The organism is Bradyrhizobium sp. USDA 4506 (assembly GCF_054058795.1).
This window is the reverse complement of record NZ_JBSSBM010000002.1, coordinates 2,288,696-3,191,699: the sequence shown is the minus strand read 5'-3', so window position 1 is coordinate 3,191,699 and position 903,004 is coordinate 2,288,696. Positions and strand designations below refer to the sequence as shown.

Below are 903,004 nucleotides of genomic sequence, written 5' to 3'. Positions count from 1 at the left end.
CCGCGAATTCGTCAGCCGTCCGCACCGCCGCCTGCTCGGCGGTCTTGGCCTGCTTCTTCAGGTCCTTGGCTATACCCATACCCTGTAACTTCCACGCCGTTCCGGCAGTTCCATCCGTTTGATCTCATTGACGCGAAGCTGGCAGGAACTTTTCACGCTCCCCGGGCTTTTTGATTTTGCTTTTGAGGGGCAGCCAAACGTCAGCGTTGGAGAGAGGAGCCATGAAGCGACGACGCCGGGTTAGGCAGATTTTCCCCCTTGAAAAACGCCTTGTCCAGGAAGCCAAACGGCTACGTCAACGGGCCAAGAACCTACCTCCCTGTCGAGAGCGAGAGACCCTGTTGAGGCAGGCGCGGCATGACGAAACCACCGCCAATTTGACGGCGTGGCTCCTGTCCCAAGGTCCGCGGGCACCCATTTAGGAGGACGCTCAATGCATACAAACCACCACCATATCGACGGTGTGGAGATTGCCTTTGTCAGCGCTGCGACCGTGTCGCTTGTGGCTCTCATCGCCTCCATGGCCTGGCTTTTGCTGTGGTGAAACTTGCCAGGGTGAAATTCGACCGCTCCATCGAGAACCTTCGTTCGATGGTCGTGGCGGCCTCGCCTTGAGGTGCCGGCTTTGCATTCTCTTCCGTCCAGCCGATCGACTGTTGCGCACAAGACACTCGCCTTGGGATATCCCGGCAACGCCTCTCGCTTGCGGGCGACGCTGAGTGCGATACGACACGACCTGATGAAACGCCGCCATGCGCCTATCGGTGAGACCGGCGTTTGGCTCCGTCGCGTGATGCAGGGATACCTGAACTACCACGCGATCCGGGGAACGAAGCGGCTCGGCATGTTCCGCGCCGAGGTCTGCCGGGCCTGGCTGCGCTCGCTTCGTCGACGCAGCCAGCGCTCTCGCATGACCTGGGAAAGGTTCCGACGATTCATTGGGCGATACATCCCGAAAGTCCGCGCATGTCATCCGCATCCCAACCCAAGGATTTACATAAGCTAATGCTGGAACTGCGCGGTTCTTGATGGATGGGAGAGCCTGCCTCCAATAGCTCAGCCCCGGATCAGGCAAATGGCCCCAGCACCGGCCTCCAGGCCCCCAAAGCTGCTGGGGCCATTTCGTGGTTTGGCGCGTTACCTGATGCGTTTCGGACGAGCTTCGACCGCGCCACCGTTCCGTGAGTGATCTGCCGCAGCGTCCCGTCTGCTCTCCGTGAGCAGACGGGACGTCGGTGTTACTTGTTCTCCGGCTTCCACGTCGTGCTGGCGCGATCGTATTTGAAACCAGGCGCAGCCTTCAGGCTGTCCTTGGTCTCGTCGAGCGTAAGCCACCACTTGTCGTCCTTCTTTTGAGACTTGACGGCCGTGAACGGCACGATCACGTCCTTCTCGCGGCGCCGAGGAAGCCGCCGACACCGACGACGAGACCGGTCACCTTGCCGGACTTGTCGACAAGCACGTCGTCAACCGTCCCGATCTTGGAGTCCTCCGGGTCGTAGACATTCTGCTTGTAGTAGTTGGTGATGGTCGAACTGTCCGCCGGGGCGGCGGCGAACCATTCCGAATCAAAGCAAGCGAAAAATGACCGGAGCTGGTGCGGCGATTTGCAGCACTGGCTAGCCGCGCTCTCCGGCTTGCCGAAGGCTGTGGCGAATGGTCGCTAGCGATACGCAGACGCGAGATCGGCGAGCGATTCCTGACCCGAGGGGACCGCGCTGTCCGAATGGCGATGCGATCACGTGACCGGATGCAGCCGGCGATCGGCAGGCTGCTTTCCGAAAATTCAGGAGGAAGCCCCATGATCCCGTCCCACATGCGCCTGTTCGGCGCGGTCGTCGCGCTGTTGCTTGGGGCGAGCGGTCCGGCGCCCGCGCAGCAGCTCGAGCTCAAGCTGATGGCGCCGGCGGCGCCGGGCGGCGGCTGGGATCAGACGGCGCGCTCGATGCAGCAGGCGCTGGTCGCCTCCGGTGTCGCGCGCAGCGTCCAGGTCACCAACGTTCCCGGCGCCGGCGGCAGCGTCGGCATCGCGCAGTTCGTCAACGGCGCCAAGGGCGACGGCAACCAGATGATGGTGAACGGCTTCGTCATGGTGGGCGCACTCGCCATGAACAAGTCGCCGGTGACGCTGGATCAGGTGACGCCGATTGCGCGCCTCACCGAGGAGACCCAGGTCATCGTGGTGCCGGCGAACTCGCCGATCAAGACGGCGCAGGATCTCGCCGCCGCGGTGAAGGCCGATATCGCCAAGGTGACCTTTGCCGGCGGCTCGGCCGGCGGCGTCGACCACGTGATGGCGGCGCTTTTCGCGGGCACGGTCGGCGCCGACGCCAAGAAGATCAACTACATTCCGTTTTCGGGCGGCGGCGAGTCGCTCGCGGCCATTCTCGGCGGCAAGGTCACGGCCGGCATTTCCGGCCTCAGCGAATATGAAGGCCAGATCAAGGCCGGCAAGTTGCGCGCGCTCGGCGTGACGTCGGCGAACCGTCTGCCCGGCGTCGATATCCCGACCTTCAAGGAGCAGGGCATCGATCTCGTGCTGGCCAATTGGCGCTCGGTGGTCGCACCGCCCGGCATCACGCCAGAGCAGCGCAAGGTGCTGAGCGATGCGGTCGAGAAGATGGTGAAGTCCGATGCCTGGAAGGAGATCCTGAAGCAGAAGGGCTGGGATGACGCCTATCTCGGTGGCGACGCCTTCGCGGATTTCCTGAAGAAGGAAATCGTTCGGGTCACTGACGTGCTCAAGTCCGTCGGCCTCGTGAAGTCATGACGCCGGACGCAGCGTCTGAAGATCTCCAGCCCGCGCCGGCGCGGCGCGTCGATCGCGCCGGTGTCGTCATCGCGGCCGCGCTTGCCGGGCTCGCTGCGGTGCTGGTGTGGGACGCCAGCAAGCTGCCGTCCACCAACATGTACGGCATGGGGCCGGAGGCGATGCCGGTCGTCATCGCGATCGGCCTCGTCATTCTGGCGATCGGTAATCTGATCGACGCGCTGCGCGGCAACCTGCCGCCGCGCGAGAGCATGGATCCGAAACCGGTGTGGCTGATCATCGGCGGCCTGGCGCTCCTGATCGCCATCATCGGCTTTGGCGGCGGTTTCATCCTCGCCACCTCGGCGCTGTTCGTCACCACGTCGGCGGCGTTCGGCCGCCGCGCCGTCCTCGCCGACTCCGCCATCGCGCTCGTGATCACGACGCTGATTTATCTCGCGTTCGACAAGCTGTTGACGCTGAGCCTTCCCGCCGGCCCGCTGGAGCGACTGCTGTGATGGACACTTTCGCCGCGCTGGCGCACGGCATGGCGGTCGCCATGCAGCCGATGAACCTGCTTTACGCCCTGATCGGCGTGTTCCTGGGCACCGCGGTCGGCGTGTTGCCCGGCATCGGTCCGGCGCTGACGGTCGCGCTGCTGCTGCCGGTGACCTACAAGCTCGATCCCGGCGGCTCGCTGATCATGTTCGCGGGCATCTATTATGGCGGCATGTATGGCGGATCGACCACCGCGATCCTGATCAACACGCCGGGCGAGAGCGCCTCGATGGCGACCGCGCTCGAGGGCAACAAGATGGCCAAGGCCGGCCGCGGCGGCCCGGCGCTGGCGACCTCGGCGATCGGCTCGTTCGTGGCCGGCACCATCGCCACCATCGGCCTCGCATTCCTCGCGCCATGGCTGGTCGATTTCGCCGTGCGCTTCGGGCCGGAGGATTACTTCGCGCTAATGTGCGTCGCCTTCGTCACGGTGTCGGCAACCTTCGGCGACTCGCCGGTCCGCGGCCTCACCAGTCTGTTCATCGGCCTCACGCTCGGGCTGGTCGGCATCGACAAGCTGACCGGACAGGCGCGGCTTGCCTTCGGCATCCCCGAGCTGCTCGACGGCGTCGAGGTGACGACACTCGCGGTCGGCCTGTTCGCGGTCGGCGAAGCGCTCTATGTCGCCTCGCGCCGTCATCACGCCGAGGAGAAGCTCGAGCCGGTGCGCGGCTCGCTGTGGATGACGCGGGAGGACTGGCGGCGGTCGTGGAAGCCGTGGCTGCGCGGCACGCTGTTCGGCTTTCCGATCGGGGCGCTGCCGGCCGGCGGGGCGGAGATCCCGACATTCCTGTCCTATTCCACCGAACGGCGCCTCACAAAACATCCCGAAGAATTCGGCAAGGGCGCGATCGAAGGCGTCGCAGGTCCGGAAGCGGCGAACAACGCGTCTGCCGCCGGCACGCTGGTGCCGCTGTTGACGCTCGGGCTGCCGACCTCGGCAACGGCTGCAATGATGTTGGCGGGCTTCCAGCAATACGGCCTCAACCCGGGGCCGCTGTTGTTCGCGGAGCGGCCCGATCTGGTGTGGGGCCTGATCGCGAGCCTGTTCATCGCCAACGGCATGCTGCTGGTGCTCAATCTGCCGCTGGTCGGGCTCTGGGTGCGGCTGCTGGCGATTCCGCAGCCTTGGCTCTATGCCGGCATCCTGGTGTTCGCCACCATGGGCACGATCGCGGCGAAGCCGTCGGTCGTCGAGCTGTCGATGCTGGCGGCGTTCGGCGTGATGGGCTTTCTGATGCGCCGGTTCGACTTCCCGATCGCGCCTGTCGTGATCGGGCTGATCCTCGGGCCGATCGCCGAAAGCCAGTTGCGCCGCGCGCTGGCGATCAGCCTCGGCGATCCCATGGTGCTGCTGCAAAGCCCGATGTCGGCGACGCTGCTTGGCATCGCGCTGATCGCGCTGCTGGCGCCGTTCGTGCTCAAGGGGCTCGGGCGATTCGAGGCGAACGAGGATTAGGACGCGACCAGACCGTAAAAGGCCCGCTCCGGGGCTCGCATTTCGGAGCGGGCCAGTCTGGGCACGGCAAATATCGCCGCGACGCGAAACCTAGCGCGACAAGCTGACACCACCCTGACGACAGCGAAAAAAGAGAGGCGGCCGAATGCCGCCTCGCTGTCACATGATTTTCCGTGAGCTGAAAGTTCAGCTACCATTTGTAGGCGAGGCTCGCCGTGATGCGGCGGCGATCGCCGTAGTAGCAGGAGCTGATGGTCGCGCAGCTCGCGACATAGATCTTGTCGGTGACGTTCACGACATTGAGCGCCGCGCGCCAGTTGTTGTCCCATTCGTAATGCAAGGCGAGATCGCCCAGCACGACCCCCGGGACGCGTGCGGTGTTCGCGGTGTCGGCAAAGGACGAGCCGACATAGCGCACGCCGCCGCCAAAGCCGAAGCCCGTGAGCGGGCCGTCACGGAAGGTGTAGTCGGTCCACACCGATGCGAGCTGCTGCGGCGCGTTGGTCGGCACGGTGCCGATCAGCGCGGGATTGAGGTCCTTGCTGACGAACAGCTCGTAATTGGTGTAGCTCGCCACCAACTTGAAATCGCGCGTGATGTTCGCGACCGCCTCGAGCTCGACGCCGCGCGAGGTGACTTCGCCGTTCTGGGTCTGGAACAGCGGGTTGTTCGGATCGGTGGTCAGCGCGTTCTTGCGCTTGAGGTCGAAATACGCGACGCCGAACCGTGCGTTGAGCCCGACCGGCTCGTACTTGACGCCGACCTCGGTCTGCTCGGAGGTTTCCGGCAGCAGCAATTGGCCGGCCGCGGTGGTGCCGATGACCGGATTGTAGCCCGTCATGTAGGAGACGTAGGGCGCAACGCCGCTGTCGAAATTGTAGATCGCGCCGACACGGCCGGAGAACTTGCTGTCGTCGCGGCCCTGGGAGACGCCGATCCGGTTGTTGTTGGTGAGATCGACCCAGTCCTGGCGTCCGGACAGCACCACCGTCAGGCGGTCGAGCTTGACCTGATCCTGCAGATAGAGGCCGGCCATACCCTGGGCGAGATAGCCGTTCTGATAGAGCGGACCGCTATACGGCAGATTGGTGCCATAGACCGGATTGAGCACGTTGAGATTGGTGCCCATGCCAAAACCCTGGCGGTCGTCGATGCCGTAATATTTCAGATCGACGCCGACCAGCGCGGTGTGCTGCAGCGCGCCGGTGGTGAAGCGGTATTCGAGCTGATTGTCGAGGTTGAGCTGGGTGGCGATGCCGCGGGTGTAGAAATTGCCGCGGGTGATGTCGGCGGCGGCCGGCGTCGTCGCGTAGCCGAGCCCATAGAGGCCGGCATAATAGACGTCGACATGCGCCATGCGCGCGTTCTGGCGGAAATCGACGCTGTCAGTCACGCTCTTCTGGAACTGGTAGCCGACCATCTGCTGGTCGCGGCGGAACTGGTCCGCGCTGGGATCGCCGACGAACAGGCTGGTCGGAATCCGGCCGAACGGCGCGTTGGTGACGGTGCCGACATAGGGCAGGAAGTTCAGCGCGCGGGTGTTGCTGTGCGAGGCCATGCCGAACACGGTGAGGCTGGTGTCGGCATCGGGCCGCCAGGTCACCGACGGGGCGAAGAAGAAGTTGTTGTCGTAGACATAGTCGGTCTGGGTGCCGCCGCCCTGGGCCTGGCCGACGAGGCGGTACTGCACCTGGCCGTTGCCGGGCTGCGCCGTCGCGCCGCCGATGTCGAACTGGGTATAGGCATTGCCGAAATTGTTGACGCCGGTCTCGATGTAGCGAATGGGCTCGGCCTGCGGCAGCTTGCTCACCGCGTTGACGAGGCCGCCCGGCGCCGAGCCGCCATACAGGATGCCGGACGGACCGCGCAGCACCTCGACGCGCTCGAGATTGAAGGGCTGCAGCTTCCAGCTCGCATAGGAGGTGTAGAACAGCTGCAGGCCGTCGAGGAACAGCGACTCGTTCTGCGCCGGGAAGCCGCGGATCATGAACCAGTCGTTGCGGAAATCGGCGCCATAGGTGCCGCCGATGACGCCCGGCGTGTAGCGCAGCACCTCGTCGAACTTGCTGACGATCTTCTGGTCGCGGATCTGCTCGGCGCTGATGACCGACACCGATTGCGGCGTCTGGATGATCGGCGTGCTGGTCTTGGTGCCGCTGGCGCTCAGCCGCGCCAGATAGCCGGTGACCGGGCCGTTGGCGCGTTCGTGCCCGCCGCTGGCGCCCGCGGGTTGCTGAGCGGTCCGTGGCTGCGCGCCCACCGGGGCGGCCGTCGCGCGGCGCGAGGCGCTGCGTGCGCGCGTGGACCGTTGCGAAGGCTGCTGCGATCGCGCCGCTTGCCGCTGCGGCGCCTCGACTGTCACGGACGGCAATTGCGTCTGGGCGAAGACATCGTCCGCACCAACAACCGAAAACACAACGACAGCCGAAGCAGCAAACCGCTGCGGCCGAATCCACCTGCACGACATTTATTCCACGCTCCGTAAAAAAATCTTGAGCGAGTCGTTATCACGGTGATTTTCGCGAGCAGCCTGCACGCGGTTAGAAGCTGTCGAAGTTGCACGCAAAGCTTGGCTGTGTGACCGGGAGACAACGGCGTATGACGCGCAATTGCACGCATCGTGTGAGAGCCTTGAATCGATCCAGTGTTGAACGATTCAAAAATTGTCTCGTCATCTCGTGAGTCGATACATCGCGATCGCGCGCGACATGATCAAGCCAGTCCGATGTCGCGCGGTTGCGTGAGCAACGCGTTGAAACCTTGAGGTGATGGTTGTCTTGCTCCGCGGTCCCGCGCGGTCGGGAAGGGGTGTCACGTTCCATTCGGCGGCTGCCACAGCCGTGCTGGCCGCGCGGCGGGAACCGGGTGGCGAGGGCGGCCGTCCGGCCGGCTGGCAATCCCCGCCATCCCCACCATATCTGGCATAATTGACCGGCAGGGACCGCAACCGCTTGGCCATTTTGGGGCGATGTGATAACGCTCTGAAACCAGCTTCGACCGCCACTCGTGACCGTCCGCATCCTGCCTAAAGGCTTGCGGCGGTGGAGATATTTCGCCGATGACCTCATCCAGCAAGACCGCTTCCGCGCCCGATTCCTTCTTCACCGCGACCCTCGCACAGGCCGATCCCGAGATCGCCGCCGCGATCAAGGGCGAGGTCGGCCGGCAGCGTCATGAGATCGAGCTGATCGCCTCCGAAAACATCGTCAGCCGCGCCGTGCTGGAGGCGCAGGGCTCGGTGATGACTAACAAATATGCGGAGGGTTATCCGGGCGCGCGCTACTACGGCGGTTGCGAGTGGGTCGACGTCGCCGAGACGCTGGCGATCGAGCGCGCCAAGAAGCTGTTCGGCGCCGGCTTCGCCAACGTCCAGCCGAACTCCGGCAGCCAGATGAACCAGGCGGCGTTTCTGGCGCTGCTGCAACCCGGCGACACCTTCATGGGCCTCGACCTCGCGGCCGGCGGCCATCTCACCCATGGTTCGCCGGTCAACATGTCAGGCAAGTGGTTCAAGGCCGCGCACTACACCGTGCGCCGCGAGGACCAGATCATCGACATGGACGAGGTGCAGAAGCTGGCCGAGCAGGTCAAGCCGAAGCTGATCATCGCCGGCGGCTCGGCCTATTCGCGCGCCTGGGACTTCAAGCGCTTCCGCGAGATCGCGGATTCCGTCGGCGCGTATCTGCTGGTCGACATGGCGCATTTCGCGGGCCTCGTGGCCGGCGGCGTGCATGCCTCGCCGGTGCCGCACGCCCACGTCACCACCACCACGACGCACAAGTCGCTGCGCGGCCCGCGCGGCGGCCTGATCCTCACCAATGACGAGACGCTGGCCAAGAAGCTGAACTCGGCGATCTTCCCGGGCCTGCAGGGCGGTCCGCTGATGCACGTCATCGCCGCCAAGGCGGTGGCGTTCGCAGAAGCGCTACGGCCGGACTTCAAGGTCTATGCCAAGAACGTGGTCGAGAACGCCAAGGCGCTGGCGGAGACGCTGCGCGGCCATGGCCTCGACATCGTCTCGGGCGGCACCGACAACCATCTGATGCTGGTCGACCTCAGGCCGAAGGGCCTGAAGGGCAACATCTCCGAGAAGGCGCTGGTGCGCGCCGCCATCACCTGCAACAAGAACGGTATCCCGTTCGATCCCGAAAAGCCGTTCGTCACCTCCGGCCTGCGGCTCGGTACGCCGGCGGCGACCACGCGCGGCTTCGGCGTCGCCGAGTTCAAGCAGGTCGGCGGCATGATCGCGGAAGTGCTGAACGCGCTGGCGCAGTCGCCGGACGGCAAGGCGCCGCTGGTCGAGGCCGCGATCAAGGAGCGCGTCAAGGCGCTGACCGATCGCTTCCCGATCTATCAGTAAAAGGTCGTTGCTAGAGGTCCCGTCGGATGCGCTGCCCGAGCTGCAATTCTCTCGACACGCAGGTCAAGGACTCGCGTCCGACCGAGGACTCCGCGGTCATTCGCAGGCGTCGCGTCTGCATGGCCTGCAACTTCCGCTTCACGACCTTCGAGCGGGTGCAGCTGCGCGAACTGACCGTCATCAAGCGCAACGGCCGCCGCGTGCCGTTCGACCGCGACAAGCTGGTGCGCTCGCTGCAGATCTCCTTGCGCAAGCGCCCGGTGGAATCCGAGCGGGTGGAGAAGATGGTGTCCACCATCGTGCGCGAGCTCGAAAGCGGCGGCGAGGCCGAGGTCTCCTCGGAGGCGATCGGCGAGATCGTGATGGAGCATCTGCGCCAGCTCGACGACGTCGCTTATGTGCGCTTTGCCTCGGTCTATCGTAACTTCCGCGAGGCCAAGGACTTCGAGGCCGTGCTCGACGAATTGACCGGCGAAGAGGACCCGCGGCTCGCGACGCTACGCAAATGATCTTCCGCATTCTGGAAGACCAGTTCGCGCAGAAGGCCAAAGAGGCCAAGGAAGCGGCAAAGGCGGCCGATCTGCGCTTCATGCAGCTGGCGCTGGCGCTTGGCCGGCGCGGGCTCGGGCGCACCTGGCCCAATCCGGCGGTCGGCGCCGTCATCGTCAAGGACGGCGTCATCGTCGGCCGCGGCTGGACGCAAGCAGGCGGCCGGCCGCATGCCGAGGTCGAGGCACTCAGGCGCGCCGGCGATGCCGCGCGCGGCGCCACGCTCTACGTCACGCTCGAACCCTGCTCGCATTTCGGTCGCTCGCCGCCTTGCGCCGATGCTGTGGTTGCGGCCGGGCTCGCACGCGTCGTCTCGGCGATCGAGGATTCCAATCCGGAAGTCGCGGGGCAGGGGCACGCCAGGCTGCGTGCCGCAGGCATCGCGGTCGATGTCGGGCTGTGCGCGGAAGAGGCCGCGCGCGACCATGCCGGGCACTTCCGCCGTATCCGCGACAAGCGCCCGCATGTGATCCTCAAGCTCGCGGTGTCCGCCGACGACAAGATCGCTGCCAGCGGCGGCAAAACAGTTACGATCACGGGCGAGGCCGCGCGGACCCGCGTGCATCTGCTGCGTGCGCAGAGCGATGCGATCCTGGTCGGCATCGGCACGGTCAAGGCCGACGATCCGCTCTTGACCTGCCGGCTGCCCGGCATGGCGGTGCGCTCGCCGGTGCGCCTGGTGCTGGACCGCGCGCTGCGGATATCTGGCGACAGCCGCCTGGTGCATTCGGCGCGCGAGACGCCGCTCTGGGTGCTGACATCTGATATGGCGGAGGCGCCTGCCGCGGTGAAGTTAGGCGCCGCCGGCGCACAGGTGATCCGCGTCGTCGCCAGCGCGCCCCAAGGGCTCGATCTGCCGTCCGTCCTGCATGCGCTGGCGGAGAAGGGGATCTCGCGCCTGCTGGTCGAGGGCGGATCGCGCGTGGCAAATTCTTTCGTGGCAGCCGGCCTTGTCGACGAGATCTGGCTGTTGCGCGGGCCTGATGCGATCGGTGCCGACGGCGTTCCCGCGCTGGACGCAATGCCGCTCGACGCAATCACGCAGTCGCCCGCCTTCAGCCTTCGTGCTAGCGAAGCCTTGGCCAAAGATGTTTTGACTATCTACGATCGATCCTAGGTCGTCATGCCCGGGCTTGACCCGGGCATCCACGTCTTGGTCGCCAGCAGTGAAGTAAGTCGTGGATGGCCGGGTCAAGCCCGGCCATGACGAAGAGTAAGAGGTTTGTTGTGTTCACGGGAATTGTCACCGATATCGGTGAGATCACCAGCCTGAAGCAGGTGGCGCAGGGGCAGCTGCACCGGATGCGGATTGCCTGCGACTACGACCAGACCACGATCACCGACGGCGCCTCGATCGCCTGCAATGGCGTCTGCCTCACCGTCGTCGCCTCCGGCACCGCCGATGGCAAGACCTGGTTCGATGTCGATGCGGCGGCCGAGACGCTCGGCATGACCACCGCCAAGCATTGGGGACAGGGCAGCCGGCTCAATCTCGAGCGCGCGCTCAAGATCGGCGACGAACTCGGCGGTCACATCGTGGCCGGGCATGCCGACGGCATCGCGACCATCGTCAAGCGCGACGATCTGCCCGACATGGCGCGCTTCGAGCTGCGAACCACTCGGGAGCTGGCGCGTTTCGTCGCGGCGAAGGGATCGGTCACGCTGGACGGCGTGTCGCTGACCGTGAATACGGTCGACGACGTCAGCTTTTCGGTGCTGATCATCCCGCACACGCTTTCCGTGACGACCCTGAGCGGCTGGAAGGCGGGCAGCGAGGTCAATATCGAGGTCGATCTGATGGCCCGCTACGCGGCGCGGCTGTCGGAGATGAAATGACGGCCTAGCCGTCAAGCGGCAGTCATTCCGGGGCGATGCGAAGCATCGAACCCGGAATCTCGAGATTCCCCGGTGCACTATTGTGCACCTGCGGTCTGGTCCTTCGGACCATCCCGGAATGACAGTGCCTGAGGCATTCGTGCTTGGCTTCAGTCGTCGGGGCGACTACAAACTCGCGAAACGTTGACATCCAACGTTATCGGTAAATGTCAACAAAATGAAATGGATACGTAGATGGCTGACGCGCGGCGCGCACCCCTGAAGGACCAGACCGACATTACCGGCGCACGCGTGCTGATCGTCGAGGCGCGGTTCTATGACGACATCCAGGACGCGCTGCTGGAAGGAGCGCTGGCCGAGATCAAGGCCGCGGGTGCGACGCACGACGTGATCACGGTGCCGGGCGCGCTGGAGATTCCGGCGGCGATTGCGATCGCGATCGATGCGGCTGAAGCGAACGGCAAGCCGTATGACGCGGCGATCGCGCTCGGCTGCGTGGTGCGCGGCGACACCATCCATTTCGAGATCGTCTCGCAGGAGTCCTCGCGCGGATTGATGGATTTGGCCATCAGCCGGAAATTCCCGCTCGGCAACGGCATCCTCACCGTCAACACCGAGGCGCAGGCCTGGGCGCGGGCGCGCGCCAGCGAACTCAACAAGGGCGGCGACGCGGCGCGTGCGGCGCTGGCGATGCTGCGGATCAAACGCCGCCTGGCAAAGGCCTGACCATGGCAGACAACAAGAAGCCCGCGAAAGCCCCCGACAGAAAAGCCAACCGCCGCGGCGCGGCACGGCTCGCGGCGGTGCAGGCGCTCTATCAGATGGACATTGGCGGCGCCGGCATCAACGACATCTTCGCCGAGTTCGAGAGCCACTGGCTCGGCAACGAGGTCGAGGGCGAGAAATATTTGCCGGCGGAAGCCGCGTTCTTCCGCGACGTGGTCTCCGGCGTGGTGCGCGACCAGGCCCGGCTCGATCCTTTGATCGACGAGGCGCTGTCGAAGGGCTGGCCGCTGAAGCGGATCGACGCCATCCTGCGCGCGGTGCTGCGGGCAGGCTCCTACGAGCTCGAGCACCGCAAAGACGTGCCGGGCCGCGTGGTGGTCTCCGAATATGTCGACGTCGCGCATGCCTTCGTTGAGAAGGACGAAACCGGCATGGTCAACGCCGTGCTCGACCAGATCGCGCGCCAGTTCCGCGGCGACGAGTTTGTGCGGAGCTAGGTGCCGCGATGCCGCCCACCTCCGTAGCCGTCACCCTGAGGTGCCGTAGCGAAGCGGAGGCCTCGAAGGGCGACGGCGTGGCGCTACGGTCGCATCGGGGCCGTGCATCCTTCGAGGCTCGCTTCGCTCGCACCTCAGGATGACGGGTTGATGACCCAAGCAAGCAAACATACCTCCGGCGAAGACTCCCTAATCGCGCGCTATTTCAAGCCGCTCGCGACCGATCCGGGTGCGTTCGGGCTCGACGACGACGCCGCCGCGCTGAGGGCGGCCGGCGAGGACATCGTGGTCACCACGGACGCTATCGTCGAGGGCGTGCATTTCCTCGGCGATGATCCGCCCGACATGCTGGCGCGCAAGGCGCTGCGGGTGAACCTCTCCGACATCGCCGCCAAGGGCGCGGTGCCGGCGGGCTTCGTGCTGACGCTGGCGCTGCGCAGCGCCGAGGAGGCTTGGCTGAAGCCGTTTGCCCGGGCGCTCGGCGAGGACGCCGCACATTTCGGCTGCCCGCTGCTCGGCGGCGACACGGTCTCGACGCCCGGGCCGCTGATGATCTCGATCACCGCGTTCGGCCGGGTGCCGCAGGGCACGATGGTGCATCGCGCGGGAGCACAGGCGGGCGACCGTGTGTTCGTCACGGGCACGATCGGAGACGCCGCGCTCGGCCTCGATGTGCTCCGGGGTGGCCCGGTCGCCGCGGCTCTGGCGGACGATGTCGTCGGGCGGGATTTTCTTGCCGCCCGTTACCGTGTTCCGCAGCCGCGCAACGCCTTGGCCACGGCCGTCCGCACCCACGCCAGCGCCGCGATGGATGTGTCCGACGGTCTTGCCGGCGATCTGACCAAGCTTTGCGCAGCCAGTGGTGTGGCGGGCGTGATCAACGTGCCGAGTATCCCGTTGTCGTCCGCGGCCGCAGGGCTGCTCGCGCGCAAGGCGATCGGTATCGAGACCTTGGTGGCCGGCGGTGATGATTACGAGCTCTTGTGCGCGGTCCCGAGCGATCATGTCGACGCGTTTCTGCGCGACGCACGGCAGGCCAAGGTCGCGGTGACCGCAATCGGCGGCCTGATCGCGGGCTTGTCGCCACCAAGCTTCCTTGACGGGCAGGGGCGGGAACTGAAGTTGAAGCGGCTGTCCTATAGCCATTTCTAGAGCGTTTTCGAGCGAAGTGGGCACCGGTTCGCGTTAAGAAAACGCGTCGGAACGGAAGCGGCTCTGGACTTCCCGCGCCTGATCGCGCCGATTTTCCTTCTAAATTGCTGCCGATATCGGCGTTTTCGGCCACAGGTGGCGTTGCACAGCGGTAACGATTTTGGCAAGGTCGCGCCCGATTTGAGGCAATCCGTTTTTGGGGAGGATTGTCCTCGCAAAATAAGCGCCTGCCGCCCCCTAGCGGCACAAGAAGGCGCGGGGGTTACATCAAGGATCTGAGGCAACATGACAGCTTTATGGTTGATTGTGCTCTGCGGGGCGCTTTCCATCGTCTACGCGATCTGGGCGACGCAGTCGGTCTTGAACGCGGATGCGGGTAATCCGCGCATGCAGGAAATCGCGGCCGCGGTGCGCGAGGGCGCACAGGCCTATCTGCGGCGGCAGTACACCACGATCGGCATGGTCGGTATCGTGATCTTCGTGGTGCTGGCCTACTTCCTGGGCCTGCCGGTGGCGATCGGCTTTGCGATCGGCGCCATCCTGTCGGGGGCTGCCGGCTTCATCGGCATGAACGTCTCGGTGCGCGCCAACGTCCGCACCGCGCAGGCGGCAACCACCTCGCTCGCCGGCGGCCTCGAACTCGCCTTCAAGGCGGGCGCGATCACCGGCATGCTGGTTGCCGGTCTCGCGCTGCTCGGCGTCACCATCTACTTCATGATCCTGGTCAAGTTCATGGGTCTGGAAGCGGGCAGCCGCACCGTGGTCGACGCCATGGTGGCGCTCGGCTTCGGCGCCTCGCTGATCTCGATCTTCGCCCGTCTCGGCGGCGGCATCTTCACCAAGGGTGCGGACGTCGGCGGCGACCTCGTCGGCAAGGTCGAGGCCGGCATCCCCGAGGACGATCCGCGTAACCCGGCCACCATCGCCGACAACGTCGGCGACAATGTCGGCGACTGCGCCGGCATGGCGGCGGACCTGTTCGAGACCTATGCGGTGACCGCGGTCGCCACCATGGTGCTCGCGGCGATCTTCTTCGCCAAGACGCCGATCCTGGTGAACATGATGACGCTGCCGCTCGCGATCGGCGGCATCTGCATCATCACCTCGATCATCGGCACCTTCTTCGTCAAGCTCGGTGCCAGCCAGTCCATCATGGGCGCCCTCTATAAGGGCCTGATCGCCACCGGCATCCTGTCGCTGGTCGGCGTCGCGCTCGTGATCAATTGGCTGGTCGGCTTCGGCAAGCTCGACGGCGTCGACTATACCGGCACGGCGCTGTTCTGGTGTGGCGTGGTCGGTCTCGTCGTCACCGGCCTGATCATCTGGATCACCGAATACTACACCGGCACCGACTATCGCCCGGTGAAGTCGATCGCCTCGGCCTCGGTCACCGGTCACGGCACCAACGTGATCCAGGGCCTCGCGGTCTCGATGGAAGCGACCGCGCTGCCCGCGATCGTGATCATCGCCGGCATCCTCGTCACCTACAGCCTTGCCGGCCTGTTCGGCATCGCGATCGCGACCGCCACCATGCTGGCGCTGGCCGGCATGATCGTCGCGCTCGACGCCTTCGGCCCGGTCACCGACAACGCCGGCGGCATCGCCGAGATGGCGGGGCTGCCCAAGGAGGTGCGCAAGTCGACCGACGCGCTCGACGCGGTCGGCAACACCACCAAGGCGGTGACCAAGGGCTACGCGATCGGCTCGGCCGGTCTCGGTGCGCTGGTGCTGTTTGCGGCCTATAATCAGGACCTCAAATTCTTTATCAGCGACGCCAACGCCCATGCCTACTTCAAGGGCGTCAACCCGGACTTCTCCCTGAACAATCCTTACGTCGTGGTCGGCCTGCTGTTCGGCGGCCTGCTGCCATATCTGTTCGGTGCGATGGGCATGACCGCGGTCGGTCGTGCCGCCGGTGCGATCGTCGAGGAAGTGCGCCGTCAGTTCCGCGAGAAGCCCGGCATCATGCAGGGCACCGACAAGCCGGACTACGGCAAGGCGGTCGACCTGCTGACCCGGGCGGCGATCAAGGAGATGATCATCCCGTCGCTGCTGCCGGTGCTGTCGCCGATCGTGGTCTACTTCCTGATCTATGTGATCGCGGGCGGTGGCGCAGCCGGTAAGTCGGCCGCTTTCTCCGCGGTCGGCGCCATGTTGCTCGGCGTCATCGTCACCGGTCTGTTTGTCGCGATCTCGATGACCTCGGGCGGCGGCGCATGGGACAACGCCAAGAAGTACATCGAGGACGGCCACTACGGCGGCAAGGGCTCTGACGCCCACAAGTCCGCAGTGACCGGCGATACCGTCGGCGATCCCTACAAGGACACGGCGGGCCCGGCGGTGAATCCGATGATCAAGATCACCAACATCGTGGCGCTGCTGCTGCTGGCGATCCTGGCGCACTGAGCGGCGGACACGACTGAAACGAAGCCCCGCGGTGAAAGCCGCGGGGTTTTATTTTTGAACCAGACGCGAACAACACGGAGATCAATCGATGTCGCTCTCATCCGCACGGAACTACGCGCTCCGCGCCTTCAAATCGCAGGATCAGAAGGAGGCCATCGAGCTGCTCTCGAAGGCGATCATGGAACTGGCGATGTCGATTGAAGCGACCGACGCCAAGGTCAAGAAGATCAACAGGTCGTCGTAGCCGCACCGTGCTGCGGACTGGGACAGAATCGTAGGGTGGATTAGCGAAGCGTAATTCACCGACAGATCTAACCGCGGCGGCGGATTACGCCTTCCGCCTTCGCTCGTTGAGCTGCGGCGGACGCGGTTGGCTAATCTGCCCTACAGCTCAGCAGTCGTCATCCCCGCGCAAAGGCTTCGCCTTTGTCGCTGGAGGTGCGAGCCTTGCGGCGCAATTGCGCCGCTGGGCGAGCCTCGAAGGATGAGAGGCGGTGCATGTGGCCATCCTTCGAGACGCCGCGCGAGCGCGCGGCTCCTCAGAGCCTGACTGAAAAATGGGTGAGTGATCTCAGTGGGGTGTGATTCCATCGGATTTGCAAAGATTCGAGGGAGAGCACGATGCCCTGGACCAAGATCACTCGGGAGCAATATCGGCGGGACGATCTGCGTTATGCAAGCGATATGACCGATGCGGAGTGGGCGCTGATCAGACGCCTGTTGCCGCGAGCGAACCGGCGCGGCCGGCCGCGTAAGACGGAGCTGCGTCGTGTGATCGAAGCGATCCTCTATATCGTTTCGACCGGCTGCCAGTGGCGGGCGTTGCCGCAGGAGTTCCCGCCCTATTCGACGGTGCAGGGCTATTTTTATAGATGGCGGGATACAGGCCGGTGGCAGAGGATTGTCAGCGTGCTTGTCCGACGGGCGCGAAAAAAGCTTGGACGGACACCGAAGCCGACGGCAGCCGTGATCGACAGTCAAAGTGCGCCGACCACCCAAGCTGGCGGACCGCGCGGCTACGATGCAGGCAAGCGCATCTACGGCCGCAAGCGGCATATCGTGACGGATACCAATGGCCTCCTCCTTGGGGTTCATGTTCATCCGGCCAACGTTCAGGACTGCCATGGCGCCGTACCGCTGCTGAAGAACGTGCGGATGAACTTCCCCCGGCTGCGCCACGTCTTTGCCGACCGGATCTACCGCGGAAATCAACTCCTCGACGCGCTCTCAGACTGCGGTCCATGGACTGTCGAGATCGTCGAGCGGCCTCAAGGCGTCAAAGGCTTCCAGCTTCTGCCGAGGCGGTGGGTGGTTGAACGCACATTCGCTTGGTTCGGCAGATGCCGCCGCCTCGCCAAGGACTTCGAGGCGACGGTGGCAACCGAAGCTGCCTGGCTGCTGATTGCACACATCAGGCTCCTGACCCGCAGACTCGCGGCTGCAGCTAAGGTTGGGTGATTTATGAGTCAGACTCTCAGGATGACGCCGAGTACGCGGCGCGAGCCTTGTTCGGAGGCTATTTCACCTCCATCTGCAAGCCTTCCTTCTCGATGATCGCGGCGAACTTCTTCGTCTCGGCATCGACGAAATCGGAGAATTGCTGGGGCGTGCCGTAGTCGGCGCGCGCGCCCATGCCGGCGATGTTCTTCTTGACGTCGTCGCGCTCCAGCATCGCCTTGACCTGGCGGTTCAACTCGTCGAGCACCGGGGCAGGCGCGGTCTTCGGCAGGAACACGCCGAACCAGGACGAGACGTCGAACTTTGCCAGTTCCGGCGCGCCCTCGCGCATCGTCGGCAGGTTCGGTGCGGAATCGCTGCGCTCCGGCGTGGTGACACAGAGGCCATTGAGCTTGCCGTCCTGCACCTGCGGCAGCGACGGATAGAGATTGTCGAACAGGATCTGGATGTCGCCGGCGAGCCCGGCCTGCAATGCGGGACCGGCGCCGCGGAACGGCACGTGCGTCATCTTCAGCCCGGTGAGTTGCAGGAACCAGGCGCCGGTGAGGTGAGGGCTCTGTCCGGTACCGGACGAGCCGTAGGTGAGCTTGTCCGGATTCTTCTTCAGAAAGGCGATCAATTCGGGGATCGACTTGAGGCCGGTCGACGGATGCGCCGACACGATGTTCGGGATCCGGATCATGTTGGAGACCGGCTGCAACTGGTCGGCCCTGTAGGTCAGGTTGCGGAAGATGCTGTAGGCGATCGCGTTGGGGCCGGGATTGCCGATCAGGATGGTGTGGCCGTCGCCCTTGGCGCGTGTGACCTCGGATGTGCCGATGGTGCCGCCGGCGCCGGAGCGATTCTCCACCACCACCGACTGGCCCCAGAGCGGCTGCAAATGCGCCGCGAGCAGCCGCCCCATCACGTCGGTCGAGCCGCCGGCCGCCGCCGGCACGATGATGCGGACGGTCTCGGTCGGCCGCCAGTCACCGGCGCCGAGGCTCGCGCGCGGCAGGATCGCCGCGGCCGTCAATGCGGCCGTGCCCGACAATACCGTACGACGGGAAAATCTCTTGGCTGTCATGCGTTTACCCCCTGCTCAGGCTCTTGTTTGCGAGCAAACTAGGGGACCGCTTGCCCCTCGGGCAAGCGACAACTTGGCGCAGCGGCTCATGCTCTGGACTCCGGTTTGACGCGTTGTCTCACGCGAACCGGAGCCCACTTCGCTCGAAAACGCTCTAGTTGAAGCTCAGCAGCTTGAAGAGCGGTGTCAGGTAGGACATTTCCTGGCCCGACGTCGGCGTGGACCGGCTGACGAAGTCGAAGATCTTGCCGTCCTTCAGGCCGTAATTGGCCAGTCGGCGCACCTGCCGGTTCTTGTCGAAATAGACCGCGATCACGCGCTGGTCGATCACCCGCTGATTCATGAAGGCGACGGGGCGGGAGGTTCGTTGCGAGATGTAATAAAACACCTCGCCGTCCAGCGTTGCGACCGTCGAGGGCGTGCCGAGCACGATGAGCACCTGGTCCTGGCTCGCGCCGATCGGGATCTGCTCGAGCGCCCCCTCGGGCAGGATGTAGCCCTTCTGGAATTGTTCGCCGGCGCAGCCGCCGAGTGCGGCGCAGACGAGGCCAATCGCCGCGACGGCGCGGAGACGCGAAAAGAACCCGCGCGCGGAAGCGGCGCGAGACTGTCGTGAAAGAGTGTGGTTCATCGGCGGAACTGATCCGTCCCCTTGCATCGGCCGAGGCATTGACGTACCGGGCAGCTCAATGGATTGCAATCATGCCGACCTCCAATGGATGAGCCCTCAACAGGCGTCCTTTGGGGGACCGGCAGCCGGAACCCGCTATGCTTTGGCCGTTCAATCACTTCAGAAGACCCCGGGTGCCCGCGCGCAGCACCATTGAGACCATCTATGGCATGATCGTGACGCAGGCGCGAGAACCGTTGTTTTACCGTGACTTGGGCGTTCCGGACACGGTTAACGGCCGTTTTGACCTGCTTCTCATGCATCTGTGGCTGGTGCTGCGGCGGCTGAAATCCGTCGAGGGCGGCGTTGCGCTGTCCCAGGCCCTGTTTGATCATTTCTGCATCGATATGGACGACAATCTGCGCGAAATGGGCGTCGGCGACCTCACGGTGCCGAAGCGCATGCAGGCGTTCGGCGAAGCTTTCTACGGCCGCACCGCGGCCTATGATCTGGCGCTGACCGACAGCGAGGGGGCCTTGGCCGAGTCGTTCTGCAAGAACATCCTCAACGGTCAGAACATCGGCAAGGCCCGCGAGCTCGCCGCCTACGCCAGGGAGGCGATCGAAGAGCTGGCGCGCACCGATCTCGCGGCGTTGGCCAAGGGCGCGTGGCGCTTTCCGGTACCACAGGCTGCGGGGACGGCGGCATGAGCGGCGGCACCCCAGGGCAGCCCGATGCACGGCGCGACCGCGACCCCTGGCGGGTCCTCGTCAATGTCGCGCAGATCCCGGAGACCGGCCTGCATCGCGAGATCGCGGCCGACGAGGCGGCGCGCAAGGCGATGGCCGAAGTTGCCGAGCTGAGGGAGGTCGTCTCTGCACGTGCAGAGTTCGACCTGCAGCCCAAGCGCGACGGTAGCTACCACGTCACCGGCCGAGTTAAGGCCAGGGTCGGGCAGACCTGCGTGGTGACGCTCGATCCGATCGAGAACGAGATCGATGAGCCGATCGATGTGGTGTTCGCGCCGCCCGAGCAGATCCCGCAAATGGCCGACCTGGTCGACGACGCCGACGACAGCGATGAGGAAACGCCGGACCCGCCGGAGCCGATCGTCGGCGGCTTCATCGACATCGGCCGGCTTGCCACCGATGCGCTGTTTCTCGGCATAGACCCGTATCCGCGCAAGATGGATGCGGTCTTTGAACAGAAGGCTGAAGCCCCTGACCCGGAAAATCATCCTTTCGCGGCGCTGAAGGCGCTGAAGGAAAAGCCGGACGGCAAGAAGCCCAAGGGAAGTTGAGGGCGCCTGGCGCCACATTTGCGGGGATGGCTTGCCTGCAAGCTTGCGCGAGCACTGCTCCTTGTTACTTCAAATACGTGTCACAATACATTGAAATACAATGTATTTCTGGTATGCTCTGATGTGTTGCGTGACGGTTCGGCAGCTGCCTCATTTGCGGTCAAGAGGTTGTGTCGGACCGAGGACACGCTATTGTCGCGGCCCGGCCGGGACGCGAGTTGGTGTTTCGCCGCGCGCCGTTAACGGCGGTGACTTCAAGCTCGCGGTCCTCGTCTGAAGGGCTGCGGGAAAGCAGGCTTCCGGGACGTTCATGCCTCAAAAGGTTCGAATAGCGCTTGACGCCATGGGGGGCGATGTCGGCGCTGCCGTCGTCATTCCCGGCGCTGCGATCTCGCTGAGCCGTCATCCCGACAGCGAATTCCTGTTGATCGGGGACCGGGCCCAGATCGAGCCGGAGCTCGCCAAGCATCCGGCGCTGAAGGCGGTATCGAAAGTGATCCATACCGACGTCGCCGTGAAGAACGATGAGAAGCCGAGCCAGGCGTTGCGGCGGACCCGGCGGGCGTCATCGATGTGGCTCGCGATCGACGCCGTGAAGCATGGCGAGGCCGATGTCGCGGTCTCCGCCGGCAACAGCGGCGCGCTGATGGCGATGGGCAGCATCAATCTGCGGACGCTGCCGGGCGTCGACCGCCCGGCGCTCGCCGGAGTTTGGCCGACTCTGCGCGGTGACTCCGTGGTGCTCGACCTTGGTGCCACGATCGGCGGCGACGCCCATCATCTCGCGACACTGGCGGTGATGGGGAGCGCGATGGCCAGCGTGCTGTTCAACATCGAACGGCCGACCGTCGGCCTCCTCAACATCGGAGAGGAGGAGGTCAAGGGCCATGAGGAAATCCGCGAGGCCGCCGAAATGCTGCGCGCCCTATCTGACATCAACTATATCGGCTTCGTCGAAGGGGATGGCATCGGCAAGGGGCGTGCCGACGTAATCGTGTCCGAAGGATTCAGCGGCAATATCGCGCTCAAGACCGCCGAAGGCACTGCCCGCCAGATGTTCGACCTGTTGCGCGAGGCGATCGGTTCGAGCTGGATCTCGCGCATCGGCTATCTGCTGGCCCGCGGTGCATTCCGGAAGCTGCGCGACAAGCTCGATCCCAACAAGTCGAATGGCGGCCTGCTGCTCGGCCTGAAGGGCGTGGTGGTCAAGAGCCATGGCGGCGTCAACACGGAAGGCTTTGCTTACGCGGTCGATGTTGGCTATGAGATGGCCCACTACGATCTCCTCACCAAGATCAATCAGATGCTTAATCGCGACGGCAGTGCGCTGGTGCAGGCGCAGACCGCGCAGGAGGCTGTCTCGTGACTGCGATACGTTCGGTAGTGCTCGGCTGCGGCTCTTATTTGCCGGAGCGGGTTTTGACCAATGCCGAACTGGCCAGCCGGATCGACACGTCGGACGAATGGATCGTGCAGCGCACCGGCATCAGCGAGCGCCACATCGCGGCCGACGACGAATTCACCTCGCATCTGGCGATCAAGGCGGCGCAGGCCGCGCTCGCCCACGCGCAAGTCGATGCGCAGTCGATCGACCTGATCGTGCTCGCGACCTCGACGCCGGACAACACCTTTCCCGCCACCGCGGTCGCCGTCCAGCACGCGCTCGGCATCAACCATGGCGTCGCCTTCGACCTGCAGGCGGTCTGCTCCGGCTTCGTCTTCGCGCTGGCCACCGCCGATAATTTCCTGCGCGCCGGCACCCACAAGCGGGCGCTGGTGATCGGTGCCGAGACCTTCTCACGCATCCTCGACTGGAACGACCGCGGCACCTGCGTGCTGTTCGGCGACGGCGCCGGCGCGGTCGTGCTGGAGGCGCAGCAGCAGTCCGGCACCACCAGCGACCGCGGCGTGTTGACGACGCATCTGCGCTCCGACGGCCGCCACAAGGCGAAGCTGTTCGTCGATGGCGGGCCCGGCTCGACCAGGACGGTCGGATACCTCCGGATGGAGGGCCGCGAGGTGTTCAAGCATGCCGTCGGCATGATCACCGACGTGATCGTCGACGCCTTCAACGCCACCGGCTTTACCGCCGAGGACATCACCTGGTTCATCCCGCACCAGGCCAACAAGCGAATCATCGATGCGTCGGCGCACAAGCTTCATATTGCGCCGCAGAAGGTGGTCCTGACGGTCGACAAGCACGGCAACACGTCGGCGGCCTCGATCCCGCTCGCGCTGTCGGTCGCCGTGAAGGACGGGCGTGTCAAGAAGGGCGATTTGGTGCTGTTCGAGGCGATGGGCGGCGGCTTCACCTGGGGCTCGGCGCTCGTGCGCTGGTAGCGTATCGCCAAACAGTATCGACAGGTTGCCGGTATCTTTCCTGCGCCTGGATGCTGGTCGCTGTTGACCATTGCGCGCTAAGCTTTTAATTTCAGTCAAGAAATTGTTCGCCGAGAGTGCGGGGCAGGCGATGACCACGGGAACCGGAAAAACAGTTACGCGCGTCGATTTGTGTGAGGCGGTCTACCAAAAGGTGGGTCTGTCGCGCACGGAATCGTCGGCATTTGTCGAGTTGGTGCTGAAGGAGATCACCGATTGCCTGGAAAAGGGCGAGACGGTGAAGCTGTCCTCATTCGGCTCCTTCATGGTGCGCAAGAAGGGCCAGCGTATCGGCCGTAATCCGAAGACCGGCACCGAGGTGCCGATTTCGCCGCGGCGGGTGATGGTGTTCAAGCCGTCGGCGATCCTGAAGCAGCGGATCAATGGCCATGTCGTCACCAATGGCGACGGCAGCAAGGCCGACTAGAGCGTTTTCAAGCGAAGTGGATACCCGGTTCGCGTGAAGAAAGCGCGGCAAACCTAGAATCCGGAGCCCCGTTCCGATTCAATCGGAACGGAAAGGCTCCAGGCATTGAGCTCAAAGGAGCGGGCATTTGGACAAGGCGCCGGATGCGTTCCGTACCATCAGCGAGGTCGCTGATGAACTCGATATTCCCCAGCATGTGCTGAGATTCTGGGAAACGCGCTTCGCGCAGATCAAGCCGATGAAGCGCAGCGGCGGACGCCGCTATTATCGCCCCGACGACGTCGACCTGCTCAAGGGCATCCGCCGGCTGCTGTACGGCGAGGGCTACACCATCCGCGGTGTGCAGCGGATCCTGAAGGAGCACGGCATCAAATCGGTGCAGGGCATCGCCGACCAGACCGCGGCGGTCTCGTTCGGCGCGGTCGAGGAAGCCGTCGGCAACAGCATGGCCGAGCCCGACGACCTCGAGAGCAGCGACGGCCTCGATTTCGACGGCGAGGAGGGTGATGGCGACGAGAAGGGGATCGACTACCGATTCGTCGATCCCGACGAGGATCCGATCCTGTCGACCTACAAGGCGCATGCCCAGCCGGGCAAGGCGCCCGCGGCGCCGCCGGTTCGTCCCGCCGTTCCGTCAGTCGATCGGGAGCGGCTCGAACGCGTGCTGCAGGAGCTGGTCGCCTGCCGGCAGATGATCGACGCGGCGATGAAGGACAGCTGAGGCAAGGAAGCCTGCCAAGGAAACCTGCCAAGGAAACCTGCCAAGGGAACCGGCCTCGGAATACAGTCTTTGAGAGCCTGCCCCGCCTTGCGCGAACGCAGGATCGCAGCTAATGGAACGGCATCGGAGCGTGGCGCAGCCCGGTTAGCGCACTAGTCTGGGAGACTAGGGGTCGGAGGTTCAAATCCTCTCGCTCCGACCATTTTTCTCAAAATTCGTTCGGTGTGGTTTGAAGCGGGCGCGCATCGCTCGCCGTCGGCTTGCGATTGGTTGCCAATGCTGTTCGCCAGTCGCGGAAAGCTGTGCGCGGAAGCCAACACGCTGTCGTTAATATCGAGCAAACGCTCGTTGAAGAGGCCGCACCAAGCCGATCGCATCGGCGGCTGTCGTTGTCGATGAACAATCGTTCATGGAACGCCACTGATTTCAGGCGGTTAGTTGCGGGGCGCATTTTGGAGGACAAAATGAAGCACGCAATCATCGTCCTTTCCGCGGCATGCCTGATGGCTTCCACCCCGGTTGCTTTTGCACAGGGCGTTTCGAGCAAATCACCTGGACACGAGATGCAAAAGAAGGGCTCGAAGAAAGGCAGTCACGGCGCTTCGGGCTATGCACCCGGGCACGAGATGCAGGCACGAGGATCGAAAGCCGGGAGCCCAGGGGCCTCTGGCTACGCCCCTGGTCAGACGACGGGGTCGGGCAGCGGGATGACCGGAGGCAGCTCGACCAGGTCCAGATAGTTACGCTGTAAGTTTTTCGGGGCCCCGGCCGTCAGCGCCGGGGCTCCTTTTCCATGGCCCGTTCACGGATCGACCGCGGCTTGGCCCGTTTCATGCTTTCCATTGAGGGCAAAATGGGGGGGCAACGTGATTGCTGAACACTTCCTGGTCTGGGCTGCACTGCTGAGCGTTGTCGCCTTCCTGGCGTTCCAGTCGCCGGGGCGCGGACACCGATAAGTCTCCGCATCGTACGCTTCGCAAGGTGAGCGGCGCGACCGTGCCGGTTGCCAGTCGTCCCGTCCGCTGCAGAGCCGGTCGCCTCAGGCCTCGGCCTCCATCGCAACAATCAGGCAGGCCTTTTCCAGGCGGTTGGTGAGCATCGAAAGCTTGGCCGTGAACTCGGCCAGCTCAGCCTCGTTGAACTCCTCGAACACGGTTTTCTTGAACGCCTTGTGCTGTTCGGCGAGGCCCGCGAGGTGTTTTTTGGTCTTGTCGGTCAGCGACAGCCGGACCACGCGCGCATCGGCCGGGGAGGGTGCGCGCCGCAGCAGTTCCTTCTGTTCGAGCAGCTTGGATTGCGTGGTCACGAACGACGGATCGACGTGCAGCAGTTTCGACACCACGTTGATCGGCACGCCGTCATCCTTGTCGAGATCCGAGATCGCGATGAGAATCATCCATTGCGGACCGCTGACGCCAAGCGACTTGCCCCAGAACTGACGGACGCGCTCCAGATGCGAGTTGATGGCCGAAATCTCGAGCGTGAACCGCTTGATGATGTCGAGATGTTCGATGGCGCGCTGGCGCGTCGAATCCTTCCTTGTCACTGACACAGCTTCCTCTTCCCTCGGGCGCCGACTCAGCTTTGTGCTGATTTATTTCTTGTTTTCTGCGCTGCAGTAGGTTTTTTCCCGCAAGCCGCCAACGAACGCAAGTGAACGTAAAGTAATTATGATGGTCGTGTGACGGTTGGACTATTTGGGGTGTGACAAGTTTTCTCAGGTCGGCAAAGGGCTTACAGGCAGCGTTGCCGGCGAGACACAGTGTGGCCGCATTCGCATTCCTGACTTTATAAACTATTTTGATTGGCGAACTCGCCAATGCATATTGAACCCGGCGGTAGGGGAATCTCGATCGTCCCGTTGCGGTGATCGTTCAAGTCCGTCGCACACCACAGATTTGATCTGAGGGTGCGGGGTTTGGGGAAAACGGTCTTGGACAATGCGGGAGGATCACGGGGCGCTCGCGGCCTCGGACTCTCCGCATATGAGCAACTTGGAGGTTTAATATGAATTTGAAGAGCCTTATCCTGGGCTCGACGGCTGCGCTGGTCGCGGTCGGCGGGGCACAGGCGGCCGATCTTCCCGTCAAGGCCAAAGCGGTCGAGTACGTGAAGGTTTGCTCGCTTTACGGTCCGGGCTTCTACTACATCCCCGGCACCGACACCTGCATCAAGCTGGGCGGCTATGTGCGTGCTGACGTCGTGGTGAACGGCAACAGCGTGTACGGCGCGAACTACAACGGCGCCAGCGGTGCCAACAACCGTTTCACGAACGGCTACACCTGGCGTTCGCGTGAAGACTTCAACATCGATACGCGCACCGCGACCGAATACGGCGTGGTCCGCACCTATTTCGATGCGGTGTTCACCTGGACCTCCGACACCTATGCCGGCCAGGGCAACGGCTCGACCGTGTACTCGGCGATCGGCTCGTCTTCCGCGCCGAACAACGCCGGTTCGGGCAACGTGGCTGCCGGTACGGTCGGCGTCTACTACGCCTTCATCCAGTTCGCCGGCTTCACGATGGGTAAGGCGGTTTCGCAGTTCGCTGCCCCCTGGAACGGTTATCCGGGCAACAACTACGACGCACTCGTCGGTGGCGTGAACACCACCAACGGCATCAACCAGTTCACCTACACCGCGCAGTTCGGCAACGGCGTGTCGCTGGCTCTGTCGGCGCAGGACCAGGTTGCCTACATGCAGGCTGGCGTGAACAACCTCGGCGTCGGTGGTGCTTACGGCTCCAGCGACTACGCCGGCACGATCGCTCCGGACTTCGTCGCTTCGCTCAAGGTCGACCAGGCTTGGGGTATCTTCCAGGCGTCGGTCGCCGCGCATGACAACCACGCTGCCTACTACGGCGGCACCGAGTTGACCGGTCATCCCGACGACAAGTGGGGTTGGGCTGGTGCGTTGGCCCTGTCGATCAAGAACATCCCGACCGGACCCGGCGACACCATCAACATCCAGGGCGTCTACACCGACGGTGCGACCCGTTACAACATCCAGGAACTGGCCAGCCAGGCCGGCGCGATCGCCATCTTCGGCGGTTCGAGCCTGCCGGGCGTCTATGGCAGCGTTGGCTTCGGTACGGCACCCGACACGGTGTTCGGCCCCGGCGGTCAGCAGCAGTCCATCAAGACCTGGGGTATGCGCGGTGCGTACACCCACAACTGGGATCCCTATTGGAACACCAGCTTGTACGGTGCGTTCGCCGCTGTTTCGTACAACGATGCGGCTAAGTCGCTCATCTGCGGCGTTGGTGGCGTCGGTGGTTCGTTCCGTGCCGCATTCGCTGGCGGCGCTGGCGTGACCGCCTGCAACCCCGACTACAACATCGCGCAGATCGGCGTGATCACCCGTTGGACCCCGGTCAAGAACCTGACCTTCTCGGCCGACGTGACCTACTCGCACCTCGATCAGAAGTATGCCGGTATCATCACGACGTCGTCGACTGCTATCGGCAAGCCGACCGCGACCTACGAGCTGAAGGATCAGGACACTGTCCAGATGCTCTTCCGCGCTCAGCGCAACTGGTAATTCCGGTTGATCTGATCACGATCCAACAGAACCCCGGCAGGCAACTGCCGGGGTTTTTCTTTGCGAAAGATTCTAAGGAGAGCTGAGCTGCGTCATTTCGGTCCACGCGAACGACGAAGACGAGCCATGCGATTCATTAGCCGCAGACTTATTTACTTACCTGATCTACTAAACTATATACGCCACGGCCAACACATTGAATGATGGCTCTTAGCTAGCTGCTAAGCCTCCCAAACCTCCGGCAATGCCCTGCCGGAGGTTTTTGATTCAAGGCCCAGCCGGCGGCGACGATGGTGGCGCGGGTTGCCGTCGCCTTGCCGATTCGATGCCGTCAAGATTTGACGGAATCGATCCGCAGTGCATTCTCGCCATTCATGGGACGCTTCAAGAACAGCCGCCTGGCGCGCATGAGCAGCGGCCACTATTGCCTGATCCGGGATCTCGGGCTGGTGAAGGGCGGCAAGGGATTGCGGCACCATGAGGTAATCATCGATTTCTCCTGGCGCGGCCTGCTCAAGCTGGCCCTGAGCGCGGGTGCCGGCGTCCTGCGGCGGCGCGCGTCCGTGCGCATCGAGACAGCCGAATAGCACGGGGCCGCGTCATGACGCGGCTTGGCCTGCGGCCAGGATGCGCGCGATCATCGCGTGAGTCTCACGCTTCGTGAACAAGCATTCGAATTCGAGCGACGTGATCGCAGCATTGTCAGAGCTTCGCCCATAACGATCGCACGCTGTGCCACGCCGCGCGCTGCGCTGTGCGCCGATTGCGATCAACGTAGTTCATCTGTGCAGGTGCTGTCGCGCTGCTTCGCTGGTGTTACCTCGGCGGCAGCGGCCGCGGTGGAAATTCCGGCCGCGATCGCCATCAGCGTTGTCGCGACCAATCTGTTCAGGATGTGCACGATCATCGTCTCCAATTGTCGATGTCGGATTGTTCGCAACGCGGAATGATTTCGTTACGCGGCCACCGTCTCAACCTGCTGCAGGCGGCTCACTTGCGCGTGAGAAGGAGCCGTTGCTGGGCGACAATTCGGTGATGTAAGGTGCCTCAGCCAAGCGGTTGGGGCTGCGATCCGCGCTCCGGCCGAAACAAAGAAGAACAGGGCAAGAAAAAATGAGGGAAGGAACGGATCTCACATGAAGGATTTCGCCGGAAAGATTGCCGTCATCACCGGTGGCGGCACGGGCATGGGGCGCGAGCTGGCACGGCAGCTCGTTGCCGAGGGCTGCAACGTCGCGATGTGCGACGTCTCGGCCGAGGCGATGGCCGAGACCAAGCGGCTCTGCGAGGTCGAGAAGCTGCCGCAGGGCCTGCGCATCACGACGCACGTTGCCGACATCTCGATCGAGGATCACTACAAGCGCTTCCGCGACGAGCTGATCGAGCAGCAGGCGACCGACAAGATCCACCTGCTGTTCAACAACGCCGGAATCGGTGGCGGCGGCAGCCTGTTCTCCAACACGCGCGAGCAGTGGGAGCGCACCTTCAACATCTGCTGGGGCGGCGTCTATCTCGGCGTCCGCACCTTCCTGCCGCTGTTGGTGAAGGCCGACGAGGCGCACATCGTCAACACCTCGAGCGTCAACGGCTTCTGGGCCTCGGTCGGCATGGGCGTATCGCACACCGCCTACAGCGCCGCGAAATTTGCCGTGAAGGGGTTCACCGAGGCGATGATCAATGATCTCCGCCTCAACGCGCCGCATGTGAAGTGCTCGGTCGTGATGCCCGGCCACATCGGCACCTCGATCGTGTCGAACTCGCGCAAGGTGCAGAACGGCTCCGACCAGCTCAATGCCGACGAGCTCAAGCAGGCCCGTCAGCGTCTGCAGGGGCAGGGCATCGACGTCGCCAAGATGTCGGACGCCGATATCCAGCAGCTCGCGCTCGACCGTGCCCGCATCTTCCACGATGAAGCGCCGACCTCGGCGGCGGCCGCCGCCAAGGTCATCCTCGACGGTGTGAAGGCCGAACGCTGGCGCATCCTGGTCGGCGACGATGCGCATCTGCTCGACGAGCGCGTGCGCAAGACGCCGGAACAGGCCTACACGCCGGAGTTTTATCAGGACCTCGTGGCAGCAACCGGGTGGAAGGTCGGCTGAACGGCCGTCCCGCATCGCGTGCGGGACGGCTTCACTCAAGCGCTATCCGCGCATCGCGCGTTGGCGCGATCCCGCTTGATAGGCGAGGCGGTAATGCCCTGAGCAATAGGGCATGCCGCCGAGCGGTGTGTTGCCGCAGAAGCAGAAATCATCGGCGCCCGGGGTGCTGATCGGCCAGCGGCAGCGCTGCTCGCTCAGCTCGAACAGCGAGCAGCTGTTGGCGCTGACGATCGGGGCGTCGTCGGGCTCCTGCTCGTAGACCGCCTGGAGCAACCGGAGCTGCTGCTTGGCAGTCGCCCGTTGCGCGGCGTGGGCGGCGGATTTCTTGCGCCGCGCCCGACGTTCGTCCGGCGTCGTGCGTGTGAGGTTCAGCCGCGACAGCTTGCCGATCACCGCATTGCGGCTGACGCCGATATTGACGGCGATGTCGCGGCAGGAGAGGCCGGCTTCAAAGTAGATCTTGAGTTGGTCGACGCGCTCCGGCGTCCAGGTCTCTTGGATGGCAATCATCTGACGGTTCCACGTTCTGTGTTGAACCGCCGCGCCGGCACACGCGCCCTTAGTTCTTGAGCATGATCTTTTCGGAAAACCGGTTTCCACTTTTCCGGATCATGCTCTCAGGGCGTGCGGCCGTTGTCGCGGATTGCAAGCAACCCGTCCTTGATGGCGAGCCGAATGCCTTCCTCGATCAATGTCCGTGCGACGCCCGGGACGCTCGTGCCGTGGGTGCCCTGTCTCACCAGCTTCTCGAGGTATCCGATGGTCGAGAGCGCCAGCGTGACCGGGACGCGGTCGGTTTCGGCCTTTTCCGTAGCCATGGTGAAACGCTTAACCCCGAACGCCTGTACTGAAAAGTATCTATTTAGAGTCTATTTAGGAATAAGGCGGTTCGTCAAGCCGTGGGCGGCAAGAAACAGCCAGCCGCGCCCAAGCGCGCTGGAAGCGAGTTCCAGCGCGCGGGTGTCATCGAATTATTGAGATAGATGAAGGTGTTAGGGCCGTAACTCGACCTTGACCGGGAACTTCTTGAGAAGCCGCTCAGCCTTCTCGGCCTTGTCCGGAGGCGCGCTCACGCTCAGGTACAGTCCGCGCGACGGGTCGGTGATCGCGTCGACAGTGACCTCGCCGGACAATCCTTCCAGCGCCAGCAACTCGCGCGCGGCCTCGCCGGCGGCGATCTCGCGCAGCTTCGGCTTGAAGATCTTGCCGACCGGAGTCACCGGCATCTCCGGAATCACCGACACCACGCGCGGGCGCGCCGGCGGCTCTAGGATGTTGTCCTGCACGAAGGCGGCGAGCGCGTTCGGATCGATATGGGTGCCGGGCTGCGCCGAGACGAACAGCATCGGCACTTCGCCGGCGTAGGTGTCGGGACGTCCGACGGCCGCGGCAAGCGCCACGCCCGGAAACGCCAGCGCGGCGTCCTCGATCGCGCGCGGATCGATGTTGTGGCCGCCGCGGATGATGACATCCTTGGCGCGGCCCATGATGTAGACGAAGCCGTCAGCATCGATCCGGCAGATGTCGCCGGTGCGCAGCCAGCCGTCGCGGAACGCCTCCTCGGTCTGCTTCTTGTCGACATAGCCGGCGAACACCTGCGGGCCCCTGGTCAGCAGTTCGCCGACCGGCGAAGGCCACGGTCCCGTGTGGAGCTTGCCGCCGTCGAGGATCGCGAGTTCGACCAGCGGATTGCGGGTGCCGACGCTCTCGGCGCGCGGCTTCACACCGTGCACATCGTGAGTGATGGCACCGGCGAGCTCGGTCATGCCGTAGAGCTGCTGGATGCAGGGGCCGCCCCAGGTCGCAAGATAACGCCGCTCGATCTCCGGCGGGCAGATCGAGGCGCCGGTGGCAGTGACGCGCAGGGTCGAGATGTCGCTGTCCGCGACCGGGATATCGGCGAGGGCGCCGAGTATCGTCGGCACGTTGCCGGCGATGTTGATGCGGTACTTCTCGATGATCTGCCAGAAGTGCCGGACCAGCGCCGGATCGCGCGCGCCGGCGGGGCCGGGGATGACCATCGTCGTGCCGGCCGCCAGGGAATTGGCGGTGGTGCAGAACAGGCCGCCGACATGGAACAGCGGCATCGTGATCATCGCGCGCTCGCCGCGATGGAAATCGAGCGCCATCCGCGAGGATACGGTGGAGGCGACCATCGCGCGGTTGGTGAGCCGCGCCACCTTGGGATGGCCGGTAGTGCCGCCGGTCGGGAGCATCACGGCGACGCGGTCGGCCTCGCTCATGTCCTTGGACTTGCCGTAGTCGTCGCGCCAAGCGGGATCAGGCCGCAGCACCTCACCGTCGAAGGCGATGCTGCCGTCGAGCGGCACGATCACAATGTGCTTCAGGGAAGGCACCTCGCGCTGCAGGCCCTCGACCCTCTCATAGAGCCCGCCTGGCATGCCCGGCGGCGGCGCCAGCAACAGCTTCGCGTGGATCGCATTGAGCTGGGCGACGATCGCTTCGCGCGTGAACAGCAAATTGAGCGGCTCGGCGACGCCGCAGGCGGCTGCGCCGAAGATCGCGACGACGGTCGCGGGGCACGCCGGGAGCAGGACAGCCACCGCGTCGTCCTTGCCGATGCCGTGCTTACGGAAATAGGTTTCAGCGGCCTTGATGCAGCCCATCAAGTGATCGTTCGAGATCACGACCGGGTTGGGATCGAGCGGCGAGCGCAGATAGATCGCGGCTTCAGCGTCCGGCGCGCCCTGCGGGCCGCGGGCAATGAGGTCGAGGATGCGCGGGCATGCCGCGAGCGTCTCCTGCATTTCCCTGTCGCGCGCAGCCTCGTCGGCCGGCGAAAGCCTGTCCTTCAGCATATCCGTCCCCGTCCATTCTTGTTCGTTGGGACGGGGATTGTATCGAGCCGTGCTCGCGGAACACAAGTGCGGCCATAGCACTCAGTCATTCCGGGGCGGCTCGCCGAGCCGAACCTCAGGTGCGCGAATTGCGCACCGGGGAGTCTCGAGATTCCGGATTCGATGCTGCGCATCGCTCCGGAATGAAGTGCGTGGTTACCCGTGGACCACCGATTTGGCGATCATGCAGTGGATGCCCTTGGAGCCGTTGACCGTCTGCGTCACGCGCAGGTCGGCGGCCAGGCTGCACAGCGTGTAGGCGTCCTCGCGCGACAGATTGCGCTTCTCGCCGAGCAGCACGATCATGTCGCGCAGCGCCCGCACCACGCACTGGTCGAGATCGGGATCCATCGCCATGGTCATGTAATGATCCGCGGTCTCTGCGCGCGGATAGGCGAGCTTGATATCCTTGCGCAATGTGAGGCGGAAGCGGCCGGTCAGCGCGGTCTCGATCGCGGTGACGCAGACCTCGCCGTCGCCCTGCACGCCATGGCCGTCGCCGCAGGAGAACAGCGCGCCCGGAACGAACACCGGCAGATAGAGCTTGGCGCCGGCGCCGAGCTCCTTGTTGTCGAGATTGCCGCCCATCGCGCGCGGGATCAGCGAGGAGATCCGGCCCCAGGCCGGCGGCGGCGACACGCCCATCACGCCGAAGAACGGCTTGAGCGGCAGATCGAGCCCCCAGGGCATACGGCCGACCATGCGCCCGCGATCGAGCGGGATGTTGAGGACGCGTGTTTCGTGGAAATCGTCGGGCAGGGTGCCGGACAATGGCTTGATCAGATTGTAACCCCAGTCCTGTCGCAGCTGAACGTCGAGAATATCGACCTCGAGCACGTCGCCGGGGTCGGCGCCGGCAACCGCGATCGGGCCGGTCAGAATGTGTCCGGGTACCATCCGCTCGCACTTCGCATGGATCTCGTCGAGCTCTGGCGGAACGAAGAATTTGCCGCGGTCGGGCACCACGTCCGGGCCGCCGCTGACAGTCTCGATCGTGATCTCGTCGCCGCTCGCGACGGTCAGAACCGGTTTCAGCTTGGCTTCAAAGAAGCCCCAATGGCAGGTTTCAGGGCTCGACTTCAGATGATGATAGGTCATGTGACGGCTTTTGATTGGTTTCCCAGCAGCGTATGACGCTGTAGCAGAACTTCGCAGGGGCTTCTCTTGTTTTTTGTGCTCTCCAAGACGCTCGGCATCATGCTGTTGCCGATCAACTTCCTGATCGGTATCGGCGTGATCGGCACCGTGCTGCTGTTGACGCGGTTTGCGCGCCTCGGCCGCAGGTTGATGGTGGCCGCGCTGCTGCTGCTCGCGATCTGCGGCTTCTCGCCGCTCGGCAATGTCCTGATCTCCACATTGGAGCAGCGCTTCCCGCCATGGGATGCCTCGCGCGGCGCGCCGGACGGCATCATCGTGCTCGGCGGCTCGATCGATGCCGATCTGTCGGTTGCACATGGCACGCCGGTGGTGCGCAGCGCCGCCGATCGCGTCATCGCGGCGGCGGCGCTCGCGCGCAGATATCCGAATGCGCGCCTTGTGTTCACCGGCGGCAGCGCGAACCTGATCTCGAACGATGCGCGCGAAGCCGACTATGCCGCCGAGATGTTCGAGGGGCTCGGCATTGCCAGGTCGCGATTGATCATCGAGCGCCGCTCGCGCAACACGGTGGAGAACGCCGAATTCTCCAGGGCGCTGGTCGATCCCAAGCCGGGCGAGCGTTGGCTGCTCGTCACCTCGGCCTACCATATGCCGCGCTCGGTCGGGCTGTTCCGCAAGGCGGGATTCAATGTCGAGGCCTATCCGGTCGATTGGCGCGTCGGCGATGTCTTCAGCTTCGCGACGCTTGCGATCGACGGCCTGTCGCGCACTGATCTCGGCGTGCGGGAGTGGATCGGGCTTTTGGCCTATCATCTGGCCGGCAAGACCGACGATTTGTTGCCGGGACCGGCTGCACGTTGAGGCGTAGGCACTTGTCGCCTCCAACGGCCAATCCTAACATCAAATCAACAGGCGGCGCCAAGCCGCCGATCACGGGAGTTTTCGCCATGCAACAGCAGACACCGCCGGAACAGTTCGACCTCGGCGCAATCGTCACCGATCTGAACAATCTGCTGCGGCTGAAGACCACGGTGATCGGCATCAAGATGTTCGCGCGCGCCGAGGAGATGGAGGCGATCCCGAAGATTCGCCGTCCGTCGGCGGTCCACACCACGGACCAGATCGTCAGCATGGCCTCGCGGCTCGGCTGGACCGTCGGCATCACCGGCGACGATCTGGTCGGCGCGCAATGCCGCGCCGTGATCGGGCTCGCGCCGCAGGATGAGAAATGGCTTGCCGGCGAGAATTATGTCGGCGTCTGGCACGGCACCGCCGAAGACGCGCGCAAGCGCCAGGAGGCGCTCGACGTGGTGCCTTACGGCCAGTACCAGGCGATGGCGGTGAGCCCGCTGACCAGCGGACGGCTCAACCCGCCCGACATCTGCCTCGTCTATGCGACGCCGGGACAGATGATCATCCTGATCAACGGGCTGCAGTACACCGGCTACAAGAAGTTCGAATGGGGCGTGGTCGGCGAGACCGCCTGCGCGGATTCGTGGGGGCGGGCGCTGAAGACCGGCGAGCCGAGCCTGTCGCTGCCGTGCTTCGCCGAGCGCCGCTATGGCGGCGTGCCGGACGAGGAGATGCTGATGGCACTGCCGCCGGCCTATCTGGTGAAGGCGATCGCCGGCATGAAGCAGCTCGCCAAGAACGGTTTGCGCTACCCGATCGCGCCCTACGGCATCCAGGCCGACGTGCGCGCCGGCATGGGCGTCTCGTACAAGAAATAGCCGATTGCGTCGCCGCGCCCGCGATGACAAAAGGGCGCCCAGTTCGCTGCGCAGGGAGCCTGATCCATGTCCTCGTCGAAACTCGACATCGTCGTCTACGGTGCGACCGGCTTCACCGGCCAGCTCGTCGTCGAATATCTCGCGGCGCATTATCGCGTCGGCAGCCTGAAATGGGCGATGGCCGGGCGCAGCAAGGACAAGCTCGCCTCGGTACGCGACGCGATCGGCGCGCCCGCCGACACGCCGCTGATCGTCGCCGATGCCGGCGATGCCGCCTCGCTGAAGGCGATGCTGGCGCAAACCAGGTCTGTCATCTCGACGGTCGGACCGTATCAGCTCTATGGCAACGAGCTGATCGCGGCCTGCGTGGAAAGCGGCACCGACTATTTCGATCTCTGCGGCGAGCCGATCTGGATGCGGCAGATGATCGACAAATACGAAGCCGCCGCGAAGGCCAGCGGCGCGCGCATCGTGTTCTCCTGCGGTTTCGACTCGGTGCCGTTCGAACTGGGCGCGTTCTTCGTGCAGGAGGAAGCGAGGCGCGTGTTCGGCGCGCCGGCGCCGCGCATCAAGGGCCGCGTGCGCGACATGCGCGGCACGCTGTCCGGCGGCACCGCGGCGAGCGCCAAGGCGACCTTCGATGCGGTCGCCAAGGACCTCAGCCTGGTTGCGATCCTCAACAACCCTTTCGCGCTGACGCCGGGCTTCGAGGGTCCGAAGCAGCCGCGCGGCAGCAAGCCGGCCTATGAGGAGGATTTGCACTCCTGGACCGCGCCGTTCATGATGGCGCTGATCAACACGCGCAACGTGCACCGCTCCAACATGCTGATGGGCTTTCCCTACGGACGGGACTTCGTCTACGACGAGATGGTCCTGACCGGCCCGGGCGAGAAGGGCGAGGCCAACGCCAAGAAGGTGATGGCGTTGAATTCCGAGAAGACCGGCCCAAGCGCGCCGAAGCCGGGCGAGGGGCCGTCAAAGGAGGAGCGCGAGAACGGCCGCTACGATCTGCTTTATCTCGCGGTCGCGCCTGACGGCCGCATGGTCCGCGCCGGCATCAAGGGCGATCGCGATCCCGGCTACGGCTCGACCTCGAAGATGATCTCGGAATGCGCGATCTGCCTGCTGCGCGATACGCCCGACGTCGCCGCCGGCTTCTGGACGCCGGGAGCCGCGATGCAGCACAAGCTCATCAGGCGCCTGGTCGATCACGCCGGGCTGACTTTCGAGGTCGAGAAGTAGCTTCGCTTACCTCGCCCCGCTTGCGGGGAGAGGTCGGATCGCTTCGTCAGATGCGATCCGGGTGAGGGGGTACAGGTCCGTCCGATTGCATTGCTGGTGGAAAGAGCCCCTCACCCCAACCCTCTAAGAGCGAGCTTCGCTCGTCTCGACCCCGTGAAGGACGGGGAGAGGGAGAGGCGCTACGCCGCCGCCCGCGGATCATACGCGTACATGAAGTCCATGCCCTTGGACGACACCGGCAGCAGCAGCTTCAGCATGTGATCGCGGAGCCAGGCGCCGGTCGGGCTGAACTCACGCTTGCTGTTGCCGTTGCGGCGGGCGATCGCCACGATCTTCTCGGCGCGCGGGCGCCGCTCGTGCTCGAAAGCCTGGAACGTCATGCCGAGCTCCTGGCCGCCGCGCATCAGGATGCCGAGCCGCAGCGCGTCCTCCAGCGCCAGCGATGCGCCTTGGCCGGCATGCGGGCTCGTCGCGTGCGCGGCGTCGCCGATCAATAGCGTGCGCTTGCGCGACCAGGTCGGCAGCGTCGCGACGTCGAGCGTGTCGGTCACCACGATATTCTGGGCGGCTTCGATGATCTCGGGGATCGGCGCGTGCCAGCCGGCGTGGAAATCGCGCAGATGCTGCCTGATTGCGTCCTGGCTCCGCAGGCGGTAGGCCGCCGCGGTCATGCCGTGCGACGGCTGCGTGCTCCACCACATCGCGCCCGTGTCCGGATCGGGGCTGCACATCCCATAGCCGAAGAAGCCGCTCTGCCCGAACGTGGTCGCCACCCTCTGGCCGATCGGCAGCTTCTCGATCACCGCGCGGGGCACGAATCCGCCGAAGCCGATCAGCCCGGTGTCGAACGGCGTTGGGCCGTCAGGGATCACGTGGCGCCGCACCGCAGAGTGCACGCCGTCGGCACCGATCACGAAATCGCCCTCGGCGGTGGTGCCGTCGTTGAAATAGGCGATCACGGGCTGGTCGCCGCGGTCTTCGATCTTTACAAGTTTCTTCTCGAAGAACACCGAGACGTTGGAGGCCCAGGCCTTGTCGATCAGCGTCTCGTTCAACGTCGCGCGGCACATGTTCACCGCGGGCTGGCCGAAGCGCTGCTGCATGTTCTGGTTGAGCGAGCCGAGCTTCTTGCCGCCCTGCGAATAGAAGTCGAAGGACTCCGCGATCGAGCCGTTGCGGATCAGTTCGTCGGCGAGGCCGAGCTCGGCCAGCACATGCATGCCGTTCGGCGCGATCTGAAGCCCGCCGCCGACCCCGGTGGAGTAGGGCCAGGCTTCATAGAGCTCGGTCTCGATGCCGGCGCGGGTCAGGAACATCGCGGTGACAGGACCTGCGATGCCGGCGCCGATGATCAGAGCTTTACGGGGACGTGAGGTCATGCCTTGCTCCATGCATCCGTGTGGGATAGGAAAGGTCAGTTGCTAATTATCTTAGTATCTAAGATATTAGGCGAGTAAGATATAGGGGCCGATTTGTCAAGCACGACGTCGCGCGAAACGCTGATGCAGGAACTCGAGGAGGCGATGCGCCGGTCATCCGCGCAGGGCGTGATGTACGGCCAAGCCGTTGCAAACATGGCCGGAATCTCCAATTCCGACATGGAATGCATGGACATCCTGCATCTGGAGGGGCGGGTAACCGCGGGGCGTCTCGCCGAGGTCACCGGGCTGACCACCGGCGCGATCACCGGCGTGGTCGATCGTCTGGAGAAAGCGGGTTACGTGCGCCGCGAGCGGGACGAGAGCGACCGCCGCAAGGTCTTCATCTCGGTGGTGGAGGAAAAAGCGGCGGAGATCGGCAAGTTCTACGTGCCGATGCAGGAGGCGATGCTCAAGCTGTGGAGCAGCTACACCGACGACGAGCTGCGCTTGCTGCTGCGTTTCGCCAATGACGGCTACAAGGGCGTGCTGGAAGCGACCGGAGCATTGAAGGCGGTGATCGACATGCCGCCGGAGCAGCGCGCCAGCCTCAAGATGCCGCCGAAGACTCGTCGATGATCAGTGCCGACGTCGCGCGGTAGCGCTCGGCCGCCGCATACATGCCCCACATCGTGCCGAGCATCATCCAGAAGTGCCGCCAGTGGTCGGTATCGATGATGAAGCTCTCGCCGACAAAGCCGAGGAACGCCGAGAAGACCGCTAGATAGCCGCGCTGCCACGGCACCCGCATGTAGATGTAGCGGAAGCCGATGATCGCGGTGACGAACACCAGCGCCGGATAGCAAATCCCCGAGATCCAACCGCCCGACATGAAGGCGTTGAGATAGGAATTGTGGGTGTCCTCGGGGAAGTAGGTGTGGAATTGCAGCGGTCCGATGCCGAACGGCAGCTCCAGCGCCATCTGGGCGCCGAGGATGTGGCGGCCGAACCGGCCGAAGCGGCCTTCGTCATAGCTCTGGTCGAAGCTCGCGCGCTGCTTGAACATGTCGGCGACCGAGCCGATCGAGAGCAGCACCGCGATCAGCGCCACGGCCAGGATCGCGGCGATCAAGGTCATCACGATGATGCGCGAGCGCTGCGCCTGCGAGCGGCTTGTGAACACCATCAGCGCCAGCATGAAGGCCGCGGTGATGACGAGGCCGCCCCAGGCGGCGCGCGAGAACGACAGCAGGATCGCAAGCGAAATGATGCCGAAGGCGATGGCGTTGCGGAACGCCTTGCCGAAGCGGTCGGAGACCACGCTCTGCAGCGTGAACAGCGCCGGCAGGATCAGGAAGGCGCCGAGCACGTTCGGGTCCTTGAAGGTTCCGCGGGCGCGGTCATACAGCGTCAGCAGGTCGTAGCCGCCGGGCACCAGACGGAAGTAGCCGGCGATGCCGGCGAGCGAAGCGATCATCGCGCCGACGATCAGGCCGCGGCGCAGCATGTCGAGGCGGGCTTCGGTATCCTCCGACATCACCATCGCGAAGAAGATGACGGTGATGGCCATGTACCAGGAGGTCAGGATCCAGTTCACCACCTCCGGCTTGTCGAGGAACGGCACCGCACCGATGCTGTAGCCGACATTGAGCACGATCAATGTGAACAGCAGCGGCATGAACACGAGCCGCATGCGCAGGCCCGTGGCGAAGAACAGCACGCAGGCAGTCAGCGTGACGAGCTCATACGGGCTCGGCTCGATGAACACGATGGCGCCGGACGCGCCGGCCAGCCACACCAGCGCCCGCTGCAGCGCCAGCACGCCCGTTGGTGCTGATGTCAGCGAATGGGTCGTCCCGGCTGTCGCCGCATAGGCCATCGGATACTCACGCAACGCAACGGACACAGAACCTGACACCCGTTATTGCGAGGAGCGTCAGCGACGACGCAATCCACCTATCCCCTAGCGGCAGCGTGGATTGCTTCGCTGCGCTCGCAATGACGTGCGGTTTGAACCCGCCTCGATCAGTACGCGTTCTCGCTTTTCGTCAGCAGCGAGAACGGGGTCTTGAGCAGGATGTAGAGGTCGAACAGCACCGACCAGTTCTCGATGTAATAGAGGTCGTATTCGACGCGCTTCTGGATCTTCTCGTCAGTGTCGACCTCGCCGCGCCAGCCGTTGATCTGCGCCCAGCCGGTGATGCCGGGCTTGACGCGGTGGCGGGCGAAGTAGCCGTCGACCGCCTCGTCGAACAGGCGGTTCTCCAGCTTGCTCTGCACGGCGTGCGGGCGCGGGCCGACCAGCGAGAGATTGCCCTTCAGCACAACGTTGAACAGTTGCGGCAATTCGTCGAGCGAGGTCTTGCGGATGAAGCGGCCGACGCGGGTGACGCGCGGATCGTTCTTGGTCACCACCTTGGAGGCGGTGGGGTCGGCCTGATGGTGGTAGAGCGAGCGGAATTTGTAGACGTCGATCCGCTCATTGTTGAAGCCGAAGCGCTTCTGGCGGAACAGCACCGGGCCGGGGCTGTCGAGTTTCACCGCGAGCGCCACCAATCCCAACACTGGCAGCGCCGCAAGCAAGGCCAGACCGCCGACCACGCGGTCGAACAGCCATTTCAGCACCAGATCCCAGTCGGTGATCGGCGCCTCGAACATATCGAGCGTCGGCACCTTGCCGATATAGGAATAGGAACGGGGGTGGAAGCGCAGCTTGTTGGTATGGGCCGACAGGCGGATGTCGACCGGCAGCACCCACAGCTTCTTCAGCATTTCCAGGATGCGGGTCTCCGCCGAGATCGGCAGCGCGAACAGCACGAGGTCGACGCGGGTGCGGCGGGCGAATTCGACGATGTCATCGATCTTGCCGAGTTTCGGTGCGCCGGCGCAGGTGTTGGTGGCGCGATCGTCATTGCGGTCGTCGAACACGCCGAGCAGATGGATGTCGGAATCATCCTCGGCGTTCAGCGCCTCGATCAGCTGCTCGCCATTGTGGTCTGCTCCGACGATGATGGTGCGGCGGTCGAGCCGGCCGTCATGCGCCCACGCGCGCACCATCGATCGCAGCAGCAGCCGTTCGGCGATCAGCACCGCAAGGCCGACGCAGAAGAACGACGACAGCCAGACCCGCGAGACCTCGCCACCGAGCTTGACCAGGAAGGAGATGCCGATGAACAGCAGGAACACGACGGCCCATGACGAGATCATGCGCGTCATCTGGCGAAGCTGGCCGCGGAAGATCTGCACCTGGTAGATATCGGCGGCCTGGAAGCAGACCACGGCGGCAGCCGACATGCCGAGGATCGATGCGATATATCCCCAGTGAATGCTGCCGCCGGCGAGCGGCCTGACATAGGCGAGATAAAGCCCGACGCCGACCAGGCTGAGCAGCGCGAAGTCGGTGAGGCGAACCACGCCGGCGATCACGACCGGCGAGTAGGCGCCGCGAACCTTCTGGTTGGTAACGGCGAGCGCGGCCGGCGAGAGGCGCCGGCGCCGTTCGATCTGCGGCTGAGCGGCCGTCGCAGACGCAGCGGCATCCAGCATCGAGCGTGCGTTAAACGGTTCCACGAGTCCACGTCCATTCCTGCGCATGCAGATGGGCATCCGCGCGCAGCACGAAAATTCCCCCGGGCGTGACTTAAGGGGACAAATCGGAAGAAACGGTTACGTGTGCAAGAAGTGGTTAACGTTTGGCAAATGCGTCGCGATAGCCGGCCAGTACCCCCTCGACCATCGCGCTTTGCGAGAAATGTTCCGAAATCCGCTCGCGCAGTCTCTCGGCGCGCGCCGCGGTCGCGGCGGGATCGTCGAGCGCGGCCTTGATCGCGTCGGCCATCGCTCCGGCATTGCTCGGCGCGAACAGGGCGTCGGTGTGGGTATCGAAGATCTCCGGGATGCCGCCGACATCGGCTGCGATCATCGGAACGCCCGCCGCGCCCGCCTCGATCACCACATAGGGCATCGAATCGCCGCGCGAGGGCACCACGAGCAGGCTGCCCTTCGAGAAGCCGTAGCGCGCCTTGACGTGACCGATGAAGCGGACTGCCTCACCGAGCGACAGCCGCGTCACCTGCTCCTTGAGGCGCTCGAATTCCTCGCCGTCACCGCCGAGCGTCAACGTCACCGGCTTGCCCTCGGCGCGCAGCTTCGCTACCGCGTCGATCAGGAGATCGGCGCCCTTGATGCGCCGGAACTCGCCGACATAGGCCACGTCGGTGGCATCGTCGGCGCCGGGGACCGGTTCGAATTCCTCCGCGGTGACGCCGTTGAACACGCAGCGCACGAGGCCTGCCGGCTTGCCGACGGTGCGCTGATAGGTGTCGCGGGCAAACGCGCTCTCGAACAGGAACAGGTCGGTGCTGTTCATCAGGGTGCGCTCGAGCTGGCTGTAGAAGCGGCCCTTCCAGGTGTCGAGCGGGTAGTGCAGCGAGCCGCCATGCGGCGTGTAGACCCGGATCACCTTGCTCGACCGCCGCCGCAGCCGGACATAGGCGCCGGCCTTGGCGCCATGCCCGTGGACGACATCGGGTTTCAGCTTGCGGATCAGGCCGGCGATGTGGGCCCAGACCATGAAATCGGCGAAGCGCGGCTCGCGGCGTATTGCCACGCGGTGGACGCCGAGCTTGAGCCGCGGCTCGATCTCGGCAAGCGCCGCGTCGGCCCGCGCGCCGCCGGTCAAACTGTCGGCGACGATGCCGACATGATGGCCGCGTTCGATCTGGCCGTTGGCGACGTCGAGGATGTGACGAATGATGCCGCCGACCGGGGCACGCACCACGTGCAGGATGCGGAGGGGCGGTTGCTGATTTTGATCCTGCGCCATCGATCAGAACCAGCGCTCGCCGACGAACACGGTGTCGCCGGGGCCGATCGGCGTGCCCAGGGGAGCGACGAAGCGGCCGGCGCCGGATGCATTGGTGTGGGTGACGGTAACCTCGTCGCGCCTGGCGCGCGGCGAGAAGCCGCCGGCGATCGCGACCGCGCTTTCGACCGTCATGTTGGGCACATAGGGATATTGGCCGGGGGCCTGGACTTCGCCGAGGATGAAGAACGGCCGGTAGGCCTCGATCTCGACTGCGACCGACGGCTCGCGGATGAAGCCGTTGCGCAGCCGCGCGGTGATCTCGGCGGCAAGCCCGGCGGGCGTCCGGCCGCGCGCCGGCACCGAGCCGATCAGCGGCATGGTGATCGCGCCGGCGGCGTCGATCGCATAGGCGTTGGTCAGCCCTTCCTGGCCATAGACCACAACGCGGAGCTTGTCGCCGGGGCCGAGATTATAGCCCTCGCGCGTCGGTGCGGGATCGGCATAGGCCACGGGCGCAGCATACGCCATCGGTTCGAGACCGGGGTCACCGGCAAGCGGCGACGTTCGGCCCATGCAGCCCGACAGCGCGAGCGCAGCGACCAGATAAATAAGGGGAGCGCGCAGATCGCGCATGCAAGGAATCCCGCGACAATATCGGCTCCGATTAACGGCACCCATGGTTAACAAAGAATGACGGGGCGGGTGGTGGCGGCCATGCCCGTCAACCCCACCGATTAACCCAGCGGCAACCTTAATGGACTGTAATCGCCCCATTGAGATGGAGTCGCGGTGTCCGCGGGGGTTCGTTATGCGTTTTGCATTCTGGCGTAGAGGCAAGGATAAGGCCGTCGTGCAACGGGCGTTGCCGAAGTCTGCGCCCGTCGCCGACGAAGCTGTCGTGAAGCCGGCTGCGCCCAAGCCTGCTCCTGACAAGCCTGCGCCCGACAAGCCGGCGCGCCCGGCGGAGGCGGCCGATCTCGACCTGCACGTGCTCGGCCGCGCGCTGGCGCGCAAGCGCGGCTGGATCATCGTGCCGACGGTGCTGGTGTTCGCGTTGTCGCTTGCCGCGGTCAACGTCGTGACGCCGCGCTACAAGTCGGAAGCGCGAATTCTGATCGACAATCGCGAGAACGCCTTCCTGCGTCCGAACGGCGAGCGCGACCTGGAGCGCACCTCGCTCGACGCCGAGGCGGTGACGAGTCAGGTGCAGCTGTTGCTGTCGCGCGATCTCGCGCGCGACATCATCAAGAAGAACAAGCTGGCCGAGCGTCCGGAGTTCGATCCGGTGCTGCGGGGCTTTTCGCCGTTGAAGTCGCTGCTGGCGCTGTTCGGCATCGGCCGTGATCCGTTCAGCCTGACGCCGGAAGAGCGGGTGCTTGATTCCTATTACGAGCGCTTCCAGGCTTTTGCGGTCGACAAGTCGCGCGTCATGGTGATCGAGTTCCAGTCGGAAGATCCCGAGCTTGCGGCGCGCGTCGCCAACTCGATCGCGGACGGTTATCTCGTGTTGCAGCAGGCCGCGCGACAGGACCAGGCCAAATCCGCCAGCACATGGCTGCTTGGCGAGATCGACAAGCTGCGCACCAAGGTCGCGGAGGCGGATTCGCGCGTCGAGGAATTCCGCTCGAAGTCGAGCCTGTTCGTCGGCACCAACAACATCCCGCTGTCGAACCAGCAGATGGGTGAGCTGAACACGCAGCTCAACAATGCCCGCGCGCTGAAGGCGGATGCCGAGACCAAGGCGCGGCTGATCCGGGAGATGCTTCAGGGCGGCAAGCCGATCGAGGCGTCCGAGGTCCTCAATTCCGAGCTGATCCGCCGGCTCGCCGAACAGCGCGGCACGCTGCGCGCGCAGCTTGCCGAGCAGTCGTCGACGCTGCTCGACAACCATCCGCGCATCAAGGAATTGAAGGCGCAGATCGCCGATCTCGACCGGCAATTGCGCGAAGAAGCCGGCAAGGTTTCGCGCTCGCTGGACAATGACGCCCGCGTGGCCGATGGCCGAGTCATGGCGTTGCAGGCGAGCCTTGACCAGTCGAAGAGGCAGGCGTCGTCTAGCAATAGCCAGGACGTGCAACTGCGCGGGCTGGAGCGCGAAGCCAAAGCGCAGCGCGACCTGCTGGAGGCCTATCTCGCCAAGTACCGCGAGGCGACGGCGCGCGAGAACATCGAGGCCGCGCCGACCGACGGTCGCATCATCTCGCGCGCCTCGGTTTCGAATACGCCGGCCTATCCGAAGAAGCTGCCGATCGTGCTGATCGCGACGCTGGCGACGCTGCTGCTGTCGTCCGGCATCATCATCACCGGCGAGCTGCTGCGCGTCTCCGCGCCTGGTGCGGTTGGCCGCGCCTTCGCGCCGGCGGCTGCCGTGATCAGGCGCCGCGAGCCGGTCATGGATGCCGCAACCGTGGACCAGCCCGCGCCGGCGCTGTCGCCCGAACCCGCGCTCGCATCGCCGGTCGCGCGGAAGCCGGCGGTGGAGCCCGAACTGCCGCTGGAGCCTGCGGCTGCCTATGAACCTCCGCCGCAGCCTGATTCCGCCCAGACCGCCGACGAGATCGATGAGCTCGCCGAGCGCCTCGCCGCCGCCGGTCCCGCCGCCCACAAGGTCACCGTGCTCGGCCCGGCCGCGGCTGATAGCGTTACGTTGACCGCCCTGACGCTGGCGCGTCTGATGGCGCGCCAGGCCAAGGTTGTCGTCGTCGATCTCGTCGCGTCCTCGCCGGTGCTGACGTCGGCGACCGTCGATCCGGCGGCGCCCGGCCTTGCCGAGCTGATGCAGGGCGAGGCGACCTTCGCGCAGATCATCACCAAGGACCGGCAGTCGCGTGTGCAGATCGTCAGCGCCGGGCGTCCGGGCTTCGATCGCTCGCATCTGCAATCGCCGCGGCTCGCTCTTGCGATCGACGCGCTGCTCAGGGTCTACGACCACGTGCTGCTCGACGCCGGTTCGGCCATCGACCTGCCGGCCGAACTGCTGACCGCGAAGGCGCAGGCGGTCGTCGTGCCCGACGCTGCCATGGCGCAGGATGCCCGCCACTCGATGGTCGAGCAGCTCAAGGCGGTCGGCTTCGCTGAGGTGACGATGCTGAGCAAGCCGTGCGCGGCGTCGGAAGCGGTCGCGAGGGGCCCGCGGGTGGTGGCCGCCTGAGTGCCACCGTCAGCCCGTCGGGCTAAATCCGGTCGCCCGCACGATCCCTTTCCAGCGATCGGATTCGGCGGCGAGCAGTTGCGCAAAGTCATTCATCGCGATTGCGTCGACGTCGACCGACAGTTTGGCCATGCCGGATTTGACCTCGTCGGTGCGCAATGACGCCTGGATCGCGCCGTTGAGTTGCGCGACGATTGCCGCGGGCGTCTTTGCCGGCAGGAAGATGCCGAACCAGGTCACGTCCTGAAGCGCGGGGTAACCGGCTTCCGCCACCGTCGGCACATCGGGGAGAGATTTGAGACGGCTGGGACCGGTCGTCGCAAGAGCGCGAAGCTGTCCGGACTGGACCTGACCCAGCAGGCTGTCGATCGGCATCACCGCCGACGCGATCTCGCCCTTCAGGAGATCCTGGACCGCCCCTCTGCCTTGATAGGGCACGTGGAGATAGTCGAAGCCCGCGGTTCGGCCGAGCATCGCGCCGATGAAATGCAGCGTGGTGCCAACGCCCGGCGTGCCGTAGGTCGCCTGTGTCGGGTTGGCGCGGCACCAGGCGACGAAGTCGGCGAGGCTCCTGACATCGTTCGGGACTTTCGGGCCGACCGCCAGCAGCGTCGTGAATGAGCCGACGGTCGATACCGGCGTGAAGTCCTGCGGTGCGTATGCGAGCGACTTGTAGGTGTGTGGAAAAAGCGCGATGAAGCCAAGCGGCGCGAGCAGCATGACCGATCCATCGGCCTCGGCGTTCTTCACAGCCTCGATCGCAATCCGGCCGCTCGCGCCGGGCCGGGTCTCAACGACGATGGAGTCGGCATAGTCCTTCATCTGCCCGGCGATGAGCCTTGCGACGGCGTCCGGCAATCCGGGCGTGTAGCCGGTCAGAATATGGGCGGTCTTCAGGCGGGGCTGCGCGCCGACTGGCCGGACCAGGCCCGCGGCGGCGAGTGCGGCACCGGCCGCTGACGCGCTCAGGACGTGGCGACGGGTCAACATGCATGCCTCCATGGTCGTGGAGCCGCGCCGTCCGGGGCGCGACGATCTGCGTCATCGCACGCGGAGGATGCGTGAGGCGGGGATAAACGTCCAATGCTAGTGTCTGAGGCGTCCATAACCGTTTTGGTAAGAATCGCTGATGCAGGACATCGAGCGTGCCCGACGCCGGATCAAGCTGCGCGACCTGCACATCCTGCTCGTCATCGCGCAGCGCGGCAGCATGGCGAAGGCTGCCGCGGAGCTCGCGGTGTCGCAGCCGGCGATTTCGCGGGCGGTCAGCGACATGGAGCACGCGCTCGGCCTTCGGCTGTTCGATCGTTGCCGTAACGGCATCGAACTGACGGCCTATGGCCATGCTCTGGTGCGACGCGGGGTCTCGATCTTCGACGAGCTTACCCAGGGCTTGCAGGAGCTCGAGTTTCTGGCCGATCCGAGCATCGGAGAGCTGCGCATCGGCAGCACGGAGAGCATCGCAGCGGGCTTGCTGCCGGTGGCGATCGACCGCTTCACGCGGCAGCATCCCGGCATCCGCATCAATGTCGCGCAGACCGTTCTCAGCGATCTGCGCTACCGCGAACTGCGTGAGCGCAACATCGATCTGCTGCTTGGATGGACGCCGACGCCGTTTGACGAGACGGACCTGGCCGTCGAGCCCTTGCTCGATGATCGGCGCGTCGTGGTCGCGGGAAGGCGAAGCAAATGGGCGCGCGCATCCAGGCTCGAATTGGCCGACATCGCACACGAGCGCTGGGTGTTGCCTCCGCCGGACACCTTTCCGGGCGCCGCGGTGGCGGAGATGTTTCGCGAATTCGGAATGCAGACACCAAGCGCGCCGATCACGACGCTGTCGCTTCATTTGTGCTGCCGGCTCGCCGCGACCGGCCGCTTCATCACCGTGCTGCCGGGCTCGGTCGCGCGGTTTGCCGGCGGCGATCTCGGCCTGAAGGTTCTTCCGGTTCAGCTTCCGCGGGCGGCCGCCGTCTCGGCCGCGATCGTCACGTTGAAAGGCCGCACCTTGGGTCCGACCGCCGAGATCTTCATCGCCTGTATCCGCGAGGTCGCCAAGGCGGCCGCAAGCAAGGCGGCCGCTGGCAAGTGACGGGCATTACGAGCGCCGTTCCCTTCCGGTGCGGGCGCCTGACCTCTAATGCGCCATCATCGGCTCGCGCGCGGTTCGCTCGAGCACCGGATCGATCCGCAGCCTGATCGTGACCAGCGCGCCGATCAGTCCCATCACGGCGAGCAGCAGTAGCCCGGCCGTGAAGCTACCGGTCAGGTCCTTCAGATAGCCGACGGCGAATGGGCCGGCGAAGCCCGACAGGTTGCCGAGCGAGTTGATCGCGGCAATGCCTGCCGCCGCCGAGGCGCCGGTCAGGATACCTGCCGGCATCGGCCAGAACATCGGCGGCACCGCCGACACGCCGATCTGCGCAAGGCAGAGCAGGGCGACGATCAGCACCGGATTCGACACCAGCCCGGCAAGGCCGATACCGACGGCGGCGAGCGTCAGCGCGCCGGCGACATGGTATCGCCGCTCGCCGGTCTTGTCGGAATGGCGGCCGAGCAGCACCATGCCGACCGCGCCGAACACGAAGGGCAGGGCCGCGATCAAGCCGGTCTGGGTGTCGGTGACGCCAAACGCCTTGATGATGGTGGGCAGGAAGAATGCGACGCCGTAGCTTGCCGCGTTGAGGCAGAAATACACGAAGGCGCAGGCAAGGACCCGCGAGTCGGTGAGCGACTGCAGGACGGAAATATGCTCCACGGCCTCGGTTTGCTGCCGCTCGCGCTCAAGCGTGGTCTGAATCCACTTGACCTCGTCGGGCTGCAGCCAGCTTGCCTGGCGCGGAAAGTCCGGCAGGAAGGTCAGGACAGCGAAACCGACCAGGACCGACGGCAGTGCCTCGCAAATGAACAGCCACTGCCATCCGGTCAGGCCGGCGCCCGACAGGTTGAGCAGCAATCCCGAGATCGGCGCCCCGATGATGCTCGAGATCGGGATCGCCAGCATGAACAGGCTGATGACGCGCGCGCGGTACACCGACGGGAACCAGAGCGTCAGATAGAAGATGATGCCCGGGAAGAAGCCGGCTTCGCAGGCGCCGAGCAGGAGGCGCAGGAAGTAGAAGATCCATTCGCTCGACAGGCCGCTCGCCGCGGACATCTGCGGGATGAAGGCAAATGCGGCCGAGACGATGCCCCAGCTGATCATGATGCGGGCGATCCACCGCCGCGCACCGAACCGCTCCAGCAGGATGTTGGAGGGCACCTCGAAGAAGAAGTAACCGATGAAGAACAGACCGGCGCCGAGCCCGTAGGCGGCCTCGCTGAGGCCGAGCGCCGCGTTCATATGCAGCTTGGCGAAGCCGACATTGACGCGATCGAGATAGGCCACGAAGTAACACAGGATGAGGAACGGAATCAGCCGCCGCATCATCTTTCCGATCGCGCGCTTCTCGACATCGTCGCTCATCGTTCCCATCCCTTCCTGTTTTTCGATTCGGCAGACGATCACTGCGCTGTTCGGGGCGGCACCTGGCGCACCCGCAGCGGTTCGTCGCGTTGCTCTTGCAAGTCTTCTTTATTTTTGTGTAATCGACTGCCGCGTGACTAATGGCATTTGGGAATGGAGCCACGGCGAAACTGTCATGATGCACCGCGGTATAAACGCGGGAACCCTGGAGCGTTTTCCAGCGAAGTGGCTGCTCGCTCGCGTCAAGAAAACGCCTCAAAGCAGAATCTGGAGCCCCGTTCCGGTTTAGTCGGAGCGGAAGAGGCTCTTGCCGGGCAGGATGGTGGCGGGACGTGATCAATAATCTGAAACTGCGCCAGCTGCGCCTGCTGGTCGCTCTCGACAATGAGCGCAAGTTGCAGCTCGCCGCCGAGCGGTTGAACATCACCCAATCAGCGGCATCGAAGATGCTTGCCGAAATCGAGGCGCTGGCGCGGGTTCCCTTGTTCGAGCGCACGGCGCGCGGCGTCGAACCGACGGCCTATGGGTCGATCCTGATCCGTGGCGGCAAGAGCGTGCTGGCCGATCTCGACCAGGTCACCGACGAGTTCGCGGGCTACAAATCCGGTGAGCTCGGCACGGTCTCCGTTGGAACAGTCGCCAAGCCCAGCATCGACCTCGTCGTCGACGTCATCCAGTATCTCGGCGAGAAGCTGCATCGGGTGAACATCTCGCTCGATGTCAGCACCAGCCCGCCATTGATCACGCGACTGCTGGCGCTCGAGTTCGATTTCGTCGTCGCCAGGATTCCCGCCGGCATCGATCCCCGGCAATTCGACTATTACGAGATCGGCGCGGAGGAGGCGGTGCTGCTCGTTCGCGCGGAGCATCCGTTGGCCGGCCGCGAGACGGTCGAGCTGGAGGACATGGTCGACCAGCAATGGATCTGCCAGCCGCGCGAATCCTTCATGCGACAGGCGCTCGAGAGGTTGTTCATGAGCCGCGGCGTGACGCCGCCGCGCCGGGTCATCAACACCGAGTCGTTTTTCGCCTCGGTCGGAATTGCCGCGGGCATCGACGCGATCGTGCCGGTCCCCATGCTGGTGTTCGATCTGGTCGATCCGCAGCGGTTCAAGGTGCTGCGCCTGCGCGACAGGCTGTTGTTGGAGAATTACGGCCTGATCAAGTTGCGCAAGCGCGCGCTGTCACCTGCCGCGGCACTGTTGTTCGACGCGATGAAGCGGCTCGGCGCACCGAGTGGCGGCGCAGAGCAGGGCGACGCGGCGAGCTGAACACTCAGCGGAACATGCCGCGCAGGTTCTGGGCAATCTCGAACAGCGCCGGATTCTGCTTGACGGCGCGCTTGGCGCGATTGATGGCCGACAGCGCACTGGCCGCCGGCTTGCCGCGCAAGCTGAGCGGAATGAAGCTGTCGACGACGGCTTCATCGTCCTTGCAGAACAGCCGCTTGTACTCGTCCGAGCCGATGCCGAGATCCAGAGCGCGGTAGTTCAGGCCGGCATGGCGATCGATGATGTCGCGCATCAGGATCAGGCCGGGGCTGAACTTGGAATTGGCCGACATCGTGTAGGTGTTGAACATCATCGAGAAGCGATGACCGTCGGACACGCCGGCGAAGATCGCGATCACTTCCTCGTCGCACTCCAGCGCGTGGATGTCGATCGCATAGCCGTTGCCGTCGGCGCGCGGCGCGAGGCAGGCGGCACGAATGAACTGCTCGATGCCCGGCTCGGCGAACACGTTCGGCAGCTTCTGCTCGGCCATTCGCTGCGGCTTGACGCGGAAGAACCAGTCGAGCAGGCGGCAGACATCGGCGCTCTCGCTCGCGACGTAATAGCGGTAGCCGGGCAGCGCCTGCAGCTTGCGCTCCTTGCCCTTGAGGCGGCGGCGGAACGAGTTGCTGATCAGCGCCGCCGGTGCCGCGCTAGGCTCGATCGCCAGCACCGGACAGTCGTTGACCGAAGCCTGGCGCGGCAGCAGCGCCAGCGGATTCGGCAGGTCCCGCCAGCGCAGCGGCTGCTGGCAGAGCACGAGCGCATCGGCGCGGGAGCGTTCGGCGATCGATCCGATCAAAGCCGCGATGTCGGCTTCCGTCGCGTTGGCGGCGAAATCCTTCTCGCACAGCGCCATGTTGAAGGTCGTATGCTTGCCGCCCATGAAGCTCGCGCAGTTCGCGCCGAGGCGGGACTCGATTGCGAGCGGCAGCAGCAGCAGCGGCCGGCGTTCGCTGTCATGAGCGACGACGATGAAGGGCCGCAGGCCCTCGCGCTCGCCGACCTGGCGTTGCCAGCTGGCGAGGAAATCGAACCGCTGATAGGGCGTGTAGCTGTGCTGCGATGTCTCGAAGCTGCGCCAGGTCGCTTCGGCCGCGGTAAGATCATGAAAGATGTCGACGCCGGCGACGCGGATCGCGTTCGGCCACGCCCGCGTCTCAGCCGTCTGGCCTTCGATTGCCGCCGCCATGGTCATCTCGGAACCCGAAATTTTAGGGTATTAATTTACAGTTCTCGGCTGGGGCCGACCTTCGCAGGGAAATGTCAACAAAGAGTAAGAACAATGCCGCGGCGGTGTGCGGGAACCGCTTGACAAGGACGGGGATCTTGGCGCCGGACAGCGGGATTTTACGACGGGCCCGAATGGAGCTCGCGTATTTCAGTGGCGCCTTCAAGCTGCGGGAACGCGAGAGCGGCGGCGCCGGGGTGATCCTGCGCTTCGCCCGCGTTCGTCCCGCGCGACGCGGCCGGTTTCAGCCGCTGAAGTCCCAGGAGATCACCCCGGCTTTCCTCGATCGCACGATCCGAGCGCTGAAGCGCTGGCAGTATAACATCGTCGGGATCGACGAGGCTTGCCGCCGCGCGGTGACCTTGCCGGTGCGCCGGCGTTTTGCCTGCCTGACCTTTGATGGCGCCAGCAAGGACATCGTCACCCATGCCTGGCCGGTGCTCGCCAGGCACGGCGTTCCCTTCGCGCTCTATCTCCCGACGGCCTTTCCCGATGGCGTGGGCGTGGCGTGGTGGCTGGTGCTGGAGGACATCATCGCGCGCGAAAACCGCATCAGCATGATGATCGACGGCCGGGAGCGGCACTTCGCGATTTCAAATCTCTCGGACAAATTCGAGCTGTTCGATTTCCTGTCCGGCTGGCTGCGCAAGCTGCCGCCGTCGGACCTGTCCTACGCGCTGAACGATCTCGCCAGGCGCTATTCGGCCGACGCGGCCCAATTGTCACGCAATGCGTCACTCGACTGGCAGGATCTGGCGAAGCTTGCCGCCGATCCGAACGTGACGTTCGGCAGCGCGACCGTGAACTATCCGGCGCTGTCGAGCCTCAGGGATGCCGACGCGCAACGCGAGATGGCGATGGGCAAGGCGGTGGCCGAGAGCGCGCTTGGGCGGCAGGTCAGGCATTTCGCATTCCCGTTCGGGGACCGCGATGCGTTCGGCCGTCTGCATGTCGTGATGGCCGAGGAGGCCGGCTTTGCCAGCGCGGTGTCGACTATACCGGGGGTCGTCGAGGCGCAGGGGCGCACCAACCTCCACGCGCTGCCGCGCATCGCATGGGACGGCCGCGTGCGCTCATTGCGGATGATGCGGGTGCTGCTGTCGGGCGTGATGTTCGCGCCAGTGCGGCCAACGCGCAGCGCGCGCGACCAGAACGTGACTTAGGCGCGATCGGGCCGCGACATCCAGGCGACGATCGGCATCGCCGGCAGCACCCAGCCGAGGCCAGCGACGACGTAGAAGATCGCCTGCAGCAGCCCCGAATTGGCAAGCCACGGCGTCTGGGCGACCGTCATGCCAAGCAGCGACCACACCACCACCAGGATCAGCAGGAAGATGGTTCCGAGCAGTTTGCGGGTGCGTATGGCCATGGCGGATATGTGCAACTCGTGATCCAGGGCGTTTTCGAGCGAAGCGGTTCGCGCAAAGAAAACGCGTCAAAACAACATTCTGGAGCTTCCTTCCGACTTGATCGGAACGAGGCTCCGGGCGGCGCTTGCGCCGCGGGCGCGGCGGACTATAAGGAGCCCGAAAATCCAATCAAGTCAGGGCGAAATGGCCGGTATTTCCGCAAAGACATCGCAGCTCCGCGCCGTCAGGGTATGGCTGGTCGCGGTCGCCGCCCTGATCGCCCTGATGGTCCTGGTCGGCGGCGCCACGCGGCTGACCGAATCCGGCCTGTCGATCGTCGAATGGAAGCCGGTGACCGGCACGCTGCCGCCGCTGACCGAGGCGCAGTGGACCCAGGCTTTCGAGGGCTACAAGAGGATCCCGCAATATCGCGAGCTCAACGCCGGGATGACGCTCGAGCAATTCAAGACGATCTTCTGGTGGGAGTGGGGCCACCGGCTGCTTGGTCGCGTGATCGGCGCGGCCTATCTGCTGCCGTTCCTGTATTTCCTGTGGCGCGGCGCGGTGAGCGGCGAGCTCGGCCGGCGATTGTGGGTGATTTTCGGCCTCGGCGCGCTGCAGGGCGGCGTCGGCTGGTGGATGGTCGCGTCCGGCCTCTCGGAACGCATCGAGGTATCGCAGTATCGGCTGGCGACGCATCTGGTGCTGGCGCTCCTGATCTTCGCGGCGATCGTCTGGACGCTGCGGCGCCTGACCGACCGCCCAAGCGTGATCGCGCCGCTCAGGCTGAAGATCACGAGCGCGGTGCTGCTCGTGCTGACCTTCGTGCAGCTCTATTTCGGCGCGCTGGTCGCGGGGCTGCGCGCGGGCAGGGTTTATAATACCTGGCCCGACATCGACGGCGGCTTCATTCCGTCGGCTGACCGGCTTTGGTTCGAGACACCGTGGTGGCGCAATCTGTTCGACAACACGCTGACGGTGCAGTTCGAACATCGCATGACCGCCTATCTGCTGTTCGCGCTGGCGATCGCACATGCGATCGATGCCATGCGCGCGCGCGCCGGCGGCGCTGTGATCGCGGGCGCCTGGTGGCTGGTGGCTGCGATCACGCTGCAGGCGACGCTCGGCATTCTGACGCTGCTGCATCAGGTGCCGATCGATCTGGCGCTGACGCACCAGGCCGTCGCCATCGTCGTGCTGACACTAGCGGTGCTGCAGGCCGAGCGCTTCGCCGCGCGCCGGACCGAGCGGGATCAGCCGACCCTCGTTGCGGTCGGCCAGCCCGGTTGATCGATCAACCTCTTTGATCGATCAGGACAGATAGTCGAGCCCGATATCGAGCGCGGCCGAGCTGTGGGTCACCCAGCCGACCGAGATCAGGTCGACGCCGGTTGCGGCAATCGCTGCGGCCGTCGCCGCGGTGATGCGGCCGGAGGCTTCGGTGATCGCCTTGCCGCGCGCCATGTCGACCGCCTGGCTGAGCTGCTCGGTCGTCATGTTGTCGAGCAGCACCGCGTCGACGCCGAGCGTCAGCGCCTCTTCGAGCTGCGACAGCGTGTCGACCTCGACCTCGATCTTGACGAGATGGCCGGCATTGGCCTTGGCGCGCTCGATCGCGGTGCGGATGCCGCCGGCGAGCGCGATGTGGTTGTCCTTGATCAGCACGGCATCGTCGAGGCCGAAGCGATGATTGCCGCCGCCGCCGGCGCGCACCGCATATTTCTCCAGCGCACGCAGTCCCGGCGTGGTCTTGCGGGTGCAGACGATCTGCGCGCGGGTGCCCGCCACGGCCTTGACCAGCGTAGCCGTTGCGGTGGCGACACCGCTCAGATGGCAGAGGAAGTTGAGCGCGGTCCGCTCGGCGGTGAGCAGGCTGCGGGCCGGGCCGTCGATGATCGCGATGACCTGGTCGGGTTCGACCGCGCTGCCGTCGGGCCGTTCGGCGCGCAGCGTGATGGCCGGCGACACCGTCTGGAAGGCTGACTGCGCGACATCGAGCCCGGCGATCACGCCGGGCTGCCGCGCCCGCATCACCAGCCGCGCCTGCTGGCCGGCCGGCACGATGGCGTCTGCGGTGATATCGCCGGCCCGGCCGAGATCCTCGCGCAGCGCGGTGTGCACGATCGGCTCATAGATCAGCGGCAACAGGGGGGGGAGGGTCATGACAGGGCACTCCTGGCAAATGGCGTGGATTCGACGATGTCGCGCGCGGCGGCGAGTGCATCGGCGCGGGTAAGGGACGACGGAACGGCCGACGCAGCAATGTGCGGGAAATCGGTGCGGAAGTGGCCGCCGCGGCTTTCCTCACGCCGGATGGCGGCAACCGCGACCATCAATCCGACCAATGCTGCGTCGGACGCCGCACTGTGACCGCATGCGAGTGGATAGAGACTGCGGATCGCGCGGGCGATCCCGTCGCGATCGCGCAGGACGCCGAGTCCCTGGGTGAGGATCGGTCGCACGGCGGAGGGATCGGAAGCCTGTGGCATCGCATCGTCGCGCAGCATGGCGCGCGGGCCCGCACTTACGCTTTCGATGCTCTCCGCGACCCAGCGCGCGCAGACGATCGCTTCCATCAGCGAGTTGCTGGCGAGGCGGTTGGCGCCGTGCAACCCGGTGCGCGCGGCCTCGCCGCAGGCCCACAGGCCCTGCACCGTGCTGCGGCCATAGCCATCAACCGCGATGCCGCCCATATGGTAGTGAACCGCCGGCCGGATCGGGATCGGATCATGGGCGGGGTCGATGCCGGCCATCTTGCAGAACGCGCTGATCACGGGATAGCGCTGCGCAAACTCCGCGCCCGGATGTTGGCGCGCGTCGAGGAAGGTGCGATGCCCCGCGGCGCGGTGGTGCCACACGGCGCGCGCCACGATGTCGCGTGGCGCAAGCTCGGCGCCGGGCTGATCGGCCATGAAGCGCTCGCCGGTCTCGTCGATCAAGACCGCGCCGTCGCCGCGGATCGCCTCGGTCAGCAGCGGCATCGGGCGCGACGGCCCGTCGAACGCGGTCGGATGAAACTGCACGAACTCGATGTCCGACAGTTTTGCACCGGCATGTGCGGCAAGCGCGAGCCCCTGGCCGAAACATCCGCCGGGATTGGTGCTGTCGGCGAACAGCCCGCCGATGCCGCCGGTTGCGATCACCACGCGATTGGTCGTGATCGTCAGCGCGCCACGGTCGCTCGCTGCAAGCACGCCCCTGACTGCATTGTCCTCGACGATCAGCCGGCGCGCCTCGACGCCTTCCAGCAGTGTGATCGACGGCGTCTGGCGGACCGCCGCGATCAGCGCGCGCATGATCTCCCGGCCGGTGCCGTCGCCGGTGGCGTGCACGATGCGGTTGCGGCGGTGTGCGGCCTCGAGACCGAGGCGCCAGCTGCCGTCGGCGTGCCGGTCGAAGGCGACGCCGAGTCTCGCCAGCTGCTCGACGGCGGCGGGCGCGGCGTGGACGATCCGACTCGCCGCGGCCGCGTCGCAAAGGCCGGCGCCGGCCGCGAGCGTATCGGCGAGATGCAGGGCAGGGCTGTCGTCGGCGCCGACCGGTGCGGCAAGGCCGCCCTGTGCCCACATGCTGGAAGCTTCCGCGCCGAGCGGCGACTTCGACAGCAGCACGACCGGCTCGGGTGCGAGCTGAAGCGCGGTCATCAGCCCGGCGGCACCGCCGCCGATGATCACCGGCCGGCCGTTGAGATCGGAGATATCGGTGCTCATATCGCCAGCATCCTTTCGACGCTCTTGCGCGCGCGATCGGCGATCGCGGGGTCGATGGTGACCTCGTGCTGGTTGGTTTCCAGCGCGTGACGGATGTTCTTCAGCGTGATCCGCTTCATGTGCGGACAGAGATTGCAGGGGCGGATGAAGTCGACACCGGGATTTAGCGCAGCGATGTTGTCGCTCATCGAGCATTCCGTCAGCAGCACGACGCGCGGCGGACGTTTGGTCTCGACAAACGACTGCATCGCAGCCGTCGAGCCGGCAAAGTCCGCTTCGGCGACCACCTCGGGCGGGCATTCCGGATGCGCCAGGATGGTGACATCGGGATGATCCTCGCGCAGCTGGCGCACGTCATCGGCGGTGAACAGCTCGTGCACCTCGCAGTGGCCCTTCCAGGCGATGATCTTCTTGCTGGTTTGCTTGGCGATGTTCTGCGCCAGATATTCATCAGGGAGCATGATGACGCGCTCGGCGTCGAGCGATTCAACCACCTTCAGCGCATTGCCCGACGTGCAGCAGATGTCGGACTCGGCCTTCACCGCGGTCGAGGTGTTGACATAGGCGACGACCGGTGCGTCCGGGTAGCGCGCGCGCATCAGCCGCACGTCCTCCGCCGTGATCGAATCCGCCAGCGAGCAGCCGGCCTTGAGGTCGGGGATCAGCACGGTCTTGGCCGGATTGAGCAGCTTCGCGGTCTCGGCCATGAAATGCACGCCCGCGAGCACGATGACATCGGCATCGACCTTGGTTGCTTCGCGCGCGAGCAACAGGCTGTCGCCGACGATATCGGCGACGCCGTGGAAGATCTCCGGCGTCTGGTAATTATGCGCCAGCACCACCGCGTTGCGGCGGCGTTTCAGCGCGAGGATCGCATCGACGTCCTCGGCGAATGTGGCCCATTCGAACGGCGGGATGACGCGCTTGACGCGCTCATAGAGCGGCGCGGTGCGGGTGAGCAGATCGGTATCGAGTGCAACCATTTATACTCTCCGTGAGCATAAGATGGCTTATACTTATCCTGAGCATAAGGCGTGTCAAGTGCGCGAAAGCGGGAGCTTGGTGCCGGCGACGGCCCGTTCGGCCAGCACGGCATGGCGGAAGCGGAATAGCTTGGCCGGCCGGCCGACGGTATCGGCGGCCATTGCGCCAGTCTCTTCAACGAGTTCCTGCTGCTCGATCAGCCGGCGGAAGTTCTGCTTGTGGACCAGCCGGCCTGCGAGCGCCTCAACACTGCGTTGCAGTTGCAGCAGGGTGAACTCGGCCGGCATCAGCTCGAATACCACCGGACGGTATTTGATCTTGGCGCGCAGCCGCGCGATCCCGGTCGCGAGAATGCGGCGATGATCCGCCGTCATCGGCTTGCCCGGCACGATCGGCGCCTCGCGGCCATGCCCGCGGCCGGCTTCCGGGATCAGGGCGGCCTCGTAGAGCAGCTCATAGCGCTGCAGCACCAGCTCTTCGTTCCAGTCGCGATCATCGAGACCGAAGGTGATGGCGCAACGTTGCCAGCGCTCGCGCTGCAGCGTCGGTGACGGCGCCGCCTTCGCCCACGTTTTGAGCTTCGGCGCGATCGTCTTGGCCAGGAAGGCCGGCGCGCCGGCGCGATGATCCTCCCAGGGGAAGTAGTCGTACCAGCCGGACCAGTGCGCCTCAAAGCCTTCGCCGACACGATCCTCGCGGGTCAGGCCGAGATAGCTGATCGAGACGCTGTGCGGCCCCTTGGTGTCTCCGGAGCGGCCGCGGTCGGCAAAGGTGTAGAGCTGCTCGACATAGCCGAGCGGGTGGCCGGTCTGCGCTTCGACCCAGGCCCGCAGCGCGGTCTGCAGCGAGCGATGGGTGAACTCGAACGGGCCGCTCGGCAGCGCGGAGCCGCCGGCGATGGTCATGATCTTCGGCGTGCCCTCGGTGACGGCGACCAGCACCGCGACGAGATCGGCGGTCACCGCATTCCCCGAAGCCGGTGTGCTGGATTTCTGCGGCGATCTGGCCACCCGATCGGTCCGCGCTAGCAGTAGCCGTAGACGCCACAGGCGTAGGGCAGGCGGTCCCAATAGGTCACATAGGCACCGCCGTAGTACGGGCCGAAATAGTTGTAGGAGTGCCAGTTGCCGTAATAGCCGGGCAGCGACGACGACCCCGGCAGCAGCGGTTCGCCGGGCACGAACGGGATATACGGCTCGGAATTGAGCGGGATCACCACGGGCTGCTCGACGACCACGAGCTGGCGTCCGCGCCGCACATAGGTCGGCGATGTGATCGTGGTGCGGTAGGCGTAATGCCGGTGCGGCAGGCCCGCCGGCAGCTGGCGCGCGGCCTTGACGGTCGCGCTCTTGGCGACGGCCGGGCCGTCGGCGGCGTCAGCAGGCGGGATCGCAAACAATGCGATCGCGAGCGGCAATGTCCAGCGCAGCATCAATGGTCTCCCGAATCATCCGGAGCCTATCACTGCCACTTTAAGCCGGATTGAACGTTAACGAGAGGCCCGTCGGTATTAAGCGTTAACGGGAGGTCGGTCGCTTTGGGCAAGTTGCCGGAGCGATACGGCGCACCGCTCCGGAACAATTGCGGGATCAGGCGCGCAGGGCCTCGTCGAGGTCGGCGATCAGGTCTTCCTTGTCCTCGATGCCGATCGAAAGCCGCACCACCTCGGGCGCCGCGCCCGACCTCACCTTGGCGGCGTCGTCGAGCTGGCTGTGGGTGGTGGAGGCCGGATGGATCACCAGCGAGCGGGTGTCGCCGACATTGGCGAGATGCGAGAACAGCTGCAGGTTCGACACCAGATTGACGCCCGCGTCATAGCCGCCCTTCAGGCTGAAGGTGAACACCGCGCCGGCGCCCTTCGGCGAATATTTGCGCTGCAGGGCGTTGTACCTGTCGCCGGGCAGGCCGGCATAGTTCACCGCTGACACGGCGGGGTGGGTGGAGAGGAATTCCGCCACCGCCTTGGCGTTGTCGCAGTGCTTCTGCATGCGCAGCGGCAGCGTCTCGATGCCGGTCAGGATCATGAAGGCGTTGAACGGCGACAGCGCGGGGCCGAGGTCGCGCAGGCCGAGCACGCGGCAGGCGATCGCGAAGGCGAAGTTGCCGAAGGTCTCCTGGATCCGGATGCCGTGATATTCCGGGCGCGGCTCGCTCAGCATCGGGTATTTGTTGTCCTTCGACCAGTCGAAGGTGCCGGCATCGACAATGATGCCGCCGAGCGAGTTGCCGTGACCGCCGAGGAACTTGGTCAGCGAGTGCACGACGATGTCGGCGCCGTGGTCGATCGGCTTGATCAGATAGGGCGAGGCCAGCGTGTTGTCGACGATCAGCGGCACGCCGGCCTTGCGCGCAACGGCCGCGATCGCCTCGATATCGGTGATGCTGCCTGCCGGGTTGGCGATCGACTCGATAAAGATCGCCTTGGTGTGCGGCGTCACCGCGCGCTCGAAGCTTTCGATCTCATCGGGGTCGGCCCAGGCCACATTCCAGCCAAACGCCTTGAAGGCGTGGGTGAACTGGTTGATCGAGCCACCATAGAGCTTGCGTGCCGCGATGATCTCATCGCCGGGCTTCAACAGCTGCTGCAGCACGACGACCTGCGCCGCGTGACCGGAAGCGACGGCGAGCGCCGCGGTGCCGCCTTCGAGGGCTGCGACACGTTCCTCGAGCACGGCATTGGTCGGGTTGCCGATGCGGGTATAGATGTTGCCGAAAGCCTGCAGGCCGAACAGCGAGGCCGCGTGGTCGGCATCGTTGAAGACGAATGACGTGGTCTGGTAGATCGGTGTCGCCCGCGCGCCGGTGGTGGGATCAGGCTGCGCGCCGGCGTGCACGGCGAGGGTGGAAAATCCCGGAAGGCGATCGGTCATTCTTTAGTATCCTGTTGTGGCCTGGTCGAAACGCGCGGCATGCTGATGGCGACGGCGCCCGCCGTCAAGCGAGTTAGGCACACCGCCAGTTGGAGGGGCATCCGCGCTATACCGGATGATCGCAGCGATTATTCCGCTGCGATGTCAGGTCGTCTCGGTCTTGTTCTTTGCCGCGCGGTCGGATGCCGCAGTCTGGCCGCCGCCGAAGCTGGTGCGGTTGAGCGACAGCCGCATGCCCTGCGTCGGGATCGGCGCACGCTTGGAGCTCAGCGTGCGCGAGTTGACGCCCATCCACGAGATCTCCGACGACAGCCGGCCATACTCGATCTTCGGGCAACGGTTCATCACCACCTTGAGGCCCGCGGCTTCCGCCTTCTCGGCAGCGGCATCGTCGCGCGCGCCAAGCTGCATCCAGATCACCTTCGGCGGCGTCGACAATTTCAGCGCCTCCTCGACCACGGGCATGATGTGGCTTGAGTTGCGGAAGATGTCGATCATGTCGATCGGCCGATCGATGTCCGCAAGCGAGGCGACGAACGGCTTGCCCATCAGAGTCTTGCCGACATGGCCGGGGTTGACCGGGATCATGTCGTAGCCGCGCTGCGCCAGATATTTGAACGCGAAATAGCTCGGCCGCACATTGACCGGCGAAGCGCCGACCATCGCGATGGTCTTGACGTTGTTCAGAATGCTGCGGATGTAGTTGTCGTCGTAGGCGTCGTGATTCATTTTTCTTCCGGGTTTGTCATTCCGGGGCCCGCGCAGCGAGAACCCGGAATCTCGAGATTCCGGGTCTGGTGCTAATGCACCATCCCGGAATGACGACCTCAGGTCGTCACTTGTCCTGCCACTTCGGATCGCGCTTCTCGATGAAGGCACCGATGCCTTCCTCGGCGTCGCGCGCCATCATGTTTTCGGTCATCACCTCGGCGGCGAAGCGATAGGCATCGGCAAGGTTCATCTCGGCCTGGCGATAGAACGCTTCCTTGCCGAGCTTGACGGTGTAGGCCGATTTCAGCGCGACCTTCTCGGCCAGCGCGATCGCGGCGTCGCGTTCGGTGCCCGCGGATACCACGCGGTTGACGAGGCCGATGCTCTGCGCCGTTGCCGCCGAGACCGGCTCTCCGGTCAGCAGCATCTCCATGGCCTGTTTGCGCGGCACGTTGCGCGACAGCGCCACCATCGGCGTCGAGCAGAACAGCCCGATGTCGACGCCCGGCGTCGCGAACGCCGCCGCTTCGGAGGCGACCGCGAGGTCGCAACTTGCGACGAGCTGGCAGCCGGCCGCGGTGGCGATGCCCTGGACGGATGCGACCACCGGCTTCGGCAGGCGCACGATGGCCTGCATCATCGCGCTGCAGGCGTTCATGATTTGCGCGAAATAGGCGCGGCCGCGGTCGGCATCGCTACGGCGCGCGGTAAGCTCCTTGAGGTCGTGGCCGGCGCAGAACGCCGGGCCGTTGGCGGCGAGCACGACGGCACGGATGCGCTTGTCGCCGCCGACATCGTTCAGGGCGGCGTGCAGCTCGGCGATCAGGCCCTCGGAGAGGCTGTTGCGCGCTCCGGGGCGATTGAGCGTCAGTAGCGCGATACTGCCGACGGTCTCGCGCAGCAGGATCGGCTGGTGTTGCGGCGCTTCGGCGCGGGCGGCTTGGGCGGACATGCTGAAATTCCACTTTGGTCTCTGTAACAACTTAATGTAACAGGCAGGCTGAAGCGAGGGCAGGGACGGCATGGCGACTGCGAAAATGAGCGTGGCTGACGTGGAGGAGTTCCTGCGGAGGGAATTCCCGCAGGCGTTCGTCCACGACGATGTCCGGATCGAAAGCGCCGACGGCGAGACGGCCCTGCTGCGCCAGCGCTTCAGCGAGCGCATGCTGCGGCCGGGCGGTACGGTGTCCGGGCCGACCCTGATGGGGCTGGCGGATTTCGCGATGTACGTGGTGCTGCTGTCGGCGATCGGGCCGGTCGGCCTTGCCGTGACCACCAACCTCAACATCAATTTCCTGCGCAAGGGCCAGCCGGGGCAGGACGTGCTCGCGGTGGCGAGGCTGCTCAAGCTCGGCAAGCGGCTCGCGGTCGGCGAGGTCAACCTGCTGTCCGGCTCGTCTCCCGATCCCATAGCCCATGTCACGGCGACCTATTCCATTCCAAATCAATAGGCTTTTCTACGGTATTATTGCACCATATTTGCAAGCCATTGTTTTCTCTGATGTAATTTGAGCGCGTGGGCGTTGACGCGAGATCGCGGCTTCTCTAGAAAGCTGCCAGTTCGGCGCATACGGCGCCGATTTCTTTTTCACGGATTTCACACATGAGCACGTTCTCGGCCAAGCCCGCCGAAGTGACGAAGAAGTGGGTCGTGATCGACGCCAAGGGTCTGGTCGTCGGTCGTCTCGCCACGCTCGTCGCGATGCGCCTGCGCGGCAAACATCTGCCCACCTACACCCCGCATGTCGATTGCGGCGACAACGTCATCATCGTCAACGCCGCGCATGTGGTGCTGACCGGTCGCAAGCGCGACCAGAAGACCTACTACAAGCACACCGGCTTCATCGGTGGCATCAAGGAGCGCACCGCGAAGCAGATCCTCGAGGGTCGCTTCCCCGAGCGCGTCGTCGAGAAGGCGATCGAGCGCATGATCCCGCGTGGTCCGCTCGGCCGCATGCAGATGGGCAATCTGCGCGTCTATCCGGGTGCCGATCATCCGCATGAAGCGCAGAGCCCCGAGAAGGTCGATATCGCTTCCCTGAATCGCAAGAACACGAGGGCCGCATAATGTCCGATACGTTGCAGTCCCTCGACCAGCTCTCGCAGGTCAAGCCGGCCGCTCCCGACGCGCCGAAATACGTCAAGAAGGTCGACAAGTACAACCGCGCTTACGCCACCGGCAAGCGCAAGGACGCGGTCGCCCGCGTCTGGGTCAAGCCGGGCTCCGGCAAGATCTCGGTCAACACCCGCGAGTTCGAAGTCTACTTCGCCCGCCCGGTGCTGCGCATGATGATCCAGCAGCCGCTGGTCGCTGCCGCCCGTAACGGCCAGTACGACGTGATCTGCACCGTCGCCGGCGGCGGTCTCTCCGGCCAGGCCGGTGCTGTCCGCCACGGCATCTCGAAGGCGCTGACCAACTTCGAGCCTGAGCTGCGCGGCGTCCTCAAGAAGGGCGGCTTCCTGACCCGCGACAGCCGCTCGGTCGAGCGCAAGAAGTACGGCAAGGCGAAGGCCCGCAAGTCCTTCCAGTTCTCGAAGCGCTAATTCGAGTTCTAAAATTCGCGGCAATTGCCGCGGGCATCGAGTTGCAAAGGGCGCCGCGAGGCGCCCTTTTTGCTGCGTCCGACCGGCCGTGCTTCGGCGCGAATTAGCGCAGTTTTTCATGAAAACTTGCGTGTGCGTGCAAACGAAATTGGAACTCGCACCTTCTAGCTTGCCGGCTCGCAGTGGCGCTGCATCACCGTATTTATTTGCGCCTGCGAACGTTGCATCACACCGGGCTGGGGTGAGTTTATGTCGTTCGATCCATCGACACTTTATTTGTTCGCCACCATGGTCGCGGGCATGCTCGGCGCCATGCTGTGGTTGTTCGGCAGGCAGGAGAACATTTCCGCGCTGAAATGGTGGGGCACCGCCTATCTGCTCGGCGCGGCCTCGGTCGCTGTCTGGACGGTCGGCAGTTCGACGCTCGATCCGATGGTTCTGCTGGGCCTCAATGCGATCGGCTTCGCCGCCTGCGGCCTGGTCTGGAATGCTGCGCGCATTTTCCACGGCCGCAAAGCCAACCTGCTGGGCCTCGTGCTCGGCCCGATCGCATGGATCGGGGCGGTGACAACGGTTGAGGATCCCGCGATGCGCCTGACGATCGGCGCCGGGATCGTCGCGATCTACGCCGCGCTGACCGCTTCCGAACTGTGGGGCGAGCGCCGCCGCGCGATGCAGCGGCGCTGGCTTGCGATCGTCATCCCGGTCGCGCACGGCTGCGTCCTGATGCTGCCGATCCTGGTCGGCGACCTGCTGCGATTGAACGGCCAGAATTTCGTCTCCAGCTTTTGGGTCACGCTGTTTTCGATCGAACTCGTGCTGTACGCGATCGGCACGGTGTTCGTGATCTTCATGATGGTGTCGGACCGCGCGGTGGCCGTGCACAAGACGGCCGCGTCGATCGACCCCCTGAGCGGCATGCTCAACCGCCGCGGCTTCACCGAGGCCTGCGCGCGGGTGATCGAGCGCGAGTCCATTGCCGGCCGGCCGGTCACCGTGATGATCTTCGACATCGATCACTTCAAGTCGATCAACGACCGCTTCGGCCATCCCGCCGGTGACGAGATCCTGAAGCTGTTCTCCGCCGTCGTGGTCAACAGCCTCAGGATCAGCGATCTGTCGGGCCGGATCGGCGGCGAGGAATTCGCGGCGCTGCTGCCGTGCTCGCTGGAAGAGGGCGTGCTGGTCGCCGAGCGCGTGCGCGAAGCCTTCGAGAACAGCAACATCACCTGCGAGGAAGGCGCGGTCGACACCACGGTCAGCATCGGCGTCGCCGGCGGCCCCGCCGGGACCGAGCTCGAGGTGCTGTTGGCCTCGGCAGACACCGCGCTCTACCAGGCCAAGCGCAGCGGCCGCAACCGCGTCGAGGCGGCGGAGGAATTGCCGCTCTCGCTGGAGAACTGGCGGCGCAAGACTGCGGGCCTGCCGGCTTCGGCGCGGCAAAAGCCGGCGAGCGTCCGGGTATGAGTGCGGTAACGAGTGGTTAACCATTCGATCCCATGCTTTCGGGCATGGAGTCGATCCGCACCCGCAATCCGCAGTCAGCCCTGATGTCGCTCGAAGCCGACGCGGTTTCGGCGCGCAGCGGTTTCGCCTGCCTGTTCTCGGACTCCCATGAATACGAGACCGCGCTGATCGCCGAACGGCGCGCGCAGGGGCGATACCAGCCGCCGAAGAGTCGCTGGCCGATGGTGATGCTGGCCGGCGTGATGCTGATGGTCGCGGGAACGGTGCTGCTGCTCTCCTGACGTGCGGTCACGCGGCCCGCGCCGGATCCTCCGTCTTGAAGTGGTCGATCATCACCTTGGCGATCGCCATCAGCGGCAGCGCCAGCGCCAGCCCCCAGATGCCGAACACGACGCCGAGCAGGATCTGGAACGCGAACAGCGTGGCCGGCGGGATGTCGAGCGCCTGGCGCTGGATGATCGGCGTCAGCACGTAGCTTTCCAGCGCGTGCACGCCGAGGAACAGGATGAAGGCCGACAGCGCCGCGATCCATCCGGTCGCAAGGCTCGCCAGCACCACGATCAGCCCGCCGAGGATCGCGCCGACCGTCGGGATGAAGGCGAGCAGGCCGGCCTGGATGCCGAGGATGAACGAGCTCGGAATGCCGATGATGGCAAGCCCGATCCAGGTGACGAGGAACACCGCCGTCATCGTGATGATCTGCGCGATCAGCCAGCGCTCCAGCGTCTCGCCGATGCGGTCTACGATGACGGTCGCCTGCGCGCGGTACTTCGCCGGCGCGATGAACAACAGGCCGGCGCGGTAGATGCTGGGCTGGGCCGCGAAGGCGAGCCCGAGAAACAGCACGATGAAGAAGTTGCCGACGACGCTGACGGTGCCGAGCAGCACCTTCAGCGTCTGGCTGATGATGGCGCCGCCGCTTGAGGCCAGCGCGCCGGCGCCGGGGATGCCGTGGGACTGGGACGGCGCGGGCGTCGTCGTTGTCGTCGTCACGGCGCTGCCTTCGCCCTTCGCCTCGCCCGCGGCATTGGTGAAATCGAGATAGCTGGTGTCGACCCCGTGCTGTTCGAGGAAGTCCTTGACGCTGCCGAGCTGCGACTTGATCGTGTTGCTCAGCACCGTGGCCTGCTGCGCGATCGTGGTGCCGCCGAGGAACACGATGCCGGACAGCAGCCCGGCCATCGCCAGGCAGACGATCGCAAGCCGCAACGCGTGGGGCAGCTTGGTCAGCCGGCCGAGCAGGGTGGTCATGGCATTGAGGGCGACCCCGAGCAGCATGCCGGCGAACAGCAGGAACAAGGTCGCGGCAAAATGCCAGGCGAAGGTCAGCAGGGCAGCGAACAGCACCACGCCGATGCCGCCGACGGCGATCGCCCATGCCAAGTCGTTGCGGGCCTGCAGGCGATTGTCAGCCGAGTCTGTCACGGGTGATTCCCCCCTTCGCGACGGTGTTTCGAGCAGTCTTTGGCGAAAACCCCGCCGGGATCAAGCTGGCGGGGCCGTGCCGGTTCGCAGCTGACGGGGTGCGGGGCCGGGCGCGATCGGTGGGCATCTGGCCGGCTTTGGGTCCCGAGGGGCGCGAATCTGTGCAGGACTGCAAGCCCCCCTGTGCAGATATAGACAGTTGATCCGGCGGGAACTCGAAGGCATGATCGTCTCCGCAACGTCGCAAACTTAGAAGAATCATTGCGCGAGACTTCAATAATGAGACGGCCCGTGGTCGGCGTGATCGGAAACGCCCATCGCATCGAAAATCGTTTCACAGTCCAGATGGTCGGGGAGCGCAACCTTCGCGCGGTTGCCGAGGTGTCGGGCGCGGTGCCGCTGATGTTCGCTGGCAGCCCCGAAATCACCGAGGTCGGCGCCTTGCTCGACGTGGTCGATGGGGTGGTGCTGACCGGGGCCCGCGCCAATGTTCATCCGACCCGCTTCAATACCGAACCTTGCGCCGCCCACGAGCCCTACGACATCCACCGCGACGACGTTGCGCTGGCGCTGTCGGAAGCCTGCGTCGCGCGCGGTGTGCCGATCTTCGGTATCTGCCGCGGCCTGCAGGAGATGAACGTCGCCTTCGGCGGCTCGCTGCATCCGGAGATCCGCGAGATTCCAGGCCGCATGAACCACCGGATGCCGCGGCTGGAGAACGGCGAGATCCATCCTGACCCGACCGTTGTGTTCGCCGACCGTCATGACGTCGCGCTGACGCCGGGCGGCGCGTTCGCAAAAATCCTCGGCCGGGAGACCATTCGAGTCAATTCGCTGCACGGCCAGGGCATCCTCGAGCCCGGCAAGCGCGTCGTGATCGAGGGCATCGCCGAGGACGGCACCATCGAGGCGATCCGCATCGCCGATGCGCCGGGTTTTGCGCTGGGTGTGCAGTGGCACGCCGAATACGATCCGCAGCGCAATCCGATCAACCGCGCCCTGTTCGAAGCCTTCGGCGACGCGCTGCGCGAACGGCGGCGGGCGGCGTAGGACGGTTTCACCGCCATCGTCCCTGCGCGTTAATCACGACGTCGTCTCCGAAAAACGCGCTGTCGTCCCTACGAAAGCATGGACCCATGCTCCGCGGCGGTTGTTGTGGAGGGGGACTCGTCGTTGCGGCACTGCTCAACAAGGACCGTCGGTGGTTATGGGTCCCTGCCTTCGTGTTTGGTCCCTGCTGATTGGTTGGATGGAATCGGTGTAGAACGAGGCGTGGCTTTTATCATGGAGCGCTTCGCGTCATGGAACTGAGCCTGCATGCGAACGCCACGACGACACCGAAGACGCGTGCCTACATCCAGCGCAGCAGGAAGTCGGTCGCCCAATTGGCGGCCGAGCTGGGGGTCAGCGAGACCACAATCTATCGCTGGCGCGGTCGCAGCACGGTCGAGGATCGCTCGCATCGGCCGAAGCACCTCACGACCAGCCTGTCCGCCCTTGAGGAACGGGCGGTGTGTGAGCTGCGGACATCGCTGCAGCTGCCGCTGGACGATATCGTCGAGGTGATGCAGCGGTGCATCAATGCCAAGCTGTCCCGCAGCGCGATCCACCGCTGCCTGCAGCGCAACGGCATCAGCCGGCTTGCCAAGCCTGACAAGCCCAGGGCCGGCGTCTTCGAAAGCGCCAGCATCGGCTTCATTCATATCGACGTGAAGTATCTGCCCGCGCTGCAACGCCGCACCAGTTATGCCTTTGTCGCGATCGATCGCGCCACCCGATACGTCTTCGTCGAGATCCATTCCAGGCGAGACGGAACGACCGCGACCGGCTTCCTCGAACGCTTCCTGGCCGACTTTCCGCACGGTGTTCACACCATCCTGACCGACAACGGAGCCGAGTTCACCGACCGCTTCGCCGTCGACAAGAAGAACAAACCGGTCGGGAAGCCTTCCGGCGACCACCCCTTTGATCGGCTCTGCAAGCAGCGCGCAATCGAGCATCGCCTGACCAAGCCCTACCACCCGCAAACCAACGGCCTCGTCGAACGCTTCAACCGGCGCATCGCTGAAGCCATCGGCCGCGAACACAAACGGGGCAGCGCGCGCCGTACCTTTGTCAACCACGCCGACCGCGACGCCTTCATCGCCAAGTTCGTCCACGACTACAATCGGACCCGCCTCAAATGCCTCGGCTACCTGGCGCCAATCCAGGCCCTCGCCAATCACACGGGACCGAACACCTTCGCAGGGACGACACCAAAGGTGTGGCGTCGCCTGTCCGTCGGGTCGGTTTGTCGAACCTCGGTTCGGGAAGCCATGAAAGACGCGGGGCTTTCCTTGGCCAATCGATGGGAGCCGAGCGGCAGGCGAGTAGATCGTTCCTAGAACTCAGGACGTCACGAACGCAAAGTGTGTTGTCCCCGCAACGTCACAAGAGTTCCGTTGAGCATCGCACCTGTTGGGACTTCACTGTGTGGCAAATTCCCCGTTTAATAAAGGCGGACCTGAGGCAAAGATTTTACCACCAAGACGTTCATTTAAGATCAGGTTCAAGAGGCCGCTGACCAGCGCCAGCGGCCTCTTCGTGTTGCTTCGTTGATCGCAAAGTGCAGGTATCGGCCGTTGCCGCGTCGACGGCACGCAGGAAGCAGCACGTCACGGCATTAGCGCACTGACCATGGCCATGCCGGCGGTTGCGGTTTGCTGGTGGCGTGCGGCCGCGTCGGGGTTGGCGCCGGTTTGCGCGCCTGGGCAACATCGGTCGACGGCCGCGGACGCGGCAGTGGTATTTCCGGGGCTACCGTTGGCTGTTCGGGGCTTACCTTCGGCTCTGCGGCGTTGGCAATGACACCGGCCAGCTGGTCCTGGCTTGCGTTGAGCCGCTCGGTGACCGTCTCGCTTTCGCGAGCCATCTGATCCTGGGTCGCCTTGATCTGGTCGATGATATCTTTGCTGCGTGCCATTTCTGCTTGGCTCGCCTCGAGTTGGCTTGCGACATTTTTATGGTCGCGGACCAATTGTTCTTGCCTCACCTCAAGCTGTTCGACCGCTTGCCTCAAGGCAGCGAGATCGCGCGCCATCGGTTGAAGCTGCTGCGCCAAGTCGGAAGAAAGTGCGGCGGCAGTTGGCGCAACGTCTTTCGGCGCGGCGTCCTTCGGCGGGGTTTGCGCAGGAGGTGAGGAGTGGCCAGGGGAGGCCACCATCGCCGTATCGCTGGGTGACGACCACCACCAAGCAGCGCCACCAATGCATGCTGCCAGCACGGAACCGACAATGGCCAGGTGGCGCCAATCCGCCAATCGATGAACCGCTTCTAGCGGCGTGTGAAACGCTTTCTTGCCGGTCGGCGGGCCGGAAGGGCTGACTCCTGCTTCGCGCGCGAGGTTCGAAAGCTGCTCTTCCAAGCTCACGAGCCGCCCTTCCGCGACCCTGTCATTCAGCATGGAATCCATTTTGTGCTCCGTAGCAAATGCAAGGTCACCCGCCTTGAGAGCAGATCCGCTCTTCGGCGCGCTAACATTCAACGGGACCCAGATCGGTATTTGCAGCTTAAGCCTACGAGGGATGAGGATGCGGCCTGCACGTCACATCGTCTCTCTTTTTGTAAGCTCATCCTTCCTGAATTGTCCCGACGATTTTGGCCGAGATATTGTTCGTCCGCAATCGGGAACACCGCTTGCCACGGGGCGCTCGAGCTCGTGGATCGAGGTCCTGTTCGGCCGCCTCACGATGCGTCTCGCAGCCGAGGCACGTTACTTCGAGGTGTCGTAAGTCGGCGTTGAGAGCGTCGCCAAGCGCCGGCGAGGGCTGGGCTGGACCCTGAAACGCGGGAGTGGTCCATGTTTGGCGAGCGACCATGTCGGCATCCCGCCTGGCGCGTTCGGCCGACGGCTGACCACGGCGCCAAAACATGTACTCCGGGGCCCTCCTGCAAATTCTCGGTATGTTGAGTTGTGCTGCCGGCGAGATGTACCGCTGGTCGACAGGTCGCAGCTATTCTTCCGGTATTGCGCGTGCGCCGGAATCGGCCTTCCTCCGTACTAATACGGATACGAAAGTGGCGGATTGCGGCGCCGGACTCGGCTAAGCAACAGGGATATTTGCTCCGGCGCCGACGACCCTTTCCGAATACTGCTTTTCCTTTTCCATTTTCGGGTGCAGCCGACACGAGGGGTTGGTCGGGATGAATTTGTTGGGCCGTCTGGCGATGGGGATGTTGTTTCCCGTCGCCGCGCTCCTGCTCGCGCTGGGCTTCATCCATGGCGTGACCTGGCCGGGCGTTCTGCTCGCGGGTGGCGCGGTTGCGGTGGTATTGATGACGGCTGAGGTGATTGCGAGATCGCTGTCCAGGACGCCCGCCCAGCTGGTGCGGGCGGCGGAGGCGTTGTCGCGCGGCCAGCAGGTCTCGCTCGGCTCAAGCGATGACGGCGAGACCGCTCAGCTCGCGGCGACGCTTGCCGAATTGTCGGCGCAGCTGGGCAGCAGGCAGCACCTGCTGGAGAAGACCGTCGAGAGCATCCGCGATCCGGTGGTGGTCGCCGACGAGCACGGGATGATCGTGATCGTCAACGCCGCGGCGCGACGGCTGTACAGTGTCGAACCCGGTTTTGATACCCTGACCGGCGTTCGCACCTTCCAGAACTATTATGCCGACGGCACCACCGTGATGCCGATCCCGGACACGCCGATGGCGCGTGCGCTGCGCGGCGATGACGTCGACGATTTCGAGCTGATCGTCAAACCGCAACCGCCGCAACCGGCCGTCTTCCTTGTCGTCAACGCGCGGCCGCTGCGCGACGATACCGGCAATCTGCGGGGCGCGGTCGCCGTGCTGCACGACGTCACCGCGCAGCGGCGGGCCCACCAGGCGCTTGTCGAGAGCGAGCAGATGGCGCAGGCCATCGTCAGGACCGCGCTCGACGCCTTCGTCCAGACCGACCAGGACGGCGTCATTCTCGACTGGAGCCCGCAGGCCGAGGCGCTGACCGGCTGGACGCGCTCCGAGGCGGTCGGTTATCGGGTGGTCGAACTGGTGTTTCCGGAGGAGCTGCGCCTCGCGCACCGGCAGCGGATCACCCGCTTCCTGCAGGAGACCGCGGCCGGCGGCATGGGCATGCGCTATGAAACGGCGTGCCTGCACCGCGACGGTCACCGGTTCTATGTCGAGGTGTCCCTCAACGCGCTGCGCCGCGGTGACGGCTGGATCATCAATTCCTTTGTCAGGGACGTCAGCCAGCGCCGGATCGCCGAGGAGCAGTTGATCCAGGCGCAGAAGTCGGAATCGCTGGGGCGGCTGACCGGCGGCATCGCGCACGACTTCAACAACATGCTGACCGTGATCACCGGCACGATCGAGATCCTCGCCGACGGCGTCAAGGACAACCCGCAACTCGCCGCAATCGCCAAGCTGATCAGCGATGCCGCCGATCGCGGCGCGCAGCTCACCTCGAGCCTCCTGGCATTCGCGCGCAAGCAACCGCTGCAGCCCGGCGAGACCGACGTCAACGACCTGGTCGGCGAGGTGGTCCGGCTGCTGTCGCAGACGCTCGGCTCGCAGACCGAGATCAGGACGGAGCTCGGCCGCAACGCCTGGCTCGCCTTCGTCGACCGCAGCCAGCTTGGTGCCGCGCTGGTCAATCTCGCCATCAATGCGCGCGATGCCATGCCTGACGGCGGCACGCTGACCTTTGCGACCCGCAACATCCAGCTCGGGATTCCCGACGCCGTGGCGTGCGGCGTCGAGCGCGCCGGCGATCATCTCGTGATCGAGGTGACCGATACCGGCACCGGCATTTCGCCGACGCATCTAGAGAAGATCTTCGATCCGTTCTTTTCCACCAAGGAGGTCGGGCAGGGCGCCGGGCTTGGGCTCAGCATGGTGTTCGGCTTCGTCAAGCAAAGCGGCGGCGGTATCGAGGTCAAGAGCGAGCAGGGGCGCGGCACCATCTTCAGGATCTATCTGCCGAAGGCCGACGGCACCGCACAGCGCGCGGCGGAGGAGGACGATCTGCCCGTCAGGGGCGGCGACGAGACGATCCTGTGCGTCGAGGACGATCCTACGATCCGGGACTATGTCACGGGCCAGCTCGAAAGCCTCGGCTACCACGTTCTGGTTGCGGCGAACGCGGACGCCGCGCTCGAGATCGTCAAACGCGGCACCGCGTTCGACCTTCTGTTCACCGATATCGTGATGCCCGGCAGCATGAACGGCCGGCAATTGGCGGAGACGCTGATGGCCGGGCGCCCGGCACTGCGGGTGCTGTTCACCTCGGGCTACAGCGACGGCGTGCTGCCCGCGCAGCAGGGGCGTGGCGGCCACGGCATTCCGCTGCTGACCAAGCCCTATCGGCGCGGCGAGCTGGCGCGGATGCTGCGGCGCTGCCTTGATCTTCAGGTCGACTTTCAGGGCGATCCGGTTCCGCAGCCTTATTCCGTGCAGCCCGATCTCGAACGCTTCCTGCGCGAGAATCCGCCCGCGAAGACGTAGCCGCGGCGTGACCTGGATGCCAACGGGTCCGCAAGCGCGGCCCGATGATAAACTGCGCGAAACCCATCATCCCTGATGCGGCCGCTATTTGATGGGTTTCGCTTCGCTCTACCCATCCTACGCGCTAAGCTCCCGCGACAAAGGCGCGGCCGGTCAACGGCCCGATTTCAGGGAGTATGGAATGCAGGACCGCAAATGGTCGAGGCGCGACTGGCTCAAGGTGACGGCGGCCACCGCCGCCGGCATGGTATTCGCGGAGCCGCTGCGCGCGGCGGCGCCGCCGGCGGAAGCCGTGACGCCGGAGCTGATCGCAGCCGCCAAGAAGGAAGGCAAGATCTCGTTCTACAGCGCGCTGGAGCTGAACACGGCCGAGCGTCTCGCGCGTGACTTCGAGCAGAAATATCCCGGGATCAGCGTCCGCGTCGAGCGCTCGGGCGCGGAGCGTATCTTCCAGCGCATCGCACAGGAGCAGGGCAGCGGCATCAACGCCGTCGACGTCGCCAATTCCACAGATCCCGCGCATTACCTCGACTGGAAGAAGAACGACTGGCTCGCGGCCTATGTGCCGGAGGACGTCGCCAGGCATTTTCCGGCCGACCAGATCGATCCCGACGGCACCTCGGCGACATCCTGCGCCTGGTTCGAGGTAATCGGCTACAACACCGAGCAGGTGAAGCGCGAGGAGGCGCCGAAGAGCTACGCCGACCTGCTCGATCCCAAGTGGCGCGGCAAGATCGTCAAGGGCCACCCGAGCTATTCCGGCGCGATCATGACCGCGACCTTCGTGCTGGCGCGCGACCTCGGCTGGCCGTATTTGGAGAAGCTTTCGCAACAGCGCGTGATGCAGGTGCAGTCGGCGGCCGATCCGCCGAAGAAGATCCTGCTCGGCGAGCGTGCGGTGATGGCCGACGGCAACGACTATAACCTCGTGCTGGCCAAGGATCAGGGCAAGCCGGTCGAGGTGGTCTATCCCGCCGAGGGCGCGCCGCTGATCATCGTCCCGAGCGGCATCTTCAAGAACGCGCCGAACCCGAATGCGGCGCGGCTGTTCCAGAGCTATTTTTTCAGCGCCGAGACCCAGCAGATGTTGGCTGACGAATTCGCGCACCGCTCGTTCCACGCCAAGGTGAAGGAGAAGGCCGGTCACGTGCCGCTCGACAAACTGAAAATGCTCAAGGCCGATCCGGCCCAGGTGCAGGTGCAGTCGGAGGAGATCAAGGCGAGGTACGCGAAGCTGTTCCGGGTGTAGGTCAAGCTCCGTAGGATGGGTAGAGCGAAGCGAAACCCATCGCTTGTGCAGGGGGCGAGATGATGGGTTTCGCTGCGCTCTACCCATCCTACAGATCCAAGGCTACTAGCGTCATTGCGAGCGAAGCGAAGCAATCCATCTTTCCGGATACGCGGAGAGATGGATTGCTTCGTCGCTTCAGCGCAAAATTGCTTTGCAATTTTGTCGCGAGCTCCTCGCAATGACGCGGATAACGCTCGGACCGCCGGGCGGCGCAGTGAGGGGCTGCGGTCGGCTAACCTCCCACTTCCGCGCTGAGCATCGGCCCGAACAGCTCCCATCGCTCGCCCTTGAGTCGTCTGAGCTGCATCTGCTTGATCGGCGCGAAATCGATCGTGCTGGTGTTCATTGTGATGCCGGGCAGCAGGTTGGTGGTGCGGAAGGCCTTCAGGTTGGCGGCCTGCTTCATGACGTTGGCGCGCGTGAGATCGTCGCCGCACTGCTTAAGCACCTGAACCAGCGTCTGAGCCGCATTGTACCCTGTCATAATCAGGCTGTCGGCCCGATTGCCTTCGGGGAAATATTTGGAGAGATATTCGTCGAACGCCTTCATGCCGGGATCGTCCTTCCATTGCGGATCGAGCGGATCCATCAGGTAGGCCACCGAGATGATGCCTTGTGCGTTCTCGAAGCCGGCAGGCTGGATCACGGCGCCGAGCGAGGAACCTACCGAGTTGAGGATGTGCAGCGGTTTCCAGCCGATCTCGGCCGCCTTCTTGATGGCCTGCGCCGCGAATTTCGGTGTGGCGATGTCGACGAATACGTCGGCATTCATCGATTTCATCTTGACGATGTGCGTGTCGATCGTCGGCTCGGCCACCTCATACGCATCCTCGATCACGATCATCGACGCCGCCTTGTCGCCGAGGCCGTCCTTCAGGCCCTTGAGATAGTCCTTTCCATAATCGTCGTTCTGGTAGAGGACCGCGATCCTGCCGCCCGGCTTTTCCTTCAGGATGTGCTTGGCGTAGATCCGTCCCTCGCTCTGATAGCTGGGCTGCCAGCCCATGGTCCATGGGAAGCTTTGCGGATCGTTCCACTTGGTGGCACCGGTCTGAATGAACAGCTGCGGCACCTTCTTCACGTTCATGTATTTCTGGATCGCGCCGTTGGATGCCGTGCCGAGAGAGGCGAAGATCAGCAGGACCTCGTCGCCTTCGACCAGCTTGCGCGCCTGCTCGACCGTCTTCGGCGGACTGTAGCTGTCGTCATAGGAGATGAAGTTGATCTTGCGGCCATTGATGCCGCCCTCGGCGTTGATCTTGCGGAAATAGGCCGCCTGGGCCCGGCCGCTGGTGCCGTAGGCGGATGCCGGCCCGCTATAGGGCATGATGTTGCCGATCTTGATTTCGTTATCGGTTGCGCCGGTGTCGTATTTCTTCTGGGCGAATGCGCTGCCAGCACAGACAGCGAGAATGGTGATGGCGGTCGAAAGCGCCGCCATTCGTCGAGCGACGAAAGACATCTCGTTTCTCCCCATGCAGAAAAATGAATGTGTGTTTTATCGGAAGCCGCTTTCGGGTCCTTGCCGGCAGTGAACACCCGAGCCCAGGCGTTGTCGATCCCGGAAACACAACCTTGTGTGCGGTTCGCATCACGTCATCAGGTTCGTCAGCGTTGCTGACCGTAGTCTTCCGGGCTTCCTGCGATCAGGCCGCGCGCATCGATCGCTGCGCGCGATAGGCCTGCGGCGACGTCAGCGTGAGCTTGCGGAAGGCTTTTCGAAAGCTGCTCTCGTCCTCATAGCCGGTGGCGCGGGCGATCGCCTTGATCGGCTGCGCCGTTGTTTCCAATAGCGTGCGGGCGTGCTCGACGCGGCGGCGCATGATGAAGGCCTGCGGCGGCTCGTGGGTCAGTTCGCGGAAGCGGCGGTTCAGCGTGCGTTCGCTGAGGCCGAGCGCGTGTGCGAGGCCGCGCACCGTGATCGGGGCCTTGCCGGTGCGGCGCACCAGCATGTCCGCCTTGATCAGCAGCGGATCCTGGCCGAGCATGTAGCCGAGCGGCATGAAGATCGCCTGGGTGCGCTGCGCGGTGTCGATCACCGCATAGTCGGCGCAGACTTTTGCGACCTCCGCGCCTTCGACGAGTTCGATCAGCCGCAGCAACAGATCGACCCACGACATCGGGCCGGCGGCGCAGACCAGGCGATCGGCCTGCGTTATCACGGCATCACCGGCGAGATCGACCTTGGGATGGCGTCGATGCAGTTCGCTCTGCAGCCACCAGGTGATGGTGGCGCGGCGGCCGTCGAGCAGGCCGGCATTGGCGAGCAGCAGCACGCCGCTGCAGAACGCGCCGATCAACCGGCCGCTGGCATGCTGCCGGCGCAGCCAGGCGCCGGCACGGTCATATTGCGGTTGCAGGCGCTCGGCGGTGAGATGATCGACCAGGCTGCCCGGCACGATGATCGCGTCGCACGCCGTCCGCCTGCCCACCGCGCCATCGACGGCGAGCAACTTGCCGCCGCCGGCGCGCACCGCCTTGCCGTCGAGCGAGAGCGTCTGCCAGCTGAAGCGCGCCTTGCCGCCGCGCAGCTGCATCACATGGTTGGCGAGGGTGAGGATGTCGGCGATGCCGGCGACCGCCGATTGCATGCAGCCTTCCAGCGCGAGGATCGCAAGCTTCATGGGACCTCCGGAATTTGCCGTCATGCTAGCCGATCAGCGCAATCGGGCGGTGGCAGATATTGCCCGATCTCTGTCCGATCGGCCACTGCCTGATAGTGCCGTGCCGGTCCATCTTCGCTGCGTTGTCACACCCTCAGCAATGGAGAGAGACCATGCCTTACGTCACCATTTCCACCGTCCGCGGCATCTTCGATGTCGCGCAGAAGCAGGCGCTGCTGGAGCGCGTCACCGACCTCATGGTCGAGATCGAGGGGCAGGTAACCCGGACTTCCGCCGCAACGTCTGGGTCAAGATCGAGGAGGGTGAGCCGGCGAGCTGGTCGCTCGGCGGGATGATCCCGACGCCCGACATGATCGCGGGCAAATTCGGCGCGCTCGACGCCGGCGGACGGCGGCTCGCCAAGGCGAAGGTGTAACTGCCCTGCGTAGGATGGGTGGAGCGAAGCGAAACCCATCATCTCAAGGCTTGCACCGGTGCGATGGGTTTCGCTTCGCTCTACCCATCCTACGCACCGTTCTCACCCAAAAACAAAAGGCGCTTCCGGTGGAAGCGCCTTTCGCATGTCGTCGGTGCCGTAAGATTTACAGCGAGTAGTACATCTCGAATTCCACCGGGTGCGGGGTCATTTCGAAACGCGCGACCTCGGTCATCTTCAGTTCGATATAGGCGTCGATGAAGTCGTCGTCGAACACGCCGCCGTTCTTGAGGAACGCGCGGTCCTTGTCGAGGCTCTCGAGCGCCTCGCGCAGCGAGCCGCAGACGGTCGGGATCTGCTTCAGCTCTTCCTTCGGCAGATCGTAGAGGTCCTTGTCCATCGCCGGACCCGGATCGATCTTGTTCTTGATGCCGTCAAGACCGGCCATCAGCATCGCGGCGAAGCCGAGATAGGGGTTGGCCATCGGGTCGGGGAAACGCACCTCGACGCGCTTGGCCTTCGGGTTCGCGGTGTAGGGGATGCGGCAGGCCGCCGAGCGGTTGCGCGCGGAATAGGCGAGCAGCACGGGGGCTTCATAGCCCGGCACCAGACGCTTGTAGGAGTTGGTCGACGGGTTGGTGAAGGCGTTGATCGCCTTGGCGTGCTTGATGACGCCGCCGATGTAGTGCAGGCAGGTCTCCGACAGGTCGGCGTATTTGTTGCCGGCGAAGGTCGGCTTGCCGTCCTTCCAGATGGACTGATGCACATGCATGCCCGAGCCGTTGTCGCCATAGACCGGCTTCGGCATGAAGGTAGCGGTCTTGCCGTAGATGTGGGCGACCTGGTGGATGCAGTACTTGTAGATCTGCATATGGTCGGCCATCAGCGTCAGGGTGTCGAACTTCATGCCGAGCTCGTGCTGGGCCGAGGCCACCTCGTGGTGATGCTTTTCGACCTTGACGCCCATCTTGGCCATCGCGCCGAGCATCTCCGAGCGCATGTCCTGCACCGAGTCCTGCGGCGGCACCGGGAAGTAGCCGGCCTTGGTGCGGATGCGGTGACCGAGGTTGCCGCCCTCATATTCGGTCGCCGAGTTGATCGGCAGCTCGGAGGAGTCGAGGCGGAAGCCGGTGTTGTAGGGCTCGGCCGAATAGCGCACGTCGTCGAACACGAAGAACTCGGCCTCGGGGCCGACGAACACGGTGTCGCCCACGCCCATCGACTTCACCATCGCCTCGGCCTTCTTGGCGATGCCGCGGGGGTCGCGGTTGTAGGGCTCGCCGGTGGTCGGCTCGAGCACGTCGCACGTGATGACCATGGTGGTCTCGGCGAAGAACGGGTCGATCGTCGCGGTGACCGGGTCGGGCATCAGGCACATGTCGGATTCATTGATCGCCTTCCAGCCGGCGATCGACGAGCCGTCGAACATCGTTCCCTCGGCGAAGATGTCATCGTCGATCATGCTGACGTCGAAGGTGACGTGCTGCCACTTGCCGCGCGGATCGGTGAAGCGCAGGTCGACGTATTTGACGTCGTTGTCCTTGATCGATTTCAGGACGTCTTTGGCGGTCTTCATGAATACCCCTTATGGATGTGCGGGTCGGTTTCCAGCGGAGAGCGACGTTATTCCCGCTTTTGGCGAGTTCGTGTGACTACACAAACGAAATCAGGCTGCCGAAGCAGCCTTTTTTCTCTTTTGCCGTCAGAAAATCCGGATAGCACCGCCCTTAAATAGCGTCCAGCCCGGATTCGCCGGTCCGGATGCGGATGGCTTCCTCGATGTTGGAGACGAAGATCTTGCCGTCGCCGATCCGCCCGGTCTGCGCCGCGCGGCGGATCGCGTCGATCGCCTTCTCGACCAGGTCGTCGCCGATCACGATCTCGATCTTCACCTTGGGCAGGAAGTCGACGATGTATTCCGCACCGCGATAGAGTTCGGCATGGCCCTTCTGGCGGCCAAATCCCTTGGCCTCGGTGACGGTGATGCCTTGCAGTCCGACTTCCTGGAGCGCTTCTTTCACCTCGTCGAGCTTGAAGGGCTTGATGATGGCTTCAATCTTCTTCACTGAGCGCCTCCCGGGCATTGCAGATTGCAGGGTCGAGTTCGATGCGCGTGGGGCGCAGTCTGGTTGGTCTTAAGGCTTCCGGCCGGTGGCCGGAAACACGCGCAATGGTCGCATGAAGCGGCCTTGCGCGCGGCTTCCTCAAAAGCAGGGTCTATGCCAAGTTGTTAAGGTCCCCGATTTCGGAATGTTATCAGCCTTTTAACAGGCAATCGGCTGATATCGAACCACATGGGCTATGATATCCAAGCCCAACAAATAGGCAAATAGATCAATCCGTATGCAGTCGGCCAGTAGAAACCCCGCGAACGTCACAGGAATTGCCTCTCGAAAAGGCGAAGCGATTGAGGATTCGGCATGGACGTTCTGACGACGACCGAGATGGAACGCGCCGACCGGCTGACCATCGCAGCCGGAACGCCAGGCTTCGCGCTGATGATGAGCGCCGGCCAGGCCGTCGCGGAAGCCGCGATGGACCTGGTCGAGGAGGGGCCGATCGTGGTGGTCGCCGGCCGCGGCAACAATGGCGGCGACGGCTTTGTCGCCGCCGCCGAGCTTGCCGCGCGCGGCCGCGAGGTCTCGGTGATCCTGCTCTGCGAGCGCGACAGCCTGCAGGGCGACGCGGCGCTGGCGGCGAAGGGCTGGAAATATCCGGTGCTGCCGTTCAACCCGCAGGCGCTCGGCAAGCCGGCGCTGATCGTCGACGCGCTGTTCGGTGCCGGCCTCAACCGGCCGGTAAAGGGCGATCCGCTGGAGATGATCGCGGCGATCAATGCCAACGGTACGCCGGTGCTGGCGGTCGACCTGCCGAGCGGCATCAACGGCACATCGGGCGCGGTGATGGGCGCGGCCGTGCAGGCCACCGAGACCGTCACCTTCTTCCGCAAGAAGCCCGCGCATCTGTTGCTGCCGGGCCGGATGTACTGCGGCCGGGTGCGTGTTGCCGACATCGGCATCGCCGCGCAGGTGCTCGACGAGATCAAGCCGCTCACCGCCGAGAATGCGCCGGAGGCCTGGCGATGGTCGTTTCCGGTGCCGCGGATCGACGGCCACAAATACGCGCGGGGGCACGCCGTCGTGGTGTCGGGCGATCTCGCCTCGACCGGGGCGGCACGGCTCGCCGCGCGAGCGGCGCTGCGCGCCGGCGCCGGCCTCGTGACGCTGGCCTCGCCGCGTGATGCGCTTGCCGTCAATGCCGCGGCGCTGACCGCGGTGATGGTGCGCGCGGTCGACAACCCGATCCAGTTCGCCGAGCTGCTTGGCGACAAGCGCCTCAATGCCTGCGTGATCGGTCCGGGCGCCGGGGTCAGCGCGCGGACCCGTGACTTCGTCCACACCGCGCTGTCGGCGCAGCGGCATCTGGTGCTCGACGCCGACGCGCTGACCAGCTTTGCCGGCGCGCCGGACCGGCTGTTCGAGGCGATCAAGGCAAGCGCCGGTCAGCAGGTGGTACTGACGCCGCATGAGGGCGAGTTTCCGCGGCTGTTCAGCGATATTTCCAACAAGCATCCCGGCCGCTCCAAGCTCGAGCGCGTGCGCGCGGCGGCCGAGCGCTCCGGCGCGGTGGTGCTGCTGAAAGGCGCCGACACGGTGATCGCGTCTCCCGACGGCCGCGCCACCGTCGCCGCCAATGCGCCGCCCTGGCTCGCCACCGCCGGCGCCGGCGACGTGCTGTCGGGCATCATCGCGGGTTTCCTGGCGCAGGGCGTCGCGGCCTTCGAGGCCGCCAGCATCGGCGTCTGGATGCACGGCGAGAGCGCGAGCGAGGCGGGCCCCGGCCTGATCGCGGAAGATCTCACCGAAGTGCTGCCCGCCGTGTTCCGCCGCCTCTATGACGAGTTCGGGATTGAGTATTAGGCGGCTCGCGCTGGCCGACATGGATGCCGCCGCGCGCGTGCATCGCGCGGCATTCGATCAGGCGCTGCCGCGGCTCGGCGGCCTGCACACGCCTGACGGCATTGATCGGATGATCTGAACAACTGGTTAGATATTTGCGTTTCTGCGATCGGTCGAGCTGGCCTATACGATTCAAAACCGTCGCCTCTCGCCCGGAACAGTCAGATGAACGCGCCGACCAGCCTGCTTTCGACCGCCTCACGTAACGCCGCCCCGGCTCACGGGAGCGTCGACCCCGCGTCCTATCGCGCGGCGATGCGCCACCACGCCGGTGCGGTGACGATCCTGTCGGCGGGCGGCCCGGGCGACAGAACGGGGATGACGGCGACGTCGGTCTGTTCGCTGTCGGACACGCCGCCGCGGCTGATCGCCTGCGTCAACCGCTCGGCGAGCGCGCATGGCCTGATCCGGCGCACCGCCGCGTTCGGCGTCAACATGCTGCACGCCGACCAGGCCGAGCTGGCCAATGTGTTCGCCGGCCGCCGCGGCATTGAGCGGGACGATCGCTTTTCCGACGCCGACGGCTGGCTGTCGCTGGCCACGGGCGCGCCGATCCTTAAGGATGCGCTGATCGGGCTCGACTGCGAGCTGATCGACGAGCATGCGCACGACACGCATTCGATCTTCGTCGGGGCGGTCCGCGCGATGCATCCGCGTGAGGGGGAGACGCCGCTGATCTATTTTGGTGGCGCGTTCTGCGGGTTGGCCCGGCGGACCTAAGGGCGCGGCTTGAGGAATTTGTGAATCACTGATGTCAGCGCGCCGCGCCGGCAGCCGGCGAGAACGATTGTCCGCGCAACGAGACGATGCAGACGGTGCGCTCCAGCGTCGGATTGACGATCGGTAGCGCCTGCATCGTCTTCCTGACCGGCCGCGGCAAGGCGACCTTCGGCAGGATGCCGACGCCGAGACCGGCGCCGGCCAGCGCGGCCAGCGTGTAGCTGTGCTCGACCTCGAACTTGATCTTCATCTGCAGATTGCGCGTGGCGAGCGCGCGCTCCAGCATCGAGCGCAGCGCCGCCGATTTTGAGTTGAGCAGGATCGGATAGGCGGACAGTTCGGTTAGGTCGACAGCGCTGCGCTTGCGAAACGGAAACGCTCTTGTCGCCAGCGCATAGATCGGGTCGTTGAACAGCGGCGCGAACTGAAACTCGGTCGAGCCGTCCGTCTCCGGCCCGATGCCGAAATCCGCCTCGCGCCGGCGCAGGCAGTCCAGCATGTCCTCGGCCGCAAGCTCGCGCAGATTGATGTTGACGCCGGGATAGCTCGCCTGGAAGGCGTGCAGCGCCTGCGGCAGGATGGTCGCGGCAATGGTCGGGACGCAGGCCAGCGACAGCGTGCCGCGCTGGATGTCGATGACCTCACGGATCTCGCGCAGGCCGTTCTCCCATTCGCCGAGCGCGCGCCGCGCATGCGTCAGCAGTTGCAGTCCCTCCGCGGTCAGCTCGACGCGTCGCGTGGTGCGATGAAACAGCGCGGCGCCGACCTGATCCTCCAGCAGCTTGATCTGCATGCTGACCGCGGATTGCGAGCGGTTGAGGTGCTCGGAGGCCTGGCGAAAGCTCTTGTTCTCGGCGACCGCGATGAACATGTGCAGCAGCTTGAAATTGATCTGCGACATCGTTTTGCCCTGCAGGCGATTGTTCCGAAGAACTGAACAGTTCTTAAGATAATCTCGTTAGAAAGATCAGTGTCGGACATCTAGCATGATTGTTGTTGGCCGCGGGAGACGATCCTGCGGCGCGATGCAGAAAAGATGCTCCAATGTCCTTCACCGTCACCAAGCCGCGCACGCGCCGCGTCCAGCGTTCCGAACTCGCGGTTCCCGCGACCTCGACCCATTTCTTCGAACGCGCAGCGAGTAGCGCGGCCGATTTCATCTTCCTGGATCTGGAGGACGCGGTTGCGCCGCCGCGAAAGCCCGAGGCGCGCGAGATCGCGATCGAGGCGCTGAACCGGATCGACTGGGGCAACAAGACGCTGGCGGTGCGCATCAATGGCCTCGACACCGAATGGGCGCATCGCGACATCATCGAGATCGTCAGCCGCGCGCCGCGCCTCGACCTCGTCATGGTGCCGAAGGTCGGCACCGCGTTCGACGTCCGTTTCGTCGACGCGCTGCTGGCGGGGCTCGAGCGCGAGTTCCCGCGCGCAAGGCCGCTGGGCATCGAGATCCTGATCGAGACCACGCTTGGACTCGCCAATGTCGAGGACATCGTGCAGGCGTCGGAACGGCTGGAAGCGGTCATCTTCGGCATCGGCGATTACTCGATCGACCTGCGTACCTGCGGCGAGATCATCGGCGCCTCCGATCCGCGCTATGCCGTGCTCACCGATGCGGACGAGGGCGGCGCGCGCCGGATACACTGGAACGACCAGTGGCACTTCGCGCTCGCCCGCATCGCCAATGCCTGCCGCGCCCACGGCCTGCGTGCCATCGACGGCCCCTATGCCAATTTCGGCGATGCCGCAGGCTTTCGCGCCAGTGCGGCGCGGGCGGCCGCGCTCGGCTTCGAGGGCAAATGGGCGATCCATCCCTCGCAGCTCGAGACCGCCAACGAGGTGTTCTCGCCGACCGCACGCGAGATCGGCTGGGCGCGCGAGATCACGGCCAAGATCCAGTCCGCCAGCGCCGGCGGCGACGGTGCCTTCGGGCAGGACGGCGTGTTGATCGATCTTGCGGTGCTCAAGCGCGCGCAGGCGATCATCGACCGCCATGACGCAATTCAGGCGGCGGGCAGGCAAGGAGCGCGCGATGTCGCATGAGCCACCGCTGTCCGGAATTCGCGTGCTCGACATCGCGACCTTCGTGGCGGCGCCGTTCTGCGGGACGGTGCTGTCCGATTTCGGCGCCGAGGTGATCAAGATCGAGCAGCCGGGCACAGGCGATCCCTTGCGCCGGTTCGGCACTCCGAGCGACTGCGGCGACACCTATGTCTGGCTCAGCGAAGCCCGCAACAAGAAGTCGGTGACGCTCGACCTGCGCAGCGAGCGTGGCGCCGCGCTGTTTCGCGAGCTGGTCCGCCAATCCGACGTGGTGCTGGAGAATTTCCGGCCGGGCACGCTGGAGAAATGGGGGCTCGGCTTCGAGGCGCTGCGCGAGATCAACCCAAAACTCGTGATGCTACGCATCAGCGCCTATGGGCAGGACGGCCCGCTGCGCGACAAGCCGGGCTTCGCCCGGATCGCGCACGGCTTCAGCGGGCTCGCTTATCTTGCCGGCGAGGCGGGACGCCAACCGGTGATGCCGGGATCGACCTCGCTCGCCGATTACATTTCCGGGCTATGGGGCGCGCTCGGCGTGCTGCTGGCGCTGCGCCATGCCGAAGCCACCGGACACGGGCAGGTGGTCGATATCGGGCTCTATGAATCGGTGTTTCGGCTGCTCGACGAGATGGCGACCGTGTTCGCCAAGACCGGCTTCGTCCGCGAACGCCTCGGTGCCGACACGGTCAATGTCGTGCCGCACAGCCATTACCAGACCGCCGACGGTAAATGGGTGGCGCTGGCCTGTTCGAGCGACAAGATGTTCGAGCGCCTGGCGCAGGCGATGCGGCGGCCGGATCTCGCGACCGACCCGCGCTATGCGGCCATGGCCGGCCGCCTGGCGCGGCGCGAGGAGGTCAACGGGATGGTCGCCAACTGGATCGGCTCCATGCCGCTGGAGACGGCGCTTGCCGAGTGCGAGCGCTACGACGTGCCTTGCGGGCCGATCTACAGCATCAGTGACATCTTCGCCGACCCGCAATACCGCGTGCGCGGCAACATCGCCGAGGTGCCCTCGCGCGCCGGGCCGATCGCGGTGCCGAGCGCGATCCCCAAGATGTCGCGCACGCCGCCGCAGTTCCGGCACGCCGGCGTCGCGCTCGGCGCGCACACCGACGAAGTCCTGACCTCGCTCGCGGGCGCAACGGCGGCGGCGCTCGTCGCGCTGCGCAACGACGGGGTGATCTGACATGAAGCAATTCTCCGGCGGCCACGAAGGGACCACGCCATGACCAGGCAGATGAAATTGATCGGCTTCCTGCAGGCCCAGAATTGCTCGAACTATCCTGCCTCCTGGCGCCATCCGGACTCGAAGCCGAACTGGTTCTCGCGCGACTATTATCAGGAGATCGGCCGCACGCTGGAGCATGGCAAGTTCCATCTCGCCTTCTTCGACGACCGGCTCGCGATCCCCGATCGCTTCGGCGACGATTTTCGCGAGACCATCCGCCACGGCGTGCGCGCGGCGAAGCTCGATCCGGTCTCGGTTGCGCTCACGATGGGATTGGCGACCGAGCGGCTCGGCATCGGCGTGACCTATTCGACCACCTATTACGAGCCGTTCCACGTCGCGCGGGTGTTCGCGACGATGGACCTGCTGCTGAACGGCCGCGCCGCCTGGAACGTGGTGACTTCGCTGAACGACTCCGAGGCGGCGAATTTCGGCGCCTCGCAGCATCTCAGCCACGATTTGCGCTACGACCGCGCGGACGAGTTCATGGAGGTCGTGCTCGGCCACTGGAACAGCTGGGAGGACGGCGCGGTCAGCTTCGACCGCGAGAGCGGGCTGTTTGCCGACCCGGCCAAGGTGCACCGGCTCGACCATCACGGGCAGTTCTTCCGCTCGCGCGGCCCGTTCACGGTGCCGCGCTCGCCGCAGGGCCATCCGGTGATCATTCAGGCCGGCCAGAGCGGCCGCGGCAAGACCTTCGCGGCGCGTTGGGGCGAATTGATCTTCGTGATCTATCCCAATCTCGACATCGCGAAGAAGCAGTATGCCGACTTGAAGGGGACGCTGGCCAAGACGGGCAGGGACATCAGCATCGCGCCGGCGGTCTATCCTGTCGTCGCCGAGACTCAGGCCGAGGCCGAGGACAAGTTCGCGGCGATCAACCGGCTCGCCAAGCCGATCGATGCGCTGACGCTGTTGTCGGAGGTGTTGAACTACGATTTCGCGGCCAAGCCGATGGACGAGCCGTTCACGTCGGATGAGCTGGCTTCGATCAGCGGGCTGCAGGCGATCCGCGAGCGCGTGATGAATCTCTGCGGCAAGCCCAATCCGACGCCGCGCGATTTCGTGCAGTTCAGCGGCAGGGGAACGCTCGCCGAACTGCCGACCTTCGTCGGTTCGCCCAAGGCGGTCGCCGATCAGATGGAGCGCTGGTTCTGCGAAGGCGGCTGCGACGGCTTTGTCGTGGCGGCCACCCATGTGCCCGGGACCTACCAGGACTTCGTGCGCCTCGTCGTGCCCGAGCTGCAACGCCGCGGCCTGTTCCAGCGCGAGTATCAGGGCGACACCTTGCGCGAGAATCTCGGCCTGCCGCGGCCGCAGGCCGTGCATGCCGGCGTGGCCGACGAGGAGGCGCGCGTCTCGACCGGATGACGCCGGGACAGAACGCCGGCGCAGACAACGATCAAAACAAAATCAAAATCAGGGAGGCTGAAGTGACCAAGGGCGTTAACGCGGGGGGCCGGCTCGACAGATTGCCGATCGCCGGATTTCACTACCGGATATTCGCGCTGATCGGAGCCGGGCTGTTCGTCGACGGCTTCGAGATCTTCCTCGCCGGCAGCATTCTCGGCGCACTGGTTCAGTCCGGCTATTCGGACCTCGCCCAGAATGCGCGCTTCATCTCGGCGACCTTTGTCGGGATGCTGATCGGCGCCTGGCTGGCGGGCGTCGCCGGCGACCGCTTTGGCCGTAAGTTCGCTTACCAGGCCAATCTCCTGATCTTCGGCCTCAGCGCGCTGGCGGCAACGCTCGCGCCGTCGATGAACTGGCTGATCGGGGCCCGCTTCGTGATGGGCCTCGGGCTCGGCGCCGAGATCGTCGTCGGCTATGTCGTGCTCAGCGAATTCATCCCGCCGCAGCAGCGCGGCCGCTGGGGCGCGGCGCTCGCGACCTGCACCAATGGTGCGTTGTTCGTCGCGACCCTGGTCGGCTGGGTCGTCATTCCGCATCTCGGCTGGCGCTGGATGTTCGCGCTGTGCGGCGTCGGCGCGATGATCGTCTGGTTCCTGCGGCGCTCGCTGCCGGAATCGCCGCGCTGGCTCGAGACGCAGGGCAAGAGCGCCGAGGCGGAGGCCGTGCTGACGGCGATCGAGCAGGAGGTCGGCAAGGGCCGGACCCTGGCGACCCCGGCCTATCAGCCGGCCCCGGTGCAGCCGGACGTTCGCTTCACGCGCCTGTTCTCGCGCGCACTGATCGCGCGGACCATCGTCGGCTGCCTGATCCTGATCGGGCTCAACACCGCGGTCTACGGCTTCATCGCCTGGATCCCGACCTTCTTCGTCAAGCAGGGCATCAACCTGTCGTCATCGCTCGGCTACACCATGCTGATGACGCTCGGCAGCCCGCTCGGCACGCTGTCGGGAATGTGGATCGGCGAGAAGATCGACCGCAAGCCGTCGCTGATCGTGCTGTCGCTCGCGGCTGCCGGGCTCGGACTGATCTATCCGATGTTCATCAACCCCGTCGCCTTCGTCGTGATCGGCTTCCTCCTGGTCTTCACGGTGGCGGTGATGCTGGCGCTGGCCTGGGGGCTCTACATCCCCGAACTGTTCCCGACCGAGCTCAGGATGCGCGGCTCCGGCATCTGCAACACCGCCGGTCGCCTGATGTCGATCGTGACGCCGTTCATCGTGGTCGAGCTGTTCACAAGGTTCGGCGTCACCGGCGTCGTCTCTGTGGTAGCCGGGCTCCTGGTGGTGCAGGCGATCGCGGTCGCGGTGCTCGGCATCGAGACCCGCAAGCGTCCGCTGGAGGCATTGCGGCCGGAGGCGATGGACGGCGAAGCGTCATCCGCGGAGGTGCGCGGCAAGCTGCAACCAAGCCCTAGTGGGATCGCCGCCGGCGGGGAGTAGCGGGACGAAGCGCGCGATGTCCGCGTGATCAACGGATGCGGACATCCGGGCCTCGTCCGTCTTACGATACTTTTGGTGGACGCGTCGAAAGATGCGGGCTAAACGCGCAGGGTATTCCCTCGGCACCGTGAATCTCGCTCGTGAGTGGCAGGCAGAACAATTTCCTCGCTCAGGCGCTGCAACAAGGTGCCTTGGCGTTGCGGGCGCAGCAGTTTGCTCAGGCCGAGCAGATTGCGACGAACGTCCTGAAATCGAACCGCACGGACAGACACGCCGTGCTTCTTCTTGCGCATGCCCTGATGGGGCAGAACCGGGGAGGCGAGGCGATCGCCGCGCTCGAGCGCGTTGCCCGTCGCGGCGACGATGGAGAGGTCGAGACTTTGCTCGGCGCGTTGCTGTGCGGCGCGGGCCGCGTCACCGACGGCATCGCACAGCTTCGGCGCACGGCGGCACGCCGCCCGCCATATTTTCCGTCCTTTCAAGAACTCGCCGGGCAGCTTGCCAAGGCCGGGCAACACGACGAGGCGATCAGCACGATCGAGGCCGGTCTCGCGCTGGCCCCTGAGAGCGTCGACCTGAAGCTCGATCTCGGGCGCCTGTTGCAGGAGACCAATGACATCGCGCGGGCTGCAAGCGTCCTGACGGCGGCACGTGATGCCGCGCCGGGACGCCCCGACATTCTCAACCAGCTCGGGCGGGTCCTGATCCTCCGTGGCGACTACGCCGCAGCCGCGGATGCGTTCCGCCGCGTGCTCGCGCAATACCCGGATGATCGCTCAACCCGCGCCCACCTCGCCACCTGCCTTTTCGAGCAGGGGGAGCGCGATGCTGCCGAGGCAGCGCTGCGCTCGGTGATGCGCGGTCAGCCCCAGCTGTTTGGACGCGCGGCATTCGTCATGGCCTCGGGATCTCATGGCCGCTTCTTCTTCTCCCAGAGCGCCGCTGCGAAGTTCCTCGGCGGGGAGTGAGATTGAGCGCGCGGCGGACGGCATTCCGCCATGCCTTACGCCCTGAAGTTTCTCCGGTAGAGGTTCGGCTGCCGTCTGAGCTCGGTGCGGAGTTCGCCGACCCGCTTGGCGTCTTCGGCGGTGAACGGCGTTGCCTGCGCGGTCCAGTCGTCTCGCTTGACGGGAATACATTGCGCGATCGGAGTCCCCTTGGGGAGGACGCCTCTGAAATTCCTGTCGTGCCAGTACGCCGGAAAGTGCACCCAATTGTCGGCATAGAGGTCGGAATTGACCAGGCCGCTGAGTGTGGTGAATGGCAGGTCGAAGCGGTTGACGGGATGGGTGAAGTAGATCGCGTAGCCTTCCGGGGCTTCGACGGTCCACAAATTGTGGAATTTGAGAAAGAAGCGGCCCTCTTCAAACAGCGGAGTGCCGGTGACCTGACCCGGGTCGTGGAAGCCGATCGGTGAGCGTGGGAATTCCGGCGTGCCTCCCGGCGGCAGGTCCTGGTCCCAGGTGATTTCGCCGTCCTCGACCTTGAGATCGCAAACCAGCGGCAGCAAGAACCCGCAGGTCATCGCATCCACGAACGGCGGGCAGCGCTTGATGGTGTCCTCGTCGTGCAGGTTGATCGAGGAGAAGGCCGTCGCCGGCATCGCCTTGAGCCAGTCGGGAACGCCCTGGGCCGCCGGTATGGGGGCCGGTATCAGTCCGTCAAGCTCCGTCGGACAGCGGAATTTGAGCGTCAGCTTGCTATTGGTCGACATTGGGCGCTCCGATTTCGGATCGACCTACATGAATGCGTCGCAAAGGTGAAGCGTGCGCTCACCGGCCAGGATCGCCGCTAGCTGACGAGATACTTCGCGACGGCCGACTCGTTCCACTCGATGCCGAGCCCGGGACCGCGAGCGGTCACGGCGCCGTCGACGATTTCGGCGGGCCTTGTGAGGATCGCGCCGGCGAAGTCGAGGAACTCGAGCCAGTGCGCGGTCGGCGTCACCGCGAGCAGATGCGCGCTGACTTCCGCGAACAGATGGCTCGACATCGGGATCGATGCGGCGTCGGCTTGGCCCGCGACCTGCAGCCAGCCGGTGACGCCGCCGACCTTCATCACGTCGGGCATGATGAAGTCGGACGCGCCGGCCGCGATCGCTTCGGCAAAGCCGCGCGGAAACCACCAGTTCTCGCCGGCCTGGATCGGCGTCGGCGAGGTCTCGCGGACCTTGGCGTGGCCGGACAGGCTTTCCTGCGGCACCGGCTCCTCGATCCAGTGCAAATCGTAGGGCGCAAGCCGAGCGATGCGGCGGGTCGCCTCCGCCGGATCGAGCGACTGGTTGAAGTCGATCATCAACGCAATGTCGGGGCCGAGCAGGGCGCGCACGCCCTTCACGACGCGCTCGTCATTGGCGGCATCACCGTCGCCGCCCTTGATCTTGATGCCCTTGAAGCCCTGGTCGAGCGAGCGGCGCAGCGCGCGCTCGTCGGCCACGGGATCGACTACGCCGTAGCTGTCATAGGCCTTGATCGGCTTCGCCGAGCCGCCGAGCAGTTCGACCAGCGGCCGGCCGGCAAGCTGTCCGAGTACGTCCCAATACGCCATGTCGAGACCGGATACCGCCATGCCGACCAGGCCCTGCCAGCCGAGCAGCCGAAACTTGGCGTCCATCGCCTTCATCAGGTCGAACGGCGCGACCGGCTTGCCGACCAGCTCGCGGCCGATCTCCTCGATCAGACAACAAAGCGGGTTAAGTGTGAGCTTGCTATAGGCGAAGATGTAGCTGCGGCCGGTAACGCCTTGGTCGGTCTCGACATCGATCAGAACCAGCGGGCCGGAATCGATCACGCCGAAGGCGTTCTTCACCGGACGCTTGAGCGGCACCACGACGCTTCGCGCACGAACTCCGCGGATCGCTGCAACTGTCTGGCTCATGGACGTTTCCTCTTCTTGTTATTGGACACTGTACCATCGGACCAGCCGCGGCGCGGCCCAGTCGGTCGCGACCTGCTCGACCAGATAGCGGCCGGGATATTCGGCAAGGAAGGTGATGCGCTGGGTCTGGCCCGGCTCAATCGCGAGCGTGTCGAGCCAGAACGGCTTCCAGCCGTCGTCGAGCCGGTCGAGCAGACGGAAGTGATGGCCGTGCAGATGAAACACGCTGGCGATCGCGCCGTGGTTGGTCAGCGCCAGCACAACCGGCCGGCCGGCTTTGGCCTGAAAGGCCGGAGCGGCTGATGGCTTGAAGTCCGCCGGCCGGAACCATTCGGTCGGCGTGCCGAGGGTTAGCTCGAACCTTGCGGCGCTCTTGAGATCGAGCTGAGCGGGCATGTCGTTGCCGGGCAGCGGCGGTGCCGGCGGGAACGGCGCCGAGCGGACCGGCGGGTCGTTCGAGACGGCCAGTTTGCCGACCGGGCGGGCCTGCTTGCCGTCGTGCAGCAGGATCGGAAAGCTGGTTCCGGCCGGTCCGGCGGCGTCGACGAAGACATCGGTGCGGCTGCCGGGAGCGAGGACGAGCGCACCGTTGCGGGCCGAAAACGGTTCGGCCGGCTGGCCGTCGATGGCCATCACACGGACGTCGAGGTTCTCCAGCTTGATCGCCAACACGCTGCGTTGGCTGCCGTTGATAAAGCGGAGTCTGAGGCGGGCATTGGCCGGTGCGGAGATATCGTATGAGGTTTTCCCGTTAATCGTATGAATTTGCGTCGAATCTTTTGGATCATTGCCGGCCGGGATTGCGCTTCCGTCCGGCCGCAGGCGCCACTCCTCGATCAGCAGGACCTCGTCGCGGTCGACCGCGACCGGCGAGGTGCCGGTCACGATCAGCGGCCGCGGCCGTGCCGGCGCCGTGCCGCCATCGCCGATCAGCGGCTCGCACAGGAAGGTGCCGGCATGCCGAAGCGGCAGTTGGAAGCTATCCTTGGCCCCGGCGGCAAGCAGCGCCCGGGAGGCCAGTGGCTCCGCCGCCGCGACGCCGTCGAGCCCGCGGCAGTCCAGCGCGGCCGCGACCGGCAGGTCATTGCCAAAGGTCACGTCAAGGACCTCGCCGCGTTTGAAGCGGAGGTCGCCGCTGCCGAGCGACCAGACCGATGTCTCCGGTCCGCCAGGACCCGGTCCGTCCGGACGAAGCGAGATGCGGTCAGGTTTGGCCTGGAGCGCGACCGCGGTCCGGCCCTGCGCCGCGCCGGTGGCCGGCAGAGCGGGGCAAAGCGCCGCGGCGCCGAGGGCGCCCATCAGGTGACGCCGGGTGAGGGAAAATTCGGGACTTGCGGGAGGACTTGCCATCCGGCCGATGCGGACCATTTTCAAGAGTACCTGTCCAGTCGCGATCGGTCGCAGGGCGGGCTCTACAGTGGCCATTTTTTTGCTGCGAACCGGTGGGCGCATGTTATAAGCCCGGCCGCCCGCGGCATCGCGGCCGGACTGGGATGCTTTTCGCGCGGGCGTGGCGGAACTGGTAGACGCGCTGGATTTAGGTTCCAGTGACGAAAGTTGTGGGGGTTCGAGTCCCTCCGCCCGCACCAAGCGCTTACAGCGTTTGCATGACGAATTCTTGGAGAACCTTTGGCCCCGATGGGGTGAGGGTTCGCCGAACCCACAGACGTTAGGCCGCAAGGCCCATCGTCGAACAGATTGAACACTGCCACGGCCGCTCGGGCCGCGGCAAAAGCGGAAGAAGATTGATACCATGCAGGTCACCGAGACCCTCAACGAGGGATTGAAGCACGAATTCAAGATCAGCGTCCCGGCATCCGATCTCGATGCCAAGGCGGACGCCAAGCTGGTCGACCTCAAGGACAAGGTCCGTCTCAACGGCTTCCGTCCCGGCAAGGTGCCGGTGGCGCATCTGAAGAAGATCTACGGCCGCTCGGTGATGGCCGAGACCATCGACCAGACCATCAGCGATACCAACCGGCAGATCTTCGAAGATCGCGGCTTCCGCCTCGCCGGCGAGCCGAAGATCACGATGCCGACCGAGAAGGACCAGGTCGAGGAATTGCTGTCGGGTAAGACCGACCTGACCTACACCGTCGCGATCGAGGTCGTGCCGCCGATCCAGCTCGCCGATTTCAAGTCGTTCTCGGTCGAGAAGCCGGTCGTCGAAGTCTCCGACGCCGATGTCGACGATGCCATCAAGCGGATCGCCGAGGGCAGCCGTCCGTACAATGCCAAGACCGAGGGCGTGGCGGAGAAGGGCGACCGCGTTACCATCAGCTTCAAGGGCACCATCAACGGTGAAGCCTTCGACGGCGGCACCGGCGAGGGCATCCAGGTCGTGATCGGCGCCGGCCAGTTCATCCCGGGCTTCGAGGAGCAGCTGATCGGCATCGGCACCAATGAGACTCGCACGCTGAAGGTCTCGTTCCCGAAGAACTATCTGAACGAGAAGCTCGCCGGCCAGCCGGCCGAGTTCGAGACCACCGCGACGCTGATCGAGGCGCCCGGTGAGACCACGATCGACGACGAGTTCGCCAAGACGCTGGGCCTGGAGTCGCTCGACAAGCTGAAGGAGGCCGCCCGCGAGCGCCTGACGGCCGAGTTCGCCGGCGCCACCCGCCAGAAGGTCAAGCGCGCGCTGCTCGACCGGCTCGACGAGAGCCACAGATTCGAGGCGCCGCCGTCGCTTGTCGCCGAAGAGTTCAATCTGATGTGGAACTCGATCAAGGCGGAGATGGACTCGTCCGGCAAGACCTTCGCCGACGAGAACACCACCGAGGAAGCGGCAAAGGAGGAGTACCACAAGATCGCCGACCGCCGCGTCCGCCTCGGCCTTGTGCTGTCGGAGATCGGCGAGAAGAACAAGATTACCGTGACCGACGACGAGGTGTCGCGCGCCGTGATCGAGCGCGCGCGCCAGATGCCCGGCCGCGAAAAGGAAGTCTGGGACTACTACCGCAGCAACGCCCAGGCGTTGGCCCAGCTCCGCGCCCCGATTTACGAGGACAAGGTTGTCGACTTCGTCCTGGAGCTCGCCAACGTGACCGAGAAGAAGGTCACCAAGGAGGAGCTGTTCAAGGATGAAGACGCCGAGAAAACTGCCGCTTAATTTCGGCACCTCGCGTTAATGATGAACCGCGAAAGCGCGCCTGGCGAAGGTCCCCGTCGCTAGGCGCGAAGACGCGAATCAGCTTGAACTTCTGCGACCTGCCCAGGTGGCTAGTGCGGCGAGTTGACGGCCTTGTCGGCCGGAAATTGGCCCATATCTGGGTTAAGCCTTGAGGCAGTAGTCTTGAGCCAAGTAGTCTTGAGCAAAGTTCTGCATCACCCCTAACCCTTGGGTTCTTTCATGCGCGATCCCGTTGAAACCTACATGAACCTCGTGCCGATGGTCGTCGAGCAGACTAATCGCGGCGAACGCGCCTACGACATTTTCTCGCGCCTGCTGAAAGAGCGCATCATCTTTGTCACCGGTCCGGTGGAAGACGGCATGTCGACGCTGATCGTCGCGCAGCTGCTGTTCCTCGAGGCCGAGAATCCGAAGAAGGAAATCTCGATGTACATCAACTCGCCGGGTGGCGTGGTGACGTCGGGCCTTGCGATCTACGACACGATGCAGTTCATCCGTCCGCCGGTATCGACGCTGTGCACGGGGCAGGCGGCCTCGATGGGCTCGCTGCTGCTGGCCGCCGGCGAGAAGGACATGCGCTTCACGCTGCCGAATTCCCGCATCATGGTGCACCAGCCGTCCGGCGGCTTCCAGGGCCAGGCCACCGACATCATGCTGCACGCGCAGGAGATCCTGAATCTCAAGAAGCGCCTCAACGAGATCTACGTGAAGCATACCGGTCAGACCTACAAGGCGATCGAGGACGCGCTGGAGCGCGACAAGTTCCTCACCGCCGAGGACGCCAAGGCATTCGGCCTCGTCGACAAGGTCATCGACAAGCGTCCGGACGATCCGGCCGCCGCGAAGGCGGCCTGATCTGGGCAGGCATCTCGAGGCGTCGGTGTGATCTCCACATTGACGCCTCACATAACCGGCAAAAGCAGGGTGCTGGACCCGCCGGCGGGTGCATGCGCACAGCGGAAAGTTCCGCTTTCGTGCTCATATACCGACGTGGTAATCCCGCAACGTTCCGTGGATTTCGACGCGTATTCCACGTGCGATCGTTGAAAATCACGGTATTGTCACGGTCTTGAGCCGGCCATCCGATTAGCGAATTCTTGATAGTCGGGTGCCAGCATGGTTGGCTGTGATGCATCGGCTATGATCGCGGAGATTCGAATAAACCGTGATCCACACGGTCAGTATTGCGTAGGGTCTTTTTTGGTACGGAATTTGCTCTATCTACCCAACAGCCCGGTTGTGTGCCGGATTGGGTCGATCTGGCAAACAAGATCGAACGGCGGACGGAGATAATGAATGAGTAAGGTCGGCACGAGCGACGCCAAGAACACGCTATATTGCTCGTTCTGCGGCAAGAGCCAGCATGAAGTTCGCAAGCTGATTGCCGGACCGACTGTCTTCATTTGCGACGAGTGTGTCGAACTGTGCATGGACATCATTCGCGAGGAGAACAAGTCCTCGCTGGTGAAGTCGCGCGACGGCATCCCGACGCCGAAGGAAATCTGCAAGGTCCTGGACGACTACGTGATCGGCCAGAGCCATGCCAAGAAGGTGCTGTCGGTCGCCGTCCACAACCACTACAAGCGGCTCAACCATCAGACCAAGCACAACGACGTCGAACTGGCGAAGTCGAACATCCTGCTGATCGGTCCGACCGGTTCGGGCAAGACGCTGCTCGCGCAGACGCTGGCCCGCATCCTCGACGTGCCCTTCACCATGGCTGACGCGACGACGCTGACCGAAGCCGGCTATGTCGGCGAGGACGTCGAGAACATCATCCTGAAGCTGCTGCAGGCCGCCGACTACAATGTCGAGCGTGCGCAGCGCGGCATCGTCTATATCGACGAAATCGACAAGATCAGCCGTAAGTCGGACAATCCCTCGATCACCCGCGATGTGTCGGGCGAGGGCGTCCAGCAGGCGCTGCTGAAGATCATGGAAGGCACCGTGGCCTCGGTCCCGCCGCAGGGCGGCCGCAAGCATCCGCAGCAGGAATTCCTGCAGGTGGATACCACCAACATCCTGTTCATCTGCGGCGGTGCGTTCTCGGGCCTCGAGAAGATCATCTCCGCGCGCGGCCGCTCGACCTCGATCGGCTTCGCGGCGCAGGTGCTCGCGCCGGAGGATCGCCGCACCGGCGAGATCTTCCGTCACGTCGAGCCGGAAGATCTGCTGAAGTACGGCTTGATCCCGGAATTCGTCGGCCGTCTGCCCGTCGTTGCGACGCTGGAGGACCTCGACGAGACCTCGCTGAAGAAGATCCTGACCGATCCGAAGAACGCGCTGGTGAAGCAGTACCAGCGGCTGTTCGAGATGGAGAACATCGAGCTGACCTTCGCCGACGAGGCGCTTGGCGCGGTCGCCCGCAAGGCGATCGAGCGCAAGACCGGCGCGCGCGGCCTGCGGTCGATCCTGGAGAGCATCCTGCTCGAAACCATGTTCGATCTCCCGGGCCTGGAAGGCGTCGAGGAAGTCGTGATCTCGCGCGAGGTCGTCGAGGGAACGGCGCGTCCACTCTACATCTACGCGGATCGTTCCGACCGCGCCGTCGAGAGCAGCGCGAGCGCCTAAACGGCGCTCGTCTCGACCCGCCAAAAATGCACGGCTGCCGGACGCTCCGGCGGCCGCCGTGGCGCAGCAGCGGCGCCCTTACGGCGTAGCAGCAAATGCTTGTTTAGCCTATATTTCCCGACACTTCTGAGACTTGACACCCCCCCGCCTGATAGCCACCTAATGCTATCGGTGAGGGATCTCATCCGTTGAGATTCGTCGCTTCACGATGCGGAATAAGCGGCTGCCGACGGCATTCTCATTCCGCATCACCAAGGCACCTTGTGGCGGTTGCGCAAGCAGGCGGACTGCGTGCAAGGGGGCACAACAAAAGGATTAGGCCATGACGACCTCAAAACCCCGGCCAACGATCGTCCACGGCGAAAGCCACTCCTATCCGGTGCTGCCGCTCCGCGACATCGTCGTCTTCCCGCACATGATCGTGCCGCTCTTCGTCGGCCGCGAGAAATCGATCCGCGCGCTCGAAGAGGTGATGAAGAACGACGCGCTGATCATGCTCGCGACGCAGAAGAACGCGTCCGATGACGATCCGGCACCCGATTCAATTTACGAGACCGGTACGCTCGCCAGCGTCCTGCAGCTCCTGAAACTGCCCGACGGCACCGTGAAGGTGCTGGTCGAGGGCCTCGAGCGCGCGCGCGTCGAGAAGTATTCCGACCGCAGCGAATATTACGAGGCGACCGCGGTCGCGCTCGCCGACACTGACGCCAACTCGGTCGAAGCCGAGGCGCTGGCGCGGTCGGTCGTGTCCGACTTCGAAAGCTATGTGAAGCTGAACAAGAAGATCTCCGCCGAAGTCGTCGGCGTGGTTCAGGCGATCACCGATTTCGCCAAGCTCGGCGATACCGTTGCTTCGCATCTCGCGGTCAAGATTGCCGACCGGCAAGCGATCCTGGAGACGTTGTCCGTCACGCAGCGCCTGGAGAAGGTGCTGGGCCTGATGGAAAGCGAGATCTCGGTGTTGCAGGTCGAGAAGCGCATCCGCTCGCGCGTCAAGCGCCAGATGGAGAAGACCCAGCGCGAGTATTACCTGAACGAGCAGATGAAGGCGATCCAGAAGGAGCTCGGCGACGACGAAGGTCGTGACGAGTTGGCCGATCTGGAGGAGAAGATCTCCAAGACCAAGCTGTCCAAGGAAGCGCGCGAGAAGGCCCAGCACGAGCTGAAGAAGCTGCGCCAGATGTCGCCGATGTCCGCGGAAGCGACCGTCGTGCGCAACTATCTGGATTGGCTGCTGTCGATCCCGTGGGGCAAGAAGTCCAAGGTCAAGAAGGACCTCGAGGCGGCGCAGGCGGTTCTGGACTCCGATCACTACGGGCTCGAGAAGGTCAAGGACCGTATCGTCGAGTATCTCGCGGTGCAGTCGCGCGCCAACAAGCTGACCGGACCGATCCTGTGCCTGGTCGGGCCTCCCGGCGTCGGCAAGACCTCGCTCGGCAAGTCGATCGCGAAGGCCACGGGGCGCGAATTCGTGCGCGTGTCGCTCGGCGGCGTGCGTGACGAGGCCGAGATCCGCGGTCACCGCCGCACCTATATCGGCTCGATGCCCGGCAAGATCATCCAGTCGATGCGCAAGGCGAAGACCTCGAACCCGCTGTTCCTGCTGGACGAGATCGACAAGATGGGCGCCGATTTCCGCGGCGATCCGTCGTCGGCCCTGCTTGAGGTCTTGGACCCCGAGCAGAACTCGACCTTCAACGACCACTACCTGGAGGTCGACTACGACCTGTCCAACGTGATGTTCATCACGACCGCGAATACGCTGAATATTCCCGGCCCGCTGATGGACCGTATGGAGATCATCCGGATCGCCGGCTACACGGAGAACGAGAAGGTCGAGATCGCGCGCAAGCATCTGATCCCGAGTGCGCTCTCCAAGCACGGTCTGGACTCCAAGGAATGGTCGATCGACGACGCGGCCTTGCTCTTGATGATCCGCCGCTACACCCGCGAAGCGGGCGTGCGTAACCTGGAGCGTGAGCTCTCCACACTCGCCCGCAAGGCGGTGAAGGAGCTGATGATCTCCAAGAAGAAGTCGGTGAAGGTCACCGAGGCGAACATCGAAGAGTTCCTCGGCGTTCCGAAGTATCGCTTCGGCGAGATCGACGACGAGGATCAGGTCGGTATCGTCACCGGTCTGGCCTGGACCGATGTCGGCGGCGAGTTGCTCACCATTGAAGGCGTCATGATGCCCGGCAAGGGCAAGATGACCGTCACGGGCAATCTGCGCGACGTGATGAAGGAGTCGATCTCGGCGGCGGCGTCTTACGTCCGCTCGCGTGCGATCGTCTACGGCATCGAACCGCCGATGTTCGACCGCCGCGACATCCACGTTCACGTGCCGGAGGGCGCGACGCCGAAGGACGGTCCGTCTGCCGGTGTTGCGATGGCCACCGCGATCATCTCGGTCATGACCGGCATCCCGGTCCGCCACGATGTCGCGATGACCGGCGAGATCACGCTGCGTGGTCGCGTGCTGCCGATCGGCGGTCTGAAGGAGAAGCTCTTGGCCGCCGCCCGCGGCGGCATCAAGACGGTGCTGATCCCGGAGGACAACGCCAAGGATCTCACGGAGATTTCCGATGCGATCAAGGGCGGCATGGACATCATTCCGGTCTCGCGGCTGGATGAGGTCGTCGCCAAGGCGCTGGTCCGCGTGCCCGCGCCGATCGTCTGGGAAGAGGAGACCAGCAAGGTCGACGTCAAGCCCGACGCTTCCGATGAGGCGTCCGGTGGCCTGACGGCGCACTGAAGCGAGCTCCGATCGACATAAGAAAACGGCGCCTTCGGGCGCCGTTTTTGTTTTCGTTGTTCGCGATCAGGTCGGGAAGGCTGCGGCTCTGTCCGCGGCGGCAAAGTGCGCCATCTGATCGGCATGCGCTTTTGCGAAAGCCGGCCGCGCGGTGGCACGCGCGACGTAGTCGCGACACGCGGGATATTCCGCCAGTCCGTCGAAGCGGTCGACCAGGCGCAGCACATCCGCCATGAGAATGTCGGCGACGGAGAACGGCCCGGCCAGCCATTTGCGGCCCGTCAGCACCGGCTCCATGTGCCTGAGCCGGGATTGCAGAAAGCCGTCGAAGCGTGTCCATGCCGACGTGCCGCCGCTTTCGCCCGAGAACACCAGGAGCGACCAGGGCAGGCTCGCCATCTCGACCGAATTGAGCGCTGCGAACAGCCATTTCAAAGCCTCGCTTCGCTGGCGTGGGTCGGTCGGCAGCAGGGCGTCGCCGCGCTCGCCGAGATGCAGCAGGATCGCGCCGCTCTCGAAGATCGAGATGTCGCCGTCGGTCAGCCACGGCACCTGGCCGAACGGCTGGTGCGCGAAGTGCTCGGCGCTCCGATCGCGAAACGGCACGCTCGCAACGCGATACGGCAAGCGCGCCTCTTCCAATGCCCAGCGCACGCGGAGGTCTCGCACAAATCCCCGCGGCATCTCCGGAACCCAATCGAAGGTGGTAAGGGTCAGGTCGGCCATTGGGTATCTCCATTTGCTGGCTTCACAGCAAAGAACGAACCAATGGCGCGCATTCCGACACCCCGACGGGCTTTTTCGTCGTTGCGGTACGGAACGATCGAGTTGCCGGCGTGGGTACGCCGGCGCCGGAACTAGTCTTGTCTCTCGACGACGAAATTGCCGATCGCGCCGAGTGCCATCAGCACGCTGGTGCCGAGGAACACCGCGGGCATGCCGATATGGCCGCCGACGAAGCCGCCGCCGAGCGGGCCGATCACCTGGCCGGCATATTGCGCCGAGATCGAATAGCCGAGCATGCTGCCGGTGACCGCATCAGGCACGTTATGCCGGATCACGCTCGCGATGCAGGGCAGGAGGCCGCCGAGCGCGAGCCCCATCAGGAAGCGCAGCAGGATCAACTGCCAGCCGCTGACCACGAAGGCCTGCGGGACCAACAGCAGCGAGGAGACAGCAAGGCAGATGGTGATGATCCGCCAGTGGCCGACCCGATCGGCCAGCTTGCCGAGATGCGAGGACGACAGCAGGCTGCCGAAGGCCGCCGCCGACATCACGAGGCCGGCCACGAACGTCACCTGCGGTGCTTCGACCAGTTGCGCGACATAGACCGTGATGATCGGCTCGATCGACATGTTGGCGACCATCAGCAGCAGGCCGGTTCCCCACATCGCGACGACAGGGCGCTTGTCCGGGACCAGCGACCAGCCGCCACGCGCCTTGCCGCCTTTCGCGGTCTTCGGGCGTGCTTCCTCGCGGATCAGGAACGTCGTGCCGAGGAAGGTGAAGAAGATGACCCCGCCGATCAGGAAGAAGGTCGCGCGGATGCCGATCAGCCCCGGCAGCACGCCGCCGATCAAGGGACCGACCAGGCTGCCGGCCATGATGCCGGCCGACAGCACGCCGATCGCCCAGCCGGATCGCGCTTTCGGCGTCTGCGCCGCGACCAGCACGGTCGAACCCGACGCGTAGCCGCCGAGCAGGCCGGTCAGCAGCCGCAGGCCGACCAGCTCATAGACGTTGTGCGCCATGCCGATCAGCGACATCGCGATCGCCATGCCGAGGCTGGCGCGGATCAGCATCAGCTTGCGGCCGTAGCGATCGGCGAGCCGTCCCCACAGCGGCGCCGTCAGCGCCGCGCTGAAGAAGGTCGCGCCATAGGCGACGCCCGACCATTGCACGATCGCGGCATGATCGGTCACGCCGAGCTGCTCGACATAGAGCGGCAGGAACGGCAGCAGCAGCGTCATCCCCACGATTGTCGTGAAGGAGCCGAACACGCAGACGATCAAATTGCGTTTCCAGGGGCCCGCGTCGAGCAGGGCTTCGCGATCGACTTCGATGTTCATGTCAGCGCAGCCCGATCACGGCGAAGCCGCGCGCCCGCAGGCCGCGGCGATCCTCGTTCAGCGAACGCAGCAGGCGATCACGGGTATCGGTGATGTGGTCGGCGGCTTCGCGCGCCGCGGCCTCCGGATCGTTGGCCTTGATGAAGCCGAGGATGCGCCGGTGCTCGCGCCAGGCCTGCTCGCGCGACGGCTCGGTCCACACTTCCAGCCAGCGTGCCCGCGACAGCCTCGTCATGGCGCCGGCGATCGCCTTGACGATGAAGGGATTGCCGGAGAGCCGCGCGATCTCGACATGGAAATCGGTGCCGACCCGATGCCATTCCTCGCGCGGCGCGCCGGACTGGCAGGCATCCAGCATCTCCTCGACGCCGGCGATATCGGCTGCGCTGGCCCGCGCGCAGGCGAGGCGCACCGCCGTCGTCTCCAGCGGAATCCGGAACTCGGCCAGCGCCTCCAGCTCACCGAGGTCGATCGGTGCGACAATCCAGTTGCGGCCGTCGCGGCGCACCAGCTCTTCGCCTTCGAGCCGGACCAGCGCGGCACGGATCGGCGTGCGCGATCCCTCGAACCGGCTCTCCAGCCAGCGCTCGGTCAGCCGCTCGCCGGGGCCCAGGTCGAGCGACAGGATCATCTCCCGGAGCTGGTCATGGATCTGAAGCATCTGCGACATGGCGCCGTCCTTTGGCCGCCTTAGCGGGTACAGAATCTCGGTCTGGCGGGTTTCGTATCCCGATTTGGTATCCCAAACAAGGCGGGTACGGGATACCGGCGTTGCTCCGTCAAGGGAAGTGGGCCGAGAGCCAGGCCCCCTGGATGATGGAACCGCGCCCACGGCGGTTGCTTTGTTTGACGGAATTGGAGAGCGCCATATGCGTATCGACGGGCAATGCCATTGCGGGGCTATCACCTATCAGGCCGAGATCGACCCGGAACGGGTCTCGATCTGCCATTGCACGGACTGCCAGGCGCTGACCGGCTCGCCCTACCGCGTCACGGTGATCTGTAGCGCCGAACAGGTGCGGCTGACCGGAGGTGCGCCGAAGGTCTACGGCAAGCGGGGCGATAACGGCCGAATCCGCTTCCAGCACTTTTGCGGCGATTGCGGTTCGCCGCTGTTTACGAGCGGCGAGGACGGCGGGCCCGACGACTGGGGCATCCGCTGGGGCAGCATTCGCCAGCGCGGCCAATTGACCCCGCGACGCCAGGTCTGGTGCCGCTCCGCTGCGCCATGGATCAATGATCTCAAGGAATTGCCAGCGCACCCCAAGGACTGGAGCTGACGGATTGAGGTGTTGCGGCCTTGCGCCTCGGGGGCAGGCGAGGCTAAAGAGGCGCGCAGGTAAGGGCGGCTAGCTCAGCTGGTTAGAGCATCTCGTTTACACCGAGAGGGTCGGGAGTTCGAATCTCTCGCCGCCTACCAGCCTTCGCACCTCACGGGCTACGGCTGGGCAAGCCAGCCTGTGAGCACAAATTCATCCGCTTGTTCGGTTCGCAGGGCGAAGGCTGTCGCACCGAAGCTCGAAGAGCGCAGGCGGACCGGCTGCCTGAATGTGCGGGCGTGCTTCCCCGTTTTGGATCCAGCCCTATGGCTGAAGCATCCTGATGGTCGCGATCGGCCACTTCCCGATGTGGCCCTTGATCGAGATGCGCAACCCATGAGATTCGTCCAGAAACACGCCCTCGACGGTCCCTGCGGTTCCATCGGTGAGAACCGCGGCTCGTCCGACCAGCTCGGCCTCCGCTTGCACATGCTCGCGCAGGATGACGGTGGCGCGGTGTTTCACGAGCTGCAAAGCGGCCTCTGGTTGATGAGCCCTACGGAGCAAGGCCATTGCACGGCTCTCGGTGAACGCGCGGAGAGGGCGCGATCCCGGCCGTGGGGTAGTTAGTCTCATGGGGTGGCCGGGACCGCGCTTGCTCCGCGCTGGCGTGCCGAATGTCATTCGATCCCCGATGGTGCGAAAGGTGCCGAAAGTCACGCGCCCCGATTTGATGCCGACGCTGCAGCGATGCTATTCTGTCCGCCTAACCGGGAACTTGATGCATGCGCAAACTCGCCGCGATTTTTCTTCTCACCATGATTGCCGGACCCGCATTCGCACAGTCGGATCACGTTCAGCGCTATCGCGAAGAGGTCGAGAAGTCGCCGGCCGATGCGGCCAACGAGGCGCGCCAGCAGCGCGCCTATCAGCGTGCGCTCAGCGGTGTGCCGGATCAGAAGCCGACGGATCCCTGGGGCATCGCGCGCAGCGACGGGCAGGGCGCGCCCAAGGCGAATGCCGCGAAGCCGAAACCGGCCAAGCCCGCGAGCGCAGCCGCCAAATAGAGCTCCGAGCGCGGATCAGGTCGATGAAATACTACGTCTGCAAATTGACCGGACCGCGCCCGACCTTTCCTCAGGATATGACGCCGCAGGAAGCCGCCATCATGCAGGCGCACGTCGCCTATTGCGGCGAACTGCTGCAGGCCGGCAAGGCGCTGGTGTTCGGACCGGTCGCCGATCCCGCCGGGGTCTGGGGACTCGGCGTGCTGCAATTGCCTGACGACGCCGATCCGCAGGAGATCGTCGCCAACGATCCCGTCACCAAGGCCGATGCCGGATTCACCTATCAGCTGATGCCGATGCTGCGCGCCGCGACGCGCGAGACTTGCTAGGGCATGATCCGGAAAAGTGCGAAGCGGTTTTCCGAAAGAGCATACCCAAACGTGAGACGACAGAAGGTTCCTGAGAAGGTTTGGATCGCATGAACGCAGGCCACCCGCAAAACGCCGATCAGATCGCATACTGGAACGGGCCGGGCGGTCAGCGCTGGGCCACACGGCAGGCCGCGCAGGACATCGTGCTGCAACCGGTGCTCGACCTCCTGATCGATCGCGCTGCGCCGAAAGCCGGCGAACGCGTCGTCGATGTCGGCTGTGGCAGCGGTGCCTCGAGCTTCGCGCTGGCGGCCAAGGTCGCGCCCGCTGGCCACGTGCTCGGCGTCGATGTCTCGGAGCCGATGCTGACGCGGGCGCGGCAGAGCGCGCCGCAGGGTTTGCCGGTCGAGTTCGCGCTGGCCGATGCGACCGTCTATCCGTTTGTCAGCGAGAGCTTCGATCTGTTGGCCTCGCGCTTTGGCGTGATGTTCTTTGCCGATCCCGTGGTGTCGTTCGCCAATCTGCGCAAGGCGATGAAGCCGACCGGCCGTCTCGCCTTCGCCTGCTGGCAGGAGCCGCGTGAAAATCCGTTCTTCATGACGCCGCTTGCTGCCGTCTACAAGCACGTGCCGAAACTGCCGCCGCTAGGGCCCGAGGATCCCGGCCCGTTCGCGTTCGCCTCCGAGGCCCGGGTGAAGCGGATCCTGGGCGAAGCCGGCTTCTCCGGCATTGCCATGGAGCCGTGCCGGGTTGAGCTTGATGTCGCGACCGGGCGCGGCATCGATGCCGCGATCCAGGGCGCGCTCGAGATCGGGCCGGCCAGCCGCGCGCTGGAAGGGCACCCTGATGAGGTGCGCGCTGCGGCGATCGCCTCGATGCGCGAGGCGCTGGCGCCGTTTGTCAAGGGCGATGCGGTGCTGCTGCCCGGCGCGATCTGGATCGTGACCGCGCGGGCCTGATCAGGCCTTCTCTTCCCAGATCATCGCCAGGTGCACGATGGTCTGCACGGCCTTCTCCATGTCCTGCCGGCTGACCCATTCGAGCCGCGAATGGAACGCGTGCTCGCCGGCGAAGATGTTCGGGCAGGGCAGTCCCATAAAGGACAGCCGCGAGCCGTCCGTGCCGCCGCGGATCGAGGTCTTCACCGGCGTGAGACCGGCGCGCTCGATCGCCTCGATCGCATAGGCCACGATCTGCGGGTGGCGATCGATCACATCCTTCATGTTGCGGTACTGCTGCTTGACCTCCATGCGGTAAGTCGAGCGCGGATAGCCCTTCATGACGTCCTTCACGATGTCTTCCAGCAGCGATTCCTTCTGCTTCAGGCCAGCCTCGGTGAAATCGCGCACGATGAAGTCGATCCGCGCGTTCTCCAGCGCGCCCGGAGATCGCGACCGGATGCAGGAAGCCCTCCTTGCCCTCGGTGGTCTCGGGCGAGCAGGTGTCCTTGGGCAGGCGATCGACGATCGCGGCGGCGATCTTGATTGCGTGCTCCATCTTGCCCTTGGCGAAGCCCGGATGGGTCGCGACGCCTTCGATGATGATGCTGGCGCCGTCGGCCGAGAAGGTCTCGTCCTCGATATGGCCGGCGGTCTCGCCATCCATGGTGTAGCCGAAATCGGCCCCCAGCTTCTTGAGGTCGACCTTGTCGACGCCGCGGCCGATCTCCTCGTCCGGCGTGAACAGGATCTTGATGGTGCCGTGCTTGACCTGCGGATTGGTGATCAGGAAATGCGCGGCACCCATGATCTCGGCAAGGCCCGCCTTGTTGTCGGCGCCGAGCAGGGTGGTGCCGTCGGTGGTGATGATGTCGTTGCCGATCTGGTCGGCTAGCGCTTCGTGCTCGGCGGGGCGGATCACCTGCGAGGCATCGGCGGGAAGCACGATGTCGCCGCCCCGATAGTTCTTCACGACCTGCGGCTTGACGTTCTTGCCGGTGCAGTCGGGAGAGGTGTCCATGTGCGAGCAGAAGCAGATCACCGGCACTGTCTTGTCGGTGTTGGCCGGGATCGTCGCATAGACGTATCCGTGCGGATCAAGATGCGCGTCGGATATCCCCATCGCCTGCAGCTCGGCGACCAGCAGGCGCCCGAGATTCTTCTGCTTCTCGGTGGAAGGCGTGGTGGGTGAATCCGGATCGGACTGGGTGTCGATCACGACATAGCGCAGGAAGCGCTCGGTGACGGTGTGTTTGAAGTCGAGAGCCGGTGCCAGCATGAAAACCGCGCAAAAAACTGGAGAAAGGAACAATGCGCTTTGGCGAAGTTGGTTCGCGCGAGCAAACCGCGTCAAGGCGAGTTTCGAAGGACAATCCTATAACAGAAAAGCGCCACTCCGGGGCCGCGTCACGAGCCGGAATGGCGCTTTGTCTTAACGGAGAGAGTAGGCGCTAGACGGCTTCCTTCAGCTCCTTGGCGGCGCGGAAGGCGACCTTCTTGCTGGCCTTGATATGGATCTGTTCGCCAGTCGCGGGGTTGCGGCCCATGCGGGCGGCGCGCTTGCGGACCTGGAGGATGCCGAGGCCAACGATCCTGATGCGCTCGCCCTTCTTGAGGTGCTTGGTGATCCTGGTGACCATATCGGTCAGGATCGCCTCGGCCTGCTTCTTGGACAGCTCCTGCTCCTCGGCGATGGCCGCCGCCAAATGCTTCAGCGTGATCGTCGCCGGTGTCGCTGCTTTCTTCGCCATGTCTGGCCCTCCTCGTTGCTGAATGGCTGGATTGCTGCTTTTCACGCGAATGGCGCGCCGTTCGCGTCGGGAAAATGCGTCCGGAAAAGTCCTGAAAACCGCCGGTTCCGGGAACGGGCAGCGCCGGGCCGGCCACAGGAAACCCAGACGTATCAGGCCTTATTTGATTCGGGGCTTCGCTGACTACGCCGTTTCCCCTGAAAACAGGCGACAACCCGCGTACGCGCCGCGAAAATGCCGACGCTGTGCAGGGATCCGCAACGTCCTTGACTAACCGGATGCGGGCCTTTATGCCCTCGGTCCTGCGCGGATCAATCCGACGATCGGCATCCGCGGGAGTAGCTCAGTTGGTTAGAGCGCCGCCCTGTCACGGCGGAGGCCGCGGGTTCGAGTCCCGTCTCTCGCGCCATTCATTTCAATGACTTAGCAGCGTGTTTGGCCCGAAACCATTGGTCCCTGTGGACCGGTGCCATAACGAGTTGCCTCCCTCCTGTTCACTGCACCTGGCGACTGCCGCGACAGCTCAGGACGCCGCGAGGCCGACAACGCTGACCGGTTGAGCGGCCTGCTCGGGCCTGACCGATAATGCCACGCGCTGTTCGGGCGTCAGCCACCACAGCAGGAACAGCAGTGCTATCCCGTTCGACAGCAGGCCTGTCGTGAGCGGCACGTTCATGATCGCCTGAACTGCGATGCCCGACGAAAACGCGATGAAGCGCGGCGACAGGTGCTTTGAGACCATCGATCCCACTGACAGGATCAGACCACAGACGAAAGCCGACACCGGGGCGAGCGCAAGACCGACCGATGCGATGCCCTCGGTGGCGAGGAAGGACGCGTTGAAATTGCCGTCCTGATAAATCGCTCCGAGGGTCGGGCCAAGCTCGCCGTACGGGCAGGCGGCCATGTATCGCAGGACGGTGATCTGGCAGAACCGGGTGTGCTCGCGGTGCGCGAAGAAGTCGGCGTATTGATCGAGCGCGAGCGACGGGATCGCGACGAAGCGCAGATTGATGGTGCTGAACACGATGTAGGTCTTGTCGGCGACGAGAATGGCGAAAGCCAAAAGGCCGACGATCATCGGGATCAGAAATGCGAGCACCGTGGCCAGCCGCGGGTCGAACCGGCCGTACAGCCAGAACAGAAACGGCAGCCAGATCGGCAGCAACAGGACGGTCTTGTTGTTGACGACGGGATAAAAGCAAAGCGCAAGCAGCAGCACCCCGGCCGCCGGCATCCACCGCCTGCGCGATGCGAAATGCGCGAACAGGTAGGGCAGGACCGCGCCGATCATGATCCCGGTGAGATAGTTCAACAGCGCCGGCCGCACGACGGCGGTGCGGGCTGCGCCATAGGGATCGCCAAGATTGGCCCCGTAGGAGATGTCGCCGATCAGCACGGCAAGGCACGACGCCAGTAGCAGAACCGCGATGCGCTTGACGGCCGCTTCGGACAAATCGGGCCGCCAAACCGGGATATTCTGCAGCATCAGAGGGATCATCGCTGCGGCCAGCGCGACGATCATGGCCCAGCGGGCGATGGCGTGCGGATAGTCGAACGCGCTGAAGAAGCTGAGCCAGACGAAGCCGAACACGGCTGACAGCAGCGAGAAGCCGACCAGATAACCGAAGCTGAATCGTGCCGCGACGAACGCCGGGACGAACGCGACCATGATGGCGGTGCCGAGGACGGCCTGCGCGGTGATGCCGGATCGCCAGACATGCATCGCCGGGAATGCGTGACCGCAGGCGATCATCGAGGCGACGCTGAGGACGAAGAACCCGGGGATCGTGACCCCGACAACCAGGTCACCGCGCGTCAATGTCATCGGTCCGTCCGAATCCGAAAGCTGCCAGGCAGCTAGCCGGTCGGCCCTGGACGAAGCAAGTTAAGCAATATCTCGGTCTGTGTTGTTATGTTTCAGCCTGGCCATTCGTCACCGCGATGCCCTATTGAATTCACACAACGGCAACACCTTGCCTTGATCAGGCAAAGAATGCGGCGAGCGCGTTGAGGTCGGATTCTCCCGGCGTATCGCCGCGCAAATTGGCATCGATGACGCGGCGGCAGGCGTCAACCGTGTGGGTGTCGCCCAATTCGTTGGCGGCTTCGAGGATCGACCAGACCGTGTCCAAGGGAACGTCGCCCTGCGTGGTCGCCTTCGGGTCTGACAGCATTGGCGGGGCCGCGGTTAGAATTCGAACAGGTCGCGGCCGCGCCGCGCCAAATTGTGCAGGTCCGCCACCGTGCCGCGCACCGCGTTGCAGCGGCGGCATTCGATGATGGTGTCGCCGGATGCATGCGCCGGATCGGCGACCTTGATCGCCAGGCTGCCGCAATCCGTGCAGATGATCTTGAAGCCGGTTGAAATTACTTGCTGCTGCAAATTCATCGTGGCCTGCGCCTTTGTTGACGCCGACCTTAGCCGGGCAACTTTTAAGACTGGGGTCGCGGAGCGGATTGCAATCGAACAACCGCGTTAGGGCGCGGTTAAGATTTCGCTGCGGCCGCGCGGCCCTGCAAATGCAGCGTCGGCCTGCCGAGCCCGGCCGCGGCGGCGCGCACGGCATCGCGGGCATTGACGGTGATGATGCCGGCGGCGTGGGCCCAGACCGCGAGGTCGGAGGCGCTGTCGCCGGCGTAGATGAAGCCCCCGGGAAATGTCCTTTGCAACAGGTCGGCCTTGTTGGCGCCCTTGAGATTATGTTCGCCGTCGGAGGCAAGCACCTGGTCGATCCAAGGCAGACGCGACGCCAGCTTCTGTGCGAGCAGCGCGTCGGCCGCGGTTGCCAGCACGATGCGGCGGCCGGCCGCGTTCTCGCGCTCGGCCAATGCGACGACGTCCTGGTGCAGTTCGATCCGGCTCCAGTCGATGCGCTGGCGCTGTGCGAGCCGGCGCTTCAGCGCCGCGCGGCCGCGCGTCAGCCAGGCGGCGCATGACACGACGATCAGCGGATTGCGGCGCAGGATCGAGAAGAAGCTGAGATAGAGCAGGTCGCCCGTGATCAGCGTGCCGTCGAGGTCGAGCACCAGCGGCAGCGATGCCGGGAGGCCGAGCAAAGGGGGCGACCCGTCGGTGCGGGAAGCATGCTGCGGCTTCGCAATGTTGTCGCCGGCGAGGCGAGGTTCAGTCATTCGCGGCGCTCAGCCGGGTTGCGACCTTGCACACGTCGATCGCGCGCACTCCGGTCTCGGTGGTCCACAATCGCCGTAGCCGAACCTGCTCGCAAAGGCCACACCGTCCTGGTCCGAGCTTGAGACGATCAGGACCAACAAGAAAGGCCGCCCCGGGGGCGGCCGTTGTGTCTGCCGAGGCTTGAAAGCGTCTTAGCGGACCGTGGAGGTGCCCGACGAGGTGATCGCCACCGGCTTGCCAGCCTTGATGACCTGCGTGGACTGGGCAGTCTGGGTGAAATCCGCGTTGTTCCGGGCCGAAATGCCGAGCGCCGCGATCCCGATCCCCGCAATAAGAGCAACCACCACAATCTTGAGATGGGTCGCGCGGTCAGCTGAATGGATCGAGTGGTTCATGGTCGCCTCCGGGCGTCTGTGCGCCGTCTATGGCAGGTACTGGTAAGGCCCATCTGTTTCCGGATCGTTTCGTGAGTTCCGGGAAATGGTTTCGTGCCACGGGCGGATTGGTTTCACCGTGCCTTGCGTCACACTGCCGGCCGGCTAAAACTGCCCCAGGCGCGGAAATGCGCTTGGGAGAAAAACAATAATGAAAACAATGAGACTAACCCGGCGCCGGGTCCTTGGAACCGGCTCCGCGGCACTCGCCGCCACGATGTTTGGTAAGCGCGCCGTTGCGGCGGCCGAGTTCGACTTCAAGCTCGGCGTCAACACTCCGGAAACCCATCCGCTAACAATCCGCCTGACTGAGGCCGCCAAGGCGGTCGGCGCGCAGTCGTCCGGCCGGGTCAACATCACGGTGTTCGCCAACAGCCAGCTCGGCGGCGATCCGGAGATGCTGTCGCAGGTCCGCGCCGGCGGGATCGAGCTGTTGGCGGCGCCCAGCATGACGCTGTCGACGCTGGTGCCGCTATCGGGGCTGCCCAGCATCGGTTTCGCCTTCCAGTCCTACGACCAGGTCTGGGCGGCGATGGACGGCGGCGTCGGCGACCTTGTGCGCGAGGCGATCACGAAGACCGGCGTCGTGCCGCTGAAGAAGGTCTGGGACAACGGCTTCCGTCAGATCACCTCGTCGTCGAGCCGGCAGCTCAACAGCGTCGACGATCTCAAGGGTTTCAAGATCCGCGTGCCGGTGACGGCATTGCTGACGTCGCTGTTCTCAGGGCTCGGCGCATTGCCGTCGAGCATCTCCTACAGCGAACTCTATTCGGCGCTGCAGACCCACATCGTCGAAGGGCAGGAGAATCCGCTGGCGCAGGTCTCCACCGGAAAACTCTACGAGGTGCAGAAATTCTGCGCGCTCTCGAACCATTGCTGGAGCGGTTACTGGATCCTCGGCAACCGCCGCGCGATGGCCGGCCTGCCGCCCGATCTGCTTGAGCTCATCAATGCCGCGTTCGACGCCGCGGCGGTGAAGGAGCGTACCGATCTGGTCGAGATGGATCGCTCGCTGCAGGAGGAGCTAACCGGGAAGGGCATGACGTTCAACAAGCCCGATCCCGTGCAGTTCAGGGCCGCGTTGGTGAAGGCCGGCTTCTACACGCAGTGGCAGAAGACCTACGGCGCGGACGCCTGGGCGGCGCTGGAGAAATACACCGGCAAGCTGACGTGAGCGCAGCCTGACATCACGCGCCGGCTCGGCTGAGACGGGTGCTAGCTCGCGCGCGCGATGTCGGCGCGGATCGCGCGTGCCGCCAACACGAACAGCAGGGCACCGAGCGTCGTCGTGAGCGCGGCCGACAGCAGCGAGTAGCGAACCGCATCGACGCCGTAGGTGCCTTTCAGCGCGTCATTGATCATGCCGACGGCGAGGGGGCCGACGCCCTGGCCGAAGCAGGTCGCGGTCAGCAGCACGATCGCCCAGGCCAGCGCGCGCATGCTGGGTTTTGCCACCGTCTGCGCAATCGCGAAGATCGGGCCGAGATGAAAGCCGACCATGAACGAGGTCAGCGCCAGCGTCGCGACCATCAGCGTGAAGCTTTGCGTCAGCATGCACAGCGCGAACACCGGGCCGGCGAGACCGGACATGATCGCGGGCGCCCACAGCTTCCAGCGGTCGTCGCGACGGCCGATCTGCGCCACCACGAGGCCACCGATCAGCGTGCCCGCCATGCCGGCGAGACCCTTGAAGGTGCCGGCATAGGTGCCGATCTCGGCGCTGGTGAGGTGATGGATCCGCGCCAGGAACGGCGGGATCCACACCGCGGTGGCGTAGTTGGTGTAGGTCGTCAGACAAAAGCCGATCAGCACGATGACGAAGCTCGGCTGCGATACCAGGAAACGCAGCGTCGGCCCCAGCGGCTCGGCCTTGAAGGTCTCGGCCATCGCGCCGCGCTTCGGCTCGGCGATCGTCAGCCACAAGACGGCGGCGAGCGCGATGCCGGGCAGGCCGGCGGTGAAGAACGCCATCCGCCAGCCATAGTGCTGGTTGACATAGCCGCCGATGAAATAGCCGAGGAAGACGCCGAGATAGGTGCCGATCGCGTAGATGCCGAGCGCGCGCGGTCGTTCGTTCTTGTCGAAGAGATCGGCGATCATCGATTGCGAGGCCGGCGTGCCAGCCGACTCCCCGATGCCGACGCCGATCCGGGCCAAGGCCAGCGTCGTGACGCTGGAGGCGAGGCCGCAGAGATAGGTCATCGCGCTCCAGAACGCGAAGGCGACCGCGACGATGTTGCGGCGGTTGAGGCGATCGGCCATCCGCGCGATCGGAATGCCGAGCAGCGAATAGAACAGCACGAAACCGAACCCGGCGAGCAGGCCCATCGTGGTGTCGCTGAGCGTGAACTCCTTCTTGATCGGTTCGATCAGCACGTTGAAGATGGTGCGGTCGAGGAAGTTGAGGGCGTAGATGATCGTGAGCAAGGCGAGGACGTAGTAGCGGCGCGCCGAGGGCGCGGCCGCAGCTTGCGTTGGCGCGGCCGCCTGCGGTGCGACATCGACCATCACTTCCTCCCCCGATCTTCTTTGTTGTTGTTGCTTGCGCGCGGGCCTTACGCCTCGCGGATGTAATTCCCTGCCTCGAATTCGACCGGCCTCGTGTCGGCGTCGAACGACACCCCGATCGGGTCGCGGCCGGTGGCCATGGCCTCGAGCTGGTCAGCGAGCATCCGGCGGATCATCAGGATGCCGCGGTCGCTCTGGCCAAAATGCTCTTCGGAATGGATCGTCACCGCTCCCTGGCCGACCTGGGCCTCGTAGTCGCCGGGAAATTGCTGGTGCTCGGCCTCGGTCATGTCCCACCAGAACTTGCCGTTGAACTTCGAGCGCATCCGCCCGATATCGCCCGCGTTCTTGACCCGGCCGGCGACGTAGATGCGGAACGAGGTGTCGTCGATCGGCAAGGTCCAGCCGATCGATTCGACGCGCGCGAACTGCGCGACGCGCGGATTGGGCACGACGCGGAGTGTGGGGAGGGCGGCCTCGGTGACGCGATAGAACACCTTGCCGTCGTCCTGCCTGCGGATCGAACGCACCGTGACGCCGCGCGGCGACATCTCGAACTTCACCTCGGGCATCGAGGCCATCATGTTGGTGAACTGCGGCCCTGAGAACGAGCCGTGCAGCACCGGCACATGGTAGGGGTCCGCGACGTTCTCGAAATGCTGCAGCCAGTTGCAGGGGATCACGGCAGGGCCGCCGCCGCCGATCGAGGAATCGTCGGCCTCGACGAACTCGCCGTCGTCCATGTTCTCCAGGCACTCGTAGCGCGGCAGCACCGGCCTTTTCTCGGCCGGCCCCATATAGGCGAAGATCAGGCCGTAGCGTTCCTGCACCGGATACCAGGGCTGGCGCACCTTGTCCTTGAACAGGCCGCCGTCGGGCTCGCAGGGTTGTTCGAGGCAGCGGCCCTCGGTGTCGAATTTCCAGCCGTGATAGCAGCAGCGGATACCGTCTTCCTCGACCTTGCCGTAATAGAGCGTGGTGCCGCGGTGGCAGCAGCGCGCATGTAGCAGGCCGGCCCGGCCATGCCGGTCGCGGAACAGGATCAGGTCTTCGCCAAGTGCGCGGACTTTTCTGGGGATATCGGAGGCGTCACCGGTGAGGCCGACCGGGTGCCAATACCGGCGCAACAGCTCGCCCATCGGCGTGCCGCGGCCGACCGAGGTGAGCTCGGTCCGGGTGCTCGACGGCTTCATCGCATAGGCCGTGCCGAGATCGCGGTCCCGCTGGGTGATCGTCATGTTGTCCTCCCCCGCCGCTGGTCTGGCGCCGGCGGCTGATCTATCGTTGACCAAGTCAACGATAGATCGATGACAATGTCAACGATATCGTTGAGCTTGGCAGCGCGCGGCTTTGTTGGCAGAGGTTGGTGATGACCGAGAAGCTCAGGACTGAGAGGGCCTTGCCGCCGGAGGCCGTTGTCGATTCCGAACTGGCACCGATCACCGCGATGATGTCGTCGCGGCTGATGGTGCTGGCGAACCTGCTCAGGCGCGGCGCGATGCTGCGCTACAAGCGCCTGACCGGCCTGTCCTCGGTCGAGTTCGGTCTGGTCGCCTCGCTCGGCCGGCGGCCGCCGATGAGTGTGGTGCGGCTCGCCGAGGCCGTCGGCATGGACAAGGGGCAGATCAGCCGGGCGCTCGCCGAGCTCGTGGCGCGCAAGCTGGTGGCGAAGGCGGCCAATCCGCGCGACAACCGGGAGACCCTGGTCTCTCTCACCAAGGCCGGCCTGGCCGCCCATGATGCCATCGTGGCCGGCGCGCAGGAGCGAAACCGGCACCTGCTGGAACAGCTTGCGCCGGGGGATCTTGAGCTGCTGCTCGGACACATCGATCGGCTCACCCTGACCGCCGCCGAGATGCTCGCTGCCGAGCGGGGGCTGGGCTGATATGGGGAGAGCGCAGGGCACCGGATGGCCGCCGCGGCGTTGCCCATGGAGGCAAGCGCATCCGCCTGATGAGGCCAAGAGCCCGCGGGAAGGACGGTAAAAGCGTCAAAATAGCTTGTCTTGCGCCCTCTGTTGCGCTGCGCTAAAGCCTCAAGAACAATTCCAATCAACGAATCTGCGGCACGTCCGAAACCGCAGCAAGAAGGCCTCGCCGATGACCGGCATCCTGCAGAATTATCTCCCACTTGTGGTCTTTATCGGAGTCGCGAGCCTGATCGGTCTGGCACTCCTGATCGCGCCGTTCCTGGTCGCGTTCCAATCGCCGGACCCGGAAAAGCTGTCCGCCTATGAATGCGGATTCAACGCTTTTGACGACGCCCGCATGAAGTTCGACGTCCGCTTCTATCTGGTGGCGATCCTCTTCATCATCTTCGACCTCGAAGTGGCGTTCCTGTTCCCCTGGGCCGTGGCGTTCGGAAAGCTCGGCGCCACCGGGTTCTGGTCGATGATGGTGTTCCTGGCCGTGCTGACGGTCGGGTTTGCGTATGAATGGAAGAAAGGCGCGCTCGAATGGGATTGAGCCCCACCGCCGCAACCTCCCAGCCGGCGATTGCCAAATCTGAGATCGCCATGGCTCCGAAGGGTATTCTTGATCCGTCGACCGGCAAGCCGGTCGGCGCCAACGATCCGTTTTTCCTTGAGGTGAATCACGAGCTGTCCGACAAGGGCTTCTTCGTCGCCGCGGCCGATGACCTCATCACCTGGGCGCGCACCGGCTCCCTGATGTGGATGACCTTCGGTCTCGCCTGCTGTGCGGTCGAGATGATGCAGGTCTCGATGCCGCGCTATGACGTCGAACGCTTCGGCTTCGCACCGCGCGCCTCGCCGCGGCAGTCCGACGTGATGATCGTTGCGGGCACCCTGACCAACAAGATGGCGCCCGCGCTGCGCAAGGTCTACGACCAGATGCCGGAGCCGCGCTACGTCATCTCGATGGGCTCCTGCGCCAATGGCGGCGGCTACTATCACTACTCCTATTCGGTGGTGCGTGGCTGCGATCGCATCGTGCCGATCGACATCTACGTGCCCGGCTGCCCGCCCACGGCGGAAGCGCTGCTCTACGGTGTGCTGCTGCTGCAGAAGAAGATCCGCCGTATCGGCACTATTGAACGCTAAGGTTTCAGGTATGGACGACGGCAAGCTCGACGCCCTTGGGCAGACGATCGTGAGCGCGCTTCCGGGCGCGGCCACGGCGCACTCGGTCGCGTTCAATCAGCTCACTATCGACGTCGAGATTGGCAGAATCGTGGAGGTCGCCAGGTTTCTGCGTGACGATCCCGGCTGCCGTTTCGTCAACGTCACCGACGTGACCGCGGTCGACTATCCGAGCCGCGAGAAGCGCTTCGACGTCGTCTACCATCTGCTGTCGCCGACGCTGAACGCGCGCGTCCGTTTGCGCGGGCAGGCCGACGAGACCACGCAGGTGCCGTCGATCATCGGCGTCTTCCCGGGCGCCGACTGGTTCGAGCGCGAGACCTACGACCTCTATGGCGTGATCTTCACCGGCCATCCCGACATGCGCCGCCTGCTGACGGACTACGGCTTCGACGGCCATCCGCTGCGCAAGGATTTCCCGCTCACCGGCTTCGTCGAGGTCCGCTACGACGACCAGGAGAAGCGGGTGCTGTATGAGCCGGTCCGGCTCAACCAGGAATTCCGCAAGTTCGATTTCCTTTCGCCCTGGGAAGGCGCGGACTATCCGCTGCCCGGCGATGAGAAGGCCAAGGCGGAGCCGAAGCCATGAATGAACAATCGCAAAACCTTCGTAACTTCACCATCAACTTTGGGCCGCAGCATCCGGCGGCGCACGGCGTGCTTCGTCTTGTGCTGGAGCTTGACGGCGAAGTCGTCGAACGCGTCGATCCGCATATCGGCCTGCTTCACCGCGGCACCGAGAAGCTGATCGAGCACAAGACCTATCTGCAGGCGATTCCCTATTTCGACCGGCTCGACTATGTCGCGCCGATGAACCAGGAGCATGCGTTCTGCCTCGCGGCGGAAAAGCTGCTCGGCATTACGGTGCCGCGCCGCGGCCAGTTGATCCGCGTGCTCTATTGCGAGATCGGCCGCATCCTGTCGCATCTGCTCAACGTCACCACCCAGGCGATGGACGTCGGCGCGCTGACCCCGCCGCTGTGGGGCTTCGAAGAGCGCGAGAAGCTGATGGTGTTCTACGAGCGCGCCTCGGGCTCGCGCATGCACGCGGCGTTCTTCCGCGTCGGCGGCGTGCACCAGGACCTGCCGCCGAAGCTGATCGACGACATCGAGGCGTGGTGCGATCCGTTCCTCAAGGTGGTCGACGACCTCGATCGGCTGCTCACCGGGAACCGCATCTTCAAGCAGCGCAACGTCGATATCGGCGTGGTGCCGCTGAAAGAAGCCTGGGAGTGGGGCTTCTCCGGCGTGATGGTGCGTGGCTCGGGCGCGGCCTGGGACCTGCGCAAGTCGCAGCCCTATGAGTGCTACGCCGAGATGGATTTCGACATTCCGATCGGCAAGAACGGCGACTGCTACGACCGCTATCTGATCCGCATGGAAGAGATGCGCCAGTCGGTGCGCATCATGAAGCAGTGCATCCAGAAGCTCAAGGCACCCGACGGGCAGGGCCCGGTCGTGGTCGAGGACAATAAGATCGCGCCGCCGCGCCGCGGTGAGATGAAGCGCTCGATGGAAGCGCTGATCCATCACTTCAAGCTCTACACCGAAGGCGTGCATGTGCCGGCCGGCGAAATCTATGCCGCGGTCGAGGCGCCGAAGGGCGAGTTCGGCGTCTACCTCGTCGCCGACGGCACCAACAAGCCCTACAAGTGCAAGATCCGCGCGCCGGGCTTCGCCCATCTGCAGGCGATGGATCACATCTGCAGGGGCCATCTGCTGGCCGACGTTTCCGCCATCCTGGGCTCGCTGGACATCGTGTTCGGCGAAGTCGACCGGTGACGATGTCCGCATCCGAACCGCGCGCAATGAGAGTTTGATCGATGTCCGTCCGCCGCCTTGCCCCGAAGGAATTGCAGCCCGCGAGCTTCACGTTCACGGACGAGAATCTTGCCTGGGCCAAGAAGCAGATCGAGAAATATCCGCCGGGCCGTCAGGCCTCGGCCGCGATCGCGATCCTTTGGCGCGTGCAGGAGCAGCATGACGGCTGGGTTTCGGAAGCCGCGATCCGCGCCGTCGCCGACCTGCTCGAGATGCCGCATATCCGCATGCTGGAGATCGCGACCTTCTACACCATGTTCCAGCTCTCGCCGGTCGGCAAGAAGGCACATGTGCAGGTGTGCGGCACCACGCCGTGCCGGCTGCGCGGCGCCGCCGACCTGATCGAGGTCTGCCAGCACCGTATCCATCACGATCCCTTCCAGCTGTCGAAAGACGGCAACTTCTCCTGGGAAGAAGTCGAGTGCCTGGGGGCCTGCGTGAACGCGCCGATGGTGCTGATCTGGAAGGACACCTATGAGGATCTGACCAAGGAAAGCTTCGGCAAGGTGCTCGACGGCTTTGCCGCCGGCAATCCGCCGAAGCCGGGCCCGCAGATCGACCGTCAGTTCTCGGCGCCCGCCGGCGGGCCGACGACGCTGAAGGAAATCACCTGATGCGGAGCTTTCAGGTGCTGGCAAACGGGCAGGAAAACAAGGCAGGGAGGGGCGCTGCGATGAAGGCCTGGCGCACGATCGCCCTGCATACCGCTGTCGCGGCGGGCTTCATGTTCCTGCTGCAACGCTACGGCCTGAGCGCCACGCTGGAATCCAGCCTGTTGTGGGCCATCGTGTTCGGCGGCTGCGCCGCCGGGCTCGCTTATTCGCAAGCCAATCGGTGATGTTCGGAAAGTTTTGAGCATGCTCGACGACAAGGACCGCATCTTCAAGAACCTCTACGGCCTGCATGATTGGGGCCTCGAGGGCGCGCGCCGCAGAGGCGCCTGGGATGGCACCAAGGGGATCATCGACAAGGGTCGCGACTGGATCATCAACGAGATGAAGGCGTCGGGCCTGCGCGGCCGCGGTGGCGCCGGCTTCCCGACCGGCATGAAGTGGTCCTTCATGCCGAAGGAATCCAAGGACGGCCGTCCGAGCTATCTCGTCGTCAACGCCGACGAGTCGGAGCCCGGCACCTGCAAGGACCGCGAGATCATGCGGCACGATCCGCATCTTTTGGTCGAAGGCTGCCTGCTCGCGAGCTTCGCGATGGGCGCGCATGCCTGCTACGTCTATATCCGCGGCGAGTTCATCCGCGAGCGCGAGCGGCTGCAGGCGGCGATCGACCAGGCCTATGAGGCCAAGCTGGTCGGCAAGGACAATATCAACGGCTGGCCGTTCGACATCTATGTCGCGCACGGCGCCGGCGCCTATATCTGCGGCGAGGAGACCGCGCTGCTCGAGAGCCTCGAGGGCAAGAAGGGCCAGCCGCGGCTGAAGCCGCCGTTCCCGGCCAATGTCGGCCTCTATGGCTGCCCGACCACCGTCAACAACGTCGAGTCGATCGCGGTCGCGCCGGACATCCTGCGCCGCGGCGCCGCCTGGTTCGCCGGCATCGGCCGGCCGAACAATGTCGGCACCAAGCTGTTCTGCATCTCCGGCCACGTCGAGCGGCCCTGCAACGTCGAAGAGGCGATGGGGATTCCGTTCCGCGAGCTGATCGAGAAGCATTGCGGCGGCATCCGCGGCGGCTGGGGCAATCTCAAAGCCGTGATCCCCGGCGGCTCGTCGGTGCGCATGGTGCCGGCCGAGCAGATCATCGACACGCCGATGGATTTCGACTCTTTGAGCAAGCTGCGCTCGGGTCTCGGCACCGCGGCGGTGATCGTGATGGACAAGTCGACCGACCTGATCCGGGCGATCGCGCGAATCTCCTATTTCTACAAGCATGAGAGCTGCGGCCAGTGCACGCCGTGCCGCGAGGGCACCGGCTGGATGTGGCGCGTCTTGACCCGCATGGCCGAGGGCCGCGCCCACAAGCGCGAGATCGACATGCTGCTGGAGGTCACCAAGCAGGTCGAGGGTCACACCATCTGCGCGCTCGGCGACGCCGCCGCCTGGCCGATCCAGGGCCTGATCGCGCATTTCCGTCACGAGATCGAAGAGCGCATCGACCAGTATTCACACAAGGCCGATCTCGACGATCAGGGCATTCGCGATCCCATGCACATGGTAGCCGCGGAGTAATGCTGGCGATGACGCAACAGGCCGCATGGTGGCAGAAGTACGGGACGCTTGCGCAGATGGCGCAGGCGACCGTGGCGCTGCTCGGCTTTGTTGCAATCCTGCTGCAGATCAACGAAATCCGTACCTCGAACCGTGCTTCCAGCGCGCGTTCGGCGTTTCTCGGCTACACCGATCTCGCATTCCAGAATCCGAAATTCGCTCAGCCGGACTACGAGGCCATCAAGGCCGCCGGTCGCGAGGAGCGATCGCAATATGAGAGTTTTGTCTCGTACTTCCTCTATGCCTGCGAGGAGACCTTTGCCGCATTCGCGGACAAGCGCGAATGGCAGGCATCGTGTGACTACGACCTGAAACCGCATCTGCCGTTCCTCTGCGAGAAGAACCAGGCGCAGCCTGCCTATCTCGCGACCTACGGCGCCGACACCCAGCAATGGGTGAAGACCTCATTGAAAACCGCGAGCGTCGCACCGCCCGACTGCAAGCTCGGAAAGACTTGAGACAGACATGAGCAAGATCATCGTCGATGGCAAAGAGATCGATGTGCCGCCGGAGTACACGCTGCTGCAGGCATGCGAGGCGGCCGGCGCCGAGATTCCGCGCTTCTGCTATCACGAGCGGCTGTCGATCGCCGGTAATTGCCGGATGTGCCTGGTCGAGGTGAAGGGCGGCCCGAAGCCGGTCGCGAGCTGCGCCTGGGCCGTGCGCGACTGCCGGCCGGGCCCGAAGGGCGAGCCGCCGGAGATCTCGACCCGTTCGCCGATGGTGAAGAAGGCACGCGAAGGCGTGATGGAGTTCCTGCTGATCAACCATCCGCTGGACTGCCCGATCTGCGACCAGGGCGGCGAGTGCGATCTGCAGGACCAGGCGATGGGCTACGGCGTCGACACCAGCCGTTTCGCCGAGAACAAGCGCGCGGTCGAGGACAAGTATCTCGGCGCGCTGGTCAAGACCTCGATGAACCGCTGCATCCAGTGCACGCGCTGCGTCCGCTTCTCCGCCGAAGTCTGCGGCGCGCCGGAAATGGGCGCGACCGGCCGCGGCGAGGACATGGAGATCACCACCTATCTCGAGCAGGCGCTGAGCTCGGAGCTGCAGGGCAACCTCGTCGATATCTGCCCGGTCGGCGCGCTGACCTCGAAGCCCTACGCCTTCGCGGCGCGGCCCTGGGAGCTCGGCAAGACGCAGTCGGTCGACGTCATGGACGGCGTGGGATCTGCGATCCGCGTCGACACCCGCGGCCGCGAGGTGATGCGCATCCTGCCGCGCATCAACGAGGCGGTGAACGAGGAGTGGATCTCCGACAAGACCCGCCACATCGTCGACGGCCTGCGTACGCAGCGCCTCGACCGGCCCTATGTGCGCGAGAACGGCCAGCTCCGGCCGGCGACCTGGCAGGAAGCCTTCGCCGCCATCGCCGCCAGGGCCAGCCGCAGCGACGGCAAGCGGATCGGCGCGATCGCCGGCGATCTGGCCGCGGTCGACGAAATGTATGCGCTGAAGGAAATGCTCGCGAAGTTCGGCTCGGTCAATCTCGCCGTGCAGGGCGGCGATGCGTTCGACGCCAAGGCCGGCCGCGGCTCCTACATCTTCAATCCGACCATTGCCGGCATCGACCAGGCCGACGCGATCCTGATCATCGGCTCGCATCCGCGCAAGGAAGCCGCCGTGCTGAACGCGCGGATCCGCAAGCGCTGGCGCACCGGCGGGCTCAAGGTCGGCATGATCGGCGCCAAGGCCGATTTCACCTATGACCACGACTATCTCGGCGCGGGCACCGATACGCTGGCCGATCTCGCGGCGGGCAAGCACTCCTTTGCCGACGTCTTGAAGAAGGCGCAGCACCCGATCATCCTGGTCGGCGCCGGCGCCTACACCAGGCATGACGGGGCGGCCGTGCTGGCGCAGGCCGCCAAGCTCGCAGTCGACGTCGGCGCGCTGAAGGACGGCTGGAACGGCTTTGCCGTGTTGCAGGATACCGCCTCGCGCGCCGGCGCGCTCGATATCGGCTTCTCGCCGGCGGCGGGTGGCCTGACCTCAGCGCAGATGACGACCTTCGGCACGCTCGACGTGCTGTTCCTGCTTGGCGCCGACGAGATCAAGGTGCCGGACGGTACCTTCGTGGTCTATATCGGCACCCATGGCGACCAGGGCGCGCATCGCGCCGACGTCATCCTGCCGGGCGCGGCCTATACCGAGAAGTCCGGCATCTACGTCAACACCGAAGGCCGGGCGCAGATCGCCAACCGCGCCGCATTCCCGCCGGGCGAGGCCCGCGAGGACTGGGCGATCATCCGCGCGCTGTCCGATGTGCTCGGCAAGAAGCTGCCGTTCGACTCGCTGCAGGCGCTGCGTCAGGCTATGTTCAAGGCCTACCCGCATCTGATGCGGCTCGACCAGATCGAGGCCGGCAAGCCCGACGACGTCAAGGCGCTGGCAGGCAAGGGCGGCAGCGTCGACAAGGCGGCATTCAAGCCGACCGTCGAGGACTTCTATCTGACCAACCCGATCGCGCGGGCCTCTGCCGTGATGGCGGAGTGCTCGCGGCTGGCGTCGGGCCGAATGCTGACGGCAGCGGAGTGAGCGTGACCTGATGGCTGAATTCTTCGCAAGCTCGTTCTGGACCGGCTTCCTCTGGCCGCTGATCATCATGGTCGCGGAGAGCCTGTTGCTGCTGGTCGTGCTCCTGATCGCGATCGCCTACATCCTGCTCGCCGACCGCAAGATCTGGGCGGCGGTGCAGATCCGCCGCGGCCCCAACGTGGTCGGGCCGTTCGGATTGCTGCAATCCTTCGCCGACCTCCTGAAATTCGTGCTGAAGGAGCCGGTGATTCCGTCCGGCTCCAACAAGGGCGTGTTCCTGCTGGCGCCGCTGGTGTCGTGCATCCTGGCGCTGGCCGCCTGGGCGGTGATCCCGTTCGATCTCGGCTGGGTGATCTCCGACATCAATGTCGGCGTTCTCTACATCTTCGCGATCTCGTCGCTGTCGATCTACGGCATCATCATGGCCGGCTGGTCGTCGAACTCGAAATATCCGTTCCTGGCCGCGCTGCGCTCGGCGGCGCAGATGGTGTCCTACGAGGTCTCGATCGGCTTCGTCATCATCACCGTGCTGCTCTGCGTCGGCTCGCTGAACCTGTCGGCGGTGGTCGAGGCGCAGAACACCCGCGGGCTTGCGCACCTGATCGGCCTGCCGCAGCTCACCATCCTGAACTGGTATGTGTGGCCGCTGTTCCCGATGTTCGTCGTGTTCTACGTCTCGGCGCTGGCGGAAACCAATCGTCCGCCGTTCGATCTGGTCGAGGCCGAATCCGAACTGGTCGCCGGCTTCATGACCGAATACGGCTCGACCCCGTATCTTTTGTTCATGCTCGGCGAGTATGTCGCGATCACCACGATGTGCGCGCTGGCGTCGATCCTGTTCCTGGGCGGCTGGCTGCCGCCGGTCAATCTGCCGCCGTTCACCTGGATTCCGGGCATCGTCTGGTTCGCCCTGAAGGTGTTCTTCATGTTCTTCATGTTCGCGATGGCGAAGGCGATCGTGCCGCGCTACCGCTACGATCAACTGATGCGGCTCGGCTGGAAGGTGTTCCTGCCGCTGTCGCTGGCGATGGTGGTGATCGTGGCCGGCGTGCTGCAGTTCGCCGGCATCGCGCCGAAGTGAGGCCGTCATGAGTGTCAATGTCAACGCAACAGCCCGCTCGCTTCTGCTGTCGGAATTCGTCTCGGCGTTCTTCCTCGCGATGCGCTATTTCTTCCAGCCGAAGCCGACGCTGAACTATCCCTTCGAGAAGGGCCCGATCTCGCCGCGCTTCCGCGGCGAGCACGCGCTGCGCCGTTATCCGAACGGCGAGGAACGCTGCATCGCCTGCAAGCTGTGCGAGGCGATCTGCCCGGCGCAGGCGATCACGATCGAGGCCGGCCCGCGCCGCAACGACGGCACCCGCCGCACGGTGCGTTACGACATCGACATGGTGAAGTGCATCTATTGCGGCCTGTGCCAGGAGGCATGCCCGGTGGACGCCATCGTCGAGGGACCGAATTTCGAATTCGCGACCGAGACCCGCGAGGAACTGTACTATGACAAGGCCAAGCTGCTCGCCAATGGCGACCGCTGGGAGCGCGAGATCGCGAAGTCGATCGCGCTCGACGCGCCGTACCGGTGAGGTGAGGGCATGATCCTTCCGGCGCTGTTCTTCTACCTGTTTGCTGCGGCGTGCGTGGCCTCGGCGGTGATGGTGATTGTCTCGCGCAATCCCGTGCACTCCGTGCTGTTCCTGATCCTGGCCTTCGTCAACGCGGCCGGGCTGTTCATCCTGATGGGCGCCGAGTTCCTCGGGATGATGCTGATCGTGGTCTATGTCGGCGCCGTCGCGGTGCTGTTCCTGTTCGTGATCATGATGCTCGACGTCGACTTCGTCGAGCTGCGCGAGGGCTTCATCCAGTATCTGCCGATTGGCATCGTGATCGGCGGCATCTTCATGTTCGAGCTGCTGCTCGTGGTCGGCGCCTGGGTGATCAACCCGGCCGTGACAAAGACGATCACCGCGGCGATCCCGACCAATGTCAGCAACACCGAAGCGCTCGGCCTCGTGCTCTATACGAAGTACATCCATTACTTCCAGCTCGCCGGCATGGTGCTGCTGGTTGCGATGATCGGCGCCATCGTGCTGACGCTGCGCCACAAGGCCAAGGTCAAGCGGCAGAACATCAACGTGCAGAACGCGCGCACGCCCGAGATGGCGATGGCGATGCGCAAGGTGGCGTCGGGGCAGGGCCTGCAGGATGCCGACGCGGCGGAGTGGGTGAAATGACGATCGGGCTCGGACACTATCTCGCGGTCGCCGCGATCCTGTTCACGCTCGGGATCCTCGGCATCTTCCTCAACCGCAAGAACATCATCGTCATCCTGATGTCGATCGAGCTGATCCTGCTGTCGGTCAACATCAATCTGGTGGCGTTCTCGACCTTCCTCGGCGACATCGTCGGCCAGGTGTTCGCGCTCTTGGTGCTGACGGTGGCCGCCGCCGAGGCTGCGATCGGTCTCGCCGTGCTGGTGGTGTATTTCCGCAACCGCGGTTCGATCGCGGTTGAAGACGTCAATCTGATGAAGGGCTAGGCGCAGTTATGGTTCAGGCAATCGTATTCCTGCCTCTGCTGGGCGCCATCCTCGCAGGCATTATCTCGCTGGTCGGTGCCCACGCGCGCTGCCCGAGCGGCGATACCGTCGACCATCACGACGATGCGCATGGCGACGCCCATGCCTCCGCCGCCCATGACGATCACGGCCATGACGACCACCACGTCTCCGAGCCGCCGGCCGCCGGCTCGCGTCTCGCCGAGCTGATCACCACGGGCCTCTTGTTCGTGTCGGCGGCGCTGTCGTGGTTCACGCTGGTCGATGTCGGCTTCATGCACCATGACGCGCGCGTCGTGCTGCTGCCCTGGATCAACTCGGGCGACCTGCAGGTGGCCTGGACGCTGCGGGTCGACACCCTGACCGCGGTGATGCTGGTCGTGGTCAACACGGTGTCCGCGCTCGTCCACCTCTATTCCATCGGCTACATGGACGAGGATCCGAACCGGCCGCGCTTCTTCGGCTATCTCTCGCTGTTCACCTTCGCGATGTTGATGCTGGTGACGTCGGACAACCTCGTTCAGCTGTTCTTCGGCTGGGAGGGCGTCGGCCTCGCGAGCTACTTGCTGATCGGGTTCTGGTACCAGAAGCCGTCGGCCAATGCCGCGGCGATCAAGGCCTTCGTGGTCAACCGCGTCGGCGACTTCGGCTTCGCGCTCGGCATCTTCGCGATCTACGCGCTGGTCGGCTCGACCGATTTCGAGACCATCTTCCATGCCGCGCCCGGTCTGACCGGCAAGACCATCAACTTCTTCGGCTGGCAGGCCGACGCGCTGACCTTGACCTGCCTGTTGCTGTTCATGGGCGCGATGGGCAAGTCGGCCCAGTTCCTGCTGCACACCTGGTTGCCGGACGCGATGGAAGGTCCGACCCCGGTGTCGGCACTGATCCATGCCGCGACCATGGTCACCGCCGGCGTGTTCATGGTGGCGCGGCTGTCGCCGCTGTTCGAGCTGTCGCCGACCGCGCAGGCGGTGGTGATGTTCTTCGGCGCGACCACGGCGTTCTTCGCCGCCACGATCGGCCTCGTGCAGAACGACATCAAGCGCATCGTCGCGTATTCGACCTGTTCGCAGCTCGGCTACATGTTCGTGGCGATGGGAGCGGGGGCCTATTCGGTCGGCATGTTCCATTTGTTCACGCACGCCTTCTTCAAGGCGCTGCTGTTCTTAGGGTCAGGCTCGGTGATCTACGCGATGCACCACGAGCAGGACATCCGCAACATGGGCGGGCTGTGGCGCAAGATCCCGTACACTTTCGCGGTGATGTGCATCGGCACCCTGGCGCTGACCGGCTTCCCGCTGTTCGCCGGCTACTTCTCCAAGGACGCGATCATCGAGGCGGCCTATGCGGCGCATAACCCGTTCGCGACCTACGCCTATCTCTTGACCATCGTGGCCGCCGGCCTGACCTCGTTCTACTCCTGGCGTCTGATCTTCAAGACGTTCTTCGGCGAGCCGCACGACCAGAAGCACTACGAGGCGGCGCATGAGAGCCCGGTGTGGATGTTGGTGCCGATCGGCGTGCTCGCCGCCGGCTCGATCCTGGCGGGCCTGCCGTTCAAGGAGCTGTTCGTCGGCCATCACGGCGTGGAAGAGTTCTTCCGCGAGTCCGTGAAGATGAACCCGCACATCCTCGAGGACATGGAGCACATGCCGGGCTGGCTTGCGCCGCTGCCCACCGTGATGATGGCGCTCGGCCTGTTCATCTCGTATCTGTTCTACATCCGCAGGCCGTACCTACCGGTCGAGCTCGCGCAGCAGCAGCCGATGCTGTACCAGTTCCTGCTCAACAAATGGTACTTCGACGAGCTGTACGACTGGATCTTCGTGCGCCCGGCGAAGTGGCTCGGCTACACGCTGTGGAAGAAGGGCGACGGCTTCATCATCGACGGCTTCGGTCCCGATGGCGTCTCCGCCCGCGTGCTCGACGTCACCCGCAACGTCGTGAAATTGCAGACCGGCTACCTCTATCACTACGCATTCGCGATGCTGATCGGGGCCGCCGGATTGATCACCTGGTTCATGTTCGGCTTGGGAGGCCAGTAGATGACAACCTGGCCCATCCTTTCGGTCACGACCTTCCTGCCGGCGGTCGGTGCGATCCTGGTCTATCTGCTGGCGCGGGGCGGTGACGAGACCGCGAGCCGCACGGCGCGCTGGATCGCGCTGTGGACCACGCTGATCACCTTCGCGATCTCGCTGATCCTGGTGGCGCGCTTCGATCCGGCCTCGACCGACTTCCAGTTCGTCGAGAAGGCGTCCTGGCTCGCCACCGGCATCACCTATCACATGGGCGTCGACGGCATCTCGCTGCCGCTGATCATCCTGACCACCGCGATCATGCCGCTCTGCATCATCGCGAGCTGGAAGTCGGTGACGCAGCGCGTCGGCGAATACATGATGGCGTTCCTGATCCTGGAAACGCTGATGGTCGGCACCTTCTCGGCGCTCGACCTCGTGCTGTTCTATTTGTTCTTCGAGGGCGGCCTGATCCCGATGTTCCTGATCATCGGCGTCTGGGGCGGCCCGCGCCGGGTCTATGCGTCGTTCAAGTTCTTCCTCTACACCTTCCTCGGCTCGGTCCTGATGCTGCTCGCCATCATGGCGCTGTACTGGAACGCCGGGACGACCGACATCCCGACCCTGATGCACACCGCGGTGCCGCGGTCGATGCAGACCTGGGCGTGGCTGGCCTTCTTCGCCTCGTTCGCGGTGAAGATGCCGATGTGGCCGGTGCACACATGGCTGCCGGACGCGCACGTCGAGGCGCCGACGGCGGGCTCGGTGATCCTGGCCGCGATCCTGCTGAAGATGGGCGGCTACGGCTTCCTGCGCTTCTCGCTGCCGATGTTCCCGCTGGCCTCGCACGACTTCGCGCCGTTCGTGTTCGTGCTGTCGGTCATCGCCATCATCTACACCTCGCTGGTGGCGATGATGCAGGAGGACATGAAGAAGCTGATCGCGTATTCGTCCGTCGCGCATATGGGCTTCGTCACCATGGGCATCTTCGCGGTGACGACGCAGGGCGTCGCCGGCGGCATGTTCCAGATGGTCTCGCACGGCATCGTCTCCGGCGCGCTGTTCCTTTGCGTCGGCGTCGTCTACGACCGCATGCACACCCGCGAGATCGCGGCCTATGGCGGTCTCGTCAACCGGATGCCGCTCTACGCGCTGACCTTCATGGTCTTCACCATGGCCAATGTCGGTCTGCCGGGCACCAGCGGATTCGTCGGCGAGTTCATGACGCTGCTCGGCACCTTCAAGATCTCGCTGCCGACGGCGTTCTTCGCCACCACCGGCGTGATCCTGTCGGCCTGCTACGCGCTCTGGCTCTACCGCAAGGTGGTGTTCGGGGCGCTGGTCAAGCCGTCGCTGATGTCGATCAAGGATCTCACCTTCCGCGAATGCGTGACGCTGTTCCCGCTGATCGCACTGACCATCCTGTTCGGCGTCTATCCGAAGCCGGTGCTCGACATGTCGGCGGCCTCGGTGCAGCAGCTCGTCAACAATTACCAAACCGCCGTGACTGCCGTGAAGGCAGCCGCGCTGACCGTCCAGTAAGGCCCTCGTCATGAGCTTTTCCAGTGCAGGTTATCAGTTGCAGCCGGTGCTGCCGGAGCTGGTGCTCGCGGTCGGCGCCATGGTGCTGTTGATGATCGGAGCCTATCGCGGGCAGGGGACGACGCGGCTCGTCACGGCGCTGGCGATCTGTCTCCTGGTGCTGACCGGCGTGCTGGAGCTCTGGTTGCCGGCCGGCAAGCTCGTGACCTTCGGCGGCAGCTTCATCGTCGATGATTTCGCGCGCTTCCTGAAGGTCCTCGCGCTGATCGCCTCGGCGGCAACCCTGATCCTGTCGACCGAGTACCTGTCACAGCCGTCGAGCCGCAACTTCGAGTTCTCGATCCTGGTGCTGCTGTCGACGCTCGGCATGATGGTGCTGATCTCGGCCGGCGACCTGATCTCGCTCTATCTCGGCCTCGAGCTGATGAGCCTTGCGCTCTACGTCGTCGCCGCCAGCCAGCGCGACAACGCCAAGTCGAGCGAGGCGGGCCTGAAGTATTTCGTGCTCGGCGCGCTGTCGTCGGGCATGCTGCTCTACGGCGCCTCGCTGATCTACGGCTTCACCGGCACGGTCAGCTTCGCCGGCATCGCGGCCGCCGCGACGACCGGCAGCATCGGCATCGTGTTCGGCCTGGTGTTCCTGCTCGCCGGCCTTTGCTTCAAGGTCTCGGCAGTGCCGTTCCACATGTGGACGCCGGACGTCTATGAGGGTGCGCCGACGCCGGTGACGGCGTTCTTCGCGTCCGCCCCGAAGGTCGCGGCCCTCGCGGTGTTCACCCGCGCGACGCTGACCGCGTTCCCGGGCATCGTCACCCAGTGGCAGCAGATCCTGGTGTTCGTGGCGATCGCCTCGATGGCGCTGGGCTCATTCGCGGCGATCGGCCAGACCAACATCAAGCGGCTGATGGCCTATTCCTCGATCGGCCATATGGGCTTTGCGCTGGTCGGCCTCGCCTCCGGCACGGTCGAGGGCGCCCAGGGCGTCCTGATCTACATCACGATCTATGTCGCGATGACGCTCGGTTCCTTCAGCATCATCCTGGCGATGAAGCGCAACGGCCAGGCGCTGGAGCAGATCAGCGATTTCGCCGGGCTGTCCCGCACCAACCCGTTGCTCGCCTTCATCTTCGCGATGCTGCTGTTCTCGCTGGCCGGCGTGCCGCCGCTCGCCGGGTTCTTCGGCAAATGGTACGTGTTCGTCGCCGCGATCAAGGCCAATCTGTTCACGCTCGCCGTGATCGGCGTGCTGACCAGCGTGGTGGGTGCGTTCTACTATCTGTCGATCGTCAAGGTGATGTATTTCGACCAGCCGCTCGGCAAGCTCGACCCGGTCCGCGTCGAGCTGCGCACCGTGCTGGCGGTCGCCGGCATCTTCAATATCTTCTACTTCGCTTATCCGGGCCCGCTGGTGAGTGTGGCCACGGCGGCGGCCAAATCGCTATTTTGACGCGTGCGGTTCCGAAATCGGGATGCTGGCTTTCGGAACCAATCATGCGCATAACGCTGACATGACCTTCACGCTCGGGCCCGGGGCCATAGCGGCGGGCTACCGGCTCGCCGCCTTCGATCAGATCGGCTCGACCAATGCCGAGGCGATGCTGCGCGCCCGCGGCGGCGAGCAGGGGCCGATGTGGTTCGTGACGCCCGAACAGACCGCGGGCCGCGGGCGGCGGCAGCGGGTCTGGGTCGCGCCGCGCGGCAATCTCGCCAGCACGATCCTTGAGGTGACGGACGTGCAGCCGGCAGTCGCCGCCACCCTCGGCTTTGCCGCCGGGCTGTCGCTCGAAGCCGCGCTGCGGAAGGTCAGCATCGAGGCGGCGCTGCGGCTCGGGCCGGACAGCCCGAAGTTCACCCTGAAATGGCCGAACGACGTGCTGGCCAACGGCAGGAAGCTCTCGGGCATCCTGCTTGAGGCCGAAGCCATCGGGAGCCGGCTGGCGGTCGTCGTCGGCATCGGCACCAATGTCGTCGCAGCACCCGAGGGGACGCCGACGCCGGCCGTATCGCTCGCGGCGCTCGGCATCCAGATCGGGGCGGAGGAGCTGTTTGCCGCGCTGTCGGACGCCTGGGTCGAGTTTCGCGGCATCTGGGACGACGGCCGCGGCTTCCCCGAGATCCGCAGGCTGTGGCTCGAGCGCGCGGCCGGGCTCGGCGAGAAGGTCGCGGTCCAGACCGGCTCGGCGACCCTTGAGGGCACGTTCGACACCATCGATGATACCGGCTGCCTGATCGTCCGCACCGCTGATGGCGAGCGCCTGCCCGTGACGGCGGGCGAGGTCTATTTCGGCACCGCAGCCTCGGTGAGGGCGGACTGATGGCGCGTCCCGACGAGCTCAGCTTTGCGCCGCTCGGCGGCGTCGGCGAGATCGGCATGAACCTGTCGATCTACGGCCTCGGCAACCGCCACCAGCGGTCCTTCCTCGCGGTCGATCTCGGCGTCTCCTTCGGCGACGAGGAGCATCTGCCGGGCATCGACCTGATCATGCCCGACGTCCGCTTCCTCGAGAAGGAGCGCAACAATCTGGTGGGCCTCGTGCTGACGCACGCCCATGAGGATCATTTCGGTGCCATCATCGATCTTTGGCCGAAGCTCGGCTGCAAGATCTACGCGACGCAATTCAGCGCGGCGCTGTTCGAGGCCAAATGCGCCGCCGAGCGCAACCCGCCAAAAATCCCGGTCACGGTGATCCCGTCGGGCGGGCGAGTCGATATCGGTCCGTTCAATGTCGAGTTCATCCCGGTCGCGCATTCGATTCCGGAATCGCACGCGCTGGCGATCAAGACCGATCTCGGCACCGTGCTGCATACCGGCGACTGGAAGATCGATCCGACCCCGATCATCGGCCAGCCGACCGACGAGCGGCGGCTGCGCGAGCTCGGCGATGAAGGCGTGCTGGCGCTGGTCGGCGATTCCACCAATGCGGTGCGCGACGGGCGCTCGCCGTCGGAGACCGAGGTCGCCGCCACAATCAAGAAGCTGGTCAAGGCGGCCAAGGGCCGGGTCGCGGTCACGACCTTCGCCTCCAATGTCGCCCGGGTGCGGGCGGTGGCGGACGCCGCCAACGCCGCCGACCGCGAGGTCGTCGTGGTCGGCCGTGCCATGGAGCGCGTGGTGCAGGTGGCGCGCGAATGCGGCTATCTCGATGGCTCGCATAAATTCCGCAGCGCCGACTATTACGGCCATTTCCCGGCCGACAAGGTGCTGGCGCTGTGCACCGGCAGCCAGGGCGAGCCGCGTGCGGCGCTGGCGCGGATCGCCAATGACGACCATCCGCAGGTCACCCTGAACAAGGGCGACACCGTGATCTTCTCCTCCCGCACCATTCCCGGCAACGAGAAGGCGGTCGGCTCGATCATCAACAACCTCGTCATGCAGGGCGTCGAGATCATCACCGACCGCGAGCATCTGGTGCACGTCTCCGGCCACCCGCGCCGCGACGAGCTGCGCGACATGATCTCCTGGGTGCGGCCGCAACTGCTGATCCCCGTCCATGGCGAGGCGCTGCATCTCGCCGAACACGCCAAGCTGGCGCGCGCCGCCGGCGTGCCCAAGGTCCTGACCTGCCGCAACGGCGACCTCGTCAAGCTCGGGCCCGGCGAGCCCGGCATCATCGGCGAGGTGCCGGCGGGGCGGCTCTACAAGGACGGAACCATCCTGGAGGACGCCAAGTCGCGCGCTGTGGTGGAGCGGCGGCGGATGGGCTTTGCCGGCTGCGCCTTCGTCGCCATCGCCATGACCGAGCAGGGCGAGCTCGTCGACGATCCCGAGGTTGATCTGGTCGGCATGCCGGAGAACAATGCGGCGGGCGAACTGCTCGACGACATCGTGTTCGATGTGGTGGTATCGACGATCGAGGGCCTGCCGAAGCCGCGGCGGCGCGATCCGGACGCGCTGGGGGAATCGGTGCGGCGCGCGGTGCGGGCGGCGCTGAACGAGCAATGGGGCAAGAAGCCGATCTGCGTCGTGCACGTTCTGACGGTTTGAGCCTAAGCATGATCCGGAAGAGTGCGAAGCGATTTTCCGAAAAGATCATGCTCAACTAAAGGGAGAGAGAGAGATGCTGGGCCGGCTCAATCACGTCGCGATCGCGGTCAAGGACGCCAAGCAGGCCGCGAAGATCTACGGCACTGCCTTCAATGCCGAGATTTCCGATGCGGTGCCGCTGCCGGAACACGGCGTGATCACCGTGTTCGTGACGCTGCCGAACACCAAGATCGAGTTCATCGAGCCGCTGGGCGAGACCTCGCCGATCGCGAAATTCGTCGAGCGCAATGCCGACGGCGGCATCCACCATGTCTGCTACGACGTGCCCGACATCATCGCGGCCCGTGACCGCATGATCGCCGAGGGTGCGCGGGTGCTGGGCGACGGCCAGCCGAAGATCGGCGCGCATGGCAAGCCGGTGCTGTTCTTCCACCCGAAGGACTTTTCCGGCGCCCTGGTCGAGATCGAACAGGCCTGAGGCCGCATGGCTTACCAAATCTCCACCGGACTTGCGATCTACTTCGTGCTTTGGTGGCTCGTGCTGTTCCTGACGCTGCCGTTCGGCGTGCGCAGCCAGCACGAGGACAATGTCGGCGCGCCCGGCACCGACCCCGGCGCGCCGATCCTGGCGCGGATGGGCCGCAAGCTGCTGTGGACCACACTGATTTCCGCCGTGATCTTCGCGATCGCGATGTGGGCCTATCATTCCGGCTATCTCTCGATCGAGCGGCTGTCGAAGCTGATGGGGATGCCGTTCTGATACGCAGTTTTCGTGGGATCAGAAGTAGCCCGCATGAGCGAAGCGACATGCGGGATCACTTTCCCGGGTATCGCTTCGCTCACCCGGGCTACGAACCGATGGGGATGCTGTCTTAGAAACTGATGCCAATGGAGTGGGGATCAACCTCGCCCTGGCAATGCGGAGGAGGCGACCACGATGAACCTGCAGTCCCAGCCGGGCTCCGGGCCGAGCGCATATCGAATCCTGCGGGAAGCCGATCTGCGGGCTTATCTCGCGGGACTGCCCGCCATCGTCGCGCAGCTCGGCGGCGCGCCGGCGGACTGGTCGATCAGCGAGGTCGGCGACGGCAATCTCAATCTCGTCTTCATCGTCAAGGGCGGAAGCGGCGGCCTCGCGGTCAAGCAGGCGCTGCCGTATGTGCGCCTCGTCGGCGAGAGCTGGCCGCTGCCGCTGTCGCGGGCGCATTACGAGCACATGGCGCTGGTGCATCAGGCGCGGCTGGCGCCGATGCTCGTGCCGGCGGTGCTGCATCATGATGCGCCGCTCGCGCTCACCGCGATGGAGCTGCTCGAGCCGCACATCATCATGCGCAAGGGCCTGATCGAGGCCACGTGGTACCCGCGCTTTGTCGAGGATATCTCAACCTTCCTGGCGCAAACGCTGTTCTTCACGTCCGACCTTGCGTTGTCGGCCGCGGAGAAGAAGCAGGGCATCGCCGATTTCGCCGGCAACCACGCGCTCTGCAAGATCACAGAAGACCTGATCTTCACCGATCCCTACCGCATCGCCGAGCAGAACCGCTGGACCGCGCCGTATCTCGACGCCACGGCGGCGGCGTTCCGCGAGGACCTCGACCTGCATGTCGCGATCTCCAGGCTGAAGCTGAAATTCATGGCGAGCCCGCAGGCGCTGCTGCACGGCGATCTGCATACCGGCTCGATCATGGTTACGGACAGCGAGACCAGGGTGATCGATCCCGAGTTCGCCTTCTACGGCCCGATGGGCTTCGACATCGGCGCCGTCATCGGCAACCTCCTGATGGCCTATCTGGCCTCCGCCGGCCACGAGCGCACGCCGGGCGAGCGCGCCTCGTTCGAGGCCTGGCTACTCGCGACCATGGAGGGCGTCTGGAGCGAGTTTTCCCGAAAGTTCTTGGCGCTGTGGCGCAGCGAGGCGAACGGCGACGGCTATCCGGTGTCGCTGTTTACCGGCGAGGCAGGTGCCGCGCGGTTGGAGGCAGAACGGCAGGCGTACATGGCGCGGCTGTTCGAGGACACCGTCGGCTTCGCCGCGGCCAAGACCATCCGGCGCATCCTTGGTCTCGCGCACAACATCGACTTCGAGTGGATCGCCGACGAGAAGCAGCGCGCGATCTGCGAGGCGCGGGCCCTCAAGCTCGCCCGCAATATGATGCTGGAGGCGCCGTCCTACACGACGATCGGCGCGGTCACCTACGCCGCCCGCGAGCTGCGCCACTGGCAGCCGGATTTTGCGAGGTAGCCGGGAAGCGTAGGATGGGTGGAGCGAAGCGGTACCCATCATTCTGACCGCGCGATAAGAGTTGATGGGTTTCGCTTCGCTCTACTCGTCCTACGCAGCGCGGCTTTCCCTGCGCCCTCTTCAACGCGAGGGCGGAACGAACAGCAAGCTCGGACAAATCATGTCGCGAGAATGCGGATGTTTGACTCACAAGCGATACACACTCGGCGTCGTCCCGGCGAAGGCCGGGACCCATAACCACCAACGATCATTGTTGAGCGACGCTGGAATGACGAGTTCCTTCAACAATACGGCGTATGGGTCCCTGCTTTCGCACTAGTGCATCTACACGTTTGTCGGGCCATTTGCGAGGATTTGGAAGCGGGCCATTCCGGTGTGGAAGGTGATTGGTCCAGGTGGACGGTGGGAGGCGTAGCCGGTCCATCCGCCGAGTTTTGCGATGATCCATGCCGCCCAAGCAAGAGTGTTGGGGCGATGGTGGTTTTTCTGAAGCTCGGTGCGACCTTTCATGGTTTTGTTGATGGCCCTGAGCGTCTCGATCTCTTCTGCGGTGAAGACAAATTCAGCCGGCAATTCTTCGCCACTGTTGCGGGCCTGAACGAGTTGAATGACGATACATGCCGCTCTGGTGGCGACCGCCACGAGCTTGATCAGGCCTTCGGCGCTCTCGATCTGACTATCCTCGATGCGCAAACCCTGGCTCTTCAGCGAGCGAAAGAGTTGCTCAATGATCCAGCGCTGGCGGTACCAGGAGACGATCTGCCAGGCGTCTTTAACGGTGGCGACCGGATGAGTGGTCAGGAGCAGCCAGCGAATGGGCTCCGCACCTCTCGGCGGATGCAACTCGACCACTTCTACGAAGCTGAGTTTGATGCCCTCCGCCAAGTCGGTGACGCCGGGCCTCTGCGGCCGCTTGAGCACGACGGTTCCGAAGCGCATCGAGAGATGGGCCTGCCGGCCGCGCCGATCCATTCGCTGCGGCAGATCGATCACCGCGTTGTCGCAGAAGCGGCTCCGCTCGACCGCCTGATAAAGTGTGTCGCCATCGACCAGCGCATGGTCGTGCATGGCACGCGACAGAAGATGGACATTCTCAGCTGGCGTCAGCGCCCAGTGAGCAAAGAAATCCCCCTCGCGGTCGTTGACGACGGTGATCATGCGGGCATCTGCCAGGACGTCGCGGCCTTGCTCGGCGGCCGTCACCCAGCGCGCCGACTCCTTGTCGGCCAAGGCGCGCCGCTCATGCGGGATTTTTACCTTGCCTTTGCGCGTCCAAACGTTGCCGCCAGTAAGGCCAAGACAGACCCCGCTGTCGGCATCCACCGCCATCATCGCATGCAACAGCACGCCGCGAGCATTGCCCTTGCCGACTTTGCCCAGCCCGCGCCGCCGTCCCGCCGGGGTCTGGAACTTGACCTCGCTCGTATCCTGGATCGCCAGCACATGACGCCCGCTGACCGCAGTCCGCGTCTGCGCGCTCCAGCCCTCAATCAATTTATCGATCGTGACTTGGGGGTTGTTCACAAACCGCCAGAACGCCATATTGGCAGCCCAATCGCCCCGGGCCATCTGGCGCAAGCAGACGCTGCGCGTGCAAAGCATAGCCCGGAGAAGCGTCGCCCCCTTTTGTCGAGACGAACGTCCCCGAACTCACCCAAAGACAAATCCGGCTGCATCGCTGGCGCTCCTTCGAATCAAAGCGCCAGTGAGAGAATCATACAACATGCTGCAGAGACGCCACTTCTTGCTGCACCGAGTCAATCTGTCGCGCCCCAAAACCGTGTAGACACGCTAGTGCGAAAGCAGGGACGACGATTGGAGAGAGCTGTGTGCTCAGCTCCTTCATCCTTAATCCGCCGCTTGTTCCCGCAGCCGCTGCGCATATACATTGATGATCAGCGCCGCGAGCAGGATCAACCCGCGGATCAGGATCTTCAGGAAACTGTCGATATTGACGTGGTCAAGGCCGTTGTTGAGCACGCCGAGCACGAACAGGCCGACGATGGTGTTGCCGATGCCGCCGCGGCCGCCGAACAGGCTGGTGCCGCCGACCACCACGGCCGCGATCGAATCCAAGAGATAGGTGTCGAACTCGTTCTGCTGGGCGCTGCCGAAATGGGCGACGCCGAGCATGCCGCCGATCCCGGAGCACACCGCCGAGATCACCATCACGCTGCCGAGGATGAGCTTGACGTTGAGGCCGGCAAATTCCGCGGCCTCGCGGTTGCCGCCGACCATGTAGACGTAGCGGCCGAACCGCGTGTAGGTCAGCACCAGATGGCCGCCGAGCAGCATCACCGCGGCGACGATCACGATCCAGGGGATGCCGCCGATCGAGCCGGAGCCGAGCGTCGTGATCAGGTCCGGCACTTTGTAGGCGATCTGGCCGCGCACCAGCAGCGCCGAGACGCCGGCCGCAATCTGCATCATGGCCAGCGTCATGATGAAGGAGGGGATGCCGATCATGGTCAGCCCCAGAGCGTTGACGAGGCCGAGCAGCGCGCACAGCGCCAGCGCCAGCAGGATCGCGACGATGCCCGGCATCGGGACGTTGGCGATGTTGACGTAGGATTCCTGCAGCGTGAAGTACGCCACGGCAATGCCGGTGACGTTGGCGATGCTGGCGATCGACAGGTCGATCTCGGCGCACAGGATCACGAAGGTGAGGCCGACGGCGATGATGCCGGTGACCGACACTTGCGTGAGGATGTTGCCGACATTGTCGATGGTCGCAAACGACGGGCTCGCGATCGCGAAGAACGCACTGAGGAAGATCAGCGTCAGGAACGGCGCGATGTTGCGCATCTGCGAGCGCAGGAAGGGCGCCAGCCCGCGCGACCGCTGGTGATCCGCTCGCGCCGTCGCGCCGTCACTGCTTGCCATCATGTCTCTCCATCAAGCGCGATGAGGTCGTCATCGCGCCTTCTCTGTTCGTTTGAGCATGATCTCATCGGAAAACCGCTTCGCACTTTTCCGGATCATGCTCTAGGCCGCCTGCAGCAGCCGGTCCTTGCTGACCGCTTCGCCCGCGAATTCGCGCACCACCGCGCCGCGCTTCAGCACCAGGATCCGGTCGGCCAGCGACAGCACCGTCTCCGGCTCGGTCGACAGCACGATGATCGCCAGCCCCCTGGCGCGAAGATCGCGCACGATGTTGATCACGTCGTTCTTGGCGCCGACATCCATGCCGCGGGTCGGCTCGCACAGCACCAGCACGCGCGGCGGGTAGGCGAGCCATTTCGCCAGCGCCACCTTCTGCTGATTGCCGCCGGACAGCATGCCGAGATCGAGGCCGACCACCGGCGGCCGGATCTGCAGTTGCTCGACCTGGCGCTGGGCGATCGCACGCTCGCGCACCGGCTTGAGCAGCAGCGCCGAGATCCGTTCGAGGATGCTGATCGAGATGTTCTTGTAGACCGGCTCCTGGTGGAACAGCATGGCGCGCCGGCTTTCCGGCACCAGGGCGACGCCGGCCCGTCGCGCCGCCGCGGTGCTGCGAAACGTCTTCGCTGCGCCGTCGACCGCAAGTGTTCCGCCGTCGGGTCGCAGCTTGCCGAACAGGATGCGCGACAGCTCCAACTGCCCGCAGCCCATGAAGCCGTAGATGCCGAGCACTTCGCCGGAGCGGGCCTCGAACGAGACGTCCTGCAGGCTGCGGCGCAGCGAGAGCTGATCGACCTTCAGCACCGCGGCGCCGCCGCTCGATTGCGGGAGCATCAGGTCATCGGTGTAGCTGTGCTCCAGCGCCTCGCCCCCACGACCGATCATGGCCTCGATCAGGGCGCCCTTGGTGGTGTCCGCGGATGCCGTCTCCGCGATCTTCCGCCCGTTGCGGAACACGGTCACCACGTCGGAGACCCGCAAAATGTCCTCGATGAAATGCGAGATGAAGACGATGCTGGTGCCTTCGTCGCGCAGCCTGTGCAGCGTCGCAAAGAGGCGTTCGACCTCGGGTGGGGAGAGGGCGGAGGTCGGCTCGTCCAGGATGATGATGCGTGCGCCGGAGAACAGCACGCGGGCGATCTCGATCAGCTGCTGCAGGCCGATCGGCAGGTCGCCGAGCCGTGTCATCGGGTCGACGTCGATGCCAAACCGTGCCAGCTGCTCGCCGGCCTCGCGCGCCATCCGCCGCCACTGCACGAAGCCGAGGCGGTTGGTCGGCTGGTTGCCGAGGAACACGTTCTCGGCGACCGTCAGATCAGGCGCGACGCTGAGCTCCTGATGCACCATGCCGATGCCGGCGGCGTGCGCGTCGCGGGTGGAGCGGAAGCGGGTTTCCTTGCCGTCCAGCATGAAGCGGCCGGAGAACTCCGGATGCACGCCGGCGATGATCTTCATCAGCGTGCTTTTTCCGGCGCCGTTCTCGCCGACGAGACCGTGGATCTCGCCGGCGTGCAGCGCGAAGTCGACCCCACGAAGGGCTTCGACACCGCCGAAGGCCTTCGTGATCTGGTGCAACTCGAGGATCGCCGAGCGTCCCTGCGTCATGGGGCCCGCTCAGATCAGGAAATGATCCTCCATCCATTGCATGCCGGCGGCGTTGGCCTTGGTCACGACGGGACCGTCGGTCACGACGTTCTTCGGAATGCCCTGGCCGCTCTTCTCGCCGCCGACCACGGCGGCGACACCCGCGACGATCGCGCCGCCATGGATGCGGCAGGACGGATTGCGGACGGTCGCGAACATGCGGCCTTCGCTGACCGCCTGGATCGCCGGCGGCATGGCGTCGACACCGCCGATCAGGATGTTGGTGCGGTTGCGCGCCCTCATGATGTTGTAGGCGGCGAGCGCCATGTCGTCGTTGTGGAAGAAGGCGGCGTCGATCTGCGAGTATTTGGTCAGATAGGTTTCCCAGAGCCGGGCGGTCTTCGAGACGTCCCAGTCGGCGGGCTGGGTGTCCAGCACCTCGATGTTCGGGAACTGCTTGATGACCGAGTTGAAGCCCTTGGCGCGGCCCTGCGCGCCGGTATGGCCGAGCGCGCCCTGGGTCATGATGACCTTGCCCTTGCCGCCGATCGCGTTGCACAGCGCCTGGGTCACCGAGGCTCCCATGAACTCGTTGTCGGGCGCGAGGAACGAGTGGACGTTAATTTGATCGAGAGGAGCAATAAGCGTGTCCATGTCGATCACGGGCGTGCCGGCGTCGATCATCTTCTGCACCGGCTGGGTCAGCGTGCCGATACCGAACGCCTGGATCGCGACGAAGTCCCATTTCTGCGACGCCATGTTGTCGATCGCGGCGCGCTGCTTGACGGCATCGAGCTGGCCGTCGAACCAGGTCACCTCGACGTTGAACAGCTTGCCCCAGAACTCGGCGGCCTGCTTGCCTTGCGCGCACCACGTCGCCTGCAGTCCGGCATTGGAGAACGCCGCCTTCAGCGGCTTTTCCGAGCGTCCCGTTTCGGCGGCGAGCGCCGACGTCGTCATGCCCATTCCGCCGAACAGGCCGGCCGCAGCTCCACCTGCCGCCGCCATCTGCAGAAGGTCGCGCCGCGTCGTCGACGCCTTGTCCATCCCCTTGTCGGTCCCTGGCATTGCTTGCTCCCTCTTCGTTTTTCTGACCGTCGGCGTCAGTTGCACGCGCCGCGGATAAAGCGAGTGTGTCACAATCGGAACGGTGACGCTACGGCCTCTCGTCCACGAGATGTTTCTGCTGCAGCACGATGGCTTCGATGTCGCCGAGCAGCTTGTGCCACGCAGCATCGACCTCCGCAGTCCACTGCTCGCCGAGAATCTCGCGCAAGCTGTCGGCGATCACCGCGAAGAACGCGACGAACAGTTCGCGCGGCGTTCCGTAGGCGTCGTGCGAGAACACTTCCGATTCGATCAGGCGAAAATGTCCGCGGCGCTCGCCCGCGAAATCGAGGATGGCTTCGATCGTCAGCGCCAGCATCGAGCCTTTCACCGGCTCGCTGCCTTCGGTGCGAAACATCGCCTGCGTCTCGGGATGTTCGCGAAACAGGCGGCGATAGACTGACGGTGTCAGATCATCGCAAGCCGCTTCTGCGAGTTCAAAGCTGCGTTCGATCGGATTCAATGATGGAGCCATAGCGGATTGCGATCATCACATAAAAAAAGAGCAGGGCTCAAAGCCCTGCTCCAAAAATTGTGTCGACCCTATTTGCCCCAAAAATTCGATTTGATCTTGATTGATGGGGTGACGCTGCTTGTGCGCGTCGGGCTCCTCCCGAGACTTGGACCACCAGGACACACCTCGCGGCTGGCCTGAGCCCGAATTGGTAGACTATCTTTCCAGGCTTGTCATCATTTTCGGCAACGATTGTTCAATTTTCGAGCAATTTGCGAAATGATTGGGATGGCGCCACTGGCGGTTGTAACCGGAGATGCAAAACACGTGGCAGGGTAAGGGGATACGACTGATTTCGGAGTTGCCGTGACGCAAGTGCCACGCTCGGTTATTTCCGTCGGCTGGACGAAACCGGACGCGTCGGCGATCTCGACTTCCGGCGTGCATGGTGGTTAGTTCCGTCCCGGATGGTTTTGCGATGCGCCGGCGGCTGAAGAATTTTCTGCCCATCGTCCTGGTTGCCCTGCTGGTGCAGATTCTTGCACCGATCGGGGCCTGCTGGGCGGCGAGCCTTGCCGCGTCCGATCCGCTCGCGGCCGCCACCATCTGCCACGGCGATGCCGGCTCGGGAGCCGGGCAGGGCGACCAGACCGGTCACGACGCCCATGACGGCTGCTGCTCAGCGTGCAGCGTGCTGCAGACCGGTGCGCCCGTTGATAGCCCGCAAGTTACCGCTCAGGCCGTCGAACGCCTGCCGAGCCGGATCGCCTGGCTTGATTTCGCCTCCGAGCTCGATCGTTCGCGCGCCGGCCTCTCGGCGCAAGCCCGCGCCCCGCCGCTGTTTTCCTGACGACCTTGTCGCTGCCGGTGCGTCCCGCGCCGGCAAGTGCCCTTGAGCAAGCCGGCCGAAGTGCCGGTGTCAGGATTCATCCATGTTTCGCTATCACCCGCTGGAGGCGGCAAGCATGCTCGCGCTGGGCGCGACGCTTTGCGCATTGCCGTCCGCTGCCGAAGCCCAGGCGCCCAGCACAGAGCTACCCTCCGTCACCGTCGAGGCGCCCCGGACGGCGGTGCGCGCCAAGCCGGCGGCGCCGAAGCCGCGGGCTCGTGCGGCGTCCGTGCGGCGGCCACCGAAGCCGGCGACAGCGCCGGCCGTGACGGCGGCCCCAGCGGGCGTCGCGAGGCCGGGGGAGACGCTTGCCGCGACCCGCGACGGTTTGAACCGGGCGCCGACAGGCCAGACGCAGACGACCATCGACCGCAGCCAGTTCGACAACCGACCGGCGTTCTCCGTCGCCGATGTGCTGCGGGACAGTCCGGGCATCTCGATCAAGCAGGGCAACGGCCCGCGTGATTTCGGTATCTCGATCCGCGGGTCGAATGCGCGGAACGGCTTCGGCATCCGCAACCTCGTCATCTTCGACGACGGTTTCCCGGTGACCCAGCCGGACGGCCTGTCGCGCAGCGACCTGATCGATCCGCATGCCTATGGCGCCATCGACGTGGTCCGCGGGCCGTCATCGGCGCTCTACGGCAATTATGCGACCGGCGGCGCGCTGAATTTCAGGACCCGGCCGGGCGGCACGATCGACGGCGTCGAGTATGGCGTCGACGGCGGCAGCTTCGGTTACCTCAACAACTATCTCGCGGCGGGCAAGAAGGTCGGCAATTTCGAGGGCTCGCTGTTCGCGAGCGACGCGCGCGGCGACGGCTACATCGGCAACAGCTGGTTCAACACCCAGACCGTCAATTTCCTCGGCACGCTGCAGGTCACGCCGGACGACCGCTTCACGGTGAAGCTGATCAATAATGACCTGACGACGCGCCTGCCGATCCGCTCCTCGCTCAACCAGTTCTACCAGAACCCGTTCCAGCTGGGTTGCACGACCGGCGCGACGGCCGCGCCGGGATGCGCCACCGTGACGCTGTTCAACAATGGGTTCAACGCGGCGGCCGGGACCGACAGGGAGACCGCGCTTCAGGCGGGCCTTGGGCGCGACGACCGCCGTACCATCGTCGGCGGCCGCTGGGAGCACGACTTCGACAACCAGACCACCTGGCGCAACCAGTTCGTGTTCGACGACCGCAACATCAACCAGCCGACGGGATCGACGAGCGCGATCGGCGACTTCCCGTCCTACAACTACATGAGCGACGTCGTCAGACGCGGCGATGTGTTCGGACTGGATTCGACCACCTATTTCGGCGGCTTCTACAATACGCTCACCGCCTCGAGCGATACGCGCAATGTGATGCCGGGCGGAAATGCGACGCTCGGAAGCCTGTCGAGCAATTTGTTCAGCACGACGACAAATTACGGTGTTCGCGCACGCGAGGAACTGAAGCTCACACCTGCGCTGACCGCCGTTGCCGGCATTGGCTGGGAGACCACCAGTCTGACGGGGCGAAACACCGCCTATGGCTATGCCGGCGCGGCCGGGACCAGGACCACGGCGATCACGACGGCGGACCGGCAATTCCAGAATACCGCGCCCGAGCTCGCATTGCTGTACCGGCTGAGCAGCGAGTGGCAAGTCCGCGGGCGGGTGGCAACCGGATACGGCACGCCGCAGGTCGGCAATCTGTTCGTCCTGCCGAGTGGCGCCTCGGGCAACAACACCCAGCTGCAGACGCAAAAGAATCTCGGTTACGATGTCGGTGCCGACTGGACACCGAACAACGCGCTCAAGCTCAGCGTCACCGGCTTCTACGAGTTCTTCAAGGACGAGCTCGTTTCTCAGGCCACGCCGCTTGCGGGCATCTCCTACACGTTCAACGCGCCGCGATCGGAGCATCGCGGCGTCGAGCTGGCCGCCGACTGGAAATTCCTGCCGGGCTGGCGGTTCTCGGCGGCCTACACTTATCTCGACGAGGTCTACACGGAATACGTCGAGAACATCACGAACGGCGCGGTGTTCAGCTTCAATCGCGCCGGCAACAAGATTCCCGGCATTTCGCCGAACGAGCTCACGGCGCGGTTGGGCTACGACCAGCTGTCGGGTCAGTTTCAGGGACTTGGCGGGTTCGTCGAAGTGCAGTGGAAGGACAGCTTCTACATGGACAATGCCAACCTCTTGAGGGCGCCGGGCTACGAGCTGGTGAACCTCAACCTGCACTACAAGACTGATCTTGTCTCCGATTACTTCAAGGCGCTGAACCTCTACATCGAGGTGAGGAACGTCTTCGACCGGACCTACGTGGCGTCGGCGAACAACATCTCAAATTCGGTGACCGCGGCAGGCATTCAAAATCCCGCGAGCGTACTGGCGAACTCGACCAACTCGATCTATGCCGGATCGCCGCGCGCCTTCGTGGCGGGCATGAAGATTGCGTTCAAATGAGGAGCGCATCGATGACCTATCGCAAACCGGTCGCCCTGACGCTGCTTGCATCGCTCATGCTCGCGGCCTTGCCGAGCCTTGCCGTCGCACAGATGAGCCATCAGCACGCCTCCGAAGCGGCCTGCGAAGAGACGGCCCTGCGCTGCGCGACCAAGGTCACGCCCGCCTTTGGGCGGGATGGGACATTGTGGCTGGCGTGGATGGCCGGAGGTCAGATCTCCGTCGCGAGCTCAAAAGACCAGGGCAAGAGCTTTTCCACACCGGTGCAGGTCAGCCGGGAGCGGCTCAATCTCGATTGGGGACCGGATGCGCGGCCGAAGCTTGCGATCGATGCCAAGGGCAACATCGCTGTGGCCTTCTCGATCTTCCGCGATCAGAATTTCAACGGTCAGGTGCTGACCACGCGATCGACCGATGGCGGGCGCAGCTTCGAAGCGCCGAAGCCGATCACCGCGAGCAATGAGAGCCAACGTTTCGAGGCGATTGGCTTCGATCCTGCGGGGGCGGTGTTTGCCGCGTGGCTCGACAAGCGTAACCGCGTGCCGGCGCAGCAGCGCGGCCAGAAATATGATGGTGCCGGATTGTTTTTCGCGTCATCCGGAGATGGCGGAGCAACCTATTCCGACGCGCGGCTCGTCGCCGACAACACCTGCGAGTGCTGCCGCCTTGCGCTGGCATTCGATGGCGCGGGCCGTCCGGTGGTCGTGTTCCGGAACATCTTTGAGGGTGGCGTGCGCGACCATGCGATCGTGACGTTCTCCGACCTGGCTACGCCCGGCGAGATCGATCGGGTGAGCCACGACGACTGGCAGATCGCGGCCTGTCCGCATCACGGTCCGAGCCTGACGATATCGCGCGAAGGAACCTACCATGTGACGTGGTACACCAACGGCAAGGCGCGCAAGGGATTGTTCTATGCGCGCTCGAGCGACGGCGGCAAAACCTTCTCCGATCCGCTTCCGGTCGGTCAGCCGAACCGCAGCCCGTCACGGCCGCAGATTATCGCGGGGCCGCAGGGGCTTGTCATGGCCTGGAAGGAATTCGACGGGCAGAAGACGACAATCGATCTCATGACATCGCACGACGATGGAGCGACATGGTCGAAGCCAAGGGTGATCGCGGATACCGCCGACAGTTCCGACCATCCGCTGCTCGTCTCGGACAGCCGGCAGACCTATCTGTCGTGGATGACGAAGGCCGACGGCTACCATTTTCAAGCGATCGAGGGCGAACCATGAAGCGTTATCTGCTCGCGGCGCTGGTCCTGCTCGCAACGCTACCGTCCGCATTGGCGGCGGGAGAGGGCGCGCCAAAGCCGTTCGAACGCGGCAGCTGGCAGAAGCTGCTGCATGCGCATGCCGGTCGTCCGACCCTGGTGCATTTCTGGGGAGTGACCTGCGGACCATGCAAGGTCGAGCTGCCGGAGCTTGGCCAGTTCATGAAGGATCATCCCGGAATCGATATCGTCACGATCAGCGCGGATCTGGTTCCCAACCTTCCGGAAGCGACGCGATCGATGCTGGATCGCGCCGGCCTCGGCGCGGCCGAAAACTGGATCTTCGACGACGGCTTTGCCGAGCGGTTGAGATTTGAGATCGATCCGGCCTGGCAAGGCGATATCCCGCGAACCATGCTGATTTCCCGGGATGGAACGATCACGACGATCGAAGGGTCGGCCGAAATCGCCGATCTGAACAAATGGTCCAGCGCCCAGTCGGCAGCAACCCGATGACACTTGAATTTCAACTTGAAAGGAAATCCGTCGCCATGAAGACGCTCTCCCGCATCCTTGCCCTCGCAGCGCTGACCGCTGCACTCGCGTCGACGTCCGCGCGCGCGGAGGACGTCAAGGCCGGCGATCTCGTGATCACGCAGGCCTGGACGCGCGCAACGCCGAACGGTGCCAAGATCGGCGGCGGCTACCTGACGATCGAGAACAAGGGGACGACGCCCGACCGGCTGGTGTCAGGCACCGGCGATGTTGCCGGCAAGATCGAAGTCCACGAGATGTCGATGGACAATGGCGTGATGAAGATGCGTGCGCTCGACAAGGGCCTCACCATCGAGCCCGGCAAGACCGTGAAGCTCGCGCCGGGCGGCTATCACCTGATGATGTTCGATCTGAAGAATCCGCTGAAGCAGGGCGACAAGGTGCCGGTCACGCTCGAGTTCGAAAAGGCCGGCAAGGTCTCGGTCTCGCTGGACGTGCAGGCCGTCGGCGCGCAGGGGCCGGGCGGCGGTCATTCCGGCCATGGCGACCATTCCGGTCACATGGACATGAAGAAGATGTGAGGCAGCCATGCGATCACAGACGCTCCTCATTGCCACGGCGGCGCTGCTCGCAGCGCAGCCGGCGATCGCGCATATCACACTCGAAGGAAAGCAGGCGGCGGTCGGATCGTATTACAAGGCGGTGTTCGCCGTGCCGCATGGCTGCGCGGGCTCGGCGACAATCAAGATCCGGGTGCAGATTCCGGAGGGCGTGATCGGAGTTAAGCCGATGCCGAAGGCGGGCTGGACTCTCGATGCGGTCACCGGCAAATACGCCGCCCAATACGACTATCACGGCGCCAAGCTTTCCGAGGGCGTCAAGGAAGTCGCCTGGAGCGGTGGCAAGCTTGCGGACCAGAACTACGACGAGTTCGTGATGCAGACGTTTCTCACCGATACCTTGAAGCCCAACACCACGTTGTACTTTCCGGTCGTGCAGGAGTGCGAGCAGGGCGTCAGCCGCTGGATCGATACCCCAGCCGACGGGCAGGGCGGCGGGCACGACCATGGCAGCAAGACACCGGCTCCCGGCGTCAAGCTGCTGCCGAAGTCGTAAGCGATGCGGCTGGTCGCAAACCTCGCAGCGCTGCTCGTGGCGCTGTGTCTTGCGACCTCAGCCCATGCGCACGCCGTCCTGATCGGCGCCGAACCGGCCGACGGCAGCGTGGTGGCTGAAGCACCCAGGACGGTGGTGCTCCGCTTCAACGAAGCGGTGGCGCCGACGGCGGTCAGCCTGCTCGACGCCGCGGGCAAGCCGCGCGACGTCGCGATCCGCGCCGTCGACCAGTCGGTGATGGTGACGCTGCCGGCGGGCCTGCCGCAGGGCACGCAGGTGGTCAGCTATCGCGTGGTGTCGCAGGATGGCCATCCGGTCGCGGGCTCGCTGCTGTTTTCGATCGGCGTCGTCACCGGCTCGGCGGCGCCGTCAAGCGACGGCGTGCTCGATGTGTTGATCTGGCTGGCGCGGCTCGGGCTCTATCTGGGCCTGTTTGCCGGCGTCGGCGGCGTGTTCTTTGCGGCCTGGATCGGGCAGGGCCCGGCCGGCGAACGGCTGATCATGTGGTCGCTGAAGATCGGCCTTGTCGGCGCGATCGCGTCGCTTGGCTTGCAGGGTGTCGACCTCTTGAACCTGCCGCTCTCGGGCATCGTGACGTGGGCGGCATGGGCCAGCGCCGCCGCTACCAGCCTGTTTCCCGCGCTGCTGCTCGCGATCGCCGCGATGCTAATCGCGGCGATCGCCTGGCGCAGCCCGTCGTTCGGTGCAGCTTTCACCCGCACCGCGATCGCAATGATCTGTGTCGGGCTGTCGTTTGCGGTCAGCGGCCACGCCGCCACCGCTTCGCCGCAATGGCTGACGCGAGCCGCGCTGTTCATCCATGGCGTGGGCGTGGCGTTCTGGATGGGCGCGCTCGCGCCGCTGGCGGTGCTTGCCTGGCAGCGCAAGGATTCGCTGCTGCGGGTGCTGCGGCATTTTTCGACGATCGCGGTGCCGGTCGTCGCGTTGATCGCCTTGTCGGGCCTGGCGCTCGCGATCGTCCAGCTCGACAGTTTTCACGCGCTGATCGACACCGGGTACGGCAACATCCTGGTTGCGAAACTGGTGCTGGTGGTGTTGTTGCTCGGGCTCGCTGCGCTGAACCGGTTGGTGTTCACGCCGGCCATCGCGCGCGAGTTTCATCGGACACGGCCGCTGCAGCGCTCGATCGCGCTGGAATTCGTGCTGATGATCGCCATTCTCGGCCTCGTTGCACTCTGGCGCTTCACGCCGCCGCCGCGCGTGCTGGCGATGTCGGCCGATGTTCCGCTCGCGGTCCACATTCACACCGATGCCGCGATGTTCCAGGTGCTGATCGCGCCGGGCAAGGTCGGGCAAAATGACTTCGTGCTGCAGCTGATGAACGGCGATGCCAGCCCGTTCACGGCCAAGGAGGCGACGCTGACGCTGAGCTTGCCCGAGCGCGGCATCGAACCGATGGAACGCGCCGCCGCGCGCGGTGCCGATGGCTATTGGCACGTGCGCAAGGTGCCGGTGCCGGTGCCGGGCCGCTGGCACATGCAGATCGACGCCTTGGTGACCGATTTCAAGAAAGTGACGCTGGAAGACGATTTCGAGGTCAGGTAAAGCCGCGGTCGGCGCGCTGGGCACTTCGATGGTACGCAATTCGTTCAAATGGCCGAAAATCGCCTGATTTGAAGGGTTTTTCTTATTTGGCGGCCTTGTGTTTTCACAGCCGATCCGGTTTCACTGCAGCTCTTCCCACGCTTTCCTGATTCCCGAGTAACGCCATGCGATTGTCGCGGTTTTTCCTGCCCATCCTGAAAGAAAACCCGAAAGAGGCGGAGATCGTCTCGCATCGGCTGATGCTGCGCGCGGGCATGATGCGGCAGGAGGCTGCCGGCATTTATGCCTGGCTGCCGCTCGGCTTCCGGGTGCTGAAGAAGATCGAGCAGATCGTTCGCGAGGAACAGGACCGCGCCGGCGCGCTCGAGCTCTTGATGCCGACGCTGCAGCTCGCCGATCTCTGGCGCGAAAGCGGCCGCTACGACGCCTACGGCCCGGAGATGCTGCGCATCCTCGATCGTCACAAGCGCGAGCTGTTGTACGGGCCGACCAACGAGGAAATGATCACGGAGATTTTCCGCTCCTACATCAAGTCCTACAAGAACCTGCCGCTCAACCTCTACCACATCCAGTGGAAATTCCGCGACGAGCAGCGTCCGCGCTTCGGCGTGATGCGCGGCCGCGAGTTCCTGATGAAGGACGCCTATTCGTTCGACCTCGACGAGGCCGGCGCGCGGCGCTCCTACAACAAGATGTTCGTTGCCTATTTGCGCACCTTTGCGCGGATGGGCCTCAAGGCGATCCCGATGCGGGCCGAGACCGGCCCGATCGGCGGCGACCTCAGCCACGAATTCATCGTGCTCGCAGAGACCGGCGAGTCCGGCGTCTACATCAACCGCGATGTGCTGGACCTGCCGGTGCCGGGCGCGGACGTCGATTATGACAGTGATCTGACGCCGATCATCAAGCAGTGGACTTCGGTCTACGCCGCGACCGAGGACGTCCACGAGGCTGCGCGCTTCGAACAGGAAGTGCCTGAGGCAAAGCGGCTGAACACGCGCGGCATCGAGGTCGGCCAGATCTTCTATTTCGGCACCAAATATTCCGAGACCATGAAGGCGATGGTGGCCGGTCCCGACGGCGTCGACGTGCCGATCCATGGCGGCTCCTACGGCGTCGGCGTGTCGCGTCTGGTCGGTGCGATCATCGAAGCGTGTCATGATGACGCCGGCATCAAATGGCCCGAGGCCGTCGCGCCGTTCCGCGCCGCGATCCTCAATCTCAAGCAGGGCGATGCCGCGGTCGATAGCGCCTGCGAGCAGCTCTATCGCGAGCTGTCGGCGAAGGGCGTCGACGTGCTCTACGACGACACCGACCAGCGTGCCGGCGCCAAGTTCGCCGCGGCCGATCTGATCGGCATCCCGTGGCAGATTCTGGTCGGACCCAAGGGGCTTGCGGACGGCAAGGTCGAAGTGAAGCGTCGCAGCGACGGCTCACGCGACAACATGAGCCCCGCCGACGTGGTCGCGAAGCTCGCGGGTTAAAGTTTATTCACGCCGTGCTGATCGGCGGGGTAATCCGGCCACATTTGGCCCGAATCATGGGATTATCGACAGATGGATGAGACCATGAGCGAGCCAGTCCGTACCCCGCCCTTTGCGCCATTCGAATGGCTGCTGTCCGGACGCTATCTGCGCGCGCGCCGCAAGGAAGGGTTCATTTCGGTCATCGCCGGCTTTTCGTTCCTCGGCATCATGCTCGGCGTCGCCACGCTGATCGTGGTGATGGCGGTCATGAACGGCTTCCGCAAGGAATTGCTGGACAAGATCCTCGGCCTCAACGGACACATTCTGGTGCAGCCGCTGGAATCGCCGCTGACCGACTGGAAGGATGTCGCCGACCGCATCAGCCAGGTGCAGGGCATCCGCCTCGCCGCACCGGTGGTCGACGGGCAGGGGCTCGGCTCATCGCCGTTCAACGCCGCCGGCGTCTTCATCCGCGGCATCCGCGCCGACGATCTCAACAACCTCACCTCGATCGCCAAGAACATCAAACAAGGCTCGCTCGAGGGCTTTGATGAGGGGCAGGGCGTCGCGATCGGTCGCCGCCTCGCCGACCAGCTTTCGCTGCATGCCGGCGACATGATCACGCTGGTCTCGCCGAAGGGCGCGGTGACGCCGATGGGCACCACGCCGCGCATCAAGCCCTACAAGATCACTGCGGTGTTCGAGATCGGCATGTCGGAATATGATTCGACCTTCGTGTTCATGCCGCTGACCGAGGCGCAGGCCTATTTCAACCGCAACAACGACGTGTCCTCGATCGAGGTGTTCACCACCAATCCGGACAAGATCGAAACCTATCGCAAGCTGGTGACCGAGGCGGCCGGCCGGCCGGTGTTCCTGGTCGACTGGCGGCAGCGCAATTCGACCTTCTTCAACGCGCTTCAGGTCGAACGCAACGTGATGTTCCTGATCCTGACCATGATCGTGCTGGTCGCGGCGCTCAACATCGTCTCGGGACTGATCATGCTGGTGAAGGACAAGGGCCAGGACATCGCGATCCTGCGGACCATGGGCGCCTCGCAGGGCTCGATCATGCGGATATTCCTGATCACTGGCGCATCGATCGGCGTCGTCGGCACGCTGGTCGGTCTGCTGGTCGGCTTGCTGATCTGCTTCAACATCGAAACCATCAGGCAATTCCTGTCGTGGCTCACCAACACGGAATTGTTCGATCCGACGCTGTATTTCCTGTCGAAGCTGCCTGCTGAAATCGATTTTGGCGAGACGCTCGCCGTCGTGATCATGGCGCTGACGCTGTCCTTCCTTGCGACGCTCTACCCGTCGTGGCGCGCCGCGCGCCTCGATCCGGTCGATGCGCTCCGGTACGAATAAGGAGCGCACATGGCGGAGGGGGCGGAAGACACACCGGTCGTCTATCTTCATGACATCAAGCGGGAATACCGGCAGGGCGAAGCGACGCTGACGGTCCTGAACGGCGCCACGCTCGCGCTGTGGCCCGGTCAATCGGTGGCGCTGGTGGCGCCGTCGGGATCCGGCAAGTCGACATTGCTGCACATCGCGGGCCTGCTGGAGACCCCTGATGACGGCGAAGTCTATGTCGCGGGCACGCCGACCTCGCAGATGTCCGACGTCGACCGCACCCAGATTCGCCGTTCCGATATCGGCTTCGTCTATCAATCGCACCGGCTGCTGCCGGAGTTCTCGGCGCTCGAGAACGTCATGCTGCCGCAGATGATTCGCGGCCTCAAACGCTCCGAAACCGTGAAACGGTCGACCGAGATTCTCTCCTATCTGGGGCTCGGCGATCGCATCACCCATCGCCCAGCCGAGCTCTCGGGCGGCGAGCAGCAGCGTGTCGCGATCGCGCGCGCGGTTGCCAACGCGCCCCGGGTACTGTTCGCGGACGAGCCGACCGGCAATCTCGATCCCGGCACGGCCGACCACGTCTTCAACGCGCTGATGCAACTCGTGAAGGCGACCCGGGTCGCGATGCTGATCGCGACTCACAATCTGGATCTCGCCGCGCGAATGGATCGCCGGGTGTCGCTGTCGAACGGACAGGTTGTCGAGCTCGAATAGTGCGCCGTCGCGTGAACTGGCTAGCGGTGCGCGTGAAGAAGCCGCGCTAAGACGAGAGAATCCGGAGCCTTTTTCCGTGTCGCTTCGATCGGAACGAAATGCTTCTGGCTCTCAATAAGCGGGGCGAGGCCGTCTGCCGGATGCTCTCGGCTGCCTGTCGATCGGCGGCCCGGCATAATAGGGGTTGTTGATGCAGATCGCCGCGAGGCCGGACGCCGAAGCCTGGCACTGCGCGATCGACGTGTAGCCGCAGTCGGTATCCTCACCGCCCCATCGGTAGTTGGTTTTGCAGACCGGCGAGGTCGAATCGTATTTCTGGGCGCTGGCCGGCGCGGCTGCCAAGGCCAGGAGTGTCGGCAAGAGTGCCAGAATCAGACTGCGCATCAGAAATCTCCTCGTCGGCGCCGGCAATGCTGATGCCGAGCGCGCGCGAATAGGCACCTGTGCGCAGCGCCGGATCAACTCACATTCCCGCGCCGGGGTTGCCGGACCGAGCGTATCAGTGGATGAACAGGTCGAAGAAATTGCCCTCACGGCGGTCCCGCGGGGACACGTGAAGATACGAGCGCGGGTCGTTGTCGCCGGCATAATAGGGGTTGGCGATGCAGTTCTGCCCGATGCCCGAAGCGGTGGCCAGGCACGCCTCATACGACGGATAGGAGCAGTTGCTCAGGCCGGGATAGCGGTCGCCTTGAATGCAGAACGGGTAACGCACGCCGACGGCGTGTGCGGGCGCAGTCCCCAGCGTCGCGAATGCGACCACAGACGCCGCAGCAGCAAGAATCATCGTCCGCATGTGCATTCCTTTTGCTGCGAAGATTCGACCTTGGCGACGATCCAAATCGGACAAGCCGGTTCCGGTCAACGATCTTGCGCGCAGCTGCGCACGCAGATCCGAATTGTGAAGATTGTGCGGCAACTATGTGGCAAAAGTTCCAGGAAGTGCCCGTAATACAGTATTAACTTCAAATTTGAGGGAAGTCGTTTGGCCCTGCCTGTTGCCGCGAAGTTACAGCAATTCCGCCGGGGGCTGCTATGACGGTGTCTCGCGGCCTTGGGGGCCTGTAGAAAAAGTTGGAACGGGAAAATGAAAAAGATTTTGCTTGTCACCGCCAGCATGCTCGCGCTCAGCGCGACTGCTGCTTCCGCGGCTGACCTCGCGGCTCGCCCTTACACCAAGGCTCCGCCGCCCATGGTTGCCGCTGTTTATGATTGGACTGGCTTCTACATTGGTATCAACGGTGGTTGGGGCCAGAGCCACGACAACCGTTCGGTCGACGGCTTCGGCGGCGTCGGAAGCTTCGACGCCAACGGCGGCACCGTCGGTGGCCAGATCGGCTACCGCTGGCAGGCCGGCGGCTGGGTGTTCGGTCTGGAAGCTCAGGGCAACTGGGCTGACTTCTCCGGCAGCACCGGCAACCTGGTCGTCCCGGGCGGCATCGTTCGCTCGAAGACCGATGCGTTCGGCCTGTTCACCGGTCAGATCGGCTACGCCTGGAATAACGTCCTGCTGTACGCCAAGGGCGGTGCTGCGGTCACCGATCGCAACTTCCAGTTCCTCAACGCGGCCGGCAATCTGGCGTCCGAGACCGGCTTCGACACCCGTTGGAGCCCGACGGTCGGTGTTGGCCTCGAATTCGCCTTCTCGCAGGGCTGGTCGCTCGGCGTCGAGTACAACCACATCTTCGAAGACACCCATGGCGCGACCTTCGTGACCCCGGCTGGTGTTGCCGTGACCGGCTTCCACACCGGTGGCGACACCGACATGGTCCTCGGCCGTCTGAACTACAAGTTCGGTGGCCCGGTCATCGCGAAGTACTGATCGCTCGCTTAATTCAAGCGGCATCGAAAACCCCGGGCTTTGGCCCGGGGTTTTTTGTTGGCCTGGCGGCGCCGCCGATCGGCCAGGAGCAGGGGACGGGCTTTGCCGTCCGCTCCGGGATTCGGGTCGGGTTTGATTGGGCGGGGCTTTCCAACCGAACAGTCAACGCCGCATATTCGCGGCATGACGGACCTGCAGCTGACTTCCCAACTGACGTGCCCATCCTGCGGCCATGTCTCCATCGAGACGATGCCGACCGACGCCTGCCAGTTCTTCTATGATTGCAAGGGCTGCGGCACTCGCCTGAAACCGAAAGCAGGAGATTGCTGCGTGTTTTGCTCATACGGAACGGTCCCTTGCCCTCCCAGGCAGGCTGGGAATTGCTGCGGTAACTAGCTCCCCGGAGGCTCAAGACGAGTTCGCCATCCGGATCACTGTCGGCGGCGAGACGTCGGCCGCTCAGGAATTAACCACAGGGGTCACTTCTCGAACTGAGTCGCCGGCATTGCTTGACTCCTAGAACAAAAAAGGAACAATGTTCTGCATACGTTCCGGTTCAGGGAGAGCGGCTATGTTGAAGATTTTCGTGCAAGAAGCTGCAGCGCTGGCATCGATCACGCTGTTCGTCGGGATGATCGCGGTGTGGGCCCAGCTGATCACCCAATTCTGAAAATTCGCCCGCGGGGACAGGGGCATCGCCGGCGGCATGGTCTGCCCCTGGGGAAAAGCAGGAGGACTTGCCGCCACGCCGCGTTCGGCGTGGACTTGGCAGGGGTCAGGCCCCACCATGGGATTGCGAGTCGGGTCTGACACTTTCGAGTTCCGGCCCTGGCGCTCGCTCCATCCCTGACTCAAGAGATTCCGTAAGCAGCCATGCCGAATGCCGGATTCGTTCACCTTCACGTTCATTCCGCCTATTCGCTGCTGAAGGGCTCGATCAAGATCGCCAAGCTGGGCGAGCTCGCGAAGGCCGACCGCCAGCCGGCGCTGGCGCTGACCGATACCGACAACATGTTCGGCGCGCTGGAATTCTCCGACAAGATGGCCGGCTACGGCATCCAGCCGATCGTCGGCTGCGAGCTGGCGGTGGATTTCGGCGACGTCGATCCGAATACGCGCAGCATCCTTGCGACGACGGGCCCGGCGCGAATCGTGCTGCTGGCGGCGCGCGAGCGCGGCTACCGCAGCCTGATGCGGCTGAACTCGCGGGCGTTCCTGGAGACGCCGGTCAACCAGACCCCGCACATCAAGTTCGATTGGCTCACCGACGACGCCGAAGACCTGATTGCGCTGACCGGCGGCCCGGACGGGCCGATCGCGCTGGCGCTCCGGGCCGAGCAGGCGGCGCTGGCGATCACCCGCTGCGAACGCCTGGCCGGCCTATTCGGCGATCGCCTCTACATCGAATTGCAGCGCCACGGCGCCGACAAGGAACGCCGCACCGAAGGCGGCCTGATCGATCTCGCCTACAGCAAGGGCCTGCCGCTGGTGGCGACCAACGAGCCGTATTTTGCCAGCAATGACGACTACGAATCGCATGACGCGCTGCTCTGCATCGCCGGCGGCCATCTGATTGCCGAGACCAACCGCGAGCAACTGACCCCGGATCACCGCTTCAAGACCCGCGCGGAAATGGCGGTGCTGTTCGCCGACATCCCGGAGGCGCTGGCCTCGACGGTGGAGATCGCCGAGCGCTGCTCGTTCCGGCCGAAGACCCGCAAGCCGATCCTGCCGTTCTTCACGGTGGGTGCCGCCGCCAGCGCCGATGCCGCCGCCGACGAGGCCGCCGAGCTGAAGCGCCAGGCCGAGGAGGGGCTCGCGAATCGCCTGCGGGTGCACGGTCTCTCGCCGGGAATGACCGAAGAGGACTACAGCAAGCGGCTTGCCTTCGAGCTCGACGTCATCACCCGCATGAAATACGCGGGCTACTTCCTGATCGTCTCCGACTTCATCAAATGGGCGAAGGCGCAGGGCATTCCGGTCGGACCGGGCCGCGGCTCCGGCGCCGGCTCGCTGGTCGCCTGGGTGCTCACCATCACCGACCTCGATCCGATGCGGTTTGCGCTGCTGTTCGAGCGCTTCCTCAATCCCGAACGCGTCTCGATGCCGGACTTCGACATCGACTTCTGCCAGGACCGCCGCGGCGAGGTGATCCAGTACGTGCAGGAGCGCTACGGCCGCGACCAGGTGGCGCAGATCATCACCTTCGGTACGCTGCAGGCGCGCGGCGTGCTGCGCGACGTCGGGCGCGTGCTGCAGATGCCCTATGGGCAGGTCGACAAGCTGACCAAGCTGGTGCCGCAGAATCCCGCTGCACCCGTGACGCTGGCGCAGGCGATCGAGGGCGAGCCCAAGCTGCAGGCGTTCCGCGACGAGGATCCGGTGGTGGCGCGTGCGTTCGATATCGCGCAGCGCCTCGAAGGCCTGACGCGCCACGCTTCGACCCACGCCGCCGGTATCGTGATCGGCGACCGGCCGCTGAGCGAGCTGGTGCCGCTCTACCGCGATCCGAAATCCGACATGCCAGTCACCCAGTTCAACATGAAATGGGTCGAGCCGGCGGGCCTCGTGAAATTCGACTTCCTCGGCCTGAAGACGCTGACCGTGCTCGACGTCGCGGTGAAGCTGCTCAAGCAGCGCAACGTTCATGTCGATCTCGCGACGCTCCCGATCGACGATGCGCCAAGCTATCAGATGCTGGCGCGGGGCGATGTCGTCGGCGTGTTCCAGGTGGAAAGCCAGGGCATGCGGCGCGCGCTGATCGACATGCGGCCGGACCGCTTCGAGGACATCATCGCGCTGGTGGCGCTGTATCGCCCGGGCCCGATGGCGAACATCCCGACCTATTGCGCGCGCAAGCACGGCGACGAGGAATCGGAATATCTGCATCCGATCCTGGAGCCGATTCTGAAGGAGACCTTCGGCGTCATCATCTATCAGGAACAGGTGATGCAGATCGCGCAGCAGATGGCTGGCTACTCGCTCGGCCAGGCCGACCTGCTGCGCCGCGCGATGGGCAAGAAGATCCGCGCCGAGATGGACAAGCAGCGCGACATCTTCGTCGACGGTGCGATGAAGAACGGCGTGGCGAAGGGCCAGGCCGAGACGATCTTCGAGCTGCTCGCCAAGTTCGCCGACTACGGCTTCAACAAGAGCCACGCGGCGGCCTATGCGCTGGTGTCGTACCACACCGCCTATATGAAGGCGCATTACCCGGTCGAGTTCCTCGCGGCGTCGATGACGCTCGAACTCAACAACACCGACAAGCTGTCCGAATTCCGTTCCGAGGCGCAGCGGCTCGGCATCAAGGTCGAGGCGCCCAACATCAATCGCTCCGGCGCGACCTTTGAGGTCAGCGACAACACGATCTACTACGCGCTCGCGGCGCTGAAGGGCGTCGGCATCCAGGCGGTCGAGCAGATCATCGAGGAGCGCAACAAGAAGGGCGCCTTCACCTCGCTCGCCGATTTCGCCGCGCGGGTGAGCCCGCGCGCCGTCAACAAGCGGATCATCGAGAGCCTTGCGGCGGCCGGCGCCTTCGACACGCTGGAGCCGAACCGCGCGCGCGTCTTCGCCGGCGCCGATGCGATCCTCGCCGCCTGCCAGCGCAGCCATGAGGCGGCGACCTCGGGTCAGAACGACATGTTCGGCGGCGCGGCGGATGCGCCGAGCATTATGCTGCCGCAGATCGAGCCGTGGCTGCCCGCGGACCGGCTGCGGCGCGAATACGACGCCATCGGCTTCTTCCTGTCGGGCCATCCGCTCGACGACTACGCGACCGCGCTGAAGCGGCTGCGCGTGCAGTCCTGGGCGGAATTCTCGCGCGCGGTGAAGACCGGCGCCACGGCGGGCAAGGTCGCGGCAACCGTGGTGTCGCGCATGGAGCGGCGCACCAAGACCGGCAACAAGATGGGCATCATGGGCCTGTCGGACCCGACCGGCCATTTCGAAGCGGTGCTGTTCTCGGAGGGCCTTGCGCAATACCGCGACGTGCTCGAGCCGGGCGCGGCCGTGCTGTTGCAGCTCGGCGCCGAATTGCAGGGCGAGGACGTGCGGGCGAGGGTGCTGCACGCCGAGCCGCTGGATCACGCCGCGGCCAAGACGCAGAAGGGCCTGCGGATATTCGTGCGCGACACCAAGCCGCTGGAGTCGATCGCCCGCCGGCTCAACGTGCCGGAAGCCGCGCCCGCCCCGGGCGGCGCCGCAAAGGCACCGGCCGTGAAGCCGGCCGCCGCGCCGCCACCGGCGGCGGGGGCCGATGGCGACGTCTCGCTGGTGATGATGCTGGACCTCGAGACCGAGGTGGAGATGAAGCTGCCCGGCCGCTACAAGGTCTCGCCGCAGATAGCCGGCGCGATCAAGGCGGTGGCGGGCGTGGTCGACGTGCAGACGCTGTAAAGGGGGCCTCCGGGCCGCCAAACAGGGCCGTTTCGGCACGATTTTGGGCCGTCCGGCCGGTGCAACCGGCCGTATTTCCTTGCTTCTGGCGCAAATCGCGCTATACAGCGCGCCATCTCACACGGAAACATGGCTCAAAAGGCCGTCCGGTGGCAGCCGGGCCATAAGGCGCGTCTGCTCACACGTTTCCGGAGGAACCAACCGGAGAATTATCACTATGTCGCTACCCGATTTTTCTATGCGTCAGTTGCTTGAAGCTGGCGTTCACTTTGGCCACCAGGCCCACCGCTGGAATCCGAAGATGCAGGATTACATCTTCGGCGCCCGCAACAACATTCACATCATCGACCTCGCACAGACCGTGCCGATGCTGCACCGTGCCCTGCAGGCGGTCAGCGATACCGTCGCCAAGGGCGGCCGCATCCTGTTCGTCGGCACCAAGCGCTCGGCCCAGGACGGCGTTGCCGACGCTGCCAAGCGTTCGGCGCAGTACTTCGTCAACTCGCGCTGGCTCGGCGGCACGCTGACCAACTGGAAGACGATCTCGGCCTCGATCAAGCGTCTGCGCCATCTCGACGACGTACTGTCGTCGGGCGAAGCCAACTCCTACACCAAGAAGGAGCGGCTGACGCTGCAGCGCGAGCGCGACAAGCTCGACCGTTCGCTCGGCGGCATCAAGGACATGGGCGGTCTTCCCGACATGATCTTCGTGATCGACACCAACAAGGAAGACATCGCGATCCAGGAAGCCCAGCGGCTCAACATCCCGGTCGCGGCGATCGTCGACACCAATTCGGACCCGAAGGGCATCACCTATGTGGTGCCGGGCAATGACGACGCCGGCCGCGCGATCTCGCTGTATTGCGATCTCGTGGCGCGCGCCGCCATCGACGGCATCTCGCGCGCTCAGGGCGATTCCGGAATCGACATCGGCGCGTCGGCGACGCCCGTGCAGGAAGACCTTCCGGCGGCTGCGCCGTCCGGCTTCCAGGGCCTCGCCGGCCCGCGCGGCACCGCCGACAACCTCAAGAAGCTCACCGGCGTGTCCGGTGCGATCGAGAAGAAGCTCAACGACCTCGGCATCTTCCACTACTGGCAGCTCGCCGAGCTCGACCACGACACCGCGCACAAGATCGGCGAAGAAGTCGGTCTGCCGAGCCGTGCCGACGCCTGGGTCGCCCAGGCCAAGACGCTCGCCGAAGCGGAATAAAGGCTACGCGGCGTGGCCGGGTCTCGCCCGGCCGCCGCTTCTATTCCACGAACAACGATCTCCCTGTCGCAGATAGCGGCGCCATCGGGCGCCGCGGTTTCTGTACAGGCAAGAAGGACATTGAACGATGGCAACGATCACAGCAGCGATGGTCAAGGAGCTCCGCGAGTCGACTGGCGCGGGCATGATGGATTGCAAGGCGGCGCTGACCGAGAACAACGGCGACATGCAGGAAGCGCAGGATTGGCTGCGCAAGAAGGGCCTCTCCAAGGCCGCCAAGAAGGCCGGCCGCGTCGCGGCCGAGGGCCTGATCGGCGCGCTGACCTCCGGCACCAAGGGCGTGCTGGTCGAGGTCAACTCGGAGACCGACTTCGTTGCGCGCAATGAGCAGTTCCAGGGCCTGGTCAAGATGATCGCCCAGGTCGCGCTGCACAACGGCGCTGACGTCGAGAAGATCAAGGCGGCCAAGGTCGGCGACGTCACCGTCGAGACCGCGATCTCCGACGCGATCGCGACCATCGGCGAGAACATGACGCTGCGCCGCGCCGCCTCGCTCGAGGTGAGCAAGGGCGTGGTGTCGAGCTATGTCCACAACGCGGTCGTCGAGGGCGCCGGCAAGATCGGCGTGATCGTGGCGCTGGAGTCCGCCGGCAAGACCGACGAGCTCGCGGTGCTCGGCCGCCAGCTCGCCATGCACGTCGCGGCGGCGAAGCCGCTGGCGCTCGACCCGGCCGGGCTCGATCCGGAGACCGTCAAGCGCGAGAAGGACGTGCTGGCCGACAAGTACCGCCAGCAGGGCAAGCCGGAGAACGTCATCGAGAAGATCGTCGATTCCGGCCTGAAGACCTACTACAAGGAGGTCTGCCTGCTCGATCAGGCCTTCATCCACGATAGCGGCAAGTCGGTTGCCCAGGCGGTGAAGGAAGCTGAGGGTAAGGTCGGCGGGCCGATCAAAATCGCTGGCTTTGTGAACTATGCTCTCGGTGAGGGAATCGAGAAGCAGGAAAGTGACTTCGCCGCCGAAGTCGCGGCCGCCAGCGGCAAGAAGTAACCGCTGACACCAGGGCGTCCGGCGCTCTGCGCCGGAGGCCTGCCTGCGCGGGATAAGAAAGCGATCGCATCATGGCTGAGCCGATCTATCGTCGCGTGGTGATCAAGCTGTCCGGCGAATATCTGGCCGGCTCTCACGGGTTCGGTATCGATCAACCGACGGTCGATCGCATCGCCGACGACCTGATCGCGGCCCGCAAGCTCGGTATCGAAGTCGCCGTCGTGATCGGCGGCGGCAACATCGTCCGTGGCGTCGAGGTGTCCTCGCGCGGCGTCTCCCGGCCGACCGGCGACACCATGGGCATGCTTGCCACCATGATGAACTGCCTCGCGCTGGAGGCGGCGATCGAGCGCAAGGGAACCCCGGCGCGGACCTTGTCGGCATTCGTGATGCCGGAGATTTCCGAGCTGTTCACCCGTAGTGCAACGCACAAATATCTCGCCGAGGGACGCATCGTCCTGCTCGGCGGTGGAACCGGCAACCCGTTCTTCACGACCGACACCACCGCCGTGCTCCGCGCGGCCGAAATCGGTGCGCAGGCGGTGCTGAAGGCCACCAATGTCGACGGCGTCTACAGCGCCGATCCGAAGAAGGACCCCAAAGCCAAGCGCTTCGACCGCCTAACCCATTCGCAGGCGATCGAGGGCGGCTACAAGGTCATGGACGCGACCGCTTTCGCACTTGCCCGCGAGACGTCGCTGCCTATCATCGTGTTCTCTATCGCGGAGCCCGGTTCGATCGGTGCGATTCTGCGCGGTACCGGACACGGCACCGTCGTCGCCGGCTGATTGCCGCGCCTCCGGGTCCAGATTTTGGACCCGAGGGCGTCGACAGCCGGTTTCTAGTGAAAGGGAGAAACGTCATGGCCGCAGCTGGTTTTGACATCAACGACGTGAAGCGCCGCATGCAGGGCGCCACGCAATCGCTCAAGCACGAGCTCGGCGGCCTGCGCACCGGCCGTGCCGCGGCCTCTATGTTGGAGCCGGTCCAGGTCGAGGCTTACGGCTCGCATATGCCGCTCAACCAGGTTGCCACCATCAGCGTGCCCGAGCCGCGCCTGCTCTCGGTGCAGGTCTGGGACAAGACGATGGTCAAGGCCGTGGAGAAGGCAATCGTCGACTCCAACCTCGGCCTGTCGCCGGCGACCGAAGGACAGGTGCTGCGCTTGCGGATTCCCGAACTCAACGAGGAGCGCCGCAAGGAGCTCGTCAAGGTCGCGCACAAATATGCGGAAGCGGCCAAGGTCGCGGTACGCCACGTGCGCCGCGACGGCCTCGACGTGATCAAGAAGCTCGAGAAGAATCACGAGATCTCCGAGGACGATCACGAGCGCCTGTCGAACGAGGTGCAGAAGGCGACCGACGGCGTGATCGCCGAAGTCGATCAGCTGCTTGCCGCCAAGGAAAAGGAAATCCTGACGGTCTGAAGGCGCTACGGGAACGAGCCGATGTCGAACGCCGCCGCCCCAGCAACTGACGGACCGGATCGCTCCGGCAGTCCGTTGCATGTGGCCATCATCATGGACGGCAACGGGCGCTGGGCCGCTTCGCGCGGCCTGCCGCGCGTCGAGGGCCATCGCCGCGGCGTCGAAGCGCTGCGCCGCGTGGTGCGTGCGGCCCATGAACTCGGCATCGTCTATCTCACCATTTTTTCTTTCAGCTCGGAAAACTGGTCGCGGCCCGCGAGCGAGATTGGCGATCTGTTCGGCCTGTTGCGCCGCTTCATCCGCAACGATCTGGCGACGCTGCATCGTGACGGGGTGCGGGTGCGCGTGATCGGCGAGCGTGACGGGCTTGACGCCGACATCTGCGCGCTGCTCAACGAGGCAGAGGAGCTGACGAAGAACAACGTCAAGCTCAACCTTGTGGTCGCCTTCAACTATGGTTCGCGGGCGGAGATCGCCGCCGCGGCGAGGCGCCTCGCGCGCGAGGTTGCCGAAGGCAGGCGCGACGCCAACTCCATCGATGCCGACACGCTCGGGCAATATCTCGATGCGCCCGACATTCCGGATCCGGATCTGATTATCCGCACCAGCGGCGAGCAGCGTCTGTCCAACTTCCTGATGTGGCAGGCCGCCTATAGCGAACTCGTGTTCGTGCCGATTCACTGGCCGGATTTCGACAAGGCGGCGCTCGAAGGCGCGATTGCGGAATACGGCAAGCGCGAGCGCCGGTTCGGCGGGCTCGCTGCGAAAACCGGATCGTGACCGAGGGCGAGGCCGCGCCGGCGGCAGCAAACGAGCAGAGGTCGCGCGATCTCGCGATGCGCGTGATTGCGGCGCTGGTGCTGGCGCCGGTTGCGATCGCGCTGGCCTATATGGGTGGCGTCGCCTGGTCGCTCCTCGTGACATTGGCGGCGGCCGGATTGTTCGCGGAATGGCTTGGTGTCACCGGACTCGGACGCGAACTCCCTGTCGTGGTGCCCGGCGTGGTCGCGTTGCTGCTCGCCGGACTGTGCCTGATGGCCGGCCGTATCGATGCGGCCCTGATCGTACTCGCCGCCGGTGCGGTTGTTGTGGCGCTGACGTCCGGCGCGGGGCGCAACTGGGCCATTGCGGGATTGCTCTATGCGGCAGGGGCCGAGATCGCATCGGTCCTGCTGCGCCTCGACACGGCGAAGGGCTTTGCCGCGCTGATGTTCGTGTTGCTGATCGTGTGGGTCACCGATATCGGCGGCTATTTCGCGGGCCGCAGCATCGGCGGGCCGAAGCTCTGGGTGCGGGTCAGCCCGAAGAAGACATGGGCGGGCGCGGTTGGCGGCTTCGTGGCGAGCCTGCTGGTCGCTGCCGGCTTTGCCGCCCTTGAGATCGGCTCGACCGGTCCGCTCTTGATGCTCGGCGCCGTGTTGTCGGTGGTCTCGCAACTTGGCGATCTCTTCGAATCCGCGGTGAAGCGGCGGTTCGGCGTGAAGGATTCGAGTCACATCATTCCCGGTCACGGCGGCCTCCTGGACCGCCTGGACGGATTTGTCGCGGCCGTCATTGTGGCGGCGATTTTCGGCTTTCTCCGTGGTGGCGCCGATGGCGTCGGGCGCGGTCTTATGGTTTGGTGATGAGATGAGCGCAGTTCCGTTGCGTAACAACAAGGCCGCGGCGGCATCCGCCGCGCGCACCGTAACCGTCCTCGGTGCCACCGGCTCGATCGGCGACAGCACTATGGACCTGCTGCGTGGCGCGCGCGACCGCTACCGGGTCGAGGCGCTGACCGCGAACAGCAATGTCGAGGGCCTCGCCAAACTGGCCAAGGAATTCGGCGCGCGGTTCGCAGCCATTGCCGATCCGGCGAAGCTTTCGGAACTGAAGGACGCGCTGGCCGGAACCCGGACCGAATGCGGGGCCGGGGAGAGCGCGATTATCGAAGCGGCCGCGCGGCCGGCCGATTGGGTGATGGCGGCGGTCAGCGGCGCGGCCGGGCTGAAGCCCGCGCTTGCCGCGGTCGATCGTGGCGCCACCGTCGCGCTGGCCAACAAGGAATGTTTGGTCTGCGCCGGCGATATCTTCATGGAGCGGGCCAGGAAGGCCGGCGCCTGCATCCTGCCGGCGGACTCCGAGCACAATGCGCTATTCCAGGCGCTGGCTTCCGGCAACCGCGAGGAACTGACGCGGGTGATCATCACCGCGTCCGGCGGGCCGTTCCGCACCTGGGCGCCCGCCGACATCGAGCAGGCGACGCTGGAACAGGCTCTGAAGCATCCCAATTGGAGCATGGGGCAGAAGATCACGATCGATTCCGCCTCGATGATGAACAAGGGTCTCGAGGTGATCGAGGCGTCCTATCTGTTCGCTTTGACGCCCGACGAAATCGACGTGCTGGTGCACCCGCAGTCGATCATCCACGGCATGGTCGAGTTCTCCGATCGCTCAGTGGTCGCCCAACTCGGCACGCCCGATATGCGGATCCCGATCGCGCATTGCCTCGGCTGGCCCGACCGCGTCGTCGGCCCGTCCGCCAAGCTCGACCTCGCCAAGATCGGACAGCTCACCTTTGAGGCGCCGGATTTTGAGCGCTTCCCGGGGCTGCGGCTGGCCTACGAGGCGTTGCGGATGGGGCACGGCGCGACGACGGTCTACAACGCTGCGAACGAGATCGCGGTCGCCGCGTTTATCGCCGGCAAGATCAAGTTCGGCGCGATCGCCCGGCTGGTCGAGGCGACGATGAACGATTGGATCAAGTCAGGGAATCAGCCACCACTGCACTCGGCGGATGATGCGATTTCCGTTGACCATATCGCGCGAAATAAAGCTGCCGCCCTATTGCCTCAAATTGCCTTAAAGGCAACCTAGAGGGTTGGGGACGGAGCCTTTGGCTCTTGTCGAGGGAAAATCGAATGCCCGAGTATTTTATTCATAGTATCAATGCGTTGAGTCATGGGCTTCTCGGTACCATCGTTCCCTTCCTCTTTGTCCTGACCATTGTCGTCTTCTTCCATGAGCTCGGCCACTTCCTGGTCGCGCGCTGGGCCGGCGTGAAGGTGTTGACGTTCTCGCTGGGCTTCGGGCCGGAGCTCGCCGGCTTCAACGACCGGCATGGCACGCGCTGGAAGATCTCGGCGATTCCGCTCGGCGGTTACGTCAAATTCTTCGGCGACGAGAGCGAGGCTTCGACGCCGTCCACCGAGGCGTTCGCCGCCATGACGGCGGAAGAGCGTGAAGGCAGCTTCCATCACAAATCGGTCGGAAAGCGCACCGCCATCGTTGCGGCCGGCCCGGTGGCGAACTTCATTCTCGGCGCCCTGATTTTCGCGGGCATGGCGCTCTACTACGGCAAGCCGAGCACGATTGCCCGGGTCGACGGCCTGGTGGCCGAAAGCGTCGCCGCGAACGCCGGCTTCAAGGTCGGCGATGTCGTCGTGGATATCGACGGCAGCGCGATCCAGAGCTTCGCCGACATGCAGCGGATTGTAGCTTCGAATGCTGGTTCAGAGCTTGGATTCAAGGTGAAGCGCGATGGTGCGATTGTCGCGCTCAAGGCGACGCCGGCGCTCCGGGAGGTCAAGGACCCCTTCGGCAATGCCCACCGAATCGGCGTGCTCGGAATTGAGCACAAGGCTCAGGTCGGCGAAGCGACCAGCGCCTCGGTCGGCGTGCTGGAGGCCCTCAAGATCGGCGTCGAGCAGGTTTGGTACATCATTTCCAGCACGTTCAAGTTCCTGGGCTCGCTGTTCGTTGGAACCGGCAATCCGGCCGAGGTGAGCGGCGTCATTGGAATCGCGAAGCTGTCGGGGCAGGCCGCGAGCGCCGGGTTCCAGTTCGTGATCAATCTTTGCGCCATCCTGTCGGTCTCGATCGGCCTGCTGAACCTGTTTCCGATCCCGCTTTTGGATGGCGGACACCTGCTTTTCTACAGCGCGGAGGCGCTGCGGGGACGCCCGCTGTCGGAGCGGACTCAGGAGGTGGGTTTCCGAATCGGGCTGGGTCTGGTCCTGATGTTGATGGTGTTTGCGACGTATAACGACATCCTCAGGATCGCCGGGTCCTGAAACAGGCTTTTTTGTGGCGTTGCCAATGGGCAACGTCTTGGAACGAAAATGGAAATGTTCGGCTCTAGTAAGTTTGCCCCCTTGGCAAATTTGGTTACAAGCTGAGCGGCAGGTTGGGAATCTGTCGGGTCGTTGGGGAACGATCTGGCATCGTTAAGATAAGGGCGCATTGCGCATGATGTTTGGAATGCGAGTGAGGGGGGGGCTGTTCGCCGCCTTGGTCATGTTCGCCGCGCCGGTGGTTGCCACCTTGGCGACCGTAGCTGTGTCTGTGCCTGCGTCGGCGCAGACCGTCGATTCGATCACGGTGGAGGGGAACCGCCGTGTCGAGCTTGAAACCATCCGCTCCTACTTCCATCCCGGACCGGGCGGTCGGTTGGCCCAGGCCCAGATCGACGACGGTCTGAAGGCGCTGATCGAGACCGGCCTGTTTCAGGACGTCCATATCGACCAGCGGGGCGGGCGCCTCGTCGTGGTCGTGGTCGAGAACCCGGTGATCGGCCGCGTTGCCTTCGAGGGCAACAAGAAGATCAAGGACGAGCAGCTCACCGCTGAAGTTCAGTCCAAGCCGCGCGGCACGTTCTCGCGCCCGATGGTCCAGTCGGACGCCCTCCGCATCGCCGAAATCTACCGTCGGTCCGGCCGCTATGACGTGCGGGTCAATCCGCAGATCATCGAGCAGCCGAACAACCGCGTCGACCTGATCTTCGAGGTCAATGAAGGCGTGAAGACCGGCGTCCGGTCGATCGAGTTCATCGGCAACAGCGCCTATTCGGCGTCCCGCCTGCGCGACGTCATCAAGACCCGCGAATCGAACATCCTGAGCTTCCTCGGCGGCAACGACGTCTACGATCCCGACCGGGTCGAGGCCGATCGCGACCTGCTGCGTCGCTTCTATCTCAAGAACGGCTATGCCGACGTCCAGGTCGTGGCCGCGCTGACCGAATACGATCCCGAGAAGAAGGGCTTCCTGGTTACCTTCAAGATCGAGGAAGGCCAGCAGTACCGCGTCGCGTCGGTCAACTATACGTCGTCGATCGCAACGCTCGACCCGAACGCGCTGCGCACCTACTCGCGCGTCAATGTCGGCTCGCTCTACAACGCCGAGGCGCTGGAGAAGTCGGTCGAGGAGATGCAGATCGAGGCATCGCGCCGCGGTTACGCCTTCGCGGTGGTCCGGCCGCGCGGCGATCGCAACTTCGACAATCACACGGTGTCGATCACCTTCGCGATCGACGAAGGTCCGCGCACCTATATCGAGCGCATCAACATCCGCGGCAACAGCCGTACCCGCGACTACGTGATCCGCCGCGAGTTCGATATCTCGGAAGGCGACGCCTACAACCGTGCGCTGGTCGACCGTGCCGAGCGCCGGCTGAAGAACCTCGACTTCTTCAAGACGGTGAAGATCACCACCGAGCCGGGCTCCTCCAGCGATCGCGTCATCCTGATCGTCGATCTCGAGGAGAAATCGACCGGCGACTTCTCGGTGTCGGGCGGCTACTCGACCACCGACGGCGCGCTGGCCGAAGTCAGCGTCTCCGAGCGCAACCTGCTCGGCCGCGGCCTGTACGCGAAGGCGTCGGTGACCTACGGCCAGTATGCCCGCGGCTACTCGCTGTCGTTCGTCGAGCCCTATCTGCTCGACTACCGCGTCGCGCTCGGCCTCGACCTGTATCAGCGCCAGCAGCTGTCCAACAGCTACATCGCCTACGGCACCAAGACGCTGGGCTTCAGCCCGCGGCTCGGCTTCAGCCTGCGGGAAGATCTGTCGCTGCAGCTGCGCTACTCGATCTACCAGCAGGAAATCACCCTGCCGTCGACGCTGAACAACTGTAACAACGTGCCGACCCTGCCGGATGGAACGCCCAACCCCGCGTTCAATCCGAGCCCGGCCTATGCGAACCTGAACGGGATCAGCCTGGTGTCGACCAATGGTCTCGGCTGCTTCTTTGACGGCGAAGCCTCGCTGCCGGTCCGCAAGGAGCTGGCGGGCGGCAAGACCCTCACATCGGCGCTGGGTTACACGCTCAACTACAACACGCTCGACAACAACAAGAACCCGACCGACGGTCTGATCGTCGACTTCAAGCAGGACTTCGCCGGTGTTGGCGGTGACGTCAGCTACATCAAGACCGCGATCGACGCGAAGTACTACACCCCGCTGGTCTCCGACATCGTCGGCGTGATCCACGCGCAGGGCGGCATCCTGAACAAGCTCGGGACCTCGGATCTGCGCATGCTCGATCACTTCCAGATGGGCCCGAACCTGGTCCGCGGCTTTGCGCCGAACGGTATCGGTCCGCGTGACATCAACCCGTACGGCACCATGGACGCCATCGGCGGCACCAAGTACTGGGGCGTGTCGGCGGAACTGCAGATGCCGTTCTGGTTCCTGCCGAAGGAAGTCGGGCTCAAGGGCGCGGTCTATGCCGACGCCGGCGGCCTGTACGACTACCAGGGCCCGACCTCGTGGGCGGCGACCGGCGAAGTCAACGTGCCTGGCTGTATCAGGCCGACGAACAATCCGCCGTCTCCGGGTACGTGCCTTGGCCTGAGCTACGACGACAGCAAGGTTGTCCGTACCTCGGTCGGTGTCGGCCTGATCTGGCAGTCACCGTTCGGCCCGCTGCGCTTCGACTACGCGGTGCCGCTGACCAAGGGTGCGTTTGACCGCACGCAAGAATTCCGGTTTGGCGGCGGTACGACGTTCTAAGACCGATTGCCAACCGGACTGCGACGGATGGAATGGCGCAGCCGATCTTCTACAAGAGTCCTCCTTCGTCATCGCTGGCCGAAATAGCCGCGCTGACGAAGGCGCAACTGGTCGACCCCGAAAGGGGCGCGCTTCAGATCAGGGGGCTGGCCTCGCTCGACGAGGCCGGTCCGATGCATCTCGCCTTTTTCGACAATCTGAAATACGCCGACCAGCTTGCCGCGACCAAGGCCGGGGCGTGTCTGGTCAGCCCGCGCTTCGAGGCGCAGGTGCCGAAGGGCACTGCCGTGCTGCGGGCGGCGAAGCCGTTCCAGGCGTTCGTCGAGCTCGCCCGGCAATGGCACGCCGATGCCCTGCGGCCGCAATCCTGGTTCGACACCGAGGGCATCGCGCCGTCGGCGATCATCGATCCCACCGCGCGCCTCGAGGACGGCGTCATCGTCGATCCGCTGGTCGTGATCGGCCCGCGGGTGGAGATCGGCTCGGGCACCATCATCGGCGCCGGCGCGGTGATCGGGGCCGACGTCAAGATCGGCCGCGACTGCAATGTCGGCGCCAAGACCACCATTCAGTTCGCGCTGATCGGCAACAACGTCCTGATCCATCCCGGCTGCAATATCGGCCAGGACGGCTACGGCTTCATCTTCTTCGGGCCGGCCGGCCATGTGAAGGTGCCGCAGACCGGCCGCGTGGTGATCCAGAACAATGTCGAGGTCGGCGCCGCCTCGACCATCGACCGCGGTTCCCTGCGCGACACCGTGATCGGCGAGGGCACCAAAATCGACAATCAGGTCCAGATCGGCCACAATGTGACGATCGGCCGGCACTGCCTGCTGGCGGCCCAGATCGGGCTCGCCGGCAGCCTGACCATCGGCGACAATGTCGCGCTCGGCGCCAAGGTGGGCATCAACAACCACCTCAAGGTCGGCGACGGCGCCCAGGTGACGGCAATGAGCGCGGTCAAGGACGACATCCCGGCCAACGGTCGGTGGGGCGGGCATTTCGCCAAGCCGACCAAGCAGTGGTTCAGGGAAATTATCGCAGTGGAGCGTCTGGTGCGCGACAACGAAGCCAAAGGTGAGGGGCAGGAGTGATGGAGGAGGCACCGGTCAAATTCGAGCTGGTGGATATCAACGATATCCTGAAGACGCTTCCGCATCGCTTTCCGATGTTGCTGATCGACCGGGTGATCAATATCCGCACCGACTACAGCGGCATCGGCATCAAGAACGTCACCTTCAACGAGCCGCCGTTCCAGGGCCACTTCCCGGACCGCCCGGTCTACCCCGGCGTGATGATGATCGAGGCGATGGCCCAGACCGCCGGCGTCATCGGCATCAAGTCGGTCGAGGGCACCGAGAAGCCGCGCGCGGTGTATTTCCTCACCATCGACAAGTGCAAGTTCAGGAAGCCGGTGATGCCCGGCGACACCATCGAGTATCACATGCGCTCGCTCGGCCGGCGCAAGACGATGTGGTGGTTTCACGGCGATGCCAAGGTCAACGGCCAGGTCGTCGCCGAGGCCGATGTCGGTGCGATGCTGACGGATTAGGACCAATCCACATTCAGGATTCCCATAGCTGAATGATGCTGAATCAATGCGTTCCGGACGTTTTGATTCGGAGCGTGCTGATGGGTGTGAAGCGCTATGAGCTAAGTGATGCGCAATGGGCTCGGATTGCGCCTCTGCTGCCAGGCAAGGTGGGCGATCCCGGCCGCAGCGGTGTCGACAATCGCCTGTTCGTGAACGGGGTTTTGTGGGTTCTGCGGTCCGGCGCCTACTGGCAGCACCTGCCGGAGCGCTACGGCAAGTGGAAGAGCGTACACGCGCGTTTCACCCGCTGGGCCAAGGCTGGCGTTTGGGAGAAGGTGTTTGCCGAGCTGATCAAGGATCGCGACAACAAATACCTGATGCTCGACACCACTCTGGTTCGTGTCCACCAGCAGGCTGCGAGCGGAAAAGGGGGGCCAAAACTCAGGAACTGGGGCGTTCCCGAGGTGGTTTGACCACCAAGATCCACATGCTCTGCGACAGCCTCGGTCGGCCGCTGCGCTTCATGCTCACCGCCGGACAACGACACGACAACCTCACCGCAAAAGCCCTGCTCGAAGGCTTCAAGGCCGAGGCCGTGTTGGCCGATAAGGCCTACGACAACAATGATCTACGCACGACCATCGCGGACATGAACGCCGAAGCGGTAATCCCCTCAACCCGCTCTCGTAAGATCCCCATCCCGCATGACGAGACGATCTACAAGCTACGCAACCGCATCGAGCGTTGCTTCAACAAGCTCAAACACTTCCGCCGCTTTGCCACGCGATATGACCGACGAGCAGACTACTTCCTCGCATTCGTCCACCTCGCCGCAATCTGCATTTGGCTCCGCTGAATGTGGATTCGTCCTAGTTGTTCAGTCCCGAGGTCAAGTGGATGGGATCGATCCTGAAGCGGTTTGGTTCGTCGGCCCATGCTTTGCAGATAGCTTCATAGGGCGTGAGACCACGCAGGGTCTTAAGGCGTCTGGCGAAGTTGTAAGCATCAAGGAAGGCAGCGAGGTGATCTTCCAATTGCTCGTGGGTCTCGTAGTGGTATCGCCGGACGGTTGCCTCCTTGAGCGTGCGGTTCATTCTCTCGACCTGACCGTTAGTCCAAGGATGATTGGGCTTGGTCAGGCGATGCTCGATGCTGTGTCCCAGGCAGGCCCGGTCGAAGGGATGGCCGCGCCAGCTTGCAGTGGCGCCATCACGATTCTTAGGCAGGTCGGCGAACTGGATACCGTTGTCGGTCAGTACAGTGTGGATCCGGAAAGGGACGGCCGCCACCAGTTCTTCGAGGAAGGCCCTGGCTGCTGCACCCGTGGCCTTCTTCACCAGCCGGGCGAAGGCGTATTTGGCGGTCCGGTCCACCGCCACGAAGAGATAGAGTTTGCCTTCCTCGGTGCGGACCTCAGCGATATCGATGTGGAAGTAGCCAATGGCGTAGCGCTTGAAGGGTTGCCTGGCGGGCTTGTCGCCGGCGATCTCGGGTAAGCGGCTGATCCCGTGACGTTGCAGGCAGCGGTGCAAGGACGAGCGCGTGAGATGCGGGATCGTCGCCTGCAGCGCATAGAGACAGTCATCCAAAGGCAGGAGCGTGTGCTTGCGGAAGGCGACGACCATCGCCTCTTCCTCGGCAGAAAGCACGGTCGAGCGCACGGTCTTTGGCCCCATCGGCGCATCGTGGACAAAGGTGCGCTTACGCCACTTGGCGACCGTCTTTTGGTTGAGCCCGTGCTGGGCGGCTAGCTCTTTGAGCGGAGCCTTCGATCGCTGTATTGCCGCTCGGATCGCGTGCGTGGTCGTGGCGCTGCCATGGAGTATCTGGCCCATAGGTCCTCCCGGAATGAAGGACCAGTTTGGCTGATTCCCCCACACTCCGGGACCAGACACCTAGTCCGCGCCGGGCTCACGACGTTGTGCAGGTGTAGCGGCCGTCCGCGCCCGCGATCCGCAGGACGCGATTGAGGAAGATGCCCATCGACGGTGCGTTCATCAGCGCGTCGTAGGTTTCGGCAGGGACGCCGCAATAGTGCTGGTAGCTGCCTCTGACCGCGACCAGCAGCGCGCGTTGATCCGTGCTGTAGCAGACCCGCTGGACGATCGTGCTCCGGTTGATGTCGTGGCATTCGAAGCTCGAGAGATCGACCGCCGTGCTGTTGCCGAGATCGACCGTCTCCGGGCCGACTGGCGCAGAGAGCAGGCTGAGGATCAGCGCGGCGGCCCGGACCATGGATCGGTTGCGACCTTCTCTTGCAACAGGCCGTCATCATACGTCACTGGACAGGGCAGGCAAAGTCGCGCTAACGACCGCCCAAATCGACAGCCTGGCGCCTCGATAGCACCTTGGCGCCATTAACGAATTCCGGACCGAAACTTCATGAGCATGATCGACCCGACTGCGCGGATTGCCGATGGCGCTGTGATCGGGGCCGGCACCGAGATCGGTCCGTACTGCATCGTCGGCCCCAATGTCGTGCTCGGCGAGAACTGCAAGCTGATCGCGCATGTCACGATCAGCGGGCATACCAGGATCGGCGCCGGCTGCATCATCTCGCCGTTCGCAGCGCTCGGCGGGCCGCCGCAGGATCTCAGCTATCGCGGCGAGCCGACCCGCCTCGAAGTCGGCGAAGCCTGCACCATCCGCGAGGGCGTGACGATGAATGTCGGCACGGTCAAGGGCGGTGGGCTCACCCGCGTCGGCGATCGCGGCTTCTTCATGAACAACAGCCATGTCGGCCATGACTGCATGGTCGGCAATGGCGTGATCTTCGCGACGTCGGCGACGCTCGGCGGCCACTGCGAGATCGGCGACTTCGTCTATATCGGCGGGCTGTCGGCTGTGCACCAGTTCACCCGCGTCGGCTCGCAGGTGATGATCGGCGGCGTCTGCGGCGTGCGTGGCGACATCATCCCGTTCGGCCTCGCCAACGGTCAGTACGCGGTTCTCGAAGGACTCAACATCATCGGCATGCGGCGCCGCCAGTTCACCAAGGCGCGGCTGGCGACGGTGCGCGCGTTCTATCAAAAGCTGTTCCACGGTCCCGGCATCTTCGCCGAGCGGCTGGCCTCGGTGCAGCCGCTGGCGGGCGAGGATCCCGCGATTGCGGAAATCCTGGCCTTCATCGAGGGCGGCAAGCTGCGCCCGCTCTGCCTTCCCGCCGATACCAATTGAGCAGGGGATGGCCGCCAGCATGACGTCAGCGGCTCCCTCGCTTTCCTCGCCGGTCGGCGTCATCGCCGGCGGCGGCGCCATGCCGTTCGCGGTCGCCGAGTCCCTGGTTGCGCGCGGCATCACACCGGTGCTGTTCGCGCTGCGCGGCGCCTGCGATCCGGCGCGCGCGCAGCGGTTTCGTCACCGCTGGATCTCGGTCGGCCAGCTCGGGCGGGCGACCCGGCTGTTCCGCGACGAAGGCTGCCGCGATCTGATCTTCATCGGCACCCTGGTGCGGCCCGCGCTGTCGGAGATCCGGCTCGACTGGGGCACGCTGCGCCTGCTCGGCCACGTCGTGCGCGCATTTCGCGGCGGCGACGATCATTTGCTGTCGAGCGTTGGCCGCATCCTCGAGCAGCAGGGCTTCCGCATGGTCGGGATCAAGGATGTCGCGCCCGATCTGTTGATGCCGGAGGGCGCCGTGACGCGCGCGGCGCCCGACAGCACGGCGCTCGCCGACATCGCGCGCGGACGCGGCGTGCTTGACGCGCTCGGCCCGTTCGACATCGGTCAGGCGGCCGTGGTGATCGACGGTCATGTGGTGGCGGTCGAGGATATCGAGGGTACCGACGGGCTGCTCGCGCGCGTCGCGCGGCTGCGCGCCGAGGGTCGCATTCGCGCCAAGGCCGGCCGCGGCGTACTGGTGAAGGCGCCAAAGAGCCGGCAGGATCTGCGCTTCGATCTGCCGACCATCGGCCCGCGGACGGTCGAGGGCGCGGCAGCAGCGGGCATCGCCGGCATCGCCGTGATCGCTGGCAACACGCTGGCCGCCGAGCCGCAGGCCCTGGTCGAGGCCGCCGACGCTAAGGGGCTGTTTGTCATCGGGCTGGCGGGCTGATGCAGGTGCGCAGCCCCAGCACCGCTCGCAAGATCTTCCTCATCGCCACCGAGGAATCCGGCGACCGCCTCGGCGCGGCGCTGATGCAGGTGCTGCGCCAGCGGCTCGGCGATGCCGTGCAGTTTTCCGGCGTCGGCGGCCGGGCGATGACTGCTCAGGGTATCGCCCCGCTGTTTCCGATCGAAGAGCTCTCGATCATCGGCTTTGCCGCCGTTGTGAAGCAATTGCCGAAAATCCTGCGATTGATCCGGCGCACCGCCGATGCCGTGCTCGCCGACGCGCCTGACATGCTCGTCATCATCGACAGCCCCGATTTCACCCACCGCGTCGCCCGTCGCGTCCGCGCCCGCAACCCGAACATTCCGATCGTCGATTACGTGTCGCCGTCGGTCTGGGCGTGGCGGCCGGGCAGGGCGCGCGCGATGCGGGGCTATGTCGATCACGTGCTCGCGCTGCTGCCGTTCGAGCCGGAGGAATATCGCAAGCTGCAGGGACCGCCGTGCAGCTATGTCGGCCACCCCCTGACCGAGCAGCTCGCCTCGCTGCGGCCGAACGAGGACGAGCAGAAGCGGCGCGATGCGCAGCCTCCGGTGCTGCTGGTGCTGCCCGGAAGCCGGCGCAGCGAGATCAGGCATCATCTGGCGCTGTTCGGCACGGCGCTCGGCCAGCTCAACAAGCAAACGCCGTTCGAGCTCGTGCTTCCCACCATGCCGCATCTCGAGGCGATAGTGCGCGAGGGAGTCGCGTCGTGGCCGGTGGTGCCGCGGCTCGCGATCGGCGAGACCGAGAAGCGCGCCGCGTTCCGTGTCGCCCGCGCTGCGCTCGCGAAGTCGGGCACGGTGACGCTGGAGCTCGCGCTGTCAGGGATTCCCATGGTGACGGCCTATCGCGTCGGCGCCGCCGAGGCGTTCATCCTGCGCCGGGCGATCCGGGTCTCCTCGGTGATCCTCGCCAATCTCGTGATCGGCAGCGATATCATTCCCGAGTTCCTGCAGGAGGACTGCACGCCGGACAAGCTCGCAGCGGCGCTGGGCGACGTGCTTGCGGATACGCCCGATCGTCTGCGGCAGCTCGTGGGATTCGCGACGATGGACGGGAAGATGTCGACCGGCGACCAGCCGCCGAGCGTCCGCGCCGCCGACATCGTGCTGGCGGAAATGGGCCGCCGTTCGACCTAACCAATCGATCGTGTCCTCGTTCTGTAGCGACATCCCGCCGCGACGATCCCGCTTGCGCCAGATATTTAGACCGTACTAATATTAGCAATAGCTAATATTAGTACGGAGCCTGCCATGAACATCGACCCGGTCGCCTATGTCGAAGCCGTCGTTCGCGAAGTCGCGTTCCGGGAACGCGACGGCAAGCCGGCGCGGGCGGTGATCGCGGCCCGCAGCTACGACACCGACATCGCCGATCTCTGGGATGTGCTGACCAACCCCGAACGCATTCCGCGCTGGTTCCTGCCGATCTCGGGCGACCTGAGGCTTGGCGGCCGCTATCAGTTCCAGGGCCATGCGGGCGGCGAGATCACGGCGTGTGAGCCGCCGCGCCGGCTTGCCGTCACGTGGGAGTCCATGGGCACGGTCAGCTGGGTTACCGTGACGCTGGCCGAGAACGGTCCGGACGCCACGCGCCTGGAATTGGAACACCTCTCGGTGATCGAGGGCGACTTCTGGGACCGCTACGGGGCCGGTGCGGTCGGCGTCGGCTGGGATCTCGCGCTGCTTGGGCTCGCGCTCTATCTGGCCATGCCGCCCGGCGAGGAATTCGACCGCGCCGCCGCGTCCGCCTGGCCAGCCACCGACGACGGCAAGGAATTCATCCGCCGCGCCAGCGAGGACTGGTGCAGGGCCTCGATCGCGGCGGGCACCGAGGAGGCTGCGGCGCGCAGATCGGCCGCAAACACCACGGCGGCCTATTGCGGCGAGCCGGAGCCGGGGAGCGGAGGCTAGAGCATGATCCGGAAAAGTGTGAAGCGGTTTTCCCTCGCGACAAACGCGAAGCGTTTGCGCGGAGATCATGCTCAAACGAAGGGCTAAAGCGGGATGACGATGCAGTCTCATCGCGCTTTAGCGACCTTGCACGCCTTCGACATCCTCGGCGATCCCGTCCGCCGGCGCATCCTGGAACTGCTTGCGACCGGCGAGCACAGTTCGGGCGACGTCGTTGCGGTCGTGCAGCGCGAGTTCGGCATCACCCAGTCGGCGGTGTCGCAGCAGCTGCGGATCTTGCGGGACGCCGGTTTCGCGTCGGTGCGCGCCGAGGGCACGCGCCGCATCTATGCGGTCGAGCCGGCGCGGCTGCGCGAGGTCGACGACTGGCTCGACCGGTTCAGGGCGTTCTGGCTGCCGCGCCTTGACGCGATCGCGACCGAAGTTGCGCGGGGCAAACGAAAACGGCGCCATCAGGAATGATGGCGCCGTCCCGGATTCTCTTCAGCGATGCAGCTTACTTGCGCTTGTCGATCTGCACATAGTCGCGGCGCGCGACGCCGGTGTAGAGCTGGCGCGGACGGCCGATCTTCTGCTGCGGGTCCTCGATCATCTCGCTCCACTGGCTGATCCAGCCGACGGTGCGGGCGACCGCGAACAACACGGTGAACATCGAGACCGGGAAGCCCATCGCCTTCAGCGTGATGCCCGAATAGAAGTCGACGTTCGGGTAGAGCTTGCGATCGATGAAGTAGGGATCGCTGAGCGCGATCTTCTCGAGCTCCATCGCGACCTTTAGCATCGGATCGTCGCCGTGGCCGGTCTCCTTCAGCACCGCGTGACACATCTTCTGCATGATCTTTGCGCGCGGATCGTAGTTCTTGTAGACGCGGTGGCCGAAGCCCATCAGGCGAACTTCGCTGTTCTTGTCCTTCACCTTGGCGATGAAGTCCGGAATGTTTTCGACCTTGCCGATGTCGTAGAGCATGTTGAGCGCGGCCTCGTTGGCGCCGCCATGCGCCGGGCCCCACAGGCAGGCGATGCCGGCCGCGATGCAGGCGAACGGGTTGGCGCCCGAGGAGCCGGCGATGCGCACCGTCGAGGTCGAGGCGTTCTGCTCGTGGTCGGCGTGCAGGATGAAGATCTTGTCGAGCGCGTCGGCGAGCACCGGGTTGATCTTGTAGTCCTCGCAGGGCACCGCGAAGCACATGTTGAGGAAGTTCTCGGCAAACGAGAGCGAGTTCTTCGGATAGATGAAGGGCTGGCCGACGGTGTACTTGTAGGCCATCGCCGCCAGCGTCGGCACCTTCGCGATCATGCGCATCGAGGCGATCATGCGCTGGCGCGGATCGTTGATGTCGGTGGAGTCGTGATAGAACGCGGCCAGTGCGCCGACCGCGGCGACCATGATCGCCATCGGATGAGCGTCGCGGCGGAAGCCCTGGAAGAACCGCGCCATCTGCTCATGCACCATCGTGTGATGGATCACGCGATGGTCGAAGTCCTTCTTCTGCGCCGGGGTCGGAAGATCCCCGTACAGCAGCAGGTAGCAGGTCTCGAGGAAGTCGCCGTGCTCGGCGAGCTGCTCGATCGGATAGCCGCGGTATTCGAGCACGCCGGCGTCGCCGTCGATGTAGGTGATCTTCGACTGGCAGCTGCCGGTCGAGGTGAAGCCGGGGTCGTAGGTGAACACCCCGGCCTGGCCGTAGAGCTTGGCGATGTCGATGACATCAGGCCCAACCGTGCCGCTCAGGATCGGGAAATCGTAGTTCTTGTTGCCGATGGTGAGTGTGGCTGTCTTGCTGGATTTTGCGTCCATCGTGATATCCCCGATGAATTCGTTGCGAAAACCGACCTTGCCCAGTCGCTAAATTGCGGCCCATGGCGGGGCGGAACGGCTTGTGGAGAAAGCGTCCGGGATTGGGTAGCTCATTGCCATGTGCGCTGCAAGATGGACCCTGGAGGGGGTCCATGCAGGATCACGCCGCCTGATCGGCAAGGCGGGCAAGGCACTCCTGGCGTCCCAGCACGGCCAGCACGTCGAATATGCCCGGCGACGTCGTACGCCCCGTCAGCGCCACCCGCAGCGGCTGGGCGACGGCGCCGAGTTTCAGGTTGTTCTGCTCGGCGAAATTCCGCATCGCGGTCTCGGTGGTTTCCGCCGTCCAGTCGTTGACGGCTTCCAGCGCGGTGCGCAGGCGGCCGATCAACGCGCGCGTTTCCGGCGTCAGCAGCGCCACAGCTTTCGGATCGAGCGCGAGCGGACGATCGGCGAAGATGAAGTAGGCGCCCGAGATCAGCTCGATCAGCGTCTTGGCGCGCTCCTTCAGGCTCGGCATCGCCCGCAGCAATTGCGCGCGGGTGGTGTCGTTGAGCTTGGCCTTCAGCGCGGCGCCCTCGGGAACATAATCCAGCACGCTCTCGAACTGGGTCACGAGGGATTGATCGTCGCTCTGCCGGATATAGTGACCGTTGAGGTTTTCCAGCTTGGCGAAATCGAACCGCGCCGCAGAACGGCCGATGCCCGAGAGGTCGAACGCGTCGATCATCTCCTGGGTCGAGAAGATCTCCTGATCGCCATGGCTCCAGCCGAGCCGGACGAGATAGTTGCGCAAGGCGGCCGGCAGGTAGCCGAGGGCGCGGTAGGCGTCGACGCCGAGCGCGCCATGGCGCTTCGACAGTTTCGAGCCGTCGGGACCGTGGATCAGCGGAATGTGGGACATGCTCGGCAGTTCCCACTCCAGCGCGTCGTAGATCTGCTTCTGACGCGCGGCGTTGATCAGGTGGTCGTCGCCACGGATGATGTGAGTGACGCCCATATCGTGGTCGTCGACCACGACCGCGAGCATATAGGTCGGGGTGCCGTCGCCGCGCAGCAGGACGAGGTCGTCGAGGTTCTCGTTCTGCCAGACCACGCGGCCCTGCACCTGGTCCTCGATCACGGTTTCGCCGGTCTGCGGCGCCTTGAGGCGGATCGTCGGCTTGATGCCGGCGGGCGCGGTGGCCGGATCGCGGTCGCGCCACATGCCGTCATAGAGGCGGGTGCGGCCCTCGGCGCGCGCCTTCTCGCGCATCGCGGTGAGCTCTTCCGGCGAGGCATAGCAGTAATAGGCGCGCCCGGCGGCGAGCAGGCTCTCGGCGACCTCGCGATGGCGGGCTGCGCGGCTGAACTGGTAGATGACCTCGCCGTCCCAATCGAGCTCGAGCCACTTCAGGCCGTCCAGGATGGCGTCGATCGCCTCCTTGGTCGAGCGTTCGCGGTCGGTGTCCTCGATCCGGAGCAGCATCTTGCCGCCGAGTTTCCTGGCATAGAGCCAGTTGAACAGCACGGTGCGGGCACCTCCGATATGGAGGAAGCCGGTCGGTGAGGGGGCGAAGCGGGTAACGACGGGTTTGTTCATGATCGAGCGAGACGTATGCTGAGACGGCGGTGGTGTATATCAGGAACCGGACATAACTAAACCCCCGGCTGACCTTTTGCCCACCAAACCAGGCCTCAAACCAGACTTGAAACCAGGCTTGGCCGGACGGCACGAATTTGGCAGAAGGTTGAGCCGACTCCTCCAGGGAACCCTTTGATGACGACTGATACGACGGCAGAGGCAGGGCGCGACTTCATCCGCGACATCGTCCAGGCCGATCTCTCCTCCCACAAGCACAACCGGATCGTGACCCGTTTTCCGCCGGAGCCGAACGGCTACCTGCATATCGGCCACGCCAAGTCGATCGCCCTGAATTTCGGCATCGCGCAGGAGTTCGGCGGCCAGTGCAATTTGCGCTTCGACGACACCAATCCGACCAAGGAGGAGCAGGAGTACATCGACTCCATCCAGGCCGACGTCCATTGGCTCGGCTATGACTGGGGAGCCAACCTGTTCTATGCGTCGGACTATTTCGAGCGCCTGTACGATTGGGCCGAGGGTCTGATCAAGGCCGGCTATGCCTATGTCGACGATCAGTCCCAGGAGGAAATCCGGCTGTCTCGCGGCACGCTGACCGAGCCCGGCAAGAACTCGCCGTTCCGCGACCGCTCGGTCGAGGAGAACCTCGATCTGTTCCGCCGCATGAAGGCCGGTGAGTTCTCGAACGGCGCCCGCGTGCTGCGCGCCAAGATCGACATGGCCGCCGGCAACATCAATCTGCGCGATCCGGTGCTCTACCGCATTCTGCACGCCCATCATCCGCGCACCGGGGAAAAGTGGTCGATCTATCCGAGCTACGACTACGCGCACGGCCAGTCGGACGCGATCGAGGGCATCACCCATTCAATCTGTACGCTGGAGTTCGAGGATCACCGCCCGCTCTATGAGTGGCTGCTCGACAAGCTGCCGGTGCCCTCGAAGCCGCGCCAGTACGAAATGGCACGGCTGAACCTGACCTATACGCTGCTGTCCAAGCGCGTGCTGACCCAGCTCGTCCGTGACGGCCACGTCTCGGGCTGGGACGATCCGCGCATGCCGACCATTGCCGGCTTGAAGCGGCGCGGCGTGCCGCCGGCCGCGGTGCGCGAATTCATCAAGCGCATCGGCGTCGCCAAGGCCAACAGCGTGGTCGATGTCGGCATGCTCGAATTCTGCATCCGCGAGGAGCTGAACCGCACGGCGCTGCGCCGGATGGCGGTGCTGCGGCCGCTCAAGGTGGTGATCGAGAATTATCCGGAAGGGCAGGTCGAGGAGATCGAGGCGATCAACCATCCCGACAATCCGGAAGCCGGCACCCGCAAGATCGCGTTCGGACGCGAGCTCTATATCGAGCGCGACGACTTCATGGAGAATCCGCCGAAGAAATTCTACCGCCTCTCGCCCGGCAACGAGGTGCGGCTGCGCTACGCCTACTTCATCAAGTGCACCGGCGTGGTGAAGAACGACGCCGGCGAGATCGTCGAACTCCGCGCGACCTACGATCCCTTGACCAAGGGCGGCAATGCGCCCGACGGCCGCAAGGTCAAGGCGACGATGCACTGGTTGCCGGCGGCGCAGTCGAAGCCGGCGGAGATCCGCATCTACAACCAGCTGTTCGCCAATCCGAGCCCGAACGCGGCCGATTTCGCCGCCGACCTCAATCCGCAGTCGCTCGAAGTGCTGAAGGATGCGCGCGTCGAGCCGGCGATCGCCGAGAGCAATTCACCCGATCCGGTGCAATTCGAGCGGCAGGGCTATTTCGTGCGCGACGCGGATTCGACGCCGGACCGGCTGGTGTTCAACCGCACCATCGGCCTGCGCGACACCTTCGCCAAGGAAGTCGGCGGCAAGGGCTAGCCGAGAGGAAGCGCGTCCCGCGCGGACAAGCGGACGGGGGATCGATGCCTGATGAATCCGACGAGATCGTCTCCGCCATCATCGCCAGATGGTCGGCGGGTTTCAGCAGGCTCGATGCGAATGCGTTAAGCGCGCTCTATTCGAAGAGCGCGTTCTTCTTCGGCTCGAACCCGACGCTGTATCGCGGCCGCGACGGCGTCAAAGCCTACTTTGACGGTCTGCCGCGCTGGCACGCGCCGCGCGTTCAGTTCAGCGATGTCAGGGCAGAGCGGGTCAACGCCGATCTCGTCAACATGGCGGGCATCGCGTCATTCGTCCTCGACGGAGATGCGCCCTCGCTCGCCGTCAAGATCACCTGGGTGATCGCGCGCGAGGACGGCGACTGGAAGATCGTCTGCCACCACGTCTCGTCGCAGACGCCGCTGATCTAGGCTCAGCGCTGGAGCTGACGAAAAAAGTCGAGGGCCGGCCGGGCCCTCGTAGTCAGGGAGGGTGCGCGGGGCCGGGCGCCTCGCGGCTGCACCCAACTCGCAGGCTATCCGGATCGCGCTGCATTGCGAGGAGGGACCAAGGTCGTAGGCTGCGGAGCGCGGCTTCGGGGCGCCCGGACGGCAGCATGGTCGTCGGCTCGCGGATCAGCAGCGGCAACACATCGCAGGTCGGACAGATGCTTTTTTGTCCGCGCCGCACCATATCTTCGGAAGAAGGAGGTGAGGATCATGCGCATTCAACACTGGCAGGATGCTGCCAGCCTGTTGGTAGGCGCCTGGCTGGTCGCATCGCCGTTTGCACTGGGCTTTTCCGGGGCAGCTCTCTGGATCTCCATCGCGCTCGGATTGGGCGTCGTGCTGTTCGCCCTGGAGGCATTCATCATTCCGTCCTATCTGGAGGAATGGGGCGAGATGCTGATGGGGTTGGCTCTGGTGGTCGCACCCTGGACGTTCAACTACCAGCAGGGATCGGTCACGACGAGCAGCGTGCTCGCCGGGGTCGCGGTGATCGTGCTCGCGTGCTGGGAGCTGACGATGGATCGTGATTTCGCCACCTGGTGGCACGATCGCTGGCATCACCGAGCTGGCTGAGAGGAAGCTGACTGAGACGTTGGCCTGACCGCCAACCAAAGGCGGCCGGAGCGGGGATTTGCGTGGCGCAGGATCCCCTCTGCCGCCCGATGCAGGTTCTACAGAGACATCACGCCAGAGACGGCGGGTACGGGACGGATTCAGAAGCGTCGTCCCGCGCTCGCTGGACCGCAGCATGGCGCCAGGGTGAGAGCGGTTTCGACTGGCGTGGATAGCGGCTCGCGTAAGGAAAACGCGTCGAGACAAGCTTCTAGAGTCCCGTTCCGATCCCGTCGGAACGGAGCTCTAGTCGCCCGTCAGCATGGTGACTCCCTCACGATGCGGCTTTCGCCTCGATCTGCTCCCAAATTCTGGTCTTGCGTGTCTCGGGCATGATGAAGACGGCGATCACGAAGCACACCGCGGGAACGACAATCGGGTAGATCAACGCGTAGCCGATGCTGCCGGTCGCCGCGAAGGCGGCCGATGTGATGAACGGCACCAATCCGCCGCCCCAACCATTGCCGATATGATACGGCACCGAGACCGAGGTGTACCTGATCCTGGCCGGGAAAAACTCCGCCAGGAACGCGCCGACCGGCCCGTACACCATCCCGACATAGCAGACGAGGATGAAGATGATGAAGACGGCGACCGGATAGTTGATGTGTCCCGGCTGCGTGACCATGCCGAGCCACAGATACAGCGGATAGTAGGTGATCGCGGCAAGCAGCATTCCTCCGAGGATCACGGACTTGCGGCCGATCTGATCCGACAGCCAACCAAAGAAGATCAGGCTCGGCGTTGCGATCAACAATGCGGCCCCCACGATGTAGGCCGAGGTAACCGCATCGACCTTGGAGACCTGCTGCAGGAAGTACAGTGCCCAGAATTGACCACTGTACCAGACCACGCCCTGTCCAATCAGGACGACGATGGCGATCAGGATGTACTTGATGTTGGCGCTGAGGAAAGCTTCCCGCCAGGGATTCCTGGTCATCTGTCCCTGTGCCTTGATCTCCTGGAAAATCGGTGTCTCCTGGAGCTGCAGGCGGATGTAGATGGCGATGGCCACCAGCAGGAACGAGACCAGGAACGGGACGCGCCACGCCCATTCGTCAAAGGCCTGATTGCCGGCCCAGGTTCGGGTCAGAACGATCACCGCCAGCGACACCACGATCCCCAGCGTCGGCGAGGTTTGTAGCCAGCCCGTGTAGTAGCCGCGGCTGTCGTCCGGAACATGCTCGGCGACGTAAGTGATGGCGCCGCCATACTCGCCGCCCAGGCACAGACCCTGGATCATCCGCAAACCGAACAGAATGAATGCGGCCGTCAGGCCGATCGACTGATAAGTTGGGATCAGTCCGATCGCTCCCGTTCCTAGGCCCATTCCGCTCAGCGTAATGAGGAATGTATATTTGCGGCCGACCCGATCGCCCATCCATCCGAACAGGAAGGCCCCCAGCGGGCGGATCAGGAATCCCGCAGTGAACAGCGCGATCGTGCTCAGCAGGGCTGCGACAGGGTGGGATTGCTCAAAGAACTTGACCGAAAGAACCGCGGCCAGGCTGCCAAAAATATAAAAGTCGTACCATTCAATGATGTTTCCCACTGACGCAGCGACAATCACGCGGCGAAAATCGCTTGGTACTTGAATTGCCATGTGCTGCTCCTCTCAAAAGCAAACGCTACTCCTCGCGTTTTTCAGCGATCTATCCGCTCGCGGAGTGCGCGTGGTGCGCGGCGTTACAGGCGAGATTTGCGCGTTCGTCCGCAACGCCTGATCTCAGGGGAGTTGTGGCCACCTGAGAGGAGCTCCAGCGGCCTTCAAGTGCCGCGAGCCGTCACTGCCTCATCCCCGTCTCTTTGGGAGCGGAGGCATCGGAACAGTCTATTCCTAATGTGATCGGTATCTTAGTGAGACTTTCGGCTCGATCGATTTGACGCAGGCGGCAGCCGTGGCCCGGCGCGAGCTAGGCAAGGCGCGACGATCCAGGTACCCGGGCGTTGCCGGTCCGTATTCTGCATCCGTTCCGCTAGTCGGGTGACGGGGCCATCCGCTAGCCTGCCGGCCGGCAGGGATCGCAAGCGGAATGGCGGAGCAGGGCACGACGCCGGGCGGCAAACGCGGCTACGCGGGGACGTGGCCGCCGCGCACGGCTGCGCCGGTCGGCGGCTTTCTCCCGGCGCGCGCCGGCATCTGGAAGCCTCTCGTCGAGACAGTGCGGCAATGGGCGCGCGCGGAGGCGGGGGCGGGCCGCCTGTTGCCCTGGGTGCCGGTGGCGTTCGGCACCGGCATCGCGTTCTATTTCGCGGCCGAGCACGAGCCGGTGCTGTCGGTCGCGGCCACCGTCGCAATCCTGCTCTGCCTGCTGGCGCTGCTGCTGCGGCGGCGCAGCGTGTTTCCCGTTATCGTGATGCTGGCCGCGGTCGCCGCGGGCCTTGCGACGGCGACCTGGAAGACGGCGCGCGTCGCTCACACGGTGCTGGCGCGACCGATGTTCTCGGTGGCGCTGACCGGCTTCGTCGAGACGCGCGACATCCGCGAGTTTCGATGGAGAGCCCGCGCGACATGACGAAGCTCAATCGGGTCCGGCTCTCGGTGAAGAAGGGCACCGCGCCCGATGTCGGCAGCTTCGTTGAGTTGAAGGCGCGGCTGTTGCCGCCGCTCGGGCCGCAGCGCCCGGGCTCCTATGATTTCGGCCGTGACCTGTATTTCCAGGGCATCGGCGCCTCCGGCTTCGTGATGGGCGCCGTCAAGACCAGGGAGCCGCCTGCGACCGGCGGCTTTGCGCTGCGCTACGCCGCCTTCATGCAGGGCCTGCGCGACGCCATCGACGCGCGGATTCGCACCACGCTCGACGGCGACCAGCGCGCGATCGCAACCGCCTTGCTCACCGGCCGGCGCGATGCGATCTCGACGCCGGTCAACGATGCGATGTTCATCTCGGGGCTCGGCCATGTGCTGTCGATCTCCGGCTACCACATGGCCGTGGTCGCCGGCGTCGTGTTCTTCGCGGTGCGCGCGCTGCTCGCGCTGTTTCCGGCGCTGACGGCGGGGCATCCGATCAAGAAATGGGCCGCGGCGGCCGCGCTGGTCGCCGCGGCGTTCTATCTGTTGCTGTCGGGCGCGGAGGTCGCGACGCAACGGTCGTTCTTCATGACCGCCGTGGTGCTGCTCGCCGTGATCGTCGACCGCCGCGCGATCACCTTCCGGACGCTGGCGGTGGCGGCGCTGATCGTGCTCGCGATCGCGCCGGAGGCGCTGGTGCATCCCAGTTTCCAGATGTCGTTCGCCGCGACGCTCGGGCTGGTGGCGCTGGTGCAGATCGGGCTGCCGAACCTGCTGGCGTCGCCCGACCATTCGGCGACCGCGCGCGTCGCGCTGTGGGGCGGGCGCGAGCTCACGATGCCTGATGCTGGCCTCGCTGGTGGCGGGGCTGGCGACGACGCCCTATGCCGCATTCCATTTCCACCGCGTGACGCCCTACGGGCTGCTTGCGAACCTTGCGGCGATGCCTGTCGTCTCGGCGGTCGTGATGCCGGCCGGCCTGCTCGGGCTCGTCGCCATGCCGGTCGGCTTCGACGGACTGTTCTGGGCGATCATGGGTCTTGGCATCGACTGGATGATCCTGGTGACGCAATGGGTCGCCGCACTCCCGGGCGCGGTCGGCCGCATGGCGGCGTTCGGCATCGGGCCGCTGATCGCAGCGAGCGCCGGCCTCATCCTGCTCGGGCTGCTGCGCACGCCGCTGCGCTGGTCAGGCGCGGTGCTGCTGCTGGTGGCCTCGGTCTGGGCGCTCAGGGTGCCGCAGCCGGACGTGCTGATCTCGGGCGACGGCCGCAACGTCGCGGTGCGTGGCGGTGACGGGTGGCTGCATCTGATGCACAGCGCCAAGGATGCATTTTTGGTCAAGGAGTGGCTGGCGGCGGACGCCGACGCGCGCACCGCCACCGATGCGTCGCTCGGCGAGGGCGTCTCGTGCGATGCCGGCGGCTGCGTGACCCAGGGACCCGGCGGCGTCTTCGTCGCGCTGGCGACCCGGCCGGAGGCGCTGGCGGACGACTGCGAGCGCGCAGCCCTGATCGTGACGGCGCGGCCGGCGCCGCAGGGCTGCGCGGCATCGGTGATCGATGCCGAGCGGCTGCGCCGCCACGGCGCGCTGGTGCTGCGAAGGATCAGGGACGGCTACGCCGTCGATGCGGTCAAGCCCGGCGGGATCGACCGGCCGTGGTCGCCGGCAGTTCCCGGCGACGGCGAGAGCGAAACGACGCTGCGCGCGCCCGCCGCCGCGCCGCGGCCTGCGGTGGATGCGACGCCGGCCGAGACCGATCTGCAGGGCGATGATTAGCCGTGGTCCGGCGAGGGGCCGCTCGGCAGCTCGAACAGGCCGAGATGGTATTCGTCGGAGTCGGGGCCGGCGTCGGGCTTCTTGACGAGGGTGAAGGAAGCCTCGGGAAATTGCTCCCAGACTTTCAGGTCGTCGGCCGTTACCGTCAGCCAACCGAACCGGAACATGTAGCGGCCCGGTTCCGTGACGCGTCCAGCCTTTTGCCATGTGACCTTATCGACCACCGCGCACGTCCTCCGTGCCCGATGATGCGCCAAGGCGCCGGCCGACGCAAATCTCCTTCTGCGCCCCGGAAGCGGGAGTCCGGGGTCGCCCGAAATTGCTTAGGTCATCCGCCGCCGAACAGCTCATTCCGCGGCGACGATGCGCTCAACCCAAAAACAGCGTTGCGAATGCGGAGGGCCGCCGCTCCACAACCTTCGGCTTCTGCTCGACCGGCGGATGCAGCGCCGGCAATTGCAGCACGCTAACGCGCTGTCCCTCGACCAGCTGGGTCACCAGCACATGGCTGCCGTCGGGGAATTCGACCGCGTCATGATGCCGATCAGGCACGTCGGGCTCGACTTCGTTGAACACGCCGACGCGATAGTTCAGCGTCTTGGTCCAGATCCAGCGGCTGTCGTAGCGAACGTTCTCGGCGAAAGCGAGCTCGGTGCCCGGCAGCATGCAGACCGCGACAGTGGGGTCATTCTCCGAAGCAAAGCCGCGGGTCGACGTGCCGCGGAACGTCGTCGTGATCAGCGTCTCTCCGACAATGGCGGGGCGCGATGCCACGGCGTGCAGACTATAGTCACACATCGGATGGCTCCTCATTTCGAGGTAGCGACCCGTGCCTCTCCTTGAGGCATTAGGGCCTCTACCAGAGTGGACGATAGCGAACGAGCGTCTGCTCGTTTCTGGGCGATTGTACGACTGGTCCGAGATCGCTCCGATCACAAACACGCGACGCTGCGCGAGAGGTATCGGAGCGCATCGGGCAGGCCGTACGCTACACTATCATGCAAGGAACGATCCGACGTGTTGCTCGTTCCCGGCCGCCGCAAGTATTTGCAATTCAGTATTTGCGATAAAGGCCGATCAGCTTGCCCTGGATGCGGACCCGGTTCGGCGGCAGGATGCGCACTTCATAGGCGGTGTTGGCCGGCTCGAGCGCGATCGATGCGCCGCGGCGGCGGAAGCGCTTCAGGGTGGCTTCCTCCTCGTCGATCAGCGCCACCACGATGTCGCCGGTATTGGCGACGTCGTTGCGCTGGATCAGCGCCATGTCGCCGTCGAGGATGCCGGCATCGACCATCGAGTCGCCGCGCACCTCGAGCGCATAGTGCTCGCCGGCACCGAGCATGTCGGGCGGCACGCTGATGGTGTGGCTGCGGGTCTGCAGCGCCTCGATCGGCGTACCGGCGGCGATCCGGCCCATCACGGGGACCGCGACCGGACGGTTGCCGTCGTCCTCGGCAATCGGCGGCGTGCTGGCGCGCCGGCCGAGGGTGCCTTCGATGACGCTGGGCGTGAAGCCGCGGCGGCCGTTGCCGCCGCCGGCCGAGAGTTCGGGCAGCTTGATGACCTCGATGGCGCGGGCGCGGTTCGGCAGGCGGCGGATGAAGCCGCGCTCCTCCAGCGCAGTGATCAGGCGGTGGATACCGGACTTCGAGCGCAGGTCGAGCGCATCCTTCATCTCGTCGAAGGAGGGCGGTACGCCGGCCTCTTTCAGACGTTCATTGATGAAACGCAGTAGTTCGTACTGTTTGCGCGTGAGCATCTCGAGTATTCCCCCGGTTGATAGCGTCGTTCGATTCCGAGACTCTTCTGGTGGGGCCTGCAGGCCGGGCCTGACCTCAGGAGCATGTGCTCGATGCACCTGCTTCCACGCGGCTTCCCGATTGTAGACACCAGTACTCGAAACAAATCATGAACGGACACTATATGTTCGATATGTGTTCCGCAACCACTTAATTTCCGGTGAACGTGTCGGGCAACGCACAATCGGCGGGGCGCGAAAACCCTATTCGGGCAGTGTCAGGATCTCGCATTCGCTGCCTTCGACGGCCGCCGCCGCGAACGGCGGGCGCACGAGAAGTGCCCGTGCCGCAGCGAGATTCCCGAGCAGCGACGAGTCCTGCTGCGTCACCGGCGTTGCGATCAGCGTGCCGTCCTCGCGCGCTTCGAGACGCGCACGCAGATAGTCCTCGCGCTGGTCGTTGGCTGCGAGGTCGCGGCCGAGCAGGGCGCTCGCGCGGCGATGATGAATCACTTTCCGGCCGCTCAGCGCCCGAATCAACGGCACCAGGAACAGGAAGGCGCAGACATAGGACGACACCGGATTGCCGGGCAGACCGATCACCCGCATCGCGCCGAGCCGGCCATGCATCATCGGCTTGCCGGGCCGCATCGCAATCCGCCAGAACGCCATCTCGACGCCCTCGGCTTCCAGCGACCGCTTGACGAGATCGTGGTCGCCGACCGAGGCGCCGCCTGTCGTGATGAGGACATCGGCGCCGGCCTCGCGTGCCCGGCGGATGCCCGCCGTGGTCGCCTCTGCCGTGTCGGCGGCAACGCCGAGGTCGACGGTCTCGGCGCCTTCGGCGCGCGCCAGCGCTCGCAGCGCGTAGCCGTTGGAATAGACGATCTGGCCGGGACCGGGCTGCGAGCCCGGCATCACCAGCTCGTCGCCGGTCGCCAGCACCGCGACCTTCGGGCGGCGGCGCACCGCAAGTTCCGGATAGTTCATGGCGGCCGCCAGCGACAGCGCGCGGTCGGACAGGCGGCTGCCGCCGGCGAGCAGCACCTCGCCCTCACGGAAGTCGACCCCAGCCGGGCGGATGTGCCGCCCGACGCTGGCGGCCTCCGTGATCGTGATGTGGTCGCCGTCGACGGCGGTGTCCTCCTGGATGATCACCGCGTCGGCGCCATTGGGGATCACGCCGCCGGTGAAGATCCGCACCGCCTCGCCGGCGCCGACCGTCCGCTCGAACGGCCGGCCGGCGGCGACTTCGCCGATCACCTTGAGCCGGGCCTTTAGATCAGCCGCATCGGCGGCGCGCACCGCATAGCCGTCCATCGCCGACATCGGCTGCGGCGGCTGGGTGCGGAGCGCCGCGAGGTCGTGCGCAAGCGTGCGGTGGTAGGCGGCATCGAGCGCGACCATCTCCTCCGGCAGCGGTTCGGCGCCGGCGAGGACGGCGGACAGGGCATCGGCAACCGGCATCAGGGCCACGCTCAGAGCTCCTCAATTCTTAATGTTCAAATTCCAAGTGCGGTCAAAGCCCTTGCCACGTCATCCGTCGACGTCACGTGGATAGCATGAAGGCCGCGCGCCCGCGCACCTTCGATATTGGCGGCCAGGTCGTCGAAGAACAGGATCCGCGACGCCGGCACGCCGATGGCTTTTACCACATGATCGTAGGCCTCGGCGTCGGGTTTGCGGAAGCCGATGCTCGAGGACAGGAAGACGTTGCGGAAATGGCTGAGCAGCTCGGCATGGGTGACCGAGAAATGCGCGACATGGGCCGGATTGGTGTTGGAGAAGGCGTAGAGCGGCATCCGCTTGGCGGCCGCCGCGAGCAGCGGGGCGATGCCCGGCATCTCGCCGGTGAAGATCGCGTTCCAGCCTTCGAGGAACTGGGCGTCCGTGATGTTGATGCCGAGCGTCCGGCGCAGATTCTCGAAGAATGCCGCGTCGTCGATCCGGCCGATCTCATGATGCTTGAAACTGTCGTCGACGACAAAGCGCGTGGCGAGCTCGGCGGGCGCACAGCCGGCATGCTGCGCCCAGTGCGCCATCACCTTGTCAAAGTTGATGTCGAGCACGACGCGGCCGATATCGAACAGCAGCACGTCGACGGAGTTGGGAGAGAATTGCGAGGTCATTGCGTGAAACCGTGTACGAGAATTGCGGGCAGGCGGCAATGTCCTCGATTTCAGTGACCGGTGTGTGGATTGTGCGTGGCGTTGCATTCATCGCGAGACTGTTCCCGCGCACACCGTCGTCCCGGCGAAGGCCGGGACCCATAACCACAGGGTTGGGTTGTTGAGAGGAAGCTGTGGCCCCAGCGTCGCGCAACAATTGAGATTTGGGGTAATGGCTCCCGGCCTTCGCCGGGACGACGGCGGGTGTCGTCGCTTGTGCGTCAAACATCCGCATTCTCGCGACATGATCTGTCCGAGCCTTGCTCTTTTCACCCTATATTTTTGCTGCGGGGCTTGGCTTGCCGCGTCGGGCAACTCAGTGGCACGCACGCACGAGCTTTCAGCGCACCAAGCGACTTGATGCTTGCCGCGGCCTGACGCCCGCGGTGGCTTGGTGCCCGCCGGACGTAGCTCTCACAGCCTGGACAGTGCCAAGCCGAGGTAACCGATCAGCGCACCGGTGCTGAGAATGATGACGACGAGCGCCTGTTCCGAGCGTGCTTGCAAGGTTTTCCGGGTCACGGCGTTGGACGCTCCGTCTTCGAGATCATGCGGTCCAACGAACAGCATCAATTTCCGTTCCGGTCCTTCCCCCGGGAACCTTCACGACCTGCCGAGTGACGCGACGAATGCGGAACAGGAATGCGGGTCGGCCGCCTATGAGGGCGGTGCGATCCCCGGAACGGGGAAAGCGCGGCACATCTCGACGCTGTTCGACCTCAGTCGCTTGACGACCGCTGCATCTCCCTTCGACCGGAGGGATTCCGCAGTGAGTTCGGCGATCAGGCGCATTTCGGGCTCGCCCATGCCGCGCGTGGTCGCCGCCGGCGTCCCGAGGCGGATGCCGCTCGGCCTGAGCGGCGGCCGCGGATCGTCGGGAATGATCTGCTTGTTTGCGGTGATCCCGACGGCGTCGAGAATGTTCTCGGCCGCGCCGCCGTCCAGGCCGACGCTGGCCACCGTATCCACAACCATCATGTGATTGTCGGTTCCGCCGGTGATCAACGTCATGCCGCGTTCCATCAACGCTTCGGCCAGGACCTTCGCGTTGCGCATGACCAGTCTTGCATAGGCCTGAAAATCGGACGTCGATGCCTTCTTCAGCGTGACCGCGGTTCCGGCCACAACGTTCATGTGCGGACCTCCCTGCAGTCCCGGAAACACCGACGCGTCGATCTTGCCGGCGAACTCCCGGCGACAGAGAACGATGCCGCCGCGCGGCCCGCGAAGCGTCTTGTGCGATGTCGTCGTCATCACGTCGAAACCCGCATCGAGCGGATTGCGCAAGGCGTTGCCGGCGATCAGGCCGCCGTAATGGCTGACGTCGGCCATGGTCAGCGCACCCACCTCATCGGCAATGCTCTTGAAGGACGCATAATCCAGATCGCGCGGATAAGAGCTGTAGCCGCACAGCACCAGCTTCGGACGGACGTGCCGGGCCATGGCGCGGAGCTCATCGAAATCGATGGCGCCGCCGTTTGACGGCTGCGTCTTGTAGCGGGCGAAGTTGAAGAGCCGCCCCATGTGCGACACCGGCGCGCCATGGGTGAGATGGCCGCCGTGTGACAGGTCCATCGCCAAGATCGTATCGCCGGGCTGCAGCAGGCCGAGATACACGGCCTGGTTCATTGGCGACCCGGACAGAGGCTGAACGTTGGCATGTTCGGCGCGAAACAGCGCGCAAGCGCGCTGTCGGGCAAGGTTCTCTATCTGGTCGGTAAATTCCTGGCCGCCGTAATAGCGGCGTCCCGGATAGCCCTCGGAATACTTGTTGGTGAACACCGATCCGAGCAGCTCGAGCACCTCGGGATAGGTGTAGTTCTCCGACGGAATCAGCTCGACGCCGTCTTGCTGGCGGCGCTCTTCGCCCTCGAGCGCAAGGGCAACTTCCGAATCGTTGAGATGGAGTTCATTGCGGAATGACGGCATGGTCCGGGCTCCCTAAGACGCTGGATCATCAGCTGAACGGGTTGCCCAGGCGAACGGCGTTGGAACCCTTCGCGCTTCACCGTGGTCAATTCCACGTAAGCTCGCCAGTCGCGCGAGGGACGAATGAGCCTGCGAGGCTCATCGCGAGCAGAAGGCTATCCAATCCCCGGCGGGCTCGCAAGGGTTGGTTGCTGGCGCCGCCGCGGGCCCAGCGTTGGGCGAGATCGAACATCTGGCGACAGCCACGGCAATGGCGACCAAACCGAGGGACGTCCGGCTTACCCAATGAACCGATGTCCCGATGATCAATGCCGTCTTCGGCTGAGGGCCAACAAGGTGCATGACCATCCGTCACTTGCGGCCCGTCAGGCTTGCGGGGTGGCTGACCGTGTGGCTGTGGCACCCGCGAATCTATTCCTTGACGAAGATATGAGACTTTATCTTCCACTGCCCGTCGGGTTGGCGTTCAAGCAGTCTCACGGTGCTGCCAGAAATTGGCGCCGCCTTCTCATTTACTACTAGCGTGGCCGTGAAATGCGAGGTGGTGTAGGCGTAGTTTCCCATGGGCAACACATCGAGCAGCTCAACCTTGTGATCTCTGACGCTTCTTCCCCGCCCGGCAAAGAAATTACGGATTGCCAAAGGGCCGGTGACTGGCTGCGCACCAGGCGGCATCAATCTGGCGTCAGCGGCATACAACGGTAACAGGGCATCGAAGTCTGCGTTGTTGATGGCGGCATCCCATTTGGCAGCCGCCGAGGAAAGTTCGTCGGCAGGTGGGGCTGCCCCTGCGGGACTGACGCAAATACAAGTAAAGATCAACAACAGGGTGCATGAAAGAAGAGAAGGGCGGCTCATCTTTGCCTCCTTTAGCTGAGATGCTTAGCGCGGGAGCGCATTCGCAAACGCTATAGCCGAGGCAAGCAGAACCACTAGTCCAGAAAGTGGACTGGATATCCTCAACTGGCTGAGACTCGATCTGCGGCCGCCGGCGCCTCATCGGCATATTTGCTGCGTGGGAACCAAGCCCGCATGCTGTTCACAAGATGCCTGGGACCGTCGATCTCGATTTTGCCGAGCTCACACGCCCGTAGCAGCGGCATCTCGTCTACGAAAATCTGCACGAGCGTCAGCAGACTCGCATAGAGGCTGATATCGACCTTGAAGCCGGGGTCATCCCAGCAAAGATCGGCTTCCTCCTTCTTCACAACAAACCACCAGCGCTTTGGCCGAGCGTCCGCAATCTCGATGTACAGAACGAAGTCGCATGGAATGTGCCTTAGATCGAACGAACGGCGCATATTCCACATGAGCCGGCCCGCGTGAAGTTCGTTGGGTGTGAGCTGGCTGCGAGCCCATTTGTGGCCCCAATAGCCCATTGCATCGATAATTGGCCTGGCTTCCCTGGCTGCCTGGGTTGGATGGTACTCCCAATGCCCGTTATCGCCTGATCTGCGTGAGATTAGCCCGGCTTCTTCTAGCGTTTGCAGGCGCTTGGAGAGGAGGGTCGGCGACATCTGCGGGATGCCGCGGCGAAGCTGGTTGAAGTGGTGGGACCCCAGCAACAGTTCGCGGAGCAGGAGCGGGGTCCACCGCTCCGTGAGAATTTCCGCAGCTTTGGCTACGGGGCAAAATGATCCATAGCCTTTCATGACGAGAACTTTAGCATCACGAGGGCCACCAAGGTAGTCCAGGTTCTGAACTATGTCCCAGACGAGCCAGCATCGAGGCTGTCCTGGAGGTCTGTTACGCGATTTTCTCGAGACTCGGCCATTCGACGATGCCGGCTCGATGTTCGGTTTGCCCGAAGGCAGATGCGGCTCGATTTGCCAGTACGCGGCCTGGCTGGTGCCACCGCGGGCTCAGCGTTCGCCGAGATCGATCTGCGTGAGGATGCCTTGCCGCAGCGCGAGGCGGACCAACTCGATATCGGTGCCGACGCCGAGCTTGTCCTTGATCAGGGAATGCAGGTTCGCGACCGTCTTGGGACTGAGGTGCAGCGCCTCGGCGATCTCCTCGGTGGTGTTTTCCGCGAGCAGCATGCGCAGCACCTCGAATTCCCGCGCGGTCAGGAGGTCGGCCGCCTTGGTCTCGCCGGCAAGGTGGCTGAGCGCGAGCTCGTGGTCGATATCCGGGCTGATCGCGATCTTGCCCGACAGCGCATCCATCACTGCGTGCACCAGCGTCTCCGGCGGGCTGGTCTTGGTGACATAGCCGCTCGCGCCGGCGCGGATCGCCTGCACGGCAAAGGCCGCGTTCTGGTGCATGGTGAACACCAGGATTTTTGCGCGCCTGTCCCACTGCCGGAGGCGGCGGATGGCCTCGATGCCGCCGATGCCGGGCATCGACAGGTCCATGATGACGAGGTCGGGCCCGGTCTCCTTGTAGAGGCGGTAGGCCTCGACGCCGTCGGAGGCTTCGGCGACGACGCAGAGGCCCGGCTGCTTCTGCAGCATCGCCCGGTAGCCCTCCCGGACGACGGCGTGGTCGTCGACCAGCATGATGGTGCGCGCCGCATGGCTCATGCCGCGCGCTCCACCGGTGCGGCCGCTCGGCTAACCGCGACGGGAACGATGACGCGGAGCGAGGAGCCGTTGGGCTGTCCGGTCTCGAAGCTGAGCCGCCCGCCCAGCGCGGCGACCCGTTCGCGCATGCCGAGCAGGCCGAGGCCGGACCTGAGCTGGGAATCGCCTTTGGGATCGGGATCGCCGGGCTGGCCGTCATCGTCGATCGCGAGCGCGATCGCGCTGTCGCCGCCGCCGGGCGGCGCCTCGCGCATCTCGAGCCGCAGCATCACGCGCGTGGCGCCGGCATGCTTGGCCGCGTTGGTGAGCGCCTCCTGCACGATGCGGTAGAGATTGGCGCTGACGGAGGCGGCAAGGTGCTCGAACGATCCCGATATGGCGATCTCGAACCGCGGCTGTCCGCGGCTGCGGCCGTTCCAGCCGGCGACCAGGCCCTCGAGGCTGGCCGCAAGTCCGAGTTCGTCGACATCGGGCGGGCGGAGCCGGAAGAGGGCGCCGCGCAACGTCTCCATCATGTCGGTCGCGGTCCGCGCGATGCCGTCGCATTCGGCGAGCAAAGGCGGGCAATCCGCGGCGGCGGTCTGGCGCGCCGAGGCGGCTAGCGCGCGGATGGCGGCCAGCGACTGCCCGAACTCGTCATGCAGCTCGCGCGCGAGGTGGCGGCGCTCCTCGTCCTGCACCAGGATCAGTTTCTGCGTCAGCGCGTTGCGGTCGGAGAGCGCGGCGGCGAGGCGCTCGGCGAGCTGGTTGAAGACATCGCCGATCGCCGACAGTTCGGCGAGATCGAACGGCGGCAGGCGCGCTGCGAGGTCGCCTGCGGCGATCCGCTCGAGCCCGTCGCGGATCTGCCGCGTCGGACGCAGCGCGCGCGCCAGCGACGCATAGACCAGGGCGCAGAGCAGCGGCAGCGCGAACATGAACACCGCCATCAGCCGGCCGGCATCGTGCCAGGCCTCGGCGGTCGGCACCGCCGGATCGATCCAGGCCACGGCCTCGCCGATGGCATTGCCGCGCGAAACCACCTGCCGCACCACCTCGCGGCCGGGATCGAACAGGCGGCGATAGAGCGCCGCGAAGGCCAGCGGCGGCGCGGCCGTGTCAGTCTGCGAGCCGCCGCAGAAGCGCTGGCTGATCTCGCCGCTATTGCTGCGAAAGGCGAGGCACAGTCCCGGCGTCATGACCGAGGCGGCAACGCTGTCGAGATCGGGAAATTCGGAACGCGCATTGTTCAGCCACTGGATCTTGCTCTGCTGCAGCTCCAGCGTCTTGGCGGCGATATCGGCAACGGCCGCGATCCGCCCGCGCACCGAGCGGTCGGCCTCGATCAGGAAATAGCCGGAGATGACGGCAAAGCAGAGCGTTGAGACGATAGCCACGCGCAACGTCAGCCGCAGTTTCAGATCGCTTCCGGACCAATTCCACATTGGCGTATCCTCAAGATCGAAGGCGGGCTTCGGCGCGCGATCGCGGGCAGGGTCGTCACGCACATTAAACGGCAGAACGGAGGCGCCGAGAAGCGCCGGCTTGGGCGTTCTTTTGGCGCGGACCATCGTCGTGAAATTTTCCCGGCGCCGGGCGGGAGGCACTCCGTTGCGGCGCGGCGGCCAGTTGGCCCAGGATGCGACCGACCCGCCCGCGCCAGCACCCGAAAGGCCCAGACCATGCGACAATCCCGTCTTGTCTTGTACGCCCTCGCGTTGACCGGCCTTCTGGCCGGACCTTGTCAGTTGCGCGCGGAAACGGGCACGGTGCCAGCATCTCAGCTTGGCGTCAGCATCGATGATTTCAGTTATGTCGACACCTCGGGCGAGGTCCTCGATCAGACTGCCGCGCATCAGAAGCGGCTCGATGCGTTCATGCGCGCGCTGCGCGCCGACATCGCCGCGGAGCCGCGCTATCGCCTGGTGCCATCGAAGGCACCCGCAGGCGAGGCCCGGATCAAGGTGGTCGGTGGCGTTCAGAAGATGAGCACGCTGGTGCAGTGGGCCAAGGTGGCGGTCGTCGATGTCGAAGGGAGCCGCGTGCTGTACGAAAAGCTCTACACGTTTCGCGGCGACAATGACGAGGCATGGGACCATGCACGGATGTTCGTGTCGCGCGAGGTGCGCGGCGTCCTCGCGGCCGTGTTGCCGCCGGCGCAGACCGCCACGGCTGCGCCGATCGGGCTTGCGGTGTTCGAATTCGAGCTCGAGGACACCTCCGCGGCAACCGCGTCCGGCCTTGCCGACGCCGATGCGGCCTACCTCGCCGATGCCACCAAGGGCGTGCGTGACCGGCTTGCGCAATCGGGCCGCTACCGCCTGGTCGATACCGGCGGCGCGACCGCGGAGCCCGTCAAGGCGCGTGCGCTGCGCGACTGCGACGGCTGCGAGGCGGCGATCGCGCAACAGCTCGGCGCCGATCAATCGCTGATCGGCGTGATCAGGCGGGTCAGCCGGACCGAATACACGATCGGCTTCCAGCTGCGCGACGCCCGCAGCGGCGCGGTCGTCTCACGCGGCGACAGCGGCCTGCGGATGGGCGCCGATTATTCCTGGACCCGTGGCGCGGTCCGCCTGGTCGGCGATCGCCTGCTCGAGGGTGGGGCGCAGCGCTAGGGATGCGTCGCGGCTGCGGCTGCGACTTTGGCAGGCGGACCATAGCAAAGTGCGATAGCTGCTAGACACACCGTCATCTGGCTCCGGGTTCATGCGTGCGCTATCACCGCCGCCTGATCACCGCACAGGAGCCGCCGATGCGTTTGCCCGCCATCTTCTTCGCCCTCACGCTCGCGGCAAGCCCCGCGGCGGCCGAGGAGCTGTCGGGCACGCTGCAGAAGATCAAGGAGACGAAGAAGGTCACGCTCGGCTTTCAGGAGGCTTCCGTTCCGTTCAGCTATCTCGACGACAATCAGCGGCCGATCGGCTTTGCGCTCGACATCTGCCTGAAGATCGTCGATGCCGTGAAGAAGGAGCTCGGCGTATCTGACATCGCTGTCGACTACCTCCCGGTGACCTCGTCGAACCGCATTCCCCTGATGGTCAACGGCACGATCGACTTGCATTGCTCGGCGACCACCAACAGCGCGGACCGCCAGAAGCAGGTGACCTTCACCAACACGCACTTCCTCAGCGCGACACGGTTTGCCGCCAAGAAATCCGCTGGCATCAACACGATCGACGACCTCAAGGGCAAGTCCGTCACCGCCGTTGCGGGCTCGGTGAACCTCACGCAGCTCATCAAGGTCAACACCGAACGCAAGCTCGGCATCAACGTTCTCCCGGCCAAGGACCAGGCCGAGGCGTTCCTGATGCTGGAGACCGATCGCGCCCAGGCCTACGCGCTCGACGACGTCCAGCTTGCGGTTGCGATCGCGCGATCGAAGCAGCCTTCGCTCTACATGATCAGCGAGGAGGCGTTCTCGAAGGCAGAGCCGTTCGGCATCATGCTGCGCAGGGAGGACACCCCGTTCAAGGCGCTCGCCGACCGCGCCACGGCGGAGCTCTACAAGAGCCCCGAGATCGAGGTCATGTACAGGAAGTGGCTGGAAGCGCCGACCCCGCCGAAAGGTATCAATTACAACGTCCCGATGTCGTCGGCGCTGCGCCACGCGTTCGCCCATCCGAGTTCGAGCTTCGATCCCGACGTGTACGAGGTCGGCAAGTAGCGTCACTTGCGGGTGTGCCAGCGCAAATCGATTGTGGTTCTCGGAAGCCGCTGCGCTCACCCCCGCGCCGAGCGGCAGTCCGGGTGCACCTCCAATGATTTACGGCCCCAGCGTGACGGCTGGGGCCGCAGGAGGTGGTGTGTGCCTCTGGGGCAATGAATCAGAGGACAACCACTGAACCGCACATCGATGACAATGTTCCAACAGGCTGCGGCCGGCCGTGCCATGCTGCCATGCAGACTGAGAAGCTTGCAGACCGCGCCAGGACCGTACCATCATGACGTCGGCCGGCCCGAATCGAATGCGGGCCTGGTGGACGTCTCCAGCGTCGGCCTTCGGCCCCAAAGGGTGCCGGGGTCACATTTCTGCTTGCAGCTGATTTTTTTTCGCTATGCCGATTGTTCTGCGGAGCCGACATTGAACCACGACGCATTGGCCAAGCTCACCGTCACCATCATTGTCCTGGTCGCGTTGCTGGTATGGCGCGTTGCCGACCAGAAGAAATCGATTGAATGCGGCGCAAATTGCCCAACCGATCTCTCCGCGAGCCGGAAGGCCGCTCAATAATATCTGAGCGACTCGATCCCGGTTCACGGCCGCCTGGTCAGCATGGCGCGTAGCCTAGCGCTTTGCGGGTGGGCCGCTCTTGTTGCCTGGTTGTCCCTTGATGTTCGACGGATCCTGTTCCTGGACATGCAGGTTCTGCGAGTTCGAGCCGACCGTGCCTTGCTTGGCGGGCGGCCCGCTCTTGTTGCCCGGCGCGCCGGCGATTCCGGTTCCGGAACTTTGAGCGTTCGGGGACGTCGTGGCGTTTGGGGAACCGGCGGCCGTGTCGGGGCGCCCCGGAGGCGTTGCGGCCGCGCCGGGCCTGTCCTGATCGCCGACATAGCCGGATACACCGGAGTTGCGGGTCTTGGCACCCTTGTCGGCCTCGTTTTGCAGGTTCTGGGCAACCGCGTGTTGCGCCAGTATCGGGCCGGTTCCCATGGCACCGGCGATGAGCAGTGCGATTGTGCGGGTTCTCATGAGTGTCCCTCTTCGGGTTACCGGGGACAACACGCATCGCGATCATCATTTCCTGTGCGCGCGAAAAATCGCCGCGAGGGAACAGGCATCGCGAACCTGGCGCGATCCGTTCGAGTGGCCAATTGCGGCCGCCGGCGCGCCTCTATCGGCCATCGCGCGGTGCGTATATCGTCCGCGCCAAACACAAGATCGGTCCCGCACGCCGGGTAACGACGCCTAATGAGGAAGCGATGTCCGACATGCTGCTGTTTTCGCCAATGACCATCCGCGGCGTCACGCTGAAGAACCGCATCGTGGTGCCGCCGATGCACCAGTATTCCGCCGAGAAGGGCTTTCCGACCGACTGGCATCTGATGAATGCCGGCAAGTTCGCCGCCGGCGCGCGCCGGTCTCGTGATCGTCGAATCGACCAAGGTCGAGCGGCGCGGCTGCGGCACGATCGGCGATCTCGGCATTTGGGACGACAAGTTCATCGCGCCGCTCAGCCGCCTCGTCGGCTTCATCAAGCAGCAGAATGCGGTCGCCGGCATCCAGCTCGGCCATTCCGGCCGCAAGGCGCGCGCGAGCCGGCCCTGGGAGGGCGATCGCCCGCTCGAACGCACCGCCGAGATCGAGGACGAGGACTGGGATGCCTGGACGCCGGTGGCGCCGAGCGCGATCGCCCATAGCGAGCGCTGGCCGGTGCCGCGCGCGCTGGACACGCATGAGGTGAAGGACCTCGTCGCAGCCTGGGGGCAGGCGGCACGACGCGCCCATGCGGCAGGGTTCGAGGTGCTGGAACTGCACGGCGCCCATGGCTATCTCGTGCACGAATTCCTCTCCGGGCGCTCCAACCAGCGCAGCGACGAATATGGCGGCTCGGAAGCCAACCGGATGCGCTTCCTGATCGAGGTCACCGAGGCGGTGCGGGCGCACTGGCCGGATCACAAGCCGCTGTTCGTGCGGCTGTCGGTCGAGGACAACGCCGGCTGGGGCCCGGAGCAGAGCGCGCGGCTCGCCAGGATCCTGAAAGCGAAGGGCGTCGACGTGATCGACTGCTCATCGGGCGGAATCAGCGAGATGGCGCCGATCCTGGGCAGGGAGATCAAATACAACTATCAGGTGCCGCTCGCGGAATATGTCCGCACCCATGCCGATATCATGACCATGGCGGTCGGCCTGATCATCCACGGGGACCAGGCCGAACAAATCCTGCGTGATAAACAAGCAGATTTGATCGCGGTCGGCCGGGAAATCCTCAATAACCCGAACTGGCCGATGGACGCCGCGCTCAAGCTCGGCGTCGAGGGGCCGTTCCGCAATGTTCCTCCGCAGTTCGGCTACTGGCTGGGCACGCGGGCCAAGCGCGGATTCGGCACCCAGCCGTCGACCTGGCAGAACGGGTTGCGGGAGACTGGGCCAAAGGCCGACGAAAGGCTGACAGGGGGCTGACAAGAGGCCGATCCGGGCACCGTGACAGGACCGTAATGGTCCGGTGACAAGGCGGCCTTGATCCGACCAAAAAGCCGTTGTGTGGTGCCCCGCGTCGGGGTGGGGCCGAATGTTGCGAAACGTTGCCGGCCGTTAGCGAAGGGATCACGGATAATGCGCAAACATGTTGGCTTCTTGCTCGGGACGGTCGCGGGCGCGTGTCTCACCCTGCTCGTGGCCTCGCCGCAGGGCGCGCATCTGTTCGCCGTCGCCAACGCCGCCGCGCATTCCGACAACAGCAACACCTATTCGCAGCTCAACCTGTTCGGCGAGGTGTTCGAGAAGGTCAAGACCGACTACGTCGAGAAGCCCGAGGACTCCAAGCTCGTCGAGGGCGCGATCAACGGCATGATCTCCTCGCTCGATCCGCACTCCCGCTACATGAACGAGAAGGGCTGGGCGGAGATGCAGGAGACCACGCATGGCGAGTTCGGCGGGCTCGGCATCGAGGTCACCATGGAGGACGGCTTCGTCAAGGTGGTGGCGCCGATCGACGACACGCCGGCCTCGCGCGCCGGCATCATGTCGGGCGACGTGATCACCTCGATCGACGATGACCAGATCCAGGGCATGACGCTCGACCAGGCCGTCAACAAGATGAAGGGCGCGCCCAACAGCTCGATCCGGCTGAAGATCATCCGCAAGGACGCCGACAAGCCGATCGAGGTCTCGATTACGCGCGAGATCATCCGCGTCCGCCCGGTGAAGTATCACGTCGAGGGCGGCGACATCGGCTATATCAGGATCACCTCGTTCAACGAGCAGACCACCGAAGGTCTGCGCAAGGCGATCGGCGATATCCAGAAGCAGATCCCGCAGGACAAGCTCGCCGGCTACGTCGTCGACCTCCGCAACAATCCCGGCGGCCTGCTCGACCAGGCGGTCTCGGTGACCTCGACCCTGATGCAGCGCGGCGAGGTGGTCTCGACCCGCGGCCGCAATCCCGAGGAAACCCAGCGCTTCACCGCGCATGGCGGCGACATGACCAAGGGCAAGCCGCTCGTCGTCTTGATCAACGGCGGCTCGGCCTCGGCCTCCGAGATCGTCGCCGGCGCGCTGCATGACCACAAGCGCGCGACCCTGATCGGCACCCGCTCGTTCGGCAAGGGCTCGGTGCAGACCATCATTCCGCTCGGCACCGGCAATGGCGCGCTGGCGCTGACCACGGCGCGCTATTTCACGCCGTCGGGCCATTCGATCCAGGCACTCGGCATCAAGCCCGACATCGAGGTGCTGCAAGACGTGCCGGACGAGTTCAAGACCCGCTCGGAGATCAAGGGCGAGGCTTCGATGCGCGGCCATCTCTCCGCCGAGGGCGCCGAGCAGACCGGCTCGCAATCCTACGTCCCGCCGGACGAGAAGAACGACAAGGCGCTGGCCGCGGCGTTCAACCAGCTGCGCGGCGTCACCGTCAACGCCGATGCCAAGAACGCCGACACCAAGGCCGCGCAGAAGCGGCCGGTGCCGAACTAGAACCTGTAGCCCGGATGGCTCCATCCGGGCTACGCAGCTGCCAAAATATCGAAAACAACCCCATGCAAAGGAGCCGGTGGCGGCTGGCGCTCGACCAAGCAGCGCTCGACCAAGCACGCTCGACCAAGCAATTTGACACGTCGGGCAATTACAGGGTATTCTTCCAAAATTCCGAAATCGTACGGGCGCCCCTCGGGCTCCCGACTTCCGAGCAGCCTTACGCCGCGCCGGCGACCGGCTTGCGCCGCCGCGCCGTGCTCGCGCCCGCAGCGGGGCCGCGGCGGTGCCCGGCCAGTAGCTCGCGGATTTGGGCAGCGGGCTTTGGCGGGCTGAACAGATAGCCCTGCATCTCCGAGCAGCCGAGCTCGCGGAGCAATTGCTGTTGCTGCGCGGTCTCGACGCCTTCCGCCGTCGTCGTCATGCTGCGCTCGGCGGCGATGTTGACGACGGCCTCGACGATGCCGGCCGAGCCTTGCGGATCGGCGATGTCGGTGACGAAGCAGCGGTCGATCTTGATCTTGTCGAACGGGAATCGTTTCAGGTAGCTCAGCGACGAATAGCCGGTGCCGAAATCATCAAGCGCGATCCTGATCCCGATGGCGCGCAGCTGGTGCAGCGCGGCCAGCGCGGTCTCGTCGTCGCGGATCAGCACCGCCTCGGTGATCTCGAGCTCGAGCCGGCTCGCTGACAGCCCCGACGATGCAAGCGCCGCGATCACCTTGAGCGCCAGCGTGCCGCTGCGGAACTGCACCGGCGAGACGTTGACGGCGAGCCTGACGTGGTCGGGCCAGTTCACGGCTTCCTTGCAGGCCGTCATCAGCACCCACTCGCCGAGCTGGTTGATCAGGCCGGTCTCTTCCGCGATCGGCACGAATTCGGCCGGCGAGATCATGCCGCGCTGTGGATGACGCCAGCGCACCAGCGCCTCGCAGCCGGTGATCTCGTTGCTGCGCAGGTCGACGCAGGGCTGGTAATGCACTTCGAGCCCGCTGCCGGCGGCGATCGTCTGCCGCAACTCCATCTCGAGCTCGCGGCGGGCGCGGGCGTCGGCATCCATCGCCGGCTCGAAGAAGCGGAAGACGCGCCGGCCGGCCGACTTCGCCGCATACATCGCAAGGTCGGCGTTCTTCATGATCTGGTCGAGATCGGTGCCGTCCTTCGGCGCCAAGGCGATGCCTATGCTGGCGTCGGTCGTGACCTGGTGGCCGAGGCACTGATAGGGCGCGCGGATCACCTCGTAGATGCGCGCGACGAGGTCGGCGACCTCGGCCTCGCTCTTCACCCTGGTCTGCACGATCGCGAACTCGTCGCCGCCGAGGCGGGCGACGAAATCGCCTTCGCCGATCACGCCGCTCAGCGTCCGCGCCACGGACTTGAGAAGCTCGTCGCCAACCATGTGGCCGAGCGAGTCGTTGACGCCCTTGAATTCGTCGATGTCGATATAGAGCACCGCAAGCTGGCTGTCGGGCGTGACATGCGGCAGCTCGCGCCTGATCTCCTCGTGGAACAGCGCGCGGTTCGGCAGGTCGGTGAGTGCATCGTAGTGGGCAAGATGCGTGATGCGCTCCTCGGCGCGGCGGCGCTCGGTGACGTCCTCGTGGGTCGCAAGCCAGCCGCCGTCGGCCAGCGGCTCGTTGACGACCTGGATCGAGCGCCCGTCGGGCGTCGTGATCACCATGGTGTTGCGGATGCCGACGTCGCGCAGCACGAGATTGACGTAGCGCTCGACGTCGCCCTGGAACGATCCGGTCCGGTGTCGATGCACGATGACGTCGCGGAAGCTGCAGCCGGGCCTGATGATGTCGGCCGACAACCCGTACATCTCGATATAGCGCCTGTTGCAGATCACCAGGCGCTGCGCGGCGTCGAACAGCAACAGCCCCTGCGTCATGTTGTTGACGGCGGTGTCGAGCCGCAGCTTCTCCAGCGTCAGGCGTTGCTGCTGGGCGCGATGCTGCTGCACCAGCTTGCGCACCACCAGCGTCAGCAGGATCGCGATCGCCAGCACCGAGATGCTGGTCACCGCGATCAGGATGCCGATCTGCTCGCGCCAGTTGGCGAGCGCTGCCTCGGTAGTGCTTGTCGCGACGACGACGATCGGGAATTTGGTCAGTGCCCGCGACGACACCAGGCGGTCCTTGCCGTCGACCGGGCTGGCGAGCCGCGTCGTGCTCTGCGGCTGCTCGAAGACCTGCTGCTGATTGACCGGACCGTTGCGGAAGTTCCTCCCGATCAGCTCCTCGACATGGGGATAGCGCGCCAGCAGCGTGCCGTCGCGATGATGCATCGAGATCGCGGCGCCGTCGCCGAGCGCCACCGTGGAGAAGAACTTCTCGAAGGTCGCCGGCTCGATGCCGCGGCCGACCACGCCGAGGAATTCGCCATGCGGACCGGTGACCTTGCGGACGATGACGGTGGTCCAGTTTCCGGTGACGCGGCCTCACCACCGGCGCGACCTGCATGTCGGGCGAATAGGGGCTCGATTTGAAGATCTGGAAATAGGGGCGATCGGCAATGCTGGCCTGCGGCAGCGGCCAGGCGCCCGAGCTGTTGATCAGAACGCCGTCGGCGTCGAACACGTTGAGACTGCCGACATTGGACAGCGCGTCCATCTTGGATTTGAGCATCGCATGGATGTCGGCGGCCGACATCCGGCGCCTGTAATTCTCCGGCGTCGCGATTGCATTGTCGCGCATGAACGCGATCAGGTCGCGCTGGACGACCTCGAGATCGTCGAGCTGCTGGTCGAAATGCCGCGCCAGCAGCAGCACGGTGTTCTCGAGCTCACGCTCGCTGTTGTGCAAGGCGCGATCGCGGAAATTCTCCGCCATCAGCGTAGCGCCGATCGCGATCGCGGCCATCAGCACGGCGCCGCCGAGGATCAGCCAGCGGATCGGACCGCTGCCGATCACCGAGGTGATGTTGAACGAGGCGCTGCCGTTTGGATTCATGTGCCGCAATCGCTTCCAGGTGTTTCACCCGGAAGTAGGTTTCGTGCACCCCCGGCCCGCGAAAGTCGTATCCAATCGAAATGGAGCGCGGGTTAGCGAGATTGGTTAACGAATGGTTGATGAGGGCGGCGAGGGAGCAGAGCTCACGCCGCATTTGCGCTATGGCGCAACGGCTCAGAGTGCGCCTCAGCATCATGCTCGTCGCGATTCCACAGAATTGCCACGCGCCGGAAGTCAGGCAGTGAATGCTTGGGCGGCGCGGCAGTTCGAAGATCAGCCGTCCAGCAGCGCTGCCATCCGACGTCGATCGATGATGCCGGGAGCCGACGCCAACGGCTGGTCGTCCAGTTCGGCCAGCTTTGCCGCGACATGCGGTCTGGCGATGACCTCCTGAGGCAGTGCAACGCACATCGCGATTTCAAGCATGCCGCGAAACACATCGGCGTCGTGGGATGCGGCAGCAAGAAGCCTGGCCATGACCGGATTGGGCGCCGGCATCGGCAAACCTTCGTCCAGCGCGTTCATCTCGGCGACGCGCGCGCGGTCGGCGGCGATCTGGTTTCGATAAAACGGACCGACCTGGCGTTCGGTCTCCGCGTCGTAGTCCCGGGTGAACGCTTCGGGATCGTTGATATGCCGGCGCGCGACATCGCGGAGCACCTGCGCGTGCAGAAGACCGACGCTCAAGCCCCGCCCGGCGGACGGGTTCGTGCAGGCCCACGCGTCACCGACAGCGGCGAATCCCGTGACGACGGGCCGGTCGTCGACGACGAACCGCCGGTACCGGTCGAGAACTCCCGCCAGCAAAAGGACTGGCGTGATCGGCTCCCCATCGAGCCAGTGGGCGTGCTGCGGGCACGCGGACACGACGCGATGGAATGTGACCGGATCACGCAAGGCGCGCATCGCCTTGTTTTTCGACGAGGTATACAGAGTGACCGACCAGGTGTCGTTGTCTCCGTCCAGCGTCAGGATCGAGACCAGGCCCATTGGCGTGAGTGTGCTGCCCATCCTGCGTGGCCGTTGCCGCCCCGAGAAATAGCGTCCGAAATAGACGAAGTTGCAATCTTCGGCTTCCTCGATCGGACTGCGGCCACCTGCATTGAGGATCCATTCGCGGGCCGGGCTCCCCCGTCCCATGGCGTCCACGACCAGATTGGCGCGGATCTCTTCGGCAGACGTCGTGCGGACCCCGGCGATATGCGGCACCCCTGACATGGCCGATCTGCCCGTGATCAATTCGCGAACCTTCACGCCCCGGCGGATGGTCACGTTCGGCGCCGTTTGCGCCATCGCGGCCACCGCCCATTCGACGGTCGGCCTGCGCCCGGCGATGCATCGCATCGCTTCATCGCCCGGACGCGGCGCCCGGTCCGTGATCGTTGGGGGAAGGAATTGACAGTCGAGATAATCCACCCAGACGCATCCGGCGCGAAGCAGGCCGTCCGTGAGCCCTGGCAGTTCACGATCGCTGATCATCCGAAATCGCGAATGGAGGCTATGGGGTTGTCTGAATTGGGCAACCCCGGGGCGTTGCCACGAATCCCAGCCCTCGATGGAGGTCGAAGGTTGATCTTCGGGGTCGGCCTCCAGCACCGTGACGCGGTGGCCGTCGCGGCCAAGCATCATCGCCGCGCACAACCCGATCACGCCGCCGCCGCAAACCAGGATTTTGCTCATGTCTTCTCCCCTTGCTGCCGTGGATGGCTCCGGAGCGCGGGGCGAGCCAAATCCCGACCTTAGCGTTATCAAACGACCGTGGTATTGCCTTTCAGAAAGCCTTGATTTTCGCTTGAGAAGCTTGTGATTTGTATGCGAGCCAAGCTCACCCCTGAGGGGCCTTATGCGCTTCAAGTTCGGCGACTACGTTCTGGATGCGGGGCGACGCGAGCTGCAATGCGGCGTTCAAACAATTTCCATCGAACCGCAGGTCTTCGATCTGCTTCTGTACCTCGTTCGGCAACGTCATCGGATTGTTTCCAAAGATGATCTCGTGACCTCGGTCTGGTGCGGCCGGATCGTCTCGGACTCGACGATAGCCAGCCGCATCAACGCCGCTCGCCGCGCCGTCGGGGATGACGGCGTCAACCAGCGATATATTCGGACAGCCGCGCGGCGTGGAATCCGCTTTGTCGGTGAGGTGCAGCAGGAGGAGACACGAGCAGCCTCAGAACATGCCTCGCCCCGTTTTCCAAGAGGTGCGTCGGGGCCGCCCAAGGAACTTGGATTGCGCGAGGAGATCACGTTCTGCAAATCGGCGGATGGCGTCTATCTTGCCGCGGCGAGCGTTGGCCAAGGTTCTCCCATCGTCAAGACGGCGAGCTGGCTGACACATGTCGAGCATGACTGGCAAATGGAGGTTTCGAGTCCGCTCTTCGCTCAACTGGCTCCTCGGCACAAACTGGTTCGATACGATCAACGCGGTAACGGTTTGTCCGACTGGCGCGTCGCCGACTTCTCGTTTGCGGCCCTCGTGCAGGACCTTGAGACTGTCGTGGATGCACTGTCGCTGGAGCGTTTCGCCTTGTTCGGCATATCGCAGGGCGCTGCGGTTGCCATCGCGTATGCCGCGCGACATCCCGATCGCGTGGCGCGCCTCGTCTTGCACGGCGGATACTCGCGCGGTTTTCGCAAACGGGGCGCTCCGGACCAGATTGCCAGGTGCGAAGCTCTCGCGACTCTGATCCGGGAAGGGTGGGGCAAAGACACGCCGGCATTCCGTCAGGTCTTCACCTCGCTGGTGCATCCAAACGCGACGCAGGAGCAAATGCGCGACTTCAACGAAGTGCAGCGCATTTCAACATCGCCGGAGAACGCTGCGGCGCTATTCCTGGCCTTTGGCGACATTGACGTTTCCGAGGCGCTGCAACACATCGCGGCGCCGGCACTCGTCATGCACAGCCGCGACGATGCACTGGTCCCGTTCGATCAAGGCCTGGCACTCGCGCACGCTATTCCGGATGCGCGGTTCGTTCCGCTTGAAAGCCGCAATCATATTCTGCTTCCAGACGAACCTGCATGGCCCGGTTTTGTCGCCGAGATATGCGATTTCCTCGAGTAGTCGGGCGCCAAAAAATTCAAGCGCCGGCGCGATAGTGCCCCGACTTGCCGCCGATCTTCTCGACGAGGTGGATGCCCTCGATGCGGATGCCGCGATCGACTGCCTTGACCATGTCGTAGATCGTCAGGCATGCGACCGAGACCGCGGTCAGCGCCTCCATTTCGACGCCGGTCGGCCCCGTCACCTTGACGCTGGCGCGGACGATGCAGCCGGGCAGCTTGCGGTCGGGTGTGATCTCGATCGTGACCTTGGTCAGCGCCAGTGGATGGCAGAGCGGGATCAATTCCGAGGTCCGCTTCGCCGCCATGATGCCGGCGATGCGCGCCGTCGCAAGCACGTCGCCCTTCTTGGCCTGGCCGGTTTCGATCAGCGCCAGCGTCGCCTTGCTCATCACGACGCGGCCTTCGGCGACCGCGGTCCGCTCGGTCGCGGGCTTGGCCGAGACATCGACCATCCGCGCGTCGCCCTTGGCGTCGATATGGGTGAGGGCGGTGCCGGAGCCGGACGGCTCGGCCTTGGTCTTGCCCTTGCTGTTCCGCGCCATTGCGTCAGCGCGTTGCGGTGGCGCGCGGGGCGGCCTGCCGCGCCAGCAAGGCGCGGGTGGCCGCGGTGACGTCCTGCTGCCGCATCAGGCTTTCACCGACCAGGAAGGTCGACATCCCGACCCGTTCGAGCCGGGCGAGATCGTCCGGCGTGAAGATGCCGCTCTCGCCGACCATCAGGCGGTCGCGCGGGATCAGCGGCGCCAGCGCCTCGCTGGTCGCGAGCGTGGTCTCGAAGGTGCGCAGATTGCGGTTGTTGACGCCGATCATCGGCGAGCGAAGTTTCAAGGCACGGTCAAGCTCGGCGCGATCATGGATCTCGACCAGCACGTCCATGCCATAGCCGAGCGCGGCGTCCTCGATCTCCCCGGCCGCCGCGTCGTCGAGCGCGGCCATGATGATCAGGATGCAGTCGGCGCCATGGGCGCGCGCTTCCGCTACCTGATAGGTGTCGAACATGAAATCCTTGCGCAGCACCGGCAGGCTGGTCGCCGCGCGGGCCGCAACCATGAAGTCGAGATGGCCCTGGAACGAGGGCGCGTCGGTCAACACCGACAGGCAGGCCGCGCCGCCGGCCTCATAGGCCTTCGCGAGCACGGGCGGATCGAAGTCGGCCCGGATCAAGCCCTTCGAGGGCGAGGCCTTCTTCACTTCCGCGATCAGCGCGTAGTCGCCGCGCGCATGCTTGTCCTTGAGGGCGCGGACGAAGCCGCGCGGGGCCGAGGCCGATTTGGCCTGCGCCTCGACCTCGGCGAGCGGATGGGCGCGCTTCGCGGCGGCGATCTCCTCGCGCTTGTAGGCCTCGATCTTGGTCAGGATGTCCGACATCGCTTGGCGCCTTGCTTAACCGTTCGAAACCGCGACCAGATGCTTCAGCCGCGCCGCGGCAGCGCCGCTATCGAGCGACTGCGCGCCGATCGCGACGCCTTCCTTGAGGTCCTTGGCGCGGCCGGCCACGATCAGCGCGGCGGCGGCGTTGAGCAGGGCGACGTCGCGATAGGCGCTCGGCTTGCCCTGCAGCACGCTGGAAAGCGCGATCGCATTGGCATCGGCGTCACCGCCCTTTAGCGCCTCGCCGCCGACGCGGCCAAGGCCGGCATCCTCGGGCGTCACCTCTGATGTCCTGATCTCGCCGTTCTCGAGCGTCGCAACGAAGGTCGGGCCGGTGAGGGTGATCTCGTCGAGGCCATCGGAGCCATGCACGACCCAGACCTTGTCGGAGCCGAGGTTCTTCAGCACCTGCGCCAGCGGCTGCACCCATTGCCGCGAGAACACGCCGACCATCTGCCGCTTGACGCCGGCCGGGTTCGACAGCGGCCCGAGCAGGTTGAAGATGGTGCGGGTGGCGAGCTCGACCCGGGTCGGACCGACATTCTTCATCGCCGGATGATGCGCGGGCGCGAACATGAAGCCGATGCCGGCTTCCTTGACGCAGCGCCCCACCTGTTCGGGCGTCAAATCGAGCTTGACGCCGAGCGAGGCCAGCACGTCGGCGGCGCCCGAGCGCGACGACAATGCGCGGTTGCCGTGCTTCGCCACGGGCACGCCGGCGCCAGCCACGATGAAGGCCGCGCAGGTCGAGACGTTGACCGAGCCGGAGCCGTCTCCGCCGGTGCCGACGATGTCGACGGCCTCCGCCGGCGCCGTGACCGGCAGCATCTTGCCGCGCATCGCGGTGACGGCGCCGGTGATCTCCTCGACGGTCTCGCCGCGCACCCGCAGTGCCATCAATAGCCCGCCCATCTGCGAGGGCGTGGCTTCGCCCGACATCATGCTGTCGAAGGCGGACGCGGCCTCTTCACGCGTCAGCGTGGCGCCGGTGGCGACTTTTCCGATGATCGATTTCAGGTCGTCCATTCGCTGGCTCAGGGTCTGTTGTTGGAGCTTGATCGCCGCGCAGCGCGTCGTCGCGCTGTCCCGATCATGCTCAATTATTTGCGCCTGTCACCTGTGCGAAGGCTGCCTGGTTGATGGTCACGCCGATATCGGACTCGATCTTCGTGACATATTGCGCGACCTGCTCGTCGCTGAGCGACCGCCGCAGCGCCTCGGTGAGCTGCTTGGCCGCGTCGGACGCGAAGTCGACCGGCGGCACCGTCACGTTGGTGACGCGGAAGACCACCCACTGACTGCCGCCGGCGACGGAAGTCTGTCCATCGCCGTCCTTGGCGGTCCGGAATGCGGCCGCAATCACGCCTGCCGGCACGGCAGGCAGCGAGGCCTCGCGGTTGAAATTCGACGCGGTTTCGACCTTGACGCCGGCAGCGGCGGCTTCGTCGGCGAGCTTGGCGCCGCTGTCGAGCTTCTGGACGATCTCGGTCGCCTTGGCGCGCAGCTTGGTGGAGATCTGGTCTTCGCGCCACTTGGCCTCGACCTGATCGCGAACCTCGTCGAGGCTGCGTTCGCGCGACGGCGTGATGCCGAGCACGTCGTACCAGACATAGCCGCCGTTGAACTGGATCGGGTCGTTGTCGACGCCAACGTCGCTGTTGAAGGCCTGCGACACCACGTCGAGGCCGCGCGGGATGTTGGTCGCGACCTGGCCGTTCGGCAGCCGCCCGGAGCGATCGACCGCGTCGATGGTGACGGGCGTCAGCTTCAGCTTCTGTGCGGCTTCGACGACGCTGGCGCCGCCGCCGCGTTCGTCTTCCATCTTGTCGCGCAGGTCGGCGACCTTGGTGCGGGCGCGCTCGGAGGCGATCTCGTTCTTCACCTGCTGGGCGAGGCTCTCATAGCTCGGGGTCGCGCCGGGCTCGACCTTGCCGACCTTGACCAGCGCGACACCGAAGCGGCCCTGCACCGGCTGGCTGACTTCGCCTGCGGGCAGGGAGAAGGCGGCATCGGCGACGGCAGGGTCGAGGATCGCCGACTTCGCGACCAGCCCGAGATTGACGTCGGCCAGATTGAGGTTGCGCTCCTTGGCGATGTCGTCGAACGACGTGCCCGACGCGATCCGCCCGCGCGCGGCCTGCGCCTCGCCGGCGTCCGGAAACACGATCTGCGAGACCTCGCGCTTCTCTGGCGTGCTGAGCCGGTCCTTGCGCTCCTCGAAGATCTTCCTGGCGTCCTCGTCCGACACCGTTTCCCACTTGCCGATCTCCTCGGGCGTGATGGCGACGAAGGAGATCTTGCGGTATTCGGGCGCGCGGAACTGGGCCTTGTGGTCCTCGAAATAGGCGGCGAGCGCCTCGGGCGAGGGCGGATCGATGGTTCCGGCCTGCGCGGCGCCGAGCGTGATGTAGTCGATCGAACGCTGCTCGTTCTGGAACCGGGTCAGCGCCTCGACCAGAGATTTCGGCGGCTCGATCCCGGACGAGATGGTGCCGGCGATCTGCCGCCTGAGGCCTACGCGGCGCTGCTCGGCGATGTAGCGACCTTCGGTATAGCCATAGTTGCGGATCACGGCCTGGAAACGCTGCGGGTCGAACTGGTTGTTGAGGCCCTTGAAGTTCGGATCGTTGTAGATCGCGCGCAGCACCTCGGCGTCGGACACATTGAGGCCCATGCGGCGTGCTTCCTCGTCCATCGCGGCTTCCGCAAGCGTCTGCTGCAGCACCTGGCGGTCGATGCCGAAGGCGCGCGCCTGGTCCGGCGTCAGCGGGCGGCCGAACTGGCGGCCAAGCTGCTGCAGGCGGTCGGTATAGATCTGGCGGAACTGCTCGGCCGAAATCTCGGTCCCGCCCACCTTGGCGAAGGTCGACTGGCCAAACCCCTTGAAAATGTCGGCAATGCCCCAAATTCCGAAACTGACGATCAAAACGCCCATCACCACGGCCATAATCGTCTTGCCGAGCCAGTTTGATGAGGCTTTCCGCATTCCTCGAAGCATGGGTCCAACTTGTTTTACAGGAGGGGAACCGGGTCGTGCCCAATGGGGAGCTGAAAGTCGAGGCTTTTGTCCCGCAGCAGGGCGTCACCGGATTGAAAACCCATCATAAAGTGGCCGAAGCGCCCCCGCAACCTTGGCCGCGCGGGTGGAAGCGTCGCACGGTGTGCGCGAAGCCGCGCTCTGGAAGTCGCCGCCCGGCTCTGGTAGCGCAGGGACACGCTTGAACGATGGGAAATCCGACATGACGGACGCCATCCGGCCGCTGATCGCCGGCAACTGGAAAATGAACGGCCTGAAATCCTCTTTTGTCGAGTTCGACGCGATGCTGGCGGGCGCCGGCGATGTCGCCGGGAAGGCTGATCTCCTGGTCTGTCCGCCCGCGACATTGGTCGGGGCGTTCGCTGACAAGGCGCGCGGCTCGAAGGTCGCGGTCGGCGCCCAGGATTGCCATCCCAAGGCATCGGGCGCCCACACCGGTGATCTCTCGGCGGAGATGTTCAGGGATCTCGGCGCGGTCGCGATCATCGTCGGCCATTCCGAGCGGCGCGCCGACCACGGCGAGACCGACGCCTTGATTCGGCAGAAGGCGGAGGCCGTCTGGCGCGCCGGGTCGACCGCGATCGTCTGCATCGGCGAGACGCGCGAGCAGCGCGACGCCGGCAAGACGCTCGATGTCTGCGGCACCCAGCTTGCGGGCTCGCTGCCCGACGGCTCGACCGCGGCCAACCTGGTGGTGGCCTATGAGCCGGTCTGGGCGATCGGCACCGGCCTGACCCCGACCGCCAAGGATGTCGAGGAAGTTCATAGGTTTATCCGAGGTCAGCTCACCGATCGCTTCAAGGGCGAGGGAAACAGGATCAGGATCCTCTATGGCGGCTCGGTCAAGCCGTCGAACGCGGCCGAGCTGATGGCCGTCGCCAATGTCAACGGCGCCCTGGTCGGCGGCGCCAGCCTGAAGGCGTCGGACTTTTTGGCGATCGCTGCGGGGTGTTAGGGCTGCCCCTTTCGCACCGAGCTCTCACACCGTCATCCTGAGGAGGCCGCAACGCGGCCGTCTCGAAGGATCGACGGCCCAGCTGGTGGCCGTCGACCCTTCGAGACGCGCGGAGCCTGTCATCGGGCCGCGCTTTGCGCGGACCCGTTGGCGCTCCTCAGGGTGACGGGATTGGCAGTGTTGCGCAGACAGTTGCCATCGGCATCTCTGCTTGGCTACGGATTCAGGCCGCCGCCGCGCCGATCCGCTTCCAGTAGATCATCGTGCCGGTGAGGCCGCCATGCGGCTTCAGCGCGTAGTCCGGGATGATGCCGGTGAGCTGAAATCCCAGTCTTTCATAGAGTGGCGCAGCGCCATCCTCTGCGGCGGTGTCGAGCACCAGCAGCGTGCGGCCGTGCGCGATCGCAAGCTGCTCGGCCGTGCGCATCAATTCCGTCGCGACGCCGCGATGGCGATGGGCGACGCGTGTCATCATCTTTGCAATTTCCGCCCGATGCGGCTGGTTGGGCGGCAGGTTGAGCAGAAGCGTCACGGTGCCGATCAGATCATTGCCGGTGAATGCACCGAGCACGATGCGCTCGCCACGCGTGGCGGCGCCGAGCGAGTCCTGCCAGAATGCATCGGCGTCATCCGGCGACAGCGGATGCATGAAGCTCACCGAGCCGCCGCTGGCGACGGTCTCGATCAACAATTCGCTGAGCGCGCTGCGAATCCCGGGCTCATCGGCGAGTGGCTTGATCGAAAACTGCGGCATGCATCAGCTCCGGGCCAGGGCGACCACATAGGTGCAGGAGGCGTTGGTCTCGTTGGCGAAGGTCGTCTCTGCCGGCGGGCCGAATCCGAGGCAATCGCCGGCGGCGAGCACGTGGCGTGCGCCGCCTTCGGTGATGACGAGGCTGCCGCTGAGCACCCAGACCAGTTGGCGGATATGCGCGTAGGAGGAGGCGGGCAGGGTCACGGTCTGCTTCGGCGGCAGCTCGACCCGCACCAGCTCGACCGGATGGTCGGGACGGCTGAACACCTGGCGGCGCAGATAGCCGGTTTCCGGATCACGCCAGGCCGGTTGCGCGGCGGCGCGCGACAGCCGTTCGCCCTGGCCTTCGGCGCGCAACATCAGGCCGGCCAAAGTGAGGTCGAACGCCGAGGCGAGGCGCACCAGCACGACCGCGGTCGGGCTGACCTCGGCGCGCTCGATCTTGCTGATCGTCGCCTTCGAGACCCCGGCGCGCTCGGCAAGGTCGGCCAGCGACCAGCCCCGGCCATCGCGTTCGAGCCTGATCCGCTGCGCCAGGCGCTGGCTCAGATCGTCTACCAAAGTATCCATCTGTCTACTATAGTAGAAATTGCCGATTCCCGGCAAGGCCTGGCCGGGCCGCGATCGGCGCCGCTTGTGATCGTCGACAGTGCGACTATCTCGGGGGTGACAATGCCCGGTGCAATCGTGTAACAGGGCGCGACTTCACGAAAACCGTAGAGCCGATAGCGCCGTTTGTCTGGCCGCTTGGCGGCTTGTCACGGAAGGCTTGCGATGCAGACTGTCGTTATCATTGTCCACCTCATGATTGTCGCCGTCATGATCGGCGCCGTGCTGTTGCAGAAATCCGAAGGCGGTGGCCTTGGCATGGGAGGCGGCGCCGGCTTCATGTCGAGCCGCGGCACCGCCAATTTGCTGACGCGAACCACGGCGATCCTCGCGGTGGGCTTCTTCGTGACCAGCCTGTTCCTGTCCTGGTACGCGGGCTACGACCGCAAGCCGAGCTCGATCGTCGGCACCGGCGCACCGGCACAGACGCAGCCGGCCGGCGGCACGCCGATGAACGCACCGACCTCGGGCGGCATCCTCGATTCGCTGAAGAAGGCCGACGAGCAGCAGGGGCAGCAGGCCCCGAGCGGCCCGCAGGCGCCACGGTCGCAATAAAGCAGGGTGGCCATGCAGGATGCCCCGCTGGCATCCTGCATCAGAAACCCCCATCAATGCTCTGAAATCGCTTCCAGTTTGATGCAACCCACAGCCCGGCGAATTGTTTGCCGGGAACAGCCGATTCGTTTTGCGAATCGCCGGAGTCGGATTAAAGGTAAAGTCCCATGGCGCGGTACATATTCATCACCGGCGGCGTGGTCTCCTCGCTCGGCAAGGGTCTGGCTTCAGCGGCGCTCGGCGCTCTGCTGCAGGCCAGAGGCTACAAAGTCCGCCTTCGCAAGCTCGATCCCTATCTCAACCTCGATCCCGGAACGATGTCGCCGTATCAGCACGGCGAAGTGTTCGTGACCGACGACGGCGCCGAGACCGATCTCGATCTCGGCCATTACGAGCGTTTCACCGGTCGTCCGGCCACCAAGGCCGACAACATCACGACCGGGCGAATCTACCAGGACATCATCACCAAGGAGCGCCGCGGCGATTATCTCGGCGCCACTATCCAGGTGGTTCCGCACGTCACCAATGCGATCAAGGAATTCGTGCTGTCGGGTAACGACGAGTTCGATTTCGTGCTGGTCGAGATCGGCGGTACCGTCGGCGACATCGAGGGCCTGCCGTTCTTCGAGGCGATCCGCCAGCTCAAGAACGAACTGCCGCGCGATCACGCCGTCTACATTCACCTGACGCTTCTGCCGTACATTCCAAGTGCCGGCGAACTCAAGACAAAGCCGACGCAGCACTCGGTGAAGGAGCTGCGCTCGATCGGCATCCAGCCGGACATCCTGCTGTGCCGCACCGACCGCGAAATCCCCAAGGAGGAGCGGCGCAAGCTCGGCCTGTTCTGCAACGTGCGCGAGAGCGCCGTGATCGAGGCGCGCGACGTCGACAACATCTACGCCGTGCCGGAGGCCTATCACGCCGCCGGCCTCGACGACGAGGTGCTGGCCGCGTTCGGCATCACCGCGAAGATTCCGCCGGCGCTGCAGAGCTGGCACGTCATCAACGAGCGCGTCCGCAATCCGGAAGGTGCGGTGACGATCGCCATCGTCGGCAAATACACCGGCATGAAGGACGCCTACAAATCGCTGATCGAGGCGCTGTCGCACGGCGGCATCGCCAACAAGGTGAAGGTCAATCTCGACTGGATCGAGAGCGAGGTGTTCGAGAACGAGGACCCGGCGCCGTTCCTCGAACACGTCAACGGCATCCTGGTGCCCGGCGGTTTCGGCCAGCGCGGCGCCGAGGGCAAGATCCGCGCGGCGCAGTTCGCGCGCGAGCGTGACGTGCCGTATTTCGGCATCTGCTTCGGCATGCAGATGGCGGTGATCGAGGCGGCGCGCAATCTGGTCGGCATCGAGGACGCCAACTCGACCGAGTTCGGCCCGACCAAGGAGCCGCTGGTCGGCCTGATGACGGAATGGCTGCGCGGCAACGAGCTCGAGAAGCGCTCGCAGAGCGGCGATCTCGGCGGCACGATGCGGCTAGGGGCCTATCCCGCGGCGCTGAACCGCGGCAGTCGCGTCTCGCAGGTCTATGGCGGCGCGACCGAGATCTCCGAGCGGCACCGCCATCGCTACGAGGTCAACACCGCCTACAAGGACCGCCTCGAGCAGCACGGCCTGCGCTTCTCCGGCATGTCGCCCGACGGCGTACTGCCGGAGATCGTGGAGTACGAGGACCATCCCTGGTTCATCGGCGTCCAGTTCCATCCCGAGCTGAAATCGCGGCCCTTTGAACCGCATCCCCTCTTCGCGTCGTTCATCGAGGCGGCAGCCAAGCAGAGCCGGCTGGTTTAGCTGAGCGGCCGTCAGCTGCGCCGCTACACGGCGCAGTCCTCGCTGGTCCGGCGTTCTTTCTTGATCGGTGAAACGTTTGCACCAGCCGCCGGCGTGCCGTCGCGCGTCATCAGCTTGTATTGCGGGCGTCGCGTCAGCCGGTAGACCGCGGCCGGCGGCACGTTGAGGATGGCGCGATCGACCAGCGTGGCGCGCAGGCCGAGTCGGTCGAGGATCGGCCGCGGCACCGGACAGCGCATGCCGTAGGTGAATTGATAGAACGCGCCGCCGGGACGTAGATAGCTGAACGCGCCGCCGACGATCGAGATGACCTTGCGCGGCGACATGTTGAGCAGCGGCAGTCCGCTGACGACGGCGCCGACCGGCGCGCCATCGTAGAGCCGCTCAGAGGCGAGGCGCGCCGCGTCCATCCACAGCACGCGCGCGCCGGGAAAGCGCAGCTGCAACAGCCGCATGAAATCCGAGCCGTATTCGATCAGCGTAAGATCCTGCTGGCGCACGCCGCGCTTCAACAGCTGATAGGTGAACGCGCCCGTGCCCGGACCGAGCTCGAGCACCGGGCCGGTGTCGGCGCTGATGTCGCGCGTGATCAGTTCGGCGAGCGCGGCGCCCGACGGCGCGATGGCGCCGACGCGGCCGGGGGCCGCCATCCACGCCGTGAAGAAAGACAGCAGATCATGTGACATTGGGATTCCCAGCAAAGTGTCGCGGCGCTTCGACTCAGATGCGAAGCGTGACGCCTTGTTTGCGGGAGCTGCATTGCGACAACATTGCGCGAGAGCCCCGTTCCGATTGAATCGGAATGGACTCTAGTGTCCTGAATCAAAAGTTCGGCGGACTCCAAATCGACTCGATGATAGCGGACTCTCCTGATTTGGGGAGGATTGGCGATGGGTCGGCGCTTTGCTCCGCTGGAGCTTGATGAGGTGGAACGTGCTGAGTTGACATCGTTGGCGTCGCGTCGAAGCACTGCTCAGGCGTTGGCGCTGCGGGCTCGGATCGTCCTGGCCTGTGCTGAGGGCGAGCAGAGCAAGGTCGTGGCGGCCCGTTTGGCTGTCGATCCCGACACGGTCGGCAAATGGCGGCGGCGGTTCTCCGAGCATCGGCTTGAAGGTCTTTGGGACGAGCCGCGATCGGGGACGCCACGCACGATTGAGGATGCCCGGATCGAGGCGGTGATCGTTCGCACCCTTGAGACCCAGCCTCCCGGGGCCACCCACTGGAGTTCGCGCAGCATGGCGCGGGCCAGCGGGCTGTCAGTCTCAACAGTACAGCGTATATGGCGCGCTTTCGGCTTGCAGCCGCATCGGTTGGAGACCTTCAAGCTCTCAACCGACCCCGACTTTGTCGCCAAGGTTCGCGACATCGTCGGCCTTTACGTAGCTCCGCCCGAGCGCGCCATCGTACTGTGTGTCGATGAGAAGTCGCAAATCCAGGCGCTGGATCGCAGCCAGCCCATGCTGCCCATGCGACCTGGCCAGCCGGCGCGCCGTAGTCACGACTACAAACGCCATGGCGTCACCTCGCTGTTTGCCGCCCTCGACGTCGCAACCGGCCGGGTCATTGGCAAATGCTATGGACGCCATCGTGCCAAAGAGTTCCGCAAGTTTCTCGATGAGATCGAAGCTGCGGTTCCAGACGATCTGGACGTCCACCTCGTCATGGACAATTACGCAACCCACAAGACGCCGTTGATCCGCAACTGGCTGGCAAAGAGGCCGCGCTGGCACGTCCACCTGACGCCAACCAGTTCATCCTGGCTCAATCAGGTCGAACGCTTCTTTGCACTCATCACCGAGCGTAAGATTAGGCGCGGCATCTATCGCAGTGTGGCGGCGCTACGGGCCGAGATTGCCTCCTTCATCGACCATCACAACGCTGACCCAATGCCGTTCCGATGGACCAAATCAGCTGACGACATTCTCGGCTCAATCGAACGCTTCTGCGCTTACAATCTGCCCGCCAAGGCATAAAATGCCATGAACTTTTGGTTCAGGACACTAGTTTCGACGCGTTTCCTTCACGCGAACCGGTGCCCATCCCGCATCGAGTGCGGGACAGGCTTCGCTCGAAAACGCTTTGGCAGTCACGACGCGAACGGCGCCGGCGGTAAGGTGAGGCGAAAGCACGCGCCGCCCTTCGGACCGTCGAGCACGGAGACGTGACCGCCGTGCAGCCTTGCGATCTCGCGCACCATGTTGAGGCCGAGGCCGGCGCCGCGGTCGAGCGGCGCGAGCCGATAGAACGGATCGAAGATCCGGGTGCGCTGGTCCTGGGGAATGCCGTCGCCTTCATCCGATACGTCGATCGTCGCGGCGCTGCCGACATGGATGGTGATGGTGCCGCGGCGGCCGCCATGCTGGATGGCGTTCTGCACCAGATTGGTGAGCGCGCGCTCCAGCGCGGCGCGATCGCCCAAGATCTCGACGCGATCGGTTGCGGTATCGAGCGACAGCTCGTAGCCGGCCGCGATCGCGAGCGGCGCGAGGTCGGCCGCGACATTGCGGGCGACCGCGACGAGATCGACGCGGACGAACGGATTGCGGCACTGGTCGAAGCGCTGGATGTCGAGCAGTTGCTCGGCCAATGTCGCAAGCCGCGCCGAATCCTCGAGCAGGCGGGTTTTCTCCGGACCTGGCGGCAGCGACTCCAGCCGCGTGTTGAGGATCGCGATCGGCGTGCGCAATTCATGCGCCGCGTCGGCGACGAATCGCTGGTGCCGGGAATAGCCGTCGTCGAGCCGTTTCAGCGCATCGTTGATGGCGGTCACCAGCGGCGCTACCTCGAGCGGCAGATGGTCCGCCGACAGTCGGCTGCCGCGCTGGCGGAAATCGATGCGGCGCGCTTCGTCGGCGGTGGTATCGAGACCGGCGAAGGCGCGCTTCACCACCATCGGCGTCGCGATGAAGGTGGCGCATGCCATCAGGAAAAGGCCGGGCAGGGCAATGGCGAGGAATGCCAGCGTCGTGGCGAGCGCGGTCTTGACGCTCGACATTGGCCCTTGCGTCGCTGTGAGCACCTGCACGGGGCCGGCGTCGGAATTGACGCGCTTCAGCCGCGCCGGCGGCTTGCGCGGATCATCCTCGAACATCTGCCAGCCGAGCCGCGCCTGGCTGATCTGGTCGAGCGCGTCGCCGATCCTGGCGAATTCCGGCGGCACCGCGCCTTCCGTCAGCGAACGGCCTTGCCGGTCGCGCACCAGGAACCAGAGGTCCGGCGTGTCGTCACGAAGCTTTTGCAGTTCGGCCGTCGAGCGCAAAATCAACTCGCCCTTGCCGTCGCGTGCGACCGCGCCCTGCACGATGGAAATCACATGATCCTCATCGCGCGGAACGATCAGGAAGCCGGTGGCACACAACGCGCTGATCAGGCAAACGATCAGCATGGCAAGCAGCAGCGCCTGGAGCGTCACCAGCCGCCAGCTCAGTTGCGAGCGCAGGCAATAGTGCTCGGCCTGTTCGCTCATGACGTTTGCTTCAAGAGATAGCCGACGCCGCGGATGCTGTGGATCTCGACGCCGGCGTTGGCGTCGGCAAGCTTGCGCCTGAGACGCGAGACGTGCGCATCGAGCGCGTTGGACTGGATCTCGTCCTCGAAATTGTAGACGGCTTCCTCCAGCGTCGCGCGCAGCACGGTGCGGCCCATGCGGCGCAGCAGCGTCTCCAGCACCAGCAGCTCGCGCCGCGGCAGCTCGAGCGGACGGCCGTCGACACTGGCCTCGCGATGGCCGCAATCGAACGCCACCCGGCCGGCCCTGATGATCTCGAGCTGCAGGCCGGCGGGGCGGCGCAGCACGGCGCGCAGCCGCGCCATCAGCTCCTCGACCGCGAACGGCTTGGCCAGATAGTCGTCGGCGCCGCTGTCGAGGCCAGTGATGCGGTCGGTGAGATCGCCGCGCGCGGTCAGCACGATGATCGGCACGCCGTCGGCCTTGGCGCGCAGCTTCGGGATCAGCGTGAGGCCGTCGCCGTCCGGAAGCTGGCGGTCGAGCAGGACCGCGCCATGCACGTCGGCACAGATCGCTTCCTCGGCCTCGGCAAGGTTCGGCACGTGGTCGACCACCATGTCGTAGCCCTTCAGCGCCTGTGACAGCGCCGCCGCCATTTCGGCCTCGTCCTCAACCAGCAGTATCCGCATGTCCTTGTGGGTCCAGCTCCTGAAGGCAGGTTTTAGGGCAAGTAACATTGCAACAACATTGCGGAAATGGCTGCCTGTCGCGAGCAGGGGTGCCATGTTGTCACCCCCTCAAGACAGTCCGGAAGGCGCTGGCTATAACCGCCCGCACACAAATCTGGGAGGACTGCCAATGATCTACGAGACCCGCGTCTATCGCTGCCTGCCGGGACGGCTGCCGGCGCTGCTCAAGCGCTTCGAGACCATCACGCTGAAGCTCTGGGACAAGCACGGCATCAGGCAGGCCGGTTTCTTCACGACGCTGGTCGGGGAATCCAACCAGGACCTGACCTATCTGCTGGCCTGGGAATCGCTCGCCGAGCGCGAGAAGAAGTGGACCGCGTTCGCGACCGATCCGGAATGGATCGCCGCACGCGCCAAGACCGAGGAGGACGGCCAGATCGTTCTCACCATCGTCAACCAGCTTCTGGTGCCGACGGCGTTTTCGTCGGTCAAGTGACGCCCGCTGCGGCCATGTTCCCGTCATTGCGAGCGAAGCGAAGCAATCCATTCGTACTGCATATGCGGAGCGATGGATTGCTTCGTCGCTTCAGCGCAAAATTGCTTCGCAATTTTGTCGCGAGCTCCTCGCAATGACGGGGAGGCATCTTTTCTCGGTCCCTTGGGGAGGGAAAGTTGCAGCGACGCTATTGCAGGCAGCCCGAGGTCTGATCGCCCTGGGTCACCATCGGCTTGCCGTTGATGAAGACGCCGTGGCTGCCGGAGGTCGTCTTGCCGCCGCAATGCGTGCGATCGCCCATGACCACCGCCGGCTTGCCGTTGATCAGGACGTTGGGCACGCCCTCGACGAGCGGGCCGCCATTGCTGGTGGTATCGCCGCTGCGCGCCGCCGGCTTGCCATTGACGGTCACGCCGGTGGCGCCGCTGGTGACGACCCCGGGCTGGCTGCTGGTCTGGCCGTAGGCGAGGCCCGACATCGCCGACAGGGCGGCGACGGCTCCGATCATCAGCGGGATGCGCATGGCTTCCTCATGGGAATCTGTTCCGCGCCAGTTTATAGGCGCTGTTTGGGCGGGATTGTGTTAGCACGGCGCACCCACGGCGTCAGCGCAACCCCCTCATCGTGCGGGATGGCTTGATCCGTCCCGCGCGGGACTGCATGGTCGCCGGCAAAAGGATGCAGCATTTTGACCAATCAGGTTTCCGCGCAGGCCGCCGCGCCGATCGTTGCCGTCGGATCGGCCAAATTCGGCAATGCCTTGCCGATTTCGATCATCGCCGGTCCCTGCCAGCTCGAGAGCCGCGCGCACGCGCTTGAAGTGGCGTCCGCGCTGAAGGAGATCGCGGCGCGGCTCAAGATCGGTCTGGTGTACAAGACCTCGTTCGACAAGGCGAACCGCACCAGCGCGACGGCGGCGCGCGGCATCGGATTGGCGCAGGCGCTGCCTATCTTCGCCGAGATCCGGTCTTCGCTCGGGCTGCCGGTGCTGACCGACGTGCATGAGGCGACCCAATGCGCCGAAGTGGCGCAGGCGGTCGACGTGCTGCAGATCCCGGCCTTCCTGTGCCGGCAGACCGATCTCTTGCTGGCCGCGGCCGCGACCGGCAGGGTCGTCAATGTCAAGAAGGGCCAGTTCCTGGCGCCGTGGGACATGGCCAATGTGGTCAGCAAGATCACCGGCGCCGGCAACGCCAATGTGCTGGTCACCGAGCGCGGCGCGTCGTTCGGCTACAACACGCTGGTCTCGGACATGCGCGCGCTGCCGATTCTTTCGCGCACCACCGGCGCGCCTGTGATCTTCGACGCCACCCATTCGGTGCAGCAGCCGGGCGGCAAGGGCACCTCGTCGGGCGGTGAGCGTGAATTCGTGCCGGTGCTGGCGCGCGCCGCGGTCGCGGTCGGCGTCGCCGGCGTGTTCATCGAGACCCATCCCGATCCGGATCACGCGCCGTCGGACGGCCCCAACATGGTGCCGCTCCGCGACTTCGAGTCCCTCGTCAAGCGGCTGATGCAGTTCGACGCGCTGGCGAAGACGGCGGCCTGACCGGCGGACAACGACATGACCGCAACCAGCGGCATGCCGCAGGCCCTTAACGTGATCACGCTGGCGACCTTCGCAGCGAGCCTGTCGGTGCGCGCGCTGGATCCGGTTCTGCCGCATGTCGCTGAGGATTTCGGCGTCAGCATCGCGACGGCGGCGAGCTTTGCCGCGGTGTTCGCCTTTACCTTTGCCGCGGTGCAGCCGGCGATCGGCGCCGCTGCCGACCTGTTCGGCAAGGCGCGGCTGATGACGATCTGCCTCGGACTGCTCGGCGTCGCCAACATTCTCGGCGCGCTCTCGACCTCGTTTCCGATGCTGTTCGTGACCCGCATCCTTGCCGGCGTCGGCTCGGGCGGCGTGTTTCCGGTGGCGCTGTCGCTGACCAGCGATCTGGTCGGTCCGGATAAGCGGCAGCTCGCGATCGGGCGAACGCTGGCGGGCTCGATGACCGGCAATCTGCTCGGTGCCACGGCATCCGGCCTGATCGGCGACTTCCTCGGCTGGCGCGGCGTGCTCGCGGTTCTCGGCGGCCTCGTGATCATCGTCGCGCTGGCGGTTGCCTCCGGCTTCCGCGGCGCCGCGCTGAACCGTCCGCCGCGCACTAGCCTGAAGGCGCTTCGCCACGGTTATCGCACCATCTTCACCAATCCGAATGCCCGCATCTGTTACTCGGCGGTCTTCATCGAAGGCTGCTGCGTGCTCGGGCTGTTTCCCTTCATCGCCTCGTTCCTGTTCGAGCTCGGCGAGACCTCGCTGTCGATCGCCGGCATCGTGATCGCAGGCTTTGCGATCGGCGGATTGCTCTACACGCTGACGGTGTCGCGCCTGCTGCCGTGGATCGGGGTGAGGGGCATGATGGTCGTCGGCGCGACGCTGGTTGCAATCCAATTGGTCGGCGTCGCCTTCGGGCCGCACTGGAAGCTGCAGATGGCGGGCCTCCTGGTGATGGGCCTCGGCTTCTACATGATCCACGGCTGCCTGCAGGTGTTCGCCAGCGAGCTGTCGGTCGAAGCGCGCGCCACCGCGCTGTCGCTGCACTCGTTCTTCTTCTTCATGGGCCAGACCGTCGGCCCGATCGCTTACGGCTTCGGCCTGCAACACGTCGGCAAGACCGCGACGTTGGTGTCAGCCGCCGCCGTGATGGTCGTGCTCGGCTTTATCTGCGCGCGGTTTCTGCGGCAGACCAGGCCCGCCGATGCGCAGACAACCTAGGCGTCCACGCGCCCACCGGCGGTGGCAGACACAACAAGCAGGGAAGCGGGGTGCAGCGTCAGGATGACGCATGTCGCAGCAGCGTTCGGACGACCGCGCATGGCATGAGGATTGCTTATTTCTCGCCATTTGAGGTGAGAGCGTGGACGTCCAGACTGGCTGGCCTATTCGAGGGAATGCGGACGTCAGGACAACGGGATATGGCACCGAGCCTCCACTTCAACGTTTTCTGGCCTCCTGCCACCAAGAATTCAAATCGGACAATTCCGGCGCGCTCGCCGACTACATTCCGGAGCTGAAACGGGCCAACCCGGCGCATTTCGGCATCAGCCTCGTCACCATCGATGGCCATGTCTACGAAGTCGGCGACAGCGCCGCTCCTTTCACCATCCAGTCCGTTTCGAAGGCGTTCGTGTTTGCGCTGGCCCTCGATCTCGTCGGCGAAGCGCGCGTCGCGTCGGCGATCGGCGTCGAGCCGAGCGGTGAGGCATTCAACTCCATCCGGCTGACCAACGACAACAAGCCGTTCAATCCGATGGTCAACGCCGGCGCGATTGCCTGCTCCGGGCTGATCCACGAGGTCGATGGCCGCGCCGCATTCGAGCGCATCCGGGACAAGCTCGGCCAGTTTGCCGGCCGCGAACTCGACGTCGACGACGCGGTCCATGCGTCGGAGACGGCGACCGGCAACCGCAATCGCGCGATCGCCTGGCTGCTGCGCAACTACCTCGTGCTGCAGGACGGCGTCGATGCCGTGCTCGATGTCTATTTCCGGCAATGCGCAATTCTCGTCACCGCGCGCGACCTCGCGGTGATGGCCGCAACGCTCGCCAATCGCGGCGTCAATCCGGTCACCGGCGTCCAGGTGGTGACGCCGCATGTCGTCGCGCGCACGCTGTCGGTGATGACGAGCTCGGGCATGTACGACTATGCCGGCGAGTGGATCTATCGCGTCGGAATGCCCGCCAAGAGTGGGGTCGGCGGCGGCATCGTCGCAGCGCTCCCGTCGCAATTGGGGCTCGGCACCTTTTCGCCGCTGCTCGATGGGCACTTCAACAGCGTGCGAGGCCTGAAGGTTTGCGAGGCGCTGTCGGCGCGATTTGATCTGCATATGCTCAACCGCAGCGGCGACGTCCGCACCTGCATCATCGCCGACTACGACATCTTCGGCATCACCTCCCGCCGCAGCCGCCAGCCGCACGAACAGCAGATCCTCGATGACCGCCACAGTGACACCCGCGTCATCGAGCTGGTGGGGGCGCTCAACTTCGCGTCGATCGACTACGTCACTCGCCGGCTGTCCAGCGAGCCGCCCGGCGCGCCGCTGCTGATCCTAGATTTCCACCGCGTGCCCGACATCACGGCAGCCGGCGCCCAGCTGCTGGCTGAGAAAATCGCCACGCTCGGAAATTCCGGTGTCACCACGATCATCTCCGGTGTCGAGACGACGTCGCCGGTCTGGGCCACGATCCGCGCGCAGATCGAAGAGCCGAAGCGGTTGCGGCATTTTCCGCTGCTCGACGACGCCGTTGAATGGGCCGAGGATCAACTGATCTACCGCTATGGCGGCTTCACCGAGACCAAGGAGACCGCCCATCTCGGCGAGCAGGCGCTCTTGGCCGATCTCGCGCCCGAGGAGATCGCTGCGCTCGCCGAACTCTCGACGCCGCGCCGCTACGACGCCGGCCAACGCATCGTCGTGGCCGGCGAGCCGGCCAATTCGTTGTTCTTCCTGCAAAGCGGGATGGTGAGCGTGAAGCTGCCGAGCGGCGTGCGGCTTGCCTCCCTCGGGCCGGGGATGGAGTTCGGCGAGATGGCGATCATCGAGAGCCACCGCAGCGCCGACGTCTGGGCGGACACGCCGGTCAAATGCCTCGAGCTACCGATCGACAGCTTTGCCGACTATCGTCAGCTCCACCCGCAGATTTCGATGAAGATCATGCGCAATCTTTCCGCACTGCTGGCGCGCCGCCTCATCCTCGCCAATGCCAAGGTCGATCTGCTGAGCGCCTATTGAGACGCCGGATCAGCCCCGGCCTCGATAGGGCGCGACGCCCTGATCGGGAACCCAGACGCCTTTCGGCAGTCGGCCGGTCTGAAAGAACACGTCGATCGGGATACCGCCACGCGGATACCAATAGCCGCCGATGCGCAGCCATTTCGGCTTGATCTCGTCCGAGATGCGCTTGCCGATCATGACGGTGCAATCCTCGTGGAAGGCGCCGTGATTGCGGAAGCTCGCCGCATAGAGTTTCAGCGACTTAGATTCCAGGAGCCATCGGCCCGGCACATAGTCGAGCACCAGATGGGCGAAGTCCGGTTGGCCGGTGATCGGGCAGACCGAGGTGAATTCCGGGATAGCGAAGCGCACCAGATAATCCGTGCCGGCCTGCGGATTGGGGACGCGGTCGAGCACCGCCTTGTCCGGGCTATCCGGCCACGCGACGGCACGGCCGAGTTGCAGGGTTTTCTTCGCCATGGGCCTCATCCTTGTGGGAGCGGCCGAAATGAACGGAAGCGGGCGGTTCGTCAACCGTCCGCGTGCGGGGGCAGGGTGCTACGCGGGCGCGGCAGTCTGGATCAGGACCAAGCGGTCTTGGCCGGATTCACAGCCCCAGACCTCGCCGGGCCGGCCATCGAGTTGCCGGACATTCGCGCCGGCGCGGTCGCTCGGAAAGGCGTTGAAGGTCGCGCCCACCGGATCGAAGCGCATGATCGCGTTGGCCGAGAAATCGGTGAGCCAGACCTTGTCCTTGTCGTCGACATAGACGGCATAGGTCCGTGGATTGCTGCCGGGCAGCTTCCAGGCCCTCCACGTCCCGTCGGCGGGATCGTGCACCGACACGTTGCCGCTGTTCCATTCGCTGACCCAGATCCGCCCCCGCGAATCCGACCACACCCGTCGCGCGCCCTGTTTCGGCGTCGGCGGCTGGGCCACGCTGGCGTTGCCGGTCGCAAGGTCAATCCGTGCGATATAGCTGCCGGCAAGCGAGGCGTACCAGATGTCGCCGTTTGGGGTCACGGTGATGCCGTAGGGGCCGACGCCGCGCGGTGCCTCGAACACCTTCATCTCACCGGATTTCGGATCGAGCCGGCCGTAGAAGCCGGACTGGCCGGTGAACCAGTAGACGCCGCGCTTGTCGAACACGCCGGTATTGAGATTGGCGTCAGCGGCTTTCTCAGGCAGGCGGAACAGCGTCACCTTGTGGTCGCCGGGGTCGACGCGGGCGATCGCATTCTGCCCGCCCTCGGTTACCCATGGCGCGCCGTCGGGGCCGATCGTGACGCCGTGCGGGGCCGCACCCTTGCCGAGGCTGACCAGCTTGAACGCACTGTCGCGCGGATTGAGCCGGCCCAGCGCACCGCTGCGCTGGCCCGTGAACCAGACGGTGCCATCGGGCGCCGGCGTGACATCGTGCAGGCCGGTCCCGGCGTCGACGTTGAAATATTTCACCCGGAACGGCGTCTGGGCATCCTGCGCCTGCGCTCTCTTGGTCAAAATCGCGGCAGTGGTGGAGGCGAGAAACTGGCGACGGTTCATTGCGTTATCCCGGCTTCGTGAAACAATGGGCCAGCACGCGAAGGTAATCCCGACAGCATAAACCCACCACATTGCACCGTCAGACGGGCCGGGCGGGCGGGCCGTTCACATTTGCTTGCGCGCCGTGTATGACGCGGCGCATCAGCCAACCCCATATCGAGAAAGAGCACGTCATGACTGACATCGTCGACATCATCGGCCGCGAAATCCTTGATAGCCGCGGCAACCCCACGGTCGAGGTCGATGTGGTGCTGGAGGATGGGTCAATCGGTCGCGCGGCCGTGCCGTCGGGCGCCTCCACCGGCGCGCATGAGGCGGTGGAACTGCGCGACGGCAACAAGGCGCGCTATCTCGGCAAGGGCGTCGAGAAGGCGGTCGCCGCCATCAACGGTGAGATCTTCGAGGCGCTCAGCGACCAGGCGGTCGAGGAGCAGGTCGCGATCGACCAGATCATGATCGAGCTCGACGGCACGCCGAACAAGAGCCGGCTCGGGGCCAACGCCATCCTCGGCGTCTCGCTGGCCTGCGCCAAGGCCGCCGCCGAATCCTTCGACATGCCGCTGTATCGTTATGTCGGCGGCACCTCGGCGCGGACGCTGCCGGTGCCGATGATGAACATCATCAATGGCGGCGTGCATGCCGACAACCCGATCGACTTCCAGGAGTTCATGATCCTGCCGGTCGGCGCCACGTCGTTCGCCGAGGCGCTACGTTGCGGTTCGGAAATCTTCCACACGCTGCGCGGCGAGCTGAAGAAGGCCGGCCACAACACCAATGTCGGCGACGAGGGCGGCTTCGCGCCGAACCTGCCGTCGGCCGACGCCGCCCTCGAGTTCGTGATGAATGCGATCGGCAAGGCCGGCTACAAGGCGGGCGACGACGTCGTGCTCGGCCTCGACTGCGCCTCCACCGAATTCTTCAAGGAAGGCTCCTACGTCTATGGCGGCGAGAACAAGACCCGCTCGCGCTCCGAGCAGGTGAAGTATCTCGCCGATCTCGTCGGCCGCTATCCGATCGTCACCATCGAGGACGGCATGTCGGAGGACGACATGGACGGCTGGAAGGAGCTGACGGATGCGATCGGCAAGAAGTGTCAGCTGGTCGGTGACGATCTGTTTGTCACCAACGTCACCCGGCTTGCCGACGGCATCAAGAACGGCCGCGCCAATTCGATCCTGGTCAAGGTCAACCAGATCGGCACGCTGACCGAGACGCTTGCGGCGATCGAGATGGCCTACAAGGCCGGCTACACCGCCGTGATGTCGCACCGCTCCGGCGAGACCGAGGATTCCACGATCGCCGATCTTGCGGTCGCCACCAATTGCGGGCAGATCAAGACCGGCTCGCTGGCGCGCTCCGACCGTACCGCCAAGTACAATCAGCTGCTGCGCATCGAGCAGCAGCTCGGCACCCAGGCGAAATACGCGGGCAGGGCGGCCTTGAAGGCGCTGGCGTAGCGCCCCAGCTTGAACGGGATCCAACAAAACGCAAAAGGGAGGTCGGGATGAGCGATGGCAAGAGCGGTCTGCAACTGCGTTCGCTGCTCAAGAAGAATGGCGAGCTCGAGATATCGCTGGTCAATGTCCCGACCCCCGAGCCCGGCCCCGACGAGGTCGTGGTCCGGGTCGAGGCGACCCCGATCAATCCGTCCGACCTCGGTCTTTTGATCGGCCCGGCCGACATGTCGGCCGCCAAGGTCTCCGGCAGCAAGGAATTGCCTGTGGTGGCTGCGCGCGTGCCGGAAGCGGCATTGCCGGGCCTCGCCGCACGGCTCGATGAGTCAATGCCGGTCGGCAATGAAGGTGCCGGCGTCGTGATCAGGACCGGTTCATCGGATGCGGCGAAAGCGCTGATGGGCCGCACGGTCGCGATGATCGGTGGCGCGATGTATGCGCAATACCGCACGTTGCGCGTCAACGAATGCCTGCCGCTGCCCGACGGCACCACGCCGGCGGAAGGCGCGTCCTGCTTCGTCAATCCGCTGACCGCGCTCGGCATGACCGAGACGATGCGGCGCGAGGGGCACAAGGCGCTGGTGCACACCGCGGCGGCGTCCAATCTCGGCCAGATGCTCAACAAGATCTGTCTCAAGGACGGCATCGGCCTCGTCAACATCGTGCGCAACAAGGAGCAGGCGGACATCCTGCACAAGATCGGCGCCAAACACGTCGTCGATTCCTCCGCGCCCGATTTCATGGACAAGCTCACCGGCGCGCTGGTGGAAACCGGCGCCACTATCGCTTTCGATGCGATCGGCGGCGGCAAGCTCGCGGGCCAGATCCTGGTCGCGATGGAGACCGCGATCAACAAGACCGCCAAGGCCTACAGCCGCTACGGCTCGAATGTGCACAAGCAGGTCTATGTCTATGGCAGCCTCGACACCCGCTCGATCGAATTGCCGCGCGGCTTCGGCATGGCCTGGGGCGTCGGCGGCTGGCTGCTGTTCCCGTTCCTGATGAAGATCGGTCCGGAGGCCGGCAACAAGCTGCGCCAGCGCGTGGTGGCCGAACTGAAGACGACTTTCGCCAGTCACTACACCAAGGTGGTCTCGTTGCAGGAGACCCTGCAGCTCGACAACATCGCCGTCTACAACAAGCGCTCGACCGGCGAGAAATTCCTGATCAACCCGAACAAGGGCTGAGGATCGAAACGCAGGGGCCGTCCCGATGGGGGCGGCCTTTTTGCTTTGCATAGACCAATTCCGCGAAACGCTGCGTTTCCGGAATTGGACGATCCATGCACTTGCATCTTTCTTGGTGCGCCGGTAGGTGAGGGGCACCAGTTTCACGCGCAATCCGAGGGGAATTTGCTATGGCCTATAACATCGTCACCATTGTCGGCAGCATCCGCAAACAGAGCTTCTCGCTCAAGATCGCCAATGCGCTGGCCAAGCTTGCACCGGCGTCGCTGAAGCTCGATGTGACGACGCTTCAGGAAATTTCCTTCTTCAACCAGGACCTCGAGGCTGCGCCGCCGGCGGACTGGCTTGCCTTCCGCGAGAAGCTGCAGAAGTCGAACGGCGTGCTGTTCGTGACCCCCGAATACAACCGCTCGATCCCGGGCGTGCTGAAGAACGCCATCGACGTCGCCTCGCGGCCCTACGGCAAGAGCTCGTTCATCGGCAAGCCGATCGGCATCATCGGCAATTCGCCCGGACCGCTCGGCGGCGTCAACGCAGTGAAGCACCTGCAAAACATCCTGCCGGGCATTTCCGGCCCGATCCTCGGTCAGCCGGAAGCCTATCTCAACGGCGTCGGCGATGCCTTCGACGACAACGGCGAACTGACCAAGGAGTCGCTCAAGGGCGTGCTGCAGCAGTATCTCGATGCTTTCGCGGCCTTTATCGAAAAGCAGAACCGCTGAGCAAGAGCCCCGTTCCGATTGAATCGGAACGGGCTCTGAACATGTTTTGACGCGTTTTCCTCACGCGAACCGGTACCCACTTCGCTCGAAAACGCTCTGGTTCAGCGTTCGTTAACCCCATGGCCGCATGCTCGCGGCCATGGTTTCCCGCACACGCCTCAAATCGATTCTGACCGGGCTCGCCCTCTATACGCTGGCGGCGCTGATGGTCGGCTATTTCGGCGTCAACGCCTACACCGGCAAATACGGCTTGAACGCGCGGCAGGAGCTCGATCAGGAGATCATCGCGCTGACCTCCGAGCTGGCGCGGCTGAAGAAGGAGCGGGCCGAGGGCGAGCAGCGGGTGTCGCTGCTGCGGTCGGACCGGGTCGATCCCGACATGTTGGACGAGCGCGCGCGCTTCCAGCTCGACTACGCCAATCCGCGTGACCTCGTTCGGATCAACAAGTAACTGACGACGCGTTCTCAAATTTCAAAATCATTCGCGCGCTATCACAAAAATGTCGCGCTGCGCTGCAGTGCGGCATAGCAAAATTCCATCGGGCGAACGCAATCCTTCCAAGGCGATTTGAGTTGGGTTAGAGAGGGTTCTCCGACTTCTCTCACCCGGAATTGCCATGGCCGCACCCAAGAAAAGCGTCGCAAAAGAATCAGGGCAGGAGAAGGCCGGCTCTCCCCCCGAATTCACCAAGGAGCAGGAGCTCAAGGCACTGCGGGACATGCTCCTGATCCGGCGCTTCGAGGAGAAGGCCGGTCAACTCTACGGCATGGGTGCGATCGGCGGTTTCTGCCATCTCTATATCGGCCAGGAAGCGGTCGTGGTCGGCATGCAGATGGCGCTGAAGCCGGGCGACGAGGTCATAACCGGCTACCGGGACCACGGCCACATGCTGGCCTGCGACATGGAAGCCAAGGGCGTGATGGCCGAATTGACCGGACGCCGCGGCGGCTATTCCCGCGGCAAGGGCGGCTCCATGCACATGTTCAGCAAGGAGAAGCACTTTTATGGCGGTCACGGAATCGTGGGCGCGCAGGTCTCGCTCGGCACCGGCCTTGCGTTCGCCAACCGCTATCGCGGCAACGATAACGTCAGCGTGACCTATTTCGGCGACGGCGCGGCCAACCAGGGCCAGGTCTATGAAAGCTTCAACATGGCGGAGCTGTGGAAGCTGCCGGTGATCTACGTGATCGAGAACAACCGCTATGCGATGGGCACCTCGGTGTCGCGCGCATCGGCCCAGCAGGACTTCTCCAAGCGCGGCGCCTCCTTCAACATTCCGGGCAGGCAGGTCGACGGCATGGACGTGCGCGCCGTCAAGGCCGCCGCCGATGAGGCCGTGGCCTGGTGCCGCGGCGGCAACGGTCCGATGATTCTGGAGATGCAGACCTACCGCTACCGCGGCCACTCGATGTCCGATCCGGCGAAGTACCGCACGCGCGAGGAGGTCGAGAAGGTGCGTCACGACCAGGACCCGATCGAGCAGGTGCGCAATCGCTTGCTGGCCTCGGGCGCCAGCGAGCAGGACCTCAAGGCGATCGACGCCCAGGTGCGCGAGATCGTCAACGAGGCCGCCGACTTCGCGCAGCACGATCCGGAGCCGGATCCAGCCGAGCTCTACACCGACATCTACCGCTGACCCCACCCGCGCAGACGAATTTCAAGACCGATTTCGGGAGCCGATATGCCCATTCAAGTGCTGATGCCTGCGCTGTCGCCCACCATGGAGAAGGGCAACCTCGCCAAATGGCTGAAAAAGGAAGGCGAGACCATCAAGTCCGGTGACGTCATCGCCGAGATCGAGACCGACAAGGCGACGATGGAGGTCGAGGCAACCGACGAGGGCACGCTCGGCAAGATCCTGATTCCGGAAGGCACCGCGGACGTTGCGGTGAACACGCCGATCGCCACCATTCTCGTCGACGGCGAAAGCGCCGCCGACCTCGCCAAGGCGCCGGCGGCACCGGCGCCGCAGCCGAAGGCCGCCGAGGCCGCGCCTGCCGAAGCCAAGGCGGAAGCGCCGCAGCCCGCGGCGAAGGCGCCGGCCGCGCCCGCGACCGAGCCACTGCCTGATCCGGAAATCCCCGCGGGGACCGAGATGGTCACGCAGACCATTCGCGAGGCGCTGCGCGATGCGATGGCCGAGGAGATGCGCCGCGACGGCGACGTCTTCATCATGGGCGAGGAGGTCGCGGAATATCAGGGCGCCTACAAGGTGACACAGGGCCTGTTGCAGGAATTCGGCGCCCGCCGCGTGATCGACACGCCGATCACCGAGCACGGCTTTGCCGGCGTCGGCGTCGGCGCGGCGATGGCGGGCTTGAAGCCGATCGTCGAGTTCATGACCTTCAACTTCGCCATGCAGGCGATCGACCAGATCATCAACTCCGCCGCCAAGACGCTCTATATGTCCGGCGGCCAGATGGGATGCTCGATCGTGTTCCGCGGCCCGAACGGCGCCGCCGCGCGTGTCGCCGCGCAGCACAGCCAGGACTATGCGGCGTGGTACTCGCAGATCCCGGGCCTCAAGGTGATCGCGCCGTATTCGGCCGCCGATTACAAGGGCCTGCTCAAGGCCGCGATCCGCGATCCCAATCCGGTGATCTTCCTCGAGAACGAGGTGCTGTACGGCCACACCGGTGAGGTGCCGAAGCTGGCTGATTTCGTGGTGCCGATCGGCAAGGCGCGGATTGCCCGCGCCGGCAAGGACGTCACCATCGTCTCCTGGGCGATGGGCATGTCCTATGCGCTGAAGGCTGCCGACGAACTCGCCAAGGAAGGTATCGAGGCCGAGGTCGTCGATCTCCGCACCATCCGTCCGATGGATACCGAGACCATCATCAACTCGGTGAAGAAGACCGGCCGCGCGGTGACGGTCGAGGAGGGCTGGCAGCAGAGCGGCGTCGGCTCCGAGGTCGCCGCGCGCATCATGGAGCACGCCTTCGACTATCTCGACGCGCCGGTGGCGCGCGTCTCCGGCAAGGACGTGCCGATGCCTTATGCCGCCAACCTTGAAAAGCTTGCTCTGCCCTCCGTCGCCGAGGTGGTCGCCGCCGCCAAGGCCGTATCCTACCGGTAACGCCGATGACCGGTCCCAAGGAGCAGCCGCTGCCCCCTGACGTGATGGGCCGCGACGATGCCATTGAAGTGCTGCGCGCCTTCGTCGTCGATGGCGGCCTGTCGATCGCGTTCCAGCGCGCTTTCGAGGAGCCGGACATGTGGGGGCTGATGCTGGTCGACATCGCCCGCCATGCCGCGCGCGCCTATGCGCGCGAGAGCGAATACACCGAGGACGAGGCGCTCGCGCGCATCGTCGAGATGTTCGAAGCCGAAATCGCCCGGCCGACCGACATGGGCCAAACCAAACCGCGGTCGCAACAAGGTCACTGACAATGCCGATCAATATTCTCATGCCCGCGCTGTCGCCGACGATGGAAAAGGGCAACCTCGCCAAGTGGCTCAAGAAAGAGGGCGACAAGGTCAAGTCCGGCGACGTGATCGCGGAGATCGAGACCGACAAGGCGACGATGGAAGTCGAGGCGGTCGATGAAGGCACGATCGCCAAGATCCTGGTGCCGGAGGGCACGCAGGACGTGCCGGTCAACGACGTCATCGCCGTCATGGCCGGCGACGGGGAGGATGTGAAGGCGGCAGCCAGCGCCGGAGCGGGTGCCGCACCGGCCGCTAAACCCGCCGAGGCGCCGAAGCCCGCCGCCCAGGCCGCGCCTGCGGCGGCTCCCGCACCGGCGGCGGCGCCTGCGCCGAAGCCGGCCGCAGCGCCAGCGCCGGCAGCGGCGCCTCAGGCTGCTGCACCGGCCGCGCAGGCTAACGGCCACGCCCGGGTGTTCTCATCGCCCCTGGCGCGCCGGCTGGCAAAGGAAGCCGGCATCGATCTTACCCGCATCACCGGCACCGGCCCGCATGGCCGGGTCATCGCGCGCGACGTCGACGAGGCCAAGTCCGGCAAAGGCCTGAAGGCGCCGGCGGCAGCGCCCGCCGCGGGACCGAGCATCGCGCCGTCAATGTCGGACAAGCAGATCCTCGCGCTGTTCGAGCCGGGCTCCTACGAGGTGGTGCCGCATGACGGCATGCGCCGCACCATCGCGCAGCGTCTCACCGCCTCGGTGCAGAACGTCCCGCACTTCTACCTCACCATCGACTGCGACATCGGCAAGCTGCTCGCCGCGCGCGAGGAGATCAACGCCGCAGCGCCGAAGGACAAGGAGAAGAAGCCGCTCTACAAGATCTCGGTCAACGACTTCGTCATCAAGGCGATGGCGGTCGCGCTGCAGAAGATTCCGAACTGCAACGTCAGCTGGACCGAAGGCGGCATGCTCAAGCACAAGCATTCCGACGTCGGCGTCGCGGTGGCGATGCCGGGCGGCCTGATCACGCCGATCATCCGCAAGGCCGAGACCAAGACGCTCTCGACCATCTCCAACGAGATGAAGGATTTCGCCGCCCGCGCCCGCGCCCGCAAGCTGAAGCCGGAGGAATATCAGGGCGGCACCACCGCGGTCTCCAACCTCGGCATGTACGGCATCAACCACTTCACCGCCGTGATCAACCCGCCGCACGCCTCGATCCTCGCGGTCGGCACTTCGGAGGAGCGTCCGGTGGTGCGCGGCGGCAAGATCGAGATCGCGCACATGATGAGCGTGACCCTGTCGTGCGATCACCGCGCGATCGACGGCGCGCTAGGCGCCGAGCTGATCGGTGCCTTCAAGCAGCTGATCGAAAACCCCGTGATGATGATGGTGTGACGGGCATCCGCCATGTACGCGATCGTCGGTCCGTACGTCCTGCTCGCCGCTATCGCCGTCGCGTTGCTCGTCGCGGTCAACCGCGACCTGATATCGACGATCCAGTTCAGGATCATGATGATCGGCGCCGCGGTGCTGGCGCTGGCGTGGTCCGTGTTCCTCGGTGCGGTATGGCGGGAGTACGGATGAATGGCCGGCACGGCTTGCACGCGCTGGCTCTGGATCTCGCTGTTGCTGTCGGCCGCACTGGTGCTCAATCCGGTCGGATTGGATCTTCTGCACTCCGCGTTCTTCGCCGGCGAACAGCTGGCGCGGAACATCGCCCAGCCGATCGTGCTGACGGCCCTGGCCATCATGGCCGTGGTGATCGGGCTCGAATGGCTGGTCAGGTCATTGATCGCAAGAAGCCGCGCCCGCGGCGTCACACGTTGAGTTGAACGGGAGCCGCCATGGCCGACACATCCTTTGACGTCATCATCATCGGCTCCGGCCCCGGCGGCTACGTGACCGCGATCCGTGCCGCGCAGCTCGGTTTCAAGACCGCGATCGTCGAGAAATCCTATCTCGGCGGCATCTGCCTGAACTGGGGCTGCATTCCGACCAAGGCGCTGCTGCGCTCCGCCGAGATCTATCACTACATGCAGCACGCCAAGGATTACGGGTTGTCGGCCGACAATGTCTCGTTCGATCCGAAGGCGGTGGTGCAGCGCTCGCGCGGCGTCTCGAAGCGCCTCAATGACGGCGTCGGCTTCCTGATGAAGAAGAACAAGGTCACGGTGATCTGGGGCGAGGCCACGATCGACGCGCCCGGCAAGATCACGGTGAAGAAGTCGGCGGTCGAGGCGCCGAAGGGCGCCAGCGGCGAGGGCAGCTATCAGGCCAAGCACATCATCGTGGCGACCGGCGCGCGGCCGCGCGTGCTGCCCGGGCTCGAGCCCGACAAGAAGCTGATCTGGACCTATTTCGAGGCGATGGTGCCGGAGCGGATGCCGAAGTCGCTGCTGGTGGTCGGCTCCGGCGCGATCGGCATCGAGTTCGCCTCGTTCTTCCACACCATGGGCGCCGACGTCACCGTGGTCGAGGTGCTGCCGCAGATTCTCCCGGTCGAGGATGCGGAAATCGCAGGGCTCGCCCGCAAGCGGTTTGAGAAGATGGGGATCAAGATACTCACCTCGACCAAGGTGACAAAGCTCGAGAAGAAGGCCGACAGCGTGGTTGCGACCATCGACGACGGCAAGGAGAAGCCGCAAGCGGTGGAGTTCGAGCGCGTGATTTCGGCGGTCGGCGTGGTCGGCAATATCGAGAATCTCGGGCTGGAGAAGCTTGGCGTCAAAACCGATCGCGGCTGCATCGTGATCGACGGCCTCGGCAAGACCAACGTTCCCGGCATCTATGCGATCGGCGACGTCGCGGGACCGCCGATGCTCGCGCACAAGGCCGAGCATGAGGGCGTGATCTGCATCGAGGCGATCAAGGGCCTGCATCCGCATCCGATGGACAAGCTGATGATCCCGGGCTGCACCTACTGCAACCCGCAGGTCGCCTCCGTCGGCCTCACCGAGGCCAAGGCCAAGGAAGACGGCCGCGAGATCCGGGTCGGCCGCTTCCCGTTCGTCGGCAACGGCAAGGCGATCGCGCTCGGCGAGGACCAGGGCCTCGTCAAGGTGATCTTCGACAAGAAGACCGGCCAGCTGCTCGGCGCACACATGATCGGCGCCGAGGTCACCGAGCTGATCCAGGGCTACGTCGTGGCGATGAATCTGGAGACCACGGAAGAGGAACTGATGCACACCGTGTTCCCGCATCCGACCTTGTCGGAAATGATGAAGGAAGCGGTGCTCGACGCCTACGGGCGGGTGCTGAATATTTGAGTGGCCGAATTCAGCTCGTCATGCGCGGGCTTGACCCGCGTATCCATCAAGCGAAAGCTTTTTTGCAAGATGGATCGCCGGGTCAAGCCCGGCGATGACAAGCGGAAAGAGCCGTTGACGCAAGAAGCCTGAGAAAGAACAGAGCCAGTGAAAGACAACGACAACCTCACCATCGAACGCCCGACTTTCGTCACCCATCTCGAATGCGCGATGGAGGGCGATCATTATCCCGCCGACCAGGTGCACAACCTCTCCAAGGCCGGCAAGCCGCTGCTGGTGCGCTATGACCTTGCCGGGGTGAAGAAGGCGCTGACGAAGGACGCCCTGGCGCAGCGTCCCGCCGATTTGTGGCGCTACCGCGAGCTGCTGCCGGTGCGCAAATGCAAGGATATCGTCAGCCTCGGCGAGGTCACGACGCCGCTGATCCGGCTGCCGCGGCTCGGCGCCAAGCTTGGCGGCGGCGAGATCATTGTGAAAGATGAAGGCCGGCTGCCGACCGGCTCGTTCAAGGCACGCGGCCTGGTGATGGCGGTGTCGATGGGCAAGGCGCTCGGCATCAAGCACATGGCGATGCCGACCAACGGCAATGCCGGCGCGGCGCTGGCGGCCTATGCGACCTCCTGCGGCATCAAGACCACGATCTTCTGCCCGGCCGATACGCCGGAGGTGAATGTCAGCGAGATCGAGCTGCAGGGCGCCACCGTTTATCGCGTCAACGGCTATATCGATGACTGCGGCAAGATCGTCGGCGAGGGCAAGGCGAAGGTCGGCTGGTTCGATACCTCGACCCTGAAGGAGCCGTACCGGATCGAGGGCAAGAAGACGATGGGGCTTGAACTTGCCGAGCAGCTCGGCTGGGACGTGCCCGACGTGATCTTCTACCCGACCGGCGGCGGCACCGGCCTGATCGGCATGTGGAAGGCGTTCGACGAGCTCGAGAAGATCGGCTTCATCGGAAGCAAGCGCCCGCGCATGGTCGCGGTGCAGGCCTCCGGCTGCGCGCCGATGGTGCGGGCCTATGAGGCCGGCACCGAGCACGCCGCGCGCTGGGAGGACGCCCACACCATCGCCTCGGGCATCCGCGTGCCCCAGGCGATCGGCGACTTCCTCATCCTGCGCGCGGTGCGCGAGAGCAAGGGTTTTGCGATCGCCGTCGATGACGACAAGATCAGCGCCGCCCTCAATGAGGTCGCGCGCGAGGAGGGGCTGTTGCTGTGCCCCGAGGGCGCCGCGACCTACGCCGCCTACAAGGAGAGCCTCGCCGACGGCCGTGTCAGCAAGACCGACCGCGTGATGCTGTTCAACTGCGCCAGCGGCCTGAAATACCCGCTGCCGCCGATCACCCGCACGCTCGACCGGCACAAGCCGATCGACTTCTCGCAGTTCTGACGCCTCATCCGAAGGGCCATCTTGTCGAGAGGTGGCCCTTCAAAAATAATTGGAAACAAGAAAATTGAGGGAGAGCGTGATGCGGAAGCTGGTTCTGGCCGTGTTGGCGATGTTGGCGTTAACGGGGAACGTTTCCGCGGAAACCTATCCGACGCACCCGATCACCATCGTGGTGCCGTTTGCCGCCGGCGGTCCTTCGGATGCGATGGCACGCATCCTCGGCGAGCGCATGAAGCAGTCGCTCGGTGAGGTGCTGCTGATCGAGAACGTGACCGGTGCCGGCGGCTCGATCGGCGTCGGCCGTGCGGTGCGCTCGGCGCCCGACGGCTACACCATCTCGTTCGGCCATCTCGGCACCCATGTCGCCAACGGCGCGATCTACAAGCTCGGCTACGACCTCGTCACCGATCTCGAGCCGGTGGTGCTGCTGCCGAGCAACCCGATGATCATCGTCAGCAAGAACGCCGTGCCGGCGAAATCGCTGAAGGAATTGCTGGAGTGGCTGAAGTCGCGGCCGGCGCCGCCGACCGCGGGCACCGCCGGCGCCGGCAGCGGCAGCCATATCGCCGGGCTCTATTTCGAGAACGTTTCCGGCATCAAGCTGCAATATGTGCCGTATCGCGGCACCGGGCCGGCGCTGAACGACCTCGTCGCCGGTCAGATCGACATCATCGTCGACCAGACCTCGAACTCGATCAACCAGGTCCGCGCCGGCAATATCCGCGCCTATGCGGTCACCGATTCCAAGCGGGTCGCGAATGCGCCCGACGTCGCGACGGTCGACGAGGCCGGCCTGCCGGGCTTCCACATGACGCTGTGGTCCGGCCTCTGGGTGCCGAAGGGTACCCCGAAGGAGATCGTGGCCAAGCTCAACGCCGCTGCGGTCGAGGCGATGGCCGATCCGGCCGTGCAGAAGCAGCTCGAGAATTTGGGCTTGCAGATGCCGCCGAAGGATCAGCTCACGCCGGATGCGCTCGGTGCCTGGCAGAAGGCGGAAATCGCCAAATGGTGGCCGATGATCAAGGCCGCCAACGTGAAGGTGGATTGAAACTTGTCATCCCGGCCGCGCGCAATTGCGCGCTAGGCCGGGACGACGTTATTGCGACGGCATTGCCTCAGCCGGCGCCGCGTTGCTCTCCTGCGTTACGACGCGCTCGCCGTTCTTGGCCACTGCCGTGTCGGCATCCTCGAACCGCGCCCGGTAGACCGCGAAATTCTCCATCACGCGCTGCACGTAGTTGCGCGTCTCGGAGATCGGGATCCGCTCCACCCAGTCGACTGGATCGACCTTGGGATCGCGCGGGTCGCCGTAGGCCTTGATCCAGTCGCGGACGCGGCCGCGGCCGGCGTTGTAGCCGGCAAAGGTCATGATGTGGCAGTTGCGATATTCCGACAGCAACGCGCTGAGCTCGGCTGCGCCCATCTGGGTGTTGTAGACGGGATCGGACACCATCCGGCTCCAGTCATAGCTGACGCCGAAGCGCTTGGCGGTGTCACGACCAGCTTCCGGCGTCACCTGCATCAGGCCGACGGCGTTGGCCGCTGACTTGTCGCGCTGGTCGAACGCGCTTTCGGTACGCGCGATCGAGTAGGTCATGCTGCGCCCGATATCTGGCGCGATCGGCATGTGCTTGGGAATGCCGATCACGGGGAAAGCGTAATGGTCGAAGGCAAAGCCGCGCGCGAGTGCGATCTTGCCGATCTGCAGCATGGCGCGGGCATCGTTGCGGCGGCCGGTCAGCTCGCCGAGCGCCTCGAGCATCCCGACATCGGTGCTTTCCTCGGCGAGGTCGGCGGCGAAATAGAGCACGATGTCAGGCTCGCCGATCGCATAGAGCATATCGGCGGCGCGGACGCGCTCATCCGCCGCCATGCTGCCGGCGCTGGCGGCCGGCGAGGGCGCGCGCAGCTCGACGCCACCATCACGGCCGAGCTTGGCCAGCGCGAGCTGACCGTAATAGGCCGTCGGGTAGCGCGCGGCGGCCTGGTAATCGGCCCGCATCGCCGCGGAATTGCCGAGTGCCTCTGCGGCGCGGCCACGCCAATAGGCGGCGCGCGCCAGCACGGTCGGGTTGGTCTGGCCCTCATCGATATGCGCGAAGTGCGCCGCGGCGGCCTTGGCGTCGTTGAGATAACGCAGCGCGATCCAGCCGCGCATGAAGTGCATGTCGGAGCGGTAATAAGGATTGTCGGGCGCCGCCGCGGGCCGGATCACGTCATAGGCCGCCTGGTACTCGCCCTGGTCGAGCAGCTTGCGGGAGAGGATGCGGCGCTCGCGCCACCACTGGTCGGTGTCCTGCTGCGCCATCGTCTCCGGCTCAGCCGCGATCGTCACGCGCGCCGCTTCGTCGACCTTGTTCTTCGCAAGCAGCCATTGAATTCGGCACAGCGTGTAGCCGAGATCGCGGCGGGCATCGGCCGGCACATCGTTGAGCGTGTCCTCTGCCTTGCTGGATTGTCCGCGGACCGCGCCGCAGGCTTTCACGATCGCCAGATCGTTGCTGCCGAGCCGCTGTGCCGCGCGCCTCGCGCCGGCGAGATCCTTGGCGCCGATCCGCTTGTCCATGCGCGCCCGATGGTCGTCGCGCGTCAGCAGGTCCTTGAACGCATCATAGGCGTCGCTCTCGGTGCGATCGGACAGTTCCTCCGAGCGCCAGGCTTCGCGCACCAGCCGGGTGGCGCCGTCGCGGTCGCCTTCAGCCAGCAGCGTGCGGGCGAGCGCGAACTTGCCCTTGCCGCTGATCGGCTGATCGAGGGTGAAGCCGTGCACCGTGGCCGGATCGCTGCGCTCCTGCCAGATCCGCGCTTCGGCGCGCTTGCGCAACAGCGTGACGCTTGGCCAGTCCGGATTGGCCGTCACGAATGCCGCATAGCGGCTGAACGGCGCGCTCGATTCCGAGTGGCGCAGCAGATACCACTCGACGAGTTTTCGCCCGACCGGGTCGGTGATCCTGGCCTGGATGTCGGTCGCATCGCTGGTCTTGCCTCTGCGCGCGGCGAGGATCGCATCCCTGATCGTGGCGAGATCGCCCGACAATTGCGGCCCTGAGGGCTTCTCCGGCTCGGGCGCCTTCTCAGCGGATTTGGAAGGATCGGATTTGGCCTTCGCGGATTTACGTTTGTCGGCGCCATGTCTGGCGTGCCGCCGCTTGCCGGAGGTGCTCTCGCGCGCGGCCTTGCCGCCATGCGCCTTCTTGTCCCCGTGGCCGCTCTTGGCCTGGTGCTGGTGATGCGGCTTGGCGGTCGCCTGGACCGGAAGCAGCGCGAGCGCGGCGGCGGTGGCGAAGCACGCCAGCGGACGTAGGCAACGGTTCATTCCCTGGTCCCCCCTGAGAAACCATGAGGCACAACAGAACGCGTCATACGGCGGCACAACCGCCGCAGATTATCACTACCCTCGATTCTCGAGTCTTAATGCAGCTGCAACTCAACAGGGAAAACGCGGCGAAATATGGAATATGGCGTGTGGAACCCGCTGGAACCGGGATTATTACGGGTGAAAACGGACAGGCAGCACCGTGCTTTGACCGGTTCCGCCTGAGTTGTATCGTCGTAGCGAGCGCACGTGGGGGCTGACGATGTCACTGCAACATCACTTTTCTCGAACCGGTGCATCATGACGGCGCGCCTCAGAACGATCCTCGACGGCGGCCGCTATTTCGAAGGCCCGCGCTGGCATCGCGGGCGGCTCTGGTTCGTCGATTGCATGGCGCGGGCGCTTCTGAGCATCAGCTCGTCGGGCGAGTTGCAGGAGCATGCTGCGCTGACCGACGACACGCCGTGTGGTCTCGGCGTCCTGCCTGATGGCGACATCGTCGTGCTGACGATGTTCAGGAAGCGGCTGCTGCGGTTTTCCGATGGAGCGCTGTCGCTCTATGCCGATCTCTCCGAGGTCGCGACCGGCACGATCGACGACATGATCATCGACGGGCAGGGACGCGCCTATGTCGGCGATCTCGGCTTCGACCTGCCGCCGCCGGAGCGCCGCGGTGCGGTCGGCCGGATCATCCTCGTGATGCCCGACGGCAGTGCCCGCGTCGTCGCGGAAGGCTTGCGGTTTCCCAACGGCATTGCCGTCTCCTCCGACCATCGCCGGCTCGTCGTTGCCGAAATGGATGGCGCAGGTCTCGCCGAATACGACATCGCGCCGGACGGCGGCCTGACCCTGCGCGGGCGGTTCGGCAGCATCAACGATCCCGACGGCATCTGCCTCGATGCCGACGGGGCGACCTGGGTCGCGTCCTTCACGGAAGATGCTTTTGTCCGGATCGATCGCACTGGCGTGGAGCGTGAGCGCATCACGGTGTCCGGTCGCCGCGCGCTTGCCTGCGCGCTCGGAGACGCGGACCGCAGGACGCTGTTCTGCCTGAGCGCGGAGACGTCCTACGAAGAGCTACGCAAGGGCAGGTCCACGTCGCGGATCGATGTGGTCGAGGTCGACACGCCGGGTGATGGCTATCCCTGAGCCGACCGAGGCGAGTCTCACTTCTTCTTTTTCTTCTCTTTCTTCTTCAGGATATCGGCCTGGCTCCTGAAGGCGCGGGCGAGGGAGCGCATCTGGTTGGCGACAAGTGCGTCGGCCGTCGTCAATGCAACCCGCTCCGCGGTCTGCGCCTGCCTGCGAATTGCCTTGGCCATTTTCATGAAGGAACCAATCGCGCCGCGTCGCTCTCGTTCCTGCACCAGCGACAGCGTCTTGACGGCATCTCGCGGTCTTGAGTTTCGTTCTCGTTTCGTTCATAGGAGCGCGCTCCGGGAGAGTGCTGCCATGGACGACGAGCGAGACCGCGAAATCATCAGGCTGTGGAACGAGCTCCGCCGGCTGCAGCGCGAGGGGCGTCCGACGGCGGTGCTGGTCCGCCGGATCGAGAGGGCGCTCGCGGAACGCGAGCAGGAGGCTGCCTGAAACTACGGTCTGCCGCGTCCTCGCAGCGCGCAAGCGGTCTAGCGCCCGCCGTCCGGCCCCATGATCAGATTCGGCAGCCAGGTCGAGATCTCCGGAAAGAAGCAGAGCAACAGCACTGCGAACATCATCAGCAGCACGAATGGCAGCGTGCCCCAGATCACCTCGCTCAGCGGGATGTCGGGCGCGACGTTGCGGATGACGAAGATGTTGAGGCCGACCGGCGGATGGATCAGGCCCATCTCCATCACGATGGTCATGACGACGCCGAACCAGATGATGTCGAACTCGGCCGCGCGCAGCGGCGGCAGGATGATCGGCGCGGTCATCAGGATGATCGAGACCGGCGGCAGGAAGAAGCCGAGCACGATCACCATCACGAGGATCGCAAACAACAGCTCCCAGCGCGGCAGGTGCATGGCGACGATCGCCTCCGCCGCCGACTGCGAGATGTGCAGATAGCTCATCACATAGGAATAGAGCAGTGACATGCCGATGATCAGCATCAGCATGGTGGACTCGCGGATGGTCGATTTCAGGATCGGCGACAGGTCGCTGGGCGTCCACACGCTGTAGATCACGGCGATCAGCCCGAGCGCCAGGAGGCCGCCGAGGCCGGCGGTTTCCGATGGCGTGGCGTAGCCGCCATAGAGCGCGATCATCACGCCGGTCAGCAGCAGCACGAACGGGATCACGCGCGGCAGCGCGCTGAAGCGCTCGGCCATGGTGAATTCGTCATGCTGCAGGATCGCCGCGTCCTTGCCGGTCGCGTCATAGACGGCGCGGGCCATGGCGTATTCCTTGCGGAAGCGGAACACGGCGTAGAGGCCGAACAGCGTCACCAGCAGCAGGCCGGGGCCGATGCCGGCGAGAAACAGCCGTCCCAGCGATTTCTCGGCTGCGACGGCGAACAGGATCATCGTGATCGAGGGCGGCAGCAGGATGCCGAGCGTGCCGCCGGCGGCGATGATCCCCGCGGCAAAGCCGCCGGAATAGCCGCGCTTGCGCATCTCCGGAATGCCGGCCGAACCGATCGCCGAGCAGGTCGCGGGCGAGGAGCCGGCCATCGCCGCGAACAGGGCGCAGGCGAACACATTGGCGACGCCGAGGCCGCCGGGCACGCGGTGCAGCCAGGCGTGCAGCGCCGAATAGAGATCCTGGCCGGCGCGCGATTTGCCGATCGCCGCGCCCTTCAGGATGAACAGCGGGATCGACAGCAGCGTGATCGAGGCCATCTCCTCGTAGACGTTCTGCGTCACCGTATCGAGCGAGGCCGCCGGCATGAAGATCGCCATGAACACGACCGCGACCGCACCGAGCGCGAACGCGATCGGCATGCCGGAGAACATCGCAAACAGGGTGGCAAGTCCGTAGGAGATACCAATACCAAACACGGTCATCGGCGCGCGCCACCCGTCAGCGGAATGATGATTTGCAGGAGGATCTGCACGCAGAGCAGCGTCATGCCCAGCGCCATCAGCACGTAGGGGATGGCGAGCGGCGGCGACCACATCGAGTTGGACACCTGGCCGTCGACATAGGCTTCATGTGCCAGGGTCCAGGACTTCCAGGCGAAGAAGGCGCAGAACGCGAAGCTCGCGACATCGACCAGCCACAGCCGGATGGCGTTGGCGCGCGCCGAGAGCAGCCCGACGAACGCCTCGATGCTGACATGGCCGCGCTGGCTCTGCACATAGGCCGAGGTCATGAAGGTGGCGCCGACCAGGAGGAAGACGGCCGCCTCGTCCTGCCAGTAGTTCGGGCTGTGGAACAGGGCGCGGCCGAGCACGCTGTAGCTCAGGATCACGCAGGCCGCGACCAGAGCGAGCGCGGCGAACACCACGATGATGTTGTTGCAGATGGACAGCGCGCGCCCAAGCAAGGCCACGGGCGTGTTGCCCGCGGCGATGCTTGCGGTTTCGGCCTGATCCGCGACCGGACCATGCATCATGCGGCGACGTCGCTTGCGAGCTTCAGCAGGTTGGCAGCGGTGGCGGTCTTGGCGCCATAGTCCTTCCACGCGGTATCGCGCGCGATGTCGCGCCACTTGCCGACAATGGTTGCATCGAGCGCGCTGACCTTGGCGCCGGCCTTCTCATAGACCTTGGCGACTTCGGTATCGTCGTCCTGCGCCCCCTTGCGGCCAAACGCCTCGAGCTCGGTGCCGACGGCAAGGATGATGTCCTGCTGGTTTTTCGGCAGCTTGTCGAAGATCGCCTTCGACATCATCAACGGCTCCAGCATGAACCAGTAGGAGGCGCCGGCGCCCGAGGTCAGCGACTTCGCGACCTCCTCGAGGCGGAACGAGATCAGGCTGGTGGAGGAGGTGATGCCGGCGTCGCAGGCGCCGGTCTGCATCGCGGCGTAGAGCTCGTTGGACGGCACCGACAGCACGGCGGCGCCGGCGGTCTGCAGCACCATGTCCATCTCGCGCGAGCCGCCGCGCACCTTGAGGCCCTTGGCATCTTCAGGCGCCACGATCGCCCTGGAGCGGCTGGCGACGCCGCCGGCCTGCCAGACCCAGGAGATCAGCAGAATGCCCTTGTCGGCGAGGAAGTCGCTCAAGGCCTTGCCGACCGGCTCCTTCTTCCAGCGCAGGCCCTGATCGTAGGTGGTGACGAGGCCCGGCATCAGGCCGATATTGGTCTCCGGCAATTCGCCGCCGGCATAGGGCATCGGATACAGGCTGAGGTCGAGCGCGCCCTTGCGCATCGCCGAGAACTGCGCGTTGGTCTTGATCAGCGACGAGTTCGGATAGACCTCGGCGGTCAGCTCACCGCCCGAGCGCTTGGCGACCTCGGCCGCGAACATCCTGCACAGCCGGTCGCGGAAGTCGCCCTTGTCGATGGTGCCGCCGGGGAACTGGTGCGAGATCTTCAGCGTGGTCGCGGCATGCGCGGTCCCGATGCCCATCCGCAGGACGGCGGGTGCGGCGAGGGCGGAAGCGAGGACGTGGCGGCGTGTAAGCATTGTTCTCCCCTGAGAGCTTCTTGAGTGGCTGTTAGGCCGGCGCGGAGCTTTAGCTTAGCCGGTCTTCGCGTGAATATTCTCTAGTCTGATAGTTCGAGGCGCCCTGATAGTGCGAGCCGATACGGGGCTGCAAGTCCTGACGTTCAAGTCCTGACATTCAAGTCCTGACGTTCAAGCCTTGCCGTTGTTGCGGTGCACACTGATGCGCGGTGACGCCGCGTCGTCACGCAACCGTCGCGCGACCAGCCGCCGGGCGACCGCAGCCGTGCTGCTTCAAGAATTTGTTATTGGAGGTAACGACGGCCGGCGCAAGTGCGTCGAGTAGAGAGCGGCAAGTCGTCGCGCTCACATTCGACCACACAAGGGATCATCACCATGACCACCAAGACCCGCCTCGGCCTTTCCGCCGCGCTGCTCTCGTTCAGCCTGGCGCTGGCGCCCGCCGCCTTCGCTCAGGACAAGATGGGCAAGGATGACGCGATGAAAAAGGAAGACTCGATGTCCAAGGATGCCATGAAGAAGGACGGTGGCATGATGAAGAAGGACGACGCCATGAAGAAGGACGGCGGCGCGATGATGAAGAAAGACGACGGCATGAAGAAGAACTGACTGCCGTCATCGCCCGCTATCCGCAGGCCCGCCGCTCTGGCGGGCCTGGTTGCGCCTTAGCGCTTCTTCTTGCCGCGCTCCTTGCGTGCCGCGTAGCGGGCATCGCGCTTGGCCTTCTGCTCGGCGAGCAGCGCCTCCTCGCGGGCGGCTTCCTCTTCCTTCTCGCGGGCAATGCGGGCGGCCTCGGCGGCCGCGGCCTCTTCCTCGCGGCGCTTCTGCTCGGCCTTTTCGGCCTCACGGGCCTCCTTGGCCTTGGTGCGGCGTTCGGCGATCGCCGCGCGCTCCTCGGCACGTGCCTTCACAGCGGGATCGTCAGCTCCCGGCTGGGCGCGAAACTTGTTGAGGAGGTTTTGCCGCGCCTGCAGGGCCGCTTTCTGGCGGTCGGCAAAACCCGGTTCCTTGAAGCCACTCATAGAGGAAGCCTTGCTGCTTTCTGTTCGGGTGATGGATGGGGTTGGTTCGGCGTTTCAATAAGTGAATGGCGACGAAATTGCCAGTGGTGAACGGAGGGCTGTGGAGCAAGGGAGATATGAGCCAGCGTCAAGCGGCCATCGTTCGCCCCGCGGACGCGTGGTGAGTGGCTGGTCACCAAGGGCTGTTGAACAAGGGCTGTTGAAAAGTTCAGCCGCGCTGGAGGTGCTCGCGTCGTCCGTTACCCAGGACCTTGGCGACCGTCTCGGCGGTCATCGCGCTCCGGTCCGAGGCGCGTTGGGCTTCCAGCCTGTCGCGCGCCTTTTCGGCGATCAGGAGGCTGATCAGCCGCTGCCTGCTGCTCTCATCGACAGCCTCCGAGAGCAACTGCCTGTAACGCTGATAGTCGTACGTCGTTGCTTCTTGTTCGCTCATCGGCACGCCCCCGCACACGCGCTCCACTTCAGCGAGTAGTCTTTCGCGAGTCGCCCCTGGCGCGCAACGGAATTGCGGTGCCGACGGCCGCGGCCGTGCATTTCGTTGTGCGACTGTTGCAGAATTGATCGCACGCAACCGTGCAAAGGGTCATGATGCGGACCGTGGCAACCGGGAACCGAAGCGGGCATGAGCGAATCCGACGACGGAGGCAGCAGAAGAGGCGCGCTGATCGGACTGCTGGTCGCAGCGGTCATGCTCGCGGTCGGCCTCTGGCTCGCGCATGACCTGACGGCGGCGAGCAAGATGCAGGACTGCCTGATGTCGGGCCGGACCAACTGTAATGTGATCGAGCCGGCGCGCTAACCCCGTCTTGCGGCAGTGCAATATCGATCCCACATCAAGCCCAAAGACTCGGGCTGAACTGTTTGATCCCGGTTGTGATTCCGATCACACGCGGACAGGCGGGCTGCCTCGTCTCCTGGAGATCGGCGGGAACCAAGGCCATGATGTCCAAGCTGTGGTCCGGAAAGGGCGCGGCGCTGGCTGCCGCAGGCGCGGCGGGTGCCGTTTTGGTGGCGTATCTATCCCTGACACTGGCGTCGCCCGAGCCGGTGTCCAATGCGGCGCTCGGGCCGGAATGGCAATGCAGCCGGGTTGCTTTCGTGCTGACCACCTGCACCAGGGGGACCGAGGCTGAGGCTGAGGCCAAGCCGCAGGGCGAGGTCAGAGCGATCCCGGTGCAAGCGAAGGACGATTGTCCGCCAGAACTCTAGCGGCCGTATTTCAAGTCATTTCTTGGTGGTACCGCGCGGCTTGATCGACAGGCCGAGGCGCATCGCCATCTTCTTGATCCGCTCCGGCGAGCGGCCGGTCGCCTTCACGACCTCCTCCAGCGACTTCGAGGAGCGTGCCAGTTCCATCAGTCGTCGGTCCTCCTTGAACGACCACCGCGGCTTTCGGGCCATCTTGTTGGTTTCCTTGTGCATTGCTGGGCAACAAAGCCGCCAGGCGGGGTCGCCTGACGGCCTTGCCGGTGTGGGCCCGGACCTTGGGGAAATGTCCGGTGGATAAGCAATACTGCTTCCGAATAAGGCCGCAATTGAAACCGGAATTTAACCTAACCCATCAAGGTTACTTGCAACATTACTCGGATACGGCGTGGCAGGAGGCCTTATGCGCAAGGTCGCCATTTTGAGTGCCGCAGCATTTTTACTGTCCGGTTGCTGGTCCGACCCGGAGGTTACGGGATCGACCAACAGCTGTGCGGCCAATCTTTACAGTCAGTACAATCCCAAGGTCATGGATCAGTGCGTCAACGCCTGCATCAAATGTGACCGCGGCAACGTTACGACCTGCACGACCTCCTGCACGCTGAAGGGCGCGCGGTAATCGATCCGCGCGTCCGATGCCAGCGAGGCCTCGTGGCGTCACGCCACCGAGCCGCCTTGCGTGGCGCGATGATCGCCTTTATCGCGTCTGGCAGCGGCGCCGTCGGCGCGCGGGACACTGAGAGCGTGGAACAGGGCGCGATGAGCGGGTTTTCCTATGTCGCGGTCGACTGGGGCACCAGCAGCTTCCGGCTCTGGCTGACGGGCGCCGGTGGCAAGGTGCTCGGTGAGCGCCGCAGCGATGAAGGCATGACCGCGGCAGCCAGGACCGGCTTTGCGGCCGTGCTGCAATCGCATCTCGATGCGCTGGGTGTGCCGGCCGACCTGCCGGTCGTGATCTGCGGCATGGCGGGCGCGCGGCAGGGCTGGGTCGAGGCCGGCTATATCGATACGCCGGCGCATCTGTCGGACATCCTCAAGGGCGCTGTCGTGGTCAGCGGGCAGACGCGCGAGATCCGTATCCTGCCTGGAATTGCGCAGCGTGATGCCGCCGCGCCGGACGTCATGCGCGGCGAGGAGACCCAGCTGCTGGGGGCGCTCGGCTTGAATGCGCCGGGCGAGGCGCTCGTCTGCATGCCGGGAACGCATTCCAAATGGGTGAGGGTCCGCGGCGGAACGGTCGAACGCTTTGCGACCTTCATGACCGGAGAGCTGTTCAGCGCGGTCGCGCGCGACACCATCCTGTCGCACGCCGTCGCCGGCGCCGAGGAAGCGGTTGACGGCGATGCGTTCCGCGCGGCGGTCGCGGCGGCATTCGCGGCGCCGGCGCTAGCGGCCAATCTGCTGTTTCGCGTGCGATCGCGGCAGCTGCTGTTCGGCGGCAACGCACAGGCCGCGCGCGAGACGATCTCGGGCACGTTGATCGGCGTCGAACTCGCGGCGGGCCTTGCGGAGCGGGAGCAGGGAGCGCCGGTTACGCTGATTGCCTCGGGCCGGTTGCAGCGGCTCTATCAGATGGCGCTCGAATGCCTTTCGATTCCGCTCAATGTCATGGATGCGGAGGAGGCGGTTCGCCGTGGCCTCGCCGGCGCGGCGGCGGCGATCTGGAAGAACTGAGGGATCAACGCATGAGTATTCCGTTTCCGCCGATGAAGCGGCCGCTGGTCGCGATCCTGCGCGGCGTCAAGCCGGGCGAGGTGCTGGGCATCGTCGGCGCGCTGCTCGACGCCGGCATGACCGCGATCGAGATTCCGCTGAACTCGCCAGAGCCGTTCCGCTCGATCGAGATCGCGGCGAAGCGCGCGCCGGCCGATGTTCTGATCGGCGCGGGCACGGTGCTGACTGCAGCCGACGTCGATCGCCTGCATGACGTCGGCGGCCGCCTTATGGTGTCGCCGAATGTCGACGTCGAGGTGCTGGCGCGTGCAAGGGACCACGCGATGATCACGATGCCCGGCGTATTCTCGCCGACGGAAGCGCTGCTCGCCGCGCGCGCGGGGGCATCGAGCCTGAAATTCTTTCCGGCCAGCGTGCTCGGCGCCGCCGGCATCACCGCGATCCGCGCCGTGCTGCCGCCGGACGTGATGATCGCCGCGGTCGGCGGCGTCTCGGACCAGAATTTCGCCGAGTATGTGAAGGCAGGCATTCGCGCCTTCGGTCTCGGCAGCAGCCTTTACAAGCCGGGCATGACGGGCGCGGATATTGCGGTCAGGGCAAGGCTGACGATCGAGGCCTATGACAAGGCCGTGCAGGGTACCGGCTAGGCTCGGCGCAAGCGCGCTAATCGTCCCGCCTGCCGCCGTCGATCACCCTGAACAGCGGGGCCGCCTCGCGGGGATTCTCAAGCAGCTCTTCGACCATGGCGATCGCGGCCGCGACGTACTTCCCGGTCGCGGCGTCCAGCGGCCGTTCGGCTTCGTCCGAGAGCGCAAGCTTTGCGCCTTCGAGCAGCTTGCGGGTGCGGACGGCGGACTCGTCGCCGGCGGTGAGGGCGGCGCGCGCGATCGATCGCAGCACGAACAATTCGCCCTCCAGCCGCAGCAGGCGGTCGTTCAGCTTGCTCAGGACAGTGTTCAGGTTCCGCATGACGCGCTCTCCGGGCCTTGGACCCGTCTTCCATACACGGTCATTCCTGACGAAATTCTTGTGGCGACCAGGCATCACTTGGTTGGTTGAATGGCGTCCCGGATCTCCTCATGTTCCCGGCGGCCCGGGCGTTGCCATTTGACGGAGGCATCTTTGGCCTTAATAGAATGGCCGCGGTCCGGCGCCGCCCGGGAGGCGCGTCAGCTTCACCCCATCGCTACGAGGGAAGGGAATAGATATGAGGATTGTCGTCGAAACGACCGTTGCCGCGCCGATCGCGGATGTCTGGCGCGCCTATACGACGCCCGACGACATCAAGCAGTGGAACGCGGCTTCCGACGATTGGCACACGACCGCCGCGACCGTCGACCTGCGCACCGGCGGCGCCTTCTCGTCGCGGATGGAAGCCAAGGACGGCAGCATGGGATTCGATTTCGCCGGCACCTACACCAGGGTCGAGGAGCCCCGTCTGCTCGAATATTCGTTCGGCGATCGCAGCGCGGAGGTCGCATTCACGCCGGAGACCGGCGGCGTCAAGGTGCATGTCAGCTTCGATAGCGAGGATACCCATTCGGTCGAGCAGCAGCGTGGCGGTTGGCAGGCGATCCTGGACAGCTTCAAGCGTTACGTCGAAGCAAAGCGGCGGTCCTGATCCGGCGATCGGAGGGCGGCGTGACGCTGAAGCGACCCCGCGCGGCGATGCCGGCGAGCATCCGCCGCGAGCTCGATGCTGCCGGACTGATGCAGGCGTTCAAGACGCGCCCGCCGTATCAGCGCAACGACTATCTGCACTGGATCGGCCGCAGCGTGCGAACTGCAACACAGCGCAAGCGGATCGACCAGATGCTGGCGGAATTGAAGGCCGGTGGGGTGTATATGGGAATGGCGCATCGGCCGAGCAAACCAAAGTGAGACTCTCGCGGCGTGACCGCTGCGCGCTGCGCGCTGTGCGTTCGCATCGCTCGCGTGATGTTTTGGTCGTGCGAATCCTCATCGAACAAAAAGGACGATCTCGGAATCGTCCATCGCGGTCCTGAAAATATCGACGACCGACGCGCGCTCACAATCTTCCAGAGAAACATTCTTGGATTAAGAAATTGCGAAGCGCGCTGCCGGCGCTCACGGCAAGTGGAACCTGCAATCGCACGAACGGAAAGCGATCAGTCCCTCAATCGCCGCCGGAACTTTGTTCACGCACGGAGAACTACGGAATCGTTTCGTGCGCTGAATGATAAAAACGGCGAGTGATTTCACGGCACACGGCGAACATCAAAAAAGAAAGGCCTCAGCGCGTGGGCCACGCTGAGGCCAAGTAGACACTTTGGTCGTGAGGCACCGTCGCCGGCGCCTCGATGCCTAACCTATCTTTGTTTCTGTGTTTCCAAATGGCCCATTTGGGCCATGCCGCGTGATAGCCAATTTGGGACATGCGCCGCTGGCACAAAGTGTGCAGACTTGGAGCTGTCAGGATTTTGCATCACCTTCCTGGGGCTAGGGCCAACGCCGTCCGCATCTATTTCAAGCGGACGGCGTTGTGCATTCCGGCGGCCGCGCCGGCCATCGCCTGGCTGCGCTCAGGGTCAGCGGTCCACCGGCCGAATCTCGAGGTTCTCGATTTTCAGGGGCGGCGTTGAGGGGACGTTCCGCTCGTTCAACGGATGCAGCGTGATCGGCGTATTCGTGCCGCCGGCGAGAACGTTGACGCCGGCGCCGTCGGCATGGACGTAGCCGCCGGCGAGATCGTCGCTTCCAAGCCACGGCACGGGCGCCATCACCTTCCAAGTCATGGTGACTTCTTGATCTCCGATCAAAGCGCCGAGGTTGCGGATGGCCGCGACATAACGACTGTCCGGCGTGCTATCGACGTGCAGCACGCAATTGAGGTTGGTCACCGGACCCACCACGAACCCGGTATCGGGTCCGCCACGACACTCAAGCGTTCCGGCCTGCACCTGCTGCGCATTGGCGGCTGCGAGCGGCGCAGCGAGAACCGCCGCACCACACAGAGCAGAGGCGATCGGACGGCTTGTCACACGCATGGTGCTGGACAACGCGGATCGGCGCGCAATCGGCCCATGACCCCGCGTGCGGCCTTCGCTTGTGGTTAAGAGAGCCTTAGAGATTGGTTTGATTGCTGCCGACGGTCGACGTTCGCGAGCGACCGGCCAGGAGGACGACGATCAACCAGCGGCGATCCTTTTCATCGCCGTGCCGGCTGACACCTCGATGGTGGAGCTATCGACGTCGAACGAGCGTGCTTGATTTCCAGGCAGGAGAGGCCGCGGGCGAAGCAAGGGAATGGTCCCGTCACTGACGCCGGACCGTTCGGATCATGGCGGTGAGCCCGTCCCGAAAAATTACGCCGCCGGGCTCGAAATGCATTGTCCCGGCGGCGCCTGTTCCAATCTGGGCCCGCAATCCCAGTCATGTTTGTGTCTGCAAAACCGGCGCCAAGGTTCGAGCGCCCCCGTAATCATACGGGGACTGGGGGGCCGCGATGGGATTGGTGTTGGCTGCTTGTGCGCTGGCGAAGGTCCGATTGTCCGGGGTGATCCAAGCCGCGGCGCGAGAACGGCTGATCGCCACCGATGCTCTGCCCGCTCAGATATGATGCTCGAGCTTCCGCATCTCCTGCAGGCGAGCCAGGCAGAAATCCCGATACAATTCGTTGATGAAATCCCACATGACCTAATCCCCTTGGTCCAGTGCCGGGACACTACGCCGGGTTTGTTTCCGGCCGGCTTCGCGGCTTCTGGAAAATGGTTTCATTGGAGGGAGTAGGGTGGCGATCCCGGCAGGATTCGAACCTGCAACCCGCGGAGTAGAAATCCGCTACTCTATCCAGTTGAGCTACGGGACCGTGGCGGCCTTGTAGCACCGCCAATATGAAAAATCCGCCTTTCCGCCAAGTCCGTCCGAACCGATTTTTGTGGTCGAACGACAAAGGCGAGCAGGGCGCCCGCCCTGCGTTGGCCTGTCCAGCCTGCCGAGCCGCACGACGCTGCCGCCGGGGTGGTCAAAGGAATGTCGGCAATGCGATCTGCGACGTTTTCGTCCGTTCATGTCCGCGCCTTCACTCCGTCACCTTTTCGCGCACTTTTGGCCCCAACGCGGCGTTCGACCGCGGGGCGTTCAGGAGCTCCATCATGATCGGATTGGTTCGTGCCGCCACGATATGCGCCACGCTGCTGCTCGCCCTGGTGGGCGCCCAGGCCGCGGACAAGGCCTTCAAGCGCGACGATCTCGCCGATTCCGCGATCAAGCTGGAAGCCCAGATCAAGAACGAGGCCGGCGCGGTCAACAAGTCGGCCGCGACCCTGCGCACCGACGCCGACGCCGCGTTCAAGCGCAATGATTTCCGCGGCGGGCTGCAGATCCTCGGCCAGATCGCGGCGACCACGCCCGAGGACGGCGCCAACTGGCTGCGCCTCGCCAGGACGATCTTCCAGATCCGGTCGGCGAGCTCCAGCGAACAGACGTTCCTGATGGAGCGCGCCTCCACTGCCGCCTACATCGCCTATCAGCGCGCCGGCAATGCGGGCGAGGAGGCGGACGCGCTGGCCGTGCTCGGCAAAGCGCTTGCCGAGCGCAAGCTGTGGCGCCCGGCGCTGGACAGCTTGCGGCTGTCGCTCGACATGCGCGAGGTCGCCGATGTCCGCGGCCAGTACGAGAAGATGCGCGACGAGCACGGTTTCCGGCTGCTCGATTATACCGTCGATTCCGACGCCGCCTCGCCGCGGGCCTGCTTCCAGTTCTCGGAGGAACTCGCCAAGCGTGTCGACTTCGCGCCGTATCTCGCGCTCGCCGGCACCGACAAGCCGGCCTTGTCGGCGGAGGGCCAGCAGCTCTGCGTCGACGGGCTCAAGCACGGCGAGCGCTACAACATCAATCTGCGCGCCGGCCTGCCGTCGACCGTCAAGGAGACCCTGCCGAAATCGGCCGAGTTCAACATCTATGTCCGCGACCGCAAGCCGTTCGTGCGGTTCACCGGGCGGGCCTATGTGCTGCCGCGGACCGGACAGCGCGGTATCCCGGTGGTCAGCGTCAACACGCCGGCGGTCAAGGTCGACGTCTTCCGGATCGGCGACCGCAACCTGATCAACACGGTGATCGACAGCGACTTCCAGAGCACGCTGAGCCGCTATCAGCTCTCCGATCTCGGCGACCAGCGCGGCGTCAAGGTGTGGTCCGGCGAGCTTGCGACAGCGACCACGCTGAACCAGGACGTCGTCACGGCGTTTCCGGTCGACCAGGCGCTCGGCGACCTGCAACCCGGTGTCTATGTCATGACCGCCGCGGCCAAGGGGCCGGGCACCGATGACGACGGCACGCTGGCGACGCAATGGTTCATCGTCTCGGACATGGGCCTGTCGGCCTTCTCCGGCAATGACGGTATCCACGTCTTTGTCAACTCGCTGGCTTCGACCGAACCGGTCGCCAACGCCGACGTGAAACTAGTCGCCCGCAACAACGAGATCCTGGCGACCCGCAAGACCGATGCCGCCGGCCATGTGCTGTTCGAGCAAGGCCTGGCCCGGGGCGAGGGCGGGTTGTCGCCGGCACTGCTGACGGTCATGGGCGAGAAGGCCGACTACGCCTTCTTGAGCCTGAAGACCAATGCGTTCGACCTCACCGACCGCGGCGTCGCGGGCCGGGCGATCCCGGCCGGCGCGGACGCCTTCGTCTACGCCGAGCGTGGCGTCTACCGCTCCAGCGAGACCGTCTATCTGACCGCGCTGTTGCGCGACGGGCAGGGCAATGCCCTGACCGGGACGCCGCTGACCATGGTGATCGAGCGCCCCGACGGCGTCGAATTCCGCCGCGCCGTGCTGCCCGACCAGGGCGCCGGCGGCCGGATGCTGGCGGTGGCGTTGAACTCTGCGGTGCCGACCGGCACCTGGCGCGCCCGCGTCTTTACCGATCCGAAAGGCTCGTCGGTCGGCGAGACCACCTTCATGGTCGAGGATTACATTCCCGAACGGGTCGAATTCGATCTGACCAGCAAGGAGAAGGTGATCAAAGCTGAAGTTCCAGTGGAGCTTCAGGTCTCCGGCCATTTCCTCTACGGCGCGCCGGCCTCGGGCCTGCAGCTCGAGGGCGACATGCTGGTAGCGCCCGCGGCGAACGGCCGGCCCGGTTATGCCGGCTATCAGTTCGGCGTCGACGACGAGCAGACCGCGAGCAACGAGCGGATCCCGATCGAGGACCTGCCGGAGGCCGATGCCAACGGCGCGGCGACCTTTCCGGTGAAGCTCGAGAAGGTGCCGACCTCGACGCGGCCACAGGAGAGCCCAGATCTACATCCGCATGGCGGAGACCGGCGGCCGCTCGGTGGAACGCAAGATCGTGCTGCCGGTGGCCCCTGGCGCCTCGCTGATCGGCGTCAAGCCGCTGTTCGGCGACAAGAGCGTGGCCGAGGGCGACAAGGCCGAGTTCGACGTCGTGTTCGTCGCGCCCGACGGCAAGCAGCTGCCGCGCAACGGGCTGCGCTACGAGCTGTTGAAGCTGGAGTCGCGTTACCAGTGGTACCGGCAGAATTCGTCCTGGCAGTATGAGCCGGTCAAGTCGACCCACCGCGTCGCCGATGGCGACGTCAACCTCGCGGCCGACAAGCCGATGCGCCTGGCCTTCCAGCCGCAGCCCGGCCGCTACCGGCTCGACGTGAAATCGACCGACGCCGACGGCCCCGTCACCTCGGTGCAGTTCGACGTCGGCTGGTATTCCGACGGCAGCGCCGACACGCCCGATCTATTGGAAACCTCGATCGACAAGCCGGAATATGCCTCGGGCGACACGATGACCGTGTCGGTCAATGCGCGCACGTCAGGCAAGCTGACGGTCTATGTGCTTGGCGACCGCCTGCTGACCACCCAAAGCGTCGACGTCACGGAGGGCACCCGGCAGGTCAAGCTCCCCGTCGGCAAGGACTGGGGCACCGGCGCGTATGTCATGACGACGTTGCGCCGTCCGCTCGATGCCGCCGCCGGGCGCATGCCCGGCCGCGCGATCGGACTGAAATGGTTCGGCATCGACAAGAAAGCGCGCACGCTTGCCGTCGAACTGTCGCCGCCCGCGTTGGTGCGGCCGGGCTCGACACTGAAGATCCCGGTCAAGCTCGGCGGGCTCAATCCCGGCGAGGACGCCAAGGTGGTGCTGGCCGCGGTTGATGTCGGCATTCTCAATTTGACCAATTACAAGCCGCCGGCGCCGGACGACTACTATCTCGGCCAGCGCCGTCTGACCGCCGAGATCCGCGACCTCTACGGCCAGCTGATCGACGGCATGCAAGGTACCCGCGGCCAGATCCGCAGCGGCGGCGACTCTGCCGGCGCCGAGCTGCAGGGCTCGCCGCCAACGCAGAAGCCGCTCGCGCTCTATTCCGGCATCCTCACGGTCGGGCCTGACGGGACGGCCGAGGTGAGCTTTGATATCCCGGAATTTGCCGGCACCGCGCGGGTGATGGCGGTGGCGTGGAGCGCAACCAAGGTCGGCCGCGCCAATGTCGACGTGATCGTGCGCGATCCCGTGGTGGTGACCGCGACCTTGCCGCGCTTCCTGCTGACCGGTGACAAGGGCACCATCAGCATGGATATCGACAATGTCGAAGGTGCGGCCGGCAACTATGCCATCAGCGTCAAGGCGAGCGGCCCGATCAAGGCTTCCGGCAATTCGACCACGACGGCGAAGCTCGCCGCCAAGCAGCGCTCCTCGCTGTCGCTGGGCCTCGAGGCCGGCGGCGCCGGACGTGCCGAGTTCGACGTCGACATCTCCGGGCCGAACGGGCTGACGCTGGCGCGGCATTATGCGCTCGACGTCAAGCCGGCGACCCAGGTTCTGGCGCGCCGTTCGATCCGCACGCTGGCGAAGGGCGAAAGCCTGACGCTGACCTCGGACATGTTCTCCGATCTTGTGCCGGGTACCGGCAGCGTTTCGGTCTCGGCGAGCCTGTCGACCGCGCTCGATGCCGCGAGCATTCTGAAGGCGCTCGACCGCTACCCGTATGGCTGCTCCGAGCAGATCACGAGCCGCGCGTTGCCGTTGCTCTATGTCAATGATCTCGCCGCCGGTGCCCATCTTGCGATGGACACCGCGGTCGACCAGCGCATCCGCGACGCGATCGAGCGGCTCCTCGCTCGACAGGGGTCCAACGGCTCGTTTGGCCTGTGGTCGGCGGGCGGCGACGAAGCCTGGCTCGATGCCTACGTCACAGACTTCCTGACCCGGGCCCGCGAAAAGGGCTTTGCGGTGCCGGACGTGCTGTTCAAGAACGCGCTCGACCGCGTCAGGAACTCGGTGGTCAATGCCAACGAGCCGGAGAAGGACGGCGGCCGCGATCTGGCCTACGGCCTCTATGTGCTCGCGCGCAACGGCGCGGCGCCGATCGGTGATCTGCGCTATCTCGCCGACACCAAGCTGAACAATCTGGCGACCCCGATCTCCAAGGCCCAGCTTGCGGCGGCGCTGGCGCTGGTCGGCGACAAGGCGAGGGCCGAGCGGGTCTATGGTGCCGCGCTCGATGCGCTGAACCCGAAACCCGTGATCGAGTTCGGCCGGGTCGACTACGGCTCGGCGCTGCGCGATTCTGCTGCGCTGGTCTCGCTCGCTGGCGAAGGCAATGCACCGCGCACCACGCTGACCCAAGCCGTGCTGCGGGTCGAGGCGGCGCGGGGACTGTCGCCCTACACCTCGACGCAGGAAAATGCGTGGATGGTGCTGGCGGCGCGGGCGCTCGCCAAGGAGACGCTGGCGCTCGACATCAACGGCCAGCCGGTCAAGACCGCGGTCTATCGCAGCTACAAGGCCGAGGAGATGACCGGCCAGCCGCTCAGGATCACCAATACCGGCGATGCGCCGGTGCAGGCGGTGATCTCGGTGTCGGGCTCGCCGGTCACGCCGGAGCCGGCGGCCTCCAACGGCTTCAAGATCGAGCGCAGCTATTTCACGCTCGACGGCAAGCCGGCCGATGTCACCAAGGCGAAACAGAATGACCGCTTCGCGGTTGTCCTGAAGGTGACGGAAGCCAAACCGGAGTTCGGTCACATCATGGTGGCCGACTATCTGCCGGCCGGGCTCGAGATCGACAACCCGAACTTGGTGTCATCGGGGGATTCCGGCACGCTCGCGTGGATCGAGGACGGCGTCGAGCCGAAGAACACCGAGTTCCGCGATGACCGCTTCACGGCGGCGATCGATCGGGGCGCCAACGACAAAGCGGTGTTTACGGTCGCCTATGTCGTGCGCGCGGTGTCGCCGGGCAAATATGTGCTGCCGCAGGCCTATGTCGAGGACATGTACAATCCCTCGCGCTATGGCCGCAGCGGAACCGGTGCGGTTGAGGTGAAGCCGGCGAAATGAACAAGGACGCGCGGCGCAAACTCTTCTCGTCATGGCCGGGCTTGACCCGGCCATTCATAGGCGCGTCCATGCGAACGAAGGATGTGGATGCCCGGGTCAAGCCCGGGCATGACAAGCGCAGCGGGCGGCTGGCGCTCCGCGTCGCGGCCGCAATGGCCGTCGTCCTTATTGCGATCACCGGCGCCTTCGCCGCCTGGATCGTTTCGCTCGGGCCGTTGCCGCTCGACAAAGCGCAGCAGGTCTCGACCACGGTGATCGATCGCAACGGCAAGTTGCTCCGCGCCTATGCGATGACGGACGGGCGCTGGCGGCTGCCGGTCGATGCGAAGACGTCAGTCGATCCCACCTATCTGAAGCTCTTGTTCGCCTATGAGGACAAGCGCTTCTATGAGCATCACGGCATCGATCCGCTGGCGCTGTCGCGCGCCGCATTCCAGCTTCTCACCAGCGGTCATATCGTCTCGGGCGGTTCGACGATCACGATGCAGCTGGCGCGGCTGATCGAGCCGCGCCACCAGCGCTCGGTCTACGCAAAGCTGCGGCAGATGGTGCGGGCGGTCGAACTGGAGCGGCAGCTCTCGAAGGACCAGATCCTCGATCTCTATCTCGCGCTGGCACCGTTCGGCGGCAATCTCGAGGGCGTCCGCGCCGCCTCGATCGCCTATTTCGGCAAGGAGCCGAAGCGGCTGTCGCTCGCCGAAGCCGCGCTGCTGGTGGCGCTGCCGCAATCGCCGGAGCGGCGGCGGCTCGATCGTTACCCCGACGCCGCCCACGCCGCCCGCGACCGCGTGCTCGAGCGCATGGTCGAGGATGGCGTGGTGTCGAAGGACGATGCCGCGCAGGCCACGGCGACGGCGGTGCCGAAGATGCGCAAGCAGATTCCGATCCTGGCGCCGCATTCGTCCGATCAGGCGATCGCGACGATGAAGGATGCGCCCGTCATCAAGCTGACGCTCGACGCCGCGCTACAACGGAACCTGGAGGCGCTTGCGCGCGACCGCGCCATCGCGCAGGGGCCTGACGTCTCGGTTGCGATCGTCGTGGTCGACAATGAGACGGGCGACGTGCTCGCGCGCGTCGGCTCGGCGGATTATTTCGATGAGCGGCGGGCCGGGCAGGTCGACATGACGCGCGCGGTGCGCTCGCCGGGCTCGACCTTGAAGCCGTTCATCTATGGCCTTGCCTTCGAGGATGGCTTTGTCCATCCCGACAGCCTGATCGAGGACCGGCCGATCCGCTTCGGCACCTACGCGCCGGAAAATTTCGACATGACGTTCCAGGGCACGGTGCCGATCCGCAAGGCGCTGCAATTGTCGCTCAACGTGCCGGCGATCGCGCTGCTCGACCGGGTCGGTGCCAGCCGGCTGTCGTCGCGGCTGAAGCAGGCCGGCACCAGTCTCGTGCTGCCGAAGGACGAGGCGCCGGGCCTTGCGATGGGTCTCGGCGGTGTCGGCATCACGTTGCAGGATCTCGCTCAGCTCTATTCCGGCCTGGCACGGCTCGGCGCGACTAAACCGTTGCGCGAGATCATGCAGGAGAATGACAGCCGCGACACGATGCGGCTGATGGATCAGGCTGCGGCCTGGCAGGTCGGCAACGTCCTGCTCGGCACGCCGCCGCCGGAGAACGGCGTGCACAACCGGATCGCGTTCAAGACCGGCACCAGCTATGGCTATCGCGATGCCTGGTCGGTCGGCTTCGACGGCCGCGTCACGATCGGCGTCTGGGTCGGCCGTCCCGACGGCGCGCCGGTGACGGGTCTGGTTGGCCGCACCGCCGCGGCGCCGATCCTGTTCGACGCCTTTGCACGCACCGGCAAAATCCCGGCGGCATTGCCGAAGCCGCCACGCGGCGTGCTGGTCGCATCCAACGCGAAACTGCCGCCGCCGCTGCGCCGCTTCCGGCCGCTCGGCGAACTGGTCCGTAGCGGCAACGACCAGGCTCCGCACATCCAGTTTCCGCTGAACGGCTCGCGCATCGATGTCGATCAATCCGAGGGCGGCCGCAATGCCGCGCTGCCGGTCAAGGTCGCCGGCGGGGTGCTGCCGCTGACGGTCCTTGTGAATGGTGTCTCAGCCGGGGACATCGACAGCCGGCGCCAGCGCCTGATCGAGCCGCCCGGGCCGGGCTTCGCGCGGCTCACCGTGATCGACGCCACGGGGGCCGCGGATACCGTTGTGATCCGCGTGCAATGATCGCACGGGAAAGCGAAGCGGCACGGTCGGAAAGCGGAACAGCACAGTTGTTTGCGGTGCGGTTTCATCGTATGCGAAACCCATGGTGGATGGCCTCCAACCCCGGCGCTTCGGAGCAGGGCAACAGTCTGTAAAACCTGCGCATTCGAGCCGCAGGCTGTTCATGGCGTTCGAGTTCGCAACGGCCAGCCAATGGCGTTCGATCCTGTTCCTGACGCTGACCTGCCTGGTGCTGTTCCTGCCGGGGTTCTTCACCATCCCGCCGATCGACCGTGACGAGGTCCGCTTTGCCCAGGCGACCAAGCAGATGGTCGAGAGTGGCGATTTCGTCGACATCCGCTTCCAGGACGACGTCCGTTACAAGAAACCGGTTGGCATCTACTGGATGCAGGCGGCTGCGCTGAAGACCGTCTCCGCGCTCGGGGTGCCGCGCGCCCAGGTCCGCATCTGGGTGTACCGCCTGCCGTCCCTGATCGGCGCCATCGGCGCCGTTTTGCTGACCTATTGGACCGCGCTGGCCTTCGTGACGCGGCAGGGGGCGGTGCTGGCCGCCCTGATGATGGCAAGCTGCGTACTGCTCGGGGTCGAAGCGCGGCTCGCCAAGACCGACGCGATGCTGCTGCTGACAGTCACCGCGGCGATGGGCGCGATGGCGCGAGTCTATCTGTCGTGGCAGCGCGGCGAGGATCCCGCACACCCGTCATGGGGTCCGCCCGCGGTCTTCTGGACGGCACTGGCGGTCGGCATCCTGCTCAAGGGGCCGCTGATCCTGATGTTCGTCGGCCTTGCGATGGCGGGGCTTGCGATTCTCGACCGATCGGCGGCCTGGTTCTGGCGCATGCGCCCGGTCTGGGGCCTGATGTGGACCCTGGTGCTGGTGCTGCCGTGGTTCGTGCTGATTTTCCTGCGCGCCGGCGAGACCTTCTTTGCCGACTCGGTCGGCGGCGACATGCTGAGCAAGCTCGGTGCGCAGGAATCCCATGGTGCGCCGCCTGGACTCTATCTGCTGCTGTTCTGGATCACGTTCTGGCCCGGTGCGCCGCTGGCCGGCATGGCGGCGCCTGCGGTGTGGCGGGCGCGGCGCGAGCCCGGTGCGCAGTTCCTGCTGGCCTGGCTGATCCCGTCCTGGATCGTGTTCGAGGCCGTGCTGACCAAGCTGCCGCACTACGTGCTGCCGCTCTATCCGGCGATCGCGATCCTGACCGTCGGCGCGCTGGAGCGGCGCGTGCTGTCGCGCTCGCCCTGGCTGTTGCGCGGCGCCGCCTGGTGGTTCGCGATCCCCGCATTCGGCGCGGTGCTGGTGATCGTCGGCGCCATCAAGGCGATCCATCAGCCGGTGTTTCCGGCCTGGCCGTTGTTCGCCGTCGCGATGGTGTTCGGCCTGATCGCGTGGTGGTTGTTCGAGGACAGCCGCGCCGAGCGCTCGCTGCTCAATGCGGTGATTGCCGCGGTGCTGATGGCAGCCGGCACCTATGGCGTGGTGCTGCCGCGGCTCACCACCGTATTTCCGAGCCAGGAGGTCGCACGCGCCTTGCGTAACGTGACCTGCGTCGGCCCGAAGGCGGCAGCCGCCGGTTTCCACGAGCCGAGCCTCGTGTTCATGACCGATACCTCGACGCTGCTCACCGACGGATCGGGCGCCGCGGATTTCCTCGGGCAGGGCTCCTGCCGCTTCGCGCTGGTCGAACAGCGCTCGGAGCGCGCCTTCGTGCAGCGCGCCGAGGCGATTGGCCTGCGCTACAACGCGCCGGTGCGCGTCGAGGGCTACAACATCTCGCAGGGCAAGGCGGTCTCGATCGCGATCTTCCGTTCCGAAGGGACGGAATGACATGCCGGCGCTGCCAGCCAACCCGGAATCCGCCAACTATTTCGGACGATTGCTGACGCTGGTTTGGCTGTCCTTTGCCCAGCTCGTGCGGGCGCCGTCGCATTCGCGCCGTGCCGAGGCGGCTCGCCGCTCCGCGCGCCACGGACTTTTGCTCGTCGTCATCGTCGGCGCCGTGATCATCACGCTGATGTATGCGTTCGATGTCACCGAGATCAGTCTGATGCCGCCACGCGGCACGCCAGGTCTGTGGTGGGTGAAGACGCTCACCGATTTCGGCAAGGACGAGTATGTGCTGTGCGCGCTTGGCCTGCTGCTGATCGTGGTCGCGCTGGCGGCGCCTGCGCTGCGCGGCGTGCCGCGCGCCACCTTGCTTGGCTTCGGGACAAGGCTGCAATACCTGTTTCTGTCGGTCGTGCTCTCGGTCGCTGTCGGCGAATTGATCAAGTGGATCGTCGGCCGCGGGCGGCCCTTTGTCGGCGGCAAGGCCAATGCCTTCAACTTCCAGCATTTCGCCGGCACCGAGGCCTATTCGAGCTTTCCGTCGGGACATTCGATCACGGCGTTCGCGCTGGCCTTTGCCATATCCGCGGTGTGGCCGGGCGCGCGGTTCGCGATGCTGGTCTATGCGCTGGTCATCGCCGCAACCCGGCTCGTGCTGCTGGCGCATCATCCGAGCGACGTGGTGGCCGGCGCGCTGGTCGGGGTGATCGGCGCAATGGTCGTGCGCTACTGGTTCGCCGCCCGCCGCCTTGGTTTTGCCATTCATCGCGACGGCACTGTGGTGGCGCTGTCAGGACCGTCGGACGGGCGTCTCAAAAGGGTTGCGAGGAGCGCCTTCGCCCCATAAAAGCGGTCGCCCGACGGCCGGATCGGGCTGGTTCCATCGCCGACAACACCAACCACGAGTGCCGATTTGCCTGCTCCCGATCAGACGCCGGTCGCCGTTTCCATCGTCGTGCCTGTGCGCAACGAGGCGGACAATATCGCGCCGTTGATCGCCGAGATCGCGGCCGCGCTCGACGGACGCTGGGCTTACGAGATCGTCTACGTCAATGACGGCTCGACGGATGCCACCGGCGAGCGGCTGAGCGGGGTCATGGCCGGGCGGCCCAATCTCCGGCAGCTCCGCCACGCGGTCTCGTCGGGCCAGTCGGCGGCCGTGCGCAGCGGCGTGCGCGCCGCGCGCGGCGCGATCGTGGCGACGCTCGACGGTGACGGGCAGAACAATCCCGCCTTCTTGCCGGACCTGATCGCGGCGGTCGAGAGTGGCAACGGCCGCGTCGGCCTCGCCGCGGGCCAGCGCGTCGGGCGCAAGGACACCGGCTTCAAGAAGCTGCAATCGCGCATCGCCAACACGGTGCGCGGCATCATCCTGCGCGACGGCACCCGCGACACCGGATGCGGCCTGAAGGCGTTTCCGCGCGAGGTGTTTCTGGCGATGCCTTACTTCGACGGGCTGCATCGTTTTCTTCCGGCACTGGTCCGCCGCGAGGGGCTGACGATTGCCTATGTCGACGTCGTCGACCGGCCGCGCCATTCCGGCGTGTCGAACTATGGATTCTTCGACCGGCTCTGGATCGGGATCATGGATCTCGCCGGCGTGTGGTGGCTGATCCGCCGCAAGAAGCCGACGCCGGTCGTCACTGAAGTGGTCGCTGAAGTGCCCGATGTCACTGGTGTGCCGGGCGTGACCGAGGTGAAGTGATGCTGATTCAGTACGGTCAGGCGCTGAGCGCCTATCTCTACGACGTGTTCATCGCCAAGTTCGACTTCTGGCTGGCGTTCGGACTGATCGCGCAATTGTTCTTCACCGCGCGCTTCCTCGTGCAGTGGATCTCCAGCGAACGCGCCGGCCAGAGCGTGGTGCCGATGGCGTTCTGGTTCTTTTCGATGGGCGGCGGCCTGATGACGCTGATCTATGGGCTTGCCAAGCGCGAGCCCGTCATCATCATCGGGCAGGGTCTCGCCACGCTGATCTACATCCGCAACATCATGCTGATCGTGAAGAACCGCGGCCGCGGGTCGAAAACGCTCGACAGCTGATTGCCGTCATCGTCGGAGCGGCGAGCGGTATGCCGGGCCTTGTTCGGGAAGCTCGATAGATTCCAGCATCGGGCTCAGCCCGGCATCAATTGCGACCGAATCTGAACCAAGGTCAAACATTCGCCCCAAGCCGCATGGCATCTACGGCTTGCCGTGGGCGTGGCGGCATCTCGAGACCGTGCCCCAGGGGATGAGGGGCGTTGATGACCAGCCGTGACGAAGCGACGAAAGCGGCTGGTTATCTATCGACCGTCCGCAATATTCCGTCGCTTGACGAGCCACCGCTCACCGGCGAGCGCAAATTGCCTGACCGGCGCGCCGTCAGTCTCCGCTGGATGGCGGGGACGATTCTGATCGGATCCGCCGCCGTCGCTCTTCTTGCCGGTGCGCTTCGTGGGGCGTTTGGCGATCACGCGCGATTCGCAGCCGCGCCGGACGTGTCACTTCCGCGCTTTGCAGGGCAGGTGGTTGACGAGGCGCGACGCGGCGATCGTCTCGACCGGAGGCTCGGCCCGCAGGGCAATTCCGCTGCGCTCAAGATTGAGCAGCTGAGCGATGCCGGCGCGGTCCGTCGATTTACCCGCGTGTCAGCGCGGCTCGCGGAGATCGATCTCGCGCCACACCAGGAAGCGCGGGGAGACGAAAAGGACGACGCGCGAGCGGGCTCGCAACGCGACCTGCTGTCGGAGCTGCCGGCCATCATACGGACAGGTCCAGCGCGGCGCCCGCTGCCGGGCGGCACCAGCGCCTATGCTGACGGTGAAGACGTGCCGCATCCGCCGGCTCCGATCGGCGAGGCTGTCAACGTCACCAACCTTCCGAAGTCGCCTACGTCGTCGCGTCACCGTCGACATGTCATTATCGCGAGGAGCGGCGACACGCTGTCCGCCATTCTGCGGGCGCTGGCGGCGGCCGCGGAGGACGCGCCGGCGATCCTGGCGGCTTTCCCGTCGCCTGGCGCTCTGGAGACGCTGTCCGGTGGCGAGAAAATCACGGTCATCGAACAAGGCGAAGACGCCGGTTCGCCGCGCGGCCATGTCGCGAAGGTGTCGATCGAACGCGCCGGCTCCGATGTGTCCGCCGTCGGTCGCACCGATGGCGGCCAATACCAGCCGATCGCGCCCGAACAGCCCGACATCGCCGCGCGCAGCGAGAGCCCGCTGCGTGAGTCGATCGATACGCATTCCGTTCCGGGCGAAACACTGCGTGACGGCCTTGACGCGCTTGCGCGCTCCAACCACGTCGACCAGGGGATCGTTGCTGAACTGATGCGGCTCTGTGGCCGCGATTTCGATCTCGACGAGCCGCTCGGCGACGCCGATGTGGCCGAGATCATCTACGCGCCGAACGACATCGGTCAGCCGGAGTTGGTCTTCATCGATTTGACGGCGGGCGGGCAGACCCGCCGGTACTATCGCTTCACGGCGCCGGACGATGGCAGCTCCGATTTCTATGATGAGACCGGCCAGTCCATCACCAAATTCCTGTTGCGCAAGCCGGTCGTGAGCGGGCGGCTCGGCGACGGCTTTGGTTGGCGGATTCATCCGATCCTTGGCGACCGCCGCTTCCATGAGGGCGTTGATTATGCAGCGCCCTATGGGTCGCCCATCGCGGCCGCGGGCGCCGGCGTCGTCGAGACCGAAGGGTACGAACGCGGGTACGGGAAATATATCCGCGTGCGGCACGACCGCGGCTATGAGACGACCTATGCCCACGTCGCGAGCTTCCCGCCCGGGCTGAAGATCGGAGACCGCGTCCGTCAGGGCGAGACGATCGCCTTTGTCGGATCGACCGGGCTCTCGACCGGACCGCACCTTTATTACGAGGTGCGGATCAACGGCCGCAACGTCGATCCGCTTCGGATGAAGCTGTCGGGCGGCCGGCTGCTGCAAGGGGATCTGCTCGGGGCCTTCGATCGCCAGCGTGACAGCATCAACCAACTCGCTGCGGTTTCTGCGCTTCCGCAGCGGCGTTCCGGCTCCGAACATCGGCCGCCGACATAGCGAGCGCAGATCGCATCACGCCATGCCGGCGCGGCGGGCCTTGCCGGCGTTAGGAACCCGGAGAGCTCGAAGCCGCGGGCGCCGCAACCTCGGTCGCTTCCATGGTGGTGCTCTCGCGATCGGCGGCGGTCTCGCCGGCGGCATCGAGAACGGGATAGGCAACCGAGCAGATGTGCGAATGGATGCGGCGAAGGTCGCGCAGCACGTCGAGATGCAGCGAAGTGGTCTCGATGGTTTCGGGCCGGCCTTCGCGCAGGCGCTCCAGATGACGCTCGACGGCGGCCAATTCGGCCGCGCGCAGCGCCGCCTTCTCGGTGAGCAGCTTGCGCGCCTCGTTGGCATCGCCCGACATGAACACGCCGAACGCGATCCGCAGCGAGTCGATCGTGCGCTTATGGAACGCCGACAATTCCTCGGCGCCTTCGCTGGAGAATTGCAGGCGATGCTTGATCTTCTTGGTTGCGAGCTCGCTCAGGTTCTTGTCGATGATGTCGCCGATATGCTCGAGATTGATCGCGAACGCGACGATCTCCATCGCGCGCTGGCCCTCGCGCTCGTCCAGGCTGCCGCGGGTGAGTTTCGTGACGTAAAGCTTGATCGCCTCGTTCAGCCGGTCGACGGTGTTGTCCATCTTCGACACCTGGTCGACCAGGGCGCGATCGTTGGTCAGCATCGCCGCCATCACCTTGCGCAGCATGGCCTCGGTGTGATCGCCCATATGCAGCACCTCGCGCGCCGCATCGGCCAGCGCCAGTGAAGGCGTCTCCAGCGCACTCTCGTCGAGATAGCGCGGCCGTGATGGATCGGTCTCCTGCGCTCGCTTCGGCAGCAGACGCTCGAGCAGCCGCGCCATGTGGTCGAGCACGCCGATGAACAGCAGCGCGGTCGCGACGTTGAAGGCGATGTGGAACAGCGCAGTCGCCTTGGCGAGATCGGGCTGCCAGGCGTAGATGATCTCGGTGATCGGGCGCAGGAACGGCGCCACCAGCAGGATGCCGACGACGCGGTTGACGAGATTGCCGACCGGCAGCCGGTAGCTCGCCGGATTGTCGCGCCGCGCGCCCTCCAGCAGCGGATTGATGGCACTGCCGAGGTTGGCGCCGAGCACCAGCGCAAATGCGGCATAGGGCGAGATGAACTGGGAAAAGGCCAGCGACATCACCAGCAGCACGCTGGCGACACTGGAATGGACCAGCCAGGTGACGACGGCGCCGATCAGGATGCAGAGCACGGGATCGCCGGTGATCGCGCCCAGGAACACGCGCACGCCCGGGGCATTCTCGGCGGGCGCCATCGTATCGAGCAGGATGTGCAGGGCCAGCAGCATCAGGCCGAGGCCGATCGAGACGCGGCCGAGATCCTTGATCCGGGAGCGCGGCCCGCTGCGGAACGCAACGAGGCCGACGATGAACAGAACCGGCGCGATGGCAGCGACGTTGAACGACAGCACCTGCACGATCAGCGTGGTGCCGATATTGGCACCGAGCATGATCGCGAGCGCCGGCACCAGGCTGACGATCTCTTCGGCGGCGAAGGAACTGGTGATCAGGGCAGTCGCGGTCGAACTCTGGAGCAGGGCGGTCAGGCCGAGGCCGGCGCCAAGGGCGGTAAAGCGATTGCGCAGCGCCCGGGCGAGCAGCAGCCGCAAATCCGGTCCGAAGGCGCGCAGAATCCCGCTATGGACCATGTGCAGGCCCCACAGCAGGAGCGCCACGCCCCCCATCAGATCGAGCAGAACAATGCTTCCCATGCTTCCTGGCATCCCGGCGAATTCGAGTCGAATGAACATAGGTATCGTCTATCGACTGGCGATCAACCCCTTTTTGTTCTCATGCGACCACGGCGGGAGCGACGCACGCTATCGAGTGAGGCGGCCTATCGGGGAGACGTCATTCGACCTGCAGCACAGATCATTCAACTATTCAATTTCTGATTGATCACAGCTCGTATCGCCCGGCGGGGGCGCCGCCGGTAAACGAATCTCGAACGCGACCGCTCAATTGCGATGGGTTCCGCTAGGCAGTTTCCAATCTTTCCCCGCTATGACGATAGGCTAGGAAGTTGCCCAGAAAGGCTTGGGGATCAGAATGTTTATGAATCGCCGCAAGAGCGAACGCCGCCCGTGCCGGAGCGTCGCCAAAATTCAGCTGGGCACAGGGTCGCTGCCACGCGACTGCATGATCACCGATATTTCGGCCGGCGGCGTCAAGGTGATCGCCGAATATCTGGAGATCCCGCCGGAATTCACCATCATCCTGTCGACCGGCAGTCCGCGTCAGTGCCGGCTGGCCTGGCAAATCGGGCACGAGTTCGGCGCCCAGTTCGTCGACTGAATCAGCCATTTGGCTGCTTTCTCGCAAGGCGTCCGGTACCGCATCTGGACCGGATGACGGCGACATGATGGCATCCTTAACCGGACCTTAGGGTTAAGCTGTGAGCATCCCGGAACCTTCGCCGTTCCGAGTCTCGCTTTATGTTTGAGAAATTCCCCCGACCCTCAGGCCGCGCGCGCCGTCTCGCGGGCACGGTATCTGCCGCGATCCTGCTGATCGGGTTGTCCGCCTGTCAAACCTCCGGCCCGTCTGACATCACCGGCTCATTGGGCGACACGGCGGAGGCCACGCCGGCCCCGGCCGATCCGCGGCGCGACATCGCGACCTACCACGAGCGCGTCCGCGCCAACCCGAAAGACACCGACGCCGCGCTGAAATACGCCCGGGCGCTGCGCGCCACCGGCCAGCGGGCCCAGGCGGTCGCCGTCATGGAGCAGGCGGTGCTGGCGCAGCCCAGCAACAAGGCGCTGCTCGCAGGTTACGGTCGGGCGCTCGCCGACAACGGCAATTTCCAGCAGGCATTCGACGTGCTCGGGCGTGCGCATACCCCGGAAGATCCGGACTGGCGCATCCTGTCGGCGCAGGGCGCCGTGCTCGACCAGCTCGATCGCCACGACGAGGCGCGGCAGTATTATGCGAGTGCGCTGAAGATCGTGCCTGACGATCCGTCAGTGCTCTCCAATATCGGGCTGTCCTATCTGCTGTCGAAGGACCTGCCGAAGGCCGAGGAGACGCTGCGCCGTGCCCGGGAGCGCGCCCCCGGCGACATGCGGGTGCGAACCAATCTCGCCGTCGTGGTTGGCTTGCAGGGCCGCCAGTCCGAGGCGGAAACCATCATGAAGGCCGATTTGCCGGCGGAGCAGGGTTCAGCCAACGTCGCCGCGCTGAAGCGACTGTTGGCGCGCAGGGATGCGAGCCGCGCCGACGCCGAGAAGATCCCGGTCGCAGCCAGTCGCCGCGACTAGGGCGCTTTCAGGCGGGACGCTAGCCGGCGACCCGGCGCCCGTCGGTTCGGCGCGACTGCAGCTTCTTGAGGATCGGCGACAGGAACGACTCGCGGGCTTCGGCGAGATCGGGACGGCCGGTGAGGCGCTGCGCGATCTGCAGGAAAGTCCTTGTGGTGCGGTGACGCGCGGAGACTTCCGCGATCATCTGGCCGTTGTTGGCGGCTTCACCGAACAGCCTGCAGTCGAACGGGATCGCCGCGATCGGCTGGCTCTCGATGGTCTTGGCGAAATCCTTGACCTCGATCTCGGGGCGCTTCGACATGCCGACCTGGTTCAGGCAGTAGAGCGGCGGACGGTCGTTCGGACGCGCGGTCCTCAACAGGTTCATCATGTTCTTGGTGTTGCGCATGTTGGCGAGGTCGGGCTCGGCCACGATCAGGATATCGTCGGCACCGACCAGCACGCGTTTGGTCCAGGCGGTCCATTGATGCGGCACGTCGAGCACGATGCAGGACGTCGTCATGCGCATCGTATCGAAGATGGCATCGAACGCCTCGGCGCCGAAATCGTAGACCTGGTCGAGGGTGGCCGGCGCCGCCAGCAGGCTGAGGTGATCGCCGCACTTTGCGAGCAGGCGTTCCATGAAGGCAGAGTCCGGACGCTCAGGCGAGAACACGGCGTTGGCGATGCCTTGCACCGGGTCCTGATTATAGTCCAGCCCGGCGGTACCGAAGGCGAGGTCGAGATCGACGACGACCGAATCCAGCCCGAGGTCGCGTGCGATGGTCCAGGCGACATTGTGAGCAATGGTCGAGGCGCCGACGCCGCCCTTGGCGCCCGCGACCGCGATCAGGCGGCCGACCGAGACCGCTTCGGAGGCCGAGAACAGGCTGCAGATCGAGCGCACGATGTCGAGCACCTTGACCGGCCCGATAACGTAGTCGTTGACGCCGCGCCGGACCAGTTCGCGATACGGCGCAGTCTCGCCGGCCGTGCCGAGCACCACGACGCGGGTGCCGGGATCGCAGACCGTGGCGAGCTCGTCGAGACCGGCCAGGAAATCATGATCCGGCTCGGTCTCGAGCATGATGACGTTGGGCGTCGGCGCCTTGTGGTAGGCGTCGATTGCCGCGGCGATGCCGCCCATATGGACCGAGAGATGAGCCTTGGCTAGCCGGCGGTCGTCGGCAGCCGCGCGTGCGTTCGCGGCGGTCGCGACGCTGGCGCAGAAGGCCTGCACGGAAATCCGCGGCGCCGGCGCGATGTAATCGTTGGCGTGCTGCGGCTCGTCTTGTTGTTCGGTCATTTCGCGGCGTCGCTCAGCTTGGCTTTCTCGGCTTCGGGGTAGGCGGTCGCGGTCGACTCACCCTTGCGGTATTTATCGAACGCGATCGTACGGCGCGGCGTATAGGCTGCGGTCTCGGTTCGCGGCTGTTCGAGGTCGGACGGATTGGCGACCATCGCGGCAAGGTTACGCTGCGTGGCGCAGCCGAAATTGTCGTACTGCTTGTTCTGGTTGTAGTTCGGATTGTAGATCGAGGGACCGAGGTCGCTCGGCCACACTCCGCAGGGACCGGCGACGGCGGCCATCTTCGGATAGCTCAGCCGAATGGTCGGAAGCGCGCGCGGATCATCGAGATGATAGGAGCGCCTGGTGATGGCATGGGCGGGTACGCCCATCGACGCCAGCAGGCCGCGGATCTCCTGATACACCGCCTGTGCCGAGCGCGCGTTCGAGCTGTCGGCCGGCACGTCGATCGCAATCGCGCCTGTGCCTTCGCGGCGCCAGGTGCGCGCCAGCCCCATGACGTCGTCGCGCTGCGCTTCGGTGAGGTTGCCGCGGGCGCGGCCGACGAAGACGACGATCGACTGTTCGCCCTCGGTCACCGCGATCGGATGCCGCTGCCGGTAGTCGTCGCCCACGGTGCCGGTGGCAAGATTGTCGCCCGTCAGATTGCAGCCGCCGAGCGCGATCGCGCTGACGACGAGGGCGCCCAACAGCGACAGCGTCCTGGCACAACCGGCTTGTGTGTTGCGTGTCATCATAGGATCCCCCAACCCCTTCAGGTCCGCGCCTCAGTCGATGATGAAGCCGAAATTGACCGGCGTGGCGCCGATCGGCTCGCTGCGTGCGGCAACGCCGTAGATGCGATTGACGCGCGCCAGCAGTGCCGACTGCGCGTCGGAAGCCGGGGCAAATCCGTCGTCGGGACGGGACAGCTCCTTCTGCGCAACGGCGCGCACCACGTAGGGCGTCACGATGACCATGAGCTCGGTCTCGTTGTTGACGAAGTCCTGGCTCCGGAAGAGCTGGCCGAGGATCGGGATCTGATCGACGCCGGGCATGCCGTTGATGGCCTGCTTGGTCTGCTCCTGGATCAACCCGGCCATCGCGATCGAGCCGCCGGAGGGTACTTCCAGCGTGGTGTCGGCGCGGCGGGTCTTGATCGAGGGAATGGTCGTGCCGTTCTGGCCGCCGGTCAGGGCGTTCTCCATCGAGACTTCGGAGACCTCGGTCATCACCTTCAGGCTGATCCGTCCCTCGGTCAGCACCACCGGCGTGAAGTTGAGCGAGATGCCGAACTTCTTGAAGCTGACGGTCTGCACGCAATTGCCGATCGTGCCCGACGTCGTCGTCTGGCAGGTGACGCCGGTCGGAATCGGAAACTCGCCGCCCGAAATGAAGGTCGCCGACTCCCCGGAGATCGCGGTGAGGTTGGGTTCGGCCAGCGTCTTGACCACGCCGGCGCTCTCCATCGCGCGCAGCGTCGCCGTGACCGTCGGTACGCCGAGCTTGTTCAGGGCTGCGCCCGTCAGCCCGTTGTTGGGGGCGAGCGCGCCGTTATTGGCCGTGAAGGCGTTGGCGTTGTTGAAGACCACCGCGGCGGTGCCGTAGTTCATATTGGCGCTGAGGTCGACGCCGAGCTGCTTGACGACGTCCCGGCGGACTTCGGCGACGGTGACTTTCAGCATCACCTGGTCGCGGCCGCGGACCACGATGGAATTGACGACCTTGTCGGCGCTGCCGACCAGTTTGGCGGCGATGTCGCCCGCCTGCTGGGCTTCGACCGGGCTTGCCACCGTGCCGGTCAGGACGACGCTGTCGCCGACGCCCTCGATCTGGACGCCGGGCAGCATCTGCTTCAGCGCGGCGCGCATGCCGTTGAGGTCGCGCTTGATCGCGATGTCGTAGGAGGCGACCTGGTTGCCGTCGGCGTCGAAGAACACCACGTTGGTCTGGCCGACTGCCGCGCCGATGATATAGGCGCGCTGCGCCGAGCGGATCACGGCGTTGGCGATCTTGGGATCGGCGACCAGAACGTCCTTGGCCTCGCGCGGCAGGTCGACCACGACCGACTTGCCGACGCCGAGCGAGACGGAGCGCGTCTTGGCGGCGATGCTGCTCGTCACCGCGACATCCGCGTTCTTGTCGGGATCGGTCGCGCTGGCAAGGGCAGGGATCAGCATCAGCGCAGTGATCGCCGACAATGACAGCGCGCGGACCAGCGTGGTCGACGTCGCCATTTGTTTCGCACCCGTCGTCATATCGAAGCCCCCATCACTTCTGTGTCGTCAGAGAGCTCGGGATGCCGAAGCGCACCACCTTGATGCTCTCGCCCCGCTTCGGGGCATGGTCTCTGGTCTCGTCGGTCTGCTCGTTGACGTCGGCGATGCTGCGCAGCGCCAGCGCCAGCGTTCCGCTCTGCCGGGCGCGCGCCAGCGTCTCGGCCTGTTCGGGCTTGAGCTCGAGGGTCACGGTCTTGCCGACGAGGGAGTTGTTGCCGTCCTTCTCCTTCGGCGCCTGGTCGATCGCCAGCACGCGGACGTTGGACAGCAGGATTTCAGTGGTGACGATATCGCGGCCGCCTTGCTGATCGGGATTCTTGTCGCGACGCGACAGGATCACATCGACGCGGTCGTTCGGCAGAATGAAGCCGCCGGCGCCCGTCTCCGGCGAGATTTCGGTGGAGATCGCGCGCATGCCGGAGGGCAGGATCGCGGCCATGAAGCCGCTTCCGTTGGCCTTGACCAGCTTCTGCTCGCGGATCGGTTCGCCGACGATGAAGGGCGCGCGTGCGATCGAACCGATGATGTCGTTCATGGCATTGGCGTTGGCGTCGTGACGGATGAACGCGCTGCTTGCAGTTTCAGCCGGCCAGCGCTGCCACTGGATGTCTTCGGCCTTGACCGATTGACCGAGCCCGATGTCGGACTTTGCGACCAGCACTTCGACGGTCGGCAGTTGCGCGACGGGCGGCGCGACCGGCGCCGGTTTGCGATCGCCAACGCTCGCGAGATACATGGCCGCGAGGCCTGCGACGCCGGCGATGCCGAGGACCACGATGCGTGCCGTTTTCATGCGATTGTCTGAATGCCCTTCACACAGGGCAATCGCGTCCTTGCGGCACTGACAGCCCTTCCCGAGGCATCACTACGGCCGCAAAAGTATAAGGGAACTTGATGGAAGGTCCGGACAATTAAGGGATTGGTGGGGATGGTGAACGGCGAGTTATCGGCGCCGTTGCATCTCCGCAGAATCCCGGAGATCGCGCGTGCTTAAGGCGTACGACGTTGGTCGCAACGCGGCGTCAGCGCCGGTGGAGCGTGGTTAATGTCGTCTAACGTGGCAGGGCGCGAGGATCAGAGCGCGGCCTTCAACGCCGCAAATCCACGGTCGAGATCGGCCTTGAGGTCGTCGAGATTCTCGAGCCCGATATGCAGCCGCAGCGTCGGCCCGCCCGGCGACCATTTGGTCGCGGTGCGATAGTCGCTGCAGTCGAACGGGATGGCGAGGCTTTCGAAGCCGCCCCAGGAAAAGCCCATGCCGAACAAAGTGAGCGCGTTCAGCATTGCATCGACCGCGGTCTGTGGCACCGGCTTCAGCACGATGCTGAACAGCCCGGAGGCGCCGGTGAAGTCGCGTTTCCAGATCGCGTGCCCGGGATCGGTGTCGAGGGCAGGGTGCAGCACGCGATCGACCTCGGGCCGCGCGCCGAGCCAGCGCGCGATCTCGAGTCCGGAGCGGTGGTGCTGCGCAAGCCGCACCGATAGCGTGCGAACCCCGCGCAGCGCGAGATAGACGTCGTCGGGGCCGGCGCAGACGCCGAGCAGGCGGATCGCCTCCTGGATCAGCGGCCAGGCTTTCGCATTGGCTGCGATGGTGCCGAACATGATGTCGGAGTGGCCGCCGATATATTTGGTGCCGGCCTGCACGCTGATGTCGACGCCCTGTTCGAGCGAGCGGTGATAGAGCGGCGTCGCCCAGGTGTTGTCGTCGATCATGAGCGCGCCGCGGGCGTGCGCCACGGCCGATATCGCCCGCACGTCCGGCATCTCGAACGTCTGCGAGCCGGGCGCTTCGATCAGCACCGCGCGGGTGTTCGGCTTGAACAGCGTCTCGATGCCGGCGCCGATCAGCGGATCGAAATAGCTGGTCTCGATGCCGTAGCGCTTGAGCATGTTGTCGCAGAAATTGCGGGTCGGCCGATAGGCATTGTCGCACACCAGGAGGTGATCGCCGGTCTTGAGCACGGCGAGCAGCGTGGTGCTGATCGCCGCCAGTCCCGACGGGGCAAGGCCGACGCCAGCGCATTGCGGCCCTTCCAGCGCCATCAGCACGTCCTGCAGCGCCCGCGTGGTCGGGCTGCCATGGCGGCCATAGGTAAATTCGGCGCGATGGGCGTGCAGGTCCTCCGCGGTCGGATAGAGCACGGTAGAGCCGTGAAACACCGGTGGATTGACAAAGCCCTTCTGGGCCTTGGTGTCGCGGCCGGCCGTGACCAGGCGGGTGGCGGCCTGTTGCGGGTGGGAGGGCGTGGAGCCGTCGGAGGAGGTCATGGAGCGCTGCCGTTAAACTTTAGACTTTTTGCCGCAGCCGTACCGCGCCGGGAAGACGGGGCCGGGCCGGGAGGTGTTACTAACAAGAGGTAGAAGACATGCGTCAACCCCTTGACCCGGCTCGTCAGTCGCTATGTGATGCGGCGCAACTACCAGTCGCCGCACGTTGAGGGGCCTGCCGCGACCTACGATCCGTTGCCTGACCGGTTTGCACGTCAAACTGCCGGTCAAATCGGCATTTTTGCTGCAAGGGATCATTGGGATGGCCCGTGAACGCGAGGCGATCACAATGCAAACGTCCACCGGACGACCCTGAAAGGCCCCGCCCATGAAACGCGTATCCCTGGCTGTCACCCTTGCCGCTGCCGCCGCCCTGTCGGTCCAGGCCGCCTCGGCGCAAACCCTCAAGACGGTCAAGGACCGAGGCCAGCTGTCCTGCGGCGTCAGCGGCGGCCTGCCTGGCTTCTCCTCGCCGGACGACAAGGGGAACTGGACCGGCATCGACGTCGACATCTGCCGTGGCATCGCGGCGGCGATCTTCGACGATCCGTCCAAGGTCAAGTTCGTGCCGCTGTCAGCCAAGGACCGCTTCACCGCGCTGCAGTCGGGCGAGATCGACGTGCTGTCGCGCAACACCACCTGGACGCTGTCGCGCGATACCTCGCTCGGCGCCAACTTCACCGGCGTGACCTATTATGACGGGCAGGGCTTTCTGGTGAAGAAGTCGCTGAAGGTGAACTCGGCGCTGGAGCTGAACAGCGCGTCGGTCTGCGTGCAGACCGGCACCACGACCGAGCAGAACCTCGCCGACTACTTCAAGGGTAACAACATGAAGTACGAGGTGATCGCGTTCGCCGGCGCCGATGAGACCGTGAAGGCCTACGAGACCGGCCGCTGCGACGTGTTCACCTCCGACGTGTCCCAACTCTATGCGCAGCGGCTGAAGCTCGCCAACCCGGCCGACCACGTCGTGCTGCCCGAGATCATCTCCAAGGAGCCGCTCGGCCCGATGGTTCGCCATGGCGACGACCAGTGGTTCGACATCGTGAAGTGGGCGCTGTTCGCCCAGATCAATGCCGAGGAACTCGGCGTCACCCAGAAGAACGTCGACGAGATGGCCAAGTCGGACAAGCCCGACCTCAAGCGCGCCTTCGGCACCGACGGCAATCTCGGTGAGCAGCTCGGCCTGACCAAGGACTGGTTCTCCCGCATCATCAAGGCCGTCGGCAATTACGGCGAGATGTACGATCGCAACGTCGGCGTCGGGTCGAAGCTGCAGATCGCACGCGGGCTCAACAATCTCTGGAACAAGGGCGGCATCCAGTACGCGCCTCCGATCCGCTGATCGGCGACGAGGCGGCTGCGGCGATGACGACCGAGCCCCGAAAACCACCGCTGCAGTTCATCTTCCGCCTGAAGCGCGCGCTCGGCGGCCAGTCCGGCTGGACTGGCCTTGCCGTGCAGATCGTGTTCGCGGCGGTGTTGGCCTGGGTCGCCTATGAGATCGTGGCCAATGCCCGCGCCAACCTGGAGACGCAGCGCATTGCCTCCGGGTTCGGGTTTCTCAAGAACAATGCGGGCTTTGATGTCAGCCTGAATCTGATCCCGTATTCGGGATCGGATACCTATACGCGGGTGTTCTTTGTCGGCCTGTTCAACACGCTGCTGGTTGCGGGCATTGGCATCGTCTTCGCCACCATGATCGGCTTCATCATTGCGCTGTGCCGGCTGTCGCCGAACTGGCTGTTGGCGCGGCTCGGCGAGATCTATGTCGAGATCGTCCGCAATCTGCCGCTGCTGTTCCAGCTGTTATTCTGGTACCTCGCGGTGCTGGCGGCGCTGCCGGGGCCGCGCCAGAGCATCTCGCTGTTCAACGCCTTCTTCCTCTCCAATCGCGGGCTGGTGATTCCGCGGCCGATCGGCGAGCCCGGGCTTGATCCGTTTCTGATCGCGCTTGCGATTGGCGTCGCAGGCACGCTGGCGCTGCGCGGCTACGCAAGGCGGGCGCTGTTTCAACGCGGGCAGGCGATCCGGATCTGGCCCTATGTGCTCGGCCTGCTGGCCGGATTGCCGCTGGTGACGATGCTGGTGTTCGGGCTGCCGGTGACCTTCGAGCTGCCGCAACTCAAGGGCTTCAACTTCGCCGGCGGCGCGCGGGTGATTCCGGAGCTGGTTGCGCTGGTGGTCGCGCTGTCGACCTATACGGCGGCCTTCATCGCCGAGATCGTCCGCGCCGGCATTCTGTCGGTCCATAAGGGACAGATGGAAGCCGGCTCGTCGCTCGGTCTGTCGCGCGGCACCACCTTGCGGCTGATCGTCGTGCCGCAGGCGATGCGCGTCATCGTTCCGCCGCTGACCAACCAGTACCTCAACCTGACCAAGAATTCGTCGCTGGCGGTCGCGATCGGCTATCCCGACCTGGTCTCGGTATTTGCCGGAACGACGCTGAGCCAGACCGGCCAGGCGATCGAGATCATCGCCATCACCATGGGCGTGTACCTGCTGATCTCGCTGGTCACCAGCGCGATCATGAGCGTCTATGGCTGGCGCATCAACCGGAGCCTTGGGGCATGACCGACGCCACCGCGTCATCCTTCGTCCGGCAGGATCTGGTGCCTGAACGCCGGGCGCCGGTGAAGACCACCGGCCTCGTCGGTTTCATCCGCACGCGGCTCTTGAATTCGCCGACCAACATCCTGCTGACGATCCTGGCGCTGGGGCTGCTCTGGTACACGATCGTTCCCGCGTTCAAGTTCCTGCTGGTCGATGCGGTCTGGAGCGGCAAGGACCGCAATGCGTGTCTCGCCGAAACCGCCGGCCGTCAGGTCGGCGCCTGCTGGCCCTACATCCAGGCCAAGCTCACCCAGCTGATCTATGGCTTCTATCCGGAAGCCGAACGCTGGCGCGTCAACCTGACCTTCGTCCTTGCGGCCGTCCTGTTGCTGCCACTCCTTATTCCGCGCCTGCCGGCGAAGGGCCTGAATGCGGGTCTGTTCTTCTTCGCGTTCCCGGCGGTCGCCTTCTTCCTGCTGCGCGGCGGCGGACTAGGCGGCTTCGGCGTCAGTTGGGTCGCGAGCCTGTTGCAGCTGTTCGACGACAGCGTCGTCAATGCCGGTCGGGCGCTGGTCAATCTCAGCCGGAGTTCGGCGATCGGGCCGCTGCTGTGGGCCGTCGGCAATATCATCGTGCTCGTCGGCAGCCTGATCGGCTGGCTGATCTTTCCGCTGACCTGGCTGCGCGAGCAGCTCCAGATGTCGGGCCAGCCGCTGTGGTTCGACTTCCTGCTGACCGCGGCGATCGTCTCGCTGATCCTGTTTTTCCTCGGCGGCGGCATGCGAACCGGACAACGGGCGCTGCTCGGGAGCCTCGCGAGCTTTGCCGGCATCGCGATCGTGATCAAGCTGATGGGGCTCGACCGCGGCGGACTGCCCATCGTCGACACCAGGCTGTGGGGCGGCCTTTTGGTGACGCTGGTGGTGTCGGTCACCGGCATCGTCACCTCGATGCCGATCGGGATCGCGCTGGCGCTGGGCCGCCGCTCGACCATTCCGCTGATCCGGATCTTCTCGATCGCCTTCATCGAGTTCTGGCGCGGCGTGCCGCTGATCACCGTGCTGTTCTTCGCAACCTACATGCTGCCGCTGTTCCTGCCGGGCAATTTCAACGTCGACGGGCTGGTCCGCGCGCTGATCGGCATTGCGCTGTTTGCCGGCGCCTACCAGGCCGAGGTGGTGCGCGGCGGCCTTGCCGCGATCCCGCGCGGGCAGGGCGAGGCGGCGAGCGCGCTCGGCCTGTCCTGGTGGAAGACCACGTCGCTGATCGTGATGCCGCAGGCGCTGCGCCACGTGATTCCGGGCCTCGTCAACAGCTTCATCGCGCTGTTCAAGGACACCTCGCTGGTCTCGATCGTCGCGCTGTTCGACCTCTTGGGGTCGTTGCATGCGACGTTCTCCGATCCGACCTGGTCGACGCCGACCACGGCCTTTACCGGCTTCGCCTTCGCTGGAATGATCTACTTCGTGTTCTGCTTTGGAATGTCGCGCTACTCGCTGTTCGTCGAAAACCGGCTCAACGCTCACCGCCGCCACTGAACAAGGTCACCATGTCCACAACCCCGATCGTCAACATTTCCGCTCTCAACAAATGGTACGGCGACTTCCATGTGCTGCGCGACATCAACCTGGAGGTCGGCAAGGGCGAGCGCATCGTGATCTGCGGCCCATCCGGTTCGGGCAAGTCGACCCTGATCCGCTGCATCAACGCGCTGGAGGAGTTCCAGGAGGGCGAGATCGTGGTCGACGGCATCGACCTCGGCCCGAACCTTCGTCGTGTCGACGAAGTCCGCCGCGAGGTTGGCATGGTGTTCCAGAGCTTCAACCTGTTCCCGCATCTCACCGTGCTCGACAATTGCACGCTGGCGCCGATCTGGGTGCGCAACATCCCGAAGAAGGATGCCGAGGCCACTGCGATGAAGTTCCTCGAGCGGGTCAAGATCCCGCATCAGGCCAACAAGTTTCCCGGCCAGATGTCGGGCGGTCAGCAGCAGCGCGTTGCGATCGCCCGCGCGCTGACCATGAACCCGAAGGTGATGCTGTTCGACGAGCCGACTTCGGCGCTCGACCCGGAGATGGTAAAGGAAGTGCTCGACACCATGGTCGATCTTGCCAGGGAGGGCATGACCATGCTGGTCGTGACCCATGAAATGGGCTTTGCCCGCGAGGTCGCCAACCGCGTCGTCTTCATGGACGCCGGCCAGATCATCGAATCGAACACGCCGCAGGAATTCTTCGCCAACCCGCAGCACGCGCGGTCGAAGCTGTTCCTGAGCCAGATTCTGCGGTGATTTCTGCCGTCATTGCGAGCCACCCGGTCGGCGCAAAGCGCCGCCGGATGACAGGCTCCGCGAAGCAATCCAATCTTCCGCATCGGAAGCATGGATTGCTTCGTCGCAATAGCTCCTCGCAATGACGTCTGCGGGGACGCATTCGCTCCCTAGACCAGCGGCAGCTCGATGTTACTGCGCTTTTCCAGCCATTCCGGGACCGGCAGGTTCTTCGAGCGCATGAAGGCCGGGTTGAACAGCTTGGACTGATAGCGGTTGCCGGAGTCGCAGAGGATGGTGACGATGGTCTTGCCGGGGCCGAGCTGCTTGGCGAGCTGGATCGCGCCTGCGATGTTGACGCCGGTCGAGCCGCCGAGGCACAGGCCTTCGTGCTCCAAAAGCTCATAGATGATGGTCACGGCTTCCTCGTCGGAGATCAGGAACGCGGTGTCGACCTTCGCCGTCTCGACCACCGGCGTGACGCGTCCGAGCCCGATGCCTTCCGTGATCGAATCGCCCGGCGTCGATTTGACCTGCCCATTCTTGAACAGTTCGTACATGCCGAAGCCGTGCGGATCGGCACAGGCGGTGACGACGGCCGGGTTCTTTTCCTTCAGGTAGCGGCTGATGCCGGCGAGCGTGCCGCCGGTGCCGACCGAGCAGATGAAGCCGTCGACCTTGCCGTCGGTCTGCTGCCAGATTTCCGGTCCGGTCGAGTCGTAATGCGCCTTGGGATTGTCGAGGTTGTTCCACTGGTCGGCAAACAGCACGCCGTTCGGTTCGGTCTTGCGCAGCTGCTCCGCGAGACGCCTGCCGAGATGCTGATAGTTGTTCGGATTGGCGAAGGGCAGCGCCGGCGCCTCGACCAGCTCGGCACCGCACAGCCGCAGCATGTCCTTCTTTTCCTGGCTCTGCGTCTCCGGAATGACGATCAGGGTGCGGTAGCCGCGCGCACTCGCCACGACAGCAAGCCCGATCCCGGTATTGCCCGCGGTCGACTCGACCACGAGGCCGCCGGGCTTCAGCGTGCCGCGCCTCTCGGCCTCCAGGATCATCCATTTGCCGGCACGATCCTTCACCGACTGGCCCGGGTTCATGAATTCGGCCTTGCCGAGAATGGTGCAGCCGGTCAGTTCGGACGCGCGTTTCAGCTTGATGAGCGGGGTGTTGCCAATCGCTTCGATGACGTCTTTGTTGAATATCATGTCGGGGAATTTCTTTGCCGGGCTGTGTCTTGCTTGGCGAACCTAGTGTGCTGATCGAAAAAGGGAAGGGCTTTTGCACTGCGGCAAAAGGCGGGTCCAACGCGCTTGACGTCGCACGCGCGGAGGCCACGAGCTTGGGGAGAACGCCGTTTTGCGGCGGTCGGGTCGGCCAGCAGAATCATCCTGTGGTCCGCGGTTTCGCGTGAGTTGCGCGCTCTCGGCCAATCAAGACCTGACGGCGCGGTGCGCGGTGGCGCGAGTCTGGCGCCGCGCCGGCACATCTTGCGGATTCAATGCAACAGGAGCCGAGAAATCCCCATGAAATCTTTGTAAGAATCGTGACTTCCGGCACCGGTCCGAAATGCGCGGAAATGCCGTAAAAAATAGGGAAAAGTCGGCATTCAAGGTAGCTACGAATCGCTTGCGATGCGACGCCACGCAATCGTGACAGGGCTGTCCGCCCCATTGTCCCAAGGGTAGGATGGGACAGGCAGGTTCCATTGGAAGCATACCCCCGTGAACGTCACCCAGACCATCGCTGAACGCGTCATTCGTGCGCCACGGGCGAAGTCTGGCTTCGGCGGAGAACGGGTGTGACCCAGCCGGTGTCCGTGATGGTGCCTGGAGGCCGGTTCGGCCTCGCCGCCCGCGTGCGCCGGCTCGCGGCACGTTCGCTCGTTGCGCTCGGCCTGGTCGTTGGTTCTGCCGGCTGCATTCTGACCCAGGACATCCCTGACCCAGCGCTCGACGTGCCGCAGGGCTACAAGGCCGCGCGTCTCGGCCGGCCGGGCGACGCGCTGCCGACGCTCGATTGGTGGCGGGGCTTCCGCTCCAGGGAGCTGACGCAGCTGATGGAGGAGGCGCAGACCGTCAACCTCGACATCGCCGCTGCGGTTGCGCGCTTCCGCCAGGCCGACGCGCTGGCGCGGCAGGCCGGCGCGGCGCTGCTGCCGACCCTCAATCTCAACGGATCGGAAACCTACTCGCGCACCTCCGGCTCCAGCGCCAGCGGCCTCACCAATGGCGGGCGCGAGGTGGTGAACTACAACGCCTCGCTGAGCGCCAGCTATCAGCTCGACTTCTGGGGCCAGAACCGCGACGCCGCGCAGGCGGCGGAGGAGACCGCCGTTGCCAACCGGTTCGACCGCGAGGTGGTGGCGCTGACCACGCTGGCGAGCGTCGCCAATGCTTATTTCACCGTGCTCGCGACGCAGGACCGGCTGCGCACCGCGCAGCGCAACATCGCCAGCGCCGAGCGCATCCTCAATGCGATCAAGGAGCGCTTCAAGGCCGGCACCGGCTCCGATCTCGACGTCGCGCAGCAGGAGACTGTGCTTGCCAACCAGCGCGCGCTGGTGCCGCCGCTGCGGCAGACGCTCGATCAGAGCATCAATGCGCTCGCGGTGCTGGTGTCGCGGCCGCCGGAAAGCGTGCGCGTCTCCGGCGGCTCGCTCAACGCCGTTGCGATCCCGCGCGTCAGGCCGGGCCTGCCGTCCGAATTGCTGACCCAGCGTCCCGACATCCGCCGGCAGGAGGCGCAGCTTGCATCCGCCACCGCCAATGTCGGCAGCGCGCGGGCGCAGTTCTTCCCGAGCATCCAGCTGACCGGGACGGGCGGCTACCAGAGCCAGGCGCTGGTCTCGCTGTTCCAGCCGCATGCCGCCTTCTTCAACCTGGTCGGCAGCATGACCCAGCCGATCTTCGACGGCGGCCGGATCCTCGGCAATTTCGAATACACCAAGGCCAAGCAGGACGAGTTGCTGCAGACCTACCGCAAGACGGTGGTGCAGTCGTTCACCGACGTCGACAATGCGCTGGTCGCGATCCGCGAGACCACGCGCCGGCTGCAGCTGCAGCGCGACGTGCTGTCGTCGTCGCGGCGCGCCTTCGACCTCGCCGAGCAGCAGCTCAAGGCCGGCACCGCCGATATCGTAACTGTGCTAAACACGCAGCTGACCCTGTTCCAGGCGGAAGATGCCTATTCGCAGGCCCAACTGGCCCGGCTATTGGCGATCGTGAGCCTATATCAAGCATTAGGGGGCGGCTGGGAACCGAAGATGGAAAGACCGGTCGATGCTCTTTAAGCCCGACTCGACGGACGACGAGAAACGCACGGCGCCGCGCAAGCGGAGCCTTCTCTCGCGCGTGCTGGGGCGCATGGTGTCCTTGCTCATCACGCTCGTGATCCTCGGCGGGCTCGGCTATCTCGGCTGGCTCGCCTTCCAGCCCAAGCAAAATGGCGGCGGCGGGCGCGGCGCGGGCGGGCGGCCTGACCTGCCGGTGCCGGTGCTGGCGGCCACGCCGCAGGTGCATGACGTGCCGGTTTATCTCGACGGCGTCGGTTCGGTGAGGGCGCTGAATACCGTGACCGTGCGCTCGCAGGTCGACGGCAAGCTGCTCAAGGTGAATTTCGTCGAGGGCCAGGACGTCAAGAAGGACGACGTTCTGGGCGAGATCGATCCGGCGATCTATCAGGCGCAATACGACCAGGCGGTGGCCACGAAGGCCAAGGACGAAGCGCTGCTCGCCAATCAGAAGATAGACCTTGCCCGCTATGAGCAGCTCGCTGCCACCAACGCGGGCTCCAAGCAGCAGGCCGATACGCAGCGTGCGCTGGTCGCGCAGCAGGAGGCCATAATCAAGGCCGACCAGGCCCAGATCGACAATGCGCGCACCACGCTCGGCTACACCAAGATCGTCGCGCCGATCGCGGGGCGCGCGGGCCTGCGCCAGGTCGACCAGGGCAACATCATCCACGCCGCCGATACCACGGGGCTCGTGATCCTGACCCAGCTGCGGCCGATCGCGGTGTGGTTCAGTTTACCGCAGCAGCAGATCATGCGCGTCAACGCCGCGGCGGCGAAGGGCCAGCTCGCGGTCGATGTGTTCGGCAATGACGGCGTCACCGTGATCGATACCGGCAAGCTGACCGGCATCGACAACCAGGTCGATCCGACCACCGGCACGCTGAAGCTGAAGGCGGAATTCCCCAACGCCAGCTACCAGCTCTGGCCCGGCCAGTTCGTCAATGTGCGGCTTAAGGTCGAGACGCTGCCGCAGGCGATCGTGGTGCCGACCTCGGCGGTGCAGCGCGGTCCGGCCGGCACCTTCAGCTACGTGATCGGCGAGGGCGACGTCGTCACCGCCAAGCCGGTCACGGTCACCCAGCAGAACGAGCATGAGGCCGTCATCGCCAGCGGCCTGACCACGTCGGACCGCGTCGTGACGACCGGCTTTGCCAATCTCGCCGATGGCGCGAAGGTCGTGGTCGGCAAGGACGACGGGCCGCCGGCCGCCGATCTCGCGCCGCGCAAGCGCAGCCGCAATCCCGACGGCAAGCGCGGCGCTGGCCAAGGCGAAGGGCAGGGCAAGGACGGCAAGAAAGACTGGCAGGGCAGGGACGGCGAGCATCGCGGCCGGCACGAGCATAGCGAAGGCGATCAGAAGGGGCAGACCGGACCGGCGCCCGCGCCGGCAGCAGGGGGCGAACAGCCGGGCGGCGCGCCGAAGGCGCAGCCATGACTGGCATCCTGACTTCGTAATGGCCGATCTTACAGCGAGCACGCAGCCATGAGCGTCTCCGAACCGTTCATCCGCCGGCCGATCGCCACCTCGCTGCTCGGCATCGCCCTGATGATCGGCGGTGCGCTCGGCTATTGGGCGCTGCCGGTCTCGGCGCTGCCGCAGGTCGACTTCCCGACCGTACAGGTGACGACGCAACTGCCCGGCGCGAGCCCCGACGTGGTGGCCTCGCTGATCACGGCGCCGCTCGAGCGGCAGCTCGGGCAGATTCCGTCGCTGTCGTCGATGAACTCGACGAGCTCGTTCGGCGTCAGCCAGATCTCGCTGCAGTTCGACCTCAACCGCGACATCGACGGAGCCACGCAGGATGTGCAGGCCGCGATCAACGCTGCCGCCGGCATCTTGCCGAAGACGCTGCCGTATCCGCCTGTCTACGCCAAGGTGAACCCTGCGGACGCGCCGGTGATGACGCTGGCGCTGACCTCGGACACGATCTCGCTGCGGGCGATGAGCGATCTCGCTGACACCATCCTGGGCCAACGGCTGAGTCAGATTTCCGGCGTCGGCCGGGTCTCGATCCTCGGTGGATTGAAGCCGGCGGTGCGCGTGCAGGCCGATCTGGCCCGGCTCGCGGCCTACGGCATCGCGATGGAGGACCTGCGCAACGCGATCGCCGGTGCCAACGTGTCGGGGCCGAAGGGATCGCTCGACGGTGCCCAGCAATCCTACACCATCGCCGCCAACGATCAGATCGCCGCCGCCGACGCCTACCGGCCGATCATCATCGCCTATCGCAACGGCTCGCCGGTCACGATCGGCGACGTCGCCCAGATCGTCGATGGCCTGGAGAACGACCGCACCGGCGGCTGGTACCAGGGCACGCCGGCCGTCATCATCGACATCCAGCGCCAGCCGGGCGCCAATGTCATCGACGTCGTCAAGCAGATCCGCGGCGAAATCCCGCGGCTGCAGCGGGCGGTCCCGGCCGGCGTCAAGCTGACCATTGTCTCCGACCGCACCGTGACGATCCGCGCCTCGGTGCGCGACGTTCAGTTCACGCTGATCCTGAGCGTCGTGCTGGTGACACTGGTGGTGCTCCTGTTCCTGCGGTCGCTGCGCGCGACCCTGATCGCCGGCGTTGCGCTGCCGCTGTCGCTGATCACGAGCTTCGGCATCATGTATTTCGCGGGCTTCAGCCTCGACAATCTATCGCTGATGGCGCTGACCATCGGAACCGGGTTTGTGGTCGACGACGCCATCGTCATGATCGAGAACATCGTCCGCCACATGGAAGGCGGCGAGACTGTGATGGAGGCCTCGCTGAAGGGGGCCAGCGAGATCGGCTTCACCGTGATCTCGCTGACGGTGTCGCTGATCGCCGTGTTCATCCCGCTGCTGTTCATGTCCGGCCTGGTTGGCCGCATGTTCCGCGAATTCGCGCTCACTTTGACGATCGCGGTCGTGACCTCGGCGATCGTCTCGCTGACCCTGACGCCGATGATGTGCTCGCGGCTGCTCAAGAACATCCATGAGGAGATGGCGGTCCCGGGCCTCGCCGCGGTCAGCCGTTTCATCGACCGCATGGTGGAATTCTACCATCGGACGCTGCTCTGGGTGCTGCGGCGCCAGCGCGCGACGCTGCTGGTGACGTTCGCGACCATCGCGCTGACGCTGATCATGTATGTGCTGGCACCGAAGGGTTTTCTGCCGCTGCAGGACACCTCATCGATCACGGCGGTGACCGAGGCCGGGCCCGACGTCTCGTTCACCGAGATGCAGCGGCGGCAGAGCGCGGTCTCCGACATCATCAAGGCCGATCCTGATGTGGTCGGCGTTGTCTCGGTGATCGGTTCGGGCTCGGTCAATCCGACCACCAATGTCGGCCGGCTGGTGATGACGCTGAAGCCGCTCGACCAGCGGCGCGAGGGCGTCGTCAAGGTGATCGAGCGGCTGAAGGAGAAGATCGCGACGGTGCCCGGCATGACGGTCTACTTCCAGCCGGTGCAGGACGTGCAGATCTCGACCCAGTCGAGCCGCTCGCAATACCAGTACACGCTGACCGCGACCGACGCCGCCGAGGTCTCGCAATGGGCGCAAAAGCTCGTCGCCGAGATGCGGCGCGACCCGATCTTCCGCGATGTCTCGTCCGAGGCGCAGGAGGGCGGCTTGCGGGCGGCGCTCGACGTCAATCGCCAGCGTGCCGGCCAGCTCGGTGTCAGTCTGCAGGGCGTCACCGACACGCTGAACGACGCCTTCGCGCAGCGTCAGATATCGACGATCTACGGCCAGGCCAACCAGTACCGCGTCGTGCTCGAAGCGCTGCCGATGTATCAGCGCGACCCGTCGATTCTCGACAAGCTCTATCTGCCCGGCGCCAACGGCGCGCAGGTGCCGCTGTCGGCGGTGGCGACGCTGGTCCGGACCACGGCGCCGCTCGCGATCTCGCACCAGGCGCAATTCCCGTCGGTCTCGCTCAGCTTCAACCTGGCGCCGGGCGAGGCGCTGGGCGACGCGGTCGCGGCCGTGAAGGCGATCGAGAGCAGGATCGGAATGCCCGGCAGCATCGTCGGGATCTATTCCGGCGACGCCGCCGAATTCTCGCGCTCGCTCGCCGGCCAGCCCTGGCTGATCCTGGCGGCGATCATCACGATCTATATCGTGCTCGGCGTGCTCTATGAGAGCTATATCCATCCGATCACCATCCTCTCGACGCTGCCCTCGGCCGGCGTCGGCGCGATCCTCGCCTTGATGCTGTGCGGGCAGGATCTCTCGGTGATCGGCCTGATCGGCATCATCCTGTTGATGGGCATCGTCAAGAAGAACGCGATCATGATGATCGACTTCGCGCTGGAGGCCGAGCGTCACCAGGGCATGTCGTCCTATGACGCCATCGTGCAGGCCTGCCTGCTGCGCTTCCGCCCGATCATGATGACGACGCTGGCGGCGCTGTTTGGCGCGCTGCCGCTCGCGATCGAAAGCGGCACCGGCGCCGAACTGCGCTTCCCGCTCGGCATCTCGATCATCGGCGGCCTGCTGCTGAGCCAGCTGCTGACGCTCTACACCACGCCGGTGATCTATCTGGCGCTCGACCGCCTCAACCGCCGGATCGAGCGGGCCGTGCCGGAGCCGGGTCCCAGCGGCCCGCCGATCGCGGGCGCCACCGAGGGCATGCAGTGATCTCGATCTCCGAGCCCTTCATCCGCAGGCCGGTGGGCACCACACTGCTTGCGATCGGGCTGTTCCTGGTCGGGATCGTCGCCTACCAGTTCCTGCCGGTGTCGTCGGTTCCGAATGTCGATTTCCCGACCATTCGGGTGTCGGCGTCCAGACCGGGGGCCGATCCCTCCGTAATGGCCGCGACCGTCGCCGCACCGCTGGAGCGCAAGCTCGGCACCATTTCGGGCGTCGACCAGATCACCTCGACGAGCTCACTCGGCACCACCAGCATCCAGGTGCAGTTCTCGATCGGCCGCAATATCGACCGCGCCGCGCGCGACGTGCAGGCCGCGATCAACGCCTCGCTCGCCGATCTGCCGAGCGACCTGCCGTCGCTGCCCAGGTTCCGCAAGGCCAACCCGGCCGCGTCGCCGGTATTTGTGCTGGCGCTGACCTCGAAGACGATCTCGACCAGCGCGATGTACGATGTCGCCGACACGGTGCTGGCGCAGCGCATCTCGCAGGTGCCGGGAGTGGGCGAGGTGACCGTGAGCGGCGCCGACCAGCCGGCGGTGCGCATCGCGCTCAACCCGGTGTCGCTGGCGAACGCCGGAATCGCGACCGACGACGTCCGGCTCGCGATCATCAATGCCAACCCGCTGGGACCGGTCGGCATCTTCAATGGCAGCCGGCTGAGCGAGACGCTCTCGATCAACAAGCAGATGCGCACCGCGGCCGAATTCCGCGACATCGTCATCAAAAGCTCGAACGGCAATTACGTCCGCCTCGCCGACGTCGCCGAGGTCGAGGATTCCGTGCGCAACTCGCGCTCGATCGCCTGGTTCAACAGGCAGCCGGCGGTGCTGATCCAGATCACCAAGCAGGGCGACGCCAATGTCATCGACACCGTCGACGGCGTTCGCAGGATGCTGCCGGAACTGAGGAAATGGATTCCGGCGGGCGTCGAGATCTCCACCCTGGTCGATCGTACCGGAACGATCCGCGCCAGCGTCGAGGACATGCAGTTCACGCTGCTCGCGACCGCAGTGCTTGTGATGATCGTGGTGTTCGTGTTCCTGCGCCGTGTGGTGCCGACGATCGCCGCCGGCGTCTCGGTGCCGCTGGCGCTGGCCGGCACCTGCGCCGGAATGTGGCTCGCCGGCTTCTCGATCGACAATCTGTCGCTGATGGCGCTGGCGATCTCCGTCGGCTTCGTGGTCGACGACGCCATCGTGATGATCGAGAACATGTACCGCAATCTCGAGCAGGGCATGGCGCCATATCCGGCCGCGGTCGAAGGCGCCAAGCAGATCGGCTTCACGGTGCTGTCGATCTCGCTGTCGCTGATCGCGGCCTTCACGCCGCTGATCTTCATGGATGGCATCGTCGGGCGGCTGCTGCGCGAATTCTCGCTGACGCTGGTGTTCGCGATCGCGGTCTCGACCGTGGTGTCGCTGACCATCACGCCGATGATCTGCGCGCATTACATCAGGGAGGCGACCTCGGATCATGCCACCTGGTACGATCGCGTCATCGAGGGCACGCTGTCCCGTGTCGTGGCGTTCTACGCAGCGACGCTGCGGATCGTGCTCGGCTATCCCTTCCTGACCCTGGTCGTGTTCTTCGCGACCGTCGCGCTGACGGTGACGCTCTACATCAAGACGCCGAAGGGCTATTTCCCGACCGACGACAGCGGCTTCGTGATCGGCTCGACGCGGGCATCGGCGGATATCTCGTTCCAGGCGATGCTTCAGCTGCAGCAGCGGCTCGCCGACATCGTGATGGCCGACCCCGCCGTCGCCGGCATCGGCTCGTCGGTCGGCTCCGGCGGCGGCCCGGGCGGCGCCACCTCCAACCGCGGCATCATGTACATCAGCCTGAAGCCGCCGGAGGAGCGGGGAGGCCTGTCGACCGCGCAGGTGATCGACCGGCTGCGCCGCAACCTGTTCATGGTGCCGGGCATCCGCCTGTTCATGTTCGCCGCCCAGGACATCCGCACCGGCGGCCGGCAGAGCGATTCCGACTACCAGTACACGCTCGCCTCGACCGACCTCGATCTGTTGCAGAAATGGGCGCCGATCGTGGCCAAGCGCATGGAGACGGTGGAGGGCATCACGGACGTCTCCTCCGACCGCGATCCTGGCGGCCTGCAGCTCAACCTCGTGATCGACCGCAAGACCGCCTCCAGCCTCGGTGTCCGCGTGCAGGACATCGACAACGCGCTCAACAACGCCTTCTCGCAGCGGCAGATCTCGTACATCTACACCCAGCGCAACCAGTACGTCGTGGTGCTCGAGATCGATCCGAAATTCCAGAGCGATCCGTCGAACCTCGAGCGCATCTACGTTGCCGGCGCCAACGACGTGCAGGTGCCGCTGTCGGCGCTGGTGCACTACCAGCGTGGATTGTCGGCGCTCGCGGTCTATCACTCCGGCGGCTTCCCCTCGACCACGGTGTCGTTCAACCTCCTGCCGGACGTGCCGCTGGAGGTCGCGACGACGAACATCCAGCAGGCGGTCAACGAGCTGCACATGCCCGAGGGCATTCGTGGCAGCTTCGACGGCAATGCCGGCGATTTCAACAAGACCAGCGGGCGGCAGCCGCTGCTGATCCTCGGCGCGCTGGTCGCGATGTATATCGTGCTCGGCGTGCTCTATGAGAGCCTGGCGCATCCGATCACGATCATCTCGACACTGCCGTCGGCCGGCCTCGGTGCCTTGCTCGCCTTGCAGGTGACCAACACGCCGCTGACCGTGATCGCCTTCGTCGGCATCATCCTCTTGATCGGCATCGTCAAGAAGAACGGCATCATGATGGTCGACTTCGCGCTCGAGGCCGAGCGGCACCAGGGCCTGTCGTCGCGGGACGCGATCTTCGAGGCCTGCCGCGCGCGCTTCCGTCCCATCCTGATGACGACGATGGCCGCGCTGTTCGCCGGCATTCCGCTGGTCATCGCGACCGGCCCGGGCACCGAGCTGCGCCGGCCGCTCGGCATCACCATCATCGGCGGCCTGTTCGTGTCGCAGATCCTGACGCTCTACACGACACCGGTGATCTATCTGTTGATCGACCGGCTGCGCCAGCGCCGCGAGCCGTCAGGCGTGCACGCACCCGCGGAATAGTTTGAATTGCACGATTGCAAGCGTATAGCGGAGCGATGTCCGAACCGACCGAAGCAAAAACCGATACTGTCGCCGAGATCGAGGAGTGCGCGCATTGCGGCAAGCCGTTGCCGCTGTGCATCTGCGACAGCGTCACGCCGATCGAGAGCCGCATCCAGCTCCTGATCCTGATCCATCCGCAGGAGCAGGACAGGGCGCTCGGCACCGCGCGACTGTTGGCACAGCATTTCGAAAACGCCGTGGTCCGGATCGGGCTGTCCTGGCCGAGCCTGGCCAAGGCGCTCGGCCGGCCGGTACCCGATCCGTCACGCTGGGCGGCGCTCTATCTCGGCTCCGCCAAGGTCGAAGACCTCGATACCGATGCCGAGATCGTTGCGATCAACCGCAAGGGCGAGCTCGAGCCGCATCAGCGCGCCATCCTCTCCGACATCGAGGGCATCGTGCTGCTCGACGGCACCTGGAGCCAGGCCAAGGCGCTGTGGTGGCGCAATGCCTGGATGCTGAAGTGTCAGCGGGTGATTCTCGGGCCGAAACGGCCCTCGCTCTACGGCAGACTGCGGCGGGAACCGCGCCGCGACGGCCTGTCCACCATCGAGGCGGCCGCGATCCTGCTGGCGGGGCTGGAGAAGCGGCCGGATATTGCCGCAACGTTAACTAATAGTTTCGAGCGGATGCTGGCGAGATTCCGCGAAGTGCAGGCCAAAATGCCGGAATTGGCGCCAAAACCGAAGAAGCGGGACTTTCGCAGACGCCGGCGTTAGCCGTCCGGCTTGGTTGCCTATCGCAGAGAGGGCGTATATGAAGTGCGCCGCAAGGGGCCACGTGGCGGAGTGGTTACGCAACGGTCTGCAAAACCGTGTACACCAGTTCAATTCTGGTCGTGGCCTCCACTCATCTCATCAATGGCTTGCAGCCAGTCAATGAGAAGCCGCATTAACTCGCGGCGTACCAACCTTCAGGAAACGGAATCAGCGGCCACGGCGCCTGGTTGTCATTGGCCGCGCGCGGTGGCGGCTGAATGCGGGGCGAGGGCTGAGCCACGAGATCCTCCTGAGCAATGGGCGCGATCGCCGTTCGCACGGCGTCCAGCAGCAGATCAAATTCGACTTCGCTCATCACGCTCTCCGAGGTTCGAGAGCGCCATGGTCGCAAAACTGTCTTCGGTCCGGATTGAGCGATTCGTTCGAATTTTATGAAAAGAACGATGGCGCCCGCTTTGGTTAATGAATCGTTGGTGATCCCTTCGGGAACCTAGGTCGGCATGGCCGCACCTCGTGTGAAACAAATCACAACTTTCTAAAAACTCTTGCCGGGATTCCCGGCGGTATTCATAGCCGTCAAATATCGCAGGAATTTTAGGGAGACGTGACAATGGAGGCAAGTATCGCACGGTAGGGACCAGTCGCATGCCGCACGATCCTTGGCTCCTGCTGACGCGAACGGCGTAAGCCGTATGCGCCTGTATCTATCGTTTTTGTACAGGGAATATTCCCAACGCTCGTGCCGGAGCCGTTACGTCAGACCGGTGAGGTCGTGCGGCAGCATGGTCTTGAACTGCGTCAGCGCCTGCCGCGCCTTCCTCGGTGGCAGCGTGATCGCGTGACGCACGGCGGCTGCGATCAGCGTCATGCTCAGGGCGGAAAAGGTGGCGAGGGCGGCAGTCGGCATGTCGGGCGCAATTCGCCTGACCGCGTCGGACAGCAAGCCGGAGAGCACGGCCATGTCGTCCGCATCGAGCTTCTGCAGGGCGCGGTCGGCCTGCGTCGCTTGCCAGATGTCGCGCATGACGGGTTCGCGCATGAACATCTCGTAGTAGCTGTCGACGATCCTGCACAGCGCCGGGTGCAGGTCGCGCGCGGTCGTCACCGCGGCCAGATCGCGCCTGACGCAATCGCGCCCGACCGCGTTATGGCGTTCGGCCAGGGTGCCGATGATCGCGGCCTTGTCCGGGAAATATTGATAGAGCGAGCCGAATGCGACGCCGCTGCGCGCGACGACGTCGCTCATGCGGAAAGCCTCGCTGCCCTTTTCCGCCATGATCTCGGTCGCGCAGGCGAGGATGCGCTCGAAGCGCTCGCGGCTGCGCTGCTGGGTCGGGGCAAGCCGCGCCAGCCCGGGCAGGGGAACGTCCACGGGCGCGGCCTTTGGTCTCGACATCTCTCTCTTCCCTGCGATCGGGGTTGACGGCTCTAATACGAGAGTTTATCGCATTTTACAAATACGAGTATATCTCGCATTTGGAGGCGGAACGATGCGCCAGATCCTGACCTTGGGCTTGCTTTGGTTTTCCGCGCTCGGCTGCGGCCTGCTCGCTGGGCTCTATTTCGCGTTCTCGGCTTTCGTCATGACCGCGCTCGGCCGCATCGATCAGGCCGCCGGCATCTCGGCGATGAACGCGATCAATGTCGATATCGTCCGCTCGCCGTTCATGCCGATGTTCCTCGGCACCACGCTGTCCTGCGCCGTGCTGGTCGTGCTCGGCGGGCTCAGATGGCAGGAGCCGGGCGCGGTTGCGATGATTTGCGGCGGCGGCCTCTACGTGGTCGGCATGTTCGTCGTCACCGTCGTCTTCAATGTGCCGCTGAACGATCAGCTTGCGGCCTCTGACCCGGCGGGCACGTCGGCGGCGTCGGTTTGGGCGCGCTATCTGACCGACTGGACCTTCTGGAACCACGTGCGGACCATCGCCTCGCTGGCCGCGACTGCGCTGTTCATCGTTGCCATCGCCGGGCGGTAGCCAACCCCGTTTGCGCGAGGAGCTGGGCCGTCGCGCCCCTGACAGAATCACGGGCGCCGCGCGACCGCCGCGCTGGCGGTGTTTCCAGGCGCCCGCAGGAGCGCGGGGGCCGGCGGGCTGGGCATGTTGCACGCCGGGCGACAGGTAAGCCCTTGTATCGCAGAGGCTTACCGTGCGCGCTAAAGTTTCGCGTGAGGGGCCATTTGGTTCTTTGCAAGGCCGAAAGGCTTTGTTATACGCTGCCCGCTCGCGAACAGATGTTCGCCTATTCCTCGGTAGCTCAGCGGTAGAGCATTCGACTGTTAATCGAATGGTCGCTGGTTCGAATCCAGCCCGGGGAGCCAGTTTGGTCTGGCCCCATCGATCCCCCAAATCGCCATCACAAGCCCGTGGTCCGCAGCGGACAGGCCGAAAACGTCGTCAAATCGACTCAATAACCCTCAACACTTGCTTTCGTCGGGTCTTGAGAGGTGATTTTGATGACCATTAACTTGATCGACCTGTCGATGCCGCAGCCGACGCTCGTTCCGAATGATGCCCCCGACATCAGTGACGATGAATGCGTCCGCCGACTCGCGAAGGCTGTCGAGGAGCATGATTCCGAGCACCTCGACGAAGTGGCCCGCCTGATCGGCCGGCTTGCCGTCACGATCGAATAAACGGAGCCGCGAGCCCGTTTTGGGAGCACGTTTCGCCCGCCAACGGCGTGTTGCGTTTTGGCGGAGCTTGTTCCAAAAGATGGCCCTGTTCTAGCTTCTCCAGCGGCAATGCCGCAACTTGCAGGGTCTCCGCCAATGACCGGTTTTTCGACCGCGCGCCAGTATATGGTCGATGGTCAGGTGCGTCCGAGCGACGTGACCGATGATCGTATTCTCGATGCCATGCTGACCGTGCCGCGCGAGGTCTTCGTGCCGGCCAGCAAGCAGGCGCTGGCCTACCTCGACCTCGACCTCGATGTCGCCGAGGGCGGTGCGACCAGGCGTTGCCTGATCACGCCGGCGCTGCTCGCCCGGATGCTCCAGGCCGCCGAGATCAAGGCCACCGACCGGGTCCTGGTGGTCGGCTGCGCGACCGGCTACGCCGCCGCCGTCGTGGCGCGCTTTGCCGCAGAGATCAGTGCGACCGAAAGCGATCCGGCGCTTGCCGCAAAGGCGAATACGACTTTCGCCGAACTCGGGATCCAGAATATCACCGTCAAAACGGCCGCGGCCGCCGACGGCGATGCCGCGGGCGCCCCGTTTGACGTCATTATCCTCAATGGTGCGACGGAAATCGTCCCGACCGGGCTGTTCGGCCAGCTCAAGGAGGGGGGCCGGCTGGTCGGAGTGTTCGGCCTGTTGCCGCCGCCGCGCGCCACCCTGGTGACGCACTCCCACGGGGATTTCGGCCATCGCGAGCTGTTCGACGCCTCGGCCCCCGTTTTACCCGGATTCGAGCGAGTTCCCGCCTTCGTCTTCTAACCGTGATCGCGGCGCATTGGCTGATAAAATCCCGTTCCGAATCAGAAGTGTGGCCCGTTTGCCCCATGTGAAGAGTTTCGACCGTGTTCCGTTGCGGGGTAGTTCCGTTGGGCCTAGCTGCGGACTAAGGTGAGGCGGGACTCACTTCGACTGAAGCGACCGCCGGACTGATTTGCGTGTGGGAGACGGCGACTACAATGATTGGATTTCCGGGGATGCGTGGGGTGAAGGTTGTCACCGCGGCTGCGACTGCCGTCCTTCTGTTGGCGGAGATGGGCCCCGTGCCCGCACTCGCCGATACAATCGAGGCCGCGCTGGTGCGGTCCTACCAAAACAATCCCCAGCTGAACGCGCAACGCGCGCAGGTGCGGTCAACTGACGAGAACGTTCCGCAGGCACTGTCGGGCTACCGCCCGAAAGTCGCACTGACGGCAAGCGCGGGGTACCAATACACCGATACGCTGACGACACAGGGTGGCGACGCGAACAATCTTGTCCGCACCCAAATCCATGGCGCCAACGCCCCACGCAGCGCAGGCCTCACGGTCAACCAGTCGCTGTTCAACGCGCAGACCGCGCCCAGGGTGCGCGCGGCGGAAAGCCAGGTCTCGGCGGCGCGCGAGGGCCTGCGTGTGCTCGAGCAAACCGTGATCCTGAGCGCGGCCACGATCTACATGGACTATCTCCGCGACTCCGCCATCGTCGAGGTTCAGCGCAGCAACACGCGCGTGCTGGAACAGACGCTGAAGCAGACCCAGGACCGCTTCAATGTCGGCGAAGTGACGCGCACCGACGTCGCGCAATCCGAAGCGCAGCTCGCGGCAGGCAAAACCCAGCAGCTCACCGCCGAATCGAACCTGACGACGACGCGATCGAATTTCCGCCGCATCATCGGCAACGAGCCGCAGAATCTCGCGCCGGGCTCGCCGGTTGACCGCTTCCTGCCGACGACGCTTGCCTCCGCCGTCGATCTCAGCCTGACCCAGAATCCGAACGTCACCTCGGCGATGTACGGCGTCGACGTCAACTTCCTGCAGGTCAAGGTCAGCGAGGGGGCGCTGTTCCCGTCGGTCAACCTGCAAACGTCCGTGCAGCAGCAATACGAGCAGACCCTGATCAGCCAGCGCGCATTCAGCGCGGGAACGGCGGTCCAGCTGTCGGTGCCGCTCTACCAGGGCGGTGCGGAATATTCGCTGATCCGCCAGTCCAAGGAATCGCTGGCGCAGCAGCGCCTCGTGCTCGAACAGACCCGCGATCAGGCGCGCGCCAACGTCGTCACCGCTTGGGGCCAGCTGGTCGCCGGCAAGTCGCAGGTGGCGTCGGCACAGGCGCAGGTGACCGCGTCGGAGATCGCCCTGAACGGCGTGCGCGAAGAGGCCAAGGCCGGTCAGCGGACCACGCTCGACGTGCTCAACGCGCAGCAGGCGCTCGTCAACGCGCGCAACGCGCTGGTGACCGCGCAGCACGACCGCGTCGTCGCGTCCTATAACGTGCTGAGCGCGGTTGGCCGCTTGTCGCCGCAAGTGCTCGGCCTTTCGACCAACGTCTACGATCCGAGCGTGCATTACCAGCAAGTTCGTGACAACTGGGCCGGCGTCCGCACGCCCGACGGCCGCTAAACACCTTCACATCATCATCGCTTGTCGCGTCATGTTTGTGGTTCTGAGTTAATCAGGACCACAAACAGGCGCGTTTGCTTGCATTCGATAATTGGCCTGACATACCGTTTTGTCGGGCAGCAAGGCGATTCGCGGCGCGCCGGCGTAGCGTGATGACAGGTGCGACGCCACCTGTGATCACGCTGCATTGGGCGACACGAAGCTTGCACAAAGCCTCGGGCGGGCTTGATCTGGGGACAAGTCGGGCGGGATCAGTCAAAATCTCCGCCCGCATCATCGGAACCGGCGAATCCTCTCGGGCTTGATGTAAAATCGTTTCGATGTGGAGTCGGAGATGACGCAACCTGCGAAGGTCCAAGAGCCCTCGATGGAGGAGATCCTGGCGTCGATCCGTCGCATCATTGCCGACGACGAGGCGAAGCCGGCCGCGGCCGAGAAGCCTGCGGCCGCCGCTGCAGCGCCGGCGCCGAAGGTCGAGCCAGCACCAGCAGCCAAGCCCGCGATGAAGAGCCCGCCACCGGCCGCGAAGGCCGCCGCGCCCGCGCCGAAATCACCGCCGCCTGCGCCGGCACCGGCGGCCAGCAACAGTCAGGACGACATCGACTCGCTGCTCGCCAGCCTCGACGAGGCGACGCCCGCAGCCGAGATCAGGCCGTCGCCGCAGCCCGCAGCCCAGCCCGAAGCCGACGTGTTCGAACTCACCGACGAGATGGCGCTGCCGGACCCGGCCGCCGCGCCGTCGTTCCGCAAGGTCGAGCCGCAGGACGATCTCGAGTTCACGGAAGCGCGGAGCCGGGCGCCGGAACCGGCCCGTGAGCCGCCGGCGATCGAGACCGCGCCCATGCAGCAGATCATCTCGGGAACCACGATGCGGGCCGTCGAGTCGGCCTTCAACTCTCTGGCCAACACCGTGCTGAGCAACAATGCGCGGACGCTCGAGGATCTGGTCAAGGAGATGCTGCGTCCGATGCTGAAGTCCTGGCTGGACGACAATCTGCCCGGGCTGGTCGAGCGGATCGTCAAGGCCGAGATCGAGCGGGTATCCCGCGGGCGTTAGCTCCGCCGCGGGCGCTAGCACCGCAGTCGGCGCGAAGCTGGCTCCCGCCGTTGGGCCTGGCGGCCCTCAATCAGCTCCCCAAATGCCCTAAACGTCGATTTGACGTGCCGGTCCGGTTGACTTGGTGCGCTCCGGCGGCTTTCTAACGCTTTCCATGGTCCACAGCGCATTGTCATGATCGAGAAAAACTACCAGCCCGCCGATATCGAGCACCGGATGGCCCGGATCTGGGAGGAGAGCGGTGCGTTCAAGGCCGGCCGGCCTGAACGCAAGGACGCCGCGCCTTTCACCATTGTGATCCCGCCGCCGAACGTGACCGGCTCGCTGCACATGGGCCACGCGCTCAACAATACGCTGCAGGACATCCTGTGCCGCTTCGAGCGGATGCGCGGCCGCGACGTGCTGTGGCAGCCCGGCACCGATCACGCCGGCATCGCCACCCAGATGGTGGTCGAGCGTCAGCTGATGGAACGGCAGGAGCCGGGCCGGCGCGACATGGGCCGCGCCAAGTTCCTCGAGCGAGTCTGGCAGTGGAAGGCCGAGAGCGGCGGCACCATCGTCAACCAGCTCAAGCGTCTCGGCGCCTCCTGCGACTGGTCGCGCGAGCGCTTCACCATGGACGAGGGCCTGTCGCGCGCCGTCGTCAAGGTGTTCGTCGAGCTGCACCGCGATGGCCTGATCTACAAGGACAAGCGCCTGGTCAATTGGGACCCGAAGCTGCTCACCGCGATCTCCGATCTCGAAGTGCAGCAGGTCGAGGTCAGGGGCCGTCTCTGGTATCTGCGCTACCCGATCGAGGGCCGCAGCTTCAGCCCCGAGGATCCGAAATCGTTCATCGTGGTCGCGACGACGCGCCCCGAGACGATGCTCGGCGACACCGCGGTCGCGGTGCATCCGGACGACGAGCGCTACGCCGATCTGGTCGGCCAGCACGTCATCCTGCCGCTGGTCGGCCGCAGGATTCCGATCGTCGCCGACGACTATTCCGATCCGGAGAAGGGCTCGGGCGCGGTCAAGGTGACGCCTGCGCACGACTTCAACGACTTCGAGATCGGCAAGCGTCACGGCCTGCCGCAGATCAGCGTGCTCGACCAGGAAGGCAGCCTCAGCCTGGTGGGCAACGAGGATTATCTGCGCGGCCTGCCGATGGGCGCCGACGAGTTCGCCGCCGAGTTTGACAAGATCGAGCGCTTCGCGGCGCGCAAGAAGATCGTCGCAAGGCTGGAGGAGTTCGGCTTCCTCGAGCGGATCGAGCCCAACACCCACATGGTGCCGCATGGCGACCGCTCCGGTGTCGTGATCGAGCCGTATCTGACCGACCAGTGGTATGTCGACGCCAAGACGCTGGCGCAGCCGGCGATCGCGGCGGTGCGCTCGGGCGAAACCACGTTCGTGCCGAAGAACTGGGAAAAGACCTATTTCGAGTGGATGGAGAACATCCAGCCCTGGTGCATCTCGCGCCAGCTCTGGTGGGGCCATCAGATCCCGGCGTGGTACGGACCCGACGGCAAGGTGTTCGTCGCCGAGACCGAGGAAGAGGCGGTCGGCCACGCGCTCGGCTATTACGTCGAGCAGGAAATCATCACGCCGGAGCAGGGCCACGACATGGCGGTCGACCCCGCCAAGCGCGAGGGCTTCATCACGCGTGACGAGGACGTGCTCGACACCTGGTTCTCGTCGGCCCTGTGGCCGTTCTCGACGCTGGGCTGGCCGGACGACACGCCGGAGGTCGCGCGCTACTACCCGACCAACACGCTGGTTACCGGCTTCGACATTATCTTCTTCTGGGTCGCCCGCATGATGATGATGGGCCTCCATTTCATGAAGGAGGCGCCGTTCTCGACCGTCTACATCCATCGCCTCGTCCGCGACGAGAAGGGCGCCAAGATGTCGAAGTCGAAGGGCAACGTCATCGACCCGCTCGGCGTGATCGACGAATACGGCGCCGACGCGCTGCGCTTCGCGCTGACCCGCGAGGCAGCGCAAGGCCATGACATCCGCCTGTCGCCGCATCTGGTCGAGACCAACCGCAATTTCGCGACCAAGTTCTGGAACGCCTGCCGCTTCGCCGAGATGAACGAGTGCGTCAAGCCGGACGGTTTCGATCCGAAGGGCGCAAAGGAGACGCTGAACCGCTGGATTGCGCACGAAACCTCGCGCGTCACCCGCGAGGTCACCGAGACGATCGAGGATCATCGCTTCAACGATGCCGCGGGCGCGATCTACCGCTTCGTCTGGAACGTGTTCTGCGACTGGTATCTTGAGCTCGCGAAACCCGTGCTGATGGGCGAGGAAGGCGCGGCCAAGGCCGAGACCCGCGCCATGGTCGCCTGGACCCGCGACGAGATCCTCAAGCTGCTGCATCCGTTCATGCCCTTCATCACCGAGGAGCTGTGGGCGGTGACCGCAAAGCGCGACGGCCTGTTGGTGCTGGCGTCCTGGCCGCGCAAGTCGGGCGTGACCGGCGAGCAGCTGGCCGCGATCGCGACAGCCGGTCCGGTGGTCGATCCGATCATTCCGCCTGTCATTGCCGTGCTCGACGCCGACGAGTTCAGCGATCCTGCGGCCGAGGCCGAGATCGGCTGGGTGGTCGATCTCGTCACTGCGATGCGGTCGGTGAAGGCGGAAATGAACATCCCGCCGTCGACACTGACGCCGCTGGTGATCGCGGGCGCCTCCGACGAGACGCGGGACCGCGCGCAGCGCTGGAACGACACCATCAAGCGGCTCGCGCGATTGTCGGATATCTCGTTCGCCGATCACCCGCCGGAAGGCGCGGTGCAGCTCCTTGTCCGCGGCGAAGCGGTCGCGCTGCCGCTGAAGGGCGTGATCGATCTCGCGGCTGAACGCACGCGGCTGGAGAAGGAGCTCGGCAAGGCCGACGCCGACATCAAGCGGGTCGATGCCAAGCTCGCCAACGAGAAGTTCGTCGCCAACGCGCCGGAAGAGCTCGTCGAGGAAGAGAAGGAAAAGCGCGCGGCAGCAGCGGAGCGCCGCGCCAAGATTCTCGAGGCGATCGAGCGGTTGAAGAAGGCGTCATAGCTGATAACGCCGTGGTGCTCAAAACCGCTTGCTGAGGAATTTCGATCCCTTCAGCCCGTAGCGCCAGGGCAGGTCGACGGCCTTGGTGATGCCGATCCGCACCCCGGTGATGATTTCGGGCATTTCCAGGCGCGCATGGAGCGCGATCGGTGCGCGGTCGAGTGGCAATTCGCTGTGCGCGATGGTGATGCCGAGCGCCTCGCAGAGCTTGCCGGGCCCCGAGCACAGCGCGCGCTCGTCCTCCAGCCCGCGCCGCCGGCGCATCGCCGCGAGCCCATGGGTCGGCTCGATCGCGCGGATCAGCACGGCGCTGGCCGAGCCCGCTTCCTCGCAGACGAAGTTGACGCACCAATGGATGCCGTAGGAGCGGTAGACGTAGGAGAAGCCCGGCGGGCCGAACATCACCTGGTTGCGCGGGGTCGGCCCGCGGTAGGAATGCGCCGCCGGATCGGTGTGATGATAGGCCTCGACCTCGGTGATGATGCCGCCGGCGCCGCCGACCAGGAAGGTCGCGCCGATCAGGTCGGGGGCGACCTCGTGGACGCTGCGATCGAAGAAGGAGCGTTTCAGCGCCTTGCCGAGGCGCGGCGCGGTCGCGCTGATGGATCGGGGTTTTTGAGCCATTTTGAGGTGGGAATCGGCATGGAACGGGCCGCAAGACTGCCAATATATGGGCAGGTCTGCTAGGGTCGCGGGGCGGGTTGCGAGCCGCGTCAACACCGATTAGCTAAGCCCTTGGTTCGGAGCATTGATCTGCCTGGATCATGCTCCCGCGACTTGCAGGCATCCATGGTCACCATCGTCGATACCATCTCCACCACTCAGCTCCGCCCGCGGCACCCCGAAAAGGTCAACCGGCCGGATGCCGTGTCGCCGCCGAAGCCGGACTGGATCCGCGTTCGTGCGCCGAACACGCGCGGCTATGCAGATACGCGCCGGATCGTGAAGGAGAACGGCCTCGTCACGGTGTGCGAGGAGGCGGGCTGCCCCAATATCGGTGAGTGCTGGGACAAGAAGCACGCCACCTTCATGATCATGGGCGACACCTGCACGCGCGCCTGCGCGTTCTGCAACGTCAAGACCGGCATGCCCGGCGCGCTCGAGGCGAGCGAGCCGGAATACGTCGCGGAGGCAACCGCCAAGCTCGGGCTCAGTCATGTCGTGGTCACTTCGGTCGACCGCGACGATCTCGCCGACGGCGGCGCCGAGCATTTTGCCGAGACCATCCGCGCCATCCGCGCGCGCTGCCCGACCACCACGATCGAGATCCTGACACCGGACTTCCTGCGCAAGGACGGCGCGCTGGAGCGCGTGGTCGCGGCCAAGCCCGACGTCTTCAACCACAATCTGGAAACCGTGCCGTCGCGCTATCTGACGGTCCGTCCCGGCGCCCGCTATTTCCATTCGATCCGGCTGCTGCAACGGGTCAAGGAAATGGACCCGACTATCTTTACCAAGTCCGGCATCATGGTCGGCCTCGGCGAGGAGCGGCACGAAGTGCTGCAGGTGATGGACGACCTGCGCTCGGCCGAAGTCGATTTCCTGACCATCGGCCAATACCTGCAGCCGACCCGCAAGCACCACGCCGTGATGCGCTACGTGACGCCGGACGAGTTCGCAGGCTACGAGCGCGTCGCCTATACCAAGGGCTTTTTGATGGTGTCGGCGAGCCCGTTGACGCGCTCGTCGCATCACGCCGGCGAGGATTTCGCCAAACTGCAGGCGGCGCGCACGGCCCGCGGCCGCTAGATTTTTGCAAACGGCGGTAAGCCGGCGCCGTCACGCGCCGTTGCTTGATCGGGCCTTGACCGAACCTTGAGCGAACCTTGGACTGGACCAATGCAGCGCGTTCTGGTGATGGGATCGTCGGGATCCGGCAAGTCGACCTTTGCGCGGCGGCTGTCCGCGATGACAGGGATTCCGGCCGTGTCGATCGATGCGCTGTTCTGGAAACCGGGCTGGGTCGAGTCGGGCAGGGACGAATTCGAGCGCCGCATGACCGAAGCAGCCCAGGAGCCGCGCTGGATCATGGATGGGAACTACATGAGGCATGGTGCAGGGCAATTGCGCCGGGAGCTCTCCGATACGATCATCTGGTTCGACCTGCCGCGGTCGACCTGCATGCTCGGTATCTTCAGGCGGATAGCCGGGAGCTATGGCCAGGTCCGCCCGGAGATGGCGGAAGGCTGCCCTGAGAAGATCGATCTCGAATTCTTCCGCTACGTCTGGACCTATCGCCGGCAGCAGCGGCCGAAGCTGATCGAGTATTTTGCCGGCTTGCGGCTCGATCAATCGCTGGTTTGCTTCACCGATCGGGCGCAGGCGGATGATTATCTGAAGCGCCTCGCACTCGGGCAAAACCGTGCGAGTATCCACTGATGCCACGATTCTCAAGCAAGCGGCGGGTCCGGCACACCGCACCCCAAATGTTCGATCTGGTCGCCGACGTCGAGCGCTATCCCGAATTCGTGCCGCTATGCCATTCGCTCAAGATCCGCCAGCGCACGCCCAAGGACGACGGCACCGAGGTCGTGGTGGCGGACATGACCGTGTCCTTCAAGCTGGTGCGGGAAACCTTCACCAGTAAGGTGACGCTCGATCGGCCCAATCTGAAGATCCTGGTCGAATATCTGCGCGGCCCGTTCAGCAATCTGGAGAATCGCTGGAGTTTTGAGCCGAAGTCGGAAACCGAATGCGATGTCGGCTTCTTCCTGAATTACGAATTCAAGAGCCGGATGCTGGCGATGCTGATGGGCGCGATGTTCGACGCCGCATTTTCACGCTTTGCCGCGGCGTTCGAGAAGCGCGCGGATCAGGTCTACGGCAAGCCGCAGCTGTCGACGTAGCGAAGCCGTCTCGTCTACATCCCTGGAACGCAAATGCCCGGCACGAGGCCGGGCACGACGGATGATGCGGGAGACCGTTCGCCGACTTACGGGCAGGATCGCCGCACGCCGCCGGATGCGATGTAGGTGCCCGAAGCCGGGTCGTAGGTGCGGAAACGCTGGGAGCAATAGGCGTCGTTGTTGGCCTTGGCCTGGCTCGCCGCAATCGCGCCGCCGATGATCGCGCCGGCCGCCAGCCCGCCGATGATCGCCGCGCCGTTACTGCCACGATCGCGATAGTAACCACCGCGGTAGCCGTATCCGCCGCGATAGCCGTAACGCGGACCACCGTGCCAGTGCCGATACTGCACATGCTCGACGGAGGTAGGCTCATCCTGCAATCGCGCGGGAGCGAGTGGTGCGGCGGACGAAGGCACAACAGTCGACAGCGTCATGGCGCCAGCGCTGATGGCGGCCACGACCAAAGTTCCCAACTTCATCATTTTCTCCTTGTTGTGGGATTTTGCTGTTGGACGAACAATCGAAACAGCAGAGTTGGAACAACATAAAGCGGCGAAGCCGCGTCAAAGTTCCATTTCAGGTAAGCGTCACCGGGCCGCAGTTGACACAAGCCCGTGTAAGGCGGGCCGTGGCGCGACTTGACTTTGCGTTGGGCCTATCCGCGCGGCGGCCGGCGGCGTTTCGCAGCGTGGCTCCGCGGCGACCGAGCCACCCTTGGCCGCAACCGGCTGGCGGCCTCGCGACGCGGCTTGGCGGCCTGCGGCGGGCGCGCGAGCTCCATCAGCATGCGCAATGCTTCGACCACGGAGCGCTGCCGCACCGTGCTTCGGCCGATTGCGCCAAATCGCTGTTCACGATGAATGATGCGGCCGTCGCGCGCGGCGACGGCGAAATGCACCAGGCCGACCGGCTTGCCTGGTGTCGCACCGCCAGGGCCCGCGATGCCGGTGATCGAGACCGCAAGGTCGACGCCGGCCTTTTCCAACGCGCCGATCGCCATCGCGGTCGCGGTTTCCTTGCTCACCGCGCCGAACGTTTCGAGCGTCGCCGCCTTGACGCCAAGCATGACCCGCTTGGCCTCGTTCGAATAGGTCACGAAGCCGCGGTCGATCACGTCGGAAGAACCGGGAATGTCGGTGAGCGCACCCGCGACCAGGCCGCCGGTGCAGGATTCGGCGGTCGCGATGGTCAGCTTGCGCATCCGGCACAGGTCGAGCAGCGAGCGGGAGAGGGCACGAGCGTCGCTGCCGCCCATGTCAGGCACTCCGGCCTTTATCGTCCCAACCTTTATCGTCCCAGCCTTTATCGTCCCAAGGGAGACGGACCGTGGCGCTCGCGGTTGCCGCGATGCCTTCCTCGCGGCCGGTGAAGCCGAGTCGCTCGCTGGTAGTGGCCTTGACTGCCACGCGCGAGATGTGGACGCCGGAGATCTCCGCGATCTTCGCCCGCATGGTGTCGCGCAAGGGCCCGATCTTCGGCCGCTCGCAGATCAGCGTCACCTCGAGATTGGCAATCCGTCCGCCACGCGCGGTGACGCGCTCGACCGCGTATTTCAGGAACTGGTCGGAGGAGGCGCCTTTCCACTTGGCCTCGCTCGGCGGGAAATGCGAGCCGATATCGCCGTCGGCCAGCGCGCCGAGGATCGCGTCGACCAGCGCATGCAGCCCGACATCGCCGTCGGAATGGGCCAGGAATCCCTTCGTGTGCGGCACGCGCACGCCGCAGATCATCACATGGTCACCGTCGCCAAAGGCGTGCACGTCGTAGCCGGTGCCGGTTCTGATGTCGCCGAGCTGGCTTGCGAGCCGCGCTTCCTCGCGCACGAATTCCTCGGGTGTGGTGAGTTTCATGTTGGCAGCATCACCTTCAAACGTCGCAACCGTCAATCCCGCCCACTCGGCAAGCGCCGCATCGTCGGTGAAATCGGAGCGGCCATCGCGCGCCGCGCGACGATGCGCCTCCAATATTACGTCGAAGCGAAAAGCCTGTGGCGTCTGCGCGATCCGCAGGCGCGCGCGCTCCGGCGTCGCCTCGACGTCGCCGGCATCGCCGGTGAGCTTGATCGTGTCGGTGACGGGAATCACGGGGATCGCAGCGCCGGTCCGGCCGGCCGCGGCGATCGCGCGCGAGATCACGGCTGATGTGACGAAGGGGCGCGCGGCATCGTGGATCAGCACGATGTCCGGCTTTTCGCTTGCGAGCGCCTCGAGCCCGGCATGGACCGAGGCCTGCCGGGTCGCGCCGCCCGGCGTCGGCGGCCGATGGCGGAGGCCTGCGACTGCTTCATCGAACAGCGCGGTGTCGTCAGGATTGACCACAGGCTGCACCGCAAACACGTCCGGATGTCCGGAGAACGCCTCCATGGCGCGGTAGATCACCGTCTGTCCGCCGATCGTCCGGTATTGCTTCGGCCCGCCTGCGCCGGCGCGCAGTCCACGGCCGGCTGCGACAAGGATGGCTGCGGTACGCTCAGGCTTCGGCATTTTGAACCAGTGACAGACGAATCGGGGATGAGGGGGACGGCGAGGATCGCCGCGCACAGCCCTTAGCATGACCGCTGCGCAAAAACAGAGCGTTTGCCGATGACTGTGGGAAAAGCAGATTTTGTTGCAGTGCACCTGCACTGATGATAGGAATGTCTAAACCGTAGGCATGAGCCTTGACTGCACAAGAATTGTGCGCAGAATAGGCGACGTCAGCTGCAATGGCGTGGCTGACAGAACGACGAGACGGCTGTGACCGGCGTGCAAGGTACTCCTCGTAACCCATTGAAGATCGGCGATATTGCTGTCGCCAACCGGGTTCTCCTCGCGCCCATGTCCGGCATCACCGATGCGCCCTTCCGGCGACTCGCTGCCACTTTGGGCGCCGGCCTGGTGGTCTCCGAGATGACCGCCAGCAACGATCTGGTGAACGGCAAGCCGATGTCGAAGCTGCGTTGCGAGGCAGCCGGGGTCGGGCCGCATGTGGTCCAGCTGGCGGGCTGCGAGACCCACTGGATGGCGGAGGGCGCACGGATCGCCGAAGGCGCCGGCGCCGACGTCATCGACATCAACATGGGCTGTCCGGCCCGCCACGTGACCGGGGGCCAGTCCGGCTCGGCCCTGATGCGCGACCTCGACCACGCGATCACGCTGATCGAGGCGACGCTGTCGGCGGTCAAGGTGCCGGTGACGCTGAAGATGCGGCTCGGCTGGGATGACCGCTCGCTCAATGCGCCGGAACTGGCGCGCCGCGCCGAGGACGCCGGCGTGCAGATGATCACCGTGCATGGCCGGACCCGCTGCCAGTTCTACAAGGGCGAGGCGAACTGGAACGCGGTGCGCGCGGTCAAGGACGCCGTCACCGTCCCGGTCGTGGTCAACGGCGATATCACCTCGTTCGACAAGGCTGTCAGTGCGCTCGAGATGTCGGGCGCCGACGCCGTCATGATCGGCCGCGGCGCACAGGGGCAGCCCTGGCTGCCGGGACAGATCGGCCGTCGCCTCGAGACCGGGATCGCCGAGGCCGCGCCGTCGCTCGCCGAGCAGCTCAAGCACGTTCGCGCGCTCTATGACGAGGTTTGCAGCCACTATGGCCTGCGCATCGGGCTCAAGCATGCACGCAAGCATCTGGGCTGGGCGCTGGAGGCTGCTGCGGCCTATAGCTGCGCGCCGGCCGCGACATTGAAGGCCTGGCGGCAGGCCATCCTGACCGCGGAAGAGCCGTCCAGCGTGCATCGCTCGCTTGCCGACGCCTACGAGGATTTTGCCTGGAGTGCTGCCGCATGACGTCAGCCATGGAATTCCGCCGGCCGGTGCCGACTGACGGGGAGGCCATTCTCAATGCGCTGCCCAATCCGGTGCTGCTGGTCGCACCCGACGGGCGGATCGTCGACGCCAATATCGCAGCCGAATCCTTCTTCGAGATCTCGACCCAGTTCCTGCGCCGGCAATCGCTGAAGGAGCTGGTGCCGTTCGGCAGCCCGCTGCTGGCGCTGATCGAGCAGGTGCGGACGAGCGGCTCGCCGGTCAACGAATACAAGGTCGATCTCGGCACGCCGCGGATCGGCGGCGATCGCCAGGTCGATCTGCACGTTGCGCCGCTGACCGAGCGGCCCGGGCATATCGTGGTGATGCTGCAGGAGCGCACCATCGCCGACAAGATGGATCGGCAGCTCACCCACCGCAGCGCGGCGCGCTCGGTGATCGCGCTGGCGGCGATGCTCGCCCACGAGATCAAGAACCCGCTGTCGGGCATCCGCGGCGCAGCGCAGCTTTTGGAGCAGCAGGCCTCCTCCGAGGACCGGCTGCTGACACGGCTGATCTGCGACGAGGCGGACCGCATCGTGACGCTGGTCGACCGCATGGAGGTGTTCGGCGACGACCGCCCGGTGGCGCGCGGTCCGGTCAACATCCATTCCGTGCTCGATCATGTGAAGCGCCTGGCGCAGTCCGGCTTTGCCCGCAATGTCCGCTTCATCGAGGACTACGATCCGTCGTTGCCGCCGGTGCTGGCCAACCAGGACCAGCTGATCCAGGTGTTCCTCAACCTCGTGAAGAACGCGGCCGAAGCGGTGGCCGATCTCAGCACCGATGCCGAGATCCAGCTCACCACTGCGTTCCGGCCAGGCGTGCGGCTGTCGGTGCCCGGCAAGAAATCGCGGGTCTCGCTGCCGCTGGAATTCTGCGTCAAGGACAACGGCTCTGGCGTGCCGGAAGACCTGCTGCCGAACCTGTTCGATCCCTTCGTCACCACCAAGCAGACCGGCAGCGGGCTCGGCCTCGCGCTGGTCGCCAAGATCGTCGGCGATCACGGTGGCATCATCGAATGCGAGTCGCAGCCGCGCAAAACCACTTTCCGCGTGCTGATGCCGATGTACAGCGCCGCCAAGCAACTCGACCAAAGCAACCGCGATGACGTTCCGGGTACGTCCTCGCCTGCCTCTCAGGATGCACGATGAGGAACACCAATGCCTGCAGGTAGCATACTTGTCGCTGACGACGACACCGCCATCCGGACCGTCCTGAACCAGGCGCTGTCGCGCGCCGGCTATGAGGTTCGCCTCACCGGCAACGCCGCCACGCTGTGGCGCTGGGTCAGCCAGGGCGAGGGCGATCTCGTCATCACCGACGTCGTGATGCCCGACGAGAACGCGTTCGATCTCTTGCCGCGGATCAAGAAGATGCGGCCGAATTTGCCGGTCATCGTGATGAGCGCGCAGAACACGTTCATGACCGCGATCCGCGCCTCCGAGCGCGGCGCCTACGAATATCTGCCGAAGCCGTTCGACCTGAAGGAGCTGATCACCATCGTCGGCCGCGCGCTGGCCGAGCCGAAGGAGCGGGTCTCCAGTCCCGCCGATGACGGCGAGTTCGACTCGATCCCGCTGGTCGGCCGCTCGCCGGCGATGCAGGAAATCTACCGCGTGCTGGCGCGGCTGATGCAGACCGACCTCACCGTGATGATCTCGGGCGAATCGGGCACCGGCAAGGAGCTGGTCGCGCGCGCGCTGCACGACTACGGACGGCGCCGCAACGGCCCGTTCGTCGCGGTCAACATGGCGGCGATCCCGCGCGACCTGATCGAATCGGAGCTGTTCGGCCATGAGCGCGGCGCCTTCACCGGCGCCAACACCCGCGCCTCCGGCCGCTTCGAGCAGGCCGAGGGCGGCACGCTGTTCCTCGACGAGATCGGCGACATGCCGATGGAGGCGCAGACCCGGCTGCTCCGCGTGCTGCAGCAGGGCGAATACACCACCGTCGGCGGCCGCACCCCGATCAAGACCGACGTCCGCATCGTCGCCGCCTCCAACAAGGACCTGCGCATCCTGATCCAACAGGGGCTGTTCCGCGAGGATCTGTTCTTCCGCCTGAACGTGGTGCCGCTGCGGCTGCCGCCGCTGCGCGAGCGCATCGAGGACCTGCCCGACCTGATCAGGCACTTCTTCTCGCTCGCCGAGAAGGACGGCCTGCCGCCGAAGAAGCTCGACGCCCAGGCGCTCGAGCGGCTCAAGCAGCACCGCTGGCCGGGCAACGTCCGCGAGCTGGAAAACCTCGCCCGGCGGCTCGCCGCGCTCTATCCGCAGGACGTCATCACCTCGTCCGTCATCGACGGCGAGCTGGCGCCGCCCGCGGTCACCTCGGGCAGCACGGCGACCGTCGGCGTCGACAATCTCGGCGGCGCGGTCGAAGCCTATTTGTCCTCGCACTTCTCCGGCTTCCCGAACGGCGTGCCGCCGCCGGGCCTCTACCACCGCATCCTCAAGGAGATCGAGATCCCGCTGCTGACCGCCGCGCTGGCGGCGACCCGCGGCAACCAGATCCGGGCCGCCGACCTGCTCGGATTGAACCGCAATACGCTGCGCAAGAAGATCCGCGACCTCGACATCCAGGTCTACCGGAGCGGCGGCTAGGGCTGCCAGGGCGGGGCGCAAGCCTCGCTTCAAGCTCGCTACCGTATTGAGTAGTCACAAATGGTTTTGGGGACACGGCGCCGCACCAGGGGTTTGCGCCGCGGAAATGTCGCAATTCGGCAACATTGTGATATGATTGCATCAGTTCGCAATTCCCGCGGGCGATCGCTCTCAGCTCAATTGCCGGTATGACCAGCGCAGAGACCACCGCTTCAACATTACGCGCCCCGTCGGCCGAGCCCAATGCAGAGGCGCGGGGCTTCCCGCTGCGGCGCTGGCTGGCGCCGTTTGCCGTGGCCATCGCGCTGCTGTCCGCCTTCCTGACCTTCGTGGTGCTGACCGGGCTGACCCCGATCGAGCCCACGTCCGAGGTGGTCCGCTCCTTCCTGATGATCAATGCCGGCACCATCCTGCTGCTGGTCGGCATCATCGTCCGGGAAGTCTGGCAGATGGTGCAGGCGAGGCGGCGCGGCCGGGCCGCGGCGCGGCTGCATGTGCAGATCGTCGGCCTGTTCTCGGTGATCGCGGTGCTGCCCGCCGTGCTGGTGTCGATCGTCGCCAACGTCACCATCGAGCGCGGCCTCGACCGGCTGTTCTCCGGCCCTACCAAGCAGGTGATCCAGAATTCGCTGACCATCGCCAGCGCCTACATGCAGGAGCACGCCCAGCTCATCAACGGCGACACGCTGGCGATGGCCAATGACCTCGCCCATGCGCGGCCGCTTTACGACCAGGATCGCATGACGTTCCTGCAGCTGATGACGGCCGGCGCCGAGTCGCGCAATCTCCCGGTCGCGGTGCTGATGGACAAGGACGGCAAGATCGTCGCCAGCGCCGAAACCGGCGTTCGCCTGAACTACGAGGCGCCGCCGCCTGACATCCTGAAGGACATCAACGAGACCGAGCCGAAGATCTCGGTCTTTCCGGAAAACTACGTCGCCTCCGTGGTCCGCCTGCGGGCCTATGACGACATGTTCCTGTACGTGGCGCGGCTGCTCGATCCGGCGGTGGTTGCCCAGCTCAAGCAGACGCAGACCAGCGCGGCCGAATATGCCCAGCTCGAGACCCGCAGGCTCGGCATCCAGGTCGCGTTCGCGCTGATGTTCGCGGTGATCGCGCTGACCATCCTGATGGCCTCGGTGCTGATCGGGCTGAACTTCGCCAACGGGCTGGTGTCGCCGATCCGCCAGCTGATGGGCGCGGCGAGCGAGGTCTCGACCGGCAATCTCAACGTCCAGGTGCCGGTCAACAAGTCGGAAAGCGACCTCGCGCTGCTCGGCGAAATCTTCAACAAGATGACCCAGGAGCTGCGCACCCAGCGCAACGAGCTGGTCGATGCCAGCGAAACCATCGACAGCCGCCGCCGCTTCATCGAAGCGGTGTTGTCGTCGGCCTCTGCCGGCATCATCGGGGTCGACGCCTCAGGCACCATCGGCGTCCTCAACCGCTCGGCGGAGAAGCTGATCGGGCACGCCGAATCGGAGACGCTCGGCCATCCGCTCTCGGACGTGCTGCCCGAGCTCGACGAGATGATGAAGACCGCGCGCGAGGGAACGCAGCGCCTGGTGCAGGGGCAGGTCACGATCCTGCGCGACGGCCATGAGCGCAATCTGTCGGTCCGCGTCTCGGCCGAGCAGACCAGCCAGTCGCGCGACAGCTACATCATCACACTCGACGACATCACCGAGCTAGTGTCGGCGCAGCGCACCTCGGCCTGGGGCGACGTCGCCCGCCGCATCGCCCACGAGATCAAGAACCCGCTGACCCCGATCCAGCTCTCCGCCGAGCGCATCCGCCGCAAGTTCGGCAAGACCATCACCGAGGAGAAGGACAAGTCGATCTTCGAGCAGTGCACCGATACCATCGTGCGCCAGGTCGACGACATCAGGCGGATGGTCGACGAGTTCTCGCGCTTTGCGCGGATGCCGAAGCCGGTGATGGAAGGGGAGGACGTCGCCGACGTGGTGCGCCAGGCGGTGTTCCTGATGAAGGTCGCCCATCCCGATCTCGACATCGAGGCCGACATCAAGCAGTCGCCGCTGCCCGCGCAGTTCGATCGCCGGCTGATCTCGCAGGCGCTGACCAACATCATCAAGAACGCCACCGAGGCGATCGAGCAGGTGCCGCGCGAGGAACTTGGCAAGGGCCGCATCGACGTCGTGGCGCAGCGCGAGAACGACGACATCCTGATCGACGTGGTCGACAACGGCATCGGCCTGCCCAAGGTCGCCCGCGCGCGCCTGCTCGAGCCCTATGTCACGACCCGGGCGAAGGGCACCGGCCTCGGCCTGGCGATCGTCGGCCGCGTTCTGGAGGACCATGGCGGCCGCATCGAGCTCAAGGATGCCTCCGATTTCCGCGACGGCCAGCGCGGCGCCTGGATGCGGCTGCGCTTTGCCGTCACGGGCCAGGCGGCCAAGCCGGAGAACAAGCCCGAAAGCAAGGACCAAAAACCGGACGTCAAACCGGACAAGGCCGAACCGGAAAGTGAAAAAAATCCGCCGGAGGAGCCGACCAACGGCCCGGCACAAGCGACCAACAATGAACCAAAAATCCAAGAACCGACCCAAGAACCAATCCAAGAACCTATCCGAGATCCCGCTGATCAAGGGCCAAACAATCAAGAGCCAAATGCGCAAAAGCCAAAATTCAAAGCCGCGACGAGCGACTGACAAGGCAGGTGTAACCCATGGCAAGTGACATTCTGATTGTCGACGACGAAGCTGACATTCGCGACCTCGTTGCGGGTATTCTGGACGATGAGGGCTTTTCCACGCGCACCGCGCGCGACAGCGACTCGGCGCTCGCCGAGATCGCCAACCGCCGGCCCAACCTGGTCTTCCTCGACATCTGGCTGCAGGGCTCCAAGCTCGACGGCCTGCAGTTGCTCGAGCAGATCAAGAAGGACAATGCCGATCTGCCCGTCGTGATGATCTCGGGCCACGGCAACATCGAGACCGCGGTCGCCGCGATCAAGCGCGGTGCCTACGACTTCATCGAGAAGCCGTTCAAGTCGGACCGGCTGATCCTGGTCGCGACCCGGGCGCTGGAGACCTCGCGGCTCAAGCGCGAGGTGAAGGAGCTCAAGCAGCTGGCTCCGGCGGCGAGCGTCCTGACCGGCCGCTCGGCCTGCATGAACCAGCTGCGCCAGACCATCGACCGCGCCGCCAAGGCCAACAGCCGCATCCTGATCGTCGGTCCCTCCGGCGCCGGCAAGGAGCTTGCCGCGCGCACGCTGCACCATGCCTCCGGGCGCGCCGAGGGGCCGTTCGTGGTGATCAATGCGGCCGCGATCACGCCGGAGCGCATGGAGATCGAGCTGTTTGGCATCGAGGGATCGAACGGCGAGCAGCAGCGCAAGGCCGGCGCGCTCGAGGAGGCGCATGGCGGCACGCTGTTCATCGACGAGATCGCGGACATGCCGCGCGAGACCCAGAACAAGATTCTGCGCGTGCTGGTCGATCAGACCTTCCAGCGCCAGGGCGGCACCGGCAAAGTCCATGTCGACGTCCGCATCATCTCCTCGACCGCGCGCAATCTCGAGGAGGAGATCGCCGCAGGCCGCTTCCGCGAGGACCTCTATCATCGCCTCTCGGTGGTGCCGATCCGGGTGCCGCCGCTGTCGGAGCGACGCGAGGACATCCCCGAGCTGATCGACTATTTCATGGACCAGATCTCGGCCGCCACCGGCCTGCCGAAGCGGCAGATCGGGCAGGACGCGATGGCGGTCCTGCAGTCGCACGTCTGGCCGGGCAACGTCCGCCAGCTCCGCAACAATGTCGAGCGCGTGATGATCCTGGCCGGCGGCGGTCCGGAGGCGATCATCACCGCCGACATGCTGCCGCAGGACGTCGGCTCGATGGTGCCGGCGATGCCGACCTCCAACAATGGCGAGCACATCATGGGCCTGCCGTTGCGCGAGGCGCGCGAGGTGTTCGAGCGCGACTATCTGATCGCCCAGATCAGCCGCTTCTCCGGCAATATCTCGCGCACCGCGGAGTTCGTCGGCATGGAGCGCTCGGCGCTGCATCGCAAGCTGAAGGCGCTCGGGGTCGGCTGACCCCGGCGCGGCAGGCCAGCAGTCCGCTGGCGGCTCGAAGCGAAGCCCCGGCGGTCACCCGCCGGGGAGCCGACAGGCGGCTCTCGGGGCGGTTTGGATCGATCGGCGGGGCGAGGGCGGGGCCGGTACAACCGGGGATTTATCCACTCTCCACGAGAATATTCGTCTCTTTCCCGCACTTTCTTAGAATTGCCACCGTGTTCCTACCGACTGCACCGCGAACTGGCTTGCCTAAAAACCGCGCGTAGCCTCTAATCCTACCGCTATGCCTGCCGGAGGGGGATCTCGTGGCAGGTGGGCAGCCGGAGGAGGCTCCGTCAGAGAGCAACAACCGGTTCAATAAAAAGAAGCACAAGCTTGCGGGACAAAAACAATGGCGGCAGACCGCGCACAAAATCTACAAGACACCTTCCTTAATCACGTTCGTAAAACCAAGACGCCACTGACGATATTTCTGGTCAACGGAGTAAAGCTGCAGGGCATTGTCACATGGTTCGACAATTTCTGCTTGCTGCTGCGGCGCGATGGTCACTCGCAGCTGGTCTACAAGCACGCGATCTCGACCATCATGCCCGGAGCTCCGATTCAGTTGTTCGAAGGTGGTGAGGACGCACCGGCTTGAGAGTGAACTGATTGGAACCCTTCAATCGTGAAGGGGGCGCCGACCGTGCACGGTCGGCGGGGGACGGCAGCACCGGGCGGGTGATCGTCATCGGCCCGTACCTGCGCACGCGCCGTGGCGACGGCGATGCGCAAACAGATTCGTCTGTCCGCGACTATGAAGCGCGGATCGAGGAAGCCGCCGGCCTCGCTGGTGCGATCGACCTCACGGTGGTGGACTCCGTGATCGCGCCGATCAGCCAGGTTCGGCCCGCGACCTATCTCGGCAAGGGCAAGGTTGAGGAGATCAACGGCCTCGTCGCCAGCAACCAGGTCGAGCTCGTGGTGATGGATTGCGCGCTGTCGCCGATCCAGCAGCGCAATCTCGAGAAGGCCTGGAGCACCAAGGTGCTCGACCGCACCGGCCTGATCCTGGAAATCTTCGGCCGCCGCGCCAAGACCAAGGAAGGCGCGCTGCAGGTCGAGCTCGCCCATCTCAACTACCAGCGCAGCCGTCTGGTGCGGTCCTGGACCCATCTCGAGCGCCAGCGCGGCGGCTTCGGCTTCATGGGTGGCCCCGGCGAAACCCAGATCGAGGCCGACCGCCGCCTGATCAGCGAGCGCATCACCAAGCTCGAAGGCGAGTTGAAGAAGGTGCAGGCGACGCGGCGGCTGCATCGCGCCGGCCGCCAGCGCGTGCCGTATCGCGTGGTGGCGCTGGTCGGCTACACCAATGCCGGCAAATCGACGCTGTTCAACCGCCTGACCCGCGCCGACGTGCAGGCCGCGGACATGCTGTTTGCGACGCTCGACCCGACCCTGCGCGCGCTCAACCTGCCGCATGGCGGCAAGGCGATGCTGTCGGACACGGTCGGCTTCATCTCCAATTTGCCGACCCAGCTGGTGGCCGCGTTCCGCGCCACGCTGGAAGAGGTGCTGGAAGCCGACATCATCCTGCATGTCCGCGACATCGCCCATGAGGACGCGGAGGCGCAGGAGCGCGACGTCGAGGCGGTGTTGCGCCAGCTCGGCATCGATCCCGATGCCGACGGTGGCCAGCGCATCATCGAGGTCTGGAACAAGATCGACCGCTTCGATCCCGAGGAGCGGGACAATTTGCGCAATATCGCCGCGCGCCGTCCGCCGGAGCGGCCATGCTTCCTGGTTTCGGCCGCAACAGGCGAGGGGATCGATGCGCTGCTCACCGCGATCGAGGATCGCCTCGCGGCCAAGCGCTCGACGCTCAATCTCTCGATCGACGCCTCCGATGGCGCCGGCATCAGCTGGCTGCACCGCAATGCCGAGGTCCTGAACAAGGAGCTGCATGGCGAGCGCTTCGACATGACGGTGCGCGTCGACGAGACCAAGCGCGACATCGTGATGAGCCGGTTCGCCGCCGTTCCCCACGAGGCGTAAGTCCTCGAAGACGGTCCCTGCAATCTTCCGAAATATGACGACGCCGTGACGTTGCGGGCGCCGATGCGCCTGCGACGCGGCGTCGCACTTTCTGTTTGAAATCCGCGCCGCCTTGGTTCATTGCGCTGCAGAACGCAAAGCCGAGGCGGATCGATGCAGGACACCAGCGAAACCATCACGAAAGAGGCGCTCGCCGGCCAGAGCGGTGATCTTGCCCATGTCCGGGCTCCCGAGATCGTCGATGCGCTCAACGCCCGGGAGCCCGCGGAGGCCGCCAAGCTGCTGCGCTCGCTGCCGGCCGAGAAGGCGATCGAGGTGCTCGACCTGCCCGGGCTCGACAACACCTGCGAGATTCTCGCCGAGCTGCCGAAAGATACCGCGGTCTCGCTGCTGTCGGGCGTCTCCGACGACCGTGCCGCCGATATCTTCAAGGAGCTGGTCGAGCCGCTGCGCACCACGCTGCTGAACGGGCTCAATCCGGAGACCCGCAACGTCATCTCGGGGCTGTTGGCCTATCCCGAGCGCAGCGCCGGCAGCATCATGACGACCGAGTTCGTCAGCGTGCCCTCGAGCTGGACCATCGCCGAGGTCCTGCATCACATCCGGATGGTCGAGCGCACCCGCGAGACCGTCTACTCGATCTTCGTGATCGACCCGGTCAAGAAGACCCTGATCCAGGCCGTGCCGCTGCGTCGCCTGATCTCGGGCGATCCGCACGCCAATGTGCTGACCGCGGCGCCGGCGCGGAAGCCGCTGATGATCTCGCCGGAGGCCGACCGCATGGAGGCGGCGCGGCTGATCTCGCGCTACGACCTACTCGCCGTCGCCGTCGTCGACGGCCCCGGCCATATCCTCGGCATCGTCACGGTCGACGACGTCATCGACGCCATCGTCGAGGAATCGACCGAGGACGCCCAGAAGTTCGGCGGCATGGAAGCGATCGACGAGCCGTATTTGCGGATCGGTTTCGGCGAGATGATCAAGAAGCGCGCCGGCTGGCTGTGCGCACTGTTCCTGTCGGAAATGCTGACCGCGACCGCAATGCAGTCGTACCAGAGTGAGCTCGAGAGGGCGATCGTCCTGACGCTCTTCATCCCGCTGATCATGAGTTCGGGCGGCAATTCCGGCTCCCAGGCAACCTCGCTGTTGATCCGTTCGCTGGCGCTGCACGAGGTGCGGCTGCGCGACTGGTGGCGTGTCGCCGTGCGGGAATTGCCGACCGGCATCGTGCTCGGCGCCATTCTCGGCCTGATCGGCGTCGTCAGGATCACGCTCTGGCAGACGCTCGGCCTGTTCGACTACGGCCCGCATTGGGTGCTCGTCGCAGCGACCGTCGGCACCGCGCTGATCGGCATCGTCACGTTCGGATCGCTGTGCGGCTCGATGCTGCCCTTCATCCTCAAGCGCATCGGCTTCGACCCGGCCAGCGCCTCCGCGCCGTTCGTCGCGACACTGGTCGACGTCACCGGTCTCGTGATCTATTTCGGCGTCGCCGCGGTGATCCTGCGTGGGACGCTGTTGTGAGGCGAGGGGATTGCGTGTTTTGACGCGGCCCATCCACATTTTCGATGTCGTCCCTGCGAAGGCAGGGACCCATAACCACCGGCCATCATTATTGCGCTTGGTCGCAGTTTCACACAAAAACTTCAGCTGCCGGTGACTCGCGCGGGACTGACACCGTCAGTCACCGTTAGATCACGCGGTATGGGTCCCTGCCTTCGCAGGGACGACAGCCAGGGTTGCGCTCTTCGCTTCATTCCACAACGCGTCCATCTCCTCCAGCGACGCACCATCGAGCGAACGCCCCTTCGCCGCCAGCGCCTTCTCGATATAGGCGAAGCGCCGCTCGAACTTGGCGTTGGTCGCACGCAGCGCCGCTTCCGGATCGGCGTCGACGTGGCGGGCGAGGTTGACCAGCGCGAACATCAGGTCGCCGGTTTCCTCCGCGATCTCCGCCTTGTCGTTGCGGTCGAGCGCGGCCTCGATCTCGTCGGCCTCCTCGCGGATCTTGGCGAGCACCGCGCGCGGGTCGTTCCAGTCGAAGCCGACGGTGGACGCCTTGCGCTGCAGCTCCATCGCGCGCGTCAGGGCAGGCAGGCCCGCCTTCACGCTCGCCAGCAGCGATTTGTGCGCGGCCTCTTCTGGCGGCCGCCGCGCGGCGCGCTCGGCCTTCTCCTCGGCCTTGATCCGTTCCCAGGCGCTCTTGACGCCGGCCGGCTGGATATTGCCGTCCTTGTCGGCGAAGACGTGCGGATGACGGCGGATCATCTTCCTGGTGATCGCCTCGACCACATCGCCGAACGCGAACGCGTTCTGCTCCTCGGCCATCCTGGCGTGATAGACCACCTGCAACAGCAGGTCGCCGAGCTCCTCGCGCAGATCGTCGAGATCGCCGCGCGTGATCGCATCCGCAACCTCATAGGCCTCCTCGATCGTGTAGGGCGCGATGGTCTCGAAATTCTGCACGAGGTCCCATGGGCAGCCGGTGACCGGCGTGCGCAGCGCAGCCATGATCTCGATCAGGCGGGAAATGTCGCGGGATGGGGTCATGGGGCACCGGCATCAAAGGGGTATTGGCTTTATGCCAAAACACCCCTCCCGATCCCAGTAAAACACGCCGGAATCGCGACGCTGTCCACGGATTGGCCACGGCGCCGCCAGGTGCTAAATCGCGTTCCATGACCGATCAGAATGCTTCCGACACCGCGCTGGTGCTGTTTTCCGGCGGCCAGGATTCCACCACGTGCCTTGCCTGGGCCTTGTCGCGCTTTGCCCGCGTCGAGATGCTCGGCTTCACCTACGGCCAACGGCACGCGATCGAGCTCGATTGCCGGGACCAGCTGCTGGCCGGGATCAAGCGGGTCCGGCCGGAATGGTCTGCGAAGCTTGGCGACAGCCACACGCTTGATATCCCGACGCTGTCGGAGATTTCCGACACCGCGCTGACCCGCGACGTCGCGATCGAAATGGGCGCGGACGGCTTGCCGAACACCTTCGTACCCGGCCGCAACCTCGTGTTCCTCACCTTCGCTGGGGCGCTGGCCTATCGGCGCGGCATCCGCCACATCATCGGCGGCATGTGCGAGACCGACTATTCCGGCTACCCGGATTGCCGCGACGAGACCATCAAGGCATTGCAGTCCGCGCTCAATCTCGGCATGGCCAGGGATTTCGAGCTGCACACGCCGCTGATGTGGCTCGACAAGGCCGCGACCTGGCGGCTTGCGCACGAGCTCGGCGGAGCCGGGCTGGTCGACCTGATCCGCGAGCACTCGCACACCTGCTATCTCGGCGAACGTGGCGCGCAGCACGATTGGGGCTATGGCTGCGGCGAATGTCCGGCCTGCAGCCTGCGGGCCAAGGGGTGGCGGGAGTACGTCGCGCAGGGCGGCCCGTAACCGTGGACTGATAGCCGTCCGCAGGGGCGCACGGCCAAAATATCGAAAACAACCCCATGCAAAGGAGTCCGCGGCTGCCAGCGTTCGACACGGCAACGTTCGACACGGCAACGTTCGACACGGCAACTGTCCGTAGCGGGTGAAGATGTCGTGTTTTTGTAGCTCGTGATCTGTCGCCTTCGTTTCTGATTTGCAGGGGAGCCGGAAGGCGGGGACGGCTTTCCCTGATTGATCATGCCACGGCTGTTGTGGCGGTTTTAGCCCTGTGGGTGAGTTTCTTTGTTCGACTTGAAGCCCGTTTCTCCGTCCCGACCCGCGCTGTCTCGACGGCGGCGCGCGCAGGAGCGGTCAAGGACGCGCGCTTGCGCGCCCGCCAGGGCTTGTCCTTGACGGCTCCGAGCACGCCGCCAGGCTGAAGCGCGTCGGGGCTGATCTGCTGTCCGTCAGGCGCAAACCTCGCCAATCGATGCGGTCCAAGGAACACGCTGACGGTGCCATCGGGATACTCATGTAGGCGCACCACAGCCTTGACGAAGTGAGGTCTGAGCCGGCTCTCCGGCAGCTGCAGCCGCCGACCGTTCCATGCAACGGTATTGTCGTTGGCGACGGTTCGCTCCTCGATCACGCACAGCGCCTCGCGCCAGGCCTCATGCCGGTCGGCCACGAATGCCGAGCCTTCCTGTTCGGGCTTGATCGCAAACGCGGCGTTGTGCCCGGGGATGTAATGCGCCTTCAGCCACGCGTTGGCAGCCTCAACCGTCGTGATCCCGGCAAGCCGCAGCTCCTTCGGCAGCCGGTCCTGCAAGGTGCCGAACACCCGCTCGGAGCGCCCGCGCGCCTGCGGCGAATAGGCTGCGATATGCTCGATCCCAAGATGCGACAAAGCCCGTCCCACCTGGGTTTGTTGCGTCTTCGAGATCTTCTCGCCAGCTTTTGGGGTCAGGAAATAATGGCTGCCGCGGTCGGTGTAGAGCGCGCAGAACAGGCCATGCTCGCCAATCACTTCGCGCAAGGCCTGGAAGGTCGAGGCCGTTCCTTCTTCCTCGACCAGCACCATCGAGTAGATCTCGCTCGTCGCATCGTCCATCGTGACGATCAGGTCCCTCGCGGGCAGGCCTTCGATCCAAACGTGGCGCGATCCGTCCTGGTGCAGCAGCATGCCCCGAAGCGGCCGCCGCGGCCGCTTCTTGCGGTGCGCCGAACGCTTCGGAGCCTTTCGCACCAGCCCTGCCGCGTGCAGCGCCAGCTTCGTCACCGTATAGCCCAGCACATAATCATGCCGCTTTTGCATCTGCTCGTGGAAGTGCTTCACCGTGAAGTCCGCGTACTTGTCCCGGTACAGCGCAAGCATTCGTTCCAGTTCCTCCTCCGGCGCCCGCCGTGGCGAACGACGCCCCAGCCGGCGGTCGACCAGCCCGTCGTCGCCCTCCGCCTCATAGCGCTCCGCCCAGCGTTGAAACGTCCGAACACTGATCCCAAGAACCTCCGAAGCTGCCTCCTGCGTCAGTTCCTTCGCCTCCGTCCGATCCAGCAAATCTGAAAACCGCATCCGTCGTACACCCTCGTGAATGGATGCCGTGCCCATCGTGCCCCCCTTGTTCCGGAGCACCGAAAACACGACACTTCACGAGCTACAAACAGGCGACAGATCACGAGCTACTGACACGTTCGACACGGCAACTTGACACGTCGGGCAACTCAGCGGTATTCTTCTATTATCCAGAAATTCTGCAGAGCGACCCGACCGGGCGATCCGGTATGCTGCGGCTTCTCGGCTCCAGCACTCCCGTCTCTGGAATCCGTGCGCGCGGTTCTCTCCCCGTCGTCGTCCCGGCGAAGGCCGGGACCCATACGCCGCGGCAGGCGTTGTGGGTGGGACTCGTCGTTCCAGCATCGCGTAACAATTTGCATTTGGGGTTATGGGTCCCGGCCTTCGCCGGGACGACGATGAGGATGAGTTCGCGATTCAAGGCGACCCACCACGCGATGACATCACCCGCGCATGCGCATGTAGGTAATCATGGCATTCGAGGCTACTCGAAATCCCCCGCCGTCAGCACGATCGGCTGGCCGTGCGGGGTGCGGTCGGCGGCGTGGTCCCAGGCGTCGCGGTAGCGGTGCAGTGTCTCATGCGTCGTGACGCCCTTGGCGGCGACGAGATGTTCGAGCGTCGCGAGCCAGTGCTGGTAATAGGTCTCGCCGGTGTCGGGATCGCCGGCCGCCTGCGCGCGCTTGATCTGGTCGGCGAGCGCGGCGGCCCATTCGGGCCAGGTGAACACGCCGCGGTCATGCAGCGTCAAGGCCATGGCGAACGCCTGCGCCTCCCACGGTGCGCGGAATACCGGGCCGTCCTGGTCGCGGGGAATGCTGGAGACGGCGCTGGTGGCGCGCGCGGCGGCACCTGCATCCATCACACGGCCTCCAGATACGGCTCGAACGCGTCGATCGAGACCTTGATGGTCGGATCGGAGTCCGGTCCCCACAGCTCGCGTCCGTCGAACACGACGGTGTACAGCCATTGCGGATGCTCGCCGGCGTCGTTGGCCACGGTATCGGGAAATACGTGACAGCCATGATCGCGCTCGACCACCCCGACGTGACCGCGCACGTAGCGTGGCAGCCGTGTGTGCGTCGCGGGATGGATGTTCTTCGCCCGCACCCGATCGCCGGCCTTGAATTTCGCAGGCCCCGGCGCGGCGCGGCCGAACTTGCCGCGCACCATCACGCGCTCGACATCGGCGACGGAGAACTTGCCGTGCTTGAGCGATTTCGCCGGCGCGACGGAACGTCCGGCGGCGACATCGTCGTTCGAGATGAAGCCCTTGTCGAGCAGCAGGGCCTCCAGCCCGAGCAGCCATTTCCTGTAGTAGGAGCTCGACAGATAGACCTGCGGCGGCAGGGTCTCGCGATAGAAGCGCGAGGCGTCGATGTTGAAGGCGCCGGCCGCGCCCATCGCGCGGACCATGGCGAGCACCCGGGATTCCCATTCCTCATGGAACATCGGCTCGTTCGTCTCGGGCTCGACCTTGCCGAACCCATCCATGCCGCCCATGTCGTGGACGCCGTTCATGACGGCGCTCCCGGCTTGTTGGGAAAGCCGGTGCCGATCATGGAATCGCGCGTCACCAGCTCGGCGAGCTGGTCTTCGCTCCAGCCCTCGGTGCCTTCGGGCCGCATCGGCAGCACCAGGAAGCGTGTTTCCGCGGTCGAATCCCAGACCCGGATTTCCGTCTCCTTCGGCAGGCTGACGCCGAAATCGGCGAGCACGCCGCGCGGATCCTTGACCGCGCGCGAGCGATAGGGCGAGGCCTTGTACCAGACCGGCGGCAGCCCGAGCATTTCCCAGGGATAACAGGAGCACAATGTGCAGACGACCATGTTGTGGCGGCCGGGCGTGTTCTCGATCGCGACCAGATGGTCGCCGACCCGGCTGACATGGCCGAGGGTGCCGACCGCCTTGCTGGCGTCCTCGAGCAGCGCCTTCTTGAAGGAGGGATCGGTCCAGGCCTTGGCGACGACCCGGGCGCCGTTATGCGGGCCGATCTTGGTCTCGTAGGCCTGCACGATGGCGTCGAGCGCGGCAGCCTCGACATAGCCCTTCTCGGTCAGGATCGATTCCAGCGCGCGGACGCGCAGTTCGGTCTCCGACAGTTCGGAATGGTCGTGATCGTGGTGGTGATGATCATGTTCGCTCATACCCACAGAATAGGCGAAACCGTCGTGCTATGTCGAGGCAGGCAGTACACAAGAATGCGAGCGGGGAGGTATGCGTGGTTGACTATGTGACGATCGAGAAGGGCCTCGGGCCGGACGGCCGCATCGGCGTGGTGCGGTTCGACCGCGGCGACGGTATCAACGCGCTGTCGCCGGAGGCGCTGCGGCAGCTGACTGACGCGGCGCGCAGTTTCGAGGACGATGGCGAGACCTCGGTGGTGGTGCTGACCGGCGGTGCCAAATCGTTCAGCGCCGGCTTCGATCTCAAGGATGCCGAAGGGCGTTCGCGCCAGACCATGGATATGGGCACGCTGCGCCGGCACCTGAAGCTCGGGCCGCGGCTGACGCGCGCCTGGCAGGACATGGAGCAGGTCACGATCGGCGCGATCGAGGGGTTTTGCGTCGGCGGCGGCGTGGCACTCGCGGTCGCGCTGGATTTCCGCGTCATGGCGCGCGATGCGCATATTCGGGTGCCGGAAATCGCGCTCGGCATGAACATGAGCTGGCAGAGCGTGCCGCGCATGCTGCATCTGATGGGACCGGCGCGCACCAAGCAGGCTGTGATCCTGGCCGACGACCGGATCTCGGCCGAGGAGGCCTACGAATGGGGCCTAGTGGAGCAGGTGACCGATCCTGGAAAGTCATATGACGCCGCGATGGCGCTCGCGGCCAAGGTCGCCGCCCAGCCGCCGATCTCGGTCGCGATGACCAAGCTGACGGTCAACCGGCTCGCACATGCGCTCGACGATCTCGCCAGCCACATGGACCTCGACCAGTTCGCGCTCGCGAGCCTGACCGAGGATCACAAGGAAGGCGTCGCGGCCTTCCTCGGACGGCGGAAGCCGCACTTCAAGGGGCGCTGATGCGTGTCGTTCAAGAGCCTTTCCAAGCTTCGGATCCAGGCTTCGGAATGGCGAAGGCCCTGACGCCGGGCCGGTGCGTCAGGGCCTTTGCGGTGCGGAGACGGCCCCAGCGCCTTTGCGGGCCCTGGGGCCGACGCTGGGGTCATCCGCCTGCACCGTTGTCGAGACCGAGCAGGCAGCGCGCACCATGCGCCCATCACCGGCATCCGCATTTGCCTATGTGAATCGCGCCTCTCGATCCTAGGTTCCCGAGATCAAGGCTGCGCAGTGGCGAGCGATCGTTGCTTCCTCGTTTGTCGCCATGACGAGCACGTCCACTGAACTGTCCTTGCCAGCAATGTGCAGCTCTGCCGCGGCGTTGGCGGATGGATCGAGCTGGACACCCAGCCATCGCAGTCGTTCGCAGACCTGGCTGCGAACCTCGCTGGCGTGCTCGCCGATACCGCCGGTGAACACCAGGCATTCCAGTCCGCCCAGCGTGCCAGCCATCGCGACGACCTGCTGCGCGGTGCGGAACGTGAAGAGATCAACCGCTTCCTTCGCGGCGGGCTCCTTGCTTGCGAGCAGGACACGCATGTCGGAGGAGATGCCCGAAACGCCGAGCAGCCCCGATTGGTGATAAAGCAGCTGCTCAAGGTCGTCGACCGACATGCCGTTCTGCTGCTGGACGTAAAGCAGAACGCCCGGATCGATCGTGCCGCAACGGGTCCCCATGACCAGGCCGTCGAGGGGCGTCAGACCCATCGTGGTGTCGATGCTCCGGCCGTTGCGCATGGCGCAGAGGCTTGCGCCGTTACCGAGATGCGCCACCACGGTGCGCTTCGAGGAAAACTCCGGCGAGATGTCGGCAAGGCGGCCCGCGACATATTCAAAGGAGAGGCCGTGAAAGCCGTAGCGCCGAATGCCGGCGCGTTCGAGATGTCTCGGGATCGCAAACCGATTGACGGGCGGCGAGAGGCCATGATGGAACGACGTGTCGAAGCATGCGACCTGCATCAGTTCCGGCCGGATCGCGCTGATTGCCCGGATTGGCGTCAGGCACCGAGGCTGATGCAGCGGCGCCAGCGGGGTGAGGGCGTCGAGGACGGCAAGCACCGTCCGATTGACTTCGACCGGTCGCGGAAATTCGCGGCCGCCGTGTACGACGCGATGCCCGACGGCACGCAGCCGCTCGCCGAGATGATGTTCGATCCGTGCCAGGACGTCGGCGAGCAGCCGATCGGGCGGCGCATCTGGTTCGGCTTGCTCCAACGCGAACGACGCGCGGCCGGCCGGATCGGTGAAGACCAATCGCGAGGCGCCCTCGTGCTCATCGATCTGCGCCTTGCAGAGCAGCTTGGGATCGGCATGTGAAGCATCGAAAACGCCGAACTTGATGCTCGACGAGCCGGAGTTGACGACCAGAACCGCATTGGAGGTCGGCATGGCTCAACCGCCGGATTTGGCAGGGGTGGCGCCGCCGGTGCCGTTCGGCCAGACCCAGTCTCGAACCTCCGGCATGTCCTCGCCATGCTCGCGCACATATCGCGCATGCGCGATCAGGGCATCCCGGTATCCTTGCTTGATCTGTGCGGCCTTGGTGGCGAGCCCCGGCACGCGCTCGATCACCTCGATCGCGAGATGATAGCGGTCGAGCCCATTGAGAACGACCATGTCGAAAGGTGTGGTCGTCGTGCCTTCCTCTACAAAGCCGCGCACGTGCATGTTGTCGTGATTGGCCCGGCCATAGGTGAGCCGGTGGATGAGATATGGGTAGCCGTGGTAGGCAAAGATGACGGGGCGATCGCGCGTGAACAGGCTGTCGAAGTCGCGATCGCTGAGGCCATGAGGGTGCTGTTGCATCGGCTGCAGCGTCATCAGGTCGACGACGTTGACCACGCGGATCTTGAGGTCGGGCAGGGCCTTGTGCAGCAGATCAACGGCGGCGAGCGTCTCCAGCGTTGGAACGTCACCCGCGCAAGCCATCACGACATCGGGCTCGCTTGTGGCATCTCCGGTTCCGGCCCACGTCCAGATGCCAGTGCCGGCGTCGCAATGGGTGGCGGCGTCCTGCATCGAAAGCCATTGCGCGGACGGTTGTTTGCCGGCGACGATGACATTGATCCGATCGTAGGTCCGCAGGCAGTGATCGGCGACCCATAGCAGCGTGTTGGCGTCGGGCGGGAAATAGACACGGACGATGTCGGCTTTCTTGTTGGTGACCAGATCGACAAAGCCGGGATCCTGGTGGCTGAAACCGTTGTGATCCTGGCGCCAGACATGCGACGTCAGCAGGTAATTGAGCGAGGCGATCGGACGCCGCCACGCCAATTGGCGCGAGACCTTCAGCCATTTGGCGTGCTGGTTGAACATTGAATCCACGATGTGGATGAACGCTTCATAGCAGGAGAAGAAGCCATGGCGTCCGGTCAATAGATAGCCCTCCAGCCAGCCCTGGCAGAGATGCTCGCTGAGGACTTCCATGACACGGCCGTCTCGAGCGAGATGGACATCATACGGCTCGGTCGGCTCCATCCAGACCCGGTCTGTGGCTTCGAATACGGCATCCAGCCGGTTCGAGGCGGTTTCGTCAGGCCCCATGATGCGGAAATTGCCGGTATCGGCATTCAGCTTGAGGACATCGCGCAGGTATTTTCCGAGCTCGTGGGTCGCTGCGGCGACCGTCTGACCCGGATGCTTCACGTCGACGGCAAATGCGCGGTAATCCGGCAGCCGGAGCTCGCGTTTCAGAAGGCCGCCATTGGCGTGCGGATTGGCGCCCATCCGGCGGTTCGCGGTCGGGGCGAGGGCCTGGAGCTCCGGGATCAGCGCACCATCCTTGTCGAACAGTTGCTCTGGATGATAGCTGCGCATCCAGTCTTCAAGCAGCCTGAGATGCGCGGGGTTGTCGCGGACTTGCGCGATCGGCACCTGGTGCGCGCGCCAAAAGCCCTCGACTTTGAGCCCGTCGACCTCCTTCGGACCCGTCCAGCCCTTTGGACTGCGCAGCACGATCATCGGCCAGCGCGGCCGCTCCGATCGTTTGCCGCCGCGCGCCTCGGTCTGGATCTTGTGAATGACTGCAAGCGCCTCATCCAGGGCAGCGGCCATGGCGCGATGCATCGGCATCGGATCGTCGCCCTCGACGAAAAGCGGCTCATGTCCGTAGCCGCGAAACAGGTTGCGGATTTCTTCGTCGCCCATCCGCCCGAGCACCGTCGGATTGGCGATCTTGTAGCCGTTGAGATGCAGGATCGGCAGCACCGCGCCGTCACGCGCGGGATTCAGGAACTTGTTCGAGTGCCACGATGCAGCGAGCGGACCGGTTTCCGCCTCGCCGTCGCCGACGACGCAGGCCACGATCAGATCGGGATTGTCGAATGCCGCGCCATAGGCGTGGACCAGCGAATAGCCGAGTTCGCCACCCTCATGGATGGAGCCGGGCGTTTCCGGTGCTGCGTGGCTTGGGATACCGCCGGGGAAGGAAAACTGCCGGAACAGTTTGCGCAGACCGTCCATGTCTCGGCCGACATCGGGATAGATCTCGCTATAGGTGCCTTCGAGATATGTGTTCGCCACCATGCCCGGACCGCCGTGTCCCGGACCGCAAATGTAGATGACGCTGAGATCGAGCGCGCGAATGACCCGATTGAGATGGGCATAGACGAAATTCAGGCCCGGCGTGGTGCCCCAATGGCCGAGCAGGCGGGGCTTGATGTGTTCCTTGCGCAGCGGCTCGCCGAGCAGCGGATTGTCGAGAAGATAGATTTGCCCGACCGAAAGGTAATTGGCGGCGCGCCAGTAGCGGTCGAGCAGATCGAGATTGCTGGCGATCGTTCTTTGTTCGATGGTTGCTTTCATGGAGCCAACTCCTCCCCAAAACTATCACAACAGCTACAGGTTGATCCGGCCGGTGATGATCGTGCTCGACTGATGGCGGGGCCGGGCGGGACGTCGGGCAGCGATAGCGGCGGCGGTTCTTGGCTGCGGTTCTTGGCTGATGCATTGCGTTCGCTGGCTCCAACCGCAGGCGCCGACCCTCGTTCCTTCGTTTGCCGCCTTGGAGCGGAGCACCCGCTGCAGCCTAGCGGTGACGGCGACTGGTTTGTTCTTCGGCATCGGCAAACGAGCCATCTCCGGGCGGGATCACCGGTCTCTCATATGTAAATGCCGGAACTAGGCAGAGAGATGACAAGCGGCAGCGACTGATGTTTCGACCGCGATTCGATATCCGCCATAGTCAGCCGAAGGTGCAGTTGATGAATCTCATCGACCGCTACTTTTTCGCCGCAACGATCACTGTGACAATTGTACTCTGGCTGTACGTCGGGTTGCTGGTGGCCGGTAGCTGACGGCGCGCGCCTGCAAAATCGGGACCACCCTCCGCCTTGAATTCCCGCTCTTTGAAATGGGCCATGACCGCTGTCCTAACGGTGCGCGGAACGACGCGCCTGGGAAACCCAACCGGCGGGAGAACGTTAACGCCTCGATCATCCGCGAAGATCAACTGGCAGAGGTACTGCTATGCGTACGATCTTGATCGTGGAGGACGAGTATTTCATTGCCGATGACTGTGCCACGCTGGCACGACAGGCCGGCTATCACGTCTTCGGCCCGTTCGCTTCGATCGACGAAGCCCGCCCGCACGCGTCCGGAGCGTCCGGCGCGCTGATCGACATCAACGTCAATGGAACCTCGTCCTACAAGTTGATCGATACCCTGCTTGCGATGGGAACACCGGTCACCCTGTATACCGGCTACGACCCCAGCACGCTGCCCGAGAAGTATGCGCACCTCCCCGTGGTAACCAAGCCGCGCGGGTGTGCGGAGGCTCTCGGGATCTTGTGCAAGCAGATGAGCGTCGCCGAATAGCCGGCGAGCTCAACGCAGATCGGTGCACGCGCCGCGGGCTGGCCGCGTCCGATCCGGCAGGACGCCGTAGGAACTGTTTTGCTGAGTTGCCCGTCGGCGCCTGTCGCTTGGCCGAATGGCCATCTCCGGCGCCTCGGGCTTCCGGCAGAGCACTTTGTTGGCAACTTTCCTGGTCGAGGTTTGTTGTCTCCTCATCACCGGCCAGGGCTCTGCCCGTAGGCGTCGGTGGCTGAGAGACCGATTGTGCTCCCGCCTGCATAACAGGGACACGCCATGCCCATCGAGCGGCAAATCTATCGTCTTTCCAATTACCGTGATCTCAACGATACCGAGCGGATGATCCGGGTCGTCGAGCACGCGCGCAAGCTCCTCGCCGAAAGCCGCGCCAGCACGTTTCTGGGCCGCAAGACGCAGGAACCCTTCCCGCAGGCGGAAAGCCAATATGGAATCCTGAATCCTGACCTGTGTTGAGCTTTCGCACCTTGCGGAGGCGGAACCATGCTGGATGGGGTGATTACTGTATCAGCCCCGCCGGGGAGCAGGACATGAAGCGGCGCATCGACGCCGGCGACGACCGCGTTCGAACGATCTTCGATGTCTCATGAGATACGTTTGTCGCACTGCCTCGGAGCAAAGCCGCTTCGGACTTATCACATGACAGGGCGGCGGCAGCGATCGGGTGACATGTTTCGTCGATGATTGATCCCCTGTTCGCCCGCGCTCAGCTTGCCATCGAAGAAAGTCTCACTTTGCGCGCACAGAAGCGATCGCTCGCGGATCAGCGAGACGATCAGCTCGCCGAGTTGCGGCAATCGGTGCGTAATTCCGCGAGCACGCGCATGGAGATCAAGGCCCACCGCGACAACAGTACGTAAGGCTTTCGCTGGTGGGGGCGGGCACTTGCAATATCCCGACCGGCCGGTGGGTCGACTTGCGGGCATCGACTAGCGGGCCTTGATGAAGCGTTCGAGATGCGCGAAGAATTCGTAGCTCAGCGCCAATCGTCGCCAGGACCTGGCCAGCAACTCGTAATCCTTGCGCGTCCTTTCGACGCCGGACGTCGCGGCCAGACGGTCGGCCTCGTCGGCCAGTTGCCGGCATTCCGCGATCCGATCCGTTGAATCGTACAGTGTCGTTGTCCTTCCTGAAAACGATGGGAGGATGCATCACGCCGCCGGTTCACCGGAGATCGTTAGCCGAGACAATCAGACAATATGAGCGTCACCCGGCCTCAAGGTCCTGAGCTGCGCGACGACGAGGCGCAACTCGTCCGCCAATTGGGCGTTACGGATGCGGGTTTCCGTGACGGTTGAGAGGTCGGCGACCAGCGCGCGTTCTGCGGCCCTCTGCTCCAGCAGCTCGATACGTCTTTCGATCTCGGTCATTACGCACCCCCGGTCCGATATCGTGACCGGAGTATCGTGAGGCCCTCTGCAAACCTCCGCACTAACATTTGCAAATGCTCCAGCGGATTATTCGTGTCCGGCGGCATCATTGCCGCGCAGGATCATGCCGGCGAGCCCGTGCGCCATGGCGCGATGATCGAACGGCTTCTCCCACAACGGAACGTCCGCGAACTCGCTGCTCAGCACGATCTTGTCGTATCCCGAGGTGAACACCATCGGCACGCCGCGCGCCTGCAGCTCGCGCGCGACCGGATAGATCATCTGCTTGCGGATGTTTACATCGAGCACCGCACCATCGATCACGCCGCCGTCGTGAAGGATACGAAGCGCAGCGTCGATGTCACCGGCCGGCCCGGCGATATCGGCACCGAGCGCGCGCAGCGCGCTGCGCATGTCGTCGGCAAGGAAATATTCGTCTTCGACAATCAGGACGCGCCGTCCGGTCAGGAGAGGGCGTTCGCGCAAAGGTGCAAATTCAGACATGTCGATTCCGGCCGTACCCGGTGTGATGTCGTCGCAAAATTGGAACATAAGCCGAATGCTCGCCTTGTTGTAAATAATATTGGAAAAGGCAGGTTCCATGTCCAATCGGGACATCATCGTCATCGGCGGTTCGGCTGGAGCGACTGCACCTTTGAAGCAGATTCTAGGGCGGCTGCCGGTGGATCTGCCGGCCGCGGTCTTCATCGTATTGCACATACCGTCTCACGGCATCGGCATTCTCTCCACGGTCGCGAGCGCAGCCGGCAAGCTGCCGGTCCGGCAGGCGGAAAGCGGCATGGTCATCGAAAATGGTCACGTCTATCTGGCGGCGCCGGACCACCATCTGCTGATCCAGAACGGCCACCTGATGCTCGGCCGCGGGCCACGCGAAAATCTGGTCCGGCCGGCGATCGACGCGCTGTTTCGCTCGGCCGCACTGCACTATGGACCGCGGGTGATTGGCGTTGTGCTCAGCGGCCTATTGTCCGACGGCGCGGCCGGCCTGAACGCGATCAAGCGCTGCGGTGGGATCGCGCTGGTTCAGGAGCCCCGGGACGCGATGTCCGATGAAATGCCGCTCAGGGCATTGGAAGCGACCACGGTTGACCTCTGTATCCCGGGTGCACGGCTTGGCGATGTGCTGTCCGATCTGGCTCGGGAGCGGCCCGGCGCGATCCTGCCGATTCCGCCCGAGATCGTGCTGGAGGTGAAGATCGCGGCGGGCGAGCGCATCGGCAGCGACACGCTGATCGATATTGCGGATCCCGCACCGCTGACCTGTCCGGGATGCGGTGGCGTCCTTTCCGAGCTCAAGGTCGGGCACCCGCTGCGATTTCGCTGTCAGGTCGGTCACGCCTATACGGCCGACGCGCTTGCCAAGGAGCAGGAGGGCCGGGTCGACGAGGCGCTTCGGGTCGCACTCCGCATCATCGAGGAGCGCGCCGAACTGGTGCACCGGATGGCCGAGGACGGCCGCCAGAGCGGTCGCCCGGCGGTCGCGCAAATGTATGACGCGCGCGCCGCTGAATATCGCGAATACGCCGATATGATCCGGCGAGTCATGCTACAATCGCTCGATCCGAAGCGACCGGCGCGGAAGGAACCGTGATGGCCAGCGCTGAGCATGCGAACTGGGCCGAACAGCTGCGGTCCGAACGTGCGCTGCTGGTCAAGGCGGACGTCGATATCGAGGAGGGCTGGAGGCGGCTGCGCAGCCAACAGGATCTGCTGGATTGGCTGCAACGGGCCGGTCACGACACTGTGCAAGCCGAGCGGCTGGTCGGCTTGCTCAAGCAGACCCTGATCGAGTGGGAGCGGCATCGAAGCCTGATCGTGCAGCGGGTCGCATATCTCGAGGAGCGGGTGACATCGCACTAGCGATTGGGAGGAGGATCGGGGACGCGCCTCAGTGCCCTGAACTCCGCTCCAAGTTCGAACATGTGGTCAAACTGCTGCAGGACGCGCTGGCGCCAGAGGTCGTTCTCGTCGATGAGGCGATAGGCTTCCGCGGTCGCCCGTTCCGCGCGCTTGATCAGGGCCGCGAGCTCTCCGGATCCATCTATCGTCGGGTCGGCTGCCATCACCTAACTATGACCCTTCCGGCTCTGGGCGGCAATCGATCCCGAAGGCGAGGTTCCGGCGAGGTTGGAGAATTCCTACCTATCCCGTTGGGATAGGACTAAACTCTGCTATCAAAAGACGCGGGCGAGATGCCAGCAGGAGAATGAGAGCCGCTGCAATCATGGATGATGTTGGCCAACCCCAGAGCGGAGACGAAGAGCGCCAGTCCAAGGGGCCGCTGATCATAGGTGTGGGCGCGTCCGCCGGCACCCTCGACAGCATCGAGCGGTTCTTCTCGAAGCTGCGGCTCAATCCGGACCAGGCCGTCGTGCTTGTGTTGCAGTACCGGGATGCCATCGAGGACACCCGGTTGCGCGAAGCCTTGCAGCGATCGGAAGGCGCCCGGCTGTCCGAAATCAGCGACGGACAGCTCGTCGAGGGCGGCGTGATCCATCTGTGTCCGTCTGACATGATCACCACCGTTCATGGCGACCGTTTCGCCGTGCGGCGCGCCGAGCAGGCGCGCGCCGAGCGGGCAACCATTGACAGCTTCCTGGTGTCGCTGGCGGAGGAGCGCGCCGAGGAATCGATCGGCGTGGTGCTGGCCGGCACCGGCGGCGATGGCACGCTCGGGGTCGCGACCCTGAAAGATCATGGCGGCCTGGCGATCGCCGAGCGCATCGGGGAGGGCGAACCCGATCCGCACGCGGAAGGCAATTCGGCCGTGGCGATCGCGGATTTCGTCCTGCCGCCCGAGGCCATTCCCGAGCATATCGACGTCTATGCCCGCCACCTGCGCCGGCTCGAGGAGAAACAGGGGTTCGACGAGGTGCTGGCTGCGGCGGCAACATCGCTTGCGCGCATCGCGGATATCCTCCGCAACAAGACCGGAAACGATTTCCACGGCTACAAGCAGAACACCTTCCTGCGCCGCGTCCAGCGCCGCATGCAGGTGGTGCAGATCGACGATATCTCCGCCTATGTCGATTTCCTGAGAAACGACAAGGACGAGGCGCAACATCTGTTCAACGACCTCCTGATCGGCGTCACGGAATTCTTCCGCGACAAGAAGGAGTTCGATGTCCTGGAAACCCAGATCATCCCGAAGATATTCGAAGGGAAGGGCGTCGGCCAGCAGGTGCGTGTCTGGGTGCTTGGCTGCGCGACCGGCGAAGAGGCCTATTCGATCGGCATCCTGCTGCGCGAGCATATGGCCGGTCTCGACTCGGTGCCGCAGGTGCAGATCTTCGCGACTGACATCGACGGGCGCGCGCTCGCCGCCGCGCGCGTCGGGCGCTATCGCACCAGCATCGAGAACGATATGACGCCGGAACGGCTGGCGCGCTGGTTCGTACGCGAAGGCGACACCTACTGCGTCGTCAAGGAGCTGCGCGAGATGTGCATCTTCTCGCAGCACAACGTCATCAAGGACGCGCCGTTCTCCAAGCTCGATTTGATCTCGTGCCGCAACCTGCTGATCTATCTCAATGCCGAGCTGCAGAATCGCGTCATCCCGCTGTTCCATTTTGCGCTGCTGCCGGACCGGTTCCTGTTTCTCGGCAATTCCGAGAACGTCACCCGGCATCCGAAGCTGTTCGCGCCGGTCGACCGGCGCGCACGCATCTTCAAGAAGCTCGAGACCGGGACGCGGCTGCCGCCGGAATTCCCGATCACGACGGCGGCCGGGCGAGCCGCGATCGACATACCGCCGGTCCGCTCCATCGGCCCCGATGTCGGCCTCGAGCGCCGCGCCCAGCGCATCGCCGAGCGCTATGCGCCGGCCTATGTGATCACCGACGACCACTTTCACATCCTGCATTTCTCCGGCCGCACCGGCCGCTATATCGAGCCGACCGCAGGCACGGCGACCCTCGACCTGCTGCAACTCGTGCACCGCGACCTCAGGCTTGAGCTGCGCACGGCGCTCAGCCGTGCCGCGGAAACCAACGAGGCCGCGCATGCCGAGCAGGTGCAGCTCGGCGTCAACGGGCATCGCGTGCTGGTCGACATCACGGCCGAACCAATTCTCGACGGCCCTGCGGGTCACCGCAATTTTGTCGTGCTGTTCAAGGATGGGCCGATCCGCCCTGTGGATCGCGCCGAAACCAATCCCAACGTTCTGGTCAGGACCGAGCATGTCGAGCGGCTGGAAAGCGAGCTGCGCGCCACCCGCGAGCGGCTGCAGGCCACCATCGAGGAGCTCGAAAGCACCAATGAGGAACTGAAATCCTCCAACGAGGAATATCAATCGCTCAATGAGGAGCTGCAATCCGCCAACGAGGAACTGGAGACCTCGCGGGAGGAATTGCAGTCGGTCAATGAGGAGCTGACCACCGTCAACGGCGAGCTGGCGCATCGGGTGCAGGAACTGACCCGCGCTACCAGCGACCTGAAGAACTTCCTCGAGAGCACGCAGATCGCGACCGTGTTCCTGGACAACGATCTGAAGGTGATGAACTTCACGCCGGCGATCACGCATTTGCTGCATCTGGTCGAGACCGATGTCGGCCGCCCGATCGCGCATATCAAGGCGCGTATCCCGATCGAGGAGCTCTACGACGATGTGCGGCGCGTGCTGCGGACGCTGGCCAGCGCCGAGCGCGAGCTGACCGCGCCCGACAGCGGCACGCGCTATATCGTGCGCATCCTGCCGTACCGCAGCATCGACAATTTCATCGCCGGCGTCGTGATCACCTTCATCGACGTCACCGCGATCACGCGGGCCGAGGAGCGGCAGCGGCTGCTGCTTGCCGAGCTGCAGCATCGCGTGCGCAACACGCTCGGCGTGGTCCGCTCGATCGCGCGCCGCTCGGCCGAGACCAGCGCGAACGTCGAGGACTACGCATCGCATCTCGACGGCCGGCTCAACGCCTTCGCGCGGACCCAGTCGCTGGTGACCCGCGATCCGGAAGGCGGCGTCGACCTCGAATATCTCGTGGTCGAGGAATTGCTTGCGTACAACGCGAAGGAAGGCGAGCAACTGAAGGTCGCAGGTCCCAGGATCCGGCTCCAGCCCAAGGCCGCGGAGACCTTCGCGCTGGCACTCCACGAGCTCGCAACCAATGCCTTGAAGTATGGCGCGCTGAGCGATACGGCCGGGCGCATCGACGTCTCATGGCGCATCGATGATGCGGCCGATCCGCGGCAACTGCTGTTCGACTGGCGCGAGCGCAACGGGCCCGCGGTGGCGCCGCCGCGCCGCAGGGGATTTGGATCCGATCTCCTGGAGCGGACGCTGGCGTTCGAGTTCAAGGGCAAGAGCACGCTCGAGTTCAATCCGTCGGGACTGCACTGCACGATCGCCATACCGATGAACCCGCAAGCCATCCATACGCCGAGCATGGGGAGCTAGATGCATCCCCCGATCCTCGAGGGAAATCTGGCGCAGCCGGTGATCCGGCGGCTCAATGCCCTGCGGCAATTGTCCGAACGCGGGATCGCGTTGCTGCAGCAGGCGATCCAGGACGGGCTGCACCGCGCCCGCCCGGGCGAGGACCTCGCGACCGAGGGCGATCCGGTCGAGAGCGTCAGGATCATCCTGTCGGGCTGGCTCTGCCGCTACAAGACGCTGCCGGACGGCCGCCGCCAGATCGTCAATTTCATCCTGCCGGGCGACAGCTGCGATGCCTGCGTTTATCTGCTGTCGGTGATGGATCATTCGATCGGCGCATTGACCCCGGTCACCTACGCCGACATCAAGCGCCCGGCGTTCGAGCAGTTGCTGGCGGGCGACCGTTCGCTGGAGGAAGCGCTGTGGTGCGAAACCATGGTGAACAGCGCGATCCAGCGGGAATGGACGGTCAATATCGGGCGGCGCGTGGCGCTGGAGCGGGTCGCGCATCTGTTGTGCGAACTCTATGAGCGCCTGCTGCCGGTTGGAATGATCGACGGCGATTCCTGCCTGTTCCCGGTCACGCAGATGGATCTCGCAGATGCCACCGGCCTGTCGGTGGTCCACGTCAACAGGACGCTGCAGGAGCTGCGCGGCTCCGGCCTGATCGTGCTGCGCGACCGCATGCTGACGATCAACGACCTGAAGCTGCTCAAGGACACGGCGCTGTTTTCGGCCGACTATCTGCACACCAAGCGGCGCGGCTGAGACGCGGCAAGGCGGCTCTATGCTGCTCCCCCTGAAATCGCGACGGATGCCGGTGCGGCGGGCGCGCGAGGCGCCGCAGGCGTTCGCTGATGCGATCCTTGAAATGTCGCAGCGGGACTGACGCGGAGGCGCGTCATTTTGCAGAGCGCACTGACGATCTGAACATGACAGTGATTTGTCGCGACGAAGACAGCGCGACGGTCGGCCGCGCAAGATTTGGATACGGCTGTTAACATACTTGAACTCCTCTCGCGCGGTGTCGCGCTACGATGCAGTTCGATCCACGAGGGCAGGGAGGCAATCATGCTCGATGGAGAGACGGCCGCAGTGCTTCGCGCGGTGCTCGACGAGGTCTGCGGAGGCGTGCCGCGTTCGGATACGACAAAGCGGACCAACGTCGCCTCTGGATTGCTGCAGGCCATTCGCGAGGGACGCTCGTCAATCGATGAGCTGCGCATCGCAGGCCAGGCCGCGTTGCGCACCGCCCCGAGCATGTGGCGCTAGGCGGTCTGATCGGGCAATCGCAACGGCACGATTGTGCGTCGCACATTTGCAGACGTTAGTGCCGGAACTGATTGCGACGCGCATGCTCTCGCGAGCTGACGCGCCGACCGGCCGTCAGCGCTAACCAGGAGAACCCCGCTACGACCCCAGCTCTCCACCCCTGAGCTGGGGTCACTTGTGTCGAACAGAGAGTGGAGCCACAGCGATCGAGCAGAGCTCGTCGAGGGCTCCTCGATCTCGTCCTCCGGTCACGTCCAGCCGCCATGATGGTGAAGGAACGTTCAGGAAAGTTCCGATCCTGTTCCTGCAACATGCGCGGACGCCGGTCGTTATCACGGCGTACTAGAAAGGAGGATGCCATGACGAAGCTTACTTACGCTCTTGCCGCGGCTGCGGCACTCTCGATAGCGGCACCGACCGTTGCGAGCGCGCAGGGTGTGGGCATCTATGTCGGCCGCGACCACGGCTACTACGGCGATCGATATTATGGTGGCCCGCGCGTCGACGTATACCGGCATGACCGGGGCTGGCACCACGGCTGGTACAACCATCATCGCGACTACTACCGCGACCGCGGCTTCGTGATCCGTGGTCATGACTGGGACGACGACTAACGGTGCTGGTCGCACGTCGTGATGAGCAGATCGCGACGACCAATGAGGGCCTCGCTTCGGCGGGGCCCTTTTTTGTGTGTGCCGAGCATGACCGGCAGTTTGGAGATGGAAGTCCTCTATCCAGCCTGATGACGGTGAAGGATTAGCGAAGCGCAAGGGCGTCATCGCGAGGTGGGGTCTGAAGGAAGCGTGGAGCAAAGCCGCGGCCCGATGGACAAAAACCGGATAACGAGGCCTACCCGGCCGGACGAGCGAGCACGTGATCGCGAAGTCCACGGTCATCAAGGGCCGGGGTGGTAAATCCGGCGGGCGTGCGGCGAAGGCGGTCGATCTTACCTCGGGAGATCTGCGCTGCGTCTCGGCAACGAGACTGAGGTCGTCGTAAGGCGATCTGACCGCAGTGCAGAAGTCAGCAGAGGGCATAGTAGGCGGAACGAGTTTCGCCGAAGGCCTGAACGCTGGAAGTGACGAGTAGATGCAGCGATATCGCATCGGCCATGCGACTGAATTCCGGGCAACTGGCCTCGGAACGGCGGGAAGGGGTGAAACCCTGACTGACGCTGATCAGAGGAGTCGAAGCTGGCGCGACGATTGCTGACACCCAAACTACGGCGGCAACAGAACAACTCTTGCCGCTTAATCCAGCGAACCGCCGTATACGGACCCGTATGTACGGTGGTGTGGGAGGGGAGGGGCTGCGAGGCTCCCCCCTATCCCGATTGGCTTGCCGCATCGCGCCCGTTCGTCGGCGTAGGAACCTTGGCTCCTCCACCAGATTGTCAGGACGAGAAGGACGGAGGAGGTTTTCATGAACCAGTTGATTTATCTGGTCGGACTGATCGTGGTCATTTTGGCGATATTGTCGTTCTTCGGGCTGCGGTAGGCGCGTCATGGATAGCGAGCGAGGGCTTGCCGTGTCCGCCGCCAACAGGACCGGGCTTCGGCTGCAATGGAGCCCGGTCATCGCCGGCGCGCTGGCCGCGGCGGCGCTGTCGGTGATTTTGATCGGCTTCGGCGCGGCGGTCGGGTTGGGTGTGAGTTCAAGCTCGCCGTCATGGCGCGACGCATCAGCCGCGCTCGCGTTGCTGTCGGGATTGTATCTGATCCTGCAGGCGCTGGTGAGCTTCGGCGTCGGCGGCTACATCGCCGGCCGGGCTCAGCGCGTGATCGGCGCGACGCCATCCGACGAGATCGACAGCCGCGACGGGCTTCACGGCCTGACCGCCTGGGCGCTCGCCATCATCCTCGGTGCTACGATCGTCGCGCTGGTTGGCCTGTCAACCGCGCGTCCGGTGGTTCAGAACCGGCCATCTGCGACGGCCGCGGAGCCGCTGCTGAGCGCCGAGCTCGACCGCCTGTACCGGTCAGTGCGGCGTCCGGCCAATCTCGATATCGGCTACGAGCGGGCAGAGGCCGGTCGCATCCTGCTGACGAGCTCCAGCCGCAGTGGCGTCAGCTCCGACGATCGCAGCTATCTGATCCAGCAGGTGGCGGCCGCGACCGGTCTGCCTGCTGCGGAGGCGGAGAAGCGCGTCGACAGCGTGATGGGCGATGCCAGGACCGCCATCCAGCGGTCGCGGCGCAGCGCGGTGATTTTGGCGTTCTCGGTTGCAGCGGCGCTGCTGTTCGGTGCGGTCGCCGCGTGGGCCGCGGCCGGCGCGGGCGGCCGTCACCGCGACGGCGCCGCGCCGGAGTGGATGGGCGGTAGGCCGACGACGGCCGTGCCGATTGTCTGATGCAGTTGTGAATGTCCTTCAAGGGAGACGATGATGGCAACGATCTTGGTGATGGATCACTCCGGCGACACGAGGCAGCAGTTCGACCCCGACAACAGTGAGCAGCTGGCCTGGGCGAATGCTCGCTTCACCCAGCTCACGTCGGATGGCTACACCGCCGCAATCCGGCAAGCGACCGGAGAGGCGAAGTTGGTCCGCGCGCTTGATCCGACCGCCGAGGAAACCCTGTTCTATCCGAGGCTGGTCGGCGGCTGACGCCAATGCTCGGCCGTCTGCGCGAGATGTCCCTGCGGTCCGCGCTCCGGCGCGCCGCCAGCACGCTGGGTGCGACGCTGGCCGCGATCTGGGATCGCTGGCAGGCCTATGAGCGAATTGAGGCGCGCGGACTTGCGCTGCTGTCCGCGTGGCTGTCACCCGAGCAGCGGGCGCAGTTCGAAAAGTATAAGCGCTTCGACGTCATCGGCTCGGAGTCCGGCAAGCGATACCGGATTTGCTACGGCACCTCGACCAACGTCTATGAGATGGACGGCGGCGATCGTATCGTGCTGGGCTGGTGCTTCCGGCCCGTCGGCGCGCTGGCGGCGGGCGACGTGATGCTCGCCCAGAAGATCGCGCTCGAAACCGACGAGCGCGGGACGCTCATGGTCGCGAAGCCATTCCCGAGCTCCATGCCGCCACGCGCAAATCTCCCTCCGGTCAGTTAGCGCTCGGTTCGCGCTGTCCCGCATGGCGCAAACTGTTGCGCGTTGCCGGGGAGGAACGTCGATCTTCCCGCCGGGTTGTCGGATGCCGACTTGCAATGGACCTCGTCATGCGCGTCAACACGTCGTCTTCGCTGAGCCTGATCTTCCGCTCCTACCTTGCGGACTTGCGACAATGGATGACGCGCCTGGTGACCGGCTACGCATTTGCGTGCAGCTTCATGCTGGCGGGTGCGGTCTCGCTTCTGATCGCGACCGGGATCGGGGTTGGCGCGGCTTTCCACGCCCTTGAAATGCATTACGGCATCTGGATCGCATATGCCGCGATCGGCGGCGCCTTTGTCCTCCTCGGGATCCTGGGGCTGCTCATGGGCCGCGTGCTGCTCGCACGTCCTGCGCCGGCCGTGCCGCGCCCGGGCCGACAGGTCGACATGCTCAAGCGCGCGATCGCAGTGCCCGTCGCCGCGCGGCTGATCGCCACCACTCGGACGGGAGCAGGGGCGAGCGTAGATCCCACCACCCGCGCACTGGCCGCCGGGGCTGCAATCATGCTTGTCGGCTGGTTTGCTGCATCGCGCGCCCGGCGTCAGCGCGACGCGATCCAGGACTAGCGATGGCGCCGCGCAATTGGACGAACGACCTGATGCTCGCCGGTGCAACGGCTCTGGCGACGTTGGCGATCTCTCGCCAGCTGTCCCGATCGGAGCGGCCGTCCGCTCGGGAGCAGGGCGTCGAACCCGTGCTAGCGGAAACGCAAGATCGTGGACGGCTCGCCGACACGCCGCTCGAGATTCCGACTGCCGGCTGGAAGGACATTCTGCTCCGCACCTATCAGCAGATCGACGAGGACCGTCTGCTGGCAACCGCGGCCGGCGTCGTGTTCTACGGCTTGCTGGCGATCTTCCCGGCGATCACCGCGCTGGTCTCGAGCTACGGCCTGTTCGCCGATCCGTCCACGATCTCATCGAACCTGCAGAGCCTGGCGCTGATGCTGCCGGAAGGCTCGTTTGCGATCGTCCAGGACCAGATCGCCCGCGTGCTCGCGAAGGGGACCTCGACGCTCGGCCTGACCTTTGCCGCCGGCCTGCTGATCGCGATCTGGAGCGCCAATGCCGGCATGAAGGCGATCTTCGATGCGCTCAACGTCGTCTATGACGAGAAGGAAAAGCGCAGCTTCGTCAAACTCAATCTGATGTCCCTCTCGTTCACGATCGCCGGGCTGATTTCCATCATGCTGATGGTCGGAGCGGTGGTCGTCGTCCCGCTTGTGCTGCAGCAGCTCGGACTGGGCACGACGGCCGAGCTCGTCATCCGGTTCGGACGGTGGCCGATCCTGGTGCTCCTGCTCCTCACCGCGCTCGCGGTGCTGTACCGCTATGGCCCGAGCCGAACCAGGCCGCGTTGGCAGTGGCTCAGCGTCGGCGCCGTCGCAGCGGCCGTGCTGTGGCTGGCCGGTTCGGTGCTGCTCTCCTGGTATCTGGCGAACTTCGGCGATTACAACGCGACCTATGGCTCGCTGGGGGCGGCCATCGGTCTGATGACGTGGATGTGGATGTCCGCCATCATCGTGCTGTGCGGGGCAGAGCTGAATTCAGAGATCGAGCATCAGACCATGCTCGATTCGACCGAGGGCCGCCGCAAGCCGCTCGGAGCGCGTGGCGCAACCATGGCCGACACGGTCGGCAGGGCGTCTTAGCCGGCGCAGACCCCGCCGCAGCGCACCCGGTAATGAGCATAGGAACCAACGGCATGAACCCGGGCTTATGCCAAAATGGTTGAGATCAACGTGCTGGAAAAACCGATCGAGCGGATCAAGCAAACCTGCGAGCTGATGGGCATCGCGGACAGGTTCGACCGCGCGCTTCCCGAACTCGAGACCTTCCTCGAAGCCGAGATCGCGCAGGGCGAAGTCCGCGAGTCGAAGCTGACCCTTGACGGGCTCTGCTACCTGCGCCAGCTGCTGGCGCAGGCGTGAGGTATCGACATGGCATTCTCTGAGGAAATGAACCGATGCGTCGAGACCTGTCTGTCCTGCTACAGGACCTGCCTCGGCACGGCCATGAACCATTGTCTCGTCACCGGCGGCAAGCATGTCGAGCCGGCGCATTTCCGATTGATGATGGCTTGTGCGGAAATGTGCCGGACGGCGGCCCACTTCATGCTGATCAACACCCCGCACCACAAGCACACCTGCCGGGAATGCGCGGAGATCTGTGGTGAATGCGCCGAGGACTGCGAGCGCGTCGGCGGCATGGACGAATGCGTGGCGATGTGCCGTGCCTGCGCGGAATCCTGCCGCAAGATGGCGGCCTGACGGCGCGAGCTCCCCGTTCGGTCAATCGGAGCTGACGTAATGGGCGCGCCAGAGCAGCGCCGTGACGATCAGGGCGATGACCCCGGCGGCAATCACGATCCAAGGTACATAGTCGGCCATTGGCGCACCTGACGCTCCGCTTCGCGAGCCGAGCCTTTGCGAGCCAGGGCCGCGAAGCGGAGCCGTGTAAGTCTAGAGTTGCGCGTGTTGGGTGGTCGGGCGTGAGATCTGGCTGAGCGCCATGCCCGTACCATCGCTGGCCTGGATCAGGGCGATATCCCCGAGGGCAATGATTCCGACCAGGCGCTTGTCCCGGCTCAGCACCGGCAGGCGCCGAACCTGGATCGCACCCATGTTCTGCGCGATGTCGTCGAGCTCCTGATCCTCGAAACAATACTTCACCTCGGCCGTCATGACGTCGCCGACCCGCGAGTCGGGGCCCGCGACCCATTCCGATGCCGCGAAGCGCGATGTCGCGGTCCGTGATCATGCCGACCAGGCGCTCGCTATCGGTAACCGGCAGCAGGCCAACACCGAGCGCTGCCATCGCTTCTGCGGCATCGCGGAGCGTATCGTCGGGGGTGCACAGCTGGACGTCAGGTGTCATCGCGTCGCAAACCTTCATGATAGCCTCTCCATTTGATTTGGCTGGTTGCGTCAACGGCCTAACGATGCCGCCCGGAACGGCGTTCCTATCAAGGCGAGGCGGATGGCGATGTTGGTCCAGGTCGGATGAAGCGGCATGTCCCGCTCCGTGCCTAGGCTACGCCGGGATAGGTCGCCGAATTCAGCAGGCGTGCAAGATGTGCCGCGTTGGCCGCAAGCATGGCGGTGGTCTGCACTGTCTTGTCGTAGGGCTTTTCGAGGTCCTTGTAGTGGGTCGGGGAGGGATCCTTGCCCCGCTTCAGCGTGTAGTTCAGCGCAATGGCTTTCAACGATCGGATGGCATCGCGTCGGCTCGTCTCTTTGGCAGCCAATGCAGGCTGGAACCGTTCGTTCCTATTGCGAACGCCGCCGAGGAACGGTGGCGCCGAGCAGCGCGCAAAGCCGTTTGGCATCCGCCGGCGCTGCGCTCTTCTGGTCGTTGTCGAAATAGACATAGATGTCGCATCCCTGCCGCTTCCAGCCGCGGATGCGTTTGGCCCAGTCGGAAAGCTCGGCCGGCTTGTAGTGCCCGCGATATCGGCCGCCCGGGCCATGGCCGCGGACATAGACGAAATCCGCGGTCCGCTTCCACGGCGCCGGCGCATCGTGATGATCGGAAATGCAGAGCGCGATATTGCGATCCGCCAGCAGCTTCAGGACATGCGGCGCGTACCAGCTGGGGTGGCGGAATTCGAACGCATAGCGCCGCCGCCGCTTCAACAGCGTCAGGAACGAGGCCAGCCGATCGGCATCGATCGTGAAGTTCGGCGGCAGCTGAAACAGGACCGGGCCGGCCTTGTTGCGCAGCAACGACAGACGCTCTTCCAGCAATTGGAGACTGTTGACCGAGTTCGCGGAGAGGCGCTTCCAGTGCGTGACGAATTTCGACGCCTTCCAGGCGAAGACGAAATCCGCATCGGTCGCATCGCGCCAGCCTGTCACCGCCTGTTCGGTCGGCGTGCGGTAGAAGACGCCGTTCAGCTCAGTCGTCGGAAACTGCGTCGCGTAGTAGTCGAGTTGCCGCTTGGGCGGCAAGCCCCTGGGAAAGAACGGACCGCGCCAGGACGAATAGTGCCAGCCGGAGGTGCCAATCAATACGCGCGCCATGCGATGGTCCAAGCGGTGGATCAAGCCTTCGCTTTAAGGCTTGGTGATCCCGTCGCGCTCTGCAAGGTCCGCTTCCCAGCCGAACACCGAGCGGCCGTCGAGCGCGGGCGAACGGGCGCGCTCGTTCGCGACAAACGCCTCGAAGGAGGGGCCGGTGGCGGTTCGTTCCAGCCTGCGGGCCTGATCGTCGAGCCGCTTCAGCGCCTGCAGCTCCTCATCGCGGCCGAGCTTTGCCTGCTGCACGGCCGACTTCAGCACGCGGATGGTCTCGTCATAGACCTTGATCGGCACCGGGAAGGGATGACGGTCCTTGCCGCCATGGGCGAGCGAGAAGCGCGCCGGGTCGCGGAAGCGGTAGGGCGTCCCGTGAACGACCTCGGCGACCATCGCGAGCGACTGCACCGTGCGGGCGCCGACGCCGGGCGTCAGCAGCAGTTCGGGAAAATCCAGTGGCCCGCGATCGGCAGCCGCGGCCAGGGTGCCGTGCAGGCGGCGGACGAACACGTCGCTCGAGCGCACGTCGTGATGCGCGGGCATGATCAGGTGCAGGAGATCCGGTTGCGCGGTCGCGCTCTGCGTCAGCTCGGCATATTCGCGCGTGATGCCGTCCGGCCCCAGCGCAGCGAGCAGATCGAGCTGCGCCTGGCGCGAGCCTTCGGCGCGGTGATCGGTGAGATTGACGATCTCGCCCTGCGTCGGGCCGTCGATCGCGCTGTGCGGCTCGTCGACGAAGCTGCGCAGGCCTTCGGAGTGCCAGTGATAGCGGCGGGCCTGCCGCTTGTCGCCGTTCATGCCTTGCTGGACGACGGTCCATTTGCCGTCGTCGGTGACGAAGAAGCCGTGCAGGTAGAGCTCGAATCCGTCCTGCACCGCGGCGCTGTCGACCTTGGCCACCAGCCGGCTCGCGCGGGTTAGGGCGGCACCGTCGAATCCGACGCGGTCGCCGAGGGCGGACAGTTCATCGGGCGTGCGGCGCGAGTGCTTGCCGCGGCCGCCGCAGACGTGGATTCCGAGCTCGCCTTGCAGCGGCGCCAGACCTCGCTTCAGCGCACCGATGACGCTGGTGGTGATGCCGGACGAGTGCCAGTCCATGCCCATCACGGCGCCGAACGACTGGAACCAGAACGGATGCGACAGTCGCTGCAAAAACGCATCGCGGCCGTAATGGTGGACGACGGCCTGGGTGATGATGCCACCCAGCGTCGCCATGCGCCCCGCCAGCCATGGCGGCACGCGGCCACCATGGAGCGGAAGATCGGCGCTGCCGGTGCGTCGCGCCATCGGGCTCCCGGATGCTGAATCGGCGTCCAATCTACCAGCAAATGCGAGCGTGTGTACAAAGCGGACATCGCTTCATCGCGCGTCTGGTCAGGCGGCTTCGGCGTTGATGCCGCTGACGGCGAGCTTGGTGAGCGCTTCATCCGTCTTCTTTTCCTCGGCCAGGGTCTGGTCGATGAGCTTGACCGCATCCTTCATGCTGAGCCGGTTGGCCCAAGCCTTCAAGGTGCCGTAGCGGGCGATCTCGTAATGCTCGACCGCCTGGGCTGCCGAGAGCAGGCCCGCGTCGAGCGCCGGCGTGTCGGCATACTCCTCCATGATCTCCTTACCCTCGTCGATGATCCCCTCGATGGCGTCGCACTTCTTGCCACGCGCCGGCTTGCCCATCAGGTCGAAGATCTGCTCGAGCCGCTCGATCTGTCCTTCGGTCTCGTCATGATGCTTCTCGAACGCCGCACGCAGATCGTCGGACTCGGCGGCCTTGGCCATCCGCGGCAACGCCTTCAGTATCTGCTTTTCCGCGTAATAAATGTCCTTGAGGGTATCGAGGAAGAGGGCACTGAGATCCTTGTCCGGCATTGGTCGCTCCGTGAGTTGGGTGAATAGTCCGGACTGCCAACACGAGTGCGGAAAGCAAGTTCCTATCCTTGATCGATGCGTGGCAAAGCGCCTCGTCGGCCGTCGCACATTCGAGCGGGTCACGATGGAGCTTGGTCGGATTGCGAAGTCTGGATTGCGAAGTCTTGCCGCAACGTGACTTCGGAACGAAGCCACGGCCGGCCCGTTGGTCGGTCTCATCGTTCAAGGGAGAACCGCAATGGATTGGAATCGTGTCGGAGGCAACTGGAAGCAGGTCAAGGGCAAGGTCAAGGAGCAGTGGGGCAAGCTCACCGATGACGATCTCGACGTGATCGACGGCAAGCAGGACCAGCTCGAGGGCCGTCTGCAGCAGCGCTACGGCTATGCCAAGGATCAAGCCGCCAAGGAAGTGAACGACTGGTACGGCCGCCAGAAATGGTGAACGGGACCGCGTTCCGGGCCCCGCTTCGGCGGGGCCTTTCGCGGCCTGGGCGGCTGAGCCTGCGTGTGACGGCATCCGGTCGGCGCGCGCAGGAGTGAGCAATGGGACAGCTTCTGAGCCCGCCGGGTCCGCGCGCGGCGCACCTTTGCATCGACATGCAGCGGCTGTTCGAGCCCGGAGCGCCCTGGGCGACGCCCTGGATGGACCGCGTGCTGCCATGCATCGTCGAGCTGGCGCAGCATGCACCTGAACGTACCGTGTTCACCCGCTTTATTCCGCCGCGCTCGAAGCACGACGCGCGAGGGATTTGGCGGGCTTATTACGAGAAATGGGAATGCGTGACCCGCGAGCGGCTCGATCCGGAGTTGATCGAGCTCGTGCCGGCGCTCGCCGCCTGTGTGCCGCCGGCCGCCATCATCGACCGGCCGATCTATAACGCGTTCGGTAATGGGCGCCTGCAAGCTCATCTGGATGCGCATGGGATCGATACGGTGATCGTGTCGGGCGGTGAGACCGACGTGTGCGTGCTCGCCACCGTGCTGGCCGCGATCGATATCGGCTACCGGGTGATCGTGGCCGAGGACGCCCTGTGCAGCTCTTCCGATCAAAGCCATGACGCGCTGCTGCAGCTCTATGCCGAACGCTTCAGCATTCAGATCGAGGTGGCATCCACGGCCGATATCCTCCGGATGTGGACCCTCGACGACTGAAGCGACAACGGGCCGAAACGAGGTACCGGTATCAGGGCAATCGGAGCAGGGGTGGCAATACCTGCTTCCTGGGGCTGAGCTGACGCTGGCGATGCGTAGCATAACTGCCGGCGATCGCCGCCAGGCTCATATCCGTAATTCGCATAAGGTATATTATGGAATATTTATATCTACAATTAGATCAGATATTTAGTGGGAAATCTTCGCACTGGTCCGCAAGTTGGCGCGCGTGACGGTGTGTCCCGAACTGTCGCCTAGCCGGTGCTGGTGCCGCAGCGATGCACGCGCGCGCATCTCGTCTGAAAGCCGATATTGCCGCCGCGTACGGACGCTGCAATAAGCCCCAGCTGTGCAGAGATCGCTGGTGACCCGGCGGCATCAGGTCCGTATAGGATGGCATCTCAGAACAACAACAAGCCTCTTGAGGGAGCAACCAATGAGCTTTTCACGACGCACGCTGCTGAAGGTTTCCGCCGCTTCCGCCGTCCTCGGCGGGATCGGCGCGCCCTATGTCGCGCGCGCCCAGTCGGCCGAATTCTCTTACAAGTTCGCCAACAATCTGCCGGAGTCGCATCCGTTCGTGGCGCGCGCCCGGGAGATGGCCGCGGCGATCAAGACCGAGACCAACGGCCGTTTCGACCTGCAGGTGTTCCCGAACAGCCAGCTCGGTTCCGATACCGACATGCTGAGCCAGGTGCGCTCCGGCGGCGTCGAGTTCTTCACGCTGTCCGGCCTGATTCTGGCGACCCTGGTGCCGGCCGCCTCGATCAACGGCATCGGCTTCGCATTCCCGGACTATCCCACGGTCTGGAAGGCCATGGACGGCGAACTCGGCGCCTATGTGCGCGGCGAGATCAACAAGGCCGGCCTCGAGGTCATGGAGAAGATCTGGGACAACGGCTTCCGCCAGACCACGTCGTCGACCAAGCCGATCACCGGTCCCGACGACCTCAAGGGCTTCAAGATCCGCGTGCCGGTGTCGCCGCTATGGACCTCGATGTTCAAGGCGTTCGATGCATCGCCCGCCTCGATCAATTTCAGCGAGGTCTATTCGGCGCTGCAGACCAAGATCGTCGAAGGCCAGGAAAACCCGCTGGCGCTGATCTCGGCGGCGAAGCTCTACGAGGTGCAGAAATACTGCTCGATGACCAACCACATGTGGGACGGCTTCTGGTTCCTGATGAACCGCCGGGCCTGGGCGGCGCTGCCGGACGACATCAAGACCATCGTCGCCAAGAACGTCAACGCGGCGGCCGTCAAGGAGCGTGAGGATACCGAGAAGCTGAACGCCACCGTGAAGCAGGAGCTCACGGGCAAGGGGCTCGTCTTCAACCAGCCCGAGGTCGGGCCGTTCCGCGACAAGCTCCGCGCCGCCGGCTTCTACGCCGAGTGGAAGGGCAAGTACGGCGAGAAGGCCTGGGATCTGCTCGAGAAGTCCGTCGGCAAACTGTCCTGATCGATCAAACAGGAGGCTTGCCATGGCTCATGTCGAGATGACGCCGGCCGTGGCCGGCGAGGCGGCGTCGCAGCCCCCTCGCCGCCGCTCCGTTCTCGGCTCCATCGACGCAGCGCTCGGGATGCTGGTGGAAATCCCGGCGGCGATCCTTGTCGTCGCCGAGGTCGTGATCCTGTTCGCCGGCGTGGTGTCGCGCTACGTGCTCCATGCACCGCTGATCTGGTCCGACGAACTGGCGTCGATCCTGTTCCTGTGGCTCGCGATGCTGGGATCGGCGGTTGCGTTCCGCCGCGGCGAGCACATGCGGATGACGGCGCTGGTCGCAAGTGCGGGACCGCGGCTCTGGGCCTATCTCGATGTGATCGCGACCTGCGCCGCGCTGGCGTTCCTGATCCTGATCGTGCGGCCGGCCTATGAATATGCCTACGAGGAAAGCTTCATCACCACGCCGGCGCTGCAGATATCCAACACCTGGCGCGCGGCGGCGCTGCCGGTCGGCACCTGCCTGATGGCGCTGTTCGCGCTGCTGCGGCTGGCGCGGGTCGGCGATTTCAGGACCTTCCTGCTGGCCGCGCTGACCGTAGCTGCGCTGATCGGGCTGTTCTGGCTGGCACAGCCGATGCTGCGGCCGCTCGGCAATCTCAACCTGATCATCTTCTTCGTCGGCGTGGTCGGCTTCTGCGTGTTCGCCGGCGTACCGATCGGCTTTGCCTTCGGCATGGCGATCTTCGGCTACCTGGCGCTGACCACGCGGACGCCGCTGATGGTGCTGGTCGGCCGGATGGACGAGGGCATGAGCCATCTGATCCTGCTGTCGGTGCCGCTGTTCGTCTTCCTCGGCCTCCTGATCGAGATGACCGGCATGGCGCGGGCCATGGTGGCGTTCCTCGCGAGCCTGCTCGGCCATGTCCGCGGCGGCCTGCATTACGTGCTGGTCGGCGCCATGTATCTGGTCTCCGGCATCTCCGGATCGAAGGCCGCCGACATGGCCGCAGTCGCGCCTGTGCTGTTCCCGGAAATGAAGCAGCGCGGCGCCAAGCCGGGCGATCTGGTCGCCCTGCTCGCCGCCACCGGCGCGCAGACCGAAACCATTCCGCCGAGCCTCGTGCTGATCACGATCGGCTCGGTGACCGGCGTCTCGATCTCGGCGCTGTTCACCGGCGGCCTGCTGCCCGGCGTGGTGCTGGCGATCACGCTGTCGGGGCTGGTGTGGTGGCGCTACCGCGGCGAAGACCGCAGCCACGTCCAGCGCGCCACCGGCAGCGAGATCGGCAAGGCGTTGGTGTTCGCCCTGCCCGCATTGGCCCTGCCCTTCGTGATCCGCTACGCCGTGGTTGAAGGCATCGCCACCGCCACCGAAGTGTCGACCATCGGCATCGTCTACGCCTTCGTCATCGGCCTCTTGATCTACCGCCAGTTCAACTGGCGACGTCTGTTGCCGATGCTGATCGACACGGCATGCCTGTCGGGGGCGATCCTGTTCATCATCGGTACCGCGACCGGCATGGCCTGGGGCCTGACCCAGTCCGGCTTCTCGCGGGCGCTGGCGGCGGCGATGACCGGGCTGCCGGGCGGTTCAGCGACCTTCATCGCGGTCTCGATCCTGGCCTTCGTGATCCTCGGCAGCGTGCTCGAGGGTATCCCGGCGATCGTGCTGTTCGGGCCGCTGCTGTTTCCGATTGCGCACCAGGTCGGCGTCCACGAGGTGCACTACGCCATGATCATCATCCTGGCGATGGGCATCGGGCTGTTCGCGCCGCCGTTCGGGGTCGGCTATTATGCCGCCTGCGCCATCGGGCGCGTCGATCCGGCCGAGGGTATCCGGCCGATCTGGGGTTACATGCTGGCGCTGTTGATCGGCCTGATCATCGTCGCCATCTTCCCCTGGATATCGATCGGCTTCCTGTAAAGCACCTTGCGGATGGGATAGAGCCATGAGTGCAGCTCAGAACCAGTACTCGATCGGGTTGGACAAGACGCCGGCCAACTACGTGCCGCTCTCGCCGCTGAGCTTCCTGGCGCGCTCGGCTGCCGTCTATCCCGACCATCTCAGCGCGGTCTATGAGGGCCGCAGCTTCACCTGGAAAGAGACCTACGAGCGCTGCAGGCGCTTTGCGTCCTATCTCGCGGGCCATGGCATCGGCCATGGCGACACGGTCGCGGCGATGCTGCCGAACATCCCGGCGATGAACGAATTGCACTTCGCGGTGCCGATGACCGGCGCGGTGCTCAACGCGCTCAACATCCGCCTCGACGCGGCATCGATCGCGTTCCAGCTCGAGCATGGCGGCGCAAAGATCATTCTGGTCGATCCCGAATTCTCCGGCGTGATCGCGGAGGCCCTGACCCTGATGAAGGGCGCAAAGCCGTTCGTGATCGACGTCGATGACGCGGCCTTCGGCGGCGGCAAGCGGATCGGCGCGATCGAGTATGAGGCGGCGGTCGCGGCGGGCGATCCCGGCTTCGTGGAACGGCCGCCGGCCGACGAATGGGATGCTATCGCGCTGAGCTACACGTCGGGCACGACGGGCAATCCCAAGGGCGTCGTGACCCATCACCGCGGCGCCTATCTCAACGCGGTCAGCAACATCCTCGCCGGCAATCTCGGCCAGCATCCGGTCTATCTCTGGACGCTGCCGATGTTTCATTGCAACGGCTGGTGCTTCCCCTGGACGATCGCGGCGGCCGCCGGCGTCAATGTCTGCCTGCGCAAGGTCGACCCGGCCAAGATCTTCGAACTGATCCCGAGACACGGCGTCACCCACATGTGCGGCGCGCCGATCGTCTACAACACGCTGATCAACGCGCCCGATGCGCCAAAGGGCGGCAAGGCAAAGCCCGTTGTCGGCCTGATCGCCGGCGCGGCGCCGCCGGTTGCCGTCCTCGAGGGTGGCGAGCGCATCGGCATCAAGCTGACCCACGTCTACGGGCTGACCGAGGTCTATGGCCCCGCCTCGGTCTGCGCCGAGCAGCCGGGCTGGGACGAGCTGTCGGCTGATGCGCGCGCGCAGCTGAAGCGGCGCCAGGGCGTGTCCTATCCGCTGCAGGAAGGCGTCACGGTGCTCGATCCCGAGACCATGCGCGAGGTGCCGCGCGACGGCGAGACCATCGGCGAGGTCATGTTCCGCGGCAACATCGTGATGAAGGGCTATTTGAAGAACGCGAAGGCGACGCAGGAAGCCTTTGCCGGCGGCTGGTTTCACACCGGCGATCTCGGCGTGCTCGACGAGCACGGCTACGTCATCATCAAGGACCGCTCCAAGGACATCATCATCTCCGGCGGCGAGAACGTCTCCTCCGTCGAGGTCGAGGACATCCTCTACAAGCACCCGGCGGTGCTGTTCGCGGCGGTCGTGGCAAAGCCCGACCCGAAATGGGGTGAAGTGCCCTGCGCCTTCATCGAGCTGAAGGACGGCGCCAAGGCGACCGAGGCCGAGATCATCGCCTATTGCCGCGAGCACATGTCGGGGTTCAAGACGCCGAAATCCGTGGTGTTCGGCGTGATCCCGAAGACCTCGACCGGCAAGATCCAGAAATTCCTGCTGCGCAACCAGGTCGGATCCGCCAAGGCGATCTCGGCCTGAGTCTTCAGCCTGCCCGGTCGAGCGTCAGCCGCATGCCGTCATGGGCCGGGATGACGTCGGCCGGCAGGCTCTGCCGCAGCACCTCGTAGTCGAGGTCGGAATGCATGTTGGTGATGACCGCGCGCTTCGGCTTGAAGCGCTCGATCCACGACAGCGCGTCCGCAACGCTGAAATGGCTGGGATGCTGCGCATAGCGCAAGCCGTCGACGATCCAGAGATCGAGACCTTCGAGCGCCGGCCAGCTCTCCTGGGGGATGTCGTGCAGATCGGGCGTGTAGGCGGCGCCGCCGATGCGGTAGCCGAGCGCCGGGATCTTGCCATGGTGCACCAGGAAGGCCGCGAGCTTCAGCGGGCCGCCCTTCCCCTGGACCGTATGGCTCTCGCCGGCCTCGATCGAATGCCGCGTCAGGATCGGCGGATAGTCGCTGCCTTCCGGCGAGATGAAGCAATAGGAGAACCGCGCCATCATGTCCTTCGCGGTCGACTGGTTGAAGTAGACCGGGATGCGGCGGCGTTGGTGCAGCACGACCGATCGTAAATCGTCGATGCCGTGGGTCTGGTCGGCATGCTCATGCGTCAGGAACACCGCGTCGATGTGCTCGACATTGCTGTCGATCAGCTGCTCGCGCAGATCGGGCGAAGTGTCGATCACGACCCGCGTGGTGCCGTGCTCCATGGTGCGCTCGGCCATGATCGAGCAGCGGCGGCGGCGGTTCTTGGGATTGCTGGGGTCGCAGGCGCCCCAGCCGAGTGCCGGGCGCGGCACGCCGGCGGACGAGCCGCAGCCCAGAATGGTCAGTGTCAGCGTCATGCAGCAACCTTCGGCGCCGGCACCTTGGAGAACAGCCGGAAGAAGTTTTCGGTGGTCTGTCGCGAGATCTCCTCCAGGGAAACGCCGCGGGTTTCCGCGAGCACCCTGGCGACCTCGACGACATAGGACGGCTCGTTGCGCTTGCCGCGGAATTTGCCGGGCGCAAGATACGGCGCGTCGGTCTCGACCATGATGCGGTCGGCCGGCAGCTCGGCTGCCAGGGCCCGCAGCGCGTCGGACTTCTTGAAGGTCAGGATGCCCGTGAACGAGATCGACAGCCCAAGCGCGATCGCCTTCATCGCGAGTTCGCGCCCGCCGGTGTAGCAGTGCAGAACCGCCTTGAACGGGCCGTTCGCGACCTCGTCCTCCAGGATGCGGCCGCAATCCTCGTCGGCCTCCCGAGTGTGGATGACGAGCGGCAGGCCGGTTTCGCGAGCCGCCGCGATGTGCGCGCGAAAGCCGCGCTCCTGGGCCTCGCGCGAACCGTGCTCGTAGAAATAGTCGAGCCCCGCCTCGCCGAGCGCCACGACCTTCGGATGCTTCGTCAGTTCGATCAGTTCGCTGGCCGGGATGCCGTCCTCTTCGTCGGCATGATGCGGATGGGTGCCGACCGAGCAGTAGACGTCGGGAAAGCGCTCCGTGATCGCGAGCAGACCGCCGAGCCGCTTCACCCGGGTCGAGATCGTGACCATGCGGCCAATGCCGGCCGCCTCGGCGCGCCCGACGATCCCGTCGAGATCGTCGGCAAAGTCGGGAAAATCCAGATGGCAATGACTGTCGACCAGCATGAATTTCGAACCACTCACTCGGTCTTCGGTTCCACATAGCGCGGGAAGACGCCGACAGGCGCAGGCAAAACCGTACCCGGCTTGATCCGTTCGGCGACCGCCGCGAAGCTGCGGGCGTCAGCAGCGATACCGAGGCTGTCGAGCATCTTGCCGCAGGACTCCGGCATCACGGCCTGCGCCATGATCGCGATCTGGCGCACGACCTCGGCGGTGACATACAGCACCGTCTTCTGGCGCGCGGGATCCGTCTTCGCCAGCGCCCACGGCGCTTCGCCGGCAAAATAGCGGTTGGCCTCGGCGACCACGGCCCAGACCGTGTTGAGCCATTGATGGATCTGCTGCGTCGCCATCGCGGTGCGTGACGTCTCCAGCATGGCGTCGGCCAGCGCCAGAATCGCCTCGTCGTTGTCGCTGAATTCGCCGGGCTCCGGCAGCACGCCGCCGAGTTGTTTGGCGATCATCGACAATGAACGCTGCGCCAGATTGCCGAAATCATTGGCGAGGTCGGCGTTGATACGCGCGACGATGGCCTCGTGGGTGTAGTTGCCGTCCTGGCCGAACGGCACTTCGCGCAGAAAGAAGTAGCGCATCTGGTCGACGCCGTACTGCTCGGCGAGATTGAAGGGGTCGACCACGTTGCCGACCGACTTCGACATCTTCTCGCCCCTGTTGAACAGGAAGCCGTGTGCATAGACCCGCTTCTGCACGGGAATGCCTGCCGACATCAGGAAGGCCGGCCAGTACACGGCGTGGAAGCGGATGATGTCCTTGCCGATGATGTGCACGTCGGCCGGCCAGTAGCGCCAATGCTTGTCGTTCTCATCGGGATAGCCGACGCCGGTGATGTAGTTGGTCAGCGCGTCGACCCAGACATACATCACGTGCTCGGGATCGTCCGGGACCTTGACGCCCCAGTCGAACGTGGTGCGCGAGATCGAGAGGTCCTTGAGCCCGCCGCGCACGAAACTCATCACTTCGTTGCGGCGCGAATCCGGGCCGATGAAATCGGGCCGGCTCTCATAAAGGTGCAGCAGCTTGTCCTGGTAGGCCGACAGCTTGAAGAAATAGCTCTTCTCCTCGACCCATTCGACCGGCGTGCCCTGCGGGCCGCGGCGGACATTGTCCTCGCCGACGACGGTCTCCTCCTCGGCGTAATAGGCCTCGTCGCGCACCGAGTACCAGCCGGCATAGGTGTCGATATAGATGTCGCCATTGTCTTGCATACCGCGCCAGATCGCCTGCACCGACTCGTGATGCGCAGGCTCCGAGGTGCGGATGAAGCGGTCGAACGAAACGTTGAGACGCTCGTCCATCTCCTTGAACCGCGCCGCGTTGCGGGTCGCGAGATCGTACGGCGTCATGCCCTCGCCGGCCGCGGTCTGGATCATCTTCTGTCCGTGCTCGTCGGTGCCGGTGAGGAAGAACACGTCCTTGCCGTCGAGCCGCTGGAAGCGCGCCAGCGCATCGGTAGCGATCGCCTCATAGGCGTGGCCGATATGCGGCTGACCGTTCGGATAAGCGATCGCGGTCGTGATGTAGAAGACGTTGCCGCGGTCCGCGGCGGGCACCGGGACGGAAGCGGCCGCAGGAGCTGCCGCTGCGGGTTGCTTCGGCGCGCGAACCTTTGCCGGTCTCGGCGCCTTCTCGGTAACGGGAGCCATCGGCGCGGCGGGCTTCTTTGCCGCCGGTGCGACGGCTGCTGCGGCTACTTTCTTCGGCGGAGCTTTGATGGCCTTCGCAGCAGCCTTCTTGGCCGTGCTCTTGGCCGTCTTCTTCGCAGCCTTCTTGACGGTCTTTTTGACGACCTTCTTCGCCGCCGATTTCCTGGCGCCCTTGGCTCCGGTCTTGAACGTGGACTTGGACTTGGCGGCCTTCTTCGCTTTCTTGGCGACGCGCCCGGCCTTCTTGGCCGCGCGCGATTTCGCCGTGGCTTTGCTGGTCGCGCGAGCGGGCGATGCCTTTTTCGTCTTCTTGGCTTTCTTCGACGATTTCTTCTTAGCGGTCGCCACCACGGAATCCTTTGCAGATCGAAACGAGATTGTCGGGAGTGTTGTCAGACGGATGTGTTGTCAGACGCGGTGTCTATCGGGTCGCATCCGCGAGCATCGAAAACACCGAGAAAACCAGCGGCTTGCGCTCCAGATTGTAGGCTTCGGTATCGCGCGCGGCGCGGACGATCTTTTCCCATACCTCCGCCAGCCGTGCAAGGCGCGGCAGATTGGCATTGGCGTCGCCCGTGCGCATGCGCTCGCTCATCCAGCGATCGATGCCGTCGATGAAGGCGGCGAGCGCGACGCGGTCGCTGGTGCCGAGCGCTTCGCCCAGCGCATGCAGCTCACGCGGATCGACGCTCGGGAGCGTCGCGAGCAGCGCGGCCGTGCGTTGCTGCAGTTTCAGCGCATCGCCGCCGAGCAGCGACAGCGCCCGCCCGACGCTGCCTTCGGATGCTGCGGCGGTTTCCGCCAGCGCCGGATCTGCGGCTTCGATATCGGTTGCGGCCGCGGCCGCACGCACCACATCGTCCGTCTCCAGCGGCCGCAGCAGCAATTTGCGGCAGCGGGACAGAATGGTCGGCAGCACCCGTGACGGTGCGTGGCTGACCAGGAGGAACAGCGACTGCTGTGGCGGCTCCTCGAGAATTTTCAGCAGCGCGTTCGCGGCGTTGGGATTGAGCTCGTCGACGGTGTCGACGATGCAGACGCGCCAGCCGTCGACCGCGGCCGTCGAGCCGAAGAACGAGATGGTCTCGCGTGTCTCGTCGACGGTGATGACGGTCCGCATCACGCCGCGATCGTTGAGGCCGCGCTCGAGCACAAGGAGCCCGCCATGAGCGCCTGCCGCGACCTGCCGCGCCACGGGGTCGGCCGGATCGACCCGCAGCGTTGGCGCCTGCTGCACCTGGGACGATTTCGGATTGCGAAACGCCAGCACGAACCGCGCCATGCGGTAGGCCAGCGTCGCCTTGCCGATGCCCTGCGCGCCGCCGATCAGCCAGGCGTGCGGAATTCGCCCGCTGCGATAGGCATCGAGCAGCGCGGTCTCCGCCTCGCGATGCCCGAACAAATCCGGCGTTTCGCGCGGATGGCGGGCGGCGCTCTCCTGTTCGACCTTGCGCGCGCTCATGCGATGCTGTCCGCCGCAAGCGTTGCGCGCAGATGTTCGCGCAGCGCGGCCCATATCCTGGCCGTGACCGTGTCCGGATCGGCCGTGGCGTCGATCAGCACGCAGCGCTCCGGATCTTCGGCTGCGATCCGGCGGTACGCGTCACGCAAATCCTGATGGAACTTGATGCCTTCGGCTTCGAAGCGATCGGCCGTAGCGGTGCCGCGGCGCGCGGCAGCGCGTTGCAGTCCGACCTCGACCGGCACATCGAGGATGAAGGTCAGATCGGGCTTGAGATTACCGATGGTCACGCGCTGCATGGCGTTGACGAGTTCGGGCGACACCTGCCCGAGCTGGCCCTGATAGGCACGCGTGGAATCGAAGAAACGATCGCACAGCACCCAGATGCCCTGGTTGAGCGCCGGCAGGATCACGGTGCGGACATGGTCGTCGCGCGCGGCGGCGAACAGCAGCGTCTCGGCCTCCGGCCCGAGCAGCTTGCCCATCCCCGACAGCACGAGGTGACGGATGATCTCCGCTCCCGGCGAGCCGCCCGGCTCGCGGGTCACGATCGCGCGCAGTTTGGCGACATCGAGCCGTTCGGCAAGCTTGCGGATCTGGGTCGATTTGCCCGACCCCTCGCCGCCCTCAAAGGTGATGAAGCGACCGCGCAAGCTCGGCCGTTGGACTGCTGCTTCCGCCATGTCAGAGCTTCTCGACCCCTGCGCGGAACATGCCGATGACCAGCTCCTGGGCGCCATCGAGCGCGCGACGCATCGTCGATCCGGTGCCGACGGCGTCCGCTGCGAAGACCGGAGCCTCCATCGCGACATTGGCGCCGCGCCACACCCGCACCACCCCGATCTTCTGGCCGGCGGTGATCGGCGCCTTGACCGGGCCGCTATAGATGACGCGCGCGAGCAGCTTGTCGTTGCCGTTCTTCGACACCATCACCTTGATCGGATCGGGGCTGACGAGCTTGACCGAGCGGCTCTCGCCGCCGAACACCCGCGCGTAGCCGACCGGCTGATTGGCCGCGATCAGGGTCCGCGTCTCGAAGCTGCGGAACCCCCATTCCAGCATCTTCTTGGCTTCGGTCGCGCGGTCCTCGGAATCCTCGAGGCCATTGACCACGACGATCAGCCGCGTGTCGTTCTGCATCGCCGAGCCGACCATGCCGTAGCCGCCTTCCTTGGTGTAGCCGGTCTTCAGGCCGTCGGCACCGGGCAAGGCGTTCAGCAGCGGATTGCGGTTCTGCTGGCGGATCTTGTTCCAGGTGAATTCCTTCTCGCCGAACAGCTTGTACCTGTCCGGGTAGGTCAGGATGATGTGCCGCGCCAGCATTGCGAGCTCCCGGACCGTCATCTTGTTGGCCGGGTCGGGCAGCCCGTTGGAATTGCCGAAGGTCGACTTGGTCATGCCGAGTTCGCGGGCGCGCTTGGTCATGACGTCGGTCGCAAAGGTATGCTCGTTGCCGGCAATGCCTTCGGCGAGCGCGATGCAGGCGTCGTTGCCGCTCGGGATGATCGCGCCATGCAGGAGATCGTCGACCGAGACCTTGCTGTTGATCGCCGCGAACATCGTCGATGTGCCGGACGGCGCCCCGCCCCGTCGCCAGGCGTTCTCGCTGATCCGGTACTCGTCCGTGAGCTTGACGTCGCCCTTCTTGATGGCGTTGAACACCACCTCGGCCGTCATCAGCTTCATCATGCTGGATGGCGCGCGCAATTCGTCGGCGTTCTTCTCGAACAGCACGCTGCCGCTTGAGGCCTCCACCAGGATCGCGGTCGGCGCATCGCCGTCGAAGCCGCCCTCTTCTTTCTTGGCGCCCTGGACGCTGTTGTTGGCGGCGTAGACCACCCCGCCGCAACCGATCGCCAGCGCGACCGCGGCCGCGACCAGGCCGCGCCAGCAACGCCCGGCGCGAGCTGACAACGTGCGGGGAACTGCGGTCTGGGCTGCCATCGGCGATGTCCTGAAAGACTGCGTTCTAACAGCTGGAAGTATCGCAAACAACTGAGGTTTCTGCGCTTGTGCACGGCAAGCTGGATTGCCGCCTGCGTCGAACGTCCGTATCCTTGGAACCAGCTAACGTCAGCAGAACCGGCAAACAAGGCGGAAACGCGAATGTCATCCTCCCGCACCATCTCCGCCAACGGCATCGACATGTTCCTGCGCGAGGCCGGGCAAGGCCCGCTGGTCGTGCTCTGTCATGGCTGGCCGGAACTGTCCTATTCATGGCGGCACCAGATCGCGGCGCTGGCCGCGGCAGGCTTTCGGGTCGTCGCGCCTGACATGCGCGGCTTCGGCCGCACCGGCGCGCCGGCCGAGGTCGGCGCCTACACGATCTTCGATACGGTCGGAGACATGGTGGCGCTGGTTGCCGCGCTCGGCGAGACACGCGCGATGATCGTCGGCCATGACTGGGGCGCGCCGGTGGCCTGGCACGCGGCCCTGTTCCGTCCCGACATCTTCACGAAGGTCGCCGGCCTCAGCGTGCCGCCGCCGTTCCGCGGCCGTGGTCGCCCGCTCGAGACCCTGCGCGACAGCGGCATCACCAATTTCTATTGGCAGTACTTCCAGCCGCCCGGCGTGGCCGAGGCCGAGTTCGAGCGCGACATCGCCCACACCATGCGCCTGGTGCTCGGGCGTGGCGTCTCCGATCCAAGCTCGATGTTCGTCGACGAGGCCAAGGGCTTCCTCGGCAAGCTGCCGGCCGGAATGCCGTTGCCGGCCTGGCTGACCGAGGCCGACATTGCCGAATTCGCCGAAGGCTATCAGCAATCCGGCTTCCGCGGCGGCCTCAACTGGTACCGCAATCTCGACCGCAACTGGGAGCTGACCGCGCCCTGGCAGGACGCGCAGATCCATCAGCCGTCGCTGTTCATCGCCGGCTCGAATGATTCGGTGATCACCGGGCTGATCGGCGCCAAGCGGGTCGCGGACATGGAGCGCGTGCTGCCGAACCTCAAGCAGAAGCTGATCATCGAGGGGGCCGGCCACTGGATCCAGCAGGAGCGTCCCGACGAGGTCAACGCGGCGCTGATCGCGTTTCTGAAGTGATCAGGCCAACAGCCTGATCTGTAAACGCATGGCTCAGTAGAGCCCGCGCCCGCTCAGGACTTCGGCCGGTCCGCGCGCGTCGATCGGGACATAGGCGGCCGCCGGGCTCGGGCTTGCGGCGTAGCGCGCGTCGCCCTCATAGGAGACTTCGCGCGGATTGTTCAGGGCGCGGCGGTGTGACCGGCTCGAGGCCGACATTTCCGAGGTGGCGCTCACCGAGGCGTAGTCGGCCTGGGTGTTGCCGAGGCTGTAGGGCCGCCCCTCAGGCAACGGAACGTCGCCACGGACCCGGCCCGAGGAGGACGACATCTCCGGCACGAACGGCCGTGCGGAGGCGACGCGGACCATCGACGGGGACGGCGCTGGAGTACCGGTGCGCAAGGTCGCCATCAGCTGGCGGTCGTCGGACCCCTCGAGCGGCGCCCGGCCGACATATTCGACGCGAACGCGCGCCACGCCATTGCCTTTGAATTCAAGCAGTTCTGCGGCTTTGTTCGAGACGTCTATGAGGCGATTGCCGTGGTACGGGCCGCGGTCATTGACCCGAACGACGAGCGATCGGCCATTACTCAGATTGGTGACGCGGGCGTAGCTCGGCATCGGCAAGGTCGGATGGGCGGCGGTGAGCGAGCCCATGTCGAACACCTCGCCATTGGCGGTCAGGCGGCCATGGAAATCGTCGCCGTACCAGGACGCCATGCCCTCGGCGCGGTAGTTCTCGTTCTCCTCCGGCACATAGGTGCGGCCGGCGACAACATACGGCTTGCCGATGCGATAGGTGCCGCCGCCTTTCGGCACGGGATCACCCAGCGCCACCACGCGCGGGCTCGACGACACCCCGTATTTGGGGTCGACCCGGTTGGCGAACTTGTTCGAGGAGGCACAATTGGCGAGGACGAGGCACGTCGCCACCGCAACGGCGCCGCGCGCCGTCCGGATCATCGAATCTGGCCGTCTAATCCCCATCTGCCCCAAGTACCATTCTGCCGGACGTGCGCCTACTCCGAGGCGTCGAAGTCGTTTGCCGTCGCTGTGCGGCCCACCTCCGCACCAGAGCGTGACGATATCGCAACCGGAACACGGCGGAAATGGGGAGAGCCGGCGGGCGGTGGCGTCTTGGTGAATGGTCTGTTGCGCCGCCTCCGTCGTTCTACTGACCTTCGCCCCTGCCAAACGCCCTCGCCTGTCCCGCGATCAGACACACTGTTGCAGCAAATCATCAGTCCGGGCGCATCTTGGATTCCAACAATTGAATCTTTTTGACTGTGCAAGCCTGCAATCGTTCTCTCCTCCGTGTGGGGCGCAAAGGAAGTTTGCGATGATAGAGACGGTTACAGCGGTGATGGGCCTGGTGAGTGCGGCGATCTTCTTGGCGCACGCCGTGGAAGGCTATCGGTACCGGGCCTGACAGTCCGTTGAAGGCGGAAAGACGCGTCACCTCTTTCCAGGAGTGAATGTTCGGAAAGCTTTAATCAATTCGGATGAGCATCGATTGAAGGCAGGTGTATCATGCGTAATCACGATTTGGTCTCCGACGGGTTTCTGACCCTGACCGCAGCAAGCCTCGTGCTGCTGTGCTCGAGCCTGCTGGCGTTCGCTTTCGGCTGAACGTTTTTGAGATTCTACCGGCGCCCGTGCGACGGGCATCGGTTACCCCTACTCATTCCCCGCCAAACGGGTTGCGGCAGACGCGCTGTCTTCTCCCCGCCCCACTCGTGACGCATCCTCGCCGTTTCCCGAAGAGGATGTACGGATGACCGGCAGTGTCAGGGAGGGAACGTCCGCCCTTCTCGTCAGCACAGATGGCCGGCTGCTGATGCAACTGCGCGACGACCTCCCGCATGTTACCGATCGCGGAAAGATCAGCCTGTTTGGCGGACGGCGGGAGGGCGCCGAGACCTTCCTCGAATGCGTCGTTCGCGAGATCCACGAGGAGATCGGCTACTACCTGCCGCCCGAGCGTTTCGAGTTGATCGGCCGCTATTCCGGTCCCGATCATGCAACGCCAAACGGCACGCTTCGCGGCGAGGTGTTCCTCGCGCGCGATGTGCCCATCGGCCAATTGACGGTGACCGAAGGCCGCCTCGAGATCGTCGCCATCGACGATCTCGAACGCATCAGCGACATGCTCGCGCGACCGGCTACGTTTGCGCTGGAGATCTTTCTGAAGCGCGAACCGATGACCTGAGCGCCGAAACCAGTGCGCGGATGTGATCGTCGATCATGGCCAACGCGACTGACGGATGAGCAAAGTCGATATCGTCCACGTGCCAGTAAGTCACACTGTCGGCGACCTCGGGGAACCGGCGCTCGATCAGCGGACGGTGCTCGGTCTCCTTGAGCGCGATCACCAGGTCGGCATCGTCGAAGTCGGCCAATGAACAGGGCTGCGGAAAGCGCGTTGCGCCTTCCGGCACGATGCCGCTCGCGCGGAGACGATCGTCGGTGAAGACTGACATCGGCCCGACATTGTCGGGCGATCCCCGCTCGGCCGCGCCTCTGGAGGATGCGCGCCACGCCAGTTGTTCGGCTCTTGCAAGATGATTGAACAGTTCCTCGGCGTATCGACTGCGATAGTAGTTGCCGGTGCAGAGAAAGAGGACCCGCTTCATGGGCGTCATGATGGCCAAGGTGGGCCCTCGCGGTCAACGGCGTTGCAAGCGTGGGCCCTTTGAGTTCACGGACCGGCGAATGACGGGCCCGCCCGGGTTTCGCTGCCAAGTTCGCGTTGCGTTCGGCGCCGCCCTACGCTAAGGGCCTGATCCTTGATCCGGAAGGGTGGCCGAGTAGTTTAAGGCACCGGTCTTGAAATACAGTTTTCGCTGTCCTTCCAGTCCCGCCCCATCCCCGAGCATCTTGTTTTGTTGGCGTTTCTCGAGGCGGTCGCGCCGGCTGATGCCTGCTCGTCCCTACCCGTTTTATTGAGTTGGGTGCCAATTGCGGTGCCAATCGGCGCTCAGAAATCGACATCCAGTAGGTGTTGCCAATCTCCGAGTAGGTGTTCCCTTTCATACCTAGTAACGGGGGGCCGAGACGAAACATCGCCGCCCAGCGCTCCGCCAATGTGTATCTGAAGTAGAGTTGGCGGAGCGGGTGCCAATTTTGCGGCGGGCGGCAACGAAAACGGCCCCAGCTTGGGGATCGCTGAGGCCGTCGTTTCGTCTGCTGGGGGCACGGGCGCCAATGAGCAGGCCGCCTCGATTCAGCAGAGCGCCGGTACATCCGCGGCAGTCTGAATAGTACTCGACGTCGCTCGTGCTTGCCGAGGTCTCATGGGGTACCCCAGAGGGGCGCATCCGGAAATGTGGGGCCGTTAGCAAATCAGCAACCCCATCGGCGCAGGCTCCTCTGAGGGACGGGACCGTTGGGGACGCAGCACGGTCACGTTTCGGAGGAGCTGGCGCGCCGGCCCTGAGCGTCGGCTCCTCTTTTCGACCTTGTGTGAGTTAGGCAACAGCCGTCACTCCGCGTGCCTGCTAAGGAAATGATGCTGGGAATTTCAGGGCCCTAGCGCTGGGAATGACAGGGCGCCGCCGGGACAAACCATTTCGGGCCCGGCGGCGTAATTTTTGAGATTTACCGCGCTGACGCGTGAGAGGCGTCTCGAGATGTCTGGCGACAAGATTGCTGCAAAGACCGTGCTGTTCGCGCTGGCCATCGGCATTGCCGTATGGGCAACTATGGGGGCGCCCGAGCCAGGCACAAATTCGCCGATGCACGTCGCCAGCAGGCGATGAGGCCCCCTACTTGGTAGATTGGGCGCTGTCGGTTTAGGTCGCCGTCATTCGAGCGGTAGAGAAAGCGTCGGCAGCGGCTTATTGCCCTGCTCGCAACCTGTTCGCCCCTTGACCGGTAGAACCGGCGTCGAGGCATCCGGGGCAGTCCGGCCAATGAAATGGGTCAGATTAACGCCCGATGACCACTCCACATAACCAATAGCCGAAAAGGCGAACGCTCCCACGATGAGAATACTGAGCACTGAAGCGGCGGCTGCTGACGGCAAGCTTTGGCTGCTAAAAAACGGCATCATGATTCTCCGACACCGAGTTGCCACCCATCCGTGCGTTAGGCCGACTCGCGATGATCGAGTGTGAACGGCCTCACACATCACGCACACTTGATGCCGGAGCGTTCGGCTTCAGGTCATTGGCCCGTGGCATAGCCGCATAGCCCCCTGCAGTTTGCTCGGTGCTGGGGATTTCAGCGTCCCAGTTTAGGAAGGAAACGCCGCCGGGGAGTGTATTTGTGAGACTGAGGGCGTCTTTTCTTGGAACTATTTCGATGATCCACAGGGGTATCGTGAAGCTGCTGGGCAGCAAAGACAGTAGCTAGCCGCCCCTCACCAAAAGCCCGATTCCAAAATCTTTAATAAATTCGGACCAGCCTCCTTCCGCGACAGGGAGGTGTATCATGCGTAACCATGACTTCGTGTCCGATGGATTCCTCGCGTTAATCGCGACCTGCCTTGTGCTGTTGTGCTCGGGCCTGCTCGTTATCGCATTTAGCTAGTCTGACCTTGGCGCCCTCATCGTTCCGGATGCTCCTAGGGCCGCTTGGGGCTCCCCCCCGCGCAGAGCCGTGGTCGCGCGTTGGCTGGCGCGCCTGGTCTGCACAGCTTGCGGCGCGGCCGGCGTTGCGAACATCGTTCCGGATTGGCATGACAGAATTGGTCACGCGATGACACTCAGTCAGGGATGGAGGTCGCAATTTCCCTGACGTCGCCTAGCTATTTAGAGTTATGACAACCCGCCGCATCTCCGATTGCCACCTTTTCCCCATACACTTTGCATAGGTGCACCGCGGGGCGCCCATGGGAGCGAGACTGCTCCGGCGTCTATGCCGCCGGGGCTCCTCGACCGCGCCCTGTCTTTGAGAATCCTCTTTGAAATCGACGGGCAATGTTTTTTGCGTGTGCCTTCACACCTGCTCGGCGTCTCTTGCTGTGCGCACCCATTGGAGGATTAACGTTATGCCCAACAGGCCTCTAATTACGCTTCCTCAAGCTGCTACCGATCACATGTCGACGATAGGTCAGCAGCAACTGCCGTCAAACATTTCTCCGGCCGTGCACATCGTTCATGACGACGCAAGTATCCAATTCCAACTCTATACTGGTACCACCGGCGTAACTGACGTCTTCGTTCTTGATTTGAGCCAGTACCAAGGCAATAGCGTTGACGCAATCGACAACTTCGAAGCTGATCGTGATGTCATCGCCTTCATAAATGCTCCAAGTGATTTCACCTACGAGAACGTAACGAACGTGGCGATGATTAAAGGGTTTCCACCTACGGACGACGATCCCTCCATCGTGAATAGTTTAGCTTCGGCATACACCGACTTTCGATCCGTTGACGCATACGTCTTAGACACACTGAGCACGAATACGTCGTTCTCCGCCACGAACCTCGTTCATCTCACCGATGGAACAACAATACTAGTATAGGAGGGGAAAATGCGAAATCCGCGACTTCGTTACCGCAAGCCGCATTGGACAATATGTCCGGCACCGCCGCAGAACCATCTGCCGTTGTGTGATTGAATACTTGGCGGCCAGAAAAAGCCCAACCCCGGCTGCTTCGCCAATTCGATTCGCAAAACCAGCCGAGGATACCGTACCAAAGCGCTACGGCAAGGCGTGGAGCGACTTCCAGCCCGAGATAGGGTTCCACAATCTCCGGCACACCCACGCATCTCAGCTGATCGACGCCGGCGTGGACATCCTCACCATCTTGAGCGGCTCGGCCACGCGAAGCCGGACATCACCTTGCGCGTCTACGCCCACTTGTTTAGGAACGACGACGGCAACGCGGCGGCGATCAATGCGGCGTTTGCGCGTTAGGTGCCAATCGGGTGCCAATCGGGTGCCAATTTCGCAGTTTGTTCTATTCAAACAAGCTGCTAAGCGATTGAAATTGTTGGATTGGAAGGGTGGCCGAGTGGTTTAAGGCACCGGTCTTGAAAACCGGCGTGCCCGCAAGGGTACCGTGGGTTCGAATCCCACCCCTTCCGCCAGAAAACTCTCCTAAGCAATTGATAATGTGAAAATTTCACCGATCGCATTCCCGTTAGCCCTAGCGATAGCCCCTGCAAAGGCTCGCCGACTTTGGCGATATCGAAAATGAGCATGCGTAGAGCGCTCTCGGGACCCCAACGGTTCGGACTTTGGAAGGCTTGGGGCGGTAGGTGTGCGTGGTGCTCGCACCCTGCTTTGTACCCCGAAGTGCAAGTCGACCACTTTGTGCCGTTGGATGCCGTGAAGACCGCCGAAGATCGGCAGCGCATTCGCGAATTTTACAGTCTGCCCGCCGATTTCGACTTCGTCAGTCTCGATAACTGCCTCCCGTCGTGCGCAGCATGCAATCGGCGAAAATCAAACAGAGTCTTCGATTCCTCCCCAGCACTTATTCTGATGCTCAGCAGCGTGAGGATGAATGCCCGGATGGCGCGCATAATCGCCGAACCAATTGAACGCGACGAAGCAAAGGCCAAGATCTTGGTGCGGATCGAGGCAGCGCTCACCAAAGGCGATATTACGCGGGAAGACATTGAAGCGCTGTTCGCTGGTCTGCCGACTCTGGTTCGAAAGACCCTTAGCTTGCCGCCCGCTGTGAGCCTGCGCATCGCTCCTGGCTGGGAAGTAATCGAAGAGCGAGACCATCTAGTGATTGTTGCCTCACCAAATGGTCGCTCGGGGATCACGTCTAAGTCGGGCGATCCCAGCTGGATATGCCCAAGCTGCGGATCGAAGGGCCCTTGGAACGGCGTGATCTGCCTCTGCTGCGGCAGGATGAGCGATCCGAACGACTGAGGCGACTGGCGCCAAGGTGAGCAACTAAGTGCCGCGATTGGCTCGCGGGTTACTGCAACTTGCTACACAACTGTGACGATCCAAATGGACGAAGCCCCGCTCTCGTTGGCCATCATTTTGCTCTGGGCTTCGTTTCTGTCATCAGCCCCACATCGATGAACGCATGTCGGATCGCGTGCGATCGGCGCCCTTCATTGATCCACCGGTCGAGGTGTTTCGGATCGACCCCAATTTCGTGCAAAATCAGGCAATGATACAGCGTTGATAGAACGCCGCCGAAACGTTCTAGTTTGCGTACGAAATCGAGGTAGAGAGCGTCCTTATTGCCACCATAGTGCGATATCTCGTTGCGCAGATCTGCACATACTTTCGCAAACTTATTTACCGCCGTCGGATCGAGCCCGATCGGAAGGGACTTGATGAGAAAAGCTATGCGTTCGGCCAAGGCCGGTTCGTGAGCATTTTTTAGCTTGCCCTCAAGCCAACTTCTGTCCCTTTCCAGGCTAATCTGATTCAGTATCCGCCCAATTTTCTTAACAAGCGGGGTTGCCGGCTCTGCTGGCGGTGTCTTCTTCCGGTGGAACGCTTCCAACCCCCAGACCAGGTTGGCGAAAGAGTGTTCGGGATACAGGTCTTTGCGACGCAACGTGCTCAGATACAGGTAGACACCCGCACCGCTGCGTTTATGAAGCTGGACCCATCGTCGCCAGAGGTCGCCGAGTTGAGTCCGTACTGTTGGAAACGTCGTCCAGCAATCGGTCCAGCCGATCGGCTGATCGCGTTCGGTCTCGCCTCGGAACAAGTGCCACTCACAAGCCGGTCCGTCCTGCAACTTTAATGTCGGCCGCGGAAGGTTGAAATTGCTGCCGGTGAGCAAAACAAAGAAATCGTTCAGGAGGCCGAACAACTCATATTGTTGATCAAGCTGCGCCGCGTCACGGAACGAATGAGTAAGCCTCGCATGTTCGCTCAACGTGACGGATTGATCACCGCGTTTGGTCAAGGCATTGAACTCAATCTCGAGCTTTTCGCCTTCAAATTCGTACGTCGCTTTTTTCGGGCTTCGATACTTGGCAGTCACAGTGTTCCTGGTGCGCCGCGTCTCGAACGAGCGTGATTGGATCCATCCATGGAGGACTTCAAGGTCGATTGTCATAGAACTGATTTTTGGGAGCGCGTTGACCGGAAACGGCGCGTTTGCCAACAAACAATCAAAGGCAAGGAAATGACCGCCATTATTGATCATCTCGACTAGCAAAACATGCCTTCTGCTGGGCGACAAAATTCCCTGAATCGGCTTGTCGAATTTCTCCCCCACGGGCATGAGAATTATGTCGAAGAGCTCCTGCTTCGGCAGCAGTCCATCCAGCTCTAGTAGAATATGATCACCCTCGATCGTAAGTTGGCCTCCGACAGCGGACGGCGGCACGAAATGACGACTTTCAAGAGGCTCCTCGTTCCACCAAAAGAATCCGCGCTCCTGCAATGTTGGCGTCCGTTTCAGGCTCATTGCGCGTCCCTGTTTCTCTTGAGCGTGAGATGCAGCCGGCGACCGGCCGTATTGGGCGGCACATCGCCGGGGTCCACCCGGTAACGAATGTCGGCAGTATTTGACCCGATGCTCACGGCCCGGCACTATCGCGGAGCACCGCCGGCCAAAGGTGCTCCACCACCGCCTCGAGCGCAGCCTTCAATGAAACTTCCGACCCATCGCGCCGGCGAACGATCACATCCGGCTCGAAATATGTCGCATCGATCGAGCCGATCGGCGCTATCTCAACGCTCTCCAAGGAGCCGGCGCTGCTGAGGTCGTAATGCGCGCCCCTGGCATGCAGGTGCTTGTATGCTGTCGCTGCACTCTGAATCGTGCTGAAGTATGGCTCCTTCTTGCAGAGATCAATCCGCAGAGCTCGTAGGGGTTGTCGGCTATTTGCCTTTGTCCATGTCGCAATGCGCGCCGGATCCACGGTTTCATAGTAGGCGATCATGATGTCCGCTAGTTGCGACGCAGACACGCAAGCGTTGAAGCCACGTCGAATATCCTGAGGCTCTTGCCGATAATCCTCGTAATTGGGCCAGACGAAAGCAGAGTAATAGTCATCAGGTGTCGTACGGCCCATGTGCGGATCCTAACGCCTGTGGGAATCGGGGATAGCGTCAAAAACTTACTCGCCTGTGACGCGTGGCCCGGCATCTTAACCGGATCACGCGAATCGGAAAGCTGCAATGACTGAGAAGCAAAAGACTCCCCTGAGCAACGGTGACGAGATCATCTTTAAGTTGAACCACGGCAAGTGGATGGCTCACGTTAAATATGCGAGCGGAGGTATATCCGGCCGCCAAGTGCCAATGTCGTTTGACGAGGTAGTCGCGGCGCTGAAGGAAGATCATCCGTTGTGAGCTCTGTACGCAAATTCTGGGAAGATATCGGCCACGGCCGCAAGTCAAATTTGGTCGTCTACGTTTCAGCCGTCGAGAAGCTGCCGGCGCCGCGGCAAGGGGTGCGATGGTTGGAAGACAGAAAGTTTGACCAGCAAGAGGCCATAGCAAAGGAACCTAGCTTCTCCCGTGTAATTGACCGAGCCTTGCTCGAGGGGATCGTCTGGGTGGACTCCAGTGTTGGCGCATAGGCAGTTTCTATGATGGATTTTCTCGAGAAGAATTGGTCGCTGATTGCTGCGAATCCGCTTCCATTCCTAGGATGCGCGGTACTTGTCGCCGGCATTGTCTGGACTGTGTCTTCAGCCTTCTTCTCCGCTCGGATCACTACAGCGAGAGAACAGGCTGAGTTCGCGGAGAAACAACGTGACGACTTCAAGAGCAAGCTTGCCGTATCGAGTCCGGAAGAGGCGAAGACAAAAGTCGATCGTCTCGAAGGCGAACTGGCCGGCCTCAACAGAATTATAGCCTTAACCGTCGGGTATCAATGGAAGCCCTTAACCGAGGCTCAGGTTCAGGATCTCGGCCAACGGCTAGCGCAGTTGCAGAAGCACCGCGTGCAAATTATGTACGTCAACCAGCTCGGAAAGAGCCTTGCCGAGTCATTCTTTCGTGCATTTCAGATCGCCGGGTGGGATGGAGCTACGCTTTCGGACGGTGGCGGTGCGCACCTTGGAATAATCGCCGGAGCTGGCGCCAATAAAGCGGCGCTGGTCAAGCAAGCAATCGAGACTGCTACGCCATACAAAGTCGAACTCGATAAGCCAACGACCCAAGAATGGGGAGATCTAATCTACCTCTTCGTAGGCACTAACCCAAACAACTCGTAGTTTGCGCCTTCCGACCGAGGAAAACATGACACGCGATATGGATATCGTCCGCTCGCTATTGCTCAAATTGGAGACCTTGAATTCGAACCCGCACCGGATACTCATAATTCGGGGGGCAACCCCAGAGTTGGCGATCGATGGAGCAACCTCAGATCAGGTTGACTATCATTTGTCTCTTCTTCGAGAGCGTGGCCTGATTGAGCCGTCAGAGGGCGGTACTATGGATGGCGGAATTTGCTTCCGGAGGTTGACCTGGGAAGGCCACGACTTTGCGGATTCCGTTCGCGATGAGCAGATTTGGAAGAAGACGCGTCATGGAGCCTTAGCGGTAGGCAGTTGGACATTTGATCTCGTCAAGGACCTCGCAAAGGGCTTCATCAAGAAACAGATCGAAGAGAGAACTGGAGTGATCTTGTAATCATGGATGACATGTCGTGGCAGATTGCTGCGATCGACGCGCTGGGGTTGTTCGACGACGGGGACGCAGCGCAGTGACGACGATCGCTCTGACGAAGCCGGCAATCTTCGCAGCACATTTGGATGCGGCTTTTCACCTGGTAGCGCTCGACGACGCGTATGTTTCGGCTCACGTCGTCATAATGGCTGCGGAGGAAATATTTCGGACTTGGTATGTCAAAAAGAATGTTTACTGGCCGTATGACTACCGGATCCTAATAAAGGACGAGCATCATAGCGTTTGGCTTCAGATGATCCGCGAGAAATATAACTTTTTCAAACACGCCGACCGCGATATCGACGGCGCTATAGACGTTGAACCCGAGGAGTTGCACACGGCAAACCAACTCATGGGTATCCTCATCGCGGGATACAACGAGGTCTTTTCTTCGCTCACTCCAACGATGAAATGCTTCTCGTCTTGGTTCATCGCGAAGTTTCCCGACCTACTTAAATCTGATCTCCCAGGACGCGATGCATTTCTAGCAATCTTGGAAAAGATACCGTCGCTTGGACCGACCCAAAGCCGCATGGCTCTTCGCGCCCTTTTTTATAAGCAGGGCGTTCTTCCTCGGACTGATCTAGTTCTCATGCGGTGAATGAAGAAGCGCCTTTACGTTCGATTTAAACGCTTCTCCCCGACCTTGTCAGGCCACCGGTGGATGATCCGCGACGTGACGGCCTCGCGCGTCACCGTCGTGAGTTGGGCGAATCCGCCGACGTAGCAGAAGTCGCCGTCCTCTTGATGGGGGTTTGCACGCTGGAGCTCGAGCACGGCCAGGCCGTCGACTTCAGGATCGATTGCATCGGGATGCTTACCTTCTAACCGCTCCTGGATGAGTCCCAGCAGGCGCCGATCGCACGGCAGCGGCAAGAAGCCGGCGAGGTCCGTCCGCGTCCGGCGCTCGCCGTGGCGTCTGTTGTTAGGTACAGTAAGCAGTGGCACAGCCGCGTTCCGTGCCGCAAGATGTTGAGGGTTTGCGCTGCGCTTTGACTCCCGCGCATGATGTCAATTATGGGCTCGAAATCTGGGGAGTACATGTTCGGCGCGACCGTCAGGCATCTAGCCGAGCGCGCCAGGGAGACCCGTCTGCAGGCGGATGGCGCGGCCTGCCAAGCATGGAATGCTCGCATGCTCGCTTTTCAAGGGCCAGCCCAGCCATCGCCCGCGCTCGGCGATGCGCTCAATGCAGGCTTTCGCTACCTCGAAGTGAAGTGCCTGGGTGCGAAACGCATCAGACGGTCGCGCTCGATATCGTGAGGCGACCGAAGTGGACGCCCATCCACGAGCTAGAGCGGTATATGCGCTGCAAGCAGTGCTCGCGGGCCTCCGGCTACCCGTTCAAGCGCAGCCACCTTGTGGCATTGCGGACGAACAAGATCTCCACCATGAACCCGCCGTCGACTTGGTGGCCGGGGGAGCGCTAACTGGCCGAAAACACCTGAGTCGCCCGTCACCCATGTTGATGCGGCTGATAGCTTCAGCGGCCTACCCTGCCCGTGCGATCTGCTTCGACGGGGACACGGTGGCGAACGAACCAGCTTTCGAACCAAGAAATGGCAACCTTTGGCGCGTCGTATTTTCATTCGGAGCGACCGCAACTGTCGGTATTGGCGCATACCTCGCCATTCGCTTTTTGATCGGCCTTTAGGCGTCCGAGGAACATTGAGCAGGCTTGATTGTTGTGCAGCCATTATGGCGCCAATCGTCACTGTCCATTTTACCTGTCCCGGCTGCGGCATCGTCTATTCGGCGACGCAGGAACGCAGCGCAACGCATACGAATACTTCTGGGACCTTCGATTGCCGGCAATGCGGAATGCTTGTTCACCACTGGGCTGGGCTCTACGACTATAACGAATGGAGAATCGTTTCCCTGCCGGCCAAGCAACCCAAGATAAGAAATGAAATACGTGGGTGATCGCCCCTACTCCGACCCTGAGAAGGCCGCACGCCGGATCATGGAGCACGTCCGGGCATTCGAGCCCGTGCAGGACGGCCGGATCTACATCGAGAAGATCAACTATCCGATGCTCTACCAGGACAAGGCGACGCCTGCGGAATACTGGGCCGGCTTGGAGTACGCCAAGGATCAGGGCTGGCTCGAGTACCACGAGAGCGGGACGTTCGTGAGGATGCTGCAGGCTGGCAAAGACCCGTTCGCATAAAAACACCAGCGCCCCATACCCGGCGCTGGTGCTGTAGTTCCGCAACGTTATAGCGTCGCCGCTGCGTGCAGAGAGCTTCCGCAAATTGGCCTGCGCAGTACAATGCGCCATTGGTCTATGCGGAACTCGCAAAACCGGCTTCTAATACCTGTCTTCCAGGCATGGCCATCACCCGAAAGCCGCTCGAAATACCGCCGAAGGTCGCTCGGCAGTTCGCCGCTGACATGCGCGCCTATTCACAAAGAGCGGGATGATGTTCGGCGCGGCGAGATCGCGGCCAACACCAGGCACATGCTTTTGGAGCGCATGCCGGCCGGCACCAAGCTGCGGATGAGCGAAGTCAAAGAGCTGTTTGAGCTGATGCGATGACTGAGCCGGGCATGCAGCGGGACGATTGCCCACAGCCGCTGCGAGTGCTGGCCTAGGTGGCTCGCGGACACCTCCTTTTTGGCTTAGACATATCGACCACCGCCTTGTTCGACTTGTATTGAGTGGCACGCGTTGTTTTGCAGAGCCTCTTAACGAGCGATCGAGATAACTCTTCAAAAGTATCGAAGCGCTCTATGTTGTGGGCGGCCGCCCGAGATTCTTCGGAGACCCGAAACCAAGGGCCATTAAACAACAGCGATGCCGACGGCAGCAGAAGATAATCGAGGGGCGATTGGTTGTTTTCGCCCAGTCTCAAAATAATAACCCACCCCTCTAGCCGGCGCACGCGATTACGCATCATCCAGCGCACCACTCGGCCCCCATATTTGCACCATCTGGCGACCCGAAAGCTGACGTTCTCAGCCTTATCCAACCTCAAACACTTGGCCGAGCGATCAAGGCTAGCAAACGACCCTGCCTGTTCGAGGGCAACCCGAAGACGAACTGCATTTTGAAGATGGAATTCGACCCATTGCTTGTGCGCGGCGAGTTTGTCCCAATAGTGTTGATTGCCCGTGTAGCCAATAAGTCGATAAACGTTTTTAAGCGTGCCGAAGTGAGCCAAAAACGAGGAGACTGAGGGCATGCCAGGGCACTCGTCGATAATCCCTGAACTCAGCTTGCCTTTCTTCATCAGCAGCTTTCTAAGCCTTAGCAGCATTTCCTCCTCTGGGATTTTGATGAGCCGCCGTGCCGCCATAACCTTCTGCACGCGCAGGAACACGTTTCGCTCGACGGTAGGCTCGATGATGCCTTCCTTCCTGATCCAGAGGGACTGTGGGTTACGCGCTCTCTTTGTCTCCAGCTTTTCCGTCGTGCGATTGTAAATGAAAGTACCGATATATGCTTCGTTTCGAAGAAGATCACGTATCGCATTCCTGCACCACGGATCGCCTCGGCTGTTTACAATGCCTCGCCGATTGAGTTCGCGCGCGATACCACTTGGCGATTTTCCACTCAGATACTGCTCGTAGATCCATCTCACGACTTTCGTCTGATCCGGCCTTCCCCGGCAAAGTCGTACACGATCTGACGCCAGAAATTTGCGCTCGCCCCGGCCAAGTAATCCCTTTGGAGTTGAGTGTTCGTCTACGACCAGTCGCTGCAATCCATAGGGGGCTGAGCCGCCCATCTTGAAGCCTAGCCCCGCCAACCGCAAAGCTCCCGCATGGACCTTGCCTGAAAGCTCCCGGCTGTACTCCGCCGCCATCACCCGCTTGATATTTTTGACGATGCTCGACAGAAGGCTGCCATCATTGTCGAATTGCTCGGCGCAATAAGCTACCTTGATGCCTGCCTTCCGACAGAGGAATTCATAGTGCGCGCTCTCGTCGACGTCTTGAAACCGTCCCCAGCGACTAACATCCAGGATCAGCAGGTGACCGAAGTCAGCTTCGCCAGACTGGACGTCACGGATCAGTGCAGTCAAGCCGGCTCTCTTCTCGATTTTAAGACCGCTTTCGCCATCGTCGCGGTAAGTGCGAACGATCGTAAGCCCATGAATGGCGGCGTAAGCTGCGATAACAGCCGCCTGGTTTTCAGTCGAGTATTTCTGGAGGTCAGTGGACATTCGGACGTATTGTGCCGCCCGATGTATCTTCTGTGCTTGAGGTAGATGGTCCTTGCGCACAATGAGCGAGTTGGCCATCGCGCTCCTCCCGAAATGACGATTATCTGCATCATCTCATTCAAGGCATTGAGCGACCACAAAAACTAGGACCGCAGCTCGCGCCACACAAGCGATATGCTTGCCTTTGCAGCACCAAACGGATGATGAATTTCCGCGGCTGCCACGAGGGTTTCAAAGCATGTTCAGCAGGCGCGATCGCAGACGGTAACGCGCCCCTCGTCCGGCCACTGATTTGCTTAAAAATCTATCCCCTTTTGGGGCTGTCGCGCGCGCCGATAAACTTCCCTCTTGCGCTCGACTCTCGGTTGATTCAGGATTCCTGAAGGCTTTCACCGGAGCAAGACGACGATGGCAACCATCGGCACCGTGGCTTTTCTCGCACTCGTCAGCATAACGATGCTTGCCAATGCACGCCTCAAAGCGCGCGCGTCCTACCGGCAGCAAATGACCGAAAACGCTATGCGCTCGATGGGCGGCTAGCGCCTCATTCTCTGGCCGGTCCCCATCCGCGGAGGTTCATCAGCCGACCGAATGTTCGAGCCGCGCTTGCCGCAAACCGTGCAGACGAACCGCGGCTCGACGTCGGAAATACGCACCTCGTCAGGCCACGGCGACGCATCCATCTGGACATTGTGCGAGCACCTGTAGTCCTTGCAGAAGACGATGATGCGCGTCGCGCCGGTTTCCCGCATTTCGCCGAATGTGATCTTGGTTGGGTAGTCTTTCATGGGCGCGATTACAGCCGCCTAAGGCGCTATCGGCAATCCCACTGCCTAGCGTGCCTGGTCCGCCCCGTCCACCGCAGATGGGTCAAGAGATTCGCAAACGGCGGACCGCATGCTTATCTTCAGGCCATGCCCATCACCCGAAAGCCGCTCGAAATCCCGCCCGAGGTAGCTCGGCAGTTTGCTGCGAATATGCGGGCTTTCCACGCAGAATACGCTCCGCTCAAGCGTGACGAGATCGCGGCCAACGCGCGCCACCTGCTCCTAGAGCACATGCCGAAGGGCACAAAGCTACGGCTTGCCGATGTGCTCGAACTGTTCGAGATGATGCGATGACTGAGCCCGCCTGCATCCTCTGCGACGATACCGGATGGGTTTGCGAGAACCACCCGGACCAACCCTGGACCGGCAACCATGCATGCCGGTGCGGCGGCGCGGGTGCTCCCTGCCCCAAGTGCAACAGGACGAAGCCGGATGACGGAACTCCTCGGCTGCCCCGAGGATTCCGGAATATGTTTAGAGGGCCAAACCGTCAGCGTTAGGGCTCGCTGCTTGGCCTTCTGGGAAGTCGGCAATTTGCACTGCGATGCCGGCGGCCGCGTCTCCAACGGCCGCCGGCGCAGCGCCAGCCCGTGCATCGACCGTCTGGTCGTTTATACCCGCACTAGCCGGCCGCAGCTCAGACAGCCGAATTCGGACGGCCTCGATTTGTCCATCGGGATGAGGCGTCAGATCGAATTCCACGATTTGCCCGACAAAGGGTAGATCCACTCCGCCGACATACCACCAGACTTCGGCGCAATAGATGTCGCTGGCTCGCGATCGCCCAGACGGCGTAATCAAGGCAAAATGGCGAGAAGTGTTCACGTAAGCGACCACGCCAATCATGAGCGCCCTCCTGATTATCGTGCTCGCGATTGCCGCGCCAAAGCTTCCTGCCAGGCGAGCTCCTTCCGGAGGGCGCCGATCTGTCTTGTCCGTGACGCAGCCTGTGCCTGATTCCGCGGCGTGCCCTGGCCAAGCACACCGATAAGGCGATGACGGATGCCTGCCGCGGCTGCCGTAGGAGAGGCTCGGTCCGCCATCGCAGGAGGAGCAAGCAACGCCGCCTGAAATGGGTCGGCCATTGTTCGCTTACAATCCTCGATGATCCGTGCATCCTCTGCCGCTTCGAGCGCGCAGAGCTTACGCCGGCCTTCTTTTCGATTCGGGAAGATTTGCTGCCAACCCCGATTCTGATTGTCCATAATCCAACCCATTATTGCAGCTCCGCCAGTTTTAGCTTCCTTCGCCGGGCATCCGCCTTGGCTGCACGCGACGCCGATTGGCGTACGACGCTCGTCCATGCCTGATCGGGGTTTGCTTCGATCCGGTCGATCATCCGAAGCCGAAGGGCGTCCCGCGCGGCGAGTACCCGGCCCCCGCCCCATTGCGATTTGACAATTTCGACGCTTGCGTTGCGACCTCGCGCGACCGCACTCAAGAACTCGCCGTAGGTCTTATCGACGCGTTGCTGAAGATAGCTCCTGGCTTTGTCCGAGAGAGGTTCAAACGGATTCGCTTCAGTCTTGTTTTCACCGGCTGAGATGAACGTTGGCGTCACGCCGACATTATCAAGAAGTCTCGAGCTCTCGACGTGCAAGACGTAAACCCCGATGCTGCCGACTTCCGAAGATGGCACTCCGATCAGTTCGCTGCACTGCGTAGCTAACCAAAACCCAGCGCTTGCCGCCAGGGGATCAACGATGCCCGCTATCGGCTTCATCGATCTCGATTTGTAGATCGCGTCCGCAGCCTCAGGTGTGCCGGTGACCTGGCCACCAGGCGTGTCAAAGACCAAGATCATAGAGCCAATCGTGCGATCGGCAGCAAACTCGTGGATCGTCTGGGCCAACGCCCGCATCGAAAACACGTATGGTTGGAACTCAGAGTCATATGTGGCTAAGCCGGATACGGAGATTATCGCAAGGCCCATACCGCCTCGGCCGGCCGCCGGCACAACCGATATCGATCGGGAAGCCACCCCAGCATGCTGTCCAAATGCTGCGGACAGCCTGGCATCGCTCACGTCGCTGCCACGAACCAAATCGGCAATTAATGTCGTGATTGTTGGCGCTCGGCGCTGGTCTAGCGCGAGCAGTTCGCCGTCGAGACCGCACAAAGCACTTCGGATTGAATCAAGCTTGCTCATCGCGGAGATATCCATGACGGCGAGCTTCGCGGCCCCACACGCTGCCAACTGAATCCCAGCTTGGCAGCCAGGCGAACGCCTTCAGGTCGGAACTCAGATTCGGCAACGGCGAAAACATTCCGCCCATCGGCGCCCGCCGCTGAAATTCGTCATGGACCGCGGCCTCTGCTTCCAGCGCCGCGCTCAGCAATTCGAGCGCTCTCGCAATGTCGATGACGGCCCGTTCATGCGCCGGCCGCAGTTCGTCGCGGAGCTTGATAGCCTCCTGCGCGGCAAGCACTTCGAACCGAACCTTTGCGGCCTCGAGCTCCGGCTGCAACTGCATCATGTCGTCGCGCAGATCTTCCAACCTTCGAGCGGTCCTAAGAGGATTTCGCCTTGCAGCGTCGATTTCAGCCGGGGATACGTCGATGATAGCGCGCGCTGGCAGCGGCTCGGTCATCTGGCCCACATCCGCTGCCTGCTGCTGTAGGGCGTGCTTGCGCGCGATCTCCTTTTTACGCGTTGCCAACTGCCGATAGGCCTCGCGAGCGGCTTCGAGTTCGGAGATGTTCGGAGTTGCAGTTGGTGTCAATTTCTGTGCCGCCGGCATTTTGATCCTTCTCGATCGAGATCAGGATCGCGACAGCGCCCCTACTCGACCCAATTAGGATCAGCGATTCGGTGTCCAGATCATTGGACAGCCAAGTCATTGACGGCGATTCAGAATTTCGGCCAGCGTCGACCGCGCCGGAAGATCGCCAAACTTGAGGATCCGCCAAAGAAGCAAGCGGCGCTCGTCGGTGAACGGGCTGAGCAGTTTATGACGAGCGGCGCGCCAATCGGGTCCTGTTCGAAATTTTGAGACCTCTGCTGTCAACCACTTGATCTGCGCGCGGCCGCTGGCCGATTTCGCTCCGAGCCGCCGCAGAAACTGCCGTAGCAGGAAGTCTCGCTCATCCCGATCCCGTGGAGGCATACGGCTGGACAGAGCCGCGCCAAGTCGTTCGAGATCAGCAATCGGCACTGCGCCGGCTCGAATGCGCTCGACCACCTCGGCGATATCGTCGCTCATCCTACGGCCTCGCAAGCCGGTCGTTGCATCGTCCTGGCGCAGCGCCTGGAGCAGAACCGCCCTTCCCTGACCTCGCCGCGCCGTGCCCGACCGGACGGACTGCGCATGACGAACACGAGGCCGCAGGCCTCGCAGGTCCGCCGACGCCGCTCTTCGGCGTTCCGGCGCCGGCCGAGGTCGCCATTTCGCTTTGCCAGGACAGCCCCGCAGACGACGCCGCAGGTCTGCCGCCTCCGTTCGGTAGCCATGAACGGCCTGCTGCACACGGCGCAGACCTTCGGGATCGACGCAACGCGCGGCTTCGCTGGGTAGCGGCCTTCACGCCGGTGCTGCTGATTTTGCGCGAGCGCCCGGGCCGCGCGACATGGGTCAGAGCAAAACCGCCGGCGTCGACCGCGGCCGACGTGCTCATATTCGAAATCCGACCGGCACGTCAGGCATTGAACGACGACGATCACCTAAGCCTCCATATTCCCGAGAACGGGGAAAAATCTCGGTGCGGAGTGTTTTTCGGCTTCGCATTCTTACGCGCCGAAGGCCTCGAAATCGGCTCGGCCTCGGTTTTCACAGTCGTGGCGACGATTTCGATTTTTTCGGTCATTTTGTGCGACCTGGCCAAGAATTCGGGCTGACCCCAAAAAAAATTCTGCGCATGCGGACCTGAGCGGTCCGCGCCCTACCTTTCACTGGGAACCTGCCCCGGGGGCTTCTAGGTTCAATTGGCGAGCAAGCCGCTGGCGACGGGCCGGAAGCGTCCGCACGATGTCAACGACACGCTGGAGCCTCAGCGAAGCGGCATCGATCTGTTCGAGCACTTCGGCGGTGACAGGCATGAATTTGGAATGATCGATGATGTAGCGCGTCGCCCATTCGAGCGCAGCGAACGAGGGCTGCTTGGCCAAGACGCGCTCGGTCATGATGCGCCCATACCCCTCGCCCGAAGCCTTGCTGTTGTGAAAGTTCAGTCGTATCGCGATGAGATGGTTTGTGACCTCATCATCGCTGGCCGGCCTACTGATGCTAGCCAACCGGGATGCATACGCCTCCAAGCCAGGCAAGACCTCATCGACCTCTGCCAGCAACTTGCCGGCCTCGTGGAGGTCCTCATCGCGTCTGAGGACATCCCTCTCCCAAATCTGGAGCAGGCGCGCCGAGCGCCGCTCGACCTGTTCCGATACGCTCAGCTGGTTCGCGGTGGTGTTCAGAGCTGCTACATTCATCATCGTGCTTTCAGTCGGAATCCGGCAAGCTGAGCCGCTTGCACGTCGTGGTGGTTGATGGTGTTCGATACGGTTGCGCTCGGCGGCCGCGGCGGGTTTTTCCAAGCGCCGGCCTCGAGCCAGTTCTTCGGCGACTTGATGTATTGCGGATCCGTGCCTTGCTTTTCCTGGGCATAGCGCATGGCGCCGTTCAGCAGTTCAGCTGCTGACGCTATCCTCCGTGCCTTCCTGTAGGCCTTCCGGGCTGCATCTTCGTCGACCGGATTTGGATACTGAGCCATGAACGCCTTGAAGTCGGATTCGATCTCTGTCGCTTCTGAACGTCTCCTCCGTGGCTGCTTGGTTTCTCGCTCGGTCGGCTGCGAAGCGGCCGACAGCAGATCCCTGGTCCCGGTCCTAGGTCCATGGTCCTTGGTCCTAGATACTGGTCCTAGGTCCGTCGCCGACTCCTCGCGAGGTTTCGCGACTACTCGCGAACCTTCCTCGAAACTTGGCAGTCGCGACTTGCTGGGCTTGTCGATCTTCTGATGTTTCAACCAGTTAGTGATCTCTAGGTAGATCGCGCCGGACACCTCGTATCGCCGGATGCAGCACTCTCGCTGGAGTTCCTCCAACCATCCGTCAATCAGCGCGGGCGCGTCGTCGTCGTACGGGAAGAGAAGGCTCGCGAGCATTCGCGAGGATCCGCGAGTTCTGCCCTCATCGTCGACGATGGTGAACGATTGCAGGAAGAGCAGTCGAGCCTCGCGGCTGACACGTCCCATCGACTCTGATTGTGGAAACTCCGGCTTGATTGTGCGGATGCGCGGCATCACTGCCTTCGCTTTGCGCGAGATTTGACCTCTCCGGGCGGACTTGACTCGACCCGCGCTTGCAGCACGAGCGATGCCGGCGCCTCCCGAATGCTATCTTGCGCCAATCGGGCTTGATCGGGAGCCACATGTCGTTTGATCTCCGCAACCGCAGAATAGAGCAGCCTCTCCAGGCGATCAGCCAGATCGTCCTGCATCTCTTCTGAGAATTTGAAACTGCGAAGTTCGTCGACGTAGTTGTACGCAATGGTTATTTGGTGGAGCGCCCCGACGAGAGACTCGGCCTGCATGTGTGAAGTGACGAGCTTGAGTTCCTCCCTAACGTCGAAGAGAGTGCCCGCCGCCTTATCTAGCCCGAGAAAGCTGGCTTCGTCGCTCTCGATGCTCTCGAGACGCACGCGCTCGCGATTTAGCCATTCGATCTGCTGGGCGATCGAAACAATTCTGCATCTGGATCCTGCGAGAGGCTGGCTCATGCTACAGCCCCCGCCGACTTGCGTTTCGCCCATTCCTGCGGATCGCGCTTCCACTCGGCGATCTCAGCGCGATGCGCGGCGTTCTTCTTTGGGCTGAGCTTAAAGTAGCGCGGAAATAGTCCCGCCTTTTGCATGCGCCAAATGGTTGGCGCTGACAGGCGAACTTCCTTTTCGACTTCCTTTGATAGCATGATGTCGGATTCCGACATAGCGAGCACCTTCGATTTGTTGAGGGTGTCGCTCTGCAGCGCGCCCAACCCAAATGCACGATTCCGCTGCAGCGGAATTCAGTTCAGTGCCTTTTGAGTTGCGCACAATCGCGCGAGTGTCGGCTTCCGTTTGATGGAAGCCTCGGCAACGATCGTTCATCGCCGAAAAGAAATTCAAGAACTGCCCCTCCATGGGTGAACGCAAATCAGATGCGTTCTAACGAATTTGGGTGAGAACGAATCTGCCGTCAACTGAAATTGATTGCACGAACGTGCAAACCTCTTCGCTATGCGGCCTGCGACTGCGAACTGGGATCGAACTCGACCACTGATCTGGAATTTTTTTCCAGATGTTCTGACCATGCATCCATCAGTGCGCGGCGCTTTCTCAGCGCGTCACCGCGGCGATATGCTCGCTCGGAATCGTCGCCGACGAGATGGGCTAAGGCCGCCTCTGCCACCTCGCGAGGGAAGTCCGTCTCGTCGCCTGCCCAATCGCGAAAGGAGGATCGAAAGCCGTGGACGGTGAATTCGGCGTGTCCGGCGCGGCGCAGCGCCATCGTCAGGCTCATGTCGCTCAGCGGACGGCCCGGCTTCGTGCCGCCGAAAACAAACTCGCTCTGCCGCTTACCTGCGATGCGAGCTGCCAGGTCGAGTATCTCGAGCGCGCGGGCGCACAGCGGAACCCGATGCTCTCGCTCTTCCTTCATTCGTTCCGGCGGCACAGTCCAAACAGCGTCGACGCGGTCGAGCTCGGTCCAAACCATCTCTCTAACCTCGCTCGAGCGCGCAGCCGTCAGGATCGCGAACTCTGTCGCAAGGTTTGACATCGTGAGCCGTTTCCGGAGGCTCGAGACGAAAGCTGGCACGTCTGCATACGGCATCGCGGGGTGATGGCCTCGGCTGAGCTTGGTGCGGCCTGGCAGAATGAGGTCTAGGTGCCCGCGCCAGCGAGCTGGATTCTCGCCCTTGCGGTGGCCCTGGGCGCGCGCGGCATCAAGCACCCGCTCGATCCTCCCCCGTATGCGAGAGGCCGTCTCCGGCTTCGCCTGCCAGACTGGACGCAGGATCTGCAGAACGTGCTCAGTATCGACAGCGTCGACCCGCCTTTCCCGGATCGCCTTGCAATAGTCGAACTCCGAGGGATTGCCCTCCGCGTCCCTACCCAGGAGGGTCATGTACCACTGTGCGGCGTGCTTTTCGTTCTTCCACGACGGCCGCATGCCCTCAATCAGCGCCTCGGCGGCCTCCCCGAACGTCGGGACCTCGTCCTCGGCCCGCCGGGCGTCCAGCGGATCCCGGCCGTCAGCGAGCAACGCGCGGGCGGCGGCAGCCTTCTCCCGCGCCTTAGCCAACGGAACGTCGCGCGCGGCTCCCAGCCCCATTTCGATCGGTCGGCTGTTGGCGCCGCGGTACAGGAAGACCCAGCGCTTGGCGCCAGCCTTCGAAACGCTGAGGTAAAGATTGCCACCATCCGCATGGCGTCCTGGCGGGAGTTTCTTGGTCAGAACGTTTGCCGGAAGTCGGTTGATTGCCTTCGCCATAGCCCTAGCACCAGCCCTATCAGCACGATGAAATTTCGTGAAAGAATCTGGCCCGATTTGAGTCTTGCAGACAAGGGCCGCGCGGAGAAAACCCTTATTTTGTAGGGACTTGAAACAACAAGATTGAGAATGAAATCGTAGCTTCGGATGACACCCCTTCCGCCATTATAGTGTTCTCCGTTGTTCTCCACTGTTCGGAATCCCCAGTAAAATCAGCGCCTTCGTCGGCAAACTGTCTTCCTTAGTTCGCCGTCGTTCCTCACAATCGAAGCGCAAACCGTAGCTTGGGACCGTAGGTTCGGAGGATGGTTTTGATCGGAGGAATACGTGGCCGGAAAACTGAAGCCGCTCGACGTCGAACGCGAAACCAAACCCGGCAAGTATGCCGACGGTGGAGGGCTCTACCTGATCGTCACCGGCCCCGCGGCGAAGAGCTGGTCCTATCGTTATTGGAAGGACGGCAAGGAGCGCTGGCACGGCCTTGGCTCCTTCAAGGACGTCTCGCTCAAAAACGCACGCCTCGCACGCGATGCGGCCCGCCTGCGGGTTAAGGGTGATCGCAGCACGGCCGGCGTGGATATCGTCCAGGAGCGCCGTGAAGCCCGCCGAGAGGTGAAGGCGGTAGAAGCTCACACCGCGGCCCCGACGTTTGAGGAATGCGCCGAGGCCTACATCCGCGTGCAATGGTCGTCCTGGAGTGAGAAACACCGTGACCAGTGGCCCTCCTCGCTGAAGCGATATGCCTATCCCACGATCGGGAAGCTGACGATCGCGGAGCTCAAGCCGAGCCATATCCACGAATTGCTTGAACCGATCTGGGTGACCAAGCGTGAAACCGCCAACCGTGTTCGCGGTCGAATCGAAACCATCATCGCCAAGAACGCAAATATCGACGATCCCGATTTTCGCAATCCAGCCGAGTTGACAAAGCAGCTCCGCGAAAAGCTTCCGAAGCGGCCCAAGCGCGTCGTTCGCCACCACCCGGCCCTGCCATACACCGAGGCTGCGCAGTTTATGAGCGAGCTTCGGACGGCACAGGGACGCGCCGCCGAAGCACTGCGCTTCCTGATCCTCACCATCTCTCGCACAAACGAAGTCGTCGGCGCCAAGTGGACCGAGATTGACCGAACCTTTGCGACCGGCCCGGTGTGGAAGATCCCCGGAGAGCGCATGAAGATGGATCAGGACCACTTTGTCCCGCTCTCGCAACCGGCGATCGATATTCTTAACGAGCTCAGCAAAGGCCAACAGAGCGAGCTGATCTTTACTAACCCGGACGGTCAGGAGTTTTCCGAGAACGCCATGCTGGCTGTGCTGGCTCGTCTTGGGTACGGGCACGTCACGGTGCACGGGTTCCGGGCGACGTTCGCAACCTGGGCGGAGGAATGCACCGACTATCCCGACGGTGTCCGGGAAGCCGCATTGGCGCACAAATACAAGAGCGAGACGACGGCAGCCTATCAGCGCGGTCAAAAGCTCGAAAAACGTCGCGCCTTGATGAGGGATTGGGCGAACTTGATCACAGGACGGACCATTGTCCCTCTTCGTGCGGCAAATCTCCCATAAAGGCTCTGCCCAAGCGATGCACCGTTGACGCGTGGCAACCGCCTCTACCTAAAACCCACACTCGGGCTTCAAGCGGTGCACCCTTAAATTCTATGGACGATGCAATGTCGCGCTGGGCCAAGGGGGCGGTAAGTCGGTGGCTCATCCCCGCCGAGGTCAAGCTGCCCGCGATCGCGATCCCGTCGAGAGTGCGTGACGGATCGCCTCGATTACTTATCGGGCGCCGGCAATGGGGAAAGCCCAAGTTCCTTCAGAAATGCGTTGTGCTTCGCCCTTGAGTCTCGAATCTGCTTCTCGATCTCGACCAACTCTCTGTGCGTGGCCGACAGATCAATGGCGACCGCCTTCTCGGCTGTGCTGACATAGCGCGAGATGTTCAGATTGAAGTCGTTGGCCTCAATTTCGTCCATGCCGACACGTCTGGCGTACCGCTCAAGGCGCTCTGGACGCTGTTGGTAGGTGTCAATGATCTTTCCAATATGCCCGTCCGACAAGTAGTTCTGTCGCTTGCCCTTTTCGAAATGCTCGGATGCGTTGATGAACAGGATGTCATCAGGCTTCTTGCACTTCTTCAGGACAAGAATGCAGACCGGGATTCCGGTCGAGTAGAACAAGTTTGCTGGCAAGCCGATGATGGTGTCGATGTGCCCACCGTCGAGAAGCTTTCGACGGATACGGTCGACGACGAAGAGGCACTTGTGGATGCTCTCATTGGTCTTGAGGAGCGTCGAGGTCTTGAAGGACGTGAGCGTCTTACCGGAGCCGGTCGTGTGCCAGATATACCCGTTGCCGCAGTTCTGATCGATGCAGTCGATTATGGCCTTGACGGCGTAGATTTGGTACGCGCGCATCATCAAGAGCTTCTGCTCGCTGGCGATGAGGACCATGTACTTGCTGATCATCTGGCCAAGCGTGCACTTCGCAAGGAACCGATCGGCAAAGTCGTCGAGGTAATTGATCCTCGTGTTGTCCTCGGCCGCGAACTGGTAGATTGGTAGGAACCGCTCGTCTGCGTCGAAGGCGAAGTGCCGCGCGTTGTTGTTCGCGAAGTACCATGTGTCCGTGCGGTTGCTGACGATGAAGAGCTGGACGAAACAGAGAAGCGTCTTGGTGTACACGACGTTGATTTCGTTGCGCTCTACGGCGATTGCTTCGAAAGCTACGGTTCAAATCTACGGTAGACGCTCCATTCGAACCAAACGCCACGGCTCGGGGGCTGCGGACCGGAGGCGGACGATCTTACCGCGCCGCTCACACTGAAACCGGGGACATCAGCCCCCGGCGTGCTCCGTTCACCAGCGTCCGCAGCATTACGCCAAATGATAATAATGGATCATCGTCCCTGCGGCGTTGTCAGCTTCAGTGTGGAATCCGGCCGGATCATACTGACCAAGCAAGATGATGCTTGCCGTGTGGGCTCCGTCCGTGACGCTCAGCGTTCCGCCATTTCCTGCCGCATTCGCGGTGTAGTTGAGCGTTGTGGTCGCCAAGTTGAACTCAAGCAGATCCAGATGAGTGTCTGAGGTCACACCTGAGACGATACCCGAGAAGTCAAAGGCGTGCTCCAATGCCAAAGTACCCGACGATCCGGCCGCAAAAGCCACGTTTTCGGAAGAAGCGGCAGCAAACTCCAGCGTAGCCCCTCCACTAATGATGGCCGATCCAGTGCCACTGACATTTCCCTCCACCGTTAGGTTACCGCCGTTAGCCCACAAAACGCCGTCATTAACGACGTCATTGTGAATGACAAGACCTCCACTTCCGGTAGCCTCAAGGGTTCCGGAGTTGATGACTGAGCTCGCCCCTGTATCGATGTCGAGCGAGTTGGTACCCGTCGCGATAATCGTTCCTTCGTTGATTAGAGCCATCTGGCCGGCCCCGAGATGCCCGGCACCCGAGATGGTGTTGTCCACGTTGGTGAGCGTCGATCCAGCAATGAAATTTCCACTGCTGTCGGATAGGGTCACTTGACCGCCGCCATCCAGCGTGAGGCCGTGCCCGATCAGTTGGAGATCGGTCTCATCGCCGGTCGAATTCAAAGCGATCGTACCGGTGTTGTGGATGACGCCACTGAGTGGCAGGATCGCACCGTCACCGACGGTCATGGTATTCGAATTCTCCACGACCGGAGTCTGGTTGAACACAAAGTCGTCCGCGGAAAGCGATGCAGCATCCACGCCGTGCAGCGTGATCGACTGCCCCTCCCCCAACGTGATTACAGCATTTCCGGAACCGTCGTTGGCAGTATGCGCCTGAATGTCAGCGAAGGATGTGAAGTCGGCATATCCAACGACGTCGATCATGTCGTGCATGGCATCGAAACTGTAGACCACGTCGTGACCAATCGTCTGCGAAAAGACGAGCAAGTCGCTCCCACTTGAAGCCGTCAGAGTATCAGTGCCCGAAACGGCGAAGATGGGAGATCCCGGCGCATAGGCTTCGACATTGTCGATGATCGTCGCAGTGCCGATGCTGCCGTCCGAATGCGTCCAGGACTCTGTAATATTCAGTAGGACCGCACCGGCATAGTCAGCAGGCGGAGTGATAGAGAGGGATGTCACATCACTGGCTACGACTGTCCAACTGCCATCGCTGTTGTGCGTGCCCTCGTTCAAAGTCCATCCCGAAGGAACATCAGTGATGGTGACAGCGATAGGACCAATGTGGTCGGCCGGATCGTTCAGAGCTAGATTGATCTCGGAGCCCGCAATGCCCGCCGGCTTTGCGACACTAAGCGTTATCGTGTGCACGACACTGCCGCTCGTGCCGTCATTTGCCACGACGTTTATTATGCGCGCCGGTGAATCGATGTGCGATCCGGATTTGATGTCGGCGTACTGAAGACCCTTGAGGATTGTTTGGTAGGTGCTCACGGAAGCTGACCCGGTAATAGACAGGGTCACCGGATCGGTATTGTTTACTACGCTCGACGTAAAGGTCACGGACAATCCGGCCGCCGTAGCAGCTGATGTCGCCGCGGCATTGAGAGAGAGTATTTCTCTGATACCGGTGCCCGAACTGTTATCTTGGGGGTTCGTGAGCGTAATAGTTAAAGACGTTAGATTCGCCGAGTCGGCGTCGGTGATCGTCGCCAAAGGCGCGATCAATAGCGGTGTGGTTTGTGATGGATAGCTCGCTGTTGCATCGTTGCCGGAACCTGCTCCGTTCAGATCGACAATAGGCGCGAGGTTCGTCGCGTTAATGGTAATGTCCGCAGTGTCGAGTGCAGTGGAGAATGCCGTCGCACCTCCGTTGGACGAGGTGTTAACACCGGTCGCTCCATTTGAACCGCTGGTCTGGTCCCAGGCACGGAACGTAATCGCGCTCGTATCTGTCCCCGCAAAACCTGGACTCGGTTGGAAATAGAGCCGAGTGTTGGCGTCAGCCGAGAGCAGCAGGGCCGACGTGCTGGACACCGTACCTACCGCCGTCCACGTGCCACCGTTGTTGGTGGAGAAGAACCAGGTGCCATGGCTCGTATCGGTGCCGACCAGCGCGATGCCGGTCACGGCACCAACGTCGGCATCGGTCACATTATCCAGGCCGCCGATCGGTGGGTTGAGATTGATCAGCGCAGAGACAAGGGTACCGACGGCGCCAACCGGTGCACCCGCACCCTGGTTCTCGGACGTGAGGACTGGTGTCTTGGTGGCGTCCAGAACCGGCGCGTCATTAGTGCCGTTTATGGTTACGTCGATCACTTGCGTGGCGGTGCCGTCGACCGACTTCACGGTAAGCGTATCATGCACCTGCGTGCCGCCCGCTAGTCCCTGGACATTGGCTTGACCGTTGGCAAGCGTGTAGCCCCACGTGCCGCTCGTCGTGTTGAAGGTGAAGGTGCCGTAATTGCCAGCCAAAGAAGCCGGGGTTTGGAAATGGTTCTGTCCCGTATCCACATCATTGACCGTCAGCGTACTGCCCGTCGTCAACGCACCGTCCTCAGTCACCGAGCCGCTCGCGGTGCCCGTGATGGTGGCGGCGTCGTTGGCGCCGGTGATGTTGACCGTGATGGTCTGGCTCGCCGTGCCGTCGGCCGACGTCACCGTCAGCGTGTCGGTGGCGGGCTGGCCGGCGGTGAGCGCCTCCGTCGCCGCCTTGCTGTTGTCGAGCGTGTAGCCCCACACGCCGGTGGCGGCATCGAAGGTGAAGTTGCCGTAGGTGCCGGCCAGCGCGGCCGGATCGACCGCACCAAAATGCGCCTGCCCGGCATCGACGTCGTGCACGGTCAGCGTGCCGCCGGCGCTGGCATCGCCAGCCGTCGCCAGGGTGGTCGCGTTGCCGGCACCGGCCTCGGTCACCGAGGTGTCCTCGGTCGCCGACGCCGTGATGGTGGCGGCGTCGTTGGCGCCGGTGATGTTGACCGTGATGGTCTGGCTCGCCGTGCCGTCGGCCGACGTCACCGTCAGCGTGTCGGTGGCGGGCTGGCCGGCGGTGAGCGCCTCCGTCGCCGCCTTGCTGTTGTCGAGCGTGTAGCCCCACACGCCGGTGGCGGCATCGAAGGTGAAGTTGCCGTAGGTGCCGGCCAGCGCGGCCGGATCGACCGCACCAAAATGCGCCTGCCCGGCATCGACGTCGTGCACGGTCAGCGTGCCGCCGGCGCTGGCATCGCCAGCCGTCGCCAGGGTGGTCGCGTTGCCGGCACCGGCCTCGGTCACCGAGGTGTCCTCGGTCGCCGACGCCGTGATGGTGGCGGCGTCGTTGGCGCCGGTGATGTTGACCGTGATGGTCTGGCTCGCCGTGCCGTCGGCCGACGTCACCGTCAGCGTGTCGGTGGCGGGCTGGCCGGCGGTGAGCGCCTCCGTCGCCGCCTTGCTGTTGTCGAGCGTGTAGCCCCACACGCCGGTGGCGGCATCGAAGGTGAAGTTGCCGTAGGTGCCGGCCAGCGCGGCCGGATCGACCGCACCAAAATGCGCCTGCCCGGCATCGACGTCGTGCACGGTCAGCGTGCCGCCGGCGCTGGCATCGCCAGCCGTCGCCAGGGTGGTCGCGTTGCCGGCACCGGCCTCGGTCACCGAGGTGTCCTCGGTCGCCGACGCCGTGATGGTGGCGGCGTCGTTGGCGCCGGTGATGTTGACCGTGATGGTCTGGCTCGCCGTGCCGTCGGCCGACGTCACCGTCAGCGTGTCGGTGGCGGGCTGGCCGGCGGTGAGCGCCTCCGTCGCCGCCTTGCTGTTGTCGAGCGTGTAGCCCCACACGCCGGTGGCGGCATCGAAGGTGAAGTTGCCGTAGGTGCCGGCCAGCGCGGCCGGATCGACCGCACCAAAATGCGCCTGCCCGGCATCGACGTCGTGCACGGTCAGCGTGCCGCCGGCGCTGGCATCGCCAGCCGTCGCCAGGGTGGTCGCGTTGCCGGCACCGGCCTCGGTCACCGAGGTGTCCTCGGTCGCCGACGCCGTGATGGTGGCGGCGTCGTTGGCGCCGGTGATGTTGACCGTGATGGTCTGGCTCGCCGTGCCGTCGGCCGACGTCACCGTCAGCGTGTCGGTGGCGGGCTGGCCGGCGGTGAGCGCCTCCGTCGCCGCCTTGCTGTTGTCGAGCGTGTAGCCCCACACGCCGGTGGCGGCATCGAAGGTGAAGTTGCCGTAGGTGCCGGCCAGCGCGGCCGGATCGACCGCACCAAAATGCGCCTGCCCGGCATCGACGTCGTGCACGGTCAGCGTGCCGCCGGCGCTGGCATCGCCAGCCGTCGCCAGGGTGGTCGCGTTGCCGGCACCGGCCTCGGTCACCGAGGTGTCCTCGGTCGCCGACGCCGTGATGGTGGCGGCGTCGTTGGCGCCGGTGATGTTGACCGTGATGGTCTGGCTCGCCGTGCCGTCGGCCGACGTCACCGTCAGCGTGTCGGTGGCGGGCTGGCCGGCGGTGAGCGCCTCCGTCGCCGCCTTGCTGTTGTCGAGCGTGTAGCCCCACACGCCGGTGGCGGCATCGAAGGTGAAGTTGCCGTAGGTGCCGGCCAGCGCGGCCGGATCGACCGCACCAAAATGCGCCTGCCCGGCATCGACGTCGTGCACGGTCAGCGTGCCGCCGGCGCTGGCATCGCCAGCCGTCGCCAGGGTGGTCGCGTTGCCGGCACCGGCCTCGGTCACCGAGGTGTCCTCGGTCGCCGACGCCGTGATGGTGGCGGCGTCGTTGGCGCCGGTGATGTTGACCGTGATGGTCTGGCTCGCCGTGCCGTCGGCCGACGTCACCGTCAGCGTGTCGGTGGCGGGCTGGCCGGCGGTGAGCGCCTCCGTCGCCGCCTTGCTGTTGTCGAGCGTGTAGCCCCACACGCCGGTGGCGGCATCGAAGGTGAAGTTGCCGTAGGTGCCGGCCAGCGCGGCCGGATCGACCGCACCAAAATGCGCCTGCCCGGCATCGACGTCGTGCACGGTCAGCGTGCCGCCGGCGCTGGCATCGCCAGCCGTCGCCAGGGTGGTCGCGTTGCCGGCACCGGCCTCGGTCACCGAGGTGTCCTCGGTCGCCGACGCCGTGATGGTGGCGGCGTCGTTGGCGCCGGTGATGTTGACCGTGATGGTCTGGCTCGCCGTGCCGTCGGCCGACGTCACCGTCAGCGTGTCGGTGGCGGGCTGGCCGGCGGTGAGCGCCTCCGTCGCCGCCTTGCTGTTGTCGAGCGTGTAGCCCCACACGCCGGTGGCGGCATCGAAGGTGAAGTTGCCGTAGGTGCCGGCCAGCGCGGCCGGATCGACCGCACCAAAATGCGCCTGCCCGGCATCGACGTCGTGCACGGTCAGCGTGCCGCCGGCGCTGGCATCGCCAGCCGTCGCCAGGGTGGTCGCGTTGCCGGCACCGGCCTCGGTCACCGAGGTGTCCTCGGTCGCCGACGCCGTGATGGTGGCGGCGTCGTTGGCGCCGGTGATGTTGACCGTGATGGTCTGGCTCGCCGTGCCGTCGGCCGACGTCACCGTCAGCGTGTCGGTGGCGGGCTGGCCGGCGGTGAGCGCCTCCGTCGCCGCCTTGCTGTTGTCGAGCGTGTAGCCCCACACGCCGGTGGCGGCATCGAAGGTGAAGTTGCCGTAGGTGCCGGCCAGCGCGGCCGGATCGACCGCACCAAAATGCGCCTGCCCGGCATCGACGTCGTGCACGGTCAGCGTGCCGCCGGCGCTGGCATCGCCAGCCGTCGCCAGGGTGGTCGCGTTGCCGGCACCGGCCTCGGTCACCGAGGTGTCCTCGGTCGCCGACGCCGTGATGGTGGCGGCGTCGTTGGCGCCGGTGATGTTGACCGTGATGGTCTGGCTCGCCGTGCCGTCGGCCGACGTCACCGTCAGCGTGTCGGTGGCGGGCTGGCCGGCGGTGAGCGCCTCCGTCGCCGCCTTGCTGTTGTCGAGCGTGTAGCCCCACACGCCGGTGGCGGCATCGAAGGTGAAGTTGCCGTAGGTGCCGGCCAGCGCGGCCGGATCGACCGCACCAAAATGCGCCTGCCCGGCATCGACGTCGTGCACGGTCAGCGTGCCGCCGGCGCTGGCATCGCCAGCCGTCGCCAGGGTGGTCGCGTTGCCGGCACCGGCCTCGGTCACCGAGGTGTCCTCGGTCGCCGACGCCGTGATGGTGGCGGCGTCGTTGGCGCCGGTGATGTTGACCGTGATGGTCTGGCTCGCCGTGCCGTCGGCCGACGTCACCGTCAGCGTGTCGGTGGCGGGCTGGCCGGCGGTGAGCGCCTCCGTCGCCGCCTTGCTGTTGTCGAGCGTGTAGCCCCACACGCCGGTGGCGGCATCGAAGGTGAAGTTGCCGTAGGTGCCGGCCAGCGCGGCCGGATCGACCGCACCAAAATGCGCCTGCCCGGCATCGACGTCGTGCACGGTCAGCGTGCCGCCGGCGCTGGCATCGCCAGCCGTCGCCAGGGTGGTCGCGTTGCCGGCACCGGCCTCGGTCACCGAGGTGTCCTCGGTCGCCGACGCCGTGATGGTGGCGGCGTCGTTGGCGCCGGTGATGTTGACCGTGATGGTCTGGCTCGCCGTGCCGTCGGCCGACGTCACCGTCAGCGTGTCGGTGGCGGGCTGGCCGGCGGTGAGCGCCTCCGTCGCCGCCTTGCTGTTGTCGAGCGTGTAGCCCCACACGCCGGTGGCGGCATCGAAGGTGAAGTTGCCGTAGGTGCCGGCCAGCGCGGCCGGATCGACCGCACCAAAATGCGCCTGCCCGGCATCGACGTCGTGCACGGTCAGCGTGCCGCCGGCGCTGGCATCGCCAGCCGTCGCCAGGGTGGTCGCGTTGCCGGCACCGGCCTCGGTCACCGAGGTGTCCTCGGTCGCCGACGCCGTGATGGTGGCGGCGTCGTTGGCGCCGTGGATTGTGACGGTCAACGTGGTCGTGGCAGTCGCTCCAGCGGTATCTTTGACCGTATAAGAGAACGTGTCTGTCAGCGTATCGCTATATGTCGGCAATGCATTCACCGCTGCATCGCCATTGTTCACCGTATAGGTGTAGGAGCCATCAGTATTAAGATGCAGCGTGCCATGCAGGCCGACGATGTCGGTTCCCGCACCTGTGCTTAACGTGGCACTCGTCGTACCCGCGGCGACGCCGGCAACTGTCTTCGCGGCAGAGCTGAAATCAAAATCGTTCGTCAGAACGTTGCCGGCCGGATTTATACCAGGCGTCCCGTTGTTAACGCCGCCTGCTTCTTTCGCTGAAGCGGTATCCGCGGTAGCTGCAATGGTGAGAATGCCAAAGCTATCACGGACCTCAACCTTCTCGATGGCCGCGACCTGCAAATTCAAGGTCTTGAACGTGTAGATGGTCTCGTCGGCCTGCCCGGTCTGCGCATTAATGTGCGCTGGCACCCAAACATTTTTATAGTAGGAAATTTCCGCCTGAATGTCGCTGTCTGCGAGTTGCGCCGCGCTTAACCAAATCTGAAGTGTATCGGCGTCCGGAGTCGCGCCCGCTTTGCCAAGCTGTACCGCGCCACTTCCGCCGTTGTAGGAGTCGTATCCCTGGAATGAAGATCCTGAGATTGTCGACTGAACCCCAACGCTTCCGAGCGTCGTTTGGTCCGTCCCCGAATCTACCACTCCTCCGCTGATGAACTGGGTTGTTGCGCTGAAACCAGTCGATCCGAGGATGTACTGATTTTCATATGCCTTGTAGATCAGGATGTCCGAACCTGATCCTCCCAGAATTGTGTCGAAGCCACTGCCCCCATTGAGGGTATCGTCGCCGGATCCGCCATTTAGACGGTCATTTCCTGCCCCACCGGAGAGAATGTCGTCGCCCGATCCGCCAACGAGATTGTCATTTCCCGACGTGCCTGAGAGGGTGGTCGTGCCGCTGGCGCTTGCCATTGTTTCTGCTCCAAAATCCTGTTCGCAATAATTTCGCGGTCGGGCGCCGACCGACTACTTCAAAACAAACGTTTCTCGAGATCTGAAATCTCGACGCAGTTTCATACTTCCCTGCGTTCAATTGACGTAAAAGTTCTGGATCGCTTTGATGCCAGCGCGAGCCGCGGTTTGAAAAGAACAGGGGTCATCGCTGCCGGCGCGTAGTCTGCCAGCGAGACACTCGCGAGACCGGCTGATGGATCGAGCGGAAGATCGGAAGAATGATATGCTGACGCTGCTGAGATGCCCTGTAGGCGCCGCTCAAACCTGTCAAGCGCCGGCTCCGTTGTGACACGGGGAAATACAACGCAAACCAATGCTTACCCTCCACTCTGCAACGCAGAGCAGGAGCGATCGCAAACAGAGCTCAATTCACTGAAAACACAAACGCCCGTTAAAAAAATAGCGTGGGCGTCCGGCCAAAGAAACGTCTACCGACGCAAATATGCCTACCGTGAAATGACTCCGATCACCATACCCCTGCCCGTTTAGTGCTTCGGTCCCGTACCGCGCACCTTGGAATTGTTTGTCGCTTAAATTTCCGTCGCTACGATTTTCAAATTACCGAGCCATCAGGTCCAGCCAGGCGACGATTCCTTAACCTAAATCGCGAACAGTTTGCAGCAAATTTGTGCGATGGTCCATACCAGCGCGGTTCGCTCTTGTTTAACCATTAATTTCGCCGGAACACCGACTTAGCCATCAGCGCGAGCCAATCTCAGGGGCGGACCTCCGGCATCATACGGTGTTCCGGTAGAGGAACCGAAGGGCAGTTCAATGTCCACTTCCCATTCGCCCAGCATCCAAAGCCACGTGCGCGCGATTCCCGTGCAGAGGGCACCCGAGGCGGCTTGGTTGCCCACTCCGCCTGCCGGCGTCGCCGATCTGCGACTAGCCACGACCGTCGACATTGCGGCCCTCGGGCTTGCCGCGCACGGCGCGATCCGGCCGGCCGCCCTCCTACCCGTTGAAGCGTCTGCAGATGATCCATTTGTCGCCGCTTTGCGCCGGATCGAATTTGAAAGCAGCCGTCTGATCTAGGCATAAATCTATTTTCTGAAGAGAGACGAACTCAAACCCGTCCGCGCCTCCGTCGGCGTGGCCGTGAATGACCGACATCGACTAGGGCGCAAATTATGGGCGGATGTGCTGGATAGCATCGGGATCAAGCTCCGCGCTGACGACGAATGACGCGGGCCTTGACCCAGATCAACGTTGTCATCACGCCGAACGGCAGTGATCGCAGGATCATCCCATCTCGGATCGATTGCAGAGTCTGATCATGAAGGCCGTTTCCGCCGAAGAAGCCGTCGCGATGATCCCGAATAATGCGCGCGTCATGGTCGGCGGTTTCATGGGCGTCGGCACGCCAGAGCGCCTGCTCGACGAATTGGTCCGGCAAAAGAAGTCGGGCCTGACATTGATCAGCAATGATGCGGCCACGCCGGGCAAGGGCGTCGGCAAGCTGTTCGAGGGGGCGCAAGTATCGAGCATGATCGGCACCCATATCGGGCTAAACCCGAAAGCGCAGCAGCAGATGCTGGGTAAGCAGATCACGGTCGACCTGATTCCACAGGGCACTTTCGTTGAACGTATCCGTGCGGGAGGTTGCGGTCTTGGCGGCGTCCTGACGCCCACCGGGGTTGGTACCCTTGTCGAGGAAGGCAAACAGAAGATCGAAGTCGACGGCAAACCCTATCTGCTTGAAACTGCCCTGCGGGCCGATTTCGCGCTCGTGCACGCCTTCCTGGCCGACTACGCCGGCAACCTGTCCTATGCTCTCACCGCTCGGAATTTCAATCCGGTCATGGCGATGGCGGCAGACACTGTCATCGTGACCGCCGAACACATTGTTCCGGTCGGCGTGATTGCTCCCGATCACGTCGTCACGCCGGGACCGCTGGTCGACTATCTCGTCGCGAATGGGTGAACCATGGATGCACAAACCATCATCGCGCGTCGCGTAGCGAAGGAACTGCAGCCGGGTAACCTCGTCAATCTCGGCATCGGAATTCCGACCTTGGTAGCGAACTACGTTCCGGCCGGGCTCAGGGTGTTCTTTCAGTCCGAGAATGGCTTGATCGGGACTGGCCCAATTCCCGAACAGGGCATGGCCCATCCACTACTGACTGATGCCGGCGGCAAGCCCATCAGCGCATTGCCGGGTGCGGCGACCTTCGATAGTGTCATGTCGTTCGGCCTGATCCGTGGCGGCCATGTCGATATCACGGTGCTGGGTGGCCTCCAGGTGGATGCCGGCGGCCATCTCGCCAACTGGATGATCCCGGGCAAGATGGTGCCGGGCATGGGCGGCGCCATGGACCTCGTCAGCGGTGCCAAGCGCGTCATCGTCGCGATGCAGCATGCGGCAAAGGGAAAGTCGAAGATCGTAGCCAGATGCAACCTGCCACTCACATCAGCGCGCCCCGTTGATCTTGTAGTGACAGATTTGGCGGTGATCGCGTTCCCGGGCGGCAAGGCGACCCTGCTTGAAACGGCGCCCGGCCTGACGGTCGCGGAGGTGCTGGCGGTGACGGAAGCAGAACTCGTGATTCCCGATACCGTCCCCGAAATGACGTTCTGACCAAAGCGAGTCGATGCCTTGAGGATTTTCAACGGGTTCAACGAGCTCAAGTCGGCGGTTGGCACCGAAGTCGGAGTCAGCGACTGGATCGAGATCACCCAGGAGCGCATCGACAAGTTTGCCGACGCCACCTGCGACGAGCAATGGATCCATGTCGACCAGGAGCGGGCCAAGGCCGAAATGCCCGGCGGCAAGACCATCGCCCACGGCCTCTTGTCGCTCAGCCTGACCCCAATGTTCATTCGCTCGGTGATGGGCCTGAAGGGGTTGAAGAACACGCTGAACTATGGCGCAGACCGGATCCGGTATCTGGCGCCTGTTCCGGCTGGATCAAAGCTGCGTGGGCGCGTCGGCATTGCGGAAGCCGAAGACGTGCCACCGAACGGGCTGAGGGTTCATTACCGCGTGGTGATCGAGATGGAGGGCGGTGCCCGCCCTGCCTGCGTCGCCGAGGTCATTGGCCTGCACTACAGCTGAGCCGAATCTCGCACGTTTCAATCGATGATGTGGTAACCGCCATCGATATAGAGCACGCTGCCCGTGATCAGCTTGGCACCATCGAGTGCGAGAAATGCCGTGGCCTTGCCGACGTCATCGATGCTCACGAGGCTGCGTGTCGGCGCCTGTGACTGGGCCTTGTCCATCAATTCGTCAAATTCCGGAATCCCGGATGCTGCGCGTGTGGCAAGCGGCCCCGGCGAGATGGCGTGAACCCGAATGCCTTTCGGTCCGAGCTCGGCCGCGATATACCGCACCGCCGCCTCAAGCGCCGCCTTCGCGACTCCCATGACATTGTAGTTCTTCACCACCATCTGGCTTCCGTAATAGGTCATGGTGAAGATCGTGCCGCCGTTCTTCATCAACGGCTCGGCCAGATGCGCCATCCGCAGGAACGACCAGCAGGACACATCCATCGTCTTCTCGAAGCCCTCGCGATCGACGTCGACGACGCGGCCATGCAAAGCGCCCTTCGGCGAGAAGGCGATCGAATGAAGCAGGAAATCAAGCTGGCCCCACTCTTTCTCGATCCGCTCGAACACTTTCTCGGTCTCTCCTGCGATCATCACGTCGAGCGGCATGAAGATCGGCGATTCCAGCGCCTTGGCCAGCGGTTCGACGTGCTTCTTGGCCTTCTCGTTCAGATAGGTGACGGCGAGATCGGCGCCGAGCGCCCGAAACGCCTTGGCGCATCCCCAGGCGATCGACTGGTCGTTGGCTATGCCGACGATCAACCCCTTCTTGTCTTTCAGCGCAACCTTGGTCTCGGGAAATACCGGGATGTTCATGACATTCTCTCGCGGTTCGGGTTTGGCGATTGCTGGTCCATGAGCAGCGTCAGCGTATCCTGCGCGATCATCAACTCTTCATCGGTCGGTACGACGTAGACGGGAATGCGACTGTCAGACCGCGAGATCCTGGTCGCATGCTTGGCATTCTCGACCGGATCGAGGGCGACGCCGAGCCAGGCCAGCCTCTCGGCGACTCGGGCACGGATCGAAACGGAGTTTTCGCCAATTCCGGCAGTGAAGACGAAGCCATCGAGCCCCTCCAGCGCGGCTGCCAGCATGCCGGCGTTGAGCCCGATGCGATAGACGAAATAGTCGATCGCGAATGCCGCGCGTGGGTCGGCGCTGGCCTCGAGCTCGCGCATGTCGTTGCTGACACCGGACAGGCCCTTCAAGCCGCAATCGCGGTACAGGAAATCCTGAACCTGCGAGACCGACATTCCCTTCAGGGCGATCATGTACAGGACAACGCCAGGATCGATCTGGCCGGGCCGCGTTCCCATCGCGAGACCGTCGAGCGCTGTGAATCCCATTGTGCTCTCGACGCTCTTGCCTGCCTTGATCGCACACATCGAGGCTCCGCTGCCGAGATGGGCGATAATGATTCGTCCGCCGGCAATCTCGGGAGCGACCTGTGGCAATCGCTTGGACACGTACTCGTAGGACAAGCCGTGGAAGCCGTAGCGCCGGATGCCTTCGTCGTAGAGCGCATGCGGAACGGCGTAATGGTCAGCCAGCGGATCATGGTCCCGGTGAAATGCCGTATCGAAGCAGGCGACCTGGGGCAGGCCAGGAAAATTGGTGAGCAGCGATTTGATCGGCGCCAGATTATGTGGCTGGTGCAACGGCGCCAGCGGCGCGTAGCGTTCCAGACGGGTCACGACCGCGGGGTCGATTAGCACCGGTCGCGCATGATCCGGCCCGCCGTGCACCACGCGATGGCCGACTGCGACCGGTTTGATGTTGAGCTCGTCTCTCAGCCAGGCGCCGGCGACGGACATGGCGGCCGGAACATCGGCGACCGTCTCGATCGGATAGCCACGGTCGGCAAGAGGCTCGCCACGCGAGCCGTTAGCGCGCAGCCGCGGCCGGCTGCCGATCCCGTCCATCTGGCCTTTCAGCTGCCGGCGAAGCCTGCCCTCGCCTTCCACCGCGAAGACCTGAAACTTCACGCTGGAGGAGCCGGCGTTGACGACGAGGATCGTATCCATGGCGGTCACGCGGCAGCGATGGGCGCGCTGCGGCGCCGCGCATCCGCATGGAGCGCCGCCACCGCGGCTGAAGCCATCCGGGACCGCGCGGAGTCGGCGCGCGAGGTCAGCACGACCGGCACACGCGCGCCGAGCACGATGCCGGCGCCGTCGGCCTTGGCAAAGTAGGCCAGATTTTTCGCCAGCATATTGCCAGACTCGAGGTCGGGCACGACCAGGATTTGCGCCTTGCCCGCAACCTCCGACTTGATGCCCTTGGTCCGCGCCGCCTCCATGTCGATCGCATTGTCGAACGCGAGCGGGCCGTCGAGCAGCGCGCCGGTGATCTGCTTGCGGTCGGCCATCTTGCAAAGCGCTGCCGCTTCGATGGTCGACGGGATCTTCGAAGTGACCGTCTCAACCGCCGACAGGATCGCCACCCGCGGGGTCGTGCCGAAGCCGGCCTCATTGTAGAGATCGACGGCGTTCTGGATGATATCTCGCTTGGCGTCCAGGTCCGGGAAAATGTTGATAGCGGCGTCGGTGACGAACACCGTCTCGGTGTACGCTGGCACATCCATGACGAAGACGTGGCTAATGCGCCTGTCAGTGCGCAGCCCGCCGACCTTCGCCGTGACGCTACGCATGAGTTCATCGGTGTGGAGGCTGCCCTTCATCAGGACTTCGCCCCTGCCCTCGTGAATGAGTTCAACGCCCTTGGCCGCGGCGGCAGCTTCCGTGGGCGGCGTATCGACAATCTCGCAGCCTTCGATATCAAGATCATGCTTCGCTGCGACATCCCGGATCCGTGCGGCCGGACCGACCAGAATTGCCTTGATGATGCCGGCCTGGGCAGAATCGATCGCCCCGCGCAGCGAACTCTCGTCACAAGGATGCACGACAATCGTAGATACCGAAGGAACGCCCTTTGCCGCCACGATGAGGCGGTCGTACTTCGATCCCGGCTGGGTCTCGCTCGCTCCAGTTGCCATGACACCCATTGCTCCGCTCCGAATTGCTATGACGCCCGGGCCTTTGGGTCGAAAGGAACCGTGTTCCCGTGATCGTCGAGCCCAAGCAGCCCGGAGACCTGTTTCAATCGCTTGGCCACCTCGCCCGAAATCTCCGCGCTTGCCGACAACACGTCCTGAATGCCGCCAAACGCCCTGCGACGCTCCTCCATGTTGTCCGGCAGGAGCTTTGGAATAGCGGCGAGCGCAGCATCCCGATCAAGCAGCAGCATGAAGAATTGCTCGCGGACCAGCATCTTGAACTCCGCAAGGGTCATCCGTGCGGACTCGTCCGCCAAGCGAAGCCGCCGCAGCGCCTCGAGGCTGCGCTCGTCGACCATGCCACGGGCCGATCCTGCATAGAGCAAGGCCCGGATGCCCGCCTCGCGCAAGCCACCAGAGCCGATCCTCGATGTCAGCTCCACGATGCGGGCTTGCAATCGCTCGCGGTGCTTTGGATCCATCTCGCGGCGTTGTGAGGGTGTCGACTGCGGATCGACCCCGACCGCGGCTTGCAGCACCGGAGAGCCGTAGATGGCCAGGAACATCGCTTCGCTCAGGGCCTCCTGCGAGTCACGCCACTGATCGAGAGAACCGACGATCTGCTTCGATATCTGCTCCTGGAACGCCAGGAACGGATTGTCCTTGGTGACAGGTTTGCGCGCGCCGCGCGCCTTGTCCGCGGCATTCTCGACCATCTTCATCCATGGGTTCTCGCTGCTGAACGCCTCGTATTGCAGGCGGAGCGGATGCCAATTGCGCATCATCTCCGCCATCTGCGGCGTCATCATCGATTTGACCCACGGCTGAAGGTATTTCCGATAGGCAGCGAGATTCATCTCCGAGACACGTTTCGCAGTCTCAAACCGCCGCTCGTCCTCGGGCGAATTTCCGCCCATCGCCCGGATGTCATCCAGCGTTCGGGCCTCGCAGCGCATCACCCACTGCCCGACAGCAAGCTCGTCATTGAGCGTATCGGCTCCCCTCACCTCGAATGTTGCCTCGTAGAGGCCGGGCGGCAGCACGTCGATCAAGTCGATGTTGCTCGAGAACTCTGCGTGCTCCTTCTTGGCGACGCCGCCGGAAACGAAAATGCCGAGATGACCAACCGTCTCATGCACGGTGTAAACGATGGTCTGCCCATGCGCCCTGATTTCGTCGACATCCGCATAAAGGTCCAAAATCCAGTTCAGCGCCTGTTGCGGAGGCGTGATATTGTCCCCTTTTGAACAGAACACGACGATTGGCGACCGGATATTGCGCAGATCGACTGCGGTTCCGTCCGACATCTTGACGCGGCCGGCAGCAAGATTGTTGCCGATGAAGAGTTCATCGACGATGAACTGGATCTCCTCGGCATTGAGATTGACGTGCCCACCCCACCAGCGTTCGAACTCCAAGTAGCGATCGGCCTCGGTGTCGACCTTGCTGTAGACGTTGTACTGCTTGGTCCAAAGTGTGTTGGAGGGATTCTGGTTCTCGAAGTTCTGCACCAGCCAGGCACCGTCGAACTTGCCCGCGCCGAGGTCGCTGGAAAGCGCGGTCAACCAGCTGCCACCGAGCAGCCCCCCGGAGTAGCGCATCGGATATTTGCCATGCACGCCAGCCCAATAAGCCAGTGGCGCGCCCGCCACGATTACCGGACCGAATAGTTCCGGCCGCAGCGAAGCGAGAATCATGATCGCCCAGCCGGCCTGGCAGTTGCCAATCACGCATGGTTTGCCGTCGGCATCGGGATGCCGCTCGATGACTTTCTCGATGAAGATGGCTTCAGCGTGCGCTATGCGCTCGATGGTCTGGCCCGGCATCGGCTCGGGCAGGAAACCGATAAAGTAGCAGGGATGCCCTGCCCTCATCGCGACGCCAATCTCACTGTCGGCCTTGAAGCCACCGATTCCCGGCCCATGTCCCGCGCGCGGGTCGACGACGACGAACGGCCGCCGCTCGAGGTCGATCTCCACGCCCTCCGGCGGGATTATGCGCACCAACGCATAGTTGACCGGATGCTCCAGCTTGCGGCCATCCAGGATGAGCTCGGCGGCATAGCTCAGGACGTGGGGCGCTGTCTGGGCGACATACTCACGATACTGGTCACCACGCTGGCGCAGGATGTCCAGAAGCAGCACGCTGCGCTGCCCGGCGTCCACCATATATTCCACGGCCTTGGCGACGACTCCTGACATAGGGCCACCCGGGATTTGCGGATTGTCCAGCGACATCGTTTCGGTCCTTCCGCCAACGCCTCAATAGAACCGCTTGGCGCGCCCGTGGCGTTGACTTAAGTCAAGCTACGATCGAGGCCCTGCGCTCTTCCTTGACCCGGAGGACAGGTCGCGCCGATGCCCGAAAATTATGCAGCGAACGAACGTCTGCGCGATGGCCGAATTGTCACCATCCGCGCCTTACGGCCCGACGACAAAGACGACATGTTGTCCGCGATCAGCCGAACCGGCGACCAATCGCTTCAACGCCGCTTCTTCGTTCCCAAACGCCGCTTTTCGGAAAGCGAGGTCGCCTTCTTCCTGAACATCGATTTTGCCAAGCACGTCGCTTTAGTTGCGCTCACTGAAGAGGACGGACACGAGGTGATCATCGGCGGAGGTCGATATGTCGTCGCGACGGCCGGAATAGCCGAGGTCGCTTTCGTGGTGATCGATGACTACCAGGGACAGGGCGTCGCGACCTTGCTGATGCACAACCTTACGATCCTTGCACGCAAAGCTGAGCTCAAGGAGCTGGTGGCTGAAGTCCTGCCGGAGAATACGGCGATGCGAAGGGTTTTCGCCAAGTTCGGTTTTCAGGTCCGGCGCGGATCGGACCCGCAGGTCGTACACGTGGCGCTATCTCTCTAGTGAGGCAGGAATTCCCCACCCTGCAGTTCAAGATCGAGAATTGCTCCTCGAATGCTCATCAATCATCATCGAGGACACACGATGAAGAAATGCCGCCACGCACGCGCCGTTAGCTGCATCACACCACACCCGAATGCCACCAAATGCATCTTCAAAGGGAGACATTTCCGGCTAAACTTAAGGTACCTCTATAGGTCATGGGGCGTGCTTATGGCCGAAATTCCTTTCCGCTCGAGCATCATCATTTTGGGACTTTTCCCTATCGCACTGGCCGCTATTGCTTTGTTTGTTTGAAAGTAAGGGCGCCACCCGGCTCGTGTCCCGAATCAGGCTGGTAGACGGCCCCCCAGCACCGCCACCCAAGGCCCCAAGGGTTGCTGGGGCCCCTCAACTGGTGGCAGCCGCAGCCGGCGGGCCCTACGAGCCACCGGCATCGCCGGCGGGCAACGATAGAGCTGCCGCTGCCGAATTCGCCCTTGCTCGTCGCCAGCCTGGATAAGCTTTCGAATACGTCTTTGACCATAGCACTGACCGTAGCTTCTGAAGCGATCATTTCAAAAAGGCGAATTCGTTCAATGGCGTTGACAGGACACCCCTTCCGCCACTGCTTTCGATTGGGCGACTGTCCGGCCGGGCTCGGAGCTGAGACCAAAGCGGCCGCGATAGCCAACCACCAGATGGCCGCAACGAAGGTAACGGGTTGCGCGCCGCCGTATCCGGCAACCTCCCGCAAGACGTGATCCGCAGAATGTGATCGCTCCGGCGTTGCGCGGTTGTTTCTGAATATTGCTCGGGCTGGAGCCGCGATGATAGCTCTGAAGAGCAATGCGTCGCGCACTACCTTGGGTTTTGGCCGTTACTTTTCTGATTGGTTTTGTCGCTTCCTTTGCGGAGCTGCAGAGGATGCGCAACCGCTTCGGCGAAGTGTCTCAGCACGCCTTTCACGATCATGCGGCTGTGCGCGAATTCATGATACGCGCTGCGCTCGCCGACGCGCCGGCGCCGATCGTTGTGCTTGGCGATAGCATCACCGAAATGGCTCCGCTGCCCCGGCAGCTCTGCGGACGTCCGGTCGTCAATGCCGGCGTTGGCGGTCAGACCATCGCGGAGGCAAAGCAGCTCGCCGGGCGCGTACTGCAGGACCAGGGCGCGTTCTTGCTCGTCCTCGCAGTGGGCGCGAACGACGCCGGATCGCCAACGGCGCAACGCGACTTCACCGACCTCATCGAGACCGTCAAGTCGCTGTCGACGCGGCCATTGGTGGTCATCGCCGTCGCAGCTGACGAATCGACCAACCGGGCGATCGAAGCCGCCGCAGTTGCGCGCGGTGTTCGGTTTATCGACCCGCATTTGCCGCCCGGCGCGAAGATGGCCGACGGCATTCACTTCACCGCGGCCGCCTACAAGGCCTGGGTGCCGGCACTTGAGGCGGCGATCTCGGCGGAATGCACGATGTGACGCGCAGTCACGTTTGTTGGATGAACTCCGCGATCAAGCCGGTGATTTCCTCAGGCGCATCCTCGAAGCAGTAATGCCCGACACCGGCAAGGCGCCTGACCGGCGCCGTCGGGAAGATTGCGGAAAACAGCAGCAGGAAATGCTCCGCGCGCAGCGTGCGGTCCGCCTCGCCCCAGATCGCGAGCGCAGGCTTGCTGCGGATCAAGCGGTCGGCGGCGGGATCGGGCGCCTGGAATTGATGCGCGCCGATCGCAAATCCCTTGGCCCAGCCAATCGCACCGAGGCAGTCCGCCGGACGGGCGAAGTGCGCGCCGTAGGCGGCGAGCCAGGTGTCCGTGATGACGGCGTTGTTCTCGAATCCGTTGAGCTTCAGCGTGCTCAAAATGTTGAAGCCGAGCTGTCCGAGAACCGGCTCGAGGTCGCCACTCGCATCGGCCTTTGCGATCCATTGAAACCACGGCGAGACCTGCGCGTTGGCGGCGACGCGATCGAACAGATCGCTCTGCCCGAACGGCGTTGGCCCATTGGCGGCGACGATGCGGCGGATCCGGCCCGGATGACGGGCCGCCAGCCCCATGCCGACCGGGCCGCCGAAATCATGCATGACGAGCGTGATGTCGGTGAGATCGAGCGCGCGGACCAGCGCTTCGAGATTGTCGACATGGTCCTGCAGCCAATAGCTGCGATGCGCCGGCGTCGCGCTCTTGCCAAAACCCATGTGATCCGGAACGACCACCCGGTGCGTCGCACTGAGGCCCGGCACGAGGTGGCGGAACAGATAGCCCCAGCTTGGTTCGCCGTGCAGGCAAAGCACCACCTCGCCGTCCCGCGGACCTTCGTCGACATAATGCATCTGAAAGCCCGGCGCCGCACTGAAATGCGGTGCGAAAGGAAAGGTGCCGTCGAACGCGGCGTCGGCTTGGATCATGGTGGACCTCGGGAGGTTTTAATTTGAAACCATCGTGTATCGCTTGAGGTTTTACTTTGCAACCAATATATCGAACCCACGATCGGGTGGTTTTCCGGCCGCGGCACTGAGCGCCGATCATCCCCCAGGGAATGAGTGTTGAGGATCACGATGGCCAAGCGAGTGAGCCACAGGGACTCGATGTGCGGCGTTGCCCGGCCGCTGGATGCGATCGGCGACTGGTGGTCGCTGCTGATTGTCCGCGATGCGTTCGACGGGCTGCGCCGCTTCGGCGAATTTCAGAAGAGCCTCGGGCTTGCCAAGAACATCCTCTCGGCCCGGCTCCGCAATCTTCTGGCGCACGGCATCATGGAGACGGTGCCCGCAAGCGACGGCAGCCCCTACCAGGAATATGTGCTGACCGAAAAGGGACGCGGCCTCTTCCCGCTCCTCGTTGCGCTCCGCCAGTGGGGTGAGGACTTCTTCTTTGAGCCCGATGAGGCGCATGTGCTGCTGGTCGACCGCAAGAACGGGTTGCCGGTGCGAAGGCTCGAATTGCGCGCGCAGGATGGACGCGTCGTTGGCGCGGAGGACACGATGGTACGGCTGCCGCCGGCTTCACCTGAGTGAGAGAAGCGAGCGTGTCGCGCGCGCCGTCAACGGCAACTGGATGTTAACTCTCCGTGCCGCAGCATCCGCGCGTGGAGGTTCGACCAATGCAGACATTCCGGATTTCGCTGAGCGATGGGACGCGGCAATTCCACACGGCGATTCAGGCGCCGGACCCCGCTTCCGCGCGCATCAAGGCCGCCTACTTCTTCGATATCTCGAAGTGGCGGATTCTGAGCGTGTCGCTGAGTGGAGCCAGCGCCGCGGCGGCGTAGTCGCTGCGCGCCCTACGCCATCCGGTCGAGTTTGGCGGCGGCGAGCTGTGCAATCGTAAGGTCGATTTCGGCGAGCGGATCGTCATCCCCCAGAAACCATGCAGCCGACAAGCCGGTCCAGGCCACGATCCATGACAACAGGCGCCGGCGATCCAGCCGCGCGGCTTCAACGACGATGTCGAGCCGCCGCGCAAAGCGTCCGGGTTCGGTCGCGACCGGCCGTCTCGGATCCGCAAGATCCGGATTGGTGAAGATGTTGGCGAAGTCGAAGCCGCGCTCGCCGACAAGATGCTTCGGATCGATCGCGAGCCAGCCGCGCGCGCCGAAGTCGAGCACATTGTCATGGTGCAGGTCGCCATGCAGGACCACGATCTCACGCTGATTGCCCAGCAGAGCTTCGGCAACTTCCGCCGATCGGTTCAGAATGCCGCCATGCGTCCTCGGCGCGGGCCACAACTCACGAAACCAGTGCGTCAGCGCCGTCAGATCCGGCCGCGGCTTCGCTCTCTCGGCGTGAAGCCGATCGGCCGTTGCACAGAGAATCCTGCAGGCCTCGTCGTCCCGGCCGGTTCGCGCCATTTCGCTGAGCGAAGCCGATCCCGTCGCCCTCTCGAGCAGAAGGGCGTCGCCGTCACGGGCAAGAACCCGCGCCGCACCTTCGCCGTCCCACCACTCCATCACGACGGCACCGAGGCGCTCGTCCGGCTCGTGCGAGAGCTTGAGCATCGCTGGCTCCCCATGCCGGCGCACCGGCAGCAACCGTGCGGCGCGCGTCACGATCGGGTCGCCGTCGGGGACAAGGCTCCAGGCCGAGAGATAGGGAGCGAACATTTGGGTGGACTGACCGGGGACGAAGAAGCGAGCCTCGTGGTTCTAATCATTGCTTCCGCGCGCTGCCACGCCGGTTCCCTGCGGCGCATCGTGGCAGGGCCACGCGAACCGGTTCCCCGCTGCCTGCCCATGTTGGCTGATGACAGCCCCCACCCATCTCGCGCTACAATGTCGCAGCCGGTGCTACGGAGGGTGTGGCGATGCCGCGAAAGGGAATTACCGGACACGACGAATGGGTGGTCACGGAGGCCCTGGCCACAGCGCTGGTGGCGCTCGAACAGCTACCGTCAAAGCATCAGCCGCGCGCGCATATGGAGGATGTCCGAAAAATCCTGACCGCCAGATGTGAGGCCGGCGCCGTCACGCTGCATCTTGCGCAGGCCAAGTGCCGGTTGTTTCCCGACACCGATCCCCTGACCATCTACGAGGAATATGGCCTCAAGGACGGGCTCGGCTAGCGCGCGCCGCCTGCAGCGCTAGTCGCGGCTGACGCGCCAGATCGTGCCGTTGCCGTCTTCGGAGACCAGCAGTGCGCCGTCGCGCGCGACCGTCACACCGACCGGACGGCCCCAGACCTCATTGTCGCCGATGACGAAGCCGGTGACGAAATCCTCGTACTCGCCGGTCGGCACGCCGTCCTTCAGCCTGATGCGGATGACCTTGTAGCCGGTGCGCTTCGACCGATTCCACGAGCCGTGTTCGGCAGCAAAAGCATCGCCGCGATATTCCGGCGGAAAACTGCTGCCGGTGTAGAAGGTCAGGCCGAGCGACGCCGAGTGGGCCTGCAACAACACGTCGGGGACCGTCACCTTGTCCTTCAGGTCGGGCCGCGCGCCGGCATGCGCGGGGTCTTCGTTGCCGCCGATGTAATACCAGGGCCAGCCATAGAACGCGCCTTCGCGGACCCGTGTCACGTAGTCGGGCACGAGGTTGTCGCCGCGGCCATCGCGCTCGTTGGTCGAGCACCACGGCGTACCGCTTCCCGGCTGGATCGCAAGCCCGACGCAGTTGCGGATCCCCGTGGCAAACAGCTTCTGGTTCTTGCCGTCAGGATCGAAGGCGAGCACGGCGGCGCGATCGGTCTCGTCGCCCCAGGCAGCGCCGAGCGCATGGTCGCGGCTCCAGGCCTCGATGCCCTTCGGCGGGCGGCCCAGCCCCTCGCCTGCGTTGCCGGCGGAGCCGACCGACACCAGCATTCGCTTGTCGTCCGGCGTGAACACGATATCACGCGTGGAATGGCCGTAGCCGGGCGGCAGCCGGGCGACGATCGTCTCGGGCTTTCCCGACGCCTTGATATCGCCGTTACGGTAGCCAAAGCGCACGACGCTGTCGGTGTTGGCGACATAGAGCCATTGCGGATTGTCACCGCTCGGAAAGAACGCGATGCCGAACGGCTGGTTCAAGCCGGTTGCGTAGATTTCATTGGTCGCAGGCTTGGTGGCGCCGTCGGCGCTGCGCAGGATACGAATGCGGCCCGAGCCGGTTTCCACCACGAAGATATCGCCATTGGGCGCGGTCCGGATGATCCGCGGGCCGCTGAGCCCGCTCGCAAACAGTTCGACCTTGAACCCTGCCGGCACCTGCGGCGCGGCCGACGCAGGTCTCGGCATGACGCGCGGAAACTTGCTGCTCGACGCCGTTGCCCCGGGCTTGGGCAAGTCCTGCGGCGTGATCAGGCGCACCGTGCCCGGCTTGTCGCGTTGCCAGTCGCCGAAAGCTTCCGCGCCTTTCAGCACGGGCTCGGCGCCCGACCGCGTGATGCTGATCGCCGCAAGGAAGACGGCCGACAGACCCGCACCGGCAAGATTCGTCCTGGGCATATGCTCCTCGCGCGATTTCCCTTCGGCCACGCCGTTCATAGCGCGGTTCGGCCGCTCCCGCGTTCACAATGTCGTCTGCTCTAATGTCCCTTCGGTGGCGCCGTCAGATCGACCGGTTTGATGATCAGCGCCAGCGGGATCATCACGAGGCCGATGATCGAGAGCATCCAGAACACGTCGATATAGGCGAGCAGGTCGACCTGCCGCTGCAAGGTCTGGCCGACCCAGGCGACCGCCTGGGACGCGGCGTCCGATGCGTTCGACCCCTGCGCCTGAAAGAAGCGCGTCATCGTGTCGATGGTCTGCTGATACCCGATGTCGGACGGCGCGGCATGCTCGACCAGCCGGCTCTGGTGGAATTGCTGGCGTTGCGCCAGCGCGGTCTGAGCGAGTGCGACGCCCATCGACCAGCCGATATTGCGCGCGACGTTGATCAGCGCCGAGGCCTGGTTGGTCTTATCCGGCGGCACGCCGTCATATGACGCTGTCGTGACCGGCAAGAACAGGAACGGAAGCCCGGCGGAGAGAAAGATGCGTGCGAGCGCAGCATAGCCATAGGTGATGTCGCCGTTCAGTCCCGTCAGGTGCCACATCGAGAATGCAACGATACAGCCGCCGATCGCGATCAGATATTTCGGCTGAACGCGACTGACGAGATGGCCCACCACCGGCATCAAGATCAGCGTGACGACGCCGCCGGGCGACAGTGCGAGCCCGGCAAGCAGCGCAGTATAGTTCAGCTCGGTCTGCAACAGCTGCGGCAGGAGCTGCGTCGACGAGATCAGCACCGCGCCGGTGCACAGCATCACCAGGAAGCACGATCCGAACTGGCGACGTCCCAGCAGGCGGAGATCGACGATCGGGTCCTTGCGCGTCAGCTCCCAGGGGATCAGCGCGATCAGGCAAATCGCCGAGGCCAGCGCGCAGCCGACGATCATGTTGGACCCGAACCAGTCCTTGCGCTGGCCTTCGTCGAGCACGAATTCGAGCGAACCGAGCCCGATCGCGACCAGTACGAAGCCGATGTAGTCGACGCGCAGGCCGTCCTTGAGGAGCTGCTTGCGCTCCTGCTCGGCGCCGGACGGCTCCTTGACCAGCGTCCCGACCAGGACCAGCGAGAGCAAGCCCATCGGCACGTTGATCAGGAAGATCCAGTGCCAGCTATAGGTGTCGGTGATCCAGCCGCCGAGCGTCGGCCCGACCACGGGAGCAACCACCACCGCGACGCCGTAGATCGCGAACGCCTGGCCACGCTTGGCCGGCGGAAAGGAGTCGGCGAGGATCGCCTGCTCGCTCGTCGCCATCCCGCCGCCGCCAAGGCCCTGGATGATCCGGAACAGAACCAGCGCCTCCAGGCTCCAGGCAAGCCCGCACAGCAGGGACGCGAACGCGAAGGTGCCGACGCAGATCATGTAGAAGCGCTTGCGGCCGATCACGGTCGAGAGCCAGCCCGAGATCGACAGCACGATCGCGTTGGCGACCAGATAGCTGGTGATGACATAGGTGCTCTCGTCGATGCCGACCGCCAGGCCGCCCGCGATATGGCGCAAGGCCACATTGGCGATCGTGGTGTCCAGCACCTCCATGAACGTCGCGATCGAGACGACGAAGGCAATCAGGTAAGGATCATGTCCGCCGGCAGCCGAACGCTCCGGCGACCAGGCTGCGCCGCCGCCTGCCGCAACGTCGCTCATCGCACCCTGGTCCAGGGCACGACCGACATGCCCGGCCCGATCGGAAGGTCATTCGGCCAATTGTCGATCACGATCTTCACGGGAACGCGCTGCACGACCTTGACGAAATTGCCGGTCGCGTTCTCCGCCGGCAGCAGGCTGAACGCGGTGCCCGAACCCGGCTGAACCGAAGCCACGCGGCCAGTGAGCTTGCGCCCCGGATACGCATCGATCCTGATCTCGACCGGCTGGCCCGGGCGCATGTCCGTCAGCTGCGTTTCCTTGTAGTTGGCGGTGATCCAGACCTCGTCAGGAACGAACATCATGACGCTCTGGGCCGGCGCCACATAGGTGCCGACCGCGCCGCTCAGTTTGACGACGCGCCCGGACTGCGCCGCGACGATGCGGGTATATTGCAAGTTCAATTTGGCCTGATCGAGCTGGGCCTGCGCCTGCTCCAGCGATGCCTTGCTGCTCTTGAGCTGAGCCTCGAGCGTCTTGACGCCGAGCTCGGCCGCGGTCACTGCCGTCCTGGCGCGGCTGGCATTGGCCTGCTGGGCATCGAGATCCGAGCGGGTCTGCTGCTGCCGCTGCACGGTGCCCGCGCCCTTCTCGACGAGGTTCTGGGCGCGCTCCGCCTCCTCCTGCGCGAACTTCAATTGCGCCTCGGCCTGCTGCTGCTGCGCCTTGGCTTCCTTGATCTGCTCCTGCTGGCTGTCGATCTGGGCCTCGACATTGGCGATATTGGCCTCGGCGACCGCGACCTGTGCGCTGGCCTGATCGACGGCGATCTTGTAGTCGCGCTCGTCGATCCTCGCGAGGAGGTCGCCGGCATTGACGTGCTGGTTGTCGGTGACGGGGACCTCGACGACATAGCCGCCGACCTTCGCCGCCACCGCAAAGCTGCGTGCGGCCACGAACGCGTCATCGGTCGATTCATAGTGACGCACGTTGAGCCAATAGCTCGCGCCACCGATGATCGCGAGCAGGAGCAGACAGGCGCCGACTGCGGTAAGCAGCCAGCGCTCGCGCAGCCGATCGCGCATCGATGGCTTGCGCTCGGTTTCCTGCTGTGGCGAGGATGCGCGGTCAGGTCGCGATCCTTGCTCGGGATTGCGCTCGGGCTGCCGTGGCTTCTCCCCGGACGGCCCGCGCTCTCGGGTTTGGGCATCCACGGTAGCACCTCAAGCCACGAATGGAGCGATCAAGCCCCGTTAACCGCAGCGTCCGGCGCTTGGTTCCTGTTCGGGTGGGATGCGCTACACGGCCCTGGAACTGACCATGGGCTGGCGCTGCTCGGCCGTCGACAAATCGCGGTAGGCCGCGGGCTCTCCTGCCAGCGCCTTGAGCGGAACCGTGAGCCGGCACACCAGGCCCTCGGTGCGCCAATCGAAGTCGGCGCGGCCGCCGAGCTGGGTCTCGATGCTGGCGATGACGCTTCTCGTACCGAAACCCCTCTGCTTCGGCTTGGTCACGGGAGGTCCGCCGGATTCCACCCAGGCCAGGATCAACGTTTCGTCGTGCAGTTCCCAGGTGATCGCAAGCCGGCCCGACAGCACCGACAGGCTACCGTATTTGGCGGAGTTGGTGACGAGCTCATGCAGCGCCAGCGCCAAGGTCTGCGCGGTCGCGGGCTGCAACTGCACCTCTTCGCCATCGATCTGGATCTGTCCAGCTTCCGAATACGGCGCGATCTCCTCGGCGACCAGCCGCCGGATTTCGGCGCCCTGCCAGCTCGACAGCGACAGCACGGTGTGAACGCGTGCCAGCGCTGTGATGCGGCCCTCGACCGCCCGCACATAGGCGGTCACGTTCTGCGCGCGCGTCAGCCGCACGATCGATTGTGCCAGCGCGAGCGCGTTCTTGGCGCGATGGTCCACCTCGCGGGTGAGCAGGCTCTGCCGCTCCTCGGCCCTCTTGCGATCGGTGATGTCGACGGTGACGCCGCTCACCCGTACCACCTTGCCGTTGCGGTCGCTGGTGGCCGCGGCTGTGCCGACGCACCAGCGCACCTCGCCGTCCGGCCGCATGACGCGGAATTCGGTTTCATAGGACGTCTGGCCCTTGCCGAAGCCGGTCCAGGCTTGTCGGAGGTGCTCGACATCGTCGGGATGAAACAGCGCCTGTATATTGTCGGAGGTGAGCTTGAAGGATTTCGGGTCGACGCCGAAGATCTTGTATTGCCCCTCGTCCCACATCCAGTCGCCGTTGACCCAATCCCAGTCCCACGAGCCCATCTTGCCGGCCGCAATCGCCATGCTGCGGCGTGCCTCGCTTTCGACCAGTCGCGTGGTCGACTGCTCGAGCTCGGCGGTGCGTGCGCGCACGCGGTCCTCGAGCTCCGCGTTGAGGCGTTCGAGCTGTCGTGTCTTGCGGTAGAGCTCGGCGAACACGCGGATCTTTGCCCGCAGCACCTCGGGCACGACGGGCACCGGCACGTAATCGACCGCGCCCATCTCGTAGCCGCGGAGCCGGTCGATATCGCTGACCTGGATTGCCGAGATGAAGATCATCGCGGTCTTCTGGAAGCGCGGATGTTCGCGGATCATCGCCGCGAGCTCGAAGCCGTCGAGCTCTGGCATGCAGACGTCGACCAGGATGACCGCGACTTCGTTCTTGAGCAGGAACTCCAGCGCCTCGCGGCCCGACGACGCGGCGACCAGCGTCTCGCCAAGCTCCTTCAGGATGACCTCATAGGCCAGCAGCTTCGCCGGCTGGTCATCGACCAGAAGGATGTTTACCTTTTCGTGGTCCATCATGTTCGATCGCCGATCAGCGGTGCAGCCACATGCGGATCGCCAGCAGCAGTTGCTCGGTGTTCACGGGTTTCGCCAGATAGTCGGACGCGCCTGCCTCCAGGCATTTCTCTCGATCGCCTTTCATCGCCTTCGCGGTCAGCGCGATGATCGGCAGCCGCGCGAAGGCGGAGTTTTGCCGGATGGCGCCGATGGTCTGGTAACCGTCCATCTGCGGCATCATGATGTCCATCAGCACGATCGCAATCTTGGGATTGGATTCGACCAGCGAGATGGCCTCGTGACCGGTTGTCGCAGTCAACACCTTCATACCTCGCCGCTCCAACACGCTCGAGAGCGCGAAGATGTTGCGGGCATCGTCGTCGACCAGCAGTGCGGTCTTGCCAATAAGATCCTCATCGGAACTATTGAGCTTCTCCAGCATCCTCTGTTTTTCGACGGGCAATTCCGTGATCACACGGTGCAGGAACAGTGACGTTTCGTCGAGCAGACGCTCCGGCGATTCCACGCCCTTGACGACGATGCTGCGCGCCATCGTATGCAGTTCCGCGTCTTCTTCCGCTGAAAGTTCCCGGCCCGTAAACACGACAACGGGAATATTGGAGAGCGTCTCGTCCTTGCGGATCTGATCCAGCACCTCGAAACCGCTCATGTCGGGCAGGCGCAGGTCGAGCACGACGCAGTCGCACGGATTTTCGCGCATCGTTGCGAGCGCCCCTGCCCCGGTGCCGCTGGTCACGATCTCGATATCCTCGTGCCCGAGCAGTTCGGTAATGCTGAGCTGCTCCGCCGCATTGTCCTCCACGATCAGCAGGCGCTTGCGGCGTGGTCTGGCGTATTCCTTGATCTGCGACAGCGCAGCGCTGACGCCTTCCGTCGTCGTCGGCTTGTTGACGAAGGAGAACGCGCCGCGCGCCAGCGCGTGCTGCCGGTCCTCGTCGAGCGTGATGATCTGAACCGGAATGTGGCGGGTCAGCGGATTGTGCTTGAGCTGGCTCAGCACCGTCCAACCCAGCATGTCGGGCAGGAAGACGTCGAGCGACACCGCGCTCGGCTGGAACTGCTTGGCCAGATCCAGCGCTTCGGCGCCGCGGCTTGCGACCAGCACCTTGAAGCCCTTGTCGCGCGCCAGATCGATCAGCACCCGCGCATAATGCGGATCGTCCTCGACGATCAGCAGGATGGTGTCGCCGGGCTCGAGATCGAGCCGGTCGTCGGGAAGCTGCTCGATCACACGCTCCTGCGCGCCTGACACCTGCAGCGACGGAGCCGGTGTGTGCGGCATCGCTATCGGTCGAGCCTGCGGGCGCAGCGCCACCGAGGGGCCGGCATATTTCAGCGGCAGATAGAGCGTGAAGGTCGAGCCCTTGCCCGTCGCACTGCGCAGATGGATCTCGCCGCCGAGCAGACCCGCGAGCTCACGGCTGATCGCCAGTCCAAGACCGGTGCCGCCATATTTGCGGCTGGTGCCGGCGTCGGCTTGCTGGAACGCCTCGAAGATCAGCTTCTGCTTGTCCTGTGGAATGCCGATGCCGCTATCCGAAACCTCGAACGCAACGACCGCGGGCGCCGCATTGAGGATCGGATGCTCCATACTCCAGCCGCCGAGCGCGGCCGACACGGTCAGGCTGACGCCGCCTTCCGCGGTGAACTTGAACGCATTCGACAACAGGTTCTTGAGCACCTGCTGCAGCCGCTTGGAGTCGGTCACCATGCTGCGCGCAAGATTGGCGTCGACATCGATGCTGAACGAGAGGTGCCGGTTCTCCGCCTCGTGCCGGAACGGCCGTCCGACGGTCTCGAGCAGGCTCGATGTCAGAATTTCCTCGGCGTCGACCGTCACCGTGCCGGACTCGATCTTGGAGAGATCGAGGATGTCGCTGATCAGGTTCAACAGGTCGGTGCCGGCGCCGTGAATGGTGCGGGCGAACTCGACCTGCTTGCCGGTCAGATTGCCGTCGGGATTTTCGGTGAGCTGCTGGCCCAGGATCAGGATAGAGTTCAGCGGTGTCCGCAACTCGTGAGACATGTTGGCGAGGAATTCGGATTTGTACTTCGAAGTCAGCGACAGCTCGGTCGCCTTTTCTTCCAGCGCGCGCCGCGCCTGCTCGATTTCCTGGTTCTTGCGCTCGACGTCGACATTGCGTTCGGCCAGCTGCTGGGCCTTCTGCTCCAGCTGATCGTTGGTCTGCTGCAATTCCTTCTGCTGGGTCTGCAACTCGCCGGCGAGCTGTTGCGACTGCTTGAGCAGCGCCTCGGTCTGCATCGTCGCCTCGATGCTGTTGAGCACGATGCCGATGCTGTCAGTCAACTGTTCGAGGAAGGTGATCTGCGAGGTCGTGAACGAGGAGATCGAGGACAGCTCGATCACCGCCTTGACCTGGTTCTCGAACTGCACCGGAAACACGACGAGGTTCTTCGGCATGATCCGCATCAAGGCCGAATTGATCGGCACCGCATCGCCGGGAATCTCGGAGACGAGGCGCTGGCGCTTGTCGAGCGCGCATTGGCCGATCAATCCCTCGCCGAACTGGACGATCTGCGGATGCGGATTGCTGCTGTCGCTGGCATAGGCCGACAACAGGCGCAACTGCGCATTCTCGGGATTGTCGACCTGGTAGATCACGCCCATATGCGCGTTGATCAGCGGCGCAAGCTCGGTCAGCAGCAGCCGGCCGACGGTCGCAAGATCGCGCTGGCCCTGCAGCATGTTGGTGAAGCGCGCCAGATTGGTCTTCAGCCAGTCCTGTTCGGTGTTGCGCTCCGTGGTGAGACGGAGGTTGCCGATCATCGTGTTGATGTTGTCCTTGAGCTCGGCGACCTCGCCGCGGACGTCGACCTGGATCGAGCGCGTCAGGTCGCCCTTGGTCACGGCGGTCGCCACTTCCGCGATCGCGCGCACCTGCGAGGTCAGGTTGGCCGCAAGCAGGTTGACGTTGCCGGTGAGATCCTTCCAGGTGCCGGCCGCGCCGGGCACGTTGGCCTGACCGCCGAGCCGTCCCTCGACGCCGACCTCGCGCGCCACGCTGGTGACCTGTTCGGCGAAGGTCGCAAGCGTCTCGGTCATGTTGTTGATGGTGTCGGCGAGCGCGGCCACCTCGCCCTTCGATTTCACCGTCAGGTTCTGCTTCAGATCGCCGTTGGCGACCGCGGTCACCACCTTGACGATGCCGCGCACCTGCTCGGTCAGGTTTACCGCCATGACGTTGACGGTGTCGGTGAGGTCCTTCCAGGTGCCGGCAACGCCGCGCACCTCGGCCTGGCCGCCGAGCTTGCCTTCGGTGCCGACCTCGCGCGCCACGCGCGTCACCTCGCCCGCAAACGCGTTGAGCTGGTCGACCATGGTGTTGATGGTGTTCTTGAGCTCGAGGATTTCGCCCTTCACGTCGACCGTGATCTTGCGCGACAGGTCGCCGCGCGCCACCGCGGTGGTGACTTCGGCGATGTTGCGTACCTGGGTGGTCAGGTTCGCCGCCAGCAGGTTGACGTTGTCGGTGAGATCCTTCCAGGTGCCGCCGACGCCGGGCACCACGGCCTGGCCGCCGAGCCGTCCCTCGGTGCCGACCTCGCGCGCCACCCGCGTCACTTCGGCGGCGAACGAGCGCAGCTGCTCGACCATCGTGTTCAGGGTGTCCTTGAGCAGCAGGATCTCGCCGCGCACGTCCACGGTGATCTTCTTCGACAGGTCGCCGCCGGCGATCGCGCTCGCGACCTCGGCGATGTTGCGGACCTGCGCGGTCAGGTTCGACGCCATGAAGTTGACGTTGTCGGTCAAATCCTTCCAGGTGCCGGCGACGCCGGGCACTTCGGCCTGGCCGCCGAGCTTGCCTTCGGTGCCGACCTCGCGCGCCACGCGCGTCACCTCGCCTGCAAACGCATTGAGCTGGTCTACCATCGTGTTGATGGTGTTCTTGAGCTCGAGGATTTCGCCCTTCACGTCGACGGTGATCTTGCGCGACAGGTCGCCGCGCGCCACGGCGGTCGTCACCTCGGCGATGTTGCGGACCTGCGCGGTGAGGTTGCCGGCCATCGAGTTGACGTTATCGGTCAAGTCCTTCCAGGTGCCGGCGACGCCGGGCACGTTGGCCTGGCCGCCGAGGCTGCCGTCGGTGCCGACCTCGCGCGCCACGCGCGTCACCTCGCCCGCGAAGCGGTTGAGCTGGTCGACCATCGTGTTCAGCGTTTGCTTCAGCTGAAGGATCTCGCCGCGCACGTCGACGGTGATCTTGCGCGACAGGTCGCCGCCGGCGATCGCGGTCGCGACCTCGGCGATGTTACGCACCTGCGCCGTGAGATTGCCGGCCATCGAGTTGACGCTGTCCGTCAGGTCCTTCCAGGTGCCGGCGACGCCGGGCACCTCGGCCTGGCCGCCGAGCTTGCCGTCGGTACCGACCTCGCGCGCCACGCGCGTCACCTCGCCGGCAAACGCGTTGAGCTGGTCCACCATGGTGTTCAGCGTTTCCTTCAGCTGAAGGATTTCGCCCGACACGTTCACCGTGATCTTCTTCGACAGGTCGCCCTTCGCCACCGCGGTTGCGACCTCAGCGATGTTGCGGACCTGCGCGGTCAGGTTCGAGGCCATCGAGTTGACGCTGTCGGTGAGATCCTTCCAGGTGCCGGCGACGCCGCGCACCTCGGCCTGGCCGCCGAGCTTGCCTTCAGTGCCGACCTCGCGCGCCACGCGCGTCACCTCGCCCGCGAACGCGTTGAGCTGATCGACCATCGTGTTGATGGTGTCCTTCAGCTCGAGGATTTCGCCGCGCACGTCGACCGTGATCTTCTTGGAGAGGTCGCCGCCCGCGACCGCCGTCGTCACGGCGGCGATGTTGCGCACCTGCGCCGTCAGGTTCGACGCCATGAAGTTGACGTTGTCGGTCAGATCCTTCCAGGTGCCGGCGACGCCGAGCACGTTGGCCTGGCCGCCGAGCTTGCCTTCGGTGCCGACCTCGCGCGCCACGCGCGTCACTTCCGATGCAAACGCGTTGAGCTGGTCCACCATCGTGTTCAGCGTTTCCTTCAGCTGAAGGATCTCGCCCGACACGTTGACCGTGATCTTCTTCGAGAGGTCGCCGCCGGCGATCGCGGTCGCGACGTCGGCGATGTTGCGGACCTGCGCGGTCAGGTTCGACGCCATGAAGTTGACGTTGTCGGTCAGGTCCTTCCAGGTGCCGGCAACGCCGGGCACCTGGGCCTGGCCGCCGAGCTTGCCCTCGGTGCCGACCTCGCGCGCCACACGCGTCACTTCCGACGCGAACGAGTTGAGCTGGTCCACCATCGTGTTGATGGTGTCCTTCAGCTCCAAAATCTCGCCGCTGACGTCGACCGTGATCTTGCGCGACAGGTCGCCGCGCGCCACGGCCGTGGTCACGTTGGCGATGTTGCGCACCTGGGCGGTCAGGTTGCCGCACATCGCGTTCACGGAGTCGGTGAGGTCCTTCCAGGTACCGGCGACGCCGGGCACGATCGCCTGGCCGCCGAGCTTGCCGTCGGTGCCGACCTCGCGCGCCACGCGCGTCACTTCGGAGGCGAACGAACGCAGCTGATCGACCATCGTATTGATGGCTTCCTTCAGCTGCAGGATCTCGCCGCGAACGTCGACCGTGATCTTCTTGGACAGGTCGCCGTTGGCGACCGCGATCGTCACCTCGGCGATGTTGCGGACCTGGCCGGTCAAATTGTTGGCCATCGAGTTGACGCTCTCGGTCAGGTCCTTCCAGACGCCGGTCACTTCCGGCACCTGGGCCTGGCCGCCGAGCTTGCCCTCGGTGCCGACTTCGCGCGCCACGCGCGTGACCTCCGAGGTGAACACCGAGAGCTGCTTGATCATCGTGTTGACGATGTTCGCCGACTGCAGGAATTCGCCGCGCAGCGGCCGGCCCTCGACGTCGAGCTGCACGGTCTGCAGCAGGTCGCCTTGCGCCACCGCAGCGACCGCGCGGGTGACCTCGCGGGTCGGCCACAGCAGATCATCGATCAGCGTGTTGACCGAGCTCTCCATATCGGCCCAGGCGCCACTGGCGAGGCCGAAATTGACGCGCTGGCGGGTCTGTCCCTCGCGGCCGACGACCTGGCCGACGCGCGCCAATTGCTGCGCCATGCGCTCGTTGGCGGCTGCGATTTCGTTGAAGGCGTCCGCGATCTTGCCGTCGATGCCGAGATAGTCGCCACGCATCCGGACCGAGAAGTCGCCGGCGCGCATCGCCTGCAGCGATTGCAGCAGGTCATGCGAAGAATCGAGGCTTCCGTTTGATTGCTGGCTGCGGCGCGTATCAGCACGGGGACGAGGCGACGAACCGAGATCGGTCATGTAATTTCCCCTACGCGCTGGCTGCGAATCCAGAGACTCGGAAAAGCCAGTGTGACCATAAGAATGACTGCCCTTGATCTATTCAAGCGGGAAAACGCCAAAACCGCAATTTGTGACGCAAACCGAGTACCTTAATCGCGATTGGAACCAAAAGTTCCGACCGTTGGCCGAACTTTTCCGAAGAACGACGGAGCCGGCCCTGATCGCCCGGTCCTCGTGCTCGCATGGAACATTGACCATCCCCGCGCGTTTCGGGCGGGGGCAGGATCGGTGATGGTTAAGAAATCAGAACAACTCAAACGGGGCATCGTCGAGAGCCGGCACGATCGTCGGCCGGTGGCTGGCGGCGTGGTCGACTACGCCATTTGCACGCTCGGCCCCGATGGCCGGGTCATCAACTGGAACAAGGGCGCCGAGCGCATCACGGGCTATCCGGCCAAGGCGATCCTCGGCAAGCACTTCTCGGTCTTCTATCCTGCCGAAGACCGCGCATCCGGCGTTCCGGCGAGAGCTCTGCAGATGGCGCGGAAGGACAAGCACTCAGCGGCCGAAGGCTGGTCTGTCCGCAAGGACGGGTCGCGATTCTACGCCGCTGTGGTCATCGATCCGATCTACGAGAAGCGCAAGCTCGTCGGCTACGCAATGGTCACCCGCGACATCACCGAGCGGCATCAGGCGCGCGCGGATCTCGAGGCCAGCGAAAGCCAGTTCCGCCTGCTGGTGAGCAATGTCACCGACTATGCGCTCTATATGTTGACGCCGGCCGGCATCGTCGCCAATTGGAACGCCGGCGGCGAGCGCATCAAGGGCTATTCGCCCGGCGAAATCATCGGCCAGCACTTCTCGCGGTTCTATACGCCGGCCGACCAGGCTGCCGGCAAGCCCGCCCATGCGCTCAAGATCGCGGAAGAGACCGGGCATTACGTGGAGGAAGGCTGGCGGGTCCGCAAGGACGGTTCGTTCTTCTGGGCGAGCGTCGTGATTGATCCGATCCGCGATACCGACGGCAGCCTGGTCGGCTTCGCCAAGATCACCCGGGATATTTCCGAGCGGCGCGACGCGCATCAGAAGCTCGAACAGGTGCAGCGTCAGCTTGCGGAATCGCAAAAGATGGATGCGCTCGGCCAACTGACCGGCGGCGTCGCGCACGACTTCAACAACCTGCTGATGATCATCTCCGGCAATCTGCACCGGATCAAGCGCGAGGTGATGAGCGAACGGGGGACGCTTGCACTCGGCGCGATCGAAACCGCATCCGAGCGTGCCGCGTCCCTGACCAGGCAGCTCCTCACCTTCGCGCGTCGGCAGAGTGTCAATCCGCAGACCATCAACGTCGCTGACAGGATCACCGCGGTGCGAGAGGTTTTGACCAGCGCGCTCGGCGGCGCGATCAAGCTGAACATGGAGATCGGACCGGATCTCTGGCCGATCTTCGTCGATCCGACGGAATTTGAGACCGCGCTGATCAACCTCGTGGTCAATGCCCGGGATGCGATGACCGGCGGCGGCACGCTGACCGTCGCGGCGCGCAATGTCCCGGAAGCCGCCCAGGTGGTCGTCAGCATTACCGACACCGGCGAAGGCATTCCAGACGATGTCATGAACAAGGTCTTTGATCCCTTCTTCACCACCAAGCCGGTCGGCAAAGGGACCGGCCTTGGGCTGTCCCAGGTTCACGGCTTCGCGCACCAGGCGGATGGCCGGGTCGAGATTACAAGCGCGCTCGGCAAGGGCACGACGGTCAGCATCTATCTCCCGCGGGGGACCGCGGCCGCAAAGCGCACGGCTACGGGGCACAGCACGCCCGGCTTGGCCACGATCCTGCTGATCGAGGACAATCCTGCCGTCGCCGATGCGAGCACGGGCCTGCTCGAACAGCTCGGCTATACCGTGCGCTGGGCCTCGAACGCGGAGGCCGCCTTGTCGGAGATCGACGCCAACGGGATCGATGTGGTGTTCAGCGACATCGTCATGCCCGGCAGGATCGATGGACTGAAGCTGGCGCGCACGATCCGGGACAGAAAGCCCGAGCTGCCGATCCTGCTGACGACAGGCTACAGCGCGAGCGCACGCGACGTGAGGTCCGACTTTCCGGTGTTGCGCAAGCCGTACCACATCCACGACCTCAGCCGCGAACTCGCAAAGTTGACGGGGCACGGCGTCGGCAGCGCGACGAGCGGGCCATCCGGCAACGCTTCGAGCGAGTTCGATGCCACCGCGCATGACGTCGCGGCAAGACCAAAGGCGAAAGCCCGCTCCTAGTGTGTCTGAATGTGAAGTTCGTGCGATTTCGCGGCAGCCACTTTCACGAACTTCGCATTCATAAAGCACACTAGAATCATAAGTTTGCTAGTGTCCTCATCGAATCCGAAGTTCGCTCCGAAGGTGCGGCAAATGATGCGAACTTCGGATTCGGGACACTAGCTCTAAATCGAAAGGCTAGCGTTCCGCCGGCCAGCTTCGCCGCACCAATTGCACCCGCTCGATGCGGCTGCATTGCTCGCAGCGGTACTGAAGAATATCCCTGCCCTCGCTGCCCGGATGGCTGCTCTCGAGCCGCATCGTCCTGATGCAGCTGATGCAGGAGATCAGCGTCAGCAGTGGACTGCGATCGTCATTCATCGATGCCCGCGGTGGCGCGGTCGGATCGGCGATCATGGCGCTGGGCGATGCTATGGTATTGGCTCTCACCACAAGAAAATGCAGATCCTGCGGTCCCGGTTCCTTCCTTGAAACCTGATTTGGGCCTGAGCCGGTGTTCGAGGCTCCCTTCTTTGGACAAACCCCCGGATCACACCCGGGCGTTGCTGTGACCGGGCGTAGGCTTCGCCTTGTCCTTGTCCACCTTGACCTTCGCGCCGGTGCGATCCTCGAAGCTCCGGCTCAGCCGCTCCCGGACCGTGGGGAGACGCTCGCCGCCGCCGGCGGCCTTCCACCGGCCGACCAGTTGGGCCACTTCGGCTCGCATCGCCATCAGCCGGTAGGATGCTTCACTGCAATCGAGGTCGCGGTTGACCTGATCCCTGATCGACGCCTCGATCAGGGTCATCTCAGCTCGCAACGTGCTGATCTTGCGCCGAATTTCATTGATCTTGTTATCCATAGCTTGTTAGAACAAAAATAGAACATATTGTCAAGTCACGATCCAGCAAGCGAGGCAAGCAATGAGCGTGGCAGCGGTAAGATATGGTGGGGTTGCGGAGCGCCTTGGCGGGCTGATGACCCGTGCCCAGGCGCTGCGGTTGAGGAGCCTCGCCGAGGAGGCCTATCAGCCGAACCAGTACGCACGCGACCTGACATCCGAGGAAGCCGAACGGCGCATCGACGCGCTGAAGGCGGAGATCGCACTGGCGGATTCTTTCTGAACCGTCCACTCCAGCCAGGCCGGACGTCCCCTTAAGGCTTTGATATAGCGGCGCAGCTAGGTCTGTTCCTGTTATTGCTGCTTTGTCTATTGCTGCTTGGTCCTGGGGGAGCCTGACGTGCTGGAGCTGGAGAAGCGGTCGCCGCTTGCGTTCCCGATTACGCTGAAGGACGGGCGAACGCTCGCGACGGTCGGCGACGCCGCGGACTACCTGTCCGCGCTGAACCTGGATCAGCGCGAGCGCGGCTACTGGAAGACGGCGATCATGATGTTCAACAACGCCATGCGCGAGCCGGGCTATCTGAAGATCGCAACCATGAACCTCCGGTCTGCGCTCGTGTATGACCGCCTGGTCGATGACGTTGGCCCGTGATTGTGGTGCCGCGGCTACAGCCGAATCGGCGGTGGTTGCGTAAGGCGCTGTTCGTTATGGCCGCAAACAAGGTAACGGCGGTACACGCGACGGCCGGGTGCGCAATGCGCTTCAGCCGCACTCTCGGGCCGCCTTGGAGGGCCAATGGAACACCAAGGCGGCTCATTTTCTTTTCAAAGCAGTTTCGCGCGGACGAACAGCATCCGCAACGCGTTGGTCGCTTGCACCGTCAGCATGGCGTTACCGGCCGCTCTCTCGAGCGCAACCAATGCCTCGTCATGCAGCGAGCGGAACTCCATCCATTCGACGGCGCTGAGATTGCTGATGAAGCTATAGGCCTGGCCGACGGTCGCGAGCGTCACCGTCTCGCCGTTCAGCCGCACCTTGAACGTCGCCTTCAGCGGCGTGTCGGATTTGGATACGTCACCCATGGCGGGGTTGTGCGCCGCGCCGCGTTAATGTCAATCTAATTTCTCTGCGTCCGCCTCGGCGCGTCGGCCCCAATGAATCGCAATGTCTGTTAGCGTTTCGTGGGGGTGATTCGTGACTGATCTTGCCAACACAGCCTATCTCGATGCGCTCAATGCCGAGCAGCGCCGCGCTGTCGAGCACGGGGTCGGCAAGGATTGCATCGTCGGCGCGCCGCTGTTGGTGATCGCGGGCGCGGGGTCCGGCAAGACCAACACCCTCGCCCATCGCGTCGCGCATCTGATCGTCGCTGGCGCCGATCCGCGCCGCATCCTGTTGATGACCTTTTCGCGGCGCGCCGCCGCCGAGATGGCCGGCCGCGTCGAGCGCATTGCGCGCCGCGTGCTCGGCGATCGCGCCTCGGTCATGACCGACGCGCTGAGTTGGGCCGGCACGTTCCACGGCATCGGCGCGCGGCTGCTGCGCGAATTCGCCGAGCGTATCGGCCTCGACCCGGCCTTCACGATCCATGACCGCGAGGATTCCGCCGACCTGATCAATCTGGTCCGCCACGATCTCGGGTTCTCCCGCACCGAAGGCCGGTTCCCCACCAAGGGCACCTGCCTTGCGATCTATTCGCGCTGCGTGAACGCGGAGATGCCGATCGAGGCCGTGCTCGGCCAGTTCTTCCCGTGGTGCTCCGGCTGGGCCAGTGAATTGAAGCAGCTGTTCGGTGCCTATGTCGAAGCCAAGCAGCGGCAGAACGTGCTCGATTACGACGACCTCCTGCTCTACTGGGCGCAGATGGTGACGGACACCGCCCTGGCCGAGGAGATCGGCGGCCGCTTCGACCATGTGATGGTCGACGAATATCAGGACACCAACCGCCTGCAGTCCTCGATCCTGCTCGCACTCAAGCCCGCGGGACGCGGGCTCACCGTGGTCGGCGACGACGCGCAGTCGATCTATTCGTTCCGCGCCGCCACCGTGCGCAACATCCTTGACTTCCCGGCCCAGTTCAGCCCGGCCGCCGAGATCGTCACGCTCGATCGCAACTATCGCTCGACGCAGCCGATCCTGTCGGCGGCCAATGGCGTGATCTCGCTCGCAAAGGAGCGCTTCACCAAGAACCTGTGGACCGACCGGACCTCGACCCGTAAGCCGCTGCTCGTCACGATCCGCGACGAGGCCGATCAGGCCCGTTACATCGTCGAGCAGGTGCTGGCCAATCGTGAGGAAGGCACCCTGTTGAAGCACCAGGCGGTGCTGTTCCGCACCTCCTCGCACAGCGGACCGCTGGAGGTCGAACTGACCCGCCGCAACATTCCGTTCGTGAAATTCGGCGGCCTCAAATTCCTCGACGCCGCGCATGTCAAGGACATGCTGGCGCTGCTGCGCTTCGCCGCCAATCCGCGCGACCGGGTTGCAGGTTTTCGCATCCTGCATCTGTTGCCCGGCGTCGGTCCGGCCTCGGCGCAGCGGGTGCTCGACCGCATGACGGAGGCCGCCGATCCGATTGCTGCGCTCGTCGCGCTGCCCGCTCCGCCCCGCGCCGGTGCGGATTGGCGGCTGTTCGTGGAGACCATCGAGAACCTCCGCTACTCGGAATGGCCCGTCGATATCGAACGCGCCCGCCTCTGGTACGAACCGCATCTCGATCGCATCCACGAGGACAGCGAGGTACGCCGCGCCGATCTCATTCAGCTCGAGCAGATCGCCGCCGGCTACCCGTCACGCGAGCGTTTTCTCACCGAACTCACGCTCGATCCACCCGATGCGACCAGCGACCAGGCTGGCGCCACCGCTGCTCGATGAGGATTATCTGATCCTGTCGACGATCCATTCCGCCAAGGGCCAGGAATGGAAATCCGTCTATGTGCTCAATGTCGTCGACGGCTGCATGCCCTCCGACCTCGGCGCCGGCACGTCGGCCGAACTCGAGGAGGAGCGCCGCCTGCTCTATGTCGCGATGACCCGCGCCAAGGACGATCTGCATCTGCTGGTGCCGCAGCGCTTCTTCGTCCACGACCAGGCGGCCAAGGCCGACCGCCACATGTATGCCTCGCGCACCCGCTTCATCCCGGAACGACTGCTGCCGATGTTCGAGCGGACCACCTGGCCGCGCGCCGCGGCCGCGCAGGCACCCGCGGCCAACCGCGCGCCGCCGATCGACATCGGCGCCCGGATGCGCGGCATGTGGCGCTGACGCCGGTTCGAAGCTTTTCATCCGGGCTGGAACAAAGCCGCCGACCTTGCGTTGAGGCGGCGTTCGTAATCGGCAAACGACCATCCCCGACGGCTTCGGCGCGCAGTTGCAGGCTGGAGCCGTCTTTTTTGCGCCGCGTCAATTCACGCGAAAGCCAATTCACGCAGGAAACAATGTGACGGGCTGGTCGAAGCCCTTCAGGGTGTAATCGGCACCGGCTGCCGTGATCATGTCGCGGGTTCGATCCCGCACGGCCGTCGTCACAAGAATCTCGCCTGACCTGGCGGCCGCCTGCGCGCGCGCCGCGCGATTGACCACCGTGCCGACTGCCGTCAGGTCGCGGTGGGCCTGGCCGAACTCACCGAAATTGGTGTCACCGCTATCCATCCCGATTCCAATGCCGATCTCGATGTCGCCGGCGCCGATCGCCCGCACCAGCGCGTCGTGCCTGTCGCGAAAACTGCGCTGGATCTGGCGCGCCGCGAGCAAGGCCTGCACGGCATGATCGTCGCGCCGCACCGGAAAATTGAAGATCGCGAACACGGCGTCGCCGATGGTCTTGTTGAGGATGCCGTCATAGCGCCAGATCGCGGCGCGGCACAGTCGTCGTAGAACGCGTCGAGCAGCGAGGTCAGCCCGTCCTGCGCGATGGTCTGCGTCAGTGTGGTGTAGCCGCGCAGATCGGCGAACAGGATGGTGGCGTCGATGGTCACGGCGCGCGCCTTCATAATCTTCGAGAAGGCCATCTCGCAGAGCGTGCATGTGTTCGGGTTCATGCGGCTCGGCCGGACGCCGAACAGACGGAACGGCGCCGCCAAGGGACCGCGCAACGGGATCGGCATATGCAGGTTTTGCCAGCAGCCAAGGCAGATCGTTGCAGGTTCCGGAGTCATCGGCGGATCACCTGCTGTTCCAGCAACGAAACCCGACCGCCTTGGCACGCAGGTTCATGGGCGTCCCCAATCGAGATAGCCGCGCTCAGGCGGTTGCCACGAAACTCACTCCAATTCGCGACTTCTTACTCCAGATCACCTGGCACTCGTAGACGACCGAGGCGTCGCGGGCCATCACCAGGCGGAATCGGTGCGGGACGAAGGCCGGATTCTCGACCTCGATGGCCGCCCCCTCCGGCGAGATGTTCACGATCGTGCAATGCATGACCGAACCGCCCGACGAGACATAGCCGGGTTCATTGACCTCGGTTCGCGGATGCTTGCGCTTTTCGTCCACCCGGCTGCTCCCCGCTTCCTCCACGCAAACGTGGGCGATCGGCATTGCAGAAGTCAACGGCTCCGGCGGCTCACATCGGGCTTTCGCACCACCATTTGTGCGCAGCAGTACGCCGAACCGCTTATCGCGCCAATGCAGATGAGCCCCGCGTCGGCGCGGGCTTGTCGTTCGCGCTGGCACGAGGATAGCCTCATCCTATGGGCGATGCGCTGGCGCGACGCACGCTCCGGGGAACAATGAACAGGCGCCATGGGGAGACGCGCCATGTTCGAGATTCTCGATCGCCGGACGACTCTGACCGGCAACCAGATCAAGATCCTGGCGGCGGCCATCATCGGCGATGCGCTGGAATTCTTCGACTACTTCTTGATCGGCTTCGTGCTCGCGTTCCTGATCGGACCGTGGAAGCTCACCTTCGGCCAGTCGGCCACCGTGCTGATGAGTTCCGGCATCGGCGCCATCCTCGGCGCCTACCTCTGGGGCTGGCTCGCCGACCGGGTCGGGCGGCGTATCGTCTTCATCGGCACGGTGCTGAACTTCTCGATTGCGACCGGCCTGCTCTATTTCACACCCGATAACGGCTGGGTCTATCTGGCGATCCTGCGCTTCTTCGTCGGCACCGGCGTCGGCGGTCTTTATTGTGTCGACGTGCCGCTGGTGCAGGAGTTCATGCCGTCGCACAAGCGCGGCTGGGTCGGCGGCCTCGTCACCTGCGTGATCCCGCTCGGCGTCGGCCTCGGCGCGGTGCTCGGAGCCGTCATGGGAACCGATCAGTGGCGGCTGTTGTTTGCGATCGGCGTGCTGCCGTCGGTCCTGGTGCTGCTGGTTCGGATCTGGGTCCCGGAGTCGCCGCGCTGGCTGTGCCGGCAAGGACGCTATGACGAAGCCCGCAAGTCGCTGGCCTGGGCGCTGCAGGTGCCGCCGTCGGAGCTGCCGCTGCCGAGCGCGGCCGACGCCGGTCCGATCGTCACGACGAGCTGGTTCGATCTGTTCAAATATCCGCGCAGCCTGATCGTCTCCTGGCTCGGCAATGCAGGCGCGCAAACCGGCGTCTACGGCATCACGCTATGGGCCCCCGCGCTGTTCGTGCTGCTGCTGAAGGTGACGCCGCAGGAAGCCGCCAAGATGATGATCCTGCTCAGCATCACCGGCTTCCTCGGCCGCATCTCGTTCTCCTGGTTCTCGGAGCTGCTGGGGCGGCGTGTTGCAGGCGGCCTGCTCGGCTTCGGCGCCGGCGCGCTGACCATCATCGCCGGCTACCACTACGACGCGACTTTGTTCGGCATGTCGGCGTTCTGGCTGCTGCTGGCCGCCGCCTTCTTCTTCGCCGACGGCGGCTTTGCGATCGTCGGTCCCTACGCGGCTGAGGTCTGGCCGTCGCATCTGCGCACCACGGGGATGGGGTCGGCCTATGGCTTCGGCGGCATCGGCAAGATCATCGGGCCGGTCGGGCTTGCGCTGATCGTCGGTTCGAACAACTACCTCAAGCCCGACGTGCCACTGACCCAGATCCCGACCGCCTTTGTCTATCTCGGCTGCTGGTTCCTGATGGCGGGGGCCGTCTATTTGTTCTTCGGGCTCGAGACCCGGGGCAAATCGATCGAGCAGATCGACAAGGAGCTCAACGCGACGGTCGACGTCGCGGCCTCCGCAACGATCCGGCGCGCCTGAGGGAGGCGAACATGAATGTGACTTCTGCGGACCTTATCGGTGATCGCGACGTGATTGCCCGCGCCGAGGCGATCAGGGACACGGTGGCGGCCGCCTCCAACGATATCGAAACGACGCGCCGCCTGCCGCCCGACCTGCTCGACCGACTGCATGAGGCGCGGCTGTTCCGCCTGCTGCTGCCGCGTTCAAGCAACGGGATCGAGACCGATCCCGTCACCTTCTTCCATGCCATCGAGACCATCGCCAAGGCGGATGCCTCGACGGCGTGGTGCCTGAGCCAAGCCGGCGGCTGCGCGATGTCGGCGGCCTATCTCGACCTGCCGGTCGCGCAGGAAGTGTTTGCCGACCCGCGTGCCGTGCTGGCCTGGGGCCCCGGCCCGAAGGTCAAGGCGATCGAGTGCGAGGGCGGCTACCGCGTCACCGGGGTCTGGTCGTTTGCCTCGGGCGGGCGGCACGCCACCTGGCTCGGCGCGCACTGCCCGGTCTATGCCGCGGACGGCTCGCCGCGCCGGGATGCCAATGGCGAGCAGGTCGAGCGCACCATGCTGGCGCGGACCGAAGACGTCGCATGGACCGACATCTGGAACACGGTCGGATTGCGCGGTACCGCCAGCGACCAGTTCGCGCTCGACGATTTCTTCGTCCGCGCGGACCATTCGATCACCCGCGAATTCGACCGCGAGTGCCGCGAGGACGGCCCGCTGTACCGGATGAGCAACCACACCTGCTACCAGATCGGCTTTGCCGGGGTCGCCTGCGGCATTGCCCGCAGCGCGCTCGACAATTTCGTCGACGTCGCCCGCAACAAGGTGCCGCGCGGCATGAAGAAGACGCTGCGGGACAATGCGGTGGTGCAGTCCGGCCTCGCCCAAGCCGAGGTCAATCTGCGCGCCGCCCGCGCCTTCCTGCTGCAGTCGATGGCCGACATCTGGAAGGATCTGGTTGCCGGCCACAGCATCACGGTGGCACAGCGCATGACGATCCGAATGGCGGCCACGCACGCCATCCACAAGGCGCGGGAGGCCGTCGATTTCGCCTACAACACCGCAGGCGCCACTGCGATCTTCGACGGCCATCCGCTGGAGCGGCGCTTCCGCGACATCCACACCGTGACGCAGCAACTGCAGGGCCGCTTCAGTCATTTCGAGACCGTCGGCGCCTGGATGCTGGGCGTCGATGCCGACCTCAGCTTCGTTTAACCCGATTTCTCAAGGAGAAGAACCATGCCATTGGGTGGACTACAGCATTACACCATCGAGCCGCAGGATCTGGAGAAGACCAAGGCGTTCTATTGCGATGTGCTCGGGCTCGAGAACGGCGAACGGCCGCCGCTCGATTTCCCCGGCTACTGGCTCTATTCCGGCGGTCAGGCCACCGTCCATCTGATGGGCACCCGCAAGCCCCGCGACGGCATCGTGGTGCGCGGCACCGCGAAGCAATATGAGGACACCGGCCGCCTCGACCATATCGCCTTTGCCGCCAGCGACGTCGAAGCCGTGCGCAAGCGCCTGCAGTCGAAGAACGTCACCTTCCGTGAGCAGATCGTGCCGCGCACCGGCGACACCCAGATCTTCCTCTACGATCCGGACGGCGTCGGTGTGGAGCTGAACTTCCCGAAGAGCTAAGCGCCGGCGTTTTGCGGATCGCTGATTGCCGGGCAGAGCCGTCCGAAGGACATCGTCGCTTTGCCGCGCCGATGTCCCGGTCATTGACGGCTCAATCCGCGCTGGCCTCGGGCGCTGTGGATGGTTCCCGACAAGGCCCTGACTCGGCCATCACTCGGGCGTGATCCGGTCCGTTTTTCTTCAACATTGAATGACGAATTAACCGGGCCGCGCCGCTGCGGCAGAATAGCCGGGTGCTGCGCCTTTAACCTACCCCAGGGCTTGGTGGCCCGGCTATTCGTCCCCACTTGGCCGGCGAGATTTCCTCAGTCGAGCCCGCGTTCGTGGCTCAGGCGGACCATTTCGTTGATGAAGATTTGTTTCTGCTTGTCGTCGAGGCTGGCAAACAGCGGCTCGGCGGCGTCGGCGACGCCGCGCTGATCGACCGCCCGGTCATTGAGGAACTGGGCCTCGTTGCGCATCTGCTCGATGATGTCATCCGGCGGATCGCGCTGCGCCCGCGCGATGCGCAGGTTGAGTCGGTCGGCGCCGTTGTGGCCGAGATAGTGCATCGCACTGTTGAAGCCGGCCCAATTCTTCTCCTGCTCCGGCGTCAGGTTGAGCTCCTTCTTGATCCGTTCGATGTTGGCGTCGCTGTTGGCGACGATCTGTTCGGCCGTCAGCTGCGGCGCGCCGGCCTGGGTCAGCACGGTCGGCACTTGCTTCGCGCCCTTGTCCTTGGCGGCGGCCTTGGCCGACTTGGGGGCCTTGGCGCCGGCCGCCGCGCCCTGTGCGTTCTTGCCGCTGCCGGCATTGGGGTTGTTGCCATTGTTGCCGGTCAACACCCCGGTCACGCCGGTCACCACCCCGACAACGCCGCCGATGGCTCCGCCGAGAACGCCGCCGACCGGCCCGGCAGCCTTGTTGCCCTCGCGCGCCCCCTTTTCGACGCCCTGCACGATCTGCGCATCGACCATATGAGGCACTGCGAGCAACGTGACGGTGGCGGCCCCAACCGCGGCGCACAATCTCCATTGTGCGCGCAGCTTCGCTACCGGGATGAGCATGATCGGGTCTCCGTGATCGGTGGTGGATTGCGGAATTGATGCGGGAGTAGGTTCGACAAATCCGGACTTTAGCGTTTCCGGCTTCAGCAAGTCTATCGGCCGCGCCGGGCATCAACATGGCGGAACAGAGTTCGCTGAGGCTTGACCGGAAAGCTGCGGCTCAACCGCGCACCGTCTGCGACCTTGTCTCCGCGTGCGTCGCAGCATGATCGCAAGACGCGCGGCAAACCGCCGGCAACTGCAATGATGCGAACGACACTGCCTGCTATTTGACCACAACGTTAGTTCTAGTTGGCATCAGCATCTCGTTTCTCGACAGATGCCGGCAATTCTGTTCTGATCGGTTTCAACGCAATCCCGCGACGTCGCGCAAACGCGACGCACAAAAACAACAACGGGATTCAAAAAGTCTTTTGTCCGTCGGCTACCAGGGAGGGAATGCCATGTCACGGAAGAAGCTCTCGCGCCGAGAATTCGTCGCAGCGACAGCGCTGTCATCGGCCGCGCTGATTACAGCCCCCTACGTGCGTGGCGCCTACGCAGCCGGAAAGCTCTCGATGGGCTTCTGGGATCACTGGGTGCCCGGCGCGAACAGTGCGTCCACCGAGCTGGTCAATGAATGGGCTGCCAAGGAGAAGGTCGAGGTCCAGATCGACTACATCACCAGCCAGGGCAACAAGAACATCGTCACCATCGCCGCCGAGGCGCAGGCGAAATCCGGTCACGATATTTTCCAGATGCCGACATGGTGGCCGCAGGCTAACGCCGAGCTGCTAGAGCCGGTCAACGACATCATGGATCCGCTCCTCAAGCTGAACGGCGATGTCAACGGCACGGTGAAATATCTCGGCCAGGCCGGTGGTAAATGGCTCGGCGTTCCCGCCAGCGTCGGCAGCCAGATCAAGGGTCCCTGCTCACGCATCGACCTGATGAAGAAACACGCCAACATTGACGTGCAGGAGATGTATCCGGCCGGAAGCGAGCCGAAAGCCGATAACTGGACTCTCGATACCTTCCTCAAGGCGGCCGAAGCCTGCCACAAGGCTGGATTCCCGTTCGGCATCGGCCTTGGCGAAACCAGCGACAGCGTCGACACCGCCGGCGCGATCTTCCAGTCGTTCGGCGCGCAGCTGGTCGATGCCAAGGGCAATCTCACCGTCAAGACCGACGCGGTGCGCCAGGCCCTCGACTACTACAAGAAGCTGCTCGCGTTCCTGCCGCCCGATGTGTCGGCGTGGGACGACGCTTCCAACAACAAGTGGCTGGTCGCCGGCAAGGGCGCGATGATCCTGAATCCGCCGAGCGCGTGGGCGGTCGCCAAGCGCGATGCTCCGCAAGTCGCGGAGCAGTGCTGGACGCACGGGTTCCCGGCCGGGCCGAAGGGACGCTTCGCGCCCTATCTGCCGTTCTTCTGGTCGATCTGGTCGTTCTCGAAGAACAAGGAGGCGGCGAAGAGCCTGCTGACGCACCTGTCGCAACCTGCATCGATCGAGAAAATGGTGGTCGCCAGCGGTGGCTATGACCCTGCCGGCCTACGAAAAGCTCACGACCTTGAAGGTCTGGGCGGAGCAAGCGCCGCCAAAGGGGACGCTCTACCACTATCCGAACCCCTACAAGCACCAGACGCTGTCGATTGCGGCCTCGCCCGCGCCGCCCAAGATCGCGCAGCAGATCTACTTCCAGGCCACACTGACCAAGATGTGCCTGCGGTACTACCAGGGTGAAAGCATGGAAAAGACACTCGCCTGGGCCGAGGGCGAGTGCGAAGGCTTCATGCGAAGCTGACGACAAGCGAGGTCTCGCGCGACCGCCCGTAATGTTGGCCGCGCGAGGTCCCGTCTTCACATCCCAGCCGCCGAACCGGCGAGCTGTGCAACCAACCCGCGCGAGGGACCTGCGTTATGGTTGATGTCGCATTCCAATCCAACCGCGCGGCCGCTGCCCAGACGGGACGAAGGCGCGTCGGCCTGCGCAACGCGCTGCGGCGCAAGTCGATGGCCGCGTTCCTGATGACTTTGCCGCTGATCCTCCTGATCGCGATCCTGGTGCTCTACCCGGCCCTCTACTCCTTGCACCTCGCGACGCTGAACAAGGCGATGACGAAGTTCGTCGGGTTCGGCAATTTCGAGTTCCTGTTCAAGCGCGACACCTTCTGGCTGGTGGTCAAGCAATCCTGCATTTTCGCGATCTCGGCGGTGATCTTCAAAGCCCTGATCGGCTTCATCGTCGCGCATTTCGTGCACAACGTACCCGCCAACAAGCAGCGCAAGTGGCGCGGCATGCTGCTGGTGCCATGGGTGATCCCGCCGGCGATGAGCACGCTGGCGTGGCTCTGGCTGTTCGACCCCTCCTACAGCGCCTTCAACTACACGCTTTCCTTCTTCGGCATCGGGCCGATCCCGTGGACCGGCGATGCGATGTGGGCGCGCTTCTCGGTGATCCTGGTCAACGTCTGGTACGGCGCGCCGTTCTTCATGATCATGTATCTGGCGGCGTTGAAATCGGTACCCGACCAGCTTTATGAGGCGGCCGCGATCGACGGCGCCAATTGGTGGCAACGCATCTGGTACGTGACCCTGCCGATGATGCGCAACATCATCGCGATCACGACGCTGTTCTCGCTGATCGTGACCTTCGCCAATTTCGACATCGTGCGCATCCTGACCGCGGGCGGGCCGCTCGACCACACCCATATCTTCGCCACCTGGGCGTTCCGCGTCGGCATCGAGGGCAGTGATGTGCCGCTCGGCGCCAGCGTTTCGCTGTTCATGGTGCCGATCCTCGCGGTCGCGGCGATCTTCATCCTGCGCGACATCACCAAACGCGGGAACGAAGCCTGATGAGCTCGCTGACGATCGACAAGTCCGGACCGACCCGCAAGGTCAAGTACGGCAGCATGAGCCGCGACCGCGCCTGGGCGCTACGCTGGTCTTATTTCTTCCTGGTGCTGTTTGCGATCTTCTCGCTGACGCCGCCGATCTACATGCTGATCACCTCGCTGAAGAGCAGCGCCGAGATCTCGGCCGCGACCAATCCGTGGTGGGTCTATCATCCGACACTCAGCAACTACATCGAGCTGCTGACCTCGAACCAGTTCCTGCGCTTCTTCTGGAATTCGGCCTGGGTCTCGATCATCGTGGTCACCATCACGATGCTGATCAGCGTGCCGGCGGCCTTTGCGCTGGCGCGGATGAAATTCTGGGGCTCGGCGACGCTCGCGACCGGCGTGTTCCTCACCTATCTCATTCCTGACAGCCTGCTGTTCATCCCGCTGTTCAAGATGTTCGCCGTGTTCGGCGACTGGACCGGCATCCAGCTCGTCAATCGCTGGTACGTGCTGCTGTTCATCTACCCGACGCTGACGGTGCCGTTCTGCACCTGGATCATGATCGGCTATTTCGCCTCGATCCCGAAGGAGCTCGACGAGGCGGCGATCATCGACGGCGCGAGCTGGTTCCAGACGCTGACCCGGATCTTCATCCCGGTCGCGCTGCCCGGCCTGATCGCGGCCACGATCTTTGCCTTCACCGTCTCCTGGGCTCAGTTCCTCTATCCGCTGGTGTTCACGACCTCGACCGATCAGCTGGTGCTGCCGGTCGGCATCATCACGACCCTGATCAAGGGTGACGTCTTCAACTGGGGACAGATCATGACCGGCGCCCTGCTCGGCGCCGCGCCGCCGCTGATCATCTACGCCTTCCTGATGGACTACTACATTGCCGGCCTGACCGCCGGTGCGACAAAGGGTTGAACTTATGGCTGACGTCAGTTTGCGGAAGGTTGTGAAGCGTTACGACGAGGTCGAGGCGGTGCGCGGCATCGACCTTGATATCGCCGACCATGAGTTCGTGGTGCTGGTCGGGCCGAGCGGCTGCGGCAAGTCGACGACGCTGCGGATGATCGCCGGCCTCGAGGACATTTCCGACGGCGACATCATGATCGGCGGCGACGTCGTCAACGACGTGCCGCCGAAGGACCGCGACATCGCGATGGTGTTCCAGAACTATGCGCTCTATCCGCATATGACCGTTGCCGAGAACATGTCGTTCGGTCTGCGGCTGAAGCACTATCCCAAGGCGGAGATCAAGAGCCGGGTCACTGAGGCCGCCCGCATGCTTGACATCACGGATCTGATCGACCGCAAGCCGAAGCAGCTTTCCGGCGGCCAGCGCCAGCGCGTCGCGATGGGACGGGCGATCGTGCGCAATCCGAAGGTGTTCCTGTTCGACGAGCCGCTGTCCAACCTCGACGCCAAGCTGCGCGTGCAGATGCGGATCGAGATCAAGAAGGTGCATCAGAAGGTCCGCACCACGACCGTCTACGTCACCCACGACCAGGTCGAGGCGATGACGCTCGCCGACCGCGTGGTAGTGATGAACCACGGCAGGATCGAGCAGATCGGCACGCCCAACGAGCTCTACCACAAGCCGGCGACCCGGTTCGTCGCAAGCTTCATCGGCTCGCCCGCAATGAATTTCGTGCCCTGTCGGCTCGAGGACACCGGCGGCAAGCTCAACGTGCGGCTGACCGATCGCCTCGCCTTCGCGCTGCCGCCGGCACGCGCCGCCCGCTACCAGGCTCTCCCCCGCACCGACAAGCTGTTGCTGGGCATCCGGCCCGAGCACGTCATGGAGGCGCGGCCGCATGCCGAACCGGGCATCGAGCCGTTCGACGCGATGCTCGACGTCACCGAGCCGATGGGGATGGAGACCCTGGTCTATTTCACGCTCGAGGGCACCCAGGTCTGCGGCCGGGTCAATCCCAATGCCGGTGCGCAGGATGGCAGCCCGCTCCGATTGGCTGTGGACCTCAACAATATGCATTTGCTAAACGAGGTGACCGGCGTCGTCCTTTGACGGCGCACAAGAAACCTCAAGGGCAGGAAATGGCCACCAACAAGAAGAAGATTTTCGTCACCCAGACTTTGTCACCGGGGGCGCGGGTGCTCCTCAACGAGCGGGACGACGTAGAACTCATCGAATTTCCCAACCTGATCTCCGCCAAGGACTTTCAGACCATGCTCGAGCAGCATGCGCCGGTCCATGGCGTGGCGCTCGGCGCAACCCGCTTCGGCGAGGCGGAGCTGGAGGCGTCCAAGGGCATGATGGTGGTGACCCGGATCGGTGTCGGCTATGACGCCGTCGACGTTCCGGCGCTGTCGCGCCGCAAGGTGCCGCTGATGGTCGCAGGCACCGCGAACTCGCCGTCGGTCGCCGAACAAGCTGTGTTCATGATGCTGACGCTGGCCAAGCGCGCGCAGGAAATGCACACGATGGTCAAGGACGGCACTTGGGCGAGCCGGCTCGGCGTGCTGCCGTTCGATCTCTACGGCAAGACCGTCCTGATCGTTGGCTTCGGCCGCATCGGCACCCGCACCGCCAAGCGCTGCCTCGCCATGGAAATGAACGTGCTGGTCTACGATCCCTACAAGCCCGCCAGCGAGATCACGGCTGCCGGCTGCGAGGCCGTGTCGAACCTCGAAGCGGCGCTGCCGCGGGCGGACTTCGTCACGATCCATTGCCCGAAGAATCCCGAAACCGTCGGGCTGTTCAACGCCGCGCGGATCAGGCTGATGAAGCCGACCGCCTATCTCATCAACACCGCCCGCGGCGGCATCGTCGACGAGAAGGCGCTGCACGACGCGCTGGTGTCGGGCAAGCTCGCCGGCGCCGGCCTCGACGTGTTCGAGGTCGAACCGCCGCCGGTCGGCCAGCCCCTGCACGCTTTGCCCAACGTGATCATGGCGCCGCATGTGGCCGGCGTCACGGTCGAGGCCGTCGATCGCATGAGCGAGCAGACCGCACGCAATATCCTGAGCGTGCTGGATGGCAATCCGCTGCGCCAGAACGTGATCAACCAGGACGTCCTCGGCTGAGCTTTCAGCCTTCCTCGTTTGCGCCGCGGCCGATCCGAAAGGATCGGCCCGGCGATGCGGAGTACCCACATGGCCTTCAAGGAATTCGGCAACTACGATGCGGTCGGTCTCGCCGAGCTCGTCCGCAACAAGGACGTGACGCCGAAGGAGTTGCTCGACGAGGCGATCGCGCGCACCGTCGCCGTCGATCCCAAGATCAACGCTGTGGTCGTCAAGCATTACGACTATGCCGAGCGCCAGATCGCCAAGGGGCTGCCTGACGGTCCTTTCACCGGCGTGCCGTTCCTGCTGAAGGACCTCGATCTGCTCGAAGGCACACGCACCACGTCGGGCGCCAGCCTGCTAAAGGACTTCGTCGCCGATCACAACGGCACCCTGGCCCAGCGTTTCCTCGATGCCGGGCTTGCAATCTTCGGCAAGAGCTCGAGCCCGGAATTCGGGCTGATGCCGACGACGGAATCCCGTCTGTTCGGCCCGACCCGCAATCCCTGGAATCTCGACCATTCCTCCGGCGGCTCGTCCGGCGGCGCTGGGGCTGCGGTCGCGGCCCGCATCCTGCCCGTCGCGCATGCCAGCGACGGCGGCGGGTCGATCCGGATCCCCGCCTCCGCCTCCGGCGTGTTCGGCATGAAGCCGACGCGTGCCCGCAACCCCTGCGGGCCCGATCGCGGCGAAGGCTGGGGCGGCTTCTCGGTCGGCCATGTGCTCAGCATCAGCGTCCGCGACAGCGCGGTGATGATGGATGCGATCCACGGCCCGGAGCCGTCGAGCCTCTATGTCGCGCCGCCGCCGGAGCGACCGTTCTCGCAGGAAGTCGGCCGCGATCCCGGCCATTTGCGCATCAGCTTCACCGACAAGTCGCCCTACGGCGATGCCATCGATCCCGAGATCGCCGCGGCGGTGCGCGGCATAGCCAAGCTGCTGGCGGGGCTCGGCCATTATGTCGAGGAACGCGCACCGCCGCTGGCGGCCGATCCCGCCGCGGTCATGACGACCATCGTCGGCGGCAACACGGCGCTGACCATCCGTCTGCTCGAGCAGCGCGTCGGGCGCACCCTGACGTCGGACGATGTCGAGCGGCTCACGCTCGCCAGCGCCCAGAATGCGACCAAGATGAACCCGGCCGACTACGTGGCCGCGCAGCTTGCAGCGTTCCAGATTTCGCGCGCGCTTGCGACCTTCTTCGAAGGTTGCGACATCTTCCTCAGCCCGACGCTGTGCGCGCCGCCGCTCCGCCTCGGCGAGCTGAACACGATGTCCGAGGACCTCGGCCACATCGCGCCGGTGCTGCGCCGCTACATGCCGGGCACCTCGATGTTCAACATGTCCGGACAGCCGGCGATGTCGGTGCCGCTGGCCTGGAACAAGGCCGGTCTGCCGCTCGGCATGATGTTCGCGGCCAAGCTCGGCGAGGAAGGACTGCTGTTCCGCCTGGCCGGCCAGCTCGAACAGGTCCGCCCCTGGAAGGACCGGCGTCCGCCGGTTTGTGCCTGACGACGCTTTCAGGCGAAGCGGATCCGCTTCGCCTCAAGACTGCGCGCCAGAACCACCGGGGCTGACAAAGGATAGTCAGATCAGGTAGATAGGGAGGGCGTCGGCACGATTCCGCGCGCCGTCAGCCTGGGAGACCAAACCGTGAATGACCCGACCGACAATGCGCTGGCGGCAATCGCGAGCATTCTCGACCAGACAACCACACCTCCCGAGACCTCCAAATCGACCGACAAGACGGCGGACAAGCCAGTCGAGCCCGCAGCGGAGCCCCCGGCGTCGATAGCGATGCCGCCGCCTTTGCCGCCGTCCATCCAGGTCGAGTCCATCGCGGCCGTGTCCGTCGAGGCCGCGCCTGCCGAGCAGACGGCGGTCGAGCCGCCGCCGATCGAGGAGCCCGAGCCGGTCGAACAGCCTGAGCCAAGCAAGGCTGAGCCGAGCAAAGCTGAGGCAAGTGAACCGGAGCCAACCGAACCGGAGCCGAGCCAGCCGGAAGCGGAGCCGGGGTCGATCCAGCTGCCGCCCCAACCGATCGAGGCCAATGGCTATTCCAAGTCCGGCCCAGGACCAATGGCCGCGCTGCGCTTCCGCTGGACGGTGCGCCAGGACGGCGCCCAATATTATGTCGACGAGACCGTCGGCGAGGCATCGACCCCGCTCGTCAACGGCCCGATGGAGCGGGACGCCGCGATCAAATTCGTCGACGATCGCGAGGCCCACGCGCGGCGGCGCTTCGAGCATTTCAAGCACGAGATGCTCAGCCGCACTGCAAGCGTCGTTCAGGCGAGCAAGGACAGCAACGAGGCCTGAGACGCGATACGTGCCCTTCGGGCATCGCAATCAAATGCGGATGGAGAAGACCTCGGTGTTTCGCGCGCTGGCCGGCCTCGCTCTCGCTTTGCTCCTGTCCGCCGCGCACGCGCAGCAGGCGCCGTCCCGGCTCGATGAGATCGTCAAGCGCGGCATCCTGCGCGTCGGCATGACCGGCGACTATTTGCCCTTCACCTATCTCGACAAGGAGACCAAGGCCTTCCGCGGCTTCGATGTCGACATGGCGCAGTCGCTCGGCAAGGCGCTCGGCGTCAAGGTCGAGTTCGTGCCGACATCGTGGCCGCAAATGACCAGGGATTTCGAGGCCGACGATTTCGACATCGCGATGGGCGGCGTCTCCATCACCTTCGATCGGCAGAAGAAGGGTCTGTTCTCGACGCCGATCATGCGCGAAGGCAAGACGCCGATCGCGCGCTGCGCGGACAAGGGCAAGTTTGAGACGATCGCCGAGATCGACAAACCCGGCACCCGAGTCATCGTCAATCCCGGCGGCACCAACGAGCGCTTCGCGCGCGCCCACGTGAAAACCGCCGAGATCCGCGTCTTCAACGACAACACCAAGATCTTCGACGAGATCGCCAAGGGCGACGCCGACCTGATGATGACCGATGCGTCCGAGACGCGCTATCAGCAGAAGCTGCATTCCGGCGTGCTGTGCGCCGTGCATCCCGATAAGCCGTTCGACTTCGCGGAAAAGGCCTATTGGATGCAGCGCGACGTCGCCTTGAAAGCGTTCGTCGACCAATGGCTTCACATCGCGCGCGAAGATGGCAGCTACGCGAGGATCTACGCTGCATGGTTCGAATAGCCCGCGCCACGCTCAAAATTTGAAGCGCACGGCCTGAAACCAGACCGCAATCCAGCGATTTGAACCTTAGCCGCAAGGATACGACTCATGTTCTGACCGTGATCTGGGACACGTTCAACGGGGTGGTCACCGGATAGCCTTGCGAACGCGGCTCCCTGCACCGGAGGTCGAGATGAGAAAGCTTCTGGCGATCGCCACGCTCGTGCTGGCAAGCACGGCCGCAGCGCAGGCGCAGTACACATTCGATTACGGCGGCCGCACTATTCGCATCGATCCCGATCGCGGCACGGTTTCGATCCCCGGCGTCTACGACAATACTCCCCGCCGCACCAAACGCGCCAAGAGCGACGACACCGAGCAGAAGCGCAAGGCTCCGAAGGAAGCCAACACGAACGCCAAGTCGGACACTAAGTCGGACACTAAGACGAATTCCCAGGCCGCGCCGCCCAGCGCGCCAGCAGCGGCTGCTCCGCCTGCCGTCGATCAGGCCGCCGTCCCGCCGGCGCCTGCCGCAACGGCAGAGCCGCCCAGCACGGGCGTTGCGGCCACGCCGCCTTCAGCTACAGCCGCGACCACACCGCCGCCGCCCGCGGCGCCAGCCGTCCAGCAAACTGCGCCGGCTGCAAAGCCCACCACCGCTCCAACGGTCGGCGCCGCCTCGCCGAGCGCTCCGGTGCCCAAGCCGCTCGCCAATCCCGTGCAAGCAGCGAACTCGCCGCTCGGCCTCTGGCTCACCGAAGAAAAGGAAGGCAAAATCCGCATCGAGCAATGCGGCGCCAATCTCTGCGGCTACGCCGTCGACAAGAAATCGAACGCCAACGGCGAACAGGTGCTGATCAACATGAAGCCGGGCAAGGACAAGTGGAGCGGCCGCATCTTCGATCCGAACAGCGGCAGCACCTACGATTCCACCATCGCGATGAGGAGCCCGGACACGCTACGCGTCCAGGGCTGTGCGTTCGGCGGCATGTTCTGCGGCGGCCAGACCTGGACGCGGGTGAATTGATTGCCTGCAAATCGTAGCCCGGATGGAGCGAAGCTTAATCCGGGATTTTCACCATGGGAGAGACCGCCCCGGATTGCGCTTCGCTCCATCCGGGCTACGGTCTCATAAAATCAAAAGCCCCACCTGATAGCGGGGCTTTCATCTTGCGAACTGCTACGGCTGCTCAGCCGACCTTGCCGTTGTATTCCTCGTCGGTGACGTGCTCCATCCAGGTCGAATAGACGCCATCGAGCGCCTCCTGCATGGCGATGTGGGTCATGCTGTTGTCCGGCGAGGCGCCGTGCCAGTGCTTCTCGTTCGGCGGAATCCAGACGACATCGCCGGGACGAATCTCCCTGATCGGGCCGCCCTTGGCCTGCACGCGCCCGATGCCGGAGATCACATACAGCGTCTGTCCGAGCGGATGGGTGTGCCAGGCGGTGCGTGCGCCGGGCTCGAACGACACGCGGGAGGCGTTCAGCCGCGCCGGCGCCGGCGCCATGTTGATCGGGTCCTGCAACACCGTGCCGGTAAAATTCTCCTTCGGCGCGCGGCGGGTCGGCCGCGAGCCGGAAACGTGGATGTCCATGGGGTTACCTCCCTTTCTTGACGTTATTTCTTGGTCGCGGCGTAGCGCGCCTTGGTCTCGGCATTCATCGGATACAGGCCGGGCAGCTGGGCGCCATTGTTCACTTCGTTGACGATCCAGGCTTCCATCCGTTCCTGCTCCGGCCCCTCGGCCAGCACATGATCAAGGAACGCCTGCGGGATCAGCACCGCGCCGTCCTGGTCGGCCACCACCACGTCATTCGGGAATACGGCAACGCCGCCGCAGCCGATCGGTTCGCCCCAGCCGACGAAGGTCAGACCTGCAACTGACGGCGGAGCCGCGTAGCCGTCGCACCACACCGGCAGGCCGGTGCCGAGCACGCCCTCGACGTCGCGCACCACGCCGTCGGTGATCAGCGCCGTCACCCCGCGCTTGACCATGCGGGCGCAGAGGACGTCGCCGAAAATGCCGGCATCGGTGATGCCCATGGCATCGACCACGGCAATGCAGCCCGCCGGCATCGCCTCGATCGCGGTGCGGGTCGAGATCGGCGACGACCAGGATTCCGGCGTCGCCAGATCCTCACGGGCCGGCACGAAACGCAGCGTGAAGGCCGGTCCGACCAGCCGCTTCTGCCCGGGCTTCAAGGGCTTGGTGCCGCGCATCCAGATGTTGCGCAGGCCCTTCTTGAGCAGGACGGTGGTGATGGTGGCGGTGGACACGTGCGACAGCGTCGCGATCGCTTCGGCGGACAGTGACATCTGGAAAGCTTGCTCCGATGGGAGGAAAAGACCGGCGCATGTTGCCGGGCAAAGGCCTTGCGTCAAGGGCTGCGCGAAAAAGCTGCGATCATCCAAATTTATCGCCGGCATGCCGATTAATTTATTGAAGTTGCTGCATCATTTTGCACGAAGCGAATTCCGTTTTATCCCGAAACACGCTAGCTTGATGGCTGACGACAGCGCTTGACCCAATGGCCGAACCCTTAAGTCCTCCCCGCCTTTTGCCGAGTGGCGACAGCGCCATCACGGTGGAATTCAGCCGCACCATCGACGACGCCGCCAACCGGCGGGTGCTGGCGCTCGACCACGTGATATCCGCCGAGCCGATCGCCGGCATCACCGAGACCGTGCCGACCTACCGGTCGCTGCTGGTGCATTACGACCCCGTGCAGATCGGCTTCGATGCGCTCGGGGAGCAACTGCTCGCACGCTCCGCAAAGGCGCCGCCGACCGAGACCGGAACGCGGCGCTGGCGCATCCCGGTGACCTATGGCGGCGAGCACGGCATCGATCTCGAGGACGTCGCGAAGGCGCTCAAAACCACGCCCGACCAGATCGTGGCGCGCCACGTCGCCGGCGACTACCGCGTCGCCATGATCGGCTTCACGCCAGGCTGGTCCTATCTCAGCGGACTGGAGAAGTTCCTGCACATGCCGCGGCGCAAGGATCCGCGGCTACTGACCCCGGCCGGCACCATTTCGATCGGTGGCATCCAGACCGGCGTGCAGTGCCTGGCCGGCCCGAGCGGCTGGCACCTGCTCGGCCGCACGCCGGTGCGAACCTACCAGTTGCATCGCGAGCCGACCTTCCTGCTCGAGCCGGGCGATGCCATCACCTTCACCGCGATCGACGCCAAGACCTTTGCCGAACAGGACCGCGCCGCCGAGGCCGGCGAGTTCGTCGCCGAACTGGTGACGCCATGAGCAAGCTCGTCGTCACCTCGATCGGCCCGGCGAGCTCGGTGCAGGACGCTGGTCGTCCGGGCTCGCAGCGCTACGGTCTCGTGCCGAGCGGCGCGATGGACCGGCTTTCGCTGGCGGCCGCCAACACGCTGGTCGGCAACGACCTGTTCGCCGCCGCGGTCGAGATCGGCCCGTTCGGCGCCAGCTTCACCGCGCGCGGGGGCGCGGTGCGCGTCGCCCTCGCCGGCGCGTCGCGCAATGCCGATATCGGCGGCCGGCCAGTCGCGTTCGACAGCTCGGCGACGCTCGCCGAAGGTGAGACGCTCACTCTCGGCTTCGCGCGCGGCGGCTCGTTCAGCTATCTCGCGATCGAGCACGGCATCGAGGGCGAGCCGATGTTCGGCAGCCTCGCCGTCAACGCCCGCGCCGGGCTTGGCAGCCCCTACCCGCGGCCGCTGCAAAGCGGCGACGAGTTGACGACGCAAGCCGCGAGCGGCGCGCCCGAACGCCGCATCGAATTGCCTGCCGCGACCGATGCGCCGATCCGCATCGTGTTCGGCCCGCAGGACGACGAGTTCGCCGAGGACCACAAGAAGCTGCTGGTCGACAGCGAGTGGAAGATCTCGGCGACCAGCGACCGCATGGGCTATCGCCTCGAAGGTCCCGTCATCAAGCATCTCGACGGCCACAACATCGTCTCCGACGGCACCGTGAACGGCAGCATCCAGGTACCCGGCAACGGCCAGCCGATCGTGCTGATGCCGGACCGCGGCACCAGCGGCGGCTATCCGAAGATCGCAACCGTGATCACGGCCGATTTCGGCCGCTTCGCGCAGATCTCGGCCGGCCGACCGTTCCGCTTCAAGGCGGTGACGATGGCGGAAGCGCAGGCCGAGTCGATCAAGTTCCACGAGCTGCTGCGTTCCCTGCCCGACCGCCTCCGCCGCATTGAGGATTTTGGCCTCAACGTCGAAGCGCTGCGGGATGCGAATGTCGCGGGTCAGGCCGTCAACGCTGTCGATGTGTCGACCTGGCAAGTTGCGCTACCCTGAATCTATACGAACAACAGACGGATCGATCGTCATGACCTCAACCATCGACCTCAATTGCGATCTCGGCGAAAGCTTTGGCCCCTGGGAAATGGGCAATGATGCCGCGATGATCGAGCTTGCGACCTCGGTCAACGTCGCCTGCGGCTTTCATGCCGGCGACGCCGACATCATGCGCAAGACGGTCGAGCTGGCGAAGGCGCGCGGCGTCAGCGTCGGCGCCCATCCCGGCTATCGTGACCTGCACGGCTTCGGCCGCCGCCCGATGCCGGGACTGACGTCCTCGGAGATCGAGAACCTGATCGCCTATCAGATCGGCGCTTTGCAGGCGATCGCGACCGCGGCCGGCCACAAGGTCACCCACGTGAAGGCGCATGGCGCGATTTCCAACGTCGCTTGCGAGGACGACATGACGGCACGAGCGATCGCCAATGCGATCAAGGCAGTCGATCCCAATCTCATCTTCGTGGTGCTCGCCAACTCGAAGCTGGTGCGCGCAGGTGAAGCGGCGAATCTGCGGATGGCGCATGAGGTGTTCGCCGACCGCGCCTATGAGGACGACGGCAACCTGGTGTCGCGCAAGAAGCCCGGCGCGGTGCTGCACGATCCCAAGGCGATTGCCGATCGTGTGGTGCGGATGGTGCAGGACGGCGCGGTCGTCTCGGTCACCGGCAAGGTGATCAAGATGCAGACCGATACCGTCTGCATCCACGGCGACACGCGCGGTGCCGTCGAGATTGCGCGCGGCCTGCGCGAGGCGCTGAAGCAGGCGGGCATCACCGTTGCGCCGTTCAAGACCGCGCACTAAGCCGCGAACATCGATCAAAAAAGGGCCGGTCGCCGCGCCGGCCCTTTTAGATTCCGTTAAGAGTCTTCTTAAACCCAAACTTGCCGTTTGATTGTTAGGTGCAGCTTCCGAGCCTTTGATTGTCCTCTTAGGAAATTGGGTACGAAAGCATGTTCCGCACCAGCCTCTCTCTCACCATTGCCGCGGTTGCCACCGCCGCCTTCACCAGCGCGGCATCCGCCGGCTGCTACAGCTGCTATACGCCGCCGCCCCAGCAGTGCACGACCTGCTATCAGGTGCAGAGCGTGCCGCCGCAGTATCGCACTGTGCAGGAGACCGTCATGGTGGCGCCGGGCCGCGTCGTCGCGCATCGCACGCCGGCACAGTATCGTACCGTGATGGTGCCGAGGACGGTGATGGTCGCGCCCGAAGGCGTCGCCTATGAGCGCATCCCGCCGCAATACGCCACCCAGGAGCGCACCCAGATGGTCTCGCCGGGCTATTCCTACTACGCGCCGGTTCAGCCGACCTGCAACACCTGCGGTGGCGGCTACGGCTACGGATATGGTCGCGGCTACGGCTACTGAGCCGTCAGCATCCAGCCAACACAAAGCCGCCGCCTGATGACATCAGACGGCGGCTTTTGAATGTTCTGAAGGGCTCAGAACGGGTGGACGGACAGCGTGCCGAACACGATGGCCGCGATCACCGCAAAGGCACTGTACAGCGCCGCGGTGTGAATTCCGGTCCCGGACTTCCGTGAAATGTTTCGCGCGTAAAGGTGCAGGCGGGCCTCCGCCGATAGCTCGCGCATGGTCGATCTCCAACGCCCCATTCTCGGGCATATGGAATATCGTTCGCGGGCGGATTCAAGCGGGCGGCAAAAATAGCGATGCCGCCGCCTTCGGGAACACGGTTCCGAGAGGAATATTCCTTCCCGCGCACCCGGCCGAGAATCCTATTCGCTGCTATTCGAGGCGTCGGGAACCCGCGCCAGTCCTGCAATAACCGAAAATCTCGAAAACAACCCCATGCAAAGTAGCCGGAGGTCGATAGCTGAGGCGCTACCGCGCCCGCGCCTGTTGCCCATCCCTGTCCCGGCAACACGACGCACCGGTCGTGCACGTGCCGCCGGAAGCGGCCGCTGCGGCGCGCTCAGGCCTTCCAGCGCCCGATCTTGAACGCCGCCAGATGCCCCGGAACGTCGCTCGGGTCGAACGGCGGGCCGGCGAACGCCCCGATGGCGCTGTAGGCGCCGGCCGGGCGGCCTGATGCGGCGTCGTAGAGATCGGGCCTGAACACGGCCATGGCGATCTTCAGCGCCTCCGGCCGGTACGGCGTCTGGCCCCAGCGAACCATCTGCGCATAGAGCCAGGCCGCCTGCCCCGGATCAGGCCGCGCCGCAGCCTCGCGCCCGACCAGCAGATAGCGATTGCTCTCGCGCATGGTGCCGTCGGGCGAGATCTTCAGGTGGCCATCGAGCGTGCGCTGGATGACGCTGGCATCGACGCCGATCCGCTCGGGCTGCGCCAGGATGCGCGCGACCTCGGACCGGTTCTCGGGCCGCTCGATGAACTCCACGGCGCGCAGATGCGCACGCACCAGCGCCGCCACGATGTCGGGATGCTTCTCCGACCAGCTCTGCCGCACTGCCAGCACCTTTTCCACCGCGCTGAGCAGGATGTCGGAGACGAAGTGCAGGATGTGGCCGATGCCGAGATCGACCGCGATCGAATTCCAGGGCGCGCCGACGCAGAACGCGTTGACATGGCCGTTGGCGAGGCTGTCGACCATGTAGGGCGGCGGCAGCACCACGAGCTGGACGTCCTCATCGGGATCGACGCCGCCGGCGGCCATCCAGAACCGCAACTGGTAATTGTGGGTCGAGAACGGAAAGGTCATGCCGAAGGTCAGCGGCTCCGCCCCGCTCTTGCGCCGCTTGGCCACCACGCGGGCGAGCGCCTGTGCGGTTGCCATCGGATCGAAGCGGTCGCCGTCGATCTCTTCCATCAGCGCGGCGTGCAGCGCCGGCGATACGGTGATGGCATTGCCGTTGAGCCCGAGGTTGAAGGGCGCCGCGATCGGCACCTTGACGTGACCGAGCCCGAGGCTCGAGGCGATCGCCACCGGCGCCAACAGATGAGCGGCGTCGAACAGGCCGATATTGAGCTTGTCGCGGACGTTCGACCACGACACTTCCCGCACCAGCGTGACGTCGAGGCCTTCGGCCGCCGCGAATTCCTTGTCGACGGCAACGATCAGCGCGGCAGCGTCGACCAGCGGAATGAACCCGATGCGCAATGGTGTGGTCATTTCAGGAGCTCCGACGCCGTCAGGATCGATTGCGCGATCTCTCCGATTTTCTTTTTCTCGCGCATCGCGGTCGAGCGCATCAGCACGTAGGCCTCCTCCTCGGTCAGCCCCTTCACCTTCATCAGGATGCCCTTGGCGCGGTCGATCACCTTGCGCTCCTCCAGCGCGTGCTTGGTGCGGTCGAGCTCGTCCTGCAGCTTGGCGAAGGCATTGAAGCGGGAGACGCACAGATCGAGGATCGGCTTCATCCGCTCCTTCTTGAGACCGTCGACGATGTAGGCGGAGACGCCCGCCTCGACCGAGGCCTGGATCGAGGCGGCGTCGCTCTGGTCGACGAACATCGCGATCGGCCGGCGGACGGCACGGCTGACCTGGAACATTTGTTCCAGCACGTCGCGACTGGGGTTCTCGAGGTCGATGACGATGATCTCGGGGTCGAGCGCATAGATTCGCGAGAGCAGGCTCTGCATCTCGCTGATATGCACGACGTCCGTATACCCGGCCTCCCGCAGTCCCTCCTCCAGGATGGCCGCTCGGATCGGGCTCTCGTCGACTATGACGATCTTGGGAGACGATTCAGCGCTCATCGACAACTCTTAAGGCCCGGCAGATGCATCCATATCATGCCGGAAGCCCCGGGAAAGGGTTGTAATTCTCGGCAATTGGGACTAGCTCCTGCCCATTCATCAGGCAGATCAGAGATATGCAAGAGGCCGCCGCGCCGAAAGTGAGCTTTGTGTCCTTGGGGTGCCCCAAGGCGCTGGTCGATTCCGAGCGCATCATCACCCGGCTGCGCGCGGAAGGCTATGAGCTGTCGCGCAAGCATGACGGCGCCGACATCGTCATCGTCAACACCTGCGGCTTCCTCGACAGCGCCAAGCAGGAATCGCTCGCCGCGATCGGCGAGGCCATGGCCGAGAACGGCAAGGTCATCGTCACCGGCTGCATGGGCGCCGAGCCGGAGCAGATCGAGAGTGCCTATCCCGGCGTGCTCTCGATCACGGGGCCGCAGCAATATGAGAGCGTGCTCGACGCCGTACACCGCGCGCTGCCGCCGGCGCACAACCCGCATATCGACCTGGTGCCGCCGCAGGGCGTCAAGCTGACGCCGCGGCACTACGCGTATTTGAAGATTTCCGAAGGCTGCAACAACCGCTGCAGCTTCTGCATCATCCCGAAGCTGCGCGGCGATCTGGTGTCGCGGCCGGCCAATGACGTGCTGCGCGAGGCCGAGAAGCTGGTGAAGGCCGGCGTCAAGGAATTGCTCGTCATCTCACAGGACACCTCGGCCTATGGCGTCGACCTGAAATACGCCGAGAGCCCGTGGCAGGACCGCAGCGTCCGCGCAAAATTCTTCGATCTCGCCAAGGAGCTCGGCGAGCTCGGCGCCTGGGTGCGGCTGCAATATGTCTACCCCTACCCGCATGTCGACGAGGTCATCGGCCTGATGACCGAGGGCAAGGTGCTGCCCTATCTCGACATCCCGTTCCAGCATGCGAGCCCCGACGTGCTGCGCGCGATGAAGCGCCCGGCTGCGCAGGAGAAGACGCTGGCACGCATCCAGAAATGGCGTGAAGCGTGCCCCGAGCTGACGCTGCGCTCGACCTTCATCGTCGGCTTCCCCGGCGAGACCGATTCCGATTTCGCCTATCTGCTCGACTGGCTCGATGAAGCCGGGATCGACCGCCTCGGCTGCTTCAAATATGAGCCGGTTGCCGGCGCCGCGTCGAACGCGATTGGCAACGCCGTGCCCGACGAGATCAAGCAGGAGCGCTGGAATGCGCTGATGGCGCGGCAGCAGAAGATCTCCGCGAGGCGCCTGAAGCGCAAGGTCGGCACCCGCCAGCAGGTCATCATCGACGAGGTCGGCCCCACGGTGGCGAAGGGCCGGTCAAAGGCCGACGCGCCTGACATCGACGGCGCCGTCTACCTCACCAGTCGCCGCCCGCTGAAGGTCGGCGAGATCGTCACCGCCAAGATCGAGCGCTCCGACCAATACGACCTCCACGGCAGCGTCGCCGGATTCTGACGCTTGACATGTTCCGGCGTTCGGCTGTATGGCCCTCCGCCATGAAGCTGAACCGGACCCACCGCCGCGCCATCTGCCGTCGTCGCACCCGCGACGATGCTGGGCTGCGCCGTGTCCGACGCCATCGCTGATCCTATAAATCAGCCAAGGTTTTCGAGAAGGCCGCGCCCCCAAAGCGCGGCCTTCTCGCTTTTCGGCCTGCCCTTTCCCAACACCGACCCAGAGGAGAACGACATGACCAACGCCACCCATCCGTTCGATGCGCTGATGGACATCACCGCTCGCCCCGAGGTCGTGTTCGTGCGCGGCGCGGGCTCGTATTTGTGGGACAGCAACCGCAACCGCTATCTCGACTTCGTGCAGGGCTGGGCCGTGAATCCCCTCGGCCACTCGCCGGTCATCGTAGCCGACGCGCTCGCCGCGCAGGCGAGACGGCTGCTGACGCCAAGCCCGGCGTTCTACAACGAGCAGAGCCTGAAACTGGCAAAGTTGCTGGTCGACAACAGCTGCTTCGACCAGGTGTTCTTTGCCAATTCGGGCGCCGAGGCCAATGAAGGTGCGATCAAGCTCGCGCGGAAATTCGGCGCCAAGTACAAGAATGGTGCCCACGAGATCATCACCTTCGAAGGCGGCTTCCACGGCCGCACGCTCGCGACCATGTCGGCCTCGGGCAAGAAGGCGTTCGAGCCCCTGTTCGAGCCGAAGGTCTCGGGCTTCCGCAAGGCCAGGCTGAACGACATCGAGTCGGTGCGAAAGCTGATCACGTCGTCGACGGTCGCGGTCATGCTGGAGCCGATCCAGGGCGAGGCCGGGGTCTGGCCTGCGACGGATGAGTTTTTGAAGGAGTTGCGGGCGCTGACCCAGCAGCGCGGCCTGCTGCTCATTGTCGACGAGATCCAGACCGGCATCGGCCGGACCGGAAAGCTGTTCGGCTATCAGCACGCCGGGGTCGAGCCCGACATCATGACGCTCGGCAAGGGCATCGGCGGCGGCGTGCCGCTCGCGGCCCTGCTCGCGACCGAGCATGCCTCGTGCTTCGATCACGGCGATCAGGGCGGCACCTTCAACGGCAATCCACTGATGTGCGCCGCGGGGCTTGTCGTGCTCGATCAGATCGCAAAGCCCGATTTCCTGAAATCGGTCGTCGATGCCGGCCTTTTGCTCGAGCGCGAATTGCAGCGGCTGTCGTCGCGGCACGGTCTCGGCGAGATCAGGGGCCGCGGCCTCCTGCTGGCGCTCGACCTGAAGATGCCGATCGGTGCCGCCGTGGTTGCCGAGGCGTTCGCGGCCGGCGTGCTGATCAACTCGCCGCAGCCGGACACGCTGCGCTTCATGCCGGCGCTGAACGTGACGCGGGAGGAGATTTCCCTTGTCATCGACTGTCTGGATACGGTGCTGACCAAGGTCGGCGCGGCGCGGCGGGTGGCGTAGGATCCTCCCCGCTCGTCATTGCGAGGAGCGAAGCGACGAAGCAATCCATCTTCCCGGCTGGAGAGGTGGATTGCTTCGCTTCGCTCGCAATGACGGCGAGAATTACGGCCGCAGGATCGCTGCGCCCGTCGTCGCCCGGCTCTCCAGGTCGATATGCGCCTTGGCCGCATCCTTCAGCGCATAGGCGTGGTTGATCGGCACATGCAGCTTGCCGTTGATCACGGCGGCGAACAGCGTGTCGGCGCCCTCGAGCAGCTCCTTGCGGGTGCCGACATAGTCGTTGAGCTTGGGCCGCGTCGCGAACAGCGAACCGTGGTTGTTGAGCTCGGCGAGCGCGAACGGCGGCACCGGACCCGATGCGTTGCCGAAGGAGACGAACAAACCGCGTGGCCTGAGGCAGGACAGCGATCCCGGGAACGTGGTCTTGCCGACGCCGTCATAGACGACGTCGCAGAGCTCGCCGCGGCTGATCTGCTTGACGCGTTCGACGAAGTTCTCCTCGTTGTAGAGGATGACGTGATCGCAGCCATTGGCGAGCGCGAGATCGGCCTTCGCCTTCGAGCCGACGGTACCGATGACATGCGCGCCGAGCGCCCGCGCCCATTGGCAGGCGAGCAGCCCGATGCCGCCCGCCGCGGCGTGGATCAGCACGCGATGGCCGTGCTCGACCTTGAAGGTCTTGTGCAGGAGATACCAGACCGTGAGTCCCTTCAGCATCAGCACGGCGCCCTGCTCGTAGGTGATGTGGTCGGGCAGCTTGACGAGCTTGTCGGCCGGGATGACGCGCTCGGACGCGTAGCCGCCGAGATTATAGTAGTAGGCGACGCGATCGCCGGGGTGGAAATTGGTCACGCCCGGACCCACGGCCAACACCTCGCCGGCAGCCTCGTTGCCGGCAATGAACGGCAGGCCGGGCGCCTTGTAGAGACCGGTGCGGAAATAGACGTCGATGAAGTTCAGACCGACCGCGTGCTGGCGGATCCGGACCTCGCCCGTCCCCGGCGCGCCCACCTCGACGTCCTCATAGGTCAGGACTTCCGGGCCCCCCACCTGGTGCACGCGCACAGCCTTGGTCATGTCGTCGCTCCCCTCAATATCAGCGTCAAGCGAGCGAATGCCATCGCGGCCGGCTTGTCAACCAAGCGGGCCGGAACCGGCTACGGCACGATCCGGAAAAGTGCGAAGCGGCTTTCCCTCGCGACAAACGCACAGCGTTTGCCCGGAGATCATGCCCATTAGCGCGCCGGCTTCCTGCGGTTGCGCTTGGCCATGACGTTGAACGCCTCGACCGCGGCCGAGAAGGCGATCGCGAAATAGATGTAGCCGCGCGGGATGTGGAATTTGAAGCCGTCGGCCACCAGCGCCACGCCGATCAGCACCAGGAAGGCCAGCGCCAGCATCTTGGTGGTCGGATGCTCCGCGACAAACCGCGCCACCGGTCCCGACGAGATGTACATGATGGCGCAGGCGATCACCACCGCCGCGATCATGATCTCGATGTCCTGCGCCATGCCGATCGCGGTGATGATCGAATCCAGCGAGAACACCAGGTCGATGATGATGATCTGCACGATCACCCAGAAGAACGCGCTGGCGCTCGGCCTGTCATCGGCGTCCGCCTCGCGCGCCTCGACCTCGCCGTGGATCTCATGGGTCGCTTTCGCGATCAGGAACAGGCCGCCGCCGATCAGGATGATGTCGCGCCACGACAGCGCGACGTCGCTGACGGTGATCACCGGTTGGGTCAGCCCGATCAGCCAGACCAGGATCGAGAGCAGCACAATGCGGAACACCAGCGCCAGCAGCAGGCCGATCTGCCGCGCGCGCTTGGCCTGCGCCGGCGGGATCCGCGACACGATCACCGACAGGAAAATCACGTTGTCGATGCCGAGCACGATCTCGAGCGCAGTCAGGGTCAGCAGCGCCGCCCAGGCTTCCGGGCTGGTGATCAGTTGCATCATGCTCTGAAGGCTTTCATCCGGCGGATCACGGTATCGCTGCCGATGATGTAGACGGCGATGGCGCAGAGACCGAAGGTGATCGGGGCTCCGACCACGAAATCGTTGGCAAGCGTGTACATGCCGAGCAGTGCCCATGCGCCGAGCAGCCACAGCGTCAGCCAGCGCAGCCGCACCACACGCAGCGGATGCAGCACGTGGAACGGCGCGAAGGTCAGCGCGATCAGGGCCGCGACCACGATCGTCGACAGCACCGGCGGCAGGTGCAGCAGGAACAGGTAGAACGCCGCCGCATTCCACAGCGCCGGGAAGCCGCGGAAATGGTTGTCATCGGCCTTCATGCGGCGGTCGGCGAAATACAGCGCGCTGGAGACCACGATGCCGATGCCGAGGATCGGCGCCGCCAGCGGCAGCAGCATGCCGCTCGCGGTGATCGCATAGGCCGGCACGAACACATAGGTGACGAAATCAACCACCAGGTCGAGCACCTCGCCCGACCAGTTCGGCTGCAGCCGCACCACGTCGAGCCGGCGCGCCAGCGGGCCGTCGATCCCGTCGATGATGAGCGCAACCCCGAGCCAGGCGAACATGTTGGCCCAGTGCTCGCGCACCGCCTCCAGCATCGCCAGCAGCGCGACCCCGGCGCCGAGCGCCGTGAAAATATGAACGGTGAATGCGGCGGTCCGCATCCGTTCTGGCAACGCATCGGGCTGGCTCGAATGCTCCATCGGCCGAGTGCTATCAGGAATCGGACCGGTTTGCATATGCGGTCTTGCGGCGTTCCGCCGCGCAAAGCGTTGGAAACTCTTGGTGGTTACCGATGGCTTGAAAATCGGGCCAAGCATGTCAAATGTCCTGATATGACCGACAGCTCGCTGGATTATGACGTTATCGTAATAGGCGGCGGTCCGGCCGGATTGACGGCTGCGATTGCCCTTGCCGACGCAGGTGCGCGGACTGCGCTGCTGGCGCGCCGCGCGCCCTATGCCGACAACAGGACCACCGCGCTGCTCGGTGCCTCGACCGATATCCTGGATCGGCTCGACGTCTGGCGGCGCTGCAGCGACCGAGCGGCGTCGCTCAAGACCATGCGCCTCGTCGACGACACCGGCCGCCTGATCCGTGCGCCCGAGGTGCGCTTCTCGTCCGACGAGATCGGCCGCGAGCAATTCGGCTTCAACATCGACAACCGCTCGCTGGTCGCGGCGCTCGAGGACCGCGCCGGCGAAATGTCCGCGCTGACGCGGTTCGACGATGAAGCCGCCTCGGTGCGGCCGGACGATGCCGCGGTCACCGTGGTGACGCGGCAGGGCCAGTCGCTTCACGCCCGGCTCGTGGTCGGTGCCGACGGGCGCCATTCATTGTCCCGCGAGGCCGCCGGCATCGAGGTGACAAGCCGCGAGCTCGGGCAGTCCGCCCTCACCTTCAACGTCACCCACACCCGGCCGCACCACAACATCTCGACCGAGTTCCACACCGAGCACGGCCCCTGCGTGTTCGTGCCGCTCAGCGGCGTCAGAAGCAGCGTGGTCTGGGTCTCGGCGCCCAAGGAGGCCGAACGGCTGATGGCACTCGGGGACGACGAATTGTCCGTCGCCGCCGAGCGACAATCGCATTCGATCCTCGGCCGCGTCGAGGTCCAGGGCGGCCGTCACGTGTTTCCGCTGGCGATCGAACGGCCGCGGCAATTCGCCAAGGACCGGATCGCGCTGGTCGGGGAATCCGCCCATGTGCTGCCGCCGATCGGCGCGCAGGGCCTCAATATGGGACTGCGCGATGCCGCTGATATCGCCGAGATCACGGGGCAGGCGATCGGTCGTGGTGAAGATCCCGGCGCGCCCAATGTGCTGTCGCGCTACCAGGCGGCGCGGCGCCCCGATGTCGCCAGCCGGACCTGGGCGATCGACATCGCCAACCGGTCGCTGCTGAGCGATTTCCTCGGCATGCAGACGGCGCGTGCTGCCGGCCTGCATCTGCTCGGCGCATTCGGCCCGTTGCGGCGCCTCGCGATGCGCGAAGGCCTCGCGCCATCGTGGCGGCGGTGAGCAAAGCGTTTTCGAGCGAAGTGGGTACCGGTTCGCGTTAAGAAATCGCGTCAAATAAGAAGCGCGCCGATCAGGGAAACACCAGCCGTCCGCTCTGGATGAACCACATCACGCTGGTCAGCGTGACAACCGAGGCGAAGGTGCCGATCAGCACCGCGACCGACGCCGGCTCGATCCAGGTGTCGTTCTGCCGCGCGATCACGAACACGTTGAGCGCCGGCGGCAGCGAAGCCATCAGCACCGCTGTCGCGGCCCAAGGCTGCGCGAACGGGCCGAACAGCAGCATCAGGCCGAACGCCAGCAGCGGATGGATCAAGAGCTTGATCGCGACCACGCCCGGGACCTCCCACGGCACCCGCTCGAACGGCCGCAGGGCCACCGTGATGCCGAGCACGAACAGCGCCGTCGGCGCGGCGGCGTTTTCCAGGAACTGGATGGTGCGATCGAGCGCGACCGGGATCGGGATGTGAAACGCGGCGACCAGCGCCCCGAACACCGCCGACATGATCAGCGGGTTCTGCACGATCTGCCGCAGCACCACGCCGAGTGCGTGCAGCAGCGAGGGATGGTCGCGGTCGGTGAGCTCGATCAGCAGCGGCACGATCGAGAACAGGAAGATGCTGTCGCAGCAGAAGATCAGCGCGGTCGGCGCCGCCGCCTTGGCACCGAGCACGGCGAGCGCGAGGCCAGGCCCCATATAGCCGATATTGCCATAGGCGCCCGACAGGCCGGCCAGCGTCGCCTCGCGCAGCGTGAGCCCGCCGATCACCTTGCCCGCGACCATCGCCAGGAAGAATGCGAGCACGGTTCCGAGCGTGGTGGCGATCAGGAATGGCGGGTTGTTCAGCTCCGCAAACGGCGTCTTGGACATGATCCCGAACAGCAGCGCCGGCAACGAAACGTAAAGCAGGAAGAAATTCATCCAGGCGAGCCCGCTCTCGGGCAAACCCTTGGCCTTGCCGCACGCGTAACCGATGAAGATCAAGCCGAAATACGGCAACGCCAGATTGAGGATATCGATCATTCTGAAAGTAGTTTCTCGGCCGGATTTCGGGTCGTTTTTGCAGGGCTGGAATCGGTAAGGCGCGGGTTAATTCGGACCTTAGCCCCTAGCATCGGCCACAATGTTGGTCTATCGACGAGCCATGATCAAAGCGCGCACCGCCAAGTTTCAGATCGGGCAGATCGTCCGTCACCGGGTGTTCTCCTTCCGGGGCGTGATCTTTGATATCGACCCGGAGTTCAACAACACCGAGGAATGGTGGCTGTCGATCCCCGAGGACATGCGGCCCCACAAGGACCAGCCGTTCTACCATTTGCTCGCGGAAAACTCGGAGACCGAGTACGTCGCCTATGTCTCGGAGCAGAACCTCTTGCCCGACGAGTCCGGCGAGCCGATCCGGCATTCTCAGGTGGCGGAGATCTTCATCAAGGACAAATCGGGCGGCTACCGTCCGCGCAATCCGTCGCTGAACTGAGGTCCGACGGCGCTCCGGCGAATGCCACGGCGTTCGCGCTGCCACGCTCACACCCCCTCGCGCCTGGCCAAGACAACCGCGATCGCCCAGACGACAAATCCCGCCAGCGCCAGCCCCGCGCCGACGAGGCCGGTCGACTCCAGCCATAGCCGGCTGCGACCGCCATTCCGCCGAGCCACGGACCCAGCGCATTGGCGACGTTGAAGGCGGAGTGGTTGAGCGCCGCGGCGAGGCTCTGCGCCTCGCCCGCGACGTCCATCAGGCGGGTCTGCAACACGGTGGCGAGCGCCCCGCCCAGCCCGATCAGGAACACGTCGGCGGTCAGCGTCCAGAAATTTCCGGCCGCCAGCGGATAGAGTGCGAGCGTCGCCGCCGACCACGGCAGGAGCCCACCTGCGGTTGCCATCAGCGCGCGGTCGGCGAAGCGCGGCACGATGATGTTGCCGGCGGTGAGGCCGGCGCCGAACACGCACAGCGTGACCGGCACCAGCGCCGGCGAGGTCTGGGTCACCGCCAGCATGGTCGAGGCCAGATAGGTGTAGACCGAGAACAGCCCGCCGAAACCGATGGCGCCGATCGCCAGCGTCAGCCAGACATGCTTGCGCCCGAGTGCCGACAGTTCACGCAGCGGGCTCGCCTTGCTGTTGGCGGCATCACGCGGGGCGAAGATCAGCACCAGGACCGCGGTCAAGAGCGCGAGGCCGGCAACGATCGCGAACGCCCAGCGCCAGCCGATTGCCTGCCCGACCCCGTTGGCGAGCGGAACGCCGATCGTGGTCGCGATGGTGAGCCCCAGCAGCACGCGGCCGACAGCCGCCGTGCGCTTGTCTGTCGGGACCAGCGAGGCCGCGACCAGCATGGCGATGCCGAAATAGGCGCCGTGCGGCAGCCCCGCCAGGAAGCGCAGCGCCAGCATGGTGTGATAATCGGGCGCGAGCCCCGAAAGGCCGTTCATCAGCGCGAAGAAACCCATCAGCGCGATCAGCAGCGTCCGCCGCGTCACGCGCGCCGACAGCACCGCGATGACCGGCGCACCGACGACGACGCCGAGCGCGTAGGCGCTGATCGCGTGGCCGGCCTCGGGCTCGCTGACGTGCAGATCGCGGGCGAAGAACGGCAACAGGCTCATGGTCGCGAATTCGGCGATGCCGATCGCGAAGCCGCCCATCGCCAGCGCGAGATGGACGATGCCGGGATGAAACGTTCCGGGGACGTTGTCCTGGCTGACGCGAACGCCAGCATCGACCGAAGCACCGCCGGTCGGCTGCTCCCGAGGCCGGGAGCCCGGTTCCCGCCGCTGCGTGCTGACTTGCTGGGACATTGCGCGACTTCCATGACTGCGAACGGCGGCCAGGATTCGCGGAAGAACCACGCGCGCATTTGCGCATCGAAGGCGCTGTTCGCGCTTTCGTCTGGCCTCCCGTATCGGATTTATGATTGTGCTTCGACGCCGGACTTGTCCGGACCAGGCACCGCCGATGCGCGCTCACCGCGCGACGCAATCGAAGCACCCTTTGACGACCATCGCACACGATCTGCACGATCACCAGCGCAGCAGGCTGCCAGCAGCCAGTCTGTTTCGCATGACAAAAAAGGCGCCCTTCCGGGCGCCTTTTGATCGCGATGATCTCGCGTTTTCTTGAACGCGTGATTGAGGTGTTTACTTGGCCGCCGGGTTGGCCGGCGCCGGAGCCTGCGCAGAGCCACCGCCCGCGCCTTCCAGCTTCTTGCGCTGCTCTTCGGCGCGCTTCTGCAACTCTTCCTGCAGCTTCTTCGAGTTTTCCTCGAACACCTTCGGATCGGTCGGCGGGCCGTCATAGGCCTTGGCGAATTCGGTGTTGAGCGGCAGCGGCAGCGTCAGCGGCGCGCCGTTGGAATTGATCGCCTGGACCACGAGGTTCTGGCCCTTCTTCATGTTGGCGATCAGCTCGGGCGTTGCTTCATAGTCGGACATGCAGCCGTTCTGGAAGCAGATCACATAGGGCGCCTGCTGCGGCGGGTTGCCGTCGACGATGATGCGGGTGCCGTGCACGAGCTGCATGCCGAGCGGCAGCGTGACGCGCAGGATCTTCTTCGGCTCGCCTTCCGGCTCGATGATCACGGCGGCGATCACCGGCTGGCCGGACTCGATGCGGCCGTCCTTGCCGGTGAAGCAGACCTGCTTGGCGTTGGCTTCCTGGCCCTTCAGGCAGAACTTGGTCCAGGGGGCGTAGATCAGCTGGATCTGCTGATCCTGCGCCGGCGGCTGGGCGGCCGCAGCGGGCGGCTGGCCGGCGGCCGGTGCTTGGGCGGGCGCCTGGGCTGCCGGAGCCTTTGGAGCTGCCTTGGGTGCCGCCTTGGGCGCAGCCTTCGGTGCCGCAGGCGCCGGCGCTGCCGGCTGCTGGGCCCGAGCGGCAGGAACCAGGAGCGCTGCAGAGAATGCCGTCGCCGCCATCAGGGCAACAATTCGCCCATGCGGCCGGACCGGGGCGGCCAAGATACGGAAATTCATTGCGGAAAACCCTTTCTGAACGGAAGCCCGAAACCGCTGCAGGCGCCGACACATAGCCGTTTGGGCGGCTGTCTCCTAGTCAATTGAGGCGGATACGTGACAGGCGTTCCCGCCTTCGAATTGCACGCCTTCAATACAGCGGCGCGCGGAAAGATCAATGCCGACAAGCGGATTTGCGCCCATCTCGCGGCGAGTTTCAGCCGCCTGTGATAAACCTCCGGACGTGACGTTTCGCGAATCAAATCCGGCGCCTCACGCACGTGTTCCCGGGCACACTTGGCGCGCCGCATGGGCCGCCATCTGGCTGGTCCTGGGGTACACGACGAGCGGGCTGGTCCCTGCGGCGGCCGCCGAGAGCCACGCGATCGCGATGCATGGCGCCCCAGCGCTGCCACCCGACTTTACCCACCTGCCCTATGCCAATCCCGACGCTCCCAAGGGCGGCCGCCTGGTCCAGGGCGTGATTGGCACCTTCGACAGCCTCAATCCCCTGATCATCAGGGGCATCGCCGTGCAGCAGGTCAGGGGCTACGGCTATGAGCGCGGTTATGTCTACGAAAGCCTGATGGCGCGGGGCAATAACGAGCCGTTCACGCTGTACGGCCTGCTCGCGCGCAGCGTCGAGACCGACGACGCCAGAAGCTATGTGACATTCCACATCGATCCACGCGCCCGCTTCTCGGATGGACGGCCGGTACTCGCCGACGACGTGCTGTTCTCGCTGGCGCTGCTGCGCGACCATGGCCGTCCGATGCACCGCCAGTATTATTCGAAAGTCGCAAAGGCCGAGGCGCTCGACCCGCTCACGGTCCGGTTCGATTTCGGCGGCGTGGCGGATCGCGAATTGCCGCTGATCCTCGGCCTGATGCCGATCCTGCCGCGGCACGCCATCGATCCCGAGAAGTTCGAGGAAACGACGTTGGCCCCGCCGATCGGGTCCGGCCCCTACCGCGTGACGGCGGTCAAGCCCGGCGCCAGCGTCACCTTCACGCGCGATCCCAATTATTGGGGCCGCGACCTGCCCATCAACCGCGGCCTCTGGAACTTCGACGAGATCAGGCTCGATTACTACCGCGAGGCCAACGGCATGTTCGAGGCCTTCAAGCGCGGCCTGTATGATTTCCGGACCGAGACCGAGCCGTTGCGCTGGCACGACGGCTATGACTTCCCGGCGGCGCGCAACGGCGAGGTGATCCGCGACACCATCAAGATCGGCACGCCGCGGCCGTCCGAATTCCTGGTTTTCAACAGCCGGCGGCCGAAATTCGCCGACCTGCGGGTGCGTCAGGCACTCGCGATGTTGTTCGATTTCGAATGGGTCAACCGCAACTATTATTTCGGACTGTTTTCGCGGGCCGGCGGTTTCTTCGCCGGATCGGATCTGTCCGCCTATGGCCGCCCCGCCGACGATCGCGAGCGCGAGCTGCTCAAGCCATATCTGTCGCACATCCAGCCCGATATCCTCGACGGCCGCTATCGACTGCCGGTCACCGACGGGTCGGGGCGCGACCGCGGCCTCCTGCGCAGTGCGCTCGCGCTGCTCGCCGAGGCGGGCTACGCGCTCGACGGCACAGTCTTGAAGCAGCGCTCGACAGGGACGCCGCTGCGCATCGAGATCCTGGTGACGACGCGCGAGCATGAGCGGATCGCCCTCGCCTATCAGCGTGACCTGAAGCGGGCCGGCATCGAAGCCGCGGTGCGGGTGGTCGACGCGGTGCAGTTCGAGCAGCGCCGGGTCGGCTATGACTTCGACATGATCCCCATCCGCTGGGACCAGTCGCTGTCGCCGGGCAACGAGCAGTGGTTCTACTGGAGCAGCCAGGCCGCCGATGTGCCGGGCACAAGGAATTACATGGGCGCCAAGGATCCCGCCATCGACGCCATGATTGCGGCGCTGCTCGCGGCACGCGAGCGGCCGGCTTTCGTCTCGGCGGTGCGGGCGCTGGACCGGGCCCTGATGTCGGGCTTCTACGCTATCCCCCTATTTAACTTGGGAGAGCAATGGATCGCGCGCTGGAATCGGATAGAACGGCCTTCGACCACGGCGTTGACGGGCTACCTGCCGGAGACCTGGTGGCAGAAGCCCGGCACGCAATCCAGATGATTTGCCGAGTGATACGACCCGACGCGGCATGACCTGGTCCGAGCGAAGCGATGCAACCGACGTTGAACCCGTGAACCAGTCGATCACCTCGCCAACGCTCGATACCCTGTTCAAGCGCACTTTGTCGCGGCAACCCGAGGCGCTGGCGCTGGTCGACCCGCTCAACAAGCAGCGCATCACCGGACAGACCCGCAAGCGCCTGACCTATGCCCAGGCCGACCGCGCGATCTCGGCGATCGCCGCCCACTTCGTGCAGAGCGGATTGCCGGCCAACACGGTGATCGCCGTGCAGCTGCCCGGCACGGTCGAATTCGCTCTGACCGTCCTTGCCGCGCATCGGGTCGGCCTCGTGGTGGTGCCGCTGCCGCTGCTGTGGCGGCAGGCCGAGCTGACGTCTGTGCTCAACCGCACCGCGGCGCGGGCAATCGTCAGCTGCGGCCGGATCGACGGCGTCTCCTATGCCGACATCGCCATGAACGCCGCGGCGGAAGCGTTCTCGATCCGCCATGTCTGCGGCTTCGGGACCGATCTGCCCGAAGGCATGGCGTCGCTCGACCAGGCGATCCTGGAGGACTCCCGGGCCTCGCGCCCGATGATCCAGGACGGCCGCAAGCCGGCGCTGATCTCCTTCGACGTCACCAGCGAAGGTCTTCGTCCGGTGCCGCGGGCGCATTTTGGCCTGATCGCCGGCGGGCTCGCGATGTCGCTGGAGAGCGATCTGCCGCCAGGCGCCACCATCATGTCGGCGTTCGCGCCGATGTCGTTCGCCGGCATCTGCGCGTCGCTGGTGACCTGGCTCCTGTCGGGCGGAACGCTGGTGTTGCACCACCCCTTCGACGAGGACGCGTTCGAGACCCAGTTCAACGATCACACCTGCAATACGCTGATCGCGCCGGCGCAGCTCGCGCTGCGGCTCGACGAGCGCGGCCTGTCGGAGCGCCTGCCCAGCCTGCGCACCGTGATCGGCCTCTGGCGTACGCCGGAGCAGGTTGCCTCCAGCGCGCACTGGAGCTCGCGGCGGGTGACCATGACCGACGTCTATCTGTTCGGCGAGGCCGGGCTGTTCGGCGCCCGCCGCACCGCCGAGGACGGATCGCCGGCCGTGATCAAGCCGGGGCCGCACAGTGCGCCGCGCGAAGCGCCCGGCGCATCGGTCGCCGGCGAGATCCTGCTGACGCCGAAGGGCACGCTCGGCCTGCGCGGCCCGATGGTGCCGGTCGCCGCCTATGCGCCGCCGCCTCCGCCCGGCGACAGCCTGATCGCGCCGCCGCCGCGCGATTTCGTCGACACCGAATATGCCGCGCGGGTCGATCGCGCGACCGGGGCCGTCAACATCACCGCGCCGCCGTCGGGGGTGATGACGGTCGGCGGCTACCGCTTCCTCGCCCAGGAGCTGCAGGAGTGGTCGCGGCGCCTCGGCCAGGGCGCGCTGCTCACCGCATTGCCGGACCGTCTCAGCGGCCACCGGCTCGCCGGACGGGCACAGGACAATGCGCGCGCCCGCGACGCCCTCACAGAACTTGGGCTTAACCCCTTGATGGTCGAGGCATTTCGCGACCGTGGTGGCGCCGGGTTGAGTTAAAATCTTATCATTGTGTTAGTCTTATCATTGTGTTGACGCCGCATTAAGCCATGCGAACTAGCATCGCAGCCGTTGCTGATCTTAAGCATTGGTTTCGAGCGTTCGAATGTCCCAACAAGGTCCGGTCCTCATCGTATCGGCGTCGACAAAGCCGTCGTTTGCCGCAGCCCTCGATGAGACGAAACTCTTCCCGGTCGTGGTCACCGGCTGGAACGAGGTCGGACGGGCCATCGAGCAGGTCAAGCCGGCCGCGATCATCGCGGCCGCCGAGGGGGTCGACTTCGTCACCCTGTCGGGCCTCGCCAAGCGCGCCGCCGCCCGTGCGCCGTATCTGCCGCTGATCGCGGTCGATCCCGCGACCACCCTGCCCGACACCGTGATCGCATTCTTCCAGAGCAAGGGTCTGCCGGATCGGCTGGTCGCCCGGCTCAACGCGTCCTTACGCGTTCGCGCGCTGCATTCTACCGTGATGCGCCGCCTGGTGCCGCCGGCACCGATCGCCCTGTCTGACATCGATCCGATCGGAGAGGCCACCGCGCTGTTGATCGGCCGCGGCGGCGCCTACCCGACGCTGTCGGTCGCGCTCGGCGAACGCGCCGGCGTGGTCGGCGCACTGAGCATCGAGGCCGCCGCCAAGCATCTCTCGAGCCGCGACATCGACGGCATCGTGCTGGCGGAAGGCTTCACGCCGCGGGTGATGGATGCGTTCCTGACCGTGCTGACCGAGGATGTCCGCTTCCGCCCGTTGCCGGTGATCGTCGCCTCGGGCGAGCTGACGCCGCGATACGAGCTGCCCAATCTCGAGATCGTCACGGCCGGGCCGACCCGCATCGCCGACATGGCGCTGCCGATGATCCGCCAGCACGCCTTCGAGGCGCGGCTCGGCCGCATGCTGAAGGCGATCGACGCCAAGGGCCTGATCGATGCCCGCACCGGCCTGCTCACCAAGGCCGCGTTCGAGCGCGACTTCGCGACCGCGGTCTACCAGACCGCCGAGCGCGGCGGCGCGCTCTCGGTGGCACGCTTCACCTTCGACAACACGCAGCCGCGCGCGCAGTTCGACGGCGCACGGATCATCAGCCGGCTGATGCGCCGGGCCGATTTCGGCGCGGTGCATGACGGCCGCTCGCTGGTCGTGGCATTCGCCGGCACCGACCTGCGCAACGCACAAGCGATCACGCGGCGTCTGGCGAGTGTGATGCGCCACACCCAGAACGGCCGCCGCGATGCCCGCTCCGAGCCCGCCGTCAGCGTCGCAACGCTGATGCCGGGCGATTCCGCACTGTCGCTGCTCGGCCGCCTGTTCGGAACGCCGGAGCGCGCTGCGTCGTAAGGCCCGCGGATTTTTAGGGCACAGTCAGGGTGACCTATCAAGCCGCCGCGATTTCAGTCCGGCAACAGCCCCATGCCCGCGGCAAGCAGCACGAGAGCCTCCATGATCATATGGGCGCAGAGCTGGGCGGCCATCCCCTGAACGTCCTGTGGCGGGCTGACCGTGTTGAAATCCATCGCGACGATATTCAAGCCTGAAAGGCTGCGCAGCAATTCGATCCCCTCGCGGGCCGACAGGCCTCCCCAGGCGGGCGTGCAGACGCCGGGAGCAACCGATGGATCGAACACATCCATGTCCCAGCACAGATAGACCGGCCGCGCGCCGACGACCTGGCTGAATTCCGCGACGGTCTGCGCGAAACCGCGCCGCATCAGCTCCTCGATCGTGACGACGCGAAATCCGAGCGACCGCGTATGTTCGAGCACACCCGGGCAATAGGTGAAGCCGCGCACGCCGATGTGCCAGGATCGGCCGGCGTTCACCACGCCTTCCTGCGCCGCGTTGGTGAACTGCGTGGCCGCATTGTACCGATCGTCCGGCGTATACGGATATGCATCGGTATGGCTGTCGATATGCAATGCGACGAGATCCTTGTGATACCGGGCGGCGGCGCGCATCAGCGGAAGCGAAACCGAACCGTCGCCGCCGATCCCGACCGGCACCGCGCCAAGCTCGAGAATCTGGCCAGCGGCAGCCTCGATCTTGACAAAGGCGTCTTCAATGCGTCCCGGCACCAAGGCAACATCGCCGGCATCGACCGCCCCCAGCAATGACAGCACATCGACGTCGGCGAGCGACGGATGATAGCGGCGAATGAGCCGCGACTCCCGCCGGACCTCCAGGGGACCTTGCCGGGCGCCGACGCGGAACGGATGCGTGCCGCAATCGAACGGCACGCCGAGCACGGCAGCGCGGCTGCCCGGCCGCGGTAACCCCGCCGGCAATCCCATGAATGTTTCCGGACCCACGAAACCCACCACGTCGCTCATTCTCTGTTCTCTCTTGTCAGCATGTCGAAGGCGGTCAGCGCGTGCACGCGCGACACCGTCGCCAGTTCGGCGATGTCAGCGTACTCGTCCGGCGCGCCCATGTTGTGAGGTGTCGGTCCATAGACGACCGTCGGGATTCCGGCCATGCGAAACCAGCGCGCATCGGAGCCGCCGACGCGCATGTTGATCGCCGGCGCCCTGCCGATGATGTCCGTCGCCGCAGTTGCGCAGCGCGTGACGATCTCGTTACCGGGGTCGGTGTGATTGGGTTCGAAGCAGCGCAACACGCGCCATGTGATGCCGGGCAGATCGAGCACCTCTCGCAACAGCGCGAGAACAGCTTCCGACGTGACGCCGACCGGCAGACGCAGGTCGATGGCCGCTCGCGCATGGCTCGGCACCAGGTTCGGTGACGAACCGCTACTCACCGTTCCGATGTTGACCGTGACGTTCGACAGGACGTCGGCTTCGCCGGCGCCGCACAACGGTTCGGAGACGGGCCTTGCGCGGCGGATGGCATCGGTGACATTGACCGGCATCGCAACTGCCAGGCTGCGCAGCTCACTCACTCTGTCCAGCGCTTCGCGCAAGCGATCGATCGCATTGATGCCGAGATGGACATGCGCGCCGTGCGCCGCGCTGCCCTCCGCCTCGATCTCGATCCAGAGGAATCCCTTCTCGCCGAAGCGCAACACCATCGGCGAACCGGCGTCGCCAATGATCACGGCGTCGCCGCTGGCATGGGAGACCTGGTCGAGCAGGTATTTGGTGCCGTACGGGCCCATGCTTTCTTCGTCGCCGGCGAGCGTCAGCACCACCTCTCCCGCCCATGCCTCGCGCTGCTCGGCCAGTGCGGCCATCGCGGCCATCGATGCCGCAATGCCGCCCTTCATGTCAGCCGCGCCGCGGCCGTAAAGGCGGCCGCCGACGACCTCTCCGTCGGGATTGACCGACCAGCTCATCCGCTCGCCCAACGGATAGGTGTCGAGATGGCCGTTGAACACGATGCGGCGGCCGGGGGCATGGCCTTTGATCCGCGCGACGACGTTGACGATCTCGGCTGTCCCCGGATGCAGCTCAACCGCAACGCCCGGCACATGCGCCCTGAGGAGATCGGCCGCCAGCGCCGCGACGGCGCGCGTGTCGCCGTCCGGATTTGGCGACGCCACTCCGATCAGCCGCATCGCCAGCTCGACGACCTGGCTGGTCCGATCGCTCGAAACCGCGCGGCGAACTCGATCAACGTCGTGCAAGGCGCGCTTCCCATATGCGGATTGAGTGGGTGAGCGGCCAGCAGATCGCGAAATACACCCCCGCGATGAAGGTGAATATTTCCAGCGGCCTGAACGTTGACGACGACAACTCCATGCCGCGCCGCGTGACCTCGCCGACCGACACCACGGACGCAAGCGAGGAATATTTGATGAGCTGGACGAAATTGGCGGCCAGCGGCGGCAGCACGCTGCGAATCGCCTGCGGGCCAACGATCCGCACAAAGCTCTGCGCGGGCGTCAGGCCGAGCACCTGCGCCGCCTCGCGGTGCCCGACCGGAACGGTCTGGATGCCCGCCCTGAAGACCTCGGAGATGAACACCGCCGAATAGAGCGAGAGACCGAGGATCGATGCGGCCAGCGCATCGATCCTCACATTGAAGACGATCGGCAGCACGTAATAGACCCATAGCAGCTGCACGAGGATCGGCGTATTGCGGACGATTTCGCCGACCGAAAGCGCGATGATGCGCGCGAAGCGGAAGCGGGACATCTGCATGATCGCGATGACGAGCCCCAACAGGGTCGCCACCACGAGCGTGACAATTGAAATGAAAAGGGTCATTTCCATGCCGGAGGCAAGAAAACCCAGATTGTTCGGGATGACGTCCCAGCGAAAGCTGTAGCTTTGCATCTGATGTCTCAGGGCGCGACGATCGGTCCGAGCTTGTTCTTCTCGGCGGCGGCCTTGAGCCGGCCATCGAGCTTGATGGTGCGAACGAACAGGTTCACGTAATTCAACCAGATCTGGTCGCCCTGGTTCATGACGTACGCGTAAGGCGTCACGGACAGGTTTTCCGGCGGCGCCACCGTCGTGGTCCAGTCGAACTGGGCATTCATTTTGATCGAGGCCGGATAATCGGTCATGACGACGTCGACGCGTTGCGCCATCAGCTCAGCCTGGGTCGTGGCCGGAGGTGCGACCGCGACGGTCTTGGCGTTCTTGAAGTAGGACCGCATGAAGTTCTCGACATAGCTGCCGAGCGAGACGCCGGCGTTGACGCCCGGCTTGTCGATATCCGCCCAGGATGTGATAGGGCCGCCCTTGCGCACGACGGCATAGACGCCGCTCGTCAGATACGGGTCCGAGAACGCGACGGCCTGCGCGCGCTTCATCGTCGCCCCGACGCCGAACATGCCGAGATCGCATTTGTTGGCCTGCAGGTCGGCGATGAAACTGCCAAAGCTGGTCTCCACATAGTCCAGCTTCACGCCCATGTCCTTGGCGAGCTCCTTGGAGAGATCGATGTCGATCCCCTCGAGCTGTCCGCTATCTGGATTGCGGAACGAAATTGAATAGTACATCGGCCAGATGCAGACCCTGAGTACCCCGCTCTTGGTGATCTCGTAGAGGAGCGACTGCGTCTGCTGGGCAGCCGCCGGCGTCATCGAGAGAAAGAGCGCGCAAACGAAGGCAAGTCGGCGCAGATTCGGCATGAGCTTCAATCTCCTGTCGTGCATTGATCACTCGTCAAACTGATTGAGAAAGCGCTTGGCGCGCTCGGTTGTCGGCCGTTCGAAAAAGGCGGCCGGAGTGCCGTGCTCAACGATCATCCCCTCGTCCATGAACACGACATGGCTCGCCACGCGCCGGGCGAAGCCCATCTCGTGCGTCACCACGAGCATCGTCATGCCTTCGAGCGCGAGCGTGCGCATGACCTGCAGCACCTCGCGGCGAAGTTCGGGGTCGAGCGCCGACGTCGGCTCGTCGAACAGGAGTATCTTCGGCTGCATGGCAAGCGCCCGGGCGATCGCGACGCGTTGTTGCTGGCCTCCGGACAGCCTGGCCGGATAGGCATCGCGCTTCGCCTCCATGCCGACCTTCTGAAGCAGCCGTTCGGCCGTGACGACCGCCTCATCCCGGCTGACCCCGCGCACCCGCATCGGGGCCTCGATGATATTTCCCAGCACCGTCATGTGCGGCCACAGATTGAACTGCTGGAACACCATTCCGATTTCCGGCCGCACCTTGCGGGCAGCGAGCCGCACATCGGACGATGGCCGGGCCTGCGAGACCGTCGCCCCCTCCATCACGACGCGCCCGTCGGAAGGAGCCTCCAGCAGCGCCATGCATCGCAGAAGGGTCGTCTTGCCGGAGCCGCTTGGACCGATGATGCAGGTCGACTGCCCGGTGCCCAGCGCAAGATCCACGCCGTTCAGAACGGTGTGGGCGCCGAAGCGTTTGACCACCGCTTCGGCGGCCAGGACCGACGCGGCGCACGATGCGTGGCTTGTGTTCATCCCCGCAGACCCTCCAGACGACTTCATCTCGAAACATAAGCAAATATAATGCCAATGCTCGTCACGCTCAGATTGCGGTAACATTATCTGGAATTTCGCCGGCGTGATGTGCGAAAATTCCTTGTGTTATTAGCGTTTCCCTTCATGCTCATACCACGAGCGACATCGAAACGATATATAGATATTGGTTATGGATCGGCGTCTTGTTGAGATTTTTCATGCTGTTATGCAGCATCGATCGGCAACCGAGGCCGCGCGTGCACTCGGGGTATCGCAGCCGGCTGTGAGTGCGGCCTTGAAACGGCTGGAGGCAGATGTCGGGTTTGCGCTGTTTCGCCGGGAGAGCCGCCATATCGTGCCTACGCCGGAGGCGCATCTGTTGCACAATGAAGCGATCCGGGCGCTCGCCGGGTTTGCCGAACTGGAGGACGCCGCTGCCGGAATCTCCGCAGGCAAGCGCGGCGTTCTGACGATCGCGAGTCCGGGACCTGGGATAGTCTGGCTTCCGGGCGTCGTCAGCCGCTTCCAGCGCGAGCGCCCGTCAACAACGATCAGGCTCCTGACCCGAAGCTCCGAGAATGTCCGGAGCCTGGTCTCGGCACGTGCATTCGACTTCGGAGTCGCCGAGCCGCCGTTCGACCGCACCAATGTCGTATTGCGGCGCTACCGAATGTCCCTGGACTGCGTGATGCCTGCAACGCATGCACTGGCTGACCGGAAAGTCGTCACTCCCGATCTTCTCGAGCGACATGATCTGATCATCACCTCGCAGAGCCGATCGACCTATGCCGCGGTATCTCGCGCCTTCGAAGCCAGCGGTACGCCGTTTCATCCGGCGATCGAGTGTGAATTCTTTGCCGTCGCGCTCAACCTCGTCATCGATGGCGCGGGTGTCTGCCTCGTCGACGCGCTCAGCGCGTCCGAAACGCTCAGGCGAACCAGCGGAGCGAGCAAGCTCGTCGTCCGCCCCTTCGCGCCGGCGATCCACTACGAGGTCGGAGTCCTGAAGCCGACGATCGGCGAACTCAGCGTTCTCGCCGAGCAATTCCTGAAACTGCTCGACGACCACGTTGCGCCCTATTTGATCCGATCCTGAGCCGAGGCCTGCGTCGGACCGCGTGTTAAGCCGCCTTCTTGCTCTCCGCGAGGTTGGCGAGCTGGCGCAGGATCTCGGTGGTGCCGGCGAGCCGCTCTTCCGGCGTATCCCATTCCTGGAAGAACACCACCTTCATGTCGGGCCGCACCTTGGCGGCCTGGCCGTGCTGGCGGATGAAGCTCACCAGCCGCTCCGGATGCGCAAAGCTGTTGTCGCGGAATGCGATCACGGCGCCCTTCGGGCCGGCATCGACCTTGCCGACATTGGCCCTTCGGCAATAGGCCTTGATCGCCGCGACCTTGAACAGATAGCGCACCTCGTCCGGCAGCACGCCGAAGCGGTCGCGCATCTCGGCGGCGAAGGCGTCGATGTCCTCGTCGGTGTCGAGATCGGCGAGCCGGCGATACAGCGACAGCCGCACGCTGAGGTCGTTGACATAGTCCTCGGGGATCAGGACCGGCATGCCGATCGTGATCTGCGGCGACCAGCGGTCGGCGGCCGGCTCGGCGACGCCGGCCTTGAGGTTGACGATCGCCTCCTCCAGCATCGACTGGTACAGCTCGAAGCCGACTTCCTTGATGTGGCCGGATTGCTCTTCGCCGAGCAGATTGCCGGCGCCGCGGATGTCGAGGTCGTGCGAGGCGAGCTGGAAGCCGGCCCCCAGCGTCTCCAGCGATTGCAGCACCTTGAGCCGTCGCTCCGCCTGCGCCGTGATCTTCTGCTGTGCCGGCAGCGTGAACAGCGCATAGGCGCGCAGCTTGGAGCGGCCGACGCGGCCGCGCAGCTGGTAGAGCTGGGCGAGGCCGAACATGTCGGCGCGGTGCACGATCAGCGTGTTGGCGTTCGGGATGTCGAGACCGGACTCGACGATCGTGGTCGAGAGCAGGATGTCGTACTTGCCGTCGTAGAACGCGGACATGATGTCCTCGATCACGGTCGGCGGCATCTGGCCGTGGGCGACCGCGACCTTCATCTCCGGCACGTTCTTGTCGAGGAAATCCTTGACGCCGGCGAGGTCCTCGATCCGCGGCACGACGTAGAACGCCTGGCCGCCACGGTAGCGTTCGCGCAGCAGTGCCTCGCGGATCATCAGGGGATCATGCGGCGCGACGAAGGTGCGCACCGCGAGGCGATCGACCGGCGGCGAGGCGATGATCGAGAGCTCGCGGACGCCCGTCAATGCAAGCTGAAGGGTGCGCGGGATCGGGGTTGCCGACAGCGTCAGCACATGGACCTGGGCGCGCAGCTGCTTCAGCCGCTCCTTGTGGCTGACGCCGAAATGCTGCTCCTCGTCGACGATCAACAGGCCGAGGTCCTTGAACTTGATGGTCTTGCCGAGCAGCGCATGGGTGCCGACGACGACGTCGACGTTGCCGTCGGTGAGCCCCTTCTTGACCTGGTTGAGCTCCTTGGTCGACACCAGCCGCGAGGCCTGCGCGACATTGACCGGGAAGCCGCGGAAGCGCTCGGTGAAAGTCCGCGAGTGCTGACGCGCCAGCAGCGTGGTCGGCACCACCACCGCGACCTGCCTGCCCTCCAGCGCCACGGCGAACGCCGCGCGCAGCGCCACCTCGGTCTTGCCGAAGCCGACGTCGCCGCAGATCAGCCGGTCCATCGGACGGCCGATCTCGAGGTCCTTCAAGGTCGAGGTGATGGCCCCGAGCTGATCCTCGGTCTCCTCATAGGGGAAGCGCGCACAGAACTCGTCATAGACATGCGGCTGCAGCGGGAATTTCGGCGCCTCGTGCAGCTGCCGCTCGGCCGCGATCTTGATCAATTCGCCCGCGATCTCGCGGATCCGGTTCTTCAGCTTGGCCTTGCGTGCCTGCCAGCCGCCGCCGCCGAGACGGTCGAGCTCGACATTGGCGCTGTCGGAGCCATAGCGCGACAGCAGCTCGATGTTCTCGACCGGCAGGAACAGCTTTGTTTCGGCGGCATAATGCAGCTCGAGACAGTCATGCGGCGCGCCGGAGACTTCCAGTGTCTGCAGCCCGACGAAGCGGCCGATGCCGTGCTCGACATGGACCACGAGATCGCCGGTTGCAAGGCTCGTCACCTCCGAGATGAAATTGTCGAGCTTGCGGCTCGCCTTGCGCGGCCGCACCAGGCGGTCGCCGAGAATGTCCTGCTCGCTGATGACGGCGAACTCGTCGGTCTCGAAGCCGGATTCCATCCCGAGCACGGCCAGCATGGTCTCGTTGCGCGGCGTCGCCTGCACGATCCGCCAGGTGTTGACGCTGGTCGTGTTCAAGAGCTTGTGGTCGCGCAGCATCGCGCCCATGCGGTCGCGCGAGCCCTCGCTCCACAACGCGATCACCACCTTCTTGCGCTGTGACTGCAGCGCGCCGACATGGCCGACCACGGCCTCGAACACGTTGACATTGCTGTCGGCGCGTTCGGGGGCAAAATTGCGGCCCTGCCGCGCGCCGGCGTCGAACACGTCGGGCGAGCCTTCGGGCACCGCGAACGGCGTCAGCCGCGCCAGCGGCGCATCGCCGAGCAGCTTGGTCCATTCGGCCTCGGTCAGATAGAGCTGGTCCGGCGGCAGCGGCTTGTAGATCGCGCCGCTGCCGGGATGCTCCAGCGCCTCGCGCCGCGCGTCATAGTAGTCAACGATCTGCGAGAAGCGTTCGCGCGCCGCGTCCTCGCCCTGCGGCTCGATCGCGACCGTCGCGCCGTCGAGATAATCGAACAGCGTGTCCATCCGCTCCTGGAACAGCGGCAGCCAGTGTTCCATGCCGGGGTGACGCCGTCCCTCGGAGACGGCTTCATAGAGCTGATCGTCGCGCCCCGGCGCGCCGAACGCGGCGACATAGCCCATGCGGAAACGCCGGATGGTTTCGGTGGTGAGCTGGAATTCCGACACCGGCACGAGATCGAGCCCGCGCATGTCGAGCAGCGTGCGCTGGGTCTCGGCATCGAAGGTGCGGATCGATTCCAGGCTGTCGCCGAAGAAGTCGAAGCGCACCGGCTGGTCGAGGCCGGCCGGAAACAGATCGAGGATGCCGCCGCGCACGGCATATTCGCCGGGCTCGCGCACCGTGGACGAACGGGTGTAGCCATTGTGCTCGAGCCAGGCCACGACCGAATCCATCGGCACCACATTGCCTGGCGCAACCGACAGCGCTTGCGCTGCGACCTGATCGCGCGCCGGCACCCGCTGCACGGCCGCATTTACCGTGGTGAGCACGATCAGCGGCTTGTCGCTGCCGACCAGCCGCGACAACTTGGCCAAAGCGGTCAGGCGTTGCGCCAAAATGCCGGCATGCGGCGAGACGCGGTCATAGGGCTGGCAGTCCCAGGCCGGAACCTGCATCACGGCGATATCGGGCGCGAAGAACTCCAGCGCGCGGGCGAGCTGCTGCATCCGCGCGCCGTCGCGGCACACCACGGCAAGGCTCACCGCCGGACGCTTCGGCTGCGCCGCGATGGCGCGCGCCAGATCCGAGATGACGAGCCCCTCGGCGCCCTCGGCGACGTTGGCGATGGTGAGCACCCGGCCGGGCGCGAGCATCGCGGCCGGTGATTTCATCGGCTGTTTCATGCGCTGGGATCCGCGACCCGGAACGCCTTGATGCGGGCAAACAGCGCGGTGGCATATTCGGACGGCAGCACCTTGTCGCCGGTCAGCGCCGCATAGAGGTCGGGATCCGGGACCTCGATCAGATGCTCGAGCTCGCCGAGCTCGTGGTCGGACAGTTCGCCAATGGTCGCGTCGGCGAAGCGGCCGAGGATCAGGTCCATCTCCCGGGTGCCGCGGTGCCAGCAGCGAAACAAAAGCCGCTTGCGGCGGTCATCGAGCCCGCTGCTCGATCGTGTCGATCCCGTCATGTCCCAAAATCCATCCAACGCCAAAAGCCCGGACGTGCCGGGCGGGCCTGATATAGCCATGGCGATGGCCGATGTCAGCCCTCATTCGCCGCGTTTTGGGTTTCCCTGGGCGCATGCCGTCGCCGGGCTTGCGCGCCCGTCGAAGCCTTGTAGACGGGACCCGGCCGACATCAGCTCCAAAAAAAGACGTGGATGCCCGGCACAAGGCCGGGCATGACGGTGTGAAACGGTCTTGGATTCGTCGATGCGCCCAGCCCTGCTCAATCCGCTGTTTGCCCAGGTCACGACCCTGCAAGGGGTCGGCCCGAAGCAGGACAAGCTGCTGCGCTATCTGCTCGACCGCAGCGAGACGCCGCGGCTGGTCGACCTGCTGCTGCATCTGCCGGCGAGCGTGATCGACCGCCGCGCCCGGCCGAAGATCCGCGACGCCGCGGTCGGAATCATGGTGACGCTTGAGGTCACCGTCGACCGCCATCGTCCGCCGCCGCGCAATTCGCGCGCGCCCTACCTCGTCTATGCCAGCGACGACACCGGCGACGTCGTGCTGACCTTCTTCCGCGCCCAGCCCGGCTATGTCGAGAAGCTGCTGCCGGTCGGCGAGAAGCGCTACGTCTCCGGCACGCTGGCGATGTATGACGGCATCCCGCAGATCGTGCATCCCGATCGCGTCGTCGATGAAGCGGGCTTTGCAAAACTGTCCGGCATCGATCCGGTCTATCCGCTGACCGAGGGGCTTGCGATCGGCTCGCTCCGCCGCGCCATCGCGCAGGCGCTGACCAGGCTGCCGGATCTGCCGGAATGGATCAGCCCCGAGGTGCTGCGCCGCTGCAACTTCCCGCCGATCAGGGAGGCGCTGACCCGCGTGCATGTGCCGGTCGAGCTGACCGACATCCTGCCCGACGGCCCGTTCTGGTCGCGCCTCGCTTTCGACGAACTGCTGGCAGGCCAGCTCGCGCTCGCCCTGATCCGCGCCACGCTGCGCCGCCCCGCCGGTGTGCGCAACGCCGGCGATGGTCATCTGCGCCGGAAGATCATCGATGCCCTGCCCTATGCGCTGACCAGGTCGCAGCAAGAGGCGGTCGCGGCAATCATCGCGGACCTGCAGCAGCCGGTGCGGATGCTGCGCCTCGTGCAGGGCGATGTCGGTTCCGGCAAGACCGTGGTGGCGCTGCTGGCTGCCGCCGCGGTTGCGGAAGCCGGCAAGCAGGCCGCGCTGATGGCGCCGACCGAAATCCTGGCGCGCCAGCACATCAAGACCATCGCGCCGCTCGCCGAGAGCGCCGGCCTACGGGTTGCGATCCTCACCGGCCGCGAGAAAGGCAAGGAGCGCCGCGAACTTTTGGCACAGCTCGAGGCCGGCGAGATCGATCTCTTGGTCGGCACCCACGCGCTGATCCAGGACGACGTGATCTACAAGGCGCTGGCGCTTGCCGTGGTCGACGAGCAACATCGCTTCGGCGTCCGCGAGCGCCTCGCGCTGACGTCCAAGGGCGAAGCCGTCGACGTGCTGGTGCTGAGCGCCACCCCGATCCCGCGCACGCTGGTGCTGACATATTTCGGCGACATGGACGTCTCGGAGCTGCGCGAAAAGCCCGCCGGCCGCCAGCCGATCGACACCCGCGCGGTGCCGATGAGCCGGATCGAGGACGTGATGGACGGCGTCGGCCGCGCGCTCGGCGCCGGCAAGCTGGTCTACTGGATCTGCCCGCTGGTCGATGAATCCGAGGCCGAGGGCACCGAGCATCTCACCAACGCGACCGAACGTTTCGAGAGCCTGCAGAAGCGGTTCGGCGATCGCGTCGGTCTCGTGCACGGCCAGATGAAGGGCACCGAGAAGGACCGCGTGATGGCGCAATTCGCCGCGCACGAGATCGGCCTCCTGGTCGCGACCACGGTGGTCGAGGTCGGCGTCGACGTGCCGGCGGCGACCATCATGGTGATCGAGAACGCCGAACGTTTCGGGCTTGCGCAGCTGCATCAACTGCGCGGGCGCATCGGCCGCGGCTCCGAAGCCTCGACCTGTCTGCTGCTCTACAAGGAGCCGCTCGGCGAGATATCGAAGGCGCGGCTGAAGGTGATCCGCGAGACCACGGATGGATTCCGGATCGCCGAGGAGGATCTGAAGCTGCGCGGCGAAGGCGACGTGCTCGGCATCCGCCAGAGCGGCCTGCCCGGCTACCGCATCGCGCGCTCCGAGGTGCACGGCCAGCTCATCACCCAGGCCCGCGACGAGGCGCTGCGGATCATGAAGGACAACCCGAAGCTGAAGGGCGAACGCGGCGAAGCGCTGCGCGTCCTGCTCTACCTCTACGAACGCGACGAAGCCGTGCCGCTGATCGGCGCGGGGTGATTCAGCGCGACGCACGCCGCCGTCCGTCCCGTCATCCCCGCGCAAAGGCTTCGCCTTTGTCGCTGGAGGAGCGCCAACGGGTCCGCGCAAAGCGCGGCCCGATGACAGGCTCCGCGCGTCTTGAAGGATCGACGGCCACCAGCGGGGCCGATTCATCCTTCGAGACGCGCGCAAGAGCGCGCTCCTCAGGATGACGGTGCGATAGCGCGATGGTACAGCTAGACACGCCGCATAGGCGCGCCGGCCGCTACTCCACCTTCGCCGGCGCGGGCTGAGTTGCCGGCTGCAGCGAAGCCTGGCTCGCAATGCGCGCAGCATTGGCCATGCCGGCGAGCGCCGCGGCGCGCTTCTGATCGTTGGCGCCGGGCTGCACCACGCCGGCGGACATGATCAGCGTCGCGGCATCCTCGGTGCTCATCTCGATCTCGATGATCTTGCTCTTCGGCACGTAGAAGAAGAAGCCGGTGGTCGGGTTCGGCGCGCACGGCAGGAACACCGAGATGTGCTCTTCCGCTCCGGGCAGGCTAGCGGCAAGTTCGGCGCTCGGCGCCTGCGAGATCAGCACGATCGACCACATGCCGGGCGAGGGAAACTCGACGAGGCCGACGCGGCGAAAGCTCGAGCCGTTGCCGGAGAACAGCGTTTCGAACACCTGCTTGAGGCCACGATAGATCGCGCGCACCGCAGGGATGCGGCCAAGCAGCCGTTCGCCGAGATCGACCAGGGTTCGCCCGATCAGATTGGCGGTGAGGAAGCCGAGCAGCGTCAGCGCGATGACCGCGACGATCAGGCCGGAACCCGGCAGCCCGAACGGCAGATAGGTTTCCGGCCGGTAGGCCGTGGGCACGAACGGCCGGACCAGATTGTCGACCCAGTTCACGAACCACCAGGTCAGATACAGGGTGATCGCAACCGGTCCGGCCACCACGAGGCCGGTCAGGAAATAGTTGCGAAACCGCGCCATCAGCCCGCGCGGGGCATCCGGGGGCAATTCACCGGTCGAGGCGGGAGGCACTTGGTTGGAGGTCATTGCTGTTCCAGGGTCGTCGAAGCGGCCGTAGTCCACCACCCAGCTAAGCCATTCTGTCGCATTTTTGAAGGGCCGCGTGAAGCTGCGGCTTGCGACTATTCGACCGTGACCGATTTGGCCAGATTCCGCGGCTGGTCGACATCGGTGCCCATCACGACAGCGGTATGATAGGCGAGCAGCTGCACCGGAACGGCGTAGACCATCGGCGCGAAGGTAGCCCCCATGTCCGGCATCACGATCGTCACCAGCGACTGGATGGTCGCTTCCGCCGCGCCCTTGGCGTCGGTCATCAGGATGATCTTGCCACCGCGGGCGGCGACCTCCTGCATGTTGGAGACGGTCTTCTCGAACACCTTGTCGTAGGGCGCGATCACCACGACCGGCATGTGCTCGTCGATCAGCGCGATCGGCCCGTGCTTGAGCTCGCCGGCGGCGTAGCCCTCGGCGTGGATGTAGGAGATTTCCTTCAGCTTCAGCGCGCCCTCCAGCGCCAGCGGATAGCTGGTGCCGCGGCCGAGATAGAGCACGTCGCGCGACTTCGAGATCTCGCGCGCCAGCTTCTCGATCTGCACTTCGGTGGTGAGCGCTTCCGACATCAGGCGCGGGATCTCGACCAGACCATGCACCAGCTTGGCCTCGTCGGCATCGGACAGCTCGCCGCGCGCCTTGCCGGCGGCGACCGCGAGCGAGGCCAGCACCATCAGCTGGCAGGTGAACGCCTTGGTCGAGGCAACCCCGATCTCGGGACCGGCGAGCGTCTGCAGCACGGTCTCGCTCTCGCGCGCGATCGTCGAGGTCGGCACGTTGACGACCGAGAGCGTGTGTGCGCCCTGCGCCTTGGCGTAGCGCAGCGCCGCCAGCGTGTCGGCGGTCTCGCCCGACTGCGAGATGAAGATCGCAAGGTCGCCCTTGCGCAGCGGTGCCTCGCGGTAGCGGAATTCGGAGGCGACATCGAGCTCGACCGGCAGCCGGGCCAGCCGCTCCAGCCAGTATTTCGCGACGAAGCCGGCATAGCTCGCGGTGCCGCAGGCCGTGATCGAGATGCGCTGGATATCCTTGAAGTCGAACGGCAGCTTCACCGGCATGGTGACGCGCTCGGTCGCCATGTCGACATAGCGCGCCAGCGTGTGCCCGACCACTTCCGGCTGCTCGTGGATCTCCTTCGCCATGAAGTGGCGGTAGTTCGCCTTGTCGACCAGCGCCGTTGCCGTCGTGTGCTTGATCGCCTCGCGGTGGACGATGGCGTTGTCCTTGTCGAAGATCGTGGCGCCCTTGCGGTTCAGCACCACCCAATCGCCATCCTCGAGATAGCTGATCGTATCGGTGAACGGCCCGAGCGCGATCGCGTCGGACCCGAGATACATCTCGCCATCGCCATGGCCGACCGCGAGCGGCGGGCCGTTGCGCGCGCCGATCATCAGATCGTCCTCGCCGGCGAAGATAAAGCCGAGCGCGAACGCGCCGCGCAGCTGCGACAGCACCGCCCTCACCGCCTCGATCGGCTTGACGCCGCCCTTGAGCAGATTGTCGACCAGATGCACCACGACCTCGGTGTCGGTCTCGGTCGAGAACGCCGCACCCTTGGCCTCGAGCTCCTCGCGCAGCTCGCGGAAATTCTCGATGATGCCGTTATGCACCACGGCGACGCGCTCGGTGGCGTGGGGATGCGCGTTGTTCTCGGTCGGCCGCCCGTGCGTGGCCCAGCGGGTGTGGCCGATGCCGGTATGGCCGCCGAGCGGCTTGGCCTCGAGCCGGGCCTCGAGGTTCTTCAGCTTGCCCTCAGCGCGGCGCCGCGCCAGGCCGCCATTCTCCAACGTGGCGACACCCGCGGAATCATAGCCGCGATATTCGAGCCGCTTGAGCGAATCCACCAATTGCTCCGCGACCGGAGCGCGTCCAAGAATGCCGACGATGCCGCACATGCGGTTCAATGTCCCCAAAAATCGCCGAAAATTTGCCAAAGCGGCGACACGGTCCCTTAACGGGAATCGCCGGCCGCAAGATACTCAATAATTATTGCCGATTGCGACAGTCTTAAACGGCAAGGTGATGCGAAAGGTTGGTTAATCGGGGCTAACCATTTTGGCAAGAGCGCGTCAGTGCGGATCCGCCGGCGCGGGCCACGGTTTCGCCTCCCAGATCGTGGTCCATTCCTGACCCGCGCCGCACGCAGGCGCGCTGACCTCGACGCGAACCACGACAAAGCTTTCGCGATTGGTCACGTCTAGCCGATAGACATGCCGCAGGTGTGGGCTGGGACACAGGTCCGATCCGGTTTCAGCCTGAAACAAGCCGGCCTCCTCCCTCCATGTGATGAAACCCGGAGTGTCCGTCGTACCGAAGCCGTTCAGCGCGACGTACGGAAATTCCATCGGCTTTGGTCTGCTGACGTCGGAAAGATCGAACGCGCGATGCGATCCGGTCACGGAAAGCCGACAGAACATCAGCGCGAGACGGTGCCCGGCCACTTTCATGAAGCGAACCGGCAGCTTTTCGATGTCATCACTGTATTTGCAGCCGGATTGCTCGGCCGCAAGCGCGAGCATCCTTGGCACCAAGGCCGGATCGGAAATTTCAAAGTCCGTGCGTCCATTGGCAAGGCTGCTCCATTCGCGAAGCGCCTCGCGTCGTGCATTGATGCTCGCAGTTTCGTCGCCGCGCGCGACCGACACGAGCGGCGGACCGGCCGTGAGAAGACCTCCGAGCAGCACCCTGATCAATCCAGCGATCAGCCGCGCGCTCACGGTTCCCATCCCCGGCCACGCAGCCAGACCTCGCGGCACGTAACCAGCATGCCGAGCAGTCCGTTCTTGAGGAAAAACAGATAGAGCGCGAACAGCAGCACGAAGCTGGGCCGATCGTCGCCCCAGGAAACGAACTCAGGCTGGTCGTGTGTCTTCCGGGACAGCACCGCCAACTGTCCGGTCTCGGCCCATTGGTAGAGTCGTGCGGCGCTGAAGTACGTCACCAGGCTGCAAAAGACTCCAATCAGAACGGTCGCGGCATGTTTGCGCATGCCGTGTTTTGCCTTGTCGCCTCCTAAGAGCGATGAAAACGCAGACGGCAAACGTCGTTAACCGCATCAATATGTCATTAACGCCTTTCGGCGAGGCCAGCCGACGCTGGCGGTAGTCGACGCTCCCGGGACGCCCTAATGCTCCACCCGGTAGAGCCGCCATCGCTCCGGCACGCCTTTGAGCTGGTGCGCGCCGCGGTCCTTGAAGCGGATTTCGGACTTTGACATCAGGTCCTTGACCGCGCTCGAGACCAGCACTTCGCCGGCCCGCGCTTTCGCCGCGACGCGCGCGCCGATGTGAAACGCAAGCCCGATCACCTCCGCGCCACTCACCTTGTATTCGCCCGCGTGCAGTCCGACCCTGATCTCCAGCCCCAGCGTGCGCACGGACTCGCGGATCGCGGTCGCGCAACGGATCCCGGCTGCCGGCGCGCGGAACGTCGCCAGCAACCCGTCGCCCGTCGTCACGACTTCCTTCCCCCGCAAGGCCTTCAGCTCCCTGCGCACAGCGACATAGTAGTGGTTCATCACCGTCGCCCAGCGCGTGTCGCCGAGCCGCGCGGCCTTTTCGGTGGATCGGACGATATCGACATAGAGGATCGTGGCGAGCGCCTGCTTGAGCTGCGAGTCCCGGTCGGTGGTTCGCCGCCGGTTCGCGATATTCCCAGCCAGCGGTTCATAGCGATGGCTGCGTCGCCGCGCGATGGCGGCCTTGGTGTAGTCCTGGGCGCGCTGCACCGTGCGGCAGCGAATGGTTTTTTCCTGCGGTGGAAACGTCCAGTGGACCTTTCGCCTGTCGCCCGCGCCATCAACCTGCACGGCGCCCCATTTCAGGAAAACCGTCGAGCCGGCCCGTCGAATGCACCATGCCTTCGACGTGTATCCGGAAACGTTCGACTGATGGACTCCGATGCGAAGGAATTTTGGCATGAGCGTCCGGCCGATCGAAGGAACGTTTGGCAGCCTACCCAGGGTAAAGCGTAGCCATACATTCCCGCGTTGGCAACGGTGCAGGTTTGCGGACTATCGAGAATGCCGGACCGCGATGTCCGCGTCGGGTCCCGCCCGCGGACGAAGGATCGTGTGAGGCAGCACCAAGGCTTCGTCAGCTCCGGAGGTCGCGGCCCTGCCCATTCGATGCAGCGTCGGCATCGACCGACAGAATTGCCGCGTCTTGCACGTCCGCTATCGGCTGCTCTGGATCGCGGAATCGAGCCGGGGTCAACCGGCTGCGGTCGACCGTCACGCCGAAGATGTCGAAGCGGTTGTAGTAACCGACTACGTCGTGAAACTGTTTCGGCTCGACGCAGCGATTGAGATCGATCTCCGCGTAGGCGATCCCCTCCTCGTCCTGCAATCCATCGCCGAAGACGCTGCCGGTCGGATCGACGAAGAAGCTCGCCGCACGTGGTGTCTGGTCGATCACGTCGGCGATCGTTCGATCGCGTTCAATGAGGAAGGCGCGCAACGCCTGGTCCATGTAGCCGGCGGTGACGATCCCGAATACCTTGGCTTCGAAGCAATGGGCGCTGGCCCGGATGCGGTTGGCGGCCACGTTGTCGAAATTGCCGCCGCCTGCCGGGCGCCGGGTGGGCCACATCGGCGGCCAGCTCGAAATGTGCACCTGCTCGCCCTGCGCCATCAGCGCGAAGCGGGCCAATGGATTGGTATTCTCGCCGCAAATCAACCCGCCGATCCGGCCCTGCCGCGTCTCCGCGACTTTAAGGCCCGCACCATCCCCGGACGACCACACCAGCTTCTCATAGAAGGTCGGAACCAGCTTGCGGTGATGGACGAGAATTTCTCCGGTCTCGCCGATCAGCAGGTTCGAGTTCCACAGCCCCCCGACGCTGACGGCCGAGCGCTCGCTGATACCGATCGAGACCGTGACGCCGAGGGCGCGCGCCTCGGCGCAGAGCCGCGCCACTTCCGGTCCGTCCGCCAGCACGGATTGCTCCGCCATGCGCACGAACAGATCGTGGTTGTCGATTGGAGGCCATAGCGCAGCCCAGACCGGAAAGGCGGGAATATAGGTTTCGGGAAACGCGATCAGCTCGGCGCCGGCTCTGGCCGCCTCGCGAATGATGGCGATCGCCTTTTCGGTGGTCGCCCAGCTGTCGAGGAAGACGGGCGCGGCGTGGACGGCAGCAGCCTTGAAACGAGGAAGCATGTCGAAAATCCCGGCTAGGACTAGGGGAGCGAAGCGGTATCATCCCTGGCTTGCCGGCGTGCATGGGAATTGTCGCAAGGTCGGTTGCGAAGGATCGGAACCGCCACGCGCTGGAACGGGAATTGCTTTGCTGACAAGGGCCGCAATTTCAACGGCCGCAACCTGGAGGCCGGTGATGTTCGACACGATCAACTGGGACGATCTGCGGGTGTTTCTCTGCGCCGCCCGCGCCGGGAATTTGAGCCAAACGGCAAAGCGGCTGCGGCTCGACCATTCCACCGTCAGCCGGCGCATCGCCCAAATGGAAGCTTCGCTCGGGGTTGCGGTGTTCGAACGCCACCGCACCGGCCTCAAGCTCAACGAAGTCGGCGAGCGGTTGCTGCGTCATGCCGAGCGGGTCGAGAGCGCGGTGATCGCGATCCGCGAGGAAGCCAGCGCCAGCGACACCCAGGAGCTCGTCGGGACCGTGCGGCTCGCCACCATGGAGGGGATCGCCTCGCTCTATTTGGCGCAACGCTTTGCCAAACTGCGACGCACCACGCCGCAGCTCACCGTCGAACTCGTCACGTCCGCCCAGACGGTCTACGTCCATAAGCGCGAGGCCGATCTGTTCGTGTCCTTCTTCCGGCCGCCCGGTCCGGGCCTGATCTCGGAGCGCATCGGCAAGTTTCGGCTCGGGCTATTCGCGAGCCAGGACTATCTCGACCACCACGGGATGCCCGCAAGCCTGCGCGACCTGCAGGATCATTGGTTCGTGTCCTATATCGAGGACCTGATCCAGGTCGATTCGGTGCGCTGGCTCGCCGACGTCATCGAAGAGCCGAAAATCGCCTTCCACTCCAACAGCATGATCGCGCAGATGAACGCCGCGGCGGGCGGCCTCGGCATCGTGATGCTTCCGAGCTTTGCCACAAGGGACCGGCCCGACCTGATACCGGTGCTGCCGGCTCTCGCCGGCACCGTTCGCGAGGTCTGGCTCAACGTCCACAGCGACCTGCAATTCGCCCCGCGCATCCGCGCCGTCCGCGCCTTCCTGAAAAATACCCTGAAGCAGGATCCCGACATGCAGGTCACGCTGGCCGATGTCGTGCCGCAGCCGCGCACAGCAGATTGCAAAAATCCATAATTCCCTTCCGTCAGCCCCCGGCTGAAGCTCGTCCGATTGGCGCAAGCAGAGCGCGCTGAAGTTTTGAGGGGCCGATATGAACGTGGTTATTCCCGGCAATGCCGATCCGGCGCCGAACGGCGGCGCATTGGCCAAGAAGCAGGCCGAGCAGCTGGCCAAGAAACTGGCCAAGAAGCGGCTGACGGTCGCGCTCGTTCTGAGCGTTGCGATGATCGTGATCTATTTCGGCTTCATGGGGCTCTTCGCGTTCGACAAGCCGCTGCTCGGCACCATCCTGGTGCCCGGCCTGTCGCTTTGCATCGTGCTCGGCCCGCTCGTCATCATCTCTTCCTTCGTGCTCTGCCTGGTCTACGTGCTGTGGGCGAACCGGGTGTTCGACGCAGGCGTTCGCGAGCTTCGCTAAGGGGACAGGCAAATGGGCAGCAGCACGCTTTCGATCGGGTTCTTCTTCGCCTTCATGGCGTTGACGCTGGCAATCACCTATTGGGCTGCGCGGCGCACGCGCACCACCGAGCACTTCTTTGCCGCCGGCGGCCAGGTCACGCCGTGGCAGAACGGCTGGGCACTCGCGGGAGACTTCCTGAGCGCCGCGGCCCTGCTCGGAATTGCCGGCATCGTCACCTCGAACGGCTTCGACGGCATGATCTATTCGATCGGGTGGCTGGTCGGCTGGCCGATCATTCTGTTCCTGATCGTCGAGCCATTGCGCAATGTCGGCCGTTTCACCTTCGCCGACGTCGTGGCCTATCGCCTGCGCCAGCGCCCGGTGCGCCTCGCCGGCGCCATCGGTACACTTGCCGTGATCCTGTTCTACCTGATCGCCCAGATGGTCGCGACGGGATCGCTGATCAAGCTGCTGTTCGGCCTGCCCTACACCTGGTCGGTCATCGTCGTGGGCAGCGTGATGCTGGTCTATGTGCTGTTCGGCGGCATGTTAGCGACGACCTGGGTGCAGGTGGTCAAGGCGGTGCTGCTGATGGGCGGCGGCATCCTGCTCGCCCTCCTCGTGTTGACCCATTTCGACATGAACCCGCTGAAGCTGTTCGCCGCGGCGTCCGAGAAATACGGCACCAAGGTGCTGCAGCCGGGATCGAAGGTGGTCTCTGGTCAATGGGATGCCATCTCGCTCGGGCTCGGCCTGATGTTCGGCACCGCCGCGATGCCGCATGTGCTGATGCGGGCCTACACGGTGAAGGATTCCAAAGCCGCACGGCTGTCGATCCTCTATGCCACCGGCCTGATCGGCGTCTTTCATCTCATGGTCTTCATCATCGGCTTCGGCGCCATGGTGCTGGTCGGCGCCGAGGCGGTGGCCAAGGCCGGCGGCGGCGGCAACATGGCAGCGCCCCTGCTCGCACTCACCGTCGGCGGCAATGCGTTCTTCGGCTTCATCTGTGCGGTCGCGTTCGCGACCATGCTTGCCGTCGTCGCGGGGCTGACGCTGTCGGGCGTCGCCACGCTCTGCCACGACGTCTGGACCAATGTGATCCGGAGCGGCACCGCTTCCGAGGCCGAGCAGCTCAAGGTCGCGCGGGTCGCGACCGTTCTGATTTCCATCCTCGCCATCGGTCTGGGGATTGCGTTCGAAGGCCAGAATGTCGCGTTCATGGCGGGACTTGCGTTCTCGATCGCCTGCGCCGCCAACTTCCCGTCGCTCGTGCTCGCCATCACCTGGCGCCACTTCACGACGCCTGCTGCCGTGGCGAGCATCCTCGTCGGCACACTGAGCTCGCTGGTGCTGATCTATCTGTCCCCGACCATCCAGGTCGACATTCTCGGCAAGCCGCTCGCCGCGGTCGAGCATCAATGGTGGTTCGTGTCGCTGCGCAATCCCGCGATCATCAGCATGCCGCTATCCTTTGCGGTCGCGATCCTGCTGTCGCTGGTGACACGGGAGAAGAACGCAAACCTCGCCTTCGACGAGATGCAGCGGCGCATCCTGCTCGGACCGGTAGAGCCGAAGACCGACGAGCCGCGCCAGGCGAAGAATGCGGCATGAACCGGGTCAACCGATCGACGTTGCGATCAGCCCGTTGCGAACCCCGTCACCCGATTCGCATGTGTGACTCACAGATCGCGCAACACACTCAGTGTCGTCCCGGCGAAAGCCGGGACCCATAACCACCGACGGTTATTGCTTCACGATGCTGGAACGACGAGTCCTGTCCCCAACTTCCGCCGCGGAGTATGGGTCCCGGCTTTCGCCGGGACGACACCTTATGGTCGAGACAGGCTCGCAAAGATGTCGCGAGAAGATCACTTCCCCTTCGCCGCCTTCTCCTTCAGCTTCGCCGTACGGTAGCGCGCGGCGCCGCCTTCGCGGATGGACTGCTCGCTGCGCTCGAGCGCCATCGCATCGTCGGGAACGTCCTTGGTGATCACGGAGCCCGAGCCGATATAGGCGCCCTTGCCGATCGTGACCGGCGCGACCAGCGAGGTATTGGTGCCGATGAAGGCGCCCTCGCCGATCAGCGTCTTGTGCTTGAGGAAGCCGTCATAGTTGCAGGTGATGGTGCCGGCACCGAGGTTGGAATTGGCACCGACATGGGCGTCGCCGACATAGGAGAGATGGTTGACCTTGACGCCGGCCTCCAGCCTCGAACCCTTGGTCTCGACGAAATTGCCGATCTTCACGCCATCGCCGAGCGAGGTGCCGGGCCGCAGCCGCGCGTAGGGTCCGAGCTCCACCTTCTTGCCGATCGTAGCTTGGGTGATGTGCGAGAAGGAGTGGATCACGGCGCCGTCGTCGATCGAGACGCCCGCTCCGATCACAACGAACGGCTCGATCGTGACGTCCTTGCCGAATTTGGTGTCGGCGGCGAGATAGACGGTCTCCGGTGCGATCAGGGTCACGCCGGCCTCGAGCGCCTGGTTGCGCAGCCGCGCCTGCATCACGGCCTCGGCCTCGGCGAGCTGCGCCTTGGTGTTGATGCCGCGCACTTCGTCTTCGCTTGTCTCGATCACGACGGCCTCCAGTCCGAGTTCCCTGACAATGCCGACGGCATCGGTCAGATAATATTCGCCCTTGGCATTGGCATTGCCGATCTTCTCGATGATCGCGAGCGCCTTCTTGCCGTCGAACGCCATCACGCCGGCATTGCACAGCGTGATCTTGCGCTCTTCGGCACTTGCATCGGCCTGCTCGCGGATCGCGACCAGCTTGCCGTTCTCGACCACCAGGCGGCCGTAGCCGGTCGGGTCGGCGGCATGGAAGCCGAGCACCGCAAGCGCCGCGCCGTCGCGCAGCGGTGCGCGCATACGGGCGAAGGTCTCGGCCGAGATCAGCGGCGTGTCGCCGAATGCGATCAAGAGGTCGTCGGCGCTGCGGGCGATCGCCTCGCGCGCCGCCAGCACCGCATGCGCGGTGCCGAGCCGCTCGCGCTGCACGAAGGTCTGCGCATCGGGCCGCACCCGGCGCGCCTCGGCGGCGACTGCCTCATGGTCCGGGCCGACCACGACCGCCAGCTGCGATCCCTCGCCTGAGGCCGCGGCGTTGAGCACGTGCGCCAGCAGCGGCTGCCCGGCCACCGGGTGCAGCACCTTCGGCAGCGACGAGCGCATCCGCGTGCCCTCACCGGCCGCAAGCACCACTGTCAGGCTCGTTCGCGCAGTCATTCGCAATCCTCGATGTCGCGCGCAGTCCGCTGCGCAAAGCTGTCTTCGAGGCCGTCTTTAATTGTTTTCCCCGGCAGAAGAAACCGATTCGCCTCCGTGGCGCTCCGGATTCAAGTTCCCGGTCCATTTCCTGTTAATCTTTGCCTCGTGATTCGGCGGGCCTCGAGGAGGGCCAAGCGGGCTTTGGCCAAAGATCGCGACAATCTGGCGGCGGAATTCGACACCGAGAGCACCACCGGCTTTTTGGCCGAGGAGGATGCTCTGGATCGCCGCATGCTGTGGCGGCTCGGCTCGTGGGGCGTTGCCGCGGTCGGCGCCGTCACCGTCGCGGTGATGGCCAACCAGTCGGCGTTGACGCTGCGGCGCGACCAGGTTGCCGCAGCGGACCTCGCGCGACAGGCCCAGCAGTTGCAGACGCTGGCGAAGGAGAGCCACAACGAGACGCGCCGGCTGGCGTCTGCGATCGATACGCTCAACGGCGACCGCGACCGGCTGTATTCGCGCGTCACCACGCTGGAGCAGGGTCTCGACTCCGTGACCGGCGCGATCGCCAGGCAGCCGCCGGCACCATCGCCCTTGGCAGCGCCCGGTACCTCGCCCGCAACCGCCAGTTCGTCGCCCGCCGCCTCCGCGCCAACCGTTGCCGCCGTCGCAACGATGCCGACGGTCGCATTGGACAAGCCGGCGGCGATCGACAAGCTGCCCACAGCCGGCGACAGCAAGGCGACGGGGCCGATCGAGAAGCTGGTTGCGGCGGCCGAAAAGCCGGCAACGGCCGACAAGAAACCGGCGCCCGCGCCCGCCAAGCCGCAGGCCGCCGCGGAGAAGCCGCCAGCCTCCGACAATTCGCCGCCGAATTCCGCCACGGCCGCATCGATCGCAAGTCCAATGAGCGCCGCCGCGGCCGGCGCCGAGGATGCACCCGCTGCGCCGGCGCCGGTCGCGGACAAGCCGCTTGCCGACAAGCCGGTCCTGGCATCGCTCGATCCTGCGGCGAACAAGGCAACCGAAACCGTCAAGCCGCCGACCGCCAACGATGTCACCGTCGCACCGATCCCTCCGCTGGTGATCACGGCGGATCCGGACGCCGAGGACGATGCGCCGCAGGCACAGATCCACCGCACCGAGTTCGGCGTCGATCTCGGCACGGCCAACTCGGTCAATGGACTGCGCGCGCTGTGGCGCGGCCTGTTGAAGTCGAAGGCCAACGCGCCGCTGGCGGCGCTGCGGCCGATCATCGTGATCAAGGAGAGCAGCAACGGGCTCGGCATGCAGTTGCGCCTGGTGGCTGGACCGCTGAACGACGCCGGCACCGCCGCCAGGATCTGCGCGGGCCTCAGCCTGGTGCAGCGGACCTGCGAGACGGCGATCTATGACGGCCAGCGGCTGGCCCTCAACGAGCCGGCCGCCGGAGCCAAGCCGGCGCCATCGCATCGGCGGGCCGTGCCGAAGCGCGCCGTCGCACCGCCGCCACCGCAGCAGCCGGTCGCCGAGGACAAGAAGCCGGAGCCGACCACGATCTCCTCGATATTCCGGCGGAACAGCCAATAATCATGTGAGCCAAGGGATTGTGGCCGGATTTTCAACCGATTTCGATGCTCCGACCGAACTTGTCCCGCAACCCGATCCCGACCATAGTGCCGCGATGACAAAACCTCCGTTCCGCCTCTCCCCCTATCAGGTCCAGTTCCTGATGGTCGTGGGCTTCGTCACCGTCGGCTACGCGCTCTACGTGCGCTATCTGGCAATCGAGTTCTCTCCCGTTGCGCTGGCCTGCGACGCCGGCGCGCAGACCATGCTCTGCAAGGCTCGCGCGCTGTCGACCGTACTGTTCAAGAACTCGGTGTTCGGGATCACCGCGCTGGTAATCGCGGTGCTCAACCTGACGCGGCCGTCGATCGTGCTGCTCACCGTCGGCTTGATCGCCGCGGGGCTCGGGATCGTGCTCTACAATGTCGTGCTGTCGGGGCTCGCGATCGGGCTGTTCATCCTGGGTTTTGCGCGGCCCGCGCCCGCCACAGCGTAGCGGCGAGCAGGAGGTACATCACGCAGGTCCAGTCCGACTGCCAGTTGATCGTTCCCTCGTTGTAGATCGTGTAGCCGGCGGCGATCACCAGCAGGCCGGCGAACACGGATTCAGCGAGCGGCCGGATGCCTTCCTTCGGGCGATTGAGCATGGTCAGCAGCGCGAATGGCACCACCGCCATGGTCAGCGAGGCATACGGGAAATCGCGGTAGCGCGGATCGAAGGTGAAGCCGAGCGCGGTTTCGGCAGCAATCACCGTGGTGATGATCAGCACAATCGCCAGCACCGCGCCGATCACGCCCTTGCCGCGATAGTCGCGCGGCCCGACCAGCTCCAGGAAGGTCGGCAGCGAGCGGCCGGCGATCAGCGCATGCGCCGTCAGCAGCGGCGCGGCAATGCCCGCCGCGAGCAGCACGCCCCAATGCAGCCAGCCGCCGACGCCGTAGCTCTCGTAATACATCTTGTCGCCGGCAATCCCGAGCAGCGCCCCCGCCGTCGTCGCCGAAATGGCGACCGCGATCCAGGCCGACGGCCGCGGCGTCCAGGGCCGGCGGCGCAGCGTCAGCCAGGCCGCGAGGAATGTGGCGACGGACAGCGCCATGCCGCCCGCCATCTGCAGCTTCCAGTCCGGATAGTTCGTGATAGCAACGCCGGGCGGATATTTCACCTGCCGCTTGACCGAATCGAACAGGCCCCAATTGCCGCCGACGGTGCCCTCGAGCTTGCGCTTCCAGGGCTGGTCGTAGGCCTCGATCAGGTTGACCCGAAAGCCCTCGCGCTTGGCGAGGTCGAGGATCTCGGACACCACCCGCGCCTGGTTGGTGCGCGACGGCAATGCGCCCTCCCGCATCCGCCCCTGGCTCGGCCAGCCGGTCTCGCCGATCAGGATCTCCTTGCCCGGGAATGTCACCGCCATCCGCTTGCGGATATCGTCGACATGCGCCGCGGCGTACTTCGCCTTGACCGGGATGTCCTCCCAATACGGCAGGATGTGAATGGTGACGAAATCGACCGCGTCATAAATCTCGCGGTTCTTCACCCAGTATTCCCAGACGTCGGCATAGGTGACAGGAAGATTGCCCGCCGCCGCCTTCACCGCGCGGATGTTGCCAGCAAGATCGGTGGCAGTCATCTCGCCGCGCAGCAGCACCTCGTTGCCGACGATCAGCGAGGTGACGACGCCAGGATACTCCTTGGCGAGCCGGACCGCGATCGCGATCTGCTGCAAATTCTTGAAGCGGTTGCTGCTGAGCCAGATGCCCTGCATCACCTTCAGCCCGACCTTGGCCGCAACGCCGGGGACCTGGTCGAGGCCGTTCTCGATCGAATAGGTGCGCACGCAGTCGGTGACCTTGGCGAGATCGGTCAGATCCTGCTCGATCTGCTCGACTGGAATCTGCGTGGTGGGATCCAGCGGCGTCTGCGCGCCGCGGAACGGCGTATACGACACGCATTGCAGCTTTGCAGCGGGATCGATCGGCGCGCGCACGAGCGTAATCGGCGTGGCGAGCCACCACCACACGGATGCAATCACGGCGAGCGAGATCAGGAGAAGCGCCAGCGGCGTACGAAGCGAAATCGGTTCCATCCTCCGGGGGACCGTCGAATTAGCCGGTCACAGCCCATCTGCCAAGAGCGGGATTAGGTCAATACCATGGTTGTCCTGCGACAGTTTTGCGCTGGGTCGATAAAGTTGTGAGTTTGCTGGACAAAATACCAAATTCCAGTCATCAGATTTCGCCAGAGTCTCCGCCGCACTGGAGACCTATTTGGACGGCATCACGCGAGCCGTTAGGATGATCCCGCGGGGGCAGGAACATTATCGGGGAATACATGCGTCGACGGCTGCTTGAGTTGAAGAACACTACTTTGCGCCATCTTGCCGTAACGGGCCTTGCGCTCCTCATTGGGGCTGGCGGCGCGTTCGCCCAGAGCGGCACGCCGAATCCGGCGGATCAGGCCAAACAGCAGCCTGGACAGCCCGACGCCAACGCAAATGCCGCACGGGAAGCCAACCAGCGCAAGGTCGAGGAATTCGTCGAGGCCCAGCAGGCCATCAACGGTCCGGCCGGCAACCCGGAATGCGTCTGGCTCGGCCGCCGCGTCGTCCGCCTGATGTGGAACGACGACCTCGATACCGCGTTCCGCCATCTCGACCTCTACGACCGGTTCGGCTGCCCCGGCGGCCACGTCCAGGCGGCGTTCCGCTGCCTGACCCGGTTCGGCGCCCAGATCGACGACAAGGTCCGCGGCAGCCTCGACGGCCGCATCCACGCCTGCTGGATCAATCCGGGCGCGCAGCCCCAGGCCGCGGCCGCCGCCGCTGCTCCCACCCCGGCGCCGGCGACGGCCGGCACCGCCGCACCGGCACCCGCAGCCTCGCCCTCGCCTGCACCGACCCCGTCGGCGTCACCTGCACCGGCGTCGAAATAGCCATATCCCGCGACCGGGGTCCGGCCGCGATTTTTTTCGCGGCTGGAACGGCTTGCGCCCTTAAAACGCCATCGCGGCACACCAGTTGTTAAATCGGATGGCGGAGATATCTTTCCCTCCGCTGTCGTGTTGGTCGAACCCAGGGGACGGGTTCGCTTAGTCCTCAATCTCAGGCCCCGTATGGTTTAACCGCGATGCGCGCCGTCGTCGCCGTCCTGTTGCTTGTCACCGCCGCCCACGCCGCCCTGTGGGGTCTCTTCCAGGAGAAGCAGCCGGCGCCCGATTTCCGTGGCACGCTGCCGAGCCTGTCCTACGCTCCGTTCGAGTCCGGCCACACCGTCGCCGACGTCGCCGCCGACACCGAGAAGGTGCGCACCGACCTGCGAAAGCTCTCCACGCTCACCAAGGCGGTCCGTCTCTATTCATCGACCGAAGGCAACGAGCTGGTGCCGCCGGTCGCCGCCGAATTCGGCATGAAGGTCACGGTCGGCGCGTGGATCGACAAGGACGCCAACCGCAACAACCGCGAGATCGAAGCCGCGATCAACCTGGCCAAGCGCAACAGCAACGTCATCGGCATCGTGGTCGGCAACGAAACCGTATTCCGTGGCGAGCAGGTGCCGCTGGAAAACCTCGGCTCGGTTCCGGAGATCGGCGTGCCCCCCGAGGAGTCCGAGAGGATTCTTCGCGAGGAAGCGCAGCGCCTCCACGACGCGGAAATGCAGCCGGATGAAGATGGCAGCAGCGGTTTGAGCAAGCGCGCTGAAGCGATCAAGTGGGCGATCGCTGAAAACAACGTGCACCGGCTGATCAAGGTGATCCAGCGGGTCAAGAAGTCGGTCAACGTTCCCGTCACCACCGGTGAAATCTGGAACATCTGGCGCGACCATCCGCAGCTCGCCAACTCGTCCGACTTCGTCGCCGCGCACGTGCTGCCCTACTGGGAAAACTTCACCGACAAGCAGGCGGTGGACCAGGCGGTCGACCGCTACAATTTGTTGCGCGACTCCTTCCCCGGCAAACGCATCCTGATTGCCGAATTCGGCTGGCCGAGCCAGGGCTACAATCTGCGCAGCGCCGTTCCCGGCCCGTTCCAGCAGGCCACCGTGCTTCGCAACTTCGTCACCCGCGCCGAAGCCATCGGCATGGACTACAACATCGTCGAGGCGATCGATCAGCCCTGGAAGTTCTTCGAAGGCGGCGTCGGCCCCTACTGGGGCATCCTCAATGCCGACCGCGAGCCAAAGTTCGCCTGGACCGGACCGGTCACCGATCCGAACTACTGGAAGATCGCGCTGGTCGCCGTCCTGGTCGGCCTGTTCATGTCGCTGCCGATCCTGCGGCTGGACCAACCGACCGTGATGCAGGCGCTGCTGCTGTCGGCGGCCGCCAATGGCGTCGGCGCGTGGGTCGCGACGGTGTTCTCCTACTGGACGACGCACTACTTCGTCTGGGGCTCGGCCTTCGCGCTCAGCCTCGGCCTGGTGCTGCTGGTTCCGCTGGTCCTGATCGCGATGGCGCGGATCGAGGAGATCGCGGCGGTGGCGTTCGGCCGCGGCCCGCGCCGGCTGATCGGCAAGAGCGAGCCGCTTGCGCCTGCCACGATCGGCGAGAACGTGAAGTTTCCGAAGGTCTCGATCCACATCCCGGCCTATTTCGAGCCGGTCGAGATGCTGAAGCAGACCCTCGATGCGGTGTCGCGGCTCGACTATCCGAACTTCGAGTGCGTCTGCATCATCAACAACACGCCCGATCCCGACTTCTGGCGGCCGATCCAGGATCACTGCCGGCTGCTCGGCGAGCGCTTCAAGTTCATCAATGCCGAGAAGGTGCAGGGCTTCAAGGCCGGTGCGCTGCGCATCGCGATGGACCGCACCGCGGCGGATGCCGAGATCATCGGCATCATCGACGCCGACTATGTCGTGCATCCGGACTGGCTGAAGGATCTCGTGCCGGCGTTCGCCGATCCGCGCGTCGGCCTCGTGCAGGCGCCGCAGGAGCATCGCGACGGCGATCGCTCGCTGATGCACTACATCATGAACGGCGAATATGCCGGGTTCTTCGACATCGGCATGGTCCAGCGCAACGAGTTCAACGCCATCATCGTGCACGGCACGATGTGCCTGATCCGCCGCGCCGCCATGGACAAGGCCGGCGGCTGGTCCAGCGACACGATCTGCGAGGACACCGATCTCGGCCTCTCGATCCAGCAGCAGGGCTGGCTCACGCGCTACACCAATGTGCGTTACGGCGAAGGCCTGCTGCCCGACACCTATGAGGCTTTCAAGAAGCAGCGCCATCGCTGGGCCTATGGCGGCTTCCAGATCGTCAAGAAGCACTGGCGGCGCTTCCTGCCCGGCGCCAGCCGGCTGACGCCCGATCAGCGCCGCGAGTTCTCGCTGGGCTGGCTGAACTGGCTCGGCGCCGAAAGCCTCGGCGTCGTGGTCGCGATCCTCAATCTGATCTGGGTGCCAATCGTCGCCTTCGCCGACATCGCAATCCCCGACAAGATTCTGACGCTGCCGATCATCGCCTCCTTCATCGTCTCGCTGGTGCATTTCGTCGCGCTCTACCGGCTGCGCGTGAACATCAAGGCCGGCCAGATGTTAGGAGCCATGATCGCGGCGATGAGCGTGCAGTGGACGGTGTCGCGCGCGGTGGCGCAGGGCCTGATCACCGAGCATCTTGCGTTCGCCCGCACCTCCAAGGGCGGCCTGTCGCGGATGTCGATCGAGTTCCAGGCGTTCTGGGAAGCCGTGATCGGCGTGTTGCTGCTGATCGGCGCCGTCGTGCTTGTCGTCACCAACGGCTACAAGCAGGTGCGCGAGATCTACATCTTCGCCGGCGTCCTGGTGTTGCAGAGCCTGCCATTCCTGGCGGCGGTCTCCATCGCGATCCTGGAAAATTCGCGGATCAACGAGTTCGCATTCTGGCGCAACAGCGCGATCCGCACCGCGGAACTGATCGGGTTGCGCCCGGTCAGCCTGCCCTCGGTCGCCGCCCCGTCGCAGCCGGTCGGCTCGGAAATCCGCCGCGACAACTGAGCCAACTTCAAGAAGCGGCCCTAAGCACAGGCGCCGGAACAGCAAATCCGGCGCGTCGGTGCACAATTGAGCGCCCCTCGGCTATTGACCCGATGGGCCCTGCCCCCTACACAGCGCGGGCTGGAGCACGATCCGGAGCGGTTCACCGCTGGCGTCCGGATCTAATGTTCAGGTGAGTGAGCGCGTAGCTCAGGCGGTAGAGCACGTGACTTTTAATCATGGGGTCGAGGGTTCGAGTCCCTCCGCGCTCACCAAACAAATTCAAACATTCGCGAAATTTCCGTGCGGCAGTGACGTCGCTCCCATGGTGTTGGGTAGCCGGCCCGGGCCCTGACGCCGGCTCTTCTTCTTAATTTTGTGTGAACCAAGCCACAGTTGTTCGGCGTGATCTTTAGTAGGTTTTCGGCGCTGGGGATTTCAGGGCCCAGAGGCTGGAAGAACAGGGCGTCGCCGGGACAAACCATTTCGGGCCCGGCGGCGTAATTTTTCGGGACGGTCAGAACTGCAATCCCAATGCTCGGACCAGACGCATCCGGACGCCAACGGCTCGTTGCTCTCCCTGTCGCAGTCATCACGTTCGGCGTCGCCGGCGTCGAGCCTGCCTGCGGTTCTCCGGACCGGTCGGCGGCGCGCGTATTCCGGCATGAGCCTTGCTCTTTAGGTGGCGCAGGAAATTTCAGTGTCCCGGTTCAGGAACAAGCTGTCACCGGATGTGTCTTTTGGAGACGAGCAGCTGGATTCATTGGGAGGTATCGTTGAGATACGCAGCGCCCCTACAGTCAAGGTTTGTCGTTCGGAGAGGAAGCACCGACTGGATGGTCTATGATCGAGAGCTCAAGGGTCCAGCGCAGTTGAAGAAAGACGGCCACTTCGCCGAGAAGCTGACGAAGGAACAGGCCGAACACATAAAGCAGGCCTTGACGGACGCCCTGAAGCCCGAGCCGTAGACAAAGTTAGATCGAGTACCCCGATCGGTGGCGACACAAACCGCGAACAGATGACATCTGTGTTACCTCGTAAGGTATATGAACAGAGTTGGGCAAAGCGAACGAGGCGCGGCAAAATGGCGGCGCATCGGTGGAGCAAATTAGGCCCTTGCGGAATTCAGCTTTGGCCACTGGACGTTCTGATCGGGCCAGCGTCGTCGTTGAAAGGGAACGATCGGGGAACAGCTCAAGGCAGCTCGAAAGCAGCCCGCGTCAGAGAGGTCGCCCCCGCGCCGAGGGGTGGAGCGCGACGCATGACGGCGCAAGCGCGCCGTTCAGCGCACAATTCGGAGCGAACATTCGGAGCGCTGCTGGAGTTCGGCCGTCAAGATAACGGCAGTTCGCCCTGACCGCCTGTCCAGTCGATGATATCGAGCTGCATCCCTCGCTTCAGCATCTCGGCCTCGAGGCTGCCGGCATGCCGCTTCCACTCGGGCGTCGCGCGGACGCGGAATTTTGGCTCTTCGCCGGCTGCCTCGAATTCGTCGTCGGCTCTGAGCGCACCGCGGACGGCTTCGTACATCATCTTCAGGCTGGCGTCGGTGAAGGCGCCGTAGTCCATCGGTCGTCTCCCTTGGCACTGTGGGACGCAAAAAGCCGCCACGTAGTCACTCGTGGCGGCCTTCTGCTAGCGGCCCATCCAGACGGCCTGGGACGACGTTGCGTGAGTCGGGTTAATGAAACGTTGTTCGTGCGGCGCGCACTCAGATAGCGATGCGTTCGAAGTCGATGGCTATCCGGCTGTTCGGGAAAGTCCTCGTCGCCTCCGCCAGAATGTCCTCGTCCGGGTAGCGGCCGGAGATGTGGGTGAGGATGAGCTGCTTGACCTCGCTCCGCGCCGCGAGCGCGGCGGCTTCGCTGGCCGTCAAATGCCCGTAGTCGCGCGCGATGGCCGCGTCGCGCTTGAGAAACGTCGCTTCGATCACCAGCACGTCGGCGTCCCCGACGTGTTCGGCGAGCCCCTCGGTTGCTTCAGCATCACCGACAATGACGAGCTTCTTTCGCCCCTGGGCCGGGCCAAGCACCTGCTCCGGATCGATGGTGCGACCATCGTCCAGCTTCACCTGCCGGCCCTCCGCCAGCTCCCGGCGAACCGGCCCATCAGGCACGCGCAGCGCCAGAAGCCGGTCCGGGAGGAGATGCCGGCGCACCGCGCTCTGAAAGGAGAAAGCGAAACTGTCCGTATCCCGGTGGCGGACCGGAAAGCAATCGATGGTGAATTCGCCGGCGTCGAGGACTCGCCCCTCGCTCAACGGCACCAGATCAAGCGGGATCGGCGCTCGGCCCTCGCCCCATAGGCCTGCCAGCATCCGGACGACGACATCGAGCGTGCCGGGCCCGGCATGAATCGTCATCGCATCCGAACTTTGCCGCAACCGGAGGGTCGAAAACAGCCCGGGGATGCCGAGCACATGATCGAAATGCCCGTGGGTCAGCAGCAGGTGATCAAGCCGTCGAAAGCCGGCGCCGCTCCGCAGCAGCTGGCGCTGCGTTCCCTCGCCGCAATCGACCAGAATACGACTGCCGGCTGCCTCGACGAGAATGCCCGGGTGATTGCGCTCGGGAGACGGCACGCTTGCCGACGTTCCCAGAAAAGTCAGCGAGAACATCGCAGCACCTCGCCTTCCGACTGCCGACGGCGCCATGCCGCCGGGATCGCGCAATCTGATGGCAGCGTCGCCCGATGTGTTCAAGCATTTCGATACCGACGAAGGTGGACCGAGGCGTCCTGAAGCCGGCGGCGTTACGGGCAGACCGCATCCGCGCCAACGGGATCGATCGTCGTGACCGGCGCACGCGGTGCCCTCGTCACGCTTTCAACCGGTCACAGCCTCAAGCATCGAAACAGCTGCGCGAGCGCAGTGTTGGCGGATTGCGCGCGCCGTTCGACGATTTCGGCCGCGGCGGCGTAGTTGCGCGCCAGGATCTGGAGCGCGCGGCGGGCATCCGGCAGCGTGGATTGCTCCGCCATCTCCAGGCACTGATGCTCGAAATATCTGAGCTCCTCAAGTTCGGTCATTGGCGAATCGTCCGATCGGGTCCTGCATTTTCGAACTCAGTGCGCCAGCGCCCTAGTGAAAGTTTGGCAAGTTTGTTGCGGGGGCCGCGCAATCTGGTCGGAGTGTTTCTGGACGCAGGATTTGATGATCACCGCTCCGTAACCGATGCGAGGGTGAGCCGCGCGGATCGACAAGCGCATGCAATCGTCTCACAATGCGGCGGGCTCGCTTGGCGAGCCTCGGAGCACACGCGGTTGGTGCGGTATCGAATTGGCTTTGTTGGACCGATGAGGAAACGCGATTGGGCTTTCGTGGCGGCCTGTGTGGCAGGCGCGCTGCTCTTTGGCGTCTGGAGTTTCCAGATGGGTATCGCGTTTCATCGATCCCAGCACGCCGCGACCGACCTCTCCAGTTCGCACCGGCGGAGCCAGGACGGCGCGTCCGCGCACAGCCCGGCCCGGCCGAAGGCGGATGATGGCGATCAGGCCGGGCAGCCGCGATAGACGCCACGATCGCGTTCGTCACCGCCACATCGCGTCGGACTAGGCCCAAGCCAAGCCTGCCATGCCGGCGGCGCCATCGTCATCTGTCTTCGCATGCATCAGCCGCTTGCGGCGCGGACCGTCCTTGGCACGACGGTGACGAACGCCAAACCTGTGCAGCGCCATCGGCACATGCTGCATCACGCCGCGGACGAGACCGATAGCCTGTCTGACGACCGCCACAACCGTCGCAACCCGGGTAAAGAAGCCGATCAGGAAGATCATCGAGAAGATGTCGATATAGGCCAGCACATCGCCGACCAGCATCAGCTCGGGAGGAAGCGGAATCCGGTGCCAATAGGCGCCGATCACGATCGCAACCGGGATCAGCGCGATCAGCTTCCGCAACGTCAGCCGATCGAGCAAGGCGGCGAGCTCAACGACCAGGATCTGCCACAGCCAATCGCCAAGCGCGGCCGGCTTGTCGATCGTCCAAGTTTGCCACAAACGCTGCCACATCGCCGCTCCGCCCCCCTTGCGCGCAATACCGGCGCGCTACGGCTTCGACGACGCCTCGCTGCCGCTGCCCTCGTCTGCGGCGCCCTGCGCATCAGCCGGGTCGGCCGATGGAAAGATGCGCTCATAGTTCGCACGCGCCTCGCGGATCAGACGCGCACGCTCGCGTTCGGACTTCGAGATGAACCTGATGATCTCGCCCATATTCGCTCCAAGGCAGAAATGATGATCCGACCGTCAGCTATGCAACCATCGTGCCCGACGGTCGCATGCCCGACCTCCTCGCGCCGCTCAGCGGAACGCCCGCGGCGCCATCCGCTGCTGGCTGAAGGCAACGCGCGGATTGATGCCGCAATAGGCGTCGCGGCCCGACGCGGATGCCTGGCACTGCTGATAGGTCTGGTAGCCGCAATAGCCGGGATATCCCTCCTGCCGGCCCTGGATGCACCAGGGATACTCGTAGGGATCGGCCGCCGCAGGCGACGCGGAACCGACAATCCAGCTCGTTCCGAGCGCCGCGAACGCCAGAATTGCCCAATTCGTCCTGCGCATGATCGTGTTTCCTTGCTCAATCGGCTCCCAGCCGCTGATCTAGGTACGGCGGCAGGATCTGCGAGGTTTCCGGGCACCGCCTCAAGAAGCTGTGACGATGGCTCAAAGCCCGGTCGCGGCACGGTGAGGACCGGCTGACGGGTCATCGGCCCCCGCGGCCTCCAGACCCGCTGCCCGCCGGGCCATCCCAGCGCATGTAGTTAACCGGCGCCTAATCGCAGATGCCCGGTTGAAATGTACGACTTAAGCGCGCCGCAAGGCGGCTGCCCTAGTCTCCCGCGCGGCTCAATGGACGACGACACCCGGAGAGGGCTCGTCGCACGGGGGATAATCATGCGCAGCGCGCTCATTGCTTCAATGATCCTGTCACTTGCGGCCGGCCCGGCCGTTGCCGGACCACGAATGTCGGGGCCGTCCGAGGCGGCACCAAGCAGCGTCGAGAAATATCGCGGCTACGTCTTCGATCTCTCCGAGAACGCCGACCGCAAGGACGTTACCAGCATCGCTGACATGGTCCGCCGCCAGCTCGACGTCGTGGAAACCGCGGGCTTCAGCCCGAAGGTGTTGCAGTTCTTCCATCGCGTGCCGATCGTTGCGAGCGAGATGGCGTGTCTCGACGAAGGCGCGGCAGCGGCCTGCTATGGCTTGACGCCGCCGGAATGGGACCGCGGCACGACGCGCGACGTCACCATCTGGGATCACGACAAGCAGCAATGGACCAATTCGGATCCGCTCGCGCTTGCGCTCGATTCCGGCATCGGCATCATCAGGCTGCGTCCGAACATGATGCGTTACGCGAAGGAGCCGGTGCTGCTGCACGAGTTCCTTCACGCCTATCACGTCCGGCTGATGCCGAACGGCTATGAGAACAAGGGCATCAAGGGCTTCCTCAGCCAGGCCAAGTCGAAGGAGTTGTTCGCCAAGGAGGCCTACGCGTTGAAGAACCAGCAGGAGTTCTTCGCGGTGACGGCGAGCATCTTCCTGGCCGGCAAGGATTCCGAGCACGAACCCTATACGCGCGCCACGCTGAAGGAGAAGATGCCGGACTACTACAAGTTCCTCGTCGGCCTGTTCGGCGCCGATCCCGACGAAACCGGCGTCACGCCGGTCGCATCGGCCAACTGAGCCCGGAATCCCACAAAAAAACGAGGCCCGGTGTGCCTAGGAGACCGGGCCTCGTTTCTGATGTCCCCCGCCTCGTGGCGGATCAGGTCTTGTCGTTACGCGACCTTGTCCGCGCGATCCATCCCGGATGATTACGGGGTCAGGCGCGCGCCGGCCTCACTTGCTGTAGCTGTAGAACCCCTGCCCGGTCTTGCGGCCGAGATGACCGGCATCGACCATCTCCTTCAGCAGCGGCGCCGGCCGGTACTTGGGGTCGTTGAAGCCGGTGTAGAACACCTCCATCACCGACAGCATCGTGTCGAGCCCGATCAGATCGGCGAGCGCGAGCGGGCCGATCGGATGGTTGCAGCCGAGCTTCATGCCGGCATCGATCTCCTCGGCGGTGGCAATGCCTTCCTGCAGCGCGAAGATCGCCTCGTTGATCATCGGGCACAGGATGCGGTTCACTGCAAAGCCGGGACTGTTCTTCGCCGTGATCGCCACCTTGCCGACCCGCTTGGCGAAGGCTTCGGCCTTGGCGACGGTGTCGTCCGAGGTCTGCAGACCCCGGATCAATTCGAGCAGCGCCATCACCGGCACCGGATTGAAGAAATGCATCCCGATGAAGCGGTCGGGACGATCGGTCGAGGCCGCAAGGCGGGTGATCGAGATCGACGAGGTGTTGGTTGCGACCAGCGCGCTCGGCTTCAGTCCCGCACAGAGATCCTTCAGGATCTTGATCTTCAGCTCCTCGTTCTCGGTCGCGGCTTCGATCACCAGATCGCAGGCGGCGAGCTTGGCCTTTTCGGTGGTCGCGTTGATGCGCCCGAGCGTCGCGTCGCGATCGGCCGCGGTCATCTTCTCCTTGGCGACCAGCCGATCGAGACTGCTCCCGACCGTCTTCAGGCCGCGCTGGACCGCCGCGTCGGAGATATCCACCATGGTCACGCCGAGGCCTGCCGCCGCGCAGATCTGCGCGATGCCGTTGCCCATGGTCCCGGCGCCGATAATGCCAACCGTCTCAATCATTGCGTTCGTCCCTCGTCGCTTGCGCGGCCGCGTGGCCGCATCATCAAAAACGGCGGACCGGAGGGGGTCCGCGGATGGCGCATGAATAGCAGTCCGGCCGCACGGCCGATACAGCGGAAGCCGGTAATCCGGTGGGGTCTATTCCGGGCGCGGCGGGACAGGCCGCCGTGGCGGAACGGCCGGCCGCGGTGGCAACTGGGTGCGCGGTGGTTCGGCCGCGCGCGACGGTTCGAGCACGCGGTTAAATCGGACGATCCACCAGGCCAGCCGCCCGTAGCTGCGGCGCAGCGCCGATCCAAATCCCTCGTCGATGTCCTGGTCACGATCCATACCCCTATCAATAACGTGCATCCTTGAAGGAACGGTGAGCGCCATCACGTGCTGCACCGGCAATCGTTAGGAAGCTGGCAACTATTTCGCGCGAGCCTCGGTTGACGGCGTGGGCGCCGTAATCTCCCGGATTGCGTGCGAGAGACATTGCGCCGCAGCATCGCCATGCCGGTGCGACTCGCATTTTGTTGATCGAATTTTCCGCGGCGCGCCGCGACACAAGGACATTAGACGACGAGGGCTACGCCCATGCTTGCTGAAAAATTCTTTTTGGTGCTCGAGACATTGCTCAACGGCCAGACCCATTCCGACGGAAGCCCCCGCGTGGTGAGCACCGCGCCCCACATCCCGGTCGAGCTTCCGCGCGAAGGCCAGCCGAAACGCAGCCCCCGCTAGGCCGCTTGCTGGCGGCAGGTGGTCGCCAAGGCCGAGCTGGAGTCGCCGCGGCCACGTTGCTGCGGAATGCTGATCGCGACGTTTGCCTCCGCCAGTTGGCCCGTCGTGACGCACGAAGCCATTTGGCCGGAGCGGCTCCTCCGCTCGTGATCCAGCTCATAGTTGGTGAAGCCGAGCCACGCTACACCGCTCCCGCAACGACGTGGTGCCGCCGTGGACGATAAGACCGACAGCAAGACCGATTTCGCAAGCATCGCCGTCGCAATCTGCGTCGCCGCCTACATCGCGATCATGCTGGCCTATCTCGCCCAATACGATCTCGGACTGACCGCCGCGCGGACGCGTCATCTCTCGATGCTCGCAGCGCTGTTCCTCGCGCTGCCGGTCGCGCTGGATTTGCTGCGCACCGGGCCCAGCGACGCTCGCTGACGCGGACACGAACACGCCTGCAGCCTTCGATCTCCCCTGCCGCAAACGCGCCTGCGCAACATTGCGCTAGGTGAAGCGACGCGAATCAGCGTTACTTTGCAACTGATCGTTTCGTGGGATTTGGCGGCATGACCCAGCCCGACGTGTTTGATCAGAAGGTTCTGGATCAGAACATTCGCGAACTGCAGGAATGGCTGCGCAAGGCCTGGCAGCAACTCGCGGACCCCTCACTCACCGCCTTCTCCCGCCGCGAATTGCGCAACCAGATGAAGCAATGCAACGCGGATTTGCGCGTGCAACTGCAAGCCGCCTCCAAACGCATGCTGATGCAGCCCGCCTCGTCGGGCAGGAGGTTCGCCAAGCCGGCGCTGCGGATCCTCGCCTAGGACATGATGCCAGCGCGCCAAAATGCCGCGATCTCTTGCCGCATGCTGGCCATACGCACCCTCTGCTTGTGCAGCAACGCCCGACAAGGCACAGCAAAACCGCTCCGGTATGCCTATATTGGGCGTCGTGTAGCGGCCAACTCCGCCAATGTTTAGGGACTCCCGTGTTATATCTGGAACTTGCGATCGTGGCGGTCTTGATCGTCGTCAACGGTCTGTTGTCGATGTCGGAGCTCGCGATCGTCTCCTCGCGTCCGGGGCGTCTTGCGGCGCTGGTCGAACGAGGCGTCAGCGGTTCGCGCCGCGCCCTTGCACTGGCCTCCGATCCAGGCAAGTTCCTCTCCACGGTGCAGATCGGCATCACGCTGATCGGCGTGCTGTCGGGCGCCTTCTCGGGCGCAACGCTTGGCCAGCGTCTGACCCAATGGCTGCTTGAGCTCGGCGTGTCCGCAAGCATCGCGGACGCGGTCGGCGTCGGCCTCGTCGTCGGCGTGATCACCTATGCCTCGCTGATCGTCGGCGAGCTGGTGCCGAAGCAGATCGCCTTGCGCGATCCCGAGTCGATCGCGGTCAAGGTCGCTCCGGCCATGACCATGATGGCGCGGCTGTCGCTGCCGCTGGTGTGGCTGCTCGACCGTTCAGGCAAGCTGCTGCTGTGGGTGCTCGGCCATCGCGAGGATGCACAGGACCGCGTCAGCGAGGACGAGATCAAGACGCTGGTGGTGGAGGCCGAGAACGCCGGTGTGCTCGAGCCCGGCGAAAAGGAGATGATCGCCGGCGTGATGCGGCTCGGCGATCTGCCGGTCGGCGCAGTGATGACGCCGCGCCACGAGGTCAGCCTGATCGACCTCGCCGCCCCTGCGGCCGAGATCCTGGCGACGCTGCAAAAGAGCAGTCACTCGCGCTGCGTGGTGTTCGACGGCAACCGCGACCATGCCCTCGGCATCGTGCAGGCCAAAGACGTGCTCGACGTCTACCTCGCGGGCCAGACGCCCGACATACGCGCGCTGACGCGCGATGCGCCGATCATTCCGGAGACCGTCGATGCCCGCGACGTGGTCGCGATCCTGCGCGACTCCAGAGTGCATATCGGCCTCGTCCACGACGAGTACGGCACCTTCCAGGGCGTCGTCACCAGCGCCGATATCCTCGAGGCCATCGTCGGCGCCTTCCACACCGAGGAAGGCCCGGCCGAGCCTGCCTATGTCCGGCGCGCCGACGGCTCCTATCTGATCTCGGGCTGGATGCCGGCGCTGGAATTCAGCGAGCTGCTCGGCATCACGCTGCCATCGCCGCGGCCCTACCAGACCGCGGCCGGCTTCCTGCTGCATGAATTCGGCGCGATCCCCGATGTCGGCGCGAAAACCGCCGCGCAGGGCTGGGAATTCGAGATCGTCGACCTCGACGGCCGGCGCATCGACAAGGTTTTGGCCAGCAAGCAGCCGGCGGCCTGACATTTGCCACCCGGCCGTCCTGTTGATAAGCGGCAAGACAGCGAAACAGGCCGCCGCGGTGTGCTATCGGCATAGCGGCGGCCCGAGCAATCCCCGAGTAAACCCCACGGAATAGATCCCCATGCGCATTACCCTTGTCGGTTCCCGCCATTTCGGCGTGACGACCCTGAACATGCTGCGCGAACACCACGTCACGCTGGTCAGGGTGGTCGTCCATGACGGCGAGGACCGGCTCGCGGCAGCAGCCAGGGCGGCCGGCATCGAAGTCGTTGTCCAGGCCGATCCCAAGCTGGTGACGGCCGCCGAGATCGCGCCGGACACCGACCTGATCGTGACCGCCCACAGCCACGCCCGGGTCAGCAGGGAGGCGCTTGCCGCGTCCAGGCTCGGCGGCATCGGATACCATCCGTCACTGCTGCCGCGCCACCGCGGCATCGCGGCGGTGGAATGGACCATCAAGGAAGGCGATCCGATCGCCGGCGGCAGCATCTATCACCTCGCCGACCGCATGGACGCCGGCGCCATCGCCGCGCAGGACTGGGTGTTCGTCAAGAAAGGCGAGACCGCCCGCGAGCTGTGGGAGCGCGCGCTGGCGCCGCTCGGTTTGCGTCTGCTCGCCCAGGTCATCGACTATGGTAAGGTCAACGGCTCGCTGCCGGCCAAGGTCCAGGATGAGCAGTTTGCGACCAAGGCGCCGAATCTGAGCCCTGGCAAACACTAACCCGAGCTAGGGTACATGAATACCTCGTTCGAAAAAGCCATGCTCGGATTTTCCGTTCCTGATCCGGAACCGAATTCACCATGATGTGTTTGGGTTCACAGGAACATTTGGGGCTCCCGCGACGCAGCAAATTTTGAACACATTGTGACAGGATAAGCCGCGTCATCACACGAAATTACAGGGATTTGATTCATGCGTTCGATCCGCATTCGCGACCTGATTTTGGTCACTTCGGTCGCCTCGGCTGCCGCCCTCACCGCTGCTCCCGTGTCCGCTCAGCAGCCTTATGACGGGCTTTGGAACGTCACCGTCGTCACCAAGACCGGCAGCTGCGAACCATCGCAGAGCTCGACCGTGACCGTCGCTGAAGGAAAGATCTCGGCACAGGGCGCGGCGATCTCCGGCACCGTCGGCAGCGGGGGACTTGTGCGAGTCTCGATCAATGGTGCATATGCGAACGGACAACTCAGTGGCAACTCCGGATCGGGGAAGTGGAATGGGGCATCAGCTGGCGTACCCTGCAGCGGCCGATGGGAAGCATCCCGTCAGTAAGATCACCAGCCTAGCAAGTTTCTTTGCCATCGCGCGGCGGCCAGCATTTGCAGCCGCCGCGTTTTTCGTGACCGCACTCTCGAGCACCACGGGCCATGCCCAGTCCGGCCCGTTCGCCGGCATGGCGGGCACCTGGTCGGGCGCCGGCTCGGTTACGCTGGACGACGGCTCCAGCGAGCGCATCCGCTGCCGGGCGACGTATCACGTCGGCGGGCCCCGGATGACCATGAGCCTCACCTGCGCAAGCGACGCCTACAAGTTCAACCTGGCGGCCGATGTGCAGGCCGAAGGCAGCGCGGTCAGCGGCAATTGGAGCGAGTCCAGCCGCAATGTCAGCGGCTCGTTGCAGGGTCGCGGCGGCGGCGGCAACTTCCAGGTCGTTGCCAGCGCTCCCGGCTTCAACGCCGATATCTCGATGCGCACCAGCGGCAACAAGCAGGCGGTCACGATCAGGGCCGACAGCCAGTTCCGCGGCGCCAGCATCACGCTGTCGAAGTAATCGATCCGCGCTCCAACGTGGAAAGCCCTCGGGTCATCCCCGAGGGCTTTTTGTTTACGCCCCAGCGGTGCTATGCCGCAGGCACGAATGCCGTGACCTCGATCTCGACCTTGGCGCGCTGATCGACCAGCCCGTCGATATAGAGCAAGGTGGACGGCGGGAAATTGCGCCCGAGCGTCTCCTTCCACGCCGCGCCGATACCGGCGCCCGCGGCCTCATATTCGCTGCGGCTGGTCAGGTACCAGGTCAGGCGGACGATGTGCTCGGGGCCAGCGCCGGCTTCGTTCAACAGCTTGATGATGCGCTTCAACGCGGTGCCGACCTGGGCGGCCATCTCGGGGGCGTAGTCGCCCTTCTCGTCGCCGCCGGTCTGCCCCGCCAGCACGATCCACTTGCCGGGCGCGTCGAACGCGACACCGTGCGAGAAGCCGCGGGGTTTCGACCATTCGGCCGGTTGCAAGACGCGCATGAGCAGATCCTCCTTTTTGGCGTTCGTCATTCCGGGATGGCTCGCAGAGCCAGACCCGGAATCTCGAGATCCCGGGTTCGCCCGTTTCACGTGCGCCCCGGGATGACAGCGTAGTCGATGCTGCTTAGCAGAGATCGCGTGGGTGACGCATCACCGCGCAGACGGAATTGCGCGTTGCAAATTCATGGCAGCTCGCCGATACCGGGCACCCCTCCTCCGCCGTTCCCCGTCATGGATCGCACGCCCTCAAAGACCCGCGCAGCATTGTGGATGTCCGGCTGGCTCGCGCTGATGCTGATCGTTGCGGTGGCCGGCCGCGAGGCGACGCGCGAGGTCAACGTCATCCAGCTGATGGCCGTGCGCGGCGTGCTCGGCTTCGCGATGCTCTATCCGCTGATCCACATGAATGGCGGGTTTGCGATCGTGAAGACGGCACGGGTGCACGTCCATATCGTGCGCAACCTGATCCATTTCTGCGCGCAGCTCGGCTGGTTCTTTGCGCTGACATTGATCCCGATCGGCCAGGTGGTCGCGATCGAGTTCACGATGCCGATCTGGACCGCGATCCTCGCGGCGAGCTTTCTCGGCGAGTGGATGACGCGGTGGAAGATCGTCGCGATGGTGCTTGGCCTGGTCGGCGTGTTCGTGATCGTGCGGCCGGCGGCCGGCGCGATCAATCCGGGCCAGCTGATCGCGCTCGCCGCGGCGGTCGGCTTCGGCATCTCGGTCGCCGTGGTCAAGTCGCTGACGCGGACCGAGCAGACGCTGACGATCATGTTCTGGATGCTGGTGGTGCAATCGCTCGCGAGCATCGGGCCTGCGCTCTATGTCTGGACCTGGCCGCCGCTCTCGACCTGGGGCTGGCTCGCCGTGATCGCGTTCTGCGGCACGTTCTCGCACTATTGCATGGCACGCGCCCTGCTCCACGCCGACGCGACTGTCGTGATCCCGATGGATTTCGTCCGCGTGCCGCTGACGGCGATCGCCGGTTGGCTGATCTATGCCGAAAGGCTCGATGTTTACACGGTGCTCGGCGCGGCCATGATCCTGGCCGGCAACCTCATGAACCTGAAACCGACCGCAAGGAAGCCGGCGCGCGCGAGGTGACGCTCGCGTCGCGCCGCAGCCAGCGCGGCCGCGCCCGCCAGAGCCCGGGGATCGTCCCGGGCCTCCCGGTTTCGAAAGGTGTTACTTTCCGGCGGCCTTGCGCAGCGCCGCGTTGATGCGGTCCTGCCAGCCGGGGCCGCCCTCCTGGAAATACTCCAGCACGTCCTGATCGATCCGCAGCGTGACCTGCTCGCGGACGCCGGGGACAGCGACGGTCTTTGGCACCGCGTCCGCGACCTTGGTGGTGGCGCGCTTGAACGCCGCCTCGGCTTCGCTGCGGGCATCGTTCAGGGTTCGCGGTCGCCTCGGCTGGTCAGCCATATGCTGGATTCCTGTGTCTCAGATTCCTTCAAACAGTACCGTAGAGAGATAGCGCTCCGAGAATGACGGCACAATCGCCAGAATGGTTTTGCCGGCCGCTTCCGGCCGCTTGCCGATCTGCAAGGCGGCAGCGATCGCGGCACCCGACGAGATACCGCCGGGGATGCCTTCGTTGCGCGCCAGCTCGCGCGCGGTCTCGATCGCGGTCGCGCTATTGACCTTGACGATCTCGTCGATCACGGAGCGGTCGAGGATGTCAGGGATAAAGCCCGCGCCGATGCCCTGGATCTTGTGCGGCGTGTGCTGGCCGCCCGACAGCACCGGGCTCTCTTCCGGCTCCACCGCGACGACACGCAATGATGGCTTGCGCGGCTTCAGCACCTGGCCAACGCCCGTGATGGTGCCGCCGGTGCCAACGCCGGCGACGAAGTAATCGATGTTGCCGCTGGTGTCGTTCCAGATCTCCTCGGCGGTGGTGCGGCGATGGATCTCGGGATTGGCGAGGTTCTTGAACTGCTGCGGCATGACAGCGTTGGGCGTCGTGCGCACCAATTCCTCCGCGGTCGCGATCGAGCCCTTCATGCCCTGCGCGGCCGGGGTCAGCACAATCTCCGCGCCGAGAAAGGCCAGCATCCGCCGCCGCTCGATCGACATCGATTCCGGCATGACGAGCTTGAGCCGATAGCCGCGCGAGGCCGCGACATAGGCAAGCGCAATCCCGGTGTTGCCCGAGGTCGGCTCGATCAGCACGGTGTCGGCGTTGATGATGCCGGCCTTCTCCATCGCCACGATCATCGCCGCGCCGATGCGGTCTTTCACGCTGGCTGCCGGATTGAAGTATTCGAGCTTGGCGAGGATCGTCGCGTTGACGCCAGCCGCCTGCGGCAATCTGCGCAGCCGCACGATCGGCGTAGAGCCGATCGCATCGACGATGGAGTCAAAGACGCGGCCGCGTCCGGGTTGCACTGCACTCGTTGTCGACGGCGCGTCCATCAAGCGGCTCCTGTAGCGGATGTGCTGGGAATATGCGGTCTTGTCTCATTAGAAGCAGCGCACCATGGCGCGCAAGTGAGAAACCGCCGCAACGCGAATTCGTTGCATCGCAAAATAGAACCTGCGCAAATAACGTAAAACCTACGCATTTGTGTTGCGACAAGGTCAAACAAATGGGTTTATATACTTTCGTCAGGTGCAGCTCAGAACGCAAAGGAGGTCACATGCCAGCTCTCGCTGAAGTTCTGTCGACCACAGCGTCCAGGCCCGATCCGCGCGGCTGCGATTTGCCGACCTGTCCGGTGTGTGCGGACTCCATGGTGGCGGCGGAAGCCTCCGCGTACCTGTTCGACAATTTGATCAGTTATCTCTGGACCTGCGACAACTGCGGTTACGGGTTCGTTACCAAACACGCGGTGAAACCGATCGTGTGCAACTGATCACACAGCTCATCTTGGAGCGATGTCACCGCGCGCCCAACCGGCGCGCGTTTTCGTTCTGAAGTCCTCGAACGTGCCGTTCGCCACCGCATCGCGGATGCCCTGCATCAGCTGCTGGTAGTAGGCGACGTTGATTTCGGACAGCAGCATTGCCCCAAGTGTTTCGCCTGATCGAACCAGGTGATGCAGATAGGCACGCGAATAGCCGCTCGCCGCCGGCCACGGGCTCTCTTCATCGAGCGGGCGCGGATCGTCGACGTGCCGGGCGTTGCGCAAATTGATCTGCCCGAAGCGGGTGAACGCCATGCCGTGGCGTCCGTTCCGTGTCGGCATCACACAGTCGAACATGTCGACGCCGCGCGCTACCGCCTCGAGGATGTCCTCCGGCGTGCCGACGCCCATCAGATAACGCGGCCGATCGACCGGGAGCGCCGGCGCGGACTCCTCGATCATCGCCAGCATCACCGCCTGCGGCTCGCCGACCGCGAGGCCTCCGATCGCGTAACCGTGAAAGCCGATGTCGGTCAGCCCGCGTGCGCTGGCGTGCCGCAAATCCGGGACGTCGCCGCCCTGTACGATGCCGAACAGCATGTAGCCGTCCGGCGCCGCCTCGAACGCGCGCTTGGAGCGTTCGGCCCAGCGCAGCGACAACTGCATCGCGCGCTCGATGTCGGCGCGCTCCGCCGGCAACCGCACGCATTCGTCCATCTGCATGGCGATGTCGGAGCCGAGCAGCCGCTGCACCTCGATCGAGCGCTCCGGCGACAGTTCGACCTTGGTGCCGTCGATATGCGAGCGGAAGGTCACCGCCTTCTCGGTCACCTTGCGCAGCTCCGACAGCGACATCACCTGGAAGCCGCCGGAATCCGTCAACATCGGGCCGCCCCAGCCGGTGAAGCGCTGCAGGCCGCCAAGTCCGGCAATGCGCTCGGCGCCCGGGCGCAGCATCAGGTGATAGGTGTTGCCGAGCACGATATCGGCGCCCGCATCGCGCACCTCGCGCCAATGCATGCCCTTCATCGCGCCCGCGGTGCCGACCGGCATGAAGGCGGGCGTCCGCACGAGGCCGTGCGGCGTGGTCAGGCGCCCGGTGCGGGCGGCGCCGTCGGTCGCCAGCAGCTCGAAATGATTGGGAAGAGTCATGCGGCTGCTTATTGCGTGTCGCCGGTGCCCGATCAACCCGTCGGATAGCGGCCCTCGCGCGACTTCGTGAACGTGGACAACCGGCTGGACGCTTGCCTTGCATCATCAGTCCCGTTAAATAAAACGAAACCGTGTCGTTTTATGACGACAATCTGGCAACCGGCTTCCCGCAGCGACGTCGATCCGCGAACGTGACTGGCAGAGATGGTCTTACCCCCTAGCGTCCAGCGCGCCGGCGCCGGTCTTCGGATGACGGATGCCCGCGCGATCCGGCAAGCGATCCTGCTGTGCGGCCTCGCCTTGGCGCTTTCGGCCTGCAGCTCGTTGCCGCGGATGTCCTACACGGCCGCCGACGCCGCCAATTCGCGGGTGCTCGACCTCGATGGGCTGCGCCGCTATGCCGACGAGCCGGCGTCAAAATTCAAGTTCGAGAAGCGCAGCGTCGCCCCAATCACGAGCTACCTCGCCCTCTCCGGCGGCGGTGCCGACGGCGCCTATGGCGTGGGCGTCCTCAACGGCTGGACCGCGGCCGGCAACCGCCCGGCCTTTTCGGTCGTCTCCGGCGTCAGCACCGGCGGACTGATTGCGCCCTTTGCCTTCCTTGGCCCGCGCTACGACGACACGCTGAAGGAGGTCTACACTTCGGGCATCGCGGAAAGCCTGCTGCAGGACCCCAGCCTGATGCGGGTGCTGTTCGGCTCCGGGCTGTTCGGCAACAAGCGGCTGCGCGAACTGGTGGCGCGTTACGTCGGTCCGGACATCCTGAGCGAGGTGGCGCGCGAAAACGCCAAGGGCCGAAAGCTCCTGATCGTCACCACCGATCTCGACACCCAGCGCACGGTGATCTGGGACATGGGGCGAATCTCCGCTGTCGGAACGCCCGAGGCGCTGCAGCTGTTTCGCGACGTGATGGCCGCCTCCGCCAGCATCCCGCTGGTGTTTCCGCCGATCATGATCGACGCCGAAGGCCAGGGCCGCCGCTTCCAGGAGATGCATGTCGACGGCGGCGTGACCGCGCCGGTGCTGACATTGCCGGATGCGCTGCTGTTCCGCGAGCGCGGCTGGCCCGCCAACAGCCGCATGAACATCTACATCCTCGTCAACAAGAAGCTCGAGGGCAACTTCGAGCTGGTCTCGAACTCGACGATCGAGGTCGCCTCCCGCAGCATTTCCGCGATCACGCAGGCGCAGACACGCTCCGTGATCCTCTCGACCTATGACTTCGCCCGGCGCAACCGGCTGGGTTTCCATCTGTCCTACATCGAGCGCGACTATCCGGCTCCGGAATCGCAGGGCTTCGACACCGCCTATATGCGCGCGCTGTACCAGTACGGATACGACAAGGCCGCCGCTGGGCAGGCCTGGACTGCGACGCCCCCTTAAGCGGCCTGCTCCTGGTACCGCCGAATGGACGAATCCGCACGGCGCGGGTTATAGACCGGACAGACCCGTCCGATGCACAACGAGATGAATGGGCAAATGGGATTGACGGCAACCAAGGCCAAGGTGGCCAAGCGCGGCGTGATCAAGTCACGCGGCGGCCGGCCGACGCGGGACGCTGCGATCGAGCGCGACCAGCGGCTGATCGAGGTCGCCACCCGCCTGTTCCTCGAGCGCGGCTTCGATGCGACGTCGATCGACGCGGTGGCCGAGGCCGCCCGCGTCAGCAAGCCCACGGTCTATGGTCAGTATGGCGACAAGCGGGGCCTGTTCGCCGCGGTGCTCCGCCGCGAGATCGCCCGCTGGCTTGCCCCGCTCGCCGCCGCGGCGGCCGAAGCGCAGGCCGGCGGCAACTGCGACGGTTCGGTCGAGGAACGGCTGACCGAGCTCGGACGCCAGCTATTGGTGCTGAATTGCAGCGCCGACTCCATCGCTTTCAGCCGGATCCTGACCGCGCAGGCAATTAATTTCCCCGAGGTCGCCAAGCTTGCCGTCGACGAGGGCTGGTCGAAGGCGGTATCCACCACGGCGGATTTCTTCGACCATCTGGTCCACAAAGGCGCCCTCGACCTCGAGGACACCACGATCGCGGCCGAGACATTCCTCAACATGGTGGTCGGCCACACCCACCGGATGGCAACATTCGGAATTCCGATCGACATGAAGACCGCCGAGACCCGGATGGAAGTCTCGATCCGGCTGTTTCTCGCCGGCGCCGTCGGGCCGCAGGACCGGCTTCGCGATGCGGCCAAAGAGGCGATCAAGGAAGCGACGAAGGCGCGCCGCCGCCCGGCCCGCTGACAGTTTTAGGATCGTTGCATCGCCTCACACGTTGTCGTGATGAGCCTTGAAGGAAACAGAACGAAACCGTATTGTTTAGTTGCAATGAGACGCGGAACCCAAGTTCAGCCCCCCAACGGTTTCGTGTCGCCTTGTCACTTCGATCGTCACGACGGAGCTGCCGCCATCGCTCCGTCTGAACGTTCGGCGGCCGACCTCTGACTAACAAAGGTCGGCCGCACTTTCTCTGCCCGGGCGGCGGTTCGACGCGACGGATGCGACCATGACGACGGGACGATTACACGCACTGCGGCATTGGGCATTCGGCACGCGGCTGCTGGCAACCGCGCTCATTGCCCTGCCCTTCGCGACGCCGGCGCACGCGATCACGAGCTCAACGGCTGCAGCGCTTACCCCGCAGGATAACGACACCGCGCTCGATGCGCACACGGTTCGCCGCGAGCTCGACAGCTTCCAGGCGGCCCAGATCTCGCTGCGCAAGGCGATGGCGATTGCGGAGGCGCTGCATTCCGGTTCGATAACCGCCGACATCAGCTTCGACGGCGCGTCGGAGCCTGCGGTCTACCGGGTCAAGACCATGCAGCAGGACCGCATCTGGCGGCACGCCATTGACGCGGCGACCGGCGAAGTGGTGGGTGGCGAGGCCGCCGCGCCGCTGAAGTCGCTCGGCACCGAAGACCGTGACAACCTCGCCGTGCTGAGGGCGCTCCGGCATCGCCTCGCCGACGCCGTGCGGGTGGCCGAGCGCACGACCTCCGGAAAGGCGATCAGCGGTGGCCTGATGCGCGAACGCGGCAAGCTCAATTTCGTTATCGTCGTGCTCGCCGGCAGCGACCTGAAAGAGGTGATCCTCGAACCGCCCGGCGCGCGCAGGCGCTGAGGCCGGCGCGGCACTCGCCAAGTTTTCTCTCGCCAAGTTTTCGCCCAAAAGCCGTTGACGGACGCCGATCTGTCCCGCATAAGTCCGCTCCATGATCACCGCGACCAAACGCACCAGCAAAACCACCAAGCCCTCCGGGGCCTCGGGAGGCGTGCGCGCGTAGTCGGTCGAACCGCATCATCTCTACCCGAAGCCCCGCCTGATGAAGGTCCGGGGCTTTTTTGTTGCCTGAAATACAACTCGAATGGAGGACAAAGTGAGTAACGATCCCGTCGTCGCGATTGTCGGCGTCACCGGTGCCGTCGGCGCCGAATTCATCGCCACCATGGACAAGCGCGGCTTCCGCGTCGGCAAGCTGAAGGCGCTGGCGAGCGCCCGCTCGGCCGGCAAGACCATCAGCTTCCGCGGCAAGCCGATCGTGATCGAGGAACTGACCGAGCGCGCCTTCGAGGGCGTCGACATCGCGCTGTTCTCGGCCGGCAGCGGCATCTCCAGGAAGTTCGCGCCGCTTGCGGTGAAGTCCGGCGCCGTTGTGGTCGACAATTCCTCGGCGTTCCGGATGGATCCGAACGTGCCGCTGGTGATCCCCGAGATCAACGCCAACCGCATCCGCGACCACAAGGGCATCATCGCCAACCCGAACTGCGCCGCCATCACCGCGCTGGTGCCGCTGTGGCCGATCCACCAGAAGAACCGCATCAAGCGCGTGATCATCTCGACCTACCAGGCCGCGAGCGGCGCCGGCGCAGCTGCGATGGAGGAGCTCGTCGAGTCCACCCGCGCCAATCTCAACGGACAGGTCTACACCCCGAAGGTGATGCCGCACCCCTACGCCTTCAACCTGTTCAACCACAACACGGCGATCGATCCGGAGACCGGCTACAACGACGAGGAGACCAAGGTCATCAAGGAGACCCACAAGATCTTCGAGGACGAGAAGATCGCGGTCGGCGTTACCTGCGTGCGGGTGCCGGTGCTGCGCGCGCATTGCGAGTCGATCACCTTCGAATGCGAGAAGCCGATCACCGAGGACCAGGTGCGCGCGATGATGGCGCAGGCGCCGGGCGTCAAGGTCGTCGACGATCGCGCCAAGAACTACTTCCCGATGCCGATCGACGCCTCCGGCCAGGACGACGTGCTGGTCGGCCGCATCCGCAAGGATCTCAGCGACCCCAGCGGTCACTCGATCTCGATGTTCGTCGCGGCCGATCAGTTGCTCAAGGGCGCCGCCCTCAACGCGGTGCAGATCGCCGAGCTGCTGCCCGAACGCGCGATGGCGTGAATGCAAGAACCGTCATCCCCGCGCAATGGCGCAGCCATTGTCGCTGGAGGAGTCCGCGCGGCGGGCGTCTCGAAGGATGCATCGGCCCCAGTCGGGCCGTCGCCCTTCGAGGGCCGCTGAAGAAGCGGCCGCCTCAGGGTGACGGTGAAGCAGCCGTGCTTGCGGAGCTAGCCTCGCGCGCGAAACAGCAAACACGCATCGCCATACGAATAGAACCGGTAGCCGTCCCTGATCGCATGCGCGTAGGCGCCCTGCATCGTCTCGAGGCCGGAGAAGGCCGAGACCAGCATGAACAGCGTCGAGCGCGGCAGATGGAAGTTGGTCAGCAAAATATCGACCGCGCGGAAGCGGTAGCCCGGCGTGATGAAGATCGAGGTTTCCGCCGCAAACGGCTCGATGGTGCCGTCGGCATTGGCGGCGCTTTCCAACAGGCGCAGCGACGTGGTGCCGATCGCGACGATCCGGCCGCCTTTTGCGCGCGCGGCATTCAAGGCGGAAGCGGTCTCGGCGGTGATGCAGCCCCACTCGGCATGCATCTTGTGCTCCGAGGTCTCCTCGGTCTTCACCGGCAGGAAGGTCCCTGCCCCGACATGCAGCGTCAGGCGGTGCAGCTCGACACCGCGGCTCTTCAGCGCGGCCTCCAAGGCCGGCGTGAAATGCAGCCCCGCCGTGGGCGCTGCGACCGCGCCCTCATTGGCGGCGAACATGGTCTGGTAGTCGCTGACGTCCTTCTCGTCAGGCGTGCGCTTGGAAGCGATGTAGGGTGGCAGCGGCGTGGCGCCGACATCGGCGATCGCCTGGTCGAGCACCGGACCATGGAACGAGAATGACAGCGTCACCTCGCCCTCCTGCCCCTTGGCCTCGACCTCTGCATCGAGATTGCCGAGCAGGCACACCCTGCCCTCATTGCCGAAGCGGATGGTGTCGCCGGGGCTGAGCTTCTTCGCCGGCTTCACCAGCGCCTGCCAGCGTGAGCCGTCGAGCCGCTTGATCAAGGTCGCCTCGATCTTCGGTTCGGTGTCGCGCCCGATGCGGCGGCCCTTGAGTTGCGCCGCGATCACCTTGGTGTCGTTGACGACGATCTGATCACCCGGCTCCAGCCACTGCGGCAGGTCGGCGATCGCGGCGTCGCGCAGCACGCCGTCCGGATGCACCACCAGCATCCGCGCGGCATCGCGCGGGTTCGCGGGGCGAAGCGCGATGCTTTCCGGGGGCAGTTCGAAGTCGAAGAGGTCGGTGCGCATGGCGGTGACTAATACTTCAGCGCCGTCATTCCGGGGCACGCGAAGCGTGAACCCGGAATCTCGAGATTCCGGGTTCGATGCTGCGCATCGCCCCGGAATGACGGAGTGTTTGACTTACGCCGCGTCGACGGCCATGCGCGCCTTGACGATCTTGTCCGGATCCTTCACCGGCTCGCCGCGCTTGATCTTGTCGACGTTCTCCATGCCCTCGGTGACCTTGCCCCAGACGGTGTACTGGCCGTTGAGGAACGAGGCGTCGTCGAAGCAGATGAAGAACTGGCTGTCGCCGGAATCCGGATTGGCGGCGCGGGCCATCGAGGCGGTGCCGCGGACATGCGGCTCCTTGTTGAATTCGGCCTTCAGCTTCTTGCCGGAGCCGCCCATGCCGGTGCCCTGCGGGCAGCCGGTCTGCGCCATGAAGCCGTCGATCACGCGGTGGAATACGATGCCGTCATAGAAGCCCTCGCGCACCAACTCCTTGATCCGCGCGACGTGGCCGGGCGCGAGATCCGGACGCATCTCGATCGTGACCGGGCCCTGCGTGGTTTCGAGGATCAGAGTATTTTCGGTAGCAGCCATGCTCGCTTCTCCTGGCTTCGGGGTGGATACTTCTTATTCCTGAACGGGATCGCGAATGGGCGGCCGGCGACTGCGCCGCCCAGGCTCTCGGTAAATGGCAACGGCGTGCAGCGTTGCAACGTCTCCATCACCGCGATCCGGTATGCAATCCGGTCGTTGTCGGTCGCCTCCTGCGATTCATAGCTGATCCTGGGATGCCCGAGGATCGCGCCCTCGCGGTTGAAGCTGACAATGACGGTGATGTCGATCGGGCCGGCCTTGTCTGCCGGCGGCGGCCGCCAGCAGCGGTGGATGGCAAGAACAACGTCCTTGATCGTATTGAGTTGCTCCGGCTCGGCCTGCACCGGTACGGTCAGCGTCAGGCAAACCAGCGGCGCGGCGAACCAGGCGAGTGGTTTGCAGCGCGCCGCCATGCGGATCACTTGATGTCGGATGCGACCTGCACCTTCACCATCTTGTCGGGATCGGTGACGGCTCCGCCAGGAGAGCCCGCAGACGCCTTCTTCAGCTTGTCGACCACGTCCATGCCCTGCACCACCTCGCCGATCACGGTGTACTGGCCGTTCAGGCTCGGTCCGTCGGCGAACATGATGAAGAACTGCGAATTGGCGCTGTCGACGCTGTCGCCGCGCCGGGCCATGCCGACGATGCCGCGCTTGAACGGGACCTGGGAGAATTCCTGCTTCAGGTTCGGATATTTCGAGCCGCCGGTGCCGTTGAAGTTCTGGCCGTCGCCGGTCTGCGCCATGAAGCCGTCCATCACGCGATGGAACGGCACGTTGTTGTAGAAGCCCTCGCGCGCCAGCTGCTTGATGCGCTCGGCATGCTTGGGCGCGATATCGGTGCGCAGCTTGATGACGATGCGGCCCTTGGTGGTGTCGATCACGATCGCATCGGCCTTGTCGAGATTGGCCGGCAGCGGCTGCGCGACCGCGGGCACGACGCAGAGCAGCGCGGCAACGAATGCGAGAATGCGGATCATGGCAACTCCGGAGCTTTAACGTTCGGGGTGTGGCAGGCCGCCGGGATCAGCCGGCGAACTTGGCCTTCAGGCTAGCTGCGACTGATGACGGCACGAATGCAGAGAAGTCGCCGCCCATCTGGGCGATTTGGCGCACCAGTGTGGCGGTGATCGGGCGGACCGCGACCGACGCCGGAACGAACACGGTATGCACCTCGGGCGCCATCGCATCGTTCATACCGGCAAGCTGCATCTCGTAGTCGAGATCGGTGCCGTCGCGCAGGCCGCGAATCATCAGCGTGGCCTTGGCCGCGCGGGCCGCCGCGACCGTGAGATTGTCATAGGTCGCGCTCTCGAAGGCGCAGCCTGCCTGCTGGGCGATGGGGCCGAACACCTCATGGACCATGGCCAGCCGTTCCTCGGTGGAAAACAGCGGCTTCTTGCCGGGATGGACGCCAATGGCGACGATCAGGCGGTCGCAGAGGAAGACGGCCTGTTTCACCACGTCCAGATGGCCGTTGGTGACGGGATCGAAGGAGCCGGGATAGATCGCGATACGGGACATGGTCCCTCCTAACCCGCCCGGCTCTCCCCGGCAAGCCGCCCGGGTTCCATTGCTTGCTCGAAACAAATTTCCAGTCGTCCAGTGAACGAGTCCTGGGATGCCAGCGTCTACGGGGGTGAATGTTTCGTCGGCCGTTGGCGGACGAAACAAAACCGGCCCGCGACGAAACCATTTCCCGCGGTGGCGAAGACACCGGGAAACTTGCTGCCGGTAGACATTGGACAACGAAACGACGGGCCCGGGCGGCCCGATCAACTGGGGACCGTCATGATCAAGGCACTTTCCGCCATCGCTGTTGCCGCGTTCATTGCCGCCGCGCTCACCGTGCTGCCGGGCTTTGCGCCGCAGGTCGAAGCCTCCACCCCGCAGCCGCTGGCCAAGAGCGACCGTCTCGACGTCCACCCGGTCGGCAAGGACTGCTCGCAGCAGGCCTGGCCGAATTTCGAAGCCTCGTGCCTGCGCAGCGCCGGCAACAAGACAGTGGTTCGCGAAGCCCGCCTGGTCACCGCCGACCGTACCCCGTAGCGCGTAGTCGAGCGACGTCCCTCGTCAGCCTGGCGTAAGGTCAGGCCGTCACACAAAACCCAATGGTAATTTGCGACGTCCCGTCGCAGACTATCGTCTAAGGCGCCCGGCCGGATGATCCGACGGGCGCAGCCATCGGGGGATTGCCGTGACGAGTACGCCCGCCATCGTTTCTTCTGGCCACCCCCCGTCCAGTCCGATCCCGGTTGCCGTCACGCTCGGTGCCCTCGGCGTCGTCTATGGCGACATCGGCACCAGCCCCCTCTATGCCCTGAAGGAAGCCGCCAAGGCCGCCACCCATGGCGGTCCGCTCACCGAGAGCGCGGTGCTCGGCGTGGTCTCGCTGATCCTGTGGGCGCTGATCCTCATCATCTCGATCAAATACGCGATGCTGATCCTGCGCGCCGACAACCGCGGCGAAGGCGGCATCGTCGCGCTCTTGGCGCTGCTCTCGGCGCGCAACGCGGCGCCCGGCACCTGGCGCGGCCATCTTCTGGTGGTCGGCCTGATCGGCGCCGCCCTGCTCTACGGCGACGGCGCCATCACGCCGGCCATTTCGGTGCTGTCGGCGATCGAAGGCCTCAAGGTCGACGCGCCCTCGCTGACCCCTGCGGTGGTGCCGATCACCGTCGTGATCCTGATCGGCCTGTTTATGATGCAGAAGCGGGGCACCGGCTTCATCGGGAGGATCTTCGGTCCGGTGATGCTGTTCTGGTTCGCCGTGCTGGCAGCGCTCGGCATTCACGGCATCGTCAAGGCGCCCGGCGTGCTGGTTGCGCTGAGCCCGCTCTATGCATTCGATTTCCTGATCCATCAGGATTTCCACGTCAGCTTCGCCATCCTTGGCGCCGCCTTCCTCGCGGTGACCGGCGGTGAGGCGATGTATGCCGACATGGGGCATTTCGGCCGTTTTCCGATCCGGCTCGCCTGGTTCGCCGTCTGCCTGCCCGCTTTGGTGCTGAACTATTTCGGCCAGGCCGCGCTGTTGATCACCGACCCGACCGCGATCGAAAATCCGTTCTTCCAGTTGTCGCCGGACTGGTCGCATTACCCGCTCGTCCTGCTCGCGACGATCGCCACCGTGATTGCCTCGCAGGCCATCATCTCGGGTGTGTTCTCGCTGACCCAGCAATCGATCCAGCTCGGCTTCCTGCCGCGCATGCACATCGAGCACACCACGAGCGATGCGATCGGGCAGATCTACGTGCCGCTGGTGAACTGGATGCTTGCGGCGGGGACACTCGGCGCGGTGCTCGCCTTCGGCACCTCGGACGCGCTCGCCGGCGCCTACGGCATCGCAGTGTCGCTGTTGATGGCGATCACCACGCTGCTTGCAGCGCTGGTCGCGATCCAGTGGGGCTATTCGCCGATCATCGTGATCGCGGTGAACGGCTTCTTCTTCATCATCGACGCGATCTTCTTTGCGGCGAACTCGACCAAGCTGTTCGAAGGCGGCTGGTTCCCGCTGCTGCTCGCCGCTGCGGTGGCCTTCCTGATGCTGACCTGGCGCGGTGGCGTGAAACTGGTCGAGACGGCGCGCAGCAAGCTGCGTCAGCCGGAAGAAGATCTGATCGAGACCGCGGTCAACAAGTGCCACAGCCGGCTGCCGGGCACCGCCATATTCCTCGCCTCCGCCCCTAACGGCGTGCCGCTTGCCTTGACCCAGTTCGTCAAGCACAACCACGTGCTGCACCAGCGCGTGCTGCTGGTCACCGTACAGATCGAGGAATCCCCCCGCATCTCGGACGAGGATCGCGTTGTGGTTCACGACGTCACCCCGGGCATCATCCGCGTCATCCTGCGTTACGGCTTCATGCAATATCCGACCGTTTACGAAGGGCTAAAGCTCGCCTGTCGTCAGGGCAAACTGCCCGGTCTGCGTCTGACCGATGTGACCTACTACATCGGCCGCGAGACCATCATCCCGCGGGAAGACATTCCGGGCATGTGGGTGTGGCGGGAATCGCTGTTCGCCTTCCTCCAGCGCAACGCCGAGCGGTCGGCGGCGTTCTTCGGCGTGCCGACCGGACAGGTCGTGGAGTTCGGGACGGAGATCGAGATCTAGTCCCACAGCCCGGATGCGGACATGTCAGACGATCCGCCTCTTCAGCTGAAGCCGCGGCTGGCGATTTCGATCGACCAGGCTCAGGCGATCATCGATCGGGTTGCGCCAGGCGCGCGCGTGGCAGGCATCACCGAGCTACGCGGCGGCGAGATCAGCACGATCCTCCAGATCACGCGGGCTGACGCGCCAAGCTGCATCCTCAAGGTCTACCCCGCCCAGCTGCAATGGAAGATGGCGAAGGAGGTCTATGTCCTCGGTCTTCTGCGCGACGCCGGCATTGCCATTCCCCGCATCCTCGTAGCCGACGACAGCCGCGCGCTGATCGACTTCAATTTTGTGCTGATGAGCAAGCTCGACGGCGTCGTGCTCGGCAACCGCGAGGCGGCACTGACGGATCAGGAACTGTTTTCGATCTACGCCGCCATGGGCACGGCGCTCCGCCATATCAATGGCATCACGCTCGACAGCTTCGGCTATATCGGTCCGCACGGCGTCTGGACGTCGCACCCGACCAATCGCGCCTACATGTCCGCGCAGTTCGAGCGGAAGCTGACCGAGTTTTGCACGCGCGGCGGGGACGAAGCGCTGGCCGCGCGGCTGCGGGCCAGCATCCTGGCGCGCAGCGTCCTGCTCGACGCAGCCGACACGCCCCGCCTCTGCCACTATGACTTCCACGCCGGCAACGTGCTGGTGACACCGGAGGGGCAGCCGCGTCTCACCGGCATCGTCGATTTCGAGAATGCCACCGCCGGCGATCCGCTGATGGACATCGCCAAGGCGCTCTATTACTTCACGCCGAGGGACTCGCCGAAGCGCGACGGATTGCTCGCGGGCCACGGCACGAGCGACCGGCCGGACTGGGAGGCCACGATCGCGCTCTACCGGCTGGCCTCGACGCTCGAGCTCTGGTGCTGGTTCGCGCAGATCGGCCGGATGGACGCCCTTCCCGGGCTCACGCGCGAACTGGAAAGCGCCGTCTAGGCCGCGCCCCCACAAACACAGAGCCTGCGGTGCTCCCGATGGCGGCCTCGTCGGCGCCCGCGGGCACAATTCATTCGGGCAATCCCGCCTTCCGAAGCCCCTCGATCAACAGCTGTGCGTTTGGGTACCCGCCCCTGGCGATCATCGCGGATATTGTAAAGGCGGGATCGAGCTGAAGCAGGAGCGCCGCCGCCTCACGCGCCTCCGGATCGCGTCCGAGATGGGCGAACGCGGACGCGAGACAACGGTAAGCCAGCGAATAGGAGGCATTCTGGCGCCGGCATTTGTTGGCTGCGGCAATGGCCTCGTCAAAGCGGCGAAGCTCGATGAAGGCCATCCCCATCCCGACAAGTGTGATGGGTAGCCGCGGGTCTAACGGGCTCAGGCGGATGGCGCGTTCAAAGCTCCGGACCGCTTCTTCCGGAAGCCCCGCAACTCGATAGACACTGCCTCTGGCGGTCCATGCGCGATACGAATTCGGATTAAGAGCGATCGCCCGGTCGGCCAATTCGATCTCACTCTCGCAATCGCCGACCATGTACGCCGAGGTGAGGGAAACCCAGGCCAATGTTTCCGCATCACCATCGTCGATGCTCAATGCCAGGCGAAGCAGCCGAACGGCTTCCTTGCGGTCAAATTGAGGATCGACGGCATGCCCCCAAAGGATGTTCTGCATGTGAGCGAGACCTGCCAGAGCGGCGACAAAACCGAACCGGGGGTCAAGCTCCAAAGCACGATGCGCCAGCCTGATCGCCTCGGCCAACCCGTCGGCGGTCATCAGGTAATGCTGCTGCATGGCGCGGAGATAGAAATCATAGGCGGTGAGGTTCTCCGGTCGCCGTGCCGACAGGCCGATTTCGATCTGCAGCAATTTTGGTTGAATGGCCGAGACGACGGCGACGGTCACTTCGTCCTGGAGAGCGAATATGTCCGTCAGGTCACGCTCGAACCTGTCTGCCCAGATGTGCGTTCCGGTCACCGCATCGATCAACTGCCCGGTGATGCGAACCTTCCCCGCGGCCTTGCGCACAGACCCCTCAAGGACATAGCGGACGCCGAGCCTGCGGCCGACCTCCTTGATATCGACGGCCCGGCCCTTGAAGGTAAAACTCGAATTTCGGGCGATCACGAACAGCCATTTGAAGCGCGACAGCGCCGTGATGATTTCCTCGACCATTCCGTCCGCGAAGTATTCCTGCTCGGGGTCGCCGCTCATATTCTCGAACGGCAGCACGGCGATCGACGGCTTGTCAGGGAGCGCCAGAGCTTGCGCGCTGTCGACCGGCGGCTCGATCGGGGCGCTCGCGGGATGGCCCGCGTTTATCCTCAATCGCCACGCGCGCATCGGCTCAGCAATGTTCTTCAGGTTCTGCGAGCCCATGTCCGCGAACACGGCATCGACCTTGCCGCGGATTTGACGTTGCGCATCGTCCGAGATGCAGATCCCGCCGGGCTCCGCGATCCCTTCAAGGCGGGCGGCGATATTGACGCCGTCTCCAAAGATATCGTTTTCATCGACGATGATGTCGCCGACGTGGATGCCAATGCGGAATTCGATCCGCTTGAGTTGCGGCACCGTGGCATTTCGCTCGGCCATTCCGCGCTGGACCTCAATGGCGCAACGCACCGCATCCACGACACTGCCGAACTCGGCGAGCATGCCGTCGCCCGTGTGCTTGACGACCTTGCCACGGTGTTCGCTGATCTTGGGATCAGCGAGTCCACGCAGACACTCCCTCAGCCGGACGTGTGTCCCTTCCTCGTCCAGGCCGGTCAGCCGACTATATCCGGCCACGTCAGCCGCCAGGATAGCTGCAAGCCGCCGCTCAACGCGATGATCGGTCACAACGGCCTCCCGAAATCGGTAGATCCGCCGGCCCCCATCAAAGCATAGGGCGTTGCCCTTGGGCTAGGGGCGTACGGCATGCCGCCGGATTTTGCGGAGCCTGTCAACGGGGCGCGCATGTTGCGCGCCCGTTGGCTGCGTTCGGGCTGGGGGTTCTCCGAAGCGGCGGCGCTAGCCGCCGTTGCCGTTCTCGCCGCTTTCCTCTTCCGGAATGTGCTCGACCGAGACCACGTGCTCGTCCTCGGCGGTGTCGAACACGATCACGCCCTGGGTCGAGCGGCCGGCGACGCGGATATCGGCCACCGGGCAGCGGATCAGCTGGCCCTTGTCGGTGACCAGCATGATCTGGTCGGCGTCCTCGACCGGGAACGACGCCACCAGGTTGCCGTTCCGGTTGTTGACGCTCATCGCGACGATGCCTTTGCCGCCGCGGCCGGTGGTGCGGTACTCGTAGGACGAGGTCCGCTTGCCATAGCCGTTGACGGAGACGGTCAGCACCACCTGCTCGGCCGCCGACAGTTCGGCATAGCGCTCCTGCGACAGCTGGATCGCATTCGCGGTCTCCTCGCCCTCGGCCTCGACCGGCTCCTCGGTCGCGGCCTCGCCGGCCACCGCGCGCCGCATCTTCAAATAGGCCGAGCGCTCGTCCGAGGTGGTCTCGACATGGCGCAGGATCGCCAGCGAGATCAGCTTGTCGGCCTCGGCCAGCGCAATGCCGCGCACGCCCATCGAGGTGCGGCCGGTGAAGACGCGCACATCGGTGACCGGGAAACGGATGCACTGGCCGCCGGCGGCGGTCAGCAGCACGTCGTCATGCTCGGTGCAGATCTGGACGTCGACGATCGCCTCGCCTTCCCCGAGCTTCATGGCGATGATGCCGGAGCGGCGCACGTCGACGAAGTCGGACAGCTTGTTGCGGCGAACGGTGCCGCCGGTCGTCGCGAACATCACGTCGAGATTGGCCCAGGAGGATTCATCCTCCGGCAGCGGCATGATCGTCGTGATGCGTTCGCCCTGCTCCAGCGGCAGGATGTTGATCAGCGCCTTGCCGCGCGCGTTCGGCGCGGCCATCGGCAGCCGCCAGACCTTCTCCTTGTAGACCTGGCCGCGCGACGAGAAGAACAGCACCGGCGTGTGCGTGGACGCCACGAACAGGCGCGAGACGAAATCCTCGTCGCGGGTCTGCATCCCGGCGCGGCCCTTGCCGCCGCGGCGCTGCGCCCGGTAGGTCGACAGCGGCACGCGCTTGACGTAACCCGCATGCGACACGGTGACGACCATGTCCTCGCGCTGGATCAGGTCCTCGTCCTCGACCTCGCCTTCCTGCTCGATGATCACGGTCTTGCGCGGGGTGGCGAACTGCTGCTTCACCTCGGCCAGTTCGGTCTTGACGATGCCCTGCACGCGGGCACGCGAACGCAGGATGTCGAGATAGTCGGCGATCTCGGCCGCCAGCTTGTCGAGCTCTTCGGAAATCTCGTCGCGTCCCAGCGCGGTCAAGCGCTGCAGGCGAAGGTCGAGGATGGCCCTGGCCTGCTCCATCGACAGCCGCAGCGTGCCGTCCTCGTTGATGCGATGCCGGGGATCGTCGATCAGCGTGATCATCGCCTCGACGTCGCGTGCCGGCCAGTCGCGCGACATCAGGGCCTCGCGCGCGGTGTTCGGATCTGGCGAGGTCCGGATGACGCGGATGATCTCATCGATGTTGGCGACCGCGATCGCAAGGCCGACCAGAATGTGGGCGCGGTCGCGCGCCTTGCCGAGCAGGAACTTGGTCCGCCGGGTCACCACCTGCTCGCGGAACGCGACGAAGATGGTGAGCAGGTCCTTCAGATTCATCGTCTGCGGACGGCCGGAATCCAGCGCCAGCATGTTGGCCGGGAAATTGGTCTGCAGCGGTGTGAATCGGTAGAGCTGGTTCAGCACCACGTCGGGCACCGCTTCGCGCTTCAGTTCGATGACGACGCGATAGCCGTCGCGATCGGACTCGTCGCGCAGGTCCCCGATGCCCTCGATCTTCTTCTCTTTGACGAGATCGGCGATACGCTCGACCATCGTCGCCTTGTTCACCTGATAGGGAATCTCGGTGATGATGATCGCTTCACGGTCCTTGCGGATGGTGTCGATCGTCACCTTGCCGCGCATCACGATCGAGCCGCGGCCGAGATGGTAGGCGCTACGAATGCCCTGGCGGCCGAGGATGACGCCGCCGGTCGGGAAGTCCGGTCCGGGAATAATGTCGATCAGTTCGTCGATCGTGAGCGCCGGATTGTCGATCAGCGCCACGCAGGCGTCGACGACCTCGCCGAGATTGTGCGGCGGGATGTTGGTCGCCATGCCGACGGCGATGCCGCCGGCGCCATTGACCAGAAGGTTCGGGAACCGGGCCGGCAGAACCGACGGCTCTTTCTCGGAGTTGTCGTAGTTCGGCTGGAAATCGACCGTTTCCATGTCGATGTCAGCCAGCACGGCCAGCGCCGCCTTGGTCAGCCGCGCTTCGGTATATCGATAGGCCGCCGGTGGATCGCCGTCGACCGAACCGAAATTGCCCTGGCCGTCGATCAGCGGCACGCGCAGCGAGAAATCCTGCGCCATGCGGACCATCGCGTCGTAAATCGACTGGTCGCCATGCGGGTGATATTTACCGATCACGTCGCCGACGACGCGCGCGGATTTGACGTATTTCTTGTCCGGCGTATGTCCCTGCTCATGCATCGAATAGAGGATGCGCCGGTGCACCGGCTTGAGCCCGTCGCGCGCATCAGGCAGCGCACGCGACACGATCACGCTCATCGCGTAATCGAGGTAGGACTTCTTCATCTCGTCGAGAATGGAAACGGGACGAATATCTGAGGGTCCCGGCGGCTCGCCGGGCTTGTGGTCGTCGTTATCGGACAAAGGGGAAATCCGGTCGGTTCTACTGGGGAATCATATAGCCCATCGGGGGCCTGATAACCACCCTTGCGCGGCTCCGGCAAGCCGTTTTTCCGTTCGTTTTTTCATGCACTTACGGGTGGAGCACCGAGGTTCCGGCTGCTTGCTTGGGAAGCGCGTAGCGAATGGCGAATAGCAATGGAAAAATCCCCTATTCGCCACCCGCCATTCGCGACTTGCCTCTCCCGTCAGTGGCCGAAGACCACCGCGTGCATGATCCGCCCGGGCATCAAGGTGAACAGCCCGGCAATGATTAGCGCGCCGAAGAAAATGCCGATCATCGTGAACCTGTGGCGGCGGACATCGTGGCTCCGCGCGGCCGTGACGCCGAGCGCCAGCATGGCGAGCGAGAAGATCGACAGCAGGTGGATCGGGCTCCAGGGACCGACCAGCTGGATCTGATGGATCCAGAACGAGCTTCCGGCGACCACCAGCATCAGGATCACCCAGATCCAGCCCAGGGTCCGGTGCGGCAGCGTGCCTTTGGGGGCGGCGAGCTGGATGGAGCCCAGCACGAAGGCGGCCATCGCGGCAAAGGCATGGAGCGGGATCGCAGGCACAGCGTCGAGCAATGGCACGAGGCTCATGGTGGCGGCCCTCGAGTGAAGCTCGCGGCCAGGCATCAAATGCCGCAGGCCAATGTAAATATCATTCACATCGAGCTGTGTCAAAGCCCCGCGGAACCGCAAAGGTTCCCTGTCAATGCTCAAATGAGATCAGCCGAGTGCAAGGTTATCCTCATAATCCACACGAAGACATCCCTCCCCGCAATCAGGACGCCGATCCGGAGAACGATCTTCACGGAACGGCGCCTGACGGAATCGATGGAAGCGCGACCACTCCTCAGAACGGGATGTCGTCGTCCATGTCGCTGTTGCGGCTGCTGCCACCACCCGCGGCGACGGCGCGGCGCGGCGCTGAGCTGACCGGTCCGGCCGAGCCGAAATCGCTGCCGCCATCATCGGAGAAGCTGCTGCCCCCACCGCCACGCCCGTCGAGCATGGTGAGGTTGGAGTTGAAGCCCTGCAGCACGACTTCGGTCGAGTACTTCTCGACGCCGCTCTGGTCGGTCCATTTGCGGGTCTGCAACTGACCCTCAATGTACACCTTGGCGCCCTTCTTCAGATACTGCTCGGCGACCTTGCAGAGGCCCTCGTTGAAGATCACGACGCGGTGCCACTCGGTCTTTTCCTTACGCTCGCCGGTGCCCTTGTCGCGCCACGTTTCCGAGGTGGCGATGGAAAGGTTTGCGATCGGACGGCCGTCCTGCGTCCGCCGGATTTCCGGATCCTTGCCGAGGTTTCCCACCAGGATCACCTTGTTCACGCTTCCTGCCATCGCATCATCTCCACTCAAAAACCGGGCGTCCGGACATTCGGCCGCCACTCTCAACCTTCGCCACTTACGTCGCAGGCGTCGTGGATGACCCTATACGCCGGTGCCGGCTCGTCGCCTTTGCCGTCGCGCGGTTATCCACGGATATCGGGATATAGCACCGGATCCGGCATCGTTCCAGTTTTGTTCGCCACAACCAGCCGTAGAAGCGGCCAGTGCCGTCAGAGCGGCAGTCGATCTCGGCGCAGGCCGACGCTCGGCAGCAAGATTTAGAAAAACAACAAACAAATCAGCAGCTTGCCTTATCGATACTTCTCCCGCGAGTGTTGCATTTGGGAGACTGCGTTTGCGGTTGAATCAGCGTATAGCTCCAACCATGGCGCGGGCGCTCGCGTCTGGGATCGTGCTTCGGGACCGTTTGGAAGCCGATCGGGGTGCTGGGGGATTGATAATGAAGAAGTTTTTGCTCGGTACGGTTGCTCTGATTGCGTTTGCTGCGCCTGCCGCGGCTGCCGATCTCGCTGCGCGCCCCTACACCAAGGCGCCGCCGCCAGTGGTTGCCCCGATCTATGACTGGACCGGCTTCTACATCGGCGCCAACGGCGGCTGGGGCTCGAGCCACAATTGCTGGGACCAGCTCCCGGCCGGCATCTTCCTCGCATCAGATGGTTGCCATGATGCAACCGGCGGCGTCGCCGGTGGCCAGATCGGCTATCGCTGGCAGGCCGGCACCTGGGTGTTCGGCCTTGAAGCGCAGGGCGACTGGGCTGACCTGAAGGGCAGCAACAACAGCGCGATCTTCCCGGGCCTGTTCACCAACCAGTCCAAGATCGACGCGTTCGGCCTGTTCACCGGCCAGATCGGCTACGCCGTCAACAACGTGCTGCTCTACGCCAAGGGCGGCGCGGCACTGACCGACAACCGCTTCAACACCTACTTCACGCCGACCGGTGTGCTCGTCGGCAGCGCCAGCGACACCCGCTGGGGCGGTACCGTCGGCGCCGGCATCGAAGTCGGCTTCGCGCCGAACTGGACCGCAGGCATCGAATACGACCACCTGTTCATGCAGGACAAGACCTACAACCTGATCGCTCCCAACGGCACGCTGAACAGCACCATCCGCGATCGCCAGGACGTCGACCTCGTCACCGTCCGCGTGAACTACAAGTGGGGTGGCCCGGTCGTCGCGCGCTACTGATCGCGCCAGGCCGATTGATCCAGACGAAAGGCCGGCCTCGCGCCGGCCTTTTTGTTTGCGCCTGTTTGTGCGCCGGCTTTTTCGTTGCGTGTGCACGCGCACCTCACCGGGGCCGTTTTCGGTGCGTTGTGGTTTCGCGGATACACACGTTCCGGCATTTCTCTGTAGAAGCACCAGCACGTCACGCGACACTGCTGTGACGCTCTCTTCAAGATCTCTGAAGGGACAACAAGAAAATGGGACTGGGACTTTGAAAATGAGGATTGTTTTGCTGGCCTCGGCCGGCATGTTTGCACTGAGCGCTTTTGCACCGGCAATGGCCGCCGACATGGCGGCACGCGCGCCTTACGTGAAGGCTCCGGCGCCGGCCGCGATCTACAACTGGACCGGCTTCTACGTCGGCGGCTTCGGCGGCTACGCCAGCGAGAACTCCGGCACCCCGAGCATGGAAGGCGGCTTCGGCGGCGGCACCATCGGCTACAACTGGCAGGCCGGCAACATCGTGTACGGCCTCGAGGTCGACGCTGCAGGCGCTGACATCGACGCATCGGTCTCGACGCTCGGCGTCACCGCCCGCAGCAAAATCGACTCGCTCGGCACCGTGCGCGGCCGCCTCGGCTTCGCCGTCGACAAGGTGCTGTTCTACGGCACCGGCGGCTACGCCTGGGCCAACAACGAGGTCAGCGTCACCGCGCTCGGCGTGACCGCCTCGCAGAGCAACTTCCACTCCGGCTGGACCGTCGGCGCCGGCGTCGAAGCCTTCATCGCCCCGCAGTGGTCGATCAAGGGCGAATACCTGTATCGCAGCCTCGACAGCGAGAACTATTTCGGCGTGCCCTCCGGTACGCTCGAGCTGCACAGCGCCCAGTTCGGCGTGAACTATCACTTCGGCGGCCCGATCGTCGCCAAGTACTAAGATTGATCTGCGATCAGAACGCACCGAAAGGCCGGCCTCGCGCCGGCCTTTTTGCGTAAGAGCGTTTTCGAGCGAAGCGGATTCCGGCTCGCGGAAAGAAAACGGGTCAAAGCAGGAATCTGGAGCCCCTGTTCCGATTCCATCGGAACGGGGGAAAGGCTTTAGCGGAACCGGCCCTGCTGACGGCTGCTGCCATCAGGCAAACTATCCGTTGATGGACGCGACTCAGCACTGGAAATTGTCGGCCGTTCTTCCTACGTTCCAGCCTTCACACCCCATCGGCGCAAGGTCCCGGCATCACCGGCGATGCGCGCCCAAAAGGCGCCCAAGCATGCGCCCGGAACCGTCGCTATGGATGAAGTGCTCAAGGCGAAGCGCCAACAGAACGCCGGCTCCTCATCGCGCGCCATCACGATCCGTGGCGCGCGCGAACACAATCTGAAGAACATCGACGTCGAGATTCCCCGCGACAAGCTCGTGGTGTTCACCGGCCTGTCCGGTTCCGGCAAATCGTCGCTCGCGTTCGACACCATCTATGCCGAGGGCCAGCGCCGCTACGTCGAGTCGCTGTCGGCTTATGCGCGCCAATTCCTCGAGATGATGCAGAAGCCGGATGTCGACCAGATCGACGGCCTGTCGCCGGCGATCTCGATCGAGCAGAAGACCACGTCGAAGAATCCGCGCTCCACCGTCGGCACCGTCACCGAGATCTACGACTACATGCGCCTGCTCTGGGCGCGCGTCGGCGTGCCCTATTCGCCGGCCACCGGCCTGCCGATCGAGAGCCAGATCGTCTCGCAGATGGTCGATCGCGTGCTGGCGCTGCCGGAAGGCACCCGTCTATATCTGCTGGCGCCGGTCGTGCGCGGCCGCAAGGGCGAGTACAAGAAGGAGCTCGCCGAGTATCTCAAGAAGGGCTTTCAGCGCGTCAAGATCGACGGCACCTTCTACGAACTGTCCGAAGCGCCCGCGCTCGACAAGAAATTCCCGCACGACATCGACGTCGTGGTCGACCGCATCGTGGTGCGTCCCGACCTCGCCCAGCGCCTTGCGGAAAGCTTTGAGACCGCGCTGAAGCTCGCCGAGGGCCTCGCCGTGATCGAATACGCCGATGCGCCGGCGGCGGCAGCGCAGGACGACAAGAAAGAGGACAAGAAGAAGACCGCCAAGATCCACGACAAGAGCGGGCCCGAGCGTATCCTGTTCTCGGAGAAGTTCGCCTGTCCGGTCTCCGGCTTCACGATCCCCGAGATCGAGCCGCGCCTGTTCTCGTTCAACAACCCCTATGGCGCCTGCCCGGCCTGCGGCGGCCTCGGCGTCGAGCAGCATATCGACGAGGACCTGGTCATCCCCGACAAGGAGCTGACCTTGCGCAAGGGCGCGATCGCGCCCTGGGCGAAATCGTCCTCGCCCTACTACATCCAGACCCTGACCGCGCTCGGCAAGCACTACAAGTTCACGCTCGACACCAAGTGGAAGGACCTCACCAAGAAGGTCCAGAACGCGCTGCTGCACGGCTCCGGCGACGACGAGATCAAGTTCTCCTATGAGGACGGCGTCCGCTCCTACGACACCAAGAAGCCGTTCGAGGGCGTCATCACCAACATCAACCGCCGCTACCGCGAAACCGAGAGCGAGTGGGCGCGCGAGGAGCTCGGCAAGTATTTCTCCGACGTGCCCTGCGAAGGCTGCAACGGCCATCGGCTGAAGCCCGAGGCGCTGTGCGTTAAGATCGGCGGCAAGCATATCGGCGAGATCTCCGAGCTCTCGGTCAAGCGCGCCGGCGAATGGTTCGAGACGGTGCCGGAGGCGCTGAACGCGCAGCAGAACGAGATCGCGACGCGCATCCTGAAAGAGATCCGCGAGCGCCTGACCTTCCTGCTCGATGTCGGCCTGAACTACCTGACGCTGTCGCGCTCCTCCGGCACGCTGTCGGGCGGCGAGAGCCAGCGCATCCGCCTCGCCTCGCAGATCGGCTCGGGCCTCACGGGCGTGCTCTACGTGCTGGACGAGCCGTCGATCGGCCTGCACCAGCGCGACAATGCCCGCCTGCTCGACACGCTGAAGCGGCTGCGCGACCTCGGCAACACCGTGGTCGTGGTCGAGCATGACGAGGATGCCATCCGCCTCGCCGATTACGTGCTCGACATCGGGCCCGGCGCCGGCATGCATGGCGGCCACATCGTCGCCGAAGGCACGCCCGACCAGATCATGCGCAACCCGAAATCGCTGACCGGCAAGTATCTCACCGGCGAGCTGTCGGTGCCTGTGCCCGACCGGCGGCCGCCGAACCACCGGCGCACCATCAAGGTCGTCAACGCGCGCGGCAACAACCTCAAGAACGTCTCGGCCGAAATCCCGCTCGGCCTGTTCACCTGCGTGACCGGCGTCTCCGGCGGCGGCAAGTCGACGCTGCTGATCGACACGCTGTACCGCGCCATCGCCCGCAAGCTGAACAACGCCAGCGAAGGCGCCGCGCCGCACGACCGCATCGAGGGCCTCGAGCACATCGACAAGATCATCGACATCGACCAGTCGCCGATCGGCCGCACGCCGCGCTCCAACCCCGCGACCTATACCGGCGCCTTCACGCCGATCCGCGAATGGTTCGCCGGCCTGCCGGAGGCGAAGGCGCGCGGCTACGAGCCCGGGCGCTTCTCCTTCAACGTCAAGGGCGGCCGCTGCGAGGCCTGCCAGGGCGACGGCGTCATCAAGATCGAGATGCACTTCCTGCCGGACGTCTACGTCACCTGCGACACCTGCAAGGGCAAGCGCTACAACCGCGAGACGCTGGAGGTCCTGTTCAAGGGCAAGAGCATCGCCGACGTGCTCGACATGACGGTCGAGGAAGCCGCCGAGTTCTTCAAGGCGGTGCCGCGCGTGCGCGAGACCTTCCAGACCCTGCACCGCGTCGGCCTCGACTACATCCATGTCGGCCAGCAGGCGACGACGCTGTCGGGCGGCGAAGCCCAGCGCGTCAAGCTGGCCAAGGAATTGTCAAAGCGCGCCACCGGCCGCACGCTCTACATCCTGGACGAGCCGACCACCGGCCTTCACTTCCACGACGTGGCCAAGCTGCTCGAGGTGCTGCACGAGCTGGTCGCCCAGGGCAACACGGTGGTGGTGATCGAGCACAATCTCGAGGTCATCAAGACCGCCGACTGGGTCATCGACCTCGGCCCCGAAGGCGGCGACGGCGGCGGCGAGATCGTCGCCTGGGGCCCGCCCGAGGACATCGTCAAGGCCCCGCGCAGCTACACCGGCAAGTTCCTGGCTCCGGTGCTGAAGAAGGCGAACAGCAAGCCGAGGAAGAGCTCAGCGAGCGAGGCGGCGGAGTAAAAAGGACCTGTACGTGGACACGCGCGATCCAAAAGAGAAGGGTCTCGATGATCGGCTGAATGCGCTAACGGCGGTTCGTCCTGACTGTCTCTATTTCGCGATTACGCTGACGGCAGACGACGATGGCAAGGTTATTTTTGGAACGCAGACTGAGTGGGTGGGCTGGTCAGACGAAGACCGACGCGAAGAGCTCCGAACTGCGCGTCTCGTTTACCCACAGTTCGTGGAGCTTTGGAGGCATGCACATCAGCCCTATGCTGTTGTTCATACACCCGACGAGTTGTGTCTCTTCCTGATTGGTGGCCGGAAACGCTCTACTGGAAGAATCTCTGGGACGGTCCATTTTTCTTCGTCTCTTGGGAAGGGCCGGACGTTCGATCCATGACGGCGCGACCGGATTCATTTCGCCTGGTCTACTGCCCGAAACTGCTTTTCGGCGAGCGCCGACGCCAAAAGTAAGAATGCAGGTTTTAACGCGTGACAGGCGACGTTGCCGCATTTGCGGGCGACGTCCTGACGATTGCGAGGACGTTGTGCTTCATGTGCATCATATCCGACCATGGGAAAAGGGCGGCGTCACTGATCTGAGAAATTTGATTACTCTTTGTCACACGTGTCACGGCGGTCTAGAACCTCACCATGATCCCAGTCTTTTTCAATATTTGACGCCTGACGACCCGGTTGCTGCTCAGCTAGCTAGCTTCCGAAAGGGAGTTGCAAACTACCGCCGCGTCGGCTTTCTCTCTGGAATACAAACCAGCACTGATCGACGGATGGCATCAGCACGACGTCGCCGCAATCAACCGAGTGCGCAACAAGCGTAGTGCTGTTGGCCCAATAGTGGTGGCTTGCCCCTACGGTCCTCACTTCCCGCGATAGGTGGCGACCTGCCAGACGTTTGCCCAGGCATCCCGGACCGTCGCGCGTCGGTCGCCATACGGCATATCCGCGGGTATCTCGATGGATTCACCGCCTGCCGCGATCGCCCGCCGATAGGTCTCGTCTACGTTCGGAACATAGACGTAGAGAAAGGCCGGCATCGCCTCGCGCACGCCTCCGCCGTCGCTGATCAGGATGATCGAGTCTCCGATCCGGATTTCCGTTGGCGCGCCGGAGCGGACTTCGCCCTGCGCATCGAAAACGTCTCGAAGAAATCTGGCCAAGCCGGTGAGGTCGCGGGTGACAATTCGCGGTATGACGGAAGGCCAGCCTGCGGACTTGAATTGGGTCATGTGCCTGACTTAGTAGCCCGCATGAGCGGAGCGATATGCGGGGTCTATCAGCCGAACAAGTTGACCGCTCCCGCATGTCGCTTCGCTCATGCGGGCTACGGTCTCTCAACCGCTCTGCTACACCGCCCAATAATTCGGGTGCGTGTAGGATCGCGAGCGGTCGCCCCAGTCGAATTCGTCGCCGTCGAATTCGGAGGGTCCTGACCGCAGATCATCCAGCGTCACCTCGGCCTCGAAGGCCTGCCGCACAGGATCAAATCGCAGCGCGGTCCATCTGACGGGATAGTGGTGGTGGGTGCTCAGCACGCCGCCGGTCTTGATGATGGCGTAGGCCACCGTTCCGCTCACCTTGTCGAGCATCAGCCGCTCGATCGACCCAAGTTTCGTCCCGTCGCGCCCGAAGACGCAGACGTGCTCGACCCGGTCACTGGGCACCAAGGTATGATGCATGGCATCCTCCCTGTTTCCTGGCGTTTGTCTGATAATATAGGCCTGTCGCGCTGGTGAGCCAATGGGTCGCAGCTCGGCGACACGTCGCAGGGCGCGGTTGGCTCTATCCTGCGGCGGCGGACGCTTGCACAATTTCGGAATAATAAAAACGTACCGCTGATTTGCCCGACGCGTCAAGTCGCTTTTCCGAGTCTCGGCGGCAGCCTGCTCCTTTGCATGGGGTTGTTTTCGATATTTTGGGACACCCCACGCACCTTCCCCCTACTCCGTCCGTCTCAGGAATGCCCCGAACGCGCGCGGGCCGTCGCCGACCTTGACCTCGCCTATCACCTTCATCTCGGCGGCGTCGATCACGCTCAGCGTGTTGCTTTCCCAGTTCGCGACCAGGATGCGCTTGCCGTCGGCGGTCGCCTCGATGCCTTCGGGGTAATCGCCGACCGTAATCCGCTTCACGGGCTGCAACGTCGCGAGGTCGAACACGCTGACCTTGCCGTCATACTGGTCGGTGACGAAGCCGCGGCCCTGCGCCAGCGCCACCGCGTAGGGGCGCAGGCCGACATGCACGCGGCCGATCTCGCGCGCGGTTGCGACGTCGATCACCGAGACGTCGTTGGTGCCGACATTGGCGGTGTAGGCACGCTTGCCATCGGCATCGATGGTGACACCGAACGGCCGACTCCCGACCTTCACGATCCCCCTCCGCTCGCGCGAGGCGGTGTCGATGATGGAGACGCTGTCATCGTCGCGATCCGCCGACAGCAGCAGCAGCCCATCCGGCGTCACCGCCAGCCCGGACGGGGATGCACCGACCGCGATACTTGCGACGACACGCCGCTCTCTGGCATCGATCACCCGCACCGCGGCGGCGTACCAGTCGGCGACATAGACCGTCGCGCCGTCGGGCGCGACCGCGATGCCGAGCGGCCCGCCGCCGACATCGACCCGGCCTACCACCTTTCGCGCCGGCGCGTCGACTACCGTGACCGCCTTGGCATCCGGGCTGGTCACATAGGCGAAGCGGCCGTCATTGCTGACGGCAACGCCGGCGGGCTTGCCGCCGATCGCGATGGTCGCAACCGGCTTCGAGGTCGCGAGATCGACCACCGTGAGGTCGTCGCTGAGCTGGTTGGTGACGAACGCCTCCTCGGCATGCGCGGCGCCGAGGCTGGCAAGCAGCGCGACGAGCGCAATCGCGCGCACGGCTAAAGCCCGATGAGATTGGGACAAACCATCATCGCGCTTTAGCCCCTCGTTTTGAGCATGATCTTGTCGGAAACCGCTTCGCACTTTTCCGGATCATGCTCAGGTCCCGCTCTCGATCTTCTTCTTCAGCGCTTCGAGCCCGGCCTTGTAGAGCCCGCTCACCGCCTTCACCGCGGCCTCGTCGCTCAGTTCCGGCGGCGGATCATTGTTCGGAAAACCGCGGTAGAACGCGCCGGCCCATTCCAGCTTCGACTTGCCGTCCGGCGCCGGCGACACCGTCAGCGTCGAGGAATAATTGGTGACCGGCAGCACCTTCACGTCGACCGCCGTGATCCGGTACGAATAGCTCATCATCTCTGGTTCGTATTTGTAGAGCTCCTCGTCGATGGTAATGCCGGGCGCCAGTGTCAGCCGCCGTGTGGCGCCGATCTCGTTGCCCTTCTCGCCCTCGGTCTTGGCGACACCGGCAAGCCAGCTCATGTCCTGGAAATTGCCGATCACCGCCCACACCTTGGCCTGCGGCGCATCGATCTCGATGGATTCCCGCACCTTCTGGCGGGTCGGCCCATGGGCCCAGGCGGCCCCCAACACGGCCAATGCCGCCACCACCACGAAAGTCCGTGCGATCGTCCGCCTCATCCTTGGTCCTCTCCCGATGTCTGTCGGCCCTGCGCCGCCTGGCGCATGCCGCAGTTTATGATTGGAGGTTCTAGACTAGACCGGCAACCTGCTTCTTGCACCAGAGCGAAGTCGCGGCCGGCGGCTTCCCCGGGAGGCAAGCCTGCCGGTCAGCGGTTTCACTCCTCGATCGCCGCCTCGACGAACCCTTTCGGATCGTCGCAGAACTCGCGCATCAGCCGGTAGTGATCGGTGTCCTTCAGGCCCACCGGCTCCAGCCCACATTTGGTAACCCGCAACAGCGTCGCGTTCGGATACGCCATCAGCATCGGCGAATGCGTCGCCATGATCACCTGGCAGTGGCCGGTGCCGTTCATCCGGTGCAACAATTTGAGGAATTCGATCTGCCGCGACGGCGACAGCGCGGATTCCGGCTCGTCGAAGATGAAGATGCCCTGCCGCTGGCAACGCTCGTTGAAGAAGCGCAGGAAGCCCTCGCCGTGGGAATAGGACAGGAAGTTCGGCGGCACGTCTCCGACATCCAGCGCGGCCTCGTCGACGTAGCGCGCCACCGAGAAAAAGCTCTCGGCGCGGAAGAACCAGCCATTCGTGATCTTAGGTAGCCAGCTGGCACGCAGCGCCGACGCAAGCGAGCCGCCCATCTTCTCAACGGCATTGCCGTGGTCGACCGCGCGATAGCCCTTGCCGCCGCCGGCGTCATCATAGCCGGCCATCACGGCGATCCCCTCGAGCAGTGTCGACTTGCCGGTGCCGTTCTCGCCGACGATGATGGTGATCGCCATGTCGAAGCTGAGCTCGAATTCGTCGCGCAGCAGCGGCAGCGCGAACGGATATGCGTTGCGATTGGGAATGCGCTCGGGATCGAGCCAGACGCGCCTCAGATATGGCGCGGGCATGTTGATCGGGCGGTGTCGTCCTCTGGCCATCGGCGCGGATCCGGGGAAACAACGGCGGGTGGCCCAGTTTATATGATAGGAGCCCGCAGCAATCCTAGATGGCCGGATGTCCCATGGCTAGCAAAGCTTACGCCCTCTTCCGCAAGGCGATCCTCAACGAACAGCAAGCGGTCTGCATCTATGACGGCCGGCCGCGCGAACTCTGCCCGCACATCATCGGCCACAACAAGAGCGGTGAGGAGGTCGTGCTGGCCTGGCAGTTCGGCGGCTCGAGCTCGGGCCAACTGCCGCAATGGCGCTGCCTGCGGCTCGCTCACGTCACCGACATCAGCCTGCGCAACGGTCCTTGGCACGAGGGCGGATCGCACCGCACCGAGCAGACCTGCGTCAGCGCCATCGACCTCGACATCAACATCGATGTCCGCAAGCGGCGGTGAGTGGCCCCTGCGCCCTCTGGTCAAGAGAAGGCGGCAAAGGCGGCAAACCTCGGACAATTCATGTCGCGAGAATGCGGATGTGTGACTCGCAGATCGCGCAACAGATTAGGCGTCGTCCCGGGCAAGCGAAGCGCGACCCGGGACCTATAACCACCGAAGGTCAATAGTGCACGACGCTGGAGCCACAGCTCGCTTCGACAACGAACGTCTGTGGTTATGGGTCCCTGCTCTCGCAGGGACGACAGCGGAGGCCGCGGCGCGATATCGGCTCCGGCGAACGCCAGGACGACCGCCGGGAGAACGCGCCCGCCCCTACGGCTGCTCCGCCTCCTCCAACACCTCCAGCGCCAGCTCCATCGTCATCAGCACCGGATTGTCGCCGCGCACCAGGCGTCCCTCGGCGATGCCGCCGAGATAGTCGACCAGTGCGATGTCGAGCTCTGCATGCAGCCGGCCATCCGCGTCCGGTGCGATCTCGCCCGCGGTCACCGCGAGCTCGGTCGCGAACGGCACCACGCTGTGGCCGTCAGTGAAGACGGCGCCGATGGTCGAGCCGACGCCGCCATGCAGCCGCGCGCGCAGGATGCCGTGCTGGCGGCAGAAGCCTTCCAGCGCGCAGGCAAAATCCTGGTTCGGCCGCAGCCGCAGCGCGAAGGCATGGCTCGTGGTCCTGGCCCCACGCGGCGCGCTGGCGACGGGACCGAACAGCTTGAAATTGGTCTCACTGTCCGCTTCGGCCAGGAACGTCGCGCCGTCGATCCCGAACGCGTTCACCTCGAACGGCTCGGCGACAATGGTTTCGTCCGGCAGCATGTGGCCGCCGTTGAAACGGCCGTCGGCTTCGGTCCACAGGCCGTGGCAATGAAAGAACGGCGCGCCGTCGCGTTCGCCGAAGGTCAGCGCCGCGAGCTTGAGCCGCGTCACGCCGTCGAGACGGAACGTGTCGCTGTAGAACGCAGCGTTGACGCCATCCTTCGACAGCGCCGGCATCACATAGGCGAACGGCCCGAGCGCGCCGCTTTTCGCGCTCAGGACGCCGCTGCAAAAGCCCTCCGCCGCAAAGCCGCGGCGCACGGCTTCGAGCAAGGGAATGCCGGCCTCGAGCACGAATGAAAAGGCGCGGCCGCGCGCGCTGACCCATTGGATGCGCTCTGGATGCGGAGCGCCAGGCTGGGCGATGCTGCGCATCGCCTCACGCTCCCGTCGATTTGGCGATCACCTCGAGCAATCCGCGCGCCTCGAGTTCGTCGCGGATCAGCCGCTTCGGCACCTTGCCGTAGCCGGACTTCGGCAGCGCCTCCCAGAAGAAGAAGCGTTTCGGCATCTTGTAGCGCGGCACTTTTGGCGCGAGATAGGCGGCAAGCTCCGCCTCCGCGACCGCCTCGGCGCCCTCGCGCGCGACGCAGACGGCGACGCCGACCTCGCCCCAGAAGGGATCGGGTACGCCGAGCACCGCGACCTCGCCGACCGCGGGATGGGTCAAGAGCTTCTCCTCGATCTCGCGCGGATAGATGTTGGAGCCGCCCGAGATGTACATGTCGGAGGCACGGCCGGTGATGTAGACGAAGCCCTCCTCGTCCATGTGGCCGAGGTCGCCGGTGCGGAACCAGCCGTCGCGAAACGCCTTCGCATTGGCCTCGGGGTTGTCGTAGTAGCCCGCGAACACGCCGGGACCGATCACGCAGATCTCGCCGGTCTCGTGCGCTTTCAGCTCGCTTCCATCGTCGCCCTGGATCGAGACCTGCATCCCGGTGCGCTCGAAGCCGCAGGTGCCGATCCGCGCATGCGGCCCGTCCTCGGGATCGTGCAGGCCGGGCGGCAGCACGGTGATGTTGCCGGTGACCTCACCGAGACCGAAATACTGCACCAGCACGCCACCGAGCTTGTTCAGCGCCGCCTTCTGGTCCTCGCGATACATCGGCGCGCCGGCGTAGATGATGTAGCGCAGCGAGGAATGGTCGTGCTGGTCGGCGGCGGGATGCTCGACCATCATCTTCAGGATGGTCGGCACCGTGAACATGTTGCTGACGCGATGCTTGGCGATCAGCCGGAAGGCTTCGGCGATGTCGAACTTCTCCGACGGCAGCAGGATGGTCGGCACGCCGCGCGCGGTCTGCACCAATTGATGCACGCCGGCGCCATGCGACAGCGGCGCCACCACCAGCGAGGCGTCCTCTTCCGTGGTGCCGGGCATCAAGTCGGCGAGATGGTTGGTGATGACGAAGGCCATCTGGCCATGGGTCAAGACCGCGGCTTTGGAGCGGCCGGTGGTGCCGGAGGTGAAGAAGAACCAGCAGGGATCGTCATAGTCGACGGCAACGTTCTCGACCACAGCGCCGGCGTGCTTGGCGATGACGTCGCCGAGCGTCGCCTCGCCGAACGTGCCCTCCTCCCCGATCTGCCAGACGAATTCGAGCGCGGGATTGGCGGCTGCCTTGGCATGTTCGGGGAAGTCGGCGTGGCACAGAAACGCCTTGGCGCCGGAGGCCGCCGCGAGATAGGCGACCTCGTCCGGCATCAGGCGGAAATTGGTCGGCACCCAGACCGCGCCGAGCCGGAAGGCCGCGAACATCGACCAGAACATCTCGTCGCAGTTCTTGGAATGCACCAGGATGCGGTCGCCCTTGACGATGCCGCGCGCCGCCAATGCCGCCGCCAGCGCCGAGACGTTCTGGTCGATGTGACGCCAGGACCAGGCCTTCTCGTTCCAGACGAAGCCGGGGCGATCGCCGTGGCGGCGGGCGTTCTGTGTCAGGATGTAGGCGAGGTTCATCACCCGGCGCGACACCCGCGCGATCCCGCCGCGCGGCGCGGCAGCAGCCGTCCCGCTCATTGCCGCCCCGCCGATACGCACAACAGACAGGGCAAGGTCAGGACGATCATCGGGTGTTTCCTCGGTCAGAACCGGGCGTCTTCAAGCGCCGCAAGGGATTGGTACCGCCCGGTTTATCGCCAAGCCGCCGCCTTCGGCAAGGCCCGCCGGGCGCGGCCCGATGATACCGCGCGCCGGCGGCGGTCAACCCGTTGTTTTCTGCCCAGCCCACTACTGCGGGTGCTTGGCAAGTTCCTGCTCGCTCAGGTTCCAGTCCTGCCACAGCTGCAACGCGCCTATAAAGGCGACCAGCGCGCCGAGCAGGATGTGCCAGAACTGCAGCGCGTGGTCCTCGGCGTAACCAAAGACCATGGGCGATGCCATCAGCCAGAGACCGAGCAGAATGCTGGCCACCTCCTCCCAGCGGTGCAGCGCGACATATTCGAGCTGGGCGATGCCGAGCACCAGCATGCCGACCATGAAGCTGTTGAGGACGAGGTGGCTGCGCTCGATATCGACGGCGCCGCTCACCTGCATCGGAAACCAGGGCGAGACCATGATCAGCACGCCGAGCAGCATGCCGAGCCAGTCCTCCCAGGGACGGTGTGTGTTGAAGAAACGATTGTCCGACATGACGAACCTCCTCCGACAAGAGGCATACGTCGGCGGCCGGCTCCGCCACTCCGTACCAGACGACCATCCAGCCGCATCAGGGGCGTATGTCTGTCATCAAACGTAATCGAACTGCATCCATCCGCAAGGCCTATCCCCCGTGCGTGAGACGCGACGGGAGCGATCGTTGCCGGCAAGATGTCACCGCGCCCCACCGAGCCGCGCCAGTGCCCCCTTGGCGCTCTGCAAATCGGGCTGCAGCTCGAGCGCCTTGCGGAAATCGGCCGCCGCGCCCTTCTTGTCGCCGAGCCGCAGCTTGGCCTGGCCGCGATTATTCCAGGAATAGACGTCGGTCGGATCGTATTGCAGCGCCTTGTCGTAATCGGCGAGTCCGCCCTTGTTGTCACCCTGAAAGAGACGGATCATGCCGCGGTTGCGCCAGCCGCGCGCATCGGTCGGCGCGATCCTCGCCGCCTCGCCATAGTCGGCGGCGGCGCGATCGAGCTGCTCGGTATCGCGATAGACATTGCCGCGGTTGATGTAGGCGAGCACGTTGGGCTCGAGCTTGATCTCGGTGGTGAAGTCGGCGATCGCATGCGCCGCGTCGCGCTTGCGGTAGTAGACGAAGCCGCGATTGCCATAGGCGGTGGCGAGCTGCGGATTGTATTTGATGGCGAGGCTGAGATCGGCCAGCGCGCGGTCGAGATCGCCCTTGTTGAGCCAGGCATCGCCGCGATTGTTGTAGGCCAGCGCGAGCGCCGGATCGATGCGGATCGCCTCGTCGTAATCGGCAATCGCATGATCGAGATCGCGCTTGAAGGCGTAGACGCGGCCGCGATTGGTGTAGGCGCAGGCATAGGCGGGATCGAGCTTGATGGCCTCGTTGAGATCGGCGAGCGCTGCATCGAGCTCGCGCTTCTCGGTCAGCCCATGGCCGCGATTGCAATACGCCCCGGCCAGCCGCTTGCCGGTCTCGGTCTTGCCGTCGATCACCGTGGTGCAGGCGGACACGCGGTCGCCGGGTGCCGTCGTCAGGCCGACGCAGGTCTGCCAGCTCGGATCGTCGGCGGCGGCGGCTTGCGGCGGGTCTGGAAGCGTCAACGCGGCGCCGAGCAACACGGCGGTCAGGCAGGCCAAAATGCGCATATCGTCAATCCACAAATGCCAATTTGCGGGTTGGTCGCGGCTTTGCACCGGCGGGTTCACACGCTTACATCAGGGCCTGTAAATCAACCCGGGATTTTGCGATGGCCGCCGTCCGCGACAACAAGGACCAAAACCGCTTCGAGCTCGACACCGAGGGCGGCCTCGCTTTTGCGAACTACCGGCGGACGCCCGCGGCCGTGATCATCACCCATACCGAGACACCGCGCGCCCTGCGCGGCCGCGGCATCGCATCGGAGCTGGTCAAGGGTGCGCTGGAGCTGATCCGCGCCGACGGCCGCAAGGTGATCGCCGGCTGCGGTTTCGTGGTTGATTACCTCAACAAGCATCCGGAATACGCGGACCTTGCCGGCTAGTGTGCTGAATGCGAAGTTCGTGCGATTTCGCGGCAGCCACTTTCACGAACTTCGCATTCATAAAGCACACTAGAATCATAAGTTTGCTAGTGTCCTTATCGAATCCGAAGTTCGCTCCGAAGGTGCGGCAAATGATGCGAACTTCGGATTCGGGACACTAGCACTACTTTGGCAGATTGTGTTTTCGCCGCTGTTTTTCAGGGATTTCCTTTCGGCAATATGGGCACTGCTGAGGCGGCGGCCGAAGGATGAGATCGACGATGGCGTGACGTACGGCTGGCATGGTTGGCTGAGGCGGAGGCCCGTTGATTCTTTTTTTTCCGCCCCGCGTATGCGAGGCGACGATGTTGCAGGAAGGCGTAGGCAATCATTGTCATCAAGGCGTGGCGATGAAGACCTTGCCATGACCGCCCTTCGAAGTGATCAAGTCCAAGCTCCTCCTTCAGCTGTTGATGCGCCTGCTCACAAATCCACCGTGCCTTGATGGTGGCGGCCAGCGTGCGCAGATCCGTCGCCGCCGGAAGATTGGCGAGATAGTATTTCTTCTCCCCGGAGGCACGTTGCTCACCAATGAGCCAGGCTTCGTCGCCTGGGAGATGCTGCTGACCTTTATCCCATATTCGCTGCGGAGGGCCGTCGGCGGTGCGGACACGGAGAGCAGCAAATCGAGCTTTGAGCCGACCTTTCGTCCCGCTACGCCAACTCAGGGTTTTCCATTTGGCGCTGGCCAGCATTTGTTCGGCCGCAATCGATAAGATATCGGGCACGTGGTGCTTTCGTGGTTTGCCACGGACTTTGGTGATCGGCCAAATGAGCTTCACATCGACCGGATACACTTTCTGGTGCCGAGGGATACCGACAGCCCAGGTCAGCCCGCGCTCTGTTAGCCCTTGTCGAAACGGTGCGCTGAGGCCGTATCCTGCATCCGCCAGCACACATCCAAAGCGCATGTTGGCTGCCATCGCGCGGTCAATCTCGGCCAAAGCGATCTCCGGCTTGGACCGTGGCGTTCGGTGTTCGACTGGCACGCGAGCGCGCTTCAAACGAGACATGTCGCTTGTCCAGCTGTCAGGCAGAAAGAGACGTAACGCGACCATCACTGGCACTTCGCCGCGTGCAAGCGTTAAAGACACCAGCGTTTGGCAATTTGCGGTTTTACCGAGAGCCGACGCGTATTGAGCCGCAACACCGACCGATCGCTCACCCTTCTTGGGAAGTGAGGTGTCATCGATAACCAGCATCGCATCCCTGCCGCCGACAAGTCGGTCCGCCTGGTTGAGCAGCTCCGTCTCCAGCGGCGTCGCATCCCAGACACCGTCCGCAATGAAATGGTGCAACTGGTCGTAGTTGCTCGTGGCAAGGCGTTCCGCCATCGGCTGAACGCTCTTGCGATCGCCCGGACCGATCAATCCCGCAACATACAGAGGACACATCCGCTGCCGGGTCTTATGACCCAGCCGGTCCAAGAACGGCATTAGCCAGCGTTCGAGTTCGTCTTCCCATCTCGGCATGGTCAGCCCTCCAAGAGCCGACCACCCATGAATCATTGAAAAATTGATTCGGGAATCCTATAAAACGCGGCAAAATCAACAATCTGCCAAAGTAGTGCTAGAGCCCGTTCCGTTCCGATGGAAGCGGAACGGGGCTCTAGCTGCTCCTTATGACGCGTTTTCTTTACGCGAACCGGTATCCACTTCGCTCGAAAACACTTTTTGCGCCGCGTTCGTCAGACGATCTTGATCGACATGTCGGGCAGGCCCTCGAGCTTGCACAGCAGCACGTCGCCCTTGACCACCGGGCCGACGTTCTCCGGCGTACCGGAATAGATGATGTCGCCGGCCTTCAGCTCGAATGCCTCGGACAGCTTTGCGATCTGCTCGGCGACGCTCCAGACCATGTTCTTCAGATCCGAGCTCTGTCGCACCGTGCCGTTGATCGCGAGCGAGATCGCGCCATGCGTGAAGTGGCCGGTCTTATCAGCCGGATGGATCGGCCCGAGCACCGCGGCATGGTCAAAGCTCTTGCCGATCTCCCACGGCTTCTTCTCCGCGGCCATGCCGTTCTGCAGATCGCGCCGCGTCATGTCGAGGCCGAGCGCATAGCCATAGACGTGATCGAGCGCCTTGTCGGCCGGAATATTGGTGCCGCCGGATTTCAGCGCGGCGACCAGCTCGACCTCATGGTGATAATTCTTGGTCAGCGACGGATAGGGATGATCGGCGACGGTGCCGATCGCGACATTCTGGATCGCATCCGTCGGCTTCTGGAAGAAGAACGGCGGCTCGCGCGTCGGGTCCGAGCCACGCTCGATGGCGTGCGCGGCGTAGTTGCGGCCGATGCAGTAGATGCGGCGAACCTGGAACACCTCGCTGGCGCCGACGATCGGGATCGTCACGGCCGCGACCGGAAACATCGCCTTCGGCGCGGCCTCGGCATGGGCAGGCGCGGATTGCGCGGCGGCGCCGGCCAGTGCGAGAGCGCCGGTCGCAAGCATCGTCCGGCGATCGAGATCAGTCATGGGCGTTCTCCTTGTTGTTGTTGGCCGACCTATAGATGTTCGCCGATCGATAAAAAAGGGCCCGCGTTGGCGCGGGCCCTTTCTATGCACGGGAGGATGATCCTGTCAGTGCTTGATGTCGGGGGGCAGCTTGCCGCCATTGGCCGCGAGCTTGGTCATCACCTGCTTGTGCAGCCAGATGTTCATGCTGGCGGAATCGTTGGTGTCGCCGCTGTAGCCGAGCTCCTTGGCGAGCTCCTTGCGGGCCGACAGGCTGGAGTCGATGTCGAGCGCCTTCATCAGGTCGACGATCGAGGTCCGCCACTCGAGCTTCTCGCCCTTGGCGGCAACCGCCTTGTCGAGGATCGGGGCGACGTCAACGGACTGCGCCGGCGCCGCGCCGGCGGGCACTGCGGCAGGAGACGACGATGCGCTGCCGGATCCACCGGCGGGAGCTGCGCTTGTGGCCGTTCCGCCGGCGGGCGCAGCGGTGGCGCTACTGCCGAAGATCGCGCCCATGATTTTTCCGAAAATGCTCATCGTTCGCTCCCAAGAGAGTTGAGATGTGAAGGCCAGACGGCCTTGGGCGCCTGACCGAGGTCGCAGTTCAAGTCTATCGCCCCCTCCATAGCTTGCCAATGCGACATTCACTTAAGCGTGAGTGCTTTTGGCACAGTTTGGGAGTACCCTCGTTTTACAGTTCGCGACACGGCCAGTTCCCTGCTCTGTCTTTCGCGTCTGGCTTGATCGTGATCGCTTCGAGAAGCGGCAGGTTTGTGCCCGCATGCCGGGCGCCAGATGCGACCGCCCAGAGGGAGACAACGACCATGGCCACGTCATACCAAGGCAATGTCAGTTCGATGACGCAGAGCGGACAAGGCGCCGCGTCTGCGCCGGTCATCCGCACCATCGGCTTGTCCGATTTGCATCATGCGCTGCGTCTCGGCTGGGAAGACTTCAAGGCGGTGCCAAGTCACGCCATCGTCCTCTGCCTGATCTATCCGGTGCTCGGCCTCGTGCTTGCGCGCACCGTGCACGGCTATTCCGTGCTGCCCCTGCTGTTTCCGCTGGCCGCGGGCTTTGCCCTGCTCGGCCCGTTTGCCGCCATCGGCCTCTACGAGATGAGCCGCCGCCGCGAGGACGGCGGGGAAGCATCTGCCTGGGATGCCATGGAGGTATTCCGCTCACCGTCATTCGGCGCGATGCTTGGGGTCGGAACGCTGCTGTTCGCGCTGTTCGTGACCTGGATCGCCACCGCCCAGGCGATCTACACGGCGGTGTTCGGCTATGAGACCGCGGCCAACATTCCCGATTTTGCCGCGCGCGTGCTGACCACCCAGCAAGGCTGGTGGCTCGTCGTGGTCGGCTGCGGCGTCGGCTTCCTGTTCGCGCTCGTCGCGCTTTGCATCAGCGTGATCGCCTTCCCCATGATGCTCGACCGCCAGGCGACCGCCGGCGAAGCCATGGTGACGTCGATGCGCGCCGTCGCACAGAACCCGGTGCCGATGGCGGCCTGGGGCCTGATCGTCGCGGTGCTGCTGGTGCTGGGAACGATTCCGTTCTTCCTCGGGCTTGCCGTGGTGATCCCGCTGCTCGGTCACGCCACCTGGCATCTCTATCGCGAGGTCATCGTCAAGGATCCGAATGCGCGGCCGGTGATCCCCGAACCGCGCGAGCGCAAGCCCGCCGCGGACTTCCCGGCCAATCTGTTTCCGTGGCGGCGCAGCGATCGCGGCTAAGCGCCGCTAACCCGGATTCGTAAACGTCAAAGCAACCGCCGGCCGATATGTTCGGCCGGCGGTTTGTCGTTCAGGATCGTCAAATGGGTGTGAAACTGGCGTGGCATTTGCAGCGCGGCCTGAGAAAAAGCGGCTCGGTCACGAGCCTTGTTTTGGCCGCTGTTGCCGCGAACATACCCGCCGCCTTGCGCGACCAATCGATGACATCGCAGACCCCGGAGTGAATCGCTTATGACCTCTCGCTCTTGCTTTCGCACGCTCGCCATCGGCGCGTGGCTCCTGACCTCGACGGCATCGGCGCTGGCCGCTCAATGCGGCACGGGCACGTTCGAATCCTGGCTCGACGATTTCAAGAAGGAAGCTGCGACGAAGGGCATTTCGCAGAACGCGATCCAGGCCGGGTTGACTGGCGTCACGCAGGACAAGGCGATCCTCGCCCGCGACCATTCGCAGCAGGTGTTCAGCCAGACCTTCGAGCAATTCTCGGGCCGCATGGTGCCGCCGCGGCTCAATCGCGGCTCCGACATGATGAAGCGCTACGGCTCGGTGCTGTCGCGAATCGAGGAGGCCTACGGCGTACCGGGCGAAATCCTGGTCGCGATCTGGGGACTGGAGACCGATTTCGGTGTCAACACCGGAAAGTTTCCGACCATACGTTCGCTGGCGACGCTCGCCTATGATTGCCGCCGCTCCGACATGTTCAAGGCCGAGTTGATGGATGCCTTGCGCATCGTCGAGCGCGGCGATCTGCCGCCGCAGGAGATGCGCGGCGCCTGGGCCGGCGAGATCGGCCAGACTCAATTCATGCCGTCGTCCTACATCAAGTTCGCGGTCGACTTTGACGGCAACGGCAAGCGCGACCTCCTGCACAACGTGCCCGACGTGCTGGCGTCGACGGCGAACTACCTGAAGAGCTATGGCTGGAAGAAGGGCAAGGGCTGGGAGCCCGGCAGCGAGAATTTTGCGGTGATCCAGCAGTGGAACAAGAGCGAAGTGTACGCCAAGACAATCGGCTACTTCGCCACCCAGCTCGCCAAGGCTCCGTAGCGCTTTCACACCAGCGTGCGTGGCGCAGCGAGCCAAGGATGAGGCCAACCTTCTGCTCTGACTCGATCAAAGCTGGTCCAGCTGCGGATGAATCAAAAAGGGCCGACTGCCCCAGGCAATCGGCCCCTATCGCTATGACCAAAACCTACTTCGCCATGCTGGCTTCGGCAGCCTTGCTGAGATGCGCGCCGCAAGCGCCCCACTTGTTGTTCAGCATCGCGTCCTGAGCGAGCGAGACTTCCTTCTCCGCCGCGAATTTGACCTCATTGTCAGCCATAGCTTCGACTGCAGCTTCGGTCTTGCCGAGATTGGCACCGCTGCAGCCGAGGCCCGCGTGATGACGATGCGCGGCCTGAGCGGGAGCGACAGCGTAGGCAACGGCAGCCACGGTGGCTGCTGCGATCAATGTCTTAATCATGGGATGATCCATCTGTTGTTCTTGGACAGATCCCAGCGTGATTGCGGAATCTGCGGAACGATTATTCGCTGTCCCCGGCACCGTTCAGAATGAACTTCGCGCGATACAAACGTGATGAGCGCTGCGCGCGCATCGCGCATGCGTTGCATAGTGTTTTGATTACATGTCGGTAAGGAAGCGGCGCCGCAATAGCTTTGCTCGATGCGTTCACTTCAATCGAGCTGCACTTCCGATAATCAGCAGCGCGTTCGCGCGGCAGGCGAAAATCTGAACGGGCGGGAGGACCGAATTACCTCCGAGGTCAATGCGACTGATTGACGCTGCGTCCGCCTAGGTGCCGCCCCATCATGCTATGAATATCAAATCATTCATACAGCAATATTCCGCATGCGAATCGCGCATGGAACACGCCGCCGTGATCTGGCGTCAGACGCGCGTCATCCCTTGACCGAACGGTTCGTAATTACCATATGAACGGCGTAGTTCAAGCCACCACCATTCTTCTAACTCACTGATCTCAAGAAGATTTTTTCGCCGTCGCCGAGCTATGCGGAACTTTGGTCCACCGGACCTGGCTCGATGCGCCAAACGGTTAACCGGAACTTACCATCGCTATGCGTTTTGAGCTTAGCTGCATCGCAACATCGGAACTACCGCACTGCACTATATCATCTATATTCACTTCAACGATGAGGCTTTGGAAAAGCTGAATCTGAATTACTAGGAGACTACCATGTTGCTCTCGCTCATCCGCATGATCCAGGCTTTCCGGGATTATCAGCGCAATGTCAGCGAACTGTCCCAGCTCAGCGATCGCGAACTCGCCGATATCGGCCTCGACCGCTCGGACATTCCGCGCGTTGCCGCCGGCACCTACAACGGCTAATCGGCCGCAAGCCATCTGCTAAACGGATAACGCCCGCTTCCACAGCGGGCGTCGTCGTTTGTGGTGCGGTTTCAGATGCATATGAGATCAAAACGCGCTAACGCTGCGCGATGACACCGCATCAATCCTCTTCCCAACCCGTGCACATCGTGGGCGCGGGGCTCGCCGGCTCGGAAGCCGCCTGGCAGGTCGCCAATGCCGGCGTCCGCGCCGTGCTGCACGAAATGCGCCCGCACCGGATGACCGAGGCGCATCGGACCGAAGGCTGCGCCGAACTGGTCTGCTCGAACTCCTTCCGCTCCGACGATGCCGCCAACAACGCGGTCGGGCTGCTGCACGCGGAGATGCGGCGGCTGGGCTCCCTGATCATGCGCTCGGCCGACGCCAACCAGGTGCCCGCCGGCGGCGCGCTGGCGGTCGACCGCGACGGCTTTTCGGCGGCCGTCACCAAGGTGCTCAACGAACATCCGCTGATCGAGATCAGCCGGGAGGAAGTCTCAGGGCTGCCGCCGGCCGACTGGAGCAACGTCATCGTCGCGACCGGTCCCCTCACCTCGGCACCGCTTGCCGACGCCATCAGGCAGCTGACCGACGAGAGCGCGCTGGCATTCTTCGACGCGATCGCGCCGATCGTGCACAAGGATTCCATCGACATGTCGGTGGCCTGGTTTCAGTCGCGCTACGACAAGGTCGGCCCCGGCGGCACCGGCGCCGACTACATCAACTGCCCGATGACGAAGGAGCAGTATGACGCCTTCGTCGCGGCGCTGCTCGACGGCGAGAAGGTCGACTTCAAGGACTGGGAGACCAACACGCCCTATTTCGACGGCTGCCTGCCGGTCGAGGTGATGGCCGAGCGCGGTCACGAGACGCTGCGCCACGGGCCGATGAAGCCGGTGGGATTGACTAATCCGCACAACCCGACGGTCAAGCCGTATGCGATCGTCCAGCTGCGGCAGGACAACAAGCTCGGCACGCTCTACAACATCGTCGGCTTCCAGACCAAGCTGAAGCACGGCGCGCAGCAGCGCGTGTTCCGCACCATCCCCGGCCTCGAGAACGCGGAGTTCGCGCGCCTCGGCGGCCTGCATCGCAACACCTTCCTGAATTCGCCGAAGCTGCTCGACGGTCAGCTGCGTCTGCGCGCGCAGCCGCGGCTGCGCTTCGCCGGGCAGATGACAGGCTGCGAGGGTTACGTCGAGTCGGCCAGCGTCGGCCTGATCGCCGGCCTTTGCGCTGCCGCCGACATGCGCGGTGCCGCGCTGACGCCGCCGCCGGCGACGACCGCGCTCGGCGCGCTGCTCGGCCACATCACTGGCGGCCACATCGAAACAATCGAGGCCGGTTCGCGCTCGTTCCAGCCGATGAACATCAATTTCGGTCTGTTCCCGCCGCTGGCCAGTGCGCCGACCAAGAAGCCGGACGGCTCGCGGCTGCGCGGCAACGAGAAGACCGTCGCCAAGAAGCAGGCAATCAGCGCCCGCGCGCTCGCCGATCTCGACCACTGGATCGCAGAGCACCTGCGCGTTGCGGCAGCGGCCTGACAGTCATGAGCTTGCCGAAAGACGATGACGCCACCCTGTCGGTGCGGTGGAGCCAGGGCGTGCTGCTCAAGCGCGACGTGTTCTCGACCGTCGAGCGCGGCCGCTTCCGCGCCGCTGACGGCGAGGTCGACGGCGTGCTGCGCCGGCTCGATCAGGTGCCGTTCTGGTCGTTCGCCCTGGCGCTGCATCTGTTCTCGCGCGAGCGCCGCGCGCTGACCTTGGCGCGCGACCTCGACGTCGGGCCGAAGCTGTTGTGGGCCGGCCGTCGCGCGCTGGTGCGTGGCTTCATCGACGGCGCGGCGCTGCATCTGGCGAAGCCGCACGGCGACGTCGCCTATTTTCGTTCCGCCAAGGCCGCGTTGCGCAAGCTGCATCGCGCCGGCATCTGCCACAACGATCTCGCCAAGGAGCAGAACTGGCTGGTCGGCCGCGATGGCCGCGCCTACCTCACCGACTTCCAGCTTGCCGCCTGCTTCAAGACCCGCAGCCGACTGTTCCGCATCGCCGCCTATGAGGATCTGCGGCATCTGTTGAAGCACAAGCGCAGCTACGCGCCGGAGGCGTTGACGCCGAAAGAGCGCAAGGTGCTCGCAAAGAAGTCCGCGGTCGCCAGCATCTGGCTCAAGACCGGCAAGAAGGTCTATCAGGCGATCACGCGCGGCATCTTCAATTTCACCGACCGCGAAGGCGGCGGCCGGAGGCTGGTCAACGACGCCCCGGTATTGATCGATCTGATCCGCAAGAATCCGCAGGTGCGCGACACCGCGATCGTCGCCTTTGCCGACCGGCGCGTCGGCGTCGGACTCTACGCCTTCGTCGAGGCGGACCAGTCCGCGCTGGAAAAGACGCTACGCAACGAGCTTACCGCCGCCAGGGACGTCAAGCCGCCCGAACACATCCAGATCGTGCACGCGCTGCCGCGCGATGCCGCCGGCAAGCCGCGCACCGAAATCCTGCAGCTCGTCGCCATGAACCAGATCGACCTGATCGAACCGATGATGCGCAGCGACGCCGATCGCGAGTTCCTCAAGGACATCCTCGAGCAACGCAAGAATCTGCGCGACCGCTTCAATTTTGAAGTCGCCGAGATGGACCGGCCGGCAGGTTAGCGCGCGCTTGTCGGCGCGGGGCCCTCGACAAACGCGGCGCGAAGCTTCACTCTTTGCGAGGGGTAGCGCGCTCAAGGGACAAGTTTAATGCCACTCACCCGTGGCCGGATCGGGGGATACGATTCCGAACGACTGGCGTTCGGATTCACCATGATGAACGGCGACCAGGAAATCGAATGCCAGATCAGCGACGCCGCGTTGGACGAGCTGGCCGGCACGCGTGGAACGGCGAGCATGGCGCGGCAAGCCCAGTTCGTTGCGCTGCGCGACGCGGTCGAACAGATCGCATCCGACATCTATGACAGTGGCCCGATGGTCAAGGGCATAACGATCCGGATCTTCACCAAGCACATCCCGAAAGCGCAGAGCTAGCGACCGAACTCCTCCGTGCGCGCGGCTCGCCACAACGTCCAGAGCGTGCGCAGGCGCGAAACCGGCTTCGGCAGGAACGGGTCGTAGTCCTCCCTCCTCGCCCGGTTCAGCTCGCGCCTGACATGGGCGAGCGGCAGGAAGATCGGCCTCACGCCGGACGGAACATCCGCAAGCAGCCCGAACGAGGTCTTGAGATGGCCCTGGGCCTCGTCCGCAAGCTGATCGATCGCGGCACGGATGTTCGGCGTCACCTTGCCGGCAAACACCTCCTCCTTGCTGCCGCCGTGCTGCTGCAGCAGCTGTAACGGCAGAAACAGCTGATGCCGTGAGGCGTCGCGGCCGAGCGAAGCGATGACTTGAGCCATGCCCTGGGCAAGACCCGCATGACGGGCCAGATGATCGATCGCCTCCGACGGCCGCGCCACCACGCGCGTCGCCTGCGAGAACAACACTGAGGTCGTGGCGTCGAGATAGCCCTCGAGCGCGGCCAGCGACGGCATTGGGTCGTTGTAGAGATCGAACTGGTGCTCCTCGACCAGCCGCGAGAATGGCGAGACCGGCAGACGGTGATTGCGGATCGTGTGCAGCAGTTCTGCCGCGACCGGATTGCCCTCGACGCCGCCATGGCCCGCACCGGCCAGCATATCGGTCCACCATTGCAGCCGCATCTCGCCGGGCAGCGGCTGGCTGACCTGCTCGTGCACGCGCGAGACCTCGATGTTGAAGGCGTAGATCGCAAGCATCGCGCGCCGTTCCGGACCCGGCAGGAACAAGGTCGACGCGTAGCGCACGAAGTCATGGCTCCGCACCAGATCGGCGCAGAAGGCCGCGCCGTCCTTCGGTGCCTCTGTCGCGCTCATTGCACCGCGATCAGCGCCGCCGCGACGCGACGCCGCTCGCCCAGCATGATGTTGTAGGTGCGGATCGCAGGTCCCGTCTGCATCGGATCGAGCACCACCCGCACGGCCCGCAGAGCCTCGCGCAGGCCCTTTGGCGGGACCCAGACGTCGGTGCCGGTGCCGACGATCAGCGTGTCGATCGCATTGGCGGCCGCGAACACCTTTTGCAGCGAGTATTCGTCGATCTCTTGCGGCCTGGTGACCGGCCAGGCCCAGATCGAGTCAGGCAGGCACAAGAGCGAGCCGCGGTGCGACATATCGGCAAACGCGAAGCCGCCCTTGCCGTAGGCCTCGATCGGCGCCGACCTCGGAAGATGGGGAGCGTCCGAGGAGTTGCTCATGACCGGCTACTTCTTGGCTGCCGCCGTGTCCGGCTTCTTGGCCGGCGCGTCCTGCGCCGCCTCTCCACCCCGCGTGGTGTGAACACCGAGATAGATCAGGATCGGCGCCGCGATGAAAATCGAGGTGTAGGTGCCGACCAGCACCACGCCGAACATCATGACCGCGGTGAAGCTGTGGATCGCCTGGCCGCCGAACAGCAGCAGCGCGAGCAAAGCCAGCGTCACGGTGACGTGGGTGATGATCGAGCGCGACAGCGTCGAATTGATCGATTCGTTCAGCAGCTGCGGCATCGGCATCTTCTTGTAGCGCCGCAGCATCTCGCGGATACGGTCGTAGATGACGACGGTATCGTTGAGCGAATAACCGAGAATCGTCAGCAGCGCCGCGATGCTGGTGAGGTCGAAATCGACCTGGGTGATCGACATGAAGCCGATCGTGAGCACGATGTCGTGGACGTTGGCGATCATGGCGCCGAGCGCGAACTGCCATTCGAACCGGAACCAAAGGTAGATCAGGATGCCCATGATCGCGAACATCAGGCCGATCATGCCGTAGGCCAGCAGTTCGCCGGAGACGCGCGGTCCTACCACCTCGACGCGACGGTAATCGACGGATTCGCCGAGCGCGCCGCGCACTTTCGTCACCGCATCCTGCTGCGCCTTGTCGCCGCCGGGCTGCTCGGCGACGCGGATCAGGACTTCCGCCGGACCGCCGAACTGCTGAAGCTGCACCTCGCCGAGGCCAAGGCCGTTCAAGGTGGTGCGCATCGCGGCGATGTCGGCGGTGCCGGACTTGGCCTGCACCTCCAGTAGCGTGCCGCCCTTGAAGTCGATGCCGAAATTCAGGCCGTGGGTGAAGAACAGCGTGATGGCAAGGATCGAGAGCAGCGCCGAGATCGGGAAGCTGATGCGGCGAAAGCGGGTGAAATCGAAATGCGTGTCGTCCGGCACGATGCGCAGCGGCGGCAGCAGGCCGAGCGCCGCGACCACGGTCAACACGGCGATCAGGATGCCAAGGCCAATGAGAACGGTATGAGTCACAACAGGCCTCTCAGATCGGCACGGTTTGCGGCCGCTTCCACCGCACCCAGCCGGCGACGATCAGGCGCGTCAGGGTAAAGGCGGTGAACACCGTGGTGATGATGCCGATGCCGAGCGTCACGGCAAAGCCGCGGACCGGTCCGGTGCCGATGTAGAACAGCACGGCGGCGGCGATGAAGGTGGTGATGTTGGAGTCGAGGATGGTCGCCAATGCCCGCTTGAAGCCGGCGTCGATCGCCGAGATCGCGTTGCGGCCGCCGCGCAATTCCTCGCGGATGCGCTCGTAGATCAGCACGTTGGAGTCGACCGCGATGCCGACGGTCAGCACGATGCCGGCGATGCCCGGCAACGTCAGCGTGGCGTTGAGCAGCGACAGCAGTCCGAAAATCATGGCGACGTTGATCGCCACCGCGATGTTGGCGAACACGCCGAACAGCCGATAGGTGATCAGCATGAACACGATGACCAGGATCGAGCCGACATAGGCCGCGAGCTCGCCCTTCTCGATCGAGTCCTGCCCGAGGCCGGGACCGACGGTACGCTCTTCGATCACGGTCAGCGGCGCCGGCAGCGCGCCGGCACGCATCAGGATCGCCAGATCGTTGGCCGACTGCACGGTGAAGCTGCCGGAGATCTGGCCCTGTCCGCCGGTGATCGGTTCACGGATCACGGGTGCCGAGATCACCTTGTTGTCGAGCACGATCGCAAACGGCTGGCCGACGTTTTCGGCCGTCGCCTGGGCAAATTTGCGCGCTCCCGACGTATTGAACTTGAAGCTGACGATCGCCTCGCCGGTGCGCTGGTCAAAGCCTGGCTGCGCATCGGAGAGCTCGCCTCCGGAAACCAGGACCTGCTTCTTGACGACATACGGAACCGGCGGCGGTGACGCGCTCATCAAGAGTTCGGAGTCCGGCGGCAGGCGGCCCTGCTGGGCCTGGTCCGGCGACACCGAGCTGTCGACCATGCGGAATTCCATCTTCGCGGTCTTGCCGAGCAGCTCTTTCAGGCGGGTCGGGTCCTGCAGGCCCGGCACCTGGACCAGGATGCGGTCGGTGCCCTGACGCTGGATCACCGGCTCGACCGTGCCGAGCTCGTTGACGCGCCGTTCGACGATCTGGATCGATTGCTCGATGGTCTGCCGGATGCGCTCGGTGATCGCGGCCTGCGGGACCGTCAGACGGATCAGGCCGCCGCCGGCATCGGCAACCTCGAGGCTGCGCTGGCCGCTGGAGCCGAGCAGGCCGCCGAGCGGTTGCGACAGCTCGCGGAGCTTCGACAGCGCCGTCGCCTGGTCGCCTTCCCTGGAGATGCGGACTTCCACCGCGTCGTTACGCGTGTTGAGCCCGGTGTAGCCGATCTTGGCTTCACGAAGCACCTTCCGGACATCGTCGCGGATCTGGTCGAGCTTCTCCTTCTTCACGTAGTTGGAGTCGACTTCGAGCAGCAGATAGGAGCCGCCCTGCAAATCGAGGCCGAGAACCAGGCGCCGCTGCGCCCAGGCCGGCCAGGTCTTCACCTGCGCTTCGGGGAAGAAATTGGGCACGGCGCACAGGCAGACCACCAGCGCTGTCAGGATAATCCCCAGCGCTCGCCACCGCGTGAAATACAACATCGAGTTGACCCGTCAGATTCCAAAAAGGCGCCGCGGCAATCAGCTCGCGGACGCCTCGTCCTTGGCGTCGCCCTTCGCCGGCTCACCCTTGGTACGCACACCCGAGATCATCTGGCGCATCTGGCGCACGCGAACGCCGTCCGAAATCTCGAACTCGATCTGGTCGTCGTCGACCACCTTGGTCACCTTGCCGACGAGGCCGCCCGAGGTCACCACGGTGTCGCCGCGGCGGATGTTCTTCACGAGGTCCGCATGGTCGCGCACCTTCTTCTGCTGCGGGCGCAGAATCAGGAAGTACATGATGACGAAGATCAGCGCGAATGGCAGCAGCGACATCAACATGCTGTTGGTGTCACCAGTCGCTCCAGCCTGGGCAAACGCAGGAGTAATCAGCATTCGGACGATCCTCGGATAAGACGGGAAAGAACCGGCAGCGCCCTCGGATTCGGGGCGGTATGGCGGTCCGGACAAATTCGCGCGGACTATAGCGGCCGCGGTCCCAATTGCAACGTTAACGGACCTTCATTTAGGGCGCTTGCGGGACCGCCGCCAGCCCGATAAGGCTGCGCCGTCAGGAACTGGACAAATGCCGAAAAAAGCCAAGAAAACGACCAGTAAAACAACCCGCAAAACCACCCCCAAGGCTGCCGCCAAGCGCGCTGAAAACGCCGCGACAAAACGCCCGGTAACGGCGCTCGACGGCGCAGCGGCCGAGCGGATCGCGAACGCCCTGGAGGTCATCGCCAGCCGCCTCGCGGACGCCTCCCCGGCCCTCGATCCGGCCGAGACCTTCGGCGCCGCGGACGCCTTTGTCTGGCATCCGGACGGGCGCCTCGCCCCGGTGCCGCGCGTCAGCCGCGTCGAGATCGGCCTGCTCAAGGGCGTCGACCGGATGCGCGATATCCTGATGGAGAACACCGAGCGCTTCGCCGACGGCCTGCCCGCCAACAATGCGCTGCTCTGGGGCGCCCGCGGCATGGGCAAGTCGTCGCTGGTCAAGGCCACCCATGCCAGCATCAATCTCGACCGCAAGCCGGCCGACCGGCTGAAGCTGATCGAGATCCACCGCGAGGACATCGAGAGCCTGCCCGGCCTGATGGAGCTGCTGCGCAGCTCCTCCTTCCGCTTCATCGTGTTCTGCGACGACCTCTCGTTCGACGGCAACGATGCCTCATACAAGTCGCTGAAGGCCGTGCTGGAAGGCGGCATCGAGGGGCGCCCCGACAACGTCATCCTCTATGCGACCTCGAACCGGCGGCATCTGCTGGCGCGCGAGATGATCGAGAACGAACGCTCGACCGCGATCAATCCCGGCGAAGCGGTCGAGGAAAAGGTGTCGCTGTCGGACCGCTTCGGCCTCTGGCTCGGCTTCCACCGCTGCAGCCAGGACGAATACCTCGCGATGGTGAGGGGCTATTGTGACCATTACGGCATCAAGATCGCCGAGGACGAACTCGAGCGCGAGGCGCTCGAATGGTCGACCACCCGCGGCTCGCGCTCGGGCCGCGTCGCCTGGCAGTACACGCAGGAACTCGCAGGCCGGCTCGGCGTGCGGCTTAGTGGCAATTAACAGGAATGGGAGGCATAGCCCTCCCGCCATCGCCTGTGTAGCCCGGATGGAGCGCAGCGCAATCCGGGATCGGTGCACGCCGCGGGTGAGCTCCCGGATTTCGCTTCACTCCATCCGGGCTACGCGGCTGAGCGGCAAGTAATCGTCGCTGCAATCGTCAAAACAAAACGGGGGAGGCTTGCGCCTCCCCCGCTGTCTTTGTTGTGAGACTTGGAAGTCCCTTGAAGTCCCGACGCGTAGCTTACGCGCCGTTGAGGAACTGGAGCGGATCCACCGGCGACGATCCCTTGCGGATCTCGAAGTGGAGCTGCGGCGAGCCCGCCTCGCCGGACTGGCCCGACTTGGCAATCACCTGACCGCGCTTGATGGTATCGCCGCGCTTCACCAGGATTTCGCTCGCATGGGCGTAGGCGGTGACGTAGCCGTTGGAATGGCGGACCAGCACGAGATTGCCGTAGCCCTTCAGCTCATTGCCCGAATAGGCGACGACGCCGTCTTCGGCCGCTTTCACCGGCGTGCCCTCGGGCACCGCAACGTTGATGCCGTCATTGACCTTGCCGTTGGTCTTCGAGCCGTAGGCGGTGATGACCTTGCCGCGCACCGGCCAGCGGAAGGTCGGCAACGCGCCGGTGGCCTCGCTCGACTTGGTGACGACGGGCGCTTCAGCCGCAGCCGCCGGCTGTTCGACGGTCGCGGTCGGCTGGACCAGCCGCGCGCTCTGCTGCGGCAGCGCGGTTGCAACGACCTTCGGGGCTGCGACCGCCGGTGCTGGAGCCACGGCAGCAACCGGCGCGGCAGCAATGGGTTGCGCAACGGACGCGGGTGCGGCCATCGCCGTCTTGGCGCCGGGCACCACGAGCTTCATGCCGAGGCTCAGCCGGGCCGACTGGTCAAGATTGTTGGCGCGGGCGAGCTCGGCCACCGGGATGTGGTGCTGGCGCGCGATGCTGTGCAGCGTGTCGCCGCGATTGACATAGTGGACGCCGGCGGGCGCGGCTGCCACGGCGACAGGGCGCGTGGCCGGTGCGGCCATTGCTGGCGCCGCGGCCGACGCCGTCGGGCGCGGAATGACCAGCTGCTGGCCGGGCGACAGCGCGCGCGGTCCCTTGTAGCCGTTGGCGCGCAGGATCTCGGCGGTCGAGACGTTGTAGCGGCGTGCCAGCACTTCCAGCGTATCGCTGGTGCCGACGATGATGGTGGTGCCGTTGTGCCCGGCAGGGCCTGCGGCGACCGAATGCGGAACGGTGCCGGTGGATTCGATCTGCGGACGCGCGGGCGGCGGCGTGTAGGACGAGACCCCGCGCCCTCCTCCGGAGACGCCGGCATTGCCATTGGCGACCGGATAGGACTGCGGCGCCGCTGCGACCGGCGGCGGCAACGGCTGTGACTGGTATTGCGAATACTGCGGTTGCGTTCGCGGCCGCGCGTATTGCGGCAACTCGCGCGGCGGCGGCGCCTGCTGCACGGTGCCGGTCGGCTGCGGATCAAACGCAAACGGATTTTGCGAGTAGGAGTTTTGCGAGAAGCGCGACGACATATCGGCGCTGCAACCGGCAAAAGCCATGGACATCAGCGTCAGCACCGCAACCTGCGGTACGCGACGCGAGCGAAGCAACTCAACAACCCCAGACATGGTTACTCACTCGTACGCAACAAAAGACTGTTTTGAGTAAACACGTACCGAGTAAATAACCGCTTAACCCTGCGAATAAGGCGTTGGTGCCAAGCAGCAAATCGCCAAATTTACAATTCGCGCGCGATTCCCGGCAACGCCGGCACAAAGCGGACGTCGACCAATTCCTTGCGGTCGAAGCGGTTCTCGGTCCGCACCACGCGGACGAGGGTCTGGATACCCTGATGCGGCCCGACCGGGGCGATCAGGATGCCGCCGGGTTCGAGCCGCTCCAAGAGCTTCTCCGGGATCTGCTCCATCGCCGCGGTGACGATGATGCGGTCGAAGTCGCCTGCCCCGGCCGGAACGTCGAAACCGTCCCCGAGCAGCACCTCGATATTGTAATAACCCAGCTTTTCGAGGCGCTTGCGGGCGCCGTCGGCCAGCGTCCGGTAGCGCTCGATGGTCAGCACCTGCTTGCACAACCGGGACAGCACGGCCGCCTGATAGCCCGAGCCGGTGCCGATTTCGAGCACGCGATGGTCCTGCTGCAGTTTCAACTGCTCGGTCATGTAGGCCACGACGAAAGGCTGGCTGATGGTCTGCCCACAGGCGATAGCAAGCGCGCTGTCGCGATAGGCCTCGTTGCGATCGCGCGGATCGACGAAGACCTCGCGCGGCACCTCCTCCATCGTACGCAGCACCGCCTGATCGCTCACCCCACGCCGCCGCAGGGTCAGCTGAAACATCATCTTCTCGGTCGGATCGGGGTTCACGGCCATGTTCATCAGCGTCTCTGGGCGGCAGCGCGGAATCTTGCCCTCTAGTGTGCTGAATGCGAAGTTCGTGCGATTTCGCGGCAGCCACTTTCACGAACTTCGCATTCATAAAGCACACTAGAATCATAAGTTTGCTAGTGTCCTTATCGAATCCGAAGTTCGCTCCGAAGGTGCGGCAAATGATGCGAACTTCGGATTCGGGACACTAGATGCCATTGAAATCCGAAATACCGCGTTAAGGAAAAATTTCCCGTCGCGTTTTGTTCCCGGCCAGGAACCATCGCCAGATTTGGCATTGGCGCCGGCCCGGCCCCCTCACATATAATCGGCGGCGATGCGCAGTTAACGTCTGGGTGGCGCAGATCAGGGCGCTCGTAGGGCCAACACACCTCGTTGGCTGTTGGGCAAATCTTGCGCAGCAAAGCCCGCCAGCGCGATGCGGAAAACGCTGTGGCGCGCCGGAAAAGGACCAATTCCCGAACGTTTGCATTGCGCGCTGTAATGTTATTTGCGAGCCTGATTCAGGGAAGGGCAAGGATTCCATCATGACAGCGATACGGCCGGCGGGCTGTTCAGTTTTCCTCGTAGAGGACGAGGTCATGATCCGGATGATGGTCGCCGATATGCTGGAGGAACTCGGCCATAGCGTTGCGGCCGAGGCCGGCGAGATCGGCGAAGCGGTCAAGCTTGCGCAATCGACCGAATTCGACCTCGCGATCCTCGACGTCAACGTCAATGGCAAGGTGATCACCCCGGTCGCCGAACTGATCAACGCCCGCAACCGCCCCTTCATCTTCGCGACCGGCTATGGCTCGTCCGGCCTGCCTCCGGAGTATCGCGACCGTCCGGCGCTGCAAAAGCCCTTCCAGCTGGAAACGCTGGCCCAAGTGATCTCCAGCGCGATGAAGGGCGCGCCGGTCTAGCCGCAAGTTGCGCACGTAGCCCGGATGGAGCGAAGCGTAATCCGGGGACTTCACAATACGGGTCCCGGATTTCGCTTCGCTCCATCCGGGCTACAGATTCCCCGAGGATTACTTCAGCGTATCAATCAGCGTTTCCGAAAATGCTTCATCGGTGCGGTCGAGCCGCAGCGGTGTGACCGAGACGTAGCGCGCCGCAAGCGCGGCGAGATCGGTGCCTTCGGCCGGCGCATCCATCATCGCCGCGCGCTCGAAGCCGATCCAGAAATATGGATTGCCGCGTCCGTCGTGACGGCGATCGATCTTCAGGAACCCCTGATTGCGCTTGCCCTGCCGCGTGATCCGGATGCCCTTCACGTCATCGGGCATGCAGGACGGGAAGTTGACGTTGATGACGGTGTTTCTGGGGACGCCGGCGCCGATCACCTTGCGAATGATGTCGGGCCCGAATTTCAACGCGGTGTCCCACAGCGGCGCGTTGCGCGTCTCAATCGAGAATTCCTGCGACAGCGCGAATGACGGAAAGCCCAGAATGGTGCCTTCGAGCGCGCCGGCGATGGTGCCGGAATAGACCACGTCCTCGGCGACGTTGCGGCCCTTGTTGACGCCGCTCAGCACGAGATCGGGCAGCTTGTCTCCGAGAATGTGGCGCGCGCCCATGATGACGCAATCGGTCGGCGTGCCGCGCACCGCGAAGTGACGCGGGCTGACCTCGCGCAGACGCAGCGGATCGTTGAGCGACAGCGAATGCGAGACGCCGGACTGATCGAGCTCGGGGGCAACGATCCAGACGTCGTCGGACAACGCGCGTGCGATCTGCTCGACGACCTGCAGGCCTGGAGCATGGATGCCGTCATCATTGGTGCAGAGAATTCGCATCCGTCAAAGTGCCTTTTGTTCCGATTCGGCGCGGGTATCTTACGCTGCGGCTTCTTGAGTTGACTGCCGTCTTAACCGGCTAGGGCCGCGGAGGCAAACCTGGCGATGGCCCGCGCCATCGTGCCGACGTCACGCGCCATGGACGGACAAATCGCGCGCTGCCGGCGATCTTGCGCTCGAACACCGGCCAGGCTGCTCTGGCCGGCCGCCGAACAACCGCAATCACGGGCGTTGGCCGCGGCGCCTCTGGCACTTTGACCCGTGGGGTCTGACGCAGTTCGGCCCCGAGACCTCGGGACGCGACAGCTTCCGACCTTGGAGGCTCGGGCCTGGCAGGTTCAGGCTTGGCAGGTTCAGGCTTTGCTTCAACCTTGGGAGCTTCAGATTTGAGAGCTTCAACCTTGGGAGCTTCAACCTTGGGCGGCTCAACCCTCCGAGCTTCCGGCCTGGCCGGCTCAAGAGCAATTGGTGCGGTTTGGCGAGGCTCGGGCTCGGGAGGCTTCGGAAGCTCCGACGTGGGGAGCTCGGACTTCTTGATGGGATCGGCCGTGATGGAATCGGCCTTGATGGGATCAGCTTTGGCGGGCGCGGTCGTGAGCGACTCGGCCTTCGGAATTTCAAACGCGCGAGGCTCAGCCCTGGACGGTTCGGGGGCGACCCAAGCCGCTTGGGGGAGCTCGGACCTCGCCGGCTCGACCTTCCGAGGCTCAACCCTGAGCGGTTCGGGTTTGGGCGGCACCGGAGCGAGCGCTTCGCCCAGCGCCGTCGCAGCGGATTTCGATTTCAGCCTGGCCAGCAGCTCCTCGATCGAGGGCACCGATGTCGCGTCAAGCGGCGCGCGCGGCGCGGCCGGCGGCGTCGCCCGGACCGGCGGTGGCGGCGACCCAATCGGTGCAGGTGGTGGCGGCAGATCTGCCGGCGCCAATTGGGCGAACTTGCCGCGCGCGATCTCCAGCGCCTTGTCGAAGTCGGGCCTGTCGATCCAGGCCTTCGATTGCACCTCCGTCACGCGCGCGTCCCACAGGCGCGCGGCCTCGATGTCGTAATAGCCCATCTGCTTCTGATTGATCAGCTGCAGACCGTGGCCCGTGACGGCCCATTGTCGACCTAGCCAGTGGATGTCACGGTGCAGCGGCATCACACTGGCCTCGCCTCACATGCCGTGCTCGATGACCTTGAGCCCGCCCATATAGGGCTGCAGCACATCGGGCACCGCGATCGAACCATCTTGCTGCTGATAGGTCTCCATGACGGCGATCAGAGCGCGCCCGACCGCCGTGCCGGAGCCATTCAGCGTATGCACGAAGCGCGGCTTGCCGTCGGGGCCGCGATAGCGCGCGTCCATGCGACGGGCCTGGAAATCGCCGCATACCGAGCAGCTCGAAATCTCGCGATAAGCGCCGCCGTCGCCCTGCCCCGGCATCCACACCTCGATGTCGTAGGTCTTCTGCGCGGAGAAGCCCATGTCGCCGGCGCACAGCGTCATCACGCGATAATGCAGGTCGAGCTTCTGCAGCACCTGCTCGGCGCAGGACAGCATGCGCTCGAGCTCATCCTTGCCGGCTTCCGGCGTCGTGATCGACACCAGCTCCACCTTTGTGAACTGGTGCTGGCGGATCATGCCGCGCGTATCGCGTCCCGCCGCGCCGGCTTCGGCACGGAAGCACGGCGTCAGCGCGGTGAGCCGCATCGGCAGCTCCTTCTCGTCGAGGATGGATTCGCGCGCGAGGTTGGTCAGCGAGACTTCCGCGGTCGGGATCAGGCCGAGGCGCTCGCTGCGCAGATCGGCATTCGGCGACGCGAGCAATTCGCCCTTGATCGCCCAGAACTGGTCGTCCTCGAATTTCGGCAACTGACCGGTGCCGAACATCACGGCGTCGCGCACCAGCAGCGGCGGATTAATCTCGGTATAGCCATGCTCGCCGGTGTGCAGGTCGAGCATGAACTGTCCGATCGCACGCTCGAGCCGCGCCAGGCCCTTCTTCAGCACGACGAAGCGTGCGCCGGACAGTTTCGCCGCCGCCTCGAAATCCATATAGCCGAGCGCGGTGCCGAGATCGTCATGCAGCTTCGGCGCAAAGCCGTAGTCGCGCTTCTTCCCGTACACGTGGTGCTCGACATTGCCGTACTCGTCGGTGCCGTCGGGCACCTCGTCGAGCGGCAGGTTCGGAATCGACGACAGCTCTTTGGTCAGCTCGTCATCGGACGATTTCGCCGCCAGCTCGAGCTCCGGCATCGTGGTCTTCAGCTCGGCGACTTCAGCCATCAGCTTGGCCGCGCGCGCCTCGTCCTTCGCCTTCTTGGCCTCGCCGATCTCCTTCGAGGCCGCATTGCGCCGCGCCTGGGCCTGCTCCGACGCCAGGATCGCCGCCCGTCGCTTCTCGTCGATCGCCAGCAGCGACGGCGACAGGGCCTCTAGCCCGCGGCGCTTCAGGCCGGCGTCGAAGGCTGTCGGGTTGTCGCGGATCGCTTTGATGTCGTGCATGGGTCAGTCCTGGCAGGCTATGCGTAAGCAACCAACCATTGCGTTGGCAAACTACGGCTATGTAGTTCCACTATCACGACCCTCATCGTCAGCGAAAGCGGGTGATCCGGTATTCCAGAGACGTCGGCGTGTCACCGGGAAGCCGCAGCGTACTGGATACCCCGCTTTCGCGGGGTATGACACCGACTGTGAGGTGAAATCACCCTACTCGGCCGGATTGGTCGCCGACGGCGCCCCGGACGAGGCGGTCGAGGTCGCGGCCTTCTTCTCCACGATCCGGACCGCGATGATGGCGCCCTCGTAGAGCGCGAGCAGCGGGATCGCGAGCGAGGCCTGGCTCAGCACGTCGGGCGGTGTCAGCACGGCGGCGATGATGAAGGCGATCACGATGAAGTAGCGCCGCTTCTCCTTCAGCATCTTCGAGGTGACGATGCCGATGCGGCCGAGCAGCGTCAGGATCACCGGCAGCTGGAACGCGATGCCGAAGGCGAAGATCAGCGACATCATCAGCGAAAGATATTCGCCGACCTTGGGCAGCAGCTGGATCTGCGCGGTCTCCGCGCCGCCGGCCTGCTGCATGCCGAGCGAGAATCGCACCAGCATCGGCAGCACGACGAAATAGACCAGCGCCGCGCCCATCACGAAGAACACCGGAGTGGCGATCAGGTATGGCAGGAACGCGTTGCGCTCATGACGGTAGAGACCGGGCGCGACGAATTTGTAGATCTGGGTGGCGACGATCGGAAACGAGATGAACCCAGCGCCGAACAATGCGAGCTTCAGCTGGGTGATGAAATATTCCAGCAGCGCGGTGTAGATGAACTTCGAATTCTCCGGCCCCGCGATCCAGACGAACGGCCAGACCAGCACGTTGTAGATCTGCTTGGCGAAGAAGAAGCAGATGATGAAGGCCACGCCGAAGCCGAGCAGCGCCTTGATCAGCCGCGAGCGCAGCTCGATCAGGTGATCCATCAAGGGGGCCTTGCTGGCCTCGATGTCTTCGGCGCTCATGACGCCCTCGCGTCCTTGCGCACATCGGGCTGCGCCGGCGTCACGTCCTGCGGCGACGGCTCGGCCTTCACCTCATTGGTGATCGCGAGCGGCTCGCTGGCGGCAGCATGCGCCTCGGCCTCGACGAAGGTTTCCGGCGTCGGCTCGGCAGGAGTCGTGGGCGTCACCGGTGCGTCACTTGACGTCACAAGTGCGTCGCTCGACGTCACCGGTGCGTCGATCGCGGACGCGACCTGCGCATCGACCGGCTTGTCGATCTGCAGGGCGTCGCTGACGTCCTTCTGCAGCGAAGTCATGATGTTGCCGCTGGTGATGCCGGTTGCGGCCTCCTTGACCTCGTCAAAGCTCTTCTTGAGGTCGGCCATCTCGGCCTCGCGCATGGCTTCCTGGAACTGGCCCTGGAATTCGGAGGCCATCTTGCGGGCCTTGCCCATCCATTGCCCGACCATGCGCAGCACGCCCGGCAGTTCTTTCGGGCCGATGGCGATCAGCGCGACGACCGCGATGACGACCAGTTCACTCCACCCGATATCGAACATGAATTCTTCCGCCTAAGCGCGCCGCCATCGGCCCCATCGCTCCCATCAGGATCTGGGGCTGCCGGCGCCTTTTCTCAATCGGCGTCCATAGCGCGTCTGTGCGACGGCGTCACCGTTTCGCGCAAGAAAAAACGTCGAAATATGCGTCAGTACAAGCGCGTTAGACGGCCTTGCTGCCGACGTCCTGGCGCGCGGCCGACGGCGCCGCATTGTGATCGATCGACTTCGTGGGCTCGGTCTTCTCGGCGACCTTGTCGTCGTCCTGCATGCCCTTCTTGAAGGCCTTGATGCCCTGGGCGACGTCACCCATCAGATCAGAAATCTTGCCGCGTCCGAACAGCAGCAGGACCACTGCGATCACGACGATCCAGTGCCAAATGCTCAACGAACCCATCCTGCAACCCTCCAGAAATGGCCGGCGGACCGGCCTGAACTTTGCCGGAAGGTAGGCCCGCGGGGTGTCAAAAACAAGGACCTCGGCCGCGGCAAATCGCTGTCGCGGCTACGTAATATTGCTAGCCTTAACCGGGAATATTCAGGCTTATTCGCCCTTGTCCTCGGTGTCGGCGTCATCACCCGCGTGGTCGGCGCGGTCTTCCGGCTCGCCCGCGTCGGGTTCGGCCGCATCCGCGTCAGAGGCAACGTCCGCCTCGACCTCGACCTGAGCGGTCGTTTCGACCTCGGCAGTCCCAACCTCATCGGTCGTTTCTGCGTCGGCTTTCGGTTCCTCGGCTTCCGGCTCGACGGCCGGCGCCAGCAGCAGTTCCAGCGTATCACCCGGCTCGAGCGGCTCCTCGTCCTCCCGCAGCGTCGCGTCATCCGACGGCGACGGAACGGAAAATCCGGTCGGCAGACGCGAGTCGAGCAGACCCGTGCCCTTCAGCTCCTCGAGCCCCGGCAGGTCGCCGAGCGCTTCCAGGCTGAACTGCGACAGGAACGCGTCGGTGGTTCCGAAGGTGAGCGGACGGCCCGGCGTCTTGCGGCGGCCGCGCGGGCGGATCCAGCCGGTCTCGAGCAGCACGTCGATCGTGCCCTTCGACGTGACCACGCCGCGAATCTCTTCGATCTCGGCGCGAGTCACCGGCTGGTGATAGGCGACGATCGCCAGCACCTCGATCGCGGCACGCGACAGCTTCCGGGTTTCGGTGCTCTCGCGCGTCATCAGCCACGACAGATCGCCGGCGGTGCGGAACGTCCACTTGTTGGCGACACGCACCAGATTGACGCCGCGCGGCGCGTATTCCGCCTGCAGCTGCGCGAGCGCCGCCTTGACGTCGACGCCGTCGGGCATCCGCTTTGCCAGCGTTGCCTGATCGATCGGCTCGGCCGATGCAAACAACAGGGCTTCCAGGAGCCGCAATTCCTCAGGACGCGCCACCGGATCCATAGGAGAAACCTCCTCCTCGGGCTCTTCTCTGCGCACTTCCGCCAAGCTTGCCATGGGCTTGCTCTCCTTCTTCCACTTACTCAACCGACAGGTCCGGCGCTGCCATTGCGGCCTGCGCTTGACGCTTTCGGAAATAGATCGGCGCGAACGCCTGCTTCTGGTTGATCTCCATCTCGCCCTCGCGAACCAGCTCGAGCGCGGCAGCGAAGCTCGATGCGAACACCGTCGCCTTCTGGGTGGGATCGGCGACGTAATTCATCAGATACTCGTCGAGGCAGCTCCAGTCCTCGGCGATGCCGACCAGCCGCTCCAGCGACGCACGCGCTTCGGCCAGCGACCATACGGTACGCTTTTGCAGATGAACCGTCGTCAGCACGCGCGACTGGCGCTGCGTGGCGTAGGCCGACAGCAGGTCGTACAGGGTCGCGGTGAACTTCGGATGCTTGATCTCGGCGATCGATTCCGGATTGCCGCGCGGAAAAATATCGCGCTGGAACTGGGGCCGGTTCATCAGCCGGTTCGCCGCCTCGCGGATCGCCTCCAGCCGGCGCAACCGGTTGGCGAGCGCGGTCGCCATTTCCTCGGCGCTCGGCCCCTCCGCGCTCGGCGGCTCGGGCAGCAGGAGCCGCGACTTCAGGAACGCCAGCCACGCCGCCATCACCAGATAGTCGGCCGCAAGCTCGAGGCGAATCTTGCGGGCAGCCTCGATGAACGAAAGATACTGGTCGGCAAGCGCAAGGATCGAGATCTTCGACAGGTCGACCTTCTGCTGCCGCGCCAGCGTCAACAGCAGGTCGAGCGGGCCCTCATAGCCCTCGACGTCGACCACCAGCGCCGGTTCGCCCTCGGCGAGGTCGGCCGGCCGCCCGGTATCAAACGAAAGAATTTCAGCGGTCATGCCGTCCCTACCCGATCCAACAACGCATCCAGTTCAGCCCGTGCCGCCTGCCGGTCGAGCGGCTGAGGCGGCTTGCGCGCGGCGAGCGTCGCCTTGGCGCGCTCAAGCGCCTTGCCGGTCAGTTCCGGCGTTTCGCGTGCGACCTCGCGCATCTCGTCAATATTGCCGTTGCAGTGCAGAACCATGTCGCAACCGGCGGTGACGATGGCGCGGGTCCGCTCGGCAATCGATCCGGCCAGAGCATTCATCGACACGTCATCACTCATCAACAAACCCTGGAACCCGATCAGGCCGCGAATCACCTGTTCGACGATTGTCGCAGAAGTCGTCGCCGGATGGACGGGGTCGAGCGCGCTAAACACAACATGTGCAGTCATGGCCATCGGCAGATCGGCAAGCGGCTGGAACGCAGCAAAATCGGTCCGTTCCAGCTCGGCCTTGGCGGTATCGACCGTCGGAAGCCGGAAATGGCTGTCCGCGGTGGCCCGGCCATGGCCGGGAATATGCTTGAGAACCGGCAATACCCCGCCCTGTTCCAGCCCGTCCGTGACCGCCTGGGCGATCGCCGCGACCTTGCCGGGTTCAGTTCCATAGGCCCGGTTGCCGATCACCGCATCCGCCCCGGCCACGGGAACGTCGGCCAAAGGCAGGCAATCGACAGTGATTCCGAGGTCGGTCAGATCGGCCGCAATCAGCCGTGAGCTGAGCCGGGCTGCCGCAAGCCCGAGCTTCGGATCGATGTCGTAGAGCGCCCCAAAGCTCGCGCCCGGCGGATAGGCCGGCCAATGCGGCGGACCAAGCCGCTGCACCCGCCCGCCTTCCTGGTCGATCAGGACCGGAGCATCGGAAACGCCGACTGCGGACCGGAGTTCCCCAACAAGAGCCGCCACTTGGGCAGGACTCTCGATGTTGCGCTTGAACAGGATGAAGCCCCATGGCCGCTCGGCGCGAATGAATTCGCGCTCGGCGTCGTTGAGGATCAGCCCGGATATGCCCGTGATGAATGCGCGGTTCGTCATTCGGCCGATTAGGCCGTATGCAGCTCACGGGTCAAGGAAACGGCCTTTAATTTCTTTGGATGAGGCACTGCGGTCCACCCGCCGACATCAGGCTCTTGCACACTTGGCTCGCCTCTTCCGAGGACGCGAACGGGCCCGCGAAGGCGCGGTAGTAGACGCCTTTCTCTCCGAGATCGACGCGCTTCACCACCAAGGGCTGCGAACCGAGCACGTTGCGATACTTGCCCTGCAGCGTCCGGTACGACGCCTGGGCGTCCGCCTCGTTCTTCTGCGAGGAGACCTGGACCAGATATCCGCCGCCCCCAACCGGAGCCGCCGAGGTCGAGGCCACCCGGGTCGGAGGTGCGGCCGGAGCCGCCTCAGCCTGGCCGGGAACAAGCGACATTGGCGAGTTGACGCTGGCGTTGGCCGCAGCCGGGTTGCCGCGCGACACCGGAGACTTCGCCGCCGCCGGAGGTTTCGCCGGCACGGTTGCGGTGGCCTGCGTGCCATCGGGCGTATCGCCCTTGACTGAAAGCGTGCGGACCTTGCGCGGCTCGTTGTTCGGCAACGTGCCGTTCGCGGTGATCGGCGCCGGCGCCGGCTGTGCCGTCTGCACGCTGGCGGGCGGCGGTGGATTCGCATTGGCGTTCAGCGGCGGAAACACGACGCGCGGTCCGGCGGTCTTCGAATTGACGTCGACCGGCGTCTCTTCGCGCGAAACGATCTTCTCGGTGCCGTCGCCCGTCGCCATGCGGTCCGGCGTCTTGGCCGGCGCGTCGGCCTGGGCCGGGATCACCTTGGTCGGCGTGTTGTCAGCCTTGATGATCGGCGGCTCACCGCTGCGGGGCGAGCCGACATAGGTCCGGTAGGCATACGCGCCACCGACACCGAACACGCCGAGCGCCAGCACCGCGGCGACCGTTATCAGGCCGCTGCGCCGCCGACGGGGCTCGGGTTCTTCCTCGTAGGCCTCCTCATAGGCATAGGGATCGTCCGGATAGGCGGGATCGCGCTGCAGGTCCTGCTCGCCGGCTTCCAGCTGGCCGTAGAGCGCGTCGTCATAGCGCGACGGATCCTGACTCTGACTGCCACTCTGATAGCGCGGCTCCTCGTCAAATGCCTCCGGCTGCCGAGGGGCCTCGACCGGCCGATACTGCGCCACCGGCGCGGGCGCGGGCTGCGCCTGCTGAGCCGCGTAGCGATGCAACGGATGCACCGGCTTCGGCTGGTAGTCCTGCTCGGGCTCTTCGTCTTCGATGTTCTGCACGGGAGGCGGAGCGACAGCCTCCTGCCGCGCGCGCTGCATCCAGGGCGGCGGGCCCGCGGGCGGCGCATCCTCGTCCGCGGCCTGCGGCTCGTATTGTTGCGGCCGCGCGTTGGCGCGCGACTGCAGCGGTCGCGGCGGCGGCTTGTTGGCGGAGCCGAAGGGATCCGTCTGGCCGATCAGCCGTGCCAGTTCGGCAAGCGGATCGCTGTCGGCCTTGGAAGCCGTGTCGGCGGGAAAATGTCGGTCCTGATATCGATCAGCCATTGTGATGATGCATCCCCTTCGGGACAGCGCCAAGATCGCCGGCACAGCCGGTCCGTACGAGTTGGCCTCTGCCAGATGCCCTCACAAATCCCCACTCGTGAGGGCCTAATGCCCCTGCCTACCGCATCTCGGTCGGAGCGTGGACGCCTAGAACAGCTAAGCCCGATGCCAGAACCGAGACGACGCCCTGAACCATTGCCAGTCGCGCCCTCGTGATCTCTGCATCATTATTGATAATGAAGCGTAAATAGGGCAAATCGCGCCCCTTGGTCCAAAGCGCATGAAATTCACTGGCCAAATCATAGAGATAAAAAGCGATTCGGTGCGGCTCATGCGCCACCGCCGCAGCCTCGATCATCCGCGGATAAAGCGCAAGCCGCTTGAGCAGCTCGAGCTCGGCCGGGTCGGTCAGCCGCTCGACCGTAACATTACGGAGATAGGCCAGCCGGGCCTCATCGGTCTCGGGCAGATCGGAAACCGCTTCCTCCCGCGCGTTGCGGAAGATCGAATGGCCGCGGGCGTGGCCGTACTGGACGTAGAAGACCGCGTTGTCCTTTGACTGCTCGATCACCTTGGCGAGGTCGAAATCGAGCACCGCGTCGTTCTTGCGGAACAACATCATGAATCGGACAGCGTCGGAGCCGACCTCGTCGACCACCTCGCGCAGCGTGACGAATTCGCCGGACCGCTTCGACATCTTCACCGGCTCGCCGTCGCGCAACAGCTTCACGAGCTGCACGATCTTGACGTCGAGCACAGCCTTGCCCGCGGTCACCGCCTTCACGGCGGCCTGCATGCGCTTGATGTAGCCACCATGATCGGCGCCGAACACGTCGATCAGATTGGTGAAGCCACGCTCGAATTTGTAGCGGTGGTTGGCGATGTCGGATGCGAAGTAGGTGTAGGAGCCGTCCGACTTGATCAGCGGACGATCGACGTCGTCGCCATAGGCGGTGGCGCGGAACAGCGACTGCTCGCGGTCCTCGTAGTCCTCGACCGGCTTGCCCTTCGGGGGCGGCAGGCGGCCCTCGTAGATGTCGCCCTTGGCGCGCAGGAAATCGATGGTCTCGGCGACCTTGTTGTTGCCTGACGTGATAAGCGAGCGCTCGGAGAAGAACACGTCGTGATGGATATTGAGCGCGGCGAGATCGCCCTTGATCATCTCCATCATCATCGCGATCGCCTTGTCGCGCACGATCGGAAGCCACTCGGCTTCGCTCATGTCGAGCAGCTTCTCGCCATATTCCTCGGCGAGCGCCTCGCCGACCGGCACGAGGTAATCGCCGGGATAGAGCCCTTCCGGGATCGCGCCGATGTCCTGGCCCAGCGCCTCGCGGTAGCGCAGGAACGCCGAGCGCGCGAGCACGTCGACCTGGGCGCCGGCATCGTTGATGTAATACTCGCGGCAGACGTCGAAGCCGGCGAACTGCAGCAGGCTGCACAGAGCGTCGCCGAACACGGCGCCGCGGCAATGGCCGACATGCATCGGTCCGGTCGGGTTGGCCGAGACATATTCGACATTGACCTTCTCGGCCTTGCCGATGTCGCTGCGCCCGTAAGCCGAGCCGGCGGCCAGCACGGCACGCAGCGCGTCCGCCCAGACCTGCGGCTTCAAGGTCAGGTTGATGAAGCCGGGCCCGGCGACATCGACCGAGGCCACCAGCGCATCGGCGCGCAGCCGGTCGGCGATCTTGTCGGCGAGCTCGCGCGGCTTGGCCTTGGCATCCTTGGCGAGCACCATCGCGGCATTGGTCGCCATGTCGCCATGGCTGGCGTCGCGCGGCGGCTCCACCACGACGCGGGACAGATCGATGCCGGCGGGCCAATTGTCCTCGGTTGCGAGCGCGGCACAGATCGCGTGCACGCGCGTCAGCATGTCGGCAAAAAGGTGTGGTGAAGCAGTGGTGTCGGCCATGGCAGGGCGCTAACGCAAATCCGGGGTCGAGTCAAAAAGCCTTTGGTGCTCGATCAGGGCGAAACGGTCGGTCATCCCGGCAATGAAATTGCCGATCCGCCTGTTCCGAGCGCTCCCGGTCTCCTGCACGCTGCCCTCGATCCATTCCGCCGGCAGGTCTTCCGGCGATTGCTGGTAGCGCTCGAACAGATTGCGGACCACCTTCTCGGCCTCCCCCATCACCAGCATCACCCGCTTGTGGCGATACATCCGCCGGAACAGGAACGCCTTGATCGCCGCCTCCTGCTCCGCCACCTCGGACGGAAACGCGATCAGCGGGGTATTGTGGTGGCGCACGTCATGGGCCGATTGCGGCTGCGCGGCCGCGAGGCGCCGGCTCGCCTCGTTGAAGACCGCGCTGATGAAGTGTGAGATCAGCTCACGCACCAGTTCGGCGCCGCGCCGGACCTCGTCGAGCCCGGGATAGTGGCGGTCGATCTCGGCGATGATCTCAGCGGTCAGCGGCATCTCCTTGAGGTCGTCGACCGCGAACAGACCGGCACGCAGGCCGTCATCGATATCGTGCGCGTCGTAGGCGATGTCGTCGGCGAAGGCCGCGATCTGCGCCTCGAGCGAGGCATAGCTCCAGAGCTCGAGGTCGTGGCCCTTGTTGTAGTCGGCAATTCCGATCGGGATTCCACTCACCAGGTAGCGGCCGGCGGGTGCGCCACCGCGCTCGGTCAGCGGACCGTTGTGCTTGACGATCCCCTCGAGCGATTCCCAGGTCAGGTTCAGCCCGCCGAATTCGGGGTAGCGATGCTCCAGCGAGGTGACGACCCGCAGCGCCTGCGCATTATGGTCGAAGCCGCCGTCATCCCTGAGGCATTCGTCGAGCGCCCGCTCCCCGGCATGGCCGAACGGCGGATGGCCGAGGTCATGCGCCAGCGCCAGCGTCTCGGTCAGGTCCTCGTCGACCCCAAGTTGGCGGGCCAGCGCCCGGGCGATCTGCGCGACCTCCAGCGAATGGGTCAGCCGCGTGCGGTAGTGATCGCCTTCGTGGAAGACGAAGACCTGGGTCTTGTGCTTGAGGCGGCGGAACGCGGTGGAATGGATCACCCGGTCGCAGTCGCGCCGAAACGGGCTCCGGGTCCGGCTCGGCGGCTCCGCGACCAGCCGGCCGCGGCTGCGATCGGGGTCGCAGGCATAAGGCGCGCGGGGGGCAGCCATTCCGACCGACACTGTATTTTAGTCCTTATCCATTTGATTCCATGGTCCGACGCACTTAACTATGACTGAGGCGGCCGACCAAATGAATTGGGGATGACGCCGGGCCTGATCCGGATCAGATCATGCTCAAATAGGGTTTCGGAGACCGACATGACTGCTGCCATTACCGTCAGCGAACGGGCCGCCCGCCGTATCGGGCAGATCCTCAGCAAGGAAGGCGAAGGCGCCAAGCTGCGCATTTCGGTCGAGGGCGGCGGCTGCTCCGGTTTCCAGTACAAGTTCGACGTCGAGCGCACCCAGGCCGATGACGACCTCGTGATCGAGCGCGACAGCGCGGTGGTGCTGATCGATCCCGCCTCGGTCCCGTTCCTCGCAGGCTCGGAGGTCGACTTCGTCGACGACCTGATCGGCGCCTCGTTCCGCGTCGTCAATCCCAACGCCACCGCCTCCTGCGGCTGCGGCACCAGCTTCTCGATCTAACGCTTCGCGATCCCGAGCGGTTTCTCCCGGCGAGCCGGTTTCCGGCTCGCGCCGAACGCTCGGCTATTCCGCCGCGACCACCTGCGGCCGTTCGACGTCGCCGCCTGCCTCCGCCTGCGGGTCGAGCTTGCGGCGCAGCCTGCGGTCGATGCGGTCGAGATAGATGTAGATCACGGGCGTGATGAACAGCGTCAGCAGCTGCGACACGCAGAGGCCGCCGACCACGGCGACGCCGAGCGGTTGACGCAGTTCGGCGCCGGCACCCGCGCCGAGCGCGATCGGCAGCGTGCCGAAGATCGCCGCGAACGTCGTCATCATGATCGGACGGAAGCGCAGCAGTGCCGCCTCGCGGATCGCGTGCTCGGCGCTGAGGCCGACGCGGCGACGCTCCAGCGCGAAGTCGACCATCATGATCGCATTCTTCTTGACGATGCCGACCAGCATCACGATGCCGATCATCGCAATCACAGACAGCTCCATCCCGAACATCATCAGCGTCAGGATCGCGCCGATACCGGCCGACGGCAGGCCGGAGATGATGGTGATCGGGTGGATGAAGCTCTCGTAGAGAATGCCGAGGATCACGAAGGCTGCGAACACCGCGGCGAGGATCAGCACGCCCTGCCCGCGCAGCGAATCCTGGAACACCTGCGCGGTGCCGGAGAAGCCGGTCACAATCGTCGGCGGCAAATTCGCGGTCTGCTCGAGTTCGGTGATCTTGTCGACCGCGTAGCCGAGTGAGGTGCCCGGCGCGAGGTTGAACGAGATCGTCACCGCCGGCTGCTGGCCCTGGTGGTTGATCTGCAACGGCCCGACCGTCGGCACCAGCCTCGCCACCGCATCCAGCGGAATGGTCTGGTTGTTCGCGGTCTTCATGTAGAGCTTCGAGAGGTCGGACGGATCGACGCGGAACTGCGGCTGCACCTCGAGGATGATCTGGTAGTCATTCGACGGCATGTAGATGGTGCCGACCTGCCGCGCGCCATAGGCGTTGTAGAGCTGGTTGCGGACCTGATCCACGGTGACGCCGTAGACCGCCGCCTTCTCGCGGTCGATGTCGACCGTCATCTGCGGGTTCTTGATGTAGAGGTCGGTGGTAACGTCGAGCAAGCCCGGGATCTTCTCGATCTTGTCGCGCATCTCGGGCGCCAGCCGGTACAGCGCCTCGGTATCGCCGCTCTGCATCACATACTGATACTGGCTCTTCGAGATGCGGCCGCCGATGCTGAGGTTCTGGATGCTCTGGAAGAACGCCTGCATGCCCGGGATCTCGCGCGCCTTCTGCCGCAGACGGCCGATCACCACGGTGGCGTTGTCACGCATCTTCTGCGGCTTCAGCGCGATGAACAGACGGCCGTAATTCGCCGTCGGATTGGGACCGCCGGAGCCGACCGTAGAGTTGATGTACTCTATCGCCGGATCGGTCCGCAGCACCTCGACCAGCGCCTGCTGGCGCACCTTCATCGCCTCGAACGAGGTGTCGGTCGCAGCCTCCGTCACGCCGATCAGAAAGCCGGTGTCCTCCTGCGGGAAGAAGCCCTTCGGCACGATCATGTAGAGGTAGATGGTGCCGCCCAGCGTAGCCAGCGTCACCACCAGCATCAGGGCCTTCTTGGCCAGCACCCAATCCAGCGCCCATTCATAGGCCCGCAGCCAGGCCTCGAACATCGCCTCGAACGCCCGCAGCACGACGTTCGGCCGCTTGGTCGCGTCATGCGTGCGCAGCACGCGGGCGCACAGCATCGGCGTCAAGGTCAGCGACACGAAGCCGGACACGATGATGGCGACCGAGATCGTCACCGCGAATTCGCGGAACACGCGGCCGACGATGCCGCCCATCAGCAGCACCGGGATGAACACGGCGATCAGCGAGAAGGTGATCGAGATGATCGTGAAGCCGATCTCGCGGGCGCCCTTCAGCGCCGCCTCGAACGGCTTCATGCCGTGCTCGATATGGCGGACGATGTTCTCCAGCATGACGATGGCGTCGTCGACCACGAAGCCGACCGAGAGCGTCAGCGCCAGCAGCGTCATGTTGTTGATGGAGTAGTCCAGCGCGTACATCGCCGCGCAGGTGCCGAACAGCGAGATCGGCACCGCGAGCGCCGGGATGAAGGTCGCGGACGCCGAGCGCAGGAACAGGAAGATCACGAGGATCACGAGCCCGATCGCGATCAGCAGGGTCTCCTCGACGTCGCTGACCGCCTGGCGGATCGAGACCGAACGGTCCATCATGACCTGCATGGTCACCGAGGGCGGGATCGCGGCGCGCAGCGCCGGCAGCTTGGCCAGCACGGCGTCGACCACCGCCACGGTGTTGGCGTCGGGCTGCTTCTGGATCGCGAGCACGATCGCCCGCTCGTCGTTCATCCAGGTCGCGATCTTGTCGTTCTCGACGCTGTCATAGACCTTGGCGATCTCGTCGAGCCGGACCGGCGAGCCGTTGCGCCAGGCGACATAGATCTGGCGGTAGTCGGCCGCCTTGTCCATCTGGCCGGAGGCCTGCAGCGCGACGTCCTGCTTGGGGCCATTCAAGGTACCGACCGGCGTCGACGAATTGGCGCGCGACACCGCGGCGCGGATATCCTCCATCGAGACGCCGCGCGCGGCGGCGGCCTCCGGATCGGCCTGAACGCGGATGGCGAATTTCTGCGCGCCGTAGATCAAGACCTGGGCGACGCCCGGCAGCTGCGACAGTGCCTGCCCGATCGTGATGTCGCCGTATTCGTTGACGCTCGACAGCGGCAGCGTCGCCGAGCCGAGCGAGACGAACAGCACCGGGAAGTCCGCCGGGTTCACCTTCCGGAAGCTCGGCGGGATCGTCATCTCGATCGGCAGCCGTCGTTGCGCGATCGTCAACGCGGTCTGCACGTCGAGCGCGGCGGCATCGATGTTGCGGTTGAGGTCGAACTGGATGGTGATGACGCTCGTGCCCTGCGAGGAGTTCGAGGACATCGAGGAGATGCCGGCAATGGTCGAGAGCTGGCGCTCGATGATGCCGGCGACCGAGGCCGCCATGGTGTCGGCGCTGGCGCCGGGCAGGGTCGCGGTCACCGCGATGGTCGGGAAGTCCACCTTGGGCAGCGCCGAGACCGGCAGCAGGCGGAAGCCGAACACGCCGAATGCGATGATCGACGCCGTGATCAGCGTCGTCATGACCGGGCGGCGGATGCAAAGCTCGGAGAGCGTCATCGGTCAGGCTCCGGCCTTGCGCGCCCGCAGTTCAACCCGCGATCCCTCCGAGAGCAGCAGCTGGCCGTCGACGACGACGCTTTCATCGCCCGCCAATCCGTCTGAGATCACCGAGCTGCCCTGGAAGGTGCGATCGACCTTGACCGGCCGGACCTTGGCAACGCCGTCCTTGACGACGAAGACGAAATTGCCGTTCTGGCTGCGCTGCACCGCGACCGTCGGCACCACGACCGCGTCTTCGCTGCGGATGATCAGCTTGGTCTGCACGATGGTGCCGGGCCAGAGCGTCTCGCTCTCGTTGTTCATGATGCCGCGCACGGTCACCATGCCGGTGGTCGCGTCGACGGCGTTCTCCACCATCGCGACCTTGCCGCGCTCGGAGCGCTGGTGGCCGGGAATGGTCGCGATCACCTTTGAATCGCCCTTCCCCATGGCGTCGCGCAGATCGACCAGCGCCCGCTGCGGAATCGCGAAGGTGACGTAGACCGGTGCCATCTGGTTGATGACCGCGAGCGGCTGGGTGTCGGCGGGGCGGACGAAGTTGCCGACCTTGACGTTGGCGGCGCTGATCCGTCCCGCGAATGGTGCGCGGATGACGGTGTAGCTCTTCTGGACGCGGAGGTTCTCCAGCGCGAACCGGTCGGCCTTGATGGTGCCGATCAGGACGTCGGACTGGGTCTTGGCGTTGTCGAGGTTGACTTGGGTGGTCGCCCCCTTGCCGACCAGTTCGGTGTAGCGGCGGAGGTCGCGCTGCGCGCCCTCGAGCTGGGCCTGGTCGCGGGCCAGGACGCCCTCGGCCTGCTCGATCTGCGCGTCGATCTGGCGCGCGTCGAGCGTGAACAGCAGGTCGCCTTCATTGACCCTGGCGCCGTCCTCGAAATGCACCGAGACGATGGTGGTCTCCAGCCGTGACTTCAGCGCCACGCTGGAGATCGGCGTGACCTGTCCGATGGCATCGACATCGACCGGAACCGATTTGCGTTCCGCCTTGGCGAGATCCACGGACACTACGCGCGGCCGCGCCGTCCCTTGCGCGGTGGCGGCGCCGCCACCCATCCATGAAGTGCGGGTCATGTAAGCCGCCCCGGCCGCAATGCCGAGAACAGCGACAGTCAGAACCAAATTGCGTTTTTTCATAAGTTTTGCACGTGCGCCGCCAGCTTCCCTTGAAGGCCGGTGCGCGTCGTCACTCCCCCGTCGGCAATTGTTGCGCCTTGTTTCCTGAGAGGGTTAGCACAGGCGGACCGCCCATGGTATGCCACCTAAGTGAAATAGTGCGGCTTCAATCCGGTGATTTGCATGCGCATCGCCGGACGTTTTGAGTAACCGGGCCGCATCCGTTCTGCTTCATTGAGCTTTCGAATCGCGACCTTATGTCCACCTCCGTCCTTGTCTGCCCCTGGGAAGAAGCTCGCGAACGCTCCCGTGCCATCCGCTACAGCGTCTTCGTCGAGGAACAGCGGGTGCCGGTAGAACTGGAATGGGACGACATGGACGCATCGAGCTGGCATGCGCCGGCGTTCGCCGACGACGATGCGCCCTTGGCCACGGGCCGGCTGCTGCCGGACGGTCATATCGGCCGCATGGCCGTGCTCAAAGCGGCGCGCGGCACAGGCGTAGGCGCCCGCGTGCTGGACGCGCTGATGGCCAAGGCGGCCGAACTCGGCTATCCGGAACTGATCCTCAACGCGCAGACGCACGCGGAGCCGTTCTACGCGCGCGTCGGCTTCGAGCGGATCGGCGCGGAATTCGAGGAGGCCGGCATCCCGCACATCGAGATGCGGAAGCGCTTGGTCTAAGCGGGGCGGCGCTCGGTCACGTTCCCCCACAATGAAGGAAGTCCGATGGCAGTTCGCATCGCTACGTGGAACGTCAACTCGGTCCGGCAACGGATCGAGCTTCTGGTCAGCTGGCTGAAGGAGTGCTCCCCCGACATCGTCTGTCTGCAGGAGATCAAATGCGTCGATGATGCGTTTCCCCGCCTCGAGGTCGAGGCGCTCGGGTACAATGTCGTCACGCACGGCCAGAAGACCTTCAACGGCGTCGCGCTGCTGTCGAAGCTGCCGTTCGACGAGACCAAATCGGGCCTCGCCGGCGACGACGAGGACGCCCATGCCCGCTTCCTCGAAGGCGTCGTCACGCTGAAGCAGGGCGTGATCCGGGTCGCGTGCCTTTACCTGCCCAATGGCAACCCCGCCAATACCGACAAATATCCGTACAAGCTCAAGTGGATGTCGCGGCTTTTTGAGTATTCGAAGGAGCGGCTTAGGGCCGAGGAGCCGTTGATCCTGGCCGGCGACTTCAACGTCATCCCGGCCGCGCGCGACGTCTACAATCCCGCCGCCTGGGCCGATGACGCCCTGTTCCGCCCCGCCACCCGCGAGGCCTTCCAGTCGCTGCTCGGCCTCGGCCTGACCGACGCGCTGCGGGCGGTCAATGACGAGCCGGGCCAGTACACCTTCTGGGACTACCAGGCCGGCGCCTGGCAGAAGAACTGGGGCCTGCGCATCGACCACCTGTTGATGTCGGCACAAGCGAGCGACCGGCTGATCGACGTCGGCATCGACAGCTATGTCCGGGCCTGGGAGAAGCCGTCCGACCACGTCCCGGTCTGGGCCGATCTCGATTTCGAGATCGCCTGACCCCGCCGGCCGGCCGGAAGTTCAATCCCGGCGGCCCTGCACCCAGTGCTCGAGCATCTGCAGCGCCATCGCGCGATCGTCCTCGGAGGCCTTGGCGATCGCCCGGTTGTAGCTTTCCTTGATCCAGGCCTCATCCGGCGTCGCGCTGTCGCGCGCCAGCGTCAGCCACATCAGGCCGCGTGCCCGCTGCGGCGGCAGGCGGTCGCCGTTGAACAGCATCTGGCCGAGCAGCGCCTGCGCCTGATGCTGGCCCTTCTGGGCGGCAAGGCCGAGCCAGCGCGCGCCGTAGCGGAAGTCGTCCCGCGAGGCGTCCGGCGTCTTCAGGTAGAGCCGGGCAAGATCATACTGGGCGTCGGCATTGCCGAAATAGGATGCGGCATAGGAGAACATCTCCCGCGCCCGCTCGGTGTCCGCCTTGACCTTGGAATTGGGAATGCCGCTCAGATAGTAGCGGCCGAGCGCGACGAAGGCGTTGGCCACGATCGAGGCCTGCGGCGCCGACGGGGAATCCTCGGCATGCGCATTGGCGATCCGGCTGAAATACTCGAAGGCGCGCATGTCGTCCTGGATGACGCCGTCGCCCTCGGCGTACATCTTGCCGAGCTTCCACTGCGCCACGGGGTGGCCGCCTTCGGCCTGGTACTGCAGCGTGCTGAACGACGAGGTCGGCGAGGTCGCCGCAGGCGCCACCGGGGTGGCGGCCCGTTTCAGCGCGCCGGCGGTCCCCGGCTGCGGGGAAACCACAGGAAGAACCGTATCTTGTGGGTTGACCGGGGCGCCGTCGAATCCGAATCCGGGGCCCGCCACCGGGGATGGCCCCTAACGCAAACGCCAATATCGTACGCCTAAACGTCCGCATAACACTGTTTCTCGTACGCGCCACCCGGATGGGTGACTGCGCCATCTACCGCCGGCCCCACTTGCTCGGCGTACTTCCACAGCGCACCAGATGTATGGTTCGTCGCGCGAGGGGCCCATTTGGTCTTACGATTTGCGAGTTCGGCGTCGCTCAAATTTACGTTAAGGGTGCCGGAGACCGCATCGATCTCGATGATGTCGCCGTCTTGCAACAACCCGATCGGCCCGCCGACGGCCGCTTCAGGTCCAATATGTCCGATGCAGAAGCCACGGGTGGCGCCGGAGAACCGGCCATCGGTGATCAGGGCGATCTTGCCGCCCATCCCCTGCCCGGTCAGTGCCGCCGTGGTCGCCAGCATCTCCCGCATGCCGGGACCGCCCTTCGGCCCCTCATAGCGGATCACGATCACCTCGCCTTCCCTGTAGGTGCGCTTCTGCACCGCCTCGAAGGCGTCTTCCTCGCGGTCGAAGCACCGGGCCGGACCGGTAAACCTCAGGTTGGACATTCCCGCGACCTTCACGATCGCACCCTCCGGAGCGAGATTACCCTTTAGCCCGACAACGCCACCCGTCACGGTGATCGGATTGTCGGCGGGCCGCACCACATCCTGGTGCGGATTCCATTTCACGCTTTTGAGATTTTCGGCGATCGTTCGGCCAGTGACGGTCAGGCAATTCCCGTGCAGGTGGCCATTGTCGAGCAGCGTCTTCATCAGCAGCGGAATGCCACCTACTTCAAACATGTCTTTGGCAACATAACGGCCGCCCGGCTTCAAATCCGCGACGTAAGGAGTCTTTTTGAAGATTTCGGCAACGTCGAACAAATTGAATTTAATGCCGCACTCATGGGCGATCGCCGGCAGGTGCAGCGCAGCATTGGTCGAACCACCTGAGGCTGCAACCACGGCCGCAGCATTTTCAAGGGCTTCGCGGGTGACGATGTCGCGGGGCCGGATGTTTTTCTCGATCAGCTCCATCACCTTCTCGCCGGCGGCGGCGCAGAAGGAGTCGCGGATCTCGTAGGGCGCCGGAGCCCCGGCGGAATACGGGAGCGCGAGTCCGATCGCCTCGGAGACGGTCGCCATGGTGTTGGCGGTGAACTGGGCGCCGCAGGCGCCGGCCGACGGGCACGCCACCCGCTCGATCTCGTCGAGGTCCTCGTCCGACATGGCGCCGACCGAGTGCTTGCCAACCGCCTCGAACATGTCCTGGACGGTGACCGGCTGGCCGCGGAAGTTGCCGGGCAGGATCGAGCCGCCATAGATGAAGATCGACGGAACATTGAGGCGGACCATCGCCATCATCATGCCCGGCAGCGACTTGTCGCAGCCGGCGAGCCCGACCAGCGCGTCATAGGAGTGGCCGCGGACCGTCAGTTCGACCGAATCGGCGATGCATTCGCGCGACGGCAGCGACGAGCGCATGCCGTCATGACCCATCGCGATCCCGTCGGTGACGGTGATGGTGCAGAACTCGCGCGGCGTGCCGCCGGCCGAGGCCACGCCCTTCTTCACCGCCTGCGCCTGGCGCATCAGCGAGATGTTGCAGGGAGCGGCTTCATTCCAACATGAAGCAACGCCGACAAAGGGTTGATGAATCTGGGCTGTCGTCAGCCCCATCGCATAAAGATAGGACCGGTGCGGTGCGCGCTCGGGGCCCTCCGTCACGTGACGGCTGGGCAGCCTGCCCTTGATGTTCGTCTTGGCGTCCATCGCGACCCTGTTCCCGGCGCTCTTTCCTCCATCAACGCCGGAACCCGAAAAAATGTCCCGTCGTCGGAGCGCTGGCTATTCAGCTACGTGAATATCCTTTCATGTCGGGGTGTGGCTAAAAAGCGGCGCGAGTGCGGACCGGGTGCTTTTAAGGTTAAATGTTCAAGCACCGTTGCAACATCGCAACAATCGTGGCCGCCAGGCAACCATGTATTATCAGTCCTTATAGGAACCAGACGCGGGCCCGACCACATAGCCGATAGATTGCCGCCTTGTGATGGAACCCGCTGGAGTAGCGGGAAAGGCCAGCCCCTGCTCACGGATTCAACTGTCAAACAGCGTATTCGGTGTCATCACCCGCGTGCGCGTGCGAGTGATCCAGTATTCGAGAGGCGCCAGTTGCTGAGCCGAGAGGACACGTCCTCCGCCGTCGTCCCGGCGAAGGCCGGGACCCATACTCCGCAGCGGGTGTTATGGATGGTACTCGTCGTTCCACCGATGCGCAGCGATGTCATCCAATTCGCGGTGACGCGATGGGCGTATCGCTTCAGCCTTCGCTCTTCGGGCTACGGCGGACAAGTCCCTCCATCCTGCAATTTACCCGGCGGCCAGCTTCGGTGGCGACGGAGGTGACCAGCACTCCGTACGATTCCGGCCGTGCTCCTTGGCCTGGTAGAGCGCCGCATCGGCGGCCTTCGTCAGGGCATCAATCCCGGGCATGCTTGTGAGGGCCTCGGCAACGCCGATGCTCACTGTCAGTGGCACCAGTCGATCATCAGCCCTCAACGACAGCGCTTCCGCCCTCTTGCGGATGCGCTCGGCGACGGTTCGAGCGCGCGACAATGTGGTCTCCGGCAGCAAGACGGCGAACTCCTCGCCTCCAACGCGGCCGACGACGTCGGACTTGCGCTTGCCCCGAATGCATATCCCGGCAACAGCCTTGATGGCCTCGTCACCGACCGCATGTCCGAAGCGGTCATTGATGCTCTTGAAGTGATCGATATCGACCATCAGCACAGATACCGAACGATAGTAGCGCTGGAACCGGCTCCACTCCGCATCCAGCGTCGCCAGGAAGTGCCGACGGTTGAACAATCCGGTGAGCGGATCGGTGGTCGCGAGCACCTCCAGCTGCCGTGCGTTGCGTACGAGATCGGTCACGTCGACGAAGGTCAGCATGCGACCGCCGTTTGCCATCGTCGAGCAATGGATCCTGATATGGCGGCCGTCCGGCGTCTGCACGTCGCGCTTGTGATCGCCTGCCTTGATCTCCGCAATCCGCTTCGCAGGAAAGGCCCTGATCTGCTCCGGGGTCGCGCCCGTCGGAACGGCGCGGCGGTTGCGCGTGAGCAGTGTGATGTATGCCGGATGCCGCGCGACCTCCTCCTCGCTCACCTCCCAGAATTCCCGCATTCGCCGATTGAGGAAGATCGCATTGAGATCGCGGTCGAGCAGGACGACGCCGTCCTCCACAGTCTCGAGCGCGCCGGTCAGCACCTTCAGCTTGTCGGACGCGCGCACGATGTCGGTCACGGGCGTGTAGCTCACCATCCGGCCGCCGTCGGGCAGCGGCGTGCACTGACATCGAACCACGTCGCCATTGCTGCGCCTGAGATCGATCGGGCTCGGGTCCCCGACGTTCACGAGGCGGACGCGCTCGGCAACATAGGCTTCGAGCTGCGCGGCCGGCAGCTCGTAGGCCATCGTCTTGCAGCCGTGATGCATCAGGTCGGTTAAGCTGGGGTTGCGGTCGGCCACCTCGTCCGGAAGCCGCCACATGTTCCGAAACGCGCGGTTGATGAACTGGGCCTTCAGCTCCACGTCCAACAGCAGGATGCCGACGGGTATCTGATCGAGCGCCGCGCGCAGCGCCAGCATGTGCCCGCGCAGAATATCGCCGCTGCGCCGCTCCGGAATGGCGGCCGGCGCAGGAGCGGCAGGCGTGGGCGCCGCAGCGTTGGCCTGCTGCTCTTCAAAAGCCAGGCCGAGCTGGCGGTCCGATTGCCACAGCCGTTTGCATGGCTTCACCTGATTGCTGCCGACGAGCAACAGTTGAATGTGATCGGGAATGCCTACGACACTTTCGAGTTCCACGGTGGCGCCCGTCTCCGTGAGCTGGCGGACCGTGCAGTCGAAGGCCGACCGGCCGAAATTGAAGACGATCTTTCCGGCCAGAAACGTTCGGCCGCGGGAAGCTGACACCTGTCCGGACATGGCGAGAATCCACCTGGAGCAATTGCGAGCCCTCTCACCTCAGCACGTTTGAGTCACCAAGCCATGAACGCTTTCGGGAGGGTTTAATCGGGAGCCGAGCCGATGACGGCGGCTGTGTGCGCCGCAAAACGGGTTCCATCCGGCGGAAGGACTCGCTCATAGGGTAGAGCGAAGCGATACCCATCATTTGCGCCGCGGATACTGAATTGATGGGCTTCGCTGCGCACTACCGATCCGATTACGGCTCCGCCGCATCGTCAGTTGCTCACCTCATACCGAGCGCTGCGATTTGCCTCCGGAATTCCTCGAAACGCTCATGCGCTTCCGCCTTCGCTGTTAGAGCTACGGCGGACAAGTCCGCTCCCATCAATCGGTCAAAGTCGCTGCCGGGAAGAATTTAATTCTACCCTATAATTATGCTGTGTTAGACGCAGTCCGAGTAGTAGCGTCGCAACTCCCTCAGTAACGGTGTCAGGGAAACGCCCGCCATGTCTGCTCTCCAAGCAAAACTGGAACGATTTGAGATCCTCGCCGACGAATGCGAGCTGATCGCTAGCAGGACGCTGGATGGGAGCAACCGCGAGCTATACCAGCGGCTGGGCGGGCACTATCGCGAGCTGGCGACCGATATGAGGGCCGTGATCGCGACGGTCAATGCTCCGGCGGCGTAAGAAAAAGGGCCGCTCGAAACAACAAGCGGCCCAAGTCTAGGGAGGAAACGCCCTCAAGGAGGGCGGCGATAGCGCGAAGCGCTGTCGCACCATGCGCATATGGGTCGAGAGTCCAGCTTCGGGAGCCCAGATTGCGCAAGCCAGGGGCGCGACTATGTGCCTTGAATCTGCGCTTCGCAGCGCATAACTCCGGGCGCGACCGCCGAAGATTGAGGCGGCTGCAATCCCAAATCGCTCCAAGCATCCCACAATTTACGATTTGGCGAGCCGCGTGCGCTTCGCGTTGAGCGCGGACGCAACACGGCTGACCGGCGGACGGCCGAGCAAGCCGGCCATCTCGTTGGTCGCGGCCAGCAGTCTGTCCATATCGATCCCGGTCTTCACGCCCATGCCCTCGAGCATGTAGGCGACGTCCTCGGTCGCGACGTTGCCGGTGGCGCCGGGGGCGTAGGGGCAGCCGCCGAGACCGCCGGCGGCGGCATCGATGACGCGGACGCCCTCCTCCATGCCGGCGTAGAGATTGGCGAGCGCCTGGCCGTAGGTGTCGTGGAAGTGCATCGCGAGGTTGCCGATCGGCAACTCAGAACCGACCGCACGCAGCATCCGTTTGGCCTTCAGCGGCGTGCCGACCCCGATGGTGTCGCCAAGCGAGATCTCGTAGCAGCCGAGATCCCACAGCGTCACCGCGAGGTCGGCGACCGCCTTCGGCTTGATCTCGCCGTCGAACGGACAGCCGAGCACACAGGAGATATAGCCACGCACCTTGACGCCGTCGGCCTTGGCGCGCGCCAGCACCGGCTTGAAGCGCTCGATCGATTCCGCGACCGAGCAATTGATATTGGCGCGCGAGAAGCCTTCGGAGGCCGCCGCGAACACCGAGACCACCTCGGCGCCGGCCGCGCGCGCGGCGTCATAGCCCTTCTCGTTCGGCACCAGCACGTGGAATTCGGCGCCCTTGATGTGGCTGACGCCGCGCAGCACCTGATCGGAGCTCGCCATCTGCGGGATCGCCTTCGGCGACACGAAGGCGCCGACCTCGACGGTATTGAGCCCGGCCGCCACCAGCGCCTCGACGAAGGCGATGCGCGCCTCGACGCTGACCGGCGTCTTCTCGTTCTGCAGGCCGTCGCGCGGCCCCATCTCGATGAGTTGGATCTGATCGCTCATGACGCGGCCGCAGGTTCGACTTCGGCAAGCTCGACGCCCTCGCCGACGATGTCGCCGACCTTGCATTTGAGCTTCTTCAGCACCCCGGCATAGGGCGCGCGCAGGGTCTGCTCCATCTTCATCACTTCGAGCGTCAGGATCGGGGCGCCCTTCTCCAAGCTCGCGCCCTCCTCGGCCAGCAGCGCGACCACGGTGCCCGGCAAGGGCGCCACGATCTTGTCCTCGCCGACCTGCTCCTCGCTCTCGCCGCCGAACGGATCGACCCAGTGCAGGTCGAAGCGGCCGTTGCGGGTGCGCAAGTAAAGCTCGTGGCCCTCGATGACCGAGGCAATACGCGACTTGAGGCCCTTGAGCGTCAGGTCAAAGCCGTCATCGCCGGCTGACGAGATGGCGAAGACGAGTTCGCGCCCGCCGACCGTGAGCGTCGACGGTCCGTTGCCATAGTGCAGCGTGATCGTCTGCGCGGGCCCATGGCCCTGCCGGAACGAAAACACCCGCTGCCGGCGGCCGACCGGCATCCAGCCGAACGCCTGCCAGGGCGAGTTGGCCTCGCGCTGCGCCGCCTTTTGCTCGTCGTTGACGATTGCGGCGACTGCCGCGCAGAGCTCGAACTCGCCGGCCGTGCCGGTACCCGATGTCAGGTTCTTTAGCTCGCGCTCGATGAAGCCGGTGTCGATCGCATTGGCTTGTGTGTCCGGATGCGTCACCAGCGCCGACAGGAACGGGATATTGGTGACGATGCCGCGGACATCGGTTTCCTGCAGCCCGCGATTGAGCTTGTCGATCGCGCCCTCGCGCGTTGGCGCCCAGGCGATCACCTTGGCGAGCATCGCGTCATAGTAAGGCGAGACGTTATCGCCACTGCGATAGCCGGCATCGATGCGCAGGCCGTCGCCTTCCGGCGGCGTCCGCCAGGTCTTGATGCGGCCGACCGAGGGCATGAAGTTCTTCTGCGGATTTTCGGCGTAAACGCGCGCCTCGATGGCATGCCCGTTCAGTTTGATCTCGTCCTGCTTCAGCGGCAGCGCCTCGCCGAAAGCGACGCGCAGCTGCCATTCAACGAGATCGACGCCGGTGATCAGCTCGGTGATGGGATGCTCGACCTGCAGGCGGGTGTTCATCTCGATGAAGAACACGTCCTTGCCGTCGGAGACGAACTCGATGGTGCCGGCGCCGATATAGTTGACCGCGCCGGCGGCCTTGCGGGCGGCCTCGCAAACCGTCTCGCGTTGCGCGGCGTTCAGCGTCGGCGACGGCGCCTCCTCGATCACCTTCTGGTGGCGGCGCTGCAGCGTGCATTCGCGCTCCCACAGCGAGAGCAGATTGCCGTGGCTGTCGCCGATGATCTGCACCTCGATGTGGCGCGGGTTCTGCACGTATTTCTCGATCAGCATGCGGTCGTCGCCGAACGCCGCCTTGGCCTCGCGCTTGGCGCTGGTGATCGCGGCCGTGAGCTCAGCCGCCGAATTGACCACACGCATGCCGCGGCCGCCGCCGCCGGCCGACGCCTTCACCAGCACCGGGAAGCCGATCCGGTTGGCGGCTTCTGCCAGCGTCGCCTCGTCCTGCGCCTCGCCGTGATAGCCCGGCACCAGCGGCACGCCGGCCTTCTCCATCAGCGCCTTCGAGCCGGACTTCGAGCCCATCGCCGTCATCATCTCGGCGGTCGGGCCGACGAACACCAGACCGGCCTCGAGGCAGGCCTGCGCGAACTCGGCATTTTCAGACAGGAAGCCGTAGCCGGGATGCACCGCCTCGGCGCCGGTCTCCTTGGCGGCGGCGATGACGCGCTCGATGCTGAGATAGCTGTCGCGCGCCCGGGCCGGACCGAGCAGCACCGCCTCGTCGGCGAGCGCGACATGCATCGCGCCGCGGTCGGCCTCGGAATAAACCGCGACGGTGCGCAGCCCCATGGCGCGCGCCGAGCGGATGACGCGGCAGGCGATCTCGCCGCGGTTGGCGATCAGAAGCGTGCGGAAACGCCGGGTGAGTTTTGAGCGGTCCATGATCAGATCCTGGGTCACATCCTGAACAGGCCGAATTTCGTTGGCTCGATCGGCGCGTTCGCCGCCGCCGACAGCCCAAGCCCGAGCACGAGGCGCGTATCGGCCGGATCGATCACGCCGTCATCCCACAGCCGCGCCGTGGCGTAATAGGGATTGCCCTGCTTCTCGTATTGCGCGCGGATCGGCTCGCGGAACTTGTCTTCCTCTTCCGCCGACCAGCTCTCGCCCTTGGCCTCGATGCCGTCGCGCCGCACCTGGCTCAGCACCATCGAGGCCTGCTCGCCGCCCATCACCGAGATGCGCGCATTCGGCCACAGCCAGAGGAAGCGCGGGCTGTAGGCGCGGCCGCACATGCCGTAATTGCCGGCGCCGTAGGAGCCGCCGATCACGACGGTGAATTTCGGCACGCCGGCGGTGGCGACCGCCGTCACCAGCTTGGCGCCATCGCGCGCGATGCCGCCCGCCTCGTATTTCTTGCCGACCATGAAGCCGGTGATGTTCTGCAGGAACACCAGCGGAATGCCGCGCTGGCAGCACAGCTCGATGAAATGCGCGCCCTTCAGCGAGCTCTCGCTGAACAGGATGCCGTTGTTGGCGATGATGCCGACCGGATAGCCAAAGATATGGGCGAAGCCGCAGATCAGCGTGGTGCCGTAGAGCTTCTTGAACTCGTCGAATTCGGAGCCGTCGACGATCCGCGCGATGATGTCGTGCACGTCGAACGGTTTTCTGCCGTCGGCGGAGACCACGCCGTAGATCTCCTCGGCCGGAAACAGCGGATCCTGCGGGGAACGCATGTTGAGCTGTGCCTTCACCGGCTGCTTCAGAGTCGCCACGATGCGGCGCGCGATCCCGATCGCGTGGGCGTCGTTCTGCGCATAATGATCGGTCACGCCCGACTGGCGCGAGTGCACATCGGCGCCGCCGAGCTCTTCGGCGGTGACGACCTCGCCGGTCGCCGCCTTCACCAGCGGCGGACCACCGAGGAAGATCGTGCCTTGATTCCGCACGATGATGCTCTCGTCGGACATCGCCGGCACATAGGCGCCGCCAGCGGTGCAGGAGCCCATCACGATCGCGATCTGCGGGATGCCCTGCGACGACATCTGGGCCTGGTTGTAGAAGATGCGGCCGAAATGCCGCTCGTCGGGAAAGATCTCGTCCTGCAGCGGCAGGAAGGCGCCGCCGGAATCCACCATGTAGACGCAGGGCAGATTGTTCTGCCGCGCGATGTCCTGGGCGCGCAGATGCTTCTTCACCGTCATCGGGTAATAGGTGCCGCCCTTGATGGTGGCGTCGTTGGCGACGATGATGCACTCGCGCCCCGCGATGCGCCCGACGCCGGTGATGACGCTGGCGGAATGCACGTCACTGCCATAGAGCCCGTTGGCGGCGAGCGGCGACAACTCGAGGAACGCGGTGCCGGGATCGACCAGGAGATCGACACGATCGCGCGCCAGCATCTTGCCGCGCGAGGTGTGCCGCTTGCGCGAGGTCTCGCCGCCGCCGCCGGCCACCTGGTTGAGCTTGCCGCGGAGCTCCGCGACCAGGCCGCGCATCACCTCGGCGTTGCGGGCAAATTCAGAAGATGTGGGATCGATCGTCGAATGAAGCGGCATCGGTGTTGCACGTTTCGTTGGAGTATCGGTAGGGTTCAAGGTCAATTATCGTGCCGGGGCGAGCACAACTGCCACCACTGGTGCGGTGACAGCCCCTCTCCCCGCAAGCGCGGGGCGAGGGAGAAGACATCAGGCTGTCTTGGCGAACAGCTCGCGGCCGATCAGCATGCGGCGGATCTCGCTGGTGCCAGCGCCGATCTCGTAGAGTTTTGCGTCGCGCAGCAAGCGGCCGGTCGGATAGTCGTTGATGTAGCCGTTGCCGCCCAGCAGCTGGATCGCATCCAGCGCGCACTGGGTGGCTTTCTCCGCGGCGTAGAGGATGGCGCCGGCGGCGTCCTCGCGCGTGGTCTCGCCGCGATCGCAGGCCTTCGCCACCGCGTAAACATAGGCGCGCGAGGCGTTCATCGTGGTGTACATGTCGGCGACCTTGCCCTGCACCAGCTGGAACGAGCCGATCGGCTCGCCGAACTGCTTGCGCTCGTGCACGTAGGGCAGCACCACGTCCATACAGGCCTGCATGATGCCGATCGGCCCCGCCGCCAGCACCGCGCGCTCGTAGTCGAGACCACTCATCAGCACGTTGACGCCGCGGCCGACCTCGGAGAGCACGTTCTCCTCCGGCACCTCGCAATCCTCGAACACCAGTTCGCAGGTGTCGGAGCCGCGCATGCCGAGCTTGTCGAGCTTCTGCGCGGTGGAAAATCCCTTCATGCCCTTTTCGATGATGAAGGCGGTGATGCCGCGCGGGCCGGCGTTCGGATCGGTCTTGGCGTAGACCACCAGCGTATCGGCGACCGGGCCATTGGTGATCCACATCTTGTTGCCGTTGAGGACGAAGCGGTCGGCCTTCTTGTCGGCGCGCGTCTTCATCGAGACCACGTCCGAGCCCGCCGACGGCTCCGACATCGCGAGCGAGCCGACATGCTCGCCGGAGATCAGCTTCGGCAGGTATTTGCGCTTCTGCGCCTCATTGCCGTTGCGGCGGATCTGGTTGACGCAAAGGTTGGAATGGGCGCCGTAGGACAGGCCGACCGAGGCCGACGCCCGCGAGATCTCCTCGACCGCGATGCAGTGCTCGAGATAGCCGAGGCCCGAGCCGCCATACTCCTCCTCGACGGTGATGCCGTGCAGGCCGAGCGCGCCGATCCGGGGCCAGAGGTCGCGCGGAAACTGGTTGCTGCGGTCGATCTCGGCGGCGCGCGGCGCGATCTCGTTGGTCGAGAAATCATGCACCGTCTCGCGGATCGCATCCGCGGTCTCGCCAAGGTCGAAATTGAAGATTGCCGCCTGGTTCGAGGCCATGATCCCTCCCGTGAGATTCATCTTGCAATTAAACGATCATACGTTTTTTTCTTGGCTTCGCAAGCAATCGTGCTATGGTTTGCGGGCGAAATCCGCAGTTCATTGAATTCACTGGGATTTCATGCGATATACATACGGTCGTTCGCTTGTTTCCTGGTCCTCCCTGGCAAGCCAACACCCTCCGAGGCCCCGATGGCACGCACGATCGGCTCACACGGCCCCACCACGCTGGAGGCGATCCGCAAGGCCGGCGTGCGCCTGATCTTCGAGCACGGTTACGAGGCCATGAGCCTGCGCCAGCTCGCCGCCGAGGTCGGCATCCAGGCAGGCTCACTCTACAACCATATCTCAACCAAGCAGGACCTGCTGTTCGATCTGGTCCAGGACCATATCAACGATTTGCTGCGCGAGCTTGATCTTGCGCTCGAGGGCAAGGCCGATCCGGTCGAGAAGCTGCGCGCCTTTGTCGCGTTCCACGTCACCTACCACATGACCCGCAAGCGCGAGGTCTTCATCGCCAATTCCGAGCTGCGCAGCCTCGATGCGAAGAACTACGACGCGGTGGTGGCGCTGCGCGGCGCCTATGAGCAGCGGCTGGCGCAGATCCTCACCGACGGGGCGGCGGACGGCGCGTTCGAGGTGGTCGACATCCAGGTCGCGACCTTCGCGATCCTGGCGCTGCTCACCGGGCTGTGCACCTGGTACCGCCCCGGCGGCCGGCTGACCCGCGACGCCATCATCGCGGCGCATGAGAAGCTGGTGCTGTCGGGCGTCGCGCCGCGGGCTGCGATCGGCCAGGCGAGCCACGGCAGCGACAGCCGGCGCGCCGCCGTGGCGGGCTCGTGACCGTGACCGAGCGCCCACAGCTCGATGACATCGATCTGCGGATCCTGTCCGAGTTGCAGCGGGACGGCCGGATCAGGATCAACGAGCTCGCCGAACGGGTCGGCATCACCGCCCCGCCCTGCCTGCGCCGGGTTCGCGCCCTGCGCAGCCGCGGCGTGATCCAGGCGATCCGCGCCACGCTGGACGAGCGGCTGCTCGGCTATGAGGTGACGACCTTCGTGCTGATCCAGCTCGACAGCCAGACCCTGAGCGCGATCGAGGCGTTCGAGGCTGATGTGGCGGCCGTGCCGCGCTTCCTGCAATGCTGGCGGATCTCGGGCGATGCCGACTTCATGCTCCGATGCGTCGCGCCCAGCGTCGACGACATGCGCCAGCAGCTGCTGCAATTCGCCGGCCTGCCCAATGTGCGTAAGATCAGAAGCTTTCCGGTGCTCGGCGTCTCCAAGGACGCGCCGCTGCCGATCCCGGGCGCCCTCGCCGCGCCCGCGGCGAGCTGATCCGGGCGCCAGTCAGGACTTAGTGGGTCCAACCTTAGTGGGTCCAAGGCTCCCAACGGCGGAACGCGAAATTGTCGGCATAGGCGATCTGGCGGTGCGCCGAATCCTTCGGCTCGATCACCTGGTAGGCGATGCCCTTGCGCTCGCAATAGGCGACCGCCTCTTCCTTGGTCTCGAACTGCAGCGTCAGCTGCTGCTTCATGTCGGTGGACGAGGTCCAGCCCATCAAGGGCTCCACGGAGCGCGGCTGCTCCGGCTCGTAGTCCAGTTGCCACTCTTTGGTCTTGGCACGTCCCGATTGCATCGCGTTTTTGGCGGGCTTAAAAATGCGTGCGGTCATGGATGGTCGGCCCCGTGGGATGTGCGACATGGAAGCGATTTGAAGGAAACCACCGGGATAGTATAGAGACACCTATCAACGATCTGATCGGTGATTCCTCGATCTCGGAGGCAGCCTTCGCCGGACCGGTATAGTCATTCTACCGCGCTGTGACAATCTGGCCTCGGGAGGCTTCCCTTAGCAGTCCCCCGGGCCCGCGGCGCGATCTTCTCGACAAGCATCACCTCGAGGAAACGGCGCGCCATGGAAATCCACGCTACCCTGCCCGAAAAAGGACGCGACCTCCGGCTCGACCTGTTCCGCGGGGTCGCCAACTGGGCGATCTATCTCGATCACATCCCCGACAACGTCGTGAACTGGATCACGACGCGGAATTACGGCTTCAGCGACGCCGCGGACCTGTTCGTCTTCATCTCCGGCTACACCGCCTCCTTCGTCTATGCCCGCATGATGCTGGAACGCGGCTTCATCGTCGGCGCCACCCGGCTGACCAAGCGGGTCTGGCAGCTCTATGTCGCCCATATCATCCTGTTCGTGATCTACATCGCCTCGATCAGCTATCTGGCGCTGCGCTTCGGCGATTCCGAGATCATCAACGAGTTCAACGTCGCCGGCCTCGTCGACAACGCCACCGAGACGCTGCGCCAGGGCCTGTTCCTGAAATTCAAGCCGGTCAATCTCGACGTGCTGCCGCTCTATATCGTGCTGATGGGCCTGTTCCCCCCGGTGCTGTGGTTCATGCTGCGGCGGCCGAACTGGACCATGGCGGCCTCGCTCGTGCTGTGGCTGGTGTCGCGCCACCAGGGCTGGAACCTGCCGGCCTACCCGGCCGGCAGCTGGTATTTCAATCCGTTCGCCTGGCAGGTGCTGTTCGTGTTCGGCTCGTGGTGCGCGATGGGCGGCGCCCGCAACAACATGCGCATCATCAACTCGCGCTACACGCTGTGGTTTTGCATCGCCTATATGATCTTCGCGCTGATCATGACGATGGCCGGCCGCTTCCCGGACTTCGGCGCCATGTTCCCGGACTGGCTCTATTCGGCCTTCAACCCGAACGACAAGACCAACCTCGCGCCGTATCGCTTCCTGCACTTCGTGGTGATCACGGTGCTGGTGATCCGCTTCATCCCGAAGGACTGGGCGGCGCTGGAGTGGAAGGTGTTCGATCCCCTGATCGTCTGCGGCCAGCAGTCGCTGGCGGTGTTCTGCGTCGGCGTGTTCCTGTCCTTTGTCGGACATTTCGAGCTCTCGATGAGCTCGGGCTCGCTGTTCGCGCAGATCTTCGTCAGCATCTCCGGCATCGCGATCATGACGATCGTGGCCTATTACATCTCGTGGTCGAAGCGGCAGGACAAGCCGGTCAAGCCGCCGGCGGCAAAACCCACGGCGCCGGCGAAGGCGGCGTAAGTCCCTTATTTTTGAGCAAGGCCGCGCAAACGCTTCGCGTTTGTCGCGGGGAAAACCGCTTCGCACTTTTCCGGGCCATGCTCTAGTGTCCTGAATCAAAAGTTCGGCGGACTCCAAATCGACTCGATGATAGCGGACTCTCCTGATTTGGGGAGGATTGGCGATGGGTCGGCGCTTTGCTCCGCTGGAGCTTGATGAGGTGGAACGTGCTGAGTTGACATCGTTGGCGTCGCGTCGAAGCACTGCTCAGGCGTTGGCGCTGCGGGCTCGGATCGTCCTGGCCTGTGCTGAGGGCGAGCAGAGCAAGGTCGTGGCGGCCCGTTTGGCTGTCGATCCCGACACGGTCGGCAAATGGCGGCGGCGGTTCTCCGAGCATCGGCTTGAAGGTCTTTGGGACGAGCCGCGATCGGGGACGCCACGCACGATTGAGGATGCCCGGATCGAGGCGGTGATCGTTCGCACCCTTGAGACCCAGCCTCCCGGGGCCACCCACTGGAGTTCGCGCAGCATGGCGCGGGCCAGCGGGCTGTCAGTCTCAACAGTACAGCGTATATGGCGCGCTTTCGGCTTGCAGCCGCATCGGTTGGAGACCTTCAAGCTCTCAACCGACCCCGACTTTGTCGCCAAGGTTCGCGACATCGTCGGCCTTTACGTAGCTCCGCCCGAGCGCGCCATCGTACTGTGTGTCGATGAGAAGTCGCAAATCCAGGCGCTGGATCGCAGCCAGCCCATGCTGCCCATGCGACCTGGCCAGCCGGCGCGCCGTAGTCACGACTACAAACGCCATGGCGTCACCTCGCTGTTTGCCGCCCTCGACGTCGCAACCGGCCGGGTCATTGGCAAATGCTATGGACGCCATCGTGCCAAAGAGTTCCGCAAGTTTCTCGATGAGATCGAAGCTGCGGTTCCAGACGATCTGGACGTCCACCTCGTCATGGACAATTACGCAACCCACAAGACGCCGTTGATCCGCAACTGGCTGGCAAAGAGGCCGCGCTGGCACGTCCACCTGACGCCAACCAGTTCATCCTGGCTCAATCAGGTCGAACGCTTCTTTGCACTCATCACCGAGCGTAAGATTAGGCGCGGCATCTATCGCAGTGTGGCGGCGCTACGGGCCGAGATTGCCTCCTTCATCGACCATCACAACGCTGACCCAATGCCGTTCCGATGGACCAAATCAGCTGACGACATTCTCGGCTCAATCGAACGCTTCTGCGCTTACAATCTGCCCGCCAAGGCATAAAATGCCATGAACTTTTGGTTCAGGACACTAGGGCATTTTCGGTTCTGATTGAATCAGAACCGAAGCTCTAGATTCTTGTTTTGACGCGTTTTCTTCACGCGAACCGGTGCCCACTTCGCTCGAAAACGCTCTAGCCGCCGCGACTGGTGTCCTGCGTCGTCGAGGAGACGATGGTGGCGACGTCGCCGAACGTCGTCATCACAGGCGTGACCACCTTGTGCATGGCGGTCTTCGACACCAGCGTGTCATGCATCACGAGGTTGTCGATCCCGGTGGTGAGGAAGCAGCTCACCGCGTCCTGCGGCGTCTCGATGATCGGCTCGCCCTTGACGTTGAACGAGGTGTTGATCAGGACCGGCACGCCGGTCAGCGCCTCGAACTCCTTCAGCAGGCGATAGAGCATCGGGTTGGTCTCTTCCCGCACGCTCTGCACCCGCGCCGAACCGTCGACATGCACGATCGCCGGGATCTTGTCGCGCCATTCCGGCCGCACCGGCTTTGCGATCAGCATGTAGGGCGAGTCCTCCTCGCCTTCGAAGATCTCCTTCATGCGCTCGGCCAGCACGATCGGCGCGAACGGCCGGAATGCCTGGCGGTGCTTGACCCGGCTGTTGAGGATGTCCTTCATCTCGGCCTTGCGCGGATCGGCGATCAGGCTGCGGTTGCCGAGCGCGCGCGGACCGAACTCGGAACGGTCCTGAAACCAGCCGATCACGCGCTGGTCGGCGAGCAGCTTTGCGGTGTCGCGGCAGATATTGTCGCTGCGCTTCGCGTCGATCTGGATGCGCACCAGGAAGCTTTGCAGCGCGGCGGCCACCTCGGCCTCGCTGTAGCGCCGCCCGACATAGGCGTGGTCCATCACGAACGAGCGGCGCTGCTTGAGCACCTCGAGCCAGCCGTAATAGGCGCAACCGATGGCGATCCCGTCGTCGCCGGCGGCGGGCTGGATCCAGATGTTTTCGAAACCCGACTCGCGCGCGATGCGGCCGTTGGCCACGCAGTTCAGCGCGACGCCGCCGGCGATGCAGAGATTTTTCGCACCCGTGGTCTCGCGCAGCCAGCGCGCCCGCGCCAGCAGCACGTTCTCGGTGTCGTCCTGCACCCGCCAGGCGATGTCCTCCCAGTGCCGCATCGTCGGGCTTTTGTCCCAGCTGCCGCTGTCGAGCACGAAGGGCTGCTGGTTCTCGGCGCCCCAGAACGGCACGTGCAGCTTGCCGTCCTTCATCTCGAGCAGATGGCCGACCTGCTCATGGCGGCCATAGGGCGCCAGCCCCATCAACTCGCCGCACTTGTTCCAGTCGCCGAACACATAGGTCGAGACCCGGCTGTACAGCGCCCCCAGTCCCGGCATGTTGTAGAACTCGTCCGACAACAGCCCCCGTGCCGGCTCCATGAAGACCTTCTTCAGGCATTCGAGCCTGGTGTCGTCGAACCTGTAGTAGCTCTCGGACTCGCGGGCCAGCGGCGACGCCTCATCTTCGGAGCAGGACTCCATCGCGTCGGCCCGATAATTGCCGACGCCGTCGACGATCATCACGACGCCGTCCTTGAATGGGGACACCGCGAACGCGCTGTAGGCATGCGCGAGGTGGTGCGAGATCGACACCACCTTGTCGGATTTGGAACGAAACAGCGGGTGCTTGATTGCCTCGTTGCGTTCGGCGATCGGCAGGAAGCCCGGCATATCCTGGTGGAGCATCCGCTCCTCCATCTCGGGCACCGGCAGGATGTAGCTGTTGCGCACCACGAGATCGACGTCGTCGAGGGTGATGCCCTCGGCCGACAGGCAGTAGTCGACGACTTCCTTGTAGAAGCCGGAGGCGTGCTTCTCGCGGGTGATGCGCTCCTTGGAGATCGCGTAGGCGATCGCGCCGTCACGCAGCAGGCAGGCGCTGACGTCATGGTCGTAGACGTTGAGACCAAGGACGTAAGTGTGTTGTTTCGGCATGGGCACTCTTTGGAAGGATACAGCAACGCTGAGAGAACAGGATCGTGTCGACTTCAAGTTCTCGCCGGCATTTTCCGAGGTTCTCAAATCTCTGCTTCTGCGATGCACAAATCAAATCGGCGCAACGCAAGATGAACAGAATGAACGGCGGATGAACGACAAGATGAGCGCAGCAACGACAGTATCCTTTGCAGGCGGGACTGTAACTTGACCTTACCTGTTGGTCTCAATAGAGTCGTTAAAGCTCGCAAGAACCTTAGTGAAAATATTGTCTTAGCATGCACGAACCGAATGCCGGTGTCGCGCGTCTAAGCGAGACAGCCAGCATCAGTTCAGATGTTTGGAAGTGGACTGGAGATCTTCAGAATGACTAAACGCTACAATATCCTGACTCGTTGCCTAGCAGCAGTCGCTTTGTTGTTCGTCTATGTCGCAAGCACCTCTGCCATCCTGGTCGGCGTCACCACAGCGCCTGCGCAAGCCTGGCGCGGACGCGGCGGTGGCTGGGGCTATCGCGGCGGCGGCTGGGGTCGCGGTCGCGGGTGGGGCTATGGCCGCGGATATGGATATGGCCGTGGCTATGGCTACTACGGCGGTTACGCCGGTCCCCGTTGTTGGTGGACCCCGCGTGGTGTTCGCGTTTGCCGGTGGTAACAACCGCCCGGTCGACACAAGCGATATTAAAGACATGAAATCAGGTGCGTCGGTCCCGACGCACCTGATTTGCTTTTTGGGGGTTGGTTCACCTGCCGGGCTTGGCTCAGCTGCGGCACGCAAGAAAGAGCCCCGGAGACGCCGGGGCTCTAGTCACGGGAGAGAACGCTTCCGAAATCGGGACGCGAGGACGAGCCGGCGGCCCGATCACCCAATGCATCTACTGCGTGCATGAAAGCAGATTCGGCTGCCTCAAGCTGTAGCGGTGCCGCAACAACCCGCCGTAATGCACAGCCTGTCCACCGGTTCCCGAAGCTGGCCGATCAGAACCCCGGCGCGCCTAGCCGTCGAGGATGGCGACCGCCCTCGTCCAGCCCGCCGACGCGCGCTCGATCTTCACCGGGAAGCACGACACCATGAACCCGGTCGACGGCAAGAGCTCGAGATTGTGCAGCTTCTCGATGTGGCAGTAACCGATGTGCCGCCCGGCCTTGTGGCCTTCCCAGATCAGGCTGGCGTCCCTGGTCTCAGCGTATCTCTTCGCGGTGAAGACGAACGGCGCGTCCCAGCTCCAGCCGTCGATGCCGGTCAGCCGCACGCCGCGCTCGAGCAGATACATCGTCGCCTCGTAGCCCATGCCGCAGCCCGAATTGACGTAGTCGGGCTGGCCATATTTCGCGCCCGCGCTGGTGTTGACGACGACGATCTCGAGCGGCGACAGCGTGTGGCCGATGCGCTTCAGCTCGGCTTCGACATCGTTGGCGGTCGCGACATAACCGTCAGGCAGATGGCGGAAGTCGAGCTTCACGCCCGGCTGGAAGCACCATTCCAGCGGCACCTCGTCGATGGTCCAGGATCGCTCGCCGCGGTTCATGGTCGGATGGAAATGCCAGGGCGCATCGAGATGCGTGCCGTTGTGGGTGGAGAGCGAGACCTGTTCGACGGCCCAGCCCTGTCCGTCGGGCAGGTCCTCCGCCTTCAGTCCATCGAAGAACTGCAGCATGCGCGGCAGCCCCTGCTGGTGATCGATATACTGGATGGTCGGATGGTTGCCGGGCGGATCGGCCGGAACGTCGTTCTGCAGAGGAACGGAGATATCGATCAGTCTGCGCGCCATGGTGCTTTCTCGCGGATTGGTCTTGTCGGGCCGAACTACCCTGCCAGCGCGCGCGCGTTATCGGCAAGCCACATCCGCTCGAGATCGCGCAGCTCACGATGTCGTGGCTTGGACTGCGGCAAGGCGGCGCAACGTTGAACCTATCCCCCGCCGGCACGACCCATTGGCACTGGGGATTTCAGGGCCCAGTATTTCGACGGCGCCGTCTGGACGAGCATATTCCGTCCAGGCGGCGTTGTTGCCTCAGGCGAGACAATCTCGGCCGAAGCTTGGTTACCCGTACCGGAACGCTGTTCACGCACAGAGAGCCACAGAAACAATACGTGTGCTCATTTCGCGCGGATTGCTGGTGGTGTTGCCACGCCGATACAGAGATACCCCCGCAACGATGCTAACCAACCTGCATCTGAACCAAGACGGGGTTGCGTCGTGTCGGGATTTGATCACTGGAACGGTGCAAATAGAGCCTACTCGTCCGCCGAAGCGCCACATCTGCGCGATGAGCAGCAGCAGTTCGACCGCTATCACAAATTCGACGACCCCATCTCGCGACCGCCGGAGGGTGGCTCAAGAACCGTGATCCTCGATCGCTACAACCCGCCGGCTCGTTGATCTGGTCAGCGCCCGGGCGGCTGAAGTTGCGAGCAGTGGAGCGCGGGGGGCTTCGGTCCCGCGCTTGCTATTTCAGGGTGCCAACTGACCGCGATTTGCGGACCAGGTCAGGCGCGAATGCCGAGCATGCGCCAATCATAAACATCGCGTCTACCGACGGAGCGTCTCTGTTAAGTCTTTGATTTGGATGGTCGGGGCAGCTGGATTCGAACCAACGACCTGCAGTACCCAAAACTGCCGCGCTACCAGGCTGCGCTATACCCCGACATTTCCGAGAAGCCCCGTGGATACACGCTTCAGCCAGCGCCAGCAAGGCACCGGTGCGGGGCTTCGTGCGGCGAATCCGGCATCGGTTTCCGCCCGGAAATCGCGTCGAAACTGGCTGCTAACGGCCGCCGAACAGCGGATGGGCAACCCGGTCGCCGGGCTGGATGCCGTATTTCTGCGCGGTCCCGGCAATCACCTCGAGCACGCCCTTGGCGAGCCCGCGCGACGGAATGATCCGGGTCGAGAGCGGCTCGGTGTTTTCCGCGATCCGCAGGATGCGCCCGTCGGCGCGGATGAAGATCATGTCGAGCGAGATGTAGGTGTTCTTCATCCACATCGACACTTCCTGCTCCGGCGAGAAGTCGAACAGCATGCCTTTGCCGTCCGCGAGCTCCTTCCGGTACATCAGGCCGGTCTCCTTCTCCTGCTCTGTGGTTGCCATTTCGACCGAGAAGACGTGCACGCCCGATTTGGTGACGATCTCGAGCGGCTGGACGCTGGCGGCCTGCGCGGCCGGAGCCAGCAGCGCACCGAACATGATCACGAGGCAGGCCATCAGCCACGAACGATGGCGTCCAACAATGCGAACGAAATTCATCGACAAATACTCACACCGGGGAAGATTTTCCGGCGGACCCTAACCCGACGATTGCGGCAAATGCCAGAGCCGAGACGGCTCGCCGGCGGCTCACGTTTCCGTCAGGGAGGATCAGACCTGGATCAGTGCGACGACAGCGCCGACGGACCGGTCTCCGGGTGGATCTCGGCGGCCATCATGCCCTTGGAGCCGGGCCCGAACCGCACCAGCACGTACTGGCCGGGGCGCAGTTCGGTCATGCCGAAGCGGCGCAGCGTCTCCATATGCACGAAGATGTCGGGCGTGCCCTCGCCGCAGGTCACGAAGCCGAAGCCGCGCAGCCGGTTGAACCACTTGACCTGCGCGCGCTCGAGCCCGCTGGTCGCGGTCACCGTGACATGGGTGCGTGGCGGCAGCATCTGCGCCGGATGGATTGCCGTCGATTCGTCCATCGAGACGATGCGGAAAGCCTGGTAGCCCTTCGCGCGCTGCACGCATTCGACGACCAGCCGCGCGCCTTCATAGGCGGTCTGATAACCGTCGCGCCGCAGCACGGTCACGTGCAGCAGGATGTCGGGCCAGCCATTGTCGGGGACGATGAAGCCGTATCCCTTCGAGGCGTCGAACCATTTGATGACGCCGGAAACTTCGACGAGGTTGGCCGCTGCGTCGCCGAGGCCTGAGAAAGCATCCATCGCCGGATCGCGTGGCGCGCTTCCATACTCGCCTTGACCAATCCTGCTTTGCCCAACTCCGCCCATCGGCGGTCCGCCGAGCTTCTTGGACTCAAATCCGTCCGACCCCATGACCCCGGACCCCACACATCAAATGCAGATCGCCGTCGTTGCGGCGCACCCTGTACACGCTGCTCTCCATGACCAACTCACTCGGACTGATTTGGACGCGGCGCGAATCTCTCAACTAAAAGATAACACTCCCGCTTGCGGGGCATAGCTAAAAAACGATTCTTGCGGGAACTATGAACAGACTTGCACAGCCGCGAATCAATCAGGCATCAATTGCCTACGAAAGGACCAAGCGTGTCGCCGATGTCGTGGCGGATCACCAGATCGGCGATGTCGTCCTGATCGGTCGGCTCGTTGTTGATGATCACGAGCCGCGCGCCGCTCTCCTTCGCCGTCATCGGAAAGCCTGCGGCGGGCCACACCACAAGCGATGAGCCGATTGCCAGAAACAGGTCGCAGTGCCTGGAGAGTTCCGCCGCGCGGCGCATCGCATCCTCAGGCATCGATTGCCCGAACGAGATCGTCGCGGTCTTCACCGGATCGCCGCAGTCCGCGCAATCGGGCGCGCTGCCCGCCTTGTCGAACTGCTGCTTCACCCACGACAGCTCGTAGTCCTTGCCGCAGCCGATGCAGCGGCCATAGGTCGTGTTGCCGTGCAGCTCGATCACGTCGTCGGCCTTGAAGCCCGACGCCTGATGCAGGTTGTCGATGTTTTGCGTGATGATGCCGGGAACCTTGCCGGCCCGGTAAAGCGACGCAAGCGCGCGATGCCCGCGACCGGGTTTGGCCGCCGCAAACGTCTGTTCCATCGCAAAGCGGCGCCGCCAGGACTCGTCGCGCGCGTCCTGGCTGGCGACGAACTCGTCGAACGGAATCGGTCGGTTGCGGGTCCACAGCCCGCCGGGCGAGCGGAAATCGGGAATGCCGCACTCGGTGGAGATGCCCGCCCCGGTGAAGGGCACGATGGACGACGCCTCCGCAATCATGTTGCCGAGCTGCTCGACGCCGCTGCGCAAGTCTTTTGCGATCACTGAAAACAATCCGGTTGGCCGCAGCGACTATAGCACGGCCAGACCGATTGCGAGCTCAACCGTTGCGCGAGCGATCGGCTGCGAGCGGCGTGTCTTGATCGATCGGCTTGCGATCAGCTGCGTCGGCGCCTCCGCTTGGTCGCTCTTCCAGCGCCTCAGCATCATCACATTCCTGCACTGGCTGCTCCGCATTGACGCCCAATTCGCCGACGCCAATGCGCCCGGGACAGGACCACGGCCAGGAGGATGGGCATGACCGATCAGGAAGACCGCGTCGCGCGCGAGCGCGAGGAGATCGTCGCACGCATTGCCAGCTTCAGGGCGACGCAGCAGAAGTTCGAGCGCGATCGCCAGGAATATTACGACAACACGCTCGGCAATGCCTGGAGTGGATTTCAACGCAAGACCGCTTAACGCAAGACCGCTTGATGCCCTGCCAGGCGACCGCGTTCATGGTCCGGGCGCCATGAGGCGCAAGTGAGAAAGCCCCGGGCGGTTTGCTCCGGGCTTATGTCTATTGCCGGTGCCGCCGTGCGATGGTTGCCGCAAACGCAGTTCCGGTTCCCTCGAGCGTTTTCCGTTCCGATCGGATCGCTCGAAAACGCGCCAGCCATGCGATAGCGCAAAGCTACCATCGGTTAGCGCTGGAACAAAAATACAACCTCAGAGATTAGCTTGGCGGTGAACGAGGTTGGCATCAATGCCGGCATGGATGGAACTGCTGCTTAACGTGATGGGCTTTGCCGGCTTCATCGGCATCGCGATGTATCACAAGCATCCGAATGGGAAGCTGCCCGACTGAGCGCCGGCGGCGCGTCTCGGCTTGCCGCTCCCCCGGCTTGCCGTCTTCAGTTTGCCTTCCGGGCCTCTCCCGCGGTCCGGACCAGCCGGTCCGACTTCACTAGCACTTTGCCGCTCTCCGGCTGCGGCCGCAGCCAGAAGCTGATCACGACAAAAGCCGAGCAGAACAGCAGTCCCACCACCATCACGCGCCGGTGGGTCGGTCGATCAGCACTGTGGAACGATGGCATCATGGCTGTCACCCGCAGCCATCCCAATCGCAATCGCAGGTGGAGACAACACGATGCTGCTCTTAACCTAACCAGGTAGGGTTAGCGGTGGCCGGGTAACGCCTCGTCCGGATCTCCCGATCGGCGGCCGCAGCGGGATTCACAGCGATATCCCCTGCTTGTCCGCAGCAAATCCACAACGCCAGCGGGTCCAATTATCCAACGAAATACGCATCTTGCTGCGCGCTTGTCCACAGCCTCGCGCCGCGTGCGCGCATTCAGGCATGGGCGAGCCATTTCAGGGTGGCCCGGAAACCCAGGCTGCGGGTTCCAACCAGCACGGTTCCGAACACCTCAGCCTCGTCGCCGCTGAATGTGCCGGAGAACCCGCTCGTCACTTCCTGTCCGGCGAACAGCGGACGGGTGAACGGGTCCGCGAAGGGCGAATGCTGGTTGGTGCTGAGATGTCCCTTCCAGGTGCCCTCGCCGGCCGTATAGGCCCCGATTGACCAGAAATATGGCCCGCCGCCGATCAAGAGACCGTCGCGCAGGATCAGGATGCCGCTGTCGCGGCCCCTCACGCCGTCGGTCATGTGGATGTGGATCGAATAGAGCCCGTTCTTCATCGATCGCGCCGCCCGGTCCTGGCGGCCCGCAGTATGGCTCCAATCCGGCCGGCGTGCGAGCAGGCCGATACCGCCCGGCCCTCCGAATCGGCGCAAAAAGGCAGCTCCCCGGGCGCTTACAAATCGTTAAGAAAGCACTGACAAGGTTCGATCCTCCGGAGGGAGAGAGCCATGCTCGTATACCCCGTACCTGTCGAAGTGACGCAAGCCAGAGTGCAGCTCGTCGTCGACCAGACGGCGAAGGAGCAGCCGCGCATCATCAATGAGGATGTGCTGGATGTCTTCGCCGCGAAGAACCAGGCCGACCGTGAAGCGGTCGAGACCATCCTCGACATCAAGGTGTGAGAGCAGCAGTAGCCGACAGGAACCTCTCGACTGCGCACGGGTCATCCTGGTGACGCCAGGAGGCACCCATGTGCAAGCTGATCGCGGTCACCGTCTTCACCCTGATATGCGGCGCGGCCTTTGCCCAGGATATTGGTCCAGCGCCGCAGAGCGGCATGGAACGGCCTGAAAACACCAACGGAGCCACTCAGAGCGGCGCGATGGACACCACGGGGATGGATGTGAAGCGGGCCAACAAATCCGAGATGAACACGGCAAAGGGCGCGGCAAAAAGGGACGACGCAAAAAAGTAGGTTCCCACGACGGAACGTCCGGGAAGCTGCGACCTTAAAAAACGACCTTAAAAAAAAGACGCGACCATCAAAAAAAGGAAGGAACGAGTCTCTCGTTCCGCCGTTAGTTTGGCGAGCGGTACAACGAGGGAGAAATCCACCGGAAATATCAGCTCAACAAGCCCCGTCAGCTTACTTCGGTAACTGGCGGGGTTTTTGTTTTGTGGAGGCGCCCATGTACGCCCTGTTCCGCGGCAAGACTCAGCTCGGAAGATCGTTCGCGACGGAGAAGGAAGTTTGGGAGACGGCGCTGATCGACGGTCTTGTCGAGGATGTTCCGGTCGCAGACGAACTCGGTGGCCAGATCCTGCCCGCCGGCTATCGCGTCGAGCGGGTCGATGAATACGAGGCGCAGCCCGATTGGAAAGCCGGACGTTCCTGACGCCGATCGGCCAGCCGGCGGACCCCAGCCGGCCGGAACCGCGTTGAACAGCGCAACGGCACATCACGCGTGGTGCCGACAGCTCACCGCCCTGTCGGCTTTGGAAGACCCCGCGCCCCCCCCTCGCGGGGTCTTTCTTTTGAACCTTTCGCGCGGCGCGAAGACATAAAGGGCGCTGGGGGATTTCAGGGCCCAGCATCCGGCGCAGCGCTGTGGGACGAACATACTCCGTCTACGCGGCGCTGTTGCATTTTACAAATTCAACCTTAAGTTTGGTCTCCAACAGTTGACGGCTCACGCCCTGAGAGATCCCCAGTCCGTCAGCTGGGAAAGCCCCGCATCCAGCCTGCGGGGCTTTCTATTTTCCGGACCCAGGAACCTTCCGCGCGCAGCGACATTGTCTGCCCGGTTGCCGGCACGATCTCCCCAAGGCCGGTCGGCATAGACCTCGCGAGCCCACTCGCGGGGTTTTGCGCTTTAGAGGCCGTCCAACCTCGCGCGTCCTTGATTGGCCGTGATCGGCAATCGGTGCGATAGAGGCCGCGCCTCCAAGGCTCGACCACAAGCCCCGTCCCAGAAATTTCGCTGGGCGGGGCTTTCTTGCATCCGCTGCTGCGCAAGCGTGTCGCGGCACGTCCCGTCCATATCCGGCCGCGTGATCGCGCGGCGCAACCGGAGCCAACGCTCGCGAAGGCGTGAGCATGCGAAGGCGAAATGCGATCGGCAAAACTCGCGCTAACCCCTGCCCCGCGTCGCGTTTTGCTGCTATTCCTTGCCCCGTCTCGCCCGAGCCCAAACAAAATCTCTGAATCTGCAGGAGGATAAAAAAATGCGCTATCTGCACACCATGCTGCGCGTCCGCAATCTTGATGTCGCGATGAAATTCTATCAGGACGCGCTGGGGCTGAAGGAAGTGCGCCGCATCGACAATGAGAAGGGCCGCTTCACGCTGGTGTTTCTCTGCGCGGAGGAAGACCTCCATCTGCTCAAGTCCCTGCCGCAGACCCGCGGCGCGCCGCTGGTCGAGCTGACCTACAATTGGGATGAGGAGAAATACGGCGAGGACCGCCATTTCGGCCATCTCGCCTACGAGGTCGACGACATCTACGCGACCTGCGAGAAGCTGATGAAGATGGGCGTCACCATCAATCGTCCGCCGCGCGACGGCAACATGGCGTTCGTGCGTTCGCCCGACCTGCACTCGATCGAGATCCTGCAAAAGGGCGAGCCGAAAGCCCCGGCCGAGCCGTGGGCATCGATGCCGAACACCGGCCATTGGTAAACACCGCGCCCGCTCCTACGTTCCTGTCGGCGTTTCGCCCTTGCTGAAGCGCCGAGCGATCGCGAGGAACGCGACACGATCGTTGACGTTGCTCCCTCACAAGCATGCGAGGAGGCAACGATGGGAAGAGGAATTTTGCTTTGGCTGTTGGGTGTGCCGATCCCGGTGATCATCGTGTTGTGGTTGTTGTTCGGTCACTGACGGCGTCTTGATGCATAGCGATCAGCGAGGCTCTGCCGCTATGCGGCGGAGCCTTTTTTTGCTCTCGGTACAATTCACCCCCGCGCTTTTCCCCGACGCTTCAGCTATGAACGCGCGCAAAGCACAACAGCGGGAAGAAACGCGTGATGGACAGTAAGCCGCAAGTGACGATCTGGGGTCGGGCGAACTCGGTCAACGTGCAGAAGGTGCTCTGGTGTCTCGCCGAGCTCGACCTCCCCTATCAGCGCATCGATGCCGGCATGCAGTTCGGCAAGAACGATCAGCCCGACTATCTCGCGATGAATCCGAATGGCCGTGTCCCGACGCTGGTCGACGGCGACTATGTGCTGTGGGAATCCAATTCGGTGATGCGCTATCTCTGCATGGCCTATGGTCATGGCGCGCCGCTCTATCCGCAAGCGCCCAAGGCGCGCTCCGCCGTCGACCGCTGGCTCGACTGGACGCTGTCGACGCTGCAGCCGGTCGACCGGCCGGTGTTCTGGGGGCTGGTGCGCACGCCGCCGGAGAAGCGCGATATGGTCCAGATCCAGAAGGACGCCGATGCCGAGGGCGTGGTGTGGCGCGTCGTCGAGGCGCAGCTTGCAAGGCGCCGCTTCATCGAGGGCGATCAGTTCACGATCGCCGACATCGCGCTCGGCGCCTTTGCGCGGCGCTGGCTCGGCGTCCAGGGCGTCACCAAGCCGAAGCTGCCCCATCTCGAACGCTGGTTCGGTGAGATCGCGGGGCGGCCGGCCTTCGTGCGGTTCATCGCGCCGCCGATGTCGTGAGCGCGGGCGGCAAGCCGCTCAACGCCCGCCGCTGGACATCCCGCCACCGACGCTGACGGCGCCACCGAGTTTCACGCAGGTGTCGGAGCCCTCCACCTTGACGAAGCCGGGTCCGTACGACGCGCATGGATTGCTCCGCGTCGCGGATTTCGACGGCAAGGTTTTGCCGGCATCAGTGGGCGTCTGGAAATTGCGGCGGTCGCCCTGCTGGGCGAACGCGGCGGCTGGAAGCAGGACGGCGATGATGGCAATGCAGGTCTTGCGCATCCGGCCTTTTATCCCACGCCACCGGATGAGGCTAGCTCATGATGCGATCGGGAAGGGTCGCAGCATGAGCTAGCTCTTTTCTTGAGCATGATCTGTTCGGAAAACCGGATCCACTTTTCCGGATCATGCTCTATCGCACGAACTTGACGCCGAACGTCCTGCCCTCGCGCCACACCACTTCGCAGGCGCGCCCGGTGCGGGCGTCGCGCGAGAACGCCAGCCGCAGCTTGGCCGGCAGTGTGTTGTTGTCCTGGACCGTGATCTTGGCGCCCGACGAGGACATGTCCTCGACCACGCAGGGCCGCGCGGCGAATCCGCCGTCGAGCGTGATCCAGCCGGATTGCCGCAGCGATTTGCGCGTTTCGCGCTTCTTGGTCCCTGGAGCCATCACATCATCCCGAGCCCAGCCGTATCGCCGCTAACTTACCAAAGGGTTGCGAAACAGCTGCGGATTGCAGCGATCCGCCGACCCGTGCACAACGGCCGAGACGGCGCGGCGAGAGCGTCCGTCCGAGCACAATGCGTTGAGTTGGCTGGATTTCCAGTCTGGCCGTGATGGCGCTCCCTAGCGGAATCGAACCGCTCTCTCCACCGTGAAAGGGTGGCGTCCTAACCGATAGACGAAGGGAGCAAAACTCCCGGCAAATCAATACGTTAGACGTGAGATGCGCCGGACCGGCCACAGCCCTCAAGCCGCGACCGGCGAACGTATAGTGGCGATTGGCCGGGCGGGCAAGCGTTCAGAACGCTTTTCCCGGGTTGCCGCTGGGATCACCGGAAGGACATCACCTGCAGGACAATCCGGCCTCGATCGAGGTCCAGAAGCCGCAATGCGTCGGCACATGCGCATGCGCCCGCGAACCGCCGACGTGAATCAGGATTGCGGCGGCAAGGGCGACGACGACGACGGGAACAATGAATCTTCGGATCGACATGGGCCTGCGCATCGACCGACATCGTGGCCTAACTAAGGCCTGCGGGCCGGCTCGATGTCCGGCAACAGCGCTCAGCGCCAGCCGCTAGTGATTGCTGGCGACGTTCTGACGATTATTCGGCTGCGCCGCCACGGGCGTCCGCTTGATGCAGGTGCTGCAGATCACGAGCTTGCGCGCCAGCCGGTCGTCGGCATCCGCTTCCGACAGTTGCTCAGGCGACGCCTCCGCCACCGCGGGCGACGCATTCCGCGCATGGCGCCGCGGCTGCGGGAGATTGGGGTCCTGTCCGGCACCGTCCCAGGCCAGCGGACCTGTCCCCGGCGGCGGCGTGGTCATGCTGTATTGCTGCGAGACCTGCGCGCAGGCGCCGACAGCGATCGGAAGAAACAGCACAGCGGCCTTGCGAGCCCAGTTCCGGAATGCAGACATGATCACACTCTCACGCTATTCGTACTGCGACCTAAGAGCAGAACCGCTAAGAAATCGTTTGCCCTGATTGTTCCGTCGCATCCAACCGCGTCGGCATCAAGACGGGATTGAGGCGCCAAGGCGCACATCAAGACGTAAAATCAAGACGGCAATCCGGAGTCCAATCATGCCAGGCATCAACGGTCGCTTCGACGGCAAGCGCGTGCTCGCCGATCTCAACGCGCTGCGCGCGATCGGCGCCTACAAGACCGGCGTGCACAAGCCGACATTCTCGGAACCGCATCTGCGCTCGCTCGACTGGCTCGCGACGCGTTTGCCCGACGCCAATCTCACCGCAACAATCGACGGCATCGGCAATGTGCTCGGCTCCAGCGCGAAGGCGGGACCAAAGCTGCTCGCCGGCTCGCATCTGGAGAGCCAGAACCACGCGGGCTGGCTCGATGGGCCGCTCGGCGTGATCTACGCGCTCGAGGCGGCGCGCGTCATCAACACCGACCCGGACGCGAACGGCGCGGTCGAGGTCGCCGCGTGGTGCGACGAGGAAGGACATTTCGGCAGTTTCCTCGGCAGCCGGTCGTTTGTCGGTGCGGTGACCGAAGCCGACATCGATGCAGCCCGCGACCGCTCCAGCGATCGCACCATGCGCGATGCATTGCGCGACGCAGGCTTCGCCGGCCGCCCGCGCCTCAATGCCGAGGCCGGCCGTCATATCGGCTATCTCGAAGCGCATATCGAGCAAGGCGACACGCTGGAAAGCAGCGGGCTCAGGATCGGCGTCGTCACCTCGATCGTCGGCATCTGGCAGTATCGCATCACGTTCACCGGCGAGCAGAACCACGCCGGCACCACGCGGATGGCGGTGCGCAAGGACGCCGGCCTCGCGCTGGCGCGGTTCTGCGTCGCGATCGACGACAGCTTCCCTGCCCTGTCGGGACCGCGCACGGTGTGGACCACCGGCCGCATCACGCTGGACCCAGGCGCACCGAGCATCATTGCAGGCGGCGCCGAGATGCTATTCCAGATTCGCGACGACAATCCCGAGGTGATCGCACGTCTCGAGGAGCAGCTGCATCGCCTGGCGGCCGAGGCCACCGCTCAGGGCCGTTGCGGCGTGAAGGTTGAGCGCATCCGCACCGGAGTGCCCGCGATGATGACGCGCGCATTCCAGGATGCGATCGAAGCCGCGAGCGCAGCCTGCGCCGGCGGCAGATCGATCCGCATGCCGAGCGGCGCCGGCCATGACGCCCAGGTCCTCGCCACCATCATGCCGGCGGCGATGCTGTTCGTTCCGTCGATCGGCGGCATCAGCCATCACTGGAGCGAGAACACCGACGATGCCGATATCGTCACGGGTGCCGAGGTATTTGTCGAAACCTGCCGGCGCCTGCTCGCAGGTTAGAGCACCTTCAGGTCGGACCGCCCCGGTTGCCCGACTTCAGCGAAGCCAACGCGTGCGAGTTCTGCACGGTGCTTCTCCTCGCGGTGAAGAAAACGTACAGCAAGCAGATGTCGATCAGGATCGTGCCGGCCATGACGCTGTAGGCCCACGGGCTTTCCATCAGCTTCACTTCGATCAATACGCGCGACAGGCCGAATCCCACGACCCACGCATCAAAGCTCATGCAGATCCGGCGAAACGTCTCGGCGTCCAACCGCCGGATCAGCCAGGCACCGAGCGGTATGCCGACGACAACGCAGGGAACCAGCACGAGCAGGATGCTCCGGCTCTCGTCGATGAACAGACCGAGCTTGTAATATGCGATTGCAGTCAGGCTGGACTCCGTCACCCGAACCAGCGCGAGACCGGCCCTAAACTCATCTTTGACGAGGCCCTGATTGTTGAAGAGGATCGCCAGCGGCGGGCCCGAAATGGTCGTGACCGAGTACAAGATCCCGAGCATCGTTCCGAAGGGCAAACCGACCAGCCATTTCGACTGGATCGGCCTCCGCCAACCGGCCGCCTGCAACAGAATGAGCGGCAGAATAATCGAGTAGGTGGCGAACTTGGTCCAGCCGGGCTGAAGCGACGTCAGCGCAAAGGCTCCGACCGCGATACCGGGCAGCATGCCGATGAGAATAGGCAGCACGCGCCGCCACACGGCCGGAACGCCGCTCAGGTTGATGCACAGGACATACAGATTGACGAAGACTTCGACGATGACCACCGCGGGATTGAGGACGCGGTTGGTGTAGAAGACGAGTGCGACCGGCACCGTGAGCGAGGAAAACCCGTAACCAAGCGCGCCATTTACAAACGCCGCAAACAGCGCGATCACGGCAAGAACGATCACAGCAGAATCAATCGAAAGCATCTCTGGCTTTTACCGGATCAGTCGCCTTGCCCACGGCATTATAGCCCAACGACGGGGACGCGGTGCCGAAAGCTGATCGGACCCACAGGTCGCGATCCCGGAATCGTCGGGCTACCAAAGCGCCTGGAACGCCATGGACCTGCCGCCGTCAGGAACCTGTCCGGGAGCCGCGCTCGGCCCTTAGCTGATCAAGGCCCGCAACGGCACCTTTCCAGCCTGCTTTCGTAAGGCACCGTGGCATATTGGTCACGAGAACGGCATCAGACCGATTTGCAATCCGCTGAACTTGCTGCCATTTCTTCGGCACGCATCGCTTTGGTGCCATCAAAGGGGCCCGTCCGGCTCATGTTGTTGCTTGAGTCGCTTCCAACCGTCATCGGCGCCGCCGCCATTGCCCCCGCATTGCTGGTGTTGTGGCTGGTCATCGCCGCCGACGAGCGGCCCGGACCGCCGGTTCAGGTGTGGCTCGCCTTCGTGCTCGGCGCGGCCAGCATCTCCCTGCTCGGCCTGGCGCGAATTCCGTTCAATGCGCTGCTTGCGATTCCCGACAATCCCTGGGCGACGCAGGCGGTGCGTGCAGCTTTCGGAGTCGCGGCACCGGAGGAGATCGTCAAGGTGCTCGTCATCGTCGTCATCTCGACGCGGCGCCGCGCCTTCGCCGATCCGATGGATACGGTGGTCTATGGCGCGGCCGCCGGACTTGGGTTTGCCGCCTATGAGAACCTCGCCTATCTGGTCCAGCACAAGGACATGTGGCGCGCGCTCGCGGCATTGCGCAGCGTGCTCACGGTGCCGTTCCACGGCGCGCTCGGCATCATCGCCGGCGCCTATCTTGCGATCGCGCGCTCCGGCGGCGCGCTCGGCGCCTACCGGGGTCACCGCGACTGGGCGCGCATGACGAATTGGGCGCTGGTGCTGGTCGCGCCGGTCGCGCTGCACGCGGCGTTCGATTTTCCGCTGCTCGCGCTCCAGCGCATCCCCGATCTCGGCTCGACCACGCGGCTGCTGCTCGGCTCGGCCAGCGTGCTGATCGGCTTCTCCTCGATCGGCTTTGCAATCCGCCTCGTGCGACGCCTCGGCAAGCATCATGCGCCGCGCACCGACGTTGCGCGCGAGCGGCTCAGCCAGCTGCGGCGGATGTGGGCGCTGCTGCTGATCGGCGGCGGCGCCGGCTTTGCCGGCGTCTCCTTCCTGCTCACCTCGCTGCATCATTGGTACGTCAATCCCGAGCGCAATGCGTCGTTCATCCTGGTCCCGATCGGCTTCACCTCGATCCTGATCGGACTGGCGCTGCTCATCGCGACCACCGCCGTCTACTTCCTCGGCCGCAACCGGATGCGGACCGCCTCGGAGGGCTTTCCGTCCGCTCCCGGTCAAAGCTAGCGCCCCGGCCGGCACCGCTCCCCTTGCAAAACAACCTCGGCGGGTTCAGGGAGAGACACAGACCAGGCGCGAGAGGACGATGGGGCACAACTACAAGAATTATCGGCCGGATATCGACGGCTTGCGGGCCGTTGCCGTCTCGTTGGTCGTGCTCGGCCACGCGTTCCCGCAATATGTTCCCGGGGGTTTCGTCGGGGTCGACATCTTCTTCGTCATTTCCGGCTACCTGATCACCGGGATCATCTATGGCGACATTCAGAACGGGAGCTTCAGCCTTGCGACGTTCTATGCGCGTCGCATTCGCAGGATTTTTCCTGCCCTGATCGTCGTCTTGATCGCCGCCTTCGTTGCCGGATGGCAACTTCTGATGCCGAGCGAGTTGGTGGCCCTTGGAAAGGAGATTGCGGCAGGCGCGGGTTTCTCGGCAAACCTGCTGTTCTATTCGGAGGGTGGCTATTTCGATGCGGCCGCGCAAACGAAGCCGCTGCTCCATCTCTGGTCGCTCGGCATCGAGGAACAGTTCTACCTTGTCTGGCCCTTGCTGCTGTGGGCGCTGGTGCGATGGCGGATCGCCGCCGCCGCTCCCCTTGCCCTGATCTTCATCGCATCGCTTGTCGCAAATATCCTGGTCGTTCGAACCAACCCTGAAGCCGCATTCTACCAGCCGTTCACGCGGGCGGTGGGAGCTCGCGGCCGGAGCATTGGTGGCCGTCTGCCTGCCCAGCGGATTCTCCGCGGCGCGCGACCTTCTCGGATGGTCCGCGCTCGCGGTGATCGCGGCGGTAACCGCGTTCTATTCGCCCTCCATGACCTACCCCGGGATCGCAGCGGTGGCGCCGGTCGCCGCTGCCGCCGCCCTCATCATGTCAGGTCGCAATCGATTTCTCTCGACGCGTACCGCGGTCGCGATCGGGCTGATCAGCTATCCGCTCTACCTCTGGCATTGGCCGATCCTGGTTTTTGCGGCGAGCTTCAAAGGTCGTCCCCTGACTTTGGCCGAGAACGGGCTGGCCGTTGGGGCCAGCTTCATTCTGGCCTGGGCAACCTATCGCTACGTCGAGCGCCCAATCAGGTTCGGGCAGTGGCGGGTGGCGCCGGTCCTTGCGGCATCGATGGTGGCCGTTGCATCGGTGGGAGCATTGGCGATCGTCGACGGCTTTGCCTTTCGGCTTCCGGCGATCGTTCGCGAAGCCGGCGCCATGACCGTATCCAGGGACTTCCTGAGATACGGCGAATGTCATATCTCGGCTTCCGCCGATCCCGCATTTGATCCGAGCTGCGTTGACGCCAGCAAGCGCCCGCTTGTTTTCGTATGGGGCGATTCGACCGCCGGCATGCTTGCCGCCGGGCTGCGGCAAGTCCAGGGCGATCAATTCGGGTTAGCCCAGTTCACCGTCAATTCCTGCCCGCCACTCTTCACCGCGCAGGCCGAGACCATTCCGTTTTGTGTTCAAACCAATCGCCACATCGTTGCTGCGGTTGCCCGCTCGCACCCCGATGTCGTGCTTCTGCACCTGGCGTGGAGCAAAGAACCCACCGCCGACGATCTCCGCCCGACGATTGTCGCCCTCAGACAGGCCGGCGCCGCCCGTGTCATCCTGGTCGGCCCTGTCCCGGTCTGGACCGACACTGTGCCCCATCTGACGGTGCAATATTTCCTGCGCCATCATACATTGATCCCGGAACGCAGCCACGATGTGCGATCGACCAAGCAGACTGACGACAGGATTGGGCAGATCGCCGCCGATCTCGGGATCGAATATCTGTCGCCCTATGACGAGCTCTGCAACGCGGACGGATGTCTGACGAGGGTCGGGACCAGCGCAAACGACCTGGTATCGGCCGACTTCCTGCATCTGTCGCCACGCGCCTCGCGATATCTGGCGGCCAGGCTTGTGCCAAGGATTCTGGCTGTCGAAAACCGCCATGCAGAAAGATGAGCGCACAGCTATTGCCGCCGCAACTGACGGGCTGACCATTTATAACCGGTTAGGATAGACTGCACACGCGCAGATCCGGAGAGCCGCGATGCCCCTGTCCAACGACCTCGACAAGCTGCGATCGAAAATGCAGGCCGCGGTGAAGGCGCACTGGAAGGCGTTCCTGTTCGAAGGCATCCTGCTGGTGATCCTCGGCATCGCCGCGATGATCGTGCCGACCTTCGCGAGCCTCGCCGTCACCATCTTCCTCGGCTGGATGTTCCTGATCTCAGGGATCGGCGGGCTGATCGTGACGTTCTGGGCGCGCAACATGCCGGGCTTCTGGTGGTCGCTGATTTCGGCCGCGCTCGCCGTGCTGGCCGGCATGGTGCTGCTCGCCCGTCCGATGCAGGGTGTGCTGACGCTGACCATCGTGGTCGGCGCCTATTTCGTCGCCGAGGGCGTCGCCACCGTCATGTACGCGCTGGAGCACCGCCGCGAATTGTCGGGACGCTGGTCCTGGCTGCTGATCGCCGGCCTGATGGACATCGTGATCGCCTTCTTCATCATCGCGGGCTTGCCGGAATCCGCGGGATGGGCGATCGGCCTCCTCGTCGGCCTCAATCTGATGTTTGGCGGGGCGACCCTGATCGGCATGGCGTTGGCGGCGCGCAACACCTGACGCCGAACCGCGGGGGGCTTGCATTTGGGGGGTGACAGCCCCAAATCCCTGCGCTATAGAGCCGCCCCATGATCACCGTCGCCACCAGCTATTTTTGGTACTTTAGCTACGACAGCTCGCTGGCGGCAGGAGGATCGCGCTCAATCTGAAGAATTGCAGCAAACGTCCAAAACAAGCCGCCAGACTTGGCGGCTTTTTTGTGTGCCGGCAGGTCCCGAAATCCAAAGGAGCCAGCCGTGTTGAGTACGACAGACGATCTTCGCATCAAGGAATTGAAAGAGCTCAGTACGCCCGAGGAGGTGATGCGGGAGGTCCCGCGCACCCTGACGGCGACCCGGGTGGTGATGGGCGCCCGCAACGCCGTCCACGCGATCCTGAACGGCACCGATGACCGCCTGCTGGTCGTCGTCGGCCCCTGCTCCATCCACGATCCCGCGGCGGCCGTCGATTACGCCGAGCGCCTCGCCAGCCTGCGCGAACAGCTCGCCGACCGCCTCGAGATCGTGATGCGGGTCTATTTCGAGAAGCCGCGCACCACCGTCGGCTGGAAGGGGCTGATCAACGATCCCGATCTCGACGGCAGCTTCGACATCAACAAGGGCCTGCGGCTCGCCCGCAACGTGCTGTCGGCGGTGAACAATCTCGGCCTGCCGGCCGGCACCGAATTCCTCGACATGACGACGCCGCAATACATCGCCGATCTGGTTTCCTGGGCCGCGATCGGCGCGCGCACCACCGAGAGCCAGATCCATCGCGAGCTGGCTTCCGGCCTGTCCTGCCCCGTCGGCTTCAAGAACAGCACCGACGGCGGCGTGCGGATCGCGGCGGACGCGGTGAAGTCGGCCTCGCACCCGCATCACTTCATGGCGGTCACCAAGGGCGGCCGTTCAGCGATCGCCGCGACCAGCGGCAACGAAGACTGCCACGTCATCCTGCGTGGCGGCCGGGCGCCGAACTATGATGCCGCGAGCGTCGATGCTGCCGCCGCCGAGCTCGGCCGCGCCGGTGTCGCGGCGCGGCTGATGATCGACACCAGCCACGCCAACAGCAGCAAGAAGCCGGAGAACCAGCCAGCGGTTGCCTCCGACATCGCGCGCCAGGTCGCAGGCGGCGAACAGCGCATCATCGGCGTGATGATCGAGAGCAATCTTGTCGCGGGACGCCAGGACGTCGTGCCAGGCAAGGCGCTGACCTACGGCCAGAGCATCACGGATGGCTGCATCGACCTCGGGACGACGGCTGACGTGTTGAAGCAGCTGGCCGATGCCGTCGACGCAAGGCGCAGCGTGCGGCGTGACGGCCTGCAGGAGCGTTCGGCCTGACGCGGCCGAACGGATTGAGCGTTGCCGGCGGGGCGAATATCGCGCCTCGCCGGTCAGCTGCGTGGGTTAGCAACCGCGGCAGATGCTCTTGATCTTCCTGTCGAGCGCCGCGTCTTCCTTGTTGGCCTGACTGTTCGGATCGCTGATATTCTTCTCGCTGCCAACGTCGCCGCGGCGCGGCTGACGATGTCCGATCGGCGCCTCCGGGACCGTCCCGCCCTTCTGCATGGAGGACGATCCGCCCTGTTGCTGCGCCCAGGCTTGGGAGATGCCAAGCTGGGGCGCTCCGGCCGCAACCATCATCAGAGCCATCAACAAAACTGTCTTCCGCATCTCGCGTCTCCGCTTCTCAACCCTATCGCGCCCGTTCCGGCACCTCGACGGTAGCACAGTTGCGTCGCCCCTGCGCTGCGCAATCCTGTACCTTCCGTATATCGGCCATCGTGCCAAGGAGCCAGATTCCCGCGGCGACCAGCACCACAAAGAAGCCGAACATCACAGCATTTTCGATGCTGCGGTTGCCCTCATCCTCGGGCGGCTCCTGCCGTCCGTCCCCGGCCCCGCTCATCGCCGCCTCAGGATTGCGGCGGGTAAAGATGAACGTCACCACAATAATCGACGATACGGTAGCGCCGTTCCACCGGATCTTCACGTTCGCGGGAAGCCGGCTGCGACAAATAGCTCGGGCCGATCGGCGCCTTGCCGTGGCCGCCGGGGATGTCGAGCACATAATCCGGCTGACAAAGTCCGGACACACGCCCGCGCAACGCCCGCATCAGTTCCTGCCCGGTTTCGATCGTGGTGCGCAAATGCGCTGTGCCGGGCGCAAGGTCGCCGTGATGCAGATAATAGGGCTTGATTCGGCACTCGACGAAGCCGCGCATCAGCGCCTCGAGCGTCGCGGCATCGTCATTGACGCCGCGCAGCAGGACGGACTGGCTTACCAAGGGAATGCCGGCGTCTGCAAGGCGCGCGCACGCTGCGCGGGCATTGTTGCTCAGCTCACGCGGATGGTTGGCATGGATCGCAATCCAGGTCGTCGCGCCTTCGACCCGCAGTGCCGCGATCATCTCGGGATTGATACGGCCCGGATCGGCGATCGGAACACGGGTGTGGAGGCGAACGATCTTCACATGATTGATGTCGGCGAGATCGGCCATGATCTCGGTCAGCCTGCGCGGCGACAGCATCAAGGGATCGCCGCCGGTCAGGATGACTTCCCAGATCTCCGGATGGCTGCGGATGTAATCCAGCGCCGCACGGTAGGCGTCATCGGACAAGGCCGAGGCCTTTCCCGGCCCGACCATTTCGCGCCGGAAACAGAACCGGCAATACACCGCGCAGACATGGACGAGCTTGAACAACACCCGATCGGGATAGCGATGCACGATTCCGGCGACCGGCGAATGCGCATCGTCGCCGATCGGATCGGCGTTCTCGCCCGGCTGCTCGACGAGTTCGTCGGCGCTCGGGATGAACTGCCGCGCGATCGGGTCGGCGGGATCGGCCGGATCAATCAGCGCGGCGAGCTCCGGCGTCACCGCGACCGCGTAGCGCGCAGCAACCCGCTCGAGCCCGGCCAGTGCTGCGACCGGCGCGAGCCCGGCATCGACCAGCTCGCGCGGCTGTCGCAGCGTCGCCGCCAGTTTTGGATCGATCCTGTTCATGTCTCTCCCGCAGGCGGCGTCCAGACCACCTGATCAATTCGTGGCGCGCCGCTCGCCAACATCACCAGCCGGTCGAAGCCGAGCGCGACGCCGCTGGCCTCCGGCATCTGGCCGACCGCGGCAAGGAAATCGTCATCGAGCGGATAGCGCTCGCCATAACGGCGGGCCTTCTCGTCCATCGCTGCGGTGAAACGATGGCGCTGCTCGGCCGCGTCGGTCAGTTCGCCGAAGCCGTTGGCGAGCTCGACGCCGCAGGCATAGACCTCGAAACGCTCGGCGACGCGCTGATCGCCGGCCTTGGTGCGCGCCAGCGCGGCCTCTGGCGACGGATATTCGAACAGCACCGTCAGACGGCCCTGTCCCAGATGAGGCTCGATATGCTCGACCAGCACCTTGCTGAAGATATCGGTCCAGGTGTCGTCATCTGCAACCCGCACCCGCGCTGCTGCAGCCGCCGCAAGCGCCTCGCGGTCGCCTTCGCCGCCTGAGATCGTCGCCAGGAGATCGATGCCGGCGAAGCGCTCGAAACCCGCCGCGACCGTCAGCAGCTCCGGCTCCGCAAACGGATCGGCCGTCATGCCGCGGAAGGAAAACCGCCCGATCCCGGTCGCCTGCGCCGCATGGGCGATCACGACGATCGTGTCGGCCATGATGGCGTCATAGCCGGCATTGGCGCGGTACCATTCCAGCATGGTAAATTCGGGCAGATGCAGGTCGCCGCGCTCGCGGTCGCGGAACACCCGCGCGAACTCGTAAATCTTCGGCTCGCCGGCCGCGAGCAGCTTCTTGCAGGCGAACTCCGGCGAGGTGCGCAGATAGCGGGGCGCATGTGAGCCATCGGCCTGCCTGAGCTCGGTGCGAGGAGCGTGCAGATGGGTCTCGTTGCCCGGCGAGATCTGCAGGATCGCGGTCTCGACCTCGGCAAATCCCTGCTCCTCGAACCAGGCGCGCAGCGCTCGCGTGATCGCCGTCCGCGCCTGCAGAAACGGCCTGCGGTCGGCATAGCGCTGCGGCATCCACCAGGGCGACGGCCGGTCATGAGCTGTCATCGCCAGAGCATCCTCATGGATTCAACATCAACGAGCCGCCATCCGCACTCAAGAGTACTGCGCAACCGATTGATTCTACGCAAGTTCATAAGCCTACACAGCCCGAGCCTCCGCGGAACGCCGCGAGGCTGATCCCTTCTTGTCGAAAGACGCGCACCTTGTCCATGCGCGCACGTGGCTGAACTTGAACGACGGCTCGCGCGTCCCATCGGCAGATTCGCTGAAACGGATGAGCCCATGGCCGAAAAATAGGGCCGATCGGGACGGCCGGGACGGTTGGCAACCTTGCGAATTCGGCCGCAAAAGACTGGCATCTCAGGGACAAATCAGTATGTTGCAGCCCGAAATCGCCGCCATGACCGAGGGGCTGCCGATCCGGTTGGCGCCCTTAGGCTCTCAAATTCAGGAAAACACCTTTGAAAGTCATCGCCAGTTCCATCCGCAAGGGCAACGTCATCGAGCAGGACGGCAAGCTCTATGTGGTCCTTTCCGCCGAGAACATTCATCCCGGCAAGGGCACCCCGGTCAGCCAGATCGAAATGCGCCGCATCGGCGACGGCGTGAAGGTCTCGGAGCGCTACAAGACCACCGACCAGGTCGAGAAGGCCACCGTCGAGGACCACAACTACAACTACCTCTATGAAGATGGCGACGGCTTCCACTTCATGAACAACGACAACTACGACCAGGTCCAGGTCTCCAAGGAGATCGTCGGCTCGTCCGCGCCGTATCTGCAGGAGAACATGACCGTGAAGCTCTCGATGCACGAGGGCAACCCGGTCGCGATCCAGCTGCCGCAGCGCGTGACGCTGGAAGTGGTCGAGACCGAGCCCGTGACCAAGGGCCAGACAGCCTCCTCGTCCTACAAGCCGGCCATGCTGTCCAACGGCCTGCGCACCGGCGTGCCGCCGCACATCACCACGGGCACGCGCATCGTGGTCATGACCGAAGACGGTTCCTACGTCGAACGCGCCAAGGACTGAGCGCTTGAGGCGCGGTGGGATTTGAAATGAATCGTCACCGCGCCTCAACTTGTTGGTTAAGCGTCAACTTTACCGAAAACCGCTACACACTTTTCCGGAACTTGCTTTAGTCTCTCGGGCGATCAGACATGAGCCCGGGGTGTGCAGTGAACAGGAAGGTGGTCAGCTTCGTCAGTTGCTGGCTGGCAGCCCTGCTCTCGCCTCTTCCCGGCGCCCATGCCGACGAATTCCGAACGCCATCGATCTCGGCCATGCGGGTCGAATGGCGCGCCGTGCTCGACCAGCTGCGGCAGGAGATCGGTAGCCGCCCGGCCATCGCCGCCGGCTTCACTTTCGCAGGCCAGCGCCGCGTCCCCGCCACCGATCCGCGGGCGACGCCTGCGCTGGTGCAGTTGAACGCGGTGACAGCGCCGCTGTTTCCCGGCATTGCGCAGAGCCCGATCCCGGTGCTGCTGCCGTTCGACCCCGCAAGCTATCTCGACGCGCGACAAAACGGTGCGCCGGACAGCCTGTCGATCGCGCGCTACCAGGCCGACTTCCGCGCGGTCGATTTCTTCCATGCCGGTGCGTCGGGCTACGATGCCGTGTTCTCGCTCGACCCCGGCGCCGGCGACGGCCTGCCGCCGCGGACATTTGCCAAGCCGGTCGAGGTGCAGATTTCCGGCTCGATCCTCGTCTACGACCTCGCCGACCGGCTCGGCGGCAAGGGCGAGCCGGTCAGGACGCTGGCCGCGCAGTTTCCGGACCTGCGCCGCTTCGTTCGCGAGGGCTATGTCCGCTACGCCTTCACCCGCTTCGGAATCCCCTATGTGGTCTCGATCCAGTGCCTCGACAGCGCGCCGCGGCCGAAGCGGCTGGCCTGCCGCGAGGCCTATCCGGTCGCCGAGCGCTTTCTGAAGGCCCTGCGCATCGCCGGCGGCCAGCCGTCACGGCCGCGCAGCGACGTCGCCTCCGATATCGCCGAGCGGCCGGCCGTGCAATCCGCCGACTTCACCTACCACCCGAGCGGCGACATCGTCGCGGGCCGCGGCGGCCGCAGGCAACAAGGCGGCCACGCCGACTTCACCGTCTATTCGCAGATCCGCTTTCCGCTCGAGAAGGCGCCGGCCTTCGCCCACTCGCAATCTTTCGCCAAGCGCAAGCCCGGCGCGGCCATCGACACGTATCCCTGGCAAGACAATTTCTGCGAGGCGCGCAGCTTCGAGGTCGGCCAATGCGCCAGCGGCTACGGCCATCAGGGCCAGGACATCCGCCCCGGCGCGTGTCCTGTCGACAGCAAGGATGGCTGCGACCCCAAGCAGCAGGCGGTCGTTGCGGTGCGCGACAGTATCGTGATCCGCTCGGCGCAACAGCAGGCCGCGACATTGCAGGTCAACACCCGCACCGAGCATGTCCGTTTCCGCTACATGCACATGAACCCGTCAGTGATGGATGCCGACGGCCTGCTCAACGGGCGCCGCGTCAGCGAGGGCGAGAAGATCGGCGTGGTCTCGAATTATCTCGACCACCCCAACGGCACATCGCGGCATCTGCATTTCGACGTCCAGCTGTTCACGCGCGACGGCTGGCTGTGGGTCAATCCCTACACCACGCTGGTGTCGGCCTATGAGCGGCTGATCCGCGGCCGCGGCCGCGAGATCGGACCGGAGCCCGGGCTTGCAGCCGCCGTGGCCCATGCCCTGCCCGACGACGTCGTGCATCGCATCGACACCCAGGAAGGCGGCGGCAATTAGAGTGTTGTCGACCGAAGGGGACACCGGTTCGGGGCGCACTGCCAAAATATCGAAAACAACCCCATGCAAAGGAGCCGGCGGTGGCAGGCGTTCGACCTAGCCACTGTTCGACACGACGACTTGACACGTCGGGCAAATCAGCGGCATTATTTCATTATTCCGAAATTGTGCAAACGCCCCACCGCAGGTTCCATTCGGAATCGCGTCGGTGCGCGCCATGTCGCGGCGACAATTGCCAGCTTCAATGATCATGATGGAAGCAGCAAACGGCGGGAACCCGTCCCGCTTTGACCATCGGACGCAAGTCTCTATCAGATGCCCATTCAGGCTGGACCACAACCAAGCATGCTCTCGACCTTCAGCTGGTTCTTTCTTTCGGTGAAAGGCCGCATCAGCCGGCAGGAATTCAGCCTGGGATTTTTCGGCCTTATGCTGGTCGACATGCTCGTCATTCGCGTCGGCGTAAGGCTCGACCCCGGTCCACGCTATTACGACAGCAGCCCGCCCGCCGACGACCTGTCCGTCCTGCGCTTGCTGCTCATGCTGTCATTGTGGCCATTCGCGGCGATCCTGGTGAAGCGGCTGCACGACCTCAACGTCTCGGGTTGGTGGGCGCTGACGATCCTCGCCATTCCCCACCTCGCCGCCGCGCTGCACGTCAAATACTGGATCCCCTATCTGGCGCTCGTTGCAACGCTGAGCGTGCTGCCGGGATCGAAGGGTGACAACCGGTTCGGCCGCGACCCGATGGCGCGCGCCGGCATCTAGCGCCCTCCGCCGTGGTTGCGATCAGTCGATCTCCATCGCCGCCAACGTCTCCTTGACCCGCCTCTGAGCGTCCGCGGGCAGCGGCAATATCGGACGTGGAGGCTCGGCCGTGCAGACCCCTCTGAGATCGGCAAGTGCGTAGACGACACGCAGACTGGAATATGTCCTGAACAGATCCCAAATCGGCTGCAGTCGCCCGTTGAGCTGTCGCGCGCGGGCCGCATCGCCGCTCGTCGCGGCGCGCACGATGTCCACGCAGACCTTCGGGAAGATTCCTGCGAGAACGCTGTACCAGGTGTCTCCGCCCGCCAGCAGCGCCTCGGTGCAATTCCAGTCGGCGCTGTATCCCAACGCAACGCCGTCCGGAACCACAGCCCGCAATTCCCCGAGATGGCCCGCCACGGTCGAAGCATCCAGCGCCGGACTTTTCACCGCGACGATTCCCTCGACCCGGCTCAGACGGCCGATGAGAGCCGGCGTGAATTGAAAATGAGTCGTTCCGGGATTGTCATAGATGCAGATCGCCAACCCGCTCTCGCGGGCCACGGTTTGGAAGTGCTCAAAGACCTCGTCATCGGTCAGCGGCGTATAGGAAACCGCTGCCAACAGGCCCGCCGTCGCGCCGGCATCACGCGCATCCTTCGCCAGCCGCACCGCATCGTCGGTGCGCAGTGCGCCGATGCCAACCAGTATTGGTGTGTTGCCGTCCGCCAAGGCGGTGGCCGCCTGCACGGCGCGCCGCCGCTCATCGCGGCTGAAATACGGATATGAGCCGGTACTTCCGAGCAGCCCGACCGAATCCACCTTCGCCGCAATCAGGGGGTCGAGCAAGGCGCGGAGCGCACCCACATCGACCCGTCCATCCCGGTTCGAAGGCGTGATCGGGAAGGCAGAGAGCCCCTTCAGGCTGATCATCGGTTTGTCCCTCGTCGGCAATCGTCGCCGCAACGTGTCCTGCAATCAATCGACACGCCCCGTTGCGCGCAAGGTCCAGTTTCACGCGAACTGGGCACCAAACTGGTCCAGTGCGCATGTCTAGCAGAACGAGCGCCAACCGATCGCTAATCGAGCATCGTGGTCAGCTGCGCGCCCTCATCCGCCACGAACACCGCGATCAGCTCCGCCGGCTCCGTGGTGCTCGCATTGGCCGAGACCATGTGGGTCGAGCCCGGCGGCTCGAAGAAGGACTGGCCGACCTTGAAGGTCTCGACCGGCCCGCCACCGAGCTGTGAGCGGATTTCACCCTTGGTGATGTAGGCCGTCACCGAACCGGAATGGCGGTGCGGCGGCGTGAAGCCACCGGGACCATAGAACACGCGCACCACCGTGACACGCTTGCCCGCCACATTGGGCAGCGCGTGCGAGCTGATGACCTCGACCTTGTCGAGCGGCGACGCCGCATTGGCGCTGGCGCACAGCGGCGCGATGACGGAGGAGATCGCGTCCATCGGGGTCGGCAGTGCCTTCCCGATCACGAAGGCGGAGACCAGTCCCGCGATCACGGCCAGCATGACCGGCCGCGGCGGCCGCGCGAATGGAAGGGATGGTGTCATCGCCATCGAGGTCATTGTTTTTCTCCCTGTCGGTTGCCGTTTGATCCGTCTCGACGTTACGAAGCCGCCGCGTCCGCGCGCTGCCGGCGCGGCGGCGGCGTCCAGCGATAGGCCGCGCCGAACCGGTTCCAGACATTGATCGATGCGATCGCCGAGGTCAGGTAAGTCAGCTCCTGCTCGGAGAATTCAGCGGTGGCCTCGGCATAGACCTCGTCGCTGACGCCGTTCGGCAGGGTCGTTAACGCTTCGGTCCAGGCCAGCGCGGCGCGCTCGCGCGGCGTGAACTGCGGCGCCTCGCGCCACACCACGACGAGGTTCAGCTTGTCGGCGGGCACGCCGAGGCTCTCGCCCTGCAGGATGTGATACTGCACGCAGAACGCACAGCCGTTGATCTGCGAGGCGCGCAGCTTGACGAGTTCGAGCAGCTGCTTGTCGAGGCCGGCCTTGGCCGCGAACTGGCCGAGTGCGCGCACCGCGGCGAAGACGTCGGGCGCGAGCTTCTCGAAGTCGGTGTATTCCTTGCGGGCATGTGACATTGGTCCGGCCTCATGTTATCAGTGTACTGAGATATTATCAGAGCTCTGATATCATCGGCAAGATGCGGGCATCGGCCGAGGCGACAGCAGGCGACATGGCGGCAATGCAGAAACGAGGCAAATTCGGCACCGCCGAACGGCGTCCAGTCGGAAAAGCCGCCGGCCGAAGGGCCGCAGTGAATGCGGGATCGAGCGCTGGCGACGTCGTGTTCGCCCCTTCCGTTCCGGCGCCGGGCGAAGGCAAGCGCGGCGAGCAGGGCTATCTCGCCTATCTGCTGCGTCAGGCCCACGCGGCCTCGCGGCTGTCGATGGAGCGCCAACTGGGACGGCTCGGCGTCACCTCGCCGCAATTCGTCGTGCTGACGATGCTGAAGGCCTATCCGGGGCTCTCCGGCGCCGATCTGGCTCGCGTCGCGCTGCTGACGCCGCAGACCGTGAGCGTGATCATCCGCAACCTCGAGCGCGACGGCGCGATCGGCAAGACGGCGCACCCGGTCCACGGCCGCGTGTTGCAATGGACCCTGACCAGCCATGGAACCAGACTGCTGGAGAAATGCCGGCAGATCGCCCAGGCCCAGGAACGCCGGCTCGCCGCCGGCCTCGATGCCAGGTCGGAACACGTGGTGCGCCGGTGGCTGTCAAAAATCGCCACAGATTTGCAGGATAGCTAGAGCATGACCCGGAAAAGTGGGAACCGGTTTTCCGATGAGGTCATGCTCAAAACTATAGCTCCTGCGGCGGCGTGGCTTTTGGCTCACCCGATCGGCGCCGCTAGACTGGCCCGATGAAACAGCCTGATTCTCCGAAATCCCCTGCCCGCCGCGCCGTCCTGAAGGCCGGGCTCGCGGCCGGCGTGGTACTCGTCAATCCGCTCGGCGCGCTCGCCGCCGCCCCTCCGGGCTTCGACCAGTGGCGCGACAATTTTCGCGCTCGCGCGCTCGCCAAGGGCATCTCGGAGGCGACCTGGAATCGCTGCATGGGGCGGATCGAGCCCGACATGAGCGTGTTCAGGCAGATGCGCAACCAGCCTGAATTCCACGAGCAGATCTGGCAGTACATCAACCGCCGCGTCTCCGACTGGCGGGTCATTCACGGCAAGGAGGCGCTGAAGAAGAACGAGGCGCTGTTCGGCCGGATCGAACGCGATTTCGGCGTCGAGCGCGGCACGCTGCTCGCGCTGTGGGGCGTCGAATCCGCCTATGGCGATCCGCTGGTGCAGCAGAACCACATGACGCCGGTGTTTCCGTCGCTGGCGGCGCTCGCCTGGAACGAGCCGCGCCGCAAGGCCTATTGGGAGACCGAACTGATCAACGCGATGAAGATCGTGCAGCGCGGCTGGAGCACGCCTCAGGAGATGAATGGCTCCTGGGCCGGCGCGATGGGTCATTCGCAGTGGATGCCGGAAGTCTGGCTCAATGTCGGCTTCGACTATGACGGCGACGGCAAGGTCTCGCCGTTCGGCCGGCCCGACGACGCGCTGGGCTCGACCGCGAAATATCTCGTCAACCGCGGCAAGTGGCACCGCGGCGAGCATTGGGGCTACGAGGTCCGCGCGCCCGGCGGCGGCGCCAGCGGCAGCCGCACCTACGCGGCCTGGGCCAGCGCCGGTGTGACCCGCGCCGACGGCCAGCCGTTTCCGCAGCCAAATGCGTCAGCGCAACTGTGGATCCCGGTCGCGGGTGGTCCGGCCTTTCTGCTCGGTCCGAACTTCAATTCGGTGAAGAGCTACAACCCGTCGATGAACTACGCGCTGGCGATCTGCCATCTCGGCGATCGCTGCCTCGGCGGGCCGCCCTTCATCCAGCCCTTCCCGGGCTCGGAACGCGCGCTGACACTGGCCGAGGTGCAGGAGATGCAGACGCGGCTGACCAAGGCCGGCTTCGACACCGGCGGCACCGACGGCCGCGTCGGCAACGACACCATGAAGGCGATCAAGGATTTTCAGATCAAGATGGGCCTGTTGCCCGCCGACGGTTACGGCGGGCTCAAGGTGCTGGCGCGGCTACGGCAAGGCGGGTAGGCATCATGCGATCTGCGTAGCCCGGGTGAGCGAAAGCGATACCCGGGCACGCATTTCCCGCATATCGCTCCGCTCATGCGGGCTACGACAGTTCGCTCCTATCGGCTCGCAGGCTGCCACATTGACCGCTCACCGTCATTGCGAGCGCAGCGAAGCAATCCATCCCTCCGCATATGCGGGACTATGGATTGCTTCGTCGCTTCGCTCCTCGCAATGACGGAGACTATTTCGCAGGCTGCCGCACCACGCCGCCGGCATTCATGCCGCCGTCGATCACGAGCTCGCTGCCCGTGACGTAGCGCGACGCGTCGGAAGCGAGATAGAGCACGCCCTGGGCGATCTCGATGGCCTGGCCGGCGCGTCCGAGTGGCGTGGCGAACCTTGCCCGCTCCTCCGGATCGATCGGCGCGTTCTGGCCGGCACCGGTCGCGCCGGTCGGGATCTTGCCCCAGATCGGCGTGTCGATGATGCCGGGATGCACCGAGTTGACGCGGATACCGTCGTTGACCTGCGCGCACTCCATCGCGATCGACTTGGCGAACAAGCGGACCGCGCCTTTGGTGGCGCTGTAGCCGGAAAGGGTCGCCGCACCACGCAGGCCAGCCAGCGACGACATCATGATGATGGAGCCGCCGCCGTGCTTGCGCATCAGCGGCAGCGAGTGCTTCACCGACAGGAATACGCCGTCGATATTGATGGCGGTCTGGCGACGCCAGTCCGCGAGCGACATCTCGACAATCGAGGGCGCTCCGATGCCGATGCCGGCATTCGAGACCATGATATCTAGGCGGCCATGGCGCTTGCCGATCTCACTGATGATTTCGATCCAGCGCTCCTCGCTGGTGACGTCCTGCGGCAAGAAGGTCACGTTCCGCCCGGCCTTGGTGAGCCGCGCGGCGAGCTCGGGTCCCCTCAACTCATCGATATCGGTCGCAATAACGGTCGCGCCTTCCTGCGCGAACAATTCAACGATGGCCTCGCCAATGCCCGATGCGCCGCCGGTCACCAGCGCGACCTTGCCTTCTACCTGTCCTGACATGTCCTCTCCCAACGTTTCTTATCGGATCACCGTCGGGCCCTGATCCGGCACCGCGACGTCGAGGACACGGAATTGCACACGTTCGGTGCCTTGCCAACGGTCGACCGCAAGAGAGCCCGCCACGTGCAATTGCTGGCCGCGATTTTGCGTCAAGGCGCTGCCGAGCTTCTGTCCGACGGAACGGAACGCGATACCGTTGACGATGGAGCCGTCGCCTGACTTGAAGCGCAGCCGCAGATGCGCCTGCCCGACTTCGTCGGCATAGACCAGCTGATGCGACGGCAGCGCGATCACCGGTTCCGGATTGGCGCTGCCGAACGGGCCAGCACGATTGAGTGTCGCGGCGAACTCCGGCGTCACCGCGCGCGCGGTCACGGCGCCGTCGATGAACAGCTCGTTCTCGTGCCGCGAATTGGCGACGTCGGCCGCCAGCGCGCCTTCCATGTAGGCGCGGAATTCGGCGAGCTTCTCCTTGCGCAGCGTGACGCCGGCCGCCATCGCGTGCCCGCCGCCCTTCATCAAAAGGCCGTCGTGCACCGCCTGCCGCACCGCCTTGCCGAGATCGACGCCGCCGATCGAACGGCCCGATCCGGTGCCGATGCCGCCGGGCTCCAGCGCGATCGCAAACGCGGGACGCGCGAACTTCTCCTTCAGCCGCGCCGCAACCAGCCCGACCACGCCGGGATGCCAGCCTTCCGCCGCGGTGACGATGACAGCACCCTTGTCCTCGAGCCCGAGCGAAGCCAGCGCCTCGGCCTCGGCCTGCGCCTCGGCCGCCTGCTCGATCAAGCGCCGCTCGGCGTTGAGACGATCGAGCTCGGCCGCGATCCGCGCGGCTTCGGATATATCGCCTTCGAGCAACAACCGCACGCCGAGATCGGCGCGCCCGATGCGGCCGCCGGCATTGATGCGCGGTCCCAGCATGAAGCCGAGATGCCAGGCCTCCGGCGGCCCGTTCAGCCGCGCGACGTCCATCAACGCAGTGTGGCCGACATGGTCGCGGCGGCGCATCGCGATCAGGCCCTTGGCGACGAAGGCCCGGTTGAGCCCGATCAGCGGCGCGACGTCTGCCACGGTGCCGAGCGCGACGTGATGCAGCACGCTGAGCAGGTCCGGCTCCGGCATCTCGCCGGTCCAGAAGCCGCGCTGGCGCAGTTCGCGATTGACCGCGACCAAGGTCACCAGCACGAGGCCGACCGCCGCGAGATGGCCGAGCCCCGAGAGATCGTCGGGCCGGTTCGGATTCACCAGCGCGTCGACCTCGGGCAACACATCGCCGGTCTGGTGATGATCGATCACGACGACCGACATGCCGAGCTTCCTGGCTTCCGCCAGCGGCTCGATGCTGGTGGTGCCGCAATCGACCGTGACCAGCAGCGTCGCGCCCTTCGCCGCCAGCGCACGCACGGCGTCGACGTTCGGCCCGTAGCCTTCGAAAATACGGTCGGGAATGTGGATCAGCGGGTCCAGCCCGCAATGGCGCAGATGCCAGGTCAGCAGCGCGGCCGAGGTCGCGCCGTCGACGTCGTAGTCGCCGAAGATCGCGACCTTCTCGCCGCGCACCGCGGCATCCGCGATGCGCTTGGCGGCGTGCTCCATCTCGGTGACCGTGTGAGGATCCGGCATCAGCTTGCGGATGGTCGGGTCGAGGAAGTCGGGAACCTCGTCGATCCCGACGTCGCGCCCCGCCAGCACGCGCGCCAGCATTTCCGGCAATTGATAGCGCTGCACGATCGCGAGCGCCCGCGCCGCCCCGCGCGGATCCAGCCGGTCGCGCCAGAGTTTTCCGGTCAGCGACCGCGTCACGCCGAGGAACGCCTGTGGCGCCTCGACGGGCAGTGCGGATGCGTGCAGCGTCATGAGCCCTTCCCAATCAGGCAGGAATCGTAACGCTTCGATGATTTGTGGACCAGTTCTAGCAGCCCATTCGGCTGGCGATTTCCCCGAAATCCTTGGCCACGATGTCCCACTCGCCGGTGGCCTCGAAATCGTACTTCTGCAGCGGACCGTATTCGGTCGGACGCGCCACGAAGGCGGTCTTCAGGCCGAGCTTCTGCGCGTGCTTCAGGTCGTAATTGTGCGCGGCGACCATCATCACCTGCTCCGGCGGCAGGCAGAGCAGCTTCGCGGCGCCGAGGTAGGTTTCCGGATCGGGCTTGTAGTGCTCGAACAGTTCGGCCGACATCACGAGATCCCACGGGAGCCCTGCGAACTTCGCCATGTTGGTGAGCAGCGCGACGTTGCCGTTGGAGAGCGGTGAGATGATGTATTTGGTCTTCAGCCGGGTCAGGCCGGCGACGCTGTCGGGCCAGGCGTGCAGGCGATGCCAGCCCAGCGTCAGATGCTGCAAATCGGCCTCGGTCAGCCCCTTGATGTCGAATTGCGCGACGAGTTTTTCCAGCGAGCGGCGGTGCAAGACGTCGAGGATGACGTAGCCGTTCTGCGGGTTCTTGCGCACCTCGTCCATCGAGGCCGCATAGACCGCGCGCCAGCCGTCGACCAGCGCGGTCCAATCGGCCTTGATACCTGATGTCTCGCCCCATCTGGTGAAGTCGTTGATCAGGCTGGTGCGCCAGTCGACCACGGTCCCGAACACGTCGAATACCAGCGCCTTGACCCCGGACAGATCGGACATGGGTGCCTCCCTTTTTCTTGTTGTTGTTTACGCTGTCGTTCCGGGGCGATGCGGAGCATCGAACCCGGAACCTCGAGATTCCGGGTTCGTCCTTCGGACGCCCCGGAATGACAGCGGATATTAGTCCAGGTGGAATTTCTCGAGCTGCCGATGCTCGGCCTTGATGTAGCGCACGGTGCCGGTGACCGAGCGCATCACGACCGTCTCGGTCTCGATCACGTCCTTCTTGAACTTCACGCCGGTCAGCAGCGAGCCGGTGGTGACGCCGGTAGCGGCGAACAGGCAGTCGCCCTTGGCCATGTCCTCGATGCCGTAGATCATCTTCGGATCGGTGACGCCCATCTTGTGCGCGCGCTCGCGCTTCTCCTCGGTGTCGAGGATCAGGCGGCACTGCATCTGGCCGCCGATGCAGCGCAGCGCGACCGCCGCGAGCACGCCCTCTGGCGCGCCGCCGGTACCGATATACATGTCGACGCCGGTCTCATCGGGTTTCGCACAGTGAATGACGCCAGCGACGTCGCCGTCGGTGATCAGCTGCACGGCAGCGCCGGTCGAACGCACGCTGTTGATGATGTCGGCATGGCGCGGACGATCGAGCACCAGCACGTTGATGGCGGTCGGGTCGACGCCCTTGGCCTTGGCGAGCCGGCGGACATTGTCGGCCGGCGGCGCGTCGAGCTCGATCACGTTCTTGGCGTAGCCCGGGCCGATCGCGATCTTCTGCATGTAGACGTCGGGCGCGTGCAGCAGCGTGCCACCGTCGGCCATCGCCATCGTGGCGATCGAGCCCGGCATGTTCTTGGCGCACAGCGTGGTGCCTTCGAGCGGGTCGACCGCGATGTCGACCTTCGGGCCAGCATTGAGGCCGACCTTCTCGCCGATGAACAGCATCGGTGCCTCGTCGCGCTCACCCTCGCCGATTACGACCGTCCCCTCGATCGGCAGCTTGTTGAGCTCGCGCCGCATCGCGTCGACCGCGGCCTTGTCGGCGGCCTTCTCCTGGCCGTGGCCACGCAGCCGCGCGGCCGACACCGCAGCGCGCTCCGTCACGCGCACGATTTCGAGCGTCAGGATGCGCTCGAGCAGCATCTGCGGCGGAACGGAAATATGGGTCGACATCGGCGTACTCCTTAAGCCTCTGGGACAGGGCAGCCTGCCCGCATCAATCGTCTCACGCCCGACCCGTTCAGGCCATGCGCTAGTTTTTCTCGATCCGGATCACCTGCGGCCGCCCGCTGATGACCTTATCGCGCTGCACTGCGGCCAGCGCACGATGCACGGCATCCTCGCTGGTCGCATAGGTAATCAGAATGACCGGGACCGGTGAAGGTTTTTTGGCCGCGCCGTTCACATCGACGCCATCCGGGTGCCGTTGCACGATGGATTCCAGAGATATCTTCTGTTCCGCCAGCCGGGTGGCGATTGTTGCGGCAGTGCCTGCAAGATCGCGCGCCATCAGGCGGATATAATAGCCACCTTCATGGCGTTCCATCGGCGCCTTGGTGGTGTCGCGCAACCGCTCCACCGGACGGCCGAACGGCTTAGCGCGGATGCCGCGGGCGACGTCGGCGATGTCGGCGACCACGGCGGAGGCCGTCGCGCCGCCGCCGGCGCCGGGTCCCACCAGCGTGATCGGCGGAATCCCCTCGCCGTCGATCGCCACCGCATTGGTGACGCCCATCACCTGCGCGATCGAGGATGATTTCGGCACCATGGTCGGGTGCACGCGCTGCTCAATGCCCTTTGCCGTGCGGACCGCGACGCCGAGCAGCTTGACCCGGTAACCGAGTTCCGCGGCGGCCTTGAGGTCTTCCGGCGTGATCGAGGAGATGCCTTCGACGTAAACCGCGCTTTCCGCGACCTTGGTTCCGAAGGCGAGGCTGGCCAGGATCGCGAGCTTCTGCGCGGTGTCATGACCATCGACGTCGAATGACGGGTTGGCTTCGGCATAGCCGAGCCGCTGGGCGTCCTTCAGACACTCCTCGAACGACAGGCCCTCCTGCTCCATCCGGGTCAGGATGTAATTGCAGGTGCCGTTGAGGATGCCGTAGACGCGGTTGACGCTGGTGCCCGCGAGGCCCTCGCGCAGCGTCTTGATGACCGGGATCGCCGCACCGACCGCCGCCTCGAAATTCAGGGCGCCGCCGTGCTTTTCGGCAGCCGCGGCGAGACGCAGTCCATGCTTGGCGATCAACGCCTTGTTGGCGGTGACGACCGACTTGCCGGCCTTCAGCGCGGTCTCGATCGCGGACAGCGCGGGATCTCCGGCGCCGCCCATCAATTCGACGAAGCAGTCGATATTGGGATCTTCGGCGAGCGCCTCGGGGCTCTTCGCCCAGGCGATGCCGCGCAGGTCGAGGCCGCGCTTCTTGGCTTTCGAGCGCGCCGTGACCGCGACGACGCGAACGCCGCGGCCGCTGCGCTCGGCCAGCGCCCGTCCTTGCGTTTCGATGAGGCGGACGACATCGGCACCGACGGTGCCGAGCCCCGCTATGCCCACGTTCAGGGGTGCGACCATGGATTTAAGGGACCTGGAGATTAAGCAACCTGGAAGGATTAGCGTCGGTTGGCGAGAGGAACGACGTTGTGCAACGTTTCGATGCCGCTTTCAAGGAAGCGGCGCACGCCGCGCGCGGCCTGCCGGATGCGCTGCTCGTTCTCCACCATCGCGATGCGGACATAGCCCTCGCCATGCTCGCCGAACGCAACGCCCGGCGACACCACGACGCCGGATTTCTCCACCATCAGGGTCGCGAACTGCATGCTGCCGACCGCCTCGAACGCCTTGGGCAGCGGCGCCCAGGCGAACATCGAGGCCTGCGGCGGCGGAATGTCCCAGCCGGCGCGGCCGAATGACTCGACCAGCGCATCGCGGCGCTTGCGGTAGGTGTCGCGCATCTCGCGGATGCAGTCGTCGGGACCGTTCAGCGCCGCGGTCGCCGCCACCTGGACCGGCGTGAACGCACCGTAATCGAGATAGGATTTGACCCGCGCCAGCGCCGCGATGATCCGCTCGTTGCCGACCGCAAAACCCATGCGCCAGCCGGCCATCGAGAACGTCTTCGACATCGAGGTGAACTCGACGGTGACGTCGATCGCGCCGGGCACCTGCAGCACCGACGGCGGCGGATTGTTCTCGTCGAAATATACCTCGGCGTAGGCGAGATCGGACAGGATGAAGATGTCGTGCTTCTTCGCGAACGCGACGAGGTCCTTGTAGAAGTCGAGGTCCGCGACATAGGCGGTCGGGTTCGACGGATAGCAGACGATCAGCGCAATCGGCTTCGGGATCGAATGGATGATCGCCCGCTCGACCGCCTCGAAGAACTGCGGCGTCGGCTCCGAGGGCACCGAGCGGATCACGCCGCCCGCCATCAGGAAGCCGAAGGCATGGATCGGGTAGCTCGGATTGGGGCACAGCACGACGTCGCCGGGCGCCGTGATCGCTTGCGCGACGTTGGCAAACCCCTCCTTCGAGCCGAGCGTCGCAACCACCTGGGTGTCGGGGTTGAGCTTGACGCCGAAGCGGCGCGCATAATAGGCGGCCTGGGCCTTGCGCAGGCCGTTGATGCCGCGCGAGGCCGAGTAGCGGTCGGTCCGCGGCTTGCCCAGCGTCTCCTTGAGCTTCTCGATCACATGCGGCGGGGTCGGCAGGTCCGGGTTCCCCATGCCCATGTCGATGATGTCGGCCCCGGCGTTGCGCGCGGCCGCCTTGGCCTGGTTGACCTTCTCAAAGACGTAAGGCGGCAGACGGCGAATGCGGTAAAAATCTTCCATGGGACCCTTGCTCCGACAACCGCGATGCCAGAATCGACCCCCCTTGGTCCTAGCTTGCGGAAGCCGGCTCGGCCTCTGACAGAAATCGCACTGAATCAATGACTTAGAGCGAATTCAGGCGCACGATCTGGGGGCTGCGGCCGGATCTGCGGTTGAACTGGGTTTCTTTTAGCACGGACACCGGGCGGCGCCAGCGCTGATCGGCCGTTTGTCGGGTGCTACTTCCCGCTTTGGGCAGCCGTCGAGGCCTGGCGCGCGCGCGCGGCAATCAGCTCCTGCTCGATCTTGGCCTGGTCCGCCGGCTTGATCGTCGGGTCGGCGCGGTCGGGCGGAAGATCATGGACCGGCAGGTAGCCGGTGGCGTCCTTCTCGCGCGCCGGCGCATCGGCCGGCATCGTCATATCGGCGATCGTGCTCGAGCACCCGCTCAGCGCCACCAACGACGCGAGCAGCACTGCGGCCGCGAGCCCCCTGTTCATTCGATCGATCGGCATGCGCCGAATTGTCCCCAACAAGCTAGCGCGCACGTCGCACGTTGCCGACACGGGTCGCACTGGTACGAGCCTTGCAGCGTCCCCGCTGCGTTAATTTCGACTTCAGCGTTTCAAACCATTGTCGCCCGAAACGCTTAAAGCGGGAACACCAAAAGCGAACCCTGAGGCTTCAATATGACGGAACAAAGATTTTTTCTCGCACCGCAACAGAGCGAAATGCTGGATTTTGACTGATTTGCGTTGCCGCACCGCGCGATGACGCCCTCCAAACGACGCGATATTGTACCTCAGATGAGCAACGTTAGTACCGACACCCAGGCCACCCCGAAATTCAACGCCGAAGCCTTCGCCATGAACATCGCGCGGGCGATGGAGAGCAGCGGCCAGGCGCTGGCAGCCTATCTCAAGCCGCGCCAGACGGGAGAAGTCCGCGACAAGCCGCCGAATGAGCTCGGTGAGGTCATCAAGACCTTCAGCGTGATCGCCGAATATTGGCTGTCCGACAAGGAGCGCGCCTCGTCGCTGCAGATGCAGCTCGGCAAGGACTATCTCGATCTCTGGGGCTCGGCGGTGCGCCGCATGGCCGGCGAGGCAGACGCCAAGCCGGCGATCGCCCCGGCCCCGCGCGACAAGCGCTTCCAGGATCCGGAATGGAAGTCGAACCAGTTCTTCGACTTCATCCTGCAGCTCTATTTGCTGACCTCGAAATGGGCGCAGCAGCTGGTCCATGACGCCGACGGGATCGATCCCCACACGCGCAAGAAGGCCGAATTCTACGTCCAGCAGATCACCAACGCGCTGGCGCCGTCGAATTTCGTGCTGACCAATCCGGAGGTGCTGCGCGCCACCGTCGAGACCAACGGCGACAATCTGGTGCGCGGCATGAAGATGCTGGCCGAGGATATCGAGGCCGGCCACGGCACGCTGCGGATCCGCCAGTCCGACTCGAGCAATCTCGAGGTCGGCGTCAACATGGCGACGACGCCGGGCAAGGTGATCTTCCAGAACGAGCTGATGCAGCTGATCCAGTATTCACCGGCGACCGAGAACGTGCTGCGCACGCCGCTCCTGATCGTGCCGCCCTGGATCAACAAGTTCTACATCCTCGATCTGCGCCCCGAGAAATCCTACATCAAATGGTGCGTCGACCAGGGCATCACGGTGTTCGTGATCTCCTGGGTCAATCCGGACAGGGAGCTCGGCAAGAAGACCTGGGCCGACTACATGACCGAAGGCCCGCTCACGGCGATGGACGTCATCGAGAAGGTCACCGGCGAGATGAAGGTGCACACCGCCGGCTATTGCGTCGGCGGCACCCTGCTCGCCTCGACGCTCGCCTATCTCGCCGAGAAGCGCCGCCAGCGTGTGACGTCGGCGACGTTCTTTGCCGCGCAGGTCGACTTCACCCATGCCGGCGATCTCCTGGTGTTCGTCGACGAAGACCAGATCTCGGCGCTCGAACGCGACATGCAGGAATCCGGCGTGCTCGAGGGCAGCAAGATGGCGATGGCCTTCAACATGCTGCGCTCGAACGACCTGATCTGGTCGTATGTCGTGAACAATTATCTGAAGGGCCAGACGCCCTCCTCATTCGACCTGCTGCACTGGAATTCGGATGCGACGCGGATGCCGTCGTCGAACCACTCCTACTACCTGCGCAACTGCTATCTGGAGAACCGGCTGTCGACCGGCACCATGGTGCTGGACAACACGCTGCTCGATCTGTCGAAGGTGAAGGTGCCGGTCTACAACCTCGCCGCCCGCGAGGATCACATCGCGCCGGCGGAATCGGTGCTCTACGGCTCGCAGTTCTTCGGCGGCCCGGTGAGATATGTGCTGTCCGGCTCCGGCCATATCGCCGGCGTGGTCAATCCACCCGCGTCGAAGAAGTACCAGTACTGGACCAACGACAACATCAAGGACATGAAGCTCGCCGACTGGCTGAAGGGAGCCGAGGAGCACAAGGGCTCGTGGTGGCCCGACTGGCGCGGCTGGCTGGAAAGCCATGACCCGGAGACGGTCCCGGCGCGCATGGTCGGCTCCAACGGCACGCAGGTGCTCGAGGACGCCCCGGGCAGCTATGTCCGCGTCCGCGCGTAGCGCCAACTCTTCCGCTCAGCTATAAACAGACGGTCCCGACGGTCGGGAATCGAATTCACGTGAGGGGGAGACGATGACGCGCGAACTGTTCTGGCTGTCGCTGACGGTGATCCTGACCGGGCTGCTGTGGATTCCTTACCTCATCAACCGCTGGCAGGTGCGCGGCCTCTCCGGCGTCATCGGCAATCCCTCGCGTGGCGACAAGCCGCACGCGGAATGGGCCAACCGGCTGATGTTCGCCCATGACAACGCGGTCGAGAACCTCGTGATCTTCGCGCCGCTGGTCCTGATCCTCAACGCGGCCGACTATTCCACGAAATGGACCGTGCTCGCCTGCGCCGTCTATTTCTGGGCCCGCGTCGCCCATCTGATCGTGTACACGCTGGGCCTGCCGGTGTTCCGCAGCGTGGCCTTCACGGTCGGCTTCCTCGCCCAGGCGGTGCTGGCGCTCGCGATCTTCAAGATCGTCTGATCCAAATATTCCCGCCGGTTGCGGCGACAGCCGCGCCGGCGCGGCATCAACTACCGGCTCTTGCGCACCACGATATGCAGCATCGTCGCGGGAGCCTCGTCAAAGCTCTTGATCTCGCTGGTGTCGGACGAGACTTGCGTCCACGCCCCTGAGGCGGCGTAGGTCGCAGCGAGCCAGTCCGCCGCGGGATAATTGTAGTAGCGGCCGATGCTGTCGCGGCCATCGCCATGGCCGATCTTGTAGCTTGCGTAGAACAAGCCACCGGGTTTCAGCGCCCGAAGGATGCGGCCGATGATGCCGACCAATTCGTCGCGCGGCACGTGCAGCAGGCAGGCGCTGGCCCAGACGCCGTCATAGGCTTCGCGGTCCTCGAGCTCGTCGAACAGCATCGCCTCGACGGGATGATTGATGCGGCGCGCCGCGACCTCGGCCATCTCGGGCGACCCGTCGGTCGCACGCAGCACAAAGCCTTCGGCGAGCATGACAGCGGCATGATTGCCGGCGCCGCAACCGAGTTCGAGGATCGCGCCGCCCGGCGGCAGCAGCTTCAGAAAGCCGATCAGCCGGGTGGACGGGGCTTTCGCCCACCCGGCATAGGTCTCGGCATTGCGCCGATAGAATTGCAGCGTGGCGTCGTCCACGATCCGCTTCGCCGTCAGCTGTCGGCCAGCCCGAGCATCAGCCGCATGTTCTGGACCGCGGCACCCGAGGCGCCCTTGCCCAGATTGTCGAGCCGCGCGACCAGCACCGCCTGGTGGTGCTTGTCGCTGGCGAAGACGTAGAGCTCGAGCTGGTTGGTCTCGTTGAGCGCCTCCGGCTCGAGCCGCCCGCCCTTGGCGGCCTCGTTCTGCAGCGGCATCACCGAGACATATTTGCTGCCCGCGTACCACTTCGCGAGAACAGCCTGCAGGTCGGCACCGGTCACCTTGCCCGGCAGCGCGTCGAGTTGCAGCGGCACCGAGACCAGCATGCCCTGCCGGTAGTTGCCGACCGACGGGATGAAGATCGGCCTTCGCGTCAGATGCGAGTAGAGCTGCATCTCCGGCACGTGCTTGTGCTCGAAGCCGAGGCCGTAGAGTTCGAAGGCCGGCGCCGAGCCGTCCTCGAAGCTGGCGATCATCGACTTGCCGCCGCCCGAATAGCCGCTCACCGCGTTGACGGTGACGGGATAATCCGCCGGCAGCAGGCCGGCGTCGACGATCGGCCGCAGCAGCGCGATCGCGCCGGTCGGATAGCAACCCGGATTGGAGACCTTCTTCGCGTTACGGATCTTGTCGGCCTGGTCGGGCGCGAGCTCGGGGAAACCGTAGGCCCAGTCGGGCGCAACGCGATAGGCCGTCGAGGCGTCGAGCACTTTCGGCGCGGCATTGCCCATCGTGTCGATCAGCGCCACAGTCTCCTTGGCGGCCTCGTCAGGCAGGCAGAGGATCACGAGATCCACCTCCTCCATCAGGGCGCGCTTGGCGCCGGCATCCTTCCGCTTGTCCTCGGCGATGTGCTTCACCGCAACGTCGCCGATCGAGAGCAGCCGCTCCTGGATGCCGAGGCCGGTCGTGCCGGACGCGCCATCGACGAACACGGTGGCCTTGGTCGCACCGCTCCTGGTTTTCGGTTGGTTGGTGTCGGTGAGGGTCATGGCACGTTCCTTTCGAGCTCGTTCGTTTCGTTTAACACATCTGGCCGCGCCTGCGCCGCCAACGGGGATGGGCAGTTATCCTTAGATTGAGCGCCCCTCGCCAGCGACAACAACCCCCGCTCATGGAAACAGCGCGATCTGCTCCAGTCCAGTGGTTTCGGGCAAGCCGAACATCAGGTTCATGTTCTGGATCGCCTGTCCGGCCGAACCCTTCACAAGATTATCGAGCGTCGAGAGCACGATGGCGCGGTTCTTGATCCGGTCGGCGACGACGCCGATCTGAACATAATTCGAACCACGCACGTTCTGCGTCTGTGGCAGCACACCCTTCTTCGTCACATATACGAACGGCTCGTTGGCGTAGGCCCTTTCCAGCTCGGCGCGCAAATCGTCCGGCGTAGCCCCGTTGAGCTTGACATAGGATGTGCAGAACTCACCCCGCGCCATCGGAATGAGATGCGGGGTGAAGTTCACCGTCACAGCCGAGCCAGCGGCCGCGCCAATCTCCTGCTCAATCTCCGCCGAGTGTCGATGGCTTCCGATCGAATAGGGCGACAACCCTTCGCCGGCCTCGCTGAACAGCGTGTTCTGCTTCAGTCCGCGTCCGGCGCCGGTGACGCCCGACTTTGCGTCGATGATGATGTCGTCGACGTCAATCAGCTTTGCCTTCGCCAGCGGAACAAGCGCCAGCAGCACCGCCGTCGGATAGCAGCCGGGACAGGCTACCAGCCGCGCGGCCGTGACCTCCTCCCGGTAGAGTTCGGTCAGCCCATAGACCGCCTCGTCCTGCAATTCGAGCGCCCGGTGCTCATGGCCGTACCATTGCGCATAGCTGTCTTTGTTGCGCAGCCGGAAGTCCGCGGACATATCGAGGATCTTGATTCTGGGATTGGCTTTCAGCACCGCGGCGATGATCTCTTGCGTCGTCCCGTGCGGCAGTCCGCAGAACAGGGCATCGAGCCGCGTCCAGTCGACCTTTTCCCATTCCACGAGTTTTGGCAGGTCGAGCATGAAGAAGTGAGGAAACACCTCGCTCATCGTCTTGCTGGCATGGGTGTTAGCGGTAAGCGCGGTGATTTCGGCATTCGGGTGCCGCGCCAACAGGCGCACCGCGTCGGCGCCGGTGTAGCCGGACGCGCCCAAAATTCCGATTTTCTTCTTCGTCATTGCTCGCTCCTCGGAAGCGTAGTCATCTCGGTCTGTATCAGCGCGAAAGCCTGCGGGCGCACCTCGCGCATCAAGGCCGCGATGTCTTGGGCACCGGCTTCGGCCTGCAAAGCGAGCGTGTTGCCGACCGCCGCGAAATCGGTTTCAGACTTGTGCTGGTTCAGCTTGAAGCTGCCCTCCACCTCTTCCACCATCATCTCGAGACCCACGATGGCCTTCTTCATGGTTTCCAGCCTCGCGGCGGTCATCTTGCCCGACACCCACGGCTTTTTCGGCAGCAGCCGGTCCTCGAACTTGGCGCTCAGCGCGTCGATCTGAACGGCAAGCTCGTCATCCGACAACGTCCGCACCGGCCCGGTCAGATGCACCGCCTGATAGAGCCAGGTCGGCACCTGATCGGGTGACACGTACCAGTCCGGCGAAACATAGGCGTCGGCGCCGGTAACGGCCAGCAGCCAAGGTGACCCGCCCGCCAGCTTTACCAGCGGATTGTGACGGGCAACATGAAACAGCGCCCGCGGCGTCCCGTCGGCGGCGTAAGTCAAGTAGAACGGGAGCGCGGAGGCGATCGGCTTGCCGCCGTCCCACGCGCAGGCCATGCCGAAACCGCGCGCTTCCGCGAAGGCAAGGCTCGCGGCACGGTCAGGCTTGAAGGGCGGTGGCGTATACATGGTCAAAGCTCCTGCATGACGAAGGAGCCGCCAGATCGAACCGCGTGTCTTTTTCAGGAGAGCGCCGCGGGATCGGGTCCGGCGGCAGAGGCGATGGTCTTAAACGCGAGCGACCGCTCATACCGCGATAATGCGGCGGCGGCGGGCAATGATGATGGTCGCGGCGTTGATCATGGGCGCGGCTATAAGGCCGCGCCCCCTTGACGTCAAGTTGTTGCTTGTCATTCCGGGGCGATGCACAGCATCGAACCCGGAATCTCGCGCTAGGACCTCCAGATCCCGGGGTTCGCGCTCCGCGCGCCCTCAGGTGCGCAATGGCGCACCGGGGAATGACTGGCTAGATCGCCGGATTCCACGGTGCCGGCACGACGCGATAGCCGCCGCCGTCCTTCACCACATTGCCGAGGCCCGGGAACGGATAGTGGAAGCCCTGCACCTGGAGCCGCTCGGCAACCACCATGTCGTAGATGCGGCGGCGGGTCTTCTCCGCCACGTCGCCGTCCTGGTCGAAGAACGCATGCCAGCCGGGGTTGGTCGCGAACAGGTTCGGATTGTTGGTGACGTCGGACTGGATGAAGACCTTGTCCGGGCCCGAGGCCAGCACGTAGGAGGTGTGGCCCGGCGTGTGGCCGACGGTCTCGACCGAGGTCAGGCCCGGCGCGATCTCCTTGCCCCACTCGTAGGGCGTGACCTTCTTCTTCAGGCCGGCTTCGAAGATATTGCGGTTGTTCTTGAACAGGCCCTGCATGCGGCCGGCCGGCGCCCGGCTCATCTCGCCGTCGTCCATCCAGAACTTCCACTCGGTCGCCGGCACCAGCACCTCGGCATTCGGGAATGCCGGCGTGCCTTCGGCGGTCAAGAGGCCGTTCACGTGGTCGCCGTGGAAATGCGAGATCACGACCATGTCGACATTCTTGGGATCGAAGCCGGCGGCGACGAAATTGTCGGCGAACAGGCCATTGGCGCCCTTCGTGCTGGCCTTCGCCAGCGCGCCATTGCCGGTGTCGATCACCACCAGCTTGCCGCCGGTGTTGAGCACCAGTGGCGCGAACCAGATCGTCATCATGTCGCGCGGCATGAACGCCTTCTCCAGCGCCGCGTTGACGTCGTCCCGCTTCGCATTGGGGATGAAGGAGTCTTCCAGCTTGAAGACGTTCTTGCCATCGGACACCACGGTGACGAGGATGTCGCCGACCTTGTAGCGATAGAAGCTCGGCGCCTGCTTGTCGGCGACCGCCGCCACAGCGGCCGCAGGAACGGCTGATAGCAACGGTGCAGCGGCAATGCCGGCAGCACCCGCGAGAGCGTGACGTCGTGTCAATTCCATGTGGTGTCCTCCCAGTGAAGCGGCGCCCGGTGAATTCGCAGTTGGCAGGCGAGGTTGTATCAGCCTTTCGATGCCCGCGCGATGACGGTTGCGCGACTTGGCCATCGTCCGGGCTAACCCCTGCGCCGCGGCCTTATTCCGAGGCCGACGGTCGGCAAACGGCTCTCGTGGGTCGGATGCGCTGGCGCACGGTCGTCGGCGTAGGCAGATCAGGAGCTCAAAGACGACCGAAGAGTTGGCGCAGGTGACCCAAAATTCCGCCGCCTCCCAGCAATCCCTCGAGACGCGTGCGGGCGAGCGCATTACCGCGATCGGACGCCCTGCTGTACCACTTGGCGGCTTCCCGGATGTCCTTCGGAACACCCGTGCCGCTCTCGTAGGCATATCCCAGATTGTACTGGGCCTCACTGTCGTTCTGATCGGCGGCAACCCGAAGCAGCGCGATGCCCCGTGATAGATCGAGCGGCAAGCCACGGCCCTTAATGTAGAGCAATGCGAGATTCCCCTGCGCCCAAGCCGAGCCCTGATCGGCAGCCTTCGAAAACCAGGTCGCAGCTTGCTGATAGTCCTGGGCGAGACCGGCGCCATCCCGATAGAGGCGCGCGAGGTGGGTCTGACCGAAGACATCGCCCTGCTCGGCTGCCTTGGCGTACCATTGGGCTGCGACCTTCTCGTCGCGCGCCGTGCCAAGCCCGTATTCATATGCGTAGCCCAGCTTCCCCTGGCTGTAGGAATCGCCCTGCTCGGCGGCCATCAGAAACCAACGGATCGCCTCGGCGTAGTTGCGCTCGACGCTGTAGCCGCTTTCGTACATGTACCCCACATAGGATTGAGCCTTGGCGTTGCCATGCTCGGCATACGGTCGGAGCAGAGCCATCGCGCGCACGTAGTTTTGCGCCTGATACGCGTTCACGCCATCGGTAAACTCGGCGCTGATTTCCGTAACGAGCGGTACCGGTTTCGGCGTCAATCCGATCGGCCCGTATTTGAACTCCGCGAACTTGTCCAAGCCAGCCTTGATCGCCGCAGCAAATTCCGCCGGACAGACCGCAGCGTCGACGCTGAATCGCACCAACGCGCTGGAGCGAATCGTGCGGCTGCTGAGCGTGGCGGTCGCGTTGACCTCGATCCGCCCCGTCGCAGCGCCGTATGCCGTGCTGCCGCTGAAACTCTTGCTATAGATGACCGGCGCTGGCTTTTCGTAGAAGTTGGTTCCCTCAGGCACGGTGAGCGAACTGGTCTCCCGATATTCCAGCGAGCGGCACGGAAAGGCCCGGTCGGTTGGCCCGCTGGTGGCGAGCAGCAGCAGCGAGGGGCGCGGGTCAGTCAGCGGCAGCATCCTGATCCGCTCGAGATGATTGAGGCCGACGGGCTTGGTGATCTGGAAGTTCGTGGTGATCGCATAGCTGTCGGACAGGTCGCGCGGATTCGGGAAGCTGTAGTCGCCCGTGCCGCTCAGCCCCGCCTGCTCGATCAGCTTCCTGGCGCCGTTCTGCCGGTCCCCCGCGTCAAGGCCTAGTGCGACGGATCGTCCAACACTTGCTCCCAGTCCATTGCCGGACAACACCGAGCGCGCCTGACGTGTACCATCGCTGTGCAGCGTGTATTCCGTATCCGCTGCCAACACGAAGCGCTGCGGTGCCGTCACCGGGATACGGCCCATCGTCCCCTTGTCGATGTTGAGCGCGGGTTTGCCGCCGAGGTTCGGCGGCAGGGAATCGAACGCCACCAGCGACGAGGTCGGGTCGAGATAGCGGTCGATTGCCGGAACATAGACAATCGCGTGGTCGAAGTTCTGCGTCGCGACCTCCGTCAGCGTGTACTGCAGGCCGGCATTCACCACGACAAGGTTGGCTTCGATCCCCTGAACCGCGAGCAACGCCTTGAGGATCGTCGCATGCGCCTTGCAGTCACCGTAGCGCGCCGCGAGGACTGCGGATGCGGGTTGCGACGTCAAGCCACCATCCTCGAGCCCGATCCCAACGTACCGGATATTCCGCGCGACCCAGTTGTGAATTCGTTCAACTTTGCTTCGGGCGTCCGCGGCGTCGCCGACGATCTCGGCAGAGAGCTTTTCCAAACTCTCGTCAGGCTGCGCCATCGGCGCGTTACGGGCGTTCAATACCGCCGCAAGAGTTGCATAGTCCGCGAAGGTGCTGACCTCGAACCGCCGGGCATCGTCGAATGTCCCTGCGTCCATCTCGCGCGGCCTCGGCGTTTCTTGCCTGAAGAGAACATGATGGACGATCCGGTCGCCTCGCCTCTCCTCTTCATGTTCGACATTGCGCAACCCGACATACAACGGCTTCGACGCGGGCGCATCGAGCGTGAGCTCCATCACCTCGCGAGGTTGATCCGCCATTTGACTCCAGTAGCCCGCAAATTCGCCGGGAAACACGGCTCGCTTCGCCTTGTAGATCAACCGCCCCTTGACCTTGTCGCCGGGAGCGACGTCCGGATAAGCAACCAACCGCTGCCGCTGCTCGTCAAAATAGGGAGAGGAGCCATCCGTCGAGGCCGGCTGGTCTCGGATTGCGCGTTCGTCGACCGCAATGACCCGGCCGTCGGCTTTCAACGTAGCGAGCTCGCTGGATGACAAGTCGTAGAAATAGCTGTTGTAGCGGAAGGTTCGTCGAGCGAGCGCCTCGGCCCCCTTCTCATCGAGCGCCTGGGCTTCGAAATCGAAGATAGTCGTGCTCAGGCCTTGCTCGTCGAAAGTAATCGCATAGCGGCTGATCGTCCGCCGCCAACCCGGATCGATCCAGACCCGGTGCGGGTCCGCAGTCGTTGAAGTCGATGTATCGGCTGCGGCAAAGCTCAACGGCGTCAGTAGCAGTAAAGCGAAAAGGAGACAGATGCGCGCGATCATGGTGATGCAAGCCCGACGACGACCGAAACGTCGGCTGTTGAGCTAGCACCGCGAGATTACCGTCGCCTCGCCGGGATAGAAAAACTTTTAGGTTTCTCTTTTCGCGTGTGGGCACCCGTCCGATGTCGCGGACTGACGGCGCTACACCACCCGCCACACCCACTCGATGGCATGGGCAATGACGTCGCCGAACAGCAGCAGTGCCGCCGACCAGACCAGCGCGGAGACGAAATTGGCGATCTGGAATTGCCAGTACGACATCTCGAAAATGCCGGCCGCAAGCGGCACCGAGGCGCGCAGTGGACCGAAGAAGCGGCCGATGAAGATGCTGGGCACGCCCCAGCTCTTCACGAAGGCCTCGCCCCGCGGCAGGATCTCCGGGTAGCGCGACAGCGGCCACATCTGCGCGACCTGCTCCTTGTAGCGATAGCCGAACCAGTAGGAGACCCAGTCGCCGAGTGCAGCGCCGACGCCGCCCGCGATCCAGATCGGCCAGAAGCTGATCCCGCTGACGCCGATCAGGGCGCCGATCGCGACCAGCGCACCCCAGGCCGGAACCAGCAATGAAATGAAGGCGAGCGATTCAGCGAACGCCAGCAGCATGACGATCGGAGCGGCCCAGGCCTGGTGGTGCCGCACGAATTCGGCCAGGGCCCGCGCAAGGTCTTCCATCTCGTCGTGTGCCTTCCCGCTCCGTTGAACCTCGAATGAACCTTTCTAGCGGCACGCAGCCTAAGAACAGGTAAGCCAGCCGATTGCGTGACATCAAGTCACAAAGGCGGGGATCGACCGTGATTTCCCGTAAGGCCCCTGAGGTCCAGGTTGGCATCTCCCTCACAAGAAAAAGGAATGACTGGATGATCGGATCGCTGATGATGTGCGTGAGCGTTCTCGTCCTGCTGTTCGGAATGCTCGCGGGCATCGCCATGGGTATCCAGCACGACTTCACGTTGGGACCGGCGCATGCGCATCTCAATCTGGTCGGCGGCGTGCTGCTGTTCCTGTTCGGCCTCTACTACCGGCTGGTGCCGGAAGCGGGCAGCATGCTGCTCGCCAGAATCCAGGGCTGGCTGCATATCGTCGGCGGCGTCCTGTTCCCGGCCGGCGTGGCCGCCGTGCTGCTGAAGGGACCGTCGTTCGAGGCGGCGCCGATCGTCGGGTCACTGCTGGTGGTCGCCGCCATGGCCCTGTTCACGGTCATTGTAATCCGCACCTCGCGGGCGTAATCGCGGTTTCCTATCTATGGGGATGGCCAGGCTCCAGGGCGCGGCCGTCCCCATTGGCAGCCCATCCGTGGCATAGTCAGAGCAACCGATTCGCCGCGCCGTGACCGGCGCGCCACTTGAAGAACCATGGCCAAATCATTGAAGTCGAACGCCAAAAGTAAATCTGCCGACGATCTGTTCGGAGCCCCGGAAGCGAAGGGACGCGCCCCGGCGAAGGCTGCTTCGCGATCCGCTGGAAGCGCCGAAGCCGGCTATACGGCGGCTGACATCGAGGTGCTGGAAGGGCTGGAACCGGTCCGCCGGCGCCCCGGCATGTATATCGGTGGCACCGACGAAAAGGCCCTGCACCACCTGTTCGCCGAGGTGATCGACAACTGCATGGATGAGGCGCTGGCGGGCCACGCCACCTTCATCGACGTGGAGTTGACCGCCGACGGCTTCCTGACCGTGACCGACAATGGTCGGGGCATTCCGGTCGACCCGCATCCGAAATTCCCGAAGAAGTCGGCGCTCGAAGTCATCATGTGCACGCTGCACTCGGGCGGCAAGTTTGACTCCAAGGTCTATGAGACCTCGGGCGGCCTGCACGGTGTCGGTGTCTCCGTGGTCAACGCCCTCTCCTCGCTGCTCGAGGTCGAGGTTGCGCGCAGCGGGCAGTTGCATCGCATGACCTTCGAGCGCGGCCACCCCAAGGGCAAGCTCGAAGACCTCGGCAAGGTCAGCAACCGCCGCGGCACGCGCATCCGCTTCAAGCCGGACACCGACATTTTCGGCGCCAAGGCGGCTTTCAAGCCGCAGCGTCTGTTCAAGATGACGCGCTCGAAGGCCTATCTGTTCGGCGGCGTCGAGATTCGCTGGCACTGCGACCAGGAGCTCTTGAAGGGCATCGAAGACGTCCCGTCGGAAGCCAAGTTCCACTTCCCCGGCGGACTGAAGGATTATCTGGCCGCGGCGATCCACGCCGATACGCTGGTGCATCAGGATATCTTCTCCGGCAAATCCGGCCGCAGCGGCGCGCATGGCGCCTGCGAATGGGCCGTGGCCTGGACGGCCGATGCCGACGGCTTCCTGTCGTCCTACACCAACACGGTGCCGACGCCCGATGGCGGTACGCATGAATCCGGCCTGCGCAGCGCATTGTTGCGCGGTCTCAAGGACCACGCCGAACGCGCGGGCCAGGGCAAGCGCGCGGCGTCCATTACCTCGGAAGACGTGATGGTGGGCGCGGCCGTGATGCTCTCGGTGTTCGTGCGCGAGCCTGAATTCCAGGGCCAAACGAAGGACCGCCTCGCCACCGCCGAAGCGCAGCGCATCGTCGAACAGGCGATGAAGGATCCGTTCGACCACTGGCTGTCAGGCAATCCGAACCAGGCCAACCGGCTGCTCGATTTCGTGATCGATCGCGCCGAGGAACGGCTGCGCCGCCGTCAGGAAAAGGAAACCGCGCGCAAGACCGCCGGCAAGAAACTGCGTCTGCCCGGCAAGCTCGCCGATTGCTCCGACGCCGGTACCGAAGGCTCAGAGCTCTTCATCGTCGAAGGTGACTCGGCCGGCGGCAGCGCCAAGCAGGCGCGCGACCGCAAGACGCAGGCCGTGCTGCCGCTGCGCGGCAAGATCCTCAACGTCGCCTCCGCCGGCAAGGACAAGCTGACCGCCAACGCGCAGCTCTCCGATCTCGTGCAGGCGATCGGCTGCGGAACGCTCGCGCATTACCGCGAAGAGGATCTGCGCTACCAGCGCATCATCATCATGACCGACGCCGACGTCGACGGCGCACACATCGCATCGCTCCTGATCACCTTCTTCTACCGGCAGATGCCGCGGCTGATCGACGAAGGGCACCTCTATCTGGCGGTTCCGCCACTCTACAAGCTGAAGCACGGCACCAAGTCGATCTACGCCCGCGACGACGCGCACAAGGACGAGCTGCTGAAGAGCGAGTTCAACGCCAACGCCAAGGTCGAGGTGAATCGCTTCAAAGGCCTCGGCGAGATGATGCCGGCGCAGCTGAAGGAAACCACGATGGATCCGGCCAAGCGCACGCTGCTGCGCGTGGTGCTGCTGGCCGACGATCGCGAGGGCACCGCCGATTCGGTCGAGCGGCTGATGGGTACCAAGGCCGAAGCCCGCTTTGCCTTTATTTCCGACAAGGCCGAATTCGCCAGCGACGACCTGCTCGACGTCTAGGCCCAACCGATTGATCTGAAATGAGTTTCCGGCCGCTCCCAGATTGGGGCGGCCGTTGCCATTTTGCCCGTTCGGAGAGCCCCAGTGGCTTCGTTTTCAGCCGGATGTGTCTCACCAGCAACAGCATTTCCAACGGAACCACGTATAGTTCGATCATGAGTTTCGGGAATCGGTGCCAGCGCACTCCCCTGAGCGACCTGATCGAACGCTAGTCGAGGATTTGGATATGAAGAAGATTTTGCTCGCTCTGACCGCGGTTGCTGCGATGACGGCATCGGCGTCGGCGGCCGATCTGGCCGCCCGCCCCTACACCAAGGCTCCTGCTCCGGTTCCGGTCGCTCCGAGCTGGACCGGCTTCTACATCTTCGGCGGTGGCGGCGGCGGCGTCTGGGATGCTGACACGGGCGTCCAGTCGACCGTCACGGGTGCGCCGATCCTCGGCTTCAACCAGCGCCAGGGCGGCGATGGCTGGTACGGCACCGTCGGCGCCGGTTACGACTGGCAGACCGCCAACAGCTGGGTCATCGGCGTGTTCGCCGACGGTCAGTTCGGCAGCCTGAAGGGCACCATCCAGGATCAGGGTCCGTTCGTCGCCGGCAACATCAAGAACGACTACAGCTGGGCGGCTGGTGCGCGCCTCGGCTACCTGATCGCGCCGAACGTCCTGTCTTACGTCAACGCCGGTTACTCCAGCTCGCACTGGAAGGGCACCACGCTGTTCAACACCGCGAGCGCGCTTCCCTCGGGTCTGCACACCAACGACTTCGATCGCGGCGGCTGGTTCGTCGGCGGCGGCGTCGAGAACAACCTGAACATCTTCGGCATCACCGCGCCGGGCTGGTTCATGAAGACCGAGTATCGCGCCGCTTACTACGACAACAAGAACATCTCGGAGCTGGTCGACGGCACCAACCTCTCGAACGGCCGCGACATCACCTTCAAGCCGCTTGTCCAGACCATCAGCACCTCGCTGGTCTACCGCTTCAACTGGACCGGTCCGGTTGTTGCCAAGTACTGAGCTGCGTACTGATCCCTGCTGAGATAGCAGACCAAAAGCCCCGGCATTGTCCGGGGCTTTTTTGTTGCCCGAACGTCATCGAAATCTCCCCACGCGCAGGCCCGCCGGCGCAGGGCGGACCGGCGGTGGCCGATCTGGTCAGCGCCGGGACGATCGGGCACTCTCGCGCCCGGTTCAAACCTCAGCGGACAACAACAATGAAAAACGGACAGTTTGATCTCTCGGGCCGGGTCGCCATCGTCACCGGTGGCAATGGCGGCATCGGGCTTGGCATGGCGCGCGGCCTGGCGGACGCCGGCGCGGCGGTTGCCGTGGTCGGCCGCAACGAGGCGAAGTCGAAGGCCGCCGTCGAGGATCTCGGCAAGCGCGGCGCCAAGGCGATCGCGGTGGCAACCGACGTGACCGACAAGGCCGCCGTCGCGGCCATGGTCGAACGGGTCGTTCGCGAGTTCGGCCGGATCGACATTCTCGTCAACAACGCCGGCATGAGCATCCGCAAGCCTCCGCACGAGCTCGAGCTGGAGGAGTGGAGCAAGGTGATCGACACCAACCTGACCAGCGCGTTCATGTGCTCGAAGGCGGCCTATCCGGCGCTCAAGGCGTCGGGCCACGGCAAGATCATCAATATCGGCTCGATGATGTCGATCTTCGGTGCGAGCTTCGCCGCGGCCTATGCCGCGAGCAAGGGCGGTATCGTGCAGTACACCCGCGCCTGCGCCAACGCCTGGGCTCCCGACAACATCCAGGTCAATGCCATCCTGCCCGGCTGGATCGATACCGACCTGACCAAAGGCGCGCGCCAGCAGGTGACCGGGCTGCACGAGCGCGTGCTTGCGCGCACGCCGGCGGCACGCTGGGGTGCGATCGATGACTTCGCAGGCATCGCTGTGTTCCTGGCATCGCCGGCGTCGGACTTCGTCACCGGCACCGCGATCCCCGTCGACGGCGGCTATTCGGTGATGGCCTGAAAGCACAAGCGCTCTTCCGGTCGCGCGGCGCGCAGTTCAGCCCGCGGCCGGCGAATGCACGTGCTCCGGCCGCACCCCGACGGCGACCAGACGTGCGGTGAGGCCCTGCAGCCAGGGCATTGCCGTGATCAACCGCAGCGCCAACGGCACCGGCTGATCGCCGGCCTTCAGCGCCGCGCTGATGATGTTGTTCTGCGCAATCACCTGCATGCGCTGCGTCACGCGCACCGGGAATTCGCGGCGACGCCGCACCGCATCGAGTTCGTCTTCCGACGGCACGCCGTGAACGAGCTTCGCCGCCAGGATGTTGGCGGTCGCGACCGCATCCTGCACCGCGAGGTTGACGCCGACGCCGCCGATCGGCGACATCGCATGCGCGGCGTCGCCGATGCAGAGCAGGCCGGAACGGGTCCAGCGCGTCAGGCGATTGATCGCGACCGTGAGCAGCTTGACGTCGTCAAAGCTCTTCACGTCGGCAATGCCGGCCTTGAGGATCGGCGCCAGCCGCAGCACGTCGTCGAGCAGCGCCGGCAATCCCCTCGCCTTCACCGCCTCGTATTGGCCCTTGGCGATCACATAGGCGCATTGCCAGTAGTCGCCGCGATCGAACGTCACCATCATCTTGCCGTGCTCGACGCGGGCGAACAAATTCTCGGTCTCATCCGGACGCCGCCCGACGCGAAACCACAAAACGTCCATCGGCGCGCCGATCTCCTCGACGTCGAGGCCGGCGCGCTCGCGCACGATCGAATGACGTCCGTCGCAGCCGATGGTCAGATCCGCCTCGATCTCGACCGGGCCGTCGGGCGTGTTCGCGTGCACGCCTGCGACAGCATCGCCGCGCCGGATCAGATCGGTCGCCTCGGCCTTCATCAGCACCTTCAGCGAGGGGAAGCGCTTGCCGCTCTCGCGCAGGTAATTGAGGAAGTCCCACTGTGGCATCATCGCGATGAAGGGGTATTTGACGCTGAGGCGGCGGAGATCGGCGATCCGCACCGAGGTGCCGCCGAACATGCCGTCGAGCGTCTGGATGTCCTGATGCGGCAGCTTCAGGAAGCCGTCTATCAGGCCGAGTTCGTCCATCACCTGCAGGGTCGACGGATGCACGGTGTCGCCACGGAAGTCGCGGAAGAAGTCGGCGTGCTTCTCCAGCACCACGACATCGACTCCGGCGCGTCCGAGCAGATAGCCAAGCATCATGCCGGCCGGCCCGCCGCCGACCACGCAGCAGCGCGCCCTGATCTGACGCGTGTTCGGCCCTGCCGGATTGCCTGCATCCATGATGCCGTCCTCACCGCTGCCTCGCCCCTCAGAATCCGATTGTAACGCGGATCGGGCGGCAAGGATGCAAGGCTATCGCCTGAAGGTCTTGATTTCCGACACGCTGCCGTCGCGATAGGTCAGCTCGACCGAGACCGCCTTGGTCTGCGGCGCAAGCTTCAGATAAGGCTGCGCGTCAGACGGGATCGCGCTGGGATCGCGCGAATTGCAGGATGGCATCTTCAGGACCTTGTCCGGCACCGCGGTGTCGATGCCGATGCGCACCTCGCGGATCGCGCAGCGATACGACATCAGGTGCGTATAGTAGACCAGCAGTCCGTTGAACTCGCGGAATGACAGCCAGCTGGTCGCGGTCATGTCGAGGATCTTGCGCTGGTCGCGGATCAGCGCGGCGTCGGGATCGAACTTGATCGGGAACGGCCCCTGCATCATGCCTTGCGTATCGACATAGCGAATCTCGATCGTTGCGGCCGGCGCATCGGCCGGCAGCTCGACCGACGGATTGGGCATCCGCTTGCGCGTGCGCGGATCGAGCGTGTCGATGAAGCCGGTTTCGCGGAAATCGCCGCTGTCGCCGATCCGCCAGGAAATCCCGAGCGTTGGATCGGCGATCGAGAACACCACGGTCCAGCCGCCATTGTGCCGCGAGAAGCTCGCGATCGGCGCGTTGATCGAATCCTCCTTCGGCAGCTTCGGCACCGCGACCGGCGGCAGCGCGGCCACCTGCTGCGGCGGCGCGGACGGCTTGGCCGCCTCGGCCTGCCCCTTCGCGATCCCGTTCAGGAAGACATCGTCGACCATCTGGTCGAAATAGACCGGGATCTGCTTGTGCTTCACGGTCTCGGCCATCTCGCTGACCAGGCGCCGCGTGCGCTGCGCGACCTGCACGAGATTCTCGCCGGGCTGCAGCAGCTCCTTGGCGAAGGTCCGCGTGAACACCGAATTGGGATTGGCATCATCGTTCGAAAGACGGTCGAGCGCGGTCTGGCGCGGCCCCGCCGAGAACACCGAGAACACGCCCTCCGGCAGTTGCGTCATCGGCGCGAGGCCACCGCCGCCGGCGACCGCGCGCGTGCCGGCGCGCTCGAACGGATTGTTGCGGCAGGCGTCGAACACCAGGATCGAGGTGCGCGCCTTCTTGTTCTGCAAGCGCTCGACGATGCGGTCGGCGAGAACAGAGGCGTCGCGCACCAATTCCTCCTGCCCTTCGGTGGCGGCCGGCACGTCGGTCGGCAGCAGGAAATTCTGGCCGGCGATCTCGAAGCCGTGGCCGGCATAGAAGAAGAACGCGGTATCGCCCGGTTCCACGGAGCGGTCGAACGCGAGCAGCGTCTCGGAGAACGCCTGCCGGTTGAGGTTCTCGGCTACCATGACGCTGAAGCCGAGCTGCTTCAGCGTGTCGCCCATGGTGCGGGCGTCGTTGACCGCCTTCTGCAGCCTGGGCACGTTCCTGTAGTCATTGTTGCCGATCACCAGCGCGACGCGCTTTTCGGCCTGGGCGGGTGCGGCCGATGCGACAAATGCAACCGCCCAAAGGATCGCCGAAAGTCTCGAAAGCCAGCTCTTCATCCCGTTTTCCCGCCTGCACGACAAATGCGCCGCCCGTGCGACCGCCGCCTAATAGTCGGACCAGCCGTTTCGCCGGTTCAAGGCCGGCCGCGGACGGCCGTTCCGGCCGGCCACGCCAGGCCGAAATGAGGGATCCGATTTGTCTTAGGTCAAGTTTCTTTTTACGGCCCGCGTGATAGATTCGAACCTCCATCCGGTTCGAGCTCTCCGCACGTCGCAACGGCTTTTCCGTGCACACATGGTCTACTGATCAAGTCGATCCCAAGGATCGCTTCGACTATTGGCGCGAGGTCCGCGCCAAGGGGCTGTTCGGCGTCACCGCCGAGCTGGAAGCCGACCGGCGCCGCGACTTCTTCGGCGAGTTCTCGCTGCGCAAGCTCGGCGATGCCGGGCTGGTCGAGCTGCGCGCCTCGCCGTACCGTGTCGAACGGCGCACCGGCGACATCGCCGACGCGGCCAGCGACAGCCTGTGCATCTATCAGCAGCTTGGCGGCGGCGGCTGGTTCGGCGGCGCGCGGCTCGATGAATTTGCCGTTCGCGACGGCATGTTCGCGACCAGCTACTCGGACCTGCCCTATCGCACTGTCCCCCTGCACGACGACGGCTTCCACCTGCGCATCATCAAGGTCCCGGTCGCGAACATCGTCCCGCCGGGCGCCGAGCTCGGCGAACTCGTCCCCAGGCCGGTGCAGGATGAGACCGCGCTGCGGGCCCTGCTGGAAGCATGCTTCCGCGACCTCATCGAGAGCAACGATGCCGCGGCGGCGGGCACGGCGCCGACGGTGCAGGCGCTGGCCCATATCGCGCTGATCGAGCGCGGCATCATGCGGCCGAAGAGCCGGCTTGCGCAGCAGGCCTTGCGAACCGCCCATTTGTCGCTGGCCCGGCGCCTGATCCGGCGCCACCTGGCGCGTGCGGCGCTGTCGCCAACCCTGATTGCCGGCCTGCTCGGCATCTCGGTCCGTCACCTGCACATCCTGTTCGAGGAAACCGAGATGAGCTTCTCGGAGACCGTCACCGCGCTCCGGCTCGAGCAGAGCCGCCGCCTGCTCCGCGAGCAGCCCAGGCAAACGATCGCCGAGGTCGCCTTTGCCTGCGGCTTCGAGAGCCTTGCGACGTTCTACCGCCTCTTCAATGCATCCGAATCCATGACGCCGGGCGACTATCGCGCACAAACGGCCTGAGCGCCCGTCCGGACCGGCCGGGACACCACGCTCGCAATTCGCCGAAGCTTGGCCGCGCCCCCTTCAGCTCCTTGAACTTCACATCGCCGCGCGATCCGACTTTCGCTGAACCGAAGTGATCAGCCTGCGCGCATTGAGAAGATATTTTCCGGCCATTTCGCCAGAACCACTGCGGCGCTTCGCCCGGGTTCGGCACCGCAAATTTCCTTACCGGCGACGCGCGCGCTCATGCAGAGCGAGGGATCAGTCACGATGCGCGGTAAGCACGGGGATCACAGCCAGGAAACGCTAGCTACAGGCGCGACGCGCATTTATCTCGATGCCGCGGACCCGCGGGCGGATCAAATCCAGGCGTCTGAGCCTGCCCGTGAGGGCTCACCGGCGACCAGCAATCGCGGCTGGGCGCCGTTGCTCGAAGCTTGCCTCGCCGACTTCAAGGAGGCCACGGAGGCCGGTGATACCGCTTGCATTCCTGCGCTGGTCAAGATCGTGGCGGACCTTGCGCTGATCGAGCGCGGTGTGATCAGGCCGGGCAGCCGCCGGGCGCAGCAGGCGCTGCGCGTCGGCCGGCTCAGCCTCGCGCGCCGCCTGATCACGCGCCATCTTGCCAGGCCAAGCCTGTCGCCAGGGATGGTCGCTGGCATCCTCGGCGTCTCGGTCCGCTACCTGCACGTCTTGTTCGAAGCGACCGGGACGAGCTTTTCGCAGACCGTCACCGCCCAGCGCCTGAGCGAGAGCCGAAGGCTGCTTTGCGAGAAGCCGCCGCGGCCGATCGCCGACATCGCCCTCACCTGCGGGTTCGGCAGCCTCGCCACCTTCTACCGGATATTCGGCGATTCCGAAGGCCTGACGCCTGGCGGATTCAGGATGAAAAACAGCGCGGAGGCCCCCGCTGTGGCCTCGCCGTCCGGGACGGGGGTCGTGATTCATTTGACCGCCAAATGACGAAAAGGCGCGTATTTCAGTCAAAACGTTAAGCTTTTTCGGCTATCCGGCCGGTTCCAAGATTGACTTTACCGCTTTCGCCCCTATGTTGCGGGCAACGCGGCCCTCGGATCGAAACGCGATTCGTCAGGTTTGCCGTCCGTCGGCGTTAGTCAGAGCCCCCGAGCTTTATAGAAAAGCGAGCCGTTTCGGGGCCGAACGCGACAGCCTTTTACCTGCGATGCCGAACGGCGGTTTCGACCAGAGGCTCAATGTCTTTTTCCAATCTAGGCCTGTCCGATAAGGTCCTCGCCGCAGTTGCGGCCACCGGTTACACCAACCCCACTCCCATCCAGGAACAGGCAATCCCGCACGTTCTCGCCCGGCGCGACGTCCTCGGCATTGCCCAGACCGGCACCGGCAAGACCGCTGCCTTCGTTCTCCCGATGCTTACCCTGCTCGAGAAGGGCCGCGCCCGGGCACGGATGCCGCGCACCCTGATCCTCGAGCCGACCCGCGAGCTTGCCGCGCAGGTGAAGGAGCAGTTCGACAAATACGGCGCCGGTCAGAAATTGAACGTGGCGCTCCTGATCGGCGGCGTCTCGTTCGGCGACCAGGACTCCAAGCTGATGCGCGGCGTCGACGTCCTGATCGCAACGCCCGGCCGCCTGCTCGACCACACCGAACGCGGCGGATTGCTGCTCACCGGCGTCGAACTGCTGGTGATCGACGAAGCCGATCGCATGCTCGACATGGGTTTCATCCCCGACATCGAACGCATCTGCAAGCTCGTCCCGTTCACGCGGCAGACCCTGTTCTTCACCGCGACGATGCCTCCGGAGATCAGCCGCATCACCGAGGCCTTCCTGCACAATCCTGCGCGGATCGAAGTCTCCAGGCCCGCGACCACCGCCGTCACCGTGACGCAATTGCAGGTCCCGGCCGGTCGCGAAGCGCATGACAAGCGCGAGATCCTCCGCCGCCTGCTGCGCGATGCCAAGGATCTCAACAACGCGATTATCTTCTGCAATCGCAAGCGCGAAGTCGCCGTCCTTCACAAGTCACTCCAGAAGCACGGCTTCAGCGTCGGTGCCCTGCACGGCGATATGGATCAATCCGCCCGCACCGCGGCCCTCGATCAATTCCGGAAGGGCGAGATTCCGCTGCTCGTCGCCTCCGACGTCGCCGCCCGTGGTCTCGACATTCCCGCGGTGAGCCACGTCTTCAATTTCGACGTACCGCACCACCCCGACGACTATGTCCACCGCATTGGCCGTACTGGCCGCGCCGGACGCACCGGTACTGCGATCTCCATCGTCACCTCGCTCGATAGCAAGTCGATGACCGCGATCGAGAAGCTGATCGGCCAGCCGATCCCGCGCGCTGAGGGCGACTACACCGTTCACAGCGAAGCCTCCGACGAGGACGCCGCGCCGCGCCGCTCGCGTGGCCGCGAAGGTTCGCGCGATGGTGCCCGCGGCGGCCGCAAGCCGCGCCGCGAGCGCGAGGCGCGCCACGGTGAACGCGAGCCGCGTCACGGTGAACGCGAAGCGCGTCACGAGCGGGAGCCCCGCGAGGAGCGCGCAGCGAAGCCGGAGCGTGAACCGCGCCACGGCCGCAATTCGGCTCCGCAGGCCGCTCCGTCGCACGTGCCGTCGATCGGGCGTGCCGAGCCACGGCGGCCGCAGCGCGAGGTGGACCACGAGCCCGCCGATCATTCGCACCTGCCCGCCTTCCTGCTGCGACCTGTGCGCGCACGCGCATAAGGCCTGCTCTGACGCCGCCGCGCTAGCGGCGGTATTCCGGACAATTCTCTTGCCGCCCGCGACCGGCGCACGCGCTGATCCTCAGCGTTTGAAGCAAATGCGCGCAGTTTGCGCCTCGCGACAAAGCGCGATGAGATTTGCGTGAAGCGTCATTGTGCCTTAGCTCGTTGTTTGAGCATGATCTTTTCGGAAAACCGCTGCGCACTTTTCCGGATCATGCTCTAGCGAACAAACGAAAAGCGCCCGAAAGTGGCGCTCAAGGCGGACAAACATCGGGCGCGCCGCATGGTCGCCGCAGCCGGCTTCCCCGTAGTTCCACTGTTTACCTTGCCTTCACTCTCGTCCCGTACCCTCGCCCCAATAGTTTAGTCATTGCTGCCGGGTTTAATCGGCATTGCGTGCATTGAGGACGTGACAGTGGTCAAGCTGCTGGACGAACACGAACGTACGTTGGCCTTTGCCGAAGTCGCGCTTGGCCAGATCCGCTCGCTTCGCCAGACCGCAGTCCCCCGCAACTATGAAATCTGGTACGTCTACGCGACCGGATACAACGCGCCGCTCAACAAGGTCATCAACGAGACGCTGGCGCGCAGTGGCAAGCTCTCTGAATCCGATCTCGAGCAGATCTACGAAACCTACCTTTCGCACATCAAGACCTCGGACCGCATCGACAAGGTCGGCGCGCGCGTCATCGGCGAGATCGACGCCGTCATGAAGCTGATCACCGATGCGCTCGACGTGTCCGCGACCTATGACGCCAGCCTCGTCGGCGCCAGCGATAAGCTTGCGAGCGCGACCACCCGCGATCACATCAAGGCAATCGTCGATAGCCTGGCGAAATCGACGCGCGAGATGCGCGAGACCAATCAGGCATTGGAGAACCGGCTCGCGCTGTCGAAGTCGGAGATCAGCGACCTGCAGCATAGCCTCGAGGCGATCCGTGCCGAGAGCCTGACCGATCCGCTCACCGGCCTCGGCAACCGGAAATATTTCGACCGCTCGATCGACATGGCGGTGCAAGCCGCGCTCGCCAGCGGCGAGCCGCTGTCGCTCCTGATGTTCGACATCGACCACTTCAAATCGTTCAACGACTCCTACGGCCATCTCACCGGCGACCAGGTGCTGCGGCTGGTGGCACAGTCGCTGAAGCAGAACATCAAGGGCCAGGACATCACCGCCCGCTATGGCGGCGAGGAATTCGCAGTGGTGCTTCCCAACACGGCGCTGCGGCAGGCGCTGACGGTCGCCGACCACATCCGCCGCGCCGTGATGGCCAAGGAGCTGAAGAAGAAGTCGACCGGCGAGATCCTCGGCCGCGTCACGATCTCGGTCGGCGTCTCCATGCTGAAGCCGACTGACGACACCGACTCGCTGATAGAGCGCGCCGACGCCTGCCTCTATGCCGCCAAGCGCGCCGGCCGCAACCGTGTGATCTGCGAGGCCGATCCGGAATACAGCACCGAGATCCAGACCCGCGTGGCGTGACTTCCCTCACGTCCTCCACAGTCATTGCGAGCGAAGCGAAGCAATCCACCTGCCGCATATGCGGATCCATGGATTGCTTCGCTTCGCTCGCAATGACGTGGATGGATTGGCTGCCTCAGGATGCGGATCGCTTCTTTGCCGATCGCTTCTTCTTGGCCGATGGCCTCTTCGCAACCGCCTTTTCTGCCGTAGCTTTCTTGCCTGCAGTCTTCTTCGCAGGCGCCTTCGACTTTCGCGCAACCGCTCGTTTCCTTGGCCGCTTGCGCAGCGCGGCGCGCTGGGCGGCGCCGAGTGCCGACCGTGCCCAGACCGCGAGTTCTTCCGAATCATCGAACAGCCGTGCCGGCAGCTGCCAGTAGGAGTTCACCGTGACGGTCTTCGACCGTGTCTGATATTGGAATGGCCCGCAGCCCTCCGCCTCAAATTGCGGGATGGTCTGCTCGTCGGCGCGGAAATAAAGCCCGGCCCGCAGGGCCAGCGCGAAATTGGTGCCGTCAGCCGAGATACCATAGCCGGAGAACATCCGGCGCAGCGTGACCGGGCCGAAATCGGCGAACAGGTCGGTGAGGAATTCGCGGTCCATGTGCCAATCGCCCCCGTTCTGTCGCCTCATGGTAAGGAGCACGTCTCCATCCATGTCATTGCGAGCGTAGCGAAGCAATCCATCGCGCAACAAGCGGAAACATGGATTGCTTCGCTACGCTCGCAATGACGGGCAACACAGGTGCCGATCACACAACAATCGATATGCGGACGTCTCTAGACCGTGGCCGGCTTGAGCTGCACCGATTCGCCGCAACCGCAAGCGGAGACCTGGTTCGGGTTATTGAACACGAACTGGGCCTGCATCTTGTCGGCCACATAGTCCATCTCGGTTCCAAGCAGGAACAGCACGGCCTTCGGATCGACCAGGATCTTCACGCCCTTGTCCTCGACCACTTCATCGGTCGGACGGATCTCGTGAGCGTATTCGACGGTATAGGACTGTCCGGCGCAGCCGCCGTTCTTGATGCCGACACGCAGCCCGACGATCTCCGAGTCGGCGCGTTTCGTCAGCTCAGTGATCCGTTCCGCGGCGGCATCGGTCAGTTTCATGACCTGCGGGCGCGGCCGCTTCGGTTTGGCTGGGGTCGGTGAAACTTGCGTCATGTCACTCATGTGGTCAGTCCCAGCGGCAAATCAATTGCCGATCTTCTTGAGCCTAAGTCCAATCCGTAAAGGTTCTTGATCAGAACCTTGACCTCTTGTTCTGACGCGTTTTCTTCACGCGAACCGGCATCCACTTCGCTCGAAAACGCTGCGACGCATCACCACATATTGAGGACGAGGCGCGCCTCGTCCGACATCCGGTCCGGCGTCCAGGCCGGATCCCACACCAGATTGACGTTGACGACGCCGACGCCGGGAACGCTGGCGACCGCGTTCTCCACCATCTGCGGCAGCTCGCCGGCGGCCGGGCAGTTCGGCGTGGTCAGCGTCATCATGATGTCGACCGAGCGATCATCCTTGAGATCGACCTTGTAGATCAGGCCGAGTTCGTAGATGTCGGCCGGGATTTCCGGGTCGAACACCGTCTTCAGCGCCGCGACGATCTCGCCGCTCATGCGCTCGGTCTCTTCCGCCGGCAGTGCCGAGGTGGTTTCCATGGTGGCCGTCTTGACTTCGGCTGTATCGGTCATGCGAACAATTCCCGCGTCTTGATCAGCGCCTGCGCCAGATGGTCGACTTCTTCCCTGGTATTATACATCCCGAAGGATGCACGGCAGGTGGCCGTGACGTTGAACCGCTCTAAAAGCGGCATCACGCAATGCGTGCCGGCGCGCACCGCAATGCCCTGACGATCGATCACGGTCGCGACATCGTGGGGATGCGCGCCCTTCATTTCGAACGAGATCACCGGTCCCTTGTTGCGGGCGGTTCCGATCACCCGCAGCGAGTTGATCTCGCGCAGGCGCTCCTGCGCATAGGTGAGCAGTTCATGCTCATGCGCGGCGATGCGCTCCTTGCCGATCGAATTGACGTAGTCGATCGCAGCCCCCAGCCCGATGGCCTCGACGATCGGCGGCGTCCCGGCCTCGAACTTGTGCGGCGGATCGCCATAGGTGACCCAGTCCTTGGCCACCTCACGGATCATCTCGCCGCCGCCGTTGAACGGCCGCATCGCCACCAGATGCTCGTGCTTCGCATAGAGCGCGCCGATGCCGGTCGGTCCGTACACCTTGTGGCCGGTGAAGGCGTAGAAATCGCAATCGAGGTCCTGGACGTCGATCGGCAGGTGCACCGCACCTTGTGCGCCGTCGACCAGCACCGGGATGCCGCGGTCGTGCGCCAGCCGGATCACGTCCTTGACCGGAACCAGCGTGCCGAGCGCGTTCGACATCTGGGTGATCGCGACGATCTTGGTGCGCGGGGTCAGGAGCTTCTCGAACTCCTCGATCAGGAAGTTGCCCTCGTCGTCGACCGGTGCCCACTTGATCACGGCACCATGGCGCTCCCGGAGGAAATGCCAGGGCACGATGTTGGAGTGGTGCTCCATGATCGAGAGGACGATCTCGTCGCCCTCCTTGATGTTCACCCCGCCCCAGGACGACGCCACCAGGTTGATCGCCTCGGTGACGTTGCGGGTGAAGACGATCTCTTCATTGCGGCGGGCGTTGATGAACTGCGCGACCTTGCCGCGGGCGCCCTCATAGGCCTCCGTCGCGGCATTGGCGAGGTAATGCAGGCCGCGATGCACGTTGGCGTATTCGCTCTTGTAGGCCTCGGTCATGCGGTCGAGCACCGCATTCGGCTTCTGCGCCGAGGCCGCGTTGTCGAGATAGACCAGCGGCTTGCCGTAGATCTGCATGGCGAGCGCCGGGAAATCCTGCCGCACCAGTGCGACGTCGTAACTGCCGTTGGCGACCGCCTTGTGCATGCTCACGCCCTCGCCTGAAGCCAGCGCTGCGCGGTGGCAATTGCGACCTCGCGCAATGCGTCGCTGGCGATGGTCTCGATCGCCTCGCCGACGAAGGCCTGGATCAGGAGCGCCTGCGCTTCCTTCTCGGGCAGTCCGCGGGCGCGCATGTAGAACAGCAGGCTCTCGTCGAGCGCGCCGGTGGTCGCACCGTGACCGCAGGTGACGTCGTCGGCGAAGATCTCGAGCTCGGGCTTGTTGTCAGCCTCCGCGTCGTCGGACAGCAGCAGCGCACGGGTCATCATCTTGGCGTCGGTCTTCTGCGCGTCGGGGCGGACGATGATGCGGCCCTGGAACACCGAATGGGCGCGGTCGTCGACAACGGCGCGGAAGATCTCGCGGCTCGCGCAGTGCGGCACCGCGTGATCCACGAACAGCGTGGTGTCGGCGTGCTGCTTGCCGTTGATCAGATTGACGCCGTTGGTCTCGACCGTCGAGCCCTCGCCGGCGCAGGTCACCGTCAGCTGATAGCGGCTGACATGACCGCCCGAGGTCAGGCCGAAGGTATTGAAATGGGCATGCGCGCCGAGCGACACCGTCGCCGAGGAAATATTGAAGGCATCGACGCTGTCTTCGACCAGGCGCACGTGATCGAGCCGTGAATTGTCACCGATCGCAACAACCAGTCCGTCATGGGTCTGGTAGGCCTTGGCGCCGTCGGCGGCGAGACAGCTCTCCACCAGCGTCACGCCGGCATCGCGGCCGAGCCGGAGCAGCGACCGCGTGAACGTCGAGGCCGGCACAGTGCCGGATGCGACATGCACGATGTGCAGCGGCTGGGTCAGCACCGTGCCGTTGGCGACGTCGATGACGACCCCGTCGGTCGCCATCGCGCCATTCAGCGCGATCATGGGGTTGGCGACATCGGACGCGAGAGCCTGTGTCGCGACGATCTCGTCGCCGGCTTCCAGCGCGAGGCGCAGCGGATTGATCGAGAGCCCTTTCTCCAGATCTCGCCAATCGGAGAGATCAGGCGCGAACGCGCCGTCGACCAGCACCAGACGCCGGACGCCTTCGATCGCGCGGGCCTGTACGACGGCCCTGGCGCGGCTCAGCGCGGCATCATCCGGGGCCGCCGCGAGCGGCAGCACCTCGCGCATCAGCGCGCGCAGGTCGGTGTATTTCCAGTCCTCGATCCGGCGATGCGGCAGGCCTGATCGTTCATAAGCCTCGAACGCCTGGCGCCGCTGATCGGCGATCTTGCCCTCGCCCGGCAGACGGTCGCGCACCACGGCGAATGCGTCGCCCAGCGCGCGCCCGGTCTCGGTCTTTGCAACAACGTTCATCACAAAACCCGCGTTTGTCAGGCAGCGTCTTCGAACTGCGTGTAACCGGACTCTTCCAGCTCCAGCGCCAGCTCCTTGCCGCCGCTCTTCACCACCCGGCCCTTCGACATCACGTGCACGAAGTCGGGCACGATGTAGTTGAGCAGCCGCTGATAGTGGGTGATCACGACCATCGCGCGCTCCGGCGAGCGCAGCGCGTTGACGCCGTCGGCCGCGATCCGCAGCGCGTCGATGTCGAGGCCGGAATCCATTTCGTCGAGGATGCAGACGGCCGGCTCGAACAGCGCCATCTGCAGGATCTCGTTGCGTTTCTTTTCGCCGCCGGAGAAGCCGACATTGACGCCGCGCTTCAGCATGTCCTGCGGAATGTTCAGCGACTTGGCGACCTCGCGGACCTTCTTGAGGAAGGCCGGCGACGAGATCTCGTCCTCGCCGCGCGCCTTGCGCTGGGCGTTGAGCGCCGCGTGCAGGAAATTCCAGGTGGTGACGCCGGGAATCTCGACCGGATACTGGAACGCCAGGAACACACCCTTGGCGGCGCGCTCGTTCGGCTCCATCTCCAGGAGGTCCTCGCCCCTGAACAGGATCTGCCCGCCGGTGACTTCATAGCCCGGCTTGCCGGCGATGACGTGGGAGAGCGTCGACTTGCCGGAGCCGTTCGGCCCCATGATCGCGTGCACCTCGCCCGGGTTCACCGTGAGCGATAGCCCGTGGAGGATTTCACGCTCCTCGACACGAACCTGCAGATCTTTCACTTCAAGCAGAGACATATGATTTTTCCTGAGCGTCACCCCGAGGCGCGTCGGCCGCGCCGTTGGCGGGATGGATTAGCCAACCGAACCTTCAAGGCTGATCGAGATCAGCTTCTGCGCTTCCACCGCGAACTCCATCGGCAGTTGCTGCAGCACGTCCTTCACGAAGCCGTTGACGACGAGGCCGACGGCTTCTTCCTGCGAGAGCCCGCGCTGGATGCAGTAGAACAGCACGTCCTCGGAAATCTTCGACGTCGTCGCTTCATGCTCGAACGTCGCCGAGGAATTCTTGGCCTCGACATAGGGCACGGTGTGCGCGCCGCATTTGTCGCCGATCAGAAGCGAGTCGCAGGCGGTGTAGTTGCGCGCGCCGGTGGCCTTGCGGTGCGCGCTGACCAGGCCGCGATAGGTGTTCTGCGACTTGCCGGCGGCGATGCCCTTGGAGATGATCCGGCTCGACGTGTTCTTGCCGAGATGGATCATCTTGGTGCCGCTGTCGACCTGCTGGAAGCCGTTCGAGATCGCGATCGAGTAGAACTCGCCGCTCGAATTGTCGCCGCGCAGGATGCAGCTCGGATATTTCCAGGTGATCGCCGAACCGGTCTCGACCTGGGTCCAGGAGATCTTCGAATTGCGACCACGGCAGTCGCCACGCTTGGTGACGAAATTGTAGATGCCGCCCTTGCCTTCCGAATTGCCCGGATACCAGTTCTGCACCGTCGAATACTTGATCTCGGCATCGTCGAGCGTGACGAGCTCGACCACGGCGGCGTGCAGCTGGTTCTCGTCGCGCTGCGGCGCGGTGCAGCCCTCGAGATAGGAGACGTAGGAGCCCTTGTCGGCGATGATCAGCGTGCGCTCGAACTGGCCGGTGTTGCGCTCGTTGATGCGGAAATAGGTCGACAGCTCCATCGGGCAGCGCACGCCCGGCGGCACGTAGACGAACGAGCCGTCGGAGAACACAGCCGAATTCAATGTCGCGAAGTAGTTGTCCGAGGTCGGCACCACGGTGCCGAGATATTTCTGCACCAGCTCGGGATGCTCGCGGATCGCCTCCGAGATCGGCATGAAGATCACGCCGGCCGCCTTCAGCTCCTTCTGGAAGGTGGTCGCAACAGAAACCGAATCGAACACGGCGTCGACCGCGATCTTGCGGTTCGGCGTCTGCTCGCCACCGGGCGGCGGCTCGACGCCCTCGAGGATCGCGACCTCGCGCAAGGGGATACCGAGCTTCTCGTAGGTCTTGAGGATTTCCGGATCGATCTCGTCGATCGAGGACAGCGTTTTCTTCGGCTTCGGCGCCGCGTAGTAGTAGATGTCCTGGTAGTCGATCTTCGGATAGTCGACGCGCGCCCAGGTCGGCTCGGTCATGGTCAGCCAGCGGCGATACGCCTCCAGGCGCCATTCCAGCATCCAGGCCGGTTCGTTCTTCTTTGCGGAGATGAAGCGGACGGTGTCTTCCGACAGCCCCTTCGGGGCCTTGTCGGACTCGATCAGCGTCTCAAACCCATATCGATACTGGTCGACGTCGATGCGCCGGACGCGCTCGACCGTCTCTTGTACAGCAGGCATTCAATCCTCCGCTCGCGGTTTCAAGGACCGCGGTGGATCTCAAGTTCCGAAAATCTCTTACGATGCTTTGATGACGAAATCCGCTTAGAACAGTTCAAGCTGTGTTTCGTCGTCCCCCCTTAACTAAGGTATCGGCGAGCTTTCGCCAAGCCTTGAGGGTCAAATCCACGTCTGTCTCCGTGGTAGACCAGCCAAGACTAAGTCGCACCGCTCCTTGGGACACCTCCGAACGGTACCCCATTGCCTCCAGCACGTGGGACGGCTGGACCTTGCCCGAGGAGCAGGCGGAACCGGACGAGACCGCGATTTCCCCAAGGTCGAACCCGATGACCGCCGTCTCGGCCTTCATTCCGGGTGCCGTGAACAAGACGGTATTCGGCAACCGCTTGACGTCATCGGAGAACACCAGCACGTCCGGCGTCTGCCGCAGCCCGTGCTCGAGCCGGTCGCGCAGTCCCCTGACGCGGGCTGCATCGGCCTTCAGCGCCGCCATCGCGGCCTTGGCGGCCGCACCGAACCCGGCGATGCCGGCGATATTCTCGGTCCCTGCCCGCCGCCCGAGCTCCTGCCCGCCGCCGCGCAGAAACGCCTCAAGGCCCTCGACGCCCTCGGCGAGCACCAGCGCGCCTGCGCCCTTCGGTCCGCCGATCTTGTGCGCCGACAGCGTCACCAGGTCGGCCTGCGTCGAGGCCAGATCGAACGGGATCTTGCCGAACGCCTGGATCGCATCGACATGCAGCAGCCCGCCGGCCGCATGGACGATTTCGGCGACGTCAGCCACCGGCTGAATGGCACCGGTCTCGTTGTTCGCCAGCATCACCGAGACCAGAGCCGGCGGACCATCGGCCAGCAGTGCGCGCAGATGGTTGAGATCGATCACACCGGCCCGCGTGACATGGATTGCGGAGGTCGCCTCCGTCGCAAACCGACCGCCCGCGAGCACGGACGCGTGCTCGATCGCCGACACCAGGAGCCGCTGCACCGGCGCGCCCGCAGCGCGGCGCAATCCCGGCGTCAGTGCGAGCGCATTGGCTTCGGTCCCGCCGGAGAGAAACACCACGTCCTGCGGCCGGCCGCCGACCGCCTTCGCCACGGCATTGCGGGCATCCTCAAGCAGCCGTCGCGCCCGCCGTCCCTCGCTGTGCACCGAGGACGGGTTGCCGATCAATTCCCACGCCGCAGCCATCGCCGCCTTCGCCTCCTGGCGAAGCGGCGTGGTGGCATTCCAGTCGAGATAGACGCGATCGGCCATGGAGCTATCCGCGGCAACCACCGTGGTTGCGGCCTTCACTGCGAGATAACGACAGTTGACGACCGAGACCAGATCAGATGTCACCGGCACGGGAGATTTTTCACGCGCGGCGGGAGCCTTGCTGCCGCGAGACACGGCGTTCGCGATCCCCTGAGCGCGATAGCATTATGACAGACTGAAACTTCAGGTAGCCTTCGAGGCGATCCGGCGTGTCGATCCGGATCGCCGCCGACGCACTGGCTGCGCGCGCGTTCGCACGCGGATTCGCGACCGCCAAGCGGCACAATTTCCTTGATTTTTGCCCCTTGCGTCATGCTAGAAGGCCTCCAGCGTGCCGCGCGGCGGTGCCTGCGCCGATTTCATCACGAGCTGCTCTGTTCGCGAACCGTCGCTGAAGATGGCTCCAACCGGTTGATTGATCGACGTCAATCAAGGGAACGCGGCAATCAAGGGAACACAATGCCTGAAGTCATTTTCACCGGCCCTGCTGGCCGCCTCGAGGGCCGCTACCACCCGGCCAAGCAGAAGAACGCGCCGATTGCGATGATCCTGCATCCGCATCCGCAGTTCCACGGCACGATGAACCACCAGATCGTCTATCAGTGCTACTACGCGTTCGCGCATCGCGGCTTCTCGGTGCTGCGCTTCAACTTCCGTGGCGTCGGTCGCAGCCAGGGCTCGTTCGATCACGGCACCGGCGAATTGTCCGATGCCGCCAGTGCGCTGGACTGGGCGCAGGCGATCAATCCGGAGGCGCGCGCCTGCTGGGTTGCGGGCTTCTCGTTCGGCGCTTGGATCGGCATGCAGCTTCTGATGCGCCGGCCGGAGGTCGAGGGATTCATCTCGATCGCGCCGCCCGCCAATCTCTACGACTTCTCGTTCCTCGCGCCCTGCCCGTCGTCGGGCCTGATCGTGCACGGCGACAAGGATGCCGTGGTGCCGCCCAAGGACGTCAACACGCTCGTCGAGAAGCTGAAGACGCAAAAGGGCATCGTGATCGACCAGCAGGTCATCCCCGGCGCCAACCACTTCTTCGACGGCAAGCTCGAGCCGCTGATGGAGACGGTGACCGGCTATCTCGACATGCGTCTCGCCAACGTGCGCTGACGCGATCTTGTAGCCCGGATGGAGCGAAGCGAAATCCGGGATCACGGACTCCGTGGTTGGACCTGCCCCGGATTGCGCTTCGCTCCATCCGGGCTACGGATTCCACGTAGCCCGCATGAGCGAAGCGACATGCGGGGCGCGGCCGACAAGAACCCGGATATCGCTGCGCTCATCCGGGCTACGGTCCCTACTTTCATTCCGGCGCCAGCTTCAGCGCCGCAATCCCGACCAGCACCAGCGCAATCCCCGCGACCTTCATCGGGTTCAAGGCCTCGTTGAACAGCAGCACGCCCATGGCCAGCGTGCCGGCCGCGCCGATGCCGGTCCACACCGTGTAGGCGACGCCGACGCCGAGCACCTGTAGCGCGCGTCCGAGCAGGAACACGAACGCGGCGAGCAGCAGCAGCGAGACCAGCGTCCAGCCGAGCCGCGTATAGCCTTCGGCATATTTCATCGAAATCGCCCAGCCGACGTCCAGCAGGCCGGCGACGACGAGCGCGATCCAGGCAACCGAATGAGACATGGCTTACGCGGCAAGCTTCAGCATATGCGCGCGGTGGCCGACCAGGAACGCATGCAGCAGCGCCGGATAGTCAGGCGACACCGCACTGCGTACGCTCGGCCGCTGTGCCAGCGCGCTGCGCCAGGCGCGAAGTTTTGGCGTGTGCGTGAACACAGCGAGATCGGTCAGCTGGTCGAACAGATCGAAATAGCGGAAGATCGGCGCGAACACCGCATCCACCAGACTGAAATTCTGGTCGGCGAAGAACGGACCGGCGCCGAGCGCAGCCTCGACGCGCGCGAATTTCGCCGCGACCGCCTGCCGCTTGCTCTCGAATGCAGCGGCATCGGTTGCGGTCTCGAGCCCCCAGAGATCGCCGAGAATGGCCGAGCCGAACTCCATCCAGGCGCGATGCTCGGCACGCGCGAGCGGATCTTGCGGATGCAGCTTCGCGCCGCCTTGCGTCTCCTCGATGTACTCGCAGATCACGTTGCTCTCGAACAGCGCGACCTCCTTGCCGTCGTCGCGCGTCACCACCAGCACCGGCACCTTGCCGAGCGGCGAGATCTTCAAAAACCAGTCCGGCTTGCTGGCGAGATCGATGTCGATCCGCTCGAACGGCACGCCCTTCTCACGCAGCGCGATCACCGCGCGTTGCACATAGGGACAGAGCTTGTGGCTGATCAGTTTCAGGGCGGCCATGACGAACCTCGGGTTCAATGCAACTGCATCGAATTAAATGCAACAGCATGGAACTGTCAAGGTAGATGCATTTGCATCTAAATCACGGTCGCGCGATAATGCCGCCGGTCATCGGGATCGGCACCCCCGTGGTGGCGGGGTAGCTCAGCGGCAGGCCCTTCATGCCGCGCGCGGCAAGGAAGCCGAACGCCTGCGCCTCGATCGCGTCCGCCGCCCAGCCGAGCGCCTCGGCCGGCTCGACGGTCGCCGGCGCCAGGCGCTCGCGCAGCATCCGCAGCATCGTGAGGTTGGAGGCGCCGCCGCCGCAGATGATCCAGCTTTTCGGCCGTTTCGGCAGCAGCGGCACGACGCGGGCGATGGCCGCGGCAGTGAAGGCGGTCAGCGTCGCGGCGCCATCGGCCGGCGCCACGGCGCCGAGCTTGAGGCTGGCGAAGTCGTTGCGGTCGAGCGATTTCGGCGGCAGCAGCGCAAAGAACGGCAGCTTCAGAGCCTGTGCGATCCAGGCCTCGTCGGGCCTGCCCAGCGCGGCGAACTTGCCGGCGGTGTCGAACGGCTGGTGCATCTGACGGAACATGAAGTCATCCAGCAGCGCATTGCCCGGCCCGGTGTCGCAGGCGATCAGCGTGTCCGTGCCGTCGATATAGGTGATGTTGGAGACGCCGCCGATATTGACCACGACGATCGGCCCCTCGCGGTTCAGCGATTGCACCAGCGCGCGGTGGTAGACCGGCACGAACGGCGCGCCCTGCCCGCCGGCCTCGACGTCGGCGGCGCGGAAATCGTGCATCACCGGAATGTGGATCACCTTGGCGAGCGCCAGGGCATCGCCGATCTGCACCGTCAGCCTGCGCTCAGGGCGATGCAGCACGGTCTGGCCATGGAACCCGACGATGTCGATGTCCTGGGCCGAGATCCGGTGCTGTGTCGTGAAGCTGGCGACCGCCTCGGCATGGGCCGTGGTGACGGCCTGCTCGGCCTGCCGCAAAATCCCCGGCCGGGCGTCGCGCCGCGACAGATGGACCGCCTCCGTCAGCGCCTGGCGCAGCAGGCTGCGCTCGCCTTCGGTATAAGGCCGATAGCCCGAGGGGCCGAAGGCCTTGATCTGGCGGCCGTCGGTCTCGATCAATGCCACGTCGACCCCGTCGAGCGAGGTACCGCTCATCAGACCGAGTGCCGTTAACATCATGCTGGAAGCGCCCCAGCCGGGAACCCCCGGCTTGTCTCAAACAAGTACATCCTATAATGCCACTGCGCGTCCGCCTGCGGCAGCCTCAAGCATCAAGGTTCCGCAAATAGATGCAAAAACCGTAAAACAAGAATGATCTGGCTCGCCGACAAATGACTGCATTTAAATCGGATTTCCTGAACACTTTACAGGAACGCGGCTTCGTCCACCAGTGCTCCGATTTCGAGGGCCTCGACGCGCTTGCCGCGAAGGGCCAGGCGACCGCCTATGTCGGCTATGACTGCACCGCGCCGTCGCTGCACATCGGCAACTTCCTCACCATGATGATGCTGTACTGGCTGCAGCAGAGCGGCAACAAGCCGATCACGCTGATGGGCGGCGGCACCACGATGGTCGGCGACCCCTCCGGCAAGGACGAGACGCGCGCAATGCGCACGGTTGCGGAGATCGAAGCCAACAAGGCCTCGATCCGCGGCGTGTTCGCCAAGGTGCTGCGCTATGGCAACGGGCCTTCCGACGCCATCATGCTCGACAATGCCGAGTGGCTGACCAAATTGAACTGGATCGAGATGCTGCGCGACATCGGCCGGCACTTCTCGGTCAACCGCATGCTGACCATGGACTCGGTGCGGCTCCGGCTCGAGCGCGAGCAGGAGATGAGCTTCATCGAGTTCAACTACATGGTCTGCCAGGCCTACGACTTCGTCGAGCTGTCGCGCCGCGCCGGCTGCCGGCTGCAGATGGGCGGCTCCGACCAGTGGGGCAATATCGTCAACGGCGTCGATCTCGGCCGCCGCATGGGCACGCCGCAACTGTTCGCGCTGACCACGCCGCTGCTCACCACCGCCTCCGGCGACAAGATGGGCAAGACCGCCAAGGGCGCGGTGTGGCTCAACGCCGACCAGTTCTCGCCCTACGATTTCTGGCAGTACTGGCGCAATGTCGAGGACGCCGACGTCGTCAAGTTCCTCAAGCTGTTCACCATCCTGCCGATGAGCGAGATCAGCAAGCTTGCGGCGCTGGCCGGCGGCGAGATCAACGAGGCCAAGAAGGTGCTGGCGACCGAGGCGACCGCCCTGCTCCATGGCCGCGATGCAGCGAACGAAGCCGCCGAGACCGCGCGCCGCACCTTCGAGGAAGGTGCGCTGGCCGAAACCTTGCCGACGGTGGAAATTCCGCGCGGCGAATTTGAAGCCGGCGTCGGCGTGCTGGTCGCCTTCGTCAAGGCCGAGCTCGTCGCTTCCAACGGCGAAGCGCGCCGGCAGATCAAGGGCGGCGGCCTGCGCGTCAACGATGCAGCCGTGACCGATGAGAAGATGCTGCTGACTTCGGCCAATCTCACGCCGGAAGGCGTGGTGAAACTGTCGCTCGGCAAGAAGCGCCACGTCCTGCTGAAGCCTGCATAGGCGCATTCGCATTTGTCGGTTGTCGGGAGCGCGGAAAGCGCGCTCCCATCTTTCCGATGGACCAGACCACGCCTCCGAACGACACGCTTGCAACGCCGGCGAAGCAGTCCCGCGTCGCGCTGAACGTGCTCGCGCTCTGCTTCGTGCTGTCGGTGCTTGGGCGCGGCCTTAGCGACAGCTTCACCGTTTTCCTGAAACCGATCTCGGAAAATTTCGGCTGGGACCGCGCCTCTGTGGTGTCGGTCTACTCGCTGACCTGGCTCGCCAGCGGCCTGACCGCGCCACTGGTCGGACGCCTGTTCGACCGCTCGGGTCCGCGCGTGGTCTATGCGCTCGGCCTGTCGCTGCTCGGTTGCGCCTTCCTCGTCGCCTCGCGCGCGCAAGCGCTCTGGCAATTCCAGCTCAGCGTCGGCCTCTGCGTCGGTTTCGGCACCGCGCTGATCGGCAACGTGTCGAATTCGATCCTGCTCGGCCGCTGGTTCGGACCACGCCTGCCGACCGCGATGGCCGTGATGTATTCGGCGACCGGCGCCGGCCTGTTGCTGCTGTTGCCGCTGTCGCAGGTTCTGATCGACCGGATCGGCTGGCGCGAGGCCTATCAGGTGTTCGGCATCGGCGCGCTTTGCCTGCTTGTTCCGCTGGTCTTTCTGCCGTGGCAGCTGCTCGCCGGCGGATCGCCGCATATCGTCCGGAAGGCGGAAAGCAGCTTGGCCGACGACGGCTGGACACTGCTCAGCGCGATGCGCCACCACGCCTTCTGGGCGCTGTTCTCCACCTTCTTCTTCACCGCGATCGCGATGTATGCGCTGACCGCGCAGATCGTCGCCTATCTGATCGATGTCGGCTTCCCGCCGCTGCAGGCGGCAACCGCCTGGGGCTTCTCCGGCGTCGCGCTGTTCGTCGGCATGCTGGGCGTGTCCACCCTCGACGGCATCATCGGCCGCCGGCCCTCGGTCTTGTTCAGCTACGGCGTCTCGATCCTCGGCATCATTCTGCTCTGGCTGTTGCAGTGGTATCCGAACTACTGGCTGCTGACCGGCTTCATCATCTGCTTCGGAAGCATGATCGGCTCGCGCGGCCCGCTGATCACCGCGACCGCGCTGAAGATCTTCCGCGGCGAGCGGGTCGGCACGATCTACGGGACGATCATGATCGGCAGCGGCCTCGGCTCCGGCCTTGGCTCATGGGGCGGCGGCCTGATCCACGACTGGACCCACAGCTACAATCCGTTGATCGCCTTCGCGCTGGTCAATGTGGTGCTCGGCCTGATCCCGTTCCTGGTGGTGCCGGCGCTGCGACGGTGAGTTCGGACGCGTCCGCTTGCCCCTGCGGAGGCGATGTGGAATCCGACATGAACGCATGCCGGCCTTGGACCCAACACCTTGGGCCGATAGGCGGCATTCGCGAAATGAAACAGGCCGCCAACAGCAGCGGCCCTAGTCGATGGCTCCAATTCCTTGATTGCGAGAACCGGCTCGAACGGTCTTTTAAGACCCGGAAGTCGATCCTCTGGTCCGGTACTGCTAGCCGCAGCGACGAACTCTCCGGACCGATCCGTCGTCACGCTCGATCGTGACGGTGCGGCATCCGCGATATCCGCGATCATACCCGTAGGCGCGATAAGCGGGTCGATCGTAGTCTCGGTAGTAACGGGGCTCCGGGCCCACTCTCACGCCGCCGAGCGGAGTATCAACGGCAACCTGAGCTGACGCGGGTGCAATGGAGATCGGCGTGGCCATAGCGAAACCGGCGACCGCCAGTACACCAGCCAATAACAGGGCTCTCATGAGAGTTCCTCCTGAGTTTGTTGAATTGCTCTCCAACATCCCAGACAGGGCAAGGTTCCTGCGCGAACGTCATCCGGACGGCGGGCCGCTCGGACTTGGTCGCAGCCTCGGATGAATGCGGACAGGAACCCGCCGCCGCGCGTCAGCGCGCGATCTCAACCGACCTTGAAAGCAGGCGTCGACGAGCGAGCGTTCTAGTTGTTCGTCGTCGGCAGATCGTTCGGGCCGTACTGCTTGAACTCGAAGATCTTGCGCGTCAGGCCGGGCGCCAGCGCGGAGATCGGATTGACGCGCAGCACCGGCGCGCTCGGCGTGCCCACCACTTCGTAGGTCACGCCGATCAGGCCTTCATTGCTGCCGGCGCCGAGGAAAATCCCGAAGAACGGGATCTGGCCGAACATGTTGTTCAACCCGTACATCGGAATGAAGGTGCCGTTCATCCGCACCTGGTTTCCGATATAGTCGATGCTGCCTTCGATGGTCGCGCCGATGGTCGGTCCTTTGACCACACCATTGCGGATCGAAAGCTGGCCGCTCTGGCGCGTGAATTCGGCGCGCAGCGCGTCGAACCCGATGCCGTTCTGGGTGCTGACCGGCCCGCCGGCAACGGCGCGATCGAGTTGGGTTTCGCCCTTCACCGAGAATCCGGTGATATTGATGAGCCCCTCCCTGGGGCTCGGCTCGGGGATCGGCGGCTCCATCGCGAGCGTAAGCTGGCCGCCGACCACCTTCGAATAAGTGTCGATGAAGCGCAGGAACGCACCGGCGTCGCTGGTCTGCAGATAGATCACCTCGCGGCCCTGCTGGCGTCCGCGCATATCGACCGTGACGGGGGTGTCGCGGCCGACCTTGCCGCTCAGCGTGAACGCCTTGAAGAACCCGTTGCGGCGCGAGACCTTGGCGTCGACGCTGCGCAGCGCTTCGCCGTTGAATCCTGCGACCGCGCCGAGTTTCAGATCAACATCGAAATCGGTGGTCCTGGTCTTGCTCTTGGGATCGTTATCGCGGCCGGAGATCGCCGACTTCAGGAAGCCGCGACCGTCGAACACGTCGCCGCGCATCGTCACCTTGATCACGCCGTCGGGACCGCGATCGGCCCGCAGCGAGGTCTTGTCGCCTTCCGACGGCGCGTAGGTCGGGAAGTACGCATTCATGAGATCGCCGTTCTGGTCGACCTCGAGCGCCCCCTTGATCGACACGCCGGCGCCGTCGATCGAGATATCCTCGAACCTGGTCGATTGCCCCTTCGGCACCACGTTGAAGGTCGCCTTGCCGGCCCGGCCCTGCGCCTTGACCCAACCCGGCAGGATGTTGTCGAGCTTGAGCTGGGTCAGGTCGGCCTCGACGCCCATCTTGGTGGTGGGATTGTCGCCGCTGCCGATCTTGCCGCTCAGCTTGATCGGGATCGCGCCCGAGACCGCGGGACCGAGATCAAGCCCGAGGCGCGCGCGGCTCGCATCGTCCAGAGTCGCCTGCAACTTGACGTCGGCATCGCCCTCGGCTGGCTTGCGGTAGTCGAGCGAGGCCGCCTGCCCGTTGATCTTGACATCGCCCTTGACCTGGAAGCCGGTATTGCTGGCGATCACCTTCAGCGCGTTGGCTTCGAGCTTCTGGTTCATCACCAGCTTGTCGACGGCAACGCCGGAGATGTCGGCGGTGACCGAGTAGAGCGTATCGGCCTTGGTCAGCTCGCCCTTCACGGGCATGCCGAGATTGATCGTCGCGGTGACGTTGCCCTTGCTGGCGTTGGGATCGATCGGCGGACCGGAGAGATCGCTGAGCCGGTCGGAGGCGAGGATTTCGGCGGCGGCCGGCACCGGACAGTCGACCCGGAACTTGACCTTCGACGGTGACGGCTTCGGCGCCATGTCCGGCACCTCGAAGGTGAAGTCCGACAGCGTGATCTTGCGGCCCGCCGGCGTGTCGGCAATGCCCTGGTTGATGGTCACGGTCGCGGTGCGGCCGGTCACCCTGGCCTTCAGATCCGCGTCATGCACCGCGGGCATCTGGTCCACCGGACGCACCGTGACACCCGAGGCGACAATGTTGACCGAGAGGCCGTCATCCGGGATCGGCGGTCCCTTGCGCGACAGGTTGTGTACCGGCGAATTGACGCCGACATCGATACGCTGGAGCGTGCCGCGGTCGATCCGCTCGAGCACCCATTCGCGCACCTCGGGCACGATGATGACCGGCCACATCCGTTTCAGGGCCGAGGCCGACATCGGCGTGCCGGCGAATCCGAGCTGCAGCCGCGGCTCGCCGGAATAGTCGATGCTGCCGGTTCCGGCGACGCCGATCTCGCCATTGGAGATGTCGGCCTGGGTCAGCAGCACGCGCTTCTTGTCGGTGTCGAACCGGAAGCCGATGTTGATGCGATTGAAGATCAACGGCGGTTCGTTCTTGTCGGCGCCGGCCAGCACGATGGTGCCGCCCGACAGGCCGGCCTGCCAGTCGGTGACGTTGTCGTTCGGCGGCTCGAGATGGCCGAGCAGCGTGATGCGGTTGGCGCCCGAGATGATCTTGATCGGCGCCAGCAGCACGCGCCGCCCCGAATCCCATTCCACGCTCATCTCGGCGGAATCGATCGGCATCGGGTAGTCGGGCGTGTCGGTGTCGATGATGTTGCCGGCGCCGACATTGATCTTGCCGCGGAAGTAGGTCGGCAGGCCGTCGCGGCCGAGTTCGCCCTTCATCTCGCCCGACAGCGGCAGGTCGGCGGTGTAGGTCAGATCCTTGGTCCGGAGCGCGAGCAGGATGTTCCGGGTGGAAACCTTGTCGGCCTTGATGTCGACCGAGCGCACGCCATTCTGCTGCGGTCCGACCAGCACGCGCACCGACCAGGGTTTTGCGCCTTCCTCGCCGAAGCTGAGCGCAACGCCGCCGCCGCTCGGGCGCCGCAGGCTGAGGCTGATGTTCTCAAAGCTCCATTTGTTGCCGCGCTGCTGATCGTCGACGACGAGATTGCCGTTCTTCAGGCCGATCTCGTTGAGGTTCTGCCCGTCGAGGCCGGTCATGCTGAGGCTGTCGAGCCAGTCGAGACCGGCGAGCAGCCCGCTCTGGGCCGAATCGGGCGACGCCGAGGGCTCGGCGGCAGCTGGCGGCGAAGCAACCGGCGGCGGCGGGGCTGCGGGTGTCGGACGCGGGAATGTCGGCGGCATCCCCGCCTCCCGCTTGGAGGCAACGCCGGTGGCCAGCGGTTTTGCGGTGTCGCCGGCGGACACGGTAACATTGCCGTCCGGCGTGATGCGCACCGACAGTTCAGCATCGACCAGATTGAGGCTCTCCGCCCGCAACTGGCCCATCAAGAGCGCGGTTCCCGACAGGCGCACTTCGGCCTTGGGCGCGCTCGCAACCACCGCATGGTCGCGGTCGCGGACGATGATGTCGCGGATGCGCACCGCGATCCTGACGCGGCCGGCGCGCTCGATCTGCGTTCCGCCGACCTCGACCGTGTTGCCGTGGCCGATGTTCTCCTCGATCGCCGCGGCGAGCCACGGCGTCGCCATGTCGAGATTGATCGGGCCGGCGCCGAGCCGCCACCACAGCCCGCCGAAGCAGGTCGCGAACATCGCGACCAGCACCACGAGGACCAGTCCGATGCGACGGATCCAGCGCTCGCCGTTCAGCCAGCGCTGCATGCCGGAGCAGAAATCGGTGAAGCGATGCAGGTTGGTGTGGGAACGCGCCAGCAACTGCCGCGCACGGTTGCCCGCCGCCTCATCCTGCTCGTCCCACGCAGCGTCGTCCTCCCATTGCGAGAGGTCAGCCCCGGCGCGCGGATTTGGACCCTGCGGCGACGTGTTCCTTGCCATTGCCTCTCGGTGCTGACGGCGAAGCTGATCGCCGCCATCGGGGCGCCCGTCGATTCGTATCGAGCGCTCCTGTGCCGGCATCGCCGCCTATCCTCGCCTAATCATGTTACTCGCCGATGGCCCCCAGAGCGGACCAAACCAACCAATCAAAAGCCAATTCAGCAAGCGGACGGGTCACGCGTCGAATTCCTTGTCACCTTACTCCGTGGCCATCAAACTTGTTACTCCGTGGCCATCAAACTTGCCCAGCGGCCGGTGCGAATCCGGCCGCCGCCAATAAGACCGCAATACCCCAATGGTTGAGCTTCGGAAAGCGACGAAAGGAAGGCGTATGTCCAAGAAAACGCGCAAGAAATCCTCCAACACAACCGGGAAGCGGGTCGCAACAAAGGTTGCGCGCGCCGCAAGCGCAAGCACTGGGAAGTCCGCGACGAAAACCCGCACAGCGGTTGCGAAGAAGGCAGCGGCCAAGAAAACAACTAAGAAAACGACCAAGGCGACCGCAGCGGGTGTTCAAAGCAAAGCCTCGCACAAGGCGGCATCGAAACCGTTAAAGCGAGAGCCGGCCGCTACCGTGACCAGTTCGTCCGCCGTCACACTTGTCGAGGGCGCCACTGCACCGGCCTTCAACCTGCCGCGCGACGGCGGGGACAGCGTTTCGCTGAAGGATTTTGCCGGCAAGAAGCTGGTGCTGTTCTTCTACCCCCGCGCCGACACCCCCGGCTGCACCAGGGAGGCGATCGATTTCACCCGGCTCAAAAGCGAGTTCGTAGCGGCAGGGACCGAAGTGGTCGGCATTTCCGCCGACACGGTTAAGGCGCAGGAGTCATTTCGAAACAAACACCAGCTGTCGGTGCCGCTGGTCTCCGATCCGGCCCACCAGATGCTGGAGGCCTATGGCGCCTGGGGCGAAAAATCCATGTATGGCAGGACCTTCATGGGAATTATTCGCACGACGGTTCTGGTCGATTCCGGTGGAAAAATTGCCCGGATCTGGCGTCATGTGAAGGTCGACGGCCACGCCGAAGCGGTATTGGAGGCTGCCCAGGCGCTCTGATCGGGCGGGTTCCGTTTCCTGAAAATTAACCATGACGGGCTCAAATCGGCCCCGCAAATTAGCCGTACGGAGCTTGGTCCGACCGGCCGCGGGAGTACCGATGTCGAGCCGGTCCGGTCACCACAAACACCATCATCCGCAGGACCATGGCCGGACGCCGATACGCCGTCCGGCAGCCCATCACCCCGCACCTGCCGCCGCGGTGGTGGCGGCCTCCGGCGAGGGCTATACCCTGGTCCATGCCGGCAAGCAGGTCCGGTTCGGGCCGGTGGTGTTCTGGATCATCGTCGGCACCGTGGTGCTGCTCGGCATGTGGTCGGCGGCGACCGCGACCTATTTCGCGTTCCGCGACGACGTGCTGACCCGGCTGATCGCGCGCCAGGCCGAGATGCAATACGCCTATGAGGACCGCATCTCGGAGCTGCGCGCCAAGGTCGACCGCACCACCAGCCGCCAGCTGCTCGACCAGGAGCAGTTCGACCAGAAGCTCGACCAGATCATGAAGCGGCAGTCGACGCTGGAATCGCGCGCCACCGCGCTCGGCGCGATGCCTGATGTCACGAGCACCGGATCGATCAAGCCGCAGGGCCGCGCCGAGGCGGCGCCGTCCTCAGGCACGCCGAAACCCTCCCCGATCAGCGACACCGTGATCTTCGTGGCGCCGCCGGATCGCGAGGCGCGGCTGGAATCGCGCGCGCCGCTGATCGCCAAGACGCAGCCGAACCAGTTCGCCAAGGCCCAGGGCGTCGACAACGTGCTGGTCCGCCTGCAAACCTCGCTTGACCAGGTCGAGCGGCGCCAGGTTGCCGCGCTCGCCTCGGTCGAGGACAGCATCGATTCCAAGGTGCGCCGGATGCGCGGCGTCATCTCCGATCTCGGCCTCAACATGGCGCAGCTCGAGGCGGCGACGCCGCGCTCCGGCATGGGCGGGCCCTTTGTCCCTGTGAAACTCTCTGCCGACGCCGGCGCGTTCGAACGCCAGCTCTATCGCATCAACATCAACCGGGCACAGATGCAGCGACTGAACCAGACGCTGGCGCTGGTGCCTTACCGCAAGCCCGTGGTCGGTGAAGTCGAATTCACCAGCGGCTTCGGCGTGCGCTCCGATCCCTTCCTCGGCCGGCCGGCAATGCACACCGGCCTCGACTTTCGCGCCGCGCAAGGCGATCCGGTGCGTGTCACCGCTAACGGCAAGGTGGTGTCGGCGGGCTGGGCCGGCGGCTATGGCCGCATGGTCGAGGTCGATCACGGCAACGGGCTCTCCACCCGCTACGGCCATCTCTCCGAGATCGGCGTCAAGGTCGGTGAATACGTCAAGATCGGCCAGGTGATCGGCGCCGTTGGCTCGACCGGCCGCTCCACCGGTCCGCATCTGCACTATGAAACCCGCATCGACGGCGAAGCGGTCGATCCGCAGAAATTCCTCCGCGCCGGCGTTCGGCTCAGCGCCGGCTAGCTCAATCTCACGACGATCGATCTGAACATCGGCGCAAGCGGTCTCGCTTGCGCCGATCTTGTTTGTGGTTTCAGCGGCGGCCGCCGCCGCCCATGCCACCGGGCGGTCCGCCACCGCCGAATCCGCCGCCGGGCCCGAACGGACCACCACCGCCGCCAGGACCGAACGGTCCGCCGGGCGGGCCGAAGCCACCGGGACCGGGGCCGGTCGGTCCACCACTCAGGGGATCAGGCGCAGGCCCGCCGCCTGGCGGGCTGCCGCCCGGCATGCCGGACGGCGCCCCACCGCCGCCACCAGGCGCGCCGCGGCCGCCCGGGCCGCCCGGTCCCGATCCATGACCCGGCCCGGATCCGCCGGGGCCGCGGCCCGGCGTGCCCGGGCTCTTCACCGACGAGCCCGGGAACTTGCCGACCGACTGCACCGATTCGACGCGCAGCTCGCGCGGGCCCGACAGCTGCGCGTTGACGACGACGCGCGTATCGGCCGCCGGCGAAAACCGCGAATGGTCGCGCGCGACAAAGCCGGAGCCGAGCTGCAGGTCGTTGCCGACCCGCCGCACATAGGCCTCGATCAACAGCCGGTTCGCGCCGGCGAGATCGGAGAAGTCGTCGGCCCGACTGCGCGACACCTGCATCACGCCCTGCGCGACGTGTCCCTCGGCCTGCACGCGCTGACCGACCAGCGCCGCATCGACGCCGGCGAGCTTGAGCTCGCCGATCCGCAAGACGCCGGCACGGTCGCGCTCGAGCGGCCCTGCGACACGCGCCGCGGCGTCATGGCGCTCCTGCACCAGACTTGCGACGACGATGCCGTCGGTACGGCGCAGCCCGAACACGGCGACATGCGCGCCCACTTTCAGCCAGCTCTCGCGTCCGGTCCAGGCGACCGTCTGGCCGAGCACCGTCAGCCCGCCCGGCTTCATTTGCTCGACCGGCCCGGTCACCTCGCTGGTCACATCGATGCGTTTGGTCGACAGCGTGCCGCCGGCATCGCGCTGCGCCACCACGCGCGCGAGCTGTCCGATCCGCAGCGCCTTGGCGCTCGCCGCCTCGCCGTCGATTCTGACCGGCACCTCGGGTGCGTAGGCGACGCGCTCGCCATTGACATAGATCGAGCCGAACCGCTGGATCACCCCGACGATGCCGGTGCCACCGATGCCCTGATCGGAACCGGTGATGCCGGTGCCGCCGATGCCTTGGTCGTTGCCGCGCTTCTTGACCTGCGCGCCCGCGAGCGACGTTCCGGCAAGCCAGAACGCTGCCAGCAGCGCGCGGCGCGAAATGACCGGCGGGCGCTTCACGCTGCACCGCCTTCGTCGGCATCGTCATCGACCGGACCATCCGGCCCCTCGCGGTAGATGTAGATGCCGAAATTCCAGCGATAGTCGCCGCCCTTGTCTTTTGCGAGCGCGCGGTTGGCCTCGCGGTTGGCAACCTTGAGCGCCTCCATCGCCAGCTCGCGCGAGCGGCCCTCGAGCCGTTTCGCCAGCTTCGCCGACAGGCCGTCGTAATGCACCGCGCGTTCGAGGAAGCGCGGCGCGGCCGACGACACGTTCATCTCGGCGGCCGCCACGTGATCATGCAGGTTGCGGCCGAGATAGTGCCATTTGCGGTCGTCGTCGCCATGCGGCACGAAGGCCTCCTCGACCAGCATGATCTCGTCGTCGTCATTGATGGTGACGAGCTTGCGGTCGAGCCATTCGTCCAGCACGGCGCGCGGCCGCACATCCTTGGTGATCGATTCGACCAGCGTCTCGAACGACGGCGCGCCTCCGTCCGCGGTGCGCGGCAGCGGCAGCGGATCGCCCTTGGCATCGGTGAACTCGGGCCCGGCCAGCCAGCGCGCGATGATCGCGCTGGTGCGCGACAGCGTCGCCGGCACCGCATTGACCGGCGCGCCGGCGCCGCGCAGCCGCGCCACCTCCTTGCGGTGGATGCCGGTCAGCAGGCTGACGCGGCTGTCGGTCTGCTCTTTGCCCTCGAGCGCGAAGTCGTGCTCGGCGACGTTGACATAGAGCTCGCGCAGCAGCTGGGTCAGCGCCGGAAACGTCATGCCGCCGCGGATGCAGAGCCGCACCAGCGGACGCAGCATCCGCGCCAGCGGCGCATGCAGCTTCGCTGCGGCGATCGGCGCAGACGATCCCACCTTCGACTTCGGGCCCTTGGCATTCATGCCTAACTTTTAGCCGTCCGCGCCGTGGGACACAATCCCACCTCACTTGACGTGTGACATTTTCCCACTTATGGGAAACAAAATCACCTCCGGACACAGCTCGCGCGCTCGCCAGCGGGTGTCACGGAGTCCGGCACTGCCGCCATCGCCACGGACCGCTCCATGACGTTTGCCCGATTCGACCTTGCGATCGCGGAAGCCTGCCGGATCGCCCAGGTTCCCTTTGAGGAGTTCGTGTCGACGGTGATGGCGGGCGGCTATCCCTGTCTGCCGGGCGTTGCGCCCGGATCGCCGCGCCGCTTCGACGAAACCGACCTGCTCGCGCTCTACATCTACGGCCGCCTGCTCGCCTTCGGCTTCGGCGGTCTGCGCGCCGGCGAATATGCCTGCCGCGCGCATGCCGGCCTCCGCGCCGAGCCACGCGCGCAATCGATCTCGATTGCGCTGACCTCCGACGGCGGCAAGCGCGTCGTGATCGAGCAGGATCTGCAGCGCCCGGCAGCGGCAATGCTGCCTGAGCGGATTCATTTCGACATCGCCGCGATCAGGCGCCAGTTGCAGCCGATCGAACGCAGCACCGCCGAGCCGGCCTGACGCTCCGCTAGAGCACGCATCTGACGATGCGTTCCGACCTCTCCCCGCACGCGGGGCGAGGTGAAGCGGAGGCCGTTGCTCGATCCACAAGTAGGCTCATGGCGCTTTAGATACGCCCGCATTCGCTCGCCCGCGCCGTCGCGGCGCGATCGCACCGTCATGCGTTCCGCCGCCGTCCGCAAAAAGTTGTCCACCGCCATACGTGGGACATAATCCCACATTTTAGTCCGCCCGCCATTGACGTGTGAAATTTTCCCACGTATCCAGAATTCATCCAAAAGGGAATCCGACCCAATGTCTCTTCGTTCGTCCCGCGAATCCTGTTCATTTCAGGAACCCGGTCGGTTCGCCGCCACCGCACTCCGTTTCACGCCGCAGGCGCCATTCTGTTTCACGCCGCAGGCGCCTTGCGGCCCGATCGAGCCGGTGTTTCCGGCGCTGCTGCGCTCGCTGGTGTTCGCCGCCGCGCTGGCGCTGCCGTTCATCGTCGCCCTGTTCGTCGCATGATCCGGATCGAGCCGCCCATGATCGTCGTCAACGAGCCGGCCCGGCGTCCGTCGGTGCTCCACATCTTCAAGGTCTACTATCCCGACCTGTTCGGCGGCACGCTGACGGTGATCCGCGATATCTGCGCCGGACTGAAGGACACGTTCAACGCCGCCGTACTGGTCTGCTCGCGCTCCGGCGGCGAGCAAAAGATCGTGGTCAACGACGTTGCGGTCGAGCGCGTGCACTCGTTCGGCGACGTGCTGTCGCTGCCGGCCGCGCCGACCTATCCGTGGCGGCTGTGGCGCCGCATCGCCGAGCACGACCTGCTGGCGCTGCACGCCCCCTTCCCGCTCGCCGACCTCGTCTTCGCATTCGGGCTCGGCCGCACCCGCCCGCTGGTCGTGCACTGGCACGCCGACATCGTCTCGCACGCGGCCTTGCGCTTCCTCGTCGAGCCGATGATGCGGCGAACGCTGCGCCGGGCCGCCGCGATCATCGTCTCCGATCCGGTGCTGATCGAAACCACGCCGCTGCTGCAGGAATTTTCCGACAAGTGCCACGCCGTTCAGTTCGGCGTCGATGTCGCCAAATATGACAGGCCGGCCGCACAGGCCGACGACGTCAATGCCCGCGGCCGTCTCGTGCTCGCCTGCGGACGGCTGGTGCCCTACAAGGGTTTTGACGTGCTGGTGCGCGCCGCGCATGCCCGCAATTTCGAGGTCTGGATCGTCGGCGAGGGCCGCGAGCGCGACAACCTCGAGCAGCTGATCCGCGACTATGGCTTGCAGGACCGCGTCCGCCTGCTCGGCTCGGTGTCCGAGAGCGAACGCATCAAGCTGATGCGCATCGCCGACGTCTTCGTGATGCCGTCGGTGACCAATGCGGAGACTTTCGGGCTGGCGCAGCTCGAGGCGATGGCCGCAAGCCGGCCCGTCGTCAACACCGCACTCGACACCGGCGTTCCGCATGTCGCCCGCGACGGCCTCGAGGCCATCACGGTGCCGCCCGGCGATCCCACCGCGCTCGCCGACGCCATCGAGACGCTGATCAACGATCCCGAGCGGCGCCGCCGCATGGGTCAGGCCGCACGCCATCGCGCGATGACGAAATACTCAACCGCAGCCTTCAAGGAGGGAGTCGAGACGGTGTATCGCAAGGTCGTTACCGAGGAGGCCGCCGCAAGGGACGCGGGGTCGTCAGCCCCAGCCCCGCGTCCCCGAACGGCAGGTTTCGTCGGCGCGATCCAGATCGCGGCAACACTGGCCTGGTCCGACGTGCGTCATCGCTACGTCCGCTCCCTCCTTGGACCCTTCTGGATGTCGATCCAGATGGCGATCATGGTGGCCGTGCTCGGCTCGGTCATCGGCCATCTCTCCAACGCCAGCGCGGTGGCGCGGCTGCCGATGCTGGCGGCGAGCCTCACCGCCTGGACCTTCCTGAACAGCGTGGTGCTCGACGCCACCACCGCGCTGCAGGGCTCGGCCAGCCTGATCAAGGATCGCGCGCTGCCGCCGGTGATCTTCCTGCTGCAATGTACCTTCCGCCAGGCGCTGTTCGCCGCCCATAACGCGGTCGTGCCGCTACTCCTGTGGCTCGTGCTGACGCCGCGCGATGTTGGCGGCGCCATTGCCGCCCTCCCCGGCCTCGCCCTGTTCGTGGTCTGCACGCTGGGGCTGAGCCTCGTGCTCGGCGCGCTGGCGACGCGTTACCGCGACATCAAGCCGATCATCGAGTCCTCGCTGACGCTGGCCTTCCTGGCCTCGCCGATCATCTGGACATCCGAGATGATCGATCGCGGCTCGACCGTGATGCGGCTCAATCCGCTGACGCATCTGTTCGCGATCTGGCGCGACCCGCTGGCGACCGGTCATGTCGCAACGGCAAGCGTGATCTACGTGCTGGCGTGCCTCGCCGCGCTCGCGATCGCCGCGATCGTCACCACGACTCATCTGCGCAAAGCGGCATTCTGGATCTAGGGCATGGCAAGCATCCACCTCCGCGACGTCTGCCTCGATTATCCGCTGTACGGCGCCTACGACTTCTCGCTGAAGCGCCGCCTGCTCGGCCGCTTGTTCCGCCAGGCCAGCGAGATGCGGACCATCCGCGCGGTCGACAGCATCTCGATCGAGGCGAACGCCGGCGCCCGCATCGGCCTCGCCGGCCCGAACGGCTCCGGCAAGTCCACTCTGCTGCGGCTGATCGCCGGCGTGTTCCCGGCGACCAGCGGCCGCGTCGAGATATCAGGCAACATCGTGCCGCTGCTCGGCCTCGGTGCCGGCGTCAATCTCGATTTCGTCGCCGCCGACAATATCAGCCTGCTGCTGCGGATCTCGGGACGCAAGCCGACGCCGGCGATCCTGGACGAGATCTGGGCGTTCACCGAACTGGAGGAGCGCATGCAGCGGCTGCCGCTGCGCATGTTCTCGTCGGGCATGCTGATGCGCGTGCTGTTCGCGACCGCGACCGCGTTTCCCGCTGATATCCTGCTGCTCGACGAGTGGCTCAGCGTGGTCGACGAGAATTTCTCGGCCAAGGCCGAGCAGCGGCTGCGCAAGATGGTCGAGACCGCGGCGATCGTGATCATCGCCTCGCACGACCACGCCCTGCTGCGCCGGACCTGCAACAGCATCATCAATCTCGATCACGGCCGCATCGCCAGCACCGTCGGGCTGGATGCGCCCGTCCCGCATCACCTCGAGCTTAGAGAAATCAGCGCATGACAAAGATCCTGGTCGTCAGCGAGGCGCTTGGCGAGCCCAACCACAAGCGCGGCATCTTCCATTTCACCCGTGAATTGATCCGCTCGCTGGCCGGCGACGGCCATGCCCTGACCCTCGTCGTGGAGACCACGCGCCGGTACCGGAAGCTGCACCGCAGGCAGCAGCGGACGCGCCTGCTGCCCGAGGACTCCCGGCTGATCGAGCTGCTCGCGCTCTATCGTTACCTCGATGAAACCGACATGAACTCGCCGATCATGCGCGGCGGCCTGCGCCGCACCGTCAGCTGGTTCAAGCACAAGCTCGACGCGGCGACCTCGCTCGAATTCATCATCGCCTTCCTGCGCTCGATTCATCTGCTGCCGACCAGCGTCAAGCTGATCGAGAACCGGACCGAGGGCCTCGAATACATTCCGACCGATTTGCGCCATCTCGAATTGTTCGGCGATTTCCTGCTCGAGCCCGGCTTCTACAGCTATCAGGACACCTCGGCCCTGACCCGGTTGCCGCCACCGCGGGTCGATGCGCGCGACTATGACGTCATTCTCGTCGACACCCCGACCCGGGTTGCGATCCAACGCCGCCCGGGCGCAAAGGTGATTTGCGTCGTGCACGACCTGTTGCCGATCACCGATCTCAAGCTGGACGACATCGCGACACGCCTGTTCCTGTCGCGCCTTTTCACCAGCGTGAATCAGGCTGACGAGCTCGCCTTCGTCTCGAACTACAGCATGAACCGCTTCCGCGCCCTGCTCCCGCAATATGCGCATATTCCGGCGCGAGTGGTCTATCCGCGGACCCGCTTCGACGTCGCGGAAGCGCCGCTTGCGCCGGTGCCAACCGCCGTCCCGGCTCGGCCGAGCTTCGTCGTCATCGTTTCGAACGAGCCCCGCAAGAACCTCGCGGCCGTCATCCGCGCCTTCCGCAAGCTGCCGGAGGCCGATCTCGTCGTGATCGGCTATGCCGGCGGCGCCAACCAGGCGCGCAACCTGCCGAAGAACGTCCGCTTCTCCGGCTATGTCGACGAGCACGAGAAGGCGGCACTGATCGCGGACGCGCATGGCCTGATCATGCCGAGCCTCGCCGAAGGCTTTGGCGTCCCGATCATCGAGGCATTCGCGGCCAACACTCCTGTGCTGTGCTCCGATATTGCCGTGTTCCGCGAGGTCGCGGGCGAGCTTGCCGACTATTTCGATCCGTTCTCGACCGACTCGATCTGCGCTTCGGTGCGGCGCGTGCTGGCGCAGCAGGAGCAATGGCGCGACCGGATCCGCGCGCGGCGGGCCGAACTTGCAGAGCGGTTCGGCCACCACACCCAGGCGCGCGACCTGCTGTCGCATTGGGCTGCCCCGGACGTCGCGGCCGCCGCCGAGGCGCTCACCGCCGCGATGGCGACCTTCAACGGTGCAACCGCGCACGGCGTGTAACCGGTCATGAGCACCGATTCCGACGCCATTGGTCTCGCAATCGAACCGCCAGCACGATGGCGCGATCGCGTCCGTACCTGGTCCGGCTCAGTCCCCTATGTCCGCGCCGCCGATACCCTGATCGTCTTGGCCGCGGCGTCGCTACCCTGGTCGACCACGGCATTCGCCGTCTTCATGCTGCTGTGGCTTGTCGCCGTGATCCCGACCATCGACTGGGAGCAGTTCATTCTCGACCTCGCGCAACCGGCCTTTGCCTTGCCGATCGCGCTGGTCGCACTCGCGGTGATCGGCCTAGCGTGGTCGGAGACGAGCTGGGTCGAACGGCTGCAAGGCATCAAGCCGCTCAGCAAGCTGCTGCTGCTGCCGTTCCTGCTCGGCTATTTCCAGCGCTCACAGCGCGGGCTCTGGGTATTCGTAGCCTTCCTGGTATCGTGCACGCTGCTGATGATCCTGTCCTGGATCGCGCTGGCGGTGCCGCAGCTCAAGCTCGCGCACACCGCATCCGACGGCGTGCCGGTCAAGAACTACCTCGACCAGAGTCAGGAGTTCGCGCTCTGTGCGTTCGCGCTGGCACTGCCGGCATTGACGACGCTGCGGGCCCGGCAATGGCGCTTCGCTGCCGGCGCCATCGCGCTGATGCTGCTGTTCGTCGCCAACATGCTTTATGTCGTCTCTGCGCGGACCGCGCTGGTCTACATGCCGGTGCTGTTGATCCTGTTCGCCTCGCTGCATCTGTCGCGGCGCGCCACGCGGCTGCTGTTCGCCGGCGTCGCGGTCACCAGCCTCGTGGTCTGGACCACGTCTCCCTACCTCCGCCAGCGCATCGCCGACGTCGGCATCGAGTATCGGGCCCACGATACGTCAGGCATCGCTTCCACGGCGCAGCGCCTGACCTATTGGCGGAAGTCGGTGAAGTTCATCGGCGAGGCGCCGTGGCTCGGGCACGGCACCGGCGCGATCAGGCGCATGTTCACGCAGGATGCCGTCGGACAAGCCGGCCTTGAGGCCGAGGTGATCAACAACCCGCACAACCAGACCCTCAATGTCGGGGTCCAGTGGGGGCTGATCGGCATCCTGCTGCTCTACGCGATGTGGATCAGCCACGTCAGGCTGTTCGCCGGCCGCGATCTCGTGAGCTGGATCGGACTCGCCGTGGTCGTGCAGAACATCACAAGCTCGCTGCTCAATTCGCATCTGTCCGATTTTCACGAGGGCTGGATGTACGTGATCGGCGTCGGCGTCGCCGGCGGCATGGCGCTTCGCGCCCGCCAGCCGGAGAAAATTATGGCGTAGATTTGTGACTCACGCCGCGCAGCACATTCGGTGTCGTCCCTGCGAAAGCAGGGACCCATAACCACAAATGCTGATTGTTGCGCGATGCTGGAACGACGAGCCCCTTCAACAACATCCGCTGCGGCGTATGGGTCCCGGCCTTCGCCGGGACGACAGCGGTGTTTACCGAGCCAGCGCCGCCCTCATAACGACCACTCGCCTACCGCGACGCCTCGTGCCCGACCTCGCCGGTGATGACGTCACCGAACAGCTCCCAGGCCTCGCCGTTGAAGCGCATCAGCTGCATCTGCTCGATCGGGAAGTAGTCGTCGGGGGAGGTGTTGACCATGACTCCCGGGAGCATCAGGTCGGAGTGGAAGTTCTTCAGGCTGGCGGCCTGCTTCATCACGTTCTCGCGCGTGAGATTGTCGCCGCATTGCTTCAGCACCTGCATCATCGCCTCGGCCTGGACATAGCCATAGAGGTTGTTGGCATTGGCCTTGTCGCCGTCGGGATAATATTTGTCCATGAAGGCGCGCCAGCTTTGCACCGCCGGATCCTTGTCCCAGGTCGGATCGGTCGGGTCCTTCAGATAGGCGGTCGAGATGATGCCCTTGGAGAACTCGAGTCCGGCCGGCTTCAGCACCGAGGCGACCGAGGTCGCGGTGTTGGCGAGGAAGAATTTCGGCTTCCAGCCGAGCTCGCCCACCTTCCGGATCGCCTGCGCCGAGCCCTTCGGCGCCGCCCAGGAGAAGAAGATGTCGGCGCCGGAATCGTGCAGCGCGACGATCTGCGAATCGATCGAGGGATCGGAGACCTCGTACGACTTGTCGGCGATGATCATGCCGACCTTGTCGCCGAGCCCGTCCTTCAGGCCCTTGAACTGATCCTTGCCGGCATCGTCATTCTGCCAGAACACCGCGATCTTGCTGTCAGGGAATTTGTCGCGAATGTACTTTGCGTAGATGCGGCCCTCGCTCTGGTAGTTGGGCTGAAAGCCCATCGTCCAGGGGAAGTTCTTGGGGTCGCCGAATTTGGTGCCGCCGGAGGCGACGAACAATTGCGGCACCTTCTTGGCATTCATGTATTTCATGATCGCCGAATTGGACGGCGTGCCGAGCGGCTGGAAGATCAGCAGCACCTCGTCGCTCTCGACCAGCTTGCGCGCCTGCTCGATCGCCTTCGGAGGCGAATAGGCGTCGTCGTAGCTGATGAAGTTGATCTTGCGGCCGTTGATGCCACCCTGCTCGTTGGTCATCTTGAAGAACGCGGCCTCGGTCTTGCCGATCACCCCATAGGACGACGCCGGGCCGCTGTATGGCATGATGTTGCCGATCTTGATTTCGCCATCACTCGCGCCGGGATCGTATTTCTTCTGCGCGGTGGCCGAGGTCGCGATCAGTGCCGCACTTGCGAACGCCGCGATTGCGCCAATATATCCGAAACGAGCCGGCATCGTTTTCTCCCGATTTTTGTCGTTGGTTTTGGCGGCAAGTCTCGCAAGAGACGCATGTGCTGGCAAGCGCTGGGTTTTTCCGTTGGGCGAAACGGCATTGTTGCCTGGCGCTATTTATGATTGAAGGTCGATCTGGGGATCACGAGTCGAGGCGTTCTGATTGCGTAAACCGGACATCCGTACCGGTCCGCGGCATCCGCATCTTGCGGCCGCGGGCTATGAGATCACGCGCCGCCTCAGCGAGTCTGCGCTGGCGAAGCGTGGCCTGCACAAGGCAAATGGCGCGTTCGCGCAGCGCACGATCGCCTCGATCCGCGAAAAGCTGCAGCGCGGCGAGACCGTCTATATCGCAGGCCTCGCCTGCCCCGGCACGCACAATACCGGCGTCGCGCTGGTCGAGATCACCCAGAAGGACGGACCGCGCCTGATCGTCAACAACGAGGAAGAGCGCTTCTCCGGTAACAAGCACACCAACGAGTTCCCGCAACACGCGCTCGACGACATGCGCAAGGTGTTGCAGCGGATGGGCCGCGACATCGGCGATATCGCCGCCTTCGTCACGACATGGGACTATCCGGCGCTGCTGGCGATGCTGATCCGCACCTCGCTCGAGGAAGCGCCGGCCAGCCTCAAACTGCTGCGCGCCCCGATCGCACCGGCGATCAATCTGCGCCAGCTGGATCAGGTGCGGCGGCTGTCGCGCCGGCTCGGCAGGATGTACGGGCTCGACAAGCAATTGCCGCTGATCTGCATGCCGCATCACGACAATCACGCCTGGTACTCGTTCACGGCCTCGCCGTTCGCCGATGCGCGCGAGCGTGTCGCGATCGCGGTGCTCGACGGTACCGGCGACGTCGGCTCGATCTCGCTCTATGTCGCCGAGAACGGCGAGATGAAGCAGCTCTATTGCAACGAGAGCCTGTTCGACTCGCTCGGTGCTTTCTACACCGTGATCTCATCCAGCCAGGGCGGCTGGACCTGGCTCTCCAGCGAGGGCCGCTACATGGGCGCCGCCGCCTGGGGCGACATGAACCGCGCCACCAATCCGTATTATCAGCGCTTGAAGGCGGTGCTACAGCTCGGGCCCAATGGCAGCGTTCAGCTCAATCGCGCGATGGCCAATTGGTACGCCGATCCCGCCGACAATCCCTATCATCAGCCGCTGATCGACATTCTCGGCCCGCCGCTGCGCCCCGACCAGCTCTGGAATCCCGACGCCGTGCTGCGCGTCGAGAACATCAATCACCGCCCCGACACCAAGGACCGCGTCGACAAGGCGGCCGCGACGCAATTGGTGTTCGAGGACGCGATGATCCATGTCATCGACCATCTCCTGCGCACCACCGGCACCGACCGCCTGGTGCTGACCGGGGGCGTCGCGCTGAACGCGCTCGGCAACATGCGTCTGCTCGAGCATTTCGACGAGGCCTGGTTCGAAGGCGCACAGCAGCGCAAGACGCGGCTGCATATGTGGGTGCCGCCGGTGCCCGGCGATCCCGGCGTGCCGATCGGCGCCGCCTGGCTGTTCGCGCATATGGCGGGCGCGCCGCGCGGCGCGCCGCTGTCGCACGCATTCTATTGCGGCCTGCCGCCCTCGAACGCCGACATCGCGACGGCGCTGCAAGCCGACGACGTCGCCTCGACCGAGATCGGCAATGTGGCGACATCAGAAGGGCGCGACGCGGTTGCCGACCTGATGGCGTCCATGGTGGCGCGAGGCGGCGTGATCGCGATCTATCAGGGCGCCGCCGAAACCGGCCCGCGCGCGCTCGGCCATCGCTCGATCCTCGCCAATCCCTGCGACCCCGAGGTGCGCGAGCGGCTCAACGAGCGCGTCAAGTATCGCGAGGCGATCCGGCCGCTGGCACCGATGGCGACACTGCAAGCTGCGCGCGATTATTTCGAGCTCGCAGACGGCGCCTCCGACGCCGACTACAACGCCTATAACTACATGGTGCTGACGGCGCATTCGAAGCCCGAGGCGCGCGCGAAAATTCCGGCGGTGGTGCATGCCGACGGCACCGGCCGCATCCAGATCGTGCGCGAGGCCGACGATCCCCTCACCTACGCCTATCTGAAGGCGCTCGGCCGCCATATCGGCGTCGAGATGTCGGTCAACACCTCGTTCAACGTCGCAGGTCCGATCGCGCAGACGCCGGCGCAGGCGATGGACACGCTGCGCCGCTCCAAGGGGCTAGATGCCGTGGTGTTGGTCGCCGACGACGGCACCGCCTACGCCGCCTGGCACGGCGGCGAGCGTGACAGCGGCCGCTTCAGCGGATGGTATGCGGCGTGGAAGCAGGCGCGCGGCTGAACCAGGCCAGCACGCGGCCGTCGATCAAGAGCAGCGCGCTCGCGATCACCAGCGCGCCGATCACCTCGCGCAGTGCGATCGGCTCGCCGAGCACGAGATACCCGAGCAGCATCGCGGTGACCGGAATCAGCAGCGTCACCAGCATCACATTGGTCGCGCCGGAGCGCTGCAGGATCTGAAAGAACACTATATAGGCCAGCGCCGTCGACAGCGCCGCGAGCCCGAGCACGGCGAGCCATGTCGCGGGATGCGGCATCGGCAACAGCCACGGCCGATCGACGACGGCGGCGATGGGCGCCATCAGCACCGCCGAGGCCATCATCTGGAACGTCGCGGTCCCCAGCGGCGGCACGCGCTGCGGCAGCCGCCGCCCGACTAGCGCCGCGATGCCGTAGCTGAAGGCGCCCGCGAGGCACAGCAGGATGCCGATGCCCTGCCGGCTCTCGAAGCCGAGCGCATCGCCATGCAGGATCGCAACCCCGATCAGCCCGACCAGAACGCCCGCCACGCGGCGCGCTTGCAACCGTTCCTCGCCGACCGCCGCCATCACGATCACCGCGAACAGCGGCGTCGTCGCGTTGAGGATCGAGGCCAGCCCACTCGGAATATAAGTCTGCCCGAACACGATCAGCGCGAACGGCAGCACATTGTTGAACAGCCCCATCGCAACGAACGGCGCCCAGCCGGACAGGCTGCGCGGGAATTCGATTCCGGCGGCCCGCAGCAGCGGCAGCAGGATGATCGTGCCGAGCACGACGCGCAACAGCACCAGGGTCAGCGGCGGCAATTCGCGCAGGATCACGCCGTTGAAGAAGAACGAGCCGCCCCAGAGTACCGACAGCAGGACAAGCAGCCCCCAGTCGCGGCGATCGATCCAGTTGTCGGCGGAAGGCATGTCGGGCACTCACCTGCAGTCGGACAGGTGACTAGGGCAGCGCCGCGAATATTCCCACCCGATTTCCGACAATGGCGGCCCGCCTATTTCGGCCGCGACACGATCTCGATCATCTGGCCCTCGTCGGCGTCGGGCGCATGGGCCTTCGCCTTTTCGTAGGCGGCGAGCGCGGCGCGGCTGACGGGTACTCCGGGCAGCAAGGTCTCGGCGAGCCGCACGGCGTAGTCGGCATCCTTGTGGCGCAGCGCCGCGGTGAAGGAGGCGCCGGAGAAGTTGCGGTCGATCATCCGTTTGCTGTGGCGGATCACCTGCGGGCTTGCCACCGCGCCGGTCGCCAGCGCCTCGGCGACCAATTGCATGTCGAGGCCCGCCTGCTCGGCAATCGCCACGCCCTCGGCGAGGCTTGCGATCTGCACCGCGCCGATCAGGTTGTTGATCAGCTTGAACACGGTGCCGGTGCCGACGGGGCCGAAATGCCGGATCGTGCTGCCGATCGGCGCGAGATAGGGCTGCGCGCGTTCGAGATCGGCCGGATCAGCGCCCACTAGCAGCGTCAGCTTGCCGGCGGCCGCCGCCTCCGGCAGGCCGGTGACCGGACAATCGATGTAGATCAGGCTGCGGCTGTTGAGCTCGCGCGCCATCTCCAGCGTGTGCTGGTATGAGACCGTGGAGCATTCGATCGCGAGCGTACCGGCCTTCATGTTGGCGGCAGCGCCGTCCTTGGTCAGCCAGACCGCGCGCGAGGCCTCGTCGTCGGCGACCATGGTCACCACCGCATCGGCGTCGATCGCGGCATCCTCCGGCGAGGTCGCCCACAGCGCGCCGCGGGCAATCAGGTCCGCGGCCTTGGCCCTACTCCGGTTCCACACGGCGACCGTGAAGCCGGCATCGAGGTAACGGCCGGCCATGCCATGGCCCATGCGTCCCAATCCGATGAAAGCGACGCGCGGCATGGGCTAATCCACATCTTCGACGGATCCTGGCCCGGTGCCGAAGGCACGCTGCGCCAAGGTCGCCGCCATGAATTCATCGAGGTCGCCATCGAGCACCCCCGACGTGTCGGAGGTCTGCACACCGGTGCGCAGGTCCTTCACCATCTGATACGGCTGCAACACGTAGGAGCGGATCTGGTGACCCCAGCCGATGTCGGTCTTGGCGGCCTGATCGGCAGCAGCCTGCTCCTCGCGCTTCTTCAGCTCGATCTCATAGAGCCGCGCGCGCAGCATGTCCCAGGCCTGCGCCCGGTTCTTGTGCTGGGAGCGGCCGGCCTGGCAGACCACGGCGATGCCGGTCGGAATATGGGTGAGGCGCACCGCCGATTCGGTCTTGTTGACGTGCTGACCGCCGGCGCCGCCCGACCGCATGGTGTCGGTGCGGACATCGGACTCCTTGATCTCGATCTTGATGGAGTCGTCGATCACGGGGAAGATCTGCACCGACGAGAACGAGGTGTGCCGCCGCGCGTTGGAATCGAACGGCGAGATGCGCACCAGGCGATGCACGCCGGCCTCGGTCTTCAACCAGCCATAGGCGTTGTGGCCACTGATCTGGATGGTGGCTGACTTGATGCCGGCCTCTTCGCCCTGGGACTCTTCGAGGAACTCGATCTTGAAGCCGTGCTTCTCCGCCCAGCGCGTGTACATGCGCAGCAGCATCTGCGCCCAGTCCTGGCTCTCGGTGCCGCCGGCGCCGGCATGGACTTCGAGATAGGAATCGAACTTGTCGGCCTCGCCCGACAGCAGCGCCTCCAGCTCGCGCCGGGCGACCTCCTTCTTGAGATCCTTGAGCGCCTTCTCGGCCTCGGCGACCACGCCCTCATCGTTCTCGGCCTCGCCGAGCTCGATCATGCCGATATTGTCCTCGAGCTCGCGCTCGACCTTGCCGATGCCTGAGAGCGCGTCCTCCAGTGAGGTACGCTCCTGCATCAGCCGCTGGGCCTTCTGGGGATCGTTCCAGAGATTGGGGTCTTCTGCGAGCTTGTTCAGCTCAGCGAGGCGTGCCGTCGATTGTTCGACGTCAAAGATGCCTCCTCAGCAGCCCGACTGACTGCTTGATCTCTTCAACAAGGCGTTCGATTTCCGCGCGCATGGTCTTTCAGGTGTTGGCTAAAAAGGTTCCGGGGGATGTAGCGACCGGCGCGGCAAAGCGCAATCGACTTGGCCGCACTATCCCGGCGATTTGGCCGGATCGACCGCTAGTAAAGCCCCCCGGTTCCCGGACGCATGAAGAAGCCGCCATCCGGCTGCGCCCCATTCTGCGACGGCTGCGGGCCAGGCGCAGGGCCGCGCCCATCGGCATCGGCGACGCCGATGACCGAATAGTTCTCCGGCGGCGCGGTGCCCGGCTTGAAGGCTTCGAGGATGGTGTTGCCGCCGTCGCCGGGACCGGCGCGCATGCCGGTCTTGGCGTCGACGCGGATCAGCTTGATGCCGGCCGGAACCTTGAACGGCGTCGGCGGCTTGTCGGCGAGCGCAAGCTTGAGGAAATCGCGGGCGATAGGCGCGGCGACGTGGCCACCGGTGGCGGCGCGGCCGAGATTGCGCGGCTTGTCGTAGCCCATGTAGACGCCGACTGCGAGATCGGGCGAGAAGCCGACGAACCAGACGTCCTTCTCGTCGTTGGTGGTGCCGGTCTTGCCGGCGATCGGCTTGCCGACCTCCTTCACGACGGTCGCGGTGCCACGCTGGACCACGCCTTCCATCATCTCGGTGATCTGGTAGGCGGTCATCGGATCGAGCACCTGTTCGCGGCGGTCGACGAGCTGCGGCTCCGGCTGGCTCTTCCAGCCCCCGGGCGCGTCGCAGCCGCGGCATTCGCGGGTGTCGTGCTTGAAAATGGTATGCCCGTAGCGATCCTGGATGCGATCGATCAGCGTCGGCTTCACCCGGCGGCCGCCATTGGCGAACATCGAATAGGCCGTGACCATGCGCATCACGGTCGTTTCGCCGGCACCCAGCGCATACGACAGATAGTTCGGCAATTCGTCATAGACGCCAAAGCGCTTGGCGTATTCGCCGACCAGCGGCATGCCGATGTCCTGCGCGAGCCGCACCGTCACGGTGTTGAGCGAGCGCTGCAACGCGTTGCGCAGCGTGGTCGGGCCGTAATATTTGCCGGTCGAATAGTTTTCCGGACGCCACACGCCGGCGCCCTGCCCCTGATCGATCTCGATCGGCGCGTCGATCACGGTGGTCGACGGCGTATAGCCATTGTCCAGCGCCGACGAGTACACGATCGGCTTGAACGACGAACCCGGCTGCCGGTAGGCTTGCGTCGCGCGGTTGAACTGGCTCTGGTCGAACGAGAAGCCGCCGACCATCGCGAGCACGCGGCCGGTCCACGGATCCATCGCCACCATGGCGCCGGACACTTCAGGCAATTGCCGCAGGCGATACTGGCCTTCGACCGCGTTGCCGTCCTTGGTCACCAGCGGATCGGCGTAGATCACGTCGCCGGGCTGCAGCACCTGCGAAACGGCGGTCGGCGCCTTGCCCTTGGTCTTGGCCCAGCGCACGCCGTCCATCGTGATGATGCCGGTCTGCCGCTCCTTGCTGACCGCGCCGCCGAGCTCGCGACCCGGCTGGAAGCCGATCCGCGCCGACTGATCGCTGGTCTCGAGCACGACAGCCATCCGCCACGGCGAGATGTCGGACAGCGACTTCACGTCGGCGAGCTTGACGCCCCAGTCACCGGAAATGTCGAGCTTGTGCAGCGCCCCGCGCCAACCCTGCGCCTCGTCGTAATTGACGAGCCCCGCCACCATGGTCTTGCGCGCCATCACCTGGATCTTGGGATCGAGCGTGGTGCGCACCGACAGGCCGCCCTCGTAGAGCTTCTTTTCGCCGTAGCGCTCGAAGATGTCGCGGCGGACTTCCTCGGCGAAATATTCGCCGGCGAAGATGTGCGCGCCGTTCGAGCGGCTGGTGACGTTGAGCCGGTCCTTGCGCGCCTTGTCGGCGTCGGCCTGCTTGATCCAGCCGTTCTCCAGCAGACGATCGATCACATAGTTGCGGCGCTCGATCGCGCGGTCACGGTTGCGCACCGGATGCAGCGCCGCCGGCGCTTTCGGCAGCGCAGCGAGATAGGATGCCTCCGCGATCGTCAGCTCGTTGACCGACTTGTCGAAATAGACCAGCGACGCCGCCGCGATGCCGTAGGCACCGAGGCCGAGATAGATCTCGTTCAGATAGAGCTCGAGGATGCGGTCCTTGGAATAGGCGCGCTCGATGCGCATCGCCAGCAAGGCTTCCTTGATCTTACGGCTGAACGAGACCTCGTTGGTGAGCAGGAAGTTCTTCGCGACCTGCTGGGTGATGGTCGAGGCGCCCTGCGGGCGGCGGTTCGAGCCGTAGTTCTGCGCATAAAGGATGGCAGCGCGCGCCATGCCCTGATAGTCGATGCCACCGTGCTCGTAGAAGTTCTTGTCTTCGGCGGCGAGGAAGGCGTTGATCACGAGCTTCGGCACCGCCTGGATCGGCAGATAGAGCCGGCGCTCCTTGGAGTATTCGCCAAGCAGCGCGCCGTCGGTGGCATGCACGCGGGTCATCACCGGCGGCTCATAGTCCTGCAGCTGCGAGTAGTCGGGCAAATCCTTGGAGAAATGCCAGATGGCGCCAGCGACGGCGGCGACACCGACCAGGAACACGACGGTTCCGGCGGCGAACAAGAAACCCATAAACCGCACGAGCAGGCGCATTATCGACGTTCCGTTCCTACCCTCCGGCGCTCAGTCATCAGAAGCGCCTGTCCAAAAGTGCGAGAGCCTCACACAACGAAGCCTTGGCCCAGCGAGCCACCTTGCGCACGCGAGTATACAAGAGCCGCCGGACAATATGGTCGATTCTGCGGACCTGCGGTCCATTGTCTATACCGTCGCGGCTGTGGCCAAACTAGGGCTTCGGCGCAGCGGCCCCGGCTTTTCAGCGAGCCGATTTCACTTTGCCGACCCGGCAGTTGCCAGCCGTTTGGCGAAGAACGTGTCGATCGCCTGCACCATCGAGCCGACCGCCTTGTTCCGCCAGCTCTCGGAGACCAGGTGCTCGAGGTCCCCCTTGTTGGAGACGTAGCCGATCTCGACCAGCACGGACGGCACGTCGGGCGCCTTCAGCACCCGGAAGCCGGCCGATTTGAGCGGATGCTTGTGCATCCGCACCGTGGTCTTCATCTCGTCCATCAGAAGACGGGCGAAGCGATTGGAGAACGTCTTGGTTTCGCGCTGCGCGAGGTCGATCAGGATGTCGGCGACCTCGGTCGGCTCGTCGGTCAGGTTCACGCCGGCAATGGCGTCAGCCTTGTTTTCTGCCTCGGCCAGCCGTTCGGCCTCGGCGTCGGAGGCCTTGTCCGACACCGTGTAGATCGTGGCGCCTTGGGCATCGCCCTCGCGGCGCGGCAGGGCGTCGGCGTGGATCGAGACGAACAGCGCCGCGGACTGGGAGCGCGCGATCTTCACCCGATCGTTGAGCGGAATGAAGGTGTCGTCGGACCTCGTCATGACCACCCGATACTTGCCCGACTTCTCGATCCGGTCGCGCAGGGCAAGGCCAAAGCCCAGCACCAGGTTCTTCTCGGTCTGGTCGCCGGATTGCGTGCCGTTGTCGATGCCGCCGTGACCGGGATCGATCACGATCAGCGGGCGCGCGTCGGTGACCGCGACCGGCGGCAGCGCCGCCGAGGTGACGGCCGGAATGGTGGCGGTGGTGGATTCGGAAATCGCCGGTTTCGATTCGGGCCGGCTCGCGGGCGCCAGCGACTGCACGAAGCTGGTGCGGTCGACCTCCTCGAAGTCCAGCACCAGCCGCGGCGGCTGGCCGTTGGCGGCGTCGAGCACGTAGGAATTGGCGATCTTCACCGGTCCGGTCAGGTCGAACACGATCCGCGAGCCGCCGGGCATCACGAGGCCATAGCGGAACGCCTTCACCAGGCCCCGCCCCGCCGAGCCGGTGCCGGCCGCGAGCTGAAAATCGACCTGCGGGATATCGACCACGACGCGGTAGGGGTCAGCCAGCGGGAAGGCGCGAAACTCGATCTTGCGGTCGAGGTCGAGGATGAATCGGGACTGCTTGGCGTCGCCGGCGAGCCTGGCGCCGGATGCGACCGGGAAATTCGGGGCGCTCGCGGCCGGTGGTGCCGGCGGGCCGTTCTGCGGTCCCTCGGCGGCGCTCGGGGCGCCGGCAATGGCAAACACCGATGCTGCGGCGCACAACAGCCCGCATCCCAGAAAAACAAGGTGTTTTGCGCGGTTCGCCACCCGATTCGTAGCCTCCCAGCTGCTTCTTACCGCATTAGAACCACACGGTTAATCGCCCCCTAATGACGCTCCGGTGAAAAGAACCGAGTGTTGCGGCGGCGTGACGCTTCCCTTGCACGCGGCGGTCAATCCACGTATGTACGAGGTGCTGACGGCTAGTACTCCCGGTTGTGTCGCGTTCAGCCTCCCGGTGCAGCGGTGGAACCTTCCCGATCGAAGATCCCGCCGTGTTTTTCCGGTCCCTCCCCAGCCAGCGCCGCGCGCGGCTGACACGGAGTGGCGGATTCAAGCCCGAGCGGCGTCCGGTCCCAGGCACACTCCCTCGCCAGAGGGACGGTTTGAGACAAGGCATAACCGATTATCCGGTCCCTTGGGGCCTCGATATGCGATGGCCGGCAGGCGCTTCGGCGCCAGACGGGGCTTTCAGCAAAAGATACGGCGGTATTTTTCGCCGCCAACATGTTTAGACGGGCCGACGCTTAATGCGCCAGACTGCATTGCCGACCAGGATCCCCCGAATGATCGCGCTGACGCGAGGTGAAAACTTCGCCCGTCGCATCATCCCGGTGAGTTCCCGTCCGGCGCTGCGCCGCGAGATGCGTTTCGGCCTTCCCCTCACCCCCGAATCAGGTGGACCGTCGCGTCACCGGGCGGCGCAGTTTGCGCGCGCCATGATCCGCGCCCGCCGCCGTCAAGAGCTCCAAAATGCCCAACAAGATGTTGATCGATGCCACCCACCCGGAAGAGACCCGGGTCGTTGTGGTCCGTGGCAATCGCGTCGAAGAGTTTGATTTCGAGACCGCCCAGCGCAAACAGCTGCGCGGCAACATTTATCTCGCCAAGGTTACGCGCGTAGAGCCGTCGCTGCAGGCCGCCTTCATCGAGTATGGCGGCAACCGGCATGGCTTCCTGGCCTTCAGCGAAATCCATCCCGACTATTACCAGATCCCGGTCGCCGACCGTCAGGCGCTGATCGAGGCCGACGAGCGCGCCCATCGCGAGGCCGAGGAAGAGCACGAGAACCGCGGCCATCGCCGCCGGTCGCGCCATCGCAACGCCCGTCGGCGCGGCCATGGCGAGCGCGTCCAGAGCGAGGTGATCGAGGGGGCGAACGACACGCAGGCGCTGCCCACCATCGAGGCCCACGAACATCCCGTCGATGCCGAGCATCATGAGCAAGATGCCGGGCACCACGATCACGGCGTGGTCGCCCACGAAGGCCACGAGCATGAGGAGCATGATCATGCGCATCACGAGGACCATGAGCATGACCACGACGATCATGGCCACCACGATCATGGTCACGACGACCATCACGACCACGATCATGCACATGATCACGACCACGCCCCCGAGGTGAGCGAGGCGGCGGTTGCCGACGCCCCGTCCGACCCCGTCGTTGCTGTGGTCGAAGCCTCCGCCGCGTCGGCCGCGCCCGAGACCGTCGAGACGGTCGAGGTCAATCATGAGCCCGAGCGCGCCCATGAGGAGCAGATCGAGGAAAACGCCGCGCATGCCGACGACGCGCCGCATGTGGCGTCCGACGAGGTTCACGCCGCCGCCGATGAGCACGCGGTCGCCGAATACGGCGCGCTCGCCGAGGTGGTCGCGCCAGAGACCGGGCCTGGCGACGAGGCCGGCGAAGATGACGAAGAGGATGACGGCGAGGAAGGCGAGGAAGAGGACGTCGTCGAGTCGGTCGGCGGCGACGATGTGCTCGAGGAGGTTCCGGAGCGCCCGTTCCGTCCGCGCCGCCAGTACAAGATCCAGGAAGTGATCAAGCGCCGGCAGGTGATGCTGGTGCAGGTCGTCAAGGAAGAGCGCGGCAACAAGGGCGCCGCGCTGACCACCTATCTGTCGCTCGCCGGCCGCTACGCCGTGCTGATGCCCAACACCGCGCGCGGCGGCGGCATCAGCCGCAAGATCACCTCCGCCCAGGACCGTTCGCGGCTGAAGGAAGTGGTGCAGGATCTCGACGTGCCCGAGGGCATGGGGATCATCCTGCGCACCGCCGGCGCCTCCCGCAGCAAGCCGGAGATCAAGCGCGACTTCGAATACCTGATCCGGATGTGGGAAACGGTGCGCGACCTGACGCTGAAGTCGCAGGCGCCGACGCTGGTCTACGAAGAAGGCTCGCTGATCAAGCGCTCGCTGCGCGACCTCTACAACAAGGAGATCGACGAGATCCAGGTGGCGGGCGAAGCCGGCTACCGTGAAGCGCGCGACTTCATGAAGATGCTGATGCCGGCCAATGTGCGGGCGGTGAAGCAATATCGCGACGGCCAGCCGCTGTTCTCGCGCATGGGCGTCGAAAGCCAGCTCGACGCGATGTTCTCGCCGACCGTGCAGTTGCGCTCCGGCGGCTACATCGTGATCAACCAGACCGAGGCGCTGGTCTCGATCGACGTCAACTCCGGACGGGCGACGCGCGAGCACCATATCGAGGACACTGCGCTCAAGACCAATCTGGAAGCGGCGGAAGAAGTCGCGCGCCAATTGCGCCTGCGTGACCTCGCCGGCCTGATCGTCATCGACTTCATCGACATGGACGAGAAGCGCAACAACCGCGCGGTCGAGCGCAAGCTGTCCGACTGCCTGCGCCAGGACCGTGCGCGGATCCAGGTCGGCCGCATCTCGCATTTCGGCCTCTTGGAAATGTCGCGCCAGCGCATCCGCGCCAGCGTGCTCGAAAGCTCGACGGAGCCCTGCCCGCAATGCGGCGGAAGCGGTCACGTCCGCTCGGTCTCATCGGTGGCGCTGCAGCTGTTGCGCGGCATCGAGGAAATCCTGATGAAGGGCGCGACCCACAATCTGGTGGTCCGCACCCGCACCGACGTCGCGCTCTACGTGCTCAATCACAAGCGCGGTCATCTGCGCGACCTCGAAGACTCCTTCCGGGTTTCGCTGTCGATCGTCGCGGACGCCACGGTGCACGGCCAGCAGTCCTACATCATCGACCGCGGCGAACAGGTGCATACGCTCGAAGCGGCCAAGGCGCTGCTCGCTGCGCAGGCTGCCGCTGCGCCGGCCCAGGCCGAAGAGGCCGATGACGAGGAAGAGCTGTTCGAATACGAGGCCGAGATCGAGACCGACGAGACCGAAGGCCTCGCCGACGAGCGGGCGGCCGGTGATGAAGCAGGCTCCGCCGAGGGCGAAGGCGACGGTCAGCGCCGCAAGCGGCGCCGCCGGCGTCGCGGCCGCGGCGGCAGCGAGGCGCGTGAAGGCGCCCAGCAGCCGCGCGAGGACGGCGATCTCATGCATGTCCTGCCCGAAGGCACCGAGGCGGTTGCTGCCGCCGAAGCCGAAGGTGATGAGGACGAAGGCGACGAGCAGCAGGGCGTTGCCCGCGACGACCAGGCCGGCAATGGCGATCGCCGTCCGCGGCGCCGCGGGCGCCGTGGCGGCCGCCGCCGGCGCGGCGGTGGCGGACCGGATGACGGTCTCGCCGGATCGATCTCCGATGAGTTGAGCCCGGCGGCGACGTCGGAGGCCTCCGACGCAGTCGCCGATTTCGATAGTCATGATGCGGAGCCGGCTCCCTCGCTGGCGCAGCCCGAACTGGTCGCCGAGCCGCCGGAGTGGCAGCCGACCGAGGTCGCACCCGTCGAGCCGGTCGCGGCACCCGAGCCCGAAACCGCCGCGGCGTCTGCAGCCGAGGACACGGCTGCCGAAGGCGACCGCGCGCAGCGCCGCCGCTCGACGGTGCGCGAAAAGGTCAACTTCGCGTCGAGCCCACTGCCCGAGGCATCAGCGGCGCTCGTTCAGAGCCCCGCGGAGGAAGCCCCTGAGCCGGCCGCGGCTGCTCCAGAGCCGGCACCGGCCGCTGCGGCCGAGGCTCCGGCCCGCAAGGGCTGGTGGTCGCGCCGCTTCGGCGGCGGCAACTAGCGCCACCTGCAAGTCAAAACGCCCGGTTCACGCCGGGCGTTTTTGTTGAACAGGCAATCCGTTCGTCAGACGCCGGCGTAACGGAGCCTGACGGAGACGGATCCCAATGCAAAGCGCGATCGTTCTTGGCGGCGGCATGGTGGGCGTCAGCACGGCGCTGCATCTGCAGCGTCGCGGCTGGTCGGTGACGCTCGTCGACCGCAGGGAACCAGGCCGCGAAACCAGCTACGGCAATGCCGGCATCATTCAGAGCGAGGCGGTGCGGCCCTACCCGATGCCGCGCGATCCTGCCGTCCTTGCCAGGATCGCGATGGGACGCACCAACGACGTGCGCTATCGCCTGGCGTCGCTGCCGCAGCACGCCGGTCCGCTGCTGCGCTATTGGTGGAACTCGACGCCCGAGCGGCACCGCGAAGCGACCCTCGCCTGGGCGCGCCTGATCGCCTACGCCACCGCCGAGCATGACACGCTGATCCGCGATGCCCATGCCGATAATCTGATCCGCCGCGCCGGCTATCGCCTGCTGCATCGCGACCCGGCCGCGCTCGAACAGGCCATTGCGATCGCCGAGGAGAACCAGCGTGACTTCGGCGTGACGTTTCGCGTGCTTGACGGCCGCGAGCTCGCCAAGGCGGAGCCGTTGCTGCGCGACGACCTGCCCGGCGCCATTCACTGGCTTGGGCCCTGGACCGTGTCGGACCCCGGCGGGCTTGTTTCCGCCTATGCCGGACTGTTCGAGCGCCTCGGCGGCAAGCTGCTGCGCGGCGACGCCCAGACGCTGACGGAGACGACGTCCGGCTGGTCGGTCGACACCAGTGGCGGCCGGATCGATGCCGCCCACGTCGTGGTCACGCTCGGCCCGTGGTCACCGCAATTGCTGCGCAAGTTCGGCTACCGGATCCCGCTGGTACGCAAGCGCGGCTACCACATGCACTACCAGGGCGGCCGCTCGCTCGACCTGCCGCTGGTCGACACTGCAAATGGCTACGCGATGGCGCCGATGGCCAAGGGCATCCGCATCACCACCGGCGCGGAGCTGACCAGTCCCGACGCACCGGCGACGCCGATCCAGCTCGGCTACGCCGAAGCGGCGGCGCGCGAGCTGATCGAGATCGGCAGCCGCGTCGAGCCCGAACCGTGGTTCGGCACCCGCCCCTGCACAACCGACATGCTGCCGGTGCTCGGGCCGGTGCCGCGGCATCGCGGGCTGTGGGTGAATTTCGGCCACGGCCATCAGGGCTTCACGCTCGGCCCCGCGACCGCGCGGGTGCTGGCCGAAACGATGAACGGCGAGGCATCCGCGGTGGACACCTCGCCGTATCGGCTGGACCGGTTCTAACTAAGGAGAACTAGTCCGTCGTCAACGCGGTCTCCATGTCGGTTGGGTCGACCTGTTTGGCGAGATTGGCATTGAGCTTGTCGCGGTCGAGCTCGCCCTCCCACCAGGCGACGATCACGCAAGCCACGCCGTTGCCGCACAGATTGGTCAGCGCGCGGCACTCGCTCATGAACTTGTCGATGCCGAGCACGATCGCCATGCCCGGCACCAGCCGCGGATCGACCACCGCAAGCGTCGCCGCCAGCGTGATGAAGCCGGCACCGGTGATGCCGGAGGCACCCTTCGAGGTCAGCATCGCCACGATCAGGATGGTGATCTGCTGGCTGAAGGTGAGATCGAAGCCCAGCGCCTGTGCGATGAACAGGGTCGCCAACGTCATGTAGATGTTGGTGCCGTCGAGGTTGAACGAATAGCCCGTGGGCACCACGAGGCCGACCACCGATTTCGAGCAGCCGAGACGTTCGAGCTTCTCCATCAATGATGGCAGCGCGCTCTCGGAGGACGAGGTGCCGAGCACGATCAGGAGCTCGTCCTTGATGTAGGCCAGGAACTTGAAGATCGAGAACCCGGCGATCCGCGCGATGATGCCGAGCACCACGAACACGAACAACGCGGCGGTCAGATAGAACGTCGCGATCAGCCCCATCAGGTTGAGGATCGCGCCGGTGCCGAACTTGCCGATGGTGAAGGCCATCGCGCCGAATGCGCCGATCGGCGCCGCCCGCATCACGATCGAGATGACGCCGAACACCGCATGCGCGGCGTCGTCGATGAACGAGCGGATGGTGTGGCCGCGCTCGCCAAGGCCCATGATCGCGAAGCCGAACAGCACCGAGAACAGCAGCACCTGAAGGATCTCGCCCTGCGCGAATGCGCCGACCACTGTGTCCGGAATGATGTGCAGCACGAAGTCGACGCTCTTCTGCGCCTCCGCCTGCTTGGCATAGCCGGCGACCGCCTGCGCGTTCGCCGCCGCATTGCCGAAGCCGGCGCCAGGCCTGACCAGATTGCCGACGAGCAATCCGATCACCAGCGCGAAGGTCGAGACGACCTCGAAATACACCAGCGCCTTGACACCGATGCGGCCGACCTTCTTGGCATCTTGTATATGGGCGATGCCCGATACCACGGTGCAGAAGATGATCGGCGCGATCACCATCTTGATCAGCTTGATGAAGCCGTCACCGAGCGCCTTGATCCACTCGTTGGTGGCAAGGCCCGGCCACAACCAGCCGACCAATGCGCCGAGCACGATCGCGATCAGGACCTGGACATAGAGAACTTTATACCACGGCTTGCTGCCGGCGCTCGCCGGCGCAGCCGTGACAACGGTTGCCGTTGCCATGTGTCACTCCCCCTCAGAAATGGCGGAAACAGCCAAGATCAACTTGGCGGTTCAAGTCAAATGGAACTGTGTGGGCCCTGCCGCTTATCCGCGATGATCCGCCCGCCACAGTGCCGGCGAAACCACGGCACTGCGCTGCGAAACCGATCCGAAAGGCAAAGCGAACGCCGGAAGGCTCTTGATGGCTCTTGGAGTTTGAAGGCTCCTGGAGTTCGCGGGCTATTTAAGCCAATGCGCGATCCGTGCAACTGCTTCCTGCATCTCCGCGGCCGAGCGTGCATAGGAAAAACGGATGAAGGCGCCGCCGTGGATCGGATCGAAATCGACGCCGGGGGTCGCCGCGACATGCGCCTTCTCGAGCATCTCGCTGGCGAAGGCGAAGCTGTCCGAGGTGAAGTCGGAGACGTCGGCGTAGAGATAGAACGCGCCGTCAGCGGGGAGGAATTTGGTCAGGCCGGCCTTCGGCAGCCCTTCGATCAGGATGCGGCGGTTCTCCTGATAGCCGCGCTTGATCGCCTCCATCTCCTCGCGGCCTTCGAACGCCGCTTCGGCCGCGATCTGCGACAGGGTCGGCACCGAGATCGACAGGTTCTGCTGCAGCCGCTCGATCGGCCGCACCAGCACGTCGGGCACCACCATCCAGCCGACACGCCAGCCGGTCATGCAGAAGTACTTCGAGAACGAGTTGATCACGAGCGCGTTCGGCGACAGCTCTGCGGCCGTCACCGCAGGAAACGCATAGTCGAGCCCGTGATAGATCTCGTCGGAGATGAAGCGGATGCCCGCGCTGTCGGCGGCCGCCATCAGGGTCGACAGCGCCTCGCGCGACATCATGGTGCCGGTCGGGTTGGCGGGGCTGCCGACCAGCACGCCCTTCAGCGGCGCCTTGCGATGGGCGGCGAGCAGCGCCTCGCCGGTCAGGGCATGGCGGGTGTCGCCGGAGGTTTCGATCAGCACCGGCTCGCAGCCCAGCGCGGTCAGGATATGCCGGTACGGCGGATAGCCCGGCACGGTCACGGCGACCCGGTCGCCCGGCTCGAACATCGCAAGAAACGCCAGGATGAATCCACCCGACGAGCCGGTCGTGACGATGATGCGCTCAGCGTCTACCGCGCAACCATACGTGTCGCTGTAGTGCCGGGCGATGCGTGCGCGCAGCGAGGGAATGCCAAGTGCCGAGGTGTAGTCGATCCGCCCGTCCGCAAGCGCGGCCTGCGCGGCCGCGATCGCCGGCTTCGGCGCGCCTGCGGCAGGCTGCCCCACCTCCATATGGATGACATGGCCGCCGGCGGCCTCGATTCGCGCGGCCGCCGCCATCACGTCCATCACCATGAACGGCGGAACATCGCTCCGTCCGGACGCTGTCAACAGGCTGCCTACACGGTCTCTCGGTGTCGCTTCACGCATGGATTTCTGCTATTGCACGGCCGCTGCCGAATTCGGGTTCCCGTTACCGGCTGCCGCCCCAGACTGGCCGAAAACGACGAGGGGCAATAACGCTGTGTTTTCAACGCACCTCTTATCACCTGTTCGCATTTTGTGCCGGCATTTTTGATAGGTTTCTGTTAGGAAACTGATACGGACTTCACTCGGTACTGTCAGTTTGAATGCCGCCGAAAGAAAATACCTTGGGGTGTCTCGGATACGGACTCGCCTTCTAGTAGGTCTGGCGGCTAGTTTCGTACCATGGGGTGGATCAAGCGTCACTGGGCCCTATTGTTGGGCCTGCTAACATGGCTTCAACCGCTGGGGCGCCTTATTAAATGGGGCGTCGAACGCGGGGGAGATATCGATTTCCTGATTTCGCGGTGGTCAGACCCGGGATGGGTTGGCGCTGTGATCGGCTTTATTCTAAGCCCGCCGCCTTGGATGATGATCCCGCTAATGATTGCGGGGGCCATTTTGATCGCGTGGGATTATTACCGACATCGAACCGTAGCTCCGCCTCCGCCGCACACATCGGAGCCGCCGCCATCCGATGACAAAATCTTCGCGCCCACCATTACACAGGGCCCCGCACCGCTCCTGTTCGGCTTGTACGTTGCCGACATCGGAATTGGCCTAAAGAACGTGCAGTCCGATCATCACGGCGAAATTAGGATACGCCTCTTCAACGGGACAGGGCACACCTTCGATATCGTCAGTTTGACTGGCTCGATAACATTCAAGGCGGGCAATGTTGTTTCATCAGACCCGCAAATGAAGGGGGAATTGCCAACCCCGATAATTTCGTCAAAGACGCCGAAATCGGCCGCACCTCAAACCGAGTGGAGCATTGTTTTAGACCAGCGCTTCCCCTCAAAGGAGGCGGACAAGATACCGGCAATCTTGCGCGCTCATCCACTTCATTTTGATCTGTCTCTCTTGGACATCCAAATCTCGCGGCGTGGAGACCTGAACAAGGTTGACCGATTGCAATTGTGGGATGGAATTAAGTATGAGCGTGGCGGTTCCGGCACCAAGTCAAGAGTTTAGAGCGTGCATAAAGCGCACCATTCCGTACGAGCGGTCTTACCCCAACAGCAGGCTGACGCGCTAGGTTGTGCTGCGATTTTTCTTCGCTCTTCCCCGTGCGCTGAACATTTCGAAGCGGGGTTATCACGTGCAGACCGTTGAAGTGGAAGCTCACGGCGTTCGCAGGGAACGACGGCGCGCGCCCATGATGAAGGCGCGGTTGGCCTGCACGGCGCTGATCGCTTCATGCCCTCTCATGCTGATGTTGCCACCTGCAACGAAGGCGATGCTGGACCCGCTGTGGGCGTCGTTTCTTGCATCAGTGACGAAAACGGGAGGCTCAACGGCATCATGAGGGCGCTCAAGCTGGATCGGCTCAGCGGACTATCGGAAGACGAAGTAGTCCTGTCTCAGGCCAAGCCGAATCCGTTTCTGTATAGTTGGGAAGCGTCTCGGGCCGCTATCCTTTCCATGTTTGGCTTGAGTGCTTTTCTAATACCTCTGCTGATGTTCACGAAAGGCGGCCCCTTAATATTCCTTTTGAAAGTCGTGGCGCTACTGGATCTTATTGTATTTTCGATTTTCCTTTTGATTGTTGTGCTTTTAGCGCGTGGGCTCTCATTTGTCCTCACGAATAGAAATGTACGTGTCAGGGCAGGCCATCAATGGCTCGGCGTGCCTCTCGAAGAAATCAAGAGCGTGGAGGTTCGTAGCTATGGGTCCGAGTACGGAAGCGTCTATCTTGAGCGATACATTGATCCTCTGGAGATGGTTGCTGGCAAATCAATAGAGCTAGGGAAGCAATCGGGTTCTATTTGGTTGGCGGTTCCGAGGAGCCAGCCTCGACTGTTTGGTTTTCTCGGATTTAAGAATTTTGACGATTTCGGACGCATGATTGTCGATTTGCACAATGCAAGGTGCGTTGGTGGATAGGCCACCTAAGCCATTGCCTCCCCCCACAGCCAGTTGGGAGTTCGCTCCTCGCAAAGACGTTTGTATTTAAGGACGGCAAATGGCGCCTTATGCGCGGCATGGCAAGGCTCGAAACACTGCCGTGAAGATATCGCCAAATATGACGGCAACCTCTCGGTTGGAGAGGTTGTCTCTCTCAGCCAAATTCAAACTGAGGCCACTACCAAAAATTTTAAAGCGACCACTTCGCCATCATCAGATCATGAAGATCGCGCAGAAGCGGACTGCCACCCCTTACTGCTGGTAAGAGGCTGACTAAGCACTTCGTTTCTGTTACAACCCGTTACGGCGTGATCACAAGTAATTGAAATTACAATGGAAATCGCGCAACGCCGAATGCTGGCCGCATTCGGTGGCTCCTTATAACGCTTTCAGGCCAAGTGAATACCCGGTTCGCGTGAAGAAGAACTGCAAAAACAACAGACTGCGCCACGCGCCAAATCCGGTCGGGCCCGGCCCCCGGACTCGCGCCGGCGCGGCCAGTCATCGCCGATAGATCGCCCATGCTGTTCCGCCTCGCGCTTCGCACCAGGACCTTCAAGCTCACCGCGCTCATGACTGCGGTTGCGCTCGCGGTCGGCCCCGTGGTCCCTGCGCGAGCCCAGCAAAAAGGCCCGCCGGTGCTGCGCGACACCGAGTCCGAGCAGCTGCTGCGCGAATACACAAGGCCGATCCTGCGCGCCGCCGGTCTGGAGAAGCAGAACATCCAGATCGTGATCATCAACGACGGCTCGTTCAACGCCTTCGTCGCCGACGGCCGGCGCATCTTCGTCAATTACGGCGCGCTGCTGCAATCGGAGACGCCGAACCAGATCATCGGCGTGCTGGCGCACGAGACCGGCCACCTCGCCGGCGGCCATCTCGCCAAGATGCGCGAGCAGCTGGCGCAAGCCCAGACCCAGATGATCATCGCGATGCTGCTCGGCGTCGGCGCGCTTGCCGCGGGTGCGGGCGGCCGCGGCGGCGGCAACGGTCTCTCCAGCGCCGGCGCCGCGGCGATCTCGGCGCCGCAAGCGGTCATTCAGCGCACGCTATTGTCCTATCAGCGCCAGCAGGAAGAAAACGCCGATCGCGCCGGCGTCAAGTTCCTGAACGCGACCGGACAGTCCGCCAAGGGCATGTACGAGACGTTCAAGCGCTTCACCGACGAGAGCCTGTTCGCCTCGCGCGGGGCTGACCCTTATCTGCAGTCGCATCCGATGCCGGTCGATCGCGTCTCCGCGCTGCAGGAACTGGCGCGCTCCAGCCCCTATTGGGACAAGAAGGACGATCCGGCGCTGCAGCTGCGCCACGACATGATGCGCGCCAAGATCTCGGGCTTCATGGAGCGGCAGGACACGGTCTACCGCCGCTATCCGCTGTCCAACACCAGCCTGCCGGCGCGCTATGCACGCGCGATCACGACCTATCTGCACGGCGATCTGCGCTCGGCGATCGCGCAGATCGACGGCTTGATCCAGGTGCAGCCCAACAATCCCTATTTCCATGAATTGCGCGGCCAGGCGCTGCTCGAAGGCGGCCGGCCGGCAGAAGCCATCGCGCCGCTGCGCCGCGCAGTGCAGCTCTCCAGCAATTCGCCGTTGATCGAGATGCTGCTCGGCCAGGCGCTGATCGCCTCGGACAACAAGGCCTACACCGACGAGGCGATCAACATGCTGCGTGCCGCGGTGGCGCGCGAGCCCGAGGCGCCGCTCGGCTATACCCAGCTCGCGATGGCCTATGGCCGCAAGGGCGACTATGCCCAGGCCGACCTCGCCTCGGCGCAGGCCGCCTATCTCCGCGGCGACACCAAGACCGCCCGCGATCTTGCGTCACGCGCCAAGACGCGGTTCGCGATCGGCACGCCCGGCTGGGTCAAAGCTGACGACATTGTGAGCGCCAAGCCCATGCCGGGTCAGAAAAACAACTAGAAATAAACCGTAGTTCCATACAACGATCACCGAAACCGGCTCACGGCCCCGCCGTTTTTTTGAGCCACCGCGAACAAGGATTTTGTCATGCCAGCGCTTCGTTTTCTTGCCCCTGCCCTGCTCGCGCTCGGCGTTTGCGCCGCGCCGCTTCCGGCGTCCGCGCAGAGCTTCACCGACACCCAGCGCGGCGACATCGAGACCATCGTGCGCAACTATCTGATCGCGCACCCGGAGGTGCTCGAGGAGGCGATGAACGAGCTGAGCAAGCGGCAGGCCGCCGCCGAAGCCGAGAAGCATGAGCAGAGCGTCGCCAAGAACGCCGACACCATCTTCAATTCGCCGCGCGGCGTCATGCTCGGCAACAAGGACGGCGACGTCACCTTCGTCGAGTTCTTCGATTACAATTGTGGCTACTGCAAGCGCGCGATGTCCGACATGCTCGATTTGATGAAGGCGGATCCGAAGCTGAAGGTCGTGCTGAAGGAATTCCCGGTGCTGAGCCAGGGCTCGGTCGAGGCCGCGCAGGTCGCGGTCGCCGTGCGCATGCAGGATCCGACCGGCAAGAAGTATCTCGATTTCCACCAGAAGCTGCTCGGCGGCCGTGGCGCCGCCGACAAGGCGCGTGCGCTGGCGGTCGCCAAGGAGGTCGGTCTCGACATGGCGAAACTCGAGAAGGATATGGCGAGCCCCGAGGTGAAGGCGACCATCGAGGAGAACTTCCGACTCGCCGAATCCATGGGCATGAACGGCACACCGAGCTACGTGATCGGCAAGCAGGTCGTGATCGGCGCCGTCGGCGTCGACAACCTCAAGGAAAAGATCGGCATCGCCCGCTGCGGCAAGGCGACCTGCTGATCGCCGCTCCGACAGCGCTCATCGCGTACAAAATCCGGCTGCGATGCAGCCGGATTTTTTGTTGCCGCCACCCGAACCGATTCCGCGCGGGTCGCAACCAAGGGCCGTCACCAACGACGCAAGTCGCGCGAAGCCGAAAATATAGCGCGACCTAATCTCGAGATCGAAGAGCATTTCGGCGGCTTCAATTTCGGCGGCGGCAACGGCCAGCTCGATCATGCGGGCGCGGAGTTCGACTGGGCCTGCGGTTGAAGCAGCCGCGCATTCATCTCGCGCGTTCATCGCGCATTCACCTCAAGAACAAACCGCAAGGAACCGCAAATCAACAGGAACATCGCACATGCTCTCCCGTTGTCGGCGCGGGCAATGCTGAAAAACGAGGAGGAATTGCGATGTCTAACCGCTTTCTGATTTCGGTCGCGGCGGCGGCTTTGATCGCCGGCACCGGTTTCGCGAACGCACAGGGCGCCGGGCGGCGCCAACAAGGAAACCGGGGCCGGTGGTGGTGCGACCACGCAGCAGTCTGCACCGTCCGGTGGTGCGTCATCGGGCACCATGCAGCATGACAAGAGCGGCATGAAGGGTTCCGAGCATTCGACGACCGGTGAGTCGAGCACCAAGGGTGCGGAGTCCGACAAGTCCGGCACGGCCACCAAGGGCGCGCAGGACAGTACCCAAAAGTCGAAGGGCATGAGCTCGGAGAACGAAGCGACCAAGGGCTCCAAGGAGGGCTCGAAGGACATGAAGGCCGAAGGTCGCGACAAGAGCGGCAACATGAAAGCCGAGGAGCGTGACAAGAGCGGCAAGATGAACGCCGAGGGCCGCGACAAGAGCGGTGCCGGTGCCACGACCAACCAGAACGCTCAGACCAAGAGCCCGGCCGACCCCAACCGCGCGCAGACCAACGACACGAGCCGCACGCAGACCACGACCGGTAACGCGGCAACGTCGGCCACCGCGGCTCCGCCGGCCGAGAAGCGCAGCCAGATCACGACCGCGATCAAGTCGGAGCACGTGACCGAAGCCACCAACGTCAACTTTAACGTGTCGGTCGGCACCCGCGTTCCGGCTGACGTTCACTTCTACCCGGTGCCGGAGCGGGTCGTGACGATCTACCCGCAGTGGCGCGGCTATCAGTTCATCCTGGTCAAGGGCCGCTACGTGATCGTGCAGCCTGAGACCCATGAGATCGTCTACATCATCGAGGGCTAAACCGGCCTCGGTGCGAGGGCGCCCAAACGGGCCCTCGCCTTCATCTCGACCCCGCCCCTTCGGGGCGGGGTCTTGCTTTCGGCCGCACCCCGCATCGCGCAGTGGATGGCGGGCCGGAGCGCCCGCCGAAGGCGCTTCCGCAAGATTTGGTTAATCAGCATTTTCCGCAGGTTAGGACAGTCATCTAACAGGTCGGAGGAAGTTGTTGAAGACGTTCCGATTTCACCTAAAGACTTCCCCTTCGGCCGGTTGTTACCTATAACCCGGCCCACTCCACCCCTTGTCGGACCCCCTTCGGAACCTTTGGCCGGAACCCTTAGCAGGAAACTCTGGAATGGCTGCTGCCGGAACGATCTATGTGCTGAACGGCCCGAACCTCAATCTGCTGGGGACGCGCGAGCCGGAGACCTACGGCCATGCCACCCTCGCCGATGTCGAGAAGCTGTGCGCAGACACCGCGCGCCAGTTCGGGCTGAGCGCCGACTGCCGACAGTCCAACCGCGAGGGTGAACTGATCGACTTCGTCCATGAGGCCCACGCCAAGAAGGCGGTCGGCATCATCATCAACGCCGGTGGCTACTCTCATACCTCGATCGCGCTGCATGACGCGCTGATCGCGGTCAAGATCCCCGCGGTCGAAGTTCACGTCAGCAACATCCACGCCCGCGAAAGCTTCCGGCACCACTCGTTCACTGCTAAAGCCGCCTTCGCGTCACTTTGCGGCTTCGGCATCGACGGCTACCGGCTTGCGATCATCGGCCTCGCCACCAGGATCGGCGTCAAGATCGACGCCAAGCCAAAGACTTAATCGTCAATCCTGACGTTCCCCGTCACCAGACAAAGATTTTGGATCACAGAGCATGGCGCGCCAGCCAGACGACAAATCAACCGCAAAAAAGAACGACTCCAAGAGCGACGACAGCGCCCTCATTCGCGAACTCGCGCTGCTGCTTGCGGAAACCAATCTGACCGAGATCGAGATCGAGCGTGCCGGCCTGCGTGTCCGCGTCGCGCGCAACATCAGCATCGCGGCCTCGGTGCCCGCCGCCTCCGTGGCGGGCGTTGCCGCACCGGCCGCCATTGCCGTCCCGGTGGCTGCGGCTGCGACCGATCTCGCCAAGCACCCGGGCGCCGTGCCGTCGCCGATGGTCGGCACCGCCTATTGGGCGCCCGAGCCGGGCGCCAAGCCGTTCATTGAAATCGGCACCAAGGTCTCCGCCGGCCAGACGCTTCTGATCATCGAGGCCATGAAGACGATGAACCAGATCCCGTCGCCGCGCGCGGGCACCGTGACGCAGATTCTCGTCGAGGACGGCCAGCCGGTCGAATTCGGCGAGCCGCTCGTCATCATTGAATAGCTTCCGTCAACACCAGGCGCTGCGATGTTCGACAAGATCCTCATAGCCAATCGCGGCGAGATCGCGCTTCGCGTGCTGCGCGCCTGCAAGGAGCTCGGCATCTCGACCGTCGCGGTGCATTCCACCGCCGACGCCGACGCCATGCATGTGCGGCTCGCCGACGAGAGCGTGTGCATCGGCCCGCCGCCGTCGAAGGATTCCTATCTCAACGTGCCGGCGCTGCTCGCGGCGTGCGAGATCACCGGCGCCGACGCCGTGCATCCCGGCTACGGCTTCCTGTCCGAGAACGCGCGCTTCGCCGAGATCCTCGCCGACCACAATCTGGGCTTCATCGGACCGAAGGCCGAGCACATCCGCCTGATGGGCGACAAGATCGAAGCCAAGAAGACCGCCAAGCGCCTCGGCATTCCCGTGGTGCCCGGCTCGGACGGCGCGGTGACCTCGGAGGCCGACGCGCTCGCGATCGGCAGAGACATCGGATTCCCGGTGCTGGTCAAGGCGGCGGCCGGCGGCGGCGGCCGCGGCATGAAGGTCGCCCATACTGAGGCTGACCTCGCGCTCGCGCTCTCGACCGCGGCCAACGAGGCCAAGTCGGCATTCGGCGACGCCTCGGTCTACCTGGAAAAATATCTGCAGAAGCCGCGCCACATCGAGATCCAGATTCTCGGCGACGGCCGCGGCGGCGCAATCCATCTCGGCGAGCGCGACTGCTCGCTGCAGCGCCGTCACCAGAAGGTCTGGGAGGAAGGCCCGTCGCCCGTGCTCGCGGCGGCGGCGCGCGCCAGGATCGGCGAGACCTGCGCCAAGGCGATGCGGGACATGAAATATCTCGGCGTCGGCACCATCGAATTCCTCTACGAGGACGGCGAGTTCTATTTCATCGAAATGAACACGCGCATCCAGGTCGAGCATCCCGTCACCGAAAGCATCACCGATATCGATCTCGTGCTGGAGCAGATCCGGATCGCCGCCGGCGGCGACCTTCCGGCCAAACAGGACGACATCGCGATCATCGGCCACGCCATCGAGTGCCGCATCAATGCGGAGAACCCGCAGACCTTCCGTCCCTCGCCCGGACGGATCACGCAATTCCATCCGCCTGGCGGCCTCGGCGTGCGGATCGATTCCGCCGTCTATCAGGGCTATGTGATCCCGCCCTATTACGACTCGCTGGTCGGCAAGCTGATCGTGCACGGCAAGACCCGCGGCGAATGCCTGATGCGGCTGCGCCGGGCGCTGGACGAGATGGTGGTCGACGGGATCGAGACGACGCTGCCGCTGTTCCGCGCGCTGGTGCGCGAGCCCGACATCATCGAGGGCGACTACCACATTCACTGGCTGGAGCAGTACCTCGCCGGTCAGCCGTCCGACGCCGCAAAATAGTTCGGAACTCCGTGGAACCCAGCCCTTCCTCAGACGTACTATAGGGTTATTGGCTTTCCACGGGGACGCGTTGAATCCCACTCCCATAGCGAGATCGTCGTGACGGTCGTTTCACGACGCCGATCGACGTTACAGATCCTCCTGCTGTCGGCGGGATTTTTCGTGCTGGTCGCGGTCAGCGTGGCGTCCGTCCTGCTGGTCAACAAGGCGCGCGAGGACAACGCCTGGGTGATTCACACCGTCGAGACCGACAGCCAGATTGCCAACCTGCTGCTCGACGTCAGGCGCGCCGAAAGCGCGACCAGGGCATATCTGCTGACATCAGCACCACAATACCTGTCCGAGTACCAGTCCGCGGCAGCGGGAGTCCCGGCCGCGCTCAACCATCTCCAGATGATGACCGTGGATAATCCGGCGCAGGTCGCCAATGCCGCGAAGCTCAAGGCCGCCGTCGAGCAACGGCTGGCCGAGTTCGCGCTCAGCATCGAGCGCGTCAAGAACAACGACACGGCGACCAGCGTCGACGTCCTGCGCAAGACCACATCGACCGATGCGGTCGAGGCGATCGCCCGGATCGCCCGCGACATCCGCACCGAGGAGGATCGTCTGCTGGCATTGCGCACCGCGACGGCGGACAAGACCCAGGTGCTGGCCTCCTCCGTCACGATCGCCGGCTCCTGCATGGTGCTGGCGCTCGCCGCCCTCTCGGTGGTGCTGCTGCGGCGATCGTCGCGGGCACGCGACGAGGCCGAGGCCAGGTTGCGCGACAGCAACGTCAATCTCGAAACCATCGTCGACGAGCGCACCTCCGACCTGCGCGAGGCCAACGAGGAAATCCAGCGCTTCGCCTATATCGTCAGCCACGATCTGCGCTCGCCGCTGGTCAACATCATGGGCTTCACCAGCGAGCTCGAGGAACTGCGCGGCGACATCTTCAAGCGGATCGCCACGCTCAATCGCGCCGCCTCGCTAGCGCCGGCGATGCCGGAAGACGCGACCGATGTGGCCGAGCCAGAGCTCGAAGGCTCCGACAAGCAGCTATCCGACGACTTCAATGAATCGCTCGGCTTCATCAAATCGTCGATCGCCAAGATGGATCGCCTGATCAGTGCGATCCTCAATCTCACCCGCGAGGGCCGCCGCGAGTTCAAGCCCGAACGCATCGATCTGCGCGAGCTGATCGACGGCATCGTCAAGACGATGGCTCACCAGGCCGTCGAGGCCAACGCGACCGTCGAGGTCGGCGCGCTGCCAAATATCGTCAGCGACCGCCTCGCGCTGGAGCAGATCTTCTCCAATCTGATCGACAACGCCCTCAAGTACCTCAGGAACGGCGTTCCCGGCGAGATTTCGATCGAGGGCCGCACCAAGCTCGGCTTCGCGATCTTCGAGGTCACCGACAACGGCCGCGGCATCGATCCCAAGGACCACCAGCGCATCTTCGATTTGTTCCGCCGCGCCGGAACCCAGGACAAGCCCGGTCAGGGCATCGGGCTTGCCCATGTCCGCGCACTTGTGCGCAGACTGGGCGGCACCATGTCGGTAGCATCGGAACTTCACAACGGCAGCACCTTCACGATTACGCTGCCTATCAATTGGTCAGGCAAGAACCGGGACAAAGTGACATGAGTGATCCAGTCACCATCATCATGATCGAGGACGACGAGGGCCATGCCCGCCTGATTGAGCGGAATATCCGGCGCTCGGGTGTCAACAATGAGATCATCCCGTTCACCAACGGTACAGAGGCGGTCAACTACCTGTTCGGCAAGGATGGCAGCGCCGTCGAGCGCAAGGGCCAGGCCCTGCTGATCCTGCTCGATCTCAATCTGCCCGATATGACCGGCATCGATATTCTGAGGCGGGTCAAGGAGAACAAATATCTCAAGTCGACGCCGGTGGTCGTGCTGACCACGACCGACGACTCCCAGGAGATCAAGCGTTGCTACGAGCTGGGTTGCAACGTCTACATCACCAAGCCGGTGAACTACGAAAGCTTCGCCAACGCCATTCGTCAGCTTGGCCTGTTCTTTTCCGTGATTCAGGTGCCGCCGGCTTCCGTATGACCAGCGCAACGCCGACACTGCTCTACATCGACGACGACGCGGCGCTGGCGCGCCTCGTCGAACGCGGGCTAACGCGCGCGGGTTATAAGGTCGTGCACGCCGCAAGCGGCCAGGAAGGCCTCGATCGGCTCGCCCAGGGCGGCATCGACGTCGTCGCGCTCGATCAGTACATGCCCGGCCTCGACGGGCTGGAGACGCTGGAGCAGATCCTCAAGATACCGGACGCTCCGCCGGTGGTGTTCGTCACCGCGTCGCAGGATTCGGCGATCGCCGTCACCGCACTGAAGGCCGGCGCGGCGGACTATCTGGTCAAGGACGTCAGGGGCGAGTTCATCCCCCTGCTCCAGGTCGCGGTGAACGGCGCGATCCGGCAGGCCGCGCTCCAGAAGGCGCGCGACGAGGCCGAGGCCGAGGTGCACGCCTCGCGCGACCGCTATGCCGCGCTCGCCGCAGAGCGTGAGGTTCTGCTCCGCGAGGTCAACCATCGCGTCGGCAATTCGCTGCAGATCATCGCCTCGTTGCTGCATCTGCAGGCCAACTCCTCGACCCAGCAGGATGTGAAGGCGGCGCTCACCAACGCGATGGGGCGCGTCGCGGCCGTCGCACAGGTGCACCGCCGCCTCTACACCTCGCACGACTTCAAGACGGTGATGCTCAACCAGTATCTCGAGGCACTGCTCGAGGATCTCCGGCGATCGGCCGAAGGCAACAAGATGTCGCGGCTGACCTTGAAGGCCGACCCGATCGAGATTGATCCCGACCGCGCAGTCGCGATCGGCATCATCGTCAACGAGCTGGTGATGAACGCCGTGAAGTACGCCTATCCCGACGGCGCCGGCCCGATCCATGTCGAGCTGAAGCCGCAAGGCGACGATCTGCAGCTCGCGATCAGCGACGACGGGGTCGGCTTTTCCGATAAGGCCGATCCGCGCGGCACCGGCATGGGCCAGCGGATCGTCAGCGCGATGGCAGCCAAGCTCGATGCCAGCGTCGAGCGCGACCCCGGCCACAAAGGCACCCGCTTCGTGGTGCGGTTCGCCCGCGTCAGCCCGGCGCTCGACAAATCGACAAGCGCCGCCGCCAGCTAATGCCGCCAATTTCAGCAAATTCGATTGATTTGTCCGGTTCGTTTTAACGACTGCGTCATGCTGTTGATCGATCGCTGCCCGCCAGGCCTGACCGTTTAAGAAAGTTCTGGGCGTCCTTTGCGATGCTTGTGCCGACTGCTTGGCAGGAGCGGCACGCGATGTTCGGGCGCAGGCCAGTTTTTGGAAAGAAGCAAGAGACGACCCAAGAGACAAACTCGGGCGAGCTCAAGGAGACCGTGCGTCCGGCGTCGGGCGCCGAGGGCGCGACGCCGGCTTTTCACAAGCAGCAGTGGGATCACCCGCTGATCGGGTCGATGCTGCGCGATGCAGGCTTCGCGCCTGATGGCGAAGCCAGCATCGTACCGACGGCAGACAATCGCCTTGCCGTGTTCGCTGCGGCCAGCAAGCGATTGCAGGACCGTACCGAGACCTTCAACCGCGACATGACGGCGCGGCACGGCCACTGCCACGCGGTGCCGTTCCTGGTCATCGACCAGAAAATCTGGGATGGACCGCAAGGCGCGTTTCTCTACGCGCAGATGGGGCTGATCGGCTACGACGAGTGGAACGTGATCATGCTGGCAGAAGACCCGCAGACCACGGCGTCATGCGGTCTCGCAGGCCATCCCGGCTTCCTTCCATCCGTGACGCAAGTCATGACCGAGCATGTGATCGCGTGGAAGGCGCGGCACAACGCCCTGCTCGAGACGTTCGGGATCACCGCGACCGGCGGCCGGGATATCTCGCACGAACAATACGAGATGGAAAAGGACACCTTGCGCAACGAAATCATCGACAAGGCCGGCTGGATGAAGCTGCGCATCATCGACGAGCTCTTGCGCAAGGCCTAGAGGCATCAAGCCTTTGCGAAGCGCCTCACTCGTGCCTGCCGCGGTGCCGGCGTGCGCGGTGCGGACGGCAGTCCTGGCACGGCGCGCCAAACACAACCTGCGACGGATAGGGTCGCGCGGAATGCCACGGCGTCGAGCCGAACAGGCCGGCCGCACCGAACCCCGCGCTGAAGGGATCGGCCGCGAAATTGCCGGGGAAATAGCCGTTGCTGCGAAAATCCCGGTCGTCGTCCCTGCCGTCGAAATACGCGCCGCCGGTGCTGCCGTAGCGCAGCGGCCGCTGCTGGGCCGATGCCGCGGCTACGCTGAGCGCGATGGCGGCGCAGGCGATCAATCCTCTCATGGCGATCATGGCCAGAACCCTCATTGCGGAAGGGTGCCCCAGTCGCCCTTCCAGGCGATCAGGCGTCCCTTGCCGAATTGCAGATAGAGCCCGTCGCTGCGCCTCGACAGCACGCTGCCCCTGACATTGGGCAGCGCGACGAACAATTCATTGCCCGGCGTGCCGCGCACATAATTCAGGGGAACGCCGAGCGACCGGCTGGCCTGGTCGGCGCTCATGCCGAAGGCGAGCGGAACGCTGTTGGGTGGACGTTGCTGCGCGCGGGACGCGCCGGTCGATACGCCGAGCCCGATGACGAGGGCAACGAGGAGTGTCGCGAAACGCTGCATGGCTGACCTCATGGCACTGCCGCCGCCAGCGTACCGGCGGGCGTCCAGCCGCCGCCGAGCGCCTGGAACAGGCTGCTCGCCGCCAGCAGCTTGTTGAGCCGGACCGTAACCAGATTGTTTTCTGCCGTGAACAGCGTCTGCTGCGCCTGCAGCACCGTGATCAGGTTGACCGTGCCGCCGCGCAGCTGCGTCTCGGCGACCTCGAACGCCTTGCGCGAGGCGGCGACGACGTCGGACTGCAGGCGCTCCTGCAATGTGTACTTCTGCAACGCGATCAGCGCCTTCTCGACATCGGCGAAGGCCGACAGCACCGCCTTGCGATAGGCCTGCAGGTTTTGCAGCTGCTGCCCCTTGGCGAGCTTGAGCTGGCTCTCCAGCAGGAAGCCGTCGAACAGCGGCTGGGTTAGCCCGGCGGCGAGCGTGTAGTACCAGGCGCCGGGCGCGAACAGCGCGGCGAGCGCCGCGCTCTGGAAGCCGGTAGTGCCGGTCAGCTGGATCTGCGGAAAGAATGCCGCGCGCGCCGCGTCGACGCTGAAATTGGACGACGCCAGCTGCGCCTCGGCCTCGCGGACGTCAGGCCGCTGGTAGAGCAATTCCGACGGCAGTCCCGGCGTGACGCGCGGCACCGCGATCTGCGTGGTGGACCCGCCGCGCACCTTGAAATCGGCCGGCGCGCGCGCCACGAGCACGGCGAGCGCCGCGGTGTTCTGCCCGACCGTTACCTCGAGCGGCGGGATCGCCGCGCGCTGCGTGGCGACCAGCGCCTCCTGCTGCGACAGATCCAGCTGCGAAGCGGTGCCGCCCGCAAATTGCGACTTGATCAGCGCAAGGATGCGCTCGGCCGCCGCGAGGTTGCGGCGGGTGACCTTGATCTGGTCCTGCGCCGCCAGCAGCTGGAAATAGGTATTGGCGACCGTCGCCATCGTGGTCAGCGCGACCACCTCGCGATTGTAGCGCGCGACGGTCGCGCTCTCCTCCGAGGCCGACAGCGTCGCGCGGTTCTTGCCCCAGAAATCGACGATGTAGCTTGCGCTCAGCCCCAGGCTGTACTGCGAGAAAGTGCCGCTGGTGCCGAACGACGAACTGGATCCCGTTGCCACACGCTGACGCTCGGCGTTCGCCGATCCGGAGATGGACGGCAGCAGCGCGGCGCCGGACACGCCGACCTGGGCGTCGGCCTGCACGATCTGGGCGATCGCCACCGCGATGTCGAGATTGTAGAGCTGCGCGGACTCCATCAGCCCGGTCAGTTCGGGCGAGCGGAAGCCGCGCCACCAGGCAAGCGCCGGAACAGCCGCGTCGGCATCGCCTTTGGCCGCAGTCTTGTAGCTCGCCGGCACTTCGAGGCTGAGCTCCGGCTTCTCCGCCCCGGGAATACAGCCGGACAGACCGAGGCTGAGGCCGCCGAACGCCGCCACGCGCAGAAACCGGATCGGCTTGCGCATCAACTGAAGATTTCGCAACGCTGTACCTGTCGGCATTTACTCGCCCGGTTGAAGTGAGGAGCCCGGCGTCCGCATCGCGCCGCCACGGCGCGCGCGCTGGGCCCACAGGCGGAACCGGTCGAGATAGAGGTAGATAACCGGCGTCGTGTAGAGCGTGAGGACCTGGCTCAGGATCAGGCCACCGACGATGGCGATGCCGAGCGGCTGCCGCAGCTCGCCGCCGTCGCCCATGCCGATCGCCAGCGGCACCGCCCCGAGCAGCGCGGCCATCGTCGTCATCATGATGGGGCGGAAGCGCAGCAGGCAGGCCTCCCGGATCGCCTCGAGCGGCTCCAGCCCGCGCCTGCGTTCCGCCTCCAGCGCAAAGTCGATCATCATGATGGCGTTCTTCTTCACAATGCCGATCAGCAGGATGACGCCGATCAGCGCCATGATACTGAACTCGGTCTTGAATGCCATCAGCGCCAGCAAGGCGCCCACACCCGCCGAGGGCAATGTGGACAAGATGGTCAGCGGATGGATGTAGCTCTCGTAGAGCACGCCCAGCACGATGTAGATCGCCACCAGCGCGGCCAGGATCAGGAACGGCTGGTTGCTCAGCGAGTCCTGGAACGCCTTGGCGGTACCCTGGAAGGTGCCGCGGATCGTGGCCGGGACCCCAATCCGGTTCATGGTCGCCTCGATGCTGCCGACCGCCGTGCTCAGCGACACGTTCGGCGGCAGGTTGAACGAGATGGTGTTGGCGACCAACAGACCCTGGTGATTGACCGCAAGCGGCGTCGCGCCCTGCTTGAATGCTGCAACTTCCGACAGCGGGATCATGGTCTCGCTGCTGGTGGAGACGGCCGATCCGGTCGAGGCAACGCCCTTCCCGGTCGAACCGATCGAGTTGGTGGCCTGGTTGCGCGCGGCCTGGGCGTTGGCTGCACTGGCCGCGCTGGAGTTGCCTGGGGCGACGACCGTGCCTGCCACCGCGTTGGTCGATTGCGAGCCGCCGACCGATCCGCCGGACGTGCTGATATAGACGTCCTTCAGCGTCTCCGGGTTCTGCCAGTAGCGCGGCGCGACCTCCATGATGACGTGATACTGGTTGCGCGCGACATAGATCGTCGACACCTGCCGCTGGCCGAAGGCGTCGTAGAGGGTGTTGTCGATCTGGCTCACCGTGATGCCGAGCCGGGCCGCGGCGTCGCGGTCGATCACGAGATCGGATTCCAGGCCCTTGTTCTGCTGGTCGCTGTTGACGTCGGCGAGATCAGGATCGCGCTGCAGGGCCGCCGCGATCTTCGGCGTCCATTCATTGAGCTCCTCCAGCGTCGATCCCTGCAGCGTGTACTGATACTGCGCGTTCGAGGCCCTGCCCCCGACCCGGATGTCCTGCACCGCCTGCAGGAACAGGCTCGCGCCCGGCACCACCGACATCTCGCGGCGCAGCCGAGCGATCACGCCGTCGGCGCCGATCTTGCGCTCATCAAGCGGACGAAGCGAGACGAACACGAAGCCGGAATTGGTCTGCCCGCCGCCGGTGAAGCCGACCGCCGTCTCAACCGCCGGATCGCGCTTGATGATGCCGACGAACCGCGCGAGCTTCTGCTGCATCAGCTGGAACGACACGCTCTGGTCAGCCTGGATCGAGCCGACCAGCCGGCCGGTGTCCTGCTGCGGGAAGAAGCCCTTCGGGATCACGTCGTAGAGATAGAAGTTGAGGCCGAACACCGCCGCCAGGATCAGCATCACCGACAGCGGATGCACCAACGCCGCGGTCAGCGTTCTGCGGTAGAAATTTAGCATCGCCTCGAAGAAGCGCTCGCTCGCCCAATAGAGCCGGCCATGGCCGCCGGTGTCCGGCTTGAGCAGCACGGCGCACATCATCGGCGTGGTCGCCAGCGAGACCGCGAGCGAGATCAGGATCGAGATCGAGATCACCATCGCGAACTCGCGGAACAACCGCCCGACGATGCCGGCCATCAGCAGGATCGGGATGAACACCGCGATCAGCGAGATGCTCATCGACAGCACGGTGAAGCCGACCTCGTTGGCGCCCTTCAGCGCCGCCTCGAGCGGGCTCAGACCGTCCTCGATGTAACGGGTGACGTTCTCCAGTACCACGATGGCGTCGTCGACCACGAATCCGGTCGCGACCGTCAGTGCCATCAGGGAGAGATTGTCGAGGCTGTATCCGAACAGGTACATCGCCCCGAAGGTCGCAACCAGCGACACCGAGACCGCCACCACCGGAATGAAGGTGGCCCGCGCATTGCGCAGGAACGCGAACACCACGATGATGACCAGCAGCACCGCCAGAACGAGGGTTCGTTCGACGTCCCGGAGCGAGGTGCGGATGGTGGTCGAACGGTCGACCGCAAAGCCTATATCGATCGCCGGCGAGACTGACGCCTGCAGCTGCGGCATCACCCCCTTCACGAGGTCGACGGTACTGATGATGTTGGCGTTCGGCTGCCGGTAGAGGATGATCAGCACCGCCGGCTTGCCGTTGGCGAGCCCGGCATTGCGCAAATTCTCGACGCCGTCGGCCACCTCGCCGACGTCGGAGAGATGAACCGGTGCGCCATTACGGTAGGCCACGATCAGCGATTTGTAGTCGTCGGCCTTGTTGGCCTGGTCGTTGGCGTAGACCTGGTAGCGCTGGTCGCCGACGTCGATGCCCCCCTTGGGGCTGTGGGCGTTGGCGCTCGACAGCGCCGCGCGGACGTCTTCCAGCCCGATGCCGTATTTGTAGAGCGCCTGCGGGATCAGATCGACGCGCACGGCCGGCAGCGAGCTGCCGCCGACCACCACCTCGCCGATGCCCTCGACCTGCGACAGCTTCTGCGCCAGCACCGTGGAGGCGGCGTCGTAGAGATCGCCGCGCGTCAGCGTATCCGACGTCAGCGTCAGGATCAGGATCGGCGCGTCGGCCGGGTTGACCTTGCGGTAGGTCGGATTGCTGCGCAGGCTGGTCGGCAGGTCGGCCCGCGCCGCATTGATCGCGGCCTGCACGTCGCGCGCCGCGCCGTTGATGTCGCGGTTCAGCCCGAACTGCAGCGTGATGCGGGTCGCGCCCACCGAGCTCGACGACGTCATCTCGGTGACGTCGGCGATCTGGCCGAGATGTCGCTCGAGCGGACTTGCGACCGTGGTCGCGACATCCTGCGGGCTGGCGCCGGGCAGCGTCGCCTGCACCGAGATGGTCGGGAAATCCACCTGCGGCAGCGGCGACACCGGCAGCTTGAAGAACGCGACAATGCCGGCCGCCGCAAGCCCGAACGTCAACAGCGTCGTTGCCACCGGCCTACGGATGAAGGGCGTTGACGGATCCATGGCTCAACGCGACCCGCTCGCCTCGCCGATCTCGTCCGCCCGCCCGGCAAATCGCAGCGCGAGGCGATCGAACCAGAGGTAGATCACCGGTGTCGTGAACAGGGTCAGCAGCTGGCTCACCAGGAGGCCGCCGACGATCGAAATGCCGAGCGGATTCCGCAGCTCGGACCCCGCGCCGCTGCCGAGCATCAGCGGCAGCGCGCCGAGCACAGCTGCCATCGTCGTCATGATGATCGGCCGGAACCGCAGCAGGCAGGCCTGATAGATCGCCTCCCGCGGCGGCTTGCCCTCGTTGCGCTCGGCATCGAGCGCGAAGTCGATCATCATGATCGCGTTCTTCTTCACGATGCCGATCAGGAGGATGATGCCGATGATCGCGATGATCGTGAGATCCTGTCCGGCCATCATCAGCGCCAGCAGCGCGCCGATCCCGGCCGAGGGCAGCGTCGAGAGGATGGTTAAAGGATGGATGAAGCTCTCATAGAGCACGCCGAGCACGATATAGACCGTGATGATCGCGGCGAGGATCAGGAACAGCTGGTTGGACAGCGAGGACTGGAACGCCAGCGCCGCGCCCTGGAAGCTCGTGATCATGCCGAGCGGCTGGTTGATGTCGGCCTGCGCCTGCTTGATCGCCGTCACCGCCCCGCCGAGCGAGGCGCCGGGCGCCAGGTTGAACGAGACGGTCGCCGACGGGAACTGGCCGAGATGCGAGATCTGCAGCGGCGCGGTCTCCACCCGCATCTTGGCCATCACCGACAGCGGCACCGGCGTCGAGCCCACCGATGACGGCAGGTAGATCGACGACAGAGAGTCCAGCGAAGTCTGCAGCGACGGATCGGCCTCGAGGATCACGCGGTACTGGTTCGAATTGGTGAAGACGGTCGAGACGATGCGCTGGCCGTAGGAATCGTACAGTGCGTTGTCGATCGTCGCCGGCGTGATGCCGAACCGCGCCGCCTGGTCGCGGTCGATGTCGACGAACACCGAAAGCCCCTGCGCCGAAATATCGCTCGTGACATCGCTGAGCTGGGGCAATTCCCGGAGCTTGTCGACCAGCTTCGGCGTCCATTCCGCAAGCTCGTTCGGATCGGCATCCTGCAGGATGAACTGGTACTGCGTCCGGCTCACCGTGCCTTCGATGGTGAGGTCCTGGACCGGCTGCATGTAGAGCGTGATGCCGGTCAGCGCCGCCGTGCTCGCCTTGATCCGGTCCATGATCGTCGAGACATTGGCCTTGCGCTGCTCATGCGGCTTCAGATTGATCAGGATGCGGCCGCTGTTCAGCGTGGTGTTGGTGCCGTCGACGCCGATGAACGACGACAGGCTCTGCACGTCCGGATCCTTCAGGATCGCGCTGGCGAGCCGCTGCTGCCGCTCGGCCATCGCCGCATAGGACACCGATTGCGGCGCCTCGGAGATCGCCTGGATCACGCCGGTGTCCTGCACCGGAAAGAAGCCCTTGGGGATAACGACGTAGAGCAGCGCCGTCAGACCAAAGGTGGCGAGCGCGATCAGCAGCACGAAGGTCTGGCGATCCAGCACCCAATTGAGCATCCGGGCGTAGATCGCAATGACGGCCTCGAAGCCTTCGCGGCTGAGCCGCTGGAAGGTGTTTTCCCGCGCCATGGCCTCCGGCTTCAGTAGCTTGGCGCAGGCCATCGGCACCAGGGTCAGCGACACCACGGCCGAGATCAGGATCGTGACCGACAGCGTGATGGCGAATTCGCGGAACAGGCGGCCGACGACGTCGCCCATGAACAGCAGCGGGATCAGGACCGCGATCAGCGATACCGTCAGCGAGATGATGGTGAAGCCGATCTGCTCCGACCCTCGCAGCGCCGCCTCGAGCGGCGACTCGCCCTCCTCGATGTAGCGCGAGATGTTCTCGATCACGACGATGGCGTCGTCGACCACGAAGCCGGTCGCGATCGTCAGCGCCATCAGCGACAGATTGTTCAGGCTGAAGCCGAACAGATACATCGCGCCCAGCGTGCCGACCAGCGATAGCGGCACCGACAGGCTCGGGATCAGCGTGGCGCGGGTCGAGCGCAGGAACACGAAGATCACAAGCACGACCAGGATCACGGCGAGCGACAGCTCATATTCGACGTCGCGCACCGAGGCCCGGATCGTGACGGTGCGGTCGGTCAGGATATTGAGGTCGATCGCGGCCGGCAGCGTGGCCTGCAGCTGCGGCAGCAGGTCCTTGATGCCCTGCACCACCGAGATGACGTTGGCGCCGGGTTGGCGCTGGATGTTGAGGATGATCGCCGGCGTCTCGTTCATCCAGGCGCCGAGCTTGTCGTTCTGCGCGCCGTCGACGACGTTGCCGACATCGCTGAGGCGGACCGGCGAGCCGTTCTTGTAGGCGATGATCAGCGAGCGGTAGTCGCTGGCATTGCGGATCTGGTCGTTGGCATTGATGGTGTAGGCGCGCATCGCGCCGTCGAAGTTGCCCTTCGGCGTGTTGACGTTGGCGTTGCCGAGCGTGGTGCGGAGATCGTCGATGTTGAGGCCATAGGCCGCGAGCTTGCGGATATCAGCCTGGATGCGCACCGCGGGCCGCTGGCCGCCGCTGATGCTGACGAGGCCGACGCCCGGCAGCTGCGAGATCTTCTGCGCCAGCCGCGTGTCGACGAAATCCTGTACCTGGGTCAGCGGCATGGTCTTCGAGGTCAGGCCGAGGGTCAGGATCGGCGCATCGGCCGGATTGACCTTGGCGTAGATCGGCGGCGCCGGCAGGTCCGACGGCAACAGATTGCCCGCGGCATTGATCGCGGCCTGCACCTCCTGCTCGGCGACGTCGAGCGAGATCGACAGGCCGAATTGCAGCGTGATCACGGACGAGCCCGCCGAGCTCACCGAGCTCATCTGGGTCAGGTTCGGCATCTGGCCGAACTGCACCTCGAGCGGCGCCGTCACCGACGAGGTCATCACGTCGGGGCTCGCGCCCGGATAGAAGGTCTGCACCTGGATGGTCGGATAGTCGACCTCCGGCAGCGCCGCGACCGGGAGAAATCTGAACGCCAGCATGCCCGACAGCATGATGGCGATCATCATCAGGGTCGTCGCTACCGGCCGCAGGATGAATGGCCGCGACGGGTTCATTTCTTCTGCCCGTCCTCGGACCGCTTGTGGTGGCCGCCTCCGGGATCAGCGCCGTCCTTACTATCTCCCTTGCTATCTCCCTTCGCCGCCCCCTTGGCCGCAGCGGCAGGGTTCGCGGCATCGGCAGCGGAGCGCACGACCACCTTCGCGCCCTCGCGCAGCTTGTCGGCGCCGTCGATCACGATGCGATCGCCGGCCGCGAGCCCGGACAGCACCTCGACCCGGTCGCCGTCGGTGACGCCGAGCTTGACCGGCCGCACCGAGACCGTGCTATCGGCGTTGACGAGATAGACGAAGGTGCCGGGGACACCGCGCTGGATGCCGGCGGTCGACATCGTCGTCGCATCCTTGTGGGTATCGAGCAGCAGGCGGACGTTGACGAACTGGTTCGGAAACAGCGTGCGCTTGTCGTTCTCGAACTGCGCCCGCAGCTTGATGGTGCCGGTGGTCGCATCGATCTGGCTGTCGAAGGTCTGCAACGATCCCTCGGCGAGCTTGTTGGCGCCGCTGCGGTCATAAGCCGCCGTCGGCAGCACCGCGCCCTCCCTCAACCGCTTCGAGACCGCCTGCAGATTGTCCTCCGGCAGCGTGAACAGCACGCTGATCGGCTCGAGCTGCGTGATCACGACGAGGCCGTTGGTATCGCCGGGCGTCACATAGTTGCCGAGATCGACCTGGCGCAGTCCGACGCGCCCGTTGATCGGCGACACGATGTGACAATATTGCAAATTCACCTCGGCCGACTTCACCGAGGCGCGATCGGCCTCCACCGTGCCCTGGTACTGCGCGACCAGCGCGACCTGGGTGTCGAGCGTCTGATGCGGCACGGCGTTCTGCGCGGCGAGGTTCTGGTAGCGGGTGAGATCGACCTGGGCGCCCTTCAGCTGCGCCTCGTCGCGGGCGAGCTGGCCCTTGGCCTGCGCCAGCGTCGCCTCGTAGGGGCGCGAATCGATCTCGGCGATCAGGTCGCCCTTCTTGACCTCATCGCCCTCCTTGAAATCGATGTTCATCAGATAGCCGCTGATCTGGCTCCTGATCGTCACGGTCGCGAGCGACGTCACGGTGCCGAGCGCATTCAGGCTGACGCCGATATCGCCCTTGCCGATCGTCTCCGGTACGATCGACATCGGCCCGGCGTTGCGCCCGCCACCGGCCTGCGGCGGCGCGGCCTGCTGCCGCGTCCACCAGACGATGCCGGCCAGCACCGCCAGCACGAGACATCCCGTCAGAAACCCCCGCCAACGCGATCCTCGCCTGGTTCGCTCGGGCGCCACAATCGACGGGTCTTTGATCTGCTGGTCCATAACCTGCCCACGAAGAAACACGAATGAGCTCGCGCGGCTCTATGTGTCCCCTGAACTCCGCGCGCGCCACATCCGACGAAGCATTTTGAAGGCTTCTGCCGGACAAAGCGCGTTAAGAATTGTAAAGGATAGCGGCTCTTCCCGGTCGGCCGCTGTTTCTCGCTGGATTGTGGCTATTTTACCCGATCATTTGTAACCAAGGCAACACGATCAGCAACAATCCGGCAAAGTAGATCAGGCCGAAGATCAGCCCGAATTTCCAGAAGTCGCCTTTGCCGATATAGCCGCTGCCGTAATACATCGGCGCCGGTCCCGTGGCATAGGGCGAGATCACGCCCATCAGGCCCAGCGAATACACGCAGAGCAGCATCAGGGTCTGCACCGACAGGCCGGGAATGCTGGAGCCGACGGCGAGCACCACCGGCAGCACCGCGGCGGTATGCGAGGTGATGCTCGAGAAGAAATAGTGGATCCAGAAGAAGAAGGTGACGAGCAGGATCATCCCGACCATCGGCGACGTGCCGGAAAGCGGCTTGGCATAACCCTCGGCCACCCATTTGATGAAGCCGATCTCGTTGAGGCCGGACGACAGCGTGAGCAGCGAGGTGAAATAGAAAAATACCTCCCACGCACTCTTCTCCGCGACGATGTCCTCGAACGCGATCACGCCGGTCAGCAGCATCAGCGAGATCACGACGAACACGACCGTGGTCGCGTTGATGAAATTCGAGCCGAGCAGCGGCACGCTGATGTTGGGGTTGGAGCCGCAGATCCACAGGAACATCGCGAGCACCACCAGCACCGCCATGATCCATTCGTGCCGCGACGGCGGCCCCATCTTGGCGAGCTCGCCCTCGCTCCAGGTCACGATCTCGGGGCTCTCCTTGATCTCGGGCCGGCAGACCAGATAGCTGAGCAGCGGCACCAGCAGCAGCAAGAGGATCCCGAGCGGCGCGAAGCCGATGAACCATTGCGACCAGCCGACCTCGATGTTGACGAGCTTCTTGGCGATCGAGAGCGCGGCGGCGTTCGGCGCCAGCGCGGTCAGGAACAGCGAGCTGGTGACGGCCGTGGTCGCGAACGCGGTCCACATCACGAAGGTGCCGATCTTGCCCGCGGTCGGGCCGGGCTCGGAGCCGTAGATGCGCGGGATGTTGCTGACGATCGGATAGATGGTGCCGCCGGAGCGCGCGGTGTTTGAGGGCGTCGCCGGCGCCAGCACGAGATCGGAGAACGCCACCGCATAGCCGAGCCCGATGGTGCGGCGGCCGAGGCCGCGCACCAAGAGCAGCGCCAGCCGGCGGCCGAGCCCGCTCTTGCGATAGCCGATCGAGAACACGAAGGCGCCGACGATCAGCCACACCGTGCTCTCGGAAAAGCCGCCGAGCATCCAGCGCAGCGATTTGTTCGGGTCGTGCTCGACATAGCCGCCGATGCCGGCGACCGTCAGGCCGATCAGACCGACCGCGCCGACCGGCATCGATTCAAGGATCAGCCCGGTGATCACGGCGGCGAACACCGCGAAATAGTGCCACTGATTGGCGTTCAGCCCCGAAGGCACCGGGACCAGATAGATCACAAGCCAAACCAGCAACGGCGCAAACGTCCGCCATGACCATTTCATGCAGCGTCCCCCTCACCTGTGTCGATTGTCGGGCGCGCAAGCCGCCGTGTCCCGGCAGCGCCGCCATCTTTTTGTTGCAATCTAGCACGACCGCGCAGTCCGTCTCGGGAAACTGCTGCGGAACGGCGCGGCTTGTGGAGGAACCAGCGCGTTTCGTCAACACGTAGCGTCCCGGTGGCAGCCCCCATCGCAAGACCGCCCGCGCTTTGCTATCCTTGGCGGTATGACGTCACGCGACTCCGCCTCCTCCGAGATCACGCCCGAGGTGCTGCTGCGCGCCTATGCCTGCGGCATCTTCCCGATGGCGGAGAGCGCCGACGATCCGACCCTGTTCTGGGTCGAGCCGGAATTGCGCGGCGTGATTCCGTTCGACGGCTTCCGTGTCGCCTCCCGCCTGGCGCGCACCGTGCGCTCCGATGCCTTCACGGTCACCGTCGATACCGCGTTCAAGGCCGTGATCGCCGGTTGCGCGGCGCCGCAGCCCGGCCGCGACGACACCTGGATCAACAGGCGCATCCGCGATCTCTATGTCGGGCTGTACGCGTCGGGCCATTGCCACAGCGTCGAGGTCTGGCAGGACGACAATCTGGTCGGCGGGCTCTACGGCGTCAGCCTCGGCCGCGCCTTCTTCGGCGAAAGCATGTTTCACACCACGCGCGACGCATCGAAGGTCGCGCTGGTGCATCTGGTGGCGCGGCTGATCGCGGGCGGGTTCGAACTGCTCGACACGCAATATGTGACGGAGCACCTGAGGACGTTCGGCGCGATCGAGATCTCGCGGCGCCGCTATCGCACGCTGCTCGACAAGGCGATCACGGGCGCGCCGGCGGATTTCCGCAGGCTCGACGCCACCCAGCCGGTCAAAGGTGCCGACGCGCTGGCAATCATCGCCGAACGCAATTGAACGGTTGATCGCGTAGCCCGGATGAAGCGAAGCGCAATCCGGGACAAGTCTGTCCGCGGAGAGAAACCCGGATTTCGCTGCGCTTCATCCGGGCTACGCCGTGCTTGCTAGTTCCCAAACAATCCGCCGAACAACCCGCCCGGCCGCTGCTGTTGTTGGGGCGGGGGAGGTGGCGGCTGCTGCTGGTATTGCGGCTGCGGCGGCGGACGCGGCGCGGCCTGCTTCGGCGGCGCGCGCTTCTGGGCCGGCGGCGGCGGAGGCGTCGGCGCCTTCGGCGGATCGGGCGCGGCGGTCACGATGGTCTGGTCCGGCCCTTTGCAGTCGGTCAGCCAGATGTCGTAGATCGGATGCTCGACGCCGTGCAGGCCGGGGCTCGCCGCGAACATCCAGCCCGAGAAGATCCGCTTCACCTCGCCCTGCAGCGTGATCTCGTCGACCTCGACAAAGGCATCGGTGTTGGCGGCTTCCGTCGATGGCCTCGTGTAACAGGCATCGGTCTTCACCCGCAGCGCGCCGAACTGCACGGTCTCGCCGATATCCTCGTCGAAATTGATGATGCGCCCGGTGATCTTGTCGAGACCGGAGAAGCTCGCCTTCTTGTTGGTGATCTTGGTCGACGGCGGCTCCTGCACGACCTCGTCGCCCGGCTGCAACGTGGCAGGCGTCTGCGGCGGGGTGCCTGGGGGCGTGCCCTTGGGACGCTGCCCCGGCGGCAGCGGGTTGGCGCCGGGCGGCGTATTGGCGACGGCGGGACCGCCGGGTTGCGGCGGCTGCACTGCGACACCGGGCTGGGTGCCCTGCGGAGCCACCGTCGAGCCCGGCGGCGGCGCCAGCGGCTGCGACTGCACGCTGCCGGGCGGCGGCACCGCCTGGCCTGGCGGCAGCGCCCGCGGCTGTGTCGGCAGCAGACGGCCGCGCGGCAATTCCGGCACTTCCTCGTCGTCGTCGCTGGGAGGAGCCGGCTGACCACGCGGGATCGAGCCGGGCGGACGCGGCGCGGGATCGGAGAAAATCGTTCCGATCTGCGCGCGCGCGGGCGGCGCAAGCGAGATGGTTGAGGCGGCAACCAGGGCCGCAAAGCCAGTCAGGGCAACGGTTCGAAGCATCTCGCGCGGCTTTAAAGGGCGAATCGGGCTCGCGACAGTCTACCTTGATATCGGCCGCTCGCAGGCCACCGGTTAACACGCCGAATACGGCGGGGAAAGGGCACCCGGCCACCTCTCCCCGGTCCACTGGGCAGCCTCTGGTCACTCCTGGGAACACGTGTGATAGTCCTCACGCTGAAGGCACGCCGCCGCGCGTGAAAACCAGGAAAATCCGGATCGAACCGGACCAGCCAGAGGAAACCCACCATGCCCGATCGCATCAGGCTCGACGGCCGGGTCGCCGTCGTCACCGGGGCTGCCGGCGTCATCGGAACCGCCTCGCTCCAGCTGCTCGCCGAACGGGGTGCGCGGATTGTCGCAGTCGACCGCAAGGGCGCCGATCTCAAAGCCGCCATCAAGGACCTGCCGGCCTCGGCCGAGGCCCTCGCAATCGAAGCCGACGTCACCGACGAGAACGAGGTCAAGGACTATGTCCGCGCCGCCGTCGACCGCTTCGGCACCATCGATGCCTTCTACAACAACGCCGGCGTCGAGGGCGACATCAGGCCGATCCCCGAATATTCGCTGGAGAGCTTTCGCCGGGTGCTCGACGTCAATGTGGTCGGCGTCTTCCTCGGCATGAAGCATGTGCTGCCGGTCATGCTGAAGCAGAACAAGGGCAGCATCATCAACACCGCCTCGATCGCCGGCCTTGTGGGATCGCCGATGATCGCGGTCTACAGCGCGAGCAAGCACGCGGTAATCGGGCTGACCAAGAGCGCGGCCTGGGAATGCACCGGCACCGGCGTGCGGGTCAATTGCGTCTGCCCCGGCATGATCGAGAGCCGGATGCTGAGCACGATCCTGCAGGGCCGCTCCGGCGGCAACGCGCCGCCGCCGATCGAGAAGATCGTCGACCGCATCCCGGCGCGCCGGCTCGGCCTCGCAAGCGAGGTCGCCTCCATTGTCGCTTTCCTTGCCTCCGACGAGGCGAGCTACGTCTCCGGCTCCGCCTACACCGTCGACGGCGGCCGCACCGCCGCCTGACACGACCGTCATTCCGGGATGGTGCGCAAGCACCAGACCCGGAATCTCGAGATTCCGGGTTCGATGCTTCGCATCGCCCCGGAATGACATCACCAAAAGAAGGTCCCCCCAATGCCCGTCGTTCTCGATCCCGATGCCGCTGCCGTCTACAAGGCGTTCCAGGAGGCCGGCCGTCCCGCCTACGAGACGCTGACCGCGCCGGAAGCGCGCGACTATTACCGAGCCGCCCGCGTCGTCTCCAATCCCGAGCCGCCCGCGCTGCAATCGAGCAAGCCGCTCGCGATCCCGGCGCCGCACGGCACGATCCCTGCCCGCATCTACACGCCGAACACGCTGCGCAAGAAAGACGGGCTCGCGCCCTGCCTGGTGTTCTTCCACGGCGGCGGCTGGGTGATCGGCGACCTCGATACCCATGAGGTGGTTTGCCAGAAGCTTGCCCATGAGGGCGAGCTGATCGTGATCTCGATCGATTATCGGCTCGCGCCCGAGCATCGTTTCCCTGCCGCGGTCGATGACGCCATCACCGCGACCCGATGGGTCGCCGCCAATGCCAGGGATCTCGGCATCGACGCCGCGCGCCTGATCGTCGGCGGCGACAGCGCCGGCGGCAACCTCGCGGCGGTGGTTGCCCTGACCGCCCGCGACGGCGGGCCGAAGCTCGCGGCCCAGCTGCTGATCTATCCCGCGACCGATTTCTCGCGGAAGCATCCCTCGCATCGCGAGCCCGAGACCAGCATCCTCCTGACGCATTCGGTGATCGGCTGGTTCGCCAACCATTATCTCGGTGACGCCGACAACAACGACTGGCGTGCCTCGCCGGCGCGCGCGAAGGACTTTGCCGGCTTGCCGCCGGCCTATGTGCTGACCGCCGGCGCCGATCCGCTCCGCGACGAAGGCGACGAGTATGCGAAATTCCTCAAGGACGCCGGCGTGCCGGTGACCTATCGGCATTTCCCCGGCCAGTTCCACGGCTTCTTCACCATGGGCAAGCTGCTCAATCAGGCCAATATCGCGGTGACCGAGATCAGCGCCTGGCTGAAGACGCTGGGCTGAGCAATCGGACCCGCGGCGACGTGGCTGGCGTCGTTCCCGATCGGGGCTCGCGAGCGCATCGCGAGCCTCTTGCGGCGTTAGTGCGCCTTGAAGTTCCCCACGCCGCGCGATAGTGCCGCCGTCAGCGCTTCACGCCGCCGGGCACTCCAGCCATCGAGATCGTCTTGCTCACGCCACTCCTCGTCTACGGTATCCCGCTCGATTTCATCCTGTTCGCGCTGACGCTGCTCGGCGTCGCGATCTTCCATCACCACACGCTCGCGGTGGCGCTGACGGGCCTTGCCGCGATCGTCGCCTACAAGCTGCTGTTCGCGGGCTTTGCGAAATTCGGCGCGGGCCTGCCCGGTCTCGCGCATCACATGGAGCATGAGTGGGTCACGCTCGCCAACCTGTTTCTGCTCCTGATGGGCTTTGCGCTGCTGTCGCGCCATTTCGAGGAGAGCCGCATTCCCGACGAGATGCCGGCGCTGCTGCCCGATGACTGGAAGGGCGGACTGATCCTGCTGGTCATCGTGTTCGTGCTGTCGGGCTTCCTCGACAATATCGCGGCCGCGCTGATCGGCGGCACCGTGGCCCGCCACGTGTTCCGTGGCCGCGTCCATATCGGCTATCTCGCGGCCATCGTCGCCGCATCGAATGCCGGCGGCGCCGGCAGCGTCGTCGGCGACACCACGACGACGATGATGTGGATCGACGGCATCAGCCCGCTCACGGTCGTGGAGGCATATGTCGCAGCCATCGTCGCGATGCTGGTGTTTGCGGTGCCGGCCTCGCTGCAACAGCACCGCTTTTCGCCGATCGTGAAGGATGCACCGTCCGGCCTCAGAATCGACTGGGCGCGGGTTGCGATCGTGGCCGTGATCCTGCTCGCCGCGCTGACGGCCAATGTGACGGCCAATCTGAAGTTCCCCGCGCTGCTCGATACGCTGCCCGTGCTCGGGCTCGCGGTCTGGGCCGCGATCCTGGTCACCTCGGTGCTGCGGCGGCCGGACTGGTCGGTGATGCCCGAGACGCTGAAGGGCACCGTCTTCCTGCTCGCGCTGGTGACGGCGGCCTCGATGATGCCGGTGGAGAAATTGCCCGCCGCATCGTGGCAGACCGCGCTCGGGCTCGGCTTCGTCTCGGCGGTGTTCGACAATATTCCCCTGACCGCGCTGGCGCTGAAGCAAGGCGGCTATGACTGGGGCTTCCTCGCCTACGCGGTCGGATTTGGCGGGTCGATGGTCTGGTTCGGCTCGTCGGCGGGCGTTGCGGTGTCCAACATGTACCCGGAAGCCAAATCGGTGGTCCGCTGGATCACCCAGGGCTGGCCGATCATGGCGGCCTATGTCGTCGGCTTCTTTGTGATGCTCGCACTGCTTGGCTGGCATCCCGACGCGCCACATTGACGCAACACAATGCTGCAGCGCACAATTGCGCTTACCTCAAAACTGTGGAAAATCGAGACAATTCCGTTGACATTGCTAAACTCCATTCGCCGTAACAAGTTATGGAGAGTTCGCATGAGTGTTAGTGCAGAAGTCCTCGCCCGCGCTCCGTCGGAGCAGATGGAGGACGAAATCAACACGGTGACTTCGCATCGACCACGCAGCAACATCCGGCCCCTCTCACCGATGCCGGACTATGTCGAGCATCGCAACGGCGTCAACGAGGTGGGCAAGCTGTCGGCCGAGGCGGTCGTGCGCGAATATGAAGCGGCGGTGAAAGAGATCGAGGCCCTTGGATCGGAACTGCAATTGGCCGCGAAGAACTGCGAGGTCATGGTCGCAGGCGTTCATGACATGATCGCCGAGATCAAGGAGTTCGCTGCCGGTTACCGCGATCAGGGCAAGCGTTTCTTCCTGCAGATCGAAGCCGTCTCGTTGATGACCGCGGAGGTCAGGGATACCTGCGAAGCACTCAAGAAGAAGATCGCAACCGATACATTGGGCCAGTGATCTTTCGGTTGAAGCACGGTTCGTGATCAGAGCATCCGTGGATCTCTGCGATCGTGGGCTGATCCTGTATTGGTGAATGACTGCGCTATTCCGGCGCGGTGGAACCGTTAGTTCTATTCAAGACCAAGTCGCTCAAGACTAAGTCGTTCAACATCTTGCCCCGCTTCGGCGGGGCATTTTTTGTTGCGAGACGAGTGATCTCTGCACGGGCTGCGTCCTCGAACCGGCCGGACCTCCGTCCATGCCCTTAACGTGCGTCAGTTGCACGCCCGGTCATGTCCGTTGCCGGAGGCAAATCGGATATCGCGGACCAGCGATCGCTGAAATCCCTGGCCGGGAGCGCGTCCGTGCCGGCGACGGCAATGCCGTCGGTCCGGGGCGCGTGCGACTTGATGGTCGCGGCGGTCGCGGTGACAGCCAGCAGGGCGACAGCCACGAACCCGGTAATCGTTCGATGCTTTGTCATTAGAACCTCCTCGGGTCCCCAATGCCCACTTAACGTGGGTCACGGGAACCCTCGCCAGGTTCATCACTGCAAAGACAACATGGATCGGGTGAAATCGGACAACGAGCTTGTCCCAAACTCGCCTACCCTGCCCGCGCCGCACGCCGCAGTGATTGCGGCGGCTGGCCGAAGGCGCGGATGAAGGCGCGGCGCATCCGCTCGGGATCGCGGAAGCCGGTGATCTCGGCGACGCGCTCGATCGCCTCGCCCGACGACTGCACGCGCTGCCGCGCGACTTCGATCCTGAGCCGCTCGACCGCTTTCGATGGCGTCGTGCCGGTCTCCGCGATGAAGGCGCGGGTGAAATGCCGCGAACTCATCCCGGCCTTGTCGGCGAGGTCCTCGACCGTCAGCGGCGCATCGAGATGCTCGCGCGCCCAGGCGAGCAGCGGCCCGAACCGGCCGTTCGGCGTCTTCAATTCCAGCAGCGAGGAAAACTGCGACTGCCCGCCGCTGCGCCGATGATACAGCACGAGTTGCCGCGCGGTGTTCTGCGCGACCTCGTCGCCATAGTCCTCGGTGATCATCGCGAGCGCGAGGTCGATGCCAGCGGTGATGCCGGCCGAACTCCAGATATTGCCGTCACGCACGAAGATCTGGTCCGGCTCGAGCTTGATCTTCGGATAAGTCTTCACGAAATGCGGCGTGCGCTGCCAATGCGTGGTGGCGCGGCGGCCGTCGAGCAGGCCCGCCTCGGCCAGCACATAGGCGCCCGAGCAGACGCTGGCGACGCGAATGCCACGGCCGGCCATCCGCCGCACGAATGACAGCGTGGCTGGACAGGTCGCCGGCGTGCGCACGCCGTTGCCGCCCGCAATGATCAGCGTCGTGATCGCCGTCGATGGCTTGAGGCCGCGCGCGAGCATCTCGACACCGGACGAAGAGCGCACCGGTCCTGCCTTCACCGCAAGCGTCCTGATCGCTGGCGCGTTGTTGGCGAAGCGCGCCGCGATCTCGAAGGCCGCGATCGGCCCGGCCGCGTCGAGCAGCTGGAAGTCGGGAAAGATCAGGATGCCGATCATCGCCAAATCCTCGCAGGTGACGTTACTTTCTTGGCGATCCTCTCTCAGGAGCCTTGCGTCTCTTGGGAGCCTTGCTTCAGGAGACCTACGTCCGAAAATGAGGGAAATACGCCATTTTGGACGAGAGGCCATCATGACATCGTGGTTCCGTCAAGCGCTATTTGGAGCCCCCGATGACCGAACCCCTGCAGATTGGATTGCTCGTCTTCCCGAAGGTGACCCAGCTCGACCTGACCGGTCCGCTGCAGGTGTTCTCCTCGGTCCCCGGCGCCAAGGTCCATTTGATCTGGAAGCGCATCGAACCCGTTCCGACTGATTCCGTCATGGTCCTGACGCCGACCACGACCTTTGCCGACTGCCCGCAGCTCGACGTGATCTGCGTGCCCGGCGGCTTCGGCACCGACGACATGGTCGGCGACGAGGAGATGCTGGCCTTCCTGCGCAAGCAGGCCGAGGGTGCGAAATACGTCACGTCGGTCTGCACGGGATCGCTGGTGCTCGGCGCGGCCGGCCTGCTCAAGGGCTTTCGCGCCACCACGCATTGGAGCTCGATCGATTTCCTGTCGGGCTTCGGGGCCATTCCGACCAGGACGCGCGTCTGCGTCGACCGCAACCGCTTCACCGGCGGCGGCGTCACCGCGGGCATCGACTTCGCGCTGACGCTGGTGTCGGAGCTCGTCGACCGCAAGACCGCGGAAGCGATCCAGCTCAGGCTCGAATACAACCCGGCCCCGCCGTTCAACGCGGGCTCGCCGGAGACCGCACCGGCCGAGATCCTCGCTTTCATGAAAGAGCGGATCGCGCCGTCGCAGGCGCGCCGCGCCGACTTGATGGGCCGTGCCGCGGCACGGCTGTCCTGACCTGATCGCCGCAAAGAAAAAGGCCGCCCGGTTTCCCGAGCGGCCCTTCCTGTCTCACGGTAGCCTCACATTTGCGGGCGATTTCAGGACGTCTGTACCGGGGGCCTATCTCCCGGCCGCATCCAACTCGGAGGCCGCTGCACATCGGGACAGTCGCGATCTGGAGCCCGATCCGACGCGATGGTTTCCCATCTCCGTAAGATGGCCCTATTGAGCCGCGAACCCGCGCCCGGCGCAAGCGGGCAGCATCGGCTGCGGCCCATCTGTCCCCGCTGTTACCGTTGTTCACAGGCGCGCGCTTGCGCTGCCGGGCGCGTGTGCGATGCACGCGCGTCGTTACGCACGTGCACGTCAGAACAACAATGCGTGAAAGTCAGCTTCCCGGCGTCCAGGCGTGATAGTCGCCGGTCGCCTTGGGGCGGCGGCCGCTCGCCAGCGTCGAGCCGGACGGGCGGTAAGCCTGCGCGGTGCCGGTCAGGTTCGGCAGATGCGGCTTCTCCCATTCGCGCGCCTGGTAGCTCTCCTCGGTCGGCGGCACATCAACCGTGTGATGCAGCCAGCCGTGCCAGCCGGCCGGAATGCGGGAGGCTTCGGCGTAGCCGTTGTAGACCACCCAGCGGCGCTCGAAATGCAGCGTCGGGTCGATCTCACCGCCCTTGGTGCGGTAATAGCGGTTGCCCTGCTCGTCCTCGCCGACCAGTTCGCCGAATCGCGAGGTCCACAATTGCGTGCCAAAGGTCTGGCCATTCCACCAGGTGAAGAATTTCAGCAGGAATTGTTTCATGCGTGGCCGGTCGTCGGTTCGATGCTATGGGCTCTGATGCCACCTCATTCCCCAAATGTCCAGCCGCCGCCAAGGTAGCCCCGCACCCCTCGGACAGCCCCCGGTTTATGCACCCAGTTGGCGACCAAATGACGCGCTCACGAGGAGTTTTGTTCAGCTGCCATACATGAGCCGCCGGCTACGCGAAGATGACCCACAATCAATGTGGAGCACGGGAACGTCCGACCACAGAGATGGTTAGACATTCACCGTTTTGATGGAGTCCAAAATGATCAATATGAAGGTTCTGAGCACCGCCGCGGCTCTGGCGCTTGCGCTGCCGTTGGCTGTGGCGCCGACCGTTTCGTTCGCCCAGTCTGCCGCACAGATGGGTGCGATGGGCGGCGGCGGTGGCCACGTTGGTGGTGGCGGCGGTGGTGGCTTTGGCGGCGGCGGCCGCGGAGGTGGCATGGGCGGCGGAGGCGGCGGCTGGCACGGCGGCGGTGGCGGCGGTCACTGGGCCGGTGGTGGCGGCGGCGGTTGGCGCGGCGGTGGCGGCTGGCACGGCGGGTACCATCGTGGCGGCGGGTTCTGGCCCGGCGCGGTGGCCGGTGCGGTCGTCGGCGGCGCCCTCGCCTCGGGCGCGTATTACGGCTCCGGCTATGGCTACGGCCCCGGCTATTATGACGACAGCTACGGCTATTATGATGAACCGTCTGTCGCCGTGGAGGTGCCGAGTGGCGGCGGCGCCAGCTACTGCGCGCAGCGCTACAGGTCTTACGATCCGGCCTCGGGCACCTATCTCGGCTACGACGGCCGGCGGCATCCCTGCCCGTAATGAAGGCCTGAATTCTTGATTGCAAAAGGGCGGCGCCAGCGCCGCCCTTTTTGATGTACGCAAGTCTTATGTGCGCAAGGCGACCGCGACGGCCGCGAACGTCACCACGAGCGCTGCGATATCGCTCGCATTGAGCGGCTCGCGCAGCATCGCAGCTGCCGCGAGCACGCCGACGACGGGGACCAGCAGCGTGCCGATCGACGCGGTCGCCGCCGGCAATCGCTCGAGCGCCGCAAACCAGCAGACATAGCAAAGGCAGAACTGGATCAGCGTCATGTAGATCATCGACGCCCAGCCGAACTGCGACAGCGCGGCGAGCTGCGGCTGCTCGATCATGATGCCGATGATCGCGATCGGCACGCAGCCGATCGCAAGCTGCCAGGCCGCGAGCGACAGCGGCGGCATCGCGAGCTTGAACGATTTGGTCATCACCGTGCCGAGCCCGACACAGAGCGCGCCGGCGAGCGCGAACAGAATCCCCGGCAGCTTGCCGAGGCTTGCGTCGATGCCGCCGCCGCCGATCAGCGCCGCGATCCCGGCGAGCGCCACCGCAAGCGCAAGCGCACGCGGCAGCGACACGCGCTCGCCGAGCACCGGCCAGGCCACCAGCGCGACCCACACCGGAATCGATATCCCGAGCACAGCCGCCTCGCTGGCCCGCAGCCAGATCAGCGCGAGGCCCATGGACGCGACCCAGCCGCCGATCGACAGTGTCGACACCAAAGCAAGCCGCAACCACATGCCGTCGGGCACGCGCAGCGTCTGTCCCCGCATCAGCGCGACCAGACCGAGCGCAACCGCGCCGACCACGCCGCACAGCCCGCGCGCGGACAGCGGCGGCCACTCCGTGAGCAGGAACTTCATGATCGGGAAGTTGAGTCCCCAGCCGATCGAGGCAACGACCAGGAATGCGAGGCCAAGCGGTGACAGCGGGGCGCGGCCGGCGACGGGAACTGCAGTCATGGACCTGTCGTAAAGGGGATGGACAAATACAGGTGATGTGTCACGGCTAGCTGGAAATCTGCTTGTCAGCAAACAGCATATGCATTCTATGATACAGACTTTCCGTCCAGGTTCCGCCTTAATTGACGAACAGGCCAAGCGAGTCGCCGGCACGCGAGGCCGTTAGAAAGAGGATGCATCGTGCCGAGCGTTCTCGTGGTTGATGACGACCCGATGGTGTGCGTTGCCATCGAGGTGTGTCTGCAACGCCAGGGCTTCGAGGTCACCGTCGCCGATGGCGGCGAAGCCGGCATGCGCGCGCTGGAGCAGGCCACCTTCGATGTCATGCTGGTCGACGTCTTCATGCCGCATATGCGCGGGTTCGAGGCGATCCGCGTCTTCCACGAGCGTGCCCCCGATATTCCCGTCATCGCGATGTCCGGCTATGCCTTCGCCAATGCCGATCGCGCGCCGGACTTCCTGCGGATGACGATCGAGCTCGGCGCGTCCGCCTGCCTGCGCAAGCCGTTCACCCCGCAGGCGCTGATTGCCGCCGTTAACGAATGTCTTGCGAAGTATGCACCTTCCGCTCGTCTTTCGAAATAATTGCTCGTACTAATCGTCGATGGCTTCCCAGCGTCTCATTCTCGGCAGCGGCCTTGCGATCCTCCTCGTCATCAGCGCGGCGTCGATCGGATTGGACGTCAAGTCGCGCAGCGAGATTGATTCGGTCGACCGCACGCTCAGCATCCTGAAGCGCATTTCGGACGCGCGTCAGCTGCCGCGCAGCGTCGAGAGCGGGGCGCGCGGTTTCGCGCTGACCGGCGATGCGTCCTTTGCCGACGAGTTTCGCGAGCAGAGCGCAGCCCTCACCGCGGCCTTCGACGATCTGATGGCGGCGGTGACGTCGGCCCCCGAGGAGGCGCAGCTGATCACGGGCACCAGGGTCGAGGTCCAGCGTGCCATTGCGCTCGGCGCCGAGCTGATCAGGTTGCGCAGCGCGGGCGACACGGCCGGCGCCGCGGCGCTGGTCTCCGCGGGCGAGAGCCGCGCGCTGACCGACAAGGTCGGCGCGGCGCTCGACCGCCTGGTCACCGAAGAGCGCCGCCTGCTCCGGATTCGCACCGACCAGTCCAAGACCAATGGACGGCTGCTGCTGATGATCGATCTCGCCGGCGTGGCGATGATCCTGCTGCTCGCGATCGCGCTAACGGTGACGGCCCGGCGCGCCAGCCGCGAACTGCAGGGCGCGCTCAGCGCGACCAAGGCGACCAATCTGTCGCTCGAGGGCAAGGTCGCCGATCGCACCAAGGATCTCGGTGCCGCGCTCGAAGAGCTCCGCCGTTCCACCTCGGTGATGGAAACCACCTTCCGCACCATGGCGGAGGCGGTGCTGGTGATCGACAGCGCCGGCACCGTGCTGCTGTCGAACCCGGCCGCCGAGAAGATGCTGCGCTACAAGCCGGGCATGACGGTCCGGCAGCTACGCGCCATGAGCAACGTGTTCCAGTCCGACGGCGTCACGCCGATGCAGGCCGACGACATGCCGTCGGCCAGGACGCTGCGCGGCGAGGAATTCGACGGGCTGGAATTCGTCGCCAAGCCGGTGCGCGGCGCGCCGGAGATTCACCTCGTGGTGTCGGGCCGGCCGCTGCGCGATGGCGACGACACCATCACCGGCGCGGCGCTGATCTATCACGACATCACCGCCTCGCGCGAAACCGAGCACAAGCTGCAGCAGGCACAGAAGCTCGACGCCATCGGCAAGCTGACCGGCGGCGTCGCGCACGACTTCAACAACATGCTGACGGTCATCACCGGCACCACCGAGACGCTGGTCGACAGCCTGCGCGCCCAGCCGCAGCTCGCGAAAACCGCCGAGCTGATCGACCGCGCCGCCGAGCGCTGCCGCGAGCTGATCCAGCATCTGCTCGCCTTCGCGCGCCGCCAGCCGCTGGAGCCGCGCACCGTCGACATCAACGGCACCGTGGTCGACATCGCCAAGCTGCTGCGGCCGACGCTCGGCGAGCAGATCGAGATCAATTCGGTGCTGGCGCCCGATGTCGCCAGCGTCCATATCGATCCGTCGCAGCTTGCCAACTCGCTGCTCAACATGGCGATCAACGCCCGCGACGCGATGCCGAACGGCGGCAAGCTGCTGTTCGAGACCAGCAACATCGTGCTCGACGACGCCTATGCGGCTGTCAATCCCGACATCACGCCGGGCCGCTACGTGCTGCTCGCGGTCAGCGACACCGGCACCGGCATGTCGCACGCGGTGCAGGACAAGGTGTTCGAGCCGTTCTTCACCACCAAGGAAGTCGGCAAGGGCTCCGGCCTCGGCATGAGCATGGTCTACGGCTTCGTCAAGCAGTCCGGCGGACATATCAAGATCTACAGCGAGGAAGGCCACGGCACCACGATCAAGCTCTATCTGCCCCCTGCCCGCGGCCAGGTCGAGGTCGAGGCGCCCCCGCCGGAGCCGGTGCGGCGCGGCAGCGAAGTCATCCTGGTGGTGGAAGACGACCAGCTGGTGCGCAACTACGTCGTCACGCAGCTAGGCGCGCTCGGCTACAAGACCATCGCCGTGCCCGACGCCCGCGCCGCGCTGGCGCTGGTCGACAAGGGCGAGAAGTTCGACCTCCTGTTCACCGACGTGATCATGCCCGGCGGCATGAACGGCCGCCAGCTCGCCGACGAGGTGCAAAAACGCCGCCCCGGCATCAAGGTGCTCTACACCTCGGGCTACACCGAGAACGCGATCGTGCATCACGGCCGCCTCGACGAAGGCGTGCTGCTGCTGGCCAAGCCCTACCGCAAGGCGCAGCTCGCCAGCATGCTGCAGCAGGCGCTCGGCGAGTGAGGTGAGCTAGACCAGCGCGATGGATAAGGTCGGGTAGCAACCACAACGGCGCTTTGCTCCCTCGCCCCGCTCTTGCGGGGAGAGGGTTGGGGTGAGGGGCCGTCTCCGCGCATTCGCTGCTAGCTGCGTCTGCGGAGACTCCCCCTCACCCGGAACGCATCTAACGATGCGTTCCGACCCCTCCCCGCAAGCGGGGCGAGGTGGAGTCCATCGCTACCTCGTCGCGAGCGCGACGCCGGCGAGCGTGAACAGCAACGCGACGATCTGGCTTGGCCCCAGCGGCTCGTGCAATGCGACCGCGGACGCCACCACGCCGATGACAGGCACCGCCATGGTGCCGATCGCCGCCACCGAGGCCGGCAGGCGGGCGAGCGCGGCGAACCAGGCGACATAGGCGACGCAGAACTGGATCAGCGTCGAGTAGACCAGCAGCCACCAGCCGACCGTCGTGATGCGGTCGAGATGTGTGGTCTCGATCAAGAGGCCGACGATCGCGATCGGCACGCAGCCGAGGCCGATCTGCCAGGCCGCGGCCGGGATCGGCGGCATCACCAGCGGGTACTTCTTGGCCAGCACGGTGCCGAGCGCAAAGCCGAAGGCGCCGCCGAGCGCCATGATGATTCCCGGCAGCTTCTCTCTGCTCGCGGTGATGCCGCTGCCGCCCATGATCGCGGCGAGGCCTGCAAAGGCCATCACCAGCGCGATGGTCCGCAGCAGCGTCGGCCGCTCGCCGAGCACCGGCCAGGCCAGCAGCGAGGCCCATACCGGCATGGTGTAGGCGATCAGCGCCGCCTCGCTCGCCGGCAGCCAGAGCAGCGCGAGCCCCATCAGCACCATCCAGCCGGTGACGTTGAGCGCCGCATACAGCGCGAGCCGCGGCCACAGCCGTTTCTCGACATGCAGGCTCTGGGCACGGATCAGCGCCAGCACCGCGAGCAGCACGGCGCCGATCACCCCGGTGGTGCCGCGCAAGGTCAGCGGCGGCAGCTCGCCGAGCAGGAACTTGGTGGACGGCCAGTTGAACCCCCAACCCACCGAGGTGATGGCGAGGAACATCAGGCCGGCGGGCGCAAGGCGCGGCCGCGCGGAGGGCTTCTGGACTGTCATGGAACCCGGCGGGGATGTGAGTCGGCCTCACCTTGCCCGCGATTTTGTCGCCCGACCATCACGGCTCTGACATGCCTGATCCGTACTTTGCCCGTAGGCCTACGTGAGTCCCCAAAATTCAATCCGGGACCGCGAATAAAAACTTCGCCTGTGAACAGCGGGGCGAAGCTCCGATCCACAGGCGATAGGAATTTTTTTGGCTTGGGAATCCCTGAGGACTCACCGATAGTTGGCCCGATCACAGGCGCGGCACCGACCCCTGTTATCCCCCTCTTTCCACCATATTTAGTGTTTGATTCAGAAACTCGTACTAGTCCTTGACGGGCGTGACGGACATGGCCTAGCTTTCAACCTGTTCGGCGCGAGTGTGTTTGGGTCCCCGCCGGTCGCTCCCACAAGGGTTCCAAAATGACCACTCCGCCAGGCCCTCGGGCCGCGGGTGAAGGGCTTTTCTGCCCTGATTTTGGGGCCGCCGTCGGGGACGACAAACGGGCCGCGAAGGACCCGGAAACAGAGGCCGCAACCGGCCCGCAAGAAGCGTACGCGTGACGTGTCGCGTGAAGCGTTTGGGGCGTTGAATGCATGACCCGGAGCACCCGACCAGTCGGGCGCCGCGCCGGGACGATGCCGCCGCAGGACCGGTCATACCGGTGCCCAGCGGATGAGAGAAAACAGGCCGGATCCACCGGCTGAGCTGCGGATGACGGGAGGCGTGCTGACGCGTGTTCCCGGAGTCCGCGAACAGACAACATTCCGGCACCTGCGGGGAAACGTGGGGCCGGGCAGAAGAAGAGACGGGGCTCGACCATGCGAATCGAACGACGCAACACCACCAGCGGACAATCTCCCTATGCCGGGATCAATTTCCGCCTGACCACATCAGAGATCCGCAATCCGGACGGCTCGGTCGTGTTCCGCGCCGAGAACGTCGAGGTTCCGGAGTTCTGGTCGCAGGTCGCCTCCGACGTGCTGGCGCAGAAGTATTTCCGTAAAGCGGGCGTTGCCGCGCGCCTGAAGAAGGTCGAGGAAGAGACCGTGCCGTCGTGGCTGTGGCGTTCGGTGCCCGACACCGAGGCGCTTGGCCTCCTGCCGGAGAACGAGCGCATCGTCGGCGAGACCTCGGCCAAGCAGGTGTTCGATCGCCTCGCCGGCTGCTGGACCTATTGGGGCTGGAAGGGCGGCTACTTCTCCACGGAAGAAGACGCCCTCGCCTTCTTCGACGAGCTCCGCTTCCAGCTCGCAAAACAGATGGTCGCGCCGAACTCGCCGCAGTGGTTCAACACCGGGCTGCACTGGGCCTACGGCGTCGATGGCCCCGGCCAGGGCCACTATTACGTCGACTGGAAGACCGGCAAGCTGACCAAGTCGAAGTCGGCCTATGAGCATCCGCAGCCGCATGCCTGCTTCATCCAAGGCGTCGGCGACGACCTCGTCAACGAGGGCGGCATCATGGACCTCTGGGTGCGCGAGGCGCGCCTGTTCAAATATGGCTCCGGCACCGGCTCCAACTTCTCGAGCCTGCGCGGCGAAGGCGAGAAGCTGTCCGGCGGCGGCCGCTCCTCCGGCCTGATGAGCTTCCTCAAGATCGGCGACCGCGCCGCGGGCGCGATCAAGTCGGGCGGCACCACGCGCCGCGCCGCCAAGATGGTCGTGGTCGACGCCGATCACCCCGATATCGAGACCTATATCGACTGGAAGGTGAAGGAGGAGCAGAAGGTCGCCGCCCTCGTCACCGGCTCCAAGATCAACCAGAAGCACCTCAAGGCCGTGATGAAGGCCTGCGTCAACTGCGAAGGCAGCGGCGACGACTGCTTCGATCCCGAGAAGAACCCGGCGCTCCGCCGCGAGATCAAGCTCGCGCGCCGCGCACTGGTGCCCGACAACTACATCAAGCGCGTCATCCAGTTCGCCAAGCAGGGCTACAAGGATATCTCGTTCGACACCTACGACACCGATTGGGATTCCGAGGCCTACCTCACCGTCTCCGGCCAGAACTCCAACAACTCGGTGTCGCTGAAGGACGATTTTCTGCGCGCGGTGGAAACGGACGGTGACTGGAATCTGGTCGGCCGCACCACCAAGAAAGTCACAAAAACGCTGAAGGCCCGCGACCTCTGGGAGAAGATCGGTTACGCCGCCTGGGCGAGCGCCGATCCGGGCCTGCACTTCAACACCACGATGAACGACTGGCACACCTGCAAGGCGTCCGGCGACATCCGCGCGTCCAATCCGTGCTCGGAATACATGTTCCTGGACGACACGGCGTGCAACCTCGCCTCGGCCAACCTGCTGACGTTCTACAGCACCACCACCAAGCGGTTCGACATCGAGTCCTACGAGCACCTGTGCCGGCTCTGGACCATCGTGCTCGAAATCTCCGTCATGATGGCCCAGTTCCCGTCGAAGGCGATCGCCGAGCTGTCCTACGAATTCCGCACGCTCGGCCTCGGCTTCGCAAACATCGGCGGCCTGCTGATGACCATGGGCCTGCCCTATGACAGCAAGGAAGGCCGTTCGCTGTGCGGCGCGCTGACCGCTGTGATGACCGGCATCTCCTACAAGACCTCGGCCGAGATGGCGGCCGAGCTCGGCACCTTCCCGGGCTACAAGAAGAACGCCGCGCACATGCTGCGCGTGATCCGCAACCACCGCCGCGCCGCCCACGGCAACGCCGCCGGCTACGAGGCGCTCTCGGTCAACCCGGTGCCGCTCGATCACGCCTCCTGCCCGCAGGAGGACATCGTCACCCATGCCAGGCTGGCCTGGGACGACGCGCTGGCGCTCGGCGAGGTCAACGGCTATCGCAACGCCCAGACCACCGTGGTGGCGCCGACCGGCACCATCGGCCTGGTGATGGATTGCGACACCACCGGCATCGAGCCCGACTTCGCGCTGGTGAAGTTCAAGAAGCTCGCCGGCGGCGGCTACTTCAAGATCATCAACCAAGCGGTACCGTCGGCGCTGCGCGCGCTCGGCTATCGCGAGAGCGAGATCGCGGAGATCGAGGCCTACGCCGTCGGCCACGGCTCGCTGTCGAATGCGCCCGGCATCAATGCCTCGACCCTGAAGGCCAAGGGCTTCACCGATGAAGCCATTGCCAAGGTGGAAAAGGCGCTGCCGACCGCGTTCGACATCAAGTTCGCCTTCAACAAGTGGACTTTCGGCGAAGACTTCATCCGCGACCAGCTCGGCATCGGCGCGGAAGCGATCGCAGCCCCCGGCTTCGACCTGCTCCAGGCCGTCGGCTTCACCAAGCGCGAGATCGAGGCCGCCAACGTGCACATCTGCGGCGCGATGACGGTCGAAGGTGCCCCCCATTTGAAGGCCGAGCACTACCCCGTGTTCGACTGCGCCAACCCCTGCGGTAAAATTGGAAAACGCTACCTCTCGGTCGAGAGCCACATAAGGATGATGGCGGCCTCGCAGCCGTTCATCTCGGGCGCGATCTCCAAGACCATCAACATGCCGAACGACGCCACGGTGGAGGACTGCAAGTCCGCCTACCTGTTGTCGTGGAAGCTGGCGCTGAAGGCCAACGCGCTGTACCGCGACGGCTCGAAGCTGTCGCAGCCGCTGAACTCGCAGCTCATCGCCGACGACGAGGACGAGGACGATGCGGTCGAAGCGCTCTACGAGAAGCCGATGGCCGCGCGTGCCGCCCAGGTCTCGGAGAAGATCGTCGAGAAGCTGGTCGAGCGCATCGTCGTGATGCGCGAGCGCGAGAAGATGCCCGATCGCCGCAAGGGCTACACCCAGAAGGCGGTTGTCGGCGGCCACAAGGTGTACTTGCGCACCGGCGAATATGACGACGGCCGGCTCGGCGAGATCTTCATCGACATGCACAAGGAAGGCGCGGCGCTGCGCTCCTTCATCAACAACTTCGCGATCGCGGTGTCGCTCGGCCTGCAATACGGCGTGCCGCTGGAGGAATATGTCGATGCCTTCACCTTCACCCGCTTCGAGCCCGCGGGTCCGGTGCAGGGCAACGACTCCATCAAGTACGCGACCTCGATCCTCGACTATGTCTTCCGCGAGCTCGCGGTGAGCTACATGGCGCGCTTCGATCTCGCCCATGTCGATCCGAACGAGTCTGGCTTCGACGCGCTCGGCAAGGGCGTCGAGGAAGGCAAGGAGCCGGATGAGGCCCCCGCCCAGCACCAGGCCACCAAGTACCTGTCGAAGGGCCTGACCCGGTCGCGCACCGACAACCTCGTCGTCATGCGCGGCGGCTCGGCCGCGGTGAGCCCGGGCGCCGACAACGCGCCCGCCGGCAACCGCGTCACCGCGCTCGCCTCCCACGGCGCAACCTCGCGCGGCGCCTCCGACACCGTCGAGGGCGCGGTCGCCCTGAAGCAGGAAGTCAGCCACGACCTCTCGCCGACCGAGAAGCTCGAGGCGCTGAACTGGAGCAAGCCCGGCACCGCAGCCGCCGCCGCCCCGTCCAAGGCCGAGCGTCGCGCCGAGGCGAAGGCCAAGGGCTACGAAGGCGAGATGTGCTCGGAGTGCGGCAACTTCACGCTGGTGCGGAATGGGACCTGCATGAAGTGCGATACTTGCGGGTCCACGACGGGGTGTTCGTGAGAAGAGCCAGAAGACGATAGTCTTCTTCACGACCGGGCTTGGCCCGGGCATCCACGAAGGGCGGCCCGAAGGGGCCGCCCTTCTCTTTTGACCAGATAACCTTTATGAGCAACTTATACGCGTAACTACGGGGCGATACATGCCTGTCAAGGTAAGCATCGGCGATCATCCCACTTTCTGGAAATTCGCGGCCTTCGGCTTTTTGCCAGAAGTACTACCTCCGATCTTTACGTCGGTGGGCTTCGCTAACCAGTGCCAGCTCGGGGTCGACGTTGACTTAAAAGGTCACACGTTTGATCGCATTTCCTACAGCTGCACCAAAAGAGGTTATTCAAGACGAGTGTTCAATTTGATGCACCCGATATCCGTTGCGCTAGCATCGGGCTGGCTGTCCTCGCATTGGGACAAGATAGCGGATCATTGCAACGCTTCAAAATCAACTGCGTCGCCGCTTTCCCTATCCGACGGCCAAGGAACGGACCGCGCGATCCGGACGCCCTCCTTTGAAAACGTGCAGCGTGAAGCAAAGAACCGCTCGGCGCGTGCCCGGCACATTATCAGGGCCGACATCGCCAAATTCTATCCATCAATTTATACGCACTCGATCCCATGGGCCCTTCATGGGAAGCAAGCGGCAAAGTCTAATACGGATCCAAACGATCCAAACAACTACGGGAACCACATGGATTGGGCTCTGCGACTGGGCCAATCAGGACAAACCGTCGGTGTACCGATCGGAACTGACATATCCAGGGTAACGGCCGAAATAATTGGTTCGGCGGTCGATCGCATCGTTCTCGAACGGTCCGGGTCGCGCGCGGTCGGTTATATTCGAAATATAGATGATTTCTATATCGGATGTACCAGCTTAAACATGATCAACAGGCCCAACGACTATTGCATCGGATTCGAGATACGCGCACCTGGATGCTACGTGGAAGGCACGAACTATCTGATCGTCGAGTATGGAAGGCAACTCGCGATCGTTACCGAGGCCAACAAGGGCCTCAGCTAAAGATCCCCGTCCAATACCCATACTCCATTAGAGAAATTCAGAGCTGTCTTTCGTGGTCGTGAAAATGAAAGCAAGGCAAGCGTAGGACGAATTAGCCGAAGGCATAATCCGCCCTTTCGGTGAAAACGATCGCGGCGGGTTACGCTTCGCTGTCCCTATCCTACGCTCCGCGCTTAGATCACCTGGGCCAGACGCAGACATCCGGCACGCTTCCCAATCGCGCGAAAGTGCGGTCATATACCGTCCGGGGGCACTCGGCGTTTGGGGCGAGGGTCTCGGCTTGCGGGGGGAGAATGCGCGTGAAAGAACTCGCTGGAAAGACCGCGTTCGTGACCGGTGCAGCGTCGGGCATCGGACTGGGGATCGCGACGGCTTTGGCCCAGGCGGGGGCGAAGGTCATGCTTTGCGATATTGAGGAAGCGGCTCTGTCCGCGGCGCTCGAGCAACTGAGGCGCACCAACGTCGATGTCGACGGCGTGAAAGCGGACATCTCCCTCAAACCCGAACTCGTGGCGGCCGCCGAAGCCACGACTGCCCGCTACGGCAAGGTGCACATCCTCGTCAACAACGCGGGCGTTGGTGGCGGTGGGCCCTATGGCACCTGGACCGACGGGTCGTGGGATTGGACACTGGGCGTCAACCTGATGGCGACCGTTTGGGGAATCGAGATTTTCGGGCCGTTGATAGAGCAGCATGGCGAGGGTGGACACATCATCTCCACAGCCTCGATCGCCGGTCTTATTTCAGGGGCCAGCAACGCATACAATGTTTCGAAATACGGCGTTGTCGCGCTATCCGAGGGACTGCGGCTTGAACTCGCACCCCGCGGAATCGGCGTATCGGTGCTGTGTCCCGGGTTCATCCGCACGCAAATCGTGAACTCGAGGCGCAACCTTCCCGAGCGCTTCGAGGGGGCGGTCCGTACCTTGCCGACGTCGGGCCCGATTGCCGAGCAGATCAATCTGATCCGCCAACGCGTCTCTCAGGGCATCGATCCCAACTATGTCGGTGAGCTCGTCCGCGAAGGCATCGAAAACGACTGGCCCTATATCTTCACCGACCTCGAATTCGAGCCGATTGTCGACGCGCGCTTCGCCGCAATCAAGCAAGGCTTCGACCGGATCCGCGGGCGCACCCCGAAGCGATGAGCGCGCAGCAAGCGTAGGGCGGATGAGCCAATGGGCCGCGCGAATGCGCGCCCGATGACAGGCTCCGCGACATCCGGGACAAGCATCACAGCACGTGACCACCCGACTCCGCATATCGCTTCGCTCCTGCGGGCTACCGGCTGGCACGCTTTTCAAGAAGCAGCGTGCGGTCGGCGATGTCCCTCAATTCGAACGCCTGGGAGTCGAGGAATGCGACGGAGCCGTTGTTGGGGTCCGCGGCGAGGCGATGGGTTTCGCTGAGATGATGCTTCAGCCAGGCCCGCTGCTCCCTGAGCAATTGCGCGTGCGCCTCGCCCTTCGAGCTGGCGAGAAGGGCTTGATAGGCGGTGTTGAGCCTCGTGTCCCACTTATCGATTTCGGTCTTGCCGCAATCGAGCATCTTCGTCGACACCCCTTCGGCCTTGTCCATGCACGCATCATACTCGACGCTTTGCTGCGCGCGGACCGATAAGGTCCCGAGCACGAGCATCGCCGCAACAATGACTGGCCTCCGCGAAAGCATCACCACGTCCAAATCACCCTGCCTGCGTCTTTCGACAACCATCGCCGCACAAAGGCGTCCCTGGCAGCGCCTGGGGCCGACGGCCGACGCAGTTTACGCCGGCAGCACGATCACCTTCGTTTTGAGGGGCGTTCGCGAATAGAGGTCGATCATGTCCTGACTGAGGAGGCCGGTACAGCCGCTCGTAATACCGTTCCCGATCGTTTCGGGGGCGCTGGTGCTATAGATCGTGTAAAGCGTGTACACCCCATTTTGGTAGAGGTAGAGCACGCGCGCGCCAAGTGGATTGTCGAGACCCCCCGCCATGCCGCGAGCATATTTGCCCGCCTCCGGCTGGCGCGCGATCATCTCCTTGGGCGGCGTCCAGGTCGGCCATTCGGCTTTGCGCCCGACATAAGCCTCCCCGCTCCACCGGAACCCATCGCGGCCGACATTGGCGCCATAGCGGGTCGCGTTTCCTTCGCCTTCGATGCGGTAGACATAGTATTTGCTCGGATCGACGATGATCGTACCGGGCGCCTCATCGCTGTGGTACTTCACGGTCTTGCGGAAATATTTCGGATCGACCTTACTGACGTCGACCGCGGGGATCGGGAATTTCTCGTCGGGCACGGGTCCGTAGACCTTCTCCGCCTCGGCCAGGCTCATGTAGTCGGACGCACAACCGGCCAGGCTCAGTGCGGCGAGACCAGCAGCAGAACCGACCAGAAACGCCCGGCGGTTGAGAAGCCGCGACCGAGGCCCAGGCAGAGCGCCCTCGCCCATCGCACCAGCGTCGGCAATTCCACGGTCCATGATCATGATTTCTGATTTTCCCTTGTCCCGTTGCGCGGCCGAAGCAGACTTTGGCATACAGTAGAAGGGAAAAGAAAAGTTCTTCGTCATTGTCTGAGGTTGACCAACAGATGGTCTTGTGAATCCTTCCGAGAACAATGCGAGAACTTCGGCGGATTACGCTTCCGCCTTCGCTCAATGAGCTAAAGGTCGGCGGGTTACGCCTTCGGCTAATCCGCCCTACGCGATGGCAACAACTGATTGATCACGTTTTCATGCGATTGATCTGCGGCGCTTTGTCGGACCAAATTAGTATGGAATCACCGCCCCGCCACCCTGCCGCATTCCATGCGGAAAATGAATCGAAGGTGAAAACCCAATGAGACGCGTTGTCCAGGCTTCGCTCGGACTCCTCGCATGGAGCATTCTCCAAACCTCGCCCGCATCCGGCCAGCTCAAGGGCAACGCCGACAACATTTGTCGGAACGGATATTTCCCGCGCGAGAGCACCGACTACAGGCTGGCGAAGATCAAAGGCGCAGCCGGCGACAGGATCTATTTCCGCGGCGACGGCAACGAGCGTTGCCCCGACGACCAAGCCTGTCGTCTGAAAACTTATGTCGTTCGCAACGATGAAGTCATTGTTTCCCGGACGTCAGGCAAGTTCGCATGCAGTTGGTTTCAACCTCGCAAGGGCACTGAGACGGTCGGCTGGATCGAGATCGAAAGGCTTGCGTGGCAGGAGGACATACGACGACCGGCAGAACGGGATTGGCTCGGCGAATGGCGTGCCTACGACAACGTCATTCGCATCTCGAAATCGAAAGAGGAAGGTCAGCTGGCCATCAAGGGCGAGGCCATTTGGGGTTCGGGCAGCCGCACCCATTCCGGCGAGCTTGATTACGAAGCAAAACCTTCAGGCGATAAGATGAAATTCGGTGACGGGACGGACGAACTCGACTGTCAGGTCACGATGCAGCTCGTCGGCAAGTTACTGGTTGTCGGCGACAACCTCCATTGCGGCGGGACAAACGTCTCATTTTCAGGTGTCTACCAAAAGAGACCGACGCGATGAACATCTCGCGGCTCGTAGGGCGGATTAGCGCAGCGTAATCCGCCCTTCGTCGCGGTAACGCCGAGCGGCGGGTTACGAGGAGTCTATCATCGGACACGCGCTCCGCGCGATCCGTTGGCGAACCCACCCTATTCGTTACGTGCTTGTTCGTTTCGCTCAGGCCGCCTTCGCTGCACCTCGATCGCGAAGAGATTGGTGTGAAGCTGGCAAGATCATTGCCGCTGTCAGACCGAGATCGGCGGGACGAAATCGACCCGTTGCGGACGTAGATGGGTCGGCCATAATGTCTTCTTTTCAAGGCAATTCGGTCGGAGGCGAGATGGTCGATCCGTGGCCCGCAGATGCAAAGTTTCAGATGGGTGACTATGCCGCCAAGAAAGGGCGAGCATCATGGCGCGGTCGAATCGTTGGTTGGTATCGTACGGATTTGACCAGGCTCGGATATGCGATCGAGAGCTACTTCGAGCCCGGCTCGGTGCAGATTTACCCGGAGACGGCGATCGACGCATGGCAGCCGCCGGCCTTGGAACGTGAGTGACCGATTCTCACCCTCCTGCGACCTTCGGAACGTCCGCGCTAACCCGGCCACCTCGGCGCGCCATCGCAAGCGTCACGGCGTCATTGCAATCGATCGGTCAGGTGTCGCCCGCCACGCGCAACGTGATCCGGGTCAATTCGGACGGGCGGCCGAGCCGCAAGGCAAAGCCGGGCCATAGCGCGGTGCCGTTGTTGACGTAGAGCGTCATCCCGTCGACGTCGTAGCGGCCGGAGACGAAGCCGGCATTGGCGCGCGCGGCGAGGCGATCGATCCCCAGGATCAATCCGCCATGGGTGTGTCCGGAGAGTTGCAGCGCGACGCCGAGCCGGGCTGCCTTTCGTGCGTCGCTCGGCTGGTGGTCGAGCAGGACGATGGGCGCGCCTTTCGGGGCGCCGTCGAGAACCGCGGCAAGGTCGCGGATGGAATGCCCCCGGTGGCGCGACGCGCGATCGGTAATCCCCGCGATCACCAGGCGGCCGCCACCGCGTTCGAGCACGATGTGCCGGTTCTCGAGCGAGCGCAGGCCGAGCGCTTCGTAGTGCGCCATCCAGCCGTCATAGCCGAAGATATATTCGTGATTGCCCGAGATCACGTAGACGCCATCGGCCGCCATCAGGTCGCGCAGCGGCGCGATGCCGCCCCGCCGCGCATCGATGGTGCCGTCGATCAGGTCGCCGGTGATCGCGATCAGGTCGGCGCCGAGCTTGTTCGATCGCTCGACCACGGCGCGCGCCCATGGCGCAGGAAACAGCCGGCTGATGTGAAGATCGGTCAGTTGCAGGATGGTGTAGCCGTCGAACGCTCGCGGAAGTCCGCGGATCCCGACCTCGACATCCCTGAGCGGCGGAATGCGCATCGCCTGATGGACGCCGATCGCGGCGGCTGCGGCCGCGACCGCTGCAAGTGCGTAGCGGACGCCATCAGGCGCGCCGACGAAGCCGCCGTGGATCAGCGCGGCAACCAGCAGCCCGGCATCGAGCGCCAGTTGCAGCAGCGCCAGCAGCATGATCGCGCCGAACGCCCAGTTGAACAGGACGACCACCGGACGCGGAAACTCCGGCGAGAATTCCGATCCCGACGACAGCCTGTTCCAGCGGTGAAACTGCAAGGCGACCAGCACAAGCAACGCGGCAACGATCTTTGCCGCGAGCGGCCAGTCGAGCGGCCAGATGAAGCGGGCCAGGATCAGCAGGCTGGTCAGGCCGAATATGAGCTGGGGAATAGGTCTCGCTCCGGATCGGATCGGTTAAGGCTGTGCGGGTCGGCGCCCTGCGAAGGTAGGGTGGATCGGCCGCGGGCGTAAGCCGCCATCGTCAGCACATTTTCGGCAAGTCGCGCTTCGCCGAAACGCCCTGCGCTTTTGTCCCAGTAGCCCGATGAGCCAACGGGTCGCGCGAACGCGCGCCCGATGACAGGCTCCACGACATCCGGGATCCGCCTCGCAAGAACACGCCACCGGCCCCCGCATATCGCTTCGCTCATGCGGGCTACGGGCTGGCCGCCCCTGTGTCATGGCGCATACGCCAGAAGCCGCCCGATCAGTCTTCGATATCCGCAATGCGCCTGAGCACGATCACGACGGCGAGGACCAGGCCAAGTACGCCGCCGGCAACTCCGGCCAGACCAGAACCGAAGGCGCCACTGACATCCCGGTCGGACAGAACGAACGCAACCACTTCAGCGGCAAAGCCCATCCCCAGCGTCAGAGCCATGATGATTGCGACGGATTTGAAGAGTTCGATCGCAAATCGAACCGCCATGTCTTCCAGGGCGTCGAGTGCGCGGGTCATACGACGATCCGGACGAGGCACGGCCGGGCGAAGCGCGCTCCGATGCGTTCTGATTGAGGCGCTGGAGGTATCGCCGATCAATCGGTTCGCTCGGGGATTGTCGTTGGGATCGTCGAGGGCTCTGATGTCCCGCTTGAGTTCTCGCCGCACGATCAGCGTAACAAACAGCGCAAGACATAAAAGTACGGCCAGGCCAGCGTAGATGCTGATGCTACCTGCCAACAGGATCAGAAAAGCGCCGGCCCACCCGAACGCCTCGCCACAAACGTAAGCCACCGCCGTTGTGGCGATATCGGCGAAAGACGGTCTTCTTTTGGCGACGAAATCCGCCAGCCGCATCGGTTTGCCTTTCGACAGTCCGCTTCTGCACGATCAGCCTCAATCCATCAAGATGTGGAGCTGCGGTCGTCGGGTGCAATCCTTCCGCACGCAACGGCGGCGAGAATCACAAAAGCCGCTGCAAAGGCGGCCAAAAGCTCCTCTCAAATAAAACTTGAACATCGCTCATTTTCCTGATTTATTGTTGAACAATGTTCATTTCTGCGGAGCCGGTGATGCAAACCACCTCCTGGACGGACGGATCGATCGGGCCCAACCGATCCGTGAAATCGTGGATCAAGTACGCCCCGACGATCATCACGATCGGCATCATGGCGGCATTCGCGGCGCACGGACGCATCGCACAGCCGGCCCACTACAACGATTTCGCCGACCACTCGGCCCTCTTGGGCATCCCCCACGCAGGCGATGTCTTGTCGAACATCGGCTTCGCCCTGGTCGCGAGCTGGGGCTGGCTGGCGCTGCGCCCTCACCGCAACAGCGATCAGCTTCGCACCGGATGGCCGGGCTACCGCCTGTTCCTGATCGGATTGTTCCTGACCGCCTTCGGGTCCGCGTTCTTTCACCTCGCCCCCGGCAATGGCCGGCTGACCTGGGACATGCTGCCGATTGCGCTTGCCGGCGCGGGCCTGCTCGTCGGCGTCCGCGGCGACACCCAGCCGGGATCGAAGACGAATATCGAAGCGATCGTTCTCGGGCTTTACGCCACCGCCAGCGTCGCGTGGTGGGTCGCCACCGACCGGCATGGTACGGGCGACCTTCGACCGTATCTGCTGCTGCAGGTCCTCCCGCTCATCCTGATCCCGCTCTGGCAGTCGATCTATCGTGCGCCGCGCGCCGACCGCATCGCATTCGCCGCCGCGATGATGTTGTACGTTGTGGCCAAGATCGCCGAGGTGCTCGACCATCAGATCGCAGACACGCTTCAGTACGTCAGCGGACACACCTTGAAGCATCTGCTCGCGACTTCAGCCACGGCCGCAATCGTCTGGGGACTGACGCGTCGGTTCTCCGATAGCGGTGGTCGAGCGTGCGAATGAGGACTGTAGGATGGGTAGAGCGAAGCGAAACCCATCAGGCTGCAAGCCGAGTGGCGAGATGATGGGTTTCGCTGCGCTCTACCCATCCTACGCTACGCTGCTGACCGCCGAAGCCATTGTGCAGCAATGGGCTGCCTGCACTATTTCGGAATAATGGAAAAATATCACCGATTTGCCCGACGCGTCAAGGCGCGTTTCCGAGTGCCTGCGGCAACCTGCACCTTTGCATGGGGTTGTTTTCGATATTTTGGATGGGCAGCCCTGCTTCGTCGATCGCATCAGGCGGATTGACCGGCATGGCGACCGCATCCATATGCATCTGCATGAACCGGCTGTTCCCCGCCGTTTCGCATCCACCTGGACACAGCCAAATACCATCGGCTCCCCGTCCCTAACGCTCCGGAGTCGCCGTGGCCGCCCTCTCCATTCTCGATCTCGTCCGCGTCACCGAGGAAACCGACGCGCGCGGCGCGCTCTATAACGCGCGCGATGTCGCCGTGCATGCGGAGGCTCTCGGCTATCGCCGCATCTGGGTGGCGGAGCATCACAACATGGCGGGCATCGCCAGCGCCGCGACGTCGGTCGTGATCGGGCACATCGCGGCGGGCACCAAGACCATCCGGGTCGGCGCCGGCGGCATCATGCTGCCGAACCACGCACCCTATGTCATCGCCGAGCAGTTCGGCACGCTGGCGCGGCTGTTTCCCGATCGTATCGACCTCGGCCTCGGCCGCGCGCCCGGCACCGACCAGCTCACGCTGCGCGCCCTGCGCCGCACGCCGGAATCCGCCGAGAACTTTCCGCAGGACGTGCTCGAGGTGCAGGCCTTCCTCGCCGCCGCCGGTCCCAACCAGCGCATCCAGGCGGTGCCGGCCGCCGGCACCGACGTGCCGCTGTGGATTCTCGGCTCGAGCAATTTCGGCGCGATGCTGGCCGGCGAGCTCGGCCTGCCCTACGCCTTCGCCTCGCATTTTGCCCCCGAGCTGCTGATCCAGGCGCTGCAGATCTACCGCGCCCGCTTCAAGCCGTCGGAGCAGCTCGATCGTCCCTACACCATGGTCGGCGTCAACATCATCGCCGCCGACACCGACGAGGAGGCGCGGCGGCTCGCGACCACGCAGCAGATGTCGTTCACCAACATCTTCCGCGGCGCGCGCGGCCTCAGCCAGCCGCCGATCGACGACATCGAGAGCTACTGGTCGCCGTCGGAGAAGGTGCAGGCGATGCGGATGCTCGCGCGCTCCATCATCGGCTCGCCCGCGACGGTGCGCGCCGGCATCGACGCGCTGGTCGCGGAGACCGGCGCCGACGAGCTGATGATCGTGTCCGACGTCTATGATCACCAGAAGCGGCTGCGATCGTTCGAATTGATCGCCCAGGCCGGCGGGATCACACCGCAGACGTAGCCTGCAGGATGGGTAGTGGCCTACGCACTAACGCAGCCTCACTTCGGCGCGCCGGCGGGCGCCTGCGACTGTGCGAGCTGGCCGAGCGTCACGCTCAGCGAATTCGGCGCATTGTCCCGCAGCATCGAAAGCTTGACCGAACTGCCCGGCGCGCCCGCATAGACCTTCTTGGTCAGCTCGTTGGCGCTCTTGATCGGCTCGTCATTGACCGAGGTGATCACGTCGCCTCGCCTCAATCCGGCCTTCGCTGCCGGACCGCCGGTCTGCACGCCGACCACGACCGCGCCGTGCAGATTGTTCGCACCTAAGCTTTCGGCAATGCCGGGGGTGATCGATTGAATCTGGGCGCCCATCCAGCCGCGCGTGACCATGCCCTTGTCCTTCAGCTGCGGGATCACCGTCTTCACGGTATCGGCGGGTATCGCAAACGCGACACCGACCGAGCCGCCGGAGGGCGAGAAGATCAGGCTGTTCACGCCGATCACCTCGCCATGCGTGTTGAAGCTCGGCCCGCCGGAATCGCCGCGGTTGATCCGCGCGTCGATCTGGACGAAATCTTCCGACGACCCGGTCTCCAGGTCGCGCGCACGCGCCGAGACGATTCCCGCGGTGACGGTGTTTCCGAGGCCGAATGAATTGCCAGCCGCGAGCACCCAATCGCCGGTGCGCGGCGCTTGATCCGCGAGCTTGACATAGCTGAAGTCGGTCCGCCCATCGACCTTGAGCAGGGCCAGGTCGCTGACCGGATCCTTGCCCAGGACTTTCGCCTTGTAGACCTTGTTGTCACTGGTGCGGACGTCGGCGCGGTCGCTGCCGCCGAGGACATGATTGTTCGTCACTGCATAGCCGTCCGCCGAGATGAAGAAGCCCGAACCGATCGAGGTCATCTCACCCAACTTCGGCAGATTGCCCGGTCCGCGCCTGCCGGGATCCGGAACGGCCCTTCCCGGCGTGTCCTGATCGGGAGAGCCGTCCGGCCCGAGAGAACCGCCGGGGGAGTCACCGGGAGACTCGCCTGGAGAAGAATCGTCGTCATCCGCCGCAGCCGCCACCTTGGCGTTGACGCCAATCACGGCCGGCCCGACCTTCTCGGCAAGGTCGGCGAACTCGCCAGGACCACCATTGCCATGATCCGCGCGCGAATTCACTGGCTGTGCGTGGGCAAGACTTGCGCTCACAAGACTAGCGCCCACCAGCAACGCCGACGTGAAGGCGGCGGTGACGAGCGACGTGCGAAGGCAGACGAAGGCCGAATTTCTCTGATTCATCTTCCGCGTCCATGTTTGGGATCAGCCGATTGCTCCTGGATGAATTGCCGGCCCGGACGCGACGATCAGTGAACCGTTCCCTGCAGCACAGGGGCGCAATGCCGAGCGACGGACGGCAACGGATAGAGGCGCAGACCGTTCCACCGGCATCCGCGGGTGGACGAGTGGCTCGCCACCTTTGCGCCGCTTTGCGCATCAAATCGCCGGGTTTTTGCTTGCTTTGGCCGCCTGTGCCTCTACGGTGCGCCCGCAACGACGGAGACGATCTCGACTATGGACGCCGCAATGAACTGCCCGAAATGCAATTCCGAGCATGCCTATCAGGACGGCGCTCTCTGGGTCTGCCCGGAATGTGCCCATGAGTGGAGCAGCGATGCGGCCGCGGCCGCCGAGACCGCGCAGGAAGCGGGCGTGCGCGACGCGCACGGCAACCCGCTGACGGACGGCGACAGCGTCATCGTGATCAAGGACCTCAAGGTCAAGGGCTCGTCGTCGGTGGTCAAGGGCGGCACCAAGGTCAGGAACATCCGCCTCACCGAGGGCAGCGACGGACACAACATCGCCTGCAAGATCGACGGCATCGGCGCGATGAATCTGAAATCGGAGTTCGTCAAGAAGGCCTAGCGTAGCCCAGCTTACGCATCCGCCAAGGCTTTCGCCGGTGCGGCGGCAGCCTTCGCGATGTGCCGGTTCTTGTCGTCGACCAGCACGACCCGCGGATGAAATTTGCGCGCCTCGTCGGCGTCGAAGCTGGCATAGGCGACGATGATGACCTTGTCGCCGGCCATGGCAAGCCGTGCGGCCGCGCCGTTGAGGCCGATGGTGCCCGATCCCGCCGGCGCCTCGATCACGTAGGTCGAGAACCGCGCGCCGGTGTCGATGTTATAGATGTCAACACGTTCATTGATGAGGAAACCGGCGGCCTCGATCAAATTGCGGTCGATCGAAATCGACCCCTCATAATGCAAGTCCGCTTCGGTGACGTGCGCGCGATGAATCTTGCCCTTCATCAAAGTCACTTGCATCGAGACCATCCCGTATCGTTGCGTCGGAATTTTCCGCGCCGCCAATAACGGCGCGCCGCCTCCGCGTCAACGTTGTCCGGGTGTACGCTCGCTTCGAGCGCAGTTCCGCGACGATGGGTTTGTCCTGAAATCGTCGACCGCGCCGGGCTGCAATGCTCCGCGCCACCGAAATCGGAGAATGAATGCGCTGCGGCGGAGCCTTTCCGGAGCAGGCTATTATTTGTGACCCGGTAGCGAACGCCCTACTCTCGCTTGCTCGCAATCTCGTTCGCCAAGACCACTATCACCTCGCCGTCGAGGATCGGCTTCGCGACCTCAAAGAAGCGCGCCACAGCCGGCGAATTGTTGTGCCGGTCCATCGCCGCCTGATCCAGGTATCGCTCATACGTCGAAAATATCCGCGGACTGTCGACATCCTGCGAGACGTAGTAGCCGACGGTGGACGGCTCGTTGGCGCGGACATGCTCGACGACGTCGAGCAACGCCTGACGCATCGCCGCCTCATGGCCCTTCTTCGCGCGGATGATCGCCGTGATTGCCAGCATGCACTCTCTCCGGAGGTTGGTAGCCCGTAGGACGGGTTTCGTGGAGTTTATCATCGGGCCGCGCGACGCGCGGCCCCGTTGGCTCGACCCATCCTACACGCTTTTGACTGGCTCACACCCGGCTCAACGCCTGCGCGATGTCGGCCACCAGGTCGGACGGATGCTCGATCCCGATCGAGAGCCGGATTGTCGAATCCAGCACGCCGATCCGCTTGCGGATGTCGGCCGGCACGCCGGAATGCGTCATGGTGGCCGGCAGGCTCGCGAGCGACTCGGTGCCGCCGAGGCTGACTGCGAGCTTGAAGATCTGCAGCGAGTTGAGGAATTTCTCCGCCGCCTGCTGCCCGCCGACGATATCGAACGAGAAGGTCGAACCGGCACCGCTGCTTTGGCTCGCGAACACGCGCCCCGCGGGGGACGCCGGATCGTGATGGCCGAGGTAATGCACCTGCGCCACCTTGGGATGATCGCGCAGATAGTCGGCGACGATCCGCGCGTTGCGGTCGGCCTTTTCCATGCGCAGGCTGAGCGTTTCCAGCGAACGGCTGATCATCCAGCAGGAATGCGGATCGAGCTGGGTGCCGATCGCGCCGCGCAGCGCCTTGACGTCCTTCATCAGCTTCTTCGAGCCGAGCGCCGCGCCCGCGATCAGGTCGGAATGGCCGCCGACATATTTCGTCAGCGAGTACAGCGAGAGATCGGCGCCGTGCTCGATCGGCCGCTGAAACACCGGCCCGAGCAGCGTGTTGTCGCAGGCGATGATCGGCGTATGGCCCTGTGCCTTGCCGATCGCGTCGGCGATGCGCCGCATCAGCGCGATATCGACCAGGCCGTTGGTCGGATTGGCCGGCGTCTCGATGAAGATCATCGCGACACGGCCCTTCTTCATCGCCTCGTCGGCAGCGGCGCGGATGACACTCTCGTCGAGGCCGTCGGCAAAGCCCACGGCGTGAATCGAGAAGCCCGCCAGTGTTCTGGTGAACAGCGTCTCGGTGCCGCCATAGAGCGGCTGCGAATGCAGGATCACGTCGCCGGGCCGCGCGAAGGCCAGCACCGTGGTCGAGATCGCCGACATGCCGGAGGAGAACAGCGCGCAGCTCTCGGTGCGCTCATAGATCGCAAGCCGGTCCTCGACGATCTCGCTGTTCGGATGGTTGAAGCGCGAATAGACCAGCCCCGCCCCCATGCCTTCCGGAGGCTCGCGCCGGCCCGCGACAAAGTCGAAAAAGTCCTTGCCGTCCTCGGCGGTGCGGAACACGAAGGTCGAGGTCAGGAACACGGGCGGCTTGACGGCCCCCTCCGACAGCTGCGGATCGTAGCCGTAGTTCAGCATCTGGGTTTCCGGATGCAGCAGGTGATTGCCGATATGGGTTTTGGACGGAAACGGTTTTGTCATGGCCGGTCTCCTGTTCACGGGCCGCCGCGCTGGCGGCGATTCCCGGAATGATGGGACCAGCATACCCCAGCTTTATGCCATTCAGCCAAAGCACGGCATCAGACAGTTCTGGATAACGAACGGCCGGCGTGCGCCCTGCTCCGCCGGCCGTTCCGAATTTTCACGCAGCGGTGAAGACGCGGGCTACCAGCCGCGATCCACGTTGCGCACCTCGCCGGTCCGCGCGTCGACATCGACCTTCATCCAGCGGCCGAGGCGGTCACGCCCCTCGACCTCCCACTCGTCGCCGAGGAACTGGGTATTGGACACCGTCACGATGCCGAGACCGGTCGCGACATCGAGCGCGGCCTCCATCGAGATCTGGCTACCGGAATCGTAGGCCATCGCCGGCGTCGCTGCGCCGATCGCCAGGGCCGCGATCGCGGGAATAATGAAACTTCGCATGGCTCACTCCTCATGGAACAGGATGTTATGCCGCATAAAACGAGCGGCGCACCCATCAGTTCCGACAACAGGGGTGACGATGCAGCGCGAAACTTCGGCAGTTGCGGCGATTTGGTGGCGGTTCCGGTTTCATCGACCCGCGCCGTTCGCCTTGCGCGCTCGCTTCTTCCACATTCGAAATCCGCCCTCGAATGCGTTGGCGTTGTCGCCGAACCTCACCTTGGGCGGCGGGTTGTCGACCTTGTCGGCATTGCCGCCGCCGAGCACGATGTACTCGGGCTCCAGCGCTGCGGACAGCCGCGCGATGACGTCGTCGACGCTCTTGCGCCATTTCTTCCGGCCGCGCCGCTCGAGACCCGCGGCGCCGACATAATCCTCGAACGTCGCGCCCTTGCGGTACGGCAAATGACCAAGCTCCATCGGCTCGTAGACACCGTCCACGATCATCGCGGAGCCGAGGCCGGTGCCGAGCCCGAGAAACAGCATCCGGCCGCCCTGATAGCTGCCGATCGCCTGCATCAGCGCATCGTTGACGACCCTGGTCGGGCGGCCGAACGCCCGGTGAAAATCGAAGCCGGCCCAGCCGCGGCCGAGATTGTGCGGCTCGGTCAGCGGACGGTTGTGAACGACGGGTCCCGGATAACCGACCGAGATCACATCATAGGACCAGTCCTTTGTGAGCAGCTTGACCTGCCGCACCATCTCGGTCGCGGACAGAGTTGGACCTGACTCGAATTCGCGCTTGATGCGCTCCTTGTCGGTCATGACCTTCACATGCGTGCCGCCGACGTCGATCACGAGCACCGTGCGCCGCGACGCGGGCCTGTTCATTTTCTTGCTGGTCTTGTTGCCTGCCTTCTTGGCCATCAATCCGCTCTCCTATGCGCCGAGTGGAGCAGAGAAACGTATCGCGCGCCACAGCGGCGTTCTGGATCCGACTCCAATTTGTTCGCCAAGAACGAATCGGAATCAGGAAAATCGGCGCGATCCAGATGTTAACAACGCACATACATCGACCGCATCCGAACAATCGATGTTGTATCATGATGGGATTATTGCTCTCGGCGTGCAACACCGCGGCGCATCTCAGGCACACTGCGTTCTCCCGCATCACTGATCGATCGATGAGTCGCACTAAGGCAGCGTTCCCGATCCGACTCCAGTTTGTTCGCGAGGAACGAATCGGAATCGAAAAATCGGCGCGAAGCGATTCTTAACAAGAGGTTTGCGCGCTCGATGCCGCGGCACTTGGTATGGCGGATGAGCGCAAGCGTAATCGGACATCCATCGACGACATCACTGCGTCGGGTTACTCCGCGCCGATTATCGGCCGTGCTTCGCGCGGACCGGTCGGGCCGCCCGCCCTGCACGCTGAGCGAGCCGCCAGCCTTTGAGGTGAAGCCAGAGCGCTTCGGCGACCGGTCCGTGCGAATGCTGGCGATGACGGACTGCCGCAAGATTTTCCTCGCGGCCCGGAAAATTCGGTCCGGCGATGCTGATCAGCCTGCCGTCCCGCAGCTCGTCCTCGATCAGCCATGCGGGCAGATGGCCCCAGGCAAGACGATGCAGGATCAGCTCCTTCTTCATCATCTGGTCCGGCACGCTACACCGGTGCGCACCTTCGATCAGGAAGAAGTTTTCCGACGACGCTCGCCGCGCCGTGTCGCGGATGACGCACTGCGTGAAGGGACGTATCTGCTCCGGCGAGATCCGCTTCGTCCACGCAAACGGCAGAAAGCCGGGAGCGACGACCGGCACCATGGTCGTGCGCGAGAGCTTGATCTGTTCGAAGCGCGGATCGGACGGCTCCGCGCGATGAAACACCAGATCAGCGTTATCATCGATCAGGCGCTCGAGCGGCCCGCCGACCGCCTCATACTCCAGGTGCAGGCGCGTGTTGGGATAGCGGGCAAAGAACGCCGAGAGCATCTGCAGCACCGGCGGCCGCGGGCACAGGTCGCCGATGACGACGCGCAGGACGACCTCTTCTCCGCCGGCAAGCTGCTCCGCATACCCCTGCAGCAGATCGAGCTCGCGCAGCGTCACCTGCGCGCGTGCGTGAAACGTCCGGCCGGCGTCCGTCAGCCCGATACGGTATCCGCTGCGATCGAACAGCGTGAGGCCGAGCTGCTGCTCGAGCCGGGCGACCGCCGCGAACACCGACGGGTGCGACCGGTTCAGCGCCGTCCCGGCGGCCTGAAAGCTTCCCTTGGTCGCGACAGCGTCAAAGCAGCGCAAATCGTGCAGCTTGATCCGATCCATTGTCCATAAAACCTACAGAGATTGATCAATCTTAGTAATTTTTCTTCGGAGGCGCGAGTCCTAGCCTGGCTCGACGCGAAGCCTGCCGGCTTCCACCAGCACAAGGGACTGACGAGATGAGCAGCGATCGACACTTCACCACGGCGGATGGCTGCCGGATTGCGTACTGTATCGACGGCCCCGTCGATCGGCCGGTGCTCGCGCTGTCGAACTCGATCGCCACCAACCTGCACATGTGGGATCGTTCGATGCCGGCCCTCAGCCGGTCGTTTCGGGTGCTCCGCTACGACACCCGCGGTCACGGCGGGTCGGACGCACCGGTGGGCGCCTACTCGATCGACCGGCTCGGCCGCGACGTGGTCGAACTGCTCGACGCCCTCGGCATCGATCGCGCGCATTTCCTCGGTCTGTCGCTCGGCGGCTTCGTCGGGCAATGGCTCGGCATCTTCGCGCCTGACCGCATCGACCGCCTGATCCTCTCGAACACCTCGTCCTATCTGGCGTCCGAACTGGCGTTCGACGAACAGATCCGCGCGGTGCTCGCGGCCACGGACATGAATGGAATCGCAGACGGCTTCATGCGCAACTGGTTTCCGGCAGCGATGCTGGCCGCGCCGAACGAGGTCGTCGACGAATTCCGCAACATGGTGCTGACCACGCCGCCGCGCGGTCTCGCCGGATGTTACGCCGCACTGCGCGACGTCGATCTCCGCCGCGTCATCTCGCTGATTGCGGCGCCGACCCTCGTGATCGGCGGCGAGAGCGACGCGGTCACGCGGGCCAATCATAGCGCTGATATCGCCGCGACAATCACCGATGCCAAGCTCGTTCTGCTGCCCGGCGTTCATATCCTCAATATTGAGCAGGCGGATCGATTCAACAGCGAGGTCGTGAGCTTCCTGGCGCTCTCCGCCCTATGACTGTGTAGCCCGGATGAGCGAAGCGACATCCGGGACCGCTCCAAGAGTACGTGATCGGGCCCCGCATATCGCTTCGCTCATGCGGGCTACATGGATCACGCACCACATGTTCCCCATTCGACTCCATTTTGTTCGCAAAGAACGAATCGGAATCGAACAAATCAGCGCGGAGCGATTCTTAACAACAGGTTTGCGGACCCAATGCCGATCGGCTCTGTGGAGCGAATTAGCGCAAGCGTAATCCGCTCTCTGCCGCCTTGAGACAGCGCCGGGTTACACGGAGCTGACCCGTCCGTGCCGTCCAACGTCGTATCCAAGCTCCGGCCGCAACGCGCGCATCTTCTCCGCCAGCCTTTGGCTCGCCGTCTCCTGCGCCCGCGCAAGGCGATTGACCAGCGCGACATATTCCGCATCGCTCTTGTGCTGGTTGAGCTTTGACTGGCCCTCGATCTCGTCGACGACGATGTCGATCACCCTGATCCCCGCCAGCATCGCTTCGCGCTTGCCGGGCTCCATCTGCGTCAGGTCCCAGGGCTGCTTTTGCAACCGCGCCTCGGAGACCGCGAGCAGCGCGTCGCCATGGCCGCGGTTCTCGCCGTGATCGCGCAGATGCGCGACGCCGGACAAATGCACCGCCTCGTAGAGCCAGGTCGAAACGTTGTCGGGTGAGACATACCAGTCGTTCGAGATGTAGGCGTCATCGCCGGAGACGATCAGGAGGAAGCGCCTGACACCGTCGGCGAGCTCGACCAGCGGATTCTTCGCGGTGAGATGGATCTGCACGATCATGCGCTCGTCGCGCCGCTCGATCACGAACGGCACGTGGGACGCGCGCGGGCCGCGTGCATCGGCGGCGACGATGGCGCCGAAGCCGCGCGCCGCCGCAAAGGCGAGCGCGCGGTCTTGCTCAATGCGAAACTGGGGACGGAGGATGTGCATGGCGGCAGCGCTCGCGAGCTGGAGGGAGACGACCCAGCAAGGCTAGCGCAACTTTCGCCGGAGATCACCGCCATGCACGATCCGGCTCAGCAGATCCTGGCATTGTCGCCGTGATCGCAGACGCCGCCGGGCTGGTCGCGCGGCGGCGCCTCGGACTCGCCGAAATGCGGGACCGCCATGCGCGGCGGACCACCGCTCCAGCGGCCGGCGGCGGCATGGCTCTTCGCGAGCGCGGATGGGCCCGCCGCCGGCACTTCGTGTGCCATGGCCGACGCCGTCAGCATGGCGAGCGCGGTCAGCGCGGCCGCAATCTGTTTGATCCTGGACATCAGTTGCTCCTGTTGGACTCGGCGCGCCGGCGCATTGTTCGCCGCCCGCCGATCGGTTCGCGCTCACATCAAGATCGATCGCTCTGCCGTCTTGTTCCGACGCCATGAGGCAAGCGTTTGGATGCAAGACAGTCCACCCGTGCATCTTCTTCCACGTCGACCCGACACGATCGGTTGATCGCAGCGTGACAGACGAGATCCCGACGCGAACCCGCAAATCAAACCGGCTCCGCCGCCTGCGACAAGACAGCCCGACGGACAACTCAGCAAAACATGTCGATATCAGAATAAGAAAATATTCCGCTTACTGCCCTTTGCTCGCGGCCCATGGGTGCGATCAGACAAAACATGTCGCGAGAATGCGGATATATGACTCGCAGCGAACCACACATTCGATGTCGTCCCGGCGAATGGAGAAAGATGCGCGCACCGACTCCATCACCGTCATGCCGGCAGCAGAGGCGAAGGCTTTGCCCGAGAATGATCGAGCTTAGCAATGCCGCGGAATTCCAATCCGCCGTTGAACTGACGGCAACTGGCAGGTTACGCTGCCTTCACGCTCACGCCCTCCCGCTGGAAGGATTCCCCATGAACGGCAATCGATATTATGGCGTCCGCGTCGAGGGCGCGAAATACGGCGTGGGGTTCGGCTCGGCGCTGGCGATCGCGATCTCCTACACCAAGAACCATTCGATCCTGTGGGCCATCATCCACGGTATCCTGGGCTGGCTCTACGTCATCTACGCCGCACTGTTCGGGTGATGCGCACAAGATGACGGTCATCTCAATCCAGTCACAGGTCGCCTGGGGCCATGTCGGCAACAGCGCCGCCAGCTTTCCGATCCAGCTGCACGGCATCGATGTCGTCGCCGTGCCGACCACGCTGCTCAGCAACCGGCCGGGCTATCCGACCATCCGCGGCCGGGTGCTCGACGTGCAGCTGGTCGCTGACCTGCTGCGCGGCATCGAGGAGCGCGGCGCGGTCGAAGCCGCGCGGCTGATCCTGTCGGGCTATCTCGGCTCGGCCGACATCGCGATGGACGTGGCCGACTTCGTCGAGCGCGCGAAGGCGACGAACCCGGCCCTGCTCTATTGCTGCGATCCCGTGCTGGGCGACCGCGACCGCGGCATGTTCGTGCGATCGGACATTCCGCCGCTGGTGCGCGACCAGCTCTGCCCGCTCGCCGACATCATCACGCCCAACCATTTCGAGTTCGAATTCCTCTGCGGCGCGCGCGTGACGACGATCGATGACGTCGTCGCGCAGGCGAGCGCGCTGATGGCGCAGGGACCTGCGACCGTTGTCATCACCAGCGCCGAGCTGGCGGGCACGCCGCACAGCGAGATCGAGACGCTGGCGATCGAGCGCACTCAATCCGACAAGACTTGCGCCTGGCGCGTGCGCACGCCGAGGGTTCCGATCAGCCCGTCCGGCACCGGAGACCTGTTCGCCGCGCTATTCGTCGCCGCCCGCACGCGCGGCCTGGCGACGCCGGATGCGCTCAGCCACGCCGCGTCAGGCATCCACGGCGTGCTGGAGCGCACGGCGCAGAGCGGAACCGAGGAAATGCGCATTGTCGAAAGCGCCGGCGTGATGCTTGATCCGAAGCCGCGCTTCGCGGCGGTTACCATCGCCGCATCCTGACATCCGGGACAGGTCTTCATGATCGACATCACCACCCTCCTCACCTACGCCGCCGTCGTGCTCGGCCTGTTCCTGATCCCCGGGCCGGCGGTGCTGCTGGTGCTCGCGCGCTCGGTCACCGGCGGAGCGCGCGTCGGCGTCGCGACCGGGTTCGGTATCGCGCTCGGCGATCTCGTCCACACCGCGATGGCGACATTCGGCCTCTCGGCCGTGCTGATGACCTCGGCGCTGGCGTTCTCGGTCGTGAAATATGCCGGCGTGATCTACCTGATCGTGCTCGGCGTCCGCGCCCTGTTCGAGAAGAACGACGAGCTGGATTTGCCGGCGGCGCAGCCGGTCGATCCGCGCCGCGCGTTCCGGCAGGCAATCTGGGCGGAAATGCTCAATCCGAAGACCGCGCTGTTCTTCCTCGCCTTCCTGCCGCAGTTCGTGCATCCCGGCCACGGCTCGGCGGTGGCGCAGTTCGCGACCCTCGGCCTGATCTTCGTCGTCATGAGCGCGGTCTACACCTCGCTGCTGGCGCTCGCCGCCGGCCAGATCAGCCCGTGGATCAGGCGGCATCGCCGCATCGGGCAATGGCAGGGCCGCGTGGTCGGCACGATCTATATCGCGCTCGGCGTCCGCCTTGCGTTCCAGGAGCGCTGATGTCTCCGCTCAAGCCGCAGGCCAGCTACGACGACTTCGCCCGCCTCGATATCCGGATCGGCAAGGTCGTCGAGGTGCAGCCGTTTCCCCGCGCCCGCAATCCGTCCTACAAGGTCGGCGTCGATGTCGGCGCCGGGCGAATCATGTGGTCGAGCGCGCAGATCACGAATTACGAGCCGGCGGCGCTGGTCGGCTCGCTGGTCGTGTGCATCTGCAATCTTGGGCCGAAGAACATCGCGGGTTTCACCTCGGAACTCCTGATCCTCGGCGCCAAGGACGCCAGCGGCGAGGTGATCGTGCTCGGCCCGCGCAGCGAGGTTGCGATCGGCGAGCCGATCTTCTGACGTCGGGCTGATCACGGCCGCGTGATTCAAATCGTCTGGATTCCCCGTAGTTTACCGATGGGGGATCACCCGGATTCTCAGTGCCCGCGCGCGCTGCTATTGCAGCGCGCGAGAATCGCTTCGGCATGGGAATCGGAAGAATGTCCGCAGTTTTCTTTCACTGCTCCGACGACAAGCACGTCATCCTGGATCGCACCGGCGCCGCGATGGATCTGGCGGAGGCGCGCGTGTATGCGGAGCAATTGGCGCGCAGCTTTGTCATGACACCGAGCGTGGAGGACTGGCGCAACTGGGCGGTTCACGTCACCGACGACATCGGAACCGAGATCTTCGAGCTGCCGTTCACCGCCATCCTCGGCGAGCTGCACTGAGGGCATGCCATGAATGCGATGGAACTTGCCCTGCAGCCGTTGCGGCGCCACCTCGCCCGCCTCGTCGCGCGCTGCGTCGCGCTGATCGATGGCGTCATCAATCCCTATCGCCCCGAACTGTACTACATGCGCGGACCAGGCCCGAAATGCCGCGCCCGGCGGCAAGCCACACTGCGCGACTAGCTTCGCGGCATCCCCGACGAGAAAAGGCCGGCGGGCGTTACGCCACCGGCCTTCTCCTGCAGCTGCCGGTTCCCGGAGTCCGGTTCCGCTGCGATTCCACTTGGTCTTGAGCTTGCGACGACTGTTTTAATCAAATCTTAACGGCATGGCGGTGAGCTGGTTCAAAGGACTCCTTCGCCGTGCGGCGTGGCTTGTTCGTTCGTCGTGCTTGATGCGCTGCACATCGTTTTTGCGCCGATCGCACGCCGATTGTGCGCCACGCATCTTAGGGAATGCTCGACTCAGTGTTACCCTGTGATGCAAACCGAAACGGAGACTTCGGAATGCCGTACTACACCTTCGATCTCGTGGTGGGGGACGAGTTCCGCAATCAAGGAACCATCATCCTCGAAGACATCAGCCTCGCCTCCGACCGCGCCGACCAGCTCGCCAACGAGCTGTCGCAGGTCAAGCCGGAGCTGAAGGCGCGCGGCTGCGCAGTGCGCGTCACCGACATCGACCGGCGCGAGCTCTACCGCACGCCGCTCGATCCCGTGCCGCGGTGGCGCCGGGCGGGCTAGCGTCCGTCGGTTAGGGTTGCGGCGATCGCGCTCGCGCGGTCCCTGTGTCGTTGCGCGACGGCGGGGTCGTCTAGCCTGCCCGCCGTCAGCTCTGATGCGGTCCGCGCATCATCTTCAGCGCGTCCTCGATATGGCGCCAGTCGCGCGCGTCGTCGGTCTCGCCCTTGCTCTCGCAAGCCACGGCGTTCTGCGCGGCCTGGGCGATCGCCTCCGGACCGTGCTTCAACAGCATCTGCCGCGCGATGGTGTGGATTTGCATCTCGGCTAACATGGCGCTCTCCTCGGCTGTCGACTGCTGACATCAGAAACCACTGAGCGCCGCGTCTGGTTCCAGCAGCGCGCCGGGCGCGACACAATCAGCGGTTCCCACACGGTGCGGCGGCGGTTACAGAGAGAGCCATGGCGCAGAACATCTACGACGATCCCGGCTTCTTCGCCGGCTACAGCCAGCTGCCGCGGCAGGTCCGCGGACTGCTCGGCGCGCCCGAATGGCCGGCGATCCGCGCCATGCTGTCCGATGTCGCGGGCAAGCGCGTGGTCGATCTCGGCTGCGGCTTCGGCTGGGTGTCGCGCTGGATGCGCGAGCAAGGCGCATCCGACGTGCTCGGCATCGACCTCTCGCAGAACATGATCGCCCGCGCCGCGGCCATGACGCAGGATGCGGCGATCACCTACGAGATCGCCGACCTCGAGACGCTCGAGCTGCCGAAATCGACATTCGATCTCGCCTACTCCGCCCTCGCCTTCCACTACATCAGGGATTTCGATCGCCTGGCGCGCATGCTGTATCGCGCGCTGGTCCCGGAGGGGCATCTGGTCTTCACCGTCGAGCATCCGGTCTACATGGCGGCCGTCCATCCGGACTGGGGGCAGGACGAAGACGGCCGCAAGACCTGGCCGGTCAACCGCTACTTCATCGAAGGCGAGCGCCGGACCGACTGGTATGTGAAGGGTGTGCTGAAATATCACCGCACCATCGGCACCACGCTCAACGCGTTGATCGCCGCCGGCTTCACGCTGCGCCATGTCGAGGAGTTCTGCCCGACGCGGGAGCAGATCAAGGCCGCACCCGAACTGGCCGACGAGCTCGAACGGCCGATGATGCTGCTGGTGTCAGCGCAGCGCTAGGCCGCGAGCAGCTTGTCGAACTCCTCGGGCGGGTATGATTTCCCGTCCTTGTCGGTGATCACCACCTGCCACCCTTCGCTCGCCCAGACCTTGGCCTTGGCGATGATGATGAAGGTGCTCTCGCGCTCGATCCTGACCGTTTCGTTCTCGCGTTCTGCGATCATCTTGTAGGCCAACGCTTGTCCCTCGCCGACTTGGTCCATCCGGCGTTTGTTGGCAGCGGCTTTGGGCCGGATTTCGCTGGGACTGTGACAATTTGGTGGAACCGCCGGCGCAGGATCCGCCAGCGCGCAACCTTCGGTCGCGCCTATGCGAGCTTTCCCATCAAGGTCGGCATATCCAGCGCCAATGAGTTGACGTTGACGCTGCGCGCGAATCGCATCTGCGGTCCCTCGAAGGTGCGGGTCACGGTGTCGCGAAACGCCGATTCCACGAAGGTCCAGGTCATCACGAAAGTGCGCAGGTCGCGCCAGGTACCGCTCGCGACCACGCGCATCAGGTCGGGCTGGTATTCGTGATGCAACTTGTTGCCGGTCATCGTCGTGGTGCCCTCGCGCGGCGCATCGAGGCCGACCTCGATCCGGTGCGTGCCTCTGCCGTCCTCGAGCGTGCGAAGCCGTCCGTTTCTTGATTGTTGTTTGGCATCGCAGCCCTCCAAAGCAGAACGGAGGCTATGGCGTCGGCCTGCGCTGTCAACGCATGCGGCGCGCATGGCGGCCACAAGAAAAAATCCCGCCTTGGAAGGACACCAAGGCGGGGAAGGTTCATTGGGTGGAAATCCACGCGCCTGGAAATGGAGAGCGCGGGGAAGTAGCGGCAACAATTCTATTTGCCGCCGTCGTTCGGACAACAGGATTAAAGCGCGCGCAGCGCCGGGACTTTTTCCCGATCCAGCTGGCAAAAATCCCGGACCTCGCCTGTGCGGCGCGGTTCACTGCACCACGTCGAGCCTGACATTCGTGATGCCCTTGCCGATCATGCCGAGCGATTGCGCCGCAGAATGCGAGACGTCGACGATGCGCCCGGGAACGTAGGGTCCGCGGTCATTGACGCGCACCGTGACCGAACGGCCGCTCTTGACGTCGGTGACGCGAAGCCTGGTGCCGAACGGCAATGTCGGATGCGCGGCGGTCAACTCGCGCCCGTCGAACTTCTCGCCGCTCGCGGTCGGCTGCTCCTCACTGTAGAAGCTCGCGACGCCGTGCGAGGCGATCTTGCTGTTGCCCGTCCTGCGCGAGGCATAAGGCGTATGCCTGCGCGCCGTGGCGACGCGTGTGCGCGTGGCAGATGACGCAGCCCGTGACGGCTCGATCGATGCCGGCCGGCTCGCGAGCGCCTGCGAGCGCTGGCTGACAACGGAGGACTGCGCGCACGCCGCGAGCGACGCCGCGCCGATCATCACGGCGAGCAGCCGGAGCGGCTTTCGGGCATGCGCAAACAGGATCGGGGCCGCAGCACCATGCGCGCTGCATTTGACGCCGACGTACGAGTTGACTGCATCGTCGCGTGACATGTTGCACCCCCAACTTGCGCCCCCAGCCCAAGCCGAAAATCCAACGGCCTATCAGCCGAATCCAATCGGGGCGGAACGGTGGCGGAGCGCGGTCAGACCTGCCGCACGCGATGCGATTTCCCCTCGGATGTGGTGGATGCGCCACACAACCCGGACGCTTCACCCGGAAATGCCGGCTTGAAGCGCCGCACTCGGGCCGTGGATGGCCACGCCCCCTCGCCCCCGGGTTTCGGTTCCCCAAACTCCCCAACCTCTCCACCCTCTCGCCTTGCTTTGGTCAAACCGGACTGGAGTCGTGGGGACAGGGTCAGGGGTCAATACAGAGCGTAAATTTGCCGGCCGCCCATTTGCGGTTGACCTTGGAATGAAACGGGGACCGCCATGCAATCGACACTGAAAGACGCAGATCCACACGATATTTTCGCGATCGAACCGAGCTTCGCTCCGGTACGTCCGGACAACGCCGCAGCGCCAGCCGGAAGGGCAGCGCCGGGGCAACGCGAGCCCTATTTCGGCTCAAGCCTCGCGCCTACGTCCACACCCCCGGTCGCGGCCGTCGCCTCGGTGCCGCCGGTCACGCCAATGTCAGTGGCGGCCGAGCCGGCCTATAGCGCGCCAAGCCATGACGGCCGACTGGACGACATCAGATTGGACCGCGCGCCGCGCCCCACCAGCAAATGGGCGATCCGCGCCTTCTGGTTCTGCTTCGCGATCGCTGGCGCCATGGGCACCGCGGCGTGGCAGCACTACGGCGATCGCGCCAAGCAGATCGCCGCCGAGTGGGCGCCCCAGATCGCTGCACTGACTTCGCTGATCCCAGGCAAGGCAGCCTCCGCCTCGGATCAGGCGAGTGCGCCGCCAGCACCGGCGGCGACAACCGATCAGGCGGCAGCTGAAGCTGCACCGGCCACTCCGCCACAGGACGTCGCCACGGCCGTGCCCGCCGCAGCCGCGCCGGCGCCCGCCCCTGTCGCGGCCCCGGCTGCCACAGCAGCACCGGTTGCGCCCGCTACCGCGGCGGCACCAGCCGCAACGGCACCCGACCAGACGCAATTGCTGCAATCGATGGCGCGCGATCTCGCGTCGATGGGACAGCAGATCGAGCAGTTGAAGACCAGCATCGATCAGCTCAAGGCCGGCCAGGATCAGTTGGCACAGCGCGTCGCGAAGACGACCGAGACCAGGGCCGTCGAGCCGCGGCCGGTCGCTCCGCCGCGCCCGCGCGCCGCGGTCACGCCACAGGCGGCGCCGCATGCCGCCGTTGCGCCGCCGCCGGTGCGCCGACCGGCGCAGGCCTATATCCCGCCGCCTCCACCGCCCGCATCAGCAGCGCCGCTGCCGGCTCCCGCCGCCGCCCCACAGGCGGTTGCGGCACCGCGGCCGGTGCAGCAGCAGTCCTCGGTTGTTGACGCGGATGATGGCGGCCCGGTGGTTCGGCCGCCGATGCCGCTGCGCTGAGCCTGACTGACCTTTAAAAAAGCGTGCGGCCGATCGCGATGACGCGATCGGCCGCAATACACTTTGTATTCGAATTACGCGCTCTGTCCCGGCGGCAGAACAACCACGGTCGCGCCCGGCTTGACCCGCTGATAAAGGTCGATCACGTCGCCATTGGTCATGCGAATGCAGCCCGACGAGATCGCCTGCCCGATATATTCGGGCTGGTTGGTGCCATGGATGCGATACAGCGTGTCCTTGTTGCCCTGGTAGAGGTAGATGCCGCGGGCACCGAGCGGATTGGCCGGTCCACCGGCGACACGCTTCGGATACGGCCCGAGCCGCTCCTGGATATCCTGGGTCGGAACCCAATCCGGCCATTCGGCCAGGCGGCCGACCGTGGCGACGCCGGAGAAGGCCATCGCCTCCTCGCCGACGGCGACGCCGTAACGGATCGCCTTGCCGCCGGGCAGCACGTAATAGAGGTAGCGCGCGTCGGTATCGACCAGGATCGAGCCCGGCTGCTCCCGACGGGTGTACTCGACAATGTGCCGCTGGAACTGCTGCGGGATCTTGGCATCCGCATAGGGCGGATGCGCCAGCAATTGCCGATCGCGCGACGTCATCGCGACATCCGTCGCCGGCGACAGCGTCGCCTGCATGCACCCGCCAAGCGCAAGTGATCCCACCAGCACCGCAGCAAGCCCCAACTTTGACACGATCATTCTCCCCTGCGTCAACTTGTGCCACATGCTGCCGAAATCGTGCTCAAATCGTGGCAGCGCAGGTTGGAACACGTCCGTTTGATCGGTTCTTTCCGTGAGTGTGTCCTGGCGGTTGCACTCGGTTCCCTTGGACGCTAGCTTCACAAAAAACGTCCAAAACCTCCGGAGGAAATTCATGCGTTACGCCCTGCTGATCGGCGGCCTGATTGTCGCAGCAACCCCTGCCCATGCCGATCCGCGCGCGGCCTATGTCACGATGGTGCTTCAGGCCTTTGCCGCCAAGGTCGAGTGCCCCGGCACCGATCTGGTCTATCAGGACCTCGTGCAGCGGGCGCAGGACATGCATCTGCCCGACGGCACCACCGAGAAGGTGCGCAAGGCGATCGCCTTCATGCATACCGGCGGCAAGATGGGCGAGAAGCAGGCCGACGACCTGATGACGGAAGTTGCGATCGCAACCCAGACCACCGACCTCGATCAGCGCCGCGCCGGCAGCATGACGACCTGGTGCCAGGACCAGAAGACGCGGCTCGCGGGCTACATCAGGACGAAGGAATAGAAAGCGTTTTCGAGCGAAGCCTGTCCCGCACTTGATGCGGGATGGGCACCGGTTCGCGTGAAGAAAACACGTCGAACGAGAATCCTCAATCGAGCTCCGGCGGCGCGAACCAGTTGGTCAGCGACAGGCCGCCATCGACCACGATCGACGCCCCGGTGACGTAACCGGAGAGCTTGTGCGAGAGCACGGCAAGCGCCATCGGCGCAAGATCGTCCGCCTGGCCAAGCCGTCCGAGCGGAATATGCTTTGCCAGCGCGGGATCGGCGACGAAGCCGCCGGCCGCGATCGCGCCGGGCACCAGCGCATTGACGCGGATGCCATAGCGGCCCCAGCTCTTGGCAAGCTCCTTCACCAGCATCGCCATGCCGGCCTTCGCGGTCGAGTAATGCGGCAGGTTGCGTGGCGTGCCGGCATGCAGCGAGGTGAGCAGCAGGAACGAGCCCGGCGTCTTCGCCGCGATCAGCCTGCGCGCCAGTTCGCGCGACAAATGAAAGCCGGCATCGAGATTGACCGCATGCATCTGCCGCCAGATCTCTTGATCGACGGCCATCGCATGATCGGCTTCGCGGCGCGGCGGCGAAGCACTGTGGACGAAATGGGTCACCTGCCCGAGCGAGGCTTGCGCATGCGCCAACAGGGCGTCGTACGCCGCGTGCTGCGCGAGATCGCCGGCCCACGCGACCGCGAGTTCGGGACGCGGCGCGGCCTTGATCGCCGCCAGAACCCTGTCCTCATGCAGATCGGCAAACACCGTCCGCACACCTTCGCCGACCAGGGCCTGCGCAATGGCGCGGCCGATGCCGTTGCCCGCGCCGGTGACCAGGGCTGTCTCGCGTGCGGGATCGAACGGCGATGTGAAGAGGCTCATGATCGCGAAACTCCCGGGATTGGCAGACCTGCGCTCAGTAGGGCGGCGCCTTGCGCGCCCGCTGTACCTTGGCGGCTTCGATCCACCAGGAAAAATCCTCGGCAAAGCGCGGAAAGGCGCGTTCGAGCGCCTTGCCGCCCTCGCCGATCGGCTTGCCCTCGGCCGACAGCGTCTGCGCGATCGGCCCCGCACCGATCGTGCTCGATACCACCACCATGCCCATCTCGGACAGCGTACCGTGCCAGGCGGTCGCGGCACGCACGCCGGCGAACCGCCCGGCCGAATAGCTTGCGATCGCCGCGGGACGCCAGAACCATTCCTCGAGGAAATGGTCGGTCAGGTTCTTCAGCCCGGGCTGAATGCCCCAATTGTATTCGCCGGTGACGAACAGGAAGCCGTCGGCGTCGCGGATTTTTCCGGCGAGCGTTTCGAGCACGGCCGGCGCCTGCCCCTTGGGATGTTCCTTGTACATCCGGTCGAGCATCGGCAGGCCGACCTCCTTGGCATCGATCAACTCGACATCGTTGCCGCGGGCACGAAGGCCGTCGACGACGAAGTGTGCCAGCCGGATGCCCATGCGATCCGAGCGATAGGAGCCGTAGAACACGAGTATGCGGTGGGTCATGGGGCGATCCTAGCACGGTGCGGCAACAGCGTCCTGCGGCGCGGGCGCGGTGAGCCGCCGCGCACAAGTGTTAACCGGCATGCCGGCTCGTTCCGCCAGCATTAAGCAATTCGTCGCAGGCCCTTCGCCGTGGCCAAAAATCGCCAGATTTGTTTTCTGGATATGTTTTCGCTTCGAGAAGGAGGAACCGACATGCGGATCGCAAAGCTGGTTTTCGCAGGCTCGCTCGCAGCCATCGCTGCCGTTGCCACGCCCGCGCTGGGCAAGAGTACCGAGCGGCAGAAGGCCGACGACAAATCCACGACCACCACCTCGTCCGGCTGCCAGGCCTATCAGCAGGCCGCCGATGGCACCTGGAACCAGCTCCCCTGCGGCGAAGCGGGCTCGAACGGCGCCACCCAGCACCGCCCCGCGGCCAAGGGCGCTGACGACGACGAGCACTGACGTGTCACGCCTGCCGCCCCACGCGGCCGGGGCGATGCGGCGCCTTCGACTTTCGGACCAAACTGCCGGGACCGTTGCGGCGACTCCCGCATCATAAACCCAAGCTTAATGCACGCCCGCTACGGTTGAGGCCTCCCCTCTCTCGTCAAGAATTGTCCGTAGCGGGTGAAGATGTCGTGTTTTTGTAGCTCGTGATCTGTCGCCTTCGTTTCTGATTTGCAGGGGAGCCGGAAGGCGGGGACGGCTTTCCCTGATTGATCATGCCACGGCTGTTGTGGCGGTTTTAGCCCTGTGGGTGAGTTTCTTTGTTCGACTTGAAGCCCGTTTCTCCGTCCCGACCCGCGCTGTCTCGACGGCGGCGCGCGCAGGAGCGGTCAAGGACGCGCGCTTGCGCGCCCGCCAGGGCTTGTCCTTGACGGCTCCGAGCACGCCGCCAGGCTGAAGCGCGTCGGGGCTGATCTGCTGTCCGTCAGGCGCAAACCTCGCCAATCGATGCGGTCCAAGGAACACGCTGACGGTGCCATCGGGATACTCATGTAGGCGCACCACAGCCTTGACGAAGTGAGGTCTGAGCCGGCTCTCCGGCAGCTGCAGCCGCCGACCGTTCCATGCAACGGTATTGTCGTTGGCGACGGTTCGCTCCTCGATCACGCACAGCGCCTCGCGCCAGGCCTCATGCCGGTCGGCCACGAATGCCGAGCCTTCCTGTTCGGGCTTGATCGCAAACGCGGCGTTGTGCCCGGGGATGTAATGCGCCTTCAGCCACGCGTTGGCAGCCTCAACCGTCGTGATCCCGGCAAGCCGCAGCTCCTTCGGCAGCCGGTCCTGCAAGGTGCCGAACACCCGCTCGGAGCGCCCGCGCGCCTGCGGCGAATAGGCTGCGATATGCTCGATCCCAAGATGCGACAAAGCCCGTCCCACCTGGGTTTGTTGCGTCTTCGAGATCTTCTCGCCAGCTTTTGGGGTCAGGAAATAATGGCTGCCGCGGTCGGTGTAGAGCGCGCAGAACAGGCCATGCTCGCCAATCACTTCGCGCAAGGCCTGGAAGGTCGAGGCCGTTCCTTCTTCCTCGACCAGCACCATCGAGTAGATCTCGCTCGTCGCATCGTCCATCGTGACGATCAGGTCCCTCGCGGGCAGGCCTTCGATCCAAACGTGGCGCGATCCGTCCTGGTGCAGCAGCATGCCCCGAAGCGGCCGCCGCGGCCGCTTCTTGCGGTGCGCCGAACGCTTCGGAGCCTTTCGCACCAGCCCTGCCGCGTGCAGCGCCAGCTTCGTCACCGTATAGCCCAGCACATAATCATGCCGCTTTTGCATCTGCTCGTGGAAGTGCTTCACCGTGAAGTCCGCGTACTTGTCCCGGTACAGCGCAAGCATTCGTTCCAGTTCCTCCTCCGGCGCCCGCCGTGGCGAACGACGCCCCAGCCGGCGGTCGACCAGCCCGTCGTCGCCCTCCGCCTCATAGCGCTCCGCCCAGCGTTGAAACGTCCGAACACTGATCCCAAGAACCTCCGATGCTGCCTCCTGCGTCAGTTCCTTCGCCTCCGTCCGATCCAGCAAATCTGAAAACCGCATCCGTCGTACACCCTCGTGAATGGATGCCGTGCCCATCGCGCCCCCTTTGTTCCGGAGCACCGAAAACACGACACTTCACGAGCTACAAACAGGCGACAGATCACGAGCTACTGACACCTCTCTCGTCAAGAATGGCGCGCATCCCATGAAAATCGGTACTCTCCTGACGGCCGCGATCGTCTCATTGTCCGCGGTCGGCGGCGGACTGGCGGCCTATGTCGCGGTGACCAAGTACCAGACCATGGACAAGGTCTCGACCGCGCAGAGCCGGCTCGAAATCGTCCGCGCCGTCGGCGACATCCCGCGCTACATGAACTCCGAACGCGGCATGTCCACCAACCTCTTGTTCAGTACCGGCGCGATCGACCAGAAGCAGATCACCGATCTCGACAAGCTGCGCAAGCTGACCGACGGCGCGCTCGCCAAGGTCAATCAGGTCCGCGCCACGCTGCCCGGCTCGCTCGACGACGGCGAAGCGGTTGCGAGCGCGATCGATGCGCTGAAGGCCAAGTTCGCCGCGCTCCGCGACGCGATCGAGAAAGCGATCGCAGGTCCGCTCGACGCCCGCCGTCCGGCGGCAACCAAGATCGTCGCCGACAACTCCGTCTTCAACGCCGGCGTCACCGTGCTGCTCGACGAGCAGGTGCGCCGCCTCGCCGGCCTTGACGGCAACGCCTACCGCCAGGCCAGCTACGCCAATGTCGCCTGGACCCTGCGCGACACCGGCGGCCTCAATGCCAGCCTGCACAAGGCGCTGGTCGGCGCCAAGCGCGTCGCGACCGAACAGGAAAAGCTGGAGCTGTTCCGCAGCACCGGCCGCACCGAGCAGATCCTCTCGACGCTGCAGGAGTTGCGCAACAATCCGGCGACATCAGCCAATGTCCTGACGGCGCTGGGCAAGATGCAGGCCGACTATGTCGAGCGTTTCGGCAAGGCCCTGAAGCTCGCCAAGGAAGGCGCGATCTCCGGCAAGTATGAGCAGGACGTCGAGACCTACTATGCCGAGTCCCAGATCGGGCTCGCCTCCATCATCACCGTGCGCGACGCATTCTACGAGAATGCCGAGCAAGGCCTTGCGGGCGCCTATTCGTCGGCGCGCTTCAGCTTCGTGGTGGCGCTGATCGGGCTGCTCGCGGTCGTTGCCGTCAGTGCCGGCCTGATCGTCATGGTCCGCCGCCGCATCCTCAACCCGATCGCGGCCCTCACCGGCCGGATGTCGCGTCTTGCCGCGGGCGAAGTTGCCGAGACGATCCCGGGCGCCGCGCGCAAGGACGAGATCGGCGCGATGGCCGCCGCCGTGCAGGTGTTCAAGGACAACAAGATCGAAGCCGATCGCCTCGCTGCCGAGAAGGAAGCCGAGAACGACGTCAAGATGCGCCGCGCCCGCGTGCTCGACGATCTGACCCGCGCCTTCGAAGCCAAGGTCACCGAGCTGGTCGGCGGATTGTCCGCGGCATCCTCGGTGATGGAGGACACGGCGCAATCGATGTCGGCCACCGCCGCCGCCACCAACCGCCAGGCCGCCGTCGTCGCAGCGGCGTCCGATCAGACCTCGACCAACGTGCAGACGGTGGCGAGCGCCACCGAGGAGCTGACCTCCTCGATCTCGGAGATCGCCCGCCAGGTCGCGACCTCGACCGAGATCGCCGCGCGCGCGGTCGATCATGCCCGGCGCACCGGCGACACCGCGCGCTCGCTGGCCGAGGGCGCGCAGAAGATCGGCGACGTCGTGACGCTGATCCAGAGCATCGCGGCACAGACCAATTTGCTGGCGCTCAACGCCACCATCGAGGCGGCCCGCGCCGGCGAGGCCGGCCGCGGCTTTGCCGTGGTCGCGTCCGAGGTGAAGTCGCTGGCCGGCCAGACCGCGAAGGCAACCACGGAGATCTCCGAGCAGATCACCGCGATCCAGACCGCGAGCGACGAGACCGTGACGGCGATCCGGAGCGTCATCGACGTCATCACCGAGATCGACCAGATCGGCACCGCGATCGCCGCTGCGATCGAGGAACAGGGCTCGGCGACCAAGGAGATCTCACGCAGTGTTCAGGAAGCCGCGCGCGGCACGCAGGAGGTCAATTCCAACATCTCCGGCGTGCAGCGCGCCGCGGACGACACCGGCGGCGCCGCGAACCAGGTGCTCGGCGCAGCCGAACAGCTCTCGACGCAGTCCAAGGACCTCGCCGGCCAGGTCAACCGCTTCCTGTCCGACGTGCGGGCGGCGTAACCGAGAGCACGTGGTGACCACGTGGCAGGTTTTCTCCTCGTCATTGCGAGGAGCGACAGCGACGAAGCAATCCATGTCTCCACTGCGGCACGATGGATTGCTTCGCTTGCGCTCGCAATGACGGGTTTGCTTGAGGGCCGCGCGCCCTGCTAGCCGCCGCGCAAGCCGAGCACGCGGCGGGCGATCGCCTGGCGATGGACCTCGCTCGGGCCTTCGTAGACCCGCATCAGGCGGGCCTTCTGCCACAGCGCGTTCAGCGGCAATTCCAGCGTGACGCCGAGCGCGCCGAGCGTCTGCATGGCTTGGTCGCAGGCGTCATAGGCCATCTCGGTCGCGAACACCTTGATCATCGAGGCCTCGTGGCGGATGTCCTCGCCGCGGTCGGTCTTGTCGGCAGCCTCGCGCACCATCAGCCGGCACGCATGCATGCGCGTGGAGATATCGGCAATCCACCACTGGATCGCCTGGCGCTCGGCGAGCTTGACGCCGAAGGTCTCGCGCTGCCTGGCGTGCTCGCACATCATGTCGAGCGCACGCTTGGTGATGCCGACGCAGGTCGATCCCATCTCGAGCCGCCGCGTGCGCAGCCGCAGCTGCATCGGCGCATAGCCCTTGCCGACCTCGCCCAGCACGGAGTCCTTCGGGATGCGGCAATCCTCGAACACGATCTCGTAGGTCGAGCCGCCGCCGACCATCGGAATCTCGCGCTCGATGATGAAGCCCGCCGTGCCCTTCTCGACGATGAAGGAGGTGATGCCGCCCTGGCGCTGATCGTTGCCGACCCGCGCCATCACGATGATGAAGTCGGCGGCGCGTGCATTGCTGATCCAGATCTTGCGGCCGTTGAGCACCCACTGTTCGCCTTCGAGCACCGCGCGCGTCTTCATGCCCGCGGGATCGCCGCCGGCGCCGGGCTCGGAGATCGCGATCGCCGAGGCCATCCGGCCTTCGATATAGGGCTGCAGATATTTCTTCTTCTGCGCGTCGGTACCGACCGCCTGCAGCATGCGCAGGTTCGGCGAGTCCGGCGGCAGCACGAACGGCACGCAACTGCGGCCGAGTTCTTCGTGCACCGCAGCCATCGTGCGCGTCGGCAGGTCGTGGCCACCGAGATCCTCGGGCGCATCGAGGCCCCAGAGGCCGAGCTCCTTCGAGACGTCGCGCAGCCGCTTGCGCTGTTCCGACGTGAGCTCGGGGTGATCGCTGCCGGGCAGCTTCGATTTCAGATAGTGCGGCTCGAGCGGGATCAGTTCGCGATCGACGAATCTCGCGACGGTCTCGCGGATCATGGCTGTCTGTTCATCGTCGCTCATCCGGGATTCCTCGCCCGCGCTGGTGCTTCAAAAAACCAGTAGCGCATTTTTTACCGGCGAGAATAGCGGAAACGCGCAGCCGTGCTCACGCTCGCGCGATGGTTTCACGGCGCGGAATTCAATATCCCGCGGCGTGGTCGGCGCGTACGCAAATGCGCCGGACACGCCCGTGCATCGCGCAACCGAGCGTGCCGCACGAGGTTGTTCCCCTGAGCAAGCGAACGACGCGGCGCTAATCGGCAAAGCCGACGTAGCGGACAAAATCGTTGTTGGCCTCGCGGTCGGAGCGTACCGCATTGGCGGCAAAGCCGTCGTCGGGATAGCCCATTGCGACGCAGGTCATGATCACCTCGTCTTCCGGGATGTCGGCGACCTCGCGCACGATGTCGGAGCGCATGATGCCCTGGCCGTTGATCACGCTGCCAAGGCCGCGATCCCAGGCTGCCAGCACGATGCCGTAGCAGAGCGCGCCGAGATCGAAATGGCAGACCGCGCCCGGATCGAGGATCCGGTCGTAGGTCAGGACCAGCGACACCGGGGCGTCGAACTGGCGGAAGCCGCGCAGCACCCAATCCTGCCGCATCGGCTTGTCGTCGCGGGCGATCCCCATCGCCCCGAACAGCTTCTTAGCGATGTCGACCTGGCGGCCGCGGTGCACGCCCTGGTATTCGCCATGGCTGACGATGTCGCGCTTCACCTTGGCACCGGCGACCATCTCTTCCATGTTGCGGCGGCGCACTTCCTCCAGCGGCGCCCCGGTCAGGACGTGGACGTGCCAGGGCTGGGTGTTCATCGAGGACGGCGCGCGCTTGGCCACCTCGATGATCTCCTCGACCGTCGCCCGCGACACCGGCTGCTGCTTGAACCCGCGCACGCTTTTGCGTGACTGTACCAGCGTCTCGAATTCCATTCCGCGCTTCCCCGATTTTGTTCCGCGCTGCACGCGGAATTTCCTTGATCTGATCGGGGTATTTTATCGACAAAATCGGCCATGGGAACTTGATCGGGCCAGGAATCCCGTATCCAATCCGGCCGCTGGTTTGGTTTAGGGAGAACCCAGATGAAGCGGATTTTCTTGGCGGCCGTGATCGCGACCTTTGCCGCCGGTTCGGCATTTGCACAGGACGCCTCCTGCGAGACGAAAGCCGTCGGCAAGGACGGCAAGCCGCTGGCCGGCGCGGCCAAGACCTCGTTCATGAAGAAGTGTACGACGGACGCCTGCGAGACCAAGGCGGTCGGCTCCGACGGCAAGAAGCTCGCCGGCGCGGCCAAGACCTCGTTCATGAAGAAGTGCCAGAGCGGCGCCTGAGCCCCTCGACGGGCGTCTACACGCCCCAACAATCGGGAACAGACCATCGGGTCGCGCCGGGCCGCGGCCCGATCGGCTTTTGGCGGTAGAGGGCCGCTGGACGGGACGCGTATTCTGAGGCGCCCTCAGAACGAGACGCCGACCCGCACGCCCCTGCTCCAGACCCGCCGGCAACGCTTCCGGGTGTTGCCGTGAAACATTTCGAAACGTTCCGGCAACTGGGTCGGCTTGGCAAATTCCAGGCACGCTCCGCCGGCGGAATAGTCCACCAGCCGGCATTCGATCAGCGGCGCCTTCGGTTCAAGCTGGAGCTTGACCACGCTGGATACGCATCCGCTCGGACGAACACGCGCAAATCTCCGGGGATGCATTGCCGTCGCCTCTGGTGAAATCGTACCCACAGGCTCGTCGGCGGCCGTTAAGATTCCGTTCAGATCGATGGTTACGAACCGTGTCCGCGGGACGGATCGGCGCGGGTGGCGCCCGGACGGCGCGAGGCGGCCAGCGTCTCCGACGGCGCTTCCCCGAACTGCGACCGATAGCTGCGCGAAAAATCGCTCAAGTGCCAAAATCCGTAGGCCAGCGCGCACGTCTTGACGCTCGGCGCACCGGCCAGCAGTTGCTGGCGCACCAGCCAGAGCCGGCGCAACCGCAAATAGCGATGCAGGCTGACGCCCCGGTAGCGCTGGATGGCGTCATGCAGCGTGCGCACCGACACGCCGATCTGCCTGGCAAGTTCGCCGCTGTAGATCGGGTGCGCCACGTCGCCTGCCAGAATTGCGCGCGCGTCGTTGAAGACCTTGAACTGGCGCGTCGTGTTGGCCCGCGTCGTCCACTTGGCCGGCACGATCTCGGCGAAGGCGTTGTCGATCGCGGCAAGCAGCGTCTCCTTGATCGACTCGCCGCTAGCGAACTGGGCATCCTCGGTCGGCTGCGAGGTCACGAGCAGGATGTGCCTTACCACTTCACGCAGCCGATCCTGCGCGCGTTGAGAAATTTCGTGGATGCTGAAATGAAGACCCGCCCGCGGCCAGCCGCGGTCGACAATCTCCGGCGTGAACATCACCGAGGCATATTGGCGGGGCGTCTCCTCCACCGAGGTGTAGAACGCGCCGCCGCCACCGAGCACAATGACCGCGCGATCGCGCTCGACGCCGTTGAAGCGGATCGGGACCCCGTCATCCATCGTGAAGCCGACCGCAGTGGTGTGCGGCGCAAGCTGTGCGTCGACGATCCGCGGAAAGGACTGCGTGTAGTTGAGCTCGCATCCCGGCAAACTCAGGATGACCTGCTCGGCCGAAATCTTCCGCGCAAGTGGCGTGAAATCAACATCCAGATTTCGGATCGAACTCCGGAATGCATCAACATCGTCAAAACGAAAGACTCTCGGCACCGGTAATGGCGCCGTCAAATGACCGCTCCCGTGAAATGCTCTTGAAAAATTGCGCGCGACGCGGCGCCTTGCGCGCCGGCCGCATCAATAAATTCCATGCACAAAATGCGAATCGTCCAATAGGTTCAATCAGGAAAAATGCGGTCCGTTCGTCGAACCGGACAATCCGCCAATGTAACACGGCTGCCGAATTTCGATAGTCTTTAGCGGGATATCCACCGCCGCAATCGGCCCTCCCCATCAATTTCTATACCCCTATTAAAGATTCGAGGAGCAAATTGGCATCGGGAACGATGATGTTCCTCGTCGCGGACCATTTTAGAGACCGCAATGACAGTTATTGCCTCGCCCGATCTTATTGCCAAACTCGACCATGTCTTGAAAGCTGGCTCGCCCGACCTCCGCACGCGCATGCTGCAGGAGGTGGCCGGGTTGTTTCTCGAAGACGCTCACCGCCTCAGCGCGCACCACGTCGAGATGTTCGACGGCATCCTGGTCCGCCTGACCGAGAGCGTCGAACTACGGACCCTGACCACGCTCAGCCGCTCGTTTGCCGATTTGCGCCTGGTGCCGCGGGAACTCGCGCGCCGTCTGGCCAACCATGACGACGCCGATGTCGCCGCTCCGATCCTGCGCAAATGCGAATGCCTCCCCGATGCCGACCTGATCGACATCGCCTGGATGCGGGCCGAGGGACACCTCTGCGCGATCGCAGGACGCAAGGCCGTCAATGCGGAGCTCACGGACATTCTCCTGATGCGAGGCGACAGCAGCGTGCTTCGAGTCCTCGCGCGCAATCCCGGCGCTGATCTGACCAGCGCAGGCCTCGCCATGATGGTCGATGCCGCCGAGCGCGACGACGACATCGCCGACGCGCTGATATCGCGCAGCGACCTGCCCCATCGCGTTCTTGTCGACCTCGTGATGCGATCAACGCCGCGCCAACAGGCCCGGCTGCTCAAACGCGCACGCCTCGACATTCAGGACGCGATCCGCGCTGCGATCGATGCCAGCGCAGCCCGCGCCTCCGCAACCCCACCAGCCACAATCGACTATGCGGAGGCGCGGGCCACCGTGCTGGCCTTGAACAGAACCGGGCGGTTGAACGATTCCAGCGTCAACCGTTTCGCGATCAGGCGAGAGGTCCGCAACGTCGTTGCGGCGCTGGCGCAGCTCGCAACCGTTCCGATCGAGACGATCGCACCGCTGATGGAAGCCGCCGACATCAGCGGGCTCGTGATCGCCTGCCGCGCATCGCGACTGAACTGGAACACGACGGCTGCCATCGTCAGCTACCGGAAGGCCGGGCTGACGGTTGCACCCGAGGAGCTGCAGCGCGCACGGGACATGTTTGAAGGACTGGCGCTATCCAACGCGCAGCGCACGATCCGGTTTGGTTCGCTTAGCGAGCTGACCGCGAAGCGCTCCCAGGCAGTGTGAGTGATGCAATGACGTATGGTGACCGCAGGGCGGAGCGCGTCAAGCTCGAGACGCGCTATCCCGTCAATCTCATGGGTGTCGACGGCACGTGGCGGCGGAGTTGCATCCTGCTCGACGTCTCGCAGAGCGGGGCCCGGCTCGAGGTCGACGGATCGCTCGATGTGCTGAAGGCCCAGGAGTTCTTCCTGGTGCTGTCCTCGCGTGGACTGGCCTTCCGCCGCTGCGAGCTGGTTCGCGTCGACGGTGCCGAGATCGGCGTGAGGTTCATCGAAGAGAGACGGCGAAAGGGACGCCCCGTCATTCCAAGGTGAGGATTGCCGCAACCGGCCCGAAGGGAAGTTGACGACATGACCGTACAGAGAGCGACCAACATCAGGGTATCGACCACCTCCGCCGCACCGTTGCGCGGGACCATCGAGATCGACTGCGCCGGCACCGTCGCGACGTTTGCGATCGACGAGGAAATGGCGCATCGCCTGTGCGCCGATCTGGAACGGTTTCTGACCCAGGTCCCGCGCCGGACCCGCGCAGCGCGGTGACCTTGAGCTACCGACTGTCGCGCGCCTACTCCCGCTTGAAGCGATAGTCGAAGCGATCGCCATCCGCCTTGATCAGGCCGACCGTCGGGGCCGGAAAATGGATCGGCAGGATCAGCGTGTCGGTCTCGGCAACGGAGGCAAAGAATTTCCGCCGCGATATCGCCGACTGCTTCGGGTCCCAATCGGGCTTGGCCGACCATTCCGGTTCGCGGCACTGGATTGCATGGTGCATCAGGTCTCCGGCGACCACCGCGCGCTGCCCCTTCGAGAAGATGTTGATGCAGCAATGGCAGGGCGAATGGCCCGGGGTCGGCGTCAGCGTCACGGTGTCGTCGAGCGCGTAGTCGTCGTCGACCAGGAGCGCCTGCCCGGCCTCGACGATCGGCAGGCAATTGTCGCGGAACACCGTACCGGGCGGATTGGCGCCCTTGGCGTTCTCGGCCTCCCAGGCCGCATACTCGCCCTTGTGGAAGACGTATTTCGCGTTCGGGAAGGTCGGCACCCAGCGCCCGTCGCGCAGCGTCGTATTCCAGCCGGTGTGGTCGATGTGCAGATGGGTGCAGAACACATAATCGATCTGCTCATAGGAGATGCCGAGCGCAAACAGCTCGTTGCGCCAGCGCTCCTTGCCCGGGAAGTCGAACGGCGGCGGGTGGCCCTTGTCCTCGCCGGTGCAGGTATCGACCAGGATGGTGTAACGCGGCGTCCGCACCACGAAGGTCTGATAGGTGATCATCATCATGCCGCGCGCGGCGTCGAAGACCTCCGGCTCCATCGTCTTCAGATGATACTTGAACACATCGTCGTTGTAGGTCGGGAAGAAATCCTGCGGCCGCCGCCACGGTCCTTCGCGCTCGATCACCGCGTCGATCGTGATGTCGCCGATCCTGATCTGCTTCATGGTTGTTTCGCTCCCGGTTTTTTGTAAAGCGTAGCGGGCGGCACCTCGCCTCACAAGCCGAGCGCCGTGCAGCACGCCATGCGGCTTTGCATTGCTGGAAGGAAACAACCATGCCGCAATTCATCCGAAATCCTGTTCATGCTGCGGGAATGACCCATCGCGCGATTCCGATCGTCCTCCTGATGCTTACGACATTGCCGACAGCGGCGGCAGCCGCGCCCGACACCGTTTTCTTTCCGAGCGCCGACGGCAAGACCGAGATCGTCGGCTACCTGTTCAGGCCGCAAAAGCCGGGTCCGCACCCCGCGATCGTGCTGCTGCACGGCCGCGGCGGCCCCTATTCGACCAACGTCAACAAGGACTGCACGCTGGTGTCGCGGACCAATCCGTCGGCGGCCTGCAATGCCGGCAGCCTGTCCAAGCGCCACGCGATGTGGGGACAGTATTGGGCCGACCACGGCTATTTCGCGCTGCTGCCGGACAGTTTTGGTCCGCGCGGCAAGGCGCACGGCTTCGGCCGCTTCACGCATGACGATCCTGATCGCAGCGACGTCAATGAAAGGACCGTGCGGCCGCTCGACGCCGAGGGCGCGCTGAGCTGGCTGCGCAGCCAGCAGGAGATCAGCGGCAACCGCATCTTCCTGCAGGGATGGTCGAACGGCGGCAGCACCGCGCTGAACGTGATGCAGCGGCAAGGCGCGGCGACGTCGGGCTATCGTGCCGCGCTCGTGTTCTATCCGGGCTGCGGGCCGGCCGCGCTGCTGGCGCAGACGCTCAGGTCGGCAGCACCGATCACGATGTTGCTCGGCACGGACGACGAGGAAGTATCGCCCGACCGCTGCCGGGACGTCGCCAGCCGCTCCATTGCCGCCGGCAGCAAGATCGACGTCGTGGTTTATCCGGGTGCCACCCACGATTTCGACGATCCCGGCCGTCGCCGCCAGTCGAATCTCGCCAACAGCGCGGCGCTCCAGGACGCGATGGTGCGGGCGATTGCCGCAGTGGACGGCTTGAAGGATTAGGCCGCCGCAAATCGACCAGAAAGCACCCCTACCCGGGCCGGCGATCCAGCAAGGAACCGAGTCGCTTGGGCAGGAAACTGAAATACGCGGCAGCGACGATCGTCGCCGTCGCCGCCGCAATCTACCTCAACAACACCAGCCTTCTCGCAACGCATGCCGGCGGCAAGCCGGTGCTGCTCGCCCATCGCGGCATGGCGCAGCGTTTCGACGAGCGCGACCTCAGGAACGACACCTGCACCGCGGCGCGCATGCTGCCGCCGAGCCATGACTATCTCGAGAACACGGTCCGCTCGATGCAAGCGAGCTTCGAGCGCGGCGCCGATATCGTCGAGCTCGACGTCCATCCGACGACCGACGGCGAGTTCGCGGTGTTTCACGACTGGACCGTCGATTGCCGCACCGATGGCCAGGGCGTCACCCGCGAACAGCCGATGGCGCGGCTGAAGATGCTCGATATCGGCTATGGCTACACGGCCGATGGCGGCAAGACCTTCCCGTTCCGCGGCAAGGGCATCGGCCTGATGCCGTCGCTGGACGAGGTGCTTAAGACCTTTCCGGATCGCCGGCTCTTGATCAACGTCAAGAGCCGCGATCCCGCCGAGGGCGAGAAGCTCGCAACGGTCTTGAACCGGCTCGCCGCCGAGCGGCGCAAGCTGATCTTGGTTTATGGCGGCGACGAGCCGATCGAGACGATCCGGCGGCTTGCGCTGGAAACCCGCACCATTTCCCGCGCGGCGCTCAAGAGCTGCCTCATCCGCTATATCGGCTATGGCTGGACCGGCATCGTGCCTGATGCCTGCCGCAACGCCATCGTGCTGGTGCCGATCAACTACGCGCCATGGCTATGGGGATGGCCGGACCGCTTCCTCAACCGCATGGCCGCAGCCAACAGCGCGGTCTTCGTGCTCGGGCCTTATCAGGGCGGCGAATTCTCGACCGGGGTTGACGATGCCGACCTGTTCAGGCGCCTGCCCGAAAGCTATTCCGGCGGGATCTGGACCAACGAGATCGAGACCATCGCCCGCCTCGCCGGGCGTTAGATCCGGCCTCCTCCTGTCATCTCTCCGTCATAGAAATTGTGCGACTGAAGCGGCTCGTCGCATCGAGGACAACGCTATGAACGCACCGAGCCTGACCCGCCCCAAGATCGCCGAAACCGTCATCGAGCCGACGGTCAAGCTGCGCGAGGTCAGGGTCGGACGTTGCTGTGAGGTTCTCGGCGACACCGCGATCGAATACACCGAGCTTGGCGACTACTCCTATCTCGGCAGCGGCTGCATCGTCGCCGACGCCGTGATCGGCCGCTTCTGCGCGATTGCGGCGCAGGTCCGGATCGGCGCGCCCAATCATCCGCTCGAGCGCCCCTCCCAGCATCGCTTCACCTATTGTCCGGAATATTACACCGCCTCAGCCGAGCGCGATCATGACTTCTTCAGGAACCGACGCGCGGATCGCGTCGTGATCGGTAACGACGTCTGGATCGGCCACGGCGTGATCGTGCTGCCCGGCGTCACCGTCGGAGACGGCGCGGTGCTGGCGGCCGGCGCCGTGGTCTCGCGCGATGTCGCGCCCTACACCATCGTCGGCGGCGTGCCGGCCCGGCCGATCAAGGAGCGGTTCAACCGAAAGATCGCCGCCGAGCTGTCGCAGATCGCCTGGTGGAACTGGCCGGCTGAAACCCTCTGGGAGCGCCTGCCGGAATTCCAGTCCGGCGACGTCGAGGCGTTTTGCGCGCGATGGCGGACTTGAGCATAGGACTGACGCGGATTTCGCTTCGCTCCATCCGGGCTACGGGATAGAGCCGTTTGACTTCGTAGCCCGGATGGAGCGAAGCGAAATCCGGGGTAAGCTAGCCGCATGGTACAATATCGGCGTAACTTCATACCCGGCGGCACGTTCTTCTTCACAGTCACATTGGAAGATCGGACTTCGTCGCTACTGGTCGAACAAGGCGGGCTGTTGCGCGATGCCTTTCGCGCAGCGCGCGCCAAGAAGCCGTTCACGCTGGATGCCATCGTGATCCTGCCAGATCACCTGCATACGGTCATGACACTACCACCCGGCGACAGCGACTTCCCGGATCGCTGGCGGCAGATCAAGAGTTACTTCACGCGCGCCGTTGTTGCCGCCGGCGTGCCGCTCTCGGTAAACCACCGCGGCGAGTACCCGCTTTGGCAGCGACGGTTTTGGGAACACACCATCCGTAATGAACGCGATCTCGAACGTTGCGTCGACTACGTCCATTACAATCCGACCAAACACCGCCTCGTTTCCTCGCCTGTCGACTGGCAACACACGTCTCTTCACCGATATGTCCGGGGTGGGATATTGCCGGCTGATTGGGGCGGTAGCGGAGCTATGGACAACGACGACTTCGGCGAGCGGAAGGACTGACCCGGATTTCGCTTCGCTTCATCCGGGCTACGAAGTGGGCGGGGTAATCGCGAACGCTAGCTCCGCAGTCCCGGCGCTTCCTGGCCGGTACGCGCGACATATTCAGTGTAGCCGCCGCCATATTGATGGATGCCGTCAGGGGTCAGCTCCAGCACGCGGTTGGAGAGCGCGGCGAGGAAGTGCCGGTCGTGCGAGACGAACAGCATCGTGCCCTCGAACTCGGAGAGCGCATTGATCAGCATCTCCTTGGTGGCGAGATCGAGATGGTTGGTCGGCTCGTCCAGCACCAGGAAGTTCGGCGGATCGAACAGCATCTTGGCCATCACCAGCCGCGCCTTCTCGCCGCCCGAGAGCACCCGGCACTTCTTCTCGACGTCGTCGCCGGAGAAGCCGAAGCAGCCGGCGAGCGCGCGAAGGCTGCCCTGGCCGGCCTGCGGAAACGCGTCCTCCAGCGACTGGAACACGGTGCGCTCGCCATCGAGCAGGTCCATCGCATGCTGGGCGAAATAGCCCATCTTGACGCTGCCGCCGACCGCGACCGCGCCGTCGTCGGGCTCGGTTGAACCGGCGACCAGCTTCAGGAGCGTCGACTTGCCGGCACCGTTGATGCCCATCACGCACCAGCGCTCCTTGCGACGGATCATGAAGTCGAGGCCGTCATAAATGCGCTTGTTGCCATAGGCCTTGTGGACGTTCTTCAGGCTGACGACATCCTCGCCCGAGCGCGGTGCCGGCTGAAATTCGAACGCCACGGTCTGCCGCCGCCGCGGCGGCTCGACCCGTTCGATCTTGTCGAGCTTCTTGACCCGGCTCTGCACCTGGGCGGCGTGCGAGGCGCGCGCCTTGAAGCGCTCGATGAATTTGATCTCCTTGGCGAGCATTGCCTGCTGCCGCTCGAACTGCGCCTGCTGCTGCTTGTCGGAGAGCGCGCGCTGCTGTTCGTAGAACTCGTAATTGCCGGAATAGGTGATGAGCTGGCCGGCGTCGATCTCGACCACCTTGTTGATGATCCGGTTGATGAACTCGCGGTCATGCGAGGTCATCAGCAACGCGCCCTCATAGCCTTTCAGGAACTGCTCGAGCCAGATCAGGCTTTCGAGATCGAGATGGTTGCTCGGCTCGTCGAGCAGCATGACGTCCGGACGCATCAAGAGGATGCGCGCCAGCGCCACCCGCATCTTCCAGCCGCCGGAGAGTTTGCCGACGTCGCCGTCCATCATCTCCTGGCTGAAGCCGAGACCAGCCAGCGCCTCGCGCGCGCGGCCGTCGAGCGCATAGCCGTCGAGCTCCTCGAACTGATGCTGCACCTCGCCATAGCGCGCGATGATATCGTCCATCTCGTCGGCCTTGTCGGGGTCGGCCATCGCGGCCTCGAGTTCCCTGAGTTCGGCCGCGACCACGCTGACGGGCCCTGCCCCATCCATCACCTCGGCGACCGCGCTGCGGCCGGACATCTCGCCGACATCCTGGCTGAAATAGCCGATCGAGATGCCGCGATCGAGCGAGACCTGGCCCTCGTCCGGGATTTCCCGGCCCGAGATCATCCGGAACAGCGTGGTCTTGCCGGCGCCGTTCGGCCCGACGAGGCCGATCTTCTCGCCCTTCTGGAGCGCCGCGGAGGCTTCGATGAAGAGGATCTGGTGGCCGACTTGCTTGGAGACGTTATCGAGGCGGATCATGCTCTAATACTGGGGAACTGAGGGTTTGCGGCCTCTTATTCGATCTGGGACGTGGGTGGAAGCCCATTCCGCAGGTTCGTGCCGCGTTTCATGCATGCCACGATCGTTGCCAATCGAATATGACATGAAGCGGTTCGACGATCGGTTTTGGGGCATCTTATGCAAGTCTGGTTTCTCTATCTGCTCGCGCTCGGCGCCGGCATCTGCGTCGCCGTTCAGCAGGTCCTGAACGGCAATCTCAGGTCCGCCCTCAACTCGCCGGCCTGGGCCGGGCTCGTCAGCTATCTCGGCGGGCTCGTGACGATGGCGGTCGTGCTGGTCGCGACGCGCGAGCCGGTGCCGTCCTGGAAGCTGGTGACGGCGGTGCCGTGGTGGGCCTGGAGCGGCGGCGTCCTCGGCGGCATCTTTATCCTGCTGATGATCCTGCTGCTGCCGCCACTCGGCGCCGCGACCCTGCTGGCACTGGTGGTTGCGGGTCAAATGCTCGCGGGCATCGCGATGGACCATTTCGGCTTGTTCGGGCTGGCGCAGCACCCGGTGTCGGTTTCACGGCTGGCCGGCATCGCGCTGATCATCGGCGGCGTGCTTCTGATCAAGGATTGACGGGCTCTCGTCAGGCGCGGCGCATCAGGCGCAATTCGGCGGACAGGCGAAGGCTGCGCTTGCCGGCCAGCGCGATGCCTTCGAGCTCGGCACCGTCCGCACGGCACGAACCGGCAAAACCGATGCCGACTTCATAACCGCCGAACACCGGGTACTCGCCCTTCGCCGGCGTATGCTCCTGGTTGACGATCTCGCCTCGCCAGCGGCCATCGGCCGACGAATACGAACCGAGATAGTAGAAGAACGCATCGCCGCCGAGGATGCGGCCGTCCATCAGCAGCATGACCCCGGTGAGCCCGGCATCGACACCGTCGAGCGCGCGCAGATGGATCGAGTACAGTCCGTTGACGATGCCGCCGGGACCGACCGCCCCGCGCGGCGGCAAGGCCTCGTCGTCGAGCGGCGCCAAATTCGCCCAGAACACGCCGTCCGGCATGGCGTCAGCCTTGCCCTCGAGCAGGATGGTGGACCCCTCGCTCCTGCCGCGCACCTTGATGACGGTGACGTCGGCGCCCATCAGCGGCTTGAAGTTCGGATCGTCATTGTGGCGCTCGGTGATCACCTCGGCGGCGATCTCGCCTTCCGTCACCTGATAGGTGCCGAGATGGGCAAAGGCCGAATTGCCGCCCAGCATCCTGCCGTCATGCATGCACATGATGCTGCGGCCGAATGCGCCGTTGATGCCGTACTCGACCTTGTAAAGTCCGTTGAGCACGCAAAAAATCCAAAAAAAATAAAATTGATTCTGTTCGCCACATAGCACCGGGCCGAACGCCGCACCATTGCGTCTTTTGGCGCAGGCAAACCCGCGATGTCCGGGTGTGGACAGCGGCCGATTCGTCGCTTAGCTGTAGGCACCGCCCGCGTCGTGCTGCGTCACGCGGGATCCGGTCTGCCGGTTCTCTACTCTCCCAGTTCATTGTGTCCAAGCATTTGCGCATTCCGCCAATGGTCGCGCGGCCGCACCCGGCCTCGACACAGGCGAGGCTTCGAGGAGCATCACATGATCAATCGCCTTGGCCTGGCCGCCGCGCTGGCGCTGCTGCTCGGCAGCGGTGGCACAGCCCTGGCGCAGTCGCTGCCCGACTATATGGGACCGATCTCCGGTAAGACCTCATCAACGCCGGCCGACGTCGCGACCAAGGACGTGCTCGCGCTCAACACCAGCATGTTCGAGCTCTATGGCGATGCGGCGCGGATTTTCCAGAAGAACATCCTCGACAAACACCCTGTGATCCTCGGCCTGTTCTCCGGCGCCGGCGGCCGCCTGATCCTGTACCGGCCAGGCAAGCCGCCTACCGAGGCGCCGCAGGTGCCGATCGTCTATCAGCTGCTCAAATCGGTCGGCCACAGCACGATGGCGCTGGCCGAAGTGGTCGGCCCCTATGTCAACAATCCCGACGACAAGGCATGGCGCGGGTCGATGCAGGCCTATCGCAGCCGGATGCAGTCGGCGCTCGACGGGCTCGATGCCACGCCGATGCAGGCGGACTGGCGCGACAACAACCGTGCCATCCTCAAGAACAACATCGCCTTCATGGATGAATGCCTCACCGCCGGCGCGATCCCCTTCGCGACGCTCGAGGCGTTCGGCAAGAAGCAGGCGCCGCTGCTCGCCAAGAACGTCGCCTGGGCCGCGCAGACCCAGGTCGCGCACTGGATGACGGTCATGGCCGACTGGAAATCCCAGCTCGGCGCCGACTGGGACAAGACCTACGGCGCGAGCAACACGATCTATGTAGCGCGGCAGAACAACGTGATCTTCAGCGTGCTGGCGCAGTTCTTCGGGCCTGACGCCATCAACAGCCGCCTGATGCTGATCGAGACGATCTCCTTCACCACGACGCCGTCGGACATGCTGGAGTCGCTGACCCGGATCATCGCGGACCGCTCGGTCGGCGCGCTGTTCTTCGGCAGCTATCACCTGATGGACTATGAGCTGATGGGGGGCGACGCGCGCGAGGCGATCATCGCCGAGACCAAGAAGCGCGGCATGACCGCCTTCCTGCCGCCGCTGGTGCCGTTCGGTTCCAAGCAGTGGCCGACGCTGATCACGCCAGGTCCGGGACCGGCCACCATCGCCGACCTGAAGTGAGCCCAAAGCTACAAGTGAGGCAGCTACGACCTATTGCGGCGTTGCGGTTGCGCTCGCTTTGCCGCAATACTTTCGCGTGTATTGCACCAATTGTTAAACCCCGGCGCGATATGCCGTCGTCGAGGTGTCGATGAAAGATCAGACCATGCGGCCTTCGCGACGCGATTTCGTGAAGTGGTTGTCGGCAGGCGGCATCTCGGTCAGCCTGTCGCATCTGGCGCTGGCGAAGGAACCGGCTTTCGCGACCCGCGAGACGCTGCCCGGCCGCGGCCATTTCAACCCGGCGGAAAAGGGCGCCGGCCGTGTCGACGGCGTCGCCAAGGTCACCGGCGCAAAACTCTACGCGTCCGACTTCCGCGCCGCCGACATGGCGGGCTGGCCCGCGACCACCGCGCACGCCATCCTGGTCCGCGCCGATGACGCGACGCATGTCTATGCCGGCATGGACCTCGCCCGTCTCGATGGTCCGGCAAAGCCGTCGGTTATCGTAACCGCTGCCGATCTCGACCGGATCGGCACGCGGGTCCCGGAGTTCTACACCGGCGACCTGTTCTGCCCGGTCGGCAAGACGCCGCTCTATCTCGGACAACCGGTCGCGCTGTTGATCTTCGAGCAGTTCGACGCCTTCGACCGCGCGCGCCTCGCGCTGCGCGACGGCGGCTTCGTCAAATTCGGCGACGAGACCGGGCCGGTCATCCTGCCGAACTACGGCGCGTATCGCTTCACGCGCGTGGCGGGCGCCTCGCCTGACGCGCCCGACGTCTATTCGCCGATCCAGGCCGGTTGGGTTTCGCCGAGCCGCATCCAGAACGCGGCGCTGCCGGTCTGGCTGCCGCTCGCCAAGGAGACCAAGGCCGACTACGCCAAGGCCGCAACCCATGGCGAAGCGATCCGCGCCCAACTCGCCAAGGACGATCCGACACAGCTCGTGCTCGACCGCGAGTTCGAGACCCAGTCGGTCGATCCGATGTTCCTCGAGCCGGAGAGCGGGCTCGCCTGGTACAGCGACAACAGCGGCAATCTCGAACTGGTGCTCGGCGTGCAGTCGCCCTATGAGGCGACCGAGTCGATCGCCTTCATGCTCGGCAAGGCTCGCCCGCCGTTCCGGCCCTCGCACATCAACGCGCAGTTCGCCCATGTCGGCGGCGGCTTCGGCGGCCGCGACCATACCCCGTTCGTGCTTTACGTGGCGCTGGCGGCGATGTTCTTTCCGGGCCGTCCGGTGCGGCTGGCGCAGGACCGCTACCAGCAATTCCAGGGCGGCATCAAACGCCACCCGATCAAGATGCGCTCGCGGATCGGCATCGATCACGCGAGCGGCAAGATCACGGCATTCGCCGCCGACCATGTGCTCGACGGCGGCGGGCTCGCCAACTTCTCCGCCAATGTCGCGGTCGTTGCCGCGACGGCTGCGATCGGTATCTACGACATCCCGAAAGTCGACGTCACCACCGTGGCGCTGCATTCGCGCGGCGTCACCGCAGGCTCGATGCGCGGCTACGGCACGCTGCAGACCATGACCGCGCTCGAAGTCCTGATCGACGAGGCGGCGAGCGAGCTCAAGGTCGATCCGATCGCATTCCGGCGCAACAATGCGCTGAAGCAGAACGGCCGGACCATGACCGGCAATCCCTACATCGTGTCGGTGCGCACATCAGACATCCTCGACAAGCTCGAGAAGCATCCGATCTGGCGGCAGCGTGCTGACTTCAAGCAGAAGGCGCCGGAGGGGCGGCTGGTCGGCACCGGCGTCGCCTGCGTCACCAAGGATTACGGCTCGGGCGCGGATTGCTCGCTCGGCCGGGTCGAGATCGATGCCGAAGGACGGATCGCGATCCACTGCGACCACGTCGAGATGGGCAACGGCGTCGGCACCGCGCTCGCCAACCGGGTCGCGAGCCATCTCGGCGCCGTCGCCGACGAGGTCGCGGTCTCCCGCGTCGACAGCTACGACGCGCTCGGGCTCGTCACCTCGGGCGATCCCTACACGATGGATCAGAAGACCCAGGATCTCGCCGAGAAGAACCCGCGCTGGGTGCCGGCGATCAGCTCGGCAACCAGCGCGTCGATCGGCGCCCATGTCGGCACGCACTCGTCGGCCGAGGCGGCCCGCGTCATCTTCCGCTTCGGCCTGTGGCCGGCGGCGCTCGAGCTCTGGCACATCGCCAAGGCCGATCCCCGCACCCGCCAATGGGACAAGGCGCACTGGAAGGATGGCCAGCTGGTGCTCGACGATCTCGCGCCGCTACCCTTGCCAAAGCTTGCCGCGACCGCGCATGCGCGCGGCTTCGTCACCGGCGCCATCGCGCACAGCTTCTCGCGCTGGGCCTGGTCGCGCGCCCGCTTCCCGCTGTTCGGCGAGCAGTACCGCGCCGAGATCGACGCGCTCGCTGTTCGTCGCGGCCGAAGCCAGTTCGAGCGGATCGACCGAACAAGCGTGAAATTCCCGCCGACCGACAACAACCGGATCGGCACCGCCTACACCTCGATGTGCGGCACGCTGGTCCGCATCGAGATCGAGCGCGCGACTGGCATCTTGCGCATCGCCAGGGCCTACAGCGTGTTCGAATGCGGCCAGGCGCTGGTCCCCGAAGTGGTGCTCGGCCAGTCGCATGGCGGGTTCGCGATGGGCGTCGGCTACGCGTTGCTGGAAACCCTGCCGCCGTTCGAAGGCGGGCCCGGCAACGGGCAGTGGAATCTCGGCCAGTACCTGATCGCGCGCGGCTCCGACCTGCCGCTGCACGATCTCGAGATCGAGATGCTGCCGCCGCTGACGCCGGACGAGCCGCCGAAGGGCATGGCCGAGGTGGTGATGATCCCGATCGTGCCGGCGCTGCTCAACGCCATCAACGATGCCACCGGCCACCGCTTCCGCTCACTGCCGGTGACAACAAGCCTGCTCAAGGGAGCGCTGGCGTGACGACGCTCAACCTTACCATCAACGGCCAGAAGCACGGCCCGATCGAGGTCCGCGACGACCTCTCGATGAACGATTTCCTTCGGGAAATGCTCGGGATGACCGGCACCAAGTTCGGCTGCGGCGCCGCGCAATGCTTGAGCTGTGCCGTTATCATCGATAATCCCGACGGCACGAGCTACACCACCCCGACCTGCGTGGTGCCGGCGGCCAATTTCGACGGCAAGGCGATCCGCACCGTCGAGGGCCACGCCAGGGACGGCGAACTCTCGGCGTTGCAGCGCGCCTTCATCGACCACTTCGCGTTCCAGTGCGGCTATTGCACGGCCGGTTTCCTCAACGAAGGCCAGGTGCTGCTCGAACGGCTGGCGAAGGCGCCGGTGGCGCGGGACCAGCTCGAGAGCGTCATTGCGGATGCGCTCGACGGCCATCTGTGCCGTTGCACCGGCTACATCAAGTATCACCAGGCGGTGCGCGACGTGATCCTCGCCGATTCCAAACGCTATCTGACCGCCAGCAAGTGAGCGCGCAAGAATGCCATCGGAAACGTGGTTTCGGATCGTTGCGGTGCTGACGGCGCTCGCGACCAGCCTGTGCGCAGGCTACGCGGCGTCGGAAAGCGCGAGCCACGCCCTCGCCTCGCCGGAAAGCTTTGCCGGCATCGAGAATGTCGAGCAGCGCTCGGCGGCGATCTTCACCGAGCTCGGCAAGGTGTTGACGCATCCGCGCTGCACCAATTGCCATCCCGCCGGCGACAGCCCGCGGCAGGGCGACATCAGCCGCATGCATCAGCCGCCGGTGACGCGCGGTGCGGACGGCCACGGCAAGGACGCCATGCGCTGCTCGATCTGTCACCAGCACGCCAATTTCGACCCCGGTCGGGTGCCGGGACACCCGGAATGGCACCTTGCGCCGCGCGAGATGGCATGGGCCGGCAAGACCGTCGGCGAGATTTGCGCGCAAATCCGCGACCCCGCGCGCAATGGCGGCCGCAAGGTCGAGGAGCTGGTCGAGCATATCGGCAAGGACACGCTGGTGGGCTGGGCCTGGCATCCCGGCTTCGGCCGCGCACCGGCACCGGGCACGCAGGCGCAGGCCGGCGCGCTGGTCGAGGCCTGGGTGAAGACCGGCGCGGCCTGCCCAGTGCCTTAAGTCGCGCAACTCCGAACTAGTGGCGCTTGAAATACTGCACGTCGCGCTCGTGCTTCTCCGCCGCCGCGCGCGACTTGAAGGTGCCGAGATTGCGGCGCTTGCCGGTCTTCGGATTGACCTTGCGGGAATAGAGCCGGTACTCGCCGGAACTTAGTTTGCGGATCATCGCAACGCCTCGCCAATGCCTTTCGCATGTCAACGACATGCCGCGGAGAGCGTTCCAGTTCGGTTAGAAGCAGAGATTGGTCACGGCATTGCCGCGCTTGTCCTTGATGACATAGGGACAGCGGGCCCGCTCCAGCGCCTTCTTGGCATCCTCGTCGCCGAGCGCCGCCGCCCGCTCGTAATAAGCTTTCGCGGCATCGCTGTCCTTCGGCCCGCCGCGACCGGCCTGCGCGAAGGCGCCCATCCGCTCCAGCGCGCCCGGATGGTTCTGCGCAGCGGCCTTCTCGAACAGCGCCCGCGCGCCGACATCGTCCTGCGCGCCGCCCTGGCCTTCGGCCAGCATCATGCCGAGCTGGTACTGCGCTTCGGCATTGGTCTCGGCGGATTTGGCGAGCAATTCGCGCGCGCGTGCCGGATCAGCTGCCGCGCCGCCGCCGCCGAGCGCGGCGAGATTGCTGACGCCGCGCGCGTTGCCGGCCTGCGCCGCGCGCTCGAACAATTTGCGGGCCTGCGCCTCGTCTTTGGCAACGCCGGTGCCGTTGCCGTAGAGCACGCCGAGCTCGACCATCGCCGAGGTCGAGCCCTTGTCGGCGGCCTTGCGCCAAGCGCTTGCGGCTTCCGCCGTCTGCCGGTTGGCGGCATAGGCCCGGCCGAGCTGGTACATCGCGCGGCGCGACGATCTTGCGGCCACCGCGCAGTACTTGATCGCGGTCGCGATGTCGGCCGACGCGATGTCGGGCACGCCCTTCACGTCGGCCGGCTTGTCGGGATCGGTGGGATCGGCGGCAAGCCGGTCGCACAGCACGAGGTCGGCCGATTGCGCGTGGGCAGACACGGGCGCGGCAAGCGCCGCAGCAAAGACAATCGCGTGAAGTGGTTTGAACATGACCAGCAGGTTGCGTCGCGGTGCGGGCAAATTCAAGGCTCGAGCCCGGTCTCGCGCAGCACTGGCGCGACATCAGCCGACGACAGATAGCGCAGCAGATGATCGGCGGCCGCTGCGCGCTGCGAGGCTGCCATGCGGCCGGCGGAAAACACCGCCGGGGTCTGCAAATCCAGCGGAATCGGCCCGACGACCTCGATGCCCTCGATCTGCTTCAACTCACTGATCTGCTGGATTGCGAGATCGGCGTCGCCGCTGACGAGCTTTTCCGCGGTGAAGCCGCTCGGAATGATCACCGCCCGCGCGTTGATCGCCGCCACAATGCCGAGACGCGCGATCAGCTGCGCGAACAGGATGCCGCTGGCGCCGAGCCGCGAATAGGCCACCGCCCGCGCACCGAGCAGCGCCGCACGCAGCGCGGCTTCAGTTGCGATGTCGGGATGCGCCGCCCCCGCCTTCACCGCGACGCCGACATGGGAACGCGCAAGATCCACTGCGCTCTCCCGCGCAACGCGGCCCTCGCCGATCATCTCATCGAGGCCTTCGCGGGTCAGGATCACGAGGTCGGCGCCCTCGCCGCCGCGCAGGCGTTTGAGCAGCGCCAGCGTCGGCGCAAAATCGGCGTCGATCGCAACGCCGCTCGCCGCCTGATAGGCGGCGGCAAGCCGCGCGACCGCGCCCTTCAACGCCAGTGTCGAAAGAACACGAACCGAATTGCTCATATGGCCTATGCCCGCCGCATCAGCTTGAGCGCGGCCGTGAGGCGCAGGCTGCGCTTGCCGGCAAGCGCGGTCGCCTCCAGCACGGCGCCCTCGGCGTCGCAGGTGCCGGCAAAGCCGATGCCGACCTCATGGCCGCCAAAGATCGGGTTCTCGCCCATCGCCGAAGTGTGCTCCTGATTGAGGATCTGGCCCTTCCAGCGGCCTTTCTCGGAAGTGTAGGTGCCGAGATAGTAGAAGAAGGCGTCGCCGCCAAGGATGCGGCCGTTGTTCAGCAGCATCACGCCGGTGAGGCCGCCGTCGACCCCGTCGAGCACGCGGATGTGGATCGAATAGAGCCCGTTGATGACGCCGCCCTCGCCGACCCCGCCGGCGAGCGGGATGTCCCCCTCGGTGATCGGCGTCATCACCGACTGGAACGGCACGCCGGGCAACTCCTTCAGCTCGCCCTTGAAGCGGTAGAGGTCGCCGTCCGGCCGGCCTTTGGCAATCAGCGTGGCGTCATCGGTACCGGCCATCGCGCGGTAGTTCGGATCGGGGTTATGGCGGACGGTCTGGATCTCGACTGCGACCTCGTCGCCGGCTTTCTCGTAGGTGCCGATATGGGCGAACGCCGAATTGCCGCCCAGCATCTTGCCATCGCCGACATACATCACGCCGCGGCCGACGGCGCCGCCGAGTTCGAACCGGACCTTGTAAAACCCCTCAAACAAGCGCCGCATCCCCGGCAGCCAAGATGCACCCGTTATCTAGCGCGGTTCATAACGCAGCGAAACCGGTTTCGGCGGAACGCCGCCTGCAAAGGGTATCGCTAAATAGCGAAGGTCCGCCAAGGCTGTCGCCCTGGCGGACCCGATTTGCGGTACCGGATGGCTCCATCCGGGTCCGATAGCAGCTTAGGCCGCAGCCTTGGCGCCGGTCGGAACCTCGGAGATCGTCTTCAGGATCTGCGAAGCGATCTGGTAGGGGTCGCCTTGCGAGTTCGGGCGACGGTCTTCCAGATAGCCCTTGTAGCCGTTGTTGACGAAGGAGTGCGGAACGCGGATCGAGGCACCACGGTCAGCCACGCCGTAGCTGAACTTGTTCCAGGGCGCGGTCTCGTGCTTGCCGGTCAGGCGCTTGTCGTTGTCCGGGCCGTAGACGGCGATGTGATCCATCAGGTTCTTGTCGAAGGCCTTCATCAGGCTCTCGAAGTACTCCTTGCCGCCGACTTCGCGCATGTACTTGGTCGAGAAGTTGGCGTGCATGCCCGAGCCGTTCCAGTCGGTGTCGCCGAGCGGCTTGCAATGGAATTCGATATCGATGCCGTAACTCTCGGTGAGGCGCAGCATCAGGTAGCGGGCCATCCACATCTGGTCAGCGGCGGTCTTGGAGCCCTTGCCGAAGATCTGGAATTCCCACTGGCCCTTCGCCACTTCGGCGTTGATGCCTTCGTGGTTGATGCCGGCGGCGAGGCAGAGATTGAGATGCTCTTCGACGATCTTGCGGGCGACGCTGCCGACGTTCTTGTAGCCGACGCCGGTGTAGTACGGGCCCTGCGGCGCCGGATAACCCTCTTCCGGAAAGCCGAGCGGACGGCCGTCCTTGTAGAAGAAGTATTCCTGCTCGAAGCCGAACCAGGCGCCTTCGTCATCCAGAACGGTGGCGCGCTTGTTCGAGACATGCGGCGTCTTGCCGTCGGGCATCATGACTTCGCACATCACCAGCACGCCGTTCTCGCGCGCGGCGTCGGGATAGCAGGCGACCGGCTTCAGCACGCAGTCAGAGCTGTGGCCTTCAGCCTGCTGGGTGGACGAACCGTCAAAGCCCCACAGCGGAAGCTGTTCGAGGGTCGGGAACGACGCGAATTCCTTGATCTGCGTCTTACCGCGCAGGCTCGGCGTCGGCGTATATCCGTCGAGCCAGATATACTCGAGCTTGTACTTGGTCATTGAACCTCTCTGTTGATGATGCAAAACCGTGAGGAACCGAAAGCCAGTCGGCCGCCGCACGCGTACCCGGCCACCATCGGCCGGCTCTTACTAAGCAATTAAAATGCCAGTTGCTGCACTGCGGCGCCCGCCCGGCCGCGGATGTCCACAGCGGAGATCACATTTTTTTCTGCGACATAGCAGCGCGGCTGGCATGCGCCGCGGTCAGTCAAAATCTTCTCTCAACGCTCTCCACCGCCCGTTTCTGCAGCAAATTCGGCTACGGCATCGCCTGCCGCTTATTGCGGCGGCAGCGCCATGTGACAGTTCGTGTCCAACGGTCGGGCGCCCTGCAACCACCGCCGCGGCTCAAGCGTTGGTCAGCTGCATCCTGCCTCACAGGAAGCAAACCCGAATCTGCCCACGAATTGATCAAACAATGACTATTTCTTGTTCACTTGCACCCCGCCGAGCCCGGGCCGATATCGAAAACACGGTAACCACACGCGAATGAGTCGGGCGCACCATGGAGGCTCGCTCCGGCCAAAGGAGACTTTGACATGATCACCACGGGCCAAAACCAAGGACCGATCCAGGGATCGGCAACAATCTATCAATTCCCGGCAGGAGGCCGCGCGGCTCTTGGCGGACGCCGCTACGGCGAGACGCGGACCGCGCTCGAACTCGCCGCTGAAGTCGAGACCTCGGCCTGCAGCGAGAGCTGGTACCATCAGGCGGCCATCGACGACGCCAAGCCGGGCCGCGATCACTGATGCCGATGCGATCGAGGGGCGCGACGCAAAAACGTCAGACAGCAGCAGAACAATAACAAGGGTCGGAACGCGAGCGTTTCGGCCCTTTTTTCATGCCGGCTCGCAGGCTGTCGCCGGCCGCCTCGCATGCCGGAGCCTGGCAAGCCCGGCCCGGCTGATCTCGAGCGTGACCCCGCCGCCCTTGTAGCGCGTGCCAGTCAGCGACAGGCGCTTCTTCAGCGTCACCGCCTTGCCGTCGAGTTGCAGATGCGCGCGCGTATCCCCGTTGAAGAACCCGGCAATGAATTGCGTGCCGTCAGCGCAGCGATAATTCCGGAAGGCGGACTGCGCCGACACGTTCGAGGAACCAAAGAGCTCGAAAAGAATTGCGCCGATGACAATGGCGCCCCCGCGATAAGTCATATTCTCCCCCCAACGGGCCGGTTATAGACCTGTCTGCGCCGCTATTCCTGCGCCAATACCTCATCAGCTGCAACAGGCCCGCCCGATGTCCGAAGCCCCTGCCCGTCATCTCAATCTCGCCGGCGCCAGCAATTTTCGCGACCTCGGCGGCTACCAGACGCGCGACGGGCGGACGGTGCGCTGGCGCCAGATCTTCCGCTCCAACCATCTTGCGCATCTTACCGAGCAGGACGTCGCCGTGGTGCGCTCGCTCGGGGTCAGAAGCGCGTTCGATTTTCGCGGCGTCGCCGAGCGCGCCGAGGCGCTATGCGGCATGAGCGACGTCACCGTGCATTCGCTTCCCGTCGAGCCGACCGTGGTGGCTTCGCTGCGCGAGATCGCCAGCAACCGTCAGCTCTCGGAAGCCGATGCGATCGACGTGATGCGGGACTCCTACCGGGGCTATGTGCAGGACAACACGGCGCGTTACCGCACGCTGTTTGCCCATCTATTGGAAGACCGGGCGCCGCTGGTGATCCACTGCACCGCCGGCAAGGACCGCACCGGCTTTGCCTGTGCGCTGATCCTGCACGCGCTCGGCGTGTCCGATCAGGTGATCGCGGACGACTATCTCCTGACCAACCAGTTCTACAAGCGCGACCCGGCCCACAGCACCGAGCTGCCTGACGACGTCAAGCAGGTGCTCGGCACCGTGCGCGCGGCGTTTCTGGAGGCTGCATTCGAGGCGATCGATGCCGACTATGGCGGCCTCGACGGTTATTTCCGCGACGGCCTCGGGCTCGGCCAAGCCGAGCGCAAGGCGCTCGAAGGCCGCTATCTGCAGGCCTGATCAGTTCGCCCGACTTTTCGAGCGACGTGCACACCGGTTCGCGTGAAGGAAACGCGGCTGAACTAAAAAAGCTCAGGCCGCTGCGGCCTCGAGCTCGAGCTCCGCATCGAGGTCGGCAATCACATCCTCGAACGCCGAGATTGCCTGCTGGATCGCGGCGATCTGCATCAATTCCCAGCTGCCCACTGGTCCCTTGCGGTTTTGCAGCGCCACCACGAGATCGCGCCGCTGCTCCTTAAGCTGAACCAGCGGTAAACCGTGATCCGGAAGATTTCCCATTCGCATAACCCCTACCTTGGCTGGAGTTCCGCTTCTAAGGAAAGGGTTCTGCAAACGACTTACAGAACTGCTGCAAATTTTATCCAACCGGCCCTACCCCGTAGTCTTACGTAGTCGGGCCGACGTCGTTGGGCTTACGTGATCGCCTCCGGCTTCAAGGCGTCGTCGATCGCGCCGAACAGCGACTGGGTTACGCAATTGGTCGCCCATTCGCTGGTATGAAGCTGCCCGCCATCGTCGAGCTCGGCGAGTGGAATCCCGTCATCGGTCCAGCGCTTCATCAGCGCGAAGCGGCTGAACAGATTCACCTTCTTGCTTGCGGTCACTTCGGCGATCATCGGCATGATCACGTTGGCGAGATTGAGCGCAGCTTCAGTGCCGACGATCGCCTGCGTGTACTGGGAATCCATCACGACGACGTCAAGCGGAAGCGCTGTGAGCACGTCGAGCCCGGCCTCCAGCGTCGCGCGCACCTCGGCCGGATTGTAGCCCTTGTAGACGGCGTTGGTGCCGACCTGCCAGATCACCAGCACCGGCGCCTCAGCCGTCACGTCGGACTCGATGCGCGAATATTCCTCCGGCGCCTCCTGCCCGCCGATCCCGCGATTGATCACGTCGATCATCCGGCCGAAGAAGCGTTGCCGCAGCAGCATCTCGAGCCGCGGCGGAAACGGCAGGATGTTGTCGGCGCCCGCGGTCGAGGACGATCCAAGCGCCACCAGCTTGATCTTGCGCTGATGCCGCAGCGCATCCGCGAAGTGCGGCAGCTTATGTCCGAACCTGACGAGATCGGGATGGGTTTCGCACGGTCTGGGTGTCGGCATAGCAAACATCCTTGAGGTGAATGAATTGATGAATGCGCGCAGTAGGCGGCGAAATTGGCGGCATTGCAAATGAATTCCGCCTGATCATAGTGGGCATTCGTTTGCTCGCGAATGCGGAGACCGCCATGCACGGAAAAGCCATCGTCATCACGGGCGCCCTTGGCGCGCTTGGCAAAGTGGTCGCCACAGAGGCGCTGGCGCGCGGCGCGCGCGTCGCCGGCATCGATCATGCCGCGTCAACGCTTGCGGCGACGGCCGACCATATCGAGCTGGGCGGTGTCGACCTCACCGACACTGCGCAGGCGACGGCCGCGATCGACAAGGCGGCCGCGCATTTCGGCCGGCTTGACGGGCTGATCAACATCGCCGGCGGCTTTACCTTCGAGGCGGTCGGCGACGGCGATCCGGCGACCTGGCAGCGCATGTACGCGATGAACGTGATGACGGCGCTCAACACCTCGCGCGCCGCCATCCCGCATCTCACCAAGTCGGGCGCCGGACGGATCATCAATATCGGCGCGCTCGGTGCCCTGCAGGCGGCCTCCGGCATGGGTCCCTACGCCGCCTCGAAGGCCGGCGTGCACCGCCTTACCGAGTCGCTCGCTGCGGAACTGAAGGGCAAGGTCACGGTCAACGCGGTGTTGCCCTCGATCATCGACACCGCCGCCAATCGCGCTGCGATGCCGAAGGCCGACATCTCCAAATGGGTGACGCCGAAGGAGCTCGCCGACGTGATCTTGTTCCTCGCCAGCGATGCCGCGAGCGCCGTCACCGGCGCGCTCCTGCCGGTGAACGGGCGGGTTTAATCCGCAACCAGCAGCCGCAGTTTCGACCTGAAGCGGATGCTCTGCTTGCCGGCGAGCGCCATGCCGTCACCTTCGGCGGTCTGATCGGTATAGGTGCCGGTAAATCCGATCGTGACCACCTTGCGTTCCCACACCGGGCGCTCGCCATAGGTCGGCGAATGCTCCTCGTTGGTGACCTCGCCCTTCCACTTGCCATCGGCTGCGGTGTAACTGCCGTAGGCAAAGAAAAACGAGTCGCCGCCGCGCATCTGTCCGTCGCGCAGCACCATGACGCCCTGGTTGCCGCCAGAGACGCCGTCGAGAAATTCGACGGTGATGTGATAGAGCCCGTTCCGGATCATGAGCTGCGCCTGGTCCCGGTTCCGACAATAGCCGTTCAGCCGTGCCTTGCGCAAATTCCATCCGCCCTCGGCGGGCCCAATTCCGCGCTATGCTGGCGCACCGAGTCGCGGCCGATGCCGCAGGAGCCTGCCTGTTGGAAACCGCGCTTTATCTGCCCGTCAAACGCTTCCTGGAAAAGCTCGGCTTCACGGTGAAGGGCGAGATCGGCGGCTGCGATCTCGTAGCGCTGAGCGGCGATGATCCACCGGTCGTCGTGATCGGCGAACTCAAGCTCGCCTTCAATCTCGAACTGATCCTGCAGGCGGTCGATCGCGCCGGCGCCGCTGACGAGGTGTGGATCGCGGCCAAGGTGTCGGCCCGCGGCAAGGGCCGCGAGAGCGACGCGCGCTATCGCAATCTGTGCCGGCGGCTCGGCTTCGGCATGCTCGGCGTCACCGATCGCGGCGACGTCGAGGTGCTGGTGCCGCCGCCGACCGCCGCGCCCCGCCGCAATCCGAAGAAACGTTCGCGGCTGATCACCGAGCACCAGAAGCGCAAGGGCGATCCCGCAATGGGCGGATCGACGCGGGCGCCGATCATGACCGCCTACCGGCAGCAGGCGCTGGCCTGCGCCTGTGCGCTTTCGGATGGGCCGCGGCGGGTGCGCGACCTTCGCGCGGATATTCCCGACGCCGGCAAGATCCTGCTGCATAATGTCTATGGCTGGTTCGATCGCGCCGAGCGCGGCATCTATGTGCTGACCGATGCCGGTCGCGCCGCGCTGAAGCGTTGGCCGCAGCAACAGACGAGTGCATCCGGGGCAGAAGCCGCCCCGTAGAGCATGATCCGGAAAAGTGCGAAGCGGTTTTCCGAAAAGATCATGCTCAAACAAGAACCTAAAGCGCGATGATGACTTGGCTTCATCGCGCATTGGAGGGGGAAATCATGATCGTCGTCACCGGCAGCGTCACCGCCCGCCCCGACTCGTTCGACGAGGTGCGGCGGCTGAGCCTTGAACATGTTCATCGCTCACGCACCGAGCCCGGCTGTATCTCCCACGCGGTCCATGTCGACTGCGAGAATCCGCTTAGACTGGTGTTCTTCGAGCAATGGGCCGACCGCGCCGCGCTGGCGGCGCATTTTGCGGTCCCTGCGTCGCGCGATTTCGTCCGCTCGCTGCAATCTCTCGCGGCCGCGGCGACCACCATCGAACTTTATGACGCTCACAAGATTGAGAGACTCTAGCTGCATGGCTGGATTGCCATCTCACATTCATATTGCAATGCAACATTGGGGACCTTACGTATCTCCCGCGATTCAATGATGAGGCGGCGATGAGCGGAGACTGGAACACCAAGTATGGCACCCGGCGCGTGCGGCATGATCCGCCGACGCTGGAAGAAGCAATCTTCGCTGCCATCGGCATCACCGATGACGTGGAGGCCCAGGCCGAGATCGCGTCGGCCCTGATGGGACTGCCCTATGACGACGTGCTCGCCGAGGTGAAGAAGACCGCGCGCGTCAGTGCCCGCACCGGCACGGCAACCCGCGTCATCGCCGGCGAACAGGGCGCGCAGCGCTCCGTGGTAGTCGAGCGCCGCGTGGTCCGCCGCTTTGCGACCGACAAGCGCACCGGCACCTGAGACGCACCATCCAATTGCTGAAAGAAAGAGGGCAATCCATTGAGTGGATTGCCCTTTTTCGTTTGATCCGAGATTCTTGTTGGGCGCGTGTCCTTCACGCGAACCGGTATCCACTTCGCTTGGAAACGCTGCCGATTCAGGCCGCCCGGCCCCAGCCGGAGATCTGCATCACCATGCGCCAATACGCGCGGTTCATTTCGACGATCGCGTGCGCAGCCTCGACCGGCGTCACCGCGGCGACAGCCGGCGCCGCTTCGGGCTGCTGCCGCTCGCTCAGGTCGATGCTGCCGGTCGACTCGCCATGACGGAAGGTCAGCTGGGCACCGAACTTGGTAGCGAGCGCCCGCATCGCATCGTTCTGTGCGCCAGTGGTGATGCGCAGGCTGCCGTAGCCCTTGGCGTGCGCCTCGGCGATCAGCTTGCGGAACAGGGTGCTGCCGACGCCCTTCCGCCGCGCCGACCGCTCGACGCTGAAAGCGATCTCGGGCTGGGCATCCGGTGACTGCTCCGGCGGATGCAACTCGGCCGCGCCGCGGACCACGCCGTCCTCGAAATAGGCGATGATGACCGTGCCGTCATTGGCGCAGCGCTCGGCGTAGCGGCGGATGAAACTGTCGTCGATGAAGCCATGAAAACGATCATGACGGCTGGTGCGATCCAGCCGCAGCAGGTGATCGCGCAGCAGCGGAAGCTCTTCCTGCTGGCTCAACGTCCGCACGGTGCCCTTGGCGGCCGTCGAACAAATGGAATCATAGTTCATTTCATAACTCCTCTTGGTAGCCCTCGAGGAGGCGTCGAGTCCCTAGCAATACCTATATTGTGCGACGCACCATAAAATTCAAGTACCGAGATTCATTCAATTAAGGCATGTGGTGATTGGAAAATCACATTATCGCCCCATCATAGTACCAGCTGTGTCTGGGTCACCACCGCGACCAGCTTGCCGTCTTCGGTCTCCAGCCTGGTCTGCCACACCTGGGTCCGTCGCCCGCGGTGAACCGGTGTTGCGGTCGCAATCACGGTCGTCCCCTCCTTGGCGCCGCCGATGAAGTTGGTCTTGCTCTCCAGCGTCGTGGTGCCCTTGGCGTCCCCGGGCAGGTTGATCACGGTCGCGGCGGCGCCGACCGAGTCCGCAAAGGCCATTACCGCGCCGCCATGGATCGTGTTGCGGAGGGTGCAGAGGTCCGGCCGCACCACCATTTTCGCGACCACCCGGTCCTGATCGGCCTCGATGAACGTAACGCCCTTCAGTTCCGCAAACGGCATCTTCATCGACTGGATCTTTTCGAGCGGCGTCATGGGCACTCCCTGCTTTGTGGCCTTCTTCGAGGTTGATATCGGGCATGATGGATTGCCAGAGCGGGCCCGGCAATGACGTCTGAGGTAATGGCGCGAATGACGTCATGACATGAGTGACAATGTGCCTCCGAGCCTGCATACCGCCTGCCATGCGCGACTTCCCTCCCCGCCGGATCGTCTGCCTGACCGAAGAGACGGTCGAGACGCTCTATCTGCTCGGCGAGCAGGACCGCATCGTGGGCGTCTCCGGCTACGCGGTGCGGCCACCGCAGGTCCGCCGGGAGAAGCCGCGCGTGTCGGCGTTCATCTCCGCCGACATGCCAAAGATCCTGGCGCTCGACCCCGATCTGGTGCTCGCCTTCTCCGATCTGCAGGCCGACATCGTCGCCGATCTCGTGCGCGCCGGCGTCGCCGTCCACGTCTTCAACCAGCGCGACGTCGCCGGCATCCTCGCGATGATCCGCAGTCTGGGCGCAATGGTCGGTGCCGCCGACCGCGCCGATCGGCTCGCGCAAAACCTCGAACAACGGCTGGCGACGATCGCGGCAACGCCGCGTCCGGCACCGCGGCCAAAGGTCTATTTCGAGGAATGGGACGATCCGCTGATCAGCGGCATCGGCTGGGTGTCCGAACTGACCGAGATCGCCGGCGGCGAGGACGCGCTGCCGCATTTGCGCGTTCACAAGGCGGCCAAGGATCGCATCGTCACGCCTGACGCGGTGCGCGCGGCGATGCCCGACGTGATCCTGGCGTCCTGGTGCGGCAAGAAGGTCGTGCCCGACCGCATCCGCAAGCGTGAGGGCTGGAGCGAAATCCCGGCGGTGCGCAACGACCGCATCGTCGAGATCAAGTCGCCGATCATTCTGCAGCCCGGGCCTGCCGCGCTGACGGATGGGCTCGATGCGATCGTGAAGGCGTTGTGGCCGGAGCCCCCTTAAGCTCTCGCCATCGTCATTGCGAGCGAAGCGAAGCAATCCATGTCACCGCTTGCCGAGAAATGGATTGCTTCGTCGCTTCGCTCCTCGCAATCACGGAGAGACTACCTACGCCTTCTCTACGCCGCACCATTCCGCGATGAACAGCGCCATCGCCTTGGTCGCTTTGCGCAGCGACTCCAGCTCGACATATTCGTTGAAGCCGTGCATCGCCGCGCCGGTGGCGCCGAAGCAGAGGCTCGGGATGTTGTGGTTCAGACCGTAGAAGCGCGTGTCGGTCAACGCGGTGAAGGCGCGGTCTTCCACCGCGCCGCCATAGACGACCGAGTGCGCCTTGGCGAAGGCAGCTTCCGGTGCCTCGGAGTTCACCAATTCGTAGCCTTCCGACAGGAAGCCCGACCATTCGACCTGCGGCGGATTATTGGAGAGGAAGCGATGATCGCGCGCCGCCGCCGACACGCAGGCAAGAATCTCCTTCTGGCACTCGGCGATCGACCAGCCCGGCAAGACCGCGATGCGGCAGTCGACGTCGCACCAGGCCGGCACGCTGGAGGCCCAGTCGCCGCCCTTGATGATGCCCGGATTGAAATTGATCGGGTGATTGACGTCCTTGAAGTGGCGGTCGGCCTTGGCGCGCTCGTTCCAGGCGATCTCGAGTTTCTCCAGCGCATGCACCAGATGATACGCCGCCATGATTGCGTTCGAGCCCGCGCCGGCCTCGAACACATGCACCGGGAAACCGCGCACCTTCAGGCGGAACCAGATCACGCCGACCTGCGAGCGGATCATCGTGCCGTTGGTCGGCTCCGGGATGAAGCAGGCATCGGCGCGATAGCCGCGCTGCAAGGTCGAGAGCGCGCCGACGCCGGTGCTCTCCTCCTCGATCACGGACTGGAAGTGAATCCGCGCTGTCGGCTTCAGCCCGGCCTTCCTGATCGCATCCAGCGCATAGAGCGCGGCGATGGTGCCGGACTTCATGTCGCAGGCGCCGCGGCCATACATCCTGCCGTCCTTGATGACGGGCGAGAACGGCGGCGTCTCCCACATCTCGAGCGGACCGGTCGGCACCACGTCGCAGTGGCCCTGCAGGATCAGCGATTTGCCGGCATTGCTGGCCGGGCGGTAAGTGCCGACCACCGTGCGCGCCTTCGAGAAATCATGCTCGATCGGGCCGAAGCCGCGCAAATCCTTCAGCTCGTCGAGATTGATGTGCCAGTCGTCGACCTCGTAGCCGCGCTCGCGCAGGAGATCGCCGATCATGTCCTGGCACGGCCCCTCGGCGCCGCGGGTCGAGGGGATCGCGACAAAGGCCTGCGTCGTCGCAAGCTGCGCATCGAATCCCTCATCAACAGCGGCAAGGATTCGTTGTTGCGTCTCGGCAGTCATGCTTTGGCTCCATCGGGAAAACAGATCAGGCGGGAGCCGCAGCGTAGCCCGATTTCACTCCGCGGGGTATTGCGCAAAATAGGCGTCCCGCAATGCATCTTCGAGCAGCCGGCCTTCCGAATAGCCATCGAGCGTCTTCGGCCGCGTCACGCCGTCGAGCAGCCGCGGGCACGGCTCGGGCGCGCCGAGCACGGCGCGCACCGGAATGCGCTCGGCATAGATCGGCAACTCGTAATCCTCGTCATCGTCGGCGACGCCCTTGGCGCGAATTTTTGCCGAGGCCTCCTCGATCTCCATCGCGATGAACGAGGTCGCCTTGATCTCCTGCTTGTTGCTGGCACGCAGGCTCGCGGTGCGCTCGGGGAAGAAACGGTCGACCATCGCGACGATCGCGCGTTCCTTCTCTGCGGGGTCGGTGACGAGATAGGCTGACCCGAACGCCATCACCGCGCGATAGTCGGCCGAGTGGTTGAAGCCGCAGCGCGCCAGCACCAGGCTGTCGAGATGGGCGACCGTCAGGCACACGCGTTGCCCTTCGGACTGGTTCTCCAGCATCCGGCTCGCGCTCGAGCCGTGCCAGTAGAGCCTGGTGCCCTCGCGCCAGAAGAAGGTCGGCGTGCAATAGGGCTGGCCGTCGATCACGTAGGAGACGTGGCACAGCATCGAGGCGTCGAGGATCTTGTGCACGGTGGCGTGGTCGTAGAAGCCGCGGTCGTGGCGGCGCTTCACGCGGCTGCGGGACGACATGGGATAGGACGGAGCGGATGCGCCTTCGGTCACGGTGAGCCTTTCGAAATCTGGAATCTGTCCAGAATTGTAGCGGCTCATTTGGTCTGCGATAGTGCCAATTCCATGCGAAAAATTCCGACCAATTCCCGGGAGCCCGCGGCGCGCAAGGCCGAGCTGCCGCTCGATCTCGCCGGCCCGCACGTCACCCCCGGCGCGGCCTCGCAGCAGCGGCTCTATCAGGCGCTGTGCCACGCGATCGTCGGCGGCCTCGTCAAGCCGGGCGAGCCGCTGCCGCCGTCGCGCGCGCTCGCCAAGCAGACCGGCTTCCGCCGCAACGCGGTCACCACGGCCTATGAGCGGCTGATCGCCGACGGCTTTGCGGTGGCAACCACGGGCTCCGGAACTTTCGTCGCGGCGCGCATTCCGGCGCAGGCCGCCGCGCCGCGCCGCGCAAGGATCGCGATCGAGCCGCCGCAGCACAATGCGCTGTCGCTCGGCTGCACCCATATCGACGAGCGCGCATTGCAGCGCTTCCGCGCCTTCGCCGGCCGCAGGCTGCGCGCCTTCGGGTCCGAGCATCTGCATTACGGCGATCCCCGCGGCAGCAGCGAGCTGCGCGCGGCGATATCGGACCATCTGCTGTCGGCGCGCGGGCTGCGCTGCGACCCCGACCAAATCATGCTGGCGTCCGGCACGCTGCATGCCCTGCGCATCGTGCTCGGGGCGATCCTCAAGCCCGGCGACCAGGTCTGGTGCGAAGACCCCGGCTATCCGGCGGCGCGGCGCGCGATCGAGCATTGCGGCTATCGTCCGGTGTCGGTGCCGGTCGACATGTCGGGCATGCGCATCGACAAGGGGCGCGCGTCCGCGCCGCAAGCGCGCGCTGCCTATGTCACGCCCTCGCACCAGTTTCCGCTCGGCGTGCAGATGTCGATGCCGCGCCGGCTCGAGCTGCTCGACTGGGCACGGGATGCCGGCGCCTTCGTGTTCGAAGACGACTACGACAGCGAGTTCCGCTACGACGGCGCGCCGCTGTTGTCGCTGGCCGGCATCGATCATCTGCGCCGCGTGATCTACATGGGCACGTTTGCGAAGACGTTGTTTCCCGGATTGCGGATCGGCTATTGCGCCCTGCCCGAAGCCTTGATCGGACCGGTGACGGCGGCGCGCGCCGCGCTCGACCGCTTTCCCGCCACGTTGATGGAAGGCGCGGTCGCCGACATGCTGAACTCCGGCGCCTTTGCGGCCAACTTACGCAAATCGCGCAAACTCTATCGCGAGGCGCGCGACGTCCTGGCGTCGACGCTTGTGAGCGCATCCGAAGGCGAGCTCACGGTTCCCGTGCCCTCGCAGGGCCTGCACCTCGTGGCGCGGCTCGATCCCGCGACCGATCCGCTGATTGCCGCGCAGGCAAAGGCTAATGCCGGCGTCGGCGGCTGGTTGCTCGCCGAGACCTATCATCGCGCGCGCCCATTGCCTGGCTTCGTGCTGGGATTTTCCGGGCATCCGGCTCCGCAACTCGTTGCATCGGCGGAACGATTGGCGAAGACAACGCTCGCCGCGCTGCGCGCGACGCGCAAGACATCGGTCAAGCCATCCGCCAAGCCGCAGCGCTCTAGGAGAATCGCAGTCACCTGACTAAGGTCGCCCGCGTTCAGTCAGTGTCCGCTTACGGAGATACCGGATGCCAAATCGCAACGTCCTGTATCTCGTGATCGCCGCGCTGGTCGTGATCGCAGGCATGCTCGGCTACAATCTTTATCAGGCGAACAAGCAGCCCGAAGGCCTTCAGATCAATGTCGGCCCCGACGGGCTCAAGATCCAGAACAAGTGAAGGAGGCTGCGATGCTGCGCTTGGGATTCGTCGCGCTGGTCAGCGTCGCAGCTCTTGGCGCGATGACTCAATCCGCCGCAGCAGAGCAGTCCTACATGCGCGAGGGCGACATCGTCGATCTGCGGGTCGGCCAGCGCGTCCTTGTCGATGACGGCTCGTGCCCGGCCGGGCAGATCAAGCAGGTCGTCGGCTCCAGGCTGAGCCAGAACGGCGTGGTGCGGACCAGCAGCTGCGTGCCGCGCCTCGCCAAAAAGTAAAACGCCCCGCTGACGCGAGGCGCTGCGGTCCTCATTGCTTTGAGGCGCGGCTCAGTTCGAGACCGGCTCGAACATGCATTGCAGGGTCGGCTTGGCGATCTTGGTGAAGGTCGGCCCGATCTCGCCCTGCTTGGACGGCGGCACCCAATCGGTCTCGATGGTCGGCACGCCGGTCTCGCTGATACCGCGTAGCAGCGCCTGGCGTAGGTCGGGATCGTCCACGGTCGCGGCGGCGTGGTCGTGCAGGCAGCCGCACACGGCCTCGGGATGCGCCCAGCGGCCGAGCATATGCGGCGCGCATTGCCGCACGAACTCGTCGCGCGGTTCAGGCACGCGGTACAGCGAGCGGATCTGCATCGATTCGAGGGGGAGCTGGGATTGGGCCTGCGCGGCGCCCGCCAAGGGCCCCATCAGGACGAGCGATGCCAACATCGCGGCGGAACAGATACGGAGCAGCATGGGGAGCCTTTACCGGCAGTTCTGTTTTTTGCGTCGCGCTCAGTTGGCCTGCGCCAGCACCATCGGGACCGGGGTGACTACCGGCGAGCCGTTATAGGAGAAGGTGCCAATCCCGGGCAAACCGCTGTCCGGCGAGCCTGCCATCGACGAACCGGCCATCACAAAGGCGAAGGCGAGGATCAGGCTCATGGTTCGCATCTGAAAGTCTCCGTTATTCCGCTCGTCGGCGTCCGGCGCCGTTGTGTGACGGTCTGATAACGATCTGCCGTTTCCGGAGTTCTGCGGAACAAGCCGAAAATGGTTTCGTCGGAACTCGAATTGTTTCGTCGACCAGCGGTCCACGAAACATTCGGCGGAAAACACCAATGATTTCAGCGGCAGCAGCGTGACTGAAAAGCTGTTGAAAACTTCGCGCGACAATGCCGGCCCCCGGCCACTGCCGGAGCGACAGCCAATTATGCGTGCAAACTGAACGAGCTACCGCGCTTTGTTAACTTTCCTCTGCTGAGAGGAGAAGCAGCACAGCAAGGGCTGCGGTGAACCGGGCGGCGGTTTCGTCGACTCATGTCTGGGCGCCGTGCAACCATCTTCGCGGTGGCACGTTGTCGTAATCCCTCCCGATCCAACGAAGGATGTCAGTCGTGGGCAATGGCAACATCGGTGTTGGCAATGAATCCGCGGCGAGCAAATCCGGCCAGCAGCAGATGACGGCCGCGATGCCGCAGCAAGGCGCCTACGTGATGGGCGACAATGAGTGCGCGCCGCAGAAGCTGGTCCGCCTCGTCGGCTGCCGCGACTCGAAGGTCAAACCGGGCCTTGGCATCAGCGCGAAGCAGTTCGGGCAAACCGAGCGCTAGCTCGCCCACCGCCTCAGCCGCCTGGGCCAAGCCCCTGCCCCTGCTCCAGCTATTGAATGAACTCGCCGCACTTCTGCACGGCAGTATCGGCCGCGCCCCACGGCATGATCGGCACCGACGACGTCGAGTTCTTTGGCGAGCCCTCGATCAGGCGGTCCGAATAGACCATGTAGACCAGCACATTGCGCTTGGCGTCGCAGCCGCGCACGATCTGCATCTTCTTGAAGAACAGCGACCGGCGCTTGCTGAACATGTCATCGCCCTGCCCGAGCTTGGTCTTGAAGCGGATCGGCCCGATCTGCCGGCAAGCCAGCGAGATATCGGAGACTTCCTCGGCAAGGCCAAGCCAGCCCTTGAAGCCGCCCCTCTCCGGCACCGTGAAGTGACAGGCGACGCCCTCGACCTCGGGATCGTCGACGCCATAGGTCGCGAGCTTGTCGTTGGGGCTCACCCATTTGAACACGGTGGAGCGGCGGAAGATCAGGTCCGGCTCGTCGGCCGCGACCGCAGGACCCGCCTGCCCCAAAGCCAGCAACATCAGCAGCACCGCGCATCCCCATCGAGACAACCGTCGCAGGTCACACAAGCTCACAGTTCTCGATGTCATTGAGGTCTCCGCGGGGTGGGTCCCGCCTATGTAGTGCGCAAACGCCGCACAGGAAGGCGCTGACAGTTCGGTGATCGAACGCGGCGCTTTAACCTCTTGTGAGGCTTTTTTGTTACTCTTTCGTCGAAAATACCGCCCTCACGGAAGGGTTAGATCGCTTGCGCTGGTGAACGCGTTGTGCGTCTGCGACAACCAACATGTAGTTTGGACTGGGATTCGGAATATGCGCGCAGGTGGACGGCGGATTTCGGTTTTTGACTTCGCGAATGAGCGGTTCTGGCAGCTGGCAATTCTGACGACCGCCGGCACCGTCGCCGCCTCCACGCAGGCCGATGCAGCGCTCTATTACTGGAACCGCGACTCCGCCTTCTACGGCGACTACGAGCCGATGCCGCTGCCACAGCCGCACCGGCAAAAGCCGAAGCGCAGCACAGCCAAGAAGAATCCGGCGATCGAGAAGGAGGCCGGCAGCAAGCCGCAAGGTCCCCTGATCATCTCGGTCTCGATCGACCAGCAGCGGGTCAGCCTCTACGACGCCAACGGCCTCTATGCCGAGAGCCCGGTGTCAACGGGCATGAAGGGGCATTCGACCCCGATGGGTGTCTTCAGCGTCATCCAGAAGCAGAAGTACCACCAGTCCAACATCTATAGCGGCGCGCCGATGCCGTATATGCAGCGCATCACCTGGTCGGGCATCGCCATGCACGCCGGCGTGCTGCCCGGCTATCCGGCGTCCCACGGCTGCATCCGCATGCCGATGTCGTTCGCGGTCAAGATGTACAATTGGACGCGGATGGGCGCCCGCGTCTTCGTCACGCCGGGCACGATCTCGCCGGAAAGTTTCTCGCACCCGCTGCTGGTCACGCAGAAGGTGGCGCCGCAGCAGCCGGTTGCCGACGACATTCTGAAGATGGATGCGCCGCTCGGCGTGAAGAGCGACAAGGGCGCCGACAAGCAGTCCAGTCTCGATTTGCGCAGCAGCGTCGGTCATGCCGCCGCGTCGCTGCGCGACAACACCCACACCGCCGACGCCAGCAGCGCGATGCCGGCAGCGAGTGCGTCAGTGACAATGTCCGATGCGTCCTCTTCCACGGCGCGCGACGCCATCGCGGAGAAGATCGCAGCGGACAAGTCCGAGACCGTGAAGCCCGAGACGGCCGCCGCCGACAAGCCGGCCGAGACCAATTCCGCCGGCCACGACAGCAACGCGACCACAGATGACAAGACGGTCGGCGAAACCACCGCCAGCACCGACACGCCAAAGAGCGAGGTCTCCGCAAGCGATCCGGTGAAGGCGGAAGCCAAGGCCGACGAGCCGAAGGCGGACGCCGCCAAGCCTGGTGTTGCCGAGGCGCCCAAGATCGATGCACCGAAGGCCGATGCATCGAAGGCCGCTGACAAGCCCGCCGAGGCAGCGATCGCAGCTGATGGGCCCGACGCCAAGAAGGATCCGGCGCGGCTGCCGGGCACCGCCAGGATCGACGTGCCGAAGCGCGCCGGCCAGATTGCGGTGTTCATCAGCCGCAAGGATTCCAAGCTCTACGTGCGGCAGAATTTTGCACCTCTGTTCGAGGTGCCGGTGACGATCGCGGCAAGCGACCGGCCGCTCGGCACCCATGTGTTCACCGCACAAGCCGACAAGACCGATACGAACCTGCTGCGCTGGTCGGTGGTGACGCTGCCGACCCGCAACGTCGCCCGCATCGACGTCGAGGAGCGTGCCTCGCATCGCCGCAAGGTCGCGGCCGCAGCAGTGGCCGAGGCCAGGCCGCAGCCGGTGACCAACAGTCCGGCCGAGGCGCTCGACCGCATCTCGATTCCGGCCGACGTGATGGCGCGGATCAGCGAAGCGCTCGGCACCGGCGGATCGATCATCGTCTCCGACCTCGGTGTGAACCAGGGCGAGACCGGCGAAGGCACTGACTTCATCCTGCCGCTGCGTTGAGGCGATCGATCCCGGATTTCGCTTCGCTCCATCCGGGCTACTCGCCTCCGGCAATAACGCCTTCTTGAAAGCCTGCGCGTCCCCTCCGGATTATGATCCCGACGAACATCTGTTCCGGGGACGAGACCATGATGGACCGCAGGACCCTGATCGTGACCGCGATCGCCGCAGCCGCGGCATCCCGCCCGCTGCATGCCGAGCAGCCCGCGATAAGCCGGATCACCGCCTACGCCTTCTCATTTCCGGCACTCGGCGGCGGCGATATCAGACTTGCCGACTATGCCGGCCGTCCGCTGATGATCGTGAACACGGCCTCGCTTTGCGGCTTCACGCCGCAATATGCCGGCCTGCAGCAACTCTGGACCGAATTCCGCGATCGCGGCTTCGTCATCATTGGCGTCCCCTCCAATGATTTCGGCGGCCAGGAGCCCGGCGGCCCAACCGATATCGCCGAGACTGCGCAGCATCAATATGGCGTCACCTTCCCGATCGCGGCGAAAGCAATCGTCCGCGGAGCGAGCGCGCATCCGTTCTACCGCTGGGCGGCGGAGGCTCGGCCAAAGGACGTGCCGCGCTGGAATTTTCACAAATACCTGATCGGCCGCGACGGCTACATCGCCGACGTTTTCGCTGAGTCGGTTGCGCCCGACGACACGCGCATCAAGACCGGGATCGCACGGGCATCGGCGGCCGCGTGAGATATGACGATAATCCCCGGAATTAACTGATCCGACGAGGATTTTGGACACGCGCTCGCCACGTTCATTGCCTTGGCGTCGCCACTGCGACTAGGGTACGATCGGTTGGGGGCGAAGCGACCCGGTCGCGGCAATGCCGGCGCCGGGAGCGCGAGCAGCAGGGAACACGCCATGCGCATTGCGACAGGTCTGATTTTTGCGGGGACCGTATCGTTGCTCGCGTCGAGCGCAGCTTGGTCGCAGACGTCGCCCCCCAAGGGCGCTACTGCGGCACCGGCGGCACCAGCGGCCGCGGCTCCCGCGCCCGCCGCCGCAGCACCGGCCCCGGCAACCGCAACCGCAGCCCCGGTTCCGCCGAAGCAACCGCCACAGCCGGCGCGCGCCGCCTGCAACAATCCGAACGCGCTCGGCGTCGGCCGCACGGTCGAGATCGATACCACCGGCGGTCCGGGCTTCGGCTTCGAGCATTTCAAGCAGCTCGACTTCCTTCGCGACCATGAGGTGGTGCTGACCTTCGACGACGGCCCGTGGCCGGGCAACACGCCGGCAGTGCTGAAGGCGCTCGCGGATGAATGCACCACGGGCATCTTCTTCCCGATCGGCAAGCACGCGACCTATCACCCCGAAATCCTGCGGCAGGTCTATGCCGCCGGCCACACGGTCGGCGCTCACACCTGGTCGCACGCCAATCTGAACAACAAGAAGCTGACCGAGGATCAGAAGAAGGACGAGATCGAGCGCGGCTACGCTGCGGTCAAGTGGGCGCTCGAGACCTCACCCTCGCCGTTCTTCCGCTTCCCGGCGCTGCAGCATCCGCCGGAGATGGTGACCTATCTCGGCAACCGCAACATCGCGATCTTCTCCTGCGACCTCGACTCCTTCGACTTCAAGGCGAGCAAGCCGCAGCAGGTGATCGACACCGTGATGAAGAAGCTGAACAAGCTCGGCAAGGGCATCATCCTGATGCACGACTTCCAGAAGCACACCGCGGAAGCGCTACCCACGCTGCTGACGCAGCTCAAGGCCGGCGGCTACAAGGTGGTCGCGATGCGCGCCAAGTTCCCGGTGACGGTGCTGCCGCAATACGAGCAGGAGCTCGCCAAGGACGTCAAGCTGCCGACTGTAAGCTCGCGCCCGGTGAACAGCGTCGTCACCACCGTCGATCAGCAATAACGCCGGCGACAATCCTGGTGCCGGCGCTGCGTATCGAAGGCTTCGTCATCGTCTCCGCCGATGGCCGGCTGGCGAATGCGCGGAACGTAATGCCCGACGACCTCAAGATCGAGGGCGACAAGCGGTTCTTCACCGCGGCCCTCGACCGCGCCGACCTCGTCGTGCATGGTCGTAACTCCCAGGAAGAGCAGCCGAACGCGCCGAAGCGGCGGCGCCTGATCCTGACCAGCAAGGTTGCGGCGACCGCGCCCGACCCCGACAATCCGAAGGCGCTGTTGTGGAATCCCGCCGGCTGCCCGTTCGAGACCGCGAGCCGCGAGGCCGGCGTGACCTCGGGCATGGTCGCGATCATCGGCGGCCCCGGCGTGTTCGGCATGTTCATGGATCGCTACGACACGTTCTGGCTCTCGGTCGCGCCACGGGTGCGCATCCCCGACGGCGAGCCGTGCTTTCCCGGCGTCCCCGCCCGCACCCCGCAGCAGGTGCTGTCAGCGCACGGCCTGCACGCCGGCGCGCCGCAGCTGATCGATGCTGCGCAGGACGTCAGCGTTACGCCGTGGCGGCGAAGCGCATAGATCCCGAGCAGCTTGCGATGAACAACGGCATGACCTCCCTGGCGAAGGCCGTAGCTCTTGTGGCGATGGCGTCGCTGGTCGCAACCAGCGCAGTCGGCGCCTGCAAAACCACCCTGCGCGGCGAACTCGTGCAAGCGCCCGGCGACCGCAAGGCCTATGTCGGGGAATTCCTGTACTTCTACCTCGTCGAAATGACGACGGAGGGCCCGACGGGCCCGGAGAAGCTCTTTCAATCGTTCGTGGTTCCCAACACGAGCGAGACGCTTCCCATTCCGTTCGCCCTGGAAATCGATCAGCCCAAAGACTGTCCAGGCGAACTCGAACTGCGCGTCGATACCAAAGACCGGGATATCATGCGACTTGGCACCGACACGTCATCGGCTGGCGGGAAAACGATCAGGCTAGAAAGGTTTGAGAGCGTACCGATGTGGGGACCACTTTTCTGAACCTCACAGTGGCGCATGGATGCGTGACAAGCCGGCAATAACTCGTCGGACGAGCTAGCGCAGCGTAGATCGCCCGGCGGTCTGCCGTGACCTACACGTCCCCATAGGCCGGGTCGTCGCGGCGCGGGCCGCGGCCGTAGCCGGCGATGATGAACAGCGCGCCGATCAACGACAGGTTCTTCAGCGCATCGATCAGCGTCCTGAGGTTGTCGGGCGCCGGCTGATTCCAGAAGTCATGGAAGTAGAAGGTGGCGAAGCACACGAAGATGATCAGGAGAATCGCGAAGAACCGCGCCAGCACGTTCACCGCGATCATCAGCCCCGCGACGATCTCGAAGCCGCCGATCGTGACCGCCAGCAGCTGCATGAGGGGCATGCCGACGGCGGTTTCGATCTGCTGCGTATAGGGCGCGACCACGGCCGGGATCGTCACCTTGGCCGCCAGCAGATCCGCCGTCGCCTGGATGCCGAACAGCTTGCTCGCTCCCGAATAGAGGAACAGCACGGCGAACAGGATCCGCCCGAAGGTGATGAACGCTGGCATGGGTCGGCCTCACTGGATGGCAGAAATCGGACGAAGCAGGCGAAGCGATTATGGTCGCTCCACCTGCCTCGATCAAATCGAATCCATCTCGGTTCAAACACGATGCGGAAAACCGCGCTGCGGTTATCCGAACATAACGTGCTCAAACAACGGCCGTCAGCCGAACAGCGTCGGCTGCGCGCGGCCGGCGCGTTCCTGGGCTTCGACGGCGGCCACCGCCGTCATGTTGAGGATGCCGCGCGCCGTCACGCCGGGGGTGAGGATGTGCGCCGGGCGCGCCGGACCGATCAGGATCGGCCCCACCGGCAACGCGTTGGCCAGCGATTTGATCATTTGATAGGCGATGTTGGCGGCATCGAGGTTCGGCATGATCAGGATGTTGGCCTCGCCTTCCAGCCGCGACTGCGGCAGCACCAGGCGCCGCGCCGCCGCCGACAGCGCGGTGTCGCCCTGCATCTCGCCGTCGGCCTCGATCTCCGGATGCTTGTCCTTCAAGAGCTGGGTCGCTCGCCGCATCTTGCGCGAGGAATCCGTGTCATAGCTGCCGAAGTCGGAATGTGACACGAAGGCGACCCTCGGCTTGAAGGCGAAGCGCTGGACGTGGATCGCCGCGAGCGATGCCACTTCAGCGAGTTCCTCCGCGCTCGGGTTCGGCCGCACCTGGGTATCGGCGAGGAAATGGGCTCCGGTGGAGGTGATCATCAGCGCCAGCGCGGCATAGTCGCTGACCCCCGGCAGGAAGCCGATGATCTCGCGGACATGGCGCAGATGGCTCATGTAGCGGCCCTCGACGCCGCACAGCATCGCGTCGGCCTCGCCACGCGACACGGCAAGCGCCGCGATCACGGTATTGTTGGTGCGGACCACGGTCCGCGCGGCCTCCGGTGTCACGCCGCGCCGGCCGGCGACGTCGATATAGGACTGCACATAGGAACGGTAGCGCGGATCGTCCTCGGGATTGATCAGGTCGAAATCGCGGCCGGCCTTGATCGACAGGCCGAAGCGCTTGATCCTGGTCTCGACCACCGACGGACGGCCGACCAGGATCGGCCGCGCCAGCTTTTCCTCGAGCACCACCTGCGTCGCGCGCAGCACACGCTCGTCCTCGCCTTCGGCGTAGATCACGCGCACCGGCTGGGTCTTCGCCTTGGCGAACACCGGCTTCATGGTGAGGCCGGAGCGGAAGGCGAAGCGTTCGAGATTGGCGGCGTATTCGTCGAAATTGGTGATCGGCCGGGTCGCGACGCCGGACTCGATCGCGGCCCTGGCCACCGCCGGCGCGATGCGCAGGATCAGGCGCGGATCGAACGGGCTCGGGATCAGCGAACCGGGGCCAAACCCCTGGGTCTCGCCGCTCTCGAAACCATGGGCCACCGCATCCGACGGCGGATCGCGCGCGAGCTGCGCGATCGCGTCCACCGCGGCATGCTTCATCGCCTCGTTGATCGCGGTGGCGCCGACGTCGAGCGCGCCGCGGAAGATGAAGGGGAAGCAGAGCACGTTGTTGACCTGGTTCGGAAAGTCCGACCGTCCGGTGCAGATCATCGCGTCGGGACGCGCCAGACGCGCCTCATCCGGCATGATCTCCGGCACCGGATTGGCCAGCGCCATCACCAGCGGCTTGTCGCCCATCTGCTTGACCATTTCGGGCTTCAGCACACCCGGCGCCGACAGGCCGATGAAGATGTCCGCGCCCGGAATGACGTCGGCGAGCACGCGTGCGTCGGTCTTCTGGGTATAGACCGCCTTCCAGCGATCCATCGTGGTGTTGCGGCCCTCATAGACCACACCGTCGATGTCGCAGACCCAGATGTTCTTGCGCTGCGCCCCCATCGAGACCAGCAGATTGAGGGTTGCGATCGCGGCGGCGCCGGCGCCCGAGCAGACGATCTTCACGTCAGACAGTTGCTTGCCGTTCAACAACAGCCCGTTGACGATCGCCGCGGCGACGATGATGGCGGTGCCGTGCTGGTCGTCGTGGAAGACCGGGATCTTCATGCGCTCCTTGAGCTGCGCCTCGATCTCGAAGCACTCAGGTCCGCGGATGTCCTCGAGATTGATGCCGCCGAAGGTCGGCTCCAGCGCGGCAACGGTCTCGACTACGCGCTCGATCGTGTCGGCCTTGATCTCGATGTCGAACACGTCGATGCCGGCGAATTTCTTGAACAGCACCGCCTTGCCTTCCATGACGGGCTTCGAGGCCAGCGGACCGATATTGCCGAGACCGAGCACCGCGGTGCCGTTCGAGACCACGGCGACCAGATTGGCGCGCGCGGTCAGCGTCGCCGCCTCGGCCGGGTTCTTGGCGATCTCGGTGCAGGCGGCGGCCACGCCCGGCGAATAGGCCAGCGCCAGGTCACGCTGGTTGGCAAGCGGCTTGATCGCCTGGATCTCGAGCTTGCCCGGCCGCGGCAGCCGGTGGTAGGCGAGCGCCGCGTTGTGGAGTTCTTCAGACGATGACGACATGCGTGCTCCCCGCGTTTCCGGCCCAAATTTCTTGTTTCTGTGCTAATCCAGGCAAAAGTCAGTTGTCCGGCAAATCGAGCCGGATGTGAAGCATGTCCAACCACTTGGATGCAACATCCGATAATGTCCCCGTCAACAGGCCCGGGCCGGCCGTTCATCGACGCCTGCCCCTCCCCGCGCCTTTCGGCCGGGATTGGCAATTTTTTTCCCTTGATGATCCGGAGTTGACCGAATGAAGAAAATTCTGCTCGGCCTGATCGCCGTGGTTGTGATCGCGGCCGCCGGCTTCTTCGGTTTCGACTTTTACGCCCAGCGCCGGGTCACGCGCGACGTCGAGGCCGCCTTCGAGCAGGTCCGTGCCACTGGCGCCAAGGCGAGCCACGGCAAGATCACGTTCGACGTCAAGAGCCGCACCCTGACGATCGCCGACGTCGCCACCGAGTCGGGGACGCAATCCCCGGTCAGCGTCAAGATTGCCAGTCTCACGATGACCGGCCTCGGTCAAACCGACGCGGCACGGGTCTCCGCCGGCAATGTCGAGTTCAGCGATGTCGAGATCGGCGTGGCAGGACCTACCCCGACGATCACCTCACTGACCTACAAGGCGCCGCGGATCACTGTGAAGGATTTTTCCGGCCCCGCCAGCCTGCCCCAGCTTCCGGCGTCGTCGTCGATCTTCGAGCTGTACCGGTCCGCGTTCGGACTGCTCGCGAGCATCAACGCATCATCGGTCGCTGCGCCTAGCCTGACCGGAACGATGACCTTCAGCGCCGCCGCAAAAGCCGGCGACGGCGCCGGCGGCGAATTCGCCTATTCGGGCATCGCCATCGAAAACATGAAGGACGGAAAAATCGCGTCCAGCAAAACCGACAAGGTTGTGTTCACGATCAACCAGCAGGCGGCCGGCAAGCCGATCAAAATGACCGGCGAGCTCGCCAACATCGCCGCGACCGATATCGACGTCGGCGCGATGGCGGCGATGTTCGATCCAGGCAAGGCCAACGATGACAGGGAGTACCGGGTCCAGGGACACGTTTCGGCCGGTCCTTATGTCATCACCGCTGCGCCCGGCGTGAACATGCGGATCGGGGGCGTGACCGTCGACGACACCAGGATCAATCCGTCACGGATGCAGCTGCCGGCACTGCTGGCAATGATCCCGCCGCAAGGGAGCCCACCGCCGTCTGCCGTCCAGGCGCGCGAACTGCTGGACAAGGTCGCCGGCCTCTATTCGGGCATCGGAATTGCAAATGCTGAAATGCATGGGCTCTCGCTCGAGACGCCGCAGGGCCCGCTCAAGCTCGCCTCGGTGCGGTTCAACTTCGAACACGGCAAGATCGGCGAGCTTGCGGTCGAGGGACTCGATACCCGTGCGCCGAATGGTCCCATCAAGGTCGGACGCTTCGCGCTGAAGTCGCTCGACGTCGCCAACTTCATGCGGCTGTCGGCACAATTCGCTGCGCAGAAGCCGTCGGCCGAACAGGCGCTGGCGCTATTCCCGCTGATCGAAGGCGTCGAGATCAAGGGCGTCGCGTCGCCCTACAAGGCCACCGGCAAGCCGGTCAACATCGACGTCTTCAGTCTCGACTGGGGTCAGTTCGTCGGATCGATCCCGAGCAAGCTGCGGCTGACCGCCAAGCTGGCGGCGCCGCTCGATGCGGCCGATCCGCGGCAGCAACCGCTCGTCGCTGCCGGGATCGACCGGATGGCCGTCGATGCCGATCTCGGCGCCGTTTGGACCGAGACCTCGCGCGCGTTCGCACTCGAGCCGGTCAAGCTCGACATGGCGGGCGTGCTGAGCGCGTCGGCGAAGGTCACGCTCGGCAACGTGCCGCGCGAGGCATTCTCGACCAGCGCCGCGGAAGCGATGGGCGCTGCCGCGCAGATCGAAGCCGGCACGATCCAGCTCACGGTCCACGACCTCGGCGTCATCGATCTCGCGGTCGCTCAATTTGCGCGCACCCGGAACATCAGCCGCGACGAGGCGCGCAAGGTCATCCTCGACGCCATCAAGGCGCAGGGCGGCGAGATCGGCGGGAGCAATCCCGACGCCACCGCGCTCGTCACCGCGATCGGCCAGTTCATCGAGACGCCGGGACAGACGCTGGTCATCAAGCTCACTCCGCGCGCGAAGGCGCCGGCGCTTCAGCTGATGCAGCTCCTCAAGACCGATCCGCAATCGGCGCTGGCGCAGTTCCGGATCGAGGCCTCGACGGGGTTGTGATTCTCCCGCCCGTAGCCCGGATGGAGCGAAGCACAATCCGGGAACAGCGTCGCCGCAGGAGGGACCGCCCCGGATTTCGCTTTCGCTCCATCCGGGCTACGCACCTCTCCTGCCCGCCTAACCCTTCGCCGGCAGGTTGGTGCGGATGTGCAGCTCCTTGAGCTGCTTCGGGGTTGCTTCCGACGGCGCGCCCATCAGCAGGTCCATGGCCTGCTGGTTCATCGGGAACAGCGAGATCTCGCGCAGATTGTTGGTGCCGCAGAGCAGCATCACGATACGGTCGAGGCCGGCCGCCATGCCGCCGTGCGGCGGGGCGCCATACTGGAACGCACGGTACATGCCGCCGAAGCGGTCGATGACCTCCTGCTCGCCATAGCCTGCGATCTCGAACGCCTTCACCATCGCTTCCGGCTTGTGGTTGCGGATGCCGCCGGAGGCGATCTCGTAGCCGTTGCAGGCGATGTCGTACTGGAACGCCTTGATGGTCAGCGGGTCCTGCGACTTCAGCGCGTCGAGGCCGCCCTGCGGCATCGAGAACGGGTTGTGCGAGAAGTCGACCTTCTTGTTCTCCTCGTCATACTCGTACATCGGGAAGTCGACAATCCAGGCGAGCTCGAACCGGTCCTTGTCGATCAGGTTCAATTCCTCGCCGAGCTTGGTGCGCGCGAGACCCGCAAACTTCCAGAATTTCTCGGGATCGCCGGCGACGAAGAACGCCGCATCGCCTTCCTTGAGGCCGAGCTGGTCGCGGATCGCAGCGGTGCGCTCGGGGCCGATGTTGTTCGCCAGGGGACCTGCGCCCTCGCCGCCCTCGCGCCACATGATGTAGCCGAGGCCGGGCTGGCCTTCGCCCTGCGCCCACGAGTTCATGCGATCGCAGAACGCGCGGCTGCCGCCGCCGGTGCCCGGGATCGCCCAGACCTGGTTCTTCGGGTCTTCGAGCATGCGCGCGAACACCTTGAAGCCGGAGCCGCGGAAGTGCTCGGAGACTTCCTGCATCACGATCTTGTTGCGCAAATCGGGCTTGTCGGAGCCGTATTTGCGCACGGCCTCCGCGAACGGAATCCGCGGCCAGTTCTTCGTCACCGGCTTGCCCTTGGCAAAGTCCTCGAACACGCCGGTGATCACAGGCTCCATCGCCGCGAACACGTCGTCCTGGGTGACAAAGCTCATCTCGACGTCGAGCTGATAGAACTCGCCCGGCAGACGGTCGGCGCGCGGGTCCTCGTCGCGGAAGCACGGCGCGATCTGGAAGTAGCGGTCGAAGCCCGACATCATCAACAGCTGCTTGTACTGCTGCGGCGCCTGCGGCAGCGCGTAGAACTTGCCGGGATGGATGCGCGACGGCACCAGGAAGTCGCGCGCGCCTTCCGGCGAGGACGCCGTCAGGATCGGGGTCTGGAATTCGAAGAAGCCCTGCTCCTTCATCCGCTTGCGCATGGAATCGACCACCGCGCCACGGGTCATGATGTTCTGGTGCAGCTTCTCGCGACGCAGGTCGAGGAAGCGGTATTTCAGCCTGATATCTTCAGGATATTCCTGCTCGCCGAACACCGGCAGCGGCAGCTCGGCCGCCGGGCCCAGCACCTCGATCTCCTTGATGTAGATCTCGACCATGCCGGTCGGCAGTTCGGGGTTGTCGGTGCCGGCGGGACGGCGGCGCACCTTGCCGTCGATCCGCACCACCCATTCGGAGCGGAACTTCTCGACCTCGGCGAACGCCGGCGAGTCCGGATCGGCCACGCATTGGGTGATGCCGTAATGGTCGCGCAGATCGACGAACAGCACGCCGCCATGGTCGCGGACCCGGTGAACCCAACCCGAAAGCCGGACCGTCTGGTCGATATCGCCCTCTCGGAGCGCGCCGCATGTGTGTGACCGGTAGCGATGCATAGTCGTTCCAAAAACTGATGTCGGAGGAGAATCGCGATAGGAAACTTCCTATCCGAAGGCGCTGGGTTTACCCGAGCCCGCTCGGGGCGGCAACCAAGGGAACGCCCGCTTTTGGCCCGAAACTGCAGATTTTGCTGCGATCCGGCGCCAGATGGGCGCCAATCGTTTGCCTATTCGGCCCGCAGGCCTATCTTCGGGATATGACCATTCATTTCCCGTTCCAAAACACCTATTCGGCGCTGCCGGCGAACTTTTTCGCCCGCGTCGCGCCGACCCCGGTGGCCGCCCCCCGCCTGATCAAGCTGAACCGGCCGCTCGCGGTCCAGCTCAGGCTGGACCCGGACCTGCTGTCGGCGCCGGAAGGCGCCGAAATCCTTGCCGGAAAGCGGCTGCCTGACGGCGCCGACCCGATTGCCATGGCCTATGCCGGCCATCAATTCGGGCACTTTGTTCCCCAGCTCGGCGACGGCCGCGCCATCCTGCTCGGCGAGGTCATCGACAAGGACGGCGTCCGCCGCGACATCCAGCTCAAGGGATCCGGCCCGACCCCGTTCTCCCGCCGCGGCGACGGCCGCGCCGCGCTCGGTCCGGTCTTGCGCGAATACATCGTCAGCGAGGCGATGTTCGCTTTAGGCATCCCAACCACCCGCTCGCTCGCCGCCGTCGTCACCGGCGAGCCCGTGATGCGCGAGACCGCGCTGCCCGGCGCGGTGCTGACCCGCGTCGCCGCGAGCCACATCCGCGTCGGCACCTTCCAGTTCTTCGCCGCCCGCGGCGACACCGACGGCGTGCGCGCGCTCGCCGACCATGTCATCGCCAGGCACTATCCCGAGCTGACGGACTCCGCCCAGCCCTATCACGCGCTGCTCGCCGGCGTCGTGGCGCGGCAGGCCGCGCTGGTCGCGCGCTGGCTCCTGGTCGGCTTCATCCACGGCGTGATGAACACCGACAACACCTCGATCTCGGGCGAAACCATCGATTACGGTCCCTGTGCCTTCCTTGATGCCTACAACCCGGCGCAGGTGTTCTCATCGATCGACGAGATGGGCCGCTACGCCTATGCCAACCAGCCGCGCATCGCGTTGTGGAATCTGACCCGGCTCGCCGAATGCCTGCTGCCGCTGTTCGCGGACGAGCAGGAGAAGGCCATCGAACAGGCGCAAGTGATCCTCGGCGAATTCCCCGAAAAGTTCACCACAGCCTACAATACCGGCCTGCGCGCCAAGGTCGGCCTGTTCACCGTGCGCGACGGTGACGAGGCGCTGATCCAGGACCTGCTCGACGCGATGGCCAAGAACGCGGCCGACTTCACGCTGACCTTCCGCCATCTCGGCGAGGCCGCAAGCGATGACGCCGCCGACGTCCGCGCGCAGTTCACCGATCCCGCGGCGTTCGACGAATGGGCCGCCCGCTGGCGCACCCGCCTCGCGCTGGAGCCGCAAACGCCGGCCGATCGCAAGGCCGCGATGGGTGCCGTTAATCCGGCCTTCATCCCGCGCAACCACCGGATCGAGGCGGTGATTGCGGCTGCGGTGAACTTGGATGACTACACGCCGTTCGAGGAATTGCTGACGGTGCTGGCAAAACCCTATGAGGACGAGCCGCAGTTCGCGGCCTACGCCGATCCGCCGCTCCCCGAGCAGCGCGTGACGCAGACGTTCTGCGGGACGTGAGGTCTTTCCGCCGTCATTGCGAGGAGCGCAGCGACGAAGCAATCCATACCTCCGTGCATGCGAGCCGATGGATTGCTTCGCTTCGCTTGCAATGACGCTGGTGCGACCCTCACACCGTCACCACGATCTTGCCGAACTGCGTGTTCGACTCCAGGTACCGGTGCGCCTCGACGATCTCCTCGAACGGAAACGTCCTGGCGATGATCGGCCTCAAGGTGCCATCGGCAAGCCCGTCGAGGATGAACGCCTTCGCCGCGGTAAGCCGCGCGGGATCGCGCACGATCTCGTGCACGAGGTAGCCGCGCAGGGTCAGGCTCTTGCCGAGCACGTTGGCGAGCGGAAACGGCGTCGGCTCAGGACTGAGTCCACCATATTCGATCAGGATGCCGCCGGGTGCCATCGCCGCCGTCAGCGGCACGAAGGCGGGGCCACCGACGGCATCGAGCACCACGCGCACGCCGTTCGGTCCCGCGATCTGCTCCAGCCTTGATTGCAGATCCTGCTCCGCCGACGCGATCACGTGCGCCGCGCCGGCCTCACGCAGCGCCTGCGCCTTGGCCGATGTCCTCGTCACCGCAATCGGGACCGCGCCGCCGATACGGTTGGCGCTCTGGATCGCCGCGAGCCCGACGCTGCTCGACGCCGCTGTGATGACGACGAACTCGCCTCGCCCGAGCCCTGCAAGATCGACCAGCGCACCGAACGCGGTGAGATACTGCATCCACACCGCAGCGGCCGTTTCAAAACCGAGCGCGGGCGGATGCTTGACGACAAGCTCCGCCGGAAAGGTCGCGAGCTCGGCATGGGCCGGCCAGCGCACCATCGAGACCGGCGGCACGATGCTCACGGGATCGCCCGGCGCAAATTCTTCGACGCCTTCGCCGATCGCCGCGACAATCCCGGCGGCTTCCAGCCCGAGGCCGGACGGCAGCGTCGCGGTCTCGATATAGCTGCCCCGGCGCAGCGAGGCCTCGGCGCGGTTGAGCCCGAGCGCCTTGACTCGGATCTGAACCTCGCGGGGCGCCGGCGGCGCAACCGCGATCTCCTCGATACGCAGCACCTCGGGACCGCCATGCTGGTGAAAGCGGACGACGCGGGCCATGGGCGAACTCCAAAACAATTGAATGGAATGCCGCTATGCCCGGCGGCGATCGCCGGATAAATCACCCGGTAGCTCCGACAATCGAAACCAGGAGTTTTGAATTGGATCGCCTCAGCAGCATGGCCGTCTTCGTCAGGGCGGTCGATCTCGGCTCGTTCGCGGCCGCCGCCGATGCCCTCGAGATGTCGGCCCCGATGGTCGGCAAGCATGTGCGCTTCCTCGAACAACGGCTCGGCGTCCGCCTGCTCCATCGCACCACGCGGCGGCAGAGCCTGACCGATTCAGGGCAAGCCTATTACGAGCGCTGCCGCATCGTGCTCGGCGAGGCCGAGGCCGCCGACGCGCTCGCCTCCGATCAATCGTCGCAGCCGCGCGGGCGGCTGCGGGTGACGATGCCGGCGCTGCTCGGCCGCTACTGCATCGTCCCCACGCTGCTGAAGCTCGCGCAGAAATATCCGGCGCTCGAGCTCGATCTCGCGTTCGGCGATCCGATCGCCGATCTGATGGAGGGCGGTCACGACCTTGCGATCAGGACCGGCGAGCTTAACGAGCAATCCGGCGTGATCGCGCGGCGCATCGCGCGCCAGCGCATGGTGGTGTGCGGCTCGCGCGCCTATCTGAAGGCCCATGGCAGGCCGCGCACGCTCGACGAGCTCGGCCGGCACCAGGCGATCGTCTACCGCCGCTCGGGCCGCGTTCGCCCCTGGCTGTTCCCGCGCGACGGTCTTGCGCCGCACGAGGTCTGGCCGGCCGGGCGGCTCAGGCTCGACGACCTCGAAGCCATCGCGGATGCCGCAGCGCGCGGCATGGGGCTGGCGTGGCTGCCCTCCTGGCTGGTGCGCGAACGCCTCGACACCGGCGCGCTGGTCCGCGTTCTCGGCGACAGCGGGGAATTTCCCTACGATTGCCACGCGCTGTGGCTGCCGACGCCGCGACTGCCACTCAAGATCCGCTTTGCGGTGGATGCGCTCGCGGCCGCGCTGCCGAAGCTCGTGGCGTAGCGCCGCGCCCCCGATTTGTTTGCAACGATTTCGCGCGCGCATCGTTGGCCGGTCAGCGCGGAACGTGCGGCCTCGTCCGATCCAGGTTCCGTGCCGCCTGTTGATGGAGCGCCAGCATGAACCAGCGCGATGACGACCTGAAAACCGCGATCGAGCGCAGCAACCCGAACGGCGTCGAGCCGCCCTTCTCCGAGGACGATCTGCAGCGCCGGCAACTCGGGCCGCGCGGCGTGCCCGGGCAACCGGACCCGGCGAAGATGACGCCGCAACGCGCCAAGAAGACGCCGGTCGATTCCGGTTCCGGCGGCCACACCGCCTGAACGCCGAAACAACGAAGAAACAAGAAAGGTTTCACGATGAGGATCACCAGCTTCAAGGACATGTATGTCGCCGAGCTTCAGGAACTCGCAAGCGTCGAGGATCAGCTCGCCGTGGCGCTAGCGCGGATGGCGGAGATCGCCTCGCATCCGTCGCTCAAGGATGCGTTCAGCCCGCCATCACCGCGAGACCATCGTGCAGGGCGAGCGGTTGAAGTCGCTGCTGCGGATGCACGGGGCCGATCCGCTTGAGCACACCGACCAGGCCATGCAGGCGCTGATCCACGAGACCGCCAAGATGGTTTCGCTGCTGCCCGACGACAATCTGCGCGATGCCGGCCTCGTCGCGTCGGCGCAGAAGCTCGAGCATTACGAGATCGCCGCCTATGGCAGCGCGGCCGCCCTCGCCGGTCAGCTCAATCTGCGCGACGACCAGCGGCTGCTGCACGACAGTCTCGACGAAGAGCGACACGTCGACACGCTGCTGACGGCGCTCGCCAAGGGCGAGATCAACCAGGACGCCCTCGCCGCGTGACACGGCAGGATGGGTAGCCCGTAGGATGGGTAGAGCGCAGCGAAACCCATCAGCTCATCTCGCGAGCGGCACCACTATGGGTTTCGCGGAGTTCTATCATCGGGCCGCGCCTTGCGCGGCCCCGTTGGCTCTACTCATCCTACGCATCTACGCGCGCGGGAAAAATGCTGCTGCAAATTTCGCGCTTCGCGGGGCTGGTGTCGTTTTTATCTCGCGACTATTGCCCTGCATGAGCCATTCGATCAGCCTCTCATGATCGATGCCGTGGGGAAGACGAACATGAGCTTCAGGTTCAAGCAGGTTTTCGCAGACACCCAACAGGAGCTCGGCGCCGATCCGGCGCAGGCGCAGGCCGTGTTCCAGGCGACTTCGCAACTCGGCGACGGCATCAACAGCAGCGTCACGGTCCGGCAATTCAACGTCAGCGTCGACGAGCCGCCGGCGCTGGGCGGCAAGGACACCGCACCGAACCCTGTCGAGTACATTCTCGCCGCGCTCGGCTCATGCCAGGAGATCACCTATCGGCTCTATGCCGACGCGATCGGCATTCCTCTCAACGGCGTCTCCGTCAAGCTGTCGGGCGCCATAGATCTGCGTGGCTTCTTCAGCGTCGATCCAAACGTGCGAGCCGGTTTCCGGCAGATCGAGGCCGAGGTCGCCATCGACAGCCCGGCCTCCGCGGCCGACATCGCCCGGCTGAAGGAAACCGTCGACCGTCATTGCCCCGTGCTGGACATCCTGCGCAACCCGACGCCGGTGGATCTGAAGCTGCGCACCGGACCGCTCAGCGTAGCCGCCTAGCTTCGCGATGTGAGCGTTAACTCACTCTCCACCATGCGCCGAGGCCGGCAGCGGTAACCATAAGGCTTAACAGCGCGTCAACGCTCCCCCAACAAGTCTAACTGTTTCTGATGGGGGAGAATGGCCCGTGGACGCATTTGCATTCGAATTTATGGGATTGGCGATGATCGCGCTCTGTCTCGTCGTGCTGGCGATGCCCGCCGCGCGCCGGCCGTCGAAGAACATCCGCTACGAGTGAGAGCCGCGAGAAATAACGCGCTCAAACGTCATCGAATGGCGATATACTCGCGCTGACAAGTCCTGACCTGGACACAAGTTGCGGGAATTGACGACGCTTGAACAACACCGACGTCCCGCAGCCCGGCACACCGCCCGCCACCGCGAGCTCGACGCATTCGCCGCTGGAGGTGCTGCTCATCTTCTTCAAGCTCGGCGTCAGCTGCTTCGGCGGCCCGATCGCCCATATCGGCTATTTCCGCGACGAGTTCGTCACCCGCAGGCGCTGGCTTGACGAACAGGCCTATGCGGATCTGGTCGCGCTCTGCCAATTCCTGCCGGGCCCTGCGAGCAGCCAGGTCGGCTTTTCGCTCGGCCTGATGCGCGCCGGGTACCTGGGGGCGCTGGCCGCCTGGACCGGATTCACGCTGCCCTCGGCGATCGCGCTCGTGCTGTTTGCCTTCGGCGCCAGCGGATTGAGCGGCCCTGCGGGTAGCGGCCTGGTGCATGGCCTCAAGCTGGTTGCGGTGGCGATCGTCGCCCAGGCCGTCTGGGGCATGGCGCGCTCGCTTTGCCCCGATCGCGAACGCGCCTCGATCGCGACGGTCGCAGCACTCGTCATCCTCGCCAGTTCGTCGTCGATCGCGCAGATCGGCGCGATCATTCTCGGCGCTGTCGCCGGGCTTTGGTTCTGCCAGGCGCAACAGGCCAACGGGGTCACCCATATCGCGATGCCGGTATCGCGCCGCGTTGGCGTCGCAGCGCTGATCCTGTTCGTCGCGCTGTTGGTCGGACTGCCGCTGCTGTCGCGGACATGGCCCGGCCTCGGCCTGTTCGAGGCCTTCTACCGCTCGGGCGCGCTGGTGTTCGGCGGCGGCCACGTCGTGTTGCCGCTGCTGCGCGAAGCCGTGGTGACGCCGGGCTGGATCGGCGACGATGCGTTCCTGACGGGCTACGGCGCCGCGCAGGCGGTGCCGGGTCCGCTGTTCACCTTTGCCGCCTATCTCGGCGCCGTGATCGGCGGCCTTCCGGGCGCGATCGTCGGCCTCGTCGGCATCTTCCTGCCGGGACTTCTCGTGCTGCTCGCGGCGCTGCCGTTCTGGGATAGCTTTCGCAAACGGCCGGCGGCGCAGGCCATGATGCGCGGCGTCAACGCCGCCGTCGTCGGCCTTCTGGGGGCCGCGCTCTACAATCCGGTGTGGACCAGCAGCGTCCACCGTCCGCTCGATTTCGGCATCGCGCTGGCCGGCTTCGTCCTGCTCACGGCATGGCGCGCGCCGCCGCTCGTGGTGGTCGTGCTCAGCGCGGCTGGCGGCATCGCCACGGGGCTCCTGCAATCGTGAACGACCGCGCGGTCGTTTCGCCGGGTGGATTAAGAACGCCTTCATGCCTCGCCGCCACGATAGCGGATATATGCCGAGCGCTTCTAAACAACCGGATCCGACCCGGGTTCCCGTGCTGGACCTGCTGCGGCTTGCCGCGGTCGGGGCCGTGATCCTGTATCACTACGGCTTCTGGGGCGTGGCATCGAACGGCGTGCAAAAGGTGGCAATGCCGTACCTCGCCCCGGTCGCGCAATACGGCTTCCTCGGCGTCCCCGTGTTCTTCGCGATCTCCGGCTTCGTCATCGCCTATTCCGCCGAAGGCCGCACGCCGGTCGGTTTCGCGATCGCCCGCTTCAGCCGGATCTATCCGACCTTCGTCATCTGCATGACGCTGACCTTCCTCGCGACGCTGCTGTTGGGCCACGCGTACTTCCACGTGACGTGGGGGCAATGGCTGACAAACCTGTTCATCGCGGCCCCGATGCTCGGTCAGCCCTACATGGACGACGCCTACTGGTCGCTGGTGATCGAGGTCGTGTTCTACGTCTGGATCGCGCTGTTCCTGACCTGGGGCATCTTTCCGCGGCGCATCGACACGATCATCGTGGCGTGGATCGCAATCACCTTCGCCAACGAGCTGACCCTCGACGTTCCGCTGTTCGAGAAGCTGTTCATGGCCGACGACAGCGGCTTCTTCGCCGTCGGGCTCCTGATCTATGAGCATTACCGCGGACGGCGCGACACCAGGCTCTACAGCCTGCTGACGCTGGCGATCGGCACGGCGACGTTCCAGGCCGTGCACAAGCTGGAGCGGCTCGGCGTCCACACCCATGGCAGCTTCGATCCCCGCGTCGTGACGGTGATCTGCATCGTATCGCTCGGCATCGTGTTCGCCGCCACTCGCATCAAGTCGGTAGCCCTGCCTGCAGGCCTCGTCAGGGCCGTCGGCGGCATCACCTATCCGCTCTATCTGCTGCATCTGCAGCTCGGCTACGTCATCCTGCTCCTGATCACGCCAACGCCGGACGCGCTGTCGACCGCGCTGGTCGTGACGGGCATGGTGGTGCTGGCATGGCTCGTCTGGCGCTTCCTCGAAGGCCCCGCGCATTATCTCGTCAGGGACAGGCTGACGACGCTGGCCTCGCGGCACGGATGGCCGTCACGCATTCGCGCGAACGAAGCCCGGATCGAACGGGACGACGTTGCCTCGCCAATCGAGGCCAGCAGCATCGCCAACCGCTGATCAATCCGGCGCAAACCGCCGGAACAGCATCCACCCAACGTTGCCGCCCTAGCGAACCTTGGGCCGAAGCGAACACCATCATTCATCTGCGATGCGTGGTGACGACGATCAGGCGTAAGGGGGCGGATGGCGCCGGGGGGCCTCGCTATCCTCAGACCCGCCCGCTCCATTCATGATCTCCGGGCATTTCCATTGCCAGTTCATTCGCAAGCTCGAGCGCTTCCTTGACGTCAGGCGCAAGCAGACCTTCCGTGAATGTTCGGACAACGGGTAGCAGCAGCTCGGCTGCTCGCGCCTGTTTGCCGGAATGTCGCCATAAGCGCGCCAGGCTGACAGCTGACCGTAATTCAAAGGACCGCGCGCTTTGCCTGCGCGCCAGCTCGATCGAGGCGAGGAACATTCGCTCGGCGGATTCAACGGACGATGATCTCGAATCATTGAGCGTCATCTCACCTTGCAGACGATAGATCTCAGCTTCGTAAAAATGCTCTCCCGTTCTTCTCCCGATCGCCAGTGCGCTGTCGAGTTCGTGCAAGGCAGCATCCGGCAAGCCGGCACTTGCATAAGCCTTCGCGAGCAGGCTTCTGAACCAGCAACTGGCTAGCCGGGCGCTCATGCCCTCATAGCCGTCGATAGCCATTCGCATCTGGTTCAATCCCTCATCGACATTCCCGAGCTCGGTCATCGCCCATCCTCGCAGGATGGTCGTCTGATGCTTCCAATGCAGGAAGCCGTGTTCCGATGAGAGAGCCAGTGCCCTGTTGGTGTAGTCGTGGGTCCCTTCGACATCGCGGAGATGCTGGCAAACGTAAGCGCCGAATGTCAGCGCAAATGACAGCGTGAAGGGGTGGCGAAGGTCTTCCGCTTCCGAAATAGCCTGCTGGCTATATCGGCGCGCCGCGTCAGGACGGCCCAGAAACCACGACACGTACCCGAGATACGAGAGCGAGACGATGCCAGGATGGATGCCATGCGTTGCCGTCAGGGCGCCGTGTAGATCAGGACTGTACAGATTCCTGAAGCGATGAAGGTGATGTTCGGCGGCGACAAACCGCCCGCGGTACAGCATGGTCATCGCGATCGCCCGATGCGCCTCGATCAGATATCCCGTCTGTTGCGTCGCGGACGAACTTTGGTTCGATGCCTCGCGCCTTGCGAACTGCAGGAGCTCCGCGCTCAGCTCATGCGCCCGTGCGAGATCGCCGCGGATGAAGTGGCACACCCAAAGTCCGCGCGTCGCCGCAAAGACCTTCGCCATGTTGCCAAGATTCCGGCCGAGTTCGAGCGCGCGAACATAGTTCTCCTCGACTTCCTGCACGGCGTATCCCTTTGCCGCGATCAGGGCGGTACCCAGGGCGATGCGAAGCTCAAGCTCGGACTCGTTTCGGCCCTGCATGCCGGGTGAGGCTTGCAGAACCCCGAGCCCACGACGCAAATGACCGATCGCCTCCAGAGTCGCACCCTTCATCGCGGCCTGCTTTCCGGCCTTGAGCCAGAAACCCGCAGCCGGCTCGCTTTGTCCAGACTCGGTCAGGTGGTAGGCGAGAAGCTCCGGTTCGCGCTCGATCTTTTCCGGATATTTTTCGGCCAGCACGCGTCCGATCTTGGCGTGCAGCGTCCGTCTTTCCCTGTGCAACAAGCTTTCATGCGCCGCATTCTGGATCATCACGTGCTTGAACGAGTACAGCGCCTCCGGCAGAAAGCCGAAGCGGACGATCAATCCGGCTGCCTCCAGATGGTTCAGGGCGGCTTCGATCTGGTCCGCCGGCGCTTCGGCAACCTCGCGAAGGATCTCATAAGAAAACTCGCGGCCGATGGTGGCGCCGATCTGCGCGATTTTCTTGAACGATCCCATCCGGTCGAGGCGGGCCATCAGGGAATCGTTCAATGTCGCGGGAATAGCGAGCTGACGCCACGGACCGGACAAGACGTAACGTCCATGTTGCTCAGTCAAGACGTCGGATTCGAGAACGGCCTTGGTCAGCTCTTCAAGGAAGAGCGGCACGCCATCGGTTTTGACGATGATGTCCTCAATCACCTCTCGGGGAAGCTCCTTTTCTCCAGCCACACGTTCGACCAATATCGTGCGGACCTGTCGGCCGAGACGCTTGAGGTTCGCACTGATGGTGTGCGCGTGATCCTTCCAGCCCGGCTGAAACTCCGGACGACAGGTGATCACGACAAGGATCGACGTGGTGCGAACGTTCTCCACCAGCAGATCGAGCACGGCCCGCGAGGTGGGATCGATCCAATGTGCGTCCTCAAAATCGATCAGGAGCGTCTGCTCGCGCGCTTGCGCGAGCAGATGGTTGACGAGCGTGGCGATCGTCGCATCCTTCAGCTGTTGCGGCGAGAGATCCAGGGCCGCGTAGCGGTCCCCGGTGGGAATTGAAAGCAACGCCGCAAGGATCGGCACCACTGTCGCCGCCTCGCCGTTCGAGGCGGCGACACCGGCTTCAAGCTTTGTCAGCCAAAGCGCAGACGCGTTCTCGCCGTCAAGGCCGAGCGCGAATTTGAGATGCTCGATGAAGGGGTGAAAAGCGGTGCTGCTGTAATAGGGAGAGCACTGGAACGAAACTTGTCCGTGCTGATCACCCGCGATCCGCTCCCGCAATTCCTGAACGATCCTGGACTTTCCGATTCCCGGCTCGCCCGTCAGCAGCACGACCTGCCCCTCATCGGCTTTCGCTTGCTGCCAACGCGTGAGCAGCAACGCCACCTCTTCGGTGCGGTTGACCAGCGGCGTCAATCTGGAGCCCATGGCCGCGGCAAATCGCGTCTCGGCGCGGCAGGGCCGAACCACGAGCCAGGCCTGGGCCTTCGCGGATATCCCCTTCAGCGCGTGAAATCCGAAGTCCTGGTAGTCGAACTTTCCTCTCAGCAGGGATTGCGTCGAAGACGCAATGACGACGCCGTCCGGAGGCGCCAAGGCCTGCAGACGGGCAGCCAGATTTGGCGTCTCGCCGACTGCGGAATCGTGCTCCTCAGTGTCCTGTCCAACCAGGTCTCCGACGACAACAAGGCCGGTCGCAATCCCGATGCGCACACTGGGCCCATGACTTGCAACGTCGCGGGCGTCACTCGCTCTCGCCGACGACAGGCTCCGTACAATTTCGAGCGCCGCACGCACCGACCGCTCGGCGTCATCCTCATGGGCATTCGGATAGCCAAAATAGACCAGAATGCCGTCCCCGAGGTAGCGGGCCGCGAAGCCTTCGTACCGCTTGACCACGCTGACGCACTTTTCCCTGAAGCTCGCGATCATGTCGCGGACGTCTTCGGGATCGAACTGTTCGGACAGCGAGGTCGAACCAACCATGTCGCAGAACATCACGGTCAGCTGGCGCCGCTCGGCGCTCACCGCTGCGCCTTCCGCGACGCTCCTGCCGCCGGCGGGACCGTTTGCCGAACGGGTCAGGGAAGCAACCGCGCGCTGCAAGCGCTTGCGGTCTCCCAGCGGAAGTCCAAGTTCGACCAGATCCTGCTCGGTCAAATCGGGCAGGATGTCCAAACCGATGCGATGCAGGACAAAGAGGTCGCTGTACTGGCCGAGATCAACGGTTTCGAGCCAGTGCTTGAGAGCAGCCTCCATATCGGCGCTTGGCTGTTTCTCCGGCATTGTGATCCGTCCGACTGCGGGCCATTGGCGACAATGGGCCTCGTTCGACGATGCCAAGGGACCTGTTTACCCCAGACTGGACGCGTTCACAAAGTGCGAAAACAAGGAGCAGACCGATCGAAGACGCACTCTGCCCTCGGTCGCTCAGATATTCGAGATAGCGCACGCGCCGGTATTTTGGCCCTTCGCCGACTGCGATGGCGCTGTAGGCGAAACCAGAGTCGCCCCCTCGGGCGCCACCATCCGACCTCCGGCATGCTCGGCACTCGGCGCGACAAAGGCGCCCGGCGAACGATGGCGTGACGTACGAATTTGCGCGCGGAGCCATTCGATTTTGCGCGCTATGGCGGGCAGCCCCTGCCACTGAGTTGCCCGTCCTGGGTTATCCAGTCGTTGGCAACGCTGCTCAGCGCCGTGACCAGCGATTGCTCGCCAATCCGGCACAGAACACCGCATCAGCGCTGTTGGGGATGGTCTGCGCGAATCATCGGTCGACATCCGGCGAGGTTTGGGTCGTCGGCTCATCGCGATAGCGAAGCCGGCCATAGGCCCTCCGCATCACCATCGTCGTCTTCTCGACGGTTTGACGAGGGTACAGGGTTGCAGCCAGTTTGAGACAGAGATCGTCGAGATCATCCGCGCGCGTCGTCCGAGATAGCCGGCACGACGCTGCGGCACTGCGCGCGACCCAGCACGTAGATGACGGGATTTCTCGTTCGCCAGCACAAGCAGAATTCAGCCGGCGCCGCCGGGTGACCGAACTCCGCCGTCATAGCGGTATCGAACATCCGCTTGAAAGAGCCGCGACCACGATGCGTGTCTCTGACGGCGGTACCCGAGAGATAGATCACCGACGTGCCGGCAAGGGCGAGGCGCTGAATGATGAGGTAAGCCACGCATTCACCGCCGTGATGGAGCAGGACAATGCCGTGGTCGGGCTTGAACGGAGAGTGTTCGTGGGACCAGAACTTTTCCTCCGTCAGCCAATTCGTGTCGATGATGCTGTTGATGCTCTCGAGCACTGCATCGCGGCGTTGTTCTGGGACTTCAGAGGCGATTTGAAACAGCTCGCTGGTGACAGCCCCGGGCTGCGTCGCGATCACGATAGCGGCTCCTCGTTGGTCATCGACTTCAGGTTGCTTTGGCAGAGTACGGCACCCATGATCGGCCAGGCAAGCCGGCCCCCGAGAAAGCTCAGCATTCCGGTTGACCCAAATCGCCATCCCGACGGCGCAGGCTCCCGCAGCGGCGCGCCCCCACTACGACTGTCATCGTCCGCGAAAGCGGGCGATCCAGTACGCCGCGGCCTCTCGGTTCGAGCACAACTGTCTCTGGAATACTGGGCGGATTCAACCGGTCGAGCCGGGCGATCAAAGCTGCAAGTGGGGACGCAATGACGGCGCGGTGCGCCTCGTCACCATGACGGGTCGGTTGCAGAAGTCCGCAAATGTCACAGCCCCAAGCGTGGCGACGCATGACTTCGGAATAATGGAAAAATATCGCTGATTTGCCCGACGTGTCAAGTTGCCGTGTCGAACTTGCCGTGTCGAACACCGCTAGCTGTCGGCTCCTTTGCATGGGGTTGTTTTCGATATTTTGGTCGTGCGTCCCGGCGCCAGCGGGCTATCGCCTGTGGCGCTCAGCCCCCGTTCGTCATGCCCGGTCAAGCCGGGCGGTGACACCGAAGATGGCGGACGACCGACGAACTGCCGGCACGACCGGGCCGAAAACACCCTCGAATCACGCCCAATCAATTCAAAAACGGCCCGTCCCTCACCCCGCGCAGGGCCAAAATCCCTGCAAGACCCTTGACATAGCTGCCCTTTCGGCAGAACGCGTGTGGTCAAGCCGTTATGGACACTTCATGGATTTGATTAGCACGACCTCCGACCTCGCCGCCGCCTGCGACCGGCTCGCCAAACACAAGGTCATCACTGTCGACACCGAGTTCCTGCGGGAGACGACCTACTATCCGCTGCTCTGCGTCGTGCAGATGGCGAGCGCGGAAGAAGCGGTCGTGGTCGACGCGCTGGCACCCGGCATCGACCTCAAGCCGTTCTTCGACTTGATGTCGAACGAGGCCGTGCTCAAGGTTTTCCACGCCGCGCGGCAGGACATCGAAATCGTCTGGCACCTCTCCGGCACGATCCCGCATCCGATCTTCGACACCCAGGTCGCCGCCATGGTGCTCGGCTATGGCGACAGCATCGCCTATGACCAGCTCGTCGACCGCGTGACCGGCCACCGCCCCGACAAGACCCATCGCTTCACCGACTGGTCGCGCCGGCCGCTGACCGACGAGCAGCTCCACTACGCCGTCTCCGACGTGACCCATCTGCGCGAAGTGTTCGCAGCCCTCGATGCCGATCTGAAGAAGCGCGACCGTAGTGACTGGGTCAGCGAGGAGATGGAGGTCCTGACCTCGCCGAAGACCTACGACTTCCATCCCGAGCGCGCCTGGGAGCGGCTCAAGACCCGCGTCCGCAAGCCGCGCGAGCTCGCGGTGCTGATCGAGGTCGCGGCCTGGCGCGAGCAGGAGGCGCAGAGCCGCGACGTGCCGCGTTCACGCGTGCTCAAGGACGATGCGGTCGGCGATATCGCCACCCATGCGCCGACCTCGCTGGAGAAGCTCGGCAATCTGCGCTCGCTGCCGAAGGGCTTTGAGCGCTCGAAATGGGGCGCCGACATCATTGCTGCCGTGCAGCGCGGGCTCGCCCGCGACCAGGCCACGCTGCCCAAGCTGGAAAAGCCGAGAAACAATTCCAACGGTGCGGCGACCGTCGAACTATTGAAGGTGCTGCTGCGCATGACCTCGGAGCGGCACGGCGTCGCCAGCAAGGTGATCGCCACCGTCGACGACCTCGAGCAGATCGCTGCCAGCGATCAGGCCGAGGTCGGCGCCCTGCACGGCTGGCGCCGCGAACTGTTCGGCGAGGCCGCGCTCAAGCTCAAGCACGGCCAGCTCGCGCTCGCGATCGACAAGGGCCGCGTGGTGCGGGTGGACCGGGGTTAGCGCGCGCCGTTCGCCTGGTGCGCCCCAGGTTCCACCGGCAGTCGGCCAGTGGCCGAACAGGTTGCGCCGAAGCTTGACCGGCACAGGCTGAGGTTGCGTCACGCAAAACCACCGCGCTTGCTAAGGCGCAATTTTCGTGTTGCAATCCCCTCACAATCGGATTGCGGCCGTTCGACTGTGCGTTTCGCGACGTTGATATCCAAGGCTTCGATGTACAGGGCTTCGATAGGCGAAACTTCGGACTTGAAGACTTTGGATCTGACGACCCGGGAAGTGAACAGACAGCGCAAAGTCCGCTTGTGGCGTGGCACGTGGAAAACGTGGCCGCGTCTTTTTTATGTCTAAACTGGGAGAGAGACGATGCCGAAGGGTACCGTCAAATGGTTCAACCCGACCAAAGGTTACGGGTTCATCAAGCCAGCCGTCGGCGACAAGGACGTGTTCGTCCATATCTCGGCGGTCGAGCGCGCGGGCCTCAGCACATTGAACGAGAACCAGTCCGTCGAGTACGAGCTGGTGGAGAACCGCGGCAAGGCGTCGGCAGAGAACCTCAAGGTTCACTGAACGCCGCTGCCAGCGGAATTCATCCTGATGCCTCCCCCGGCCGCATCACCCCGGGGGATGTCTCCTGCAACCGCGCGCTAGGGCGCCGGCGCGATCAGCGTATGGTCGGTTGCGCCGCTGCCCAGGGTCTTGCAGAGATCGCCTTCGAGCTTGAGCCGGCCGCTTGCCAGCAGCCGCAGCGCCTCCGGATAGATGCGATGCTCGATGGTGATCACGCGCGCGGCGAGCGTCTCGGCGGTGTCGTCGTCAGCGACCGTGACCGCGCCCTGCATCACGATCGGTCCGGCGTCGGTCTCCGGGATCACGAAATGCACCGTCGCTCCGGACAGCTTGACCCCTGCACGCAACGCCTGGCCGTGCGGATCGAGACCCGGAAAGCAAGGCAGCAGCGAGGGATGGATGTTGAGCATCCGCCCGTACCAGTGCCGCGCGAACTCGGCGGTGAACAGCCGCATGAAGCCGCCGAGGCAGATCAACTCGACCTGCCTGTCATCGAGCGTGCGCTGCAGCACGGCCTCGAAGCCGGCGCGGTCCTTGCCGAACGGCTTGCTCTCGATGACGATGGTCGCAATGCCGCTGGCGGCCGCCTTCTCGAGCCCGGCGGCATCGGCGCGGTTCGAGATCACGGCCACGATCTCGGCTGGGAAATCCGCAGCCTTCGCAGCCTCGATCAGCGCGGCCATGTTGGAGCCGCGGCCGGAGATCAGGATGGCGACGCGGCGCTTCATCGCGAGAGATCGAGATGACCGTTATAGATCACGCGATGCTCGCCTTTGGCCTCGATCACCTCGCCGAGCAACGTCACGGTCTCGCCGCCGGCGGTGAACGCCTCGGTCACGGCGTCGACCGCATCAGCCTTGACGATCGCGATCATGCCGATGCCGCAGTTGAAGGTGCGCAGCAGTTCGAGTTCGGCGATGCCGCCCTGCTCGGCCAGCCATTTGAACACCGGGAGCACCGGCAGCCGCGCCAGATCGATGCCGACGCCGAGATGCTTCGGCAGCACGCGCGGAATGTTGTCGGTGAAGCCGCCGCCGGTGATGTGGGCGAGCCCCTTCACCGCGCCGGTGTCGCGGATCGCGCGCAGGCAGGATTTCACATAGAGCCTGGTCGGCGTCAGCAGCGCTGCGCCAAGCGTCATGACCGGCGCGAACGGCGCCGGCGCGTCATAGGCGACGCCGGACTGCTCGACGATCTTGCGCACCAGCGAATAGCCGTTGGAGTGCACGCCGGAGGAAGCCAGCCCGATCACGGCATCGCCCGCCGCGATATTCGCGGTCGGCAGCAGCGTGCCGCGCTCGGCCGCGCCGACCGCAAAGCCGCCGAGGTCGTAATCGCCATCCTTGTAGAGGCCGGGCATCTCGGCGGTTTCGCCGCCGATCAGCGCGCAGCCGGATTCGCGGCAGCCCTCGGCGATACCAGCGACGATCTGCGCGGTGGCCTCCGGGTGCAGCTTGCCGCAGGCGAAATAGTCGAGGAAGAACAGCGGTTCCGCGCCCTGCACGACGAGGTCGTTGACCGACATCGCGACCAGATCGATGCCGATACCGCCATGAATGCCGGTCTCGATCGCGATCTTCAGCTTGGTGCCGACGCCATCGGTCGCGGCCACCAGGACCGGATCCTTGAAGCCGGCGGCCTTGAGGTCGAACAGCCCGCCGAAACCGCCGATCTCGGCGTCCGCGCCAGGCCGCGCGGTGGCCCGCACCATCGGCTTGATCAGATCGACCAGTCGATTGCCGGCGTCGATATCGACACCCGAATCCGCGTAAGTGAGCCCGTTTTTGCGCTCGGTCATGCCCAATTCCAGATGATCAGGGGCTGGTTACGAGGAATTCCGCCCCCGCGCAATGGCTCGCGGCGCTGCCGCCGCGATACTATGTAGATAACACAAGGCGGCTGCGCAAAAGAGCCGGATATCGAGTAAAATCAGGCTTCTAGCCGGGAAGCGATCCAAGTTGAGCATTCCGAACATCATCACCCTCGGCCGCATCATCCTGGTGCCGGTGATCGTCTGGGCCATCGTGTCCAGCCAGATGGAGATTGCGTTCGCGATCTTCGTGATCGCCGGCGTCTCGGACGCGGTCGACGGTTTCCTCGCCAAGCGCTTCAACATGACGAGCGAGCTCGGCGCCCTGCTCGATCCGCTCGCCGACAAGGCGCTCCTGGTGTCGATCTATGTCGCGCTCGGAATCTGGGGCGCGGTGCCGCGCTGGATCGTGATTCTCGTGGTGTCACGCGACATCATGATCGTCTCCGCCGTGATTGTGTCATGGTTGTTCGACAAGCCGGTCGAGATGAAGCCGCTGATGGTGTCGAAGCTGAACACGGTGGCGCAGGTCGCGTTCGCAGCGCTGGTGCTGGCCTCGCTCGGCTTCGGCTTTCAGCCACATCCTTACGACCTGATCCTGATGGGCCTGGTCACGATCTTTACTTTGGGTTCGGTGTCCCTCTATCTCGTGGAGTGGGTGCGGCACATGAGCACCATCGAAGCTCGGTAGGCGGGATCCGGAAAAGTGGAAGCCGGTTTTCCCGCGACAAACGCGACGCGTTTGCGCATGGCTAAAATGAAGTGGTTTGGAGACCTGCGTGGCCAGTAGCGTTCAACCTCGTCAATTGGCCTTGGCCCTGCCGCACGAGGAGAAGCTGACCCGCGACGATTTCCTTGAGGGCCCTGCCAATGAGGCGGCGCTGGCGCTGATCGACGGCTGGCCGGACTGGCCAAACCGAATCATGCTGCTGGTCGGGCCTGACGGCTCCGGCAAAAGCCACCTCGCCGCGATCTGGGCCGAGAGCGCCGGCGCGCGCTCGACCGCGGCGCATGCGCTGACCGCCGACACGGTGCCGACCGCGCTTGCGACCGGTGCGCTCGTCGTCGAAGACCTGAGGCCGGCGGATTTCGACGAGCGCGCAATGTTTCATCTGATGAATCTGGCGCGCCAGGACGATGCCTACGTGCTGATCACGGCGCGCATTCCGCCCTCGGCGTTCGAGATCGAATTGCGCGACCTGCGGTCGCGGCTCCGCGCGGTGCCGACCGTGACGCTGCTGCCGCCGGACGACCAGCTGTTCCGCGGCCTGATTGTCAAGTTCTGCGCCGACCGCCAGATGAGCGTGGACGAACCGCTGGTCAGCTATCTGAGCAACCGGATCGAGCGTTCCTACGTTGCCGTCCGGCAGGCGGTCGAGCTCCTGGATACCGAGGCACTCCGGCTCGGCCGTCCCGTCACGCGGGCGCTGGCGGCGGAGCTGTTGCGCGACGCCTGATCCATCCCGCGGCTTGACGGCGCAGGCGAGCGGAACATCAATGTCATCGAAACGTCATCGCAATATCACATGGTCTCTGCGGCTCTCGGCTACACCGCCCCGGCCCCTGCCCTGAATTGGACCAGCACTTTATGGACTCGGCACAAGCTACTGAAATCAAAGAAAAAGAGGCGGAATTTCCCGCCATTCCCGCAATCGCGACCAGCCCCGAACGCTTCATCAACCGGGAGCTCTCCTGGCTGCACTTCAACCGGCGGGTGCTCGAGGAATCGGTCAATCTCGGCCATCCCGTGCTGGAGCGGGTCCGCTTCCTGTCGATTTCGGCGAATAACCTCGACGAGTTCTTCATGGTCCGTGTCGCCGGCATCAAGGCGCAGGTCCGCGAGGGCATTACCGAGCGCAGCCCGGACGGCCTGCTGCCGGCCGATCAGCTCGTGATGATCAACAAGACCGTCTCGCAGCTCGCCTCCGACCAGCAGGCGATCTGGAGCGACCTGCGGGATATCCTGGCCAAGGTCGGCATCCAGCTGGTCGACGGCCGCGACGTCACCAAGTCCGAGCGCAGCTGGATCGAGGATCACTTCCTCCACAGCATCTTCCCGCTGCTGACGCCGCTGGCGATCGACCCGGCGCATCCCTTCCCGTTCATCCCGAATCTCGGCTTCACGGTGGCGCTGCAATTGTCGCGGATCTCCGACGGCAAGGCGATGAACGCGCTGATCCGCATGCCCGGCAAGATCGACCGCTTCATCCGCATCCCCTCCACCAAGGAAGGCGCGCCGGCGCGGCTGATCACGCTGGAGCAGGCCACCGGTCTCTTCATCGGCCGCCTGTTCCCCGGCTACACCGTCAAGGGCCAAGGCGCATTCCGCATCATCAGGGACTCCGAACTCGAAATCGAGGAAGAGGCCGAAGATCTCGTTCGCCTGTTCGAGACCGCGCTCAAGCGGCGCCGCCGCGGGTCGGTGATCCGGCTCGAGATCGAGGCCACGATGCCCGAAGAGCTGCGCATCTTCGTGCAGCACGCCTTGTCGGCCGCAGACGACGAAGTGATCCTGGTCGACGGCGTGCTGGCGATGAACGAGCTGTCGCAGCTCACCCGCCTCAATCGCCCCGACCTCGAATTCCCGCCCTATGTGCCGCGCCACCCCGAGCGGGTGCGCGATCATGGCGGCGATATCTTCGCCGCCATCCGCCAGAAGGACCTCGTGGTCCATCACCCCTACGAATCCTTCGACGTCGTGGTGCAGTTCCTGCAGCAGGCGGCACGCGATCCCGACGTGGTCGCGATCAAGCAGACGCTCTATCGCACCTCGAACAATTCGCCGATCGTGCGCGCGCTGGCGGAAGCCGCCGAGGCCGGCAAGTCGGTGACCGCGCTGATCGAGCTGAAGGCGCGCTTCGACGAGGAAGCCAATATCCGCTGGGCCCGCGACCTCGAACGCGCCGGCGTGCAGGTGGTCTACGGCTTCATCGAATTGAAGACGCATGCCAAGCTGTCGATGGTGGTGCGCCGCGAGGGCGGCAATCTCACGACCTATGTGCACACCGGCACCGGCAACTATCACCCGGTCACCGCGCGCATCTACACCGACCTCTCCTACTTCACTTCGGATCCGATCATCGGCCGCGACGTCGCGCGGGTCTTCAACTACATCACCGGCTATGCCGAGCCGAGCGACATCGAGAAGATGGCGGTGTCGCCGCTGACGCTGCGCAAGCGGATCATCGAGCACATCCACGGCGAGATCGCCCACGTCAAGCACGGCCGGCCCGGCGCGGTCTGGATGAAGATGAATGCGCTGGTCGACCCTGATATCATCGACGCGCTGTACGAGGCCTCGCAGGCCGGCGTCTCGGTCGAGCTCGTGGTGCGCGGCATCTGCTGCCTGCGGCCGGGGCTGCCGGGACTGTCGGAGAACATCCGCGTCAAATCGGTGATCGGCCGGTTCCTGGAACACGGCCGAATCTATTGCTTCGGCATGGGTCAGGGCCTGCCGAGCACAAAAGCTGCTGTGTATATCTCGTCCGCTGACATGATGCCGCGAAACCTCGACCGCCGCGTCGAGGTTCTCTGTCCGCTGCAAAATCCCACGGTGCATCAGCAGGTTCTCGAACAGATCATGGTCGCGAACCTGAAGGACACCGAGCAAAGCTGGCAATTGTTGCCGGATGGGTCGTCAACGCGTATGAAGGCCGCGAAAGGCGAAGAGCCCTTCAATCTGCATGACTACTTTATGACAAATCCGAGTCTGTCCGGCCGTGGTAAGTCTCTCAAGGAATCTTCACCGCGCCGTCTCACGCGTCGCAACGAGCGTCAGCAGCCATCGTCTTAAGGGGGCCTTACGGTGAAGCGGCCGCGGAAGCGCGCTTCCAGCGTCGCTGTCATCGATATCGGCTCGAACTCGGTTCGTCTCGTGGTCTACGAGGCGATGGCGCGCAGCCTCATCACAATCTTCAACGAGAAGGCGCTGTGCGGGCTCGGGCGCGAGGTGCAGAGCACCGGCCTGCTCGCAACCGATGCCGTCAACAAGGCGCTCACCGCGCTGCGCCGTTTTCGTGCGCTGTGCAAGATCCAGCAAGTCGGCCGCGTCTACGCGATCGCGACCGCGGCCTGCCGCGACGCCAAGAACGGTCCGGACTTCATCGCCAAGGCCGAGCGCATCTGCGGCGCCAAGATCGAGATCCTCACCGGGCCGCGTGAAGCGAAGCTATCCGCGCTCGGCGTCGTCTCGGGCGTGCACAATCCGAACGGCATCGTCGGCGATCTCGGCGGCGGCTCGCTTGAACTGATCGATGTCAAGGGCAGCCGCGTGCGCAGCGGCGTGACGCTGCCGCTCGGCAGCCTCGCGCTGCAGGACCTCTCCAACAAATCGCTCAAGCGCGCCGAACGCATCGTCAAGAACGAGCTGCTCGGCGTCGCCCAGCTCAAGACCGGCCGCGGCCGCACCTTCTATGCCGTCGGCGGCACCTGGCGTGCGCTGGCGCGCATTCACATCATCCAGAGCGGCTACCCGCTCAAGGTGATGCACGGCTATTCGATCCCGGCGGCCGACGCACTCGACTTCGCGCAGCGGCTGCGACGGCTGGCGGCCACCAACATGCTGGCCAATATCGAGTCGGTCGCCGACGCGCGGCGGCCGCTATTGGCCTATGCCGCGCTCGTGCTCGAATACATCATCCGCGTGGCCCAGCCGAAGACCATCGTGTTCTCGACCTTCGGCGTACGCGAGGGCCTGCTCTACGAGATGCTGCCGCAGGCCGAACGCGCCAAGGACGGACTGCTCTGCGCCGCGCAGAATCTCAACGAATTGCTGTCGCGCTCGGCCCGCCACGCCCAGGAGCTGACGGCGTGGACCGACCGGCTGGTGCGCGTCGTCAGGCTACGCGAGACCGAGGAAGACCGCAGGCTGCGGCACGTCGCCTGCCTGCTCTCCGACATCGGCTGGCGGGTGCATCCCGATCATCGCGGCGAGGAAACCCTCAGCCTGATCATGAACGGCAATTTCGGCTCGATCACGCATCAGGGCCGCGCCTTCGTCGCGCTCTCGGTGTTCTATCGCTACGCCGGGCTCAGCGAGGAAAACGAGCCGCCGCCGCAGATCCGCGCGCTGGTGACGCCGGCGATGGACGAGCGCGCCCGCGTGCTCGGCGCCGCATTTCGCGTCGCGCATCTGATCACGGCGGCGCGCACCGGCGTGCTGCCGGCAACCCATTTCCGCACCCAGGGCCGCAAGCTGATGCTGGTGTTCGAGCACCGGATGGTGGATCTGGTCGCCGACCGCGTCGGCAGCCGCTTCAAGCAATTGGCGCGGCTGGTCGGGCGCGCCGGCTCGATCGTGCGGCGCTAGGGCATGATCCGGAAAAGTGCGAAGCGGTTTTCCCTCGCGACAAACGCGGAATGCGTTTGCGCGGAGATCATGCTCAAACAACGAGCTCGACCCAATCGCATCGCGATTTAGGGCTCACGCCGCCTTGGCGGCGTGCTTGGCCTTGCGGAGTGCGTGGCGGCGCCAGATCGACCCCACGACCAGCACCACGATGATGCCGAGCACCGCGAGCGCGATCTCGCCGCCATTGCCGCCATGGGCGAATTGCGGCGACATCCCGACCGACGTCAGCCAGGAATCGAGCTTGGTACCGAGCGGTCCGGCGAACAGCGCGTCCAGCTTCGGATGCACGGCGGGATCGGTCGCGATGACGTCACCCGCGATCCAGCCGAGCAGCGCGGCACCGGCCCAGACCAGGACCGGCAGCTTGGTGAGCAGCGCCATGATCAGCGCCGCGCCGGCAACGATTAGGGGAACGCTGATCGCAAGTCCGAGCACCAGCAGCGGCACGCTGCCATTAGCGGCGGCAGCCACGGCGATCACATTGTCGAGGCTCATCACGATGTCGGCGACGACGACGATCTGAACCGCGGCCCACAGATGCGCGGCCGCGTGCACGCTGTCCTCGTCCTCCTGCTCCGGCACCAGCAGCTTGGCGGCAATCACGATCAGCGCCAGTCCGCCGACCAGCTTCAAATAGGGAAGCTCCATCAGGCTGGCGACGATGCCGGTAAAGATGACGCGCAGCAGCACTGCCGCGGCGGCGCCGAGAATCATGCCCCACAGGCGCTGGCGCGGCGCGAGCCCGCGGCAGGCGAGCGCGATCACGAGCGCGTTGTCGCCCGACAGCAGGACGTTGATCCAGATGATCTTGCCGACGGCGACCCAGAACGTCGGCGTCGCCATCTCGTTCTTGAATTCGGTGAAGAACGCGCCGATGTACGCCGGATCAAAGATCTGCCACAGCCAGTCCACAGCGAGTCCTATTCGGCCTTGCGGCCGCCCCTGGCGGCGGTCGTCCGCCGCTCCCCGGTTCTACTTCGACGCGGTCTCCTCGGGAGACCGCGCCACTTTCAGCAATACGGTGTCAGCCGACGATCTCGTTGCCGGCGAAGAACTGCGCGATCTCGATCACCGCGGTCTCCGGCGCATCCGAACCGTGCACCGAGTTCTCGCCGATCGACTTCGCATAGAGCTTGCGGATGGTGCCTTCAGCGGCCTTCGACGGGTCGGTCGCGCCCATCACGTCGCGATATTTCAGGATAGCGCCCTCGCCTTCCAGCACCTGGACCACAACCGGGCCCGAAGTCATGAAGTCGACCAGCTCGCCGAAGAACGGACGCGCCTTGTGGACGGCGTAGAAGGTCTCGGCCTGGCCGCGGGTCATGCGGATGCGCTTCTGCGCCACGACCCGCAGGCCCGCCTTCTCGATCACCGCATTGACCGCGCCGGTCAGGTTGCGCTCGGTGGCGTCGGGTTTGATGATCGAAAAGGTGCGTTCAATCGCCATGATTTCGTCCTTGTAAACTTGGCTGGGAGTTGCCGGGGCTTATATCGGCGCGATGGGATAACGGCAAGCGACCCTGTGACGCGTTAGCCTTTAGTTTTGACGCATTTTCACGACGAAAACCGTCGTTAGGGCGCCCTCCGGACAGCGGCCGGCTCGGCCAACTTACCGCGATTTCACCTAGGTGAACCCATTCTGTCAGCGCCGTGCCGCTGCCGTTCAGCTCAAGTCACATAGGCTCTGCAGCGATCGGACGCCTTGCTGGCCCCCCCCAATCCGCAAGCCTCACAGGACGTCTCGGGAAATGTCACCGCGGGCGCGTCGCGCGCGCCCATACCTCGAGGAGACGATCATGTTACGCAAACTCTCGCTTGCCGCCGTCGCCGCGGTTTCGCTCGGTGCCGCCGCGCTCGCCCCGACCTCCGCTTCTGCGTGGGGTGGTTGGCATGGCGGCTGGCACGGTGGATGGCACCACGGCTGGTGGGGCGGTCCGCGCGTCATCGTCGGCGGCCCGGCCTATTACGGCGGTTATGGCTACGGCGGCGGCTGCTACGTGCGCCGCGTGGTGCCGACCCCGTGGGGGCCCCGCTGGCGCCTGGTCAACCGCTGCTACTGATCCATCGAATCTACGACTGCTCCCCTGACTTGCTTCTCGCCCCGGCCCTCGCGCCGGGGCTTTTTTCGGGTCCGCCGGGGGAACCCGGGCATATGATGGGACCCACTACCTCAAGGCGAGAGCAAGGCGCGGAAACCAAATTCGGGGTCGCGACTTGTCATGGCGAGGAGCTACTCGAACATGCGAGGTGGAACTCGCCAAGAGACATGCCATGACGATGACAATGAGCAAGATCGACAAGGACGCCGATCAGATTGATCACAAGACCTGCCGTTACATCTGCGATGCCGTAGGCGAACGGCTTCAGCAAAGCATGCGGCCAGAGCCCGCACTTTCGTCTCGCCTGCAGCAACTCCTCGACGAGATGCAACGACGGGAAGGCGATCGCCATTAGGTGTTGAGGGCTGAACAGCAGCCCAATTGCGTTTTTGCAACAGCCCCGGGAGAGATTTTGCGAACAGACGGGGTTGCGTTTGGCGGCGGGTCCGGTGACAACGCTGCATGCTCTCCATCACTGACATCTCGGTCCGGATCGCCGGACGGCTGTTGATCGATCACAGTTCGGTGCAAATTGTACCCGGAGCCCGCGTCGGATTTGTCGGCCGCAACGGCGTCGGCAAATCGACGCTGTTTCACGCCATCCGGGGCGACATCCCGACCGAGAGCGGCAGCATCGCGCTTCCGCCGCGCTGGCGTATCGGCAGCCTCGCGCAGGAAGCGCCCGACGGGCCCGAAAGCCTGATCAACGTCGTGCTGAAGGCCGATCTCGAGCGCGACGCGCTGCTGCGCGAGGCCGAGACGGCGCACGATCCGCACCGGATTGCCGAAATCCAGACCCGGCTGGTCGACATCGACGCCCATTCCGCGCCCGCCCGTGCCGCGGCGATCCTCTCCGGCCTCGGCTTCTCGACATCAGACCAGGCGCGGCCGTGCGCGGAATTTTCCGGCGGCTGGCGCATGCGCGTGGCGCTGGCGGCGACGCTGTTCTCCGCGCCCGACCTCTTGCTGCTGGACGAGCCGACCAACTATCTCGATCTCGAAGGCACGTTGTGGCTCGAGAACCACCTCGCCAACTATCCGCGCACGGTGATCGTGATCAGCCACGACCGCGACCTGCTGGACACCTCGGTCGATCAGATCCTGCACCTCGATCGCGGCAGACTGACGCTCTACAAGGGCACCTATTCCTCGTTCGAGGAACAGCGCGCCGCGCGCGAATTGCTCGACGCCAAGCACGCCAAGCGGCAGGCCGATGAGCGCAAGCGCCTGCAGGATTTCGTCGACCGCTTCAAGGCCAAGGCCTCGAAGGCGCGGCAGGCGCAGTCGCGCGTGAAGATGCTGGAGCGGATGAAGCCGATCACCGCGCTGGTGACCCAGGATGTTCATGAGATCTCGTTCCCGGCGCCGGAGAAGCTGCTGTCGCCGCCGATCATCGCGGTCGATGACGTCTCGGTCGGCTACGAGCCCGGCAAGCCGGTGCTCAATCGCGTGACGCTGCGCGTCGATACCGACGACCGCATCGCGCTGTTAGGGGCCAACGGCAACGGCAAGTCGACGCTGGTCAAGCTGCTGGCGGGCAAGCTCGCGCCGTTTGCCGGCCGGATCACGAGGGCCGACAAGCTGTCGGTCGGCTATTTCGCCCAACACCAGGTCGACGAGCTCAATCTCGACGGCTCGCCCTATGATCACATCCGCAAGCTGATGCCGGAGGCGCCGGAGAGCAAGGTGCGCGGCCGCGTCGGCGCGATCGGCTTCTCCGGCAAGGCCGGCGACACGCTGGTGAAGAGCCTGTCGGGCGGCGAGAAGGCGCGGCTGCTGCTGGGGCTTGCCACGTTCTACGGCCCGAACATGATCATCCTGGACGAGCCGACCAACCACCTCGATATCGACAGCCGTGCGGCGCTCGCGGAGGCGATCAACGAATTCCCCGGCGCCATCATCATGGTCTCGCATGATCGCTATCTGATCGAGGCCTGCGCCGACCGCCTGTGGGTCGTGGCCAACCAGACCGTCACGGCCTATGACGGCGATCTCGACGAATATCGACGCATGATCCTGTCGGCCAATGACGGCCGGCCGGCCTCGCGCGAGCGCGTCAAGGAGGCCGCGAAGCCGGAGCGCATCCGCAACGAGAAGCGTGCTTCACCCAGGCAGCGGGTCGCGCAAGCTGAGGCCGAGATCGAGCGCATCAACGCCATCATCGCCAAGATCGATACCGCACTCGCATTGCCCGATATTTTTACCCGCGACCCCAAGCAGGCCGCGCAACTGACCAAGGCGCGCGCCGGCGCCGAGAGCGCGTTACAGCGCGCAGAGGAAGACTGGCTGGAAGCCAGCGCCGAACTCGACGAAGCGGCGAGTTAGACCGGGCGGAGCCACATATCCGATGTCGTCCCTGCGAAAGCACTAGTGCATCTACACGTTTGTCGGGCCATTTGCGAGGATTTGGAAGCGGGCCATTCCGGTGTGGAAGGTGATTGGTCCAGGTTGACGGTGGGAGGCGTAGCCGGTCCATCCGCCGAGTTTTGCGATGATCCATGCCGCCCAAGCAAGAGTGTTGGGGCGATGGTGGTTTTTCTGAAGCTCGGTGCGACCTTTCATGGTTTTGTTGATGGCCCTGAGCGTCTCGATCTCTTCTGCGGTGAAGACAAATTCAGCCGGCAATTCTTCGCCACTGTTGCGGGCCTGAACGAGTTGAATGACGATACATGCCGCTCTGGTGGCGACCGCCACGAGCTTGATCAGGCCTTCGGCGCTCTCGATCTGACTATCCTCGATGCGCAAACCCTGGCTCTTCAGCGAGCGAAAGAGTTGCTCAATGATCCAGCGCTGGCGGTACCAGGAGACGATCTGCCAGGCGTCTTTAACGGTGGCGACCGGATGAGTGGTCAGGAGCAGCCAGCGAATGGGCTCCGCACCTCTCGGCGGATGCAACTCGACCACTTCTACGAAGCTGAGTTTGATGCCCTCCGCCAAGTCGGTGACGCCGGGCCTCTGCGGCCGCTTGAGCACGACGGTTCCGAAGCGCATCGAGAGATGGGCCTGCCGGCCGCGCCGATCCATTCGCTGCGGCAGATCGATCACCGCGTTGTCGCAGAAGCGGCTCCGCTCGACCGCCTGATAAAGTGTGTCGCCATCGACCAGCGCATGGTCGTGCATGGCACGCGACAGAAGATGGACATTCTCAGCTGGCGTCAGCGCCCAGTGAGCAAAGAAATCCCCCTCGCGGTCGTTGACGACGGTGATCATGCGGGCATCTGCCAGGACGTCGCGGCCTTGCTCGGCGGCCGTCACCCAGCGCGCCGACTCCTTGTCGGCCAAGGCGCGCCGCTCATGCGGGATTTTTACCTTGCCTTTGCGCGTCCAAACGTTGCCGCCAGTAAGGCCAAGACAGACCCCGCTGTCGGCATCCACCGCCATCATCGCATGCAACAGCACGCCGCGAGCATTGCCCTTGCCGACTTTGCCCAGCCCGCGCCGCCGTCCCGCCTGGGTCTGGAACTTGACCTCGCTCGTATCCTGGATCGCCAGCACATGACGCCCGCTGACCGCAGTCCGCGTCTGCGCGCTCCAGCCCTCAATCAATTTATCGATCGTGACTTGGGGGTTGTTCACAAACCGCCAGAACGCCATATTGGCAGCCCAATCGCCCCGGGCCATCTGGCGCAAGCAGACGCTGCGCGTGCAAAGCATAGCCCGCAGAAGCGTCGCCCCCTTTTGTCGAGACGAACGTCCCCGAACTCACCCAAAGACAAATCCGGCTGCATCGCTGGCGCTCCTTCGAATCAAAGCGCCAGTGAGAGAATCATACAACATGCTGCAGAGACGCCACTTCTTGCTGCACCGAGTCAATCTGTCGCGCCCCAAAACCGTGTAGACACGCTAGTGCGAAAGCAGGGACCCATAACCACAGATGGTCGTTGCTGCGCGATCGTCGAACGACGAGTCCGCTCAACCACATCGGCCGCGGCGTATGGGTCCCTGCTCCCGTGCGCAATTGCGCACTAGGCAGGGACGACCCGTGGAGGGAGCCGAGGCTCTCATTCTGTCCGGTGTGATGTCCGCGCGTCCGGTATCATGCCCGCGCATGCAGGCATTGGCCTGCCGCTGCGGCGAAAACGCTCTAGCCGTGCGAGGTCTTTTTCTTCTTCGGCTTCGCCTGCTTCGGCTCGGGCACGGGATCCGGGCCGCGCTCGACGGACGACAGGCGCCCCGAGGTAAAGGTGTAGATGCCGGCGCGCGCGCCACGCGACCAGGTCACGACCGCAACGCGCCCGCCGCCCGGAGCACTGGACAGGTTGACGCTGTCGGGCGCGCCGATGCCGCGCACGACGTCGCATTCAGTGTGGCCGAGTGCAACGCTGCCGCCCGTTGGCTGCGGCGGCGGTGCACCGCCGGCCTGCGCGTTGGCATCGGTGGCGCCCGGCGGCGGTGCCATGCCTGGACAGCTGCCGTCGGCACTGACGAGATCGTCGTTCGTTACCGGCTTGTCCGGCGTCAGTGGCGGCGATTCGATCGAGATGTTGCGGATGAACACCCGCCCGGGACGCGAGAACCATTCCGCATCGCGCGAAAACAAGTCGGATCCGGCGCCCGAACAGCCGGCAAGTCCCGGTGCAAGCACCAGCAACGCCAGCAGCGACTTCCGACTGAATGTTCCGTCCCGCACGATCGACAAAGCTCCTACCCCTTACCTAAGGGCTTGTCCGAACATCACTTTGCGGCATGACCGTGGCCCGCCCCAAGAAACGTCGAATTATCATTAATTAGTAGCTATCGCTATTGGCGCCGCTGCCAGCGTCCCCGCTCGTCGGTCTGCCAATAGGTGACCTCGAAGCCGCGCGCCTTGCAAGCGGTCCAGCTTTCCCTGGCCGAGGCCACCGCGTCGGGGTCGTCGCCGTTGAACACGAGGACCACCCGCTCGTAGCTGTCGCAGTCGGCCGGCAGCGCCGCATTGTCGACCAGGAAGCGGACATTGGCCCGATTCGGGTTGCCCTCCTCGATCGACAGGATGATCGGCTGGTCCTGCGCGTCGGCAACGCGCGAGGTCGCGTGCGGCAGGAATGAATCGTCGCTGTAGGTCCACAGATGCGCGTCGAGCGTCTCGGCACGCTCCCGCGACGTCGATTGCACCACCACGCGCCAGCCGCGCTCGAGCGACTTCTCGAGCAGCGGCGGCAGCACGCTCTCCAGCGTCATGTTCTGCAGGTGGTAGAACAGAACCTCGGTCATGCGCCGGCCGACACTCTATTTCCTGGCTTCATAATAGTCGGAGACCAGCCGCTCGAGCAGCCGGACGCCATAACCCGAACCCCAGCTCTGATTGATCTCGGTCTTCGGCGCGCCCATCGCGGTGCCGGCGATGTCGAGATGCGCCCACGGCGTGCCGTCGACGAAACGCTGCAGGAATTGCGCTGCCGTGATCGAGCCGCCGTTGCGCCCGCCGGTGTTCTTCATGTCGGCAAATTGCGAATCGATCTGCTTGTCGTATTCGGGGCCGAGCGGCATGCGCCACACCTTCTCGCCGGTCTCGAGGCCGACCTTGGCCAGGCGCTCGGCGAGCTCGTCGTTGTTGGAGAACATGCCGGCGTGATCGGTGCCGAGCGCGACCATGATCGCGCCGGTCAGCGTGGCCAGATCGACCATGAATTTCGGCTTGAACTTCTTGGCGACGTACCAGAGCACGTCGGCGAGCACGAGGCGTCCCTCGGCGTCCGTGTTGATGATTTCGATGGTCTGGCCGGACATCGAGGTGACGATGTCGCCCGGACGCTGCGCATTGCCGTCGGGCATGTTCTCGACAAGGCCGATGGCACCGACCGCATTGACGCGGGCCTTGCGCGCCGCGAGCGCGTGCATCAGCCCGACCACGCAGGCCGCACCGCCCATGTCGCCCTTCATATCCTCCATGCCGCCGGCCGACTTGATGGAGATACCGCCGGTGTCGAAGCAGACGCCCTTGCCGACGAACGCGACCGGCGCCTCGCTCTTCTTGCCGCCGTTCCAGCGCATGATCACGGTGCGGCCGGGCCGTGCCGATCCCTGCGCGACGCCGAGCAGCGCGCCCATGCCGAGCTTGGTCATCGCCTTGACGTCGAGCACCTCGACGCTGACGCCGAGCTTGCGAAGCTGGCTGGCGCGGCGTGCGAATTCCTCGGGATACAGCACGTTCGGCGGCTCGTTGACGAGCTCACGCGCCAGATTCACACCGTCGACGACGGACGCTTCAGGCGCATAGGCCTTCCTGGCGGCGGCAACATCGTCGACGGCGATCGAGACGTCGGCCCGCAGGGCGCCGTCCTCGCCGTCCTTCTTCTTGGTCTTGTAGCGGTCGAACTTGTAGGCGCGCAGACGGATGCCGGTGGCGATCGCGGCGGCCTGGCCGGCGGCCATCGCGGCATCGGGCAGTTCCGCGACCACGGTCATCGAACCGCTGCCGGCATTGAGCTTGCCGGCCACCACGCCGCCGAACTTGAGGAAATCCTTCTCCTTGAGGTCGGCCGCCTTGCCGGTGCCGATCACGATCAGCCGCTCGACCTTGATTCCCTCCGGCGCCAGGATGTCGAGGACCGCCCCGCTCTTGCCCTTGAACTGGTTGGCGGCCGCGGCCCGCTTGACCGTCTCGGCGGCGGCTCCCAGCGCCTTCCGGGCGGCGGCTCCCAGCTTCAATTGGTCGTCGCAAAAGACCACCAGAATACCGCGAGCGGACGCGGAGATCGGAACAAAGCCGACCTTGACGGCGTCGGACATAGGAAAATCCTCCAGAACTCAGGGTGTTGCTCGGACCTGAGGCGGTCCTTCCGGCACGCGGGGTGAGCATTGCGATGGCGGTCCGGAACCAGTCCGGACCGGGCTTGTCATACACTATGACCTGCCGGCTGCGCCGCTGCCAAGCGCCGGAGTGGCCGGAAGGCCACAAAAGCGATTAATTAACCATAAATTAAGCGTGCCTTGGCCCGGCCATTTTGTTGACGGATCAAAGGGATGGTAGTGAGAGAGTGACTAGAGAGTGAGCCGGACGGGTCCGCGGCTCGACCATAGGGGAACCCGGGTTGACGGGGATGGTCGAGAGCCGTGCGTTTGGTTGCGTGCAGGGGGCCTTTGGGGGTCGTGCGGTAGCGATGGGGTCGATCGACAAGTACATCTTTAAGACGACGCTGGCGTCGTTTGCGCTTGTCCTGGTCAGCCTCACCGGCGTGATCTGGATTACGCAGGCGCTGCGCGGCATCGACCTGATGACCAGCCAGGGTCAGACCATCCTCACCTTCCTTGGCATCACCGGTCTTGTGATTCCCGCCCTGGTGCTGATCATCGCCCCGATCGCGCTGATGATCGCGATCTCCCATACGCTGAACAAGCTCGCGACCGATTCCGAAATCATCGTCATGAACGCGGCGGGCTTCTCGCCGATCCGGCTGTTCCGGCCGTTCTTCCTTGCCACCTGCGTGGTGGCGGCCCTGGTCGCCTTCATCGGCGCCTATCTCGCCCCCGACGGCATGCGCCGAATCAAGCAGTGGGACGCCGAGATCACCGCCGACGTGCTGACCAACATCCTGCAGCCCGGCCGCTTCGCCCAGCTCGACCAGAACTTGACGATCCGGATCCGCGAGCGCCTGCCCGGCGGCGTGCTCGGCGGCGTCTTCGTCGACGATCGCCGCGATCCGCAGGAGCGCGTCACCATCATCGCCGACCACGGCACCGTGCAGAAGACCGACCGAGGCTCGTACCTCGTGCTCTATGACGGCAATCTGCAACGGTTCGAGGTTGGCAAGCGTGATCCGGCGCTGGTCGCGTTCGCCCGTTACGCCTTTGACATGTCGAAATTCTCGCAGGGCCGCGACGTCACGCTCGGGATTCGCGAGCGCTATCTCTGGGAGCTGATGTGGCCGGACGAGGAAGACAAGACCTATCAGCAACTGTCGGGCCAGTTCTTCGCGGAGCTGCATGATCGCTTCATGGCGCCGATCTATCCGTTCGCGTTCGCTGCCCTCACCTTCGCCTTCCTCGGCGCGCCGCGCACCACGCGCCAGAGCCGCAATTTCTCGATCGGCGGCTCGGTATTCGCGGTGTTCGGCCTGCGCATGGTCGGGTTCGCCTGCTCGGTCATGGCGGTGAAGACGCCGCTCGCGGCGCTGGTGCAGTATCTGATGCTGTTCGGCGGCATCGGCATCGGCATCTGGATGATCGTCGGCGGCGTGGTCGTCGAACCGCCGCCGCGGCTGATGGAAGCGATCGACAGGAATAACGAGCGCATTGCGCGCCTCTTCCGGAGGCCGGCAACCGCATGAGCATGGTCACAAACACGCTCGGGCGTTATTTCGCCGGCCGCTTCGTGGTCGCGGCGGTGGGCGTGTTCGCGGGCATCTTCGTGCTGCTCGTGCTGGTCGATTACATCGAGATGGTGCGCAAGACGTCGGGCCTCGTCTCGGCCTCCGCGATCACGGTCGCGGAAACTTCGCTATTCCGGGTGCCGCAGCTGCTCGAGAAGCTGATGCCGTTCTGCGTGCTGATCGGCGCCATGACCTGCTACCTCGCTTTGTCGCGTCGGCTGGAGCTCGTCGTGGCCCGCGCCGCCGGCGTCTCGGCCTGGCAATTCATCTCGCCGGCGCTGGCCAGTGCGATCGTGCTCGGCATCTTCGCGACCACCGCCTACAATCCGGTATCGGCCAATCTGCGCGAGCTGTCCAAACGGATGGAAGCCGAGCTGTTCGGCTCGGCGCCCGGCGGCGGCATTCAGGACGCGTCCGGCTTCTGGCTGAACCAGATCAACGACGAGGGTCAGGCGATCATCAATGCGGCCCGCAGCGAGCAGCAGGGCGTCCGGCTGACCGGCCTCACCGTGTTCCGATTCGATACGGCGCTCCAGTTCAAGGAGCGAATCGAAGCGCGCGAAGCGGCGCTCGAAGACGGCCGCTGGGTGTTCAAGGGCGTGCGCCGATTCACCCTCGATAAGCCTCCGGTGGATCAGGACACCTTCTACCTGACCACCACCCTTACCCCGGCACAGGTGCGCAACAGTTTCTCCACCCCGGAAACTGTGTCCTTTTGGCAACTGCCGAACTACATCCGTTCGTCGGAGAGCTCAGGGTTCGCGACGGCTGGCTATCGCTTGCAGTATCACAAGCTCATCGCACAGCCGTTTTTGCTGGCTGCGATGGTGATGTTGGCGGCTTCTGTGAGCCTCCGCTTCTTTCGGATGGGCGGCGTGCAGAAGATGGTTTTGAGTGGCGTGGGCGCGGGCTTTCTGCTCTACGTGCTGTCGAAAGTAACTGAAGATTTGAGCAAGGCTGAGTTGATGCATCCCATCGCTGCGGCGTGGTTGCCTGTCGTTGTGGGCAGCCTCACCGGTTTCTTAGCCTTGCTGTACCAGGAGGACGGGTAGTGGCTATCGTCGCCGCCCGCCAGTTGAGGTCGCCTGCTCTCGGGCGGCGCAGTGTCCTGCGCCGTCAACGGAGCCGCATGGCCGCGTTTGGCGTTTCGATCTCAGCTCTCCTCGCCGCGTTCGTCGTGGTCAGCGCGCTCGACGTTGTCGCGTCGACGCCGGCTGCCGCGCAGGCCTTCACCTACAATCCGCGTCCGCCGAAGCCGCCCCGCCCGCCGGCCAAGAATGACGGGCAGATGCTCGTTCAGGCGACCGAGGTCGATTACGACTACAACAACCAGCGCATCTCGGCCGTCGGCAACGTCCAGATGTTCTACAACGGCACCAGCGTCGAGGCCGACAAGGTCATCTACGATCAGAAGACCAAGCGTCTTCATGCCGAAGGCAACATCCGCATGACCGATGCGGAAGGCAAGATCACCTACGCCAACATCCTTGATCTCAGCGACGACTACCGCGACGGGTTCGTCGATTCGCTGCGCGTCGACACCGAAGACCAGACCCGCATGGCGGCGACCCGCGCCGATCGGTCCAGCGGCAATTACACGGTGTTCGACAACGGCGTTTATACCGCCTGCGCGCCCTGTAAGGATGATCCGAAGAAGCCGCCGCTCTGGCAGGTCAAGGGCGCGCGCATCATCCATAACCAGACCGAGAAGATGCTCTATTTCGAGAACGCCCAGCTCGAATTCTTCGGCGTTCCGATGGCGTATCTGCCCTACTTCTCGACGCCCGATCCGACCGTGAAGCGCAAGAGCGGCTTCCTGATGCCGGGCTTCACCACGTATTCGGCGTTCGGCGTCGGCGTCGAAATCCCCTATTACTTCGCGCTCGCGCCGGACTTCGACGCGACGTTCAATCCGCGCATCACCTCGAAGCAGGGCGTGCTGTTCCAGGGCGAATTCCGTCAGCGCCTGTCGAACGGCGCCTATCAGATCCGGCTCTACGGCATCGACCAGCTTGATCAAGGCGCCTTCGCCGGCCAGCCCGGTGACCGCCAGTTCCGCGGCGGCATCGAGACCAAGGGTCAGTTCGCGCTGAACGACAAATGGACCTGGGGCTGGGACGGCGTGCTGCTGTCCGACTACTACTTCATGTCCGATTACCGGCTGGCCCAGTACAAGGATCCGTTCGGATCGTTCCTGTCGCTGCCGACCGAGGCGATCTCGCAGCTCTATCTGACCGGCGTCGGCAACCGCAGCTTCTTCGACGCACGCGCGATCTATTATCTCAGCTACTCCGGCAACCAGAACCAGGTTCCGGTGGTCGCGCCCGTTATCGACTACAACAACGTGATCAACAGCCCGATCTTCGGTGGCGAGTTCAGCTACAAGGTGAACTTCACCAACCTGACCCGCGAAACCGCGGTGTTCGACCCGATCACGACGACGGCCAACACCAACGGCCTGTGCCTGACCACATCCGCGGACCCGATGGCGCGCACGCCGTCGCAGTGCCTGCTGCGCGGCATGCCGGGCACCTACACAAGGCTGACCGCCGAGGCGCAGTGGCGTAAATCCTATACCGACCCGCTCGGCCAGATCTGGACGCCGTTCGTCGGCGTCCGCGCCGATGCCATCAACGCCGACATTTCGAACCAGCCGGGCGTTTCCAACTTCCTGCCGGTCGGCGACACCCAGACGGTCCGCCTGATGCCGACAGTCGGCTTCGAATACCGCTACCCCTTCATCAACGTGCAGCCGTGGGGCACGACGACCATCGAGCCGATTGCGCAGGTCATCATCCGGCCCGACGAACCCAGCGCCGGCAAGCTTCCGAACGAGGACGCGCAGAGCCTGGTGTTCGATACCTCGAACCTGTTCGCGATCGACAAGTTCTCCGGCTACGACCGCGTCGAAGGCGGCAGCCGCGCCAATGTCGGCGTGCAGGCCACCACGCAGTTCGATCGCGGCGGCAGCGTCAAGGCGATGTTCGGACAGTCCTATCAGATGTTCGGGTTGAACTCGTTCGCAGTCGCGGACGTCACCAACACCGGCATCGATTCCGGCCTGCAGAATCCGCGCTCGGACTATGTCGCGAGCCTTGCCTACTCGCCCAACCGCACCTACACGTTCAGCGTCCGCTCGCGGATGGACGAGGCGACCTGGAACATCAACCGGTTCGAGGCCCAGGCCAGCGCGAACTTCGACCGCTGGTCGGTCAGCCTGATGTACGGCGACTATGCCGCGCAGCCGGAGCTTGGCTATTTGACGCGCCGCGAAGGCATCCTCGCCAGCGGATCGATCAAGGTGGCGGCGAACTGGGTGGTTCAGGGCGCGGCGCGCTGGGACCTTGAAGCGAACAAAATCAACCAGTACGCGTTCGGCGCGGGCTATGTGGACGACTGCTTCGTGCTGGCCGCCAACTATGTCACGTCCTATACCTATCAGGCCGGCTCGACGCCGCCCGTCCTCAGCCACGCGTTCATGTTCCAGATCGGGCTGCGGACGATCGCGCAGACCTCCACGTCCAGCAGTTCGGCTGGCATGCAGTAGCGAGCGAGCGGTCTGGCGGGGTGCTTGGATTGCCTGCGGGCCTGTGGCTCCGGCTTGAATTGGTTTAAACGGCTGACATGACGATAATGACGACCGCTAGCCTGCCAACGCGCCGCCATCAGCTAGTGTTGAGTTCCCTGCTGGCTCTTTTCCTCCTGTTCGGAGGCGGCGCGCGACTGCATGCCCAGACCATCGCCGTGATGGTCAATGGCGAGCCCATCACCAATTACGACATCGAGCAGCGCGCCAAGCTGAACGCCCTGACCGGCGGCAAGACGCCTGATCGGAAGACCGTCCTCGACGAGCTGATCGATGAGAAGCTGAAGATCAAGGAAGCCAAGAAATTCGGCGTCGATCCCTCCGCCGGCGATATCGACCAGTCCTTCGGCGGCATGGCGCAGCGGATGCGGCTTTCCGGCGACCAACTCACCAAGGTGCTCGAGGGCAAGGGCATCCGCCCGGACACGCTGAAGCAACGCATCAGGGCCGACATGGTCTGGACCAGCCTGGTCCGCGGCCGCTTCAAGGAAAGCCTGCAGGTTGGCGAAAAGGACGTGGCCAACGCGGTCAAGGAGACCGGAGGCGCGGCTGAGGCCGAGGCATTCGAATACAGGATGCAGCCGGTCGTTCTGATCGTGCCCCGCGGCGCGCCGCAGTCGGAGTTCGAGGGACGCCGCAAGGAAGCGGACAGCCTGCGCGAGCGCGTTACCAGTTGCGAGGAAGCCAACACCTTCTTCAAGTCGATGCGCAACGCCGCGATCCGCGAGATCGTCGTGAAGACCTCGGCTGACCTGCCGCAGTCGCTGCGCGACATCCTGGACAAGACCCCGGTCGGCCACCTCACCCCTCCCGAGGTCACCAAGCAGGGCGTTGAAATGGTCGCCCTCTGCGGCAGGAAGGCAACCACCGTCGACACGCCGAAGAAGCGTGAGATGCGCGACAAGATGTACGTGCAGAAGTACGAGGCGAAGTCGAAGGCCTACCTGCAGGAAGTCCGAAAAGCCGCGATGATCGAATATCCAGGCGGGCGATGATCGACTATCGTTGACGCATGGCTCAACCTCTCGCACTTACATCCGGCGAGCCCGCAGGCATCGGCCCCGACATCACGCTCGCCGCATGGCTGCGCCGCCGCGAACTCGATCTCCCGCCGTTCTATCTGCTGGGCGACCGCGCCGCGCTTGCCGAACGCGCCAAGACGCTCGGGCTTGCCGTCGAGTTGGCCGAGGTCAGCGCCGCGGAGGCATCCGCGACGTTCGCACGCGCCCTCCCCGTGGTTGCGACCGGCAAGACAGCGACGGCGCGACCGGGCCAGCCCGACGGCACGAGTGCCGATGCGGCGCTGGCATCGATCCGGCAGGCCGTCGCCGATGTCGCCGCCGGCAAGGCCAGCGCCGTCGTCACCAATCCGATCGCCAAGAACGTGCTGTACCGCGCCGGCTTCCGGCATCCCGGCCACACAGAGTTCTTGGCCGAGCTTGCCGCAAGCGGCGGGCGCGCGCCGCAGCCGGTGATGATGCTGTGGTCACCGGCGCTCGCCGTTGTCCCGGTGACGATCCATGTGTCGGTCCGCGAGGCGCTGGCGCAATTGACGACCGACCTGATCGTGTCGACCGCGCGGATCGTGGTCGCGGACATGAAGGCGCGGTTCGGCCTCGCAGCGCCGCGGCTCGCCATTGCCGGCCTCAATCCGCATGCCGGCGAAGACGGCACGCTCGGCATGGAAGACGTCGAGATCGTCGCGCCCGCGGTCGAGATCCTGCGCCGCGACGGCATTGCCGTCCGAGGCCCGCTGCCGGCCGACACCATGTTCCACGCAGCCGCGCGCAAGACCTACGACTGCGCGATCTGCATGTATCACGACCAGGCGCTGATCCCGATCAAGACCGTCGCGTTCGAGGACGCCGTCAACGTCACGCTGGGGCTGCCCTTCATCCGGACCTCGCCCGATCACGGCACCGCATTCGATATCGCCGGCACCGGCAAGGCCAATCCGTCGAGCCTGATCGCCGCCCTCCGGCTCGCCGCGCGCATGGCCGCGGCATCAAGCTAAGTGAGCACGATCGACGATCTGCCGCCGCTGCGCGACGTCATTCGCGAGCATTCGCTGTCGGCGCGCAAATCGCTCGGCCAGAATTTTCTGCTCGATCTCAACCTCACCGCGCGCATTGCCCGCGCCGCGGGCCCGCTGGAAGACTCCACCGTGATCGAGGTCGGCCCCGGTCCCGGCGGCTTGACGCGCGCGCTGCTTGCGCTGGGTGCCAAGCGCGTGATCGCCATCGAGCGCGACGAGCGGGCGCTGGCTGCGCTCGACTATATCGCCAAGCGCTATCCCGGCCGCATCGAGATCGTGCATGGCGACGCGCAGCGCTTTGACCCGCGTCCCTTGCTCGATGGCGCCAAGGCCAAGATCGTCGCCAACCTGCCCTACAACATCGCGACCCAGCTGCTGGTCGACTGGCTGTCGATCGAGCCGTGGCCGCCCTGGTACGACATGATGGTCCTGATGTTCCAGCGCGAGGTCGCCGAGCGCATCGTCGCCCATGAGGACGAGGAGGCGTATGGCCGGCTCGCGGTGCTCGCCAACTGGCGCGCCGAGACCAAGATCCTGTTCGACATCTCGCCCGCGGCCTTCGTGCCGCAACCGAAGGTCACGTCCTCGGTGGTACGATTGATACCGCGCGCCGCGCCCGAGCCGTGCGACCGCCGCATGCTCGAGCAGGTCGCAGCCGCCGCCTTCGGCCAGCGCCGCAAGATGCTGCGCCAGAGTTTGAAATCGCTGTCGGTCGATCCGGCGCGGCTTGCTGCCGCAGCCGATATCGACGCGACACGGCGCGCCGAAACCATTCCGGTCGCGGGCTTTGTTGCCATGGCCCGGGAATTGGCCGATATACGGGCCACAAAATAGAACAACAGGAGAAAACGTAATGGCGCGTATGGTTCGCCAATCCCTCGTCAAATTCGATGCACCGCTGTGCGAAACCATCGTCGACACGCCGAAGCCCCAGGGACGCGAAGTGCTGGTGCGCATCGAGCGCTGCGGCCTGTGCCATTCCGATCTCCACATCCAGGACGGCTACGCCGATCTCGGCGGCGGCAAGAAGCTCGACACCACCCGCGGCATGACCCTGCCCTTCACGCTCGGCCATGAGATCGCGGGCGTGGTCGACGAGGTCGGCCCCGATGCGCCGAAGGATCTGATCGGGACGAAGAAGGCCGTCTTCCCCTGGATCGGCTGCGGCCAGTGCCGCGACTGCCTCGCCGGCGACGAGAATCTCTGCGTCAAGCAGCGCTTCCTCGGCGTCTCGATCGACGGCGGCTTCGCCACCCACGTGCTGGTGCCCGACGCAAAATACCTGCTCGATTACGATGCGCTGCCGGTCAACCAGGCCGCCACCCTGATGTGCTCCGGCGTCACCGCCTTTGGCGCGCTGAAGCGCCTGGTCGATCGTCCGCGCCAGCGCAATCTGCTGCTGATCGGTCTCGGCGGCGTCGGAATGATGGGCCTGTCATTCGCGCAGGCGATGTTCAAGCAGCCGATCACGGTTGCCGATCTCAGCCCCGCGGCGCGCGAGACCGCGCTGAAGAACGGCGCGGCGGCCGCCTATGACCCGGCAGAGCCCGATGTCGTCAAGCGCATGCTGAAGGAGAGCGACGGCGGCTTCGACGGCGTCGTCGACTTTGCCGGCAACGAGAAGTCGATGGCGTTTGCGGTGTCGACGGTCGCGCGCGGCGGCAAGATCGTGGTGTCCGGCCTGATGGGCGGCCAGTTCACGCTGCCGATGGTGCAGTGGGTGTACAAGCGCATGACCATCGAAGGCTTCATGGTCGGCACGCTGGCCGAAGGTCAGGAATTGATGGCGCTCGCCCGCGATGGCAAGATCAAGCCGACGCCGATGAAGGAAGAGCCGATGGCCGACGTCCAGAAATGGATCGACGAGCTGCGCGCCGGCAAGGTCGTCGGACGCATCATCCTGAAGAACTAGAGCATTCCGGAAGAGCGTGACGCGGTTTTCCGAAAGATCACGCTGAGACATGACGTGCCGCCGGTGCTGCTATCGCCGGCGGGACGCGGCCGCTCCGATGGAACCTGACGGTCGAACCAAGCCATCGTTCGGTTCATGTTCCGCGGCCTCGGGCTCGCCGCAATTGCGGCACGCCGCGAGCCCCAATTAAGCCCTACCCGTTCCGGATTTGCGGCGCATTGCGACCCAACTCTTTGCCGAGATTGGGATCTCCAGCGTTTGCGTTAAAAAAGAGATACCGGGGACGCGTATGTCAAATCGTTCAGCGAAATTCGCTGCGGCGCTTGCCGCCAGCATCCTGGCCGGCGCCAGTTGCAGCGCCATGGCCCAGACCGCCGCCAATACGGCCAATAGCACCAACAACACGGCGGACACCTGCCTGGCCGCGCCCAAGGGAACCGCGCCTGCGGGAAGCCACTGGTTCTACCATCTCGATCGCAGCAAGAAGAAGTGCTGGTATCTCGGCGAGGCCAAGAACAAGGCCGCCAAGACGGCGACGACGAGCACGCAGCAGCCGCCGGCGGCAGCAGCGCCCGATACCACAACGGCCGACGCGACGCCGCCACAGAGCCAGCCGACGCCGCAGAGCCAGCCCGCGCCGCAGCAGCCGGCGATGCGCAGATCAGTCGCCGATGCCCATGCCGAATGGCCCTCGCCCCAGGTCGCAGCCGTACCTGCGCCAAGCGCCGACGCCGGCCAGGCCGGCGGAACGGCAGCGACGCCCGACCCGGCAGCCACGCCCACCGGTACCAACGCGCAGCCGTCCGACGTGAACGCCAGATGGCTGGATGCATCGAGCATGGCCGGAACCAACGGAACCAGACGCGCCGCAGACCAGCCGACCGCGGTTGCGCAGGCAGACACGACGCCGCAACCGGCGGCCGCGCCGGCGCCTGCCGCCCCCGCCACGGCCGAAGCGTCCGTGGAGAAGTCACCGTCGTCGACGCAGATGCTGCTGATCGTGATGGTTGGAGCCCTGGCGCTGGCCGGCCTGGTCAGCACGCTGGTTTTCCGGCTGACTCGCACGCGTACGCCGCCTTACGAGACCAAGGATGAGTGGCAGGCGCCGTGGGATTCGCTGCACACCGAGCCGGCGCCCCCGATGGCGGTTGTCAGCCGGGACCGTCCGCTGCGGCTGTCCGAGGCTGCGCCGCGCCGCGCCGAGACGCCCGTTCCGCGCCGTGCGGAGACGCCCGCTCCGCGCCGTGCGGAGACGCCCGCTCCACGCCGGGCCGAGAAGCCAGCTCCACGTCGCGAGGCTACGCGTGATCGGGATCAAAGGGAGCAGGACAACAAGCAGATCGCCGCAATGCTGCAGCGGCTTGCGCGCAGCGCGACGAACTAAGGTCCGCTTAGGAAAAATGCAAACGGACGTGATGCGCTCGCATCACGTCCGCAACGCGCTACTTCTCGAGCTGACGCTGCAGGCCGCGCACGAATTCGGTAAGGCCGGTGCGGCGCTCGCGCTTGAGGCGCTCGGCCTTCAGGATCGACTGCACCTCGGCAAAGGCATCGTCGACGTTGTGGTTGACGACGATGTAGTCGTATTCCGCCCAATGGCTCAGCTCATGACTGGCGCGGCTCATCCGTCCGCGGATGACCTCTTCCGAATCCTGCGCCCGGGTATGCAGCCGCCTCTCGAGATCGGCGGCCGACGGCGGCAGGATGAACACCCGCACCACATCGGCGCTGGCTTTCTGGTGGAGCTGTTGCGTGCCCTGCCAGTCGATATCGAACAGAACATCCTGCCCCACCGCTAGGGCGGCCTCGACCGGCGCACGCGGCGTGCCGTAGCGGTTGTCGAATACGGTGGCCCATTCGAGCAGTTCACCCTGCTCGACCATCTTCTCGAATTTCTTCTTGTCGACGAAGAAATAGTCGCGGCCCTCGACCTCGCCCGGCCGCATCGGCCGCGTGGTCGCCGACACCGACATCTTCAGGCCCGGCTCGCGTTCAAGCAGCATGCGAGACAGCGTCGTCTTGCCGGCGCCCGACGGCGACGACAGGACGAACATCAGTCCGCGCCGCTCTACGCCGTCAAAACCCTGCGCCGTCATCATTCACTCCAGATTCTGGACCTGTTCGCGGAACTGCTCGACCACGTTCTTCATTTCAAGCCCGGTGTTGGTCAGCTCGACGTCGTTCGACTTCGAGCAGCAGGTGTTCACCTCGCGATTGAATTCCTGGGCGAGGAAGTCGAGCCGGCGCCCGACCGGACCGCCCTTGCCGATCATCTCGCGCGCCTGGGCGATGTGCGAGGCGATGCGGTCGAGTTCCTCGCGGATGTCGGCCTTGGTGGCGATCAGGATCGCCTCCTGGTTCAGGCGGTCGGCATCGAAGCGGTCGGACGTCTCGAGCAGGGCCGCGATCTGCTCGGCCAGCCGCGCCTTGATCGCCTCGGGCTTGCGGCCGGGAGCGGTCTCGGCGCGCCTGGCGAGCCGCTCGACCTCGTCCATCCGCTGCATCAGGATCTGCCCCAGCGCATCGCCCTCGCGGCGGCGCATCTCGACAAGGCTGCCGAGCGCCTGCTCGAAGGCCATCGCCGCCGCCTCGCGCGCCGCCTTGTCCTCGTCCTCGTTGCTCTCGGGCTCGACCACCTCAATGACGCCCTTGATGCCGAGCAGTCCGTCGATGCTCGGCGCCACCGCGTCGATCCGCTGCGCGAGCGTGCCGGCGACCTTCACCACGGCGGCGAGCACGTCCTCATTGATCCGGATGGTCTGCGCCGCGTCGGTGCGCTTGACGCTGAGATTGGCGTAGACCGTGCCGCGCGACAGCAGCTCGCCGGCCCGCTTCTTGGCAAGCGCTTCCAGTTCGTCCCAGCCCGGCGGAAGCCGCAACCGCAGGTCAAAGCCCTTGGCATTGACCGATTTCAGCTCCCACTCGAACGTATAGGGACCGCTTGCGCCATGGCTTCGGGCAAAGCCAGTCATGCTCGACAGCGCCATCGCGTGAACTCTCCAACAGAAGGATATGGGACTCACCCGGAGCCTGCGAGACTCGTGGGGGGCCGGTGCGACCTTAAAACGGATTCCGTGAAAGTGGAATTACGTTCCACCACCGGAAAATGCAGAGCTACACCATGATCCGGAAAAGTGTATGGCGGTTTTCCGAAAGATCATGCTCAAACAAGAAGCTAAAGCGCGATGACGATCGCGCTTTAGCGCTGCACCACCGGTGGCGAATTGGTCTGTTGGGCTGCGCCCTGCCGACCGCGCGGCGGCTTCTTTTGATTGGTGGGCTTCGGCGTCGTCGCCGTGGGATTGGTGTCGGCGCCGGGCGTCGCGGCGGCGGGCGCCGGATCATCCGCGGGCTCGACGGTGTCGTTCTGGATCTGCTTTTCCGACGCGCGCAGCTTGGCGACGTTCTTCGCGTGCTGGTCGTAGGTTTCGGTGAAGGCGTGGCCGCCGGTTCCGTCAGCGACGAAGAACAGGTCGCGGGTGCGCGCCGGATTGGCGGTCGCCTCCAGCGAGGCGCGGCCGGGATTGGCGATCGGTCCGGGCGGCAGGCCGTCGATCACATAGGTGTTGTAGGGCGACGGCTGCGTGATTTCGCTGCGCTTGATCGGACGGCCCAGCGTTCCCTTGCCGCCCACTAGTCCGTAGATGATGGTCGGATCGGACTGCAGCTTCATCCGCTGGCGCAGGCGGTTCACGAACACGGCGGCGACGCGGCTGCGCTCGTCGGCGCGGCCGGTTTCCTTCTCGACGATCGAGGCCAGCGTGACCAGCTGGTCCGGCGATTTCAGCGGCGTGTCGGTGTTGCGGCGTTCCCAGATTTCGGCGAGCACGCGCTTCTGCGCCTGCTGCAGGCGCTGGATCACCTGGTCGCGCGTGGTGCCGCGCGGGAATTTGTAGGTCTCCGGCAGCAGCGTGCCCTCGCGCGGGATCTCGCGCACCGAGCCGGTGAAGATGTCGTTGTCGGAGAGCCGCGTCACGATCTGCTCGGAAGTCAGGCCTTCCGGTATCGTGATGGCGTGCTGCACCACCTTGCCATCGACGATGGTGGCGATGACGTCGCGCAGGCTGGCGTTCTTCTGGAACGAATATTCGCCGGGCTTGAGATCGGAACTTGCCTTCAGCGCGAACACCCCGCCGATGAAGACCCACGGATTGACGTTGATCACGCCCTCACGCGAGAGCACGTCGGCGATGTCACGCTTGCCGGCGCGCGCCGGGATGTTGACGATCTTGTCTTCCTGCAGCGGTCCCGGCGATTCCAGCGCCTGCTTGCCGTAGTAATACGTCGCGCCGGCGCCGATCATCAGGATGATCAGGATGGTGAAGATGGCATTGCCGACGATCACGAAGGGATTGCGGGCGCGATCCGAGCGCTTGGGCGGCGGCGGAAGCTGTTCGGGCTCCAGCGCGGCGCGTGGGCTCCTCGGTGAAATGGGCGGCCTCTCACTCATCGATGCAAACCAATATCCTGCCGGTTGAATCGTGGCCGGACAAACCCCTGCCCTGCCAATAGCATACGCCCGCTATTAGGAGTCACCGCGGAATACGGCAAAATGGTGGACTAGTTCCAAAGTCCCGTCCCGATCGAATCGGAACGGGACTTTGGATTCTCTTTTTCGACGCGTTTCCTTCACGCGAACCGGCACCCACTTCGCTCGAAAACGCTCTAACGACCTACTAATTGGTCACGCGCTGCACGATCACGGAAGCGTTGGTGCCACCGAAACCGAAGGAATTGGACAGCGCCACATTGACGTCACGCTTGCGCGACGTATGCGGCACAAGATCGATCGCCGTTTGCACCGACGGATTGTCGAGATTGATGGTCGGCGGCACCACGTTATCGCGAATCGCCAGGATCGCGAAGATCGCCTCGATCGCGCCGGCCGCACCGAGCAGATGTCCGGTCGCGGACTTGGTCGACGACATCGAAACCTTCGATGCCGCATTGCCGAGCAGGCGCTCGACCGCGCCGAGCTCGATCTCGTCGCCGACCTGCGTCGAGGTGCCGTGCGCATTGATGTAGTCGAGATCGGATGCCGCAAGGCCGGCGCGCTTCAGCGCCATGGTCATGCTGCGGAAGCCGCCATTGCCGTCCGGCGGCGGCGAGGTGATGTGGAAGGCATCGCCCGACAGGCCATAGCCGGTGACCTCGGCATAGATCTTCGCGCCGCGGCGCTTCGCGTGCTCGTATTCCTCGAGCACGAGGACGCCGGCGCCCTCACCCATCACGAAGCCGTCGCGATCCTTGTCGTACGGCCGCGATGCCTTTTCCGGGGTCTCGTTGAAGCCGGTGGACAGCGCACGCGCCGCGCAGAAGCCGGCGATGCCGATGCGCGAGATCGGCGATTCGGCGCCGCCCGCGACCATCACCTCGGCGTCGCCGAGCGCGATCAGCCGCGCCGCGTCGCCGACCGCATGCGCGCCGGTCGAGCACGCCGTGACCACTGCATGATTGGGCCCCTTCAGGCCGTGCTCGATCGAGACATAGCCGGAGGCCAGATTGATCAGGCGGCCCGGAATGAAGAACGGAGAGACCCTGCGCGGTCCGCGCTCCTTCAGCAGCACCGCAGTCTCGGCAATGCCGGTGAGGCCGCCGATGCCGGAGCCGATCATCGTGCCGGTGGCGAACTGGTCCTCGTCCGACTTCGGATGCCAGTCGGCATCGTCCAGCGCCTGCTTGGCCGCGCACATCGCATAGACGATGAAGTCGTCGACCTTGCGCTGGTCTTTCGGCTCCATCCACTGATCGGGATTGAAGGTGCCGCCAGTGCCGTCGCCGCGCGGAATGTAGCAGGCGACCTGGCTCGGCAGGTCGGACACGTCGAACGTGTCGATCTTCTTGCCGCCGCTGTCTCCGGCGAGGATGCGCGCCCAAGTTGCGTCAACGCCGCAGCCGAGCGGTGTAAGCATGCCCAGCCCCGTGACGACAACTCGTCTCATTTCCACGTCTCCGGCCAGCAATGCGCGGCTGATAATAAGAAGCCGGGGGACCGCTCGATCACGGTCCGTCCGGCCCCGTCAACTTCGCGATCGGCGTCAGCTCTTCGCGTTCTTCTCGAGAAACTTGGTCGCGTCGCCAACGGTCAGAATCGTCTCCGCCGCGTCGTCGGGAATCTCGCAACCGAATTCTTCTTCGAATGCCATCACGAGCTCGACGGTGTCGAGGCTGTCGGCGCCGAGGTCATCGATGAAGCTCGCGCTATCGACCACCTTCTCGGGTTCGACACCAAGGTGCTCGACCACAATCTTCTTAACCCGCTCGCCAATCTCACTCATCGTTCAACCTCGTTGTTCCATTGGACCCGACCCCAAGACGATACGAGCCATCGTGGTCGTCTCGATTACTCAGTCGCGCATAGTCTTGATTCGGCCCGGTCGTAGCCGATTAAAGCCCCGGCGAACGGCAGGCGTCGCCACGCCAATATACAGGGTTTCAAAATCCTGCAATGGCGTTCTTCGCCCATCCACGGGGGCTTCAGCTACCATACTTCCAAAGCCTTGACTACACGCCTGAACCGGCTCCCGAAAACGGCTTTTCGCCGCATTGCGAGAGCCGGCCAGTAGCTCAAATCATAGCCATCCCGCCGTTGACGTGGATCGTCTGTCCGGTGACGTAGGCGGCCTCGTTCGAGGCCAGATAGACCGCCGCGGCGGCGATGTCCTCGGGCGTTCCGAGCCGCGCCGCAGGAACCTTCGCCAGGATGGATTCGCGCTGCTTGTCGTTGAGCGCATCGGTCATCGGCGTCTTGATGAAACCCGGCGCGATGCAATTGGCGGTCACGCCGCGCTTGGCGTATTCGGCGCCCAGCGTCTTGATCAGGCCGATGATGCCGGCCTTCGACGCAGTGTAGTTGCCCTGCCCCGGATTGCCGGTGACGCCGACGATCGAGGTGATCGCGATGATGCGGCCGAAGCGCTTGCGCATCATCAGCTTGGTCGCGGCGCGCGCCAGGCGGAACGTCGCGGTCAGGTTGACCGCGATCACGTCGTCCCAATCCTCGTCGCGCAGCTGCACGAACAGGTTGTCGCGGGTGATGCCGGCATTGGCGATCAGGATGTCGACCTGCCCCATCGCAGCTTCCGCTGCCGGCACCAGCGCCTCGACATCATCCTTGCTGGAGAGATTGCACGGCAGGACGTGCACGCGCTCGCCGAGCTTGGCCGCGAAGCCGTCCAGCACCTCGCGCCGCGTCCCCGAGATCGCTACCGTCGCGCCCTGCGCATGCAGCGCCTGCGCGATCGCGCCGCCGATGCCGCCGGTTGCGCCCGTGACGAGCGCCGTCTTGCCAGTCAGATCAAACATCGAATTCTCCTTCCGGCTGCTTCAAGCCGAAGCTGCGAGCGCGTCCTTGGCCGCAGCGATATCGTTCGGACCGCCGACGGACACGCCGACCGCGCCGTCGGCAATGCGCTTGACGAGGCCGCTCAGCACCTTGCCGGCGCCGATCTCGAAGAACCGCGTCACGCCCTGCCCTGCCATATAGGCAACCGACTCGCGCCAGCGCACGGTGCCCGTGACCTGCTCGATCAGGCGGCGGCGGATCTCGTCGGGATCGGTGATGGCGGAGGCCAGCACGTTGGAGACCAGCGGCGCCGCGGGCGCCTTGATGGTCACCCCCGACAGCGCCTCTGCCATCGCATCGGCCGCCGGCTGCATCAGCTTGCAATGGAACGGCGCAGACACCGGCAGCAGCATGGCGCGCTTGGCGCCCTTGGTCTTGGCGATTTCGACCGCGCGATCGACGGCGGCCTTGTCGCCGGAGACCACCACCTGGCCGCCGCCATTGTCGTTGGCGGCCTGGCAGACTTGTCCCTGCGCCGCCTCGTTGGCGACCGCCACGGCGGTTTCGTAATCGAGACCGAGCAGTGCGGCCATCGCGCCGACGCTGACCGGCACCGCCTTCTGCATCGCGAGCCCGCGGGTGCGGAGCAGCCGCGCGGTGTCGCTGACGGAGAGGCTTCCGGCGGCGGCCAGCGCCGAATACTCGCCGAGCGAGTGCCCGGCAACAAAGGCCGCGTTGCGGCCGACCGAAAAGCCGGCTTCGCTCTCGAGCACGCGCAATGTGGCGATCGACACCGCCATCAGGGCGGGCTGGGCATTTTCGGTGAGTTGCAATGTCTCGCCGGGGCCATCCCAGATGATCGCGGTCAGCTTCTCGCCCAGCGCGGAATCGACCTCGTCGAACACCGCCCTGGCCGCCGGAAAGGCGTCGGCCAGGGCCTTGCCCATGCCAACCGCCTGCGAGCCCTGCCCGGGAAACGTAAATGCTGCCGTCATCGGCGATCCCTACCTTGTTGAGCGTGATCTCCGCGCAGGCGCTTTACGCCTGCCGCAGGGGAAACGGTATCCGCGCCGCGCAAAACGCGCCACAGCGGGTCCGGGCCAATCCCTTGCAACCAAGCCTTGCAACCGGCCCCGGACCCGGCCGTAAGACACTGACGGAGGCGGTGCTGTCAAGCCGCGCCGGAGGAACCCTGGGAATGCCGGTCCGGCTCCGGGCTAGTGTCCCGAATCCGAAGTTCGCATCATTTGCCGCACCTTCGGAGCGAACTTCGGATTCGATAAGGACACTAGCAAACTTATGATTCTAGTGTGCTTTATGAATGCGAAGTTCGTGAAAGTGGCTGCCGCGAAATCGCACGAACTTCGCATTCAGCACACTAGAACCCGCCGGCATTCTGGTCGGCGTTAACCTCGGCGCCGGCCCTCGCCCGGCGTGCGCTGTTGACCAGCTGCCCCGGACGATCCTCGCTGGCGGGCCTGGCGGTCGCCAGCCGCAGCACCGCGGCGTAGCCCGGCTGCACCTCCATCCGATCCGCATAGCGGCTTTCGCTCAGGATGCGGTGGACGCGCGGCAGGTTGTAGCAGGGCACGTAGAACAGCAAATGATGCTCGAGGTGATAGTTCACGTAGTACGGCGCGATGAAGAGACGCTCGAGGACGTTGGCCCGCGTGGTGCGGGTGTTGCGCAGGGGATCGGAGCTGTCGGGCACGACGGCGTGTTCGGCAATGTTGCGGATGCGCGTGATCACCATCATCCAGGTCAGCAGCGGCACCAGCCACAACAGCGGATAGGCCCACCACACGCCGGCGGCGGCAAGGCCCGCGAACAGCAGCGCGTTGGTGACGCATTGCTGCCCGAGCTTCTGCCAGAAGTTGGCGGCGCGCCGCGACAACGGCCACTCCTTCGGCCCGATCGCATTGAGCAATTGCGCCTTGCGCTGCTGGTAGCCGGTCTGCCCGGTGATGTCGCGGAAGAACTTTCGGCGGTAGCTCAGCTTCGTGATCGGAAACGGCGCCGACAGCACGAGATCGGGATCATCCTCCTGCTGCGTCCGCGCATGATGCTGCAGATGATAGCGGCGATAGCCGCGGGTCTCCGCGAAGATCGGATAGGCGCAGAACCACTGGCTCAGCGTCAGGTTGGTCCTCTCGTCCGCCGACAGACAGCCGTGCGCCCCGTCATGCATCAGGATCGCAAGCCCGAGCTGGCGCGAGCCGATGATCGCAACGGCGAGCAGATAGGTCAGCGGATTGGGCCACCACGCGACCAGCGCGATCGCGCCCAGGATCAGCGCCCAGGCGTGCACGATCAGGGCCGCGCCCTTCCACGTCGTGCGCTCGCGCACAGCAACCAATTCGTCCTCGGTGAGGAAATCGCGGGCTCGCATGCGAAGCGCGGTCATGTGCTTGTCTCCCCGTCCGTTGAGGATGAAGTGCTGTGATCGCCGACCAGGCGCAGCCGCGTCCCGTCATTAGCCGACGTCGAAGTTGATGTCGCCTGCTCGCCGAGCGCGCGCAGCAATTCGCGGCACATCTCGTCGGCAGCGCGGCCCATGGCGAAACCTTCGACGATCACGCCGATCGCGATCGCCCAGAACCGCCGCGAGCTCTCCTCGGGCGCGCGCAGCGAACGCCAGCCGTGCCGCTCGACCTGGCCCGCATAGGCGCGCGCGCCCTCGCTGTGCAGCCGTTCGATGGTGCGCTCGACGAGGGGTGCGAGGTCCTGCCGGCGCCGCGTGAGGGTCAAGGCCTCCGCGAAAAAGGCGACCGTGTCGGTCGCGGTCACGGTCTCGGCCAAAGCGTGGGTGTAGTCCCGCGGGGTGTGCGCATTCAGGGCGGCCTGCTCGGTCGCGCGCGCGAGATAGAGCATGTCGCGGCTGGCGGCTTCGACGAACAGCGCTTCCTTGGTGCGGAAGTAATAGGTGATCTGGCTCGGAAAGGCGTCCGCGGCCGCGGCGATATCGGAGATCGATGTGCCCGAGAGCCCGCGTCCTCCTTGAACAGGCGGCTGGCGGCATCGAGCAGCAGCGAGCGCATCTTGCGCCCCGCCGACCGCGTCGCGCGGACCGCGTGCTTCGGATCGGGCGCAGACATGCCGCTGGCGGTCTCCGAACCCATATCTCGTCCTCCCAAAGATATTTGTATGACATACAAACAAAGAAATCAACGGGAAAACGCCTGAGGTTGTGTCAAACGGGCTGGAGGGTTACGACGCCTCGCACATCCGGGGGCCGAGAACCCTTGCTTTCGCGGCCAAAATCCGTATAAGCGCGCCATTCGTGGGCTCCGGCCGGGAGCTGAACGGACGGTCTCAGCAAACTCACCCGTTGATTTTGATGTGGCAGGGCCAGTCGGCCCGTCGTCCCGTGCTCCCGCCTTCTGAGCAGCTCGAGTCCTTTCCGAAGGTCTCGAAGGGCTTGTCGCCGGAAACCGCGCCAACACAGGAAAGGACAACCATGCCTCTTTACGAGCATGTTTTTCTCGCGCGCCAGGATGCGAGCACCCAGCAGGTGGATGAACTGACGGCCCAGATGACGGGGATCGTCGAACAGGGCGGCGGCAAGGTCACCAAGACCGAGAGCTGGGGCGTGCGTTCCCTCACCTACCGCATGAACAAGAACCGCAAGGCGCATTTCGTGCTGATGAACATCGACGCACCGTCGGCTGTCGTCACCGAGATCGAGCGCCAGGAGCGGATCAACGAAGACGTCATCCGTTACCTCACGGTGCGCGTTGAAGAGCACGAGGAAGGCCCGTCCGCGATGATGCGCAAGGCCGACCGCGATCGCGAGCGCGATGACCGTGGTGGTGGCTTCCGTGGCGACCGCGAAGGCGGCTTCCGTGGCGACCGCGAGGGTGGTTTCCGTGGCGACCGTGGCCCGCGCCGTCCGCGTGAAGAAGAAGCTGCGACCGAGGAGTAATGAATCATGGCTGATGCTGGTGCCCGCCGTCCGTTTTTCCGCCGTCGCAAGTCCTGCCCGTTCACGGGCGCGAATGCGCCGAAGATCGACTACAAGGATTCCAAGCTGCTGATGCGTTACGTCTCCGAGCGCGGCAAGATCGTGCCGAGCCGCATCACGGCCGTGTCCGCCAAGAAGCAGCGTGAGCTCGCCCGCGCCATCAAGCGCGCGCGCTTCCTCGGCTTGCTGCCTTACGTGATCAGGTAATCGTTTCCGGCCGGCGGCATACGTCGCCGGCCGCTCATTCTCATAAGGCTTCCGGGTCGTCCGGTCGCCGATGGTTGGGGTTCTCGAAGCAGGACCCCTAACCGCTCAAAGGGGGCGGGACAGCTGATGATCGGGATACTCATTGTTGCACTTGCCGCCGGCGCCGCGTCGGCGCTGATGTTCGCCTCGATCAGTTCGGGCGCGCTGATCTCGATATTGCTGTTCTATCTCGCATCGCTGCCGATCATGGTGGCGGCGCTCGGCTGGGGTCCCCTCACCGCCGCTATTGGTGGAGTGGGTGCGGCATCCGTGCTCGGCACGATCTTCGGCCTTCCCTACAGCATCGCGTTTGCCATGATGGTCGCCGTACCCGGCTGGTGGCTCGGCCACCTCGCCCTGCTCGGACGGCCGATCGCAGGCGCAGCCGGCGACAGCGCCAAGCAGCAGCCGCCTGCACTTGAATGGTACCCCGTCGGCCGCATCCTGCTCTGGATTGCAGCCTTCGCCATCATCATCACGACCGTCGCACTGCTCACGCTCGGCACCGATACTGACACGATCACCGGCACGCTGCGGCGTGGCCTGCTCAAGATGCTCAGCGCCGGCGAAGCCCAGCCCAGCGGTGACATCGAACGGCTGGTCGACGCGTTGGTGATCTTCGCGCCGCTCGCGGCAACGGTCATCTCCATGGTGACGCTGACGCTGAACCTTTGGCTCGCCGGCAAGATCACGCAAACCTCGGGGCGGTTGAATCGGCCGTGGCCGGATTTCCGCACCACGGCGCTTCCCGCCGTGACGTTGGTCGCGCTGCTGGCGGCGGTCGCCGTCAGCTTCATCGGCGGCATGCTTGCGCTGCTGGCGCAGATCGTCACCGCGGCACTCGTAATCGCCTATGCGCTCGTCGGCTTCGCCGTTCTGCACACCTTGACGCTGTCGCTCACCAATCGCGGCTTCTGGCTCGGTGGCATCTATGCGGTCGTCGTCATGTTCGGCTGGCCGATCGTGGCGATGTTCGCGCTCGGCATCGCCGACGCCGTGTTCGGGCTGCGCCAGCGCTATCTGCAGACAAGACCGCCGCCTTTGCCCGCGGCTTGAGATTCGATCCAACCACTTAAACCCGTACTTTGCATCTAAAGGAGAACGAAAATGGAAGTCATTCTGCTCGAACGCGTCGCCAAGCTTGGCCAGATGGGCGAAGTCGTGCGCGTCAAGGACGGGTTCGCCCGCAACTTCTTGCTGAAGCGCGGCAAGGCGTTGCGCGCCACCGAGGCGAACCGCGCCAAGTATGACGGCATGAAGGCCGAGCTCGAGGCCAACAACATCCAGGCCAAGGGCGAAGCCGCCAAGGTCGCCGAGAAGATCGACGGCCGCGACATCGTCATCATCCGCCAGGCCTCCGAATCCGGCCAGCTGTTCGGCTCGGTGACGGTGCGCGACATCGTCGCCGCGCTGGCTGCCGACGGCGTGACGGTGTCGCGCCCGCAGGTCTGGCTCGACTCGCCGATCAAGGTAATCGGCGCGCAGAAGGTGACGATCGCCGTCCACCCCGAGGTCGAGACCAGCGTCACCGTGACGGTCGCCCGCTCCGCCGAAGAGGCCGAGCGGATCAAGCGCGGCGAGGACATCTCGACCCGCCAGGAAGACCAGGACGCTGCCGCCGAGGCGCTCGCCGCCGCCGGCGAATTCTTCGATCCGGAAGCCCAGCAGGACGAGGAAGCCGCGCCGGCTCCGGCCGCCGAAGAGAAGTAAGCTTCTCTCCATCGTCCAACCGACTAAACGCTACGAAGCCCGGCCTCGATCAGGCCGGGCTTTGGATTCGTGCCGCCGCCTTGTCGTCGAGCATGGCGATCGACGCCAATGCGGTCGCGGTGTGCTTCTCCTTGCCGTCGATGACGCAGAACACGTCGGCTGCAACGACGGCGACCTGACGTCCCGGCTTGATCACGCGCGCCCGGCAGATCAGACGATCGCCCGAGGCCGGCGACAGCAGGTTCAGCTTGTATTCCGCCGTCAGCGCCGGCTGGCCGCGCGACGTCGCCGCTGCGATCGTGGTGGCGTTGTCGACCAGAAACGCCGTCACTCCGCCGTGAAACAGGCCATGCTGCTGCAACAGCTCCGGCCGGCGGTCGACCGCGAGCGTGCAGGTGCCGCGCGACAGCTCGGCTACCTCGGCACCGACAAGACCCATGAAGCCCTGCCGGCCGACATTGTCGCGAATTCGCGTCGCGATCGGTGCAAAGTCCGAATCGGTCTCGCTCATGAAGTCTCTCCTGTTCGTTCTGGCGCACCCGGCGCCACCACCGCGCGGACCGCGCAGGCGATCAGCGTCTCGACCTGTTCGCGCGGATCGCCGGTATGGCGGCCCGATAGCCAGGCGCGGCAGAAGATCTGCGCCGGCCCGACGATCTGGCTGAAGAACAGCACGGCGCTCATCGGCAGCAATTCGCCGCGCGCGAGCAGTGGCGCGCGCCAGCGCTCGATGCCATCGGTGAGCCGCGAATTCTCGCTGCGCTGCGCGCCGCGCACCTCCTCGACCCACTCGCTGCGCGAAATCTCGAACAGGAAGCGCGCCTCGCGCCGGTTGCTCACGACCCAATCGAGATGGGCGTGGATCAGCCGCTCAACGCCCTCGCCCGCCCCGCAGCTGGCGTCGACCGAGCTGATGATGGCGGCGTGATAGGCCTGCAGGATTTCCAGGAACAGGGTGCCGGCGAGCGCCTTCTTCGAGGTGAAGAAGTGGAAGAAGCTGCCGTTGGACGCGCGGGCGCGGGAGCGAATCTCGGCCACCGTCGCGCCCTCAAATCCGTCGCGGTCGAACACCTCCAGTCCCGCTGCCAGCAGATCTTCGCGCGCCGTGCTCAAGTCGTCCTCCTGACTAGATTAACACTCTAGAGCACTGCTCTAATGATGGTCAAACAAATACGCCGGACCTTGCGGCCCGGCGTTGGCGATTACTTCGAGGTCGGAGCTTCCGGCGGGCCGGAGCCTGGCGTCGTGGGCGGTGGCGGCGGCGGCGCCGTCGCAGTCACCGGCGGCGCGGCTGGCGCCGGAGCGGGAGATGCGGCTGCTGCCGGCTCGGACGCCGCAGGCGCAGCCGCGGCAGGCGCCGGTGTGACCTGCGGAACCGGATCGGATCGCACGGCAGCCGGCTCGCCGCCGCCATTGCTCTTGGGCGCGTCGACCTTTGCCGTGTCGGGCTCGGCGGCAGGCTTCGCCGGCTTCTCGGCTTCACCCTTGTCATCATGCCGGGTGGATGTCTTGGGGTCTGTCTTGGGCTCGTCGCTGGTCGCCGCGCCCTTGGGCGTCTCCTCGGACTTCGGCTCCTCGACGGGCTTGCCGCGACGGCCGTGCTTCTGACGCGACGGCTTGCCCTCGCCCAAGGCCTGCGGCGTCTGGCCGTCATCCGGCTTCGCGCCTTCCGGCGTCTCGCTCGGGCGGGCCATCCGCTTGCCGCGGTGAGCTGGACGTCCTTCGGGATTCAAGCCATCGCCATCGGGTTTGGCCCCTTCCTGCGGCGCGGCATCCTGGTGCCGTCGGCGGGCCGGACGCTCGGACGGCTGCTCCGGGGACTGGTTCGCCTCCTGCCTGCCTTCCCTACCGCCCTTAGTCCCCTTGGGCTGATCCTTGGCCTGGTAGCGCGGGTCGTTGGCACCATTCGAAATCAGATAGGAGGCAAGCACGCCGGCCATGTCGCTGGACGTCGTGTAGTGCTGGCGCAGGAAGCCCGGCAGCGAACCGGCCGGGACCGATTTCAGCAGGCCGCGCGGGCTCTTGTGGCAAGCTGTGCAGGTGCTTGCGAAGATCTGGGAGGGGCTCTTGCCGGCCTCGAGGTTTTGCGCCTGCGCCGATACGGCTGACAGGCAGCCAATCAGAAGCGCCACCGTCGCCAGACTGAGGGCTCGGCTCAACATTCCTTAAGTCTCCAGATTCCGGAAAAATCGCCGCCAGCGCCTGATGGATCGGCCGCGGCGGTCACCTTTTAGCCGATTATCGCGCGAATGGAAGCGCGCCCATGACGCATCCACGCAATTGTCACATTTTGGAATATCGGCTTTGACCACAACGCTATAGCGCGATCTAATTCCCTGCCTATCTTGAGGTTGGGGACACATTGGAGTGATCAACTCCGGTGGTGTCGGTGTGCAGCTTGCCGTTCCGTTGGTGTTTCGATGGACCGATTGTTGCGATACTTCTTGGGGCGCTTCATCCGCCGCGGTTCGATCACGTTCACGACCGCGAGCGGCGCTCAGTTCACCTGCGGTGACGGCACGGGCGTACCGGTTGCCGTGCGCTTCATGACGCGAGGGGCTGAACTCCGCGTGCTGGTCGATCCCGAGCTTTATCTCGGCGAAGCCTTCATGGACGGCACGTTCGTGGTGGAGCAAGGCACCGTTGCCGACGTGTTGGCGGTGCTTATGGGTCAGGCAGCCATGCTGCCGAACTTTGCCAGGCTGCAGGCCTGGGTACGCTTCCTCGGACGCCGCGCCCAGCAGATCAATGTGCGCGGCCGATCCAGAAGCAATGTCGCCCGTCATTACGATCTCGACGGCCGCCTCTATTCGCTCTTCCTCGACGCGGACAAGCAATACAGCTGCGCCTATTTCGAGACGCCGGACGCGACGCTGGACGATGCCCAGCTCGCCAAGAAGCGTCACCTCGCCGCAAAACTCCTGATCAAGCCCGGGCACCGCATCCTCGACATCGGTTCCGGCTGGGGTGGCCTTGGGCTCTATCTCGCCGAGATGAGCGACGCCGACGTCACCGGCGTCACGCTGTCGACCGAGCAGCTGCAAATTTCCAACGCCCGGGCGGCGGAGCGGAACCTGGCGCAATCGGCGCGCTTCCTGCTGGAGGACTACCGCGACATCCCCGGGCCGTTCGACCGCATCGTCTCGGTCGGCATGTTCGAGCATGTCGGGGTCGCCTACTATGAAACCTTCTTCGCGCGCTGCGCCGAACTGCTCAGCGACGACGGTGTCATGGTGCTGCATTCGATCGGCCGCTCGACCGGCCCCGACGTCACCAGCCCCTGGATCCGCAAATACATCTTCCCCGGCGGCTACATTCCGGCGCTGTCCGAGGTCATGCCGGCGATCGAGAAGGCCGGATTGCTGATCTGCGACATGGAGATCCTGCGCCTGCACTATGCCGAGACGCTGAAGGCATGGCGCGAGCGCTTCATGGCGCGGCGCGAGGAGGCCGTGCGGCTCTACGACGAGACCTTTGCCCGGATGTGGGAATTCTACCTGGCTGCCTCGGAGATGTCGTTCCGCGTGCAGAACATGATGAACTTCCAGCTCCAGCTCACCAAGCGCCAGGGCATCGTCCCGATAACCCGCGACTATATCGGCGGCGAAGAAGCCCGCCTGCGGCTGAAGGAGGCCGGCGCGGCCAAGCCCCGGCTGCAACTGGCCGGCGAATAGGTCTGAAGGAACGGGTGCGGCTAGTTGCGCAGGCTGTAGGCCGACCCGCAATGGCCAAAGGTCGGCGCCGGACGCGCAAGATGGGCCGCGGCGGCCGAAATCAAGCTGGCATCGCAGGGAACATTGCGGACCTCGGGACGCGCCGCCTGCTCCATGGCATCGACAAGCGCCGCCAGCCAGCGGCGATCCATGCCATCTGCCCGGCCAAGCCTTGATCGCGCTGTCTGAAACTCTCGAGCCATCGCCGCCGTATCTTGCCTGAGCGTAGACAACCTGGAATCCGCCGGGTCGTTCCCGCGAACCTGCCGCAAAAAAAGTGCGGCGCATGTGATCTGCTTCACAGAGGTCTGTCCCGGACTGTCGTAGTGGTCCGGAATGACCCGAGAAACACACCAGACGATGTTGGACCCGCAGCGCGATATCGCGACTGACTACGCCCTGATCGCCACTGGCGTGGTGGCCGCCTTGATCGCGCTGGCCTTCCTCATCCTGGTCTGAGAAATCGACGCCAACAGCCGCCTCGCCTCTCCATGGGTCCGCTCGCCTGGCAAAAGGTTCAGGCGGCGTCCAATTTTTGCCAACGACCGTGCTGATCGGCCGGCTCCCGCCCGGTTTCGGACAAAACCCCAGTCAAGCGGAATGCATCCGGCTGTTTCGGATTCACACCTCGCGTTGTGTGAATCGTGCATAAGAAACATCCGTCCTTTCGCTTCGTGCCGGGCTGGCGCTTCATCGCCGCCCCACAGCCGAAAATCTCAGTAACGACGAAATCAGAAGAATAAGCTCGTCCATGGCCTTGATTGATTCGAACGTCCACAAGCTCGCGCCCGACGCCGCATCCCCGGCCTACCGAAGTGCGCCGCACAACATCGAAGCGGAACAGGGCCTGCTGGGCGCGATCCTGGTCAATAACGACGCCTTCTACCGGGTCTCCGATTTCCTGGAGCCGAAGCACTTCTTCGAAACCATCCATCAGCAAATCTATGAGACCGCCGGAAGCCTGATCCGGATGGGCAAGGTCGCGAACCCCGTGACCCTGAAGACGTTCTTGCCGGCCGAGCTCGACATCGGCGGCATGACGGTCGGCCAGTACCTCGCCCGGCTTGCCGCCGAAGCGACCACCATCATCAACGCGCAGGACTACGGACGCACCGTTTACGATCTCAGCCTGCGCCGCAACCTGATCCAGATCGGCGAGGACATCGTCAACGTCGCCTACGACGCGCCGGTCGACTTCGCGCCGCGCGCCCAGATCGAGGACGCCGAGCGGCAGCTCTACGGCCTTGCTGAAACCGGCCGCTATGATGGCGGCTTCCAGCGCTTCGCACAGGCACTGACGATCGCCGTCGACATGGCGGCGAAGGCGTTCCAGCGCGACGGCAAGCTGTCGGGCATCTCGACCGGTCTGCGCGACCTCGACGCCAAGATGGGCGGCCTGCAGCCGTCCGACCTCATCATCCTCGCCGGCCGTCCCGGCATGGGCAAGACATCGCTCGCCACCAACATCGCCTACAACATCGCCAAAGCCTATGTGCCCGAAGTCCAGGCGGACGGCACCACCAAGGCAGTCAATGGCGGCTGTGTCGGCTTCTTCTCCTGCGAAATGAGCGGCGAACAGCTCGCCACCCGTATTCTCGCCGAGCGCACCGGCATTCCCTCGAGCTCGATCCGTCGCGGCGGCATCTCCGAGCTCGATTTCGAGAAGATCCGCGACTGTTCGATCGAGCTGCAATCGCTGCCCTTCTACGTCGACGAAACCGGCGGCCTCTCGATCTCGCAGCTCACCGCGCGGGCGCGACGGCTCAAGCGCCAGAAGGGCCTCGACTTGATCGTGATCGACTACATCCAGCTGCTGCAGGGCTCGGGCAAACGCGGCAACGACAACCGCGTGCAGGAAATCACCGAGATCACCACCAACCTGAAGGCACTGGCCAAGGAACTGAACGTTCCGATCATCGCGCTCTCGCAGCTGTCGCGTCAGGTCGAAAACCGCGACGACAAGCGGCCGCAGCTGTCCGACCTGCGTGAATCCGGCTCGATCGAGCAGGACGCCGACGTCGTGATCTTCGTCTATCGCGAGGAATACTACCTCGCCAACAAGGAGCCGCGCGCGGGCACGCCGGAATATGAGAAGTGGCAGATGGACATGGACCTTGCCCACGGCAAGGCCGAAGTCATTATCGGCAAGCAGCGCCACGGCCCGACCGGCACGGTCGATCTGCACTTCGAGGCCAGCGTCACGCGCTTCGGCGACCTCGCACCCGACGGTCAGGTTCCAGATCACGGCCACTGAGATCCGGACTCGGTTGAACGACGCAAGGCACCCGCGTACAACTGAGCCATGAACATCGTGACTGACGCGAAATCGCAGCTGACACCCGAGGCCAGTTTGCTGGCGGCCCACCCGACCGCCAGCGGTATCCTCACCATCGACCTCGACGCCATCATCGCCAACTGGCGCAAGCTCGAGAAGACCGCGGTGCCGGCCGAATGCGCCGCCGTGGTCAAGGCCAATGCCTATGGCTGCGGCGCCGAGCAGGTTTCGCGGGCGCTCGCCAGGGCCGGTTGCAAGACCTTCTTCGTCGCCAGCGTCGAGGAGGCTGCCGCGGTGCGCGCGGCCGCTCCCGAGGCGACGGTGTATTCGCTCGGCGGCTTCTTCCAGAACACCGGCGACGCCTACGCCAGGATCGACTGCAAGCCGGTGATCGGCGATCTCAACGAGCTCGCCGAATGGGACGTGTTCTGCCGCCGCTCCGGCTGGTCCGGCGGCGCCGGCATCCATATCGACACCGGCATGAACCGGCTGGGGCTCACGGTCAGCGAGGCGCAGGGCATCATCCCGCGGATCAATGCCGGCGACCACGGCATCACGCTGGTCATGAGCCACCTCGCCTCCGCCGAATTGCTCAACAATCCCGCCAACGCCAAGCAGCTTGCGAGCTTCCGCGAGATCGCGAGCCTGTTCACCGGCGTGCCGGCCTCGCTGGCGAATTCTTCCGGCGTGTTTCTCGGCGCGCAATTCCAGTTCGAGATGGTGCGGCCGGGCTGCGCGCTCTATGGCGTCAATCCGACGCCGGAGGCCGACAACCCGATGCAGCAGGTGGTCGATCTCAAGGCGCGCATCGTGCAGATCCGCAACATCGACCGCGGCGAGACCGTCGGCTATGGCGGCACCTGGACCGCGCGCCGGCCGACCCGGCTTGCGATCGTCGCCGCCGGCTATGCCGACGGCTATTTCCGCGCCGCCAGCGCCAATGACGGCACCCGCGGCGCCGAGGTCGTGGTCGCCGGCAAGCGCTGCCCGATCGCCGGCCGCGTCTCGATGGACCTGATCGCGGTCGATGTCACCGACCTCGACAAGAATGCCGTGCGGCGCGGCCACATGGTGACGCTGATCGGCGAAGGCATCACGGTCGACGAGGTCGCGCATCATTTCGGCACCATCGGCTACGAGGTGCTGACCAGCCTCGGCCGCCGCTTCGTGCGCATCTACAAGGGCGGCGATGCCGTCGCCGCGAGAAGCGACGCGGTCGCCGAGACGAGCGAGCCGGCTGCCACGCCCGCAGCACCGCCAGCCTTGCCAACAGCAGCGCCCGCTGCGCCGCCGCCACTGCCGGCCGCCGAGCCAACAGCGACGTCCACCTGACATGATCAAGGTTCGCGATTGCCGGTGCGCATGAAGATCGCGACCTTCAACATCAACAACGTCAACCGCCGCCTGCCCAACCTGTTGCGCTGGCTGAAATCGGCCAGGCCCGACATCGTCAGTCTGCAGGAGCTGAAGGCCAGCGACGCCGAGTTTCCCGCGGCCGCGATCGAGCAGGCCGGCTACGGCGCGGTGTGGCAGGGACAGAAGACCTGGAACGGCGTCGCCATCCTCGCGCGCAAGGCCGAGCCGGTGCTGATCCGCACCGCCCTGCCCGGCGATGCCGGCGATCACGAAGCGCGCTACATCGAGGCCGCGGTGCGCGGCATCGTCGTCACCAGCCTCTATCTGCCGAACGGCAATCCGCAGCCCGGGCCGAAATTCGATTACAAGCTCGCCTGGTTCAAGCGGCTGCGCGCCCATGCCGCCAAGCTGCTCAAGCAGGACGTCCCGGTGGTGCTCGCCGGCGACTACAATGTCGCGCCGACGCCGTTCGACATCTACCCAACGCGGTCCTGGGACAAGGATGCGCTGATCCAGCCGAAGAGCCGCGCCGCCTTCAAGGCGCTGGTCGATCAGGGCTGGTGCGATGCGATCCGCGCCCTGCATCCGGACGCGCCGATGTTCACCTTCTGGGACTACAAGCGCCAGCGCTGGCCACGCGATGCAGGCCTGCGGCTCGATCATCTCCTGCTCAGCCCCGCAGTGGCGCCGCGGCTCGTGAAAGCCGGCGTCGACCGCGCCATCCGCGGCGAGGACGGCGCCAGCGATCACGCGCCGGCGTGGGTGGTGTTGAGGTGACGGGTTTGCGTGTCGCGCTCGCGCCACAATCACTCTGTCGTCCCTGCGAAAGCAGGGACCCATACTCCGCGGCCGATGTTGTGAACGGGACTTGTCGTTCCGGCGGCGCGCAATAATCCGCATTCGTGGTTATGGGTCCCTGCTTTCGCAGGGTCGACAACAAATGTGTTGCGCGGTCTATGAGTCATACCTCCGCATTCTCGCGACATGATTTGTCCAAGTCTTGCTGCGCTGCGCACGATGGCGTGTCGATGGTTCGGCGGCGCCCTTGCGCCGTCTCGAGCCATGAGGTCACACTGAGCCCCTCTCCCGGGGCACGCATTCAGCATGGCTCGGGATCACCTCACCGGAGCGCGCAGGTGGGCTTCCTCTTCGTCCTCATCGTCGGCCTAGTCGCCGGCACCATTTCCGGCATCGTCGGCACCGGCTCGTCGATCATGCTGATGCCGGTGCTGGTCTATCAGTACGGGCCGAAGCAGGCGGTACCGATCATGGCCGTCGCCGCCGTGATGGCCAATCTGTCGCGCATCCTCGCCTGGTGGCGCGAGGTCGACTGGCGTGCCTGCATCGCCTACTCGATCACGGGCATCCCGGCCGCCGCGCTCGGCGCGCGCACCCTGCTCGCGCTGCCCTCGCATGCGGTCGATATAGCGATCGGCGTATTCCTGATCGCGATGGTGCCGGTGCGGCACTGGCTGGCGCGGCACAGGCTGAAGGCCAATCTCTGGCATCTCGCAATCGGCGGTGCGCTCATCGGCTACCTCACCGGCATCGTGGCCTCGACCGGCCCGCTCAGCGTGCCGCTGTTCCTGTTCTACGGTCTCAGCAAGGGCGCGTTCCTCGCCACCGAGGCGGCGAGCTCGCTCGGGCTCTATGTCAGCAAGTCGGTGACGTTCGAGCGCTTCGGCGCGCTGACGCCGGACATCGCGCTGAAGGGCCTGATCGCCGGCGCCTCGCTGATGGCCGGCGCCTTCATCGCCAAGCGCTTCGTGCTGCAGCTGAAGCCGGAGTCGTTCCGCCTGATCATGGACGGCATCATGCTGGCGGCGGGCACGGCGCTATTGTGGTCTGCAATGACGCAGTAAAATTCCGACATCGACCAGGCCCTGGGCAAACGGATTTCACCGTGACGAACACCAACATCCTCCCGATGGTGTCGTAATTCTACGGGGCTTTGCGCATCGGGTGGCGTGTACCCCGAAAGAGTTTTGTTGAGCGCTCACCTTCCGTTGTTATCCGGATTGCCATCGTCCGGCCGCTGCGTTTATGACAATCTCATTACTTGCACTTGATCGTTTGCGGAAAAGAACTTTGCTCCAGCAGGCATCACAGGGTTGATCGACGACCCGGATGCGAGTCCCGAGAGTTCAGACGACGAGGTTCAGCGACACATGGCGTGCAGATCGGGCGCAGAGCCCGGCGCCTGATGTCGCCGATGTCGGCCTGACGAATGCGGGATCGCAAGTCGAAGCATTGGGAGTCGCGGGTCGTCAAAGCCCACGACAGGCGGGAAAGGCAGGCGCGCGATGCGCAAGATGATGATCACGACTGCGGCGATTGTGACGTTCGCCGTTGCCGGCTCGGCGTTCTGGCCGACGGCAAGGCCCGATGTCGCGCAGTTCGGCGACAGCGTCTACGAGACGATCTGGGTCTGGCGAATTCCGGTCTACGCCAACAATCCGTCGTGGCGGGTTCGCTGGAGCTGGAGCGATCCGTTGCGCGCGCAGGCGAGATGCTGCCGCGCTCTGCCGACGAGTCTGACGCCGCGCGAGAAACCGCCGCTGCTGCTGTCGCGGCGGGACATCCACGTTTGACCGCGCGTACAAACGAGAGAGCAGTTCCCTTGCGCGAAGCGCATTTGATTCAAATTCGCGCTGTAGTTGAACTTACTTTTTATCCTTAACCAGAAACCTGATCTTTGATTTACATCTGCAAGATGCGGTTTACCTTGTCTCCGCGAGCACAGCGGATTCAGGGACAACAACAATATGCGCCAACCAAGCTTCACCCTGTGGTTGACCGTTGTTCTGGCGACGCAGGGTTTGAGCGTCGCGGCAGACGAGACAAGACCGGGCCAACCGGGTGCCGTTGCCGCCGCTGACCGCGTTGCATGTTCCCTGCAGCCAAAAAGCGAGGAACCGTCTGATCCGTCGTCGACCTCGGCAATTCCCCACGCCGAAAAATTCGTCGCGCGGGAACATTTCAAGGAGGACATCGCCTCGAGCGCGCCGGTCAGGATTTCCTGGTTAGGCGCGACCTTCGCGCAGCGCTTCACGAACAAGATCGAGGACGATAGCGGCGGCGCATCGTTGCAGACCTTCATCCTGAGCGCAGCCTCGAGCGACAAGGAGATCCTCGCCAAACTGGGTCAGAGCCACGAGAGCAGGCTGGCCGACGTCTGGTGCGCGTTGAGGCGACAGCCCAGCGGCAGCAATGGCCCGCTGGAGGTCAACGCCAAGCCGAACGTGTTTTACGTACGCGACAGCGCCGGAGAGCTTGGTGCCGTCGACGTGCTTTGGGGCGGCGTCGGCTGGGAAATCGGCGCAAGCCCGGTCGGCGACAAGCCGCGCTGGCCGGGCGGAACGCGGGTGTTCTCGCGCTGAGCCGGCCCCGCGATCTGCCGCTCCGTCTTCGATGGATCGTGCGCGGCGGCCGAACCGTGCTATGCATCGTGCGCGATAGCGCGACTCACCTGCTCCATGGCCAAATCTACCCTCTCCTTCGTCTGCCAGAACTGCGGCGCGGCGTATAATC

The 903,004-nt window shown here is 64.6% G+C and carries 851 protein-coding genes, 11 tRNA genes, 15 pseudogenes and 1 riboswitch (2 of these 878 cut by a window edge); of the genes and pseudogenes, 470 read left to right on the top strand and 407 right to left on the bottom strand.

The annotated features are described in order from the left end of the window. The 3 genes from ACVIHF_RS17200 to ACVIHF_RS17190 all read right to left on the bottom strand — a co-directional run. Positions 1-79, bottom strand: partial view of a hypothetical protein gene (locus tag ACVIHF_RS17200; protein ID WP_016845008.1) — the 5' portion only. It extends 101 nt beyond the left edge of the window; 79 of the gene's 180 nt are visible here — the first part of the coding sequence; its start codon is at positions 77-79; its stop codon lies beyond the left edge, outside the window. Between the two features lie 1,159 nt (positions 80-1,238). Beyond that, positions 1,239-1,385, bottom strand: a complete 147-nt coding sequence (locus ACVIHF_RS17195; RefSeq protein WP_456792360.1) for a hypothetical protein — start codon at positions 1,383-1,385, stop codon at positions 1,239-1,241. Then, positions 1,382-1,480, bottom strand: coding sequence for a PRC-barrel domain-containing protein (locus ACVIHF_RS17190; protein ID WP_456794100.1), 99 nt, complete (start codon positions 1,478-1,480; stop codon positions 1,382-1,384). The genes ACVIHF_RS17195 and ACVIHF_RS17190 overlap by 4 nt, the downstream gene beginning before the upstream one ends. A gap of 321 nt (positions 1,481-1,801) precedes the next feature. Here ACVIHF_RS17190 and ACVIHF_RS17185 point away from each other — a divergent pair, with 321 nt between their 5' ends. Genes ACVIHF_RS17185 through ACVIHF_RS17175 form a run of 3 tightly spaced genes read left to right on the top strand, consistent with a single transcriptional unit; the run spans position 1,802 to position 4,766 of the window. Next, the gene (locus ACVIHF_RS17185; protein WP_310881950.1) at positions 1,802-2,770 is read left to right on the top strand and encodes a Bug family tripartite tricarboxylate transporter substrate binding protein; all 969 of its coding nucleotides are present in this window, start codon (positions 1,802-1,804) and stop codon (positions 2,768-2,770) included. Continuing rightward, the gene (locus tag ACVIHF_RS17180; RefSeq protein WP_456792359.1) at positions 2,767-3,267 is read left to right on the top strand and encodes a tripartite tricarboxylate transporter TctB family protein; all 501 of its coding nucleotides are present in this window, start codon (positions 2,767-2,769) and stop codon (positions 3,265-3,267) included. Before ACVIHF_RS17185 ends, ACVIHF_RS17180 begins: the two co-directional genes overlap by 4 nt. After that, the gene (locus ACVIHF_RS17175) at positions 3,267-4,766 is read left to right on the top strand and encodes a tripartite tricarboxylate transporter permease (protein WP_456792358.1); all 1,500 of its coding nucleotides are present in this window, start codon (positions 3,267-3,269) and stop codon (positions 4,764-4,766) included. Before ACVIHF_RS17180 ends, ACVIHF_RS17175 begins: the two co-directional genes overlap by 1 nt. Before the next feature lie 190 nt (positions 4,767-4,956). On the opposite strand, the gene ACVIHF_RS17170 is transcribed toward ACVIHF_RS17175, so the two are convergent. Beyond that, positions 4,957-7,233, bottom strand: a complete 2,277-nt coding sequence (locus ACVIHF_RS17170; RefSeq protein WP_456792357.1) for a TonB-dependent siderophore receptor — start codon at positions 7,231-7,233, stop codon at positions 4,957-4,959. Between the two features lie 591 nt (positions 7,234-7,824). Between ACVIHF_RS17170 and glyA the strand changes: the two genes are divergently transcribed. The 10 genes from glyA to ACVIHF_RS17120 all read left to right on the top strand — a co-directional run bounded on the left by glyA (position 7,825) and on the right by ACVIHF_RS17120 (position 17,750). Next, entirely contained in the window at positions 7,825-9,126 is a 1,302-nt protein-coding gene (glyA, locus tag ACVIHF_RS17165; RefSeq protein ID WP_456792356.1) for a serine hydroxymethyltransferase, read from the top strand. Between the two features lie 26 nt (positions 9,127-9,152). After that, positions 9,153-9,635: a transcriptional regulator NrdR gene (gene nrdR / locus ACVIHF_RS17160; RefSeq protein ID WP_016844999.1), complete on the top strand. Its 483-nt coding sequence runs from the start codon at positions 9,153-9,155 to the stop codon at positions 9,633-9,635. Continuing rightward, positions 9,632-10,792 carry a bifunctional diaminohydroxyphosphoribosylaminopyrimidine deaminase/5-amino-6-(5-phosphoribosylamino)uracil reductase RibD gene (ribD, locus tag ACVIHF_RS17155; protein ID WP_456792355.1) on the top strand — a complete coding sequence of 387 codons (1,161 nt, stop codon included), beginning with the start codon at positions 9,632-9,634 and terminating at the stop codon, positions 10,790-10,792. The genes nrdR and ribD overlap by 4 nt, the downstream gene beginning before the upstream one ends. A gap of 110 nt (positions 10,793-10,902) precedes the next feature. Then, positions 10,903-11,511, top strand: coding sequence for a riboflavin synthase (locus ACVIHF_RS17150; RefSeq protein WP_456794099.1), 609 nt, complete (start codon positions 10,903-10,905; stop codon positions 11,509-11,511). Positions 11,512-11,745: 234 nt separating this feature from the next. Next, positions 11,746-12,237 carry a 6,7-dimethyl-8-ribityllumazine synthase gene (gene ribH, locus ACVIHF_RS17145; RefSeq protein ID WP_076834363.1) on the top strand — a complete coding sequence of 164 codons (492 nt, stop codon included), beginning with the start codon at positions 11,746-11,748 and terminating at the stop codon, positions 12,235-12,237. Between the two features lie 2 nt (positions 12,238-12,239). After that, positions 12,240-12,734, top strand: a complete 495-nt coding sequence (gene nusB / locus ACVIHF_RS17140; protein WP_016844994.1) for a transcription antitermination factor NusB — start codon at positions 12,240-12,242, stop codon at positions 12,732-12,734. Between the two features lie 150 nt (positions 12,735-12,884). Next, positions 12,885-13,886: a thiamine-phosphate kinase gene (gene thiL, locus ACVIHF_RS17135; protein ID WP_456792354.1), complete on the top strand. Its 1,002-nt coding sequence runs from the start codon at positions 12,885-12,887 to the stop codon at positions 13,884-13,886. A 285-nt stretch (positions 13,887-14,171) separates the two neighbouring features. Then, positions 14,172-16,292 (top strand): sodium-translocating pyrophosphatase, encoded by a 2,121-nt coding sequence (locus ACVIHF_RS17130; protein ID WP_456792353.1) that lies wholly within the window; start codon positions 14,172-14,174, stop codon positions 16,290-16,292. Positions 16,293-16,380: 88 nt separating this feature from the next. Beyond that, positions 16,381-16,536 carry a hypothetical protein gene (locus ACVIHF_RS17125; protein WP_456792352.1) on the top strand — a complete coding sequence of 52 codons (156 nt, stop codon included), beginning with the start codon at positions 16,381-16,383 and terminating at the stop codon, positions 16,534-16,536. Between the two features lie 377 nt (positions 16,537-16,913). Next, positions 16,914-17,750, top strand: a complete 837-nt coding sequence (locus ACVIHF_RS17120; RefSeq protein WP_225164260.1) for an IS5 family transposase — start codon at positions 16,914-16,916, stop codon at positions 17,748-17,750. Between the two features lie 58 nt (positions 17,751-17,808). Here the strand turns inward: ACVIHF_RS17120 and ACVIHF_RS17115 are convergent, their stop codons facing one another. After that, complete coding sequence (locus ACVIHF_RS17115) at positions 17,809-18,816, bottom strand: Bug family tripartite tricarboxylate transporter substrate binding protein (protein WP_456792351.1); 1,008 nt, start codon at positions 18,814-18,816, stop codon at positions 17,809-17,811. 154 nt (positions 18,817-18,970) lie between these two features. Continuing rightward, positions 18,971-19,447 carry an outer membrane protein assembly factor BamE gene (locus ACVIHF_RS17110; RefSeq protein ID WP_018271914.1) on the bottom strand — a complete coding sequence of 159 codons (477 nt, stop codon included), beginning with the start codon at positions 19,445-19,447 and terminating at the stop codon, positions 18,971-18,973. Positions 19,448-19,584: 137 nt separating this feature from the next. On the opposite strand from ACVIHF_RS17110, the gene ACVIHF_RS17105 reads away from it, so the two are divergent. The 7 genes from ACVIHF_RS17105 to ACVIHF_RS17075 all read left to right on the top strand — a co-directional run bounded on the left by ACVIHF_RS17105 (position 19,585) and on the right by ACVIHF_RS17075 (position 24,455). Further along, positions 19,585-20,136, top strand: coding sequence for a ubiquinol-cytochrome C chaperone family protein (locus tag ACVIHF_RS17105; RefSeq protein ID WP_310881943.1), 552 nt, complete (start codon positions 19,585-19,587; stop codon positions 20,134-20,136). After that, positions 20,133-20,726: a YceD family protein gene (locus tag ACVIHF_RS17100; protein WP_310881942.1), complete on the top strand. Its 594-nt coding sequence runs from the start codon at positions 20,133-20,135 to the stop codon at positions 20,724-20,726. The genes ACVIHF_RS17105 and ACVIHF_RS17100 overlap by 4 nt, the downstream gene beginning before the upstream one ends. Before the next feature lie 310 nt (positions 20,727-21,036). Further along, positions 21,037-22,092 carry a phosphate acyltransferase PlsX gene (gene plsX / locus ACVIHF_RS17095; RefSeq protein ID WP_225158932.1) on the top strand — a complete coding sequence of 352 codons (1,056 nt, stop codon included), beginning with the start codon at positions 21,037-21,039 and terminating at the stop codon, positions 22,090-22,092. Next, positions 22,089-23,066 (top strand): beta-ketoacyl-ACP synthase III, encoded by a 978-nt coding sequence (locus ACVIHF_RS17090; protein ID WP_092077980.1) that lies wholly within the window; start codon positions 22,089-22,091, stop codon positions 23,064-23,066. Before plsX ends, ACVIHF_RS17090 begins: the two co-directional genes overlap by 4 nt. A 130-nt stretch (positions 23,067-23,196) precedes the next feature. Beyond that, a complete protein-coding gene (locus tag ACVIHF_RS17085) occupies positions 23,197-23,532 on the top strand; it encodes an integration host factor subunit alpha (protein ID WP_035631661.1) in 336 nt (111 codons plus the stop codon). 127 nt (positions 23,533-23,659) lie between these two features. Beyond that, a complete protein-coding gene (locus ACVIHF_RS17080) occupies positions 23,660-24,253 on the top strand; it encodes a MerR family transcriptional regulator (RefSeq protein WP_456792349.1) in 594 nt (197 codons plus the stop codon). A gap of 124 nt (positions 24,254-24,377) precedes the next feature. Continuing rightward, positions 24,378-24,455, top strand: a tRNA-Pro gene (locus tag ACVIHF_RS17075). Between the two features lie 837 nt (positions 24,456-25,292). Here ACVIHF_RS17075 and ACVIHF_RS17070 read toward each other — a convergent pair. Continuing rightward, positions 25,293-25,805, bottom strand: a complete 513-nt coding sequence (locus ACVIHF_RS17070) for a MarR family winged helix-turn-helix transcriptional regulator (protein ID WP_456792348.1) — start codon at positions 25,803-25,805, stop codon at positions 25,293-25,295. A 455-nt stretch (positions 25,806-26,260) separates the two neighbouring features. Here ACVIHF_RS17070 and ACVIHF_RS17065 point away from each other — a divergent pair, with 455 nt between their 5' ends. From ACVIHF_RS17065 to ACVIHF_RS17050, 4 genes are all read left to right on the top strand, one after another. After that, on the top strand, positions 26,261-27,793 hold the full coding sequence (locus tag ACVIHF_RS17065; protein WP_057020678.1) for a porin: 1,533 nt from the start codon (positions 26,261-26,263) through the stop codon (positions 27,791-27,793). 407 nt (positions 27,794-28,200) lie between these two features. Further along, positions 28,201-28,380: a hypothetical protein gene (locus ACVIHF_RS17060; protein ID WP_050999539.1), complete on the top strand. Its 180-nt coding sequence runs from the start codon at positions 28,201-28,203 to the stop codon at positions 28,378-28,380. A 24-nt stretch (positions 28,381-28,404) separates the two neighbouring features. Further along, on the top strand, positions 28,405-28,743 hold the full coding sequence (locus ACVIHF_RS17055) for a hypothetical protein (RefSeq protein ID WP_456792347.1): 339 nt from the start codon (positions 28,405-28,407) through the stop codon (positions 28,741-28,743). A 186-nt stretch (positions 28,744-28,929) separates the two neighbouring features. After that, positions 28,930-29,892, top strand: a complete 963-nt coding sequence (locus tag ACVIHF_RS17050) for an SDR family oxidoreductase (RefSeq protein ID WP_456792346.1) — start codon at positions 28,930-28,932, stop codon at positions 29,890-29,892. 42 nt (positions 29,893-29,934) lie between these two features. Here ACVIHF_RS17050 and ACVIHF_RS17045 read toward each other — a convergent pair whose 3' ends face one another. The 4 genes from ACVIHF_RS17045 to ACVIHF_RS17030 form a co-directional block, all read right to left on the bottom strand. Next, entirely contained in the window at positions 29,935-30,402 is a 468-nt protein-coding gene (locus tag ACVIHF_RS17045) for a GcrA family cell cycle regulator (protein ID WP_076825272.1), read from the bottom strand. Positions 30,403-30,509: 107 nt separating this feature from the next. Next, complete coding sequence (locus ACVIHF_RS17040; protein ID WP_016844973.1) at positions 30,510-30,710, bottom strand: hypothetical protein; 201 nt, start codon at positions 30,708-30,710, stop codon at positions 30,510-30,512. Between the two features lie 174 nt (positions 30,711-30,884). Then, positions 30,885-32,711 (bottom strand): AMP-binding protein, encoded by a 1,827-nt coding sequence (locus ACVIHF_RS17035; RefSeq protein WP_456792345.1) that lies wholly within the window; start codon positions 32,709-32,711, stop codon positions 30,885-30,887. 195 nt (positions 32,712-32,906) lie between these two features. Beyond that, positions 32,907-33,848, bottom strand: a complete 942-nt coding sequence (locus ACVIHF_RS17030; RefSeq protein ID WP_456792344.1) for an acetamidase/formamidase family protein — start codon at positions 33,846-33,848, stop codon at positions 32,907-32,909. A 66-nt stretch (positions 33,849-33,914) separates the two neighbouring features. Between ACVIHF_RS17030 and ACVIHF_RS17025 the strand changes: the two genes are divergently transcribed. The 3 genes from ACVIHF_RS17025 to ACVIHF_RS17015 all read left to right on the top strand — a co-directional run bounded on the left by ACVIHF_RS17025 (position 33,915) and on the right by ACVIHF_RS17015 (position 36,820). After that, on the top strand, positions 33,915-34,709 hold the full coding sequence (locus ACVIHF_RS17025) for a YdcF family protein (protein ID WP_456792343.1): 795 nt from the start codon (positions 33,915-33,917) through the stop codon (positions 34,707-34,709). A gap of 86 nt (positions 34,710-34,795) precedes the next feature. Beyond that, a complete protein-coding gene (locus ACVIHF_RS17020; protein WP_092077950.1) occupies positions 34,796-35,578 on the top strand; it encodes a DUF169 domain-containing protein in 783 nt (260 codons plus the stop codon). A 66-nt stretch (positions 35,579-35,644) separates the two neighbouring features. Continuing rightward, on the top strand, positions 35,645-36,820 hold the full coding sequence (locus ACVIHF_RS17015) for a saccharopine dehydrogenase family protein (protein ID WP_456792342.1): 1,176 nt from the start codon (positions 35,645-35,647) through the stop codon (positions 36,818-36,820). Positions 36,821-36,999: 179 nt separating this feature from the next. Here ACVIHF_RS17015 and ACVIHF_RS17010 read toward each other — a convergent pair whose 3' ends face one another. Beyond that, entirely contained in the window at positions 37,000-38,199 is a 1,200-nt protein-coding gene (locus tag ACVIHF_RS17010; protein ID WP_253608417.1) for an FAD-dependent oxidoreductase, read from the bottom strand. Between the two features lie 123 nt (positions 38,200-38,322). Here ACVIHF_RS17010 and ACVIHF_RS17005 point away from each other — a divergent pair, with 123 nt between their 5' ends. Further along, entirely contained in the window at positions 38,323-38,817 is a 495-nt protein-coding gene (locus ACVIHF_RS17005; protein ID WP_141341084.1) for a MarR family transcriptional regulator, read from the top strand. On the opposite strand, the gene ACVIHF_RS17000 is transcribed toward ACVIHF_RS17005, so the two are convergent. From ACVIHF_RS17000 to ACVIHF_RS16985, 4 genes are all read right to left on the bottom strand, one after another. Beyond that, positions 38,789-40,057, bottom strand: a complete 1,269-nt coding sequence (locus tag ACVIHF_RS17000; RefSeq protein ID WP_229190305.1) for an O-antigen ligase family protein — start codon at positions 40,055-40,057, stop codon at positions 38,789-38,791. The genes ACVIHF_RS17005 and ACVIHF_RS17000 overlap by 29 nt on opposite strands. Positions 40,058-40,203: 146 nt before the next feature. Next, positions 40,204-41,748 carry an undecaprenyl-phosphate glucose phosphotransferase gene (locus ACVIHF_RS16995; protein WP_456792341.1) on the bottom strand — a complete coding sequence of 515 codons (1,545 nt, stop codon included), beginning with the start codon at positions 41,746-41,748 and terminating at the stop codon, positions 40,204-40,206. A 115-nt stretch (positions 41,749-41,863) separates the two neighbouring features. Continuing rightward, positions 41,864-43,003: a glycosyltransferase family 4 protein gene (locus ACVIHF_RS16990; RefSeq protein ID WP_168855926.1), complete on the bottom strand. Its 1,140-nt coding sequence runs from the start codon at positions 43,001-43,003 to the stop codon at positions 41,864-41,866. 3 nt (positions 43,004-43,006) lie between these two features. Beyond that, positions 43,007-43,618: a polysaccharide biosynthesis/export family protein gene (locus ACVIHF_RS16985; RefSeq protein WP_456792340.1), complete on the bottom strand. Its 612-nt coding sequence runs from the start codon at positions 43,616-43,618 to the stop codon at positions 43,007-43,009. A gap of 175 nt (positions 43,619-43,793) precedes the next feature. Between ACVIHF_RS16985 and ACVIHF_RS16980 the strand changes: the two genes are divergently transcribed. Then, entirely contained in the window at positions 43,794-46,136 is a 2,343-nt protein-coding gene (locus tag ACVIHF_RS16980; protein ID WP_456792339.1) for a GumC family protein, read from the top strand. Between the two features lie 9 nt (positions 46,137-46,145). Here ACVIHF_RS16980 and ACVIHF_RS16975 read toward each other — a convergent pair whose 3' ends face one another. After that, positions 46,146-47,126, bottom strand: a complete 981-nt coding sequence (locus tag ACVIHF_RS16975) for a tripartite tricarboxylate transporter substrate-binding protein (protein WP_456792338.1) — start codon at positions 47,124-47,126, stop codon at positions 46,146-46,148. A 139-nt stretch (positions 47,127-47,265) separates the two neighbouring features. Here ACVIHF_RS16975 and ACVIHF_RS16970 point away from each other — a divergent pair, with 139 nt between their 5' ends. Continuing rightward, a complete protein-coding gene (locus tag ACVIHF_RS16970; RefSeq protein ID WP_310881929.1) occupies positions 47,266-48,225 on the top strand; it encodes a LysR family transcriptional regulator in 960 nt (319 codons plus the stop codon). Between the two features lie 45 nt (positions 48,226-48,270). Here the strand turns inward: ACVIHF_RS16970 and ACVIHF_RS16965 are convergent, their stop codons facing one another. Then, positions 48,271-49,608 carry an MFS transporter gene (locus ACVIHF_RS16965; RefSeq protein ID WP_425249171.1) on the bottom strand — a complete coding sequence of 446 codons (1,338 nt, stop codon included), beginning with the start codon at positions 49,606-49,608 and terminating at the stop codon, positions 48,271-48,273. A 323-nt stretch (positions 49,609-49,931) separates the two neighbouring features. Between ACVIHF_RS16965 and ACVIHF_RS16960 the strand changes: the two genes are divergently transcribed. Beyond that, entirely contained in the window at positions 49,932-50,870 is a 939-nt protein-coding gene (locus ACVIHF_RS16960) for a LysR family transcriptional regulator (RefSeq protein ID WP_456792337.1), read from the top strand. Positions 50,871-50,874: 4 nt separating this feature from the next. Here ACVIHF_RS16960 and ACVIHF_RS16955 read toward each other — a convergent pair whose 3' ends face one another. Continuing rightward, positions 50,875-52,068, bottom strand: a complete 1,194-nt coding sequence (locus ACVIHF_RS16955) for a GNAT family N-acetyltransferase (RefSeq protein ID WP_456792336.1) — start codon at positions 52,066-52,068, stop codon at positions 50,875-50,877. Between the two features lie 167 nt (positions 52,069-52,235). Here ACVIHF_RS16955 and ACVIHF_RS16950 point away from each other — a divergent pair, with 167 nt between their 5' ends. Further along, on the top strand, positions 52,236-53,264 hold the full coding sequence (locus ACVIHF_RS16950; RefSeq protein ID WP_456792335.1) for a polysaccharide deacetylase family protein: 1,029 nt from the start codon (positions 52,236-52,238) through the stop codon (positions 53,262-53,264). On the opposite strand, the gene ACVIHF_RS16945 is transcribed toward ACVIHF_RS16950, so the two are convergent. After that, positions 53,261-53,470, bottom strand: coding sequence for a DUF2842 domain-containing protein (locus tag ACVIHF_RS16945; RefSeq protein WP_016844954.1), 210 nt, complete (start codon positions 53,468-53,470; stop codon positions 53,261-53,263). The genes ACVIHF_RS16950 and ACVIHF_RS16945 overlap by 4 nt on opposite strands. 184 nt (positions 53,471-53,654) lie before the next feature. Here ACVIHF_RS16945 and ACVIHF_RS16940 point away from each other — a divergent pair, with 184 nt between their 5' ends. Then, positions 53,655-54,740 carry a COX15/CtaA family protein gene (locus tag ACVIHF_RS16940; RefSeq protein WP_229161145.1) on the top strand — a complete coding sequence of 362 codons (1,086 nt, stop codon included), beginning with the start codon at positions 53,655-53,657 and terminating at the stop codon, positions 54,738-54,740. 21 nt (positions 54,741-54,761) lie between these two features. Here ACVIHF_RS16940 and nadC read toward each other — a convergent pair whose 3' ends face one another. From nadC to ACVIHF_RS16900, 8 genes are all read right to left on the bottom strand, one after another. After that, positions 54,762-55,613: a carboxylating nicotinate-nucleotide diphosphorylase gene (gene nadC, locus ACVIHF_RS16935; RefSeq protein ID WP_456792334.1), complete on the bottom strand. Its 852-nt coding sequence runs from the start codon at positions 55,611-55,613 to the stop codon at positions 54,762-54,764. Continuing rightward, on the bottom strand, positions 55,610-57,160 hold the full coding sequence (locus tag ACVIHF_RS16930; RefSeq protein ID WP_456792333.1) for an L-aspartate oxidase: 1,551 nt from the start codon (positions 57,158-57,160) through the stop codon (positions 55,610-55,612). The genes nadC and ACVIHF_RS16930 overlap by 4 nt, the downstream gene beginning before the upstream one ends. Beyond that, positions 57,157-58,143 carry a quinolinate synthase NadA gene (nadA, locus tag ACVIHF_RS16925; protein WP_456792332.1) on the bottom strand — a complete coding sequence of 329 codons (987 nt, stop codon included), beginning with the start codon at positions 58,141-58,143 and terminating at the stop codon, positions 57,157-57,159. Before nadA ends, ACVIHF_RS16930 begins: the two co-directional genes overlap by 4 nt. A 54-nt stretch (positions 58,144-58,197) precedes the next feature. Further along, complete coding sequence (locus ACVIHF_RS16920; RefSeq protein WP_310881922.1) at positions 58,198-59,154, bottom strand: NUDIX hydrolase; 957 nt, start codon at positions 59,152-59,154, stop codon at positions 58,198-58,200. Between the two features lie 14 nt (positions 59,155-59,168). Next, complete coding sequence (locus ACVIHF_RS16915; RefSeq protein WP_018271884.1) at positions 59,169-59,576, bottom strand: hypothetical protein; 408 nt, start codon at positions 59,574-59,576, stop codon at positions 59,169-59,171. 157 nt (positions 59,577-59,733) lie between these two features. Next, entirely contained in the window at positions 59,734-61,014 is a 1,281-nt protein-coding gene (locus tag ACVIHF_RS16910) for an O-acetylhomoserine aminocarboxypropyltransferase (RefSeq protein WP_456792331.1), read from the bottom strand. 144 nt (positions 61,015-61,158) lie between these two features. Continuing rightward, positions 61,159-61,743: a CoA-binding protein gene (locus ACVIHF_RS16905; protein ID WP_057020656.1), complete on the bottom strand. Its 585-nt coding sequence runs from the start codon at positions 61,741-61,743 to the stop codon at positions 61,159-61,161. Between the two features lie 106 nt (positions 61,744-61,849). Then, complete coding sequence (locus ACVIHF_RS16900; RefSeq protein WP_283071370.1) at positions 61,850-62,677, bottom strand: enoyl-CoA hydratase; 828 nt, start codon at positions 62,675-62,677, stop codon at positions 61,850-61,852. 70 nt (positions 62,678-62,747) lie between these two features. Here ACVIHF_RS16900 and ACVIHF_RS16895 point away from each other — a divergent pair, with 70 nt between their 5' ends. The 5 genes from ACVIHF_RS16895 (at position 62,748) to ACVIHF_RS16875 (ending at position 66,017) form a co-directional block, all read left to right on the top strand. Next, positions 62,748-63,176 carry a PaaI family thioesterase gene (locus ACVIHF_RS16895; protein ID WP_028340177.1) on the top strand — a complete coding sequence of 143 codons (429 nt, stop codon included), beginning with the start codon at positions 62,748-62,750 and terminating at the stop codon, positions 63,174-63,176. A 152-nt stretch (positions 63,177-63,328) separates the two neighbouring features. Next, entirely contained in the window at positions 63,329-63,793 is a 465-nt protein-coding gene (gene rplM, locus ACVIHF_RS16890; protein ID WP_016840522.1) for a 50S ribosomal protein L13, read from the top strand. Further along, on the top strand, positions 63,793-64,269 hold the full coding sequence (gene rpsI, locus ACVIHF_RS16885; RefSeq protein WP_028333930.1) for a 30S ribosomal protein S9: 477 nt from the start codon (positions 63,793-63,795) through the stop codon (positions 64,267-64,269). The genes rplM and rpsI overlap by 1 nt, the downstream gene beginning before the upstream one ends. Positions 64,270-64,518: 249 nt before the next feature. After that, complete coding sequence (locus ACVIHF_RS16880; protein WP_456792330.1) at positions 64,519-65,736, top strand: diguanylate cyclase; 1,218 nt, start codon at positions 64,519-64,521, stop codon at positions 65,734-65,736. Positions 65,737-65,780: 44 nt separating this feature from the next. Continuing rightward, positions 65,781-66,017: a hypothetical protein gene (locus tag ACVIHF_RS16875; RefSeq protein ID WP_028333932.1), complete on the top strand. Its 237-nt coding sequence runs from the start codon at positions 65,781-65,783 to the stop codon at positions 66,015-66,017. 7 nt (positions 66,018-66,024) lie between these two features. On the opposite strand, the gene ACVIHF_RS16870 is transcribed toward ACVIHF_RS16875, so the two are convergent. Next, a complete protein-coding gene (locus ACVIHF_RS16870) occupies positions 66,025-67,161 on the bottom strand; it encodes an AI-2E family transporter (RefSeq protein WP_229160398.1) in 1,137 nt (378 codons plus the stop codon). Between the two features lie 279 nt (positions 67,162-67,440). Here ACVIHF_RS16870 and ACVIHF_RS16865 point away from each other — a divergent pair, with 279 nt between their 5' ends. Both ACVIHF_RS16865 and ACVIHF_RS16860 read left to right on the top strand, forming a co-directional pair. Next, positions 67,441-68,211, top strand: a complete 771-nt coding sequence (locus ACVIHF_RS16865) for a gamma-glutamyl-gamma-aminobutyrate hydrolase family protein (protein ID WP_021079122.1) — start codon at positions 67,441-67,443, stop codon at positions 68,209-68,211. A 191-nt stretch (positions 68,212-68,402) separates the two neighbouring features. Continuing rightward, a complete protein-coding gene (locus ACVIHF_RS16860; RefSeq protein ID WP_456792329.1) occupies positions 68,403-69,545 on the top strand; it encodes an IS481 family transposase in 1,143 nt (380 codons plus the stop codon). 278 nt (positions 69,546-69,823) lie between these two features. Here the strand turns inward: ACVIHF_RS16860 and ACVIHF_RS16855 are convergent, their stop codons facing one another. After that, on the bottom strand, positions 69,824-70,612 hold the full coding sequence (locus ACVIHF_RS16855; protein WP_456792328.1) for a hypothetical protein: 789 nt from the start codon (positions 70,610-70,612) through the stop codon (positions 69,824-69,826). A gap of 761 nt (positions 70,613-71,373) precedes the next feature. On the opposite strand from ACVIHF_RS16855, the gene ACVIHF_RS16850 reads away from it, so the two are divergent. Next, entirely contained in the window at positions 71,374-73,647 is a 2,274-nt protein-coding gene (locus ACVIHF_RS16850; protein ID WP_456792327.1) for a PAS domain S-box protein, read from the top strand. Between the two features lie 181 nt (positions 73,648-73,828). Then, a complete protein-coding gene (locus ACVIHF_RS16845) occupies positions 73,829-74,896 on the top strand; it encodes an ABC transporter substrate-binding protein (protein ID WP_076825313.1) in 1,068 nt (355 codons plus the stop codon). A gap of 274 nt (positions 74,897-75,170) precedes the next feature. Here ACVIHF_RS16845 and ACVIHF_RS16840 read toward each other — a convergent pair whose 3' ends face one another. Further along, complete coding sequence (locus ACVIHF_RS16840; protein WP_456792326.1) at positions 75,171-76,400, bottom strand: ABC transporter substrate-binding protein; 1,230 nt, start codon at positions 76,398-76,400, stop codon at positions 75,171-75,173. A gap of 184 nt (positions 76,401-76,584) precedes the next feature. Further along, positions 76,585-77,562, bottom strand: a complete 978-nt coding sequence (locus tag ACVIHF_RS16835; protein ID WP_456792325.1) for a GlxA family transcriptional regulator — start codon at positions 77,560-77,562, stop codon at positions 76,585-76,587. Positions 77,563-77,714: 152 nt separating this feature from the next. Here ACVIHF_RS16835 and ACVIHF_RS16830 point away from each other — a divergent pair, with 152 nt between their 5' ends. Further along, positions 77,715-77,897 (top strand): tautomerase family protein, encoded by a 183-nt coding sequence (locus ACVIHF_RS16830; RefSeq protein WP_456792324.1) that lies wholly within the window; start codon positions 77,715-77,717, stop codon positions 77,895-77,897. A gap of 246 nt (positions 77,898-78,143) precedes the next feature. On the opposite strand, the gene glnA is transcribed toward ACVIHF_RS16830, so the two are convergent. Both glnA and ACVIHF_RS16820 read right to left on the bottom strand, forming a co-directional pair. Next, on the bottom strand, positions 78,144-79,553 hold the full coding sequence (gene glnA / locus ACVIHF_RS16825) for a type I glutamate--ammonia ligase (RefSeq protein ID WP_028333940.1): 1,410 nt from the start codon (positions 79,551-79,553) through the stop codon (positions 78,144-78,146). A gap of 151 nt (positions 79,554-79,704) precedes the next feature. After that, positions 79,705-80,043, bottom strand: coding sequence for a P-II family nitrogen regulator (locus ACVIHF_RS16820; RefSeq protein ID WP_011441447.1), 339 nt, complete (start codon positions 80,041-80,043; stop codon positions 79,705-79,707). A gap of 354 nt (positions 80,044-80,397) precedes the next feature. On the opposite strand from ACVIHF_RS16820, the gene ACVIHF_RS16815 reads away from it, so the two are divergent. The 3 genes from ACVIHF_RS16815 (at position 80,398) to ACVIHF_RS16805 (ending at position 82,656) form a co-directional block, all read left to right on the top strand. Beyond that, positions 80,398-81,897, top strand: a complete 1,500-nt coding sequence (locus ACVIHF_RS16815) for an NAD(P)H-hydrate dehydratase (protein ID WP_456792323.1) — start codon at positions 80,398-80,400, stop codon at positions 81,895-81,897. After that, positions 81,887-82,015: a hypothetical protein gene (locus ACVIHF_RS16810; RefSeq protein ID WP_376708658.1), complete on the top strand. Its 129-nt coding sequence runs from the start codon at positions 81,887-81,889 to the stop codon at positions 82,013-82,015. The genes ACVIHF_RS16815 and ACVIHF_RS16810 overlap by 11 nt, the downstream gene beginning before the upstream one ends. 86 nt (positions 82,016-82,101) lie before the next feature. After that, positions 82,102-82,656: a flavin reductase family protein gene (locus ACVIHF_RS16805; RefSeq protein ID WP_456792322.1), complete on the top strand. Its 555-nt coding sequence runs from the start codon at positions 82,102-82,104 to the stop codon at positions 82,654-82,656. 34 nt (positions 82,657-82,690) lie between these two features. On the opposite strand, the gene ACVIHF_RS16800 is transcribed toward ACVIHF_RS16805, so the two are convergent. Next, on the bottom strand, positions 82,691-83,557 hold the full coding sequence (locus tag ACVIHF_RS16800) for a LysR family transcriptional regulator (protein ID WP_456792321.1): 867 nt from the start codon (positions 83,555-83,557) through the stop codon (positions 82,691-82,693). A 143-nt stretch (positions 83,558-83,700) separates the two neighbouring features. Here ACVIHF_RS16800 and ACVIHF_RS16795 point away from each other — a divergent pair, with 143 nt between their 5' ends. The 5 genes from ACVIHF_RS16795 (at position 83,701) to ACVIHF_RS16775 (ending at position 89,753) form a co-directional block, all read left to right on the top strand. Further along, a complete protein-coding gene (locus ACVIHF_RS16795; RefSeq protein WP_456792320.1) occupies positions 83,701-84,702 on the top strand; it encodes an HpcH/HpaI aldolase/citrate lyase family protein in 1,002 nt (333 codons plus the stop codon). Beyond that, positions 84,692-85,891: a CaiB/BaiF CoA transferase family protein gene (locus ACVIHF_RS16790; RefSeq protein WP_456792319.1), complete on the top strand. Its 1,200-nt coding sequence runs from the start codon at positions 84,692-84,694 to the stop codon at positions 85,889-85,891. Before ACVIHF_RS16795 ends, ACVIHF_RS16790 begins: the two co-directional genes overlap by 11 nt. Positions 85,892-85,930: 39 nt before the next feature. Further along, positions 85,931-87,304: an LLM class flavin-dependent oxidoreductase gene (locus tag ACVIHF_RS16785; RefSeq protein ID WP_456792318.1), complete on the top strand. Its 1,374-nt coding sequence runs from the start codon at positions 85,931-85,933 to the stop codon at positions 87,302-87,304. 62 nt (positions 87,305-87,366) lie between these two features. Further along, on the top strand, positions 87,367-88,785 hold the full coding sequence (locus ACVIHF_RS16780) for an MFS transporter (RefSeq protein ID WP_456780444.1): 1,419 nt from the start codon (positions 87,367-87,369) through the stop codon (positions 88,783-88,785). A 140-nt stretch (positions 88,786-88,925) separates the two neighbouring features. Next, entirely contained in the window at positions 88,926-89,753 is an 828-nt protein-coding gene (locus ACVIHF_RS16775; protein ID WP_456792317.1) for a tetratricopeptide repeat protein, read from the top strand. 35 nt (positions 89,754-89,788) lie between these two features. Here ACVIHF_RS16775 and ACVIHF_RS16770 read toward each other — a convergent pair whose 3' ends face one another. The 3 genes from ACVIHF_RS16770 to ACVIHF_RS16760 form a co-directional block, all read right to left on the bottom strand. After that, on the bottom strand, positions 89,789-90,499 hold the full coding sequence (locus tag ACVIHF_RS16770) for a hypothetical protein (protein WP_253608443.1): 711 nt from the start codon (positions 90,497-90,499) through the stop codon (positions 89,789-89,791). Between the two features lie 77 nt (positions 90,500-90,576). Beyond that, entirely contained in the window at positions 90,577-91,662 is a 1,086-nt protein-coding gene (locus tag ACVIHF_RS16765; protein ID WP_456792316.1) for an enolase C-terminal domain-like protein, read from the bottom strand. A gap of 18 nt (positions 91,663-91,680) precedes the next feature. Further along, positions 91,681-93,030, bottom strand: coding sequence for a multicopper oxidase domain-containing protein (locus ACVIHF_RS16760; protein WP_456794098.1), 1,350 nt, complete (start codon positions 93,028-93,030; stop codon positions 91,681-91,683). Between the two features lie 136 nt (positions 93,031-93,166). On the opposite strand from ACVIHF_RS16760, the gene ACVIHF_RS16755 reads away from it, so the two are divergent. From ACVIHF_RS16755 to lon, 5 genes are all read left to right on the top strand, one after another. Further along, a tRNA-Leu gene (locus ACVIHF_RS16755) sits at positions 93,167-93,251 on the top strand. Between the two features lie 164 nt (positions 93,252-93,415). Next, entirely contained in the window at positions 93,416-94,774 is a 1,359-nt protein-coding gene (gene tig / locus ACVIHF_RS16750; protein ID WP_456792315.1) for a trigger factor, read from the top strand. Positions 94,775-95,014: 240 nt separating this feature from the next. After that, entirely contained in the window at positions 95,015-95,650 is a 636-nt protein-coding gene (locus ACVIHF_RS16745) for an ATP-dependent Clp protease proteolytic subunit (RefSeq protein ID WP_016847729.1), read from the top strand. Positions 95,651-96,091: 441 nt separating this feature from the next. Further along, on the top strand, positions 96,092-97,366 hold the full coding sequence (gene clpX, locus ACVIHF_RS16740) for an ATP-dependent Clp protease ATP-binding subunit ClpX (RefSeq protein ID WP_018271869.1): 1,275 nt from the start codon (positions 96,092-96,094) through the stop codon (positions 97,364-97,366). A 322-nt stretch (positions 97,367-97,688) separates the two neighbouring features. After that, a complete protein-coding gene (gene lon, locus ACVIHF_RS16735) occupies positions 97,689-100,118 on the top strand; it encodes an endopeptidase La (protein ID WP_028333951.1) in 2,430 nt (809 codons plus the stop codon). A gap of 66 nt (positions 100,119-100,184) precedes the next feature. Here lon and ACVIHF_RS16730 read toward each other — a convergent pair whose 3' ends face one another. The 3 genes from ACVIHF_RS16730 to ACVIHF_RS16720 all read right to left on the bottom strand — a co-directional run bounded on the left by ACVIHF_RS16730 (position 100,185) and on the right by ACVIHF_RS16720 (position 102,857). Then, complete coding sequence (locus ACVIHF_RS16730) at positions 100,185-100,844, bottom strand: glutathione S-transferase family protein (protein ID WP_310879515.1); 660 nt, start codon at positions 100,842-100,844, stop codon at positions 100,185-100,187. Positions 100,845-100,975: 131 nt separating this feature from the next. Beyond that, positions 100,976-102,187, bottom strand: a complete 1,212-nt coding sequence (locus tag ACVIHF_RS16725; protein ID WP_310879516.1) for an MFS transporter — start codon at positions 102,185-102,187, stop codon at positions 100,976-100,978. Between the two features lies 1 nt (position 102,188). After that, the gene (locus tag ACVIHF_RS16720; protein ID WP_028340149.1) at positions 102,189-102,857 is read right to left on the bottom strand and encodes a GntR family transcriptional regulator; all 669 of its coding nucleotides are present in this window, start codon (positions 102,855-102,857) and stop codon (positions 102,189-102,191) included. Positions 102,858-103,056: 199 nt separating this feature from the next. On the opposite strand from ACVIHF_RS16720, the gene ACVIHF_RS16715 reads away from it, so the two are divergent. Then, on the top strand, positions 103,057-103,467 hold the full coding sequence (locus ACVIHF_RS16715; protein ID WP_310879517.1) for a GFA family protein: 411 nt from the start codon (positions 103,057-103,059) through the stop codon (positions 103,465-103,467). A 63-nt stretch (positions 103,468-103,530) separates the two neighbouring features. Continuing rightward, a tRNA-Val gene (locus tag ACVIHF_RS16710) sits at positions 103,531-103,607 on the top strand. A 163-nt stretch (positions 103,608-103,770) separates the two neighbouring features. Here the strand turns inward: ACVIHF_RS16710 and ACVIHF_RS16705 are convergent. Further along, the gene (locus ACVIHF_RS16705; protein ID WP_016847733.1) at positions 103,771-103,980 is read right to left on the bottom strand and encodes a hypothetical protein; all 210 of its coding nucleotides are present in this window, start codon (positions 103,978-103,980) and stop codon (positions 103,771-103,773) included. A gap of 251 nt (positions 103,981-104,231) precedes the next feature. On the opposite strand from ACVIHF_RS16705, the gene ACVIHF_RS16700 reads away from it, so the two are divergent. The 3 genes from ACVIHF_RS16700 (at position 104,232) to ACVIHF_RS16690 (ending at position 105,783) form a co-directional block, all read left to right on the top strand. Continuing rightward, entirely contained in the window at positions 104,232-104,513 is a 282-nt protein-coding gene (locus ACVIHF_RS16700) for a hypothetical protein (RefSeq protein WP_456792314.1), read from the top strand. 23 nt (positions 104,514-104,536) lie between these two features. Beyond that, positions 104,537-104,842, top strand: coding sequence for a YciI family protein (locus ACVIHF_RS16695; RefSeq protein WP_225158980.1), 306 nt, complete (start codon positions 104,537-104,539; stop codon positions 104,840-104,842). Between the two features lie 89 nt (positions 104,843-104,931). After that, positions 104,932-105,783: a class I SAM-dependent methyltransferase gene (locus tag ACVIHF_RS16690; RefSeq protein WP_253608449.1), complete on the top strand. Its 852-nt coding sequence runs from the start codon at positions 104,932-104,934 to the stop codon at positions 105,781-105,783. On the opposite strand, the pseudogene pepT reads toward ACVIHF_RS16690, so the two are convergent. Together pepT and ACVIHF_RS16680 are read right to left on the bottom strand one after the other, a co-directional pair. After that, positions 105,784-107,041, bottom strand: a pseudogene (gene pepT, locus ACVIHF_RS16685) (peptidase T). It lies immediately after the preceding gene. A gap of 172 nt (positions 107,042-107,213) precedes the next feature. Further along, positions 107,214-107,537 (bottom strand): HU family DNA-binding protein, encoded by a 324-nt coding sequence (locus ACVIHF_RS16680; protein ID WP_259171327.1) that lies wholly within the window; start codon positions 107,535-107,537, stop codon positions 107,214-107,216. 308 nt (positions 107,538-107,845) lie between these two features. Here ACVIHF_RS16680 and ACVIHF_RS16675 point away from each other — a divergent pair. Beyond that, positions 107,846-107,922 (top strand) — tRNA-Asp (locus ACVIHF_RS16675). A gap of 114 nt (positions 107,923-108,036) precedes the next feature. Here ACVIHF_RS16675 and ACVIHF_RS16670 read toward each other — a convergent pair. The 5 genes from ACVIHF_RS16670 to ACVIHF_RS16650 all read right to left on the bottom strand — a co-directional run bounded on the left by ACVIHF_RS16670 (position 108,037) and on the right by ACVIHF_RS16650 (position 111,044). Next, a complete protein-coding gene (locus tag ACVIHF_RS16670) occupies positions 108,037-109,341 on the bottom strand; it encodes a hypothetical protein (RefSeq protein ID WP_456792312.1) in 1,305 nt (434 codons plus the stop codon). Between the two features lie 157 nt (positions 109,342-109,498). Further along, a complete protein-coding gene (locus tag ACVIHF_RS16665; protein ID WP_456792311.1) occupies positions 109,499-109,690 on the bottom strand; it encodes a hypothetical protein in 192 nt (63 codons plus the stop codon). Positions 109,691-109,704: 14 nt separating this feature from the next. Next, positions 109,705-109,905 carry a hypothetical protein gene (locus ACVIHF_RS16660; RefSeq protein WP_028333962.1) on the bottom strand — a complete coding sequence of 67 codons (201 nt, stop codon included), beginning with the start codon at positions 109,903-109,905 and terminating at the stop codon, positions 109,705-109,707. 98 nt (positions 109,906-110,003) lie between these two features. Next, entirely contained in the window at positions 110,004-110,648 is a 645-nt protein-coding gene (locus ACVIHF_RS16655) for a haloacid dehalogenase-like hydrolase (protein ID WP_456792310.1), read from the bottom strand. Positions 110,649-110,840: 192 nt separating this feature from the next. Continuing rightward, the gene (locus ACVIHF_RS16650) at positions 110,841-111,044 is read right to left on the bottom strand and encodes a hypothetical protein (protein WP_057016463.1); all 204 of its coding nucleotides are present in this window, start codon (positions 111,042-111,044) and stop codon (positions 110,841-110,843) included. 199 nt (positions 111,045-111,243) lie between these two features. On the opposite strand from ACVIHF_RS16650, the gene ACVIHF_RS16645 reads away from it, so the two are divergent. Continuing rightward, the gene (locus ACVIHF_RS16645; RefSeq protein WP_456794097.1) at positions 111,244-112,257 is read left to right on the top strand and encodes a TRAP transporter substrate-binding protein; all 1,014 of its coding nucleotides are present in this window, start codon (positions 111,244-111,246) and stop codon (positions 112,255-112,257) included. Positions 112,258-112,298: 41 nt separating this feature from the next. Here ACVIHF_RS16645 and ACVIHF_RS16640 read toward each other — a convergent pair whose 3' ends face one another. Then, positions 112,299-113,591, bottom strand: a complete 1,293-nt coding sequence (locus tag ACVIHF_RS16640) for a spinster family MFS transporter (protein ID WP_253608455.1) — start codon at positions 113,589-113,591, stop codon at positions 112,299-112,301. Between the two features lie 47 nt (positions 113,592-113,638). Next, positions 113,639-114,829 carry a Rieske 2Fe-2S domain-containing protein gene (locus ACVIHF_RS16635; RefSeq protein ID WP_456792309.1) on the bottom strand — a complete coding sequence of 397 codons (1,191 nt, stop codon included), beginning with the start codon at positions 114,827-114,829 and terminating at the stop codon, positions 113,639-113,641. 131 nt (positions 114,830-114,960) lie between these two features. On the opposite strand from ACVIHF_RS16635, the gene ACVIHF_RS16630 reads away from it, so the two are divergent. The 22 genes from ACVIHF_RS16630 to mtnK all read left to right on the top strand — a co-directional run bounded on the left by ACVIHF_RS16630 (position 114,961) and on the right by mtnK (position 135,619). After that, positions 114,961-115,476, top strand: a complete 516-nt coding sequence (locus tag ACVIHF_RS16630; RefSeq protein WP_057016467.1) for a MarR family winged helix-turn-helix transcriptional regulator — start codon at positions 114,961-114,963, stop codon at positions 115,474-115,476. A 214-nt stretch (positions 115,477-115,690) separates the two neighbouring features. Next, entirely contained in the window at positions 115,691-116,056 is a 366-nt protein-coding gene (locus ACVIHF_RS16625) for an NADH-quinone oxidoreductase subunit A (RefSeq protein ID WP_018271860.1), read from the top strand. Positions 116,057-116,106: 50 nt separating this feature from the next. Further along, the gene (locus ACVIHF_RS16620) at positions 116,107-116,652 is read left to right on the top strand and encodes a NuoB/complex I 20 kDa subunit family protein (RefSeq protein WP_018271859.1); all 546 of its coding nucleotides are present in this window, start codon (positions 116,107-116,109) and stop codon (positions 116,650-116,652) included. Positions 116,653-116,662: 10 nt separating this feature from the next. Next, positions 116,663-117,280, top strand: coding sequence for an NADH-quinone oxidoreductase subunit C (locus ACVIHF_RS16615; protein ID WP_076825355.1), 618 nt, complete (start codon positions 116,663-116,665; stop codon positions 117,278-117,280). After that, entirely contained in the window at positions 117,277-118,473 is a 1,197-nt protein-coding gene (locus tag ACVIHF_RS16610) for an NADH-quinone oxidoreductase subunit D (RefSeq protein ID WP_456792308.1), read from the top strand. The genes ACVIHF_RS16615 and ACVIHF_RS16610 overlap by 4 nt, the downstream gene beginning before the upstream one ends. Before the next feature lie 41 nt (positions 118,474-118,514). Continuing rightward, on the top strand, positions 118,515-119,126 hold the full coding sequence (gene nuoE, locus ACVIHF_RS16605; RefSeq protein WP_253608458.1) for an NADH-quinone oxidoreductase subunit NuoE: 612 nt from the start codon (positions 118,515-118,517) through the stop codon (positions 119,124-119,126). Then, positions 119,126-119,350, top strand: a complete 225-nt coding sequence (locus tag ACVIHF_RS16600) for a hypothetical protein (protein ID WP_050384881.1) — start codon at positions 119,126-119,128, stop codon at positions 119,348-119,350. Before nuoE ends, ACVIHF_RS16600 begins: the two co-directional genes overlap by 1 nt. A 19-nt stretch (positions 119,351-119,369) precedes the next feature. Beyond that, entirely contained in the window at positions 119,370-120,695 is a 1,326-nt protein-coding gene (nuoF, locus tag ACVIHF_RS16595) for an NADH-quinone oxidoreductase subunit NuoF (RefSeq protein WP_310879526.1), read from the top strand. An 8-nt stretch (positions 120,696-120,703) separates the two neighbouring features. After that, positions 120,704-121,192: a hypothetical protein gene (locus ACVIHF_RS16590; RefSeq protein WP_137477838.1), complete on the top strand. Its 489-nt coding sequence runs from the start codon at positions 120,704-120,706 to the stop codon at positions 121,190-121,192. A gap of 7 nt (positions 121,193-121,199) precedes the next feature. Continuing rightward, a complete protein-coding gene (gene nuoG / locus ACVIHF_RS16585) occupies positions 121,200-123,275 on the top strand; it encodes an NADH-quinone oxidoreductase subunit NuoG (protein WP_456792307.1) in 2,076 nt (691 codons plus the stop codon). Between the two features lie 10 nt (positions 123,276-123,285). Then, positions 123,286-124,356, top strand: a complete 1,071-nt coding sequence (gene nuoH, locus ACVIHF_RS16580; RefSeq protein ID WP_018271855.1) for an NADH-quinone oxidoreductase subunit NuoH — start codon at positions 123,286-123,288, stop codon at positions 124,354-124,356. A 7-nt stretch (positions 124,357-124,363) separates the two neighbouring features. Continuing rightward, positions 124,364-124,858, top strand: a complete 495-nt coding sequence (nuoI, locus tag ACVIHF_RS16575; protein ID WP_018271854.1) for an NADH-quinone oxidoreductase subunit NuoI — start codon at positions 124,364-124,366, stop codon at positions 124,856-124,858. A 9-nt stretch (positions 124,859-124,867) separates the two neighbouring features. Next, on the top strand, positions 124,868-125,506 hold the full coding sequence (locus ACVIHF_RS16570) for an NADH-quinone oxidoreductase subunit J (protein WP_028333975.1): 639 nt from the start codon (positions 124,868-124,870) through the stop codon (positions 125,504-125,506). Next, positions 125,503-125,811, top strand: coding sequence for an NADH-quinone oxidoreductase subunit NuoK (gene nuoK / locus ACVIHF_RS16565; RefSeq protein ID WP_016841823.1), 309 nt, complete (start codon positions 125,503-125,505; stop codon positions 125,809-125,811). The genes ACVIHF_RS16570 and nuoK overlap by 4 nt, the downstream gene beginning before the upstream one ends. A gap of 8 nt (positions 125,812-125,819) precedes the next feature. Then, positions 125,820-127,877: an NADH-quinone oxidoreductase subunit L gene (gene nuoL / locus ACVIHF_RS16560; RefSeq protein ID WP_456792306.1), complete on the top strand. Its 2,058-nt coding sequence runs from the start codon at positions 125,820-125,822 to the stop codon at positions 127,875-127,877. After that, entirely contained in the window at positions 127,878-129,392 is a 1,515-nt protein-coding gene (locus ACVIHF_RS16555) for an NADH-quinone oxidoreductase subunit M (protein ID WP_016841819.1), read from the top strand. A gap of 10 nt (positions 129,393-129,402) precedes the next feature. After that, entirely contained in the window at positions 129,403-130,839 is a 1,437-nt protein-coding gene (nuoN, locus tag ACVIHF_RS16550) for an NADH-quinone oxidoreductase subunit NuoN (protein WP_057016475.1), read from the top strand. 61 nt (positions 130,840-130,900) lie between these two features. Next, complete coding sequence (locus ACVIHF_RS16545) at positions 130,901-131,707, top strand: biotin--[acetyl-CoA-carboxylase] ligase (protein ID WP_456794096.1); 807 nt, start codon at positions 130,901-130,903, stop codon at positions 131,705-131,707. Beyond that, positions 131,707-133,377 carry a ribonuclease J gene (locus tag ACVIHF_RS16540; protein ID WP_253608460.1) on the top strand — a complete coding sequence of 557 codons (1,671 nt, stop codon included), beginning with the start codon at positions 131,707-131,709 and terminating at the stop codon, positions 133,375-133,377. The genes ACVIHF_RS16545 and ACVIHF_RS16540 overlap by 1 nt, the downstream gene beginning before the upstream one ends. A gap of 73 nt (positions 133,378-133,450) precedes the next feature. Beyond that, the gene (gene mce, locus ACVIHF_RS16535; RefSeq protein WP_057016476.1) at positions 133,451-133,855 is read left to right on the top strand and encodes a methylmalonyl-CoA epimerase; all 405 of its coding nucleotides are present in this window, start codon (positions 133,451-133,453) and stop codon (positions 133,853-133,855) included. A gap of 6 nt (positions 133,856-133,861) precedes the next feature. Further along, positions 133,862-134,137: a DUF1467 family protein gene (locus ACVIHF_RS16530; RefSeq protein WP_057016477.1), complete on the top strand. Its 276-nt coding sequence runs from the start codon at positions 133,862-133,864 to the stop codon at positions 134,135-134,137. A gap of 177 nt (positions 134,138-134,314) precedes the next feature. Continuing rightward, positions 134,315-135,619, top strand: a complete 1,305-nt coding sequence (gene mtnK / locus ACVIHF_RS16525) for an S-methyl-5-thioribose kinase (protein WP_310879531.1) — start codon at positions 134,315-134,317, stop codon at positions 135,617-135,619. A 324-nt stretch (positions 135,620-135,943) separates the two neighbouring features. Here mtnK and ACVIHF_RS16520 read toward each other — a convergent pair whose 3' ends face one another. The 5 genes from ACVIHF_RS16520 to ACVIHF_RS16500 form a co-directional block, all read right to left on the bottom strand. Next, the gene (locus tag ACVIHF_RS16520) at positions 135,944-137,188 is read right to left on the bottom strand and encodes an IS4 family transposase (protein ID WP_456794095.1); all 1,245 of its coding nucleotides are present in this window, start codon (positions 137,186-137,188) and stop codon (positions 135,944-135,946) included. Between the two features lie 279 nt (positions 137,189-137,467). After that, positions 137,468-138,502, bottom strand: coding sequence for an ABC transporter permease (locus ACVIHF_RS16515; protein WP_038385101.1), 1,035 nt, complete (start codon positions 138,500-138,502; stop codon positions 137,468-137,470). A 102-nt stretch (positions 138,503-138,604) separates the two neighbouring features. Next, positions 138,605-140,107: a sugar ABC transporter ATP-binding protein gene (locus ACVIHF_RS16510; RefSeq protein WP_456792305.1), complete on the bottom strand. Its 1,503-nt coding sequence runs from the start codon at positions 140,105-140,107 to the stop codon at positions 138,605-138,607. Positions 140,108-140,116: 9 nt separating this feature from the next. Further along, positions 140,117-141,154 carry a sugar ABC transporter substrate-binding protein gene (locus ACVIHF_RS16505; protein WP_456792304.1) on the bottom strand — a complete coding sequence of 346 codons (1,038 nt, stop codon included), beginning with the start codon at positions 141,152-141,154 and terminating at the stop codon, positions 140,117-140,119. An 88-nt stretch (positions 141,155-141,242) separates the two neighbouring features. Further along, on the bottom strand, positions 141,243-141,668 hold the full coding sequence (locus ACVIHF_RS16500; protein ID WP_456792303.1) for a globin: 426 nt from the start codon (positions 141,666-141,668) through the stop codon (positions 141,243-141,245). 457 nt (positions 141,669-142,125) lie between these two features. Between ACVIHF_RS16500 and ACVIHF_RS16495 the strand changes: the two genes are divergently transcribed. The 10 genes from ACVIHF_RS16495 (at position 142,126) to ACVIHF_RS16450 (ending at position 152,926) form a co-directional block, all read left to right on the top strand. After that, the gene (locus tag ACVIHF_RS16495; RefSeq protein ID WP_253608464.1) at positions 142,126-142,497 is read left to right on the top strand and encodes a DUF2946 domain-containing protein; all 372 of its coding nucleotides are present in this window, start codon (positions 142,126-142,128) and stop codon (positions 142,495-142,497) included. A gap of 82 nt (positions 142,498-142,579) precedes the next feature. Further along, a complete protein-coding gene (locus tag ACVIHF_RS16490) occupies positions 142,580-144,988 on the top strand; it encodes a TonB-dependent receptor family protein (RefSeq protein WP_456792302.1) in 2,409 nt (802 codons plus the stop codon). Between the two features lie 11 nt (positions 144,989-144,999). Beyond that, positions 145,000-146,226 (top strand): sialidase family protein, encoded by a 1,227-nt coding sequence (locus tag ACVIHF_RS16485; protein WP_253608466.1) that lies wholly within the window; start codon positions 145,000-145,002, stop codon positions 146,224-146,226. Continuing rightward, on the top strand, positions 146,223-146,720 hold the full coding sequence (locus ACVIHF_RS16480) for a TlpA family protein disulfide reductase (RefSeq protein ID WP_225647468.1): 498 nt from the start codon (positions 146,223-146,225) through the stop codon (positions 146,718-146,720). Before ACVIHF_RS16485 ends, ACVIHF_RS16480 begins: the two co-directional genes overlap by 4 nt. 35 nt (positions 146,721-146,755) lie before the next feature. After that, positions 146,756-147,280, top strand: a complete 525-nt coding sequence (locus tag ACVIHF_RS16475) for a copper chaperone PCu(A)C (RefSeq protein ID WP_057016486.1) — start codon at positions 146,756-146,758, stop codon at positions 147,278-147,280. Between the two features lie 7 nt (positions 147,281-147,287). Next, a complete protein-coding gene (locus ACVIHF_RS16470) occupies positions 147,288-147,815 on the top strand; it encodes a YcnI family protein (RefSeq protein ID WP_253623827.1) in 528 nt (175 codons plus the stop codon). Between the two features lie 3 nt (positions 147,816-147,818). Further along, positions 147,819-149,381, top strand: a complete 1,563-nt coding sequence (locus ACVIHF_RS16465; protein WP_456792301.1) for a copper resistance CopC/CopD family protein — start codon at positions 147,819-147,821, stop codon at positions 149,379-149,381. Positions 149,382-149,545: 164 nt separating this feature from the next. Beyond that, positions 149,546-150,865 carry a proline--tRNA ligase gene (proS, locus tag ACVIHF_RS16460; RefSeq protein ID WP_456792300.1) on the top strand — a complete coding sequence of 440 codons (1,320 nt, stop codon included), beginning with the start codon at positions 149,546-149,548 and terminating at the stop codon, positions 150,863-150,865. A gap of 72 nt (positions 150,866-150,937) precedes the next feature. Then, complete coding sequence (locus ACVIHF_RS16455; protein WP_028339647.1) at positions 150,938-152,218, top strand: lipoprotein-releasing ABC transporter permease subunit; 1,281 nt, start codon at positions 150,938-150,940, stop codon at positions 152,216-152,218. Positions 152,219-152,227: 9 nt separating this feature from the next. Beyond that, positions 152,228-152,926: an ABC transporter ATP-binding protein gene (locus ACVIHF_RS16450; protein WP_092077449.1), complete on the top strand. Its 699-nt coding sequence runs from the start codon at positions 152,228-152,230 to the stop codon at positions 152,924-152,926. Between the two features lie 111 nt (positions 152,927-153,037). On the opposite strand, the gene ACVIHF_RS16445 is transcribed toward ACVIHF_RS16450, so the two are convergent. After that, positions 153,038-153,310 carry a DUF3551 domain-containing protein gene (locus ACVIHF_RS16445; protein ID WP_057016489.1) on the bottom strand — a complete coding sequence of 91 codons (273 nt, stop codon included), beginning with the start codon at positions 153,308-153,310 and terminating at the stop codon, positions 153,038-153,040. 115 nt (positions 153,311-153,425) lie between these two features. Beyond that, positions 153,426-153,776: a DUF3551 domain-containing protein gene (locus ACVIHF_RS16440; RefSeq protein ID WP_456792299.1), complete on the bottom strand. Its 351-nt coding sequence runs from the start codon at positions 153,774-153,776 to the stop codon at positions 153,426-153,428. A 237-nt stretch (positions 153,777-154,013) separates the two neighbouring features. Between ACVIHF_RS16440 and ACVIHF_RS16435 the strand changes: the two genes are divergently transcribed. From ACVIHF_RS16435 to ACVIHF_RS16365, 15 genes are all read left to right on the top strand, one after another. After that, positions 154,014-154,748 (top strand): outer membrane protein, encoded by a 735-nt coding sequence (locus ACVIHF_RS16435; RefSeq protein WP_028333998.1) that lies wholly within the window; start codon positions 154,014-154,016, stop codon positions 154,746-154,748. 192 nt (positions 154,749-154,940) lie between these two features. Then, the gene (locus tag ACVIHF_RS16430) at positions 154,941-155,144 is read left to right on the top strand and encodes a GDCCVxC domain-containing (seleno)protein (RefSeq protein WP_253590635.1); all 204 of its coding nucleotides are present in this window, start codon (positions 154,941-154,943) and stop codon (positions 155,142-155,144) included. A 477-nt stretch (positions 155,145-155,621) separates the two neighbouring features. Then, complete coding sequence (gene dnaE / locus ACVIHF_RS16425) at positions 155,622-159,146, top strand: DNA polymerase III subunit alpha (protein ID WP_456792298.1); 3,525 nt, start codon at positions 155,622-155,624, stop codon at positions 159,144-159,146. Positions 159,147-159,363: 217 nt separating this feature from the next. Further along, complete coding sequence (locus ACVIHF_RS16420) at positions 159,364-160,356, top strand: 30S ribosomal protein S2 (protein ID WP_057016493.1); 993 nt, start codon at positions 159,364-159,366, stop codon at positions 160,354-160,356. 127 nt (positions 160,357-160,483) lie between these two features. Beyond that, positions 160,484-161,407, top strand: a complete 924-nt coding sequence (tsf, locus tag ACVIHF_RS16415) for a translation elongation factor Ts (RefSeq protein WP_057016494.1) — start codon at positions 160,484-160,486, stop codon at positions 161,405-161,407. A gap of 71 nt (positions 161,408-161,478) precedes the next feature. Continuing rightward, on the top strand, positions 161,479-162,195 hold the full coding sequence (pyrH, locus tag ACVIHF_RS16410; protein ID WP_028334006.1) for a UMP kinase: 717 nt from the start codon (positions 161,479-161,481) through the stop codon (positions 162,193-162,195). 74 nt (positions 162,196-162,269) lie between these two features. Continuing rightward, complete coding sequence (frr, locus tag ACVIHF_RS16405) at positions 162,270-162,833, top strand: ribosome recycling factor (RefSeq protein WP_456792297.1); 564 nt, start codon at positions 162,270-162,272, stop codon at positions 162,831-162,833. 21 nt (positions 162,834-162,854) lie between these two features. Next, entirely contained in the window at positions 162,855-163,613 is a 759-nt protein-coding gene (locus tag ACVIHF_RS16400; RefSeq protein WP_253608473.1) for an isoprenyl transferase, read from the top strand. Then, positions 163,610-164,458, top strand: a complete 849-nt coding sequence (locus ACVIHF_RS16395) for a phosphatidate cytidylyltransferase (protein ID WP_456792296.1) — start codon at positions 163,610-163,612, stop codon at positions 164,456-164,458. Before ACVIHF_RS16400 ends, ACVIHF_RS16395 begins: the two co-directional genes overlap by 4 nt. 4 nt (positions 164,459-164,462) lie before the next feature. Then, on the top strand, positions 164,463-165,689 hold the full coding sequence (gene dxr, locus ACVIHF_RS16390) for a 1-deoxy-D-xylulose-5-phosphate reductoisomerase (protein WP_253608475.1): 1,227 nt from the start codon (positions 164,463-164,465) through the stop codon (positions 165,687-165,689). A 44-nt stretch (positions 165,690-165,733) separates the two neighbouring features. Continuing rightward, entirely contained in the window at positions 165,734-166,885 is a 1,152-nt protein-coding gene (gene rseP, locus ACVIHF_RS16385; RefSeq protein WP_253608476.1) for an RIP metalloprotease RseP, read from the top strand. 175 nt (positions 166,886-167,060) lie between these two features. Next, positions 167,061-169,601 (top strand): outer membrane protein assembly factor BamA, encoded by a 2,541-nt coding sequence (gene bamA / locus ACVIHF_RS16380; protein WP_253608477.1) that lies wholly within the window; start codon positions 167,061-167,063, stop codon positions 169,599-169,601. A gap of 32 nt (positions 169,602-169,633) precedes the next feature. Then, complete coding sequence (lpxD, locus tag ACVIHF_RS16375; protein WP_456792295.1) at positions 169,634-170,695, top strand: UDP-3-O-(3-hydroxymyristoyl)glucosamine N-acyltransferase; 1,062 nt, start codon at positions 169,634-169,636, stop codon at positions 170,693-170,695. Next, positions 170,695-171,153 carry a 3-hydroxyacyl-ACP dehydratase FabZ gene (gene fabZ, locus ACVIHF_RS16370; protein WP_076857667.1) on the top strand — a complete coding sequence of 153 codons (459 nt, stop codon included), beginning with the start codon at positions 170,695-170,697 and terminating at the stop codon, positions 171,151-171,153. The genes lpxD and fabZ overlap by 1 nt, the downstream gene beginning before the upstream one ends. An 80-nt stretch (positions 171,154-171,233) precedes the next feature. Further along, positions 171,234-171,991 (top strand): IS5 family transposase gene (locus ACVIHF_RS16365; RefSeq protein WP_256558577.1). Its coding sequence is split into 2 segments (ribosomal slippage): positions 171,234-171,570 and positions 171,570-171,991, totalling 759 coding nucleotides; the frame shifts between segments, so codons are not numbered across the junction. A gap of 13 nt (positions 171,992-172,004) precedes the next feature. Here the strand turns inward: ACVIHF_RS16365 and ACVIHF_RS16360 are convergent. Together ACVIHF_RS16360 and ACVIHF_RS16355 are read right to left on the bottom strand one after the other, a co-directional pair. Beyond that, complete coding sequence (locus ACVIHF_RS16360; RefSeq protein WP_456792294.1) at positions 172,005-172,970, bottom strand: IS481 family transposase; 966 nt, start codon at positions 172,968-172,970, stop codon at positions 172,005-172,007. 76 nt (positions 172,971-173,046) lie between these two features. Beyond that, positions 173,047-173,370, bottom strand: coding sequence for a KTSC domain-containing protein (locus ACVIHF_RS16355; protein WP_253608479.1), 324 nt, complete (start codon positions 173,368-173,370; stop codon positions 173,047-173,049). A gap of 147 nt (positions 173,371-173,517) precedes the next feature. Here ACVIHF_RS16355 and lpxA point away from each other — a divergent pair, with 147 nt between their 5' ends. The 5 genes from lpxA to ACVIHF_RS16330 all read left to right on the top strand — a co-directional run bounded on the left by lpxA (position 173,518) and on the right by ACVIHF_RS16330 (position 177,603). After that, positions 173,518-174,312 (top strand): acyl-ACP--UDP-N-acetylglucosamine O-acyltransferase, encoded by a 795-nt coding sequence (lpxA, locus tag ACVIHF_RS16350; RefSeq protein WP_028334015.1) that lies wholly within the window; start codon positions 173,518-173,520, stop codon positions 174,310-174,312. Positions 174,313-174,331: 19 nt separating this feature from the next. Beyond that, complete coding sequence (locus ACVIHF_RS16345; RefSeq protein WP_253608480.1) at positions 174,332-175,189, top strand: LpxI family protein; 858 nt, start codon at positions 174,332-174,334, stop codon at positions 175,187-175,189. Then, positions 175,189-176,367 carry a lipid-A-disaccharide synthase gene (gene lpxB / locus ACVIHF_RS16340; protein ID WP_253608481.1) on the top strand — a complete coding sequence of 393 codons (1,179 nt, stop codon included), beginning with the start codon at positions 175,189-175,191 and terminating at the stop codon, positions 176,365-176,367. The genes ACVIHF_RS16345 and lpxB overlap by 1 nt, the downstream gene beginning before the upstream one ends. A 114-nt stretch (positions 176,368-176,481) precedes the next feature. Then, a complete protein-coding gene (locus ACVIHF_RS16335) occupies positions 176,482-177,141 on the top strand; it encodes an SRPBCC family protein (RefSeq protein WP_456792293.1) in 660 nt (219 codons plus the stop codon). 93 nt (positions 177,142-177,234) lie between these two features. Beyond that, complete coding sequence (locus ACVIHF_RS16330; RefSeq protein ID WP_246786912.1) at positions 177,235-177,603, top strand: ArsR/SmtB family transcription factor; 369 nt, start codon at positions 177,235-177,237, stop codon at positions 177,601-177,603. Positions 177,604-177,637: 34 nt separating this feature from the next. Here ACVIHF_RS16330 and gltA read toward each other — a convergent pair whose 3' ends face one another. Beyond that, complete coding sequence (gene gltA, locus ACVIHF_RS16325) at positions 177,638-178,939, bottom strand: citrate synthase (RefSeq protein WP_092077397.1); 1,302 nt, start codon at positions 178,937-178,939, stop codon at positions 177,638-177,640. A 160-nt stretch (positions 178,940-179,099) separates the two neighbouring features. Beyond that, a complete protein-coding gene (gene gltX / locus ACVIHF_RS16320) occupies positions 179,100-180,521 on the bottom strand; it encodes a glutamate--tRNA ligase (protein WP_456792292.1) in 1,422 nt (473 codons plus the stop codon). Positions 180,522-180,698: 177 nt separating this feature from the next. Here gltX and ACVIHF_RS16315 point away from each other — a divergent pair, with 177 nt between their 5' ends. The 3 genes from ACVIHF_RS16315 to ACVIHF_RS16305 all read left to right on the top strand — a co-directional run bounded on the left by ACVIHF_RS16315 (position 180,699) and on the right by ACVIHF_RS16305 (position 183,460). Next, positions 180,699-182,378, top strand: coding sequence for a glutamine--tRNA ligase/YqeY domain fusion protein (locus ACVIHF_RS16315; protein ID WP_253608486.1), 1,680 nt, complete (start codon positions 180,699-180,701; stop codon positions 182,376-182,378). Positions 182,379-182,422: 44 nt separating this feature from the next. Then, positions 182,423-182,809 (top strand): YybH family protein, encoded by a 387-nt coding sequence (locus ACVIHF_RS16310; protein WP_253608487.1) that lies wholly within the window; start codon positions 182,423-182,425, stop codon positions 182,807-182,809. 288 nt (positions 182,810-183,097) lie between these two features. Next, positions 183,098-183,460, top strand: coding sequence for an SPW repeat domain-containing protein (locus ACVIHF_RS16305; RefSeq protein WP_225647504.1), 363 nt, complete (start codon positions 183,098-183,100; stop codon positions 183,458-183,460). Positions 183,461-183,773: 313 nt separating this feature from the next. On the opposite strand, the gene ACVIHF_RS16300 is transcribed toward ACVIHF_RS16305, so the two are convergent. Beyond that, positions 183,774-185,102, bottom strand: a complete 1,329-nt coding sequence (locus tag ACVIHF_RS16300) for an MFS transporter (protein ID WP_253608488.1) — start codon at positions 185,100-185,102, stop codon at positions 183,774-183,776. A 430-nt stretch (positions 185,103-185,532) separates the two neighbouring features. Here ACVIHF_RS16300 and ACVIHF_RS16295 point away from each other — a divergent pair. Further along, positions 185,533-187,791, top strand: a pseudogene (locus tag ACVIHF_RS16295) (ComEC/Rec2 family competence protein). Here ACVIHF_RS16295 and ACVIHF_RS16290 read toward each other — a convergent pair. From ACVIHF_RS16290 to ACVIHF_RS16240, 11 genes are all read right to left on the bottom strand, one after another. Beyond that, positions 187,788-188,015, bottom strand: a complete 228-nt coding sequence (locus tag ACVIHF_RS16290; RefSeq protein ID WP_229193503.1) for a hypothetical protein — start codon at positions 188,013-188,015, stop codon at positions 187,788-187,790. The pseudogene ACVIHF_RS16295 and the gene ACVIHF_RS16290 sit on opposite strands and share 4 nt — an antisense overlap. A 145-nt stretch (positions 188,016-188,160) precedes the next feature. Next, on the bottom strand, positions 188,161-188,589 hold the full coding sequence (locus ACVIHF_RS16285) for a hypothetical protein (RefSeq protein ID WP_026192810.1): 429 nt from the start codon (positions 188,587-188,589) through the stop codon (positions 188,161-188,163). Positions 188,590-188,845: 256 nt separating this feature from the next. After that, complete coding sequence (gene lexA / locus ACVIHF_RS16280; RefSeq protein WP_016841600.1) at positions 188,846-189,550, bottom strand: transcriptional repressor LexA; 705 nt, start codon at positions 189,548-189,550, stop codon at positions 188,846-188,848. Between the two features lie 243 nt (positions 189,551-189,793). Then, positions 189,794-191,005 (bottom strand): molybdopterin molybdotransferase MoeA, encoded by a 1,212-nt coding sequence (locus ACVIHF_RS16275; protein WP_456792291.1) that lies wholly within the window; start codon positions 191,003-191,005, stop codon positions 189,794-189,796. Positions 191,006-191,031: 26 nt separating this feature from the next. Then, positions 191,032-191,658, bottom strand: a complete 627-nt coding sequence (locus tag ACVIHF_RS16270) for an HAD family hydrolase (RefSeq protein WP_229162852.1) — start codon at positions 191,656-191,658, stop codon at positions 191,032-191,034. A gap of 453 nt (positions 191,659-192,111) precedes the next feature. Next, positions 192,112-192,267: a hypothetical protein gene (locus tag ACVIHF_RS16265; protein WP_168855882.1), complete on the bottom strand. Its 156-nt coding sequence runs from the start codon at positions 192,265-192,267 to the stop codon at positions 192,112-192,114. An 87-nt stretch (positions 192,268-192,354) separates the two neighbouring features. Beyond that, positions 192,355-193,626, bottom strand: a complete 1,272-nt coding sequence (locus tag ACVIHF_RS16260; RefSeq protein WP_253608490.1) for a serine hydroxymethyltransferase — start codon at positions 193,624-193,626, stop codon at positions 192,355-192,357. A gap of 36 nt (positions 193,627-193,662) precedes the next feature. Continuing rightward, positions 193,663-193,748, bottom strand: a riboswitch (ZMP/ZTP riboswitch). Positions 193,749-194,037: 289 nt separating this feature from the next. Next, positions 194,038-194,484, bottom strand: coding sequence for a YybH family protein (locus ACVIHF_RS16255; protein WP_310879560.1), 447 nt, complete (start codon positions 194,482-194,484; stop codon positions 194,038-194,040). A gap of 101 nt (positions 194,485-194,585) precedes the next feature. Next, complete coding sequence (locus ACVIHF_RS16250; RefSeq protein ID WP_456780452.1) at positions 194,586-195,278, bottom strand: winged helix-turn-helix transcriptional regulator; 693 nt, start codon at positions 195,276-195,278, stop codon at positions 194,586-194,588. Positions 195,279-195,488: 210 nt separating this feature from the next. After that, positions 195,489-196,151, bottom strand: a complete 663-nt coding sequence (locus ACVIHF_RS16245) for a response regulator transcription factor (RefSeq protein ID WP_028334034.1) — start codon at positions 196,149-196,151, stop codon at positions 195,489-195,491. After that, the gene (locus ACVIHF_RS16240; RefSeq protein ID WP_456792290.1) at positions 196,148-197,575 is read right to left on the bottom strand and encodes a HAMP domain-containing sensor histidine kinase; all 1,428 of its coding nucleotides are present in this window, start codon (positions 197,573-197,575) and stop codon (positions 196,148-196,150) included. Before ACVIHF_RS16240 ends, ACVIHF_RS16245 begins: the two co-directional genes overlap by 4 nt. Before the next feature lie 237 nt (positions 197,576-197,812). On the opposite strand from ACVIHF_RS16240, the gene ACVIHF_RS16235 reads away from it, so the two are divergent. The 3 genes from ACVIHF_RS16235 (at position 197,813) to ACVIHF_RS16225 (ending at position 200,364) form a co-directional block, all read left to right on the top strand. After that, positions 197,813-198,748 carry a DUF2380 domain-containing protein gene (locus ACVIHF_RS16235; protein ID WP_456792289.1) on the top strand — a complete coding sequence of 312 codons (936 nt, stop codon included), beginning with the start codon at positions 197,813-197,815 and terminating at the stop codon, positions 198,746-198,748. 137 nt (positions 198,749-198,885) lie between these two features. Further along, positions 198,886-199,797 (top strand): amino acid ABC transporter substrate-binding protein, encoded by a 912-nt coding sequence (locus tag ACVIHF_RS16230; RefSeq protein WP_456792288.1) that lies wholly within the window; start codon positions 198,886-198,888, stop codon positions 199,795-199,797. Positions 199,798-200,214: 417 nt separating this feature from the next. Then, positions 200,215-200,364, top strand: a complete 150-nt coding sequence (locus ACVIHF_RS16225) for a hypothetical protein (protein ID WP_018271828.1) — start codon at positions 200,215-200,217, stop codon at positions 200,362-200,364. Between the two features lie 54 nt (positions 200,365-200,418). On the opposite strand, the pseudogene ACVIHF_RS16220 reads toward ACVIHF_RS16225, so the two are convergent. Continuing rightward, a pseudogene (locus ACVIHF_RS16220) lies at positions 200,419-200,604 on the bottom strand (hypothetical protein); the annotation flags it as partial. Between the two features lie 576 nt (positions 200,605-201,180). On the opposite strand from ACVIHF_RS16220, the gene ACVIHF_RS16215 reads away from it, so the two are divergent. After that, positions 201,181-202,254 carry an oxidoreductase gene (locus ACVIHF_RS16215; RefSeq protein ID WP_456792287.1) on the top strand — a complete coding sequence of 358 codons (1,074 nt, stop codon included), beginning with the start codon at positions 201,181-201,183 and terminating at the stop codon, positions 202,252-202,254. Positions 202,255-202,407: 153 nt separating this feature from the next. Continuing rightward, positions 202,408-203,766, top strand: a complete 1,359-nt coding sequence (locus ACVIHF_RS16210; protein WP_229163266.1) for a S41 family peptidase — start codon at positions 202,408-202,410, stop codon at positions 203,764-203,766. 217 nt (positions 203,767-203,983) lie between these two features. Here the strand turns inward: ACVIHF_RS16210 and ACVIHF_RS16205 are convergent. Beyond that, a pseudogene (locus tag ACVIHF_RS16205) lies at positions 203,984-206,717 on the bottom strand (bifunctional diguanylate cyclase/phosphodiesterase). A 273-nt stretch (positions 206,718-206,990) separates the two neighbouring features. After that, on the bottom strand, positions 206,991-208,397 hold the full coding sequence (locus tag ACVIHF_RS16200) for an FAD-dependent oxidoreductase (protein WP_456792286.1): 1,407 nt from the start codon (positions 208,395-208,397) through the stop codon (positions 206,991-206,993). Between the two features lie 163 nt (positions 208,398-208,560). On the opposite strand from ACVIHF_RS16200, the gene ACVIHF_RS16195 reads away from it, so the two are divergent. Beyond that, a complete protein-coding gene (locus tag ACVIHF_RS16195) occupies positions 208,561-209,778 on the top strand; it encodes an alpha/beta fold hydrolase (RefSeq protein ID WP_456792285.1) in 1,218 nt (405 codons plus the stop codon). A 16-nt stretch (positions 209,779-209,794) separates the two neighbouring features. On the opposite strand, the gene moaC is transcribed toward ACVIHF_RS16195, so the two are convergent. From moaC to ACVIHF_RS16175, 4 genes are all read right to left on the bottom strand, one after another. Further along, positions 209,795-210,322 carry a cyclic pyranopterin monophosphate synthase MoaC gene (gene moaC / locus ACVIHF_RS16190; protein WP_456792284.1) on the bottom strand — a complete coding sequence of 176 codons (528 nt, stop codon included), beginning with the start codon at positions 210,320-210,322 and terminating at the stop codon, positions 209,795-209,797. A 4-nt stretch (positions 210,323-210,326) separates the two neighbouring features. Beyond that, a complete protein-coding gene (trpC, locus tag ACVIHF_RS16185) occupies positions 210,327-211,148 on the bottom strand; it encodes an indole-3-glycerol phosphate synthase TrpC (RefSeq protein ID WP_456792283.1) in 822 nt (273 codons plus the stop codon). 15 nt (positions 211,149-211,163) lie between these two features. Next, on the bottom strand, positions 211,164-212,177 hold the full coding sequence (gene trpD / locus ACVIHF_RS16180) for an anthranilate phosphoribosyltransferase (protein ID WP_028334043.1): 1,014 nt from the start codon (positions 212,175-212,177) through the stop codon (positions 211,164-211,166). A gap of 70 nt (positions 212,178-212,247) precedes the next feature. Then, the gene (locus ACVIHF_RS16175; RefSeq protein ID WP_456792282.1) at positions 212,248-214,149 is read right to left on the bottom strand and encodes a peptidyl-prolyl cis-trans isomerase; all 1,902 of its coding nucleotides are present in this window, start codon (positions 214,147-214,149) and stop codon (positions 212,248-212,250) included. A 241-nt stretch (positions 214,150-214,390) separates the two neighbouring features. Between ACVIHF_RS16175 and tpiA the strand changes: the two genes are divergently transcribed. Continuing rightward, the gene (gene tpiA, locus ACVIHF_RS16170; protein ID WP_456792281.1) at positions 214,391-215,143 is read left to right on the top strand and encodes a triose-phosphate isomerase; all 753 of its coding nucleotides are present in this window, start codon (positions 214,391-214,393) and stop codon (positions 215,141-215,143) included. Between the two features lie 223 nt (positions 215,144-215,366). On the opposite strand, the gene ACVIHF_RS16165 is transcribed toward tpiA, so the two are convergent. Beyond that, positions 215,367-215,897 (bottom strand): GNAT family N-acetyltransferase, encoded by a 531-nt coding sequence (locus ACVIHF_RS16165; RefSeq protein WP_456792280.1) that lies wholly within the window; start codon positions 215,895-215,897, stop codon positions 215,367-215,369. 3 nt (positions 215,898-215,900) lie between these two features. Then, complete coding sequence (locus ACVIHF_RS16160; RefSeq protein ID WP_456780463.1) at positions 215,901-216,467, bottom strand: helix-turn-helix domain-containing protein; 567 nt, start codon at positions 216,465-216,467, stop codon at positions 215,901-215,903. Between the two features lie 204 nt (positions 216,468-216,671). Between ACVIHF_RS16160 and secG the strand changes: the two genes are divergently transcribed. Together secG and ACVIHF_RS16150 are read left to right on the top strand one after the other, a co-directional pair. Further along, complete coding sequence (gene secG, locus ACVIHF_RS16155) at positions 216,672-217,061, top strand: preprotein translocase subunit SecG (protein WP_283061332.1); 390 nt, start codon at positions 216,672-216,674, stop codon at positions 217,059-217,061. 167 nt (positions 217,062-217,228) lie between these two features. Next, entirely contained in the window at positions 217,229-218,860 is a 1,632-nt protein-coding gene (locus tag ACVIHF_RS16150) for a CTP synthase (protein ID WP_057016524.1), read from the top strand. Between the two features lie 23 nt (positions 218,861-218,883). Here ACVIHF_RS16150 and ACVIHF_RS16145 read toward each other — a convergent pair whose 3' ends face one another. Further along, the gene (locus ACVIHF_RS16145) at positions 218,884-219,546 is read right to left on the bottom strand and encodes a class I SAM-dependent methyltransferase (RefSeq protein ID WP_057016525.1); all 663 of its coding nucleotides are present in this window, start codon (positions 219,544-219,546) and stop codon (positions 218,884-218,886) included. Between the two features lie 204 nt (positions 219,547-219,750). Here ACVIHF_RS16145 and ACVIHF_RS16140 point away from each other — a divergent pair, with 204 nt between their 5' ends. Continuing rightward, complete coding sequence (locus ACVIHF_RS16140) at positions 219,751-220,833, top strand: IS630 family transposase (protein WP_253604297.1); 1,083 nt, start codon at positions 219,751-219,753, stop codon at positions 220,831-220,833. A 113-nt stretch (positions 220,834-220,946) separates the two neighbouring features. On the opposite strand, the gene ACVIHF_RS16135 is transcribed toward ACVIHF_RS16140, so the two are convergent. Next, positions 220,947-222,326 (bottom strand): sensor histidine kinase, encoded by a 1,380-nt coding sequence (locus ACVIHF_RS16135; RefSeq protein ID WP_456792279.1) that lies wholly within the window; start codon positions 222,324-222,326, stop codon positions 220,947-220,949. Beyond that, positions 222,323-222,997 carry a response regulator gene (locus ACVIHF_RS16130; RefSeq protein WP_141342680.1) on the bottom strand — a complete coding sequence of 225 codons (675 nt, stop codon included), beginning with the start codon at positions 222,995-222,997 and terminating at the stop codon, positions 222,323-222,325. Before ACVIHF_RS16130 ends, ACVIHF_RS16135 begins: the two co-directional genes overlap by 4 nt. Before the next feature lie 169 nt (positions 222,998-223,166). Here ACVIHF_RS16130 and ACVIHF_RS16125 point away from each other — a divergent pair, with 169 nt between their 5' ends. Further along, the gene (locus ACVIHF_RS16125) at positions 223,167-223,493 is read left to right on the top strand and encodes an NIPSNAP family protein (RefSeq protein ID WP_456780466.1); all 327 of its coding nucleotides are present in this window, start codon (positions 223,167-223,169) and stop codon (positions 223,491-223,493) included. Positions 223,494-223,680: 187 nt separating this feature from the next. On the opposite strand, the gene ACVIHF_RS16120 is transcribed toward ACVIHF_RS16125, so the two are convergent. Next, on the bottom strand, positions 223,681-224,016 hold the full coding sequence (locus ACVIHF_RS16120; protein WP_456780467.1) for a PAAR domain-containing protein: 336 nt from the start codon (positions 224,014-224,016) through the stop codon (positions 223,681-223,683). Between the two features lie 165 nt (positions 224,017-224,181). On the opposite strand from ACVIHF_RS16120, the gene kdsA reads away from it, so the two are divergent. The 3 genes from kdsA (at position 224,182) to glsA (ending at position 228,265) form a co-directional block, all read left to right on the top strand. Continuing rightward, positions 224,182-225,039 (top strand): 3-deoxy-8-phosphooctulonate synthase, encoded by an 858-nt coding sequence (gene kdsA / locus ACVIHF_RS16115; RefSeq protein ID WP_456792278.1) that lies wholly within the window; start codon positions 224,182-224,184, stop codon positions 225,037-225,039. A gap of 15 nt (positions 225,040-225,054) precedes the next feature. Next, positions 225,055-226,248, top strand: coding sequence for an MFS transporter (locus tag ACVIHF_RS16110; RefSeq protein ID WP_456780469.1), 1,194 nt, complete (start codon positions 225,055-225,057; stop codon positions 226,246-226,248). Between the two features lie 166 nt (positions 226,249-226,414). Further along, positions 226,415-228,265: a glutaminase A gene (glsA, locus tag ACVIHF_RS16105; protein WP_456781907.1), complete on the top strand. Its 1,851-nt coding sequence runs from the start codon at positions 226,415-226,417 to the stop codon at positions 228,263-228,265. A 9-nt stretch (positions 228,266-228,274) separates the two neighbouring features. Here glsA and queF read toward each other — a convergent pair whose 3' ends face one another. Continuing rightward, a complete protein-coding gene (queF, locus tag ACVIHF_RS16100) occupies positions 228,275-228,736 on the bottom strand; it encodes a preQ(1) synthase (protein ID WP_092083871.1) in 462 nt (153 codons plus the stop codon). A gap of 69 nt (positions 228,737-228,805) precedes the next feature. Then, positions 228,806-229,789: a Vgb family protein gene (locus ACVIHF_RS16095; protein WP_456780470.1), complete on the bottom strand. Its 984-nt coding sequence runs from the start codon at positions 229,787-229,789 to the stop codon at positions 228,806-228,808. Between the two features lie 173 nt (positions 229,790-229,962). On the opposite strand from ACVIHF_RS16095, the gene eno reads away from it, so the two are divergent. The 13 genes from eno (at position 229,963) to ACVIHF_RS16030 (ending at position 242,221) form a co-directional block, all read left to right on the top strand. Beyond that, positions 229,963-231,246, top strand: coding sequence for a phosphopyruvate hydratase (eno, locus tag ACVIHF_RS16090; RefSeq protein WP_057016595.1), 1,284 nt, complete (start codon positions 229,963-229,965; stop codon positions 231,244-231,246). A 47-nt stretch (positions 231,247-231,293) separates the two neighbouring features. After that, positions 231,294-232,430 carry a zinc-binding dehydrogenase gene (locus tag ACVIHF_RS16085; protein WP_456780471.1) on the top strand — a complete coding sequence of 379 codons (1,137 nt, stop codon included), beginning with the start codon at positions 231,294-231,296 and terminating at the stop codon, positions 232,428-232,430. Positions 232,431-232,600: 170 nt separating this feature from the next. Next, complete coding sequence (locus ACVIHF_RS16080; RefSeq protein ID WP_212057694.1) at positions 232,601-233,152, top strand: NADPH-dependent FMN reductase; 552 nt, start codon at positions 232,601-232,603, stop codon at positions 233,150-233,152. Positions 233,153-233,291: 139 nt separating this feature from the next. Further along, a complete protein-coding gene (locus tag ACVIHF_RS16075) occupies positions 233,292-233,603 on the top strand; it encodes an FtsB family cell division protein (RefSeq protein WP_028334062.1) in 312 nt (103 codons plus the stop codon). Positions 233,604-233,769: 166 nt separating this feature from the next. Further along, on the top strand, positions 233,770-234,789 hold the full coding sequence (pdhA, locus tag ACVIHF_RS16070) for a pyruvate dehydrogenase (acetyl-transferring) E1 component subunit alpha (protein ID WP_092083877.1): 1,020 nt from the start codon (positions 233,770-233,772) through the stop codon (positions 234,787-234,789). A 45-nt stretch (positions 234,790-234,834) separates the two neighbouring features. Next, the gene (locus ACVIHF_RS16065; RefSeq protein ID WP_028334064.1) at positions 234,835-236,229 is read left to right on the top strand and encodes a pyruvate dehydrogenase complex E1 component subunit beta; all 1,395 of its coding nucleotides are present in this window, start codon (positions 234,835-234,837) and stop codon (positions 236,227-236,229) included. Between the two features lie 5 nt (positions 236,230-236,234). Then, the gene (locus ACVIHF_RS16060) at positions 236,235-236,540 is read left to right on the top strand and encodes a DUF5076 domain-containing protein (protein ID WP_456780472.1); all 306 of its coding nucleotides are present in this window, start codon (positions 236,235-236,237) and stop codon (positions 236,538-236,540) included. Positions 236,541-236,542: 2 nt separating this feature from the next. Then, positions 236,543-237,913, top strand: a complete 1,371-nt coding sequence (locus ACVIHF_RS16055) for a pyruvate dehydrogenase complex dihydrolipoamide acetyltransferase (RefSeq protein ID WP_456780473.1) — start codon at positions 236,543-236,545, stop codon at positions 237,911-237,913. A 12-nt stretch (positions 237,914-237,925) separates the two neighbouring features. Next, on the top strand, positions 237,926-238,102 hold the full coding sequence (locus ACVIHF_RS16050) for a hypothetical protein (protein WP_168858567.1): 177 nt from the start codon (positions 237,926-237,928) through the stop codon (positions 238,100-238,102). Further along, positions 238,103-238,345: a hypothetical protein gene (locus ACVIHF_RS16045; RefSeq protein ID WP_456780474.1), complete on the top strand. Its 243-nt coding sequence runs from the start codon at positions 238,103-238,105 to the stop codon at positions 238,343-238,345. Between the two features lie 17 nt (positions 238,346-238,362). Next, positions 238,363-239,784, top strand: coding sequence for a dihydrolipoyl dehydrogenase (gene lpdA, locus ACVIHF_RS16040; RefSeq protein ID WP_076825475.1), 1,422 nt, complete (start codon positions 238,363-238,365; stop codon positions 239,782-239,784). A 147-nt stretch (positions 239,785-239,931) separates the two neighbouring features. Then, positions 239,932-241,173 (top strand): threonine synthase, encoded by a 1,242-nt coding sequence (locus ACVIHF_RS16035; protein WP_057016596.1) that lies wholly within the window; start codon positions 239,932-239,934, stop codon positions 241,171-241,173. 79 nt (positions 241,174-241,252) lie between these two features. Next, entirely contained in the window at positions 241,253-242,221 is a 969-nt protein-coding gene (locus ACVIHF_RS16030; RefSeq protein ID WP_456780475.1) for a tripartite tricarboxylate transporter substrate binding protein BugD, read from the top strand. 48 nt (positions 242,222-242,269) lie between these two features. Here the strand turns inward: ACVIHF_RS16030 and ACVIHF_RS16025 are convergent, their stop codons facing one another. Beyond that, positions 242,270-244,489, bottom strand: a complete 2,220-nt coding sequence (locus ACVIHF_RS16025; RefSeq protein ID WP_456792277.1) for a lytic transglycosylase domain-containing protein — start codon at positions 244,487-244,489, stop codon at positions 242,270-242,272. 300 nt (positions 244,490-244,789) lie between these two features. On the opposite strand from ACVIHF_RS16025, the gene ACVIHF_RS16020 reads away from it, so the two are divergent. After that, positions 244,790-245,638: an SMP-30/gluconolactonase/LRE family protein gene (locus tag ACVIHF_RS16020; protein ID WP_456792276.1), complete on the top strand. Its 849-nt coding sequence runs from the start codon at positions 244,790-244,792 to the stop codon at positions 245,636-245,638. 17 nt (positions 245,639-245,655) lie between these two features. Here the strand turns inward: ACVIHF_RS16020 and ACVIHF_RS16015 are convergent, their stop codons facing one another. Beyond that, the gene (locus ACVIHF_RS16015) at positions 245,656-245,817 is read right to left on the bottom strand and encodes a hypothetical protein (protein ID WP_456792275.1); all 162 of its coding nucleotides are present in this window, start codon (positions 245,815-245,817) and stop codon (positions 245,656-245,658) included. Positions 245,818-245,941: 124 nt separating this feature from the next. On the opposite strand from ACVIHF_RS16015, the gene ACVIHF_RS16010 reads away from it, so the two are divergent. Beyond that, entirely contained in the window at positions 245,942-246,079 is a 138-nt protein-coding gene (locus ACVIHF_RS16010; protein WP_229159944.1) for a hypothetical protein, read from the top strand. 38 nt (positions 246,080-246,117) lie between these two features. Here ACVIHF_RS16010 and ACVIHF_RS16005 read toward each other — a convergent pair whose 3' ends face one another. From ACVIHF_RS16005 to dctP, 3 genes are read right to left on the bottom strand one after another with little or no spacing between them, the layout of a single operon-like run. Beyond that, entirely contained in the window at positions 246,118-247,476 is a 1,359-nt protein-coding gene (locus ACVIHF_RS16005; protein ID WP_092083893.1) for a TRAP transporter large permease, read from the bottom strand. Continuing rightward, the gene (locus tag ACVIHF_RS16000) at positions 247,473-248,027 is read right to left on the bottom strand and encodes a TRAP transporter small permease (RefSeq protein ID WP_016842495.1); all 555 of its coding nucleotides are present in this window, start codon (positions 248,025-248,027) and stop codon (positions 247,473-247,475) included. The genes ACVIHF_RS16005 and ACVIHF_RS16000 overlap by 4 nt, the downstream gene beginning before the upstream one ends. Continuing rightward, positions 248,024-249,046 carry a TRAP transporter substrate-binding protein DctP gene (gene dctP, locus ACVIHF_RS15995; protein WP_057016540.1) on the bottom strand — a complete coding sequence of 341 codons (1,023 nt, stop codon included), beginning with the start codon at positions 249,044-249,046 and terminating at the stop codon, positions 248,024-248,026. Before dctP ends, ACVIHF_RS16000 begins: the two co-directional genes overlap by 4 nt. 375 nt (positions 249,047-249,421) lie before the next feature. Here dctP and ACVIHF_RS15990 point away from each other — a divergent pair, with 375 nt between their 5' ends. Continuing rightward, the gene (locus tag ACVIHF_RS15990) at positions 249,422-249,655 is read left to right on the top strand and encodes a pentapeptide MXKDX repeat protein (RefSeq protein ID WP_092083897.1); all 234 of its coding nucleotides are present in this window, start codon (positions 249,422-249,424) and stop codon (positions 249,653-249,655) included. Between the two features lie 56 nt (positions 249,656-249,711). Here ACVIHF_RS15990 and ACVIHF_RS15985 read toward each other — a convergent pair whose 3' ends face one another. Together ACVIHF_RS15985 and ACVIHF_RS15980 are read right to left on the bottom strand one after the other, a co-directional pair. Next, complete coding sequence (locus ACVIHF_RS15985) at positions 249,712-250,068, bottom strand: DUF6481 family protein (RefSeq protein ID WP_057016541.1); 357 nt, start codon at positions 250,066-250,068, stop codon at positions 249,712-249,714. A gap of 208 nt (positions 250,069-250,276) precedes the next feature. Continuing rightward, complete coding sequence (locus ACVIHF_RS15980; RefSeq protein ID WP_028331884.1) at positions 250,277-250,501, bottom strand: hypothetical protein; 225 nt, start codon at positions 250,499-250,501, stop codon at positions 250,277-250,279. Positions 250,502-250,690: 189 nt separating this feature from the next. On the opposite strand from ACVIHF_RS15980, the gene ACVIHF_RS15975 reads away from it, so the two are divergent. Next, positions 250,691-250,867, top strand: coding sequence for a hypothetical protein (locus tag ACVIHF_RS15975; RefSeq protein ID WP_162832424.1), 177 nt, complete (start codon positions 250,691-250,693; stop codon positions 250,865-250,867). 140 nt (positions 250,868-251,007) lie between these two features. Next, positions 251,008-251,277: a hypothetical protein gene (locus ACVIHF_RS15970; RefSeq protein ID WP_438071742.1), complete on the top strand. Its 270-nt coding sequence runs from the start codon at positions 251,008-251,010 to the stop codon at positions 251,275-251,277. A gap of 15 nt (positions 251,278-251,292) precedes the next feature. Here ACVIHF_RS15970 and ACVIHF_RS15965 read toward each other — a convergent pair whose 3' ends face one another. Beyond that, the gene (locus ACVIHF_RS15965; RefSeq protein ID WP_167350394.1) at positions 251,293-251,469 is read right to left on the bottom strand and encodes a hypothetical protein; all 177 of its coding nucleotides are present in this window, start codon (positions 251,467-251,469) and stop codon (positions 251,293-251,295) included. Positions 251,470-251,677: 208 nt separating this feature from the next. Here ACVIHF_RS15965 and ACVIHF_RS15960 point away from each other — a divergent pair, with 208 nt between their 5' ends. The 3 genes from ACVIHF_RS15960 (at position 251,678) to ACVIHF_RS15950 (ending at position 253,595) form a co-directional block, all read left to right on the top strand. Beyond that, positions 251,678-251,893 carry a hypothetical protein gene (locus ACVIHF_RS15960; RefSeq protein ID WP_026192800.1) on the top strand — a complete coding sequence of 72 codons (216 nt, stop codon included), beginning with the start codon at positions 251,678-251,680 and terminating at the stop codon, positions 251,891-251,893. A gap of 140 nt (positions 251,894-252,033) precedes the next feature. Next, positions 252,034-252,948 (top strand): 2-dehydro-3-deoxygalactonokinase, encoded by a 915-nt coding sequence (locus ACVIHF_RS15955; RefSeq protein ID WP_456794094.1) that lies wholly within the window; start codon positions 252,034-252,036, stop codon positions 252,946-252,948. A gap of 11 nt (positions 252,949-252,959) precedes the next feature. Further along, entirely contained in the window at positions 252,960-253,595 is a 636-nt protein-coding gene (locus ACVIHF_RS15950; RefSeq protein WP_456792274.1) for a 2-dehydro-3-deoxy-6-phosphogalactonate aldolase, read from the top strand. Between the two features lie 16 nt (positions 253,596-253,611). Here ACVIHF_RS15950 and ACVIHF_RS15945 read toward each other — a convergent pair whose 3' ends face one another. Then, complete coding sequence (locus tag ACVIHF_RS15945) at positions 253,612-253,917, bottom strand: hypothetical protein (RefSeq protein WP_026192799.1); 306 nt, start codon at positions 253,915-253,917, stop codon at positions 253,612-253,614. Between the two features lie 238 nt (positions 253,918-254,155). Between ACVIHF_RS15945 and ACVIHF_RS15940 the strand changes: the two genes are divergently transcribed. After that, complete coding sequence (locus ACVIHF_RS15940; protein WP_456792273.1) at positions 254,156-254,569, top strand: SRPBCC family protein; 414 nt, start codon at positions 254,156-254,158, stop codon at positions 254,567-254,569. Positions 254,570-254,589: 20 nt separating this feature from the next. Beyond that, positions 254,590-254,829, top strand: coding sequence for a YdeI/OmpD-associated family protein (locus tag ACVIHF_RS15935; RefSeq protein WP_253623849.1), 240 nt, complete (start codon positions 254,590-254,592; stop codon positions 254,827-254,829). A 668-nt stretch (positions 254,830-255,497) separates the two neighbouring features. Here the strand turns inward: ACVIHF_RS15935 and ACVIHF_RS15930 are convergent. Continuing rightward, on the bottom strand, positions 255,498-255,950 hold the full coding sequence (locus ACVIHF_RS15930) for a DUF992 domain-containing protein (RefSeq protein WP_456792272.1): 453 nt from the start codon (positions 255,948-255,950) through the stop codon (positions 255,498-255,500). Positions 255,951-256,700: 750 nt separating this feature from the next. Continuing rightward, positions 256,701-256,777 (bottom strand) — tRNA-Arg (locus ACVIHF_RS15925). A gap of 286 nt (positions 256,778-257,063) precedes the next feature. Here ACVIHF_RS15925 and ACVIHF_RS15920 point away from each other — a divergent pair. The 7 genes and pseudogenes from ACVIHF_RS15920 to ACVIHF_RS15890 all read left to right on the top strand — a co-directional run bounded on the left by ACVIHF_RS15920 (position 257,064) and on the right by ACVIHF_RS15890 (position 270,341). Next, a pseudogene (locus ACVIHF_RS15920) lies at positions 257,064-262,272 on the top strand (alpha-2-macroglobulin family protein). Between the two features lie 68 nt (positions 262,273-262,340). Further along, positions 262,341-264,467, top strand: coding sequence for a penicillin-binding protein 1C (gene pbpC / locus ACVIHF_RS15915; protein WP_456792271.1), 2,127 nt, complete (start codon positions 262,341-262,343; stop codon positions 264,465-264,467). Positions 264,468-264,549: 82 nt separating this feature from the next. Beyond that, positions 264,550-266,295: an ArnT family glycosyltransferase gene (locus ACVIHF_RS15910; RefSeq protein ID WP_456792270.1), complete on the top strand. Its 1,746-nt coding sequence runs from the start codon at positions 264,550-264,552 to the stop codon at positions 266,293-266,295. 1 nt (position 266,296) lies between these two features. Continuing rightward, positions 266,297-267,142 (top strand): phosphatase PAP2 family protein, encoded by an 846-nt coding sequence (locus ACVIHF_RS15905; protein ID WP_168858553.1) that lies wholly within the window; start codon positions 266,297-266,299, stop codon positions 267,140-267,142. Between the two features lie 66 nt (positions 267,143-267,208). Then, positions 267,209-268,000: a glycosyltransferase family 2 protein gene (locus ACVIHF_RS15900; protein ID WP_456780486.1), complete on the top strand. Its 792-nt coding sequence runs from the start codon at positions 267,209-267,211 to the stop codon at positions 267,998-268,000. Further along, the gene (locus ACVIHF_RS15895; protein ID WP_016845896.1) at positions 268,000-268,338 is read left to right on the top strand and encodes a lipid-A-disaccharide synthase N-terminal domain-containing protein; all 339 of its coding nucleotides are present in this window, start codon (positions 268,000-268,002) and stop codon (positions 268,336-268,338) included. Before ACVIHF_RS15900 ends, ACVIHF_RS15895 begins: the two co-directional genes overlap by 1 nt. A gap of 203 nt (positions 268,339-268,541) precedes the next feature. Then, complete coding sequence (locus ACVIHF_RS15890; RefSeq protein ID WP_456780487.1) at positions 268,542-270,341, top strand: M23 family metallopeptidase; 1,800 nt, start codon at positions 268,542-268,544, stop codon at positions 270,339-270,341. Between the two features lie 49 nt (positions 270,342-270,390). On the opposite strand, the gene ACVIHF_RS15885 is transcribed toward ACVIHF_RS15890, so the two are convergent. Beyond that, a complete protein-coding gene (locus ACVIHF_RS15885) occupies positions 270,391-272,091 on the bottom strand; it encodes a Na/Pi cotransporter family protein (RefSeq protein ID WP_456780488.1) in 1,701 nt (566 codons plus the stop codon). Between the two features lie 337 nt (positions 272,092-272,428). On the opposite strand from ACVIHF_RS15885, the gene ACVIHF_RS15880 reads away from it, so the two are divergent. Together ACVIHF_RS15880 and ACVIHF_RS15875 are read left to right on the top strand one after the other, a co-directional pair. Further along, on the top strand, positions 272,429-272,674 hold the full coding sequence (locus tag ACVIHF_RS15880) for a PilZ domain-containing protein (protein ID WP_026192789.1): 246 nt from the start codon (positions 272,429-272,431) through the stop codon (positions 272,672-272,674). A gap of 140 nt (positions 272,675-272,814) precedes the next feature. After that, complete coding sequence (locus tag ACVIHF_RS15875) at positions 272,815-273,639, top strand: tetratricopeptide repeat protein (protein ID WP_253608532.1); 825 nt, start codon at positions 272,815-272,817, stop codon at positions 273,637-273,639. Between the two features lie 19 nt (positions 273,640-273,658). Here ACVIHF_RS15875 and ACVIHF_RS15870 read toward each other — a convergent pair whose 3' ends face one another. From ACVIHF_RS15870 to metC, 5 genes are all read right to left on the bottom strand, one after another. Then, complete coding sequence (locus ACVIHF_RS15870) at positions 273,659-274,927, bottom strand: AAA family ATPase (protein ID WP_168858549.1); 1,269 nt, start codon at positions 274,925-274,927, stop codon at positions 273,659-273,661. Next, positions 274,924-275,664, bottom strand: a complete 741-nt coding sequence (locus ACVIHF_RS15865) for a CpaD family pilus assembly protein (protein ID WP_456792269.1) — start codon at positions 275,662-275,664, stop codon at positions 274,924-274,926. Before ACVIHF_RS15865 ends, ACVIHF_RS15870 begins: the two co-directional genes overlap by 4 nt. 33 nt (positions 275,665-275,697) lie before the next feature. Continuing rightward, positions 275,698-277,146, bottom strand: coding sequence for a type II and III secretion system protein family protein (locus tag ACVIHF_RS15860; RefSeq protein WP_038377148.1), 1,449 nt, complete (start codon positions 277,144-277,146; stop codon positions 275,698-275,700). 34 nt (positions 277,147-277,180) lie between these two features. After that, on the bottom strand, positions 277,181-277,981 hold the full coding sequence (cpaB, locus tag ACVIHF_RS15855; protein WP_057016555.1) for a Flp pilus assembly protein CpaB: 801 nt from the start codon (positions 277,979-277,981) through the stop codon (positions 277,181-277,183). A gap of 281 nt (positions 277,982-278,262) precedes the next feature. Further along, positions 278,263-279,459 (bottom strand): cystathionine beta-lyase, encoded by a 1,197-nt coding sequence (gene metC / locus ACVIHF_RS15850; RefSeq protein WP_456792268.1) that lies wholly within the window; start codon positions 279,457-279,459, stop codon positions 278,263-278,265. Positions 279,460-279,787: 328 nt separating this feature from the next. Here metC and ACVIHF_RS15845 point away from each other — a divergent pair, with 328 nt between their 5' ends. From ACVIHF_RS15845 to ACVIHF_RS15830, 4 genes are read left to right on the top strand one after another with little or no spacing between them, the layout of a single operon-like run. Beyond that, complete coding sequence (locus ACVIHF_RS15845; protein ID WP_028339759.1) at positions 279,788-280,804, top strand: amino acid ABC transporter substrate-binding protein; 1,017 nt, start codon at positions 279,788-279,790, stop codon at positions 280,802-280,804. 23 nt (positions 280,805-280,827) lie between these two features. Beyond that, positions 280,828-282,033 (top strand): amino acid ABC transporter permease, encoded by a 1,206-nt coding sequence (locus ACVIHF_RS15840; RefSeq protein WP_456792267.1) that lies wholly within the window; start codon positions 280,828-280,830, stop codon positions 282,031-282,033. Continuing rightward, on the top strand, positions 282,030-283,550 hold the full coding sequence (locus tag ACVIHF_RS15835; protein ID WP_456792266.1) for an amino acid ABC transporter permease: 1,521 nt from the start codon (positions 282,030-282,032) through the stop codon (positions 283,548-283,550). Before ACVIHF_RS15840 ends, ACVIHF_RS15835 begins: the two co-directional genes overlap by 4 nt. A gap of 11 nt (positions 283,551-283,561) precedes the next feature. After that, entirely contained in the window at positions 283,562-284,302 is a 741-nt protein-coding gene (locus tag ACVIHF_RS15830) for an amino acid ABC transporter ATP-binding protein (RefSeq protein ID WP_225161972.1), read from the top strand. 149 nt (positions 284,303-284,451) lie between these two features. Here the strand turns inward: ACVIHF_RS15830 and ACVIHF_RS15825 are convergent, their stop codons facing one another. Continuing rightward, a complete protein-coding gene (locus tag ACVIHF_RS15825; protein WP_456792265.1) occupies positions 284,452-285,486 on the bottom strand; it encodes a cysteine synthase A in 1,035 nt (344 codons plus the stop codon). Between the two features lie 614 nt (positions 285,487-286,100). On the opposite strand from ACVIHF_RS15825, the gene ACVIHF_RS15820 reads away from it, so the two are divergent. From ACVIHF_RS15820 to ACVIHF_RS15795, 6 genes are all read left to right on the top strand, one after another. Beyond that, positions 286,101-287,570, top strand: a complete 1,470-nt coding sequence (locus ACVIHF_RS15820) for an efflux transporter outer membrane subunit (protein WP_456794093.1) — start codon at positions 286,101-286,103, stop codon at positions 287,568-287,570. Beyond that, a complete protein-coding gene (locus tag ACVIHF_RS15815; protein WP_456792263.1) occupies positions 287,560-289,008 on the top strand; it encodes an efflux RND transporter periplasmic adaptor subunit in 1,449 nt (482 codons plus the stop codon). The genes ACVIHF_RS15820 and ACVIHF_RS15815 overlap by 11 nt, the downstream gene beginning before the upstream one ends. Before the next feature lie 48 nt (positions 289,009-289,056). Then, the gene (locus ACVIHF_RS15810) at positions 289,057-292,185 is read left to right on the top strand and encodes an efflux RND transporter permease subunit (protein ID WP_456792262.1); all 3,129 of its coding nucleotides are present in this window, start codon (positions 289,057-289,059) and stop codon (positions 292,183-292,185) included. Then, a complete protein-coding gene (locus ACVIHF_RS15805) occupies positions 292,182-295,286 on the top strand; it encodes an efflux RND transporter permease subunit (RefSeq protein WP_456792261.1) in 3,105 nt (1,034 codons plus the stop codon). Before ACVIHF_RS15810 ends, ACVIHF_RS15805 begins: the two co-directional genes overlap by 4 nt. Before the next feature lie 35 nt (positions 295,287-295,321). Further along, a complete protein-coding gene (locus tag ACVIHF_RS15800; protein ID WP_456792260.1) occupies positions 295,322-296,047 on the top strand; it encodes a tRNA-uridine aminocarboxypropyltransferase in 726 nt (241 codons plus the stop codon). 55 nt (positions 296,048-296,102) lie between these two features. After that, positions 296,103-296,176, top strand: a tRNA-Cys gene (locus tag ACVIHF_RS15795). Positions 296,177-296,219: 43 nt separating this feature from the next. On the opposite strand, the gene ACVIHF_RS15790 is transcribed toward ACVIHF_RS15795, so the two are convergent. Together ACVIHF_RS15790 and ACVIHF_RS15785 are read right to left on the bottom strand one after the other, a co-directional pair. Continuing rightward, on the bottom strand, positions 296,220-296,402 hold the full coding sequence (locus tag ACVIHF_RS15790; protein WP_016842103.1) for a hypothetical protein: 183 nt from the start codon (positions 296,400-296,402) through the stop codon (positions 296,220-296,222). 396 nt (positions 296,403-296,798) lie between these two features. Further along, the gene (locus ACVIHF_RS15785; protein ID WP_253608566.1) at positions 296,799-297,443 is read right to left on the bottom strand and encodes a TetR family transcriptional regulator; all 645 of its coding nucleotides are present in this window, start codon (positions 297,441-297,443) and stop codon (positions 296,799-296,801) included. 94 nt (positions 297,444-297,537) lie between these two features. Between ACVIHF_RS15785 and ACVIHF_RS15780 the strand changes: the two genes are divergently transcribed. The 7 genes from ACVIHF_RS15780 to ACVIHF_RS15750 all read left to right on the top strand — a co-directional run bounded on the left by ACVIHF_RS15780 (position 297,538) and on the right by ACVIHF_RS15750 (position 305,201). Then, positions 297,538-298,023: an anthrone oxygenase family protein gene (locus ACVIHF_RS15780; protein ID WP_456792259.1), complete on the top strand. Its 486-nt coding sequence runs from the start codon at positions 297,538-297,540 to the stop codon at positions 298,021-298,023. 269 nt (positions 298,024-298,292) lie between these two features. Then, positions 298,293-298,367, top strand: a tRNA-Asn gene (locus tag ACVIHF_RS15775). Positions 298,368-298,502: 135 nt separating this feature from the next. Next, on the top strand, positions 298,503-298,682 hold the full coding sequence (locus tag ACVIHF_RS15770; protein ID WP_028331942.1) for a hypothetical protein: 180 nt from the start codon (positions 298,503-298,505) through the stop codon (positions 298,680-298,682). A gap of 135 nt (positions 298,683-298,817) precedes the next feature. Then, a complete protein-coding gene (locus ACVIHF_RS15765; protein ID WP_253608568.1) occupies positions 298,818-299,483 on the top strand; it encodes a protein-L-isoaspartate O-methyltransferase family protein in 666 nt (221 codons plus the stop codon). 215 nt (positions 299,484-299,698) lie between these two features. Beyond that, complete coding sequence (locus ACVIHF_RS15760; RefSeq protein WP_028331944.1) at positions 299,699-301,102, top strand: TolC family outer membrane protein; 1,404 nt, start codon at positions 299,699-299,701, stop codon at positions 301,100-301,102. A 334-nt stretch (positions 301,103-301,436) separates the two neighbouring features. After that, entirely contained in the window at positions 301,437-302,159 is a 723-nt protein-coding gene (locus tag ACVIHF_RS15755; protein WP_456780499.1) for a DUF2497 domain-containing protein, read from the top strand. 174 nt (positions 302,160-302,333) lie between these two features. Further along, on the top strand, positions 302,334-305,201 hold the full coding sequence (locus ACVIHF_RS15750) for a valine--tRNA ligase (protein WP_456792258.1): 2,868 nt from the start codon (positions 302,334-302,336) through the stop codon (positions 305,199-305,201). Between the two features lie 18 nt (positions 305,202-305,219). On the opposite strand, the gene ACVIHF_RS15745 is transcribed toward ACVIHF_RS15750, so the two are convergent. After that, complete coding sequence (locus ACVIHF_RS15745) at positions 305,220-305,825, bottom strand: DNA-3-methyladenine glycosylase (protein WP_456780501.1); 606 nt, start codon at positions 305,823-305,825, stop codon at positions 305,220-305,222. 165 nt (positions 305,826-305,990) lie between these two features. On the opposite strand from ACVIHF_RS15745, the gene lipA reads away from it, so the two are divergent. From lipA to ACVIHF_RS15730, 3 genes are all read left to right on the top strand, one after another. Next, complete coding sequence (gene lipA, locus ACVIHF_RS15740) at positions 305,991-306,950, top strand: lipoyl synthase (RefSeq protein ID WP_038386732.1); 960 nt, start codon at positions 305,991-305,993, stop codon at positions 306,948-306,950. A gap of 90 nt (positions 306,951-307,040) precedes the next feature. Continuing rightward, on the top strand, positions 307,041-307,580 hold the full coding sequence (locus tag ACVIHF_RS15735) for a DNA topology modulation protein (RefSeq protein ID WP_456792257.1): 540 nt from the start codon (positions 307,041-307,043) through the stop codon (positions 307,578-307,580). Next, positions 307,580-308,047 (top strand): type II toxin-antitoxin system RatA family toxin, encoded by a 468-nt coding sequence (locus tag ACVIHF_RS15730; RefSeq protein WP_456780503.1) that lies wholly within the window; start codon positions 307,580-307,582, stop codon positions 308,045-308,047. The genes ACVIHF_RS15735 and ACVIHF_RS15730 overlap by 1 nt, the downstream gene beginning before the upstream one ends. Before the next feature lie 86 nt (positions 308,048-308,133). Here ACVIHF_RS15730 and ACVIHF_RS15725 read toward each other — a convergent pair whose 3' ends face one another. The 3 genes from ACVIHF_RS15725 to ACVIHF_RS15715 all read right to left on the bottom strand — a co-directional run bounded on the left by ACVIHF_RS15725 (position 308,134) and on the right by ACVIHF_RS15715 (position 310,530). Further along, positions 308,134-308,529: a BA14K family protein gene (locus tag ACVIHF_RS15725; RefSeq protein ID WP_456780504.1), complete on the bottom strand. Its 396-nt coding sequence runs from the start codon at positions 308,527-308,529 to the stop codon at positions 308,134-308,136. Between the two features lie 173 nt (positions 308,530-308,702). Then, positions 308,703-309,302 carry a CinA family protein gene (locus ACVIHF_RS15720; protein ID WP_038386736.1) on the bottom strand — a complete coding sequence of 200 codons (600 nt, stop codon included), beginning with the start codon at positions 309,300-309,302 and terminating at the stop codon, positions 308,703-308,705. A gap of 1 nt (position 309,303) precedes the next feature. Continuing rightward, complete coding sequence (locus tag ACVIHF_RS15715; RefSeq protein ID WP_456792256.1) at positions 309,304-310,530, bottom strand: bifunctional 2-C-methyl-D-erythritol 4-phosphate cytidylyltransferase/2-C-methyl-D-erythritol 2,4-cyclodiphosphate synthase; 1,227 nt, start codon at positions 310,528-310,530, stop codon at positions 309,304-309,306. A gap of 285 nt (positions 310,531-310,815) precedes the next feature. Here ACVIHF_RS15715 and dusB point away from each other — a divergent pair, with 285 nt between their 5' ends. The 8 genes from dusB (at position 310,816) to mgtE (ending at position 322,041) form a co-directional block, all read left to right on the top strand. Then, positions 310,816-311,817, top strand: coding sequence for a tRNA dihydrouridine synthase DusB (gene dusB, locus ACVIHF_RS15710; protein WP_456781910.1), 1,002 nt, complete (start codon positions 310,816-310,818; stop codon positions 311,815-311,817). Beyond that, positions 311,814-312,989 (top strand): two-component system sensor histidine kinase NtrB, encoded by a 1,176-nt coding sequence (locus ACVIHF_RS15705; RefSeq protein WP_456780506.1) that lies wholly within the window; start codon positions 311,814-311,816, stop codon positions 312,987-312,989. The genes dusB and ACVIHF_RS15705 overlap by 4 nt, the downstream gene beginning before the upstream one ends. Before the next feature lie 9 nt (positions 312,990-312,998). Continuing rightward, positions 312,999-314,441, top strand: coding sequence for a nitrogen regulation protein NR(I) (gene ntrC / locus ACVIHF_RS15700; RefSeq protein WP_050419700.1), 1,443 nt, complete (start codon positions 312,999-313,001; stop codon positions 314,439-314,441). A gap of 188 nt (positions 314,442-314,629) precedes the next feature. Continuing rightward, on the top strand, positions 314,630-317,113 hold the full coding sequence (locus ACVIHF_RS15695; RefSeq protein ID WP_253608574.1) for a sensor histidine kinase NtrY-like: 2,484 nt from the start codon (positions 314,630-314,632) through the stop codon (positions 317,111-317,113). Positions 317,114-317,130: 17 nt separating this feature from the next. Further along, positions 317,131-318,501 (top strand): nitrogen assimilation response regulator NtrX, encoded by a 1,371-nt coding sequence (gene ntrX, locus ACVIHF_RS15690; RefSeq protein ID WP_028331957.1) that lies wholly within the window; start codon positions 317,131-317,133, stop codon positions 318,499-318,501. A gap of 373 nt (positions 318,502-318,874) precedes the next feature. Beyond that, positions 318,875-319,123 carry an RNA chaperone Hfq gene (gene hfq, locus ACVIHF_RS15685; protein WP_006020546.1) on the top strand — a complete coding sequence of 83 codons (249 nt, stop codon included), beginning with the start codon at positions 318,875-318,877 and terminating at the stop codon, positions 319,121-319,123. Positions 319,124-319,134: 11 nt separating this feature from the next. After that, complete coding sequence (hflX, locus tag ACVIHF_RS15680) at positions 319,135-320,517, top strand: GTPase HflX (RefSeq protein ID WP_456780508.1); 1,383 nt, start codon at positions 319,135-319,137, stop codon at positions 320,515-320,517. 153 nt (positions 320,518-320,670) lie between these two features. After that, on the top strand, positions 320,671-322,041 hold the full coding sequence (mgtE, locus tag ACVIHF_RS15675; RefSeq protein WP_456780509.1) for a magnesium transporter: 1,371 nt from the start codon (positions 320,671-320,673) through the stop codon (positions 322,039-322,041). Positions 322,042-322,212: 171 nt separating this feature from the next. Here the strand turns inward: mgtE and mazG are convergent, their stop codons facing one another. Beyond that, positions 322,213-323,067 carry a nucleoside triphosphate pyrophosphohydrolase gene (gene mazG / locus ACVIHF_RS15670; RefSeq protein ID WP_456780510.1) on the bottom strand — a complete coding sequence of 285 codons (855 nt, stop codon included), beginning with the start codon at positions 323,065-323,067 and terminating at the stop codon, positions 322,213-322,215. Positions 323,068-323,195: 128 nt separating this feature from the next. Here mazG and queC point away from each other — a divergent pair, with 128 nt between their 5' ends. Then, entirely contained in the window at positions 323,196-323,915 is a 720-nt protein-coding gene (queC, locus tag ACVIHF_RS15665) for a 7-cyano-7-deazaguanine synthase QueC (protein ID WP_028344025.1), read from the top strand. Between the two features lie 232 nt (positions 323,916-324,147). Here the strand turns inward: queC and ACVIHF_RS15660 are convergent, their stop codons facing one another. From ACVIHF_RS15660 to nthA, 4 genes are all read right to left on the bottom strand, one after another. Continuing rightward, positions 324,148-325,464, bottom strand: coding sequence for an ISNCY family transposase (locus ACVIHF_RS15660; RefSeq protein WP_456792167.1), 1,317 nt, complete (start codon positions 325,462-325,464; stop codon positions 324,148-324,150). 484 nt (positions 325,465-325,948) lie between these two features. Continuing rightward, positions 325,949-326,326, bottom strand: a complete 378-nt coding sequence (locus tag ACVIHF_RS15655; RefSeq protein ID WP_229192093.1) for a nitrile hydratase accessory protein — start codon at positions 326,324-326,326, stop codon at positions 325,949-325,951. After that, complete coding sequence (nthB, locus tag ACVIHF_RS15650; protein ID WP_310884685.1) at positions 326,326-326,985, bottom strand: nitrile hydratase subunit beta; 660 nt, start codon at positions 326,983-326,985, stop codon at positions 326,326-326,328. The genes ACVIHF_RS15655 and nthB overlap by 1 nt, the downstream gene beginning before the upstream one ends. Continuing rightward, on the bottom strand, positions 326,982-327,611 hold the full coding sequence (gene nthA / locus ACVIHF_RS15645; RefSeq protein ID WP_456780512.1) for a nitrile hydratase subunit alpha: 630 nt from the start codon (positions 327,609-327,611) through the stop codon (positions 326,982-326,984). The genes nthB and nthA overlap by 4 nt, the downstream gene beginning before the upstream one ends. Positions 327,612-327,685: 74 nt before the next feature. Between nthA and ACVIHF_RS15640 the strand changes: the two genes are divergently transcribed. Then, complete coding sequence (locus ACVIHF_RS15640) at positions 327,686-328,492, top strand: enoyl-CoA hydratase/isomerase family protein (protein ID WP_456780513.1); 807 nt, start codon at positions 327,686-327,688, stop codon at positions 328,490-328,492. 240 nt (positions 328,493-328,732) lie between these two features. On the opposite strand, the gene ACVIHF_RS15635 is transcribed toward ACVIHF_RS15640, so the two are convergent. The 3 genes from ACVIHF_RS15635 to ACVIHF_RS15625 all read right to left on the bottom strand — a co-directional run bounded on the left by ACVIHF_RS15635 (position 328,733) and on the right by ACVIHF_RS15625 (position 332,888). Beyond that, positions 328,733-329,917, bottom strand: a complete 1,185-nt coding sequence (locus ACVIHF_RS15635) for an acetate/propionate family kinase (RefSeq protein ID WP_456792255.1) — start codon at positions 329,915-329,917, stop codon at positions 328,733-328,735. Positions 329,918-329,920: 3 nt separating this feature from the next. Continuing rightward, complete coding sequence (locus tag ACVIHF_RS15630; protein ID WP_456780515.1) at positions 329,921-332,332, bottom strand: phosphoketolase family protein; 2,412 nt, start codon at positions 332,330-332,332, stop codon at positions 329,921-329,923. A 415-nt stretch (positions 332,333-332,747) separates the two neighbouring features. Further along, the gene (locus tag ACVIHF_RS15625; RefSeq protein ID WP_456780516.1) at positions 332,748-332,888 is read right to left on the bottom strand and encodes a hypothetical protein; all 141 of its coding nucleotides are present in this window, start codon (positions 332,886-332,888) and stop codon (positions 332,748-332,750) included. Positions 332,889-332,995: 107 nt separating this feature from the next. Between ACVIHF_RS15625 and ACVIHF_RS15620 the strand changes: the two genes are divergently transcribed. From ACVIHF_RS15620 to ACVIHF_RS15610, 3 genes are all read left to right on the top strand, one after another. After that, positions 332,996-333,343: a response regulator gene (locus ACVIHF_RS15620; protein ID WP_456792254.1), complete on the top strand. Its 348-nt coding sequence runs from the start codon at positions 332,996-332,998 to the stop codon at positions 333,341-333,343. 273 nt (positions 333,344-333,616) lie between these two features. Then, entirely contained in the window at positions 333,617-333,814 is a 198-nt protein-coding gene (locus ACVIHF_RS15615; RefSeq protein ID WP_076828802.1) for a hypothetical protein, read from the top strand. A gap of 224 nt (positions 333,815-334,038) precedes the next feature. After that, positions 334,039-334,218, top strand: coding sequence for a hypothetical protein (locus ACVIHF_RS15610; protein ID WP_076828803.1), 180 nt, complete (start codon positions 334,039-334,041; stop codon positions 334,216-334,218). Between the two features lie 330 nt (positions 334,219-334,548). Here ACVIHF_RS15610 and ACVIHF_RS15605 read toward each other — a convergent pair whose 3' ends face one another. Together ACVIHF_RS15605 and ACVIHF_RS15600 are read right to left on the bottom strand one after the other, a co-directional pair. Beyond that, positions 334,549-334,728: a hypothetical protein gene (locus ACVIHF_RS15605; protein WP_456780517.1), complete on the bottom strand. Its 180-nt coding sequence runs from the start codon at positions 334,726-334,728 to the stop codon at positions 334,549-334,551. A gap of 87 nt (positions 334,729-334,815) precedes the next feature. Next, positions 334,816-335,436 (bottom strand): hypothetical protein, encoded by a 621-nt coding sequence (locus tag ACVIHF_RS15600; RefSeq protein ID WP_456781985.1) that lies wholly within the window; start codon positions 335,434-335,436, stop codon positions 334,816-334,818. On the opposite strand from ACVIHF_RS15600, the gene ACVIHF_RS15595 reads away from it, so the two are divergent. Together ACVIHF_RS15595 and ACVIHF_RS15590 are read left to right on the top strand one after the other, a co-directional pair. Beyond that, positions 335,330-336,340 carry a chemotaxis protein CheB gene (locus ACVIHF_RS15595; protein ID WP_456780518.1) on the top strand — a complete coding sequence of 337 codons (1,011 nt, stop codon included), beginning with the start codon at positions 335,330-335,332 and terminating at the stop codon, positions 336,338-336,340. The genes ACVIHF_RS15600 and ACVIHF_RS15595 overlap by 107 nt on opposite strands. Continuing rightward, complete coding sequence (locus ACVIHF_RS15590) at positions 336,340-336,609, top strand: hypothetical protein (RefSeq protein ID WP_456780519.1); 270 nt, start codon at positions 336,340-336,342, stop codon at positions 336,607-336,609. The genes ACVIHF_RS15595 and ACVIHF_RS15590 overlap by 1 nt, the downstream gene beginning before the upstream one ends. Here the strand turns inward: ACVIHF_RS15590 and ACVIHF_RS15585 are convergent. After that, entirely contained in the window at positions 336,606-336,812 is a 207-nt protein-coding gene (locus ACVIHF_RS15585; protein ID WP_456780520.1) for a hypothetical protein, read from the bottom strand. The two genes, ACVIHF_RS15590 and ACVIHF_RS15585, sit on opposite strands and share 4 nt — an antisense overlap. 161 nt (positions 336,813-336,973) lie before the next feature. On the opposite strand from ACVIHF_RS15585, the gene ACVIHF_RS15580 reads away from it, so the two are divergent. The 11 genes from ACVIHF_RS15580 to ACVIHF_RS15530 all read left to right on the top strand — a co-directional run bounded on the left by ACVIHF_RS15580 (position 336,974) and on the right by ACVIHF_RS15530 (position 346,760). After that, positions 336,974-340,144 (top strand): CheR family methyltransferase, encoded by a 3,171-nt coding sequence (locus ACVIHF_RS15580; protein WP_456780521.1) that lies wholly within the window; start codon positions 336,974-336,976, stop codon positions 340,142-340,144. Then, on the top strand, positions 340,145-340,891 hold the full coding sequence (locus tag ACVIHF_RS15575) for a Crp/Fnr family transcriptional regulator (protein ID WP_456780522.1): 747 nt from the start codon (positions 340,145-340,147) through the stop codon (positions 340,889-340,891). Between the two features lie 303 nt (positions 340,892-341,194). Next, entirely contained in the window at positions 341,195-341,395 is a 201-nt protein-coding gene (locus ACVIHF_RS15570; protein WP_028331978.1) for a hypothetical protein, read from the top strand. 359 nt (positions 341,396-341,754) lie between these two features. After that, on the top strand, positions 341,755-342,009 hold the full coding sequence (locus ACVIHF_RS15565; protein WP_156436345.1) for a hypothetical protein: 255 nt from the start codon (positions 341,755-341,757) through the stop codon (positions 342,007-342,009). An 890-nt stretch (positions 342,010-342,899) separates the two neighbouring features. Continuing rightward, complete coding sequence (locus ACVIHF_RS15560) at positions 342,900-343,745, top strand: hypothetical protein (RefSeq protein WP_456792253.1); 846 nt, start codon at positions 342,900-342,902, stop codon at positions 343,743-343,745. A 33-nt stretch (positions 343,746-343,778) separates the two neighbouring features. Beyond that, on the top strand, positions 343,779-344,000 hold the full coding sequence (locus ACVIHF_RS15555) for a hypothetical protein (protein ID WP_050385371.1): 222 nt from the start codon (positions 343,779-343,781) through the stop codon (positions 343,998-344,000). Positions 344,001-344,005: 5 nt separating this feature from the next. Continuing rightward, entirely contained in the window at positions 344,006-344,449 is a 444-nt protein-coding gene (locus ACVIHF_RS15550; protein WP_456792252.1) for a hypothetical protein, read from the top strand. 95 nt (positions 344,450-344,544) lie between these two features. Continuing rightward, on the top strand, positions 344,545-345,057 hold the full coding sequence (locus ACVIHF_RS15545) for a hypothetical protein (protein WP_456780525.1): 513 nt from the start codon (positions 344,545-344,547) through the stop codon (positions 345,055-345,057). Between the two features lie 2 nt (positions 345,058-345,059). After that, positions 345,060-346,142 (top strand): YihY/virulence factor BrkB family protein, encoded by a 1,083-nt coding sequence (locus ACVIHF_RS15540; protein ID WP_456780526.1) that lies wholly within the window; start codon positions 345,060-345,062, stop codon positions 346,140-346,142. Between the two features lie 75 nt (positions 346,143-346,217). Beyond that, positions 346,218-346,421 (top strand): hypothetical protein, encoded by a 204-nt coding sequence (locus ACVIHF_RS15535; RefSeq protein ID WP_038381835.1) that lies wholly within the window; start codon positions 346,218-346,220, stop codon positions 346,419-346,421. Between the two features lie 9 nt (positions 346,422-346,430). Further along, the gene (locus ACVIHF_RS15530; protein WP_028331985.1) at positions 346,431-346,760 is read left to right on the top strand and encodes a four-helix bundle copper-binding protein; all 330 of its coding nucleotides are present in this window, start codon (positions 346,431-346,433) and stop codon (positions 346,758-346,760) included. A 192-nt stretch (positions 346,761-346,952) separates the two neighbouring features. Here ACVIHF_RS15530 and ACVIHF_RS15525 read toward each other — a convergent pair. The 5 genes and pseudogenes from ACVIHF_RS15525 to ACVIHF_RS15505 all read right to left on the bottom strand — a co-directional run bounded on the left by ACVIHF_RS15525 (position 346,953) and on the right by ACVIHF_RS15505 (position 350,369). Next, positions 346,953-347,385 (bottom strand): annotated as a pseudogene (locus tag ACVIHF_RS15525) (CBS domain-containing protein). Between the two features lie 133 nt (positions 347,386-347,518). After that, positions 347,519-347,695 (bottom strand): hypothetical protein, encoded by a 177-nt coding sequence (locus ACVIHF_RS15520; RefSeq protein ID WP_456780528.1) that lies wholly within the window; start codon positions 347,693-347,695, stop codon positions 347,519-347,521. A gap of 64 nt (positions 347,696-347,759) precedes the next feature. Next, the gene (locus tag ACVIHF_RS15515) at positions 347,760-348,512 is read right to left on the bottom strand and encodes a DUF72 domain-containing protein (RefSeq protein ID WP_456780529.1); all 753 of its coding nucleotides are present in this window, start codon (positions 348,510-348,512) and stop codon (positions 347,760-347,762) included. 33 nt (positions 348,513-348,545) lie between these two features. Further along, the gene (locus ACVIHF_RS15510; RefSeq protein ID WP_456792251.1) at positions 348,546-349,793 is read right to left on the bottom strand and encodes a DUF763 domain-containing protein; all 1,248 of its coding nucleotides are present in this window, start codon (positions 349,791-349,793) and stop codon (positions 348,546-348,548) included. 87 nt (positions 349,794-349,880) lie between these two features. Then, positions 349,881-350,369 (bottom strand): YciE/YciF ferroxidase family protein, encoded by a 489-nt coding sequence (locus ACVIHF_RS15505; RefSeq protein ID WP_028344048.1) that lies wholly within the window; start codon positions 350,367-350,369, stop codon positions 349,881-349,883. Positions 350,370-350,607: 238 nt separating this feature from the next. Here ACVIHF_RS15505 and ACVIHF_RS15500 point away from each other — a divergent pair, with 238 nt between their 5' ends. The 5 genes from ACVIHF_RS15500 (at position 350,608) to ACVIHF_RS15480 (ending at position 356,561) form a co-directional block, all read left to right on the top strand. Further along, entirely contained in the window at positions 350,608-350,811 is a 204-nt protein-coding gene (locus ACVIHF_RS15500; protein WP_456780531.1) for a CsbD family protein, read from the top strand. 101 nt (positions 350,812-350,912) lie between these two features. Then, entirely contained in the window at positions 350,913-351,521 is a 609-nt protein-coding gene (locus tag ACVIHF_RS15495) for a cysteine hydrolase family protein (RefSeq protein WP_310879229.1), read from the top strand. 436 nt (positions 351,522-351,957) lie between these two features. Further along, positions 351,958-352,977 (top strand): TRAP transporter substrate-binding protein, encoded by a 1,020-nt coding sequence (locus ACVIHF_RS15490; RefSeq protein WP_018271684.1) that lies wholly within the window; start codon positions 351,958-351,960, stop codon positions 352,975-352,977. Positions 352,978-352,999: 22 nt separating this feature from the next. After that, positions 353,000-354,886 (top strand): TRAP transporter large permease, encoded by a 1,887-nt coding sequence (locus ACVIHF_RS15485; protein WP_076828829.1) that lies wholly within the window; start codon positions 353,000-353,002, stop codon positions 354,884-354,886. Positions 354,887-354,911: 25 nt separating this feature from the next. Further along, positions 354,912-356,561 carry an acyl-CoA synthetase gene (locus ACVIHF_RS15480; RefSeq protein WP_456780534.1) on the top strand — a complete coding sequence of 550 codons (1,650 nt, stop codon included), beginning with the start codon at positions 354,912-354,914 and terminating at the stop codon, positions 356,559-356,561. A 4-nt stretch (positions 356,562-356,565) separates the two neighbouring features. Here the strand turns inward: ACVIHF_RS15480 and ACVIHF_RS15475 are convergent, their stop codons facing one another. From ACVIHF_RS15475 to ACVIHF_RS15450, 6 genes are all read right to left on the bottom strand, one after another. After that, positions 356,566-357,372 carry an MBL fold metallo-hydrolase gene (locus ACVIHF_RS15475; RefSeq protein WP_057018661.1) on the bottom strand — a complete coding sequence of 269 codons (807 nt, stop codon included), beginning with the start codon at positions 357,370-357,372 and terminating at the stop codon, positions 356,566-356,568. Beyond that, a complete protein-coding gene (locus ACVIHF_RS15470) occupies positions 357,369-358,160 on the bottom strand; it encodes a TatD family hydrolase (RefSeq protein WP_456781911.1) in 792 nt (263 codons plus the stop codon). The genes ACVIHF_RS15475 and ACVIHF_RS15470 overlap by 4 nt, the downstream gene beginning before the upstream one ends. 14 nt (positions 358,161-358,174) lie before the next feature. Beyond that, the gene (gene metG / locus ACVIHF_RS15465; protein ID WP_456792250.1) at positions 358,175-360,169 is read right to left on the bottom strand and encodes a methionine--tRNA ligase; all 1,995 of its coding nucleotides are present in this window, start codon (positions 360,167-360,169) and stop codon (positions 358,175-358,177) included. Positions 360,170-360,242: 73 nt separating this feature from the next. Beyond that, positions 360,243-361,283 (bottom strand): DNA polymerase III subunit delta', encoded by a 1,041-nt coding sequence (locus tag ACVIHF_RS15460; RefSeq protein ID WP_456780536.1) that lies wholly within the window; start codon positions 361,281-361,283, stop codon positions 360,243-360,245. Next, positions 361,280-361,966, bottom strand: coding sequence for a dTMP kinase (tmk, locus tag ACVIHF_RS15455; protein WP_456780537.1), 687 nt, complete (start codon positions 361,964-361,966; stop codon positions 361,280-361,282). Before tmk ends, ACVIHF_RS15460 begins: the two co-directional genes overlap by 4 nt. Position 361,967: 1 nt before the next feature. Continuing rightward, positions 361,968-363,227, bottom strand: a complete 1,260-nt coding sequence (locus tag ACVIHF_RS15450) for a D-alanyl-D-alanine carboxypeptidase family protein (RefSeq protein ID WP_456780538.1) — start codon at positions 363,225-363,227, stop codon at positions 361,968-361,970. Between the two features lie 162 nt (positions 363,228-363,389). Here ACVIHF_RS15450 and ACVIHF_RS15445 point away from each other — a divergent pair, with 162 nt between their 5' ends. Next, positions 363,390-364,325 carry an alpha/beta fold hydrolase gene (locus ACVIHF_RS15445; RefSeq protein ID WP_456780539.1) on the top strand — a complete coding sequence of 312 codons (936 nt, stop codon included), beginning with the start codon at positions 363,390-363,392 and terminating at the stop codon, positions 364,323-364,325. A gap of 33 nt (positions 364,326-364,358) precedes the next feature. Here the strand turns inward: ACVIHF_RS15445 and ACVIHF_RS15440 are convergent, their stop codons facing one another. Next, on the bottom strand, positions 364,359-365,291 hold the full coding sequence (locus tag ACVIHF_RS15440; protein WP_375166483.1) for a septal ring lytic transglycosylase RlpA family protein: 933 nt from the start codon (positions 365,289-365,291) through the stop codon (positions 364,359-364,361). A 787-nt stretch (positions 365,292-366,078) separates the two neighbouring features. On the opposite strand from ACVIHF_RS15440, the gene ACVIHF_RS15435 reads away from it, so the two are divergent. Beyond that, complete coding sequence (locus tag ACVIHF_RS15435; RefSeq protein WP_456792249.1) at positions 366,079-366,513, top strand: NUDIX domain-containing protein; 435 nt, start codon at positions 366,079-366,081, stop codon at positions 366,511-366,513. Here ACVIHF_RS15435 and ACVIHF_RS15430 read toward each other — a convergent pair. Beyond that, on the bottom strand, positions 366,467-366,946 hold the full coding sequence (locus tag ACVIHF_RS15430; RefSeq protein WP_253610014.1) for an arsenate-mycothiol transferase ArsC: 480 nt from the start codon (positions 366,944-366,946) through the stop codon (positions 366,467-366,469). The two genes, ACVIHF_RS15435 and ACVIHF_RS15430, sit on opposite strands and share 47 nt — an antisense overlap. Before the next feature lie 987 nt (positions 366,947-367,933). Here ACVIHF_RS15430 and ACVIHF_RS15425 point away from each other — a divergent pair. Then, a complete protein-coding gene (locus ACVIHF_RS15425; protein WP_310879235.1) occupies positions 367,934-368,062 on the top strand; it encodes a hypothetical protein in 129 nt (42 codons plus the stop codon). 44 nt (positions 368,063-368,106) lie between these two features. Here the strand turns inward: ACVIHF_RS15425 and ACVIHF_RS15420 are convergent, their stop codons facing one another. Then, the gene (locus ACVIHF_RS15420) at positions 368,107-368,352 is read right to left on the bottom strand and encodes a hypothetical protein (protein ID WP_141342008.1); all 246 of its coding nucleotides are present in this window, start codon (positions 368,350-368,352) and stop codon (positions 368,107-368,109) included. Between the two features lie 942 nt (positions 368,353-369,294). Here ACVIHF_RS15420 and ACVIHF_RS15415 point away from each other — a divergent pair. From ACVIHF_RS15415 to ACVIHF_RS15405, 3 genes are all read left to right on the top strand, one after another. Next, positions 369,295-369,771 carry a hypothetical protein gene (locus tag ACVIHF_RS15415; protein ID WP_456792248.1) on the top strand — a complete coding sequence of 159 codons (477 nt, stop codon included), beginning with the start codon at positions 369,295-369,297 and terminating at the stop codon, positions 369,769-369,771. A 479-nt stretch (positions 369,772-370,250) separates the two neighbouring features. After that, positions 370,251-370,340 (top strand) — tRNA-Ser (locus tag ACVIHF_RS15410). Between the two features lie 241 nt (positions 370,341-370,581). Further along, complete coding sequence (locus ACVIHF_RS15405; RefSeq protein ID WP_456792247.1) at positions 370,582-371,136, top strand: hypothetical protein; 555 nt, start codon at positions 370,582-370,584, stop codon at positions 371,134-371,136. Positions 371,137-371,248: 112 nt separating this feature from the next. On the opposite strand, the gene ACVIHF_RS15400 is transcribed toward ACVIHF_RS15405, so the two are convergent. After that, entirely contained in the window at positions 371,249-372,646 is a 1,398-nt protein-coding gene (locus tag ACVIHF_RS15400) for a HEPN domain-containing protein (RefSeq protein WP_456792246.1), read from the bottom strand. Positions 372,647-372,758: 112 nt separating this feature from the next. Further along, positions 372,759-373,256, bottom strand: coding sequence for a hypothetical protein (locus ACVIHF_RS15395; protein WP_456792245.1), 498 nt, complete (start codon positions 373,254-373,256; stop codon positions 372,759-372,761). A gap of 106 nt (positions 373,257-373,362) precedes the next feature. Here ACVIHF_RS15395 and ACVIHF_RS15390 point away from each other — a divergent pair, with 106 nt between their 5' ends. The 4 genes from ACVIHF_RS15390 (at position 373,363) to ACVIHF_RS15375 (ending at position 375,460) form a co-directional block, all read left to right on the top strand. After that, entirely contained in the window at positions 373,363-373,536 is a 174-nt protein-coding gene (locus ACVIHF_RS15390) for a hypothetical protein (RefSeq protein ID WP_456792244.1), read from the top strand. Positions 373,537-373,778: 242 nt separating this feature from the next. Next, positions 373,779-374,405, top strand: coding sequence for a hypothetical protein (locus ACVIHF_RS15385; protein ID WP_456792243.1), 627 nt, complete (start codon positions 373,779-373,781; stop codon positions 374,403-374,405). Between the two features lie 25 nt (positions 374,406-374,430). Then, positions 374,431-374,823, top strand: a complete 393-nt coding sequence (locus tag ACVIHF_RS15380; protein WP_456792242.1) for a DUF2513 domain-containing protein — start codon at positions 374,431-374,433, stop codon at positions 374,821-374,823. Between the two features lie 73 nt (positions 374,824-374,896). Further along, positions 374,897-375,460, top strand: a complete 564-nt coding sequence (locus ACVIHF_RS15375) for a hypothetical protein (RefSeq protein ID WP_456792241.1) — start codon at positions 374,897-374,899, stop codon at positions 375,458-375,460. Between the two features lie 14 nt (positions 375,461-375,474). On the opposite strand, the gene ACVIHF_RS15370 is transcribed toward ACVIHF_RS15375, so the two are convergent. Further along, on the bottom strand, positions 375,475-375,807 hold the full coding sequence (locus ACVIHF_RS15370) for a hypothetical protein (RefSeq protein WP_456792240.1): 333 nt from the start codon (positions 375,805-375,807) through the stop codon (positions 375,475-375,477). 69 nt (positions 375,808-375,876) lie between these two features. On the opposite strand from ACVIHF_RS15370, the pseudogene ACVIHF_RS15365 reads away from it, so the two are divergent. Both ACVIHF_RS15365 and ACVIHF_RS15360 read left to right on the top strand, forming a co-directional pair. Further along, positions 375,877-376,289, top strand: a pseudogene (locus ACVIHF_RS15365) (hypothetical protein). Positions 376,290-376,765: 476 nt separating this feature from the next. Beyond that, complete coding sequence (locus ACVIHF_RS15360) at positions 376,766-377,029, top strand: hypothetical protein (protein ID WP_456792239.1); 264 nt, start codon at positions 376,766-376,768, stop codon at positions 377,027-377,029. 421 nt (positions 377,030-377,450) lie between these two features. On the opposite strand, the gene ACVIHF_RS15355 is transcribed toward ACVIHF_RS15360, so the two are convergent. Next, the gene (locus ACVIHF_RS15355) at positions 377,451-379,106 is read right to left on the bottom strand and encodes a recombinase family protein (RefSeq protein WP_456792238.1); all 1,656 of its coding nucleotides are present in this window, start codon (positions 379,104-379,106) and stop codon (positions 377,451-377,453) included. A gap of 330 nt (positions 379,107-379,436) precedes the next feature. On the opposite strand from ACVIHF_RS15355, the gene ACVIHF_RS15350 reads away from it, so the two are divergent. Next, positions 379,437-379,568 carry a hypothetical protein gene (locus ACVIHF_RS15350; protein ID WP_456792237.1) on the top strand — a complete coding sequence of 44 codons (132 nt, stop codon included), beginning with the start codon at positions 379,437-379,439 and terminating at the stop codon, positions 379,566-379,568. Here the strand turns inward: ACVIHF_RS15350 and ACVIHF_RS15345 are convergent. The 5 genes from ACVIHF_RS15345 to ACVIHF_RS15325 form a co-directional block, all read right to left on the bottom strand. Then, entirely contained in the window at positions 379,565-379,816 is a 252-nt protein-coding gene (locus ACVIHF_RS15345; protein ID WP_456792236.1) for a hypothetical protein, read from the bottom strand. The genes ACVIHF_RS15350 and ACVIHF_RS15345 overlap by 4 nt on opposite strands. A 513-nt stretch (positions 379,817-380,329) precedes the next feature. Next, positions 380,330-380,701: a hypothetical protein gene (locus ACVIHF_RS15340; protein WP_456792235.1), complete on the bottom strand. Its 372-nt coding sequence runs from the start codon at positions 380,699-380,701 to the stop codon at positions 380,330-380,332. Between the two features lie 370 nt (positions 380,702-381,071). Further along, positions 381,072-382,004, bottom strand: coding sequence for a S49 family peptidase (locus tag ACVIHF_RS15335; RefSeq protein ID WP_456792234.1), 933 nt, complete (start codon positions 382,002-382,004; stop codon positions 381,072-381,074). Continuing rightward, positions 381,991-382,596: a hypothetical protein gene (locus ACVIHF_RS15330; protein ID WP_456792233.1), complete on the bottom strand. Its 606-nt coding sequence runs from the start codon at positions 382,594-382,596 to the stop codon at positions 381,991-381,993. The genes ACVIHF_RS15335 and ACVIHF_RS15330 overlap by 14 nt, the downstream gene beginning before the upstream one ends. Before the next feature lie 96 nt (positions 382,597-382,692). Continuing rightward, the gene (locus tag ACVIHF_RS15325; RefSeq protein WP_456792232.1) at positions 382,693-383,058 is read right to left on the bottom strand and encodes a hypothetical protein; all 366 of its coding nucleotides are present in this window, start codon (positions 383,056-383,058) and stop codon (positions 382,693-382,695) included. A gap of 23 nt (positions 383,059-383,081) precedes the next feature. Here ACVIHF_RS15325 and ACVIHF_RS15320 point away from each other — a divergent pair, with 23 nt between their 5' ends. Then, positions 383,082-383,690 carry a hypothetical protein gene (locus ACVIHF_RS15320; RefSeq protein WP_456792231.1) on the top strand — a complete coding sequence of 203 codons (609 nt, stop codon included), beginning with the start codon at positions 383,082-383,084 and terminating at the stop codon, positions 383,688-383,690. 51 nt (positions 383,691-383,741) lie between these two features. Here ACVIHF_RS15320 and ACVIHF_RS15315 read toward each other — a convergent pair whose 3' ends face one another. From ACVIHF_RS15315 to ACVIHF_RS15295, 5 genes are all read right to left on the bottom strand, one after another. Continuing rightward, positions 383,742-384,281, bottom strand: a complete 540-nt coding sequence (locus ACVIHF_RS15315; RefSeq protein ID WP_456792230.1) for a hypothetical protein — start codon at positions 384,279-384,281, stop codon at positions 383,742-383,744. After that, positions 384,278-385,090, bottom strand: a complete 813-nt coding sequence (locus ACVIHF_RS15310) for a hypothetical protein (RefSeq protein ID WP_456792229.1) — start codon at positions 385,088-385,090, stop codon at positions 384,278-384,280. Before ACVIHF_RS15310 ends, ACVIHF_RS15315 begins: the two co-directional genes overlap by 4 nt. After that, a complete protein-coding gene (locus ACVIHF_RS15305) occupies positions 385,090-385,566 on the bottom strand; it encodes a hypothetical protein (RefSeq protein ID WP_456792228.1) in 477 nt (158 codons plus the stop codon). The genes ACVIHF_RS15310 and ACVIHF_RS15305 overlap by 1 nt, the downstream gene beginning before the upstream one ends. Continuing rightward, positions 385,563-385,823 carry a helix-turn-helix transcriptional regulator gene (locus ACVIHF_RS15300; RefSeq protein ID WP_456792227.1) on the bottom strand — a complete coding sequence of 87 codons (261 nt, stop codon included), beginning with the start codon at positions 385,821-385,823 and terminating at the stop codon, positions 385,563-385,565. The genes ACVIHF_RS15305 and ACVIHF_RS15300 overlap by 4 nt, the downstream gene beginning before the upstream one ends. A gap of 239 nt (positions 385,824-386,062) precedes the next feature. After that, a complete protein-coding gene (locus ACVIHF_RS15295) occupies positions 386,063-387,319 on the bottom strand; it encodes a tyrosine-type recombinase/integrase (protein ID WP_456792226.1) in 1,257 nt (418 codons plus the stop codon). 327 nt (positions 387,320-387,646) lie between these two features. On the opposite strand from ACVIHF_RS15295, the gene ACVIHF_RS15290 reads away from it, so the two are divergent. Further along, positions 387,647-388,885: a tyrosine-type recombinase/integrase gene (locus ACVIHF_RS15290; protein ID WP_456792225.1), complete on the top strand. Its 1,239-nt coding sequence runs from the start codon at positions 387,647-387,649 to the stop codon at positions 388,883-388,885. Positions 388,886-389,094: 209 nt separating this feature from the next. On the opposite strand, the gene ACVIHF_RS15285 is transcribed toward ACVIHF_RS15290, so the two are convergent. The 3 genes and pseudogenes from ACVIHF_RS15285 to ACVIHF_RS15275 all read right to left on the bottom strand — a co-directional run. Beyond that, entirely contained in the window at positions 389,095-390,003 is a 909-nt protein-coding gene (locus tag ACVIHF_RS15285) for an N-6 DNA methylase (protein WP_456792224.1), read from the bottom strand. A gap of 192 nt (positions 390,004-390,195) precedes the next feature. Then, the gene (locus tag ACVIHF_RS15280; protein ID WP_456794092.1) at positions 390,196-397,659 is read right to left on the bottom strand and encodes a VCBS domain-containing protein; all 7,464 of its coding nucleotides are present in this window, start codon (positions 397,657-397,659) and stop codon (positions 390,196-390,198) included. A gap of 321 nt (positions 397,660-397,980) precedes the next feature. After that, positions 397,981-398,160: pseudogene (locus tag ACVIHF_RS15275) on the bottom strand (calcium-binding protein); the annotation flags it as partial. A gap of 816 nt (positions 398,161-398,976) precedes the next feature. Between ACVIHF_RS15275 and ACVIHF_RS15270 the strand changes: the two are divergent. The 4 genes from ACVIHF_RS15270 to ACVIHF_RS15255 all read left to right on the top strand — a co-directional run bounded on the left by ACVIHF_RS15270 (position 398,977) and on the right by ACVIHF_RS15255 (position 401,260). Further along, entirely contained in the window at positions 398,977-399,240 is a 264-nt protein-coding gene (locus ACVIHF_RS15270; RefSeq protein WP_456792223.1) for a hypothetical protein, read from the top strand. A gap of 241 nt (positions 399,241-399,481) precedes the next feature. Further along, the gene (locus tag ACVIHF_RS15265) at positions 399,482-400,129 is read left to right on the top strand and encodes a CoA transferase subunit A (RefSeq protein ID WP_456792222.1); all 648 of its coding nucleotides are present in this window, start codon (positions 399,482-399,484) and stop codon (positions 400,127-400,129) included. Positions 400,130-400,132: 3 nt separating this feature from the next. Continuing rightward, on the top strand, positions 400,133-400,783 hold the full coding sequence (locus tag ACVIHF_RS15260; RefSeq protein ID WP_456792221.1) for a 3-oxoacid CoA-transferase subunit B: 651 nt from the start codon (positions 400,133-400,135) through the stop codon (positions 400,781-400,783). A gap of 18 nt (positions 400,784-400,801) precedes the next feature. Then, on the top strand, positions 400,802-401,260 hold the full coding sequence (locus ACVIHF_RS15255; RefSeq protein WP_456792220.1) for a MaoC family dehydratase: 459 nt from the start codon (positions 400,802-400,804) through the stop codon (positions 401,258-401,260). A 17-nt stretch (positions 401,261-401,277) separates the two neighbouring features. Here the strand turns inward: ACVIHF_RS15255 and fabI are convergent, their stop codons facing one another. Genes fabI through ACVIHF_RS15235 form a run of 4 tightly spaced genes read right to left on the bottom strand, consistent with a single transcriptional unit; the run spans position 401,278 to position 406,488 of the window. Next, entirely contained in the window at positions 401,278-402,069 is a 792-nt protein-coding gene (fabI, locus tag ACVIHF_RS15250) for an enoyl-ACP reductase FabI (protein ID WP_456792219.1), read from the bottom strand. Next, positions 402,066-403,280, bottom strand: a complete 1,215-nt coding sequence (locus ACVIHF_RS15245; RefSeq protein WP_456792218.1) for an acetate/propionate family kinase — start codon at positions 403,278-403,280, stop codon at positions 402,066-402,068. The genes fabI and ACVIHF_RS15245 overlap by 4 nt, the downstream gene beginning before the upstream one ends. 5 nt (positions 403,281-403,285) lie before the next feature. After that, positions 403,286-404,251, bottom strand: a complete 966-nt coding sequence (locus tag ACVIHF_RS15240) for a phosphate acetyltransferase (protein WP_456794091.1) — start codon at positions 404,249-404,251, stop codon at positions 403,286-403,288. Between the two features lie 26 nt (positions 404,252-404,277). Further along, entirely contained in the window at positions 404,278-406,488 is a 2,211-nt protein-coding gene (locus ACVIHF_RS15235) for a DUF3141 domain-containing protein (protein WP_456792217.1), read from the bottom strand. A gap of 120 nt (positions 406,489-406,608) precedes the next feature. On the opposite strand from ACVIHF_RS15235, the gene ACVIHF_RS15230 reads away from it, so the two are divergent. After that, positions 406,609-407,121 carry an N-acetyltransferase family protein gene (locus ACVIHF_RS15230; RefSeq protein ID WP_456792216.1) on the top strand — a complete coding sequence of 171 codons (513 nt, stop codon included), beginning with the start codon at positions 406,609-406,611 and terminating at the stop codon, positions 407,119-407,121. Positions 407,122-408,024: 903 nt separating this feature from the next. After that, positions 408,025-408,579 (top strand): SGNH/GDSL hydrolase family protein, encoded by a 555-nt coding sequence (locus ACVIHF_RS15225; protein ID WP_456780542.1) that lies wholly within the window; start codon positions 408,025-408,027, stop codon positions 408,577-408,579. 7 nt (positions 408,580-408,586) lie between these two features. Here ACVIHF_RS15225 and ACVIHF_RS15220 read toward each other — a convergent pair whose 3' ends face one another. Next, complete coding sequence (locus tag ACVIHF_RS15220) at positions 408,587-409,507, bottom strand: alpha/beta fold hydrolase (RefSeq protein WP_456792215.1); 921 nt, start codon at positions 409,505-409,507, stop codon at positions 408,587-408,589. Between the two features lie 150 nt (positions 409,508-409,657). Here ACVIHF_RS15220 and ACVIHF_RS15215 point away from each other — a divergent pair, with 150 nt between their 5' ends. After that, on the top strand, positions 409,658-410,116 hold the full coding sequence (locus ACVIHF_RS15215) for a winged helix-turn-helix transcriptional regulator (protein WP_028340657.1): 459 nt from the start codon (positions 409,658-409,660) through the stop codon (positions 410,114-410,116). Positions 410,117-410,202: 86 nt separating this feature from the next. After that, the gene (locus tag ACVIHF_RS15210) at positions 410,203-410,370 is read left to right on the top strand and encodes a hypothetical protein (protein ID WP_016847764.1); all 168 of its coding nucleotides are present in this window, start codon (positions 410,203-410,205) and stop codon (positions 410,368-410,370) included. Between the two features lie 12 nt (positions 410,371-410,382). Here the strand turns inward: ACVIHF_RS15210 and ACVIHF_RS15205 are convergent, their stop codons facing one another. Further along, entirely contained in the window at positions 410,383-411,201 is an 819-nt protein-coding gene (locus ACVIHF_RS15205; RefSeq protein WP_456792214.1) for an aminoglycoside phosphotransferase family protein, read from the bottom strand. Between the two features lie 200 nt (positions 411,202-411,401). On the opposite strand from ACVIHF_RS15205, the gene ACVIHF_RS15200 reads away from it, so the two are divergent. Then, positions 411,402-411,659: a hypothetical protein gene (locus ACVIHF_RS15200; protein ID WP_028340659.1), complete on the top strand. Its 258-nt coding sequence runs from the start codon at positions 411,402-411,404 to the stop codon at positions 411,657-411,659. Positions 411,660-411,677: 18 nt separating this feature from the next. Here the strand turns inward: ACVIHF_RS15200 and ACVIHF_RS15195 are convergent, their stop codons facing one another. The 5 genes from ACVIHF_RS15195 to ACVIHF_RS15175 form a co-directional block, all read right to left on the bottom strand. Then, positions 411,678-413,021 carry a PQQ-dependent sugar dehydrogenase gene (locus ACVIHF_RS15195; RefSeq protein WP_456792213.1) on the bottom strand — a complete coding sequence of 448 codons (1,344 nt, stop codon included), beginning with the start codon at positions 413,019-413,021 and terminating at the stop codon, positions 411,678-411,680. Positions 413,022-413,101: 80 nt separating this feature from the next. Continuing rightward, positions 413,102-414,715 (bottom strand): DHA2 family efflux MFS transporter permease subunit, encoded by a 1,614-nt coding sequence (locus ACVIHF_RS15190; protein WP_456792212.1) that lies wholly within the window; start codon positions 414,713-414,715, stop codon positions 413,102-413,104. Beyond that, positions 414,712-415,740 carry an HlyD family secretion protein gene (locus ACVIHF_RS15185; protein ID WP_456780547.1) on the bottom strand — a complete coding sequence of 343 codons (1,029 nt, stop codon included), beginning with the start codon at positions 415,738-415,740 and terminating at the stop codon, positions 414,712-414,714. Before ACVIHF_RS15185 ends, ACVIHF_RS15190 begins: the two co-directional genes overlap by 4 nt. Positions 415,741-415,953: 213 nt before the next feature. After that, positions 415,954-417,450, bottom strand: a complete 1,497-nt coding sequence (locus ACVIHF_RS15180; RefSeq protein WP_456794090.1) for a sensor histidine kinase — start codon at positions 417,448-417,450, stop codon at positions 415,954-415,956. A 16-nt stretch (positions 417,451-417,466) separates the two neighbouring features. After that, positions 417,467-423,757 carry a HAMP domain-containing protein gene (locus ACVIHF_RS15175; RefSeq protein ID WP_456792211.1) on the bottom strand — a complete coding sequence of 2,097 codons (6,291 nt, stop codon included), beginning with the start codon at positions 423,755-423,757 and terminating at the stop codon, positions 417,467-417,469. Between the two features lie 273 nt (positions 423,758-424,030). Here ACVIHF_RS15175 and ACVIHF_RS15170 point away from each other — a divergent pair, with 273 nt between their 5' ends. Next, complete coding sequence (locus ACVIHF_RS15170) at positions 424,031-426,019, top strand: PAS domain S-box protein (protein ID WP_456792210.1); 1,989 nt, start codon at positions 424,031-424,033, stop codon at positions 426,017-426,019. 177 nt (positions 426,020-426,196) lie between these two features. Here the strand turns inward: ACVIHF_RS15170 and ACVIHF_RS15165 are convergent, their stop codons facing one another. Together ACVIHF_RS15165 and ACVIHF_RS15160 are read right to left on the bottom strand one after the other, a co-directional pair. Next, the gene (locus ACVIHF_RS15165) at positions 426,197-426,379 is read right to left on the bottom strand and encodes a hypothetical protein (RefSeq protein WP_225646739.1); all 183 of its coding nucleotides are present in this window, start codon (positions 426,377-426,379) and stop codon (positions 426,197-426,199) included. Positions 426,380-426,548: 169 nt separating this feature from the next. After that, on the bottom strand, positions 426,549-426,860 hold the full coding sequence (locus ACVIHF_RS15160) for a hypothetical protein (RefSeq protein WP_092084726.1): 312 nt from the start codon (positions 426,858-426,860) through the stop codon (positions 426,549-426,551). A 61-nt stretch (positions 426,861-426,921) separates the two neighbouring features. Between ACVIHF_RS15160 and ACVIHF_RS15155 the strand changes: the two genes are divergently transcribed. After that, the gene (locus tag ACVIHF_RS15155) at positions 426,922-427,122 is read left to right on the top strand and encodes a DUF3072 domain-containing protein (RefSeq protein ID WP_026192767.1); all 201 of its coding nucleotides are present in this window, start codon (positions 426,922-426,924) and stop codon (positions 427,120-427,122) included. A 117-nt stretch (positions 427,123-427,239) separates the two neighbouring features. Beyond that, a complete protein-coding gene (locus tag ACVIHF_RS15150; protein ID WP_225164411.1) occupies positions 427,240-427,494 on the top strand; it encodes a hypothetical protein in 255 nt (84 codons plus the stop codon). A 173-nt stretch (positions 427,495-427,667) separates the two neighbouring features. Here the strand turns inward: ACVIHF_RS15150 and ACVIHF_RS15145 are convergent, their stop codons facing one another. Further along, the gene (locus ACVIHF_RS15145) at positions 427,668-427,925 is read right to left on the bottom strand and encodes a hypothetical protein (RefSeq protein WP_057018676.1); all 258 of its coding nucleotides are present in this window, start codon (positions 427,923-427,925) and stop codon (positions 427,668-427,670) included. 112 nt (positions 427,926-428,037) lie between these two features. Between ACVIHF_RS15145 and ACVIHF_RS15140 the strand changes: the two are divergent. Further along, a pseudogene (locus tag ACVIHF_RS15140) lies at positions 428,038-430,108 on the top strand (ATP-dependent helicase). Between the two features lie 159 nt (positions 430,109-430,267). Here ACVIHF_RS15140 and ACVIHF_RS15135 read toward each other — a convergent pair. Together ACVIHF_RS15135 and ACVIHF_RS15130 are read right to left on the bottom strand one after the other, a co-directional pair. Continuing rightward, on the bottom strand, positions 430,268-430,870 hold the full coding sequence (locus tag ACVIHF_RS15135) for an adenylate/guanylate cyclase domain-containing protein (protein ID WP_456792209.1): 603 nt from the start codon (positions 430,868-430,870) through the stop codon (positions 430,268-430,270). Between the two features lie 216 nt (positions 430,871-431,086). Next, the gene (locus ACVIHF_RS15130; protein ID WP_210262664.1) at positions 431,087-431,383 is read right to left on the bottom strand and encodes a PilZ domain-containing protein; all 297 of its coding nucleotides are present in this window, start codon (positions 431,381-431,383) and stop codon (positions 431,087-431,089) included. Between the two features lie 219 nt (positions 431,384-431,602). Between ACVIHF_RS15130 and ACVIHF_RS15125 the strand changes: the two genes are divergently transcribed. The 3 genes from ACVIHF_RS15125 to ACVIHF_RS15115 are packed head-to-tail and all read left to right on the top strand — an operon-like array spanning position 431,603 to position 434,634. Beyond that, entirely contained in the window at positions 431,603-433,009 is a 1,407-nt protein-coding gene (locus tag ACVIHF_RS15125; RefSeq protein WP_456792208.1) for an MFS transporter, read from the top strand. Between the two features lie 11 nt (positions 433,010-433,020). Further along, on the top strand, positions 433,021-434,208 hold the full coding sequence (locus ACVIHF_RS15120; protein WP_456792207.1) for an acyl-CoA dehydrogenase family protein: 1,188 nt from the start codon (positions 433,021-433,023) through the stop codon (positions 434,206-434,208). A gap of 24 nt (positions 434,209-434,232) precedes the next feature. After that, the gene (locus ACVIHF_RS15115; protein WP_253608627.1) at positions 434,233-434,634 is read left to right on the top strand and encodes a VOC family protein; all 402 of its coding nucleotides are present in this window, start codon (positions 434,233-434,235) and stop codon (positions 434,632-434,634) included. Between the two features lie 305 nt (positions 434,635-434,939). On the opposite strand, the gene ACVIHF_RS15110 is transcribed toward ACVIHF_RS15115, so the two are convergent. Further along, positions 434,940-435,680, bottom strand: coding sequence for a Spy/CpxP family protein refolding chaperone (locus ACVIHF_RS15110; RefSeq protein ID WP_456792206.1), 741 nt, complete (start codon positions 435,678-435,680; stop codon positions 434,940-434,942). Positions 435,681-436,123: 443 nt separating this feature from the next. Between ACVIHF_RS15110 and ACVIHF_RS15105 the strand changes: the two are divergent. The 9 genes and pseudogenes from ACVIHF_RS15105 (at position 436,124) to ACVIHF_RS15065 (ending at position 445,691) form a co-directional block, all read left to right on the top strand. Further along, positions 436,124-437,465 (top strand): annotated as a pseudogene (locus ACVIHF_RS15105) (ABC transporter substrate-binding protein). A 116-nt stretch (positions 437,466-437,581) separates the two neighbouring features. Beyond that, entirely contained in the window at positions 437,582-438,520 is a 939-nt protein-coding gene (locus tag ACVIHF_RS15100; RefSeq protein ID WP_028340672.1) for a carbohydrate ABC transporter permease, read from the top strand. After that, positions 438,520-439,431, top strand: a complete 912-nt coding sequence (locus ACVIHF_RS15095; protein WP_016847559.1) for a carbohydrate ABC transporter permease — start codon at positions 438,520-438,522, stop codon at positions 439,429-439,431. Before ACVIHF_RS15100 ends, ACVIHF_RS15095 begins: the two co-directional genes overlap by 1 nt. Before the next feature lie 4 nt (positions 439,432-439,435). Next, a complete protein-coding gene (locus ACVIHF_RS15090; protein WP_253608630.1) occupies positions 439,436-440,536 on the top strand; it encodes an ABC transporter ATP-binding protein in 1,101 nt (366 codons plus the stop codon). A 29-nt stretch (positions 440,537-440,565) separates the two neighbouring features. Next, complete coding sequence (locus ACVIHF_RS15085) at positions 440,566-441,555, top strand: hydroxyacid dehydrogenase (protein ID WP_225646746.1); 990 nt, start codon at positions 440,566-440,568, stop codon at positions 441,553-441,555. Between the two features lie 69 nt (positions 441,556-441,624). Beyond that, positions 441,625-443,049, top strand: a complete 1,425-nt coding sequence (locus tag ACVIHF_RS15080; RefSeq protein WP_456792205.1) for an amidase — start codon at positions 441,625-441,627, stop codon at positions 443,047-443,049. A gap of 141 nt (positions 443,050-443,190) precedes the next feature. After that, positions 443,191-443,856, top strand: a complete 666-nt coding sequence (locus tag ACVIHF_RS15075; protein ID WP_456792204.1) for a hypothetical protein — start codon at positions 443,191-443,193, stop codon at positions 443,854-443,856. Between the two features lie 40 nt (positions 443,857-443,896). Next, the gene (locus tag ACVIHF_RS15070) at positions 443,897-444,685 is read left to right on the top strand and encodes a transporter substrate-binding domain-containing protein (protein WP_456794089.1); all 789 of its coding nucleotides are present in this window, start codon (positions 443,897-443,899) and stop codon (positions 444,683-444,685) included. Positions 444,686-444,857: 172 nt separating this feature from the next. Then, the gene (locus tag ACVIHF_RS15065; RefSeq protein WP_456792203.1) at positions 444,858-445,691 is read left to right on the top strand and encodes a DUF2147 domain-containing protein; all 834 of its coding nucleotides are present in this window, start codon (positions 444,858-444,860) and stop codon (positions 445,689-445,691) included. Positions 445,692-445,854: 163 nt separating this feature from the next. Here the strand turns inward: ACVIHF_RS15065 and ACVIHF_RS15060 are convergent, their stop codons facing one another. Together ACVIHF_RS15060 and ACVIHF_RS15055 are read right to left on the bottom strand one after the other, a co-directional pair. Next, positions 445,855-446,259, bottom strand: coding sequence for a (R)-mandelonitrile lyase (locus ACVIHF_RS15060; RefSeq protein WP_016847553.1), 405 nt, complete (start codon positions 446,257-446,259; stop codon positions 445,855-445,857). A gap of 23 nt (positions 446,260-446,282) precedes the next feature. Further along, entirely contained in the window at positions 446,283-446,981 is a 699-nt protein-coding gene (locus ACVIHF_RS15055; protein WP_456792202.1) for a ribonuclease activity regulator RraA, read from the bottom strand. Between the two features lie 212 nt (positions 446,982-447,193). On the opposite strand from ACVIHF_RS15055, the gene pxpB reads away from it, so the two are divergent. The 4 genes from pxpB (at position 447,194) to ACVIHF_RS15035 (ending at position 450,327) form a co-directional block, all read left to right on the top strand. Beyond that, entirely contained in the window at positions 447,194-447,925 is a 732-nt protein-coding gene (pxpB, locus tag ACVIHF_RS15050; protein WP_456780556.1) for a 5-oxoprolinase subunit PxpB, read from the top strand. Next, positions 447,922-448,956: a 5-oxoprolinase subunit C family protein gene (locus ACVIHF_RS15045; RefSeq protein ID WP_456792201.1), complete on the top strand. Its 1,035-nt coding sequence runs from the start codon at positions 447,922-447,924 to the stop codon at positions 448,954-448,956. Before pxpB ends, ACVIHF_RS15045 begins: the two co-directional genes overlap by 4 nt. 31 nt (positions 448,957-448,987) lie before the next feature. Further along, positions 448,988-449,761, top strand: coding sequence for a LamB/YcsF family protein (locus ACVIHF_RS15040; RefSeq protein WP_057018693.1), 774 nt, complete (start codon positions 448,988-448,990; stop codon positions 449,759-449,761). 149 nt (positions 449,762-449,910) lie between these two features. Next, positions 449,911-450,327, top strand: coding sequence for a hypothetical protein (locus tag ACVIHF_RS15035; RefSeq protein ID WP_456792200.1), 417 nt, complete (start codon positions 449,911-449,913; stop codon positions 450,325-450,327). A gap of 74 nt (positions 450,328-450,401) precedes the next feature. On the opposite strand, the gene ACVIHF_RS15030 is transcribed toward ACVIHF_RS15035, so the two are convergent. From ACVIHF_RS15030 to ACVIHF_RS15020, 3 genes are all read right to left on the bottom strand, one after another. Next, positions 450,402-450,554, bottom strand: a complete 153-nt coding sequence (locus tag ACVIHF_RS15030) for a hypothetical protein (RefSeq protein ID WP_016844408.1) — start codon at positions 450,552-450,554, stop codon at positions 450,402-450,404. 341 nt (positions 450,555-450,895) lie between these two features. Further along, complete coding sequence (locus ACVIHF_RS15025; protein WP_456792199.1) at positions 450,896-452,053, bottom strand: CmpA/NrtA family ABC transporter substrate-binding protein; 1,158 nt, start codon at positions 452,051-452,053, stop codon at positions 450,896-450,898. Beyond that, positions 452,050-452,640 carry an ANTAR domain-containing response regulator gene (locus tag ACVIHF_RS15020; protein ID WP_028332037.1) on the bottom strand — a complete coding sequence of 197 codons (591 nt, stop codon included), beginning with the start codon at positions 452,638-452,640 and terminating at the stop codon, positions 452,050-452,052. Before ACVIHF_RS15020 ends, ACVIHF_RS15025 begins: the two co-directional genes overlap by 4 nt. A gap of 116 nt (positions 452,641-452,756) precedes the next feature. Between ACVIHF_RS15020 and rimO the strand changes: the two genes are divergently transcribed. Beyond that, positions 452,757-454,082: a 30S ribosomal protein S12 methylthiotransferase RimO gene (gene rimO / locus ACVIHF_RS15015; protein WP_456792198.1), complete on the top strand. Its 1,326-nt coding sequence runs from the start codon at positions 452,757-452,759 to the stop codon at positions 454,080-454,082. A 234-nt stretch (positions 454,083-454,316) separates the two neighbouring features. Continuing rightward, complete coding sequence (locus tag ACVIHF_RS15010) at positions 454,317-455,513, top strand: acetylornithine transaminase (RefSeq protein WP_456792197.1); 1,197 nt, start codon at positions 454,317-454,319, stop codon at positions 455,511-455,513. Between the two features lie 102 nt (positions 455,514-455,615). Here ACVIHF_RS15010 and ACVIHF_RS15005 read toward each other — a convergent pair whose 3' ends face one another. The 3 genes from ACVIHF_RS15005 to pcsA all read right to left on the bottom strand — a co-directional run bounded on the left by ACVIHF_RS15005 (position 455,616) and on the right by pcsA (position 458,199). Further along, complete coding sequence (locus ACVIHF_RS15005; protein ID WP_456792196.1) at positions 455,616-456,590, bottom strand: quinone oxidoreductase family protein; 975 nt, start codon at positions 456,588-456,590, stop codon at positions 455,616-455,618. 158 nt (positions 456,591-456,748) lie between these two features. Next, the gene (locus ACVIHF_RS15000; RefSeq protein ID WP_456780562.1) at positions 456,749-457,474 is read right to left on the bottom strand and encodes a TerC family protein; all 726 of its coding nucleotides are present in this window, start codon (positions 457,472-457,474) and stop codon (positions 456,749-456,751) included. Further along, positions 457,471-458,199 carry a phosphatidylcholine synthase gene (gene pcsA / locus ACVIHF_RS14995; protein WP_456780563.1) on the bottom strand — a complete coding sequence of 243 codons (729 nt, stop codon included), beginning with the start codon at positions 458,197-458,199 and terminating at the stop codon, positions 457,471-457,473. The genes ACVIHF_RS15000 and pcsA overlap by 4 nt, the downstream gene beginning before the upstream one ends. Before the next feature lie 132 nt (positions 458,200-458,331). Between pcsA and ACVIHF_RS14990 the strand changes: the two genes are divergently transcribed. Further along, complete coding sequence (locus tag ACVIHF_RS14990) at positions 458,332-459,516, top strand: UbiH/UbiF family hydroxylase (protein WP_456780564.1); 1,185 nt, start codon at positions 458,332-458,334, stop codon at positions 459,514-459,516. A gap of 70 nt (positions 459,517-459,586) precedes the next feature. Here ACVIHF_RS14990 and ACVIHF_RS14985 read toward each other — a convergent pair whose 3' ends face one another. After that, positions 459,587-460,540, bottom strand: coding sequence for an AEC family transporter (locus ACVIHF_RS14985; protein WP_016845765.1), 954 nt, complete (start codon positions 460,538-460,540; stop codon positions 459,587-459,589). 121 nt (positions 460,541-460,661) lie between these two features. On the opposite strand from ACVIHF_RS14985, the gene hspQ reads away from it, so the two are divergent. Then, positions 460,662-460,994 (top strand): heat shock protein HspQ, encoded by a 333-nt coding sequence (gene hspQ, locus ACVIHF_RS14980; RefSeq protein ID WP_021081543.1) that lies wholly within the window; start codon positions 460,662-460,664, stop codon positions 460,992-460,994. 47 nt (positions 460,995-461,041) lie between these two features. Here the strand turns inward: hspQ and ACVIHF_RS14975 are convergent. Together ACVIHF_RS14975 and ACVIHF_RS14970 are read right to left on the bottom strand one after the other, a co-directional pair. Then, positions 461,042-462,162, bottom strand: a pseudogene (locus ACVIHF_RS14975) (MFS transporter). Positions 462,163-462,654: 492 nt separating this feature from the next. Next, positions 462,655-463,485 (bottom strand): invasion associated locus B family protein, encoded by an 831-nt coding sequence (locus ACVIHF_RS14970; protein WP_028340693.1) that lies wholly within the window; start codon positions 463,483-463,485, stop codon positions 462,655-462,657. A 370-nt stretch (positions 463,486-463,855) separates the two neighbouring features. On the opposite strand from ACVIHF_RS14970, the gene ACVIHF_RS14965 reads away from it, so the two are divergent. From ACVIHF_RS14965 to ACVIHF_RS14955, 3 genes are all read left to right on the top strand, one after another. Further along, positions 463,856-465,589 (top strand): extracellular solute-binding protein, encoded by a 1,734-nt coding sequence (locus tag ACVIHF_RS14965; protein ID WP_310879262.1) that lies wholly within the window; start codon positions 463,856-463,858, stop codon positions 465,587-465,589. A 28-nt stretch (positions 465,590-465,617) separates the two neighbouring features. After that, a complete protein-coding gene (locus ACVIHF_RS14960; RefSeq protein ID WP_456792195.1) occupies positions 465,618-467,171 on the top strand; it encodes an AMP-binding protein in 1,554 nt (517 codons plus the stop codon). Between the two features lie 106 nt (positions 467,172-467,277). Then, positions 467,278-468,504: a GGDEF domain-containing protein gene (locus ACVIHF_RS14955; protein WP_456792194.1), complete on the top strand. Its 1,227-nt coding sequence runs from the start codon at positions 467,278-467,280 to the stop codon at positions 468,502-468,504. Between the two features lie 53 nt (positions 468,505-468,557). Here ACVIHF_RS14955 and ACVIHF_RS14950 read toward each other — a convergent pair whose 3' ends face one another. From ACVIHF_RS14950 to ACVIHF_RS14930, 5 genes are read right to left on the bottom strand one after another with little or no spacing between them, the layout of a single operon-like run. Then, the gene (locus ACVIHF_RS14950; RefSeq protein WP_456780567.1) at positions 468,558-469,493 is read right to left on the bottom strand and encodes an arginase family protein; all 936 of its coding nucleotides are present in this window, start codon (positions 469,491-469,493) and stop codon (positions 468,558-468,560) included. Beyond that, positions 469,490-470,746 (bottom strand): M20/M25/M40 family metallo-hydrolase, encoded by a 1,257-nt coding sequence (locus tag ACVIHF_RS14945; protein ID WP_456780568.1) that lies wholly within the window; start codon positions 470,744-470,746, stop codon positions 469,490-469,492. Before ACVIHF_RS14945 ends, ACVIHF_RS14950 begins: the two co-directional genes overlap by 4 nt. Continuing rightward, the gene (locus tag ACVIHF_RS14940; RefSeq protein WP_456780569.1) at positions 470,733-471,398 is read right to left on the bottom strand and encodes an amino acid ABC transporter permease; all 666 of its coding nucleotides are present in this window, start codon (positions 471,396-471,398) and stop codon (positions 470,733-470,735) included. Before ACVIHF_RS14940 ends, ACVIHF_RS14945 begins: the two co-directional genes overlap by 14 nt. 8 nt (positions 471,399-471,406) lie before the next feature. After that, a complete protein-coding gene (locus ACVIHF_RS14935) occupies positions 471,407-472,201 on the bottom strand; it encodes an ABC transporter substrate-binding protein (protein ID WP_456780570.1) in 795 nt (264 codons plus the stop codon). A 27-nt stretch (positions 472,202-472,228) separates the two neighbouring features. After that, positions 472,229-473,005, bottom strand: a complete 777-nt coding sequence (locus ACVIHF_RS14930; RefSeq protein WP_038386315.1) for an amino acid ABC transporter ATP-binding protein — start codon at positions 473,003-473,005, stop codon at positions 472,229-472,231. Positions 473,006-473,195: 190 nt separating this feature from the next. On the opposite strand from ACVIHF_RS14930, the gene ACVIHF_RS14925 reads away from it, so the two are divergent. Continuing rightward, positions 473,196-474,101, top strand: coding sequence for a LysR family transcriptional regulator (locus ACVIHF_RS14925; RefSeq protein WP_076828905.1), 906 nt, complete (start codon positions 473,196-473,198; stop codon positions 474,099-474,101). A 25-nt stretch (positions 474,102-474,126) separates the two neighbouring features. On the opposite strand, the gene mfd is transcribed toward ACVIHF_RS14925, so the two are convergent. Both mfd and ACVIHF_RS14915 read right to left on the bottom strand, forming a co-directional pair. Beyond that, entirely contained in the window at positions 474,127-477,645 is a 3,519-nt protein-coding gene (gene mfd / locus ACVIHF_RS14920) for a transcription-repair coupling factor (protein WP_456780571.1), read from the bottom strand. Further along, entirely contained in the window at positions 477,642-477,932 is a 291-nt protein-coding gene (locus ACVIHF_RS14915; RefSeq protein WP_057018711.1) for an FAD assembly factor SdhE, read from the bottom strand. Before ACVIHF_RS14915 ends, mfd begins: the two co-directional genes overlap by 4 nt. Positions 477,933-478,176: 244 nt before the next feature. Between ACVIHF_RS14915 and recG the strand changes: the two genes are divergently transcribed. Next, complete coding sequence (gene recG, locus ACVIHF_RS14910) at positions 478,177-480,282, top strand: ATP-dependent DNA helicase RecG (protein ID WP_456780572.1); 2,106 nt, start codon at positions 478,177-478,179, stop codon at positions 480,280-480,282. A gap of 247 nt (positions 480,283-480,529) precedes the next feature. Here the strand turns inward: recG and ACVIHF_RS14905 are convergent, their stop codons facing one another. The 6 genes from ACVIHF_RS14905 to ACVIHF_RS14880 all read right to left on the bottom strand — a co-directional run bounded on the left by ACVIHF_RS14905 (position 480,530) and on the right by ACVIHF_RS14880 (position 486,498). Beyond that, a complete protein-coding gene (locus ACVIHF_RS14905; protein ID WP_456780573.1) occupies positions 480,530-481,312 on the bottom strand; it encodes a DUF502 domain-containing protein in 783 nt (260 codons plus the stop codon). A gap of 95 nt (positions 481,313-481,407) precedes the next feature. Beyond that, entirely contained in the window at positions 481,408-483,234 is a 1,827-nt protein-coding gene (gene glmS / locus ACVIHF_RS14900; RefSeq protein ID WP_456780574.1) for a glutamine--fructose-6-phosphate transaminase (isomerizing), read from the bottom strand. 174 nt (positions 483,235-483,408) lie between these two features. Next, on the bottom strand, positions 483,409-484,056 hold the full coding sequence (locus ACVIHF_RS14895) for a hypothetical protein (protein ID WP_456792192.1): 648 nt from the start codon (positions 484,054-484,056) through the stop codon (positions 483,409-483,411). After that, entirely contained in the window at positions 484,053-484,328 is a 276-nt protein-coding gene (locus tag ACVIHF_RS14890; protein WP_057018715.1) for a hypothetical protein, read from the bottom strand. The genes ACVIHF_RS14895 and ACVIHF_RS14890 overlap by 4 nt, the downstream gene beginning before the upstream one ends. Positions 484,329-484,463: 135 nt before the next feature. Beyond that, the gene (locus tag ACVIHF_RS14885) at positions 484,464-485,258 is read right to left on the bottom strand and encodes an adenylate/guanylate cyclase domain-containing protein (RefSeq protein ID WP_057018716.1); all 795 of its coding nucleotides are present in this window, start codon (positions 485,256-485,258) and stop codon (positions 484,464-484,466) included. 175 nt (positions 485,259-485,433) lie between these two features. Then, entirely contained in the window at positions 485,434-486,498 is a 1,065-nt protein-coding gene (locus ACVIHF_RS14880; protein WP_456780576.1) for a carbon-nitrogen hydrolase family protein, read from the bottom strand. Between the two features lie 175 nt (positions 486,499-486,673). Between ACVIHF_RS14880 and ACVIHF_RS14875 the strand changes: the two genes are divergently transcribed. The 3 genes from ACVIHF_RS14875 (at position 486,674) to ACVIHF_RS14865 (ending at position 489,623) form a co-directional block, all read left to right on the top strand. After that, positions 486,674-487,624 carry a LysR family transcriptional regulator gene (locus tag ACVIHF_RS14875; protein ID WP_028332060.1) on the top strand — a complete coding sequence of 317 codons (951 nt, stop codon included), beginning with the start codon at positions 486,674-486,676 and terminating at the stop codon, positions 487,622-487,624. Between the two features lie 76 nt (positions 487,625-487,700). Then, positions 487,701-488,027, top strand: coding sequence for a DUF485 domain-containing protein (locus tag ACVIHF_RS14870; RefSeq protein WP_456780577.1), 327 nt, complete (start codon positions 487,701-487,703; stop codon positions 488,025-488,027). A 12-nt stretch (positions 488,028-488,039) separates the two neighbouring features. Further along, the gene (locus ACVIHF_RS14865) at positions 488,040-489,623 is read left to right on the top strand and encodes a solute symporter family protein (RefSeq protein WP_456792191.1); all 1,584 of its coding nucleotides are present in this window, start codon (positions 488,040-488,042) and stop codon (positions 489,621-489,623) included. A gap of 257 nt (positions 489,624-489,880) precedes the next feature. Here ACVIHF_RS14865 and glmU read toward each other — a convergent pair whose 3' ends face one another. Next, complete coding sequence (gene glmU / locus ACVIHF_RS14860) at positions 489,881-491,239, bottom strand: bifunctional UDP-N-acetylglucosamine diphosphorylase/glucosamine-1-phosphate N-acetyltransferase GlmU (protein ID WP_456780579.1); 1,359 nt, start codon at positions 491,237-491,239, stop codon at positions 489,881-489,883. Positions 491,240-491,422: 183 nt separating this feature from the next. Between glmU and ACVIHF_RS14855 the strand changes: the two genes are divergently transcribed. Next, positions 491,423-492,790 (top strand): hypothetical protein, encoded by a 1,368-nt coding sequence (locus tag ACVIHF_RS14855; RefSeq protein ID WP_456780580.1) that lies wholly within the window; start codon positions 491,423-491,425, stop codon positions 492,788-492,790. Between the two features lie 94 nt (positions 492,791-492,884). Further along, positions 492,885-493,265 carry a hypothetical protein gene (locus tag ACVIHF_RS14850; RefSeq protein WP_016844836.1) on the top strand — a complete coding sequence of 127 codons (381 nt, stop codon included), beginning with the start codon at positions 492,885-492,887 and terminating at the stop codon, positions 493,263-493,265. On the opposite strand, the gene ACVIHF_RS14845 is transcribed toward ACVIHF_RS14850, so the two are convergent. After that, positions 493,225-494,853: a glycoside hydrolase family 17 protein gene (locus ACVIHF_RS14845; protein WP_253608663.1), complete on the bottom strand. Its 1,629-nt coding sequence runs from the start codon at positions 494,851-494,853 to the stop codon at positions 493,225-493,227. The genes ACVIHF_RS14850 and ACVIHF_RS14845 overlap by 41 nt on opposite strands. Before the next feature lie 245 nt (positions 494,854-495,098). On the opposite strand from ACVIHF_RS14845, the gene ACVIHF_RS14840 reads away from it, so the two are divergent. The 4 genes from ACVIHF_RS14840 to ACVIHF_RS14825 all read left to right on the top strand — a co-directional run bounded on the left by ACVIHF_RS14840 (position 495,099) and on the right by ACVIHF_RS14825 (position 499,689). Next, entirely contained in the window at positions 495,099-495,698 is a 600-nt protein-coding gene (locus tag ACVIHF_RS14840; RefSeq protein WP_456780582.1) for a beta-1-3, beta-1-6-glucan biosynthesis protein, read from the top strand. A 194-nt stretch (positions 495,699-495,892) separates the two neighbouring features. Further along, the gene (locus ACVIHF_RS14835; protein WP_456792190.1) at positions 495,893-498,742 is read left to right on the top strand and encodes a glycosyltransferase; all 2,850 of its coding nucleotides are present in this window, start codon (positions 495,893-495,895) and stop codon (positions 498,740-498,742) included. A 178-nt stretch (positions 498,743-498,920) separates the two neighbouring features. Further along, a tRNA-Lys gene (locus ACVIHF_RS14830) sits at positions 498,921-498,996 on the top strand. A 561-nt stretch (positions 498,997-499,557) separates the two neighbouring features. Continuing rightward, on the top strand, positions 499,558-499,689 hold the full coding sequence (locus ACVIHF_RS14825; RefSeq protein ID WP_256438746.1) for a hypothetical protein: 132 nt from the start codon (positions 499,558-499,560) through the stop codon (positions 499,687-499,689). Between the two features lie 364 nt (positions 499,690-500,053). Here ACVIHF_RS14825 and ACVIHF_RS14820 read toward each other — a convergent pair whose 3' ends face one another. The 6 genes from ACVIHF_RS14820 to ACVIHF_RS14795 all read right to left on the bottom strand — a co-directional run bounded on the left by ACVIHF_RS14820 (position 500,054) and on the right by ACVIHF_RS14795 (position 503,278). Then, the gene (locus ACVIHF_RS14820) at positions 500,054-500,290 is read right to left on the bottom strand and encodes a hypothetical protein (protein ID WP_057018484.1); all 237 of its coding nucleotides are present in this window, start codon (positions 500,288-500,290) and stop codon (positions 500,054-500,056) included. Between the two features lie 142 nt (positions 500,291-500,432). Beyond that, positions 500,433-501,338, bottom strand: a complete 906-nt coding sequence (locus ACVIHF_RS14815; RefSeq protein WP_456780584.1) for a ribonuclease Z — start codon at positions 501,336-501,338, stop codon at positions 500,433-500,435. Positions 501,339-501,553: 215 nt separating this feature from the next. Next, positions 501,554-501,748 carry a hypothetical protein gene (locus ACVIHF_RS14810; protein ID WP_016846119.1) on the bottom strand — a complete coding sequence of 65 codons (195 nt, stop codon included), beginning with the start codon at positions 501,746-501,748 and terminating at the stop codon, positions 501,554-501,556. Between the two features lie 522 nt (positions 501,749-502,270). Beyond that, on the bottom strand, positions 502,271-502,729 hold the full coding sequence (locus tag ACVIHF_RS14805; RefSeq protein WP_456780585.1) for a hypothetical protein: 459 nt from the start codon (positions 502,727-502,729) through the stop codon (positions 502,271-502,273). Between the two features lie 36 nt (positions 502,730-502,765). Then, positions 502,766-502,930 carry a hypothetical protein gene (locus ACVIHF_RS14800; RefSeq protein ID WP_016846117.1) on the bottom strand — a complete coding sequence of 55 codons (165 nt, stop codon included), beginning with the start codon at positions 502,928-502,930 and terminating at the stop codon, positions 502,766-502,768. Positions 502,931-503,017: 87 nt separating this feature from the next. After that, positions 503,018-503,278, bottom strand: coding sequence for a DUF3551 domain-containing protein (locus tag ACVIHF_RS14795; RefSeq protein WP_028340725.1), 261 nt, complete (start codon positions 503,276-503,278; stop codon positions 503,018-503,020). A gap of 333 nt (positions 503,279-503,611) precedes the next feature. Between ACVIHF_RS14795 and ACVIHF_RS14790 the strand changes: the two genes are divergently transcribed. After that, on the top strand, positions 503,612-504,403 hold the full coding sequence (locus ACVIHF_RS14790) for a hypothetical protein (RefSeq protein WP_456780586.1): 792 nt from the start codon (positions 503,612-503,614) through the stop codon (positions 504,401-504,403). A gap of 156 nt (positions 504,404-504,559) precedes the next feature. Here ACVIHF_RS14790 and ACVIHF_RS14785 read toward each other — a convergent pair whose 3' ends face one another. Next, positions 504,560-505,411: a 3-hydroxybutyryl-CoA dehydrogenase gene (locus ACVIHF_RS14785; protein ID WP_456780587.1), complete on the bottom strand. Its 852-nt coding sequence runs from the start codon at positions 505,409-505,411 to the stop codon at positions 504,560-504,562. 138 nt (positions 505,412-505,549) lie between these two features. Beyond that, positions 505,550-505,741, bottom strand: coding sequence for a hypothetical protein (locus ACVIHF_RS14780; RefSeq protein WP_310879275.1), 192 nt, complete (start codon positions 505,739-505,741; stop codon positions 505,550-505,552). Positions 505,742-505,990: 249 nt separating this feature from the next. On the opposite strand from ACVIHF_RS14780, the gene ACVIHF_RS14775 reads away from it, so the two are divergent. The 7 genes from ACVIHF_RS14775 to ACVIHF_RS14745 all read left to right on the top strand — a co-directional run bounded on the left by ACVIHF_RS14775 (position 505,991) and on the right by ACVIHF_RS14745 (position 510,178). Further along, positions 505,991-506,137, top strand: coding sequence for a hypothetical protein (locus ACVIHF_RS14775; protein WP_176936926.1), 147 nt, complete (start codon positions 505,991-505,993; stop codon positions 506,135-506,137). A 213-nt stretch (positions 506,138-506,350) separates the two neighbouring features. Then, complete coding sequence (locus tag ACVIHF_RS14770; RefSeq protein ID WP_456780588.1) at positions 506,351-506,566, top strand: hypothetical protein; 216 nt, start codon at positions 506,351-506,353, stop codon at positions 506,564-506,566. Positions 506,567-506,694: 128 nt separating this feature from the next. Then, positions 506,695-506,952 carry a hypothetical protein gene (locus ACVIHF_RS14765; RefSeq protein WP_057018491.1) on the top strand — a complete coding sequence of 86 codons (258 nt, stop codon included), beginning with the start codon at positions 506,695-506,697 and terminating at the stop codon, positions 506,950-506,952. Positions 506,953-507,116: 164 nt separating this feature from the next. Then, positions 507,117-508,406: a hemolysin family protein gene (locus ACVIHF_RS14760; RefSeq protein WP_028332081.1), complete on the top strand. Its 1,290-nt coding sequence runs from the start codon at positions 507,117-507,119 to the stop codon at positions 508,404-508,406. Between the two features lie 121 nt (positions 508,407-508,527). Further along, positions 508,528-509,127: a formyltransferase family protein gene (locus tag ACVIHF_RS14755; protein ID WP_018271570.1), complete on the top strand. Its 600-nt coding sequence runs from the start codon at positions 508,528-508,530 to the stop codon at positions 509,125-509,127. A 192-nt stretch (positions 509,128-509,319) separates the two neighbouring features. Continuing rightward, positions 509,320-509,679 (top strand): hypothetical protein, encoded by a 360-nt coding sequence (locus tag ACVIHF_RS14750; RefSeq protein ID WP_076828571.1) that lies wholly within the window; start codon positions 509,320-509,322, stop codon positions 509,677-509,679. Between the two features lie 121 nt (positions 509,680-509,800). Further along, positions 509,801-510,178, top strand: coding sequence for a hypothetical protein (locus ACVIHF_RS14745; RefSeq protein ID WP_256559005.1), 378 nt, complete (start codon positions 509,801-509,803; stop codon positions 510,176-510,178). A gap of 70 nt (positions 510,179-510,248) precedes the next feature. Here ACVIHF_RS14745 and ACVIHF_RS14740 read toward each other — a convergent pair whose 3' ends face one another. Then, on the bottom strand, positions 510,249-510,647 hold the full coding sequence (locus tag ACVIHF_RS14740; protein WP_057018605.1) for a RidA family protein: 399 nt from the start codon (positions 510,645-510,647) through the stop codon (positions 510,249-510,251). Between the two features lie 231 nt (positions 510,648-510,878). Here ACVIHF_RS14740 and ACVIHF_RS14735 point away from each other — a divergent pair, with 231 nt between their 5' ends. Then, positions 510,879-511,754 carry a DMT family transporter gene (locus tag ACVIHF_RS14735; RefSeq protein ID WP_456780589.1) on the top strand — a complete coding sequence of 292 codons (876 nt, stop codon included), beginning with the start codon at positions 510,879-510,881 and terminating at the stop codon, positions 511,752-511,754. An 81-nt stretch (positions 511,755-511,835) separates the two neighbouring features. On the opposite strand, the gene ACVIHF_RS14730 is transcribed toward ACVIHF_RS14735, so the two are convergent. Both ACVIHF_RS14730 and cysK read right to left on the bottom strand, forming a co-directional pair. Next, a complete protein-coding gene (locus ACVIHF_RS14730; protein ID WP_050400483.1) occupies positions 511,836-512,075 on the bottom strand; it encodes a BrnA antitoxin family protein in 240 nt (79 codons plus the stop codon). 18 nt (positions 512,076-512,093) lie between these two features. After that, positions 512,094-513,068, bottom strand: coding sequence for a cysteine synthase A (cysK, locus tag ACVIHF_RS14725; RefSeq protein WP_456780590.1), 975 nt, complete (start codon positions 513,066-513,068; stop codon positions 512,094-512,096). A 224-nt stretch (positions 513,069-513,292) separates the two neighbouring features. Between cysK and ACVIHF_RS14720 the strand changes: the two genes are divergently transcribed. Next, positions 513,293-513,508 carry a hypothetical protein gene (locus ACVIHF_RS14720; RefSeq protein ID WP_028332087.1) on the top strand — a complete coding sequence of 72 codons (216 nt, stop codon included), beginning with the start codon at positions 513,293-513,295 and terminating at the stop codon, positions 513,506-513,508. A gap of 9 nt (positions 513,509-513,517) precedes the next feature. On the opposite strand, the gene tgt is transcribed toward ACVIHF_RS14720, so the two are convergent. Next, a complete protein-coding gene (gene tgt / locus ACVIHF_RS14715; RefSeq protein ID WP_456780591.1) occupies positions 513,518-514,651 on the bottom strand; it encodes a tRNA guanosine(34) transglycosylase Tgt in 1,134 nt (377 codons plus the stop codon). A 249-nt stretch (positions 514,652-514,900) separates the two neighbouring features. Here tgt and ACVIHF_RS14710 point away from each other — a divergent pair, with 249 nt between their 5' ends. The 4 genes from ACVIHF_RS14710 (at position 514,901) to ACVIHF_RS14695 (ending at position 519,054) form a co-directional block, all read left to right on the top strand. Beyond that, positions 514,901-516,034 carry a patatin-like phospholipase family protein gene (locus ACVIHF_RS14710; protein WP_456781915.1) on the top strand — a complete coding sequence of 378 codons (1,134 nt, stop codon included), beginning with the start codon at positions 514,901-514,903 and terminating at the stop codon, positions 516,032-516,034. A gap of 96 nt (positions 516,035-516,130) precedes the next feature. Beyond that, positions 516,131-516,892 carry a TetR/AcrR family transcriptional regulator gene (locus ACVIHF_RS14705; RefSeq protein ID WP_253608676.1) on the top strand — a complete coding sequence of 254 codons (762 nt, stop codon included), beginning with the start codon at positions 516,131-516,133 and terminating at the stop codon, positions 516,890-516,892. Positions 516,893-517,154: 262 nt separating this feature from the next. Beyond that, positions 517,155-517,772 (top strand): PepSY domain-containing protein, encoded by a 618-nt coding sequence (locus ACVIHF_RS14700; protein ID WP_057018499.1) that lies wholly within the window; start codon positions 517,155-517,157, stop codon positions 517,770-517,772. Positions 517,773-518,016: 244 nt separating this feature from the next. Further along, positions 518,017-519,054, top strand: coding sequence for an aspartate-semialdehyde dehydrogenase (locus ACVIHF_RS14695; protein WP_057018500.1), 1,038 nt, complete (start codon positions 518,017-518,019; stop codon positions 519,052-519,054). A gap of 167 nt (positions 519,055-519,221) precedes the next feature. On the opposite strand, the gene queA is transcribed toward ACVIHF_RS14695, so the two are convergent. The 5 genes from queA to coaD all read right to left on the bottom strand — a co-directional run bounded on the left by queA (position 519,222) and on the right by coaD (position 522,403). Beyond that, the gene (gene queA / locus ACVIHF_RS14690) at positions 519,222-520,298 is read right to left on the bottom strand and encodes a tRNA preQ1(34) S-adenosylmethionine ribosyltransferase-isomerase QueA (RefSeq protein WP_253608677.1); all 1,077 of its coding nucleotides are present in this window, start codon (positions 520,296-520,298) and stop codon (positions 519,222-519,224) included. Positions 520,299-520,412: 114 nt separating this feature from the next. Then, on the bottom strand, positions 520,413-520,877 hold the full coding sequence (locus ACVIHF_RS14685; protein WP_028340742.1) for a peptidylprolyl isomerase: 465 nt from the start codon (positions 520,875-520,877) through the stop codon (positions 520,413-520,415). Then, complete coding sequence (locus tag ACVIHF_RS14680; RefSeq protein ID WP_253608678.1) at positions 520,853-521,290, bottom strand: TonB C-terminal domain-containing protein; 438 nt, start codon at positions 521,288-521,290, stop codon at positions 520,853-520,855. The genes ACVIHF_RS14685 and ACVIHF_RS14680 overlap by 25 nt, the downstream gene beginning before the upstream one ends. 5 nt (positions 521,291-521,295) lie before the next feature. After that, the gene (locus tag ACVIHF_RS14675) at positions 521,296-521,859 is read right to left on the bottom strand and encodes a peptidylprolyl isomerase (protein ID WP_028332096.1); all 564 of its coding nucleotides are present in this window, start codon (positions 521,857-521,859) and stop codon (positions 521,296-521,298) included. A 46-nt stretch (positions 521,860-521,905) separates the two neighbouring features. Beyond that, positions 521,906-522,403, bottom strand: coding sequence for a pantetheine-phosphate adenylyltransferase (coaD, locus tag ACVIHF_RS14670; protein ID WP_076828588.1), 498 nt, complete (start codon positions 522,401-522,403; stop codon positions 521,906-521,908). Positions 522,404-522,670: 267 nt separating this feature from the next. On the opposite strand from coaD, the gene ACVIHF_RS14665 reads away from it, so the two are divergent. From ACVIHF_RS14665 to ACVIHF_RS14655, 3 genes are all read left to right on the top strand, one after another. Then, positions 522,671-522,928, top strand: a complete 258-nt coding sequence (locus ACVIHF_RS14665) for a hypothetical protein (RefSeq protein ID WP_028340746.1) — start codon at positions 522,671-522,673, stop codon at positions 522,926-522,928. Positions 522,929-523,094: 166 nt separating this feature from the next. Beyond that, the gene (locus ACVIHF_RS14660) at positions 523,095-524,993 is read left to right on the top strand and encodes a potassium transporter Kup (protein ID WP_425249202.1); all 1,899 of its coding nucleotides are present in this window, start codon (positions 523,095-523,097) and stop codon (positions 524,991-524,993) included. A 21-nt stretch (positions 524,994-525,014) separates the two neighbouring features. Next, positions 525,015-525,974, top strand: coding sequence for a phosphotransferase family protein (locus ACVIHF_RS14655; protein ID WP_456780592.1), 960 nt, complete (start codon positions 525,015-525,017; stop codon positions 525,972-525,974). Positions 525,975-526,044: 70 nt separating this feature from the next. Here the strand turns inward: ACVIHF_RS14655 and ACVIHF_RS14650 are convergent, their stop codons facing one another. From ACVIHF_RS14650 to ACVIHF_RS14635, 4 genes are all read right to left on the bottom strand, one after another. After that, positions 526,045-527,820 (bottom strand): adenylate/guanylate cyclase domain-containing protein, encoded by a 1,776-nt coding sequence (locus ACVIHF_RS14650; protein WP_456780593.1) that lies wholly within the window; start codon positions 527,818-527,820, stop codon positions 526,045-526,047. 171 nt (positions 527,821-527,991) lie between these two features. Further along, positions 527,992-530,718 carry a DNA gyrase subunit A gene (gyrA, locus tag ACVIHF_RS14645; RefSeq protein WP_456780594.1) on the bottom strand — a complete coding sequence of 909 codons (2,727 nt, stop codon included), beginning with the start codon at positions 530,716-530,718 and terminating at the stop codon, positions 527,992-527,994. A 224-nt stretch (positions 530,719-530,942) separates the two neighbouring features. After that, on the bottom strand, positions 530,943-531,341 hold the full coding sequence (locus ACVIHF_RS14640; RefSeq protein ID WP_456792189.1) for a DUF2306 domain-containing protein: 399 nt from the start codon (positions 531,339-531,341) through the stop codon (positions 530,943-530,945). 256 nt (positions 531,342-531,597) lie between these two features. Continuing rightward, positions 531,598-532,092 carry a single-stranded DNA-binding protein gene (locus ACVIHF_RS14635; protein WP_057018508.1) on the bottom strand — a complete coding sequence of 165 codons (495 nt, stop codon included), beginning with the start codon at positions 532,090-532,092 and terminating at the stop codon, positions 531,598-531,600. Positions 532,093-532,540: 448 nt separating this feature from the next. Between ACVIHF_RS14635 and ACVIHF_RS14630 the strand changes: the two genes are divergently transcribed. The 5 genes from ACVIHF_RS14630 to ACVIHF_RS14610 all read left to right on the top strand — a co-directional run bounded on the left by ACVIHF_RS14630 (position 532,541) and on the right by ACVIHF_RS14610 (position 538,366). Further along, positions 532,541-533,287 carry an outer membrane protein gene (locus ACVIHF_RS14630; protein WP_137480818.1) on the top strand — a complete coding sequence of 249 codons (747 nt, stop codon included), beginning with the start codon at positions 532,541-532,543 and terminating at the stop codon, positions 533,285-533,287. A 256-nt stretch (positions 533,288-533,543) separates the two neighbouring features. Continuing rightward, entirely contained in the window at positions 533,544-534,203 is a 660-nt protein-coding gene (locus tag ACVIHF_RS14625) for an outer membrane protein (protein WP_253608683.1), read from the top strand. A 351-nt stretch (positions 534,204-534,554) separates the two neighbouring features. Beyond that, complete coding sequence (gene uvrA / locus ACVIHF_RS14620; protein WP_057018510.1) at positions 534,555-537,542, top strand: excinuclease ABC subunit UvrA; 2,988 nt, start codon at positions 534,555-534,557, stop codon at positions 537,540-537,542. A 13-nt stretch (positions 537,543-537,555) separates the two neighbouring features. Then, complete coding sequence (locus ACVIHF_RS14615) at positions 537,556-537,927, top strand: hypothetical protein (RefSeq protein WP_253608684.1); 372 nt, start codon at positions 537,556-537,558, stop codon at positions 537,925-537,927. Between the two features lie 76 nt (positions 537,928-538,003). Next, complete coding sequence (locus ACVIHF_RS14610; protein ID WP_375167086.1) at positions 538,004-538,366, top strand: HNH endonuclease; 363 nt, start codon at positions 538,004-538,006, stop codon at positions 538,364-538,366. 39 nt (positions 538,367-538,405) lie between these two features. On the opposite strand, the gene ACVIHF_RS14605 is transcribed toward ACVIHF_RS14610, so the two are convergent. From ACVIHF_RS14605 to ACVIHF_RS14585, 5 genes are all read right to left on the bottom strand, one after another. Continuing rightward, a complete protein-coding gene (locus ACVIHF_RS14605; protein ID WP_253608685.1) occupies positions 538,406-538,774 on the bottom strand; it encodes a VOC family protein in 369 nt (122 codons plus the stop codon). A 117-nt stretch (positions 538,775-538,891) separates the two neighbouring features. Then, positions 538,892-539,224 (bottom strand): PRC-barrel domain-containing protein, encoded by a 333-nt coding sequence (locus tag ACVIHF_RS14600; protein WP_229158910.1) that lies wholly within the window; start codon positions 539,222-539,224, stop codon positions 538,892-538,894. Between the two features lie 261 nt (positions 539,225-539,485). Further along, the gene (locus ACVIHF_RS14595) at positions 539,486-540,424 is read right to left on the bottom strand and encodes a YVTN family beta-propeller repeat protein (protein ID WP_253608686.1); all 939 of its coding nucleotides are present in this window, start codon (positions 540,422-540,424) and stop codon (positions 539,486-539,488) included. Positions 540,425-540,526: 102 nt separating this feature from the next. Further along, positions 540,527-541,066, bottom strand: a complete 540-nt coding sequence (locus ACVIHF_RS14590) for an SRPBCC family protein (protein WP_057018515.1) — start codon at positions 541,064-541,066, stop codon at positions 540,527-540,529. 158 nt (positions 541,067-541,224) lie between these two features. After that, complete coding sequence (locus tag ACVIHF_RS14585; protein WP_253608687.1) at positions 541,225-541,992, bottom strand: AAA family ATPase; 768 nt, start codon at positions 541,990-541,992, stop codon at positions 541,225-541,227. An 83-nt stretch (positions 541,993-542,075) separates the two neighbouring features. On the opposite strand from ACVIHF_RS14585, the gene ACVIHF_RS14580 reads away from it, so the two are divergent. After that, entirely contained in the window at positions 542,076-542,399 is a 324-nt protein-coding gene (locus tag ACVIHF_RS14580) for a hypothetical protein (protein ID WP_253608688.1), read from the top strand. Positions 542,400-542,711: 312 nt separating this feature from the next. Here the strand turns inward: ACVIHF_RS14580 and ACVIHF_RS14575 are convergent, their stop codons facing one another. From ACVIHF_RS14575 to ACVIHF_RS14560, 4 genes are all read right to left on the bottom strand, one after another. Then, positions 542,712-543,587, bottom strand: coding sequence for a PCC domain-containing protein (locus ACVIHF_RS14575; protein ID WP_456792188.1), 876 nt, complete (start codon positions 543,585-543,587; stop codon positions 542,712-542,714). 4 nt (positions 543,588-543,591) lie between these two features. Beyond that, entirely contained in the window at positions 543,592-545,232 is a 1,641-nt protein-coding gene (locus tag ACVIHF_RS14570; RefSeq protein WP_076828728.1) for an acyl-CoA synthetase, read from the bottom strand. A 210-nt stretch (positions 545,233-545,442) separates the two neighbouring features. Continuing rightward, entirely contained in the window at positions 545,443-545,844 is a 402-nt protein-coding gene (locus tag ACVIHF_RS14565; RefSeq protein WP_253608690.1) for an SPW repeat protein, read from the bottom strand. A 180-nt stretch (positions 545,845-546,024) separates the two neighbouring features. After that, complete coding sequence (locus ACVIHF_RS14560) at positions 546,025-546,969, bottom strand: tetratricopeptide repeat protein (protein ID WP_456780597.1); 945 nt, start codon at positions 546,967-546,969, stop codon at positions 546,025-546,027. A gap of 101 nt (positions 546,970-547,070) precedes the next feature. On the opposite strand from ACVIHF_RS14560, the gene ACVIHF_RS14555 reads away from it, so the two are divergent. Next, the gene (locus ACVIHF_RS14555) at positions 547,071-547,343 is read left to right on the top strand and encodes a GNAT family N-acetyltransferase (protein ID WP_456780598.1); all 273 of its coding nucleotides are present in this window, start codon (positions 547,071-547,073) and stop codon (positions 547,341-547,343) included. A gap of 197 nt (positions 547,344-547,540) precedes the next feature. Here ACVIHF_RS14555 and ACVIHF_RS14550 read toward each other — a convergent pair whose 3' ends face one another. The 3 genes from ACVIHF_RS14550 to ACVIHF_RS14540 form a co-directional block, all read right to left on the bottom strand. Beyond that, entirely contained in the window at positions 547,541-548,890 is a 1,350-nt protein-coding gene (locus ACVIHF_RS14550) for an IS701 family transposase (protein WP_225648232.1), read from the bottom strand. Positions 548,891-549,069: 179 nt separating this feature from the next. Continuing rightward, positions 549,070-549,861, bottom strand: a complete 792-nt coding sequence (locus ACVIHF_RS14545) for a fumarylacetoacetate hydrolase family protein (protein WP_456780599.1) — start codon at positions 549,859-549,861, stop codon at positions 549,070-549,072. A gap of 105 nt (positions 549,862-549,966) precedes the next feature. Further along, positions 549,967-550,380 carry a DUF3597 domain-containing protein gene (locus tag ACVIHF_RS14540; protein WP_229160630.1) on the bottom strand — a complete coding sequence of 138 codons (414 nt, stop codon included), beginning with the start codon at positions 550,378-550,380 and terminating at the stop codon, positions 549,967-549,969. Positions 550,381-550,667: 287 nt separating this feature from the next. Between ACVIHF_RS14540 and ACVIHF_RS14535 the strand changes: the two genes are divergently transcribed. From ACVIHF_RS14535 to ACVIHF_RS14525, 3 genes are all read left to right on the top strand, one after another. Next, complete coding sequence (locus ACVIHF_RS14535; RefSeq protein ID WP_057018609.1) at positions 550,668-551,579, top strand: DUF2189 domain-containing protein; 912 nt, start codon at positions 550,668-550,670, stop codon at positions 551,577-551,579. 83 nt (positions 551,580-551,662) lie between these two features. Continuing rightward, on the top strand, positions 551,663-551,803 hold the full coding sequence (locus tag ACVIHF_RS14530; RefSeq protein WP_156436338.1) for a hypothetical protein: 141 nt from the start codon (positions 551,663-551,665) through the stop codon (positions 551,801-551,803). A gap of 7 nt (positions 551,804-551,810) precedes the next feature. Then, a complete protein-coding gene (locus tag ACVIHF_RS14525; RefSeq protein ID WP_253608693.1) occupies positions 551,811-552,626 on the top strand; it encodes a lytic murein transglycosylase in 816 nt (271 codons plus the stop codon). A gap of 145 nt (positions 552,627-552,771) precedes the next feature. Here ACVIHF_RS14525 and ACVIHF_RS14520 read toward each other — a convergent pair whose 3' ends face one another. Further along, positions 552,772-553,056 (bottom strand): hypothetical protein, encoded by a 285-nt coding sequence (locus ACVIHF_RS14520; protein ID WP_028332121.1) that lies wholly within the window; start codon positions 553,054-553,056, stop codon positions 552,772-552,774. A 721-nt stretch (positions 553,057-553,777) separates the two neighbouring features. Between ACVIHF_RS14520 and ACVIHF_RS14515 the strand changes: the two genes are divergently transcribed. The 4 genes from ACVIHF_RS14515 to ACVIHF_RS14500 all read left to right on the top strand — a co-directional run bounded on the left by ACVIHF_RS14515 (position 553,778) and on the right by ACVIHF_RS14500 (position 556,955). Further along, positions 553,778-553,930, top strand: a complete 153-nt coding sequence (locus tag ACVIHF_RS14515; RefSeq protein WP_016846063.1) for a DUF1127 domain-containing protein — start codon at positions 553,778-553,780, stop codon at positions 553,928-553,930. Between the two features lie 110 nt (positions 553,931-554,040). After that, positions 554,041-555,474 carry a methylenetetrahydrofolate--tRNA-(uracil(54)-C(5))-methyltransferase (FADH(2)-oxidizing) TrmFO gene (gene trmFO, locus ACVIHF_RS14510; protein ID WP_456780600.1) on the top strand — a complete coding sequence of 478 codons (1,434 nt, stop codon included), beginning with the start codon at positions 554,041-554,043 and terminating at the stop codon, positions 555,472-555,474. 5 nt (positions 555,475-555,479) lie between these two features. After that, entirely contained in the window at positions 555,480-556,583 is a 1,104-nt protein-coding gene (locus ACVIHF_RS14505; protein ID WP_456780601.1) for a serine/threonine protein kinase, read from the top strand. Positions 556,584-556,670: 87 nt separating this feature from the next. Continuing rightward, a complete protein-coding gene (locus ACVIHF_RS14500) occupies positions 556,671-556,955 on the top strand; it encodes a DUF1488 family protein (RefSeq protein ID WP_225644360.1) in 285 nt (94 codons plus the stop codon). Here ACVIHF_RS14500 and ACVIHF_RS14495 read toward each other — a convergent pair. Genes ACVIHF_RS14495 through yajC form a run of 5 tightly spaced genes read right to left on the bottom strand, consistent with a single transcriptional unit; the run spans position 556,952 to position 561,244 of the window. Beyond that, positions 556,952-557,815, bottom strand: a complete 864-nt coding sequence (locus tag ACVIHF_RS14495) for a phytoene/squalene synthase family protein (protein ID WP_225644358.1) — start codon at positions 557,813-557,815, stop codon at positions 556,952-556,954. The two genes, ACVIHF_RS14500 and ACVIHF_RS14495, sit on opposite strands and share 4 nt — an antisense overlap. Continuing rightward, positions 557,812-558,195 (bottom strand): Mth938-like domain-containing protein, encoded by a 384-nt coding sequence (locus ACVIHF_RS14490; RefSeq protein ID WP_456780602.1) that lies wholly within the window; start codon positions 558,193-558,195, stop codon positions 557,812-557,814. Before ACVIHF_RS14490 ends, ACVIHF_RS14495 begins: the two co-directional genes overlap by 4 nt. 6 nt (positions 558,196-558,201) lie before the next feature. Further along, complete coding sequence (secF, locus tag ACVIHF_RS14485) at positions 558,202-559,236, bottom strand: protein translocase subunit SecF (protein WP_168858627.1); 1,035 nt, start codon at positions 559,234-559,236, stop codon at positions 558,202-558,204. Positions 559,237-559,246: 10 nt separating this feature from the next. Next, positions 559,247-560,848, bottom strand: a complete 1,602-nt coding sequence (gene secD / locus ACVIHF_RS14480) for a protein translocase subunit SecD (protein ID WP_057018530.1) — start codon at positions 560,846-560,848, stop codon at positions 559,247-559,249. A 39-nt stretch (positions 560,849-560,887) separates the two neighbouring features. Continuing rightward, positions 560,888-561,244 carry a preprotein translocase subunit YajC gene (gene yajC / locus ACVIHF_RS14475; protein ID WP_026192737.1) on the bottom strand — a complete coding sequence of 119 codons (357 nt, stop codon included), beginning with the start codon at positions 561,242-561,244 and terminating at the stop codon, positions 560,888-560,890. A 190-nt stretch (positions 561,245-561,434) separates the two neighbouring features. Here yajC and ACVIHF_RS14470 point away from each other — a divergent pair, with 190 nt between their 5' ends. Continuing rightward, on the top strand, positions 561,435-562,418 hold the full coding sequence (locus ACVIHF_RS14470) for an ATP-binding protein (protein ID WP_141340434.1): 984 nt from the start codon (positions 561,435-561,437) through the stop codon (positions 562,416-562,418). A gap of 241 nt (positions 562,419-562,659) precedes the next feature. Here ACVIHF_RS14470 and ACVIHF_RS14465 read toward each other — a convergent pair whose 3' ends face one another. Both ACVIHF_RS14465 and ACVIHF_RS14460 read right to left on the bottom strand, forming a co-directional pair. Next, a complete protein-coding gene (locus tag ACVIHF_RS14465) occupies positions 562,660-564,051 on the bottom strand; it encodes a LysM peptidoglycan-binding domain-containing M23 family metallopeptidase (RefSeq protein ID WP_253608698.1) in 1,392 nt (463 codons plus the stop codon). 110 nt (positions 564,052-564,161) lie between these two features. After that, complete coding sequence (locus ACVIHF_RS14460; RefSeq protein ID WP_253608699.1) at positions 564,162-564,818, bottom strand: protein-L-isoaspartate(D-aspartate) O-methyltransferase; 657 nt, start codon at positions 564,816-564,818, stop codon at positions 564,162-564,164. A gap of 536 nt (positions 564,819-565,354) precedes the next feature. Between ACVIHF_RS14460 and ACVIHF_RS14455 the strand changes: the two genes are divergently transcribed. Beyond that, the gene (locus ACVIHF_RS14455) at positions 565,355-565,732 is read left to right on the top strand and encodes a response regulator (RefSeq protein WP_026192734.1); all 378 of its coding nucleotides are present in this window, start codon (positions 565,355-565,357) and stop codon (positions 565,730-565,732) included. 108 nt (positions 565,733-565,840) lie between these two features. On the opposite strand, the gene surE is transcribed toward ACVIHF_RS14455, so the two are convergent. The 12 genes and pseudogenes from surE to ACVIHF_RS14395 form a co-directional block, all read right to left on the bottom strand. Continuing rightward, on the bottom strand, positions 565,841-566,608 hold the full coding sequence (gene surE / locus ACVIHF_RS14450) for a 5'/3'-nucleotidase SurE (protein ID WP_028332131.1): 768 nt from the start codon (positions 566,606-566,608) through the stop codon (positions 565,841-565,843). A gap of 79 nt (positions 566,609-566,687) precedes the next feature. After that, positions 566,688-567,746, bottom strand: a complete 1,059-nt coding sequence (locus tag ACVIHF_RS14445) for a hypothetical protein (RefSeq protein WP_456792187.1) — start codon at positions 567,744-567,746, stop codon at positions 566,688-566,690. A gap of 15 nt (positions 567,747-567,761) precedes the next feature. Beyond that, on the bottom strand, positions 567,762-569,093 hold the full coding sequence (serS, locus tag ACVIHF_RS14440; RefSeq protein WP_253608701.1) for a serine--tRNA ligase: 1,332 nt from the start codon (positions 569,091-569,093) through the stop codon (positions 567,762-567,764). Between the two features lie 204 nt (positions 569,094-569,297). After that, complete coding sequence (gene tatC, locus ACVIHF_RS14435; RefSeq protein ID WP_028342074.1) at positions 569,298-570,104, bottom strand: twin-arginine translocase subunit TatC; 807 nt, start codon at positions 570,102-570,104, stop codon at positions 569,298-569,300. Further along, entirely contained in the window at positions 570,101-570,643 is a 543-nt protein-coding gene (gene tatB, locus ACVIHF_RS14430; protein ID WP_456780604.1) for a Sec-independent protein translocase protein TatB, read from the bottom strand. The genes tatC and tatB overlap by 4 nt, the downstream gene beginning before the upstream one ends. Positions 570,644-570,803: 160 nt before the next feature. Next, positions 570,804-571,037, bottom strand: a complete 234-nt coding sequence (locus tag ACVIHF_RS14425; RefSeq protein WP_028332136.1) for a twin-arginine translocase TatA/TatE family subunit — start codon at positions 571,035-571,037, stop codon at positions 570,804-570,806. Positions 571,038-571,199: 162 nt separating this feature from the next. After that, positions 571,200-572,084, bottom strand: a pseudogene (gene scpB, locus ACVIHF_RS14420) (SMC-Scp complex subunit ScpB); the annotation flags it as partial. Positions 572,085-572,106: 22 nt separating this feature from the next. Then, positions 572,107-572,928 (bottom strand): segregation and condensation protein A, encoded by an 822-nt coding sequence (locus ACVIHF_RS14415; protein ID WP_050420355.1) that lies wholly within the window; start codon positions 572,926-572,928, stop codon positions 572,107-572,109. Then, positions 572,925-573,947, bottom strand: coding sequence for a beta-N-acetylhexosaminidase (gene nagZ, locus ACVIHF_RS14410; protein ID WP_253608703.1), 1,023 nt, complete (start codon positions 573,945-573,947; stop codon positions 572,925-572,927). The genes ACVIHF_RS14415 and nagZ overlap by 4 nt, the downstream gene beginning before the upstream one ends. A gap of 46 nt (positions 573,948-573,993) precedes the next feature. Then, positions 573,994-575,460: an SPOR domain-containing protein gene (locus ACVIHF_RS14405; RefSeq protein WP_253608704.1), complete on the bottom strand. Its 1,467-nt coding sequence runs from the start codon at positions 575,458-575,460 to the stop codon at positions 573,994-573,996. A 118-nt stretch (positions 575,461-575,578) separates the two neighbouring features. Beyond that, a complete protein-coding gene (gene argS, locus ACVIHF_RS14400) occupies positions 575,579-577,375 on the bottom strand; it encodes an arginine--tRNA ligase (protein WP_456780605.1) in 1,797 nt (598 codons plus the stop codon). A gap of 9 nt (positions 577,376-577,384) precedes the next feature. Continuing rightward, entirely contained in the window at positions 577,385-578,593 is a 1,209-nt protein-coding gene (locus ACVIHF_RS14395) for a deoxyguanosinetriphosphate triphosphohydrolase (protein ID WP_456780606.1), read from the bottom strand. 138 nt (positions 578,594-578,731) lie between these two features. Between ACVIHF_RS14395 and erpA the strand changes: the two genes are divergently transcribed. Continuing rightward, positions 578,732-579,061 carry an iron-sulfur cluster insertion protein ErpA gene (gene erpA, locus ACVIHF_RS14390; RefSeq protein WP_016846874.1) on the top strand — a complete coding sequence of 110 codons (330 nt, stop codon included), beginning with the start codon at positions 578,732-578,734 and terminating at the stop codon, positions 579,059-579,061. A 63-nt stretch (positions 579,062-579,124) separates the two neighbouring features. Here the strand turns inward: erpA and ACVIHF_RS14385 are convergent, their stop codons facing one another. Both ACVIHF_RS14385 and ACVIHF_RS14380 read right to left on the bottom strand, forming a co-directional pair. Continuing rightward, complete coding sequence (locus ACVIHF_RS14385; RefSeq protein ID WP_253608707.1) at positions 579,125-582,253, bottom strand: efflux RND transporter permease subunit; 3,129 nt, start codon at positions 582,251-582,253, stop codon at positions 579,125-579,127. A gap of 3 nt (positions 582,254-582,256) precedes the next feature. Continuing rightward, positions 582,257-583,390: an efflux RND transporter periplasmic adaptor subunit gene (locus tag ACVIHF_RS14380; protein ID WP_057018545.1), complete on the bottom strand. Its 1,134-nt coding sequence runs from the start codon at positions 583,388-583,390 to the stop codon at positions 582,257-582,259. Positions 583,391-583,626: 236 nt separating this feature from the next. Here ACVIHF_RS14380 and ACVIHF_RS14375 point away from each other — a divergent pair, with 236 nt between their 5' ends. Further along, on the top strand, positions 583,627-584,052 hold the full coding sequence (locus ACVIHF_RS14375) for a GNAT family N-acetyltransferase (protein ID WP_456792186.1): 426 nt from the start codon (positions 583,627-583,629) through the stop codon (positions 584,050-584,052). A 45-nt stretch (positions 584,053-584,097) separates the two neighbouring features. Then, positions 584,098-584,895, top strand: coding sequence for an exodeoxyribonuclease III (gene xth, locus ACVIHF_RS14370; RefSeq protein ID WP_253608709.1), 798 nt, complete (start codon positions 584,098-584,100; stop codon positions 584,893-584,895). Between the two features lie 21 nt (positions 584,896-584,916). On the opposite strand, the pseudogene ACVIHF_RS14365 reads toward xth, so the two are convergent. The 3 genes and pseudogenes from ACVIHF_RS14365 to ACVIHF_RS14355 all read right to left on the bottom strand — a co-directional run bounded on the left by ACVIHF_RS14365 (position 584,917) and on the right by ACVIHF_RS14355 (position 589,679). Beyond that, positions 584,917-585,754, bottom strand: a pseudogene (locus ACVIHF_RS14365) (tetratricopeptide repeat protein). Next, positions 585,741-587,465, bottom strand: a complete 1,725-nt coding sequence (gene ilvD, locus ACVIHF_RS14360; RefSeq protein ID WP_253608710.1) for a dihydroxy-acid dehydratase — start codon at positions 587,463-587,465, stop codon at positions 585,741-585,743. Before ilvD ends, ACVIHF_RS14365 begins: the two are co-directional and overlap by 14 nt. Before the next feature lie 597 nt (positions 587,466-588,062). Next, a complete protein-coding gene (locus ACVIHF_RS14355; RefSeq protein WP_456792185.1) occupies positions 588,063-589,679 on the bottom strand; it encodes a diguanylate cyclase in 1,617 nt (538 codons plus the stop codon). A gap of 488 nt (positions 589,680-590,167) precedes the next feature. Here ACVIHF_RS14355 and ACVIHF_RS14350 point away from each other — a divergent pair, with 488 nt between their 5' ends. After that, complete coding sequence (locus tag ACVIHF_RS14350; protein ID WP_092083416.1) at positions 590,168-590,350, top strand: hypothetical protein; 183 nt, start codon at positions 590,168-590,170, stop codon at positions 590,348-590,350. 252 nt (positions 590,351-590,602) lie between these two features. On the opposite strand, the gene ACVIHF_RS14345 is transcribed toward ACVIHF_RS14350, so the two are convergent. From ACVIHF_RS14345 to ACVIHF_RS14330, 4 genes are all read right to left on the bottom strand, one after another. Further along, entirely contained in the window at positions 590,603-591,517 is a 915-nt protein-coding gene (locus ACVIHF_RS14345) for a hydroxymethylglutaryl-CoA lyase (RefSeq protein WP_456780609.1), read from the bottom strand. After that, on the bottom strand, positions 591,514-593,523 hold the full coding sequence (locus tag ACVIHF_RS14340) for an acetyl/propionyl/methylcrotonyl-CoA carboxylase subunit alpha (RefSeq protein ID WP_253608713.1): 2,010 nt from the start codon (positions 593,521-593,523) through the stop codon (positions 591,514-591,516). The genes ACVIHF_RS14345 and ACVIHF_RS14340 overlap by 4 nt, the downstream gene beginning before the upstream one ends. A gap of 14 nt (positions 593,524-593,537) precedes the next feature. Beyond that, positions 593,538-595,142 carry a carboxyl transferase domain-containing protein gene (locus tag ACVIHF_RS14335; protein ID WP_253608714.1) on the bottom strand — a complete coding sequence of 535 codons (1,605 nt, stop codon included), beginning with the start codon at positions 595,140-595,142 and terminating at the stop codon, positions 593,538-593,540. 129 nt (positions 595,143-595,271) lie between these two features. Continuing rightward, positions 595,272-596,444, bottom strand: coding sequence for an isovaleryl-CoA dehydrogenase (locus tag ACVIHF_RS14330; RefSeq protein ID WP_456780610.1), 1,173 nt, complete (start codon positions 596,442-596,444; stop codon positions 595,272-595,274). A 192-nt stretch (positions 596,445-596,636) separates the two neighbouring features. On the opposite strand from ACVIHF_RS14330, the gene ACVIHF_RS14325 reads away from it, so the two are divergent. Next, positions 596,637-597,290 (top strand): TetR/AcrR family transcriptional regulator, encoded by a 654-nt coding sequence (locus ACVIHF_RS14325; protein WP_253608716.1) that lies wholly within the window; start codon positions 596,637-596,639, stop codon positions 597,288-597,290. Between the two features lie 2 nt (positions 597,291-597,292). After that, positions 597,293-597,787, top strand: coding sequence for an Lrp/AsnC family transcriptional regulator (locus ACVIHF_RS14320; protein ID WP_028332152.1), 495 nt, complete (start codon positions 597,293-597,295; stop codon positions 597,785-597,787). Positions 597,788-597,821: 34 nt separating this feature from the next. Here ACVIHF_RS14320 and ACVIHF_RS14315 read toward each other — a convergent pair whose 3' ends face one another. Beyond that, a complete protein-coding gene (locus tag ACVIHF_RS14315) occupies positions 597,822-598,127 on the bottom strand; it encodes an ETC complex I subunit (protein ID WP_016846428.1) in 306 nt (101 codons plus the stop codon). Between the two features lie 243 nt (positions 598,128-598,370). Here ACVIHF_RS14315 and ACVIHF_RS14310 point away from each other — a divergent pair, with 243 nt between their 5' ends. Together ACVIHF_RS14310 and ACVIHF_RS14305 are read left to right on the top strand one after the other, a co-directional pair. Continuing rightward, a complete protein-coding gene (locus ACVIHF_RS14310; protein WP_050384313.1) occupies positions 598,371-599,534 on the top strand; it encodes an OpgC domain-containing protein in 1,164 nt (387 codons plus the stop codon). Between the two features lie 163 nt (positions 599,535-599,697). Then, positions 599,698-600,780: an IS630 family transposase gene (locus ACVIHF_RS14305; protein ID WP_253604297.1), complete on the top strand. Its 1,083-nt coding sequence runs from the start codon at positions 599,698-599,700 to the stop codon at positions 600,778-600,780. A 130-nt stretch (positions 600,781-600,910) separates the two neighbouring features. Here ACVIHF_RS14305 and ACVIHF_RS14300 read toward each other — a convergent pair whose 3' ends face one another. From ACVIHF_RS14300 to ACVIHF_RS14275, 6 genes are all read right to left on the bottom strand, one after another. Further along, positions 600,911-602,728, bottom strand: coding sequence for a carbamoyltransferase family protein (locus ACVIHF_RS14300; protein ID WP_253608719.1), 1,818 nt, complete (start codon positions 602,726-602,728; stop codon positions 600,911-600,913). A 994-nt stretch (positions 602,729-603,722) separates the two neighbouring features. Continuing rightward, a complete protein-coding gene (locus ACVIHF_RS14295) occupies positions 603,723-604,499 on the bottom strand; it encodes a cyclase family protein (RefSeq protein ID WP_253608721.1) in 777 nt (258 codons plus the stop codon). A gap of 800 nt (positions 604,500-605,299) precedes the next feature. Continuing rightward, positions 605,300-605,376, bottom strand: a tRNA-Pro gene (locus ACVIHF_RS14290). Positions 605,377-605,496: 120 nt separating this feature from the next. After that, positions 605,497-605,976, bottom strand: coding sequence for a DUF192 domain-containing protein (locus ACVIHF_RS14285; protein ID WP_057018558.1), 480 nt, complete (start codon positions 605,974-605,976; stop codon positions 605,497-605,499). A gap of 122 nt (positions 605,977-606,098) precedes the next feature. Beyond that, a complete protein-coding gene (locus tag ACVIHF_RS14280; protein WP_057018559.1) occupies positions 606,099-606,761 on the bottom strand; it encodes a cold-shock protein in 663 nt (220 codons plus the stop codon). 209 nt (positions 606,762-606,970) lie between these two features. Then, positions 606,971-607,732, bottom strand: coding sequence for an SIR2 family NAD-dependent protein deacylase (locus ACVIHF_RS14275; protein WP_456792184.1), 762 nt, complete (start codon positions 607,730-607,732; stop codon positions 606,971-606,973). 252 nt (positions 607,733-607,984) lie between these two features. On the opposite strand from ACVIHF_RS14275, the gene ACVIHF_RS14270 reads away from it, so the two are divergent. Continuing rightward, positions 607,985-608,146, top strand: coding sequence for a hypothetical protein (locus ACVIHF_RS14270; protein ID WP_229189477.1), 162 nt, complete (start codon positions 607,985-607,987; stop codon positions 608,144-608,146). Positions 608,147-608,580: 434 nt separating this feature from the next. Here the strand turns inward: ACVIHF_RS14270 and ACVIHF_RS14265 are convergent, their stop codons facing one another. Beyond that, positions 608,581-608,766 carry a hypothetical protein gene (locus tag ACVIHF_RS14265; protein ID WP_057018561.1) on the bottom strand — a complete coding sequence of 62 codons (186 nt, stop codon included), beginning with the start codon at positions 608,764-608,766 and terminating at the stop codon, positions 608,581-608,583. Positions 608,767-609,020: 254 nt separating this feature from the next. Beyond that, positions 609,021-609,464, bottom strand: coding sequence for a GrlR family regulatory protein (locus ACVIHF_RS14260; RefSeq protein WP_253608724.1), 444 nt, complete (start codon positions 609,462-609,464; stop codon positions 609,021-609,023). 75 nt (positions 609,465-609,539) lie between these two features. On the opposite strand from ACVIHF_RS14260, the gene ACVIHF_RS14255 reads away from it, so the two are divergent. The 5 genes from ACVIHF_RS14255 to ACVIHF_RS14235 all read left to right on the top strand — a co-directional run bounded on the left by ACVIHF_RS14255 (position 609,540) and on the right by ACVIHF_RS14235 (position 612,698). Then, entirely contained in the window at positions 609,540-609,713 is a 174-nt protein-coding gene (locus tag ACVIHF_RS14255) for a hypothetical protein (RefSeq protein ID WP_018271496.1), read from the top strand. 68 nt (positions 609,714-609,781) lie between these two features. Then, on the top strand, positions 609,782-610,006 hold the full coding sequence (locus ACVIHF_RS14250) for a hypothetical protein (RefSeq protein WP_456780611.1): 225 nt from the start codon (positions 609,782-609,784) through the stop codon (positions 610,004-610,006). A gap of 214 nt (positions 610,007-610,220) precedes the next feature. Beyond that, positions 610,221-610,427, top strand: a complete 207-nt coding sequence (locus ACVIHF_RS14245) for a hypothetical protein (RefSeq protein WP_253608725.1) — start codon at positions 610,221-610,223, stop codon at positions 610,425-610,427. 829 nt (positions 610,428-611,256) lie between these two features. Further along, a complete protein-coding gene (locus tag ACVIHF_RS14240) occupies positions 611,257-611,709 on the top strand; it encodes a VOC family protein (RefSeq protein ID WP_016844600.1) in 453 nt (150 codons plus the stop codon). A gap of 347 nt (positions 611,710-612,056) precedes the next feature. Continuing rightward, positions 612,057-612,698: a glutathione S-transferase family protein gene (locus ACVIHF_RS14235; RefSeq protein WP_253610018.1), complete on the top strand. Its 642-nt coding sequence runs from the start codon at positions 612,057-612,059 to the stop codon at positions 612,696-612,698. 18 nt (positions 612,699-612,716) lie between these two features. On the opposite strand, the gene ACVIHF_RS14230 is transcribed toward ACVIHF_RS14235, so the two are convergent. The 5 genes from ACVIHF_RS14230 to ACVIHF_RS14210 form a co-directional block, all read right to left on the bottom strand. Then, complete coding sequence (locus ACVIHF_RS14230; RefSeq protein WP_092083430.1) at positions 612,717-612,965, bottom strand: hypothetical protein; 249 nt, start codon at positions 612,963-612,965, stop codon at positions 612,717-612,719. Between the two features lie 130 nt (positions 612,966-613,095). Continuing rightward, on the bottom strand, positions 613,096-613,353 hold the full coding sequence (locus ACVIHF_RS14225) for a PilZ domain-containing protein (protein ID WP_092083431.1): 258 nt from the start codon (positions 613,351-613,353) through the stop codon (positions 613,096-613,098). Positions 613,354-613,521: 168 nt separating this feature from the next. Then, positions 613,522-613,596: transfer RNA gene (locus tag ACVIHF_RS14220), tRNA-Glu, on the bottom strand. Between the two features lie 154 nt (positions 613,597-613,750). After that, a complete protein-coding gene (locus tag ACVIHF_RS14215) occupies positions 613,751-613,900 on the bottom strand; it encodes a hypothetical protein (protein WP_016844593.1) in 150 nt (49 codons plus the stop codon). Positions 613,901-613,984: 84 nt separating this feature from the next. Then, on the bottom strand, positions 613,985-614,329 hold the full coding sequence (locus tag ACVIHF_RS14210; protein WP_253608726.1) for a hypothetical protein: 345 nt from the start codon (positions 614,327-614,329) through the stop codon (positions 613,985-613,987). Between the two features lie 166 nt (positions 614,330-614,495). On the opposite strand from ACVIHF_RS14210, the gene ACVIHF_RS14205 reads away from it, so the two are divergent. Next, on the top strand, positions 614,496-615,728 hold the full coding sequence (locus tag ACVIHF_RS14205) for a Zn-dependent hydrolase (protein WP_253608727.1): 1,233 nt from the start codon (positions 614,496-614,498) through the stop codon (positions 615,726-615,728). Between the two features lie 7 nt (positions 615,729-615,735). Here ACVIHF_RS14205 and ACVIHF_RS14200 read toward each other — a convergent pair whose 3' ends face one another. Beyond that, entirely contained in the window at positions 615,736-616,605 is an 870-nt protein-coding gene (locus ACVIHF_RS14200) for a sulfite exporter TauE/SafE family protein (protein ID WP_253608729.1), read from the bottom strand. Positions 616,606-616,986: 381 nt separating this feature from the next. Here ACVIHF_RS14200 and ACVIHF_RS14195 point away from each other — a divergent pair, with 381 nt between their 5' ends. From ACVIHF_RS14195 to ACVIHF_RS14175, 5 genes and pseudogenes are all read left to right on the top strand, one after another. After that, on the top strand, positions 616,987-618,024 hold the full coding sequence (locus ACVIHF_RS14195; protein WP_028342108.1) for a PrsW family glutamic-type intramembrane protease: 1,038 nt from the start codon (positions 616,987-616,989) through the stop codon (positions 618,022-618,024). A 79-nt stretch (positions 618,025-618,103) separates the two neighbouring features. Then, positions 618,104-618,676: pseudogene (locus ACVIHF_RS14190) on the top strand (acyltransferase family protein); the annotation flags it as partial. 52 nt (positions 618,677-618,728) lie between these two features. Then, positions 618,729-619,964, top strand: a complete 1,236-nt coding sequence (locus tag ACVIHF_RS14185) for an acyltransferase family protein (RefSeq protein WP_456792183.1) — start codon at positions 618,729-618,731, stop codon at positions 619,962-619,964. Positions 619,965-620,052: 88 nt separating this feature from the next. Further along, positions 620,053-620,625 (top strand): HdeD family acid-resistance protein, encoded by a 573-nt coding sequence (locus ACVIHF_RS14180; RefSeq protein ID WP_253608730.1) that lies wholly within the window; start codon positions 620,053-620,055, stop codon positions 620,623-620,625. Between the two features lie 236 nt (positions 620,626-620,861). Continuing rightward, positions 620,862-621,947 carry a 3-deoxy-7-phosphoheptulonate synthase gene (locus ACVIHF_RS14175; RefSeq protein ID WP_057018573.1) on the top strand — a complete coding sequence of 362 codons (1,086 nt, stop codon included), beginning with the start codon at positions 620,862-620,864 and terminating at the stop codon, positions 621,945-621,947. Positions 621,948-622,013: 66 nt separating this feature from the next. Here the strand turns inward: ACVIHF_RS14175 and ACVIHF_RS14170 are convergent, their stop codons facing one another. From ACVIHF_RS14170 to epmA, 4 genes are read right to left on the bottom strand one after another with little or no spacing between them, the layout of a single operon-like run. Beyond that, a complete protein-coding gene (locus ACVIHF_RS14170) occupies positions 622,014-622,259 on the bottom strand; it encodes a hypothetical protein (RefSeq protein WP_225644401.1) in 246 nt (81 codons plus the stop codon). A 43-nt stretch (positions 622,260-622,302) separates the two neighbouring features. Next, positions 622,303-622,554 carry a hypothetical protein gene (locus ACVIHF_RS14165; protein WP_225644190.1) on the bottom strand — a complete coding sequence of 84 codons (252 nt, stop codon included), beginning with the start codon at positions 622,552-622,554 and terminating at the stop codon, positions 622,303-622,305. Then, positions 622,523-623,614, bottom strand: a complete 1,092-nt coding sequence (locus tag ACVIHF_RS14160; protein WP_253608731.1) for a lysine-2,3-aminomutase-like protein — start codon at positions 623,612-623,614, stop codon at positions 622,523-622,525. Before ACVIHF_RS14160 ends, ACVIHF_RS14165 begins: the two co-directional genes overlap by 32 nt. Then, positions 623,611-624,663, bottom strand: coding sequence for an EF-P lysine aminoacylase EpmA (epmA, locus tag ACVIHF_RS14155; protein WP_253608732.1), 1,053 nt, complete (start codon positions 624,661-624,663; stop codon positions 623,611-623,613). The genes ACVIHF_RS14160 and epmA overlap by 4 nt, the downstream gene beginning before the upstream one ends. Before the next feature lie 416 nt (positions 624,664-625,079). Here epmA and efp point away from each other — a divergent pair, with 416 nt between their 5' ends. The 3 genes from efp (at position 625,080) to ACVIHF_RS14140 (ending at position 628,147) form a co-directional block, all read left to right on the top strand. Beyond that, the gene (gene efp, locus ACVIHF_RS14150) at positions 625,080-625,646 is read left to right on the top strand and encodes an elongation factor P (RefSeq protein ID WP_016844580.1); all 567 of its coding nucleotides are present in this window, start codon (positions 625,080-625,082) and stop codon (positions 625,644-625,646) included. Positions 625,647-625,774: 128 nt separating this feature from the next. Further along, positions 625,775-627,379 carry a M23 family peptidase gene (locus ACVIHF_RS14145; RefSeq protein ID WP_456792182.1) on the top strand — a complete coding sequence of 535 codons (1,605 nt, stop codon included), beginning with the start codon at positions 625,775-625,777 and terminating at the stop codon, positions 627,377-627,379. Positions 627,380-627,724: 345 nt separating this feature from the next. Next, a complete protein-coding gene (locus ACVIHF_RS14140) occupies positions 627,725-628,147 on the top strand; it encodes a DUF805 domain-containing protein (protein WP_253608734.1) in 423 nt (140 codons plus the stop codon). 21 nt (positions 628,148-628,168) lie between these two features. Here the strand turns inward: ACVIHF_RS14140 and ACVIHF_RS14135 are convergent, their stop codons facing one another. The 3 genes from ACVIHF_RS14135 to ACVIHF_RS14125 form a co-directional block, all read right to left on the bottom strand. Then, complete coding sequence (locus ACVIHF_RS14135) at positions 628,169-629,062, bottom strand: dihydrodipicolinate synthase family protein (RefSeq protein ID WP_253608735.1); 894 nt, start codon at positions 629,060-629,062, stop codon at positions 628,169-628,171. Between the two features lie 146 nt (positions 629,063-629,208). Next, complete coding sequence (locus tag ACVIHF_RS14130; RefSeq protein WP_253608736.1) at positions 629,209-629,715, bottom strand: cupin domain-containing protein; 507 nt, start codon at positions 629,713-629,715, stop codon at positions 629,209-629,211. Positions 629,716-629,756: 41 nt separating this feature from the next. Then, positions 629,757-630,236 carry a carboxymuconolactone decarboxylase family protein gene (locus ACVIHF_RS14125; RefSeq protein ID WP_253608737.1) on the bottom strand — a complete coding sequence of 160 codons (480 nt, stop codon included), beginning with the start codon at positions 630,234-630,236 and terminating at the stop codon, positions 629,757-629,759. A 95-nt stretch (positions 630,237-630,331) separates the two neighbouring features. Between ACVIHF_RS14125 and ACVIHF_RS14120 the strand changes: the two genes are divergently transcribed. Both ACVIHF_RS14120 and ACVIHF_RS14115 read left to right on the top strand, forming a co-directional pair. Then, positions 630,332-630,907 carry a MarR family winged helix-turn-helix transcriptional regulator gene (locus tag ACVIHF_RS14120; RefSeq protein WP_456780615.1) on the top strand — a complete coding sequence of 192 codons (576 nt, stop codon included), beginning with the start codon at positions 630,332-630,334 and terminating at the stop codon, positions 630,905-630,907. Positions 630,908-631,020: 113 nt separating this feature from the next. Further along, positions 631,021-632,256, top strand: a complete 1,236-nt coding sequence (locus ACVIHF_RS14115) for a lytic murein transglycosylase (protein ID WP_253608739.1) — start codon at positions 631,021-631,023, stop codon at positions 632,254-632,256. A 223-nt stretch (positions 632,257-632,479) separates the two neighbouring features. Here the strand turns inward: ACVIHF_RS14115 and ACVIHF_RS14110 are convergent, their stop codons facing one another. From ACVIHF_RS14110 to ACVIHF_RS14080, 7 genes are all read right to left on the bottom strand, one after another. After that, positions 632,480-633,295: an SDR family NAD(P)-dependent oxidoreductase gene (locus ACVIHF_RS14110; protein WP_253608740.1), complete on the bottom strand. Its 816-nt coding sequence runs from the start codon at positions 633,293-633,295 to the stop codon at positions 632,480-632,482. 18 nt (positions 633,296-633,313) lie between these two features. Next, on the bottom strand, positions 633,314-635,155 hold the full coding sequence (gene recJ / locus ACVIHF_RS14105; protein WP_253608741.1) for a single-stranded-DNA-specific exonuclease RecJ: 1,842 nt from the start codon (positions 635,153-635,155) through the stop codon (positions 633,314-633,316). A 55-nt stretch (positions 635,156-635,210) separates the two neighbouring features. Continuing rightward, positions 635,211-635,930, bottom strand: a complete 720-nt coding sequence (locus ACVIHF_RS14100) for a haloacid dehalogenase type II (protein WP_253608742.1) — start codon at positions 635,928-635,930, stop codon at positions 635,211-635,213. Positions 635,931-636,050: 120 nt separating this feature from the next. Beyond that, positions 636,051-637,049, bottom strand: coding sequence for a class II fructose-bisphosphatase (gene glpX, locus ACVIHF_RS14095; protein WP_050420275.1), 999 nt, complete (start codon positions 637,047-637,049; stop codon positions 636,051-636,053). A gap of 79 nt (positions 637,050-637,128) precedes the next feature. Then, on the bottom strand, positions 637,129-638,448 hold the full coding sequence (locus tag ACVIHF_RS14090; RefSeq protein ID WP_028342125.1) for a homoserine dehydrogenase: 1,320 nt from the start codon (positions 638,446-638,448) through the stop codon (positions 637,129-637,131). Positions 638,449-638,486: 38 nt separating this feature from the next. Continuing rightward, complete coding sequence (locus ACVIHF_RS14085; protein ID WP_016842955.1) at positions 638,487-639,707, bottom strand: LL-diaminopimelate aminotransferase; 1,221 nt, start codon at positions 639,705-639,707, stop codon at positions 638,487-638,489. A 218-nt stretch (positions 639,708-639,925) separates the two neighbouring features. Further along, positions 639,926-640,201, bottom strand: coding sequence for a hypothetical protein (locus ACVIHF_RS14080; RefSeq protein ID WP_253608743.1), 276 nt, complete (start codon positions 640,199-640,201; stop codon positions 639,926-639,928). A gap of 291 nt (positions 640,202-640,492) precedes the next feature. Here ACVIHF_RS14080 and ACVIHF_RS14075 point away from each other — a divergent pair, with 291 nt between their 5' ends. Next, complete coding sequence (locus ACVIHF_RS14075; protein ID WP_253608746.1) at positions 640,493-642,301, top strand: PHA/PHB synthase family protein; 1,809 nt, start codon at positions 640,493-640,495, stop codon at positions 642,299-642,301. 73 nt (positions 642,302-642,374) lie between these two features. Continuing rightward, positions 642,375-642,773 (top strand): MAPEG family protein, encoded by a 399-nt coding sequence (locus ACVIHF_RS14070; RefSeq protein WP_253608747.1) that lies wholly within the window; start codon positions 642,375-642,377, stop codon positions 642,771-642,773. Positions 642,774-642,823: 50 nt separating this feature from the next. Here ACVIHF_RS14070 and ACVIHF_RS14065 read toward each other — a convergent pair whose 3' ends face one another. The 7 genes from ACVIHF_RS14065 to ACVIHF_RS14035 all read right to left on the bottom strand — a co-directional run bounded on the left by ACVIHF_RS14065 (position 642,824) and on the right by ACVIHF_RS14035 (position 651,115). After that, entirely contained in the window at positions 642,824-643,414 is a 591-nt protein-coding gene (locus ACVIHF_RS14065; RefSeq protein WP_456780617.1) for a class I SAM-dependent methyltransferase, read from the bottom strand. A gap of 14 nt (positions 643,415-643,428) precedes the next feature. Then, entirely contained in the window at positions 643,429-644,409 is a 981-nt protein-coding gene (gene argC, locus ACVIHF_RS14060; protein WP_253608752.1) for an N-acetyl-gamma-glutamyl-phosphate reductase, read from the bottom strand. Positions 644,410-644,529: 120 nt separating this feature from the next. Further along, positions 644,530-645,576 (bottom strand): N-acetyl-gamma-glutamyl-phosphate reductase, encoded by a 1,047-nt coding sequence (gene argC / locus ACVIHF_RS14055; RefSeq protein ID WP_456780618.1) that lies wholly within the window; start codon positions 645,574-645,576, stop codon positions 644,530-644,532. Next, positions 645,573-646,247 (bottom strand): FMN-binding negative transcriptional regulator, encoded by a 675-nt coding sequence (locus tag ACVIHF_RS14050; protein ID WP_057018592.1) that lies wholly within the window; start codon positions 646,245-646,247, stop codon positions 645,573-645,575. The genes argC (ACVIHF_RS14055) and ACVIHF_RS14050 overlap by 4 nt, the downstream gene beginning before the upstream one ends. A 337-nt stretch (positions 646,248-646,584) precedes the next feature. Further along, on the bottom strand, positions 646,585-647,574 hold the full coding sequence (locus ACVIHF_RS14045) for an MBL fold metallo-hydrolase (RefSeq protein ID WP_253608755.1): 990 nt from the start codon (positions 647,572-647,574) through the stop codon (positions 646,585-646,587). 217 nt (positions 647,575-647,791) lie between these two features. Next, positions 647,792-650,443 (bottom strand): DUF3857 domain-containing protein, encoded by a 2,652-nt coding sequence (locus tag ACVIHF_RS14040; protein WP_253608757.1) that lies wholly within the window; start codon positions 650,441-650,443, stop codon positions 647,792-647,794. Between the two features lie 141 nt (positions 650,444-650,584). After that, positions 650,585-651,115, bottom strand: a complete 531-nt coding sequence (locus tag ACVIHF_RS14035; protein WP_028332199.1) for a DedA family protein — start codon at positions 651,113-651,115, stop codon at positions 650,585-650,587. A gap of 185 nt (positions 651,116-651,300) precedes the next feature. Here ACVIHF_RS14035 and ACVIHF_RS14030 point away from each other — a divergent pair, with 185 nt between their 5' ends. From ACVIHF_RS14030 to ACVIHF_RS14015, 4 genes are all read left to right on the top strand, one after another. Further along, on the top strand, positions 651,301-651,669 hold the full coding sequence (locus ACVIHF_RS14030; protein ID WP_253608758.1) for a hypothetical protein: 369 nt from the start codon (positions 651,301-651,303) through the stop codon (positions 651,667-651,669). Between the two features lie 126 nt (positions 651,670-651,795). Beyond that, positions 651,796-653,856, top strand: coding sequence for a DNA topoisomerase IV subunit B (gene parE / locus ACVIHF_RS14025; RefSeq protein WP_253608760.1), 2,061 nt, complete (start codon positions 651,796-651,798; stop codon positions 653,854-653,856). Positions 653,857-654,082: 226 nt separating this feature from the next. Beyond that, entirely contained in the window at positions 654,083-654,874 is a 792-nt protein-coding gene (locus ACVIHF_RS14020) for an outer membrane protein (protein WP_076828706.1), read from the top strand. A 197-nt stretch (positions 654,875-655,071) separates the two neighbouring features. After that, positions 655,072-655,842, top strand: a complete 771-nt coding sequence (locus ACVIHF_RS14015; protein ID WP_253608761.1) for an SDR family NAD(P)-dependent oxidoreductase — start codon at positions 655,072-655,074, stop codon at positions 655,840-655,842. A gap of 36 nt (positions 655,843-655,878) precedes the next feature. Here ACVIHF_RS14015 and ACVIHF_RS14010 read toward each other — a convergent pair whose 3' ends face one another. Both ACVIHF_RS14010 and ACVIHF_RS14005 read right to left on the bottom strand, forming a co-directional pair. Then, complete coding sequence (locus ACVIHF_RS14010; protein WP_253608763.1) at positions 655,879-657,123, bottom strand: FAD-dependent oxidoreductase; 1,245 nt, start codon at positions 657,121-657,123, stop codon at positions 655,879-655,881. A 72-nt stretch (positions 657,124-657,195) separates the two neighbouring features. Next, positions 657,196-658,692, bottom strand: coding sequence for a caspase family protein (locus ACVIHF_RS14005; RefSeq protein ID WP_253608764.1), 1,497 nt, complete (start codon positions 658,690-658,692; stop codon positions 657,196-657,198). Positions 658,693-658,922: 230 nt separating this feature from the next. On the opposite strand from ACVIHF_RS14005, the gene ACVIHF_RS14000 reads away from it, so the two are divergent. The 4 genes from ACVIHF_RS14000 to ACVIHF_RS13985 all read left to right on the top strand — a co-directional run bounded on the left by ACVIHF_RS14000 (position 658,923) and on the right by ACVIHF_RS13985 (position 664,051). Further along, positions 658,923-659,876, top strand: coding sequence for a helix-turn-helix transcriptional regulator (locus ACVIHF_RS14000; RefSeq protein WP_253608765.1), 954 nt, complete (start codon positions 658,923-658,925; stop codon positions 659,874-659,876). A gap of 252 nt (positions 659,877-660,128) precedes the next feature. Next, positions 660,129-660,821, top strand: coding sequence for a helix-turn-helix transcriptional regulator (locus ACVIHF_RS13995; RefSeq protein ID WP_253608766.1), 693 nt, complete (start codon positions 660,129-660,131; stop codon positions 660,819-660,821). 251 nt (positions 660,822-661,072) lie between these two features. Continuing rightward, complete coding sequence (locus ACVIHF_RS13990) at positions 661,073-662,566, top strand: DEAD/DEAH box helicase (RefSeq protein ID WP_057018600.1); 1,494 nt, start codon at positions 661,073-661,075, stop codon at positions 662,564-662,566. Positions 662,567-662,983: 417 nt separating this feature from the next. Continuing rightward, positions 662,984-664,051 (top strand): GGDEF domain-containing protein, encoded by a 1,068-nt coding sequence (locus ACVIHF_RS13985; protein ID WP_253608768.1) that lies wholly within the window; start codon positions 662,984-662,986, stop codon positions 664,049-664,051. A gap of 115 nt (positions 664,052-664,166) precedes the next feature. Here the strand turns inward: ACVIHF_RS13985 and ACVIHF_RS13980 are convergent, their stop codons facing one another. From ACVIHF_RS13980 to ACVIHF_RS13945, 8 genes are all read right to left on the bottom strand, one after another. After that, a complete protein-coding gene (locus tag ACVIHF_RS13980) occupies positions 664,167-664,634 on the bottom strand; it encodes a TfoX/Sxy family protein (protein ID WP_253608769.1) in 468 nt (155 codons plus the stop codon). Positions 664,635-664,810: 176 nt separating this feature from the next. Continuing rightward, on the bottom strand, positions 664,811-665,200 hold the full coding sequence (locus ACVIHF_RS13975; RefSeq protein WP_146984699.1) for a HesB/IscA family protein: 390 nt from the start codon (positions 665,198-665,200) through the stop codon (positions 664,811-664,813). 158 nt (positions 665,201-665,358) lie between these two features. Further along, entirely contained in the window at positions 665,359-665,730 is a 372-nt protein-coding gene (locus ACVIHF_RS13970; RefSeq protein ID WP_016845787.1) for an SUF system Fe-S cluster assembly protein, read from the bottom strand. Continuing rightward, positions 665,727-666,974 (bottom strand): cysteine desulfurase, encoded by a 1,248-nt coding sequence (locus ACVIHF_RS13965; protein ID WP_253608770.1) that lies wholly within the window; start codon positions 666,972-666,974, stop codon positions 665,727-665,729. Before ACVIHF_RS13965 ends, ACVIHF_RS13970 begins: the two co-directional genes overlap by 4 nt. Further along, entirely contained in the window at positions 666,971-668,293 is a 1,323-nt protein-coding gene (gene sufD / locus ACVIHF_RS13960; RefSeq protein ID WP_253608771.1) for a Fe-S cluster assembly protein SufD, read from the bottom strand. The genes ACVIHF_RS13965 and sufD overlap by 4 nt, the downstream gene beginning before the upstream one ends. 17 nt (positions 668,294-668,310) lie before the next feature. Further along, complete coding sequence (gene sufC / locus ACVIHF_RS13955) at positions 668,311-669,063, bottom strand: Fe-S cluster assembly ATPase SufC (protein ID WP_028342146.1); 753 nt, start codon at positions 669,061-669,063, stop codon at positions 668,311-668,313. A 57-nt stretch (positions 669,064-669,120) separates the two neighbouring features. After that, positions 669,121-670,617, bottom strand: a complete 1,497-nt coding sequence (sufB, locus tag ACVIHF_RS13950; RefSeq protein WP_038380064.1) for a Fe-S cluster assembly protein SufB — start codon at positions 670,615-670,617, stop codon at positions 669,121-669,123. A 94-nt stretch (positions 670,618-670,711) separates the two neighbouring features. After that, a complete protein-coding gene (locus tag ACVIHF_RS13945) occupies positions 670,712-671,869 on the bottom strand; it encodes a cysteine desulfurase family protein (protein ID WP_253610020.1) in 1,158 nt (385 codons plus the stop codon). Between the two features lie 459 nt (positions 671,870-672,328). Here ACVIHF_RS13945 and ACVIHF_RS13940 point away from each other — a divergent pair, with 459 nt between their 5' ends. After that, the gene (locus tag ACVIHF_RS13940; RefSeq protein ID WP_016843213.1) at positions 672,329-672,976 is read left to right on the top strand and encodes an alpha/beta hydrolase; all 648 of its coding nucleotides are present in this window, start codon (positions 672,329-672,331) and stop codon (positions 672,974-672,976) included. Positions 672,977-673,169: 193 nt separating this feature from the next. On the opposite strand, the gene ACVIHF_RS13935 is transcribed toward ACVIHF_RS13940, so the two are convergent. The 3 genes from ACVIHF_RS13935 to ACVIHF_RS13925 form a co-directional block, all read right to left on the bottom strand. Then, entirely contained in the window at positions 673,170-673,499 is a 330-nt protein-coding gene (locus ACVIHF_RS13935) for a DMT family transporter (protein WP_028332217.1), read from the bottom strand. Positions 673,500-673,502: 3 nt separating this feature from the next. Beyond that, positions 673,503-674,180 carry a glutathione S-transferase family protein gene (locus tag ACVIHF_RS13930; RefSeq protein WP_253608775.1) on the bottom strand — a complete coding sequence of 226 codons (678 nt, stop codon included), beginning with the start codon at positions 674,178-674,180 and terminating at the stop codon, positions 673,503-673,505. A gap of 82 nt (positions 674,181-674,262) precedes the next feature. Then, positions 674,263-675,366, bottom strand: a complete 1,104-nt coding sequence (locus ACVIHF_RS13925; protein WP_253608777.1) for an anhydro-N-acetylmuramic acid kinase — start codon at positions 675,364-675,366, stop codon at positions 674,263-674,265. 152 nt (positions 675,367-675,518) lie between these two features. On the opposite strand from ACVIHF_RS13925, the gene tyrS reads away from it, so the two are divergent. Continuing rightward, complete coding sequence (tyrS, locus tag ACVIHF_RS13920; RefSeq protein WP_253608780.1) at positions 675,519-676,772, top strand: tyrosine--tRNA ligase; 1,254 nt, start codon at positions 675,519-675,521, stop codon at positions 676,770-676,772. A gap of 56 nt (positions 676,773-676,828) precedes the next feature. Further along, positions 676,829-678,076: an MFS transporter gene (locus ACVIHF_RS13915; RefSeq protein ID WP_253608781.1), complete on the top strand. Its 1,248-nt coding sequence runs from the start codon at positions 676,829-676,831 to the stop codon at positions 678,074-678,076. 677 nt (positions 678,077-678,753) lie between these two features. On the opposite strand, the gene ACVIHF_RS13910 is transcribed toward ACVIHF_RS13915, so the two are convergent. After that, positions 678,754-682,455: a hypothetical protein gene (locus ACVIHF_RS13910; RefSeq protein WP_456780622.1), complete on the bottom strand. Its 3,702-nt coding sequence runs from the start codon at positions 682,453-682,455 to the stop codon at positions 678,754-678,756. Between the two features lie 250 nt (positions 682,456-682,705). Between ACVIHF_RS13910 and ACVIHF_RS13905 the strand changes: the two genes are divergently transcribed. Both ACVIHF_RS13905 and ACVIHF_RS13900 read left to right on the top strand, forming a co-directional pair. Further along, positions 682,706-683,431: a peroxiredoxin gene (locus ACVIHF_RS13905; RefSeq protein ID WP_253608785.1), complete on the top strand. Its 726-nt coding sequence runs from the start codon at positions 682,706-682,708 to the stop codon at positions 683,429-683,431. A gap of 100 nt (positions 683,432-683,531) precedes the next feature. Continuing rightward, complete coding sequence (locus tag ACVIHF_RS13900) at positions 683,532-684,887, top strand: peptidoglycan DD-metalloendopeptidase family protein (RefSeq protein ID WP_456780624.1); 1,356 nt, start codon at positions 683,532-683,534, stop codon at positions 684,885-684,887. Positions 684,888-684,957: 70 nt separating this feature from the next. Here ACVIHF_RS13900 and ACVIHF_RS13895 read toward each other — a convergent pair whose 3' ends face one another. Beyond that, positions 684,958-686,187 carry a DUF5666 domain-containing protein gene (locus tag ACVIHF_RS13895; protein ID WP_456780625.1) on the bottom strand — a complete coding sequence of 410 codons (1,230 nt, stop codon included), beginning with the start codon at positions 686,185-686,187 and terminating at the stop codon, positions 684,958-684,960. Further along, a complete protein-coding gene (locus tag ACVIHF_RS13890; protein WP_253608790.1) occupies positions 686,184-687,059 on the bottom strand; it encodes a DUF6502 family protein in 876 nt (291 codons plus the stop codon). The genes ACVIHF_RS13895 and ACVIHF_RS13890 overlap by 4 nt, the downstream gene beginning before the upstream one ends. Positions 687,060-687,221: 162 nt before the next feature. Here ACVIHF_RS13890 and ACVIHF_RS13885 point away from each other — a divergent pair, with 162 nt between their 5' ends. From ACVIHF_RS13885 to ACVIHF_RS13860, 6 genes are all read left to right on the top strand, one after another. Beyond that, positions 687,222-687,653, top strand: a complete 432-nt coding sequence (locus ACVIHF_RS13885) for a hypothetical protein (RefSeq protein ID WP_456780626.1) — start codon at positions 687,222-687,224, stop codon at positions 687,651-687,653. Between the two features lie 294 nt (positions 687,654-687,947). Then, complete coding sequence (locus ACVIHF_RS13880; RefSeq protein ID WP_253608793.1) at positions 687,948-688,160, top strand: hypothetical protein; 213 nt, start codon at positions 687,948-687,950, stop codon at positions 688,158-688,160. Between the two features lie 17 nt (positions 688,161-688,177). Next, a complete protein-coding gene (locus tag ACVIHF_RS13875; RefSeq protein WP_456780627.1) occupies positions 688,178-690,118 on the top strand; it encodes a glycosyltransferase in 1,941 nt (646 codons plus the stop codon). Positions 690,119-690,121: 3 nt separating this feature from the next. After that, on the top strand, positions 690,122-690,862 hold the full coding sequence (locus tag ACVIHF_RS13870; RefSeq protein ID WP_253608796.1) for an ABC transporter ATP-binding protein: 741 nt from the start codon (positions 690,122-690,124) through the stop codon (positions 690,860-690,862). Beyond that, on the top strand, positions 690,859-692,286 hold the full coding sequence (locus ACVIHF_RS13865) for a glycosyltransferase family 4 protein (protein WP_456780628.1): 1,428 nt from the start codon (positions 690,859-690,861) through the stop codon (positions 692,284-692,286). Before ACVIHF_RS13870 ends, ACVIHF_RS13865 begins: the two co-directional genes overlap by 4 nt. A gap of 6 nt (positions 692,287-692,292) precedes the next feature. Then, a complete protein-coding gene (locus tag ACVIHF_RS13860) occupies positions 692,293-693,579 on the top strand; it encodes an O-antigen ligase family protein (RefSeq protein ID WP_456792181.1) in 1,287 nt (428 codons plus the stop codon). 199 nt (positions 693,580-693,778) lie between these two features. Here ACVIHF_RS13860 and ACVIHF_RS13855 read toward each other — a convergent pair whose 3' ends face one another. After that, positions 693,779-695,014 carry an ABC transporter substrate-binding protein gene (locus tag ACVIHF_RS13855; RefSeq protein ID WP_253608802.1) on the bottom strand — a complete coding sequence of 412 codons (1,236 nt, stop codon included), beginning with the start codon at positions 695,012-695,014 and terminating at the stop codon, positions 693,779-693,781. A gap of 160 nt (positions 695,015-695,174) precedes the next feature. On the opposite strand from ACVIHF_RS13855, the gene ACVIHF_RS13850 reads away from it, so the two are divergent. Further along, complete coding sequence (locus ACVIHF_RS13850) at positions 695,175-697,328, top strand: carbamoyltransferase C-terminal domain-containing protein (protein ID WP_456780631.1); 2,154 nt, start codon at positions 695,175-695,177, stop codon at positions 697,326-697,328. On the opposite strand, the gene ACVIHF_RS13845 is transcribed toward ACVIHF_RS13850, so the two are convergent. The 6 genes from ACVIHF_RS13845 to ACVIHF_RS13820 form a co-directional block, all read right to left on the bottom strand. After that, positions 697,288-698,223: a DMT family transporter gene (locus ACVIHF_RS13845; RefSeq protein WP_253608806.1), complete on the bottom strand. Its 936-nt coding sequence runs from the start codon at positions 698,221-698,223 to the stop codon at positions 697,288-697,290. The two genes, ACVIHF_RS13850 and ACVIHF_RS13845, sit on opposite strands and share 41 nt — an antisense overlap. Before the next feature lie 83 nt (positions 698,224-698,306). Then, positions 698,307-699,176, bottom strand: coding sequence for an NAD(P)-dependent oxidoreductase (locus ACVIHF_RS13840; RefSeq protein ID WP_253608807.1), 870 nt, complete (start codon positions 699,174-699,176; stop codon positions 698,307-698,309). A gap of 3 nt (positions 699,177-699,179) precedes the next feature. Then, positions 699,180-700,311 (bottom strand): peptide chain release factor 2 gene (prfB, locus tag ACVIHF_RS13835; RefSeq protein WP_141342568.1). Its coding sequence is split into 2 segments (ribosomal slippage): positions 699,180-700,241 and positions 700,243-700,311, totalling 1,131 coding nucleotides; the frame shifts between segments, so codons are not numbered across the junction. Between the two features lie 106 nt (positions 700,312-700,417). Then, on the bottom strand, positions 700,418-702,919 hold the full coding sequence (locus ACVIHF_RS13830) for a penicillin-binding protein 1A (protein WP_456792180.1): 2,502 nt from the start codon (positions 702,917-702,919) through the stop codon (positions 700,418-700,420). A gap of 237 nt (positions 702,920-703,156) precedes the next feature. Then, positions 703,157-704,470, bottom strand: coding sequence for an N-acetylmuramoyl-L-alanine amidase (locus tag ACVIHF_RS13825; protein ID WP_456792179.1), 1,314 nt, complete (start codon positions 704,468-704,470; stop codon positions 703,157-703,159). Positions 704,471-705,085: 615 nt separating this feature from the next. Beyond that, positions 705,086-705,799: a hypothetical protein gene (locus ACVIHF_RS13820; RefSeq protein ID WP_309145031.1), complete on the bottom strand. Its 714-nt coding sequence runs from the start codon at positions 705,797-705,799 to the stop codon at positions 705,086-705,088. A gap of 27 nt (positions 705,800-705,826) precedes the next feature. Between ACVIHF_RS13820 and ACVIHF_RS13815 the strand changes: the two genes are divergently transcribed. Next, the gene (locus ACVIHF_RS13815; protein WP_456780632.1) at positions 705,827-708,355 is read left to right on the top strand and encodes an Rne/Rng family ribonuclease; all 2,529 of its coding nucleotides are present in this window, start codon (positions 705,827-705,829) and stop codon (positions 708,353-708,355) included. 106 nt (positions 708,356-708,461) lie between these two features. After that, on the top strand, positions 708,462-709,694 hold the full coding sequence (locus ACVIHF_RS13810) for an NAD(P)/FAD-dependent oxidoreductase (protein ID WP_456792178.1): 1,233 nt from the start codon (positions 708,462-708,464) through the stop codon (positions 709,692-709,694). A gap of 10 nt (positions 709,695-709,704) precedes the next feature. Here the strand turns inward: ACVIHF_RS13810 and ACVIHF_RS13805 are convergent, their stop codons facing one another. Together ACVIHF_RS13805 and ACVIHF_RS13800 are read right to left on the bottom strand one after the other, a co-directional pair. Beyond that, positions 709,705-711,039: a dicarboxylate/amino acid:cation symporter gene (locus ACVIHF_RS13805; protein ID WP_057020000.1), complete on the bottom strand. Its 1,335-nt coding sequence runs from the start codon at positions 711,037-711,039 to the stop codon at positions 709,705-709,707. Positions 711,040-711,258: 219 nt separating this feature from the next. After that, on the bottom strand, positions 711,259-712,446 hold the full coding sequence (locus ACVIHF_RS13800; protein ID WP_253608817.1) for a pyridoxal phosphate-dependent aminotransferase: 1,188 nt from the start codon (positions 712,444-712,446) through the stop codon (positions 711,259-711,261). Positions 712,447-712,725: 279 nt separating this feature from the next. Here ACVIHF_RS13800 and ACVIHF_RS13795 point away from each other — a divergent pair, with 279 nt between their 5' ends. From ACVIHF_RS13795 to ACVIHF_RS13780, 4 genes are all read left to right on the top strand, one after another. After that, entirely contained in the window at positions 712,726-713,514 is a 789-nt protein-coding gene (locus ACVIHF_RS13795; protein WP_456792177.1) for a hypothetical protein, read from the top strand. A gap of 225 nt (positions 713,515-713,739) precedes the next feature. Next, the gene (locus tag ACVIHF_RS13790) at positions 713,740-714,426 is read left to right on the top strand and encodes a hypothetical protein (protein ID WP_456792176.1); all 687 of its coding nucleotides are present in this window, start codon (positions 713,740-713,742) and stop codon (positions 714,424-714,426) included. Positions 714,427-714,968: 542 nt separating this feature from the next. Further along, positions 714,969-716,375, top strand: coding sequence for a M48 family metalloprotease (locus tag ACVIHF_RS13785; RefSeq protein WP_456792175.1), 1,407 nt, complete (start codon positions 714,969-714,971; stop codon positions 716,373-716,375). Between the two features lie 87 nt (positions 716,376-716,462). Further along, the gene (locus ACVIHF_RS13780) at positions 716,463-717,230 is read left to right on the top strand and encodes a DsbA family protein (protein WP_016840097.1); all 768 of its coding nucleotides are present in this window, start codon (positions 716,463-716,465) and stop codon (positions 717,228-717,230) included. A gap of 18 nt (positions 717,231-717,248) precedes the next feature. Here ACVIHF_RS13780 and ACVIHF_RS13775 read toward each other — a convergent pair whose 3' ends face one another. Beyond that, positions 717,249-717,449 (bottom strand): hypothetical protein, encoded by a 201-nt coding sequence (locus ACVIHF_RS13775; RefSeq protein WP_253608819.1) that lies wholly within the window; start codon positions 717,447-717,449, stop codon positions 717,249-717,251. Positions 717,450-717,806: 357 nt separating this feature from the next. On the opposite strand from ACVIHF_RS13775, the gene ACVIHF_RS13770 reads away from it, so the two are divergent. The 8 genes from ACVIHF_RS13770 (at position 717,807) to ACVIHF_RS13735 (ending at position 725,188) form a co-directional block, all read left to right on the top strand. Continuing rightward, on the top strand, positions 717,807-718,442 hold the full coding sequence (locus ACVIHF_RS13770; RefSeq protein WP_456792174.1) for a DUF1236 domain-containing protein: 636 nt from the start codon (positions 717,807-717,809) through the stop codon (positions 718,440-718,442). A 334-nt stretch (positions 718,443-718,776) separates the two neighbouring features. After that, positions 718,777-719,250, top strand: a complete 474-nt coding sequence (gene aroQ, locus ACVIHF_RS13765) for a type II 3-dehydroquinate dehydratase (protein ID WP_253608820.1) — start codon at positions 718,777-718,779, stop codon at positions 719,248-719,250. A gap of 52 nt (positions 719,251-719,302) precedes the next feature. Beyond that, a complete protein-coding gene (gene accB, locus ACVIHF_RS13760; protein ID WP_253608821.1) occupies positions 719,303-719,800 on the top strand; it encodes an acetyl-CoA carboxylase biotin carboxyl carrier protein in 498 nt (165 codons plus the stop codon). Between the two features lie 24 nt (positions 719,801-719,824). After that, complete coding sequence (gene accC / locus ACVIHF_RS13755; protein ID WP_028344933.1) at positions 719,825-721,183, top strand: acetyl-CoA carboxylase biotin carboxylase subunit; 1,359 nt, start codon at positions 719,825-719,827, stop codon at positions 721,181-721,183. 99 nt (positions 721,184-721,282) lie between these two features. Next, on the top strand, positions 721,283-722,812 hold the full coding sequence (locus ACVIHF_RS13750; protein WP_253608822.1) for a sensor histidine kinase: 1,530 nt from the start codon (positions 721,283-721,285) through the stop codon (positions 722,810-722,812). After that, positions 722,809-723,249, top strand: a complete 441-nt coding sequence (locus tag ACVIHF_RS13745; RefSeq protein WP_092084305.1) for a response regulator — start codon at positions 722,809-722,811, stop codon at positions 723,247-723,249. The genes ACVIHF_RS13750 and ACVIHF_RS13745 overlap by 4 nt, the downstream gene beginning before the upstream one ends. After that, on the top strand, positions 723,246-724,337 hold the full coding sequence (locus ACVIHF_RS13740; protein ID WP_253608823.1) for a sensor histidine kinase: 1,092 nt from the start codon (positions 723,246-723,248) through the stop codon (positions 724,335-724,337). The genes ACVIHF_RS13745 and ACVIHF_RS13740 overlap by 4 nt, the downstream gene beginning before the upstream one ends. Positions 724,338-724,495: 158 nt before the next feature. Beyond that, a complete protein-coding gene (locus tag ACVIHF_RS13735; RefSeq protein WP_253636037.1) occupies positions 724,496-725,188 on the top strand; it encodes a hypothetical protein in 693 nt (230 codons plus the stop codon). 25 nt (positions 725,189-725,213) lie between these two features. Here ACVIHF_RS13735 and ACVIHF_RS13730 read toward each other — a convergent pair whose 3' ends face one another. The 7 genes from ACVIHF_RS13730 to ACVIHF_RS13700 all read right to left on the bottom strand — a co-directional run bounded on the left by ACVIHF_RS13730 (position 725,214) and on the right by ACVIHF_RS13700 (position 736,665). Then, on the bottom strand, positions 725,214-725,540 hold the full coding sequence (locus ACVIHF_RS13730; protein WP_253608825.1) for a BA14K family protein: 327 nt from the start codon (positions 725,538-725,540) through the stop codon (positions 725,214-725,216). Between the two features lie 11 nt (positions 725,541-725,551). Then, positions 725,552-725,860 (bottom strand): hypothetical protein, encoded by a 309-nt coding sequence (locus tag ACVIHF_RS13725; protein WP_253608826.1) that lies wholly within the window; start codon positions 725,858-725,860, stop codon positions 725,552-725,554. A gap of 8 nt (positions 725,861-725,868) precedes the next feature. Continuing rightward, positions 725,869-727,341 (bottom strand): efflux transporter outer membrane subunit, encoded by a 1,473-nt coding sequence (locus ACVIHF_RS13720; RefSeq protein ID WP_076832244.1) that lies wholly within the window; start codon positions 727,339-727,341, stop codon positions 725,869-725,871. Further along, on the bottom strand, positions 727,342-730,626 hold the full coding sequence (locus ACVIHF_RS13715; protein ID WP_253608828.1) for an efflux RND transporter permease subunit: 3,285 nt from the start codon (positions 730,624-730,626) through the stop codon (positions 727,342-727,344). A 3-nt stretch (positions 730,627-730,629) separates the two neighbouring features. Then, on the bottom strand, positions 730,630-733,737 hold the full coding sequence (locus ACVIHF_RS13710; RefSeq protein ID WP_253608829.1) for an MdtB/MuxB family multidrug efflux RND transporter permease subunit: 3,108 nt from the start codon (positions 733,735-733,737) through the stop codon (positions 730,630-730,632). Continuing rightward, the gene (locus ACVIHF_RS13705; RefSeq protein ID WP_456780633.1) at positions 733,734-735,041 is read right to left on the bottom strand and encodes an MdtA/MuxA family multidrug efflux RND transporter periplasmic adaptor subunit; all 1,308 of its coding nucleotides are present in this window, start codon (positions 735,039-735,041) and stop codon (positions 733,734-733,736) included. Before ACVIHF_RS13705 ends, ACVIHF_RS13710 begins: the two co-directional genes overlap by 4 nt. 178 nt (positions 735,042-735,219) lie before the next feature. After that, positions 735,220-736,665 (bottom strand): DASS family sodium-coupled anion symporter, encoded by a 1,446-nt coding sequence (locus ACVIHF_RS13700; RefSeq protein ID WP_225162515.1) that lies wholly within the window; start codon positions 736,663-736,665, stop codon positions 735,220-735,222. 223 nt (positions 736,666-736,888) lie between these two features. Between ACVIHF_RS13700 and aat the strand changes: the two genes are divergently transcribed. Beyond that, positions 736,889-737,569, top strand: coding sequence for a leucyl/phenylalanyl-tRNA--protein transferase (gene aat, locus ACVIHF_RS13695; protein WP_057019982.1), 681 nt, complete (start codon positions 736,889-736,891; stop codon positions 737,567-737,569). A 107-nt stretch (positions 737,570-737,676) separates the two neighbouring features. Here aat and ACVIHF_RS13690 read toward each other — a convergent pair whose 3' ends face one another. Beyond that, positions 737,677-738,675: a DUF2155 domain-containing protein gene (locus ACVIHF_RS13690; protein WP_253608831.1), complete on the bottom strand. Its 999-nt coding sequence runs from the start codon at positions 738,673-738,675 to the stop codon at positions 737,677-737,679. A gap of 246 nt (positions 738,676-738,921) precedes the next feature. Between ACVIHF_RS13690 and ACVIHF_RS13685 the strand changes: the two genes are divergently transcribed. The 4 genes from ACVIHF_RS13685 to ACVIHF_RS13670 all read left to right on the top strand — a co-directional run bounded on the left by ACVIHF_RS13685 (position 738,922) and on the right by ACVIHF_RS13670 (position 742,691). After that, positions 738,922-739,701: an SDR family NAD(P)-dependent oxidoreductase gene (locus ACVIHF_RS13685; RefSeq protein ID WP_253608832.1), complete on the top strand. Its 780-nt coding sequence runs from the start codon at positions 738,922-738,924 to the stop codon at positions 739,699-739,701. A 111-nt stretch (positions 739,702-739,812) separates the two neighbouring features. Next, entirely contained in the window at positions 739,813-740,754 is a 942-nt protein-coding gene (locus tag ACVIHF_RS13680; protein ID WP_253608833.1) for an alpha/beta hydrolase, read from the top strand. 164 nt (positions 740,755-740,918) lie between these two features. Next, entirely contained in the window at positions 740,919-742,142 is a 1,224-nt protein-coding gene (locus tag ACVIHF_RS13675; RefSeq protein ID WP_028332265.1) for an SLC13 family permease, read from the top strand. A 9-nt stretch (positions 742,143-742,151) separates the two neighbouring features. Continuing rightward, positions 742,152-742,691 carry a hypothetical protein gene (locus ACVIHF_RS13670; RefSeq protein ID WP_246715851.1) on the top strand — a complete coding sequence of 180 codons (540 nt, stop codon included), beginning with the start codon at positions 742,152-742,154 and terminating at the stop codon, positions 742,689-742,691. A gap of 247 nt (positions 742,692-742,938) precedes the next feature. On the opposite strand, the gene ACVIHF_RS13665 is transcribed toward ACVIHF_RS13670, so the two are convergent. Then, positions 742,939-743,157 (bottom strand): hypothetical protein, encoded by a 219-nt coding sequence (locus ACVIHF_RS13665; protein ID WP_456780636.1) that lies wholly within the window; start codon positions 743,155-743,157, stop codon positions 742,939-742,941. Between the two features lie 122 nt (positions 743,158-743,279). After that, complete coding sequence (locus ACVIHF_RS13660; RefSeq protein WP_310879417.1) at positions 743,280-744,218, bottom strand: GlxA family transcriptional regulator; 939 nt, start codon at positions 744,216-744,218, stop codon at positions 743,280-743,282. A gap of 173 nt (positions 744,219-744,391) precedes the next feature. Between ACVIHF_RS13660 and ACVIHF_RS13655 the strand changes: the two genes are divergently transcribed. Beyond that, positions 744,392-745,078 carry a DJ-1/PfpI family protein gene (locus tag ACVIHF_RS13655; protein WP_456792173.1) on the top strand — a complete coding sequence of 229 codons (687 nt, stop codon included), beginning with the start codon at positions 744,392-744,394 and terminating at the stop codon, positions 745,076-745,078. Between the two features lie 373 nt (positions 745,079-745,451). Here ACVIHF_RS13655 and ACVIHF_RS13650 read toward each other — a convergent pair whose 3' ends face one another. Further along, entirely contained in the window at positions 745,452-745,862 is a 411-nt protein-coding gene (locus ACVIHF_RS13650) for an NADH:ubiquinone oxidoreductase subunit NDUFA12 (protein WP_057019975.1), read from the bottom strand. 268 nt (positions 745,863-746,130) lie between these two features. Between ACVIHF_RS13650 and ACVIHF_RS13645 the strand changes: the two genes are divergently transcribed. Beyond that, the gene (locus tag ACVIHF_RS13645) at positions 746,131-746,679 is read left to right on the top strand and encodes a BA14K family protein (RefSeq protein ID WP_253608836.1); all 549 of its coding nucleotides are present in this window, start codon (positions 746,131-746,133) and stop codon (positions 746,677-746,679) included. Between the two features lie 66 nt (positions 746,680-746,745). Here the strand turns inward: ACVIHF_RS13645 and ACVIHF_RS13640 are convergent, their stop codons facing one another. Continuing rightward, a complete protein-coding gene (locus ACVIHF_RS13640; RefSeq protein ID WP_456792172.1) occupies positions 746,746-747,642 on the bottom strand; it encodes a DMT family transporter in 897 nt (298 codons plus the stop codon). Between the two features lie 180 nt (positions 747,643-747,822). Between ACVIHF_RS13640 and ACVIHF_RS13635 the strand changes: the two genes are divergently transcribed. Further along, on the top strand, positions 747,823-748,227 hold the full coding sequence (locus ACVIHF_RS13635) for a response regulator (protein ID WP_026192708.1): 405 nt from the start codon (positions 747,823-747,825) through the stop codon (positions 748,225-748,227). Positions 748,228-748,246: 19 nt separating this feature from the next. Beyond that, positions 748,247-750,484 (top strand): CHASE3 domain-containing protein, encoded by a 2,238-nt coding sequence (locus ACVIHF_RS13630; RefSeq protein WP_456792171.1) that lies wholly within the window; start codon positions 748,247-748,249, stop codon positions 750,482-750,484. A 213-nt stretch (positions 750,485-750,697) separates the two neighbouring features. On the opposite strand, the gene ACVIHF_RS13625 is transcribed toward ACVIHF_RS13630, so the two are convergent. Then, the gene (locus tag ACVIHF_RS13625) at positions 750,698-751,591 is read right to left on the bottom strand and encodes a DMT family transporter (protein ID WP_253608839.1); all 894 of its coding nucleotides are present in this window, start codon (positions 751,589-751,591) and stop codon (positions 750,698-750,700) included. 807 nt (positions 751,592-752,398) lie between these two features. Between ACVIHF_RS13625 and ACVIHF_RS13620 the strand changes: the two genes are divergently transcribed. The 3 genes from ACVIHF_RS13620 to ACVIHF_RS13610 all read left to right on the top strand — a co-directional run bounded on the left by ACVIHF_RS13620 (position 752,399) and on the right by ACVIHF_RS13610 (position 758,335). Then, positions 752,399-756,172, top strand: coding sequence for a vitamin B12-dependent ribonucleotide reductase (locus tag ACVIHF_RS13620; RefSeq protein ID WP_456792170.1), 3,774 nt, complete (start codon positions 752,399-752,401; stop codon positions 756,170-756,172). A 139-nt stretch (positions 756,173-756,311) separates the two neighbouring features. Further along, on the top strand, positions 756,312-757,187 hold the full coding sequence (locus tag ACVIHF_RS13615; RefSeq protein WP_456792169.1) for an RNA-directed DNA polymerase: 876 nt from the start codon (positions 756,312-756,314) through the stop codon (positions 757,185-757,187). Positions 757,188-757,486: 299 nt separating this feature from the next. Continuing rightward, positions 757,487-758,335 (top strand): SDR family NAD(P)-dependent oxidoreductase, encoded by an 849-nt coding sequence (locus ACVIHF_RS13610; RefSeq protein ID WP_253641398.1) that lies wholly within the window; start codon positions 757,487-757,489, stop codon positions 758,333-758,335. 133 nt (positions 758,336-758,468) lie between these two features. Here ACVIHF_RS13610 and ACVIHF_RS13605 read toward each other — a convergent pair whose 3' ends face one another. Both ACVIHF_RS13605 and ACVIHF_RS13600 read right to left on the bottom strand, forming a co-directional pair. Further along, the gene (locus ACVIHF_RS13605; protein WP_309145202.1) at positions 758,469-758,858 is read right to left on the bottom strand and encodes a lysozyme inhibitor LprI family protein; all 390 of its coding nucleotides are present in this window, start codon (positions 758,856-758,858) and stop codon (positions 758,469-758,471) included. Positions 758,859-758,951: 93 nt separating this feature from the next. Continuing rightward, positions 758,952-759,659, bottom strand: coding sequence for a L,D-transpeptidase (locus ACVIHF_RS13600; RefSeq protein WP_168859022.1), 708 nt, complete (start codon positions 759,657-759,659; stop codon positions 758,952-758,954). A gap of 352 nt (positions 759,660-760,011) precedes the next feature. Here ACVIHF_RS13600 and ACVIHF_RS13595 point away from each other — a divergent pair, with 352 nt between their 5' ends. After that, positions 760,012-760,707, top strand: coding sequence for a hypothetical protein (locus ACVIHF_RS13595; protein WP_253608844.1), 696 nt, complete (start codon positions 760,012-760,014; stop codon positions 760,705-760,707). A 283-nt stretch (positions 760,708-760,990) separates the two neighbouring features. Continuing rightward, positions 760,991-761,245 carry a hypothetical protein gene (locus ACVIHF_RS13590; protein ID WP_063790162.1) on the top strand — a complete coding sequence of 85 codons (255 nt, stop codon included), beginning with the start codon at positions 760,991-760,993 and terminating at the stop codon, positions 761,243-761,245. A 97-nt stretch (positions 761,246-761,342) separates the two neighbouring features. Here the strand turns inward: ACVIHF_RS13590 and ACVIHF_RS13585 are convergent, their stop codons facing one another. Both ACVIHF_RS13585 and ACVIHF_RS13580 read right to left on the bottom strand, forming a co-directional pair. Next, positions 761,343-762,467 (bottom strand): metallophosphoesterase, encoded by a 1,125-nt coding sequence (locus ACVIHF_RS13585; protein WP_456781916.1) that lies wholly within the window; start codon positions 762,465-762,467, stop codon positions 761,343-761,345. A 316-nt stretch (positions 762,468-762,783) separates the two neighbouring features. Then, positions 762,784-763,374, bottom strand: coding sequence for a hypothetical protein (locus tag ACVIHF_RS13580; RefSeq protein WP_253608845.1), 591 nt, complete (start codon positions 763,372-763,374; stop codon positions 762,784-762,786). A 311-nt stretch (positions 763,375-763,685) separates the two neighbouring features. Here ACVIHF_RS13580 and ACVIHF_RS13575 point away from each other — a divergent pair, with 311 nt between their 5' ends. After that, positions 763,686-764,414, top strand: coding sequence for a hypothetical protein (locus ACVIHF_RS13575; RefSeq protein ID WP_253608846.1), 729 nt, complete (start codon positions 763,686-763,688; stop codon positions 764,412-764,414). Positions 764,415-764,598: 184 nt separating this feature from the next. Here ACVIHF_RS13575 and ACVIHF_RS13570 read toward each other — a convergent pair whose 3' ends face one another. Then, positions 764,599-764,739, bottom strand: a complete 141-nt coding sequence (locus tag ACVIHF_RS13570) for a hypothetical protein (RefSeq protein WP_253608847.1) — start codon at positions 764,737-764,739, stop codon at positions 764,599-764,601. 85 nt (positions 764,740-764,824) lie between these two features. Between ACVIHF_RS13570 and ACVIHF_RS13565 the strand changes: the two genes are divergently transcribed. Continuing rightward, entirely contained in the window at positions 764,825-765,820 is a 996-nt protein-coding gene (locus ACVIHF_RS13565) for an LLM class flavin-dependent oxidoreductase (RefSeq protein ID WP_253608848.1), read from the top strand. A 38-nt stretch (positions 765,821-765,858) separates the two neighbouring features. On the opposite strand, the gene ACVIHF_RS13560 is transcribed toward ACVIHF_RS13565, so the two are convergent. Continuing rightward, positions 765,859-767,088: a S1C family serine protease gene (locus ACVIHF_RS13560; RefSeq protein WP_253608849.1), complete on the bottom strand. Its 1,230-nt coding sequence runs from the start codon at positions 767,086-767,088 to the stop codon at positions 765,859-765,861. A 273-nt stretch (positions 767,089-767,361) separates the two neighbouring features. Between ACVIHF_RS13560 and ACVIHF_RS13555 the strand changes: the two genes are divergently transcribed. Then, the gene (locus ACVIHF_RS13555; RefSeq protein WP_028332282.1) at positions 767,362-767,712 is read left to right on the top strand and encodes a zinc ribbon domain-containing protein YjdM; all 351 of its coding nucleotides are present in this window, start codon (positions 767,362-767,364) and stop codon (positions 767,710-767,712) included. Positions 767,713-767,723: 11 nt separating this feature from the next. Here ACVIHF_RS13555 and panD read toward each other — a convergent pair whose 3' ends face one another. From panD to ACVIHF_RS13525, 6 genes are all read right to left on the bottom strand, one after another. Further along, positions 767,724-768,113 (bottom strand): aspartate 1-decarboxylase, encoded by a 390-nt coding sequence (panD, locus tag ACVIHF_RS13550; RefSeq protein WP_253639907.1) that lies wholly within the window; start codon positions 768,111-768,113, stop codon positions 767,724-767,726. 242 nt (positions 768,114-768,355) lie between these two features. After that, the gene (locus ACVIHF_RS13545) at positions 768,356-768,658 is read right to left on the bottom strand and encodes a putative quinol monooxygenase (RefSeq protein WP_057019963.1); all 303 of its coding nucleotides are present in this window, start codon (positions 768,656-768,658) and stop codon (positions 768,356-768,358) included. Positions 768,659-768,770: 112 nt separating this feature from the next. Further along, positions 768,771-770,054: a cystathionine gamma-synthase family protein gene (locus tag ACVIHF_RS13540; RefSeq protein WP_253608851.1), complete on the bottom strand. Its 1,284-nt coding sequence runs from the start codon at positions 770,052-770,054 to the stop codon at positions 768,771-768,773. A 183-nt stretch (positions 770,055-770,237) separates the two neighbouring features. Then, positions 770,238-770,498 carry a PepSY domain-containing protein gene (locus tag ACVIHF_RS13535; protein ID WP_092086263.1) on the bottom strand — a complete coding sequence of 87 codons (261 nt, stop codon included), beginning with the start codon at positions 770,496-770,498 and terminating at the stop codon, positions 770,238-770,240. A 129-nt stretch (positions 770,499-770,627) separates the two neighbouring features. Next, a complete protein-coding gene (locus tag ACVIHF_RS13530; RefSeq protein WP_253608852.1) occupies positions 770,628-771,365 on the bottom strand; it encodes an ROK family protein in 738 nt (245 codons plus the stop codon). Between the two features lie 456 nt (positions 771,366-771,821). After that, positions 771,822-772,760: a LysR family transcriptional regulator gene (locus ACVIHF_RS13525; RefSeq protein ID WP_253608853.1), complete on the bottom strand. Its 939-nt coding sequence runs from the start codon at positions 772,758-772,760 to the stop codon at positions 771,822-771,824. Between the two features lie 116 nt (positions 772,761-772,876). On the opposite strand from ACVIHF_RS13525, the gene ACVIHF_RS13520 reads away from it, so the two are divergent. Further along, positions 772,877-773,680, top strand: a complete 804-nt coding sequence (locus ACVIHF_RS13520; protein ID WP_253608854.1) for an alpha/beta fold hydrolase — start codon at positions 772,877-772,879, stop codon at positions 773,678-773,680. A 273-nt stretch (positions 773,681-773,953) separates the two neighbouring features. Here the strand turns inward: ACVIHF_RS13520 and ACVIHF_RS13515 are convergent, their stop codons facing one another. Further along, entirely contained in the window at positions 773,954-774,619 is a 666-nt protein-coding gene (locus tag ACVIHF_RS13515) for an FMN-binding negative transcriptional regulator (protein ID WP_253608855.1), read from the bottom strand. Between the two features lie 86 nt (positions 774,620-774,705). Next, a complete protein-coding gene (locus tag ACVIHF_RS13510) occupies positions 774,706-774,948 on the bottom strand; it encodes a hypothetical protein (protein ID WP_253608856.1) in 243 nt (80 codons plus the stop codon). Between the two features lie 588 nt (positions 774,949-775,536). On the opposite strand from ACVIHF_RS13510, the gene ACVIHF_RS13505 reads away from it, so the two are divergent. The 7 genes from ACVIHF_RS13505 (at position 775,537) to ACVIHF_RS13475 (ending at position 778,696) form a co-directional block, all read left to right on the top strand. Then, positions 775,537-775,710 carry a hypothetical protein gene (locus ACVIHF_RS13505; RefSeq protein ID WP_016840760.1) on the top strand — a complete coding sequence of 58 codons (174 nt, stop codon included), beginning with the start codon at positions 775,537-775,539 and terminating at the stop codon, positions 775,708-775,710. A gap of 10 nt (positions 775,711-775,720) precedes the next feature. Beyond that, positions 775,721-776,593 carry a pyridoxal kinase PdxY gene (gene pdxY / locus ACVIHF_RS13500; RefSeq protein ID WP_253608857.1) on the top strand — a complete coding sequence of 291 codons (873 nt, stop codon included), beginning with the start codon at positions 775,721-775,723 and terminating at the stop codon, positions 776,591-776,593. An 18-nt stretch (positions 776,594-776,611) separates the two neighbouring features. After that, a complete protein-coding gene (locus ACVIHF_RS13495) occupies positions 776,612-777,238 on the top strand; it encodes a LysE family translocator (protein WP_028344883.1) in 627 nt (208 codons plus the stop codon). Further along, the gene (locus ACVIHF_RS13490; protein WP_057019951.1) at positions 777,238-777,582 is read left to right on the top strand and encodes a tRNA-binding protein; all 345 of its coding nucleotides are present in this window, start codon (positions 777,238-777,240) and stop codon (positions 777,580-777,582) included. Before ACVIHF_RS13495 ends, ACVIHF_RS13490 begins: the two co-directional genes overlap by 1 nt. Positions 777,583-777,722: 140 nt before the next feature. Beyond that, the gene (locus ACVIHF_RS13485) at positions 777,723-777,953 is read left to right on the top strand and encodes a DUF6894 family protein (protein ID WP_028332292.1); all 231 of its coding nucleotides are present in this window, start codon (positions 777,723-777,725) and stop codon (positions 777,951-777,953) included. A gap of 9 nt (positions 777,954-777,962) precedes the next feature. Beyond that, positions 777,963-778,136 (top strand): hypothetical protein, encoded by a 174-nt coding sequence (locus ACVIHF_RS13480; protein ID WP_253608858.1) that lies wholly within the window; start codon positions 777,963-777,965, stop codon positions 778,134-778,136. Positions 778,137-778,459: 323 nt separating this feature from the next. Continuing rightward, positions 778,460-778,696: a hypothetical protein gene (locus tag ACVIHF_RS13475; protein ID WP_016840755.1), complete on the top strand. Its 237-nt coding sequence runs from the start codon at positions 778,460-778,462 to the stop codon at positions 778,694-778,696. A gap of 85 nt (positions 778,697-778,781) precedes the next feature. Here ACVIHF_RS13475 and ACVIHF_RS13470 read toward each other — a convergent pair whose 3' ends face one another. Continuing rightward, the gene (locus tag ACVIHF_RS13470) at positions 778,782-778,967 is read right to left on the bottom strand and encodes a hypothetical protein (protein WP_016840754.1); all 186 of its coding nucleotides are present in this window, start codon (positions 778,965-778,967) and stop codon (positions 778,782-778,784) included. Between the two features lie 128 nt (positions 778,968-779,095). On the opposite strand from ACVIHF_RS13470, the gene ACVIHF_RS13465 reads away from it, so the two are divergent. Further along, the gene (locus ACVIHF_RS13465; protein ID WP_253608859.1) at positions 779,096-779,824 is read left to right on the top strand and encodes a class I SAM-dependent methyltransferase; all 729 of its coding nucleotides are present in this window, start codon (positions 779,096-779,098) and stop codon (positions 779,822-779,824) included. On the opposite strand, the gene ACVIHF_RS13460 is transcribed toward ACVIHF_RS13465, so the two are convergent. The 3 genes from ACVIHF_RS13460 to ACVIHF_RS13450 all read right to left on the bottom strand — a co-directional run bounded on the left by ACVIHF_RS13460 (position 779,821) and on the right by ACVIHF_RS13450 (position 781,337). Continuing rightward, positions 779,821-780,027: a hypothetical protein gene (locus ACVIHF_RS13460; RefSeq protein WP_057019948.1), complete on the bottom strand. Its 207-nt coding sequence runs from the start codon at positions 780,025-780,027 to the stop codon at positions 779,821-779,823. The two genes, ACVIHF_RS13465 and ACVIHF_RS13460, sit on opposite strands and share 4 nt — an antisense overlap. Before the next feature lie 104 nt (positions 780,028-780,131). Continuing rightward, the gene (locus tag ACVIHF_RS13455) at positions 780,132-780,545 is read right to left on the bottom strand and encodes a hypothetical protein (protein WP_456792168.1); all 414 of its coding nucleotides are present in this window, start codon (positions 780,543-780,545) and stop codon (positions 780,132-780,134) included. Between the two features lie 210 nt (positions 780,546-780,755). Next, positions 780,756-781,337, bottom strand: a complete 582-nt coding sequence (locus ACVIHF_RS13450) for a septal ring lytic transglycosylase RlpA family protein (protein WP_253608861.1) — start codon at positions 781,335-781,337, stop codon at positions 780,756-780,758. A 582-nt stretch (positions 781,338-781,919) separates the two neighbouring features. On the opposite strand from ACVIHF_RS13450, the gene ACVIHF_RS13445 reads away from it, so the two are divergent. Then, positions 781,920-782,795, top strand: a complete 876-nt coding sequence (locus ACVIHF_RS13445; RefSeq protein WP_225163042.1) for a hypothetical protein — start codon at positions 781,920-781,922, stop codon at positions 782,793-782,795. Positions 782,796-782,869: 74 nt separating this feature from the next. Here the strand turns inward: ACVIHF_RS13445 and ACVIHF_RS13440 are convergent, their stop codons facing one another. Then, the gene (locus tag ACVIHF_RS13440) at positions 782,870-783,499 is read right to left on the bottom strand and encodes a L,D-transpeptidase (RefSeq protein WP_016843930.1); all 630 of its coding nucleotides are present in this window, start codon (positions 783,497-783,499) and stop codon (positions 782,870-782,872) included. 175 nt (positions 783,500-783,674) lie between these two features. Here ACVIHF_RS13440 and ACVIHF_RS13435 point away from each other — a divergent pair, with 175 nt between their 5' ends. After that, a complete protein-coding gene (locus ACVIHF_RS13435; protein WP_016843931.1) occupies positions 783,675-784,058 on the top strand; it encodes a hypothetical protein in 384 nt (127 codons plus the stop codon). 85 nt (positions 784,059-784,143) lie between these two features. Here the strand turns inward: ACVIHF_RS13435 and ACVIHF_RS13430 are convergent, their stop codons facing one another. Both ACVIHF_RS13430 and ACVIHF_RS13425 read right to left on the bottom strand, forming a co-directional pair. Beyond that, positions 784,144-784,926, bottom strand: a complete 783-nt coding sequence (locus tag ACVIHF_RS13430; protein ID WP_253608862.1) for an SDR family NAD(P)-dependent oxidoreductase — start codon at positions 784,924-784,926, stop codon at positions 784,144-784,146. Between the two features lie 34 nt (positions 784,927-784,960). Next, positions 784,961-785,551 carry an NADPH-dependent FMN reductase gene (locus tag ACVIHF_RS13425; protein ID WP_253608863.1) on the bottom strand — a complete coding sequence of 197 codons (591 nt, stop codon included), beginning with the start codon at positions 785,549-785,551 and terminating at the stop codon, positions 784,961-784,963. Between the two features lie 192 nt (positions 785,552-785,743). Here ACVIHF_RS13425 and ACVIHF_RS13420 point away from each other — a divergent pair, with 192 nt between their 5' ends. Then, on the top strand, positions 785,744-785,995 hold the full coding sequence (locus ACVIHF_RS13420) for a hypothetical protein (protein ID WP_057019943.1): 252 nt from the start codon (positions 785,744-785,746) through the stop codon (positions 785,993-785,995). Positions 785,996-786,253: 258 nt separating this feature from the next. Here the strand turns inward: ACVIHF_RS13420 and ACVIHF_RS13415 are convergent, their stop codons facing one another. Further along, entirely contained in the window at positions 786,254-787,570 is a 1,317-nt protein-coding gene (locus ACVIHF_RS13415) for an ISNCY family transposase (protein ID WP_456792167.1), read from the bottom strand. Positions 787,571-787,715: 145 nt separating this feature from the next. Here ACVIHF_RS13415 and ACVIHF_RS13410 point away from each other — a divergent pair, with 145 nt between their 5' ends. Next, positions 787,716-789,797, top strand: coding sequence for a methyl-accepting chemotaxis protein (locus tag ACVIHF_RS13410; RefSeq protein WP_253608864.1), 2,082 nt, complete (start codon positions 787,716-787,718; stop codon positions 789,795-789,797). A 149-nt stretch (positions 789,798-789,946) separates the two neighbouring features. Here the strand turns inward: ACVIHF_RS13410 and ACVIHF_RS13405 are convergent, their stop codons facing one another. Both ACVIHF_RS13405 and ACVIHF_RS13400 read right to left on the bottom strand, forming a co-directional pair. After that, entirely contained in the window at positions 789,947-791,110 is a 1,164-nt protein-coding gene (locus ACVIHF_RS13405) for an acyl-CoA dehydrogenase family protein (protein ID WP_253608865.1), read from the bottom strand. Positions 791,111-791,342: 232 nt separating this feature from the next. Continuing rightward, on the bottom strand, positions 791,343-792,020 hold the full coding sequence (locus tag ACVIHF_RS13400; protein ID WP_456780639.1) for a nitroreductase: 678 nt from the start codon (positions 792,018-792,020) through the stop codon (positions 791,343-791,345). A gap of 150 nt (positions 792,021-792,170) precedes the next feature. Between ACVIHF_RS13400 and ACVIHF_RS13395 the strand changes: the two genes are divergently transcribed. Further along, positions 792,171-792,419, top strand: a complete 249-nt coding sequence (locus tag ACVIHF_RS13395) for a hypothetical protein (protein ID WP_021079659.1) — start codon at positions 792,171-792,173, stop codon at positions 792,417-792,419. A gap of 125 nt (positions 792,420-792,544) precedes the next feature. On the opposite strand, the gene ACVIHF_RS13390 is transcribed toward ACVIHF_RS13395, so the two are convergent. Further along, a complete protein-coding gene (locus tag ACVIHF_RS13390; protein ID WP_076832093.1) occupies positions 792,545-792,790 on the bottom strand; it encodes a hypothetical protein in 246 nt (81 codons plus the stop codon). Between the two features lie 71 nt (positions 792,791-792,861). After that, positions 792,862-793,695 carry a helix-turn-helix domain-containing protein gene (locus ACVIHF_RS13385; protein ID WP_456780640.1) on the bottom strand — a complete coding sequence of 278 codons (834 nt, stop codon included), beginning with the start codon at positions 793,693-793,695 and terminating at the stop codon, positions 792,862-792,864. Between the two features lie 447 nt (positions 793,696-794,142). Here ACVIHF_RS13385 and ACVIHF_RS13380 point away from each other — a divergent pair, with 447 nt between their 5' ends. From ACVIHF_RS13380 to ACVIHF_RS13370, 3 genes are read left to right on the top strand one after another with little or no spacing between them, the layout of a single operon-like run. Beyond that, complete coding sequence (locus ACVIHF_RS13380) at positions 794,143-795,252, top strand: DUF2336 domain-containing protein (RefSeq protein WP_253608868.1); 1,110 nt, start codon at positions 794,143-794,145, stop codon at positions 795,250-795,252. A gap of 8 nt (positions 795,253-795,260) precedes the next feature. After that, the gene (locus tag ACVIHF_RS13375) at positions 795,261-795,563 is read left to right on the top strand and encodes a PilZ domain-containing protein (protein ID WP_253608869.1); all 303 of its coding nucleotides are present in this window, start codon (positions 795,261-795,263) and stop codon (positions 795,561-795,563) included. 36 nt (positions 795,564-795,599) lie between these two features. Next, the gene (locus tag ACVIHF_RS13370; protein ID WP_253608870.1) at positions 795,600-795,791 is read left to right on the top strand and encodes a hypothetical protein; all 192 of its coding nucleotides are present in this window, start codon (positions 795,600-795,602) and stop codon (positions 795,789-795,791) included. A gap of 25 nt (positions 795,792-795,816) precedes the next feature. On the opposite strand, the gene ACVIHF_RS13365 is transcribed toward ACVIHF_RS13370, so the two are convergent. Next, positions 795,817-796,692 (bottom strand): MBL fold metallo-hydrolase, encoded by an 876-nt coding sequence (locus ACVIHF_RS13365; RefSeq protein ID WP_253608871.1) that lies wholly within the window; start codon positions 796,690-796,692, stop codon positions 795,817-795,819. A 110-nt stretch (positions 796,693-796,802) separates the two neighbouring features. On the opposite strand from ACVIHF_RS13365, the gene ACVIHF_RS13360 reads away from it, so the two are divergent. From ACVIHF_RS13360 to ACVIHF_RS13345, 4 genes are all read left to right on the top strand, one after another. Continuing rightward, positions 796,803-797,714 (top strand): dienelactone hydrolase family protein, encoded by a 912-nt coding sequence (locus ACVIHF_RS13360; protein WP_253608872.1) that lies wholly within the window; start codon positions 796,803-796,805, stop codon positions 797,712-797,714. Between the two features lie 65 nt (positions 797,715-797,779). Further along, positions 797,780-798,754: a glycerophosphodiester phosphodiesterase family protein gene (locus tag ACVIHF_RS13355; protein WP_253608873.1), complete on the top strand. Its 975-nt coding sequence runs from the start codon at positions 797,780-797,782 to the stop codon at positions 798,752-798,754. A gap of 76 nt (positions 798,755-798,830) precedes the next feature. Then, positions 798,831-799,463: a DapH/DapD/GlmU-related protein gene (locus ACVIHF_RS13350; protein WP_253608874.1), complete on the top strand. Its 633-nt coding sequence runs from the start codon at positions 798,831-798,833 to the stop codon at positions 799,461-799,463. Between the two features lie 108 nt (positions 799,464-799,571). Next, on the top strand, positions 799,572-800,108 hold the full coding sequence (locus ACVIHF_RS13345) for an REP-associated tyrosine transposase (RefSeq protein WP_253608875.1): 537 nt from the start codon (positions 799,572-799,574) through the stop codon (positions 800,106-800,108). Between the two features lie 56 nt (positions 800,109-800,164). On the opposite strand, the gene ACVIHF_RS13340 is transcribed toward ACVIHF_RS13345, so the two are convergent. Further along, positions 800,165-801,787 carry an ABC-F family ATP-binding cassette domain-containing protein gene (locus tag ACVIHF_RS13340; protein ID WP_456792166.1) on the bottom strand — a complete coding sequence of 541 codons (1,623 nt, stop codon included), beginning with the start codon at positions 801,785-801,787 and terminating at the stop codon, positions 800,165-800,167. 159 nt (positions 801,788-801,946) lie between these two features. On the opposite strand from ACVIHF_RS13340, the gene ACVIHF_RS13335 reads away from it, so the two are divergent. Then, positions 801,947-802,390 (top strand): DMT family transporter, encoded by a 444-nt coding sequence (locus ACVIHF_RS13335; protein WP_016843015.1) that lies wholly within the window; start codon positions 801,947-801,949, stop codon positions 802,388-802,390. A gap of 10 nt (positions 802,391-802,400) precedes the next feature. On the opposite strand, the gene ACVIHF_RS13330 is transcribed toward ACVIHF_RS13335, so the two are convergent. Beyond that, positions 802,401-803,105, bottom strand: coding sequence for a GrlR family regulatory protein (locus ACVIHF_RS13330; RefSeq protein ID WP_057019933.1), 705 nt, complete (start codon positions 803,103-803,105; stop codon positions 802,401-802,403). A gap of 288 nt (positions 803,106-803,393) precedes the next feature. Between ACVIHF_RS13330 and ACVIHF_RS13325 the strand changes: the two genes are divergently transcribed. From ACVIHF_RS13325 to ACVIHF_RS13310, 4 genes are all read left to right on the top strand, one after another. Continuing rightward, positions 803,394-804,485 carry a hypothetical protein gene (locus tag ACVIHF_RS13325; RefSeq protein WP_456792165.1) on the top strand — a complete coding sequence of 364 codons (1,092 nt, stop codon included), beginning with the start codon at positions 803,394-803,396 and terminating at the stop codon, positions 804,483-804,485. A gap of 145 nt (positions 804,486-804,630) precedes the next feature. Next, complete coding sequence (locus ACVIHF_RS13320; RefSeq protein ID WP_456794088.1) at positions 804,631-807,405, top strand: xanthine dehydrogenase family protein molybdopterin-binding subunit; 2,775 nt, start codon at positions 804,631-804,633, stop codon at positions 807,403-807,405. Beyond that, positions 807,402-807,926 carry a (2Fe-2S)-binding protein gene (locus tag ACVIHF_RS13315; RefSeq protein WP_253608878.1) on the top strand — a complete coding sequence of 175 codons (525 nt, stop codon included), beginning with the start codon at positions 807,402-807,404 and terminating at the stop codon, positions 807,924-807,926. The genes ACVIHF_RS13320 and ACVIHF_RS13315 overlap by 4 nt, the downstream gene beginning before the upstream one ends. 10 nt (positions 807,927-807,936) lie before the next feature. Then, the gene (locus ACVIHF_RS13310) at positions 807,937-808,554 is read left to right on the top strand and encodes an Isoquinoline 1-oxidoreductase subunit (protein ID WP_253608879.1); all 618 of its coding nucleotides are present in this window, start codon (positions 807,937-807,939) and stop codon (positions 808,552-808,554) included. Positions 808,555-808,570: 16 nt separating this feature from the next. On the opposite strand, the gene ACVIHF_RS13305 is transcribed toward ACVIHF_RS13310, so the two are convergent. The 5 genes from ACVIHF_RS13305 to ACVIHF_RS13285 all read right to left on the bottom strand — a co-directional run bounded on the left by ACVIHF_RS13305 (position 808,571) and on the right by ACVIHF_RS13285 (position 812,252). Beyond that, positions 808,571-808,720: a hypothetical protein gene (locus ACVIHF_RS13305; protein WP_092086355.1), complete on the bottom strand. Its 150-nt coding sequence runs from the start codon at positions 808,718-808,720 to the stop codon at positions 808,571-808,573. Between the two features lie 63 nt (positions 808,721-808,783). Continuing rightward, a complete protein-coding gene (locus tag ACVIHF_RS13300) occupies positions 808,784-809,605 on the bottom strand; it encodes a tetratricopeptide repeat protein (protein WP_253608880.1) in 822 nt (273 codons plus the stop codon). A 32-nt stretch (positions 809,606-809,637) separates the two neighbouring features. Next, a complete protein-coding gene (locus tag ACVIHF_RS13295) occupies positions 809,638-810,324 on the bottom strand; it encodes a substrate-binding domain-containing protein (protein ID WP_225163023.1) in 687 nt (228 codons plus the stop codon). Positions 810,325-810,329: 5 nt separating this feature from the next. Continuing rightward, positions 810,330-811,034, bottom strand: a complete 705-nt coding sequence (locus ACVIHF_RS13290) for a hypothetical protein (RefSeq protein WP_057020062.1) — start codon at positions 811,032-811,034, stop codon at positions 810,330-810,332. Between the two features lie 183 nt (positions 811,035-811,217). Then, complete coding sequence (locus ACVIHF_RS13285) at positions 811,218-812,252, bottom strand: glutamine synthetase beta-grasp domain-containing protein (RefSeq protein ID WP_024581543.1); 1,035 nt, start codon at positions 812,250-812,252, stop codon at positions 811,218-811,220. A gap of 539 nt (positions 812,253-812,791) precedes the next feature. On the opposite strand from ACVIHF_RS13285, the gene ACVIHF_RS13280 reads away from it, so the two are divergent. Beyond that, a complete protein-coding gene (locus ACVIHF_RS13280; RefSeq protein WP_051002896.1) occupies positions 812,792-813,004 on the top strand; it encodes a DUF2735 domain-containing protein in 213 nt (70 codons plus the stop codon). A 90-nt stretch (positions 813,005-813,094) separates the two neighbouring features. On the opposite strand, the gene ACVIHF_RS13275 is transcribed toward ACVIHF_RS13280, so the two are convergent. Then, complete coding sequence (locus tag ACVIHF_RS13275) at positions 813,095-813,406, bottom strand: MliC family protein (RefSeq protein WP_253608881.1); 312 nt, start codon at positions 813,404-813,406, stop codon at positions 813,095-813,097. Positions 813,407-813,491: 85 nt separating this feature from the next. Here ACVIHF_RS13275 and ACVIHF_RS13270 point away from each other — a divergent pair, with 85 nt between their 5' ends. After that, positions 813,492-814,235: a tyrosine-protein phosphatase gene (locus tag ACVIHF_RS13270; RefSeq protein ID WP_253608882.1), complete on the top strand. Its 744-nt coding sequence runs from the start codon at positions 813,492-813,494 to the stop codon at positions 814,233-814,235. A 72-nt stretch (positions 814,236-814,307) separates the two neighbouring features. Here ACVIHF_RS13270 and ACVIHF_RS13265 read toward each other — a convergent pair whose 3' ends face one another. Both ACVIHF_RS13265 and ACVIHF_RS13260 read right to left on the bottom strand, forming a co-directional pair. Next, positions 814,308-814,514 (bottom strand): hypothetical protein, encoded by a 207-nt coding sequence (locus ACVIHF_RS13265; protein ID WP_035634033.1) that lies wholly within the window; start codon positions 814,512-814,514, stop codon positions 814,308-814,310. 134 nt (positions 814,515-814,648) lie between these two features. Continuing rightward, entirely contained in the window at positions 814,649-815,338 is a 690-nt protein-coding gene (locus ACVIHF_RS13260; RefSeq protein WP_253608883.1) for an SGNH/GDSL hydrolase family protein, read from the bottom strand. 125 nt (positions 815,339-815,463) lie between these two features. Here ACVIHF_RS13260 and fabG (ACVIHF_RS13255) point away from each other — a divergent pair, with 125 nt between their 5' ends. Further along, the gene (gene fabG, locus ACVIHF_RS13255) at positions 815,464-816,144 is read left to right on the top strand and encodes a 3-oxoacyl-ACP reductase FabG (protein WP_028332327.1); all 681 of its coding nucleotides are present in this window, start codon (positions 815,464-815,466) and stop codon (positions 816,142-816,144) included. On the opposite strand, the gene ACVIHF_RS13250 is transcribed toward fabG (ACVIHF_RS13255), so the two are convergent. Then, the gene (locus tag ACVIHF_RS13250) at positions 816,141-816,485 is read right to left on the bottom strand and encodes a GrlR family regulatory protein (RefSeq protein WP_035634127.1); all 345 of its coding nucleotides are present in this window, start codon (positions 816,483-816,485) and stop codon (positions 816,141-816,143) included. The two genes, fabG (ACVIHF_RS13255) and ACVIHF_RS13250, sit on opposite strands and share 4 nt — an antisense overlap. A gap of 134 nt (positions 816,486-816,619) precedes the next feature. Here ACVIHF_RS13250 and ACVIHF_RS13245 point away from each other — a divergent pair, with 134 nt between their 5' ends. From ACVIHF_RS13245 to ACVIHF_RS13235, 3 genes are all read left to right on the top strand, one after another. Then, the gene (locus tag ACVIHF_RS13245; RefSeq protein ID WP_253608885.1) at positions 816,620-817,303 is read left to right on the top strand and encodes a DUF2161 domain-containing phosphodiesterase; all 684 of its coding nucleotides are present in this window, start codon (positions 816,620-816,622) and stop codon (positions 817,301-817,303) included. Between the two features lie 107 nt (positions 817,304-817,410). Then, positions 817,411-817,710: a putative quinol monooxygenase gene (locus tag ACVIHF_RS13240; protein WP_024581535.1), complete on the top strand. Its 300-nt coding sequence runs from the start codon at positions 817,411-817,413 to the stop codon at positions 817,708-817,710. Between the two features lie 89 nt (positions 817,711-817,799). After that, the gene (locus tag ACVIHF_RS13235) at positions 817,800-818,108 is read left to right on the top strand and encodes a hypothetical protein (RefSeq protein WP_016843036.1); all 309 of its coding nucleotides are present in this window, start codon (positions 817,800-817,802) and stop codon (positions 818,106-818,108) included. 136 nt (positions 818,109-818,244) lie between these two features. On the opposite strand, the gene ACVIHF_RS13230 is transcribed toward ACVIHF_RS13235, so the two are convergent. Further along, positions 818,245-818,868, bottom strand: a complete 624-nt coding sequence (locus ACVIHF_RS13230) for a GNAT family N-acetyltransferase (RefSeq protein WP_253608887.1) — start codon at positions 818,866-818,868, stop codon at positions 818,245-818,247. 140 nt (positions 818,869-819,008) lie between these two features. Next, positions 819,009-819,407, bottom strand: coding sequence for a PaaI family thioesterase (locus ACVIHF_RS13225; RefSeq protein ID WP_253608888.1), 399 nt, complete (start codon positions 819,405-819,407; stop codon positions 819,009-819,011). A gap of 149 nt (positions 819,408-819,556) precedes the next feature. Between ACVIHF_RS13225 and ACVIHF_RS13220 the strand changes: the two genes are divergently transcribed. Further along, positions 819,557-820,345 (top strand): cobalamin-binding protein, encoded by a 789-nt coding sequence (locus ACVIHF_RS13220; RefSeq protein ID WP_253608889.1) that lies wholly within the window; start codon positions 819,557-819,559, stop codon positions 820,343-820,345. 105 nt (positions 820,346-820,450) lie between these two features. Here ACVIHF_RS13220 and ACVIHF_RS13215 read toward each other — a convergent pair whose 3' ends face one another. Together ACVIHF_RS13215 and ACVIHF_RS13210 are read right to left on the bottom strand one after the other, a co-directional pair. Next, entirely contained in the window at positions 820,451-821,728 is a 1,278-nt protein-coding gene (locus ACVIHF_RS13215) for an ArgE/DapE family deacylase (protein ID WP_456780641.1), read from the bottom strand. Positions 821,729-821,782: 54 nt separating this feature from the next. Further along, a complete protein-coding gene (locus ACVIHF_RS13210) occupies positions 821,783-822,475 on the bottom strand; it encodes a pyridoxamine 5'-phosphate oxidase family protein (protein ID WP_375167144.1) in 693 nt (230 codons plus the stop codon). A gap of 105 nt (positions 822,476-822,580) precedes the next feature. Between ACVIHF_RS13210 and pdxR the strand changes: the two genes are divergently transcribed. The 3 genes from pdxR to ACVIHF_RS13195 are packed head-to-tail and all read left to right on the top strand — an operon-like array spanning position 822,581 to position 824,548. Continuing rightward, the gene (pdxR, locus tag ACVIHF_RS13205; protein WP_253608891.1) at positions 822,581-824,095 is read left to right on the top strand and encodes a MocR-like pyridoxine biosynthesis transcription factor PdxR; all 1,515 of its coding nucleotides are present in this window, start codon (positions 822,581-822,583) and stop codon (positions 824,093-824,095) included. A gap of 46 nt (positions 824,096-824,141) precedes the next feature. Then, positions 824,142-824,291 carry a hypothetical protein gene (locus ACVIHF_RS13200; RefSeq protein ID WP_167350431.1) on the top strand — a complete coding sequence of 50 codons (150 nt, stop codon included), beginning with the start codon at positions 824,142-824,144 and terminating at the stop codon, positions 824,289-824,291. An 11-nt stretch (positions 824,292-824,302) separates the two neighbouring features. Further along, positions 824,303-824,548: a DUF6719 family protein gene (locus ACVIHF_RS13195; protein ID WP_210262764.1), complete on the top strand. Its 246-nt coding sequence runs from the start codon at positions 824,303-824,305 to the stop codon at positions 824,546-824,548. A gap of 51 nt (positions 824,549-824,599) precedes the next feature. Here ACVIHF_RS13195 and ACVIHF_RS13190 read toward each other — a convergent pair whose 3' ends face one another. Beyond that, positions 824,600-825,007 (bottom strand): hypothetical protein, encoded by a 408-nt coding sequence (locus ACVIHF_RS13190; protein WP_057019915.1) that lies wholly within the window; start codon positions 825,005-825,007, stop codon positions 824,600-824,602. Positions 825,008-825,046: 39 nt separating this feature from the next. Beyond that, positions 825,047-825,427, bottom strand: a complete 381-nt coding sequence (locus tag ACVIHF_RS13185) for a hypothetical protein (protein WP_253608892.1) — start codon at positions 825,425-825,427, stop codon at positions 825,047-825,049. Positions 825,428-825,639: 212 nt separating this feature from the next. Here ACVIHF_RS13185 and ACVIHF_RS13180 point away from each other — a divergent pair, with 212 nt between their 5' ends. Beyond that, entirely contained in the window at positions 825,640-825,864 is a 225-nt protein-coding gene (locus ACVIHF_RS13180) for a hypothetical protein (RefSeq protein ID WP_076832039.1), read from the top strand. Between the two features lie 49 nt (positions 825,865-825,913). On the opposite strand, the gene ACVIHF_RS13175 is transcribed toward ACVIHF_RS13180, so the two are convergent. After that, entirely contained in the window at positions 825,914-826,471 is a 558-nt protein-coding gene (locus tag ACVIHF_RS13175) for a CreA family protein (RefSeq protein WP_253608893.1), read from the bottom strand. A 223-nt stretch (positions 826,472-826,694) separates the two neighbouring features. Here ACVIHF_RS13175 and ACVIHF_RS13170 point away from each other — a divergent pair, with 223 nt between their 5' ends. The 5 genes from ACVIHF_RS13170 to ACVIHF_RS13150 all read left to right on the top strand — a co-directional run bounded on the left by ACVIHF_RS13170 (position 826,695) and on the right by ACVIHF_RS13150 (position 831,308). After that, positions 826,695-828,416 (top strand): L,D-transpeptidase family protein, encoded by a 1,722-nt coding sequence (locus tag ACVIHF_RS13170; protein ID WP_253608894.1) that lies wholly within the window; start codon positions 826,695-826,697, stop codon positions 828,414-828,416. A gap of 128 nt (positions 828,417-828,544) precedes the next feature. Beyond that, a complete protein-coding gene (locus tag ACVIHF_RS13165) occupies positions 828,545-829,114 on the top strand; it encodes a glutathione peroxidase (protein WP_253608895.1) in 570 nt (189 codons plus the stop codon). Positions 829,115-829,285: 171 nt separating this feature from the next. Further along, a complete protein-coding gene (locus tag ACVIHF_RS13160; RefSeq protein ID WP_253608896.1) occupies positions 829,286-830,287 on the top strand; it encodes a polysaccharide deacetylase family protein in 1,002 nt (333 codons plus the stop codon). 17 nt (positions 830,288-830,304) lie between these two features. Beyond that, entirely contained in the window at positions 830,305-830,862 is a 558-nt protein-coding gene (locus ACVIHF_RS13155) for a dihydrofolate reductase (protein WP_253608897.1), read from the top strand. Next, positions 830,844-831,308 (top strand): hypothetical protein, encoded by a 465-nt coding sequence (locus tag ACVIHF_RS13150; RefSeq protein WP_456794200.1) that lies wholly within the window; start codon positions 830,844-830,846, stop codon positions 831,306-831,308. Before ACVIHF_RS13155 ends, ACVIHF_RS13150 begins: the two co-directional genes overlap by 19 nt. A gap of 91 nt (positions 831,309-831,399) precedes the next feature. Here ACVIHF_RS13150 and ACVIHF_RS13145 read toward each other — a convergent pair whose 3' ends face one another. Then, on the bottom strand, positions 831,400-831,852 hold the full coding sequence (locus ACVIHF_RS13145; RefSeq protein WP_253608899.1) for a DoxX family protein: 453 nt from the start codon (positions 831,850-831,852) through the stop codon (positions 831,400-831,402). Positions 831,853-832,008: 156 nt separating this feature from the next. Beyond that, positions 832,009-834,318: an NADP-dependent malic enzyme gene (locus tag ACVIHF_RS13140; RefSeq protein WP_057019906.1), complete on the bottom strand. Its 2,310-nt coding sequence runs from the start codon at positions 834,316-834,318 to the stop codon at positions 832,009-832,011. A 232-nt stretch (positions 834,319-834,550) separates the two neighbouring features. On the opposite strand from ACVIHF_RS13140, the gene ACVIHF_RS13135 reads away from it, so the two are divergent. Further along, positions 834,551-836,542, top strand: coding sequence for a hypothetical protein (locus tag ACVIHF_RS13135; RefSeq protein WP_253608900.1), 1,992 nt, complete (start codon positions 834,551-834,553; stop codon positions 836,540-836,542). A gap of 117 nt (positions 836,543-836,659) precedes the next feature. Here the strand turns inward: ACVIHF_RS13135 and aspS are convergent, their stop codons facing one another. After that, entirely contained in the window at positions 836,660-838,435 is a 1,776-nt protein-coding gene (gene aspS, locus ACVIHF_RS13130; RefSeq protein ID WP_253608901.1) for an aspartate--tRNA ligase, read from the bottom strand. A 200-nt stretch (positions 838,436-838,635) separates the two neighbouring features. Between aspS and ACVIHF_RS13125 the strand changes: the two genes are divergently transcribed. Continuing rightward, on the top strand, positions 838,636-840,108 hold the full coding sequence (locus ACVIHF_RS13125) for a protein adenylyltransferase SelO (protein ID WP_456780643.1): 1,473 nt from the start codon (positions 838,636-838,638) through the stop codon (positions 840,106-840,108). Between the two features lie 109 nt (positions 840,109-840,217). Here ACVIHF_RS13125 and ACVIHF_RS13120 read toward each other — a convergent pair whose 3' ends face one another. Beyond that, on the bottom strand, positions 840,218-841,210 hold the full coding sequence (locus ACVIHF_RS13120; RefSeq protein ID WP_456792164.1) for a zinc-dependent alcohol dehydrogenase family protein: 993 nt from the start codon (positions 841,208-841,210) through the stop codon (positions 840,218-840,220). Positions 841,211-841,311: 101 nt separating this feature from the next. Between ACVIHF_RS13120 and ACVIHF_RS13115 the strand changes: the two genes are divergently transcribed. From ACVIHF_RS13115 to ACVIHF_RS13085, 7 genes are all read left to right on the top strand, one after another. After that, the gene (locus ACVIHF_RS13115; protein WP_456780645.1) at positions 841,312-842,211 is read left to right on the top strand and encodes a LysR family transcriptional regulator; all 900 of its coding nucleotides are present in this window, start codon (positions 841,312-841,314) and stop codon (positions 842,209-842,211) included. 116 nt (positions 842,212-842,327) lie between these two features. Continuing rightward, positions 842,328-842,531, top strand: coding sequence for a hypothetical protein (locus ACVIHF_RS13110; RefSeq protein ID WP_076832011.1), 204 nt, complete (start codon positions 842,328-842,330; stop codon positions 842,529-842,531). A gap of 36 nt (positions 842,532-842,567) precedes the next feature. After that, positions 842,568-842,780, top strand: coding sequence for a DUF892 family protein (locus ACVIHF_RS13105; RefSeq protein WP_456792163.1), 213 nt, complete (start codon positions 842,568-842,570; stop codon positions 842,778-842,780). Then, positions 842,692-843,063 carry a YciE/YciF ferroxidase family protein gene (locus tag ACVIHF_RS13100; protein ID WP_456792162.1) on the top strand — a complete coding sequence of 124 codons (372 nt, stop codon included), beginning with the start codon at positions 842,692-842,694 and terminating at the stop codon, positions 843,061-843,063. Before ACVIHF_RS13105 ends, ACVIHF_RS13100 begins: the two co-directional genes overlap by 89 nt. A 279-nt stretch (positions 843,064-843,342) precedes the next feature. After that, positions 843,343-843,864 carry an OsmC family protein gene (locus ACVIHF_RS13095; protein WP_456780646.1) on the top strand — a complete coding sequence of 174 codons (522 nt, stop codon included), beginning with the start codon at positions 843,343-843,345 and terminating at the stop codon, positions 843,862-843,864. Between the two features lie 335 nt (positions 843,865-844,199). Further along, complete coding sequence (chrA, locus tag ACVIHF_RS13090) at positions 844,200-845,423, top strand: chromate efflux transporter (RefSeq protein WP_456780647.1); 1,224 nt, start codon at positions 844,200-844,202, stop codon at positions 845,421-845,423. Positions 845,424-845,493: 70 nt separating this feature from the next. Next, a complete protein-coding gene (locus tag ACVIHF_RS13085) occupies positions 845,494-846,648 on the top strand; it encodes an acyltransferase family protein (RefSeq protein WP_456780648.1) in 1,155 nt (384 codons plus the stop codon). A 151-nt stretch (positions 846,649-846,799) separates the two neighbouring features. Here the strand turns inward: ACVIHF_RS13085 and ACVIHF_RS13080 are convergent, their stop codons facing one another. Next, positions 846,800-850,267, bottom strand: coding sequence for an ATP-binding protein (locus ACVIHF_RS13080; protein ID WP_456780649.1), 3,468 nt, complete (start codon positions 850,265-850,267; stop codon positions 846,800-846,802). Between the two features lie 632 nt (positions 850,268-850,899). Continuing rightward, positions 850,900-851,370: a hypothetical protein gene (locus tag ACVIHF_RS13075; protein ID WP_456780650.1), complete on the bottom strand. Its 471-nt coding sequence runs from the start codon at positions 851,368-851,370 to the stop codon at positions 850,900-850,902. A gap of 761 nt (positions 851,371-852,131) precedes the next feature. Between ACVIHF_RS13075 and rnd the strand changes: the two genes are divergently transcribed. Together rnd and ACVIHF_RS13065 are read left to right on the top strand one after the other, a co-directional pair. After that, complete coding sequence (gene rnd / locus ACVIHF_RS13070) at positions 852,132-853,280, top strand: ribonuclease D (protein WP_456780651.1); 1,149 nt, start codon at positions 852,132-852,134, stop codon at positions 853,278-853,280. 360 nt (positions 853,281-853,640) lie between these two features. Then, positions 853,641-853,844, top strand: coding sequence for a cold-shock protein (locus ACVIHF_RS13065; protein WP_016847412.1), 204 nt, complete (start codon positions 853,641-853,643; stop codon positions 853,842-853,844). 77 nt (positions 853,845-853,921) lie between these two features. Here ACVIHF_RS13065 and purN read toward each other — a convergent pair whose 3' ends face one another. Then, complete coding sequence (gene purN, locus ACVIHF_RS13060; RefSeq protein WP_456780652.1) at positions 853,922-854,572, bottom strand: phosphoribosylglycinamide formyltransferase; 651 nt, start codon at positions 854,570-854,572, stop codon at positions 853,922-853,924. Continuing rightward, the gene (gene purM / locus ACVIHF_RS13055; RefSeq protein ID WP_456780653.1) at positions 854,569-855,642 is read right to left on the bottom strand and encodes a phosphoribosylformylglycinamidine cyclo-ligase; all 1,074 of its coding nucleotides are present in this window, start codon (positions 855,640-855,642) and stop codon (positions 854,569-854,571) included. The genes purN and purM overlap by 4 nt, the downstream gene beginning before the upstream one ends. 160 nt (positions 855,643-855,802) lie before the next feature. Between purM and ACVIHF_RS13050 the strand changes: the two genes are divergently transcribed. The 4 genes from ACVIHF_RS13050 to ppx all read left to right on the top strand — a co-directional run bounded on the left by ACVIHF_RS13050 (position 855,803) and on the right by ppx (position 860,962). Beyond that, positions 855,803-856,345, top strand: a complete 543-nt coding sequence (locus ACVIHF_RS13050; RefSeq protein ID WP_028332358.1) for a CDP-alcohol phosphatidyltransferase family protein — start codon at positions 855,803-855,805, stop codon at positions 856,343-856,345. Between the two features lie 88 nt (positions 856,346-856,433). Then, positions 856,434-857,111: a P-loop NTPase family protein gene (locus ACVIHF_RS13045; RefSeq protein ID WP_310879486.1), complete on the top strand. Its 678-nt coding sequence runs from the start codon at positions 856,434-856,436 to the stop codon at positions 857,109-857,111. Positions 857,112-857,242: 131 nt separating this feature from the next. Further along, on the top strand, positions 857,243-859,447 hold the full coding sequence (locus ACVIHF_RS13040; RefSeq protein WP_076831991.1) for an RNA degradosome polyphosphate kinase: 2,205 nt from the start codon (positions 857,243-857,245) through the stop codon (positions 859,445-859,447). 12 nt (positions 859,448-859,459) lie between these two features. Next, the gene (gene ppx / locus ACVIHF_RS13035) at positions 859,460-860,962 is read left to right on the top strand and encodes an exopolyphosphatase (protein ID WP_225159070.1); all 1,503 of its coding nucleotides are present in this window, start codon (positions 859,460-859,462) and stop codon (positions 860,960-860,962) included. 114 nt (positions 860,963-861,076) lie between these two features. Here the strand turns inward: ppx and ACVIHF_RS13030 are convergent, their stop codons facing one another. Together ACVIHF_RS13030 and ndk are read right to left on the bottom strand one after the other, a co-directional pair. After that, entirely contained in the window at positions 861,077-861,916 is an 840-nt protein-coding gene (locus tag ACVIHF_RS13030) for a TerC family protein (protein ID WP_076831988.1), read from the bottom strand. A 112-nt stretch (positions 861,917-862,028) separates the two neighbouring features. Further along, positions 862,029-862,451 carry a nucleoside-diphosphate kinase gene (gene ndk, locus ACVIHF_RS13025; protein ID WP_016847423.1) on the bottom strand — a complete coding sequence of 141 codons (423 nt, stop codon included), beginning with the start codon at positions 862,449-862,451 and terminating at the stop codon, positions 862,029-862,031. 349 nt (positions 862,452-862,800) lie between these two features. Between ndk and ACVIHF_RS13020 the strand changes: the two genes are divergently transcribed. The 3 genes from ACVIHF_RS13020 (at position 862,801) to ACVIHF_RS13010 (ending at position 865,428) form a co-directional block, all read left to right on the top strand. Then, positions 862,801-863,064: a hypothetical protein gene (locus ACVIHF_RS13020; RefSeq protein ID WP_018271306.1), complete on the top strand. Its 264-nt coding sequence runs from the start codon at positions 862,801-862,803 to the stop codon at positions 863,062-863,064. 223 nt (positions 863,065-863,287) lie between these two features. After that, positions 863,288-863,458 (top strand): hypothetical protein, encoded by a 171-nt coding sequence (locus ACVIHF_RS13015; RefSeq protein WP_167350433.1) that lies wholly within the window; start codon positions 863,288-863,290, stop codon positions 863,456-863,458. Positions 863,459-863,565: 107 nt separating this feature from the next. Beyond that, positions 863,566-865,428 (top strand): ABC-F family ATP-binding cassette domain-containing protein, encoded by a 1,863-nt coding sequence (locus ACVIHF_RS13010; protein WP_253608912.1) that lies wholly within the window; start codon positions 863,566-863,568, stop codon positions 865,426-865,428. 51 nt (positions 865,429-865,479) lie between these two features. On the opposite strand, the gene ACVIHF_RS13005 is transcribed toward ACVIHF_RS13010, so the two are convergent. From ACVIHF_RS13005 to ACVIHF_RS12990, 4 genes are all read right to left on the bottom strand, one after another. Next, entirely contained in the window at positions 865,480-866,724 is a 1,245-nt protein-coding gene (locus ACVIHF_RS13005; protein WP_456781775.1) for an IS4 family transposase, read from the bottom strand. 463 nt (positions 866,725-867,187) lie between these two features. Beyond that, positions 867,188-867,742: a hypothetical protein gene (locus tag ACVIHF_RS13000; RefSeq protein ID WP_083715152.1), complete on the bottom strand. Its 555-nt coding sequence runs from the start codon at positions 867,740-867,742 to the stop codon at positions 867,188-867,190. A 101-nt stretch (positions 867,743-867,843) separates the two neighbouring features. Further along, positions 867,844-868,296: a DNA polymerase III subunit chi gene (locus tag ACVIHF_RS12995; protein WP_456780654.1), complete on the bottom strand. Its 453-nt coding sequence runs from the start codon at positions 868,294-868,296 to the stop codon at positions 867,844-867,846. Positions 868,297-868,311: 15 nt separating this feature from the next. After that, positions 868,312-869,814, bottom strand: a complete 1,503-nt coding sequence (locus ACVIHF_RS12990) for a leucyl aminopeptidase (protein WP_456780655.1) — start codon at positions 869,812-869,814, stop codon at positions 868,312-868,314. 371 nt (positions 869,815-870,185) lie between these two features. On the opposite strand from ACVIHF_RS12990, the gene lptF reads away from it, so the two are divergent. The 8 genes from lptF (at position 870,186) to ACVIHF_RS12950 (ending at position 880,311) form a co-directional block, all read left to right on the top strand. Next, positions 870,186-871,352, top strand: coding sequence for an LPS export ABC transporter permease LptF (lptF, locus tag ACVIHF_RS12985; RefSeq protein ID WP_456780656.1), 1,167 nt, complete (start codon positions 870,186-870,188; stop codon positions 871,350-871,352). After that, entirely contained in the window at positions 871,349-872,446 is a 1,098-nt protein-coding gene (gene lptG, locus ACVIHF_RS12980; protein WP_038383710.1) for an LPS export ABC transporter permease LptG, read from the top strand. The genes lptF and lptG overlap by 4 nt, the downstream gene beginning before the upstream one ends. Positions 872,447-872,523: 77 nt before the next feature. Continuing rightward, complete coding sequence (locus ACVIHF_RS12975; protein WP_253608914.1) at positions 872,524-874,941, top strand: LPS-assembly protein LptD; 2,418 nt, start codon at positions 872,524-872,526, stop codon at positions 874,939-874,941. Positions 874,942-875,027: 86 nt separating this feature from the next. Further along, positions 875,028-875,975: a SurA N-terminal domain-containing protein gene (locus ACVIHF_RS12970; protein WP_225159077.1), complete on the top strand. Its 948-nt coding sequence runs from the start codon at positions 875,028-875,030 to the stop codon at positions 875,973-875,975. A 17-nt stretch (positions 875,976-875,992) separates the two neighbouring features. After that, a complete protein-coding gene (gene pdxA / locus ACVIHF_RS12965; RefSeq protein ID WP_456780657.1) occupies positions 875,993-876,994 on the top strand; it encodes a 4-hydroxythreonine-4-phosphate dehydrogenase PdxA in 1,002 nt (333 codons plus the stop codon). Then, positions 876,995-877,849: a 16S rRNA (adenine(1518)-N(6)/adenine(1519)-N(6))-dimethyltransferase RsmA gene (rsmA, locus tag ACVIHF_RS12960; protein ID WP_057019884.1), complete on the top strand. Its 855-nt coding sequence runs from the start codon at positions 876,995-876,997 to the stop codon at positions 877,847-877,849. A gap of 19 nt (positions 877,850-877,868) precedes the next feature. Then, entirely contained in the window at positions 877,869-878,927 is a 1,059-nt protein-coding gene (locus tag ACVIHF_RS12955; RefSeq protein WP_456792160.1) for an alcohol dehydrogenase, read from the top strand. A 289-nt stretch (positions 878,928-879,216) separates the two neighbouring features. Next, entirely contained in the window at positions 879,217-880,311 is a 1,095-nt protein-coding gene (locus ACVIHF_RS12950; protein ID WP_456780659.1) for a hypothetical protein, read from the top strand. 58 nt (positions 880,312-880,369) lie between these two features. Here the strand turns inward: ACVIHF_RS12950 and gmk are convergent, their stop codons facing one another. The 9 genes and pseudogenes from gmk to ACVIHF_RS12905 all read right to left on the bottom strand — a co-directional run bounded on the left by gmk (position 880,370) and on the right by ACVIHF_RS12905 (position 889,331). Beyond that, the gene (gene gmk / locus ACVIHF_RS12945; RefSeq protein ID WP_456780660.1) at positions 880,370-881,023 is read right to left on the bottom strand and encodes a guanylate kinase; all 654 of its coding nucleotides are present in this window, start codon (positions 881,021-881,023) and stop codon (positions 880,370-880,372) included. A gap of 3 nt (positions 881,024-881,026) precedes the next feature. Next, positions 881,027-881,914 (bottom strand): YicC/YloC family endoribonuclease, encoded by an 888-nt coding sequence (locus ACVIHF_RS12940; protein WP_141343071.1) that lies wholly within the window; start codon positions 881,912-881,914, stop codon positions 881,027-881,029. A gap of 212 nt (positions 881,915-882,126) precedes the next feature. Further along, positions 882,127-883,377, bottom strand: coding sequence for an endolytic transglycosylase MltG (gene mltG / locus ACVIHF_RS12935; RefSeq protein WP_076831963.1), 1,251 nt, complete (start codon positions 883,375-883,377; stop codon positions 882,127-882,129). Between the two features lie 226 nt (positions 883,378-883,603). Continuing rightward, positions 883,604-884,869: a beta-ketoacyl-ACP synthase II gene (gene fabF, locus ACVIHF_RS12930; RefSeq protein ID WP_092088244.1), complete on the bottom strand. Its 1,266-nt coding sequence runs from the start codon at positions 884,867-884,869 to the stop codon at positions 883,604-883,606. 96 nt (positions 884,870-884,965) lie between these two features. After that, a complete protein-coding gene (locus ACVIHF_RS12925) occupies positions 884,966-885,205 on the bottom strand; it encodes an acyl carrier protein (protein ID WP_002716125.1) in 240 nt (79 codons plus the stop codon). A gap of 289 nt (positions 885,206-885,494) precedes the next feature. Beyond that, positions 885,495-886,232, bottom strand: coding sequence for a 3-oxoacyl-[acyl-carrier-protein] reductase (gene fabG / locus ACVIHF_RS12920; protein ID WP_076831958.1), 738 nt, complete (start codon positions 886,230-886,232; stop codon positions 885,495-885,497). 21 nt (positions 886,233-886,253) lie between these two features. Continuing rightward, positions 886,254-887,207, bottom strand: a complete 954-nt coding sequence (gene fabD, locus ACVIHF_RS12915) for an ACP S-malonyltransferase (RefSeq protein WP_456780661.1) — start codon at positions 887,205-887,207, stop codon at positions 886,254-886,256. Positions 887,208-887,590: 383 nt separating this feature from the next. Continuing rightward, the gene (locus ACVIHF_RS12910; protein WP_456780662.1) at positions 887,591-888,616 is read right to left on the bottom strand and encodes a fatty acid desaturase family protein; all 1,026 of its coding nucleotides are present in this window, start codon (positions 888,614-888,616) and stop codon (positions 887,591-887,593) included. Then, positions 888,613-889,331, bottom strand: a pseudogene (locus ACVIHF_RS12905) (TetR/AcrR family transcriptional regulator C-terminal domain-containing protein). Before ACVIHF_RS12905 ends, ACVIHF_RS12910 begins: the two are co-directional and overlap by 4 nt. A 338-nt stretch (positions 889,332-889,669) precedes the next feature. On the opposite strand from ACVIHF_RS12905, the gene rpsF reads away from it, so the two are divergent. From rpsF to rplI, 4 genes are all read left to right on the top strand, one after another. Further along, positions 889,670-890,134, top strand: a complete 465-nt coding sequence (rpsF, locus tag ACVIHF_RS12900; RefSeq protein WP_029083529.1) for a 30S ribosomal protein S6 — start codon at positions 889,670-889,672, stop codon at positions 890,132-890,134. 6 nt (positions 890,135-890,140) lie between these two features. After that, positions 890,141-890,380, top strand: coding sequence for a 30S ribosomal protein S18 (rpsR, locus tag ACVIHF_RS12895; RefSeq protein WP_016844287.1), 240 nt, complete (start codon positions 890,141-890,143; stop codon positions 890,378-890,380). A 126-nt stretch (positions 890,381-890,506) separates the two neighbouring features. Beyond that, positions 890,507-891,475: a hypothetical protein gene (locus ACVIHF_RS12890; protein ID WP_456780664.1), complete on the top strand. Its 969-nt coding sequence runs from the start codon at positions 890,507-890,509 to the stop codon at positions 891,473-891,475. A 51-nt stretch (positions 891,476-891,526) separates the two neighbouring features. Further along, complete coding sequence (gene rplI, locus ACVIHF_RS12885) at positions 891,527-892,129, top strand: 50S ribosomal protein L9 (protein ID WP_168856970.1); 603 nt, start codon at positions 891,527-891,529, stop codon at positions 892,127-892,129. A gap of 49 nt (positions 892,130-892,178) precedes the next feature. On the opposite strand, the gene ACVIHF_RS12880 is transcribed toward rplI, so the two are convergent. From ACVIHF_RS12880 to ACVIHF_RS12870, 3 genes are all read right to left on the bottom strand, one after another. Next, a complete protein-coding gene (locus ACVIHF_RS12880; RefSeq protein WP_456780665.1) occupies positions 892,179-892,640 on the bottom strand; it encodes a PaaI family thioesterase in 462 nt (153 codons plus the stop codon). Beyond that, positions 892,637-893,242, bottom strand: coding sequence for a TetR/AcrR family transcriptional regulator (locus ACVIHF_RS12875; RefSeq protein WP_456780666.1), 606 nt, complete (start codon positions 893,240-893,242; stop codon positions 892,637-892,639). The genes ACVIHF_RS12880 and ACVIHF_RS12875 overlap by 4 nt, the downstream gene beginning before the upstream one ends. An 89-nt stretch (positions 893,243-893,331) precedes the next feature. Then, positions 893,332-894,291, bottom strand: coding sequence for a hypothetical protein (locus ACVIHF_RS12870; protein WP_253608923.1), 960 nt, complete (start codon positions 894,289-894,291; stop codon positions 893,332-893,334). Positions 894,292-894,549: 258 nt separating this feature from the next. Between ACVIHF_RS12870 and ACVIHF_RS12865 the strand changes: the two genes are divergently transcribed. Continuing rightward, entirely contained in the window at positions 894,550-895,803 is a 1,254-nt protein-coding gene (locus tag ACVIHF_RS12865) for a class I SAM-dependent methyltransferase (RefSeq protein ID WP_456780667.1), read from the top strand. Between the two features lie 20 nt (positions 895,804-895,823). Here the strand turns inward: ACVIHF_RS12865 and ACVIHF_RS12860 are convergent, their stop codons facing one another. Then, a complete protein-coding gene (locus ACVIHF_RS12860) occupies positions 895,824-895,994 on the bottom strand; it encodes a hypothetical protein (RefSeq protein ID WP_194295401.1) in 171 nt (56 codons plus the stop codon). Between the two features lie 184 nt (positions 895,995-896,178). Here ACVIHF_RS12860 and ACVIHF_RS12855 point away from each other — a divergent pair, with 184 nt between their 5' ends. From ACVIHF_RS12855 to radA, 8 genes are all read left to right on the top strand, one after another. Continuing rightward, positions 896,179-896,301: a hypothetical protein gene (locus tag ACVIHF_RS12855; protein WP_256520498.1), complete on the top strand. Its 123-nt coding sequence runs from the start codon at positions 896,179-896,181 to the stop codon at positions 896,299-896,301. A 292-nt stretch (positions 896,302-896,593) separates the two neighbouring features. After that, entirely contained in the window at positions 896,594-898,096 is a 1,503-nt protein-coding gene (locus tag ACVIHF_RS12850) for a replicative DNA helicase (RefSeq protein WP_057019871.1), read from the top strand. Positions 898,097-898,144: 48 nt separating this feature from the next. Further along, positions 898,145-899,449, top strand: a complete 1,305-nt coding sequence (gene alr, locus ACVIHF_RS12845; RefSeq protein ID WP_310879500.1) for an alanine racemase — start codon at positions 898,145-898,147, stop codon at positions 899,447-899,449. A gap of 30 nt (positions 899,450-899,479) precedes the next feature. Continuing rightward, positions 899,480-900,250: an exodeoxyribonuclease III gene (locus tag ACVIHF_RS12840; protein WP_057020052.1), complete on the top strand. Its 771-nt coding sequence runs from the start codon at positions 899,480-899,482 to the stop codon at positions 900,248-900,250. A 359-nt stretch (positions 900,251-900,609) separates the two neighbouring features. Then, positions 900,610-901,335, top strand: a complete 726-nt coding sequence (locus tag ACVIHF_RS12835) for a sulfite exporter TauE/SafE family protein (protein ID WP_028335150.1) — start codon at positions 900,610-900,612, stop codon at positions 901,333-901,335. Between the two features lie 441 nt (positions 901,336-901,776). Then, entirely contained in the window at positions 901,777-902,064 is a 288-nt protein-coding gene (locus ACVIHF_RS12830; protein ID WP_253608927.1) for a hypothetical protein, read from the top strand. 174 nt (positions 902,065-902,238) lie between these two features. Further along, on the top strand, positions 902,239-902,853 hold the full coding sequence (locus ACVIHF_RS12825; protein ID WP_253608928.1) for a hypothetical protein: 615 nt from the start codon (positions 902,239-902,241) through the stop codon (positions 902,851-902,853). A gap of 96 nt (positions 902,854-902,949) precedes the next feature. After that, positions 902,950-903,004 carry the start of a DNA repair protein RadA gene (gene radA, locus ACVIHF_RS12820; RefSeq protein ID WP_456780669.1) on the top strand. Its footprint extends 1,436 nt past the window's final position, so only the first 55 of its 1,491 coding nucleotides appear in the window; the start codon lies at positions 902,950-902,952; the stop codon falls past the right edge of the window.

Coding starts and splice junctions, on each gene's coding strand:
- ACVIHF_RS16955 (WP_456792336.1), bottom strand. CDS start 52,068: ATGACCATGGCGGCGGCAATCGAAGGCCAGACGGCTGAGACGCGGGCG.
- nadC (WP_456792334.1), bottom strand. CDS start 55,613: ATGACCCTCCCCCCCCTGTTGCCGCTGATCTATGAGCCGATCGTGCAC.
- ACVIHF_RS13910 (WP_456780622.1), bottom strand. CDS start 682,455: ATGCCGGCACAGGAGCGCTCGATACGAATCGACGGGCGCCCCGATGGC.
- ACVIHF_RS15135 (WP_456792209.1), bottom strand. CDS start 430,870: ATGCACGCTCTGCGAGATGGCCTTCTCGAAGATTATGAAGGCGCGCGC.
- ACVIHF_RS13685 (WP_253608832.1), top strand. CDS start 738,922: ATGCCCGATCGCATCAGGCTCGACGGCCGGGTCGCCGTCGTCACCGGG.
- ACVIHF_RS13880 (WP_253608793.1), top strand. CDS start 687,948: ATGTCTCTTCGTTCGTCCCGCGAATCCTGTTCATTTCAGGAACCCGGT.
- ACVIHF_RS13085 (WP_456780648.1), top strand. CDS start 845,494: ATGCCGAGCGCTTCTAAACAACCGGATCCGACCCGGGTTCCCGTGCTG.
- ACVIHF_RS15600 (WP_456781985.1), bottom strand. CDS start 335,436: ATGAAGACCGCGGCCGGCAGATCCACCGGCAGCCGCCCTAGAATCTGC.
- ACVIHF_RS15490 (WP_018271684.1), top strand. CDS start 351,958: ATGAGCTTTTCACGACGCACGCTGCTGAAGGTTTCCGCCGCTTCCGCC.
- alr (WP_310879500.1), top strand. CDS start 898,145: ATGAACATCGTGACTGACGCGAAATCGCAGCTGACACCCGAGGCCAGT.
- ACVIHF_RS14080 (WP_253608743.1), bottom strand. CDS start 640,201: ATGCCGATCGATCGAATGAACAGGGGGCTCGCGGCCGCAGTGCTGCTC.
- tig (WP_456792315.1), top strand. CDS start 93,416: ATGCAGGTCACCGAGACCCTCAACGAGGGATTGAAGCACGAATTCAAG.
- ACVIHF_RS15750 (WP_456792258.1), top strand. CDS start 302,334: ATGATCGAGAAAAACTACCAGCCCGCCGATATCGAGCACCGGATGGCC.
- ACVIHF_RS14940 (WP_456780569.1), bottom strand. CDS start 471,398: ATGCAAAGCTACAGCTTTCGCTGGGACGTCATCCCGAACAATCTGGGT.
- ACVIHF_RS14625 (WP_253608683.1), top strand. CDS start 533,544: ATGAGGATTGTTTTGCTGGCCTCGGCCGGCATGTTTGCACTGAGCGCT.
- ACVIHF_RS17005 (WP_141341084.1), top strand. CDS start 38,323: ATGCAGGAACTCGAGGAGGCGATGCGCCGGTCATCCGCGCAGGGCGTG.
- ACVIHF_RS14775 (WP_176936926.1), top strand. CDS start 505,991: ATGCTTGCTGAAAAATTCTTTTTGGTGCTCGAGACATTGCTCAACGGC.
- ACVIHF_RS16660 (WP_028333962.1), bottom strand. CDS start 109,905: ATGAATTTGCAGCAGCAAGTAATTTCAACCGGCTTCAAGATCATCTGC.
- ACVIHF_RS14610 (WP_375167086.1), top strand. CDS start 538,004: ATGCAGGTTTTAACGCGTGACAGGCGACGTTGCCGCATTTGCGGGCGA.
- ACVIHF_RS13240 (WP_024581535.1), top strand. CDS start 817,411: ATGATCGTCGTCACCGGCAGCGTCACCGCCCGCCCCGACTCGTTCGAC.
- ACVIHF_RS15025 (WP_456792199.1), bottom strand. CDS start 452,053: ATGACCACACCATTGCGCATCGGGTTCATTCCGCTGGTCGACGCTGCC.
- ACVIHF_RS15200 (WP_028340659.1), top strand. CDS start 411,402: ATGCCGCGAAAGGGAATTACCGGACACGACGAATGGGTGGTCACGGAG.
- ACVIHF_RS13810 (WP_456792178.1), top strand. CDS start 708,462: ATGCAAAGCGCGATCGTTCTTGGCGGCGGCATGGTGGGCGTCAGCACG.
- ACVIHF_RS16670 (WP_456792312.1), bottom strand. CDS start 109,341: ATGACATTGACGCGCGGTGACCTGGTTGTCGGGGTCACGATCCCCGGG.
- ACVIHF_RS13390 (WP_076832093.1), bottom strand. CDS start 792,790: ATGCATCCCCGGAGATTTGCGCGTGTTCGTCCGAGCGGATGCGTATCC.
- ACVIHF_RS14445 (WP_456792187.1), bottom strand. CDS start 567,746: ATGCCGCTGCACCGTGACATCCACTGGCTAGGTCGACAATGGGCCGTC.
- ACVIHF_RS13590 (WP_063790162.1), top strand. CDS start 760,991: ATGTCTTCTTTTCAAGGCAATTCGGTCGGAGGCGAGATGGTCGATCCG.
- ACVIHF_RS16285 (WP_026192810.1), bottom strand. CDS start 188,589: ATGTGTGACTATAGTCTGCACGCCGTGGCATCGCGCCCCGCCATTGTC.
- fabI (WP_456792219.1), bottom strand. CDS start 402,069: ATGAACATCCCGGTATTTCCCGAGACCAAGGTTGCGCTGAAAGACAAG.
- ACVIHF_RS16815 (WP_456792323.1), top strand. CDS start 80,398: ATGGACGTTCTGACGACGACCGAGATGGAACGCGCCGACCGGCTGACC.
- ACVIHF_RS14565 (WP_253608690.1), bottom strand. CDS start 545,844: ATGTCGGACAATCGTTTCTTCAACACACACCGTCCCTGGGAGGACTGG.
- ACVIHF_RS14570 (WP_076828728.1), bottom strand. CDS start 545,232: ATGAGCGGGACGGCTGCTGCCGCGCCGCGCGGCGGGATCGCGCGGGTG.
- ACVIHF_RS15585 (WP_456780520.1), bottom strand. CDS start 336,812: ATGGCAGCCGACCCGACGATAGATGGATCCGGAGAGCTCGCGGCCCTG.
- ACVIHF_RS14795 (WP_028340725.1), bottom strand. CDS start 503,278: ATGCGCAGGACGAATTGGGCAATTCTGGCGTTCGCGGCGCTCGGAACG.
- ACVIHF_RS13740 (WP_253608823.1), top strand. CDS start 723,246: ATGACCAGCGCAACGCCGACACTGCTCTACATCGACGACGACGCGGCG.
- ACVIHF_RS13530 (WP_253608852.1), bottom strand. CDS start 771,365: ATGGCCAAGAAGGCAGGCAACAAGACCAGCAAGAAAATGAACAGGCCC.
- ACVIHF_RS15875 (WP_253608532.1), top strand. CDS start 272,815: ATGTTTGAGAAATTCCCCCGACCCTCAGGCCGCGCGCGCCGTCTCGCG.
- ACVIHF_RS13195 (WP_210262764.1), top strand. CDS start 824,303: ATGCTGCGCTTGGGATTCGTCGCGCTGGTCAGCGTCGCAGCTCTTGGC.
- ACVIHF_RS15660 (WP_456792167.1), bottom strand. CDS start 325,464: ATGCGGTTTTCAGATTTGCTGGATCGGACGGAGGCGAAGGAACTGACG.
- argC (WP_456780618.1), bottom strand. CDS start 645,576: ATGACGAAGAAGAAAATCGGAATTTTGGGCGCGTCCGGCTACACCGGC.
- uvrA (WP_057018510.1), top strand. CDS start 534,555: ATGGATGAAGTGCTCAAGGCGAAGCGCCAACAGAACGCCGGCTCCTCA.
- ACVIHF_RS16435 (WP_028333998.1), top strand. CDS start 154,014: ATGAAAAAGATTTTGCTTGTCACCGCCAGCATGCTCGCGCTCAGCGCG.
- ACVIHF_RS15130 (WP_210262664.1), bottom strand. CDS start 431,383: ATGCCGATCGCCCACGTTTGCGTGGAGGAAGCGGGGAGCAGCCGGGTG.
- ACVIHF_RS16615 (WP_076825355.1), top strand. CDS start 116,663: ATGGACGACGGCAAGCTCGACGCCCTTGGGCAGACGATCGTGAGCGCG.
- ACVIHF_RS13210 (WP_375167144.1), bottom strand. CDS start 822,475: ATGTCGTCCCGCAGCCGCGTGAAGCGCCGCCACGACCGCGGCTTCTAC.
- ACVIHF_RS15085 (WP_225646746.1), top strand. CDS start 440,566: ATGGCCACCAACAAGAAGAAGATTTTCGTCACCCAGACTTTGTCACCG.
- ACVIHF_RS13465 (WP_253608859.1), top strand. CDS start 779,096: ATGGCGCAGAACATCTACGACGATCCCGGCTTCTTCGCCGGCTACAGC.
- nuoF (WP_310879526.1), top strand. CDS start 119,370: ATGCTCGACGACAAGGACCGCATCTTCAAGAACCTCTACGGCCTGCAT.
- ACVIHF_RS15865 (WP_456792269.1), bottom strand. CDS start 275,664: ATGACACGCAACACACAAGCCGGTTGTGCCAGGACGCTGTCGCTGTTG.
- ACVIHF_RS13790 (WP_456792176.1), top strand. CDS start 713,740: ATGCCCTCTCATGCTGATGTTGCCACCTGCAACGAAGGCGATGCTGGA.
- ACVIHF_RS13495 (WP_028344883.1), top strand. CDS start 776,612: ATGATCGACATCACCACCCTCCTCACCTACGCCGCCGTCGTGCTCGGC.
- ACVIHF_RS15205 (WP_456792214.1), bottom strand. CDS start 411,201: ATGTTCGCTCCCTATCTCTCGGCCTGGAGCCTTGTCCCCGACGGCGAC.
- ACVIHF_RS16495 (WP_253608464.1), top strand. CDS start 142,126: ATGCGCCGGCGGCTGAAGAATTTTCTGCCCATCGTCCTGGTTGCCCTG.
- ACVIHF_RS14345 (WP_456780609.1), bottom strand. CDS start 591,517: ATGAGCGATCAGATCCAACTCATCGAGATGGGGCCGCGCGACGGCCTG.
- ACVIHF_RS15590 (WP_456780519.1), top strand. CDS start 336,340: ATGGCCAGCGCTGAGCATGCGAACTGGGCCGAACAGCTGCGGTCCGAA.
- ACVIHF_RS13775 (WP_253608819.1), bottom strand. CDS start 717,449: ATGATCGAGCTGGCCGTTGCCGCCGCCGAAATTGAAGCCGCCGAAATG.
- ACVIHF_RS14125 (WP_253608737.1), bottom strand. CDS start 630,236: ATGTCACATGCCCGCAAGGAATACACCGACTTCGAGAAGCTCGCGCCC.
- ACVIHF_RS14780 (WP_310879275.1), bottom strand. CDS start 505,741: ATGGATCGTGACCAGGACATCGACGAGGGATTTGGATCGGCGCTGCGC.
- ACVIHF_RS14250 (WP_456780611.1), top strand. CDS start 609,782: ATGTGCAAGCTGATCGCGGTCACCGTCTTCACCCTGATATGCGGCGCG.
- ACVIHF_RS16840 (WP_456792326.1), bottom strand. CDS start 76,400: ATGTCTTTCGTCGCTCGACGAATGGCGGCGCTTTCGACCGCCATCACC.
- ACVIHF_RS14265 (WP_057018561.1), bottom strand. CDS start 608,766: ATGATGCCATCGTTCCACAGTGCTGATCGACCGACCCACCGGCGCGTG.
- ACVIHF_RS16175 (WP_456792282.1), bottom strand. CDS start 214,149: ATGCTTCGAGGAATGCGGAAAGCCTCATCAAACTGGCTCGGCAAGACG.
- ACVIHF_RS12940 (WP_141343071.1), bottom strand. CDS start 881,914: ATGGCGCTGTCGAGCATGACTGGCTTTGCCCGAAGCCATGGCGCAAGC.
- ACVIHF_RS14110 (WP_253608740.1), bottom strand. CDS start 633,295: ATGTCAGGACAGGTAGAAGGCAAGGTCGCGCTGGTGACCGGCGGCGCA.
- ACVIHF_RS14225 (WP_092083431.1), bottom strand. CDS start 613,353: ATGGCTCCAGGGACCAAGAAGCGCGAAACGCGCAAATCGCTGCGGCAA.
- ACVIHF_RS15090 (WP_253608630.1), top strand. CDS start 439,436: ATGGCTGACGTCAGTTTGCGGAAGGTTGTGAAGCGTTACGACGAGGTC.
- ACVIHF_RS15715 (WP_456792256.1), bottom strand. CDS start 310,530: ATGCCGAAGCCTGAGCGTACCGCAGCCATCCTTGTCGCAGCCGGCCGT.
- ACVIHF_RS14590 (WP_057018515.1), bottom strand. CDS start 541,066: ATGAGGCGGACGATCGCACGGACTTTCGTGGTGGTGGCGGCATTGGCC.
- ACVIHF_RS15120 (WP_456792207.1), top strand. CDS start 433,021: ATGAATGTGACTTCTGCGGACCTTATCGGTGATCGCGACGTGATTGCC.
- ACVIHF_RS13015 (WP_167350433.1), top strand. CDS start 863,288: ATGAGCAAGATCGACAAGGACGCCGATCAGATTGATCACAAGACCTGC.
- ACVIHF_RS15510 (WP_456792251.1), bottom strand. CDS start 349,793: ATGGCGCGACGCACCGGCAGCGCCGATCTTCCGCTCCATGGTGGCCGC.
- ACVIHF_RS16640 (WP_253608455.1), bottom strand. CDS start 113,591: ATGGTCGATGTCGCACCGCAGGCGGCCGCGCCAACGCAAGCTGCGGCC.
- ACVIHF_RS16915 (WP_018271884.1), bottom strand. CDS start 59,576: ATGCTGCGCTGGACATTGCCGCTCGCGATCGCATTGTTTGCGATCCCG.
- ACVIHF_RS13575 (WP_253608846.1), top strand. CDS start 763,686: ATGGCGGCATTCGCGGCGCACGGACGCATCGCACAGCCGGCCCACTAC.
- ACVIHF_RS14300 (WP_253608719.1), bottom strand. CDS start 602,728: ATGCCGAAACAACACACTTACGTCCTTGGTCTCAACGTCTACGACCAT.
- ACVIHF_RS16530 (WP_057016477.1), top strand. CDS start 133,862: ATGGCTTACCAAATCTCCACCGGACTTGCGATCTACTTCGTGCTTTGG.
- ACVIHF_RS15480 (WP_456780534.1), top strand. CDS start 354,912: ATGAGTGCAGCTCAGAACCAGTACTCGATCGGGTTGGACAAGACGCCG.
- ACVIHF_RS16500 (WP_456792303.1), bottom strand. CDS start 141,668: ATGGCTCCATCATTGAATCCGATCGAACGCAGCTTTGAACTCGCAGAA.
- ACVIHF_RS15260 (WP_456792221.1), top strand. CDS start 400,133: ATGGATGCACAAACCATCATCGCGCGTCGCGTAGCGAAGGAACTGCAG.
- rpsF (WP_029083529.1), top strand. CDS start 889,670: ATGCCTCTTTACGAGCATGTTTTTCTCGCGCGCCAGGATGCGAGCACC.
- clpX (WP_018271869.1), top strand. CDS start 96,092: ATGAGTAAGGTCGGCACGAGCGACGCCAAGAACACGCTATATTGCTCG.
- ACVIHF_RS14730 (WP_050400483.1), bottom strand. CDS start 512,075: ATGGCTGACCAGCCGAGGCGACCGCGAACCCTGAACGATGCCCGCAGC.
- ACVIHF_RS15295 (WP_456792226.1), bottom strand. CDS start 387,319: ATGGCGAAGGCAATCAACCGACTTCCGGCAAACGTTCTGACCAAGAAA.
- ACVIHF_RS16830 (WP_456792324.1), top strand. CDS start 77,715: ATGCCTTACGTCACCATTTCCACCGTCCGCGGCATCTTCGATGTCGCG.
- ACVIHF_RS13430 (WP_253608862.1), bottom strand. CDS start 784,926: ATGAGCCTCTTCACATCGCCGTTCGATCCCGCACGCGAGACAGCCCTG.
- ACVIHF_RS15630 (WP_456780515.1), bottom strand. CDS start 332,332: ATGAAAGCAACCATCGAACAAAGAACGATCGCCAGCAATCTCGATCTG.
- ACVIHF_RS15450 (WP_456780538.1), bottom strand. CDS start 363,227: ATGGCAGCCCAGACCGCAGTTCCCCGCACGTTGTCAGCTCGCGCCGGG.
- ACVIHF_RS15505 (WP_028344048.1), bottom strand. CDS start 350,369: ATGCCGGACAAGGATCTCAGTGCCCTCTTCCTCGATACCCTCAAGGAC.
- ACVIHF_RS14555 (WP_456780598.1), top strand. CDS start 547,071: ATGGCCGCCGTCCGCGACAACAAGGACCAAAACCGCTTCGAGCTCGAC.
- ACVIHF_RS15955 (WP_456794094.1), top strand. CDS start 252,034: ATGAGCGGGTTTTCCTATGTCGCGGTCGACTGGGGCACCAGCAGCTTC.
- nadA (WP_456792332.1), bottom strand. CDS start 58,143: ATGGTTGCACTCGATACCGATCTGCTCACCCGCACCGCGCCGCTCTAT.
- ACVIHF_RS13520 (WP_253608854.1), top strand. CDS start 772,877: ATGAGCAGCGATCGACACTTCACCACGGCGGATGGCTGCCGGATTGCG.
- metC (WP_456792268.1), bottom strand. CDS start 279,459: ATGACCTCCTCCGACGGCTCCACGCCCTCCCACCCGCAACAGGCCGCC.
- ACVIHF_RS14580 (WP_253608688.1), top strand. CDS start 542,076: ATGGCTAGCAAAGCTTACGCCCTCTTCCGCAAGGCGATCCTCAACGAA.
- ACVIHF_RS13505 (WP_016840760.1), top strand. CDS start 775,537: ATGAACGGCAATCGATATTATGGCGTCCGCGTCGAGGGCGCGAAATAC.
- ACVIHF_RS14750 (WP_076828571.1), top strand. CDS start 509,320: ATGCGTTCGATCCGCATTCGCGACCTGATTTTGGTCACTTCGGTCGCC.
- ACVIHF_RS16725 (WP_310879516.1), bottom strand. CDS start 102,187: ATGAACATCGAAGTCGATCGCGAAGCCCTGCTCGACGCGGGCCCCTGG.
- ACVIHF_RS15355 (WP_456792238.1), bottom strand. CDS start 379,106: ATGGCCAACTCGCTCATTGTGCGCAAGGACCATCTACCTCAAGCACAG.
- ACVIHF_RS15570 (WP_028331978.1), top strand. CDS start 341,195: ATGCTCGATGGAGAGACGGCCGCAGTGCTTCGCGCGGTGCTCGACGAG.
- ACVIHF_RS14835 (WP_456792190.1), top strand. CDS start 495,893: ATGCGCGCCGTCGTCGCCGTCCTGTTGCTTGTCACCGCCGCCCACGCC.
- ACVIHF_RS13925 (WP_253608777.1), bottom strand. CDS start 675,366: ATGATGTTAACGGCACTCGGTCTGATGAGCGGTACCTCGCTCGACGGG.
- ACVIHF_RS16150 (WP_057016524.1), top strand. CDS start 217,229: ATGGCGCGGTACATATTCATCACCGGCGGCGTGGTCTCCTCGCTCGGC.
- ACVIHF_RS16215 (WP_456792287.1), top strand. CDS start 201,181: ATGCCGGCAAGTTCGCCGCCGGCGCGCGCCGGTCTCGTGATCGTCGAA.
- ACVIHF_RS15395 (WP_456792245.1), bottom strand. CDS start 373,256: ATGGGCCGTACGACACCTGATGACTATTACTCTGCTTTCGTCTGGCCC.
- ACVIHF_RS15235 (WP_456792217.1), bottom strand. CDS start 406,488: ATGTCGCTGGACAATCCGCAAATCCCGGGTGGCCCTATGTCAGGAGTC.
- ACVIHF_RS15215 (WP_028340657.1), top strand. CDS start 409,658: ATGGCCAAGCGAGTGAGCCACAGGGACTCGATGTGCGGCGTTGCCCGG.
- ACVIHF_RS13490 (WP_057019951.1), top strand. CDS start 777,238: ATGTCTCCGCTCAAGCCGCAGGCCAGCTACGACGACTTCGCCCGCCTC.
- ACVIHF_RS16950 (WP_456792335.1), top strand. CDS start 52,236: ATGGAGCTCGCGTATTTCAGTGGCGCCTTCAAGCTGCGGGAACGCGAG.
- ACVIHF_RS14550 (WP_225648232.1), bottom strand. CDS start 548,890: ATGATTCATGGGTGGTCGGCTCTTGGAGGGCTGACCATGCCGAGATGG.
- ACVIHF_RS14090 (WP_028342125.1), bottom strand. CDS start 638,448: ATGGTCGCACCCCTGAACGTGGGCATAGCGGGGCTCGGCACCGTCGGT.
- ACVIHF_RS15495 (WP_310879229.1), top strand. CDS start 350,913: ATGGGACAGCTTCTGAGCCCGCCGGGTCCGCGCGCGGCGCACCTTTGC.
- panD (WP_253639907.1), bottom strand. CDS start 768,113: ATGCAAGTGACTTTGATGAAGGGCAAGATTCATCGCGCGCACGTCACC.
- thiL (WP_456792354.1), top strand. CDS start 12,885: ATGACCCAAGCAAGCAAACATACCTCCGGCGAAGACTCCCTAATCGCG.
- ACVIHF_RS14790 (WP_456780586.1), top strand. CDS start 503,612: ATGCGCAGCGCGCTCATTGCTTCAATGATCCTGTCACTTGCGGCCGGC.
- ACVIHF_RS15040 (WP_057018693.1), top strand. CDS start 448,988: ATGACCTCAACCATCGACCTCAATTGCGATCTCGGCGAAAGCTTTGGC.
- ACVIHF_RS15625 (WP_456780516.1), bottom strand. CDS start 332,888: ATGGCCCATTTCAAAGAGCGGGAATTCAAGGCGGAGGGTGGTCCCGAT.
- ACVIHF_RS13325 (WP_456792165.1), top strand. CDS start 803,394: ATGATCAATCGCCTTGGCCTGGCCGCCGCGCTGGCGCTGCTGCTCGGC.
- ACVIHF_RS13525 (WP_253608853.1), bottom strand. CDS start 772,760: ATGGATCGGATCAAGCTGCACGATTTGCGCTGCTTTGACGCTGTCGCG.
- ACVIHF_RS14070 (WP_253608747.1), top strand. CDS start 642,375: ATGACGCGCGAACTGTTCTGGCTGTCGCTGACGGTGATCCTGACCGGG.
- ACVIHF_RS16730 (WP_310879515.1), bottom strand. CDS start 100,844: ATGGCCGACCTGACCCTTACCACCTTCGATTGGGTTCCGGAGATGCCG.
- nthB (WP_310884685.1), bottom strand. CDS start 326,985: ATGAACGGCGTCCACGACATGGGCGGCATGGATGGGTTCGGCAAGGTC.
- ACVIHF_RS14930 (WP_038386315.1), bottom strand. CDS start 473,005: ATGAACACAAGCCACGCATCGTGCGCCGCGTCGGTCCTGGCCGCCGAA.
- ACVIHF_RS15835 (WP_456792266.1), top strand. CDS start 282,030: ATGACCGACGCCACCGCGTCATCCTTCGTCCGGCAGGATCTGGTGCCT.
- ACVIHF_RS13645 (WP_253608836.1), top strand. CDS start 746,131: ATGATCAATATGAAGGTTCTGAGCACCGCCGCGGCTCTGGCGCTTGCG.
- ACVIHF_RS14325 (WP_253608716.1), top strand. CDS start 596,637: ATGGCACGCACGATCGGCTCACACGGCCCCACCACGCTGGAGGCGATC.
- coaD (WP_076828588.1), bottom strand. CDS start 522,403: ATGTCCCGTATCGCGATCTATCCCGGCTCCTTCGATCCCGTCACCAAC.
- ACVIHF_RS13970 (WP_016845787.1), bottom strand. CDS start 665,730: ATGACCGATACAGCCGAAGTCAAGACGGCCACCATGGAAACCACCTCG.
- ACVIHF_RS15195 (WP_456792213.1), bottom strand. CDS start 413,021: ATGCCCAGGACGAATCTTGCCGGTGCGGGTCTGTCGGCCGTCTTCCTT.
- ACVIHF_RS16910 (WP_456792331.1), bottom strand. CDS start 61,014: ATGACCGATCGCCTTCCGGGATTTTCCACCCTCGCCGTGCACGCCGGC.
- ACVIHF_RS13020 (WP_018271306.1), top strand. CDS start 862,801: ATGTTACGCAAACTCTCGCTTGCCGCCGTCGCCGCGGTTTCGCTCGGT.
- ACVIHF_RS15870 (WP_168858549.1), bottom strand. CDS start 274,927: ATGACCGAACAACAAGACGAGCCGCAGCACGCCAACGATTACATCGCG.
- ACVIHF_RS13095 (WP_456780646.1), top strand. CDS start 843,343: ATGAGCTTCAGGTTCAAGCAGGTTTTCGCAGACACCCAACAGGAGCTC.
- ACVIHF_RS15475 (WP_057018661.1), bottom strand. CDS start 357,372: ATGACGCTGACACTGACCATTCTGGGCTGCGGCTCGTCCGCCGGCGTG.
- ACVIHF_RS15380 (WP_456792242.1), top strand. CDS start 374,431: ATGACACGCGATATGGATATCGTCCGCTCGCTATTGCTCAAATTGGAG.
- ACVIHF_RS13200 (WP_167350431.1), top strand. CDS start 824,142: ATGCCAAATCGCAACGTCCTGTATCTCGTGATCGCCGCGCTGGTCGTG.
- ACVIHF_RS13480 (WP_253608858.1), top strand. CDS start 777,963: ATGAATGCGATGGAACTTGCCCTGCAGCCGTTGCGGCGCCACCTCGCC.
- ACVIHF_RS16900 (WP_283071370.1), bottom strand. CDS start 62,677: ATGTCCGCCCAAGCCGCCCGCGCCGAAGCGCCGCAACACCAGCCGATC.
- ACVIHF_RS13875 (WP_456780627.1), top strand. CDS start 688,178: ATGATCGTCGTCAACGAGCCGGCCCGGCGTCCGTCGGTGCTCCACATC.
- ACVIHF_RS15530 (WP_028331985.1), top strand. CDS start 346,431: ATGGCATTCTCTGAGGAAATGAACCGATGCGTCGAGACCTGTCTGTCC.
- ACVIHF_RS14140 (WP_253608734.1), top strand. CDS start 627,725: ATGCTCTCGACCTTCAGCTGGTTCTTTCTTTCGGTGAAAGGCCGCATC.
- ACVIHF_RS16805 (WP_456792322.1), top strand. CDS start 82,102: ATGAACGCGCCGACCAGCCTGCTTTCGACCGCCTCACGTAACGCCGCC.
- ACVIHF_RS15220 (WP_456792215.1), bottom strand. CDS start 409,507: ATGATCCAAGCCGACGCCGCGTTCGACGGCACCTTTCCTTTCGCACCG.
- ACVIHF_RS14880 (WP_456780576.1), bottom strand. CDS start 486,498: ATGCTTCCTCGTTTCAAGGCTGCTGCCGTCCACGCCGCGCCCGTCTTC.
- ACVIHF_RS14755 (WP_018271570.1), top strand. CDS start 508,528: ATGCGCATTACCCTTGTCGGTTCCCGCCATTTCGGCGTGACGACCCTG.
- aat (WP_057019982.1), top strand. CDS start 736,889: ATGACGTCACGCGACTCCGCCTCCTCCGAGATCACGCCCGAGGTGCTG.
- ACVIHF_RS13535 (WP_092086263.1), bottom strand. CDS start 770,498: ATGCGAAGTTTCATTATTCCCGCGATCGCGGCCCTGGCGATCGGCGCA.
- ACVIHF_RS16520 (WP_456794095.1), bottom strand. CDS start 137,188: ATGGCCCGGGGCGATTGGGCTGCCAATATGGCGTTCTGGCGGTTTGTG.
- ACVIHF_RS13125 (WP_456780643.1), top strand. CDS start 838,636: ATGACCATTCATTTCCCGTTCCAAAACACCTATTCGGCGCTGCCGGCG.
- ACVIHF_RS16540 (WP_253608460.1), top strand. CDS start 131,707: ATGGCGCGTCCCGACGAGCTCAGCTTTGCGCCGCTCGGCGGCGTCGGC.
- ACVIHF_RS13540 (WP_253608851.1), bottom strand. CDS start 770,054: ATGACAAAACCGTTTCCGTCCAAAACCCATATCGGCAATCACCTGCTG.
- ACVIHF_RS13215 (WP_456780641.1), bottom strand. CDS start 821,728: ATGACTGCCGAGACGCAACAACGAATCCTTGCCGCTGTTGATGAGGGA.
- ACVIHF_RS16065 (WP_028334064.1), top strand. CDS start 234,835: ATGCCCATTCAAGTGCTGATGCCTGCGCTGTCGCCCACCATGGAGAAG.
- ACVIHF_RS13945 (WP_253610020.1), bottom strand. CDS start 671,869: ATGGCCGATCGCGTCTATCTCGACTGGAATGCCACCACGCCGCTTCGC.
- ACVIHF_RS16650 (WP_057016463.1), bottom strand. CDS start 111,044: ATGAACCACTCGATCCATTCAGCTGACCGCGCGACCCATCTCAAGATT.
- ACVIHF_RS16120 (WP_456780467.1), bottom strand. CDS start 224,016: ATGCGCATCCCGCTGATGATCGGAGCCGTCGCCGCCCTGTCGGCGATG.
- ACVIHF_RS14245 (WP_253608725.1), top strand. CDS start 610,221: ATGTACGCCCTGTTCCGCGGCAAGACTCAGCTCGGAAGATCGTTCGCG.
- ACVIHF_RS16060 (WP_456780472.1), top strand. CDS start 236,235: ATGACCGGTCCCAAGGAGCAGCCGCTGCCCCCTGACGTGATGGGCCGC.
- ACVIHF_RS16265 (WP_168855882.1), bottom strand. CDS start 192,267: ATGCTGTTCGTTGGACCGCATGATCTCGAAGACGGAGCGTCCAACGCC.
- ACVIHF_RS14520 (WP_028332121.1), bottom strand. CDS start 553,056: ATGGATCATCCCATGATTAAGACATTGATCGCAGCAGCCACCGTGGCT.
- ACVIHF_RS15390 (WP_456792244.1), top strand. CDS start 373,363: ATGACTGAGAAGCAAAAGACTCCCCTGAGCAACGGTGACGAGATCATC.
- dnaE (WP_456792298.1), top strand. CDS start 155,622: ATGCCGAATGCCGGATTCGTTCACCTTCACGTTCATTCCGCCTATTCG.
- ACVIHF_RS17040 (WP_016844973.1), bottom strand. CDS start 30,710: ATGGCTACGGAAAAGGCCGAAACCGACCGCGTCCCGGTCACGCTGGCG.
- sufC (WP_028342146.1), bottom strand. CDS start 669,063: ATGTCTCTGCTTGAAGTGAAAGATCTGCAGGTTCGTGTCGAGGAGCGT.
- ACVIHF_RS16745 (WP_016847729.1), top strand. CDS start 95,015: ATGCGCGATCCCGTTGAAACCTACATGAACCTCGTGCCGATGGTCGTC.
- ACVIHF_RS14375 (WP_456792186.1), top strand. CDS start 583,627: ATGTCCACCTCCGTCCTTGTCTGCCCCTGGGAAGAAGCTCGCGAACGC.
- ACVIHF_RS16970 (WP_310881929.1), top strand. CDS start 47,266: ATGCAGGACATCGAGCGTGCCCGACGCCGGATCAAGCTGCGCGACCTG.
- ACVIHF_RS15615 (WP_076828802.1), top strand. CDS start 333,617: ATGCCCATCGAGCGGCAAATCTATCGTCTTTCCAATTACCGTGATCTC.
- ACVIHF_RS17050 (WP_456792346.1), top strand. CDS start 28,930: ATGAAGGATTTCGCCGGAAAGATTGCCGTCATCACCGGTGGCGGCACG.
- ACVIHF_RS13855 (WP_253608802.1), bottom strand. CDS start 695,014: ATGCCGGCTCGTTTCGGATATATTGGCGCAATCGCGGCGTTCGCAAGT.
- ACVIHF_RS14630 (WP_137480818.1), top strand. CDS start 532,541: ATGAAGAAGTTTTTGCTCGGTACGGTTGCTCTGATTGCGTTTGCTGCG.
- fabG (WP_028332327.1), top strand. CDS start 815,464: ATGCACGGAAAAGCCATCGTCATCACGGGCGCCCTTGGCGCGCTTGGC.
- lpdA (WP_076825475.1), top strand. CDS start 238,363: ATGGCCGACACATCCTTTGACGTCATCATCATCGGCTCCGGCCCCGGC.
- plsX (WP_225158932.1), top strand. CDS start 21,037: ATGCCTCAAAAGGTTCGAATAGCGCTTGACGCCATGGGGGGCGATGTC.
- ACVIHF_RS15610 (WP_076828803.1), top strand. CDS start 334,039: ATGATTGATCCCCTGTTCGCCCGCGCTCAGCTTGCCATCGAAGAAAGT.
- ACVIHF_RS17000 (WP_229190305.1), bottom strand. CDS start 40,057: ATGGCCTATGCGGCGACAGCCGGGACGACCCATTCGCTGACATCAGCA.
- ACVIHF_RS14270 (WP_229189477.1), top strand. CDS start 607,985: ATGACCGATCAGGAAGACCGCGTCGCGCGCGAGCGCGAGGAGATCGTC.
- ACVIHF_RS16695 (WP_225158980.1), top strand. CDS start 104,537: ATGAAATACTACGTCTGCAAATTGACCGGACCGCGCCCGACCTTTCCT.
- ACVIHF_RS16130 (WP_141342680.1), bottom strand. CDS start 222,997: ATGCGGATACTGCTGGTTGAGGACGAGGCCGAAATGGCGGCGGCGCTG.
- ACVIHF_RS17110 (WP_018271914.1), bottom strand. CDS start 19,447: ATGAACCACACTCTTTCACGACAGTCTCGCGCCGCTTCCGCGCGCGGG.
- ACVIHF_RS14215 (WP_016844593.1), bottom strand. CDS start 613,900: ATGTCGATCCGAAGATTCATTGTTCCCGTCGTCGTCGTCGCCCTTGCC.
- ACVIHF_RS13485 (WP_028332292.1), top strand. CDS start 777,723: ATGTCCGCAGTTTTCTTTCACTGCTCCGACGACAAGCACGTCATCCTG.
- ACVIHF_RS14515 (WP_016846063.1), top strand. CDS start 553,778: ATGTTGCTCTCGCTCATCCGCATGATCCAGGCTTTCCGGGATTATCAG.
- ACVIHF_RS15065 (WP_456792203.1), top strand. CDS start 444,858: ATGAGAAAGCTTCTGGCGATCGCCACGCTCGTGCTGGCAAGCACGGCC.
- ACVIHF_RS15580 (WP_456780521.1), top strand. CDS start 336,974: ATGGATGATGTTGGCCAACCCCAGAGCGGAGACGAAGAGCGCCAGTCC.
- ACVIHF_RS12830 (WP_253608927.1), top strand. CDS start 901,777: ATGCGCAAGATGATGATCACGACTGCGGCGATTGTGACGTTCGCCGTT.
- ACVIHF_RS15315 (WP_456792230.1), bottom strand. CDS start 384,281: ATGATGAATGTAGCAGCTCTGAACACCACCGCGAACCAGCTGAGCGTA.
- ACVIHF_RS16055 (WP_456780473.1), top strand. CDS start 236,543: ATGCCGATCAATATTCTCATGCCCGCGCTGTCGCCGACGATGGAAAAG.
- ACVIHF_RS17185 (WP_310881950.1), top strand. CDS start 1,802: ATGATCCCGTCCCACATGCGCCTGTTCGGCGCGGTCGTCGCGCTGTTG.
- ACVIHF_RS15385 (WP_456792243.1), top strand. CDS start 373,779: ATGGATTTTCTCGAGAAGAATTGGTCGCTGATTGCTGCGAATCCGCTT.
- mltG (WP_076831963.1), bottom strand. CDS start 883,377: ATGAGTGAGAGGCCGCCCATTTCACCGAGGAGCCCACGCGCCGCGCTG.
- pdhA (WP_092083877.1), top strand. CDS start 233,770: ATGGCCGCACCCAAGAAAAGCGTCGCAAAAGAATCAGGGCAGGAGAAG.
- ACVIHF_RS15765 (WP_253608568.1), top strand. CDS start 298,818: ATGACCGGTTTTTCGACCGCGCGCCAGTATATGGTCGATGGTCAGGTG.
- ACVIHF_RS15940 (WP_456792273.1), top strand. CDS start 254,156: ATGAGGATTGTCGTCGAAACGACCGTTGCCGCGCCGATCGCGGATGTC.
- ACVIHF_RS16300 (WP_253608488.1), bottom strand. CDS start 185,102: ATGGCAATTCAAGTACCAAGCGATTTTCGCCGCGTGATTGTCGCTGCG.
- ACVIHF_RS14495 (WP_225644358.1), bottom strand. CDS start 557,815: ATGAGCGCGACAGAGGCACCGAAGGACGGCGCGGCCTTCTGCGCCGAT.
- ACVIHF_RS13220 (WP_253608889.1), top strand. CDS start 819,557: ATGCGCGACTTCCCTCCCCGCCGGATCGTCTGCCTGACCGAAGAGACG.
- ACVIHF_RS14820 (WP_057018484.1), bottom strand. CDS start 500,290: ATGGACTACGGCGCCTTCACCGACGCCAGCCTGAAGATGATGTACGAA.
- ACVIHF_RS13400 (WP_456780639.1), bottom strand. CDS start 792,020: ATGGAATTCGAGACGCTGGTACAGTCACGCAAAAGCGTGCGCGGGTTC.
- ACVIHF_RS13285 (WP_024581543.1), bottom strand. CDS start 812,252: ATGACCAAGTACAAGCTCGAGTATATCTGGCTCGACGGATATACGCCG.
- ACVIHF_RS16020 (WP_456792276.1), top strand. CDS start 244,790: ATGACGGCGCGCCTCAGAACGATCCTCGACGGCGGCCGCTATTTCGAA.
- ACVIHF_RS14355 (WP_456792185.1), bottom strand. CDS start 589,679: ATGTCCGGACAGGTGTCAGCTTCCCGCGGCCGAACGTTTCTGGCCGGA.
- ACVIHF_RS16800 (WP_456792321.1), bottom strand. CDS start 83,557: ATGTCGCAGATCAATTTCAAGCTGCTGCACATGTTCATCGCGGTCGCC.
- ACVIHF_RS13280 (WP_051002896.1), top strand. CDS start 812,792: ATGATCACCACGGGCCAAAACCAAGGACCGATCCAGGGATCGGCAACA.
- ACVIHF_RS15035 (WP_456792200.1), top strand. CDS start 449,911: ATGTTCCGCACCAGCCTCTCTCTCACCATTGCCGCGGTTGCCACCGCC.
- ACVIHF_RS16485 (WP_253608466.1), top strand. CDS start 145,000: ATGACCTATCGCAAACCGGTCGCCCTGACGCTGCTTGCATCGCTCATG.
- ACVIHF_RS16965 (WP_425249171.1), bottom strand. CDS start 49,608: ATGGGAACGATGAGCGACGATGTCGAGAAGCGCGCGATCGGAAAGATG.
- ACVIHF_RS12855 (WP_256520498.1), top strand. CDS start 896,179: ATGACCCGAGAAACACACCAGACGATGTTGGACCCGCAGCGCGATATC.
- ACVIHF_RS16655 (WP_456792310.1), bottom strand. CDS start 110,648: ATGACTGAACCTCGCCTCGCCGGCGACAACATTGCGAAGCCGCAGCAT.
- ACVIHF_RS14315 (WP_016846428.1), bottom strand. CDS start 598,127: ATGACCGCACGCATTTTTAAGCCCGCCAAAAACGCGATGCAATCGGGA.
- ACVIHF_RS15100 (WP_028340672.1), top strand. CDS start 437,582: ATGGTTGATGTCGCATTCCAATCCAACCGCGCGGCCGCTGCCCAGACG.
- ACVIHF_RS16030 (WP_456780475.1), top strand. CDS start 241,253: ATGCGGAAGCTGGTTCTGGCCGTGTTGGCGATGTTGGCGTTAACGGGG.
- ACVIHF_RS17180 (WP_456792359.1), top strand. CDS start 2,767: ATGACGCCGGACGCAGCGTCTGAAGATCTCCAGCCCGCGCCGGCGCGG.
- ACVIHF_RS14785 (WP_456780587.1), bottom strand. CDS start 505,411: ATGATTGAGACGGTTGGCATTATCGGCGCCGGGACCATGGGCAACGGC.
- ACVIHF_RS14525 (WP_253608693.1), top strand. CDS start 551,811: ATGACCTCTCGCTCTTGCTTTCGCACGCTCGCCATCGGCGCGTGGCTC.
- ACVIHF_RS15425 (WP_310879235.1), top strand. CDS start 367,934: ATGTCTGGCGACAAGATTGCTGCAAAGACCGTGCTGTTCGCGCTGGCC.
- ACVIHF_RS14875 (WP_028332060.1), top strand. CDS start 486,674: ATGTTCGACACGATCAACTGGGACGATCTGCGGGTGTTTCTCTGCGCC.
- hfq (WP_006020546.1), top strand. CDS start 318,875: ATGGCGGCAGACCGCGCACAAAATCTACAAGACACCTTCCTTAATCAC.
- ACVIHF_RS12880 (WP_456780665.1), bottom strand. CDS start 892,640: ATGAGCGAGACCGATTCGGACTTTGCACCGATCGCGACGCGAATTCGC.
- ACVIHF_RS16025 (WP_456792277.1), bottom strand. CDS start 244,489: ATGAACCGTTGCCTACGTCCGCTGGCGTGCTTCGCCACCGCCGCCGCG.
- sufD (WP_253608771.1), bottom strand. CDS start 668,293: ATGAACGTTGTTGCAAAGACCGAGACCGGGCGCGCGCTGGGCGACGCA.
- ACVIHF_RS17175 (WP_456792358.1), top strand. CDS start 3,267: ATGGACACTTTCGCCGCGCTGGCGCACGGCATGGCGGTCGCCATGCAG.
- ACVIHF_RS15070 (WP_456794089.1), top strand. CDS start 443,897: ATGGAGAAGACCTCGGTGTTTCGCGCGCTGGCCGGCCTCGCTCTCGCT.
- ACVIHF_RS13670 (WP_246715851.1), top strand. CDS start 742,152: ATGCTGCAGCGCACAATTGCGCTTACCTCAAAACTGTGGAAAATCGAG.
- ACVIHF_RS13340 (WP_456792166.1), bottom strand. CDS start 801,787: ATGATCCGCCTCGATAACGTCTCCAAGCAAGTCGGCCACCAGATCCTC.
- ACVIHF_RS13005 (WP_456781775.1), bottom strand. CDS start 866,724: ATGGCCCGGGGCGATTGGGCTGCCAATATGGCGTTCTGGCGGTTTGTG.
- secD (WP_057018530.1), bottom strand. CDS start 560,848: ATGTTGTATTTCACGCGGTGGCGAGCGCTGGGGATTATCCTGACAGCG.
- ACVIHF_RS17125 (WP_456792352.1), top strand. CDS start 16,381: ATGTCGCTCTCATCCGCACGGAACTACGCGCTCCGCGCCTTCAAATCG.
- ACVIHF_RS15785 (WP_253608566.1), bottom strand. CDS start 297,443: ATGTCGAGACCAAAGGCCGCGCCCGTGGACGTTCCCCTGCCCGGGCTG.
- rplM (WP_016840522.1), top strand. CDS start 63,329: ATGAGCACGTTCTCGGCCAAGCCCGCCGAAGTGACGAAGAAGTGGGTC.
- ACVIHF_RS14310 (WP_050384313.1), top strand. CDS start 598,371: ATGGAAATCCACGCTACCCTGCCCGAAAAAGGACGCGACCTCCGGCTC.
- ACVIHF_RS14085 (WP_016842955.1), bottom strand. CDS start 639,707: ATGGAAGATTTTTACCGCATTCGCCGTCTGCCGCCTTACGTCTTTGAG.
- ACVIHF_RS15430 (WP_253610014.1), bottom strand. CDS start 366,946: ATGACGCCCATGAAGCGGGTCCTCTTTCTCTGCACCGGCAACTACTAT.
- ACVIHF_RS15005 (WP_456792196.1), bottom strand. CDS start 456,590: ATGACCAAGGCTGTGCGCGTGCACCAGGTGGGGGGCCCGGAAGTCCTG.
- mazG (WP_456780510.1), bottom strand. CDS start 323,067: ATGACCCCATCCCGCGACATTTCCCGCCTGATCGAGATCATGGCTGCG.
- ACVIHF_RS16620 (WP_018271859.1), top strand. CDS start 116,107: ATGGCTCCGAAGGGTATTCTTGATCCGTCGACCGGCAAGCCGGTCGGC.
- ACVIHF_RS16690 (WP_253608449.1), top strand. CDS start 104,932: ATGAACGCAGGCCACCCGCAAAACGCCGATCAGATCGCATACTGGAAC.
- ACVIHF_RS13305 (WP_092086355.1), bottom strand. CDS start 808,720: ATGATCCGCAAACTAAGTTCCGGCGAGTACCGGCTCTATTCCCGCAAG.
- parE (WP_253608760.1), top strand. CDS start 651,796: ATGGCCAAATCATTGAAGTCGAACGCCAAAAGTAAATCTGCCGACGAT.
- ACVIHF_RS16360 (WP_456792294.1), bottom strand. CDS start 172,970: ATGGGCCAGATACTCCATGGCAGCGCCACGACCACGCACGCGATCCGA.
- glyA (WP_456792356.1), top strand. CDS start 7,825: ATGACCTCATCCAGCAAGACCGCTTCCGCGCCCGATTCCTTCTTCACC.
- ACVIHF_RS13865 (WP_456780628.1), top strand. CDS start 690,859: ATGACAAAGATCCTGGTCGTCAGCGAGGCGCTTGGCGAGCCCAACCAC.
- ACVIHF_RS12860 (WP_194295401.1), bottom strand. CDS start 895,994: ATGGATCGCCGCTGGCTGGCGGCGCTTGTCGATGCCATGGAGCAGGCG.
- ACVIHF_RS16765 (WP_456792316.1), bottom strand. CDS start 91,662: ATGAGCCAGACAGTTGCAGCGATCCGCGGAGTTCGTGCGCGAAGCGTC.
- ACVIHF_RS13640 (WP_456792172.1), bottom strand. CDS start 747,642: ATGACTGCAGTTCCCGTCGCCGGCCGCGCCCCGCTGTCACCGCTTGGC.
- ACVIHF_RS15000 (WP_456780562.1), bottom strand. CDS start 457,474: ATGATGCAACTGATCACCAGCCCGGAAGCCTGGGCGGCGCTGCTGACC.
- ACVIHF_RS15975 (WP_162832424.1), top strand. CDS start 250,691: ATGAGCGAATCCGACGACGGAGGCAGCAGAAGAGGCGCGCTGATCGGA.
- ACVIHF_RS15790 (WP_016842103.1), bottom strand. CDS start 296,402: ATGAGCGAAGTCGAATTTGATCTGCTGCTGGACGCCGTGCGAACGGCG.
- ACVIHF_RS14030 (WP_253608758.1), top strand. CDS start 651,301: ATGATCGGATCGCTGATGATGTGCGTGAGCGTTCTCGTCCTGCTGTTC.
- ACVIHF_RS12890 (WP_456780664.1), top strand. CDS start 890,507: ATGATCGGGATACTCATTGTTGCACTTGCCGCCGGCGCCGCGTCGGCG.
- ACVIHF_RS13135 (WP_253608900.1), top strand. CDS start 834,551: ATGAAGAAAATTCTGCTCGGCCTGATCGCCGTGGTTGTGATCGCGGCC.
- ACVIHF_RS13900 (WP_456780624.1), top strand. CDS start 683,532: ATGTCGAGCCGGTCCGGTCACCACAAACACCATCATCCGCAGGACCAT.
- ACVIHF_RS16570 (WP_028333975.1), top strand. CDS start 124,868: ATGATCCTTCCGGCGCTGTTCTTCTACCTGTTTGCTGCGGCGTGCGTG.
- ACVIHF_RS14340 (WP_253608713.1), bottom strand. CDS start 593,523: ATGGACCGCTCAAAACTCACCCGGCGTTTCCGCACGCTTCTGATCGCC.
- ACVIHF_RS16420 (WP_057016493.1), top strand. CDS start 159,364: ATGTCGCTACCCGATTTTTCTATGCGTCAGTTGCTTGAAGCTGGCGTT.
- ACVIHF_RS14680 (WP_253608678.1), bottom strand. CDS start 521,290: ATGGCGGCGCGCTGCAAACCACTCGCCTGGTTCGCCGCGCCGCTGGTT.
- nuoH (WP_018271855.1), top strand. CDS start 123,286: ATGGCTGAATTCTTCGCAAGCTCGTTCTGGACCGGCTTCCTCTGGCCG.
- ilvD (WP_253608710.1), bottom strand. CDS start 587,465: ATGGACGCCAAGACGAACATCAAGGGCAGGCTGCCCAGCCGTCACGTG.
- ACVIHF_RS14255 (WP_018271496.1), top strand. CDS start 609,540: ATGCTCGTATACCCCGTACCTGTCGAAGTGACGCAAGCCAGAGTGCAG.
- ACVIHF_RS15655 (WP_229192093.1), bottom strand. CDS start 326,326: ATGGATGCAGGTGCCGCCGCGCGCGCCACCAGCGCCGTCTCCAGCATT.
- ACVIHF_RS13295 (WP_225163023.1), bottom strand. CDS start 810,324: ATGAGCAATTCGGTTCGTGTTCTTTCGACACTGGCGTTGAAGGGCGCG.
- tpiA (WP_456792281.1), top strand. CDS start 214,391: ATGACGGACGCCATCCGGCCGCTGATCGCCGGCAACTGGAAAATGAAC.
- ACVIHF_RS16210 (WP_229163266.1), top strand. CDS start 202,408: ATGCGCAAACATGTTGGCTTCTTGCTCGGGACGGTCGCGGGCGCGTGT.
- argS (WP_456780605.1), bottom strand. CDS start 577,375: ATGGCCGACACCACTGCTTCACCACACCTTTTTGCCGACATGCTGACG.
- ACVIHF_RS14350 (WP_092083416.1), top strand. CDS start 590,168: ATGTCTGCTCTCCAAGCAAAACTGGAACGATTTGAGATCCTCGCCGAC.
- ACVIHF_RS15735 (WP_456792257.1), top strand. CDS start 307,041: ATGCAGCGCGTTCTGGTGATGGGATCGTCGGGATCCGGCAAGTCGACC.
- ACVIHF_RS16255 (WP_310879560.1), bottom strand. CDS start 194,484: ATGAGCCGCCCTTCTCTTCTTTCATGCACCCTGTTGTTGATCTTTACT.
- ACVIHF_RS15845 (WP_028339759.1), top strand. CDS start 279,788: ATGAAACGCGTATCCCTGGCTGTCACCCTTGCCGCTGCCGCCGCCCTG.
- ACVIHF_RS16790 (WP_456792319.1), top strand. CDS start 84,692: ATGTCGCATGAGCCACCGCTGTCCGGAATTCGCGTGCTCGACATCGCG.
- ACVIHF_RS16760 (WP_456794098.1), bottom strand. CDS start 93,030: ATGGTCCGCATCGGCCGGATGGCAAGTCCTCCCGCAAGTCCCGAATTT.
- ACVIHF_RS15415 (WP_456792248.1), top strand. CDS start 369,295: ATGCCCAACAGGCCTCTAATTACGCTTCCTCAAGCTGCTACCGATCAC.
- ACVIHF_RS15980 (WP_028331884.1), bottom strand. CDS start 250,501: ATGAGCGAACAAGAAGCAACGACGTACGACTATCAGCGTTACAGGCAG.
- ACVIHF_RS13475 (WP_016840755.1), top strand. CDS start 778,460: ATGCCGTACTACACCTTCGATCTCGTGGTGGGGGACGAGTTCCGCAAT.
- ACVIHF_RS13800 (WP_253608817.1), bottom strand. CDS start 712,446: ATGCGTGAAGCGACACCGAGAGACCGTGTAGGCAGCCTGTTGACAGCG.
- ACVIHF_RS15445 (WP_456780539.1), top strand. CDS start 363,390: ATGTCATCCTCCCGCACCATCTCCGCCAACGGCATCGACATGTTCCTG.
- ACVIHF_RS15965 (WP_167350394.1), bottom strand. CDS start 251,469: ATGGCCCGAAAGCCGCGGTGGTCGTTCAAGGAGGACCGACGACTGATG.
- ACVIHF_RS14870 (WP_456780577.1), top strand. CDS start 487,701: ATGAACGTGGTTATTCCCGGCAATGCCGATCCGGCGCCGAACGGCGGC.
- ACVIHF_RS16085 (WP_456780471.1), top strand. CDS start 231,294: ATGAGCGATGGCAAGAGCGGTCTGCAACTGCGTTCGCTGCTCAAGAAG.
- ACVIHF_RS13930 (WP_253608775.1), bottom strand. CDS start 674,180: ATGGCCGCCCTGAAACTGATCAGCCACAAGCTCTGTCCCTATGTGCAA.
- ACVIHF_RS17045 (WP_076825272.1), bottom strand. CDS start 30,402: ATGATTGCCATCCAAGAGACCTGGACGCCGGAGCGCGTCGACCAACTC.
- glnA (WP_028333940.1), bottom strand. CDS start 79,553: ATGAAGACCGCCAAAGACGTCCTGAAATCGATCAAGGACAACGACGTC.
- nuoL (WP_456792306.1), top strand. CDS start 125,820: ATGGTTCAGGCAATCGTATTCCTGCCTCTGCTGGGCGCCATCCTCGCA.
- tmk (WP_456780537.1), bottom strand. CDS start 361,966: ATGGCGGAAGCAGCAGTCCAACGGCCGAGCTTGCGCGGTCGCTTCATC.
- ACVIHF_RS14890 (WP_057018715.1), bottom strand. CDS start 484,328: ATGCGCAAACATGCCGCGACCGTTCTGATTGGAGTCTTTTGCAGCCTG.
- ACVIHF_RS13555 (WP_028332282.1), top strand. CDS start 767,362: ATGGACGCCGCAATGAACTGCCCGAAATGCAATTCCGAGCATGCCTAT.
- ACVIHF_RS15840 (WP_456792267.1), top strand. CDS start 280,828: ATGACGACCGAGCCCCGAAAACCACCGCTGCAGTTCATCTTCCGCCTG.
- ACVIHF_RS13395 (WP_021079659.1), top strand. CDS start 792,171: ATGAAGCGGATTTTCTTGGCGGCCGTGATCGCGACCTTTGCCGCCGGT.
- ACVIHF_RS16045 (WP_456780474.1), top strand. CDS start 238,103: ATGGCCGGCACGGCTTGCACGCGCTGGCTCTGGATCTCGCTGTTGCTG.
- mtnK (WP_310879531.1), top strand. CDS start 134,315: ATGAACCTGCAGTCCCAGCCGGGCTCCGGGCCGAGCGCATATCGAATC.
- ACVIHF_RS15910 (WP_456792270.1), top strand. CDS start 264,550: ATGGTGGATGGCCTCCAACCCCGGCGCTTCGGAGCAGGGCAACAGTCT.
- ACVIHF_RS16015 (WP_456792275.1), bottom strand. CDS start 245,817: ATGAAAATGGCCAAGGCAATTCGCAGGCAGGCGCAGACCGCGGAGCGG.
- ACVIHF_RS13915 (WP_253608781.1), top strand. CDS start 676,829: ATGGACCAGACCACGCCTCCGAACGACACGCTTGCAACGCCGGCGAAG.
- ACVIHF_RS14145 (WP_456792182.1), top strand. CDS start 625,775: ATGAGCCCGGGGTGTGCAGTGAACAGGAAGGTGGTCAGCTTCGTCAGT.
- ACVIHF_RS16165 (WP_456792280.1), bottom strand. CDS start 215,897: ATGCCGCAGTTTTCGATCAAGCCACTCGCCGATGAGCCCGGGATTCGC.
- ACVIHF_RS16230 (WP_456792288.1), top strand. CDS start 198,886: ATGCGTTTGCCCGCCATCTTCTTCGCCCTCACGCTCGCGGCAAGCCCC.
- ACVIHF_RS13650 (WP_057019975.1), bottom strand. CDS start 745,862: ATGAAACAATTCCTGCTGAAATTCTTCACCTGGTGGAATGGCCAGACC.
- ACVIHF_RS14195 (WP_028342108.1), top strand. CDS start 616,987: ATGTTGTTGCTTGAGTCGCTTCCAACCGTCATCGGCGCCGCCGCCATT.
- ACVIHF_RS15400 (WP_456792246.1), bottom strand. CDS start 372,646: ATGAGCCTGAAACGGACGCCAACATTGCAGGAGCGCGGATTCTTTTGG.
- rseP (WP_253608476.1), top strand. CDS start 165,734: ATGCCCGAGTATTTTATTCATAGTATCAATGCGTTGAGTCATGGGCTT.
- ACVIHF_RS13300 (WP_253608880.1), bottom strand. CDS start 809,605: ATGTTCAAACCACTTCACGCGATTGTCTTTGCTGCGGCGCTTGCCGCG.
- ACVIHF_RS13705 (WP_456780633.1), bottom strand. CDS start 735,041: ATGGACCAGCAGATCAAAGACCCGTCGATTGTGGCGCCCGAGCGAACC.
- ACVIHF_RS14685 (WP_028340742.1), bottom strand. CDS start 520,877: ATGGCTGCTACCGAAAATACTCTGATCCTCGAAACCACGCAGGGCCCG.
- ACVIHF_RS16895 (WP_028340177.1), top strand. CDS start 62,748: ATGGCGACTGCGAAAATGAGCGTGGCTGACGTGGAGGAGTTCCTGCGG.
- ribH (WP_076834363.1), top strand. CDS start 11,746: ATGGCTGACGCGCGGCGCGCACCCCTGAAGGACCAGACCGACATTACC.
- ACVIHF_RS16010 (WP_229159944.1), top strand. CDS start 245,942: ATGGACGACGAGCGAGACCGCGAAATCATCAGGCTGTGGAACGAGCTC.
- ACVIHF_RS15780 (WP_456792259.1), top strand. CDS start 297,538: ATGCGCCAGATCCTGACCTTGGGCTTGCTTTGGTTTTCCGCGCTCGGC.
- ACVIHF_RS12840 (WP_057020052.1), top strand. CDS start 899,480: ATGAAGATCGCGACCTTCAACATCAACAACGTCAACCGCCGCCTGCCC.
- sufB (WP_038380064.1), bottom strand. CDS start 670,617: ATGCCTGCTGTACAAGAGACGGTCGAGCGCGTCCGGCGCATCGACGTC.
- ACVIHF_RS15990 (WP_092083897.1), top strand. CDS start 249,422: ATGACCACCAAGACCCGCCTCGGCCTTTCCGCCGCGCTGCTCTCGTTC.
- argC (WP_253608752.1), bottom strand. CDS start 644,409: ATGACCCTCACCGACACCAACCAACCGAAAACCAGGAGCGGTGCGACC.
- ACVIHF_RS15115 (WP_253608627.1), top strand. CDS start 434,233: ATGCCATTGGGTGGACTACAGCATTACACCATCGAGCCGCAGGATCTG.
- nthA (WP_456780512.1), bottom strand. CDS start 327,611: ATGAGCGAACATGATCATCACCACCACGATCACGACCATTCCGAACTG.
- ACVIHF_RS14960 (WP_456792195.1), top strand. CDS start 465,618: ATGACCTGGTCCGAGCGAAGCGATGCAACCGACGTTGAACCCGTGAAC.
- ACVIHF_RS14600 (WP_229158910.1), bottom strand. CDS start 539,224: ATGCATCATACCTTGGTGCCCAGTGACCGGGTCGAGCACGTCTGCGTC.
- ACVIHF_RS16270 (WP_229162852.1), bottom strand. CDS start 191,658: ATGACCTCGCAATTCTCTCCCAACTCCGTCGACGTGCTGCTGTTCGAT.
- ACVIHF_RS13680 (WP_253608833.1), top strand. CDS start 739,813: ATGCCCGTCGTTCTCGATCCCGATGCCGCTGCCGTCTACAAGGCGTTC.
- ACVIHF_RS13250 (WP_035634127.1), bottom strand. CDS start 816,485: ATGATCCGGAACGGGCTCTATCACATCACCGTCGAATTTCTCGACGGC.
- ACVIHF_RS13730 (WP_253608825.1), bottom strand. CDS start 725,540: ATGATCGCCATGAGAGGATTGATCGCCTGCGCCGCCATCGCGCTCAGC.
- ACVIHF_RS14020 (WP_076828706.1), top strand. CDS start 654,083: ATGAAGAAGATTTTGCTCGCTCTGACCGCGGTTGCTGCGATGACGGCA.
- ACVIHF_RS17115 (WP_456792351.1), bottom strand. CDS start 18,816: ATGACAGCCAAGAGATTTTCCCGTCGTACGGTATTGTCGGGCACGGCC.
- ACVIHF_RS13190 (WP_057019915.1), bottom strand. CDS start 825,007: ATGCTGCTCCGTATCTGTTCCGCCGCGATGTTGGCATCGCTCGTCCTG.
- ACVIHF_RS14305 (WP_253604297.1), top strand. CDS start 599,698: ATGGGTCGGCGCTTTGCTCCGCTGGAGCTTGATGAGGTGGAACGTGCT.
- cpaB (WP_057016555.1), bottom strand. CDS start 277,981: ATGAAAACGGCACGCATCGTGGTCCTCGGCATCGCCGGCGTCGCAGGC.
- ACVIHF_RS14460 (WP_253608699.1), bottom strand. CDS start 564,818: ATGAACATGGCCGTGAACCCCGATCCGACCGAGAAGATGATGTTTCAG.
- tyrS (WP_253608780.1), top strand. CDS start 675,519: ATGACTGCATTTAAATCGGATTTCCTGAACACTTTACAGGAACGCGGC.
- ACVIHF_RS16355 (WP_253608479.1), bottom strand. CDS start 173,370: ATGGTCCGGGCCGCCGCGCTGATCCTCAGCCTGCTCTCTGCGCCAGTC.
- ACVIHF_RS16625 (WP_018271860.1), top strand. CDS start 115,691: ATGACCGGCATCCTGCAGAATTATCTCCCACTTGTGGTCTTTATCGGA.
- ACVIHF_RS14295 (WP_253608721.1), bottom strand. CDS start 604,499: ATGGCGCGCAGACTGATCGATATCTCCGTTCCTCTGCAGAACGACGTT.
- mce (WP_057016476.1), top strand. CDS start 133,451: ATGCTGGGCCGGCTCAATCACGTCGCGATCGCGGTCAAGGACGCCAAG.
- ACVIHF_RS15945 (WP_026192799.1), bottom strand. CDS start 253,917: ATGCGGAACCTGAACACTGTCCTGAGCAAGCTGAACGACCGCCTGCTG.
- nuoK (WP_016841823.1), top strand. CDS start 125,503: ATGACGATCGGGCTCGGACACTATCTCGCGGTCGCCGCGATCCTGTTC.
- ACVIHF_RS16945 (WP_016844954.1), bottom strand. CDS start 53,470: ATGGCCATACGCACCCGCAAACTGCTCGGAACCATCTTCCTGCTGATC.
- gltX (WP_456792292.1), bottom strand. CDS start 180,521: ATGAACAAACCCGTCGTTACCCGCTTCGCCCCCTCACCGACCGGCTTC.
- ACVIHF_RS13935 (WP_028332217.1), bottom strand. CDS start 673,499: ATGTCTCATTCGGTTGCCTGGATCGCGCTCGTCGTCGCCGGCCTGCTG.
- ACVIHF_RS16315 (WP_253608486.1), top strand. CDS start 180,699: ATGACGACTGATACGACGGCAGAGGCAGGGCGCGACTTCATCCGCGAC.
- trpD (WP_028334043.1), bottom strand. CDS start 212,177: ATGGACGACCTGAAATCGATCATCGGAAAAGTCGCCACCGGCGCCACG.
- recJ (WP_253608741.1), bottom strand. CDS start 635,155: ATGACGCTGCACGCATCCGCACTGCCCGTCGAGGCGCCACAGGCGTTC.
- moaC (WP_456792284.1), bottom strand. CDS start 210,322: ATGGCGCGGAACAGCAAGGGCAAGACCAAGGCCGAGCCGTCCGGCTCC.
- ACVIHF_RS13665 (WP_456780636.1), bottom strand. CDS start 743,157: ATGACAAAGCATCGAACGATTACCGGGTTCGTGGCTGTCGCCCTGCTG.
- ACVIHF_RS13625 (WP_253608839.1), bottom strand. CDS start 751,591: ATGACAGTCCAGAAGCCCTCCGCGCGGCCGCGCCTTGCGCCCGCCGGC.
- ACVIHF_RS15485 (WP_076828829.1), top strand. CDS start 353,000: ATGGCTCATGTCGAGATGACGCCGGCCGTGGCCGGCGAGGCGGCGTCG.
- ACVIHF_RS15745 (WP_456780501.1), bottom strand. CDS start 305,825: ATGGCTCAAAAACCCCGATCCATCAGCGCGACCGCGCCGCGCCTCGGC.
- ACVIHF_RS14280 (WP_057018559.1), bottom strand. CDS start 606,761: ATGGGGTCGGACGGATTTGAGTCCAAGAAGCTCGGCGGACCGCCGATG.
- ACVIHF_RS15880 (WP_026192789.1), top strand. CDS start 272,429: ATGTTTATGAATCGCCGCAAGAGCGAACGCCGCCCGTGCCGGAGCGTC.
- ACVIHF_RS16505 (WP_456792304.1), bottom strand. CDS start 141,154: ATGCCAGGGACCGACAAGGGGATGGACAAGGCGTCGACGACGCGGCGC.
- ACVIHF_RS16855 (WP_456792328.1), bottom strand. CDS start 70,612: ATGGATTCCATGCTGAATGACAGGGTCGCGGAAGGGCGGCTCGTGAGC.
- lpxD (WP_456792295.1), top strand. CDS start 169,634: ATGGCGCAGCCGATCTTCTACAAGAGTCCTCCTTCGTCATCGCTGGCC.
- ntrX (WP_028331957.1), top strand. CDS start 317,131: ATGGCAAGTGACATTCTGATTGTCGACGACGAAGCTGACATTCGCGAC.
- ACVIHF_RS13515 (WP_253608855.1), bottom strand. CDS start 774,619: ATGCACATCCTCCGTCCCCAGTTTCGCATTGAGCAAGACCGCGCGCTC.
- ACVIHF_RS13720 (WP_076832244.1), bottom strand. CDS start 727,341: ATGCCGACAGGTACAGCGTTGCGAAATCTTCAGTTGATGCGCAAGCCG.
- ACVIHF_RS14040 (WP_253608757.1), bottom strand. CDS start 650,443: ATGATCGCGCGCATCTGTCTCCTTTTCGCTTTACTGCTACTGACGCCG.
- ACVIHF_RS15310 (WP_456792229.1), bottom strand. CDS start 385,090: ATGCCGCGCATCCGCACAATCAAGCCGGAGTTTCCACAATCAGAGTCG.
- ACVIHF_RS16770 (WP_253608443.1), bottom strand. CDS start 90,499: ATGTCGACCAATAGCAAGCTGACGCTCAAATTCCGCTGTCCGACGGAG.
- ACVIHF_RS15755 (WP_456780499.1), top strand. CDS start 301,437: ATGACGCAACCTGCGAAGGTCCAAGAGCCCTCGATGGAGGAGATCCTG.
- tatB (WP_456780604.1), bottom strand. CDS start 570,643: ATGTTCGATATCGGGTGGAGTGAACTGGTCGTCATCGCGGTCGTCGCG.
- ACVIHF_RS16330 (WP_246786912.1), top strand. CDS start 177,235: ATGACGATGCAGTCTCATCGCGCTTTAGCGACCTTGCACGCCTTCGAC.
- glmS (WP_456780574.1), bottom strand. CDS start 483,234: ATGTGCGGCATCGTCGGCATTCTTGGACGCGCTCCGGTCGCGGAGCAA.
- ACVIHF_RS17065 (WP_057020678.1), top strand. CDS start 26,261: ATGAATTTGAAGAGCCTTATCCTGGGCTCGACGGCTGCGCTGGTCGCG.
- ACVIHF_RS16345 (WP_253608480.1), top strand. CDS start 174,332: ATGACGTCAGCGGCTCCCTCGCTTTCCTCGCCGGTCGGCGTCATCGCC.
- ACVIHF_RS15155 (WP_026192767.1), top strand. CDS start 426,922: ATGAGCGTGGCAGCGGTAAGATATGGTGGGGTTGCGGAGCGCCTTGGC.
- gltA (WP_092077397.1), bottom strand. CDS start 178,939: ATGGACGCAAAATCCAGCAAGACAGCCACACTCACCATCGGCAACAAG.
- ACVIHF_RS13660 (WP_310879417.1), bottom strand. CDS start 744,218: ATGATCGGCATCCTGATCTTTCCCGACTTCCAGCTGCTCGACGCGGCC.
- ACVIHF_RS17085 (WP_035631661.1), top strand. CDS start 23,197: ATGACCACGGGAACCGGAAAAACAGTTACGCGCGTCGATTTGTGTGAG.
- ACVIHF_RS15595 (WP_456780518.1), top strand. CDS start 335,330: ATGTCCAATCGGGACATCATCGTCATCGGCGGTTCGGCTGGAGCGACT.
- ACVIHF_RS15345 (WP_456792236.1), bottom strand. CDS start 379,816: ATGAAAGACTACCCAACCAAGATCACATTCGGCGAAATGCGGGAAACC.
- ACVIHF_RS15565 (WP_156436345.1), top strand. CDS start 341,755: ATGACGAAGCTTACTTACGCTCTTGCCGCGGCTGCGGCACTCTCGATA.
- ACVIHF_RS16400 (WP_253608473.1), top strand. CDS start 162,855: ATGTCGAACGCCGCCGCCCCAGCAACTGACGGACCGGATCGCTCCGGC.
- ACVIHF_RS14490 (WP_456780602.1), bottom strand. CDS start 558,195: ATGAGCAACTCCTCGGACGCTCCCCATCTTCCGAGGTCGGCGCCGATC.
- ACVIHF_RS15230 (WP_456792216.1), top strand. CDS start 406,609: ATGCCCGAAAATTATGCAGCGAACGAACGTCTGCGCGATGGCCGAATT.
- ACVIHF_RS12975 (WP_253608914.1), top strand. CDS start 872,524: ATGGCCGCGTTTGGCGTTTCGATCTCAGCTCTCCTCGCCGCGTTCGTC.
- ACVIHF_RS14500 (WP_225644360.1), top strand. CDS start 556,671: ATGCCACTCACCCGTGGCCGGATCGGGGGATACGATTCCGAACGACTG.
- dctP (WP_057016540.1), bottom strand. CDS start 249,046: ATGCTTACACGCCGCCACGTCCTCGCTTCCGCCCTCGCCGCACCCGCC.
- rimO (WP_456792198.1), top strand. CDS start 452,757: ATGCAAGAGGCCGCCGCGCCGAAAGTGAGCTTTGTGTCCTTGGGGTGC.
- ACVIHF_RS15970 (WP_438071742.1), top strand. CDS start 251,008: ATGATGTCCAAGCTGTGGTCCGGAAAGGGCGCGGCGCTGGCTGCCGCA.
- ACVIHF_RS17100 (WP_310881942.1), top strand. CDS start 20,133: ATGAGCGGCGGCACCCCAGGGCAGCCCGATGCACGGCGCGACCGCGAC.
- ACVIHF_RS16700 (WP_456792314.1), top strand. CDS start 104,232: ATGCGCAAACTCGCCGCGATTTTTCTTCTCACCATGATTGCCGGACCC.
- ACVIHF_RS15175 (WP_456792211.1), bottom strand. CDS start 423,757: ATGACCGATCTCGGTTCGTCGCCTCGTCCCCGTGCTGATACGCGCCGC.
- ACVIHF_RS16850 (WP_456792327.1), top strand. CDS start 71,374: ATGTTGTTTCCCGTCGCCGCGCTCCTGCTCGCGCTGGGCTTCATCCAT.
- yajC (WP_026192737.1), bottom strand. CDS start 561,244: ATGCTGATTACTCCTGCGTTTGCCCAGGCTGGAGCGACTGGTGACACC.
- ACVIHF_RS14710 (WP_456781915.1), top strand. CDS start 514,901: ATGACGGATGCCCGCGCGATCCGGCAAGCGATCCTGCTGTGCGGCCTC.
- ACVIHF_RS17130 (WP_456792353.1), top strand. CDS start 14,172: ATGACAGCTTTATGGTTGATTGTGCTCTGCGGGGCGCTTTCCATCGTC.
- ACVIHF_RS13350 (WP_253608874.1), top strand. CDS start 798,831: ATGAACGCACCGAGCCTGACCCGCCCCAAGATCGCCGAAACCGTCATC.
- ACVIHF_RS15020 (WP_028332037.1), bottom strand. CDS start 452,640: ATGAGCGCTGAATCGTCTCCCAAGATCGTCATAGTCGACGAGAGCCCG.
- ACVIHF_RS14735 (WP_456780589.1), top strand. CDS start 510,879: ATGGATCGCACGCCCTCAAAGACCCGCGCAGCATTGTGGATGTCCGGC.
- ACVIHF_RS12925 (WP_002716125.1), bottom strand. CDS start 885,205: ATGAGTGAGATTGGCGAGCGGGTTAAGAAGATTGTGGTCGAGCACCTT.
- aroQ (WP_253608820.1), top strand. CDS start 718,777: ATGGCTGCTGCCGGAACGATCTATGTGCTGAACGGCCCGAACCTCAAT.
- ACVIHF_RS14530 (WP_156436338.1), top strand. CDS start 551,663: ATGGGTGTGAAACTGGCGTGGCATTTGCAGCGCGGCCTGAGAAAAAGC.
- lpxA (WP_028334015.1), top strand. CDS start 173,518: ATGAGCATGATCGACCCGACTGCGCGGATTGCCGATGGCGCTGTGATC.
- ACVIHF_RS15720 (WP_038386736.1), bottom strand. CDS start 309,302: ATGGGCGGCAGCGACGCTCGTGCCCTCTCCCGCTCGCTGCTCGACCTG.
- ACVIHF_RS13840 (WP_253608807.1), bottom strand. CDS start 699,176: ATGCCGCGCGTCGCTTTCATCGGATTGGGACGCATGGGCCATGGCATG.
- ACVIHF_RS13995 (WP_253608766.1), top strand. CDS start 660,129: ATGCGCGGTAAGCACGGGGATCACAGCCAGGAAACGCTAGCTACAGGC.
- ACVIHF_RS16095 (WP_456780470.1), bottom strand. CDS start 229,789: ATGAACCGTCGCCAGTTTCTCGCCTCCACCACTGCCGCGATTTTGACC.
- ACVIHF_RS14015 (WP_253608761.1), top strand. CDS start 655,072: ATGAAAAACGGACAGTTTGATCTCTCGGGCCGGGTCGCCATCGTCACC.
- ACVIHF_RS15620 (WP_456792254.1), top strand. CDS start 332,996: ATGCGTACGATCTTGATCGTGGAGGACGAGTATTTCATTGCCGATGAC.
- rpsR (WP_016844287.1), top strand. CDS start 890,141: ATGGCTGATGCTGGTGCCCGCCGTCCGTTTTTCCGCCGTCGCAAGTCC.
- ACVIHF_RS14815 (WP_456780584.1), bottom strand. CDS start 501,338: ATGTTCTCGCTGACTTTTCTGGGAACGTCGGCAAGCGTGCCGTCTCCC.
- ACVIHF_RS13080 (WP_456780649.1), bottom strand. CDS start 850,267: ATGCCGGAGAAACAGCCAAGCGCCGATATGGAGGCTGCTCTCAAGCAC.
- tatC (WP_028342074.1), bottom strand. CDS start 570,104: ATGAGCGCCGAAGACATCGAGGCCAGCAAGGCCCCCTTGATGGATCAC.
- ACVIHF_RS15245 (WP_456792218.1), bottom strand. CDS start 403,280: ATGGATACGATCCTCGTCGTCAACGCCGGCTCCTCCAGCGTGAAGTTT.
- ACVIHF_RS14720 (WP_028332087.1), top strand. CDS start 513,293: ATGCCAGCTCTCGCTGAAGTTCTGTCGACCACAGCGTCCAGGCCCGAT.
- ACVIHF_RS16990 (WP_168855926.1), bottom strand. CDS start 43,003: ATGGCGCAGGATCAAAATCAGCAACCGCCCCTCCGCATCCTGCACGTG.
- ACVIHF_RS16875 (WP_028333932.1), top strand. CDS start 65,781: ATGGAGTCGATCCGCACCCGCAATCCGCAGTCAGCCCTGATGTCGCTC.
- ACVIHF_RS16880 (WP_456792330.1), top strand. CDS start 64,519: ATGTCGTTCGATCCATCGACACTTTATTTGTTCGCCACCATGGTCGCG.
- ACVIHF_RS13700 (WP_225162515.1), bottom strand. CDS start 736,665: ATGAAATGGTCATGGCGGACGTTTGCGCCGTTGCTGGTTTGGCTTGTG.
- ACVIHF_RS14205 (WP_253608727.1), top strand. CDS start 614,496: ATGCCAGGCATCAACGGTCGCTTCGACGGCAAGCGCGTGCTCGCCGAT.
- ACVIHF_RS13975 (WP_146984699.1), bottom strand. CDS start 665,200: ATGACGCAAGTTTCACCGACCCCAGCCAAACCGAAGCGGCCGCGCCCG.
- purN (WP_456780652.1), bottom strand. CDS start 854,572: ATGAAGCGCCGCGTCGCCATCCTGATCTCCGGCCGCGGCTCCAACATG.
- ACVIHF_RS13335 (WP_016843015.1), top strand. CDS start 801,947: ATGCAAGTCTGGTTTCTCTATCTGCTCGCGCTCGGCGCCGGCATCTGC.
- ACVIHF_RS16545 (WP_456794096.1), top strand. CDS start 130,901: ATGACCTTCACGCTCGGGCCCGGGGCCATAGCGGCGGGCTACCGGCTC.
- ACVIHF_RS14240 (WP_016844600.1), top strand. CDS start 611,257: ATGCGCTATCTGCACACCATGCTGCGCGTCCGCAATCTTGATGTCGCG.
- ACVIHF_RS15435 (WP_456792249.1), top strand. CDS start 366,079: ATGACCGGCAGTGTCAGGGAGGGAACGTCCGCCCTTCTCGTCAGCACA.
- ACVIHF_RS14505 (WP_456780601.1), top strand. CDS start 555,480: ATGAGCTTGCCGAAAGACGATGACGCCACCCTGTCGGTGCGGTGGAGC.
- ACVIHF_RS17120 (WP_225164260.1), top strand. CDS start 16,914: ATGCCCTGGACCAAGATCACTCGGGAGCAATATCGGCGGGACGATCTG.
- ACVIHF_RS15575 (WP_456780522.1), top strand. CDS start 340,145: ATGCATCCCCCGATCCTCGAGGGAAATCTGGCGCAGCCGGTGATCCGG.
- ACVIHF_RS15725 (WP_456780504.1), bottom strand. CDS start 308,529: ATGATGAAGTTGGGAACTTTGGTCGTGGCCGCCATCAGCGCTGGCGCC.
- ACVIHF_RS14985 (WP_016845765.1), bottom strand. CDS start 460,540: ATGATCGATATCCTCAATCTGGCGTTGCCGTATTTCGGCTTGATCTTC.
- ACVIHF_RS16985 (WP_456792340.1), bottom strand. CDS start 43,618: ATGCGCGATCTGCGCGCTCCCCTTATTTATCTGGTCGCTGCGCTCGCG.
- ACVIHF_RS15550 (WP_456792252.1), top strand. CDS start 344,006: ATGCTCGGCCGTCTGCGCGAGATGTCCCTGCGGTCCGCGCTCCGGCGC.
- ACVIHF_RS12910 (WP_456780662.1), bottom strand. CDS start 888,616: ATGACCGCGCTTCGCATGCGAGCCCGCGATTTCCTCACCGAGGACGAA.
- ACVIHF_RS17020 (WP_092077950.1), top strand. CDS start 34,796: ATGCAACAGCAGACACCGCCGGAACAGTTCGACCTCGGCGCAATCGTC.
- ACVIHF_RS16715 (WP_310879517.1), top strand. CDS start 103,057: ATGCGTATCGACGGGCAATGCCATTGCGGGGCTATCACCTATCAGGCC.
- glpX (WP_050420275.1), bottom strand. CDS start 637,049: ATGTCGACCCATATTTCCGTTCCGCCGCAGATGCTGCTCGAGCGCATC.
- ACVIHF_RS13600 (WP_168859022.1), bottom strand. CDS start 759,659: ATGATCATGGACCGTGGAATTGCCGACGCTGGTGCGATGGGCGAGGGC.
- ACVIHF_RS13260 (WP_253608883.1), bottom strand. CDS start 815,338: ATGCCGACACCCAGACCGTGCGAAACCCATCCCGATCTCGTCAGGTTC.
- ACVIHF_RS15125 (WP_456792208.1), top strand. CDS start 431,603: ATGTTCGAGATTCTCGATCGCCGGACGACTCTGACCGGCAACCAGATC.
- ACVIHF_RS15080 (WP_456792205.1), top strand. CDS start 441,625: ATGGCCTTCAAGGAATTCGGCAACTACGATGCGGTCGGTCTCGCCGAG.
- ACVIHF_RS14935 (WP_456780570.1), bottom strand. CDS start 472,201: ATGCCGAATCTGCGCCGACTTGCCTTCGTTTGCGCGCTCTTTCTCTCG.
- ACVIHF_RS13690 (WP_253608831.1), bottom strand. CDS start 738,675: ATGCTTCGAACCGTTGCCCTGACTGGCTTTGCGGCCCTGGTTGCCGCC.
- queA (WP_253608677.1), bottom strand. CDS start 520,298: ATGCGCACCGACCTCTTCGACTTCGAACTGCCCCCGGAAAGCATCGCG.
- ACVIHF_RS13795 (WP_456792177.1), top strand. CDS start 712,726: ATGGGGTGGATCAAGCGTCACTGGGCCCTATTGTTGGGCCTGCTAACA.
- ACVIHF_RS13165 (WP_253608895.1), top strand. CDS start 828,545: ATGATGGACCGCAGGACCCTGATCGTGACCGCGATCGCCGCAGCCGCG.
- ACVIHF_RS14455 (WP_026192734.1), top strand. CDS start 565,355: ATGACAGCGATACGGCCGGCGGGCTGTTCAGTTTTCCTCGTAGAGGAC.
- lpxB (WP_253608481.1), top strand. CDS start 175,189: ATGCAGGTGCGCAGCCCCAGCACCGCTCGCAAGATCTTCCTCATCGCC.
- bamA (WP_253608477.1), top strand. CDS start 167,061: ATGATGTTTGGAATGCGAGTGAGGGGGGGGCTGTTCGCCGCCTTGGTC.
- ACVIHF_RS16335 (WP_456792293.1), top strand. CDS start 176,482: ATGAACATCGACCCGGTCGCCTATGTCGAAGCCGTCGTTCGCGAAGTC.
- ACVIHF_RS16465 (WP_456792301.1), top strand. CDS start 147,819: ATGCGGCTGGTCGCAAACCTCGCAGCGCTGCTCGTGGCGCTGTGTCTT.
- ACVIHF_RS13785 (WP_456792175.1), top strand. CDS start 714,969: ATGCTGTTCCGCCTCGCGCTTCGCACCAGGACCTTCAAGCTCACCGCG.
- ACVIHF_RS15305 (WP_456792228.1), bottom strand. CDS start 385,566: ATGAGCCAGCCTCTCGCAGGATCCAGATGCAGAATTGTTTCGATCGCC.
- ACVIHF_RS14385 (WP_253608707.1), bottom strand. CDS start 582,253: ATGACGCTCTCCGAGCTTTGCATCCGCCGCCCGGTCATGACGACGCTG.
- ACVIHF_RS13445 (WP_225163042.1), top strand. CDS start 781,920: ATGTCAGTGGCGGCCGAGCCGGCCTATAGCGCGCCAAGCCATGACGGC.
- ACVIHF_RS16590 (WP_137477838.1), top strand. CDS start 120,704: ATGACGCAACAGGCCGCATGGTGGCAGAAGTACGGGACGCTTGCGCAG.
- ACVIHF_RS14915 (WP_057018711.1), bottom strand. CDS start 477,932: ATGACGGGATCGACACGATCGAGCAGCGGGCTCGATGACCGCCGCAAG.
- ACVIHF_RS14800 (WP_016846117.1), bottom strand. CDS start 502,930: ATGGGCGAGATCATCAGGTTCATCTCGAAGTCCGAACGCGAGCGTGCG.
- rnd (WP_456780651.1), top strand. CDS start 852,132: ATGGATTTGATTAGCACGACCTCCGACCTCGCCGCCGCCTGCGACCGG.
- ACVIHF_RS12865 (WP_456780667.1), top strand. CDS start 894,550: ATGGACCGATTGTTGCGATACTTCTTGGGGCGCTTCATCCGCCGCGGT.
- ACVIHF_RS14075 (WP_253608746.1), top strand. CDS start 640,493: ATGAGCAACGTTAGTACCGACACCCAGGCCACCCCGAAATTCAACGCC.
- ACVIHF_RS14235 (WP_253610018.1), top strand. CDS start 612,057: ATGGACAGTAAGCCGCAAGTGACGATCTGGGGTCGGGCGAACTCGGTC.
- ribD (WP_456792355.1), top strand. CDS start 9,632: ATGATCTTCCGCATTCTGGAAGACCAGTTCGCGCAGAAGGCCAAAGAG.
- ACVIHF_RS16445 (WP_057016489.1), bottom strand. CDS start 153,310: ATGCGCAGTCTGATTCTGGCACTCTTGCCGACACTCCTGGCCTTGGCA.
- lptF (WP_456780656.1), top strand. CDS start 870,186: ATGGGGTCGATCGACAAGTACATCTTTAAGACGACGCTGGCGTCGTTT.
- ACVIHF_RS13620 (WP_456792170.1), top strand. CDS start 752,399: ATGCGAATCGAACGACGCAACACCACCAGCGGACAATCTCCCTATGCC.
- ACVIHF_RS13885 (WP_456780626.1), top strand. CDS start 687,222: ATGACGTTTGCCCGATTCGACCTTGCGATCGCGGAAGCCTGCCGGATC.
- ACVIHF_RS15145 (WP_057018676.1), bottom strand. CDS start 427,925: ATGGGTGACGTATCCAAATCCGACACGCCGCTGAAGGCGACGTTCAAG.
- surE (WP_028332131.1), bottom strand. CDS start 566,608: ATGCGAATTCTCTGCACCAATGATGACGGCATCCATGCTCCAGGCCTG.
- ACVIHF_RS13270 (WP_253608882.1), top strand. CDS start 813,492: ATGTCCGAAGCCCCTGCCCGTCATCTCAATCTCGCCGGCGCCAGCAAT.
- ACVIHF_RS14965 (WP_310879262.1), top strand. CDS start 463,856: ATGCATGGCGCCCCAGCGCTGCCACCCGACTTTACCCACCTGCCCTAT.
- ACVIHF_RS16250 (WP_456780452.1), bottom strand. CDS start 195,278: ATGAAAGGCTATGGATCATTTTGCCCCGTAGCCAAAGCTGCGGAAATT.
- ACVIHF_RS14925 (WP_076828905.1), top strand. CDS start 473,196: ATGGATCGGCGTCTTGTTGAGATTTTTCATGCTGTTATGCAGCATCGA.
- ACVIHF_RS14805 (WP_456780585.1), bottom strand. CDS start 502,729: ATGTGGCAGCGTTTGTGGCAAACTTGGACGATCGACAAGCCGGCCGCG.
- ACVIHF_RS16125 (WP_456780466.1), top strand. CDS start 223,167: ATGATCTACGAGACCCGCGTCTATCGCTGCCTGCCGGGACGGCTGCCG.
- ACVIHF_RS14425 (WP_028332136.1), bottom strand. CDS start 571,037: ATGGGTTCGTTGAGCATTTGGCACTGGATCGTCGTGATCGCAGTGGTC.
- nuoI (WP_018271854.1), top strand. CDS start 124,364: ATGAGTGTCAATGTCAACGCAACAGCCCGCTCGCTTCTGCTGTCGGAA.
- xth (WP_253608709.1), top strand. CDS start 584,098: ATGGCAGTTCGCATCGCTACGTGGAACGTCAACTCGGTCCGGCAACGG.
- ACVIHF_RS15010 (WP_456792197.1), top strand. CDS start 454,317: ATGACCAACGCCACCCATCCGTTCGATGCGCTGATGGACATCACCGCT.
- ACVIHF_RS13735 (WP_253636037.1), top strand. CDS start 724,496: ATGTTCGGGCGCAGGCCAGTTTTTGGAAAGAAGCAAGAGACGACCCAA.
- ACVIHF_RS15770 (WP_028331942.1), top strand. CDS start 298,503: ATGACCATTAACTTGATCGACCTGTCGATGCCGCAGCCGACGCTCGTT.
- ACVIHF_RS15635 (WP_456792255.1), bottom strand. CDS start 329,917: ATGCCGACCTCCAATGCGGTTCTGGTCGTCAACTCCGGCTCGTCGAGC.
- ACVIHF_RS16235 (WP_456792289.1), top strand. CDS start 197,813: ATGCGACAATCCCGTCTTGTCTTGTACGCCCTCGCGTTGACCGGCCTT.
- ACVIHF_RS14335 (WP_253608714.1), bottom strand. CDS start 595,142: ATGCCGCTTCATTCGACGATCGATCCCACATCTTCTGAATTTGCCCGC.
- pxpB (WP_456780556.1), top strand. CDS start 447,194: ATGGCCGAACCCTTAAGTCCTCCCCGCCTTTTGCCGAGTGGCGACAGC.
- ACVIHF_RS14605 (WP_253608685.1), bottom strand. CDS start 538,774: ATGACCCAATTCAAGTCCGCAGGCTGGCCTTCCGTCATACCGCGAATT.
- aspS (WP_253608901.1), bottom strand. CDS start 838,435: ATGCATCGCTACCGGTCACACACATGCGGCGCGCTCCGAGAGGGCGAT.
- nagZ (WP_253608703.1), bottom strand. CDS start 573,947: ATGACGAACCGCGCATTCATCACGGGCATATCCGGGCTGATCCTCAAC.
- ACVIHF_RS14545 (WP_456780599.1), bottom strand. CDS start 549,861: ATGACTGATCTCGATCGCCGGACGATGCTTGCGACCGGCGCTCTCGCA.
- ACVIHF_RS14575 (WP_456792188.1), bottom strand. CDS start 543,587: ATGCGCAGCATCGCCCAGCCTGGCGCTCCGCATCCAGAGCGCATCCAA.
- ACVIHF_RS14765 (WP_057018491.1), top strand. CDS start 506,695: ATGACCCAGCCCGACGTGTTTGATCAGAAGGTTCTGGATCAGAACATT.
- ACVIHF_RS15360 (WP_456792239.1), top strand. CDS start 376,766: ATGAAATACGTGGGTGATCGCCCCTACTCCGACCCTGAGAAGGCCGCA.
- ACVIHF_RS16480 (WP_225647468.1), top strand. CDS start 146,223: ATGAAGCGTTATCTGCTCGCGGCGCTGGTCCTGCTCGCAACGCTACCG.
- ACVIHF_RS14540 (WP_229160630.1), bottom strand. CDS start 550,380: ATGAGCATTTTCGGAAAAATCATGGGCGCGATCTTCGGCAGTAGCGCC.
- ACVIHF_RS16555 (WP_016841819.1), top strand. CDS start 127,878: ATGACAACCTGGCCCATCCTTTCGGTCACGACCTTCCTGCCGGCGGTC.
- ACVIHF_RS13235 (WP_016843036.1), top strand. CDS start 817,800: ATGAGCGGAGACTGGAACACCAAGTATGGCACCCGGCGCGTGCGGCAT.
- ACVIHF_RS16140 (WP_253604297.1), top strand. CDS start 219,751: ATGGGTCGGCGCTTTGCTCCGCTGGAGCTTGATGAGGTGGAACGTGCT.
- epmA (WP_253608732.1), bottom strand. CDS start 624,663: ATGACAGCTCATGACCGGCCGTCGCCCTGGTGGATGCCGCAGCGCTAT.
- ACVIHF_RS15960 (WP_026192800.1), top strand. CDS start 251,678: ATGCGCAAGGTCGCCATTTTGAGTGCCGCAGCATTTTTACTGTCCGGT.
- glmU (WP_456780579.1), bottom strand. CDS start 491,239: ATGACTGCGCGAACGAGCCTGACAGTGGTGCTTGCGGCCGGTGAGGGC.
- ACVIHF_RS14010 (WP_253608763.1), bottom strand. CDS start 657,123: ATGGATGCAGGCAATCCGGCAGGGCCGAACACGCGTCAGATCAGGGCG.
- ACVIHF_RS15190 (WP_456792212.1), bottom strand. CDS start 414,715: ATGAGCGACGTTGCGGCAGGCGGCGGCGCAGCCTGGTCGCCGGAGCGT.
- ACVIHF_RS13435 (WP_016843931.1), top strand. CDS start 783,675: ATGCGTTACGCCCTGCTGATCGGCGGCCTGATTGTCGCAGCAACCCCT.
- ACVIHF_RS14115 (WP_253608739.1), top strand. CDS start 631,021: ATGAAACAGCCTGATTCTCCGAAATCCCCTGCCCGCCGCGCCGTCCTG.
- ACVIHF_RS16080 (WP_212057694.1), top strand. CDS start 232,601: ATGGCCTATAACATCGTCACCATTGTCGGCAGCATCCGCAAACAGAGC.
- ACVIHF_RS16050 (WP_168858567.1), top strand. CDS start 237,926: ATGTACGCGATCGTCGGTCCGTACGTCCTGCTCGCCGCTATCGCCGTC.
- nrdR (WP_016844999.1), top strand. CDS start 9,153: ATGCGCTGCCCGAGCTGCAATTCTCTCGACACGCAGGTCAAGGACTCG.
- ACVIHF_RS14700 (WP_057018499.1), top strand. CDS start 517,155: ATGACGACGGGACGATTACACGCACTGCGGCATTGGGCATTCGGCACG.
- ACVIHF_RS15210 (WP_016847764.1), top strand. CDS start 410,203: ATGCAGACATTCCGGATTTCGCTGAGCGATGGGACGCGGCAATTCCAC.
- ACVIHF_RS13370 (WP_253608870.1), top strand. CDS start 795,600: ATGACCGTACAGAGAGCGACCAACATCAGGGTATCGACCACCTCCGCC.
- ACVIHF_RS13065 (WP_016847412.1), top strand. CDS start 853,641: ATGCCGAAGGGTACCGTCAAATGGTTCAACCCGACCAAAGGTTACGGG.
- ACVIHF_RS13320 (WP_456794088.1), top strand. CDS start 804,631: ATGCGGCCTTCGCGACGCGATTTCGTGAAGTGGTTGTCGGCAGGCGGC.
- ACVIHF_RS13120 (WP_456792164.1), bottom strand. CDS start 841,210: ATGGCCCGCGTCGTCCGCTTTCACCAGCATGGCGGTCCCGAGGTGCTG.
- lexA (WP_016841600.1), bottom strand. CDS start 189,550: ATGCTCACGCGCAAACAGTACGAACTACTGCGTTTCATCAATGAACGT.
- ACVIHF_RS14120 (WP_456780615.1), top strand. CDS start 630,332: ATGGCGGCAATGCAGAAACGAGGCAAATTCGGCACCGCCGAACGGCGT.
- fabF (WP_092088244.1), bottom strand. CDS start 884,869: ATGAGACGAGTTGTCGTCACGGGGCTGGGCATGCTTACACCGCTCGGC.
- ACVIHF_RS16260 (WP_253608490.1), bottom strand. CDS start 193,626: ATGCCGTCATTCCGCAATGAACTCCATCTCAACGATTCGGAAGTTGCC.
- ACVIHF_RS14840 (WP_456780582.1), top strand. CDS start 495,099: ATGCGTCGACGGCTGCTTGAGTTGAAGAACACTACTTTGCGCCATCTT.
- ACVIHF_RS12970 (WP_225159077.1), top strand. CDS start 875,028: ATGACGACCGCTAGCCTGCCAACGCGCCGCCATCAGCTAGTGTTGAGT.
- ACVIHF_RS14675 (WP_028332096.1), bottom strand. CDS start 521,859: ATGATCCGCATTCTCGCATTCGTTGCCGCGCTGCTCTGCGTCGTGCCC.
- ACVIHF_RS15110 (WP_456792206.1), bottom strand. CDS start 435,680: ATGCTCATCCCGGTAGCGAAGCTGCGCGCACAATGGAGATTGTGCGCC.
- ACVIHF_RS15545 (WP_456780525.1), top strand. CDS start 344,545: ATGGACCTCGTCATGCGCGTCAACACGTCGTCTTCGCTGAGCCTGATC.
- nuoE (WP_253608458.1), top strand. CDS start 118,515: ATGTCCGTCCGCCGCCTTGCCCCGAAGGAATTGCAGCCCGCGAGCTTC.
- ACVIHF_RS15330 (WP_456792233.1), bottom strand. CDS start 382,596: ATGCCGGCGGCACAGAAATTGACACCAACTGCAACTCCGAACATCTCC.
- ACVIHF_RS14905 (WP_456780573.1), bottom strand. CDS start 481,312: ATGACCTCCAACCAAGTGCCTCCCGCCTCGACCGGTGAATTGCCCCCG.
- fabD (WP_456780661.1), bottom strand. CDS start 887,207: ATGACGGCAGCATTTACGTTTCCCGGGCAGGGCTCGCAGGCGGTTGGC.
- ACVIHF_RS15185 (WP_456780547.1), bottom strand. CDS start 415,740: ATGCGCGATCGGCTGCGCGAGCGCTGGCTGCTTACCGCAGTCGGCGCC.
- nuoG (WP_456792307.1), top strand. CDS start 121,200: ATGAGCAAGATCATCGTCGATGGCAAAGAGATCGATGTGCCGCCGGAG.
- ACVIHF_RS14950 (WP_456780567.1), bottom strand. CDS start 469,493: ATGAGCGACGTGGTGGGTTTCGTGGGTCCGGAAACATTCATGGGATTG.
- ACVIHF_RS17105 (WP_310881943.1), top strand. CDS start 19,585: ATGCTTTGGCCGTTCAATCACTTCAGAAGACCCCGGGTGCCCGCGCGC.
- ACVIHF_RS13415 (WP_456792167.1), bottom strand. CDS start 787,570: ATGCGGTTTTCAGATTTGCTGGATCGGACGGAGGCGAAGGAACTGACG.
- ACVIHF_RS13510 (WP_253608856.1), bottom strand. CDS start 774,948: ATGTCCAGGATCAAACAGATTGCGGCCGCGCTGACCGCGCTCGCCATG.
- ACVIHF_RS15515 (WP_456780529.1), bottom strand. CDS start 348,512: ATGGCGCGCGTATTGATTGGCACCTCCGGCTGGCACTATTCGTCCTGG.
- ACVIHF_RS14665 (WP_028340746.1), top strand. CDS start 522,671: ATGATCAAGGCACTTTCCGCCATCGCTGTTGCCGCGTTCATTGCCGCC.
- queF (WP_092083871.1), bottom strand. CDS start 228,736: ATGAGGCCCATGGCGAAGAAAACCCTGCAACTCGGCCGTGCCGTCGCG.
- ndk (WP_016847423.1), bottom strand. CDS start 862,451: ATGGCGATTGAACGCACCTTTTCGATCATCAAACCCGACGCCACCGAG.
- lipA (WP_038386732.1), top strand. CDS start 305,991: ATGGTCACCATCGTCGATACCATCTCCACCACTCAGCTCCGCCCGCGG.
- ACVIHF_RS12990 (WP_456780655.1), bottom strand. CDS start 869,814: ATGTCCGACGCCGTCAAGGTCGGCTTTGTTCCGATCTCCGCGTCCGCT.
- ACVIHF_RS13745 (WP_092084305.1), top strand. CDS start 722,809: ATGAGTGATCCAGTCACCATCATCATGATCGAGGACGACGAGGGCCAT.
- ACVIHF_RS13310 (WP_253608879.1), top strand. CDS start 807,937: ATGCCATCGGAAACGTGGTTTCGGATCGTTGCGGTGCTGACGGCGCTC.
- ACVIHF_RS16245 (WP_028334034.1), bottom strand. CDS start 196,151: ATGAGCCATGCGGCGCGCACCATCATGCTGGTCGACGACCACGCCGTC.
- ACVIHF_RS16845 (WP_076825313.1), top strand. CDS start 73,829: ATGCAGGACCGCAAATGGTCGAGGCGCGACTGGCTCAAGGTGACGGCG.
- ACVIHF_RS13105 (WP_456792163.1), top strand. CDS start 842,568: ATGAGGATCACCAGCTTCAAGGACATGTATGTCGCCGAGCTTCAGGAA.
- ACVIHF_RS13345 (WP_253608875.1), top strand. CDS start 799,572: ATGGTACAATATCGGCGTAACTTCATACCCGGCGGCACGTTCTTCTTC.
- ACVIHF_RS16310 (WP_253608487.1), top strand. CDS start 182,423: ATGCCTGATGAATCCGACGAGATCGTCTCCGCCATCATCGCCAGATGG.
- ACVIHF_RS15240 (WP_456794091.1), bottom strand. CDS start 404,251: ATGGCAACTGGAGCGAGCGAGACCCAGCCGGGATCGAAGTACGACCGC.
- ACVIHF_RS15905 (WP_168858553.1), top strand. CDS start 266,297: ATGCCGGCGCTGCCAGCCAACCCGGAATCCGCCAACTATTTCGGACGA.
- ACVIHF_RS15340 (WP_456792235.1), bottom strand. CDS start 380,701: ATGATTGGCGTGGTCGCTTACGTGAACACTTCTCGCCATTTTGCCTTG.
- ACVIHF_RS14465 (WP_253608698.1), bottom strand. CDS start 564,051: ATGTCTGGGGTTGTTGAGTTGCTTCGCTCGCGTCGCGTACCGCAGGTT.
- ACVIHF_RS15170 (WP_456792210.1), top strand. CDS start 424,031: ATGGTTAAGAAATCAGAACAACTCAAACGGGGCATCGTCGAGAGCCGG.
- ACVIHF_RS14955 (WP_456792194.1), top strand. CDS start 467,278: ATGTCCCAACAAGGTCCGGTCCTCATCGTATCGGCGTCGACAAAGCCG.
- queC (WP_028344025.1), top strand. CDS start 323,196: ATGACCGATCAGAATGCTTCCGACACCGCGCTGGTGCTGTTTTCCGGC.
- ACVIHF_RS15540 (WP_456780526.1), top strand. CDS start 345,060: ATGGCGCCGCGCAATTGGACGAACGACCTGATGCTCGCCGGTGCAACG.
- ACVIHF_RS14970 (WP_028340693.1), bottom strand. CDS start 463,485: ATGAATTTCCGTATCTTGGCCGCCCCGGTCCGGCCGCATGGGCGAATT.
- nuoN (WP_057016475.1), top strand. CDS start 129,403: ATGAGCTTTTCCAGTGCAGGTTATCAGTTGCAGCCGGTGCTGCCGGAG.
- ACVIHF_RS14100 (WP_253608742.1), bottom strand. CDS start 635,930: ATGTCCGATCTGTCCGGGGTCAAGGCGCTGGTATTCGACGTGTTCGGG.
- ACVIHF_RS16075 (WP_028334062.1), top strand. CDS start 233,292: ATGGTTTCCCGCACACGCCTCAAATCGATTCTGACCGGGCTCGCCCTC.
- ACVIHF_RS13595 (WP_253608844.1), top strand. CDS start 760,012: ATGAGACGCGTTGTCCAGGCTTCGCTCGGACTCCTCGCATGGAGCATT.
- ACVIHF_RS13365 (WP_253608871.1), bottom strand. CDS start 796,692: ATGAAGCAGATCAGGATCGGCGACATCACGATCGACGCGGTGATCGAG.
- ACVIHF_RS14990 (WP_456780564.1), top strand. CDS start 458,332: ATGACCGACAGCTCGCTGGATTATGACGTTATCGTAATAGGCGGCGGT.
- ACVIHF_RS14050 (WP_057018592.1), bottom strand. CDS start 646,247: ATGTATACGCCACCGCCCTTCAAGCCTGACCGTGCCGCGAGCCTTGCC.
- ACVIHF_RS13845 (WP_253608806.1), bottom strand. CDS start 698,223: ATGCCTTCCGCCGACAACTGGATCGATCGCCGCGACTGGGGGCTGCTT.
- ACVIHF_RS14470 (WP_141340434.1), top strand. CDS start 561,435: ATGCCGAAAAAAGCCAAGAAAACGACCAGTAAAACAACCCGCAAAACC.
- ACVIHF_RS16980 (WP_456792339.1), top strand. CDS start 43,794: ATGCGTTTTGCATTCTGGCGTAGAGGCAAGGATAAGGCCGTCGTGCAA.
- pdxR (WP_253608891.1), top strand. CDS start 822,581: ATGCGAAAAATTCCGACCAATTCCCGGGAGCCCGCGGCGCGCAAGGCC.
- ACVIHF_RS14380 (WP_057018545.1), bottom strand. CDS start 583,390: ATGAAAAAACGCAATTTGGTTCTGACTGTCGCTGTTCTCGGCATTGCG.
- ACVIHF_RS13160 (WP_253608896.1), top strand. CDS start 829,286: ATGCGCATTGCGACAGGTCTGATTTTTGCGGGGACCGTATCGTTGCTC.
- pbpC (WP_456792271.1), top strand. CDS start 262,341: ATGCGAACGAAGGATGTGGATGCCCGGGTCAAGCCCGGGCATGACAAG.
- ACVIHF_RS13715 (WP_253608828.1), bottom strand. CDS start 730,626: ATGGATCCGTCAACGCCCTTCATCCGTAGGCCGGTGGCAACGACGCTG.
- ACVIHF_RS13580 (WP_253608845.1), bottom strand. CDS start 763,374: ATGCGGCTGGCGGATTTCGTCGCCAAAAGAAGACCGTCTTTCGCCGAT.
- ACVIHF_RS13405 (WP_253608865.1), bottom strand. CDS start 791,110: ATGAGCGACGATGAACAGACAGCCATGATCCGCGAGACCGTCGCGAGA.
- ACVIHF_RS13225 (WP_253608888.1), bottom strand. CDS start 819,407: ATGACGCCGCTCGAAAAGATCCAGTCGATGAAGATGCCGTTTGCGGAA.
- ACVIHF_RS13375 (WP_253608869.1), top strand. CDS start 795,261: ATGACGTATGGTGACCGCAGGGCGGAGCGCGTCAAGCTCGAGACGCGC.
- ACVIHF_RS15830 (WP_225161972.1), top strand. CDS start 283,562: ATGTCCACAACCCCGATCGTCAACATTTCCGCTCTCAACAAATGGTAC.
- ACVIHF_RS15165 (WP_225646739.1), bottom strand. CDS start 426,379: ATGAATGACGATCGCAGTCCACTGCTGACGCTGATCTCCTGCATCAGC.
- ACVIHF_RS13655 (WP_456792173.1), top strand. CDS start 744,392: ATGACCGAACCCCTGCAGATTGGATTGCTCGTCTTCCCGAAGGTGACC.
- ACVIHF_RS14560 (WP_456780597.1), bottom strand. CDS start 546,969: ATGCGCATTTTGGCCTGCCTGACCGCCGTGTTGCTCGGCGCCGCGTTG.
- ACVIHF_RS16455 (WP_028339647.1), top strand. CDS start 150,938: ATGGATGAGACCATGAGCGAGCCAGTCCGTACCCCGCCCTTTGCGCCA.
- ACVIHF_RS16865 (WP_021079122.1), top strand. CDS start 67,441: ATGAGACGGCCCGTGGTCGGCGTGATCGGAAACGCCCATCGCATCGAA.
- ACVIHF_RS14845 (WP_253608663.1), bottom strand. CDS start 494,853: ATGGAACCGATTTCGCTTCGTACGCCGCTGGCGCTTCTCCTGATCTCG.
- ACVIHF_RS16930 (WP_456792333.1), bottom strand. CDS start 57,160: ATGAGCACCGATATCTCCGATCTCAACGGCCGGCCGGTGATCATCGGC.
- ACVIHF_RS16975 (WP_456792338.1), bottom strand. CDS start 47,126: ATGTTGACCCGTCGCCACGTCCTGAGCGCGTCAGCGGCCGGTGCCGCA.
- ACVIHF_RS15335 (WP_456792234.1), bottom strand. CDS start 382,004: ATGAGCAAGCTTGATTCAATCCGAAGTGCTTTGTGCGGTCTCGACGGC.
- ACVIHF_RS13010 (WP_253608912.1), top strand. CDS start 863,566: ATGCTCTCCATCACTGACATCTCGGTCCGGATCGCCGGACGGCTGTTG.
- ACVIHF_RS15950 (WP_456792274.1), top strand. CDS start 252,960: ATGAGTATTCCGTTTCCGCCGATGAAGCGGCCGCTGGTCGCGATCCTG.
- pdxA (WP_456780657.1), top strand. CDS start 875,993: ATGGCTCAACCTCTCGCACTTACATCCGGCGAGCCCGCAGGCATCGGC.
- ACVIHF_RS15180 (WP_456794090.1), bottom strand. CDS start 417,450: ATGGACCACGAAAAGGTAAACATCCTTCTGGTCGATGACCAGCCGGCG.
- ACVIHF_RS15705 (WP_456780506.1), top strand. CDS start 311,814: ATGACGTCAGCCATGGAATTCCGCCGGCCGGTGCCGACTGACGGGGAG.
- ACVIHF_RS14035 (WP_028332199.1), bottom strand. CDS start 651,115: ATGGAAGACCTTGCGCGGGCCCTGGCCGAATTCGTGCGGCACCACCAG.
- ACVIHF_RS14885 (WP_057018716.1), bottom strand. CDS start 485,258: ATGCCAAAATTCCTTCGCATCGGAGTCCATCAGTCGAACGTTTCCGGA.
- rpsI (WP_028333930.1), top strand. CDS start 63,793: ATGTCCGATACGTTGCAGTCCCTCGACCAGCTCTCGCAGGTCAAGCCG.
- ACVIHF_RS16160 (WP_456780463.1), bottom strand. CDS start 216,467: ATGGATACTTTGGTAGACGATCTGAGCCAGCGCCTGGCGCAGCGGATC.
- ACVIHF_RS13380 (WP_253608868.1), top strand. CDS start 794,143: ATGACAGTTATTGCCTCGCCCGATCTTATTGCCAAACTCGACCATGTC.
- ACVIHF_RS16940 (WP_229161145.1), top strand. CDS start 53,655: ATGGCCGGTATTTCCGCAAAGACATCGCAGCTCCGCGCCGTCAGGGTA.
- ACVIHF_RS14585 (WP_253608687.1), bottom strand. CDS start 541,992: ATGGCCAGAGGACGACACCGCCCGATCAACATGCCCGCGCCATATCTG.
- ACVIHF_RS16635 (WP_456792309.1), bottom strand. CDS start 114,829: ATGACGATCACCCAGCGGGACCGCGATCTCGGCACGGCCTATGCGATG.
- ACVIHF_RS13440 (WP_016843930.1), bottom strand. CDS start 783,499: ATGATCGTGTCAAAGTTGGGGCTTGCTGCGGTGCTGGTGGGATCACTT.
- proS (WP_456792300.1), top strand. CDS start 149,546: ATGCGATTGTCGCGGTTTTTCCTGCCCATCCTGAAAGAAAACCCGAAA.
- secG (WP_283061332.1), top strand. CDS start 216,672: ATGCAGACTGTCGTTATCATTGTCCACCTCATGATTGTCGCCGTCATG.
- ACVIHF_RS13560 (WP_253608849.1), bottom strand. CDS start 767,088: ATGAATCAGAGAAATTCGGCCTTCGTCTGCCTTCGCACGTCGCTCGTC.
- ACVIHF_RS15030 (WP_016844408.1), bottom strand. CDS start 450,554: ATGCGCGAGCTATCGGCGGAGGCCCGCCTGCACCTTTACGCGCGAAAC.
- ACVIHF_RS14405 (WP_253608704.1), bottom strand. CDS start 575,460: ATGGCTGATCGATATCAGGACCGACATTTTCCCGCCGACACGGCTTCC.
- ACVIHF_RS14810 (WP_016846119.1), bottom strand. CDS start 501,748: ATGACCGAACTTGAGGAGCTCAGATATTTCGAGCATCAGTGCCTGGAG.
- dxr (WP_253608475.1), top strand. CDS start 164,463: ATGAGCGCAGTTCCGTTGCGTAACAACAAGGCCGCGGCGGCATCCGCC.
- ACVIHF_RS15440 (WP_375166483.1), bottom strand. CDS start 365,291: ATGGGGATTAGACGGCCAGATTCGATGATCCGGACGGCGCGCGGCGCC.
- ACVIHF_RS16135 (WP_456792279.1), bottom strand. CDS start 222,326: ATGAGCGAACAGGCCGAGCACTATTGCCTGCGCTCGCAACTGAGCTGG.
- ACVIHF_RS14415 (WP_050420355.1), bottom strand. CDS start 572,928: ATGACCGCTGAAATTCTTTCGTTTGATACCGGGCGGCCGGCCGACCTC.
- ACVIHF_RS15800 (WP_456792260.1), top strand. CDS start 295,322: ATGTCCGAACCGACCGAAGCAAAAACCGATACTGTCGCCGAGATCGAG.
- ACVIHF_RS15885 (WP_456780488.1), bottom strand. CDS start 272,091: ATGGGAAGCATTGTTCTGCTCGATCTGATGGGGGGCGTGGCGCTCCTG.
- ACVIHF_RS16195 (WP_456792285.1), top strand. CDS start 208,561: ATGCGCTTCAAGTTCGGCGACTACGTTCTGGATGCGGGGCGACGCGAG.
- ACVIHF_RS17030 (WP_456792344.1), bottom strand. CDS start 33,848: ATGACCTATCATCATCTGAAGTCGAGCCCTGAAACCTGCCATTGGGGC.
- eno (WP_057016595.1), top strand. CDS start 229,963: ATGACTGACATCGTCGACATCATCGGCCGCGAAATCCTTGATAGCCGC.
- ACVIHF_RS15270 (WP_456792223.1), top strand. CDS start 398,977: ATGTCCACTTCCCATTCGCCCAGCATCCAAAGCCACGTGCGCGCGATT.
- ACVIHF_RS14640 (WP_456792189.1), bottom strand. CDS start 531,341: ATGAGCCTCGTGCCATTGCTCGACGCTGTGCCTGCGATCCCGCTCCAT.
- ACVIHF_RS16200 (WP_456792286.1), bottom strand. CDS start 208,397: ATGAGCAAAATCCTGGTTTGCGGCGGCGGCGTGATCGGGTTGTGCGCG.
- ACVIHF_RS13890 (WP_253608790.1), bottom strand. CDS start 687,059: ATGAATGCCAAGGGCCCGAAGTCGAAGGTGGGATCGTCTGCGCCGATC.
- ACVIHF_RS16490 (WP_456792302.1), top strand. CDS start 142,580: ATGTTTCGCTATCACCCGCTGGAGGCGGCAAGCATGCTCGCGCTGGGC.
- fabZ (WP_076857667.1), top strand. CDS start 170,695: ATGGAGGAGGCACCGGTCAAATTCGAGCTGGTGGATATCAACGATATC.
- ACVIHF_RS13905 (WP_253608785.1), top strand. CDS start 682,706: ATGTCCAAGAAAACGCGCAAGAAATCCTCCAACACAACCGGGAAGCGG.
- ACVIHF_RS13265 (WP_035634033.1), bottom strand. CDS start 814,514: ATGGGAAATCTTCCGGATCACGGTTTACCGCTGGTTCAGCTTAAGGAG.
- ACVIHF_RS13180 (WP_076832039.1), top strand. CDS start 825,640: ATGTCAGTCGTGGGCAATGGCAACATCGGTGTTGGCAATGAATCCGCG.
- ACVIHF_RS16515 (WP_038385101.1), bottom strand. CDS start 138,502: ATGGCAAGCAGTGACGGCGCGACGGCGCGAGCGGATCACCAGCGGTCG.
- mgtE (WP_456780509.1), top strand. CDS start 320,671: ATGCAGGACACCAGCGAAACCATCACGAAAGAGGCGCTCGCCGGCCAG.
- nusB (WP_016844994.1), top strand. CDS start 12,240: ATGGCAGACAACAAGAAGCCCGCGAAAGCCCCCGACAGAAAAGCCAAC.
- ACVIHF_RS14135 (WP_253608735.1), bottom strand. CDS start 629,062: ATGATCAGCCTGAAGGGGCTCTCTGCCTTCCCGATCACGCCTTCGAAC.
- ACVIHF_RS16305 (WP_225647504.1), top strand. CDS start 183,098: ATGCGCATTCAACACTGGCAGGATGCTGCCAGCCTGTTGGTAGGCGCC.
- erpA (WP_016846874.1), top strand. CDS start 578,732: ATGACTGCTGCCATTACCGTCAGCGAACGGGCCGCCCGCCGTATCGGG.
- fabG (WP_076831958.1), bottom strand. CDS start 886,232: ATGTTTGATCTGACTGGCAAGACGGCGCTCGTCACGGGCGCAACCGGC.
- accB (WP_253608821.1), top strand. CDS start 719,303: ATGGCGCGCCAGCCAGACGACAAATCAACCGCAAAAAAGAACGACTCC.
- ntrC (WP_050419700.1), top strand. CDS start 312,999: ATGCCTGCAGGTAGCATACTTGTCGCTGACGACGACACCGCCATCCGG.
- lon (WP_028333951.1), top strand. CDS start 97,689: ATGACGACCTCAAAACCCCGGCCAACGATCGTCCACGGCGAAAGCCAC.
- ACVIHF_RS13410 (WP_253608864.1), top strand. CDS start 787,716: ATGAAAATCGGTACTCTCCTGACGGCCGCGATCGTCTCATTGTCCGCG.
- ACVIHF_RS15325 (WP_456792232.1), bottom strand. CDS start 383,058: ATGAGCGACGATATCGCCGAGGTGGTCGAGCGCATTCGAGCCGGCGCA.
- trpC (WP_456792283.1), bottom strand. CDS start 211,148: ATGTCGGACATCCTGACCAAGATCGAGGCCTACAAGCGCGAGGAGATC.
- ACVIHF_RS14160 (WP_253608731.1), bottom strand. CDS start 623,614: ATGAACAGGATCGATCCAAAACTGGCGGCGACGCTGCGACAGCCGCGC.
- ACVIHF_RS12950 (WP_456780659.1), top strand. CDS start 879,217: ATGTCAAATCGTTCAGCGAAATTCGCTGCGGCGCTTGCCGCCAGCATC.
- ACVIHF_RS16630 (WP_057016467.1), top strand. CDS start 114,961: ATGACCGAGAAGCTCAGGACTGAGAGGGCCTTGCCGCCGGAGGCCGTT.
- ACVIHF_RS13420 (WP_057019943.1), top strand. CDS start 785,744: ATGCGGATCGCAAAGCTGGTTTTCGCAGGCTCGCTCGCAGCCATCGCT.
- ACVIHF_RS15860 (WP_038377148.1), bottom strand. CDS start 277,146: ATGGCGACGTCGACCACGCTGGTCCGCGCGCTGTCATTGTCGGCGATC.
- ACVIHF_RS14535 (WP_057018609.1), top strand. CDS start 550,668: ATGGCCACGTCATACCAAGGCAATGTCAGTTCGATGACGCAGAGCGGA.
- ACVIHF_RS16450 (WP_092077449.1), top strand. CDS start 152,228: ATGGCGGAGGGGGCGGAAGACACACCGGTCGTCTATCTTCATGACATC.
- ACVIHF_RS14705 (WP_253608676.1), top strand. CDS start 516,131: ATGGGATTGACGGCAACCAAGGCCAAGGTGGCCAAGCGCGGCGTGATC.
- ACVIHF_RS17010 (WP_253608417.1), bottom strand. CDS start 38,199: ATGACCTCACGTCCCCGTAAAGCTCTGATCATCGGCGCCGGCATCGCA.
- ACVIHF_RS17035 (WP_456792345.1), bottom strand. CDS start 32,711: ATGCTGAAGGACAGGCTTTCGCCGGCCGACGAGGCTGCGCGCGACAGG.
- ACVIHF_RS15160 (WP_092084726.1), bottom strand. CDS start 426,860: ATGGATAACAAGATCAATGAAATTCGGCGCAAGATCAGCACGTTGCGA.
- trmFO (WP_456780600.1), top strand. CDS start 554,041: ATGACACCGCATCAATCCTCTTCCCAACCCGTGCACATCGTGGGCGCG.
- ACVIHF_RS13450 (WP_253608861.1), bottom strand. CDS start 781,337: ATGTCACGCGACGATGCAGTCAACTCGTACGTCGGCGTCAAATGCAGC.
- ACVIHF_RS13615 (WP_456792169.1), top strand. CDS start 756,312: ATGCCTGTCAAGGTAAGCATCGGCGATCATCCCACTTTCTGGAAATTC.
- ACVIHF_RS15460 (WP_456780536.1), bottom strand. CDS start 361,283: ATGAGCGCGCGCAAGGTCGAACAGGAGAGCGCCGCCCGCCATCCGCGC.
- recG (WP_456780572.1), top strand. CDS start 478,177: ATGCGCCCAGCCCTGCTCAATCCGCTGTTTGCCCAGGTCACGACCCTG.
- rplI (WP_168856970.1), top strand. CDS start 891,527: ATGGAAGTCATTCTGCTCGAACGCGTCGCCAAGCTTGGCCAGATGGGC.
- ACVIHF_RS14745 (WP_256559005.1), top strand. CDS start 509,801: ATGGCGGGCACCTGGTCGGGCGCCGGCTCGGTTACGCTGGACGACGGC.
- ACVIHF_RS15095 (WP_016847559.1), top strand. CDS start 438,520: ATGAGCTCGCTGACGATCGACAAGTCCGGACCGACCCGCAAGGTCAAG.
- ACVIHF_RS16645 (WP_456794097.1), top strand. CDS start 111,244: ATGAGACTAACCCGGCGCCGGGTCCTTGGAACCGGCTCCGCGGCACTC.
- ACVIHF_RS13175 (WP_253608893.1), bottom strand. CDS start 826,471: ATGACATCGAGAACTGTGAGCTTGTGTGACCTGCGACGGTTGTCTCGA.
- ACVIHF_RS15560 (WP_456792253.1), top strand. CDS start 342,900: ATGGATAGCGAGCGAGGGCTTGCCGTGTCCGCCGCCAACAGGACCGGG.
- ACVIHF_RS14330 (WP_456780610.1), bottom strand. CDS start 596,444: ATGGCCTCGAACCAGGCGGCAATCTTCAATTTCGACCTTGGCGAGACC.
- pdxY (WP_253608857.1), top strand. CDS start 775,721: ATGACGGTCATCTCAATCCAGTCACAGGTCGCCTGGGGCCATGTCGGC.
- ACVIHF_RS13980 (WP_253608769.1), bottom strand. CDS start 664,634: ATGGACCGCGAATTCCTCACCGACCTGTTCGCCGATTTCGGCCCGGTC.
- ACVIHF_RS16470 (WP_253623827.1), top strand. CDS start 147,288: ATGCGATCACAGACGCTCCTCATTGCCACGGCGGCGCTGCTCGCAGCG.
- ACVIHF_RS13140 (WP_057019906.1), bottom strand. CDS start 834,318: ATGTCGTCATCGTCTGAAGAACTCCACAACGCGGCGCTCGCCTACCAC.
- purM (WP_456780653.1), bottom strand. CDS start 855,642: ATGACCGAGCGCAAAAACGGGCTCACTTACGCGGATTCGGGTGTCGAT.
- hspQ (WP_021081543.1), top strand. CDS start 460,662: ATGATCAAAGCGCGCACCGCCAAGTTTCAGATCGGGCAGATCGTCCGT.
- ACVIHF_RS15045 (WP_456792201.1), top strand. CDS start 447,922: ATGAGCAAGCTCGTCGTCACCTCGATCGGCCCGGCGAGCTCGGTGCAG.
- ACVIHF_RS14210 (WP_253608726.1), bottom strand. CDS start 614,329: ATGTCTGCATTCCGGAACTGGGCTCGCAAGGCCGCTGTGCTGTTTCTT.
- pcsA (WP_456780563.1), bottom strand. CDS start 458,199: ATGGAGCATTCGAGCCAGCCCGATGCGTTGCCAGAACGGATGCGGACC.
- ACVIHF_RS13360 (WP_253608872.1), top strand. CDS start 796,803: ATGCCGCAATTCATCCGAAATCCTGTTCATGCTGCGGGAATGACCCAT.
- ACVIHF_RS14655 (WP_456780592.1), top strand. CDS start 525,015: ATGTCAGACGATCCGCCTCTTCAGCTGAAGCCGCGGCTGGCGATTTCG.
- ACVIHF_RS15895 (WP_016845896.1), top strand. CDS start 268,000: ATGCTGATTCAGTACGGTCAGGCGCTGAGCGCCTATCTCTACGACGTG.
- ACVIHF_RS17015 (WP_456792342.1), top strand. CDS start 35,645: ATGTCCTCGTCGAAACTCGACATCGTCGTCTACGGTGCGACCGGCTTC.
- gmk (WP_456780660.1), bottom strand. CDS start 881,023: ATGACGGCGCAGGGTTTTGACGGCGTAGAGCGGCGCGGACTGATGTTC.
- ACVIHF_RS16905 (WP_057020656.1), bottom strand. CDS start 61,743: ATGAATCACGACGCCTACGACGACAACTACATCCGCAGCATTCTGAAC.
- ACVIHF_RS16720 (WP_028340149.1), bottom strand. CDS start 102,857: ATGTCGCAGATGCTTCAGATCCATGACCAGCTCCGGGAGATGATCCTG.
- ACVIHF_RS14825 (WP_256438746.1), top strand. CDS start 499,558: ATGGTCTATGATCGAGAGCTCAAGGGTCCAGCGCAGTTGAAGAAAGAC.
- ACVIHF_RS14635 (WP_057018508.1), bottom strand. CDS start 532,092: ATGGCAGGAAGCGTGAACAAGGTGATCCTGGTGGGAAACCTCGGCAAG.
- serS (WP_253608701.1), bottom strand. CDS start 569,093: ATGCACGACATCAAAGCGATCCGCGACAACCCGACAGCCTTCGACGCC.
- ACVIHF_RS13820 (WP_309145031.1), bottom strand. CDS start 705,799: ATGATCGTGGTCGTGATGGTCGTCGTGACCATGATCGTGGTGGCCATG.
- ACVIHF_RS15350 (WP_456792237.1), top strand. CDS start 379,437: ATGGCAACCATCGGCACCGTGGCTTTTCTCGCACTCGTCAGCATAACG.
- ACVIHF_RS13770 (WP_456792174.1), top strand. CDS start 717,807: ATGAAGGGTTCCGAGCATTCGACGACCGGTGAGTCGAGCACCAAGGGT.
- ACVIHF_RS12870 (WP_253608923.1), bottom strand. CDS start 894,291: ATGTTGAGCCGAGCCCTCAGTCTGGCGACGGTGGCGCTTCTGATTGGC.
- ACVIHF_RS13630 (WP_456792171.1), top strand. CDS start 748,247: ATGGCTTCCCAGCGTCTCATTCTCGGCAGCGGCCTTGCGATCCTCCTC.
- ACVIHF_RS16000 (WP_016842495.1), bottom strand. CDS start 248,027: ATGATGCATGGTCCGGTCGCGGATCAGGCCGAAACCGCAAGCATCGCC.
- ACVIHF_RS15470 (WP_456781911.1), bottom strand. CDS start 358,160: ATGCTGGTCGACAGTCATTGCCATCTGGATTTTCCCGACTTTGCCGAC.
- ACVIHF_RS13860 (WP_456792181.1), top strand. CDS start 692,293: ATGAGCACCGATTCCGACGCCATTGGTCTCGCAATCGAACCGCCAGCA.
- ACVIHF_RS14170 (WP_225644401.1), bottom strand. CDS start 622,259: ATGGCTCTGATGATGGTTGCGGCCGGAGCGCCCCAGCTTGGCATCTCC.
- ACVIHF_RS13545 (WP_057019963.1), bottom strand. CDS start 768,658: ATGCTGGCAATCACGGCGATCATCCGCGCGAAGAAGGGCCATGAGGCG.
- ACVIHF_RS12850 (WP_057019871.1), top strand. CDS start 896,594: ATGGCCTTGATTGATTCGAACGTCCACAAGCTCGCGCCCGACGCCGCA.
- ACVIHF_RS13040 (WP_076831991.1), top strand. CDS start 857,243: ATGGACTCGGCACAAGCTACTGAAATCAAAGAAAAAGAGGCGGAATTT.
- ACVIHF_RS15535 (WP_038381835.1), top strand. CDS start 346,218: ATGGTTGAGATCAACGTGCTGGAAAAACCGATCGAGCGGATCAAGCAA.
- ACVIHF_RS16835 (WP_456792325.1), bottom strand. CDS start 77,562: ATGAAGCTTGCGATCCTCGCGCTGGAAGGCTGCATGCAATCGGCGGTC.
- ACVIHF_RS15815 (WP_456792263.1), top strand. CDS start 287,560: ATGCTCTTTAAGCCCGACTCGACGGACGACGAGAAACGCACGGCGCCG.
- ACVIHF_RS14740 (WP_057018605.1), bottom strand. CDS start 510,647: ATGCGCGTCTTGCAACCGGCCGAATGGTCGAAACCCCGCGGCTTCTCG.
- ACVIHF_RS13805 (WP_057020000.1), bottom strand. CDS start 711,039: ATGGCAACGGCAACCGTTGTCACGGCTGCGCCGGCGAGCGCCGGCAGC.
- ACVIHF_RS13780 (WP_016840097.1), top strand. CDS start 716,463: ATGCCAGCGCTTCGTTTTCTTGCCCCTGCCCTGCTCGCGCTCGGCGTT.
- ACVIHF_RS16665 (WP_456792311.1), bottom strand. CDS start 109,690: ATGCTGTCAGACCCGAAGGCGACCACGCAGGGCGACGTTCCCTTGGAC.
- ACVIHF_RS13145 (WP_253608899.1), bottom strand. CDS start 831,852: ATGCCAGCGTTCATCACCTTCGGGCGGATCCTGTTCGCCGTGCTGTTC.
- accC (WP_028344933.1), top strand. CDS start 719,825: ATGTTCGACAAGATCCTCATAGCCAATCGCGGCGAGATCGCGCTTCGC.
- ACVIHF_RS14695 (WP_057018500.1), top strand. CDS start 518,017: ATGGAGGACAAAGTGAGTAACGATCCCGTCGTCGCGATTGTCGGCGTC.
- ACVIHF_RS13170 (WP_253608894.1), top strand. CDS start 826,695: ATGCGCGCAGGTGGACGGCGGATTTCGGTTTTTGACTTCGCGAATGAG.
- ACVIHF_RS15265 (WP_456792222.1), top strand. CDS start 399,482: ATGAAGGCCGTTTCCGCCGAAGAAGCCGTCGCGATGATCCCGAATAAT.
- ACVIHF_RS17170 (WP_456792357.1), bottom strand. CDS start 7,233: ATGTCGTGCAGGTGGATTCGGCCGCAGCGGTTTGCTGCTTCGGCTGTC.
- ACVIHF_RS15055 (WP_456792202.1), bottom strand. CDS start 446,981: ATGTCACTGTCCGCCGAAGCGATCGCGACGCTGTCGCACGTGTCCACC.
- ACVIHF_RS14230 (WP_092083430.1), bottom strand. CDS start 612,965: ATGCGCAAGACCTGCATTGCCATCATCGCCGTCCTGCTTCCAGCCGCC.
- lptG (WP_038383710.1), top strand. CDS start 871,349: ATGAGCATGGTCACAAACACGCTCGGGCGTTATTTCGCCGGCCGCTTC.
- ACVIHF_RS16475 (WP_057016486.1), top strand. CDS start 146,756: ATGAAGACGCTCTCCCGCATCCTTGCCCTCGCAGCGCTGACCGCTGCA.
- ACVIHF_RS15500 (WP_456780531.1), top strand. CDS start 350,608: ATGGATTGGAATCGTGTCGGAGGCAACTGGAAGCAGGTCAAGGGCAAG.
- ACVIHF_RS14865 (WP_456792191.1), top strand. CDS start 488,040: ATGGGCAGCAGCACGCTTTCGATCGGGTTCTTCTTCGCCTTCATGGCG.
- ACVIHF_RS15695 (WP_253608574.1), top strand. CDS start 314,630: ATGACCAGCGCAGAGACCACCGCTTCAACATTACGCGCCCCGTCGGCC.
- tgt (WP_456780591.1), bottom strand. CDS start 514,651: ATGACTCTTCCCAATCATTTCGAGCTGCTGGCGACCGACGGCGCCGCC.
- ACVIHF_RS14045 (WP_253608755.1), bottom strand. CDS start 647,574: ATGGAATTGACACGACGTCACGCTCTCGCGGGTGCTGCCGGCATTGCC.
- ACVIHF_RS16795 (WP_456792320.1), top strand. CDS start 83,701: ATGTCCTTCACCGTCACCAAGCCGCGCACGCGCCGCGTCCAGCGTTCC.
- ACVIHF_RS16600 (WP_050384881.1), top strand. CDS start 119,126: ATGCGGAGCTTTCAGGTGCTGGCAAACGGGCAGGAAAACAAGGCAGGG.
- ACVIHF_RS14285 (WP_057018558.1), bottom strand. CDS start 605,976: ATGAATTTCGTTCGCATTGTTGGACGCCATCGTTCGTGGCTGATGGCC.
- ACVIHF_RS16610 (WP_456792308.1), top strand. CDS start 117,277: ATGAATGAACAATCGCAAAACCTTCGTAACTTCACCATCAACTTTGGG.
- ACVIHF_RS15760 (WP_028331944.1), top strand. CDS start 299,699: ATGCGTGGGGTGAAGGTTGTCACCGCGGCTGCGACTGCCGTCCTTCTG.
- pyrH (WP_028334006.1), top strand. CDS start 161,479: ATGGCTGAGCCGATCTATCGTCGCGTGGTGATCAAGCTGTCCGGCGAA.
- ACVIHF_RS15985 (WP_057016541.1), bottom strand. CDS start 250,068: ATGAGTGGCTTCAAGGAACCGGGTTTTGCCGACCGCCAGAAAGCGGCC.
- ACVIHF_RS13230 (WP_253608887.1), bottom strand. CDS start 818,868: ATGAACTATGATTCCATTTGTTCGACGGCCGCCAAGGGCACCGTGCGG.
- ACVIHF_RS14130 (WP_253608736.1), bottom strand. CDS start 629,715: ATGACCTCGATGGCGATGACACCATCCCTTCCATTCGCGCGGCCGCCG.
- ACVIHF_RS15420 (WP_141342008.1), bottom strand. CDS start 368,352: ATGCCGTTTTTTAGCAGCCAAAGCTTGCCGTCAGCAGCCGCCGCTTCA.
- ACVIHF_RS12825 (WP_253608928.1), top strand. CDS start 902,239: ATGCGCCAACCAAGCTTCACCCTGTGGTTGACCGTTGTTCTGGCGACG.
- tsf (WP_057016494.1), top strand. CDS start 160,484: ATGGCAACGATCACAGCAGCGATGGTCAAGGAGCTCCGCGAGTCGACT.
- ACVIHF_RS16145 (WP_057016525.1), bottom strand. CDS start 219,546: ATGTCACATGATCTGCTGTCTTTCTTCACGGCGTGGATGGCGGCCCCC.
- ACVIHF_RS13100 (WP_456792162.1), top strand. CDS start 842,692: ATGCGTTCAGCCCGCCATCACCGCGAGACCATCGTGCAGGGCGAGCGG.
- ACVIHF_RS17060 (WP_050999539.1), top strand. CDS start 28,201: ATGAGCAGCGGCCACTATTGCCTGATCCGGGATCTCGGGCTGGTGAAG.
- ACVIHF_RS16785 (WP_456792318.1), top strand. CDS start 85,931: ATGACCAGGCAGATGAAATTGATCGGCTTCCTGCAGGCCCAGAATTGC.
- ACVIHF_RS13605 (WP_309145202.1), bottom strand. CDS start 758,858: ATGCTTTCGCGGAGGCCAGTCATTGTTGCGGCGATGCTCGTGCTCGGG.
- ACVIHF_RS14850 (WP_016844836.1), top strand. CDS start 492,885: ATGACAAAACCTCCGTTCCGCCTCTCCCCCTATCAGGTCCAGTTCCTG.
- ACVIHF_RS14005 (WP_253608764.1), bottom strand. CDS start 658,692: ATGAAGAGCTGGCTTTCGAGACTTTCGGCGATCCTTTGGGCGGTTGCA.
- ACVIHF_RS13570 (WP_253608847.1), bottom strand. CDS start 764,739: ATGCAGATGCATATGGATGCGGTCGCCATGCCGGTCAATCCGCCTGAT.
- ACVIHF_RS13275 (WP_253608881.1), bottom strand. CDS start 813,406: ATGACTTATCGCGGGGGCGCCATTGTCATCGGCGCAATTCTTTTCGAG.
- ACVIHF_RS15555 (WP_050385371.1), top strand. CDS start 343,779: ATGGCAACGATCTTGGTGATGGATCACTCCGGCGACACGAGGCAGCAG.
- ACVIHF_RS13940 (WP_016843213.1), top strand. CDS start 672,329: ATGCCTGAAGTCATTTTCACCGGCCCTGCTGGCCGCCTCGAGGGCCGC.
- ACVIHF_RS15225 (WP_456780542.1), top strand. CDS start 408,025: ATGCGCAACCGCTTCGGCGAAGTGTCTCAGCACGCCTTTCACGATCAT.
- ACVIHF_RS13830 (WP_456792180.1), bottom strand. CDS start 702,919: ATGCGCCTGCTCGTGCGGTTTATGGGTTTCTTGTTCGCCGCCGGAACC.
- frr (WP_456792297.1), top strand. CDS start 162,270: ATGGCCGCAGCTGGTTTTGACATCAACGACGTGAAGCGCCGCATGCAG.
- ACVIHF_RS15820 (WP_456794093.1), top strand. CDS start 286,101: ATGGTGCCTGGAGGCCGGTTCGGCCTCGCCGCCCGCGTGCGCCGGCTC.
- ACVIHF_RS16110 (WP_456780469.1), top strand. CDS start 225,055: ATGACCGCAACCAGCGGCATGCCGCAGGCCCTTAACGTGATCACGCTG.
- ACVIHF_RS13990 (WP_057018600.1), top strand. CDS start 661,073: ATGTCTTTTTCCAATCTAGGCCTGTCCGATAAGGTCCTCGCCGCAGTT.
- ACVIHF_RS15825 (WP_456792265.1), bottom strand. CDS start 285,486: ATGATATTCAACAAAGACGTCATCGAAGCGATTGGCAACACCCCGCTC.
- ACVIHF_RS16510 (WP_456792305.1), bottom strand. CDS start 140,107: ATGACGCAGGGACGCTCGGCGATCCTCGAGTTGCACCAGATCACGAAG.
- ACVIHF_RS15605 (WP_456780517.1), bottom strand. CDS start 334,728: ATGACCGAGATCGAAAGACGTATCGAGCTGCTGGAGCAGAGGGCCGCA.
- ACVIHF_RS12955 (WP_456792160.1), top strand. CDS start 877,869: ATGGCGCGTATGGTTCGCCAATCCCTCGTCAAATTCGATGCACCGCTG.
- ACVIHF_RS15890 (WP_456780487.1), top strand. CDS start 268,542: ATGACCAGCCGTGACGAAGCGACGAAAGCGGCTGGTTATCTATCGACC.
- ACVIHF_RS13110 (WP_076832011.1), top strand. CDS start 842,328: ATGAACCAGCGCGATGACGACCTGAAAACCGCGATCGAGCGCAGCAAC.
- ACVIHF_RS14180 (WP_253608730.1), top strand. CDS start 620,053: ATGCCCCTGTCCAACGACCTCGACAAGCTGCGATCGAAAATGCAGGCC.
- mfd (WP_456780571.1), bottom strand. CDS start 477,645: ATGAAACAGCCGATGAAATCACCGGCCGCGATGCTCGCGCCCGGCCGG.
- ACVIHF_RS15810 (WP_456792262.1), top strand. CDS start 289,057: ATGAGCGTCTCCGAACCGTTCATCCGCCGGCCGATCGCCACCTCGCTG.
- ACVIHF_RS16240 (WP_456792290.1), bottom strand. CDS start 197,575: ATGTGGAATTGGTCCGGAAGCGATCTGAAACTGCGGCTGACGTTGCGC.
- cysK (WP_456780590.1), bottom strand. CDS start 513,068: ATGGACGCGCCGTCGACAACGAGTGCAGTGCAACCCGGACGCGGCCGC.
- ACVIHF_RS13870 (WP_253608796.1), top strand. CDS start 690,122: ATGGCAAGCATCCACCTCCGCGACGTCTGCCTCGATTATCCGCTGTAC.
- ACVIHF_RS13725 (WP_253608826.1), bottom strand. CDS start 725,860: ATGCAGCGTTTCGCGACACTCCTCGTTGCCCTCGTCATCGGGCTCGGC.
- ACVIHF_RS12995 (WP_456780654.1), bottom strand. CDS start 868,296: ATGACCGAGGTTCTGTTCTACCACCTGCAGAACATGACGCTGGAGAGC.
- ACVIHF_RS13710 (WP_253608829.1), bottom strand. CDS start 733,737: ATGAACCCGTCGCGGCCATTCATCCTGCGGCCGGTAGCGACGACCCTG.
- ACVIHF_RS13470 (WP_016840754.1), bottom strand. CDS start 778,967: ATGTTAGCCGAGATGCAAATCCACACCATCGCGCGGCAGATGCTGTTG.
- ACVIHF_RS15060 (WP_016847553.1), bottom strand. CDS start 446,259: ATGGACATCCACGTTTCCGGCTCGCGGCCGACCCGCCGCGCGCCGAAG.
- ACVIHF_RS13425 (WP_253608863.1), bottom strand. CDS start 785,551: ATGACCCACCGCATACTCGTGTTCTACGGCTCCTATCGCTCGGATCGC.
- ACVIHF_RS15730 (WP_456780503.1), top strand. CDS start 307,580: ATGCCACGATTCTCAAGCAAGCGGCGGGTCCGGCACACCGCACCCCAA.
- ACVIHF_RS16005 (WP_092083893.1), bottom strand. CDS start 247,476: ATGACCGTGTTTGGTATTGGTATCTCCTACGGACTTGCCACCCTGTTT.
- ACVIHF_RS13460 (WP_057019948.1), bottom strand. CDS start 780,027: ATGGACCAAGTCGGCGAGGGACAAGCGTTGGCCTACAAGATGATCGCA.